This is a genomic window from Methylibium sp. Pch-M (assembly GCF_004136295.1).
In the GTDB taxonomy this organism is placed as follows: domain Bacteria; phylum Pseudomonadota; class Gammaproteobacteria; order Burkholderiales; family Burkholderiaceae_C; genus Methylibium; species Methylibium petroleiphilum.
In genome coordinates this window covers 666,150-1,563,534 of the sequence record NZ_CP029606.1, presented here as the reverse complement: position 1 = coordinate 1,563,534, position 897,385 = coordinate 666,150, and the positions used below count along the sequence as shown (strand labels likewise).

Sequence of the window (897,385 nt, the reverse complement as noted above, 5' to 3'; positions counted from 1 at the left end):
TCGGTCGCCTGCTTGACCGTGTCGGTGGCCGGGCTCGGCGCCGGCTCGGCCGCCGGGGCCGGGGCGGTGGGAGCCGGCGTCGCCGCGGCGGTCGGCGCCGGCGCGGGCGCTGGCGGCTGCGGCCCGGCGGTCAGCAGCGTGTACTCGATGCGCGTGCGGACGGCCGTCGGGGTGGAGGCATCGACCGCCAGTGCGTGCACGCCATGCTGGCGGGTGCCGAGGTAGTCGCCGAGTTCGCGGCGCACGCTGCCGGCGTCGGCCTCGGACAGGTAGCAGTAGACCCGGCGCACGTCGCTGCGCTGGCGGTCGGACCAGCTGCGCAGCGCCGAGCAGCTGCGGTCATAGCGGGCGCCGGCCGGCACCGGGGCGATCAGTTCGGCCGCCGAGGGCGGCTCGGCCGGGAAGGCGTCGAGGAAGGCGCGCTTCTTCGGGTCGACGCTGTGCAGGATCATCGTGCCCGGGCTTTCGTCGCTCACGGAGGGCCGGTCGCCGTACAGCCGGCCGGGGCCGTCGAAGTAGGCCTTGACCTGGGCCGCGGAGTCGCGGCTGCGGTAGCAGTACATCATCGGGTTGCCGCGGTGGCTGGCCGAGCGGTCGGCCGAGCAGCGCACGTCGAGCACCGCGCCGGGATAGGGCGCGCCGCCCAGCTCGGCCGGCCCGGGCGGCGACTTGGCGATGCGCGCGGCCATCGCCTTCTCCTCGGCGGCCGTGGCCACGTAGTCGGCGCGGGCCGGGCCGGTGGCCGCTGCCGTGGCCAGCAGCCCGATCAGCGCGGCGGCGATTGTCGGGTGGGTCGGCGGCTTCATCGTCGCCCCTCAGCGGCCGAGCACGCCGCGCAGCAGATCCAGCGCGCCGGGCTTCTTCTCCTCGGCCGGCGGCGCGCTGGGCGCGGTGCCGCTCTCGCCCTTCATCACGTCGCCCATCGACGGCATGCCGGGCATCGCGGTGGTCATCGACTTGACGCGCAGCTTCACCGCCCACTGCGGCTCCCACACCGCCTTGGGGTCGGCCGGGCGCGGCGGGTGTGCGAGGTTGAGCTCGGGGCCGTAGGCGATCAGCCGCAGGAACGAGCCCTCGGCCGGCAGGACCCCCTTGGGCACGGTGCAGCGGGTGGTGGTCGGTGCGAGCAGCACGCGCTCCTTCACCCAGCGCTCGACGGCCGGATTGGTCTGGTAGTCGAACAGGCCGAAGCCGGTGTCGGGCAGCTCGCTCGACGTCCAGATCACCATCTCGCTGGCGCCGTCGGCCTGCTCGCCCTTGCCGGCGAAGGCCCCGGCGAAATAGCCGCGTGCGGTCGGCAGCGCGTTCCACTCCAGCGCGGTGGCGCCGGCCTTGTCGGCGGTGGTGAGCGTCAGCGCCGGCATCAGGTCGTTGGCCGCGGGGATCGCGAACCTGAAGCCCTCGGGCACGCCCTGGCCCTTGAACTCGTGCTCGCCGACCAGCGAGCCGCCGTCGGGCACGCGCTTGCCCTCGCTCGGGTTGGGCCAGTGCGGCCGCCCGCTGGCACTGTGCGCGCCGCGCTGCGTGGCGCGGCGCGAGATGAAGAACTTGGCCACGTCCTCGGGCTTGAGCTTGGCGACGTCGAGCACGCGCGGCTGGCCGGCGCGCACGGTGTCGCCGCAGCCCCAGTACAGCAGCAGCCGGCCCTTGGGCTTCTCGGACGGCTCATCGACGCGCTCGTCGCCGTCGTCGCCGGGCACCGGCTTCGCGTCCTTCGGCGACAGCAGCTTGAGCGCCGGGCCGAGCTGCAGCCCGGCCGGCAGCGCCTGCGTGCCTTCGGCGAGCTGCGGGTTGGCGCGCGTCGCGAGCGTGACGTCCATGTAGCGGCCACCGCTGCCGCCGGACTGCGTCGACAGGAACGGCACCGTGCCGCCTCCGCCCACGCCGAACAGGCCGCCCAGCGCCGACAGCGGGTTGTTGCCGCCGCCGCCCAGGCCGCCGAGGCCGGCGCCCAGGCCGCTGAAGGTGGCGACGTCGATCCAGGCCTGGGCGACCGGCGGCTTGGACGGCCCCTTGGGAGCGGGCTGCTGGGCGCCGGCCACGCCGGCGCTCAGGGCCAGCGCGGTGGCGAACGGAACGAGCGGCCGACGCGGACGGCGGAAGGAGAGGGCAGGGGGGGTGGTCATGGCGGAGATCCTCGCAGGAGCAGGGCAGGCGCGCGGCGCAGGGTGCGCGGCGCGGCCGCGATGTTCTCGCGAGTGTGCGACTTTGGCCCTCCCACCGTCGAGGGGGATCGCCCCCGAGCGGGGCCGGCCCGGTTCAGGGCGCCGGGTCGCCGCGCACGCCTTCCACCTGCACCCGCAGCGTCACCTCGTCCCGCACGAAGGGCAGGCCGTAGTCGATGCCGAAGTCGCTGCGCCGGAGGCGGCCCTCGAAGTCGCCGCCGCAGACCTCGCGCTGCAGCACCGGGTGGCGGTGGCAGGCGTAGCGCGTCGCGGTGAGGGTCAGGCCGCGGCTCACGCCGCGCAGTGTCAGTTCGCCGCGCAGCTCGGTGAGCCGGCCGGCGTCGAAGCGCAGGTCGCGAGAGACGAACCAGGCGGTCGGGTGCTCGGTGGTCGACAGCAGCTCGGCGTCGCGCAGGTGCTTGTCGAACGCCGCGAGGCCGGTGCTCACCGAGGCCATCGGGATCGTCACGCCGATCTCGCCGCGGCCCGCGCCGGGGTCCAGGCTCACGCTGCCCTCGGCCGGGCCCAACCGCCCGCGGATCGTCGAGGTGCCGAAGTGCGACAGCTCGAACTGCACCCAGCTGTGCGCCGGGTCGAGGGTGTAGCGCGCCGGCTCGCCCGCCGCCGGCGTGGCGACGAGGGCCAGGCTCGACAGTCCGAGCGCAAGGACGGCAGCGGGGAGGAGACGCATGCGGCGAGGGTGCCGGGGCGGGGGCTGCGCGCGGCCTCTCCTGACGGCCGTGCGGACTCTTATTGCTTCACCGCCTCGATCTGCACCGTCAGGCGCACGCTGTCGGGAATGCTGGGCAGGCCGTAGTTCATGCCGAACTGGCTGCGCTGCAGGGTGGTCTCGAAGTCGCCGCCGCAGACCTCGCGCTTGAGGCGCGGGTTCTCGTAGCAGTTGAAGTTGACCGCCTTCAGCGTGACCGGCTGGCTTTTGTCCAGCAGCGTCAGGGTGCCGCTCACTTCGCTGACCTTGTCGCCGCTGAAGACGAACTTGTCGGAGACGAACTTGGCGGTCGGGAACATCGCCGCGTTGAAGAAGTCGGCGTTGCGCAGGTGGTTGTCGAAGGCCGCGACGCCGGTGTTGATCGACGCGGTGTCGATGCTGATCTCCACCTTGCCGGTCTTGCCGGCACGGTCGAACTGCACCGTGCCTTCCTTCTTGTCGAAGCGGCCGCGTGCGGTGGAGGTGCCGAAGTGCAGCACCTCGAAGGTCACGAAGGTGTGGCCGGGATCGATCGCGTAGCTCGCGCTCTGGGCCTGGGCCGCACCGGCGAAGCAGGCGAGGACGGCGGCGGCGGCGAGAAGGGGCTTCTTCATTCTGGGGTCCTGAAAGGGGGAGGGTTGAGGAGCGGTCGGAAAGGAGGACGGGGAGGGCGCGCGCCGGTCACAGCGCGCCCACGCCGGTCAGGGCGAGCTTGAACTTCACCTGCACTTCGTCGGCGACCATCGAGGTGTCGCCCCAGTCGCCGGCGCCGATCTTGAACTCCAGGCGCTTGATCGCGAAGGCGCCGGTGGCGGTGCTGGTGCCGCCGGCCTGGGTGAGCGTGACCGGCACCAGCACGTCGCGGCTGCTGCCCTTGATCGCGAGCTTGCCGGCCACCTCGAACTTGCCGCCGCCCAGCGCCTTGATGGCGGTGGACTGGAAGGTGGCCTGCGGGAACTTGGCCGTGTCGAACCAGTCGCCCTTCTTCATCTCGGCATCGGTGTCGCGGTCGCCGATGGTGGCGCTGCCGGTGTCGATCGCGAAGGCGATCTTGCCGCTCGCGGGCTGCTTCGGGTCGAAGCTGACCTGGGCGTCGAACTTCTTGAACTGGCCCTGCACCGGCACGCCCATCTGCTTGCTGACGAAGCCGATCTCGCTCTGCGCCGGCAGCAGCTTCGCGGCGGGGGCCTGCGCACGCGCCGGGGCGGCGGCCACCGCGCCGGCGACGGCCAGCAACATCAGGGGGAGCGTGAAGCGTCTTCTCATGCGGGGTCCTCGGAAATCGATCGATCCATCAGGCGCGGCGCGGCCGCATGCGGTCCAGCAGGCCGTCGCGGTCGACGAACTGGTGCTTCAGGGCGGCCGCCACGTGCAGCACCACCAGCGCCAGCAGCGTGTAGGCCAGGATCGCGTGAACCGGCTTCACCAGCTTGGCCAGTTCCTTGTCGACCGGCACGAAGTCGGGCAGCGGCAGCACGCCGAACCACACGATCGGGAAGCCGGCCATCGAGCTGTAGGCCCAGCCGACCAGCGGCACCGCGAAGAACAGCAGGTACATCAGGTGGTGGGTGGCGTGGTAGGTCCGCAGCTGCCATGACGGCATCGCGGTGGCGATCGGTGCCGGCAGCGCCGGCGGGCGGTGCGTCAGGCGCCACAGCAGGCGCAGCAGCGACAGCGCCAGGATCGTGATGCCGGCCCACTTGTGCCAGTTGTAGAACTTCAGGCGCTGCGGCGAGAACGGCAGGTCGCTCATGTACCAGCCCAGGCCCATGCTGCCCAGGATGGCCAGCGCCAGCAGCCAGTGCAGCGCGATCGCGGGGGCGGAGTAGCGGGGGCTGACGGTCGGCAGGCTCATGCAGGAATCGGGGCGTCGAAGTGCACGCACTGTAGTGATTGTTTGGGGCCCGCAAGTTCACAGGGCTTGTCGCGTTACTTCAAAAAAATGCAAGAGATTGATGCACCAAGCCCCCGTGCCCCTGCCCGGATCGCTGCCGTCCCGCAGAATCGGCCGGCTTCCCCGACCCGAGCCGCCTGGCCACTGCCCATGAAGTCGACCGCCCTCTCCGTCCTGCTGCTGGCCTGGCCCTGGGCCGTCGTGTCGGCGCAGGAGGCAACGGCGCCTGCGCTCGCCGACTGCGCGGCGCTCACCGACGACGGCCTGCGCCTGGCCTGCTACGACCGGCTGGCCGGCCGCGAGGCGCCGCCGGTGCCGGTGGTGCCGGCCGGCCGCACGCCCGACGTGGTCGCCCGGCCGGCACCGGAGGTGGGCGGCAACGGCCTGCAGGGCCCGCCGACTCCGGCACCGAGCTTCCTGTCCAAGTACTGGGAACTCGACCGCGCCGACAAGCGCGGCACCTTCAACTTCACCGGCTACCGGCCCAACTTCCTGCTGCCGGTGCACGTGACCACGCGCCTGAACACCCGTCCCTCCAGCCCCAGCCCGGACCGCACGGCCGAGCTCGGCGACTACAAGCGCGTGGAGGCCAAGTTCCAGCTCTCGCTGCGGACCAAGGTCGCGCAGAGCGTGCTGCTGCCCGATGCCGACCTCTGGGTCGGCTACACGCAGCAGTCGCTCTGGCAGCTCTACAACAAGGGCGATTCCGCGCCCTTCCGCAGCAGCGACTACGAACCCGAGGTGATGTACGTGGTGCCGGTGCCCGAGGGTCTGCGGGCGCTGCCGTGGGGCTGGCAGTGGCGCTACGGCATGCTGGCCTTCGCCCACCAGTCCAACGGCCAGACCAAGCCGCTGTCGCGCAGCTGGAACCGCGTCTACGCGGGCGCCGGCTTCGAGCGCGAGGACGTCTCGATCGCGCTGCGCCTGAACCGGCGCGTGCGCGAGAACGCCGACGACGACGACAACCCCGACCTCACCAGCTACCGCGGTCGCGGCGACGTGACGCTGAACTGGACCCCCGGCCGCGCCACCGCGGCGCTGCTGTGGCGCACCAACTTCCGCGACCTGCGGCGCGGCGCGGTGCAGTTCGACTGGACCTACCCGGTCGAGCCCGGCAGCCCGCGCGCGCTGCGCTGGTACGTGCAGCTGTTCAGCGGCTACGGCGAGACCCTGCTCGACTACAACTTCCGCCAGACCAGCCTGGGGCTGGGGCTCACGCTGTTCGAGTTCTGAGGCGCCATGGACGAGCGCTCCACGCGCGCTCAGTCCGGCATGGCGCCGAACAGCCCGGCCGTGCGTGCCGTGAGCGCGGCATGCTCGCGCTCCCCGAGCAGTCGCCAGCGCAGCGCGAAATCCAGCGTCGCCAGCGCGGCATCGACCGTCATCGTGTCGCCGGCCGCCAGTGCCAGCGCTTCGGCCACCGGCAGCCGTTGCAGCGAGGCGACCTCGCCGTCCTGGTTGCACGGCTGCAGGCCGGGCGGCAGCGCCAGGTCGTAGACGAACAGCTGCTCGCGCTGCAGGCCGTGGCCGGCGCAGTCGGGCAGCGCCCGCTGCAGGTCGATGACCCGGCCGCGCGTGGCCCGGCGCACGAGGTCGGCGGCCAGGCCCGCTTCCTCCCAGCCTTCGCGCACCAGCGTCTCGAACGGCGTCTGGCCGTGCGGCACGCCACCGCCGATCAGGTTGTCGAACTGGCCAGGGTCGGTGGCCTTGTGTGGCGAGCGCTGTGCGATCCACAGGTGGCTCGGGCGGCCGTCGGGCCCGGCGACGTAGCCGTTGGCATGCGCGCCGAAGGTCAGCGTGCCCCAGAAGCGCGCCGCCGCGCGCTCGATCCGCGCCAGCACCGGCGCGCCCCAGGCCGGCACGATGGCATAGGTCTCGTCGCGCCAGCCGGTGATCAGGCCCTGCGCGCGCAAGGCCGCGTGGGTGGCGGCGAAGGCGGCGTCGAGCGCGGCGCCGTGCAGCGCGGTGTCCAGCGCGCCGTCGTCGCGTTCCTGCAACCAGGGCGCGTGCGCCCGCAGCGCCGGCAGCGCGCCGGCCGCGACCGAGCCCACGGCCCGGCCGCCCAGGTGGAGCGGGCGGCGCGCGGCGGCGTCGTGCCGTTGCGCCGCATCGATGGCAGGAAAGTCGCGCCGCAGGTCGGGGGGTGCATCCGACGCCGGAGGGCGGGTGCCGCTCACGCTGCCGCGCGCTGCGGCGACCCGGCACGCCAGCGCGCCATCAGGCCGCTCCACTTCGCCCGCGCGGCCACCAGGTGGCGGGCCTTCACGTGGCCGTAGCCGCGGATGTCCTCCGGGATCGCCGCGATCTCCACCGCCAGCGCCAGCCGCGGCGCGTCCAGCGTCGCCAGCAGCTCCTCGATGCAGGCACGGTACTCGCCGACCAGCGCGCGCTCGGTGCGCCGCTCCTCGGTGCGGCCGAAGGGGTCGAGCGCCGTGCCGCGCAGGCCCTTGAGCCGCGCGAGCAGCCGGAAGGCGCCCAGCATCCACGGGCCGTAGCGCCGCTTCACCGGCTCGCCGCGGGCATTCTTCTTCGCCAGCCCCGGCGGCGCCAGGTGGTAGCCCAGCTTCACCTCGCCGTCGAACTGCGCGGCGATCTTCGCGTGGAAGGCCGGGTCGACGTGCAGGCGCGCCACCTCGTACTCGTCCTTGTAGGCCATCAGCTTGAACAGGTAGCGCGCCACCGTCTCGGCGAGCCGGGTCGACTGCAGCGGCGCCTCGGCGGCGCGCACCGTGTCGACGAAGGCGCGGTAGGTCTGCGCGTAGGCCGCGTTCTGGTATCCGGTGAGGAAGTCGACGCGCGTGGCCAGCAGCTCGTCCAGCGCGGGCTTCTTCACGAAGGCGATCACCTGCGCCGTCGCGGTGAGGGCCTGCACCGCGGCCAGGTCGTGCGCCGCGCGCCGGCCCCAGGCGAAGGCGGCCCGGTTGCGTTCGACCTGCACGCCGTTGAGCTCGATGGCGCGCAGCAGCGCGGCCTCGCCCAATGGCACCCAGCCCTTCTGCCAGGCGTAGCCCAGCATCAGCGGGTTGGTGTAGATCGCGTCGCCGAGCAGCGCGGTCGCCAGCCGGTCGGCGTCGAACTTGCCCACCTGCGCGGCGCCGCCGCAGGCCTGCTCGATCACCGCCTCGCAGCGGCCGCCCTGGAACTGCCAGTCGGGGTTGCCGACGAAGGCCGCGGTCGGCGCGCCGTGGGTGTTCAGCGCCACGTGGGTGCGGCCCTCGCGCATCACCGCCAGCGTGTCCTTCTTGGCCGCGACGATGGGGTCGCAGGCGATCACCAGGTCGGCCTCGGCGGTGCCGACCTTGGTGCAGTAGATGGCCTCGGGCCGGTCGGCGATCTGGATGTGGCTCCAGGTCGCGCCGCCCTTCTGCGCCAAGCCGGCGGCGTCCTGCGTGACGACGCCCTTGCCCTCGAGGTGGGCGGCCATGCCGAGCAGCTGGCCGATGGTGATGACGCCGGTGCCGCCGACGCCGGCGACCACGATGCCCCAGGCGCTGTCGGCCCGCGGCAGCACCGGATCGGGCAACGGCGGTCCGCGGTGCGGGTCGTGCGCGGCGTCGCGCTGCGGCTTCTTCAGCGTGCCGCCGGTCACCGTCACGAAGCTCGGGCAGAAGCCCTTCAGGCAGGAGTAGTCCTTGTTGCAGCTGCTCTGGTTGATGCGGCGCTTGCGGCCGAACGGCGTCTCGACCGGCTCGACCGACAGGCAGTTGCTCTGCACCGAGCAGTCGCCGCAGCCCTCGCACACCAGTTCGTTGATGACCACCGTCTCGGCCGGCGTGGCCAGCGTGCCGCGCTTGCGGCGGCGCCGCTTCTCGGTGGCGCAGGTCTGGTCGTAGATGAGGACGGTGCAGCCGGGAATTTCGCGCAGCTCGCGCTGCACCGCGTCGAGCTCGTCGCGGTGCCTCACCGTCACGCCGGGCGCGAGGCCGGCCACGCCGTCGTATTTGCGCGGCTCGTCGGTCACCACGACGATGCGCTTCGCGCCCTCGGCGTCGAGTTCGCGGGTCATCTCGGGCACGCGCAGCGTGCCGTCGACCGGCTGGCCGCCGGTCATCGCCACCGCGTCGTTGAACAGGATCTTGTAGGTGATGTTCACCTTCGCCGCGATGCTCTGGCGCACCGCGAGCAGACCCGAGTGGTAGTAGGTGCCGTCGCCGAGGTTGGCGAACACGTGGCGGTCGGTGGTGAACGGCGCCTGGCCGACCCAGCTCACGCCCTCGCCACCCATCTGCGAGAAGGTGGTGGTGCTGCGGTCCATCCACACCGTCATGTAGTGGCAGCCGATGCCGGCCACCGCGCGCGAGCCCTCGGGCACGCGGGTGCTGGTGTTGTGCGGGCAGCCGCTGCAGAACCACGGCGCGCGGTCGCCGGTGTCCTGCGTGCTCGCGGCCAGTGCGCGTTCCTTCGCGTCGATCAGCGCCAGCCGCGCCTCGACGTGGGCACGCGTGTCGGTGTCCAGGCCGCCGAGCTTGAGCAGCCGCTTGCCGATCGCGCGGGCGATGATCGCCGGCGTCAGGTCGGCCTGGGCGCGCAGCAGCCAGTTGCCGCTGGGATTGGGCTGGCTCCACTCGCCGCCCGACAGGTCGCCCTCCGATTCGTCGAACTTGCCCAGCACGTTGGGCCGCACGTCGGGGCGCCAGTTGTAGAGCTCCTCCTTCAGCTGGTACTCGATGACCTGGCGCTTCTCCTCGATCACCAGGATCTCCTGCAGGCCGGTGGCGAACTCGCGCGTGATGGTGGCCTCCAGCGGCCACACCACGCCCACCTTGTGCAGCCGGATGCCGAGGCGGCGGCAGGCCGCGTCGTCCAGGCCCAGGTCGTGCAGCGCCTGGCGCGTGTCGTTGTAGGCCTTGCCGCTGGAGATCAGCCCGAGCCGCGCGTGCGGCGAGTCGATCACCGTGTGGTTGAGCCGGTTCGCGCGCACATAGGCCAGTGCCGCGTACCACTTGTGGTTCATCAGCCGCGCTTCCTGCTCCAGCGGCGCGTCGGGCCAGCGGATGTGCAGGCCGCCGGCGGGCATCGGGAAGTCCCCGGGCAGCACGATGTTCACGCGGTCGGGGTCGACCGAGATCGATGCGGACGACTCCACCACCTCCTGGATGGTCTTCATGCCCGCCCACACGCCGGAGAAGCGGCTCATCGCGAAGGCGTGCAGCCCCATGTCGAGGATCTCCTGCACGCTGGCCGGGAAGAACAGCGGCAGCCCGCAGGCCTTGAAGATGTGGTCGCTCTGGTGGGCCGCGGTGCTGCTCTTGGCGATGTGGTCGTCGCCGGCGATCGCGATCACGCCGCCGTGCTTCGCGGTGCCCGCCATGTTGGCGTGCTTGAAGACATCGGAGCAGCGGTCCACGCCCGGGCCCTTGCCGTACCAGATGCCGAACACGCCGTCGTGCTTGCGGCTCTGCGGATAGAGGTCGAGCTGCTGCGTGCCCCACACCGCGGTGGCGGCCAGCTCCTCGTTGACGCCCGGCTGGAACACCACCTGGTGGGCCGCGAGGTGCTTCTGGGCCTGCCACAGCGCCTGGTCGTAGCCGCCCAGCGGCGAGCCGCGGTAGCCGCTGATGAAGCCCGCGGTGTCCAGCCCGGCGGCGGCATCGCGCTGCTGCTGCAGCATCGGCAGGCGCACCAGCGCCTGCACGCCGCTCATGAAGGCCTGCCCGGTCTCGAGGGCGTACTTGTCGTCGAGCGTGACCGTCTCGAGGGCGCGACGGATGGACTCGGGAAGGGGCGCATTCATGGCGGCGGAACTCCTGCGGCGGGCCTGCGGGCAGTGTAGGCAAAGCGTGCGGGGAAGTCTTTTCTTTGTGTGCCCGCTGGGGCATGCTTGGAGCAACGTTGTTGCTCAAATTTGCGAGGAAAGAAACGAATGGCATCGAAAAAGCAGACTTCAGGGCAAACCCGAATCGCCCGATCGCTGGCGCGGCCGGCTGCTGCAGCGGCCGCACCCGACCCGGCCGGCGACGACGCGCCGCACGCCGCGCTCGACCGCTACGACGTTGCGATCCTCGGCGCGCTGCAGCAGGACGCGCGGCTGTCGAACGCCGAGCTGGCCGCGCGCATCGGCCTGTCCACCGCGCCGACCTGGCGGCGCGTGAAGTGGCTGGAGACGCAGGGCTACATCCGCGGCTACCGTGCCGAGATCGACCGCCGCAAGATCGGCCTGGGCGTGCTGGCCTTCGTGCGCGTCGACGCCGAGCGCAACACGGCCGCGGCGACGCGCGCGCTGGAGGAGGCGATCCGCCGCATCCCGCAGGTCATCGCCTGCCACTACATCAGCGGATCGGGCACCTTCGAGCTGCAGGTCATGACGACCGACCTGGACGCCTTCTCGGCGCTGGCGCTGGAGACGCTGCTGAACCTGCCCAACTTCAAGGACCTGCACACCAGCTTCTCGCTCGGCGAGGTGAAGGCCGGCGCGGCGCTGCCGCTGCAGCACCTGGAGCGCGCCGGGCGCCACTGAGCACTCCCAGGGCGGGCTGCGCCCGGCCCGCCCCCCGCGGGGGTCCAGGAAACTCGGGGCGGCCCGGCGTTTCGTTGAGAGCCGGTCGCCGGCGCGCCCGCCGCGCGGCATCATCGGGCCGCGCACGGCCCCGGCCGGCGCCCCGGTCCCGCTTCAGGAGATGCGCTCATGGCCCTGCTCGCCGACACCGTGGTGGCGCTCGTCGCGCTGCTGCACGTCTACATCCTCGTGCTGGAGATGTTCCTGTGGGACAAGCCGGCCGGCCTGCGCGCCTTCGGCCAGACGCCGGAAGCGGCGGCGGCCTCCAAAGTGCTGGCCGCCAACCAGGGGCTCTACAACGGCTTCCTCGCCGCCGGCCTGTTCTGGGGCCTGAGCCTGGGCGACGCCGGCACCGGCGTGAAGGTCTTCTTCCTGCTGTGCGTGCTGGTGGCGGGCCTGTACGGTGCGGCCACCGCCAGCCGCAAGATCCTCTATGTGCAGGCGCTGCCGGCGGCGGTCGGGCTGGCGCTGCTGTGGCTGGCCGGTCGGTGAGCGACGCCGCGCCGTCGCTGCGCGAGCTGACGCGCCGCCACGCGCAGCCGGGACGGCTCGACGCCATCCTGCTGCGCCCGCAGCGCCGCGCGCCGGTGCAGGCGGTGGCGTCCGTGCAGGCGCTCGCCGGCCTCGGCCTGCAGGGCGACCGCAGCGCCACGGGGCGCGGCCTGGGCGGCAAGCGCCAGGTCACGCTGCTGCAGGCCGAGCACCTGCCGGTCATCGCCGCATTGGCGGGACGGCCGGAGGTGACGGCCGATGCGCTGCGCCGCAACCTCGTTGTGTCGGGCCTGAACCTGCTGGCCGCGCGCACGCTGTTCCGCGACCAGCCGCTGTGCCTGCGCATCGGCGCCGAGGTGCTGCTCGAGGTCAGCGGCCCCTGCGAGCCCTGCTCGCGCATGGAGGAGGCGCTCGGTCCGGGGGGCTACAGCGCGGTGCGCGGGCATGGCGGTGTCACCGCGCGGGTGCTGGCCGGTGGCATGCTGCACCTGGGCGACGCGGTGGTGTGCGAGTTCGCGCCACCCGGCGGATGACGACGACCGACGAGGAGGATGGCCGATGTTTCCCTGGTTCTGGCTCCACTGGGCGCCGCAGCTGCACTTTCCGCTGAGCGGTGCGGTCACGCAGGATCTCTTCAGCGGGATCCGCCCGACGGCCGGCGACGCCGACGTCGAACGCGCGGTGTTCGACGTGGCCAGCTACGGCAAGCAGCTCGGCTGGCTCAGCGAGGTGGTGCTCGGCCAGCAGCCCGACGCCACGCCGGAACGCGCGACGCAAGGGCAGGCCGCGCTGCGCCGCCTGCAGTCGCTGGCCGACGATGTGGCGATGATCAAGGACCGACAGCGTGGTGAGCGGCGCGAAGCAGCGGCAGCGGCGCTCGAGGCCCTGGCGCAGAGCGATCCCGAGGCGCTGGCGGCGCTGCTCGCCCGCCACGCGGCCCCGCCGGCCGTTCCGGCGCCACGGCGCCGCCAGCCGGCGCGAAGACGCACTCCGCGCGCGGCGGACTAAGCTCGGCACATGTCTCGCCTCCTGCCTGCCTTCCTGCGTGCGCTCGGCCTGGCCGCGCTTGTATTCCCCGGCGTCGTGGCCGCGGCGCCGCCGGCCGCTGCGCTGCCGCAGCGCAACCTGCTGGTCGAGGTGCGCCAGGGCGACGAGTCCCGCTTCACCGCCAGCGGCGGCGGCCTGCGCGACGGTGCGGTGACGGTGGGGCCGGACGGCCAGGTGTCCGGCCGCGCCGGCGTGACGCTCGAGTCGCGCAGCGGCGACCGATCGGGCGATGCGCAGCACCGGCTGCTCGTGCTCAACGGCGGTCAGGGCCTGCTGAACGTGGGCGCGTCGGTGCCGCTGACCTGGCTGGAGGTGGTGTGGACGCCCAGCGGCCCCGGCGCGATCGCCGGCAGCAGCTACGTCGACACCGGGCGCAGCGTCGCGGTGCGGCCCCGTTGGCCCGGCGGCGGCTCGCCGGTCACGGTGGAAGTGCGCACCGAGGCCAGCGCGCTGGCCTCCGGCGGCATGCCCTCGCGCTACGACTTCCGCGGCCAGCCCCAGCCCGAGGGCAGCATCGACCGCGCCGGCCTGCTGACCACGGTGCAGCTGCCGCTCGGCGAGTGGGTCACCGTCGCCAGCGACGGCGGCAGCGAGCGCCGCAGCGAACGCGGCGTGCTGTCCAGCGCCGAGATCGCGCGTGACCGGCGCTACGTGGTGCAGATGCGCGTCACGCTGCCCTGATCCCATCGACCCGCGGCGCCGACGCGCGGCACCGCTGCCGCGCTCAGCCCGCGGTACCGACGGCCAGCCGGTCCCGGCCGCCGCGCTTGGCCTCGTAGAGCGCGGCGTCTGCCGCGTCGGTGAGGGCCTTGGGCTCGATCGACTTGCCCGCCACCCGCACGGCCACGCCGATGCTCAGCGTCACCACGCCGTCGGTCGGCGACGCCGGGTGCTCGATCGCGGCGTCGCGCAGCGCCTGCAGGCAGCGCTGCGCGACGGCCCGCGCGCCATCGATCGATGTGCCCGGCAGCAGCACCGCGAACTCCTCGCCGCCGTAGCGCGCCACGATCTCGCCGCCGCGCCGCGCGCAAGCGGTGATGAGCTCGGCCACGCGGCGCAGGCAGTCGTCGCCGGCGGGGTGGCCGTAGCGGTCGTTGTAGAGCTTGAAGTGGTCGATGTCGATCATCAGCAGCGCCAGCGGCTGGCGTGCCCGCGCGCTGCGCGCCCACTCGCGGGCCAGGCAGTCGTCGAAATGGCGCCGGTTGCCCACCCCGGTCAGCGCATCGGTCGTCGACAGCTGCTGCAGCCGCGCGTGGGCCAGCTCGATCTCCGCCTCGGCCTCCTTGCGGCGCGTCACGTCGCGGTGCGTGCCGACCACCCGCAGCGGCTGCCCGTCCGCGCTGCGGTCGACGACCACCGCATGGCTCTGCACCCAGATCCAGTGGCCCGCGCGATGCCGCATGCGGTGCTCGCACTGGAAGGCCGGCGCCGCGCCGCCCAGGTGAGCCTGCAGCGCGGCCCGCACCTGCGGCCAGTCGTCGGGATGGATCAGCGTGCGCCAGTCGGTGGTGCGCGGCCCGGCCTCGTCGGCGGCATGCCCCAGCATCTCGAGTTCGCGCGCGTTCGCGGTCCAGGCGCTGGAGGGCACGTGGATGTCCCAGAGGCCGAGGTTGCCGCCGCGCAGCACCAGGTCCAGCAGCTCCGCGCTGCGCTGCCGCTCGCGCTGCGCCTCGGCCGAGGTCTGCGCCAGTTCGGCCGCCTGCTGCTGCGCCAGGCGCGTGTGCGCACGCAGCGCCAGCAGCGCCGCGGTCTGGCGTGCCAGGGCCTGCAGCGCCGCGGCCTGGGCCGGCGCCAGCATGCGTGGCTGCGTGTCGATGACGCACACCGTACCCATCGGCAGCCCGCCCTCCACGAGGATCGGTGCGCCGGCGTAGAAGCGGATGTGCGGCGGCCCGGTGACCAGCGGGTTGTCGGCGAAGCGCGGGTCGGCATGGGCATCCGGGATCGTGAACACCGCGTCCGGCTGCAGCAGCGCGTGGTCGCAGAAGGCCAGGTCGCGCGGGGTCTCCTGGGCCTCGAGGCCGACGCGGGCCTTGAACCACTGGCGTTCGGCGTCGACCAGCGAGATCAGCGCGATCGGCGCGCCGCAGATCTGCGAGGCCAGCGCCACGATGTCGTCGTAGGCGCCTTCGGGCAGGCTGTCGAGGATCTCGAAGCGGCGCAGGTGCGCCACACGATCGGCGTCGTTCTTGGCGCGGGCGGCGGGAACAGCGGGCATGTCGACGGACGGCCTGGCGGCCGGAGCATCACGACGATCGAGGATAGCCGGCGACGTGGCGCCTGTCGGCAAGCGCTTGCAACACCGGTCCGGCACCCGGGCAAACCCTTGCTGCGCCTATCGATCGGTGGCACACGGCTTGCGCCACGTCGAGCATGCACGTCTGTTCGCCCGACCCTGCCGCCCTGCCGCCCGCCTCGGCGGCGCCTCGGGCCGTGCCGCGCCACGACGGCACGCCGTGGCAGGACCGTCTCACGCTGCTGCTCGAATCGACCGGGGACGGCATCTTCGGCATCGACATCGACGGCTGCTGCACTTTCATGAACCGCGCCGCCGCCCAGGGTCTGGGCTACTGCACCGAAGAGGTGCTCGGCCGCAACATGCATGCGCTGATCCACCACTCGCACGGCAACGGTGCGCATTACGCCGAGGCGGACTGTCCGATCTTCAATGCCTTCCGCCGCGGGCTGCCGTGCCGCATCGACCATGAGGTGCTGTGGCGCGCCGACGGCAGCTCCTTTCAGGCCGAGTACTCGTCCTATCCCATCGTCGAGGCCGGCGCGGTGGTGGGTGCGGTGGTCACCTTCGTCGACATCACCGCGCGCAAGCAGGCCGAGGAGCAGCTGGTGCGCGCCAAGCGCGAGCTCGAACGCACCAACGACCGGCTGGAGCAGCGTGTCGCCGAGCGCACCCGCGCGCTCAGCGACGCGCTCGCGCAGCGGCGTCGGCTCTCGGCCTACCTGGAGACGGTGCGCGAAGAGGAGCGCACCCGCATCGCGCGCGAGATCCACGACGAGCTCGGCTCGCTGCTGGTGGCGCTCAAGATGGATGTCAACTGGCTCGAGAAACGTGTCGCCGACCGCACGCCGCTGGCCGCCAAGTGCGAAGGGATGGGCGCGTTGATCGACACCGCGGTCGACAAGGTCGGCCGCATCATCACCGACCTGCGGCCCAGCATCCTCGATCACCAGGGCCTGTGGGCCGCGCTGGAGTGGCAGGCCCAGGAGTGGCTGGAGAGCGCCGAGCTGGAGGCCGACATCCAGGTGCACGTGGCCGCCGGCGTCGCGCCGCCCGAGGGCGGGTCGGCGATCGCGGTGTTCCGCATCTTCCAGGAGCTGCTGTCGAACATCGCGCGGCACGCGAAGGCGCGTCGTGTCGGCATCCGCATCGTGGTCGATGCGCCGCCCGAGCCGGTGCTCTACCTCGATGTGCGCGACGATGGCGTCGGCACCACCCCCGAGGCGCTGAACGATCCGCGCAGCTACGGCGTGATGGGCATGCGCGAGCGCGCGGCGCATTTCGGCGGGCGCCTCACGATCGACAGTGCGCCCGGCCAGGGCACGCTGGTGCGGCTGGTGATGCCGCTCGCGCCGGAGGAGCGGCCATGATCCGCGTCGTCATCTGCGACGACCACGTGATCGTGCGCCAGGGCATCAAACAGATCCTGGCCGACGCCGGGGACATCGCGCTGGCCGGCGAGGCCGGCAACGGCCCCGACGCGATGGCCCTGGTGCGCGCCGGCGCCGCCGCCGGCACGCCGCCCGACGTGGTGCTGCTCGACATCGCGATGCCACAGCGCGACGGACTCGACGTGCTGAAGTCGCTGAAGGCCGAGTTCCCCAGGTTGCCGGTGCTGATGCTCAGCACCTATCCCGACCGGCAGTACGCGGTGCGCAGCCTCAAGCTCGGCGCGGCCGGCTACCTGAACAAGAGCGCCGACAGCGAGCAGATGATCGATGCCATCCGCCGGGTGGCGCAGGGCAAGCTCTTCATCACCCCCAGCGTCGCCGAGCAGCTGGCGGGCGCGGTGGGGGCCGGCATCGGCAGCAGGAAGGGCGGCGTCGGCGACGACGAGGCCCCGCTGCACGAGCGCCTGTCGCACCGCGAGTACCAGGTGTTCGGCCTGCTCGCGGCCGGCAAGAGCGTCGGCGAGATCGCCGAGCAGCTGGTGCTGTCGTCCAACACGGTGAGCACCTACCGCGCCCGCATCCTCGAGAAGACCGGGGTGCGCAACGACGTGGAGCTGGCGTTGTATGCAGTGCGGCAGGAGCTGATGCAGGTCTGACGGCGCGCGGCCGAGCGGCCGGCGACGGAGCGTGCGCTTGATCCAGGTCAGCCGCCGGCGAGTCGCGGCGCCGTTGCGCGCCGGCTGTGCGAGAGTGCGGCGTGTCCGATGCACTGGCCCGCGGGCCACCGACGCGCATGAAGCTCACCTTCCTCGGCGCCGCCGACACCGTCACCGGCTCGAAGCACCTGGTCGAGATGGGCGGCGCGCGCGTGCTGCTCGACTGCGGCCTGTTCCAGGGCTACAAGACGCTGCGTGAGCGCAACTGGGCGCCGCTGGCGGCGGCGCCGGCGCAGATCGACGCGGTGGTGCTGAGCCACGCCCACCTCGACCACTGCGGTTGGCTGCCGGTGCTGGTGAAGCAGGGCTTCAAGGGCCCGGTGTACGCCTCCGCCGCCACGCGCGACCTCGCCGAGGTGCTGCTGCTCGACAGCGCCCACCTGCAGGAGGAGGACGCACGCCGCGCCAACCGCGGCGGCTGGTCGCGCCATGCGCCGGCCCTGCCGCTGTACGGCGTGGCCGACGCCAAGCGCGCCATCGCCCGCATCGGCGTGGCCGTGGCCGGGCGCGGGGTGCGCGTCGGCGACGCCCGCATCGAGTTCACCCCCGCCGGCCACCTGCTGGGGGCGATGTCGGTGAGCGTGCGCGCGAACGGCCGCACGCTGGTGTTCTCGGGCGATCTCGGTCGCGGCGACGACCTGCTGATGCCCGCGCCGGGCCGCGTGGCGCAGGCCGATGTGCTGCTGATCGAGTCGACCTACGGCAACCGCCGCCATCCGCGAGACGACGTGCAGGCGCATCTGGGCGAGATCGTGCGCGCCACGGTGCGGCGCGGCGGCAGCGTGCTGCTGCCGTCGTTCGCCGTCGGCCGCGCGCAGGCCCTGCTGCTGGTGCTGCAGCGGCTCAAGGCGGCCGGCGAGATCCCGGCCGACCTGCCGCTATTCCTGGACAGCCCGATGGCGAGCACCGCGACCGCGCTGTACCAGCGCCACCGCAAGCTGCTGCGCATCACGCCGCGCGAGGCCGCCACGCTGACCGACGACGTGACGCTGGTCGCCGGGCCCGAGGCGTCCGAGCGCCTGACGCGCCAGCGCTGGCCCAAGGTCATCATCTCGGCCAGCGGCATGGCCACCGGCGGGCGCGTGCTGCACCACCTGAAGGCGCTGGCGCCCAACCCGCGCAACCACATCGTGTTCCCCGGCTTCCAGGTCGGCGGCACGCGCGGCGCGGCGCTGGTGGGCGGCGCGCGCGAAGTCAAGATCCACGGCGAGTACGTCGCGGTGAAGGCCGGCGTCAGCCACCTCGAAGGCTTCTCCGGCCATGCCGACGCCGACGGGCTGATGGACTGGCTGCGCGGCTTCGAGGCGCCGCCCGAGCGCTGCTTCGTCGTCCACGGCGAGCCGGCGGCGGCCGACATGCTGCGGCTGCGCATCCAGGACGAGCTGGGCTGGCGCGTGTCGGTGCCGGAACACGGCGCGGCGCTGGACCTGTGAGCGGGGTCACGCTGCCGGACGGTGCCCTCGGCCTCGCGGTGGCCCTCGGTGCCGGCCTGCTGATCGGCATCGAGCGCGAGCGCCGCAAGGGCCGCGGTCGGGACCGCGAAGCCGCGGGCCTGCGCAGCTTTGCCGTCGCGGCCGCCACCGGCGGCCTGGCGCAGTGGGTGCCGGTGCCGGGGCTGGTGATCGTCGGCGCCCTGCTGGTGGCCGGGCTGGCCGCGCTGTCGCACGCGAAGAGCCGTTCGCGCGATCCCGGTCTGACGACCGAGCTGGCGCTGTTCACCACCTACCTGATCGGCGTGCAGTCGGTCCTCTCGCCGGCCCTAGGGGCGGCCTGCGGTGCGGGGCTGGCGGTGCTGCTGGCGGCACGTGAACGCCTGCACCGCTTCGCAACCGAGCTGCTCAGCGAACAGGAGCTGCACGATGGGCTGCTGCTGACCGCGCTGGCGCTCATCGTGCTGCCCCTGATCCCGGCGCGACCGCTCGATGCCCTGGGAGGGATCGATCCCCGCCCGCTCGCCGCCCTGGTGCTGCTGATCCTGGCGATGCAGGCGGCAGGTCAGGTGGCGCTGCGTGCCCTGGGACCGCGTGGCGGCGTGCTGGCGGCCGGGCTGGTGTCGGGCTTCGTGTCGAGCACCGCCACGGTGGCCTCGCTCGGGGGCCGGGCGCGCGAGCGGCCCGAGCAGGCGGCGCTGCTGGCGGGTGGGGCGGTGTTGTCGGGTGTGGCCACCTGGCTGCAGGCATTGCTGATCAGCGTCCTGCTGTCGCCACCGGCCGCGGCGGCGCTGCTGCTGCCGGCGCTGGCCGGTGCGGCGGGCGCGTTGGCGGTCGGGCTGGTGTCGTTGCGCACGGCCGGGGTGGTGCACGCACCCCCGGCGGGCCCGCCGCGCAGCGCGCTGCGACCGCGGGAAGCTCTCGCGGTGGCACTGACGCTCGGCCTGGTCGCGCTGCTGGTGGGCAATGCGCAACGTCACTACGGCGATGTCGGACTGGAGCTGAGCGTGGTGCTCGCCGCGCTGGTCGATGCGCATGCGCCGATCGCATCGCTGGCCGCGCTGCACGCGGCGGGCGAACTGCCGACCGCGGCCCTGCTGCACGGCGTTCTGCTCGCCGTCAGCGCCAACACGGTGACGCGCTGCGGTGTGGCGATGGTGGCCGGAGGTCGTGCCTACGCACTGCGCGTCGGGCTGGCGTTGACCGTCAGCCTGACGCTCGCCTGGAGCGTCGCGTGGTGGTGAGCCGTCAGGTGCGATGGACCGCGCGGTCGGCCTGCTGCTGGCAGTCCAGGCAGTGGCGGGCCTCGGGCAGCGCACGAAGCCGCGGCAGACCGATCGGCTCGCCGCAGCGCTCGCAGTGACCGTAGCTGCCGGTGTTCAGCCGCTGCAGCGCGGCGCTCACCTCGTCGAGCTCGCGCTGCCAGTGGCTGATCAGCGTGATGTCGAGCTCGTCTTCGGCGTCGGCCGCCGCGCCTTCGCTGCCGGCGACGAAGGTGTTGCCGGTGGCCGCCGCGGGCTCGAGCAGCCGGGCGCGGTGGGCCCGCAGCTCGTCGCGCAGCCGGGCCTCGCGGGCCAGCAGGTCGTCGCGGAGGTCCGCGCAGGGTCGGGTGTTCATGCGGAGGGCCCTCGAGATTTCAATGCAGCATCAGCAGCGGCAGATTGCTGCGCACCATCACGCCCCGGGTCTGCGAGCCGAACAGCCACTCGCCGAACAGTCCGCGACCGTGCGTCACCATCACGATCAGATCGCAGCCGCGCTGGCGTGCGGCGTCCGCAATGGCGGCGTCGATCTCGTGGGCCTGCGCGAAGCAGCCTTCGAACGGAATGCCGGCGTCGCTGGCGCGCCGCTCGAACGCCGACAGCACGCCGCGCGCGTGCTCGGCCGCGACCTGGGCGTGGGTCTCCAGGTCGCGCAGGTAGCGGGCCGCGCTGTGGGTCGAACCCGCGGGGGGTGTCGGCGGCTCGGCGATGAACGCGGTGATCGACGCGCCGAGCTGGCGGGCGAAGTCGATGCTCGCCTGCATCGCGCGTTCCGACAGCGCGCTGCCGTCGACGGGAACCAGAAGGTGCTTGAACATGAGAAGGTGCCTCGATCGGAAGCCCGCCATTCATTCCAGTCTAGGAGCCGCGACGGCGCCCGGACTTGTCCAGGATCAAGTGCAGAGCCCGCGGGCGCGGGGTCCCTCGGTCGGCGTGCTTGATGCAGCGCAAGCCACGGCGCGGGGGGCTGGCTAGAGTGTTCCGGACGCGCACGGAGCGCGAGCAAGGAATCGGAGGTACTCCATGCGCCCGACGCTGACGACTCTTCGGACGGTGGGCTCCGGCGCGCCTCGCGGCGTCGGCCCCGCCGGGCTCCAGGAACCGACCCGCAGCCTGTTGCGGCACCGCTTGATCGACCTGGAGCGCCGTCTGGTGGACATGGCCGAGACGATCACCACCCGCCTGTGCGATCGTGCGGCCATCACCGCATCCGCCGCGCTGCGGCCCGACGCGGTCGTGCTCGGCGAGGTGCGCGCGGCGCTTGCCCGGTTCGAGACCGGGCGCTATGGCCATTGCGTCGAATGCGGCGCACCGATCGAGCCGGCGCGCCTGATCGAGCGGCCACACGCCGGCCGCTGCGAGGATTGCGAGCACGAGCACCATGCCGGGCGTGCGGCCTGTTCATGAACAGCCGCGGTCCGCGGCCTCGGGCCGGGTGAGCGGCGCGAAGGCCCGCTGGCGCCGCACGGCGGGCGCGGCGGCGCTTGCCGCGGCCGGTGCGTCAGTGCTGCTGACGTCGTGTGCCCACCCGAAGGCGCCCGATGCGGACCCGCCGCGCCTGCCGCCGGCGAGCTTCGCGCCGGCCCTGCGGCAGGGCCTGTCGGCGGCGGTGGGCGTGTTCGGTGTCGGCCTGGAGTATTCGGCCGCCGAACTGCAGACGCCCGAGGTCCGGCGCCGCGTCGGCGCGGGACGCGTGGCCGACCGCATCGGCGCCGGTTTCGTGATCTCCGGCGCCGAGGGCCTGATCGTCACGGCCTCGCATGCGGTGGCCGGCAGCCAGCGCATCGCGGTGCGGCTGCCCGACCGGCGCATCGTCGCCGCCACGCTGGTGGGCGAGGACGAGATGGCCGACATCGCGCTGCTGCGTGTGCCGCTCGTGCTCCCGGAGCCGCCGCCGCAGGGCCGTTCGGCGGCGCTGCGGCCGGGCGACTGGGTGCTGGCGGTGGGTGAGCCCTACGGACTGAACCGGTCGGTGGTGGCCGGCATCGTCGGGGGGACCGACCGTCATTTCGCGGAGGACCAGGAGCTGCTGTTCATCCAGAGCGACCTCGCCCTCAACCCGGGCAATTCGGGCGGACCGCTGCTCGACGGCAGCGGCGCGATCGTCGGCATGAACACCCGCACCGTCGTCGGCTCCGAGGGCTCCGGCGGCGTGAGCCTGTCGATCCCGATCGAGATCGTGATGCAGATCGTCGGCGAGCTGCGCGACCAGGGTCACGTTGCCCGGCCTCGGCTGGGCGCCGAGTTCGACGACGTGGCGCCCTTCGTCGCGCTGGACGCACGCCGGGCCTATGCGTCCGGGGCGCGCGTCGGCGAGGTCGGGCCGGACTCGCTGGCCGAGCGCATCGGCCTGCAGGCGGGCGACATCATCGTCGGCATGAACGGCCGTCCCATCGGCCACAGCGGCGACCTGGCGCGGGCGCTGCTGGCCTGGCGCTCGGTCAGCGGCACGACGCTGACCGTGTTCCGCGGGCAGGCCTACCTGGAGCTGCGCCTGCAGTAGGCTGCCGTGTAGGGCCTCCCCTACAAAACATCGCCGCCGCGCACGATCGCGCGTGGAACGCGCCGTCCCTAGCATCGATCCCGAGCCACAACGCAAGGGGTGCCCGATGAGTGATGCGCGCGATATCGACCCGTACGATGCCGACCGGCCGCTGCTGATGCGGTGCAGCTGCGGCCGCCACGGCTCTGCCGCCGAGCACGCGGCCGACGACGCCAGCACCGAGCTGCGCCGCCGCAGCGAGACGGCCGACTTCGAGGCCGACTCGAATGCCTTCGTCGAGGCCACGCTGGTGAAGGCGCTGTTCCCGCAGGACGCGGTGCGGCGCCGCTTCCTGCGCGCGGTGGGCAAGGGCACGGCGATGGCGGCCATTGCCAGCGTGCTGCCGATCGCCCCGCTGCAGGCCCTGGCGCAGGCCGCCGCGGTGCCCGAGAAGAAGGACCTGAAGATCGGCTTCATCCCGATCACCTGCGCCACGCCGCTGATCATGGCCCACCCGCTGGGCTTCTATTCGAAGCAGGGCCTCAACGTGCAGGTGGTCAAGACGGCCGGCTGGGCGCTGATCCGCGACAAGATGCTCAACAAGGAGTACGACGCCACGCACTTCCTGAGCCCGATGCCGCTGGCCATCAGCATGGGCGTGGGTTCCAACGCCACGCCGATGAACGTGGCGACGATCCAGAACACCAACGGCCAGGCGATCACGCTGCACGTCAAGCACAAGGACAGGCGCGACCCGAAGGACTGGAAGGGCTTCAAGTTCGCGGTGCCGTTCGAGTACTCGATGCACAACTTCCTGCTGCGCTACTACGTGGCCGAGGCCGGGCTGGACCCGGACCGCGACATCCAGATCCGCGTGGTGCCGCCGCCGGAGATGGTGGCCAACTTGCGCGCCGGCAACATCGACGGCTACCTCGGCCCGGACCCGTTCAACCAGCGCGCGGTGTTCGAGGAGGTGGGTTTCCTGCACCTGCTGACCAAGGACCTGTGGAACGGCCATCCGTGCTGCGCCTTCGGCACCAGCACCGAGTTCATCCAGCAGAACCCCAACACCTTCGCGGCGCTCTACCGCGCGGTGCTCACCGCCGCGGCGATGGCGCGCAAGCCCGAGAACCGCGAGCTGATCGCCAAGGTGATCTCGCCGCAGGCCTACCTGAACCAGCCCGAGACGGTGGTGGCGCAGGTGCTGACCGGCCGGTTCGCCGACGGCCTGGGCAACGTGAGGAACGTGCCCGACCGCGCCGACTTCGACCCCATCCCCTGGCAGAGCATGGCCGTGTGGATGCTCACGCAGATGAAGCGCTGGGGCTACGTGAAGGGCGACGTGAACTACCGGCAGATCGCCGAGAAGGTGTTCCTGCTGACCGACGCCAGGAAGACGATGAAGCAGCTCGACCAGAAGGTGCCCGACGGCGCGTACCCGAAGTTCACCATCATGGGCAAGGTGTTCGACCCCGAGCAGCCCGAGCCCTACCTCGGCAGCTTCGCGATCAAGCGCACCTGAGCGGATCGGACGGCCATGAACGGAACCCGTTCGCTCGACCTGCGCGCCGGCCTGCTGTCTGCGCTGATCCTCGTGCTGCTGCTGACCGTGTGGCAGCTCGCCACGCGGCCGGCGGCGGGCAGTGCGGCGGCGCCGGCTGCGACGATGACGCCGGAACAGATCGAGTACGCCCGCCTGCTCGGCAAGGAGCCGGGGGCCGAGGCCGGCCCGACCGCCGGCCGCTCCGGCTTCCCGACACCGGCCCAGCTCGGCAGCAAGGTGGTCGAGCACCTGTCGCGCCCGTTCTACGACAACGGCCCGAACGACAAGGGGATCGGCCTGCAGCTCGCCTATTCGCTGGGGCGGGTGGGGCTGGGCTTCGCGCTGGCGGCCCTGGTCGCGATCCCGCTGGGCTTCCTGATCGGCATGAGCCCGCTGGTCTACCGAGCGCTCGATCCGTTCATCCAGGTGCTCAAGCCGATCTCGCCGCTGGCCTGGATGCCGCTGGCGCTCTACACCATCAAGGACTCGTCGATCAGCGGCATCTTCGTGATCTTCATCTGCTCGGTCTGGCCGATGTTGATCAACACCGCCTTCGGCGTGGCCGGCGTGCGGCGCGAATGGCTCAACGTGGCCAGGACGCTGGAGGTGAGCCCGTTGCGCAAGGCCTTCGAGGTGATCCTCCCGGCGGCGGCGCCCACCATCCTGACGGGCATGCGCATCAGCATGGGCATCGCCTGGCTGGTGATCGTGGCGGCCGAGATGCTGGTCGGCGGCACCGGCATCGGCTACTTCGTGTGGAACGAGTGGAACAACCTGTCGCTCACCAACGTGATCTTCGCCATCCTGGTGATCGGCGTGGTCGGCATGCTGCTGGACCTGCTGTTCGCGCGGGCGCAGAAGGCGGTGACGTATGTGGACTGATGCGGCTGCTTCGGTGCGGGGCCCGAGGGCGGCGGACTGCCCCTCGCTGCACTGTGCTGCTCGCCAGCGCAGCGACAGCGGCCCTGCCCACGCCCTTGCCGGCTCGGTATCGGCAAGCCCGGCGCCCAAGACTGGCCCATGCCCATGAACTCACCCACCCCTTTCCTCAAGATCGAGGGCCTGGCCAAGACCTACCCCGGCTCCACCGAACCGGTGTTCGACAGCGTCAACTTCGGCATCGCGAAGGGCGAGTTCGTCTGCATCGTCGGCCACAGCGGCTGCGGCAAGACCACGATCCTCAACGTGCTCGCGGGCCTGGAGCAGGCGAGCGCCGGCCACGTGTTCATGGACGGCCGCGAGGTCGCAGGACCGAGCCTCGAGCGTGGCGTGGTCTTCCAGGGCCATGCGCTGATGCCCTGGCTCAGCGTGCGCCGCAACATCGCCTTCGCAGTGCGCAGCAAGTGGCCCGACTGGGCCGCGTCGCAGGTCGAGGCGCAGGTCGAGAAGTACGTGACGATGGTCGGCCTGGGGCATGCCATCGACAAGAAGCCGTCGGCCCTGTCGGGCGGCATGAAGCAGCGCGTGGGCATCGCGCGCGCCTTCGCGATCGAACCCAAGATGCTGCTGCTCGACGAACCCTTCGGTGCGCTCGACGCGCTGACGCGCGGCAGCATCCAGGACGAACTGCTGAAGATCTGCGCCGAGACGCACCAGACCGTCTTCATGATCACGCACGACGTCGACGAGGCCATCCTGCTGGCCGACAAGATCCTGCTGATGAGCAACGGCCCGCAAGCGCGGGTGGCGGAAATCGTGCGCAACACCATGCCGCGCGACCGCCAGCGCGCCACGCTGCACCACGACCCGCAGTACTACCGCATCCGCAACCATCTGGTCGATTTCCTGGTGGCGCGATCGAAGGACCTGGCGCACGGTCGTGCGCCGGCGTATCCACCCGACGTGCATCCGGGCGTCGATGCCTCGCCGGAGGCCGACACCGAACCCGCCGCGCTGGTCACCGGCGTGGCCTCGCCGAACCGAGTGCCGCTGCAGCGGGTGGTGTGAGCGACGTCATCCACTCGTCCACGCGCGCCCTCGATCACCCCTCCCTTTGTCCCACCCCACCGGAGCACGCCATGAGCCGTCTCGAAGTCACTGAAAAGATCGTCGCCACCAAGGTGGCCAAGGGCCTGAAGTGGTCCGATATCGCCGCCAAGGTCGGCCTCAGCAAGGAATGGACGACGGCGGCCTGCCTCGGCCAGATGACGCTGACCAAGGAGCAGGCCGGCATCGTCGGCGAGATCTTCAGCCTCAGCGATGCCGAGCAGAAGTGGCTGATGGTGGTGCCCTACAAGGGCTCGCTGCCCACCACCGTGCCCACCGACCCGCTGATCTACCGCTTCTACGAACTGGTCAGCGTGTACGGCACGACCTTCAAGGAGCTGATCCACGAGGAGTTCGGCGACGGCATCATGAGCGCGATCGACTTCAAGATGGACCTGCAGCGCGAGTCCGACCCGAAGGGCGACCGCGTGTCGATCACGATGTCCGGCAAGTTCCTGCCGTACAAGACCTATTGAGGGTTCCCCCCGTTGCGGCGTCTCCTCCACACGAAGGCGCGTCCCGTCACCCTTGCCATCAGACCCCGCTCATGACCACCGAGACCCGACCGCCCGTTCCGCCCTTCACCGTGGAGAGCGCAATCCGGAAGGTGCGCCTGGCCGAGGACGCCTGGAACACCCGCGATCCCGACGTGGTGGTGCGCGTCTACACCGAGGACACGCGCTGGCGCAACCGAAGCGAGTTCCCGTTCGGCCGCGAACAGGTGCGTGCCTTCCTGCAGCGCAAGTGGGCCAAGGAGCTGGACTACCGGCTGATCAAGGAGCTGTGGGCCTGCGACGGCCCGCGCATCGCGGTGCGCTTCGCCTACGAATGGCGCGACGACTCGGGCCAGTGGTTCCGCAGCTACGGCAACGAGAACTGGGAGTTCACGCCGCAAGGCCTGATGGCACGCCGCTACGCGAGCATCAACGACCTGCCGATCGCGGAGGGCCAGCGTCTCTTCAAGTGGCCGCTCGGACGGCGCCCCGACGATCACGCCGGCTTGAGCGAACTGGGGCTCTGACGCGGCGGCGTCGCTCGCGGGCGCCGCGCGTTCAGCGGGGTGGCGGCGCCTCGGTCGGGAAGTGGCGCCCGGTCCATTCCTTCATGCCGCCGTCCACATAGCTCACGTTGGTGTAGCCCTGCGCCTGCAGCATCGCGGCCAGCTTGCTGGAGCGGTTCTGCGTGCGGCAGATCAGCAGCACCGGCCGGGCCGGGTCGCGCGGGATCTCGGACTGCCGCTCCTTGATCTGGCTCAGCGGCAGGCGCAGCGCCCCCGGGGCGATGCCGGTCGCGGCGTGCTCGTCCGGTTCGCGGATGTCGATCAGCAGGGCCTGGCCGGCGGCCGCGGCGGTGCGCGCCGTTTCCAGGTCGACCTTCGGTGCGGCCGGCAGCGCCTGCGCGCGGGTGGCGGCCGGCAGGGTCAGCACGGCGCAGGCCGCCGCCTGCAACAGCGCGCGCCGTGCGATGCGGGTGTGCGAACTCGGGGTCGGGGTCATGGCGCCTCCTGATCGGCCTTGCGCTGGCGCCACAGCTTACGCCTGCGCGGACGGCGGGCGCGGCACCAGTTCGCGCTGCACGGCCAGGGCGGTGGCGCGCGGCACGATCGGGCGGCCGCGCGCCTCCAGGTGGGCGCGCGTGAACGCGGCACCGAACAGCAGGATCAGCGACGAGTAGTTGACCCACACCAGCAGCAGCACCAGCGAGCCGGCCGCGCCGTAGGCCGAGCCGGTGGCGGTGTGGGTGAGGTAGAGCGCGATCAGCGAGCGCCCGATCGTGAACAACCCCGCGGTGACGGCTGCGCCCATCCACACGTCGCGCCAAGCCAGCACCACGTCGGGCAGGATGCGGAACATCGCGGCGAACAGCAGCGTCACCACCCCCAGCGACAGGCCGATGTCCAGCAGGCCCAGCGTCCACGCCGGCACCGGCAGCCAGGCCTCGGCGAACACCATCACCGCACGCACCGCCACGCTGAGCAGCAGCGAGACCAGCAGCACGAAGCCGATCGCCAGCACCACCGTGAGCGACAGCACGCGGCTCTTGATCAGCAGCAGCAGCGTGTTGCGTGAGGGGCTGGGCGCGACCGACCAGATCGCGTTGAGCGACTTCTGCAGCTGCGCGAATACCGTGGTCGCGCCCAGCAGGATCAGCCCGAAGCCCAGCAGCGTGGGCCACAGGCCGTTGCGCTCGAAGCGCGCGCCGGCCACCGCCGACTGCACGAAGCCGGCGGCCTGCGCGCCGATCACGGCCTCGAGCTGCGCCATCAGCTGGCCCTGCGCGGCCTGCTCGCCGAGCACCAGGCCGATGACCGCGATCGCGACGATGACCACCGGCGCGATCGAGAACACCGTGAAGAAAGCCAGCGCCGCGGCGTACACGAAGGCCTGGCTGTCGAGCCAGTAGCGGGCCGCGCTGCGGACGACGGCGAACCAGTCGCGGAGGAGCTCGGGCATGGGCGCATTGTGCCGCCGTGCCCGGGCACCGGCCCGGCCTACATCACGGTGGCGTGCGGATGCAGCGGGTGGTCCAGCGTGTCGGCGATCAGCCGCAGCGCGGCGTCGCAGTCCTCGCGCGTCAGCGGGCCGCCGAGGCAGATGCGCACCGCGTCCGGCGGATCGCCGTCGGTCGAGAAGGCGGCGCTGGCCACCACGCCGACGCCCTGGGTGCGCAGGTAGGACGCGAACTCCACCGTGCTCCACGACGAGGACAGCGGCAGCCAGAGGTGGAAGCCCTCCGGCTGCGCCTGCACCGCGTGGCGCGCCAGGTGGCGGGCCGCCATCGCCTGCCTGGCGATCGACTCGTTGCGGATCGCCTGCAGCATCGCCTGCGCGCTGCCGTCGACGACCCAGCGGGTGGCCAGCGCATTGGTCACCGGCGACGCCATCACCGTGGTGGCGCGCAGCGCGCCGGCCAGCCGCTGGGCCTGGCGCTCGCTGGGTGCGCTGACGTAGGCGGTGCGCAGGCCCGCGCCGAGGCACTTGCTGAAGCCGGTGACGTAGTAGGTGAGCTCCGGCGCCAGCAGCGCCAGCGGCGGCGGCACCTCGCGCGGCAGCATCGAGTAGGCGTCGTCCTCGATGATCGGTACGCTGTAGCGCAGCGCGATGTCGGCCAGCGCCTCGCGCCGCCGCTTCGAGGTGGTGAGCGTGGTCGGGTTCAGCAGTGTCGGGTTGCAGTACAGCGCCCTGGGCTTGAGGGTCTTGCAGGCCTGTTCGAAGTCGGCCGCGCTCGGGCCTTCGTCGTCGAGCGCCAGCGCGTGCAGCTGCACGCCGAGCTGGGTGGCGATCGCCTTGATACCCGGGTAGGTGAGCGACTCCACGCACACCAGCTCGCCCGGCCGCGCCAGCTGCGACACCAGCGCGGCCAGCGCGCTGTGGATGCCGGGGCAGACCAGCACGCGCTCGGCGCTGCCGTCCGGCAAACGGTGGCGCAGCCACTGCACTGCGGCGTCCTTGTCCTCGGGCGAGCCGCCGAAGTCCTGGTAGCGCATCAGCGTGTACAGGTCGCTGCGGGCCATCAGCTCGCGGGCGCTGTCGCGCAGGCGCTCGACCAGCGCCGGGTCCTCGGGCTCCGGCGGCAGGTTCATCGTCATCTCCGCGCCGCTGCCGCCGCGCAGCGGCACGGCCGGGCTGCGCCCGCGCACGTAGGTGCCCATGCCGGGGCGCGAATCGATCAGCCCGCGCTTGCGGGCCTCGCCGTAGGCCCGCGCCACGGTCGTGTAGTTGAGCCGCAGGCTGTCGGCCAGCTGGCGCAGCGTGGGCAGGCGCTCCTGCGCGCCGAGCCGGCCGGTGCGCAGGTCCTCGGCGATCAGGTCGGCGATCAGCAGGTAGGCGGGCCGGTCGCTGCCCTCGAGTCGGCGCAGCCAGTGCTGCATGGGTTTGGCGGCGGCCATGGGATTGGAGGGCAAGGGCAGGCGGTCGGGATGGGGCATTGATTGCATCGTTCGTGCCATCACCGGGTTGCCAGCGGCGAGCGACGGCGCCCAGGCGCGGTGCGCCGCAGGCCGTTGATCGGAGGCATTGATCGCATCGCGGCGCCTCACGCCGGTGCGTGCATCCCCCTGAGGAAAAGGGGCATTGCCACGCTCCGGCGTGCCCTCAAAAAAAAGGGGGGCGACGGCGACCGCACGGCGGCTTCTTGATCGCTCCTTGATCGCATCGCCGGGCTGCGCGGCGGGGCTGCCGTGGCACACCGCGTGCAAAGAACGGGCTGCGCTCAGCGCCTTTGATTCCTCCTTCGACCCTGTCAACCGCCAACCGCCAACGGAGTCCGCCATGCCCAAAGTCACCCGCCCCGCCAACGAGAAAGGCGAGTTCCTCGTCGACTACGAAGAGAAGGTCTTCGAGGACGTGAAGGCCGCCCCGGGCGAGAAGGCCCTGGTCACCTTCCACACCGTCGCCTTCGAAGGCTCGATCGGCTTCGTCAACCTGCTGCAGGCCACGCGGCTGCAGCGCAAGGGCTTCGAGACCTCGGTGCTGCTCTACGGCCCCGGCGTGACGCTGGGTGTCAAGCGCGGCTTCCCGACGCTGGGCGACGAGGCCTTCCCCGGCCACCAGAACTTCAACAACCAGATCGCCAAGTTCATCGCCGAGGGCGGCAAGGTCTACGCCTGCCGCTTCGCGCTGCAGGCGCTGTACGGCCACGGCGAGGGCGCGCTGATCGAGGGCATCCGCCCGATCAGTCCGCTGGACGTGCTGGACATCATCCTGCTGCACCGCAAGGCCGACGCCTTCATTCTCGACACCTGGACACTTTGATGACGTCCACCCCCGTTGCGGCTGCGCCGCTCCCCCTCGAGGGGGCGACGCCAGTGGCCCGGCCTGCGCCTTCGCGTTGCGGCGCAGTGGAGTCGTCGAGATGAGCGCTCCTCGCATCGTCCGCGCCGCGGCGGTCCAGATCGCGCCCGACCTCGAGCGGCCCGAGGGCACGCTCGAGCGCGTGCTCGCGGCCATCGACGAGGCGGCCGGACGCGGCGCGCGGATCGTGGTGTTCCCCGAGACGTTCGTCCCCTACTACCCCTACTTCTCCTTCGTGCTGCCGCCGGTGCTGCAGGGCGCGCCGCACCTGCGGCTGATGGAGCACGCGGTGGGGGTGCCCGGGCCGGTCACGCAGGCGGTCGGCGAGCGGGCCCGCGCGCGCGGCATCGTCGTCGTGCTCGGCGTCAACGAGCGCGACCACGGCAGCCTCTACAACACCCAGCTGGTGTTCGACGCCGACGGCGCGCTGATCCTGAAGCGCCGCAAGATCACACCGACCTACCACGAGCGCATGGTCTGGGGCCAGGGCGACGGCGCCGGGCTGAAGGTGGTGGACAGCGCGGTCGGCCGCATCGGCGCGCTGGCCTGCTGGGAGCACTACAACCCGCTGGCCCGCTACGCGCTGATGACGCAGCACGAGGAGATCCACTGCGCGCAGTTCCCCGGCTCGATGGTCGGGCAGATCTTCGCCGACCAGATGGCGGTGACGATCCGTCACCACGCGCTGGAGTCGGGCTGCTTCGTGATCAACGCGACCGGCTGGCTCACCGATGCGCAGATCGCGGCCATCACGCCCGACCCGGGCCTGCAGAAGGCGTTGCGCGGCGGCTGCCACACCGCCATCGTCTCGCCCGAAGGCAAAGACCTGTGCGCGCCGCTGACCGAAGGCGAGGGCATCGTCGTCGCCGACCTCGACATGGCGCTGATCGCCAAGCGCAAACGCATGATGGACTCGGTGGGCCACTACGCGCGCCCCGAGCTGCTGAGCCTCCTGATCGACGACCGACCGGCCACGACCTCGACGTCGATGACCGCGGCCGCCATCGCCCCTGCCGTTCCCGCGACCTTCCGGAGTTCCGCCCATGAGCACGCCGCCCCTCAGCATCGCACCGCCCCTGTCGCCGGAGAGCCGCCGGCTGATGACCGAGCTGCAGTCCTTCGGGTTGCGGCTGGCTGAGCCCGGCTCGCCGAACGCCGGCGTCGCCAGCCGGCGCGGCGGCGCCGGGCCGTCGGACCACAAGGCGGTGACGGTGGACGGCCACACGATCATGGTGCCGGTGCACACCCAGGGCGCCTGGGCCTCGCCCTTCGTCGCCGAGGCGCCCGACGCCGGCGGCACGAGCCGGCTGACGCGCGGCAGCATCCCGATCGCGCGCATCGCCTTCCCGAAGGCGCCGCGCTTCTACGCGCTGCAGACCTTCGACGGCGTGCCGTACTCGCACATCGCCACGCTGCACGGCGCCGACGTGCTGGCGACCACGGTGCTGCAGACCTGCATCCGCTACGAGAGCCGGCGCAAGACCTGCAAGTTCTGCGCGATCGGCCAGAGCCTCGCGGCCGGCCGCACGGTGGCGCACAAGACGCCCGAGCAACTGGCCGAGGTGGCGCGCGCCGCGGTGCTGCTCGACGGCGTGAAGCACATGGTCATGACCACCGGTACGCCGCCGACGCCGGACCGCGGCGCGCAGATCCTGTGCGACAGCGCCTTCGCGATCCGCGCGGCGGTCGACCTGCCGATCCAGGCGCAGTGCGAGCCGCCCGACACCGACCGGTGGTTCGCGCGCATGCAGGCCGCCGGCATCGACACGCTGGGCATGCACCTGGAGGTGGTCACGCCCGCGCTGCGCGAGCAGCTGATGCCGGGCAAGGCCACGGTGCCGGTCGAGCGCTACCTGGAGAGCTTCGAGGCGGCGGTCGGCGTGTTCGGCCGTGGCCAGGTGTCGACCTACATCCTGGCCGGCCTGGGCGACACGCGCGAGGCCATCCTCGCGATCGCCGAGAAGCTGGTGGCGCTGGGCGTCTACCCCTTCGTCGTGCCCTTCGTGCCGATCAGCGGCACGCCGCTGGAAGACCACGCGCCGCCGAGCCCCGAGTTCATGCGCTCGGTGCTGGAGCCGCTGGGCGCGCTGGTCAGCGCCGGCGGGCTGCGCTCGGCCGACATCAAGGCGGGTTGCGGCAAGTGCGGCGCGTGCTCGTCGTTGTCGGTCTACGAATCATGATGCGCACCGCTCCCACGGCCCCCGAGCCGATGTGCGACCTGCCCACCGCCTTCACCCCCTGCGAGTTCCGCGTCAAGTGGGCCGACGGTGCCTGGGAGATCAACGAGGCGCGGCGCCTGCGCCGCCTGGTGTTCTGCATCGAGCAGGGCCTGTTCGGCGGCGGCGACGACATCGACGCGATCGATGCGCATGCGCAGCCGCTGGTGGCGCTGTCCTGTGTGGGCGGCATGAGCGACCAGGTGGTCGGCACGGTGCGCATCCATCCTGGACAGGACGAGGGCGACGAGGGCGTGTGGTGGGGCTCGCGCCTCGCGGTGCACCCGGCTTTCCGCAGCCACGGCCGACTCGGCGCGACACTGATCCGGCTGGCGGTGAGCAGCGCACGCGCGCGCGGCGCACACCTCTTCCTGGCGCACGTGCAGGCGCAGAACCGCCCGCTGTTCGAGCGGCTGCACTGGCAGTGGCTGAAGGACGAGACGCTGCACGGCCGCCCGCACGGCCTGATGCAGGCCGATCTGGCGCAGTACCCGCCCTGCCACGATCCGCTGACCGGCTACGTGGCGCAGAGCCGGGTCCGCGCCTGACGGGGGCCGCATGGAGGATGCAATGCTGGGCCAGGGGGGGCTCGACGGGCTCGCCTCGGCGTTGCTGCGCGGGCGCGGCTTCGCACACAAGCGCGACATCAGCGACGTGGTGTCGGCGCTGTCGGCCGCGCTGCCCGGCGGCACCGCCGCGCTGGGCCAGGCGGTGGGCGTCGGCGACGACTGCGCGGCGATCCCCGACGGCGAGGGCGGCTACCTGCTGTTCGCGATCGAGGGCTTCGTCGACGACTTCGTGCAGCGCATGCCCTGGTTCGCCGGCTACTGCGGCGTGATGGTCAACGTGAGCGACATCTGCGCGATGGGCGGGCGGCCGGTCGCCGTGGTCGACGCGCTGTGGAGCCGCGGCATGGAGCCCGGCCGGCAGGTGCTCGAGGGCCTGGCGGCCGCCTCGCAGCGCTATGGCGTGCCGATCGTCGGCGGCCACAGCAACAACCAGGCGGTCGGCGGCCAGCTCGCGGTGGCGATCCTCGGCCGGGCGAAGACGCTGCTGACGAGCTTCAATGCCCGCCCCGGCGACACACTGGTGATGGCGATCGACCTGCGCGGCGCCTACCAGGAGCCCAACCCCTACTGGGACGCGTCGACGAGCGCGCCGGCCGAGCGCCTGCGCGCCGACCTCGAGCTGCTGCCGGCGCTGGCCGAGAGCGGCCTGTGCGATGCGGCCAAGGACATCAGCATGGCCGGCGCCGTGGGCACGGCACTGATGCTGCTGGAGTGCTCGCAGGTCGGCGGCGTGATCGATGTGCAGGCGATCCCGCGCCCGCCCGGCGTGCCGCTGCTGCGCTGGCTGCAGTCCTTTCCGAGCTACGGCTACGTGTTCAGCGTGCGGCCGGCGCAGGTGGCCGCGGTGGCGCGGCATTTCGAGTCGCAGGGCATCGCCTGTGCCGCGGTCGGCGAGGTCACGGCGACCCCGCAGCTGCATCTGCGCGACGGCGAGACGAGCGCGCTGCTGTGGGACCTGGCGGCGCAACCCTTCATCGGCGCGCGAGCCGTCGCGCCGCGGGAGCCGGCCCATGTCTAGCCGTCGCCTGCGCATCGGCCTGCTGACCCATTCGGTCCATCCGCGCGGTGGCGTCATCCACACGCTGGAACTGGCCGATGCATTGCACGAGGCCGGCCACGAGGTGACGGTGATGGCGCCGGCGCTGCCCGGGCAGGCGCTGTTCCGCACGCCGCGTTGCGTGGTCGAACTGGTGCCGGTGGCGCCGGCGCCGACCGATCTGGCGAGCATGGTCGCGTCGCGCCGCGACGCCTGCATCGACCATCTCGCGCCGCGGCTGGAGCGCGGGCGTGGCTGGGACGTGCTGCACGCCCAGGATGGCATCGGCGGCAACGCGCTCGCGACGCTGCAGGAGCGCGGCCTGATCGACGGCTTCGTGCGCACCGTGCACCACCTCGACCGCTTCGACGACGCGCGCGTGATGGCGTGGCAGGAACGCGCCTTCCTGCGCGCGCGCCAGGTGCTGTGCGTCAGCCAGACCTGGTGCGACACGCTGCAGCGTGAGCATGGCGTGGCCGCGGCGCTGGTGCACAACGGCGTCGACCTGCGGCGCTACGGCCGCCAGCCCGGCGCGGCCGATGCGCGCGTGCGGCGCCGCTTCGGCCTGCGCGCCGGCGCCGCCCACGACGCGCCGGTCTACCTGGCGGTGGGGGGCATCGAGGAGCGCAAGAACACGGTGCGCGTGCTGCAGGCCTTTGCGGTCCTGCGGACGCGGCAGCCGCAGGCGCAGCTGGTGATCGCCGGCGGTGCCAGCCTGCTCGACCACGACCGCTATGCGCGCGAGTTCACCGACGCGCTGGCCGCCAGCGGCCTGCGCGTCGGGCCGGGGGCCGACGTGGTGATCACCGGCACCGTCGCCGACGACGAGATGCCGGCGCTGTTCCGTGCCGCCGACGTGCTGGTGATGGCCTCGCTGCGCGAGGGCTTCGGCCTGGTGGTGCTGGAGGCGCTGGCCTGCGGCACGCCGGTGGTGGTGTCGCGCCAGGCGCCGTTCACCGAGTACCTGCCGGCCGACGAACGGCACGGCGAGGCCTGCTGGGCCGACCCGCTGAATCCGCTGTCGATCGCCGACGCGATGGCGCGGGCCTGCGAACCGGAGCGCGCGGAAGCGCTGGCCCGGGCCGTGCCCGAGGTCTGCCGGCGCTACAGCTGGACGGCCAGCGCCGCACGCCACGTCGCGCTGTACCGCGCGATGCGGGCGCTGGTCGGGCATGGCCTGCCGCTCGCCGCGGCGCTGCCCACCGAACCGGCCGCGATGGACGCCGCCCCTGTCGCTTCCTGACCTCACGTTTCCTGGAGATTCGCCCCATGCCCGCGATGCATTTCCACCTGCGCTGGCCCGATCGCAGCGAGACGCGCTGCTACTCGCCGTCGCTGGTGATCAAGGACTACCTCGTCCCCGGCAGCCGCTATCCGCTGCCGGAGTTCCTGGCCCGCAGCCGCGAAGCGCTGCACATCGCCTCCGAGCGAGTGCGTGCCAAGTTCGGCTACGCCTGCTCGATGGCGATGGACCAGCTGGCGCAGATCGAGGCCACCGCCGAGCGCTTCGACGCGCAGGCCGAGGTGGAAGTGCTGCGCTTCGACGAAGCCTGACCCGAGCCAGAAGGACCCACGCCATGAACCCCAACGCAGAACACCACAGCGTCGCCATCGTCGGCGGCGGCCAGGCCGGCCTGTCGCTGAGCTACTACCTGCAGCAGCGTGGCATCGACCACATCGTGCTCGAGAAGCGCTCGCCGCTGCACGCCTGGCGCACGCAGCGCTGGGACAGCTTCTGCCTCGTCACGCCCAACTGGCAGTGCAAGCTGCCGGGCTGGGAGTACGCCGGCAGCGACCCGCACGGCTTCATGAAGAAGGACGAGATCATCGAGTACCTCGACGGGTTCGTGAAGCATGTGGCCGCGCCGGTGCGCAGCGGTCTGACGGTGCAGCGCGCCGCGACGCGCGCCGGCGGTGGTTTCGAGATCGCCACCTCGCAGGGTCGCTACAGCGCCGACCAGCTGGTGGTGGCCTCGGGCGGCTACCACCAGCCCATCATCCCGCGGCTGGCCGAGCGGCTGCCGCGCGAGCTGCTGCAGATCCACTCGGAGCAGTACCGCAATGCGCAGGCGCTGCCGCCCGGCAAGGTGCTGGTGGTGGGCAACGGCCAGTCCGGCGCGCAGATCGCCGAGGACCTGCACCTGGCCGGCCGCCAGGTGGTGATGGCCACGGGCGACGCGCCGCGCTGCGCGCGCTTCTACCGCGGCAAGGACGTGGTCGACTGGCTGGCCGACATGGGCTACTACGACATGCCGGTGCACGAGCACCCGCTGCGCGAGGGCGTGCGCGACAACACCAACCACTACGTCACCGGCCGCGACGGCGGGCGCGACATCGACCTGCGCCGCTTCGCGAACGAGGGCATGGAGCTCTACGGCCTGCTGACCGGCCTGGAGGGCGACACGCTGCACTTCAATCCCGACCTGCGCGCCAACCTCGACCACGCCGACCGCATCTACAACGGCATCAACGCCGCGATCGACAAGCACATCGAGAAGGCCGGACTCGACGCGCCGCCACCGTCGGTCTACCGGCCGGTGTGGGAGCCGGCGGCCGAGCGCACGCGGCTGTCGCTGCGCGAGTCCGGCATCGGCGCGGTGATCTGGTGCATCGGCTTCTCCCCCGACTTCAGCTGGCTCGACGCGCCGGTGTTCAACGGCCGCGGGCAGCCCGGCCACGTGCGCGGCGTGACCGCGCTGCCGGGGCTCTACTTCATCGGGCTGCCGTGGCTGCACACCTGGGGTTCGGGCCGCTTCTCGGGGGTGGCGCGCGACGCGCTCTACCTGGCCGAGCAGATCGAGGCGCGCGCGCCGGTCGCCGGCACGCCGGCCGCGCGCGAGCTGGCCGAGCCCTGGCTGTCGTGACGACAGACGCGCTGCAGTCCGGGCGCTTCGTCGCCGGCATGCCGCAGCTGTGCCCGACCGGCCTGTCGGAGAACTGGCTGCTGAAGGAATGCGGCCACCAGCACTGGCTCGCGCTGGCCCGCCGGCAGGGCCGGGCGCGGCCCGATTTCCGCGACGCCGGGGGCCGCAAGGCCTATGCGGCCTTCACCGCCGTGCGCGTTCGCCACGCGCGGCTGGACCGGGTGGCGGAGAACGACCGCCTGCGCGTCGTCTCGCGTTGCCTGCCGGTGGGGCGCTCGCAGCATTTCGGCCTGCACGAGCTGCAGGGGCGCGACGGCACCCATGCACAGGTCGAGATGCTGTCGACCTTCGTGCGGCGCGAGCGCACCGGCGACAACCGCAGCGTGGTGCGTGCCGCGGTGCCGGCGACCGCCGCCGCGCCCGAGGCCGATGTCGAGCAGGCCGCGCTGGCCGCCTGCGCCCTGCAACTGGCCGAGCGGGGACGGGCCTTGCGCAGCGGGCAATGGCAGCCGGACTTCGGGCCGGAGTCGGAGCGCGGCGCGCCGCTGCGCGAGTTCCGGTTCCAGCCCTGCCCGCACAACGACTTCAATGGCGCCGACCTGCTGTACTTCGCGAGCTTCCAGGCCATCGTCGACCGCGCCGAGGGCGCGTGGTTCGGCACGACGGCGCTGCCGCGGCTGGCGGAGCGCGAACTGGCGTTCTACGGCAATGTGAACGTCGGCGAATCGCTGACGGTGCTGCTGCGCGGCGTGCAGGAGTCGCCCGACGGGCTGTCGCACTGGTGCGAGCTGCGCCGCGCCGGCGACGGCGCCCGCCTGGCCGACGTGCTGACGCGCAAGCGGCGTGCGCCGGTCGCCGGCGCCGGCCTCAGCGCGTGACGGGCCACAGCACCCACATCCGCAGCGGCTGCTTCATGCGACCCGCGCGGTCCTCGGCGCCTTCGGCCCAGCCCCAGTAGTAGTCGGCGCGCACGGCGCCGGTGATGGCGCTGCCGGTGTCCTGCGCCATCACCAGGCGCTGCAGTGGCCGCGGTGGGGGGGGCGTGGTGCTCCAGGGTTGCGGCTCGGTGGTGTCGAGCCACACGGGCGTGCCGTACGGGATGGCGCGCGGATCGACCGCGATCGAGCGGCCCGGCGTCAGCGGCACGCCCTGCGCGCCGACCGCACCGATCGACGGATCGGGCAGCGGCTCCTCGCGGAAGAACACGTAGCGCGGGTTCGCGGCCAGCATCTCCGACACGCGGCCGGGGTTGGCGCGCGCCCAGGCCTTGATGGCCGGCCACGAGGCCTGCTCCAGCGTGAACGCGCCGCGCTCGACCAGCCAGCGGCCGACCGACTGGTAGGGCTGGTCGTTGTGGCCGCCGTAGGCGAGGCGCACGGTCTGCCGGCGTCCGTCGGGTTCGGTGATCGCGAGACGGCCCGAGCCCTGCACCTGCAGCAGCAGTGCGTCCAGCGGGTCGGCGACCCAGGCGATCTCGCGCCCCTTCAGAGCGGCGCGCGCTGCCGGCAGCGTCTCGATCTCGGCGCGCGTGTACCAGGGCTTGCGCAGCGCCAGGTTCGGCGGCGCCGCGTAGAGCGGCACGCCGTGGCTCTTGCTGCGCTGGCGCGAGGCGGCGACCAGCGGCTCGAAGTAGCCGGTGGCGAGGCCCTCGCCGCGACCGTCGAGCGCGGTGACGCGGTAGGGCGTCAGCGTGCGCTGCAGCCAGGCGCGCACGCGGGCGTCGTCGGGCGCATCGAGCGCCTTGGCGCTGGCGCAGGCGGCGGTCCAGCCGGGGGCCGGCTTCGCGCAGCCGGCCAGCAGGGCCGGCCAGGCGCGACCCGTGGCGTCGGCCTCCCAGCCGGGCAGGTCGCTCCAGGGCACCGGCTGCCAGCGCGCGTTCTCGCGCAGCAGCGGCGGCGGCAGGGCCGCGGCCGCCGGGGCTGACGCGGCCGTGGGCGGCGCAGCGGGCGAGGTGGGCGACGGCGGCGTGGGGCCGGCCGGCGGAGCCGTGCTGCAGGCGGCCAGTGCGCCTACCATCCCGGCCAACAGCCACCGCGGCGCCAGGATCTTCTTCACGAGCATGGGACTCCTTCTGCTGGAGGCACTGGCCGCACTGGCCTGCCTGGTCTTCATCGTCTGGTGGACGATGTTCTCGGGCCGCCGAGGCGGCGAGCGCCGCGCGCCGCCGCCGGACGATCCGTCCACGCTGCCGCCGCCGGCCTGAGGCGTTCGCGTGCTCACGTCGGCCCGCGGGCCTCGCCGGCCGGGGCTGCGGCGCGCGGCGGCAGCAGGAAGCTGATGAAGCGGGTGCGCAGGCGGCGCCGCAGCGCCGCGTAGATGCGCGAGCGATCGGCGACGCGGATGCCACGCGAGCGCATCGCCACCTTGAAGGCGAGGAAGAAGCTCACGCCGAGGTTCAGCGCGCCCGTGAGCGGGATCGCGGCCACGCACCACCAGAACGCCGGCTCGCGCAGCGCCTGCATGCCCAGGGCCCCGAGCGCGGCGGCGATCTGCCCGGTCGACAGCGTCACGTGGCGCACGTCCAGCGGCAGCGCGAAGAAGGCCGCCAGCACCGGCACGATGCCGAGCATCAGGCCGAGCGAGACGTTGGCCACCAGGCCCGAGATGTTGGCGCGCCACCAGCGCGACCAGCGCTCGGCGCGCGGCGCACCCAGCCGCGCGAGGATGCGCGGGTTCCAGCGGATCGCGCTGTCGAGCTGGTGCAGCACGAACCAGTTCTCGGCCCAGCCGCCGAACAGGCTGGAGGCGAACAACAGCACGCCGGTGAAGGCCGCGTAGAACGGCGTCGGGCCCAGCGCGGTGAGGCTGTGCAGCACGTGCCCGGCGTCCTGCACGCCGACCAGCGGCGCACCGAAGGCCTGGGTGGCGAGCCACTGCACGCCCAGCACCACCGGCGCCACCATGGCCAGGTTGCCGACGATGCCGGCGGCCTGAGAACGGATCAGGTGCGCGACCTCGTCGACGAAGTCCTCCACGGCTGCGTCGTTGCCCACGTCGTCGAGCTTGGCGGCCATGGCCGGCGCGGTCATCGCCGGCTGCTTGGTGGCGACCGTCCAGTGCAGCAGGTAGATGAGGACGAAGCTCGCCGCGTAGTTGAGCCCGGCGCCGAAGCCGGCCCAGAAGGCCGACAGCCCGAGCGCGAGCACCAGGAACTTCATGAAGGTGGTGCCGGCCAGCACCGCCCCGCCGCCGAGCGCCTTGCGCAGCATCGCCCACCACTCGCCACGGGTGCGGGTGATGTAGTGCTCGCCGGTCTCGGCGCTGCGCTCGGCGACCTTGCGCGCCAGCATCGAGTACTGCCGCGCGAACAGCGCGCGGATGCTGCGCCGCTCGGATGCGACGCGCGCCAGCCCGGCCACCAGGTGCACCATCTCGCGCTCGCGCGAGCCGGCCGGCGCCAGCGCGCAGGCCAGCAGCGCGTCGACGCGCACGGTGCGGGCGCGCAGCTGGTCGACCTGGAACACCAGGTCGACCGACACGCCGTGTTCCTCGAGGTGCTGGCTCACGCTGTCGGCAGCCCGCCGGCACGCGTCGAGGAGTGCGCGCAGGTACTGTGCCTCGCGCAGCAGCGCGGCCTCGTCGCCGCTCTCGGCCGCCTCGCACAGACGCTCGGCGGCCCGCAGCAGCTGGCGAAAGGGCTTGTCGACCAGCAGCTCGGGACTCATGCGCTGGCGCACCGCGCCGGTGGCACCGGCAGCACCGACCTGCGAGGCCAGGATCAGCAGCGCGTCGAAGAACGGCGCCCGCCAGCCGAGCGGCGGCTCGGCCACCGGCCGGGCCTCGGCGAACAGCGTGGTCAGCCGCGCCAGCGTGGCGTCGTCGATCGCGGCCAGCCATTCGGTGTCGCGCGGATCGCTGAACAGCAGACCGAACAGCTGCGCGAGGTCCGTGGTGGCCGGCGTGGCGGGCAGGAAGCGCGAGCGCATCCGATCGCCGAACTCGCTGAACACGGCGACCCGCTGTGCGAACCCGAAGTCGGCCAGCAGGGTGGCCAGGTCGATCTCGCTGCGGAAGGCGCGCAGCATCCCGACCACGTCGGCGCGCGGCCCGGGGTTGCGGTCGAGCACGTTGAGCAGATGCCGCAGGCGCCGCAACGGCAGCGGCGTGGCCTCGGCGGCGGGTTCGGCGGCGTCACCGCCCAGTTCCTCCCGGAGGCGCCCCGGGTGGCGCAGCCATTCGACTAGGCGCACCAGCCACAGGTGGCGCTCGGGCATGCCGGCGCGCGGGTCGGCCGCGTTGAGCAGCGCGGTGAGGTCCCAGCCGCGTCGGCCGGTGGGCTTGCGCCGCAAGCGGGGCGTGTCCAAGCGCGGCCGGCTCAATGCAGCGCCGAGTGCTGCGACAGCTCGAACGGCGGGATCGCGGCCTCGAACGCCTGTGCGTCGGCGCTCATGCAGAAGTAGCTGCCCTGCATCTGGCCGCGCGGCGCGGCGATGCGGGCCCAGCTCTGGTATTCGAACTGCTCACCGGGCTGCAGGAGCGGCTGCTGGCCGATGACGCCCAGGCCGCGCACCTCCTGCCGAGCGCCACTGGCGTCGGTGATCAGCCAGTGGCGGCCGATCAGCTGGGCGGGCACGTCGCCGCTGTTGACGATGGTCACCGAGTACGAGAACGCGTACGCCTGTTGCTCGGGGGCCGATTGCTCGGGCAGGTAGCGCGCGACGACGCTGATTGTGAACTCGGGACGTGCCATGCCCTGGATTCTAGGGACCGGGCGCGATATCGAAGGCGATGCACACGCGGTCGGCGTCGGCGCGGAAGGGCAGAGTGCGGTGGAACAGCGACGACGGGAACAGCACCAGGTCGCCGACCTGCGGCGCCAGCACCCGGCGCGGGAAGCACTCGTGCCGGCGCGGATAGCCGTCGCCGTCGGTGCTGAACTCGATGCAGCCGTCGTCGCTGCCCTCGACGCGCGGCGGCAGTGCCAGGTACACCACGCCGCTCAGCCAGCCGGTCTCGTGGATGTGCGAGGTGAGGTGGCCACCCTGCCGCATCTTCACGTACCACGAGCTGCTGAACACCGGGTCGGCGGGGAAGGCGCGCGCATACTCGCATTCGGCGCCGGCCCACTGCGCGCGGTAGGCGACGACCGCTTGCCCGATCAGCGCCGCGAGGCGGCGGAACGAGTCCTCGGGGCGCTTGAACAGGTTGCCGGCCGACTGGATGCCGTGGTGCAGGCGGCCCTGCTTGCGTTCGGCGATCTCCGCGTGCTCGATGTCGCGCAGCAGCTCGGTGACGAGGGTGCTGCCCGGCGCGGCCAGCGCCTCGATGCGGCCGTGCTGCACGAAGTCGAGCGGTGTGCGGCAGAAGCCGTAGGGGTCGGGCTCGGCGAAGTTCGCGGCGTGGTGCGCCGACAGCGTGGCGAGGAAGGGCGAGCGGTGCGGGCCGGCGGCCAGCAGCGGCGCGAGCGCAGCGCGGAACTCGGCGTAGCGTTCGGTCTTGTACAGGCAATAGAGGCGGCGCTCCTGCCAGTCGCGCAGCTGCGAACGCTCGAAGCAGGCGATGGCATCGCCCCATTGCCCTGCGGCCTGGAGCAGGACGCCGAGGTTGTGGTGGGCCTCGGGGTGCGCGGGATCGAGGCGGAGCGCGGCGCGGTAGCTGGCCAGCGCGTCGTCGACGCGGCCCTGGTCCCACAGCGTCTCGCCGAGATTGTTGTGGGCGTCGGCGTAGGCCGGGTCGAGTGCGAGCGCGTCACGCAGGCTGGCGGCCGCGGCGTCGAGCAGGCCGTGCGCGCGCAGCGCCGATGCGAGGCTCAGGTGCGCCCGGGCGGTGGGGGTGATCGCGAGCGCGGCGCGGTAGCACGCGATGGCGTCGTCGAGATGGCCCTGGGCCTGGCGCACGGCGCCGAGGTTCGCGTGCGCGGCAGCGTAGCCCGGCTGCAGCGCCACCGCGCGCCGCAGGCTGGCGGCGGCCTCGTCGAGCTGCTGCAGGTCCTTGAGCGCGGTGCCGAGGTTGTAGTGCGCCACCGCGAAGTCGGGCTTCAGCGCGACGGACCGCCGGTAGGCGGCCACGGCCTCGTCGAGCCGGCCCAGGCGGCCGCAGGTGGCGGCCAGGTTGAACAGCAGTTCGGCCGACTGCGGTGCCAGCGCCGCGGCCCGGCGAAAGCTGGCCGCCGCGGCGTCGAGCTTGTACTGTTCCGAGCAGGCGGTGCCGTGCAGGTTGTGCAGGGCCGCGTCCTGCGGGTGGCTCTTCAACAGCCGCGCCGCTGCGCTCTCCGCCTCCGGCCAGCGGCCAGCCTGGCAGTGCGCGAGCACGGCGTTCACCTCGGCCGGGAGCGGGCCGCGTGCGGGGCGGGGGGCGGGTCGTTGCATGGAGAGAGCGAGGGCGAGGTGCGTCGCGCAGCGTAGCCAGCGGCGCGGCGCATGGCTATGCGGGCTGATGCCGATCCACGCGGCCGGCGACCGCGCTCCCTAGAATCGGCGCACGCCGACCCTCCGTGACCGATCGCCGCCATGTCCCCGCAACGCCACTGCCGTATCGCCCCGAGCCTGCTGTCGGCCGACTTCGCCCGCCTGGGCGAGGAAGTGAAGGACGTCATCGCCGCCGGCGCAGACTGGATCCACTTCGACGTGATGGACAACCATTACGTGCCCAACCTCACCTTCGGGCCGATGGTCTGCGAGGCCCTGCGCAAGCACGCGGTCACCGCCGCCGGCGTGCGCGTGCCGATCGACGTGCACCTGATGGTGCAACCGGTCGATGCATTGGCGCAGGCGTTCGCGAAGGCCGGCGCCGACGTGGTGAGCTTCCATCCCGACGCCAGCACCCACGTGGACCGCACGCTGCAGTTGATCAAGGACGCCGGCTGCCAGGCCGGCCTGGTGTTCAATCCGGCCGCCTCGCTCGACGTGCTGGAGTGGGTGATCGACAAGGTCGACCTGGTGCTGCTGATGAGCGTGAACCCCGGCTTCGGCGGGCAGAGCTTCATCCCGTCGACGCTGAAGAAGCTGGCGCGTGTGAGGCAACTGATCGATGCCAGCGGCCGCGACATCCGCCTCGAGGTGGACGGCGGCATCAAGACCGACAACATCCGCGCGGCCGCCGATGCCGGCGCCGACACCTTCGTCGCCGGCAGCGCGATCTTCGGCCAGCCGGACTACAAGGCGGTGATCGACGCGATGCGAACGCGGCTCACCGCCTGATTCTGCGGGGAGGCCGACTCGCCGGGCCTCAGGCGTCCGGCGTGTCGAGCAGGTCGCGGAACTTGGACCAGCCGTTGCGCAGCCAGTAGAGCGTGCAGCCGCTGAGGTTGTCGCCCGGGGCCCAGCTCGGCCGCTGGCGCGGCATGCCCAGGTCCTTCAGGTCGTCCCAGTACTCGCTGTGGACATGGCGCTCCAGCGCGAAGGCCACCAGGCGCTCGCTGGCGCGGTCGGTCAGCAGGCGGTTCTGGGCGTCGTAGGCCGCGGCGCGCCCCGAAGCGGGTTCGAGGAGCACCAGGTAGGGCTTTTCGATCGGAGGAAGCAACGGGGCGGTTTCTGCGCTCATGACGACACGGCCTTGGAACGGTTCGACTTCTGGCGTCACTGTGCCGGGTTGGCGGCGCCGGCTCATGCTGGAGAAGACCCTGTGGAAGCCGAGTGCGATTGCTCCATGTTGCATTGCAGCAAGACAATGTTGCGCCGCCGTGTAGCACTCCCGGGCGCAGCGTCCCGGCTGTCCTCGACAGGAGCACCGCGGCGGTGCGCCGGCCGGCGCGCGGACTCGATCGCGCGCCTGCTAGACTGCCTCCATGTTCATGTCGCGCAAGCACATCACGGGGTCTCACGACCGGGGAGCCTGGCCCTGGCGTCGCCGGGCCGGCTGACCCGCGACGCTGCGTCTGGCCGGCTTCACGCCGGTCTTCGCAGCCACCCGATGTCTTGTTTGCGCGGCCGCCCGCTCCCGGGTGGGCCTGGGCCACGGAGGGCCCCGACGTGATCACCGAACTCGAATTCAAGAGCCTGGCCGAACAGGGCTACAACCGCATTCCGCTGATCGGCGAGGCGCTCGCCGACCTGGAAACCCCGCTGTCGCTGTACCTGAAGCTGGCCGGCGGCCGGCCGCTGAGCTTCCTGCTCGAGTCGGTGGTCGGCGGCGAGCGCTTCGGGCGCTACTCCTTCATCGGCCTGCCGGCGCGCACGTTGCTGCGCGCCACCGGCGAGCACTGCGAGGTGGTGACCGACGGCCAGGTGGCCGAGACGCACCACGGCAACCCGCTGGACTTCATCGAGGCCTACCAAGGCCGCTTCAAGGTGGCGCTGCGGCCCGGCCTGCCGCGCTTCTGCGGCGGTCTCGCCGGCTACTTCGGCTACGAGGCGGTGCGTTTCATGGAGCCCAAGCTGGCCGGCGCACGGCGCGAGGGCGGCATCGGCACGCCCGACATCCAGCTGCTGCAGACCGAGGAGCTGGCGGTCATCGACAACCTGTCGGGGCGGCTCTACCTGATCGTCTACGCCGACCCGTCGCAGCCCGAGGCCTACTTCCGCGGCAAGAAGCGCCTGGCCGAGCTGAACGACCGGCTGCGCTACAGCGTGACCGCGCCGGCCGTGAAGCGCGGCCCCTCGCACGCGGTGGAGCGCGAGTTCGCGCGCGCCGACTACGAGGCCGCGGTGCTGCGCTGCAAGGAGTACATCGCCGCCGGCGACTGCATGCAGGTGGTGTTCGGCCAGCGGCTCAGCAAGCGCTACACCGAGAGCCCGCTGTCGCTGTACCGCGCGCTGCGCTCGATGAACCCGTCGCCGTACATGTACTTCTACGACATGGGCGAGTTCCAGATCGTCGGCGCCTCGCCGGAGATCCTGGTGCGCCACGAGCAGGTGCCCGAGGGGCAGAAGGTCACGATCCGCCCGCTGGCCGGCACCCGGCCGCGCGGCGCGACGCCCGAGCGCGACCTCGAGGTCGAGGCCGAGCTGCTGGCCGACCCGAAGGAGCGCGCCGAGCACCTGATGCTGATCGACCTGGCGCGCAACGACATCGGCCGCATCGCACAGACCGGCTCGGTCAAGGTGACCGAGGCCTTCGCGGTCGAGCGCTACTCGCACGTGATGCACATCGTCAGCAACGTCGAGGGCCTGCTGAAGCCGGGCACGACCAACATGGACGTGCTGCGCGCCACCTTCCCGGCCGGCACGCTGAGCGGCGCGCCGAAGATCCGCGCGATGGAGATCATCGACGAGCTCGAGCCGGTGCAGCGCGGCATCTACGGCGGCGCCTGCGGCTACCTGAGCTTCGCCGGCGACATGGACGTCGCGATCGCGATCCGCACCGGCATCGTCAAGGACAACGTGCTCTACGTGCAGGCGGCTGCCGGCATCGTGGCCGACTCGGTGCCCGAGCTGGAGTGGAAGGAAACCGAGCACAAGGCGCGTGCGGTGCTGCGGGCGGCAGAACTCGTGGAAGAGGGTTTCTGATCATGTTGCTGATGATCGACAACTACGACAGCTTCACCTTCAACCTGGTGCAGTACTTCGCCGAGCTCGGCGAGGAGGTCAAGGTGTTCCGCAACGACGAGATCACGCTCGCCGAGATCGAGGCGCTGCGGCCCGACCGGCTGGTGCTCTCGCCCGGGCCCTGTTCGCCGGCCGAGGCCGGCATCTGCGTGGCATCGATCCGCCACTTCGCCGGCAAGCTGCCGATCCTGGGCGTGTGCCTGGGGCACCAGAGCATCGGCGCGGCGCTGGGCGGGCGCATCGTGCGGGCCCAGGTGCAGATGCACGGCAAGGCGAGCGAGATCACGACCGATCGGCACGGCGTGTTCGCGAATCTGCCCGAGCGCTTCAACGTGATCCGCTACCACTCGCTGGCGATCGAGCGCGCGACGCTGCCCGCCGAGCTGGCGGTCAGCGCGACCACGCCCGACGGCGAAATCATGGGCGTGCGCCACCGCACGCTGCCGATCGAGGGCGTGCAGTTCCACCCCGAGTCCATCCTGACCGAGCACGGCCACGCGATGCTGAAGAACTTCCTGGAGGGATCGCGATGATTTCCGACACCGCCGCCCTGCAACGCACGATCGAGCACCGCGAGATCTTCCACGACGAGATGCTGCACCTGATGCGCCGCATCATGAGCGGCGAGATGTCGCCGGTGATGATCGCCGCGCTGGCGGTGGGGCTGCGCGTCAAGAAGGAGAGCATCGGCGAGATCGCCGCGGCGGCCACGGTGATGCGCGAGTTCGCGACACCGGTGCCGGTGGCCGACACCGAGCACCTGGTCGACCTGTGCGGTACCGGCGGCGACGCGGCGCACACCTTCAACATCTCGACCACGGCGATGTTCGTCGCGGCCGCCGCCGGCGCGCGCGTGGCCAAGCACGGCGGGCGCAGCGTGTCGTCGACCTCGGGCAGCGCCGACGTGCTGGAGGCGCTGGGCGCGAGCATCGACCTCGCGCCGGCGCAGGTGGCCGAGTGCCTGGCCGAGTCGGGCATCGGCTTCATGTTCGCGCCCAACCACCACCCGGCGATGAAGCACGCCGGCCCGGTGCGCAAGGAACTCGGCGTGCGCACGATCTTCAACATCCTCGGGCCGCTGACCAACCCGGCGGGCGCGCCGAACCAGCTGATGGGCGTGTTCCACCCCGATCTGGTCGGCATCCAGGTCCGCGTGCTGCAGCGCCTGGGCTCGCGCCACGTGCTGGTGGTCTACGGCATGAACGGCATGGACGAGATCTCGCTGTCCGGCGAGACGCTGATCGGCGAGCTGAAGGACGGCGAGGTGCGCGAGTACACGGTGCATCCGAGCGACTTCGGCCTGCCGGTCTACGACACCCGGGTGCTGAAGGTGGCGAGCAAGGACGAGTCGGTCGGCTGCATCCACCGCGCGCTCGGCAACGAGGAGGGGCCGGTGCGCGACATCGTGCTGCTCAATGCCGGCGCGGCGCTGTACGCGGCCGGCGTGGCGCCATCGATCGGCGAGGGCGTGCGCCTGGCGCGCGAGGCGGTGGCCTCGGGCGCGGCGGCGAAGACGCTCGAGCGCTTCGTCGCGACGACGCGCCGGCTCAAGGGGGCGGCGTGAGCGGCGAGGACATCCTGCAGAAGATTGTCGCGGTCAAGCGGGACGAGATCGTGGCCGCGCGCAAGCGGCGCTCGCTTGCCTCGCTGCGCGCTGATGCCGAGTCGGCCGAACGGCGCGCCGACCTGCGCGACTTCACCGGCGCGCTGCGCGGGCGCGTCGCGGCCGGCCGGCCGGCGGTGATCGCCGAGGTCAAGAAGGCCAGTCCGAGCAAGGGCGTGCTGCGCGAGCACTTCGTGCCGGCCGCGATCGCCGAGAGCTACGCGCGCCACGGCGCGGCCTGCCTGTCGGTGCTGACCGACGAGCGCTTCTTCCAGGGCTCGGTCGACTATCTGAAGGCCGCCCGCGCCGCCTGCCCGCTGCCGGTGCTGCGCAAGGACTTCATGGTCGACGACTACCAGGTGTTCGAGGCGCGCGAGATGGGCGCTGACTGCATCCTGCTGATCGCCGCCTGCCTGGCCGACGCCCAGATGGCCGACCTCGAAGCGGTGGCGCAGGCGCTGGGCCTGGCGGTGCTGGTCGAGGTGCACGACGGCGCCGAGCTCGACCGCGCGCTGCGGCTGAAGACGCCGCTGGTCGGCATCAACAACCGCAACCTGCGGACCTTCGAGGTCACGCTCGACACCACGCTGGGCCTGCTGCCGCGCGTGCCGCCGGACCGCCTGCTGGTGACCGAGAGCGGCATCCTCGCGCCGGCCGACGTGCAGCGCATGCGCGAGGCTCAGGTGCACGCCTTCCTGGTCGGCGAGGCCTTCATGCGCGCGCCCGACCCCGGCGTGGCGCTGGCCGCGTTGTTCGGCTGAGGCACGTGGCCGACGCCGATCGCGCGCTGGACGACGCGGGGCTCGACGCCAGCTGGCGGCCGGTGGTCGAGGCCTTCCGCGGCTCGGCCGCCGGGCAGCGGCTGGCGGCGCGGCTCGCCGCGCGTCGCGCCGCGGGTGCCACCGTCTACCCGCCGGAGCCGCTGCGCGCGCTCGCGCTGACGCCGCTGGCCGCGGTGCGCGCCGTCATCCTCGGCCAGGATCCGTACCACGGCCCCGGCCAGGCCGAGGGGCTGGCGTTCTCGGTGCCGGCCGGGGTGCGCCCGCCGCCCAGCCTGCGCAACATCTTCGCGGAACTGCAGCGCGACCTCGGCCAGCCGCCGCCGGCCTCGGGCAGCCTGGTCGCCTGGGCCCGGCGCGGCGTGCTGCTGCTCAACACCAGCCTGACCGTCGAGGACGGCCAGCCCGGCAGCCATGCGAAATTCGGGTGGGAAGTACTCACTGACTCATTGATCGAGGCGGTCGCGCGGCAGCCGCAGCCGGTCGCCTTCCTGCTGTGGGGCACGCATGCCCAGGCCAAGGCGGCGGTGGTCGCCGCGGGCGGCGGTCCGCACCGGATCTGGCAGGCCAACCACCCGTCGCCACTGTCGGCGCGCCGGCCGCCGGTGCCCTTCATCGGCTGCGGGCACTTCTCGGCCGCCGCCCGCTTCCTGGCCGATGCCGGGCGGCCGCTCGACTGGGCGCTCGCGGCGCCGGGGCCGAGGGTCTGAGCGCCCCGGGGGCATGCTTGTCGGCACGGGCTGCCGTGATATAGTCGCGGGCTCGTCCCGGAGGGGTGCCCGAGTGGCTAAAGGGGGCAGACTGTAAATCTGTTGGCTTACGCCTACGCTGGTTCGAATCCAGCCTCCTCCACCAGGGCGAATCGTTTTTCGTTTGAGAGTGCCGTGGTCCTTCGGGGCCGCAAAACCGTGTGATGCGCTGGCTGTGCCGGTCCGGGCAGCGACTCCCAGGGCGGGAGTAGTTCAATGGTAGAACCCTAGCCTTCCAAGCTAATGACGCGGGTTCGATTCCCGTCTCCCGCTCCACAGTTCCACGGGTTTGCGGGCCTTCGGGCGGCGGGAAGGTTCGGTGGTCGGTAGTGATGTGTGCCTTGGTTCTCTCGAGCCGGGCGCAGACCAGTATCGATGCCCATGTGGCTCAGTGGTAGAGCACTCCCTTGGTAAGGGAGAGGTCGCGCGTTCGATCCGCGCCATGGGCACCACCTTCGCACGCACTCTCAAGCAACTGTCACCCGCGACCTTCAGGAGATCGAGATGGCCAAGAGCAAATTCGAGCGGACCAAGCCGCACGTGAACGTTGGGACGATTGGGCACGTGGACCACGGGAAGACGACGCTGACGGCGGCGATCACGACGATTCTGTCGTCGAAGTTCGGTGGTGAAGCCAAGGCGTACGACCAGATCGACGCGGCGCCGGAAGAGAAGGCGCGCGGCATCACGATCAACACCGCGCACGTGGAGTACGAGACCGCCAACCGGCACTACGCGCACGTCGACTGCCCCGGGCACGCCGACTACGTGAAGAACATGATCACGGGTGCGGCGCAGATGGACGGCGCGATCCTCGTGTGCTCGGCCGCCGACGGCCCGATGCCCCAGACCCGCGAGCACATTCTGCTGGCCCGCCAGGTCGGCGTGCCCTACATCATCGTCTTCCTGAACAAGTGCGACATGGTCGACGACGCCGAGCTCCTCGAGCTGGTGGAAATGGAAGTGCGCGAACTGCTCGACAAGTACGAATTCCCCGGTGACGCCACCCCCATCGTCCACGGCTCGGCCAAGCTCGCCCTCGAAGGCGACAAGGGCGAACTCGGCGAACAGGCCATCATGAAGCTGGCCGAAGCCCTCGACAGCTACATCCCCACGCCCGAGCGTGCGGTGGACGGCGCCTTCCTGATGCCGGTGGAAGACGTGTTCTCCATCTCCGGGCGCGGCACCGTCGTCACCGGCCGTGTCGAACGCGGCATCATCAAGGTCGGCGAAGAAATCGAGATCGTCGGCATCAGCGCCACGCAGAAGACCACCTGCACCGGCGTCGAGATGTTCCGCAAGCTGCTCGACCAGGGCCAGGCGGGCGACAACGTCGGCATCCTGCTGCGCGGCACCAAGCGTGAAGACGTGCAGCGCGGCCAGGTGCTGTGCAAGCCCGGCTCGGTCAAGCCGCACACCCACTTCACTGCGGAGATCTACGTCCTGAGCAAGGAAGAGGGCGGCCGACACACGCCGTTCTTCAACAACTACCGTCCCCAGTTCTACTTCCGCACGACGGACGTGACGGGCGCGGTGGAGCTGCCCAAGGACAAGGAGATGGTGATGCCGGGCGACAACGTGAGCATCACTGTGAAGCTGATCAACCCGATCGCGATGGAAGAAGGCCTGCGCTTCGCCATCCGTGAGGGCGGCCGCACCGTCGGCGCAGGCGTCGTCGCCAAGATCATCGAGTAATCATTTCAAGGGTTGCGTAGGGGTATAGCTCAATTGGCAGAGCGTCGGTCTCCAAAACCGAAGGTTGGGGGTTCGATTCCCTCTGCCCCTGCCACGCACCACCCGGAGTCCGACAGGCACTGATCGAATCGAACGCACATGCCGGCGCGCAGCGGCCCGCAGGGAGTCCACGGACCCCGCGGGCCTTGCTGCTGAAGGGCCGGCATCGTGATCGAACCGAAGCAAGATGAACAACCCAACCGTCGAAACCGTTTCCACCGGCGCTGACAAGGCCAAGCTCGCCGCTGCGGGCTTGCTCGTCGTCGGCGCGGTCGCCGCGTTCTACCTGCTCGGCAAGCAGGACCTGTGGCTGCGCGTGGTCGCGCTGCTGGTGCTGATGGCCGCTGGCGTGGCGGTGTTCTTCACGGCCGAGCCGGGCAAGGCGCTGGCGGGCTTCGGCCGCGACTCGGTGCGCGAATTGCGCAAGGTCGTGTGGCCGAGCCGCAAGGAAGCGATCCAGATGACGGGCTACGTGTTCGCCTTCGTGTTCGTGATGGCGCTGTTCCTGTGGCTGACCGACAAGACCCTGGAGTGGGCGTTGTACGACTTGATCCTGGGTTGGAGGCGCTGAAAGGCGCGAGGTTGAACATGAGCGAAGTCCAGACCCCAGCCACCACCGACACCGCGCCCGCCAGTCCGCTGCGCTGGTACGTGGTGCACGCCTACTCCGGCATGGAGAAGGCCGTCGAGCGCAATCTGCGCGAGCGCATCGACCGCGCCGGCATGCAGGCGAAGTTCGGCCGCATCCTCGTTCCGACCGAGGAAGTGGTCGAGATGAAGAACGGCAAGAAGGCCGTGACCGAGCGCCGCTTCTTCCCCGGTTACGTGCTGGTCGAGATGCTGATGGACGACGAGTCCTGGCATCTGGTGAAGCACACCTCCAAGGTCACCGGCTTCGTCGGCGGCGCGAAGAACCGCCCGGCCCCGATCTCCGAGGCCGAGGTGATGAAGATCGTGCACCAGATGCAGGAAGGCATCGAGAAGCCGCGTCCCAAGGTCGAGTGGGAAGTGGGCGAGCTGGTGCGCGTCAAGGAAGGTCCGTTCACCGACTTCAACGGCGCCATCGAGGAAGTCAACTACGACAAATCGAAGGTGCGCGTCTCGGTGACGATATTCGGCCGCTCGACGCCGGTGGAACTGGATTTCCACGAGGTCGAGAAGGTCTGATGCATCCAGCCCCGATGGCGGGGCGGCGCGCCGCAAGGCAGGCGCCAGACGCCATCCGTTGCTGCCGGTGACGTGACATCGGTGTGAGGAGCCCGGGTAACCAGTCCCTGGCGTTTGCACTCAACCTCCAGCGCAGGCCGCGAGGGAGGTTCTAGGAGAAACACATGGCCAAGAAGATTGTCGGCTTCATCAAGCTGCAAATCCCGGCCGGCAAGGCGAATCCGTCGCCCCCGATCGGTCCCGCGCTGGGTCAGCGCGGCCTCAACATCATGGAGTTCTGCAAGGCGTTCAACGCCCAGACCCAGTCGATGGAACCCGGCCTCGTGCTGCCGGTGGTGATCACCGCGTTCGCGGACAAGAGCTTCACCTTCGTGCTGAAGTCGCCGCCTGCCACGGTGCTGATCAAGAAGGCGATCAAGCTCGACAAGGGCTCGTCCAAGCCGCACACCGACAAGGTCGGCAAGATCACCCGGGCCCAGCTCGAGGAGATCGCCAAGACCAAGACCAAGGACCTGACGGCGGCCGACCTGGACGCTGCGGTCCGCACCATCGCGGGCACTGCCCGCTCGATGGGCGTCACCACGGAGGGTGTCTGACATGGCCAAGCTCACCAAACGCCAGAAGGCCCTCGAGGGCAAGGTCGACAGCCTGAAGCTGTACGCGATCGACGACGCCTTCAAGATCGTGCGTGACTGCGCGACCGCGAAGTTCGACGAATCGATCGACGTGTCGGTGCAACTCGGCATCGATGCGAAGAAGTCGGACCAGGTGGTCCGCGGCGCCGTCGTGCTGCCCAACGGGACCGGCAAGACCAAGCGCGTGGCGGTGTTCGCCCAGGGTGCCAAGGCCGAGGAAGCCAAGGCCGCCGGCGCCGACGTGGTCGGCATGGAAGACCTGGCCGAACAGGTCAAGGCCGGCAACCTGAACTTCGATGTTGTGATCGCGTCGCCGGACACGATGCGGATCGTCGGTACGCTGGGCCAGATCCTGGGCCCGCGCGGCCTGATGCCGAACCCGAAGGTCGGTACCGTGACGCCCGACGTGGCCACTGCGGTGAAGAACGCCAAGGCCGGCCAGGTGCAGTTCCGCGTCGACAAGGCCGGGATCATCCACACGACGCTGGGCCGCCGCTCGTTCGATGGCGACAAGCTCAAGGGCAACCTGCAGGCGCTGATCGAGGCCCTCAACAAGGCCAAGCCGGCGAGCAGCAAGGGCATCTACCTGCGCAAGGTCGCGGTGTCGTCGACCATGGGTGTCGGCGTGCGCGTGGACGTGGCGTCGATCAACGCCGCTGCGCAGGGCTGATACATCGGACAAGGGTCTCGCGAGTGTCTGGCGCGAGACCCGGCTGAATTGGTGGGTCGTGCTGGTGCGCCTCTCGGGGCAATCCGGCGCGGGCTGTCAAAGACCGTTGGTGCGGCGCGAGCCGCCTAAATGAGCCGTCGGCCGAAGGGTCGGCGACGAAGCCAGCGCAGATGGCGATCCCGCTGAACGGGCATGGCCGTCGAGGACGAAGCGATTCGTGATCGGCGGGGTTCCTGGACAGAAGGTCGCTGAAGTGGGTGCCGCGGACCGCAAGGCCCGGGGCGCATAAGCAAAGGAGTGGACCTTGAGTCTGAATCGCAACGAGAAAGAAGCCGTCGTGGCGCAGGTGTCGGCCCAGGTGGCCAAGGCACAGACGCTGGCGCTGGCCGAGTACCGCGGACTCACGGTGGAACACTTGAACGCGCTGCGCAAGCAGGCGCGCGAGAAGGGCGTCTATCTTCACGTGCTGAAGAACACGCTCGCTCGCCGTGCCGTCGCTGGCACCTCGTTCGAAGTGGCCGCCGGGAGCATGGCGGGCCCGCTGATCTACGGCTTCTCCGAAGACGCCGTGGCAGCAGCCAAGGTCATCGCGGACTTCGCCAAGGGCAACGACAAGCTGGTGATCAAGGCCGGCGCCTATGCCGGCAAGGCACTGGACGCCGAAGGCGTGAAGGCGCTGGCATCGATCCCGAGCAAGGAAGTGCTGCTGTCGCAGCTGCTGGGACTGATGCAGTCGCCGGTCTCGCGCATCGCGCGTGTGCTGGCCGCGTTGGCCGAGCAGCGAGGTGGGTCGGCGGAAGCCGCGCCCGCCGAGGTTGCCGCCGCCTGATCTTCATTCAATTTCAACGCATATCTAGGAACCCAAAATGGCATTCGATAAAGACGCATTCCTGACCGCCCTCGACAGCATGTCGGTGATGGAGCTCAACGAGCTGGTCAAGGCCATCGAAGAGAAGTTCGGCGTGTCCGCCGCCGCGATGGCTGCCCCGGCCGCCGGCGGTGGCGGTGCCGCTGCCGCTGCCGTGGAAGAGAAGACCGAGTTCAACGTCGTGCTGCTCGAAGCCGGCGCGAACAAGGTGTCGGTCATCAAGGCCGTGCGCGAACTGACGGGCCTGGGCCTGAAGGAAGCCAAGGACCTGGTCGACGGCGCCCCGAAGAACGTGAAGGAAGCGGTGGCCAAGGCCGACGCCGAAGCGGCTGTGAAGAAGCTGGTGGAAGCCGGCGCGAAGGCCGAACTGAAGTAATCCGGCGCGGCGCATGGGGCTGGGTGCCGGATCGGCCCCAGCCTTTTGCGCTTCCTGGAGCGATCCCTCTCATTAGCCCTTGGGGGGTGTCAGAAAGATCCTCGAGGTCATAATCGAGGGTTTTTCCGAGGGCCGTGAGCACCTGGAAGCCCCCCTTGGGGGTTTCCAAGTGTTCTCTGAAACGACTGCAGGGAACCGGTTTGGTCGGGCTGGGGTGCAATGCCCTGGTTGTCCGCCAGCGGCTGGTAGTGGCCAGCCACCAAGCAGCAGACGCAAGGTCTGCGTCGCCAGTCGCCGAAAGAGTGTCGCCTAGGCCGGGCGGTGCTCATTCGACACGGAGTGATCAATGGCGCAAGCAACCCCCTACAGCTACACCGAGCGCAAGCGCATCCGGAAGAGTTTCGGAAAGCGCGAGAACGTCTTGGGCGTGCCCTATCTGCTGACGATGCAGAAGGATTCCTACGTCGCCTTCCTGCAGAAGGACGTGCCGCCCCAAAAGCGCAAACCGGAGGGCTTGCAGGCCGCCTTCCTCTCCGCCTTCCCGATCGTCTCGCACAACGGGTTCGTGGAGATGAAGTACATCGAGTTCAACATGGCCAAGCCTGCGTTCGACACGCGGGAATGCCAGCAGCGCGGCCTGACCTACGCCGCCGCGGTGCGCGCCAAGCTGCAGATGATCATCTATGACCGTGAAACCTCGACCTCGCAGTCGAAGGTGGTCAAGGAGATCAAGGAGCAGGAGGTCTACATGGGCGAGGTGCCCCTGATGACCGACTATGGTTCCTTCATCGTCAACGGCACCGAGCGTGTGATCGTGTCTCAGCTGCACCGCTCGCCGGGCGTGTTCTTCGAGCACGACAAGGGCAAGACCCACAGCTCGGGCAAGTTGCTGTTCAGCGCCCGCATCATTCCTTACCGCGGCTCGTGGCTGGACTTCGAGTTCGACCCGAAGGACATCCTGTACTTCCGCGTCGACCGCCGCCGCAAGATGCCTGTGACGATCCTGCTCAAGGCCATCGGCCTGAACCCCGAGCAGATCCTCGCGAACTTCTTCGTGTTCGACAACTTCCGCCTGATGGATTCGGGCGCGCAGATGGAGTTCGTGGCCGACCGGCTGCGCGGCGAGATCGCCCGCTTCGACCTGACCGACAAGGCGGGTGCCGTGATCGTCGAGAAGGACAAGCGCATCACGGCGCGCCACACGCGTGCGCTGGAAGCGTCGGGCACCAGTTTCATCAGCGTGCCGGAAGACTTCCTGGTCGGCCGCGTGCTGGCGAAGAACATGGTCGACGCCGACACCGGCGAGATCATCGCGAAGGCCAACGACGAACTGACCGACTCGCTGCTGAAGAAGCTGCGCACGGCCGGCATCAAGGACATCCAGTGCCTGTACACGAACGAGCTCGACATGGGCGCGTACATCTCGCAGACGCTGGCCTCCGACGAGACCGCCGACGAGCTGGCCGCTCGCGTGGCGATCTACCGCATGATGCGCCCCGGCGAGCCGCCCACCGAGGACGCGGTGCAGGCGCTGTTCAACCGCCTGTTCTACAGCGAGGACACCTACGACCTGTCGCGCGTCGGGCGCATGAAGTTCAATGCCCGCGTCGGGCGTGACACCGCCGAAGGCCGCATGGTGCTGGCCAACGACGACATTCTCGACGTGGTCAAGATCCTGGTCGAGCTGCGCAACGGCCGCGGTGAGGTCGACGACATCGATCACCTCGGCAACCGCCGTGTGCGTTGCGTCGGCGAGCTGGCCGAGAACCAGTACCGCTCGGGCCTCGCTCGTATCGAGAAGGCCGTGAAGGAGCGTCTCGGCCAGGCCGAGACCGAAGCGCTGATGCCGCACGACCTCATCAACAGCAAGCCGATCTCGGCCGCGCTGAAGGAGTTCTTCGGGGCGAGCCAGCTGTCGCAGTTCATGGACCAGACCAACCCGCTGTCCGAGATCACGCACAAGCGTCGCGTCTCGGCCCTGGGCCCGGGCGGCCTGACCCGCGAGCGCGCTGGCTTCGAGGTGCGCGACGTGCACCCGACCCACTACGGTCGCGTCTGCCCGATCGAGACGCCGGAAGGTCCGAACATCGGCCTGATCAACTCGCTGGCGCTGTACGCGCAGCTCAACGAGTACGGCTTCCTCGAGACGCCGTACCGCCGTGTGATCGACAGCAAGGTCACCGACCAGATCGACTACCTGTCGGCCATCGAGGAAGGCAAGTACGTCATCGCGCAGGCCAATGCCGGTCTCGACAAGGACGGCAAGCTGATCGACGAGCTGGTGTCGGCCCGCGAGAGCGGTGAGTCGGTGCTGACCTCGCCGGAGCGCATCCAGTACATGGACGTGGCGCCGACGCAGATCGTGTCGGTGGCGGCCTCGCTGGTGCCCTTCCTCGAGCATGACGATGCGAACCGCGCGCTGATGGGCGCGAACATGCAGCGCCAGGCGGTGCCGGTGCTGCGTCCCGAGAAGGCCTTCGTCGGCACCGGCGTCGAGCGCGTCTCGGCGGTCGACTCGGGCACGGTCGTCACGGCCAAGCGTGGCGGCGTGGTCGACTACATCGACACCAACCGCATCGTGATCCGCGTCAACGACGCGGAAACGGTGGCGGGCGAAGTCGGCGTCGACATCTACAACCTCATCAAGTACCAGCGCTCGAACCAGAACACCAACATCCACCAGCGCCCGATCGTCCAGCGCGGCGACCAGGTGGGCGCCGGCGACGTGATCGCCGACGGCGCGTCGACCGACATCGGTGAACTGGCGCTCGGCCAGAACATGCTGGTCGCGTTCATGCCCTGGAACGGCTACAACTTCGAGGATTCGATCCTGATCTCGGAGCGCGTGGTCGCCGACGACCGCTACACCTCGATCCACATCGAGGAACTGGTGGTGATGGCGCGCGACACCAAGCTGGGCTCGGAGGAAATCACCCGCGATATCCCGAACCTGTCCGAGCAGCAGCTCGGCCGGCTCGACGAGTCGGGCATCGTCTACATCGGTGCCGAGGTGAATCCGGGCGACGTGCTGGTCGGCAAGGTCACGCCCAAGGGCGAGACCACGCTGACGCCGGAAGAGAAGCTGCTGCGCGCGATCTTCGGCGAGAAGGCCTCCGACGTGAAGGACACCTCGCTGCGCGTGGACCAGGGCACCAATGGCACCGTGATCGACGTCCAGGTGTTCACCCGCGAAGGTATCCAGCGCGACAAGCGTGCCCAGCAGATCATCGACGACGAGCTCAAGCGCTTCCGTCTGGACCTGAACGACCAGCTGCGCATCGTCGAGGCCGACGCCTTCGACCGGATCGAGAAGCTGCTGGCCGGCAAGACGGCCAATGGCGGCCCGAACAAGCTCGCCAAGGGCACGCCGATCGACAAGGCCTACCTGGCGAGCGTCGACAAGTACCATTGGTTCGACATCCGCCCGGCGGACGACGACATCGCCAACCAGCTCGAGTCGATCAAGAATTCGCTCGAGCAGACTCGCCACAGCTTCGACCTCGCCTTCGAGGAGAAGCGCAAGAAGCTGACGCAGGGCGACGAACTGCCGGCCGGCGTGCTGAAGATGGTCAAGGTCTACCTGGCCGTCAAGCGCCGCCTGCAGCCGGGCGACAAGATGGCCGGCCGCCACGGCAACAAGGGCGTGGTCTCCAAGATCGTTCCGGTCGAGGACATGCCCTACATGGCCGACGGCACGCCGTGCGACATCGTGCTCAACCCGCTGGGCGTGCCCTCGCGGATGAACGTCGGCCAGGTGCTGGAAGTCCACCTCGGGTGGGCCGCCAAGGGCATCGGCCAGCGCATCGGCGACCTGCTCCAGCAGGAGGCCAAGATCGCCGACGTGCGCAAGTTCCTCGACGAGCTGTACAACAAGTCGGGCGGCAAGTCGGAAGGCCTGAACGGCCTCAGCGATGCCGAGATCACCGAGATGGCGACCAACCTTGCGCAGGGCGTGCCGTTCGCGACGCCGGTGTTCGACGGGGCCACCGAGGAAGAGATCCGCGCGATGATGCACCTCGCCTACCCGGACGAGATCGCCGCGGCCAAGGGGCTGAACGCCACCCGCACCCAGGCGACGCTGCACGACGGCCGCACCGGCGACGCCTTCGAGCGCCCGGTCACGGTGGGCTACATGCACGTGCTGAAGCTGCACCACCTGGTCGACGACAAGATGCACGCCCGTTCCACCGGTCCGTACTCGCTCGTCACGCAGCAGCCGCTGGGCGGCAAGGCGCAGTTCGGCGGCCAGCGCTTCGGCGAGATGGAAGTCTGGGCGCTGGAAGCCTATGGCGCGAGCTACGTGCTGCAGGAAATGCTGACCGTGAAGTCGGACGACGTGAACGGCCGCACCAAGGTGTACGAAAGCATCGTCAAGGGCGAGCACGCGATCGAGGCCGGCATGCCGGAGTCGTTCAACGTGCTGGTGAAGGAAATTCGTTCGCTCGGCATCGATATCGAGCTCGAGCGCAACTAAAGGAGAAGATGCATGAAGGGACTACTCGACCTTTTCAAGCAGTTCACCCCGGATGAGCATTTCGATGCCATCAAGATCGGCCTGGCGTCCCCGGAAAAGATCCGGAGCTGGTCGTTCGGCGAGGTGAAGAAGCCCGAGACCATCAACTACCGTACCTTCAAGCCGGAACGCGACGGCCTGTTCTGCGCCAAGATCTTCGGTCCGATCAAGGACTACGAGTGCCTGTGCGGCAAGTACAAGCGCCTCAAGCACCGTGGCGTGATCTGCGAGAAGTGCGGTGTCGAGGTCACGCAGACCAAGGTGCGTCGTGATCGCATGGGTCACATCGACCTGGCCGCGCCCTGCGCGCACATCTGGTTCCTGAAGTCGCTGCCGTCGCGCCTGGGCCTGGTGCTCGACATGACGCTGCGCGACATCGAACGCGTGTTGTACTTCGAGGCCTATGTGGTCGTCGACCCGGGCATGACCGAGCTGAAGAAGTTCTCGATCATGACCGAGGACGACTACGACGCGAAGAAGCAGCAGCACGGCGACGAGTTCGTCGCGCTGATGGGCGCCGAGGGCATCCAGAAGTTGCTGGCCGAGATCGACCTCGACGTCGAGATCGAGCGCCTGCGCGGCGACATGACCGGCTCCGAGCTCAAGGTCAAGAAGAACTCGCGTCGCCTGAAGGTGATGGAGGCCTTCAAGAAGTCGGGCATCAAGCCGCAGTGGATGGTGATGAACGTGCTGCCGGTGCTGCCGCCGGACCTGCGTCCGCTGGTGCCGCTGGACGGCGGGCGCTTCGCCACGTCCGACCTGAACGACCTGTACCGCCGCGTCATCAACCGCAACAACCGCCTGGCCCGCCTGCTCGAACTGAAGGCGCCGGAGATCATCGTGCGCAATGAGAAGCGCATGCTGCAGGAAGCGGTGGACTCGCTGCTCGACAACGGCCGCCGAGGCAAGGCGATGACGGGCGCGAACAAGCGCGCGCTCAAGTCGCTGGCCGACATGATCAAGGGCAAGAGCGGCCGCTTCCGCCAGAACCTGCTGGGCAAGCGCGTCGACTACTCGGGCCGTTCGGTCATCGTTGTGGGCCCGACGCTCAAGCTGCACCAGTGCGGCCTGCCCAAGCTGATGGCGCTCGAGCTGTTCAAGCCCTTCATCTTCTCGCGCCTGGAAGCCATGGGCATCGCCACGACCATCAAGGCGGCGAAGAAGGAAGTGGAATCCGGCACGCCGGTGGTCTGGGACATCCTCGAGGAAGTCATCAAGGAACACCCGGTGATGCTGAACCGCGCGCCGACGCTGCACCGCCTGGGCATCCAGGCGTTCGAGCCGGTGCTGATCGAGGGCAAGGCGATCCAGCTGCACCCGCTGGTCTGCGCGGCGTTCAACGCCGACTTCGACGGCGACCAGATGGCCGTCCACGTGCCGCTGTCGATCGAGGCGCAGATGGAAGCCCGCACGCTGATGCTGGCCTCCAACAACGTGCTGTTCCCGGCCAACGGCGAACCGTCGATCGTGCCGTCGCAGGACGTCGTGCTGGGTCTGTACTACGCGACCCGCGATCGCATCAACGCCAGGGGCGAAGGCCTGATCTTCTCCGACGTGGTCGAGGTGCAGCGCGCGCTCGACAACGGCCAGGTGGAGATCACCGCGAAGATCGCCGTGCGTCTGACCGAGTGGACCAAGGACAAGGAGAGCGGCGAGTTCGTGCCGGAGTCCAAGCTGGTCGACACCACGGTCGGCCGTGCGCTGCTGTCGGAGATCCTGCCCAAGGGCCTGCCGTTCGCCAACATCAACAAGGCGCTGAAGAAGAAGGAGATCTCGCGGCTGATCAATACCTCCTTCCGCAAGTGCGGTCTGAAGGAGACCGTGGTGCTGGCCGACAAGCTGCTTCAGAGCGGCTTCCGCCTGGCCACGCGCGCCGGTATCTCGATCTCGATCGACGACATGCTGGTGCCCAAGCAGAAGCACGACCTGATCGAGCGCGCCGAGAAGGAAGTCAAGGAGATCGAGCAGCAGTACGTCTCGGGTCTCGTGACGGCCGGGGAGCGCTACAACAAGGTCGTCGACATCTGGGGCAAGACCGGCGACGAGGTCGGCAAGGTCATGATGGCCCAGCTGTCCAAGCAGAAGGTCGAGGACCGTCACGGCAAGCTGGTGGACCAGGAGTCGTTCAACTCCATCTACATGATGGCCGACTCCGGTGCGCGCGGCTCCGCCGCGCAGATCCGCCAGCTGGCTGGCATGCGCGGCCTGATGGCCAAGCCGGACGGCTCGATCATCGAGACGCCCATCACGGCGAACTTCCGTGAAGGCCTGAACGTGCTGCAGTACTTCATCTCCACCCACGGCGCCCGCAAGGGCCTGGCGGACACGGCGCTGAAGACCGCGAACTCCGGCTACCTGACGCGCCGCCTGGTCGACGTGACACAGGATCTGGTGGTGACCGAGGACGATTGCGGCACCGACGCCGGCATCGCGATGCGCGCGCTGGTCGAGGGCGGCGAGGTCATCGAGTCGCTGCGCGACCGCATCCTCGGCCGCGTGACGGCCATCGAGGTGCTGCATCCAGAGACCCAGCAGGTGGTCGTGCCGGCCGGGCTGATGCTTGACGAGGACACGCTCGACATCGTCGAGGCGGCTGCCGTCGACGAGGTGAAGGTCCGCACGCCGCTGACCTGCCATACGCGCTTCGGCCTGTGCGCCAAGTGCTACGGCCGCGACCTCGGTCGCGGCGGGCTGGTGAACGCCGGCGAGGCGGTGGGCGTGATCGCCGCACAGTCGATCGGTGAGCCCGGCACGCAGCTGACGATGCGGACCTTCCACATCGGTGGCGCGGCGTCGCGTGCGGCAGTGGCCTCCAGCGTCGAGGCGAAGTCCGATGGTCACATCGGCTTCAACGCGACGATGCGCTACGTGACCAACGGCAAGGGCGAGCTGGTGGTGATCTCCCGTTCCGGCGAGATCATCATCTCCGACCAGCACGGCCGCGAACGCGAGCGCCACAAGGTGCCGTACGGCGCGACGCTCAATATCAAGGCCGACCAGCAGGTCAAGGCCGGCACCGTGCTGGCCAACTGGGACCCGCTGACCCGGCCGATCATCACCGAGTTCGCCGGCAAGGCGAAGTTCGAGAACGTCGAGGAAGGCGTCACCGTCGCCAAGCAGGTGGACGAGGTGACGGGCCTGTCGACGCTGGTGGTCATCGACCCGAAGCGCCGTGGCGCGGCCAAGGTGGTGCGCCCGCAGGTGAAGCTGCTCGACGCAGCCGGCAACGAGGTGAAGATCCCCGGCACCGACCACTCGGTGACGATCGGCTTCCCGATCGGCTCGCTGGTGCAGATCCGCGATGGTCAGGACCTCGCCCCGGGCGAGGTGCTGGCCCGCATCCCGGTCGAAGGCCAGAAGACGCGCGACATCACCGGCGGTCTGCCGCGGGTGGCCGAGTTGTTCGAAGCCCGCACGCCCAAGGACAAGGGCACCCTGGCCGAGATGACCGGGACCGTGTCGTTCGGCAAGGAGACCAAGGGCAAGGTGCGCCTGCAGATCACCGACCCGGACGGGAAGGTCTACGAAGAGCTGGTGCCGAAGGAGAAGAACATCCTGGTGCACGAAGGCCAGGTGGTCAACAAGGGCGAGTCCATCGTCGACGGCCCGGCCGATCCGCAGGACATCCTGCGACTGCTGGGGATCGAGGAGCTGGCGCGCTACATCGTCGACGAGGTGCAGGACGTCTACCGCCTGCAGGGCGTGAAGATCAACGACAAGCACATCGAGGTGATCGTTCGCCAGATGCTGCGCCGCGTGCAGATCGTCAACCCGGGCGACACGCACTACATCCTGGGCGAGCAGGTCGAGCGCGCCTCGATGCTCGACACCAATGACAAGATGCGTGCCGATGGCAAGATGATCGCGACGCATGCCGACGTGTTGCTGGGTATCACCAAGGCCTCGCTGTCGACCGATTCGTTCATCTCGGCGGCGTCGTTCCAGGAGACCACGCGCGTGCTGACCGAGGCGGCGATCATGGGCAAGCGCGACGAACTCCGGGGTCTGAAGGAGAACGTCATCGTCGGGCGCCTGATCCCGGCCGGAACCGGTCTGGCCTTCCACCGGGCCCGCAAGGCCAAGGAGGAGATGGACGACGCCGAACGCCGCTCCATCGCGCTGCAGGAGGCCGAGGAGCAGGCCCTGCTGGCGCCCGCGACGACCGCCGAAGTGGTGGTCGGCGAGGAAGCGCCGCCGCCCCCGGCGCAGTGAGGACGGTCGCGCAGCGACGGCAAGGGCGGCTTCGGCCGCCCTTTTTCATGGCCGGCGTGAAGCGGCAGGGCTGTGGGTTTCAGCGGCAGCCTCGGGGCTCGCCGAGGTGCTGATCTGCCAATGAACAGGTGTGAGTACACGCAAACCGGTCGTTGCGGCGCGTCGGGCCAGCTTGAGCAGCGCTCGATCCCGGGTCAGCAGCCAGGTGGCCCGGCGGGCCAGCGCGAGATCGATGAACATCTGGTCGTCGGCGTCTGTGCAGCGCAACGCACAAGCCGGGACGGTGTCAGTGTCCACCTGGGCCCAGCGCGCCCAGGCGGCCTCGAGGCGGGCGACGTCCGGCGACCAGGCGCCCAGACTGGGGCTCGCGAACAGCCGCCGGTGCTCGAGCAGCATCGCCGGCGTCGCGATCCAGCGGAGCGCGCCACATTCGATCGCCCTTCCGAAGGCGGCGCCCGGATCCTGGAAGACCAGCCAGTCCAGGATCGCATTGGTGTCGATGACCGCACTGGGCGGAAGGGCTGCTGTCATGGGAAAGGGCGGGGTCGAGCCCGGTGGTCGGCGTGGCCTCTTGCTTGCGGGCGGTGGGCGACACGAATATACTGTCAGGCTTTTCGGCAGATTCTGCTGCGCTCTTTGCTGGGCGACCTGCGCCGCGCTTCCTGAATCGTCCTCGCTCGAGGGCCAGGCGCGCATCCCGGGTTGGTTCCGTCTGGAGGCGTCGCGCATGACACCGGAAGACCTGAACCAGTAACTTCAAACGGGAACAAGTTACCCATGCCAACCATCAACCAGCTCGTGCGCCACGGTCGCCAGACCGAGGTCACGAAGTCGAAGTCGCCTGCGATGCAGGGCGGCCCGCAGCGTCGGGGCGTCTGCACGCGCGTCTACACCACCACGCCGAAGAAGCCGAACTCGGCGCTCCGGAAGGTCGCCAAGGTGCGCCTGACCAACGGGTTCGAGGTCATCTCGTACATCGGCGGCGAAGGCCACAACCTGCAGGAGCACAGCGTGGTGCTCGTGCGCGGCGGCCGGGTCAAGGACTTGCCGGGCGTGCGCTACCACATCGTGCGCGGCTCGCTCGACCTGCAGGGTGTGAAGGACCGCAAGCAGTCGCGCTCCAAGTACGGCGCGAAGCGCCCGAAGAAGGCCTAAGACTGCGCCAGCAGAACGGTCGGCCGCAAGGTCGACATCGGATGACCCGCCGTCGGTGGGTCGAGTAAGTGGGTGGCCCGAACGCGTGGCCGCCCGAGGCGCCCGAACGGCGCCGACTGAAGCACAGAAGGAAGAGAAATGCCCCGTCGTCGCGAAGTACCCAAGCGCGAGATCCTGCCGGACCCGAAGTTCGGCAACGTCGATCTCTCGAAGTTCATGAACGTGATCATGGAATCCGGCAAGAAGGCCGTGGCCGAGCGCATCATCTATGGCGCCCTCGAGACCGTCGAGAAGAAGGCCAACCGTGATCCGCTGGAGGTCTTCATCACCGCGCTGAACAACGTGAAGCCGATGGTCGAAGTGAAGTCTCGCCGTGTCGGCGGTGCGAACTACCAAGTTCCCGTGGAAGTTCGCCCCGTTCGTCGCATGGCGCTGGCGATGCGCTGGCTCAAGGAGTCGGCCCGCAAGCGCAGCGAGAAGTCGATGGCCCAGCGTCTCGCGAATGAACTGCTCGAGGCCTCGGAAGGCCGCGGCGGCGCGATGAAGAAGCGCGACGAGGTGCACCGCATGGCCGAAGCCAACAAGGCGTTCTCGCACTTCCGCTTCTAAGTCTCTTTTTGGTCCCCGGCCGCTCTTCGGGTTTGTACGAACCCGCGAGCGGCCCCTGTATTTGGAGTCACACCATGGCCCGCAAGACCCCCATCGAGCGCTACCGCAACATCGGTATCTCTGCGCACATCGATGCCGGCAAGACCACCACCACCGAGCGCATCCTGTTCTACACCGGTGTGAACCACAAGATCGGCGAAGTGCACGATGGCGCGGCGACCATGGACTGGATGGAGCAGGAGCAGGAGCGCGGCATCACGATCACGTCGGCCGCCACCACCTGCTTCTGGAAGGGCATGGAACTGGCCTTCCCCGAGCACCGCATCAACATCATCGACACCCCGGGGCACGTCGACTTCACCATCGAGGTGGAGCGTTCCATGCGCGTGCTTGATGGCGCCTGCATGGTGTATTGCGCCGTGGGCGGCGTACAGCCGCAGTCCGAGACGGTCTGGCGCCAGGCCAACAAGTACAAGGTGCCGCGTCTGGCGTTCGTCAACAAGATGGACCGCACCGGCGCGAACTTCTACAAGGTCTACGACCAGATGAAGGTGCGCCTGAAGGCGAACCCCGTGCCCATCGTGTTGCCGATCGGCGCCGAGGAGAACTTCACCGGCGTGATCGACCTCATCAAGATGAAGGCGATCATCTGGGACGAGGCCTCCCAGGGCATGAAGTTCAACTACGAAGACATCCCCGCGGACCTGCAGGCCGAGTCGCAGAAGTGGCGCGAGAACATGGTCGAGGCCGCGGCCGAGGCCAGCGAAGAGCTGATGAACAAGTATCTCGAATCGGGCGAACTGACCGAGGCGGAGATCAAGTTCGGCATCCGCACACGCACGATCGCCGCCGAGATCCAGCCGATGTTCTGTGGCACCGCCTTCAAGAACAAGGGTGTGCAGCGCATGCTCGACGGCGTGATCGACTTCATGCCGTCGCCGATCGACATTCCCCCGGTTCCCGGCCATGACGACGACGACAAGGAAGTGGTTCGTCGTGCTGCCGATGACGAGAAGTTCGCCGCGCTGGCCTTCAAGCTGATGACCGACCCCTACGTCGGTCAACTCACCTTCGTGCGCGTCTATTCGGGTGTGCTGAAGTCCGGTGATTCGGTCTTCAACCCGATCCGCGGCAAGAAGGAGCGCATCGGTCGGATCCTGCAGATGCATGCCAACCAGCGCGAAGAGATCAAGGAGATCCTGGCCGGCGACATCGCGGCCTGCGTGGGCCTGAAGGAAGTGACCACGGGCGAGACCCTGTGCGATCCGGAGGCGATCATCACGCTCGAGAAGATGATCTTCCCCGAGCCGGTGATCTCGCAGGCCGTCGAGCCCAAGACCAAGGCCGACCAGGAGAAGATGGGCATCGCCCTGGGTCGTCTGGCCCAGGAAGACCCGTCGTTCCGCGTACGCACCGATGAAGAGTCCGGCCAGACCATCATCTCCGGCATGGGCGAGCTGCACCTGGAAATCATCGTCGATCGCATGAAGCGCGAGTTCGGCGTGGAGGCCAACGTCGGCAAGCCGCAGGTGGCCTACCGCGAAACCATCCGCAAGCCGGTGTCGGACATCGAAGGCAAGTTCGTTCGCCAGTCGGGCGGCAAGGGTCAGTACGGCCACGTCGTGCTGAAGATCGAACCGCAGGAGCCAGGCAAGGGCTTCGAGTTCGTCGACGCCATCAAGGGTGGCGTGGTGCCGCGCGAGTTCATTCCGGCGGTCAAGAAGGGCATCGAAGACTCGCTGCCGAACGGCGTGCTCGCGGGCTTCCCGGTGGTGGACGTGAAGGTCACGCTGACCTTCGGTTCGTACCACGAGGTCGACTCGAACGAGAACGCCTTCAAGATGGCCGCGTCGCTGGGCTTCAAGGACGGCTGCCGCAAGGCCTCGCCGGTCATCCTCGAGCCGATGATGGCCGTGGAAGTCGAGACGCCGGAAGACTACGCCGGCAATGTCATGGGCGACCTGTCGTCCCGTCGCGGCATGGTGCAGGGCATGGACGACATGCCCGGCGGCGGCAAGGCCATCAAGGCCGAGGTACCGCTGTCGGAAATGTTCGGCTACTCGACCACGCTGCGTTCGATGTCGCAGGGGCGCGCCACGTACACGATGGAGTTCAAGCACTACAGCGAAGCGCCCAAGAACGTGGCCGACGCAATCATCACCTCGCGCGCGAAGTAATCAAGCGCATCTGGAAAACAGCCGGTCTTCGGTGGGGTGCCGCCTGCTGCCAGTGGCAGGTGAGCCCGCCCTCCGCCGGAGACCTTAAACCGAACACTGGCACTGTTCTTTATCTGGAGATCCTGAAATGGCCAAGAGCAAATTCGAGCGGACCAAGCCGCACGTGAACGTTGGGACGATTGGGCACGTGGACCACGGGAAGACGACGCTGACGGCGGCGATCACGACGATTCTGTCGTCGAAGTTCGGTGGTGAAGCCAAGGCGTACGACCAGATCGACGCGGCGCCGGAAGAGAAGGCGCGCGGCATCACGATCAACACCGCGCACGTGGAGTACGAGACCGCCAACCGGCACTACGCGCACGTCGACTGCCCCGGGCACGCCGACTACGTGAAGAACATGATCACGGGTGCGGCGCAGATGGACGGCGCGATCCTCGTGTGCTCGGCCGCCGACGGCCCGATGCCCCAGACCCGCGAGCACATTCTGCTGGCCCGCCAGGTCGGCGTGCCCTACATCATCGTCTTCCTGAACAAGTGCGACATGGTCGACGACGCCGAGCTCCTCGAGCTGGTGGAAATGGAAGTGCGCGAACTGCTCGACAAGTACGAATTCCCCGGTGACGCCACCCCCATCGTCCACGGCTCGGCCAAGCTCGCCCTCGAAGGCGACAAGGGCGAACTCGGCGAACAGGCCATCATGAAGCTGGCCGAAGCCCTCGACAGCTACATCCCCACGCCCGAGCGTGCGGTGGACGGCGCCTTCCTGATGCCGGTGGAAGACGTGTTCTCCATCTCCGGGCGCGGCACCGTCGTCACCGGCCGTGTCGAACGCGGCATCATCAAGGTCGGCGAAGAAATCGAGATCGTCGGCATCAGCGCCACGCAGAAGACCACCTGCACCGGCGTCGAGATGTTCCGCAAGCTGCTCGACCAGGGCCAGGCGGGCGACAACGTCGGCATCCTGCTGCGCGGCACCAAGCGTGAAGACGTGCAGCGCGGCCAGGTGCTGTGCAAGCCCGGCTCGGTCAAGCCGCACACCCACTTCACTGCGGAGATCTACGTCCTGAGCAAGGAAGAGGGCGGCCGACACACGCCGTTCTTCAACAACTACCGTCCCCAGTTCTACTTCCGCACGACGGACGTGACGGGCGCGGTGGAGCTGCCCAAGGACAAGGAGATGGTGATGCCGGGCGACAACGTGAGCATCACTGTGAAGCTGATCAACCCGATCGCGATGGAAGAAGGCCTGCGCTTCGCCATCCGTGAGGGCGGCCGCACCGTCGGCGCAGGCGTCGTCGCCAAGATCATCGAGTAATGCATGACGGCGGGCGGGTACTTCCCTCCCCGCCTTTCACCACCCCGCTGCGGGCGCTGCCCGCCGCACCGCTCTTTGAAGGAACCGTCATGCAAAAGCAAAAGATCCGCATCCGCCTGAAGGCATTCGATTACAAGCTGATCGACCAGTCGGCCCTCGAGATCGTCGACACCGCCAAGCGCACCGGCGCCATCGTCAAGGGCCCGGTGCCCCTGCCGACGCGCATGCAGCGTTTCGACATCCTGCGTTCGCCGCACGTCAACAAGAGCTCGCGCGACCAGTTCGAGATCCGCACCCACCAGCGCCTGATGGACATCGTCGATCCCACCGACAAGACCGTCGACGCGCTGATGAAGCTTGACTTACCGGCCGGCGTGGACGTCGAGATCAAGCTGCAGTAAGTCCCGAGCGGGCTCGCTGCGGGCCCGGGTGGTTGCGGCTTCGGCCGCTGCTGCTACAATCGCAGGCTTTTCTGCCCTCGGCACTCCGGTGCCGCGGGCAAAACATCGTGGTGACCCGACGCAATGCGTTCGGTCGCCTCAGTGAAGTCAGTCCGGCCAATCGATGTCGGACATTGGAGAAGAACCATGACTACAGCCAATCCGGGCGATCGCCTCGGCTTGCTGGGCCGCAAGGTGGGCATGATGCGCATCTTCACGGACGACGGCGATGCCGTGCCCGTGACGGTGCTCGACGTGTCCAACAATCGCGTCACCCAGGTCAAGACCGTCGAAACCGACGGCTACAGCGCCATTCAGGTGGCGTTCGGCGCACGCAAGGCGTCGCGCGTCACCAAGCCCGAAGCCGGGCATCTCGCCAAGGCGGGTGTCGAGGCCGGCGAGATCCTGAGGGAGTTCGCGGTCAGCGCCGAAGTGGCGGCCGAGTACAAGCCGGGCGGCACGCTGCCGGTCGGCCTGTTCGCCGCCGGTCAGAAGGTCGACGTGCAGGGCACCTCGATCGGCAAGGGCTTCACCGGCACCATCAAGCGGCACAACTTCGGCTCGCAGCGCGCGTCGCACGGCAACAGCCGCTCGCACAACGTGCCGGGCTCGATCTCGATGGCCCAGGATCCGGGTCGCGTGTTCCCGGGCAAGAAGATGTCCGGCCACCGCGGCGACGTGACCAAGACCACCCAGAACCTCGACGTCGTGCGTGTCGACGAGGCCCGCCAGCTGCTGCTGGTGCGCGGCGCGGTTCCCGGCGCGAAGAACGGTTTCGTGACCGTGCGCCCGGCCGTCAAGGTCAAGGCCAAGAAGGGGGCGAACTGATGGAACTCGAGCTCCTGAACGAACAAGGCCAGGCCGCCTCGAAGGTCGACGCGCCGGACACCGTGTTCGGCCGCGACTACAACGAAGCGCTGGTGCACCAGGTGGTGGTGGCCTACCAGGCGAATGCTCGCCAAGGCACGCGCGCCCAGAAGGACCGCCAGACGGTCAAGCATTCGACCAAGAAGCCGTGGCGCCAGAAGGGCACCGGTCGGGCTCGCGCCGGCATGACCTCGTCGCCGCTGTGGCGCGGAGGCGGTCGGATCTTCCCGAACAGCCCGGAAGAGAACTTCAGCCACAAGGTCAACAAGAAGATGTACCGCGCCGGCATGGCTGCCATCTTCTCGCAGCTCGCTCGCGAAGGCCGCCTGGCGGTGGTCGACTCGATCAAGGTCGAGACGCCCAAGACCAAGGCGCTGGCCGCGAAGTTCAAGGCCATGGGTCTGGAGTCGGTGCTGGTGATCGCGGACGAGGTGGATGAGAACCTGTTCCTCGCCTCGCGCAATCTCGCCAACGTGCTGGTGATCGAGCCGCGTTACGCCGATCCGCTGTCGCTGGTCTTCTACAAGAAGGTCCTGGTGACGAAGGGCGCGATCGAGAAGCTCAAGGAGATGCTGGCATGAGCGCTCTCAAGTTCGATGAAGGTCGCCTGATGAAGGTGCTGGTCGCGCCGATCGTGTCCGAGAAGGCCACGGCGGTCGCCGAGTCGCACAACCAGGTGCTGTTCAAGGTGTTGCAGGACGCGACCAAGCCCGAGATCAAGGCGGCGGTGGAGCTGCTGTTCAAGGTCGAGGTCGACAAGGTGTCGGTCGTCAACACCAAGGGCAAGACCAAGCGCTTCGGCAAGGGCGTGGGCCGCCGCGACAACGTTCGCAAGGCCTATGTCTGCCTGAAGGCGGGTCAGGAGCTCAACTTCTCCGGGGAGGCCGCGTAATGGCCGTCGTCAAAGTCAAACCCACGTCCCCCGGCCGCCGTGCCGTGGTGAAGGTGGTGCATTCGCACCTGCATAAGGGCAAGCCCGAAGCGTCGCTGCTCGAGCCGCAGATCCAGAATGCGGGCCGCAACAACAACGGCCACATCACGATCCGGCACAAGGGCGGTGGCCACAAGCACCACTACCGCGTGGTCGATTTCAAGCGCAACAAGGACGGCATCCCGGCGAAGGTCGAGCGTATCGAGTACGACCCGAACCGCACCGCCCACATCGCGCTGGTGTGCTACGCCGATGGCGAGCGCCGCTACATCATCGCCCCGCGCGGTCTGGAAGTCGGTGCCACCATCCTGAGCGGCTCGGAAGCGCCGATCAAGGCCGGCAACACGCTGCCGATCCGCAACATCCCGGTGGGCTCGACCATGCATTGCGTCGAGCTGCTGGCCGGCAAGGGCGCGCAGATCGCGCGGTCGGCTGGCACGTCGGTGACGCTGCTGGCACGCGAAAGCACTTACGCCCAGGTTCGCTTGCGCTCGGGTGAGGTGCGCCGCATCCACATCGAGTGCCGTGCCACGATCGGCGAGGTGAGCAACGAAGAGCACAACCTGCGCCAGTACGGCAAGGCCGGTGCGATCCGCTGGAAGGGCATTCGCCCGACCGTTCGTGGCGTGGCCATGAACCCGGTGGACCACCCGCATGGCGGCGGCGAAGGCCGCACCGGCGAGGGCCAGGTGCCGGTGTCGCCTTGGAACACGATGACCAAGGGCTACCGCACTCGCAGCAACAAGCGCACGCAGACGTTCATCGTCTCGCGTCGCAAGAAGTAAGGGGCACGCTCGATGGCACGCTCACTGAAGAAGGGTCCGTTCGTGGACCACCACCTGGTGGCCAAGGTCGAGAAGGCCGTGGCGATCAAGGACAAGAAGCCGATCAAGACTTGGTCGCGCCGCTCGACGATCCTGCCCGATTTCATCGGGCTGACGATCGCCGTGCACAACGGCAAGCAGCACGTCCCCGTGTACGTGACCGATCAGATGGTCGGTCACAAGCTCGGCGAGTTCGCCCTGACCCGCACGTTCAAGGGTCACCCGGCGGACAAGAAGGCGAAGAAGTAAGGGGATGACGATGGAAACCCGAGCAATCGTTCGCGGCGTGCGTCTGTCGGTCGACAAGGGTCGGCTGGTGGCCGACTTGGTCCGCGGCAAGAAGGTGGACCAGGCGCTCAACATCCTGGAGTTCACACAGAAGAAGGCCGCCGTCATCATCAAGAAGGCGCTGGAATCGGCGATCGCCAATGCCGAGCACAACGACGGTGCCGACATCGACGAGCTGAAGGTCAAGACGATCCACGTCGAGCAGGGTGCGACCCTGAAGCGTTTCTCCGCGCGCGCCAAGGGCCGCGGCAACCGCATCAGCAAGCCGACCTGCCACATCTTCGTCACCGTCGGCAACTAAAGGCAGAGAAGACCATGGGACAGAAGATTCATCCGGTCGGCTTCCGCCTGCCCGTCACCCGCAACTGGTCCTCGCGCTGGTACGCGTCGAATCGCAACTTCGCGACGATGCTGGCCGAAGACCTGAAGGTCCGCGAGTACCTCAAGGCCAAGCTCAAGAGCGCGGCCGTCTCGCGCATCCTGATCGAGCGCCCCGCCAAGAACGCCCGCATCACCATCTACTCGGCGCGTCCGGGCGTGGTGATCGGCAAGAAGGGCGAGGACATCGAGAACCTGAAGGCCGAACTGACGCGCCGCCTGGGCGTGCCGGTGGCGGTGAACATCGAAGAGGTGCGCAAGCCCGAGATCGATGCCCAGCTGATCGCCGATTCGATCACCCAGCAGCTCGAGAAGCGCATCATGTTCCGCCGCGCGATGAAGCGCGCGATGCAGAACGCCATGCGCCTGGGTGCCCAGGGCATCAAGATCATGTCGGCCGGGCGCCTGAACGGCATCGAGATCGCGCGCACCGAGTGGTACCGCGAGGGTCGCGTGCCGTTGCACACGCTGCGCGCCGACATCGACTACGGCTTCTCGGAAGCCAAGACCACCTACGGCATCATCGGAGTGAAGGTCTGGGTCTATCGCGGTGACCGCCTCGCCAATGGCGAAGCCCCGGTCATCAAGACCGACGAGCGCGAAGACGACCGCCGCAACCGCCGCGGCCCGCGCAGCGACCGACCGGCTGGTGACCGCCGTCCGCCGTCGCGCGACGGCGCGCGCCCGGGCCCGCGTGGCCCGCGCGCCGACGCGAGCGCCGCGACGGACAAGCCGGCCGACGGTGCCGCGCCTGCTGCTGCAGACGGCCCGAAGGCCGCCGTGAAGCGCGTGCGCAAGGCCGTCGCCCCTGGCGACGCCAAAGGAGAATAAACATGCTGCAACCCTCTCGTCGCAAGTTCCGCAAGGAACAGAAGGGCCGCAACACGGGCATCGCCACCCGCGGTGCGAACGTGTCGTTCGGCGACTTCGGACTGAAGGCCACCGAGCGCGGCCGCCTGACGGCGCGCCAGATCGAGGCCGCGCGTCGCGCGATCTCGCGTCACGTGAAGCGCGGCGGCCGCATCTGGATCCGCATCTTCCCCGACAAGCCCATCTCGCAGAAGCCGGCGGAAGTCCGCATGGGCAACGGCAAGGGCAACCCGGAGTACTACGTCGCCGAGATCCAGCCCGGCAAGGTGCTCTACGAGATCAACGGCGTTCCCGAAGAGCTCGCACGCGAAGCGTTCACGCTGGCTGCGGCCAAGCTGCCGTTGCGCTGCACCTTCGTCTCGCGCCAGATCGGCGCCTGACGCTTCGGAGTAATCGACATGAAAGCATCTGAACTTCGCGCCAAGGACGTCGCGGCCCTCGAGCAGGAGGTCAAGGACCTGCTCAAGGCCCACTTCGGCCTGCGCATGCAAAAGGGCACGCAGCAGCTGGGCAATACCGCCAGCCTGCGCCTGACCCGTCGTGACATCGCTCGCGCCAAGACGATCCTGGCCGAGAAGAAGAAGGGAGCCGCGCAATGACGACTCAAGAGACCGTCAAGAACACGCGCACCCTGGTCGGTCGCGTGGTCAGTGACCAGCGTTCCAAGACGATCACCGTGCTGGTCGAGCGTCGTGTCAAGCACGAGCTCTACGGCAAGATCGTGGCGCGTTCGCGCAAGTACCACGCGCATGACGAGAACAACGAGTACAAGCTCGGTGACCTGGTCGAGATCGCCGAAGGCCGGCCGATCTCCAAGACCAAGGCCTGGGTCGTGACCCGGTTGGTCGAAAAGGCCCGAGTGGTCTGAGCTTGACCCGCTGTCCAGGGCTTTGATCGGCCTGCGACGAACGCGACCGGTACGCTGGCATGCTGGCGACCGGTCGTTTTCTTTTCAGGCACCCCTTCCCTTTCATCACCAGGAGACGCGCGATGCTGAAAGTCGGTGACAAGCTGCCCGAGGGCACGCTGCAGGAATTCATCGAAGTCGAGGGCGACGGCTGCTCGCTCGGCCCGAACAGTTTCGAGATCGGCAAGTCGACCGCGGGCAAGACGATCGCCGTCTTCGCCTTGCCGGGGGCTTTCACGCCCACCTGTTCGGCCCAGCACGTGCCGGGCTTCGTGAAGCACGCCGATGCGTTCAAGGCGGCTGGCGTCGACGAGATCTGGTGCGTGTCGGTCAACGACGCGTTCGTCATGGGCGCCTGGGGCCGGGAGCAGAACACCGGCAGCAAGGTCCGCATGATGGCCGACGGCAGCGCCGCCTTCACCCAGGCGACGGGCCTCACGCTGGACCTCAACGCCCGTGGCATGGGGTTGCGCTCGCAGCGCTACTCCATGCTGGTGGTCGACGGTATCGTCAAGACGCTGAACATCGAGGCGCCGGGCAAGTTCGAGGTCAGCAACGCGGAGACGCTCCTGGCGCAGGCCAGGGCGCTGTAAGCCAGGCGCTGCGCACGAGGTCGGTCACTGCTTGGCAGTGCTTGACACGTCGCCTGTAGTCGCAGATACTACCAAGCTTCGCCGAACGTCGGCTTGGGATTGCGGGACTGTGAGCCCCGCCGGGTCACTGGCTCGAATCGCCCAAGGCGGCCTCGGTCTCGCCCTAAGCAGAGGGGGCCTTGCGGCAACGCAGGCGCCCGATGACGGGCCCAAGACTGCTCACAAGCGACCCATGGTGGGTCGGGCGCGAGACAAGTTGGGGACAGACAATGATTCAAATGCAATCGCGGCTCGATGTCGCGGACAACACGGGCGCGAAAAGCGTCATGTGCATCAAGGTGCTCGGCGGCTCCAAGCGTCGCTATGCCGGCATCGGCGACGTCATCAAGGTCTCCATCAAGGAGGCTGCGCCGCGTGGTCGCGTCAAGAAGGGCGAGGTCTACAGCGCCGTGGTCGTGCGCACCGCCAAGGGCGTGCGTCGCCAGGACGGCTCGCTGGTCAAGTTCGACGGCAATGCCGCCGTGCTGCTGAACGCCAAGCTCGAGCCGATCGGCACCCGCATCTTCGGCCCGGTGACCCGCGAACTGCGGACCGAGCGCTTCATGAAGATCGTGTCGCTGGCCCCCGAGGTCCTCTGAGCGACTGCGAGGAACACACCATGAACAAGATTCGCAAAGGCGACCAGGTCATCGTGCTGACCGGCCGCGACAAGGGCAAGCGCGGCGCCGTGGCGTCGCGCGTCGACGCCGATCACCTGCTGGTCGATGGCGTCAACATCGTGAAGAAGCATGTGAAGCCGAACCCGTTGAAGGGTTCGACCGGCGGCATCGTCGACAAGACCATGCCGATCCACCAGTCCAACGTGGCGATCTACAACCCGGCGAGCGGCAAGGCCGATCGCGTGGGCATCAAGCTCCTGGCTGACGGCAAGAAAGTGCGCGTCTTCAAGTCCAGCGGCGACGAGATCAAGGCTTGAGGCCGAGGTAAGCAATGGCTCAACAACAGACAGCTCGTCTTCAGCAGCACTACCGCGACAAGATCGTCGCCGACCTGGTGGCCAAGTTCGGCTACAAGTCGGTGATGCAGGTGCCGCGCCTGACCAAGATCACGCTCAACATGGGTGTGAGCGAGGCCGTGTCGGACAAGAAGGTCATGGAGCACGCCGTCGGCGACCTGACCAAGATCGCCGGCCAGAAGCCCGTGGTGACGAAGTCGAAGAAGGCGATCGCCGGCTTCAAGATCCGTGACGGTGTGCCCATCGGCTGCATGGTCACGCTGCGCGGCGTGCGCATGTACGAGTTCCTGGACCGCTTCGTGACGATCTCGCTGCCCCGCGTGCGCGACTTCCGCGGCATCTCGGGCCGCTCGTTCGACGGCCGTGGCAACTACAACATCGGCGTCAAAGAGCAGATCATCTTCCCCGAGATCGAGTACGACAAGATCGACGCGCTGCGTGGGATGAACATCAGCTTCACGACGACCGCGAAGACCGACGACGAATGCAAGGCGCTGCTCGCCGCATTCAAGTTCCCGTTCAAGAACTGAGGTGGCCTGTGGCAAAACTTTCGATCAAGCAGCGTGAGCTCAAGCGTGAGCAGCTGGTCGCCAAGTTCGCGAAGAAGTACGCGGAGCTGAAGGCCATCATCAACGACGCGGGCAAGTCCGACGAAGAGCGCTACACGGCGCGCCTGGCGCTGCAGAAGCTGCCGCGCAACGCGTACCCGACCCGCTTGCGCAACCGCTGCGAGCTGACCGGCCGCCCCCGCGGCACCTTCCGCACCTTCGGTCTGGCGCGCAACAAGATCCGTGAACTGGCGTTCAAGGGGGACATCCCCGGCGTCGTCAAGGCCAGCTGGTAAGCCGGCACGCGAACGTACAGGAGAAAACCCATGAGCATGAGTGATCCCATCGCCGACATGCTGACCCGCATCCGCAACGCGCAGATGGTGGAGAAGGCTGTCGTGGTGATGCCGTCGTCGAAGCTGAAGGTGGCGATCGCCCAGGTCCTGAAGGACGAGGGCTACATCGATGCCTACGCGGTCAAGGGCGAGGCCGAGAAGCCGCAACTCGAGATCGGCCTGAAGTACTACGCCGGCCGCCCCGTGATCGAGCGCATCGAGCGCGTGAGCCGTCCCGGCCTGCGCGTCTACAAGGGCCGTCACGAGATTCCCCAGGTCATGAACGGCCTGGGTGTGGCGATCGTGACGACGCCCAAGGGCGTCATGACGGACCGCAAGGCCCGCGCTGCCGGTATCGGCGGCGAGGTCCTGTGCTACGTCGCCTGACGCGAAGGAGCTGAAGAATGTCTCGCGTTGGAAAGATGCCGATCGCCGTCCCCAAGGGTGTGGACGTGGCGATCAATGCTGAACAGATCAGCGTCAAGGGCTCGCTCGGCACGCTGGTGCGTCCGGTGAACCAGCTGGTCTCGGTCAAGAACGAAGACGGCAAGTTGAGCTTCGCGCCGGCCGATGAATCGGCGGCTGCGAATGCGATGAGCGGCACGATGCGTGCGCTGGTGGCCAACATGGTCAACGGCGTCAGCAAGGGCTTCGAGCGCAAGCTGACGCTGGTGGGCGTGGGCTTCCGGGCCCAGGCGCAAGGCGCCAAGCTGAACCTGCAGGTGGGTTTCTCGCATCCGGTCGTGAAGGACATGCCGGCCGGCATCAAGGTCGAGTGCCCGACGCAGACCGAGATCGTGATCAAGGGATCCGATCGCCAGGTGGTCGGCCAGATCGCTGCCGAAGTGCGGGCCATCCGCCCGCCCGAGCCCTACAAGGGCAAGGGCATCCGGTACGCCGAAGAGAAGGTCTCGCTCAAAGAGACCAAGAAGAAGTAAGGAGCAGCTCGATGTTGAACCGCAAAGATCAGCGCCTGCGTCGCTCCAAGCAGACCCGTGTGCGCATCGCCTTGCAGAAGGTGGCGCGCCTGACGGTGTTCCGCTCCAACCTGCACATCTACGCCAGCGTCATCTCCGACGACGGCTCGAAGGTCCTGGCCAGCGCCTCGACCGCCGAGAAGGAAGTGCGTGCCCAGCTCGGCGCCGCAGGCAAGGGTGGCAACACCGAAGCCGCGGCCCTGATCGGCAAGCGCATTGCCGAGCGCGCCAAGGCGGCGGGCATCGAGTCGGTCGCGTTCGACCGCGGTGGCTTCGCCTATCACGGTCGCGTGAAGGCCCTGGCCGAAGCGGCGCGCGAAGCCGGCCTGCAGTTCTGAGTGCGTCTGCGCACCCGGACTGCACTGCACATCGAAGGAATCTGACATGGCAAAGTTTCAACCCCGGATCGCTGACGACGGTCGTGACGACGGTCTGAAGGAAAAGATGATCCAGGTGAACCGCGTGACCAAGGTGGTCAAGGGCGGGCGCACCATGAGCTTCGCGGCATTGACCGTGGTCGGCGATGGCGATGGTCGCGTCGGCATGGGCAAGGGCAAGGCCAAGGAAGTCCCGGTCGCTGTGACCAAGGCAATGGACGCGGCCCGCCGCGACATGGTCAAGGTCAGCCTGAAGAACGGCACCGTGCACCACAACGTGACCGGTGAGCACGGTGCGGCCAAGGTGCTGCTGGCGCCGGCGGCGCCCGGCACCGGCATCATCGCCGGCGGTCCGATGCGCGCAGTGTTCGAGGTGATGGGCGTGACCGACATCGTGGCCAAGAGCCTCGGGTCATCGAACCCGTACAACATGGTGCGCGCGACCTTCAATGCGCTGCGTCGCTCGACGACGCCGTCGGAAGTCGCATCGAAGCGCGGCAAGTCGGTCGAAGAGATCTTCAACTGAGCCGGCAGCAGGGGAACGACATGACGGACAAGAAGACGGTCACCGTGAAGCTGGTGCGCAGCCCGATCGGCACCAAGGAATCGCATCGCGCCACGGTGCGCGGCCTCGGCCTGCGCCAGATCGGCAGCGAGCGCGTGCTCGAAGACACCCCCGCGGTGCGCGGGATGATCAACAAGGTGAGCTACCTGGTTCAAGTGCTGTAAGGCACGGACGGACCTGGAGAAGACGATGGAACTCAACACGATCAAGCCCGCCTCGGGCGCCAAGCATGCCAAGCGCCGTGTCGGCCGCGGTATCGGCTCCGGCCTGGGCAAGACCGCGGGTCGCGGCCACAAGGGTCAGAAGTCGCGCGCCGGTGGGTACCACAAGGTGGGCTTCGAAGGCGGTCAGATGCCGCTGCAGCGTCGCCTGCCCAAGCGTGGCTTCAAGTCGCTGACGCTGAAGTACAACGCCGAGATCACGCTGGCCGACCTGCAGGTGCTGGCGGCCGACGAAGTCGACGTGCCCACGCTCAAGCAGGCCGGTCTGGTCGGCGAGCGCGCGAAGGTGGTCAAGGTCATCAAGTCGGGTGAGCTGAGCAAGAAGGTCGTGCTCAAGGGCATCGGCGCGACCGCCGGCGCCAAGGCCGCGATCGAGGCCGCCGGCGGCTCGGTGGCCTGAGGCGGCGTGTCCGGACGACTCTAGGATCCCTGCGTGGCAACCAACGCGAATCAACTGGCCAAGAGTGGCAAGTTCGGCGACCTGCGTCGTCGGCTTGTCTTCTTGCTGCTTGCGCTCGTCGTCTATCGCATCGGCGCCCACATTCCGGTGCCCGGTATCGACCCGAACCAGTTGCAGCAGCTCTTCAAGGACCAGCAAGGCGGGATCCTGAGCCTGTTCAACATGTTCTCGGGCGGGGCGCTGTCGCGCTTCACGGTGTTCGCGCTGGGGATCATGCCGTACATCTCGGCGTCGATCATCATGCAGCTGATGACCTACGTGGTGCCGACCCTGGAGGCGCTGAAGAAGGAAGGCGAGGCCGGCCGCCGCAAGATCACGCAGTACACGCGCTACGGCACGCTGGGCCTGGCGATCTTCCAGTCCCTCGGCATCGCGATCGCTCTCGAAAGCTCTGCGGGACTGGTCATCTCTCCGGGCATGGGTTTCCGCCTGACGGCGGTGGTGAGCCTGGTCGCCGGCACGATGTTCCTGATGTGGCTTGGCGAACAGATCACCGAGCGCGGCCTGGGCAACGGCATCTCGATCATCATCTTCGCGGGTATCGCGGCCGGCCTGCCGAGCGCGATCGGTGGACTGTTCGAGCTGGTCCGCACCGGCGCGATGAGCATCGTCGCGGCGCTGTTCATCATCTCGATCGTGATCGCGGTGACCTACCTGGTCGTGTTCGTCGAGCGAGGCCAACGCAAGATCCTGGTGAACTACGCGAAGCGTCAGGTGGGTAACCGTGTCTACGGCGGGCAGTCGTCGCACCTGCCGCTGAAGATCAACATGTCGGGCGTGATTCCGCCGATCTTCGCGTCGTCGATCATCCTGTTGCCGGCCACTGTGGTGGGGTGGTTCGCCACGGGCGACGGCCTGCGCTGGCTGAAGGATCTGGCGGCGCTGCTGTCGCCGGGACAGCCGATCTACGTGATGCTCTACGCCGCGGCGATCGTGTTCTTCTGCTTCTTCTACACGGCGCTCGTCTTCAACAGCCGCGAGACGGCTGACAACCTGAAGAAGAGCGGTGCGTTCATCCCGGGTATCCGTCCGGGGGAGCAGACCGCGAAGCACATCGATCGCATCCTCGGTCGCCTGACGCTCGGCGGCGCGGTGTACATCACTGCCGTGTGCCTGCTGCCTGAGTTCCTCGTGCTCAAGTACAACGTGCCGTTCTACTTCGGCGGTACGTCCCTGCTGATCATCGTCGTCGTGACGATGGATTTCTGGGCCCAGGTGCAGTCTTATGTGATGTCCCAGCAGTACGAATCGCTGCTGAAGAAGGCCAATTTCAAGGCCAGCTGAACAGGAACGGTTGACGAGAACACATGTCGAAAGATGACGTCATCCAGATGCAGGGCGAGATCCTCGAGAACTTGCCCAACGCGACCTTCCGTGTGAAGCTGGAGAACGGGCACGTCGTGCTCGGTCACATCTCCGGCAAGATGCGCATGCACTACATCCGCATCCTGCCCGGCGACAAGGTGACCGTGGAGCTGACGCCCTACGATTTGAGTCGTGCTCGCATCGTCTTCCGGGCGAAGTGAGAACAGAGCAACACCCGGAAGAGCGCAAGAGGTCAAGGAGAAGGTCATGAAGGTAGCTGCATCCGTCAAGAAGATGTGCCGCAATTGCAAGGTCATCCGTCGCAAGGGTGTGGTGCGCGTGATTTGCACCGACCCGCGCCACAAGCAGCGCCAGGGCTGATCGCTCGGCGACGCGACTAGTTAGAGGACGAACATGGCACGTATTGCTGGTATCAACATTCCCCCGCAGAAGCACGCCGAGATCGGCTTGACCGCGATCTATGGCATCGGTCGCACGACCGCGCAGAAGATCTGCGACAGCTGCGGCATCGCCCGTGACAAGAAGATCAAGGATCTGACGGACGGCGACCTCGAGAAGATTCGCGAGGAAGTCGGTCGCATGACGATCGAGGGTGATCTGCGTCGCGAGACGACGATCAACATCAAGCGTCTGATGGACCTGGGTTGCTATCGCGGCTTCCGTCACCGCCGCGGCCTGCCGATGCGTGGTCAGCGCACCCGCACGAACGCCCGCACCCGCAAGGGCCCGCGCAAGTCGGCCGCCGCGCTGAAGAAGTAAGCACATCCGCCGCGACGCCCCGTCCGACGAACCGCTCAGATTGAAGAGAGTCAAGCATGGCCAAAGCACCTAATACCGCCGCACAACGCGTGCGCAAGAAGGTCCGCAAGAATGTGTCGGACGGCGTTGCGCACGTTCACGCGTCGTTCAACAACACCATCATCACGATCACCGACCGCCAGGGCAACGCGCTGGCCTGGGCATCGAGCGGTGGCCAGGGCTTCAAGGGTTCGCGCAAGTCGACGCCGTTCGCCGCTCAGGTGGCTGCGGAAGTGGCCGGCCGTGCCGCGCAAGATCAGGGCATCAAGAACCTCGAGGTCGAGATCAAGGGCCCTGGCCCGGGTCGCGAGTCGTCGGTGCGTGCTCTCGCCGCGCTGGGCATTCGCATCGTGTCGATCTCCGACGTGACGCCGGTCCCGCACAACGGCTGCCGCCCGCAGAAGCGTCGTCGCATCTGAGCCGCGTGTGCGGCCCGGGCGACCGGGCTACAATACGCAGTTACCCGATTCGCCGGTGGGCACTCCAGTGCACGCCGGCGGTTTTCGTTGAAGCCGCAAGGCTTCGCTAAGCCCACCGTCTGGCTGTCCAAGAAGAGCGACCCTAGAGCGCTCGAACCCCCGCCAGACTTGCGTGAGGCGCGGCTCCCGGCCGCTCCCCACGTCAGAGAACCAAGGAAGCAACGTGGCACGTTATCTGGGTCCCAAGGCCAAACTGGCCCGCCGTGAAGGCACCGATCTGTTCCTGAAGAGCGCGCGTCGCGCCATCGGGGACAAGTCCAAGTTCGAAACCAAGCCGGGCCAGCACGGCCGCACCTCCGGCTCGCGCACCTCCGACTTCGGCCTCCAGCTGCGCGAGAAGCAGAAGGTCAAGCGCATGTACGGCGTGCTCGAGCGCCAGTTCCGCCGCTACTTTGCCGAGGCCGAGCGCCGCAAGGGCAACACCGGCGCGAACCTGCTGTTGCTGCTCGAATCGCGCCTGGACAACGTGGTCTACCGCATGGGTTTCGGTTCGACCCGTGCCGAGGCCCGCCAGCTTGTTTCGCACAAAGGCATCACCGTGAACGGTGAGGTCGTCAACATCGCGTCCTACTTGGTGAAGACCGGTGATGTCGTCGCCGTGCGCGAAAAGGCCAAGAAGCAATTGCGGGTGACCGAGTCGCTCAAGCTCGCCGAGTCGATGGGCCTGCCCGCGTGGGTGCAGGTCGATGCGACCAAGCTCGAGGGCGTGTTCAAGAAGTCGCCCGACCGCGACGAGTTCGGTTCGGACATCAACGAATCCCTGATCGTCGAACTGTATTCGCGTTGAATTTCCAGCGTGCTGCGGCGGTGCCCGGCCTTCGGCTCGCATCGCCCGGCGCGCAAGCGCTTTCCCGGTCCGGGTTCAACGTCGCCGCCAGGCGCGTCGTTTCCGGTGCTCCATCAGCCTTATCGGTGTAACGAGCCGAGGGTAATGACAGGAAGACCTGATGCAAACCAATCTGCTGAAGCCCAAAGCCATCAACGTCGAGCCGCTGAGCGCCGCCAAGGGTGCCCACCGTGCCAAGGTCACGCTCGAGCCTTTCGAGCGCGGCTATGGCCACACGCTGGGCAATGCCCTGCGCCGTGTGCTGCTGTCGTCGATGGTGGGCTACGCGCCGACCGAGGTCACGATCGCGGGCGTGCTGCACGAGTATTCGGCGATCGACGGTGTGCAGGAAGACGTGGTCCACGTCATGCTGAACCTCAAGGGCGTGGTGTTCCGCCTGCACAACCGCGATGAAGTGACGCTCGTGCTGCGCAAGGAGGGAGAGGGTCCCGTCAAGGCCGGCGACATCCAGACGCCGCACGACGTGGAGATCATCAATCCCGACCACGTGATCACGCACCTGTCGCAGGGCGGCAAGCTCGACATGCAGATCAAGGTCGAGAAGGGCCGCGGCTATGTGCCGGGCACGATGCGTCGCTTTGGCGACGAGCCGACCAAGTCGATCGGCCGCATCGTCCTCGATGCGTCGTTCTCGCCGGTGCGTCGCGTGAGTTACACGGTCGAGAGCGCCCGCGTCGAGCAGCGCACCGACCTCGACAAGCTGGTCATGGAGATCGAGACCAACGGCGCGATCACGCCGGAAGAGGCGATCCGCGCCTCGGCCAAGATCCTGGTCGAGCAGCTCGCCGTGTTCGCGCAGCTCGAGGGCCAGATCAACGACATCTTCGACGCCCAGCCCGCACAGCGCAGCACGCAGTTCGATCCGATCCTGCTGCGTCCGGTCGACGAGCTCGAGCTCACCGTGCGCTCGGCCAACTGCCTGAAGGCCGAGAACATCTATTACATCGGCGACCTCATCCAGCGCACCGAAACCGAGCTGCTGAAGACGCCGAATCTCGGCCGCAAGTCGCTCAACGAGATCAAGGAAGTGCTGGCTTCGCGCGGACTGACCCTGGGCGGACGGCTCGAGAACTGGCCGCCGCAAGGACTCGACAAGCGGTAACGCTTCGCGAACAGGAAAGCCGGCCTGAAGCCGGCATCGGATGACGAGCGCGCTGGGCGCGTTCGATCACGCACCCGCCAGTACCTGATCCGGCTGGCGGTCATCAGCAAGTCAGAAAGCAAGTCGAAAGGACTTCACCATGCGTCACCGTCACGGACTCCGCAAGCTCAATCGCACCTCCGAGCACCGCCTCGCGATGCTGCGCAACATGGCCAATTCGCTGATCCAGAGCGAAGCCATCAAGACCACCGTCCCCAAGGCCAAGGAACTGCGCCGCGTCGTCGAGCCGCTGATCACGCTGGCCAAGGAGCCGACGCTGGCCAACCGCCGCCTGGCTTTCGACCGCACCCGCGATCGCGATGTCGTGGCCAAGCTGTTCAACGACCTCGGTCCGCGTTACGAGGCGCGTCCGGGCGGCTACACCCGCATCCTGAAGATGGGCTTCCGCGTCGGGGACAACGCGCCCATGGCCTTCGTCGAACTCGTCGATCGCCCCGAGCCTGCGGCGCAAGCGCCGGCCGAAGCGACCGAGTAAGGCGGGTTGATGGTCGGGGCGCCGGGCCGGTGAATCCACCCGGAGCGCCCGCAATGCAGTTCTGCAAGGCCAGCCATCGTGCTGGCCTTCTTGCTTTCCGTGCCCGCTGGCGCGAGGCGATGGCACGGAACCGTCAGGAATGACGCAGGGTCCGAGCTTCCGTTAGCGCTTCGATGACCATGACAGGCTACTCTGCAGGGATTGGCTGCCGACCCTCCGACCTTCGTTCCACCTGACCGCATGCCCGTGAAGCCCATCCTATTCCTGCGCATGCTGCTGCTGTGGCTGACCGCGCTGCTTCCCTTGTTTGCTGCAGCGGCTGAGGATTTCCTGCCGCCCGAGCAGGCCTTCCGCTTCGAAGCGCGGGTCCTCGACGGCAAGTCGATCGAGATCGGCTTCGTCGTGGCGGACGGCTATTACCTGTACCGCGAGCCCTTCAAATTTGAAGCGCAAGGGATCGGGGTGGTGCTCGGCGCGCCGCAGATTCCTTCCGGGACGGTGAAGTTCGACGAGACCTTCGAGAAGGATGTCGAGACCTACCGCGGACGCGTGGCGATCCGTTTGCCGGTCGATGCCGCACCGGCGTCCTTCCAACTCGTCGTCACCAGCCAGGGCTGCGCCGACCAGGGGCTGTGCTATCCACCGATGCAGAGCATGGCCGATGTGCAGTTGGCGGGTTTCGGTGGAGACGGCAGTGTTCGCGTGCCGGTGGCCGGTAGCGGGCTCGATGGCGCCCTCGCCGCATCGCGTGCACCAGCCGCCATGGCGGGGGCGAGCCGCAGCGGCGACGCGGCCATCGACCGTGCGTTGCTCAGCGGCCGCTTCTGGCTCGTGGTCGTCGCGTTCTTCGTCGCGGGGTTGCTGCTGTCGTTCACGCCCTGCGTGCTACCGATGCTGCCGATCCTGTCGTCGCTGATCGTCGGGCAGGGCGGGAAGGCCGTGGCGCGCTCGCGCGGACTGCTGCTCGCCGGCGCGTATTCACTCGGCATGGCCTTGGTCTACACCGCGCTCGGCGTGGCCGCGGGTCTGGCAGGCGAGGGCCTGGCAGCGGCCTTGCAGAACGCCTGGGTGCTGGGCGCGTTCTCGCTGTTGCTGGCGCTGCTGGCCCTGTCGATGTTCGGCGCCTACGAATTGCAATTGCCCGCGGTGCTGCGCGACCGCCTTGCCGCGTCTTCGGGGCGACTGCAGGGGGGGCGGATGGCGGGCGTGTTCGCAATGGGCGGGGTGTCCGCGTTGATCGTCAGCCCCTGTGTTGCCGCGCCGCTGGCCGGCGCCTTGCTGTACATCAGCCAGACGCGCGACGTGCTGCTGGGCGGCAGCGCGCTGTTCTCGCTGGCCGCCGGCATGAGCGTGCCGCTGCTGCTGCTCGGTGCGTCGGCCGGGGCCTTGCTGCCGCGCGCGGGGGCGTGGATGGAGAGCGTCAAGCGCTTCTTCGGTCTGTTGCTGCTGGCCGTTGCCTGGTGGATGCTCAGCCCGGTCGTGCCCGCGCCGCTCGCGGTCGCCGGCTGGGGCGTGCTGCTGATCGGCGCGGCCGTGTTCCTGCATGCCTTCGACCGCCTGCCGGAGATCGCCGGCGCCGACCTGCGGCTGGTCAAGGGGCTCGGCCTCGCGCTGGCCGTCGCAGGCGCCACGCAGATCGTCGGCGCTGCGGCCGGGGCGCAGGACGCACTCAAGCCCCTGCAGCCGTTCGTCGTCGGCATCTCCCCGGCTGCGGCTGCGGCTTTGCCTGGCAACGCGATAGCCGCGACGCACGACGGCGTGAGCTTCCGGCGTGTCAGCACGGTCGAGGAACTCGACGCCGCGGTCCGCGGCGCCGGTCGACCGGTGATGCTCGACTTCTACGCCGACTGGTGCGTGAGCTGCAAGGAGATGGAGCGCTTCACCTTCACCGATCCGGCCGTGCAGGCGCGGCTCGGCAAGGCCTTGCTGCTGCAGGCCGATGTGACGCGCAACAGCGAGTCGGACCGGGCGCTGCTCAAGCGCTTCCAGCTCTTCGGCCCGCCGGGCATCGTGTTCTTCGATGCCGGTGGCCGTGAGCTCGAAACGCGTGTCATCGGCTTCCAGAATGCCCAACGCTTCCAGCAGAGCCTGCAGTCGGCGGGCCTGTGAACTGGTACGACGCAACGCGCGCGTGCTATACTCTTGGTCTCAGCCGCGGGGTGGAGCAGTCTGGTAGCTCGTTGGGCTCATAACCCAAAGGTCGTTGGTTCAAATCCAGCCCCCGCAACCAAGATCAAGAGGCACCAGCCTCTTCAAAACGCCCACCGATCGGTGGGCGTTTTGCTTTGTGCCGCGCTCGGTAGATGCGGCGTCTCGCGGCTCATCGAGCTGCGTCGTGTTTCGGCATCTCGCTCTCGTGCCAGCGACCGAGCAGCCATTTCGACAGGCCCGAGAACACGAGGAAAATCGCCACACCGAGCAGCGACACCAGCAGCAGCGCGGCGAACATCAAGGGCGTCTCGGTGCGAAAGCTGGCCTCGAGAATGCGCGAGGCGAGTCCGGTGTCTCGCCCGGCCGTGCCGGCGGTGAACTCAGCGACCACCGCGCCGATGAGGCTCAGGCCCCCGGCGACTTTCAGGCCCGCCATGAAATAAGGCAGTGCGCTGGGCACGAGCAGGAAACGCAGTCGTTGCCAGCGAGTCGCGCCGTACAGCGTGAACAGATCTCGCAAGCGTGCGTCGGCACTCTTCAGGCCGATAGTGGTGTTCGCCAGGATCGGAAAGAAGGCGACGATCCACGCGCACAGCAGCAATGCCAGCGTGGTGCTTTCGACGTAGATCAGGATCAACGGTGCGATGGCGATGATCGGCGTCACCTGCAGCACGACGGCGATCGGGAACAGCGCCGCCTCCACCCAGCGCGACAGTGCGAACGCCACCGCCAGCAACACGCCGCCCAGCACGGCTGCGCCCAGCGCCAGCAGCGTCAGCTTGACGGTGAACCAGAGTGACGGCCCGAGCGTGTCCCAGCGTTCGATCAGCGTCCTGAAGATCAGCGACGGCGCTGGCAGGATGTAGTGAGGTACCTGCTGAATGTGTACGACGAGTTCCCAGGTCACCAGCAGCGCCACGATCAGCGCCGCCGGCATGATCGCGCGCAAGGCACGCGTCCGCCATGCCGCGGGCTGCGAGGAGATATCGGTGCGGGGGCGAGCGACCAGCATCGTGGCGAGCTCAGTCGGGTCCCACCGCAACGCCTTCGACCGCGCGGCGCAAGGCCCGCGAGACCGCGACGCACTGTTCGCCGTAGTGTGCAGCAGTCCGGAAGGCCTCGCCGCGCGGTCCGCGCGGCTCGATGCGGATCTCTTCGCGGAGGCGGCCGGGAGCGGGGCCCATCAACAGCACGCGGTCGGCCAGGTAGACCGATTCGTAGACGCTGTGCGTCACGAACACCATCGCGAAGCCCTGCTCGGCCCGGATCGCCAGCAGATCGTCGTTCAGCTTCTGGCGCGTCAACTCGTCCAGGGCACCGAAGGGCTCGTCCATCAGCAGCAACTGCGGTCGCAGCGCCAGGGCCCGGGCGATCGATGCGCGCATCTTCATGCCGCCCGACAACTCGTGAGGGTAGACATTCGCCGCCGCCGTGAGGCCGACCCGGTCCAGCGCCGCGTCGATCGTGGTGGCCGCCGCGGCCCGTGTTCGGCCTTGCAGGCGCAATGGCAGCCACACGTTGTCGGCCACGGTCGCCCATGGCATCAAGGTCGGTTCCTGGAACACGAAGCCGAGCTCCGGCGCGCTGCCGCCGGTCCAGACCAAGGTGCCCGACCCCGGCCGTTCCAGGCCGGCGATCAGCCGCAGCGCCGTGCTCTTGCCGCAGCCCGAAGGTCCGAGCACGCTGACGGTCTCGCCCGCGCGCAGATCGAAGCTCAAGCGGTCAAGGGCCACGATGCCATTGGGGTAGCGCAAACCCAGTTCGCGCAAGCTCAGCAAAGGGGAGGCTTCAGCAGTGTTCATGCGGGCAGCGCCAGCGGTGCACGAGCGGCCGATTGTCGCCAGGCGCCTGGGGTGGCGCTCCATGCCCGCGGATCAGGCCTGCGGCAACTCCGCGGCACGCAGCGGCGGTACGGCCGACCCGGTCTTCTTCTGCGCCAGATCGACTCCGTGGCGCACGGCGATCAACTCGGCCAGGATCGACACCGCGATCTCGGCCGGCGTCCTGGCGCCCAGGTGCAGACCGACGGGGCCATGCAGCCGGTCGATCTCGCCGGGCGACAGGTCGAACAGCGCGAGACGCTCCTTGCGCCGTGCGGTGTTGCCGCGCGACCCCAGCGCGCCCACGTAGAAGGCGGGGGACTTCAGCGCCTCGAGCAGCGCCAGGTCGTCGAGCTTGGGATCGTGCGTCAGCGCCACCACCGCGCTGTGCGGGTCGAGTGCCAGTTCGATAACCAGATCGTCCGGCATTGCCGTGCTGAAGCGGCAGCCCGGCACGTCCCAGCCCAGGTGGTATTCCTCGCGCGGGTCGCAGCAGATGACCTCGAAGTCCAGCGCCAGCGCCATCTGGGCCAGGGCGCGCGACAGCTGCCCGGCGCCGATGATCACCAGGCGCCAGCGGGGGCCGAACAGCGCACGAAGCGTGTGGCCGTCGAAGCTGAACGCCTCGCCGCGCGCGGCTGTCTCCAGGGTCACGGCGCCGCTGGACAGGTCGAGGCGGCGCGCCACCAGTTCGTGGCGTGCGGTGCGCGCCAGGAGTTCGTCGATCCAAGCGACCGAGCCCAGCGGCTCCTGCAGCAGGCGCAGATTGCCGCCGCAAGGCAGGCCGAAGCGGGCGGCCTCCTCCTTGCTCACGCCGTAGTTCACGAGCGCCGGGGTGGCGACGCGCTCGCCATGCCGCACGCGGTCGATCAGGTCGTCCTCGACGCAGCCGCCCGACACCGAGCCGACCACCTGGCCGTCGTCGCGCAGCGCCAGGAGCGCGCCCGGCGGCCGGGGCGCCGAGCCCCAGGTTTCCAGCACCGTGACCAGCCAGACGCGCCGGCCTTCAGCGAACCAGCGGCGCGCCTCGGTCAACACCTGCAGGTCGAGACTGTCCATCGTGCACTCGGCGGTCGGGACGTGGGCGCGAGGCCCGCGTCGCACCCGCGGACGATCAGTCCGCGCTGCTGGCTTCGCTGGTCTCGGCCGCAGCGGCCGCGGCAGCTGCGGCCGCGAGCTTCTTGCTGCGCGGGTTCTTCTCGCACAGGGGCTCGCAGACCGGCTGGCTGCGTCCGAGCACCTTTTGCATGGTGCGTCGGTTGGGGGGCTGGTGGGCGCCGCAGAAGAAGCAGGACATGGTGTTCGTCGCCCCCGAGAACGCGCCGGGGCGCGGAGAGAACGGCGAGCCCGGGGCCTTGCTGGTGTAGCGAAGCCCGTCCTGCTGGATGCGGGTCGTGGTGTCTTTGCGTGAGGCCATACCGCTATTGTCTCAGGCTCCGGGCCCTTTTGTCGGCGCGGGGCAACCCGCAGCGCGCGAAACCGGGTTTCCGGGCCCTTGGCAGGCCTTGGCGCGGTCAGCGCCGGGTCAGCACGATGGCCAATTCCGCCCAGGTGCTGGACGGGTGCGGAACGCGGGCGTAGGGCGGGCGGGGCCAGCCCCAGCGATCGCCCGGCAGCAGCGCCCGCAACGCGTTCACGTCCACGTGATACGGCGGGCCCTCGATCAGGCCCCGGCCGGCGCCTTCTCGCAGCGCCTGCATCGCCAGCAGGGCCAGCGTGCCGCCCGGACGCAGCCATGCGTGCAGTCGGGCGGCGTAGGCCACCCAGTGGTCGGGATGCAAGGCGCACAGGCAGGTCTGTTCGTAGACCGCGTCCAGCGGCACCGTGGGTTGCCAGGTCAGCACATCGGCCTGCACGACCTCCGCGGCCAGGCCGGCTGCGGCGAGCCGGCCCTGGGTGAGGTGCACGGCGCCGGGCGCGTAGTCGATGGCGGTGACCGCGAAGCCGCCGCGCGCGAGCGCCACCACCTCGTGGCCGCTGCCGCAGCCGGGCACCGCAATGCGCCCCGGCGCCAGGCTGCCGTCGCCCAGCCAGGAGGCAAGCTGCGGATTCGGTGCTCCACGGTCCCAGGGCAACTGCCCGGCGTCGAAGCGCTGCTGCCAGAAGTCGAGGTCGGGACCGCTCATGCGAGCCAGTCTAGGGCCTGCCGCGGTGGCCGGCGAGCGCCGCCGTGGCAGACGCTGCGGCGTGGCACCCTCAGCCGTCGATCGCGCGCACCAGGGCTTCGGTCGCGGGCAGCGACAGATTGAGCAGGCGGGAGATCGCGGCCAGATCGTCGGGTACCGCGGGGTTGTCCCAGCCGCGCGCGGGATCCTCGGTGTGGCGGGCCAGCCGGATGGCCAGCACCACGTTCTGCACCTGGGGTTGGGCAGCCTGGCTGTTGTCGTCGGCGATGCGCACCAGCAGTTCGGGCAGCGCCCAGGTGTGCATCAGGGCCTGTTGCAGCGCGAGCAGGTCGATATTCAGCAGCTGGCGTTGTGCATGGTCTGAGCGCAGCGTCGGGTCGGCGCGCTGGCGGCGGGCAATCTCGAGCGCCAGAGCCGGTGCGTGGCACCACAGCAGCATCTCCGCGAAATCGTGCAGCAGCGCCGCCAAGTGCAGCACCTCTGCATCGTCGTCCATGCGGTGGACCGCAAAGCCCAGCGAGAAGTTGGCCGCGCGGTGCGCACGCCGCATCACGCGCTGCAAGCCGGCCAGGGCCTCCGGCTGGCTGGCCAGGTGCACCTCGATCTGTGCCATGCGGTTGAATGCGTTGAAGAACGGGCCGATCCCCATCATCACCAGCGCCGCCGTGACCGTCTCGGGCCCGCTGTTGTCGCCGCCGTTCCGCCGGCGGCGCAACTGGGCCACGGCCGCAAGCAGCTTCAGCGACATCAAGGGGTCCTGCCGCACCGGCTCGGCGAGCTGGTGCGCGTCGACATCGCCGCGGGTGGCTTCCACCCGTTCCAGCAACTCCAGCTCCTCAGCCGTGGCCGCCAGCACCGGGATCGGCGCGTCACTGAACCAGCGGGTCCAGGCGGGCAGGTCGGGCAGGGGCGAGGTGAGCATGGGGAGGGTTCCGGGCGATGCGTGGTTATCGGTCGCTGAATCCCGGTCTGTAGGGGGCGGGTGCGTTTCGGCGGCACTTGCAGGACCCTGAAAACAAGAAAGCCCCCGGACCGCAGACCGCGCCGGAGGCTGGGCGGAGACGGCGTCCGGTCAGTTCGACAGCGGCAGCTCGCGCCAGTTGAGTCGCTTCAGTCCGATCGTGGAGCCGAAGTTGCCCGGCACCCGCTGCACCGCACCGCGGTCGCTGCCAGCCACCAGCCGGACCTTGCCGTCGACGCTGAGGAAGCGCAGGTCGGTGACCACACCGACGATGCCTGTCACATAGGAGGCCGCAGCGTCGTTCACCGTCAGCTTGGTCTGTCCAGTGGAGAAGTCGGTCCCGTAGATGCGGCTCGAGCCGGACGGGCTGCAGACATCCCCGTTCGGCAACGTCGGCGCGAAGGCCACCGTGCCGAAGAACGTCGCTGGGTCGGACACCAAGCGCCAGGCCACGTTGTTGTCGGCGTTCTTGCCCAGGTCGACGAACCAGCCCATGGGTTTGGTGGCATCGGCGGTGTAGCCCGTCAGCAGGTCGGTGTTGGCGACCAGCACGTTGCGCGTGATGGGGAAGCTCACGCCAGCAGGCAGCATCGTCGTCGTGTTGAAGGACACCGCATTGCCGTCGGCGATCGCGTAGAAGGTCTGGGCCTGGGTAGAGGCGATGTCGGTGTCGGCCAGCAACCGACCGGTACCGACCAGCACCATCCGCTGCTTGGTGCGCGGGTGCACCTCCATCATGGGGCGAGAGGTCACCGGCTGCGCGCCGTCGGTCGGGTGGCTCAGCGTGGCGAGCACGATCGGGGCCGGGTAGGTGCCGGTGGTGCCGGTGACGTCGAAGCGCCACAGGTTGCCCAGCAGGTCTCCGGCGTAGACCGCGTCGGCGTAGCCGTCGGTGAAGTCGATCACGTAGGCGTTGGCGTGCGCCAGGCCGGCGTCGTTGGCTACCGAGCCCACGCCCGTCGCCACGGTCTCGAGCAGAGCGCCTGTCGCGGGATTCACGAAGAACAGATAGCCTTGGCCGTCGGGCGTGTTGTAGCCCGAGGGCAGGATCACGGTCCAGCCGTACTTGCGCGTCTTCACGATCACGGGGTCGCCGAAGGTGTAGCCCATCTGCGGCGCGGTGAATTCCCAAAGCACCTTGGCTGCGGCGGTGGTCTCGTTGGTGATCGAGTTCGGGTCCGTGACGTCCAGCGCGTAGTAGCTGCGCCCACCCTTGCCCAGGCCGCCGATCAGCACCGAGCGCCAGTTGGTGGCGGTGCCGACGCCCGAACCGTTCCAGGTCTTGCCGAGGTCGATGTCCTGCACGGTCGGCGTGGCGTTGACCAGGTAATGGTGCAGCAACGGCGAGCGACCCAACGAGGCCAGCCCATCGACACCCGGCGTGGCGTTCGGGCCGTTGAACGTCGCCGCCGGCACGTAGGCAAAGATCTCGCGACCCGCATTGGTGCCGGTCAGCGCGCCGTCGAGGGCATGCATCATGCCGTCGTTGGCGCCGACGTAGACCACCGTCGGTCGACCGGCATAGGTGGTGCGGAAGGTGCTGTAGCCGGGGTTGGTGGCGTCCGACAGCGGCAGCGATGGCGGCCCCACCGGACGGGCGCGCGAGCCGACGATGTCGCCCAGCAACTGCGTGCGGGTTCGGTAGACACCGGGTGGGTTTGCGCCCTGCTCGTTGGTCCGGTCGCCGCGCAGGTAGTTCAGGTAGTCGGCGCTGTCGTTGTCGGCCCGGTAGGTGGTGTCCAGCGTCGCTCGCTGGGCGGCGGTCACCGTGCCGGCACCCAGGTCGGTGGTGCGGAAAGCCACGCCGGCCGTGCCGTTCCAGGTCACGACATTGCGGTTGGTGTTCCAGCCGGTGCCGGCCAACTGAGCGGCCAGCTTGGCGGTGGCCGTCCAGCGCGGGGTCAGCGTCGGGTCGCCGGCGGTGTTGAACGACAACTCGCTCGCCTGCACCTGACCGGTCCAGTTGTTCGGGTCGTACTGGGCGCTGTAGCTGCCGTTGCCCGAGGTCGCGACCTGCGGCACCGAGGTCGAGAACGAGGTGGTGAAGGCCTCCAGCGCAGCGGCGATCTTCTCGAAGGCCGCCGTCAGGCCTGCGACCATGGTGTCGGGGCGGCCGGCGGTGTAGTAGTTGTCCGGCCGGGCCTGCGCCCCGACGGTCTGGCCCGTCGTGGACCACCATTCCTGCGGCAGTGCCGCAGTGCGAGTGGCGGGGTCGTAGTCGTTCGGCACGGTGAAGCCGCCGTACTTTGCTGCCAGGTAGAACTGGTTGTCAGCGACAAAAGGCTGCTCGAGCACGTCGACCCAGTAGGTCTGGACCGTCTGCTTGCCCACGGTGGCGGCGTTGCCGGCCACTGTGGGTCGGATGTCGGTGGTATTGGCGTAGTAGGCCAGGCCGACGATGCCGGCCGAGTTGTTGCGGCCGCTGTAGTTGTTGACGTTCGGCGCACCCAGGCCCTGAAGCGCGAACGCCCGGTTGGTCATGGTTTCCGCATTCACCGTGGTGTCGCCCGAAACGGCCGCCGGCTTGGCCGGCTCTTCGGTCGTGCCGGTCGCGCCGGGCAGATTCTTGTCGCGGTGGGTGTAGATGTCGCCGATGCCCAGAATGAAGTTGCGCTGGCACGAATAGAGGATCGGGTCGTTCCAGTTGGTGATGACCGGAAAGTCGTCGAGGTAGGCTGTGCGCGTGGCGGCATTGGCGGCGCCCATCGTCGTGTACTCCGCAACGTTGCCCTGGTTCTTGTAGTAGCGCAGCGCGGTGTAGAACAGTTCGCTGACCGGGTCGTAGCTCTTGTAGTTGTTGGTGTTGAGCTGGCCGAACTTGTTCAGGTAGTTCATCACCCCGCTGTTCGTGATCGACACGCTGGGCGTGAAGCTCGCGTTGGTCTGCGTCGCGTCGGCCGCATCGGGATTGATCGCGAAGATGCCGGTCGTCGCATCCCATTCGGTCGCGGCGTTCGTGACGGCCGGTTGGCCCGGCACCGGCTGCGTCGGGCCGACGAACTTCTGCTGTGCGCGCAGCACCGCGCCGTCGCGCAGGAAGTCGCTGTGGTTCAGGTAGCCGAAGGCGCTGAAGCGGATGCGGTTGGAATACTTCTGAACCAGTCCTTCGGGCTTCCAGTTGCTGCCGTACTGCTTGCAGTTGGCTTCGCGTGTGCCGGCCGTCGCCGAGGAGTCGCAGACCTTCACCCGCATCACCGCGCGATAGACGGTGCCGGCCACAGGAGCAACGGCCGGGTTGTAGTCGGTCACCGCGCCGCCGAGCGCTGCCGACGACGACGCGAACAGCATGTTGATGCCCTGGCCCTGGATGCGCGTATGGAGGTTGCTGAAGGTGAGCGGCGATGCCTGGGCCACCGTGGCCGCCACTGTGAGGCTCTTGTCAGGCGCAAGCCCCTGACCGGTGTCTCGCGATTTCTGCAGGATGGTCGTCGTGGTCGTGTCGATGATCCGGTAGCCGCCGGTCATCGCCCAGCGGAAAGGGTCGATGGTCGGCGTCGAGGCCCAGTTCAGGTAATTGCCGCTCCATTCGTCGGCGCCGGTGCAGTTGTGCGCGGTGTTGTCGCCGACCGGATAGAAGTGCCGCAGTTGCGTGGCGGTCTCGGTCGCGTAGTACTGGTACTTGTAGCACTTGTTCGGATCGAAGTAGCCGAGATAGACATCGGTCGTGACGTAGGCGCTCGTGTGCGCGGAGCGCACGGCCGTCGGCCATTCGACCGACAGGGCCAGCGCCACGTTGCCGGGAACCGCACTGGTCGCGAACACCGGCGAATCGGCCAGCGTCGTGGCTGCGCTCGCGGCGAGCGCGCCACCCAGGCCGAAGCCCAGGACCAGGGCCTGCGCGAACGCGACACTGCGTTGTCGATACCGGCGAGCCAGGGCCCGGAGGTGATGAGGGGCGGCGTGGAGCTTCATGGTGTGGACCTCGGACGGTATCGAGGAAGACGGTGCGATGGGCTTGCGTGTTCAGGTGCCGCAGCACGAGAACGTGGTCTGGAAGAAGGATTGCGTGTTGCGCGGACCGTCGGCGCGGATGGTGAGGCGGTAGACCACCGGCTGTGCCACTGCGCCGCGGGCCCCACCCACACTGGCGCGCTCGGCGCGCTGCCAGTCCGACGAACTGCCGCCCGGCTGCAGGCTGGCGTCGGCGACCGAGCAGTTGTCGGGCGTTTCGGATCCCGTGCCGGCGGTCGCACACATCCTGTCGACGACGTAGCGCAGCGTGATCCCCTGACCGGCATCGATGTCAGCACCTGTCCAGGTACCAGCGAACGTGGCGTCGCTCGCTAGCAAGGTGTTCGGAATACCCTGAGGGTTGCTCGGGAGCACCGTAGCGCTGTAATTCAGCGTCGGCGCATTGGCTTCTCTCGCCGCGACGCCGATCAATGCACCTCCCGCGCGGAACCGGGCCAGAATGGTTTCGGCCGCCTGCTCGCTCTGTTGCGCCAGATCGCGCTTGAACGCCAGATTGCCGGCCGTCGTCAGCGAGATGTCGAACGACCTCATCAGCGCTGCGGCCGAAATGAGCATCACCACCAGCACGATGAGGCTGATGATCAGGACGGCGCCGCGCTGCTCGCGACGGTTGGCCGAGCGCAAGACAGTATGCGTGTGTCGATGATTCATGATCAGGGGCGCAGCAACAGGTTGCGGACGGGGACCGTGAGTTCGATGGTGCGGTGGCGCATCGTTTGGTCCGCGGCGGCGATGGTCACGGTGCGCGTCAGTGCTCCTGGGGTACCGCCGCTGCTGAGGTCCGCGAAGAGATTGAGTGTTGCAGGCGCCACGTTCTCCCGCTCGACCAGTGAAGACCGCATGACCAGCCCGAGCCGCACGGCCACGATGCGCCGCAGGTTCGCGGCCGAGGCCGCAGAGCCGTCCATCAAGGCCGCGCCGCCCCAGGTCGCCCCGGTGGGTGCCACCCAATCGTCGATCACGCCGTTGTCGTTGGTGTCCACGCCATACACCGCACGCAGGGCGATCACGCCTTCGGCCAGCGGCAGCGGCACATTCTGGCCGTTGATGAGTAGCAGGTCGTAGCTGAACAGCGTGCTGTTATCGCCGACGCCGAACAGCTGGAACTGGGGTGTGTTGTTGGCGATGTTGCCGATGGCGAACGCGTCGGTATTCGACAGCGATGCCAAGGCGGTCATCGATGTGTTGCTGCCGCTCGCTGTGTAGTACGCACCCGCCGTGTCAAAAGGCAGGGCCTGCGTGGCACCGCCAACGAACCCGGCGGTCAGTTGGGTGAGCAGGCACTCGCCGGCGCCCGCCAGCATCACGAGGTCGCCACCGCGAAAGCCGATCGTGTTGTTGAGGCGCCATTGGTTGGCCGCTACGTCGGTGCCGGTGCGCGGCAGCAGCGAGGCTGGCGACTCGCCGAAGCCGGCCGAACCGCTCATCACCATCAAGACATCCGAGCCCGCGCCCGACGCCCCCTGGAAGATCACGATCGGCGCAAGACGCAAGGTTTGAGGCACGCCGGCAAACGGAACGGGCAGCGCGGCCGCGCGAGGCCACGTCTGGCTGGCGGGCAACTGTGCGTTCAGGCGGCAAGCCCCCACACGCGTCCATCCGTCGGTAAACCCCGAGCCGGCGCTGCGGATCAGGCGGTCAAGCGTGTACGCGGCATAGGCGCCCGACTGGTTGGCGTCGTTGAGTGAGACGGAGGTTCGCTTGCGTCCCTCGCTGGCTGCCAGTACGCCAAATACCGCGAGCGTGACGACGAGGCCGATGGTCACAGCAACCAGCAGTTCTACGAGAGAGAAGCCACGGAGACTCCGCGGGATCGACGGTCGGGTGCGAGACTGACTCATGTCACCTCCTCGGTCGTCAGCACGACCTCGGTCACCAACTGGCTGGTCAGCGTCGAACGCGGCTGTTGCCATGTGATCGTGATCAGCGCCGTGTTGCCGGCGACCGTGATCGTGGCGGTGCCGCCGGGCAGACCTTGCGTCGCGGCGTCGGCAACCCGCGTCTGCCAAGCCGTGATCTGTGCCGTGGGCAGCGTGACTGTGCGGGCCAGACGCATCTGTGCGGCGAGATCGTCCGCCAGCAGGGCGGCACGATTGCGGTCCTCCGCGTCGACCGAGTACTGGGTGGCGCGAACCTGCATCGCCACCAAACCGAGGATGCCGAACGAGAAAATCAGGACGGCAACCAGCACCTCCAGCAACGTGCTGCCGCGCTGAGTGTGTGACGATCGCTGGGAGGCAGAGTGTTTCATGAAGAGGCTCATCCCTCAGCACCCATCAGGATTGGTGGCGGACAGAGTCTTGGCGGGGTCGCACATGCGCACGCGTCCACCCAAAGATGCGGTGACACGCAGCGCCCGGTCGACACCTGCCACGGTGCCGCCGTGCGCGATGTCATAGGTCACGGTGGGCGCGGTGGGATCGATTGCGCACCCCTCTGCCGCATTGGCCACCTGTTGGCCGGCGGCGTTGAAACACACCGCACTGGGCCCGGTGATGTTGACGCCTGCCACCACGCCGGCCAGTGCACCACTGCGAACGAGTTCTGCCGTCTCGCCGGTGATCAGTGTCAACGTGCGGACGCCCCAGTTGCTGCCGTTGGCTGCAGCGGCCGAGGTCGCGGTGGGGTTTGCAACGTTGGTCAGGAAGAAGCTCACGGTGCGGTTTCGCCGCACGGCCTCGGCCTGCGCCAGCCGCAGGCCATCCTGCAGCACCTGGGACGTGGTGCGCACGCGCGTGTTGCGGATCCAACTCGCGAACGACGGGGCCGCAACCGCCAGCAAGATCGCCAGCAACGTGATCGTGACCATCAGTTCAACGAGTGTGAAGCCGCGCCAGGATGACCGCGGCTGCTGAATCAGCTGCACGATTGCCCCCTCTTTAGAACCCATCTCGCGCACGGCAGGGCAGGGGCCCAGCCCGTTGGCGCGGCGGTCGTCGTACGTTGATCAAACTGATTGATCGTGAAAGTGAAGCCGTTGGCGGGGCCGGCCCCAGTCGCAGTCATCGAGTAAGTCGTTGCATCGGGCGTGCCATTGCACGCGATGGTGAAGTTGCCGATGACTCGGCTTCCGTCCGTTCGTGCGCACGGCGTCGTGAACGTCCCGACCGTCGCGTAGGTTCGGTTGTCCTGGAAATGGCGCTCCATTTCGGCGCGGAACGACACTAGGCCGTTGGTGGCATCGACTAGCTGACCGCGCAGGATGTAATCGCGATAGCTTGGATATGCGACGGCGGCCAGGATACCGATGATCGCGACGACGATCATCACCTCGATGAGCGTGAAACCCGACTGCCGCTTGAAAATGAATCGTCGCATGTGACTGTCCCGTTCCGGTTCGCTGGCCTGAAGGCCTGGATCGCGCAGGCCCACTCGAATTTGTTGATCGGAGAGCCGCTGCCCCATGACAGATCGCGGATCCGCTTGCAAGCAGTATGGGTGGCGTCGCCGATCATGCCCATGAAGCATGTCACGCAATCGGCAGGAGGCCGGGCGGGAACCGGACGAAGTGCCGTCTGCGGTCGATGAACGGTCGACAGGCGTCGCGCCGTCATCACACTGGCCAGCCGGGAGAAGAGCTGCCGGCGGCTACGCCGCTCTGTCCGGCCTCACACTTCTTCCCCGACGTGCGCCGCCATCAGCGCCTGCTGCACCCCCGCCGGCGCCGCCTGGTAGTGGCTGAAGCGCAGGGTGTAGCGCCCCTGCCCGCCGGTCAGGGCATGCAGCCGCGACTGGTAGTTCGCCAGTTCCGACAAGGGCAGCAGCGCGTGCACCACCATCTGCCCTGGCCGGGCTGCGTTGCTGCCGATCACCTGCCCGCGCCGTGACGCCAGGTCGCCGGTCAGGTCGCCCATGTGGGCCTCGGGGGCGGTGATCTCCACGTCGACCACAGGTTCCAGCACGATCGGCTGGGCCGCCCGTGCCGCGGCGACGAAGGCCTTGCGCGCTGCCGTCACGAACGCGATCTCCTTGCTGTCGACGCTGTGGTGCTTGCCGTCGTGCACCACCACGCGCACGTCGAGCACCGGGTAGCCGGCAATCACGCCTTCGGCCATTGCCTGGCGCACGCCCTTCTCGACCGCCGGCATGAAGTTCGACGGGATCGTTCCGCCCTTGACGGCGTCGATGAACTCGAAGCCGGCCCCGCGCGGCAGCGGCTCGATGCGCAGGTGCACTTCACCGAACTGCCCGGCGCCGCCGGTCTGCTTCTTGTGCCGGTGCTGGCCGGCAGCCGGCGCGGTGACGGTCTCGCGGTAGGCGATCCGCGGCGGCCGGGTCGTCACCTCGAGTCGATATAGATCGCGCAGGCGCATCAGCAGCGCCCGCAGGTGCAGCTCGCCGAGACCCCAGATCACCGTCTCGTGCGTGGCTGCGACCTGCTCGATGCGCAGGCAGGGATCCTCGGCCACCAGCTTCTGCAGTGTGTCCCACACCCGTTGTTCGTCGCCATGGCGCTGCGGTTCGATGGCCAGGCCGTGCACCGGCACCGGAAAGTCGAGCGGCGCCAGGTGGATGTGGTCGTCCTCGGCGGCGTCGTGCAGCACCGCGTCGAAGTGGATGTCATCGACCTTGGCCACTGCGCACAGTTCCCCAGGCCCGGCCCGTTCGACCTCGATCAGGCTCTTGCCCTGCAGCAGGAAAAGGTGCCCGACCTTGAAAGGCTTGCGGCCGTCGCCCACGTAGAGCTGGCTGTCGCTGGTGACGGTGCCCTGGTGGATGCGGAAGATGCCGAGCTTGCCCAAGTACGGATCGACGGTGAGCTTGAACACGTGCGCCAGCACGTGCAGTGCCGGATCGGGCCGCGCGGTGATCGGTGTCGCCTGTGCGCCCTCGCCGCGCAGAAAGCGCGGCGGGTTCCCTTCGGCCGGGTTCGGCATCAGCGCGGTCAGGATGTCGAGCAGCTCGCCCACGCCGGCGCCGTGGCGCGCCGAGACGAAGCAGATCGGGATCAGGTGTCCCTCGCGCAGCGCCTGTTCGAGCGGCGCGTGCAGTTCGCGCGGGTCGACGTCGCCGCTCTCCAGATACCGTTCGACGAGGGCCGCATCGATCTCCACCACCTGCTCGACCAGCGCACGATGGGCCGCGGCGACCGATGAGAAGTCGGCCTCGTGGCCGGCGGCGGCCTCGGGGCAGAAGAAGCAGTCGACCACCTCGCTGCCGCCGCGCGCCGGCAGGTTCAAGGGCAGGCATTCCTTGCCGAAGACGCCGCGCAGCTGTTCGACCAGCGCCGCCAGATCGATGTCCTGCGCATCGATCTTGTTGACGATGATGAGCCGGCACAGACCGCGGCTCGCGGCCGTTTCCATCAGGCGCTGCGTGCCGGCGTCCACGCCGTTGGGGGCGTCGATCACGACCGCTGCAGTTTCCACCGCCTCCAGCGCTGCCAGCGCCGGACCGGTGAAGTCCGGATGGCCGGGCGTGTCGATGAGATGGACGCGCGTGTCGCGGTGCTGCAAATGCACGAGCGAGGTGTTCAGCGAATGCTGGAACTGGCGTTCCAGCGGGTCGTGATCGCTGACGGTGCTGCCGCGCTCCACGCTGCCGGGCGCGCCGATCGACCCGGCCCGGTGCAGCAGGGCTTCGATCAGCGTGGTCTTGCCCGCCGCGCTGACGCCGAGCAGCGTCATTGTGCGGATCGCGCTCGGGTCCGTCGCGTTCATCGCTTGCGGCATGGCGCTCTCCTTCGGCCGGATCGGCATCGGGTGGGATGTCAGAGCGTAGAAGATCGATCGGCAAGCCACAAGCGGGCCATGGAACTTTGCGTGCAGCCCAGCCGCTCATCCTCGAGGTTGCAGGGGCGGGTACCACAGACTTCACGTTTGACGGGACCAAGGTGTGCCGGAGGCCCGTAGACGCGGGAGGACATGAGGTCTCGCGCACACTGGAAGCCTCTAAGATGCCGCGTTGACCCTTATCGAGACGGAACCTCACACCATGCTCAAAGCGCTCTCCAAGATGAACCCTGAAGTTCGTGTTCTTTCGCTGGCGGCTTGCAGCCTGGTTGTCCTGTTGACCGCCTGCGGTGGCGGCGGTGGAGGAGGGGGCGGCTCCGGCACGAACGCGCCTCCGCGGCCCACGGCGGGCCTCAGCGATCCCTCCTTGACCCTGCAGCAGAACCAGCCGACCGCCATTTCGCTGGCGCAGGAGATGGTGCAGACCTACCAGCTCGCCGACGAGGCAGCGGCCGCCCAGCAGCTGGTGGAAATGGCCCCCGGTGTGCTCGACTCGTCCACGTCGCCTGCGGCCTGCCCGGGCGGCAGCGGCACGATCAGCTTTGCAACGAACGGTTCGGGCTACAACTACACCTACAACGCCTGTGCCAATGCCGGCTATGTCTTCACGGGCAGCGGGGTCATCACGCCGACCGTGGTTTCGAGCGCGGTGACCGAATACGACCTCGACTTCAGCAACGTGACCGTGACCGGCGCGAATGCTCCGAACACGGCCTTGACGGGCGCTGCCGTCTGCACGCCCGGAACGAGCGCGGTGTCGTGCATCACCACGCTGGGGGGCTATGTGTGGGGCAATGACGTGAGCTACAGCGCCGGCCTGGCCAACGGCAGCCACCAGTGCGACTGCGGCAACGGCACCTGGAACGTCCTGTTCGACGACTTCGGCGCGACATCTGGTGCGGCCTATGTCTATGCGAGCAACGGCGAGGCCTCGGTCACGCGGCTGAGTGCCAACACCTTCCGTGTCGTTCTCACCGTCAACGGCGTCACGACGACCTACGACGTCACGACGACCTGATCGGTCGATGGTCCCGGGGCGCCGGGCAGCTCGAACATCGAGGGCCCGCCGCTTCTGCTCTCACTGGAACGCCACCTCCGCAAAGCTCCTCAGCTTGCGGCTGTGCAACTGGTCGATGCCGTTGCGCCGCAGCAGTTCGATCGCCCGCAACCCGATGCGCAGGTGCTGGTTCACGCGCTCGCGGTAGAAGTGGTTGGCCATGCCGGGCAGTTTGATCTCGCCGTGCAGCGGCTTGTCGCTCACGCACAGCAGCGTGCCGTAGGGCACTCGGAAACGAAAGCCGTTGGCGGCGATGGTGGCGCTCTCCATGTCGAGCGCGATCGCGCGGCTCTGGCTGAAGCGGCGTTCCGGCGTGCTGGGGCTGTGGTGGAAGGGCAGCAGCTCCCAGTTGCGGTTGTCGGTGCTGGCCACGGTGCCGGTGCGCATCACGCGCTTGAGTTCGCTGCGCTCGAGCTGGGTCACGTCGGCCACCGCGGCTTCCAGTGCCACCTGGATCTCCGCCAGCGGCGGGATCGGCACCCACAGCGGCAGCTCCTCGTCGAGCACATGGTCCTCGCGCACGTAGCCGTGCGCCAGCACGTAGTCGCCGAGCTGCTGCGTGGTGCGCAGGCCGGCGCAATGGCCCAGCATGATCCAGGCATGCGGGCGCAGCACGGCGATGTGGTCGGTGATGGTCTTGGCGTTGCTGGGGCCGACGCCGATGTTCACCATGGTGATGCCGGCACGGTCGTGGCGCACCAGGTGGTAGGCAGGCATCTGCGGCAGCCGCGGCGGCGGCGCGCCCAGAAAGTCGCCCGGCTCCAGCGTGCAGCCTGTGCGCCGCATCACCACGTTGCCGGGCTCGACGAAGGCCACATAGCCGTCGTCCTGACCGCCGCCGCTGCCGCCCTCGAACAGCGAGGCCTGGCCGCGCGGCAGGTGCATCAGCTCGTGACCGAGCTTGATGAACTCGTCGATGTAGAACTGGTAATTCGTGAACAGCACGAAGTTCTGGAAGTGCTCGGGCGTGGTGCCGGTGTAGTGGCGCAGCCGATGCAGCGAGTAGTCGACGCGGGCCGCGGTGAACAGCGCCAGCGGGTGCACCGCCGTACCGGTGGCGTCTGGCGTCGGTTCGTGCGTGCCGTTGGCGATGCCGTCGTCCATGGCGCCGAGATCGGGCAGATCGAACAGGTCGCGCATCAGCGTGCGCCGCTCGGGCGTCAGCGTGCCTTCCACATGGTCGTGCTCGGCGAACGAGAAGTGCACCGGGATCGGCTGCGTGCTGCTGCCGATCTCCAGCGCGACGCCGTGGTTGCGCAGCAGCAGACGGAACTGCTCGAGGTAGTAGTCACCGAACAGATCGGGCCGCGTCAGCGTGGTCTCGTAGCGGCCCGGGCCGGCGACGAAGCCGTAGGCGAGCGGCGTGTCGGCCCGCGCCACGGTGTCGATGTGGACGGCCACGCGGGGGTAGCAGGCGCGCACGCGCTGAGGGAAGTCCTCGCCGGCCAGGAAGCGCTGCAGGTGGTCGCGCAGTCGCACCAGGCTGGCGTCGTAGAGGCTGCGCGCAGCGTCGAGGGCGTCCTGCGCGTCGGTGTAGCGCCGGGGGCCGTCGTCTGGAGGAGAAGGCGTCGTCATGTCGGCATTCTGCGGCCTGCGTGAGGCGGTGTCTGTGGCGGCCGGCGCATCTGCTTCCGCCTTGTCGGCGCGGTCGACGTATGTCCGGCTGTGTAATAAGGTCGCACCATGCCGACCGCTCCCCGCCGCATTCTGCCGATCATCGTGGCCGCCCAATTCGCGAGCACTTCGCTGTGGTTCGCCGTCAACGCGGTGATGCCCGATCTTCATCACGCGCTCGGTCTGCCGCCTACCGCCGTCGGCTCACTGACTTCGGCGGTGCAACTGGGCTTCATCGCCGGCACGCTGGTGTTCGCGCTGGGGTCGGTCGCCGACCGCCATTCGCCGCGCCTCGTGTTCCTGCTGTGCGCCATCGCCGGCGCGCTGTTCAACGCCGCACCCGTGCTCTGGCCGGCCGGCGCGCTGGACCTGCCGGCGCTGTGGCTGCTGCGGGCCTTGACCGGCTTCGCGCTGGCCGGCATCTACCCGGTCGGCATGAAGATCGCCGCCGGCTGGTATCCGCAGGGGCTGGGCCGTGCGCTGGGCTGGCTGATCGGCGCGCTGGTGCTGGGCACCGCGACGCCGCATGCGCTGCGGGCCCTGGGTGCGCACTGGCCCTGGCAGCAGGTGATGCTGGTGGTGTCCGGGCTTGCGGTGCTGGGGGGCTGGATGGTGTGGCAGTGGGTGCCGGAGAGCACCCATCTGCCCCGTGCCACGCGCCTGCAGTGGCGCGCCTTCGGCCGCGTGCTGACCGATCGCCGTCTGCGCGCACCCGTGTTCGGCTACTTCGGCCACATGTGGGAGCTCTACACCTTGTGGGTGTTGCTCCCGGCGCTGCTGGCCACGCGGCTCCAGGGGGCGGCCATCTCGGTGGGTGCGTTCGGCGTCATCGCCGCGGGGGCGGTCGGGTGCGTCGCGGGCGGCTGGCTGGCGCAGCGGCACGGCAGTGCGCGCGTGGCGGCCGGACAACTGGCGCTGAGCGGCCTGTGCTGCGTGCTCACGCCACTTGCGATGGCAGCGCCCGCGGCGGTGTTCGCGGCGTGGCTGCTGGTGTGGGGCATCAGCGTGGCCGGCGACTCGCCGCAATTCTCGGCGCTGACGGCCACGCATGCCCCGCGCGAGGCGGTCGGCAGCGTGCTGACGCTGGTCAACTGCATCGGCTTCTCGATCTCCATCCTGAGCATCCAGGGCTTCGTGGCGCTGGCACAGCACCACGATCTGTCGCTGTTGCTGCCGTGGCTCGGCCTCGGGCCGCTGCTCGGCCTGTGGGGCCTGCGGCCCTTGCTGGTCCGTGAGGGCTCCCCGCCCTGAGGACTCCCGCGGTCGCAAGCTTCAGTCTTCCCACTCCAGTTCGGCGTAGGCCGCGGTCACGTTGCGGGCGTGAAAAACGTCCAGCAGTCGCCAGCCGGGTCGATCGGGGGCGATGCGCGCCACCGCCTGCGGCAGCGTCAGTCCGGCCTTGAGCGCCGCGCGCACGTCGGACTGCAGCCGGGTCAGGTAGGCCTGCTCGGCATCGAGTGCCGCCGGCCAGGCCCGGCTCGGCGCGCCGTGTCCCGGCACGACGGTGGTGATGCCCTGCCAGCCGCGCAACTGCGACAGCGCGGCCAGCCATCCCTTGAGCCGTCCGTCGACCACCGGCGTGTGGTCGACGAACAGCAGGTCGCCGAGAAAGAGCGTGCCGCTGGTCTCGTCCAGTACGCTGAGGTCGGCATCGGTGTGGGCCGTCGGCCAGGCGCGCAGGCTGAGGCGACGCCCGCCCAGGTCGAGTTCGAGCGTGTCGTCGACCCGCCGTGTCGGGGGCACGATGCGGGCGCCGTCGGCGAAGTCGGGACCGAAGTCGCGCTTCAGCGCGTTCAGGTAGAACGGGCCGCGCACCGCCAGCGCGGAGGGCAGGCGATGATGGCCGACGAATTCCGGTGCCGGCTGGCCGGCCGTTCGCTCGGCCTCGGCGAACACGCTGTTGCCGAGCACGTGGTCCGGGTGCGCGTGCGTGTTGATCACGTAGCACACCGGCAGCGGCGTCACGTCACGCACCGCCGCCAGCAGGCGCCGGCCGACCGGCGCGCTGCCGCCGGTGTCGACCACGGCCACGCAACGGCTGCCGACCACGAAGCCGCTGTTCGAGACATCGCCCTGGTTGGTGGGGCCCCAGTCCTCCAGGGCGCCGCGATGCAGGTAGACGCCCGGGGCGAGCTGCTCGACCGTCGAGGCCCTGGCCTCAGCTGCCGGCGCAGCATGGCCGATGCCGGCTGCCATCAGGCCTGCGACGGCGCTGATCAGCGCGCGGCGCAGCCACGGTGACGCATGCACCGGACACCGCGCGGCGACGCGGGACAGGACGGCTACTCCTTGATGCCGACGTCGAAGAAGCAGCTCTTGCGCGCGGCCGCCTGCAGTTCGCGGAAGCGCTTGATTTCGACCTGCATCACTTCCACGTCGCGGATGCTGTTGCCACGCTCGCCACCCATGCTGTTGGCGTTGGTGGCGGTGCTCATGGTGGTGAAGTCGTCGAAGGAGATCTGGCTCGCCAGCTTGTCCAGCACGCAGGAGCACTTGTTGAGCATCTCGTAGTGGTGCCCTGGGTTCAGCTTCATGCACTCCTGCACGTAGACCACCCGGTCGGCCGTGGGGTAGTCGTGCGCGGCCGCGGCGCCCGCGCCGACCGCCAGCACGGCGCCGATGGCCGCGAGCGGGAGGAGGTGTGTCGGACGACGCAGGGAGGTCAGGCGTTTCATGGGCATCACTTCTTGCTGGGTTGCTTGTTGCCGGCCACCGGGCCGGCGAAGGTCATCACTTCCTCGAGCACCGGTGCGTCGCTCGGCAACGCGCCGGGGACGGCGGTTCGCACCTGGTACACCCCGCCGGGAACGGTGCTGGCCAGCACGAAGGTGTAGCGCTTCTGCGCATACGTCTCGAAGCGGGCGCGCAGCGGATCGGTCTCGTAGGGCGTGAGGCTGACCTCCTGCGCGTCGACCTCCCTGCCCTCGTAGCTGACCTTGGTGTCGCGCACCTTCGCTTCGTCGACCATCGTCATGCGGATGCGCTTGCGAAAGTAGCCCGACTTGCCCTTGGTCACGCGCTCCATCTCGCGGATGTCACGCTCGAGGAAGTAAAGGATCACCGGATTGGCCTGCGCTTCCTCGATCTCGGGCAGGGCCATCTTGCGCTCGCCCGTGAGGAAGCTGCCCTGCACCGTGCAGCAGACCTTACCCTTGAGTTTCACGTCGATGCGCACCTCGTCCTCGAAGCCCGGTTCGAGCGAGCCCGATCTCACATAGGTGTAGTGCAGCGAGGCGGGCGCCTTGACGTTGGCCAGCTGATGTTCGACGAACACCAGTTTCTCGGCGAGCGAGAACTCGCTCGGATCGGCGGCAAGGACGGGGACGGCCGTCAGGCCGAACAGGGCCGACAGCAACAGCGGTGCGACCGTGCGGCGCGGTGGGCGGGTGAGCGCCAGGATCATGGTTTCTCCAGTTCGGCCGCGAGTTCGCGGGCCTGTTTCGCGTCGAGCGCCGCGAGGCGCGCGACGGCATTGCGTGATTCGCGCAGCTGGCCCTGGCGCTTGTAGACCTGGGCGAGCCGGGCCCAGCTGCGGTTGTAGGTCGGATCGATCTCCACGCTGCGCTGGAAGGCGCGGATGGAGGGCTCGGGCTGGTGCAGGCCCTCGAAGGCGACGCCCAGCAGGTAGGGCGCCTCCGGATCGTCGCCGGCCTCCTGTTGCCAGCGGTCGGCCAGCTGGGCGAGTGCCGCCCATTGCTGGCCCTGCTCCAGCGCGGCGGCCTGCAGGAAGTAGGGCTGCTCGGAGTCCGGCTGCTCCCAGAAGCTCTTGCCGGCCAGCGGGGCGACGGCGTTGTAGGGCAGCTCGTCGTTGAGCTGCGCGAGCACCCAGTCGGCGGGCGCGGCGAAGTAGTGGCGGGCGCCGCCGCGCAGACGGAAGGTCAGGATGCCGACCAGCGCACCGTCGGCGTTGAACAGCCCACCACCGCTGGCGCCCGAGCTGAACCAGTTGCTGCTCTGCACGATCTGGCTGCCGGACCAGTGGTGCAGGGCCACCACGTCGCCCTCGCTGAGCTGGATGCCCACCCCGCCGGTGTAGCCCATCGCCAGCACCTGCTGCCCGGGGTGCAGCGAGGCCGCGCGCGCGATCGGGACGGCATCGCCCTCCAGCCGCGGGACCTGCAGCAGACACAGGTCGCGGAGCATGTCGGCGGCCTGCAGATTGGCCGTCCAGCGCACGCCGCCCTTCACCACGTTCACACGCACCGCGTGGCGCGTCACATGGCAATTGGTCACCACCCTGCCGGGGCCGACGATCACGCCGGAACCGAGCTGCAGACCGCCCGCGGCGCTGACCGCCTCGATCTTCAGCACGCTCGGCGCCAGCCGGATCAGCGCGGCGCGGTCGATGTCGGCCCGCGCGCCGGGCGGCAGGCCCAGCAGCCAGGCCGCTGCGAAGAGGAGGGACAGCCGACGCATGGAGCCTGCAACTTCACTCGGCGGCGGGACCGGCGGCTCACTGCCGCGCGGTCGCTGCCGGTTCGTTGTCCAGCAGAGGCACGTTGAAGTCGCGCAGGATGGCGGTGATCTCGGGCCGCAGCTTCTCGATCAGCGTCTCGATCTGCTGCTTCCACTCGCGTTCGCCATAGCGCACGCCCATCGCCATCTGAAAGTCGAACTTGACGCCCGGCTCCGAGCGCATCGGCACGACCACCAGTTGCGGTTGCTGCACCTGCTTCGCGAAGTAGCCGCCGATCGGCCCCCACACGATCGCGGCGTCGATCTTGCCGGCGGAGAGGTCCTTCTCGATGATCTCGCCCGGGTACTGCTTCGGGTCCGCGTTCATGATCTGGTAGGGCACGCCCTGCTCGACCAACTGGTGCTTGTTCAGCCACTCCGATGCCGGCGAACGGTCGTAGATGCCGATGCGCAGCTTCTCGAGCTTCGCGCGGTCGAGCTGGAGGAAGTCGTCGATCGACTTCACGCCGTCGAGGCCCTTGCCCGGCGCGTAGACGAGCGCGTAGGTCGACCGGTAGTAGGGCTTGGTGGCGGACACCTGGTCGTAGCCGGCCGGCACGCCCATGATGATGTCGCAGCGGAAATCCTCGCCCGGCAACTTGTAGCGCAGCGTGTTGCGCACGAAGGCCAGGCGCTGCGGGAAGGAGTAGTACTCGACCGGCAGTCCGAGCTCCTTGGCGAACAGCTCGGCGATCTTGTTCTCATAGCCCTGCCCGTCGAGGCTGGAGAAGGGCAGGTTGTTCGGATCCTGGCAGACGCGGAAGGCCTTGCGCGGCGGCGGCTCCTGCGCAGCGGCCGGCACGGCGGCGCCGGTCAGCGCCGCCAGGGCCAGCACGCCGGCGGCGACGGCTTCGCGTCGTGCAGCGCGCGTCATTGGATCTCTTCGACCTTGGAGCGGGTGATCGCGCCGTCGGAGCGACCCTTCAGGTAGGCATACAGATGGTCCATGTTGTCCATCACCTGCGGGCTGCTGCCGAAGCTCTGCATGCCCTTGTCGAGGCGGCCGTCACGGACCGTCTTGACGAAATCGTCCTTGCTCAGGGTCTTCAGGCTGGCGATCAGCGACGGGCCGACCATGCCCTCCTGGTTGGCACCGTGGCAGCGGTCGCAGGCGGCAGCACGCCAGGTGCGGAAGCCCTTCATCGTGTTGGCATCGACCTTGTAGCCATCGACAACCTTGTAGAGCGGCTTGTCCTGTGCGGACGCCAGCGGGGCCACGCTGCCCAGGGCAACGGCGGCGAGAGAGACAAGCAGGCTATTCAGTCGGAACATCATGATCAACTCAGGGAAGTAAAAGACTCTCATTGAACGACAAGGGGATGGCGAGCGTTGACCGTTCACCATCCCCGCAACACACCTTTCGTGAGGGGCTCGTGCCCCGTCACGAAACTAACGCTTGCAGATCAGTTCGGCAGTGCAAAGACCGTCAGGGAGCCGCCGAGTTCCGTGTACGAATTCAGCTCCTTGTAGCCGCCCACCGCACCCAGGCCGTCGGTGTCCTTCTCGAGACCTGCTGCCATGCCGATGCCGGCCCAGCCGCCAATGCCCGAGAACACGCCCATGTACTGCTTGCCCTTGTGCTCGTAGGTGAACACGTTGCCGATGATGCCGGACGGGGTCTTGAACTTGAACAGTTCCTTGCTGATGTCCTTGGCATCGACGCACTTCATGTAGCCTTCCAGCGTGCCGTAGCAGCTCAAGCCACCCGCGGTGTTGAGCGAACCGCTCCACACCGAGAACTTCTCGGCCTTGCTCTGCACGATCTTGCCGGTGCCCGCGTCCCAGGTGATGTAGTTGCCCATGCCACCGTGGCTGCCCGGAGCCGGGAACATCGACAGCGTGGCACCCACGTACGGCTGGCCTGCGGTGTACTCGACCTTGAACGGCTCGTAGTCCATGCAGACGTGGTTCGTCGGCACGTAGAAGAGCTTGGTGTTCGGGTCGAACGAGGCCGGCTGCTGGTCCTTCGAGCCCAGCGCCGCCGGGCAGATGCCCTTGGTGTTGACGTCAGGTCCGTTCTGCGCCGTCGAGTACTGCTTCAGCACCTGCGGGCGGCCCGTCTTCATATCGACGTGCGAGGCCCAGTTCACCTTCGGGTCGTACTTCTCGGCCACGAGCAGTGCACCGTTGGTGCGGTCCAGCGTGTACGCGAAGCCGTTGCGGTCGAAGTGCACCAGCGCCTTGGTCGGCTTGCCCTTCACGTTGATGTCCGCGAGGATCATCTCGTTGATGCCGTCGAAGTCCCACTCGTCGAACGGGGTCATCTGGTAGACCCACTTCGCCACGCCGGTGTCGACGTCACGCGCGAAGATGGTCATCGACCACTTGTTGTCGCCGGGGCGCTGCGACGGGTTCCAGGTCGACGGGTTGCCGGTCCCGTAGTACATCAGGTTCAGCGCCTTGTCGTAGCTGTACCAGCCCCAGGTGGTGCCGCCACCGATCTTCCACTGGTCGCCCTTCCAGGTCTTCAGCGACGAGTCGGGGCCCACGGGCTTGACCGCGCCATCGGTCCAGGTGGTGGTCTTGACCGGGTCGATCAGCATCTCGGCGTCAGGGCCCACGCTGTAGCCCTTCCAGGCCGGCTTGCCGTCCTTCAGGTTGTAGGCGGCGATGAAGCCGCGCACACCCCATTCACCGCCGGAGATGCCGGTGATGACCTTGTCCTTGAAGACGTGCGGAGCGTTGGTGTTCACGGCGCCGAGCTTCGGATCACCGTTCTTCACGCTCCATACCACCTTGCCCGACTTGGCGTCCAGGGCCACGAGGTTGGAGTCGGCCTGCTGCAGGATGACCTTGCCTTCGGCATAGGCCAGACCGCGGTTCACGGTGTCGCAGCACATCTGCGGGATGACCGCCGGATCCTGCTTCGGCTCGTACTTCCAGAGAATCTTCTGGGTGTTCAGGTCGATCGCGAACACCTTGTTCGGGAACGGCGAATGCAAGTACATCGTGCCGTCGATGACCAGCGGCGAGCCTTCGTGGCCGCGCAGCACGCCGGTGGAGAAGGTCCACGCGACCTGCATCTTGCCGACGTTGCTCTTGTTGATCTGGTCGAGCTTGCTGTAACGCTGGTTGAACATGTCACCAGCCTGCATGGCCCAGTTCTTGGGGTTGGCAATGTTCTTCTCGACGTCCGCATTCGCTTGCACGACTGCAGGGATCGCGAGCAGCGCCAATCCGAGGGGGCGCATCAGGCGCCAACCCGAATGCTTAGAAACTTTCATCGTCGTCTCCGTAGTTGGAATGAGTGGGTACAGCTTTGGGTTTGCTCCGTAGCGCTCCCCGACTCTTTTGTAGTCCTGACGTGAGGCACCGAGTACCTAGGACAGACCCTGACCGACCCGGTTCGGGCGGACCCGCCTGACTCAGAATGGCGCAGACACTAGGGGTTGCCCGAGGCTGAACGCAAATAAATCGGCCGGGAACGGGCATTGCGGTGCGCGTGTCGGCGTGACGTGGCCGCGTTCAGCGAGCGAGCGGTGCGTGTGTGCAGCGATGCCCGCTGCATTGGCGCGTTGCCGACACGGCGCACCCACGCGCGATGCGCGCGCCTCGCCTCGTCAAACGGAAGCGTCGCCTTGGGAGTCGAAGGCCGCGTCGGGCCAGTGCCGCGCCTGGAGCGGCGGCAACGCAGCCTCGCAGCCGAGCATCGCACCGTCGCACTCGTCGCCGCGAGACAGCGCGCCGACGTCCGGGCCGTCGATCCGGCCCCGCCGACACCAGCGCCGCACGTCGGCCACCCATTCATCATCATTCGCCATCCGACCGCTCCGTCATTGCCCGGAACGCCGGACCCTGGGTGCATCGTCCGCCCGTGGCGCCATCGCGGCAATCGGCCGACAGAGCAGGTCTCTGTAGGACGGGGCCTACAGACCGGCGTGCGCGGTCCGGGGTGCTTCCGCGGTCGACCGCACCAGACACCAGTGCCGCTCCGCCTTGTCCGAGTGCTGGCCGCAACGCTTGAGCTCGTCATCCGGTGCGTGCAGCGCCGGAGATGCCGTGGCGGACGCCTCGGTGGGGCTCGCGCCGCCCACCCCGATCACGAAGGCCGACAGCAGGCCGATGGCGAGCGCGCCGGCGGTGGCGGTGAGACGGTGCAGCCAGGCCGGCATGCCGGAGGGGCGGACCGAGGCGGCACGGCGATCGCGTGAGGAATCGGTTGTGCGTGTGTTCAAGGCGAGGCTCCAGGCTGGCCGCGGCGGCTGCCGACTCCCTCCAGCGGACGCATGGTGGCGGTGCGGCCGGGCGCCTGCCATCGGCCGGCGCAGCGACGACTTGTCGGACGGCGCCTACAAACCCGGTGCCTGCGGCGCTTCGCACGCCCGTGGAGCGCGAACTCCGGAAGAACCGGGCCACAATTCGCAACCAACCTGGTTCTCGATGAGTTCGACGCCACCGCCCCCCGTCAAGACCGCTCTGGGTCACGAAGAACTGCGCCAGCGCACGCGCACGTTCAGCCAGCGCCACCGCACCGTGCTGCTGCTGGTCGACGGCAAGCGCCTGCAGGACGAGGTGCTCGCGCTGGCGTTGAAGGCCGGGGTGGCCCCGAACTTTTTCGACGAGCTGGTGGCCGCCGGGCTGGTCGACCTGCAGGAACCGGTGTCGGAGGCCGAGGTCGCCGTCGCCCCTGCGAGCGAACCGGACGTCGTGGCGGGCATCGCGTCGGGCGGGGCCGAGGTGGCGGCAGCCGCCGAGCCGCCGGTGGTCGACCGGACCGACCTGGACGAGGCGGTCTTCCACGACGTGGTGCTGGGGGTCGAGGTGCCGGAGCGGCCCGAGATGCCGGAGCCGGCGCCCTTGACCGACCCCCAAGGCGGCCGTGCCGAGGCCCGTCCCGAGCCGAGTTTCGAGGACAGCGTGCCGGTGCCGCTGGTGCTGCCGGCCGGCAGCGCAGAGGCCTTGCCGGTGCGTCCCGCCCGGGTCAAGTTTGCCGCGCCGCTGTACCAGCCGCCACCGCCGCGGCCGGCCGGCACCGAGCGGCGGAGCACCGCCCCGCGGCTGACACCGGCGCCTTCGCTGCTCGCGCGCCGTGCCGGCGAGGGTGGGGTGCTGCGCGACGAGCCCAAGCCGGCGCCCGTCGACGAGGAACCCATGCTGGCCGAGGTGCGCAGCCTGCTGATCGGCACCTTGCTGGTGGACGGCCCGGTCAGCAGTTCGCTCACGGTGCTGCGCGTCGGCCGTGCGCGCGACCGCTACGAGCTGATCGGGTTGGTGTGGCAGATCGAGCGCGCGCTGGTCACGGCGCGCCGGCCGGTCGAGGCCATGAGCCGGCTGCGCCGCGCCCGCGAACTGCTGGGCCTGGGCAATACCGTCGTCGACGAAGACACGAAGCCTGGTTCCAGCACCCTCTGACGACGAAGCCGCCCCGGCCATGACCCTGCTTGCGATCGATATCGGCAACACGCGCCTGAAGTGGGCGCTGTATGCCTCGGCCGTGCCCGGCAGTGAGCCCGTGGCCCACGGTGCGCGCTTCCTCGAGACCATCGACCAGCTCGGCGAGGCCGAATGGGCCGGCCTGGCGCCGCCGCCGCGCCACGTGCTCGGCTGCTGCGTCGCCAGCGACTCGGTGCGCCACCGCGTCGAGGAGCAACTGGAGCTGTGGGACGTGGCGCCGCGCTGGGTGGTGCCGGGCGCGGCCGAGGCCGGCGTGACCAACGGCTACGACCACCCCATGCGCCTGGGCAGCGACCGCTGGGTGGCGCTGATCGGCGCGCGTGCGCGCGTGCTGGCCGCCGGCGCGCGCCGGCCGGTGCTGGTGGTGATGGCCGGCACCGCAGTCACGGTCGACGCGCTCGATGCCGAAGGCCGCTTCCTCGGCGGGCTGATCCTGCCCGGCCACGGCATCATGCTGCGCGCGCTGGAAGCCGGCACGGCCGGCCTGCGGGTGCCCACCGGCGAGGTGCGCGAGTTCCCGACCAACACCAGCGACGCGCTGACCAGCGGCGGCAACTTCGCCATCGCCGGCGCCATCGAGCGCATGCACCGCCATCTGCAGCAGCGCTGCGGCGAGCCGCCGCTGTGCATCGTCACCGGCGGCGCGGGCTGGAAGGTGGTGCCGGCGCTGACCATCGATCACGAACTGATCGACACCCTGATCTTCGACGGCCTGTTGACCATCGCCGCGCAGCGCGGCTGAGAAGCCCCGCTCAGAGGATGAAGCGGGACAGATCCTCGTCGATCGCCAGCGCCCCGAGCTTGCGGTCCACGTAGGCCGCGTCGATCGCGATCGTCTGGCCGCCCAGGTTCGGCGCGTCGAAGCTCACCTCGTCGAGCAGGCGCTCCATCACCGTCGACAGGCGGCGCGCGCCGATGTTCTCGGTGCGCTCGTTGACGTCGAAGGCGATCTGCGCCAGCCGGCGCACGCCTTCGGGCCGGAAGTCGAGCGTGACACCCTCGGTGCCCAGCAGCGCCTGGTACTGGCGCACCAGGCTGGCGTGGGTCTGGGTCAGGATCGCCTCGAAGTCCTCGACCCGCAGCGAGCCCAGCTCCACCCGGATCGGGAAACGTCCCTGCAGCTCCGGAATCAGGTCGCTCGGGCGCGCCAGGTGGAAGGCGCCCGAGGCGATGAACAGGATGTGATCGGTCTTGACCGTGCCGTGCTTGGTGCTGACCGTCGTGCCCTCCACCAGCGGCAGCAGGTCGCGCTGCACGCCCTGGCGCGAGACCTCGGCGCCGCCGGCACCGTCGCTGCGCGACGTGACCTTGTCGATCTCGTCGATGAAGACGATGCCGTTCTGCTCGGCACTGGCCAGCGCCTGCGTCTTGATCTCGTCCTCGTTGACCAGCTTGGCCGCTTCCTCGTCGACCAGCAGCTTCAGCGCCTCGGCGATCTTGAGCTTGCGGGTCTTGCGCCGCGTCTGGCCCAGGCTTGCGAACATGCCCTTGAGCTGCTCGGCCATGTCTTCCATGCCGGGCGGGCCCAGCAGTTCGACGGCGGGGCGCGGTTCGGCGAGTTCGAGCTCGATCTCCTTGTCGTCGAGCGTGCCCTCGCGCAGCCGCTTGCGGAAGGTCTGGCGCGCCGTGCTGTCGGCCGGGGTGGGGGCCGGCGAGGTGGTGCTCAGCCCGAAGCCGGCGCCGGCATGGGCGGGCGGCGGCAGCAGCACGTCGAGGATGCGCTCCTCGGCCGCGTCCTCGGCGCGGGCGCGGTGGGCCCGGATCGCGGCTTCGCGCGTCTGCTTGACGGCCAGGTCGACCAGGTCGCGGATGATCGAGTCGACATCCTTGCCGACGTAGCCGACCTCGGTGAACTTGGTGGCCTCCACCTTGATGAAGGGCGCGTCGGCCAGCTTCGCGAGGCGGCGCGCGATCTCGGTCTTGCCGACGCCGGTGGGCCCGATCATCAGGATGTTCTTCGGCGTGATCTCCGGGCGCAGCTTGTCGTCCACCTGCTGGCGGCGCCAGCGGTTGCGCAGCGCGATCGCGACGGCGCGCTTGGCGTCCTGCTGGCCGACGATGTGGCGGTCCAGCTCGGACACGATCTCCCGTGGGGTCATCGCGCTCACTTGCTTGCGGGCTCCATGTCGGTCAGCACCTCGATGGTGTGGTGCTGGTTGGTGTAGATGCACAGGTCGCCGGCGATCTCGAGCGACTTCTTGACCATCTCGGCCGGACCGAGCGTCGTGTGGGCCAGCAGCGCACGCGCGGCCGCCTGCGCGTAGGCGCCGCCCGAGCCGATCGCGACGATGCCGTGCTCGGGCTCCAGCACGTCGCCGTTGCCGGTGATGATCAGCGAGGTGTCGCGGTCGGCGACCGCGAGCATGGCCTCGAGCCGGCGCAGCACGCGGTCGGTGCGCCAGTCGCGGGTCAGGTCGATCGCGGCGCGCACCAGGTTGCCCTGGTGCTTCTCGAGCTTGCCCTCGAAGCGCTCGAACAGCGTGAAGGCGTCGGCCGTCGCCCCGGCGAAGCCGGCCAGTACCTGCTCCTTGTAGAGCCGGCGCACTTTGCGCGCCGAGGCCTTGACGACGATGCTGCCGAGCGTCACCTGACCATCGCCGCCCAGGGCGACCTCCCGGCCGCGGCGTACGCTGAGGATGGTGGTGCCGTGGTAGGAATCCATGGGAAAGCAGTTGAAGGCAGAGACGGGGGCTTCAAGCCCGGGATCTGGCGGCGAGCGATCCGCGGCGCCGGCTGCATTCGTGCAGTCCGGCGGGCGTGACGCTCAGAGGTTGCGCACCTTCACGCGCGCATGCTCGTTGATGCCCATTGCGTTGAAGAACAGGCCCAGCAGGCGATGGGCGTCCTCGAAATGGACGAGGCGGTTCTCGTTGCGGCGGTGCAGCACCCAGTTGAGCAGGTCGCCGGCTGCGACGAAGTCCATGCGGATCAGTCGCGCGCAGTTGACGCTGACGACCGTGGAGTTGCCGAGCTGGGATTCGAGCCGCTGCAGCACGCTGCCGATGTCGCCGACCAGCTGGCCCGACAGTTCGACCGCCGCGGTGCGCACACCGCCGGCCTCCTCGAGCACCTGCGACTCCGCGAAGCCGCTCGTCGCGTCGCTGGTCACCATCGAGCGCGACGCGAGGGTCATGCCGCCGGCATCGGCCATCTTGACGACGCACAGCGACGCCTCCCACGACGGCGGCGACACCTCGTAGGTCACGCAGTAGTCGATCGCGATCTCGTCGAACTGGTCGGGCCGGTTGCACAGCCTCAGCGTCGCCAGGCGCAGCAGCCAGTAAGCCGGGTCGGCATCGCGCACGCCGGTGGGCGCGGCCTCGGCCAGCACCGAGAGCAACTGCTCGGCGCCGATCCAGCGCATCTGCAGCTTCTGCGTGCCCCAGTGGTGCATCAACTGGCTCAGCTCGCTGCAGGCCTGCGCGTCGATCCTGCGCAGCGGGCTCCAGTCCATCACCCACGGCATCGGAAGCTGCAGCGTCCTGGAGCGCAACAGCGCGACGCCTTCACCATCGAGCTGTTCCGGCGCGGCCCAGCCGATGCTGCCTTGGCTGCGCACCGCCTGCGCAGTGCTGGCCGCAGCCGCATTCTCGGCAGCCACCAGTTGGGGAATCGAGAACCACTGCGGCGCGGACCAGCCGAAGCGCTGCACGTAGTCGAGCGCCAGGCTCTCGAACGGGGGTTGCTGGCCGGTGGCACGGTACAGATCGAACAGCACGAGCCAGGTCTCGGCATGGTTCGCGCGTTCACCGTCGTCCGAGATGAGCCCGCGGATCGAGCGTTCGCAACCCTCGAACTCGGCATTGGCGAAGGAAATCACCGCCTCGTCGAGCTCGGGATCGTGGGCGATCTCGTTGACCTCGACGGCGAACGGGTTGCCGAAATCGGACATGCCCGGGCGCCCCAGGTGCACTGCCGGCGGTGCCGCGGACGCAGCGGGGGCGATGGAGGCTGGCGGCGCCATGACCGGCGCCGGCGGTGTGACCGGCGCGGCGGCGGGGGCCGCGTCCCAGGCGATGTGGCCGTCTTGCGGCGGCGTCGTGACGGCGGCGTCGAGCACCGGGATCGACGACACGCTGGCGGGGGGCGCGTCGGACGGCGGCGGAGCGCCCGCGCCGTCGATGTTGAACGGCTCGTTCATGGGCGCGGCCCGCTCGTCGAGCGCGCCCTGCACCGTCGAGGCGGTGTAGAACCCCGGGGGTTTCGTCGGGTTGGCGCGACGGGCGATCACCTCGCCTTCCATCTGCTGCTCGATCTCGTCGATCTTGGCCTTGACCGCCGCGTCGTCCGGACGCGCCACACTGTTGGAGCGCGATTGGTCGGAGTCGTCCAGGTCGGAGATCTGCAGGCCGGCCAGGCCGTCGGCCGGCAGGCCTTCGCGGCGGATCTTGCGCAGCATGTCGAACTCGCGCTTGCGCACGAAGTCGTTGCGCCGCTTGCGCTCGATCATCGCCTTGAGCTCGCTCTTGGCGTAGCCGCTCTGCAACGGCTCCTCGGTCCCGCCGGGCGTGTTGAGCTCGGTCCAGTCCGTCGCCGGATTGGCGACGAACTTCACCACCTTGCGGAAGAAGCTGGTGCCTCCGGCCTTGGGATCGGGGTCGACGTCGGCCATCGCGGCAGCGGGCTCGGGTTCGGAGAAGTAGAAGGACGAGGACGGGACGGTTCGCTCAGTCGCCGAACATCTTCTGCTTCATCTCGCGGCGCTGCTGCGCCTCGAGCGAGAGCGTCGCGGTCGGTCGGGCGAGCAGGCGGCCCAGGCCGATCGGCTCGCCGGTCTCGTCGCAGAAGCCGTAGTCGCCGGCCTCGATGCGGGCGATCGACTGCGAGATCTTCTTCAGCAGCTTGCGTTCGCGGTCGCGCGTGCGCAGCTCCAGCGCGTGCTCTTCCTCGATCGTCGCCCGGTCGGCCGGATCGGGCACGATCGACGTGTCCTCGCGCAGGTGCTCGGTGGTTTCGCCGGCGTTGTCGAGCAGGTCGTTGCGCTGCTGCATCAGCCGGGTCCGGAAGAACTCCAGCTGCTTGTCGTTCATGTACTCGCTGTCGGGCATCGACAACAGCTCGTCCTCGGTCAGGTCGCGGCCGGCCTTGGTCTTCCAGACGTTGGCGAGCTTCGGATCGATCTTGCGCGGCGGACGCGGCAGGTCGATGACATTGCTGGCCGGCGGCCGGCTCGGCGGCGGCAGCGGAATCGACGGCGGGTGGATGTCGGCCGGGGCGGCCACGGACTTGGAGGCGCGCAGCCGGGTGGCCGGCTTCGCCGGTGCCGGCGGAGGAGGCGCTTTGGGAGGGATCGACTGGCTCACGGACGGGGGCGTCGCTTTCTTGTCAAGGAGGGGCGCTGCCGGCTTGGCGGGCGCCTTCACGGCAGGAGGGGGCGGGGCGGGGGCCCGCTTCGGTGTCTTGGCGGCGGCCGCCGGAGCGGCGGCCTTCTTCGGAGCTTGCTTGGCGGCGGGCTTGGCCGGCGGTCGCTTCACCGCCGCCTTCGTCGGCGTCTTCGTCGCAGCGCCCTTCTTGGCGGGCGGCGACGCTGCCGCCTTCTTGGCGGTGGGGCGGGGGGCGGCCTTGGCCGGGGTCTTGCTCACAGCGGGGATCTCCTCACGGCGGCTTCACGTCTTCCTCACCCGGGCATGCTCTGTGGATGCCGTGCCCGGGTCAAGCGCCGCGCATTGTAGCGACGTGGTGTCGATGCCACGTGCGGCGCCGGGCGCCAGGGGCCGCTTCAGGCCAGACATTGCTCCAGCCCCTGGAGGAAGACGTCCTTCGGCAGGTCGATGCCGATGAACACCATCTTGCTGCCCCGGGTCTCCCCGGCCGCCCACAGCGGGCCGACGTCGCTGCCCATCAACTGGTGCACGCCCTGGAAGATGACCTTCTTGTCGAAGCCCTGCACCCGCAGCACGCCCTTGTAGCGCAACATCCTCGGACCGTAGACGTTGACCATGGTGCCGAGAAACTCCTCCAGCTTGGCCGGATTGAACGGGCGGTTGGAGCGGAACACGAAGCTCTTCACGTCGTCGTCGTGCGCGTGGTGGTGGCCGTGCGCGTGCGACGGGTGGTCGCAGTGCTCGCCGTGTTCATGGTCGTGATGGTGGTGCTCGTGGTCGTCGGCCTTCAGGAAATCGGGGTCGATGTCGAGCTTGGCGTTCAGGTTGAAGCCGCGCAGGTCGAACACGTCCTTCAGCGGGACCTCGCCGAAGTGCACCGCCTGCAGCGGCGCACGGGGGTTCATGTGCTTGAGGCGGTGGATCAGCGCGTCGGTCGCGTCCTTGGCGACCAGGTCGGTCTTGGACAGGAAGATCTGGTCGGCGAACCCCACCTGGCGGCGCGCCTCCTGCCGGTCGTCGAGCTGCTGGCCGGCGTGCTTGGCATCGACCAGCGTCAGGATCGAGTCCAGCAGGTAGCTCTCGGCGATCTCGTCGTCCATGAAGAAGGTCTGTGCGACCGGGCCGGGGTCGGCCAGGCCGGTGGTCTCGATCACGATGCGGTCGAAGTCGAGCTCGCCCTTGCGCTTCTTCGCAGCCAGGTCGGTCAGCGTCGCGCGCAGGTCCTCGCGGATCGTGCAGCAGATGCAGCCGTTGCTCATCTGGACGATCTGCTCCTTGCTGTCGGTCACGAGGATGTCGTTGTCGATGTTCTCCTCGCCGAACTCGTTCTCGATCACGGCGATCTTCTGGCCGTGGGCCTCCGAGAGCACGCGCTTGAGCAGGGTGGTCTTGCCGGAGCCGAGAAAGCCCGTGAGGATCGTGGCAGGTATCAGTGACATGGTGGACGCTCGGCCGTGTGAAGAGACTCGCACACATGAGGGTGGGCGACTGTCGATCAAGGTCCCGGGGCTGTCAAGCAAGCGGCAGGCCTGACCGGGGCGAGATGGTAGCTGCAGCGCGGGCCCGTCATGGCGCTGGGGTATTCTTGACGCTCCTCCACTCTTGGCACCGCCCGTGTCCGAGCCTCAACCAGGTCGACCTGCCCGCGCAGGCGACAAGGCAGCGCCCCACGCCGACAAGGCGGGCGACCGACGCAGCCTGTTCGAACGCGTCGTCGAGTTCCTCTCGCCCGGCCCGGATTCCAAGGACGAACTGATCGAGACGCTGGCCGACGCCGAGTTGCGCGAGCTGATCGAGCCGGAGTCGCGCATCATGCTCGAGGGCGTGCTGCGCATGGCCGACATGACCGCCGGCGACGTGATGGTGGCGGCGCCGCGCATGGACCTGCTGGACATCGGTGCCCCCTACGACGAGCTGCTGGAGGTGGTGATCGACACCGGCCACTCGCGCTTCCCGGTGTACGACGGCGAGCGCGACAACGTCATCGGCATCCTGATGGCCAAGGACCTGCTCAAGCTGCACCGGGCGCCCGAGCTGAACCTGCGCGCGCTGCTGCGCCCGGCGGTGTTCGTGCCCGAGACCAAGGGCCTGAACGAGCTGCTGCGCGACTTCCGCTCCAACCGCAACCACCTGGCCATCGTGATCGACGAGTTCGGCAAGACCGCCGGTCTGATCACCATCGAGGACGTGCTCGAGGAGATCGTCGGCGAGATCGAGGACGAGTTCGACGACAAGGACCACGACTCCGGCGTGTTCACGCTGGCCGACGGCAGCCAGCGCGTCGCCGGAGACGCCGGCATCGCCGAGGTCAACGCCGTGTTCGACACCACGCTGCCGGAAGACGACTTCGACACCATCGGGGGCCTGGTGGCGCACGAGCTCGGTCGCGTCATGCGCCGCGGCGAGACGGTCGACGTCGGCGGGCTGCGCTTCGCCGTGATGCTGGCACGCGGTGGCGCCGTTCGCTGGTTCAAGGTGACCCGCGCGGACGGCCCGCCGCCAGCGTCGCCGCCCGAGGCTTGACCCCGCTGTCCGCCCCGCCCGCCGCAGGTCGGCCCGGGGCGCCATGGCCGCTGGGGACCGAACTGCTGCTGATGGCCGTGGCGGGGGGCCTGCACGCCTTCGCGTTCGCGCCGCACGATGCCGGCTGGCTGCAGCTGGCGGCCGTGACCTGGCTGGCGTGGCGGGTGGGTGTGGCCCGCACGCCAGCGCGCGCGGCGGCGCTGGGCGGCAGCTTCTCGATCGCCTGGCTGGCCGGCGGCACCTGGTGGCTGTTCATCAGCCTGCACCGCTACGGCGGCCTGCCGGCCTGGCTGGCAGTGGCGGCGATCGCCCTGTTGTGCGCCTTTCTGTCGCTCTACCTCGCCGCGGCGATGGCCGCGTGGCATCGTTGGCGGCCCGTCAGTCCGTGGGGTGGCGCGCTGCTGTTCGCCGCGCTGTGGCTGCTGGCCGAGCTGGCGCGCGGCGTCGTCTTCACCGGTTTTCCCTGGGTCGCGGCCGGCTATGCGCACAGCGACAGCGCGCTGGCCGGGCTGGCGCCCTGGCTCGGCGTCTACGGCATCGGCGCGGTGTCGGCGGGCCTCGCCGCGCTGGCCGCAGCGGCGCTCGCCATCGCGGGGCCGGGCCGTTGGGCGCTGGCCGGTGCGGCCCTGGCCCTGTGGTGGCTGCCGCCGACGCTGCCGCCGCAGCACACCGAGCCCGCCGGCACGCTGTCGGTCGCGCTGCTGCAGGGCAACGTGGCGCAGGACGAGAAGTTCGCGCCCGAGCGCCAGCCCGAGGACCTGGTGTGGACGCTGCGAACGATGGTCGAGGCGCGCGCCGACCTCGTCGTCGCCCCGGAAACCGCGATCCCGCTGCTGCCCTCGCAACTGCCGGAGGGGCTGTGGGACGGGCTGCGCGCGGCCTTCGCCGACGGCGAACGTGCCGCGCTGGTCGGCCTGCCGCTCGGCGACCCGCAGGCCGGCTACACCAATTCGGTCGCCGGCCTGTCGCGCGCCGCTGCCGCCGGGCCCGGGGGCGCCTACCGCTACGACAAGCACCACCTCGTGCCGTTCGGCGAGTTCATTCCGCCCGGCTTCCGCTGGTTCGTCGACCTGATGAACATGCCGCTCGGTGACTTCAACCGCGGGCCGCTGGTGGCGCCGTCGTTCGCCGTGAAGGGAGAGCGGGTGGCGCCCAACATCTGCTACGAAGACCTGTTCGGCGAGGAGCTCGCGGCCCGCTTCGGCCCCGGCGGCGACGCGCCCACGGTGCTGGCCAACGTCAGCAACATCGCCTGGTTCGGCGAGTCGGTCGCGATCGACCAGCACCTGCAGATCTCGCGCCTGCGCGCGCTCGAACTGCAGCGGCCGATGATCCGCGCCACCAACACCGGCGCGACCGTCATCATCGACCACCGCGGCAAGGTCACCCGCTGGCTGGCGCCGCACACCCGCGGCGTGCTCGAGGGCACGGTGCAGGGGCGCAACGGGCTCACGCCGTTCGCGTGGTGGGCCGGACGCTACGGGCTGTGGCCGCCGCTGGGCCTGGCGCTGGCGATCGTGGCGCTGGCGGTGTGGCGTGGCCGCCGCACTCGCGGGGGCGATCCGGCCCGAATCTGAATCGGGTCTGAACCGCAGCTGAACAGCGCACTGCTGCGGTGCGTGGCGCCCTGGAGCGCGACTACAGTGCAAAGTCAGGAGAAATTCCCATGACATTGCGCTTGAAGTTTTCTGCGTTGATGATCTCTGCATTCGTGTGCTCGGCCGCTCATGCCGACCCGGCCGACTACATCTTCAGCCCGGTCGTCGAACACGGCGAACGCGAGATCGACAGCAAGGCCGGCATCGCCCGGGATCGCAACGGGCGCAGTTTCTGGGGCGGCAAGCTCGGCGTCGAGTACGGCTTCACGCCATGGTGGTCGAGCGAGGCCACCGTCAACTTCGGGCGGGAACTCGGCGAATCGACCCGCGTGCACTCGCTCGAGTGGGAGAACCGCTTCCAGTTCACCGACACCGGCGAGCAGCCCTACGAGATCGGCCTGCTGGTCGAGGTCGAGCGCGAGCGCGAGTCCTCCGAGGGCTATGAGCTGCGCTACGGGCCGCTGCTGCAGGCGAGCTGGGGTGCGGTGCAGGGCAACCTGAACCTGCTGTTCGAGCGCCGCCTGCATGCCGACGACGGGCACACGCCCACCGAGTTCGGCTACCAGTGGCAGGTGCGCGTGCAGGGAGATTCGGCCGTGGACTGGGGCGCCCAGGGCTTCGGGCACCTGGGGCGCTGGGATCACTGGGCGCCGCGATCGCAGCAATCGCACATCCTCGGCCCGGCGGTGTTCGCCCGGCTCGGCGACGACGACGAGGACCCGCAGGTGGAGGCCGGCCTGCTGTTCGGCACCGGCGGTGCGGCGCCTCGTGCCACGCTGCGTCTGCAGGCCATGGTGCCCTTCTGAGGCGCGCCGCTCCAGTCGGATTCGCGCACACTCCTCCGGTCCGCTGACCGCGAGGAGACGATGCGCGAGCCGAACGAAGCCGATGACGCTGCCGTTGCGAGGGCCCGCGCTGCCGACGCGGCACCACTGAGGTCGGTGGCCGGGCTGCCGGGGCCGCGGGGCTGGCCGCTGATCGGCAACCTGCTGCAGTTCGACCTGCCGCGACTGCACCGGCAGTTCGAGGACTGGGCCGATCGCCACGGCCCGACCTACCGCCTGCGCCTCGGCCGGCGCGAGGTGCTGGTGATCTCCGACGCGGAGACGATCGCCGCGCTGCTGCGCGACCGGCCCGACACCTGGCGGCGCATGCGGCCGATCGAGGCGGTGATCCGCGAGGCCGGCGGCCACGGCGTGTTCTCCGCCGAGGGCGACGACTGGCGGCGCCAGCGCCGGCTCGTGATGAGTGCTTTCGACCCCGGTCACCTGAAGCGCTTCTACCCATCGCTGCAGCGGGTGACCGAGCGGCTGAGGGTCTCGTGGTGCGAGGCGGCGCGACGCGGCGAGGCCATCGACCTGCAGGCCTCGCTGATGCGCTACACGGTGGACGTCACGACCGGCCTGGCCTTCGGCGTCGACCTGAACACGATCGAGGCTCCGCATCCGCTGCAGGAGCACCTGGACAAGTTGTTCCCGATGCTGTTTCGCCGCGTCAACCTGCCCTTTCCCTACTGGCATTACCTGAGGCTGCCGATCGACCGCGAGTACGACCGCCACCTGCGGCGCGTGCACGAGGCAGTGCGTGGCTTCGTGCAGGCCGCGAGGCAGCGCCTGCAGGACGAGCCGGCGCGCCGCGAGCGGCCGACCGACCTGCTGGAGGCGATGCTGGCCGCACGCGACGCCGACGGCAGTGCCTTGACCGAGGAAGAGGTGGCCGGCAATGTGCTGACCGTGCTGCTGGCCGGTGAAGACACCACGGCCAATACGCTGGGCTGGGCGATCTGGCTGCTGCACGAACATCCGGACGACTGGCGGGCGCTCGTCGCCGAGGTGGACGCCGCACTCGGCGATGCACGGTTGCCGCCGAGCTTCGACGCGGCCCGGGGCCTGGCCTCGATCGAGGCCAGCGTCGGCGAGGCGATGCGCCTCAAGCCGGTGGCGCCCTTGCTGTTCATGGAGGCCATCCGCGAGACGGCACTTGCCGGCTTCCGCCTGCCGCCCGGCGCCGTGGTGTTCTGTCTGATGCGGCGCGCGGCGCTCGATGCCCGGCTGGCCGAGGACGTGGCGGACTTCCGGCCGGGCCGCTGGCAAGACGGCGCAGAACGGGCCGTGCAGAAGGCCTCGATGCCGTTCGGCGCCGGCCCCCGCCTGTGCCCCGGCCGCTACCTCGCGCTGCTGGAGATGAAGATGGTGCTGGGCATGCTGGCGCGCAACTTCGAACTGCTCGAAGTCGGCCCCGAAGGCGGCGGGGTGCCGGGCGAGCGCATGGCCTTCACGATGTTCCCGGTCGGGCTGAAGATGCGGCTGGCGGAGCGGGTGCGGGGGTGATCGCACGGACCGCGGGCCGGCCGCGCAACCGGCAGCGCCGTGCCGCGTGCCGGCCGTCCTCGGCGCGCGAAGCGGCCACCTAGAATCCTGGCTCCGCCGCGGCGCTCCGTTGCCGCGGCTCGCCCTCTCCAAGACATCACACGATGCTGAGCTTCCAGCAAATCATCCTGCGCCTGCAGCAGTACTGGGCCGACCAGGGCTGCGCCCTGCTGCAGCCCTATGACATGGAAGTCGGCGCCGGCACCAGCCACACCGCCACCTTCCTGCGCGCGCTCGGCCCCGAGCCCTGGAAGGCCGCCTATGTGCAGCCGAGCCGACGGCCCAAGGACGGCCGCTACGGCGAGAACCCCAACCGCCTGCAGCACTACTACCAGTACCAGGTGGTGCTCAAGCCGGCGCCGAGCAACATCCTGGAGCTCTACCTCGGCTCGCTCGAGGCGCTGGGCTTCGACCTGAAGGTCAACGACATCCGCTTCGTCGAGGACGACTGGGAGAACCCGACGCTGGGCGCCTGGGGCCTGGGCTGGGAGGTCTGGCTCAACGGCATGGAAGTCACGCAGTTCACCTACTTCCAGCAGGTCGGCGGCATCGACTGCCGGCCGATCACCGGCGAGATCACCTACGGCCTGGAGCGCCTGGCGATGTACCTGCAGGGCGTGGACAACGTCTACAAGCTGCAGTGGACCGAAGGGCTCAGCTACGGCGACGTCTACCTGCAGAACGAGCAGGAGCAGAGCGCCTACAACTTCGAGCACAGCAACGTCGACTTCCTGCTCACGGCGTTCGGCGCCCACGAGGGCAACGCGCAGCAGCTGATGGCGCAGCAGCTCGCGCTGCCCGCCTACGAGCAGGTGCTGAAGGCCGCGCACACCTTCAACCTGCTCGACGCGCGCGGTGCGATCAGCGTCACCGAGCGGGCCGCCTACATCGGCCGCATCCGCAACCTGGCGCGCGCGGTCGCGCACAGCTACGTCGACAGCCGCGCGCGGCTGGGTTATCCGATGGCGCCGCGCGAGTGGGTGGCCGAGATCGAGAAGGCGGGCGAAGCCGCCCGCAAGCCCGCCAAGGTCGAGAACGCGGAACAGGCGGCCCGGGCATGAGCGACACCAAGAACCTGCTCGTCGAGCTGTTTGTCGAGGAACTGCCGCCGAAGGCGCTGAAGAAGCTCGGCGAATCCTTCGCCCAGACGCTGGCCGAGAGCCTGAAGGCCCAGGGCCTGGCCACCGAGCACTCGGCCACCACCCCCTTCGCCTCGCCGCGGCGGCTGGCGGCGCACATCAGTGCGGTGCTGCCGGCTGCACCCGACAAGGCGGTGTCGCAGAAGCTGATGCCGGTGAGCGTGGGCCTGACGGCCGACGGCCAGCCCACGCCGGCGCTGCTGAAGAAGCTCGCCGCGCTGGGTGCCGACGCCTCGGCGCTGCCGCGGCTGGAGCGCCGCCCGGACGGCAAGGCCGAGGCGCTGTTCTTCGACAGCCTGGTGCCCGGCGCGATGTTGGCCGCCGGGCTGCAGAAGGCGCTGCTCGAGGCGCTGGCGAAGCTGCCGATCCCCAAGCTGATGAGCTACCAGCTCGAGACCGGCGAGCTGCCGGGCTGGGCCAGCGTGCAGTTCGTGCGCCCGGCCCACGGCCTGGTGGCGCTGCACGGCGCCGACCTGGTGCCGGTGGCCGCGCTCGGGCTCGAGTCGCGCCGCGAGACGCACGGCCACCGCTTCGAGGCGCAGATGGACCCGGTGGTGCTGCAGCACGCCGACCACTACGCGCAGCAGCTGCAGGACCAGGGCGCGGTGATCGCCAGCTTCGCGGCGCGCCACGGCGAGATCGCGCGCCAGCTGCAGGCCGCGGCCTCGAAGGAAGGCCTGGTGCCGATCGACGACCCGGCGCTGCTGGACGAGGTGACCGCACTGGTGGAGCGGCCCAACGTGCTGCTCGGGCAGTTCGAGGAAAGCTTCCTGGCGGTGCCGCAGGAGTGCCTGATCCTCACGATGAAGGCCAACCAAAAGTACTTCCCGCTGCTCGATGCGACGGGACGGCTCACCCACAAGTTCCTGATCGTCAGCAACATCAGCCCGGACGACCCCGGCGCGGTGGTCGGCGGCAACGAGCGCGTGGTGAGGCCGCGGCTGGCGGACGCGAAGTTCTTCTTCGACCAGGACCGCAGGAAGACGCTCGAGGATCGCGTGTCCGGTCTGGACAAGGTCGTCTACCACGGCAAGCTCGGTACCCAGGGCGAACGCGTCGAGCGCGTGCGGGCCATTGCACGGGCGATCGGCAGCCAGCTCGGCGGCGAGGCACTGGCGGCCAAGGTCGACCAGGCCGCACGGCTCGCCAAGGCCGACCTGCTGACCGACATGGTGGGCGAGTTCCCCGAGCTGCAGGGCACCATGGGCCGCTACTACGCGCAGCACGACGGCCTGGGCGACGACATCGCGTTCGCGATCGAGGACCACTACCGCCCGCGCTTCGCCGGCGACGAACTGCCGCGCAACGAGGTCGGCATCGTGGTCGCGCTGGCCGACAAGCTGGAAACGCTGGTCGGCCTGTTCGGCATCGGCCAGCTGCCGACCGGCGACAAGGATCCGTTCGCGCTGCGGCGGCATGCGCTGGGCGTGATCCGGATGCTGACCGAGAAGGCCTTGCCGCTCGAGGTCGATGCGCTGCTGAAGACGGCCTTGCCGGCGTTCGGCGCGTTGATCGCCGACGCGTCGTCGGCGCTGGCCGATTTCATCTTCGACCGCCTTGCCGGCAGCCTGCGCGAGCAGGGCTACCGTGCGCAGGAAGTCGACGCCGTGCTGTCGCTGCGCCCGCAGCGGCTGGGCGAGGTGGCGCAGCGCCTGGCGGCGGTGCGGGCGTTCGCGGCGCTGCCCGAGGCGCCGGCGCTCGCTGCGGCGAACAAGCGGGTCGGCAACATCCTGAAGAAGGTGGACGGCGCGGTCGAGCCGAAGGTCGACGCGGCGTTGCTGAAGGAGCCGGCCGAGGCCGCGCTGGCACAGGCGCTGGCGGCGGTGAAGCCTGCGGCCGATGCCGCCTTCGCGCGCGGCGACCACGCGGCTTCGCTGCAGTCGCTCGCCGCACTGAAGGCGCCGGTCGACGCCTTCTTCGACGGCGTGATGGTCAACGCCGACGATCCGGCGCTGCGCGCCAACCGGCTCGGCCTGCTGGCCACGCTGCACGCTGCGATGAACCGCGTGGCCGATCTCTCGAAGCTGGCGACCTGACATGCAACCTCCCAAGCTCGTCATCCTCGATCGCGACGGCACCGTCAACGCCGACAGCGACGAGTACGTCAAGTCGGCCGAAGAGTGGCACGCGCTGCCGGGCGCACTGGAAGGCATCGCGCGGCTCAACCATGCCGGTTGGCATGTGGTGATCGCCACCAACCAGTCTGGCCTGGGCCGCGGGCTGTTCGACATGTCGGCGCTCAACGCGATGCACGCCAAGATGAACCTCGGGCTGGCGCAGGTGGGCGGCCGCGTCGACGCGGTGTTCTTCTGCCCGCATGCGCCCGACGAGGCCTGCGCCTGCCGCAAGCCGCTGCCCGGCCTGTTCACGCAGATCGCCGACCGCTACGGCATCGACCTGTCCAGGGTGCCCGCCATCGGCGACAGCCTGCGCGACCTGCAGGCGGCCCAGGCGGTCGGCTGCGAGACCCACCTGGTGCGCACCGGCAAGTGCGCGGGCCTCACCGACGCGCAGATCGCCGACATCGTGCGCCAGGTGCCTGGCACCGTGGTGCATGCCGACCTGGCGACCGCGGCGGAGTTCATCGTGCAGCGCGAGCGCCACGAGCGGGCCATCGCGCGCGGCACCGTCGAGGTGCCCGACAGCAACGCCGGGGCGCTGGGGGCATGAGCCCGCCGGGCCGTCCCAAGGGCGAATACCGGAGTGCGCAGCACGAAGGAGGCCCAATGAGCCCGCCGGGCCGTCCCAAGGGCGAATACCGGAGTGCGCAGCACGAAGGGGGTCCGATGAGCCGCGTGGTGGCGGTGCTGCGCTCCGCGGTCTTCATCGCGTGGATGGCGGTCACGGTGGTGCCGATCGCCATCGTGGCGCTGCTGCTGTCGATCTTCGTGCGCGGTGATCCGGTGTACTGGGTCTGCATCAGCTGGCTGCGGCTGTCGATCTGGGGTGCGAGGGTGATCTGCGGCGTACGCTACCGCGTGCAGGGCATGGAACGGCTGCCGGCCGACCGGCTCTCGCCGGTGATCCTGCTGCCCAAGCACCAGAGCACCTGGGAGACCTTCGCCTTCCCCACGCTGATGTCGCACCCGCTGTGCTACGTGTTCAAGCGCGAGCTGCTCTACATCCCCTTCTTCGGCTGGGCGATCGGGCGGCTCGACATGATCCACATCGACCGCAGCAAGCGCACGGAGGCCTGGAACCGCGTGGCCGAGCAGGGCCGCAAGTACATGGCCCAGGGCAACTGGGTCATCATGTTCCCCGAAGGCACGCGCACGCCGCGCGGCGACCAGGGCGTCTACAAGAGCGGCGGCACGCGGCTCGCGGTGACCACCGGCACGCCGGTGGTGCCGATCGCGGTGAGCTCGGCGAAGTGCTGGCCGCGCAAGAGCTTCGTGCTGCGGCCCGGCGTGATCGACGTCGTGATCGGCCACCCCATCCCCTCCACCGGCCGCCAGCCCGACGAGCTGATGCGCGAGGTGGAGGCCTGGATCGAGGCCGAGATGCGCCGCATCGACCCCGAGGCCTACCCGGCCGTCGCCGTGGCGCACTGAGCCCCGGCCGGCGCCACGGCGTCATGACCGGCTTCTATACTCGCCTCCCATGACGCGCCGGGCCGCCGTGGCCGACCCCAACGCCCCCTTTCGCCAGCTCGACCTGCCGCTGTTCGCGCCGGACGAGCCAGCGGCATCCGCGGCCGCCGCACCGCAGGCCGCCGCGCTGGCGGTGCCGGAGCCGGCGCCCCGCCTCAGCGTGCCGGCCGCGCCGCCGGCGCCGTCCCGGCCGCAGGGCGCCGCGCTGAGCCCGACCTTGTTCCGCCACCCGCGCGCGTCGCGCGAGATCGACCTCGGTCGCGCCGTCATTGCCTATGAATTCCAGCGCGCGCGGCGCCGCTCGATCGGCATGGTGGTCTCGGCCGAGGGGCTGAGCGTGCGCGCGCCGCGCTGGGTCGGCCGCAGCGAGATCGACGCCGCGTTGCGCGAGAAGGCGGCCTGGATCCAGGCCAAGCTGGTCGAGCAGCACGAGCGTGCGCAGAAGCACGCCGCCTCGCGCATCGAGTGGCGCGACGGCGCCAGCCTGCCCTTCCTCGGCGAGACGCTGATCCTCGTGCTCGACCCGCGCGCCACCGGCGCGGTGCTCAACAGCGACGCCGCGGCGCTGCCCGGCGTGCCGCGCCTGACGCTGCACATCGGCCTGCCGCACAGCGCCGCGCCCGAGCAGATCCGCGACGTGGTGCAGGCCTGGCTGCAGCGTCAGGCGAAACGCCTGTTCGAGGAACGCTGCAGCCACTTCGCGCCGCGCCTGAAGGTGCAGGTGCGCCGGCTGGCGCTGAGCTCCGCCCAGACGCGCTGGGGCAGCGCCAGCGCCGACGGTTCGGTGCGCCTGAACTGGCGCCTCATCCACTTCGCGCTGCCCACCATCGACTACGTGGTGGCGCACGAACTCGCCCACCTGCGCGAGATGAACCACAGCCCGCGCTTCTGGGACGTGGTGCGCTCGGTCATTCCCGATCTCGACACGGCCCGCGGCGCGCTGCGCCACGAGATGGTGCCGGCGTTCGACTGACGCGCGGGCGGGCGTCGGGCTACCAGCCCAGCGGCCCGGCCCAGCCCCGATAGAGCTTGGGCAGCGGCGTGGCGTAATCGCCGTGCTTGCTGGTGCGCAGCCCCAGCCCGACCAGCGCCTCGGCCAGCTTGACGGCCGCGGCCACGCCGTCGATCACCGGCACGCCCAGGCGCTGCTGCAGCGTGCCGCACAGCCCGGCCATGCCGGCGCAGCCCAGCACGATGGCGCCGCTGCGGTCCTGCGCCAGCGCGGTGCGCGCGCTCGCCTCGATCTGCGCCAGCAGCGCGTCGCCGGCTTCCTCGAGCGCGAGCACCGGGATGTCGGTGCCGTGGATGCCGCGGCAGCGTCGCTCGAAGCCGTACTTCAGCACCAGGTGCTCGGCGATCACGCAGGTGCGCGTCATCGTCGTGACGACCGAGAAGCCGGTGGCCAGCATCGAGGCGACGTGGAAGGCCGCCTCGGCGGTGCCCAGCACCGGTGCGTCGGTCGCCTCGCGGGCCGCGTCGAGGCCAGGGTCGCCGAAGCAGGCGATCAGCACCGCGTCGGGCGCCAGCGGCGCGGCCTGCCGCACCTGTTCGGCCACGCCGGCGGCGGCGAACACCTCGTCGTAGTGGCCCTCGATCGACGCCGGCCCGAAGCCGGGCTGGGTGGCGATCACTTCGGTGCCCGCGGCGGCCACCGCGCGCGCCGCGTCGGCGATGCCTGCGGTCATGCCGGCGGAGCTGTTGGGGTTGATGAGCAGCAGCTTCATGGGATGCATCTCGTGAACAGGATCAGTGCGTTTTGCATACAAAACGCGCGGGGGGACCAGCGATGGTGCGCGCCTGAGGTCGGTCGAGCGGGCGCCCGCCGCACCTCGCGTGGCGCGTGCAAGGACCGCACCCGGGCGTCGCGGCCGGCAGAGCCGCCGTGGCGGGGCCGGCCGCGTCGCCTGGCACATGCTTTGCGTACCGGCTGGGCCATGAACCCACGCACCGACCTGGAACTCGTTCACCTGGTCAAGCGCTACGGCGACGCGGTCGCCGTCGCCGGGATCGACCTGAAGATCGCCGCCGGCAGCTACTGCTGTCTGCTCGGGCCCTCGGGCTGCGGCAAGACGTCCACGCTGCGCATGATCGCCGGGCATGAGCTGGCGAGCGAGGGCGACATCGTGCTCGGCGGCCGCAACATCACCAACCTGCCGGCGTCCGAGCGCGGCACCGCGATGATGTTCCAGAGCTACGCGCTGTTCCCGCACCTGAGCGCGCTCGACAACGTCGCCTTCAGCCTGAAGATGCGCGGCGTCGACAAGGCCGCGCGCCAGAAGAAGGCGGCCGACCTGCTGGAGCGCGTGTCGCTCGGTCACCTGGCGCACCGCAAGCCGGCCGAACTGTCGGGCGGCCAGCAGCAGCGCGTGGCGCTGGCGCGTGCACTGATCACCGAACCCAAGGTCCTGTTGCTCGACGAGCCGCTGTCGGCGCTCGATCCCTTCCTGCGCATCAAGATGCGCGCCGAGCTCAAGGGCTGGCAGACCTCGCTGGGCATGACCTTCATCCACGTCACGCACTCGCAGGAGGAGGCGATGGCGCTGGCCGATCAGGTGGTGGTGATGAGCCAGGGCCGCATCGAGCAGGACGGCTCGCCACACAGCGTGTTCAACGCACCGCGCAGCGAGTTCGTGGCGCGCTTCATGGGCGGCCACAACGTCATTCCCTCGTCGCGCGGCCTGGTGGCGGTGCGGGCCGACAAGACGCGCCTGAGCCGCGAGCCGCTGCCGGCCGGTGACACCGTGCTGCCGGCCACCGTGCGCGCCACCGAGTACCAGGGCACCTATGTGCTGCTGACGCTGCACAGCGCGGCGGTCGACGAGTTCAACGTCGTGCTGCCCGAGGCCGCCTTCGAGGCCCAGCCCTGGCGGCCTGGTGACAGCGCCTGCGCCCACTGGGACGCCGCCGACGTGCATCCGCTGGCTGCCTGAGCCGGCCCTCTTTCCCTCCCAGGAGAACACCACCATGTCCGAAATCCGTCGCCGCCAGCTGCTCCAGGGCACCGCGGGCATCCTCGCCACCGGCCTGTTCCCCGCCATCCACGCGCAGGAGAAGATCACGCTGCGTTATCTGGGCACCGCGGTGAACCAGGACAAGGCCATCGCCGAGAAGTTCAAGGCCGACACCGGCATCGCCATCCAGTACATCGCCGTCAACACCGACGAGGTGACCAAGCGCGCGGTGACTTCGCCGAACAGCTTCGACCTGATCGACACCGAGTACTTCTCGCTGAAGAAGATCGTGCCGACCGGCAACCTGAAGGGCATCGACACCAAGCGCATCAAGAACGCCGACAAGATCACCACGCTTTTCACCACCGGCATGGTGGGCGGCAAGGCGGTCGGCGACCAGGGCACGGCACCGAAGAAGGTGATCTACCTGGAAGGCGAGAAGAGCAAGGTGTTCGCCAAGGCGCCGACGCAGTTCATGAGCTTGATCCCCACGGTCTACAACGCCGACACGCTGGGCATCCGGCCCGACCTGATCAAGCGCCCGATCGACAGCTGGGCCGAGCTGCTGAACCCGGAGTTCAAGGGCAAGGCCGCGATCCTCAACATCCCGTCGATCGGCATCATGGACGCGGCGATGGTCGTGGAGGCCAAGGGGCTCTACAAGTACCCCGACAAGGGCAACATGACCAAGAAGGAGATCGACCTCACGATCAAGACCCTGATCGAGGCCAAGAAGGCCGGCCAGTTCCGCTCGCTGTGGAAGGACTTCAACGAGAGCGTGAACCTGATGGCCTCCGGCGAGGTGGTGATCCAGTCGATGTGGTCGCCGGCCGTCACCGCGGTGCGCACCAAGGGCATCGACTGCGTGTTCCAGCCGCTGAAGGAGGGCTACCGCGCCTGGGCGGCGGGCTTCGGCGTCCCGGCCACTTCGAGCGGCAAGAAGCTCGACGCCACCTACGAGTTCATCAACTGGTTCCTCGATGGCTGGGCCGGTGCCTACCTGAACCGCCAGGGCTACTACAGCGCCGTGCTGGAGACCGCCAAGGCCAAGATGGAAGCCTACGAGTGGGCCTACTGGATGGAAGGCAAGGCGGCCGAGAAGGACATCAAGTCGCCCAACGGCGACCTGCTGGCCAAGGCCGGCAGCAAGCGCGACGGCGGCTCCTACGAGCAGCGCATGGGCGGCATCGCGTGCTGGAACGCGCTGATGGACGAGAACACCTACATGGTCCAGAAGTGGAACGAGTTCGTGGCGGCGTGATGACGTCCCCCCCCGTTGCGGCTGACGCCGCTCCCCCCCAGGGGGGCGCCGCTGGCGGACCGGCGGAGCCGGATCCGCGGCGGCCGCTCGGGGGGCGGCGTCGCTGCGCTCGCCTTGCGGGTTGTCCCGAGCGTCAGGGGACGGGGAGGTCTTGGGCATGAAGTCCGGGACGCTCGGAGGGGGGCCGCCAGCGTGGCTGCAGGCGCTGCCGTTCGGGGCGGTGTTCGCGTTCTTCTTCGTCGCGCCGCTGCTGCTGATCGGGGCGGTGAGTTTCTGGCCGACCAGCGACTACGAGCTGATCCCGGGCTTCACCGGCCAGAACTACGTGTCGATCTTCGAGGGCTGCAGCAACCTGGCCGAGCCCTGCGTGACGCTGAAGACCTACGGGTCGACGCTGCGCTTCTCACTGCTGACCTGGGCCGCCGCGCTGCTGATCGGCTTCACGATCGCCTACTTCCTGGCCTTCCACGTGCGCTCGCCCGGCATGCAGACGCTGCTGTTCGTCATCTGCACCATCCCGTTCTGGACCAGCAACGTCATCCGCATGATCTCGTGGGTGCCGCTGCTCGGCCGCAACGGGCTGGTCAACCAGGGCTTGATGGGGCTGGGGGTGGTCGACCAGCCGGTCGACTGGCTGCTGTTCTCGGAGTTCTCGGTGGTGCTGGCCTTCGTGCACCTGTACACGATGTTCATGCTGGTGCCGATCTTCAACTCGATGATGCGCATCGACCGTTCGCTGCTCGAGGCGGCCGACGACTGCGGCGCCTCCGGCTGGCAGACGCTGTGGAACGTGATCGTGCCGCTGTCGCGCACCGGCATCCTGATCGGCTCGATCTTCGTCATCACCATCGTGATGGGCGATTTCGTGACCGTCGGCGTGATGGGCGGCCAGCAGATCGCCTCCGTCGGCAAGGTGATCCAGGTGCAGACCTCCTACCTGCAGTTCCCGCTGGCCGCCGCCAACGCGGTGGTGCTGCTGGCGGTGGTGCTGATGATCATCGTCGCGCTGACGCGGCTGGTGAACCTGCGGAAAGAGCTCTGAGATGCACCGCGACCGCCGCTCCAAGGGCTTCTGGCCGCTGGCCTGCGTGTTCGCCCTGTTCGTGCTGTTCCTCTACGGCCCGGTGATCACGATCTTCGTGCTGAGCTTCCAGGGCCCCGAGGGCGGGTTGACGCTGCCGATGCGCGGCCTGTCGCTGCACTGGTACCAGGAGCTCTGGAAAGGCCTGGGCGTCGTCGACATCGGCGCCGCGCTGCGCCGCTCGCTCGCGCTCGGCGCGGTGGTGATGGTGCTGACGGTGCTGCTGGCGCTGAGCGCCGGGCTGGCCTTCCGCAAGCGCCTGGCCGGTGCCGACGCGCTGTTCTACGTGACCGTGGCCAGCCTGATCATGCCGTCGATCATCGTCTCGCTCGGCATCGGCCTGCAGTTCCGGCTGCTCGACGGCGGCATCAAGTGGCTGCTGGAGGCGGTGGGCGCGACCGCCACGCTGGAGAGCTACACCACCTCGCTGGGCCTCTACACCTCCGGCCTCGGCGCCCACCTGACCTGGACGCTGCCGTTCGGCCTGCTGATCATGTTCGCGGTGTTCAACCGCTTCAACCCGGCCTACGAGGAGGCGGCGCGCGACCAGGGCGCGACGCCGTGGCAGACCTTCCGCCACGTGGTGCTGCCGCTGATCGGGCCGTCGGTGGTGGGCATCGGCATGTTCGGCTTCACGCTGAGCTGGGACGAGATCGCGCGCTCCTCGCAGGCGATCGGCGATCTCAACACCCTGCCGCTGGAACTGCAGGGCCTGACCACCACCGTCACCACGCCGTCGATCTACGCGCTGGGCACCGTGACCACCGGCATCTCGCTGTTGGTGGTGGGCCTGGCGCTGCTCGGCGCGGCCGCGCTGCGCCGCCGCGGCGGCCGGCGCGCCGGCTGACGCCCGCGCCGCGGCGCATGAGCCAGCGACGCGGCACCGGCGCCGCCCCCCACCCGCAGGCAGCCGCGCCGACGCTGCCGACCGATCGCGTCTACGAGGCCGTCTATGCCGCCGTGATCGACCAGCGCCTGCCGCCCGGCACGCGGCTGCGCGAGGAGGAGCTGGCGCAGGCCTTCGCGGTCTCGCGCACGGTGGTGCGCCAGGCGCTGCACCGGCTGGCGCAGGACGGCATCATCGTGCTGCAGCCCAACCGTGGCGCCCGCGTGCCCGAGCCGACGCGGCGCGACGGCGAGCACGTGTTCGACGCCCGCCGCGTCGTCGAGTGCGAGGTGGTGCGTCGCCTCGCCGGCAAGCTGAACGCCACGCAACTGACCGAGCTGCGCGCGCTGGTGGCGGCCGAGGAGCGTGCGACGCGTTCGCAGAACAAGCAGGAGGCGATCCGCCTGTCCGGCCGCTTCCACCTCGAACTCGCGCGCCTGAGCGGCAACCCGATCTTCCTGCGGTTGCTGGAGGAACTGCTGCCGACCACCTCGCTGCTGATGGCGCTGTACAAGGCGCCGGGCGAGCCCATGTGCGTCGCGCACAGCCACCGCCGTCTGCTGGCGGGCCTGGAGCGAGACGGGGCGGGCGCCGCGGCGACGGAGATGCGCCGCCATCTCAATGAGATCGAACGCTCGCTGTCGCAGCCGGCATCCCCGGCGGTGCCCGCGCTGCGCGACGTGTTCAGCGCCTACCGCGGCGACGGCACCTGACGGGGGGTGCGGGTCGGGCCGTTCTCGTCAGCCGGCGACGGCGAAGCGGTAGACGCCACTCGCACGGTCCACCTGACGCACCAGCCGCCCGTCGAACCACAGCGCGTGCAGGTGGGCGATCGCCTCGCCCAGCGCGAAGGTGGTCTGGTGCAGGTCGAGCGGGCGCTTGAACAGCACCGGCAGCAGCTCGGTCGCCGTCTTCGGGGCGGCGGCGCAGGCGGCCAGCACGTCGGCGAAGCGTTCGGCATGGTGGTCGCGCAACTGGTCGACGCGGGTGTGCAGGCCGGTGAAGGGGCGGCCATGGGCTGGCAGCACCAGCGTGTCGGGCGGCAGCGCGCGCATCCGCTCGATCGACTCGAGGTAGAGCCGCAGCGGGTCGGCCTCGGGTTCGAAGTCGAGCACGCTGACGTTGGTGCTGATGCGCGGCAGCACCATGTCACCCGAGATCAGCACGCCGAGCGCCTCGCAGTGCAGCGCGATGTGCTCCGGCGCATGGCCGTAGCCGACGTGGCAGCGCCAGCCATGGTCGCCGACGCGCAGCGTCTCGCCATCGAGCAGGCGGTGGTAGCGCTGCGGCACCGAGGGCACCATCGAGGCGTAGTAGTTCGAGCGCCGGCGGATCTTCTGCAGCGCGTCGGCGTCGGTCACGCCATGGCGCGCGAAGTGGGCCGCCGCTTCGTCGCCGCCGACGCCGGTGGTGCTGCGGCAGGCGATCCGCGCAGCGTTCCAGTCGGTCGCGCTGATCCACAGCGGGCAGTCGCGCCCGACCACGCTCCAGCGCGTGGTCAGCCAGTCGGCCAGCCCGATGTGGTCCGGGTGCATGTGGGTCACGATCACGCGCAGCACCGGCAGGCCGTCCAGGTGGTCGGCGAACACCTGCTCCCAGGCGGCGCGGGTGGTGTCGTCGCCGATGCCGCAGTCGACGATGGCCCAGCCTTCCACCGGGCCGTCCGGGCTCTCGATCCGGTCGCGCAGCAGCCAGAGGTTGATGTGGTCCAGCGCGAACGGCAGCCGCATCCGCACCCACTTCACGCCCGGGGCGACATCGAGGGCGCCGCCCAGCGCCGGCAGGGCATCGCCGAACGGGTAGCCCAATTGGTGTTCGAGAGCGTTCATCGCAGGTCGGGCGCGCCGCGCCGCCGTGAAGTCCGGTGGCACGTTAACGCAAACGCCGGGAACGGTCGGTCGCCGACGCGTCAGGGGGCGCCTGCGTAAAATTGTGGCAAAAGAGGAGCTGAAGCATGACCACCGACCTGAAAGAGCTGTTCGACAACAACCGCGAGTGGGCCAAGCAGACCGAGGTGCGAGAACCCGGCTTCTTCTCGCGGCTGCTCAAGCAACAGTCGCCGCAATACCTGTGGATCGGCTGTGCCGACAGCCGCGTGCCGGCCAACGACCTGGTCGGCTTGCTGCCCGGCGAGCTGTTCGTGCACCGCAACGTCGCCAACGTGGTGGTGCATTCCGACCTCAACTGCCTGTCCGTCGTGCAGTTCGCGATCGACATGCTGAAGGTGCAGCACCTGATCGTCGTCGGCCACTCCGGCTGCGGCGGCGTGGCCGCGGCGCTGGCCGACCGCCGTGTCGGCGTGGCCGACAACTGGCTGCGCCACGTGCAGGACGTGCGCAACAAGCACCAGACCTGGCTCGACGGCGTGCGCGAGGTCGACCGCGTCAACGCGCTGTGCGAGCTCAACGTCGTCGAGCAGGCGCTCAACCTGTGCAGCACCACCGTCGTGCAGGACGCCTGGCAGCGCAGCCAGCAGGTCGTCATCCACGGCTGGTTCTACGGTCTGCACAACGGTCTGCTCGAGGACCTGACGATGACGGTCGACAGCGCCGACGCGGTGATCCCCGCCTACCAGCGGGCGCTCGCCACGGTGAAGGCGCGCTACGACGCTCCGGGGGGCGCCTGATGGCGGGCAGCTTCGTCACCACCCTGAACGACCCGCGCGCCTTCGACATCGCCCAGGCGCTGCTCGACGGCTTCAACCGCCACTACAAGCTGTTCCGCCAGACCAGCGCCGAGGCCAAGCAGCGCTTCGAGGCGGCCGACTGGCACGGCCAGCAACGCGCGCAGCGCGAGCGCATCGAGTTCTACGACCTGCGCGTCGACGAGGCCGCGGAGCGGCTGGAGAACGAGTTCCGCGCCAGCTCGCTGTCCGAGGAGACCTGGCAGCAGGTGAAGCTGTATTACATCGGCCTGCTGATCAACCACCACCAGCCCGAGCTGGCCGAGACCTTCTTCAACTCGGTCACCACCAAGATCCTGCACCGCAGCTACTTCCGCAACGACTTCATCTTCGTGCGCCCGGCGGTCAGCACCGAGTACATCGAGAACGAGGAGCCGGACTCGCTGCCGACCTACCGCGCCTACTACCCGAGCCGGCCGGGCTCGGCCGAGGGATTGCGCGAGACGCTGCTGCGCATCGTCGACAACTACCAGCTCCAGCGCGAGTTCGAGGACCTGGGGCGCGACATCGACTACGTGCTGCAGGCGTTTCGCAACCAGTTCGGCGACGTCAAGCTCAGCGCCAACTTCCAGATCCAGGTGCTGGCCTCGCTGTTCTTCCGCAACAAGGGCGCCTACATCGTCGGCAAGGTCATCAACGGCTTCCGCGAGACCGGCTTCGCGTTGCCCGTGTTGCACAACTCGCGCGAACTGCTGACCATCGACACCGCGCTGTTCGGCGAGGACGAGCTGCTGCTGCTGTTCAGCTTCGCGCGCGCCTATTTCCTGGTCGACATGGAGATCCCGTCGGCCTACGTGCAGTTCCTGCGCTCGCTGATGCCGCGCAAGCCGCGCTGGGAGCTGTACAACGCGCTGGGCCTGCAGAAGCAGGGCAAGAACCAGTTCTACCGCGACTTCCTCTACCACCTGCGCCATTCGTCCGACATGTTCCGCATCGCGCCTGGCATCAAGGGCATGGTGATGCTGGTGTTCGACCTGCCGAGCTTCCCGTTCGTGTTCAAGGTCATCAAGGACTTCTACCCGCCGCAGAAGGACACCACGCGCGAGCTGATCCAGAGCAAGTACCAGCTGGTGAAGACGCACGACCGGGTGGGCCGCATGGCCGACTCTCTGGAGTACAGCAACGTGGCCTTCCCGCGCCAGCGCTTCGAGCACGAGCTGATCGAGGAGATCCGTCACTTCTGCCCCAGCCTGCTGGAGGAGGAGGGCGACAGCCTGGTGCTCAAGCACCTGTACATCGAGCGACGCATGATCCCGCTCAACATCTACCTGCAGGAGGCCACGCCCGAGCAGATGAAGCACGCCGTCATCGAGTACGGCAACGCCATCAAGGACCTGGTGGCGGCCAACATCTTCCCCGGCGACATGCTGTGGAAGAACTTCGGCGTCACGCGCCACGGCAAGGTGGTGTTCTACGACTACGACGAGATCGAATACCTGACCGACTGCAACTTCCGCAAGGTGCCCGAGCCGCGCACCGAAGAGGAGGAGATGTCGGGCGATATCTGGTATTCGGTCGGTCCCAAGGACGTGTTCCCCGAGACCTTCGGCCCTTTCCTGCTCGGCAACCCGACGGTGCGCGAGGTGTTCATGCAGCACCATGCCGAACTGCTGGACCCGGCGTTCTGGCAGGGCCGCAAGGACCGCATCGCCGGCGGCTACGTGCACGACGTCTTCCCCTACGACCCGCACAAGCGCTTCCGCCGGCCGCTGGGGCTGGGCTTCGGCAGCCTCGACGCCGAGGCGGTGTCGCTGCATCCGGCGTCGGCGACCACGCAACTGGGCCACAACCCCATCTGATGACGCCCACCCCCGTTGCGGCTGCGCCGCTCCCCCTCGAGGGGGCGACGCTGGCGGACCGGCGGAGCCGGATCCGCGGCGTCTGCCCGGGACGGCCGTGGCGGACGACGCTCATTACCTTTCGTCCCGATGAAGGAGGTTTGCCATGTCTGTGAATGATCCGGATCCGGTCGTGATCGTGTCGGCTGCGCGAACGCCGATCGGCGGCTTGCTCGGCGACCTGGCGGCGCTGGCGGCCTGGGAGCTGGGTGCCGTGGCGATCCGCGCGGCGGTCGAGCGTGCCCGTGTGCCGGGCGATGCGGTCGACGAGGTGCTGATGGGCAACTGCCTGATGGCGGGCCAGGGCCAGGCACCGGCCCGCCAGGCGGCGCGCAAGGCCGGCCTGCCGGACTCGGCCGGCGCGGTGACGCTGTCGAAGATGTGCGGCTCCGGCATGCGCGCGCTGATGTTCGGCCACGACATGCTGGCGGCCGGCTCGGCCGACGTGGTGGTGGCCGGCGGCATGGAGAGCATGACGAACGCACCGCACCTGAGCTTCGTGCGCAAGGGGCTGAAGTACGGCGCGGCGGTGCTGTACGACCACATGGCGCTCGACGGCCTGGAGGACGCCTACGAGCGCGGCAAGTCGATGGGCGTGTTCGCCGAGCAGTGCGTCAGCTACTACAGCTTCCGGCGCGAGGCGATGGACGCCTTCGCCGTGGCCTCGACGCAGCGTGCGGTCGAGGCCCACAACGACGGCGGCTTCGACTGGGAGCTCGCGCCGGTCACGCTGGCCGGCCGGGCCGGCGACGTGGCGGTCGATCGCGACGAGCAGCCCTTCAAGGCCAGGCTCGACCGCATCGCGACGCTGAAGCCGGCCTTCGCCAAGGACGGCACGATCACCGCCGCCACCTCGTCGAGCATCTCCGACGGTGCTGCGGCGCTGGTGCTGATGCGGGCGTCGACCGCGCGCGCGCGCGGCCTCGCGCCGATCGCCGTGCTGCGCGCGCAGGCGGTGCATGCGCAGGCGCCGGCCTGGTTCTCCACCGCGCCGGCCGGCGCGATCCGCAAGGTGCTGCAGAAGACCGGCTGGTCGGTGCGCGACGTCGACCTGTGGGAGATCAACGAGGCCTTCGCCGCGGTGACGATGGCGGCGATGACCGATTTCGAGCTGCCGCACGAGCGCGTCAACGTGCACGGCGGGGCCTGCGCGCTGGGCCACCCGATCGGTGCGTCGGGTGCCCGCATCGTCGTGACGCTGCTGGGCGCGCTGCGGCGGCGCGGGCTGCGGCGTGGCGTGGCGGCGCTGTGCATCGGCGGCGGCGAGGCCACGGCACTGGCGGTCGAGCTGCCTTGAGCAGCCTCGGCATCCACGACCTCGGGCTGTTCATGCTGACCAGCCTGGTGCTCAACCTCACGCCCGGTGCCGATACGCTGTACGTCATGAGCCGCAGCGCGCGCGGCGGCTGGCGCCATGGCGTGGCGGGCGCCTTCGGCGTCGGCCTGGGCTGCATGGGCCACGCGGTCGCGGCCGCGCTGGGCGTGGCCGCGGTGCTGGCCGCGTCGCGCTGGGCCTTCGATGCGCTCAAGTGGGCCGGCGCCCTCTATCTGGCCTGGCTGGGCCTGCAGATGCTGAGCGCGGCATGGCGCGGGGCTGGCGCCCCGACCGAGGCGTCGGAGACGGCGGCGCCGATGCCGACGCTGCGCCAGTCCTTCACGGCCGGGTTGCTGACCAACCTGCTGAACCCGAAGGTCGGGCTGTTCTTTCTGGCCTTCGTGCCGCAGTTCGTCGACGTGCATGCCGGCCGGCCGCTGCCGGCCTTCCTGCTGCTCGGCCTGCTGTTCAACCTGAGCGGCGTGAGCTGGCTGCTGCTCGTCGCGCTGCTGACCGACCGGGTGAGGGGCCGCGTCGCGCCGGCGCTGCGGCAGGCGCTGCAGGCGCTCGGCGGCGGGCTGTTCCTGCTGCTCGCGGCGCGTCTCGCGAGCGCCCGCGGCGCGGGCTGAAGGCGGCCTGTTTCCAGTGCGCGTCCGGGGCCGGCCGCGTTGCGGGAACTACGTATGGGGTTAACGACAGCGGCGGCCCGCGAGGGCGCTCCTTACCATCGGCAAGCTTTCAAACAGACCCGGGTTGGCTGTCGCGAACCCGTCGTTAGTGCCCCCATCAGGAGATGTCCATGACCCAGAAGACCGCCCCGCAACGTCGTCGTTTCCTCAAGAAGGCTTCCGCCGGTGCCGTCGGCGCCACCGCGATGGCCGCCCCGATGGTGTCGGTCGCACAGACGACCTCGCTGCGTTTCCAGAGCACCTGGCCGTCCAAGGACATCTTCCACGAGTACGCGCAGGACTTCGCCACCAAGGTCAACAACATGGCCGGTGGCCGGCTGAAGATCGAGGTGCTGCCGGCGGGTTCGGTGGTGCCGGCCTTCCAGCTGCTGGAAGCGGTCAACAAGGGCACGCTCGACGGCGGTCACGGCGTCGTGGCCTACCACTACGGCAAGAACTCGGCGCTCGCGCTGTGGGGTTCGGGCCCGTCCTTCGGCATGGACCCCAACATGCTGCTGGCCTGGCACAACTACGGCGGCGGCAAGGAACTGCTGGCCGAGATCTACAAGAGCCTGAACATGGACGTCGTGTCCTACCTGTACGGCCCGATGCCGACGCAGCCCTTCGGCTGGTTCAAGAAGCCGATCGGCAAGCTCGAGGACATCAAGGGCACCAAGTTCCGCACCGTCGGCCTGGCGGTGGACATGTACACCGACATGGGCGCCGCGGTGAACCCGCTGCCGGGCGGCGAGATCGTGCCGGCGCTGGACCGCGGCCTGATCGACGGTGCCGAGTTCAACAACGCCAGCTCCGACCGCCTGCTCGGCTTCCCCGACGTGGTGAAGAACTGCATGCTGCAGAGCTTCCACCAGAGCGGCGAGCAGTTCGAGATCCTGTTCAACAAGGGCAAGCTCGACGCGCTGCCGGCCGAGCTGAAGGCGATCGTCGACTACGGCGTGCAGGCCGCCAGCGCCGACATGAGCTGGAAGGCCGCGCACCGCAATTCGCTCGACTACGGCGAGCTGAAGAAGGCCGGCGTGAAGTTCTACAAGACGCCCGACGCGATCCTGCGCGCGCAACTCGCCGCCTGGGACAAGATCATCGCCAAGAAGGGCGGCGAGAACCCGCTGTTCCAGAAGGTGATCGACTCGCAGAAGGCCTTCGCCGCGCGCGCCGGTCAATGGTGGAACGATTACACGGTTGACTTCAAGATGGCCTACAACCATTATTTCGGCGCCAAGAAGGCCTGAGCGCCCCAGTGATCTGAGCGACATCCGGGGGCGCCGCTCTGCGGCGCCCCCGCTCGTTTGTCCGGACGTCTTTTCTAGGAAGCCTGATGCAGAACCTGCTGCTGGCGGTCGATCGTTTCTCCACCTGGATCGGCAAGCTGTTTGCCTGGGCGGTGGTCGGATTGACCCTGTTGATCAGCTGGGAGGTGTTCTCCCGCTACGTGCTCAACAAGCCGCATGCCTGGGTGCTCGATGCCCAGATCATGCTGTACGGCACTCTCTTCATGTGCGCCGGCGCCTATACGCTGAGCAAGGCCGGCCACGTGCGCGGCGACGTGCTCTATGGCTTCTTCCGGCCGCGCACCCAGGCGACGATCGACCTGATCCTCTATATCGTGTTCTTCCTGCCGGGCATCGTGGCGCTCACCTGGGCCGGCTGGTTCTACTTCAACGATTCGCTCTCCATCCGCGAGCAGACCTTCAACGCCGATCCGCTGCCGGTCTACCCGTTCAAGTTCGTGATCCCGTTTGCCGGCGGCGTGCTGCTGCTGCAGGGCCTGGTGGAGATCGTGCGCTGCGTGATCTGCCTGCGTGAAGGCGACTGGCCATCGCGCGAGGAGGACGTCGAGGAAGTCGACGTCGACAAGCTCAAGGAGATGGTGCACGTGAAGGACGCCGACATCGAGGCACTCGACAAGTTCGTCGTCAAGGAAGGCGGCAAGGCATGAAGCTGCGCAAGGAACTGTGGTTCGGCTTCACGCTGATGGCGATCATCGTCGCTGCCGCGGTGGCGATGGTGCTGAGCGTCGACACCATGACCAATGGCCACTACGGCCTGCTGATGCTGTCGCTGGTGGTCGTGGCCATCATGCTGGGCTTCCCGACCGCCTTCACGCTGATGGGCATGGGCATGCTGTTCGCCTTCTTCGCCTACCACTCCGGCGGGCAGACGGCCGGCGGCGCGATGAAGCAGACGCTCGACCTGATGGTGCAGCGCGCCTTCTCGGTGATGAGCAACGACGTGCTCATCTCGATCCCGCTGTTCGTGTTCATGGGCTACCTGGTCGAGCGCGCCAACCTGATCGAGAAGCTGTTCCGCAGCCTGCACCTGTCCCTGGCGCGGGTGCCGGGCTCGCTGGCGGTCGCCACGCTGGTGACCTGCGCGGTGTTCGCCACCGCGACCGGCATCGTGGGTGCGGTGGTCACGCTGATGGGCCTGCTGGCGCTGCCGCAGATGCTGCGCGGCGGCTACGACGTGCGGGTTTCGGCCGGTGCCATCACCGCCGGCGGCTGCCTGGGCATCCTGATCCCGCCGTCGGTGCTGCTGATCGTCTACGGCGCGACCGCCGGCGTGTCGGTGGTGCAGCTGTACGCCGGCGCCTTCTTCCCCGGCATCATGCTGGCGGGCCTGTACATCCTCTACGTCATCCTCCTCGCCAAGCTCAAGCCGGCGCTGATGCCGCCGCTGACGGCCGCCCAGCGCTTCGTGCCGCTGCCGCAGCCGCTGCAGAGCGCCGGCGCGCGCGGCGAGGGCCGCGCGCTGCCCTGGCTGCTGGGCGCGCTGAAGGGCAAGCGCAACCAGGCCGTCAGCACGGGCTTCCTGCTCCAGCAGCTGTTCATCACGCTGCTGCCGCTGATCCTGTTCGCCGCCGTGTCGCTGTGGAGCTACGAGACCGTGACCCGCGTGGCGCCGGTCGACGATTTCTCCGAACTGCAGCCCATGGGGTCCGGCAGCGCCGCCGAATCGGAAAGCACCGGAGGCCTGCAGGCCCCGCCGAGCGACGAGGGCGGTGGCCTGCAGGAGCCGCCGACGTCCGGGGGGTTGCAGGAGCCGCCGGCCGCCAACGGCGGCCTGTCGGAGCCGCCTGCGAGCGCGGACGAGTCGGCGAGTGCGGCCGTCGCGGAGCCGGCGACAGCGCTGTCCGAGCCGGCCGCCGCCGTGGCCACGCCGCCCGCCGCCGCGGCGGCCGCGGGCGATGCGGCGGCCACCACTCGGCCGGCGCCGCAGGGCTACTGGATCGGCCTGGCGGTGGGGGCTGTCGCGATGCTGGCCTACTACGCGCTGCTGAGCTTCAACCGGCTCGAAGTCTTCAAGATGCTGCTGTCGAGCTTCTTCCCGCTGCTGGTGCTGATCACCGCGGTGCTGGGCTCGATCGTCTTCGGCCTGGCGACGCCCACCGAGGCGGCGGCGGTCGGTGCGCTCGGCGGCTTCCTGCTCGCCGGGGCCTACCGCCAGCTCAACCTCACGGTGGTGAAGGAGAGCGTCTTCCTCACCGCCAAGACCAGCGCGATGGTGTGCTGGCTGTTCGTCGGCTCGGCCATCTTCTCGGCCGCCTTCGCGCTGCTGGGCGGCCAGGAGCTGGTCGAGAACTGGGTGCTGGGCATGAACCTCACCAAGACCCAGTTCCTGGTCCTGAGCCAGGTCATCATCTTCATCCTCGGCTGGCCGCTGGAGTGGACCGAGATCATCGTGATCTTCATGCCCATCTTCATTCCGCTGCTCGACAACTTCGGGGTCGACCCGCTGTTCTTCGGCCTGCTGGTGGCGCTGAACCTGCAGACCGCCTTCCTGAGCCCGCCGGTGGCGATGTCGGCGTTCTACCTGAAGGGCGTGGCACCGAAGCACGTGACGCTGAATCAGATCTTTGCCGGCATGCTGCCCTTCATGGGCATCCAGATCATCGCGATCATCCTGCTGTACCAGTTCCCGGCCATCGGCCTGTGGCTGCCGGAGGTGCTGTACAAGTGAGCGTGACGGCGAGCACTGGCGACACCGCGATGGTGCGGCGATGAACGCGAGGAGCCCGGTCGAGTTCTATTTCGACTTCTCCTCGCCCTACTCCTACATCGCCAGCGAGTGGGTCGAGGCGGTGGCCGCACGCCACGGCCGCACGGTGCGCTGGCACGCCATCCTGCTGGGCGCCACCTTCCAGGCGGCCGAGCTGAAGAGCCCGGTGTCCTACCCGGTCAAGCGCGAGTACGCGCTGGCCGATTTCCAGCGCTCGGCGCGCTTCGAGGGCGTGCCCTACCGGGCGCCCGAACGCTTCCCGATCCCGACCCAGAACGCCGCGCGCGTGTTCTGGTGGCTCGCCGACCGCGATCCCGCGCGGGCGGCGGCCTGGGCCCATGCCGGGCTGCGCGCCTACTTCACGCGCGGCGTGGCGCTCGATGCGCCGGCGCCGCTGAAGGCGCTGTGTGCCGAGGCGGGTCTCGACGCCGAGGCGGCCGAGGCCGCCTGGGGCGACCCGGTCTGGAAGGCGCGGCTGAAGGCCGAGAACGACGCTGCGATCGCGGCGGGCGTGTTCGGCGCGCCGTCCTTCATCGTCGACGGCGAGCTGTTCTGGGGCAACGACCGGCGGGCGCAGCTGGAGCGCTGGCTCGCCACCGGGCCGTTCTGAGCCTCAGCGCGGCGCGCCGTCGGCCACTCGCAGCGCGTGCTCGATATCGCCGCGCAGGCGGCGCAATGCGGCCAGCTCGGCCGGCGGCGCCTGCAGGGCCGGGTAGAGCACCGCGAGCAGGCCGCGCGCGGTCTCGTCCACGTCGACCGGCCGCTGTTGCAGCACGGCCTCCCACAGCAGGTGCTCCATCGGCCCCAGCACCAGGGTGCGCAGCAGGCGCAGCGGCACGTCGCGGCGGATCTCGCCGCTGGCCTGGCCGCGCGCCAGCAGGTCCATCAGCGGCGCGGTGTAGCGGCGCTGCAGCGGCGCGAAGGCGTCGCCCAGCGCCTCCTGTCCCTTCGAGCGGCCTTCCGACAGCACCAGCGCGCACAGCCCGGTGCCCTGCGTCAGGAACAGCCGCAGGTGGGTCTGCACGAAGAACTCGAGCTGCGCGCGCGTGTCGCGCTCGCGCGGCAGGCCGGCCTCGATGGCGGCGATGATCTCGTCGTACCAGTCGCCGACCACCCGGGTGCACAGCTCGCGCTTGCCGCGGAAGTAGGTGAACACGGTGGCCTCGGAGATGCCCAGGCGCTGCGCGATCTCGGTCGTGGTGGCGTGCTCGTAGCCGCGTTCCGAGAACACCTCGCGGCCCACGCGCAGGATGTCGCGCACGCGCTGCTCTGACTTGGCGCTGGCCGGCGCGCGGCGGCGCGGTGCGGCGAGGGCGGACGGACGGTTCATCGTGGCGGCGACAGCGGGGACGGCAGCGGGGGGCACGCCGGATTGTCGGCGATCGGCTATATTGAGTAAAGCTCAATTAATGCTTGATTCGCCGCAAACGAAACCCTAGACTGTTCGCTGATCCTACGAGAACGCGTTCGATCCATTCGGTGTTCGTTAATTTTGAGTGAAACTCATGAATGACCGGCGCCAAGCCGCCGCACCGAGCACCTGCAGCCCACGGGAGACCGCCATGTCCAGCTTCACCGGCCTCGATATCGACCTCGGCGACACGCTGGTCATGCTGCGCGACAGCGTGCGCGACTTCGCCCAGCAGGAGATCGCACCGCGCGCGGCCGACATCGACCGCGACAACCTGTTCCCGGCCGATCTCTGGCGCAAGCTCGGCGACCTGGGCGTGCACGGCATGACGGTGGGCGAGGCCTACGGCGGCACCGGTCTCGGCTACCTGGCGCACATGGTGGCGATGGAGGAGATCTCGCGCGCCTCCGCGGCCGTGGGGTTGTCGTACGGCGCGCATTCCAACCTCTGCATCAACCAGTTGCACCGCAACGGCAGCGAAGCGCAGAAGCGCCGCTACCTGCCGAAGCTGGTGTCCGGCGAGCACGTCGGCGCGCTGGCGATGAGCGAGCCCAATGCCGGCTCCGACGTGGTCAGCATGAAGCTGCGCGCCGAGCGCCGCGGCGACCGCTACGTGCTGAACGGCGCCAAGATGTGGATCACCAACGGCGGCGACGCCGACACGATGGTGGTCTACGCCAAGACCGAGCCGGAGGCGGGCGCCAAGGGTGTCACGGCGCTCATCGTCGAGAAGGGCTTCAAGGGCCTGAGCTTCGGCAGCAAGCTCGACAAGCTCGGCATGCGCGGCTCCAACACCTACCCGGTGTTCTTCGAGGACTGCGAGGTGCCGCTCGACAACGTGCTGGGCCAGGAGGGCGGTGGCGTCAAGGTGCTGATGAGCGGCCTGGACTACGAGCGCGCGGTGCTGTCGGCCGGGCCGCTGGGCATCATGGCCGCCTGCATGGACCTGGTGCTGCCCTATGTGCACGACCGCAAGCAGTTCGGCCAGAGCATCGGCGAGTTCCAGCTGATGCAGGGCAAGCTGGCCGACATGTACACCACCTTCTCGGCCTGCCGCGCCTACGTCTACGCCGTCGGCCAGGCCTGCGACCGCGCCGACCACAGCCGTTCGCTGCGCAAGGACGCCGCCGGCGCCATCCTCTACGCCGCCGAGAAGGCCACCTGGATGGCCGGCGAGGCGATCCAGGTGCTGGGCGGCAACGGCTACATCAACGAGTATCCGGCCGGCCGCCTGTGGCGCGACGCCAAGCTATACGAGATCGGCGCCGGCACCTCGGAGATCCGCCGCATGCTGATCGGCCGCGAGCTGTTCGCCGAGACGGCCTGAGTTCCCCGGCCGAAGGAGCCCCGCGATGTCGACCCTGGTGTCCCGCCTCGATCCGCGCAGCGACGAGTTCAAGGCCAATGCCGAGGCGATGCGCCGCGGCGTCGACGACCTGCACGCGAAGCTCGCGCAGATCGCGCTGGGCGGCGGCGAGCGCGCGCGGGCGCGGCACGTGGCGCGCGGCAAGCTGCTGCCGCGCGAGCGGGTCGAGCTGCTGCTGGACCCCGACACGCCCTTCCTCGAGATCGCCCCGCTGGCCGCGATGGGCGTCTACCGCGACGCCGACGGCAGCGACGCGGCGCCGTGCGCCGGGGTGATCGCCGGCATCGGCCGGGTAGCCGGCGTCGAGTGCGTGATCGTGTGCAACGACGCCACCGTCAAGGGCGGCACCTACTACCCACTGACGGTGAAGAAGCACCTGCGCGCGCAGGAAATCGCGCAGCAGAACCGCCTGCCCTGCCTCTATCTCGTCGACAGCGGCGGCGCCAACCTGCCGAACCAGGACGAGGTGTTCCCCGACCGCGACCACTTCGGCCGCATCTTCTACAACCAGGCGACGATGAGCGCCGACGGCATCCCGCAGATCGCCGTGGTGATGGGCTCCTGCACCGCCGGCGGCGCCTACGTGCCGGCGATGAGCGACGAGACCATCATCGTGCAGGATCAGGGCACGATCTTCCTCGGCGGCCCGCCGCTGGTGAAGGCCGCGACCGGCGAGGTGGTGACGACCGAGGAACTGGGCGGCGGCGACGTGCACACCCGCCTGTCGGGCGTGGCCGACCACCTGGCGCGCAACGACACCCATGCGCTCGCGCTGGCGCGCCAGATCGTCGGGCATCTCAACCACCGCAAGCCGCAGCCGCCGCTGCGGCGCGAGCCGGTGGCACCGGCCTATGACGCTGCCGAACTGCTGGGCGTGGTCCCGACCGACACGCGCAAGCCCTTCGACGTGCGCGAGGTCATCGCCCGCATCGTCGACGGCAGCGAGTTCGACGAGTTCAAGGCGCGCTATGGCGCCACGCTGGTGACCGGCTTCGCGCACATCGAGGGCCTGCCGGTCGGCATCGTCGCGAACAACGGCATCCTGTTCTCCGAGAGCGCCAACAAGGGCGCGCATTTCATCGAGCTGTGCTGCCAGCGCAAGATCCCGCTGGTGTTCCTGCAGAACATCACCGGCTTCATGGTCGGCCGCAAGGTCGAGAACGAAGGCATCGCGCGCGCCGGCGCCAAGATGGTCACCGCGGTGGCCTGCGCCAACGTGCCCAAGTTCACCGTCATCATCGGCGGCAGCTTCGGCGCCGGCAACTACGGCATGTGCGGCCGCGCCTACTCGCCGCGCTTCCTGTGGATGTGGCCCAACGCGCGCATCTCGGTGATGGGCGGCGAGCAGGCCGCCAGCGTGCTGGCCACCGTGAAGCGCGACGGCATCGAGGCCAAGGGGAGCCACTGGTCGGCCGAGGACGAGGCGGCCTTCAAGGCACCGCTGCTCGCGCAGTACGAGACCCAGGGTCACCCCTACTACGCCAGCGCCCGGCTGTGGGACGATGGCGTCATCGACCCCGCCGACACGCGGCGCGTGCTTGCGCTGGGCCTGAGCGCCAGCCTGAACGCGCCGATCCCCGACGCGAAGTTCGGCGTGTTCCGCATGTGATGGAGGGCGCCGCGATGCCGCACCGCCAGGGTCACGCCGCATGAGCGCCGACACGACCGTCCGCCTGAGCCGACCGGCCGCCGCGGTGGCGCAGGTGACGCTGTGCCGTTCCGACGTGCGCAACGCCTTCAACGACGAGGCGATCGCGGCGCTGACCCAGGCCTTCCGCGCGCTCGACGCCGACGACAGCGTGCGCGTGGTGGTGCTGGCCGCCGAGGGCCCGGCCTTCTGCGCCGGCGCCGACCTGCACTGGATGCGCCGCATGGCGGACTACACGCGCGCGCAGAACCGCGACGATGCGGCCGGCCTGGCCGAGATGCTGCGCAGCCTGGCCGGCTGCCGCAAGCCGACCATCGCGCGCGTGCAGGGCGATGCCTACGCCGGCGGCGTGGGCCTGGTGGCGGCCTGCGACCTCGCGGTCGCGGCCGACACGGCGCAGTTCTGCCTCAGCGAGGTGAAGCTCGGGCTGGTGCCGGCGACGATCGGACCCTACGTGGTCCGCGCGATGGGCACGCGTGCCGCGCAGCGCTACATGCTCACCGCGGAGCGCTTCGATGCCACCACCGCGCAGCGCACGGGCCTGCTGCACGAGGTCGCGCCGGCCGAGGCGCTGGACGCGGCGGTGCAGGCCCTCGTCGACGCGCTGCTCGCCGCCAGCCCGCAGGCGCTGGCCACCTGCAAGCGCCTGCTGCACGAGATCGCCGGGGCGCCGCTCGATGCCGCCCTGATCGCGCGCACCGTGGAGTTCATTGCCGATGCGCGCGCCTCGGACGACGGCCGCGAGGGCGTGCAGGCCTTTCTCGGCAAGCGCCGTCCGCGCTGGCAGGCGTGAAGGAGCGACGATGGAACTGCCGGCAGTGAACTCGCTCGACACCACCCACCTGGTCGCGCTGGCGGCGGCGCTGGGCTGGGCCAGCGGCCTGCGGCTCTACGCGGTGTTGGCCATCACCGGGCTGGTCGGCTATGCCGGCTGGGTGCAGCTGCCGCCAGGCCTGCAACTGCTGCAGCACCCGCTGATGCTGGCGGGCAGCGGCTTCATGCTGTTCGTCGAGTTCTTCGCCGACAAGATCCCCGGGCTCGACTCGTTGTGGGACCTGGTCCACACCGCGGTCCGCATCCCGGCCGGCGCGGCGCTGGCCGCCTCGGTGTTCGGCGCCGACCATGCCACCGCCGCAGCGCTGGCGGCCCTGCTGGGTGGCACGCTGGCTGCGACCAGCCACGTTGCCAAGGCGACCACGCGCGCCGCGGTCAACACCTCGCCCGAGCCGTTCTCCAACATCGGCATGTCGCTGCTCGGTGATCTGGCGGTGCCGTCGATGCTGTGGCTCGCGTTCGAACACCCGGTGCTGGCGATCGCCGGCGTGGCCGCGGCCTTCGTCGGCATGCTGGTCCTCGTGTGGGTGCTGTCGAAGTTCCTGGCGCGGCTGTGGGCCCGGCTGAAGATGCTGCTCGGTGCGGCGTCGGCCACGGCGACGGAGTCCAGATGATGTTCAAGAAGATCCTGATCGCCAACCGCGGGGAGATCGCCTGCCGCGTGGCCACGAGCGCGCGCCGGCTGGGCATCGCGACGGTTGCCGTGTACTCCGATGCCGACGCGAACGCGCGGCATGTCAAGGCCTGCGACGAGGCGGTCCGCATCGGCGGCGCCGCGCCGCGCGACAGCTACCTGCGCGCCGACCGCATCCTCGAGGCGGCCATCGCCACCGGCGCGCAGGCGGTGCATCCGGGCTACGGCTTCCTCAGCGAGAACGACGGCTTCGCCGAGGCCTGCGCCGCGGCCGGCATCGTCTTCATCGGCCCCACGCCGGCGGCCATCCGCGCCATGGGCCTGAAGGCCGAGTCCAAGCGCCTGATGGAAGCGGCCTGCGTGCCGCTCGTGCCCGGCTACCACGGCGCCGACCAGGACCCGGCGCTGCTGCGGCGCGAGGCCGCGCGCATCGGTTACCCGGTGCTGATCAAGGCCAGCGCCGGCGGCGGCGGCAAGGGCATGCGCGTGGTGTCGGACGATGCGGCCTTCGATGCGGCCCTCGCCTCCTGCCGCCGCGAGGCCCTCGGCAGCTTCGGCGACGATGCCGTGCTGGTCGAGCGCTACCTGCAGAAGCCGCGGCACATCGAGATCCAGGTGTTCGGCGATACCCATGGCCACTGCGTCTACCTGTTCGAGCGGGACTGCTCGGTGCAGCGCCGCCACCAGAAGCTGCTCGAGGAGGCCCCGGCGCCCGGCATGACCGAGGAGCGCCGCCGCGCGATGGGCGAGGCGGCGGTGGCAGCCGCGAAGGCGGTCGGCTACGTCGGTGCCGGCACGGTGGAGTTCATCGCCGAGCCCGACGGCCGCTTCTATTTCATGGAGATGAACACGCGGCTGCAGGTCGAGCATCCGGTGACCGAGGCGATCACCGGGCTCGACCTCGTCGAGTGGCAGCTGCGCGTCGCGGCCGGCGAGCCCCTGCCACTGCAGCAGCACGAACTGCAGATCCGTGGCCATGCGATCGAGGCGCGCCTCTGCGCCGAGAACCCCGATGCCGACTTCCTGCCGTCCACCGGCCGCCTGCACGTGCTGCGCTGGCCGGCGCATGTGTCCTTCGAGCGTGCCACCGGCGCCGAGCCGGCGGCGGTGCGGATCGACGCCGGCGTGGGCGAAGGCGATGCGATCACGCCGTACTACGACTCGATGGTCGCGAAGCTCATCGTCTGGGGCCGTGACCGCGAACAGGCGCTCGCGCGCATGGACCGGGCGCTGGCGCACACCCATCTGGTCGGGCCGCAGCACAACGTGGCCTTCCTACGCCGCGTGGTCAACAGCCCGTCGTTCGCCGGGGCCGACCTCGACACCGGACTGATCGAGCGCGAGCGTTCAGGGCTGTTCGATGCGCCCGCGCTGGCGCCCGCGCTGGTCGCCGCGGGGGTCGTCGCGCACGCCCTCGCGCAGGAGCGTGCCGGCGAAGACGCCGACCCGTGGTCACGCCGCGATGGCTGGCGCCTGCACGGCAGCGCGCTGCGCCGCTTCGAGATCGACCACGCCGGTGCACACCTGCGCGCCTCGCTGCAACGCACGCGAGACGGTGCGATGCAGTTGCAGGTCGACGCGACGGTACATGCCTTCGAGGCGCGGCCGCTCGGTGGTGATCGCCATGACGTGCTGCTCGGCGAACGCCGGCTGGTCCTGTCGGCCTATGCGGTCGGCGAGAACGTCGCGCTGTTCACGCCCGACGGGTCGGCCTGGGTCCGTGAAGTGGACGTGCTCGCCCACGCCGGCGACGCCGCCGCCGAAGGGGGACGCCTGACGGCACCGATGCCCGGCAAGGTGGTGGGCTTCCTGGTGGGGGCGGGTGATCGCGTCCGGCGCGGCCAGGCCCTGGCCGTGATGGAGGCGATGAAGATGGAGCACACCTTGAATGCGCCCAGCGACGGTGTCGTCAAGGGCCTGCGCTTCGCCGCCGGCGAACAGGTCGCCGAAGGCGAGGCACTGCTGGATTTCGAGCCGGCGGCGGCCGCTGCCGCGTGAGCCGGTCGGCGCGGCGTCAGGGAGCGGCGCTGTCCTGCCGATCGCGGCCGATGCCCGGCCAGTTCGACGGCGAGAAGCGGCTGCCGCGCGCCGGCGCGGGCAACGTGGTGTCCAGGGCTTGGAGGGGGCGGCTCAGGCCGAACCCGCTGGTGTCCTGCGACCACGCGAGTTCCTGCTGCGCGACCGGTGCACGGCGCGGGATCTGCGCCAGCGCGGCGCGTGCTTCGCGCGCGGCGACTTCCATGTGGATCTTGATGTCTTCGGCGGCGGTGGCGTCCTCGAAGCGATCGGCCAGTTCATGCAGCGCGTAGTCGCTGAGGCTGCGGCACACGCTCGCCACCTCTTCGGCGTAGTGGCGCTGACGCAGCATGCGGGCCACGTCGATGCCTTCGCCCAGCGTGCGCAGCAGCGTGAAATGGATGCGGGTGGCGAGCTGAAGGCGGGTGAAGGTGGTGGACATCGCAGCGAGCCCCGGAAGTTGAGCGCATGGTGCGTGACCGGTGTCGTCACGCCCATCCCGCACAATGGGGAGAGCTGTCCGCCCGTTCACGGGGGGCACTTCGGCGCACCGAAATGCGCTGTCAGATGTTTGTGAGGAACCACACATGTTGCCGAGCCGGGTGACGCTGGTCGACGTCGGTCCACGGGACGGTCTGCAGAACGAGAAGCAGCCGGTCGCTGCAGAGCACAAGATCGAATTGGTGCATCGGCTGCAGTCCGCCGGATTGCGCGAGATCGAGGTCACGAGCTTCGTCAGCCCGAAATGGGTGCCGCAGATGGCCGACAACGCGCAGGTCATGGCGGGTCTGCGCCGCCGGGCCGGCGTGCGCTACAGCGTGCTGGTGCCCAACCCGAAGGGGCTCGAGGCGGCGCTGCGGCCGGCACGCGACGGATGGCCCGACGAGGTCGTCGTGTTCGGTGCCGCGAGCGAGGCCTTCAGCCAGAAGAACATCAACTGCAGCATCGCCGAATCGATCGATCGCTTCGCGCCGGTGGTCGCCGCGGCGCGCGAGGCCGGCATCAAGGTGCGCGGAGCGATCTCCTGCGCGCTGGCCTGCCCCTACGAAGGCGAGGTGTCGCCCGACCGCGTCGAGCAGGTGGTGCGTCTGATGCAGGGCATCGGCGTGCAGCATGTCGGCGTGGCCGACACCATCGGCGTCGGCACGCCGCGGCGCGTGCAGGCGGCGATGGAGCGTGCGCTGAAGCACTACCCGCTCGCCGAGGTGAGCGGCCATTTCCACGACACCTACGGCCAGGCGCTGGCGAACATCTACGCCTGTCTCGAACTCGGCGTTCACAGCTTCGATGCGAGCGTGGCCGGTCTCGGCGGCTGCCCCTACGCGAAGGGCGCGACCGGCAATGTCGCGACCGAGGACGTGGTGTTCCTGTTGCACGGGCTGGGCATCGAGACCGGCATCGATCTCGACGCCCTGGTGGACACGGCGACCTTCATTTCCGGCGTGCTGGGTCGCAAGCCGGTATCGCGCGTGGCGAACGCGCTGCTGGCGAAGCGCGGTGTGCCGGCATGAGCGAAGACGCATCGCTGGCCCAGCGGCCCGAGGGCTTCCGCCGCGTCACGCAACTGCTGGCCGAGCGCGGCCATGCGCACGCGCCGCGCTGGCTGGACGTGGCCGCCCGCACCTCGCAGGAGGCCGCCGACGCGCTGGGCATTGCGCTCGGCCAGATTGCCAAGAGCGTGATCTTCCGGCGTCGCGCCGACGACGTGGCGGTGCTGGTCGTCACGTCGGGCGACCGGCGCGTCGACGAGAAGAAGGTGGCTGCGCTGGTGGGTGCGGTCGGCCGCGCTGACGCCGACTTCGTGAAGGCGCGCACCGGCTACTCGATCGGCGGCGTGTCGCCGATCGGCCATGCCTCGCCCTGCGTCACGCTGATCGACCGCGAGCTGTTCCGCTTCGCCGAGGTGTGGGCGGCGGCCGGCCATCCGAACGGTGTGTTCGCGCTGAGCCCGCAGGCGCTGGAACAGCTGACGGCCGCGCCGGTGGCCGACGTGGTGCAGTCATGAGCCCGACGCACGGCCGCCCGACGACGATCGACGACGACGTGGCGCCGGTCGCCTCGCCGTGCATCGACATCTGCCGCATCGATGCGGCCAGTGGCTGGTGCGAGGGCTGCTACCGGACGATCGACGAGATCGCCGCCTGGTCGCGCCTCGACGATGCCGGCAAGCGTGCCGTCTGGCTGCAGCTCGACATGCGGCGCAAGCCGGAGGAGTCCGCAGGATGACGCCGATCACCTTCTGGTTCGATCCGATCTCGCCCTACGCCCATCTGGCCTTCGAGCGCCTGCCGCAGGCACTCGAAGGCTGCAGCTACGTGGTCGACTACCGACCGGTGTTGTTCGCCGGCCTGCTGAAGCACTGGGGCCAGCTCGGCCCGGCCGAGATCGGCCCGAAGCGCGACTGGACCTACCGGCAGGTCGTCTGGCTGGCGCACCGCCACGGGATCGACCTGCAGATGCCGGCGGTCCATCCGTTCAACCCGCTGCCCTTGCTGCGCCTGCTGGTCGCCTGCGGGCGGGGTGGGCTGGCGAACCGCCATCAGTGCGAGGCGGTGCTGCGCCATGTGTGGACCGGTGGCGCGGAGGCCGACGAGCCCCGGCGGCTCGCTGGCCTCGAGGCGCGGCTGCAGCCGGCGCGCGACCCGCGCTCCGACGCCGTGAAGCAGGAACTTCGCGCCAACACCGATGCCGCCATCGCGCGCGGCATCTTCGGCGTGCCGACGCTCGAGGTGCACCGGGCCGATGCGGCTGCGCCTCGCCTGTTCTGGGGCTTCGATGCCCTGGACATGGTGGCCGATGGCCTGCGCGGCGCCGAGGGTTTCGACCAACGCTGGAGTGCGGCGGTCGCCGTGGAGGCCGGGGTTCAGCGGCCCCGGTGAAACTACCCAGACCGATTTCGGTCTTGTTCTCACATCGCAAAAACTGATCCGCGGGTTCTCCCGGGGGTTGTCAGTTGCAGTTGGTTTCGCGTCAGAGACAGGTCAGAGCAGGCGGCGATCCTTCTCCCAACGCCGCATCCCGCGGCGAACTTCAAGATTGAAGCAGGAGACAAGCCATGGCTGCTGTTCTACCCACCACCGGCGGCGCCGCGGCGCGCCCGATGACCGCGGAGGAGAAGAAGGTCATCTTCGCGTCCTCGCTCGGGACCGTGTTCGAGTGGTACGACTTCTACCTGTACGGATCGCTGGCGGCCATCATCGCCAAGCAGTTCTTCTCCGGCCTGGACGCCGGCTCGGCCTTCATCTTCGCGCTGCTCGCGTTCGCGGCCGGCTTCATCGTGCGGCCGTTCGGTGCACTGGTGTTCGGCCGCTTGGGCGACATGATCGGCCGCAAGTACACCTTCCTGGTCACGATCCTGATCATGGGTCTGTCGACCTTCATCGTCGGCATCCTGCCGACCTACGCCTCGATCGGCGTGGCCGCGCCGGTGATCCTGATCATCCTGCGCCTGCTGCAGGGTCTCGCGCTCGGCGGCGAGTACGGCGGTGCCGCGACCTATGTCGCCGAGCACGCACCGCACGGCAAGCGTGGTGCCTACACCTCGTGGATCCAGACCACGGCGACGCTGGGCCTGTTCCTGTCGCTGATGGTCATCCTGGGCACCCGAACCGCCGTCGGCGAAGCAGCCTTCGCCGACTGGGGCTGGCGTGTTCCGTTCATCGTCTCGATCGCCCTGCTGGCCATCAGCGTGTGGATCCGCCTGTCGATGAACGAGTCGCCCGCCTTCAAGAAGATGAAGGAAGAGGGCAAGACCTCGAAGGCGCCGCTGACCGAGTCCTTCGGCCAGTGGAAGAACCTGAAGATCGTGATCCTGGCGCTGATCGGCCTGACCGCCGGCCAGGCCGTGGTCTGGTACACGGGCCAGTTCTACGCGCTGTTCTTCCTGACGCAGGCGCTGAAGGTCGACGGCGCCACCGCGAACATCATGATCGCGATCTCGCTGTTGATCGGCACGCCGTTCTTCATCGTGTTCGGTTCGCTGTCTGACAAGATCGGCCGCAAGCCCATCATCCTGGCCGGTTGCCTGATCGCCGCACTGACCTTCTTCCCGCTGTTCAAGGCGCTGACCGAGGCGGCCAACCCCGACCTCGCCGCCGCGCAGGCGAAGAACAAGGTGCTGGTGCACGCCGACCCGGCCGAGTGCTCGTTCCAGTTCAACCCGACCGGCACCGTCAAGTTCACCAGTTCCTGCGACATCGCCAAGCAGGTGCTGGCCGCCGGCTCGGTGAGCTATGACAACGTGCCGCATGCCGCCGGCACGCCCGCCACCATCACGATCGGCGAGACGGTGATCCAGAGCTACAGCTCCAAGGGCCTCCCGCCCGACGAGGCGAAGGCCAAGGACGCCGAGTTCAAGAAGTCGGTCGCCGAGACCCTGAAGGCCGCCGGCTACCCTGCCAAGGCCGACCCGGCGAAGATGAACAAGCCGCTGATCGTCGGCATCCTGGTGATCCTGGTGATCTACGTCACCATGGTGTACGGGCCGATCGCCGCGATGCTGGTCGAGATGTTCCCGACCCGCATCCGCTACACCTCGATGAGCCTGCCGTACCATATCGGCAACGGCTGGTTCGGCGGCCTGCTGCCCACCACCGCGTTCGCGATCGTGGCCCAGACCGGCAACATGTACAACGGTCTCTGGTACCCGATCATCATCGCCGGCATCACCTTCGTCGTGGGTCTGATCTTCGTCCGCGAGACCAAGGACGTCGACATCTACGCCAAGGACTGAGGAGCCCAGAACCATGTGGAAGATCGCACTCGGATTCATCGCCTTCGCCGCCGTCGTGCTGTACGTGCTGTCGAAGAGCGGTGGCGACATCGACATGAGCGGAGAGAAGCACGGGATCGAGGTGCCGCCGGCCGCGTCGGCGGCGTCATCCACCGGCTACTGACCTCTCCCCACCCACCGCATTCCGATGCGACGGCGCGCTGCTTCTGCAGCGCGCTTTTTTTTGTGTCGCGCGCGAGCCGGCGGGCAGGCAAGATGACGGCGCCGGTCGCCGTGGTGCCACGGTCTCCGATGCCCGACGAGGAGACCGCGATGAGCGATGAGGCGCTCCCTGCTGCCGCCCCCCGGCCCTGCGGGCCACTGCTGGGCCACCTGTGTCAGCTGCTGCGACGTTACCTGCCCTTCTCGCACATGGCGGCGGTGGATGTCGAGCGCTTCGTCGCCGCAGCGAGCGAAGCCTACTTCGCGCCCGACGAGTGCGTGCTGAGGCCCGAAGACGGGCCGGTCCGGCATCTCTACTTCATCCGCGACGGTGCGGTGAGTGCCGTGCGGGGATCCGATCAGGTCGACGAGGGCGGCTTCCAGTACGAGGCCGGTGACATGTTTCCGGTGGCCGCCCTGATGGCGCAGCGCGCGGTGAGCGCCGTCTACACCGCCACGCGCGACACCTTCTGCCTGCTGCTGCCTCTGCAGGCCGTCGACGAGCTCGTCGCGGCGAGCCCGCCGTTCGCCGACCTGCTGAACCGGCGCATGCTCAACTTCATCGATGCCTCGCGCCAGGCCTTGCAGTCGGCCTACGCGTCGCAGGCGTTCGCGACCCAGTCGCTCGAGCGCCGGCTCGGCGAACTGGCCACACCGGCCCCGCGGACCTGCCGTCCCGACACGCCGCTCGCGCAGGCGCTGCAGGCCATGCAGCAGCACCGCATCGGCTCGATGCTGGTCACCGACGACCTGGGCGCACCGGCCGGCATCCTGACGCGCTACGACATCCTGGACCGCATCACGCTGCCGCAGTTGCCGCTGTCGACACCGATCGCCGCGGTCATGACGCAGCCGGTGCACACGCTGACGGTCGACCACACCGCGCAGGACGCCGCGTTGCTGATGTCGCGCCACGGCCTGCGCCACGTGCCGATCACGTCGTCGGGCCGGCTCGTCGGCGTGGTGTCGGAACGCGACCTGTTCGTGATGCAGCGGCTCTCGGTGAGGCAGCTCAGCAGCTCGATCGGCAGCGTGGGCACTGTCGACGCGATGCCGGCCGTGGCGGCCGACCTGCGCCGGCTCGCCGCCGCGCTGCTGGCGCAGGGGGTGCAGGCCCGCCAGCTGACCGAGCTGATCAGCCACCTCAACGACCTGCTCACGCGGCGGCTGATCGAGCTGACCGCCGCACGCCACGGCCTGGACCTGGCGCGCGCCTGCTGGCTCGCCTTCGGCTCCGAGGGCCGGTCGGAGCAGACCATCGCCACCGACCAGGACAACGGCCTGATCTTCGAGAGCCACGATCCCGCGGCCGATCGACCGGCCTGGCTGGCCTTCGCGCGCGAGGTCAACGCGGCGCTCGATGCCTGCGGCTATCCGCTGTGCAAGGGCCAGGTCATGGCGAGCAATCCCGAATGCTGCCTGACGCCGGCGGAGTGGCAGGAGCGCTTCGCGCGCTGGATCGAGCACGGCGCCCCCAGGGACCTGCTGGCGGCCAGCATCTACTTCGACTTCCGCCCGCTGGCCGGGGCCGTTGCGCTGGCCGGCCCGCTGCGCGACTTCGTCACGCGACGCGCTCGCGAGGTGCCTCGCTTCTGCCGGCAGCTGGCCGAGGACCTGCTGCGCACGCGCGCACCGCTCGACTGGCTGGGCGGCATCGACAGCCAGACGATCGAGGGCGTCAGGGCGATCGACCTGAAGCTCCACGGCACGGCGATCTTCGTCAACGCCGCGCGCCTGCACTGCCTGGCGCTCGGCGTACCCGAGGTCAACACGCGCCGGCGTCTCGAGGCGATCGCCCGGGCGCGCGGCGCGCCGCCGCAGCACGGCGAGGCCTGGATCGGTGCCTTCGAGTTCCTGCAGATGCTGCGGCTGCGCGTGCAGCTCGAGGGCCTGGCGCCAGGTGACGTGCGGCAGCATCCGAACGCGATCCGGCTCGACGCCCTCAACGAACTCGACCATCGCATCCTGAAGGAGGCGTTCCGTGTCGCGCGCCGCCTGCAGCAGCGCATCGAGCTCGATTACCTGCGCTGAACGGGGCCGACGGATGACGACGCTGCTGCAACGCTGGCGCTCGCGGTGGGGGCGCGGCACAGCGCCCGCCGCGGCGGCGCTCGACGACGCGCGCTGGATCGTGGCCGACGTCGAGTCCGGCGGACTCGATCCGCGGCGCGACCCCCTGCTGGCGATCGCCGCGGTCGGCGTGCATTTCGCGCCGGTGCAGGGCGAGCGCGGCGGGCGACGGCCGTGCATCGTGCTGGGTGACCGTTTCGAGCTGCTGTTGCGCCCGTCCGGGGCGCCGTCCGCGAGCCCGGACAAGGCCAACATCCTCGTGCACGGCATCGGCATCGGTGCCCAACGTGCCGGCCTCGACCCGGCCGAGGCGCTGCAGGCGTGGGAGTCCTACATCGGCAGGTCGCCGCTGGTGGGTTTTCACAGCGCCTTCGATCGCACGCTGATCGAGCGGGCCGGCCGCGACGCGCTCGGGCGCGCCCCGGACAACCCCTGGCTCGATCTCGAGCACCTGGCGGCCGTGCTGCATCGCGAGCCACGGCAGCGCAGTCTTGACGACTGGCTGGCGCAGCACGGCATCACCTGTCTGGCGCGCCATCAGGCCTCCGCCGATGCGCTGGCCACGGCCGAGCTGCTGCTGAAGCTCTGGCCGGCGCTGCGACAGCGCTGCGACGGCCGGTTCAGCACCGTGCTCGATCTGGCCGCCGGCCACCGCTTCCTGCCGCTGCGCCATTGAGACCGCTTCGGCCGGCGCGCGGGATGCCCCCAGGGCGCGCTGCGGCTAGCCGAGTGCGCCCTGACGTGACGGGCCCGATCCCTAGAATCTTCCGCTCACCCCCCGGAACCCCCATGCCCATCGGTCAGCGCCCTCCCGGCGTGATCCGCATTCGCGGTGCACGCCAGCACAATCTGAAGAACCTCGACCTGGACCTCCACACGGGAGAACTGACGGTCGTCACCGGGCCCAGCGGCTCGGGCAAGTCCAGCCTGGTGTTCGACACGCTGTATGCCGAGGGCCAGCGCCGCTACGTCGAGACCTTCAGCGCCTATGCGCGCCAGTTCCTCGACCGCATGGACCGCCCAGCGGTCGACCACGTCGAGGGCGTGCCACCGGCCATCGCGATCGACCAGACCAACCCGGTGCGCACCTCGCGCTCCACGGTCGGCACGATGACCGAGCTGAACGACCACCTGAAGCTGCTGTTCGCGCGCGCCGCGCAGCTGTTCGACCGGCAGACCGCGAAGCCGGTGCGGGAGGACGATCCGGAGTCCATCTACCGCGAGCTGCAGCAGCGCGCCGCGCCGGGGCAGCGTCTGGTCATCACCTTCCCGGTCGAGCTGCCGGCCAGCGCGAGCGCGGCCGACGTCGAGCAATGGCTTGCCGCCAGCGGCTACACGCGCGTGCAGGCCGAGCGCGAGATCGCCACGCCGACCGGGCCGCGCAAGCTGCTCGACGTGGTGGCCGACCGCTTCCGGCTCGACGGCACCGAGAAGGCCCGCGTGATCGAGGCGCTGGAGGTCTCGCTCAAGCGCGGCGGCGGGCGCGTCAACGTCTATGCCATGGCGGGAGAGGGAGAAGAGCAGCTCTGGCGCTTCTCCTCCGGCCTGCACAGCCCCGACAGCGACCTGCGCTACAGCCATCCGCAGCCGTCGATGTTCTCGTTCAACTCGGCCTTCGGCGCCTGCGAGACCTGCCGCGGCTTCGGCCGCGTGATCGGCGTCGACTGGGGTCTGGTGATGCCGGACCACCGCAAGACGCTGCGGACCGGCGTCGTCAAGACCATCCAGACGCCGGCGTGGAAGGAGATCCAGGCCGACCTGCTGAAGTACGCCGGCGAGGCCGGCATCCCGCGCGACACCGCCTGGAGCCAGCTCAGCGACGCGCAGCGCGACTGGGTGCTCGACGGCACGCCCAACTGGAAGGGGAACTGGAACAAGCAGTGGTACGGCATCAAGCGCTTCTTCGAGTACCTGGAGAGCAAGGCCTACAAGATGCACATCCGCGTGCTCCTGTCCAAGTACCGCAGCTACACGCCGTGCCCGGCCTGCGGCGGCGCGCGCCTGAAGCTGGAGTCGCTGCAGTGGCGCATCGGCACGAAGGAGGGGGCCGATGCGGCCCTGAAGGCGGCCCAGCGCTTCCTGCCGGTCGGCGCGGCCTGGTCGCGCGAGCAGCTGGAGGCGTTGCCGGGCCTGAGCCTGCACGACCTGATGCTGCTGCCGATCGAGCGGCTGCGGCGCTTCTTCGACGAGCTCACCTTGCCGAGCACGATGCTCGACGACGCGCTGGAGCTGCTGCTCGACGAGGTGCGCACCCGGCTCAAGTACCTGTGCGACGTCGGCATCGGCTACCTCACGCTCGACCGCCAGAGCCGCACGCTGAGCGGCGGCGAGGTGCAGCGCATCAATCTCACCACCGCGCTCGGCACCTCGCTGGTCAACACGCTGTTCGTGCTGGACGAGCCGTCGATCGGCCTGCACCCGCGCGACATGAACCGCATCGTGCAGGCCATGCACCGCCTGCGCGATGCCGGCAACACGCTGGTGGTGGTGGAGCACGACCCGGCCGTGATGCTGGCCGCCGACCGTGTGCTCGACATGGGCCCGGGCCCCGGCACCCAGGGCGGGCGCGTCGTGTTCGACGGCACGCCCGACGACCTCAAGCGTGCCGACACGATGACCGGCGCCTACCTCGGCGCGCGCCGCAGCATCGGCCTGGGCCTCAAGCGGCTGGTGACCGACGGCACGCCGAGGCTCATCGTGGAGGGCGCGCGCGAGCACAACCTGCGCGGCATCACGGTCGAGTTCCCGCTGCAGCGCCTGGTGGTGGTGACCGGCGTGTCCGGCTCGGGCAAGAGCACGCTGATCCAGGACCTGCTGTTCCCCGCGCTGGCGCGCCACTTCGGCAAGGCCACCGAGACGCCGGGCGCGCACGACCGCCTGCTCGGCGCCGACTGGCTGAGCGACGCCGTGTTCGTCGACCAGAGCCCGATCGGCAAGACCGCGCGCTCCAACCCGGCCAGCTACGTCGGGGCGTTCGACACGCTGCGCAACATCTTGGCCGAGGCGCCGCTGGCGCTGCAGCGCGGCTACGGCGCGGGCATGTTCAGCTTCAATGCCGGCGACGGCCGCTGCCCGACCTGCGGCGGCTCGGGCTTCGAGCACGTGGAGATGCAGTTCCTCAGCGACGTGTACCTGCGCTGCCCCGACTGCGACGGCAAGCGCTTCCGCGCCGAACTGCTGGAGGTGAAGGTCCAGCGCGGCGGCAAGTCCTTCGACGTGAGCGAGGTGCTGGAGCTGACCATCGCCGACGCGGTGCGCTACTTCGCCGACGATCGCGAGGTGCTGCGCGCGCTGCAGCCGCTGGCCGACGTGGGCCTGGACTACGTGAAGCTCGGCCAGCCGGTGCCCACGCTGAGCGGCGGCGAGGCGCAGCGCCTGAAGCTCGCCGGCTTCCTGGCCGAGGCCGCGAAGAACGGCAGCAGCTCGCGCCAGGCGGTCGCGAAGAAGGGCACGCTGTTCCTGTTCGACGAGCCGACCACCGGCCTGCACTTCGACGACATCGCCAAGCTGATGCGTGCGTTCCGCAAGCTGCTGGAGGCCGGCCATTCGCTGCTCGTGATCGAACACAACCTCGACGTGATCCGCGCCGCCGACTGGCTGGTCGACCTGGGCCCCGAGGGCGGCGAGGCCGGCGGCGAACTGGTGTGCTCCGGCACGCCCGACGACGTGAAGCTGCACCCCACGTCGCACACCGGCGCGGCGCTGCGCGAGTACGAGCAGAGCCTCGGGCAGGGCGGCCTGGCGGTCGAGGAGGGGCTGCCGCTGCAGTCGCTGCTGACCGAGGCGCGGCGCGCCCGGCGCGAGCGCGAGGCCGGCGCTGCCGCCCACGCGATCCAGATCGTCAATGCCCGCGAGCACAACCTCCAGGGCCTGTCGGTCGACATCCCGCGCGGGAAGTTCAGCGTGGTCACCGGGGTCTCCGGTTCGGGCAAGAGCACGCTGGCCTTCGACATCCTGTTCAACGAGGGCCAGCGCCGCTATCTCGAGAGCCTCAATGCCTACGCGCGCAGCATCGTGCAGCCGGCCGGCCGGCCGGAGGTCGACGCGGTGTACGGCATCCCGCCCACCGTCGCGATCGAGCAGCGCCTGAGCCGCGGTGGCCGCAAGAGCACCGTCGCCACCACCACCGAGGTGTACCACTTCCTGCGCCTGCTCTACGTCAAGCTCGGCACGCAGTACTGTCCCAAGTGCACGGCCGACGCCAGCGTGGCGGTGCGACCGCAGACGCCGGAGTCGATCGCCGCGCAGCTGCTGCGCGACTACAAGGGCCAGCACATCGGCCTGCTCGCGCCGCTGGTGGTGAACCGCAAGGGCGTCTACACCGACCTCGCGAAGTGGGCCGCGCAGCGCGGCCACACCCACCTGCGGGTCGACGGCGAGTTCCTGAAGACCTCGCCGTGGCCGCGCATCGACCGCTTCAAGGAACACACGCTGGAGCTGCCGGTCGGCGACATCGTCGTCACGCCCGACAACGAGGCCGAACTGCGTGCGCTGCTCGCGAAGACGCTGGAGCTCGGCAAGGGCGTGGTGCACCTGCTGGGGCCGCTCGACGGCCTGAAGGCGGCGATGGCCGCCGGCGCGCCGACCCACCGCATCGGCCGCGTCAAGGTGTTCTCGACCAAGCGCGCCTGCCCCGCTTGCGGCACCAGCTACCCCGAGCTGGACCCGCGCATGTTCTCGTACAACAGCAAGCACGGCTGGTGCACCGACTGCGTGGGCACTGGCCTCACGCTCACGCGCGAGCAGCGCAAGGCCCTCGACGATTCGGTGCGCGACGACGACACCGGCGGGCGCGAGAAGACCTTCGCCGAACCCGAGATCGAGGACGTGGCCGACGCGCCCTGCGGCACCTGCCACGGCGCGCGCTTGAACCCGGTCTCGCTGGCCGTGCGCTTCGGCCGCGGGGCGGAGGGCGAGCAGTCGATTGCTCAGGTGGCAGCGCGCGCGGTGAACGACGCGCGCCGCTGGATCGAGGCCCAGAAGCTCGACGGCCGCGAGGCCACGATCGCACGCGATGTGATCGCCGAGATCCGCTCGCGGCTGGGCTTCCTCGACCAGGTCGGCCTGGGCTACCTCACGCTCGACCGCGCCGCGCCCACGCTGAGCGGCGGCGAGGCGCAGCGCATCCGCCTCGCGGCACAGCTGGGCAGCAACCTGCAGGGCGTGTGCTACGTGCTCGACGAGCCCACCATCGGCCTGCACCCGCGCGACAACCGCGTGCTGCTCGATGCGCTGCACACGCTGGGGTCGCAGGGCAACACGCTGGTGGTGGTGGAGCACGACGAGGACACCATCCGCCGAGCCGACCACATCATCGACATCGGCCCCGGCGCCGGCCGGCGCGGTGGCCGCCTGGTGGCGCAGGGCACCGCCGCCGACCTGCTGCGCGCGCCCGACTCGCTGACCGGCCGCCTGCTCGAACAGCCGATGCGCCACCCGCTGCAGACCCGGCGCGCGGTGCGGCCCGGCGAGCCCTGGCTCACGCTGCGCGGTGCCACGCTGCACAACCTGACCGGGCTCGATGTCGGCGTGCCGGTCGGGCGGCTGGTGGCGGTGACCGGCGTTTCCGGCTCGGGCAAGAGCACCGTCGCGCGCGACGTGCTGCTGGTCAACGTGCACGCGGCGGTGGCGATGAAGGCCACGAAGGCCGGTCGCGATGCGCTGGCCGCCGGCAAGCGGCCGGCCTGGGTGGGTTGCAACCAGCTCGAAGGCTTCGAGCCGATCGATCGCGTGCTCGAGGTCGACCAGACGCCGATCGGCAAGACGCCCCGCTCCTGCCCGGCCACCTACATCGGCTTCTGGGACACGATCCGCAAGCTGTTCGCCGAGACGCTGGAGGCCAAGGCGCGCGGCTATGCCGCCGGCCGCTTCTCGTTCAACACCGGTGAGGGCCGCTGCCCGGGCTGCGAGGGCCAGGGCCTGCGCACCATCGAGATGGCCTTCCTGCCCGATGTCAAGGTGCCCTGCGATCTGTGCCATGGCGCCCGCTTCAACCCGGAGACGCTGGCCGTCACCTGGCGCGGCAAGAGCATCGGCGACGTGCTGCAGATGGAGGTGGACGAGGCGGTCGACTTCTTCGCCTCCATGCCCGCCATCGCCCACCCGCTGCAATTGCTGAAGGACGTGGGCCTGGGCTACCTGACACTGGGCCAGCCCTCGCCCACGCTGAGCGGCGGCGAGGCGCAGCGCATCAAGCTCGTCACCGAGCTCAGCAAGGTGCGTGACGACGTGACGCGGCGCGGCCAGAAGCCGCCGCACACGCTCTACGTGCTGGACGAGCCCACGGTGGGCCTGCACATGGCCGATGTCGAGAAGCTGATCCGCGTGCTGCACCGGCTGGTCGACGGCGGTCACAGCGTGGTGGTGATCGAGCACGACCTCGACGTGGTCGCCGAGGCCGACTGGGTGCTCGACCTCGGCCCCGAGGGCGGCGCCGGCGGCGGTCGCGTGGTGGCGGCGGGCACGCCCGAGCAGGTGGTGGCCGCGGGCACGCACACCGGTGGGGCATTGGCGCCGGTGCTGAAGCGCTGAGGACGCTGAATCGAGCGTGGCGCGCGGCCGAAATGCACCGGTCGCCCGATACACTGTGATCTTTGTCGCGTTGCCTTTCACCTCGCCCGCCCCATGACCGTCGACCAGAGAACCGGCAGCTCTGCCAGCTTCGAGTTGAAGAGCGCCGCGCTGATGCTGGTCGCGGTGATCCTGAAGACCACCGACCGCGCCGCGCTGGCGCGCGAGCTGGACGAGCGGATCGCCGACACGCCGGGGCTCTTCGAGCGCGACCCGGTGGTGATCGACCTGTCGCAGGTGCGCGAGGCCGAAGAGTCCATCGACTTCCTCGAACTCATCGACCTGCTGCGTCAGCGCCAGATGCTGCCGCTGGCCGTGCGTGGCGGCAACGAGGCGCAGATGGCCGCCGCGCTGGCGGCTGGCCTGGTGGAAGCGCCGGCCGGCGCGAACCCCGCCCCACCGGCGCGCGCGCCGTCGCCCGTGCCCGCGGCGCCGCCGGTGATGCTGACCGAGGTCATCCGCGAGGTGCCGGTGGCCGGCCCCGGCACGATGGTCGTCGACCGGCCGCTGCGTTCGGGCCAGCAGGTCTACGCCAAGGGCTGCGACCTGGTGGTGCTGGCGGCGGTGAATGTCGGCGCCGAGGTCATCGCCGACGGCCACATCCACGTCTACGGGCCGCTGCGCGGCCGGGCGATCGCCGGCGCGCGCGGCAATGCCGAGGCCCGCATCTTCGCCACCTGCATGGAGCCGCAGCTGGTCTCCATCGCAGGCACCTACCGCACCACCGAAACCCCCTTGCCTGCCGAGGTGCTGGGCAAGCCGGCCCAGGTGAAGCTGCAAGGCGACAAGCTCCTGCTCGAGGCCCTGAAGGCCTGACGAGCGTTCCATCTTCTGAAAGGATCTGCTACCGATGGCCAGAATCATCGTCGTGACCTCCGGCAAGGGAGGCGTGGGCAAGACGACCACCAGCGCCAGCTTCGCATCCGGCCTGGCGCTGCAGGGCCACAAGACGGCCGTGATCGACTTCGACGTCGGCCTGCGCAACCTCGACCTGATCATGGGCTGCGAGCGCCGCGTGGTGTACGACCTGATCAACGTCATCCACAACGAGGCCAACCTGAACCAGGCGCTGATCAAGGACAAGCAGAGCGACAACCTGTTCGTGCTGGCCGCCTCGCAGACCCGCGACAAGGAAGCGCTCACCAAGGACGGCGTGGAGCGCGTGCTGAAGGAACTGGCCGACATGGGCTTCGAGTACATCGTCTGCGACTCGCCGGCCGGCATCGAGACCGGCGCGCTGATGGCGATGCACTTCGCCGACGAGGCGATCATCGTCACCAACCCCGAGGTCTCGTCGGTGCGCGACTCCGACCGCATCCTCGGCATGCTGTCGTCCAAGACGAAGCGGGCGATCGAGGGCAAGGAGCCGATCAAGGAGCACCTGCTGATCACGCGCTACAACCCCAACCGCGTGGTGGGCGGGCAGATGCTCTCGCTGGAGGACATCCAGGAGATCCTGCGTATCGGGCTGATCGGCGTGATCCCCGAGTCGGAGACGGTGCTCGACGCTTCCAACCAGGGCGTACCGGCGATCTACATGCGCGGCACGCCGGTGTCCGAGGCCTACAAGGACGTGGTGCGCCGCTTCCGCGGCGAGAACCCGCCGATGCGCTTCGTCGAGGCCGACCGGCCGGGTTTCTTCAAGCGCGTGTTCGGAGGGAGGTGAACCGATGTCCCTGCTTTCCTTCCTGCTCGGAGAAAAGAAGAAGACCGCCAGCGTCGCCAAGGAGCGGCTGCAGATCATCCTGGCCCACGAACGCAGCGGGCGCGGCGGCAGCCGGCCCGACTACCTCGAGGCCCTGCAGCGCGAACTGGTGGCGGTGATCTCGAAGTACGTGTCGATCAAGCCCGAGGACATCAAGGTCCACCTGCAGAAGCAGGACAACCTCGAGGTCCTCGAAGTCAAGCTCGAGCTGCCCGAAGCCGCACGCGGCTGAACCGGGCGCTGCCGCCGCCGCGGGCGGCGGCTACTTCACGTACATCACGCGCATCCCGAGCAGCTTGCCCTCGGGCCGGTCCAGCACGTGGATGGTGGTCTGGCGCGGCTTGAAGCCCTCGGGCATCGGCACGCTGCCGCGCAGGCTCTCGTGGCTGCCCACCGAGATCGCGACCGGCTTCAGGCTGACCGTGGTCTCGGTGCCGCGCGCGGTCTCGCCGGCGACGATGAACTGCATGACGCCGGCGAGCGGCTTGCCGGCCGTGGCGCGGTCGCGGGTCAGGATCACGTCGTAGGCCAGTGCCGAGCCGTCGACGGTGAACCGCCCGGCACGCACCTCCACCGTGCCGCCGCGCGGGTCGGGCGGCAGCGAGGCCACCACCGCGGCCACGTCCTTGCGCAGGCGCTCGGCGGTGTCGCGGCTGGCGCCCAGCTCGTCGGCCAGCCCCTTCTTGTCGGCGACGGCGGCCTCGAGCTGCTTCGTGGTGTCGGCAAGCGCGCCCTGCAGGCGCAGGCGCTCGGCCTCGGCCTTCTCGAACGAGGCGCGCAGCGCGGTCGACGCGCTGGCCGACAGCCGGGGCGGCAGGTAGCGCTCCTGGATCAGCACGACGCCGCCGGCGCCGATCGCGATGCCGACCAGCAGCAGCACCAGCCAGCGGGGCAGACGCCAGCGCGAGCGCCTTCTTCCATAGGGATCAAATGCAACGGGTTTCATGGACCGGACATCCGTGTTGTTGTGGTCTGAGCGGGGTGGCAGAACCCAAAGGTTACAACCCTCCGGCCCCGGCGCTGAAACACGATGTCAGGCCGCCGCCGGGAGAGCCCCTCCACCCACGCCCGGCAAAGCGTGACGGACTCGACGCGAAGCAGCCCCTGCCGGGGGCCGGGAGCGCGCCGCGCGCCATTTGACACGCAAGCGCCGCCGCCATCCGCCGACAACCGCGGACATGGTGAACTGCATCCGCATCGCGCCGCCGTCGCCCCTGGGGCACGGCCTGCGCCTGATCCTCGTCCTCGCGGCGGCCATGCTGGTGGTCGGCTGCGGCACGGTCCGCCTGCCCGGTGGCACACCGCCGCCCGCGCCGTCGGTCGAGCCCGAAGCCAGCCCGGCGCCGCTGCCGGAGCCGCCGCAAACCCGCACGCCGCGCGTCGCCAAGCGGGCGCCCGCGCCGCCCGTCGATGCCGTGCCGCGCGTGGAGCGCATCCGCCAGGGGGCACCGAACCATCCGTACGTGATCCGCGGCGAGTCCTACGAGCCCGATGACACCGATGTGCCGTGGTTCGAGACCGGCGTGGCTTCCTGGTACGGCGAGCCCTTCCACGGTCGCCGCACCGCCAACGGCGAGGTCTACGACATGCACGGCATGACGGCGGCACACAAGACCATGCCGCTGCCCAGCTACGCGGTGGTGCGCAACCGCGTCAACGGCCGGCAGGTGGTGGTGCGCGTGAACGATCGCGGTCCCTTCATCGACGGCCGCGTGATCGACCTCAGCTTCGCGGCGGCCCGCAAGCTCGGCATCCGCGGCCTCGGCGAGGTCGAGGTCCGCCGCCTGACGCACGACGAGATCCGTGCCGGCAGCTGGAAGAAGCTGCCGCAGACGATGGCGGTCGGCGAGGACCGCGCCAAGCTCGAGTAGCGCCGCGTCGGGCCGCTCAGCCCGCGAACCGCAGCGCGTCGGGCCGCCGGGCGCGCCCTTGCAGGCGGTGCATCAGCAGGCTGCCGATCACGCCGGCCTGGCGCATCAGCGAGATCTGCGCCGCCGACCACTCGACCGGCGCGCCGGTCTGTTCGCCGCACAGCAGGCCGGTGCGCCGGCCGTTGACGGCAAACGGCACGTCGAGCAGCGAGTGGATGTCGTGCGGCAGCAGGTAGGCCTCGCGCATCGAGCGCAGTGCCGGATGGCTCTGGGCGTCGTTCGCGCTCAGGATGCCCCAGCGGTCGAGCTCGCGGAAGTAGTCGGGGTGCTGCTGCTCGACCAGCGGCGGCAGCGGCGTGGTGTCGTGGCCCGCGTGGTGCAGCCGCTCGCAGTGCAGTGCCTGCTGCGGTCCGCGCTGCGAGTAGGTCCACACGCTGACGCGGTCGCAGCCCAGGCCCTCGGCCAGCACCGGCAGCGCCTGCGAGAAGAAGTCGTCCAGACCCAGCAGCTCCTGCTCGTGCAGGTGGACGCAGTGCCGGATCCGTGCCAGCGCGCGGCGTCCGGGATCGGAGAGGATTTCTGACGGCATGGTCCTGGGGGTGCGGTGAACGTGCCGGGTTATCGGCCGGGACCCGCAGCGCTTGAGGGGCGCGGCCCGGCTCAGCGGGCGACGTAGCGCCCCGGGCGGTGGTTGATGGCCAGCACCAGGTTCAGCGCCACCGCGCCGGCCACCGACAGCAGCACCTGCCGCGGCGCGACCACCGCGAAGGCCAGCGCGACGATGCTGCAGTCGAGCGCCATCTGCAGCTGGCCGGCGCGCCAGCCGCGCTGCTGCTGCAGCACCACCGCGACGATGCCGATGCCGCCCACGCTGGCCTGGTGGCGGAACAGCGCGAGCATGCCCATGCCGATCAGCGTGCCGCCCATCAGCGCGGCGTACAGCGGCTGCAGCGGCGCGAAGCCGATCCAGCGCGGCAGCCACTCGCTCTGGACCGACAGCAGCGCGACGGCGGCGAAGGTCTTCAGGGTGAAGGCGTGGCCGAGGTGGCGCCAGGCGAGCCAGTAGAACGGCAGGTTGATGGCGAAGAACAGCACGCCGAAGGACCCGCCGGTCGCGTAGTGCAGCAGGAAGGCCAGGCCCGCGGTGCCGCCGGCCAGCAGCCCGGCCTGCTGGAACATCGCGATCCCCAGCGCCATGGCCGCCGTGCCGAGCAGCAGCGCCATCGCGTCCTCGAAGACGGAGTGGCGGGTGATGCCGTCTTCGTCTTCGTTGCGGTCGGTCGTGTCCATGGGCGCGAGGCGGCGCAAGCTCCGTGCCGGGCGGCCGTGCTCGCGCAAGCTCAGGCGCCGGCGCCCAGCGTGTCGCCGAGCTCCAGCACCAGCGCGGGCAGCGCATCCACCTCGGCCGCCCCGGTGCCGAAGTTGACGATGCAGGCACGCAGCCAGAAGCGGCCGTCCACCACGGCCGGGCCGAGCCAGGCGCGGCCATCGTGCTGCAGGCGTTCCAGCAGGCGGCGGTTCAGCGCGTCGAGCGCGGCCTCGTCGTGGGCCTCGCGGGGGTCGGGCCGGTAGCGCAGCGTCGCGATGCTCAGGCCACCCGGGCCGGCCTCGAGCCGTGGCGTGGCCTGCACGCGCTCGCGCAGCCGCCGGGCCAGCGCAATGTCGTCGCCGATCATCTGCCGGTAGCCGTCGCGGCCGGCCATGCGCAGCGCGAGCCAGACCTTCAGCGCGCGGAAGCCGCGCGTGTTCTGCGGTCCGAGCTCGTGGAAGTTCAGGCCCTCGTCGTCGCGCGGTGCGCCGTAGTAGGGCGGGCGCTGGCTGAAGGTGTCGAGCAGGTGGTGCGGTTCGCGCACCAGCACGCAGCCGGCCTCGATCGGCGCGTACAGCCACTTGTGCGGGTCGAGCGCCAGCGAGTCGGCCTCGCGCAGGCCCGGCAGGTCGGCCGGTGCGGCGTCCCCCAGGCAGGCCGCCGGCGCGCCGTAGGCGCCGTCGACGTGGAACCACAGGCCGTGCCGGCGGCACAGTGCGGCCATGGCCGGCAGCGGATCGATCGCGCCGGTGCTCACCGTGCCGGCCGTGCCCACCGCCATCAGTGGCTGCACGCCGGCGGCGAGATCGGCCTCGATGCTCGCGGCCAGCGCGTCCACGTCGAGGCGTTGCTCGGCATCGGTCGGGATCCAGCGCACCGCCTGCAGCCCGAGTCCGGCGAGGTCGACCGCCTTGTGCAGCCAGGCGTGCGTCTGTGTCGACGCGTAGACCGCCAGCGGCGGCGCCGCCCGCAGTCCCTGTTCGCGCGCCGCCGGGCGCACCGCGCGCCGCGCGGCCAGCAGTGCCACCAGGTTGGCCAGCGTGCCGCCGCTCGTCAGCAGGCCGCCGCAACCGGCCGGGTAGCCCACCAGCTCGGCCAGCCAGCGCACGGTCTGGGCCTCGATCTCGCTCGCCACCGGCGCGGCGTGCCAGAGCGCGACGTTGGCATTCAGCGCCGCCGCCAGCAGCTCGGCCAGCACGCCGATCGGTGCCGGCGACGCCGCGATGTAGCCGTGAAAGCGCGGGTGGCTGCTGCGCAGCGAGTGCTCGAACAGCAGCGTCGCCGCGCCGTCGAGCAGCGCGGCCGGGTCGGCCCCGGTGTGGGGCAGCGGACCGTCGCCGACCCGCGCGCGCACCTCCGCCGGGGTCTCGCCGGGGCTCACCGGGCGCTGCGGCAGCGCGGCCATCATGTCGGCGATGCGATCGACCAGCGCGTGGCCGAGCGCGCGGAACTGCGCCGGCGCCATCGCCAGCGCGGCCTCGCGCGCCGGCGGGCCGGGCTCGGGGGGCACGGTTGGCATCGTCTCGTGCGGAGCGGGCGCCTAGCCGACCACGCCCTTGCTGCGCAGGAACTCGTCGACCAGCTTCAGCCGCACCAGCGGGTCGGGCAGTTCCATCAGTTTCTGCTTGGCGGCCACCGAGATCGGCAGGATCTCGCACCAGCGGTTGGCGATCCAGCCGGCGTCCTCGAAGCGGTAGGGCTCGAGGAACGGCACGTTGCCCTGCTGCTTGAGGGTGGCGATCGCGTTCGCGAGGCCCTGGGCCGATCCCACCAGCTCCTCGGTCGGCAGCACGGTCTCGTCGTCGGGCAGCAGCCGGGCCTGAGCGACCCACAGGTGGTTGGCCTGCTGCGAGGTGCCGGCCGTCTCGAAGCGCCGGGTTCCGCGGCAGCGCACCTGCAGGATGCCGGACTGCGGGCTGTCGACATCGATCAGCTCGGCCAGGCAGCCGATCGACTCCAGCGCCACGTCGCCGGGCGCCCCATTGCCGCGCACCTCGCTGCCCTTCTTCAGCGCCACCACGCCGAAGGGCTTGCGTTCGCGCAGGCACTCGCCCACGAGGTCGAGGTAGCGCGCCTCGAACACCTTCAGGCCCAGCAGGCCGTCGGGGAAGAGCACCGACTGCAGCGGGAACAGCGGCAGTTCGAAGGAGGGCGTATCCGTCATCGGAGACCGGCTTCTCAGAGCGCGTCGAGCTCGCGGTGGCGCACCAGCGTCGCACCGCGGTCGCGGAAGCGCCGGGCGAGCTGCTCGACGAAGTAGACCGAGCGGTGCTGGCCGCCGGTGCAGCCGATCGCGACGGTGAGGTAGGCGCGCTGGTCCTGCTCGAACGCCGGCAGCCAGCGCACCAGGAAGGCTTCGATCTGCGCCAGCATCTCGCCCACCTCGGGCTGCTGCTGCAGGTAGTCGGCCACCGGCGCGTCGCGGCCGGTGAGCGGGCGCAGCTCGTCGATGTAGTGCGGATTGGGCAGCACGCGCACGTCGTACACCAGGTCGGCATCGAGCGGCACGCCGTGCTTGAACGCGAAGGACTCGAACACCAGCGTCAGTGCGCCGGCCGGCGCCTGGACCAGCTGCCGCACCCAGGCGCGCAGCTGGGCGGCGCGCAGCTGGCTGGTGTCGAGGACGGTGGAGGCTTCGCGCAGGTCGGCGAGCAGCTCGCGTTCGAGCTCGATCGCGTCGGTCAGTGCGCGGTGCTGGTCGAGCGCCTCGCCGGGGGCACCGGTGCTCAGCGGGTGGCGGCGCCGCGTCTCGGAGAAGCGCCGCACCAGCGCGTGCGTGCTGGCGTCGAGGAAGATCGCGCGCACCTTCACGCCCTCGCTGCCCAGCTGCGACAGGCTCGGCAGCAGCGCCGGCAGCGAGCGGGCGCTGCGCACGTCCACCGCCACCGCGATGCGGCGCATCGCGCCGTCGGTGCGGGCCTGCTCCAGGTGCAGGAATTGCGGCAGCAGCTCGGGCGGCAGGTTGTCGACGCAGTAGAAGCCGGCGTCCTCCAGCGCATGCAGCGCCACCGACTTGCCCGAGCCGGAGATGCCGGTGACCAGCACCACCTCGCGCGGCGCGTCGGGCAGGGCCGGTGCCACGGTGTCCTGGCTCATGCCCGCTGCCGCTTGTGTCCACCACGACCACCGGCCGCGGCTGGGGGGGCCGGCGGCGTCGATGTCGCGGCCGCCAGCAGCGCCTGCGCATGGGCCAGGCTGGTGCCGCCGGCCGCGCCGCCGCCCAGCATGCGGGCGATCTCCTGCACCCGCGCCTCGCCGGTGACCGGGGCGACCTGGCTGCGCGTGCTGCCGCCCTGCGCGGCCTTGCTGACCACGCAGTGGTGGTCGGCACAGGCGGCCACCTGTGGCAGGTGGGTCACGCACAGCACCTGCCGGTCGCGGCCCAGGCGGCGCATCAACTGCCCCACGGCATCGGCCACGCTGCCGCCGACGCCGGCGTCGATCTCGTCGAAGATCAGCGTGCCGGTCTCGCCGAGCTCGCTGGTGGTGACCGCGATCGCCAGCGCGATGCGCGACAGCTCGCCGCCCGAGGCCACCTTGGCCAGCGCGCGCGGCGTGCTGCCGGCGTGCCCGGCCACGCGAAACTCGGCCGCCTCGCGGCCATGGCGCTGCGGCTCGGCCAACGGCTCCAGCGCCACCTCGAAGCGCCCGCCGGCCATGCCGAGCTGCTGCATCGCCGCCGTCACCGACGCGGCGAGCCGCGGTGCCGCAGCCTTGCGCTGCACGCTGACGGCCTGTGCCGCGGTGTCGTAGGCCTGGCGGGTGGTCTTCACCCGGGCCTCCAGCGCGTCGAGGTCGGTCGCGGCGTCGAGCCGGGTGAGCTCGTCGCGCCAGGCCGCGCGCAGCGCCGGCAGCTCCTCGGCCGGGCGGCGGAAGCGCCGCGCGAGGCCCATCCACGCCGCCAGCCGCTCGTCGAGCGCCTGCAGGCGCTCCGGGTCCAGCTCGCCGTGGCGCAGCGCCGCGTGCAACGTGTGGGCGGCGTCCTGCAACTGGGCCTGAGCGCTCTTCAGCACCTCATAGGGATCGCGCAGTGCGGGATCGTGGTCGAGCACGCCCTCGAGCGCACCCAGGGCCTGGGCGCTGCGCGCGTCGGCCGAGTCGTCGTCCTCGCTGATCGCGGCCAGCGCCGCATGCGCCGCGTCGAGGATGGCCTGGGCGTGGCTCAGGCGGTGGTGCTCGGCGTTGAGCTCCGGCCACTCGTCGGCGCCGGGTGCCAGCTTGTCGAGCTCGGCGATCTGCCACTGCAGCCGCTCGCGCTCGCGTTCCAGGTCGGCCTGGCGGGTGCGCGCGTCGGCGAGCTGTTCGCTCGCGCTGCGCCACGCGCTCCAGGCGGCGGCCAGCGGCGCGGTGTCGAGGCCGGCATAGCCGTCGAGCAGGCCGCGCACCGCGTCGGGCCGCGTCAGGCTCTGCCAGGCGTGCTGGCCGTGGATGTCGACCAGATGCTCGCCCGCCTCGCGCAGCTGGCCGATGGTGGCCGGGCTGCCGTTGATCCATGCACGGCTCTTGCCCTGGGCGTCGAGCGTGCGGCGCAGCAGCAGGGGGTCGTCGCCACCGTCCTCTTCGTCGGCGAAGCCGGCGTCGGCCAGCCACGGCCGCAGCGAGGCCGGCGTGTCGAACTCGGCGCTGATCTCGGCGCGCGTCGCGCCCTCGCGCACCACGCCGGCGTCGCCGCGGTGGCCGAGCGCGAGCTGCAACGCATCGACCAGGATGGACTTGCCGGCGCCGGTCTCGCCGGTGAGCGCGGTGAACCCGGCATGCAGGTCGAGCTCGAGCGCGGGCACGATGACGAAGTCGCGCAGGGCGATGCGCTTCAGCATGGGGTCTTCCTCAGCGCGCCGCCCACGGCTCAGGAGTGCGCGCCGTCGGGCAGCACACCTTCGTTCCAGTGCAGCTTGCGGCGCAGCGTGGCATAGAAGTTCCAGCCGCGCGGGTGCAGCACGCGCACGCGGTGCTCGCTGCGGCGCACGCAGATGCGGTCGCCGTGCAGCAGGCTGGCGAGGCTCTGGTGGTCGAAGTTCACGCTGGCGTCGCGGCCGGCGACGATCTCGATGCGCACCTCGCTGTCGTCGGGCAGCACGATGGGGCGGTTGGACAGCGCATGCGGCGCGATCGGCACCATCAGCCAGCCCGAGATGCCCGGGTGCAGGATCGGTCCGCCGGCCGACAGCGCATAGGCGGTCGAGCCGGTGGGCGACGAGATGATCAGCCCGTCGGCGCGGAAATTGGCCACGAACTGGTCCTGCACATCGACCCGCAGCTCCACCATGCCGGCGCTGGCACCGCGGCTCACCACCACGTCGTTGACGGCGAAGGTCTCGTAGATCACGTCGAACTCGTCGCCCGAAGGCCGCTTGACGCAGCCTTCCAGCATGGTGCGGTGCTCTTCCTCGTAGTCGCCGGCGATCATCGGCGCGATGGTCTCGCGGAACTCGGCCATCGGGATGTCGGTCATGAAGCCGAGCCGGCCCTGGTTGATGCCGATCAGCGGCACGCCGTAGCGCGCCAGCTGCCGCGCGGTGCCGAGCATGGTGCCGTCGCCGCCGACCACGACCGCCAGGTCGCAGTGCTTGCCGATCTGGGCGGCGTCGAGCGCGCCGTAGTCGGGCAGGCCGACGGCCATGGCGGTGGTGGTGTCGAGCGAGACCTCGAGCCCCTGGTTCGTGAGGAACTCGGCCACGCTGGCAAGCACCTGGCGACTGCCCGGCGCCTGGTATTTGCCGACGAGGGCAGCGTGACGGAAACGGCTCGCCATGGTGAGAGAAATTACACCACAGCCATTCGACGCGGCGCGCACCTCGCCACATGCCCGCAAAACCGCGCCCTACAATGATTTCCACCATGCTCGACGAACGTGCCAAGACCCTGTTGAAGACGCTGGTCGAGCGCTACATCGCCGATGGTCAGCCGGTCGGGTCGCGCACGCTGTCTCGGGCGTCCGGGCTGGAGCTGAGTCCGGCCACCATCCGCAACGTGATGGCCGACCTGGAGGAACTGGGCCTGATCGCCAGCCCGCACACCAGCGCCGGGCGCATCCCCACGGCGCGCGGTTACCGGCTGTTCGTGGACACCATGCTCACCGCGCGGCCGCTCGACATGGTGCGCAGCGAGCCGGGCCTGGCCGCCGCGCAAGAGCAGTTGCAGCCCGACCAGCCGCAGCGCGTGATCACCCACGCGGCCCAGGTGCTGTCCAACCTGTCGCAGTTCGTCGGCGTGGTCACCGCGCCGCGCAAGGCGGGCGTGTTCCACCACATCGAGTTCATGCGCCTGGGCGAGCGGCGCGTGCTGGTGATCCTGGTCTCGCCCGACGGCGACGTGCAGAACCGCGTGATCTTCACCGCGCGCGACCACAGCCCGGCCGAACTGGTGGAGGCCAGCAACTTCATCAACGCCCACTACAGCGGCCTCAGCATCGAGGCGGTGCGCGAGCGACTCAAGACCGAGATCGACGCGCTGCGCGGCGAGATCGCCCTGCTGATGCAGGCGGCGGTGCAGTTCGGCAGCGAAGCCGCCGACGGCGAGAACGAGCAGGTCGTGGTGTCGGGCGAGCGCAACCTGCTGACGATGCAGGACTTCTCCAGCGACATGGGCTCGCTGCGCAAGCTGTTCGACCTGTTCGAGCAGAAGACCCAGCTGATGCGCCTGCTCGACGTGAGCAGCCGCGCCGAGGGCGTGCGCATCTACATCGGCGGCGAGAGCCAGATCGTGCCGTTCGAGGAGCTGTCGGTGGTGTCGGCGCCGTACGAGGTGGACGGCAAGATCGTCGGCACGCTGGGCGTCATCGGTCCGACCCGCATGGCCTACGACCGCATGATCCAGATCGTCGACATCACCTCACGGCTGGTGACGCAGGCGCTGAGCCAGAAGTAGCGGCGCGCTCAACCCGGCCCGATCATCCGCTCCGGCCGCACCCACGCATCGAACTGCTCGCCCGTCAGGTGCCCCGAGGCCACGGCCGCCTCGCGCAGCGTCAGGCCCTCGGCATGCGCCTGCTTGGCGATCTGCGCGGCCTTGTCGTAGCCGATGTGCGGATTCAGCGCCGTCACCAGCATCAAGGAGCGCTGCAGCAGCTCGGCGATGCGGCCGCGGTCCGGCTCGATGCCGCGCGCGCAATGCGCCTCGAAGCTGCGTGCGCCGTCGGCCAGCAGCCGGAGGCTCTGCAGCACGTTGTGGATGATCACCGGCTTGTAGACGTTGAGCTCGAAGTTGCCCGAGGCGCCGGCGATGTTCACCGCCACATCGTTGCCCATCACCTGGCAGCACGCCATCGTCAGCGCCTCGCACTGCGTCGGGTTCACCTTGCCGGGCATGATGGAACTGCCCGGCTCGTTCTCCGGGATGCGCAGCTCGCCCAGCCCCGAGCGCGGGCCCGAGGCCAGCCAGCGCACGTCGTTGGCGATCTTCATCAGCGACGCCGCCAGCGTCTTCAGCACGCCGTGCGCATGCACCAGTGCGTCGTGCGCCGCCAGCGCCTCGAACTTGTTCGGCGCCGACACGAAGTCGGTCCCCGCGGCCTGCGACAGCGCCTGCGCCACCCGCGTGCCGAACTCCGGGTGCGCATTGAGGCCGGTGCCCACCGCGGTGCCGCCCAGCGCCAGCTCGCGCAGGTGCGGCAGCGCGGCGCGCAGGTGGCCGATGCCGTGCGCCAGTTGCGCGACCCAGCCCGACATCTCCTGCCCCAGGCTCAGCGGCGTGGCGTCCTGCAGGTGGGTGCGGCCGATCTTCACCAGGTCGGCGTAGGCGCGTGCCTTGCCGGCCAGCGTGTCGTGCAGCGGGGCCAGCGCCGGCAGCAGTGTGTCCTCGATCGCGCGGACCGCGGCCACGTTCATCGCGGTGGGGAACACGTCGTTCGACGACTGCCCTCGGTTCACCTCGTCGTTGGGATGCACCCACCGCTGCTCGCCCACCGGCCCGCCCAGCAGTTGCGAGGCGCGGTTGGCCAGCACCTCGTTCATGTTCATGTTGCTCTGCGTGCCCGAGCCGGTCTGCCACAGCGACAGCGGAAACTCGCCGCCATGCCGCCCGGCGATCACCTCGTCGGCCGCGGCCATGATGGCCTCGGCCTTGCGCGCGTCGAGCACCCCCAGGTCGCGGTTCACCTGCGCGGCGCAGCGCTTCACCAGCGCCAGCGCCAGCAGCAGCTCCGGCGGCATGCGCTCGGTGGAGATGTCGAAGTGGTGCAGCGAGCGCTGCGTCTGCGCCCCCCACAGCCGATCGCCGGGCACGGCGATGTCGCCGAAGCTGTCGCGTTCGATGCGCGCGGGGGTCGTCGTTGCCGTCGTGGGCGTCGTCATGGCGTGCCTCCGGATTGCAGGGCCTGGGCCATGGTAGCGATGCCTACAATCCGCGCTGGTGCCGGGTCGATCGCCTTCCTGGAAGCAAGCGCTTCGCGGAACGCCATGGTCCCGAGCAAGGGGCCGTTAGCTCAGTTGGTTAGAGCAGAGGACTCATAATCCTTTGGTCGTTGGTTCAAGTCCAACACGGCCTACCAAGGAAACCGGGCGATCCCGAGTTCGGCGGCGCTTTGGTCCAGGTCGGTGCCGCAGGATGGCCTGAAACAGGCTTTGGGCTGTATTCTGTAAATACAGCTCATATTGAGTTATTCAGAAATACAGCCTATAGTGCGTTCAGAGACGCTACCAACGGGCGGCTGTATGAATGAATTCCCGGTGCGCATGGCGGACCAGCTCCCCAGCCTGCTGCAGAGCTTTCGCAAGGCGGCCGGCCTGACGCAGGCCGACGTTGCCGCACGGCTCGGTGTCACGCAACAGACGCTGTCTGCGCTCGAACGCAATGCCAGCAACGTCGGTGCGGCCCGGCTGATGAAGCTGCTCAGCATCCTCGACGTCGAACTCGTGCTGAGGCAGCGACGGCCTTCAGGCGTTGCTGCGCCCCGGGCGGGCGGTGCACCCGGCGAGCCCGACAAGGTGCAGTGGTAGCTGCCGATGGGACGGCGGTCGCACACCCGCAGGCTCGGCTTGTGGATGAACGGCGAGCGGGTGGGAGCCTGGAGTGCCTCGCCCGCCGGAGACGAGTTGCACTACGACGCGGGCTGGCTGCGCTCGCCGCGGGCGAGGCCGCTGTCCCTGTCCTTGCCGTTCAGACCCGGCAATCCGCCTCACAAGGGCCACGTCGTCCGCGACTACTTCGAGAACCTGCTCCCGGACAGCCGACCGATACGTGAACGTCTGGCACGCCGGTTCAAGACAGCGACCACAGACGCCTTCGACCTGTTGACCGAGATCGGTCGCGATTGCGTCGGTGCGCTGCAGATCCTGCCCGAGGGGCAGGACCCCGGCGATGTGAAGGTGATCCAGGCCCTGCCGCTCGACGAGGCCGGCGTGGCAAGGGCGCTGGATGCCACGATCGCGCCCAGCGGCTTCGACGAACGAGCCTCGGACACGGATGAGTTCCGCATCTCGATCGCCGGTGCACAGGAGAAGACGGCGCTGCTGTGGCGCGAGGGCCGGTGGTGGCGCCCGATGGGACCGACGCCCACCACACACATCCTGAAGTTGCCGCTGGGTCTGGTGGGGAACATGAAGCTCGACCTGCGCGACTCGGTGGAGAACGAATGGCTGTGCGCCCAGGTGCTGGAGGCCTACGGCTTGTCCGTCGCGCGCTGCCACCCGCTGACGTTCGAGGGCCAGCGCGTCCTCGGCGTCGAGCGTTTTGACCGGCTGTGGGCAGACGATGGCGCCTGGATCGTTCGCGTGCCGCAGGAAGACATGTGCCAGGCCACCGGCACGCCGGCACACGCCAAATACGAGGCCGACGGCGGCCCGGGCATCGATCGCATCCTGGAGGTGCTGAACGCCTCGCGTCGTCGCGTGCAGGACCGGGAGACCTTCTTCCGCGCCCAGCTGATGTTCTGGCTGATGTGCGCACCCGACGGACATGCCAAGAACTTCAGCATCGCGCTGCACGCGGGCGGTGCCTTCTCGATGACGCCGCTCTACGACGTGGTGTCCGCCTATCCCGTGCTGGGCAACGGCCCCAACCGGATTTCTCCGCATCGCGTCAAGCTGGCGATGGCGCTGCGGTGCACCAACGCGCACTGGCGCATGCGCGACATCCTGCGCCGGCATTGGGAGGCGGTCGGGCGGCGGAGCGGGATCGTGTCCGCGTCGGGGCAGGGCATGGACGGGTTGATCCAGGACATCATCGACAGGACCCCCGTCGCATTGGACGCGGTGGCCGCAAAGCTGCCTGCCGGCTTTCCTGCGCACGTTGCCGACTCGATCTTGAATGGCATTGCTGCCGCCGTGCGCAAGCTCGAGGCGGCGAAGGCCTCGTGAAGGCCGATCAAGCCGCCGTCGCCCGCGGCCCCTCACCCAGCCCCGGCAGCTCGCCGGCCGGGACCGGCCGCCCGAACAGGTAGCCCTGGCCGAGGGCGCAGCCCATGCGCAGCAGGCGCGTGGCGTCGGCTTCGGTCTCGATGCCCTCGGCGACGGCCGGCACGCCCAGGCTGCGCGACAGGCCGATGATGGCGTCCACCACCTTGGCGCTCTGCGGCCGCTCGCGCAGGGTGTGCACGAACGAGCGGTCGATCTTGATCTTGTCGAAGTCCAGCTCCGCCAGGTAGGCGAGGCTGGAGTGGCCGGTGCCGAAGTCGTCGAGCGTGACGGTGAAGCCCGCCAGCTTCAGGTCGCGCATCACGCGGCGCGCCGCGGAGGTGTCGCGCACCAGCGCGGTCTCGGTCAGTTCCACGTCCAGCCGCGCCGGCGGCACGCCGTGCTCGGCCAGCAGGGCCAGCAGCTGCGGCACCAGCGTCTCGTCCTGGATCTGCTGCGGCGCCACGTTCACCGACACGCGCCAGTGCGCCGGCAGGCCCGGCAGTTCGGCCAAGGCGCTGCGCAGCACGGCCAGCATCAGCGTGCCGATCAGGCCCGCGTCCTCGGCCAGCGCGATGAACTGCGCCGGCGGCAGCAGCCCACGCTGCGGGTGCTGCCAGCGCGCCAGCAGTTCCACCGACTGCACGCGCTGGCTGTTCAGCTCGACGATGGGCTGGAAGTAGGCCACGAACTCGCCGCGGGTGAGGCCTTCCCGCATGGCCTGTTCCAGTGCGGCGCGCTCGGCCACCAGCTCGTCGAGGCCCACGTTGTAGAAGCTCAGGCCGCCACGGCTCTCGGCCTTGGCGCGGTAGAGCGCCGAGTCGGCCTTGCGCAGCAGTTCGTCGGCGTCGCGCCCGTCGTCCGGGAAGCGGGCGATGCCCACCGTCGCGCCGATGGACACGCTGAGCGGCCCGATCTGCATCGGCTCGCTCATCGCGCGCACCACGCGTTCGGCCAGGTGGTGCGCTGCCGAGGGCTGCACGTCGTCGCCCACCAGCACCACGAACTCGTCGCCGCCGTAGCGCGCGCAGGTCTCGCCGCCACGCAGGATGTGGCTCAGGCGCCGCGCCACTTCTTTCAGCACCCGGTCGCCCACCAGGTGGCCGTGGCGGTCGTTGATCGGCTTGAAGCGGTCCAGGTCGATCATCAGCACCGCGAGGTGGGTGCCGGCCCGTTCGGCGCGCGCCATGGCGGCGGCCATCTCGTCGTGCAGTGCCGCGCGGTTGGGCAGGCCGGTGAGCAGGTCGCTGGCGGCCAGGTGCTTCACGCGCTGCTCGGCATGCAGGAAGCGCGTGCGCGAGCCGGCCAGGCGGCGCCAGAGAAAGGCCCCGAGCAGCCCGCCGCACACCAGCAGCCCGGCCCCGAACAGTGCATTGCGGCGCCGCAGTGTGCTGATCTCGTTCCTGGCGGCGGTCACCGTGGCTTCGCTGAAGTCGGCGATGGCCTGCTGCAGCAGGCCGGATTGCTCGCGGTAGCGATCGCCCTCGAAGATCTTGCGCGCGATGTCGGCCGCGCCCACGGTCACCGCCTCGAAGGCCGATTCGCGCATGTCTTCCAGTTCGGCGGTCGCGCTGCGCGTCTCGCTGTCGAAGCGCTCGATGGCGTGGGCCGGTGCCAGGCTGCGGGCCTCGGCCTGCAGGCGTTCGAACTCGAGCCGCTGCCTGTCGAAGCGCTCCACCCAGCGCGGCTGGCCGGTGATCACGGCCATCTGGGCGGCCGTGGTCCGCTCCAGGTCCACCAGGCGCATCGCTCCGGCCACGCGCAGGGCCTCGGCGTGGCGGCGCGCGGCGGCCTGCTCGGCGGTGCTGGACAGCCAGCGCTCGCCGACCAGCATGGCGAGCAGGACCGCCGCACCCACCAGCACCAGGCCCAGGGCGCGGCGGGCCTCGCCCATCGCCTGCCCGACGATCGACGCCGTGGGCAGCAGGTTGCCCGACGCATCGGCCGATTCGGCGGGCGCCCGCGTGTCGCGGCCGTCCGCGGCCGGGGCGTTGGCGGCGTCTAGGGCAGGGCGGCGGAGCATGGGCGTGGCAGGAACAAGTAACAAGTCGCCGGGACGGGATCTCCCTCAACTTCGGCCGAATGTAGCCCGGCTTGAATGCCACCGGGCCTGCCCGGGCGTGGCGCACCCAATACCGGTGCGGTATGAGTCACACGGCGCAAAGGTATTGGACGCCCCGACACGCCGATTTCTAAACTGCCTGCAACGACATCGAGGAACGCCGTGCGGACGCTGCAGCATTTCATCAACGGCGAGTTCACCTCGTCTTCCCAGGGCAAGACCTTCTCCAAGCGCTCGCCGGTGGACAACCGGGTGATCGCCAGCGTGGCCGAGGCCGGCGAGGCGGAGGTCGACGCCGCGGTGACGGCGGCGCGCCGCGCGCTGCACGGCGACTGGGCGCGGCTCGGCACCGACAAGCGGGTGGCCCTGCTGCACGCCGTGGCCGACGAGATCACGCGCCGCTTCGACGACTTCGTCGAGGCCGAGGAGGCCGACACCGGGCAGCCGCACCATGTGATCGCGCACGCCTTCGTGCCGCGCGGCGCGGCCAACTTCAAGGTCTTCGCCGACGTGGTGAAGAACGTGCCGGCCGAGTCCTTCCAGATGGAAACGCCCGACGGCCGCGGCGCGCTGAACTACGCGATCCGCAAGCCCAAGGGCGTGATCGCGGTGGTCTGCCCGTGGAACGCGCCGCTGCTGCTGATGACCTGGAAGGTCGGCCCGGCGCTGGCCTGCGGCAACACGGTGGTCGTCAAGCCGTCCGAGGAAACGCCGCTGTCGGCCACGCTGCTGGGCGAGGTGATGAACACGGTCGGCGTGCCGCCGGGCGTCTACAACGTGGTGCACGGCTTCGGCCCCGGCGCCGCGGGCGAGTTCCTGACCCGCCACGACGGCGTGGATGCCATCACCTTCACCGGCGAGACGCGCACCGGCACCGCCATCATGAAGGCTGCCGCCGACGGCATCCGCGACGTGTCCTTCGAGCTCGGCGGCAAGAACGCCGGCATCGTGTTCGCCGATGCCGACTTCGACGCCGCGGTCGACGGCATCTTCCGCTCGGCCTTCATGAACACCGGCCAGGTCTGCCTGGGCACCGAGCGCGTCTACGTCGAGCGGCCGCTGTTCGAGCGCTTCGTGCAGGCGCTCAAGCTGCGCTGCGAGGCGGTGAAGTTCGGCCGGCCCAGCGACCCGGGTGCCAACTACGGGCCGCTGATCAGCCAGGAGCACCGCCGCAAGGTGCTGTCCTACTACGAGCGCGCGGTCGCCGAGGGCGCCACCGTCGTGACCGGCGGCGGCGTGCCGCCGATGCCGGCCGAACTGGCCGAAGGCGCCTGGGTCCAGCCCACGATCTGGACCGGCCTGCCCGAGACCGCCAGCGTGGTGCGCGAGGAGATCTTCGGGCCCTGCTGCCACGTCCGGCCGTTCGACAGCGAGGACGAGGTGGTGGTGCTGGCCAACGCCAACCGCTACGGCCTGTCGACCACGCTGTGGACGCGCGACCTGGCGCGCGCCCACCGCGTGTCGGCCGCCATCGAGGTGGGCATCACCTGGGTCAACAGCTGGTTCCTGCGCGACCTGCGCACGCCGTTCGGCGGCTCGAAGCAGTCGGGCATCGGCCGCGAAGGGGGCGTGCACTCGCTGGAGTTCTACACCGACCTGCGCAACGTCTGCATCAAGCTCTGAGACGGCCGCGACACCATCATGATGAACAACGAGACCATCGAACGCTACGGCGACGAGCTGTACGAGGCGCTGCTCGCGCGCCGCGTCGTCGCGCCGCTGCTGGAGCGCGAGCCGCAGATCCGCGTCGAGGACGCCTACCGCATCCAGCAGCGCATGGTGGCGCGCCGCGTGGCGGCTGGCGAGCGCGTGGTCGGCAAGAAGATCGGCGTGACCAGCAAGCCGGTGCAGGACTTCCTGGGCGTCTACGAGCCCGACTTCGGCCAGCTCACCTCGGGCATGGCGCGCAGCGAGGCCGAGGGCGTGGACCTTGGCGCGCTGATCCAGCCCAAGGCCGAGGCCGAACTGGCCTTCGTGCTGGAGCGCGACTTGGTCGGTCCGGGCGTGACCGCCGCCGACGTGATCCGCGCCACCGCCTATGTCAGCCCCTGCTTCGAGATCGTCGATTCGCGCATCCGCGACTGGAAGATCAAGATCCAGGACACGGTGGCCGACAACGCCTCCTGCGGCGTCTACCTGATCGGTCATGCGAAGGCCCATCCGCGCCAGCTCGACGTCGCGCTGGCCGGCATGGTGCTCGAGAAGAACGGCGAGCTGCATTCCACCGGCGTCGGCGCCGCGGTGCAGGGCTCGCCGGTGCATGCGGTGGCCTGGCTGGCCAACACGCTGGGCGCGCTGGGCCTGCCGTTCCGCGCGGGCGAGGTGATCCTGTCCGGCTCGCAGTCGGCGCTGGTGCCGGTGACCGACGGCGACGAGCTGGTGTGCACCATCGGCGGCCTGGGCACCTGCCGCGCGCGTTTCCACGGAAGGAGTGCCCTGTGACCCTCACGCTGAGCCGCTCGGACATCGAGCGCCTGGCCGATCGCGTGGAGGCGGCGCAGGACCACGCCCGCGCGATCCCCAAGCTGACCGACGATTACCCGCGCATGGGCCTGGCCGACGGCTATGCGGTGCAGTCCGAGCTGCGCCGCCGCCGCATCCGGCAGGGCCACCGGCTGGTGGGCTGGAAGGCTGGCCTCACCTCCAAGGCCAAGATGCTGCAGATGGGCGTGGACGTGCCCTCGATCGGCTTCCTGATGTCGAACATGGCCCGCACCGACAACGCCGAGGTGCGCACCGACGACCTGGTGCACCCGCGCGTCGAGTGCGAGGTGGCCTTCGTGACGAAGAAGGACCTGCACGGGCCCCACTGCACGCGCGACGAGGTGCTGGCCGCGACCGACTTCGTGCTGCCCGCCATCGAGGTGATCGACTCGCGTTTCGCCGGCTTCAAGTTCGACCTGCCCAGCGTGGTGGCCGACAACGGCTCGTCGGCGCGCTTCGTGACCGGCGCTCGGGTGCGCGACGTGGCCGACCTCGACCTGCGCACGCTCGGCGTGGTGTTCGAGAAGAACGGCGCGCCCATCGGCATGGGCGCCACGGCCGCCGTGCTGGGCCATCCCGCCGAGGCGGTGGCGATGCTGGTGCGCGTGCTGGCCGAGCTCGACGAACAGCTGCCGGCCGGCAGCTTCGTGATGAGCGGCGGCATCACCGAGGCGGTGGCCGTGACGGCAGGGGACCACGTCGTCGCGCGCTACCAGGACCTCGGCAGCGTGTCGGTCCGCTTCATCTGAAGAAACTACGGCGAAGGAATTTCATCATGCCCATCATCCAGATGAACCTGCTCGAAGGCCGCACGGTCGAGCAGAAGCGCAACGTGGTCGCGGCCATCACCGAGGCGGTGGTGCGCACGCTGGACGTGCGGCCCGACCAGGTGCGCATCCTGATCAACGAACTCGGCGTCGAGCACTTCTCGGTCGCCGGCCAGACCGCGGCCATGCGTCAGGCCGCCGCCGCGAACGCGAAGGACCTGTGATGGCGACGAAGAAGATCCGCTGTGCCCTGATCGGCTCCGGCAACATCGGCACCGACCTGATCTACAAGTTGAAGCGCAGCGCGGTGCTGGAGCCGGTGTGGATGGTCGGCATCGACGCCGCCTCCGAAGGCCTGCAGCGCGCCCGCGACCTGGGCCTGAAGACCACCGCCGAGGGCGTGGACGGCCTGCTGCCGCATGTGAAGGCCGACGGCATCCAGATCGCCTTCGACGCCACCAGCGCCTACGTGCACCCCGAGAACTCGCGCAAGCTCAATGCGCTGGGCGTGCTGATGGTCGACCTCACGCCCGCGGCCGTGGGCCCGCTGTGCGTGCCGCCGGTCAACCTGCGCGAGCATGCCGCCAAGCTGGAGATGAACGTCAACATGATCTCCTGCGCCGGCCAGGCCACCATCCCCATCGTGCATGCCGTCGCGCGCGTGCAGCCGGTCGACTACGCCGAGATCGTGGCCAGCCTCGCCTCCAAGTCCATCGGCCCGGGCACGCGTGCCAACCTCGACGAGTTCACCTACACCACCTCCGACGCGCTGGTGCGCGTGGGCGGCGCGCGGCGCGGCAAGGCGCTGGCGATCATCAACCCGGCCGAGCCGCCGATGATCATGCGCAACACCATCAACTGCCTGACCGACGACGAGCCGCAGCAGGCCCGCATCATCGACTCGGTGCTGTCGATGATCGAGGAGGTGCAGCAGTACGTGCCCGGCTACAAGCTGGTCAACGGCCCGGTGTTCGACGGCAAGCGCGTCAGTGTGTTCATGCAGGTGGCCGGCCTCGGCGACTACCTGCCCACCTATGCCGGCAACCTGGACATCATGACCGCGGCGGCCTGCCGCACCGCGGAGATGTTCGCCGAGGAGATCCTCGCCGGCACGCTGCAACTCACCCCCGTGAAGGAGGCTGCCTGATGAGCGCCACACGTTCGATGGAACCCGACCTGCGTGGCCGCAAGGTCCTGCTGCACGACATGTGCCTGCGCGACGGCATGCATGCCAAGCGCGAGCAGATCCCGGTGGAGCAGATGGTCAAGGTGGCGATGGCACTCGACGCCGCCGGCGTGCCGCTGATCCAGGTGACGCACGGCGCCGGCCTGGGCGGCAACTCGCTGCAGCACGGCTTCGCGCTGGCCAGCAACGAGGCCTACCTCAGCGCCGTGGCGCCGAAGATGAAGCAGGCCAAGATCTCGGTGCTGCTGATCCCCGGGCTGGGCACGATGCGCGAGCTGCAGTCGGCCTACGACTGCGGCGCCCGCAGCGTCACCGTGGCGACCCACTGCACCGAGGCCGACACCGCGCCGCAGCACATCGCCTATGCGCGCAAGCTCGGCATGGACACGGTGGGCTTCCTGATGATGGCGCACCTGAACGACCCGGGAGGGCTCGCGAAGCAGGGCAAGCTGATGGAGGACTACGGCGCGCAGACCGTCTACGTGACCGACTCCGCCGGCTACATGCTGCCGGCCGACGTGCGCGCCCGCGTGGCCGCACTGCGCGCGGTGCTGAAGCCCGAGACCGAGATCGGCTTCCACGGCCACCACAACCTGGGCATGGGCATCGCCAACTCCATCGCCGCCATCGAGGAGGGCGCGAGCCGCATCGACGGCTCGGTGGCCGGGCTGGGTGCCGGGGCCGGCAACACGCCGCTGGAGGTATTCCTCGCGGTCTGCGACCGCATGGGCATCGAGACCGGCGTCGATCTCTTCAAGCTGATGGACGTGGCCGAGGACGTGATCGTGCCGATGATGGACCACCTGGTGCGCGTGGACCGCGAGTCGCTGACGCTGGGCTTCGCCGGCGTGTACTCCACCTTCCTGCTGCACGCCAAGCGCGCGGCGGCGCGCTTCGGCGTGCCGGCGCGCGAGATCCTGGTCGAGCTGGGCCGCCGCAAGATGATCGGCGGCCAGGAAGACATGATCGAGGACACCGCGATGAGCATGGCCAAGGAACGCGGCCTGCTGAAGGACGTGAGCCGCAAGGCCGCTTGAGGAGGACAGGAACGTGAGCCAGAAATCCAAGGACATCGCCGTCGTCGTGGGCGCCACCGGCGCAATGGGCGCCGTGATCAGCCGGCGCCTCGCCGCCGAAGGCCTGAGCGTGCTGGCCGTGGCCCGCAAGGCCGACGCGCTGGCCTCGCTGGTGGACACCACGCCCGGCGTGCGGCCCTGCGTGGCCGACATCTCCAACGACTCGTCCATCGACGCCATCCAGGCCGCGCTCGACGCACCGGTGCGCATGGTGGTGCACGGCCCCGGCGTGGCCACCGCGGGCGGCGTGCTGGTGGCGCCGACCGCGGCGGTGGTGGACGCGGTGAACATCAAGGTCGGCGGCATGATCCGGCTGGTGCGCGCGGTCGACGGCAAGCTGGTGCGCGGCTCGCGGCTGGTGGCCATCGGCGGGCACTACGGCTCCGAGCCCAACCCCTGGGCCGCGACCGCCGGCGTGGGCAATGCGGCGCTGACCAACCTGATGCGCCAGTATTCGTGGGCCTACGGCGCGCGCGGCGTGACGGCGCATGTGGTGCAGCCCGGCCCGGCCGACACCGACCGGCTGCGCCGCATCGCCGCCGACCGCGCGGCGCGCGGCGGCATCAGCCTCGAGGCGGCGCTGGACGAGTACCGCGCCGAGTCGGCCCTCGGCGCGCTCACCACGCCCGAGCAGGTGGCCTGGGCCATCGCGCTGCTGCTCGCGCCCGAGGCCGACGCGCTGGCCGGCAGCACCCTCTTCATGGACGCCGGCCGCCGCAAGGGCATGGCCTGACACCGAACGCCGCCCCCCGCCATGCCCATCCTCGAATACCGCCTCACCGCCGGCCGCCACAGCGACGACCAGATCGGCGAACTGCTGCTCGCCTCCGCACGGCTCTATGCCGAGGTGCTGAAGAGCCCGCTGGACCGCGTGCGCGTCACCGCCACGCTGCACCAGCCGCAGCATGCGGTGGTGGCCGGCCGGCTGGTCAGCGACGGGGCCCCGTCGGCACCGTTCTTCCACTTCCTGGTGCTCGAAGGCCGTCCGGTCGAAGAGTGCCAGGCGCTGATCACCGGCTTCACCGACCTGGTGGTCAGCACGCTCGGCGTGGACCGCAGCCTGGTGCGCGGCGGCTGCTGGCCGATCCCGCCGCAGCTCTGGGGCATCGCCGGCACGCCGGCCAGCGTGATGCGGGCGCAGGAGGTGGCCGCGCGTGCCGCGGCGGCCGCGGCCGCCGCGCCGGGCGGCTGAGCACGCCGCGCGCGATGAACGTCTTCATCGTCCACGCCCATCCGGAGCCGCGCTCCTTCAGCAGCGCGCTGTGCTGGACGGCCACCGAGCAGCTCCGCGCGCTGGGCCACGAGGTGCGGGTGTCCGACCTGTACGCCGACGGCTTCGATCCGGTGGCGAGCGCGGCCGACTTCGGCGCACGCAAGAACCCCGACTACCTGGTCTATGCGCTCGAGCAGCGCCACGGCTACGAGGCCGGCACGCTGGCCGAGGACATCCGCGGCGAAGTGGCCAAGCTGCTGTGGTGCGACCTGCTGATCCTGAACTTCCCGGTCTTCTGGTTCGCGCCGCCGGCCATGCTCAAGGGCTGGATCGACCGCGTGCTGATCTCCGGTCTCACCTACGGCGGCACGCGCTTCTACGACCGCGGCGGCCTCGTCGGCAAGCGCGCGATGGTCAGCCTGACGCTGGGCGGGCGACCGCACATGTTCGGCCCCGACGCGATCCACGGCCCGCTCGACGACATGCTGCGGCCGCTGCTGCGCGGCACGCTGGCCTACACCGGCCTCACCGTGCTGCCGCCCTTCGTGGGCTGGCACGTGCCCTACATCACCGAGGCCGAGCGCGCGCAGATCCTGGTCGACTACCGGCGCCACCTGGCCCGCCTGGACACGCTGGCGCCGCTGCGCTTTCCCAGCCTCGACGACTTCGACGCGAAGCTGCACCCGAAGGCGGCGAGCCACGTCTGAGGCGCCGGACACCCTCTGAACATCACCCTCTCCCCGCGAGCGGGGAGAGGGCGGGGTGAGGGGGCGGGCGGCGGCGGCACCGGTCCGCTATCGAGGCGCGGCCGCTTCCGCCGCGCCTTCGCTGTCGCCACCGCCATCGCCATCGCCATCGCCGGCCGGGCCGGCCTCGCGCTGCAGGCGCCGTTGCAGGTAGGCATCGCGGACGAAGCTGTACTTGTCCAGCGCGACCTCGTCGATCATCCGGGTCACGCTCAGCAGGCGGGCACGCTGGTCCACCACACCGACCAGCGTCAGCGCCCCCGCCGTCCCGGCGTCGCCGATCTGGGACGGCGCACTGGCCAGGGTGTTGACCGGCCAGGCCGCGAGGCCCCGCAGATCGGACGGTCCGAACAAGGGCAGCACCAGGTAGGCCCCGCCCGCGACGCCCCAGACGCGCAAGGTGTCGTTGAAGCTCTCGCCCTGGTGCGGCATGCCCCAGCCGGTGGCCACGTCCATCACGCCGAGCAGGCCGACGGTGGTGTTGGTGCCGAACCGGCCGAAATCGGAGAGGCCGTCCTTCACCCGACCCTGCAGGATCGCGTTCACGCCGGACCAGGGATCGCCCAGGTTGGAAAAGAAGTTCGAGACACCGGTACGCACCGGTGCCGGCACGGCGGCCTCGTAGGCGGTGGCGGCCGGCTTCAGGACGAACCGGTCCACACCCTCGTTGAGCGCGAAGGTCTTGCGGTTCATCGACTCCAGCGGGTCGGGGTCCTGCGTCGTGGCGCAGCCCGAGAGCCCGAGGCCGGCGGCCAGCAGCAGGGCCGCCAGGCGCGCCGAGCGCGGCGATCGGCATGGCCTGCGGAGCGTGGCCGGGAAGGCGAGGGTCGACGGCATGCAAGGCTCCCGATCCAGGAACTGAGACGGAAGGGATCGTCGCGGGGCAGGGCTTTCCGGACACTTACCGGTGAAGCGGCGCGTCCGTCGAGGGCACGGCGTCGAGATCCGCGCCGCGTCGGCCGTGCACCGCGCCGCGCAGCCACTGCACGCCGTCGTCGACGTAGGTGATGACGACCGGAACGACCAGCAGACTCAGGACGGTGGAGGAGATCAGACCGCCGATCACGACGATGGCCATCGGTGCCCGGAAACTCGGATCGCCGCCCCAGCCCATCGCCACCGGCAGCATGCCGGCGCCCATCGCGAGGGTCGTCATCACGATGGGCCGGGCGCGCTTGCGGCAGGCGTCGATGACCGCGTCCGTGCGGCCCAGGCCCTGCCGCTCGCGGGCGATGACGGCGTAGTCCACCAGCAGGATCGAGTTCTTCGTCGCGATCCCCATCAGCATGATCAGCCCGATCATCGAAGGCATCGACATCGACGAGCCCGTGACGTACAGCGCCAGAAAGGCACCCGGCACCGACAGCACGAGTGCCACGAGGATGGTCACCGGCTGCACGAAGTCCTTGAACAGCAGCACCAGCACGGCGTAGATGCAAAGCACGCCCGTCAGCATCGCGATGCCGAAGCTGTAGGCCAGCTCGGCCATGTTCTCGGCGTCGCCGCTCGCGCTGTGCGTCACGCCCTGCGGCAGCTGCTGCAGGCTCGGAAGGGCCAGGGCCGCCTGCTCCACATCGCCCAGCGGCTGCTCGCCCAGCTCGACCTCGAAGGCGACGTTGCGCCGGCGGTCGTGCCGCGTGATCTGCATGGGGCCGCTGTCCAGTTCGATCGTCGCCACGTTCTCCAGCGCCACGGGTCCGCGCGCGCCCGGCACGGGCAACTGCCTCAGCGTGTCGATGTCCTGCCGCGCGGCGCCGGCCAGCTTGACGACCACGGGCACCTGGCGCTCGCCGAGGTTGAGCTTGGCGAGGTCCTCGACGCGGTCGCCGGCCATCGCCACGCGCAGCGTCTCGGCGACGGCCGAGGACGTGACGCCCAGGTCGGCCGCGCGCGCGAAGTCGGGGCGCACCACCAGCTCGGGCTGCACCAGCCCGGCGGTGGACGTGACGGCGCCGATACCGGGGATCGTGCGCAGCTCGCGCTCCACCTGCGCAGCCACCTGGGTCAGCGTGCGCTCGTCGTCGCCGGCCAGCACCATCTCGTAGGGCTCGGCGGACCCACCACCGCCGACGTTGATGCGCACGCCGGGCAGGCCGGCCAGGGCCTCGCGGAACTGCTGCTCGATCTGCAGCTGCGTCAGGCCGGCCCGATCGTCGCGATGCGACAGGTTCACGGTGAGCGCCACGTTGCGCACGCTGCCGGCCACCGGGCCGTCGTCGCCCGGTCCCGATTCGCCCTGGCTGCCGCCGACGGCCGTGTAGACGGTCCTGGCGTGCGGGTGGCGTCGCACGATCTCGCGCGCCTGCTCGGCCAGGGCCAGGCTGTCCTGCAGCGTGCTGCCGGGCGGCAGGGTCAGCGACACCTGGGTCCGCGAGCCGTCGTCGGGCGGGATGAAGGCGCCCGGCAGCGTGGACGCGAGGAACAGGCCGACGCCGAAGAAGGCGGACGCCAGCGCCAGCGTGAGCCGGCGGTGCCGCAGGCACCGGCGCGCCCAGCCCAGGTAGGTGCGCATCCAGCCGGGCTCGCGCTCGCTCGCGTCCGCGGGTGCGCGCAGCAGGTAGGCCGCCATCATCGGGGTCAGCATGCGGGCGACGACGAGCGAGAAGAACACCGCGATGGCGGCGGTCCAGCCGAACTGCACGAAGAACTTGCCGACCACGCCGTCCATGAAAGCGGTGGGCAGGAACACCGCGACGAGCGTGAAGGTCGTGGCGATGACCGCCAGGCCGATCTCGTCGGCGGCCTCCATTGCCGCCTGGTACGGGGTCTTGCCCATGCGCAGGTGGCGCGCGATGTTCTCGATCTCGACGATGGCGTCGTCCACCAGCACGCCGACCACCAGCGACAGCGACAGCAGCGTCACCGTGTTGAGCGTGAAGCCCATCAGGTGCATGACCGCGAAGGTGGGAATGATGGACAGCGGCAAGGCCACGGCCGCGACGAAGGTCGAGCGCCCGTCGCGCAGGAAGACCAGCACGACCAGCACTGCCAGCGCCGCGCCCTCGTACAGCAGGCTCATCGAGCCTTGGTAGTTCTCGAGCACCGGGTCGATGGCGTTCACCGCCTCGACCACCTCGATACCCGGGTGCGCGGCCTGCAGCACCTCCAGCGCGCCGCGCACGCCAGCAGCCACGTCCAGCTCGCCGGCGCCGCGCGCGCGCGTGACCTCGAAGCCGACCACGGACTTGCCGTCGAGCAGCGTCGCCGATCGTGGATCGGCGACGCCGTCGACCACCGTCGCGACCTGGTCCAGGCGGATGGATCGCCCGTCCCCCAGCGTCAGCTCGACGGCCGCCAGTTCCTCGGCCGACCGAACCGTGGCGATGGTGCGCACCTGCTGCTCGGCGCCGCCGAAGTCGGTGCGGCCGCTCGGGGCCTCCTGCTGCACCTGGCGCAGCTGCTTCGAGATGTCGGCGGCCGAGGCATTGAGCGCCAGCAGCTGCGCCGGGTCGAGCTCGACGCGGATCTCGCGCGCGACGCCGCCGACGCGGCGGACCGCGCCGACGCCTGACACGGCAAGCAGGGACTTGGCGACCTGGTGGTCGACGAACCACGACAGGGCTTCGTCGTCCAGGCGCGGAGAGGCCACTGTGTAGGTCAGGATGGGGCCACCGGCGGTGGTGGTCTTCTGGATCACCGGGTCGCGCAGGTCGGCTGGCAGTTCGCCGCGCACGCGCGCCACTGCGTCGCGCACGTCGTCCACCGCTTCCTGCGAGGGCTTCTCGAGCCGGAACTCGACGGCGATGATGGCGGTGCCGTCGGTCAGCGTGGTGTCGATGTGCTTGACCCCCTGCACCGTCGCCAGCGAGTTCTCGATGCGGCGCGCGACCTCGGTCTCCAGCTGCGAGGGCGACGCGCCCGGCAGCGAGGCGGTGACCGTGACCGTGGACAGGTCCATGTCGGGGAAGTTCTGCACCCGCATCGCCGCGAAGCCCATCAGGCCGGCGAAGGTGAGCAGCACGAACAGCAGCAGGCCCGGCGTCGGGTTGCGGATCGACCAGGACGAGACGTTGAGGCTCATGGGCGGCGCTCCGTCGCCAGCAGTCCGGCGCGGCCGACGGCCGGCCGGCCCTCGACAACGTCGACGAGGTCACCGTCGCCGAGGAAGCCGCCGCCCGTGGCGACCACCGTGCTCGCCGCGTCGATGCCCGAGAGGACCTCGACGCGATCGCCGGCGCGGCGGCCGAGCTTGACGCGCGTCTGAACCACGCGCGAGTCGGGCCCGACGCGCAGCACGTAGTCGAAGCCCTCGCGTTGCAGCACCACCGCCTGCGGCAGCGTGAGCGCGGGGCTGCCCGGGCCGACCTCGATCTCGCCGCGCGCGAACATGCCGGCGCGCGCCGCGTCGCCGGCTGGCAGGTCGACGTAGACGAGGCCGTTGCGCGTCTGCGTGTCCACGGCAGGTGCCACCATGCGCACGCTGCCCTGGATGGGCTCGCCGCCCACGGGAGTCACCGTCGCGCCCTGGCCCGGCCGCAGCCGCGCGAGCTGCGGTGCGGCCACCTCGGCGCGCCACTCGAGGCGGCTGCGCCGGATCAGCCGGAAGAGCTCCTGCCCCGCAGGAAGCACCGCACCGACCGTGGCGCTGCGCGTGGAGATCACGCCGTCGTCGGGCGCGCGCACCTGGGTCTGCGCGAGACGCAGCTCCTGCGTCCGTGCGACGGCGCGGGCAGCGTCGCTGCGCGCCTGGGCCATGCGCTCTGCCGTCACGTACTGGTGGATCTGCTGCGCCGAGAGCGCGCCGCTGGCCTGCAGCTCGCGCGCCCGCTGCGCGTTGGCGGCGGCCTCGGCGAGGGCCGCCTCGGACTCGGCCAGTGCCGCCCGGCTCTGTGCGAGCTCGGTGGCGACCGGCGCGGCCTCGAAGCTCGCCAGCACCTGCCCGCGCCGCACGCGGTCGCCGACGTTGACCCGCACCTCGGTCAGGCGCAGACCGTTGGCCTCGGTCCCGATGCTGGCCTCCTGCCAGGCGGCGATGTTGCCGTTGGCCGGCACGCGGATCGGCAGGGTGGCCGGTTGGGGCCGGGTGACGGTTACCGCCAGGGCCGGCTTGGCGGTGGGGGGCGCGCTCTGCGCCTGCGCGTTGGAGATCTGCGCGCAGAAGGCACCGATCGACCCGGCGATCACGAGCAGGGTCGGTGCGAAGCGGCGGAATCTGTGGAGGCTGTTCGTCATGGCGAGAGATCCGTAGGGGGTGTCATGGCGTGCGCTCGTCGGCCGTGGTCGTCGTCGGGCCCCACCCGCCGCCGATGGCGCGGTAGGTGTCGACCCAGGCGATGACGGACTCGCGCTGCTGCTCGATCAGTGCGCTGCGCGCGCCGACCAGGCTGCGGCGGGCATCCTCGAGCTCGAACAGGCTGGCCAGCCCGCCGCGGTAGCGCGCCTCGGTGGCCTGGTACGAACGTTCGTAGCCGGCCACGGCGGTGCGCGCGTCCTCGCCGCGCGCGGTGGCACTGTGCAGCGTGACCAGGGCGGTCTCCACCTCGCGGACTGCCGTGCGCAGGCGCGCGGCGTAGACCACGCGCGCCGACGCGTAGCGCGCCCTCGCGGCCTTGGCGTTGGCGCGGCGCACGCCGGCGTCGAAGAGCGGCAGCGTGACGGCGATGGGGCCGATGCTCCACGCGTTGCCGTCGGTGCTGACGCCGCCACTGCGCAGCCGCGCTGCGGCGATGCTGCCGCTGAGCGAGATGCGCGGCCAGCGTTGCGCCTCGGCCTGGTCGGCGTCGGCACTGGCTGCGACGAGCTCGCGGCCGGCCGTGGCGATGTCGGGCCGCTGGGCCAGCGCCACGGCCGGCACCGCGGCGACGTTCAGCGCGACGGGTTGCGGAAGCAGCGCGGTCACCGCGACGAGTTCGCGGCGCAACGCAATTTCATCGACGGCGGTGAGCGCGACCAGGGACTTGACCGCGATGTCGCACTGAGCGCGCTGCTGGGTGAGGGCCGCATTGCCCTGGGCCGTGCTGGCGCGTGCCAGGTCGGCGGCTGCAGGCGCCTGGAAGCCGGCGTTCGCGGCCAGCGTGGTGAGGCGCGAGGTCTCGGCGCGCGAGCGGACGTCCAGAGCCGTCTGCACCAGCTGCGCCTCGCAGGCGCGCAGGCCCACGTAGGTGGAGGCCACCTCGGCGGCGACCGCGACGCGCGCCTCGTGCCAGCCGGCGCGGCTGGACTCCAGGCGTGCCTGCGCGGCCCGCGCGCCGGCGCGATGCGCACCGAACAAGTCGAGTTCCCAGCTGGCCTGCAGCCCGACCGACGAAGTCGTGGCGACGGGTTCGCCCGGCGTGGCCCGGCCTCGGCTCGCGCTGGCGACGGCGTCCAGCGTCGGCAACCCTGCGGCGCCGGCCGCGGTGCGGGCCGCACGCGCGTCGGCGATGCGCGCGCCGGCCTGCGCCAGCGTGGCGCTGACCTGCTGGCCGGCCTCGACGAGGCGCAGCAGCAGGGGATCGTCGAACTGCGCCCACCAGCGGCTCAGGTCGGCCAGGTCGCCGCCGTGGGCCATGTCCTGCGGCAAGGGCGCGTGCCACTGCGCGGGCACGGGGGCAGCAGCGCTGCCCGGTGTCGTGTCCGGCGACGTGGTCGCGCAGCCGGCAAGCAAGAGCAGCACTGCGAAGCAAGGCGCGCTGTGTCGGCGGCCCACGGTGAGAGTCATCGGTTCTGGCGAGGCGTCCCCATCGCTGGCGATCGCTGCTCGGTTGCACGGCCACGCACGGCCGCTGGCATCGTCGTGCGGCCTGTCTTTCCATCTCCTTTCCGAACGACCGCGCCTGCACGTCGATAGGAAAGTGCGCGGTAAGAGTCGGCCGGAAATGATCCCGGCTCCTCAACGACTTCCCAGAGCAAGCCATGTCACTTCCTCACCTGACGAGCCGGCGCACCTCGACTTCGACTTCGATGCGGCGCGCGGCGAGCCTGTCCGCACTGGCCGTCGTGCTGGGCGCTGCGGTCTCGACCGTCGCGGCCCAGCCTGCCGGACGCGGAGGCCCCGGGGACGAGGAGGGCAGCTCCTGGGGTCTGGGTCTGGCCGTGATCAACTCGCAGTCGCCGTACAGGGGCGTGGACCGCGAGACCAAGGCACTGCCGATGATCCGCTTCGAGAACGAGTACGTGAAGGTGGGCGGTCCGGGCCTGGAGATCAAGCTGCCCGGCCTCGATCTGCGCGACGCCGGACGCGTCAAGTTCGGCCTGGTGGGCAAGATGGAGTTCGCGGGCTACGAGGCCAGCGACTCGCCCTTCCTCGCCGGCATGGCGGAACGCAAGAGCGGCTTCTGGGGCGGGGCCAAGGCCGAGTGGGACAACGAGGTGGCCGAAGTCAGCCTGCAGTGGATCGCGGACGCTTCCGGCCACAGCAAAGGCCAGCGCTTCAGCCTGGGTTTGGAGAAGAACTGGCACTTCGGCAACCGGCTGATGCTGGTGCCGCACCTCACGGCCCATTGGCTGGACAGGAAGTACGTGGACTACTACTACGGCGTCCGGGCTGCCGAGGCCACGGCCGGGCGTGCGGCCTACGCGGGCAAGTCGGGGGTGGACGTGGAGCTCGGCCTGCGCACCATGTACCTGTTCGACCGCCACCATTCTTTGATGCTCGACGTTTCCGCGACGCGCCTCGCGAGCAGCATCAAGGACAGCCCGCTCGTGGACCGCTCCAGCTCGAACCGCGTGATGCTGGGTTATCTGTACAGTTTCTGATGAGCCGGATCCTGCTGGTCGAAGACCATGAGCGACTTGCGCACCTGGTGAGCAACGGGCTGACCGCGGCCGGCATCGCCGTCGATTGCGTGCAGCGCGTCGATGCCGCCTGGTCGGCCCTGCACCAGGTGCCCTACGGCGCGATGGTCCTCGATCGCGGGCTGCCCGACGGCGACGGACTGGCCCTGCTGAAGCGGCTGCGGGACTTCCAGCTGAGCATTCCCTGCCTGGTGCTGACGGCACGCGACGCGCTGAACGACCGGGTCGAAGGCCTGGACGCCGGTGCCGACGACTACCTGCCCAAGCCCTTCGCGATGGACGAGCTGGTGGCACGCGTGCGCGCGCTGCTGCGCCGTCCGGTCGAGTGCCTGCCGCTCACGCCGGGGTACGGCGACCTGCAGCTGCGGCCCGCCGACGGCATGCTCCACTGCGGCGAGGAGCGCGTGTCGCTGGCGGCGTCGGAGATGCAGATCATGCTGCTGCTGGCCCGCAAGGGCGGCGACACGGTGCGCCGCTCGGCGCTGGAGGCCGCGGCCTGGGGCCTGAGCGAGGCGGTCACGCCCAATGCCCTGGACGTGGCCCTGCACCGCATTCGCCGCAAGCTGCGCGCCGTGGGCTCGCGGCAGACGATCGTCAACGTGAGAGGCCTCGGCTATGCGCTTCGTGAAGATGGGCTGGCTCAATAGCCTCAGCGTCAAGGTCTTGATCGCCTATGTGGTCGGCGCGGTGCTCAGCGTCGCCCTCATCGTGCTGACGGCGCTGGCGATCGTGCACACGCAGGGCGACGTGCTGTCGGGGCTCGACGTTGCCGACGCCACCCGGGACATGGCCGAGGAGCTGCGTTTCGACAGCCGCGGCATCCCCGTCGGCATCGGCGACAACCGGCTCGACCGCAACTTCAGCTTCGACCTCCAGGAGGACTTCAATCTGGAGTGGATCTTCGAGAGCCTGAAGCAGGAGGGTGCGTACCGCGTGATGGACGCCTCGGGGAAGGTGATCCTGCACTCCGCCGCCGGCGCGAGCTTCTGGCCGGCCACGACGGTCGCGGGTCCACCGAAGGAGGGGCGCTTCGAGTTCGAGCGCGAAGGGGTCGCGATGCGCGGCGCCACCGCGGCCGTGGAGCGCAACGGCCAAATCTGGTACGTGCAGATGGCGATCAGCCGCCGCTTCATGCACCTCATGTACCAGGCCTTCGCGCTGCCGTTCACCGGGGCCGGCGTGACCTTGTTCATCCTGGTGCTGCTGCTCGTCTTCGGCCCCTGCGTCTACGTCGCGCTGAGGCTGGCGCTGAAGCCGGTGCGGCGGATCTCGGAGGCTGCGGCCGGGATCTCTCCGCGCTCGCTGCACGCACGACTGCCGACCCGCGCGGTGCCGAGCGAGATCACGCCGCTGGTGGACAGCTTCAACCGGGTGCTCGAGCGCCTGGAGCAGGGTTACCGCATCCAGCAGGAATTCCTGGCAACCGCGGCGCATGAACTCAAGACGCCGCTGGCGCTGGTGCGGGCGCAGATCGAGCTGAGTGCGCCGTCGCCCGAACGCGGCATGCTGCTGCGCGACGTCGAGCACATGAGCCGGCAGGTGCAGCAGCTGCTGCATCTGGCGGAGGCGAGCGAGGTGCAGAACTACCGCCCCACCGTGGTCGACGTGCATGAGGTGGTGCACGAGGCGGCCGGCTTCCTGCAGCGCATGGCAGACGCGGCCAGCGTGCGGCTGGAGCTGCCGGAGCCCGGCGCTGGCGTCCGCTGGACCGCCGACCGCGGCGCGCTGTTCACGCTGCTGAAGAACCTGCTGGAGAACGCCATCCAGCACACGCCTCCCGGGACGCTCGTGAGCGTGGACATCGAGGCCACGGCCCTGTCGGTGCGCGATTGGGGGCCGGGCGTTGCGCAGGACCAGCTGCCGAGGATCTTCACCCGCTTCTGGCGCGGCGCCCATCGTCGCGACGAGGGCGCGGGACTGGGCCTGGCCATCTGCCAGGAGATCGCCGTGGCCCACGGCTGGACGCTTCGCGCGCAGCGGGCCGAGCCGGGGCTGCGCATCGTGCTGTCGAGTGCCGACGCGGGGCCCGCCGAGGGGCAGCCCTGACGCTCAGGACAGGATCCACTCGACGGCGTTGAGGACGGCGAACACGACGGCCCCGAGCGCCCCCAGCAACGTGGTGTTGAGCGTGAGCTTCAAGGCCTTGTAGAGAGCGCGGTTCCGGTCGCGCAGGCGCAGCGCCCGCGCGCGCCAGGGCGCCACGCGGCGGAACAGCATGCTGAACAGCCCGCGCTCGTCCTCCGGCGTGTTGGGGACCACGGTGGTTCTGGCCAAGAGGCGGTAGGCGGCGTGGACGACGCGTCCGGGGGCGTTCATCGGCCGGTCCACGTCGCACAGCAGGATGATGCGTGGCACGTCGGTGTCGTTGCGCGCGGTGTGCGGGTAGGTTTCGTCGAACACGAAGTCCTCGCCGTCGTACCAGGGGCAGGGCTGGCCGTCGACCTCGATGCGGCAGCGCTCCGAGTTCGGCGTGGCCAGCGCCAGGTGGTAGCGGAACGAGCAGGCCATCGGGTCCGAGTGCAGCGACAGCTCGGCCCCCGGCGGCAGCACGGAGAACATGGCGCCGCGGATCGCCGGCACCTGGTCGAGCAAGGCCAGGGTCCGGGGGCATAGCCGCTGGGCGGACCGGTGGGTGCTGCCGTACCACTTCAGGTAGAACTTGCTCCAGCCGCGCTTGTAGAACGTGCGGAAGCCCACGTCGTGGTAGCCGGCCGAACCCGGGCTCCGGGCCGCGTCGAGCGCGCCGCTCGCGTGGAGTGCGAGCGCCTCGTCACGCAGGCTTGTCCAGTGGGCCCGGAGGACGCCGATGTTCTCCAGGTAGCTGGCGTCCAGGACCGGCCGGCGCGCCCACGGCTGGGTCGTCAGGTACATCAGGCAGTTCAAGGGGGCGAAGACCGGCCAGCTCTTGCGCGCGTACTGCGCGAAGCTGGCATAGCGAACCCTGCCGCGCCAGCGATAGACGTAGGCGATGGACGCGGCCGAGTAGGCTGCGATGAAGGCCGTGGCCAGCAGGCTGAGGTTCATGGCGAGCGGAGGCGGGGAGCCATGGCGGTGGTTGCAATGGACCGCGACTGTGGCGTTGCCGCGCTTTCCGGACACTTTCCGCGCGCCCGGTGCGCATCGCTTGCATGGAGAATCGCCGGGCCACCTCCGGCGGACTTTCCGAACGCGCAACGACATGGATCGCCTGCAGGCCATGACCACCTTCGTCGCTGTCGTCGACAGCGGCGGCTTCGCCAGTGCGGCGCGCAAGCTCAACCTGTCGCCGCCGGTCGTGACGCGCGCCGTGGCCGAGCTCGAGGAGCGGCTGGGCCTGCGGCTGCTGACGCGGACGACACGCGTCGTCCGCGTGACCGATGCCGGAGCGCGCTTCGCGGAGGACTGCCGCCGCATCCTGGCCGACATCGACGAGGCCGAGATCACCGCCACCGGCACCCACGCCACGCCACGGGGCACGCTCACGCTCACGGCGCCGGTGCTGTTCGGGCAGCTCTACGTGACGCCCATCCTCGTCAGCTACCTGCAGCGCTTTCCGGAAGTGGAGGCTCAGTGCCTGTTCCTCGACCGGGTCGTCAACGTCGTCGAGGAAGGGGTCGACGTCGCGGTGCGGATCGGCGAGCTGCCCGATTCATCGTTGCAGGCGGTTCGCGTGGGGCGCGTCAGCCGCGTGGCGGTGGCCGCCCCGGCCTACCTTCAGGCACATGGCGTGCCCCGGCGGCCGGAAGACCTGGCCGACCACACCCTCGTGTCCGCGGCCGGGGTGAACCCGGTGTCGGAATGGCGATTCAACAACGCGGGCAAGGTTCTCCTGCAGCGCGTGCAGCCCCGCATGCGCACGGTCACGAACGACTCCGCCATTGCGGCCACCCTGGCGGGTCTGGGCATCACGCGGCTGTTGAGCTACCAGGTCGCCGCGCATCTGCGCAGCGGTGCGCTGCAGGTCGTGCTCGAGGCCTACGAGTCGGCGCCGCTGCCGGTGCACGTCGTCCACCACGAGGGGCGGCGCGCGACACAGAAGGTGCGCGCTTTCGTCGACCTGGCCGTCGATCGGCTGCGCGGCGATCCGGCGTTGAACTGACGCGGTTCATGACGGCCGCGGCGGACCGGCCGCGGTGCCGCCGCCGGGTGCATCCAAGGCCGCGAGTCGGGCTTCCAGCGCGACGATGCGCTGGTCCCGTTCGTCGAGCGCGCGCTGCACGTCTTCCGCATCGAAGCGGACCGGGATGTGCTGCGGGCAGTTCCAGTCGTAGCCCTCGACGGTGATGACCATGGCGCGTTGCGGCCGCGCGCGATAGGCCGGGTCGATCAGGGCCTTGGCCAGCGCATCGTCGGGCGCCAGGTCCTTCACCGCCAGGCGACCGAGCAGCTTCAGGCGCACGCGGTGTGCGTAGTCCACCAGGATCAGCGAGACACGGTCGTTCACGGCCAGGTTGCCCACGCTGATGAGCTGCCGGTTGCCGGCGTAGTCGGCGAAGGCCAGCGTTCGGTCGTCCAGTGCCTTCAGGAAGCCTTTCGGGCCGCCTCGGTGCTGCACGTAGGGCCAACCGGCTTCGGACACGGTGGCCAGGTAGAAGCTGCGCTGCGCGGCAATGAACTCGAGCTCCGCCTCGCCCAGGCGATCATGGGACGCCGGGGCGTCGCCTTCGAAGCTGCGGGCATAGCCAGCCCGGCTGCCGTCGCGCTGCTGCGCGGCCTTGACGGACGGTGTGAAGGCGATGTCGGCAAACGCGTGGGACATGACAGGCTCCGTGAGGTGGCCGCGCGGCAAGGGCTGCGCGCGACCGTCACTGTGGCCGAATCGTCCTCACGGCGGAATCGCCGCAGGAGCCAAGTCAGTGTTTCGCGTCCTGAAAGAATGGGCCGCGCGCCGGCTGTGCGTGCGCTTCCCACTCGAACAGCACGTCCTGTGCGCCCTCCCACAGCACCTTGCGCCCCAGCGCCGCCAGCTGCGCCTGCCCTTCGACTACCAGGCCGCCACCTACCCGTTCCAGGACGAGGACATCTCCGTGCTGGACGCGCGAGGAGAGCCGCTGCCAGCTGTCGAAGGCGGTGTTCCCGCACGTGAAGCGCTTCTACGCGAACTACCTGGACGGCGAGCCGGCGCGGCAGCCGTTCTACGGGCCGTCGTCGCGGACTTGAGTTGAGGGTGGAAGTCTTGGCGAGCGGCCGGGGCTTCCTCGAACCGCTCTTGCCGTCCACCGTTAGTTTGGTAGCGGTGCAACGGCGGCTCACAGCTCGATTGCAGGCCCCGAAGGGGCTAAGCGCATCCAGCCGATTCCGTCAATTCGCAAGTCGTCTAGCCACGTGTGAAGTCGGATCGCTTCGCGTGCACGTCGTCGCACTCATTTCGCATCCAGGCGACATACTGAAACTGCGGTGACTTGCCAGAACTGCTGCGGATCTGGACTCGCGCCGTGTCGATCTCGGGTTATCCGCGATGGGGCCCCTGGGTGCGCCACCTAACCTGCTTTCACACCACTCTTGGTGCTGTCTCGACAGGAACCCACATGAAGACGCACGTACATCTTCTCCCGCTACTGGCAGGCTTGGTCCTCGCGTTCGGCGCCAACGCCGCGCCTGCCAACACTCAAAAACCCGCGGCGCCCAATTACAAGAGCACGACGATGCCCAACAACCCATGGGGCGTTTCGGTCATACGCGTCGGCCGCCCCACCGACAAGTTGGCCGAGAACAAGCGCTTCTACAGCGAGGGGGTCGGCTTCCCAGTCATCCAGTCCTTCGAGGAGCATCAGGGCTTCTCGGGCGTGATCCTCGGGGCCGGTGAAACGCTGGGTCTGCACCCGGAGGCACTGAACATCGAGTTCACCACCGAGACGAAAGGTAGCCCCGGTGAGGTCAAGAACGACGACACCAACTTGGTCTTCTACAGCCCCGACTGGAGCAAGATCGTCCAGATTGCGGATCGCCTGATCGCGCTGGGCTACAAGCCGGTCAAGGCCCACAACCCCTGGTGGGACAGCTACTGCAGCATCAGCTTCAAAGACCCGGACGGCTTTCGCTTCATCATGATCCCCAAGTGGGGCGATCTCGAGCCTGCCGAGTACAACAACTACCTCAAGGGCGACAACTGCGCGGCCACGCCGTATGCGAGGTACTACAAGTGACCACCTCTCGTGTGCTTGGTGTCGTGGTCTTGCTCGCTTGCACCTTGTCGACCACCGAAGGTTTCGCGCAGGCCTCGAAGAGCGACGGCACCCTGGGCCAGCGGGCTTACAAGGCCGTATGCATGGGCTGCCACAGCGTCGAACCTGGGGTGATGAAGACCGGCCCCTCGCTATTCGGCCTATCGGGACGCAAGGCGGGTTCAACGAGTGGCTCGGAAGCATTGCGCCAATCGGGTTTCGTGTGGGACCGAGATTCCTTGAATCGCTACCTCCATGATCCAGTGAAAGCCGTTCCCGGCACGACGATGGTCGTGAGAATGGAAGATGCGGAGGTTCGCGAAGCCCTCGTCGACTACCTGCTGACCTTGAAGTAGCAACCGGGGCACTTGCTGGAGGGCACCATGGGCGACATGACTGCAAGCCTTGGCTCAAGGCCAACGGGGCTCGAGCTCTACTCCACCGGGCCCTACAGCGGATTTGTTGAACGCAGCCGATCGTTCGGTCGTTCAGCGCCCTACCTTGTTCTTGCCAAGCAACCAGCCGGCGCTTACCCCCACTTGGCGACTCCCGAATTGTGGATCGGCGTTCAAGTTGCGGGACGAGGGAACGCGACCTTCGAACTCGGTGGCGCCCGGCGTTCGTCGTGCATCGAACCGGGCGACATTCTGCTCCGCCAGCCTGGTGTGGAGTCCTACTACGAGTTCGACCATACGCACACGTTCTTGTTGATGAGCATCCCGCTCACGCCCGAATTTTTGAGTTTCGGTGAGAACGCTGGCGTACCAGGCCTGTGCTTCGGGGCCCTGCACGACCGCAAGATTGCCGACTCGTTCGTTTCGGCGGTTGTGCGCCAGCTGTGGTTTGAGATGCAGACCGAGTCCGTGGAGCCGTTGCAGTACCTGTCGGCCTCGGCTCGCTACTTGATCATGGAGCTGACGGCCCTGATGCACCGATCGAGCCAGAAAAGGCTGGGCGGACTGGCGGGACACAAACGCAAGAAGGTGCTCGAGTACATCCACTTCAACTTGGACCAGCGCATCTCGGTTCAAGATCTGGCGACGCTGTCGAGCTTGAGTGAGTTTCACTTCTCGAGAGCTTTCAAGCAGACGTTCGGAGTGACACCGCATCGTTACCTGGTCGTTCAGCGGATAGAGAAAGCCAAGGATCTGCTGACCGCCTCGTCACTTTCCCTCAGCGAGATCGCCGGCTTGGTCGGCTACGGACGACCCGAAACGCTTCATCGGGCCTTCCGCGCCGAGGGCCTTCCGCCACCGCAGAAGTTTCGCAAGCTGCGCTAACCCCTGATCGTTCTGATCGAGTTTTTGCCGTCAACCCGGCAGGGCGGAGCCTTGCCGAAATTCTGGAGATTCCCATGAAGTCCATGTTCAACCGAGGCGGTGCGTGGGTGATCGCCGCCGCGCTGTGTCCGTATCAGGCAATCGCTGCGGACTGGTCGAGCTTCGACATGCAGTACCTCTACAGCACTCGCTTCAAGGAGCCTTTCAACGATCGCCGGGTGACAAAGCGCATCGTCACCGCCGAGTACACCAACGCCTATGCGCTCGGCAGCAACTACGCCTACGTCGATATCGCCAAGTCCAGCCGCGACGAGTTGGGCGCAGTGTCTGGTGAACGCGAGGCTCCTCTCGACTTCTTCGCCGAGTGGTACCACACCTTGAGCGCTTCCAAGCTGCTTAACACGCCTGCCACGCTTGGGCCGATCAAGGATGTCGGGCTGCTTGCCGGCCTGGTCGCCGGAGCGAAGTCAAGCGAGTTCCGTCCGGAGACTCGCGCCTATGTGCTCGGTGTCGAGGCGGCCTTGTCTGCGGTGACCGGGGGCTTCCAGACCTTGTCGCTATCCCTTTACGACGACCACAGCGCCAATGCCTTTGGCAATGTGGATTCCAGGCGAACCTACAGGCTGGCGCATTGCTTCGGCGCGCCGTTTTCGATCGGACAGTTACAGGGGAAGCTGGAAGGCTTCTGGAAGCTGATCGGCCCAACGTTCAACGGCGGGAAAACACAGTTCCTCGCGCAACCGCAGGTGATGATCGATGCGTCACCCTGGGTCAACGCCAAGCCCGCGACGCTCTTTCTCGGCGTGGAATACCAGTACTACCGCAACAAGTACGGCACCGACACGAAGGAGAGTCACCCGCAGCTTCTTGTCAAGTGGTATCTGTAGCCCGCGATCCGCAACCTCAGGTGGACGACACAGCGACCAACCTGCACAGCCCATGAACTCTTTCGATCGAGATCGAGCCACTTGGTCCGACCTCTTGGGAGGTCGGAACGCGGTGCGCTCGATCGCACTTGCCGGTGGCGTGGCACTTCACGCCATCAACGTCTACATCGCGACGACGATTCTTCCCTCGGTCGTCGCGGACATTGGAGGACTGGACTACTACGCATGGAACACCACGCTGTTCGTCGTGGCATCGATCGTCGGATCGGCGCTCGCTGCGCGGGCCATCGAATGGGTGGGCCCGAGAGCCGTCTACATGTCCGCTGGCCTTGTGTTCGCAGCCGGTACGCTGCTCTGTGCGACCGCCCCTGCCATGTCGTCGATGCTCGCCGGTCGCCTCATCCAAGGCTTTGGCGGCGGTCTGCTGTTCGCACTGTCCTATGCCTTGATCCGGCTCGTGTTTGCCGAGGCCCTATGGCCCAGGGCGATGGCGCTTGTTTCAGGCATGTGGGGCGTGGCCACGCTGATAGGGCCGGCGGTCGGTGGCATCTTCGCGCAGGTGGGAGCTTGGCGTTATGCGTTCTGGTCACTCTTGCCCGCGACCGGTGTCTTCATCGTGCTGGCGCTGCTGGTCCTACCCAAGCGAGGGGACCGCTCGAGCTTTGATACGGGCGTGCCAATGAAGCAGCTTGCATTGCTGAGTGCCGCGGTGCTGGCCCTTTCGATCAGCAGCATTCGGCCTGCTCTGGCTTGGAATCTCGTCGGCATCGTCACCGCCCTGTCTCTGACGGCGCTTTTCGTAGTGGTCGAGCGCAAGGCCAATTGTCGTCTGCTGCCGCGGCAGGCCTTTGAGCCGAGTGCTCCGCTGGCGGCGCTATACCTAAGCCTGGGGCTTCTCGCGGTCGCGGTGACAGCAAGCGAGATATTCGTACCTCTGTTCCTCCAGGTGCTGCACGGCCAGACGCCGCTCATCGCCGGCTACCTTGCAGCGCTGATGGCCGGCGGCTGGACGGTCGCGTCCGTCGCAAGTGCAGGAGCTACAGGTCGTCGGGTAAGGCGCTCGATCGGCGTGTCCCCTGTGCTTGCAGGGATCGGCATGGTGGCGCTCGCAGCGCTGGTCCCGTTGCGCACCAGTGGAAGTTGGACCAGCCTGGCTCCGATGGGTCTCGCTCTCTTCGTCGTGGGCTTCGGCGTCGGATTGGCCTGGCCCCACCTCTTGACTCGTGTTCTCCAAGTCGCACCGGCCCAAGAGCAGGCGCTGGCGTCGTCGTCGATCACCACGGTCCAGCTTTTTGCCACAGCGAGCGGAGCAGCCCTCGCCGGCGTGGTAGCAAACCTTTCCGGATTGACCGAAGCGAACGGATCCATCGGGACCTCACGGGCCGCGTTCTGGCTTTTCGCGGCTTTCGCCGCTGCTCCGATGATGGCAATCGTTACGTGTGCGCGAGTCGCACGGGACATGCGTCGTCGGAGGCCGGACGTCGCATCGTCAGGCATCGCGCTCGATGTTAATGATCGTTCGCTCTGAAGCCAGCTGCCATGCGTGTGACTGGCATGCAGCGGTTGCTGTCTCTCACCTGCCAAGCCGCAACTTACGCTTCTGGTTGCCAAGCGGTCTTCGGTCAGCCCAGCGCGTCTCTGGGCTTTCGCCGGCTGAGTGGCGTTCTCAACGGACATGGTCACTGCTGCAGCCCGAATCGCCAGGTGAGTGCCAGGATCGGTTAGTGAAGGCATACCCTGTAACATCGGCGCGCAGATGGAGAGGGGCGCCAATAACGGGTATGAGCTCGGGCGCCAGGAATATGGTCACTTCCCCCAAAGCCGGCCGACAGACGCGCGCGAACCGCTTCGTGGTGAGGGGCGGAGTCTTACCGCCCTCCGCCCAAGTCCTGCATTTCGAGCCGCCGCAATGGGAAGAATTCGTCGAGGTCGCTGTTCGGTTGCGGCCCCTCGACCCCGCAGGCACCAAGTACGCCTTCGTTAAGCGGCTCGGTGGCCCCAACGACAAGGGGCGAGACATCGAGGCGCGCCTCGTGCCCAAACGCGAGGCAGGACGCTGGGACCTGTACCAGGGCAAGCACTACGGTAGCCCGTTGGCGCCCACGGACTTCTTCTCCGAACTGGCGAAGTTCTTCAAGCACTTGCTCGCGGGAAGCTATGTGCCGCCCCGGCAGTATCTGATCTGTGCGCCGCGAGGCGTCGGCAGCGACCTCTTCGACCTGCTTGCTGACCACGCGGCATTTAAGCAGCGATTCATTGAAGACTGGCAAAAGGGGGCCACCGGGCTCAAGGCCATAGTCGCTGACTTCACGCCCGCGCAGCTTGCCCTGGTCCAGGCCTACGACTTCTCGACCATCGTCGAGTGCCAACTGCGCGATATCCTCAAATGGCACGCCCTTGACCGCGCCGCTCACCATGCCCTGTTTGGCATCGTGCCCGAGAGGATGGAAGACCCGGACGCGCCCGCCGTGCCGACGAAGGAAGAAGAGAACTACATCCAGGCGCTGCTGCAGGTGTACTCAGAATTTAGTGGCAATGCGCTGTCTCTCGATGACCTGTTGAAGTCGCCGGATTTCGCCGAGCACTTCCACGACCAGCGCACGTCGTTTTACTGCGCGGAAGGGCTGAAAACCTTCAGCCGAGACCTCTATGGCGAGCATGAGTTCGTGCGCCTCTTGGACATGGTCCATGCCGGCGTTCGTTCATCCGTGAATAGCCCCAAGCACACCAACGGGCTTGACCGGCTTGAGGCCGGCTTGACCAACTCGCAGACGCTCAAGGTCAACGACAGTGTCTTGGCGCCGCGGCTGAGACCTGGCGATCTGCCCGGCACTTGCCACCACCTCGCCAACGCCAAGAGGCTCAAGTGGGTCAAGTGAGGCGTCCGGCCGTTGCCGTCTTCAACTCGCCTTTCGAGTTGGGCTTGCGCATGGTCTACCTGCTGCAGGCGCTGTCCCCGCGAGGTGCCGACCTCCAGAAGCTGGTGCTTCTCGACTACGCCATCGTCTACTCGGCCGACCTGGATGGCCCCAGTAGCCTGCACACCCCCATCCCGTTCCGTGGCGCAGAACTGCTGAGCCGGCGAGAGCTGATCGAGCGCGGGCTGCATTTGATGAGCACGCGCGCGCTGGTGACCGCATCGTGGGGCGCCGACGGCATCACCTACTTCGCCGGCGGTGCAGCCCGCACGATGACGACTTCCCTCACGTCGCAATACATGCGGGAGCTTGAGCGCCGGTGCGAATGGGCAGCCCGCATTTTTGGGGCTGCAGATTCGAGCGCTCTGACGTCGCAGTTCGCCGCCAGCGGCCACCTGTGGGGCGCTGAAATTGAAGCCGTCGTGCGGCACGGATAACAACGATGGGCATCAATCTCGGAAAGCTCACCTCGACTGGCCCCGGCTTACCGGACGCCGAGATTGAGTTCCATCCCAAGCGGCGGGTCATCGTCGGCCCGAGCGACACTGGCAAGTCCTACGTGCGTGGATGCCTCTGGTATCTGCTGGGCGGCGACAAGCCACCGAAGCCGTTCCCGCTGGCGCGCGGCTATCAAGAACTGAGGCTCAGGTTCACGTCCGGAGAGCGAGAGTTTGAAGTTCGCCGCTCTCTGTTCGGCGGCGAAGCCGCGGTGTGGGCTCGGCCTCTAGGCGTTGAAGACGACCAGGTCTTTGAGGCGGTCGAGACCGACATCAGCGAACTGCTCGTGGAGCTGTCCGGAGCCGCCGGCAGGCAAATCCTCCGCAATCAGAGCGAGCGTGGACCCGTCACTGGGGACGACGTCCGACACTGGGCGCTGTGGTCGCAAACGGAGATTCCGGCCGAGCACGCGACCAGCGGGCTGGGGTTCGGCATCACGAAGCGCATCTCGTCGTTCAACCTGTTCTTGAGCGGAAACGACGACGCATCCATACAGCTCACCAAGACCAAGTCTGAGGTTGAGCGAATCAAGGGCCAGCTCACGTCAGCGGAAGCTTCGTTTGAGCGCGTCAAGGCAGGCCTCCCAGCTGATGTCACCCGCGATGAGGTCGCCGACGCCATCGAGAGGGTGGACAACACGCTCGCCGCCATCACGAGCCAGTATGAAGCGCGTGCGGCCAAACTCAAGGAGCTGCGCAAGCAGATAGCCGACGCGTCGGATGGGCTGAGGACGGCGACAAACCAGCGCAACCATGCGCAGTCGATGGTTGCGCGCTTCGAACTGCTCGACCTGAAGTACGCAAATGACCTCTCGCGCCTCGGCGCGACGAGCGAGGGCACCGCGTTCTTTGACGCCCTGCCAGCTGTCCCGTGTCCTTTGTGCGGCGCAGCTCCGCATACGGCTGAAACGCATAACCACAGCCCGACCGAGCCAAAGGACTATCGAGCCGCCATCGCGGCCGAGACCGAAAAGATTCGGGTTCTGCGCCTTGGCCTGTCCGCTGCGCTAGAGCGGGAGAAACGGCGCTACGCAAGTCTGCACGTTGCTGCTGAGGAGTTGACCGGCACGCTGAATGCGCTTCAGAACCGCGAGGCCATGGTCGTCGACGGTGCGCGCATCGAGTTCTCGGCCGACCCCAAAACTCTTGCGGTGCGGCGCTCGGAGCTCTCGGCTCAGCTGGCCATCCTTGACGAGCTCGAGCGGCTGGCTGCTGAGATTGCCAGGCTCAAGAAGCTGAAGGTTCGCGGGCGCGTAGACATGAATCGCGACGGAGGCACCGATGGCCGAGCTGTTGCCGACCACGTCAAAGAGCTCCTGATAGCCTGGGGCTTCAACGACATCGAGAACATCTCGCTGGATGCCGAAGAGTGCGACATCGTCATCAACGACCGGCCGCGGCTTAGCTATGGCGCTGGTCTGCGGTCGCTGTACCTGTCTGCGCTTGTCATCGCGTTGATGGAGCACGCCGTCGGCCGCGGCTACCCCCACCTGGGCGTGACAGTCATCGACTCGCCCTTGAAGGCATACGCTGATCCAGTGCAGACGGCGTCGCCTGACCTCGCCCTCGGCACGGTGCGCGAGAGGTTCTACAGCTGGCTTTCGACTTGGGCGGGCAACGGCCAGATCGTTGTCCTAGAAAACGAGACCATCCCTCCGTCCCTCTTGACATCGTTGGAGCCCATCGTGTTCTCGAAAGTGCCCGGCGTGGGTCGGCATGGCTTCTACCCGTATCGCGACGTTCCCGCCGCTGACGTTGAGCCTGCTGACAGTTCCGAGAACGCCGGCGATCATCAGACCAAGAATGACAACGGCACTTCGAGCGGCGATGAGCAATAGAGGTCGTCGACCGCTTTTGTAGTGGCGGAATTTAGTAGAGCAGGCAGCGAAGATCAGATCAAGAAGTCCACCGACAGCAACCAGGAGCAGTTGTTTTGCTTCCGGCGAATCTACGATGCTCCAACTGCCTGGTCTTGGAACTGCAGCAGTAGCGTAGGCCGTGCACCGACGAATGTCCGGTCGCATTTCCAGCAGCCGCTGAGACTGCCGATTGCGAACTACCGCCTTCAGTCTCAAGCCAGCCTTCACTGGCGTTCCGCCGGAGTACTGGGCGCTGCTCGGCCCAAGTTCACCCGAGACCCCTGCCGCGCCGCCACGCCAGCGACGAAGCAGCCAAACGCATCGAGCAGCGGCGCAGCGTCGAAGCCCGGGCCCTCCAGCATCGCCAGCGCCTGCACGGTGGCTTCCAGCGTCGACACCTGGTCGGCGCGCCGCGCCGCGCGGATGGCGCGGTACCGCGTGGGCGCCGGGGCCTCCAGCGGCAGCCGCGGCAGCGCCGCCAGGGCCGGGTGCTCCAGCAGCATCCGCAGGCTCTTGCGCCACGTCGCGTCGATGACCACCAGCCGCAGCGGCGCGTCCGCTGGCGTTGCCGGCGCCGGCGGCGCGGGCGCGGCGGGCACGTCCGGGTAGAGCAGCCGCGTCTGCCGCCCGGGGCGGTGCAGCAGGGACTGCAGCGCTTCAGGCGCGAAGCGCTCGCCGACCACCACCTCGCAGTGCGCCAGAGACAGGCGCAGCAGCGCCACGCTGTTCTTCGCCTGGCGCTGTTCCTGCGGGTGCTGCAGCACCAGCACCTCGGTGCGATGGTCGGTCGGGCGCGCCAGCGCGCACAGGCAGGTGGCCTGGGGGCGCAGGCAGTGCGAGCAGGCCGCGCGGCCAGGGGCGGGCAGGGCGTTCAAGCGGGAAGGGTCGCCAGGCTGTCGGCCCACCGGCGGCCTTGCCGATCGCGGCCTTCATGCAGTCCTGCACTCACTCCCGCCGCTCCCACTTGTCGCGGTACTCCCGCACGATGCCCAGAAACGACCGCAGCAGTGGCGAGGGGTCGGTGGCGCGGTACAGGCAGCTCAGGTCGATGGTGGCCTGCGGCGCGTCGGCGAGCGGGCGGTACACCACGCGCGGCATCTGCAGCGAGGTGATCGATTCGGGGATCAGCGAGAGGCCGTAGCCGCTGGCCACCAGCGCGATGCCGGTCACCGCGTCGCCCACCTCCTGCGCGATGTGCGGCTCGAAGCCCTGCTGCTTGCACAGCTCGATCACCTTGTCGATGAAGCTCGGCCGCCCCACGTTCGGAAACAGCACCAGCGGGTGGTCGGCCAGCGCGCGGAACGGCACCGCCGCCAGCCCGGCCAGCGGGTGGCTCTCGTGCACCGCCACCAGCAGGCGCTCGGTGGTCACCAGCTCGCGGCCGATGTCGGGCAGCGGCGGCATCATGCGGTTGAAGCCCACGGTGATGCGGCGCTGCCGCAGTGCCTCGATCTGCTCGTTCTTGCTCATCGTGTGCAGCACGATGCTCACGCCCGGCAGCCGGGTCCGGAAGGCCTCCAGCAGCTCCGGGATGACGCCGTAGATGCCGGAGCCGAAGATGCCCACGTCCAGCCGGCCGAGCTTGCCTTCGCCGGCGCGCTGCACGCGGTCGATGGCGCCCTCCACGAGCATGCGGATGTTGTTGGCCTCGGTGCGGAACATCTCGCCGGCCTGCGTGAGCTCCACGCCCTTGGGCGTGCGCACGAACAGGTCGACGCCCAGCTCTTCTTCCAGCGCGCGGATCTGCCGCGTGAGCGGCGGCTGGGAGATGTGCAGCCGGGCCGCGGCGCGGCCGATGTTCAGCTCCTCGGCCACCGCCACGAAGTACTTGAGGTGTCGCAGGTCCATGAGGTGCAGGGAAAGGTGGGGAGGACGACCCAGCGGGTATGGCCGCCGGGCGTGAACGGTATTGGCTTTGCCTCGGGCTCTCAAGTATCTTCGCGTCGCCGCGGATCGGCGCACGCCGGCCGCTGCACGGTGATAACCCTGAGAGGAGCCCCGAGGTGTCCGTCCACCCCTGTCCGTCATCGCACCGCGTCACGATCGCCGACACCGGCGAGGCCTACTCCTGCAACAGCGCCGAGACCGTGCTGGTCGGCCTGGCGCGGCTCGGCAAGCGCGGCATCCCGGTGGGTTGCCGCGGCGGCGGCTGCGGTGTGTGCAAGGTGGAGGTGGTGTCGGGCCAGTACCGCAAGCGCGTGATGAGCCGCAGCCACGTGAACGCCGACGACGAGGCCTGCCACCGCGTGCTGGCCTGCTGCATCTACCCGAGCAGCGACGTGGTGGTGCGCGCCATCGGGCCGATGCAGAAGTCGCTCAACCGCGGCAGCGCCGCTGCAGCCGCCACGCCGGAGGCGGCCAAGGCCTGAGCGAGGCGCGGTCGCCACCGCGGGGCCGCACAAGGCCCCGCACGCCCGGCCTCAGGTCACGATGGTGAGGAAGCTCTCGTGCAGCTTGCCGTTCGGGTAGTCCAGGCCGTGGCCGAAGCCGTCGTGCGTCCAGGTGATGGGCTCGCTGTCCGGATAGGGGTCGTAGCCGCCGCAGAAGGTCTCGAAGCGGTTGCCCGAGGGGTCCCAGGCATAGATGGTCTCGCCGCGCGTGGTGCCGTGGCGGGTGGGGCCGATGTCGATGGGCACGTTGTTCATGCCCATGATGTCGCCGGCGCGCAGCACGCGCTCCCAGGTCGGCATGCGGAAGCTCAGGTGGTGCAGCTTGCCCGGCTCGGGGTACTCGACGAAGGCGATGTCGTGCGTCTTGTGCGAGCACGCCAGGAAGATCGCCACCTCGGGCTCGCCCGCTTCCTTGGGGCCGAGGATGCGTTCCACCAGGTAGAAGCCCAGCACCTCGGTGAACAGCTTCTTGTTGGCGGCGATGTTGGTGCCGTACAGCAGGCAGTGGTCCAGGCGGGTGGGCGCCATGCCGCGCTCCGAGTCGGGACCCCAAGGCGCGGGGTTCACCTGGCCGAGGCCGTTGCCCACGTGCTTCTTGTCGGCATACAGCTCGAACAGGTGGCCGGTGGGCAGCTGGAAGCGCACGCGCTCGCCGGTCTCCAGCAGGTCGCCGGCCGGCACGCGCTCGGTCTCCAGGCCGAAGGCGCGCACGTCGCGCTCCAGCTGGTCGAGCGTGGCGCGGTCCAGCACCTTGTAGCCCACGAAGTCGATGCCGGCGGTGTCGGCCTCGCGCAGCACCACGCTGTGGTGGTCGCGCTCGTCCCAGCACTTGAAGTACACGCGGCCCTGCTTGTCGGTGCCGGTCTCCACGAGGCCGATCACGTCACGATAGAACTTGCGGCTGACTTCCAGGTCGAGCACGCGCAATTGCGCGTGGCCGGGACGCAGCACTCCGGTCATTGCCATGGGGGGTCTCCTCGAGGTGGCGGTGTGCGGTGGGCTCGTGCGACGTCTCGGCGGTCGCGGCAGCTTGTTGTTGTTGTCGAGCGGTTGCGGGGAAGTGTAGGAAGCGCTCCGCCTAGCGGTCCAATACCGATACTGGGCTGTCGCGATACCTTGTAGGTATCCGCCGGGCCCCGAGGCCGCGGCTCAGCCCTGCGGCGGCGGTGCCAGCGCGCGCAGCCGGTAGATGAGCTGCGCGCGCGTGATGCCCAGCAGCCGCGCCGCGGCGGACTGGTTGTCGTGGGTGCGCGCCATGGCGCTGCGGATCAGCGCGGCCTCGATCTGGTCGAGCGGCGCGCTGGACACGTCGCCGCTGCCGCTCAGCAGCGCCATCACGCGCTGGCCCAGCTCCTGCGGGCCGTGGGGGCCGGGTTCGCCCTCGGCCGCGGCGTCGAGCGGCGAGGGGCCGGCGTGCAGCGAGCCGTCGCGCTTGAGCGCGAGCAGGCCGCCGTCGACCTGCTCGCCGCCGAAGAACAGGTGCACGGTGTCGATGGCGCCCTGGTCGGGCGCCAGCACCACGCCGCGCTCCACCAGGTTCTCGAGCTCGCGGATGTTGCCCGGCCAGTCGTAGGCCAGCATCGCGTCGATCGCGCGGCTGGTGAAGCCGCTCACGCGCCGGCCGTCGCGCTGGTTGAACTTGTGCAGGAAGTGGTTCATGAACACCGGGATGTCCTCGCGCCGCTCGCGCAGCGGTGGCACCCGCACCGGCAGCACGTTGAGGCGGAAGAACAGGTCCTCGCGGAAGCGGCCGGCCTTGACCTCCTCGCGCAGGTTCAGGTTGCTGGCCGCGACCACGCGCACGTCGACCTTGCGCGCCTGCGTGCCGCCCACGCGCTCGACCTCGCGCTCCTGCAGCGCGCGCAGCAGCTTGCCCTGCGCGGGCCAGGCCAGGATGCCGATCTCGTCGAGGAACAGCGTGCCGCCGTCGGCGCGCTCGAAGCGGCCGGGCCGGTTGCTCACCGCGCCGGTGTAGGCGCCTTTCTCCACGCCGAACAGCTCGGCCTCCACCAGCTCCTCGGGGATGGCCGCGCAGTTGATGGCGACGAAGGGGCCGGCCGCGCGCGGGCCGATGCGGTGCAGGCTGCGCGCCAGCACCTCCTTGCCCACGCCGCTCTCGCCCTGGAACAGCACGGTGGCCTGGGTGTCGGCGGCGCGGCGGATCATGTGGCACACCGCGTTGAAGCCGGCCGACACGCCCACCACGTCCTCGCCGCCGAGCAGCGAGCGCGCCTCCGGCGCCGCCGCGGCGCCGCGGTTGGCGGCGCTCAGGCCGCTGCTCAGGCTGTCGGCCTGCAGCGAGCGCAGGTCGTCGTCGGCGTCCTCCCAGTCCTCGACCGGGCGGCCGACGATCACGCAGTGCGGTGCGCCCTGCGCGCAGCACTGCACCTCGCGGAACATCACCGGCCGGCCCATGAAGCGGCTGACGAAGCCCGAGGCATAGCCCACCTGCTGCCAGCAGGCCACGTCGGTGCCGATGCCGTAGAGGCGGATGTGTTCCTCGGCCTCGGCCGAGCCGTGCCAGTTGAACTCGCCGTAGAAGCGGCCGTGCTCCTCGTTCATGTCGAGCCGCACCGGCTCGACGCGCGCCACGCCCTCCAGCATGTGCAGCTGCGGGCCGACCAGCATGGCCTCGGTGGGGTGGGTGGAGCCGCGCAGCTTGCGTGCGAGGTCGGCGTCGTGCGAGCCGGAGTTGTAGCCCACGCGCGTGATCAGGCCGCGCGCGCGATCGATGCCCAGGCTCTCGATCAGCTCCTGCCGCAGCACGCCCTGACCCGACACGTGCATCAGCAGCATGCGCTGCTCGTCGAGCCAGATGCGGCCTTCGCGCGCGTCGAAGTGGATGCGCGACACGAGGTCGTCGATCGCCGGCGTGGCGGCGCTCTTGGGAGACGGGGTCTTGTGCGAGGCCATGGGCGGCGCTTGTAGAAATTCAGACAGTGCAGGCCGCGGAATGCTAGCGGCGACCTGCATGAATTGATACACGCGTTTGAGCCGAGCGGCTCGCGACACGGCCTCAAACGCGTTCGCGAGGCCGATTCCGGCGCTCGCGGCGACCAAAGATCAGGGTGTTCCCTAGACCCTGGCGCGATGGCACAGGCCGTGCGAAAGCAGGTCATCTCGACCCCCGTTTCATCACGCATGTCCGTCGTGCCGTTTCATCCGCCAGGGGCCGCTCCGGCCTGCTGGGTGCGCCTGCGCAACGAGCGTCGCGACGGCTTCGTCGAGTTCGATTTCTCGCTCGGCGACCCCGACCTGTGGGTGGAGCTGATCCTGCCGCGCCCGGCCTTCGACGCCTTCTGCACCGCGCAGCGGGCGCGTTCGCTCGGCGCGGCCGAAGGCGCGCGCATCGACGCCGAGCAGGCCAAGTGGCGCTACGGCCGGCACGGACCCGACGAATAGCCCACGGCCCCGACACCGGAACGACAAGACACCAGAACACCAGGAGACAAACAGACCATGACCGTCGAAATCCGCACCCAGACCGTCAAGCCGGTGCGCCAGACCTTCGGGCACCTGGCGCGGCGCTTCGGCGACAAGCCGGCCACGCGCTACCAGGAGGCCACCTACGACATCCAGTCCGAGGTGAACCACCACTACAAGCCGCTGTGGGACCCCGAGCGGGACCTCTACGACAAGCGCCGCACCGCCGTCGAGATGGCCGACTGGTACGCGCTGAAGGACCCGCGCCAGTACTACTACGGCAGCTACACGATGGCGCGCGCCAAGCAGCAGGAGGCGCTGGACCGGCAGATGGAGTTCGCCGACCGGCGCGCCCTGCTGGCGCAGCTGCCGGCCGAGGCGCGCGAGGCCATCGTCTTCGCGCTCGTGCCGCTGCGCCACTACGAGTGGGGCGCCAACACCAACCTGAGCCACGTGGCCGCCTACGGCTGGGGCACCGCGGTGACGCAGGCCGCGGTGATGGGCGCGATGGACCGCCTGGGCCTGGCGCAGCACCTCTCGCGCATCGGCCTGCTGGTGGACGGCAACACCGGCGCGGCGCTCGATCAGGCGCACCGCCACTGGGTCGAGCACCCGGCCTGGCAGGGCCTGCGCCGCGAGGTGGAGAACCTGTTCGTCACGCGCGACTGGTTCGAGGTCCTGGTGGCGCAGACGCTGGTGGCCGACGGCCTGCTCTACCCGCTGTGCTACCAGCACTTCGACGCGCACATGGCGCAGCGCCACGGCCCGGCGCTGTCGACCGTGCTCGACCACATCAACCGCTGGCAGGACGAGACGGTGAAGTGGGTCGACGCGACCGTCAAGACCGCGGCGGCGGAGAGCGAGGCCAACCGGGCGCTGATCCAGGGCTGGGTGACGCACTGGCGTGGCGCGCTGAACGCGGCGCTGGCCCCGCTGGCCGAGGCCACGCTGGGCGAGCAGGGCGCGGGCGCGCTGGCCGCGGCCGATGCGGCCCTTGGTGCGCGGCTGGCCCGTCTGGGCCTGGCGGCCTGAGGCGCGTGCCATGAACGCGCCCACTTCGCTGCAGCCCGTGTTCATCGCGCTGCAGGCCAACAACGACACCCTGCCGATCGTCGAGGCCATCCAGGCCGACAACCCGCACGCGGTGGTCCAGGACTACCCGGCGATGGTGAAGATCGACGCGCCCGGCTCGCTGGTGATCCGGCGCGTGTCGATCGAGGAGCGCATCGGGCGCGACTTCGACCTGCGCGAGCTGCAGCTCAACCTGATCTCGCTGTCCGGCGGCATCGACGAGACCGACGACGAATTCATCCTGCAATGGAAGGCCGCCTGAGGGCGCCACGGAGAACCCCATGAACGACACCCCGCAAGCCCGGAAGCTGTCCCTGAAGGAAAACTACGCGCTGCTCACGCGCGGCCTCGACTGGGCGCCGAGCTACCAGCCCAAGGACGAGATCTTCCGCACCGTCGCCTTCGAGGGCATCAAGATCCACGACTGGGACAAGTGGGAGGACCCGTTCCGCCTGACGATGGACGCCTACTGGAAGTACCAGGGCGAGAAGGAGAAGAAGCTCTACGCCATCATCGACGCCTTCCAGCAGAACAGCGGCCAGTTCAACGTCAGCGACGCACGCTACCTGCAGGCGCTGAAGATCTTCCTGACCGGCGTGAGCCCGCTGGAGTACGCGTCGCACCGCGGCTTCTGCATCCTCGGCCGCGAGTTCCCGGGCGTGGGGCCGCGCATCGCGGCGCAGATGCAGGCCATCGACGAGCTGCGCCATGCGCAGACGCAGATCCACGCGATCAGCCAGTACAACAAGTACTTCACCGGGCTGAGCGAGTTCCCGCTGATGTTCGACCGGACCTGGTACCTGTCGATCCCGAAGTCCTTCTTCGAGGACGCGATCACCGCGGGCCCGTTCGAGTTCATCACCGCGATCTCGTTCGCCTTCGAATACGTGCTGACCAACCTGGTGTTCATGCCCTGGGCGTCCGGCGCGGCCTACAACGGCGACATGTCCACGGTGTCGTTCGGCTTCTCGGCGCAGAGCGACGAGGCGCGCCACATGACGCTGGGCATCGAGGTCATCAAGTTCCTGCTGGAGCAGGACCCGGCCAACGTGCCCATCGTGCAGGGCTGGATCGACAAGTGGTTCTGGCGCGGCTACCGGCTGCTCACGCTACTCGCCACGATGATGGACTACATGCTGCCCAAGCGCGTGATGAGCTGGAGCGAGGCCTGGGAGATCTACTTCGAGCAGAACGGCGGCGCGCTGTTCGCCGACCTGGCGCGCTACGGCATCCGCATGCCCAAGCACTGGGAGGTCACCGTCAAGGAAAAGGGCCACGTGGGGCACCAGCTCTGGTGCACCTTCTACCAGTTCCGCCATGCCGCCGGCTTCCCGGTCTGGCTGCCGAGCGACGAGGAGATGGACTGGCTGTCGGCCAAGTACCCCGACACCTTCGACCGCTACTACCGGCCGCGCTACGAGCACTGGCGGGAGATGGAGGCGCAGGGCAAGCCCTTCGTCAACGCCACGCTGCCGCAGCTGTGCCAGGTGTGCCAGTGGCCGCTGCTGTTCACCGAGCCCGACGATCCGACGCAGATCGCCTACCGCGAGGAAACCTACCTCGGCGAGAAGTTCCAGTGCTGCTCCGACGGCTGCCGGGACATCTTCCGCAACGAGCCCGAGAAGTACGTCCACGCGCACCTGCCGGTGCACCAGATCTACCAGGGCAACTACTTCAACCCGGGCGTCGACCCGACGGCGCCGGACTTCAACCCGCTGGTCGAGGCGCTGAAGTACATGGGCATCGCGCCGGGGGTGGACGGCGGCGACTTCGCCACCCACATCGATGCGGTGAACTGGGAGCGCTGGACCCAGCGCCCCGCCAACATGGCGGCGCCCGCCGCCACCGCGGACGCCCTGGCCCGGAGCCAGGCCGCCGAACGCCGGTCCGCCTGAGGAGACACGACGATGAGCGTCAAGGCCATCCGCCCCGACTACCACGGGGACATGAAGGACAGCGTGGACAAGTTCCACGGCCAGCAGCTGCTGGCCATCGGCTGGGACCAACACCTGATGTACGCCACGCCGCTGTGCGTGCCGGTGCCGCCGCAGATGCCGTTCGGCGCGCTGGTCGGGCAGGTGCTGCCTGCGCTGTTCGGCCAGCACCCGCAGTTCGCGCAGATCGACTGGGCGCGGGTGCAATGGCTGCGCGCCGGGCAGCCGTTCGAGCCGGACGCGGACGCGAGCCTGGCCGACAACGGCCTGGCCCACAAGTCGGTGCTGCGCTTCCGCACGCCGGAGCTCGCGGGCCTCTACGGCGTGGGCTTCTGAGCGCCATGAGCTACCGCCTGAGGATCGAGCCGCTCGGCGCCTCGGTCGACGTGGAGCCCGAGCAGACCGTGCTCGACGCCTGCCTGCGCGCGGGGATCTGGCTGCCGCACGCCTGCTGCCACGGCCTGTGCGCGACCTGCAAGGTGCAGGTGATCGACGGCGAGGTGGAGCACGGCGAGGCCTCGCCGTTCGCGTTGATGGACTTCGAGCGCGACGAGGGCAAGACCCTGGCCTGCTGCGCCACGCTGCAGTCCGACACCGTGATCGAGGCCGACATCGACGAGGATCCCGACGCCGAGCTGATCCCGGTGCGCGACCACGTCGGCAGCGTGACCCGCATCGAGGCGCTCACGCCCACCATCAAGGGCCTGTTCCTGCGCCTGGACACACCGATCCGCTTCCAGGCCGGCCAGTACGTGAACCTCGAGATCCCGGGGCTGGGCATCCGGCGCGCGTTCTCGCTGGCCAGCCCGCCGTCGCAGGGCGGCGAGATCGAGCTCAACGTGCGCATCGTGCCCGGCGGCGCCGGCACCGGCTACCTGCACGAGGCGCTGAAGGTGGGCGACACGCTGAAGCTGTCGGGGCCCTACGGCCGCTTCTTCGTGCGCCGTTCGGCGCGCCTGCCGATGCTGTTCATGGCCGGGGGCTCGGGGCTGTCGAGTCCGCGCAGCATGATCCTCGACCTGCTGGAGCAGGGCAGCCCCCCGGCGATAACGCTGGTGTACGGCCAGCGCCACCGGAGCGAGCTGTACTACCACGAGGACTTCGAGGCGCTGGCCGCGCGGCACCCGTACTTCAGCTACGTGCCGGTGCTGTCGCACGAGCCCGAAGGCAGCGGCTGGCACGGCGCGCGCGGCTTCGTGCACGAGGCCGCGAAGGCGCACTTCGGCAACGACTTCCGCGGCCACAAGGCCTACCTGTGCGGACCGCCGGCCATGATCGATGCCTGCATCTCCACGCTGATGCAGGGCCGCCTGTTCGAGCGCGACATCTACACCGAGAAGTTCCTCTCCGCCGCCGACGCCCAGCGCGTGCGCAGCCCGCTGTTCAAGGCGATCTGACGGGGCGATGCGCATCGGCAGGGGGCCGCGCGCCACCCCGACGTCACGGACATCGGGGTACCCTACGCGCTGACACTCGGCCGCTGCGCGTGTGGCGGCCGACCCTGGAGAGCAGGCGAAGATGGCGGACACGAGCAGGCAGAAGCTGATCGAGCAATTCCACCTGCGGTCCAGGCTGCGCTTCAGCGTCGACACCGGGCACATCTGGCTCGACGAGAACCGCATGCTGCTGATGCATGCGAAGGCGTTCGGCGCATTGCGCCACGAGCTGTTCGATACGCTGGGGGCCCGCCGCGCCCAGGGGCTGTTGCTGCGCATGGGGTTCGTTTCCGGTCAGCACGACGCCGACCTGGCGCGCAAGCTCCACGGCGAGGGCGACAACTACGATGTCTTCCGCATCGGCCCGGAGTTGCATGCCTTCGAGGGCCTGGTCAAGGCCACCATCACCGACGTGCAGATCGACTGGGAGCAGGGCAGCTTCCTGGGGGCCGTGGACTGGCACAACTCCTGGGAAGCCGAGTCGCACATCCAGCACTTCGGCCAGGGTGACATGCCGGCTTGCTGGAGCCTGGTGGGCTACGCCTCGGGCTACGTGACGCGCTTCTTCCAGCGCTTCATCGTCTTTCGCGAAACCCAGTGTGTCTGCCAGGGGCACGACAAGTGCGTGATCGTCGGCAAGCCGGCCGAGGCGTGGGGCGACGCGACGTACGTCGACTACTTTCGTGCGGAGAACCTCGACGGGCAACTGCGCGAGCTCGAGGCGGAGCTTGCGCAACTGCGGAACAAGCTGAGCGAGCGTCGTTCGCCCGGCCGCCTGATCGGCCACGCACCGGCCTTCCGCGCCGCCTTCGGCCTGCTGAGCCAGGCGGCGAACAGCCCGATCAGCGTGCTGTTGCTCGGTGAAACGGGCGTCGGCAAGGAAATGTTCGCGCGCTGGCTGCACGAGAACAGCCCCCGCGCGCAGCAGCCCTTCGTGGCGATCAACTGCGGTGCGATCCCGCACGACCTGATCGAAGCCGAGCTGTTCGGCGTCCGCAAGGGTGCGTACACCGGTGCGCACGAGTCGCGTCCGGGGCGCTTCGAGCGCGCCGACGGCGGGACGCTGTTCCTCGATGAGGTGGGGGACCTGTCGCCTGCGGCGCAGGTCAAGCTGTTGCGCGTGCTGCAGACCGGCGAGGTCGAGCCGCTCGGCGGCGATCGGGGGCAGAAGGTCAATGTCCGGCTCGTCGCGGCGACCAACGTCGATCTGCAACGGGCGATCGCCGAGGGGCGGTTCCGCTCGGACCTCTACTACCGCCTCGCGACCTATCCCGTCACGATCCCGCCGCTGCGCGAGCGCCGGGGCGATATCCAGCTCCTCGCGACGGCCCTGATCGACAAGTACTGCGATGTCTACGAGAAGCGGTCTCTCGGATTGAGCGAGCGCGCCTTGCAGGCCCTGATGGCCCACCCCTGGCCGGGCAACGTGCGCGAACTGGAGAACCTGATCGAGCGCGGCGTGCTGCTGGCCCCGGCGGGCGGCGAGATCGAGGTCCAGCACCTGTTCGCCGGTCCGCCGCCTCCCCTCGACGAAGGCGCCTCGGTGGGACCGTCCGGGATCGTGTCCAACCCGAATGATCCGAGCCGCGAGCGGCTCTACGAAAGCCTGTTGCAGGAGGGCTTCGATCTCGAGGAGCACGAGGCTCGCCTCGTCGAGCTCGCCGTGCGGCGGGCCGGCGGCAACCTGACGCGGGCGGCGCGGCAGCTGGGACTCACGCGTCGTCAGCTCGCCTACCGGTTCAAGCACCGGGGGTCCTAGCGCAGCCGTCGGGGGCGGCCTGACGTTTTTGTCAGTTCCGCGGCGCGATCGGACAGTTTTGTCGGGCGCCGGACGGCGCCTGCTCGCCGTTCAGGCCCGCTTTTCCAATCGCGACAAGCACTTGGCTTGTCTGGCACGGGCACTGCTCAGTGACGTCGAAGTCGCTCGCGCCGCGGCGAGCGCTTGACGAAAGCAGAACAGAGCAGGAGACACGACATGGCCCATGGTGGTTCGCTCAGGCCCGAGCACCCCCGGCACACCCCGACGCCGCTGCCGAGGCCGCGGCCCGTCACGCGCTCCGCCGGACGGCACATCCTTCACGAGACGAACGACCATGCAGATTGACCTCAAGACCGTCAACATCCAGCCGCTGCGCCAGGCCTACTCGCACCTGATCCGCCGTTTCGGCGACAAGCCCGCCTCGCGCTACCAGGAGGCCAGCTACGACATCCAGGCGGCCGAGAACCTGCACTACCGCCCCACCTGGGACCCGGCGCAGACGCTCTATGACACCGGCATCACGCGGATCGTCTTGAAGGACTGGTACGCGCTGAAGGACCCGCGCCAGTACTACTACAACACCTACACGCAGGCGCGTGCGCGCCAGCAGGACACCGCCGACGCGAACTTCGGTTTCGTCGAGTCGCGCGGCCTGGTCGACATGCTGCCGGACGATCTGCGTCAGGTCGCTCTCGACCTGCTGCTTCCTCTGCGGCATGCGGCCTGGGGTGCGAACCTCAACAACACGCTGATCTGCGGTTACGGCTACGGAGTGACCTTCACCCAGCCCTGCATGTTTCAGGCGATGGACAACCTGGGCATCGCCCAGTACCTGTCGCGCCTGGGTCTGCTGTTCGGGGGCGTCGAGGCCCTCGATGCCGGGAAGCGTGCGTGGCTGGAGGGTGCGTCCTGGCAGCCGCTGCGCAGATACGTCGAAGACTCGCTCGTCGTGCGCGACCCTTTCGAGCTGTTCGTCGCGCAGAACGTCGCCCTCGACGGCCTGCTCTATCCGCTGGTCTACGAACGGGTCGTCGACGACGAGCTGTCCGCCCGCGGCGCGTCGACGATCGCCATGCTCACGCAGTTCATGAGCGAATGGTTCGCCGAAACGCGGCGGTGGGTGGATGCGGTGCTGAAGGTGGCGGCGGCGGAGTCGAACGGCAACCGGGACCTGCTCGCCGAATGGACGAAGGTGTGGAGCGACCGAGCGGCCTCGGCGCTGGAGCCGGTCGCCGCCATCGCCCTGGAGGGGCGTGCCGCGGAGGCCGTGGAAGAGCAGCGGCTCGCGCTGCGGGCGCGCCTGAGGTCGTCCGGTATCGAGCTCTGAGGGGCGGCGTGTTGACGAGGACGAAGACACGATCACCCTGCACTGGAACACCTGACAAGGGAGCACGACATGGACAAGCGAGTCGCGAAGAAGAAGCTGGGTCTGAAAGAGAACTACCAACGCCTGACGCGCGATCTGGGTTGGGCACCGAGCTACCAGCCGGTGGACCGCATCTACCCGTACGCGAGCTACGAGGGCATCAGGATCCACGACTGGGACGAGTGGGAGGACCCGTTTCGTCTGACGATGGAGGCCTATTGGAAGTACCAGTCGGAGAAGGACAGGAAGTTCTACGCGATCATCGATGCCCATGCGCAGAACCATGGTCACCTGAACATCACCGACGCCAGCTACCTGTCGGCGCTCAAGATCTTCCTGCAGGCCATCAGCCCCGGTGAATATGCGGCGCACAAGGGCTTTGCGCGGCTCGGCCGCGAATTCCCGGGTGTGGGCCCGCAGGTCGCCTGCCAGATGCAGGCGATCGACGAACTGCGCCATGCCCAGACCCAGATCCACGCCCTGTCGAACTACAACAAGTTCTACAACGGCTTCCACGCCTTCGCGGACCAGCGCGACCGCATCTGGTACACGTCGGTGCCGCGCTCGTTCTTCGACGATGCGATGTCCGGGGGGCCGTTCGAGTTCCTGATCGCGATCGGATTCTCGTTCGAGTATGTGCTGACCAACCTGCTGTTCGTGCCCTTCATGTCGGGTGCGGCCTACAACGGCGACATGGCCACCGTCACGTTCGGCTTCTCGGCGCAGAGCGATGAGGCCCGGCACATGACCCTGGGTCTGGAGTGCATCAAGTTCATGCTGGAGCAGGACCCTGCCAACGTCCCCATCGTGCAGCGTTGGTTGGACAAGTGGTTCTGGCGCGGCCTGCGCCTGTTGTCCCTGGTGGGCACGATGATGGACTACATGCTGCCCAAGCGCGTCATGTCGTGGGCCGAGGCCTGGCAGATCTATGCCGAAGAGAACGGACGCGCCTTGTTCAGCGACCTGGCACGTTATGGCATCCGCATGCCCAAGGGGTGGAATGATGCGGCGAGCGCGCGTGACCACATTTCGCATCAGTTCATGCTCGGCCTGTACCAGTGGAGCTTCGGCACGGCATTCCACGGATGGATCCCTTCCGAATCCGACATGGACTGGCTGGCCTCGAAGTATCCGGACACCTTCGATCAGTACTACCGCCCGCGCTGGAACCACTTCCGCAAGCTGGCGGACGAGGGGCGACCGTTCCGCAACCTCGGCCTGGCCAAGTTGTGCCAGACCTGCCAGTTCCCCTGCGTGTTCACCGAGCCGGAGGACCCGACGCTGTTGTGTCACCGCGAGGCCGAGTACCAGGCCGAGCGCTACCACTTCTGCTCTGACCACTGCCAGGAGATCTTCGAGCACGAGCCGGAGAAGTACGTCCAGGCGTGGCTGCCGATGAACCAGCTTTTTCAGGGCACCTCCGGTGGTGGCGGCATCGAGAACTGGATGAGGTGGGTCAACCTGGTCGACGGACAGGACAACGGCGACTACGAAGGTTCGCAGGACCAGAAGAATTTCCATGCCTGGAAAGGCATGAGCACATCGAACCTCTGAAGGGACCGACATGGCAGTCACCTCCACCCGGGACTACGTCGGCGTTCCCGCCGACGTCGTGAGCAATTACCACGGCAATCAGCTCGTCTACGTGAGCTGGGATCACCATCTGATGTTCGCCGCGCCCTTCATCCTGTGCGTGTCGCCGGACATGCGGCTGGCCGATCTGGTCCACGGGCCGATCGCTCAACTCGTCCAGGCCGACCCCGACGCGGCCCGGATCGACTGGCCGCGGGTTGAATGGCTCAAGAGGGGGCGGCCCTTTCGACCGGATTTCTCTCGCAGCCTGGCCGAGAACGACATCGCGCACAAGGACCAGCTGCGTTTCCGCACGCCGGGGCTGAACAGCCTGTGCGGCCATGGGGTGAGTTGAACGGCGAGCGGCCGACGCCCTGCGCGTGCGCAGCGCGCGGGGCGGGGTGCGGCGATCCGAGGGGCCGGGGGGCGCGGATACCTTGCGAGTATCGAAGCCGGTGCGCATCGGTATTGGACCGTGCCACGCCCTGAATCCTAGACTTTTCCCCATGCGCGTCGTCGTACGACGCGAGGCCTTTTCCGAGTCACCGACACCGTGCGGTAACGAGGCGCACTCCGGAGACCCACGAATGAAGCCGCCCTCTCCTTTCATGTTCCGTGGCCTGAGCGCATTGCTGCTGCTGTGCGGACTGCAAGGTCTGAGCGGATGCATGCAGCCGGCCGATTTCAGTGCGGTGAAGGCGCAGAGGGAGAAGGCGGTGCTGGGGTCCGACACCTTCCAATCGGCGTCGAGCAACGGCCGGGTGCTGGTGGCGGGGACCGCGAGCGGCGCGCTGGTCAGCTCGGCCGATGCGGGGCGCAGCTGGAGCCGCCAGCGGCTGGCCTCGCCGGCCTCCGTCATTGCGCTGACCGCGTGCGCCGACGGCAGCTTCATCGGGCTGGACTTCTACCGCAAAGTCTGGATCGGAGATGCCGCCGGCCAGCAATGGAGCGCCCGACCCCTGCCCGGCAAGATCAACCCCATGGCCATCGCCTGCGCCCCCGACGGACGCCTGTGGGTCGCCGGCAGCCACACCACGCTCCTCTCCAGCGCCGACCGCGGCCAGACCTGGGAAGCCAGCGACTTCGACGAAGACGCGCTCCTCACCACCGTCCAGTTCATCGACGAACAGCACGCCGTCGTCACCGGAGAATTCGGCACCGTCCTCACCAGCGCCGACGCCGGCAAGACCTGGGTCAAGCAAGCCCCCATCCCCGGCGACTTCTACCCCTACGCCACCGTCTTCACCGACCGCTCGAACGGCTGGTCCAGCGGCCTGGGCGGCGTCATCTGGCACACCGCCGACGGCGGCAAGACCTGGCGCGCCCAGGACAACCGCGCCGCAGCGCCCATGTACACCCTGCTGCGCCAGGGCGACGAACTCTACGGCCTGGGCGGAGGCGGCCTCATGGTCGTCAAGCGAGGCGACGCCTGGGAACGCTTCGACCACGGCCTCGTGCCGCCCGCCTACCTCGCTGCCGGCGCCGTGCTCGACGCCCGCTCCATGCTCGTGGCCGGCTCCGCCGGTGCCCTGCACGTCGTCACCGCGCCCGGCCAGATCGCCCTGGCGGCCCACCACACCCAAGGAGCCGCCCGATGAACGGCCTGCGCCAACGCATCGTCACCATCCTGCAGCGCGGCGAAGAGTGGCTCTTCGCCAACCCCAAGTACGTCCTCGGCATCATCCTGGCGGTCACGCTGGGCTTCGCCACCCAACTGCCCGCGCTCAAGATCTACACCGACTTCAGCGACCTGCTCCCGCAGAAGCACGCCTACATCCAGACCTACAACCGCATCAAGGAGAACTTCGGCGGCGCCAACATGATCGTCATGGCCATCGAAGTCGAGCAAGGCACCATCTTCAACGACCGCACCCTCGCGCTCATCGACCAGGCCACCCAGGGCATCGACAACCTCCCCAGCGTCAACCACAACCTCGTCGCCAGCCTCACCCACCGCACCGCGCGCAAGGTCTACCTCACCGCCGACGGCAACTTCGCCTCCGAGTCCTACTACGACCCGGCCCAGCCCGCGCGCAGCGCCGAACAGCTCGAACAACTGCGCAAGGACGTCATCGCCAACCCCCGCATCTACGGCCTGCTCGTCTCCCCCGACCTCAAGGCCGCGCTGGTCAAGGCCCAGCTCAACGAAGGCGACATCGACTACGCCAAGACCTTCGCCGCGCTGCAGGACGTGCGCCACAAGCTCGAACAACCCGGCCACAAGGTCTACGTCACCGGCAACCCGGTGCTCACCGGCTACGTCTACACCTACCTCAACCAGATCATCGCGATCATGTTCTCCACGCTGGCCCTGCTGGCGCTGCTGCTGATCGTCTACTTCCGCCGCTTCTACGGCGTCGCGCTCCCGCTGCTGGGCATCGCGCTGAGCTCCATCTGGGGACTGGGCTTCATGGCCTGGCTCGGCTACAACCTCGAGCCCCTGTCCATGCCCATTCCCTTCCTGATCGCCGCGCGGGCCACCTCGCACGGCGTGCAGCTCGTGGCGCGCTACTACGAAGAACTCGCCGTCACCCACAGCGGCAAGCAGGCCGCGCGCAACGCCCTCGACGCCCTGTTCCGGCCCGGCTCGCTCGCCATCGTCGTCGACGCCCTCGGCCTGGCCGTGCTCGTGCTCGGTGCGGCCCCCTTCAACTGGAAGCTCGGCGTCTCCGCCGGCTTCTGGGGCCTGGCCGTCATCTTCACCGTCCACTTCATGGTCCCGCTGGCGCTCACCGTGCTGCCCCAGCCCAGGAAGACCGAGAACAAGAACCAGGGCATGCGCAGCTTCCTGGCCGCCGTCATGGCCCGCACCGGCGGCACCCGAGGCGGCGCCATCGCCATCCTCGCCGTGTCGGCCGTGCTCATGGTCGGCGGCAGCCTCTACGCCGCGCGCGTGCAGATCGGCGAGTCCGAGCCCGGCTCGCCCATCTTGAAGCGCGACCACGACTTCAACCTCTCCACCAAGGCCATCAACGCCCGCTTCCCCGGCTCCGAAGAACTCCACATCGTCGCGCGCACCGCCGAGAAGGGCGGCATCAAGCGCCCCGAAGTGCTCCAGGCCATGGAGGACTTCCAGCAGCACATGCAGGCCGACCCCGCGCTCGGTGGCGTCAAGGCCATCCCCGCGGTCGTGCGCGCCGTCAACCGCCTCACCCACAGCGACGACCCGCGCTGGATGCAGCTGCCCGACAACGCCGCCGAAGTCGGCGGCCTCATGTTCGCCTACATGGCCTCCAGCCCCATCCCCGGCGCGCTCAAGGAGTTCGTCAACGCCGACGAGAACGAAGCCAACATGGTCTTCTTCTACAAGGACCAGCGCGCCGAGACCATCAACCGCGCCGTCGAACTCGCCAAGGAAGGCGCCGCCGAGATCGAGCAGCGCGTGCCCGGCCTCACCATCGAACTCGGTGGCGGCCTGATCGGCGTCACCGCCGCGGCCAACGAAGCCCTGCACGCCGACCACATGCTCATCATCCCCCTGGTGATGGGCATCGCCTTCCTGCTCGTGATGGTCTATTACCAGTCCTTCCATGCCGGCTGGCTGATGGTCCTGCCCATGCTGTTCTCCACCGTCATGACCTACGCCTACATGGGCATCCAGGGCATCGGCATCAGCGTCAACACCGTCCCCGTCATCGCCGTCGGCGTGGGCGTGGGCATCGACTACGCGGTGTACTTCATGGACCGCATCCGCGAAGAGTACGAAGCCACCCACGACATCCGCCAGGCCGCCATCAACGCCTTCAGCACCACCGGCTACGCGGTCAGCTTCACCGCGCTCACCCTGATCGCCGGCGTCGTCATGTGGATCTTCCTCTCCGACCTGCGCTTCCAGTCCGACGCCGCGGTCCTGCTCTCCTTCATGCTCATCGTCAACGCCGTCGCCGCCATGCTCATCGTGCCGGCCTGGTGCGTGGTCTTCAAGCCCCGCTTCGTGACCGCCGAGACCCCGGGCAGCGACGACAAGACCCCCGCGGCGCTCCAGCCCGCCTGAGGCGCCGCCCCGAACCCAGGAGTGAAGACGCGCGGGCAGGGGACTGCCCGCTCCACGAGAAGGTGTGCATTCGATTCCATCCAAGGAACCCACGCAGCGAGGAGACAACGATGAAGAACAGACAAGAGACCGCGCGCCGAACCGGCGCGACCCCCCGCGCGGGCCAGCCCCGCCGCCCGTCCCGGCGCCGCCTCGCGCGCGCGGCGCTGGCCGGCGGCCTGGCCGTGTGCGGCCTGGCCCAGGCGCAGGACGCCGCCGCGCCGGTCGACCCCTGGAAGGTCGACGTCTACTACGAGAACGACACCCGCTTCCGGGGCAAGGACGCGACCGGCGAGCGCGTCGGACTCTCCAAGTTCCGCAACACCCTGCAGGTCGAGGCCGACAAGAAGCTCGAAGGCGGCTGGAAGTTCCGCAGCATCCTGCGCGGCAGCTTCGACGGCGTCTACCGCATGAACGACGACCAGTACGGCCGCAAGGCCGGCGGCGGCGTGCTGCTCGAGTCCCAGGGCGGACCGCCCCCGGTGCCGCACGGCAGCGGCATCGTCAACAAGGGCCTGGTCGACGGCCTCGGGCTGGTCAACAACGTCTTCGGCTTCAACGCCACCAACCCCGGCGCACCCAACTACAACCCCAACGAAGGCCTGCGCCTGCTCGGCGACCGCTGGCACGACTCGCTCAACGGCGGGGTGGAGTTCGCCACCCCCGTGCGCCCCTGCGACACCGACCGGCGCGGCTGCGCCGACTTCGGCGGCTACGGCGACAAGAAGCGCAGCGAGCTCGAACTGCCCGAGTTCAACGAACGCTGGGACGTCATCCGCGAGGCCTTCGTCACCAACACCGTCGGCCTGGCCGACGGCAAGCAGCTCTTCCTCAAGCTCGGCAAGCAGCAGGTGGTGTGGGGCCGCACCGACCTGTTCCGCGTGCTCGACGTGATCAACCCGGTCGACTACTCGCGCAACAACATCTACGACGAACTCCAGGACATCCGCATCCCCATGTGGATCGCCCAGGCCGAGTACCGCATGGGCCCGAGCGAGAGCATGCAGGACCGCAACCTGCAGCTGGTGTGGAACTTCGACAAGTTCCGCCCCAACAACCTCGGCCAGTGCGGCACCGCCAACGTCATCCTCGACGCCGGCTGCTTCTTCCGCGGCATGAAGAACCTGTGGGACAACGGCGGCACGGTGGCCAACTTCGCCAACGTCGGCCCCGGCGTGCTGCTCTCCACCGACTTCGGCCCCGGCCAGATCGGCCTGCGCGACGTGAAGCTGCCCAACTGGAGCCTCAAGAACACCCAGCTCGGGCTGAAGTACGAGGGCGTGAGCCAGGACGGCCTGTCGTTCTCGCTCAACGCCTTGACCTACCGCTCGCAGCTGCCCTCGCTGCACGGCGGCAAGGGCGCGACCAACTCCTTCACCGGCGAGACGCGCACCGACGCGCAGGGCGGCTGGCCCTACCTGATCGCCTTCGACATGCACTTCCCGCGCGTGAACCTGATCGGCGGCTCGATGGACTTCGAGTGGCAGGCGGCCAAGGCGGCGGTGCGGGTCGAGGCGGCCTTCACCAACGGCGAGGAGTTCGCCAACACCCTCAAGCCCCAGCTGTACTCGAAGAACAAGGTGTTCCGCTCCGTGGTCGGCTTCGACCGGCCCACCTTCGTGCCCTTCATCAACCCCAACCGCACCACGCTGTTCTCCGCGCAGCTGTTCTACCAGCACATCTTCGACCACGAGTTCGAGCGCGGCCAGTTCGGCCCGGTGGGCATGCCCGACTGGGAGAACAACGTGATCGCCACGCTGCTGATGAAGGCCTTCCTCGTCAACGACCGCGTCAGCCCGCAGCTGATCACGGCCTACGACGTGCAGGCCCGCGCGCTGGTCACCTCGCCGCAGGTCGACTGGATCGTGACGGACAAGTTCAAGATCAGCTTCGGGGGCAACTTCAAGCTGCGCAACGGCGAGGACCGCTGGAAGTTCGACGACTGCCGCTCTTGCAACCCGTTCCCGCCCTTCACCGCCCCCTTCGGCGACACCGACCCCCTGAGCGCCTACTCGCGCGGCCTCGGCGGCCTCGAGCCCCTCGGGCGCTTCCGCGCCGGCCCCATCGGCTCGGCCTGGAAGGAGAACGAGATCTTCCTCACCGCAAGGTATCAGTTCTGAAGCAGGAGACAACAACCATGACAACGAAGATTCAACAAGTCGGCCTGGCCTTGCTCACCGCGGGCCTGGCCTTCGCCAGCGTCCCCGCCGGCGCCGCCACCGAGGCCGACGTCGAGGCCTCGTTCAACCCCTACCAGGGCGGCTTCCCGAGCTTCCCCGGCATGGCGCCCGGCCTCGTCATCAACAAGGCCAACGTCGAGCAGTTCAAGGATGCGATGGACGCGGGCCAGTATCTGGCGGTCAAGAACGGCTGGACCGAGATGACGGTCGGCCCGACCACGCAGTTCACGCTCACCAAGTACTACATCGACGCGACCCGGACCAATCTCAACAAGGCCAAGCTCGGCGAGAAGACCGGGCAGATCAGTGGCTTCGTGGCGGGCCGGCCGTTCCCGGAGGAACCGCAGGAGTCCGACCCGCGCGCGGGCGAGAAGATCGCCTGGAACTACAAGTACGGCATCAACTGGGGCGACAACGCGGCGATCTACCCGTTCTACTGGAAGTACCGCAACATGACGACCGGCCAGGTCGAGCGCACGCTGAAGTTCAACTTCCACTTCCTGAACTTCAAGCACCGCGTGCAGCATGCCCCGGTGCCCGAGGTGACGCCCAACCCCTCGGAGCTGTTCCGCGGCATCTACCTCACGGTGCTCGAGCCGCAGGACCTGAAGAACACGCAGCTCCTGATCCAGCGCTACGAAGACGACCTGAAGTTCGACGACGCCTACCTCTACCTGGGCTTCCAGCGCCGCGTGCGCCGGCTCGCCACCGGACAGACGACGGACGCCTTCCTCGGCGCGGACATCATGATCGAGGACTTCGAGGGCTACAACGGCCGCATCTCGGACATGAAGTGGACGTTCAAGGGCACGAAGAACATCCTGATGCCCTACTACAACCACAACGAGCTCAAGCTCGCCGACGATCTGAAGGAGCCCGACGGCTACAAGTTCGTGGACTTCGGCGGGCAGGGCGGCTGCTTCCCGAACATCACCTGGCAGCTGCGCAAGGTCTATGTGCTGGAGGCGGTGCCGGTCAATCCGGCGCACCCGATCAGCAAGCGCACGCTGCACATCGATGCGCAGGTCTACAACATCAACCGCACGCTGATCTACGACCGCAAGGGCGAGCTGTGGAAGACCTTCACGATCGGCAAGTCGCATCCCGACCACCACCTGCCGGTCAACAAGGGCACCGGCATCGCGATCGACGACTCGTTCTCGGTGGTCGACGTGCAGGCCAAGCACTGCACCACCGGCCAGTTCAAGGGCCAGGTCGATCCCAAGCTCAACCCGCCCAGCCTGTTCCAGGTGCAGAACCTGCGCGGAGGAGACTGACATGACCGCACCGACCCTCAGCCGTGCGGCGATGGAGAAGGTGATCCGCACCTACTACGACGGCTGCAACGAGGCCGACGAGGCGAAGATGATCGCCTGCTTCGTGCCCGAGGCCGTGCACTACTTCCCGGCCGGCATGTACGGCGGCGCCTTCCGTGGCGCTGCGCAGATCGCCCACCGCTGGCGCACGGCGGTGGAGACGCTGGGCTCGTACTGGACGATCGATGCGCTGGTGATCGACGCCGAGACGGCCGAGGCGGCGATCGAGTGGACGCACTTCAAGACGAACCAGGACAAGGTGCTGCGCGGCGCCGAGTGCGTGGAGTTCGACCGCGCCTCGGGGCTGATCCGCGAGATCCGCGCCTTCTACGCGTCGCCGCAGGCCGAGGGCATCGCCCGGCTCGAGCTGGGCGACTTCGACTACGCGGGGCGCGGCTACCGCGTCACGTCGCCGCGCAAGCCGGCCTGAGGCAGCCACCGTGCCGGATGGCACGCCCCCGGCCTGCAGGGCCCGGGGCGTGCGCCCGCTGGTACGGACCCTGCTATCCCGGGGCAACGTTTCCACGCGGCTGCCACGAGCCGAGCAAGATGCCACAGAGTCTGATGACGGCGCACGCAGAACGTGCGCCCTCCCGGCCCCAGACCGGTGCCCCGGCGACGCTGAGGCTGTCGGGCGAGGTCTACGGCACGCTGATCAACCTGTCCGGACGTCGGCGCTTCACCTCGCAGCGCGTGGTGCTGTATGCGGTGCTGGCGATGCAGGGCCGCGACGGCGCGCTGGCGTTGTCCGCGGAAGCCCTGGCGGTGTTCCGCAAGGCCCACGCGGCGCTGGTGGACGGCGACGACACGCTGCCGGGCCTGTACTGCGACGAACTGCGTGACGCCCACTTCGGCGCGACCGGCGCCGACCGTGTGATCCGCGCCTTCATCGAGCTGGCCGAGCGGGTGCTGGAGGCCATCCCGCTGCGCACCCGCGCGGTGCCCGACCTGCTGGAGCAGCTGGTCGAGAGCGCCACGCCGCTGCTGGCGGTGCTGAACCGCGTGACCCAGGTCTACGAGGACCTGGCGAAACGCCAGGCCGCGACGGTGAAGAAGCAGCTGGCGGGCGTGATGGGCGAGATCGAGACGATCGCGAAGCAGGCGCGCATCGTGTCGTTCAACGCGCAGGTGATCGCGGCGCGGGCCGGCGACTCGGGACGGGAGTTCGCGGTGGTGTCGGCCGAACTGACGCAGATCACCGGCAAGCTCGACGGCCTGGTGCGCGAGGCGATGCGCAGCTCGGTGGCGTGAGCCGGCTCAGGCCAGCCACTGGCTGGCCACCACGTGCACACCCAGCCCGACGCTGAACAGCGCCACGATCACGCTGAGCGCGCGGTGGTAGCGGCCGAGGTGGCTGGCGGTCAGGCGCATCGGCAGCGCCACGGTCCAGGACAGCGCGGCCATGCCGACCACCGAGCCCAGGCCGAACAACACGACGTAGAGCAGGCCGATCCAGGGGTCGCGCACCTGTTGCAGCGTCAGCAGCACCAGCGCGGCCGAGCCGGCCAGCCCGTGCACCATGCCGACCAGCAGCGCGCGCAGCGGCAGCGGGCGGTGTTCGTGCCGGTGCTGGCGGTGATCGTGCGGCGCGGTATCGCCGCGGTGCGAGTGCGCGTGGAAATGCGGCACGGCATCGGCACGGGCGGCGTCGCCGTCGAGCGAGGCGGCCCGTGTCGCATCCGCCGGCGCGTGGGCATGGGCGTGGAAGTGCACCCGCTCGCGCCACAGCCGGCGCAGCAGGTCCAGCCCCAGCAGCACCAGCATCACGCCGACGGCGCCTTCGAGGCCGTGCACCCAGCGCTCGGACAGCACCACGCCGATCACCATCACCACGCCGCCGAACAGCAGCAGCGTGAGGGTGTGGCCCAGGCCCCAGAACACGCCCTGGCGGACGGCGCGGCGGGTGTCCTTCTCGCGCGCGACCAGCGTGGCCACGGCGGCCAGGTGGTCTGCCTCCAGCGCATGCTGCATGCCGAACAGCAGGCCGAACAGGAGCACGGTGCCGGTGATCATGCGGCGGCTCCCAGGCCCGCGAGCTCGCCGCGCAGCCAGCCGTACCAGGCGTCGAGCCCCTCGCCGCTGTAGGCGGACACCGGGAAGATGGCCAACCCCGGGTTGACGACCCGCGCGTTGTCGATCATGCGCTGCAGGTCCACGCGCAGGTGGGGCAGCAGGTCGGTCTTGCTGAGCAACAGCACGTCGGCAGCCTTGAACATGTGAGGGTACTTGAGCGGCTTGTCCTCGCCCTCGGTGACCGAGAAGATCACCACGCGGGCGTGTTCGCCCAGATCGAACAGCGCCGGACAGACCAGATTGCCGACATTCTCGATCATCAGCAGCGAGCCGGGCGCCGGCTGCAGGCGCTGCAGGGCGCGCTGCAGCATGTCGGCCTCCAGGTGGCAGCCGGTGCCGGTGTTGACCTGCACCGCCGCCACGCCGGTGGCACGGATGCGCTCGGCGTCGTTCTCGGTGGCTTGGTCGCCTTCGACGACTGCGATGCCCACCTGCCCCTGCAGGTCGCGGATGCAGCGCTCCAGCAGCGTGGTCTTGCCGGCTCCCGGGCTGCTCATCAGGTTGAGTGCGAGCACCCGGCGCCCGGCCAGCCAGCCGCGGTTGCGTTCGGCCAGCGCCTGGTTCTTGCCGAGCACCGCCGCTTCGAGCGCGATGGTCTGGGTGTCGCGCCCCGGCACCTGCAGCGCGGTGGGGGTGTGTGCGTGGTCAGGGTGAGGGTCCTGCCCGTGGACATGATCGTGTCCGTGGGGATGCCCATGCGCATGGTCATGGTCATGGTCATGGTCGTGGTCCGCCCCATGCGCGCCATGCGCATGCGTCGTGCCGTCCGCATGGGTGTGCACCTGCCCGGCGATTTCGCCGGGCATCGAAACGCGGGCCTGTCCCTCACCGCCGCAGCCGCAGATCACACACATGATTCCACCTCCATCTCGCGGATCTTCAATTCCTCGCCGGCGACGATGCGCAGGCTCGGTGCGTGGCAGCTCGGGCAGCGCCCGAGCGGCATCGTCAGCGCGTGTTCGCTGGCGCAGGCGCCGCAGCGGCCCCGGCCTTCGGGTTCGAGGATCTCCAGCACGGCGCCCTCCAGCGGGGTGCCCCGGCTGCACAGCTCGAAGCAGAAGCGGATCGCCTCCGCCATCAGCCCCGACAGACGGCCGACCTCCAGCGTCACGCGCAGCACCTTCTGGCCCTGCGCCCGCTCGCTGACGATCGCGACCACGTTGCGGGTGACGCCGAGTTCGTGCATGGCCAGGCTCGTGGCGTGACGGGGCGTCAGCAGATGCGCGGCAGCTGCTCGCCGACCAGCATGTCGACGACGCGCTGGCCGCCGAACAGCGTGTCCAGCAGCACGCTGCCGGCCGGCTCGGCGACGATCTCGCCGATCACCGCCGCGCCGGCGCCGGCCGGATGCGCCCGCATCGCCGCCAGCACCGCGTCGGCGTGCGTTCGTGGCACCACGGCCACCAGCTTGCCTTCGTTGGCCATGTAGAGCACGTCCAGGCCCAGGATCTCGCAGGCGCCGCGCACCTCGTCGCGCACCGGCAGCGCACTTTCGTGCACGCGCACGCCGACGCAGGAGCTGACCGCGAGCTCGTTCAGGACCGTCGCCACGCCGCCGCGCGTGGCATCGCGCACGCAGTGCAGGTCGGCGCAGGCGGCCAACATGGCCTGCACCAGGCCGTGCAGCGGCTGGCAGTCGCTGGCGACGGTGGCGTGCAGGTCGAGTTCGTTGCGCGCCAGCAGGATGGCCACTGCGTGGTCGCCGAGCGGTCCGTTGACGAGCACCACGTCGCCGGGCCGGGCGCGCGTGGCCGCGATGTCGACGCCGGCAGGCACCACGCCCAGACCGGAGGTGTTGACGAACAGCCGGTCGGCGGCGCCGCGCTGCACGACCTTGGTGTCGCCGGTCACCACCACCACGCCGGCCGCGCGCGCCTGCTCGGCCATCGATGCCAGCACACGCTCAAGTTCGTGCGTCGGCAGGCCTTCCTCGATGACCAGCCCGCATGACAGATAGAGCGGTTGCGCACCCGCCACCGCCAGGTCGTTGACGGTGCCGCACACCGCCAGCGTGCCGATGTCGCCGCCGGCGAAGAACAGCGGCGAGACGACGTAGCTGTCGGTCGTGAAGGCCAGCCGGTCGCCGCGCGCCAGCAGGCCGGCCAGGCCGATGCGCGCCTGGTCCTCCAGGCTGCCGAGCCAGGGGTTGTCGAAGGCCGGGACGATCAGGCGTTCGATCAGCTCGTGCATCGCCCGGCCGCCACTGCCGTGGGCCAGCGTGATCGAGGCGTCGCGGATCCCGCCCATGGCCGGCTCAGGACGGCACGGCCACCGCCGCGGTCGACCGCTCGGGCATCGCGATGCGTGCGTACTGGTAGTGCGCCGCGCAGGCGCCTTCGCTCGACACCATCAGCGCGCCCAGCGGCGTGTCGGGCCGGCACAGGGTGCCGAACACCTTGCACTGCGGCGGCTTGATCACCCCCTTGAGCACCTCGCCGCACTGGCAGCTCTTGGGGTCGGCGATCTTCAGGTTCGGCACCGAGAAGCGCCGCTCGGCGTCGAAGGCCGCATAGGCCTCGCGCATGCGGATGCCGGAGTGGTCGATCGAGCCGAGGCCGCGCCATTCGAAGAACTCGCGCAGCTCGAACACGCGTGCGATCGCCTGCAGCGCCGGCGTATTGCCCGGCTCGGGCACGACGCGCCGGTACTGGTTCTCGATCTCGCTGCGGCCCTCGGCCAGTTGCAGGATCACCATCCACAGCGACTGCAGGATGTCCAGCGGTTCGAAGCCGGCGATGACGAGCGGCTTGCCATAGCGCCGCGCGATGAACTCGTAGGGCGTGCTGCCGATCACCATGCTCACGTGGCCCGGGCCAAGGAAGCCGTCGATCTGCAGGTCGGGCGAATCGAGGATGGCCTTGACGGTCGGGATGATGGTGATGTGGTTGCAGAACAGCGAGAAGTTGCGCACGCCCATCGCCTCGGCCTGCAGCACGGTGAGCGCGGTGCTGGGCATCGTGGTCTCGAAGCCGAGCGCGAAGAACACCACCTCGCGGTCGGGGTGGGCCTGCGCGAGCTTCAGGGCGTCGAGCGGCGAGTAGACGGTTCGCACGTCGGCGCCGTCGGCCTTGGCCTGCAGCAGGCTCTTCTTGGAGCCCGGCACGCGCATCGCATCGCCGAAGGTAGTCATGATGACCTGCGGGTGCTCGGCAATCGCCACGCAGTCGTCCACGCGGCCCATCGGCAGCACGCACACCGGGCAGCCCGGGCCGTGCACGAACTCGATGCTGGCCGGCAGCAGGTCCTTGAGGCCGTAGCGGAAGATGGTGTGGGTGTGGCCGCCGCAAACCTCCATCACCTGCAGCGGGCGTGCGGCGTGCGCCGCCAGGCCGTCCGCCAGGCGCGTGATCTCGGCCACCAGCGTGCGCGCCAGTGCCGGGTCGCGGAACTCGTCGGCGAATCTCATGACGGGCCCCGTTCCGGACCGCGGTCGTCGGCCAGCAGCGTGTGCGTCAGATCCCAGAGGATGTGATAAAGCGCCACATGCGTTTCCTGCACGCGGTGGATGCTGTCGGTCGGCACCACGAGGCAGCAGTCGACGTGGAGGCTCGTCGCCATCCGGCCGCCGTCGCCGCCGGCCAGGCCGATCGTCGTGGCCGAACGCTGCTTGGCCGCAGCGAAGGCCGCGAGCAGGTTCTCGGAGTTCCCGCTGGTCGAGATGCCGACCAGGCCGTCGTGCCGGGTCAGGCAGGCCATGACCTGGCGCGTGTACACGTGCTGGAAGCCGAGGTCGTTGCCCACCGCGGTGATCACGGCCATGTCCTGGCTCAGGTTGACGGCCGGCAGCGCCGGGCGGCCGGCGGTGATCGGGTGCTGGAACTCCACCGCCAGGTGCGCAGCATCGCAGCTGGAGCCGCCGTTGCCCATGGTGTAAAGCCGTCCGCCACCGCGGTAGCAGGCGGCGATCAGCCGTGCCGCATCGACGATGCGCAGCGCGTGGTCGGCAAAGAAGCGCTGCTTCACCGCCACGCTGTCGGCGGCCTTCTGGCGCACCGACTCCAGCAGCGCGCGCGTCATGGCGGCCGGATCGGCCGCGGCCCCGCCCAGGTGCGGGTAGAGGCCGGCGAGTTCCTGCTGGTTGCCCATTCCGACCTCAGCCGCTGGCCGGCACGGGGTGCGGCGCGGTGCCGGGCGCGGCGGGGGTGCCGCGCATCGCCTGCAGCTCGGCCTGCGCCTCGCCCAGCTGCTGCAGCAGCTCGAGCGTGAGGCGGGCCTCGGCCTCGTCGATGCGGCTCATCGCGAAGCCCACGTGCACCAGCACCCAGTCGCCCACGCAGGCCGCCACCGGGTGCCCGTCGTTCACGACGCAGGTGATGTTGACCTCGCGGCGCACGCCAAGCACCTCCACCATCGCGAGCTTGTTCGGCTCGCTGGTGATCGCGACGATCTGGCCGGGGATGCCTAGGCACATGGGGAGTCCTCCTGCTGACGCGGCAGCGCGCGCGCCGCGGCGACGACCGCCTGACCGAGCGCCAGCCCGCCGTCGTTGCACGGCAGCTGCCGGTGCGTGAGCACCTTGTAGCCCCGTGCCTGCAAGCTGGTGGAGACGCGTTCGAGCAGCAGCTTGTTCTGGAAGACGCCGCCACTCAGCGCCACGACGCGCAGCGGCGCCTCCTCGCGGTCGGCGCGCGCGAGTTGCCCGACCATCCTCACGATCACCTGCGCCAGGCCCTTGTGGAAGCGTGCGGCCATCACCGGCACCGGGGTGTCGAGGATCAGGTCGCCGAGCAGGGCGCTCCACATCGACAGCGGCTCGACGTAGGGAAGGCCGTTCTCCGGCAGCCGCGGGATGGCGAACGGGTAGCCCAGGGCATCGTCCTCGTGCGCCATCACCTCGGGGTCGGCCAGCGCTTCCATCTCGATCGCGCCCTGGCCCTCGTAGGCGGCACGTTCGCGGCACAGGCCCATCGCGGCGGCCACGGCGTCGAACAGCCGCCCGCAGGAGCTGGCGCGCGGCGAGTTGATCTGTCGGCGCAGCATCGCGTCGAGCAGCTCGCGCGGCTTCGCCGCAAGGAAGGCGTGGAGATCGAGCCCGGCGTAGTTCATCGCGAACGCGGGCCAGCCCATTTCCGACATCAGGTGGGCGTAGGTGTTGCGCCAGGGCTCGCGCATGGCCAGCTCGCCACCCAGCAGTGCGACCGGCTTGAAGCTGCCGCGCCGCTCGAACGCGCGGTAGTCGACCAGCCCGAACTCGCCGCCCCAGAGGCTGCCATCCTCGCCGTAGCCCAGGCCGTCGAGCGCCACGCCCAGCACCGGTCCGGCGGCCAGCGGCCAGCCGTTGTCGGCCAGGCAGGCGGCGAGATGGGCGTGGTGGTGGCCGACCTCGATGGCGTGGCGGCCGCTGCGCGTGGCCATTTCGTGCGCGAGCTTCGTCGACAGGTAGTCGGGGTGTCGGTCGCAGGCGTGCAGCGCCGGCGCGAAGCCGAAGAAGCCGGGCAGGTCGTGCAGCGCACGGCGGTAGTCGGCCTGCGTGGCGGCATCTTCCAGGTCACCGATGTGCTGTGACAGCAGGGCCCGGCCCGGCTGCAGCAGGCAGAAGGTGTTCTTCAGTTCGCCGCCATAGGCCAGCACCGGCGGTGCGGCCTCGAAGCCGGCCGGCAGCGCGATCGGCGCCGGCACCAGGCCGCGGGCACGCCGCAGCACGCGCCGCGCGCCCGCTGCCACGCGCATGACCGAGTCGTCGATGCGGCGGGCGATCGGGCGGTCGTGGTCGAGCACGAAATCGATCTGCCCGCCGAAGCGCCGCGCGAGTTCGTCCAGCGTGATGGCCTGCGGCTCGTCGCTGAGGTTGCCGCTGGTCAGCACGATGGGCCGGGTCATGCGGCGCAGCATCAGGTGATGCAGGCCGATGCTCGGCAGCATGAAGCCGAGGGTGTCGAGGCCCGGCGCCACCGCGTCGGCGATGGCGGGCTGTGGTGACGGGGCGGTGCGCCGCGCGAGCAGCACCACCGGTGCGGCGGGCGACTGCAGCAGGCGGGCCTCCGCATCGTCCACCCGGCACCATGCACGCACGGCGTCGACGCTGGCGGCCATCAGCGCGAAGGGCTTGCGCTCGCGCCGCTTGAGGTCGCGCAGGCGCTGCACGGCGTGCGCCTGCGTGGCGTCGCAGGCCAGCTGGTAGCCGCCCAGGCCCTTGATGGCCACGACCTGGCCCCTGGCGAGCAGGGTTCCAGCGGCGTCGCAATCGTCGAGGAAGGTGTAGCTGTCGAGCGCGAAGGCGCGGCCGTCGAGGCGGCGGAGCACGACCTTCGGGCCGCAGGCGTGGCAGGCGATCGGCTGGGCATGGAAGCGCCGGTCGGCGGGCGACTCGTACTCCGTGCGGCAGGCGGCGCACATCGGGTAGTCCGACATCGTGGTGCGGGCGCGGTCGTAGGGCACCCCGGTGACGAACGACAGCCGCGGGCCGCAGTGGGTGCAGTTGGTCAGCGGGTAGCGGAAGCGGCGCGCGAACGGGTCGCTCATCTCGGCGACGCAGTCGGCGCACATTGCCGCGTCGGCCGCGATGGCGGTCACCGCGGCATCGGCGCCGGCGGGCTGGCGGCTGCCGGCGCTGGCCGCGATGACGAAGCCCCCGCCCACGCCGGACGGCCGCGCGATCGGCACGCGTTCGATGGCCGCCACCTGCGCCAAGGGCGGCGCATCGCTGCGAAGGCGCTGCGCCAGCGCGTCGAGCCGTTCGCGGGGTGCGACCGCCACGATCAGCACGCCGTCGGCATCGTTGCTGACCGAGCCGTGAACCTGCAGTTCGTTCGCGAGCCGCCACACCGTCGGCCGGAACCCGACGCCCTGCACGGTGCCGCGAACGCGGATGCGTTCGGCCACGACTGGCGCGTCCTCGGATTGCGCGGTGGTGGTGCTCATGGGCAATGCACCGTGTCGTGCAGCGGCCAGAGCAGCACGCGGTTGTTGCCGGAATCGGCGACCAGCAGCTGCGTGCCCTGCACCGCGACGCAGTAGGGCCAGCAGACGCTGTCGCGGGCCGCCGGCCGCCAGCGGTTGTCGCCCTTGCTTTGCCAGTCGGGTTGGGCGGCGAGCGCGCGGGCGGGCACGCCGTCGCGACGCAGGTCGGCGATGCACCACGCCAGCAGGCGCGAGTTGGCGGTGTCGGCGACGACCAGCCGGTCACCTGCCACGACCGCGCCATAGGGCATGTTGAGGCTGTCGGCATCGGGGTCGTAGTGGCCGCGGTTGTGCCCCACGGCCTCGGCGTTTGCCTGCCCGACGATGAGATCGCAGGGCGCGTGCTGCCGCGTCGGCGGGCCGCGCCACAGCATCAGGCGGTTGTTGCCGGCGTCGGCCACGCACAGCCCGCCGGCGGGGAAGCTGAGGGCGTGCGGCCAGCGCATGCCGGCCGCGCCCGGGGCGCACCCGGCGTTCTCGTCGCGGTGCGTGAAGTCGGGCTGGCCGAGCACCAACTCCGCGGCCTCGCCGTGGCGCTGTGGCAGACCCGCCCAGCGCAGCACGCGCCGGTTGCCGGTGTCGGCCACCCACAGGTGCGTGCCGTCCCAGGCCACGCAGTAGGGCCAGAACAGCGTGTCGGCACGCGGTGTGGCCAGGCCGCGGTTCGGATCGCCGTCGCGGAAGTGCGGCTGGCCCAGGACCACGTCGGGCGGCGACTGCGAGCGCTGCGGCCGCTGCTGCCAGATCAGCACCCGGTGGTTCCAGGCGTCGGCGACGGCCAGGCTGCGACCGTCGGTGCCGCAGGCGCAGAGGCCGGTCGGCACATTCATGCCCAGCGCGTCGACCGTACCGCGTGCGTTGCGGCCTTCGCGGTCGAAGTCGGGCTGGCCGAGCAGCCAGTCGGCGTCCGCGGCATCGGCGTCCGGCAACCGGTGCCAGCCGAGCACGCGGTGGTGGCCGGTGTCGCACACCCACAGCGAGCCGTCGCCGGCAGCGCACACGCCGCGGGGTCCGAACATCGTTCGCGCCGAGGGCCGCACCGGCCGGGCGAGTGCCGCGGGGTCGCCCGTCGCACCGAGGATGACGCGTGCACCGCGCGCGTCGAGCAGTGGGCGGCTCGGCGGCGCAGCTGGCAGAGGCCGCCGGGCGGCCGGCGCGAGCGAGACCCGGGTGATGACCGTGCTCGTGTCCATGGCCTTCGCTCGGTGGGGATCAGCGGCGCACCCGCACGAATACGCGCTCGCCGACCACCTTGACCGCATGGACCGCGAGCTGGACCTCGGGCACGGTCAGGCATTCGCCGGTGTCGAGCCGGTACGCGAAGCCGTGGTGCGGACAGTGAAGGCGGCCGCTCTCGACCACGCCGCCGTCGAGCGGCATGCCCAGGTGGGCGCAGGCGTTGTCGTAGCAGGCCACGCTGTCGCCGTGCCGGTACAGCAGCAGCTCGCGGCCTTCGGCTGCGCGGGTGACGATGTCGCCGTCGCGCAGCTCGTCGAGCCGGCACAGGTCTTCCCAGCCGCTGTCGTGCGGGCGCGCGAAGGGGCTGACGAAGTGCAGCACCTGGGCGCCGTTCTTCGCGCCCGTGCTGTGTTCGGCGGCGCCGCGACTGACGCGCGCGACCGTGCGGATCTCGGGGCAGTGCGCGCGGATGGATTTCTCGACACCCTCGCTCAACGTCTCGCCGGACGAGGGGCAGGACTGGCAGGCGCCGACCAGGCGCACCTCCACCGTGTCCGGCGGCCGGACCGCGACCAGCTCGACATCGCCGCCATGCGTCGCGAGGAAGGGGCGCACCTCGTCGAGCGCGCGGGCGACGCGCTCCTCCAGCGGCGCCTTCACCACGCCGTGGAAGCGCAGCACCTGGTAGACCAGCGGATCGCGCACCGCACGGTGCAGCAACGGCGCGGCGGCCGGATCGTCCTTCAGCGCGCGGATGAGGCGACGGAAGGCCTCGGCGTTGAGGTCCTCGATGCCGCTCTTGATTGCGGCGAGCACGCGTTGCTGCGCCTCGTCCCAGCCCTGCGTCAGGGCCTCGAGACTCGCCAGCTCGCCCGCGCGACGCGCCAGCTCGGCGGCCGATTGCGTGTGCAGGACGTCGGTGTCGGACATGAGGCTCGCCTTCTGGCACGCGCTCAGGCGTACTTGAGGTCCTTGAACAGCAGCGGCTGCAGCGCGCCGCCGACCAGCGCAGTGACCACCACCCCGACCAGCGGTGAGACCCACCAGCCCAGCGCCAGCATCAGCGCGAGGCTGACGGCGAAGCCCTTGAGCCACTGCGTCAGCACCGCGCGGCCGTCGCGGAACAGCTTGCCGGCGAGGAACAGGCGCACCGAGTTGATGAACATGTCGAGCATGGCGAGCCTCCTCAGCGTGCGAAGTACAGCACCAGCAGGCCGACCAGGCAGGCCGGCCAGGCCGCGGTGGGACCGAAGAAGGCGCCCATCAGCGCGGCCAGTTCCCGCCCCAGCGCCTCGGTGCCGATCTTCATGCCGCTGGCGGCGCCTCCGATCAGCGCCAGCGCCAGCGCCAGCAGCAGCAGTCCGATCAAGTGGATGGCGGTCATGGGGCCTCCTCGGGGTGGGTGGACGGGGCTCAGCTGGCGTGCGTGCGCCGGAGGCCGAGATCGATCTCGATCTCGCTGGCGGCCTGCGCCATCAGCGCGGCCTTGTCGGCCTCGCCGTGGCGCGCGAACAGCGCGCCGGCCTCGCGCACCAGCGCCAGCGCATCGATCAGCGGATCGCTCAGGTCGGCCTGCGACACGTCGCGCGCTGCGTCCTGCTCGAGGCGGCGCAGCACGTTGGCCTTGTTCGCGATGGTGTTGGCGTAGGCCAGCGGCGTGTCGTGCGGCGTGCGCACGCGCAGCGCCTCGTCGTAGGCGGCCAGCGCGCGCAGGTGGTTCTCGAGCACGTGGCTGGTGGTCGCGACCTGCAGCGCGTTGCCGAGGTTGTTCTGGATCATCGCGTACTCGCTCGGGTGATCGACGAGATTGACGACCTTCAGCACCTCCTCGAAGGACTGCACTGCGAGCGCCTCGCGCAGGCGGCCGCGTTCGTCGGTGGCGGGGATGGCGAGGTAGGCGACCGCGAGGTTGTTGTGCAGGATCGCGAACTCCTGCGGATGGTCCGCGCGGGTGAAGACGCGCAGCGCGCGCAGGTAGGCATTGATCGCGTCCTGGATGCGGGCACGGCCCGAGCCCGACAGCGCCTGCAGCACCAGGCCCAGGTTGAGCTCGACCTCGGCGGCTTCGGCCGCGCTGCCCTCGGCCTGGAGCACCGGCAGGGCCGTCTGCAGGCGCATCAATGCCTGCTCGAGGTGTTCGTTCGAGCGATCATCGTCCAGGTCGGGCAGGGCCTGCAGCGCGGTGCCGAGCCGAGCGGCGATGCGGGCCCTCTGCAGCGCGCCCGGCGCCAGGTCGAGCGCCAGTTCGTAGAGATGCACGGCATCGGCGATCTGCTGCGCGGACTGCGGCCGCTGCTGCAATCCCATCGCGATCTCCATCAGCATCTCGGCACGATCCTGCGGTGGCGCATCGGTGTCGTCGGCCGCGTTCAGGGCCGCTTGCAATTGCGTCTGCAACAGGGTCTGCATCGCGTACCTCCAGGGGCGGGAGATCGATGCAGATCAATCTAGGCCGGTGCGCAACGGCGGTCAAGAAGGTATGCGAGTGCAAAGAATGTATGCATCTCAAGGAGGCCGTTCGGAATGTTCCTGTTGCAGTGACAAGCACTCGCGATGCACCGCGGGCGCGGCCGGCTCAGTCCGTCACGATCAGACCCTCGATCCACAGCGCGCCCTCGTCGGGCGACCAGTGCACGCGGTAGTCGCGTGCGGGGTCACCGTCGCCGTGTCCGCAGCGCACCAGCAGGTCGGGGGCCAGCAGCACGCGATCGCCGGCCAGGTTGCGTTGCTTGAGCAGCAGGCCACCGGCCATCGGCCCGGTCAGCGGGACCAGCAGTACGCGGCCCTCGCGCACGAGCAGTGCGGCCGTGGCGGCCGCGGCGAGATGCTGGTCGTACGTGGCGCGCGGTATCAGGAGGCGGCCGTTGCCGGCGCGCACCGTGAGACTCATGGCAGCTTGCCGGCGGCGGCCGGCGCGCAACCGCGGATCGCGTCGACGATGTGGCCGACCACGGTCTCGACCGCGGCCCGCACGGGCATGCTGAGTTCGGTACCGAGGTCCAGCGAGGCGGCTTCGACGAGGTAGACGGTCACGTCGGCGGGAAAGTCGGCGCCGAGGATGCGCCGACCGGCGTGCACCGCATGGTCCCAGCGGAAGTCGTGCAGGCTGTAGGCGGGCGTGTGCGCGCGACCGATCTCCGAGCCGGGCAGGCGGAAGATCGCGCCGGGCGTCGAGCCCGAGCGGCATGCGTCGACGATCACCAGTTGCCGGGCCCCGCGGGCCTGGAACATGACCTCCATGCCGCCGGTGCCGGCATCGAACAGCCGCAGATCGGCGGGCAGGTCGTCGCGGAAACGCTCGCGCAGGCACTGCACGACGCGGACCCCGGCCGCGTCGTCGCTGCGGTTGAGGTTGCCGCAGCCGATGATGACGCGCATGCGGGCCGCCTCGCGGACCGTCAGCCGGGCCGGGCGCGGCGGCGGGGCGGGTTCAGATGCGCCACAGCCTGCACCACCATTCGGGCTCCACGGGCACGGCCAGCTCCGGCAGGTCGCACCACTTGCGATGCACCAGGTAGTACATGCACTCCTGGCAGCGCATCTGGTCCGGGCCGTAGGGCTGGTCGACGAAACCGCTGAGCACCAGCTTGCCTTGCAGGTCCCCGGCCGGCAGTTCACGCAACTGGGCGAGCAGCAGGCCGAACTCGCGGTCGTTCTCCGGGAACGGTTCGGTCTGCGTCTTCAGGCCGCTCGCCATCAGCGCACCGATCTGCTCGCGCAAGGTGTCGTCTTCGGTCTTGGACATCGTGTCTTGCTCCCCTGCAGGCGGGCCGCCCCGCACTTTCCGCGGTTTGCGCGCCCGGCAGGCCCTCAGCCGATCCGAAAGCGCGCCAGCTCGTCTCCGGTCTTGGCATCGTGCGCATGGACGGTGCACACCAGGCATGAATCGAAGGACCGCGCCACATGACCCACCTCGACCGGGTCGGCGGCATCGGCGATGGGCGCGCCGATCAGCGCCTCCTCGATCGGGCCGCGCCGCTGCGCGCCGTCGCGCGGACCCACGTTCCAGGTGGTCGGGGCGATGATCTGGTAGTTCTTGATCTTGCCATCCTTCACGTCGATCCAGTGACACAGGGCCCCGCGTATGGCCTCGGTGGCGCCCCAGCCACGGCCGTCACGCTCCTTGGGCTTGACGTACCACGGGTCGCTCAGCTTGAACTCGCGCAGGCAGCGCTCGGCCTGGCGGTAGAGCTTGATGGTCTCGTGCATGCGGGCGATCTGCCGCAGGTGCAGGCTGGCGCCGCCCATCTGCTTGAACATGTCGAGGATCAGCGGGTCGTGATGCTGCCAGCGCTCGCCGTGCTGGCCACCCGCCACCAGCTGCCGCGCGAACGGCCCCGCCTCGAGCCGGCCGAAATCGGCGTGCGAGACCGCGGAGGCCCACGAGTACTTGGCGGAGAAATCGCGGTCGTTCTTCTGTACCGGCTTCGTGGTGCGGTCGAACGGGTGCTGGTCGGCGACGCCCTCGTCGTACCACGCGTGGCTGAGGTTCTCGCGCGTGAACTTCTGGTCCATCAGCACGTGCGTGTCGCTCGCCGCGTCGTACACGCCGCTCTTCATGATGAGCGCGGCGTTGCGCGAATCGATGGTCGGCTTCTGGTACTTGTCCTCGTGCGGCAGATAGCCCCAGGAGACGTACTTGCCGACGCCGCCGCCGTACTGGTGCAGGCCCACGTCGAGGCCCATGCGCCAGTAGAAGCCGAGATCGGAGTTGGCGTGGGCCGGCGATTCGTCGAGCCAGGTGAGGAAGTCCTCGTGCGACTTGATCTGCTCGTAGCGTTCGAGCGTGCAGCCTAGCCAGCACGGCTCCAGCCAGTTGACCTTGAAGTACTCGAGGATCGCCCAGGCACGGGTGACGTCGGTGAGCGTCGGCGCGCACATCACGCCGCCCGGCACCATGTAGCTCGAGTGCGGCCACTGGCCGCCGAGCAGCGCGTAGATCTCGACCGGCTTGCCGGAGATCGTGACGCCGAGCTCGTAGGAGCTGCCGGTGAAGGGGGCGAAGCGCCGGCAGGCCTCTTCGTAGAACTTGCTGCCGCGGTACTTCTTGTTCGTCAGGTCGATCGCGTACAGGCCGTAGAAGTAGCGCGGCTGGCTCTGCAGGCTCTCGACGATCTGGCCGAGGTTGCGTGCCAGGATCGCGTTGCGCGGGACCTCGGTGCCCCAGGCGGTGTCGAGGGCCCAGGCTGCGCAGGTCAGGTGCGAGGCGCCGCAGATGCCGCAGGCTCGCGGTGTGACCACCAAGCCGGCCTGCGGGTCCTTGTCGCGCAGGATGACTTCGAAGCCGCGGAACAGTTCGGCCTGCGTCCACGCATTGGTGACGTGGCCGTCCTGGATCTCGACGCGGATGTCGAGATCGCCTTCGACGCGGCCGACCGGAGAGATGTCGAGTGTCTGGACTGATGACATGGTGCGTGCTCCTCTGGGTCAGACGACGAAGATATCTTTCTCGGCCCAGGGCGGTGCGGCGTTCTTGGCCGCGGCGGTGAGCGAGATGTAGCCCTTCTTGTCCACGCCCAGCGGCAGGTCCTTGGGCACGCCCATCACGGTCTGGGTCTTGAACACCGTGCCGGGTGCCAGGTCGAAGAACGGGAACTCGGGTTCGGTGCAGCCCATGCAGGGCATGCCGGCGCGCGTCTTCGACGACTGCCGGTTCCAGAGGATGCGGTTGCATGGCGAATGCGTCATCGGCCCGCGGCAGCCGAGGTCGTAGAACAGGCAGCCCTTGCGCTGGCCGAACTCGGTGGCGCTCACCTTGTAGGCGAAGTGCATGTTGCGGGTGCAGCCGGTCTGGGTGAAGCTCTGGAAGAAGGTCTTCGGACGCTGGAATTCGTCGAGGCCGATGTCGCCGGCGCGGCCGGTGGCGATGGCGACCACGATCTGCGTGATCCAGTCCGGGTGCGCCGGGCACCCCGGGACGTTGACGACCGGCAGGCCGGACTTGGAGACCCAGTTCTTGCCCAGGAAGCCGCCGTGGTTGCGCTTGAGGAACTGCAGTCCCTGCGAGTCGCTCGGGTTCGGGGCGGTGGCCGGGATGCCGCCCCAGGTGGCGCAGTCGCCGATGGCGACGACGAACTTCGAGGCGTTCGCGAGCTCCTGGACCCACTGCTTCATCGGGCGCCCGGCGAAGCGGTTCCATTCGCCGCTGCCGTTGGGCGCGTTGACCACCGTGCCCTCGAACACGAACACGTCGAGAGGGATGGCGCCGGACACGCAGTCGCGCAGCAGCTTCTGCAGGTTGTCGCCGAGTTCCAGCCCCAACGAAGGGTGCCAGAGGATGTTGATGCCGAAGTCGGTCACCAGATCGCAGGCGCTCGGTTCCTCGGCGTTGAGGAAGGACATCGTGTTGCCCGAACACGCACCGCCCTGGAGCCACAGTAGGTTGGCCATCAGCTGTCTCCTCTTGCTTGCCACGAAGGAACTCGAAGCGGGCCGGATCGCGCGGCAGGCGCGTCGGGGCGCTTCACCCGTCGTCTGCAGATGCATCGCACGTGCCACTTCGGGCACGTTGCGGGTTAGTCCCTGATTTCCCGGGCGTCGGCCCGGTGCGGCGCGCTGCGGGCAGCGCCCGGCTGGCTGCCAAGCAGGTTTGCAGCGGACCCCAATGACAAACCTGCTTTGCAGTGAGCGCCCTGCGCGCCGGCGCTGGCGGGGCCGCGCCGCGTCAGGCGCTCAGCCGTGCCGGTTGCCGCAGCGCGGGCACTGCGCCTCGAGGCTGTGGCCGTACCACAGGCCCTCGCAGCGGCTGCACCAGTGGCCGTTGAGTTGGTTGTCGGCCAGGCCCAGTTGCCGCGCCAGCGGCGTGATGCCGAGCTCCGCACGGCCCCCTGGGGCCCGCGGCGGTGCAACCTTCGACTGCGGAAAGCGCAGCACGCGGGCGCTGCGGCGGGGCGGGGTGGCGTCGTCGCGGTCCATCGAGGCCTCGGGTCACGCGAGGCCCGGTTCGATCGAGCGGCGGATGCTGTAGCGCTTGAGCTTGTTCGCGAGCCCCACGCGCGACAGCCCGAGTTCCTCTGACGCTCGTGTGTGATTCCAGTGGTGACGTTCGAGCGCGGCACGCACCAGGGCCACTTCGAGCTGCTCGACACGTTCCTTCAAGGTCTGGCCGTCGAGCGTGACCGGGGCGCCGCCGCCGTGATGCGTCCGCGGCCTGGCGCGCGCGATCTCCGGGGACAGGTGCTGCACGGTGATGAACTCGCCGTCCTCCAGCGTCGCCACCGTGCGGCGGATCTCGTTCTCGAGTTCTCGCACGTTGCCGGGGAACGGGTAGGCGCGCAGTTTCTGCTGTGCCAGGCTCGCCACGCCCGGCGTCCTGCGACCGAACACCTCGCAGTACTTGGTGATCAGGAACTCGGTCAGGACCGGGATGTCGTCGGGCCGCTCACGCAGCGGCGGGATCGAGATCTCGAAGCCCTTGAGCCGGTAGTACAGATCGCGGCGGAACCGGCCTTCGTCGACCAGCTGCCGTACCGGCCGGTTGCTCGCCGCGATGATGCGCACGTTGGTCTGCTTGACGCGGTCGCTGCCGATCGGCTTGACTTCGCCGTCCTGCAGGAAGCGCAGCAGGGCCACCTGCACGGCGGGCGAGATGTCGGAGATCTCGTCGAGGAACACCGTGCCCTTGTCGGCAGCGACGAACAGGCCGAGCCGGTCGCTGATGGCGCCGGAGAACGCGCCGCGCGTGTGCCCGAACAGTTCGGACAGCAGCAGATCCTCGGCGATCGCGCCGCAGTTCTGCGCCATGAACAGCTGGTGCTGGCGCGGACTGAACAGGTGGATGGCCTTGGCGAGCAGTTCCTTGCCCGTGCCGGTCTCGCCCTCCAGCAGCACCGGCAGGTCGGTGGTGGCGGCCTTGCGCGCCGTGTTGCAGACCGCGGCCATCTTCTCGCTCGCGAACACCAGCTTGTCGAAGCGGTAGGTCTGCTGCAGCGCGAGCGTCATGTGGTCGTTCTCACGCCGGATCACCGCGTCGGCGAATTTCAGCTCGCGGCTCAGGTAGCGATGGATGCGTGCCAGCTCCCGGCTCTCGAGCGCGCGCGCGAGGATCAGCGACAGCTGCTCGGGCTCGAACGGCGTGGTGACGACCTGGTAGACCGCCGCCTCGTTGATCGCCTTGGCCATCTCCTCGCGGCGCGCGCTCTGCAGCGCGAGCACGCGCACCGCGTGCGGATGCTCGATGCGCATCTGCTGCAGCAGGTCGACGCCCCGGCCGTCCTCGAGCTGCTGTTCGCACACCACCACGTCGGGCAGGCGCTTCAGCATCAGCCGCGCCACATCGGCCGCCCGCGGCGCATGCAGCACCACGTACTGGCGCGCGAGGTCGCGCTGCAGCGCGCGCTCGGCGAGCACCTCGGTACCGACGAGGAAGACACAGAACTCGGGTCCTGCCGACATGCCCAGCCCGTTTGCGTGGTGACCGGATCATTGTCGGCATCGGCCGCGCCGCTGTAAACGGCAGGCCCGTGGCGCAGCAGGGCAATCGGCACCGGAAGGCAGCGGGACCGCGCCGCCGACGCGCGGTCAGTCCGGCCCGGCCGGGATCGACAGGGCCGCGGCGACCGCCGCGACGCGCTGTCGGTGGATGGCCGTGCCCACCGCCGGCCCGCTTTCGCCGCGCGCTGCCGCGGCGGCCGCGACCTGCGCCGTGTCGACGGTGCGCGCCGCAACGAGCGCGGCCGCCAGCCGCGGCGACGGCGCATAGGTCGTGTCCTCGTAGCCGAGCCGCCCGCGCGCGTCGCACTCGCAGGCCAGCAGCACCTCGTGGAAGCGCGCCGGCTTGCGGAAGGCGTCGCAGCGCTCGAGCAGGCGCACCAGCGCGGCGGCGCCGAACTCGCCGCTGCGGTGCACGTTGCCGTGTTCGCGCGCCACCACGTCGGCGAGTTCGCGGCAGTCGGTCGGCACGCGCAGTCGCTCGTTCAGCCCTCGCAGCAGCGCCACGCTGCGCTGCTCGTGGCCGATGTGCCGCGGCAGCAGCTCGGCCGGGGTGTTGCCCTTGCCGAGGTCGTGGCCGAGGCAGGCGTAGCGCACCGTCAACGGCGCGTCGAGCCGCGCACTCATGTCCAGCACCATCATCAGGTGCACGCCGGTGTCCACCTCGGGGTGGTGTTCGGCGCGCTGCGGCACGCCCCACAGCCGCGCGACCTCGGGCAGCAGCCGCTGCAGTGCGCCGCATTCGCGCAGCAGCTCGAACATGCGCGACGGGCGCGGCTCCATCAGGCCGCGCGCGAGCTCCTGCCACACGCGCTCAGGGACGAGGTGGTCGACCTCGCCGCCGTCGACCATGCCGCGCATCAGGGCCAGCGTCTCGGGTGCGACGGAAAAGCCATCGAAGCGTGCCGCGAAGCGTGCGACCCGCAGGATGCGCACCGGGTCCTCGGCGAAGGCCGGCGACACGTGGCGCAGCACGTGGGCTGCCAGGTCGCGCTGGCCGCCGTAGGGGTCGATCAGCGTGCCGTCGGCCGCGCGGGCGATAGCGTTGATGGTCAGGTCGCGCCGCGCCAGGTCCTGTTCCAGCGTCACGTCCGGCGCGGCGTGGAAGCTGAAGCCGTGATAGCCCGGACCGGTCTTGCGTTCGGAGCGTGCGAGTGCGTACTCCTCGTGCGTCTGCGGGTGCAGGAAGACCGGGAAGTCGCGTCCGACCGGCAGGAAGCCGGCGTCGAGCATCCGCTGCGGCGTGCTGCCGACGACCACCCAATCCCGGTCTCGGCCGGCGATTCCCAGCAGTTCGTCACGGACGGCGCCGCCGACAACAAAAACTTGAGCGTCCTGTGGCGCTGTGGCGACGAAATGAACCCCTTGTTCGGGGGGTGAACCTTGAGTCACGGGGTACCGCTCAAAAGACCGTGCGCATACAAATGGAAACAGCGAGATGCGGCCTCTCCGACGCCAAAAGCGTCACCGCCGCAAAAGCATCTTAAACAGGGAAATGTCATGTTCATCAAACCGCTACTGGCCGCCGTGGTGCTCGCAGGTGCTCTCGCACCGAGTTTCGCCGACCAGAAGTCCAAACCGGCAGCTGCGGTCCAGCCGGTCGAAAGCGAAACGGTCCTGAGCGCCGCCGCGCCGGCTTCCGAGCCCAGCAATCTCGCGTTGATGCTGGCCGCCGTGGGCGTGCTCGGTTTCGTGGCGCACCGCCGCGGCCGTCACCGCTGAGCGCGCTTCAGGCAGCGCAACGACAACGGGCCTTCGGGCCCGTTTCTCATGGAGCGTCCGCGGCGTCCGTCCGGGACTGGCGGTACGGCTCCTCGAAGTCCAGGAACTCCTGCTCGGCCAGGGCCTCGGCCACCCAGGCCTGCATGCCGGGCAGCGCGAACACCGCGTCGATGTAGGCCGCGGCAATGGGCGGCACCGGCAGTCCGTAGGTTCTCAGCCGGCTGCACACCGGCGCGAAGTAGGCGTCGGCGATGGTGAAGCGGCCGAACAGCAGTGGGCCGCCGTGCGTGCCCAGCAGCTCCGACCACAGCTCGACGATGCGCCGGAGGTCGGCCCGCAGCCCGGGCTGCTCCTGCAGCAGGCGGGCGCCCACATCGGGCAAGCGGGCCTCGACGTTGAGCGGGCAGTGGCTGCGCAGCGCGCCGAAGCCGGCGTGCATTTCGGCGCAGACGCTGCGGGCCCGGGCACGCGCCTTCGGATCGGCCGGCCACAGGCCCGCCTGCGGGAACTTCTCGGCCAGGTACTCGGCGATCGCCAGCGTGTCCCAGACCACGAAACCGTCGTCTTCGATCAGCACCGGCACCTTGCCGGCCGGGGTGTGCCGGGCCAGCGCCTGCTGGAACTTCGAATCGGCCGCCAGGCTGTCGAAGCGGATCATCACTTCCTCGAAGGGGATGCCGGCCTGGCGCATCAGCACCCAGGGCCGCAGCGACCACGACGAGTAGTTCTTGTTGCCGATCACGAGCTGCATGGGGCCTCCTGTGGCCTCGATGCTAGCGGGACGCCACGCATCCCGGCTTGCATTCGCTGCATCGGATTGATGCACGCCCGCGGGTGTTGCCGGGTGGGCGCTTCAGTGCCGTCGGGCCAGCGCGCGAAACCCGTCGAGCCGCGCCGGGCCGCGCCCGGGGCTCAGGTAGCTCGGCCCGATCGCCTCCAGCGCCGCCGGCGTGATGCCGAGCGCCTGCAGCCCGGGCAGGCTGCCGCTGGCCACGTTGGGCACGCGCATCGACGCCAGGTTGTCGGCCGACATCAAGGGCGTGCCGGGCAGCAGCGCGAGCAGGGCGGCCTGGGCGCGGCCCAGCGCGTCGGGCAGCGGCAGCACGGGCCGCGCGTGGCCCGACCAGCGGCCGGCGAGCCGCACCAGTTCGGCCAGCGTGTAGACATTCGGCCCGACGCACTCCACCACCTCGGGCACGGCCGACGGTGCCACCAGACTGCGCACGATCGCTGCGGCCACGTCCTCGACCCACACCGGCTGGAACTTCGCGTCGGCGCCCGCCAGCGGCATCAGCGGGAACACCGACTGCAACAGCGCGAACAGGTTCAGGAAGCGGTCGCCCGACCCGAAGATGACCGACGGCCGCAGCACCGTGAGGTCGAGCCCGGCCACGCTCAGCGCCGCCTCGCCGGCGGCCTTGGAGCGCAGGTAGTTCGAGGGCGCGTCGGCCGTGGCGCCGAGAGCGCTCACGTGCACCACGCGCGGGACGCCGGCCACCTTGCAGGCGCGCGCCAGCCGCTGCGGCAGCGCGACGTGCACCCGCTCGAACTCGGCGGCGCTGCCGTGCAGGATCGCCACCAGATTGATCACCGCGTCGCGGCCGAACAGCAGCCGCGTCAGCCGCCCGTCGTCGTGGAGGTCGGTCTCGACCAGCTCGACGGTCGGCAGCATCGCCAGCCGCTTGGCGCGCTCGGCGCGACGGGTCGGTACCGTGAGGCGGGCGCCTGCTGCACCGAAGTGCGCGACGAGCTTCTCGCACAAGGCACTGCCGACGAAGCCGGTGCCACCGAGGATCAGCAGGTTCTTCATGGGGCAGGCTCTGTCAGGGCAGCTCGCGCTCGGCCGGATCGGCCGCGCCGGCGTGCGGGCCGATCGCGGTGCCCAGCCGCGCGCGCAGCGACTGCGGCTGGCCGCTCAGCAGCGCGGCGTAGTCGGTGGCGTTGGAGAGCACCTTCTTCACGTAGTCGCGCGTCTCGGTGAAGGGAATGTTCTCGGCCCAGGCCGCCGCGTCCAGCGACGGCCCTTCGCGCCACTTGCGCGGCCGGTTCGGGCCGGCGTTGTAGCCGGCCGCGGCCATGGCCTGCGAGCCGTCGAAGCTGTCGAGCACCATCTTCAGGTAGCCGGTGCCGAGCCGCAGGTTGGTGCCGTGCTCGGTGATGCGGTCGTGCGTGTAGTCGATGCCCAGCTTGCGGGCGGTCCACTTGGCGGTGGCCGGCATCAGCTGCATCAGCCCCGAGGCGCCGACCGACGAACGCGCGCTGGTGATGAAGCGCGATTCCTGGCGGATCAGGCCGTAGACGTAGGCCGGGTCCAGCCCCGCCTCGCGTGCGCGCGCCACCACGTCGCTGCGGTAGGGTGTGGGGAAGCGCTGTGCCATGTCGACCTGCTCGCGGGTGCGCTCGCTGGTGTTGATGCAACGGTCCCACACCTGACGCTCGCAGGCCAGCTGCGCGGCGGCCAGCAGCTCGCGCTCGCTCATGCCGAACAGCGAGAAGTTCCACTCGCGCACGCCTTCGCTGCGCAGGTCGAGCTCGATCAGCAGCAGCGCGCGCTTCAGGCCGGGGTGCTGGGCCGCGGCGTTGCGCTCCTCGGGCGTGAGCGGCGCCGGTGCGGCGGGCAAAACCAGCGGTTGCCCGAGGTCTTCCATGGCCAGCTTGCCGTAGAAGTGCAGCGGACTCGCGATCGACGCGAGCAGCTCGCGCGCCTGCGCACCCAGCGCGACGCCGTCCTGGCTGCTGCCAGCCAGCGCCTGCAGCGCGCGCGCCTTCCAGTAGATCCACGCGGGCTCGCGCTGCTCGCTGCTGCTCATCGCGGTGACGGCCTGCATCACCTGCTGCCAGCGACCCGCGCCGTTGTTGGCGCGCAGCGCGGCGCGCAGCTTCCACGCCAGCGTGTCGTCGGGCAGCGCCACGTCGACGTTGCCGGTGCGCGTCAGCTCGGCACGCTGGAAGTGGTCGGAGGCGCTGTTGCTGAGCTTGAGCGCCGCCTGCTTGCCGATGCTGGCCCAGACCCACGCGGACAGGTCGGCCGGCAGCCGCGCCGACCAGCGATCGTTCATCGCGGTGGCCGCCACGTCGGGGTCGTTCGCGGCGCTGCGGATCAGCGCCAGCGCGGTCAGCTCGCTGGCACCGCGGCCCTGCGTCGCGGCCTTGCGCGTCAGGTAGCGCTGCGGGTTGTCGCTCAGTTCGCCGACCGCATTGGCCGTGTCGTCGCCCAGCAGCGCGGCGGCCTGGCGGGCCATGCGGGGGCGGTTGGCCTCGACCGCCAGCCGCGTCTTGCGCCAGACGTCGTCGCGGCCGATCCGCTTGGCATCGAACAGCGTGCTGGCCAGCAGCGCGCAGCCGTCGTCGGCATCGCGTTGCGCGAACCAGGCGGCGCGGGCGTCGTCCGTCACGTCCTGGCCATCGAGGTGCCGCGTCAGCAGCGCGTAGCAGCGCACCTCGCGATCGTCGTCGAGCTTGAAGCGCGGGTATTCCGCGCGGAAGTTGCCCCAGTCGCGACGGCGGCCCAGCTCGAGCAGCCAGTCGTTGCGCAGCCGGTCCTCGAGGTAGGTGCCGGGCCAGCGCGCATAGAAGGCATTCATCTCGTCCTGTTGCGCGTCGGCGAGGCGGTTGCCGAGCTCCCAGTAGTCGGGCCACATCGCGAGCGGGTGGTTCGCGGCCAGCGCCGCCGCACGCGTGGCCGCCAGGCGCGGCTTGTCGCGCTTGCGCAGTGCCTCGCGGGCTTCGAGAACCGTGTCGTTGGCGGTCTGTGCGGCGACCGGCGCGGAGGGCAAGGCCAGGGCCCCGGTGATCGCGGCGAGGGCGACCGCGCGGAGCAGGATGTGGCAGCGGAGGGGTGTCGAAGTCTGCAGGGTCATGCCACGGAGGGAGCCGTCACGATGGGCTTCGGTTCCACTCGAATTTTACGCAGTCACCGAACGCGTGCATCCGACATGCTGCCGAGTGCAGGGTCAATCGAGCTCGGTCTCGCCGATGGCCTGGCGCGTCGACGCGCCCTGCGCCTGCACCCAGCTCGCGAAGCGCTGGACCTCCGCGCGATCCCGCTTGCTGCCGGCGATGATCAGCCAGTAGCTGTAGGGGCTGCGGGTGCGGAAGGCCGGCCCGAAGGGTTCCACCAGTTCGCCGCGCGCCAGCGACTCGTCGACCAGCGCCAGCCGGGCCAGCGCGATGCCCTGGCCGGCCAGCGCAGCCTGCACCTGCTGGTAGGTGAAGTTCAGGTAGATCCAGCGTCGCGGCTCCAGCGCAGGCAGGGCCTGCACCGCCAGCCAGTGCCGCCAGCTGACGAACTGGGTGCTCGCCTGCAGGCTGTCTTCCTCCAGCAGCGTGTGCAGCGCCAGGTCGGCCGGTGTGCGCAGCGGCGGCGCGGCGCCGCTCGCGGCCTGCTCCAGCAGCCGCGGGCTCGCCACCGGCGTCAGCGTCTCGCCGAACAGCCGCACGGCGCCGGCCGGGGCACGCTGCGCGCTGCAGTAGCGGATCACGATCTCGACCTCGGGGTCGTCCAGGTCGGCCAGCCGGTCGTTGGCGTCGATGCGGATGTCGAGGTCGGGGTGGTCGCGCTGGTAGGCCTCGATGCGCGGCAGCAGCCACAGCGAGGCGAACGACGGGAAGGTGTTGAGGTTCACGCCGCGCCGGCCGCGCGCGCTGCGGATCTGGCGCACGCCGGCATCGAGCCGCTCCAGCGCCGGCGTCACGGCGGCGAGCAGCGCGACACCGTCGCCGGTGAGGGCGACGCTGCGCGTGCCGCGGGTGAACAGCGAGCTGCCGACCTCGTCCTCGAGCGACTGGATCTGGCGGCTGATGGCCGGCTGCGTGAGGTGCAGTTCCTCGGCCGCGGCCCGGAAGCTGAGGTGGCGCGCCACCGCCTCGAAGGCGCGGATCGGACCGACGGCGAGGGGGCGCTGGCGTGAGGTATTCATGCGTTAATGTCATCAATGAGGGGCCGCGATCTCATTGGATCGTGGGTCGATTCTTCACGATGATATGACGCATGGATCCACCAATACAGGGTCCGAGGGAGCACGACATGAGCATGCAGCAATCGCAAGAATCGATGGGCCGGACCGACCCCGTCTGGCGGCTGGTCCGCGGCCAGACGCTGCGCCTGCAGGCCGCCCGCAACACCCGCTGGCTGCGGCTGCGCGAAGGCCGGCTCTGGGTGACCGCCGAGGGCCGCCTCGGTGGGCAGATCCCGGAAGACTGGTGGCTCGCGGCCGGCCAGAGCCTGCGCCTGCCGGCCGGCACCGAGGTGCTGGCCGAGGGGTGGTCGGTGGCCAGTTTCGAGGTGCTGGAAGAGCCGGCGGCCTGAGGCCTCCGGCGACGGCGCCCGCCTACCGGGCCGGCTTGCGGCGGCGTGGCGCGGCGGCGGGCTTGCGGACCCGCGCCGCCTGGGCGCGCAACGCCGCCTCCAGCGCCAGCCGGGCCCAGGGTCGCAGCGCATCGGGTGACTCGGTCGCCTCGTCGGGCGGCGTCCAGTAGCTCATGGTGGCGGTCCGCACCACGCCGTCGCGCGAACTTTCGTAGACGAAGGCCCGGCCGCCGGCGTCTCGCCACTGCGGCAGCGTCTGCGCGTCGGTCTTGAGGTAGAGCTGGTCGGCGGCGATCAGGCCGATCATCAGCCCGTCGAGGTAGAGGCCGTGGCCGCCGAACATGCGCTTCGCATGCGCCGGGCCCATGGAGGACAGCAACTCGACGCAGTGCGCAGCAAATTCGTCGCGGGGTGGGGCCATTGCCACAGTGTAGGCAGCGACCTTGGGGCGCAGGCCATCCTGCGGGGCAAAATCCGGACTGCCTCGATGACACGCCACGCCAGCCCGCCACGGACCCGCCCATGACCCTGCCCTACGACCCGATGAGCCGGCCGGACAAGGCGCAACTGCGTCGCATGCTGCAGGCCGAGCGGCAGAGCCTGGCCGATCGCCTGGAGCGCGCCGAGCAGCTGCAGGGGGTGTTGCGGGTGTGGCTCACGCAGCGGGAGGACGTGACGGTCGGCGCCTACTGGGCCATCAAGGGCGAGTTCGATCCCCTGCCGTCGCTGCACCGCTGGACCGAGGGCGCCGGGCATGGCACCGGCGAGGGGCCGCCGCGCCGCATCGGCCTGCCGGTGATGAACCGCCAGACCAAGCAGCTGCGCTTCCACCAGTGGTACCCCGGCTGCCCGATGGAGGAGGATGCCTACGACATCCCCAAACCCAAGGGCACCGACCTCGTGATGCCGACGCTGTTGCTGGTGCCCTGCGTCGGCTTCGGCCCGAAGGGCCTGCGGCTCGGCTACGGCGGCGGCTTCTACGACCGCACGCTGGCGGCACTGGAGCCGCGGCCGTTCACGGTGGGCATCGGCTACCGGCACGGCTACATCGACTGGCTCGAGGGCGAGCCGCACGACATCCCGCTCGACGCCATGCTCACCGAGGACGGCGTCGCCTGGTCGCGCGAGGACTGATCGAGTCAGAAGCGCCAGCCGAGCCCGACGCCGAACAGCACCGGGTCGACCTTGAAGGTGCCTGCCTTCACGCCAGCGGCCGACACGTCGGTGCGGATCTGCACCTTCTTCACATCGACGTTCAGCACGAGCCGCTCGCCGAGCGGCACGTCGAAGCCGGCGCCCACGGACAGCCCCACGCTGTTCTTCTCGATGCTGAACGGCGCCGGCAGGTCGACCGACGAGAAGCGCGTGTAGTTGATGCCCGCGCCGAGGTAGGGCTGGACCGCCGCGCCGGGCAGGAAGTGGTACTGCAGCGACAGCGTCGGCGGCAGGTGCTTGAGGCTGCCGATGCGCGTGCCGGAGGCACTCACGTCCTGCTTCTGCGGATAGGTCAGCACCAGTTCGGCGGCCCAGTTCGGCGTGAAGAAGTAGCTGATGTCGAGTTCGGGGAAGGTCTTGCTGTCGATGGCCAGGCCGACGCCGGTGCTGTCCTTGTTGGCCGGGTCGAGGTGCAGCGCGCGCACGCGCACCAGCCAGTCGCCGCCGGTCGGCGCGGCGGTCGCGGCGCCACCGAGGGCGGCGAGGGCGAGGGCGGCGAGGATCTTCTTCTTCATGATGAGCTTCACTCCGGAATGCACGGGGAGCTTCCCGCCCGTGCATTGCAGTGCGTGGCGGGACGCCGTGGCTTGCGTTGGCTCAAGCGCGCGGTCGCGCAGCGTTGGAGCCGCCGCGGCTTTCTGAGGCAGATCAACCCGGCGCGTCGCGGTGTGCACACGGCGCTACAGTCGCCGCACCGCCTTCCCAGGAGTCGCGATGGCCCGCTCGACCGCCTACCTGAAGACCTACCGCGTCGGCCGCAAGCTGCGACTCAAGGACATCGACCCCGGCGCGCGGCCGGCCGCCAGCAGCAGCCGCGAGGCCGACGATGCGCGGCTCGCCGAACTGGCGATCGAGATCGACCGCCTGCAGGACCTGCTCTACGCCAACGGCAGCGCCGGCCGGCCGCCCAAGCTGCTGCTGGTGCTGCAGGGCATGGACACCTCGGGCAAGGACGGCACCGCGCGCTCGGTGTTCCGCCAGTGCAGCCCGCTCGGCGTGCGGGTGGCGGCCTTCAAGGCGCCCACCGAGGTGGAGCGCGCGCACGACTTCCTGTGGCGCGTGCACGCCGTGGTGCCGCGCGCCGGCGAGGTGGTGGTGTTCAACCGCAGCCACTACGAGGACGTGCTGGTGCCCTTCGTCGAAGGCTGGATCGACGCCGCCGAGCGCCAGCGCCGGCTGGCCCACATCAACGCCTTCGAGCGCCTGCTGCACGACAGCGGAACGACCATCGTCAAGTGCTTCCTGCACATCTCGAAGGACGAGCAGCGCGAACGGCTGCAGGCGCGTCTGGACGACCCCGCCAAGCGCTGGAAATTCCAGGTCGGCGACCTCGAGACGCGCGCGAAGTGGAAGGCCTACCTGGCCGCCTACGAGACCGCGCTGGCGGCCACCTCGACCGCCTGCGCGCCCTGGCACGTGGTGCCGGCCGACAGCAAGAGCAACCGCAACCTGATGATCGCGACGCTGGTCGCGCAGGCGCTGGCCGGCATGAAGCTCAAGCCGCCGAAGCCCGACTTCGACCCGGCGGCGGTGCGCGTGGTCTGAGCGCGCCGCGCGCGTTTCAGCCGCGCGCCGACGCGAGCCGGCGGCAGACCTCCAGCGTCAGCGCCGACTGGTTGAGCGTGTAGAAGTGGATGGCCGGTGCGCCGCCGGCGATCAGCCGCTCGCACAGCCGCGACACCACCTCGATACCGAAGGCGCGGATCGACGCGGCGTCGTCCATGTAGCCTTCCATCTTCAAGGCCACCCAGCGCGGGATCTCGATGCCGTCGCGCATCGCGAACTGCGCGATGCGCGCGTAGTTGTGGAACGGCATGATGCCCGGCACGATCGGCGCGTCGACACCCAGCGCGCGCACCTCGTCGAGGAAATGGAAGTAGGCGTCGGGGTTGTAGAAGAACTGCGTGATCGCCGCGTCGGCGCCGGCCTTCATCTTGTTGGCGAAGTGCTGCAGGTCGCGCCGCGCATAGCGCTGCTGCGGGTGGTACTCGGGGTAGGCGGCCACCTCGATGCGCAGGTCGGTGCCCTGGGTCTCGCGCACGAAGGCGATCAGCTCGTTCGCGTAGCGGAACTCGCCGGCCGTCGCGGTGCCGCTCGGCAGGTCGCCGCGCAGCGCGACCAGGCGGCGGATGTTCTGCGCGCGGTAGGTGCCCAGGATCTCGGCGATGCCGGCGCGCGTCGAGCCGACGCACGACAGGTGCGGCGCCGCCTCGAAACCCAGCGCGGCAATGTCGCGCACCGTCGACAGCGTGCGGTCCCGCGTCGAGCCGCCGGCACCGTAGGTCACGCTGAAGAACTCGGGGGCCGCGCTGCCCAGCTCGCGCACCACGGTCTTCAGCTTCTCGCTGCCGGCCTCGGTGTTGGGCGGGAAGAACTCGAAGCTCACCGGCACCGGCAGCTTCAGGGAAGGTGTGTCGCTCATGTGTCTGACTCCAGCCGCCGGCCCGCAGGCACGGCACAGATGAAAAATTCGCGGTTCCCGTCGCCGCCGGCGACCACGCTGTCCAGCCACGCCGTCACGTCCAGGCCCAGTTCGCCGCAGGTGGCCCGCAGCTTGCGCTGCACCTCGGCGTAGGAGGCGGCGCTCTTCACCAGGCCGCCCTTGCCGATGTCCTTGGGCTGCAGCTCGAACTGCGGCTTGACCAGCGCGAGCAGCCGGCCGTCGGCCGCGAGCAGCGGCACCAGTGCCGGCAGCACGGTGGTCAGCGGGATGAAGCTCAGGTCGGCGACGACCAGGCCGAAGCCGCCGGCCGGCATGGCTGCGCCCAGCACCTCGCGCGTCAGGCCGCGGGCGTTGATGCCTTCGAGGACGGTGACCTGCGCCTGCCCGCGCAAAGAGGGATGCAACTGGCCGCGCCCCACGTCCACGCCCACCACGTGGGCCGCGCCATGCGCCAGCAGCACCTCGGTGAAGCCGCCGGTGCTCTGGCCGACGTCGAGCGCCGTCACGCCGTCCACCGCGAGTCCGCACTGCGCCAGCGCGCCGTCGAGCTTGAGCCCGGCGCGCGACACCCAACGCAGCTCGGCGTCGTCGGTGATGCGCAGCTCGGTGCCGTCCGGCAGGTCCTCGCCCGACTTGCGCAGCCGCACCCAGTCGGCCGCCGCGCGCCGCTCGACCGCGCCACGGTCGATCAAGCGCTGCGCGGCCGAGCGCGTCGGCGCCAGCCCGCGCTGAACGAGAAGCTGATCAACACGTGGCATGTGGATGAACCGAGTAGACGCCGCGGACCCGGCTCCGCCGGCCCGCCAGCGTCGCCCCCTCGAGGGGGAGCGGCGCAGCCGCAACGGGGGTGGGCGTCAATACCAACGGGGGTGGGTGTCAATACCTATAGGTGTCGGCCTTGTACGGACCGGACTTGCTGACGCCGATGTACGCGGCCTGCTCGTCGGTCAGCTCGGTCAGCATCGCGCCGACCTTCTTCAGGTGCAGGCGCGCGACCTTCTCGTCCAGGTGTTTGGGCAGCACGTAGACCTTGCCGGCCTGGTAGCTCGCGCTCTTGGTGAACAGTTCGATCTGCGCGATGGTCTGGTTGGCGAACGACGAACTCATCACGAAGCTCGGGTGGCCGGTGGCGCAGCCCAGGTTGACGAGGCGGCCCTTGGCGAGCAGCGTGATCTTCTTGCCGTCCGGGAAGACGACGTGGTCGACCTGCGGCTTGATCTCGTCCCACTTCAGCTTCTCGAGCGAGGCGACGTCGATCTCGTTGTCGAAGTGGCCGATGTTGCAGACGATGGCCTCGTCCTTCATCGCCGCCATGTGCTCGTAGCGGATCACGTTCTTGTTGCCGGTGGCGCTGACGAAGATGTCGGCCTTGTCGGCGGCGTACTCCATCGTCACGACCTTGTAGCCTTCCATCGCGGCCTGCAGCGCGTTGATCGGGTCGATCTCGGTCACCCACACCTGAGCGCTCAGTGCACGCAGTGCCTGCGCCGAGCCCTTGCCCACGTCGCCGTAGCCGGCCACGCAGGCCACCTTGCCGGCGATCATCACGTCGGTGGCGCGCTTGATGCTGTCGACCAGCGACTCGCGGCAGCCATAGAGGTTGTCGAACTTGCTCTTCGTCACCGAGTCGTTGACGTTGATCGCGCGGAACAGCAGCGTGCCCTTGGCGCTCATCTCGTTCAGTCGGTGCACGCCGGTGGTGGTTTCCTCGGTCACGCCGATGATCTGGGCGCTCTTGCGCGTGTACCAGGTCGGGTCCTGCGCCAGTTTGGCCTTGATCGCGGCGAACAGGCAGGTCTCCTCTTCGCTGGTGGGCTTGGAAATCACCGACGGGTCCTTCTCGGCCTTCTGGCCCAGGTGCATCAGCAGCGTCGCGTCGCCGCCGTCGTCGAGGATCATGTTCGGGCCTTCGCCTTCGCTGCCCTTGGCGCCGAACTCGAAGATGCGGTGGGTGTAGTCCCAGTAGTCCGCGAGCGTCTCGCCCTTGTAGGCGAACACCGGCGTGCCGGCCGCCACCAGCGCGGCGGCGGCGTGATCCTGGGTGGAGAAGATGTTGCACGAGGCCCAGCGCACCTGGGCGCCCAGCGCCTGCAGCGTCTCCACCAGCACGGCGGTCTGGATCGTCATGTGCAGCGAGCCGGTGATGCGCGCGCCCTTGAGCGGCTGGCTGGCGGCGAATTCCTGGCGGATCGCCATCAGGCCGGGCATCTCGGTCTCGGCGATCTTGATTTCCTTGCGGCCCCAGTCGGCGAGCGACAGGTCGGCGACGTGGTGGTCGTGGGTGGGGGCGGGCTTGAGGACGGCGCTCATGGACAGGTCTCCGTGGTTCGGGTGACCACAGGCCAGGGACGCGAGGGGAGTCGGGTGCAACTCACCGGCGGCCTTCGGGCCTGCGGGTGAGCGCCGTTGCATCGGGGGATGTCTTTCGAGCCTGGCTCCCGGGCGGGAGTCGCAACGCTCCTCGAAAGAGCGCGCATTCTAGCGCGGGCGGCGACAAGTCCGGGCTTGCAGAGGGGGCGCCCGGGCGTCACGCGGCGCGCTGCGCGACGATGCGCGGCCACGGCATCACGAACACGCGCCGCGCGATCTCCGCCGACAGGCCTGCCGGCTCGGCATGGTCGATGCGCACGCGCAGGCCGTCGGGCTCGTGGGCCAGCACGGTGACGTGGGCGTCGGGCAGGATGCCCAGGCGCGCCATCTCGCCCACCAGGTCGGCGCGGTCGTCGCTGATCATGCTGACGCGTCCGCCCTGCCCGGCGATGGTGGCCGCCAGCGACTGGCCGGCGATGCGGCGCAGGACCTGCGGGCCTTCGAGCCCTGCGTCGCGCTGCGGGATCGGGTGGCCGTGCGGGTCGGTGCGCGGATCGCCGAGCAGCCGCGCCATCGCCTCGACGGCATCGGCGCTCAAGGCGTGTTCGCGCTTGTCGGCCTGGGCCCGGATGTTCTCGATCGGCACTGCCTCGACATCGTGCAGGTAGGTCTCGAGCAGGCGCAGCGTGCGCACGAGCTCGGTGGCGCGGCGCTCGCCCTCGGGCGTGAGCGCGATGCGATCGCCCCGCCACAGCAGCAGCCCGCCGCGTGCCAGCCGCGCGAGCGAACGGCGCGTCGTCGCCGCGGTCACGCCGAGCCGCTCGCCGAGCAGCGCCGTCGTGAGCGCCAGTCCCTCCTCGCGCTCGGCGAGCAGGGCGTCCTTGAGCAGGTCGTCGTCGATCGCGCCGTTGCGCGTGCGGCGCTGCGCCCAGCGCTGCCACAGCACGCCGCGCCGCGGGGCGAGCAGCAGCGTGAGCACGAACAGGCCGCTGGCCACCAGCACGATCGCCGGTCCCGAAGCCACGTCGAGGTGGTAGGAGCCGTAGAGCCCGCCGACCCCGCTGAAGGCGCCGATCGCGGCCGCCACGCCCATCATCGGCGCCAGCCGGCGGGTCAGCAGCCACGCCGTGGCGCCGGGTGTCACCAGCATCGCGATGACGAGCAGGATGCCCACCGCCTGGATCGAGACGACCACGGTCGCCGACAGCAGCACGGTGAAGACATAGTGCAGCAGCCGCGTCGGCAGGCCCGCGACCTGCGCTGCCACCGGGTCGAAGCTCCAGAACTGCAGGCCGCGGAACAGCAGCGCGACGGTCGCGAGCACCAGCGCGCAGCCGACCGCCGTGTGCTCCAGGTCGGCGGCGCTGACGCCCAGCACGTTGCCGAGCAGCACGTGGAAGAGGTCGATGCCGGTCGGCTTGACGATGCTGATGATGGCCAGGCCGAGCGCGAACGCCGCGGTCAGCACGATGCCCATCGCGGCGTCGAGCTTGATGCCGGAGCGCTCGATGAAGGTGATCGCCGAGCCCGACAGCACGCCGGCCGCGAGGGCGCCCCACAGCACGCCCTGTTCCTTGGCGGCCAGCCAGCCGAGCGCGACGCCGAGCAGCACGCAGTGCGAGATGGCGTCCCCCATCAAGGCCTGGCGCCGCACGACGAGCAGGCAGGACAGCACCGACGCGGTCACGCCGATCAGCAGCACGACGAGCAGGCCGTCGCGCATGAAGCCGAACTCAAGCGGCGCGACGAACAGTTGAGTGAAGGTCGGCATGCATGTCTCCCGATGCCGCCACGCTGCGGCCGTAGGCCCGCTCCAGCGCGGCCGGCTTCAACACCTCGTCCGGCGGGCCGAACAGCGCGGCCCCGGGCGCCAGCAGCAGGCAGGCGTCGAACTGCGCCCGCGCGGCAGCGAGGTCGTGGTGCACCACCACCACCAGCGCGCCGGCGGCGGACAGCCGCGTCAGCTCGGCCCAGATCACCGCTTCGCTGCTCCGGTCGACGGCCGCCAGCGGCTCGTCGAGCACGATCAGGTCGGCGCCGCGCAGCAGCGCGCGCGCCAGCAGCGCGCGCTGGCGCTGACCGCCGGACAGCTCGCCGATCGGGCAGTTCGCCTGGGCCTGCAGCTCGACCCGCGCCAGCGCGCTGGCCGCCGCCTTCTCGGGCCGGCGCAGCCAGCCCATGCCGTGGCGCGGCGAGGCGCCCATCGCCACCAGCTCGGCGGTGGTGGTCGGGTAGTCCCAGTCGATCTCGGCGCGTTGCGGCACGTAGGCCACGCGCCGCGGCTGCGCGGCGATCGGCTGCCCGTCGAGCGCGACGCTGCCGCGCGCCGCCGGCAGCAGGCCGAGCAGGACCTTGACCAGGGTCGACTTGCCGACGCCGTTGGGGCCGACGATGGCCACCCGCTGCCCGCCCTGCGCGGTGAAGCTCACGCCGTCGAGCACGCGCGCCGCACCGTAGCCGGCGCTCACGCCGAACACGTCCAGGGTCGTCATGGCGTTCCTCCCGGGCCCGCGAGCCCCCGTGCGATGGCCTGTGCGTTGGCGCGCATCATGCCGAGATAGCTGGCGGCGCCGCTGCCGGGCGCGCCGACCGAGTCGCCATACAGCGGCTCGCCGATGCGCACCCCGGCCTCGGCCGCGATGCGCTGCATCAGCTTCGGGTTGATCGTGGTCTCGACGAAGACCGCCGGCACGCCGGACTTGCGGATCGCGCCGACGATGCTCGCCACCTCGCGCGCCGAGGGCTCGGTCTCGGTCGAGATGCCCCAGATGCTGGCCACCAGGTTCAGCCCGTAGCGCTGGGCGAAGTAGCGGAAGGCATCGTGCGTGGTGACGAGCTGGCGCCGCGCCGGCGGCACGGTGTTCATCAGCGCGCGGATGTCGCGGTCCAGCGTGGCCAGCTGCTCGCGGTAGCGCGCGGCGTTGGCGGCGTAGGTCGCGGCGTGCTGCGGGTAGCGGGCGCGCAGCGAGCGCTCGACCGCATCGACATAGCGGATCGCGATGTGCGGATCCATCCACGCGTGCGGGTCGGGATCGCCGGCGTAGGCGCCCGCGGTGACGCGCAGGCCGGCGAAACCCTCGGTCAGGCTCACCACCGGCCGGTCGGGCCGCGCCGCGCCGATCAGCTTGTCGAGCCAGCGCTCGAGGCCGAGCCCGTTGCGGAACACCATCGCGGCGCGCGCAAGCCGGCGGGCGTCCGACGGCACCGGCTCGTAGGTGTGCGGGTCGCCGCCCACCGGCACCACCGTCTCGACGACCAGCGTGTCGCCGGCCACCGCGCCGACGAAGTCGGCGAGGATGCTGATCGTCGCGACCACGACCGGCTTCGCCGGCTCCTCGGCGCGGGCCTCGTCGAAGGGCGCGAGCGCCATGGCGAACCCGAACAGGACGGCCACGCACAGGCCGCGGCGCAGGGCGGCGCGCGCGAGCGGCGCGAACGGGGCCCGCTCGGCCGGCATGTCAGGACGCACGGGGGGCCGCGACCGGTGCCGCGAAAGCGCTGCGCGGCGCGCAGCGGGTCGATGACGTGCTCATGGGGTCTCCTCCTGGGGCGCCGCATTCGCCCGGTCTTCCGCGGTCCGGGCTCGCGCCCTGGGCCTCGTGTTGCGATTCGCATGCCACTGCTCCAATCTCCTAGCGCGCTACGGTTCTGCCCGGAAGCCCGGGCCTCGCGGTCGTGCGGTCGCCGCCACCGGCGTCGTGTTCTGGGACGCGCCGGCGCGCGATCGTCCGATCATGGGACGCGGGCTTCCACGGGGACTGCCCGCGCCGCGACCCGCCCCGACGGTCGCCGCGCGGCGCGGCGGAGGCACGCCCTAAAATTCGGCGGTTCGCCGGCGGGATCGGCGTGCGAGAAGAACGAACGTGGCCGACGAGTGCACCGCGCGATGGGCACCCCGGGGAATGCGTGCATCGTGGTGGTGGTAGTGGGGTTCCTGGATGATGTCGAACGAGCAAACCGTCAATGAAGTCAAGCGGCGACGCACCTTCGCCATCATTTCCCACCCCGATGCCGGCAAGACCACGCTGACCGAGAAGCTGCTGCTGTTCTCGGGCGCGATCCACATCGCCGGCTCGGTGAAGGCGCGCAAGGCCAGCCGCCATGCCACCTCGGACTGGATGGAGATCGAGAAGCAGCGCGGCATCTCGGTGGCCAGCTCGGTGATGCAGATGCTCTACCGCGACTGCGTGATCAACCTGCTCGACACCCCGGGCCACAAGGATTTCTCCGAAGACACCTACCGCGTGCTGACCGCCGTGGACGCCGCGCTGATGGTGATCGACGCGGCCAACGGCGTGGAGCCTCAGACGCGGCGGCTGATCGAGGTCTGCCGCCAGCGCGACACGCCCATCCTCACCTTCGTCAACAAGATGGACCGCGAAGGCAAGGAGCCGCTGGAGCTGCTCGACGAGATCGAGCAGGAGCTCGGCATGCCTTGCGTGCCGATGACCTGGCCGGTCGGCCAGGGCAAGGCCTTCGGCGGCATCGTCGACCTGCGCAAGCAGCAGATGCGCCTCTTCAAGGCCGGCGCCGACAAGCGCAGCGACGAGGGCGACGAGGTCGTGCCGCTGTCGCAGGCCGACACGCTGCGCACCCGCTTCGGGCACGACTACGCGCTGGCCGAGCAGAACATCGAGCTGCTGACCGCCGCCGCGCCGGCCTTCGACGAGGCGGCCTTCGTGGCCGCGAAGCAGACGCCGGTGTTCTTCGGCTCCGGCGTCAACAACTTCGGCGTGCAGGAGGTGCTGGACGCGCTGGTCGACCTGGCGCCGCCGCCGGCCGCGCGCCACGTGACGCGGGCCGACGGCAGCGAGCACGAGGTGCCGCCGCAGTCGGCCGGCTTCTCCGGCGTGGTGTTCAAGGTGCAGGCCAACATGGACCCCTCGCACCGCGACCGCATCGCCTTCGTGCGCGTCAACTCCGGGCGCTACACCTCGGGCATGAAGCTGCGCGTGCAGCGCACCGCCAAGGAGCTGCGGCCCACCTCGGTGGTCACCTTCCTGTCGCAGCGGCGCGAGGCGGTCGAGGAGGCCTACGCCGGCGACATCATCGGCTTCACCACGCACGGCGGCGTGCAGCTCGGCGACACCATCACCGACAGCGAGGCGCCGGCCGGCTTCGGCACCTACACCGGGCTGCCGTTCTTCGCGCCCGAGCTGTTCCAGACCGTCGAGCTGGCCAACCCGATGAAGAGCAAGCAGCTGCAGCAGGGCCTGCTGCAGCTCGGCGAGGAGGGCGCGATCCAGGTGTTCCGGCCCACGGTGGGCGGTGCGATGCTGCTGGGCGCGGTCGGCCAGCTGCAGTTCGAGGTGGTGCAGCACCGCCTAAAGGCCGAGTACAGCGTGGATGTGCGCCTCACCGGCAGCCGCTTCCACGGCGCGCGCTGGGTCACCTGCGACGACGACGCGGCGATGCGCAAGTTCACCGACGAGGCCGCCAGCAAGCTCGCGCTCGACGCGGCCGACACGCTGGCCTACCTGATGACCTCGCCCTACGACCTGCGCCTCACGCAGGACCGCCACCCCAAGGTGGTGTTCCACCCGCTGCGCGAGCACGCCGGACTGGCGCTGCAGCAGGCTGCCTGAACGGGGCGGGCGGCCAGCCCCGGCGCTGGCCGCACGACGCACCGACGAGCCGTTGGTGCTGCTGCAAGGAGAATGGGCGCACAAGGCTTGTGTCTGATCGCATGCAACTGCCGCCGTCTCGTCGCACGTTCCTGGTTCGATCGCTCGCAGGCGCCGGCCTCATGAGTGGCGCGCCATCGGCGACGCTTGCGGCACGGAGCCTGCAGGTGGGCAATGTGACGGGCCTGTACCCAGTCGAAGTGGCCCGGATCTCGGTGCCGCGATCCGCGGCCGAAGTCGCCGCTGCGCTGGTGTCGTGGCCGGGGCGAGCCGCCGTCGGTGGCGGCCGCTACAGCATGGGCGGGCAGGTGGCCGTCAAGGCAGGACTGCACATCGACATGCGGCAGATGAATCGGCTGGTGTGGCTCCGCGCGGGAGAGCGAACCGTGCGCGTCGAAGCCGGAATGCGATGGCGGGACCTGCAGGACCACCTGGATCCCGTCGGGCTCGCGGTGAAGACGATGCAGAGCTATGCCAACTTCACGGTCGGCGGCTCGGTATCGGTCAACGCGCACGGGCGCTACGTCGGCCATGGCCCCCTGGGGAATACCGTGCGGTCGCTGCAGTTGGTGCTGGCAGACGGGTCGATCCTCGAAGCGAGCCCGCAAGAGCGCCCCGAGCTGTTCCGGGCCGCCATCGGTGGATACGGGGCCGTGGCGGTCATCACCGAGGTGGAGCTGGACCTTGCGGACAACGTGCGGATCGAACGTGCCGTCGAGGCGGTTGCGCTGGAGCACTATGTCGAGCACTTCAAGTCGAAGGTGCTCGAGAACCCGCGCGCGGTCCTGCACAACACCGATTTGTTGCCGCCACGGTTCGATGAGCCGGTCAGCGTGACCTGGTTCCGGGCCGGGGATGACCGGGCCCTGACCGAGCCCGCCAGACTGGTGGCCCGGGGCCAGTCGTATGGGCTGGAGCAGAACGTCATCTGGGCGATCACGGAGCTCCCAGGCGGTGGCAGATTGCGGAAGTCGGTCCTGCATCCGCTGTTGATGAAGCCGCCCGCCGTGCGATGGTTGAACCACGAGGCGAGTCTCGACTTGGCAGAACTCGAGCCCCGTACGCGCGCCGTGTCGACTTACGTGCTCCAGGAGTACTTCGTGCCGGAGCGGCACTTCCTGCCGTTTGCCCGCGAGATGGCGAAGCTGCTCCAGCGGCACGAAGTCGAAGCACTGAATGTCTCCATTCGGCATTCACCGGCGGATCGGATCTCGGTGCTGCCCTGGGCCCGGGAGGACGTCTTCTCGTTCGTCCTCTACTACAAGCAACGTACGTGGCCATCGGCCCGCGAGGCCGTCGGACGGTGGACCCGGGAGCTCGTCGATGCCGTTCTGCGGCACCAGGGTCGCTACTACCTGCCCTATCAACTCCACGCGACCCGGGCGCAGTTCGAGGCGGCCTTTCCGGAGGCGTCGGAGCTGCGCCGCGTGAAGGCTCGCGTCGATCCCACGGGCAAGCTCTCCAACGAATTGCTGCGACGCTACCTCTGACGCATCGCATGGCGCGTGCGGGCCGTCCGCAGCGTGGCCGGTGGCGGCTGCGACGGATCACTGGACGAGCATCGCCAGCGTGTCGCAAGATGCGCGCGGGGAGGGATGTGCCATGTCCCACACGCCGGTGCTCATCGTCGGAGCAGGCCCCACCGGCCTGATGCTCGCCTGCCAGCTGGCCCGTCACGGGGTGGGCTTCCGCATCGTCGATCGCAAAGCCGGGCCCACCCGCGAATCGCGCGCCCTCGGCGTGCAGGCCCGCACGCTGGAGCTGTTCGACGCGATGGGCATCGCCGCCGAGGCGGTGGCGCAGGGCCGACCCACGGTGGCGGGCAATATCTATGTCGGGCGCCGGCGCGTGCAGCGCTTCCCGCTCGGCGACATCGGCCAGGCCGTGACGCCGTTTCCCTACCTGCTGATCCTCGAGCAGAGCCGCAACGAGGCACTGCTCTACCAGGCCCTGCGCGCCGCCGGCCGCGACGTGGAGTGGCAGACCTCGCTCGTCGACTTGCGCAACGAGGGATCGACCGGCGCCGTCGCCACGCTGCGCCACGCCGACGGCCGCAGCGAGACGCTGCGCTGCGACGGGCTGGTCGGCTGCGACGGCGCCCGCAGCCCGGTGCGCGAGCAACTCGGCCTGCCGTTCTCCGGCGGCACCTACGAGAACGCCTTCTACGTGGCCGACACCCGTGTCGACTGGGCGCTGCCGCACGGCGAGCTCACGGTCTGCCTGTCGAGCGAGACCTTCGTGGTGTTCTTCCCGATGCCGGGCGAGCAGCGCTACCGCGTCATCGGCACGCTGCCGCGCGACGCCGGCGGCGACGCGCCCGTGCTGTGCTTCGAGGACATCGAGGCGGCGGTGCGCGCGCAGATGGACATCGAGGTGCGCTTCGGCGAGACCGCCTGGTTCTCGTCCTACCGCGTGCACCACCGCTGCGTGGAGCGCTTGCGTGCCGGGCGCTGCTTCGTCGCCGGCGATGCCGCGCACGTGCACAGCCCGGTCGGCGCGCAGGGCATGAACACCGGCCTGCAGGACGTCTGCAACCTGGCCTGGAAGCTGGCGCTGGTGGTGCAGGGCCGGGCGCGCGACGACCTGCTCGACAGCTACCACGCCGAACGCTGGCCGGTCGCGCAGCAGCTGCTGAAGACGACCGACAGCGCCTTCCAGTTCATCATCAGCCCCAACCCGCTGGTGCGCGCCTTCCGGTTGCACGTCTTCCCGCGCATCGCGGCGCGCGTGATGGCCCGGCCGGCGGTTCGCAAGCGCCTGTTCCGGGTCATCTCGCAGACCGGCATTCATTACCGCGACAGCCGCCTGTCGCAGACCCCGGGCGTCATGCCGGCGGCTGTGGCGATGACGGTGCGCGCCGGCGACCGCCTGCCCTATGCCGAGATCGCCGCGCCGCTGGCCGATCCGCCGGCGTCGGTCTACGCCTGGCTGGCGGCGCCGGGCTTTCACCTGCTGTGGCTGCAGCGCGGCGGCGAGGCGCCCGAGGCCCTCGCGAGCGCCTGGGCCGCCAGGCTGGAAAGCGCCTGCCCCGGCTGGTTCCATGTGCATGCCGTCGCGTCCGGTCAGGGTGCCGATGCGCTGTTCGACGCGCTCGGCGTCAACGGGTGCGCGATGGTGCTGGTGCGCCCCGACCAGTACATCGCCTGCGTCGACGACCGGTTCGAGTCGCCGGTGCTCGAGGCCTGGCTCGAGCGCACGCTGGGCCTGCGCATCGCCTGAGCCGGCGCGCGCGCTTCAGTCGCGTGGTCCGGCCGCGGGCCCGGTGGCGGCCGACTTGCGGTACTCGCGCGGCGAGGCGCCGTAGCGCTGCTGGAAGCTGCGGCTGAAATGCGCCGCATCGCTGAAGCCATGGCTGTAGGCGATCTGCGTCAGCGTGTGCCGCGCCGCGCGCGGGTCGATCAGGGCGCGTTCGCAGGCGGCCAGACGCTGGGCCCAGATCCAGCGTTCCAGCGTGCTGCCCTCGGAGCGGAACAGCTGGTGCAGGTAGCTGGTCGACAGCCCCAGCGCCGCGGCGATGCCCGGCACCGACAGCTGCGGGTCGCCCAGGTGGGCCACCACATGGGCCTTGATGCGCGCCAGCAGCGTGCGGCGCGAATGCGGCGTCGCCGCACGGCTGTCGGCGTCGCCGCGCAGGCCGCCGCCGACGGCGCCCAGCAAGGCCTCGGCCAGCGCCGGACGCGGCAGGCGCGTGCCACGGCAGGCTTCGCGGACCTGGTGGATCAGCTGTCGCGCCGAGCTGCTGGCCGCTGCGATGGCTTGTGCCGTCTGCGCATCGCAGTCGGGCGCACGCGCCTTCAGCGTGGCGCAGGGGATGCGCAGCACGGCCTGCTGGTAGTCCTCCTCGAGCAGCAGTTCGTAGGGGCGCCGGGTGTCGTAGATCGCGAACTGCCCCGGCGCCAGCCGCGTCTCGCGGCCGCCCTGCGCGATCCAGCACGAACCCTCGAGCTGCACGCTGACGAGGAAGAAGTCCTCGTGCGCGCGGGCCACCTGGCGCTGCGAGCGGGTGATGTGCTTGAAGCCGTGGCCGACCGAGGTGATGCGGGTCACCGACAGTTCGGTGAGGTCGCGATGCAGCATCGAGGCGACGAAGCGGTCCGGGTCCTGCACCTTGAAGCGGGATTCGACGAAGCGGTCCGAGGCGGCCTCCGTCCAGCGCGCGACGCGCTGGCCCGGCGGCAGGTGGAGGGTGGAGAACGCACGGTCGTGGCCCATCGGCGGCTGATCCTTCAGTGGGAACCCTAGGGTGCACTCTCAGGCAAGACCGCCGGCCGCCGCCGAGACACCCTGCCGCATTGTGTTGGCAACCGGCGCGGGCAAATGAGTTCAGCAGAACAGCTTCAGGACTGGCGGTCGATCGCGCAGCGGGTCGAGGCCGAGGTGGCCCGCGCGGTGATCGGCCAGCCGCAGACGATCCGACTGATCAACGTGGCCACCTTCGCACGCGGCCACGTGCTGCTCGAGGGCGATGTCGGCGTCGGCAAGACCACGGTGCTGCGGGCGTTCTCGCGCGCCATCGGCGGCGACTTCGAGCGCGTCGAGGGCACCGTCGACCTGATGCCGGGCGACCTGATCTATCACACCTATGTCGACGCCGAGGGCAAGCCGCGCATCGATCCGGGCCCGCTGCTGCGCCACGGTGAGCGCCTCACCACCTTCTTCTTCAACGAGATCAACCGCGCCCGCCCGCAGGTGCAGTCGCTGCTGCTGCGCGCGATGGCCGAGCGCACCGTGTCGGCCTTCAACCGCGAGTACCGCTTCCCGCACATGACGGTGTTCGCCGACCGCAACAAGGTCGAGAAGGAAGAGACCTTCGAGCTCGCGTCGGCGGCGCGCGACCGCTTCATGTTCGAGCTCAACATGAGCAAGCCCACCGACCGCGGCATCCGCCGCGCGCTGGTGTTCGACACCGCGTTCCACGACGCCGACCGGCTGATCGAGCAGGTCCCCGCGGCGCTGCTGCCGGCCGACCGGCTCAACGAGATCGGCGCGCTGATCCAGGCCAGCGTGCGCAGCAGCGAGACCATCGAGCGCTACGTGCTCGACCTGTGGGAGGCCAGCGAAGACCCGCTGCGCTTCGGCGTGCACATCGAGGGCGTGGACATGAAGCGACTGATCCTCGCCGGCGCCAGCCCGCGCGGCATGAGCGCGCTGATGCGGGCCGCACGGGTGGTGGCGTGGCTGGCGGGCCGCGACCACCTGCTGCCCGACGACGTGCATGCGGTGCTGCCGTCGGTGCTGGGCCACCGGGTGTTCTTCACGCCGATCTACGAGCTGCGGCGCGCCGAGCTGGCGCCGGCGCTGGTGGAGAAGATCATGGACCGCGTGGCCGCCCCCTGAACCGCGAGCGCTGATTTTCGCCACCGATGAGCCCCACGCACGACGAGTTCCACTACCGCCTGCCGCTGCGCTACGGCGGCCAGCGCCCCGGTGCGCATCGAGGCTCCAGCCTCGGCTCGGGGCAGGGCTTCGCCGCGCACCGGCGGCTGTTCGACCACCCCGACCCGCGACGCATCGACCTGCGCGCCAGCCTGCGCGACGTGGGCCAGGAGTGGCTGGTGCGCATCCAGCGCCAGCGCGTGGCGGTGCCGGTGCACGTGGTGGTCGACGTGTCGGCGTCCATGCACTTCGGCGCGCTGCGCAGCAAGCTGCAGGTGGCGGCCGACTTCGTCGAGGCGCTCGGCCCCGGCGCCTTCCGCGTCGGCGACGCGGTGGGCCTGCTGGCGTTCGACCACGAGGAGCGCGAAGACCTGTTCATGCCGCCGCGTCACAGCCGTGGCGCCGGCATCGCGATGGCCGAGGCGCTGCGCCGCTGCCGCTCCGAGAACGCCTGGCAGCACGACACCGCCCGCCACAACGGCGCGGCGGCGCTGCAGCGCGTGGCCACGCGCCTGTCGGGTCGCCAGGGGCTGGTGTTCCTGGTGTCCGACTTCCACTGGGATCTCGGCGGGCTCGACGCGGTGCTGGACCTGCTGGCGCCGGCCTGCGTGGTGCCGATGATCGTCTGGGACCCGGCCGAGACCGAGCCGCCGCCGGCGCGCGCGCTGGTCGCCGTCAGCGACGCGGAGACCGGCGTGCGGCGCAGCCTGTGGATGCGCGAGCCGTTGCGCGCGCAGTGGCGCGATGCGGTGGCCGCGCGGCGCGACGCGCTGCATGCGCTGTTCGACGCGCACGGCATGGCGCCCTTCCACCTGCACGGTGCCTTCGACGCCGAGGCGCTGACACGCCATTTCCTGGAGACGGTGGCATGAAGCGCGGCCCGTGCGTTCGGGTCGGGCGTGCGGCGCGGCCGTGGCAGCGGCCGGTGGCGGTGCTTGCGCTGGCCTTGGGCAGTACGGCTTTGCCGTGGCGATCCGCTGCGGGCGGCGAAGCCGGTGTGGCGGCGAGCGCGCCGGCGCCGGCAGCTGCAGTGACCCTGGCCACGGTCGAGCAGCCACGCGCCTTCGGCCATGTGATCGGCGACGTGCTGACGCAGCGCGTGCTGCTGCAGCACGCCGGCCAAGCGGTCGACGTGGCCGCGCCACCGGCGGCCGACCGTGTGGGTCTGTGGCTGGAGCGCCGCCCGGCGCGCGCCGAGACCGATGACCAGGGCCGCCGCTGGCTGGCCCTCGATTACCAGGTGGTCAACGCACCGCGCGGGCTGACCACGCTGCACCTGCCGGCCCTGTCGATCCCCACGCGCGGCGGCGCATCGCTGACGCTGCCTGCGTGGCCGATCAGTGTGGGGCCGTTGACGCCGCCCGAGGGGGCGGGCCAGGGCGCGCTGCAGACCTTGCGCCCGGACCGGCCCGTCGAGGCCGCACCGACGGCGGCGATCGAGCGTCGTTTCAAAGGGGCGCTGCTCGCGCTGGGGGTCGTGCTGCTGGCCTGGCTGGCGTGGTGGGGTGGGCGCAACTGGCGCGAGTCGCGCCGCCTGCCGTTCGCCCGCGCCTGGCGCGAACTGCGTCGTGTGGACGCGGCCAGCCCCGAGGCGTGGCTCAGCCTGCACCGCGCCGTCAACGCCAGCGCCGGCCGCGTGGTGCACGGCGCCTCGCTGTCGCGCTGGCTCGACGAACGGCCGCACCTGCGGCCGCTGCAGGCGCAGCTCGAAGGCTTCTACCGCCATTCCAGCGAACGCTTCTTCGCCGGTGGTGCGGCGGCCGACTACCCGCTGCACGCGCTGGGCCGCGCGCTGCGCGACGCCGAGCGCCGGCAGCACCGCTGAACCATGGGCTTCGACTTCGTCCAGCCGCTGCTCCTGCTGCTGCTTCCGCTGGCGGCGCTGCCGCTGCTGCGCCGCCGCAGCGACACGCTGGTCTACTCGGCCATCGCCTGGCTGCCGGTCGACCGCATCGGGCGCATCGCCGGCTTCCTGTGGCGCGCCTTCGCGGTCGCGGCGATGGCCGCGGTGGTGATCGGCCTGGCCGGGCCCGGGCAGTCGGGTGCGCAGGTGCTGCGCACCGGGCGCGGCGCCGAGATCCTGATCCTGATGGACCGCAGCAGCAGCATGGACGCCAACGTGGTGCCCAAGGACGTGAAGGCCGGCGGGCAGTTCAACGCCAGCATGCCGACCAAGAGCCAGGTGGTGCGCGAGCTGTTGAGCGAGTTCGTCGCCAAGCGGCCCGACGATCGCTTCGCGTTCATGGCCTTCAGCACCAGCCCGATGCGCATCGTGCCGTTCACGCAGCAGGGCGACGTGATCCAGGCCGGCCTGGCCGCCACCGGCGTGGGCCGCGGCCTGCCCGACACCCACATGGGCAGCGCGCTGCTGGCGGCGATCGGCGAATTCGAGGGCCGGTCGTATGCCGGCAGCCGCGTGATCCTGGTGGTGTCCGACGGTGGCGCGCAGCTCGACGAGACCACGCGCCAGCGCATCGAGGCGGGGCTGGTGCGGCAGAAGATCGGCCTGTACTGGATCTACATCCGCAGCAATCCCAACTCGCCCGACCTGACGACCGACGCGGTCGGCAGCCTCGACTCGGTGGAGGAACTGGCGCTGCACAGCTTCTTCCGCACGCTGCCCACGCCCTACCGGCTGTTCCAGACCGACGACGCCAGCGCGATGGCGGCAGCGATGGCCGAGATCGACCGCCTGCAGAACTTTCCGCTGTCGGTGGTGGAGCGGGTGCCGCGGCGCGACTTCAGTGCGGCCTGCTACGGCGTGGCGCTGCTGTGCTGCCTGGGCCTGCTGGTCTGTCGGGCGCTGCAGTTGCCGAGCTGGGCGCCGGCGTGGCGCGACGGACGGAGTGCGTCATGAGAAGGCTGTCGGTGCATGGTGTGTTCGCGGTGGCGGCGGCGGTCTGCGCCGGCGTGCTGCTGTGGCAGGGGCTGCACTGGCGGCAGGTGGTGGCACTCAACGCGGCGGTGGCCGCGGCCGCACGGCCGCCCGCGGAGAACGAGGCGGAGAAGAAGGACGCCCCGGCGCCGCGCGACGCCCCGCGCGAGGTGAGGCTGGCGCGCGCGATCGCGCTGGCCCGGGCCGGCGCCCACGACGCGGCCTTCAAGAGCTACAGCGGCCTGATCCAGCCCGGTGCGCTCGACGCCCTCGGCCGCCAGGCGCAGTTCAATCTGGGCAACATGTATCTGCGCCAGGCGCTCGCGTCGTCGCCGGGCGGTGACGCCGCCGCGCCGTCGGCCGAGACCGCGCCGTTGATCGAGCTGGCCAAGCAGCGCTACCGAGACCTGTTGCGCGCCGACCCCGGCGACTGGGACGCGCGCTACAACCTCGAGCGCGCGCTGCGCCTCGCGCCGGAGGAGCAGGAGGCCTACGCCGAGGACCCGAACGTGCCGGTCGAGCGCCGCCGTGTGCAACTCCGCGGCATGGACCCGGGGGACCTGCCTTGAGCCGCTTCGTGCGGGTCGGCCGCTGGCTGGTCCGCCAGGGCCGGCGCGCCGACCTCGCGCTCACGCTCGCGTTGCTGCTGCTGGTGGCCGCGGTGGCGTTGCCTCCCTTCATGCTGCAGCGGGCGACCTTCCACTACCTGGTTGCGTTCGACATCACGCAGAGCATGAACGTGGAGGACGTGGAGCGCGACGGCGCCCCCCTGAGCCGCCTGGCCTACGCACGTTCGGCGATGCGCGACGCGCTGCGCGAGATGCCCTGCGGCTCGAAGATCGGCTGGGCCGTGTTCGCCGACTACCGCGTGATGCCGCTGCTGCTGCCGGTGGAGGTCTGCAGCCACTACGAGGAGCTGCTCGCCTCGCTGGACCGCATCGACGGTCGCATGCGCTGGGCCAATGCCAGCAACATCGGCAAGGGCATGAGCTGGACCATCCGCACCGCGCGCGCGATCGATCCGAACACGCGCGTGGTGTTCTTCACCGACGGCCAGGAATCGCCGCCGCTGCGCGATGGCGCCGAGCTGCCGTCGATCCAGGACATCACGCCTGGCGAGGTGGGCGGCTGGCTGATCGGCGTGGGCGGCGATTTGCCGGCGCGCATCCCGCGCACCGACCGCGACGGCAACCCGGCCGGCTACTGGGCCGCGACCGACGTGGTGCAGCGCAGCGGCGCGCAGGCGGCGCAGAGCCACGAGCACCTGTCGGAGCTGCGCGAGCCGCACCTGCAGTCGCTCGCCAAGCTGATGGGCTTCGGCTACCGGCGCCTGGCCGCGCCCGGCGTGCTGGGCCAGGCGATGCGCGACCCCGCCTTCGCGCAGCCCGAGCCGGTGCCGACCGACCTGCGCTGGCTGCCGGCCGCGCTGGCGCTGGCGCTGCTGGCGTGGCGCTTCCTGCCGGACCGGCGACCTCGCCGCAGCGCGTCGCTGTAGGACGCGGCCCGCAGCGCGTCGCGGCGCCGTCCCATCGCGCGGCGGTGTGCCGCTGCCCATACTGGCTCCAGCGAGTCCCGGACGCATGGCCGTCCCTGCTATCGCTGCCCATCACTCAGCCGGAGCCGTTGCCATGATCGAGAAGAACGCCAGCGTCCATTGGGAAGGCCGGGGCAAGGAAGGCCAGGGCCAGGTCAGCACCGAGACCGGTGCGCTGCAAGCCTACCCCTATGGCTTCGGCAGTCGCTTCGAGGACGACCGCCGCGGCAGCAATCCCGAGGAGCTGCTCGGTGCGGCCCACGCGGCCTGCTTCACGATGGCGTTCTCGTTCGCCTGCGACAAGGCCGGCTTCGCGACCACCGCGGTCGACACGCGTGCCGCGGTGCGTTTGGCCCGGCAGGGCGAGGGCTTCGTCATCGACCGCATCGCGCTGCAGCTCGACGCCGCCGTGCCCGGGATCGACGAGGCGATGTTCCAGCAGCTGGCGCAGGGCGCGAAGGAGAACTGCCCATTGTCGAAGGCGCTGGCCAGCGTGCCGAGCATCACGCTCGTGGCGACGCTGCGCCGTTGACGCGGCGGCGACCCTCACCGAGGAGGTTGTGATGAGCACATCGAGATCGTGGCGCCGGCTCGCGGCCGGCTGGCTGGGAACGGTGGCCTGCACGCTGGCCGTCGCGCAGATGGACACACCGGCGCCGCCCGGACCGCCGGCCGCGCAATCGGTGCAGCGGCCGCCAGCGAAGACCTTGCCCGCATCGCCGCCTGCCGCTGCGTCGGCGAGCCCTTTGCAGACGCTGCCGCCGACCCACCCGGGCGATCCGCAGATCAGCGTGCCGCTCGGCAAGCCGGCGCCGCCGCCAGGGGCCCCGGCCTCCGCACCGGTGGCGCCGCCACCGCCCGCCGCCGATCTGCGGGGTGAGTCGATGGCGAGTTGCGATCGCCTGTCCGGCAAGGCCGCGGTGGCCGAATGCCGCCGCCGCGTGGCGACGCAGGGCAGCGCGCGCCCGACGCCGCCCTGAGCTCATCGGTCCAAAAAGAAGCCCGGTGCGGCTCGCGCCACACCGGGCAATTGACGATGATCATTCCTGGTGGATTGGCGTCCAGAGGAATGGATTCATCCTAGTGGCTGGCCGCCGTCTGCGGGCCGGGAAAGCCTCCCGAAGTGAGGGGGCCAGCGGACCGATGGCGAGCGTCTCAGGGGCCGGTCGGGCCGGTCAGCGCCCGCAACTGCCGGTCGTGCCGGCGTGCCAGCAGCCACTGCGCCGCCATCGCGCCGAGCCAGGCGCAGAACATGTCCTTCTGGGTGTCGAAGGGATCGCCCTGGGTGCCGAGAAACTCATCGGCGCCGCCCCCCAGCGCCTCGGCCGCGCCCCACTCGATCAGCTCGTAGAGCGCGCTGATCGCCAGGCAGACGGCGGTGACCAGCGTGAACAGCCAGCCGCCGCGCATCTCGGGCCGTGCCAGTGGCGTGAGCCGCAGCAGCAGCTCGCGCGCCACGATGGCCGGCACGAAGCCCTGCATCAGGTGGCCGATGCGGTCGTAGTGGTTGCGCTCGAAGCCGAACCACTGCTGCATCCAGTGGCCGAGCGGCACGCGCGCGTAGGTGTAGTGGCCGCCGAGGATCAGCACCGCCATGTGCAGCGCGATCAGGCCGTAGAGCAGCGGCGTGAGCGGGAAGCGCCGGTGCGTGGCCAGCAGCAGCGGCAGGGCGATCAGCACCGGCGCCACCTCCATCAGCCAGGTGCCGCGCTCGTAGGGCCCGATGCCCGACCAGAGCAGCAGCGCCAGCACGGCGGCGGAGTAGATCCACAGACCCTTGAGCGACAGGCTGGCAGTGTTCGGCGGCATGCGCCGATGCTGCCAGAGGAAACGGTCAGCCGCCGGCGTCGGCGAGCGCCAGCGGCTGCGGGCCCACCGTCTCGATCGTCGGGTTCATGCTCAGCATGCGGGCCGGACCGAACAGCGTGGCGAAGGCCACGTCCTTGGCGTCGCGTCCGCTGGCGATGCGGACCAGATCGTCCACCGGCGACATCCGCGTCGGGTCGAACAGCACCCAGCGGCCGCCCAGCCAGGCCTCGAACACCGCGTGAAAGTCGGGTGGCGGCTCGTCGAAACGCGCATAGCCGACCGCCAGCCGCGCCGGGATGTTGAGCGCGCGGCAGAAGGTGACGCCCAGGTGGGCGAAGTCGCGGCACACGCCGGCGCGCTGCACGAACACCTCTCGCGCCGTGGTGGTGGGACCGGTCGAGCCGATCGCGTACTCGATGTGCTCGAAGATCCAGTCGGCGATCGCCTGCACCCGCGCATGGCCGGGTGGCAGGTGACCGAACAGCTTGTAGGCGGCGCGGCCCAGCAGGTCCGATTCGCAGTAGCGCGTGGGCGCCAGGTTGTGCAGCACATGGTCGGGCAGCTCGTGGATCGGGTGTTCGGGGGCACGCAGATCGCGTGTGAACGGCCGCTTCTTCACCAGGGCCCGGTACAACAGCGTGAAGCGGCCGGCCTCGACGTGCACGCGCGTGAAGCGGTGCCCCTGCGTGGGGTCGGCGAAGACGTGGAAGGCAGCGTCGCTGTGGAAGTCGATCGATTCGCCGGCGATGTGCTGCTCGGCGTCCTTCAGCGCGTGCACCAGGAACACGAAGTCGGTCGGGGCATCGACCTCGTAGGTCAGCTCGCAGTCGACCCGGAAGGCCCGCTCGGCGGCGCGCCGCGAGGACAGCCGAAACGGTTTGAGGAGAGCGGAAAGCGGCATGGCGGACGATGGGGAGGACATGGCGACGATTTCATCCTCGCGTGGCCTCCCGAACCATCGGACGCGTTGCCGCGACCGCGTAGGACGCCGCCGCAGCACCGAGATGGCGCGCGCGCCGGGCGGGGTCGCCCGTTCGCGGGCCCGGGACCACGGCATCGCGGTGACATCGCGGCGCTGGAAGCGAACACTACAATGCCGCGGCCCGTGCATCCGCCCATCGTCCGTCTGCGCTCTGCTCTCGTCCTGGCCGTGCTGGCCTGGTTCGCGCAGCTCTGCCTGCCGGTGGCGCACGCGGCGGTCATGTCCTCGCCCAGCACCCAGCTGCTCGGGTGGTGCGGCGATCCCTCCGGCGCGCTCGCGATCGCGGCCGAGTTGCCCGCCGAGATCCGCGAGGGACTGGGGCTGGACGGCCTGCATCCCGATCATCTCGCTTGCGCGCAGCTTTGCGCGGCCGGGACCGCGCCGCCGACGATCCCCGTCGCGAACACGGTGCTGCTGCGCGCGGCGGGTCTCGAGCCCGCGCCGGCGCGCCAGCGGCCTGCGCCGCGCACGCGTGCGCAGGCGCCCACGCCGCCCTCTCACGGCCCTCCGGCGCACGCCTGAGACACCGGCGCGTCGGGCGGCCCCCGATGCCGCCCCGCAGCTCCCACGCCACCCCGATCGACACGGTGCTTCCGTGCGCATCGGTTTGCGCTGCTGCCCGCCCAGGGCGCAGTGACGGCGTGCCGAACGACGCGCGCCCGACGCCGGCCCGACCGGCGGCGGCGCTGACTCAGCTTCCGGAACTTCACCATGCTTTCAAGATCACCCGCAGTCCTGTCTGCGCTCGTCCTCGGCCCGTGCGCGATCGCGCAGGCCCAGAGCCCGCAAGAGGCGCAACTGCCGCCCATCGTCATCACTGCCGAGCGAGAGCCCGATCAGGTCAGGAAGGCGCTGACGGCAGAGCAGGCCGTCACGCCCGGCGCCGTGACGCTGGTCGACGGCGAGACCCTGCGCCAGCGCAACGTCACCAGCCTGGCCGACATGCTGCGCTACGTGCCGGGCCTGTGGGCCGCCAGCGGCAGCACCGGCGACTCGTCCTTCCTGTCCAGCCGCGGCTCCAACCTCGACGCCACCAACTACGACGGCAACGGCATCAAGCTGCTGCAGGACGGCCTGCCGGTGACCGCCGCCGACGGCAACAACCACAATCGCGACGTCGACCCGCTGTCGGCGCGCTACGCCATCGTGGCGCGCGGCGCGAACGCGCTCACCTATGGCGCCAGCACGCTCGGCGGCGCGATCGACTTCATCACGCCCACGGCGCGCGACGGTGCGCCGAACGAGCTGCTGCTCAACGGCGGCAGCCACGGCCAGCGGCAGGCCCGCGTCACGCTGGGCACGGTGGCCAGTGCCTTCGATGCGCTGGTCACCGCCGAAGGCAAGCGCAGCGACGGCTACCGTGATCACCACCGCCAGGAGCGCAGCGGCCTCTACGCCAATGCCGGCTGGCAGCTCGGCGATGCCGTGCGGACGCGCTTCTACGCCACCGCGATCGACAACGACCAGCAATTGCCTGGCGCGCTGACGCGCGACGAATGGCGAACCGACCCGCGCCAGGCCCAGGCCGCCGCGCTGGCCGGCGACTACCAGTACAACGTGAAGACGTGGCGCCTCGCCAACAAGACGACGTGGGACATCGACGCGAACAGCAGCCTCACGGCCGGTCTGTCGTACGAGGAGCAGCAGCTTTACCACCCGATCGTCTATGCGCCGCCGTTCTTCAGCCTGTTGATCGACACCGAGCAGCGCAACCACGGCGGCACGCTGCGCTACCAGCGTCGCATCGGCGAACACGACCTGCTGGTCGGCCTGAACGCGGGCCTCACCACCGTGAAGGGTGGCAACTATGGATACGAACCCGGCGGTGCCGCGACGCTGTCGACGCAGGTGGACAACCGGGCCGACAGCCTGGAGCTGTTCGTGATGGACCGCTGGCAGTTCGCGCCGGACTGGACCGCGGTCTACGGCGCGCAGGCCGTGTCGTCCCGCCGCGAGATCCGCAATATCACGGTGTCCAGTGGGGCCCTGCGCAACCCGGAAGACGACTACCACAGCATCAACCCGCGGGTGGGCCTGATCCACCAGCTGGCGCCCACCATCCAGCTGTTCGCCAACCTGAGCCGCCTGTACGAGGCCCCCACGCTCTACGAGCTGGAGGACGACGTGCGCGGCAACCAGTCGACGCTGGAGGCGATGAAGGGCACCGTGCTGGAGGTCGGCACGCGCGGCACGCACGACGCGGGCCGCAGCCAATGGCACTGGGACGTCGCCGTCTACTACGCGCGGCTGCGCGACGAGATCCTGTCGCGTGCCCCGGTGCCCGGCGTCAGCCTGTCGACCAACGTCGACGGCACGGTCCATGCCGGCGTCGAGGCTCTGCTGGGCGCCAGCCTGGCGATCGACGACGCTGGCGCCCACCGCGTCGAGCCGCTGCTCAACCTGACGGTCAACCACTTCCGCTTCAAGGGCGATGCCGACTACGGCAACAACCGGCTGCCTGCCGCGCCCACCTATGCGGTGCGCGGCGAACTGCTCTACCGCCATGCGAGCGGCTTCTTCGCCGGGCCCACCTTCGATCTCGTGGGGCGCCGGTACGCGGACTTCGCCAACACCTACACGGTCGACCGCTACACCCTGTGGGGGCTGCGCGCCGGCCTGACCCGCGATCACTGGGAGCTCTACGCCGAGGCTCGCAACCTCGCCGACCGGAACTACGTCTCGCTGTTCAGCGTGCAGGACAGGGCGGAATCCAGCGCGGCCATCCTCACGCCCGGTGAGCCACGCTCGGTGTACGTCGGTGCGCGCTTCAAGTTCTGAGGCCGCGATGAGCGACGCGATCCCCGCGGAGGCCGCGGCCTCCTCCGAGTCTGCGCTGTACCGGCGCGTCTGGCGCTGGCACTTCTACGCCGGGCTGGTCTGCCTGCCCTTCCTGGCGTTGCTGGCGACGACCGGCGCGCTGTACCTGTTCAAGGACCCGATCGAGTCGCTGCTCTATGCACGGCTGCGCGTCGTCGAAGCCGGGTCCGCGCCGGGGCTGGCAGCGTCCGCACTGGTCGACAGGGCCCTCGCGGCCGAACCCGGCGTGGCGGTGCGCTTCGTCGCGCCGGCCCGGCCGGGCCGCAGCGCCGAGGTGGGCATCCGCACGGCCGAGGGCCTCGTCGCGGTCTACCTCGACCCGGCCGATGGCCGGGAACTGGGCAGGCTGCGCGACGACGACCGGCTGATGGAGGTCGTCAAGCGCCTCCACTCGCTGGCGATCGCCGGCCCGGTGGCCAACCACTGGATCGAGATCGTGGCCGGCTGGGCGCTGGTGCTCGTCGTGTCCGGCGTGTTCCTGTGGTGGCCGCGCGGGCGATCGGGGGGTGTCTGCACCGTCCGCGAGCGCCCGGCGCAGCGCCTCTGGTGGCGCGACGTGCACGCGGTGACCGGGATCGTCGCCGCCGTGGCGATCGTGTTCCTGGCCGTGACGGGCATGCCGTGGTCGGCGTTCTGGGGGCAGCAGTTCGGCCGCCTGAGCGCCGAACGGGGGCTGGGCGTGCCGAAGCATGTGTGGGGGCCGGCACCGCCGTCCGCGCTGCCCCCGCTGGCCGGCCTGCAGGCGGTGCCCTGGGCCGTGGGTCAGGTGCCGCCGCCGCGTTCGTCGGAGCCGCCGCACCCTGCCGGCGAGCCGCATCACGGCGAGCACGACGGCGGAGCGCACGTCGCGCCAGCGACGCCGGCGACGGGGGCCCCGCAGGCCGACGGCCTGGGGCTGGACCGCGCCCTGCAGATCCTGGCGCGGATGGGCATGCCGGCCGGCACGCCGGTGCGCCTGCCCGATGGACCACGCGGTGCCTACACCGCGATGCGCTTCCCGGACGACATCCGGGAGGTGCGCGTGGTCCATCTCGACCGCTACTCGGGCGCCGTGCTCGCCGACATCCGCTACGCCGACTACGGCATCGTCGGCCGCGCGACCGAGTGGGGCATCAGCCTCCACACCGGCCGCCAGTTCGGCTGGATCAACCAGCTCGTGATGTTGGCCGCCTGCCTGGCCATCGTAGTGCTGGCGGTCTCGGCCGTGGTGATGTGGTGGAAGCGCCGCCCGCACGGCCGGTTGGCGGCGCCGCCGCGCAAGGCGGGCGACCGGGCGGCCGTCGGCGCGATCGCGGTCGCGCTGCTGCTCGGACTCCTCTATCCGCTGCTCGGCGCGTCGATGCTCGTCGCGCTGGCCGTCGACGCCCTCGTGCCCGCGCGCTGGCGAAAGCGCTACGGCTTGTAGATCGATCGGCGAGGCTCCTGTCCCCGCCACTGCGCGGCGGGCACGCCCGGATCGCCACGCCGCATCAACGGCCCGCCGTCGCCTCCGCCTCGAGCTCGCGCAGCACCGCCGCCACGGTCGAGAACGAGCCGCACACCAGCACGCGGTCGTCCGGGCCGGCCGTGGCCAGCGCGTCCCGGTAGGCGTCGAGCGGCGACGCGCACAGGTGCACCGTGCGCTGCACCTGTGCGGCGTCCAGCGCCGCGGCCATGTCGGCGGCCGAGGCGCCGCGCCGCTCGGCGATGCCGGCGACGAACCAGGCGTCGACGCCGTCGCGCAGCGCCTGCGCGGTGCCGGCGATGTCCTTGTCGCGCAGCATCGCGAACACCGCGAGCGTGCGGCCAGGCACCGGGTGCTGGGTCAGCGTCAGCGCCAGCCGCTGCGCGGCGTGCGGGTTGTGCGCCACGTCGAGCAGCACCTCGGGCGCACCGGGGTGGCGCCGCCAGCGCTGGAAGCGACCGATCAGCTGCACCTCCCGCAGGCCGCGGTGGATCTGCGCGACGTCCACCGGCAGGGTGCGGGCCAGCGTCTCCAGCGCCATCAGGCAGGCACCGGCGTTGTGCAACTGCACGTCGCCGGCCAGCGCGGGCAGCGGCAGGCCGCCGAGTTCCCCGCTGCGGCGGCTCAGGGTCCAGGTGTCGCCCGGGTCGCGGCGCACGCGGTAGTCGCGCCCGCTCTGCAGCAGGCGCGCGCCGAGCCGCCGGGCCTCCTGCGCGATCGTGGCCGGCGGCTCGGGGTCGGCGCAGATCGCCGGCCGGCCGGCGCGGAACACGCCGGACTTCTCGACCGCGATGCTCTCGCGCGTCGGGCCGAGGTATTCGACGTGGTCGATGCCGATGCTGGTGACGATGGCGCAATCGGCGTCGAAGGCGTTCACCGCGTCGAGCCGGCCGCCCAGCCCCACTTCCAGCACCGCCGCGTCGAGGTCGGCCTCGGCGAACACGCACATCGCCGCCAGCGTGCCGAACTCGAAGGGCGTGAGCGGCGTGTGGCCGCGCGCGCCCTCGACCCGCGCATAGGCCGCGCACAGCGCCGCGTCGCCGACCGGTGCGCCATCGATGCGCACGCGCTCGTTGTAGCGCAGCAGGTGCGGTGAGCTGTAGACGCCGACGCGGTAGCCCGCGGCGCCCAGTACCGACGCGAGCAGCGCGCAGGTCGAGCCCTTGCCGTTGGTGCCGGCCACGGTGATCAGCGGGAAGCCGGGCTTCAGGCCCAAGGCGTCGCGCACCTTGACGACGCGCTCCAGCCCCATGTCGATGGTCTGCGCGTGCAGCGCATCGGCGTGGGCCAGCCAGGCGGCGAGGTCGGCGCCCTGGCGCGGGCGGCGCACACGCAGTGCGGGCGCGGCGTCGGCGCGCAGGGGGGCCAGCATGGCAAGGACTCCGGACGGCGAGGGGCCGCTCAGAACAGGCCGACGACCTTGCCGTCGTCGCCGAGATCGATCTTCTCGGCCGACGGTACCTTGGGCAGGCCGGGCATCGTCATCACGTCGCCGCAGATCATCACGATGAACTCCGCGCCGGCGGCGAGGCGGACCTCGCGGATGTCGATCGTGTGGCCCGACGGTGCGCCGCGCGCATTGGGGTTGGTCGAGAACGAGTACTGGGTCTTGGCCACGCACACCGGGTAGTGGCCGTAGCCGGCGTCCTGCAGCTTCTTGATCTCGCCGGCCACCTTGGCGCTGGCGTTGACCTTGGCCGCGCCGTAGATCTTGGTGGCGATCGCGGTGATCTTGTCCAGCAGCGGCAGCGACTCGTCGTAGACGAACTTGAAGCCCGCGGCGCCGCTCTGGCCCTTCTCGACGATCTCGACCACCGCGCGCGCCACGTCCTCGGCGCCCTTGCCGCCCTCGGCCCAGTGGCGCGCGACGATCACCGGCACCTCGTGCTTCGCGAGGCGGTCCTGCAGCAGCTTCAGCTCGGCCGCCGTGTCGAAGGTGAAGTTGTTGATCGACACCACGCAGGGCAGGCCGTAGTGCTCGCGGATGTTGGCGACGTGGCGCTCGATGTTGGCGATGCCCTTCTCCAGCGCCTCGAGGTTCTCGGTGTTGAGCTCCTTCACGTCGACGCCGCCGTGGAACTTGAGCGCGCGGATCGTCGCCACCAGCACCACCGCGTCGGGGCGCAGGCCCGACTTGCGGCACTTGATGTCGATGAACTTCTCGGCGCCCAGGTCGGCGCCGAAGCCGGCCTCGGTCACCACGTAGTCGGCCAGCTTCAGGCTGGTCCGGGTGGCGATCACCGAGTTGCAGCCGTGCGCGATGTTGGCGAACGGGCCGCCGTGCAGGATGGCCGGGTTGTTCTCGAGCGTCTGCACGAGGTTGGGCTTGAGCGCGTCCTTCAGCAGCACGGTCATCGCGCCGTGGGCCTTGAGCTCGCGAGCGGTCACCGGCTTCTGCTGGCGCGTGTAGCCGACGACGATGTTGCCCAGGCGCTCCTTCAGGTCCTCGATCGAGGTGGCCAGGCAGAAGATCGCCATCACCTCGGAGGCCACGACGATGTCGAAGCCGTCCTGGCGCGGGTAGCCGTTGCCGGGGCCGCCGAGCGAGCAGGTGATGTCGCGCAGCGCGCGGTCGTTCATGTCGAGCACGCGCTTCCAGGTGATGCGGCGCACGTCGATGTCGAGCTCGTTGCCGTGGTGGATGTGGTTGTCGATCATCGCGGCCAGCAGGTTGTTGGCCAGCTGGATCGCGTTGAAGTCGCCGGTGAAGTGCAGGTTGATGTCCTCCATCGGCACCACCTGTGCATGGCCGCCGCCGGCCGCGCCGCCCTTCATGCCGAACACCGGGCCCAGCGAGGGCTCCCGCAGGCACACCAGGGTCTTCTTGCCGATGCGGTTGAGCGCATCGCCCAGGCCCACGGTGGTGGTGGTCTTGCCCTCGCCGGCCGGCGTGGGGCTGATCGCGGTGACGAGGATCAGCTTGCCGTTCGGGCGGTCCTTCAGCGAGTCGACGTAGTCGAGCGAGAGCTTGGCCTTGTAGTGGCCGTAGGGCTCCAGGTGCTCGTCGGCGATGCCGAGCTTCTCGCTCGCCACCTGGGTGATGCGCCGGAGGGTGGCTTTCTGGGCGATTTCGATGTCGGAGGCCATCTTGTCTCTCTCTCTCTCGTCTGGTGCGGGTGGAATGGAAGGAAAGGGGAGGCGCGCCTGTCGTCGCGTCACTCGATCAGGATCGCGCGGAAGTCGTTCACGTTGGTCATCGTCGGGCCGGTCATCACCAGGTCGCCGAGCGCCGAGAAGTAGCTGTAGCCGTCGTTGTTGGCCAGGAAGGCCGGCGCATGCAGGCCCAGGGCGCGGGCGCGCGCCAGCGTGTCGGGGGCGAGCAGGGCGCCGGCGTTGTCCTCGGTGCCGTCGATGCCGTCGGTGTCGCAGGCGATCGCGTGCATGCGCGGGTGGCCGTCGAGCGCCACCGCCAGCGCCAGCAGGAACTCGGCGTTGCGTCCGCCGCGGCCCTGGCCGCGCACGGTCACCGTGCCCTCGCCGCCGGACAGCAGCACGCAGGGCGTCGGGCCGGGCTGGCCGTGCTCGGCCACCTGGCGCGCGATGCCGGCGTGCACCAGCGCCATCTCGCGCGCCTCGCCCTCGATCGCGTTGCCGAGGATCACCGGGTGGATGCCGGCGGCGCGCGCCACGCCGGCCGCGGCCTCGAGCGACATCTGCGGCGTCGCCACCATCACCTGGCGGGCCCGCGCGAGGCGCGGATCGCCGGGCTTCGGGGTCTCGTCGTGGCCGCGGCGGATGTAGTCGATCGCGGCTTTCGGCTCCGTGATCGCATATTTGGCAAGGATGGCCAGCGCGTCGGCGCAGGTCGTCGCGTCGGCCACCGTCGGGCCCGAGGCGATCACCGAGGGGTCGTCGCCCGGCACGTCGGAGATCGTCAGCGTCAGCACCTGAGCCGGCGCGCAGGCCGCGGCGAGGCGGCCGCCCTTGATCGCCGACAGGTGCTTGCGCACGCAGTTCATCTCGGTGATGTTGGCGCCCGACTTCAGCAACGCGCGGTTCACCGCCTGCTTGTCCTCGAGCGTCAGGCCCTCGGCCGGCAGCGCCAGCAGCGACGAGCCGCCGCCGGAGATCAGGCAGATCACCAGATCGTCCTCGCGCAGACCCTGCACCATCGCCAGCATGCGGCCGGCGGCTGCGCGGCCCGCGGCGTCCGGGACCGGATGGGCCGCCTCGACGACCTCGATGCGTTCGGTCGGCACGCGGTGGCCGTAGCGCGTGACCACCATGCCCGACAGCTCGCCGGGCCATTGCGCTTCCAGCGCCTGCGCCATCGAGGCGGCCGCCTTGCCGGCGCCGATCACCAGCGTGCGTCCGCGCGGCAGCGGGGGCAGGTGCGCGCCCAGACAGCGCGAGGGCGCAGCTGCCGCAACCGCGGCATCGAACATCCGGCGTAGCAGGTCGGAACCCTGGGAAGACATGTCGTTGTGCGACCGGTGGTCGGTGGTTGCGGTGGCGCGATTTCAACAGACCGGCTCGGCGCCGGACCGCTTGCGAACGATGTTAGGCGCGGTGCGCGCCGCCGGTCATTGGTCTTTCTGAGCCGGTCGGCCAAAAAGACTAATGAGTCATTTCGACGACCCGCTCCTAGACTTTCTCCACGGTCTGCAGCGGCTCCGAAAGTCGCAACGGACCTCCGAATCAACCCGTCTGGAGCCCGCCGTGTTCGATCCTTCCCTGCGCATTGCCGATACCGATCCCGAGCTGTGGACTGCGATGCAGAACGAACTGCAACGCCAGGAGGACCACGTCGAACTGATCGCCTCCGAGAACTATGTCAGCCCCGGTGTGATGCGGGTGCAGGGCTCGGTGCTGACGAACAAGTACGCCGAGGGTTATCCCGGCAAGCGCTACTACGGCGGCTGCGAGCACGTCGACGTCGCCGAGCAGCTGGCGATCGACCGCGCGAAGGCGCTGTTCGGCGCCGAATATGCAAACGTGCAGCCACATTCGGGCTCGCAGGCCAATGCCGGCGTCTACATGGCGATGCTGCAGCCCGGCGACACCATCCTGGGCATGTCGCTGGCCCACGGCGGCCACCTGACGCACGGCGCGAGCGTGAGCTTCAGCGGCAAGCTCTACAAGTCGGTGTCCTACGGCCTGGAGCCCGAGACCGAGACCATCGACTACGCGCAGGTGGCCGAACTGGCCGCGACGCACAAGCCGAAGATGATCGTCGCCGGCGCGTCAGCCTACTCGATGGTGATCGACTGGCAGCGCCTGCGCGACATCGCCGACCGCCACGGTGCCTACCTGCTGGTCGACATGGCGCACTACGCCGGCCTGATCGCCGCCGGCGAGTACCCGAATCCGGTCGGCATCGCGCACTTCGTGACTTCGACCACCCACAAGACGCTGCGCGGCCCGCGCGGTGGCCTGATCCTCGCGAACGCCGAGTTCGAGAAGCCGCTCAACTCGATGATCTTCCCGGGTATCCAGGGCGGCCCGCTGATGCACGTGATCGCCGCCAAGGCGCTGGCCTTCAAGGAGGCCGCCTCGCCGGCGTTCCGGAGCTACCAGCAGCAGGTCAAGTCCAACGCCAAGGCGATGGCGAAGACGCTCACCGAGCGCGGCCTGCGCATCGTCTCGGGCGGGACCGAGAGCCACGTGTTCCTGCTCGACCTGCGCGCCAAGAAGATCACCGGCAAGGCCGCCGAGGCCGTGCTCGGCCGCGCGCACATGACGGTCAACAAGAACGCCATTCCCAACGACCCCGAGAAGCCCTTCGTCACCAGTGGCATCCGCATCGGCGCCCCGGCGATGACGACGCGCGGCTTCGGCACGACCGAAGCCACCGCGATCGCGAACCTGATGGCCGACGTGCTGGAGGCACCCGAAAACGATGCCGTGATCGCGCGCGTCGCCACCGAGGTCACGGCGCTGTGCCGGCGATTCCCGGTCTATGGCGCCGACGTCCACGGACTCTGATCGCGCGCGTACTTCCCCGCACTTCGACGACCCACCGATTCCGAATCCCAGCAACCAAGGAGACTCACATGGCTGGCCGCAATTTCCTGTTCGTTCCCGGACCCACCAACGTGCCCGAGCGCGTGCAGCGCGCGATGGTCGTGTCGATGGAAGACCATCGCTCGTCCAAGTTCCCCGACCTGACCAAGAGCGTCCTCGAGGACCTGAAGGCCGTCTTCAAGACCACCACCGGCACCCCGATCATCTTCCCCGCCACCGGCACCGGCGGCTGGGAGGCCGCGCTGACCAACACGCTGTCGCCCGGCGACCTGGTGCTGGCCTCGCGCTTCGGCCAGTTCAGCCACCTGTGGATCGACATGATCACCCGCCTGGGCTTCCAGGTGGAGACGGTCGAGTGCGAGTGGGGCGAGGGCGTGCCGGTCGAGAAGTACGCCGAGATCCTGAAGAAGGACAAGGAACACAAGATCAAGGCGGTGATCGCCACCCACAACGAGACCGCCACCGGCGTCACCAGCGACATCGCCGGCGTGCGCAAGGCGCTCGACGACGCCAGGCACCCCGCGCTGCTGCTGGTCGACGCGGTCAGCTCGCTGGGCAGCATCGACTTCCGCCAGGACGAGTGGGGCGTGGACATCTGCGTCAGCGGCTCGCAGAAGGGCCTGATGCTGCCGGCCGGCCTGGGCATCGTCTGCGCCAGCGAGAAGGCGCTGAAGGCGCGCGAGACCTCGACCGCGCCGCGCTGCTTCTTCGACTTCGGCGACATGATCAAGGCCAACGCCACCGGCTACTTCCCGTACACGCCGGCGCTGCCGATGCTCTACGGCCTGCGCGAGTCGCTGACGATGATCAAGGAAGAGGGGCTAGAGAACATCTTCTGGCGCCACACCTACCTGGCCTCCGGCGTGCGCGCCGCGGTGCTGGACGGCTGGAAGCTGCAGCTGTGCGCGAAGGCGCCGAAGTGGTACTCCGATACGGTGTCGGCGATCGTCGTGCCCGAGGGCATCAACGGCGCGCACGTGATCGACGTGGCCTTCCGCCGCTACAACCTGTCGCTGGGCGCCGGCCTGAGCAAGGTGGCCGGCAAGGTGTTCCGCATCGGCCACCTGGGCGACCTGAACGAGCTGATGGTGCTGGGCGCGCTGGCCGGCGCCGAGATGTCCATGCTCGACGTGGGCATCAAGATCGAACCGGGCTCGGGCGTCGCCGCGGCGCAGAAGTACTTCCGCACCCACGACAACGTGCCCAAGAAGAAGGTCGCCCGCAGTGAAGTGGTCTACGCCTCGCAGTCGATGGGGTCGACCGAAGGCGCGCATTGATTGACCCACCCCCGTTGCGCCTGCGGCGCTCCCCCTCGAGGGGGCGCCGCTGGCGGGCCGGCGGAGCCGGCCCGCGGCGGCTGCTGGCTGGGGCAGGGCGGTGATTGGCACGAAGAAGAGGAGACGAGTGATGGGTCATTCCGTGGTGTTCCTGGACCGCGCGTCGCTGAAGGCGAAGGTGCGCAAGCCGGCGCAGGCGGCGAGCTACGTCGAGCACGAGAAGACCTCGGTCGACGAGGTGGTCGCGAAGCTGCGCGGCGCGACGGTGGCGATCACGAACAAGGTGCCGCTGCGGGCCGAGACGCTGAAGCAGCTGCCGGAGCTGAAGATGATCGCGGTGGCCGCCACCGGCTACGACGTGATCGACGTGCCCTACTGCAAGGAGCACGGCATCGCGGTCGCCAACATCCGCAACTACGCGGTGCACACGGTGCCGGAGCACGCGTTCGCGCTGATCCTGGCGCTGCGCCGCAACATCCTGGCCTACCGCCAGGACGTCGAGAACGGCGTGTGGCAGAAGTCGGACCAGTTCTGCTTCTTCACCCACGACATCGGCGACCTGCACGGCGCGACGCTGGGCATCATCGGCGAGGGCGCGATCGGGCAGGGCACCGCGGCGATCGCGCGCGGCTTCGGCATGAAGGTGATCTTCGCCGACCACGAGCCGCCGAAGATGCCGGGCGTCGAGTTCACGCCCTTCGAGCAGGTGCTGGCCGAGAGCGACGTGCTCTCGCTGCACTGCCCGCTGACGCCGTCGACGCGCAACATCATCGGCCTCGAGCAGATGCGCCGGATGAAGCGCAACGCGCTGCTGATCAACACCTCGCGCGGCGGCCTGGTCGACGAGGCGGCGCTGATCCAGGCGCTGGACGAGGGCCTGATCGCCGGCGCCGGCTTCGACGTGCTCACCACCGAGCCGCCGAAGAACGGCCACCCGCTGCTGGACGTGCGGCGCCCGAACTTCATCCTCACCCCGCACGTCGCCTGGGCCTCGGACGGCGCGATGCAGTTCCTGGCCGACCAGTTGATCGACAACATCGATCGGTGGGCGGCGGGCACCCCGCAACACCTCGTGACCTGACGAAAGCCTCACGATGAAGAAGCTGCTCTATCAATTCGACACCGATCCGCACCCGGCGGTGTTCGACAACGTCGTCGCCTACGACGGCGGCGCCGATCACGTGACGGCCTATGGCGGCATCACGCCGGCCAACGTGGGCGGGCTCGTCGACGGCGCGATCTTCACGCGCGCGCCGAAGGACAAGAAGAACACCGCGATCTTCGTCGGCGGCTCCAACATGGCCGAGGGCGAGGCGCTGTTCAAGGCCGTGCGCAAGAAGTTCTTCGCCAACTTCCGCGTCTCGGTCATGCTCGACAGCAACGGCTCCAACACCACCGCCGCGGCCGGTGTGGCGTGGCTGGCGCACGGCCGCTCGCTGGCCGGCAAGCGCGCCGTGGTGCTGGCCGGCACCGGCCCGGTGGGCCAGCGCGCCGCGGTGATGCTGGCGAAGGAGGGCGCGCGCGTGGCGATCACCAGTCGCACGCTGGAGCGCGCGCAGGCGGCAGCACGGGCCATCGCCGAGCGCTTCAAGATCGAGGTCGACGCGATCGAGGCGAACGACAACGCGGCCCGCGCCCGCGCCATCGAAGGCGCGAACCTGGTGTTCGCCACCGGCGCGGCCGGCGTCGCGCTGCTCGACGAGGCGGCGTGGAAGGACCACCCGCAGCTCGAGCTGCTGTCGGACGCCAACGCGACGCCCACGCTGGGCATCGAGGGCATCGACATGATGGACAAGGGCGCCCAGCGCCACGGCAAGACGGTGTTCGGCGCGATCGGTTTCGGCGCGCTGAAGATCGCGCTGCATCGCGCCTGCATCGCGCGCATGTTCGAACAGCAGGACCTCGTGCTCGACGGCGAGGAGATCTACGCCATTGCGAAGACCATGGTGGGGTAGATGACGACCCCCCCGTTGCGGCTGCGCCGCTCCCCCCGAGGGGGCGGCCGCTGGCGGACCGGCGGAGCCGGATCCGCGGCGGCCACTCGGGGCGCCGTGACCTGCGTGCAGGGTGAGTGAAGGAGACAGGAACGTGATCGACGATCTGACGACAAGCAAGTTTCTCGACGAGCTGGCGAGCGGCAACGCGACGCCGGGCGGGGGCAGCGCCGCCGCGATCATGGGCGCGATGGGCGCCGCGCTGGTGTCGATGGTGGCCAACCTGACGATCGGCAAGAAGGGCTACGAGGCCGTCGAGGCCGAGATGCGCCAGCTGCTGGCCGAGTCCGAGGCGCTGCGCGCGCGGCTCGCCGGCATGGTGGCCGAGGACGTCGCCGCGTTCGACGCGCTGATGGCGGCCTACAAGCTGCCGAAGGCGAGCGACGACGAGAAGACCGTGCGCAGCGCCGCCATCCAGGCCGGCCTGAAGCTGGCCACCGAGGCCCCGCTGGCCTGTGCGCGCGCCTGCGCCGAGGCCGTGCGCCTGACCGAGCGCGCCGTGGTGCACGGCAACCTCAACGTGATCAGCGACGTCGGCGTCGGCGTGGTCGCGGCCTGGGCCGCGCTGCGCAGCGCCGCGCTGAACGTGCACATCAACGCGCCGCAGATCAAGGACCGCGCCTGGGCCGACCGCGCGCTGACCGAGCTGCAGGGGCTGCTCGCCGAGTGCGGGCCGCTTTCCGAGCGCGTGCACGACACCGTCAAGGGCAAGCTCGGCTGAGGCCGGGCCGCCACCACCGCATCCACAGAAACCACAGGAGACCGACGATGGACATTCATGAGTACCAGGCCAAGGAACTGCTTGCCGGCTTCGGCGTGCCGGTGCCGCGCGGCAGCGTGGCCTACAGCGCCGACCAGGCCGTCTACGCCGCCACCGAGCTCGGCGGCTGGCACTGGGCCGTCAAGGCGCAGATCCACTCCGGCGGCCGCGGCAAGGCCGGCGGCGTGAAGCTGTGCCGCACCTACCAGGAGGTCGCGGCCGCCGCCAAGGCGATGCTGGGCGCGACGCTGGTGACCAACCAGACCGGCCCGGCCGGCAAGGTGGTGAACCGCCTGTACGTCGAGCAGGCCGAGCCCTTCGAGCGCGAGCTCTATCTCGGCTTCGTGCTGGACCGCAAGATCGAGCGCATCCGCGTGATCGCCTCGGCCAACGGCGGCATGGAGATCGAGGAGATCGCGCACGACAAGCCCGAGTCGATCCTGCAGATCGAGGTCGAGCCGGCGGTCGGCCTGCAGCCCTTCCAGGCGCGCGAGATCGCCTTCGGCCTGGGCCTGAACATCAAGCAGGTGAGCCAGGCGGTCACGGCCATCATGGGCTGCTACCGCGCCTTCCGCGACCTCGACGCGACGATGGTCGAGATCAACCCGCTGGTGGTCACCAAGGACCAGCGCGTGCTGGCGCTCGACGCCAAGATGAGCTTCGACGACAACGCGCTGTTCCGCCGGCGCCAGATCGCCGAGATGCGCGACGTGGCCGAGGAGGATCCGCGCGAGGCCACGGCCAACCAGCACGGCCTGAACTACGTGGGCCTGGAGGGCGACATCGGCTGCATCATCAATGGCGCCGGCCTCGCGATGGCGACCATGGACATGATCAAGTACGCCGGCGGCGAGCCTGCGAACTTCCTCGACGTCGGCGGCGGTGCCTCGCCCGAGCGCGTCGGTCAGGCCTTCAACCTCGTGCTGTCGGACCGCAACGTCAAGGCGATCCTGGTCAACATCTTCGCCGGCATCAACCGCTGCGACTGGGTCGCCCAGGGCGTGGTGCAGGCCGCCAAGGGCCTGCGCGTGCCGCTGATCGTGCGCCTGGCCGGCACCAACGTGGAGGAGGGCCAGAAGATCGTGCGCGAGTGCGGCCTGCCCATCATCACCGCCGACTCGCTGGCCGAGGCCGCGCAGAAGGCCGTGCAGGCCGCGCGCGAGCACGTGCCAGCCTGAGTCTGACGACGACCCTCACCGACGAGAAAGCGAGACACCCATGAGCATCCTGATCGACGAAAAGACCCCCGTCATCGTGCAGGGCTTCACCGGCGACAAGGCGACCTTCCACGCGAAGGAGATGATCGCCTACGGCACCAACGTGGTCGGCGGCGTGACGCCGGGCAAGGGCGGCCAGCGCCACCTGGAGCGCCCGGTGTTCAACACCGTCAAGGAAGCGGTCAACGCCACCGGCGCCGAGGCCAGCCTGCTGTTCGTGCCGCCGCCGTTCGCGGCCGACGCGCTGATGGAAGCGGCCGACGCCGGCCTGAAGCTGGTGTGCATCATCACCGACGGCATCCCGGCCCAGGACATGATGCGCGTCAAGCGCTACCTGCGCCGCTACGCGAAGGACCAGCGCACCACCATCGTCGGCCCGAACTGCGCCGGCATCATCAGTGCCGGCAAGGCCATGCTGGGCATCATGCCGGGCAACATCTACCAGCGCGGCAACGTCGGCATCGTGTCGCGCTCGGGCACGCTGGGCTACGAGGCCGCGGCCCAGATGAAGGCGCTGGGCATTGGCGTGACCACCAGCGTGGGCATCGGCGGCGACCCGATCAACGGCAGCTCCTTCCTCGACCACCTCGAGCGCTTCGAGCAGGACCCCGAGACCAAGGCCGTGATCATGATCGGCGAGATCGGCGGTCCGCAGGAGGCCGAAGCCTCGGCCTGGGTCCAGGCCCACATGAGCAAGCCGGTGGTCGGCTACGTGGCCGGCCTGACCGCGCCCAAGGGCCGCCGCATGGGCCATGCCGGCGCCATCATCTCCGCGGTGGGCGACACGGCAGGCGAGAAGGCCGAGATCATGCGCTCCTACGGCCTGCTGGTGTCGCCGAGTGCGGCCGAGCTGGGCAAGACGGTCGCCCAGGCGTTGACGCGCGTGCAGTGATGGGCGAACGCTCCCGCCCCGACCTCGCGGACCCCGACGAGTCGGCCGCCGGCGCCGAACGCGCCGACGCGCTGGCGCGGTCTGAGCTGCTGCGCGCGGCGCTGATCGGCGTCATCGAGCGCTACGAGCCCGAGGTCGCGCGCGTGCTGCGCGGCGAGGCGCCGCAGGAGCGCATGTCGACCCGCCTGCTGGCCCGCACGATCCAGGCGCAGGCGATCTGGTTCCAGCTGCTCGCCATCGCCGAGCAGAACCGCGACATGCGGCGACGTCGCGAGGTCGAGCGCCAGCGCGGCCACGCGCAGGTGCGCGGCACCTTCGCGCATGTGTTCCATACCGCCGTCGAGGCCGGGCTCGACGCGCGGCAGATCCGCGAGGCGCTGTGCAGCCTGCGCATCCGCCCGGTCATCACCGCGCACCCGACCGAGGCCAAGCGCGTGACGGTGCTCGAGCGCCACCGCCGCATCTACCTGCGCCTGTTCGACCTGGAGTCTCCGCGCTGGACCGACCGCGAGCGCGAGGACCTCACCCGTGCGATCAGCGACGAGGTCGAGCTGCTGTGGCTCACCGGCGAGCTGAAGCTCGACAAGCCCACGGTCGACCAGGAAGTGGCCTGGGGCCTGTACTTCTTCGACGAGAACCTGTTCGACGTCGTGCCGCAGCTCTACGGCCGCATCGAGGCCGCCTTCGCGAAGCAGTTCCCCGGCGAGACGCTGGAGCTGCCGGTGGTGTTCGGCTTCGGCTCGTGGATCGGCGGCGACCGCGACGGCAACCCCTTCGTGACCAGCACGGTCACGCGCCACACGCTGTGGCAGATGCGCCTGGCGAGCCTGCGCCGCTACCGCAGCCGGCTGGCCGACCTGGCGCGCAACCTCAGCATCAGCGAACGGGCCGCCGCGTTGCCGGAGGACTTCCGCGCCGCCGTCGCCACGGCCCTGGCCGCGCTGCCCGACGGCGCCGGCGTGGCTGCGCGCAACCCCGGCGAGCTGTTCCGGCAGTTCATCGCCGGCATGCTGGCCAGGCTCGACGCGACGATCGCGCGCAACGGCGAGCAGCCCGAGCCGGCCGGTGCCGCGCGCGATGCCGCGCCCTACGAGCACGCCGACCAGCTGATCGGAGACATCGAGCTGATGCACCGTGCGCTGGTCGAGACCGGCGCCCAGCCGCTCGCGAAGGCCTTTCTCGCGCCGCTGCTGCGCGAGGTGCGCACCTTCCGCTTCGCGACGGTGCGCCTGGACATCCGCGAGAACACGATCCGCATCAACGCCACGCTCGGCGAGCTCTACCGCGCCGCCCGCGGCAGCGAGCCGCCGGCCAGCGACAGCGGCGAGTGGAAGGACTGGCTGCTCACCGAGCTGGCGGCGCCACGCCGTGCCGGCGAGGCGCCGCTCGCTACCGCGGGCCTCACGCCCGAGGCGCAGGAGACGCTGGCGACCTTCCGCACCGTCGCCGAGATGCGCGACCGCGTCGACCGCGAGGCCTTCGGCACGCTGATCCTCAGCATGACCCACAGCGCCACCGACGTGCTGGGCGTCTACCTGCTGGCCAAGCACGCCGGGCTGTTCAACGACGCGCAGGCGGTGGAGCGCTGCACGCTGCCGGTGGTGCCGTTGCTCGAGACCATTCCCGACCTGCGGCGCGCGCCGGCCATCCTGAAGGAACTGCTCGCGGTGCCGCTGGTGCAGCGCTCGCTGCGCCTGCACGGCAACGTGCAGGAGGTGATGATCGGCTACTCCGACTCCAACAAGGACGGCGGCTACTTCACCGCCAACTGGGAGCTCAGCAAGGCGCAGGCGACCATGACGCGCCTGGGCGAGGAGCTCGGCGTGAAGATCGCGTTCTTCCACGGCCGCGGCGGCTCGGTGAGCCGTGGCGGCGCGCCCACCGGGCGCGCGATCGCGGCGCTGCCCGCGGGCTCGATCCGCGGCGGCTTCCGCAGCACCGAGCAGGGCGAGGTGGTGTCGTACAAGTACGCCAACCGCGGTACCGCGCACTACCAGGTGGAGCTGCTCGCGTCGTCGGTGCTGCAGCACGTGCTGCTGTCCGAGCGCGAGGCGGCGCTGGTGCCCAAGCACGAGTTCGACGAGGCGATGGAGGCGATCTCCGGCGTGTCGTGGACGGCCTACCGCCAGCTGATGGAGTCGGAGCACCTGCTCGCCTACCTGCAGGGCTCCAGCCCGCTCGAGGAACTGGCCCTGCTCAACATCGGCTCGCGGCCGGCGCGGCGCACCCAGGCGCGCACGCTGGCCGACCTGCGTGCGATCCCCTGGGTGTTCGCGTGGACGCAGAACCGCCACATGCTGACCGGCTGGTACGGACTGGGCAGCGGCCTGGCGGCCTTCGTCGAGGTGCGCAAGGCGCGCGGGCTCGAGCTGCTGCAGCGCATGTTCCACGAGGGCCGGCTGTTCCGCACCGTGATCGACGAGGTGGAGAAGACGCTGCTGACGGTCGACCTCGACATCGCGCGCGAGTTCGCCGGCCTGGTGGCCGACCCGGCCGTGCGCGAGCCGATCTTCCAGGCCATCGAGCGCGAGTACCGCCTCACCTGCGAGATGGTGCTGAAGGTGTCGGGTGGGAGCCGGGTGGCCGAGCGCTTCCCGCAGCTGCGCCGCCGGCTCGCGCGCCGGCTGCAGACCATGAACCAGGTCAGCCGCGAGCAGGTGCAACTGCTGCGCGCGCTGCGCGAGGGCGGTGACGACGACGTGCGCACCGCCTTCCTGCTGTCGATCAACTGCGCGGCCGCCGGCCTGGGTGCCACCGGCTGATGCGCCGGGCGAGCCACTGCCTTTCTCCGCTTTCCCCTTTTTTCAACATCGAGGACTTGCTGCCATGAGCTTCACCATCATCGACCAGGCCACGCCGCGCCTGCACCGCTCCGAACTGGCCGTGCCGGGCACCAACACGGCGATGTTCGAGAAGGCCGCCGCGTCGGCCGCCGACATCGTGTTCCTCGACCTCGAGGATGCGGTGGCCCCCGACGACAAGCCGCAGGCGCGCAAGAACATCATCCAGGGCCTCAACGAGGTGGACTGGGGCACGAAGACGATGATGATTCGCATCAACGGCCTCGACACCCATTACATGTACCGCGACGTGGTCGACATCGTCGAGGCCTGCCCGCGGCTCGACATGATCCTGATCCCGAAGGCCGGCGTCGCCGCCGACGTGTACGCGATCGACATGCTGGTCACGCAGATCGAGAACGCCAAGGGCCGCAGCAAGCGCATCGGCTTCGAGGTGCTGATCGAGACGGCGCTCGGCATGGCCAACGTCGAGGCGATCGCGCAGTCGAGCAAGCGGCTCGAGGCGATGAGCTTCGGCGTGGCCGACTACGCCGCGTCGACGCGCGCCCGCACCACGGTGATCGGCGGCGTGAACAAGGACTCGGTGGTGCTGACCGACAAGGACGAGCAGGGCCACCGCCAGGCGTTCTGGACCGACCCGTGGCATGCCGCGCAGACCCGCATGATGGTGGCCTGCCGTGCCTATGGCCTGCGCCCGATCGACGGCCCGTTCGGCGACTTCGGCGACCCGGACGGCTACAGGGCCGCCGCCAACCGTGCCGCGGTGCTGGGCTACGAGGGCAAGTGGGCGATCCATCCGTCGCAGATCGAGCTGGCCAACGGCGTGTTCACGCCGTCCGAGGCCGAGGTCACCAAGGCCCGCCGCATCCTCGAGGCGATGGCGCAGGCCGCGAAGGAAGGCCGCGGCGCGGTCTCGCTCGACGGCCGCCTGATCGACATCGCCAGCATCCGCATGGCCGAGGCGCTGCTCGCGAAGGCCGACTCGATCAGCGCGGCGGCCAAGGGCTGAGGCGGCGCGGGGCCGCGCGCCCGGCTGCCTCGGTCACGCTGCGCTGCGCACCACCTTCTTGCGCGCCGGGGCGGCCGGCTCTGCGACGGCGGTCACGGCCGGTGCGGCGGCCGCGGCCGTCTTGCGCCGCATGTGCTCCAGCCGCCAGTGGATCCAGGCCTGGCCGTGCACACGCAGGAACTGCTCGAAGGCGGCGGCGGCGGCCGGCAGCGGCCGGCCCGCCAGGTGCATCACGTGCCAGTCGCGCTCGATCGGGCAGTCCGGCATCGGCAGGATGGCCAGCAGGCCGGTCTCCAGCTCCAGCACGCAGGAGTGCAAGGAGAGGAAGGCCACGCCGAAGCCGGCCGCGCACATCTGCTTGATGGCCTCGTTGCTCGACATCTCGGAGCCGATGGTCAGCGACACGCCGGCGTCCTTGAACAGCTGCTCGACCGTGGTGCGCGTGCCCGAGCCGCGTTCGCGCACCAGCAGGTTGGCCTGGTTCAGCGCGGCCAGGCCGAGCCGCGGCGTCGTCATCAGCGGATGGGTGGGCGCGGCGACGAAGGCCATCGGGTGCTTCGCGAACGCCGCGGAGATGGTCTTCAGCTCGGCTGGGGGGCGGCCCATGATGGCCAGGTCGATGTCCTGGTTGGCCAGTTGGTTCACCACGTCGGCGCGGTTGCCGATCTGCAGCTTCACCTTCACCTGCGGGTGCTCGCGCACGAACTCGAGCAGCAGCGGTGGCAGCAGGTATTCGGCGGTGGTCACGGCGCCGATGCGCAGCAGGCCGGCGATGTCGCCGCAGTGCGCCGCCATCGCATCGCCGGCCTCGCCCCACAGGTCGAGGATGCGGCTGGCGTAGCCGGCCAGCAGCTCGCCGGCCTCGGTGAGCTTCACCCCCCGCGCGCTGCGCCGCAGCAGCGGCGTGCCGGCCGCGTCTTCCAGGATGCCGAGCTGGATCGACACCGCCGGCTGCGTGAGGTGCATCTCGTCGGCCGCGCGCGACACGCTGCCGAGCCGCGCGACCGCGTTGAAGGCGGCGAGCTGGCGGAAGGTGGCGTTGCGGAGGGGGTTGCTCATCGGACGGCGTGTCGGCCCGCTAGGCTACGCGATCGGCCGGGTCTGTTCCTGTTTTGCAGAACCGAATAGCCCGGTCGCAGTCAGGGCGACTCCCTGGGGGTGGCCCCCGGCGGGATGGCTGTGGGACAGCCGGTCTGGCCGCAGCGTCGGGTCGCCGCGGCCTGAACGGTCGCGGCATCCGGTCAGCGGCTGCGCCGGGCATTCTTCTGGCTGCGGCACGGGCCCCGGGGCCCTTCACTTCGCTGGCGCGAAGTGAGCCTGCGCCGGAAGACCGGCAAACCGCGCGCTTTGCGCGCGGCGCGCCTTACAGGCCGCAGCTTTGTGGTCTGCGTTCACGCCGCTGCGCGACATGAACTTCGCCCCAAGGCGATTGAGGCGCTACGCGCCTGCCGGGCTCAACGCCCGGCCGCTGCTCGCAGCGCGTTCGCCTTGTCGGTCTTCTCCCAGCTGAACTCGGGCTCTTCGCGGCCGAAGTGGCCGTAGGCCGCGGTCTTCTCGTAGATCGGGCGCAGCAGGTCCAGCATCTGGATGATGCCCTTGGGGCGCAGGTCGAAGTGCTCGGCCACCAGCTTGGCGAGCTGGTCGTCGGGAATCACGCCGGTGCCCTCGGTGTAGACCGTGATGTTCATCGGCCGCGCCACGCCGATCGCGTAGGCCACCTGGATCTGGCACTGCCGCGCCAGGCCGGCGGCGACGATGTTCTTGGCCACGTAGCGCGCGGCGTAGGCGGCCGAGCGGTCGACCTTGGTCGGGTCCTTGCCCGAGAACGCGCCGCCGCCGTGCGGGCAGGCGCCGCCGTAGGTGTCGACGATGATCTTGCGGCCGGTCAGGCCGCAGTCACCCTGCGGGCCACCGATGACGAAGCGGCCGGTCGGGTTGATCAGGTACTGGGTGTCCTTCAGCCATTCCTTGGGCAGCACCGGCTTGATGATCTCTTCGATGATGGCCTCGGTGAAGGAGGCCTTCATCTTCTTCGCGGTCTCGCTCTGGTCGGGGCTGTGCTGGGTGGACAGCACCACGGTGTCGATGCTGTGCGGCTTGCCGTCCACGTAGCGCATCGTCACCTGGCTCTTCGCGTCGGGCCGCAGGAAGGGCAGGCGGCCGTCCTTGCGCAGCTGCGCCTGGCGCTCGACCAGGCGGTGCGCGTAGTAGATCGGCGCGGGCATCAGCTCGGGCGTCTCGTCGCAGGCGTAGCCGAACATCAGGCCCTGGTCGCCGGCGCCGGTGTTCAGGTGATCGTCGCTGGCCTGGTCGACGCCCTGGGCGATGTCGTTGCTCTGCTTGTCGTAGGCCACCAGCACCGCGCAGCCCTTGTGGTCGATGCCGTACTCGGTGTTGTCGTAGCCGATGCGCTTGATCGTGTCGCGCGCGACCTGGATGTAGTCGACGTGCGCGTTGGTGGTGATCTCGCCGGCCAGCACCACGAGGCCGGTGTTGGTCAGCGTCTCGGCCGCCACGCGCGAGCGCGGGTCCTGCGCGAAGATCGCATCGAGGATGGCGTCCGAGATCTGGTCGGCCACCTTGTCGGGGTGCCCTTCGGAAACGGACTCAGAGGTGAAAAGGAAGTCGTTGGCCACTCTTAAACTCCATCAATCGATCCATTGCAACTCGCGTTGCCGGCCCGGGTCGGGAGGAGCGGCGAACGCTTTAGCGGTTTGTTGGGTCCTTCGACCCGGCAGACCCGACCGGCCCTGCAATCGCCCCGCAAGTAGTTCCGTAACTCGGCGACGGCACAATTCTAACGACCCTCGATGAGCCGATTCCTGACGACCCTGATGCGCGTGCTGGCCGGCTGGCCGCTGTGGCTGCTGCACGGCCTCGGCGCGCAGATCGGCTGGCTGGTCTATGCCGCCTCGGGCGACTACCGGCGCCGCTTCCGCGCCAACGCGGCGCTCGCCGGCGTGCCCTGGCCGCAGGCGCGGCAGGCCATCGGCGCGGCCGGGCGCATGCTCACCGAGCTGCCGCCGCTGTGGGCCCGTCCGCCCGAGGCCGCGCTGCCGATGACGGTGCAGTGGCAGGGCGGCGAACTGATCGAACGGGCCCAGGCCGCCGGTCGCGGGCTGGTGATGCTGACGCCGCACCTCGGCTGCTTCGAGGTCGTGGGGCAGTCGTATGCCGAGCACTATGGGGCCGGCCGCGGCGCGATGACGGTGCTCTACCGCCCGGCGCGCAAGCCCTGGCTGCGCCCGCTGGTCGAGGCGGCGCGCCGCCGGCCCGGGCTCGATGCCGCGCCCGCCACGCTGGGTGGCGTGCGCCAGATGATCCGCGCGCTCAAGCGCGGCGAGGTCGTCGGCCTGCTGCCCGACCAGGTGCCGCCCGAGGGCCTGGGCGTGTGGGCGCCGTTCTTCGGCCAGCCGGCCTACACGATGACCCTGGCCGCGCGCCTGGTGCAGCAGACCGGCGCGGCGCTGCTGCTGATCTGGGGCGAGCGCCTGCCCGGCGGCGCTGGCTACCGGGTGCGCGTCAGCGAGCTCGGCGAGCCGCTGCCCGCCGATCCGGCCGAGGCCGCCGCGGCCATCAACCGCGCGATGGAAGGCCTGATCCGCCAGTGCCCGCAGCAATACCTGTGGGGCTACCACCGCTACAAGCAACCACGCTCCGGCGGTGTCGCCGGCGCCGACGACTGACATGCGCCTCGTTCTCTTCCTGCTGTGGTTGCTGCACTGGCTGCCCTTGCCGATCCTCGCCGCGCTGGGCCGCGGCCTCGGGCGGCTGCTGTGGCACGTGGCCGGATCGCGCCGGCGCATCGCGCTGCGCAACCTCGCGCTGTGTTTCCCGGCCTGGACCGAAGACCAGCGCCAGGCGCTGGCCCGCGAGCATTTCCAGTGGCTGGGCCGCAGCCTGCTGGAGCGCGGCCTGCTCTGGTATGCCTCGCCGGCCCGCCTGCGGCGCCTGATGCATGTCGAGGGGCCGGCCAGCTTCGCCGACACCCACGACGGCCCGGTGATGTGGCTGGTGCCGCACTTCATGGGCCTCGACGTGGCCGGCGCCGCGGTGCAGCTGTTCGTGGCGCGGCCCGGCTGTTCCATCTACCAGGCGCAGAGCAACAAGGTGTTCGACGCGGCGCTGCGGCGCGCCCGGCTGCGCTACGGCAACGCCAAGATCTTCGCGCGCAACGAGACCGCCAAGCCGCTGATGCGCGCCATCAAGGACGGCATGGGCTTCTTCAACCTGCCCGACATGGATTTCGGCGCCAAGGATGCGGCCTTCGTGCCCTTCTTCGGCGTGCCGGCCGCCACGCTGCTGGCGCCGTCGCGCATGGCGCGGCTGCTGGGCATGAAGGTGCAGCCGGTCATCGCCTACATGCTGCCCGGCGGACGCGGCTACCGGGTGCGCTTCTTCGAGCCCTGGGACGACTTCCCGACCGTTGATGCCGAGGCCGACACCCTGCGCATGAACCGCTGGATCGAGGAGCGCATCCGCGAGCACGCGGCGCAGTATCTTTGGGTCCACAAGCGCTTCAAGACGCGACCGCCCGGCGAGGCGCCGCTGTACGGCGGCTGAACTTCGCCGGCGGAGTGCGCTCCACCTGCTACACCCTCGACAGGAGACGCCCCATGAACCTTCACGCCATGCTCGCCCAGCGCGCCGCCGACGGCCGCCCGCTGCGGGTGGCCCTGATCGGCGCCGGCAAGTTCGGCTCCATGTTCCTGAGCCAGGTGCGCCGCACGCCCGGCCTGCACCTGGTGGCGGTGTGCGACCTGAGCCCGGCGCGCGCGAAGGCGGCGCTGCTGTCGGTGGGCTGGGCCGAGGACCGGCTCGGCGCGAAGTCGCTGGACGACGCCCGTCGCAGCGGCAGCACCTGCCTCACCGACGACACGCCGGCCGTGATCGCCAGCGACGCGGTCGAGGTGGTGATCGACGCCACCGGCTCGCCGGCGGCCGGCATCGCCCACGTGCTGGCGTGCTGCCGGCACGGCAAGCACATCGTGATGGTCAACGTGGAGGCCGACGCGCTGGCCGGACCGCTGCTGGCGCGCAAGGCGCGCGAGGCCGGCATCGTCTACTCGCTGGCCTACGGCGACCAGCCGGCGCTGATCTGCGAGATGGTCGACTGGGCGCGCACGGCCGGCTTCCAGGTGGTGGCCGCCGGCAAGGGCACCAAGTACCTGCCCGCCTACCACTCGAGCACGCCCGACACGGTGTGGCAGCACTACGGCCTGAGCGCCGACGACGCCCGGGCCGGCGGCATGAACGCGCAGATGTTCAACAGCTTCCTCGACGGCACCAAGAGCGCCATCGAGATGGCGGCGGTGTCCAACGCCTGCGGCCTGACGCCGGCCGACGACGGGCTGGCCTTCCCGCCCTGTGGCGTGGACGACCTGGCGCGCCTGCTCAAGCCGCGGCACGATGGCGGCCTGCTGCAGCACCGCGGCCAGGTGGAGGTGATCTCCTCGCTGGAGCGCGACGGCCGCCCCGTGTTCCGCGACCTGCGCTGGGGCGTCTATGTCACCTTCGCGGCCGACAGCGAGTACGTGCGCCGCTGCTTCAAGGAGTACGGCCTCGTCACCGACCCGAGCGGTGAGTACTCGTCGATGTACAAGCCCTTCCACCTGATCGGCCTGGAACTCGGCATCAGCGTGGCCAGCGCCGGCCTGCGCCACGAGGCGACCGGCGCGGCCACCGGCTGGCGCGGCGACGTGGTGGCGACCGCCAAGCGCGCGCTGCGTGCCGGCGAGGTGCTCGACGGCGAGGGCGGCTACACCGTCTACGGCAAGCTGATGCCGGCGGCCGCCTCGCTGGCCGGCGGCTACCTGCCGCTGGGGCTGGCGCACAAGGTCAGGCTCAAGCGCGACATCGCCGACGGGCGGCCGGTCGGATGGAACGACGTGGAGTTCGATGCCCGCAGCGAGGCGGTGCAGTTCCGCCGCGAGATGGAAGCGGCCTTCCGCTGAACGTCGAGGCCCGGGAAGCGCGTCCGTGGGCGCCGGGAAGGAGAACGCGATGGACGAACAGGCAGCCTCGGAGTTCCGGCGTGGCAGCGTGCGCGCCGCCGGCCTGCAGTTCCACTATCTCGAGGCCGGCAGCGGGCCGCTGGCACTGTGCCTGCACGGCTTTCCCGATTCGCCCTGGACCTACCGCCATCTGCTGCCGCGCCTGGCCCGGGCCGGCTACCGCGCCGTGGCGCCCTTCATGCGCGGCTATGCGCCCACCGAGGTGCCGGCCGACGGCGACTTCTCGAGCCGCGCGCTGGCGAACGATCCCAACGCGCTGCACCAGGCGCTGGGCGGCGCCGGCGATGCCGTGCTGATCGCCCACGACTGGGGTGCCTTCGCCGCCTATGGCGCGCTGGCTGCCGAGCCCGCGCGCTGGCGCCGCGCGGTGATCGGCAGCGTGCCGCACTTCCGCGTGTTCGGCGCGATCGCGTCGCGCTACCCGCAGCTCAAGCGCTCGTTCTACTTCTGGCTGTTCCAGATGGACATCGCCGAACGCTGGGTGGCCGCGAACGACCTGGCCTTCCTCGAGCAACTGTGGCGCGACTGGTCGCCGGGCCACGAGCCGGCGGCGGAGATGGCGCACGTGAAGGCCTGCCTGCGCGACCCGGCCCACCTGCACGCGGCGCTGGGCTACTACCGCGATTTCTTCGCTCCGCAGCGCTTCGGCACGCCGGCCTGGGCCGACGAGCATGCCGCGGTGCTGGGCCGGCCGGTGCCGCAGCCCACGCTCTACCTGCACGGCAACGACGACGGCTGCATCGCGCTCGACGCGGCGGCGGCCGAGGCCATGCTCGGCCAACTGGGCCCGGGTTCCGAGGTCGACCGGATCGACGGCGTGGGCCACTTCTTCTGGGTCGAGCGGCCCGATGCGATCAACGAGCGCGTGTTGCGCTTCCTGCAGACTCATTGAGGGGCACCTCTGCCTGCACGGCGTCCCGAGAGGCCAGTGTGGCCGGGTCGCCAACCGAACACCGACCGCAAGGAGACACCATGCCCAGCGCCGCCACCACCGAACTGCTCGCCCTGCTGGGGACCGGGCTGCCGATCATCCAGGCGCCGATGGCCGGTGCGCAGGGGAGCGCGATGGCGGTCGCCGTCAGCAACGCCGGCGGGCTGGGCTCGCTGCCGGCGGCGATGCTGGGCGCCGACGCGCTGCGCAGCGAGCTGGCCGCGATCCGCGCACGGACCGCACGCCCCTACAACGTCAACTTCTTCTGCCACGCGGCACCGGTGCCCAGCAGCGAACGCGAAGCGGGCTGGCGGGACGCGCTGGCACCGTATTACCGCGAGTTCGGCCTCGACGCCGAGGCCGTGCCGCCGGGCCCGGGGCGGCGCGCCTTCGGTGCCGAGGAGGCCGAGCTGCTGGCCGAGTTCGAACCGCCGGTGGTGAGCTTCCACTTCGGACTCCCGTCGGCCGAGCTGCTGGCGCGCGTGCGGCGCTGGGGCGCGAAGCTGCTGGCGTCGGCCACCACGGTCGACGAGGCGCGCTGGCTCGAGGACCAGGGGGTCGACGCCGTCATCGCCCAGGGCCTGGAGGCCGGCGGCCACCGCGGCCACTTCCTGTCCGACGACCTGAGCGTCCAGCTAGGGACCTTCGCGCTGCTGCCGCAGGTGGTGAGGGCGGTGCATGTGCCGGTGATTGCGGCCGGCGGCATTGCCGATGCGAACGGCGTGGCCGCGGCGCTGGCGCTGGGCGCGGCCGGCGTGCAGGTGGGCACGGCCTACCTGCTGTGCCCGGAAGCGACCACCAGCGCGCTGCACCGTGCCGCGCTGCAGAGCGACGCTGCGCGCCACACGGCGCTCACGCGCCTGTTCACCGGCCGGCCCGCGCGCGGCATCGTCAACCGCGTGATGCGCGAGCTGGGGCCGATGAACCCGGCCGCGCCCGCGTTCCCGCTGGCCACTGCGGCGATCGCGCCGCTGCGCGCGCACGCCGAGAAGCAGGGCAGCGGCGACTTCTCGCCGCTGTGGTCGGGGCAGAACGCGAGCGGCTGCCGGGCGCTGCCGGCGGCCGAGGTGACGCGTTCGCTGGCGGCGGGCCTGCCGTAGCGGTGCCGCCGCCGCGGGCCGTTCAGCCAGCGGTGCCGGGTTGCGGCGCGGCCTCGGCGCGGTCGGCCGCCAGCAGCGTCTCCAGGCATTGCTCCTGGACCCCGTAGTAGGCCTTCAGCGCGCGCACCTGCTCGCGCAGCGGCTCGGCGGCCTTCGGATGCTCGCGCTTCACCGCCAGGATCATCTTGTTCTTCTGGGTGTGCTCGAGCGAGGTGAACTCGAACACCTGGGTGTCGTAGCCCTCGGCCTCCAGCAGCAGCGCGCGCAGGCCGTCGGTCAGCATCTCGGCCTCCTGGCCGAGGTGGATGCCGTGGCGCAGCAGCGGCAGCAGCAGCGTGGGGCTGCGCAGCTGCGGGCGCAGCTGCTTGTGGCAGCAGGGCGAGCACATGATGATGCGCGCGCCCGAGCGGATGCCCATGTGCATGGCGTGATCGGTGGCGATGTCGCAGGCGTGCAGCGCGATCATGATGTCGACCGGCCGGGCCGCGTAGCTGCGCACGTCGCCCAGCTCGAAGGCCAGGCCGTCCAGGCCGAGCTGCTGGGCGGTGGCGTTGCCGAGCGCGACCATGTCGTCCTTCAGGTCGACGCCGGTCACCTGGACCGGGCGGTGCAGCGTGCGGCGCAGGTGGTCGTGCACCGCGAAGGTGAGGTAGCCCTTGCCGGCCCCGAAGTCCAGCACCTGCAGCGGCTGCTCATCCCGAGCCTGCGCGAGCGACGGGGCCGACGCCAGCGCGTGGGCCAGCACCTCGATGAACTTGTTGATCTGCTTCCACTTGCGCGCCATCGCCGGCACCACGCGGTGCTGCGCGTCGGTGACGCCCAGGGCGACGAGGAAGGGCTGCTGCGGGTCGATGAAGCGGTGCTTCTCGCGGTCGTGCGAAGGCAGTGCGGCCGTCGGCGCGTCGGGCCCGTCGTTCGTCAATGCGGTGGGCGGTTCCGGGTTCTCGGCGGCGGCGTCGGCCGGCGCGGCGGGCTTGCGGCTGCGCCGCAGCGTGGCCTTGCCCTTGCGGCTGATGGCGAGCTGCAGTTCGCCGTCGGCGGTCAGCAGGTGCAGGTTGTCGAAGGCGCTGTCGATCAGCTCGGCCACCGTGGTCAGGCCCTCGTCGATCGGCAGGTTCTTCGTCACGTCCTTCGTGCGGTGGTTGTAGGTCAGCGACAGGCAGGCGCGGCCCTTCAGCGTGAGCGGGCGCACCAGCACGCGCTGCAGGTCGGGCCGGGGCCCGCGCGGGCCGGCCAGCACCATCTTCACGAGGCGGTGGTCGGCGAGGGCGGCGCGCGCCTCGTCGAAGAACTGCGTGCGCGGTTCCGCCGCGGGCGGCCGGGTCGCAGTGGCGGGAGGGATCGGGGACGTGGGCACGGAGGGGCAGCGCGGAGCCGGGGTCGAGGACGCCTCATTGTCGGCTGGCGGCACGGGAGGGGTCGATAATCCCGTCATCATGAAGCTGCGGTTCACCAAGATGCAGGGCGCGGGCAACGACTTCGTCGTGCTCGACGCCACCCGAGAGCCGCTGACGCTGAGTCCGGCGCAGTACCGCTATCTGGCCGACCGGCGCTTCGGTGTCGGCGCGGACCAGGTCCTGATCGTCGGCGCGAGCGACGAGCCCGGCATCGACTTCACCTACCGCATCGTCAATGCCGACGGCAGCGAGGTCGAGCAGTGCGGCAACGGGGCGCGCTGCTTCGTGCGCTACGTGCGCGAGGCCGGCCTCACGAAGAAGAGCGCGATCCGCGTGCGCACCGCCGGTGGCGTGATCGAGCCGCGCTGGCTGGTGGACGGCCGCGTCACGGTGGACATGGGCGCCCCGGTGTTCGAGCCGGCCCGCGTACCGTTCGATGCCGCCGGCCTGCAGCCGCGCGAGCAGAACGGCTTCGCGCTGTGGCCGCTGGACGCGGCGGGCCGCACGGTGGAGGCGGCGGTGGTGTCGATGGGCAACCCGCACGCGGTGATGAACGTGGCGCAGTTCGGCAGCGGGGGCGTCGACGAGGCGCCGGTGGCCGAGCTGGGCCCGCTTGTCGAGCGCCACACGCGTTTCCCGCAGCGCGTGAACGCCGGCTTCCTGCAGGTGCTGAGCGATACCCATGTGAGGCTGCGCGTGTACGAGCGCGGCGCCGGCGAGACGCTGGCCTGCGGCACCGGTGCCTGCGCCGCGGTGGTGGCGGGCATCCGCCTCGGCTGGCTGCGCGCCGGCACGCCGGTCGACGTGGACACGCGCGGCGGCGAACTGACGATCGAATGGGCCGGCCGCAGCGACGCGCCGGTGTGGATGACCGGCCCCGCCGAGAGCGTGTACGTCGGCGAGATCGATTTACCGGAACAGGGAGACTGACCCAGATGAGCACGCAAGGCATTACCGAGGACGACATCGCGAGTTTCCTGCAGCAGACGCCGGGCTTCTTCGAGCGCCACGCCGACACGCTGGCCAGCGTGCAGCTCACCAGTCCGCACGGCAACCGCGCGGTCTCGCTGCAGGAGCGCCAGATGGAGATGCTGCGCGAGAAGATCCGCGGCCTCGAGATGCGGCTGGTGGAGATGATCCGCCACGGCCAGGAGAACGTGGCGATCGCCGACAAGCTGCACCGCTGGACGCGCTCCATCATGCTGACCAACAACGCCAGCGACCTGCCGACCGTGCTGGTGGAGCAGCTGAAGCACGAGTTCCTGATCCCGCAGGCCGGCATCCGCGTGTGGGGCGCGGCCGATGCCTTCGACTCGCTGGCCTTTGCGCGCCCGGTGAGCGACGAGGTGAAGAGCTTCGCGACCAGCCTGACGCAGCCCTACTGCGGCGTGAACTCGGGATTCGAGGCCGCGGGCTGGTTCGACGAGTCGGGCGCGGTGGTCTCGCTCGCGATGCTGCCGCTGCGCCACGACCCGGCCGCGCCGGCCTTCGGCATGCTGGTGCTGGGCTCGCCCGACCCGACGCGCTACACCGCCGACATGGGCACCGAGTTCCTGGTGCGCATCGGCGAACTGGCCAGCGCCGGCCTGCACCGGCTGCTGCCGGTGCACTGACGAGGCCCGTCGTGCCGTCGGCGCCCGCGGCCGCCCGACGCCGGAGCGCCGTCGCCGCCCGCCGTGAGCCTCCGGATGGCACGCCCGCCACGCCGCTGCCGCTCGATGCCGATGTCGTCGAGCACCTGCAGCATCTGAGGGTCGAGCGCCGGCTGTCGGCCAAGACCCTGCTCAATTACGAAGAGGCCTTTCGGCGGCTCGGCGAAGCGGCGCAGCGCGACGGCGTGGCCCTGCGTGCCGCGCAGCCGCACCACGTGCGCCACTGGATGGCGCGGCTGCATGCCGGCGGGCTGGCGCCGCGCAGCATCGCGATCGCGCTGTCGGCCTGGCGCGGGCTGTACCGCTGGCTCGGGCACGAAGGCCGGGTGGCGCTGAACCCGGTCGAAGGGCTGCGCGCGCCGCGCGCGGCCAAGCCGTTGCCGAAGGCGCTGTCGGTCGACCATGCCGTCGCTCTGGCCGATCACCGGCAGGTCGACGGCGATGCCCGGCTCGAGGCGCGCGACCGCTGCCTGGTCGAGCTGCTCTACGGCTGCGGCCTGCGGGTGGCCGAACTGGTGGGCCTGGACGTGACGCCCGGCGGCGGCGCGCTGGGCTGGATCGACCGTGCCGATGCTGAGGCACATGTGCTCGGCAAGGGCAGCAAGCGGCGCAGCGTGCCGGTGGGCCGGGCGGCGCTCGCCGCGTTGGACGACTGGCTGGTGCAGCGCGGCAGCGTGGCACAGGTCGACGAGCCGGCGCTGTTCGTCAGCCGCCACGGCCGGCGGCTGACCGCCTCGCAGGTGCGCACGCGGCTGAAGGAGCGGGCCCTCCAGGCCGGCCTGCCGACCCATGTGCACCCGCACATGCTGCGGCACAGCTACGCCTCGCACCTGCTGCAGTCCAGCGGCGACCTGCGCGCGGTGCAGGAGCTGCTGGGGCACGCCAACATCACGACCACGCAGGTCTACACCAAGCTCGACTTCCAGCACCTGGCCAAGGCCTACGACGCGGCCCACCCGCGGGCGCGCAAGAAGCCGTGATGCGTCGCCGGCGGCGCCGGCGCGCGCCGCCCCACGCGACAATCCGGTCATGAAATCGATCCGTCTGCGCGCCGGCAAGGAGCGCTCGCTGCTGCGCCGCCATCCCTGGGTGTTCGAGGGCAGCATCGCCTCCGGGAAAGCCGATCCGGGCGAGACCGTGCGGATCGACGCCCACGACGGCAGCTTCCTGGCCTGGGGTGCCTACAGCCCGGCGTCGCAGATCCGCGTGCGAGCCTGGAGTTTCGATGTGGCCGAGCGCGTCGATGCAAGCCTGTTCGCGCGGCGCGTCGAGCGCGCGGTCGCGCTGCGTGCGCGGTTGGCGATCGACAGCGACGCGCAGCGCCTGGTGCATGGCGAGGCCGACGGCCTGCCGGGGCTGATCGTCGACCGCTACGGCGACACGCTGAGCGCGCAGTTCCTCAGCGCCGGCGTCGAGCGCTGGAAGCCGGCCATCGCCGAGGCCCTGCTGGCAGCGACCGGCTGCGTGCGGCTGTACGAGCGTTCCGACGCCCACGTGCGCGAGCTCGAGGGCCTGCCGAGCGCGACCGGCTGGTTGCGCCGGCCCGCTGCCGACGGGGGCGCGACCGAACTCACGATCCGCGAGCACGGCTGGCAACTGAAGGTCGATGTGGCGGAGGGCCACAAGACCGGCTACTACCTCGACCAGCGCGACAACCGGCTGCGCTTCATGCAGCTGGTGCGGCAGTTCGGCTGCCGGCGCGTGCTGAACTGCTACAGCTACACCGGGGGCTTCTCGGTCGCCGCGCTGGCCGGCGGCGCGCAGCAGGTGAGCAGCGTCGATTCATCGGGCCCGGCGCTGGCGCGGGCGAGCGAGCACGTGCGGCTGAACGGCTTCGATGCCGCGCGGCACGAGGCGCTGGACGCCGACGTGAACGGCACGCTGCGGCGCCATCTCGAGCTCGGCGCGAGCTTCGATGCCATCGTGCTCGACCCGCCGAAGTTCGCGCCGACAGCGGCGCACGCCGAGCGCGCGGCGCGCGCGTACAAGGACATCAACCGCCTCGCGCTGAAGCTGCTGGTGCCCGGCGGCCTGCTGTTCACGTTCTCGTGCTCGGGCGGTGTCGATGCCGCCCTGTTCCACAAGATCGTCGCCGGTGCCGGGCTCGACGCCGGGGTCGATGGCTACCTGCTCGAACGGCTGGAGGCGGCGCCGGACCACCCGACGACGGTGAACTTCCCCGAGGGCGAGTACCTGAAGGGGCTGGCGATCCTGAAGCAGTGAGCCTGGCGATGCCGCGCGCGCTCTCAGTCAGCGATCGCGCCGCCGCCAGAAGCGCTCCATCTCCAGGTACAGGAAGGACGCGGACCAGCCGATCAGCAGCAGGCCGTTGAGCGCCTCGACGCCGGCCAGCAGCCGCACCGGGCCGGCCGGCACCACGTCGCCGAAGCCCAGCGAGGTGTAGGTCTCGGCCGAGAAGTAGAGCGCGCTGCCGAGGTCGGGCGTGGCGGTGCCGCCCAGCGACCCGTGGCCGGCGCTGATGATCAGCAGCCAGTAGCCGGCGCCGTAGAGCAGGATCTCCGCGCCGTGGCCGATGAAGCAGCCGAGCACGGCGACGATCAGCTTGGCCCGGCCCGGCCAGTGCAGCCGGTCCAGCAGGCGGGTCAGCAGGTTCAGCACCTCGTAGTGCGTGAGCGTCGTGGCGACGATCAGCAGCACGCAGCTGAGGACGACGAGGGCCATGGCCGGCGGGAGTGCGCTCAGGCGTAGGGATCGGCGTAGCCGAGTGCGCGCAGCACCTCGGTCTCGCGCGCTTCCATCGCCTGCGCCTCGGCCTCGATCTCGTGGTCGTGGCCCTGCGCGTGCAGGGTGCCGTGCACCAGCAGGTGGGCGTAGTGGGCTTCCAGCGAGCGGCCCTCGTCTCGGGCCTCGCGCTCGACCACCGGGGCGCACAGGATCAGGTCGGCCACCACCACCGGCTCGGCCTCGTAGTCGAAGGTCAGCACGTTGGTGGCGTAGTCCTTCTGCCGGTAGTCGCGGTTCAGCGTGCGGCCTTCGTCGGCCCCGACGATGCGCACCGTGATCTCGGCCGGCACGTCCAGTGCGGCGCGGATCCAGCGCAGTACCTTGTGGCGCGGCAGCTGGTCGCGATGGCTCGCATCGGCGAACTGCAGCGACAGGTTCAGCACGGGGCGGGCGGGGCGGACCATGCTAGTGCTCGGGCCTTGCTGCCGCCTCGTAGGCCTCGACGATGCGCGCCACCAGCGGGTGGCGCACCACGTCGGCGGCCGTGAAGCGCGTCATCGCGATGCCCTTGACGCGCCGCAGCACGCGCTCGGCCTCGATCAGGCCGCTCTCCACGCCCTTGGGCAGGTCGATCTGGCTCACGTCGCCGGTGACGACGGCCTTGCTGCCGAAGCCGATGCGGGTGAGGAACATCTTCATCTGCTCGGTGGTGGTGTTCTGCGCCTCGTCGAGGATCACGAAGGCGTGGTTCAGCGTGCGCCCGCGCATGAAGGCCAGCGGCGCGATCTCGATCGTGCCCTTCTCGAAGGCCTTGGTGACGCGCTCGAAGCCCATCAGGTCGTAGAGCGCGTCGTACAGCGGGCGCAGGTAGGGGTCGACCTTCTGTGCCAGGTCGCCGGGCAGGAAGCCCAGGCGTTCGCCGGCCTCGACGGCCGGCCGGGTGAGCACGATGCGCTGCACTGCGCTGCGCTCGAGCGCATCGATCGCGCAGGCCACGGCGAGGAAGGTCTTGCCGGTGCCGGCCGGGCCGATGCCGAAGGCGATGTCGTGGTCGAGGATGTGGCGCAGGTACTGGGTCTGGTTGCCGGTGCGGCCGGCCAGGTCGGCATGGCGGGTGCGCAGCGTGATGGCGCCGTCGCCGGGGATCGCGTCGCGGACGCTGCTGCCGCCGCCCTGGGCGGCCTCGACCAGCGCGAGCTGGAAGCTCTCGGGGGCGATCGGTTTCTTGGCGCGGTCGTAGAGCGACTGCAGTAGCGCCGTGGCGCGCTCGGCCTGCGCCTTGGCCCCTTCGATGCGGAAGGACTCGTTGCGGCGCGTGATGCCGACGTTGAAGGCCGCCTCGATGGCACGCAGGTGCTCGTCGAGCGTGCCGCACAGGTGCGCGAGGCGGATGTTGTCGAGCGGGATGAAGGCGTGGCGCAGGATCACGGGCAGGGCGGTCGCGTGGGGAGCCCGATTGTGGCGCGGCCGGGCGCCGGCGACAGGCACGCCCCGCGCACCATCCTGCACAATCGCCGCCCATGCTTCGCCACCTCTCCGCGCCCGGGCGCCTGTTTCTGCTGCTGTGGCTGGGCCTGTGCGGCGGCCTGCCGTTCGCCGCCCCGGCGGCCGCCCAGACGACGGACCTGCTGACGCTGCGCAGCGCCCAGGTCGCCAGCGTGCCGTCGCTGACGCTCGCGCCGCCGGTCGGCGGCGGCTTCGAGACCGTGGCACTGCCGGACGACTGGTCGGCGCCGGGCCCGGCGGGCGAACAGGTCAAGTGGTACCGGCTGCGCTTCGATGCGCCGCAGCAGGCTGCGGGCGCCTTGCTCGCCGCCTACATCCCGCGGGTGTGCTCGAACCTCGAGGTCTACCTCAACGGCCAGTTGCTCTATCGCGGTGGCAGCCTGCGCGAGCCGGTCACGCGCAACTGCTACCAGTCGCAGCTGGTCAGCCTGCCCGCGGGTCTGCTGCACGCCGCCGGCAACGAACTGGCGCTGCAGGTGGTGGGCTACCCGCTGCCGCGCGTGGCCGGGCGTCAGCGTGCCGGCGGCTTGTCGGAGGTGCTGATCGGCCCCTATCCGCAGCTGCGCGAGCTGCATGAGCGCCAGCGCTTCTGGAACGTGAGCTTCGCGCAGATCGTGGCGGCGACGCTCGTGATGATCGGCGTGGTGATGCTGGCGCTGGGCTGGGTGCGGCGCGTCTCGCACCTGAAGTACTTCGGCGTGGTGTCGCTGGGCTGGGCGCTGCTGAGCGCTCGCATCTGGTGGCGCGACATCCCGCTGCCGAATGGCACGCTGGAGCTGCTGAGCTGTGTCGCCTTCGTTCCGCTGTCGGTGTGTGCGGTGCTGTTCCTGCTGCGCTACTGCGGCATGAAGTGGCGTGCCGTCGACATTGCCCTGTGGACCCAGTGCCTGGTGATGCCGGCCGGCCTGTTGCTGGCCGGGCCGGAGCGGCTGTTCTCCGGTGCGGTGCTGTGCTATTCCGTGCTGGCGCTGGAGGTGTTCGCGGCGATCGGCTTCTGCCTCGCGCACGTGTGGCGTACGCGGCGCGGCGAGTTCTGGCTGCTGGGCTCGATCCTCGCACTGGTGGTGGTGGTGATCGGCATCGAGGTCGGTGTGCAGGACAGCTTCCTCAAGTTGCCCAATGTCCACGTCATCCACTTCGCGATCCCGCTGCTGTTCTGCGTGCTGGCATTCCGGCTGGTGCAGACCTTCGCGAACGCGCTGACCGCCGCCGAGACGGCGCGCCAGCAGCTCGAGCAGCGCGTCTACGAGATCTCGGCCGAGATCGAGCGCAATTTCTCGCACCTGGCCGAGGTGCGGGTGGAGCAGGTGGCGGAGAAGGAGCGCAAGCGCATCGCCGCCGACCTGCACGACGACCTGGGCGCCAAGCTGCTGACCATCGTCCACACCAGCACCGACGAGCGTATCTCGACGCTGGCGCGCGAGGCGCTCGAGGAGATGCGGCTGTCGGTGCGTGGCATCGCCGGCAAGCCGGTGCAGTTGACCGACGCGCTGGCTGACTGGCGTGCCGAGACGGTGTCGCGGCTGGGCGACGCCGGCATCGAGATCGAGTGGCACAGCACCGAGCCGACCACGCCGCGCACGCTGGCGGCCCGCTCCTACGTGCAGACGACGCGCGTGCTGCGCGAGGCCACCAGCAACCTCATCAAGCACAGCGGCGCCTCGCGGGCGACCGTCACCTGCCGCATCGGCGACGAGTTCCAGCTGGTGATCCGAGACAACGGGCGCGGCATCCCGCTCGAACTCGACGGCCGCCTCGACCGCGGCCACGGCATGGCCAGCATGAAGCAGCGCGCCAAGCAGATGCAGGGCCAGTGCCTGATCGAGTCGGGCCCGGGCTATGGAACCGTGATCCGGCTCACGCTTCCGCTGTGAGCAGCGTCCGGTCGCTTGCGGGCCTTGCTGTCAGCGCTCAGACTGTTACCATGAAATGGTGAGCGACATGACCCATATCCTGCTGCTGGAAGATCTGCCCGAGATCCGTGTCTGGCTGAAGGCACTTGCGTTGCAGGTGTTTCCACAGGCGCAGATCACCGAGGCCGCCCGCGTGCACGACGCGCGCGAGCACATCAGTGCCCAGCGCTTCGATCTGGCGCTGGTCGATCTGGGCCTGCCCGATGGCTCGGGCGTGGAGGTGGTGGCGGCGCTGCGCGAGGCCCAGCCCGAGGCGCAGTCGGTGGTCGTCACGATCCACGACGACGACGACCACCTGTTCCCCGCGCTGCAGGCAGGAGCCTTCGGCTACCTGCTGAAAGAGCAGTCCCGAGAACAGCTGGCCGACCAGCTGCGACGCATCAGCGCCGGCGAGCCGCCGCTGTCGCCGTCGATCGCACGCCGCGTGATCCAGTATTTCGCGGCCCAGCAGCGCAGCCAGTTCCGCGAGAAGACGCCGCTGATGCCGGGCGTGACGCTGACCGAGCGCGAGAACGAAGTCCTGCTGCGCGTGGCCAAGGGCTTCACGCTGCCGGAGATCGGCGTGCAGCTGAACCTGTCGCGCCACACCATCGCCGACTACGTGAAGCAGATCTACCGCAAGCTCAACGTGAGCTCGCGCGCCGAGGTGGCCCTGGAGGCCCAGCGGCTCGGCCTGTTCCGGCGTTGAAGACGGCGCACCCGTGCGCCGCGACCGCCGCGGCAGCCTAGGATGCTCGGTCGCCTCACCGGCCTACTGGCCGAGAAATCCCCGCCGCAGGTGCTGATCGACGTCGGCGGCGTCGGCTACGAGGTCGACGTGCCGATGAGCAGTTTCTTCAACCTGCCCGCCATCGGCGAGAAGGTCACGCTGCTGACGCATTTCGTCGTGCGAGAGGACGCGCAGGTCCTGTTCGGCTTCCTCACGGCGCCGGAGCGCGAGACCTTCCGGATGCTGATCAAGATCTCGGGTGTCGGGCCGCGCACCGCGTTGTCCATCCTGTCCGGTCTGACGGTGGGTGATCTGGCGCAGGCGGTGACGGCGCAGGACGCCAGCCGCCTCGTCAAGGTGCCGGGCATCGGCAAGAAGACCGCCGAACGGCTGCTGCTGGAGCTGAAGGGCAAGCTCGGTGCCGACCTGGGCCCCGCGATCGGCGGCAAGCCGGCCAGCGACGCGCAGGCCGATATCCTGCAGGCGCTGATCGCGCTGGGCTACAGCGAGCGCGAGGCGCAGGCGGCGGTCAAGGCGCTGCCGGCCGAGGTGGGCGTCAGCGAGGGCATCAAGCTCGCGCTGAAGGCGCTGGCGCGTTAGCGCGCCGTGAGCAGCTTCTTCAGCGGCGCCGGCAGCCCCACGGTATCGAGCGCGTCCAGCGCGATCCAGCGGCCGGGGCCCAGCGCGGCCTCGACACCCTCCACGCTGTCCAGCACCGCGCGCCGCGGGTGCAGCGTCCAGTCGAAGTGGGTCAGTGCGTGCTCGATCAGCGGCTGCGGCTCCACCGGGACCGGCCAGCGCCGCACCACCGCACCGAGCGCAGCTTCGTCGTCGAGCAGCGGCAGGCTCCACAGCCCGGCCCACACGCCGGTCGCCGGGCGTTGCTGCAGCCACACCGCGCCGGCGTGCTCCAGCCACAGCCACCAGTGTTCGCGGCGGGTGCGCTTGAGCTTGCGCGTCTTCACCGGGTAGGCCTCGGGCCGGCCCTCGCGTCGCGCCACGCAGTCGCCCTGCAGCGGGCAGAGCAGGCAGTTCGGCTTGCGGGCCAGGCAGACGGTGGCACCCAGGTCCATCAACCCCTGGGTGTAGGTCGGCATGTCGGTCGACGCCGGCGGCAGCAGCTCGCAGGCCCGCGCCCACAGGACGCGCTCGTGGCGGGCGACGGCGAGGTCGGCGCTGAAGCCCAGGACGCGCGTCAACACGCGCTTGACGTTGCCGTCGAGGATCGCGGCCCGCTCGCCAAAGCAGAACGCGGCGATGGCGGCGGCGGTCGATCGGCCGATGCCGGGCAGCGTGGCGAGCTGCTCGGCGCTGGCCGGGAAGCGGCCGCCGTGCTCGGCCATCACCGCCTGGGCGCTGCGGTGCAGGTTGCGCGCGCGGCTGTAGTAGCCCAGGCCAGCCCAGGCGGCCAGCACGTCGTCGAGCGCCGCGCGCGCCAGCGCGGCCACATCCGGAAAGCGTTCGATAAAACGAGCGTAGTAGGCCAGCACGGTGCTGACCTGGGTCTGCTGCAGCATGATCTCCGACAGCCACACGCGGTAGGGATCGCGCTCGCGCTGCCAGGGCAGTCCGTGGCGACCGTGGGTGCGCTGCCACGTCACCACGCGCTCGGCCAGGCTGGCCTTGGTGGCGGTTGCGCCAGCGCCGGACGCGGAAGCCGGCGTCCTGCCGCTCGGGGCCGGTGGGAACACGGCGGCGCTCAAGCGCGGGCCGGATCGATCTCGAAGTCGAGCAGCAGGTCGATCGAGTCGTCGAGGAGTTCGCTGGTGCTGACGGTATCCCGCTCGGACAGGTCGCCGCGCGGATCGGCGTGCAGTCGGGTGCCCTGGACCAGCTCGGTCACGCGCTGCTGCAACTGCTGCAGGCGCGCATCCTGGCTCTCGAGCTCGCTCAGGCGCGACTCCAGTTCGCCAGCGGCGGCCTGGATGCGTTCGAGTGCCTCGCGCCGGCGCTTGAAGCCCCGCCGACGGTCGCGCAACTGGGTGTCGATCTGCGCGGACGCGGTCTTGTTCCACAGCTCGAGCTCGCCACTGGCGCTCTCGAAGACGACGCGCAGCCGCGACACCAGCATGCGGCGGAACTGCTCGAGAAAGCGCTCCTGCGTGAGCTTCAGCGCCTGCGTCAGCCCCAGGTACTGCACGTAGTTGCGCTCGATCAGGTCGAGGTCGCCGACGAAGCGGCCGAGCTCGGGCGTCGGCGCGACCAGCAGGCTGAACCCGAATTCGGTGTTCAGCATCTCGAACGACGCCTCGAGCATCGAGTGGATCTCTTCGCTGCGCGATTGGGCGCGCTTCATGCGCTCGCGCAGCTTGCCGCACAGCGTCATGAAGGCCTTCTTGGCGCCGAGCTGCAGCAGCGAGCTGCGGATGCCTTCCTGCATCTCGCCCACGTGCTCGCGCAGCCGGTCGCTCGACAGGTCGAGCAGCGCGTCCTTCAGCATCCGGGTGTGCACGACGCGCATCGCCTGCAGGCGCGAGATGCACTGTTCGAACTCCGCCGCTTCGGCGTCGACACGCGTCAGCATCAGCTTGACCTTGGTGGCGTTCTTGCCGCGCAGGCCGCGCAGCTCGAGCAACTGCTCGGCGATCTGACGGCGCCGGTCGGTCAGGCGCCGGCCGACCTGCTGCTCGACGATCGCGATGCCCTCGACGCCGATCTGCGCCAGCATCTGCTGGCGTTGGGGCAGCAGCCGCTCGCTCAGGGCCTCCTCGAGCGCGGGAAGGCGGCTGGCGATGAGATCGGCCTCCTCGCCGGCCACGCGCGCCGTCAGGGCCTGCTTGGCCGACAGCGGGAACACGCGCTCGCGCGGCATGTTGAGCGTGTGAGCCACATCGTTGCACTGGCGTTCGATCTGCGCCTCGGTCTCCTCGGCCGTGCTGAGCGGGTCGACCAGTGTGTCGATCTTGTTGAGCACGACGTAGCGGCTCACGCCCTGCACGCCGAGGTGGTCGCGCCAGATGGCCAGGTCGGACTTGGTGACGCCGGTGTCGGCGCTCAGCACGAACACGGTGGCGTGGGCCGCCGGCAGCAGGCCGACGGTGAGTTCGGGCTCGGCGCCGATGGCGTTGAGGCCCGGCGTGTCCAGCACGACCAGGCCGCGCTTGAGCAGAGGGTGCGGCAGGTTGATCAGCGCATGACGCCAGGCCGGCACCTCGACGCATCCCTGTTCGTCGAGCGGCGGGTTGTCGTCCGGCGCGTCGTCGTTCCAGAAGCCGAGGTCGCGCGCCATCGTCACGCTGACCGACCGGGTCTGGGTCACCTGGGTCAGCGCCTGTGCCAGGCCTTCGGTGTCCTCCATGTCCAGCGGCGTCAGCTGCCAGGCTCGGGGCTGGCGGCGCAGGTCGGCGAGCGAGGGGCTCTGCAGGCGCGTGTCGATCGGCAGCAGCGCGAGGCCGGGCGGCTCGTCGGCCTCGTAGCCGATCTCCACCGGGCACATCGTGGTGCGGCCCGGCGTCGCCGGCAGGATGCGGCGGCCGGTGTCGGCGAAGAAGATGGCGTTGATCAGCTCCGACTTGCCGCGCGAGAACTCGGCGACGAAGGCGACGATGAGCTTTTCACCTGCGAGCCGCTGGCGCAACGATTCGAGCAGGCCGGTCGCGGGCTCGTCGAGCAACTCGTGCTCGCGCAGGAAACGGGCGAGCTCCCGCACCCTGGATTCCAGCGCGCTGCGCCAGTGACCAAGGGTATCGACACTGTGGGCGAACGAGGCGGACGGGTGACTTTCCAACGCGGGCTCTCTGTGCGGATGATGGTAGCGCAGGGCCCTTCGCACCGGCGCGCCGCCGTCGTCAGCACGTCACGTCCGCGCCGCTCAAGACGTGTGCATTTGTGACAGCGGGCCGCTGCGCCGACTGCGCTAACGGCGCTGGCAGCGAGGGCAGAAGTAGGTCGAGCGCTGGCCCTGGACGATGCGGCGCACCGTGCCGCCGCAGGTCGTGCAGGGCTCGCCCTCGCGGTCGTAGACCCGGGCCTCGTTCTGGAATGCGCCGCCCAGGCCATGAGCATCCCGGAAGTCGCGCAGCGTCGAACCGCCCAGCGCCACGGCGCGGGAGAGCACCGCGCGCACGGCCTCGACGAGGCGCCCGCAGCGCGCCAGGCTGATGCGATCGCCCGACGTGCGCGGGTCGATGCCCGCCAGGAACAGCGCCTCCGAAGCGTAGATATTGCCCACGCCGACCACGATGTCTCCGGCCAGCAGCGCCTGCTTGATGGCGACGCGGCGGCCCCGCAGGCGCGCGTGCAGCAACGTGGCGGTGAAGCCGGCCTCGAGCGGCTCCACGCCCAGTCCCGCCAGCAGCTTGCCGGCCGCTCCCTCGTCGCGCGAGGGCGACCACACGGCCGCGCCGAAGCGGCGCGGGTCCGTCAGCCGCAGCAGGCCGTGGCTGGTCGCCAGGTCGAAGTGGTCCCAGGGGCCGGGCGGCGCGGCGTGCATCGACAGGTTCAGCGAACCCGACATGCCGAGGTGCAGCAGCAGCCCGCCGGCATCGGCCGCGATGCCCGGCCGCGCTCCCAGTGCGAACCACAGGTACTTGCCGCGGCGGTTGACGTCGAGCAGGCGCCGCCCGACCAACGTCGACGGCGCGCAGCCGAGCGGCCAGCGCAACGGCTTGCCCATGCGCACCCCGGCGATCTCGGCGCCGCGCAGTCGATCGACCAGGCTCAGGCGCGTGACTTCCACTTCGGGCAACTCGGGCATAGGGCCATTATCTGGGGATGCATAGAATGAAATTCGACTTTGGAGTGTCCATGGCCCCTTTCCGCTTCGCTGTCCTGGCCCTCGCGGCCTCCAGCGTTCTTGCCGCGACGGCGTGGGCACAGCCCGCACCGGCAGAAGTGCCGGCATCCGGGCCGGGCGCAGCGGCACCGGTGGAAAATTCGGTCCTCGACGCACCACTGTTCTACCAGTTGCTGATCGGCGAGATGGAGCTCAGCCAGGGCGATGCCGGCACCAGCTACCAGGTCCTGCTGGATGCGGCCCGCAAGACCCGCGACGAGCGTCTGTTCCGGCGTGCCACCGAGGTCGCTTTGCAGGCACAGGCCGGTGAGCAGGCGCTCGATGCGGCACGCGCCTGGCGCCAGGCCGTGCCCGGCTCGATCGATGCCCACCGCTTCGAGGTGCAGTTGCTGGTCGCGTTGAATCGCACCGCCGAAACCGTGCAGCCGCTGCGGGCCACGCTGGCGCTGGTGCCGCCGGCCCAGCGGCCGGCGGCCATCGGGTCCTTGCCCGGCTATTTCTCGCGCACCACCGACCGCAAGGCGACCACGGCGGTGCTCGAACAGGTGCTGCTGCCCTATGCAGAGCAGCGCTCGGCGGGCGAGCCGCAAGCCACCGCGGTGGCCGCCTGGGTCGCGCTGGGTCGCAGCCGGCTGGCTGCCGGCGACGCGGCGCGCGCGCTCGACGCCGCGCGCCGCGGTCAAGCGCTGAGTCCGCGGTCGGAGGCCGTGGCGCTGCTCGCCATCGAACTGATGCCGACCGAGCAGCGGGCCGAGTCGCTGGTCACGGCCTTTCTCGAGGCCCAGCCGCCGGCTCCGGCCGCCACGCGCAGCGCGGTGCGGCTGGTCTATGCCCGTACGCTGGCTGTCGCGCAGCGCTATGCCGACGCCGCGCCGCAGCTCGAGGCGGTGACGCGCGACGCGCCGCAGTTCGTCGACGCCTGGCTGACGCTGGGCGCCTTGCGACTGGAACTGAAGCAGCCGGCCGAGGCCGAAGCGGCCTTGCGCGAGTACCTCGCACGCCTCGAGGCCGGCAGCGAGGCGGCCGCGAACGAAGCGGCCGACGTCCCGCAGGACGAGGACGCCGCCACGCCCACGCAGCGTCTGACCCAGGCCTACCTGCTGCTGGCCCAGGCCGCCGAGCAGCGGCGCGACTTCAAGGCCGCCGAGGGCTGGCTGACCAAGGTCGACAGCTCCCAGGCACTGACGGTGCAGTCACGGCGCGCCTCGTTGCTGGCGCAGCAGGGCAAGCTGGCCGAGGCGCGCAGCCTGATCCGTGCGCTGCCGGAACGGCAGCCGGAGGACGCGCGTTCCAAGCTGCTGGTGGAGGCGCAGCTGTTGCGCGACCAGAAACAGTGGTCGGAGGCACTGGGGGTGCTGGCCGAGGCCAACGACCGCTACCGCGACGACACCGATCTGCTGTACGAGCAGGCGATGATGGCCGAGAAGCTCGACCGCATGACCGAGATGGAGCAATTGCTGCGCCGGGTGATCGCGCTGAAGCCGCAGCAGGCGCAGGCCTACAACGCGCTGGGCTACTCACTGGCCGATCGCAACCAGCGGCTGCCCGAAGCGCGCCAGCTGATCACCAAGGCGCTGGAGCTGTCGCCGGGCGATCCGTTCCTGATCGACAGCCTGGGCTGGGTCGAGTACCGGCTCGGCAACCATGACGAGGCGATCCGCTGGCTGCGGCAGGCCCACGGCGCGCGACCCGACACCGAGATCGCCGCGCACCTGGGAGAAGTGCTCTGGGTCAGCGGCCGGCGCGACGAGGCCCGCCGGATCTGGGCCGAGGCCCGGGCCCGCGACGCCACGAACGACGTGCTGAAGGAAACCCTGGCGCGGCTCAAGGTCGACCTGTGAGGCGTGGCTGCGCGCTGCTCGCCGCCGCGTGTGCCGCGGCAGTGTGGCTGGCGGGGTGCGCCGGCGTCGGCCCGCCGGCACCCCAGGGCGAGCGGCTGGCGGGACGGCTGTCGGTGCGTGTCGAGGGCGACGCGGCACGGAACTTCAATGCGGCGTTCGAGCTGGAAGGTTCGTCCGAGTCGGGCCAGCTGTCGTTGACGACGCCGCTCGGCATCCAGCTCGCCCGCGCCGACTGGTCGCCGCGGCAGGTTCGCCTGCGCTCCGGTGACGGCGAGCGCCTCTACCCCGACCTGGAGAGCCTGGCGGAAGACGCGCTGGGCGAGCGGGTACCGCTCGCCGCGCTGTTCGACTGGCTTCACGCCCGGCCCTGGCCCGGCGCGCCGAGCGCGGCGCAACCGCAGGGCTTTTCGCAGCTCGGTTGGGTGGTCGACGTGTCGCGCCGGGCCGAGGGCTGGGTCGAGGCGCGCCGCGCCGCGCTCCCCGTGGTGAGCGTGCGCGCCAAGCTCGACGACGCCCGCTGAGAAGGCCCGCCGATGAGCCTGCAAGCCCTCTACGACGTTCCCGCGCCGGCCAAGCTGAACCTGTTCCTGCACGTGACGGGCCGGCGCGACGACGGCTACCACCTGCTGCAGTCGGTGTTCGCGCTGATCGACTGGGCCGACACCCTGCATTTCGAGCGCCGCGACGATGGCCGGCTGGTCCGCCACGACCTGGCCGCCGCGCTGCCCGAGGACGACCTGTGCCTGCGCGCCGCGCGCCTGCTGCAGCGCGAGAGTGCCTGCCGGCTCGGCGCCGACATCTCGATCGACAAGCAGGTGCCCTGGGGCGCCGGCCTCGGCGGCGGCAGTTCCGACGCCGCCAGCACGCTGCTGGCGCTGAACCGCCTGTGGGGCCTGCACTGGCCGCGCGAGCGGCTGCTGGCGCTGGGCCTGCAGCTTGGTGCCGACGTGCCCTTCTTCCTGGGCGGCCACAACGCCTGGGTCGAGGGCATCGGCGAGCGCCTGACGCCCATCGAGCTGGCGCCGCGCTGGTGGGCCGTGCTGAAGCCCGCAGTGGCGGTGCCCACTGCGGCGATCTTCGGCAGCCCGCAGTTGGTGAGAAACACCGCTGCTGCTACAATCTCGGACTTCTCTGCAAACGCAGTCGAGTTCGGCCACAACGACCTGCAAACGCCCGCAACGGCGTACAGCGACGAAGTGGCCCAGGCTCTGGCGCTGCTGCAATCCCGCTACGGCGCAAGCCGCATGTCGGGGTCCGGCAGCGCAGTGTTTGCGGAGGCCGGCACCGGCGAGACACCGACGGTTGCGATGATGGAAGCGGCTTCGCTTCCTCCGTCGTGGGTGGGGCGCATGTGCCGCGGCTTGACGGTGCATCCGCTGGCGCTCTGGGCCGGCTGATCATCGCCAGGCGACGGTTTCGGGCGTGGCTCGGGCGCAAGCCGGAGCGGTGTCCTGTGTAGGGGAGTCGCCAAGTTGGTTAAGGCATCGGATTTTGATTCCGACATGCGAAGGTTCGAATCCTTCTTCCCCTGCCAAAGCTTTACCCAGGAAGCATGGCGCCCGCGTTCCGGGCGCCATGTTTTTTGATCGGACAGGTTTTTTCCAACGAACGACCGCCTCGGAGGCGTGATGCTCTCCTCCAACACCGTGATCTTCACCGGCAATGCGAATCCGGCGCTGGCGCAGGAGATCGCCACCTCGCTCGGCATCGAACTGGGCCGCGCGGCCGTCGGGCGCTTCTCGGACAGCGAGGTCACGGTCGAGATCCAGCAGAACGTGCGGGCACGCGACATCTTCGTCGTGCAGCCCACCTGCACCCCGACGAACGAGCACCTGATGGAGCTCTTCATCATGGTCGACGCGCTCAAGCGTGCCTCGGCCGGCCGCATCACCGCGGTGATCCCGTACTACGGCTACGCGCGCCAAGACCGCCGCCCGCGCTCGACGCGCGTGCCGATCAGCGCCAAGGTGGTGGCCAACATGCTCGAGGCCGTGGGTGTGAACCGCGTGCTGACAATGGATCTGCACGCCGACCAGATCCAGGGTTTCTTCGACATCCCGGTCGACAACATCTACGCCTCGCCGGTGCTGCTGTCGGACCTGAAGAGCCGCCGCTACGACGACCTGATCGTCGTCTCGCCCGACGTCGGCGGTGTGGTGCGTGCCCGGGCGCTGGCCAAGCAGCTCAACTGCGACCTCGCCATCATCGACAAGCGCCGCCCTGCAGCCAACGTGTCGGAGGTCATGCACGTGATCGGCGAGATCGACGGCCGCAACTGCGTGATCATGGACGACATGATCGACACCGCCGGCACCCTGGTGAAGGCCGCCGAGGTGCTGAAGGAGCGCGGCGCGAAGAGCGTGTTCGCGTACTGCACGCACCCCGTGTTCTCCGGTCCGGCGATCGAGCGCATCAAGAACTCGCAGATCGACGAGGTGGTGATCACCAACACCATCCCGCTCAACGCGGCGGCCAAGGCCACCACCAAGATCCGCCAGCTGTCGGTGGCCTTTCTTTTCGCCGAGACCATCCGCCGCATCTCGGACGGCGAATCGGTCACCTCGCTTTTCTCGGAGCAGAACAACAATTTCTAGCCAGTCCGAGTAGGGCCGTCCCGAACGGTCCGCCCCAACCTCTCGGAGCAGAACAACAACTTCTGAGCCGGGTTCTGCCCGTGCGCATGGGGCGCGCGGGTTCACGCAGGGTGCCTGGTCGCGGGCACCTTCCTTTTGGAGAAAACTCATGAAATTCGTCGCTTATCCGCGCGAACTGCAGGGGACCGGAGCGAGCCGCCGCCTGCGTATTTCCGGCAAGGTGCCGGGCATCGTCTACGGCGCCGGCGAGCCGCTGAAGATCGAGCTCGACCACAACGCGCTGTTCCACGCGCTCAAGAAGGAGGCCTTCCATGCCTCCCTGCTCGACATGGAGTTCGACGGCAAGAGCCAGCAGGTGCTGCTGCGCGACGTGCAGATGCACGCCTACCGCCCGCAGGTGCTGCACGTCGACTTCCAGCGCGTCGACGCCACCACGCGCGTCACGAAGAAGGTGCCGCTGCACTTCGTCAACGAAGAGAACGCGCCGGGCGTCAAGCTCGACAAGGGCCTGATCTCGCACGTGGTGACCGAGCTCGAGGTGGAGTGCCTGGCGTCGCAACTGCCCGAGTACCTGACGGTCGACCTGGGCGAACTGGCCAAGGGCCAGTCGCTGCACGTCAATGACCTGAAGCTGCCCCCGAGCGTGAAGGTGGTGCTGCGCGGCAAGAAGAACCCGGTGATTGCCACCGTGGTGATGCAGGCCGCCGAGGAAGCCCCGGCCGAAGTGGCGGTCCCGACCGCTGCCGCCGCGCCCGCCGCCAAGGGCAAGAAGAGCGAGAAGCAGAACAAGAAGTGATTCTTCTTGGGTGTTCGCTGCCCATGCTTCCAGCCCCGCTTCGGCGGGGCTTTTTGTTGCCCGTGTCGCGCCGGGACTCGTCACACGATCTGGGCAACTCCCTCTCTTGGGGGCGCGAGATCGACGACGAGTCGTGACGAAACTGCAGGCCCAGCGATGCCGCGCTATCTAGAATCCGCGAGCGTCAGATCGCTGGCGCGACCACGGATGCGAGCTTCAAGTACGCTGGAATCGCCAGCCAGAGATTGCTGGCGCCGAAGAAGAACGGCGTGCTGTACGGGACGCGTTCACCGAACTATCAGCATGATGGATTCGCACAGAAGGGGCATTCCTTGCCTACGCAGGCTCGACCTGTTCCGGCTCGATGAAAGATCGCAAGAGGAGCGAGAAACTCCTTCGTGGCTGCGCGCTTTCCACGGTGTGGCTCGGTCTGAGCCCTCACGATAATCTTCGCCATGATTCGACTGATGGTGGGGCTCGGCAACCCGGGCCCGGAGTACGAGGCCACTCGCCACAACGCCGGCTTCTGGTGGGTGGATGCCGTCGCGCGCCAGCTCAAGGTCTCGCTGCACGCGGAGCGCGCGTACCACGGGTTGGTGGCGCGCGTGAACACGCCTGCCGGGCCGGTGTGGCTGCTGGAGCCGCAGACCTACATGAACGTGTCGGGCAAGTCGGTGGCGGCGCTGGCACGCTTTTTCAAGATCGCACCGGAGGAGATCCTGGTGGCCCACGACGAGCTCGACCTGCCGCCGGGCGAGATGAAGCTCAAGCAGGGCGGTGGCCATGCCGGCCACAACGGCCTGCGCGACATCCATGCGCAACTCGGTTCCACCGACTACTGGCGTCTGCGGCTGGGCATCGGCCATCCGGGCGTGAAGACCGAGGTGGCCAACTATGTGCTGGGCAAGCCGATGCGCGAGCACCGTGAGGCCATCGATGCCTGCATCGTGCGCTCGCTGACTGCCGTCGACGCCTTGCTGGCCGGTGACATGAGCAAGGCCACGCTGCGCCTGCACACCAGCAAGCCGCCCCGACCGAAGCCGCCGCGGCCAGTGGCGCTCGCGGACGCTGGGGCTCCCGCTGCCGCGGATGCTTCAAGGGCACCCGATGTCGCCGGCAGCGCCCCGTCCCCCACCCAGTGCGACCCTCCGTGAAGCACGGGGTGCTGTCGCTGCTGGTGCCGGGCCTGTTTGCCGCCGCGGCACCGCAGGCCGCCAGCGCTCAGGGGGCTGTCTACCGCTGCGGCGCCGACGGACGCAGCTACTCGCAGCAGCCTTGTGCGGACGGGCGCACGCTCCGCGTCGATGGCGACGTGCGCACGCCGGCCCAGCGCCAGCAGGCCATGGAGGCGGCGCGGCGCGATGCCCGCTTGGCCGATGCGCTCGCGCACGAGCGCCGCCAAGCCGAGTCGGTGAGCGTGAGGGCGGCTTCGTTGAGCGCGACAACGCCGAAGGACGCAGCGGTACACGCGACAGCTGGCAAGCCGACCCCGAAGAAGCGACGGCACGCCAAGCGGCCTGCCAACCCGCCGGACGGTGCTTCCGGAGATTTCAAGGCGACGGGGCCTGCGCCGCCTGGTGTCAAGAAGAAGACGCGCGTCGGAACAGCGGCCCCGCCGACCCGTTGAACACTGAACGGCGACTCAGCCCGCAGCGGTGCCGGAGGGAGGCAGCGGCGACACGTCTGGCGACGCGGGTTCACCGACGAGCGCCCTGAACTTGGCCCACAACTGCGGCGGGCTCTCGACGTGCGCCGGATTCACCGGGATGCAGGCGACCGGGCAGACCTGCACGCACTGCGGTTCGTCGAAGTGACCGACGCACTCGGTGCACTTGGCCGGGTCGATGACGTAGATCTCGGGCCCGAGCGAGATGGCCTGGTTGGGGCACTCGGGCTCGCAGACATCGCAGTTGATGCAGTCGTCCGTGATCATCAGCGCCATGGGGAGCTCCGATGCAGCGACGAACGGCCGCCGAGCCCGCGGCGGGCGTTGTCGATCGGGGCGGACATCCGGTGTGTCATGTGGCTTGGCTGACGCGCTGTTTCAGGCGCTCGAGGACCGAGGGTGCCACGAACTTCGAAACATCACCGCCCAAGGTGGCAATCTCGCGCACGAAGGTGCCGCTGATGAACTGGTACTGGTCGCTCGGGGTCAGGAACACGGTTTCCACGTTCGGCATCAGCTGGCGGTTCATGCCGGCCATCTGGAACTCGTATTCGAAGTCACTCACGGCACGCAGGCCGCGCACCACCACCTTGCCGCCGTGCTCGACGACGAAGTCGCGCAGCAGCCCGCGGAACGCGATGACTTCGACATTGCGATGCGAGGCCAGCAGGTCCTGCGCGATCTCCAGCCGTTCGGCGATGGTGAACATGGTGCGCTTGTGGTGGCCGGCGGCCACGGCGACGATCAGACGGGGGAACAGCGCGCTGGCGCGACGCACCAGATCCTGGTGTCCGAGCGTCATCGGGTCGAAGGTGCCGGGGTAGACGGCGCTCAGGCCGGGGTTGAAGGGCACGGTGTTTCCTTCGGGAGCGGGCAGGGTGGCGAAGTTTATGCCGCAGCGTCACGGGCCGCGGGGCGGAGCAGGTGCGCATGCACCTGCCCGGCGCGGGTGTGCCGATCGAGCGCGAAGCCGAGTGGCGCCAGCGTCTCGGCCTCGAACGCCCGGTCGGCTTCGAGGTAGGCGCGACCGGTGGGTGCCAGCACGCGCTGCGCAGCGCGCAGCGCCGGCTCGAACAGGCCGCAGTCGAAGGGCGGATCCAGCAGCACCAGGTCGAAGGGCGCGCCGGCGTAACGCGTCATCCACGCCAGCGCGTCGACAGCCTCGATGCGCACCGTGTGGGCCGCCAGTCGCGCCCGCACTGCGCGCAGTCCGCGCGCCAGGGCGGCGTCGCGCTCGAGCAGCATCACGTCGCTGGCGCCGCGCGAGGCTGCCTCGAAACCGAGCGCACCGCTGCCGGCGAAGGCATCGAGGCAGCGCCAGCCGCTCAGGTCCTGGCCGAGCCAGTTGAACAAGGTCTCGCGCACGCGGTCGGGCGTGGGGCGCAGCCCCGGAGCCACGGGCACCGGCAGCTTGCTGCGCTTCCACTGCCCACCGATCAGTCGGACCTCACCCGGCCTGGCCGGCGTGGCGGCGGGGCGGGCGGCAGCGGGGGCGCGGGACATCGGCCGATTCTAGGCAGCCGCTTCTCCGGGACGTCGGTGACGACCGCTCGCGCGCCGGGCTCACCGTGGTGCGTGTGTGGCGCTGCGTCCCGGAGAGGCCGCGGCGGCCTGTCCCTAGAATCCGGGCCACATGTTCAGTTTCTTCAAGAAGAAGGCGCCGGTCGCGGCGCCACCGCCGACCGGCCCCGAGGCGCCAGCAGCATCCGCACCGTCTCCCGGGCCTGCTGCCGAAGTCGGCGCGGCTGCTGCGGCGCCTGCCGAACAGCGCCGCCCCTGGCTCGACCGGCTCAAGAGCGGGCTGCGGCGCACCGGATCCAGCATCACGCAGGTGTTCACCGGAACGCGCATCGACGAGGCGCTGTACGAGGAACTCGAGGCGGCGCTGCTGATGGCCGACGCCGGCATGCCCGCCACGCAGCACCTGCTCGCCGACCTGAAGCGGCGTGTCAAGGAGCACAAGGCCACCGATCCTGCCGCGGTGAAGTTATTGCTGATCGACGCGCTGGCCGAACTGCTTGCGCCCCTGCAGCGGCCTCTGGTGCTGGGCGAGACGCGGCCGACGGTAATCATGGTCGCGGGTGTCAACGGCGCGGGCAAGACGACCAGCATCGGCAAGCTCACGCGCCACCTCGCCGACGGCGGTCTGAAGGTGCTGCTGGCGGCGGCTGACACCTTCCGCGCCGCCGCGAAGGAGCAACTCGCGGTGTGGGCGGACCGCAACCGCGTCGAGATCGTCAGCCAGGAAGGCGGCGACCCGGCCGCGGTGAGCTTCGATGCCGTGAAGGCCGGCCAGGCCCGCGGCTGCGATGTGGTCGTCGCCGACACCGCCGGCCGCCTGCCGACGCAGGTGCACCTGATGGAAGAGCTGCGCAAGATCAAGCGAACCATCGGCAAGGCCATGGACGGCGCGCCGCACGAGGTGCTGCTGGTGGTGGACGGCAACACCGGGCAGAACGCGCTGGCCCAGGTCAAGGCCTTCGATGCCGTGCTGGGGCTGACCGGGCTGGTCGTCACCAAGCTCGACGGCACGGCCAAGGGCGGGGTGCTGGCGGCGATCGCGCTGTGGTCGCGCGAGCGTGACGGTGCGTCGCCGGTGCCGGTCTATTTCATCGGCGTGGGCGAGAAGCTCGCGGATCTGGAGACTTTCGACGCGCGCGAGTTCTCGCAGGCGCTGCTGACCTGAGCTGGGCGCGCCGGGTTCAGCGGGCCGGCGCGTCGAGCGGCATCGAGGCCGACGACAGATCGTCGAACCAGGTCGACTGGGCCGGCTCCGCCAGCGTGGCACCGTCGGCCGCCTCGCGGTCCAGGTCCTCGAGCACGTCCTGCAGGGTCACCATCGCGGGTCGGGTGGCCGGCGCGGCGCCGCTCGGGCCCATCTCGGTCACCTGCACGCCCGGCATGACCGCTGCCGGGCGGGTGCGCACGCGGCTGCCGCCGTCTCCGGTGCGCAGGGCCTGCGAGGTGTTCACCACCTGATCGCGCACCAGTGAGACGCTCGGCAGCGCGTCCTCGTTCCAGACGATCACGCGGATGCCGGCCTGCTGCAGCACGCGGTCCATGCGCTCGTGGCGGCGCACGGTGCGTTCGCCGTCCTTGCCGGGCGGGCGGCGCACCTCGATGACGGCGATCACCTGCGACACCGTGTCGCACACCACCAGGTCGGCGCAGATCTGGCCGACGCGGCGCATCCACTCATGGTAGGAATTGCGGGTCGGCACGCGGATGAAGCGGGCCAGCGGCACCTGCGCCAGCACGGTGTATTCGGGCAGCGCCTGCTGCAGCACCAGCTGCGCCTTGCGCTCCTTGAGCGTCAGCACGCGGGTGGCCTCGGGCGGCCACGCGGCCACGGTGTCGAGCGCCTCGACGCGCTTGTCGCGCTGCTTGTCACGGCCTTGGCCTTCCGGCCGTTCACGGCCTCCGCGGCGCCGTGCCAGCGCCACCAGCAGCAAGCCGGCCAGCAGCACCGCCAGCGCTTGCAGAACGATCGGATCGCCCATCAGCTTCACCCTCCAGAACCTCGGAGGTGAACGTAAGGGGGGGGGCGGAGAGCGTCAAGAGAACAACGCACGCTTTGCGGCTAGCGAACAAATCCTTTCATTCCGCCGCCGCCCATGCGCTTCATCAGCTTCATCATGCCGCCGCCCTTCATCTTCTTCATCATCCCCTGCATCTGCTCGAACTGGTTCAGCAGGCGGTTCACTTCCTGCACCTGAACCCCGGCCCCGGCGGCGATGCGGCGCTTGCGGCTGGCCTTGAGCAGCTCGGGCTTGCGCCGCTCGAGCGGCGTCATCGAGCGGATGATGCCTTCCATGCGGCGCACGTCGCGCTCGGCGCGGTCCATGTCGGCGGCGCCCAGCTGCGGCGTCTTGCCGCCGGTCATCTGCGCGGGCAGCTTGTCGATCAAGCCCGACAGGCCTCCCATGTTCTTCATCTGCGAGATCTGCGAGAGGAAGTCCTCGAGGTCGAAACCCGAGCCCGACTTCACCTTGTCGGCGAGCTTCTGCGCCGCCTGCAGATCCACGCCCTGCTGCACCTGCTCGACCAGCGCGAGGATGTCGCCCATGCCGAGCACCCGCCCGGCGTGGCGCTCGGCATCGAACAGCTCCAGGCCGTCGATCTTCTCTGACACGCCGGCAAACTTGATCGGCGCGCCGGTGACCTGGCGCACGCTCAGCGCGGCGCCGCCGCGCGAGTCACCGTCCAGCTTGGTCAGCACGATGCCGGTCAGCGGCAGCGCTTCCTTGAAGGCCTTGGCAACGTTGATCGCGTCCTGGCCCTGCATCGCGTCGACGACGAACAATGTCTCGATCGGGTTCAGCGCCGCGTGCAGCGCGCGGATCTCGGCCATCATCGCGTCGTCGATCGCCAGGCGGCCGGCGGTGTCGACCAGCAGCACGTCGAAGTAGTGCTTCTTCGCGTAGTCCACCGCGGCCAGCGCGATGTCGACCGGCTGGTCACTGGCCTGCGAGGGGAACCACTCCGCGCCGGTCTGCTGGGTCACCGTCTTCAACTGCTCGATCGCGGCCGGCCGGTAAACGTCGCCCGACACCGTGAGCACCTTCTTCTTGCGCCCGATCAGGTGCCTGGCGAGCTTGGCCGTCGTCGTGGTCTTGCCGGCGCCCTGCAGGCCGGCCATCAGGATCACCGCCGGCGGTTGCGTCGCGAGGTTCAGCTCGGCCACACCGCCGGCGCCCATGGTCGCGGCGAGCTCCTTGTGCACCACGCCCACCAGCGCCTGCCCTGGCGACAGCGAGCCGACGACCTCCTGACCCAGTGCCTTTTCCTTCACGCGGGCGATGAAGTCGCGCACCACCGGCAGCGCGACGTCGGCCTCCAGCAGCGCCATGCGCACCTCGCGCAGCATGTCCTGCACGTTGTCTTCGGTGATGCGGGCTTGGCCGCGCATGGTCTTGACCAGGCGGCTCAGGCGTTCGGAAAGGGCGGATGCCATGGGAGGAGGTCTCGGGTTGGTGCTGGGCTGGGGCGCAGCGCGCAGCGGAGCCGGCCATCCGGCGCGCAGCCCCTTGCAGCCGGGGCGCGAACGTACACTGCGCAGCATGATTTTATCGCCCGGCCTCTCCGCTGCGAGCCTGCTGCCGCTGGCCGCGACGAGCATCGTGGCGCTGCTGGCCTACCTGGTCGCTGCGTTCAGGCGCGAAGCCACATGGCTCGGCGTCGTGCTGGCGGTCGGATGGATCGGCCATGGCCTGGCCATCGGCCTCCACGCGGCCGGCGTCGGCGAGGCGCAGCCGGGCGCTCGCTTCGGGTTCGCGCCCGCGCTGTCGGTGACGCTGTGGCTGGTGCTGGCGGTGTATGCGATCGAAAGCCGCTTCGTGCCGCTGGCCGGCGTGCGGCGCACGCTGGCCGTGCTGGGTGCGGCTGCCGTCGTGCTGACTCTGGTGTTTCCCGGCGAACTGCGCCCGCACGCTGGTTCACCATGGGCGCCGTTGCACTGGATCCTCGGCATTGCGTCGTATGGCTTGTTCGGCACCGCGCTGCTGCACGCCGCCTTGCTGCGGCGTGCGGAGCAGCGCCTGCGCAGCAAGCCGGCGGCAGGCGAAGCGCCTCGCGTGCCGTCGCCCGGGCTGCCGCTGTTGCGGCTGGAGAAGCTGACCTTCCGCTTCGTGGCGGCCGGCTTCGTCGTGCTGTCGGCCACGCTGCTGCTCGGTTGGTGGTTCTCCTCCCCCTGGCGCTGGGATCACAAGAGCGTGTTCTCCGTGCTGGCCTGGGGGGTGTTCGCGGCCCTGCTCGCCGGGCGCCGCGCTTTCGGGTGGCGGGGCCGGCTGGCGACGCGCTGGCTCTATGTGGGGGCCGGGCTGCTGCTGCTTGCCTACGTGGGCTCGCGCTTCGTGCTGGAAGTGGTCCTCCACCGCACGGCCTGACGGCGAAGCACGGCCTTCCTCTGTCTTTCCGATGTCCGTTCACGCATGAAGTACCTGGTCCTGCTGCTGGTGATCGTGGTCGTGCTGTGGCTCGTGCGTTCGCGGCCACGTGCGGTACGCCCCGACCGTGCGCCCGCATCCGAGGGCAGTGCGCCGCAGGCCATGATCGAGTGCGTTCACTGCGGCGTGCACCTGCCGCGGGCCGAGGCCGTGGCGGGCCTGCAGGGCCTCTACTGCAGCGACGCGCACCGGCTCGCCCACGGCGACTCACGCTGATGGCGGGCACGACCGGATCGGGTCGCCGCCGCGCCCCTGCGGATGGCGGGGCGTCGTGGTTCGGGTCGATCGATCTCGGCCTGCCCGGCGACGACGATGCGGCGCAGTCGCGCTTCGACCGTGGCGAGTGGCGCGAGACCGATGCTGCCGATTCGCGCTTCCTGTCGCGTCAGGCGCGGCGGATCGCCGGGTCGGGCCAGAGCGCGGTGTACCGGCTCTACCGTGCGTTCGTGGCCTCGCGTGCGGTGCTCGGTCTCGCGCTGCTGGCCACCGAGGTGGCGATCACCTGGCTGAGTCCGCGGCCACAGCGAGAGCTGGTGCTGTCGCTGTGTTCGCTTTACGCGATGGCGGCGCTCCTGTTGTGGGTGCTGCCCAACCTGCTGGGTCCGATGCAGCCGGCGCTGCAGTCGCGTCTGCGACGCCGCCACTGGATGGCGACGATCGGGGTCGACATGCTGAGCTTCGGCGTCCTGCATCTGCTGGCCGGCGGCGGCGTACTGAACTACTCGGCGCTGCTCGTGCTGCCGGTGTTGATGGCCGGCGTGCTGACGCCGCGTCTGCAGGCGTTGGGAGTGGCCGCCGGGTGTACCTTGATCCTGCTTGCTGCCGCGGGGCTCAATGTGGACGTGACCGGCGAGGCAACGTTGCAGCTCACGCAGGCGGGCCTGGCCGGCGTCGGCCTGTTCGTGGTCAGCCTGATGGCGGGCGAGTTGTCCGGTCGGCTGGCGCGCGAGGAACTGACGGCGCGCGGCAGCCTCGAACTGGCGCGCCAGCAGGCGCAACTCAACCGCCTCGTCCTCGAGGAAATGCAGGACGGCGTGATGGTCGTCGACCGTCGTGGCCGGGTGCGTGCCGCCAACCCGGCGGCGCGCCATCTGCTCGACGAGCCACTGATCAGCGCCGCCGACAGCTTCTCGCTGACCGGCGTGCCGGCCTGGGAGCCTTTGGTGCGCGCGGTGGATCGCGCCTTCGGGGAGGGCCACTGGCCCGAGGGCGGCCGCGACGTGGTGTTACCCCGCGTGGCCTCCAGCGACACCGGGCCGCGCCAGCTGCGCTTGCGCGTGCGCTTCACGCGTCGCCGCGAGACCGGGGCGCCGGAGGACTACTGCGTGCTCTTCCTGGAGGACTTGCGCACCGTGCAGGCGCGCGTGCGCCAGGAAAAGCTGGCAGCGATGGGTCGCGTGTCGGCTGGCATTGCGCACGAGATCCGCAATCCGCTGGCGGCGATCATGCAAGCCAATGCGTTGCTGGCCGAAGACGCCAGCAGCGCGCAGCAGGTGCAGCTCACGCGCATGGTGGGTGAGAACGCCGAGCGCCTGAAGCGCATCGTCGACGACGTGATGGAGGTTGCGCCGAGCCTGCTGCCCGAGCCGGCGCCGCTCGACGCGAGTCTGCAGGTCGCCACCATCTGCGGCGAGTGGGCGCGCACCGCGGGCCTGGCGATCGGTGCCGACAGCGTGCTGCGGGTCGACCTGCCGAGCGAGCCGCTCGGTGTGGTGTTCGATGGCGAGCACCTGCGCCGCGTGCTGGTGAATCTGCTCGACAACGCGCTGCGGCACGGGAGCCGGACGCCCGGTGCGGTGCAACTGCGGCTTGCTGCGGCGAGCGACAGCCGGGCCCTGCTCACGGTGGGAAGCGACGGCGAGCAGATTGCGCCCGAGGTCGAGCGTTACCTGTTCGAGCCCTTCTTCTCGACGCGCAGCCGCGGCACCGGACTGGGACTGTATATTTGTCGTGAGCTGTGCGAGCGCTACGGCGCCAGCATCGAATACAGCTCACGCGGCGCGCCGGAGCGCCACCGCAACGTGTTCTCGGTCGCCATGCGGCGCACGCTGCTTCCGGACGGCGATTCCCGGCTTCACTTCAGCACATGAGAATTTCAGTGCCCAGCGACTTCAGCCCTTCGACGGCACGTGACCTGTCGGCGCGGCGATGCTCCACCACGGGAGCGAGGCCATGAGCCCGGCCTCGCATTTCAGCCTGCTGGTGGTCGACGACGAGCCCGACCTGCGCACCCTCTACGAGCTGACGCTGCTGCGCGAGGGCTACGAGATCGAGACCGCGGCCTGTGTCGAGGACGCCTGGGCCCAACTCGCCGACCGCACGTTCAGCGCGGTGATCACCGACATGCGCCTGCCCGACGGCAGCGGGCTCGACCTGCTACATCGGCTGGAGGAGGCCGGGCGCCGCGAGAAGACCATTGTCATCACCGCCTACGGCTCGGCGGAAAGCGCCGTCGAGGCGCTGAAGGCCGGCGCCTACGACTACCTGACCAAGCCGGTCGACCTGAAACTGTTCCGCAGCGTCGTGGCATCCGCCCTCGGTCGGGCCGCGGCCAGCGGTCCGACGGTGCAGCCCGATCAGCTGCCGTCCGAGTCCGGGGCGGCGCGGCCCTCGCGCGCCGGCGTTGCCGCACGCCCGGTGCCGACGATCGTGATCGGCCCGGCCGCTGCGGTGGTCCCTCCGGCCGGCGCGCTGGCGCGGATGGCCGGCAACTCGGCCCCGATGCAGCAGGTGCGTTCGCTGATCGAGAAGGTCTCGCGCAGCATGGCGCCGGTGCTGGTACATGGCGAGTCCGGCACCGGCAAGGAACTGGTCGCGCGGGCGATCCACGACAGCGGTGTGCGCCGGAGTCAGCCCTTCATTGCGGTGAACTGCGGGGCGATCCCTGAGCAGTTGCTGGAAGCCGAGTTCTTCGGCTACCGACGCGGTGCGTTCACGGGGGCGAACGAGGACCGCGACGGTTTCTTCCAGGCCGCGCGTGGCGGCACGCTGTTCCTCGACGAGATCGGTGATCTGCCGCTGTCGATGCAGAGCAAGCTGCTGCGCTCGATCCAGGAGCGCTCGGTGCGGCCGGTGGGCGCGACGACGGAGACGGCGCTGGACGTTCGCATCGTCAGCGCGACACACAAAAACCTGGCGGCCGACGTGCAGGCGGGGCGCTTCCGCCAGGACCTGTACTACCGGCTCAACGTGATCCAGATCCGGGTACCGCCGCTGCGCGAGCGGCTCGAGGATCTGCCGGCGATCTGCGAGCGCGTGTTGGAGCGCATCGCCGCCGACGCCGGAGTCAGTCCGCCGCCGCGGCTGACGCGTGACGCGCTCGCCTACTTGCTGCGCTACCCCTTCGGCGGCAACGTTCGCGAACTCGAGAACCTGCTGCACCGGGCCGTCGCACTGTGCGATGGCGACGTGATCGATGTCGGCGACCTCGACCTGCCCGAGTCGGCGTTCAGCGACAGCGGTCGTGCCGAACTGGCGGCGCTGCCAGCGGATGTGCCGCCGCCGAGCGCCGCCGAGTTCCCGGCGAGCGCGGCGCTGCCGACGCCGTTGCCGGACGATCTCGCCGCCTACCTCGACGGCGTCGAGCGCGACATCCTCGTGCGTGCGCTGGAGCGTTACCGCTTCAACCGCACCGCCGCGGGCGCCAGCCTCGGTCTCTCGCTGCGGCAGATGCGCTATCGCATGGCGCGGCTGGGGGTCATGGTGGCCGAGCATGGCGTGGCAATCGGGCCGGGTGCCGACGACTCGGATGACGAACTGCCGCCCGCCGGATCGGGGCGGGCGTGAGCCTGCAGGCCACGCACTGGCAGGACGGTTGGTGGTCGGCTGCGCGCCGCGTCGATTCGCCCAACCATGGGCCGCGGCCAGAAGGCACCGAGGTCTCGCTGGCGCTGATCCATTCGATCAGTCTGCCTCCTGGCCGCTATGGCGGCGACGCGATCGAGCGGCTGTTCACCAACACGCTCGACTGGGATGCTCACCCCTATTTCCAGCAGATCCGCGGCCTCGAGGTGTCGTCGCATTTCGTCGTCCGGCGCGACGGCGAACTGCTGCAGTTCGTGCCGACCGCGCGGCGGGCCTGGCATGCCGGCCGCTCGGCGTGGCGAGGCCGCGAGAACTGCAACGACTATTCGATCGGCATCGAGCTCGAAGGCCTGGAGGGCGAGCGCTTCGAGCCGTCGCAGTACGAGCGCCTCGCCGAGTTGCTGCACGCGCTCGCGCGGCAGCACCCGTTGCGCGACGTGGCCGGGCACGAGCACGTGGCCCCCGGGCGCAAGCTCGATCCCGGCGCCGGCTTCGAGTGGGGGCGCCTGCAGTCACTGACAGACTGGCCGGATCAGTACTTTCCCAAGGGCGTGCTCGCCTCGCGCTGAGGGTGCGAAGCGAGGGCGTTCGGCGGAGGCAGATTCCATGCGGCCTGGCGGCCGATTTTCGCGCTGGAGGCGCGTCGCTCGTGGGCCGGGCCGTCGTGCGCAAGCACTGATGCGGCCTGTCTCCGAGGTGTGCGAAAGGTCGCCACGTTTCAAGTCGTGACACGCTACATATAGTGCTTGTAGAGGCGGCGAGCGCTAGATATAGTGTGCCGATGCCTTCCCGCCCTGCCTGAGCCGAGCACGTCCGGGGTCGCTCTCGCGTGAACATCGACCTCGTGGCCGTCCTGTCCGGGCGGCGTTGTACAGCCCGGCGCTGCGTCTGCTCCGATCGTCCCGCTGTCACGACGGCGATCGGCAGTTCATGGCGCACCGTGTCCCGTACACGCGGGTACCTCGAAGGCTGAACCCAGGCGATCACCCGCCGTCGAACTCCTTGCGCCGGCCCGTCGCAAACACCGTCATCTCATAAGAACCGAAAGGGACCTCATGCAATCCATCAGCTCCAGCGTTCCGGCCGCCGCTCTTGCCGGCGGCGCGCTCGCCGCCACCGCAGTTTCGCGGGCGGCTCCCGGTAGCTCGGCCTATGCCGGCTACCAGATCATCCGGCGCAACGGAGCGGTGGTGGCGTTCGAACCGAACAAGATCGCCGTGGCCTTGATGAAGGCCTTCCTGGCCGTGCACGGCACGCAGGGTGCAGCCTCGGCCAGCGTCCGCGAGATGGTCGATGGTCTGACCGAATCGGTGGTGCGCGCGCTGCTGCGTTCGCGCCCGGGCGGCGGCACCTTCCACATCGAAGACATCCAGGACGCGGTGGAACTCGGGCTGATGCGCGGCGGGCACCACGAGATCGCCCGCGCCTATGTGCTGTACCGCGAACGCCGCGCTCAGGAGCGCGCAAAGCAGGGCGCTGCGCCGGCGGCGCCGGCCGTCGCGCTGCACGTGATCGATCGCGGCCAGCGCGTGCCGCTCGACACCGGCCGGCTGCAGGCCCTGGTGGAATCGGCCTGTGCCAATCTCGGCAGCGAGGTGCAGGCTGCGCCGATCCTCGCCGAGACCCAGCGCAACCTGTACGACGGCGTGCCGATCGACGAGGTCTACAAGGCCGCCATCCTGGCCGCCCGCACGCTGATCGAGAAGGACCCGGCCTACACGCGGGCGACCGCGCGGCTGCTGCTGCACACCATCCGCCGCGAGATCCTCGGCGGCGAGGTGCTCCACGAGGAGATGCAGCAGCGCTATGCCGACTACTTCCCGGGCTTCATCAAGCAGGGTGTCGAGGCCGAACTGCTCGACGAGCGGCTGATGCAGTACGACCTGCGCCGCCTGGGCGAGGCGCTCAAGGCCGACCGGGACCTGCAGTTCGACTACCTCGGCCTGCAGACGCTGTACGACCGCTACTTCCTGCACGTTCGCAAGGCGCGCATCGAGTTGCCGCAGGCCTTCTTCATGCGCGTGGCCATGGGCCTGGCGCTGAACGAGGTCGACCGCGAGGCGCGGGCGATCGAGTTCTACGAGGTGCTGTCGAGCTTCGACTTCATGTCGAGCACGCCGACGCTGTTCAACAGCGGCACGCGCCGCTCGCAGCTGTCGAGCTGCTACCTCACGACCGTGGCCGACGACCTGGACGGCATCTACGAGGCGATCAAGGAGAACGCGCTGCTCTCCAAGTTCGCCGGAGGCCTGGGCAACGACTGGACGCCGGTGCGCGCGCTCGGCAGCCACATCAAGGGCACCAATGGCGAGTCGCAGGGCGTCGTGCCATTCCTGAAGGTCGTCAACGACACCGCGGTGGCCGTCAACCAGGGCGGCAAGCGCAAGGGGGCGGTCTGTGCCTACCTGGAAACCTGGCACCTCGACATCGAGGAGTTTCTGGAACTGCGCAAGAACACCGGCGACGACCGCCGTCGCACCCACGACATGAACACCGCGAACTGGATCCCCGATCTGTTCATGCGGCGCGTCATCGAAGGCGGAGACTGGACGCTGTTCTCGCCGTCCACCTGCCCGGACCTGCACGACAAGTTCGGCATCGCCTTCGAGCAGGCCTACACCGCCTACGAGCAGAAGGCCGATCGAGGCGAGCTCAAGCTCTACAAGCGCGTGCCGGCCAAGGACCTGTGGCGCAAGATGCTGTCCATGCTGTTCGAGACCGGGCATCCGTGGATCACGTTCAAGGATGCCTGCAACGTCCGCTCGCCGCAGCAGCATGTCGGCGTGGTGCACTCTTCGAACCTGTGCACCGAGATCACGCTCAACACCAACGGCGGCGAGATCGCGGTCTGCAACCTCGGCTCGGTCAACCTCGCCCAGCACCTGATGCACGGCGCCGATGGTCTGGAGATCGACCACGCCAAGTTGAGGAAGACGGTGTCGACGGCGATGCGCATGCTCGACAACGTGATCGACATCAACTACTACGCGGTCAAGAAGGCACGCGACTCCAACCTGCGCCATCGCCCGGTCGGCCTGGGCGTGATGGGTTTCCAGGACAGCCTCTACCAACTGCGCATCGCCTACGCTTCGCAGCAGGCGGTCGAGTACGCCGACCGTTCGATGGAGGCGGTGTGCTACCACGCCTATTGGGCCTCGACCGAACTGGCCGAGGAACGCGGCCGCTATTCCAGCTACAAGGGTTCGCTGTGGGACCGCGGCATCCTGCCGATCGACAGCCTGGATCTGCTGGCCGAGCAGCGCGGCGGCTACGTCGACGTCGACCGTTCCACCTCGCTCGACTGGAGCGCGCTGCGCGCGCGCATCCAGCAGCACGGCATGCGCAATTCCAACTGCGTGGCGATCGCGCCGACCGCGACCATCTCCAACATCATCGGCGTGGACGCGTCGATCGAGCCGTCGTTCAGCAACCTGTCGGTCAAGTCCAACCTGTCGGGCGAGTTCACGGTCATCAACGAGTACCTCGTGCGTGATCTGAAGAAGCTCGGCCTGTGGGACGACGTGATGGTGATGGACCTCAAGCACTTCGACGGTTCGCTGCGTCGCATCGACCGCGTGCCTGAGGAACTGAAGTCGCTCTACGCGACGGCCTTCGAGGTCGAGCCGACCTGGCTGGTCGAGGCGGCGGCACGTCGCCAGAAATGGATCGATCAGGCACAGAGCCTCAACATCTACATGGCGGGCGCGTCCGGCAAGAAGCTCGACGACACCTACAAGCTCGCGTGGCAGCGTGGCCTGAAGACCACCTACTACCTGCGCACGGTGGGTGCGACGCATGCCGAGAAATCGACGGTGAAGGCGGGGCACCTGAACGCCGTGTCGAGCGGCAGCGGTGGTGTCGATGCCGTGGCTGCCGCAGCGCAAGCGCAGTTCGATGCAGCGAGCAACGTGCCTGCCACCGACATGAAGTTCTGCGCGATCGACGACCCGACGTGCGAGGCCTGTCAGTGATTCGCCAATGCGTGTCGTGCGGTCGTGGTCGCCCGCAAGCGATGCACGACCGCAACAACTTCAGCGCTTCGATGTCAACAAGTGCTTGGTGTTTGAACACAACACTCCGATAATTCAGTTCACAGGAAGTACACCATGCTGGTTTGGGAAGACGACGCTCGTTCCGCCTCCACTGCGACGCATCACACTCCGCCCTCATCGCTGCGCGATGCACGGGCCACAGACCCGTCATCCCCGATTTCCTCGTCGCCCGCAACGCAGTCCGCTGCCTTGTTCGATGCGCCTCCGGCTGCGGCCCATGCCGTGAAGCCTTCGGCGGCAGCGGGCACGCGCCGCGTCAACGTGGCCGACAAGCGCATCATCAACGGCCAGACCGACGTCAACCAACTGGTGCCGTTCAAGTACAAGTGGGCGTGGGAGAAGTACCTCGCCACTTGCGCGAATCACTGGATGCCGCAAGAGGTCAACATGTCGCGCGACATCGCGACCTGGAAGGATCCGAACGGCTTGTCGGAAGACGAGCGCCGCATCATCAAGCGCAACCTCGGCTTCTTCGTGACCGCCGATTCGCTGGCCGCCAACAACATCGTGCTGGGCACCTACCGCCACATCACCGCGCCCGAGTGCCGGCAGTTCCTGTTGCGCCAGGCCTTCGAAGAAGCGATCCACACGCACGCCTACCAGTACATCGTCGAGTCGCTGGGCCTGGACGAGAGCGAGATCTTCAACGCCTACAACGAGGTCCAGTCGATCCGCGACAAGGACGAGTTCCTGATCCCCTTCATCGGCGCGATCATGGATCCGAACTTCCACACCGGCACGCTCGAGAACGATCGCACGCTGCTGAAATCGCTGATCGTCTTCGCCTGCCTGATGGAAGGTCTGTTCTTCTACGTCGGCTTCACGCAGATCCTCGCGCTCGGTCGGCAGAACAAGATGACCGGCGCTGCCGAGCAGTACCAATACATCCTGCGTGACGAGTCGATGCACTGCAACTTCGGCATCGACCTGATCAACCAGATCAAGCTCGAGAACCCCCAGCTGTGGACCGCTGAATTCAAGGCTGAGATCAAGGCCCTGTTCATGAAGGCCGTCGAACTGGAGTATCGCTACGCCGAAGACACCATGCCGCGCGGCGTGCTCGGTCTGAACGCGTCCATGTTCAAGGGCTACCTGCGTTACATCGCGAACCGGCGCGCGACGCAGATCGGCCTGGAGGAGCTCTTCCCGAACGAGGAAAACCCGTTCCCGTGGATGAGTGAAATGATCGACCTGAAGAAGGAGCGCAATTTCTTCGAGACCCGCGTCATCGAGTATCAGTCCGGTGGCGCGCTCTCCTGGGATTGAAGCACCTCGTGCGCACGGCGCTCGGGCTCTGAAGAAGAAGGAAGACAACAAATCAAGATCTGTGGGTGAGACGTTAGCGACGCAGAAGCGCAACGCATTGCCCACGACCCCATTCACTGCACCGGAGCGTCTCTCCAAGGCAGCCCCATGGGCAGTGAATCGCTGTGCCGTATCGAGCGGCACAGTGCTCTTTGCAACTTGATCAAGGAGAATCGTGATGGCAACTGCGAAGAAACCGGCCGCTAAGAAGGCCCCTGCGAAGAAGGCTGCGGCCAAGAAGGCCCCGGCGAAGAAGGTCGCGGCCAAGAAGGCCCCGGCGAAGAAGGCTGCAGTCAAGAAGGCCCCGGCCAAGAAGGCGGCAGCGAAGAAGGCTCCGGCCAAGAAGGCCGCGGCGAAGAAGGCTCCGGCCAAGAAGGCCGCGGCGAAGAAGGCTCCGGCCAAGAAGGCCGCGGCGAAGAAGGCCCCTGCCAAGAAGGCCGCGGCGAAGAAGCCTGCCGCGAAGAAGGCCGCCAAGAAGCCGGCTGCGAAGAAAGCCGCGAAGAAGCCGGCTGCGAAGAAGGCTCCCGCCGCCCCTGCTGCGCCTGCAGCCCCGGCAGCGAAGACCACGCTCAGCCCGCAAGCGGCTTGGCCTTTCCCGACGGGCACCAAGCCCTGAGTGATTGGCTCGACCAGTTGAAAGCCCGGCTTCGGCCGGGCTTTTTCATGGGCGCAGCAGCAACGGCAGTACGCGGTTAGAGGGGTTGCGTGTCGGCGAAGCCGTTCGCAGGCAGGGCCGTCACGAGTCGGCCGCGGTCGAGGTTCTCGGCAAGTTCCTGCTTGCGTGCGGCAGCATCGGCGGCCTTGTCGCGGGCTTCGCGCTGAACCGCGCTCAACGCCGGGCGTTCGGCCAGTTCCTTCTGCAGCTGCGCGATCTGGCGTTTGGCCTGCGTTGCATTCTGGCCCGCGACGGCGCGGGCTTTCTCGAGGCGTTGCAGCACGGCACTCAACTGGCGTCGATACCACCAGGCGCACATCAGCCACGAAAGCGCGGCCAGCGCGAGCGCAGCGCCCATCAGCAGCAGCCAGTTCGTGAGAGTCATCGCACACTCCTTCGGCAGCCGCAGTTTCACCGGCCACTCAGCCTGAAGCGAACGATAGCCGCTCGGACGCCACTGTGTCCGTGAATCCATCTCGCGTGTCGCTGTCTCAGAGGGGTACTGCTGCGTCACGACTGTGCATTACGGCACGGTCGATACCGATTCAGAGCCCGAGCGCGGCCCGATCGATGCGGTGGTTCTGCGGGCCAGCGCACGCAATCTTCAGCGCGCCGACGCGGTTTCCGAGTTCGGCGCAGCGCGCCAGGGGCCAGTCGCGCTCCAGGCCGTAGAGCAGCGCACCGCGGAAGGCGTCGCCGCAACCGGTCGGATCGACGATCGCCGTGGCGGCCACGCCAGGAACGCGCCGGACCTGCCCCTGCTCCCACACCTCGCAGCCGTCAGCGCCCAGTGTGACGAACAAGCCGCGCAAGTGGGAGCGCGACAGTTGTTCGAGGCTCAGGCCGGTGCGATCACACAGCATCCTTGCCTCGTAGTCGTTCACAGCGACCCAACTCGCTTGCTCGACGAATCGGCGCAGTTCGGCGCCGTCGAACATCGGCAGTCCCTGGCCCGGATCGAAGATGAACGGAATGCCAGCCTCGTGCAGTTGCTGGGCATGCTCGAGCATCGCGTCGCGGCCGTCCGGTGCCACGATGGCGAGCGCCAGGTCACCACGTGGAGGCACCGCCGTGCGCTGTGCGAACTGCATCGCGCCGGGATGGAAGGCGGTGATCTGGTTGTTGTCCTGGTCGGTGATGATGATCGCCTGCGCTGTGTAGCTTTCATCGATGCGTTTGACCAGGGTGGTGCTCACGCCCCAGTCGCGCAGCCGCTGCAGGTAGCCGTCGCCGTCGGCGCCGAGCGTCGCCATCACCACCGGCGTGCCGCCCAGCTGCTGGTGGGTGTAGGCGATATTGCCGGCGCAACCGCCGAACTCGCGCTTCAGCGTGGGCACCAGAAAGGACACGTTGAGGATGTGGATCTGCTCCGGGAGGATCTGTTGCGCAAAGCGGCCGGGGAACATGGTGATGGTGTCGAACGCGAGCGAACCGCAGATCAGGGCCGGCATGGCAACTCCGAGACGAGGAAGAATAAAAGGGCGGTCGATCGGCGATGAGCGAGGGGCTCAGGGATAGAACAGCTCGACCGTGTAGCCACTGATGCGTGCGCCGCGCGCCGTCAGCAGTGCTTGCAACTGACTTTCCGATCCGGGGGCGAGCGCCACGCCGGGCACTGAACCGCCCGTGGCGGTACGGAAATCGGCCGGCGCCAGCGCGCGCCGCGAGACCAGGGTGCCGCTGTTGTCGGTCACACTGAGATCGACCGACGGCAGGGCGATATCCACCTGGCCCCGGTTGTGCAGCGTCAGGCTCAGCCGGTAGGCGTCACTGCCTTCCACCTGCGTCAGCCCGCTCGATTCGACGGTGATGGCCGAAAGGCGCCGCAGCGGCTCGATGCGGCAGTCCAGCACGTCGCACAGCGCTTCCAGCGTCGGCCGCGCCTGCGGCCACTGTGCCGCGAAGGCGTCGCGGTACTGCACAGCGATCTGGGTGAGCAGCGTGCTGATCAGCAGTACCGCAGCCACGACGAGCGAGGCGCGCACCCGCGGGCGGCGCCAGCGCGCCGCATCCTCGGCCTGGCGCAGGAAGCCGGGGGTGCCGGCAACGGCCGGCGCGGCGGGCGGCGGCATCGCCGCCTCGTCCCCGATCGGCGCCTCCAGCAGCGAACTCATCGCGACCGCCTGGCGCGCGGCACGGCTGTCGCGCCAGCGCTGCAGCAACGGCGCGGACGGCGGCGCGCTCTTGGGGCTGGCTGGCGGCAGCGCATCGACGGGATCTTCGGTCGCGTCCGGTTCCAGTGCCGCGGCGTCGGGTGGGAACTCGCTCGGAAAGCGGGCATCGGCGAAATCGGGGTGCTCGTCCGAGCGGCTGTCGCCGGACTGCGGTGCGAAGAAGCGCGACTCGATCGCGTCGTGCTCCTGGGTCGCGGGCATGGCCGCCAGCACGCCGTGTTCGCTGTTGCCGGGGTGATGGCTCGCAACGAACTCGGCCATGCCCTCGACCACCGACTGCGTAGGGCTGGCCTTCGGGGTGCGCTGCGGCGGGGCCTCGCGCTCCAGATCGAACAGGCCCTCGAGCGCGTTGAAGGTGTCCTGGCAGCGGCCGCAGCGCACCCAGCCTTCCGAGACCTTGAGCTGGTCCTGCACGACACGGAAGATCGTGCCGCAGGCGGTGCAGCGGGTGGCCAGGCTCATGCTGCGAATGATGCCATCGCGCAGGCCCCTCTCAGGCGGCGCGGCGGGCGGTCATCAGGATCCAGCCGTCTTCGCGATCGCTGACCTCGAGCGCCAGCCATGGCGCATAGGCGGCCTGCAGCTCGGCGGCCTGGCGCTCCAGGATGCCGGCCAGCACGAGGTGGCCGCCCGCGGCGACATGGGCGCTGAGCAGCGGTGCCAGCAGCTTCAACGGTGTGGCCAGGATGTTGGCCAGCACCAGCGGATAGGCGGCCGACGGGCTGCCGGCGCGTTCGGGCAGCCCGGCCTCGAGCGTCGCGCCATTGGCATGTGCGTTGTCCTGCGTCGACTGGATCGCCGCCGGGTCGATGTCGACTGCATCGATCGGGGCGGCCCCGAACAGTGCGGCACCGATGGCGAGGATGCCCGAGCCGCAGCCATAGTCGAGCACGCGCCGGCCGCGCACAGCAGCCTCGTGCGTGGCGATCCAGCGCAGGCACATGCGCGTCGTCGGGTGCGTGCCGGTGCCGAAGGCGAGGCCAGGGTCGAGCCGGATCACCTGGGTTGCCGCGGCCGGCGCCTCATGCCATGACGGCACGATCCAGAAGCTCGGCGTGATCTCGACCGGTGCGAACTGCGACTGCGTCAATCGCACCCAGTCCTGTTCGGGCACGGCCTCGAGGGCCTGCAGCGCGACCTCGGCGGCCCAGTCCTGGCTGAGCAGCAGCGTGGCCGCGGCGGTGGCTGCCGCCTCGTCGGCGAACAGCGCCCGCAATGTCGAGCGCTGCCAGCCGGGCGCCGGCGCCGGCATGTCCGGCTCGCCGAACAGCGCCTGCTCGGCCGGCGTGTCGGCGTCGGCGTCCTCGACCGAGACGGACAGCGCGTCGAGCTCCATCAGCGCGTCGGAGACCGTCTCGACCGCCTCCTCCGGCGCGCGCAGCACGAGCTCGAACATCAGCGCTTGCGCTGCGCCATCCAGCCTTCCAGGTAGTGGATGCTGGTGCCGCCCTCGACGAACTTCGCATCGACCACCAACTCGCGGTGCAGCGGCGTGTTGGTCTGGATGCCTTCGATCACCGTCTCCAGCAGCGCCGTGCGCATGCGCGCCAACGCCTGCTCGCGGGAGTCGCCGTGCGTGATGATCTTGCCGATCATCGAGTCGTAGTTCGGCGGCACGAAGTAGTTGGTGTAGGCGTGCGAGTCGACCCGCACGCCGGGGCCGCCCGGCGGATGCCACATCGTGATGCGGCCCGGTGACGGCGTGAACTTGTACGGGTCCTCGGCATTGATGCGGCACTCGATCGCGTGGCCCCGCATCTCGATCTGGCGTTGCGTGAACGGCAGCTTCTCGCCGGCGGCGATCTTGATTTGCATCTGCACGATGTCGACGCCGGTCACGAGCTCGGTCACCGGGTGCTCGACCTGCACGCGGGTGTTCATCTCGATGAAGTAGAACTCGCCGTTCTCGTACAGGAACTCGAAGGTACCGGCGCCCCGATAGCCGATCTTCTTGCAGGCAGCGACGCAGCGTTCGCCGATGCGCTCGATCACGCGCCGCGGGATGCCGGGCGCCGGAGCTTCCTCGATGATCTTCTGGTGGCGACGCTGCATCGAGCAATCGCGCTCGCCCAGCCACACCGCGTTGCGGTGGGTATCGGCCAGCACCTGGATCTCGATGTGGCGCGGGTTCTCGAGAAACTTCTCCATGTAGACGGTCGGGTTGCCGAAGGCCGCGCCGGCTTCGGCGCGCGTCGTCTGCACCGCGTGGATCAGCGCTGCCTCGGTGTGCACCACCCGCATGCCGCGCCCGCCGCCACCGCCGGCGGCCTTGATGATGACCGGGTAGCCGATCGCGCGCGCCTGGCGGATGACCTCCTTCGGGTCGTCGGGCAACGCGCCCTCGGCGCCCGGCACCGTGGGCACGCCCGACTTGATCATGGCCTGCTTGGCAGCCACCTTGTCGCCCATCACGCGGATCGACTCCGGCGTCGGGCCGATGAAGGTGAAGCCGCTCTGCTGCACGCGCTCGGCGAAGTCGGCGTTCTCGCTGAGGAAGCCGTAGCCGGGGTGGATGGCCTCGGCATCCGTCACCTCGGCGGCGGCGATGATGGCCGGCATGTTGAGATAGCTCTGCGCCGAGGCCGGCGGGCCGATGCAGACCGCCTCGTCGGCGAGCTTCACGTACTTGGCGTCGCGGTCGGCCTCCGAATAGACGATCACGGCGCGCACGCCGAGCTCGCGGCAGGCTCTCTGGATGCGGAGGGCGATCTCGCCTCGGTTGGCGATCAGGATCTTCTTGAACATCGAGTGCTCTGCCTCACTCGATGATGAACAGAGGCTGCCCGAACTCGACCGCCTGCCCGTTCTCGCAGAGGATCTTGGTGACCGTGCCCGACTTGTCGGCCTCGATCTCGTTCATGATCTTCATCGCCTCGATGATGCAGATCGGCTCGCCTTCCTTGATCTCCTGGCCGACCTCGGCGAAGGCCTTGGCGCCCGGGCTCGACGAGCGGTAGAAGGTGCCGACCATCGGTGACTTCACGCTGTGTCCGGTCGGCGCGGCGGGCTCCGCCGCCGCCGCTGCCGGGGCCGGCGCGGTGGCGACCGCCGCGACCGCGGGGACAGCAACGGGCGCCGCCACCGGGGTGGCCACGACCGTGGCCACCGGCGCGCTCTTGACGATGCGCACCTTGCCGTCGGCCTCGGTGATCTCCAGTTCGGAGACGTTGGACTCCGACACCAGGTCGATCAGCGTCTTCAGTTTGCGCAGGTCCATGGGTTTCTCTCTCCAACGAATGTCGTTATGGTTTCTTCAAACCGGACCTGCGCGGCGGTGTACCGCGGCAGGGCCACCGCTCAGTTGCGTGCGCCGCCGAGCCGTTCGAGCGCGAACTCCAGCGCCAGGCGGTAGCCGCTGGCGCCCAGGCCGACGATCACCCCTTCGGCCAGCTCCGAGAAATAGGAATGGTGGCGGAAGGCCTCGCGGCGGTGCACGTTCGACAGGTGCACCTCGACGAACGGCAGGGCCACCGCGGCGAGCGCATCGCGCAACGCGACACTGGTGTGCGTGAAGGCGGCCGGGTTGATCAGGATGAAGCGGGTGCCGTCACTGCGCGCCGCCTGCACCCGATCGACCAGCGCACCTTCGTGGTTGCTCTGGAAGCTCGCCAGCCCGAACCCGGCCTCACCCGCACGGCGCAGCAGGGCCGCGTCGATCTCGGCCAGCGTGGAGGCGCCGTAGACCGCCGGTTCGCGGCTGCCGAGCAGGTTGAGATTGGGTCCGTGAAGGACGAGTATTTCCATCAGATGCGAGTTCGATGCCGGCAGATCCCCCGGCGAAGCCGCGACTTTACGCGCAAACGGGGCGGTGGTCGATCACGAAGCGGGCGCGCTCAGCCCTGCGCCCGGGCCCAGGCGGCGAGGTCCTCGTAGCGGGTCTCGCCCAGCTTGCGCTGCACGGGCCGGCCGGCGGCATCGAAGGCCACGGTGAAGGGCAGGCCGCCCTGCTCGTTGCCGAGCTGGCGCGACAGCTCGCTGCCTTCGAAGCCCGCCAGCCCGATCGGGAAGCCCAGCTTCAGGCGGCCCAGGAACTCGCGGACCGGGGTCGGTCCATCGACGGCCAAGCCGACAACTTGCCAGCCTTTTGACTGGAAATCACGATGAAAGCGATCAATTTCCGGCAATTCGCGGACACAGGGTGCGCACCATGTGGCCCAGAAATTGATCAGCAGCGGCTTGCCACGCAGGCTCCGCATCGCCAGCGTACCGCCCTCGGGGCGGTCGAAACTCGATGCCCACAAGGCCGCGACGGCCGGATCGAGCGCCGGTCCCGGCTGCCGCAATCCCAGCCACACCCCGGCGGCCACACCGGCCCCCGCACCCAGGCCGAAGAGCAGTCGACGGCGGCGCGCCGAGGCGGTAGTGGGCGGCTTCATCGTGCGTCCTTCGTCATCAGTTGGCGCAGTGCTGCGGCATCGCCGCGGGCGCTGCGGCCGTGGGCGTCGCGCTTGAGCGCGCCGCGGAGGTCGTCGTGGTCCAGGATGCTGAGATGTACCGTGACCGATTCATTCAACGTGGCGCAGGGCTGGGCCAGGCTCAGTACGTCGATGGTGCGCCCGTTCGGACTCCGGGTGCTGCCGACGTCGTAGCCGATGCCGGCGTTCAGCAGCGCGATCTCGGCCGCCTTCGAATCGTCGCAGTAGAGCTGCAGGTGCACATCGTTCAGCCGGGTGGCGGTGCCGCGCCAGACCGCGCCGCTCAGGTGCGGGCGGAACTCGGCCAGCTGTTCCATCCAGTGCAACGCCACCTCGCGCAGCGCCGCCAGTTCCAGCGGCTGGGTGTCGGCGCAGAACAATTCGAGGTAAGCGCGGACTTCGGCTTCGAGCAAGTCGTTGTCGGGCAAGTCTCGCGCCGGCAGGCCGCGCTGGCCCAGCAGTTTCAGGGCCCGCTGCTTGGCTGGCCCGTATTCGAGGCCTTCTTCGACGACGAGCCGGGCCGCGGTCGCGGCGATCTCGGCGCTGAGCGCGGACGGGGCGGAAGAGGGCATGGCGCGGGTTGGAGCGGCGAGACGGGGGCTCGGTTCAGGGCAGTTCGACCGCCGACATGCGCGACACGATGGTCGCGGCGCGACCACTGACATAGGCCGAGCCGGGGCGCTTCTCGAAGCGCTTGGGGGCCGGCAGCATCACGGCCAGGCGAGCTGCCTGCATCGCGCTCAGCTGGTCGGCATCGACGCGGAAATAGTGGCGGGACGCGGCCTGCGCGCCGAACACGCCTTCGCCCCACTCGACGTTGTTCAGGTAGATCGTCAGGATGCGCTTCTTGTCGAGCAGCGCCTCGAGCATGAAGGTGATGACGAACTCCTGCCCCTTGCGGGCCAGGCTGCGCTCGCCCGACAGGAACAGGTTCTTCGCAAGTTGCTGGCTGATGGTCGAGCCGCCGACGATCTTCGCCACCGGGGCCGGGCGGGGCGGCGCCGGTCGGGCATTGGCCGCCCGCCGCTGCTGCTGGCTCTCGAGCTGCGCCTGCAGCTTCTCGGCACGTGCCTCGGCGCGCTGGTTGCGTTCCCAGGCCTTCTCGATCGCTTCCCAGTCCACGCCGCCGTGGTCGGTGAAGCTGGCGTCTTCCGACGCGATCACCGCCCGCTTGAGCGTTGCGGCGATGCGCTCGTAGGGTTGCCAGTGTTGCGACCACAGGACCTCGTGGCGCTCGGTCGCCAGGCGCCAGATCTCGCTGCGCTGGAAGGTGGTGGATTCGGGATCGACGAAACGCATCATCGCGATGCGGAGCACGAACACCCCTTGCAAGGCGATGGCGCTGAGGGCCAGCAGCACCAGCCAGCGGATCAGGCGCTTCATGTGTCGGCCCCGTCGACGACGGCACGCAATTCGGCGAGCACGGCCGGCGTCGGCGGGCGCACGCCGCGCCAGAACCGGAACGACTCGGCCGCCTGCTCGACCAGCATGCCCAGGCCGTCGCGGCCATGTGCGCCGTGCGCCGCCGCCCAGCGCAGAAAACCCTGCGCCGCGGGCCCGTACATCATGTCCAGGGCCAGTGCGCCGGGGCGCAGCACGCGCGCGGCGACCGGCACCGTGGCCCCGGCGAGGCTGGCGGCGGTGGCGTTGACGACGATGTCGTAGCCGTCGCCGCAGTCGTCCAGCGCTGCCGCCTCGAGCGTCACGCCGTGCAGCGCCGCCAGCGCCGCATGGCGCTCGACCAGCGTGCGGGCCCTGTCGGGCGAGCGGTTCGCCAGCACCAGCCGTTGTGGCCCGTTTTCGAGGAGCGGCCCCAGCACGCCGGCCGCTGCGCCGCCGGCGCCGACCAGCAGCAGTGTGGCGCCCTGCAACGCAACGCCGGCATGGACCGTGATGTCGCGCACCAGCCCGGCGCCGTCGGTGTTGTCGGCCTGCCAGCCTTCGGCATCGAAGCGCAGGGTGTTGGCCGCCTGGGCCAGTGCGGCGCGCGGTGTGAGCTGCGCGGCGAGCGCGACGGCCTCGAACTTGAATGGCACCGTGACGTTGCAGCCGCGCGCCGGCCCGAGCCCGGCGCCGGTCGATGCCGCAAAGGCGCCCACGGTGGCCGCGAAGCCATCGAGCGGGCAGGGCAGCCGGCCGTAGTCGATCGGCTCGCCCGTCAGCGCGGCGAATCGCGCGTGGATGAACGGAGAGCGGCTGTGCTCGACCGGGTGGCCGGCGACCGCGTAGCGATCGCGGGCCGCTGCGTCCGCGTGCTCCTTCATTGCGGCGACGACTGCAGGAGCCGCGTCTCGAAGCCCTCGTCTCGCGTGAAGCGGAAGCGCGACACGACGACGATCTGGTCGGCCTGCTTGCGCATCGCGTCGGTGAAGGGTCCGAACGGCGACGCTGCTCGCACGATGGCCTGCGCGCGGCGATCGAGCGTGCGCTGACCTGAGCTCTGGACGATCTCGGTGTCGAGCACCTGGCCGAGCGCGTCGACGGTGACGATCATCGTCAGCTCGCCGTAGAGCTTGCGGCCCTTGTCCTCGGGGAAGTTCAGGGTGCCGCGCTCCTCGATCTTGCGGCGCAGCACGTCGTAGTAGACGGCGTACACCGCCTCGCTGGTCGACGGGCTCACGTAGCGCTTCTTCGGACGGGCATTGGCGTCGTTGATGCGCTTCTCGATCTCGGCCAGCATCTGCAGCATCTGCTGGCGCTGTTCGGCCTGGGCGCGGGCGTCCGGGCTCCCTTCGTCGCGTTGCGGGTCGGGCGGCGGCAGGCGCGCCAGCTCGCGGCGGATCTGCGCCAGCAGCTGCATCTGCTGCTCCTGCAGCGACTGGATCTGCTGGCGCGCGTCTTCCAGCGAATCGCCGACCTCGGTCAGGGCGGACGGCGGCAGCGGCGAGGTGGCGCGGCCGGCCTGCGCCTCGCCGCCGCCGGCCAGCGCGGCCTGTGCGATCGCCTGCGCCTTCAGCGGCGGCTCGGTCGAGCGCGCGTTGACCAGGATGACCTCGAGCGGCGTGTCCTTGAACACACGGTTGAAGCCTTCCGGGTCGACGAAGCGCACCGTCAGCAGTACCGCGTGAACACCGAAGGAGATCAGCAGCGCGACGTGCAGTGCGGTGAGTCGCCGGAGGCGCTCTGCCCAGCGTTGCGGAATCAGCTTCATGCGTCGGGCATCCTAGGCGGCGCCGGAGGGGGCCGGGTCGGCGGCATTGTCGCCATCCTGCAGGTCGATCGCCAGCGCGAGCGGCGCGGCAGCCTCGGCCGCTTCGTCGGCCTCCTCGGCATCGACCGGCGCATCGTCGGCCGGCGTCGCCGGATCGTCGAGCCGGGTGACGAGGCTGGCGTGCAGCTCCAGCGTGAGCAGATCGGTCCCGGTGATGCGCACCCGCACCCGGGCTCCGCGCGGCAGCGACTCGCAGCCGAGGGCCCGGAACACCAGCGGCAGCGTGTCGGCGCGGACCAGCCCGTCCTTCATCACCGCGGCCTCCAGCTCGGTCAGGCCTGCCTGCTCGAGGTGACGCATCGTCCAGTAGCGCTCCAGCCCGTTCTGGAACTGGTTGTAGGCCGTGTACGCGGCGTCGAAGCCCGAGATGACCGAGAACAGCTCGGCGTCCTTGGGCTTGAACGGTGCGGCCAGCGCCGCGGTGCGGCCGTGCCGCGCGCAGGCGATGATCTGCCACTGGTTGACCAGGTCCACGTAGCGCCGCAACGGAGAGGTGGCCCAGGTGTACTGCTTGACGCCCATGCCCGCATGCGGCGCCGGCTTGGTGCCCATGCGCACCTTGATGCCGGGCGCCATGCTGGCCTGGCTGCGGTAGATGCCCGGCACGCCGCACTCGGCGATCCAGCCGCCCCAGTGGCTGTTGGCGAGGATCATCGCCTCGGCGACGATCAGGTCCAGCGGCGAACCGCGCTTGCGTTCGGTGATGACGACCGTCTCGCTGCCGTCGGGCTCGCCGGCGTTCCCTCCGTCGAGCCTGAAGTTGTAGTCCGGCCGGTTGAAGTTCTCGGGCTTGCCGCGCACCAGCTCGCGCTGCGCCTTCAGATACCGGGCCAGGCGGAAAGCGAACGCGAGCTCGGGCGCGAAGGCGTAGTCGGCCGGCGCCTCGCCGGTCAGCGTGGGTTCGGTGACCACCGCGTCGAGCTGGTCGTGGCGCAGGTTGGCGGCGATCGTCACCTGCTCCAGCTTCGTTTCCACCGCCTTCACGGCCAGCGACGCCGCATCGAGGCTGAAGTACACCGACACCGCCGGGCAGTCGCGCCCTTCGAGCAGCGTGTAGCTCTGCACCACCTCGTCGGGCAGCATGGTCAGCTTGTGGCCCGGCATGTAGACGGTGGACCAGCGCGTGCGCGCCACCTGGTCGACGGCCGAGCCCGGCAGGACCGCCAGGCCCGGCGCGGCGATGTGCACGCCGAACACGACGGTGTCACTGCCCAGCCCCTGCACCGACAAGGCGTCGTCGATCTCGGTGGTGCTCGAGTCGTCGATCGAGAAGGCCTGCACTGCCGCCGGCGGCAGGTCGTTCTTGATCGGCGGCGCCTGCAGCGGCGGAAAGGCCGTGCCCTTGGGGAAGAACTCGAACAGGAAGCGCTTCCAGTGGAACTGGTAGGGGCTGGTGATCGCGCCGGCGTCCTTCAGCAGGTCGAGCGGCGCCTTGTGCGAGCGCTTCGCGGCCTCGACCACGGCCTTGTACTCGGGGCCGTTCTTGTCGGGCTTGAACAGGATGCGGTAGAGCTGCTCGGTGATCGGCGCCGGGCAGTGGCCGCCGGCCAGCTCGACCGCCCAGGACTCGATCTGCGCGGCCTGCTGCGCCTTGCGCTCGATCGCCACCAGGGCCTGCTTCAGGATGTCTTCCGGCGCCTTGCGGAAGCGTCCCTTGCCGCGCCGATGGAAGTAGTGCGGCGCATCGAACAACCGCAACAGCGTGGCCGCGCGCTGCGGCGCGTCGGGGTGGGCATTGAAGTACTCGCGGGCGATGTCGTCGAAGCCGAACTCCTCGTCCGGCGCGACCTCCCAGATGAGGTCGAGGTCGATCTCGCCCGACAGGCTGTGCGCCTGCGCCAGCAGCTCGGCTGGCGCAGGTTTCGCAAAACGCAGCAGCGCGTTGGCGCTCTTGACCTTGACGCGCTTGCCGGAATCGAGCTCCACCTGCAGCGAGCTCTCGGCCTCGGACATCACACGGCCGGCGAGGAACTTGCCGGCTTCTTCGAACAGGGCGTAGGTATCGGACATATCGGGGCGGATTGTCCCATCCGCCAATGCGCGGTCAGCCCAGGTCGAGAAAGCCCAGCAGATCCGGGAGGTGGTCGTCGAAGTCGCTCAGCGCGTGGTCGCCGCCCTCCAGCAGCTTGATGCGGGCGCCGGCGTAGCGGGCCGTCATGTCGCGCCAGTCGAGCACCTCGTCGCCTTTCGCGATGACGGCGAGGTAGCGCGCCGGATCGCGCAGGCGCGGCGGCCGCATCACCCGCAGCTCCTCGACGTGGGCCGCGGTGAACTCGAAGCGCAGCGCCGGGTCGTGCCAGGCGGTCTGCTCGCCGATCTGGCCGGCCAGCGTGTCGGCCGGGTCGACGGCGGGATTGAGCACGACCGCGCGGCAGCCGCGCTGCTCGGCCAGTACCGTGGCGTAGAAGCCGCCCAGGGAACTGCCGATCACCGCCATGCGATCGGACGGCCAGTCGTGAGTCAACGCATCGATCAGCGCCTTTGCCGCGGCCGGCGACGGCGGGAGTTGCGGGCAGCACCACACCAGGGAGTGGCCCGCGTCCTGCAGCCGGGCGATCTCGGCCGCCACGCGCTGCGCCTTGGCCGAACCGGGCGAGGAGCGGAAGCCATGCAGGTAGAGCAGATGCGACGGCGGCTTCATCGCGCCAGCGCGGCGAGCAGCTTGTCGTGGATGCCGCCAAAGCTGCCGTTGCTCATGCACAGCACGTGATCGCCGCTGCGCGCCGTCTGGACCACGCGCTGGACCAACGCGTCGATCGAGTCGCCGACGACCGCGCGATCGCCCAGCGGCGCCAGCGCCTCGCCGGCGTTCCAGCCCAGGCCGCCGCTGTGGCAGAAGGCCAGGTCGGCCTCCTCCAGCGCCCACGGCAGCTGGGCCTTCATCGCGCCGAGCTTCATGGTGTTGGACCGCGGCTCGAACACCGCCAGGATGCGCTGCTCGCCGATCCGGCGCCGCAAGCCGTCGATGGTGGTCCGCATGGCCGTCGGGTGGTGGGCGAAATCGTCGTAGACCTTGACGCCGCGGACCTCGCCGCGCAGCTCGAGCCGGCGCTTCACGTTCGCGAAGCCGGCCAGCGCGCGGGCTGCGTCGGCCGGCGCGACGCCGACGTGTTCTGCCGCCGCGATGGCGGCCAGCGCATTGAGCTGGTTGTGCTCACCCAGCAGCGCCCACTCCACGCGGCCGACCTGTACGCCCGACTTCAGCACGTCGAAGCTGTGCGGCTCGCCGCGGGCCCGGAAGCCGGGCACGTCGCCGCGCACGCCGAAGCGTTGCACGTCGCTCCAGCAGCCGCGCCCGAGCACGCGCGCCAGGCTCTCCTCGCGCGCGTTGACGATCACGCGTCCACTGGCCGGCACCGTGCGCAGCAGGTGGTGGAACTGGGTTTCGATGGCCGCCAGGTCCGCAAAGATGTCGGCGTGGTCGAACTCCAGATTGTTCAGCACCGCGGTGCGCGGCCGGTAGTGCACGAACTTGCTGCGCTTGTCGAAGAACGCGGTGTCGTATTCGTCGGCCTCGATCACGAAGGGCTGGCCCTCGCCCAGCCGTGCGCTGACCTCGAAGTTCTGGGGCACGCCGCCGACCAGGAAGCCGGGCCGGCGCTCATTGGCCTCCAGGATCCAGGCCAGCATCGAGGTCGTGGTGGTCTTGCCGTGCGTGCCGGCGACCGCCAGCACATGGCGCCCCTGCAGCACGTGCTCGGCCAGCCACTGCGGCCCGCTGGTGTAGGGCTGGCCGGCGTCGAGGATCGCTTCCATCAGCGCGTTGCCGCGCGAGACCACGTTGCCGATGACGTACAGGTCGGGCTTGAGCGCGAGCTGCTGCACGTCCCAACCTTCGATCAGCTCGATGCCCAGCGCGCGGAGCTGGTCGCTCATCGGCGGGTAGACGTTGGCATCGCAGCCGGTGACCCGGTGCCCGGCCTCGCGAGCCAGTGCGGCCAGGCCGCCCATGAAGGTGCCGCAGATGCCGAGGATGTGGATGTGCATGGCCGAGCATTCTAGGGACGCGGGTTGCCGCGGCGACCGCCGAGGCTGCTACCTTCTGCGACATGGAAGCACAAGCCGTTCCACTCGCGCTGCCGGCCTGGACCTGGCTGGCCCAGCACCCCTGGTTGTACCCGGCGCTCGAGGCCGTGCACCTGTGCGGCATCGCGCTGCTGTTCGGCAGCCTGGTGGTGTTCGAGCTGCGCGTGTGGGGTGCGGCGCCGACCCTGAGCGTGCCGGCGCTCGCGCGGCTCGCGCTGCCGGTCACGTTGGCGGGCTTCGGCGTGGCGGCCGTGTCGGGTGTGCTGATGTTCACCAGCCAGCCGGGCGACCTGCTGGCGAACCGCTACTTCGCGCTGAAGATGGCGCTGCTGCTGGCCGCCGGCAGCAATGCCGCGATCTTCCACGCCCGCGGCGGCCTGGGCCGGCTCGACGCCTGGGCGCGGGCGCAGACCGCGCTCTCGTTGGGGCTATGGATCGCCGTCATCATCTGTGGTCGCTGGATCGCCTACGCCTGAGGCCGGAAAGGAGAAGCCGATGAAACGTCGCCCTCTGATGTTCGCCGCATACGCCGGCGCGCTGCTGCCGCTGCGGGCCCTGGCGCATCACGGCTGGAGCCGCTTCGACCAGGGCCGTCCGATCTATCTCGAGGGGCGAGCGGTCCGTGTCGCGTGGCGCAACCCGCACGTGGAACTCGACCTGGAGGTGGCGTCCGATCTGCGCCTGCCTGCCGACCTGGCAAAGCGGCCATTGCCCGCGCAGAGCGCCCAGGTCGATGGGGCCGGGCTGCTGGCCGCGGCGGTGCTGCCGACTCGCAAGGACCGGCTGTGGCACGTGGAGCTCGCGCCCCTGACGCGCATGGAGGCCTGGAGAGTGACCGAGATCCGGCCAGGCACTCTGCTGGCCCTGCTGGGCTTCACCTTCGGCGGTGAACAAGGTGAGGCGGTGCTGCGGGCCGAGTACCTGTTCGTGGCTGGACAGACCTACGGCCTGCGCTCGTCGCCGGCCTGAGCGCGAGCGAATTCAGGCCTGCAGGGTCTGTCGTGCAAACCACTCCTGGCCCGCGGCCAGCGGCACCGGGCGGACGACGCAAGCGGTCTCGATGCACAGCATCCGCAGCCAGTCATCGTCGGGCAGGTCGGCCAGCGCGGCCGCCTTTACGGGACCCGGATTCCAGAGCACGCGGTCCGGGAATCCGTCCGCGCTGACCGCAATGCGCTGCTGCGGGGACTGCAGTACCACCGGCGTCGCGACGTCGGCGTACAGGCGATCGATCTCGCCGACGATCGTCTGCGGCTCGATCTCCTGGCGGTGCGTCGCGCCGCTCAGGCAGTCCTCGAAGTCACAGCCGCGCAGTCCGGAGACGCGGGCCTCGCGCACGTCGTCGCAGCGCAGGTAGGTGTGCAGCGCGGCGGTGAACTCGAAGGCCCGATCGCCGGTGTTCAGCACGGCGAGCTCCATCTCCAGCGCGCGACCCGACAGGCTGACGGTCAGCTCGGCCTCGAACGCGTGGGGCCACACTGCGCGGGTGGCGTCGGTATCGGTCAGGCGCAGCACTGCCTGCGCGTGCTGGCGCTGTGGGCCGTGCTCGACCAGCGTCCAGGCGCGATCGCGTGCGAACCCATGTCGAGGCAGCGGTCCGCGGCGCTCGAACTGCGGAAAGATCACCGGGATGCCACCCCGCACCGCCTGGCCGGGGCCGGCCTGCGCCCGCGGCGAGAGATAGAGCTGCTCCGGCAGGCCCGCGGGTCGCCACGACACCACATGGGCACCGTGCAGCAGCACCGTCGCCTCGGCGCCGTCCGCGGTCCGCAGGACCACGGCCGCTTGGCCGAGCACCTCGGTCATCGCCATGCGGACCCGGCCGCGATCAGGCCGCCGCCAGCGTGGCGCGGGCCGCAGCGAGCGTCGCCTCGATGTCGGCCGGCGTGTGCGCGGCGCTGACGAAGCCGGCTTCGTAGAGAGCCGGCGCCAGGTACACGCCGCGGTCGAGCATGCCGTGGAAATAGCGGTTGAAGCGCTCGCCGTCGGTGGCCATCACCTCGACATAGTTCTGCGGCAGCGCGGCCTGCGCCGTCTTCGGGAAAAAGAAGCCGAACATGCCGCCCTCGCAGTCGCCGACCATCGGCACGCCAGCCGCAGCGGCCGCGCTCAGCAGTCCGTCGAGCAGGTCGCGCGTACTCGCTGTCAGCGAATCGAAGAAGCCCGGCTTCTGGATCTCGCGCAGCGTGGCCAGGCCGCAGGCGGTGGCGACCGGGTTGCCGCTCAGCGTGCCGGCCTGGTAGACCGGGCCGAGCGGTGCGAGCTGTTCCATGATGGCGCGCGGCCCGGCGAAAGCCGCGAGCGGCATGCCGCCGCCGATGACCTTGCCGAACACGCTGAGGTCGGGCTTGAAGCCGGGAATCGCCTTCGCATACAGGCTCTGGGCGCCGCCGAGCGCGACGCGAAACCCCGTCATCACCTCGTCGAACACCAGCAACGCTCCGTGTTGCGTGCACAGCTCGCGCAGGCGTTTCATGAACGGCAGGCTGGCTCGCACGAAATTCATGTTGCCGGCGATCGGCTCGATCATCACGCAGGCGATCTCGGCGCCGTGCGCACCGAAGGCCGCCTCGAGGCCAGTCACGTCGTTGTAGGTCAGCACCAGCGTGTGCTGCACCACCTCGGGAGGCACGCCGGCCGAGGTCGGGTGGCCGAAGGTCGCGAGCCCCGAGCCGGCCTTCACCAGCAGCGCATCGGCATGGCCGTGGTAGCAGCCCTCGAACTTGACAATCTTCGAGCGCCCGGTCGCGCCGCGTGCCAGCCGCAGCGCGCTCATCGCCGCCTCGGTGCCCGAGCTGACCAGGCGCACCTGCTCGGCACTGGGGACCAGTTTCAGGATCTCCTCGGCCAGTTCCACCTCGCGCTCCGTCGGGGCGCCGAAGCTGAAGCCCTCGGTTGCTGCCTTCTGCACGGCTTCCAGCACGGCGGGGTGGCCGTGACCGAGGATCATCGGCCCCCAGGAGCCGATGTAGTCGATGTAGCGCCTGCCGTCGGCGTCCCACAGGTAGGCGCCGTCGGCCCGGGCGATGAAACGCGGCGTACCGCCGACTGCGCGGAAGGCGCGGACCGGCGAGTTCACGCCCCCGGGGATGCTGCGGCGGGCCCGTTCGAACAGGCTGGCATTGCGCGAGTCGGCCATCGTGGAGTTGCTGTGATCAGTGGATGCGGCGCGGCCCGCGCTCGGCGGACGGCAGTTCGTCGGTGGTAGGCTCACCCATCAGTCCCTCTTCCTCGGCGCCGGGCTCGGCTTCCGGCAGCGCCCAGAAAAAGCGATCGGGGACCACGTTGCCCATGCCGGGGCGGAACCCGGCGTCCAGCGCCTGGTCGAGGAAGCTGAGCGCCTCCGAGACCGCAAGGTGGAGGTCCTGGCCGCTTGCCAGCAGCGAGGCCAGTGCGGCGGCCAGGGTTTCGCCGGCTCCGAGGAAGGTGGCGTCGAAGCGCTCGAACTTCTCCCCGGTGATCGCGCCTTGCGGTGACGCCAGCACATTGTCGACCTGGGCCTCGGCGCCGCGGCTGGCGGGCAGGGCGATGCCGGTCACCAGCACGTAGCGAGCGCCGAGCTCGCCCGCGGCGACCGCCAGCTCGCGGGCCGAGGGCGGCCGTTCGGCCTCCCATTCGGGCAACAGGAAGTCGACGAGGGTCTGCTGGTTGCCGACCAGGACCTCGGTGGCCGGCAGGATCAGCTCCCGGTAGGCGTCCTGGTAGGCCTGCTGGTCGTCCTCTTCGAGCCAGGACACGCTGGTCAGGTAGGCGACCAGCGGCACGTCGGGGTAGTCGCTCAGCACCTCGGCCACGCCGGCCACGCCCTCGGCACTGCCGAGAAAGCCGACCTTCCATGCTGAGATGGTCACGTCCTCGAGGATGCTGCGGGCCTGCTCGACGATGGTGTCGGCTTCGATCTCGTGCGATTCGAAGACCTCGGCGGTATCGCGCATCACGATGGCGGTGACAACGGGCAGGGCGTGCGCGCCCATCGCGGCGATGGTGGAGATGTCGCCGGCCAGACCGCCGGCACCACTCGGGTCGCTGGCGTTGAAGCTCATCACGCACGCCGGCGGCGCGTCGCTCGCAGCCGGCTCGGTGGGTTCGGTAGCGCTGGGCGCGATCGTGTTCATGGGAGGGTTCGATCAGGGCTTGGAGCCGTGGCCGCGCATGCAGTCACGGAGTTCCAGAAAATGATGAGGAATGTTGCGTATGTGCCCACTAACCCTTGATTTTTTGCCAAAGGCGATCGCTACAATCTTTTGTCATTGTAGTGAGCAGCCAAGATACCGTGAGCGAATCGAAAACCTGGATGTGCCTCATCTGCGGATGGATCTACGACGAGGCCGCCGGGGATCCGGAGCACGGTCTCGCTGCGGGCACCGCCTGGGCCGACGTCCCGATGAATTGGACCTGTCCCGAATGCGGCGCACGCAAGGAGGACTTCGAGATGGTGCAGATCTAGCAACCCGCCGCTGAGGAGCACATCCTTTGAACGAGGCGCTGACGCAAGAAGGGCAGGAGAGCGGGGAGGCCGCGACCGCCGAAGCCATCCGCGTGCTCGTCATCGACGACAGCAACACCATCCGGCGCAGCGCCGAGATCTTCCTGAAGCAGGGCGGATACGTGGTCGTGCTGGCCGAGGACGGCTTCGATGCGCTGGCCAAGGTCAATGATCACCAGCCGCATCTCATCTTTTGCGACATCCTGATGCCGCGACTCGATGGTTACCAGACCTGCGCGATCATCAAGCGCAACCCCAGGTTCTCCGGCGTACCGGTGATCATGCTGTCCTCGAAGGACGGCCTGTTCGACAAGGCACGGGGCCGCATGGTCGGCTCCGAGGACTACCTGACCAAGCCTTTCACCAAAGACCAGTTGCTGCGAGCGGTGGAACAGCACCGCCGCGTTGCGTGATCGTGCCGCGCCTGGCGCAGCAGGCGCGGCGCCTCCGGTTGCCCGCGCAAGTTTGAGGACACCATCATGACGATCGCGAAGATCCTGCTCGTCGACGATTCCAAGACCGAACTGCATTTCCTGTCCGAACTGCTCGTCAAGCGCGGCTATCAGGTGCGCACCGCCGAGAACGGCGAGGAGGCGATGCGTCGGCTCGGCGAGGAGAAGCCCGACCTCATCCTGATGGATGTCGTGATGCCGGGGCAGAACGGGTTTCAGCTCACCCGAGCCATCACGCGGGACGTGCGCTTCACCGATGTGCCGGTGATCATGTGCACCAGCAAGAATCAGGAGACCGACAAGGTCTGGGGCATGCGGCAGGGCGCACGCGACTACGTGGTCAAGCCGGTCGACGCCGACGAGCTGATCGCCAAGATCCGCGCGTTCGACTGAGCCCCCCGGTCCATCTCCACCGCAACCGAGTCGCGACCGCATGGCCAAGAAGGAAGCGCTGCGTGAACTGCAGACCCGGCTCGCCGAGCGGCTGCAGGCCGCGCGACTGCAGAAGTCCGAGACGGCCACTTGGCTGGCCGTCGAGTGCGGCGGGCAGGGCCTGTTGCTGCCGCTGGGGCAGGCGAGCGAGATCTTCCCGCTGACGGCGCTGATGCCCGTGCCCCACACCGGTGCCTGGTTTCTGGGTGTGGCCAATCTGCGAGGGCGCCTTCATGGGGTGGTCGATCTGGCGGTCTTCCTGGGCTTGCGCGCGGCGCCGCCCCAGGAGTTCGGCACCCAGTCGCGACTGATCGCGTTCAATCCGGCGCTGGAAGTCAACTGCGCCTTGCTGGTCGATCGACTGGCCGGCCTGCGCTCGGCCGACCAGTTGCGGGTCGTGCCCGACGAGGCGGCCCATCCGGCCTTCGCCGGCGCTACCTATGCCGACGCCGGTGGCCGGCGCTGGCAGGAGATCGTGCTGGCGGAACTGGCTGGCGAAGAGGCATTCCTGAGGATCGCCCGGTGACCGCTGACCGCAGCGCACCGGTGCACCGCGACCGAATCACCGAGGTGAGCGAGAGGCGTTTATGAGCTTTCTGAACAAGTTCAAGAATCTGGGCCAGCGCAAGTCGCAGGACGATCCTGCAGACGACCTGCCGTTCGACGACGCCTATCCGATGGCCGAGGATCTCGTGGTCGGGGGGCACGACGGCAGTGCCGCGCTCGACACGACGGCGATGTCGCCGCCGCCGGCCTTGCACGACGACTCTTCGATCATTTCCGAATCGGCGCCGTCGGAGTTGGGCGATGGGTTCAGCGAGACGCGCGTCGAAAACAGTGGCGGCCTGGCGGCCGTGGGCGCAGCGCTTCCTCTGATCGGCGGCCTGTCGGTTGGCAGCCAGCAGCGGGTGCTGGGCGGCATGCTGTTCGTCGGCCTGCTCGGTCTGGTGGTGGTCACCGTGGCCGCGCTGACCTCTGCCGATCGCAGCGCCGGTCAGGTGGCCGCGACCGGCGACGTGCTGATGCAGTCGCAGCGGCTCGCGAAGTCGGTTTCGCAGGCCCTGATCGGCAACGACGCGGCTTTTCCCGAGGTGAAGGAGAGCGCCGGCGTCCTGGCCATGGCGTCGCGCGGACTGCAGGGTGGCAACGAGATGGTCAGTGCGGCCCCGGCTGGCGTGCAACCGCTGATCGAGCCGCTGATGCCGTTGATCGACAAGGCCGAGAAGAACACCAACACCGTGCTGGCGCAGCAGTTGACGTTGACGCAGGTGGGGAAGGCGCTGCGTGGCATCAACCGGCAGTCGTCTGACCTGCTGGAGATCGCCGAGACGGTGTCGTCGCTGAAACTGCAGCAGGACGCCTCGCCGTCCGAACTGTCGGCCGTGGGGCAGTTGGTGATGCTCACGCAGCGCATCGGCAAGTCGGCCAACGAGTTTCTCACCGTCGAGGGGGTGTCGCCCGAGGCGGTGTTCCTGCTCGGCAAGGATCTGAACTCGTTCAAGGAGATCGCCCAGGGGCTGCTCGACGGCAACGCCGAATTGCGGCTGCCGGGGACCCGCGACGCCGTGACACGCGAACGCCTGCAGGCGCTGCTGAAGCAGTTCGAGGAAACGCGCACGCTGGCCGGCTCCATCCTGGGCAATCTGCAGGGTCTGGTTGCAGCACGCGAAGCGCAGTCGTCGATCCTGGCCGACAGCGAGCCGCTGCGGGTCGGGTTTCAGGCCGTTCAGACCCAGTTGCAAGGTCGGACCGGGCTGGGTGCCTTCAACCTGCTGGTGATCGTGATCTCGGTGCTGCTGGCCCTGGCCGGCATCGCCGGTTTGCTGTATGTCTACCTGCAGGACCAGCGCCAGCGCGCAGCGGTCGCCAACCTGCAGCGCGAGGAAGCGGAACGGCAGGAACAGGAAGCCAAGCGCGTCAACGACGCCAACCAGGCGGCGATTCTGCGGCTGATGAATGAACTGCAGACGGTCGCCGAAGGTGACCTGACGCAGCAGGCCACCGTGACCGAGGACATCACCGGCGCCATCGCCGACTCGGTGAACTACACAGTCGAAGAACTGCGCACCCTGGTGTCGCAGGTGCAGGGCTCGGTGTCCCGGATGACGGAGACCACGACACAGGTCGAAGCGACGTCCACCGAACTGCTGGCGGCCTCCGACGAACAGCTGCGCGAGATCCGCGAGACCGGCGAATCGGTGCTGCAGATGGCCGGCCGCATCAATGACGTGTCGGCGCAGGCCACGCAGTCGGCCCAGGTCGCGCGGCAGTCGCTGATGGCGGCCGAGTCCGGCCTGCAGGCGGTGCAGAACGCGATCGGCGGCATGAACACGCTGCGCGACCAGATCCAGGACACGTCCAAGCGCATCAAGCGGCTCGGCGAAAGCTCGCAGGAGATCGGCGAAATCACCGAGCTGATCTCCGACATCACCGAGCAGACCAACGTGCTGGCGCTGAACGCCGCCATCCAGGCCGCCTCGGCTGGTGAAGCGGGGCGCGGCTTCTCGGTCGTTGCCGAGGAAGTGCAGCGGCTGGCCGAACGCTCGGGCGACGCGACCAAGCAGATCGCCGCGCTGGTGAAGACCATTCAGACCGACACGCAGGACGCGGTGGCGGCCATGGAGCGATCGACGCAGGGGGTGGTCGAGGGCGCCAAGCTGTCCGACAACGCGGGCACCGCGCTGGGCGAGATCGACCGCGTGTCGCGCCAGCTCGCGGAGCTGATCGAGGCGATCTCGGCCGAAGCCTCTCGCGAGGCACAGTCCGCCAACATCGTGGCGGCCAACATCCAGCACATCTTCGCGGTGACCGAGCAGACCGGCGACGGCACCCGCTCGACCGCGCAACTGGTGCGGGAACTGTCGCGCACGGCCGAAGAGCTGAAGGCCTCGGTCGCGCGGTTCAAGATCGACTGAAGCGGCGCGGCAACTTCTTCGTCGCACAGCGCAGACCCGTCACCGGACCGAGCAGCGGATGGACAGCCCACACGACACCCTCGACGACGTCAGTGCCCTGGCCTGGGTTCAGGAGGAACTGCGCAAGTCGCTCGACACCGCGCACAAGGCGCTTCGCCGCACGCTGAAGGAAACCGAGTCCACGTTTGAGTCCGACCTCGACGACGTCGAACCGACTCAGCTGCGCACAGCGCGGCAGCAGATCCACCAGGGCGTCGGCGTGCTCGAACTGGTTGGTCTGCCGGCCGGTGCCGCACTGCTGCGTGGCAGCGAAGCCGCAGTCCAGCGCTACATCTCCAAGCCCCACAAGCTCGACCTGGTGGCGGTCGAGACGATCGAGCGCGCTTCGTTCGCGCTGCACGATTTCCTGGCGCGCCGACTCGCCGGCAAGCCGGTTTCCTCGGTGGCGCTGTTCCCGCAGTACCGCGCAGTCCAGGAATTGGCCGGCGCCGAGCGCATCCACCCGGCCGACCTGTGGCCGCAGGACTGGCAATGGCACGTGGTACCGACCGAGCCCGGCGTTGCGCCGCGGGGTGCCGATGCGGCCATCGTCGCCGAGTTCGAATCGCAAGTTCTCACGCTGATGCGCAAGCCGGGCGTCGACGTGACGCAGCGCCTGAGCGACCTGAGTGCGGGGCTCGCGGTCGGCTCGGAGCAGTCGCAGACCAGGACCCTGTGGCAGCTGGCGGCCGCCTTTTTCGAGGCGCAGTCCGTCGGGCTGCTGGTGCCCGACGTCTATGCCAAGCGCATGACCTCGCGCCTGCTCGCTCAGCTGCGCAGCCAGCAGCGTGGTGATCTGGCGGCCGGCGAGCGGCTCGCGCGCGACCTGCACTTCTTCTGCACACAGGCCGCAGCGCCCGCCATCGGGGAGGCACCGCGCCTGCAGGCAGTGCGCAGCACCTACCCGGCCACGCGCGAGGCCGTGCCATCCGACTACAACGCCGTCCAGCTAGGCCGCTACGACCCGGCTTGGATCGCGCAGGCCCGCAAGCGGGTCGCCACGGCGAAGGATTCCTGGTCGGCAGTGGCGGGGGGCGAAATGCACCGGCTGCCCGGCCTGAACGAGCAGTTCGCGCTGGTGGCCGACTCGCTCAAGCGGCTGGTGCCGAGTGGCGACCAGCTCGGTGATGCCCTGTTGCGTGCAGTCGGCTCGTCCGTGCAAGCCGGCACGGTGCCGCCGCCGGCGCTGGCCATGGAGACGGCCACCAGCGTGCTCTATCTCGAGGCCGCTCTCGAGGACGGCGCGTTCGACCAGCCCGAGCAGGCCGAGCGCGTCCAGCGCCTCGCGCAGCGCGTCGACGCAGTGCTCGAAGGCGCAGCGCCCGAGCCCCTCGAGACCTGGATGGAGGAGCTCTACCGTCGGGTGTCCGATCGCCAGACGATGGGCAGCGTGGTCCAGGAGTTGCGCGCGTCGCTGTCCGAATCCGAAAAGCTGATCGACCAGTTCTTCCGTGCACCGACCGATCCGGCCGTGCTGATGCCTGTGCCCGCGCAACTGCAGGCGATGCGTGGCGTGATGTCGGTGCTCGGCCTCGACCAGGCGACCCACGCCGTGCTGCGCATGCGCGACGATGTCGACACCCTGGTGTCGGCGGGCGACCAGGCGCGCCACGAGCAGCCGCTGTTCGAGCGCCTCGCCGGCAATCTCAGCGCGCTGAGCTTCATGATCGACCTGCTGGGCGTGCAGCCGCAGGTGGCGAAGTCGCTGTTCCGCTTCGATGCCGCCAGCGGTCTGCTGAGCTCGCAGCTCGGCCGACACAGTACGCCGCTCGAAGACGCCGCCGCACCGCGGCTCGAGCCGTCGCTGATCGCGCAGGCGCAGTCGCTGTCGAGCGCGGCCACCGAGACGATGCCGCTGGCCGAGGTCTCGCGCGAGCTCGAGCGCCTCGCGCTGCAACCGGACGTGGCGGCGCAGCCTGATCTGGTGGCCAGCTTGTCGAGCGCGCAGGCGGCGCTCGACCGGGCCGAGGCACCGTTTGCTCAGCGCGAGACCGAGGCCCGCGTGCGAGAGCAGGTGGTTGGTGCCCTGGCCGAGTTCGTCTCGACGGCGTCCGACCCCATCGGCCTCGATGCCGTACCGGTGTCGAGCCGTATGCCGCTGATGTCGCTGACGCCAGCGGCGCCGGTGCAGCAGACCGGACTCGAGGGCGACGACGAGATGCGCGAGATCTTCCTCGAGGAAGCGCGCGAGGTCCTGGACACCGCGCGCTCGGCACTCGCCGCCCTGAGCGACAGTCCTGGCGATGTGGAGCAGCTCACCACGGTGCGGCGGTCCTTCCACACCTTCAAGGGCAGTTCGCGGATGGTCGGCCTGCGCGAGTTCGGCGAGGCGTCCTGGGCTTGCGAGCAGCTCTACAACGACCTGCTGGCCAGCCAGCAGCCGGCGAGTGACGACCTGCTGCGCACGACCGGCGATGCCCTCGATCACCTGGGCCAGTGGGTCGAGGCCATCGCCCGCGGTGACACCGCGGGCTGGCACAGCGCCCCGCTGCGCCAGTCCGCCGACGCCATGCGGCTCGAGGGACGTTACCTGAGCCCGGCAGTCTCCGGCGCACCGGCGGCCCCGACGGCGCCGTCGCCGGTGCCGCCCGGTTTTGTGCTGCCGCCGGCCAGTGACCTCGATCTACCGGCCCCCGCGGCCCCGGCCGCCGAAAAGGCCGAACAGCCCATGCCGGTCCCGGGCCTGGACTTCACCTTCGATCTGGGCGATGCCTTGCCCGCGGCGGAGCCGCCTGCCATTGCCGCGTCGGCTTTGCCGACGATCGAGGGCCTGGAGGCTCTCGACCCCGCGCCGGCCTTCGAGCACGCTGCGACCGAGCCGCTGCCGCTCGAGGCGTTGCCCTCGGCCGTGCCGGTCCTGGAGTCCATCACCACCTTCGATCTCGAGGTGCCGGAGCTGGCCGAAGAGCTCGTTGCCGATCCGGCCGCCGAAACGCCGGCACTGATCGAGCCGCTGCTGCCCAGCGCCGACGTGTTGCAGTCCCTCGAGCCGTTGCCGGGTGTGATGGCCCGGGAAGACGGCACCCCGGCCGTTCCATTCGACGACGTTGCGGACTCCGACACCATGCCCTTCGAGTCGGGCGACATCGTGGTCGCGCTGGAGCCGTCGCGTGCGGGCGAGCTGTCGCCCACGGTCGATGGGCCGGTCGAAGGCGCAGAGGAGCGCGATGCGTCGACCGACGCGACCGCCGTCGGCGAGCCGACCAGCGAGCAGGTCAAGATCGTCGGGCCGCTGCAGATCGGCATTCCGCTGTTCAACATCTACCTGAACGAGGCCGACGAGCTGTCACGTCGGCTCGGGACCGAGCTGTCCGAATGGGCGCATGAGTTGCACCGCCCGGTGGGCGAGTCGGCCATCTCGCTGGCGCACTCGCTGGCCGGCAGTTCCGCCACCGTCGGTTTCGGCGACCTGTCGTTGCTGGCGCGGCAGCTCGAGCACGCGCTGGTGCATTCGCAGGCGTTGGGCGGCGGGACCAGCGCCGATGCGCAGCTGTATGTGGATGTCGCCGATGAAGTGCGCCGCCTGCTGCACCAGTTCGCCGCCGGCTTCCTCAAGTCGCCCAGCGCGGAGTTGCTCGATCGTCTGGCCTTGCACGAGCTCGACCTCGTGCGGCGCGTCGAGGCACAAGCCAGCGCGCCGCAGGACACCGCGTCGGGCGCCGCAATCGAGGTGCCGGAATCCGCGGCGATGGGCATCGAGCCAGTCGCCGACGCGCTGTCGGCTTCCGCAGCCGTCGTCGACCTGGGGCAGGCCGAATTCAAGCCGCTGGCGCCGTTGCCCGTCGAACCGCAGCGGGCCGCCCGCATGGCGGCGCTCGACAGCGACGAGGACATCGACGCCGTCGACGCGGTCGATCCCGACCTGTTCCCGTTCTTCGAGGAAGAGGCGCAGGAGCTGCTGCCCGAACTGGCGACCCACCTGCGAGCCTGGACGCAGCAGCCGCACGAGGTGTCGCATGCCGCGGCGGCGATGCGGACCCTGCACACCCTCAAGGGCGGCGCTCGCCTGGCCGGCGCGATGCGCCTGGGCGAACTGGCGCACCGTCTCGAGACCGCGATCGAACATCTGTTGGCGCGCGACGCGGCGACCGAGCACGAGGTCGATCAACTGCTCGGCCGTGCCGACGGCCTCAATGCGACATTCGAGGCCTTGTGCCAGCGCGATGCACAGGCCTATGCGGCCGCGCAGGAGGCCGTGCAGCCGCTGATCGACACACCGGAAGCGCCGGTGGTGACCACCGCCTGGCCGCCGCTGGACGAGACCGCCGCGCTGGACGCGACCGCGATCGAGCTGCCGCCGGGTCTGGCCGAGGAACTGCTCGCGACGCCGGAGCCTGCTGCGGAAGCGCCAGCGGTCCCGCCGGGGCCGGCGATCGACTGGGCACGCTTTGCGCAGGAGGCAGACGTGCCGATGGCGGTGGTGGCCGAGAAGGCCATCCCGCTGGCGTCGGTTGCCGCGGTGCGGGTGCGCACCCAGTTGCTCGATCGCATGGTCAACGAGGCGGGCGAAGTGAGCATCGCCCGAGCACGCCTGGAATCTCAGGTCGGGCAGATCAAGAACTCTCTCGGCGACCTGACCGACAACCTGGAGCGCCTGCGCGGCCAGCTGCGCGACATCGAGTTGCAGGCCGAAACCCAGATGAGCACGCGCATGGAGGCGGCCAAGGCCGCTGCGCAGTCGTTCGACCCGCTGGAATTCGACCGTTTCACGCGCTTCCAGGAGCTGACGCGGATGATGGCCGAGTCGGTCAACGACGTGGCCACCGTGCAGCGCACCTTGCAACGCACGCTGGAGACGGCGGAGGACGAACTGGCCGCCCAGGCGCGCCTGACCCGCGATCTGCAGGACGACCTGCTGCGCACGCGGATGGTCGAGTTCGAGGGGCTGTCCGACCGCCTCTACCGTGTCGTGCGCCAGGCTGCCAAGGAAACCGGCAAGCAGGTGCGGCTCGACATCATCGGTGGGTCGATCGAAGTCGACCGTGGCGTGCTGGACCGCATGACCGGCGCCTTCGAGCACCTGCTGCGCAACTGCATCACGCACGGCATCGAGTCGCCCGAACTGCGCACGGCTGCCGGCAAGGACCCGATCGGGACCATCGTCGTGTCGCTGCACCAGGAGGGCAATGAAGTCAGCGTGGAGTTCCGCGACGATGGCGCCGGCCTGAACCTGCCGCGGATCCGCGACAAGGCCGCGTCCATGGGACTGATCGACCCTCATGCGCCGCACAGCGATGCGGAGCTCGCGAACCTGATCTTCACGCCTGGCTTCACCACGGCCGAAAAGGTGACCGAGTTGTCCGGCCGTGGCGTCGGCATGGACGTGGTGCGTGCCGAGGTCAACGCGGTCGGCGGCCGGATCGAGACGGCCAGCGCCGCGGGCCAGGGCGCCAGCTTCAGGCTGATCCTGCCGCTCACCACCGCCGTGACCCAGGTCGTGATGTTGCGCAGCGGCAATGCGACGGTGGCGATCCCGGCCACGCTGGTCGAACTGGTCCGACGCGCCAACACCGACGAACTGGCCGCCGCCTATGCCTCGGGCAGCTACCCGTACGCCGGCCACTCGCTGCCGTTCTTCTGGCTCGGCGCGCTGCTGCAGCTCAGCCGGCGTGGCACCGAACTGGTGGGCCGCTCGCTGCCGGTCGTCGTCGTGCGTTCGGCGCAGCAGCGCGTTGCGCTGCACGTCGACGAAGTGCTGGGCAATCAGGAAGTCGTGGTCAAGAACCTCGGCCCGCAACTGTCGCGCCTGCCAGGGCTGGCGGGCATGACGCTGCTGGCGTCCGGCGTGGTGTCGTTGATCTACAACCCGGTGGCGCTCGCCACGGTGTATGGCGACGTGGCACGCCAGGCAATGGCGTCCCACGAGGCGACCGATGTGCCGGACATCACCGAGGCCACCGCACCGGCCGCGAAGGCGGCGCCGCTGGTGCTGGTGGTCGACGATTCGCTCACGGTGCGGCGCGTCACGCAGCGCCTGCTGGTGCGCGAGGGCTACCGTGTGCTGCTGGCGAAGGACGGCCTCGAGGCGCTCGAGCGCCTGGCGGAGGAGCGCCCGTCGGTGGTGTTGTCCGACATCGAGATGCCGCGCATGGACGGCTTCGACCTGGTGCGCAACATCCGCGCCGATGCCCAGCTCGCGGCGCTGCCGGTCATCATGATCACCTCGCGCATCGCGCAGAAGCACCGCGACTATGCGTCGCAGCTCGGCGTGAATCACTACCTCGGCAAGCCCTACAGCGAGGAGGAGCTGCTGGCATTGATCGGCCGCTATTGCACCATGCCGCTGGCAGAGGCCTGAGGACTCAACCTGCCGGCACCCCCGAGGCGCCGGCATAGTCCTGCTGGCGCCAGGCCTCGAACACCGCCACCGCCACCGCGTTCGACAGGTTGAGGCTGCGCTGGCCGGCGCGCATCGGCAGCCGCACGCGCTGCGTGGCCGGGAAGCGGTCGCGCAGCGTCGGGTCGAGACCGCGGGTCTCGCAGCCGAACACCAGCCAATCGCCAGCCTGCCACGGCACCTCGGTCAGCGGTCGGCTGCCCCGGGTCGTGAAGGCGAACAGCCGCTGAGGATCGGGTTGCTCCGCCGCCAGCAGGGCCTCCCAGCTCGCGTGGCGTCGTACCGCGGCGTGCTCGTGGTAATCGAGTCCGGCGCGCTGCAGCAGCTTGTCTTCCATCGAGAAGCCCAGCGGCTCCACCAGGTGCAGCGTGCAGCCGGTGTTGGCCGCAAGCCGGATCACGTTGCCGGTGTTCGGGGGGATCTCGGGTTCGACGAGGACGATGTGGAACATGGCGAATGGGAGAGGGCGGCTGCATTGTCGGCGCTGCGTCCGGCTCAGCCCGGTGTGCGCGCCACCGCCCAGACCTGTACCGAGGCCGCGCCGGCCGCGTACAGCACGCGCGTGAGTTCTGCAGCGGTCGCGCCGGTCGTCATCACGTCATCGACCAGCGCGACGTGGCGGTCGCGCAGCGCTGCCAGGGCCAGTGGTTCGACGGCAAACGCGCCGCGCAGGTTGGTCAGGCGCGCCGCGCGAGGGAGTGCTGTCTGGTGCGGCGTGTCGCTCGTACGCAGCAGCCACTGCGGTTCGGTGCGGAGGTCCAGTTCGCGCGCCAGCTGCCGGCTCAGCAACGCCGCCTGGTTGTAGCCGCGCTCGCGCAGGCGCGCTGCGGCCAGCGGCACCGGCACCAGCAACTCGACTGGCGGCGATGGGGCGCGCCGCTGCAAGGCGAGCGCCAGGCGTTGCGCCAGCGGCGCGGCCAAGTCGATCGCGTCGTGGAACTTGAGCGCATTCAGCAGGCCGTCCCACGGGTAGGCGTAGTCACAGGCCACGACGGCCCGCGACCAGGGAGGCGGGTTTCGCAGGCAGCTGCCGCAGACGGTCACGCCGTCGGGGCGTTGCAAGGCACAGCGTTCGCAGCGTGGCACGTTCGGTGCGAACCGCGTCAGGCAGTCATCGCAGATGCGCGCCGCCGCACCGCGCGTGCCCGCATGGCAGACCGCGCAGCGGTTCGGCCAGCGGTCGAACAGCGCGCGACCCGCGCGGATCAACCCTCGTGGTGAAGCGATGCCGGCAAGCATGGTCGGCTCAATATACTGCCGCGTCCCATGGACCCCACTCCCCAGCCTGCCCCTTCGACACCCGGCCCGCAGCCGGCCGCGGTGCAGGCTTATCTGCGGCGCGCGGCGCGCATGCCCGACGCGCCCTGGCTGCATGGCGAAATTGCGCGCCGCATGGCGGAGCGGCTGTCCATCGTGAAGGCGACACCGGCCGTGGTGATCGACTGGTGGTCGGCGCAGGGGGGGGGCGCGTCCGCCTTGCGCGCACAGTACCCGCTGGCGCGCATCGAGGCGGTGGAGCCGAACGAAGGACTGGCTCAGCGGAGTGCGCGCGACGCGCGCCGACCGTGGTGGTCGCGGAGGCGCTGGACGCAGCCCGCGATGCCGCTCTGGACCGAGAGCGCGGCCCCCAGGGATGCGCGGGCCCAGCTCCTGTGGTCCAACATGATGCTGCACTGGTCGGCCGACCCCGCGCGACTGTTTGCGCAATGGCGCGAGGCGGTGGCGGTCGACGGCTTCGTGATGTTCTCGTGCTTCGGCCCGGACACCCTGCGCGAACTGCGCAGCCTTTATGAGCGGCTGGGCTGGACCGTCCCCGGGCATGCCTTCATCGACATGCACGACCTGGGCGATGCGATGGTCCATGCCGGCTTCGCCGATCCGGTGATGGACATGGAGCCACTGACGCTGACCTGGGCCGATGCCTCGACGGCGCTGGCGGAACTGCGAACGCTCGGCGGCAACGCCGCGGCACAGCGCCATGCGGGCCTGCGCACGCCGCGCTGGCGGGCCAGGCTGTTGGCGGAACTCGAATCGGCACTTGCCGGACCGGGTGGACGACTGCAGCTGAGTTTCGAGATCGTCTACGGCCACGCATTCCGGCCGTTGCCGCGTGTCCGGATCGCCGCGGAGACGCGTGTCTCGGCCGAGACCTTGCGCAGTCTCGCGCGTGCCGGCGGCAAATCGGCAAGTGATGCTTGAGGCCGTGTCGGGCGCTGGGATAAACTGCGCGCCGGTGTGAAGTGCGGGGGTATGGTCTCCCGAGCTTCCCACACGGTAGGTGATCAGGATCGGTAGCAGCATGTCAGCGCCTTTCGCACCGGACCGGCCCGAGGCACACCTGAAATTCGGTCAGGTCCATGCTGCTCCGGCCGAATCCCGCGGCGGCGCCGCGGTGTCGGTGGAATGGAGCCTCAAGCGCAATTGCTCCTTCTCGCCCGCGCAGTTGCTGTCGGTTTATGCATCGCTGTGCGTGATCTCGTTGGGAATCGCGACATGCTTCTGGTTGGGCGGCGCCACGCTGGTGATGCCGTTCGCGTGGGTGGAGTTGTTTCTGGTCGGTCTGGCATTGCTGGTGTATGCCAGGCATGCCGCTGACCGGGAACTCATCACTCTGTTGCCGGGGCGTCTGGTCGTGGAGCATCTCAACGGAGGGCGCATCGAGCGTGCCGAGTTCGTTCCGGACTGGGTGCGGGTGGAACCGCGGGACGATGACCGGTCATTGATCGAGTTGTCGGGACAGGGCCGGGTGATCGCGGTCGGGCGCTATGTGCGGCCCGAACTGCGGCGGGCGCTGGCCGAAGAATTTCGCACGGCCCTGCGGCAGATGCCGGGGGGGTGGTGGCCGGCGGGCGTCGCGAGCGACACTGCCTGAGACGGTTTTGTTTGGAAGTGAGCACGATGAAGACGATCAACGCCCTTAGCAACGCCGCGAGCGCCCTCCGACGGCAGGCCATGGCGACCGGTCTTGGACTGGCGGCCACGCTGTACACGACGGCGGCTCTGGCCGTCAACGACCTGCCGGGTGGCCCGGCCGTGAATCAGCTCGACCTTCACCCGCCGGTGACGCGCATTGCGGCTGAACAGCAGTGGCTGCACTACTTCATGCTCGTGATCTGCATGGTCATCTTCGTCGCCGTGTTCGGCGTCATGTTCTATTCGATCTTCAAGCACCGTCGCTCCAAGGGGGCGAAGCCGGCCAACTTCCACGAATCGACCACGGTCGAAATCATCTGGACCGTCGTGCCGTTCTTCATCGTGATCCTGATGGCGCTGCCCGCCACCAAGGTCGTGGTCGCGATGAAGGACACCACCAACGCCGATCTGACCATCAAGGCCACCGGCTACCAGTGGAAGTGGGGCTACGACTACATCAAGGGCGAGGGTGAGGGGATTGCCTTCGTCTCCACGCTCGACACCTCGCATCGCCTGATGTCGGACAGCGGCAAGCCCGAACCGACCGACGACTACCTGCTCAAGGTCGACAATCCGCTGGTGGTGCCGGTCGACAAGAAGGTGCGCATCATCACCACCGCCAACGACGTGATCCACGCTTTCATGGTGCCGGCCTTCGGCATCAAGCAGGATGCGATTCCCGGCTTCGTGCGCGACACGTGGTTCCGCGCCGAGAAGACCGGTGACTTCTACGGTCAGTGCGCCGAGCTTTGCGGCAAGGAGCACGCCTACATGCCGATCCACGTGAAGGTGCTGTCGCAGGCCGACTACGCGGTGTGGGTGGAAGGCGAGAAGAAGAAGCTGGCCGCCAAGGCCGACGATCCGGCCAAGGTCTGGGAACTGCCCGACCTCGTGGCCCGCGGCGAGAAGGTCTACGCTGCCAACTGCGCCGCCTGCCACCAGGCCAGCGGCAAGGGCGCGGGAGCGATCAAGCCGATCGACGGTGCCGCCGTGGTGCTCGATGCCGACAAGACCAAGCAGATCGCGATCCTGCTCAACGGCCAGAACAATGGTGCGATGCCGGCCTGGAAGCACCTGTCGGACACCGAGATCGCCGCCGTCATCACCTACACCAAGAACCACTGGTCGAACGCGACCGGTCAGATCGTGCAGCCGGCCGACGTGCTCGCCGCTCGCAAGTAAGCCCCGGTTTCGGAAAGAGGATAGCCCCATGAGTGCAGTTCTTGATCATCACGGTGACCACGCGCACGACCACGCGCACGATCATCCCCACGGCTGGCGGCGTTGGCTGTTCGCCACCAACCACAAGGACATCGGAACGCTGTACCTGCTGTTCTCGCTGACCATGCTGATGATTGGCGGCGTGCTGGCGCTCGGCATCCGTGCCGAGCTGTTCCAGCCCGGTCTGCAGGTGGTGAATCCCGAGCTGTTCAACCAGCTCACCACGATGCACGGCCTGATCATGGTGTTCGGCGCCATCATGCCGGCCTTCGTGGGCTTCGCGAACTGGATGATCCCGCTGCAGGTCGGTGCCGCCGACATGGCGTTCGCGCGGATGAACAATTTCAGCTTCTGGCTGCTGATTCCGGCCGCGCTGATGCTGGTCGGTTCGTTCTTCATGCCGGGCGGCGCCCCGGCCGCGGGCTGGACGCTCTATGCGCCGCTGACGCTGCAGATGGGTCCGTCGATGGATGCCGGCATCTTCGCGATGCACATCATGGGCGCGAGCTCGATCATGGGCTCGATCAACATCATCGTCACCATCCTCAATATGCGCGCGCCCGGCATGACGCTGATGAAGATGCCGCTGTTCTGCTGGACCTGGCTGATCACCGCCTACCTGCTGATCGCGGTGATGCCGGTGCTGGCCGGTGCGATCACGATGACGCTGACCGATCGCCATTTCGGCACCAGCTTCTTCAACCCCGCCGGCGGCGGTGACCCGGTGATGTACCAGCACATCTTCTGGTTCTTCGGGCACCCCGAGGTCTACATCATGATCCTGCCGGCGTTCGGGATCGTCAGCGCCATCATCCCGGCCTTCGCCCGCAAGCGCCTGTTCGGCTACACCTCGATGGTGTACGCCACCTCGTCGATCGCGATCCTGTCGTTCATTGTCTGGGCGCACCACATGTTCACCACCGGCATGCCGGTGACGGGCCAGCTGTTCTTCATGTACGCGACGATGCTGATCGCCATCCCCACCGGGGTGAAGGTGTTCAACTGGATCGCCACCATGTGGCGCGGCTCGATGACCTTCGAGACACCGATGCTGTTCGCGGTGGGCTTCATCTTCGTGTTCACGATGGGCGGCTTCACCGGCCTGATCCTCGCCGTGGCGCCGGTCGACATCCAGTTGCAGGACACCTACTACGTCGTGGCCCACTTCCACTATGTGCTGGTGGCCGGCTCGCTGTACGCGATGTTCGCCGGCTACTACTACTGGAGCCCGAAGTGGACCGGGGTGATGTACTCGGAGACGCGCGGCAAGATCCACTTCTGGGGCTCGTTGATCTTCTTCAACGTCACCTTCTTCCCGATGCACTTCCTCGGGCTGGCCGGCATGCCGCGTCGCTACGCCGACTACCCGATGCAGTTCGCCGACTTCAACGCGCTCGCGACCGTCGGCGCCTTCGGCTTCGGGCTGATGCAGGTCTACTTCCTGTTCTTCATCGTCATCCCGGCGATGCGAGGCAAGGGTGAGCCGGCGCCGCAGAAGCCCTGGGAGGCCGCCGAGGGCCTGGAGTGGGAAGTGCCGTCGCCGGCACCTTTCCACACCTTCGAGACGCCGCCCAAGCTCAACGCGTCGGCCACCAAGATCATCGGCTGACGGCTGGGCGGGAGCACGCGATGGCGATCACCCCCGAGCAACGCAAGCGCAACCTGCGCCTCGCGCTGATCCTGGCGTCGGTCGCGTTCGCGTTCCTGGCGGGTTTCGTGGTCAAGATCACGTTCCTTCATCACTGAGCGCGCCATGGCGACCCCCGATCGCGACGCTGCCCGCAGCGATCGCCGCCTGGGCGGCGACAACCGGCACATGCTGTTCAAGCTTTCGGTCGTCGTGCTGGTGATGTTCGGCTTCGGCTATGGATTGGTGCCGATCTACAAGCACATCTGCGAGGCGCTCGGCATCAACGTGCTGTCGCTGTCGGAGCGCACGGTCAACGGCACGGGCGCGGTGAAGCCCGCCAACACGCAGGTGGACCTCAGCCGCAGCATCACGGTTGAGTTCGATGCCAATGCGCGAGGTCCCTGGGACTTCAAGCCGGCGGTGCGCTCGCTGGAAGTTCATCCGGGCGAGCTGACGACGGTGATGTACGAGTTCCGCAACGTCCAGAACCGCGCCATGGCGGCGCAGGCGATCCCGAGTTACGCCCCCAAGCAGGCGATGTCTCACTTCAACAAGCTGGAGTGCTTCTGCTTCAACGAGTACCAGTTGCAGCCGGGGGAATCCAAGCAGTGGCCGGTCGTGTTCTACATCGACCCGAAGCTGCCGAAGGACGTGCGCACGATCACGTTGAGCTACACCTTCTTCGAGGTGGGCGGCAAGACGCCTGCGGCACCGACTGGCCCCGTGGCGGCCTTGAAGGCAGGGGCGGCGCTTTGAGCGGCTCGCAAGGCGACGCGGGGGCGACGCTGCGGCAGGCTTCGCGTCGCAAGGGCTCGTTCATGCGCACGGCGCGGGCCGTGGCGTGGTCGTTCTTCGGCGTCCGCAAGTCGTCCGAATACGAGCGTGACGTGAACGAGATCAATCCGCTGCACGTCGTGATCGCCGGGGTCGCCGGGGTGCTGCTGTTCATCGGCGCACTGCTGGTGCTGGTGCGCTGGGTCATCGGCAGCGGTGTTGCGACCTGAGCGGGCGGGTCGGAAAGATGGTCATGCAGACGAGAATGGGACGGAACGATGCGGTCGGCCGGCAGGCGGAACGGGTCGAGTCGGGCCAGCAAGACAGGCAAGAGTTCTGAGGAGAAAACATGTCGGCAGCAACCCACGGGCAGACGCCCTACTACTTCGTGCCGGGGCCCTCGCGGCACCCGATCATGGCCGCCATCGGCCTGTTGTTCGTGATCTTCGGTGCCGGCCAGTGGGTCAACGGCCATGGCTGGGGCGCCTACGTGCTGCTGTTCGGGCTGCTGTGGTGGGCCTTCGTGCTGCAGCAATGGTTCCGCCAGGCCATCGGCGAGAGCGAAGGCGGGCAGTACAGCGACCGCATCGACGTGTCCTTCCGCTGGAGCATGAGCTGGTTCATCTTCTCGGAAGTGATGTTCTTCGCGGCGTTCTTCGGTGCCCTGTACTGGACGCGCGTGCATTCCGTCCCCAACCTGGGTGATCTCGAGAATGCGCTGCTGTGGCCCGACTTCAAGGCGGTGTGGCCGAGCGTCGCCGCCGGCGCCACGGCCTCGCCGGCCGGCATCGTCGAGCCCTTCACGACGATGGGTCCGTTCTGGCTGCCGACGATCAACACCGCGCTGCTGCTGACCTCGGGGGTGACGCTGACCATCGCCCACCATGCCCTGCGCGAGAACCACCGCGGCAAGACCATTGCCTTCATGTGGCTGACCGTGCTGCTGGGCCTGACCTTCCTGTTCGTCCAGGGCTATGAATACCACCACGCCTACACCGAGCTGAACCTCAAGCTCAGCAGCGGCGTGTTCGGGTCGACCTTCTTCATGCTGACCGGCTTCCACGGCTTCCACGTGTTCGTCGGCATGCTGATGCTGCTGTTCATCACGATCCGCCTGATGAAGGGCCACTTCACGCCCGAGCGCCACTTCGGCTTCGAGGGCGCCGCGTGGTACTGGCACTTCGTCGACGTGGTGTGGTTGGGCCTGTACGTGGTCGTCTACTGGATGTGAGCGATCCCTGGGCGCTGCCCTGGCGTGCCCGAGGCCGGGCAGGGGGTGCCGAGCGTCGACGTGAAAAGAGCGCCGCAGGCGCTCTTTTCCTTTTCCCGGATCAGCGCGGCGACAACGGCAGTCCGGTCGGCTGGATCCAGCCGAGCCGGTAGGCAACGAGGATGAACACGAACAAGGCCACCGACAGCCCGATCCGCCAGGCGAGCGCATGCAGCATGCGGTCGGTCTTGGGGGCGCCGTCACGGCCGTCCTTGAGCAGTGCGCGGCCGGCCGCGGCCAGGGCGAGCAGGATGGCGACGAAGGCCAGGATCACGATCCATTTCATCCGGTCACTGTATGGCATCCGGCCCGGGGCGGTGCGGTGAGAGCGGCGGCGCGCCGCTGGATCGTGCTGCTGGCGGCCGTCGCCGGCGTGGCGCTGACGGCTCGCCTCGGCGCGTGGCAGCTGTCGCGCGCAGCCCAGAAGGAGGCGCTGCAGGCGAGTCTCGACACGCAGGGCGCGCTGCCGCCGCTGCCGGCCGCGGCGCTGGCCCGCGACGCGGCGACCGCCGCCGGCCAATGGCACCGGCGCGTCACGCTGGCCGGGCGCTGGCGGCCGGAGCACAGCGTCTTTCTCGACAACCGCCAGATGAACGGCCGTCCGGGCTTCTTCCTGCTCACGCCGCTGGAGCTTGCGCCCGGTGATGCCGTGCTGGTACAGCGCGGCTGGGCGCCACGCGATCTGCGCGACCGTGCGCTGCTGCCCGACGTGCCGACGGCCGGCGGTCGGGTGGAGTTGGTCGGCCAGATCGCCCCGGCCCCTGCTCGGCTGTATGCCTTTGCCGACGAGGAGTCGGGCCGGCTCCGGCAAAATGTCGACATCGATGCCTATGCCCGCGAAACGGGACTCGGGCTGCGTCCGCTCTCCATCGTCCAGACGGAAGGCGGCGTGCTCGAAGACGGCCTGCTGCGGCAATGGCCGCGACCGGCGGTCGACGTGCACAAGCACTACGGCTATGCCTTCCAGTGGTTCGCCCTGGCCACCCTGCTGACCGGTTTGTATGTCTGGTTCCAACTCTTCCAACCCTGGCTCCGGCGGCGGCGCACAGCGCGCTGAGGCGGCCGCCGCGGAGCCGCTGAGCTTCGCCGTGCACAGCCTGCCGTCGCCGACGCTGCCGAACGCCGCGGTGCGTCACGGGCGTCTGAAGATGCTGCTGGTGCTGCTGGTGTGCGCGGCACCGGTGATCGCCTCCTACTTCACCTATTACGTCATCCGGCCCCAGGGACGCACCAATCACGGCGTGCTCGTCGAGCCGCAGCGGCCCCTGCCGAGCGCGGCGGAGCTGCCCTTGAGCGACCTGCAGGGCGCCGAGGTCGATCCGTCCCGCCTCAAGGGCCAGTGGCTGCTGATCGCGGTGGCGGGCGGGGTCTGTGATGCGCTGTGCGAGCGCCAGCTCTACCTGCAGCGGCAATTGCGCGAATCTCTCGGCAAGCACAAGGACCGGCTCGATCGCGTCTGGCTGATCGACGATGCCGCAGCCCCCCGTTCCGAGCTGATGCCGGCCCTGCAGGGCGCCACCGTGCTGCGGGCGCCGGCGGCGGCGCTCGACCGCTGGCTGGCGGGCAGCGACCGCCAGGGGCTGGCGGCGCATTTCTTCCTGGTCGACCCGCTCGGCAATTACATGATGCGATTTCCAGCCCCGAGCGAGCCCGATCGCATCAAGCGCGACCTCGAGAAGCTGATGCGTGCAGCGGCCAGCTGGGACGAGCCGGGGCGCTGAAGGCGGCAGATGGACTCGGCTGCTCTCGTCAACCTCGAGCCGCTCGCGCGCATGGCGCTGCTGGGCTGCGTGATCGCGCTCGGCCCGCTGGCCTGGGTGTGGGCGCGCACGCGCTCTGGCGACGGCCGCGGCCGGTTGCGGGCGTTGACCCTGCTGACGCTCTTTCTCACCTTCGACCTGGTGCTGTTCGGCGCCTTCACGCGACTCACCGATTCCGGACTCGGCTGCCCTGACTGGCCAGGCTGCTACGGCAGTGCCAGCCCGCTGGGCGCCCGCGACGAGATCCAGGCCGCGCAGAGTGCGCTGCCGACCGGCCCGGTCACGCACGGGAAGGCCTGGGTCGAGATGGTGCACCGCTACCTTGCGACGGCGGTCGGTGTCCTGATCACCGTGATGACGCTGCTGAGCTGGCAGCAGTGGCGCCGCGACGGCCGGGGGAGTTCCGAAGCGCCGACGCGGGTCTCTCCTTGGTGGGCCACCGTCACACTGCTGTGGGTCTGTGTGCAGGGCGCCTTCGGAGCCTTCACGGTGACCTTGAAGCTCTACCCGGCCATCGTCACGGCGCACCTGCTCGGCGGACTCGCGTTGTTGGCGCTGCTGGCGGCACAGGCCTGGCGTCCGGCCGCCGACCGGGTCGTGGGGGTGAGCTCCGCGTTGCGCCGCAGCTTGGTCATCGTGTCATTGCTGGCCGTGTTGCAGATCGCGCTCGGCGCCTGGGTCAGCACCAACTATGCGGTGCTGGCCTGCAGCGATTTCCCCACCTGCCAGGGGCGCTGGTGGCCGACGATGGACTTCGAGCACGGCTTCGCCGTGCTGCGCCCGCTGGGCGTGGGCAAGGACGGCGCGTGGCTGCCGTTCGCGGCGCTGACGGCGATCCACATGACGCATCGCCTGGGTGCGCTGCTGCTGCTCGGTGGCTTGGTCTGGCTGGTGTGGCGGCTGGTGCGAGAACCGGCGCTGCGCCGCTACGCCACAGGGCTGGTCGGCGTGGCAGCGTGGCAGGTCGTCACCGGCGTCAGCAATGTCGTGCTCGACTGGCCGCTGCTGGCGGCCGTGGCCCACACTGGCGGCGCGGCCGCGCTGGTACTGCTGTTGACGGCGCTGCTGTTGCGTACCACATCGGCGCGCCCGGTTGCCGCGTCGTCCCGGGCTACCGCGCCGCTCGTGGCGCGCCGCGCTTCCTAGAATTGCTTCTTGCCGCAGACATGTCCGAGACCCTCGCCACCCCACCCGCCGCGCTGCACACCTGGCTGTCGCGCTGGCGCCAGTTCAGCGCGCTGACCAAGCCGCGCGTGGTGCAGCTCATCGTGTTCTGCGCAGCCATCGGCATGCTGCTGGCCGTGCCCGGCTGGCCGTCGCTGCCTGCTTGGGGCGTGACCCTGGCGGCCTCGATCGGTATCTGGCTGGTGGCCAGCGCCGCCGCAGCCTTCAACTGCCTGGTCGAGCAGACCATCGATTCGAAGATGAAGCGCACGGCCTGGCGCCCGACGGCGAAGGGCGAACTGAGCAACACGCAGACCCTCAGCTTCGCCGTGCTGCTGTGTGCGGCCGGCATGGCCGTGCTGTGGGTCTGGGTCAATGCTCTGACGATGTGGCTCACCTTCGCCACCTTTGTCGGCTATGCAGTGATCTACACCGTGCTGCTGAAGCCGGCGACGCCGCAGAACATCGTGATCGGGGGCGCCTCGGGCGCCATGCCGCCGGTGCTGGGCTGGGCCGCGATGCGCGGAGAACTCGGCGCCGAACCGTGGATCCTCTGCCTGATCATCTTCCTGTGGACGCCGCCGCATTTCTGGGCGCTGGCGCTCTACCGCGCCGAAGACTACGCGCGGGCCGGTCTGCCGATGCTGCCGGTGACGCACGGCAACGACTTCACGCGCCTGCAGATCCTGCTCTACACCTTCGTGCTGTTTGCCGCGACCCTGCTGCCCTTCGTCTACGGCATGAGCGGCTGGATCTACCTGGTCGCGGCCTGCGCGTTGGGCGTGGGCTTCTGCGGCCATGCCTTCCGGCTGTGGCGCCACTACAGCGAAGCGCTGGCGCGACGCACCTTCCGTTTCTCGATCTGGCACCTGTCGCTGCTGTTCGCGGCCTTGTTGCTCGACCACTACCTGGGCCCGCTGCTGCGGGGTACGCCATGATGCGCAGGCTCGCCGTTCTCACCGTCTGTGCCGCGCTCGGGCTGCTGGCCGCCTGCGACCCGGCGGCCAAGCCCGCCGAGCCCTTCAAGGGCATCGACATCACCGGCGCCGACTACGCACGCGACTTCGCTCTGAGCGACGTCGATGGGCGCCCGCGCACGCTGGCCGATTTCAAGGGCAAGGCGACCGTGGTGTTCTTCGGGTACACACAGTGCCCCGATGTCTGCCCCACCACGATGGCCGAACTGGCCGCCGTGAAGAAGCAGCTCGGTGCGGACGGCGACAAGCTGCAGGCAGTCTTCATCACTGTCGATCCGGAGCGCGACACGCCGGAGATCCTGAAGGCCTATATGAGCAGCTTCGACCCGAGCTTCGTCGCGCTGCGCAGCACGCCCGAGCAGACCCAGGCGGTCGCGAAGTCCTTCAAGGCCTTCTTCCGCAAGGTCCCGGGCAAGGCGGCGGACAGCTACACGATGGACCACACGGCAGGCGCTTACGTCTACGATCCGCAAGGGCGGCTCCGTCTGTTCGTGCGCTACGGACAGCCGATCGAGGCCTGGGTGGCCGATCTGAAGCAGTTGCTGGCCTGAAGAATCGCCTGCCCCATGAACAAAGCGGCCCGCGGGCCGCTTTGTCGTCGCTGCAAGGCACGTCGGAGACTCAGGCGTAGGCGGCCAGCGCCTTGCGCATCTTCTTCATCGCGGCTACCTCGATCTGACGGATCCGCTCGGCGCTGACGCCGTACTCGGCGGCCAGTTCGTGCAGCGTCATGCCGCCCGAGCCGTTGTCGTTGACCTTGAGCCAGCGTTCCTCGACGATGCGTCGGCTGCGCGCGTCCAGCACATCCAGCGCCTCGCCGATGCCGTCGCCGGCCAGCGCGTCACGGCGCTGGGCGTCGAGCACACGCGTCGGTTCGTGGCGGTCGTCGGCCAGATAGGCGATCGGCGCGTAGCTCTCGTCACCGTCGTCGGTCTGCGGATCGAGCGCGACATCGCCTCCCGACAGGCGCGTCTCCATCTCGATGACTTCCTCGCGCTTGACCTTGAGTTCACTGGCCACGATGTCGATCTCGGCATCGGTCAGCGTGCTGCGGTGCAGGTCGCTGTCGGTGGCATCGCCCTTGAAACCCTGCTTCATCGAGCGCAGGTTGAAGAACAGTTTGCGCTGCGCCTTCGTGGTCGCCAGCTTGACCATGCGCCAGTTGCGCAGCACGTACTCGTGGATCTCGGCCTTGATCCAGTGCAGCGCATAGCTGACCAGTCGCACGCCTTGGCTGGGGTCGAAGCGCTTGACGGCCTTCATCAGGCCGACATTGCCTTCCTGGATCAGGTCGCCGTGAGGAAGCCCGTAGCCCAGGTACTGGCGCGATACCGACACGACCAGACGCAAGTGCGACAGCACCAGACGGCCGGCAGCCTCGAGGTCGTGTTCGTCACGCAGCCGCTGGCCGAGCGACTGCTCTTCCTCGAGCGTCAGCATCGGCAGGCGGTTCACGGCGGCGATATAGGCATTCAGGTCGCCGAGCGACGGGACCAGCGCCCACGGGTCGCGCACCGTCAGCGCCTGCGAGCCCGCGGAAGTGTTAAGCGACAGCGTGGTGTTCATGGCATCGAAAGACATCCAGAACCTCCTTTCGTTCCGTCAATATTAGCACTCACGTAAAACGAGTGCTAAAACTCCAAGACGGAAGGGCCAAGGACTGCCCGGATCGAGCTGCTTCGATTGGGCAAGTCAAAACCTTTTCGGTAGTGAGCATGTGCTTACAAAGGCTGTTGCGGCCGAGGTTCGATGGCCTGTCACCCCGGTCGCTGCGAGCTCGCTAGACTGCGTTTCTTACCCGGAGACCGCCATGGCCGCCAGCTTCCATTGGGATGACCCCCTGCTGCTCGACAGCCAGCTGAGCGAGGACGAACGCGCTGTGCGCGACGCCGCGCAGGCTTACTGCCAGGACCGCCTGGCGCCTCGTGTGCTGGAGGCCTTTCGCCACGAGAAGACCGACCCGGCCATCTTCCGCGAGATGGGCGAGCTCGGCCTGCTCGGCGCTACGCTCCCCGAAGCCTATGGCGGCGCCGGCCTCAACCACGTCTGCTACGGCCTGGTGGCCCGCGAGGTCGAGCGTGTCGATTCCGGATACCGCTCAATGATGAGCGTGCAGAGCTCGCTTGTCATGGTGCCCATTTACACCTTCGGTACCGAAGCCCAGAAGCAGAAGTACCTGCCCAAGCTCGCCCGCGGCGAATGGATCGGCTGCTTTGGCCTCACCGAGCCCAACCACGGTTCCGACCCCGGCAGCCTGGCCACCCGCGCGCGTGCCGTGCAGGGTGGCTACGTCCTCAGCGGCGCCAAGATGTGGATCACCAACAGCCCCATCGCCGACGTCTTCGTTGTCTGGGCCAAGGATGATGGCGGGCAGATCCGAGGCTTCATCCTGGACAAGGGCATGAAGGGGCTGGAAGCCCCGGCGGTGCATGGCAAGGTCGGCCTGCGGGCCTCGCTCACCGGCGAGATCGTCATGGACGAGGTGTTCTGTCCGGAGGAGAACGCCTTTCCCGAGGTGCGCGGCCTGAAGGGGCCCTTCACTTGCCTCAACAGCGCCCGCTACGGCATCGCCTGGGGAGCGCTGGGTGCGGCGGAGGACTGCTTCCACCGCGCCCGCCAGTACGTGCTCGACCGCCCGCAGTTCGGCCGGCCGCTGGCGGCCAACCAACTGATCCAGAAGAAGCTGGCCGACATGCAGACCGAGATCACGCTGGGTCTTCAGGGCTGCCTGCGACTGGGGCGCATGAAGGACGAAGGCACGGCGGCGGTCGAGATCACCAGCATCATGAAGCGCAACTCCTGCGGCAAAAGCCTGGAGATCGCCCGGATGGCGCGCGACATGATGGGCGGCAACGGCATCTCCGACGAGTTCGGCGTGGCGCGCCATCTGGTCAACCTCGAGGTGGTCAACACCTACGAGGGCACGCATGACGTGCATGCCCTGATCCTCGGGCGGGCCATCACGGGAATCCAGGCTTTCTGCTGACGCCGGACCGCGCGGCCGGCGTGCATCTCCCCTCAGGTTGGCGTCAGCCCACCGTCAGTACGCTGCCGAACGCAGCGGAGACGATGCGGGTCGACGGGGAGGCAGGCCTGCGCGCTACAGTGCGGACCATGGTCATCGCTTCCACTTCGAACATGATTCACCGTTCCAAGGCACTCGCGCAAGACCCATCCTCCATGCACATCCTGCTGGCTGAAGACGACCCGGCACTGGCCGAGTCGACGGCGCGCGCACTGCGCTCGCAAGGCTGGGTGGTCGACCACACGCCCCGCGGCGAACCGGTCCCGACGTCGGTCAAGACGGATCCCTACGACCTCCTGATCCTCGACATCGGCCTGATCGGCATCGATGGCTTCGAGACGCTGCGTCGTGTGCGCGAGCAGGGCTCGACCCTGCCGGTCCTGATGCTGACCGCGCGCGACGCGATCGAGGACCGCGTGCACGGCCTCGAGATGGGCGCTGACGACTACCTCGTCAAGCCGTTCGCGCTGGCCGAGTTGATCGCGCGGGTGAAGGTGCTGACGCGCCGTCACCAGGCGCGCCAGGGCAGCGTGCTCTCGATGGGCGGGTTGCGCATGGACCTCGAGGCCAACCGGGCCTGGATCGGCGAACAGCCGCTCGATCTGTCGGCGCGCGAATGGGCCGTGCTCGAGTACCTGCTCAGCCGGGTCGGACATGTCGTCGGCAAGGAGCAGATTCTGCAGGCCATCAGTGGTTGGGACGATGCGCTGTCGGAAAACGCGGTCGAAGTCTACGTTTCGCGCCTGCGGCCGAAGATCGAGCCGGCCGGCCTGCGCATCCGCGCCGTGCGCGGCTTCGGCTACCTCGTGGAAGAAGTCGCCGGAGCCGCTCCCTCCGTGCAGTGATGCTCAACAGCCTGAAGGCCACCCTCCTGCTGTGGGTGGTGCTCCTCACGGTGTTGATCGCGCCGGTGCGGCTGTTCTTCGACCTGCGCGGTCAGCTGCAGCGCACCAGCGATGCCTACGACGTCGGCCTGAGCGACTGGGCCCTGGCGCTGGGCAACCTGGTGCACGTGATCGACGGGCAGGTGGAGTTCGAGCTGAACCAGCAGACCGAGCAGTCGCTGCGCACGAGCGCAACGGACACCACCTACTACATCGTGCTCGACGCCGACGGCCAGCGGCTGGCCGGCGACGCCCCGCTGGCCAGTCCACCGATCACGCTCGCTCGTGGCGAGCGCCGGATGTTCAACACGCGGGTCGACGACCGTCCCGTACGGATGGCGGTGCACGCGGTCGAGTGCGGCACCCGGCTGTGCCAGGTCCGCGTGGCCGAGACGCTGGTCAAGCGGGACAAGGCGCGCAACGAGTCGCTGGTGCTGACACTGACGCTCGCGCTGGTGTTCGCATTGGTGTTCGCGGTGGCGATCTGGTGGGTGGTGCGGCACGCGATGCAGCCGCTGGAGTCGGTCAACGAGCAGCTGGCGCAGCGCTCGCTCGACGACCTGCGGCCCCTGCGTCGCGGGCGCATGCCCAGCGAGGTGCAACCGCTCCTCAACGCGATCGACCAGCTGCTGCAGCGCGTGGCGGCCGACGCGACGCGGCAGCGCCATTTCATCGCCGATGCGGCGCACCAGTTGCGCACCCCGCTGACTGCGCTGCGAACCGAGTCCGAGCTGGCGTTGCTGGAAGCCCACCCGCCCGCCGTCCATGCAACGCTCGAGCGTGTGCACCGTTCGACGCAGCGCGTGGCCCGCGCCGCGGACCAGCTGCTGGCGCTTGCACGCAGCGAGGCCAGCAGCAACGAGCCCGGGGATCCGGTCGACCTGAAGGCGGTGGCCCAGGACGCCGCGCAGGACTGGGTTCCTCGCGCACTGGAACGCGGCGCCGATCTTGGATTCCAGCTCGAGGCAGCGCCGGTGCGTGGGCACCGCCATCTGCTCGGCGAGCTGCTCGCCAACCTGATCCACAACGCGCTGGAGTACGCGACCGGCACCGTCCAGCGGCCGGCCCGGATCACGGTACGCACCGGTGTCCTGAGGCAGCAGGACGGCGCACCGAGATCGATGTTCGAGGTGGAGGACAACGGCCCCGGCATTGCGGCCGAAGAGCGCGCCAAGGTGTTCGAGCGCTTCTACCGTGCACCAGGCTCAACGGGAGCCGGGAGCGGCCTGGGGTTGGCCATCGTGCGTGACATCGCTCGCTCGCACAACGCGGGGGTCGAGCTGCTCGACGGCGAAGACGGCTGCGGCCTGCGCGTGCGCGTCGTGTTCCCGCCCGGCCGGTGAATCGCGGTGGCTAGCCGAAGCGGGTCGTCAGCTGCGACAGCAGCTCGTCCAGGACGCCGAGCACCTCGTCGATGGCGACCGGCTTCGTGAGGTAGCGGATCGCGCCGGCCCCGAGGGCGGCCGAGATCTGGGCCGGCAGCGCGTCGGCGGACACGGCGATGACGGGGATTTCGGCGGTCTGCTCGTCGGACTTCAGGTGCTGGAGCAGCACCATGCCGTCGATGTCGGGCAGGTGCATGTCGAGCAGGATCAGGTCGGGTGCCGAGGTGCGCACGGCCGCCAAGCCGTCCAGTCCGGTGGTCGCGACCGCCAGCCGGACCTGCGGGCGCAGGCCGAAGATGCCGCGCATCACCTCGACATTGGTGTCGTTGTCCTCGATGTAGAGCACGTGACGGCGGTTGTAGGCTGCGTTGGCCTCTTCGTCGGCTTCCTGGCTTGCGGTCATCGGCCGCGCTTCCGAGTCCAGCGGCAGGCGCAGTGTGAAGGTCGAGCCGACACCGGGCTCGCTGCGCACCTTCAGCGACCCGCCCTGGCGCTCGGCCAGCAGCTTGGCGATCACCAGGCCGATGCCGGTGCCTTCGGTCGCGCCGCGCTCGCGCCCCAGCCGGTTGAAGGGCTGGAACAGCTGGGTCAGCAGCTGCGGCTCGATGCCCAGGCCGGTGTCGCAGACGTCGAGTTCCAGCATCGGCGTGCCGTCGCGGTCCTCGGTGCGCCGGGTCGACACGCGCACCTCACCCGCCTCGCGGTTGTACTTGACGGCGTTGCTCAGCAGGTTGGTGAGGATCTGCTTGACGCGAGTCGCGTCGCCCAAGACCTGCAGCGGGGCGTGCTCGGCCATCGTGCGGACAAGCGTGAGGCCGCGACCGCGCGCCTGCGGCTCCACCAGTGCCATCGATGCGGCGATCAGCGGCTCCAGCGACAACGACTCGACCTGCAGGCTCAGTGTGCCGGACTCGATGCGCGACAGGTCCAGCACGTCGTTGATCATCTCCAGCAGATGCCAGCCGGCCTGCTGGATCTGCGTCACCCACATGCGATGGCGCTCGTGCAGAGGCTCGCCGCGGTCGAGGTCGAGCAGTTGCGCGAAGCCGAGCATCGCATTGAGCGGCGTGCGCAGTTCGTGGCTCATGCGCGAAAGGAATTCGTTCTTCGCGCGGTTGGCGGTCTCCGCGGATTCGCGCGCATGCTCCGCTTCTTCGAGGCGCAGGTGCTCGCTGATGTCCTCGACCAGTCCCACCAGCCGGTGCGGCTGGCCGTGCTCGTCGCGCAGCAGGCTGACCGTCACGCTGACCCACAGTACCGGGCCGTTCCTGGTGATGTAGCGTTTGCGCCGCCGATACAGCGGTAGCCGCCCGTCCACCAGATCCTGCTGGCTTGCCAGATCGGCGGCACGGTCCTCGGGGTGGGTCAGGCTGGCGAGCGACAGGCTCAACAGCTCTTCTTCGCTGTAGCCGGTCATGGTGCAGTAGGCTGCGTTAGGCTGCTTGATGCGGCCCTGAAGGTCGGTGTAGACCACGCCGATAGGCACCGAGTTGAAGATGCTGCGGAAGCGCTGCTCGCTCTCGCGCAGCGCCTGTTCAGTGGCCAGGCGCTCGGTGATCTCGTGCTCCAACTGCTCGGTACGTTCTGCGACAGCCGTTTCGGTCTGCCGAGTGCGCCCTGTGACGAGCAGAAGCAGCGCGCCCATCATGCCGGTACCGAGCAGCCCGGTTAGTGAGAACAGCCAAGCCGTCGCGCTCTCTCCCGATAGCGGCCCGGCGGCGGGCCCATTGGGAACGCCATTCGGTGCCTGCACCCGAAGCTCCCAGGTGCGACCGGCGAACGGGATCTCCGCGGTGTGGCTCCATAGCGGATTGACGGCAGGGCGCGCGCAGTCGGGAGGGCCGGCCAGCAGCCGGCTCTCGGGGGGGGCATCGCTGTCCAGCAGACAGAACTGAAGGTAGCGGGGGGCACCGACAGCAAGCCGGGCCAGAGCGTCTTCCATGCGTAGAGTGATGAAGACCATCCCCTGCAGGCTGCGTGATGGCTCGTCGCCACGGTACACGGCGCGATAGACGACGACGCCGGTCTGCTGGGCGGTTTCCTGTGTGAGCCTGAAGCCGGGGGTGACCGTGGCGCCATCGCTCAGGCGCGCGCGCGCGATGGCCTCGCGGGCGGCGCGGATCGACAGCGCGTTGACGCCAAGCGCCGTGTCGTTGCCGGCGCGCGGCTCGATGTAGCGCATCACCATCAGTTCGGAGTCGTTCGCGCTGAGGGCGCTGTCGCGCTCGAACACGCGATAGTCCGGCTGACCGAGAGAACGCAGGCTTGCCTCGAAGGCCGGCAGGTCCTGCCGCGCAACGCGTTCATGCCAACCGATCGCCTGCACGCTCGGCAGCTTGCGCAGCCAGCTGGCGCTGGCCCGCTCGAATTCACGGCTGTCGACGTTCGTCGATGCGACATAGATGCTGTGCATTGCATCCAGCGCGTCGAGGTGGGCATTGAGCCGCAGCTCGACCGTACGGCTCACGCTGATCGCATCGCGCTCGAAGCGCGCCGCGTCGCGCTGGCCATCCCATCGGGCGACTTGCCAGATCGCCAGCGCCAGCAGCAAGGTGGCAACCACCAACGGCAAGGCCACGGTGTTGCGGCGCGGCCGCCAGGCGGTCCGCGGTCGGCCGATCAACGTCAGCACCACGGGTGTGGCGATCATCACGCCCAAGGCATCGCCGCCCCACCAGGTCCACCAGGTGTCGAACAGCAGGGCGGTCGGCAGCAGGCCGGCCAACCACAGCGCCAGGACGCTCAGGCTCGCCCCGACGGTACAGGCAGCCAACGCACCGAAACCGAACAGGCGCAGGATCGAAGCCGGCCCGTCCAGCGTCAGGGGCTCCCTCAGGCCGCGGCGCACCAGCCAGGCGCCGAGCGCGGTCTGCATCGTCGCACCGCAGGCGATTGCGAGCCCGGTGAGCGCATCGCGGAAGACATGCTGCTGATCGCCGTTGAAGTACACGAGCATCTGCACGCTCAGGCTCCCGAGCATCACCGCCGGCAGCACCCGCCAGCCGTAGACCAAGGCCGCGGCCAGTGCGATGCCGGCCGGCGGGAACAGCGGCGAAGCGTAGCCTGGGGGGATCGCGAGTTGCAGCGAGGCCGCGCCCGTCAGCACGTAGGCCAGCGCGACCAGCACCAGGGTCACCAGCGATGTGGCGACGAAGGGGGGGGCGGAGGCTGTCGGACTGGAGTGAGTGAGCGTATCGGCCATGAGGACGGGGGCGATCGCCTGCGAGCCTACCACCGGCGATGGGCGTGGCAGCCTTCGTCGGCTCACGCTGCAGGCCGTGCCGTGGCCGCCTTCACACCCCGCCAGCGCTTGCGCCGCAGGGTCTCTTCACGAACCGACGCTCAGACGTTGAACAGGAAGTTCAGCACGTCGCCGTCCTTGACGACGTAGTCCTTCCCTTCGGCGCGCATCTTGCCGGCCTCCTTGGCGCCCTGCTCGCCCTTGAACGCGATGAAATCGTTGAAGGCGATGGTCTGAGCCCGGATGAACCCACGCTCGAAATCGGTGTGGATCACGCCAGCGGCCTGCGGTGCGGTGTCGCCGATGTGGATGGTCCAGGCGCGCACCTCCTTCACGCCGGCGGTGAAGTAGGTCTGCAGGCCCAGCAGCTTGAAGGCCGCACGGATCAGCCGGTTCAGCCCGGGCTCCTCCTGTCCCATCTCTTGCAGGAACATCAGCCGGTCCTCATCGGACATGTCGGCGAGCTCGGCCTCGGTCTTGGCGCAGATGGCCACGACAGGCGCCCGCTGGCCCTCGGCATAGGCTCGCAGCTTGTCGAGATACGGGTTGTCCTGGAAGCCGCCTTCGTCGACGTTGCCCACGAACATCGCCGGCTTGGCCGTGATGAGGCACAGCGGTTTGAGGAACGCCAGTTCTTCCTTGCTGAAGGCGATGCTGCGCACTGGACGCGCCTCGTTCAGCGCCGTCTGGCATTTCTGCAGCACGTCGACCAGCTTGGCGGCGTCCTTGTCGTTGCCGGACTTTGCGGCCTTGATCGAGCGCTGCAGCGTCTTCTCGACCGTGGAGAGATCGGCCAGGCAGAGCTCGGTCTGGATTACCTCGATGTCGGCGATCGGGTCGACCTTGCCGGCGACGTGGATCACGTTTTCGTCGTCGAAGCAGCGCACCACGTTCACGATCGCATCGGTCTCGCGGATATGGGCGAGAAACTGGTTGCCCAGGCCCTCGCCCTGGCTCGCGCCGGCCACGAGGCCGGCGATGTCGACGAACTCGACGATGGCCGGCACCAGCTTCTCCGGTACGACGATGGCGGCCAGCGCCTGCAGCCGCGGATCGGGCAATTCGACGACGCCGACATTGGGCTCGATCGTGCAGAACGGATAGTTCTCCGCGGCAATACCGGCTTTGGTGAGCGCATTGAAAAGAGTGGATTTGCCGACATTGGGCAAACCCACGATGCCGCATTTGAGGCTCATGGCGGGCGGGGCTTTCGTTGAGAGTGGAAGCAGCCGGCGGCTGCGGCGCCTCGATGCCGGGCGACTGCCAGCGATTTTACCGGCGTGGGCTTATGCTCTCACTGGCATTGATACAAACACGAAGGACATCGGAATGGCGAAATCACTGGCCCAGATCCAAAAGGAAATCGCGACGCTGCAGCGTCAGGCGGAAGCTCTCAAGAAGCGCGAAGTGAAGGATGTGATCGAGCGCATCCGCGAGGCGATTGCGTTCTATGGCCTGAGCGCGGCCGATCTCGGGCTCGCCGCGTCGGGCCGCAAATCGCGCGGCGCCGGGTCGAAAAAGAAGAAGCCGGCACGGACCGCCAGCAAAGTGAAGTACCGCGACGACGCGGGCCACAGCTGGTCGGGCCACGGGCGGCGCCCGCAGTGGTTCCTGGATGCGATCGCCGGCGGCAAGACGCCGGAAGACCTGGCTGCTTGATCTTTTGCAAGAGCTGCGGCCGGCATGGGCCGCAGCTCATCGCGGGCGCGCTGTCAGGTCGACAGCGTGCGGCCCAGCTTCTGCTGAACGGAGTCGAGCTTCGACTGCAGCCGCCCACCTGGGCCGGCGCGGTAGTCGATCTTGATGTTCGTGCCCACCCGGTCGCAGTCGGCGCTCATCGCCTCGAAGCAGGCGCTGACGACGGCAATCACCTCATGCCATTCGCCTTCGAGGATCGTGCCCATCGGTGTGAGCTGGTAAGGCACGCCGCTCTTGTCGATGATGTCGAGCGAGCGGGCGACGAAGGGGCTGACGCTCTCGCCCTTGGTGAGCGGTGCCATGGCGAATTCGAGCAGGACCATCGGTGAGTCTCCTGTGAGTGGTGTGCGCGTGTCTTCCGATCCGTGCAACGAGTGAACCCGACAGGGCAAGCTTTGTGCCCGTCTTCGAAGCCGCGTTTCCGAGGCGCAGGCGCGCTTCAGACGCCGGCTGGACCGTCCACGCGTTGCATCAGTGCGACGGGTGTCACGGCCACGCAGGCGACAACTGTCGCTCTGCGGGGGTGACAGCCGTCGATCATTCCCCCCAGCGCCGGGCGGCAGCCTCCACCACGGCAGGCAGCGGCAGCATCGCCGCGCGCTGCGCTCGCAGCCAGCGCGCATCGTTGCCCTCGAACAGCGAGTCGCGCAGCAACTGTGTTGCATCGAGCGCCTCCAGGTCGAGCGCGTGCTCGTCCAGGCGCGTCAAGGTGCGCAGGATGTCATCGCGCAGGCGTGAGCGCTGCTTGGTCTTCGGATCGACGATCTCGCCATCGAGCCCGAAGCGGCAGGCCTGGAAGCGATTGAAGGTGTAGACGAGGTAGTCGTCCTCGCTGGGCTCGAAGGGCTTCTCCTCGCGCAGCTGACGGCAGATGCATTGCAGGTAGCACGCCAGTGCCGCGGCCTTGTCGACGCTCAGCGGCGTGTCGCAGACGCGCAGCTCGATGGTGCCGAACTCGGGCTTGGGGCGGATGTCCCAGTAGAAGTCCTTCATCGATTGCACCACGCCGGTCGCCGTCATCTTGTCGAAGAAGCCGCCGAACTCCTCCCAGCTGCGCACGAACGGCGCACGGCCCGAAAGCGGGAAGGCGAACACCGAATTGAGCCGTGCCGAATCGAAGCCGGTGTCCTGCCCTTGGACATACGGCGACGAGGCCGACAGCGCGATGAAGTGCGGCACGTAGCGCGACAGGGCGTGCAGCAGCCACAGCGCCTGGTCGCCGTCGGGGCAGCCGACATGCACGTGCTGGCCGAACACGGTGAACTGCTTGGCGAGGTAGCCGTACAGTTCGCTGATGTATCGAAAGCGCTCGGCCGGAAAGATCTGCTGCTCGCTCCACTGCTGGTAGGCGTGGGTGCCGCCCCCGGCGATGGCGATGTTGAGCTTGCGCGCCGCGCGCGACAGCTGGTTGCGCATGTCGCGCAGCTCCTCCCGCAGCGGGCCGTGACGGCGCTGGATGGAGCTGCCGATCTCGATCATGCTGCGCGTGATCTCGGGCTTGATGTCCCACGCGCCGCTGTGCTTGGCGGTCTCGCGCAGCAGATCCTCGGCCTGCGGTGCGAGGTCGAAATCGTGGGTGCTGAGCAACTGCAGTTCGAGCTCGACGCCGAGGGTCAACGCTTCCGAGGGGGTGAAATCTTGCAAGGCCATGGTCAGCTCCGTTCCGGGACTTCGCGGGCGAGATGGCGCAGGCCCAGCACCGACCACACCGGGCCGCTGAGCTGCATCAGCGTGACGGCAATCACCAGCGCCTGCAGCACGGCGGCGTCGACGATCGGCGCGTCGGCCGGCCAGCCGTAGGTGGCCGCACCCAGCAGCAGGGCCGACTGCGCCATCGGTTGCAGTGCCACCGTGAGTGCCAGCGATTGCTTCAGACTCAGGCCACTGGGCCGCGCGAGCGCCGCCACCGCAACTCCCTTGCCGAGCGCACGTGCGACGATGATGGCCAGCACCCAGGGCCACAGGCTCCAGAAGCTCTCGACCGAGCTGACCAACCCCAGGCTCACGAACAGCAGCACGGTCAGCGCGGCACCGGCGGTGCCGAGCTGCGGCTCGATGGTCAGGCCGTGGCCCATGCGTGCGCGCGCCACGACGCCGGCGACCAACAGCGCCAGCAGCGGCGACAGCGTCCACTGCGTGGCAAGCAAGGCGCCGAGCACCAGCAGGCCGATCTGCAGCACCGCGCTGGCCATCGTGCGGCGCATCGGACGCGACATCCACGTCAGCAGCAGGCCGAGCAGGGCGCCGAGCAGGAACGAGCCGCACAGCACGTAGACGGCGTTGGCCAGCGCCGGCAGCCACTCGGAGCTCAGCGGCGCATCGGCGGTCGCGATCACGCGCCAGATCTTCAGCGCCAGCACGGCAAGCACGCTGTTGAGTGCGGTCATCATCAGCAGCCGCTCGGTGACCTGTCCGCGCGGCTGAGTCTCGTGCACGGCGGCCATCGTGATGACCGGGGAAGTGGCCATGGCCACCGCGCCGACCAGCGCGGCCGACATCGCCGGCGCGCCGAGCATCACCAGACCCGCGGTCACGGCGGCCGCCGCGAGCACAGATTCGGCGATGCACTGCAGCGCCAGGGTGGGGTTGTCGAACAGCCAGCGCGGGCGGATGCGGGCCCCGAGCTCGAACACGAGCACGCCGACCGCCAGATCGAGCAGCGGCTTCCACGGGTCAAGGTCGGTACGCTCGAGCAGGCGCAGGGCCAGCGGACTGGCGATCACGCCGACCAGCATGTGGCCGCAGGTGCGCGGTAGCCGCGTCCAGCGGCGCACCGCCTCGCCGGTGACGACGGCGATGATGATCAATAGCGCGATCCCCAGCACGGGGTCGGCGCCGCGCAGGCCTTCCAGGGTCCACAGCGGTGCAGTGGACAGGGCGAGAGCTGATGTCTCCATGGCGTTGTTGTTCTCCTCGGGGCTGTCGCGGTCCGGCTCGCTGGCGCGGTCCGCGGTGGGCAGCAGGGCCGCGCTGCGGCCCGCGGGTCCGGGGTCTCGCGGTCTTGAAAGACCGGCAAGTGGCCCCACAATCTTCGGCGCACGTCTGGCGCTCGCGCCCGTGCACCCTGTCAACGATCTTCAGGCCGCCATGAACAAGCAGACCTTGTCATTCCAAGCCGAGGTGCAGCAGCTGCTGCATCTCGTGACCCACTCCCTGTACTCTAACAAGGAGATATTTCTCCGCGAGTTGATCTCCAACGCCTCGGACGCCTGCGACAAGCTGCGCTTCGAGGCCTTGAACGACGCCGCACTGTACGAGGATGCTTCGACCCTGGAAGTGCGCGTGAGTTTCGACAAGGAAGCGCGCACGATCACGATCGCCGACAACGGCATCGGCATGAGTGCCGACGAGGCGATCGCCAACCTGGGCACCATCGCCAAGAGCGGCACGCGCGAGTTCGTTGGCAAGCTGTCGGGCGAGCAGGCGAAGGACGCGCAGCTGATTGGACAGTTCGGTGTGGGCTTCTACAGTGGCTACATCGTCGCAGACCGCATCACGGTCGAGTCGCGCCGCGCCGGGCTGAAGGCCGAAGAGGGGGTGCGCTGGAGCAGCGCTGGCACCGGCGACTTCGAGGTCGAGAATCTCGTTCGCGCAGAGCGCGGCACCTCGGTGACGCTGCATCTGCGCGACGGCGAGGACGAATTTCTCAGCGCATGGAAGCTCAAGTCCGTCATTGGTCGTTACTCCGATCACATTTCCTTGCCGATCCTGATGCGCGAGCAGGTCTGGGACGCGGAGAAGAGCGAGTACGTGACCCAGGACACGTGGGAGACCGTCAACAAGGCAGCCGCGCTGTGGGCCCGCCCAAAGAGCGAGATCACCGACGCGGAATACAAGAGCTTCTACGAACAGTTCAGCCACGACAGCACGCCGCCGCTGGCCTACACGCACAACCGCGTCGAGGGCCGCAGCGAGTACATCCAGCTGCTTTACCTGCCGGCGAAGGCGCCGCACGACCTGTGGAACCGCGACCGCCAGGGTGGCATCAAGCTCTACGTGAAGCGCGTCTTCATCATGGACGACGCACAGGCGCTGATGCCGAGCTACCTGCGCTTCGTCAAGGGCGTGATCGATTCGAGCGACCTGCCGCTGAACGTCTCGCGCGAGCTGCTGCAGGAAAGTCGCGACGTGAAAGCGATCCGTGAAGGCTCGACCAAGCGCGTGCTGGGCATGCTGGAAGAGATGGCGGGCAGTGAAGACGCCGCGCGGCGCGACCAGTACGCCGCCTTCTGGCGCGAGTTCGGCGCGGTGCTCAAGGAAGGCGTGGGCGAGGACCACGCGAACCGGGAGCGCCTCGCCAAGCTGTTGCGCTTCGCGTCGACCCAGGCCGACGAGGGGGTGTCGCTGGCCGACTACCTGGCGCGCATGAAGGACGGCCAGGAGGCGATCTATTACATCACCGCCGACACCACGGCGGCGGCACGGCACAGTCCGCAGCTCGAGGTGTTCCGCAAGAAGGGCATCGAGGTGCTGCTGCTGACGGACCGCGTCGACGAGTGGATGCTCTCGCACCTGTTCGAATTCGAGGGCAAGCCGCTGCAGAGCGTCGCCAAGGGCGCGGTGGACCTGGGCAAGCTGCAGGACGAGGGCGAGAAGCAGCAGGCCGAGGCAGCGGCCGAGGCCTTCAAGCCGGTGCTGGAGAAGCTGAAGGACACGCTGAAGGAGCGCGCCAAGGACGTGCGTGTGACGACACGGCTGGTCGATTCACCGGCCTGCCTGGTGGTTGAAGACGGCGATATCAGCGGGCACCTTGCGCGCCTGCTGAAGCAGGCCGGCCAGAGCGCACCGACGAGCCTGCCGATCCTGGAGGTCAACACCGAACACGCGCTGGTGAAGCGCCTCGACGGCAGCGAGCGCTTCGACGATCTGGCGCAGGTACTGTTCGACCAGGCCGTGCTGGCCGAAGGCGGCCAGCTCGACGACCCGGCCGCCTACGTGCAGCGCGTGAACCGGCTGCTGGTCTGAGCCGCGCAGACCTGCGCTGACCGGCGCTACGCGTCGGTCATCAGGTCGATCTGCACCAGCAGGTGCTCGATCTGCTGGGACCAGTAGCTCGGCGCGCCGAACCACGGGAACCCGGTCGGGAAGGCCGGGTCGTCCCAACGCTGTGCGAGCCAGGCGCTGTGGTGGATCATCCGCAGCGTGCGCAGCGCCTCGACCAGCGCGAGTTCGCGACGGTCGAAGTCGCAGAAGGTTTCGTAGCCCTCCAGCAGCGCGGCGAGTTGCTGTCGGGCGACATCCGGGTCGCCCGACAGCAGCATCCACAGATCCTGCACGGCGGGACCCATCGCCGCGTCGTCGAGATCGACGAAATGCGGGCCCTGAGGCGTCCACAGCAGGTTGCCGGGGTGGAAGTCGCCATGGAGGCGCAGCGAACGCAGCGGGGCGGCCGCGGCGAAATGCTGGGCCACCAGCGTCAGCGCCCGCTCCGACACGTCTGACCAGCGCGGACGCTCGGCGGCGGTGACCTTGTCGGAGTCGAGCAGCCACTTCCGTGGAGCATGGCCGAAGGTATCGATGTCAAGCGTGCGCCGGTGCTGGAACGGCCGCTGTTGCCCGACGGCATGCAGACGACCGATGAAGCGGCCGATCCATTCCAGCACCTCAGGATCGTCGAGTTCTGGCGCCCGGCCGGCGCGGCGCGGCGCGACGGCGAAACGCATGCTGCCGAGCGTTGCCAGCGTGGGGGGCGCACCGAGGCATCGCATTGCACCGCGCGCTTGCCGGGGATCCAGCACCAACGGGGCGACGACCGGCACTTCGGCGGCGTCGAGCTCGAGCGCGTAGGCGTGTTCCTCGAGGATTTGCTCGTTGCTCCAGCGCGCGGGGCGATAGAACTTCGCGACGACGGTGTTGCCGTCCTCCAGCGCGACCTGGAACACGCGGTTCTCGTAGGAGTTGAGTTGCAGCAGCCGACCATCGCCGTAGAGGCCGATATCGGCCATCGCGTCGAGCACCGCGTGCGGTGTCAGATCGGCAAAAGGCTGGGGCGGTGCGGCATGGTCCATGCCGCGATGCTCGCATGCGGGCGCACCCCGGCTGGGAACGCTGGCGGACCGGATCTGCGGCGGTGCTTTTCCGAGGCCTGCGGGTGTTCAGCGCAGAGAACCCGAGAGCGAGTCGGGCACTGCGGCGGCCAGTGGCGCAAACTCGCTGCTCGGGCCGTCGAGTCGGCTGTCCGGCGCAAAGAAGGAATCCTGCGGGAAGCCGGAGTCCGCCCAGCGGGCCGAGCGCTCGGCACGGCGCGTGCGGACCGTGTCGGACAAGGTGCTGCGCGCCTGCTGGAAGTTCTTCGGCGGCGCGGCGGCGAGTGGCGCCTGGCGCGGTGCAGCGCCCTGGGGGCGAAGCAGCAATTGCAGTTCGCTCATCGGGGGCAGATTCTCGGCCTTGCACGACAGATAGCGGATGCGGCACGCATCCAGCACCGATTGCTTGATCTTGCTGGCGCGTCGCGACACGCCGCGCTCCGGCTCGAGGTCGATGACGGCGATGACGCGGCCGTTGGGGCTGCAGACGGCGAAGCTCACGTGCAGGCTGCCGAGCAGGTCGAACCAGTAGCGCACCCGCCGCGGGTCGCGCGGTTGGCAGAGACGGACCAGCGGCAGTTTCGCCAGCACGATGTACTGGGGCAGTCCCTCGCGCAGCATGCGCATGGTGCGGCGTTCGTCGGAATTGAGGACCGGCCGCGCCATCAGCAGCCATTGCCTCGGCAGCGAACGGCGTTGTCGGCGGGCGAGCGAGTAGCGCCCGACGGCGAATGCGCAGACCAGGGCCATGCCCGCGAGCAGCGCATACAGCCAGAGGGGCAGCGTCATGAGGAATACGGTGGCGTGGCAGATTTCGCCGCGGCACGGCGCGGACGGTTCGGCATGCTAGTCACCGCCGGGCTCGGGCGGCATCCCCTCAGGTGAGTGCTTGTCGCCCCGCGGCGACGGCCGCGGGCTACTCCGAAGCGACGACCAGTCCCTTGGCGAACCGGGCCCGGACCTCGTTCACGGCATCGAACCAGTGCTCCAGTTGCAGCGCGTGGCGTTTCAGGCGGTGATTGACCTCGGCGGCATAGGTTTCCACCATTTCCTCGACCTGGCTGCCCAGGGTGTCGGGCGGCAATTTCAGCCACGCTTCCGACTCGCTGCCGTCGCGCACCACCTTGGCACCAGCGTTGCGTGCAATCTTCAGCATGGCGGTGTTTTCGCTCAGCGCATGGATGAACAGGGTCTCCGTTCCACGGTTGCGGGCGTGCATGACCGCGTGATCGAACAGGCGGGCTCCATAGCCGCGCCCACGCGCCTGCGGCAGCACCGACACCCCGAACTCGACCATCGCGGGATGGCTGTCCAGTTGCGGCGCGCGCTCATACGCGAGATGCGCCATCGCCACCAATTCCAGCCGGCGGTTGAAAATGCCAAAGACCTCGTCGCGCGCGAACTCGATGCTGTCCACGTACTGCGCGATCTGCTCATCGCTTGCGGCGTGGCCGAAGCGCAGATAGCGGTCGCGCGGCGGGAGAGCAACCAGATGGGCGACGATCCGCTCCCGGTGACGTCCGGCGAGCGAGCGGATCGGCACCCATTGCAAGGCACTGCGATGCGCGCGTCGCGAGCCGGGCTGGGCGGAGAGGTCCGCGGACATGCTCGGGCGGGCAGCAGGGGGAAGGGGATCGGTGATCATGGGGTTTACCCTTATATTTTAGTGGCGATCTCACTTGACCTCGTGGTGGGGGAGGGGAATACGCCACCACGGCCAACCTTGGCTCCTCTACGCCGTCCGACGGAGTGATCTGGCTTATACTATTTGGCTATCCCGCTTTCTGGCTCCGGGAGAAGCGACCACCCCAAGGTGGTCGGTGTTTCGCCTAAGAGGCCCCACGCTGGTTCGACGGCTTGTCCGGAGGAATGGCTTACAAGGGGCACCGACCGCGAAAGCGATGCGAGCCGGGATTTCCACTCTGTTTCAAAGTCATGAAAACCTTCAGCGCCAAACCGGCCGAAGTGACGCACGAGTGGTTTGTGATTGACGCGACCGACAAGGTCCTCGGAAGGGTTGCCAGCGAAGTGGCCCTCCGTCTGCGTGGCAAACACAAGCCCATCTACACGCCTCACGTCGATACCGGCGACTTCATCGTCATCGTCAACGCCGAAAAGCTCCGTGTCACGGGCAACAAGGCCACCGACAAGGTGTACTACCGTCACTCGGGTTTCCCAGGTGGGATCTACGCGACCAAGTTCAAGGACATGCAGGCCAAGCACCCCGGCCGCGCCCTGGAAAAGGCCGTAAAGGGCATGCTGCCCAAGGGGCCGCTGGGCTACGCGATGATCAAGAAGCTGAAGGTCTATGCCGGTGCCACGCACCCGCACACCGCCCAGAGCCCCAAGGCTCTGGAAGTCTAAGGAGCGGCGATGATTGGCAATTGGAATTACGGGACCGGCCGCCGCAAGTCTTCGGTGGCGCGCGTGTTCATCAAGAAGGGCAGCGGCCAGATCACGGTCAACGGCAAGCCGGTCGAACAATATTTCGGCCGTCAGACCTCGATCATGATCGTCAAGCAGCCGCTGTTCCTGACCAACAATGTCGAAGCCTTCGACATCAAGGTCAACGTTCACGGTGGTGGCGAATCGGGTCAGGCCGGCGCTGTGCGCCACGGCGTGACGCGGGCACTGATCGATTACGACGCGGCGCTCAAGTCCGAACTCAGCCGTGCCGGTTTCGTCACGCGCGATGCGCGCGAGGTCGAGCGCAAGAAGGTCGGTCTGCACGGCGCGCGTCGCCGCAAGCAGTTCAGCAAGCGCTGATCTTTCTGCGCAGTCCGCGACAAAAGGCCGCCTTCGGGCGGCTTTTTCATTTGTGCTGCAAGTTCATCGTCCGGTTGCACATTGCGCGCTGGCGGCCACGGGGTGGCTGCCTAGAATGGACTTTTGGGCTTTCCGGAACCCCATGCGTTGGAAGCTGCTGCGCCGCCGCTTGTCGATCAGTGCGCCGCGCATGATCGTGCGCAGTCATCTGCCATGGCCGCTGCGCTGGGCGGTTCTGGCGCTGGCCCTTGGATTCTCGGCAGCGCTGGCCCTGTGGGCTTTCGAGTTCGGCAAGGACATCGCCGGTCTCGACCGGCTCGATCGGGTGCCGATGGTGGCGCCGTCGAATGAGGCGGATGCGGTCGACCTCGAGCAATTGCGCAGCGAGCGCGACAAGGCGCAGAGCATCGCCAACACCGCGGAGAGCCTGCTCAAGACGGAGCGCACGACTCAGGAGCGGCTCATGAGCCAGATCAAGGCCCTGGAGGCCGAGAACCTGGCGCTCAAAGGCGATCTCGGCTTCTTTGAGCGCCTGCTGCCGACCAGCGGGAAATCGGAACTGGTGGTGCGCGGGCTGCAGGCCGAAGTCGTCGGCAACGGACAGTTGCGCTACCAGTTGCTGGTGATGCAGCAGGGCAAGTCACCAGCCGAGTTCAAGGGACGCTACGAGCTGACGCTGAAAGGTCAGCTCGAAGGCCAGACGTGGTCGCAATCGCCATCCGGAGCGCCGCGCGTGCTGCAGTTCCGTCAGTACCAGCGCGTGGACGGCACGCTCAATTTTCCCGCGCTGGCCGTGGTGGACGCCCTGCAGGTCCGGGTGCTGGACGCCCAGGGCGGTGTGCGCGCCAGCCAGGATGTGAGCCTCTAGCGTGCAGCAGGGCACGCCTTTCCTAGGAGATCAGACATGTTCGGAATGCGCAAGCAACCTCCCATCCGCACGCTCGTTGGCGAGGGCACGGTGATCGAGGGCGAGATCCGCTTCAGCGAGGGTCTTCGCATCGACGGGCGGGTGATGGGCAATGTGCTGGCCCTCGGCGACGAACGCAACCTGCTCGTGATCGGCGAGAAAGCCAGCATTGCCGGAAGGGTCAAGGCCGGTCACGTAATCGTCAATGGCGAAGTCCGCGGCCCGCTGGAATCGGACGAACTGCTGGAGTTGCAGCCCAAGGCTCGCATAGAGGGCAATGTGCGCTACGAGCGGCTGGAAATGCACCAGGGCGCGCAGGTGAACGGGGAACTGCGGCCGCTGGCATCGGAGGACAAGCCCGCACTGCGACTGGCGGCCAATGCGGTCTTGAGCGCAGTCGGTCACAATACGAGGGCGGTCCCCGATCGCGAGTCACAGGAGTCTTCATGAGCGCCGTTGCAGAACACATTGCCACCGAAATGCCCGCCCCGATCGTCTTCACCGACAGCGCGGCCGGCAAGGTCAAGGAACTGGTCGAGGAAGAAGGCAACCCCGAGCTGAAGCTGCGCGTCTTCGTGCAGGGCGGCGGCTGCTCCGGCTTCCAGTACGGCTTCACCTTCGACGAGATCGTCAACGACGACGACACGAAGATGGAGAAGAACGGCGTGATGCTGCTGATCGACGCGATGAGCCTGCAGTACCTGGTAGGCGCCGAGATCGACTACAAGGAAGACTTGGAAGGCGCGCAGTTCGTCATCAAGAACCCGAACGCCACCACCACTTGCGGATGCGGTTCGAGCTTCTCGACCTGAGGCAGGGCGCGGTGCTCTCCCCCGCACCGGCTGCATCACCCAGAAGCCGCCCTCGGGCGGCTTCTTCGTTTCCCGGCTTCGATCAGGCCGGGTAGAGCGCCCCCAGCACGCGCGAGCCTGCGGCGCCGGTCACTTCCTTCAGCGAACCGCTGCGGCCGTGCAGGCAGGCCCGGCCCAGCCAGGCAAATGCCGCAGCCTCGACCTGCATCGGTGGCAAGCCGCGCTCCGCACTGGACTGCACCGGCGTGCCCGGTAGCGCGACCCGCAGCCGGCGCATCAGCTCTCGGTTCAACGCACCGCCGCCGCACACCAGCAGGACGGTCGCGGCCGGCAGGTGGCGCACCAGATCGTCGGCGATGACCCGGGCTGTCAGCTCGCACAGCGTCGCCTGCACGTCCTGCGGGTGGAGGCCCGGCCTCCCTGTCAGCAGGCCATCGAGCCACGCGCTGTGGAAGTCGTCGCGTCCGGTGCTTTTCGGTGGCGGCAGGGCGAAGTACGGATCCCGCAGGGCGGCGGCGAGCAGGTCGGGCGCGACGGTCCCGCCAGCGGCCCACTGTCCGCCGTCGTCGTACGGCAGGCCACGATGTCGCAGGCACCACAGATCCATCAGAGCGTTGCCGGGACCGCAGTCGAGGCCTCGAACCGGGCGAGCGTCGCCGGGCAACAGCGTCAGGTTGCTGATGCCGCCGATGTTGACCACGGCCACGGCTTCGCCGTCTCGACCGAAGCAGGCGCGGTGGAAGGCCGGGACCAGGGGGGCGCCCTGACCGCCGGCCGCGACATCGCGGCTGCGCAGGTCGGCCACGACCGCGATGCCGGTCAACTCGGCCAGCAGGGCCGGTGCGTTGAGCTGCAGCGTGTAGCCGATGCCGTCGAATTGACCGGGCCGATGCCGTACGGTCTGGCCGTGTGCCGCGATGGCGCGCACCGGGCCGGGCACGCGCTGGCGAAGTTCGGTCACGACCTGGGCGTACGTCCGGGCCAGGGCGTTCGCCGCCAGGGCAGCGCGGTGCAATTCGTTGTCTCCCGGGGTGTTCAGCGCCAGCAGTTCGGCGCGCTGTGCCGGGTCGAACGCACGGTACGCGTGCGCCAGCACCTGCATGCGTTCACCGTCGAACTCGACCAGCACACCGTCGGCACCGTCGATCGAGGTGCCCGACATCAGGCCGATGTAGTTCTCACCCATTGCAGCATCCTAAGCCCCGGGGGTGTGAAAAAGCCCGCCGTGGCGGGCTCGTTCCGCGGGCCGTGGGCGCCTCACTCGAAGCGTGCCACCGGGCTCACGGCCGAGGCGACGGTCAGCTGCGACCGGGCGGCGGCCGCCATCTCGTCGAACTGCGCCCGCGCGGCAGGCGAGATGGTGAGGGCTTCGGACGCGCGCGCGATCTTCAGCGGGTCCTGGACCTGGCCCCGCTCGCGGAACTCGAAATGCAGGTGAGGGCCGGTGGCCCAGCCGGTGGCTCCCACGGCGCCGACCAACTGGCCCTGGTCGATGCGCTGACCGCGCTTCACATCGAGGCGACTGAGGTGCGCGTAGCGGGTCTCGCGGTCACCGGCGTGGCGGATGATGGCGATGTTGCCGTAGCCGTTCTGCCAGCCGGCAAACTCGACGACGCCGTCGCCGACGGCACGCACCGGCGTGCCGGTCGGCGCGCCGTAGTCGACTCCCAGGTGGGCGCGCCAGGTCTTGAGGATCGGATGCAATCGCATCGAGAAGCCGGAGGTCACGCGAGAAAAGGCCATCGGCGACGCGAGGAACATGCGGTTCTTGCTGCGACCGTCGAGTCCGAAGTAGCCGCCCTTGGTCTTGCCCGTGGAGGAGGGTTCCTCGAACCACACGGCGTCGTGCGTGCGTCCGTCGTTGACGAACTGCGCGGCCAGCACACGTCCCGACGCCTGGTTCCATGTCACCGGTTCGCCATCGGCGGTGAGCGCCTCGTACAGTACCGTGAAGGTGTCGCCGCGCTTGAGCTCGCGGCGGAAGTCGATGTCGGTGCCGAACAGTTCGGCGAGCTGGATGGTCACCGCGTCGGGCAGTCGCGAATCGTCCGCGGCCGCGAACAGAGAACTCTGGATGGTGCCGGACCCGAGCTTGGCCTCGTTGGACAGCGCAGCCTGCTCGGTGCGTGCGCGCAGGCCGATCGCGTCGCGCTCGATGGTGAGCCGCGTGAAATGCGTCGAGAACTGGGCAGCGCTCTCGGCGGGAGAGCGGGCGACGAGCCGGCTCAACCGGCCGTTGGTGGCGAGTGCCTGCACCATCTTCCCGGCGCGGCCTTCGAGCAGCGCACGAGCCGTGGCGTCGCGACGCAGGAAGGCGGCCGCCTCCGCATCGTCGATGCCGAGACGCTGGAGCAGCGTGTCGGCCGTGTCACTGCTGCGGGTGAGCTCGTTGCGGTAGAGCGCGACCGAGTGTGTTTCAAGTGCTTGCAACTGTGCGTCGAGCGCAAGCGGGGTGACGCTTTCCGTTAGAACCCGGCGTGGCAGGTCGGCTGCATCGGGGGCCATCGGCGCCACGCCGAAGGCGGTGACCGCCGAGCCCAGCAGCAATGTCACGACGGCTGCCGTGAGCCGGCGCGGATGGCGCTGCAACAGCGCGTCGGTGCGCTCGACGAGGCGAAGCAAGGAAGCAGAAGTGTTCAATCCCAACGATCCTGAAAAGCGAACTACCTGAGCGATCCCGCTGCCGAGGACGCATGTGGCAAGTCTGGCGTGGGCAGTCGACGATGCCGGGGGGTGTGCCCCTCTAGAATCCCATCACTCTGCAAACGCAACGATTGTATCGAGGGGCCATAGTGGCCCGGCGTAAAAACCCAAATCCTGCTCATGTCCGACCCTGCCGATCAGGTTAACGCCGCAAAATTCCCCGAACGGCCGGCTTCTGTCGCCAAGTTCCCCGTGACCGATGCAGTTCGGGCCGCCATGGCCATCAGCCTGCGGGGCTGCGACGAACTGCTGCCCCAGGAAGACTGGCTGCAGAAGCTGGCACGGTCGAATGCAACCGGCGTGCCACTGCGGATCAAGCTGGGGCTCGACCCGACGGCCCCCGACATCCATCTCGGCCACACCGTCGTCCTGAACAAGATGCGCCAGCTCCAGGATCTGGGGCACCAGGTGATCTTCCTGATCGGGGACTTCACCTCGATGATCGGCGACCCGTCCGGCCGCAATGCCACGCGGCCGCCGTTGACGCGCGAGCAGATCGAGTCGAACGCCCAGACCTACTATCGGCAGGCCAGCCTGGTCCTGGATCCGTCGAAGACCGAGATCCGCTACAACTCCGAATGGAGCGACCCGCTCGGCGCGCGCGGCATGATCCAGCTGGCGTCGCGCTACACGATCGCGCGGATGATGGAGCGCGACGACTTCACCAAGCGCTTCAAGGCCGGCGCGCCGATCTCGGTGCACGAGTTCCTCTACCCGCTGATGCAGGGCTACGACTCGGTGGCGCTGAAGTCGGACCTGGAGCTCGGCGGGACCGACCAGAAGTTCAACCTGCTGGTCGGCCGGCAACTGCAGGCCGAGTACGGGCAGGAGCCGCAGTGCATCCTGACCATGCCCCTGCTCGAAGGCCTGGATGGCGTCGAGAAGATGTCCAAGAGCAAGAACAACTACATCGGCATCACCGAGCCAGCCAACAGCATGTTCGCCAAGATGCTGTCCATCAGCGACGCGCTGATGTGGAGGTACTTCACCCTGCTCAGCTTCCGCTCCGAGGCCGAGATCGCCGCGCTGAAGGCCGAGGTCGATGCGGGCCGCAACCCGAAGGATGCCAAGGTGCTGCTGGCCAAGGAGGTCACCACGCGCTTCCACGATGCGGCGTCGGCCGAAGCCGCCGAGGCGGATTTCCAGAACCGTGCCAAGGGCGGTGTGCCCGACGAACTGCCCGACGTGGCGCTGGCCGGCGCACCGCTCGGGATCGGCACCTTGCTGAAGCAGGCCAACCTGGTGGCCTCAGGCAGCGAAGGGCTGCGGATGGTCGAGCAGGGGGGCGTGCGCATCGATGGCGTCGCCATCAGCGACAAGGGCTTGAAGCTCGAGGCCGGCACCTACGTCGTCCAGGTCGGCAAGCGCAAGTTCGCGCGCGTGACGCTGCGCTGAGCGCCCGCCGCGCGGGTCAGGCCCGCCTCAGGGGTCTGCGAAACGCAGCGTGGCTTCGAAGCCGTGTCCGCCGGCGACCGGCGACCTCAGCTCCAGCTGAGCTCCCGACTGCCGGGCGATCGTCTCGACCATCGCGAGCCCCAGGCCGCTGCCCTCGGCCGCTGATGTGCCGCGCTCGAAGGGGCGCACCAGCCGCGTCAGGCTGTCGGGCGGCACGCCGGGGCCGTCGTCTCGCACACTGATCGTGCCCGGTCCGGCCTGCACTGTGACCTGGGCGGCTGGGCCACCGTGCTTGAGTGCGTTGTCGATCAGGTTGCGCAGCGCGATGCCCAGGGCGTCGGTATCGGCCGCGACGATGACCACCGGCCCGGCCTCGACTCGCAGGCGCCCGCCGGGTCGTGCCTCGGGGAACTCGTCGGCCACCAGCGTGGCCAGCTGAGCCAGGTCGACCGGCTCGCGTTTCAACGCGACGCCCGATTCGACGCGCGCGATCTGCAGCAGGCGGCTGGCCAACGCAGCGAGTCGGTCAAGCTGCCGCACCAGCGCATCGGCACGCTCGGTCAGGCCGGCGTCACGCGCCTCCTGGGCCAGGCGTTGCGCCTGCGCGCGGGCGGCCGCGAGTGGGGTGCGCAGCTCGTGAGCGCCGGCAGCCGCGAACTGGCGTTCCGCCTGCAGCAACGCGCTCACCCGGGCGAGCAAGGCGTTCAAGGTCTCGACCAGCGGCCTCAGCTCACCCGGCAGGCCGTCGAGCGGCAGCGGCGACAGGTCGGCGCCTTCGCGCCGGGCCAGACCCGCGCGCAGCGGTTCCAGTCGTCGGAAGCCGCGTCGCAGCACCAGGTGCACCAGCAGCGCAGCGAGCGGGAGCAGGGCGAGCAAGGGCGTCAGCAGCCACAGTGCGGCCTGACCCAGCGCCTCATGGCGGACTTCCAGCGGCTCGGCAGCCACCGCCTGCCGGCTGCCGTCGTCACGGCGCTGCACCGACACGCGCCAATCGCCCTCGCTGCGTGTGCCCTTGCGGCGCAGGTCAGCCAGCGGGGTGAGCGGCGCTTCGGCCGAGCGCCACAGCAGGCGGCCATCGCGGTCGAAGATCTGCAGGCGCGCGTGCTCGTCGTCATCGTCGCCCTGTGGCGCTTCAGGGGCCGCGTCGCTGCGCAGCGGCAGGCTCAGCGCGCGCTCCGCGGTGTCTTCCAGGGCATCGTCGAGCACGTCGTGCAGCTCGTGCTGCTGGCCGACCAGCGCCGTCACCGCACCGACCAGCCACAGCACCGCGAGCGCCAGCAGCAGCTGACGCCGCAGCCGCTGCTCCAGGCGCCACGGCGGCGACGGGGGGGCGCCCGGTTCAGGCTTCAAGCCGGTATCCCAGGCCGCGATGGGTGCTGATCAACGTGGCGCCCAGCTTGCGGCGCAGCCGGCTCACGATGACCTCGAGCGAGTTGCTCTCCACCTCGTCGCGGCCGGCCTGTGCGTGCAGGGCCTGCTCCAGCTCGGCCCGGCTCCAGATGCGCCCCGGGCGGCTCGCCAGCCGTCCCAGCAGCGCCCATTCCATCGCGGTCAGCGTGACCGGATCGCCGTCGCGCAGCGCGCGCTTGGCCTCGAAGTCCAGCGAGGTGGCCTGGGCGCGCACGGCCTGCGGATCGGTCACACCGCTGCGGCGGGCAACGGCGTCGATGCGTGCCAGCATCTCCTCGAGGTCGAAGGGCTTGACCAGGTAGTCATCAGCGCCGGCCTGCAGGCCGCGGATGCGATCGCTGACCTGGTCGCGCGCCGTCAGCACGATCGCCGGGCGCCGCTCGCCGCCAGCGCGCAGGCGGCGCAACAGGTCGAGCGCCTCGCCGTCGGGCAGTTGCAGGTCGAGCAGCACCAGTTCGATGGCGGGATCGCCGCGCATCGCGGCCTCGGCCTGGGCGCACAGCTTCATCCACGTGACGGTGTGGCCCTGGGCTTCGAGGTGGTCGACCACCGCCTGGCCGAGATCGATGTCGTCTTCGAGGAGCAGCAGTTGCATGGCGTTGGACATGGATTCTGCAGCCTGACGGCGTTGCCTGAACCAGGGCTGAACGGGGACCGCGCCGCGTTCAGCTTCGGTTCACGGGTGGCGCGCAGCATGCCTGCCATGGGGTCGCGCTGGCGGCCTGCCGATTTCCAACCCCTCGAAAGGAGCTTCGATGAACAGACTCTCCCTGTCGCTGGCCGCCGTGGCGGCTGCCGCCCTTCTGGCGAGCGCACCGGCGCACGCCGGCAGCAAGGATCTTTGCGGTGCCGGACCGCGCGATCAATGGCGACCGATGGCCGAGCTCGAACAGCAGCTCAACGGCCAGGGCTGGCGCATCGAGAAGATCGAGGTCGACGACGGCTGCTATGAAGTCGAAGCGCTCGACAAGGACGGCTGGAAGGTCGAGGCCTATTTCCATCCGAAGACGCTGCAGCGCCTGCAGCCTGGCCGCCATGGGCATTGACGCGACCGCGGACATCGGCGCGACCCACCCCGCGGGCTTCCGGCGAACTCACGTGTTTGCCGCCGTGCTGCTGCACGGCGCACTGGCTGCGGTGCTGGCCGTGGCCTGGCTGGGGGCCGAAGCGCACCCCGGATCGCACGCCGAGCTGGGGCTGGCTGCCGCTGGCGTCTTCGGGTTGTGGCTGGTGACCGCCGGCGTGCTAGGCGTGGTGCGCGCCGCCCGTCGGGCGTCGCGTCCGGCCTGGCAGCCGGTGCGCACTGCGTTGCGCTGGGGGCTGGTGCTGGCGGTGTCGCTGGTCGCTGCCAGTGGCGTCCTGCTGGGCGACGCGACCTGGGGGGATCGCAGCATCGTCGGTGACGTGCACGAGGCGATGGCCGCCGCGCTGCCCGGGCTGCTGGGGCTGCACGCCGTCAGCGAACTGTTGCTGCACTGGCGCGGACGGCAGCCGTAGCGAGCGGCGACCACCGACCGCTCGGCCGACGACAATCGGTGCATGTCGGTCAGCACCTACCTCAAGCTCTCGATCGCCGTTGCACTGGCCACCATCGCGCTGAAGGCGGGCGCTTGGTGGTTCACCGACTCGGTGAGCCTGCTGTCGGATGCGCTGGAGTCGCTGGTCAACCTGGCCGGCGCCATGTTTGCGCTGCTGATGGTCACGGTGGCCCGTCGGCCGGCTGACGATGACCATCCCTATGGTCACCACAAGGCAGAGTACTTCTCCAGCGGCTTCGAAGGGGTGCTGATCCTTGCGGCGGCGCTCGGCATCATCTGGGCGGCGGTGCACCGCGTCCTGGACCCCCAGCCGATCGATGCGATCGGCCTCGGCATCGCGCTGTCGGTGGTGGGTTCGGCGATGAACGGGGCGCTCGCCTGGGCCATGTTCCGCAAGGCCCGCGAGCACCGCTCGATGGCGCTGGAGGCCGATGCGCGCCATTTGATCACGGACGTCTGGACCTCGGCCGGTGTGGTGGTCGCGCTGGTGGCCGTGCAGTGGACCGGCTGGCTGTGGCTCGACCCGGCGATGGCCATCCTGGTGGCACTCAACATCCTGCGCGAAGGGACGTCGCTGGTGCGCCGCTCGGCGGATGGCCTGATGGACCAGGCGCTCGAGCCGGAGGTGCTGCACGACATCGAGGGCGTGCTCGAAGGCTTCCGACATCACACCATCCGGTTCGACCACGTCTCAACCCGGCGTGCCGGGCAGCGGCGCTTCGTCGACCTGCACATGCACATGCCGGCCAGCTGGACGCTGGGCCGGGCTGCAGCGCTGCGCACTTCGGTCGAGCAGGCGCTGATGAGCGCGGTGCCGGGCCTGCGCGCCACCATCCAGCTGCTGCCGAGCGATGTCGAGGCGCATTTCGACGACGAACGGGACTTGCTGTGATCGCGCTGCTGTAGCGCGTCAGCCAGTTCATGCTGGCGATCGATTGCGCGGGCGGCAACCATGACAAACTGAGACCATGACGCACTGCCTGTACTTCCCTTGCCGTCGCCGCGAGCACTGTGATCCGGTGGTGACGACGTGGGCCCTTTCGAGGAGGGCCGCGTGACCGCTCTGCGCCGTCTGCTCAACAGCATCGATCGTCGGCTCGATCGCAACAGCCTGCACGAGCCACTGACCCGAAGCGAGCGTCCGCCCGGCGGCGGCGTGCCCTGCCTCGTCTCGCACGCGCTGGAGCAGGCTGTGAAGACGGCCCACCAGTTCGATCCCGACGCGCGGCTGAAGCATGTGCTGGCGCCCCAGGGCGTGGCCCGGGACGGCGCGGCCCGGCGCTGGGAGTTCGTGTTCGATCTGCCGCAGCGGCGCGCCAAGTTGCTGAGCCAGTGGTATCTCGACGGCGACCCGAAGTTCGGCCGCTTCGGACGCGAGTGCTTCGACGCGTCGCTGCGGCCTTTCCCGCCGCCGGAGAGCCCACTGGCGCAGGCGGTGGCGCAGGGCCGGCTGCCGTATTCGCAATGCGCCGCGGCCTGGCGCGAGGAACGGCGGCGCACGCCCGACCTGCCGCTCGGGCTGCGCGACTCCGATGCTGTGATGGGCGACCTGCTGCGCCTGGGACTGCAGGCCGACGCGGGCGGCTGGGTGCTGCGCAACGCGCTGCTGCAGCCGGGCGGGCATGTGTGGCTGGCGCAGGTCGGTGACACGAGCCTGCATTGCCGATTCAGCTGAGCGCCGACGCAAAAAAGCCACTCCGAAGAGTGGCTTGCTGGTTCGGCCTTCGTGGCCGCGGGTCTTGCCTCAGTCGGCGTACTGGCCGGCCGCCTTGATGACAGGGCCCCACTTGTCGATCTCAGACGAGACCCACTTCTTGTGCTCGGCCGGGCTGGTACGTGCGTCGTTCACGACCACCGCGCCCAGCGCCTCTTCGCGCTTCAGGAAGTCGGCGTCATGCAGTGCGGTCTTCAGTGCGGCGTTGACCTTGTCGAGCACCGCCTTCGGCGTGCCCTTCGGCGCGTAGAGGCCATGCCAGATGCTGACGTTGAAACCCTTCATGCCCGACTCGTCGAGAGTGGGCAGCTTGGCCAGGGCCGGCGTCGTCAGGCGCTTGGGCGTGGTGACGGCATAGGCCTTCACCTTGCCGCCCTCGATCTGGGCGGTGGTGTTGGTGGTCTGGTCGCACATGATGTCGACCTGGCCGCCAATCAGGTCGGTCATCGCCGGGCCGGTGCCCTTGTAGGGCACGGTGGTCATGTCGGCCTTCAGCGTGGACTGGAACAGCAGGCCGCACAGGTGCGAGGCTGCGCCCAGGCCGGCGTTCGCGAGATTGACCTTGCCCTTGTTCGCGTCCAGCCACTTCAACAGTTCGGCGTAGTTCGCGGCCGGCAGCGTCGGCTTGCCGATCAGGGTCATCGGCACTTCGTTGATCAGGCCGAGGTACTCGAAGTCGTCGAGCGTCTTGTACTGCAGGTTGCGGTAGAGCGCCGGCGAGGTGGCCATGCCGATGTGGTGCAGCAGCAGCGTGTAGCCGTCGGGTGCGGCCTTCGCGACCTTGGCGGCACCCAGCGTTCCGCCCGCTCCGCCGACGTTCTCGATCACGATCGTCGCGCCGCCCAGCGGCTTGCGCACGGCTTCGGCGAAGTCGCGTGCCACCTTGTCGGTCGGGCCGCCGGCGGAGAACGGCACAACGATGGTGATCGGCTTCTCCGGGTACTCGGCCAGGGCGCCGGTCACGGCGAGGGCGGCGGCAGCGGTCAGCAGGATGCGCTTCATGCAGAACTCCTTGGGGGAAACGTCAAACGGTGAGCGATGCTAGAGGCTCGCGCGGCAGCAGCCATGCCGGAAACTACGTAAGCGACGCGGGGCCGACGGCGCGACCACGAGATGACGCAACTGTCGGCACGGGGAAAACCCCGAGCTGCCGTCGCTCAATCGTCGCGGTCGGCCCAGCGCGCGAGGCGCTGCTGGAGCGCTTCGCTGAAGCGCCGGACATCGGCGCTGTTGTGCAGTCGTGTCTCGTCCCATTGGGGCGACAGGGCCGGCATGCGCACGGTGCGCGCGCGGATCGTGCCGCCTTCCAGCTGGAGCTCCGCGATCGCGCGACCCTGCAGTTCGAAACGTCCCTCGCGCTCGACGAGCCGCCATTCGCGCAGGCGGCGCTTGAGCGCGGCGAGCGCCTCGTCGGCCTTGAACGCCGGCAGTGCGAAGAAGTCGTCGGTCATGGCAGGCTCCGCACGCCGAGGCGTCAGGGGTTGGAGACGCCCGAGGCCACGTGCCCCGACGGCACGTGGTGCGCCGCATTCTCGACGTGGCGGGTCTGGTCGTCGAAGAAGAAGTCGGGCTCGAACTCGCGCAGGAACTCGCCCTTCGGCAGGCCGCCGAGGAACATGGCCTCGTCGACCTCGATGTGCCAGTCCATCAGCGTGCGGATCGCGCGTTCGTGGGCGGGCGCGCTGCGGGCGGTGACCAGCGCGGTGCGCAGACGCATGCGCTCGGTGCTGGCCTGCTGCAGCTGCTGCAGGGCATGCAGCAAGGGCTTGAACGGCCCGGCGGCCAGCGGACTGGCAGCGCGATCGGCCTCGTGGCGCTGGAAGGCGTCGAGGCCGCCGCTCTGGAACACCTGCTCGGCCTCGTCGGAAAATAGCACGGCGTCGCCGTCGAAGGCGATGCGCACCTCGTTCGGGTGCGCCTCCGAAGCGCGCGCCGCATGCGGCAGCACGCGCGCCGCCGGCACGCCGGCCTCGAGCGCCGAGCGCACGTCGGCGTCGTTCGCACTCAGGAACAGGTTGGCGTGCAGCGGCTTCAGGTAGCGCCACGGCGAACTGCCGCGCGTGAACACGCCGCGCTGGATCGGCAGGCCGTAGTGCTGGGCCGAGCGGAACACCCGCATGCCGGAGACCGGGTCGTTGCGCGACAGGATCACCACCTCGACGCGCGGCGCTTCAGGTGTGGTGAAGGCGAGCAGCTTGTGCACCAGCGAGAACGCGACGCCGGGACGCGCGGGCCGATCGAGCCGCTGCAGTTGCAGTTGCATGTAGGCGCGGTCGTCGTTGCCTTCGAAGATGGTGTTCTCTTCCTCGAAGTCGAACAGCGCGCGAGAGGAGATGGCCACGACCAACTGGCCGGCAAGGGAAACGGACATGCACCGATGCTAGCCGGGCGGCGTGCGCTGCGCCGCCCCGCAGCGAAGAGCGCTACTGCATGAAGCCGATGGCGGCCTTGCGTCCGTGCGCCTCCGGGAGATCGCGCGGCTCGACCACCGCACGGCCGGCGAGCTTGGCGTTGCCGAAGGCCGTCATCCAGGCGCGCCGCATCTCCCGTGGCGCCAGCTCAGCCATCGCATCGAGCACGTCGTCGCCGGGCTCTGGCGCGAAGCGGCTGCCCCAGTCATGGTCGGCGCGGATACTGCGGTACAGACGCGCCGCGATCGCGCGCGCCGCCGCGGCATCGGGCATCTGCACCTCGAACACGTTCATGCGGTTCAGGATGGGCTCGGGAATCGCCCGCGCATCGTTGGCGGTGGCGACCCAGATCACCTGGCTGGCGTCGATCGCGACCTCCGCGAACTCGTCGGTGAAGCTGCCGGCGGTGTCGTGCTCCAGCAGGCCGTACAGCGCGCCCAGCGGATCGTAGGCGTGCTCGCCGCCGGTCTTGTCGATCTCGTCCACCACCATCACCGGGTTGGCGTACTGGCCGTCGACCAGGGTCTCGAACACCTTGCCGGGCCGCGCGCCCTTCCACTGGCTGGAGGCGCCGCTGAGCACCCAGCCGGCGGTCAGGGAACTCATCGACAGGAAGCCCAGGCCGGTGCCGAGCAACTGCGCCATTTCACGGGCGAAATGGGTCTTGCCGACGCCCGGCGGGCCGAGTAGCAGCATCGGTGTGATCTCGAGCGCGTCGCGGCTGTCGTGGCACAGCGCCAACTGGCGCTTCACGTCGTCGAGCACGTCGTGGAAATTGGGCAGTTGCTCGTAGAGATGGTCCATCGCCGGCACTCCCGAGGGCTTGACCTGGAAGCGCTCCGCGCCCTTCTCGAGCATGCGCTCGTAGGTGGCACGCAGGCTCTCGTGTTCCTTGGGGGGCAGCTTCTCGAGCCGGCGCTCAACGTCGCCGAGGCGGTAGACGCTGCGCATGTGGGCGATCGGCAGGCCCGATCGCGGCAGCCCGGTCGGCACGGTCACGAGTTCTGTGGCGGTGGACGGCATTCAGATCCTCCAGACAACAACCCATTGAAACGCATTGCAGCAAAGCCTGACGCAAGCCAGCCCCGGATCAACGGGGCAAACCCCGAGCAGATCGCATGCAACCCACGTGCCGGGGGAGCGGAAGCGGGGTTCCGATGCTGCGTCGCAACAAGGTGCGTGCAAGCCGGTGCCGATCGGCATATAATGGTTTACCCTAGTGTGACGGTGACAGGCTAGACCTGTCGATCGACTGCTTCAGAAACGACGGTGACGGTGTCCTACGAGGCTGCCGTCGATCGACTGCTCGGTTAGAGGTTCGTCATGAAGACCCTGTTCCGCCCCCTGATTGCCCTGTCCCTGGTCGCTGCAACCGTGCTGCCCGTTCAGGCCGAAACGACCCTGCCGGTCGAGGATTTCGGTGTGTTCGTCGATCTGCCGACGGGTTTTGCCTACGTCAAGACGCCTTCGGGCTGGCACTTCGTGCGCCAGATCGAGGCGTCGCGCCTGTCCGACCTGCACCCCTCGACCTTCGTGTCGCTGAAGCAGGCGGGCACGCCGCTCAGCGACGCGAGCGCGCTGAACCAGCGCGCATCGTCGAAGGCGACCGTGCTCTGAGACGGCACACCGACGTCATTTGGTGATGAAGGCCGGCCCTGTGGGGCCGGCCTTTTTCATTTGACCCAGGTGTTGAGCTGGATGATCGGCAGCAGCACGGCCAGCACGATCAGCATCACCACGGCGCCCATCACCACGATCAGCAGGGGTTCGAGGATGGTGGCCAGCGCCAGCGCACGGCGCTGCACTTCGGTACCGAGCTGCGCGGCGGCCCGCTGCAGCATCACGGGCAGCTGGCCGGTCTGCTCGCCCAGGCGGGCAAACATTGCCAGCAGGCCGGGAAAGCGTCGCTTGCCGGCCAGGGCTGAGGCCAGCGGCGCGCCCTCGCGCACCTGGATCAATGCGGCCATGGCGTCGGCCCGCATGGCGCGGTTGCTCAGAGTTTCGGCGGCCGCCTGCAGGGCCTTCAGGATCGGTACTCCGGCGCCGGCCAGCATCGCCAGTGTGCCGGCGAAGCGTGCGGCGTTGTAGCCGCGGGACAGGCGCCCGATCAGCGGCAGCGTGAGCCAGAAGGCGTCGAAGCGCTCGCGGAAGACCTCGTTGCGACGCATGAACAGCAGCGTGCCCACGCCGCCGGCCACGCCGAGCAGGAGCAGCCAGCCCCAGCTGCGCAGGAAGGCGCTGATCGCCAGCATGGCGCTGGTGAGGAAGGGCAGGGTGCGCTTCCCGCCCGCGAACACGCTGGCCACCTGCGGCACGACGTAGGTGACCAGGAAGACCACGATCACGATCGCTACCAGGGACACGATGGCGGGGTAGAGCGCCGCGCCGATCAACTTGCTGCGCAGTTCCTGGCGCTCTTCCAGGTCGTCGGCGAGCTTCTCGAGCACCAGGCCCAGTTGGCCGGTCTGTTCGCCGGCGCCGACGACTGCCCGGTAGACGTCGTCGAATTCGCGCGGCGCATTGCCGAGCGCACGGGCGAACGGCGAACCGGCGTTGACCTCGGCGCGCAGGTGTGCCAGCAGTTCACGCTGGCGTGGGTCCTCGGCCTCGTCGGTCAGTGCGGTCAGCGCGCGTTCGAGCGGCAGGCCGGCGCTCACCAGGCCGGCCAGCTGGCGCGTCCAGATCACCAATCCGGTGCTGTTGAAGACTCGCCGGCCGAGCTGGAAGCTGCCCCTGTTCGCCGCCTGTCCCAGAACCGGCTTCACGTCCAGCGGCACCAGCTGCTGCTGCCGCAGCTGGGCCCGCGCCGCGCGGGCGTTGTCGGCCTCCAGCAGGCCGCTCTTGGGCTTGCCGGCAGCGTCGAGGGCTTCGAATTTGTAAGCGGGCATAGAGCGCGGAGCGAAGGCCGAGAGGCTCCGTTTACGGGGATCGGCCAGCGCAGCGATCGGCGAGCGGCGCGGACTCAATGCCCGCGTCGCGAGAGCGCTCGAACCACCCCGGACCGCCCATCATTCCCTCGTCACCCTCAACAGCTCTTCCAGCGATGTCACCCCGCTCTCCACCAACCGCTCGCCGTCTTCGCGCATCGTCTTCATGCCGCCCCGTTCCGCGGCGACGAACAATTGCGACTCGGCGGCACGGCTGTGGATCAGGCTCTGCAGGGCGCTGTCGGCGACCATCAATTCGTAGACGCCGGTGCGACCCTTGTAGCCGGTGCTGCCGCAGGTGGGGCAGCCGACTGGGTGCCAGCGCCCCTTGTCGTCCTGCTTCTTGCAGTCCGGGCAGAGCTTGCGCACCAGCCGCTGCGCCAGCACACCGAGCAGCGAGCTGCTGAGCAGGAAGGGCTCGACGCCCATGTCGGTCAGCCGCGTGACGGCGCTGGGCGCGTCGTTGGTGTGCAGCGTGGCGAGCACCAGGTGACCGGTCAGCGAGGCTTGGATCGCGATCTGCGCGGTCTCGAAGTCGCGGATCTCGCCGATCATGATGACGTCCGGGTCCTGGCGCAGGATCGCGCGCAGCGACTTGGCGAAGGTCAGGTCGATCTTCGGATTGACCTGCGTCTGCCCGATCCCCGGCAGCTCATACTCGATCGGGTCCTCGACCGTCAGCACGTTGGTCGTCTGCGTGTCGACCTGCCCGAGGCCGGCGTACAGCGTCGTGGTCTTGCCCGAGCCGGTCGGTCCCGTGACGAGCACGATGCCGTGAGGCTGCGCCGTGAGGCGCTTGAACTTGGTGAGCGTCTCGCCGCTCATGCCCAGCGACTCGAGCGTGAAGCGCGTGCTGTCGCCCTTGTCGAGCAGCCGCAGCACCGCACGTTCACCGTGCGCGCTGGGCAGCGTGGACACGCGCACGTCGATCGCCCGGCCACCGATGCGCAGCGAGATACGGCCGTCCTGCGGCAGGCGCTTCTCGGAGATGTCGAGCTCGGCCATGATCTTCAGGCGCGAGATCAGCGCTGCGTGCAGCGCCTTGTTCGGCTGCACCACCTCGCGCAGCGTGCCATCGACGCGGAAGCGCACTGCCGAGCTGCGCTCGTAGGGCTCGATGTGGATGTCGCTCGCGCCGTCCTTCGCGGCCTGCGTCAGCAGCGCGTTGAGCATGCGGATGATGGGCGCGTCGTTGGCGGCCTCGAGCAGGTCCTCGACCGCCGGCAGGTCCTGCATCAGGCGCGACAGGTCGACGCCGCTCTCGACTTCCCCGATCACCGCGGCGGCGCTCGATTCGCCGCCGGCATAGACACTGGCGATGCGTTGCGACAGTGCGGCCGGCGCTTCGCGTTCGAGGGCGTCGACGGCATAGAGGCGCAGCACCTCGCTCAACACGGACGGCGAGACGGCATCGCCGGCCCACAGCACGAGCTGGCTGCCGTTGTCCTCGAGCAGCAGCGAGTGAGCCTTCGCGTAGGCGTAGGGCAGCGGGTGGCGGGTGGCCATGCCGGAACGCTCAGTTCTGCAGCGGCGGCGAGGCCGGCGGCGTGGGCGCGGGTTGCATCGGTTCACCCGGCGGCGGACGCAGCGGTGGCAGCACCGGGGTGTCGAAGTTCGGCAGCAGCACGCGCGATTCGGGCTGGCTGTTCTGCTGCTGGGCGCGGATCAGATCGTAGCGGTCGAGCGACAGCGCATTGCTGCTCTCGGCGCTGCGCATCACCTGCGGGCGGAGGAAGACCATCAGGTTGCTCTTCGTGCGGGTGCGGTTGTCGCTGCGAAACAGCGCGCCGATGCCGGGCAGTCGGCCCAGGCCGGGCACGCGGCTGGAGTTGTCCTGGAACTGATCCTGTATCAAGCCGCCCATGACCAGGATATCGCCGTCGTTCACCACCACCGTCGACTCGATCGAGCGCTTGTTGGTCACCAGCCCTGCGGTGGCGTCGGCCACGCCTTGCGAGACGTTCTGGTTCACGACGCTCGACGCTTCCTGGTAGATCGTCATGCGCACGGTGCCGTTCTCGCCGATCTGGGGTTTCACGCGCAGCGTGATACCGACGTCCCTGCGTTCGATGGTCTGGAACGGATTGGTCGCACCGCTGCCGGTCCCCGTGCTCGTGAACGAGCCGGTGACGAAAGGCACGTTCTGGCCGACGACGATCTTGGCTTCCTCGTTGTCCAGCGTGACGAGGTTCGGCGTCGAGAGGATGTTGCCGTCGGCGTTGGTCTCCAGGAAGCGCGCCAGCGCACCCAGCGTGTAGACACCTGCGAAGCGGCGGATGACGCCGAGATTCAGGCCTGCCGAGGGCAGGTTGCCGCTGACGGCGGTGCCGCCCTGGGCCGCGGCGATCGACAGGTTGATGATGTTGTCGCCGCCGGTCCCGAAATTGGTGCCGCCTATCAGGCCGGTCTTGTCGCCGTCCTTGCCGATCAGTCCTTGCCACTGGATGCCGGCGTCTGCCGCCTTGGTGGCGTTGACCTCCACCAGCATCGTCTCGACGTAGACCTGGGCGCGGCGCGCATCGAGCTGGTCGATCACCGAGCGCAGCTGGCGGTACAGCGGTTCGGCCGCGGTGATGATCAGCGCATTGGTGGCCGGATCGGCCTGGATGAAGCCGCCGGTCGACGGTTGGGCAGCGCCGCTGACGGGGTTGGTCGTCTGCGGTGCAGCACCGGTGCCCGAGGTCTGGTTGCCGAGCTGGGCATTCGCCTGGTTGGACAGGTTCGTGACCGGACTCGCCGTACCGCCGACCGAGCTGCCGCTGCTGCTGCTGGTGTTGCTGGTGAAGGCCGCGCGCAGCACCTGGGCCAGACGCGTCGCATCGGCGTTCTTCAGGTAGACCACGTAGATGTTGCTGCCGCCGACGCCCGCGGCGCCGGGCTGGTCGAGCTTGCCGACCAGCGAGCGCACCTGGGCCAGCTTGGCCGGGTTGGCGGCGCGCACCAGTAGCGCGTTGGTGCGGGCGTCGGCGATCACCGACAGTGCGCCGCCGCTGGCCGCGGTCGCCGGGGCGCCCGCCGTTGCCGCTGACGCGTCCGACAGGCGCTGCACCAGCACCGCGATGTCGGAGGCGACCGCATGCTGCAGTGGGATCACCTCGACATCGGTCCCCGCCGGCACGTCCACCGTCGCGATCACCTTGGCGATGCGCTGCAGGTTGTCGGCGTAGTCGGTGATCACCAGCGAGTTGTTGCCGGGATTGGCGTTGATGGTGTTGTTCGGGCTGATCAGCGGGCGCAGCACGGCCACCAGGTTGTTGGCGTTCTCGTGGTTGAGCCGGAAGATCTGCGTGATGATCTGATCGCCCTGGCGCGTGACGTTGCCGACCGACACGGTGCCGGTCTGTAGCTTGGCGTCGGCCTCGGGCACCACCTTCAGCAGGCCGGCGACTTCGACCACCGTGAAGCCCAGACCGCGCAGCGCGGCCAGGAAGTTCAGGTAGGCCTCGCGCGGCGACAGGGGCTGCTCGCTGTACAGCGTGATCTGGCCCTTCACGCGGGGATCGATCACGATCTGCCGTTCCAGGATCGCGCCAATGGCCCGCGCCACGCCCTCGATCTCGGCATTGACGAAATTCAGCGTTACCGGTTCGCGCGTCTTGGTCTTCTGCGCCAGGGCCGGCGGCGCGAGGCTGCCGAGCGTGACGCTGACCGCACAGGCCGCAGCCAGCGCGCGCAGCGCCGTGGCGCGGCGGGCGGGCCTCGGTGAAGTGGTCAGGCTCATGATCATCCGATCGAAATGACGGACCGCGCGCCGTCGCGCCGCCCGATGATGTTCAGCAGGTTCGTCAGCGCCGGCTGGTCGGCCTCTGCAGCGCTCGCCTCACCGCGGAAACGCAGGCCCCCGGCACCCAGCGTGCCTTGCCCCGACAGCTGCAATGCGCCCTGTGTGGTGCTCAAGGTCAGTTGTGCGGTCCCGGAATTGCCGGGATCGCCCGCGACCTCGAGACGGTAACTGCCCAGCCGTTCCAGTGTCGACACCCGGGATGCGGCATTTGCCACTTCCAGTGCCGCCTGGCCGGTCATGCGCCAGCGCCCCTGCACCGTCTGCAGGCTGATACCGGGCGAACTCAGGCGCAGGACGCCGCCGAGTTGCAGCGTGTTCCAGGGCGTGCCCAGGCCGACCAGCCACTCGGCCGGCCATTGGCCGATCCAGGCGGGCGATCCCTGCAGGGTCGCCGTGACGGTGCCGAAGCCCGGGGTGAGCCGCACGCTCGGGCGGCCGTTCAGGCAGCAGGCGTGCTCCAGTTGGAGCGAGAGCGCCAGGCCGGCCGGCCGGAGGGTCCATTGCAGCCGGCCCGGCAGCGAGCGGGCACCCCGGCTGTCCGTGCCGCCGCTCAATACCGCGACGGCACTGCCTTGCCACAGGCTGCCGCGCGCGTCGGCCAGCAACACGTGTCCGGCGCTGGCGCGCTCCACCCAGGCGGCGAACCAGGCGGCCGGCGCAAAGGCGATGACGCCGAGCAGGCCCCCGAGCACCGCTCCCCAAAGGGCCCAGCGCCGCCCTGCGTGGCGAGCGCGTTCCCAGCGCAGCCCCTCGTAGGTGGACTCGCCCCATTCACTCACCCGCGACGCGGCCCCGGCCTCCCGCGGCCGGCGCAGGAGGGACACGCGCCAGGTCGACGGACGCCATTGGGAAGCTGAGAAGGAGCGGGCCATGGGCTGCGTGCGCGTGCAAGTGCGTGTCGGTCAGCCCGGTCGCGGCAACGTGAGCAGCACGCTGCCGCTGTAACCGTTGGGGCCGTGCGAGAGCTTGGCTTCGTCGGGGCGCGCGCGGGCGGCGCTGCGCACCTCTCCCAGCCACGCGGCCAGAGCCTCGCCGGGGACGCCGCTGAGGGTGAGGGTGGCGCGGTCACCCTGCAGCGTGAGTCGTGCGTTGGTCCCCAGTCGCTCAGTGGCGCCGCGCAGCGCGGCCTCCGCCTGGGCCGGCTTGACGGTGGGCAGCTTGCGCAGTTCCTGGCTTTCGGCCGCTTGCCGCTGCATCTGCTGCAACTGGAACTCGACCGCGTCGATCTGAGCGGGCGTGTCGCGCAGGCTGCGCCAGGCCGGCTGCACGCCCAGCATCCAGACGAGCGCTACGCCGACCGCGATTGCAGCTGCAGTGATGAGCCGGCGTTCACGCCGCGCCATGCGGCGCCAGCGCGCTCGCCATTGCTCGCTGATCGTGGCCAGGGCCGGCGGCAGTGCCGTCTTCATGTGCGGGGGCCTGCAGCGACGGCCGTCACGCGGCGCAGGGTCACGCGGTCATCGACGGCTTCGACTTGCCAGCCGCTCGGTGCCAGGATGTCGCGGAAGGCCCCGACCTGCTGCTCGGTCCAGCCGGGCGTGGCCAGCGTCAGCAGGCCGTTCTCGTAGCCGAGTGTCTGCACCGGTTGCTGGGCCGGCCAGGCGCTGGCCGCAGCCTGCAGCGCAGACTCCAGATCCGCTTCGCCGGGGCGGCCGGCGGCCGCCCGCAAGGCATCGGTTTCTCTCTGCATCTGGACTGGTGCGTCAAGCACGGCGCGGACCTGCGGATGTGTGTCGCGCAGAAGCGAGGTCATGGCCAGGCGCCTGGCTTCGAGCGCGTCGCGCTGCTGCCACGCGGCGACGTTCAGGCCGATCAACTGCACGATGACCAGCGCGGCCAGTCCGAGACGGACCGGCTGCCACGCCGAACTGCGGAAGCGTCGCAAGCCCTCCCGCAGGGCGTTCAGGCCGCGGTGGCGCGGTGCCAGACTGAACTGCCGCAGGTTCCAGAGCGAGCGAGCCGCCTGCAAGGCATGTTCGGCAGCCGACTGGACCCGCACCGTGCTGCCAAGCCAACGCTCGGCCGGCGCGGCGACCGCCGGGGTAGCGGTGAAACGCACATCGGAGGGCAGCGGTTGCGGCAGCAGGGCCCTCGCCAGCCCGCCCTGCAGCGGCCAGCTGGCCACGCCGTCGGCATGGGCCCAGGTGAGCACGAGCGAGAGCCCCCCGATGCCGTCGGCACCGCTTTCGTGGGTGGCCGTGAAGTGCCCGTTCGGTGGCGTATCCGGCCATGCCGCCGGCACGACACGATCGACTCGCAGCCCGGCGGCTTCCAGCGTGGCGATCTCGCCGGCCAGCCAGGCGCGGTCGGTCACGGCCACCCAGACCCGCTCGCCGCCCTTGGCACCGGGCGCAAGCGCCAGGTGCAGCTGGCCAGCGTCTTCGAGCAGGGCTTCTTCCAGCACGCCGGCCAGCGCGGCACCGAGGCGGGCCGTTGGGGCCTTGGGACACAGGATGTGGTGCCAGCTGACATCGGTGGCGGCGAGCATCGCCACCACCTGGTCGGCCTTGGGCAGCAGTGCGGGCGCCGCCTGGCCCTCGCGGTCGACCGTCAACCCGTCGATGCTGAACGCGTAGGCGAACTCCGCCATGGTCCGCGGGGCGGGCGCTGAGGCGCCGCTGCGCAGGCGCGGACGCGGCGGAATGGAGACGACGAGCGTTGTCATGGGGCCAGGGGTGCGCGGAGATTGTAGGTGTGGCTCGGCGGCGACAGCCGGGATTCGGGACGGGGGAGCGGTTTCCGGATGTGTGCGCGTCCTCTCTATCGCCCAAGGCTCTCGACCGACGCAACCCGATCGCGCCGCAGGGTCACGATATCCAGGTTGCGGCGCTCGACCAGCGCCCGTTCCTCCACGCTGCGGTCCTGCAGGCGCAGCCGGCCGCGCACCTCGAAGAAGGACGATGTCACCGAAACCCGCTCGGTGGCGGCACTCACGCCCTGCGGCAGCAGCGCGTCGAGCTCCGCCACATTGCGGAACGGATTGCGCTGCCGTGCCTGGATCAGCCGGTCGGCGCTGGCCAGGTCCAGCCCCTCGATCACCGCCGCCAGAACTTCCTTGGGCGCGGTGTTGGCGTTCACGGTGGTGCGCACCGGCAGCAGCGAGACGTAAGGCGTCAACAGCGCCAGGGTCTCGGTATCGAGTCCGATCCAGGCGAGTTGCTCGATGCGCTCCGGCATCAGAGGTGGATCTGTGCCGAGTTCCGCGCCGCTCGGCTGACCGCTGGCGAGCGTGGCGGCGCGCAGCCCCCGCACGATCATCGGAGCGAGATCGGAGCGCGCGCCCACGGCATCGAGCAGGCGCTGGAGCACGCGTTCCTCGGCGGCACCCGCCGTCCCGGAACCGGCGTCGACCAGGTTGCGCAGGTTGTAGCGGGACTGTGCGTCGGTGATGGAGCCGGACAGGAAAGCCTCTGGCGCGTCATCGGTGTTGTCGCGATCGACGGCCAGGAAGGTCGAGAGCTGGGCTTCGGCCAGCGGCACTGCCCAGGGCTCGCCCAAGTGGTCGGCGCCGCCGGTGCGCGCGTCTTCCCGGAGGATCAGGCGCGCCCAGTCGACCGCACCGTTCAGGATCCACAGGGCCTGCGCACGCGCGCGCTCGGCCACTTCCACCTGCACCGCGCGCCATTGCTGCCAGACCATGGCGCTGGCCAATGTGGCCACCAGCGTGACGATGACCATGGCGGTCAGCAGGGCGGCACCGCGCTGACGGTTCGCGCGTCGACCGGCAAGGCGGCGGCATCTGGAAAGAATCGAAGTCATGAGCCCTGCGGGGACAGGCGCAGGTCGCGGGTCAGGGCACCGACCCGGCCGCTGCCCTCGGTGAAGGCAAGGACCAGGCGCACGCCACCCGGCAGCGCCTGTCGCGTTACCAGCGTCGGCGTTGCAGCGGTCGCCGGCGCGGCATCCCCGCTCGATTGGGCGTTGGTCCAGGCGTTGCCACGCCAGTAATAGAGCTGCCAGTTGGCGACGCCGCTCAATGCGCGCAACTGTTCGGCTTCATTGCCGAGCAGTTGCTGCGACTGCAGCCAGGCCTCGCGCAAGGCCGCGCCGTGCGTCACCGCCGGGCTGGCCCAGCGCGTCCAGCTGTCCCCACGCAAAGACCACACAACCAACTGCAGGCCGGCCGCATGACGCCGCGTCAGCCGCAGGCTCGCGCCATCGAACTGCAGGGCCGGAACGAGGCCGCTGTCCTGGACTTCGGCCAGATCGGCCTCCCACTGCGCGATCACCGACTGCAGCCGCAGCTGCTGCTCGAGCCGCTGGGCGCTGATGTCGCGCGAGCGCACGATGGCGTCGATGCCCTGCCAGGACATGGCGGCGACGATGGCCATGATCAGCAGCGCCACCAGCACCTCGACCAGCGTGAAGCCGGACTGACCGCAAAGACGGGGGCGAGCACGCATCGTCAGTACCTCGACAGCACCGTCGACAAGGTCAGGATCGTCTGTCCGCCGGGCGTGAGGACCACGGCGTCGGCGCGCCGGAAGTTGGGGTTCGGCGTCGGGCGGATCACCATCTTGCCCGGGTAGACCACACCGAGCTGCTCGCAATAGAACTCGCTGTCGCCGACCCCCGGGAACTGCTTCATGAGCTTGAAGGCGGTGAGCTGGTTGTCGGCACACCATTCGGCCACCGTCACGTCGGTGAGGCGCTGAGCGTTGTCGGTCAGCGCCCCAGCGGCCTTGAGCCCGGCCCCCAGCGTGACCGCCACAATGGCCAGCGCCACCAGCACCTCGATCAAGGTCATGCCGCGAACGTTGCGGCCGGAGGAGCAGTGTGCCCGGAACTCAGCGCGCGACATTCGGGGAGGCCTCGTCGACGACGACAGCGAACGGCCCGAAGCCGTCGGTCGCGAGCGCCACGGTCTGGGCCTCGAGGCGCAGCACGATGCGCTGGGCCCCGATCACCGGCTCGGGCCCCAGCACCGCCGCCTGCATCAGGCCCCGGCCGTTCCGCACTTCTGCGCTGATACCGGCCGGCGCCAGCCAGCGGCTCGGCAGGGCCAGTTCGCTGGGCAGCCCGACGAAACGGAAACCGGTCTCGGAGGGCACCCACAACACCGCCACGCCAGCGGCCCGCGCCTCGGCTCGCGCTGCTTCGAGCAGGGCGCCCAGCCGGGCGGCCTCGCGCTCGAGCTGGGTGGCGGCCGGGTCGCGCAGCGCCAGCGAGGCAACGGCCGAAACGATGGCAACCAGGCTCACGACAATGAGCAGTTCGATCAGCGTGAAGCCGCGCGACCGGCCGGTCGCGTGACGCAGGCCCGTTCGGCCGCTGGCCGTGAGCCCGCTCATGTCATTGCCAGGAACCGATGTCCGCGTCCTTGCCTTCGCCGCCGGCCCGGCCATCTGCGCCGAAGCTGAACACGTCGACCTCGCCCTTCACGCCGGGATTCGCGAACTGGTAGGCGTTCCCCCACGGGTCGTTGGGCAGCTTGTCGAGATAGGGCTTCCAGTTGGGCGGCACCGGGCTGGCGCTCGGCTTGGCGACGAGAGCCTGCAGGCCCTGCTCGCCGGTCGGGTAGCGCTGGTTGTCGAGGCGGTACAGCTTGAGCGACTGCATGAGGTTGTTCACGTCGGTGCGCGCTGCGGTGACCCGTGCGTCGTCGGCCCGATCGAGCACATTGGGCACGATCAGCGCGGCCAGCACGCCGATGATCACGAGCACGACCATCAGTTCGATCAGCGTGAAGCCGCGCGCGGAGCGCAGCGACGAGTTCAATGCGGAGGAATTGGGCATCTGGGTTTGGGGGACGGGGTGCACCGTCGCGGGGCGATGATTCGCTTCCATCATAATCTTCAGCCATGCCAGCCCGTATTGCTGCGTTCGTCGTCTGGGCCGCCGTCGCGGCCTGCGTGGCCTTCTGGGGCCTGCGCATCCTCGTGACGCCGCGGCCGGCACCGAGTCAGACGCAGCCGGTGTCCGCGACCGACAGCCTGCGCGGCGACGTGACGCGGCTGTTCGCCGCGGCCGTGCCAACGGCGGCGACCCCGGTGACCGAGCCGGGACTCGCCAGCCGCTTCAAGCTGATCGGCGTCATGGCACCGAAGGACGGCGAACGTGGGCACGATCAGGGCATTGCGCTGATCGCCGTCGACGAGAAACCGCCCCGTGCCTACCGGGTCGGCGCGCGCATCGACAATGCGCTGGTGCTGCAGTCGGTGGCGCGGCGCAGCGCCACCATCGGCCCCTCCCAGGGAGCTCCTGCCGTTCAACTCGATCTGCCGCCACTGCCGTTGCCCGCCACCGGCAGCCTGCCACCGGCCGCCGGCCTGCTCCAGGCGCCACCGGCGGCCGAGCCCGCAACGGCGGTGCCGATGGCCCCGGCCGGTCCACCGCGGGCCCCGATCAATCGCCAGTGAGCCCGCGCTGACTGACGGACTCGCAGGGCTTCAGGGTCGCGTGCTGGAGCCGAAATCAGCTTCGACTGGCGTGTCGAGTGTGGGGAGGGTGGTCGTCGAGGGCAGCGTCGGGCCTGCATCCTCGCCTTCGGCCACTTGCGTCAGCAGTGCGGCCGCGCTGTGCACCAGCGGCCAAGCCAGCGTGGATCCTGTTCCGTCGGTGCTTTCCATGCCGAGCTCGAGCAGAGCGCTGGCGCGGAACAGGTTGAGCGCATGGTCCAGGCCGCGGTGGCCGTGGCTGCGGCAGAACACGACGTAGTCGGTCACCGGCGCCGAGATGCGGGCGGCCACCAGCAGGGCTGCGCACGCTGGCAGGCCATCGACCATGATCAGGTGCCGCTTGCTGGCCGCGACCAGCATCGCGCCGACCATCGTCGCCACCTCGAAGCCTCCGAAGGCGGCCAGCACCTCGACCGGATCGGTCACGTCGCGGTGGCGACCCTGAGTGCTCTGCAGCACCACCATCGTCTGCGCCAGCGCGTCGGGCGGCATGTCGGGGCCGGAGATGGTCAGGTCCCGCAGCGGGATGTCCGCCAGCCGCGACAGCACCAGCGACGCGCTCTCGTGGGCTCCGACACCGATGCCGGCGCAGGCCAGGACATTGCCGCTGAGCGAGTCGGCGATCTCCATGCCGGCGCGGATCGCGGCGTGCGCCTGGTCGATCGACATCGCCGGGCCGGACCGCGCACTGCGGGTGCCGAAACCGATCTTGCGCTGGAGCAGGCTGGGGTAGGGGCTCATCGTCTCGGCCAGGCCGGCATCGACGACCGTGAGGCCCATGCCCTGGATGAACGAGAACACGGCCATCGGCAGCCGTCCGGCGAGCAGGTGCGTGACCTGCTGCGACGTCGAATCGCCGCGCGTCGACAGTCCGTCGACGACCAGCCCGTGATCGCCGGCGAACACCACCAGCTGCGGGCTTTTCAGCCGGGGCTTCAGCGAGTTCTGGATCAGTCCCAGCCGCACCGCCAAGGGTTCGAGTTCGCCCAGGCTGCCGGCCGTCTCGGCACGGTGCTGCAGCTTCTGCCGCAGCGCATCTTCGAGCCGTGGATGGGCGGTGGGAGCAATGAGGGAGCGCTGGACGGACATGGCGGCGTGGTGGGTTGGTGCCGTGAGATTGTGAGCCCTGCGCCGATGTCGGGACAATCGCAGAGGATGACGGTCGGGCTCACCGTTGCCAAGAAGACCCCGTTGCCGTCGAGTCAGCGCAGGAAGAGCTGGTAGACCGGGTTGTCGGTCTCCTCGACGCAGGGGTAATCCAGTGTGGACAGGAACTCACGCAGTGCGCGCTGCGCGCCGCGGGGAATCTGCAGGCCGACAAGAATGCGGCCGTAATCGGCGCCCTGGTTCCTGTAATGGAACAGGCTGATGTTCCAGTCAGGGTGCATGCGGGTCAGGAAGCGCATCAGCGCTCCCGGACGCTCCGGGAAGACGAACCGGAACAGCCGCTCCTCGCGGGCCAGTTCGGAGCGGCCGCCGACCATGTGGCGGATATGGGTCTTGGCCAGTTCGTCGTGTGTCAGATCGACCGTCGCGAAGCCCTGCTTCTCGAACCGCTCGGCAATGCGGGCCGATTCGCCATGTTCCCGCGTGGACAGGCCCACGAACACCTGCGCGGTCTGCGCGTCCGAGATGCGGTAGTTGAACTCCGTGACGCTGCGCGGGCCGAGCAACTCGCAGAAGCGCTTGAAGGAACCCCGTTCCTCCGGGATCGTGACGGCGAACAGCGCCTCGCGCTCCTCGCCCACTTCGGCCCGCTCGGCAACGAAGCGCAATCGGTCGAAGTTCATGTTGGCGCCGCAGGTGATCGCCACGAAGGTCTTGCCCTTGCAGCCGGTGCGTGCCGTGTACTGTTTGATGGCCGCCACGCCCAGCGCGCCGGCCGGCTCCAGGATCGAGCGGGTGTCCTGGAACACATCCTTGATCGCCGCGCAGACGGCGTCCGTGTCGACGACCTCGAAGTCATCGACCAGTTGCTTCGTGAGGCGGAAGGTTTCCTCGCCCACCAGCTTGACGGCCGTGCCGTCGGAGAACAGCCCCACGTCGTGCAGAGTGACGCGCTTGCCGGCGCGCACCGAGCGAACCATCGCATCGGAATCGGTGGTCTGGACGCCGATCACCTGGATCTCGGGGCGGACCGCCTTGATGTAGGACGCGACGCCGGAGATCAGTCCGCCGCCCCCCACCGCGACGAACACGGCGTCGATGGGCCCCTGGTGCTGGCGCAGGATCTCCATGGCGATGGTGCCCTGCCCGGCGATCACGTCGGGATCGTCGAAAGGATGCACGAAGGTCTGCCCGTGCTCCCGTTCGAGCTTCAGTGCATGGGCATAAGCATCGGAATAGCTCTCGCCGTGCAACACGACCTTGCCGCCGAGCGCCCGCACGGCCTCGATCTTGAGTCGCGGCGTGGTGACCGGCATCACGACCGTCGCTTGGCAGCCGAGCTTGCGGGCCGACAGGGCGACCCCCTGAGCATGGTTGCCGGCCGAAGCGCAGATCACGCCGCGCTCCAACTGCTGCGGGCTCAGGTGCGCCATCTTGTTGTAGGCGCCGCGCAGCTTGAAGCTGAAGACCGCCTGTTCATCCTCGCGCTTGAGCCAGACCCGGTTGCCCACCCGCTCCGACAGCTGCGGTGCGAACTGCAGGGCCGATTCGATGGCCACGTCGTAGACCCGCGCGGTCAGGATGCGCTGCAGGTAGTCGGGCTTGGCCCCGGCCTTGCGGAGAGCGGGCTTGGCGACGGGGGTGCGCGGGGCGGGGCGCGGCGCGGCGCGGGCCATGGAGTCTCCTTGTTACAAGCGCGCGATCATAAGTCAGGCGCCGGCGCCGGCCAGTCGATCGCTGCGGCGCAGCAAGAGCGTTGCGGACGCACCAATAAAAAAGCCCAAGGCCGTGAGGCCCTGGGCTGAATCCACCTTTGGAGGAGGGTGGAGGAGACAAGCGGTGATTGGGTCAGAACGCTTCCAATCGATGAGTCATCATACAACGGAGGATGGTGCGCCGCAACAAGCACGAGCGTTCTTTTTCTAGGGGGACGGCTCCAGATTCGTGCGACTCGGCACAATCGGCGCCTCTTTCAGAGGAGTTTCAGGCATGGAGTGCACCGTTCGCTGGCAACCCGAGGCCGGCATGGCGTTCAACGCGGAGACCGGCAGCGGCCACCTGTTGTCCATGGACGGGGCCCCCGATGGCGGAGGGCGCAACCTGGCGCCGCGGCCGATGGAGACGGTACTCGCCGGCACCGGCGCCTGTGCCGCCTACGACGTGGTGCTGATCCTGAAGCGCGGACGCCATGACATCCGGGGCTGCGAAGTGAAACTGAACGCGGAGCGGGCGACCTCGGACCCGAAAGTCTTCACGAAGATCCACCTGCAATTTGTCGTTCGAGGCCGTGGCCTGCCCGCCGCGGCGGTGGAGCGCGCCGTCGCGCTGTCCCACGAAAAATACTGTTCGGCGAGCGCGATGCTGGCCAGGACCGCCGCGATGACGACCGGGGTGGAGATCGTCGAGGTCTGATCTGTCGGCGATCTCCGGGGCGGCGCACTCAGATGCGGTGCGCCGTCGAGGTCATGAGCTTGGCCATGCCTCGCATCATCCACCGGACCGGCGCCGGCAGCGTGGCGGCACCGGCGTGCTCGGCGGCGGCGGCATGCCGGGCTTCGTCTTCGCGCATCTGGGCCACGATGGCTCGCGACTCGACATCGGCCACCGGCAATCGATCGAGATGCTGCAGCAGGTGCTGCTCAACCTGACGTTCGGTCTCGACCACGAAGCCGAGGCTGGCTGCGTCGCCGAGACGCCCGGCGATCAGCCCCAGCCCGAAAGCCCCGGCGTACCACAGCGGGTTGAGCCAACTGGTGCGCCCGTTCAGTTCGGCGAGCCGCGCCTCGGTCCATGCGAGGTGGTCAGTCTCCTCGCGTGCTGCGTGTTCGAACTGGGCTCGCAGTGTCTCGTTCCGCGTGCCCAGCGCCTGTGAGGCATAGAGAGCCTGGGCGCAGACCTCTCCGACATGGTTGACGCGCATCAGTGACGTCGACAACGACTTGTCCTGAGGTGTCATGGCCAAGCCGGGATCGACGACGGGCTTGGGTGCTGGCCGGGATGCCGAGTGAGCTGCGAACACCGTGCTCAAGGCCTTGTCCAGCGAAGAAATCACCTGATCGGTGCGGCTGAGTGAACGCATGGTCGAAGCGGTGCGGTGAGGGGATCTTCAGAGGTTGAATGGGCGCTGTTCGTGAACGATTCCATCCATGACAGTCGTATGTCAGGGCATTTGTGCACCAATCAAGTGCATCAAAGTTGTCGTCCCGCAACAGAATAAGCATAGAACAAGCTCAGTGCTGGCGGGGGGCGCAACGGTCTGGTGGAATCGCTCCTCAGTTGGGACGGCGAGCAGCTTCGGGTGTCGCACACAGCATCCGAGGTTCCGGCTTCACCGAAACCACATGTTCAACTCTGGAGATAGTTGCAATGAAAAAATCAGTACTCGCTCTGGCCGCTCTGGGTGCTTTCGCCGGTGCCGCTTCGGCGCAATCGTCGGTCACCCTGTACGGCCGTCTGGACACTGCGGTCACCTGGACTGACAGCACGATCGCCGAAGACCGCTTCACGCTGAACAACCACCAGCCGATCGGTGGTTCGCGTTGGGGCCTGAAGGGCAGCGAAGATCTGGGTGGTGGCCTGAAGGCCAACTTCACGCTGGAGTCGGGCTTCAACTCCGACGACGGCAGCGCCGGCAACTCGGCCAAGCTGTTCGACCGCGCTGCCTGGGTGGGCCTGAGCTCGGCCAGCCTCGGCGAAATCCGTCTCGGTCGTCACGACACGCTGACCCGCCAGCTGAACCTGGGCTACGGCTCGGACCTGACGGCTGAAGGCGAAATCACGGTGGTGGACGGCAACTTCGGTGCTGCCGCCGGCCGCGTGCTGTTCCAGAACTTCGGCACCCGCGTCGACAACTCGGTCGTCTACCTGTCGCCGAGCTTCGGTGGCTTCCAGGTGCGCGCGCTGGTCGCCGCTGGCGAAGGCGCCACGGCTCGCCAGCAAGGTCTGTTGCTGGGTTATGCGGCTGGCCCGATCAAGGCCGGTCTGTCGTACGAAGAGTATGACGACGCCCCGGGCGGCGGTGGCAGCGCCTACAACAAGGTGTTCACCGCGGGCGGCAGCTACAACTTCGGCGTCGCGACGCTGGGCCTGGGCTATCAGAAGACCAGCGACTTCGGTTCGAACGTGGCCGAGTCGGGCGTGATCAATGATGTCGATGCCTACAACGTCGGCGTGCTCGTGCCGTTCGGCAGCTTCGAGTTCCGTGCCCAGTACACGCACTCGAAGGCTGATCTGGATGCGGGCGGCAGCAACAAGAACGACAAGTACGGCGCTTCGCTCCGTTACGCACTGTCGAAGCGGACCACGATCTACAGTGCCTACCTGCACCGCGAGTCGGACAACGACGATACGACCAATCTGAACGGCAAGGACCAGTTCCTGGTCGGCATCGGCCACAACTTCTGAATCGAGTTGCGCGCCTGAAGGAAGCGCCCTGCGGGGCGCTTCTTTTTTGGCCGATCGAGATGTGCCATGTTGTCGACGACGACTGACCGAACTCTGCCGTGTCCCTTCCGATGAGACGCTTGGCTCTCGGGGTGCTCTGCGTCCTCGGTGCCTGCGCGCAGGTTCCGAACCGCGACCCGCTGATCCTGCAGGCTCCAACCGGTGCGCCGTGGTCCCCGCACTGCGTTCCAGCCTGGCAACCGCACGCGCTCCCCGGCAAGCGCGGGACACGCTACGACCTCGGTACCGACGCCGGACAGGCCGTGGTGCGTGCGCGGGCCGATGCCTCGGCCAGCATGCTGCGTTACCGGGTGCGCCTGGAGCCCGACGCGTTGCAGACGCTCAGGTTCTCATGGCGTGTCAATGCGCTCATCGACCAGGCCGATGTGCGGCGCCGCGAGTCCGAGGACTCACCGGCGCGCATCGTGCTCGCCTTCGACGGTGATCATGGCGCACTGCCCCTGAAGGACCGCTCGCTGTTCGAACTGGCCGAACTCGTGACCGGCGAGCGCCCGCCCTTCGCGACGCTCATGTACGTGTGGGACAACGGTGCGCCGCTCGAAAGCGTGGTGATCAATCCGCGCAGCGACCGCGTCCGCAAGATCGTCGTCGAGTCCGGCCCGGCGCATCTGCGGCAGTGGCGCGAGCACGAGCGCGATATTTCCGCAGACTACCGGCGTGCCTTCGGCGAGGCACCGGGGGCGTTGATCGGTATCGGGCTCATGACCGATGCCGACAACACCGGCACGTCGGCCACCGCCTGGTACGGCGCGGTTTGCCTCAGCGGCGTGCCGCTGAGTTCCACACCGAACTGATCGGCGGCGGCACGCCTGGCGAGCGGCCACAATGGCCGCGCGAAACCCCACAACATGCTCGCCTTCCTGGTTCGTCGCCTGCTCCAAGCCGTGATCGTGATGCTGGCCGTGGCCTTCATCTCTTTCATGCTGTTCCAGCACGTCGGCGATCCGGTGACCCATCTGCTCGGGCAGGACGCGACGCCCGAGCAGCGCACGCAGCTGCGCGCCGACCTCGGCCTGGATCGCTCCGTGCCCTGGCAGTTCGCGCGCTTCGTCGGCAACGCCGTGCAGGGGGATTTCGGCCTGAGCCTGCGCCAGGGGCGCAAGGTGTCGACCTTGATCGCCGAGCGCTTGCCCGCGACCCTGGAACTCGCGATCACGGCCGCGGTGCTCGCGCTGGGGATCGGCGTGCCGATGGGCGTGATCGCGGCGCTGAGGCGGGGCAGTATCCTGTCGCAGATCCTGATGACGGTGTCTCTGCTCGGTGTCTCGTTGCCCACCTTCCTGATCGGCATCCTGCTGATCCTCGTGTTCTCCGTCGGCCTGCATTGGTTGCCGAGCTTCGGCCGTGGCGAGGTGCTGAGCATCGGTGGCTGGACGAGCGGCTGGTTCACTGTCAGCGGCTGGCAGCATCTGGTGCTGCCGTCCATCACGCTCGCGGTGTTTCAGCTTGCGCTGATCATGCGGCTGGTGCGCACCGAGATGCTCGAGGTGCTGCGCAGCGACTACATCCGCTTCGCGCGCGCGCGGGGCCTGAGCGATCGCGCGGTGCATTTCGGCCATGCCCTGAAGAACACGCTGGTGCCGGTGATCACGATCACCGGGCTGCAACTGGGTTCGTTGATCGCATTCGCGATCATCACCGAGACGGTGTTCCAGTGGCCGGGGATGGGTCTGTTGTTCATTCAGGCCGTGAGCTTTGCCGACGTGCCGGTGATGGCGGCCTACCTGTGTCTCGTCGCGCTGATCTTCGTGGCGATCAACCTGGCCGTCGACTTGCTCTACTTGGCGGTCGATCCGCGGCTGCGCCCTGATCGCGAAGCCGCGCATGGGTGACGCAGACGATCGCGACATGAACGCAGCCGCCCGTCATCGCTTCGTAGACGGCGAGATCTGGCAGAGCTTTTGCGCCTCGCCGGTGGCCATGCTGGCGGCGACCATCGCCGCGGCCTGCCTGCTTTGCGCGGTGCTGGCGCCGCTCGTGGCGCCGCACGATCCCTTCGATCTCGCGACGCTCGACCTCGGGGACTCGCGCCTGCCGCCCGTCTGGATGGCCGAGGGCAAGAGCGCCTACCTGCTGGGCACCGACGACCAGGGGCGCGACATCCTCTCGGCGCTGATGTACGGCGCACGGATCTCGCTGGCCGTGGGCGTGGCCTCGGTGCTGCTGTCGATGCTGGTCGGCGTGACGCTGGGTCTGGTGTCGGGCTTCGTCGGCGGTCGCGTCGATGCTTTCATCATGCGCGTGTGTGATGTGATGCTGTCCTTTCCGGCCATCCTGGTGGCCTTGATGATCGACGGCGTGGGTCGCGCGGTCTTCCCCGCGGCCCACGAGGCGCTGGCCTTCGGCGTGCTGATCCTCGCCATCTCGTTGACCGGCTGGGTGCCTTACGCGCGCGCAGTGCGCGGGTCGACCCTGGTCGAGCGACAGAAGGAGTACGTGCAGGCGGCACGCGTGATCGGCGTGTCGCCGGTGCGCATCATGCGTCGCCACGTGCTGCCGAACGTGCTCGGGCCGGTGTTCGTGCTGGCGACGATCCAGGTCGCGACAGCCATCATCACCGAGGCAACGCTGAGCTTCCTCGGCGTCGGCGTGCCGCCGACCTCGCCCTCGCTGGGCACCCTGATCCGCATTGGCAACGACTTCCTGTTCAGCGGCGAGTGGTGGATCGTGCTCTTTCCTGGCGCGATGCTGGTGCTGATCGCGCTGAGCGTGAACCTGCTCGGCGACTGGCTGCGCGACGCGCTGAATCCGAGGCTGCGATGAGCCACCCGCTGCCATGCTGAAGCCGCCCGGCCTGCTCGAGGTGCGCGATCTGGTGGTCGAGTTTCCCGGTCGTCGCGGAACGCTGCGGGCGCTCGACGGCTTGTCTTTCGACATCGCGCCCGGCGAGATCCTGGGCGTGGTCGGCGAGTCGGGGGCCGGCAAGTCGCTCACCGGCGCGGCCATCATCGGCCTGTTGGAGCCGCCAGGGCGCATCGCCGGCGGGCAGATTTGGCTGGCGGGCCAGCGCATCGACGACCTGCCGCCGGCCGCATGGCGCCGCATCCGCGGCCGGCGCATCGGCGCGATCTTCCAGGATCCGCTGACATCGCTGGACCCGCTGTACACCGTCGGCCAGCAACTGGTCGAGACCCTCCGCACCCACCTGCCGCTCGACGCGCGTGCGGCGCGGGAGCGCGCCGTGGCGCTGCTGCGCGACACCGGCATCCCGGCGCCCGAGGCACGCATCGACCACTACCCGCACCAGTTCTCCGGCGGCATGCGTCAGCGCGTCGTGATCGCGCTGGCGCTGGCCGCGAACCCGGAGCTGGTGATCGCCGACGAGCCGACCACCGCGCTCGACGTATCGATCCAGGCGCAGGTGATCGACCTGCTCAAGCGCCTGTGCAAGGAGCAGGGCGCGGCGGTGATGCTGGTGACGCACGACATGGGAGTGATCGCCGAGGCCTGCGATCGGGTGGCGGTGATGTATGCCGGCCGCATCGTCGAGATCGGCGCGGTGCGCGACGTGGTGCACGCGCCGGCGCATCCGTACACGGTCGGGCTGATGAGCTCGATCCCGGCGATGAACGAAGACCGCGAGCGGCTCGCGCAGATCGACGGCAGCATGCCGCGGCTGGACGCGATTCCCGTCGGCTGCGCCTTCCATCCGCGCTGCCCGCACGCCTTCGATCGCTGTCGCGCCGAGCGGCCGGTGCTGTCGGACGCGGGCCGCACGCGGGCGGCCTGCTGGCTGGTCGATGCCGCAGCGGAGCGGCCGGCATGAGTGCACCGGGCGAGGCGTTGCCGCTGGTCGAGGTGCGCGACCTGGTCAAGCACTTCGACGTCTCCCCTCCGTGGTTCGAGCGTGTGCTGGCGCGCAGGCCGCGGCAGACCGTCCAGGCCGTCGACGGCGTGAACTTCGTGATCGAGCGCGGCCAGACGCTGGCGCTGGTCGGCGAATCGGGCTGCGGCAAGAGCACGGTGGCGCGGCTGCTGGTCGGCCTGCACCGGCCCAGTAGCGGATCGGTACGATTCGGCGGTGAAGACCTGTCACGCGTGCTGGCCGGGCCACAGCACCGTCTGCAGATGATCTTCCAGGACCCCTACGCCAGTCTCAACCCGCGCTGGAGCGTGCAGTCCATCGTGGCCGAGCCGCTGATCGAGCAGGGCGTGGAACGCCGGCCCGCGGCCCTGCGCGAGCGCGTGGGTGCGCTGCTCGCGTCCGTGGGGCTGGCCGAGGCAGACGCCGGCAAGTTCCCGCACCAGTTCTCGGGCGGCCAGCGCCAGCGCATCTCGATCGCGCGGGCGCTGGCCACGTCGCCGGACTTCCTGGTGTGCGACGAGCCGACCTCGGCGCTCGACGTGTCGGTGCAGGCCCAGGTGCTCAACCTGATGAAGGACCTGCAGCGCGAGCGCGGCCTGACCTACCTGTTCATCTCGCACAACCTCGCCGTCGTGCGACACGTCGCCGATCAGGTGGGTGTCATGTACCTCGGCCGGCTGGTCGAACTGGCGCCGAAGCGCACGTTGTTCGAGCGGCCCCGGCATCCGTACACGCGCATGCTGCTCGACGCGGTGCCCGATCTCCAGATGAGCGGGCGGCCGCGCACACCGGTCCAGGGCGAAGTGCCCAACCCCCTGCAACCACCCAGCGGCTGCAGCTTCCATCCGCGCTGTCCGCATGCCGACGAGCGTTGTCGGCGTGAGCGGCCGGCCTGGCAAGAAATCGACGGCATCCGCGTGGCCTGCCATGCGGTGAGCGAAGGGCGGCTGTGAGCCGCCCCGCCGGAGCCACTCAGCCCTCGGGCAGCAGTCGCTCGCCGCGGAACAACTCGGATACGGCCTCGCGTTCACGGATCCGTGTGGCCACGTCGCCATCGACCATGACCTCGGCCGCCCGCGGACGGGTGTTGTAGTTGCTGGCCATGCTCATGCCATAGGCGCCGGCGCTGAGCACCGCGACGTGATCGCCGGGCTGCAACGCCAGCGCACGGTCGCGGCCCAGCCAGTCGCCCGATTCGCACACCGGGCCGACCACGTCGTAGACGATCGGCGGGCCGTCGCGCAGTCGGCACGGCACGATGCCCATCGTCGCTTCGTACATGGCCGGGCGCATGAGGTCGTTCATGGCGGCGTCGACGACACAGAAGTTCCTGTCCTCGCCGGGCTTCAGGTACAGCACCTCGGACAGCAGCATGCCGGCATTGCCGACCAGCGAGCGGCCCGGCTCGAACACCAGCGCCCGTGTGCCATGCCCGCGGGCGTCGAGGCGTTCCAGCAGCGCCGCGATCAAGGCATCGGCCGCCGGCGGCACCTCGTCGGTGTACTGGATGCCCAGGCCGCCGCCGAGGTCGAGGTGGTGGATGCGCAGGCCGGTCGATTCGACCGCCTCAACCAGGTCGAGCACGCGGTCGACCGCGTCGAGGTAGGGCGCGATCTCGGTGATCTGTGAGCCGATGTGGCAGTCGATTCCGACGACATCGAGCCCCGGGAGTTGCGCCGCGCGGCGGTAGGCCGCCACGGCCCGATCGTGCGCGATGCCGAACTTGTTGCCCTTCAGGCCGGTGGAGATGTAGGGGTGGGTCTTCGCGTCGACGTCGGGATTGACGCGCAGGCTGACGGGGGCGACCCGGCCCAGCGACAACGCCACCTCGGACAGCACCTCCAGCTCCGCTTCGCTCTCGACGTTGAAGCAGTGCACGCCGATCTCGAGCGCGCGCCGCATCTCCGCACGCGTCTTGCCGAGCCCGGAGAACACCACCTTGCGCGGGTCGCCGCCGGCCGCCAGCACGCGCTCCAGTTCGCCGCCGGAGACGATGTCGAAGCCGCAGCCGGCCTGGGCGAAGGTCTGCAGGACCGCAAGGCTCGAACTTGCCTTCATCGCATAGCAGATCAGGTGCTCCCTGCCGGCCAGCGCCCGCTGGTACGGCGCCAGCGCGGCGAGCATGGCACGGCGGCTGTAGACGTAGAGCGGGGTGCCGAAGCGTGCGGCGAGTTCGCTCGCCGCACAGCCGTCGATGAACAACTCCGTGCCGCGGTAGGCGATGAAGGGGGCGCCGGGTAGTGTCATCGGGCGACACCGGTGGGCGCGGAGGCTGCCTGGTCGGGAGCCGGCGCGGGCTTCGACGATCCCGGCAGGTAAAGCGCGCCCTTCTGGCCGCAGCCGCCCAGGGTCAGTCCGCCCAGTAAAGCACACACCGCGATCACGGAGATGCGGCTGCCTAGAATCGAAGCAGGTTTCAACATCACCGGATTCTACGAATGAGCACCGCGACCCCCGCCTCCGCGCTGAGCGACGCCGACTACCAGGCGCTGACGAGAGCCGTGCTGGGCGGCATCGAGTTGCAGGTGGATCGTTGGTTGCAGGACGATGTGGTCGATATCGATGCGGCGCGCACCGGCGGTTTGCTCGAGCTGAGCTTTCCGAATGGCAGCAAGATCGTCGTGAACACCCAGCCACCCCTGCAGGAGATCTGGCTGGCGGCACGCAGCGGCGGCTTTCACTATCGCCACGTGGCAGGCACCTGGTGCGACACCAAGACCGAGGAGGACTTCTTCATCACGCTGTCGCGCTGCGCCAGCGAACAGGCCGGCCGGCCCTTGAGCTTCACGCCGCCGACGACCTGAAGGCATGATGCCGGCGACGTCCCGAGCGGGATGACGCTCAGTTCTTGAACAGGTCGAGGATGCTCTTGCGCTCTTCCTCGGTGGGCGCGGGCGCCGCAGGTGTGTCGAGCCCGAGGCTGCTGACGCCGTTGCCCGGGCCGTATTCTTCGTAGTACCACTCGCCGCCAACGTTGAGCAGGCCTTCCGGAGGGGTGAGTTCGGTCACCTTCACGCCCTTGAGCGCCACGCTCATGTAATCGATCCACACCGGCAGGGACAGCCCGCCACCGGTTTCCCGGTCGCCGAGCTTGCGCGGCTGGTCGTAGCCGATCCACACCACGGCCACCAGATTCGGCGTGTAGCCCGCGAACCAGGCGTCCTGGGAGTCGTTGGTGGTCCCGGTCTTGCCGTAGACGTCGGTTCGCTTCAGGGTGGCCTGGGCACGCGCCGCGGTGCCTGAGCGCGTGACCTCCTGCAGCAGGCTGCTCATCACGAAGGCATTGCGACCGTCGATCACGCGCGCCGACTCGTCCAGCGGTGCTGGTTCGGTCTGCACCAGGATGCGGCCGCGGTTGTCGGTGACCCGCGTGACAAGCACTGGGTTGACGCGGTAGCCGCCGTTGGCGAACACTGCATAGCCCGCGGCCATCTGCAGCGGCGTGACCGAGCCGGTTCCCAGCGCCATCGGCAGGTAGGGCTGGTGCTTGTCGGCGTCAAAGCCGAAGCGGGTGATCCAGTTCTGCGCGTAGTCGGTGCCGATCGCCTCCAGGATGCGGATCGACACCATGTTCTTCGACTTTGCCAGCGCGCGGCGCATCGACATCGGGCCGTCGAATGTGCCGTCGTAGTTCTTCGGCTCCCAGGGCTGGCTGCCGGTAGCGGCCGCGTCGAAGAACAGCGGCGCGTCGTTGATCACCGTGGCCGGTGTGAAGCCCTTCTCGAGCGAGGCCGAGTAAATGAAGGGCTTGAAGCTCGAACCCGGCTGGCGCCAGGCCTGGGTCACATGGTTGAACTTGCTCTTCGCATGGTCGAAGCCACCCACCATTGTGCGGATCGCGCCGGTGCGCGAGTCGATGGAGACGAAGGCGCCCTCGACCTCGGGTACCTGGGTGATCGACCACACGTCCTTTGCCCCCCTGATGACGCGGATTACCGCGCCGCGCCGGATCTGGACCTTGGGGTTGGCCTTGGGCGACAGTCCCGAGGTCGCCGGACGCAGGCCTTCGCCGGTGATCGTCAGGGTGTCGCCGCTCTGCAGCACGGCCACGACCTGCTTGGGACTGGCTTCGAGCACGACCGCCGCCTTGATTTCATCATTGTCTGGATGCTCGTCAAGCGCTTCTGCGACCCGCGCGTCGAGCGCCTTGGGGTCCGCGGGCAGGTCCACATAGCCCTCCGGTCCCCGGTACACCTGCCGTCGTTCGTAGTCCGTGATGCCTCGGCGCAGCGCCCTGTAGGCCGCTTCCTGCTCGACCGCACGCACGCTGGTGTAGACGTTCAGGCCGCGGGTGTAGGCGCTCTCGCCATACTGGCTGAAGATCAGCTGGCGAGCCGTCTCGGCCACGTACTCGGCGTGCAGTGGGACCGAAATGTCCCTGCGGTACCTGAGCTGCTCGGCCTTGGCGGCCTCGGCCTGCTCCTCGGTCAAGTAGCCGTTCTCGTACATCCGCTCGATGATGTACTGCTGCCTCTGTCGCGCCCGCGTCGGATTGGCGATCGGGTTGTAGGCCGACGGCGCCTTCGGCAGGCCTGCGAGCATGGCCGCCTCGGCGGCTGTCACGTCCTTGAGCGGCTTGCCGAAGTAGATCTCCGAGGCGGCCGCGAAACCGTAGGCGCGCTGCCCCAGATAGATCTGGTTCATGTAGACCTCGAGGATCTGGTCCTTGCTGAGCTGGCTTTCGATCTTCAGCGCCAGCAGGATCTCGTACACCTTGCGGATGAAGGTCTTCTCGGTCGGCAGGTAGAAGTTGCGTGCCACCTGCATCGTGATCGTCGAGGCGCCCTGGCTGCGGGATTCGCCGACGTTGGCGAGCCCCGCGCGCACGATCCCGATGTAGTCGACGCCGCCGTGTTGATAGAACCGCGCGTCCTCGATCGACAGCACCGCCTCGCGCATCACCTTCGGAATCTGGCCGATCGGCGCGAACAGACGACGCTCTTCACCGTACTCGCCGATCAATACTTCATCGGCGGAGAAGACGCGAAGGGGCAGCTTGGGCCGGTAATCGGTGAGGCTGCTGATCTCGGGCAGGTTCGGATAGGCCACGGCCAATGCGATGGCCAGCAGCGCCAAGCCACCCAGCAGTCCTGATACGACGAGCGCCAGTGTCGACCCGCCGACCAGCAGGGGCCACCGGGCCGCGGCGGGCAGGTTGGATAGAAAACCGGCACGGGAAGATGTTGACGCCGTCGGCGAGGGCTTGCGATCTTTGGCGCTCATGAATCTCCAGCAGGACCCGATGATTATAGAAATGCGCTCCGAACGACACGGATCGCATCCCGGCATGCCCACCGAGGCCCGGTGCGCGAGGGGCTAGGCGCTTGCCCGGACCGTGAGTTTTGCAACGTGAGCTTGTCGCGTGGTCGCCGACGCGCAGCCTGAAAGCATTGGGACACAAAGGCTTTACTGCTAGCATTGAAGTAACTTCTTAACAGCCGTGCAGCGGCGAGCGGGAGACCGTGTGGGCTTTCTAGACGGGTTGATGGGAGGCAAGCAAGCGCCGCTCGTCGGGCTGGATATCAGCTCCTCGAGCGTCAAGCTCGTCGAGCTGGGTCAGTCCGCCTCGGGCCAGTACGTGCTTGAGCGTTTTGCCACCGAGAGTTTCGAGCGAGGCTGGATCGCTGACGGCCAGATCGAGAAATTCGATGAAGTGGCCGACGCGGTGCGCCGTGTCGTCAGCAAGAGCGGCACCCGTTCCAAACGGGTGGCGATGGCGATGCCACAGTCGGCAGTGATCACGAAGAAGATCATGCTGCCGGCCGGCTTGCGTGACGAGGAACTCGAACTCCAGGTCGAGTCCGAAGCCAATCAGTACATTCCGTTCTCGCTGGATGAGGTGAGCCTGGATTTCTGCGTCGTCGGGCCGAGCCCGTCTTCGGTCGGCGACGTTGAGGTGCTGATTGCTGCGTCGCGGAAAGACCGGGTGCAGGATCGTCAGGGCCTGGCCGAGGCCGCCGGACTGAAGCCGGTCGTGCTGGATATCGAGTCACATGCCTCTCGTCTGGCCATGATGCGCATCGTCTCGGCCTTGCCGAATGAAGGGCGTGATGCGTTGGTGGCGCTGTTCGAGATCGGCGCCGAAACCACCAGCCTCAAAGTGCTTCGCGACGAGGAGCTGCTGTACGACCGTGACCAAGCCTTCGGGGGGTCGCAGCTGACACAAATGATCTCGCGCCAGTATGGCTTCTCGTTCGAAGAGGCCGAGCAGAAGAAGCTGGCCAGTGATCTTCCGGAAGACTACGAATCGAGTCTGCTGGTGCCGTTTGTCGACAGTCTGGCGCAGGAGATCGGTCGGGCGTTGCAGTATTTCTTCACCAGCACACCGCACCACAAGGTGCACTACGTGATGTTGGGGGGGGCACCGCAACCTTGCCTGGCTTGAAGGAGCGCGTGACCGAATTGACGGGCTTTGCGTCGATGGTCGTCAATCCTTTCGAAGGCATGCGCCTCGGGTCCGCTGTGCGCGAGAGCAAGCTGCGCCGTGAAGCCCCGGCCTACCTGACCGCGTGCGGCCTGGCGATGCGGAGGTTCCTGTAATGATCTTGATCAACCTCCTGCCGCATCGCGAAGAGCGGAGGCAGCGTCGCAAGAAGGCCTTCTTCGTCGGGCTGGGTGTTGCAGCCGCAGCAGGTATCGCCATTGCTGCGCTCTGGTATCTGGTGCTGCAACAGATGATCAGCACCCAGCAAGAGCGCAATGCCTACCTGACAGCCGAGATCAAGAAGCTCGAGGAGCAGATCAAGGACATCGCAACGCTCAAGGCCGAGATTGACAGCCTGAAGGCTCGTCAGAAGGCAGTCGAAGATCTGCAGACCGACCGCAACATCCCTGTTTACCTTCTGAACGAGCTCGTCAAGCAGACGCCCGAAGGCGTGTACCTGACCACGATCAAGCAGGATGGTCAGGTGGTGGCAATCAACGGCATTGCGCAGACGAACGAACGCGTTTCCGAATTTCTGCGCAACACCGCCTACAACTCGACCTGGCTCGAGAAGCCGGAGTTGGTGGAAATCAAGGCGGCCAGCCTGACGACGCCCAACCGCGAGCAGAAGCGATTGTTCGATTTCGTGGTGAAGGTCGGTCTCAAGCGTCCTCAAGTGGAGACGCCGGACAAGTCGGCGGTCCCCGGCGCTGCGGGGGCCTCGGCTCCGGCGGCGGCTGCGTCGGTGCCCCGTTCCTGAGGACGCTCAGATGGCAACGAAAAAGAACCCCGCACTCGATCTGAACTCCGTCCTGCAAGATCTTTCCGGGCAGTTCCGTGGGCTGAATACCAATGAGCCCGGCCAGTGGCCGTGGCTGCCCAAGTTGGTGACCTTCGTGGCCGTGGCGGCCGCGTTGGTGGTGGTGGCCTGGTTCGTTCTGCTGTCGGCGACGGCCGACGAGTTGCAGGCCGAGCGTGACCGCGAACCGGGTCTGCGGCAGGACTACCGCGCCAAGCTGGCCCAGGCGGTGAACCTCGGCGAACTGCGCAAGCAGAAGATCCAGGTTCAAGAGTACGTCACGCAACTGGAGAAGCAGTTGCCGGGCAAGGCCGAGATGGACGCGCTGTTGTCGGACATCAACCAGGCTGGTCTGGGCCGCGGTTTGCAGTTCGAGCTTTTCCGGCCGGGGCAGGTGGCGGTCAAGGACTATTACGCCGAATTGCCGATCGCGATCCGCGTCACGGGTCGGTACCACGACATCGGCTCCTTCGCTGCAGACGTGGCAAACCTGTCCCGGATCGTGACCTTGCACAACCTCAACATTTCCGGCGTCGGACCCGGTGGCGCGCAGAATGCAGCCAGCGCGGGGACCGGCAACCTGAGCATGGACGCCCTGGCGCGCACCTATCGCTACCTTGATCCGAGCGAGGTGGAGACTCAGCGCAAGGCGCGGGAAGCCAGCCAGAAAGCTGCAGCGGGGGCGAACAAATGACCAGGCCGTTGCAACGCACCGCGCTGCTGATGTCCGCAATGGCAGCCGTGATGCTGCTGTCGGCCTGCGGCGCCGAGCAGGAAGAACTTCAGGCCTGGATGGACCAGCAGCGTCGTGAAGTCCGCCCCAGCATCGCACCGCTGTCGCCACCGAAGCGCTTCGATCCGCAACCTTATGAGCAGGCTCGTGCGGTAGAACCGTTCAGCAGCCAAAAGCTCGCGGTGGCCCTCAAGCAGGAGGCGCGTCAGCCGAATTCACTGCTGGCGGGCGAGATGAACCGCCGCAAGGAGCCGCTGGAGGCCTATCCGCTCGACTCCATGAGCATGGTCGGCAGTGTGTCCAAGCAAGGGCGTCAGTTCGCACTGTTGCGAGTCGACAACCTGCTCTACCAGGTCAAGGTGGGTGACTATCTCGGTCAAAACTACGGAAAGATCACAAAGATCTCCGAGACCGAGGTGGGCGTGCGGGAAGTTGTTCAGGATGCCGCGGGTGAATGGATAGAGCGTCCCTCTGCCCTCCAACTGCAGGAGAAGGCGCGATGACGAAAATTCGGGAGATCACGACCATGAACCAATGGCGAGCACCAGCCGTCGCGCTCGCGCTGTTCTTCTCCGCGGTGTCCGCGTGGGCGGAGAACGCGATTCAGGCGATCAACAGCAGCCAGCAGGGCGCGGCCGACGTGGTGCGCATCGAACTGAGTGAAGCGTTGGGGGCCGTGCCGGCAGGGTTCGCTGTCCAGACGCCGCCGCGCATCGCGATCGATCTTCCGGGGGTGAGCAACGCACTGGGGCGTTCCAGCGTCGACGTCAACCAAGGCAACCTGCGATCCGTCAACGTCGCTCAGGCGGGCGATCGGACCCGCCTCGTGCTGAACCTGAAGCAACCGGGCAATTATTCGGCGACGCTCGACGGCAAGACTCTCGTGCTGACGCTGCAGACCAGTGGCAATGTTGCGGCCGCACCCACGACGGCCGCTCCCGTCGCCGCCTCAGCGACGGCGGCCCCGGTACATTTTGCCGACAGCCTCAATGACGCACCGCAGGTGCTGCGTGCCGTCGACTTCCGCCGCGGCCAGGATGGTGCCGGTCGCGTGGTGGTCGATCTGCCCAGCAACCAGGTCGGCGTGGACATTCGCCAGCAGGGCCAGAACCTGGTAGTTGAATTCCTGAAGTCCAGCCTGCCCGAGAATTTGCGTCGCCGTCTTGACGTGACTGACTTTGGCACTCCGGTGCGGACTGTGTCGTCCTTCCAGAGTGGCGACAAGGTCAGGATGGTGATCGAGCCGACCGGTGTTTGGGAGCACAGTGCCTACCAGACCGACAACCAGTTCGTGCTCGAGGTGCGCCCGCAGAAGATCGATCCGAACAAGCTGACGCAGGGTCCGGGCTATGCCGGCGAGAAGCTCTCGTTGAATTTCCAGAGCATCGAGGTTCGTGCGCTGCTGCAGGTGATCGCCGATTTCACCAACTTCAACGTGGTGACCAGCGACACGGTGACCGGCAACGTCACGCTGCGCTTGAAGGATGTTCCTTGGGATCAGGCGCTCGACATCATCCTGCAGGCCAAGGGTTTGGGTGTGCGCAAGAGCGGAAACGTCTTGTGGATCGCGCCGAAGGATGAGATTGCCACGAAGGAGAAGCTCGAACTGGAATCCAAGGCGCAGATTGCGTCCCTGGAGCCGGTCCGCACTCAGGCATTCCAGCTGAACTACGTGAAGGCCGAGGAAGTATCGAAGGGGCTCACGGGGCAGCAGGCCGGGCAAGGTGGTAGCGGTGGGCAAGGCGGTGGATCGAACAACAGCCGCATCCTGTCGCCGCGCGGCAGCATCGTGTACGAGACGCGCACCAACCAACTCTTCGTCAGCGATATTCCCTCGAAGCTTGAAGAGGTGGCGCAGATCATTGCCCGTATCGACATCCCGGTTCGTCAGGTACTGATCGAGGCGCGCATCGTCGAGGCGACCGATACCTTCGGCCGCTCGCTCGGAGCCAAGCTCGGTGCGACCGTCGCACCGTCGTCGAAGGTGAACGCCGGCATCGGCGGCAACTACCTCGGGATCGGCGCAGCCACCGGACAGGCGGCCCCAATCAACAGCAGTGGGCAGACCACAGGCACACCGTCGACCAACAGCTACTTCGTCAACCTGCCCGCCGTCGGTCAGAACGGCTATGACGCGGCCACGTTCGCGGTGTCGATCTTCAATTCGGCGATGAATCGCTTCCTGAATCTCGAGATCTCCGCACTGGAAGCCGACGGCAAGGGCAAGATCGTGTCCAGTCCGCGGGTGGTCACGGCCGATCAGGTCAAGGCGCTCATTGAGCAGGGCACGGAGATTCCGTACCAGACGGCGACCTCCAGCGGCGCGACGGCGATCCAGTTCCGCAAGGCGACGCTGAAGCTCGAAGTGATCCCGCAGATCACCCCGGAGGGCAACATCATCCTGGACGTCGATGTGAACAAGGACAGCCCCGGAGCCACCACGGCAGCCGGGATCCTGATCAACACCAAGCACGTCAAGACGCAAGTGCTGGTCGACAATGGCGGGACGGTGGTGATCGGTGGCATCTACGAGCAGACCGAGCAGGTCGACAACACCAAGGTGCCGCTGCTGGGCGATGTGCCGGTGCTCGGTGCGCTGTTCCGCAGCCAGACCAGGACGTCGAACAAGACCGAACTGCTGGTGTTCCTGACGCCCAAGGTCGTGACCGACCGCACTGCCGCTGCACGTTGATCGGGGGCGTCGCGGCAAACCGACGACAGCCCGTCGACGGGCAGCAGCCGGACGCCGCAGTGCGGCTGGCGCTGGTCGGCCTCCCCGGTTCGGGGAAGTCCTCGGTCGGCCGCATGCTGGCGCGGAAACTCGGCGTCAGTTTCACGGATTCCGACACGGTGATCGAACAGCGGATCGGGGAACCGATCCGCTCCTACTTCGAGCGCGAGGGCGAAGGCCGATTTCGCGATCTTGAGCAGCAAGTGATCGGCGAGCTCTGTGCCAGCCGGCTCGGTGTGCTGGCCACGGGCGGCGGTGCCGTCTTGCGGGAGGCCAATCGCCGTGCCCTGCACGAGGACTGCACCGTGCTCTACCTGCGATCCTCGCCGGAAGAACTGCACCGGCGCCTGCGTCACGACACGCAAAGGCCGTTGTTGCAGGTCAAGGATCCTCGGGCCCGGTTGCAGCAGCTCTATCGCGAGCGCGATCCCCTGTACCGCGAGACTGCGCATTTTGTCGTTGAGACGGGGCGGCCAACGGTCCAAACCCTGGTGGGCATGATCCTGATGCAACTCGAGCTGGCCGGGATCGTCGATGCGAGCCGGGTGCCCTCCGCCGTCGAGCCGCCGCGCTAGGACGCTCGAACAGGCCCGTACACTTCGGGCATGGCAGCGATCTCTGTGGCTCCCCTCTCCGGCATCGAGACCGTCGATATCGCCCTCGGCGAGCGGAGCTATCCCATACGCATCGGCTCGGGTTTGCTGCGCGCGCCCGGAAGTTTTGCAGGCGTACCGCGCAGCCCGTTGGCCGTCATCGTCAGCAACACCACGGTGGCGCCGCTCTATGCGCAGTCCCTGCGGGACGCTCTGCGCGGCAGGCACGCACAGGTCGAGCTCATCACGCTGCCCGACGGCGAAAGCCACAAGGACTGGGCCACGCTGAACCTGATCTTCGACGCGCTGCTGGCCGGGGGCGCCGATCGCAAGACGATCCTCTATGCGCTGGGCGGTGGGGTGGTCGGCGACATGACCGGCTTCGCCGCAGCCAGCTACATGCGCGGGGTGCCCTTCGTGCAGGTCCCCACCACGCTGCTGGCGCAGGTCGACTCCTCCGTGGGTGGCAAGACGGGGATCAACCACCCGCGCGGCAAGAACATGATCGGTGCATTCCATCAGCCGGTCTGCGTCGTCGTCGATCTGGAGACGTTGAGCACGCTGCCGATGCGGGAGTTGCGCGCCGGCCTGGCCGAAGTCATCAAGTACGGGCCGATCGCCGATGCGAGCTTCCTGGGCTGGGTAGAGGCCAACCTGGATGCGTTGCTTGCTCGCGATGTGGCCACCCTGCGCCATGCCGTGCGACGGTCGTGCGAGATCAAGGCGGCCGTCGTCGGTCAGGACGAGCGCGAGGCCGGCCTGCGGGCCATTCTCAATTTCGGCCATACCTTCGGCCATGCGATCGAGGCAGGTCTGGGTTACGGAGAGTGGCTCCATGGCGAGGCTGTCGGTTGCGGCATGGCGATGGCAGCCGAAACCTCGGCGCGACTGGGCCTGCTGCCCGGGGGGGACGCGGAGCGCCTGATCCGGCTCATCGACCGTGCGGGTTTGCCGGTGACGGGGCCGGACCTGGGGGCGGATCGCTATCTCGAGCTCATGCGCCTCGACAAGAAGGCGGAAGCCGGCGAGATCAAGTTCGTGCTGCTCGACGCCATCGGGCATGCCGTGCTGCGCAGCGTGCCCGATGCAACCTTGCGCCAGGTCCTCGCTTCGCGCTGCACGTGATTCCCACGCTGCGCTGACGATGTCGCTCGCGTCCTACGCCAGCGATCCGGCCAGCGGCCGCGGCCGCCTTTACGCCGAAGCGCCCGCACCGACCCGGGACGATTACCAGCGCGATCGCGATCGCATCGTTCATTCCACCGCGTTCCGACGCCTCGTCTACAAGACCCAGGTCTTCCTGAACCATGAGGGCGACCTGTTCCGGACGCGGCTCACGCACTCGCTCGAGGTGGCGCAGCTCGCGCGTTCGATCGCCCGCGCTCTGCAGCTCAACGAAGACCTCACGGAAGCCATCGCGCTGGCGCACGATCTGGGGCACACCCCGTTCGGACATGCGGGGCAGGATGAGTTGAACGGCTGCTTGCGACGCATCGATCCGCAGGGCTCGGGGTTCGAGCACAACCTTCAGTCGCTGAGGGTCGTCGACCGACTCGAACAACGATACGCCAGCTTCGAAGGATTGAATCTCAGTTTCGAGACAAGGGAAGGCATCCTCAAGCACTGCTCCAGACGCAACGCTCAGGCGCTCGAGCTGCAGGAGCCGGGCGGTGTCGGGCGCCGTTTTCTCGACGGCACGCAGCCCAGCCTGGAGGCGCAGTTGTGCAACCTCGCCGACGAGATCGCCTACAACGCACACGATGTCGACGACGGTGTGCGTTCGGGTTTGATCGGTCTCGAGCAGCTCCGCGAAGTGCCCTTGGTGGCAACCCACATGGATGCAGCTCGATGTGAGCACCCTGGCCTCGAGGGCCGCAGGCTCTTGTTCGAAACCTTGCGGCGCTTGTTGTCTGCCCAGGTCTACGACGTGATCGATGCCACTCGCGACGCGCTGCGCCAGCATCGCATCGAGCAGGTGTCCGATGTGAGGATGTCGCCGTTGCTGGTGCAGTTCACGCCGACGATGCGGGACGAGAGCCTGGCGTTGAAGCGCTTTCTGTTCGTGCAGCTCTACCGCCACCCGCAGGTCGAGAGCACGACGCACCGTGCACGGTGCGTGGTCCGCGAACTGTTCGAGGCCTACGTGACGGGCGCTGCCGAACTGCCGTCGCCTGCGGCCGAAAGCGCCACGCCGTTCCGCGCCGTTACCGACTATGTGGCGGGCATGACGGATCGCTTCGCGATCAGCGAGCACCGGCGCATCACGGGCCGCACGGTCTTCGAAGACCACGGACGGGTGTCTGGAGGGTAGTCTCTACTCCCTTGTGAGCAAATCGCAACATCCCCGTGTTGACCCGCTACGGGGCTGTGGGAGGCGTCGATACAGTCATTTGCAGAGGTTGTCGAGGCAGCGCCACGACGGCCCGATTCGAGAATCTGCAGGAGACGTTTCCCATGAACAAGACCCTCATCGCATTGGCAGCGACATCGGTTTTCGCCGCGGCGGCACAGGCACAGAACTCGGTCACGCTATACGGCAGCGTGGATGCCGGGATCAACTATGTTTCGGGTCAGGACGCTGCCAAGACGCGCTTGGCGAGCGGCATCATGGAAGGCTCGCGCTGGGGCTTCAAGGGCAATGAAGATCTAGGGGGTGGCTACCGCACGCTCTTCGTGCTTGAAAGCCGTTTCGAGGCCGACACCGGCGCCATCAGCAATCGGGCCGCATCGGGCATCCAAGTTCCGGATCGCTTTCTCGATCTGCAGTTCCTCGGCGTGCCGCTGATCCCGCTGGCGCCGGGTGTGACGACCCAGACGGTCGTGAACCAGGTCGGCGCGCAACTGGGCAGCCAGATCGGCGTGAACCTGACCAACAACGCGTTCGACCGGCAGGCTTTCGTGGGTCTCGTCACGCCTGTGGGCGCGGTACTCGCCGGGCGTCAGTACACGCCGTGCTATGAGATGTTCTATGTGTTCGATTCGATGCAGACGGACTCCAGCCTGTCGGCGGCACAGATCGCCACGCTGCCCGCGTCCGTCGACATTCGCAAGAGCAACGCGCTTGCATACCGCCTGCAGAAGGATGGCTTCACCGCCACGCTGATGTATGCCTTCGGCGAAACCGGAGATTCCACCTCGAACAACCGCTACATGAGTGCCAATGCCTACTACAAGGGCAACGGCTTTGCGGTGGGAGCGTCCTACGGCACCAACAACAATGCCGTGGGTGACAAGGCGCTGACCAACACGCTGTTGGGCGCTCAGGCGGACCTGGGCCCCGGCAAGCTGTCGACGCTCTATGCCACTTTCAAGGACGACAACCCTGGCGTCGGCGCCGACGTGACCGCGGGATTGATCGCGCAAAACCCGAGCCCCGCGTTTGCGCCGCTCGCCACCCTGATTGGCAATGCCTTCGAGCGTGCGTTGCGCCAAGACTCGCGTCTGTTCCATGTGGGTTATCGCGTCAACTTCGGCCCGAGCACCGTGACGGTAGCCTACAACCGCTACGACGATCGCACCATCGCCGACGCGGATGTGCAGTCCTACGGCGCCGTCTACACCTATGCACTCTCGAAGCGCACCGACGTCAATTTCGTGCTGACCCGCTTCGACAACGACGACAACGCTCAGGCCGCCCCGGGCGGCGGCGGATTCTTCGGTGGTGTGACCTCCGAGGCAGGCAAGGGCGCTCACAACATCGCGCTGGCGCTACGTCACCGCTTCTGAGTCTCCCGCGGCAGGCGGCTCGCGCCGCTGCCGCGGTGTACGCTCGCGCGCCATGGCCCGATTGCCCCGTTTGATCGTTCCGGCACTGCCTCACGTGGTGAGCCAGCGTGCGCAGCACGGCCAGACGATGGTGCAGGATGACACGGACCGCCAGTCATTGATGCATTTGCTGCGCGAGGCGGCAGCGCAGCATCATGTCGCGCTGCACGCCTACTCGGTGCTCGAGTCGCGCCTCGATCTGGTGGCCACGCCCGAGCACGCGAGTGGCCTGAGCCTGGTCATGCAATCGGTGGCGCGCCGGCATGCATCGGCCTTCAACCGGCGCCACGGCCGCGTTGGCGGCTTGTGGGAAGGCCGCTTCCGGGCGGCCGTCATCGAACCGACCACGTGGTTGCTGCCTTGCATGGTGTATGTCGAGCGGCTGGGTCATCCCGTTCAGGCGGCAACGGCCGTGTCGCTGCCGTGTTCCAGCGAAGCGGCCCACCGTGGTCACGCTGCGGACCCGTTCCTGGTGCATCCGGCGGCGTATTGGGCGCTTGGCAATACGCCCTTCGAGCGAGAGATGGCCTATGGCGGCATGCTGGAGCACGCGTTGCCGGACCGTCAGGTGCAGGCCATCGAGGCAGCGCTGCGAGGGGGCTGGGCGTTGGGCTCCGAACGATTCGTGGCGCAACTGGCCTCGGCTTCGTCGCGGCCGGTCGCGCCGAGACCCAGAGGCCGGCCGCCAAAGCCTAGGCCGGCGCACCAAATTTGATATGTCACCATTTAATTTCGCACCAGTGTCGAGCGCGCGATAATAAGAATCCGACCCTTAATTTTTTGATTGTCAGTTTTGCTGCGCTGCCGTAATCTCTTGGCCGTTTCCCGCCAGGAGAGCGCCGTGACCTCGTCCGCCCCAAGCCAGCAAGACATCGACACCCTTCGTCTCGAAGGCCTCTACGACCCGGCCCACGAACACGATGCCTGCGGCGTCGGCTTCGTGGCGCACATCAAGGGCCTCAAGGCGCACAGCATCGTTGGCCAGGGGCTCAAGATCCTGGAGAACCTCGATCACCGCGGCGCCGTCGGGGCCGACAAGCTGATGGGCGACGGCGCGGGCATCCTGATCCAGATCCCCGACGAGTACTACCGCGCCGAGATGGCCCTGCAGGGCATCGAACTGCCGCCGCCCGGCGAATACGGCGTCGGCATGATCTTCCTGCCCAAGGAACACGCCTCGCGGCTGGCCTGCGAGCAGGCGCTGGAGCGCGCCGTGCATGCCGAAGGCCAGGTGCTGCTGGGCTGGCGCGACGTGCCGGTCGACCGGGCCATGCCGATGTCGCCCACGGTGCGGGCCAAGGAGCCGGTGATCCGCCAGATCTTCATCGGCCGCGGCGCCGACGTGATCGTGCCCGATGCGCTGGAGCGCAAGCTCTACGTGATCCGCAAGACGGCCTCGGCGGCGATCCAGAAGCTGCAGCTCACGCACAGCCATGAGTACTACGTGCCCAGCATGAGCTGCCGCACGATCATCTACAAGGGTTTGCTGCTTGCCGATCAGGTGGGTACTTACTATCTGGATCTGCAAGATGAACGAACGGTGTCGGCGCTGGCGCTGGTGCACCAGCGCTTCTCGACCAACACCTTCCCGGAATGGCCGCTGGCGCACCCCTACCGGATGGTGGCGCACAACGGCGAGATCAACACCGTCAAGGGCAACTTCAACTGGATGCGCGCCCGCCAGGGGGTGATGAAGTCGCCGGTGCTGGGTGATGACCTGAACAAGCTGTACCCGATCAGCTTCGACGGCCAGTCCGACACCGCGACCTTCGACAATGCGCTCGAGCTGCTGACGATGGCCGGCTACCCGCTGGCCCACGCCGCAATGATGATGATCCCGGAGGCCTGGGAGCAGCATGCGACGATGGACGAGCGTCGCCGCGCGTTCTACGAGTACCACGCCGCGATGCTGGAGCCCTGGGACGGCCCGGCCGCGATGGTGTTCACCGACGGCAAGCAGATCGGCGCCACGCTCGACCGCAACGGCCTGCGGCCGGCCCGCTACATCGTCACCGACGACGACCTGGTGGTGATGGCCTCCGAGTCCGGTGTGTTGCCGATCCCGGAGAACAAGATCGTCAAGAAGTGGCGCCTGCAGCCGGGCAAGATGTTCCTGATCGACCTGGAGCAGGGCCGCATCGTCGACGACGAGGAACTGAAGAACACCTACGCTTCGGCCAAGCCTTACCGGCAGTGGATCGAGAACGTGCGCATCAAGCTCGACGCGATCGCCGCACCGGCCGAGGCCGCGCCGGCCTTCGCGGAGAACCTGCTCGACCGCCAGCAGGCCTTCGGCTACACGCAGGAAGACATCAAGTTCCTGATGAGCCCGATGGCCCAGGCCGGCGAGGAAGGCATCGGCTCGATGGGCAACGACTCGCCGCTGGCCGTGCTGTCCGACAAGAACAAGCCGCTGTACAGCTACTTCAAGCAGATGTTCGCGCAGGTCACGAACCCGCCGATCGATCCGATCCGTGAAGCGATCGTGATGTCGCTGAACAGCTTCATCGGCCCCAAGCCCAACCTGCTGGACATCAATGCGGTCAACCCGCCGATGCGGCTGGAGGTGGCACAGCCTATCCTCGACTTCGAGGACATGGCGCGTCTGCGCAGCATCGAGAAGCCGACGCACGGCAAGTTCAAGTCCTACGAACTCAACATCGTCTACCCCTACGCCTGGGGCGGCGAGGGCGTGGAGGCCAAGCTGGCATCGCTGTGCGCCGAAGCGGTGGACGCGATCCAGGGCGGTCACAACATCCTGATCATCACCGACCGCCGCATGAGCCGCGACCAGATCGCGATCCCCGCGCTGCTGGCCCTGTCGGCGATCCACCAGCACCTGGTTCGCGAGGGCCTGCGCACGACGGCCGGCCTGGTGGTCGAGACCGGATCGGCGCGCGAGGTGCATCACTTCGGCGTGCTCGCCGGCTATGGCGCCGAGGCCGTGCACCCCTACCTCGCGATGGAGACGCTGGCCTCGCTGCACAAGGAGCTGCCGGGCGACCTGTCGGCCGAGAAGGCGATCTACAACTACGTCAAGGCGATCGGCAAGGGCCTGTCGAAGATCATGTCCAAGATGGGCGTGTCGACCTACATGTCCTACTGCGGTGCCCAGCTGTTCGAGGCGATCGGCCTCAACAAGCCGCTGGTCGAGAAGTACTTCCGCGGCACGGCTTCGCAGGTCGGCGGCATCGGCGTGTTCGAGGTGGCCGAAGAGGCGATCCGCATGCACAAGGCCGCCTTCGGCGACGACCCGGTGCTGGCGACGATGCTCGACGCCGGCGGTGAGTACGCCTGGCGCACGCGCGGCGAGGAGCACATGTGGACGCCGGACGCCATCGCGAAGCTGCAGCACAGCACGCGCGCGAACAAGTTCGACACCTACAAGGAATACGCCCAGTTGATCAATGACCAGTCGCGCCGGCACATGACGCTGCGCGGGCTGTTCGAGTTCAAGTTCGACCCCAGCAAGGCGATCCCGCTCGACCAGGTCGAACCGGCCAGCGAGATCGTCAAGCGCTTCGCCACCGGCGCCATGTCGCTCGGCTCCATCAGTACCGAGGCGCACAGCACGCTGGCGATCGCGATGAACCGCATCGGCGGCAAGTCCAACACCGGCGAGGGCGGCGAAGACCCGGCGCGCTACCGCAACGAGCTCAAGGGCATCCCGATCAAGCAGGGCACGCTGGTCAGCGAAGTCGTCGGCAGCAAGGTGATCGAGGCCGACTACGCGCTGAAGGAAGGCGATTCGCTGCGCTCGAAGATCAAGCAGGTGGCGTCGGGGCGCTTCGGTGTGACGACCGAGTACCTGGTCTCGGCCGACCAGATCCAGATCAAGATGGCGCAGGGCGCGAAGCCGGGCGAGGGCGGTCAGCTGCCGGGCGGCAAGGTGTCCGAGTACATCGGCATGCTGCGCTACTCGGTGCCGGGTGTCGGCCTGATCTCCCCGCCGCCGCACCACGACATCTACTCGATCGAGGACCTGGCGCAGCTGATCCACGACCTGAAGAACGCCAACCCGCGCGCCTCCATCAGCGTCAAGCTGGTGTCGGAGGTCGGTGTCGGCACCATCGCCGCCGGCGTCGCCAAGGCCAAGAGCGACCACGTGGTGATCGCCGGACACGACGGCGGCACCGGCGCCTCGCCGTGGTCCAGCATCAAGCACGCCGGCACGCCGTGGGAACTGGGCCTGGCCGAGACCCAGCAGACGCTGGTGCTCAACGGCCTGCGCGGCCGCATCCGCGTGCAGGCCGACGGCCAGATGAAGACCGGCCGCGACGTCGTGATCGGCGCGCTGCTCGGGGCCGACGAGTTCGGTTTCGCGACCGCGCCGCTGGTGGTCGAAGGCTGCATCATGATGCGCAAGTGCCACCTCAACACCTGTCCGGTGGGCGTGGCCACGCAGGACCCGGTGCTGCGCGCCAAGTTCCAGGGCAAGCCCGAGCACGTCGTCAACTACTTCTTCTTCGTCGCCGAGGAAGCGCGCCAGATCATGGCGCAACTGGGCATCCGCAGCTTCGACGAACTGGTCGGCCGCGCCGACCTGCTCGACACCAAGAAGGGCGTGTCGCACTGGAAGGCACGCGGCCTCGATTTCGGACGCGTGTTCCATCTGCCGCAGGTGGGCGCCGACGTTCCGCGTCGCCAGGTCGACGTGCAGGACCACGGCCTGGCCAAGGCGCTCGACGTGCGCCTGATCGAGAAGTGCCGTCCCGCCATCGAGCGTGGCGAGAAGGTCCAGTTCATGGACGAGACGCGCAACGTCAACCGCACCGTCGGCGCCATGCTGTCGGGCGAATTGATCCGCCACCGGCCCGAAGGCCTGCCCGACCATACCATCTTCATGCAGATGGAAGGCGTGGGCGGCCAGAGCTTCGGCGCCTTCCTGGCGCAGGGCATCACGCTCTACCTGATCGGCGATGCGAACGACTACACCGGCAAGGGCCTCAGCGGCGGCCGCGTGGTGGTGCGACCGAGCATCGACTTCCGGGGTGATGCCACGCAGAACATCATCGTCGGCAACACGGTGCTCTACGGGGCCACCAGCGGCGAGGCCTTCTTCCGCGGCGTGGCCGGCGAACGCTTCGCGGTGCGGCTTTCGGGCGCGACCACGGTGGTCGAAGGCACCGGTGACCACGGCTGCGAATACATGACCGGCGGCACGGTGGTCGTGCTCGGCAAGACCGGGCGCAACTTCGCGGCCGGCATGTCGGGCGGCATCGCCTACGTGTACGACGAGGACGGCAGCTTCTCGCAGCGTTGCAACACCGCGATGGTTGCGATGGACAAGGTACTCACGGCCGACGAACAGCGCAGCACCCAGGAGGCCGCCATCTTCCACAAGGGCGTGGCCGACGAGGTCTTGCTGCGCAAGCTGATCGAGGACCACCACCGCTGGACCGGCTCGCTGCGCGCGCGCGACATCCTCGACCACTGGCCCGCGGCACGCGGCAAGTTCGTCAAGGTCTTCCCGCACGAGTACAAGCGGGCGCTGGGCGAGATCCACGCCAAGAAGGAGGCCAGCGAGACCATCGCCAAGGCCAGGACCAACGACAAGAAGTCGAGCAGGGCCAAGGCCTGAGGCCGACCTGCCAGAGCGGCCGCACGGAGCATCACACCATGGGAAAAGTCACCGGATTTCTGGAATACGAGCGGCTCGAGGAAGGCTATGCGCCGGTCGAGCAGCGGCTCAAGCACTACAAGGAATTCGTCATCGGCCTGAAGGAGGACGAGGCCAAGGTCCAGAGCGCGCGCTGCATGGACTGCGGCACGCCGTTCTGCAACAGCGGCTGTCCGGTCAACAACATCATTCCCGACTTCAACGACCTGGTGTACCGCGGCGACTGGGCGAACGCGATCGCGGTGCTGCATAGCACGAACAACTTCCCCGAGTTCACCGGCCGCATCTGCCCGGCGCCCTGCGAGGCCGCCTGCACGCTCAACGTCAATGACGACGCGGTCGGCATCAAGAGCATCGAGCACGCCATCATCGATCGCGCGTGGGCCGAGGGCTGGGTGCAGGCCCAGCCGGCGCGCCACAAGACCGGCAAGACGGTGGCGGTCGTCGGCTCGGGGCCGGCCGGCATGGCGGCGGCACAGCAGCTCGCACGGGCCGGCCATGCGGTCACGCTGTTCGAGAAGAACGATCGCATCGGCGGCCTGCTGCGCTACGGCATCCCCGACTTCAAGATGGAGAAGTCGCACATCGATCGGCGCGTCGAGCAGATGAAGGCCGAAGGGGTGGTGTTCCGAACCGGGGTGCTGGTCGGTCACCTGCCGGAGGGCTCCAAGGTCACGAACTGGGCCAAGGAGATCGTGTCGCCCGAGCAACTGAAGGCCGAGTTCGATGCCGTCGTGCTGACCGGGGGCGCCGAGCAGAGTCGCGACCTGCCGGTGCCGGGGCGTGATCTCGACGGTGTGCACTTCGCGATGGAGTTCCTGCCGCAACAGAACAAGATCAATGCCGGCGACAAGCTCAAGGGCCAGATCCGTGCCGACGGCAAGCACGTCATCGTGATCGGCGGCGGCGACACCGGCAGCGACTGCGTCGGCACCAGCAACCGCCACGGCGCGAAGAGCGTGACCCAGTTCGAGCTGATGCCCATGCCGCCGGAGCAGGAGAACAAGGAGCTCACCTGGCCCTACTGGCCGTACAAGCTGCGCACCAGCTCCAGCCATGACGAGGGTTGCGAGCGCGAGTTCGCGATCGCCACCAAGGAGTTCATCGGCGACAAGGGCAAGGTCACGGCGCTGAAGACGGTGCGCGTCGAGTGGCAGGGCGGCAAGATGGTCGAGATGCCGGGCAGCGAGCAGGTGCTCAAGGCCGACCTGGTGCTGCTGGCGATGGGCTTCGTCAGCCCCGTGTCGACGGTGCTCGACGCCTTCGGCATCGACAAGGACAACCGCGGCAACGCCAAGGCCACGACCGACTTCACCGGGGGCTACCAGACCAACGTTCCCAAGGTGTTCGCCGCCGGCGACATCCGCCGCGGCCAGTCGCTCGTGGTGTGGGCGATCCGCGAAGGGCGCCAGGCCGCCCGCGCCGTGGACGAGTTCCTGATGGGATACAGCGACCTGCCCCGCTAGGGCCTGCCGGCAAGGCCGAGCCCGTGCGGACGGGCCGGCCTCCGGGCGCTGCGCAGCAGGCGGCCCGGGTATCCCCTATCATCCGTGGAGCCGGGTCGTCTGATTCGGCTTTTTCACTTCGGCCCATGACAAGTCCAACAGCGCCGTCGAACCCCGGCCGCGACCCGAACGCTCTCGTCGAACTCCAGCATGTCACGTGCGGCTACGGCGAGCGCGTGATCCTGCGCGACGTGGATCTCGTCGTGCCGCGCGGCAGCGTGCTCGCGCTGATGGGCACCTCGGGTGGCGGCAAGACGACGGTGCTGCGACTGATCGGTCGTCAGCTCGAGCCGATGAGCGGCAAGGTGCTGTTCGACGGCACCGACCTGGCCACGCTGGATCGCGACGCGCTTTATGCCGCGAGGCGCCGCATGGGCATGCTGTTCCAGTTCGGTGCCCTGTTCACCGACCTGTCGGTGTTCGACAACGTGGCATTCCCTCTGCGCGAACACAGCGGGCTCGGCGAAGCCATGATCCGCGATCTGGTGCTGATGAAGCTCAACGCGGTCGGCCTGCGCGGTGCCCGCGACCTGATGCCGAGCGAGGTGTCCGGCGGCATGGCGCGCCGTGTGGCGCTGGCCCGGGCGATCGCGCTCGACCCCGAACTGATGCTTTACGACGAGCCCTTCGCGGGCCTGGACCCGATCTCGATGGGCGTGGCCGCACGCCTGATCCGCGAACTCAACCGGGCGCTCGGCATCACCAGCATCGTGGTCTCGCACGATGTCGACGAGACCTTCTCGATTGCCGACCAGGTGGTCTTCATTGCCAATGGCGGTGTGGTCGCGCAAGGCACGCCAGCCGAGATGCGGGCCAGCGAGGATCCGCTGGTGCGGCAGTTCGTCGACGCCCAGGCCGACGGCCCGGTGCGCTTCCATTACCCCGCCGCGAGTGCGAACGAGGACTTCCAGGTGGGCCCCGCATGAGCTGGTACCGCCCGTCGGACGTCGGGTACGCGGTACGCGCCCAGCTCACAGGCCTGGGTGCCGCGGCGCGCCTGTTCGGGCGCATGCTTGCGAGCTTCGGGCCGGCCCTGCGGCGCGGGCGGTTGGTGGTCGACCAGGTGCATTTCCTGGGCAACCACTCGCTCGCGATCATCACCGTGTCGGGCCTGTTCGTCGGCTTCGTGCTCGGCTTGCAGGGCTACTACACGCTGCAGCGCTACGGCTCGTCGGAAGCGCTCGGCCTGCTCGTCGCGCTGTCGCTGGTGCGCGAACTCGGCCCGGTGGTCACCGCACTGCTGTTCGCCGGGCGTGCCGGCACCTCGCTCACGGCCGAGATCGGCCTCATGAAGGCCGGCGAGCAACTCACCGCGATGGAGATGATGGCGGTCGACCCGGTGCAGCGCGTGCTCGCGCCGCGCTTCTGGGGCGGTGTCTTCGCGATGCCGCTGCTGGCAGCGGTGTTCAGTGCCGTCGGCATCCTGGGAGGCTGGGCGGTCGGCGTGCTGCTGATCGGCATCGACGCCGGCGGATTCTGGTCGCAGATGCAGGGTGGGGTCGACGTGTTCAAGGATGTCGGCAACGGCATCGTCAAGAGCATGGTGTTCGGTGTCACGGTGACGTTCGTGGCGCTGTGGGAGGGCTACACCTGCCAACCGACGCCGGAGGGTGTGTCCCGGGCTACCACACGCACCGTCGTGATGGCCTCGCTTGCCGTGCTCGGGCTCGATTTCGTGCTGACGGCGATGATGTTCTCGATTTGACGACGGACGACGCGCCCGTCAGGAGTAGGAAGATGCAGAAATCCAAGCATGACGTGTGGGTCGGTCTGTTCGTGATGATCGGTGCCGCGGCGATCGTGTTCCTGGCCCTGAAGGCCGGCAACCTGCTGAGCCTGAGCTTCGACGACACCTACACGGTCTCGGCTCGCTTCGACAACATCGGCGGGCTCAAGGTGCGCGCGCCGGTGAAGAGCGCCGGTGTGGTGGTCGGGCGCGTGGTGGCGATCGGCTTCGATGCCGACACCTACCAGGCCCGCGTCGAGATCGATCTCGAGAAGCGCTTCGGCTTCCCGGCGGACAGTTCGGCCAAAATCCTCACGTCCGGGCTGCTCGGCGAGCAGTACATCGGCCTCGAGCCGGGCACCGAGGAGAAGCTGATGGTCACCGGCGACAAGATCCGCGTTACGCAGTCGGCGGTGGTGCTGGAGAACCTGATCAGCCAGTTCCTGTACAGCAAGTCATCCGACTCGAACAACGGCGAGGGAGCGAAGAAGTGAAATCGGGTGTCTGTCGATCGGCGATCCTGGCGGTGGCCCTGGCGCTCGGCCTGGGCGGCTGTGCCACCGTCGAGCAGCCCGACCCGCTGGAGAAGCTCAACCGCAAGACCTTCGCGTTCAACGAGACGGTGGACCAGTACCTGATCGCGCCGCCGGCGCGCGTCTATCGCGAGGTCGTGCCCTCGGTCGCCCGCCAGGGCATCGACAATTTCTTCAACAACCTGCGCGATGTCTGGTCGGCCTTCAACCTGATCCTGCAGGGCCGCTTCGGCGACAGTGCGAACGACGTGATGCGTTTCGGCACGAACACCGTGTTCGGCCTCGTCGGCTTCGTCGACTGGGCTTCCGCGCTGGGCCTCGCGCCGCACTACGAGGATTTTGGCCAGACCCTGGGCGTCTGGGGCTTCGATGCCGGCGCTTACCTGGTGCTGCCGGTGCTGGGGCCGTCGTCGGCGCGCGATGCGGTCGGCCTGCCGGTCGACCTGCTGGCCTCGCCGGACCAGGTGGTCGAATCGGTGCGGTTGCGCAACGCGCTGACCGGCCTGCGCGTGATCAACACGCGCGCGGGGCTGCTCGACGCCACCGGGCTGCTCGACGACATCGCGCTCGACAAGTACAGCTTCGTGCGCGACGCCTACCTGCAGCGCCGCCGCAGCCTGGTGGAAGACGGCCGGCGTCGCGATGCCGGCGCGGTCGAAGAGGATTACGTCCCCGACGAACCGGCCGCACCCGCCTCGGCGCCTGCGGAGCCCGCCAGTGCGCCAGCGCCACAGGCCCGACCCTGAGCGCGGCGTGGTGATGCGCCCGATCCCGAAACCCCGGGCGCTGCGCCGCGTTGAACCTCATTGCAACGTCATGTAGCGTTGCGAACTTGTCGCCGCAAACGGTCTCCAAAAGGCTCGATCGTGGTCGGTTCCACTGAAAGGCAAACATGCTGAAACGTCAATTCCTGTCGCTGAGTCTGGTCGCCCTCGGCCTGGCGCACGGCGTCGCGCTGGCCCAGACCGCGGCGCAGACGCCCGACGGCCTGGTCAAGCAGGTGTCCACCGAGGTGCTCGATTCCATCAAGGCCGACAAGGCCATCCAGGGCGGCGACACCCAGCGCATCCTCGCGCTGGTCGACGCCAAGATCCTGCCGCACGTCGACTTCGACGCCATGACCGAGTTCGCCGCCGGCAAGGCGGCCTGGAGTCAGGCGACGCCGGACCAGCGCGCCCGCCTCCAGGACGAGTTCAAGGTGATGCTGGTGCGCCAGTACGCGGCGGCGTTCGCGCAGGTGCGCGACCAGACGATCGAGTTCGGCCGGGTCGTCAAGAGTCCGGACAACCCCGGCGAGGTCATCGTGCGCACCAAGATCGTCGGCCAGCGCGATCCGGTGCCCATCAACTACTACCTGCGTCGGACCGGCGATGCCTGGAAGATCCACGACCTGGACGTGCTGGGCATCCGCCTCGGCCTGAGCTACCAGCAGCAGTGGATGCCCATCATCAAGGCCAAGGGCATGGACGCCCTGATCGCCGAACTGGCCCAGCGCAACAAGAGCGCTGGGGCCCGGGGCTGAGCGGGCATGCTGCTGCTGCCCGAGACGCTGACTCTGAACGAAGCGCGTGACACGCTGCGGCTGCTCAAGGTCTCGCTGGAGCGCGAGGCCGAGCCGCTGCTGGTGATCGACGGATCGCAGCTGCAGCGCTTCGACTCCACGGCACTGGCCGTGCTCCTCGAATGCCGTCGGCTCGCCCAGGCCTGGGGCAAGCGTTTCGAGCTGACGGCCTTGCCCGAGAAGCTCAGCGAACTGTCCCGGCTCTACGGGATCGACGATTTGCTCACGCCCTCGCCAGTGCAGGCGTGAGTTCGGTGCCCTGGCGGGCGCGGTGCGGGACGGGTGTCGGTTTACCATCGACGCTCACTCGACCGTGTCGTGCGCGAAGCCCATGTCCAGCCAACTCGAGCAGCTCAAGGCCTACACCACCGTGGTCGCCGACACTGGCGACTTCAAGCAGATCGCGGCCTTCGCGCCGCGCGATGCCACCACCAACCCGTCGCTGATCCTGAAGGCCGTCAGCCAGCCGGCCTATGCGCCGCTGCTGGCGCAGACCGCCGCGGCGCACCGCGGCCAGCCGCTCGACGCGATCGTCGACCGCGTGCTGGTGCGCTTCGGCTGCGAGATTCTCAACGTCGTCCCGGGACGCGTTTCGACCGAGGTCGACGCCCGGTTGAGCTTCGATGCCGCGGCCACCGTGGCGCGGGCCCAGCGCATCATGGCGCTGTACGAATCCGAGGGCATCGCTCGCGAGCGCGTGCTGATCAAGATCGCGGCCACCTGGGAAGGCATCCAGGCCGCCAAGGCGCTCGAGCACCACGGCATCCACTGCAACCTGACCCTGCTGTTCGCGTTCTGCCAGGCGGTGGCCTGCGGCGAGTCGGGCGTGCGGCTGATCTCGCCCTTCGTCGGGCGCATCCACGACTGGCACAAGAAGGCGGCCGGCGCGCGCTGGGACGAGGCCGCCAATGCCGGTGCCAACGATCCCGGCGTGAAGTCGGTGGCGCAGATCTGGCGCTACTTCCGCAAGTTCGGCATCGAGACCGAGGTCATGGGCGCCAGCTTTCGCAACACCGGGCAGATCCTGGCGCTGGCCGGCTGCGACCTGCTGACGATCTCGCCGGAGCTCCTGGCCCAGCTGCAGGCCAGCGAGGCGACGGTGGTGCGGGCACTCGACGTCGATGCCGCGCTGCACTGCGATGCCAAGGCGCTGAGCTTCAACGAGGCGAGCTTCCGCTACGCACTCAACGAGGACGCGATGGCCACCGAAAAACTCGCCGAGGGCATCCGTGCCTTCGCGGTCGACGCCGCGCAGCTCGACCGGCTGATCCAGGCGCTGTGATGTCCGCTTCCTGGGTGCGTGGCGACCGCACGGCGGCCTGGGCGGACTTGAGCGCGCATTTCGCCGCGTCGGCCGCGAACTTCGACCTGCGCACCGCCTTCGCCGCCGATGCGCGGCGCTTCGAGCACTTCGGTATCGAGGCTCCCCACCTGTTCGCCGACCTGTCGAAGAACTGGCTGGATGCGCCGACGCTGGCGCTGCTGCTGCGCCTGGCGCGCGAGGTCGGCCTGGAAGGGCAGCGCGACGCGATGCTCGCCGGTGCGCCGCTGAACAACACCGAAGGCCGCGCCGTGCTGCACACCGCGCTGCGGGCGCCGCGCGACGCAGCGCCCCACGGCAGCGAGGTGCACGCGACGCTCGATGCGATGCTGGCCTTTGCCGAGCACGTGCGCGACACCGCGCACAGCGGCATCACCGATGTTGTGAACATCGGCATCGGCGGCTCCGACCTCGGCCCGCAGATGGCGGTGCCCGCGCTGCAGGCCTACACGCAGGCCGGCCTGCGCAGCCATTTCGTCTCCAACCTCGACGGCCACGAGCTTGCGCCGCTGCTGACGCAGCTGGATCCGCAGCGCACGCTGTTCATCGTCGCGTCCAAGACCTTCACCACCCAGGAGACGATGGCCAATGCCGAGACGGCCAAGGCCTGGTTCCTGGCCCGCGGCGGGCGGGACCTGGCGCGGCACTTCGTCGCGACCACCACCAACGTCGACGCCGCGGTGGCCTTCGGCATCGACACCACCTTCGGCTTCTGGGACTGGGTCGGCGGCCGCTACTCGCTGTGGTCGGCCATCGGCCTGCCGGTGGCCATCGCGCTCGGCGCCACGCACTTCCGCGCCCTGCTGGGCGGCGCCCATGCGATGGATCGCCATTTCGCGACGGCGCCGCTGGAGCGCAACCTGCCGGTGCTGCTGGGCCTGCTCGACGTCTGGTACCGCAACTTCCACGGCCTGGCGAGCCGCAGCGTCGCGCCCTATCACCAAGGCCTGCGCCGCCTGCCGGCCTATCTGCAGCAGCTCGAGATGGAGAGCAACGGCAAGCGCGTCGACCGCGACGGCGAGCCGCTGCCGTTCGCGACCTCGCCGGTGGTGTGGGGCGAGCCGGGCACCAACGGCCAGCATGCCTATTTCCAGATGCTGCATCAGGGCAGCGACGTGATTCCGGTCGAGTTCATTGCCGTGCGCGACACCAGCCACGCGCGCCTCGATCTGCCGCCGGCGCTGCAGCCATTGCTGGCCGATCAGCAGCGCAAGCTGCTGGCGAACTGCCTGGCGCAGTCTCAGGCGCTGATGACGGGCAAGAGCGAGGCGCAGGCGCTGGCCGAGCGGGCGCCGACGGCCGCGGCCGACATGCCGCGCGAGGTGCTGGCGCGCCACCGCAGCTTCCCGGGCAACCGGCCGAGCAGCACGCTGCTGCTGGATCGCCTGGACCCGGCCGCGCTGGGCGCGCTGATCGCGATGTACGAGCACCGCGTCTTCACCAGCGGCGTGGTGTGGGGCATCAACAGCTTCGACCAGTGGGGGGTCGAGCTCGGCAAGGCAATGTGCAACGAGCTGCTGCCGCGCCTGGGCAGCGGGGACACGGGCGGACTCGACGCCTCCACGGCCGGCCTGCTGCGGAAGCTGCGCGGGTGAGGCACCCGGCCGTCGTCTTCGATTTCGGCGGGGTCGTGTTCCGCTGGCAGCCGCTGGCGCTGCTGCGGCAGGTGCTGCCGCAGCACGCCGCCGACGACAGCGGCGCACGCGCGCTGGCCGAGCGCATCTTCCAGGGCTTTCGCCTCGGCAGCGACTGGGCTGAGTTCGACCGTGGCAGCCTCCAGGCCGACGCGCTGGCGGCGCGCATCGCCGCGCGCACCGGACTGGCCGCCGCCGAGGTGAGGGCGGTGATCGACGCGATCCCGCCCCACCTCGAGGCCGAGCCCGGCACGGTGGCGCTGTTGCGCGCGCTGCGCGACGCCCGGCGGCCGCTGTTCTACCTGTCGAATATGCCGGCACCGTATGCCGACCACCTCGAACGCCGGCACGACTTCCTGGCGTGGTTCGAGGCCGGGCTGTTCTCGGCGCGCATCGGCCTGATGAAGCCCGAGCCGGCGATCTTCCGGCGCGCCGAACTCGACTTCGGCATCGACCCGGCGCGCAGCCTGTTCATCGACGACCACGCCGGCAACATCGAGGCGGCCCGCGCGGCCGGCTGGCGCGCGCTGCACTTCACCGGGCCGGCCGACTGCGAGGCGGCGCTGCGCGAGCAGGGCTGGCTCTAGGGGCCGTCAGCGCGGCGTCGCGAGCCAGCGCTCGGCCAGCCGCACCCACAGCGTTGCCCCGAGCGGGATCAGGTCGTCGTTGAAGTCGTAGCTCGGGTTGTGCAGCATGCAAGGGCCCAGGCCGTGTCCGCCCTCGCGGTGCGCGCCGTCGCCGTTGCCGATGACGAAATAGCAGCCGGGCCGGTGCTGCAGGTAGTAGCTGAAATCCTCGGCTCCCATCGTCGGCTCGAACTCCAGCACGTTCTCGGCGCCCACCACCTCGGTCATCACCGACTGCGCGAACGCGGTCTCCGCCGCATGGTTGATGGTGGGCGGATAGTTGCGCGAGAACTCGAAGCGGCAGCGCGTCTCGAAGGCCGCGCAGGTGGCGTCGGCGACGGTCCGCATGCGCTGCTCGATCAGGTCGAGCACCTCGGTCGTGAAGGTGCGCACGGTGCCGCGGATCTCGCAGCTGTCGGGCACGACATTGGTGGCCTCGCCGGTGTGGATCATCGTCACGGAGATCACGCCGGTGTCGAGCGGGCGCTTGTTGCGCGTGATGATGGTCTGGAAGGCCTGCACCATCTGGCAGGCCACCGGGACCGGATCGACACCGAGATGAGGCATCGCCGCGTGCGCGCCCTTGCCCTGGATGGTGATGCGGAACTCGTTGCTGCTTGCGAACACCGGACCGGTCTTCAGCGCGAACTGGCCCACCTTCAGCCCAGGCCAGTTGTGGGCGCCGAACACGGCCTCCATCGGGAAGCGCTCGAACAACCCCTCCTTGATCATCTCGCGCGCGCCGCCGCCGCCTTCCTCGGCCGGCTGGAAGATCAGGTAGACGGTGCCGTCGAAGTTCCGGTGCCTGGAGAAGTGCTGGGCGGCCGCGAGCAGCATCGCGGTGTGACCATCGTGGCCGCAGGCGTGCATCTTGCCGGCGTGGCGGCTGGCGTGGGGGAAGGTGTTGTGCTCGGTGATCGGCAGCGCGTCGATGTCCGCACGCAGGCCGATCGCGCGGTCTGACGAGCCATTCTTGACGATGCCGACCACACCGGTCGTGCCCAGCCCGCGATGCACCGGGATACCCCAGTCGCCCAGGGTCCGGGCGATCACGTCCGCGGTGCGGCGCTCCTCGAAGCACAGCTCGGGGTGGGCGTGCAGGTCTCGGCGGATCGCGGTGACCGCGGCACTGTCGGCGAGGATGGATTCGATCAACTGCATCGGCGTCTCCCCAGCGGGCGAAGATTCCACCTTGGCATGGTAATGCCGCGCCCGGCGACGCAGCCGCGACAGGGTCGTTCTGCAGCCTCCGCCGGCACGAGGCACACTCCATGCCGGGCCGGCCGAGACGCGGGCGGCAGGGAGGACCGCGATGAGAGGACGAAGCTTTGTCGGTGCCGCCGTGGCGTTCGGGGCGCTGGCCGCCGGCAGCGCGGCGCTGGCCCAGGTCGCCAATTACGGCTTCCTGCGCAACACGCCGATCAGCCGCTTCAACGAGCAGGATTTCAAGCTCTACCGTGCCGCCGTCACGCAGGCGCTGGCCGCGCCCGAACTGGGCGTGCCGGTGACCTGGCGCAACGACCGCAGCGGCAGCGAGGGGAGCGTCACGGCGCGCGAGGGCGAGCGCGCGGGTTGCCGCGTGGTGGTGATGGAGAACCGGCACAAGGCGCTCAGTGCCCGCAGCGAGCAGCAGCTCTGCAAGGTGGACGGCAAGTGGAAGGCGACGGCGGGCTGACCCGCAGCGTGCGCGGCGCCTGCCCGCACGACTGCCCCGACACCTGCGCGTTGCGCGTCACGGTGCGCGATGGCCGCGCGGTGAAGGTCCAGGGCGACGCCGACCACCCGACCACCCACGGCGCGCTGTGCACCAAGGTCTCGCGCTATCCCGAGCGCACCTACCACCCCGAGCGCGTGCTGCACCCGCTGCGGCGCGTGGGGCCCAAGGGTGCCGGGCGCTTCGAGCGGGTCGGCTGGACCGAGGCGCTGGACGTCATCGCGACGCGCCTGCAGGCGATCGCTGCGCGCGACCCGCAGGCCATCGTGCCGTACAGCTATGCCGGCACGATGGGCCTGGTGCAGGGCGAAAGCATGGCCGCGCGCTTCTTCCACCGCCTGGGGGCCTCGCTGCTCGACCGCACCATCTGCGCCAGCGCCGGCGGCGAGGCGCTGACGGCGAGCTACGGCGCCAAGGTCGGCATGCACGTGGAGCACTTCGCCGAGGCGAAGCTGATCCTGATCTGGGGCAGCAACAGCATCGCGTCGAACCTGCACTTCTGGACCTACGCCCAGGCGGCCAAGCGCGCCGGCGCGAAGCTGGTCTGCATCGATCCGCGCCGCTCCGAGACCGCCGACAAGTGCCACCAGCACCTTGCGCTGCTGCCCGGCACCGACGGTGCGCTGGCGCTCGGCCTGATGCGCGAGCTGATCGTCAACGACTGGCTCGACCACGACTACATCGACCGCCACACCGAGGGCTGGCCTGCGCTGCGCGAGAAGGCACTCGCCTGGACGCCCGAGCGCACCGCCGCCGTCTGCGGCCTGGACGCCGAGCAGGTGCGTGGCCTGGCGCGTGACTACGGCGGCACACGGCCGGCCGCGATCCGCCTCAACTACGGCATGCAGCGCGTGCATGGCGGCGGCAACGCGGCGCGCCTGATCGCCACGCTGCCCTGCCTGATCGGCGCCTGGCGGCATCGCGCCGGCGGGTTGCTGCTGTCGAGCAGCGGCTGGTACCCGATCGACCACGGCGCCCTGCAGCGGCCCGAGCTGCTGGGCGCGCGCCGTCCGCGCACGATCAACATGAGCACCATCGGAGACGACCTGCTGCGCGAGAGCTCGGCCGGCTTCGGCCCGAAGATCGAGGCGCTGGTTGTCTACAACAGCAATCCGGTCGCGGTGGCGCCCGAATCGCCCCAGGTCGTGCGGGGCTTCGCGCGCGAGGATCTGTTCACCGTGGTGCTGGAGCACTTCCTCACCGACACCGCCGACCACGCCGACTTCGTGCTGCCCGCGACCACCCAGCTCGAGCACCTGGACGTGCACCGCAGCTACGGCCACACCTCGGTGCTGATCAACGAAGCGGCCGTCGCGCCGCTGGGCGAGGCGCTGCCCAACACCGAGATCTTCCGGCGCCTCGCCGCGCGCATGGGCTATGTCGACCCCTGCTTCGGCGACAGCGACGAGGCGATCGCCCGCCAGGCCTTCGGCCGCCACGTGCGCTTCGACGAGCTGCGTGAACACGGCTGGGTCCAGCTGCCGCTGCCCGAGGCGCCGTTCGCCGACGGCGGCTTCCCCACGCCGAGCGGGCGCTGCCGCATCGACGCGCCCGGCTGGGGCGTGCCCGACCACGTGCCCAACCACGAGTCGGCGCAGAGCACGCCCGCGCTCGCTGCGGCCTATCCGCTGGCGATGATCTCGCCGCCGGCGCGCAACTTCCTCAACTCCAGCTTCGTCAACGTGAAGAGCCTGCGCGACATCGAGGGCGAGCCGGTGCTGGAGATCCACCCGGGCGACGCGGCGCCGCGCGGCATCCACGATGGTGCGCTGGTGCGTGTCTTCAACGAGCGCGGCCAGTATTGGTGCAAGGCCGTGCTCAGCGAGCGGGCGCGCCCCGGTGTGGTCAACGGCCTGGGCATCTGGTGGCGCAAGCTCGGCGTGCGCGGCAGCAACGTGAACGAAGTCACCCACCAGAAGCTCACCGACCTCGGTCGGGCCCCGAGCTTCTACGACTGCCTGGTCGAGGTGAGCGCGGACTGAGCAGTCCGTCACGCGGCCGATGCGTCGCGTGGAAGTCCGGTCGCTGGCCAGCGCGGTGGCATGTGTCTTGCCACGTTGCCGCGTCACCAGAACGTTGGGAATCCGTCTTGAAACCTGCTGTCCGTCGGGCCGCGCGTCCTCTCGCGTGCGCCGTCCTGCTCGCGAGCCTCGCGGCCGCCTCTCACGCCGCCGACCCCACGACGATCGAACAGCTGAAGTCCGGGACCGACATGGTCTGGATGATGGCCGCCGGCGCCCTGGTGTTCTTCATGCAGGCCGGCTTCGCGCTGCTGGAAAGCGGCATGAGCCGCGCCAAGAACGCGATCAACGTCATCATGAAGAACTACTGCGACACGTGCTTCGGCGCGGTCGCCTTCTGGGCCGTGGGCTTCGGCCTGATGTTCGGCGCCAATGCCAGCGGCTGGATCGGCACCGACCGCTTCCTGCCGCACGCGATGCCCGAGGCCGACTACGGGCTGCTGTTCTTCCAGATGATGTTCGCCGCCACCGCCGCCACCATCGTCAGCGGCGCGATCGCCGAGCGTGCGCGTTTCTGGGCCTACATCGTCAGCTCCGTGCTCATCACCGGGCTCATCTACCCGGTGTTCGGGTCCTGGGCCTGGGGCTCGCTGTTCTCCGGCCAGGGCTGGCTGCGCGAGATGGGCTTCATCGACTTCGCCGGATCGACCGTCGTGCACTCGGTGGGCGGCTGGTCGGCGCTCGCTGCCGTCCTGGTGATCGGGCCCCGGCTCGGACGCTTCGGACCCAACGGCGAGGCGCGCCCGATGCTCGGCCACAACCTCACCTCGGTGGCGCTCGGCGGGTTCATCCTGTGGCTGGGGTGGTTCGGCTTCAACGGCGGCAGCACCGCCGCGGCCACGGTGGGCATCGGCAAGATCGTGCTCAACACCCACCTGTCCGGCGCGGCGGGTGCGATCGGCGCTTTGGCGATGCTGGCGCTCGGCCGCCAGCCGGTGCTGATGACGGCGGCCGTCAACGGGAGCATCGCCGGCCTGGTCGGCGTCACCGCGGGCTGCCACGTGATGGAGCCGGCCTATGCGCTGCTCACCGGCTTCGTGGCCGGCGGGCTGAGCGTGCTGGCCGGCTGGCTGCTCGAGGCGGGTCGCATCGACGACGTGGTGGGAGCCGTCTCGGTGCATGCGGTCGGCGGCGTCTGGGGCACGCTGGCGGCCGGGCTGTTCAAGCACGACGCGATGTTCGACCTGCAGCAGCTCGGCGTGCAGGCGATCGGCTGCGGCGTCGCCTTCGTGTGGTCCTTCGGCACCGCGCTGCTGATGTACTGGCTGCTGGCCCGCGGCATGGGCCTGCGCGCCAGCACGCTCGACGAGCAGCGCGGCCTCGATTTCACCGAGCACTACGAGATCGGCTACCCCGAGTTCCAGCAGGACGCGGTGCACCGGGGCAAGCGATGAGCGGCGGTGCGTCGACGATGGCAAGCCGCGACAACGACCCGGTCACTGTGCGGCGTGCGCTGGCGCACGCGCTGGCCGAGTACCTGGAGGCGCCGCGCGTGCGCGACGCGGTGATGCTGTGGTGCCAGCAGTTCCAGGGGCGCGGCGCGCTGTTCCTCGGCCTGAGCCGCTACTGCCGGCAGATCGCCGACGGCTTCGGCCTGGCCGGCAAGGAAGCCGAGCTGCACCTCAGGATCTTCCGCGCGCTGCAGAGCGACCCGCGGCGCCTGCCGGACGATCCACTGTCCTCGCAACCCTTCGAGTCCACCGAGCCGGGCAGCCTGCCACCGGGCTCCGTCGCCCCGGTGGCGCCGCGGCTGGGCGAGGGGGTGGCGGCCCTGCAGGCCTTCTTCGCGGCGATCGAGGCCCAGCTCTCGCGCGATCTGCCGGTCGGCCTGACGCCGGCGCGCGTGCGCCGCGCGCTGATCCGCCACGCGGCCAGCCTGCCGCGACCCCAGCAGCACGCGGCGTCGCTGTGGTGGAGCGGGCAGGTGAGCACGCTCGATGGCGACTGGCCGGCCGGCGGCCATGGCACGCTGCTGATCAACGTGATGTACGTGGCACTCGCCGAACTGCTGGGGCCGGTGCGCGCGGACGCCTGCTTCACGCAGGCCGTCGACCGGCTCGAGGCCAGTGGTGTCCCGGCGCTGACCGGCATCCGCCGCTACCTGTAGCGCCACGCCGACCTGTCCGCATGGAGCCGTAGACTGCGCGCCATGCTGCTGCGCGCCCGGTCCTGGTGGTTCTCTCTTGTCGCGGTCGGCGCTGCGCTGGCGCTGCTGGGCGGCTGCGGCAGCGTCGCCTACCTCTCGCAATCGGTGCAGGGCCACCTTGGCGTGATGCGCGCCGCGAAGCCGGTCGACGACTGGCTGGCCGACGCCGGCACGCCGGCCGTGCTGCGCGAGCGCCTGCTGCTGAGCCAGCGCATCCGCGACTTCGCGGTCCAGGAGCTGGGCCTGCCCGACAACGCCAGCTACCGCCGCTATGCCGACCTCGGCCGGCCCGCCGTGGTGTGGAACGTGGTCGCGGCGCCCGAGCTGTCGCTGAGCCTGAAGACCTGGTGCTTCCCGGTGGTCGGCTGCGTCGGCTACCGCGGCTACTTCGACCGCGGCGCGGCCGACGCGCTGGCCGCCGAGTTGATGTCCCAGGGCCAGGAGGTCAGCGTCTACGGTGTGCCCGCCTATTCCACGCTCGGCAAGCTGCCCGGTGACTTCTTTGCCGACCCGCTGCTCAATACCTTCATCGGCTACCCCGAAGGCGAGCTGGCACGGCTGATCTTCCACGAGCTGGCGCACCAGGTGGCCTATGCGAAGGACGACACCGAGTTCAACGAAAGCTTCGCGACCGCGGTCGAACGCCTCGGCGGCGAGCGCTGGCTCGCACAACGGGCCGATGTGTCGGCACGCGAGGAGTACGAGCGCTTCGATACGCGCCGCCGCGACTTCCGCACGCTCGTGCTCGCCACCCGCACGCAGCTCGACGCGCTGTACCGTGGGCCCGGCAGCGAAGCCGACAAGCGTGCCGGCAAGGCCGTGTTGATGGCGCAGATGCGCGCCGAGCACGCGCGCCTCAAGGCCGGTCCGTGGGCCGGCTACGGCGGCTACGACGCTTGGTTCGCGCGGGCCAACAACGCCAGCCTGGGCGTGCAGTCGGCCTACAACGCGCTGGTGCCGGGCTTCGAGGCACTGTTCGCCGCCGAGGGCAGCGACTTCTCGCGCTTCTACGCCGAGGTGCGGCGCCTCGCCAGCTTGCCGCAGGCCGAACGCCGCGCCACACTCGGAGCCGGCCGTCAGCTGCCGCCGCCCTGAACCGAACCGAGTGTCTCCATGCCCGACATCGCCCTGCATCGCCCCCACCAGCTCGGCCTGAAGCGCGCCCGCGAGATCGCGTGGAAATGGGCCGAGGACGCCGAAGCCAAGTTCGGCATGGAATGCACGGTGGAGGAGGGCGATGACGAGGACGTGGTGCACTTCACGCGCAGCGGCGTGAACGGCACGCTGCTCGTGCGCAGCGATGCCTTCGAGCTCGCCGCGAAGCTGAGCTTCCTGCTCGGCGCCTTCCAGAAGACCATCGAGGGCGAGATCGAGAAGAACCTCGATGGCCTGCTGGCGGCGGAGCACAAGCGCGCCAAGGCGCCGGCTGCGGCGAAGAAGGCGGCGCGCAAGAAGACCTGACAAGGTCTGCACGTTTCATACGGCCTGTATGCGAGCGCTGAGCGGGCGCCGCGCCGGTCCACTGTGTTGCGTTCATGTCCCCCGAGCCCGCCCTCCGGCCGGGCTCTCCTCCTCTACTTCACTCCACACAGCGGCCCGTCACGGCGCTTCGATACACCGCGGTGTGCCGGGGTTGTGAAGCCTTCGCGTGCCGCGGTGGTGCGTGCGACCAGGGCATCGGGTGAACGGCGAAGTGAGGTAAAGGAGGAGCGGTCGGCCCGCGGGGCCGGCCGCGGGGGACACGAACGCAGCCGTTCACCCGATGCCCTGGTCAGCAGCGCTCACACGCTGCACATGCCAAGCGCGACTCCCTACTTCAGCGACTCGATCAACTCGATGTAATCCTGCTGCGCAGACTCGCCGGCGGTGCCCTTCAGTTCATTCCACGCGTCCCACTTCGCGCGACCCACCATGTCGGAGAAGCCGGGGCGCTTGCCGTCCACGTCGCCGGCGGTTGCCTGCTTGTAGAGGGCGTAGATCCTCAGCAAGGTCTGGTTGTCCGGCTTCTCCGGCAGGGTCTTGGACGCAGCGACGGCGGCATCGAAGCGGGCTTTCAGATCGGCCATGGAGCGCTCCTCGTGGGCAAGGGACGGCAGTGAAAATCAGATTGACGCTGTCGATCTTACCGAGCATCGTCCCGGCCAAAACCCGAGAACAACCCGAGGAGACCCTTGATGGCCACCGCCGCGCCGGAGCGCATGTCGCGTGTCGATACCGCGTGGCTGCGCATGGACAACCCGTCCAACCTGATGATGATCCTGGGCGTGTGGCTGCTCGAGCCCGGCGTGTCGCATGCGGCGCTGTGCCAGCGCGTCGAGGAGCGCCTGCTGAAGTACAAGCGCTTCCGCCAGAAGGTGGTGGAGGACGCGATGGGCGCGAGCTGGGTCACCGATCGCAGCTTCGACCTGCAGCGCCACGTGCGCAGCGAGCGACTGGCGCCGCGCAAGGGACAGAGCCCGCGCCAGGCGCTGGAGGCGCGGGCCGCCGAGCTGGCGACCACCCCGCTCGACCCGGCCCACCCGCTGTGGCAGCTGCACCTGATCGAGGACTACCCCGACGTCGAGGGCCGGCGCGGCAGCGCGATGATCGCGCGCATCCACCATTGCATCGCCGACGGCATCGCGCTGATCTCGGTGATGCTGTCGATCACCGACGGCGGCAAGCCGCCGCCCGAGCGCGCACAGAAGCCCGACGACGAGAAGGACTGGCTGAGCGATGCGGTGCTCAAGCCGATCACCGACGTCGCGATCAAGGCCATCGGCCTCTACGGCGACGGCGTGGCCAAGTCCGTCGAGCTGCTGTCGAAGCCGCAGCAGCCGCTGTTCGGCTCGGTCGAGATGGCGCTCACCGGCGCCCAGATCGTCAAGGACGTCGCTGCGCTCGCGCTGATGCCCGACGACTCGCCGACGCGGCTCAAGGGCAAGCCCGGCACCAGCAAGCGCGTGGCCTGGTGCGAGCCGATCCCGCTGGACGACGTGCGCTCGGTCGGCAAGGCACTGGGCGCGTCGATCAACGACGTGCTGCTGGCCTGCGCCGCCGGCGCGATCGGCGGCTACCTCGAGGCAAAGGGCGACGACCCCACCGGCCAGGAGATCCGTGCGATGGTGCCGGTCAACCTGCGGCCGCTGGAGAAGGCGCATCAGCTGGGCAACCGCTTCGGCCTGGTGCCGCTGGTGCTGCCGATCGGCATCGCCAACCCGGTGCAGCGTGTCTACGCGGTGCGCCGCCGCATGAACGAGCTCAAGGGCAGCTACCAGCCGGTGCTCGCGTTCGGCGTGCTCGCCATCGCCGGGCTGCTGGTCAAGCCGGTGCAGCACGCGCTGCTGAACCTGTTCGCCAAGAAGGCGACGGCGGTCATGACCAACGTGCCCGGCCCGAAGGAGCCGCTGAAGTTCTGCGGTGCCACGCTGCGGCAGACCATGTTCTGGGTGCCGCAGTCGGGCGACATCGGCATGGGCGTGTCCATCCTCTCTTACGGTGGCGGCGTGCAGTTCGGGCTGATCACCGACTCCACGCTGTGCCCGGACCCCGAGGCGATCATCGAGCGCTTCGCGCCCGAGTTCGAGAAGCTGCTGCTGGTGACGCTGATGCTGCCGTGGGGCGAGTGAGGACGCCTCACGCACGCCCGGCGGTGGCGGTCACGGCGGCGTCGGCAGGCCGGCCAGGTAGCGCTCGGCCAGCGTCCGGTCGATGAAGCGCCGGGCATCGTCGACGTCGAAACGCTTGCCCTCGACCAGGCCCTCGGCGTACTCGAAGAAGGGCGCGAACAGTCCGCCCTGGTCGACCGGCGCGCGCAGCGCGAAGCGCGGCTGGGCGCTGCCGATGCGGCGCCAGGCGGCGCGCACCTCGGCCCAGAACGGCTCGGTGCGTTCGAAGTAGGTCTGGCCGGCGCTGAAGTCGTGGCCGGTGATGCGCTCGTAGCGCGCCACGCCGTACTCGCGCGCCAGATAGGGCAGCGTCGCGCGTGGCCGTCCGCCGTCGCCGAGCGCGAGCTTCAGGTTGTTCTCCTCCTGCACCCAGCCGCCGGGCGTGATGGTGTGGCGGTTGCTGCCGACCAGCACCTGGTAGTCGCTGCGCACGCTGAACTCGCGCCGCGGCAGCGGGCGCCAGGTCTCGTCGCTGATCCAGGTGGAGAAGCTGTCGCCGTGCTGCCAGCGCCCGCGCGCCGCGTAGCGCGGCGAGTCGTCGACCTGCAGCACGCTCTGCACCCAGCTGCCACTGCGTTCACCGGCCGGTACCGGCCGGCGCACCCAGGTGTTGCGGCCTTCGTAGGCGAGCAGGCTGTCGGCCTCGTAGCGCCACTCCTGCCGCCAGTGCCGCACGACGATGGGCTCGCTGACCTGGCCGTCCTGCATCTGCACCCGCATCACCAGGATGTGCTGCAGTGCGATGAAGTCGCCGCGGTCCTCGGACACGAACACCTGCTCGGTGCCCCAGCTCTGGTAGGGCGCGTCCGGCTTCAGCGCGGGATCGAAGCGCAGCACCTCGAGGAAGTCGAAGCTCACGCGGTAGGGACCGGCCATCGCGAGGATGGCGCGGCGGTCGCGCTCGCGCGCGCTGAGACCGGGCTCGCGCAGCCGCTTCCAGGCCTCGCTGGCCGCGGTGTCGAGCTCGACCGGCACGCCGCGCGTGCTCGCGCCGCGCGGCTTCAGGGTCGCCTCGCCGAGCGGCCAGGCGAAGATGAACTGGCTGGGTGCGGCGGCCGGAGTCGCCTCGGTGTAGGCCGCAGCGGCCCAGGGCAGGGCCAGCAGCGCAAGCAGGCACAGCAGTGCGGGGGACTTCTTCATGCGGCGCATTCTGTGCGCGTTCGCGCTGCCGGCCGCAATGCACCTGCCGAATGTCCGGGCTTGGCGCTCGCCCATGAAAAACGGCGCCCCGGGGCGCCGTCCTGCGTCGATCGGGTCGGGCTCAGAACTGGAAGGCCAGCCGCACGCCGCCCCAGTGGCGACCGTTGACGGTGATCGGTGCCGCGGCTTCCTTCATCAGCACGAAGTTGCCGCCGCCCATGTCGCGCCGGTAGGTCTGCAGCAGGAAGGGCCGGGTGTTGCGCGCCGACGCGAGGCCGGTGCGGTCGTTGAAGATGCGGCGGTAGCGGCTGTTCGCGGTGTTCCACACCGGGTCGTTGCTGCGTTGCGGGTTGCAGTACTGGCGGTTGTGGGTGGCGACGTAGCCGTTGCGGTCGACCGCGATGCAGTAGACGACCTTCTGGTTCAGCGTCAGCAGGCGCTCCTGCACCTGCGGGAACAGCCGGTCGGCCAGCGCGACGAAGCGCGTGGTGTGCTGGGCCGGGTTGGTGCCGGGCACGGGCTGGTAGTTCTCGTCGAACAGGTCGGCGACGGCGATGGTGTGGGTGCGCAGCGCGTCCTCCAGCAGCTTGCTGATCTGCGAGGCGGCCTCCTGGACGCCGCGGATGTAGGGCGTGTCGTCGGTGTCGATGCCGCAGTCGGCCACCACCTCGATCATGTTCTCGCTGACCTTCAGGAAGGCTTCGCTGCGCGCCGTGGCACTGCCCAGCGTCTGGCTGGAGCGCTGCATCTCGCGGTCGATCGCGGCCATCTGCTCGTTCAGGCCGTCGCAGATCGTGCGGCTCTGCACCGCCGCGGCACTGATGCTGCCGACCCCGCCCTGCACCTCGGCCAGCGCCCGGTGGAAGGCGCCTTGCGGCGCCTCACCCTCGCGCAACTGGATCTCGCGCGCCAGCGCGCCGACGCGCTGGTCGAGCTCGGCCACGGTGCTCATGATCTGCTTCGACGAGGCCTCGACCTTGGCCGACAGGTCCTTCACCGCGTCGGCCACGACACCGAAGCCGCGTCCGGCCTCGCCGGCCCGGCCGGCCTCGACCGAGGCGTTGAACGCCACCAGGCGCGTCTGCAGCGCGATCTGCGTGATCTGTCCGGCCGCTGCCGCCACCTGGCGCAGCGTGTCGACGATGCCGCCCACCTCGGTACCCACCTGCTCCACCGCGGCGCGTGCGCGCTCCACGGCCTTCAGGCTCTCGGTGGTGGTGGTGCCGATGCCCCCTTGCGCGCGCTGCACCTCGCCCAGCTGGCTGCCGAGCGTCTGCAGCGCCTGGACCTGGCGCTGGTTGACCTGGTTGCTGTCTTCGATCAGGCCGCGCACCTCGGCCGCGTCACGGCCGAGACGGGAGGCCGCCTGGGCGATGCTCTGCACCGCCTGGCGCAGGTCGGGAGCTGGCGCCGCGACGGGGGCCGGGTCGGCGGCCGCGGCCGCGCTTGGGGTCTTCTTGAACAGGCTCAGCATGGTTGTCTCGTGCTCGTTTCTTCTTTGGGGTTCAGTGGTCGCGCAGCTTGGCGCGCAGCCGCGCGATCGACTGGCTGTGCAGCTGGCAGACGCGCGATTCGGTCACGCCCAGCACCGCGGCGATCTCCTTGAGGTTCATGTCCTGCTCGTAGTACATCCCCATCACGAACTGCTCGCGCTCGGGCAGGGTCTTGATGGCCTCGATCAGCGCGAGGCGCATGCGATGGTCCTGCAGCAGGGCCACCGGGTTCTCGTTCTCGTCGGCCACGTGGCGATCGAGGAAGTCGTTGTCGCCATCGTCGCCGGACATGTCCTCCAGATAGACGAGCTGCGTGCCGCGCACCTTGCCCAGCAGCTCCTGGTAGTCGGCGAGCGACAGGCCCATCTGCTTGGCGATCTCGCTCTCCGCCGGCGCGCGGCCGAGCTGCTGCTGCAGCTTGTGCACCGCGATCTCGATCTCGCGCTGCTGCTTGCGGTTGCCGCGGCTCATCCAGTCGCTGCCGCGCAGCTCGTCGAGCATCGCGCCACGGATGCGCTGGGTGGCGAAGGTCTCGAACTGCACGCCCTGCGCACTGTCGAAGCGTGACATCGCGTCGGTGAGGCCGATCAGGCCGACCTGGATCAGGTCGTCGATCTCCACGTTGGCCGGCAGCTTGGCGATCATCTGGTGCGCAAGACGACGCACCAGCGGGCTGTACTGCTTGATCATGGCGTTCGTTTCGAGGCGACCGGTGGCGGTGTACATGTCGGGCTCCAGGCGGTGTTCGGCGGTTCGTTCGGTCTTCGATCGGGGATTCAGCGCGACCGCGGCAGGCGCGAGCCCAGCGACGGCAGCGCGGAGCGTGCGCCGATCTCGCCGGCCAGTGCGCCGAACACGCTGTCGCTCACGGTGTGCGGCAGTGCGCAGGCGAGCTGTTCACGCGCCAGGCGCTTCAGCCGCAGGCTCGGGCCGTCGGTGGGCGCCTCGGTCGGGTCGACGGCCACCCAGTCGTGCAGCGTGGCCCCCAGGAAGTCGTCGGCGCAGCGCGCCATGCGTTCGGCCACCTTGGCAGCGCGCGGCGAATCGGGCGGGGCGCTGAACAGGAGGTCGTGCGTCAGCAAGGCGGCACGCGTCGCCAGCAGCTTGATGGCCGCATAGGCGTGCGTGACGCTGTCGGGCTGTTCGTCGCACAGCACGATGGGGCGCACGGTGGCAGCCTGCAGCTCCTGAACGCGACGCGCGAACAGGCGGGCCAGTTCGGTGGCGCTGGCATGCACCAGCAGCACATCGATGTCGGGAGCGGCTTCGGAAATGGCGTCGAGGAAGCCGGAGGTCGAGCCGCTCGCATCCACGAAGCGCAGCGTCAGGCCGCCGGCGGCGAGGTAGCTCACGTGCGGGCTCAGCACTTCCACGCCCTCGGCGAGGTCGAAGCTGGCCAGTTCGGCCGGCGCACGGGCGTTCTCGCCGGCGTCGACCACCAGGGTGCGCAGACCCTGCTCGGCGTAGGCGCTGCACAGGCGCTCCAGCAGCGCGCCGCCGAAGGCGATCTTCGGGTTGGACACCACCGGGATGCAGCGCATCGTGCGGCTCACGAACAGGCGGCGCAGGCCCTGGGCCTGGTCGACCGGTGCGGGGTGGGTCGGCAGGTCGTCGAGCTGGTTGTACCAGCTGTCGGTGGCGGGGCGGCAGGCGCGGCGGGGCAGGTCGGCGGACATGGCGGCAGCGGGGTCGTCGGGATCGGGGAGCTCAGGCGCGGCCGGCCGGCACGGGGCGGCGTTCCGTCATCTGCGGCGTGGCGAACACCAGGTTCATCTCGCTGGCGTCGAAGTTGTAGGCCGGGCTGCCGGTGGCGCGCAGCGCGCGGTGCACCAGGGCCTGACCCGACAGGCGATGCCAGTCCTCGGGCACGCGTTGGCCATTGGCCACCGCGACGATCTTCTGCTTGTGGCGGATCACGGCGTCGAGCGCCGGCGCCAGCTTCACGGCCTCGTCCAGCTTCGACAGCACGATGCCCTTGCAGGCGGCGGCACGGTAGGACGTCATCACGTCGTCGATGGTCTCGCCCTGCACGGCGGTGTTGACCACCAGCAGCTTGTTGATCGAAGGGTGCGCCAGCATGTCGAGCAGTTCGCGCGTGCGGGTGTCGCGCTGGGCGACGCCGGCGGTGTCGATCAGCACCATCTTCTTGGCCGACAGCAGCTCCAGCAGGTCTTCCAGCGCGGTGCGGTCGTGCGCGGTGTGGACCGGCACGCCGAGGATGCGGCCGTAGGCGCGCAGCTGTTCGTGGGCGCCAAGACGGTAGGCGTCGAGGGTGATCAGGCCGAGGTTGGACGCGCCGTGCCGGGTGGCGAAGGCGGCGGCCAGCTTGGCGGTCGAGGTGGTCTTGCCGACGCCGGTGGCGCCGATCATCGCGAACACGCCGCCCTGGTCCTCGATCGGCAGCTCGCGCTCGCCGGTCATCAGGTTGCGCTCCAGCACGCTGGCGGCCCAGGCCTGCTCGTCGCCGACGTCGGCCGTCATGCCGGCCACCAGCTTGCGGATCAGCACCGGCGAGAAGCCGCACTCGAGCAGCTTCTGGGTCAGCTTGGCCTGGCCGGGCTCGCGCTGCAGCTTCTCCATGAAGGCCAGCGCGCCGAAGCGTTCCTCGATCAGGCCCTTCATCGAGCGCAGCTCGCTCAGCATCGCGGCGTCGGCCTGGGCCTCGCGCAGCGCCGGCTGGCTGGCGGCGGCGGGCTGGGCCTGGCGACCGTAGACCACCTGCTCGCGCAGCACCGGCACGGCGGCGGCCTGCTGGCTGGCGACGCGGTGCTGCACGGCGTCGACCGCCGCGTCGACCGCATCGTCGTCGTCCAGATCCTGGGCGTACAGCGTCGCCTGGGCGGCGGCACGGGCCGGCGCCATCGGGGCGACGTTGAGGGTCGGCTCGGTGCGTTCCTCGCGCAGCGCTTCGCCGCGCAGCGCGGCCTCGCGCTTCTTCAGCATGCGGTCGCGCACGTAGTCCTGGAAGGACAGCGTGCTCATCGACAGTTGTTCCACGTCCTGCTGCACATCGTCGGCCGTCGTGGAGCGGCCCCCCTTGGCGGTCTTGACCGGCTTCGCGGGCTTGGCGGGCGCCGGCTGCACCGCGGCGGCCTGCTGCTGCACGGCGGCCTGACGCTCGACCGCGGCCAGCGCGCCCGGTGCCATCGCCAGCATCTCGATGCCTTCGGGGCAGGGCTTGGTCGACAGCACCACGGCGTCGTCGCCGAGGGTCTGGCGCATCTTGGTCATCGCGTCGCGCGAGGTACGGCCTGTGAAGCGTTGGACGTTCATGCGGAGCCTCTGGGTCGGGGTCTGTCAGGGGGGCGGATCAAGCGGCGGCGCCGATGATCGAGCCGATGCGGATCGAATGGGTGTCGGGGATCTCGCTGTGCGAGAGCACGCGCAGCCGCGGCGCGGCGCGCTTGAGCAAACGGGCGATGGGCACGCGGATCGCATCGGGCACCAGCAGGCAGGCCGGGTGGCCCAGGTCCTCCTGGCGCTTGGCGGAGTCGGCGGCGGAACGGGTCAGGATGTCGGCCATGCTGGGGTCCAGCACCGGGCCGTTCTGCGAAGTCAGGGCCTGAGACAGCAGGCGCTCGAGGTCGGGCTCGATGGCGATCACCTCGAGCTCGCGCACCGGGCCGTAGATCTGCTGCACGATCGCAGGCGCCAGTGCCACGCGGATGCGGCGTGACAGCTCCTGCGGGTCGTTGGCGAGGTTGGGGTTGGCGCCCACGTGCTCGGCCAGCGCTTCCACCACCGAGCGCATGTCGCGGATGTGCACGCCTTCCTCCAGCAGCAGCTGGAGCAGTTTCTGGAGGGCGGCGATGGGGACCATCTTCGGGACCACGTCTTCGATGAGTTTGGGTGCCAACTTCGTCACATGCTCGACCAGCTGCTGCGTTTCCACGCGGCCCAGCAGGCGCGCTGCATTCACTTGCATCAAGTGTGAGAGGTGGGTCGCCACCACGGTCGAGCAATCAACGACCGTATAGCCGGCCATTTGCGCCGCTTCGCGCTGGCGCTCCTCGATCCACGTGGCGGGCAGGCCGAAGGCCGGGTCGGTGGTGGTGGTGCCGATCAGCGGCGTGCTGGCGTGGCCCGGGTTGATGGCCATCAGCATGCCGGGGAAGGCTTCGCCTTCGCCGATCACGGCGCCGCGCAGCGTGAGCCGGTACATGCTGGGGCGCAGCTCGAGGTTGTCGCGGATGTGCACCGACGGCGGCAGGAAGCCCACGTCCTGCGCGAACTTGCGGCGCACGCCCTTGATGCGCGTCATCAGGTCGCCCTGGCGTTCCTTGTCGACCAGTGCGATGAGGCGGTAGCCCACCTCCAGGCCCAGCGTGTCGACCGGCTGCAGGTCGTCCCAGCTGGCCTCGGCGTCGGGGGCCGGGCCGGCCGCGGCGGCCGGCCTGGGAGGCGCCCGCTTGGCGCGCTGCTCGCGCTGGTGCATCAGCCACGCGACGTAGCCGAGCGCGCTCGCGATCAGCAGGAACACGAAGTGCGGCATGCCCGGGATCACGCCCAGCAGCCCGATCACGCCGGCCACGATGCCCACCGACTTGGGCGTCTTGAACATCTGGCCCATGATCTGTTCGCCGACGTCCTGCTCCTTGCCGACGCGTGACACCACCATGGCGGCCGCCACCGAGATCAGCAGCGCCGGGATCTGCGCGACCAGCGCGTCGCCGATGGCCAGCAGGATGTAGCTGTCGGCGGCCTTGCCGGCGCTGAGGTCGTGCTGGACCACGCCGATGATGAAGCCGCCCACGATGTTGATGAACAGGATCAGCATGCCGGCGATCGCGTCGCCGCGCACGAACTTGCTGGCACCGTCCATGGAGCCGAAGAACTCCGCCTCGTTGCCCACCTCGGCGCGGCGGCGCTTGGCTTCCTTCTCGTCGATCAGGCCGGCGTTCAGGTCGGCGTCGATCGCCATCTGCTTGCCGGGCATCGCGTCCAGGGTGAAGCGCGCGCCGACCTCGGCAATGCGCTCGGCACCCTTGGTCACCACGATGAAGTTGATGACCACCAGGATCGCGAACACGATGATGCCGACCGCGAAGTTGCCGCCGATCAGGAAGTGGCCGAAGCTCTCGATCACCGCGCCGGCGGCGCCCGGGCCGGTGTGGCCTTCCATCAGCACCACGCGCGACGAGGCCACGTTCAGCGACAGCCGCAGCAAGGTGGTCAGCAGGATCACCGCCGGGAAGGCCGAGAAGTCCAGCGGCTTGACCATGTAGGCCGACACCATCATCACCATCAGCGCGATCGCGATGTTGAAGGTGAACAGCAGGTCCAGCGCCAGCGGCGGCAGCGGCAGCACCATCATCGCCAGCACCATCAGCACCAGCAGCGGCACCGCGAGGCTGCGGATCACGCGGGCGTTCGGGCCCAGCCAGGCCTGGACTTGAGCGAGCATCGGGTTCATGCCGGGACCTCAGCGCTTTCTGCGGAAGACGGTTTGTTGTGCGGGTCGAGTTCGGCGGGCACCGGCAGCTCGGGCAGTTCGCCCGGCAGCGGTGCCTTGCCGGCCAGCGCGGCGCGCAGCTGGTACACGTAGGCCAGCACCTGGGCCACCGCGGTGTAGAGCGCGATCGGGATCTCGCGGTCGAGCTCGGCGTGCGCGTACAGGGCACGCGCCAGCACCGGGGCCTGCAGCACCGGCACCTGGGAATCCTTGGCGAGGTCGCGGATGCGCATCGCCATCAGGTCGGCGCCCTTGGCGACCACGCGCGGGGCACCGCCACGGCCTTCCTCGTACTTCAGCGCGACCGCATAGTGGGTCGGGTTCATCACCACCAGGTCGGCCTTGGGCACGGCGGCGAGCATGCGGCGGTTGGCCATCTCGCGCATGCGTGCCTTGACCTTGGCCTTGACCTCGACGTTGCCCTCGTTCTCCTTGTGCTCCTGCTTCATTTCCTGGTGGCTCATCTTCAGCCGCTTGGCGTGCTGGAAGCGCTGCAGCGGCACGTCGATCAGGGCGAACACCGCCAGCGCGAGCAGCAGGAACATCAGGCCGTAGAGCACGTCGTTGCCGGCCTGGGCCAGCGCGGTGGGCAGCGGCAGCGTCAGCGTGCTGGTGAACTGGAAGACGTTCTGCGACAGGTAGAAGGCACCGACCAGCCCGATCACCAGCGCCAGCACGCAGCTGCGCACGGTGTCCACCAGGCGGTCGGCCGACAGCATGCGGGGCAGGCCGGTCAGGGGATTGAGCTTGCTGAACTTGGGCTCGATCGCCTTGAGCGTGAAGTTCCACCCGCCGACCGCAAGGCTGCTGGCGAGCGCCGCCAGCACCATCACCACCCCGATCGGCAGCATCGCCCAGGCGAACTGCACGCCCAGTTCACCCAGGCGCTCGGCCATGCTGGCGGTGCCGCCCAGGGTGTGGGCATCGAAGCGCAGGCCGCTCTGCAGCAGCCGCGTCATCCAGCCGGTCGCGGCGGGCGCCATCGCCGCCAGCAGGGCGATGCCGGCCGCCACGGCCGCGAAGTGACCGAGGTCGCGCGAACGCGGCACCTGCCCGTCTTCGCGCGCCTTCTTCAGCTTGCGTTCTGACGCGGGCAGGTTGCGGTCTTGGGCGCCTTGATCGGCCATGGTTCCTCGGAAGAGTCCTGGAGGAGGATTCTTCCGGGAGGCCGCGAAAACTTGAGCGAGATAAGCAGGGCAGGGACCGTGCTTTTCCGGTCGCGGGCCGGGTGCCGCCCGGAATGCGAACGGCGCTCCTGAGAGCGCCGCGAGGAAGGAGCCGGGGGTTCGCCGGGCCTCAGGCCTTCACCACCCCGCTGTGCACGGCCAGCGCGGCCGCGCCGCGTGCGTTGTAGACGGCTGCTTCGCGAGGGATCAGCACCTCGATCGCGCGGTCGAGGGCCGCGGTGGCGCGCGCCAGCGTGTCGCGTTGCGAGGCAACCTGGCCGCTGGCCTGGGCCAGGCGCTGGCGCAGGGCCGTCGGCACCGGGCCGCGGTGGCGGCTGAAGCAGTCGAGGGCGGTCGCCAGGGCGCGTTGCAGCTCGACGGCGGCCGTGTCGACACCGCGGCTGTCGCGCTCGAGCAGCGTCTGCGCCAGGGCGGCCAGGCGCTGCTCGACGTCGGCGATTGCGGCCTCGAGGATCTGGGGCGCAGACGCGCGCAGCTGGGTGGAGCTCGGATCGGTCTGCATGAGAAGGTCGGGACGGGCAGTGGGAGGCGGCAGGCCGGGCTCAGCGCTTCACGGCGTCGAGCATTTCCTGCGCGTTGGCGATCAGCTTGTCGGCGATGACGTCGGCGTTCACCTTGAACGAACCGTCGGCGATCGCCTGCTTCATGCGTTCCACCTTGGCGGCGTCGAACTCCGGGCTGCTGGCGCCGGCCAGCAGGGCCGTCGCCGTGCTGGAGAGCTCCACCGTGCTGGTGCCGGCGTCGGCGGCCTGGGCGACGCGGGCCTTGGCCGCTGCGGCACCGGCTTCGGCATTGGAGCGAGCCAGGATCGCAGCGTCGGCGGCGGGCGTGGAGGTTTGACCGATCTTCATGACGGACTCCTGCAATCCAGGGGCAGAGTCCCCGGACGGTTCAACATCCCAGCGGTATCGACGAGGGCTCGTCGAACTTGAGAGATTCTTTTGTAACAGCGACGCGATGGCACGGCAAGCTCCGGGTTCAGGCGCGGATCACAGCCGCAGCTCGACGCGCCGCTCGCCCACCGGCAGGCCGGTGACGATGCGGCCGCTCTCGGTGCGCACGCGCACCGGGCTGCCGTCGAGGCCCGGCGTGATCGCCTGGCCTTCGCTCTGGACGGAAAAGCCGGGGCCGACGGCGACCAGTTGCACGGTCTCGCCCGCGGCGAACCACTGGCGGGCGCGCAACAGGTTCTGGCGCAGGTCCTCGCCGGCGCTGACCATGCGCAGCAGCGAACGGCCGATGGCCTCCTGCGGATCGGTGAGGGCGGCGGCCGGGTCGGCCGCGAGGTCGATCTCGGCCTCGCGCAGGTCGGCGGCGGTGAGCACGGTACCGGCCGGCAGCGCGCTGGCGGCGACCAGCGCCCGGCCGTACACCTTGACGGTGATCGGCAGGTAGACGTTCCACTTCTTCTCGCCCTGCAGGCAGCGCAGGCCGACGCGCGTGCGGCCCCAGGGCTTGAAGCCGGTCGGCAGATAGGGTTCGATCTGCTGGCAGGGCGCCAGCTTGAGGCGGGGGTCCAGCGCGCCGGCCTCGACCTCGACCCGCAGGCCGGCGGCCGGCTGCGAGCTCTTCAGGGCCAGGCTGCGCACCTGTTCGGCCAGCACCGCGGTGGCCCCGGCGTCCTGCGCCCGGGCGGGCAGCGACGCGGTCGCAACGGCCAGCAGGAGCAGGCACAGGGCGAGGGCGGCGGGAACGGCGTTCGGCTTCATCGAGCAGGACTTTAGAGGGCGGCCTGTGTCGGCGGGCCGGGAATTGAGCGGGGAAGAGGGTCCTATTCCCGCTAATGTTTCAGACGGTCACGACCAAGAATGCCCCCCATCGCCACGCTGCGTGGCCCTCCGTCCGGGCACCTCATCATGATGGACCGACTCACGAACTCGCTGAACTTCCAGACCCAGGCGCTGCTGCTGCGGTCGGAGCGCCAGCGCCTGATCGCGAGCAACATCGCCAATGCCGACACCCCGGGCTACCAGGCCCGCGACATGGACTTCGGTGCCGCGCTGCGCGAGGCCACCGGCGCCGCGACGCCCGGCCATGCGCTATCGGCCACGCAGGCCGGGCACTTGAGCCCGACCGCCGGTGCCCGCAGCGACGCCGGGCTGAAGTACGCCACGCCGAGCCAGACCAATCTGGACAGCAACACGGTCGACATGGACCGCGAGCGCGCCGCCTTCGCCGACAACGCCGTGCACTACGAGGCCACGCTGCGCTTCATCAACGGCAGCGTGCGCACCATGCTCAGCGCGATTACCGGCCAGTAAGGGAACGATCATGAGACATCCCGTCAGTAGTCAAGACGCGGGCCGAGCGCCGGGCCGCCCCAAGCCGGCCCGTATCCCCTCGGGGGATCGGCCGATGTACTCGTCGGACGAGGGGTCGTCATGAGCATGCTGAACATCTTCAACGTGAGCGGCAGCGCGGTGAGCGCGCAGAGCCAGCGGCTCAACGTCGTCGCCTCCAACCTGGCCAACGCCGACACCGTGGCCGGCCCCGACGGCAAGGCCTACAAGGCGCGCCAGGTGGTGTTCCAGACGCTGCCCTTCCAGCAGCCCGGTGAAGCCGGCACTGCCGCCGGCGTGCAGGTCTCGCAGGTCACCGAGGACAACGCGCCCGGCCGCAAGGTGCTCGACCCCAAGCATCCGCAGGCCGATGCCGACGGCTACGTGACCTACAGCAACGTCAATGCGGTGGAGGAGATGGTCAACATGATCTCGGCCTCGCGTTCGTACCAGAACAACATCGAAGTGATGAACACCGCCAAGACCCTGCTGCTGAAGACGCTGCAGATGGGTCAGTAACGACTCCTTCCTGAACAGGATCCTCCATGGCCACCGCCCCCGTCACCAACAGCTCGTCCAGCGTGTACGAAGCGCTGAACGGCAGCACCACCACCAAGACGGACGACGGCTCCGAACGCTTCCTCAAGCTGCTGGTCACGCAGATGAAGAACCAGGATCCGATGAACCCGATGGACAACGCGCAGGTCACCAGCCAGATCGCGCAGATCAACACGGTGACCGGCATCAGCACGCTCAACCAGACCGTGAAGTCGCTGTCGAGCCAGATGCTGTCCTCGCAGGTGCTGCAGGGCGCCGGGCTGGTGGGCCACACCGTGCTGATGGAGGGCAGCAAGCTGCACTTCGGCGAGGACGGCACGACGGCCGGTGGCTTCGAGCTCGCCAACGCGGCCGACAGCGTGAAGGTCGAGATCCTGTCGCCGAGCGGACGGGTGGTCGACACCATCAACATGGGGGCCGCCTCGGCCGGCCGCAGCGGCTTCGAATGGACCGCGCCCACCGGCACCAGCACCGACGGCATGACCTTCCGCGTCACGGCGAAGGCCGGCAGCACGACGCTGACGGCCACGCCGCTCACCACCGATCTCGTGAAGGCCGTCTCCACCAGCGGCGACACCCTGAACCTGGAGCTGCTGTTCGGCGGCTCGATCCCCTACACCCAGGTCAAGGCCATCTCCTGAGCCGCGCCTGCCGTCCCCTACCGAAGAGGAAATCCCCATGAGCTTCCAGCAAGGTCTGTCCGGTCTGAACGCCGCCAGCAAGAACCTCGAGATCATCGGCAACAACGTCGCCAATGCGTCCACCTTCGGGGCCAAGAGCTCGCGCGCCGAGTTCGGCGACGTGTACGCCAACGCGCTGAACGGCTCGGGCACCAACATGGTCGGCATCGGCGTCAACCTGGCCACCGTGGCCCAGCAGTTCACGCAGGGCAACATCACCACCACCGACAACCCGATGGACCTGGCGATCAACGGCTCGGGCTTCTTCCAGGTGAGCGACGGCAAGAACCCGACCATGTACGCCCGCAACGGCCAGTTCAAGATCGATCGCGACGGCTTCATCGTCAACAACTCGGGCTACAAGCTGCTGGGCTACCCGGCCGACGGTCAGGGCGTGATCGTGCCGGGCCAGGCCCAGGCGATCCAGCTGCCGACCGCCGGCATCGCGCCGCGCGCGACCGACCGCATCGCGATCGAGATGAATCTCGACGCGCGCCAGGCCGTCACCACGCCGGCCGCCGGCAGCATCGACTTCGACGATCCGGCCACTTACAACAACGCCACCTCCGTGACGGTCTACGACGCCAAGGGCCAGGACGTGGCGCTGACCTACTACTTCCAGAAGTCCGGCGCCGACCAGTGGGACGTGTACGTGACCGCGAACGGCACGCCGATCAGCGTCGACGGTACCGGCGCCGCGCTGCCCAGCACCACGATGACCTTTCCGGCCAACGGCTCGGCGCCGACCGCGCCGGTCGGTGCGGTGCCGATCGACATCCCCGCGACCACCAACGCCGCCGGCGGCACCACGCTGCCGATCACCGGCATCGAACTCGACGTGACGAGCGCGACGCAGTACGGCTCGGGTTTCGGCGTGACCGACATGTCGCAGACCGGCTACGCGCCCGGCCAGCTGTCGGGCATCTCGATCGAGGCCAACGGCGTGATCATGGCGCGCTACAGCAACGGCCAGTCCAAGCCGGGCGGCCAGCTCGAGCTCGCGAACTTCCGCAACCCGCAGGGCCTGCAGCCGCTGGGCAACAACGTCTGGGCCACCACCTTCACCTCCGGCGATCCGGTGGTCGGCGCGGCCGGCGATGGCAACTTCGGCGTGCTGCAGTCCGGCGCGCTGGAGGAAAGCAACATCGACCTGACCGGCGAGCTGGTCAACATGATCACCGCGCAACGCGTCTACCAGGCCAACGCGCAGACCGTGAAGACGCAGGACTCGATGATGCAGACGTTGGTCAACCTGCGCTGATTGCAGCGGGCACTGAGGAGTCGCGATGGACCGGATGATCTACTTGTCGATGTCGGGCGCGAAGGCGACGATGCAGCGGCAGGAGACGCTCGCGAACAACCTCGCGAACGCCTCGACCACCGGCTTCCGCGCCGAGCTGCAGGCCTTCCGCGCCGTGCCGGTGCGCGGCGACGGCGCCAGCACGCGCGTCTACTCGCTCGAGACCACCACCGGCTACGACCCCACCCCGGGGCCGATGGCCGCCACCGGCCGCGCGCTCGACGTGGCGATGCAGGGCAACGCCTGGCTGGCCGTGCAGGGGCTCGACGGCACCGAGGCCTACACCCGCATGGGCTCGCTGCAGGTCGACGCCGAAGGCACGCTGAAGACCTCCGGCGGCCTCACGGTGCTGGGCGATGGCGGCCCGATTGCGCTGCCGGCGAACTCGTCGCCGCAGATCGCCGCCGACGGCACGGTCAGCGTCAAGCAGGCCAACGGCGGCGTCACCTCGGTCGGCCGCCTCAAGCTCGTGACGCCCGAGGCCGCGCTCCAGCGCGGCGACGACGGCCTGTTCCGTGCCGCCGACGGCGACCTGCCGGTCGACCCGAATGCGCGGGTGGCCGAAGGCACGCTCGAGGGCAGCAACGTGAACCCGATCGAGAACATGGTGGCCATGATCGCCGCGGCGCGCCAGTTCGAGAGCCAGATGAAGATGCTGCAGACGGCCGAGGGCGACGAGAAGGCCGCCAGCCAGCTGCTGTCGATGAACGGCTGATGTCCAGGCCCTCGCGGAACTGGGGCCCGAACCGGGCGCTTATCCCGCGCTCGCGCGCCTTCATCCCCGTCATGATCGGCCGATGAGGAGCCCCCCGCCATGATGCGTTCCCTTTGGATTTCCAAGACCGGGATGGAGGCCCAGCAGACCCAGCTGGACCACATCTCGCACAACCTCGCCAACAGCGCGACGAACGGCTACAAGCGTTCGCACGCGGTGTTCGAGGACCTGATGTACCAGACCATCCGCCAGCCGGGCGCGAACAGCTCCGAGCAGACGCAGCTGCCCACCGGCCTGCAGCTCGGCCTGGGCACGCGCGCCGTCGCCACCTCGCGCCAGTTCAGCCAGGGCTCGCTGCAGCAGAGCACGAACCCGCTCGACCTCGCGGTCAAGGGCCAGGGCTTCTTCCAGATCCAGCTGCCCGACGGCACCACCGGCTACACCCGCGACGGGGCCTTCCAGGTCAGCGCGCAGGGCCAGCTGGTCACGAACAACGGCTACGTCGTGCAGCCCGGCATCACCATCCCGGCCAACGCACAGAACGTGACCATCGGCGCCGACGGCAACGTGAGCGTCACGCTGCCCGGCCAGGCGGCCGCGCAGACGGTCGGCCAGATCCAGCTCGCCAGCTTCGTGAACCCGGCAGGCCTGGAGCCGCGCGGCGAGAACCTCTACACCGAGACCGCGGCCTCGGGCACGCCGAATGCCGGCGCGCCGGACAGCAACGGCCTGGGCGCGATCGCCCAGGGCTTCGTCGAGGGCAGCAACGTCAACGTGGTCGAGGAACTGGTCGCGATGATCCAGACCCAGCGCGCCTACGAGCTCAACTCCAAGGCCATCCAGACCTCGGACCAGATGCTGCAGAAGCTGGCCCAGCTGTGAGCCTGAAAGCCGCCGCCATGTCCTTCGCCCTCCGCCGAGTCGCTGCGCTGGCGCCGCTCGTCCTGCTGTTCGGCTGCCAGGCGATGGCGCCCAAGGTCGACATCGCCGACACCTCGCCGGTGCTGCCGCAGGCGGTGGTGGCGCCGCCGGTCAACAACGGCGCGATCTTCCAGGGCGCCAGCTACCGGCCGCTGTTCGAGGACCACCGCGCGCGCCTGGTCGGCGACACGATCACGGTGCAGATCGTCGAGAAGGTGGCGGCCAGCCAGCAGTCCACCAGCAGCATCGACAAGAACGGCTCGGTCAACGGCAGCATCTCGGCGCTGCCGTTCTTTGCGCCCAACTCCTTCAAGCGCGCCTCGGCCACCGGCAGCAACGAGCAGGCCTTCGAGGGCAAGGGCACGACGGCCAGCGCCAACACCTTCAGCGGCACCATCACCGCGACCGTGATCAACGTGTTGCCCAACGGCCACCTCGTCATCAGCGGCGAGAAGCAGATCGGCGTGAACCAGCACGTCGACGTGCTGCGCTTCTCCGGCCAGGTCGACCCGCGGGCGATCCAGCCCGGCAACTCGGTCGCATCGGCGCAGATCGCCAACGTGCGCATCGAGCAGCGCGGCCGCGGCGCGCAGGCCGAAGCGCAGGGAATAGGCTGGTTGGGACGCTTCTTTTTGAACGTTCTGCCGCTCTAAAGTTTTCCAGAATGGTGGCATCCCCCTGGGAAAGCCACCACCATGCACCGCCCCTTCTTCCCTGCTGAACAGCGCGCCGACCTGCTGCTGCGCCTGCTGATCGCGTTCAGCCTGTTCATCGCCAGTGCGGCGGTCTGGTGGCCGGTCGATGCCCAGGCCGCGCGCCTGAAGGAAGTGGCCGCCGTGCAAGGCGTGCGCTCCAACCAGTTGATCGGCTACGGCCTCGTCGTCGGCCTCGACGGCACCGGCGACCAGACCACCCAGACCCCGTTCACGACGCAGAGCCTCAACGCGATGCTGCAGCAGCTGGGCGTCACGGTGCCGCCCGGCACCAGCGTGCAGCTGCGCAATGTCGCTGCGGTGATGGTCACCGCCTCGCTGCCGCCGTTCGCGCAGCCGGGCCAGCAGATCGACATCAACGTCTCGTCGATGGGCAATGCCAAGAGCCTGCGCGGCGGCACGCTCGTCGTCACGCCGCTGCGTGGCGCCGACGGCCAGATCTACGCGCTGGCGCAGGGCAACCTGATCATCGGCGGCGCCGGCGCCTCGGCCGGCGGCTCCAAGGTCCAGGTCAACACGCTCAACGCGGGCCGGGTGCCCGGCGGCGCCACCGTGGAGCGCGGCGTGCCCACGCCGCTGGCCCAGGGCGATGCGATCCAGCTCGACCTCAATGCCGCCGACTACTCGACCGCGCGCGAAGTGGCGCGCGTGATCAACGGCAAGATGGGCGCGAACACCGCCCAGGCGCTGGACGGCCGCACGGTGCGCGTGCTGATGCCGGCCGACGCGAATGCGCGCGTGGCCTTCCTGGCCGACATCGAGAACCTGCCGATCGACCTGGCCGCGCCGGCTGCGCGCGTGGTCGTCAACGCCCGCACCGGCTCGGTGGTGGTGAACCAGTCCGTCACGCTCAACCCCTGCGCGGTGGCGCACGGCAACCTGTCGGTCACGATCAGCTCGCAGCCGGTCATCAGCCAGCCGGGTCCGCTGTCGAGCGGCCAGACGGTGGTGGCCGAGCGCGCCGACATCGCCATCAAGCAGGACGCCGGCTCGCTGATCCAGTTGCCGGCCGGCACGCAGCTCACCGACGTCGTGAAGGCGCTGAACTCGCTCGGCGCGACGCCGCAGGAACTGCTGGCGATCCTGCAGGCCATCAAGGCGGCGGGCGCGCTGAACGCCGAGCTCGAGGTGATCTGACGTGAAGTCGACCGTCGGCCTCGACGCCAACGCGCTGCGCTCGTTGCAGGCGAACGCGAGCGCCGACCCGCGTGCGGCGATCAAGGAGACGGCCAAGCAGTTCGAGGCGCTGTTCATGCAGCAGCTGATGAAGAGCATGCGCCAGGCCACGATGTCCAGCGGCATGCTCGACAACTCGGGCACCCAGATGGGCACCGAGCTGCTCGACACCCAGTTCGCGCAGAAGCTCACCGGCCTGCCCGGGGGGCTGAGCGCCCAGATCGCGCGGCAGCTCGAGCAGCAGCTCAACGGCAAGGTCGCCGCCGTCACCGCGCCCACGGCGCGGGCCGGCGCTGCCGAGGGGGCGCAGGTGTGGAACCGCCTGCCCGGCGCGTCGCGGGCACAGGACTTCGTGGCGCGCCACAACAGCGCTGCCGAGCAGGCCGAGGCCGAGACCGGCATCCCCGCCGCCTTCATCCTGAGCCAGGCCGCGCACGAATCGGGCTGGGGCCAGCGCGAGATCAGGAACGCCGACGGCAGCAGCAGCCACAACGTGTTCGGCATCAAGGCCGGCGCCAGCTGGAAGGGCGCCGTCACCGTGGTCACCACGACCGAGTACGTGAACGGCCAGCCGCAGAAGGTGAAGGCGAAGTTCCGCGCCTACGCGACGCCGGAAGACGCCTTCCGCGACTACGCCAGCCTCATCAAGAACAGCCCCCGCTACGCCAAGGTGGTGGAGCAGGGGGGCACCGCGCAAGGCTTCGCGGTGAACCTGCAGCGCGCCGGCTATGCCACCGATCCGGCCTACGCCGCGAAGCTCGGTCGCGTCATCAACACCACGCTGCGCCTGCAGCGCACCCTGACCGCGTGAGGAGTAGCCCATGGCCGGCCTGATGTCCCTCGGCACGCGCGCGATGTTCGCGAACTACGCGACGCTGCAGACGATCGGCAACAACATCGCCAACGCCAACACGCCCGGCTACTCGCGCCAGCAGGTCGAGCTCGGCACGGCCGGCGGTCAGTCGACCGGCGCCGGCTTCTTCGGCCAGGGCGTGAACGTGCAGACCGTGACGCGGGCGAGCGACGCCTTCCTGACGCGCGACGCCGCGATGTCGAAGTCGCAGGCGGCGCGCGACGCGGCGCGGCTCGAACAGCTCGAGCGCCTGGAGAAGGTGTTCCCGACCGGCGAGTCCGGCCTCGGCTATGCCGCGGGCGACCTGCTGAATGCCTTCGTCGACGTGGCCAACCGCCCGCAGGACGCCTCGGCGCGCCAGGTGGTGCTGGCGCGCGCCGAGGAACTGGCCTCGCGTTTCCGCGCCGCCGACAGCCAGCTCGACGCGCTGCAGAGCGGCGTGACCGAGGACGTGAAGAACTCGGTCACCGTGGTCAATACGCTGGCCAAGCGCGTGGCCGACATCAACCGCCAGATCGCCGCGGCGCAGGGCAGCGGCCATGCGCCGAACGACCTGCTCGACCAGCGCGACCAGCTGATCAGCGAGATCGGCAGCTACGTGCAGGTCACCACCATCGAGGCCGACGACGGCTCGCTGGGGGTCTTCATCGGCGGCGGCCAGCGGCTGGTGCTCGGCAGCACTGCCCAGCAGCTCAAGGTCGTGCCGGACACCTACGACGCCGCCAAGGTGCGCCTGGCGATCAGCGAGGCCGGCGGCGACCGCATGCTGCCCGAGGACGCGCTGGTGGCGGGCAAGCTGCCCGGCCTGCTGGCCTTCCAGAACGAGGACCTGGCCGACGCGCGGGCGATGATCGGGCAGCTGGCCAGTGCGATCGCCGGCGCGGTGAACCGCCAGCAGTCGCTCGGCCTGGACCTGGGGCAGCCGGCGGGCAGCGGTGCGCCGCTGTTCGCGCTCGGGGCGCCCGCGGCCTTGCCGGCGTCGACCAATGCGCGCGACGCCGGCGGCAACTTCCTGTCCTCGGTCTCGCTCACCGTGGCCGATCCGAAGCAGCTGCAGGCCAGCGACTACGAACTCCGCACCGACGCCAGCACGCCGGGGCAGTACTTCCTGACCCGGCTCAGCGACGGCGTGACGCGCACGGTCGCCGACGGCGACACCATCGACGGCTTCACCCTCGACATCGGCACGCCGGCGCCGGGCGCGACCGACCGCTTCCTGCTGCAGCCGGTGAGCCAGGCCGCGCAGGGCATGGCGCGGGTGCTCAACAACCCCAACGGCATCGCCGCGTCGTCGCCGGTGGTGGCGACGGTGGCCTCCGGCAACACCGGCACGGCCACGGTGGGCTCGCTCACCGTCACCAGCACGGCGCTGGACCCGACCCAGACCGCGAACATCAGCTTCACCGACGACAGCGGCAACTACAACTGGGAGCTGCGCGACGCCAGCAATGCGGTGGTCAGCAGCGGCACCGGCACCTGGACCGCGGGATCGACCATCGCGCTGAACGGCTTCGAGCTCACGCTGGCTGGCGTGCCGCGCAGCGGCGACGCGGTGCAGGTCGCGCCCACCACCTTCCCGGCCGCGAACAACGGCAATGCGCTGTCGCTGCTGGCCCTGCGCGATGCCGGCATCGTGGGCGAGCAGCTGCTGGCCGGCGGCGTGGTGTCGGCGGGCGAGAGCATCACCAGCGCCTACGCCAGCGCGATGGCCGACATCGGCGTGCGGGTGCAGAGCGCCCGCTCGTCGAGCAACATCTCCACCGCCGTGGCGACCAATGCCGAGGCGGCGCGCGCCGGCGTGTCCGGCGTGAACCTCGACGAGGAAGCCGCGCGCCTGATCCAGTTCCAGCAGGCCTACCAGGCCGCTGCCAAGGTCCTGCAGGTGGCGCAGAGCGTGTTCGAAACCCTGCTCAGCGCCGCCGCTCGCTGACCGATCGATACGACGAGGACTCCTCCATGCGCGTGAGCACTTCCAGCACCTACGACGCCACCATCGCGAACCTGCAGCGCCGGGCCCAGGAGCTGAGCCGCAGCCAGGAGCAGATGAGCAGCCTGAAGCGCGTCAACCGCGCCAGCGACGACCCGACGGCGGCCGCGCGGGCCGAACGGGCGCTCGCCGTCGAGGCGCGCAGCGCCGCGACGCAGCGCGCCATTGACACCAGCATGAACGCGGTGAGCCAGACCGAATCGACCCTCGGCGACGCGCTCGGTCTGCTCCAGCAGGCGCGCGACTCGGTAGTCTCGGCCGGCAATGCCAGCTTCAGCGACGCCGAGCGCGCCAACCTCGCCATCAGCCTGCGCCAGATGCGCGCCGAACTGCTGACCATCGCCAACAGCCCGGACGGCGCCGGCAGCTACCTGTTCGCCGGGCAGGGCGCGAGCAACCCGCCGTTCGTCGACACTCCCACCGGCGTGCAGTTCCGCGGCGTGTCGGGCGAGACCGGTGCGCCCTCCACCGAGCCGCTGCCGCTGACGATGGACGGCCGCAGCACCTGGCTGCAGGCCTCCAGCGGCAACGGCGTGTTCGTGACCAGCGCCACCCAGCAGGCCGGTACCGGGTGGATCAACGCCGGCAGCGTGATCGATCCGTCGGCCGCGACCGGTGATCCCTACAGCCTGAGCTTCACCGTGGCCGGCGGCGTGACGACCTACACCGTGCTGCGCGACGGCAACCCGACCGCGCTGACCGACGTGCCCTACCAGAGCGGGCAGGCGATCGAGATCGACGGCCTGTCGTTCACCGTGACCGGCGCGCCGGCCGACGCCGACCGCTTCGACCTCACCCCGTCGTCGGCCTCGCTCAGCATCTTCGACGTGCTCGACCGCGTCGCCACCGAGCTGGAGACGCCCGGGCGCAACAACGGCCAGATCGCGCAGTCGGTGGCCACCGCGCTGCGTGACATCGACGCGTCCAGCGCCAGGCTGACGGCGCAGCGCGCCGTGGCGGGCGAGACGCTGAACCGCATCGACCGCGCCGCCGAGCGCCTGAGCGGCCAGAAGCTCGCCGCGCAGACCGACCGCTCGCAGGCGGAAGATCTCGACATGGTCGAGGCGATTTCCACGTTCCAGAAACAACAGACCGGCTACGAGGCGGCGCTGAAGTCCTATGCTTCGGTGCAGAACCTGTCGCTGTTCCAATACCTCAATGTGTGATTCGTCTGCGGAGACCCTTTCGTGAGTGACTCCCTCCTTGGCCAGGTGGCGCTGAGCTACTCCCCGATGATCGATCGTCAGCGCACGGTCAGCGCGACCCGCCTGACGGTGTTCCCGCTGCAGCCCGGCGCCGAGCTCGACGCGGCCGGCCTGCTCGAGGAGGTGGCCGGCGTGTGGCCCGAGGGCGGCGGCCAGGTGTCGCTGAACGTCGTCAGCGAGAACCTGCTGACCGGCCTGCTGCAGGCGCAGCCGACACCGAACGTGATGATCGAGATCCCGGCCTTCATGGCCGGCGACGAGGCGCACACCCAGGCCATCCAGGACCTGCATGCGCGGGGCAGCACCCTGCTCATCAAGGGCCGGCCGCTGCGCGAGCTGCCGCGCGAGGTGCTGCCCTGCTTCCGCTACTCGATCGTCGACCTGGCCGACGACCGCCGCGTCGGCGAGACGGCACCGGCTGCCGGCTTCACGCGCAGCATCGGCTACGTGCAGTCGGGCGTGAACACGCTCGTCGACATGGAGGCCTCGTTCACGCGTGGTGCGGTCGCGGTGCTCGGCTGGCCGATGGACGACGCGATCGCGCACTCCGACGTCGGCAAGCAGAAGGACCCCAAGGCGGCGACGCCGGACCTGCAGGTGATGGTCGAGCTGATCCACCGGGTCGACCAGCAGGAGCCGATCGAGAAGCTCGAGGACACGCTGCGGCGCGACCCGACGCTGGCCTTCAAGCTGATGCGCTACATCAACTCGCCGGCCTTCGGGCTGAGCGTGGAGATCAGCTCGTTCCGCCACGCCATCATGATGCTGGGCTACAGCCGGCTCAAGCGCTGGCTGGCTCTGCTGCTGGCCACCGGCAGCAAGGACGCCAACCTCAAGCCGGTGATGTTCGCCGCCGTGCGCCGGGGCATGCTGATGGAGGAGCTGGTGCGCAACCTCGGCGACGAGGAGATGCGCAACGAGCTCTTCATCTGCGGCGTGTTCTCGCTGCTCGACCGCATGTTCAAGCAGCCGTTCTCCGATCTGCTGAGCACGATCCCGGTACCCGAGCGGGTGTACCAGGCGCTGGCCGACGAGTCCGGGCCCTATGCCCCGTACTGCACGCTGGTGCGCGCGGTCGAGGGCAACGCGCTGGACGCGATCCGCGAGGCCTGCGACGGCCTGTTCACCGATCCGGCCGAGATCAACCGCGGCCTGCTGCGCGCGCTGGCGAAAGCGGCGCAGCTGGACGCCTGAGCGTTCAGCCGTCTCCGGCGGCCACCTTGCCCAGGTAGTTGCCGAAGTCGATCACCCCGCCTGCCGCGGGGACACGGGCCACGTCCTGCGCCGGCAGCACGTCCTGCACCAGGTCGATCCGCTTCCACTGCGCCAGCGGCGCCTCGCAGGCGGCCTGCGGCACGTACTTCGACGGTGCGATCTTCTGGTGCCGATGGATGTAGCGCGGGCAGTTGACGAAGATCGACGAGATCGCCAGCCGCACCACCAGCTCCGCTCCGGGGTAGTGGGCCTTCAGCGGGTCGTCGTCGGCGATCGAGGCCTCGCCGTGCACGCGCAGGCGGTGCGGGGTCTCGAAGTCGATGAACAGCAGGCCGATCTTCGCGCTGGCGCGGATGTTGCCGGTCGACAGGAACATGCCGTTGCCGTCGTAGCTCGGGAAGGCCAGCGTCCTGGTGTCGACCACCCGCACGAAGCCCGGGGCGCCGCCCTTGTAGGAGCAGGACGGCTGACCGTCGGCGCCGACCGAGGCGAGGAAGAACATGTCGCGGCTCTCGATGAAGCCGCGCTCGTCGTCCTGCACTTCGTCGTGAATGATCAGTTCGGTGAGGCGGTCCGCCAGTGCGCGGCTGCCGAACCGGTCCTGAAGCTGGCGCTGTGCGTCGCCATAGAAATCGCTCATCCGGGGTCTCCTTTGGGGCCGATCGGGCCGTGTGACGCAAACGAACGCGCTAGGGTAGGGGCGAGCCCGTCCGTTGCGGGCCCAGGATTACCCACAGAACCGCTGCGCCTGCCGGCGCCCGATGGGGCGGTGGCGCGGCCCGCGGTCTAATGTCGCCATGGCCAAGCCCACCGCGCCCGCCGGCTGGACCGACACCCACTGCCACCTCGACGCCCCGGAGTTCGACGCCGATCGGACGGCCGTGGTCGAGCGTGCGCGCCACGCCGGGGTCACGCAGATCGTGCTGCCGGCGGTCGCGCCGTTCGACTTCGATACCGTGCGGGAACTGGCGCACCGCCACGGGCTGGCCTATGCGCTGGGCGTCCACCCGATGTACACCGGCCCGCTCGACGACGCGGCACTCGACGCGCTGCGCGAGGCGCTGGCGGCGCACCGCGACGACCCCCGGCTGGTCGCCGTCGGCGAGATCGGTCTGGACCACTTCGTGCCGGGGCTGGATCGCGCGAAGCAGGAGCACTTCTACGTGCAGCAGCTCGCGATGGCGCGCGAGGCCGGCCTGCCGGTGCTGCTGCACGTGCGCCGCTCGGCCGACAGCCTGCTCAAGCACCTGCGCCGCATGCCGGAGGTCGGTGGCATCGCACACGCGTTCAACGGCAGCGCCCAGCAGGCGCAGTCCTTCGTGGCCCAGGGCTTCAAGCTCGGCTTCGGGGGCGCAATGAGTTTCGAGCGCGCACTGCAGCTGCGCCGGCTGGCGACCGAACTGCCGCTGGAGGCCATCGTGCTGGAGACCGATGCGCCCGACATCCCGCCACAGTGGCTGTACCGCACCGCGGCCCAGCGCACCGCCGGCGAGCGCAGCCGCAACGAGCCGGCGGAACTGCCGCGCATCGCCGCCGGGTTGGCCGCCCTGCGAGGCCTGACGCCCGAGGCGCTGGCACATGCGACCCAGGCCAATGCGCGCACGGCCCTGCCGCGCCTGGCCATGCTCGATGCCGTGGGGGTGTCAACATGACCCGACCGCAGGAGCCCGATGCCCTGGCCGCCGGATCGCGGGCCGATGCCGCCACGCTGCCGCCCCTGTCCGGCCTGCCACCGGTCGTCGGCCCGGCCACGCGCCTGGTGGTGCTGGGCAGTTTCCCCGGCGCGGCCTCGCTGGCCGCACAGCAGTACTACGCCCATCCCCGCAACCACTTCTGGCCGCTGCTGTCGGCGCTGTGGGGCCTGGACCTGCGCGCGCTCGACTACCCGCAGCGGCTGCAGGCGCTCACCGCGCGCGGTCTCGGCCTGTGGGACGTGTACGCCACCTGCCGCCGCGAAGGCAGCCTGGACAGCGCGATCCGCGACACGCGGCCCAACGACCTGGCGGGCCTGCGCCGGCTGGCGCCGCACTGGCAGGCCGTGGCCCACAACGGCGGCGAGTCGGCGCGGTCGGCGCGCCTCACCGCCGCGCTCGGGCTGGTGGTGCACCGGCTGCCCTCCACCAGCCCGGCCAACGCCAGCTGGTCCTTCGAGCGCAAGCTCGCAGCCTGGCGGGCGGTCTTCGAACAACACGGACTGATCCCTACCTCCTGATGGCGACCTCCCGCAAGCCCAAGGCGCCGACGCTCGCGCCGGCCACGATGTCCGAATTCGACGGCGTGCGCTACCTGCACCTCGGCACGCCCTGGGTGCAGGGCGCGATGCGCATCGCCAAACCGCAGAAGATCGAGCTCGAGTACGTGCAGCGCATGATGGCGTGGATGCTGCTCTCGGACCGACTGCACGGTGCTGCGGTCGAGAAGGACCGCGACGGCGAGCCTCCGCATGCGGTGCAGCTGGGCCTGGGTGCGGCGGCCATCACGCGCTTTTGCCACAAGAAGCTGCGCTGGCGCACCACCGCGGTCGAGATCAACCCGAGCGTGATCGGCGTGTGCCGCCTGTGGTTCAAGCTGCCGGCCGACGACGCGCGATTGGCGGTGATCGAGGCCGATGCTGGCGCCTACGCGGCCGATGCGGCGCACGCCGGCCAGGCCGACGCGCTGTGTGTCGATCTCTACGACCACGATGCCGCGGCGCCGGTGCTGGACGACGAGGCCTTCTACCGCGGCTGCCGCGCGTTGCTGGCGGAGGGTGGGGTGATGAGCGTCAACCTGTTCGGCCGCGACGTGAGCTTCGATCGCAGCGCGCGGCGCATCGCCGCGGTGTTCGGTGCCGACCGGATCCTGATGCTCAAGCCGACCCGCGAGGGCAACACCATCCTGCTGGCCTGGCGAGGCGGCGATCGGCCGGGGCGTGAAGAACTCGAACGCCGTGCCGTGGCGATCGAGGCAAAGTTCGACCTGCCGGCCCGCAAATGGCTCAAGCTCTTGCAGAATCTGCCCGATCGGTCTCCCACCGCCGCATGAACGCACGCACTTCCTCCACACCCAGGACCGCCGCCGCGGCGCCCGCTGAGGCCCCCCGCGGCCCGCTGCACTGGCGCCAGCTGGTGACCTGGCTGCTGACCGACGGCGTGATCACGCTCGAGGACGGCAAGCGCGTTGCACAGCGCTTCGGCGCCGGCGACAGCGCGCAGCATCCGCTGGTGCGGCTGAGCGGGGCCGGGCTGGTGCATGCGAGCTCCGGCGCGGCGCTCGACGTCGAGGCGCTGACCGAGTGGCTCGCCGGGCGCTGCCAGCTGCCCTATGTGCGCATCGACCCGCTGAAGGTCGACGTGGCGCGCGTGGCCGACGTGATGTCGGCCACCTACGCCGAGCGCCGCCGCGCGCTGCCGCTGCAGGTCGGCCCGACCGAGGCGCTGGTGGCGACCTGCGAGCCCTTCGACACCGACTGGCTGCCGCAGATCGAGGCCCACACGCGCAAGACCATCAAGCTCGCGCTCGCCAGCCCGCTGGAGATCCAGCGCTACACCACCGAGTTCTACACGCTGTCGCGCTCGGTGCGTGCGGCGCAGAAGAGCGGCGACGGCGCCGGGCCGGCCAGCTTCGAGCAACTCGTCGAGCTGGGCAAGAGCAACAAGCAGCTCGACGCCAACGACCAGGGCGTGGTGCAGGTGGTCGACTGGCTGTGGCAGTACGCCTTCGACCAGCGTGCCTCCGACATCCACCTCGAGCCGCGCCGCGAGATGGGTGCGATCCGCTTCCGCATCGACGGCGTGCTGCACACCGTCTACCAGGTGCCGCTGTCGGTGATGGGCGCAATGACGAGCCGCATCAAGCTGCTCGGCCGCATGGACGTGGTCGAGAAGCGACGCCCCCTCGACGGTCGCATCAAGACGCGCCGGCCCGGCCCCGAGGGCACGTCGCGCGACGTGGAAATGCGCCTGTCCACGCTGCCCACCGCGTTCGGCGAGAAGATGGTGATGCGCATCTTCGACCCCGATGCCGCGGTCAAGCCGTTGTCGGGACTGGGTTTCGCGCCGCACGAGGTGCGGCTGTGGGAGGAGCTCGTCACGCGCTCGCACGGCATCATCCTCGTGACCGGCCCCACCGGTTCGGGCAAGACCACCACGCTCTACTCCACGCTCAAGCGTCTGGCGACCGACGAGGTCAATGTCTGCACCATCGAGGACCCGATCGAGATGATCGAGCCGGCCTTCAACCAGACCCAGGTCCAGCCGGTGCTCGACCTCGGCTTCGCCGAGGGCCTGCGCGCGCTGATGCGCCAGGACCCGGACATCATCATGGTCGGCGAGATCCGCGACCTCGAGACCGCCGAGATGGCGATCCAGGCCGCGCTCACGGGGCACCTGGTGTTCAGCACACTGCACACCAACGACGCCGCGGCGGCTGTCACGCGGCTCACCGACCTCGGCGTGCCGCCCTACCTGATCGGCGCGACGGTGATCGGCGTGCTGGCGCAGCGCCTGGTGCGCACGCTCTGTCCGTCGTGCAAGCAGCCCGACGACAGTGCCACCGGCCGCGAGGTGCTCGACGAGGCCATCCGGCCCTGGAAGCTCAACGGCGAGTACCGGCCCTGCAAGCCCGTCGGCTGTCTCGAATGCCGCCACACCGGCTACCGCGGCCGGGCCGGCCTGTACGAGCTGCTGGAGCTGAACGACGCACTGCAGTCGAGCCTCCATCCGCACTACGACGCCGGCGCCCTGCGCAGGCAGGCCGCGAAGCAGGGCCTGCAGCCGCTGCGACTGGCCGGTGCGATGAAGGTCGCGCAGGGCCTGACCACGATCGACGAGGTGCTGCGCGCCACGCCGCGCTGGGAGACCTAGCCCGACGCTGACATCGTGCCGGGGCTCTCGGACGCTACGTGTAAACCACACAGAGCGTGCCGTCGGGCGCTTCCTAGAATCGGGTTCACAACAGTGCCACAGGGCACGGACCGCGAGGAGGCATCCGGTGAAGATCAAGAGTCAGCGAGATTTCGTGTCCGGCGTGATGTTCGTCGCCATCGGCCTGGGCTTCGCGATCGGCGCGACGACCTACAGCTTCGGCACCTCGGCCAAGCCCGGGCCGGGCTACTTTCCTCTGCTGCTGGGATTGATCCTCGCGGTGCTGGGTGCGGCGGTGCTGTTCAAGGCCTTGACGATCGAGAGCGACGGCGGCGACCCGATCGGGCACATCGCCTGGAAGCCGCTGCTGCTGATCCTGGGCGCGGTGATCCTGTTCGGTGCGCTGCTGCCGCGGCTGGGCATGGCGATCACGGTGCCGATCCTGATCCTGATCGCCAGCTTCGGCGGGGACGAGTTCCACTGGAAAGGCGTGCTGGCGACCTGCGTGATCCTCACGGTCGGCAGCTACCTGGTGTTCGTGAAGGGCCTGAACCTCACGATCCCGATGTGGCCCACCTTCCTGGCCGGCTGAAGCGAGGCACACCGTCATGGACCTGCTCAACAACCTCGCGACCGGTTTCGGCGTCGCGCTCTCGTTCCAGAATCTGCTGTACGGCTTCTTCGGCTGTGTGCTCGGCACGCTGATCGGCGTGCTGCCGGGCCTGGGCCCGGTCGCCACCATCGCGATGCTGCTGCCGTCGATCTACGCGCTCGACGCAACGCCGGCGCTGATCATGCTGGCCGGCATCTACTACGGCGCGCAGTACGGCGGCTCGACTACCGCGATCCTGATCAACGTGCCAGGCGAGTCGAGCTCGGTCGTGACCGCGATCGACGGCTACCAGATGGCGCGCCAGGGCCGTGCCGGCGCCGCGCTCGCCACGGCCGGCCTGGGCTCGTTCTTCGCCGGTTGCGTGGGCACCATCATCCTGGCCGCGTTCGCGCCGCCGCTCACCGAGCTGGCCTTCAAGTTCGGTCCGGCCGAGTACTTCTCGCTGATGGTGCTGGGCCTGATCGGCGCGGTGGTGCTGGCCTCGGGCTCGCTGGTGAAGGCCATCGCGATGATCGTGCTGGGCCTGCTGCTGGGCCAGATCAACACCGACGTGATCTCCGGCGTGCCGCGCTACAGCTTCGACGTCGCCGAGCTGACCGACGGCATCGGCTTCGTCGCCATCGCGATGGGCGTGTTCGGTTTCGGCGAGATCATCGCCAACCTCGGCCAGCCGCCCGAGCACCGCGAGGTGTTCACCAAGTCGGTGGGCGGTCTGTGGCCGACCAAGGAAGACTTCAAGCTCGCGGCGCCGGCGGTGCTGCGCGGCACGGCGCTCGGTTCGATGCTGGGCATCCTGCCGGGCGGCGGCGCGCTGCTGGCCTCGTTCGCCGCGTACACGCTGGAGAAGAAGGTCGCGAAGGACTCGCGCAAGTTCGGCAAGGGAGACATCCGCGGCGTCGCGGGCCCCGAGAGCGCCAACAACGCCGGCGCGCAGACCAGCTTCATCCCGATGCTCACGCTCGGCATCCCGCCCAACGCGGTGATGGCGCTGATGGTCGGCGCGATGACCATCAAGGGCATCCAGCCCGGCCCGCAGGTGATGACCAGCAACCCCGAGCTGTTCTGGGGCCTGATCGCCAGCATGTGGATCGGCAACCTGATGCTGGTGGTGCTGAACCTGCCGCTGATCGGCATCTGGATCAAGCTGCTGACGGTGCCCTACCGCTTCCTGTTCCCGGCCATCCTCACCTTCTGCTGCATCGGCCTGTACACGCTGAACAACAACAACTTCGACGTCTACATGGCGGCCGGCTTCGGGCTGATCGGCTACGTGTTCTACAAGCTCAGCTGCGAGCCGGCGCCGCTGCTGCTGGGCTTCATCCTCGGGCCGATGATGGAAGAGAACCTGCGCCGCGCGCTGCTGCTGAGCCGCGGCGACTGGACCACCTTCGCGACGCGTCCGCTGTCGGCCGGCCTGCTGCTGGCGGCGGTGGCGATGATCGTGGTGGTGATGCTGCCCTCGATCCGCAGCAAGCGCGAAGAAGCCTTCCAGGACGCCGACTGACGCTGCGTCCCGGGGGTCCAAGCCCCCGTTCCGGCTGTGGCAGGACGGTCCGGGCAGCGAGCGGCGAGGCCGCTGCCCATAATCGAACCATGAACCCCTTCGACTACCGGGCGGGCTACGGCAGCCAGCGCCTGCCGCTGTTCGCACGCAACGTCGTCGCCACCTCGCATCCGCTGGCGGCCCAGGCCGGGTTGCGCATGCTGGCGGCTGGCGGCAATGCCGTCGATGCCGCGGTCGCCACCGCTGCGGTCATGACGATCGTCGAGCCCTGCAGCAACGGCCTGGGCTCGGACGCCTTCTGCATCCTGTGGGACGGGCAGGCGTTGCACGGACTCAATGCCTCGGGCCGCGCGCCGCAGGCCTGGACGCCCGAGTACTTTCATCGCAAGTACGGTCGCGACACGATCGCGCCGCCGGCGCGCGGCTGGGACAGCGTGACGGTGCCGGGCGCGGTGGCGTCCTGGCTGGCGCTGAGCGAGCGCTTCGGCAAGCTGCCCTTCGGCGACCTGCTGGCGCCGGCGATCGAGGTGGCCGAGCGCGGCTATGCGGTGCCGGTCGTGGTAGGACAGAAGTGGGCCGCCGCCGCCCAGGTGGAGGCGCTGGTGGCGCAGCCCGGATTCGCCGAGGCCTTCCTGCCGCAGGGCCGCGCGCCGCGGGTCGGCGAGTTGTTCAAGCTGCCCGGTGCGGCCCGGGCGCTGCGCGCGATCGCCGCGACGCGCGGCGCGGCGTTCTATGGCGGCGAGATCGCGGAGGCGCTGGCGCGGCAGGCACGCGCGCAGGGCGGCGCGCTGACCTCGCAGGACTTCGCCGCCTACCGGCCCGAATGGGTCACGCCCATCGCCAAGGCCTATCGCGGTCAGGTGCTGCACGAGATTCCGCCGAACGGGCAGGGCCTCGCGGCGTTGCTCGCGGCGGGCATCCTGGCGCACTTCGACGTCGCCTCGCTGCCGGTGGACGGCGTGGCGTCGCAGCACCTGCAGATCGAAGCGATGAAGCTCGCCTTCGCCGATGTCTACCGCTACGTGGCCGAGCCCGGCAGCATGGCGGTGAGTGCCGGGCAACTGCTGGCCGACGACTACCTGGCCGCCCGGGCCCGCCTGATCGATCCGCGCCGTGCGCAGGACTTCGGCGCCGGCAACCCGGTGAAGGGCGGCACCATCTACCTCACCGCGGCCGACGAGACCGGCATGATGGTGAGCTTCATCCAGAGCAACTACATGGGCTTCGGTTCCGGCGTGGTGCTGCCGGACTGGGGTCTGAGCCTGCAGAACCGCGGCCACGCCTTCAGCCTGGACGCGCGCAGCCCCAACGTCGTCGCACCGGGCAAGCGGCCCTTCCACACCATCATCCCGGCCTTCCTGAGCGATGCCGACGGCGCGCCGCGCATGAGCTTCGGCGTGATGGGCGCGAACATGCAGCCGCAGGGCCACCTGCAGACTTTGGTGCGCATGGTCGACTACGGCCAGGACCCGCAGGCCGCCTGCGACGCGCCGCGCTGGCGCTACAACGCCGGCCTGGAGATCAACGTCGAGGCGGGCATGGACCCGGCCACGGTGCAGGGCCTGGCGGCTCTGGGCCACCGCATGGAAGTGATCCAGGACAGCTACCAGGACTTCGGCGCCGGGCAGTTCATCTGGCGCCTGGGCGATCCGGCGGTCGAGGGCTACGTCGCCGCGAGCGACCCCCGGCGCGACGGCCAGGCGGTGGGCTGGTAGTGTCGCCACCGCCGTCCGCGGCCCGGCCCAGCCTGCCCTGGGGCGGGCTGGCGCTGGCGATGGCCGGCGCGATCGCCTTCTCCGGCAAGGCCATCGTCGCCAAGCTGCTGTACCGCCACGGCCTCGACGCCGTCACGGTGCTGTTCTTCCGCATGCTGTTCGCGCTGCCGCTGTTCCTGGCGATGGCCTGGTGGGCCAGCCGCGGCAGGCCGCCGCTGACGGCGCACGACAGGCGCATGGTGCTGCTGCTCGGCGTCACCGGCTACTACCTGGCGAGCTTCCTCGATTTCCTGGGCCTGCAGTACATCAGCGCCAGCCTGGAGCGGCTGATCCTCTACCTCAATCCCACGCTGGTGCTGGCCTTCGGCGTGCTGCTGTTCGGCCGGCGCGTGACGCGCCCGCAGGCGCTGGCGATCGGCGTCAGCTACCTCGGCGTGCTGCTGGTGTTCGGCCACGAGGTCGGCTTCCAGGGGCCCGACGTCGTGCTGGGCGCGCTGCTGGTGTTCGCCAGCGCGGTGAGCTATGCGGTCTACCTGGTCTACAGCGGTGAGTTGGTGCAGCGCCTGGGCTCGATGCGGCTGGTGGGCCTCGCGAGCACGGTGGCCTGCGCGCTGTGCATCGCGCAGTTCTTCGTGCTGCGCTCGCCGGAGGTCGCGCTGGCCGTGCCGGCGCCGGCGCTGTGGCTGTCGCTGCTGAATGCCACGGTCTGCACCGTGGCGCCGGTGCTGATGGTGATGATGGCGATCGAGCGCATCGGCCCCACGCTGGCGGCGCAGACCGGCATGGTGGGACCGATGAGCACGCTGCTGATGGGCATCGTGATCCTCGGTGAACCCTTCACCGCCTGGATCGCGGCCGGGACCGCGCTGGTGCTGGTGGGCATCTGGCTGCTGGCGCGGGCGCGCTGAACGACAAGGAGCACGACATGGATCTGGGCATCAGCGGCAAGTGGGCGCTCGTGTGCGCCGCCAGCAAGGGGCTCGGCCTGGGCTGCGCGCAGGCGCTCGCCGCCGAGGGCGTGAACCTGGTCATCACGGCGCGCGGGGCCGAGGCGCTGCAGGCGGCGGCGAGCGCGCTGCGCGCGTCGCACCCGGGCATCGACGTGCGCGCGGTGGCCGGCGACATCACCACCGCCGAAGGCCGCGCCGCGGCGCTGGCGGCCTGCCCGCAGGTCGACATCCTGGTGAACAACGCCGGCGGTCCGCCGACCGGCGACTTCCGCGACTGGGACCGCGCCGCCTGGATTGCGGCGCTCGACGCCAACATGCTGACGCCGATCGAGTTGATGAAGACGGTGGTCGATCCGATGATGGCGCGCGGCTTCGGCCGCATCGTCAACATCACGTCGGCGGCGGTGAAGGCGCCGATCGACATCCTGGGCCTGTCCAACGGCGCACGCTCGGGACTCACCGGCTTCGTGGCCGGCCTGTCGCGCACGACGGTGGCGCGCAATGTGACGATCAACAACCTGCTGCCCGGCCCGTTCGAGACCGAACGGCTCGCCAAGACGCTGGAGGGCGCCGCGCAGGCCAGCGGCCTGACGACGGCGCAGGTGATGGCGCAGCGCGCGCTGAAGAACCCCGCGGGGCGCTTCGGCACGCCGGCCGAGTTCGGCGCGGCCTGCGCCTTCCTGTGCGGTGCCCAGGCGGGCTACATCACCGGCCAGAACCTGCTGATGGACGGCGGGGCCTACCCCGGCACGTTCTAGCGCCGCGCGGCCCAGAGCTGCAGGTCGGCCTCCGAGAGCGGCGGCGCGATCCGCAGGCCCTGCAGTTCCTCGCAACCCAGCTCGCGCAGGAAGCGTTCCTGGGCCTCGGTCTCCACGCCCTCGGCGATGACCGTCATGCCCAGGCTGCGGCCGAGCTGCACGATCGCCCGCACGATGGCCGCGGCGTCGGCGTTCTGCGGCACGTCCTGCACGAACGACCGGTCGATCTTCACCTTGTCGATCGGCAGTTCCTTCAGGTGGCCGAGCGACGAGTAGCCGGTGCCGAAGTCGTCGACCGAGATGCGCATGCCCAGCGCCTTGAGCTGCGCCAGCGTGGCCTTCACCTCGTCCAGGTCGTCCATCAGCATGCGCTCGGTGAGCTCGAGCTCCAGCCATGCCCCGTTCACCTGCTCCTGCCGCAGCAGTTCGGCCAGCGAGTCGACGAAGCCGCGCTGCTGGAACTGCATGCTGCTGAGGTTGACCGAGATCGGCAGCTCGAGCCCCTGCGCATGCCAGCGCCGGGCACAGCGCATCGCCTCGCGCAGCACCCACTGGCCGATCGGCAGCATCAGGCGGCGCTCCTCGGCGACCGGGATGAAGTCATCGGGCAGCAGCAGGCCGCGCTCGGGATGGTGCCAGCGGATCAACGCCTCGACCCCGACCAGCCGGCCGTCGCCGGAGCGCAGCTGCGGCTGGTAGTGGAGCTCGAAGGCGCCGGTCTCCAGCGCCTGCGCCAGCTGGCTCTCGACCACCAGCGCGTCGTAGGCGGCGCTGGCCACCACCGGATCGAAGAACTGCACGTTGGCGCGACCGCGCGCCTTGGCCATGTACATCGCCGCGTCGGCATGCTGGATCAGCTCGGCCGGTGTGCGGCCATGCTCGGGGAACAGCGAGACGCCGATCGACGGTGACACCGAGATCGAACGGCCCGCGGCCTCGAGCGGCGCCTCGATCACCGCCAGCAGCTTGCCGGCCACCTGTTCCACCACGCTGCGGTCGGTCACGCCCGGGATCAGCACCATGAACTCGTCGCCGCCGAAACGCGCCACCAGGTCGTCGGCGCGCAGGTTGTCGGTGATGCGCGCCGTCACGGTCTGCAGCAGCAGGTCGCCGACCAGGTGGCCGAGCGAGTCGTTGATGCGCTTGAAGTGGTCGAGGTCGATGAACAGCAGCGCGATCTGCGCATCCCCGCCGCGGTGCGAGGCCGTGAGCCGCTCGAGCTGCAGGCCGAAGGCGGCGCGGTTGGGCAGGCCGGTCAGCGCGTCGTGGTGCGCGAGGTGGTGGATGCGCGCCTGCGCGGCCACGCGCTCGCGGATGTCTCGCACGATCACCAGGCGCAGCCGCTCCCCGTTGCGCATGATCGAGCGCGTGATCAGCTCGACCGGGATGCGTTCGCCGGAGCGGCCGAGCGCGACGCTCTCCCACGCCGCCTCGGCCCCGGTGGCCAGCGCCTGCTGCGCGCGCGGCAAGTGGTCGGGTGCCAGGAATTCGGCGGTCTGCCGGCCGATGACCTCGTCGCGGGTGTAGCCGGTGAGCTCGCAGATCGGCTCGTTGATGTCGATCACCGTGCCGTTGCGGTGGAACAGGATGCCCTCCGCGCTGGCCTGCATGAACTTCGCGAGCCGTTCTTCCGATTCGCGCACGGCGCGCTCGGCCAGCCGGTGCTTGGTGATGTCGGTGACCCGCACGAAGGCGCCCGACAGCTCGCCCTCGTCGTCGAAGTTCGGCAGCACGTCGACCTCGAGCCATTGCGGCCGGCCGGCGGCGTCGGTCAGTTCGCGTTCGTAGGACACCTGGGCGCGGGTCTCGACCACCCGCTCGATGTAGGGGCGGATCTGTTGCCAGCCGCGCTCGCCGACGATCTCGGCCGCGGTGCGGCCGAGGATGTTCTCGGGGGTCCAGCCCAGTGCGCTCGCATAGTGGCGGTTCGCGAAGGTGCAGCGGAAGCCCTGCTGTTCGTAGTAGGCGATCAGCGCCGGCACGTTGTCGGCCAGCACGCGCAGCTGCGTGGTCTGCTCGCGCAGCGCGAGTTCGGTGCGCTTGCGCGCGCTCACGTCGTGCAGCGCGCACAGGCACAGCTCGGTGTCGCGGTTCCAGCGCGCATCGCACTCGAGCCAGCCGACCTCGCCGCCGGGCCGGCGGAACTGCAGCTCGAGGCGGAAGCGGTCGGCCGTGTCGAGATGGTCCAGCGCCTTCAGCAGCTCGCGGCGCGACGGCGCGGAGAGCCGGTCGAGCCATGCCTCGCCGTCGGCAGCGGCGTCGCGGTGCCAGCCGGTGCATGCCGCCAGCGGTTCGTTCACGGCCAGCAGGCGCGCGTCGCGGCCGAGCGCCATCATCAGCCCCGGGAGCCGATGCCAGTCGTGCGCTTGCGGAAGGGCGACGTCGCGGGAGGTGTGCATGGGAGCGGCTGTCTGCGCGGATCATAGCGAGCCGACCGCGCCACGGATGCGACCAAACGTTCGTCGGACTAGGGGCTGGTGAGGGGCTGCCCTAGGGGCCGTCGCGGCGTCCGGGCGTCGATCGCCGCGTCGACACCCCGATGCCCGCCACGATCAATGCGAACGCCACGCCGTGGTACCACTGCGGCAGCTCGCCCAGCAGCGCGGCCGACAGCAGCGCGGCGAACAGCGGCGTGAGGTTGCCGAAGAACGCCGCCGCCGCCGGGCCGGCCAGCGCGACACCCAGGCCCCAGCAGCGGTAGGCGATCAGCGAGGGGCCGATGGCGACGAACAGCAGCGCGGCCACCACCCAGGCGTTCCAGCGGATCGGCGCGCTGCCGAGCGCCTGCTCGCCCGCGGCGGCGGCCGCGGCGCTGACGAGACCGAACGCTACCTGCACCAGCAGCGCCTCGGACCAGTTCCACGGGCGCGGTGCCTGCCCCTCGGCCCGCAGCAGCGGCTGCCGCGCGCCGCGCAGATGCTCCGGCGGGCGCGCCAGCATCCAGCTGTAGAACGCCCACGCGATGATCGCCACCAGGATGTAGAGATCGCCGGTGACGAACTGCACGCGCGCCAGCGCCGCCGGGTTGCCGCGTGCGATGACCAGCGCCACGCCGGCCAGCGACAGCGCGGCGCCCGCGAGCTGGCGGCGCTGCGGACGCACGCCATGGCACAGCGCGCCGATCGCGAGCATCCAGACCGGCATGCTGGCGGCGATCAGCGTCACGTTGATCGGCGTGGACGTCTGCAGCGCCAGGTACTGCAGCGCGTTGTAGCTGCCCACGCCCAGCGTGCCGAGCAGCAGCAGGTGCGGCCAGCGCGCCGCCAGCTCGCGCGGCGCACGGAACACCCGCCAGCCCAGCGGCAGCAGCAACAGCAGGGCCAGCGCCCAGCGCAGCAGGTTCAGCGTCAGCGGCGGCACGCTGCCCACCGCGAGCCGGCCGACCACCGCATTGCCGGCCCACATCAGGGGCGGCAGGGTCATCAGCAGGGCAACGCGCGGGGTCAGGCCGGCCATCGGCGCTCAGAGCCGGCTCGGCGGGTCGGGCGGCATGGCGGCGCCGCAGTTCCAGCACTGCTCGAACGGGCCGTCGATGCGCTCGCCGCAAGCCGGGCAGACCCACAGGCGCGATGGGCAGTGCGTCAACTCGTCGAGCAAGGTGCCGGCGCGGTCGAACTGCTCCTCGTGCTGGATCCAGACCTCGGGCAGGGCCTGGTCGGGTGGCACCTGGCCGGCGATGCTGCTGGCGAACGCCCGCTGCACCGTGGCCGCGATGCCCGCCTGCCCCAGCAGGTCGGCCCACAGCGTGGCGATGGCGAGGTTGGGGGCAGGTCGAAGTCGGCGCATCGGCAAGGGGTTTGGGAACCCTGGCACGATACCGGAGAACACGAAACCCCCGAGGACTCCCGCATGCCCGCAGCCACCGTCAAAGCCATCCAGGTCCCGCACGCCGGCGGTGCCGATGCGATGCAACTCGTCGACCTGCCGATCGGGGAACCCGGCCCCGGCGAGGTGCGCATCCGCCACCATGCCTGCGGGCTGAACTTCATCGACGTCTACCAGCGCAGCGGCCTGTACGCCTTGCCGATGCCGCTCACGCTGGGCATGGAGGGGGCCGGCGTGATCGAGGCGGTCGGCGCCGGCGTGACGCACCTGCGCGCCGGCGACCGCGCCGCTTACGCCAGCGCGCCGCCGGGGGCCTACTGCGAGGGGCGGGTGATGCCGGCCAAGTGCGTGGTGCAACTGCCCGACGGCATCGACTTCGAGACCGGGGCCGCGATGATGCTCAAGGGCCTGACCGTCCAGTACCTGCTGAAGAAGACGCTGCCGCAGGGCGGCCTGCAGCCGGGCGACAGTGTGCTGTTCCATGCCGCGGCCGGCGGCGTGGGCCTGATCGCCTGCCAGTGGGCGCGCGCGCTGGGCCTGCGCCTCATCGGCACGGCCGGCAGCGACGAGAAGTGCGCGCTGGCCGTGCAGCACGGCGCCGAGCACGCCATCAACTACCGGCGCGAGGATTTCGTCACGCGCGTGAAGGAGCTCACCGGCGGGCGTGGCGTGAAGGTGGTCTATGACTCGGTGGGCCTCGACACCTTCGAGAAGTCGCTCGACGTGCTGCAGCCCTTCGGCCTGCTGGCGAACTTCGGCAACGCCTCGGGCAAGGCGCCGCCGGTGGACCTGGGCGTGCTGGCGGCCAAGGGCTCGCTCTATGTGACCCGGCCGACGCTGTTCACCCACATTGCCACGCGCGAGAGCACGCAGGCCATGGCCGACGACCTGTTCGCGGTGGTCGGCAGCGGCGCGGTGAAGATCCCGGTCGAGCGGCGCTACGCGCTGGCCGACGCGGCGCAGGCGCACCGCGACCTGGAGGCCCGCCTGACCACCGGCTGCAGCGTGCTGCTGCCCTGAGCCGGGCCGGGCGGCTCAGCCGCCCGCGGTGCCGGGCGCGCCGACCGCGCTGCGGTAGGCGTGCCAGGACGCGTGACCCAGCACCGGCCCGACCACCAGCAGGCCCAGGAACCCCGGCAGTATCGCCAGCACGACCAGCACGACGATCAGCGCTGCCCACGCGAGCATCACGCCGGTCTGCGTCAGCACCAGCCGCAGGCTGACCAGGGCGGCGGTGATCGCGTCGGCCGGCCGGTCGAGCAGCAGCGGGATCGACACCGCGCTCACCGCGTAGATGAGCCCGGCGAACACGCTGCCGACCCCGACGTAGGCGGTGATGAAGCCGAGGCTCTGCGGGTCCAGCAGCGCGAGCAGCGAGCCCTTGAAGTCGGGCATGCCGTCGAAGCTGAGCGCGAACACGATCAGCGCGGCGCGGCCCCACAGCATCTCGAGGATCAGCAGGGCCCCGCCGAACAGGGCCATGCTGCCAGGGCGTTCGCGCCAGGCCCACAGCGACGCGGCCAGCGAAGGCCGCTCGCCGCGTTCGAGCGCGCGGCTCGCGTGGTAGAGCCCTGTGCACAGGAAGGGCCCGACCAGCAGGAAACCGGCCGACAGCGCCAGCGTGTAGGCCGGTGCATGGCGGAACACCAGCATCAACAGCCAGCCCATCGCCACGAAGCAGCCGCCGTAGAACAGGCCCAGGCCGGGACAGCGGCGGAAGTCGCGCCAGCCGGCCGCCAGCCAGCGCAGCGGGTCGCCGAGGTGCAGCCGCGCCAGCGGCAGGTCGAAGGCGGTCAGTGCGGCGCCGGGCGGCGGAGCCAGGTCGGGTGCCGGTCCGAGCGGCGCGGGATCGTCGGAGGTCATGCGCGCAGCGTAGACGCTGCGCGGCCCGCGGCCCTAGCGGGTAGACACCGAGCACCAGGCCGGTGGCAGCGGCGCGGCCGGCCGGCCCCGCGGGCCGTCAGCCGCGTCGCACGCGCCGCAGCTCGTCGAGGATCAGCAGCGCGGCGCCGACGGTGATGGCGCTGTCGGCGATGTTGAAGGCCGGGAAATGCCAGCCGGCCCAGTGAACGTCGAGGAAGTCGACCACGTAGCCGTGCAGCAGCCGGTCGATCACGTTGCCGAGCGCGCCGCCGAGGATCAGCGACAGCGCCCAGGCGAACAGGCGCTGGTGGCCCTGGCTGCGCAGCATCCAGACGATGAAGCCGGCCGCTGCGAGGCCCAGCCCGACGAAGAACCAGCGCTGCCAGCCCGAGGCGCCGGCCAGGAAGCTGAACGCCGCGCCGGTGTTGTGCACGCGCACGATGTTGAAGAAGCCCGTCACGTGGCGCGCATCGCCGTACTGGAAGTGGCCGAGGATCAGCGTCTTGGTCAGCTGGTCCAGCACGATCACGATCAGCGCGATGCCCAGCCAGCTGAGCAGCCCGCCACGGCCGAAGGTCGTTGTCCTGGCCATGGCGTCAGGCCACCGTGCGGGTTTCGCCGGCACCGTAGAGATTGCTGGTGCAGCGGCCGCAGATCGTCGGGTGAGCCGGGTCGGCGCCGACGTCGTCGCGGTAGTGCCAGCAGCGTTCGCACTTGGCGGCGGTGCTCGGCGTGACCGCGACCGTCAGCGCATCGGCCGCCGCCGCGGTGGCGGCCGAGGTGATGAACACGAACTTCAGGTCCTCGCCCAGCGACTGCAGCAGCGCCAGGTCGTCGGCCGGCGCGCCGACCGCCACCGTGGCCTGCAGCGAGGCACCCACCGCGCCGGCGGTGCGGACCGCCTCGATCTCCTTGTTGACCGCGTCGCGGATCTCGCGCACGCGGGCCCACTTCGCCAGCCGCGCGGCGTCGGGTGCGTCGAAGGCGGCGTAGGTCTGCGTGAAGATCGACGGCGACACGCCGGGCGCGAAGATCGGCCAGGCCTCCTCGGCGGTGAAGCTCAGGAAGGGCGCCATCCAGCGCAGCATCGCGTCGGTGATGCGGTGCAGCGCGGTCTGCGCGCTGCGCCGCGCCAGCGACTTCGGCGCGGTGGTGTAGAGCCGGTCCTTCAGCACGTCGAGGTAGAAGGCACCGAGGTCCTCGCTGCAATAGACCTGCAGCTTCGCGACCACCGGGTGGAACTCGTAGACCTCGTAGTGCGCCAGGATCTCGGCCTGCAGCTGCGCCGCCCGGTCGATCGCGTAGCGGTCGATCTCCAGCAGCTGGTCGGCCGGCACCGCGTCCGTTGCGGGGTCGAAGTCGCTGGTGTTGGCGAGCAGGAAGCGCAGCGTGTTGCGGATGCGCCGGTAGGCGTCGACCACGCGCGCGAGGATCTTGTCGTCGATGTTGAGGTCGCCCGAGTAGTCGGTGCTCGCGACCCACAGCCGGATGATCTCGGCGCCGAGCTTCTCGCTCACCGACTGCGGCACCACGGTGTTGCCGAGCGACTTGCTCATCTTGCGACCCTGGCCGTCGGTCGCGAAGCCGTGCGTCAGCAGGCCGCGGTAGGGCGCGCGGCCCTCGATCGCGCAGGCGATCAGCAGCGAGCTGTGGAACCAGCCGCGGTGCTGGTCGTGGCCCTCGAGGTAGAGGTCGGCCTCGGGCCCGCCGTCGTCGCGGCCGGCGCCGGCATGGCTGCCGCGCAGCACGTGGAAGAAGGTCGAGCCGGAGTCGAACCAGACGTCGAGGATGTCGGTGCTCTTGGCGTAGTCGCCTGCTGCCTCGCCCAGCCACTCGCGCGGGTCGAGCCGCGACCAGGCCTCCACGCCGCCCTGCGCCACCAGCGCGGCGGCGCGGTCCATCAGCGCCAGCGTGTCGGGGTGCAGCTCGCCGCTCACCTTGTGCAGGAAGAAGGGCAGCGGCACGCCCCAGTTGCGCTGGCGGCTGATGCACCAGTCGGGCCGGTTGGCGATCATGTCGCGCAGCCGGGCGCGGCCGTTCTCGGGATAGAAGGCGGTGGCGTCGATCGCCGCGAGCGCGGTCTCGCGCAGCGTCTTCGGCGCCTTGTCGACGGTGAACACGCCCTCGCCCTCGTCCATGCGCACGAACCACTGCGCCGCGGCGCGGTAGATCACCGGCGTCTTGTGGCGCCAGCAGTGCGGGTAGCTGTGCTCGAGCTTCGCGGTCGCCATCAGCCGGCCGGCCTCCTGCAGCGCCTGCACGATCAGCGGGTTGGCCTTCCAGATGAACTGGCCACCGAACAGCGGCAGCTCGGCGGCGTAGACGCCGTTGCCCTGCACGGGGTTCAGGATATCGTCGTGCTTCATCCCGTGCGCGGTGCAGGAGTTGAAGTCCTCCACGCCGTAGGCCGGCGCCGAGTGGACGATGCCGGTGCCGTCCTCGGCGGTGGCGTAGTCGGCCAGGTAGACCGGGCTGCGCCGTGCATAGCCCGGGTGCACGTGGGCCAGCGGGTGGTGGAACTCCAGCCCCTCGAGCGTCTGGCCGGCGGTCGTGGCGAGCACCGTGCCGGCCAGGCCGTAGCGCGCCAGGCACTTCTCGACCAGCGCACTGGCCAGCAGCAGCAGGCCGCGCTCGGTGTCGACCAGCGCGTACTCGAGCGCGGGGTTGAGGTTCAGTGCCTGGTTGGCGGGAATGGTCCACGGCGTGGTGGTCCAGATCACCGCGAACGCGTCCTTGGCCGGCGCCGGCAGCCCGAAGGCCGCGGCGAGCTTCCCGGGCTCGGCGGCCAGGAAGGCCACGTCCACCGTCGGCGAGGACTTGTTCTCGTACTCGATCTCGAACTCGGCCAGCGAGCTGCCGCAGTCGAAGCACCAGTACACCGGCTTGAGGCCGCGGTAGACGAAGCCGCGCTCCATCACGCGCTTCAACGCGCGGATCTCGCCGGCCTCGTTGCCGAAGTCCATCGTGCGGTAAGGATGGTCCCAGGCGCCGAGCACGCCCAGGCGCTTGAAGTCGGCCCGCTGCTGCTCGATCTGTTCGGTGGCGTAGGCGCGGCTCTTTGCCTGCACCTCGTCGCGTCCCAGTCCGCGGCCGTGCAGCTTCTCGATCTGGTTCTCGATCGGCAGGCCGTGGCAGTCCCAGCCCGGCACGTAGAGCGCGTCGTAGCCGGCCAGCTGGCGGGCCTTGACGATCATGTCCTTCAGCACCTTGTTCAGCGCGTGGCCGATGTGCAGCTGGCCGTTCGCGTAGGGCGGGCCGTCGTGCAGCACGAAGCGCGGCCGGCCGGCGCGCGCGTCGCGCAGGCGCTGGTAGGTGCCCTGCTGCTCCCACTGCTTCACCCAGCCCGGTTCGCGCCTGGGCAGGTCGCCGCGCATCGGGAAGGGCGTGTCGGGCAGGTTCAGCGTGGCGCGGTAGTCGGTGGGCTGGTCGGTGCTCATGGCGTTCTCGGCGCGGCCGCGCGGGCGGTGCGCGGCGGGGACAGGGCAGGGGATGCGTCGGCGCGGCGGGCGCCGGCGCCGCAGGGTCAGCGGCCCTGAATTCGATCGCGGGTGGTCTGGCGGCGCTCGGCCGCATGGGCCGCGTGCGGGCTGCTCGTCAGCCACTGGCGCGCCTGGCTCACGTCCTGCGCGATCGCGGCGGTCAGCGCGGCGAGCCCGTCGTAGCGGGCTTCGTCGCGTAGCTTGTGCAGCAGTTCCACGCGGACGAGTTTACCGTAGCCCCCCTCGGCGCCCAGGTGCGCGGGCCAGTCCAGGCAGTGCACTTCGAGCAGCACCCGGCCGCTGTCGTCCACCGTGGGGCGCGCTCCCAGGCTGGCCACGCCGTCCAGCGGTTCGGCGGTCAGCCCATGGGTGCGCACCACGTAGATGCCCTGCGCGGCCGGCTTGGGGTGGGGAAAGCGCAGGTTCAGCGTGCGGAAGCCGTCACCGCCCTTGGGGCCGGCGCCGAGCTCGCGGCCCAGCTTGCGGCCGTGGGTGACGTGGCCGCTGATGCTGTAGGGCCGCCCCAGCAGGCGGGTGACCAGCGCCATGTCGCCGGCGCCCAGCGCCTCGCGCACCGCCGAGCTGCTGACGCGCAGGCCATGCACCTCGTAGCTCATCATCCGCGCCACGTCGAAGCCCTGGCGTTCGCCGGCGGCGTCGAGCATCGCGTAGTCGCCGGCCCGCTTCGCGCCGAAGCAGAAGTCGTCACCGACCAGCACGTAGCGCGCCTTCACGCCGCGCAGCAGCACGTCGTCGATGAAGGCCTGCGGCGACTGGTCGGCGAAGGTCTGGTCGAAGCGCAGCACCACGACGCGCTGCACGCCGCAGCGCGCCAGTTCGCCGAGCTTGTCGCGCAGCGTGGCGATGCGCGCCGGCGCCTTGGCCGGGGTGCCGGCACGCGCGGCGAAGAAGTCGCGCGGATGGGGCTCGAAGGTCAGCACGGTGCTGAGCAGGTCGCGGTGTTCGGCCTCGCTCTTGAGCAGCGCCAGCATGGCCTGGTGGCCGCGGTGCACGCCGTCGAAGTTGCCGACCGTGACGGCCGACGCGCCGCCATCGGCCAGCAGGGTGTGGTGCAGACCTCGGAACACTTGCATCGCCGGATTATCGCGACAGCGCGGCCCGCGCCCTGTCGCCTCGGTGCACACGCAAAAAGGCCCGCGCGAGGCGGGCCTTCCTGAACCGGCCCGGCGCAAGGTCGGCCGGAACCGTTGTCATCAACGGTTCGAGATGTACATCGTGATCTCGAAGCCGTAACGCAGGTCGGTCGCTTGGGGCTTTTGCCATTGCATGTCGAATCTCCTTCACTGGGGTGGCACAGGGCCGGTTCGGCGGCTGCGGAGTGAACGGTTTCCCGTCAACTCATGGCTCATGATGCCCACGAGCGCGGCCGGCGGGCAGGGGCCCGGCCATGATTCGCGCCTCATGATTTTCTGGAATCGACGGCATGCCGGCGCACGGCCGGCCGATACCATGCGGCGCATGAGTCTGCGCTTGAAGATCCACCTGATCGTCGGTGTGCTGGTGGCGCTGTGCCTGGTGGCCGTCATGGCGCTGCAGGTCAAGAGCGCGCGCGACGCGATCCGGGAGGAGATCGAGGCCGCCAACCGCGTGGCCGCGCAGTTGCTGCAGCGCACGCTGTGGCTGCAGGCGGCGCGCGGCACGCCGGCGATGATCGGCTACCTGCAGGGGGTGGGCCGGGTGCGGGCGAACGACATCACGCTGCTCGACGGCAAGGGCGAGCTGGTCTACCAGTCGCCGCCATCGCCCTACAAGTCGGGCCGCGACGCGCCCGACTGGTTCGTCGATTTCATGGCGCCGCCGCTGGAGCCGCAGAAGATGGATTTCCCCGACGGCACGCTGGTGGTGCGGGCCGACCCCTCGCGCGCGGCGCTCGATGCCTGGGACCAGTTCGCGGTGCTGGGGTTGGCCGCGCTGGGCGTGCTGGCAGTCCTCAACCTGGTGGTGTTCTGGGTGGTCGGCCGCACGGTCGAGCCGTTCGGGCAGATCGTCGCGGCGCTCAACCGCATCGAGGCCGGCCAGCTCGACGTCACGCTGCCGCGCCTGCCGGGCACCGAGGCGGCTGCCATCGGCGCCGCCTTCAACCGCATGGTGGTGGGCGTCAGCGAGCGCATCGAGGCCGAGCGACGGGCCGCGCAGGCCGAGCACGAGCTGTCCGACCGCCGCGACCTGGCGCGCTGGATCGACCGCCACCTGGAGCAGGAGCGCCGCCTGATCGCGCGCGAGCTGCACGACGAACTGGGCCAGTCGGTCACCGGCATGCGCAGCCTGGCGCTGTCGGTGGCGCAGCGCGTCGCCATCGCCGACCCCGAGGCCGCGCGCGCCGCGCAGGTGATCGCCGAGGAAAGCTCGCGCCTCTACGACGCGATGCACGGCCTGATCCCGCGGCTGGCGCCGCTGGTGCTCGACGTCTTCGGTCTGGCCGATGCGCTGCGCGACCTGGTCGAGCGCACCCGGGTCAGCCAACCGCAGGCCAGCGTCGAGCTGCACATCGACCTGGGCGACGTGCAGCTGGGCAGCGAGGCGACGCTGGCGCTCTACCGTGCGGCGCAGGAGGGGTTGACCAATGCGCTGCGCCACGGCCAGGCCAGGCAGCTGAGCGTCAGCCTGCATGCCGAATCCGAAGGCGCCGAGCTGCAGGTCGACGACGACGGCCAGGGTCTGGCGCCCGACTGGCGCGAGAAGGCGCGGCAGGACGGCGGCCACTACGGCCTGCGCTGGCTGGCCGAGCGCGTGGAGGCGCTGGGCGGCGTGCTGCGCATCGACAACCGCAGCCCGCGCGGCGTCGCCCTGCGGGTGTGGTTGCCGTTCACCGTGGCGGAGCCGGCGTGAAGCGCATATCGGCCGGCGCCGGGAGCGCTCCGCGATGGCACACGGCGGCCGCGTCGCCGCGTGCCGCGTGGGGGACAACGATAGGAGGCCGCCGGCAGCCGGCTGCGTTAGGCTGTGCCAGCGGCCGGGCCCTCGCGGGCCGGGCCGGTGGCCGGACGCAGGCCGTCCTGCCGATCCACTCCTTGCTGCGCCCTTCCTGAACATGATCCGCGTGATGCTGGTCGACGACCATGCGCTGGTGCGCATGGGCTTTCGCATGCTGCTGGCCAATGCCGACATCGAGGTGGTGGCCGAGGCCGAGACCGGCGAGGAAGCCTGCCAGGCGGTGCCCAAGGCGCGACCCGACGTGGTGGTGATGGATCTGTCGATGCCCGGCATGGGCGGGCTGGAAGCAGTGCGGCGGCTGCTGGCCCAGGACCCGAAGCTCAGGCTGCTGGTGCTGTCGGCCCACGAGGACACCGCACACCCGCAGCGCGTGCTGCGCGCCGGCGCGCTGGGCTACCTGGCCAAGCGCAGCGCGCCTGAGGCGCTGATCGCTGCGGTGACGGCCGTCGCGCGTGGCGAGCGCTACGTGGACGCCCAGACCGCGCAGCGTCTGGCGGTGGCGCAGATCGACGGCGAGACCAGCCCGGCCGACATGCTGAGCGAGCGCGAGTTCTCGGTCTTCATCCAGCTCGCGCGCGGCATGACGGTGGCGCAGATTGCCGAGACGCTGAAGCTCTCGCCCAGCACCGTGGGCACGCACCTGTACCACATCAAGCAGAAGCTCAACGCCAGCAACCAGAGCGAGATCACGCTGGTGGCGCTGCGCTGGGGCCTGATCCAGGCTTGATGCCGGCCTGAAGCGGCGGCGCGGGGCCGCTACTTCTGCAGCAGCCGGGCCCGCTCGTCCGGGCCGACCCAGCGCCACTGGCCGACCGGGAGGTCGTCCAGGGCCAGCGCGCCGATGCGGCTGCGGTGCAGCGCCTCGCAGCGGTTGCCCACCGCCGCCAGCATGCGCTTGACCTGGTGGTACTTGCCTTCGGTCAGCGTGAGGCGCAGCGTGAACCCGCCGGTGCGTTCGGCCGCGGCCGCGCGCACCGGCTGGGGATCGTCGTCGAGCACCACGCCCTCGGTCAGGCGGGCGATCTGCTCGTCGGCCAGCGCATGCTTGGCCGTGATCTCGTAGACCTTGGGCACGTGGTGCTTGGGGGATGTGAGCCGGTGGATGAGCGTGCCGTCGTCGGTGAGCAGCAGTGCACCGGTGGTGTCCTCGTCGAGCCGTCCGACCGGCTGCAGACCGCGCACGCGCAGCGGCGTCGGCAGCAGCGAGAGCACGCCGGGGTGGTGGCGCGGCTTCTGCGAGCACTCGTAGTGGGTGGGCTTGTGCAGCAGCACCAGCGCCTTGTCGTGGAAGGGCCAGGCCCGGCCCTGCACGCTGAACACCAGGCCCTCGGTGGGCAGCTCCTCGTCGGGGTCGTCGACCACACGGCCGGCCACCTCGACGGCGCCTGCGTGGATGAGCCCGGCGCAATCGCGCCGCGTGCCGAAACCCTGGGAGAACAACACCTGCGAAATGCGCATCCGGCAGTGTAGCGAGCGGCTCCACACGCTCACCGAGGCCGTGCAGCGCCGCAGCGGCCGGCTGCGGTGTTGCCCCGCGCCCCGCACAGGCCGGGGCCTGCGGGCTATCCTGGGCCGAGCGTCCTCGAGCGGACGACGTGTGCCCAGGAGCTTTGCCATGCATGCAGCAGCCCAGTGCTTGAGGTCCCTCTTTGCCGCGGCCGTGGTGCTGACCGCGATGGCCGTGCAGGCGGCGTCGGTCGCGCCGGTCGCGGCCGAGAACGGCATGGTCGTCACCGCGCACCGGCTGGCGACGCAGGTCGGGGTCGACGTGCTGCGGCGCGGCGGCAATGCGGTCGATGCCGCGGTGGCGGTCGGCTACGCGCTGGCGGTGGTCTACCCGGCGGCCGGCAACCTGGGCGGCGGCGGCTTCATGACGCTGCAGTTCGCCGACGGCCGCAGGACCTTCCTCGACTTCCGCGAGAAGGCGCCGCTCGCGGCCACGGCCGACATGTACCTCGGCGCCGATGGCCAGCCGGTCAAGGGTCTCAGCACGCGCGGCCATCTGGCCGTCGGCGTGCCCGGCACGGTGTCCGGGCTCGAGTTCGCGCGTGCGAAGTACGGCACGATGCAACGTGCGGCCCTCGTGGCACCCGCGCTGCGGCTGGCGCGTCGTGGCTTCGTGCTGGAGCCGGGCGACATCGCCATGCTCGCCACCGCGACCGACGACTTCCGCAAGGACCCGGCCTCGGCCGCGATCTTCCTGCGCGAGGGCGCGCCGTGGTCTGCTGGCCAGCGGCTGGTGCAGAAGGACCTGGCGCGTACGCTGCAGCGCATCGCCCGCCACGGCAGCCGCGGCTTCTACCAGGGCCCGGTGGGTGCGGCGCTGGTGGCGTCGAGTCGGGCCGGTGGCGGCCTGATCACGCAGGCCGATCTGGACCAGTACGCGACCCGCGAGCTCGCGCCGGTGGAGTGCGACTACCGCGGCTACCGGATCGTCTCGGCGCCGCCCCCGAGCGCCGGCGGCGTGATCCTGTGCGAGCTCCTCAACATCCTGGAGGGTTATCCGCTGCAGGAGCTGGGCTATGGCGCGGCGCAGGGCGTGCACTACCAGATCGAGGCGATGCGCCATGCCTACGTCGACCGCAACAGCTACCTGGGCGACCCCGACTTCGTGCACAACCCGCTGGAGCGCCTGCTCGACAAGGATTACGCCGCGCGCATCCGGGCCGCCATCGACCCGGCGCGGGCCGGCGTGTCGCAGGACCTGCGACCCGGCGTCGCGCCGCACGAGGGCAGCAACACCACCCACTACTCCATCATCGACCGCGAGGGCAATGCGGCCTCGGTGACCTACACGCTCAACGACTGGTTCGGAGCCCGCGTCGCCGCGGCCGGCACCGGCGTGCTGCTGAACAACGAGATGGACGACTTCACCATCAAGCTCGGCGCCGCGAACCTGTACGGCCTGGTGCAGGGCGAGTCGAACCGGATCGCGCCCGGCAAGCGTCCGCTCAGCTCGATGAGCCCGACCATCGTGTCGCGCGCCGGCCAGCCGGTGCTGGTGCTGGGCACGCCCGGCGGCAGCCGCATCATCACCGTGACGGCGCTGGTGCTGCTGAACCTGATCGACTACGGCATGACGGTGCAGGAGGCGGTCGATGCCCCGCGCTTCCACCAGCAGTGGCAGCCGGAGGCGACGAACCTCGAGCCGTTCGCGCTGAGCCCCGACACGCGGCAGATCCTGCTCGGCATGGGTCACCGCTTCGGCGCCCCGCAACCGGCCAACCACGTGGCGGCGATCCTGGTCGGTGCGCCCTCGCTGGGTGGCAAGCCGGTCGGCAAGCATCGCTACTACGGCGCCAACGATCCGCGCCGCAACACCGGGCTGGCGGCCGGGTACTGAGCAGGCCCTGGCCAGTGATCAGTAGCGCCGCTGCAGCAGCAGCGTGTCGTTCTCGCGCTTCATCTGGAAGCGCGTGAGGAAGCTGTTGCCGAGCAGGATGAAGGGCATCGGCTGGGGCTGCACCACCGCCGCCACGTTGTGCACCTCCACGTCGCCGACCCGCACCGTGTTCAGCGAGATGCGGTAGCCCACGGTGTTGCCGTTGGCGGTGCGCAGGCCGATGCGCTCGCCGTTCTTGTAGGGCAGGCCCAGGCGCTCGGCCTCGTCCTGCCCCATCGAGACCATGGTCGCGCCGGTGTCCACCAGGAACAGCACGCCTCGGCCGTTGATCTGGCCCTGGGCCTGGAAGTGGCCATTGGCGTCGCTGCTGAGGGTGATCTGGGTGCCGCTGCCAGCGCTCGCCGCGCCGCCCAGGTTCACCGCCGCCTCGCCGAGGCGCAGCGTCTGCCGCCGGCCGTCGATCTCGACGACCGCCTGCGCCTCGTTCACGCTGAGCAGCTTGACGCCCTGCACGGTGCTGCCCACCGCCACCGCGCGCGGCGCATCGCCGTCGATCACCAGCAGCGCGCGGCTGCCCATGCTGCCGCTCAGGGCCACGCGACGTGACGGCTGCTGCGCCGCCGCCCCGGCCGCGGCGAGGATCAGCACGGCCGACAGCAGCGCGGCACGCATCCCGCGGCCGGCTCAGTCGCGGAAGTTGTTGAACGACAGCGGCACGTCGGCCACGTCCTTGCGGATCAGCGCCATCGCCGCCTGCAGGTCGTCGCGCTTGCCGCCGGTGACGCGTACCGCGTCGCCCTGGATCGCGGCCTGCACCTTCATCTTGCTGGCCTTGATCAGCTGCTGGATCTTCTTCGCGGTCTCGCTGTCGATGCCTTCCTTGACCTTGAGCACCTGCTTGACCTTGTCGCCGCCGATCTTCTCGATCTTGGCGCTGCTGTCGAGGAAGCGCGCATCGACGCTGCGCTTGGTGAGCTTGAGCGTGAGGATGTCCATCACCTGCGAGAGCTGGAAGTCGCTGTCGGCGTACAGCGTGATGTCCTTGTCCTTGAGCTCGATGCGCGCCGACGAGCCCTTGAAATCGAAGCGCGTGCCGATCTCCTTGCTGCTCTGGTCGACCGCGTTGCGCACCTCGACGAGGTTGGGTTCGAGCACGGTATCGAAGCTGGGCATGATGAAGGGCTTCCTGGGACGGAGATCAGCGAAAATTCTGCCATGCCGGACCTGCCCGCCGTCGAAACCAATGTCAGCCTGAGGCCCTACAACAGCTTCGGCCTGCCCGCGCTGGCCCAGCGGCTGGTGCGCGTGCACGCACCCGAGGACGTGCAGCGCCTGCTGGCCGACCCCGACCTGGCCGCGATGCCGAAGTTCGTGCTGGGCGGCGGCAGCAACATCGTGCTGACCCGCGACCTGCGAGCGCTGGTGCTCAAGGTGGAGATCGCCGGGCGGCGCGTGCTGGCGCGCCGGGACGATGCGGTCATCGTCGAGGCGGGCGCCGGCGAGAACTGGCACACGTTCGTCGCCTGGACGCTGGAGCAGGGCCTGCCCGGGCTGGAGAACCTGGCGCTGATCCCCGGCAGCGTGGGCGCCGCGCCGGTGCAGAACATCGGGGCCTACGGCGTGGAACTGAAGGACCGCTTCGACTCGCTCGACGCCATCGACCTGCAGACCGGCGCCGCGCTCACGCTGGACGCCGCGGCCTGCGGCTTCGGCTACCGCGACAGCGTGTTCAAGCAGGCGCTCGCCGGCCGCTGCCTGATCACCCGCGTGCGGCTGCGCCTGCCGCAGCCGCCGACCGCGGTGCTGGGCTACCTGGACCTGGAGCGCAGGAGGGCCGACACCGGCATCAGCCACCCGACGCCGCGCCAGGTGTACGACTGGGTCTGCGAGATCCGCCGCGCCAAGCTGCCCGACCCGGCGGTGATCGGCAACGCCGGCAGCTTCTTCAAGAACCCGGTGGTCACGCCGGAGCAGTGCCGCGACATCATCGCGCGCGATCCGGCCATCGTGCATTACCCCATGGCCGACGGCAGTTTCAAGCTCGCGGCAGGATGGCTGATCGACGCCTGCGGCTGGAAGGGCAAGTCGATCGGCCAGGCCGGCGTCTACGAGAAGCAGGCGCTGGTGCTGGTGAACCGCGGACAGGCCATCGGCGGCGAGATCGTGACGCTGGCGCAGGCCATCCAGGAGAGCGTCTACGGCCGCTTCGGCATCCGGCTCGAGCCCGAGCCGGTGGTGGTGTAGCCGCTGGGCGAGGGTCCGGCCATCGAGGAGACGGCGATGACGCAATGGCGCAGCAAGGGGGCCGATGAGGTCTACGCCCCCGAGGAGATCGAGGCCCGGCTGAAGGCCGAACTGCCGCACTGGACCTACGAGGATGGCTGGATCCGGCGCAAGTACAGGACCAGCGGCTGGAAGGCCACGCTGATGGTCGTCAACACCGTCGGGCATCTCGCCGAGGCGGCCTGGCACCACCCGGACCTGGCGGTCAGCTACGCCTTCGTGGTGGTGAAGCTGGTCAACCACGCTGCCAAGGGCGTGACCGAGAAGGACTTCGCGCTGGCGAAGAAGATCGAGGAGGTGGTCCAGTGGCAGCCGGCGAAGGAGGAAGGTGCCGTGCTCGAGGGCACGCCCAACGACGACGCCCGCTTCAGGTACCTGAAGTACGACGACCCGGCGTGAGCGGCGGCTGCCGCGCGAGCGCGGGCCTGGCAAGCCACTCGAATGCGGGAGGCCGCGCCACGCAAGTTCATGCGCGCAGGCCGCCGGCTTGGGCACACTCGCTCGGCGTCGCCTCGAGGAGTGCCCTGCCATGTCCGCCCGTGTTCCCGCCCTCGCCCTGTCGCTCGCCGCCGTGCTGGCGGGCTGTGCCTCGTCTCGTCTTGCCGAACCGGGCGGGCCCGCTGCGGCGCAGGGCAATGCCACGGTGAGCCGGATCACCTACTTCGCGGCCTGGGTCGAACCGGTGGCCGCCGCCGTTCCGCTGCCCGTTCCGGCGAAGCCGGCCCCGGCCGCCAAGGCGAAGCCGCCGGCGAGCGGCAAGCGCGACAAGCGCACGTCGGCGTCTGCGCCGGCAGCCCGATCCGACGCGCCTGCCGCGCCGGCGGTTGCGGTCGACGCCAGTCCCAAGGCGCCGCCGCAACCGCGCTACGAATACACCGTCGAACTCGACGGCGGCGGGACCCAGACCGTGGTGGGGCAACGCGACCTCGGCCTCCGCGTGAACGACCGCGTGCTGGTGCAGGACGGTGGCCTGACGGTGCTGTCGAACTGAGCCGGCGCTGCGCCGGCTTCTGCGCTCAGGGGCGGCGGCCCGCGGGCTCCCGACGCGACTGGACGAGCCGCCAGGCCAGCGGCAGCCGTTCCTGAAGCCGCGCCAGCCGCTCGGCGGCCGGCGGGTGCGTGGCGGCGACCGGCCGCAGGCCGTCGTCCTCGGCCACCTCGTTCTGCATGAACTCGAGCTGCCGGGTCGGCGCGTAGCCGGCCAGCGCGGCCAGCAGCAGGCCCAGTTCGTCGGCCTCGAACTCGCCCTGCTGCAGCACCGGCTCCAGCGACTTCAACAGGCCGAAGTTGTGCTCGAGCTCGACATACATGTCGGGCACGCTGCGCTCCACCTGGCGCGGCAGCAGCAGGCGTCCGGCGGTCAGCATCTGGCGTTCGTGTTCGAGGATGCTGTGAGCCATCTCGGGCGCCAGCACGAAGGCCAGTGCCTCGTCGGACAGGCCGCGCTCCTCGATCAGCGTCTCGGACACGACCACCTGGCCGTCGGGCAGCGCGAAGGCGCCGGTGTCGTCGTGGTGCAGCACCGTCAGCGACCACGGCAGCACGGCGGCGCGCGGGGTCTGCCGGCGCGCCTCGGCGACCAGTCGGTCGAAGATGCGCTGCAGGCGCTCGCAGTGCTGCACGCAACCGAGCCGGTCACGTGCCGCGGCGCCGGCCACGGTCTGCTGCAGCGTCTCGGTGCCGATGCGCCCGACCTCGCCGGCAGTCCAGTCGAGCGAGGTCGGTTCGTAGGCGAGTTCCAGCGCCGGGGCGCCCGCGCAAGCCGCAGTCAGGGCGAGGGTCAGGACACGGCGGCACCCAGCGTTCATCGCAAGCCTGACTGGGTTATACGTTGTCGTTACCTACAGTTACTTTTTAAAGTTGTTCTATGAACTTCGGACTACTTATGAAACTTGGCCATTCGATCGGCGAAGTTTGTCGATCGAGGTCAATCGATTAGACCCGTCGTCGCACGGCATCAGCCAGAATCGCCAACCATTGGTTGCCGCTGACTTCTTGGGTGTTCCCGCGGACATCTTCACAGCCATAGCAGCGGTTGACGGGTTGTCGTAGTAATTTCCGTTGAACTCGATGCCTTTCCCTGTGACGACAGCGTTGTGTGTCTTTCCTAGGTAATACGCGGTGAGTTGAAGTCCGACTGGAAAGCGATTACCGCGCGACGACTTCCAGGGCGACGGATTTTCTGCTTGCCTGTTGGCGAGCAGGCTCGATGGTCGAAGCGCGGTCTTTTCCCAGTGGTCCACGAGCTGCGAGATGACCAAGGGGATTTGGAAAAGTCCGTTGTTCCCAATCTTTGTCAGTCGCCCATGCAGGGCGGCATCAATTTCAACGCTTACAGTTTCCATAGCACAACTCCAAGTGAACTATGGAGTAACTATACAGCTGATCGGCTGCATCATCGAGCAAGCCTCCTGGACGGAGACTACGCCTTGTGACGTGGGTGTGAAAGCCCCTTCGCGCCGTTCAGGCCGGAGCCGGGCGGGCTGCCGCCGGGCCCTGGGCCGGCTCAGGACGGGTCGTCGTTCTGCAGGCGCGCCAGCGCCGCGCCGCTGCCCAGCGACAGCAGCCCGCTCTTCGCGTAGATGCCGAGCTTGGCGCGGGTGTCGACGATGTCGAGGTTGCGCATCGTGAGCTGGCCGATGCGGTCGGCCGGCGAGAACGGTGCGTCCTCGACCTTCTCCATCGACAGCCGCTCGGGCTGGTAGGTGAGGTTGGGCGAGCGGGTGTCGAGGATCGAGTAGTCGTTGCCGCGGCGCAGCTCGAGAGCGACCTCGCCGGTCACCGCGCGCGCCACCCAGCGCTGCGCGGTCTCGCGCAGCATGATGGCCTGCGGGTCGAACCAGCGGCCCTGGTAGAGCAGGCGGCCGAGCTTGCGGCCGTTGTCGCGGTACTGCTCGATCGTGTCCTCGTTGTGGATGCCGGTCACGAGGCGCTCGTAGGCGATGTGCAGCAGCGCCAGGCCCGGGGCCTCGTAGATGCCGCGGCTCTTGGCCTCGATGATGCGGTTCTCGATCTGGTCGCTCATGCCCAGGCCGTGGCGGCCACCGATGCGGTTGGCCTCCAGCAGCAGCGCCACCGGGTCGGCGTATTCCACGCCGTTCAAGGCGACGGGCCGGCCCTCGTCGAAGCGCACCGTGACCTCCTCGCGCTTCACGTCGACCTCGTCGCGCCAGAACGCCACGCCCATGATCGGGTTGACGATGCGGATGCCGCTGTTCAGGTGCTCGAGGTCCTTGGCCTCGTGCGTGGCGCCGAGCAGGTTGGAGTCGGTCGAGTAGGCCTTCTCGGCGCTCATCTTGTAGCCGAAGCCGGCCTGCGTCATGAAGGCCGACATCTCGGCACGGCCGCCGAGTTCGTCGATGAAGGTCTGGTCCAGCCAGGGCTTGTAGATCTTCAGCGCCGGGTTGGTGAGCAGGCCGTAGCGGTAGAAGCGCTCGATGTCGTTGCCCTTGAAGGTGCTGCCGTCGCCCCAGATGTGGACGTCGTCCTCCTTCATCGCCGCGACCAGCATCGTGCCGGTGACGGCGCGCCCGATCGGCGTGGTGTTGAAGTAGGTCACCCCGGCGGTCGAGATGTGGAAGGCACCGGCCTGCAGCGCGGCCAGGCCTTCGGCGACCAGCTGCGCCCGGCAGTCGATCAGGCGTGCCTTCTCGGCGCCGTACTGCATCGCCTTGCGCGGGATCTCGTCGTAGTCGGGTTCGTCGGGCTGGCCGAGGTGGGCCGTGTAGGCGTAGGGCAGGGCGCCCTTGAGCTTCATCCAGTGCAGCGCGGCGCTGGTGTCCAGTCCGCCGGAGAATGCGATGCCGACCTTCTGGCCGGTGGGAAGGTGCTGGAGGATGGTTGCCATGGTGGGGAACAGTGCTGCGGGTTCGGGCTCGCCGGGGCGCGGGCGGGACGGGCGCGCGAGTGAGGTCAAATCGGCGAAGCCGAGATTTTAGGCGCGCCCCCGAACCGCCCTTGACCGAGAAAGCCCGCGATGCCCGGAGACACCCTGCCCCCCCACGCCGTCGAGGCGGCCGACCGCGCCGCCTGGCGCCGCTGGCTGAGCCGGCACCAGGGCCAGGCCAACGGCGTGTGGCTGGTCATGGCCCGCAAGGGCAGCGACCACGAGGCGCCGACGCTGGACGAGGCGATCGACGAGGCGCTGTGCTTCGGCTGGATCGACAGCAAGCAGGGCCGGCTCGACGAGCGCCGCTCGCTGCTGTGGTTCGCGCCGCGCAAGCCCAAGAGCGCCTGGTCCGGTCCGCACCAGCGCCGCGCCGAGGCGCTGGAGGCTGCCGGCCTGATGCAGCCGGCCGGGCAGGCCAAGGTCGACGAGGCCCGACGCAGCGGCCTGTGGCACAAGCCGCCGGCCTGATGCGCGACCTGCCTGCTCCTGCACAACCACCGAGCGAGCCCGCGCCATGATCGTCGTCGACCGCCCGAACGGCTTGCGGCTGTTCTTCGCGTTGCGCGGCTCCATCCTGCCGCGCATCTTCTGGAGCCTCGCCACCTGCACGGCGCTGGCGACTGCCGTGGCGCTGAGCCACGGCATGCTGTTCCAGTGGAAGGTGACGCTGACGCCGGTGCCGTTCTCGCTGATCGGGCTGGCGCTGGCGATCTTCCTCGGCTTTCGCAACACCGCGGCCTACGACCGCTACTGGGAGGCCCGCCGGCTCTGGGGTGACGTGGTGCATCGATCGCGCAGCCTCGCGCGCGAGGTGCAGACGCTGTTCCAGGCGCCCGCCGCGCCCGGCCCGGCCGATGGCGCGCGGGCCGCACTGGTGCGGCGGACCATCGGCTTCGCCCACGCCTTGCGCCACCAGCTGCGCGACAGCGATGCCGGCCCCGACATCGAGCGCCTGCTCGGCGCGGACGAGGCCCGCGCCTTCCGGGCCGCGAGCCTGGGCACCGAGCACCTGCTACGCGGCGTGGGGCGCGGCCTCGGCGAGGCGCTGCGCGCCGGGCAGGTCGATGCCCGCATCGCCGCCGAGATCGACACCCACGTCTCGGGGCTGGCCGCCGCGGCGGCCGGCTGCGAGCGCATCGCAAGCACGCCGATCCCGTTCGCCTACACGCTGTTGCTGCACCGCACCGCCTACGTCTACTGCTTCCTGCTGCCGTTCGGTCTGGTCGATCTCATCGGCTACCTGACGCCCTTCGTGGTGCTCGTCGTCGCCTACACCTTCTTCGGCCTCGACGCCGTGGGCGACGAGATCAAGGACCCGTTCGGCCTGAAGCCCAACCACCTGCCGCTCGAGGCGATCTGCCGCACCATCGAGATCAACCTGCTGGAGGCGCTGGGCGAGACGGACCTGCCGCCGCCGCTGACGCCGCTGGCCGGTGTGCTGCGCTGACGCGGTTCAGCCGCGGCCGGCCGGATCGCGCACCACGGTCACGCTGCAGTCCGACTCCGCCACCACCTGGGCCGACACGCTGCCGAGGTAGCGGCGCAGCGGCGAGGCGCTGCGCGCGCCCATGATGATGTGGTCCACCTCGTTGCGGCGAGCGAACTCGACGATCGCGTTCGCCGCATCGGGTGCCTCGAGCACGTGGAAGGTGACGCGGCCACTGCGATCGAGGCCGTCGAGACCCAGCGCCTGCTGCAGCGGTCGGGCCCAGTGCTTCAGTGCGACCAGCTGCTTGACGTGCAGGCTGCTGCCTTCGGCGTCCACGAGTTCGTCCATGCCGATGCGGGTGGTCTTCATCACGCCCACGCAGGCCAGTCGTGCACCGGCCTCGGCCTGAAGGAAATGCTGCACGGTGTCGCGCAGCGTCTCCAGCAGCCCCGGCGTGCCGCCGACATCGACAGCCGCCATCAGGATCGCGTGCCGCGGCAGGTCGGCGCTGGCGCCGCCGCTGGCCTGCGGCTCCGACCCGACCGACGCGAACCAGCGGCGCAGCGCCCGCAGGCGCCCGGAGCGCTCGCGCTTCTCGGCCCGGGCGGTCAGCGGCACCTGCTGCGGGTGCATCAGGTCGAAGGCCAGCTGGGCCGCGGTGTCGTGGCGCTTGTCGGCGCGCGGCTCCAGGCAGCGCAGCAGGATCTCCTGCAGCCACGGTGGGCAGTCGGGGCGCAGCACGCGCGGCGGCACCGGCTCGCGGTAGAGCCGCTGGCGCAGGCCGGCGATGCTGGTCGGCTGGCCGAACGGGCGCTCGCCGGTCGTCAAGTGGTAGAGCATCACGCCGAGCGCGTAGAGGTCGCTGCGCGGCTCGTCGCGCACGAACTGGATCTGCTCCGGCGACATGTAGGGGCCGGTGCCCATCGGCAGCGTGAACTCCTCGTCCAGCAGGTCGGGCAGGTGGTCGTGGCGCGACAGGCCGAAGTCCACCAGCACCGCCTCGGCCTCGCGGCCTTCGGCGTCGCGGCGGAACAGGATGTTGCTCGGCTTCACGTCGAGATGGATCACGTGCTGGCGGTGCAGGTCGTGCAGCGCGGTGGCGACCTTGGCGCCGATGGTCACCACCTCGTCGATCGGCAGCGGCGCGCGGTCCAGCCGCGGGCGCAGCGACTCGCCCGGCAGCTGTTCCATCACCAGGTAGGGCTGCGCGGTGAAATCGCCCTGCGCCACGTAGCGCGGCACGTGCGGCCCCTGCAGACGCGGCAGGATCATCTGCTCGACCTCGAAGCCGACGATGGTGGCCGGGTCCTCGCCGCCCTTGATGCGCGGCAGCTTCATCAGCATCGGCTGCGCGTGGTCCGGGTGGGTGACGCGCCACAGGTTGGCCATGCCGCCCTGGTGCACGTGCTCCTCGAGCCGGAAGCCGTCGACCACGGCGCCCGGCTGCAGCGGCACGGGACCGGCGCTGCCGCTCATCGGCCCTCGATCAGCCGATCGGCCAGGCGACCCGGCAGGCCGGCCTCGCGCACCTTCGCGGCCGCCGTCTCGTGGTCGTAGGGCACGCGGTGGAAGCACAGGCTGCGCGTGTCGCTGTCGTAGAGCGCCCAGCAGGCGGCCGGATCGCCGTCGCGCGGCTGGCCCACCGAACCCGGCAGCACCAGCCACTGCCGATGCGCCGGCACCGGGATCTCGACATCGGGCACCGGCACGAAATCACCGGACTTGCCGGTGCCGGCCAGGTGGTAGAGCCGCGGTTCGTGCACGTGGCCGATGAACACGTGGCGCGCTGCAGTGGCCTGCAGGCAGCGCACGGCGTCGTGCCGGCTGGTCACGTACTCCCAGCCGGCCGGGGCCCAGGTGTTGGCGTGGGCGAAGCCGCAGCCGTCCCGCTCGACGGTGAGCGGCAGGGCGTCGAGGAAGGCGAGCTGATCGGCGTCGAGCCGCGCCCGGGTCCAGGCAATGACCCGGCGCGCGTCGTCGACCATCGTCGGTCGCGGCCCCTGCACGGCGGACTCGTCGTGGTTGCCCTTGAGCACGATGGCGCCATCGCGCGCCAGCGCGCGCACCCGGTCGACGACCCAGGCCGGGTCGGCGCCGTAGCCGACCAGGTCACCGAGGACCGCGTAGTCGGTCGCCCCGCAGGAGGCGGCCGCGCCCAAGCAGGCCTCGAAGGCTTCGCGGTTGGCGTGCAGGTCGGTCAGCAGCGCGAGCTTCATGGCCGTGCACCGTCGGGCGACGCCGCGGCCTGCCGGCTCAGCCGATGCGGCCGAGCAGCAGGTACTCCATCAGGGCCTTCTGCACGTGCATGCGGTTCTCGGCCTCGTCCCAGACCACCGACTGCGTGCCATCGATCACCTCGGCCTCGACTTCTTCGCCGCGATGGGCCGGCAGGCAGTGCATGAACAGCGCATCCGGGCGTGCCGCAGCCATCATCTCGCGGTCCACGCACCAATCGGCGAAGGCCTGCTTGCGGGCCTCGTTCTCGGCCTCGTAGCCCATGCTGGTCCACACGTCGGTGGTCACCAGGTGGGCGCCACGGCAGGCATCCATCGGGTCGGCGAAGACCTTGTAGCAGTCGGCGCCCGAGATGCCGGCCACGACCGGGTCGATCTCGTAGCCGCCGGGTGTGCTGACGTGCACCGTGAAGCCCAGGATCTCGGCGGCCTGCAGCCAGGTGTGCGCCATGTTGTTGCCGTCGCCGACCCAGGCCACGACCATGCCGCGCAGGCAGTCGGCCGCCTTCGCGCTGCCGTCCTGCGTACCGCGGTGCTCGATGTAGGTGAACAGGTCGGCCAGGATCTGGCAGGGGTGGAATTCGTTGGTCAGGCCGTTGATCACCGGCACCCGCGAATGCGCGGCGAAGCGCTCGAGCTTGGCCTGCTCGAAGGTGCGGATCATCACCAGGTCGACCATGCGGCTGATGACGCGTGCGCTGTCCTCCACCGGCTCGGCACGGCCGAGCTGGCTGTCGCCGGTGGTCAGGTGCACCACCGAGCCGCCCATCTGGTACATGCCGGCCTCGAAGCTCACGCGCGTGCGAGTGCTGGCCTTCTCGAAGATCATCGCCAGCGTGCGGTCGAACAGCGGCGTGTACTTCTCGTAGTTCTTGAAGCGGCGCTTGATGATTGCGGCGCGCTCGAACAGGTAGGCGTACTCCTCGGCGCGGAGGTCCTTGAACTGCAGGTAGTGCTTCATGAGGCTGGAGCCGGGTTTCATGGCGCTCGGTCGGACGGAGGAAGAGGGGCGGTGCGCGGCTCAGGCGGCCGGCTTCGGCGGCTCGGCGAGGAAGCGGCGGATCAGCGGGCACAGGATCGCCACGACCCGATCGGCCTCGGCCGCGCTGAGGATCAGCGGCGGCACCAGCCGGATCACCCGGTCGGCGGTCACGCTGAGCAGCAGGCCGGCCTCGGCGGCGCGGCCGAGCAGCTCGCCGCACGGGCGCGCCAGTTCGATGCCGATCATCAGGCCCTGGCCGCGGATCTCGGTGACGCCGTCCGGCCCGCTCAGGTCGGCCAGTTCGCGCGCCAGCCCGGCGCGCAGCCGTTCGCCCACCGTCGCGGCGTTCTCGAGCAGGCGGTCCTGTTCCATCACGGCGAGCGTCTCGATACCGGCGCGCATCGCCAGCGGATTGCCGCCGAAGGTGGTGCCGTGGTTGCCCGGGCCGAGCACGCCGGCCGCGCGTGGGCCACACACCACTGCGCCGACCGGCACGCCCGAGCCCAGGCCCTTGGCCAGCGGCATCACGTCGGGCTGGATGCCGGCCCACTGGTGGGCGAACCACTTGCCGGTGCGCCCGATGCCGCACTGCACCTCGTCGAGCATCAGCAGCCAGTCATGCTCGTCGCACAGGCGGCGCAGCGCCTGCAGGTAGGGCACGGTGGCGGGGTTGATGCCGCCCTCGCCCTGGATCACCTCGAGGAAGATCGCCACCACGTTCGGCCGCGTCTGGGCCACTTCCTCGATCGCCGCCACGTCGTTCAGCGGCACCCGCACGAAGCCCTCCACCAGCGGCCCGAAGCCGGCCTGCACCTTGGGGTTGCCGGTGGCCGACAGCGTGGCGATCGAGCGGCCGTGGAAGGCCTTCTCGTAGACGATGATCTCCGGGCGGTCGATGCCCTTGTCGTGACCGAACTTGCGCGCGATCTTCAGCGCGGCCTCGTTGGCCTCCAGCCCGGTGCTGCAGAAAAAGGCATTGCTCAGCCCGCTCAGCTCGCACAGCCTGGCGGCGAGCTGCTCCTGCAGCGGCGCCTGGTAGTAGTTCGAGCAGTGGATCAGCTTGCCGATCTGGTCGGTCAGCGCCGGCACCAGCCTCGGGTGGGCGTGGCCCAGGGTGTTGACGGCGATCCCGCCCAGTGCGTCGAGGTACTCGCGGCCTTCGGTGTCCCACACGCGGCAGCCCTGGCCATGCGACAGCGCGAACGGCAGGCGGCCGTAGGTGTTCATCACGTGGGGGGACGGCGGCGGCTTCGGGACTTCGGGCGCGTTCATGAGCGGCTTCCTTGAATGAAAAAGGCGCAGTCCGTCACGGATGCTGCGCCTGCGAGATTCTACGGATGCCCGACGACAACGCAGCGACGCCATGCGTCTTGCTGGCTCGCACCGATTTGCCGATTGCACCTGCTGCACTGCAGCACAATAGCGTTGTCCATGGCCGCTCCCAGCGGTGCCCCGTCTGCGCCTGTCCGTGTCCACACCCGAACGCTCCAAACCGAGAGAAGTCTTCATCCAGGGCCTGACCCTGGACGGGCGCAGCTTCCGTCCCAGCGACTGGGCCGAGCGGCTGGCCGGCGCGATGTCCAGCTTCCGCCCCGGCGGCGCGCAGATGGGCCGCGCGGCCTACATCGGCTATTCGCCCTACTGCGTGCCGAACGTGATCAACGGCATCAAGTGTGTGGTCGTCAACGAGGCGCTGCGCGAGCTGGAGCCGATGGCCTGGGACTTCGTCATGAACTTCGCGCGCGACAACCAGCTGCAGGTGGTCGACGCCTGCCTGCTGCCCGACGCGCATCCGGCCGCAAGCCCGCGGCCCGGTCGCTGAGGCCCCATGAAAAAAGGCTCCTTGCGGAGCCCTTCTCGTTTCCCACCCGGATGCGGTTTCAGGCCGCCAGCGCCTTGATCTTGGCCGACAGGCGGCTCTTGTAGCGAGCCGCCTTGTTCTTGTGGAACAGACCCTTGTCGGCGATCGAATCGATCACCTTCTGGGCCGACTTGAAGGTTTCACCGGCCTTGGCCTTGTCGCCAGTGGCCACGGCCTTGAGCACGCCCTTGATGGCGGTGCGGAACTTCGAGCGCAGTGAGGTGTTGGCGGCGTTCAGGCGGACGTCCTGACGCACGCGCTTGCGGCCCGACGCGATGCGGACCGATTTCTTGACTTTGGAAGAGGTGGCCATTGTGTGACGGGGTTCCGGGGGGAAAGCCTGCGAGTATATCACCGGCCCCGAGGTCGTCCACGGGGCCAGGGGCCAGCGTGAACCGACGTTAGTAGGCACTTCTATACTCGCGCACCCATCCTGCCCGTCTGCCCCGCTCTCGACCCGCGATCGGCCAACCCATCCTCTCCATGAACCTGCTGCGCGCCGCGTCGACCGTCTCCCTGCTGACGCTGGCGTCGCGCATTACCGGGCTGGTGCGCGAGCAGATGGTGGCGGCGGCGTTCGGCGCGAGCGTGATGACGGATGCCTTCAACGTGGCCTTCCGCATCCCCAACCTGCTGCGCCGGCTGTTCGCGGAGGGCGCGTTCTCGCAGGCCTTCGTGCCCTTGCTGGCCGAGAGTCGCGCGCGCGATGGCGACGAGGTGACGCACGCGCTGATCGATGCCGTGGCCACCGTGCTGCTGTGGGCGCTGCTCGTGACCTGCGTGCTCGGCGTGGTCGGCGCGCCGGTCCTGGTGTGGGTGATGGCGCAGGGTCTGCAGAAGAGCGGCGGCTTCGACCTCGCGGTCGCCATGACGCGCTTCATGTTCCCCTACATCGGCTTCATGTCGCTGGTCGCACTGTCGGCCGGGATCCTGAACACCTGGAAGCGCTTTGCGGTGCCGGCGGCCACACCGGTGCTGCTGAACCTGTCGTTCATCGCCGCCGCCTGGTGGGGTGTGCCGTACTTCAAGGCCTGGGGCATCGAGCCGATCTACGCGCTCGCGCTGGGCGTCATGGTCGGCGGCGTGCTGCAGCTCGCCGTGCAGCTGCCGGCCTTGAAGCGCATCGGCGCGCTGCCCAGCTTCGGCCTGTCGGTGGCGCGCCTGCGCAGCGCCTGGCACCACCCCGGCGTGCACCGCGTGCTGAAGCAGATGGCGCCGGCGGTCCTGGGCGTGTCGGTCGCCCAGATCTCGCTGCTGATCAACACGCAGATCGCCACGCAGATCGGCGCCGGTGCGGTGTCGTGGCTGACCTATGCCGACCGGCTGATGGAATTTCCGACCGCGCTGCTGGGCGTGGCGCTCGGGGTGGTGCTGCTGCCCCAGCTGTCGGCCACGCAGGCCGAGGGCGGCAGCGAGCGCTACGCCGCGCTGCTGGACTGGGGCCTGCGCCTGGTCGTGCTGCTGGCGCTGCCCTGTGCGGTGGCGCTGATCGTGTTTCCCGAGGCGCTGGTGTCGGTGCTCTACCACCGCGGCGCCTTCAGCGCCTTCGACGTGCACCAGACCGTCACCGCGTTGCGCGGCTACGGCGCCGGCCTGCTGGGGCTGGTGGCGCTGAAGGTGCTGGCGCCGGGCTTCTACGCCAAGCAGGACATCCGCACGCCGGTCAAGGTGGCGATCGTGGTGCTGGTGCTCACCCAGTTGCTGAACCTGCTGTTCGTGCCGCGGCTCGGCCACGCCGGCCTGGCGCTGTCGATCGGTTGCGGCGCGCTCGTCAATGCCCTCTGGTTGCTGATCGGTCTGTACCGGCGCGGCAGCTGGCGGCCGGCGCCGGGCTGGCTGGCGTTCGGCAGCAAGGTGCTGGTCGCGAGCCTGCTGATGGGGGCCGGCTTGACCTGGGCGGCCCAGACCTTCGACTGGGTGGCGCTCGGCGCGCGCGAGCTGCAGCGGGCCGGCACGCTGGCGGCCGTGCTGCTGGCGGCGGCGGCGCTGTACTTCGGCACGCTGCTGGCGCTGGGCGTGCGGGTGCGGCACTTCGCGCGCCGCGGCTGAAGCGGTTCCGGTAGGACGCCGCCTACAGGGCGTCGCGCCAGCGTCCGGCCGACAGGCCGGAGCCGGCTGCCTACAGTGCTTCCAGGTCGCAGCACATGCGCGGTGGCCTCGCAGAACCGAACCCAACCGGCACCCAAGCACACCGAGGAGAAGCCCATGAACACCGCCCGTTCCACTTTCGCCGTGATGGCCCTGAGCACTCTGTTCGCGCTGGCCGCCTGCCAACCCGCCGAAGGCCCGGCCGAGCGCGCCGGCAAGCAGATCGACAACGCCGCCGAGAAGGTGGGCGATCAGGTCGAGAAGGCCGGCGACAAGATCAAGGACGCCACCAAGGAAGCGAAGAAGGAACTGAGCAACTGAGGCTGCGCCCGGGCGGCGGGCCGGGGTCGGCTCGCCGCCGCTGACGATCCGCTCTAGACTCGGTGCATGCCCGCACCGTTTTCCGTCGAGGTGCCCACCGCGCTCGAGCATTTCGCCGCGTTGGTGGCCGACGACGCCAGCCTCTCGCTCACCGAGGCCGCCATCTCGATCGCCCAGGACGAGCACCCGTTGCTCGACAGCCAGTCGGTGCTGGCGGAACTCGATGCGCTGGCCGATCGGCTCAAGCGCCGCATCCCGGCCGACGCGCCACCGGTCCAGAAGCTGCGCTTCCTCAACCGTTATTTCTTCCAGGAGCTCGGCTTCGCCGGCAACCTGAACGACTACTACGCCAGCGGCAACAGCTATGTGCACGAGGTGCTGCGCACCCGCTGCGGCATCCCGATCTCGCTCGCGATCATCTATCTCGAGTTCGCCGGACAGGTGGGGCTGACCGCGCGCGGGGTGTCCTTCCCTGGCCACTTCCTGGTCAAGGTGAAGATGCCGCAGGGCGAGGTGATTCTCGATCCCTTCTCCGGCCAGTCGCTGTCGCGCGACGAACTCGACGAGCGCCTGGTGCCCTACAAGCGGCGCCAGGGCCTGCAGGGCGAGTTCGACATGCCGCTGGGCCTGTTCCTGCAGGCGGCGTCGCCGCGCGAGGTGCTCGCGCGGCTGCTGCGCAACCTGAAGGAGATCCACCGCGCGGCCGAGGACTGGCCCCGCCTGCTGGCGGTGCAGCAGCGGCTGGTGCTGCTGCTGCCGCGCGAATGGGACGAGCGGCGCGATCGTGGCCTGACCCAGGCCGAACTGGGCGTCTGGGAGGCCGCTGCCGACGACCTGGACGCGTATGTGGCGCACAGCCCGCAGGCCGAGGACCGGCGTGCGATCGCCGAGCGCGCCGCCGAGTTGCGGGCGCAGGGGCGGCCGCGCCTGCACTGAGCCGCCGCGGAGCGATCCCGGCGCGCCGTGCCCGGCGTGGGCCGGCGCGAAACACCTCCAGGTCCGGCACGGCCGGGGCGCCCCATAAAATCCGATCTTCGCCGGAGCGGCCCGCCAAGCAGGGGCCGCCCACTCGTCGACGCCGGCTGCGCGTCGCCCGCCTCGTCGCCCGTCCACGACCTCACCCATGACCCTGACCGCCGCCCAAAAGCAGAGCCTGGCCTGGCTCGTCATCGGTGCCGCTCTGGCGCTCGCACTGTGGTTGCTGGGGCCGGTGCTCACGCCTTTCGTCATCGCCGCGGTGCTGGGCTATGCGCTCAACCCGCTGGTCGACGGGCTGACGCGCCGCCGCGTGCCGCGGCCGCTGGCCGCCCTGCTGGTGGAGGTGCTGGCCCTGCTGGTCCTGCTGGCGGTGTTGTTGCTGATCGTGCCCATCTTCGTGAAGGAGCTGCCGGTGCTGCGCGACCAGATCCCGGAACTGCTGACGCGGCTGGATCGCTGGCTGCAGCCGACGCTGGCGCGCTTCGGCGTCGACGTGTCGCTCGACGTGGCCAGCATCAAGGCCTTCATCCTCGGCCACGTGGGCGACAACACCGAGAGCTGGATCGCCACCGCGCTGGATTCCCTGCGCATCGGCGGCAGCTTCATGCTGGGCCTGCTGGGCGGCGCGGTGCTGCTGCCGCTGGTGCTGTACTACGTGCTGGTCGATTGGCCGCAGATCGTGGCCCGTGTGCAGGCGCTGGTGCCGCCGCGCCGTCGCCCCGGCTTCGACAGTTTCATGGGCGACTGCGATCGCATGCTCGGGCAGTACCTGCGGGGCCAGCTTCTGGTGATGGGCATCCTGGCGGCCTTCTACAGCATCGGCCTGGCGCTGTTCGGCTTCGACCTGGCGCTGCCGGTCGGCGTGTTCACCGGCGTCGCGGTGTTCATTCCCTACGTGGGCTTCGGGCTCGGCCTGGTGCTCGCGCTGCTGGTCGGCCTGCTGCAGTTCGGCGGGCTGTACGGCATCGTCGCGGTGGCGGTGGTCTACGGTCTGGGCCAGGTGGTCGAGAGCTTCTACCTCACGCCGCGGCTGGTCGGTGAACGCATCGGCCTGCACCCGATTACCGTCATCTTCGCGCTGCTGGCCTTCGGCCAGCTGTTCGGCTTCATCGGCGTGCTGGTCGCGCTGCCGGTCAGCGCGGTCGGCGTGGTGGCCTTCCAGCGCCTGAAGGCGCTCTACCTCAGCAGTCCGCTGTACCAGGGGTGATGCCGTCCGCATGAAGCAACTGCCCTTGCAGCTCGGGTCCGGCCCGGCGCAGAGCTTCGAGAACTTCGCGGTGGGCGCCAATGCGGCGGCCGTCGGCGCCGTGCGCGCGGCATCGGCCTCGCCGACCCCGCTCTACCTGTGGGGGCCGGCCGGTGCCGGCAAGACCCACCTGCTGCGCGCGCTGGCCCGCGAGGCGTCGGCGCGCGGACAGCGCGTCGGCGTCTTCGCTGCGTCGCTCGGGGCGCCGTGGCCCTGGGGCGAGGGCTTCGACCTGGTGCTGCTCGATGGCTGCGAGGATTTCGATGCCGCCCGGCAGCACGCCGCCTTCGCGCTGTTCGTCGAGGCCGCGACGCACCGTGTGCCGGTGGTCGCGGCCGGGCGCCTGCCGCCGATCGACCTGCCGGTGCGCGAGGACCTGCGCACGCGCCTGGGCTGGGGGCCGGTGTTCCAGCTGCTGCCGCTCGCCGAGGCGGACATGCGCCTCACGCTCCAGCGCGAGGCGGAGCGTCGCGGCATCGCCCTGTCCGACGACGTGACGGGCTACCTGCTGACGCGCTTCGCGCGCGATCTCGGCTCGCTGATGGCGCTGCTGGACGCGCTGGACGAATTTGCGCTCAGCGAGCAGCGCGCGGTCACTGTGCCCCTGCTCAAGCGCATGCTGGCCGAGCAGACCACGAAGGAAGGTGCATGAATCTCTGCCTGTTCGATCTCGACCACACGCTGCTGCCGCTGGATTCCGACCACGCCTGGGGCGAGTTCGTCGTGGCGCTGGGCTGGGCCGACGGTCCCGAGCAGCGGCGCGCCAACGACGCCTTCTATGCGCAGTACCAGGACGGCACGCTCGACATCGCGGCGTACGTCGAGTTCGCCACCCGCGCATGGCGGGGGCGCCCGGCGGCCGAGCAGGCCGCCGCCCACGAGCGCTTCATGCGCGAGCTGATCCGCCCGGCGATCCGGCCCGAGGCGCTGGCACTGGTGCGCGAGCACCAGCAGCGTGGGGAGCTGACGGCCATCGTCACCGCGACCAACGAGTTCGTCACCCGGCCGATCGCGGCCGCCTTCGGCGTCGAGACGCTGATCGCGGTGGAACTCGAGCGCGACGCGGCCGGTGCCGTCACCGGCCGCATCCACGGCACGCCGTCGTTCCGCGAGGGCAAGACGGTGCGTGTGCAGCAGTGGCTGCACGGCCTGGGCCGGCGTGTGCAAGACTCCGAGCGCGTCACTGTCTACAGCGACTCGACCAACGACCTGCCGCTGCTCGAGCTCGCGACCCACCCGGTCGCGACCAACCCCTCGCCGGCGCTCGAGGCGATCGCCCGTGAACGCGGGTGGCCCCTACTGAAACTGTTCCCATGATCAAGAGACTCATCAACAAGCTGCTCGGCAAGGGCGACGACGGCGAACCCAGCGCCGCCCGCCCCGGCAAGGGCCAGGCCAAGGCCGGCAAGCGCGTCGAGGTGGCGCAGGCCGAGCACGGCATCGACCCGGCGCTGGTCGACGACCGCGCGCTGAAGGTGGTGGCCACGCTGCACGAGGCCGGCTACGAGGCCTACATCGTCGGCGGCGCGGTGCGCGACATGATGCTGGGCCTGCGGCCCAAGGACTTCGACGTCGCCACCAACGCCACGCCGGAGCAGGTGAAGGGCCTGTTCCGCCGCGCCTTCATCATCGGGCGGCGCTTCCGCATCGTGCACGTGGTCTACGGCCGCGGGCGCGAACACGAGGTCATCGAGGTGTCGACCTTCCGCGCCTACCTCGACGCGGCTGCGGCCGAGCAGGTGGCCGGCAACGAGAAGACCTCCAAGGCCGAGCTGTCCGGCAAGAGCCACGTGGTGGACGCCAGCGGCCGCGTGCTGCGCGACAACGTCTGGGGCCCGCAGCACGAGGATGCCGCGCGGCGCGACTTCACCGTCAATGCGCTCTACTACGACCCGCAGACGCAGATCGTGGTCGACTACCACGGCGGCATCGCCGACGCAAAGAAGCGCGTGCTGCGCATGATCGGCGACCCGGTCACGCGCTACCGCGAGGACCCGGTGCGCATCATCCGGGTGGTGCGCTTCGCGGCCAAGCTGGGCTTCGAGATCGAGCCCAAGACGCGCGCGCCGATGCGCGACTGCGCGGCCCTGCTCGAGGCGGTGCCGATCTCGCGGCTGTTCGACGAGATGATCAAGCTGCTGCAGACCGGCCATGCACTGGCCTCGATCGCCCAGTTGCGCAAGCAGGGCCTGCTCGGGTCAGGCCCCGACGCGCCGGGCATCTTCCCGCTGCTCGACGCGGTGCTGGCCGACGCCGGGCGCAACCCCGCCCGCGCCGCCTTCATCGACGCCGCGCTGGCCGACACCGATCGACGTGTCGGCGAGGACAAGCCGGTCGCACCGAGCTTCCTGCTCGCCTGCCTGCTGTGGCACGAGGTGCTGGTGGGCTGGGAGCGCGCCAAGGCCCAGGGCGAGCCGCCGTTCCCGGCGCTGCAGCTGGCGATCGACGGCGTGTTCGACATGCGCATCGGCGACATCTCGGGCCGCGGCAAGCTTGGTACCGACATGCGCGAGATCTGGATGATGCAGCCGCGCTTCGAGCGCCGCAGCGGCAGCACGCCGCTGAGCCTGGTGGAGCAGCCGCGCTTTCGCGCCGGCTTCGACTTCCTGCGCCTGCGCGCCGACACCGGCGAGGTGGCGTCCGAGCTCGCCGAGTGGTGGGAAGACTTCTCGCTCGGTGACGATGAGGAGCGGCGCGCCCTGCTCGAGCTGGCGCGCGAGCAGGACCAGGGCCGTCGCGCGGCCGGCGGCGGCGCGAGCCGCAGCGGTGCACATCACGCCAGCAGCGGCAGCGGTGAGTCCGCTCCGGCCGGCGCCGTCGACGCACCGGCGAAGAAGCGCCGGCGCCGGCGCCGCAAGCCGGCCGGTGGCGCGACCAGCGGCGAGGTGCCGGTGGGCGCGTCGGCGGGCGACGGGGACGCCTGAGCATGACGGTGCTGCGGCGGGCCTACGTCGGCCTCGGCGCCAACCTGGGCGATGCGCGGCTCACGCTGCAGGCCGCGCTCGACGCCCTGACGGCGCTGCCGGACACGCAGCTCGTGGCGGTCTCTTCCCTGTACCGCAGCGCGCCGATCGATTCCAGCGGCCCCGACTACCTCAACGCCGTCGCGGCGCTGGACACGGCGCTCGAGCCCCACGCGCTGCTGTCCGCGCTGCAGGCCATCGAGCAGGTGCACGGCCGCGAGCGCCCCTACCGCAACGCGCCGCGCACGCTCGACCTCGACCTGCTGCTGCACGGCGATACGCGCCTCGACACGCCGACGCTGACGCTGCCGCATCCGCGCCTCCACCAACGTGCCTTCGTGCTGCGCCCGCTGGCCGAGATCGCGCCGGCGCTGGCGCTGCCCGGCCGCGGCGCTGTGGCGGACTGGCTGCCGGGTGTCGCCGACCAGGCCGTCGAGCGCTGTCCCTCCGACTGAAAGCCGCGCATGAACCTGTCCTTGCCCATCCCGCTGCAGACCATCCTGCTGCTCACCGCATCCAACGTCTTCATGACCTTCGCGTGGTACGGCCACCTGAAGAACCTGGCCGACCGGCCCTGGTACGTGGCCGCCTTGTTGAGCTGGGGCATCGCCCTGTTCGAGTACATGCTCATGGTGCCGGCCAACCGCATCGGCGCGCAGCAGTTCAGCGTCGGTCAGCTGAAGATCATCCAGGAGGTGGTGACGCTGAGCGTGTTCGTGCCGTTCGCGGTGTTCTACCTGCGCGAGCCGCTGAAGCTCGACTACCTGTGGGCCGGCCTGTGCCTGGTGGGTGCGGTGTACTTCATGTTCCGGTCGTCATGAGCGCTGCGGTCGGGATGCGCTTCGCGCACGTGGTGGTGGAAGGGCCGATCGGTGTCGGCAAGACCACGCTCGCCCGCACGCTGGCGGCTCACTGGGGCGCGCGGCTGGTGCTGGAGCAGCCGGCCGAAAACCCCTACCTCGCGCGCTTCTACGAGCACATGGGGACGCCGCAGGGCCGCGGTCGCGGCAACCCGTTGGCGCTGCAGACCCAGCTGAGCTTCCTGTTCCAGCGTGTCGAGCAGATGAAGGAACTGGGGCAGGGCGGCATGTTCGACCACGGCGTGGTGAGCGACTTCCTGTTCGCCAAGGACGCGATCTTCGCGATGCTCACGCTGGGCGACGAGGACCTCGCGCTCTACCGCCAGATCTACAAGCGTCACAGCGCGCAGACGCCGCAGCCCGACCTGGTGATCTGGCTGCAGGCGGAGCCCGACGTGCTGATGGCGCGCATCCGTCGCCGCGGCATCGAGATGGAACGCCACATCACCGAGGACTACCTCGGCTCGCTGTGCCGCGGCTACGTGCGCTACTTCGCCAACCACCGGGGCGCGCCGGTGCTGGCGATCAACACCGAGGTCTTCCACCCCAGCGAGAACCCGGCCGACTTCCGGCAGCTGCTCGATCGCATCGATCGCTTCGAGGGCCCCTTCGAACTCTTCGACCCGCCGGATCCGCCCGGTCGAGGTGCCGACGGACAGATCGGCGACACCGTTGCCGGGGGTCTGATCGAGCTGTGACAGTAATGTGACAATCCGCCTCGCGCGGCGCCGGCCCTCGGCGCCGCACCTGCATCTGGAGCGTCCATGCTGTTCGGCAAGCTGCTGCCGCGTGAAGGCAATTTCTTCGAGCTGTTCAACCAGCACGGCGAGCACATCGTCGAGGGCGCGCGCGCGTTCATTGGCATGATCGAGCACTACGGCGACGCCGTCGAGCGCGAGCGCTACGCCGAGGCCGTGATCTCCGCCGAGAAGAAGGCCGACAAGGTGACCGCCGAGGTCAACCGCCTGCTGCACAAGACCTTCATCACGCCGCTCGACCGCGAGCAGATCCACGGCCTGATCAACGCGATGGACGACGTGCTCGACCTGCTGCAGGACACGACCGAGACGATGAGCCTCTACGACGTGCGCCGCATGACCGAGGAGACGCTGCGCCTGGGCCAGCTCAGCGCCCGCTGCTGCGAGCGGGTGCGCGACGTGGTGGCCCTGCTGCCCCGCATCAGCGAGCCGAGCGCGGTGGAGGCGGCGATGAAGACCTGCGAGGAGATCGACCACCTCGAGAGCGATGCCGACCGCGTGATGCGCTCGGCCATGAGCAAGCTGTTCCGCGAGGAGCCCGACGTGCGCGAGCTGATCAAGCTCAAGGCGATCTACGAGATGCTCGAGTCGATCACCGACCGCTGCGAGGACGTGGCCAATCTGATCGAGGGCATCGTCCTCGAGAACTCCTGAGACCGTCCGTGGAGGCGGTCCAAATCAGCTTCTGGGTCGTGGCATTGCTGGTGCTGCTGGCGATCGCGTTCGACTTCATGAACGGCTTCCACGACGCGGCGAACTCGATCGCCACCGTCGTGTCGACCGGCGTGCTCAAGCCGCAGCAGGCGGTGGTGTTCGCGGCCTTCTTCAACTTCGTCGCGATCTTCGTGTTCCACCTGTCGGTGGCGGCGACCGTGGGCAAGGGCATCGTGCAGCCCGGCATCGTCGATCCGAACGTGGTGTTCGGCGCGCTGGTCGGCGCGATCGCCTGGAACCTGATCACCTGGTACTACGGCATCCCGTCGTCGAGCTCGCACGCGCTGATCGGCGGCATCGTCGGTGCCGTGATCGCGAAGGCCGGGCCCGACGCGCTGGTGCTGGCCGGCGTGATGAAGACGGTCGCCTTCATCCTCGTCTCGCCGCTGCTCGGTTTCGTGCTCGGCTCGGGCCTGATGGTGCTGGTGGCCTGGATGTTTCGCGGCAAGACACCGCTGCGCATCGATCGCTGGTTCCGCCGCGCCCAGCTGGTGTCTGCCGGCATGTACAGCCTGGGCCACGGCGGCAACGACGCGCAGAAGACCATCGGCATCATCTGGATGCTGCTGATCGCCTCGGGCTACGCGGCGGCCGGCGACACGTCACCGCCGTGGTGGGCGATCTGGTCCTGCTACATCGCGATCGCGCTCGGCACCATGTTCGGCGGCTGGCGCATCGTCAAGACCATGGGGCAGAAGATCACCAAGCTCAAGCCGGTGGGCGGCTTCTGCGCGGAGACCGGTGGGGCGATCACGCTGTTCCTCGCCACCGGCATGGGCATCCCGGTGTCGACCACGCACACCATCACCGGCGCGATCGTCGGTGTGGGGTCGACGCACCGCCTGTCGGCGGTGCGCTGGGGCGTCGCAGGTCGCATCGTCTGGGCCTGGATCTTCACGATCCCGGCCTCGGCGCTGATCGCGGCGGTGTTCTACGGGCTGAGCCTGCTGGTGTTCTGAGCTCACGCCGATGAGGCGCGACGCGTGCGCCGTGCCTCAGGCGCTCACTTCTTCTCGGCCAGCGACTTCAGGTTCGCCAGGCCGGCCTGGTAGACGCCGGTCACCGCCTTGACGGCGGCTTCGTCGTTCTGGTCCGGCGGCGGGTCGTTGTTCGGGAAGCCGCGGTAGAAGGCGCCGCGCCATTCGACGGTGCTCTTGGCGCCGTCGCCGCTGACCGTGATGGTCGACGTGTAATTGGTGACCGGCAGCGCGCCGCCATCCTTGGCGCGGTAGCTGTAGCTCTTGCCCTCCGCGTTGTAGCGCTCGAGCGACTCGACGAGGCCGCCGCCGCCCTTGATCTTGATGGTGCGCACCGAGCCCTCGGCGTTGCCCTTGTCGGCCGGGCTCTCGGCCACGGCGGGATGCCACTTGGCGAGCGCGTCGAAGTCCTTGATCTGTGCCCACACCGCATCGGCCGGCGCGTCGATCGTGATCTTCTCGACCACCTTCTGGCGCGTCGGGCCGTGGGCCAGCGCCACGCTGGACGCCAGTGTCAGTGCCGCGAGGGCGAGCCACCGTGAAAACATCGAAAGTCTCCTGTCTGTTGGGGAATCCAGGATGCAGGGCAGGCGCCCGGCATCGCTTCAGGGTGCGGCCGGCGCGCCGACGAAGGCGCCGAAGCCGCGCGGGTTGCTGCCGGTGTTCACGCGGCGCAAGAGCTGTCCGGTGGCCGCATCGAGCACCGAAACATTCTCGTCCATCCAGTTCACCACCAGCATGCGGTCTCCTGCGGAGGCTACGCCTTCCGGGTAGCCGAAGCCCGTCAGGGTCTGTACCAGCGTGAGTGTGTCGGGATCGACCACCGACACGGTGTCGTCGCGCTGATTGGTGACGTACAGGCGCCGGCCGCCCTGGGCCAGCGCGGCGCCGTAGGGCGCCTTGCCCACCTTCACGCGGCCGATCACGCGCGGCGCTGCCACGTCGCGCACGTCGATGGCCGTCAGGTCGTCGCTGTAGACGTTCAGCGCGTAGAGCCGCTGGCGCGGGCCGTCGAGCAGCAGCGCGAACGGGTGTTCGCCGACCGGCACGCGCGCCCGCACGGAAGCGCTGGCCACATCGACCAGCGCCACGAGGTTGTCGTCGCGCTCGGCCACGTAGACGGTCGCGCCGTCGGCCGCCACCGCCACGCCGGCCGGCGCGCGGCCCAGCGGCACGCGCAGGGTTTCCCGGTGCGTGGCGGTGTCGAAGCCCAGCAGGTGCCGGCCGAACCAGTCGGCCACATAGACGCGCCGGCCGTCGGCCGAGGCGTCGATGCCGACCGCGCCCTGGCCGGCCGGCAGCGTGTCGATCACGCGCTGCGTGCGCATGTCGATCACCGACACGGCGTTGCTGTCCGGCGCGGTGACGAACACCTTGCCGACCCGCCCGACCGCCACCACGCCGGCCGGCGAGCGGGCCACCGGGATGGTCGCCGTCACGCGGTCGCTCGCCAGATCGATCACCGACACGCTGTGATCGCCCTGGTTGGTGATGTAGGCATAGGGTGCGGCGGGGGAGGCCGACGCCAGCAGCAGCAGCGCCAGCAGCGCGATCGTGCGCGGTGGGGTGGCCGCAGCAGGCAGGGAAGGGGAAGGCATGGCGGGACGATAACAACGCTCGCCGCCGCCCTTTCAAAGTCCTGCCGTGCCGAAGGGCTGTCGGTGGCGCTGCGGTCATCGAAACGTCATGCGCCGGACGCCGGCGCGTCATCGGCCGGCGTGACCATGGCGGTCCATGCGATGGGCGTCTCTTTCCTTCCGAACCATGGGCACGCGGGTGGCGGCCCCGTCGGTCACCGCACACTTCGAGCCCCTCGCGTCGCCGCTGCCGCCGTCGGACGACGAGGGGGAAGGGCGTTTGCGGGTCCGCAGCGTCTGGGTCTCCGACGTGCACCTGGGCACGCCGGGCTGCCAGGCCGCCGCATTGCTCGACTTCCTGAAGGCCGTCGACAGCCGCCACCTCTACCTCGTCGGCGACATCATCGACGGCTGGCAGCTGCGGCGCAGCTGGTACTGGCCGCAGGCGCACAACGACGTGGTGCAGAAGCTGCTGCGCAAGGCGCGCAAGGGCACCCGCGTGGTGTTCGTGCCTGGCAACCACGACGAGTTCGCGCGCAAGTACCTCGGCCACAGCTTCGGCGGCATCGAGGTGGTGGACGACTGCGTGCACACCACCGTCGACGGCCGGCAGCTGTGGATCACCCACGGCGACCACTTCGATGGCGTGATCCAGTGCGCCAAGTGGCTCGCCTACGTGGGCGACTCGGCCTACGAGTTCACGCTGCGGCTGAACCGGCACTTCAACTCGCTGCGGGCCCGGCTCGGGTTGCCGTACTGGAGCCTGTCGAAATACCTGAAGCTCAAGGTCAAGCGCGCGGTCAGCTTCATCGGCGACTTCGAGCAGGCGGTCGCGCGCGAGGCGCGCCGGCGCGGCGTCCAGGGGGTGGTCTGCGGCCACATCCACCACGCGGAGCTGCGCGACATCGACGGCATCCTCTACGCCAACGACGGCGACTGGGTCGAGAGCCTCACCGCGCTGGTCGAACACCTCGACGGCCGGCTGGAGATCCTGGACTGGAGCGACCGCGCCGGATGGGGTGCGCAGGCTGCCGGTGACGCCGCGACGGTGCCGCTGGGTGCCGGCGCGGCCGCCGGCCGCGGGGTCGCCGCATGAAGCTGCTGCTGGTCACCGACGCCTGGCATCCGCAGGTGAACGGCGTCGTCACGACGCTGGTCGAACTGGTGGACGGCTTGCGCCAGCGCGGGCACGAGGTCGAGGTGATCGACCCCTCGGGCTTCCGCCGCTTCGCCTGCCCCGGCTACCGCGAGATCGAGCTGGCGTGGCGCCCCGGCGCCGAGGTGGCGCGCCGCATCGACGCGGCCGGCGCCGATGCGATCCACATCGCCACCGAAGGGCCGCTCGGCGGCGCGGCGCGCCGGCACTGCCTGCGGCGCGGCCTGGCCTTCACCACGGCCTTCCACACCCGCTTCCCCGACATCTTGGCCAAGGCGCTGCGGGTGCCCTCGAGCTGGAGCTATGCCTGGTTCCGCCGTTTCCACGACGCCTCCAGCGGCGTGATGGTGCCCTCCGAGGGCATGCGGCAGGAGCTCGCGGCGCGCGGCTTCCGCCACCTGCGGTCGTGGTCGCACGGCGTCGACCTGCGCCTCTTCACGCCGGTGGCGGGCAGCGAGTTCGACCTGCCGCGGCCGATCTTCCTGTATGTCGGGCGGGTGTCGTACGAGAAGAACCTCGAGGCTTTCCTGCGGCTCGACCTGCCCGGCAGCAAGCTCGTCTACGGCGTCGGCCCCGTCGAGGCGACCCTGCGGCGCCAGTACCCGCAGGTGCACTGGCGCGGCGTCGTGCCGCGCCGCGCGCTGCCGTCGATCTACAGCGCGGCCGACGTGTTCGTGTTTCCGAGCCGCTCCGAGACCTTCGGTCTGGTGATGCTGGAGGCCATGGCCTGCGGCACGCCGGTGGCGGCCTACCCGGTCGCGGGCCCGCTCGACGTGGTCGGCGACTCACACGGCGGCGTGCTGCACGAAGACCTGCGCACCGCCGCGCTGCGCGCGCTGGAGCTGCCGCGTGCGGGTGCGCGGGCGCGTGCCCAGCAGTTCGACTGGTCCTCGGTGTGCGACCAGTTCATCGACCTGCTGGTGCCGTCAGAACTGCAGCAGCAGCCCGGCCTGGATCACCAGCGGGTCGAGCTTCGCGTCGGCCTTGACGGGGGCGCCACCGAGCGCGGGCAGGTTGCCGCTGGCGGTGGTCTTGAGGAAGAGCTTCTTCACGTCGACGAACAGGCCCAGCGTCGGTGAGAGCTTGTAGTCCACGCCAGCCTGCAGCACCGAGCCCCAGGCGTTGTCGACCGTGAGGCCGGCGACCGCACCGTCCTTCTCGTCCATCACGAGGTAGTACACCGCACCCGCGCCGAGATAGGGCTGCAGCCTGCCGCCGGCGTTGAACTGGTACTGCCCGGTCAGCGCCAGCGGCCCGTACTTCATCTCCCCCAGCCGCCCGAAGGCCGCGGCGCTGCCGGTGCCGTCGATGTCGGTGGTGGGCGGGATGCCGACCGTGAGGCCGGCCGACCATTCGGGAGTGAAGCGGTAGCCGATCTCGGCCAGCAGGGTCGTGTCGTCCGACAGCCTGGCGCCGGCGCCGGGGACCGGCGCGCCGCCGATGCTGAGGGTGATCTGCTCGTGGAAGGCGATGCGGCCGGGGCCGACGCGCAGTCGCCAGTCTTCGTCGGCCGCGAGGGTGGCCGTCGCGACGCTGCCGAGCAGGCCGAACGCGACAAGGGCACGGCCGATGCGGCCTTGGGTCTCGAGTTTCAACGGACGCTCCGATCTTGTTGTTGCAATTCCCGTGGCGAATCAGGGCGGGTGACAGCACGCCCGCGGCTCCCGCCGCTGCCCCGGCGTGGCCGGAACCGGGCAGATCATAGGGGAAGCCATCGACGCGGCCGAAGCCTGCCCGAGCCGGCTGTCACGGTGCTTGCGGCGCGCTGCGGTGGGCTGCGCTTCACGCTCTGTCGCCGCAACCGAGGCGTGCTGAACGGTTGTTCCACCCGCCGATCACTGTGTGACAGGTGGAACGGAAATGTGTCATGGGCCGTGGGAACACATGCTTGCGACCCCCCTTGGTGTTATCCCTTGTTTCCTGGGCTCGGGCTGCTCATTCGCCCCTTCGTCTGCGCCATTGCGGCGCAGACGGGCCTCTTCGGCGCGGGTTGAGCAACTGGCATAGCGATTGCGCGCTAACCCCTGCGGTTTTGGCCGCGACATGTCGAAACTGATCCAAGACCTTCCCATAACGAGGAGACACCATGACGAAAAAGACGATGGCTCACACCCTTGTCAAACGCTCGCTCATCGCTGGCGCCGTGCTGGCGACGGCCGGCGTGGCCAGCGCCCAAAGCAATGTGACGATCTACGGTCGCATCGACACGGGCGTCGAGTACCAGGACAAGGTCGCGACCGGCACCGGTGACAGCTCGCGCACGTCCCTGGCCAATGGCGGCATCCTGCCGAGCATCTGGGGCTTCCGCGGCAATGAAGACCTCGGCGGCGGCCTGAAGGCCGTGTTCAACCTCGAAGGCGACTTCGACGGCAGCACGGGCGGCACGCGCTTCGGCGGCGGCCTGCAGCTCTTCGGCCGTCAGGCCAACGTCGGCCTGTCCGGCGACTGGGGCACCGTGCTGCTGGGTCGCCAGTACAGCCCGGCGATCCTGGCCGACCTGGGCACCGACCCGCGCGGCTTCAAGGAATCGTTCTCGTCCCTGCTGCCCTACGCCCTGACGCAGAACCCGGCCGGCAACGGCGTCACCGGGAACAACTTCCTCGGGATCTTCACTGGCAACATGATCTCGTACACCAACGCCTTCGGCCCGGTCACGCTGCGTGCCGGCTACGGCCTGGGCGAGGTGGCGGGCGGCGGCTCCGAGGGCAGCACCGTGGCCTTGGGTCTCACGTACGCCGGTCCTGTGACCGTGTCGGGCTCCTACCAGCAGATCAAGGGCATCGCCTCGGGCGACGCGGAGAGCAAGCGCTTCTCCCTCGGCCTCGCGGTTCCGTTCGGTGCGCTGACCGGCAAGGTGTACTACGCGAAGGCCGAGACCGACGATGCGGCGGGCGCCAAGATCTCCGACTCCGATTACTTCGGCGTCGGCGTCGATTGGGCGTGGAATCCGCAGAACACGATGACCGTGGCTTTCTATCACGGTGAAGACGACGTGTTCACCGGCAAGTCCAAGGACCTCGTGATCAGCAACGACTACGCCCTGTCGAAGCGCACGACCCTGTACGCGCAGTTCGTGTACTCGGATGTCGACACCGGCGCGAACCCCGCCCTGTCGATCGCCGCGGACCGTGGCCCGATCCCCGGCGAGAAGACCAAGATCCTGGGCATCGGCATCAAGCACGACTTCTGATCGACCGTGTGAGCACCCCGACGCGTCGGGGTTCTGTCGAGGGGCTGCATCCGCAGCCCCTTTTTTGTTGGCCGCGCGCCGGTTCGTCCGCCGCAGGACACGGGACTGTCACGAATCTGCCTCATGTCTTTCATAGACTCTGGAAATGAGCGCCCTCCCGAAGTCCACCGTCGAGCCGGTGATCCCGCCGCCGCCGCCGCTGCTCAACCGTGAGCAGGCCATCCTGGAATTCAATCGCCGTGTGCTGGCCCAGGCCCTGCGCGAGGACGTGCCGCTGCTGGAGCGGCTGCGCTATGTGTGCATCGTCTCGTCCAACATGGACGAATTCTTCGAAGTGCGTTTCGCCGACTACCTGGAGGCGTCCCGGCTGCCCGGTTCGGGCATCACCTCGCGCGAGATGGCGGAGGTGGCCGCCGCGGCCCATGCGCTGATCGATGCGCAGTACGCCGCCTTCAACGAGGTGGTGATGCCGGCCCTGCAGCGCGAGGGCATCGTGGTGCTCAACCACGCCGAGCGCGACGCCGCACAGCGCCAGTGGGTCGACGGCTTCTTCCAGCGCCAGGTGCGGCCGCTGCTGGTCCCGGTCGGCCTGGATCCGGCCCACCCCTTCCCGCAGGTGGCGAACAAGTCGCTCAACTTCATCGTCAAGCTCGGCGGGCGCGACGCCTTCGGGCGCGACAACTCGATCGCCATCGTGAAGGTGCCGCGCGTGCTGCCGCGCGTGATCCGCCTGCCCGAGCCGCTGGCCGGCGGCCGCCAGGCCTTCGTGCTGCTGTCCAGCGTGATCCGCGCCCACCTCGAGGAGCTGTTTCCCGGCCGCACGGTCGAGGCCTTCTCGCAGTTCCGCGTGACGCGCGATTCCGACCTCGACGTCGACGATGACGTGACCAACCTGCGCCAGGCGCTGCGCTCCTCGCTGTCGACGCGCCACTTCGGTCAGGCGATCCGGCTCGAGGTGGTGGCCACCTGTCCGGAGGAATTGAGCGAGTTCCTGCTGCAGCAGTTCGGCCTGCCCGATGCGGCGCTGTACCACGTGAACGGGCCGGTGAACCTGGTGCGGCTGAACCAGCTGATCGACCAGGCCGAAGCCGACGCGCTGCGCTTCCCCCCCTACGAATGGGCGTGGCCGAGAGGGCTGCCGCGCGGCGAGGGGGCCCAGGGCTCGATGTTCGAGCGCCTGCGCCAGGGTGACGTGCTGATGCACCACCCCTTCGAGAGCTTCGAGCCGGTGGTGCAGCTGCTGCGCGAGGCGGTGCACGACCCCGACGTGCTGGCGATCAAGCAGACCATCTACCGTACCGGCGCGCAGTCGGTCCTGATGGACCTGCTGCTCGAGGCGGCGCGGCGCGGCAAGGAGGTGATGGCGGTCGTGGAGCTGAAGGCACGCTTCGACGAGGAGGCCAACATCAACTGGGCCGAGCGCCTGGAGGCGGTCGGTGCGCAGGTTGTGTACGGCATCGTCGGCCTGAAGACGCACGCCAAGCTGCTGCTGATCACACGCCGCGAGGCGGGTGCTCGCGGCCCGCTGCTGCGGCGTTACGGCCATCTGTCGACCGGCAACTACAACCCCAGGACGGCGCGCCTCTACACCGACATCGGCTGCCTGACGGCCGACGGCGGACTGACCGCCGACATCGACCTGGTGTTCCAGCAGCTCGCGAGCCTGACGCGCGGCAAGGCGCCGAAGCAGTTGCTGCTCGCGCCGAGCAGCCTGCACCGCCAGATGCTGCGATTCATCCAGCGCTGCACCGAGGCGGCGCGCAGCGGCCAGGCCGCGCGCATCGTCGTGAAGATCAACTCGCTGACCGACGAGCCGCTGATGCTGGCGCTGGCCGAGGCCTCGCAGGCCGGCGTCGAGATCGACCTCGTCGTGCGCGGGGCCTGCATGCTGCCGCCGGGCCTGCCGGGGTTCACCGAGCGTGTGCGCGTGCGTTCGGTGGTGGGGCGCTTCCTCGAGCACACCCGCATCCTGTACTTCCGTTGGGGGCCATCCGACGACGACGAGGTGCTCTACCTGTCGAGCGCCGACTGGATGACGCGCAACATGATGCGCCGCATCGAGGTGGCCTGGCCGGTGCGCGATGCGCGCGACCGGCAGCGCGTGATCGACGAGTGCCTGCTGCCCTACCTGCACGACCGCCGCGACGCCTGGCGCCAGCTCGCCGACGGTCGCTACGAGCGCATCGGCGCCGACGGGCCCAGCGCCCAGCAGGCGCTGATGACGCGCTACCACCCGGCCTGAGCGCGCCTCCGGACGCGGCATGGACCTGATCCTCTGGCGTCACGCCGAAGCGCACTTGCTGCGCGAGGGGCAGACCGACACCCAGCGGGCGCTCACCGCCAAGGGCGAACGGCAGGCGCAGCGCATGGCCGAGTGGCTGAACCAGCGCCTGGCCGAATCGACGCGCGTGCTCGTCAGCCCGGCCTTGCGGGCCCAGCAGACGGCGCGCGCGCTCGACCGCAGCTTCAGGACTGTCGCAGCGCTCGCCCCCGAGGGCACGCCCGACGACCTGCTGGCCGCGGCGCGCTGGCCCGACTCGAACGAGCCGGTGCTGGTGATCGGCCACCAGCCCACGCTGGGCTTCGTGGCGGCGCGGCTGCTGGCCGAAGCCGAGCGCTACTGGTCGATCCGCAAGGGCGCCGTCTGGTGGTTGCGGCACCGAGAGCGCGAAGGCGTGGTGCAGGTCGTGCTGCAGGCGGTGCAGGGGCCCGACCTGCTCTGAACGGAAGCGGCGGCGCTCAACCGTCCGTGCGGACCGCCAGCTTCAGGCGGCCGGCCCGTTCCCAGGCACGCACCTCCTCGCCCAGCAGGTGCATCGTGCGGGGATGGCCGTCGGCCCAGGCGCGGTCGATGCGGAGCAGCGCGCCGTCGTCGGTGCGCCGCAACGCCACCACCCGCTCCGGCACGTCGTTGCGCGCATGGCACAGCAGCGCCGCGAGGCGCAGGCTGAGCACCGGCCACAGCGTGGCCTCCTGATCCAGCGTGGAGTCGAGCTTGCGCAGGCTGCCGCGGTGGCCGAGCACCAGCTCGGCCACGCGCCGCTGCTGGCTCTGCGAGAAGCCCGGCGCGTCCACGTGCGCCAGCAGGTAGGCGCTGTGGCGGTGGTGGTCGTGGTGCGACACCGACATGCCGATCTCGTGCAGCGCGGCGGCCCAGGCCAGCTCGCGCGCAGCCTCGGTGTGGCCGTTGCGCGGCGTCGAGGTGCTCCGGTACAGCGAACCGGCCAGGCGCTGCACGCGCGCGGCCTGCGAAAGGTCGCTGCCGAAGCGGCGCTGCAGTTCGTGCACCGAGGTGTCGCGCATGTCCTGCCGGTGCGTGTGGCGGGTCGGGGCCTGCGCCGCCTCCAGGCGCTCGGCCAGGTCGAACAGCACGCCTTGGCGCAGGGCGCCGCGTGCGGGCTGCAGCGCGTCGATGCCGAACTGCAGCGCCAGCGTGTAGAGGATCGACAGGCCGCCGCCCAGCACCGCGCGGCGTTCGGGCTTGAGCCCCGGCAGGTCCAGCGCATCCTGGTGACCGGCGGCAAGGCAGGTCTCGATGCACCAGCGCAGACCCACCGGCGTGATGACGCCGTCGCTGATGCCGTTGGCCGCCAGCAGCTGCGACACCGCACCCACCGTGCCCGAGGAACCCAGCGCCTCGATCCACTGCCCCGGGGCGAAGGGCTGCAGCGCCTCCTCGAGCTCGGCGCCGGCCGCCACCTGCGCGGCGCGGAACGCGTCGGCGGTGAAGCGGCCGTCGGGGAAGTAGCGCATCGACAGGCTCACGCTGCCGACCTGGAAGCTCTCGGCCTGGCGCGGCGTGCGGCCCTGGCCGAGGATCATCTCGGTGGAGCGGCCGCCGATGTCGATCACGATGCGCGGCCGCTCGCTCGGCTGCAGCCGCGCCACGCCGGCGAAGATCAGGCGCGCTTCCTCGCGGCCCGAGATGACCTCGATCGGGTGGCCGAGCACCGTGCGTGCTCGCGCCAGGAAGGCGTCGCGGTTCCGGGCCTCGCGCAGCGTCTGGGTCGCCACGGCGCGCACCTGGGCCGGTGCAAAGCCGCGCAGCCGCAGCGCGAAGCGCGCCAGGCAGGCCAGGCCGCGCAGCTGCGCCTCCTCGTTCAGGCGGCCGTCGGCGTCGAGCCCGCCGCCGAGGCGCACGGTCTCCTTCAGGTAGTCGATGCGCTTGTAGCGGCCCCGGGTCAGCTGGCCGATCTCGAGGCGGAAGCTGTTGGAGCCGATGTCGATGGCGGCCAGCGGGGCGGCTTCTGGGAACTCGGGCAGGGCGTTCGTCGGCATGGTCGGGATTGTCCCTGCAATCGGTGACGCTGCCCCCAATGCGGCAGGGCCGGCAGCCTCTTCCTAGAATCCGCCGCACCCCGACACTGGAGCGAACGATGCTGAAGCAGGACTTCGACAGCCTGAACCCGACCCGTGAGTTCAGCCGACGCGATTTCGTCGCCACTTCGCTGGGTTCGGGTTTCGCCGCCGCGGTGCTGCCGGTCTCGGCGCAGACCGTCACCACCGACACGGCGGGATTGACGGCCGGACCGGTGAGCATCCCGGTCGGTGGTTTCGCGCTGCCGGCCTACCGCGCCGCGCCGGCCGGCAAGGGCGACCTGCCCATCGTGCTGGTGATCAGCGAGATCTTCGGCGTGCACGAGCACATCGCCGACGTCGCGCGGCGCTTCGCGAAGCAAGGCTACCTCGCGATCGCGCCCGAGATGTTCGTGCGCCAGGGCGACGCCAAGGCCTACAGCGACATCCCGAAGCTGATCGCCGAGGTGGTGTCGAAGAAGGGCGACGCCGAGACGATGCAGGACCTCGACGCCACCGTCGCGTGGGCGGCCGCGAATGGCGGCAACCGCGCCAGGCTCGGCGTCACCGGCTTCTGCTGGGGCGGGCGCATCACCTGGCTCTACACCGCGCACAACCCGCAGGTGAAGGCCGGCGTGGCCTGGTACGGCCGCCTGGTCGGCGAGGCCACGCCGCTCGCGCCGAAGCACCCGGTCGACGTCGCCGGCAGCCTGAACGGCCCGGTGCTCGGCCTCTACGGCGAGAAGGACGGCGGCATCCCGCTTGACACCGTTGATAAGATGAAAACTGCTCTGGCGGCCGGGAACGCCGCGGCGAAGCAGTCGATGTTCGTCGTCTACCCCGACGCGCCGCATGCCTTCCATGCCGACTACCGGCCGAGCTACCGCAAGGAGGCGGCCGACGACGGTTGGAAGCGCTGCCTGGCCTGGTTCAGGGCGAACGGCGTGGCCTGATCCGGCCGCCGGCCCCCAGAGCGAGCCGCGCCTTCGGGCGCGGCTTTGTTTTGCCCGACGACGCACACTAGCGGACCGAGCAGCGAGCGAGCGAGAGTGAGAGAAGAAAGAAGAACATGTCGATGACCCTGTTGTGGATCGTGCTGGCCACCTTCGCCGGTGGCGTGCTGTCGGTCGTGATCGCGGCCGGCCTGACGGTCTCGGTGCTGTCGCTGATCGTGCGCCACCTGGTCAGCCTGTCGGCCGGCGTGCTGCTCGGCACCGCGCTGCTCAAGCTGCTGCCCGAGGCCTTCGAGACCGGCGGCTCGCCGCAGGCGCTGTTCGCCACGCTGCTCGGCGGCCTGCTGTTCTTCTTCCTGCTCGAGAAGGTCGAGCTCTACCGCCACAGCCACCACCACGAGGGCGATGGCCACCACCACCACCACCACTTCGATGCCGAGCAGGCCGGCCGCGGCGGCTGGAGCGTGCTGCTCGGTGACAGCATCCACAACTTCTGCGACGGCGTGCTGATCGCCACCGCCTTCCTCGCCGACCCGCACCTGGGCGTGGCCACCGCGGTGGCGGTGATCGCCCACGAGATCCCGCAGGAGGTGGGCGACTACATGGTGCTGCTCAACGCCGGTTTCTCGCGCGCCCGCGCGCTGGTCTACAACGCGATCTCCGGGCTCGCGGCAGTGGTCGGCGGTGTGCTGGGCTACTTCGTGATCCAGCCCTTCGATCCCTGGGTACCCTACCTGCTGGTGATCGCCTCCAGCAGCTTCATCTACGTGGCGGTGGCCGACCTGATCCCGCAACTGCAGCGCCGGCTGGCCTGGCGCGAGACGCTGACCCAGCTCGCCTGGCTGGCCGCCGGCCTGGGCGCGATGGCGCTGATGTCCACGCTGACGGACGAGCACCATCACGCCAGCGGCGAAGCGCACCCAGAGCACGCGCACGAGGCGGCCGCCGCGCCGTCCCCGGCCGGATCGGCCGAGCCGGCGCGCTGAGCCCCGCGCTCAGCCGGAGTTGCGCAGCCCGGCCGCCACGCCGTTGATCGACATGTGGATGCCGCGCTGCACGCGCTCGTGCAGCTCGCCGCGCCCCTGCTGGGCGCGGTAGCGGCGCATCAGCTCGACCTGCAGGTGGTTCAGCGGATCGATGTAGGGCAGGCGGTGCTCGATCGAGCGCGCCAGCGCCGCATTGCCGGCCAGCCGGCGCGGCTCGCCGGTGATGGCGGCCAGCACGGCATCGGTGCGCTGCCATTCGGCCTGGATGGCCGCGAAGATCTTCTTCGCGGCCCGCTTGTCCGGCACCAGCTCCACGTAGCGCGTCGCGATCGCCAGGTCGCTCTTGGCCAGCACCATGTCGATGTTGGACAGCAGCGTGCCGAAGAACGGCCACTGCGCGTGCATGCGCTGCAGCAGCGCGAGGCGCTCCTTGCGCAGCTTGGGCGCGTCCCCCAGGAAGCCCTCGACGGCCGAGCCGAAGCCGTACCAGCCCGGCAGCGCCACGCGGCATTGGCCCCAGCTGAAGCCCCAGGGGATGGCGCGCAGGTCCTCGATGGCGCGCGTGGCCTTGCGCGAGGCCGGCCGCGAGCCGATGTTGAGCTCGGCGATCTCGCGGATCGGCGTGGCGGCGAAGAAGTAGTCGGCGAAGCCGGGGGTCTCGTAGACCAGCCGACGGTAGGCCGCCATGCTGAGCTGCGACAGCGTGTCGGCGGTGTCGAGGAACAGCTTCGGCGCGTGGCGCTTCGGCGGCAGCAGCGTGGCCTCCAGCGTCGCCGCCACCAGGGTTTCGAGGTTGCGCCGGCCGATCTCGGGGTTGGCGTACTTCGACGCGATCACCTCGCCCTGCTCGGTGAGGCGGATCTGGCCGTTCACGGTACCCGGAGGCTGCGCCAGGATGGCCTGGTAGCTCGGGCCGCCGCCGCGGCCCACGGTGCCGCCGCGGCCGTGGAACAGGCGCAGCGTGAGGCCGTGCTCGCGCTTGAGCGGCTCGAACAGCTCGACCAGCGCGGTCTCGGCCCGGTAGAGCTCCCAGTTGCTGGTGAAGAAGCCGCCGTCCTTGTTGCTGTCGGAGTAGCCGAGCATCACGTCCTGCTCGCAGTACTGGTCGGCGCCGCTGCGCAGCACCAGCGGCAGCACGCCCGGCAGCGCGTAGAACTCGCGCATGATGGGCGCGGCCTGGCGCAGGTCGGTGATGGTCTCGAACAGCGGCACGACGATCAGGTCGCAGCGCGCGTCGGTGTCGAGCGTGCCCTGCAGCAGGCCGGCTTCCTTCTGCAGCACCAGCACTTCCAGCAGGTCGCTCACCGTCTCGGTGTGGGAGATGATGCAGTGGCGGATCGCGGCGTGGCCATAGAGGGCCCGGCCCTCGCGCGCGGCCTCGAAGATCGCCAGCTCGCCGCGCGTGCGCTCGCTGTAGACGGCACCGCGCACCTGCAGGCTGCGCGCGTCGTTGAGCAGGCCCAGCAGCAGCGCGACCTTGGCCTCCTCGGGCATCGCTGCGTAGTCGGCCTCGATGCGGGCGCCGGCCATCAGCTCGGCGAGCACCGCCTCGTGCTGGTCGGAGCTCTGGCGCAGGTCGACGGTGGCGAGGTGGAAGCCGAACACCTGCACGGCGCGGATCAGCGGCTTGAGGCGCGCCGCCGCGAGCGCCGCGCCGTGGTGCGAGGCGAGTGAGGCCTCGACGGTGCGCAGGTCGGCCAGCAGCTCCTCGGCGGTGGCGTAGGGCGTGGACGGCGCGACCGCGTGGCGCAGCGCCTCGGTGCCGGTCAGCGCCGTCAATGTGCCGGCGAGGCGCGCGTACACGCCGATCAGCGCGCGGCGGTAGGGCTCGTCGAGCCGGTGCGCGTTGTGATCGCCGGAGCGGTCGGCCAGCGCCTGCAGCTCCGGCGTGACCTGCACCAGCAGCGCCGAGATCGACAGCTCGGCGCCGAGTTCGTGCACCTCGGTCAGGTAGAAGCGCAGCACCGTCTCGCTGTGGCGTGCCAGCGCGAGGCGCAGCGTCTCGGCCGTGACGTTGGGGTTGCCGTCGCGGTCGCCGCCGATCCAGTTGCCCATGCGGAAGAACGGTGCGACCTCGAAGCCCGGCAGCAGCGCCTCCAACTCGGCATAGAGCTTGGGGATCTGGCGCAGGAAGGTGCTCTGGTAGTACGACAGCGCGTTGTCGATCTCGTTGGCGACGCTGAGCTTGGAGGTGCGCAGCAGCCGCGTCTGCCACAGCTGTGTGACGCGGGCGCGCAGCATCGCCTCGTTGGCGGCGCGCTCACGCTGTGTCGGCAGCGTGTCGCGCGCGCCGATCAGCTCGGCCACCGCGCGCTCGGCGTCGAGCACGCTCTTGCGCTGCACTTCGGTCGGGTGGGCGGTGAGCACCGGCGACAGGTAGGCGTGGCCCAGCAGATCGGCGATCTCGGTGGCGCGCACGCCGCGCTTGGCGAGCCGCTCGAAGCTCATCGCCAGCGAGCCCTCCTGCACGTGGCCGAGCTGCTCGTGGTGCTCGCGGCGCCGCACGTGATGGCGGTCCTCGGCCAGGTTGGCGAGATGGGAGAAGTAGCTGAAGGCGCGCACCACCGACACCGCCTGCTCGACCGACAGGTTCTTCAGCAATCGGTCCAGCGCGCGGCCGGCCTGGGTGTCGCGCTTGAGCCGGTAGGCCACGGCGAGCTGGCGGATGCGCTCGATCAGCTCGAAGGCCGGTGCGCCCTCCTGCTCACGGATCACGTCGCCCAGGATGCGGCCGAGCAGGCGGATGTCCTCGATCAGCGGGCGGTTCTTGTCGGCGCCGCGGTCGGCGCTGCGGGGGGTCTTGGCGGTGGCCATGGGCGGAAGGAGGGTCGAGTGGAAGGGGCTGGCCCGAAGGCGCAAGGATGCTAGCAGCGCTCATGCCAGCGGCTTCGGTGCGGCCCGAGGCGCTGCTAGCATTCCCGCATGGAAGCGAGCACACAAGCCTGGGTCATCGCGACCCGCGAGAGCCGGTTGGCGCTGTGGCAGGCCGAGCATGTGCGCGCACTGCTCGGCGCGCGCCTGGATGCGCCGGTCGAGCTGCTGGGGATGACGACGCGCGGCGACCAGATCCTGGACCGCACGCTCAGCAAGGTCGGTGGCAAGGGCCTGTTCGTCAAGGAGCTCGAGACCGCGCTGGAGGCCGGTGACGCCCACCTCGCGGTGCATTCGCTGAAGGATGTGCCGATGGACCTGCCCGTCGGTTTCGTGCTCGCCGCGGTGCTGGAGCGCGAGGACCCGCGTGACGCCTGGGTCTCCCCACGCTACGCCGACCTGGCCGCGCTGCCGTCCGGCGCGGTGGTCGGCACCTCGAGCCTGCGGCGGTTGAGCCAGTTGCGCGCCCGCCGGCCCGACCTGCGCATCGAGCCGCTGCGCGGCAACCTCGACACCCGCCTGCGCAAGCTCGACGAAGGCCAGTACGACGCCATCGTGCTGGCTGCTGCCGGCCTGAAGCGCCTGGGTCTGGCCGAGCGCATCCGCAGCGTGTTCGAGGCCGACGCGATGATCCCCGCCGCGGGCCAGGGGGCGCTCGGCATCGAGCTGCGGGCCGATACGCCCGAGCGCCATCCGGCGCTGTGGGCCGCCCTGCGGGCGCTGACGCACGAGCCGAGCTGGCTGGCGGTGCATGCGGAGCGCGCGGTCTCGCGTGCACTGGGCGGCAGCTGCAGCATGCCGCTGGCGGCGCATGCGCAATGGCAGGCCGATGGCCGGCTGGTCTTGCGGGCGGCGCTGGGCAGCGTGGCCGAGGCCGCGCCGGCGCTGGTGCACGCCGAGGCGGGCGCGGCCGTAACCGACACCGCCGGGGCCGAGACGCTGGGCCTCGCGGTGGCGCAGCAGTTGCGCCAGCGCGGTGGCGACGCGCTGCTGGCGGCGCTCTGAACGTCGTCGTCTCGACGGGCCTCCGCCGCATGCGCGTGCTCGTCACCCGTCCCGAGGAGCAGGCGCGCGAGTGGGTGGCGCGGCTGGCCGAGCGCGGCGTCGTGGCGGCGGCCTTGCCGCTGATCGCGATCGAGGCGCCGGCCGACCCGGCGCCGGTGCGGCTGGCATGGCAGACGCTGTCGCAGCGCAGCCTGCTGGTGTTCGTGAGTCCGAACGCGGTGACGCAGTTCTTCTCGCAGCGGCCGGCTGGCGGTGATTGGCCGGCCACGCTGCGGTTCGGATCCCCGGGGCCGGGCACCAGCGCGGCCTTGCGTGCGGCCGGTGTGGCGCCGGGCGCGATCGTCGAGCCGCCGTCCGACGCGGGGCGCTTCGATTCGGAGGCCCTGTGGGCCGTGCTCGGCCCGCAGGGCCCGTGGCAGGGCCGCTCGGTGCTGATCGTTCGCGGCAGCGTCGACGGCGAAGCGCAGGGCCGCGGCCGCGAGTGGCTGTCGCGGGTGCTGCGCGACGCCGGGGCCAGCGTCGACCTCGTGGCCGCCTACCGTCGCGCGCCGCCGCGGCTGGACGCGGCGGGACAGGCGGTGTGGGCCGCTGCACTGGCGGCACCGGCCGAGCACCTGTGGCTGTTCAGCAGCTCGGAGGCCATCGATCAGCTCGACGCGCTGGCCGCGGCCGCCGGCACCGCACCCGACTGGCGGACCACGCAGGCGTTGGCGACGCATCCGCGCATCGCCCAGCGCGCGCGCAGGGCGGGCTTCGGCCGGGTGATCGAGGCGCCGCCCACGCTCGAGGCGGTGGTCGCCGCGATCGGCGTGTCACGGTCCGGTGGAGAGCGGCCGATAGAATCGTCAGCACCGTGAGCGAGTCCCCAGAGCCCCCTGTCGCGCCGCCCGCGCCCCTTCCCCCGCACCCCGTGCCGGTCGTCGTCCAGCCTGCGACCCGTTCGACGCGGTCGCGGCGCTTGCAGTTGGGGCTGATGCTGCTGCTGTTGCTGGTCAGCGTGACCGCACTGTCGATGGCCTGGTATGGCCAGCGCCGGCTGCGCACGCTGGAGCAGGAGCTGGTTCGGCGCCAGCAGGACAGCGCCGGTCAGGCCACCGAGGCCCAGCTGCTGGCCAAGCAGGCCCAGGAGCTGTCGCGTGACGCGGTGGCCAAGGTCACGCTGACGGAGAGCCGGCTGGCCGAGATCACTGCGCAGCGCGGCCAGCTCGAAGAACTGATCCAGTCGCTGTCGCGTGCACGGGACGAGAACCTGGTGGTCGACATCGATGCCGGCATCCGCGTGGCGCTGCAGCAGACCGCCATCACCGGCAGCGCCGCGCCGCTGGTGGCGGCGCTGAAGGCGGCCGACGAGCGCCTCGCGCGCGTCAGCCAGCCGCGGCTCGAACCGGTGCGACGCGCGATCGCGCGCGACCTCGATCGCGTCAAGGCCGTGAGCGTGGCCGACATCGCCTCGCTGGCGATCAAGCTCGACGAGGCCGCGCGGCTGGTCGACGAGGCGCCACTGCAGGTGCTCGATCCGCAGCGCCTGACCGAAGTGAAGGCGCCGCGTGCGGTCGCGCGCGTTGCCCCCTCGCCGGCCAGTGCCGCAGCGTCGGCGGCTCCGGTCGGTGGCCTGCGCGCGGAACTGGGCGACTGGTGGCGGGGCCTGTGGGCGGAGACGCGCACCCTGCTGCGCGTGACGCGCATCGACCAGCCGCAGGCCATGCTGCTGGCGCCCGAGCAGGGGTTCTTCCTGCGCGAGAACCTCAAGCTCCGGCTGCTCAACGCGCGGCTGGCCTTGATGAGTCGCCAGTTCGACACGGCGCAGTCCGATCTGCAGGCTGCACTCGCGGCCGTCGACAACTACTACGACCGCGGCGCACGCAAGACGCAGTTGCTGACCGAACTGCTGCGCAGCGTGGTGCCGCAGGCGCGCCAGGCCGGCGTGCCGCGCCCGGACGACACGCTGGCGGCGCTGACGACCGCGGCGGCGGGCCGCTGAGGCGCCGGCTCCGATGCGCAACGTCATCTGGTTGCTGTTGCTGGCCATCGTGGCCGTGGTAGCGGCCAGCCTGCTCGGCAGCAACGACAACCTCGTCACGCTGTACTGGGCGCCGTGGCGCGTCGACCTGTCGTTCAACCTGTTCATGGTCATCCTGGTCGGCCTCTGCCTGGTGCTGAATGCGCTGATCCAGGCGGTCGGGCTGCTGATCGGGCTGCCGCGGCGGGCGCGCGAATGGCGCGTGTCGCGCCGCGACCGCATTGCCCAGGGCGCGCTGCGCGAGGCGCTGTCGCAGTACTTCGGCGGCCGCTACGGGCGCGCCCACAAGGCCGCGCAGCGCGCGGTGGCGATCCAGGCCGACACGCCCGAGCTGCGCCAGGACACCGAGTTCACGGTGCTCGGGCACCTGCTCGCCGCCGGCAGCCTGCACCGCCTGCAGGACCGCACGCGGCGCGACGAGCAGCTCGCGCAGGCCCTCGACCTGGCCCGCCGCAGCACGGCGGCGCGCCCGGCGGAAGAGGGCGCCCGGCTGCTCGCGGCCGAGTGGGCGCTCGACGACCGCGATGCCGCCCGCACGCTCGAACTGCTGGCGCAGCTGCCGCCCGGCGTGTCGCGGCGCACCCAGGCCCTGCGCCTGAAGCTGAAGGCGGCGCGCCTGGCCCAGGAGCCGCTGGAGGCCCTGAAGACGGCGCGCCTGCTCGCCAAGCACCAGGGCTTCTCGCCGGACGCTGCGCAGGGACTGATGCGCACGCTGGCGATCGAGGCGCTGGACACGGCACGCGACACCGAGCAGACCCAGCGGGTCTGGCGCGAGTTCGACGTCGCCGACCGGCGCGACGTGGTGGTGGCCGCCCATGGGGCGCGTCAACTGGTCGCGCTGGGAGCGACCGACGATGCGCGGGCCTGGCTGCGCCCCTTCTGGGACCGCGTGGCGACCTTGCCGCGCGAGGAACGCGACACGCTGGCCTTCGCGCTGGCCGATGCCGTCGACGGCATCGGTCCCGAATGGCTGCCGCGCCTGGAGGCTGCGCTCCAGTCCTGTCCGGGCGAGGGCGCGCTGGCCTACGGTGTGGGTCGCGCGATGATGGCGCGCCAGCTCTGGGGCAAGGCCCGAGCCCTGCTGGAACAGGCGGCGCGTGACGAGGCGCTGACGCCGACGGTGCGCCGCGAAGCCTGGCTGCACCTGGCGGCGATGGCCGAGCAGGATCGGGACGAAGAGCGCGCGGCGCAATGCTTCCGCGCCGCGGCGGCCCTGGGTTGAGACGCGAAAACGCTTCGTGCTAAACTGCAGGGCTTGATGCGGCTGTAGCTCAGCTGGATAGAGTACTTGGCTACGAACCAAGGGGTCGTGGGTTCGATTCCTGCCAGCCGCACCAGATCTGCTCAACGAAACAACGGGTCAGCCTCACAAGGGCTGGCCCGTTTTTTCTTGGCGTGAGCCCGTGCTTCGTCGCTGTCCCCACCCCCCAGCCCGCACCGTCGCTACCCGCGTACTACCTGCTGCGGGGCCGTCGATGAAAAACTGTCGACCATCCCCCGGGAGCGAGATCGCCGGAGCAGCGTGCGTCCATCGACGCTCCGACGCCCCTCGCGCCCCGCCAGTCACAGGAGTACACGTGGCAAAGCTCATACACACCATGATCCGGGTCCGCGAGCTCGAGCGCTCGCTGAAGTTCTACGAGTCCGTCCTCGACATGAAGGAGTCCCACCGGCTCGACTTTCCCGAGTTCACGCTCGTCTACCTGCGCGCCGAAGGCTGCCACTTCGAGATCGAGCTGACGCTGAACAAGGGGCGTGAAGACGACTACTCGCACGGCACGGGCTACGGCCATGTCGCGGCCGTCGTGCCGGACGCGAACGCGAAGCGGGCGCAGGTCGACGCGCTCGGCTACGCGCCGACCGCGGTCAAGGAATTCAAGCGCGGCGAGGAACTGCTGGCCCGGTTCTTCTTCGTGCAGGACCCCGACGGCTACAAGATCGAGGTGCTGGAACAGCACGGGCACTACCGCTAGCGATCGTTGCAGGCCCGGGCCGGCGGCCCGGGAACGATGCGTCGCGCGCCCGGCCTCGATCAGGCTCCGCGCGGCTCGGTGAGTTTGCTTAGCGCTGCCAGGAGAGCAACGTGCACGCCCTCGTGTCGATCAAGGCCTTTGCCGACAACTACATCTGGCTGTTCCGCGTCGGAAACCGCGCGTGGGTCGTCGACCCGGGCGAGTCGGCCAGCGTGCTCGCCTATCTCGACAGGCACCACCTGATCCTCGAGGGGATCCTGCTGACCCACCACCACGACGACCACACCGGGGGCGTCGATCACCTCCGGTCGGTGCGCAATGCCCGGGTCTACGGGCCTGCGCGCGAGCGCCTGCCCGAACCCGCCATCCGGCTGCTGCACGGCGACGAGGTGGACGCCCTGGGCGTGCGCTTCCGCGTGATCGACGTGCCCGGGCACACCGCCGGGCACATCGCGTACTACGCGGAGGACTTCGACGGCCGTCCGCTGCTGTTCTGCGGCGACACGCTGTTCTCGGGCGGCTGCGGGCGCCTGTTCGAAGGCACGCCGGCGCAGATGTTCGCCTCGCTCGACCGGCTCGCCGGCCTGCCCGGCGACACCCTGGTGTGCTGTGCCCACGAATACACGGTGGGCAACCTGCGGTTCGCGAACGCCGTCGAGCCCGACAATCGCGACGTGGTGGAGCACCTCGATCGCTGCCTGGCGCTGCGGGCCCGCGACGAGCCCACGCTGCCCAGCTCCATCAAGCAGGAGCGCCTGATCAATCCCTTCCTGCGCTGTCAGGACCCGGCGGTGGCGAACGCGGCGCGGCGCCGGGCCGCGGTCGGCCATGCGATGGACGATGTGGCGGTGTTCGCCGCGTTGAGGGCCTGGAAGGACCGCTTCGCATGAGAGCCCGGCCATGGCGATGAAGGTCTCCTTCTTCCGCGCTCGCCGGGACGCTCCGCAGGAACCGGACGAGAAGGGCGCCGAGCTCGAGTTGCTGCGCCGGCAGGTCGCGGCACAGCAGGTCGAGATCGAGGGCCTGCAGAGGCGCTTCGACCTGATCCGCCGCGTCTCGGGAGAAGGGCTGTGGGACATGGAAGTACCCGCTGACGACGCGGCCGGCGCCGGCAACCCGTTCTGCTGGTCGATGCAGTTCCGCCGACTGCTCGGCTACCAGGACGAACGCGACTTCCCCGACGTGCTGGCCAGCTGGGCCGACCTGCTGCACCCGGAGGACAAGCAGCGCACGCTGCAGGCCTTCGCCGCCCACATGCAGGACCGTTCCGGTCGCACACCGTACGACGTGACCTACCGCCTGCGCTGCAAGGACGGCGTGTGCCGCTGGTTCCGTGCGCGGGGCGAGACGCTGCGGGCGGCCGACGGCACCCCCTTGCGCGTGGCGGGTACCCTCATTCCCATCGACGAGGACCTGAAGCTCCAGCAGGCGCTCGACGTGACGCACACGCGCTTCGAGCTGTCGCGCGAGATCGTCAACGACGGCGTCTGGGACCTGGCCGTCGTCGCCGGCGATCCGGTCAACCCCAGGAATGCGTTCTGGTGGTCGCCGCAGTTCCGCCGCTTGCTGGGCTTCGCCGACGAGGCCGAGTTCCCGAACGTCCTCGACAGCTGGGCGTCACGCCTGCACCCGGAGGACAAGGACCGCACGATGACGGCCTTCGTGCAGCACCTGACCGACAAGACCGGCCGCACCCCCTACGACGTCTGCTACCGGCTGCGATGCAAGGACGACCGATACCGCTGGTTCCGCGCCCGTGGCCAGACCCAGCGGGCCGCCGACGGCACCGCGCTGCGGGCCGTCGGGGCCCTGGCCGACATCCAGGCCGAAAGGGACCGGGAGGAGGCCGGGCGGCAGCGCGTCAGGTACAACGCCCAGCTCGAATCCAGCCTGAAGGACATCGGCGACATCGTCGGCACGATCCAGCGCATCGCCCAGCAGACCAACCTGATCGCGATCAACGCCGCGGTGGAGGCCGCACGAGCCGGCGAAGCGGGCCGCGGCTTCTCCGTCATCGCCAGCGAGATCCGTGCGCTGTCCAAGCGCACCAGCGACGCGACGACCGACGCCGCACACATCCGGCAGAAGCTCGAAGACGGTCGACGCGAGTTGGTCGAACGCTGACCGACCCCCCCGACAGGACACCAGGAGACGCCATGAAGGCCGCCGTGCTGCACCAGTACAACGAGTCGCTGAGCGGCGACAGCTTCGTGCGCTACGGCGACGTGCCCGACCCGAAGATCGAGAGCCCGACCGACGTCATCGTGCGCATCGGCGGTGCCGGCGTGTGCCGCACCGACCTGCACGTGGTCGAGGGCCTGTGGCGCGGCAAGGTCGACGTCGAGCTGCCCTACATCATGGGCCACGAGAACGCCGGCTGGATCGAGGCAGTGGGTTCGGCGGTGAACGGCATGAAGGTCGGTGACCCGGTGATCTGCCATCCGCTCGTGACCAGCGGCCACTGCCTGGCCTGCCGCCGCGGCGACGACATGCACGCCGACGGCAGCCGCTTCCCCGGCATCAATGCCGACGGCGGCTACGCCGAGTACCTGCGCACGAACCAGCGCTCGCTGATCAAGCTGCCGTCGACGCTGGCACCCAAGGACGTGGCGCCCTACACCGATGCCGGGCTCACCGCCTACCGGGCGGCCAAGAAGGCCTCGCGCCACCTGCTGCCCGGCGAGTACGCGGTCGTCATCGGCGCCGGCGGCCTGGGGCACATCGGCATCCAGGTGCTGGCGGCGCTGTGCGCCGCCGAGATCATCGTCGTCGACCGCGCCGACGCCGCGCTGCAGCTGGCCAAGTCCTGCGGCGCCCACCATGTGGTCCAGGCCGACGGTCAGGAGCTCGAACGCGTGCTCGAACTCACCGAGGGGAAGGGTGGCCAGGCGGTCATCGATTTCGTCGGCGAGGGCGACGCCATTCCCAAGGGCCTGGCGATGACGCGCAACGCCGGCACCTACTACATCGTCGGCTACGGCGGCCGGATCGAGCTGCCCTCGATCGACATGATCACGAGCGAGAAGAGCATCGTCGGCAACCTGGTCGGCACCTATGCGGAGCTGGTCGAGCTGATGGCGCTGGCCGATCGCGGGCGGGTGCACCTGGCGACGCGCGAGTACGCGTTGAAGGATGCCAACCAGGCACTGCTCGACCTGCACCACGGCAGGATCCAGGGTCGCGCCGTGCTCATCCCCTGAATGGCCCGCGGCGGCGGGCCGCGTCGCTGTCAGGCGCGTCGGCGCGCGTACACCCGCGGCACGGCGAAATCGCGGCCCACGAGCGCGCGCGCGTACAGGTAGCTGTTGCGCTCGTGCTCGCCGAGCCCGTCCATGCGCACCTGCCCCGCGGCGTCGCACGGGAAGGCGTAGGCACGTCCGGCATCGAACAGCGACTGGAATCGCAGCTGGTAGCGGGTGGCTTCGCGGGCGGCCTCGTCAGGGTCGTCGGCTGTGGGGTCGGGCATGGTGGGCCTCCTGTCGTGTCGGATCGCCGGGTTTTCACCCTGGGCCGACTCGTGCGAATCGCATGCCAATGCTCCAGATGCCTAGTCGCCGGTCTGTCTCCCGGGGAGGGGCCGCCTCGCGGCCCCGACGCCTGCGGGGCGAGCGTCGTGTTCCGGGACGTGCTGCGGTGCAACCCGTCCGATTGCTGGACGCGGGGCTCCGGTTCCCACGGCTCACGGGGCCCTCTCGAAGTGGGTCGCCACCTTGCCCAGCCCGCCGTCGAAGGCGATGCCGACCCATTCGGTCGCGATGTCCTCGTCCACGTCGACCGCATCGAAGCTGGCGCTCCAGGTCAGCAGCGTCTTGCCGTCCGCGGTGGGGCTCACCGAGAGGGTCGAAACGTAGTTCTTGATCGGGAACGGGCTTTTCAGCGTGGTGTAGGTGTAGCGGGTCTTCGCGGCGTCGTAGGCGAGCAGCTTCTCCACCATTTCGCCGTCGCTGACGAGTGTCAAGGTGCGGATCGCGCCCGGCTTGGTGCCGTTGCCCTTGAGCGTGCTGTTCTTGACCGAGGGGTGCCAGAGGTCGGTCGCGTTGAAGTCGCCGACGTACTTCCAGACGGTGGCCGGCGAGCGATCGATCGTGACGTCGCGCGAGAAGGAGATCGCGCCGTCGGCGTGGCCGGCACCGGCCAGGGCCATCAGCAGGCCGGCCGCAGCGGCATTGCGGAGGAGGGTGTTCATGCGCGCTGTCTCCTGGTCATGGCTGCTTGAAGTTGGCCCGCAGCTTGGCCATCCCGGCGTCCTGGAGGCCGCCGATGATCGTGGTGGCCTGCTCGTCGCTGACGCCCTTGGCGTCGAAGGTCGAGCGCCACGTCATCAAGGTGCGGCCCTCGTCGGCCGGTGTGAGCGTGATGGTCGCCTTGTAGTTGGCGACCGGCAGGGCGCTCTCGACGATGGCGTAGCTGTAGCTCCGCTGCGTCGCGCTGTACGACAGCAGCTTCTCGAGCCGCGTGGCGCCGTCGTCCAGCGTCAGGCGCCGCCGGGCACCGACCTGGCCGGCCTTGCCCTGCAGTTCGCTCTCGAGGACGGCCGGGTGCCAGACGTCGAGGGCGTTGAAATTGCCGACCAGCTTCCAGACGGTGGCCGGCGAGTTGTCGATCGTGACTTCGCGTTCGACCGACAGGGCGCCCGCAGCGAAGCAGCTGCCGGTCGCGAGCAGGATGCCGGCGAGGCCGAGGGGGAGGGTGCGTGTCTTCATGGGGAAGCGATCTCCGGGGTTAGAACTTGATCGACAGTCCGGCACCGAACTCCCAGTCCGGTGAGGTGTGGGTGATCCCGCGCGAGACCACGGCGTCGACCTGCACCGCGGGGCTCAGGAGGTAGGCGCTGCCCACGTCGAAGCTCACCACCGACCCGCCGTGGCGGGACGAGGCGAGCTGACGGCCCGCCAGTTCGACGAAGCTGCGGAAGCGGTCGGTCCACGAGCGGCCGACGGTCGCCGCCAGGATGCCGGTGGCGTAGCGTCCGCCGCCCTGCTGCCGGTCGACCGCCACGCCGCCCATGACGCCGAGCGACAGCGCGTCGCCGAGCTCCCACTCGCCGACCGCCCGCAGCGAGGGCCGCAGGCCCTTGCCCCGGAACGCGGCCGATCCGGTGTCCACGTCCACATGCAGGAGCCAGGCGACGGCGGGACGCTGCGACGCCGCATCGCCGTCCTGCATGTGCCACTTGATGCCGAGCGAGGTGTCCGCATAGCCGCGCTCGCGCGCGGCGCCGTCGGATCGGGCACGCAGGCGGCCATCGGTCTCGATGCGCAGTTCGAGCGTGTCGCTGACGCCCAGGCGCAGCAGCGTCGGGGTCGAATCGAGCCTCAGCCGGGTCCCCGACCCATCGTCGCTGCGTTCGCGGGCGAGTCCGGTCTCCAGCTGGAACCGGCCCTTGCCCACCACCTGGCTGGATTCCACGAAATCGGGCCGATCGGTGCTGATGCCGTCGTCGGCGTGTGCCGGCGCCAGGCAGCACAGCAAGGCGGCCACGGCGGTCAGGGGCTTCACGGGGCTTCTCTGTCTCATGTTCGGTCGTTGTGGCGCGGTGCCCGGCGTGCCGTGCGGCGGGCCCCGGCGCCGTGCGCAAAGTGCAAAGGCCGCCGGGCCGGCGTTCGAGGCAGTGCCTGAACGCAGCGACCCGGCGGCCCGGCAGCACGATCTGCCGATTACTTCCCGGTGCCGGTCGCGACCTCTTCCAGGATGTTCAGTGCCACGTCGGTTTCCTTGACGCCCTTGGGGTTGGACTTCATGTTCGACGACCAGTTGGTGGCGTGACCGCGCTTCACGTCGATGATGTGGCCGATGACGGGCATCACCGCCTTGTAGCCGTCGTCGCCGACGTCAGGCCGGTTCTGGAAGATGAACATCTTCCAGAACTCGCCCTTGCGGTCGAGCGCATAGCCGAGGTAGGGGCGCGGGAAGTCGACTTCCATGTACACCACCTTCTTGCTGTACGGGTGCTCGTCGGGGCAGGTGCCTTCCACCACGTACACCTCGCGCGGCTCCCAGCCGATGTCCGGCGCCGGGTTGAAGTGCGGCGGGATGTCGATGCCGATGCGCGGGAAGCGCTTGGCCGGCTCGGTCCAGGGCTGCTTGACGTCCACGCTCATCTCCGGGCTGTGGGCGATGGCCAGCACCCAGCGCTTCTCGATCAGCTTGTTCGACTTGTACTTGGTGGGCGCGGCGTCCCAGATGTCCCAGTCGTCATACAGCTGGTCGGTGCCGCCGATCGGGTCCATCCAGGCACCGCCGGAGAGACGGCGCGTGCGGCGCACCGACTTCAGGTAGGCGTAGGAGTCGTCGGGCTTCTTCGAGTCGGCCTGGTTGTAGCGGACCGAGAAGAGCCCCAGGCCGCGGATGTCCTGCGGGTAGGTCGCGACGAAGTAGGTCTTCTGCGCGATCGTGCCGTCGCCTTCGGAGACCGGGCCGCCGTCGAGCCGGCCTTCCATGTAGTAGCGCCGCGATTGGAAGGCCTGCACGCGCTCGTAGCCCTTCTTCGCATCGAGGAAGGCCCAGGCGATGTCGCGCAGGTCCATCGTGGCGCCGTAGGTGGCGGCGCGCAGGTTCCAGATCACCTTGTCACCCGCGTGCGGGTCGTCCATCTTGATGGACTCGGGCGGGAACATCATGCCCGCCTTCCAGCCCGACACGGTGCGATCGGCCGGGTTGAACTTCACGTCCTTGGCGCCGTCCTTGGTCGCCTGGACGTACTTCGGGTCCATCGTGATCTTCTTCGAGTTGGCCAGCTTGATGGTCAGGTCGTAGTTCCTGATCATCCACTCCAGCTTCTCCGGCACCATGCTGGCAATCGTCTTGCCTTCGAAGGTGTCGTTCTTGATGCTGTCGAAGTTGCCCTTGTTGATGACGAAGCCCGCCTCGAGCTCCTTCGCCATCACGGGGGTGGCCACCATGGCGGCCGCCAGGGCCACGGCCCCGCCGAGGCCGGTGCGCAGCACGCTGCGTCGGTTGGTCATGTTCTTTCCGGTTTTCATCTTCATGTCTCCTGTCTGTGATCAAAACTGCCGGGTCAGGCGGAACACCAGCTGACTGGCCTTGCTGAAGTAGCCGAACAGCTGCGAGCCTTCGCCGCTGAACTGCGTCTTGTTGCTCTTGCCGCCGTCCCAGAAGAGGTCGGCCTCGAGCTTGGCCACCCACTTGTCGGACAAGGTCATCGCGACGCTCGGGATCGCGAAGCCACCGCCGTTGCTCAGGTCGAAGCCGATGGCGAAGCCCGGGTTGATCTCGTCGTTCTTGTAGTTGAGGACCGTGAAGGCGGTCAGGATGGTGCTGTGCTCCTTGATCTTCGAGCCGTACGCGAACAGCCGGACCAGGTCATCGCTGTCCTCGTAGTTGAGGATCTGCGTGTTGAACAGCTGGATCGACGAGAACGACGGCCGGCTCGTGCCCAGCAGCCCCTCGAACTTCAGGTTCTTGTCGATGCGCAGCATCGTGGTCAGCGTGTCCTTGAGCTTCACGCCGTTCAGGCCGATGCCCGGATTGCCGATGCCCGAGGCGTAGTTGCCGGGATTGAAGGCACCGCTGCCCACGTTGAACGGTTGGTCCTTCGTGTAGGCGACCTCGGCGCTCAGCACGGCGTCGAGCGTGTCGCTGTAGCCGCTCACCGTGGCCCCGAACACGTCGATCTTCGGGTGGATCAGGTCGAACACGCCGCCGGTGGCGGCGACGCCTTCGTAGCTCTTCCCGGGCGAGCCCGAGTTGGCCACCGGATCGGCCGAGAAGGTCTTCAGGTAGGCGAACGAATAGTTCATGCCGAAGGCCTCGCCGGCCCAGCGCACGCCGCCGGTGGCGTCGCGGAAGTCGCCCGACGGGTGGCTGCAGTTCTTGTTGGTCACCTCGTGCAGGTCGAAGCCGCGGTAGGGCTGGAAGAACCAGCGGCCGCCGCCGATGTCATAGGTGTTGCCGATGTCCTGGCAGCGGTCCCAGCCCGGGCGGATGTAGGCCGCCAGCATGCCGTCGGCCTCGGGGATGCGGATCTTGGTCGACAGCAGGATCAGCGGTTTGCGCCACTCCTCGTTCTCGCCCTCGAAGAACAGGCGCCAGCTCAGGTCGTAGCCGTGCACCAGGTCCATCGCGTGGAAGAAGTCGGACTCGCCCCACACCAGCTGCTGCTTGCCGAACTTCACCGTGGTGCGGTCACCGAGGTTGGTCTCGGCCCAGAACTCGCGCACGTCGAAGTTGTTGTAGTTCTTGATGATGCTTTCGCCACCGGTGGTGCCGTTGGTGGCGCGCAGGTCCTCGAGGTCCTCGAGGTAGTTGGTCTTGTACTCGCGGTCCAGGCGGGTGATCGCCTTCCACTTGATCGGGCCGGTCTTCGCGTCGGCGTCGAGCAGCACGGAGCCACGCACCATCGACAGCTTGCCCCGGCTCTTCTTGCCCTGCTGCTCCAGCTCGGGCTGGTTCTGCAGGTTCATCGACACCCAGCCACGGGCGTAGCCGGACAGCGCGAAGGCGTAGTCGCCGTCACCGGCGTTGCTCTTGGCCTCCTCGGTGGCGGCGTGCGCCGTCGAGGTGGCCATGCCCCCCAGGGCCGCCGCGAGGGCGATCCCGGGGATCTGCTTGAAGCGCTTGTTTCGTTTCATGTCTCCGTTCCTTTCGTCTTTTCACTAGAACCAGAAATTAGCCAGCACGAATCCGCACGGCGTCGCCGAAGCGGCGCCGTCGCGAGTGGCTGGCGCCCTCACACAACCACTGCGGAACTGGCGCGCTCGATCGGACGCTGCTTGCTGCCCACGATGAAGGCGGGGCGGAACACGTAGACGATCGCCGGCATGATGAAGAGCGCGCTGAAGGCCGAGATGAACAGCCAGAGCGCGATCAGCAGGCCCATGTCGGCCTGCAGCCGCAGCGACGAGAAGCTCCACAGCCCGACGCTGGTGATCAGCGTGAGCGCGGTGATCAGCACCCCGCGGCCGGCGCTGCTGAGCGCCTTGATGATGGCGGCCTCCACATCGTCCGAGTGGTGCAGTTCCTCGCGGATCCCGTCGACGATGTAGAAGGTGTAGTCCACCCCCAGGCCGATGCCGAGTGCCACCACCGGCAGCGTGTTGATGTTCATGCCGATGCCGTGCCAGGCCATGTAGCTGAACGTGATGGTGTTGGACAGCATCACCGGGATCATGAAGAACACCCCGGCCACGGTGGAGCGGTAGGTCACCGTGCAGCACACCACCAGCACCAGCAGTGCCAGCGCGATGGCCTCGATTTGGCCGGCGAGGATGACCTCGTTCACCGCCGCCAGCACGCCCACCAGGCCGCCGGCCAGCAGGTAGTCCGCCTTCTCCATCGCGTTCTGCGCCACGTAGTCCTGCACGCGGGCGATCGCGGTGCGGATGGTCTCGCCCTGGTGGTCGCGGAAGAACAGGGTCACGGCGCCGTTCTTCGCGTCGGCGTCGGCGTAGCGGTCCATGTCGCCGGGGTCGGAGCCCGAGACGAACATGTAGGTCAGCTCGCCGTTCTCGTTGGCGTCGTTGCCGAGTTCGGCGTACATCGGGTTGCCTTCGCGCAGCACGCGGCGCACCTGGGGCAGCACGTCGGCCAGCGAGATGCTGCCGCCGACCTCCGGCTGGGCCTCCATGTAGCGCTGGAAGTCGCTCATGCTCTTGAGCACCTCCGGCTCGCGCAGTGCGCCCTTCTCCTTGCCGGCGACCACCACGAACATGCGGTCGGAGCCCTGGAACTGCCGGTTGATGTCGGTGGCGTCTCGGTTGTAGGAGGAGTCCGGCCACAGGATCGGCGAACCCGGGTTCGCGTCGCCGACCTTCAGGTTGAAGGCGTACCAGCCCGACACGAAGAACACCACCAGCGCGGTGCCCAGCACGCCGTAGCGCCAGCGCGTGGTCACGATCTTGGCGCACAGGCGCAGCACCGCATCGAGCAGCGGGCGGATGTTCAGCGGATGCACGTAGCTCTGCTTCGGCTTGAAGTAGGACAGCATCACCGGCGTCAGCAGCAGCGCGCTGACCAGGATCGAGAAGATCCACACCGTGCCGATGTAGGAGATCTTCTCCAGCATCGGGATCGGCGTGAGTGCCACCACCAGCACGCAGCCGGCGTCGGCCACGATCGCCAGCATGCTGGGCTTGAAGAGGTTCTTCACGCTGGCCAGGGCCGCGGCGGCCGAGCTGGTGGCGCCGCCGGCGATCTCGTCGTCGTAGCGCGAGATCAGCTGCACCGAGTTCGAGATCGCCTGCGCGGTGATCAGGAAGGCCACCACGATCACCAGCGGGTCGAGGTGGAAGCCCATCAGCTTGGCCGCGCCCAGCGCCCAGATCGCGCTCACCACGCCGGCCAGCAGCGGCAGCAGCGTGCCGTGCCAGGTGCGCGTGATCAGCATCAGGATCAGCACCAGCGAGGCGATCGCGGCGAAGAAGATCTGCAGCGTCTCGTCGAGGTAGAAGTTGACCCAGCCGTACAGCACCGGTTCACCCACCACCCGCACCTTCACGCCGTCGCCCTCGGCCGCCTTGACCAGGCCCATGATCTGGTCGAAGGCCTTGCTGTAGTTGATCTCGCCGTCGAGGAAGTCGGCCGTGATCAGCGTGGCCTTGAGGTCCATCGAGACGTAGGGGCCGTAGATCAGCGGGTTGTTGAGCACCGCCTCCTTCAGCACCGCCATCTCGCCCGGCGTCTGCGGCAGGTTGGGCCACATGATCGGGCGCGACTCCACGCCCTCGGTCGAGGCCCGCACCTCCTTGATCTTCTTGGAGGCGATCGAGACGATCTGGTAGGTGTCGACGCTGTCGACCTGCTGCAGGCCGACCGTCAGCTTCTGCACCTTCTCCAGCACCTTCGGGTCGAAGATGTCACCGTGGTCCGTCTCGACCATGATGCTGACCATGTTCGAGCCGCCGAAGGTCGACTTGAACTTCTGGTTCACCGCCACATAGGGGTGGTTCTTCGGCAGCAGGTCGCTGAAGATCGTCTTCACCTCGACGTGGGTGGCCAGGTAGCCCATCACCGCCGTCAGCAGCGCCACCGTCAGCACCACCCAGCGTCGGTGGTGGATCAGGCGCTCGAACGCCTTCTCGATTCTTCCGAACGTTTCATTCTTCACAGCCGTCTCCTCGTTTTGTGTTCGTGTCAGCGACCGGCGACGGTCAGCTGGTCGCCTTCGAGCACGGCGAGGTTGGCGCCGGCCAGGTAGTAGCGCGGGCCGGACTTCGCGATCTGGGTGCGCCACGAGACGTCACCGTCCGAGATGCGGCGGGCCTTCCAGGTCTGCGCCGTGGCATCGGAGCTCACCATGACCCCCTTGTCGCCGACCGCGGTCCAGCGGTTCTCGTCCCAGATGACGTCGAGCAGGTGCTCGCGCGTCGGGCGTTCGACGTCGTTCCAGGTGAGCCCGCCGTCGTTGGTGACGACCAGCGTGCCCGCGAGGCCCACGGCCACGCCGTGCTGCGCGTCGCGGAAGCTCACCGCCATCAGGCTGACCTTGTTCTTGGTCTCGATGTCGGTCCAGTTGGCGCCGCCGTCGGTGCTGCGCATCACCGCGCCGAACTCACCGACCAGCCAGCCGGTCTGGCCGATGAAGCTCACTGCGTTCCAGGCGCGGTCCTTCTCGGGCAGCGCACGCGTCCAGGTCTGGCCCTTGTCGTCGGAGCGCAGCAGCGCGCCGAATTCGCCGACCGCCCAGGCCACGCCGTCGAAGATGCGTACGCGGAACAGCTTGTTCGGGTTGCCCGAGCTCGGCAGCGTGGCCACCGTCCAGAGATTGCCGCCGTTGCTGGTGACGAGGATCACGCCGTTGTTGCCCACCGCCACCGCGTGCATGGCGTCCCACGCGGCGATGCCCTGCAGGTTCTCCAGCGTCGCGGTCGACTGTCGCTGCCAGGTCTTGCCGCCATCGACCGTGTGGACGATCTTGCCGCCGCTGCCCGCGGCCCAGGCCACCTGGTCGTTCGGCGCGGCGATGCTGAAGAAGTTGTCGCGGCGTTCGACCGCCTTCGGCTCGACCTTCTTGATCACCGCCTCGGCCTTCACGAAGAAGCCGGCGTAGAGCAGGCCACCGATGATGGCGATCGGCAGGGCCGAGGTGAGCAGGTTGACCGCGCCGCGCGCGCCACCTCCGAATTTCTCAAACTGGGCAAGCATGGTTCTGTCTCCTTGGAGCGCCGTGGCGCGTCGTGCGCGTCAGGCGCCGTTCTTGGGAGGTCCGGGGGTCGGGCCTGGACCGCTCGGGAGGGCGGCACGCCGGCTCCTCCCGGCGTGCCTCCCCGCGCAACCGGGGCTCAGATCGCCCGGGCGCTCATCTGCTGGGCGATGTACTCGGCCTGCCGGATCGCGAGCGTCACGATCGTCAGCGTCGGGTTCTCCGCGCCGCCGGTGGTGAACTGGCTGCCGTCCGAGATGAACAGGTTCGCGATGTCGTGCGTCTGCCCGTACGAATTGCAGACGCTGCTCTTGCTCGAGGCGCCCATGCGGCAGGTGCCGAGGTTGTGCGTCGACGGGTACGGCGGCGTGCGGAAGGACTTGCGGGCGCCGGCCGCCTCGTAGACGCGCTGGCCCTGGGTGAAGGCGTGCTCGCGCAGCTTCAGGTCGTTCTCGTGGTCGTCGAAGTGCACGTTGGGGATCGCGCTGCCCCACTTGTCCTTCAGCGTCTTGTGCAGCGTGACGCGGTTGGTCTCGCGCGGCATGTCCTCGCCGACGATCCACATGCCGGCCAGCTGCGTGTAGTTCTCCAGGTACTCGGAGAAGTCGGCGCCCCAGCCGCCCGGGTTCAGGAAGGCGGCCATGAAGGGCAGGCCCAGCGCCAGCGTCTCCATCTCGTAGCCGCCGACGAAGCCGCGTTTCGTATTGAGGTGCGCTTCGTCGCGCACGATGCCGGCCATCGTGGTGCCGCGGTACATGTGGACGGGGTTCTCGAACATCCCGTACACCGAGCCGGTCACGTGGCGCATGTAGTTGCGCCCCACCTGGCCCGAGCTGTTCGCCAGGCCGTCCTTGAACATCTTCGAGGCCGACAGCAGCAGCAGGCGCGGCGTCTCGATCGAGTTGCCGGCCACCGCCACGATGCGGGCCTTCTGGCGCTGTTCCTTGCCGTCCTTGTCGAAGTAGACGACACCGGTCACCTTGCCCTTGGCGTCGTGCTCGATGCGCGTGACATGGCTCTCGGGGCGCAGCTCGAAGTTGCCGGTGGCCTCGGCCTTGGGCAGCTCGGTGTAGAGCGTGCTCCACTTCGCGCCGCTCTTGCAGCCCTGGAAGCAGAAGCCCAGCTGCAGGCAGCGCGCGCGGTCGTCGCGCGGCTGGCTGTTGATCGCCATGTTGCCGGTGTGCACTTCCTTGTAGCCGAGCTTGGTGGCCCCGCTGTACATCACCTTGAAGTTGTTGTTGCCGGGCAGGCCGGGGATGCCGTGGGTGCGGGTCACGCCCATCTTGTCCTCGGCGCGCGTGTAGTAGGGCGCGAGCTCGGCCAGCGTCAGCGGCCAGTCCTGCAGGTTCGCGCCGGCCACGTTGCCGTAGACGGTGCGGGTCTTGAACTCGTGCTCCTGGAAGCGCAGCGACGCGCCGGCCCAGTGGGTGGTGGTGCCGCCCACGGTCTTGCAGATCCAGGCCGGCAGGTTGGGGAAGTCCTTGGCGACGCGCCAGCTGCCCGAGGTGGTGCGCTTGTCGAGCCAGGCGAGCTGGCCGAAGGACTTCCACTCGTCGTTGATGAAGCTGGCGTTGGACTGCACGGCACCGGCCTCGAGCACGACGACCTTGATGCCCTTCTGGCAGAGCTCGTTGGCGAGCGTGCCGCCGCCGGCGCCGGAGCCGATGATGACGACCACCGCGTCGTCGTTGAAATCGAATGTCTTCATGGAAATGGCCTCGCGTTAGCTGGGATGTCGGGGCGATGGACGGGCTCAGCCCATGTAGGGCGGCGGGCTCGCCTCGGTGGGCGGTGCGGGCAACCAGGTGAGGTCCTGGAAGCCGCGCGTGATGTAGCCGCCCTTCTCCCAGGCCGAGCCGGGGTAGCCGAGTGCGGCGAAGGCCATGTCGTTGTCGTACAGCGAGGTGACGCACTGGCCGCGCACCGTGGCGAAGAACGGCGTCTTCTCGATCGAGCGCACGATCTCGAGCTGCTTCTCCGGCGTGGCCTTCTCGAAGCGGCCGCCGGCGAGTCGATCGAGGTTCGCGACGCCGTCCTTCAGCAGCTTGGCGACCTTCGGGTCGGCGCTCGCCTTGGCGTCGAGGTCCTTGACGAGCAAGGCGTAGACGGCGTCGTCGAGCTTCTTGTGCGGGTACAGCACGCGGCCCAGCGTCAGCAGCGTGCGGCCTTCCGCGTCGCCGAGCTTGTTCATGGCCACGGCCCACACGGGCGATGGGGCCAGGGTCGCGAGCAGGGTGCCGGTCGCGAGCGTGCCCATCAGCACGCCGGAGCCCTTCAGCAGCTCGCGCCGCGACAGCGGCAGATCGAGCTTCGGGACGCGTCCGTCTTCTTCGGTGCAGTTCCCGGTCGGCACGATCAGCGAAATAGCGATGGTCTTCATGGATGTGTCTCCTTCGTCGTTTCGTGCGAATCGCCGCACGACGCGAGACGAGTTTTCCAGCGCCATTCCTCGAGCAGGTGGTGGTCCGTTAATTACTAGGGAAAGCACCTTCGATCGGCCCGCGGAAGGTGACCTGACCGAGTGTCCGAAAACGCGACAGATGGGCGCGCCGATGCCTAGGTGAAAACCGCGGGGGGCGCCGTGAATCCTGAAATCGATCAAGCACTTATCTCGCGTTCGCCGGGGCACGCCGCGGATGGCATAGCGATTGCGCATTGGGGGCGACCCTCGGACCGCATCGCGGGCGATCGGGGATGGACACGAAGACCGTGGCAGGCGGGTGCGCAGCCCCGAACCGCGGCAGACCAAAGGACCGCAGCATGAATTCGAGAATTCCAGTCACCGTGATCACCGGCTTCCTCGGTGCCGGCAAGACGACCCTGCTCAATCGCATCCTGCAGGGCGCGGCCGGCAAGCGCTACGCCGTCATCGTCAACGAGTTCGGCGAACTCGGCATCGACGGCTCGCTGGTCGTCGGCGCCGAGGAGGAGGTGCACGAGCTGAACAACGGCTGCGTCTGCTGCCGGGTGCGCGGCGACCTCATCCGCGTCATGAGCGGCCTCATCCGCCGGCCGGGGCGCTTCGACGGCATCGTCATCGAGACCAGCGGCCTGGCCGACCCGGCGCCTGTCATCCAGACGCTGCACTTCGACGACTTCCTGCGCCAGCACACCCAGCCGGACAGCGTGATCTGCGTGGCCGATGCGCGCCACCTCGCGAGGCAACTGCAGGCCGCACCGGAGGCCGGCGCGCAACTGGCGCAGGCCGACCTGGTGTTGCTGAACAAGTGCGATCTCGCGAAGGCCGACGAGCTGGCCGTCTCCGAGATCGCCGTGGAGCGCGTGAACCCGACCGCCGAGGTGGTCCGCTGCGAGCGAGGCGACATCGAGCTCGACCGCCTGATCGGCCGCGGGGCCTTCGACCTCTCTCGCCTGCGGGTGCCGCCGCTGCAGATCCAGCGCGGCCGCATCGGCCGCGTGCCGCATGCCTACGTCGAGGTCGAGGAGGGCCGGCACGGCGACGGCCTGCGCTGCGTGTCGCTGAGCATCGAGCAGGCGTTCGACCCGAGCCTGTTCGTCGGCTGGCTGCTGCGCTTCGTTCGCGAGAACGGCGAGCACCTGCTGCGCGGCAAGGGCATCGTCTCGCTGCGCGGCAGCGAGAAGCGCTTCGTCTTCCAGACCGTGCACATGACGGTCGACAGCGGCATGGACCGCGCCTGGAAGGCCGGCGAGCCGAGGGGGTCGCGGCTGGTGTTCATCGGTCGAGACCTGAGCGCGATCGCACTGCGCGAGCAGTTGGAGGCGTGCCTTGCGCAAGTCGAGGTGACGCCGTGATGCCGTCGACACCGCGCCGGAGGAGCCTGCCATGAACCCGCCTCTGCTCGACGTGCTGGGCACGCAATGGGACATGAAGGCCCCGGTCGTCTCGATCTCCTGGAGTCACGACGGCCGCACCGCGGCCTGCGCGATGGGGGACGGCCGCGTGGCGTTCGCCGATGTGCGCTGGCCCCAGGGCCCGCGCCTCGAAGCGCGTCGGGGCGGCGGTGCGAGCCTGGTGCCGGCCGATGCGCCGGCGGTGGCGCCGACCGTCGTGACCGCACATGCGGGAAGCTGCCACGCGCTCGCCTCCGATGGCGACGGCAGCTTCGTGACCGGCGGCGACGATGGCCGCGTGATGCGCGTGCGGCCGGGTGCCGAACCCGAGGAGCTGGCGCGCATGCAGGGCCTGTGGATCGATGCCGTGGCCTGCGGGCGATCGGGCGACGTGGTCTATGCCGGCGGCAAGCGCGTGGCGCGCCTGCGCCATGGCGGGACCGACGAGATCGAGCTGCCGGCGTCGGCCACGGCGATCGCCTTCTGTCCCGACGGGCGCACGCTCGGCGTTGCGCATTCCGGTGGCGTGACGCTGTGGCACGAGGCCGCGCTGCCGCGACGCCTGGCGTGGCCGGGCTACCACCGCGCGATCGCATGGAGCCCGGACGGACGCTACGTGGTCACCGGCATGCAGGAGAACGCGCTGCACGGCTGGCGCGTGCAGGACGGCGGCGATATGGAGATGGCCGGCTACCCGGGCCAGCCGCTGTCGCTGGCGTTCACGCCCGATGGGACGCAACTGGCCACCAGCGGTGCGCTGCGGCCGGTGTGCTGGGATTTCGCGCGGCCCGGCGCCTCGCAGGCGCCGCGCGAGTGCGGCATCCAGAGCAAGGCGCCGGTCACCAGCGTCGCCTGTCACCCGCGCTACCCCGTGATCGCCGCGGGCTACCACAGCGGGGCCGTCACGCTGTGCCAGCCCGGCAGCGACAGCTTCCTGCTGCTCAAGGGCGCAGGCGGCGGCGCGCCCTCGGCGCTGGCCTGGTCGCCCGACGGCGAGCGACTGGCGTTCGGCACGCAGGACGGGTGGCTGGGCTGGATCGAACTGCCCGACCCCGTGTTCAGCCACCACCGGTCCGCGGCGGCGCGGCCGACATCAGAGAAGGAGAGATCGACATGAACGACCAAGAGACGCAATCGAAGGACAACTACTTCCAGCAGATCGCCGAGATCGCGAACGAGATGAGCACGGCCCACGGCCGCGACTTCGCCATCGGCACGCTGGTGCTCGCCGCCCGCTTCGTCGCCCAGCACGCGGCGCCCGACGGCAGCGACAAGGCGGCCGATGCGCCGGCCGGTGTGGTGGCCGCCGCCTGAGGGTGCCCCGTGCGCAACGCCATCCCGTTTCGCGAGCTCGGGCGTCGCACGACCCTGATGGCGGCGCGTCTCACGCTCGGACGCACGGCGGTCGTCCCTGACCCAGAACGAAACGGCCGCGCGATCGTGATGCGCGCTCCGTTCGTGGCTTCTCCCGGGAAGAAGGGCAACTCGCTAGGGATTGCGAGCAGTGGCACAGCGATCGCTATGGAGAGGAGGGGCCCTGGCCCAAGGACAGGTCGGCGGCACGACCGCGCGGCCTCGACGCACAGCAAACCGGTCCGAACGGATCAGCAGTAAAGGAGACCTTCATGTCAGCAGGTTTGACGCTCAACAAGATCACGTCCCAGAAAGGGATCAGCGTGGCCGAGGCGGCTCGGCGCATCGCCGACCTCGGATGGCAGCCCAGCTATGTCCAGGAAGCGATGACCTTCCCGACCGATTACAAGATCGGCAAGGCCCCGCGCGACCCGATGAAGCAGGTGCTGCGCTCCTACTTCCCGATGCAGGAGGAGAAGGACAACCGCGTGTACGGCGCGCTCGACGCGGCGCTGCGCGGCGACATGTTCCGCAACACCAAGCCGCGCTGGGTCGAATGGATGAAGCTGTTCCTGGCGATCATCCCCTTCCCCGAGATCTCGGCAGCGCGCTCGATGTCCATGCTCGGCCGCCTCGCCCCGGGCGAGGAACTGCGCACCGGCTTCACGATGCAGATGGTCGACGAGTTCCGCCATTCCACGATTCAGATGAACCTGAAGAAGTGGTACATGGAGAACTACATCGACCCGGCCGGTTTCGACATCACCGAGGCCGCGTTCGGCAAGTGCTACGCCACCACCATCGGCCGCCAGTTCGCCGAAGGCTTCCTGACCGGTGACGCGCTGACGGCCGCGAACATCTACCTGCAGGTCGTCGCCGAGACCGGCTTCACCAACACGCTGTTCGTCGCGATGCCGTCGGAAGCCGCCCGCAACGGCGACTACGCGCTGTCGTCGGTGTTCCTGTCGGTGCAGTCGGACGAGTCGCGCCACATCGGCAACGGCCACTCGCTGCTGATGTCGGTGGTCAACGACCCCGACAACCACCTGCTGCTCGAGCGCGACATCCGCTACGCGTTCTGGCAGAACCACGCCATCGTCGATGCCGCCATCGGCACGATCATCGAGTACGGCACCACCGACCGCAGCAAGAACAAGGAGTCCTACGCCGAGCTCTGGCACCGCTGGATCTACGAGGACTACTACCGCACCTACCTGCTCCCGCTCGAGAAGTACGGCGTCAAGATCCACCACGACGACGTCTCCGCCGCGTGGGACCGCCTGGTCAAGAAGAACTACGTGCACAAGGTCGCGCAGTTCTTCGCGGTCGGCTGGCCCGCCAACTTCTGGCGCATCGAAGCCCAGACCGAGAAGGACTTCGAGTGGTTCGAGCACAAGTACCCGGGCTGGTACGCGGAGTTCGGCGATTTCTGGAAGTGGTACGAGCGCAAGAGCGTGCCGGGCGAGACCAACATGCTGTTCGACCAGGAGAACGGCTACGTCTACCCGCACCGCTGCTGGAGCTGCATGGTGCCGGCGGTGATCCGTGAGGAGCTGGTGGTCGACGAGGTCGACGGCAAGCTCTACACCTACTGCTCCGAGCTGTGCCGCTGGACCCACAAGACGGCCTTCGCCGCCGAGTACGAGGGCCGCCCGACGCCGGCGATGGGCCGCTTCAGCGGTCGCCGCGAATGGGAAGAGTGCTACCACGGCTGGGACCTGGCCGACGCGATCAAGGACCTCGGCTTCGTCCGCTCGGACGGCAAGACGCTGGTCTCGCAGCCCCACCTGCGCTTCGACGACAAGCACATGTGGACGCTGGATCACGTGCGGGGCCACCAGCTCCAGAGCCCGCTCGTGCTGCTGCGCGAGATGACGCCCGAGGCGCGTGAGAAGCACATCGCCTCCTACCGCGCCGGCTTCAAGATCAAGCCGTTCTGACGCGGTTCTCAGGGGTCCCGGGCGGCGGTGCCGTCCGGGACGGACCAGATTATTCGGGGACAGACATGTCTGCAAAAACAGTCCACACCGTTCGTTTCGAGCCGGTCGGCGTCGAGATGGAGGTGGAAGAGGGGGAGTGGGTTCTGGATGCGGCGTTCCGGCAGGGTATCGCCTTGCCTCACGGTTGCCGTGAAGGCCGCTGCAGCAGCTGCAAGTGCGTGGTGCTGGACGGCGACGCCGAGGTCGAGGGCCATTCCACGTTCGCGCTGCCCGACCACGAGCGCGACGGCGGCCAGGTGCTGCTGTGCCGAACCTATGCCTACAGCGACCTCACGGTCGAACTGCTGAACTACGACGAGGACGCGATGCGTCGCTCGATCGCGATCAAGACCTTCGAAGGCGAGCTGGTGTCGGTGAGTTCGCTGACGCACGACATCCGCATGCTGGAGATCAAGGTCGAGCAGCCGATCCGGTTCTGGGCCGGCCAGTTCGTGGAGCTCAGCGTGCCGCATGCCGGTGTCACGCGCTCCTACTCGATGGCCAGCACGCAGAGCTCACCGGACACGGTGCGGTTCATCATCCGCAAGTACCCGGAGGGCGCATTCTCGTCGCTGCTCGACGGTGACCTGAAGCCGGGCACGCCGGTCACGCTGAAGGGCCCGTACGGCAGCTGCTTCCGCCGCGAGGAGCGCCCGGGTCCGATGGTGCTGGTGGGCGGCGGCTCCGGCATGTCGCCGCTGTGGTCGATCCTGCAGGACCACATCGAGAGCGGCGAACAGCGGCCGATCCGCTTCTACTACGGCGCCCGCACGCGCAAGGACCTGTTCTTCGTCGAGGAGTTCGCGGCCATCGCCGCCAAGCTCCCCGACTTCGAATTCATCCCCGTGCTGTCGCAGGCGACCGAGGAAGACGCCTGGCAGGGCGAGACCGGCTTCGTGCACGAGGCCGTCGAGCGCATCCAGCGCGCGCGTCCCCAGCCCGGCGAGGTCGATGCCTACACCTGCGGCCCGCCGCCGATGGTCGATGCCCTGCTGCCGGTCCTGCAGCGCCTCGGCGTCGCGCTGGACCGCACCTATGTCGACAAGTTCACCCAGGCCAGCGCCAGCGCACCCAACCACGTTCATTGATCAGGAGAGAGACATGAGCCAAGCCACCAACAACACGACGCCCGATACCCCGTCGACCGCGACGGGCGCCGCCGGTTCCGCGCGCTTCGCGGGCTGGGACAGCCGCAAGTACAACTACTTCACCCCCAAGGGCCGCAAGGCGACGCACTACGAGGACATGACCCTCGACGTGCAGCCCGACCCGAAGCGCTACCTGCTGCAGGACTGGATCATGTCCTTCGGCAACGGCGACACCACCTACACCGAGTCGTGGACTGCCGCGCGCTCGAGCGACTGGCACGTCTACCGCTCGGTCGACGAGGAGTGGGAGCGCACCCACTACCAGCGCCAGTCGACCATCGTCGGGATGATCTCGCAGGCGATCGAGAACGCACGCCGCTCGGGCGCCGCGCAGCGCTACGACAAGACCTGGGTCAAGGTCCTGGAGAAGCACCTCGGCGCCTACAAGCACGCCGAGTTCGGGCTCGGCACCTCGCTGATGCACGCCCAGCGCTACGGCTACACGCAGATGATCAACTCGACGATCCTGACTAATTCGTCGTACAAGCTGCGCTTCGCCCAGGACATCACGCTCTACCTCGGTGACATCGGCCTCGACATCGAGGGCTTCGACGCCGAGATCGGCAAGACGCAGTGGCTCGAAGATCCGATCTGGCAACCCACGCGCCAGCTGATCGAGGCCATCGGCGGCGCGACCGACTACCTCGAGAAGTACTTCGCGGTGAACATGGTGTTCGAGCCGCTGGTGGGCGAGCTGTTCCGCAGCGGCTTCTTCATGCAGGCCGCCGCCGCGCAGAACGACTTCCTGACGCCGACCGTGGTGTCCTCGGCCGAGGGCGACTACCAGCGCAACCTCGCCAACTCGGTCGAGCTGTTCCACATGCTCACCGCCGACGCCACCCACGGCGCGCACAACAAGGCCCTGTTCGCCGGCTGGATGGCGCGCTACGGCGACATGGCCGTGAGCGCCGCCAAGAACCTGCAGCCGATCTGGTCGCTGCCGCGCACCAAGGTCGCGCAGTTCGAGTCCGCCTATGCCGCCGCCGTCGAGCGTGTGAAGGCCATCTCGCAGCAGATCGGCGTGGCGCTGCCGGCCTCGCTGTCCGCCTGACGCCCCCGACCCCACTGAACCAAGGACAACACCATGTCAGCTACCACGAACAGCAGTTCGATCTTCAAGGCCTTCAAGGATCTGGCCTTCGAGGAAACCGTGTCCCACCAGTGCGGTGTGACGATGAACGACAGCGTCGAGGCGCGCGCGATTGCCGAGCTGATGGCCACCAAGCCCGGCATCCGCGTGACCTACATGCCCGCGATGATCCGCATCGACGGCGAGGGGCGCATCGAGTTCAAGATGGACGAGATCGCCGAGACGCTGGGCCGCGAGATGACGCCCCACCTGTTCGAGATCTCCACCTCGACCCACTACGGTCGGATGGTGATGGTCGACGAGAACACCGTGGTCCTGTTCGGGAACATGGAAGAAGCGATGCAGTACGAATAGTGCCCCCGCCTGCGATGGGCGCCGCGGCGTCCATCGCAGGGGCACTTGAACAGCCAGCCACACGAGAGACAGAGGAGACGAGCCATGCCCAACATCATGTTGCATGACGAAGAGGCACGCCTGGCGCTGGGCCGGGGTGTCGCGAAGCTGGCCAAGGCGGTCCGCGGGACGCTGGGCCCGCGCGGCATGAACGCCATCATCGATCGCCCGATCGGCACGCCGATCATCTCGCGCGACGGCGTCAGCATCGCCGCCGAGATCGAGCTCGAGGACCCGTTCGAGAACATCGGCGCCCAGGTGCTGCGCGAGGTGTCGAAGCAGACCAACGAGATCGCCGGCGACGGCACCACCACGGCCACGGTGCTGGCCGATGCGCTGGTGCAGGACGGTCTGGCCTGCCTGGCCAAGGGCGCGAATCCGGTGGAGCTGGTGGAAGGCCTGGAGCGCGGTGTGGCCGCGGCCATCGGGCTGCTGAAGTCGGCGGCGACACCGCTCGCGAACACCGAGGCCCTGCGCGCGGTGGCGGTGGTGGCGGCGAACGACGAGACCACCGGCCACCTGGTGGCCGAGGCCCTGGAACGCGTGGGCGCCGACGGCATCGTCGATGTCGAGTTCGGCACCACCGTCGAGACGGTGCTGGACGTGGTGGACGGCATGGCCTTCGACCGCGGCTACCTGTCGCACCACATGATCTCCGACGTCGAGAAGATGCAGGTGGTGCTGGAGCAGCCGCTGATCCTGATGACGGACCAGAAGCTCCAGACGCAGGAAGAGGTGTCCTTGCTGCTGGCGTTGGCCGCCGATGCCAAGCGACCCTTGCTCATCATCGCCGACGAGGTGGCTCCGGCGTGCATCGTCACGCTGCTGGCCTGGCGCGAGAAGTCCGGCATCCCGGTGGCGGCCGTCCATCCGCCCGAGTACGGCCACTGGCGCAAGGCCATGCTGGAGGACATCTCCATCCTGACCGGCGGCCGCGTGATCGCGCGCGACCTCGGCGGCAGCCTGGGCACGGTGGAACTGCGCGACCTGGGCCGCGCGCGCCAGGTGCGGATCTCGTCCAACCAGACGGTCATCAGCGCCGGCGGTGGCGATCCGGCACTGATCGCCGCGCGCCGCCAGCAGGTGGCACGCCAGCACGAGCTGGCGCCGCCGAACATCGACAAGGACAAGCTCAAGGAGCGGCTGTCCAAGCTGTCGGGCGGGACCGCGCTGCTGCAGGTGGGCGGTGCCACGCCGGTGGAGCAGAAGCGCCGCCTCCACCTGGTGGAGGACGCCATCCACGCGGCACGCGCGGCGGTCGCCGAAGGCGTGGTCCCGGGCGGCGGCCTGGCCCTGCTGCGGGTGTCGAGCGGGCTGGATGCCGAGGTGGCGCGCAGCGAGGGGGCGGTGCGCGAAGGCGTTCGCCTGTTGCAGCGCGCGCTGCAGCAGCCGCTGCGCCACATCGCCGCCAACGCCGGCCTCGACGGCCCGGCGGCGGTGCGCAAGGCGCTGGACTCGGCGCCGGGGGTCGGGCTCGACGCACGCGACGGCCGCTTCGTCGACCTGGCGGCGGTCGGGATCATCGACCCGGTGAAGGTGAGCTACAGCGCCGTGCGCAATGCCGTCTCGGTGGCGGCGCTGATCCTCACCACGCAGACGCTCATCGCCAAGAAGCCGGAGGACATGGATCCCACCGCGGGCCCGGCGCTGGGCGGGGGTGCGGAGCGGCTGGGGCGGCAATGACGGGTCGCCGGCGCACCCGGCTGATCTGCGGACTGGCGATCACGGGCGCAGGCCTCGTGATCGCCATCACCGGCCTCGTCAGGCACTGGTTCTGACGGCCGGCGGGCTGGGCGACGGGCACGACAAGAAGAAGGAGGAAGGGACATGACCAACCTCGAGCAAAGCGTGGACATGCGTTGGCGCGTTCCGGGACAGTGGCGCATGTTCGGCTTCATCGGGCCGGCGGCGATGGTGAGCGTGGGCTACATGGACCCGGGCAACTGGGCCACCGACCTGGAGGGCGGCGCGCGCTTCGGCTACCAGCTGCTGTGGGTGCTGCTGGCGTCGAACATCATCGCGGTGCTGCTGCAGAGCCTGGCCGCGCGGCTGGGCATCGTCGGGCGGCTCGACCTCGCCCAGGCCTGCCGGGCCGGCTACTCGCGCCCGGTGTCGCTGGCGCTGTGGGTGCTGTGCGAGCTGGCGATCATCGCCTGCGACCTGGCCGAACTGCTGGGCAGCGCGATCGCGCTCAACATGCTGTTCGGCATCCCGCTGCTGTGGGGCGTGGTCATCACCGCCTTCGACGTGATGCTCATCATGGTGTTGCAGCACTACGGCATCCGCAAGCTCGAGGCCGTGGTCGCCGCCCTGGTGCTCACCATCGGCGTGTGCATGGCGATCGAGATGGTGCTGGTGCAGCCGGTGCTCGGCGACATCGTCGGCGGCCTGGTCCCGCGCATCGACGCCAACAGCCTGCTGGTCGCGATCGGCATCCTCGGCGCGACGGTGATGCCGCACAACCTCTACCTGCATTCGTCGCTGGTGCAGACGCGTCGCATCTCGCACACCCCCCTGGGCCAGCGCGAAGCGATCCGCTACAACTTCGTCGACACGCTGCTGGCGCTGAACATCGCGTTCATCATCAATGCATCGATCCTGGTGCTGTCGGCTTCCACCTTCTTCACCCAGGGCATCGAGGTCAACGAGCTGCAGCAGGCCCACGAGCTGCTGACGCCGGTGGTCGGCACCACGCTGGCGGCCACCGTGTTCGCGATCGCGTTGCTGGCCGCTGGCCAGAGCTCCACGTTGACCGGCACGCTGGCCGGCCAAGTGGTGATGGAGGGCTTCCTGTCGCTGCGCATGAGCCCGCTGGCTCGGCGCCTGCTCACGCGCGGCCTGGCCATCATCCCGGCGGTCGGGGTGCTGCTCTACCAGGGCGACGCCGGCGTGCTGCAGCTGCTGATCCTGAGCCAGGTGGTGCTGAGCCTGCAGCTGCCGTTCGCCATCGTGCCGCTGGTCCGCTTCACGAGTGATCGACAGCTGATGGGGCAGTTCGCCAGCCCGGGCTGGGTCCGGGTCGCCGCCTGGTCGGCGGCGGCCGGCATCGTGTCGCTGAACGCCTGGCTGGTATGGCGCACGCTGGCCGCGGGTTCGGCGGACGGCGCGCCCGGGTATGTCTATGTGCTGGTCGGTGCGCTGACCACGCTGCTGTTGTGGATCTCGTGCGTGCCCCTGAAACTGTCTGCACCGGTGGTGCTGGAGGAGCGAGCCGCCTAGGGAGCGGTCCCGATGGCAATGCAGGGGCGCGTGACGCCCAATCCCGGAGCAAACAAGGTACGCCGAGGCACTTCGCCCGGACGAGCCTGCAGGTCGGAGGAGACAGCCATGGTCAACAGCCATTTCCCCAAGCCGCTGACGACGACGCCGTTGTCGATCGGGCCGCAGGGCGAGTTCGAGCCGCAAGGCGTTCGGGAGACCACGCAGGCCTGGGAGCAGTTCGTCTCCGGGCAGTCGCTCGTGCAGTCGGCCGTGCCCAAGCACGTGCTGTCGTCGTGGCAGCGCAGCCGCCGCTTCGGCGTCGAACCCGGCTCGCGCAAAGCCCCGCTCGCGATCCGGGGCGACGACGAGCTCGAGCAGCTCCGGCTGCGCAACCGCGATCTGGTCTGGGCCGCTCAAGGCATCTTCATGTCCTCGGCACACCTGCTCGCGAAGTCGGGCTCGATCATGCTGCTGACCGATGCCACCGGCATCGTGCTCGAATCCTCGGGCGATGCGCGCACGCTGGACGCGGCACAGGACATCCACCTGACCCACGGCGGCAACTGGAACGAGAGCGTGGTCGGCACCAACGGCATCGGCACCGCGCTGGCGACCGGCCGGCCGATCCAGGTGCACGCCGCGCAGCATTTCTGCGAAGGCATCAAGAGCTGGACCTGCGCGGCCGCCCCGGTCTACCTGTCCGGCACCGACCAGCTGCTCGGCGTGATCGACATCTCGGGCCCGCCCGCGACCTTCCAGCTCAACAACCTCGCGCTCGCCGTGGCGTGCGCGCGGCAGATCGAGTCGGTGCTGGCCGAGCGCACCAGCCGCGAGCACAACGTGCTGCTGGAGGCCTGCCTCAACCACCCCGGTCGGGCCGGCGCCGCCGCCATGGTGGTGATCGATCGCAACGCGCGCATCGTGCACAGCAGCGGGTGCCTCACGCCGGATCTCGCGGTGCGTCTGGCGGACGGTCTCAAGGGGCGCCAGATCTCCGCCTGGAACAACCGGCTGCCGGACGGGCTGCTGGGCGAATGGATGAACCCGGTGCGCCTCGACGGCAGCGCGATCGGCGCGCTGCTGATCGTGCCCAAGCGCTCGATCGGCCGGATCCTGCAGCGTCCGGAAGGCGATCTGCCTCAGCTCCCGGCACCGGCGGCGCCGACCCTCGTCGCCGCCCCGGCGCCGGAGTGCCTGCCGGGCGTGGTGGGCGCCAGCAGTGTCTTTCGCGGCGCGATCGAGCGCACCAAGCTGCTTGGGCGCCGCCGGGTCTCGGTGCTGATCCAGGGCGAGACCGGAGCGGGCAAGGAGTTGTTCGCCCGCGCACTGCACGAGGAGGAGCGCAAGGGTGGCAGCTTCGTGGCCTTCAACTGCGGCGCGACGACCAAGGAGCTGATCGGCAGCGAGCTCTTCGGGCACGTGCGCGGCGCCTTCACCGGTGCCACCAGCGAAGGGCGCGCCGGGCGCTTCGAGCTCGCCCACGGCGGCACCCTGTGCCTCGACGAGGTGGGCGAGCTGCCGCTGGACCTGCAGCCGGTGCTGCTGCGCGCGCTCGAGGAGGGCGTGGTCTACCGGCTCGGCGACACCACGCCGCGGCCGGTCGACGTGCGGCTGGTGGCGATGACCAACCGTGATCTGTTGCAGGAGGTCGAGGCGGGGCGCTTCCGTCGCGATCTCTTTCATCGCATCGGCGTCACGCGCATCCAGGTGCCGGCCCTGCGGGAACGCGATGGCGACGTCGACCTGCTCGTCGACCACTTCGTGCGGACGCTGTCGGTGCGCCATGGCGTCGCGAGCCGGGAGATCGGCCCGGACGTTCGGCAGCTGTTGCGGGCCTATGCCTGGCCCGGCAATGTGCGTGAACTGCGCAACGTGATCGAGTCGCTCCTGCTCACCTCCGATGACGAAATCGTGCGGCGGGAGGAGTTGCCGGCAGAACTGCTGGCGACGCTCGACGGCGCCAAGGCTCCGGCGCTCGACGCCGATCTCACGAGCCTGGAGGCCACCGAACGCCTGACCATCCTGCAGGCGATCCAGCGCGTGCACGGCAACCTGGCGTTGGCTGCACGGGTGCTCGGCATCTCGCGCAGCACGCTGTACCGGAAGGTCGAGCGCTATCAGCTCGACGATGTCGTGAAGGCGAGCAACGATGGCGAAAACTGAAGCGCGAGCAGGTCGCGACGTTTCGCCGCGCACCGATCCACCGCAGCACGGGGCCCTGGCCGGCGCCGTGGCGGCGAGGGCCGGTGGGGGCCCGGCACGTCATGCCGGCGTATTACCGATGACCGCCTTCGTCGTGAAACACTCCATCAAGCGGCCCGCATCCAATGCACCGCGAAGGACTCCCTGATGTGCAAGCTCTATGTCCAGGCTGATCCCCTCCAGTACGAACCTCGGCAGCGATCCGTCCGCATCCACGGCGTCATCACCAGCATCCGGCTCGAGAACCTGATGTGGCGGGTCCTGTCCGACATCGCCTCCGAACAGAAGTGCACGACGAACGCGCTGATCACCAAGCTGTACGACGAGGCGACCACGCATCGGTCGGAGTCGGCCAACTTCGCGTCCTTCCTGCGCGTCACCTGCGTCCGCCACCTGATCGATTCCGGCCGCCTGGGCCGGGAGCGCGACCGGGTCCGGCGCGAGGCGGAAGAAGAGGCCTGGGACGTCGAGGAAAGCCAGGCGGTGTTCGCGCACTAGAGGGCACCGTGGAGACTCCAGCCCCCCTCCCGGCGGGCGCGGCCGGCCCCGTGGCGAGTTCGGGACCGTTGCGCGCCGGTCCGCCGCGCAGCTTCGACGAGTTCCAGCGGCGCCTGCCATGTGGCGCGGCCCTTGCCGCCACGGGCTGGACCGGGCAGCGCGCGGCCACGCTGGCACGTCGGGCCGGCGCCTGCGACCAGCTGATCACCGCCGCGCTGGTGCACGACTTCGCGCGCTACTTCGACGGCCGCGAGGAAGCCTGCGTGGCTCGGCGCAGCGCCGACCTGCTCGTCGACGTGTTCCCGGCGCCGGTGCTCGAACCGATGCGCTGCCTCGACCGCCAGGCGGCGCGGCCGGCCGACGCCGGTGTCGAGCCGGCGCCCCGCGCCCTCACGCAGGGCCGGCGGCTGCGCGCCTACATCGATTCGGCGAGCACCTGCAGCGACGAGCTGCTGCTGCCGTGGAAGACGCTGCTCGACATCGCGCGGCGCACCTCCTTCGACGGCTGATTCGCGATGTCCGGAACCCCTTCGAGCCGGGCGGCCACCGCCTCGGCCTCCCCTGCTGCGCTCCAGACGCGGGTCGTCGAGGCCCTGAGTGCCGTGCTGCCGCGCCACGCCATCCTGTTCCGCAAGGAAGAGACGGGACCGTTCGAATGCGACGGTCTGACCGCCTATCGCGCGCAGCCACTGGTCGTGGTGCTGCCCGAGACCGAGTCGCAGGTGGCCGACGTGCTGCGCACCTGCCATGCGCTGGGCGTGCCCGTGGTGTCGCGCGGGGCGGGCACCGGGCTGTCCGGCGGGGCGCTGCCGCACGAGCGCGGCGTGACGCTGTCGCTGGCGCGCCTGAACCGCATCGTGTCGGTCGACCGGGTCGCCTGCACGGCCACGGTCCAGTGCGGCGTGCGCAATGCCGCGATCAGCGAGGCCGCGGCGCCGCACGGTCTCTACTATGCGCCGGACCCCAGCAGCCAGATCGCCTGCACCATCGGCGGGAACGTGGCCGAGAACGCCGGTGGCGTGCATTGCCTCAAGTACGGGCTCACGCTGCACAACGTGCTGCGCGTGCGGGGCTACCTGGCCGACGGCGAGCCGGTCGAGTTCGGCAGCGACGCGCTCGACGCGGCCGGCCTCGATCTGCTGGCGGTGATGGTGGGCAGCGAGGGCATGCTGGCGGTGGCGACCGAGATCACCGTGCGGCTGGTCCCCAGGCCCCGGATCGCGCGCTGCATCGTCGCGAGCTTCGCCGACCTCGAGACCGCCGGCCGCGCGGTGGCCGCGATCATCGCCGCCGGCATCATCCCGGCCGGCCTCGAGATGATGGACCAGCCGATGACCGCTGCGGTCGAGGACTTCGTGCACGCCGGCTACGACCTCGACGCCGCGGCCATCCTGCTGTGCGAGAGCGACGGCACGCCCGAGGAGGTGGAGGAGGAGATCGCGCGCATGGTGGCGGTGATGGAGGGCGCCGGCGCGACGCGCTTCGACATCAGCACCAGCGAGGCCGAGCGCCTGAAGTTCTGGAGCGGGCGCAAGAACGCCTTCCCGGCCAGCGGGCGCGTCAGCCCCGACTACCTCTGCATGGACTCGACCATCCCGCGCCGCAAGCTGGCCGAGATGCTGGGCCGCATCGGCGAGATGTCGGTGAGGTACGGGCTGCGCTGCTGCAACGTGTTCCATGCCGGCGACGGCAACCTGCATCCGATGATCCTGTTCGACGCCAACGACCCCGACCAGCTGCACCGCGCCGAGCGCTTCGGCGCGGAGATCCTGGAGACCAGCGTCGAGATGGGCGGCAGCATCACCGGCGAGCACGGCGTGGGCGTCGAGAAACTCAACTCGATGTGCGTGCAGTTCACGCAGGAGGAACGCGAGCAGATGCTGCGCCTGAAGGAGGCCTTCGACCCGCGCTCGCTGCTCAACCCCGGGAAGGCCATCCCGACGCTGAACCGCTGTGCGGAGTACGGCCGCATGACGGTGAGGGGCGGGCGCCTGCCGTTCGCGGACCTGCCGCGCTTCTGACGATGGAACCGCTCTCGCCCTCCGACGCGACCGAACTCCGCCTGGTCGAGCAGGTGCTCGAGGCCCGCAGCGTAGGCCGACGCCTCGAGATCCGCGGCGGCGGCACCAAGCGCTTCTACGGCGGAGCGCCGCGCGGCGACCTGCTGGACCTGCGCCCGCTGGCGGGCGTGCGGAGCTACGAACCCACCGAGCTGGTCGTGACGGTGCGGGCCGGCGAGCCGCTCGCCAGGCTGGAGGCGCTGCTGGCCGATCGGGGCCAGCACCTCGCCTTCGAGCCGCCGCGCTTTGCGCCCGGCGGCACCGTGGGGGGCATGGTCGCCGCCGGCCTGAGCGGGCCCGGCCGGATCGCGGCGGGGGCGCTGCGCGACCACGTGCTCGGCGTGCGTCTGCTGAACGGGCGGGGCGAATGCCTCTCCTTCGGCGGGCAGATGATCAAGAACGTCGCGGGCTACGACGTGTCGCGGCTGATGGCCGGCTCGCTCGGCATCCTCGGCGTGCTGCTCGAGGTGTCGCTGAAGGCGCTGCCCCGGCCGCCGGCGTCGGTGACGATCCGTCTCGATTGCGCGACGCAGGCCGATGCGCTGAGGCGGCTCGCCGCCTGGGCCTCGCAGCCGCTGTCGATCGGCGCCACGGCCTGGCACGACGGGCACCTGCAGGTCCGGCTCGACGGCGCTGCCGCGGCGGTGCGGGCCGCCCGGGCGGCCCTGGGGGGGGACGAACTTCACGAGCGGGCCGCCGCCGCGTGGTGGACCTCGGTGCGCGACCAGCTGCATCCGTTCTTCGACCTCGATCCCTCGGCCCAGCTCCGGGGCGTGCGGCTCTGGCGCCTGTCGGTGCCGCGAGGCGTGCCGCCGCTCGAGCTGTCGGGCGAGAGCTTCGTCGAATGGGGAGGCGCGCTGCGCTGGCTGCGGTCGAGGGAGCCGATCGCCTGCGTGCGCCAGGCGGCTGCCCGCGTGGGCGGCCACGCCACGCTGATGCGCGGCGACGGCCGGGAAGCCGGTCCGTTCTCACCGCTCTCGCCGGCGCTGCTGCAGCTGCACCACAGGCTCAAGCAGGCCTTCGATCCGGAGCGGCTGTTCAACCCGGGCCGACTCCACGAAGGCCTCTGAGACCGTCATGCAAATCCAGTTGAGTCCCGAGTTCCACGGCGATCGCGAAGCCGCCGAAGCCGAAGCCATCCTGCGCAGCTGCGTGCACTGCGGCTTCTGCACCGCCACCTGCCCGACCTACCAGCTCGAGGGCAACGAGCTCGACGGCCCGCGCGGGCGCATCTACCTGATGAAGCAGGTGTTCGAGGGCGGCGAGGCCAGCCGCAGCACGCAGCGTCACCTGGACCGCTGCCTGACCTGCCGCAACTGCGAGACCACCTGCCCGAGCGGTGTGCGCTACGGTCGGCTGGTCGACATCGGTCGCCAGGTCGTCGACGCCCGGGTGCCGCGTCCGGTGGCCGAGCGCGCGGTCCGTTGGGTGCTGAAGGAGGGCCTGACGTCGCCGCTGGTCGGTCCGGCCGTGCGCCTGGGGCAGCTGCTGCGGCCGGCGCTGCCCGGGGTGCTGAAGAAGAAGCTGCCGCGGCGCACAGGTGCGCGGGCGTCGGACTGGCCTCGCGCCGAGCATGCGCGCAAGGTGATGCTGCTGCAGGGCTGCGTGCAGCCGGCGATGCTGCCGAACATCAACGCCGCGACGGCGCGCGTGCTCGATGCCGCCGGGATCCAGACCCTGGTGGCCGCAGAGGCCGGGTGTTGCGGGGCCTTGCGCACCCACCTGGGCGACGCCGAGGGCGGGCTGGCGGACATGCGTCGCAACATCGACGCATGGTGGCCGGCCGTCGAATCCGGCGACGTGGAATGCATCCTCGTCAATGCCTCGGGCTGCGGCGCGGTGGTCAAGGAGTACGGCGAGGCCCTGGCGCACGAACCGGCCTATGCCGAACGAGCCGCCCGCATCAGCGCCCTGGCCAGGGACCTGAGTGAATTGCTGCCCGACCTGCTGCCGGCCCTGCGGGCCCGGATGCCGCCGCAGGTGGCCGAGCGCCGGGTGTCGGTGCACACGCCGTGCACGCTGCAACATGCGCAGCGACTGCGCGGCGGCGTCGAGGCCGCACTCGCGGCGCTCGGCTTCGACGTGACGGCGCCGGCCGGCGACGGACACCTGTGCTGCGGCTCGGCCGGCGCCTACAGCGTGCTGCAGCCTGGCATCGCGACGGCGCTTCGCGATCGCAAGCTGTCGAGCCTGAACACGCACGAGCCCGACGTGATCGTCTCGGCCAACGTCGGGTGCATCCTGCACCTGCAGTCCGGGACGGCCGTGCCGGTGCAGCATTGGGTGGAGATGGTGGATCAGGCCCTCGCCTGAGTCGTCACGTTCTTCCTGCGCATGCGGTAGACCACCTGCGTCCGCGCCATGCCGATCAGCCGGGCCGCGGCGGCCATGTTGCCGTTGCAACGTTGGACCGCCTCTTCCACGAGCTGGGTCTCCAGCTCTTCGAGCCAGGTGTCGGACGCCTGAGGGCTCCGCACCGCGCTGCGCAGGCGGAGCACCCGGTCGAGCAGCGTCTCGTCGCCCGAGGGCTCCGGATGCGGCGCGGAGGGCGTCGGCCCCTCGGTGTCGGCGAGCCGGCCCTGATCACCGACGGCGAAGGTCGACTTCGCGTTGAACAGCTCGTCGCGGAACAGGTGCACGGTATCGATCTGCGGCTCGTCGCTGGCGGCGATCACGGCCCGCTCGATCATGTTCTGCAGTTCGCGCACGTTGCCGGGGAAGGTGTAGGTCAGCATCGCGCGCATCGCGCGCTGCGTGAAGCCGTGGATCTGCCGGCCGTAGCGGGCACCGTAGAGCTTGAGGAAGTGCGTCATCAGCAGCGGCACGTCCTCGCTGCGGGCCCGCAGCGGCGGCAGGTGGATCGGGTAGACGTTGAGCCGGAAGAACAGGTCTTCGCGGAAGCGCCCCTGCCGGACTTCCTCGCGCAGGTCGACGTTGCACGCTGCCACCACGCGCAGGTCGAGCCGGATCGGGCGGGTGCCGCCGACCCGTTCGACCTCGCTCTCCTGCAGCGCGCGCAGCAGCTTGCTCTGCGCGACCAGGCTCAGCGACGAGATCTCGTCGAGGAACAGCGTGCCCCGGTGCGAGCGCTCGAAGCGGCCCGGCCGTGACGCGTGGGCGCCGGTGTAGGCGCCGCGCTCGACGCCGAACAGCTCGGCCTCGACCAGGTTCTCCGGGATCGCCGCGCAGTTGACCGACACGAAGGGTCCGTCGCGCCGCTCGCTGATCTCGTGCAGCATCTTCGCGAACAGTTCCTTGCCGACCCCGGACTCGCCGAAGAACAGGACCGTCGCGGTGGTGGTGGCCACCTTGCGCAGCGAGTGGCAGGCGGCATTGAAGCTCGACGAGACGCCCACCATGCGCGGCGCCGCATCCGCCGCGGCGTCGTGCACGCCGAGGCGCGGACCGTCGCGCGGCGTCGGCTCCGGGCCCGGCCGCTCGCCGACGAAGCCCTCGGCCTGCATGTAGCGCAGGTCTTCTTCCACGTTGTCCCAGTCGCGGGCCGCCTTGCCGATCACGCGGCAGACCGAGGCACCGGTCGAGCGGCACTCGAGCTCGCGGAAGATGATCGACGTGCCGAGCAGCGTGGAGACATAGCCGTTGGCGTAGCCGATCGGCAGCCAGCAGCCCGCGTCGGTGCCGACGCCGAAGGCGTTGATGTGCTCGTCGTCCTCCAGCGAGTGATGCCAGAAGAACTCGCCGCTGAAGGCGATGCGCTCGGGGTCGTAGTCGAAGTGCACCGCCTCGACGCGGGCCAGGCCCTGCAGGCCGAACAGGCGCGTTCCGGCCAGCAGCTTGCCGACCGGGTCCTCCCTGGGCCAGTGCGAGGCCACGAAGCGCGCGTCGCGCATGCCGGCGATGTAGCCGCTGCGCGTGAGGATGCCGCGCGCCCGTTCGACACCCACGCCCTGGATCAGCTCGCTGCGCAGCGAGCCGAGCGTCTGGTGGTTCAGCATCACCATGCGCTCGTCGTCGAGCCAGATGCGCCCGGTGTCCGGGTCGAAGGTCAGCCATTCCGCGAGCTCGCGGTGGGTCGGCCGCAGTTCCATGGCCGCGGAGCCGCTGCGGCTGGCCAGGTAGTGCGCATGGAGGAAGTCGGCGGCGTTCGGTGCGGGGGCGGCATTCATCGGCAGGGCCTCGTGCGCTGGCAAGTGGAGAGGATTGCTCATCGGGTCCTCGGTGAGTGAGGAATTTTGTTCGCTCGCGAAGCGCGCTCGGGCAGCGCTTTCCACTACGAAGCAGCTGTTGCGACGCAACAGTCGTTGCCCCGACCGAGCCCTTGCGCAGCGGCCTTTCTCCCATGGAAATGCGCGCCGCCGGCAGCGACGCTGCAGTGCAGCAGCCGGCGTCTTGCGCGACGCACGGGGTCCGATGGCCTGTGCCTTGCGGTGTGCCGCCGCGGAGGCCAGCGGGCCGCCGATCACCAGCCAACGAGGAGATGCGATGTTTGTGAAGAACGCGTGGTACTGCGCGGGGTGGGACAAGGACCTGAGCCTGGGCCGTGATGGCCTGCTGGCGCGGCGCATCGCCGGCGAGTCGCTGGTGCTCTACCGCCGACCCGATGCCGCGGTGGTGGCGATGGAGGACCGCTGCTGCCACCGGCACGCACCGCTGTCGCTGGGGCGCAAGGAGGGCGACTCGATCCGCTGCATGTACCACGGCATGAAGTTCGGGCCCGACGGCCGCTGCACCGAGATCCCGGGCATGAGCCGGATTCCCGAGAAGGCCTGCGTGCGCACCTACCCGGTCGTCGAGCGCGACAACTGGATCTGGGTCTGGATGGGAGAGCCTGCGAAGGCCGACCCGGCGTTGATCTGCGAGGCCATCGGTCCTGGCGACCCGGCCTGGAACCTGCGGCTCGGCTATGTGCGCGTCGACACCAACTACCGGCAGGAGATCGCGAACCTGGCCGACCTGAGCCACGTGGCCTGGGTGCACAGCCAGACGCTGGGCGGATCGGAAGCCTGGTCGAACATCAAGCCGCGCCACGAGCTGACCGAGCGCGGCATCGACACCCGCTACTGCGTGCGCCGCACGGCGCCCCCCAGCTTCGCCAGGCACCTGTTCCCGGACGGCGCGCTGTTCGACATCCAGGTGCATGTGCGCATGAGCGTGCCGTGCAACTTCATCCTGCATTTCTCGGTGCACGAGGTTGGCAGCGCGACCGAGGGGCCGACCAACGGACGCCTGGTGCTCGACACCTTCTCCAGCCAGGCCGTGACGCCGCGCGACGCGCACTCCTGCGACTACTACTACTCCTGGGGCTGCAGCCGCGCCACCGACATGCCGGGCCTCACCGACCTGATGCACGAGGCCAACAACGACGCTTTCCTCGAGGACAAGGCGATGCTCGAAGGGCAGTACCAGCGCATGCGCGAGCGCCCGGACGCGCCCAGCGTGGACATCGTCCACGACGCCGGACCCGGCAAGTTGCTGTGGGTGCTGGACCGCCTGCTCAAGGCGGAGGCGCAGGCGATCGAGATCGTGCCGGCGTGACGGGACACGGCGATGCGCGGCTTCGGTAAATGCGGAGATCGGCCCCGCGGCGTTTCGACAAATGGCGAAGCGGGCGGGGTCCGAAGAGGGCGCGGGTTTTCACTGAAACGCGGCAGAAGTTCTTTGAAATCAAGCGCTTGCGATCGCCCTGCGGCATGGCATCGCGTTTGCAATCCCGGCCTCCACGCACCGGACGAAGTGCGGCGGTGATGCGTCAGTCAACAACACCCATCGACAACGGAGACAAGATGAGAAAGAAATCGACATCGGCCTTTGGGCGGTCGTGTGCGGCGTCTCGTGCGCTGGGCACGCGCTGCGTGGCGGCGGCGGCGCTCGCCCTGCCGTTCGGCCTGCCCGGCGGCGCGGCACACGCCTTCGAGATCCGGACCGACAACCCGGACCTCAAGCTTCGCTGGGACAACACCTTCAAGTACAGCAACGCGTTTCGCGTGAAGAGCCAGTCCGAGCGGCTGCTGCAGGACGTCAACCTCGACGACGGCGACCGCAACTTCGACAAGGGCCTGATCTCGAACCGCATCGACCTGCTGTCCGAGGTCGACGTGGGCTGGAAGAGCCTGGGCTTCCGCGCCAGCGGCGCGGCCTGGTACGACACGGTCTACAACCGCCGCAACGACCACGACTCGCCGGCGTCGGCCAACTCCACCAGCGTCGGCCCCGACCGCTTCACCGACGCCACGCGCAAGCTGCACGGACGCAAGGCCGAGGTGCTCGACTTCTTCGCGTTCGGCAAGACCGATCTCGGCTCGATGCCGCTGACGGTGCGGCTCGGTCGCCACACGCTGATCTACGGCGAGAGCCTGTTCTTCGGCTCGAACGGCATCGCGGCCGCGCAGGGTCCGGTCGACCTGGTCAAGCTGCTCACCGTGCCGAGCTCGCAGTTCAAGGAGATCCTGCGGCCGGTGGAGCAGATCTCCAGCGTGCTCCAGATCAATTCACAGATGACGCTGGGCGCGTACTACCAGTTCAAGTTCCGCGAGAGCATCATCCCGGCCGCCGGCAGCTACCTCAGCGCCTTCGACTTCGTCGGCGACGGCGCCGAGCGCTTCATCGTCGGCGCCCCCATCACCCCTGGCGGTGGCGCGGCGGCGTTCTGGCGCGGCGCCGACATCGAGGCCAGGAACTCGGGGCAGGGCGGCCTGCAGTTCCGCTGGGCCCCGACCGGGAGCGAATGGGAGTTCGGTGTCTATGCGGCGCGCTACCACGACAAGGGTGCCGCGCTGTACCTCACGCCGTCGGCCGCGCCCGACGTGGTGAGCGGCCGGGTCGGCGCGATCCAGCAGGTCTACCACGAGGGCATCAAGACCTACGGCGCCAGCGCGACCACCTCGATCGGCCAGCTCAACCTGGCTTTCGAGGGCTCGATCCGCCGCAACGCCTCGCTGGTGAGCGACCCGCAGGTGGTGCTGCCGGGCGTGCTCGCCGACAACGACGCGCATCCGCTCTACGCGGTGGGCAACACCGCGCATGCGCAGGTGTCGGGCATCTACGTGCTGTCGGAGACGCGGCTGTGGGATGCCGGCGCCTTCCTCGGCGAGGTGGCGTGGAACCGCCGGCTGAGCATCGACAAGAACCCGGGTGCGCTCGATCCCAACACCACGCGCGACGCCGCGGCGCTGCGCTTCATCTTCGAGCCTTCGTACTTCCAGGTGGTCGACGGCATCGATCTCTCGCTGCCGATCGGCGTGGGCTACAACTTCTACGGCCGCTCGTCGTCGATCTTCAACTTCAACGGCGGCAGCTCCAAGGGCGGCGACTTCTCGATCGGCGTGAAGGCGACCTACCGCACGGTCTGGCAGGCCGGACTCACCTACACCGGCTTCTATGGCGGCGAGGACACCTTCCTCACGCCGGCCAACTCGCCCACGCCGGTGCTCTCCTACAAGCAGTTCTACAAGGACCGCAACTTCATTTCCTTCTCGCTGCAGCGTGCCCTTTGATGGAGACCGGCATGAACAAGACCCCCAAGATTTCGTTCGCCGTCGCGCTCGCGCTGGCGTCCCTCGCCGCGCAGCCGGCGCTCGCTGCGGTGAGCGCCGAAGAAGCCGCCAAGCTCAAGACCACGCTCACGCCGCTGGGCGCCGAGAAGGCCGGCAACGCCGACGGCTCGATCCCGGCCTGGGACGGCGGCTACACCAAGGTCGCGCCGGGCTGGAAGAACGGCCAGCCGCGGCCCGACCCGTTCGCGGCGGAGAAGCCGGTGGCGTCGATCTCGGCCAAGAACGCCGCGCAGTACGACGCCCGGCTGAGCGAGGGCGTCAAGACGCTGATGAAGAAGTACCCCGACTTCCGCATCGACGTCTACCCGACGCACCGCAGCGCGGCCGCGCCGGCCTGGGTGTACGAGAACACCTTCAAGAACGCGACCTCCGCGAAGGTGGCCGACAACGGCTACGGCGTGGTCGACGCCTACGGCGGCATCCCGTTCCCGATTCCCAAGACCGGCATCGAGGTGATGCTCAACGCGCGGCTGGCCTGGGAAGGCGTGGCACAGAAGTACCAGCTCAACACCTGGGTGGTCACCGGCGACGGGCACCGCACGCTGTCGTCGGCCGGGCTGATGTCGTGGTTGTGGCCGTACTACTACAAGGATGCGCGCGACAGCTACCTGGCCAAGCCGACCCATTACAAGATGGGCTCCTTCGTCAAGTCGGATCCGTCGGCGGTGGCCGGTGAAGTGATCCTGCTGCACGAGACCGTGAACGAGGAGAAGGTGCCTCGTGGCGTGTGGCAGTACCTGGTGGGCCAGCGCCGCGTCCGCAAGGCGCCCTCGATCGCCTACGACACGCCGGACACCGTGACCTCGGGCACCGGGCTGTTCGACGAGTCCTTCGGCACCATGGGCCCGATCGACCGCCACGAGTACAAGATCGTCGGCAAGCAGGAGATGTACATCCCGTACAACTCCAACAGGACGGCGCTGGCCAAGGTCGACGAGCTGGTGACGCCGAAGTTCCTGAACCCCGACCACGTGCGCTGGGAGCTGCACCGCGTGTGGGTCGTCGAGGCGACGCTGCTGCCGGGCAAGCGCCACGTCATGACCAAGCGCCGGTACTACATCGACGAGGACGGCTGGAAGCTGGTGATGGCCGACCACTGGGACGCGCAGGGCCAGCTCTACCACCTGCAGTACACGCTGCCCTACCTGGCGCCCGACATCCCCGCCGTCGTGAGCACGGTGCAGTGGGGAATCATCAACCTGCTGACGGGCCAGTACTACTACAACTGCAACTTCAACGACCTGCCGCAGCACTTCCCCGTGCCCGAAGTGCCGAAGCAGCTCAACGAAGCCATGTTGAGCCCCGAGGCCATCGCCACCGGGGCGCGCTGACGTCTCCTCGCTTCGGCCCGGCAGACACAGGAACCCTCGGGGTCCGACCGGGCCGTTTTTTTCTCCACTTCGACGCTCCATGTCCAGGGAACTGCCGATGTCTCCATCGCGCTCGTTGATCGCGCTCGCCGGCGCGCTGTGCCTGGCGGTCGCCACCGTGCCGGGCCGCGCCGCCGGCGCCGCGGCGCCGCGCTTCGGCGTGCTGCAGCAGGCCGCGCTGCAGTCGCCGCGCGCGCTGTCGGCCACCATGCTCGCGGTGGCGGCGGCCGGGAAGCGACTGGTCGCCGTCGGCGAGCGCGGCATCGTGCTGCTGTCCGACGACGGCGGTGCCCGCTGGCGCCAGGCGGCCACGCCGGTGCAGGCCAGCCTGACGGCGGTGCAGTTCGTCGACGAACGGCAGGGCTGGGCCGTCGGCCACCTCGGCGTGGTGCTGCATTCCGGCGACGGCGGCGAAACGTGGACCAAGCAGCTCGACGGGCTGCAGCTGCCGGCGCTGTTCGAGCAGGCAGCCCGCACCGACGCGGCTGCCGCGCCGGCCTACCGCGACTACGTCCAGCTGCTTGCCGACGACGGCCCCGACAAGCCGCTGCTCGCGCTGCACTTCCAGGACGCGAAGCGCGGCATCGTGGTCGGCGCCTACAACCTCGCGCTCGGCACCGAGGACGGTGGCGCCACCTGGACGCCGCTCAGCGCTCGGCTCCCCAATCCGCGCTCGCTGCACCTCTACGGCGTCGCGGTCAGCGGCGCCTCGATCGTGCTGGCCGGCGAGCAGGGGCTGCTGCTGCGCTCCGACAACGGCGGCCGCGACTTCGCCGTGCTGGAGTCGCCCTACCGGGGCAGCTGGTTCGGCCTGCTGGCCACCCGCGGCGACCGCCTGCTGGTCTACGGCCTGCGCGGCGCGGCCTACGTGTCGGCCGACCGCGGCTTGAGCTGGAGCCAGGCGAGCACCGAGCTGCCCGTCTCGATCAGCGGCGCGGCCGAACTGGCCGATGGCACGCTGGTGCTCGCCAGCTCGGCCGGCGACCTGCTGGTCAGCCGCGACCAGGGGCGCAGTTTCCAGCGCCGCGACGGACCGCCCCAGCCGCCGATCGCGGGCCTGGTGCCCACGCAGGACGGCGCCCTCGCACTGGCCGGGCTGCGGGGTCCGCAGCGCGTGGACCTGGCTGCCCCGCCCGCCGCCCGCTGACGCCGCAGCGCCGTTCCTTCATCGACGACATCCATGCACGCAGACTCCAGCCTCGACCCGCACCCCGTGATCGCGCGCGTCGAAGACTTCGATCGCCGCTCGGGCAACTTGCTCGAACGCGCCTTCTTCAACTTCCGCCCGCTCGTCCTCATCGCCTGCCTGCTGGTCACGCTGCTGCTCGGCTGGCAGGCCGGCAAGCTGCAGCTCAATGCCAGCTTCGAGAAGATGATCCCGACCACGCACCCGTACGTGATCAACTTCCTCGAGTACCGCGGCAAGCTCAGCGGCCTGGGCAACTCGGTGCGCATCGCGGTCGAGACGACCTCGGGCGACATCTACGACAAGACCTACCTCGAGACCCTGGCGCGCATCAACGACGAGGTGTTCCTGCTGCCCGGTGTGGATCGCGCCTACATGAAGTCGCTGTGGACGCCGGCGGTGCGCTGGACGGCGGTGACCGAGGAGGGCCTGGAAGGCGGCACGGTGATCTCCGAGGACTACGACGGATCGCCGCAGGCGCTGCAGAAGGTGCGCTCCAACATCGAGCGCTCGGGGCAGATCGGGCAGCTCGTCGCGAACGACTTCAAGTCCAGCATCATCTATGTGCCGCTGCTCAGCCGCATCGAAGCGACCGGCCAGGCGCTCGACTACGCCGAGTTCGCGCGCCAGGTGGAGGCGCTGCGCGCCAAGCACGAGTCGGCCACGATCCGCATCCACATCACCGGCTTCGCCAAGATCATCGGCGACCTGATCGACGGGCTGGCGGAGGTGCTGAAGTACTTCGCGGTGGCGATCGTGATCGCCGCGGCCATGGTCTACGCGTACAGCCGCGACCTGCGCAGCACGCTGCTGGTGGTGTCGGTCTCGCTGGTGGCGGTGGTGTGGCAGCTCGGGCTGCTGCCCACGCTGGGCTTCCGGCTCGACCCGTTCTCGATGCTGGTGCCGTTCCTGGTGTTCGCCATCGGCATGAGCCACGGCGCGCAGAAGATGAACGGCATCATGCAGGACATCGGCCGCGGCACGCACAAGCTGGTGGCGGCCCGCTACACCTTCCGCCGCCTGTTCCTCGCCGGCCTGACCGCGCTGCTGGCCGACGCGGTGGGCTTCGCGGTGCTGCTGGTGATCGACATCCCGGTGATCAAGGAGCTCGCGCTCGCGGCGAGCCTGGGCGTGGGCGTGCTGATCTTCACCAACCTGATCCTGCTGCCGGTGCTGCTGTCGTACACCGGCGTGAGCCGCCGGGCGGCCGAGCGCAGCCTGCGCACCGAGCTGGCCGACAGCGCCGGCGGCGAGCGGCACCGTGTCTGGCACACGCTGGTGCGCTTCACCGAGCGCAAGTGGGCGCTGGGCGCGATCGCGGTGTCGGCCGGCCTGGCGGCGCTCGGCTTCGCGGCCAGCCTGCACCTGCAGATCGGCGACCTGGACCCCGGCGCGCCGGAGCTGCGCCCCGAGTCGCGCTACAACCGCGACAGCGCCTTCATGGTCGCCAACTACGCCGCCAGCGCCGACATCCTGGTGGTGATGGTCAAGACCGCCGACAAGGGCTGCGTGAGCTACCCGGTGGTGTCGCGCATCGACGAGCTGGCCTGGGCGCTGGAGCAGTTGCCCGGCGTCGACTCCACCAGTTCGGCCCCGGCGCTCGCGAAGCTGTCCTCGGTGGGCTACAACGAGGGCAACCTCAAGTGGTACGAGCTGGTGCCCAACGAGGCCGCGCTCGGCACCCTGCTCACCTACGCGCCGCGCGAGCTGTTGCCGGCGAGCTGCGACCTGCTGCCGCTCTACGTCTACCTGAAGGACCACAAGGCGGCCACGCTCAGCCGCGTGGTCGAGACCGTGGAGGCCTTCAAGGCCCGGCACGACTCCGACGAGGCGCGCTTCCTGCTGGCCGCCGGCAGCGCCGGCATCGAGGCGGCGACCAACATCGTCGTGCAGCGCGCCTGGTACGAGATGCTGGCGCTGGTCTACGGTGCCGTGGTGGTGCTGTGCTTCGTGACCTTCCGATCCTGGCGGGCCGTGGTGGTGGCGGTGCTGCCGCTGATGCTGACCTCGCTGCTGGCCGAGGCGCTGATGGTCATGCTGGGCATCGGCGTCAAGGTCGCGACGCTGCCGGTCATCGCACTCGGCGTGGGCATCGGCGTGGACTACGCGCTGTACATCCTGTCGGTGATGCTGGCCCGGCTGCGCGCCGGCCACACGCTGGCCGAGGCCTACTACGGGGCGCTGCTGTTCACCGGCAAGGTGGTGATGCTGACCGGCCTGACGCTGGCCCTGGGCGTGGCGACCTGGGCGTTCTCGGACATCAAGTTCCAGGCCGACATGGGCATCCTGCTGGCCTTCATGTTCCTCTGGAACATGCTGGGCGCGCTGATCCTGCTGCCGGCGCTGGCCTGCTTCATGTTGAAGCCCACGGTGGCGCGCAGCGACCGGGCCGCCGACCCGGCGGTGCCGGCGGAGCCGCACAAGCTGGCGGCCTGAGGGCGCGGGGCCCGGCCGCCCGGCGCGTTCGCCCCGGGGCGACGGCACCGATGGTAGCGGTGTCATCTCCACTACACTCGCGAGATGACAGCGCCCGACGCCACCGCGCCCCGCCGCTCGCGCCGCGGCGGCGGCATCACGCTCGGTGACGTGGCGCGCCTCGCCGGGGTCTCGCCGATCACGGCCTCGCGCGCGCTGAACACGCCGGACCAGGTGGCGCCCGACAAGCTGGCGCGCGTGCGCGAAGCGGTGGCGCGCACCGGCTACGTGCCGAACCGGCTCGCCGGCGGCCTGGCCTCGGCACGCAGCCGGCTCGTCGCGGCCGTCGTGCCGACGATCGCCGGGCCGGTGTTCATGGAGATGGTGCAGTCGCTGACCAGCGCGCTCGCCGACGCCGGCTACCAGCTGATGCTGGGACAGAGCGGCTACACCGAGTCGCGCGAGGACGCGCTGCTCGAGGCCATCATCGGCCGCCGTCCCGACGGCATCGTGCTGACCGGCATCCTGCATTCGCCGGAGGGCCGGCGCCGCCTGCTGGCGAGCGGCATCCCGGTGGTCGAGACCTGGGACCTCACGCCGACGCCGATCGACATGCTGGTCGGTTTCTCCCATGCGGAAGCGGCCGCCGCCGTGGCTCGCCACCTGCACGCCAAGGGCCGGCGCCACCCGGCACTGCTGAGCGCCGACGACGAGCGCGCACTGCGTCGCAACCGCGGCTTCGTCGACGAGGCATTGCGCCTGGGCCTGGTGCGCGACGCGGCCGAGATCCCGGTGCTGCGCGTGCCGGCGCCCACCACGCTGGGCAGCGGCCGCAGCGGCCTGGCACGTCTGCTGGCCGAGCGGCCCGAGGTCGATGCGGTGTTCTGCAGCTCCGACATGCTGGCGCTGGGCGTGCTGATCGAGGCCGCGGCGCGCGGCATCGCGGTGCCGCGGCAGCTGGCGGTGGTCGGCTTCGGCGACCTGGGCTTCGCCGCCGATACCCAGCCGGCGCTGAGCACCGTGCGCATCGACGGCACCGGCATCGGCCAGCGCGCGGCGCGCTTCATCGTCGACCGCGCCGACGGCCGCGCGGTGGGCGAGAAGATCGTCGACGTGGGCTTCCGCGTCATCGAGCGCGGCAGCAGCTGATCAGGGTTTTCACCCATCTGCGGTGGCTTGCAATCGCGAACGGTAGCGCTACCATTTGCAAACGATAGCGCTACCAAATGGCGACCTCGCCGCACCAGGAGACTGACCCGATGAACAAGCTGCTGACCTCGCTGTGCCTCGCGCTCGCCGCGCTGGGCCCGCTTTCCACGCAGGCCGCGGCCTGGCCCGACAAGCCGGTGACGATCGTCGTGCCCTTCCCGCCGGGCGGCTCCACCGACACGCTGGCGCGCGCCATCGCGCCCAAGCTGCAGGAGCAGCTGGGCCAGACCTTCATCGTCGACAACAAGGCCGGCGCCACCGGCACCATCGGTGCCGGCCAGGTCAAGCGCGCGGCGCCGGACGGCTACACGCTGCTGCTGTCCTCCCTGGGGCCTTTCGTGATCGCGCCGCACCTGATCAAGGGCATGCCGTATGACGCGCTGAAGGACTTCGACCTGCTGACCGTCGCGGTGCAGGCGCCCAACGTGCTGGTGGTGCCGGCCGCTTCGCCGCTGAAGACGGTGGCCGAGGTGATCGCCGCGGCGAAGAAGGAGCCGGGCAAGATGACGCTCGCGTCCTCGGGCAACGGCTCGTCGGACCACCTGACCGCCGAGCTGTTCTGGCTGCAGACTGGCACCAGCGGCACGCACGTCCCGTACAAGGGCGGCGCGCCGGCGATCCAGGACCTGCTGGGTGGGCAGGTCGACGCGTCGTTCCAGAACGTCAACGCCGTGCTGCAGCACATCAACGCGGGCAAGCTGCGCGCCATCGCGGTCACCGGCGACAAGCGTTCGGCGGTGCTGCCGAGCGTGCCGACGCTGGTCGAGAGCGGCGTGAAGGGCGTCGACGTCTACTCGTGGCAGGCGGTCGCCGCGCCCAAGGGACTGCCGGCCGACGTGAAAGGCAAGCTGCACGCCGCGCTGGTGGGGGCGCTGAACGATGCGCAGGTGAAGCACAAGCTGGCCGAGATCGGCATCGAGGTGGTGGCCAACACGCCCGAGCAGTTCGCCGCCTTCCAGCAGGCCGAGTACGCGCGCTGGAAGAACGTGATCGAGACGCGCAAGATCACCGCAGATTGATGACGACCACCCCCGTTGCGGCTGCGCCGCTCCCCCTCGAGGGGGCGACGCTGGCGGGCCGGCGGAGCCGGACCCGCGGCGTCTGCTGGATGACCCTCCTTTGACCTCGCAGGACCACGATGCCTAACGCCACCTTGTCTTCGACGCCGCGTGTCACCGCGATGCGCGTCATCCCGGTCGCGGGGCGCGACTCGATGCTGATGAACCTGAGCGGCGCGCACGGGCCGTTCTTCACCCGCAACCTCGTGATCCTGAGCGACAACGCCGGGCGCAGCGGCGTCGGCGAGGTGCCGGGCGGCGAGAAGATCCGCCAGACGCTGGAGGACGCGCGAGAGTGGGTCGTCGGCCAGCCGGTGGGCGACGTGCAGCGCGTGCTGCGCACGGTGCGCGAGCGCTTCGCCGACCGCGACGCCGGCGGGCGCGGGCTGCAGACCTTCGACCTGCGCACCACCATCCACGTCGTGACGGCCGTCGAGTCGGCGCTGCTCGACCTGCTGGGCCAGCACCTCGAGTTGCCGGTCGCGGCGCTGCTCGGCGAGGGCCAGCAGCGCGAGTCGGTCGAGATGCTGGGCTACCTGTTCTTCGTCGGCGACCGCCGCAAGACCGATCTGGCCTATGCGAGCCCGGCCGACGAGGCGGCCGACGCCGACGACTGGCAGCGCCTGCGCCACGAGGCGGCGATGACGCCCGAGGCGGTGGTGAGGCTGGCCGAGGCGGCGCGCGCGCGCTACGGCTTCAACGACTTCAAGCTCAAGGGCGGCGTGCTGGCCGGCGACGCCGAGGTGGACGCGGTGACGGCGTTGCACGAACGCTTTCCCGACGCCCGCGTCACGCTCGATCCCAACGGCGGCTGGCTGCTGAAGGACGCGATCCGCCTCGGCCAGCGCATGCGCGGCGTGGTCGCCTACGCCGAGGACCCCTGCGGTGCGGAAGAGGGCTACTCCGGTCGCGAGGTGATGGCCGAGTTCCGCCGCGCCACCGGCCTGCCGACCGCGACCAACATGGTTGCCACCGACTGGCGCCAGCTCACGCACGCGCTGTCGCTGCAGTCGGTCGACATCCCGCTGGCCGATCCGCATTTCTGGACGATGGCCGGCTCGGTGCGCGTGGCGCAGACCTGCCGCGACTGGGGCCTGACCTGGGGCTCGCACTCGAACAACCACTTCGACGTCTCGCTGGCGATGTTCACCCACGTGGGCGCCGCGGCGCCGGGCCGCGTGACCGCGATCGACACGCACTGGATCTGGCAGGACGGACAACGCCTGACGCAGGAGCCGCTGCAGATCGTCGGCGGCCACGTGCAGGTGCCGAAGAAGCCGGGCCTGGGCGTGACGCTCGACATGGTCGAGGTCGAGAAGGCGCACCGGCTCTACCTGCAGCACGGCCTGGGCGCGCGCGACGACGCTGTGGCGATGCAGCACCTGATCCCGAACTGGCGCTTCGATCCCAAACGGCCCTGCATGCTGCGCTGAACCGGTGGCCATCTCGGCGATGATGTCGGCCCGATCGCTTGCTTTTGCGTGACAGTTGTCATACAACTACTGCCCATCCACCCCGGCCTCCGAGGCCGCCGTCACCGGGTCCTCCCGACATGGACATGCCTTTCGCGCCTCGCCGCCGCCCCCGCACGCTCGCGCTCGAGCTGGTCGACGCGCTGGGGGACCGCATCCGCGACGGCCGCCTGGCCCCCGGCGATAAGCTGCCCACCGAGGCGGCGATCATGGCGGAGTTCGGCGTCAGCCGCACCGTGGTGCGCGAGGCGATCTCCAAGCTCCAGGCCGGCGGGCTGGTGGCCACCCGGCACGGCGTCGGCACCTTCGTGGTCGGGTTCGGCGATGCGGCGCCGTTCCGCATCGCGCCGGAGCAGTTCGCGACGCTGCGAGACGTGATCGCGGTGCTGGAACTGCGCATCGGCGTCGAGACCGAGGCGGCCGGCCTCGCCGCGCTGCGCCGCAGCGCCGACAACCTCACCACCCTGCGCGGCGCGCTGGACGCCTTCGCCGCGGCGGTGGAGGCGGGCCGTGACGCGGTCGGCGCCGACTTCCAGTTCCACCTGGAGGTGGCGCGCGCCACCCAGAACCACCATTTCGCCGAGCTGATGGGCACGCTGGGCGCGATGATCATCCCGCGCGCTCGCCTCGACGAGCCGCAAGCGCAGAGCGCAGAGCGCCGCGACTACCTGCGCCGCGTGAACGGCGAGCACGAGAGCATCTACGACGCCATTGCCAGCCAGGACGCCGAGGCGGCGCGCGCCGCGATGCGCACCCACCTGGCCAACAGCCGCGAGCGCCGCCGCCGCGCCGGCGCGGCGGCGCAGGCGCGCCAGCCGCGCGCCTGAGCGGCAGCCGGCGCGCGGACCGATCCGAGGGCAATCCCCAGTGGGGACGCATTCCTTATGTTGTACGATGACTGACAACTACTGAGGCACATCCCACCGCCTCGCCCGATCCGACCCCGACCGAGGAGACCCCCGATGATTCGACGCATCTTTGTCCGCGCCCTGACCGCCACGCTGGCGCTGGCCGCCGGCGGCGCCCAGGCCCAGGCCTGGCCCACGCAGACGATCCGCATCGTCGTGCCGTACTCGCCCGGCGGTTCGTCGGACATCATCGCCCGCGCGATCTCGGGGCCGCTGTCCGAGGCGCTGAAGCAGACGGTGATCGTCGAGAACAAGCCCGGCGCCAACGGCAACACCGGCACCGATTTCGTCGCCAAGGCCAACGACGGCCACACGCTGCTGCTGTGCGACGTGGGCGCGCTGGCGATCACCGCTTCGGTCTACGCCAAGCTGCCGTTCGATCCCAGCAAGGACCTGCGCGGCGTCGGCATGCTCGCGTACTCGCCGCACCTGCTGGTGGTGCACCCGTCGGTCAAGGCCAACAACCTGCAGGAACTGGTGGCGCTGTCGCACAAGGAGTCGCTGAACTTCGCGGTCACTGCCATCGGCAGCGCGCCGCACCTGGCCGGCGTGGCGGTCGAGAAGGCCACCAAGGCCGAGTGGACCTACATCCCCTACAAGGGCGGCGCCCAGGCGATCGGCGACACCGTGGCCGGCCAGACCCAGGTGCTGATGAACGGCATGCTGGCGACGCTGCCGCAGGTGCAGGCGGGCAAGCTCAAGGTGCTGGGCGTCTCCAAGGCCACGCGCGTGCCGCTGCTGGCCAACGTGCCCACCATCGCCGAGCAGGGCGTGAAGGGCTTCGAGTCGGGCACCTGGCAGGGCGTGCTGATGCCGGCGGCCACGCCGCCCGCGGTGGTGGCCAAGGTGGCGGCCGAGTTGTCGCGCATCATCCGCTCGCCCGAGGTCCGTGAACGACTGGTGTCGCAGGGTGCCGAGGTCTACACGATGACGCCGGCCGAGTTCGCCACCTTCTTCGAGCGCGAGCGCAAGAACTGGGCGAGCGTGGTCGCGCAGGGCGGGGTGAAGATCGAATGACGTCGACGAAGCCCCGCGTGCTGCAGATCGGCCGCCTGCTGCCCTGGCTGGAGGAGCGGCTGGCGGCCGCCCACGACCTGCACCGCCTGGCCGACGAGGCCGACCCGCAGGCCTTCCTGGCGGCGCGCGGCGCCGAGTTCGTGGGCCTGGTCACCTCGGCCGGCGGCAGCGGCGCGGACGCGGCGCTGATCGACGCGCTGCCGTCGCTGCGCGTGATCTCGAGCTTCGGCGTCGGGCTCGACAAGATCGACCTCGCGGCCGCCGCGCGGCGCGGCATCGCCGTGGGCTACACCCCCGACGTGCTGAACGACTGCGTGGCCGATCTCGCGATGGCCCTGCTGCTCGACGTGGCACGCCGCACGTCCGAGGCCGACCGCTACGTGCGCGCCGGCCGCTGGGGCGCGGCCGGTGCGCCGGCCTTTCCGCTCGGGCGCCGCGTCAGCGGCGCGAAGCTCGGCATCGTCGGGCTGGGCCGCATCGGCCGCACCATCGCCCGGCGCGCGCTCGGCTTCGACATGGCGATCCGCTACCACGCGCGCCGCCCGGTCGCCGACGCGCCCTGGCCGCACGAACCGTCGCTGGTGGCGCTGGCCGACTGGGCCGACTTCCTGGTGGTCATTGCCGCCGGCGGCGCCGGCACGCGCCACCTGGTGGACGGGGCGGTGCTCGACGCGCTCGGCCCCGAAGGCTTCCTGGTCAACGTCTCGCGCGGCTCCGTCGTCGACGAGGCGGCGCTGGTGCACGCTCTGGTCGAGCGGCGCATCGCCGGTGCGGCGCTCGACGTGTTCGAGCACGAGCCGCAGGTGCCGGCCGCACTGCGCGCGCTGGACAACGTGGTGCTGCTGCCGCACATCGCCAGCGCCACGCGCGAGACGCGTCAGGCGATGGGCCAGCGCGTGCTGGACAACCTGGCGCTGTTCTTCGCCGAGGGCCGGCTGGTGACGGCCGCGCCGCTGGACTGATCGATCAACGAACCCACGAACGCCGAGAGGATGACCATGAGACCCAACCGCCTGCGCGAGATCTGGAAGAGCGGAGGCGCCGCCCTCAACGGCTGGCTCGCCATCCCCAACAGCTTCTCGGCCGAGACCATGGCCCACCAGGGCTGGGACGCACTCACCATCGACCTGCAGCACGGCGTGGTCGACTACCAGGCGATGGTCCCGATGCTGCAGGCGATCTCGACCACCGCCACGGTGCCGGTGGTGCGCGTGCCCTGGCTCGAGCCGGGCATCCTGATGAAGACGCTGGACGCCGGCGCCTACGGCGTGATCTGCCCGATGGTCAACACCCGCGAGGACGCGCAGAAGCTGGTGGCTTGCACCCACTACGCGCCGCGTGGCACGCGCAGCTTCGGCCCGGTGCGCGCGCTGCTGTACGGCGGCGCCGACTACGCGCAGCACGCCAACGACACCATCGTCACCTTCGCGATGATCGAGACCGCGCAGGCGCTCGACAACCTGGACGCGATCCTGTCCGTCGAAGGTCTGGACGCCATCTACATCGGACCCTCGGACCTGTCGCTGGCGCTCGGCTGCACGCCGACCTTCGACGACGTGGACCCGCCGGTGGCGCAGGCGATCGACCACATCCTGGCGCGCGCCAAGGCGCACGGCGTGGTGGCTGCGATCCACAACGGCAGCCCCGAGGCCGCGCTGGCGCGCATCGCCAAGGGCTTCCAGTTCGTCACCGTGAGTTCGGACGCGCGGCTGATGGCCGCCGGCGCGCAGCAGGTGGTGGCGAAGATGCGCGACCGCCCAACGCCAGGCAGCGCACCGGGCTATTGATCCACGCACAGAGAAGGACCTCACCATGAAGATCGGATTCATCGGCCTGGGCATCATGGGCACGCCGATGGCGCTGCACCTGGCGGCTGCCGGCCACGCGCTCTTCGTCCACACCCGCGGCAAGCTGCCCGAGGCGATCGCCGCGTCGGCCGCGCAGGCCTGCGCCAACGCGGCCGAGGTGGCGCGCCATGCCGAGGTGGTGTTCACCATGCTGCCCGACACGCCCGACGTCGAGGCCGTGCTGTTCGGCGCGAACGGCATCGCCGCCGGCCTGGAGAGCGGCGCCGGCGGCGCGCGCAAGGTCGTCGTCGACATGAGCTCGATCTCGCCGATGGCCACCAAGGCGTTCGCGCAGCGCATCAACGCGCTCGGCGCCGACTACCTGGACGCGCCGGTGTCCGGCGGCGAGGTCGGTGCCAAGGCGGCCTCGCTGACCATCATGTGCGGCGGCGACGAGGCGGTGTTCGCGCGCGTGCGCCCGCTGCTCGAGACGATGGGCAAGAACATCACGCTGGTCGGCGGCAACGGCGATGGCCAGACCACCAAGGTGGCCAACCAGATCATCGTCGCGCTCAACATCGCCGCGGTCGGCGAGGCGCTGCTGTTCGCCAGCAAGGCCGGCGCCGACCCGGCCAAGGTGCGCCAGGCGCTGATGGGCGGCTTTGCGGCCAGCCGCATCCTCGAGGTGCATGGCGAACGCATGATCAAGCGCACCTTCGCGCCGGGCTTCCGCATCAAGCTGCACCAGAAGGACCTGGGCCTCGCGCTGCAGGGCGCGCGCGAGCTCGGCGTGTCGCTGCCGCAGACCGCCAGCGCGGCGCAGCTGATGCAGGCCTGCGCCGCCAACGGCATGGCCGACCTCGACCACTCCGCGCTGGTGCGGGCGCTGGAGCTGATGGCGGGCCACGACGTGGCCGCGGCCTGAGCGACCGTGGCCGCCGCCACCACGATCGATCGCCGGCCGCTGCTGCGCGCGCTGTTCGACGCGGCCGTCGCCGCGGCGCAGCCGGCGCTGTGCCTGCCGGCCCACCTGCCCGAGAAGCCGGCGGGCCGCACCTTCGTGATCGGCGCGGGCAAGGCCTCGGCCGCGATGGCGCGGGTGCTGGAGCAGCATTGGGACGGCCCGCTGCAGGGCCTGGTGGTCACCCGCTACGGCTACGCCGTGCCCTGCGAGCGCATCGAGATCGTCGAGGCCGCCCACCCGGTGCCCGACGCCGCCGGGCTGCGCGCGGCCGAACGCATCCGCGCGCTGGTGAGCGACCTGCGCGCCGACGACCTGGTGATCGCGCTCGTCTCCGGCGGCGGCTCCTCGCTGCTGGTGGCGCCGGGCCCCGGGCTCACGCTGGCGGACAAGCAGGCCGTCAACACCGCGCTGCTGGAGAGCGGTGCGACGATCTCCGAGATGAACTGCGTGCGTCGGCACCTGTCGTCGCTGAAGGGCGGGCGACTGGCCGCCGCCTGCCACCCGGCCCGGCTGGTGAGCCTGCTGATCTCCGACGTGCCGGGCGACAACCCGATCGACATCGCATCGGGCCCGACCGTGGCCGACCCCACCACCTGTGCCGACGCGCTGGCCATCGTGCAGCGCTACCGGATCGCGCTGCCGCCGGCGGTGCGCGCACTGCTGGAGAGCGGCGACGGCGAGACCGTCAAGCCGCACGATCCCCGCCTGGCCCGCAGCGAGACGCGCCTCATCACCGCGCCGCAGATCGCGCTCGAGGCCGCGGCGCGGGTCGCGCGCGACGCCGGCATCACGCCCTACATCCTGGGCGACAGCCTGGAGGGCGAGGCGCGCGAGGTCGGCAAGACGATCGCCGGCATCGCGCGCCAGGTGGCGCTGCACGGCCAGCCGTTCCGCCCGCCCTGCGTGCTGCTGTCGGGCGGCGAGACCACGGTCACCTTGAAAGGCCGGGGCCGCGGCGGCCGCAATGTCGAGTTCCTGCTGTCGCTCGCCATCGCGCTGGATGGCCTGCCCGGTGTGCATGCGATCGCGGGCGACACCGACGGCGTCGACGGTGTCGAGGAGATCGCCGGCGCCTGCGCCGCGCCCGACACGCTGGCGCGTGCCTGGGCGCTCGGCCTGCGCCCGCGCGCCAGCCTCGACGACAACGACGGCCACGGCTTCTTCCAGGCGCTCGGCGACTCGGTGGTCAGCGGCCCGACGCTGACCAACGTGAACGACTTCCGGGCGGTGCTGATCGAGGGCCCGGCCGGCGCCTGAACGCGCCTCAGGTCTTCAGCCGGTAGCCGGTGCGGAAGATCCAGGCCACGACGGCCAGCGAGCCGGCGAGGAAGGCGAAGGTCATGCCCAGGCTCAGCGCGATGTGCACGTCGGCCGTGCCGTAGAAGCTCCAGCGGAAGCCGCTCACCAGGTAGACCACCGGATTGAACAGCGCCACCGTCTGCCAGAACGGCGGCAGCATGCCGATCGAATAGAAGCTGCCCCCCAGGAAGGTGAGCGGCGTGACGATCAGCAGCGGCACCACCTGCAGCTTCTCGAAGCCGTCGGCCCAGATGCCGATGATGAAGCCGAACAGGCTGAAGGTCACCGCCGTCAGCACCAGGAACAGCAGCATCCAGACCGGGTGCTCGATGCGCAGCGGCACGAACAGCCAGGCGGTGGCCAGGATGATGAGCCCGAGCACGACCGACTTGGTGGCCGCGGCGCCCACGTAGCTCAGCACGATCTCGAAGGCCGAGACCGGCGCCGACAGCAGCTCGTAGATCGTGCCGGTGAACTTGGGAAAGTAGATGCCGAACGAGGCGTTGGAGATGCTCTGCGTCAGCAGCGACAGCATCACCAGCCCGGGCACGATGAAGGCGCCGTAGCTGACGCCGTCGACCTCGGGAATGCGCGCGCCGATCGCCGCGCCGAACACCACGAAGTACAACGAGGTGGAGATCACCGGCGAGATCACGCTCTGCATCAGCGTGCGCCAGGCGCGCGCCATCTCGAAGCGGTAGATGGCGCGCACCGCGTGCAGGTTCATGCTCATGGGTTGTTGTCCTCGATCAGGCCGACGAAGATGTCTTCCAGAGAGCTCTGCGTCGTGTGCAGGTCCTTGAACGCGATCCCCAGCCCGCTCAGCGCGTCCAGCAGCGCGGCGATGCCGGCGCGCCCGCTCTGCGTGTCGTAGGTGTAGGTCAGCTCCAGGCCGTCGGCCGACAGCGTGAGCGCATAGGCGGCCAGCGCGGGCGGCACCTGCGCCAGCCGCTCCACCAGCTGCAGCGTCAGCTGCTTGCGGCCGAGCTTGCGCATCAACTCGGCCTTCTGCTCGACGAGAACCAGCTCCCCCTTGTTGATGATGCCGATGCGGTCGGCCATCTCCTCGGCTTCCTCGATGTAGTGCGTGGTCAGGATGATGGTCACGCCGGTCGCGCGCAGCTCGCGCACCAGCTGCCACATGTCGCGCCGCAGCGTCACGTCGACGCCGGCGGTCGGCTCGTCCAGGAAGAGGATGCGCGGCTCGTGCGACAGCGCCTTGGCGATCATCAGCCGCCGCTTCATGCCGCCCGACAGCGCCATGATCTTGCTGTCCTTCTTGTCCCACAAGGACAGCGCCTTCAGCACCTTTTCGATGTGCGCCGGGTCCGGCGGCTTGCCGAACAGGCCGCGGCTGAAGGACACCGTGTTCCACACCGATTCGAAGGCGTCGGTCGTCAGCTCCTGGGGCACGAGGCCGATCAGCGAGCGTGCGGCGCGGTAGTCGCGAACGATGTCGTGCCCGTCGACTTCGATGCGGCCGCTGCTCGCATTGACGATGCCGCAGACGATGCTGATCAGCGTGGTCTTGCCGGCGCCGTTGGGCCCCAGCAGCGCGAAGATCTCGCCGGGGCGGATCGCCAGGTCGATGCCCTTGAGCGCGTGGAAGCCCGAGCGGTAGGTCTTGGAGACGCCTGTGGCCGTGAGGATGTGCTGCATCGGGACGAGGATAGCCGCAGCCCGCACAGGCTGCCTGTCACGCCTGGGCAAGAGCGGTGTCCGGAATGAGCCATCTTTCGGCGTGCCCGCGCCCTAAGCTGCGCCGCGAGCAACCCGGAGAGACCCGCCCATGAGCCAGCCTGTCGCCATCGTGCCGCCCGAGGCGGTGACCCCCGCGTGGATCACGGCCGCGTTGGCCGCCGGGGGCGTGAATGCCCGGGTCGCCGGACTGGTGATGGAGTCGGTCGGCACCGGACAGCTCGGCGAGACCCGTCGCTTCCATCTCGAGTACGCCGGCACGCCGCCGCCCGACGCGCCGAAGTCGGTGGTCGGCAAGTTCCCGTCCGCCAATGCCACGGCGGCGGAGACCGGGCGGTCGATGGGCTTCTACCGCTCGGAGGTCATGTTCTACCGGGAGGCGGCTGCGAAGGCCGGCATCCACGTGCCGCGCACCTACGTGGCGGAGATCGATGCGGCCAACGATTTCGTGCTGCTGTTCGAAGACCTGGCGCCGGCCCGGCCGGGTGACCAGATGCGCGGCTGCAGCGTCGACGAAGCGCGCCGGGCGCTGTCGGAGGCGGCCCGGCTCCACGCGGCCTACTGGAACGACCTCGAGCTGATGAAGCAGCCCTGGCTCTACGTGCCCGAAGGCGCGCAGGGCTTCTACACCACCGAGCTGATCGAGTCGTCGTGGGACTACTTCAAGCGCACCTACGACGGCATGCTGTCCGCCGAGGTCACCGATGTCTGCGAGCGCTACGTCCGTCACCACGCGCATTGGAACCGGCCGCGGCCGCTGCCCAAGTGCTACTCGCACTGCGATTTCCGGCCCGACAACATGCTGTTCCATCCCGCGGGAGGCCGGGTCGCGATCGTCGACTGGCAGACCAGCAACTTCCTCGGGACCGGCATGGACACCGCCTATTTCCTGGGGGGCGCGTTCGACCGTGAGACGCGCCGCAGGCACGAGCGCTCGCTGCTCGCCGGCTACCACGAGGCGCTCTGCGCGCACGGCGTGCAGGACTACAGCTTCGAGCACGCGATGGCCGATTACCGGCACTACAGCTTCGCGGTGCTCGCGGTGGCGATCGCCGCGACCGTGATCGTCAAGCGCACCGAGCGGGGCGACCGCCTGTTCGCGCACATGATCACCGGCGGCGCGCACCAGGCGATCGACAACCACGCGCTCGACACGCTGGGCGCCTGAGGGACCGGCCATGCGCCTGCTCAAGCCGCACCTCGACATCGGCCTGTTCACCCACCAGATCGCGCGGCATCGCAGCTTCTGGTCGGACACCGTGGGCCTGCGCCTCGACCACGAGCTCGACTTCGGCAACGGCACGGTCCAGCACCGCTACGACGCGCACGGCTCCGTCATCAAGGTCAACCACCACCCGACGCCGCTGCCCGAGCAGCCGCCGACCGGCTACGTCGGCCTGACGATCGCGGGCGCCGATGCACGCCGCTTCGAAGGCCGGCACCCGGACGGCGACGCCGTCCGCGTGGTGCCGAGCGGCACCGATGGCGTGGTGGGCATCGGCATCACGGTGCGCACGCCGGACACCGCGCGGCTGATGCGCTTCTACACCGAGGCGATGGGCTTCGAGCGCGTCGCCGACGACGTGGCGCGCTGCGGCGACACGCTGCTGTTCGTCACGCCCGGCCCGGGCGGCCGGCCCTGCAGCGATTTCGTCGGCCTGGCGTTCCGTTACCTCACCGTCCAGATCGACGATGCCGACCTGGCGATGCAGGAGATCGTCGCGCGCGGCGGAAGCGTGGCGCGCGACCCGGTCACCTTCGGCACGGTCGCGCGCTACGGTTTCGTCGAGGACCCCGACGGCAACTGGATCGAGATCTCCGCGCGCGGATCGCTCGGCGGTCACGTGCCGCCGGTCGATCGCTGAGTCCCCGGGGCCCACCGCATGGCGCATTACGTCGACGTGGAGGAAGCGATCGGGATGCCGGGCCTGCGCGTGGTGCTCACGCCCGGCGTGCCGGGCCCGTGGAGCGAGGCGGCCAAGGCGATCCTGCACGTCAAGCGGCTCGCGCACGTGAAGGTGCGGCAGGAACTGCTCGGCGCCAACCTGCCGCTGATCCGCTGGACCGCCCAGGCCACCGCGCCGGTCGCGGTGTGGAACGAGGAGCCGCCGCGTTCGACGTGGATCGAGCAGCTGCATCTGTTCGAGCGGCTGGCGCCGGAGCCGGCGCTGATCCCGCGCGACGTCGACGAGCGGATGCTGATGTTCGGCCTGGCCAACGAGATCTTCGGCGAGAACGGCTTCGTGTGGAACCGGCGGCACCTGATGGTGCGCGACTTCTCCGGCCCCGACCAGCCGCCGGAAATCCGCGAGAGCTTCGCGTTCCTCGGCCGCAAGTACGGCTACAGCGAGGCCGCTGCCGCCGCGGCGCCGGCCCGCTGCGCCGAGGTGCTGGGCCTGCTGGCCGCGCGCCTGGGCGCGCAGCGCGAGCGCGGCAGCCGCTACTGCGTGGGGCCCTCGCTCACCGCGCTGGACCTTTATGCCGCCTGTGCCTACGCGCTGGTCTCGCCATTGCCGCAGGACCTGTGCGCGATGACGCCGCTGTTCCGCGCCGTGTACACGACCGGCGACGCGGTGGTGAGGGCCGCCGCGGTGCCCCTGCTCGGCGAACACCGCGACTTCATCTACCGGCAGCACCTGGAGCTGCCGGTCGACCTCTGAGGCTCAGCCGACGGGGTCGATCGGCGTGGCGAGCGCGAAGCATCGCTCGATCGCCTCGGCGGCATCGAGGCACTGGTCCTCGCGGAAACGCCGGCCGGTCAGCAGCACGCCGATCGGCAGACCGGTGGCCTCGTCGCGGTCCGCCGGCACGCAGGCCGAGGGCAGGCCCATCAGGTTGGCCGGCAGCACCGGGCGGATCATCTCCGCGGTGTCGGCCGCGCCGGCGGGCGTGGCGCAGTCGAAGCCGGGCTCGAACGGCAGCTGCGACCAGGTCGGCGACAGCAGCAGCGGGTACTGCGCCATGAAGCGTGACCAGTCGCGCGCGATGCCGTCGCGGCGCATGAACAGTTCGGACACCGCCGCGGTGTCGGCCCACGGCGGCATGATGGCGCGCAGCATCTCCCAGAAGGCCGCGCCGTCGCGGCCCATCATCGGCAGCAGCTGCGGCGTCATCGCCTCGAAGTCGCCGAACAGCAGCTGCGCCCAGGCGGTGATCGCGTCCTCGTAGCGCGGCGGGCAGACCTCGGTCACTTCGTAGCCGGCATCGGCCAGCGCCGCGGCGGCGCGCCGTACCGCGGCCGCCACGCGCGGATCGGTGCGGCCGCCCGGCGGCTCGGGCAGCACCGCCACGCGCAGCGGCCCGGGCTCGGCGGGCCCGACCAGCGGCGCCGAGATCGACCAGGGGTCGCGCGGGTGGGCGCCCATCAGCGCCTGCAGCGCGGCGCGCACGTCGGCCACGCGGCGCGCCATCGGGCCTTGCACGTTCATCAGCTGCACCGCGAACAGGCGGTCTTCGGCCGGCACGAAGCCGGCGTCGGGCACGCGGCCCGCCGACGGCCGGATCGATGCGATGCCGCAGGCATTGGCCGGGTTGCGCAGCGAGCCGCCGATGTCGTTGCCCAGGCCGATCGCCGCCATGCCGGTGGCCAGCGCCACCGCGTCGCCGCCGCTCGAGCCGCCGGCGGTGCGCCCCGGGTTCCAGGGGTTGAGCGTGGCGCCGTGCAGGCTGCTGTCGGTGTGCACCCGCAGCGCCAGGTCGGGCAGGTTGGTGCGGGCGATCGGGATCGCGCCGGCCGCGCGCATGCGCTGCACCGTCGGCGCGTCCTCCGGCACCACCGCCTCGGCCAGCGCCTTGACGCCCCAGGGGGTGGGCAGGCCGGCCATGTCGATGTTCTCCTTCACGGTGATCGGCACGCCGTGCAGCGGGCCGAGCGCGGCGCCCGTGGCCACCTGGCGATCGGCGGCCACGGCGGCGGCCCGCGCGTCGTCGGCCAGCAGGCGGACCACCGCGTTGACGCGCGGGTTCACCGCGTCGATCCGCGCCAGGTGGGCCTCGATCACCTCGACGCAGGACACCTCGCGTCGCGCGATCAGTGCGGCCAGTTCGAGAGCGCTGTGTTGCCAGAGTGCTTGCATGGGGTCCGCCGGGGTGGGTTGAGTGGACGGGAAGGGTCAGTGTGCGATGCGTGGCGCACGACGGCAGTCGCGCGGGTGACGTGTGCGTCAGCTGCGTTTCGTGGCGATCAGGGACTGCACCGGCGGTGCCTTCAGGCGCGGCCGGTCGGCGTCAAGCGCGGTGAGCGGCAGCACTTCGCGCAGCGAGTCGCGGCTGCGCCGCGCGAGGTCCTGGTAGGTTTGCGTGCCTTCGAGCTTCCACGCGATCTCGGCGTCGCTCAGCAGCCGCTTCGGCCGGGCCGGCGTGCCGGCCACCAGGGTGCGCGGCGCCACCTGCATGCCGGCCGGGACGAAGGCACAGGCCGCCACGATGGCCTGCGCGCCGACCTCGGCCTCGTCCATCACCACCGCGTTCATGCCCACCAGCGCATCGCGCCGCACCACGCAGCCGTGCAGCACCGCACCGTGGCCGATGTGGCCGTTCTCCTCGACCACGGTGGCCTGATCCGGGAAGCCGTGCAGCACGCAGTTGTCCTGCACATTGGCGCCCGGCCCGATGACGATGCGCCCGAAGTCGCCCCGCAGGCAGGCGCAGGGGCCGATGTAGCAGTGCGCGCCGACGATCACGTCACCGATCAGCACCGCCGTCGGGTGGACGTAGGCGCTCGGGTCGACGACCGGCAGCACCCCGTCGATGGCGTAGCAGGGCATGGCGGCTCCGGGTAGGTAGTTGCAGGGATGGGCAGGGGCCCGCACCGGAACATATAGTCTACCGACTGGTCGGTCAATCATGCATTGCCCGAGTGATCACTGCAGACGCCCCGGCATTCCCGGGCAGACAAGGCAGCACCGATGTCCGACTCCCCCGTCCTCGTCGCGCAGACCGGCAGCGTGCGGACGCTGACGCTCCACCGTCCTGCCGCCTTGAACAGCTTCACCGGCGAGATGCTCGAGCGCCTGCGCGGCGAGCTGGACGCGGCGGCCGGCGACGCCGGCGTGCGCTGCGTCGTGCTGACCGGGGCCGGCCGCGCCTTCTGCGCTGGCCAGGACCTCGCCGATCCGGCCGTCTCGGTCGACCCGGCGCGCGGCGAACGCAAGGACCTGGGCGCCGTGATCGAGCGCTGGTACCGCCCGCTGGCGCTGCGCATTCGCTCGATGCCGGTGCCGGTGGTGGCCGCGGTCAACGGCGTGGCGGCCGGCGCCGGGGCCAACCTGGCGCTGAACTGCGACCTGGTGCTGGCGGCGCGCTCGGCGGTGCTGATCCAGGCCTTCACGAGGATCGGCCTGGTCCCGGACACCGGCGGCACCTGGCTGCTGCCGCGCCTGGCCGGCCGCGCGAAGGCGCTCGGCCTGGCCCTGCTGGGCGACAAGCTGCCGGCCGCCGAGGCCGAGCGGCTCGGCCTGATCTGGCAGTGCGTCGACGACGACACGCTGCCGGCCGCGGCCCAGGCCCTGGCCGAACGCCTGGCCGCGATGCCGACGCGTGCGCTGGTGGCCACGCGCGAGGCGATCGACGCCGCCCAGACGCTCGACTTCGACACCGCGCTGCAGCGCGAACAGCAGCTGCAGCGCGTGCACGGGCATGCGAACGACTACCTCGAGGGCGTGAGCGCCTTCCTCGGCAAGCGCGCGCCGCGCTACACCGACCGCTGAACACGCCGACCATCACGCCCCCCGGACCCGGAGCCCCGCCATGAACGACGAACCCGCTTCCGCGCAGCGCCTCGCCGAGCAGGTGCGCGACGGCCTGTGGGCCGGCGACCGCGCCTCGCAGGCCCTGGGCATGCAGGTCACGGAGATCGGTCCGGGCCGCGCCGTGCTGACGATGCGCGTGCGCGAGGACATGCTCAACGGCCACGGCATGTGCCACGGCGGCCTCATCGCGACGCTGGCCGACTCCGCCTTCGCCTTCGCCTGCAACGCCGGCAACGAGCTGACCGTGGCCTCGGGCTTCGCGATCGACTTCCTCGCCCCCGGGCAGCTCGGCGACCTGCTGGAGGCGCGCTGCACCCAGGTGTCGCGCGCCGGCCGCACCGGCGTCTACGACGCGACCGTCCACAACCAGCGCGGCGAATGCCTCGCGGTGTTCCGCGGCCGCTCCTATGCGATGCGCGGGAAGCCCGCGGTGGCGTCCGCCGTCCGCTGAACGAGGAGACCGTCATGCCCGTGAAACGCCCCGCCCCCGGCGACCTCGAGGCGATCGAGACCGCCAGCCGCGACGAGATCTCGGCGCTGCAGCTGCAGCGCCTGCGTGCGACCCTGCGCCACGCCTACGACCGGGTGCCGCACTACCGGCGCGCGTTCGACGCCCAGGGCGTGCACCCCGACGACCTGAAGCAGCTCGCCGACCTCTCCAGGTTTCCGTTCACCACCAAGAAGGATCTGCGCGACAACTACCCGTTCGGCATGTTCGCGGTGCCGCGCGAACAGGTGGCCCGCCTCCATGCGTCGTCCGGCACCACCGGCAAGCCGACGGTGGTGGGCTACACGCTGAAGGACATCGACACCTGGGCCGAGCTGGTGGCGCGCTCGATCCGCGCCTCCGGCGGGCGCCCGGGCGATCTCGTCCACGTGTCCTACGGCTACGGGCTGTTCACCGGCGGCCTCGGTGCGCACTACGGCGCCGAGCGGGTCGGCTGCACCGTCATCCCGATGTCGGGCGGCCAGACCGAGAAGCAGGTGCAGCTGCTGTGCGACTTCCGGCCCGACATCATCATGGTCACGCCCAGCTACATGCAGGTGATCATCGAGGAGTTCGTGCGCCAGGGTCTGGACCCGCGCGAGAGCTCGCTGAAGGTCGGCATCTTCGGCGCCGAACCCTGGACCGAGGCGATGCGCCAGGAGATCGAGGGCCGGGCCGGCCTGGACGCGGTCGACATCTACGGCCTGTCCGAGGTCATGGGTCCGGGCGTCGCCAACGAGTGCATCGAAGCCAAGGACGGCCCGGTGGTCTGGGAAGACCACTTCTACCCGGAGATCATCGACCCCGAGACCGGTGAGGTGCTGCCCGATGGCGCCGAGGGCGAGCTGGTCTTCACCTCGCTGACCAAGGAGGCGCTGCCCATCGTCCGCTACCGCACGCGCGACCTGACGCGGTTGCTGCCGCCGACGGCGCGGTCGTTCCGCCGCATGAGCAAGATCGTCGGCCGCAGCGACGACATGCTGATCATCCGCGGCGTCAACCTGTTCCCCACGCAGATCGAGGAGCTGGTGCTGCAGGAAGGCCCGCTGTCGGGGCAGTACCAGCTGGTGGTCACGCGCGAGGGCCTGCTCGACGCGGTGGAGGTGCGCTGCGAGGTGCAGCCGGCACATGCCGGGGCCGACCGTGCCGCCCTCGGTGCGCGGCTGCAGCAGCGCATCAAGACCTTGATCGGCGTGAGCACGACGGTCAGCGTCGGCCTGCCGGACACCATCGAGCGGACGCTGGTCGGCAAGGCCCGCCGCGTGATCGACAAGCGATCCCAGTGAGGAACCCGCACCATGTACACGCAAGCCATGGACAGCGCGCCGAGGGACGAGGGCGCGGCGCTCCGCTCGGGCGAGGAGGCGCGGCTGCAGCAGCGCTTCGACGAGCGCATCGACGCCGGCGAGTTCATCGAGGCCAAGGACTGGATGCCCGAGCACTACCGCCGCACGCTGGTGCGCCAGATCAGCCAGCACGCGCACTCCGAGATCGTCGGCATGCTGCCCGAGGGCAACTGGATCGGCCGCGCGCCCACGCTCAAGCGCAAGGCCATCCTGCTGGCCAAGGTGCAGGACGAGGGCGGCCACGGCCTCTACCTCTACGCCGCGGCCGAGACCCTGGGCACCTCGCGCGACCAGCTGCTCGACGCGCTGCACAGCGGCCAGGCCAAGTACAGCTCGATCTTCAACTACCCCACGCTGAGCTGGGCCGACGTGGGCACGATCGGCTGGCTGGTCGACGGCGCGGCGATCATGAACCAGGTGCCGATCTGCCGTTGCTCCTATGCGCCCTATGCGCGCGCGATGGTGCGCATCTGCCGCGAGGAGAGTTTCCACCAGCGGCAGGGCTACGAGGCGCTGCTGACGATGATGCAGCAGGGCACGGAGGCGCAACGGGCGATGGTGCAGGACGCGGTGGACCGCTGGTGGTGGCCGTCGATCATGATGTTCGGCCCGCCGGACGACCAGTCGCCGAACTCGGCGCAGTCGATGCGCTGGGGCATCAAGCGCGTCAGCAACGACGAGCTGCGGCAGAAGTTCATCGACGCCGCGGTGGAGCAGGCCCAGGTGCTGGGCGTCACGCTGCCCGATCCGGCGCTGCGCTGGAACGCCGAGCGCGAGCACTGGGACCACGGGCCGATCGACTGGAGCGAGTTCAGGCGCGTGCTCGCCGGCGACGGGCCCTGCAACCGCGAGCGCCTCGCCGCCCGCGTGCAGGCCTGGGAGGAGGGGGCCTGGGTGCGCGAGGCCGCGCTGGCGCATGCACGCAAGCAGGCACTGAAGGAGGAGGCCGCATGAGCACCGACACCGAATGGCCGCTGTGGGAAGTCTTCGTGCGCAGCAAGGCCGGCCTGGACCACAAGCACTGCGGCAGCCTGCACGCCACCGACGCGAAGATGGCGATCCAGCTCGCGCGCGACGTCTACACGCGCCGTCAGGAAGGGACCAGCCTCTGGGTGGTGCGCTCGGACCAGATCACCGCCAGCGACCCGGCCGACAAGGGCGCCTACTTCGACCCGATGGAGGACAAGGTCTACCGCCACCCGACCTTCTACGCGCTGCCGAAGTCGGTCGACCACATGTGAGGCCGGCATGACGCAATCGATCGAACTCCGGCGCGATCCCGCGGTGCAGTACCTGCTGCGCATCGCCGACACGACGCTGATCCTGGCGCAGCGGCTCGGCGAGTGGTGCGGCCATGCGCCCATCCTCGAGGAGGACATCGCGCTGACCAACATGGCGCTCGACCTGGTGGGACAGTCGCGTGCACTGCTCACGCGGGCCGGCGAGCTCGAGGGCCGTGGCCACGACGAGGACCAGCTCGCCTTCCTGCGCGACGAGCGCGACTACTTCAACCTCACGCTGGTGGAACTGCCGCGCGGCGACTTCGCGTTCACCGTGCTGCGCAACCTGTTCGTCGCCGGCTGGACGCGGCTGCTGTGGGAGCGGCTGTGCGAATCCGGCGATGTCGAGGTGGCCGCGATCGCCGGCAAGGCGGTCAAGGAGGTGCGCTACCACCAGCAGCACGCGATCGACTGGGTGGTGCGGCTCGCCGACGGCACCGACGCGTCGCGCCGCCGCATCGAGGCGGCGCTGGCACAGGCCTGGCGCTACACCCCCGAGCTGTTCGAGTCCGATGCGGTCGACGAACACGCCCACCGGGCCGGGCTCGGCCCGCGCCGCGCCGACCTGCGCGAGCCCTGGCTGGCCGAGATGGCGGCCGTGTTCGCCGAGGCCGGCCTCGCGCTGCCCGCGACCGGCGGCTACGCCAGCACCGGCAGCCGCGGCGTGCACAGCGAGCACATGGGCCGTCTGCTCGCCGAGATGCAGCACCTGCAGCGGGCCTACCCGGGAGGTGCGTGGTGAACGCGGTGACGGCGGTGCGCGAGGCGGTCGACCGTGACGATGCCGTGCGTTGCGAGCGGGCGTGGGCGGCACTGGACGAGGTGCTCGATCCCGAGGTGCCGGCGCTGTCGGTCTGCGACCTCGGCATCGTTCGGGCGGTCCGTGCCGAGGGCGCGGGCCTGGAGATCGTGCTGACGCCCACCTACTCGGGCTGTCCGGCCACCGAGGTGATCGAGCGGCAGGTGCGGGCGGCGATCGACGACGCCGGCCTGGGGCCGGCCCGCGTGACGCTGCAGCGCGCGCCGGCCTGGACCACCGACTGGATCAGCGAGGCCGGCCGCCGCAAGCTCGCCGCCTACGGCATCGCGCCGCCGGGGCCGCCCGTCCGACCGGACGGTGCGGCGCCGATCCGCTTCTTCGGCCGTGGCACCCCGGCGCCCCTGGCCTGCCCGCGCTGCGGCAGCCGCCTGACCGAGCGGCTGTCCGCCTTCGGGTCGACCGCCTGCAAGGCGCTGTACCGCTGCCTGAGCTGCCGCGAGCCGTTCGAGCACTTCAAGCCGCTCTGATCGCACCGCCCCATGAGCCTGCTTTTCCATCCGCTGCGCGTGCGTGCCATCGAGCCCGACACGGCCGAGGCCGTGGTGGTGACGTTCGACGTGCCGCCTGCGTTGCGCGAGGTGTTCGGCTTCACGCAGGGCCAGTACCTCACGCTGCGCAAGGAGATCGACGGCCAGGACCTGCGCCGCTCCTACTCCATCTGCGCCGGCGTCGACGACGGCCAATTGCGTGTGGGCGTGCGCAAGGTGCGCGGCGGCGTGTTCTCGAACTGGATCAACGAGCACCTGCGCACCGGCGACGTGATCCAGGTCATGGCGCCGCAGGGCCGCTTCTTCGTGCCGCTCGATCCGGCGTCGAAGCGCCACCACCTGGGCATCGCCGGCGGCAGCGGCATCACGCCCGTCCTGTCGATCATGAAGACGGTGCTGGCGCGCGAGCCGCACGGCCGCTTCACGCTGATCTACGGCAACCGCCTGCTGAGCTCGACGATGTTCAAGGAGGAGCTCGAGGACCTGAAGAACCGCTACCTGACGCGGCTGGTGCTGCACCATGTGTTCTCCGACGAACACACCGACGCGCCGCTGAACCGCGGCGTGATGAACCGCCACAAGATCGGCGAGTTCCTGTCCGCCCTGGTGCCGGCCGCCGGCATCGCCCACGCCTATGTCTGCGGCCCGTTCCAGATGAACGACGAGGCCGAGGCGGCGCTGCGGGCGGCCGGCGTGCCGGAGGACCGCATCCACATCGAACGCTTCGGCGTCGCGCAGCCGGCCGGCGGCACGGCCGACGCGGTGGTCCACGAGGCCCGGCCCGGCGACGCCGAGCAGGCGAAGGTCACGATCATCCGCGACGGCCTGCGGCGCGAGATCCCGTTCACCAAGGGACAACCCAGCCTGCTCGACGCGGCCTCGGCGGCCGGGCTCGAGGTGCCGTTCTCGTGCACGTCCGGCGTCTGCGGCACCTGCCGGGCGAAGCTGATCGAGGGGCGGGTCCGCATGGAGCGAAACTTCGCGCTGGACAGGAAGGAGGTGGCCGCCGGCTTCGTCCTCGCCTGCCAGGCGCACCCGCTGACCGACCGCGTGGTGCTCTCCTTCGACGAACGCTGAGACGAGGACAACCGATGGCCCGCGGCCGCCTGCCCGGATATGCAGACCAGCTCGACCTGATCCTGGAGCACGCGGCGCGCCTGTTCGCGCGCCGCGGCTACCCGGCCACCACGATGAACCAGGTGGCCGAGGCCTGCGGGGTCTCGAAGGCCACGCTGTACCACTACTACCGCGACAAGTACGCGCTGCTGGTCAGCATTGCCGAAGGGCATGTCTCGCGGCTGCAGGGGCTGGTCGAGGAGGTGGACGCCGACGCGACGCTGGCGCCCGAACCGCGGCTGCGCGAGTTGATCGCCCGCCTGGTGGGCGAGTACGCCGGGGCGCAGGACGCGCACCGCGTGCTCACCGAGGACGTGAAGTTCCTGGAAGAAGGCGACCGCGAACGCATCCTCGGCAAGGAGCGGCAGGTGGTGGCGTCGTTCGCCGCGGCGGTGGTGGCGTTGCGGCCGGACCTGAAGGAGGCCGCGATGGCCAAGCCCCTGACGATGCTGCTGTTCGGCATGGTGAACTGGATGTTCACCTGGGTGAAGCCCGAAGGCCCGCTCGACCATGCCGCGCTGGCGCCGATCGTGGCCGACCTCTTTCTCGGCGGGCTGCCGGCCGTGCAGGCGGCAGCCCTGCCGGCCGCCCCCGGCGCCTGAGCCGCGAGGGGCGCTCGTCGTGAACGCAGCGATCGCCCGACGCTCAAGCCGTGCGGCGCGTGGTCGACGGGCCGGCAGCGGCCGGGTCACCGGGCGACGCGGCGGATGGCGGCGGTGCGGCCTCGGCGGCGCCTGCCGCCGCGCCGGGAGGGTGCTGCGGCGCCAGCACCACGCGCTCGCGCGGCGTCCTGTCGAGCAGCAGGCGCGTCACGTCGGGCCGCGCGTAGTGGCCGGCCGGATCGGCCGCCGCCTTGGCCAGCGTGATCAGGCCCAGGTCGAGCTCGGCGTGGACGAGGCCCTCGGTGTGCTCCGGCAGCGGCTCGGTCAGCAGGCGGCCGTCGGGCGCGTAGATGCCCGCATAGCCCCCGCCTTCGAGCAGCAGCTGTCGCTTCGTCGGGTCGTCGCCGCACAGCAGCGCCACCATCTCCTTCGAGACCGTGGCGCAGGGAGCGATCACGAAGCACTGGCCTTCCACCGCGTAGATGCGACTGGCGGCGGTGTTCACCTCCGCGCCCAGCGCATGGGCCCCGCCGCGGTAGAGCGAGAAGCTGGGCCAGGCGGCGATGTGCACCTGCTCGTCCTGCGCGTACATCGCGTACTTCGACAGCGGTTGCAGGTGCTCCCAGCAGCACAGCGCGCCGATGCGGCCGAGCGCGGTGTCGTGAACGCCGAGGTCGCTGCCGTCGCCCTCGCCGAACACGGTGCGCTCCACGTGCGTGGGCTTGAGCTTGCGGCGCCGCGCCACCGTGCGGCCCTCGGCGTCGATGATCCACTGGCCCATGTAGAGGCTGCCGCCGGCCTTCTCGCTGTGGCCCATCACGACCATGATGGCGTGGTCGCGGGCTGCCTGGGCGATGCGATCGGCCTGCGGCGAACCGTCGACCAGCGAGTGGTCGTGGTAGCGCTGGATGAACTGCAGGGCCCAGGCCGGCGAATCGAGCCAGATGAACCACGGGTAGCCGGGCAGCCAGGTTTCCGGAAAGGCCACGAGCTGCGCGCCCTGCGCGGCGGCCTCGGCGATCAGGCCCACGGCCTTGTCGATCGACGCGTCGAGGTCCAGGAACACCGGCGCGGCCTGGACGGCGGCAGCGCGGAACTTGGGGTGCGAGACCGGCATGGCGAGACTCCTGTCGTGCAATGGCGTGGAGCATGCGACGAATCCGGCCCGGCGTCTTGCCTGGACGAGGCGCGGTACTTGACCGCAGCGCGCAGCGCGCGGGCTGGCCGCGTTGCGACCCGCGTTCACAGGCCCTGAGCTGCGGTCCCATGCCCACCCTGTTAACCACCGTCGGTGTCGAGCCCGCCCAGCGCCTGGCGTACTGGACCGACGGCGTCTGCGACACCTATGTGCAGCTGGACTGCGACGCGATCGGCGACGCCTCGCGGCTCGAAGGCGAGATCGCCGCCGACGCGCTGTCCACGCTGACGCTGTCGCGCGTGACGGCCAGCGCGCAGCGCGTGCGCCGCACGCCGGCCAAGATCGCGCGGGCGAGCGAGGACTACTTCCTCGTCAGCATCCAGACGCAGGGCTGCGGCGCGGTCGCGCAGGACGGACGCGTGGCCCACCTGTCGCCCGGCGACTTCGCCCTCTACGACAGCACGCGACCCTACGAGCTGCGTTTCGACGCGGCATTCCAGCAGTACGTGCTGATGCTGCCCGGCCCCACGCTGCGCACGGCCCTGACCAATACGCCGTCGCTCACCGCCTGCGCGGTCAGCGGCCGGCGCGGGGCCGGTCACCTGATGATCGGCATGATCGAGACGCTGTCGGCCGAGATCGCCACGCTGGCGCCCGAGTCGGCCGCGGCCGTGGCGGACAGCGTGACGCAGATCCTGATCGCCGGCCTGTCGACGTTGCCGGGCGCCCGGCCGCCGCCGGTGTCGCGGCTCGTCGCGCTGCACCGGCAGCAGGTGAAGGCGTTGGTGCGCGAGCGGCTGCGCGATCCGGATCTCACGGTGGCCCGCATCGCCGAGCGCCTCGGCGTGTCACCGAGCACCTTGCACCGGGCCTGGGCCGGCGAGGCCTGCTCGCTGGCCGACTGGATCCAGACCGAGCGCCTGGAGGCCGCGCGGCGCGACCTGTGCGCCGCGCAGCAGCGCCTGCGTCGCGTCAGCGAACTGGCGTACTCGTGGGGCTTCAAGGATGCCGCCCACTTCAGCCGCGCCTTCCGCCGGCGCTTCGGCTGTTCACCGCGGGAGCTGCGGGCCCGGATCGAAACCTGAGAGGCCGGACGTCTTGCGGCTGGCACGGCTGCGAGAGACCTTGCCGGCACACGCGCCACGGTGCTCCCCTAGAGTCTCCGCTGGTCTTTTCGGCCCGCCCGCGTCCGGACGCGCCGTCCCCTGCTCCCGCCCGATGAACGCTGCCGCGCCGCCGACCCCTTCTTCCTCCTCCTTGCCACCGCTCCCGCGCGGAGCGGTCGCCTGCCTGGCGCTGGCGGCCTTCGGCAGCGGCGTGTCGATGCGGGTGAACGATGCCCTGCTGCCGCGCCTGGCCGGCGAGTTCGCCCTCACGCTGGGCCAGGCCTCACAGGTCATCGCGCTGTTCGCGACAGCCTACGGGCTGGCCCAGCTGTTCTTCGGTCCGGTCGGTGATCGCTACGGCAAGTACCGCGTCATCGCCTGGGCCACCGCGGCCTGCGCCCTCACGTCGGTACTGTGCGGGCTGGCGACCGGCTTCGACGCGCTGCGCCTGGCGCGTGTGCTGGCCGGCGCCACCGCGGCGGCGGTGATCCCGTTGTCGATGGCGTGGATCGGCGACGTCGTCGACTACGAGCGCCGGCAGCCCGTCCTCGCGCGCTTCCTGATCGGCCAGATCTGTGGCCTGTCCGCCGGCGTCTGGCTGGGAGGCTTCGCGGCCGACCACCTCGGCTGGCGCGCGCCTTATTTCCTGCTCGCGGGCTTCTTCGCACTGGTGAGCGTCGCGCTGTTCGCGCTGAACCGGCGCCTGCCGGACGGCGCCCGCCCGGTGCGTGCGGCGAGTGACGGGTCGCCGTTGCGCCGCATCGCGACCGAGTTCGGCGGCGTGCTGGTGCGTCCCTGGGCTCGGATGATCCTCGGTCTGGTGTTTCTCGAGGGGCTGTTCCTGTTCGGGCCGTTCGCCTTCATCGCCTCGCACGTGCACGAGGCCTTCCAGCTCTCGCTGTCGGCCGCGGGCACGCTGGTGATGCTGTTCGGGCTGGGCGGCTTCGCCTTTGCCGTTTCGTCCGGCCCCCTGGTGCGGCGACTCGGCGAGGCCGGCCTGGCGCGCTGGGGCTCGCTGATGATGTGCGGGGCGCTTGTCGCGGTCGGCTTCGGGCCCGGCTGGGGCTGGGCGCTGGCCGGATGCTTCGTCGCCGGGCTGGGCTTCTACATGGTGCACAACACGCTGCAGGTGAATGCCACGCAGATGGCGCCTGACCGGCGCGGCGCGGCCGTCGCCGCCTTCGCCTCGTGCTTCTTCCTCGGGCAGTCGGCCGGCGTGGCGCTGGGCGGATGGCTGGTGGGGGTGATCGGTCCGCCGGGCTTCCTGGCGATCGGCGCGGTGGGTCTGCTGCTCATCGGACGGGCCTTCGCGACCGGTCTCGCGCTGCGGTCGCGGGCCGCGGCAGCCGTTGCCGTGTAGGACAACGCCGCTGACGGCTGCGCGCCTGTGCCGCGACCTCGCTGCAGTGGGTGGACAGTGCCGGCTGTCGAACGCAATACTGACCCGGTACCCAACCGGAGGAACGCCCACCATGTCCGCGAGCCTGTTCGATCTGCTGCACGAGAGCCATGAGATCCAGCGCCAGCTGTGCCGCCGGCTGACGGCGGCGCGCGCCTCCACGGCGCAGCGCGAGCAGGTCTTCCTGCAGCTCAAGGTGGAGCTCGAGGCGCATGCCGCCGCCGAGGAACGCTTCCTCTACGTGCCCTTGCTGATGACCGATCCGGGGCTGTCGTCGTCTCGGCATGCCCTGTCGGAGCACCACCAGATCGAGGAGCTGTGCGAGGAACTGAGCGTGTCCGACAAGCAGGGCGAAGCCTGGCTCGACACCGCCAGGCGGCTCGGCGAGAAGGTGCGCCACCACCTGAAGGAAGAGGAGCGCAAGTTCTTCAAGGTGGCCGGCCGCATCCTCGACACCGACAAGAAGGACAACCTGGGCCGGCGCTACCAGAAGGATCTGGTGCGCATGCGGAAGAAGTACGCCGCCGACTACCAGCGGGTGGGCGTCAGCCGCGCCGGCGAGGTGGTGGCCGCGCCGCGCTGAGCCGTCGGGCCTGTCAGGGCACCAGCGAGAGGAACAGGAAGGCCGCGAACAGCACCAGGTGCACGGCGCCCTGCATCACGTTGGTCCGGCCGGTGCCCAGCGTGATGGCGCCCACGATGAAGGTCAGCAGCAGCAGCACCAGGTCCTTGGCCGCCAGGCCCAGCACCAGCGGCAGGTCGAGCAGCACCGCGGCCACCACGACCACCGGGATGGTCAGGCCGATGCTGGCGAGTGCCGAGCCCAGCGCCAGGTTCATGCTGGTCTGCAGGCGGTCGGCGCGCGCCGCGCGCACGGCGGCCCAGGTCTCGGGCAGCAGCACCAGCAGCGCGATCGCGATGCCGATCACGGCCTTCGGCGCGCCCGCGGCCGCGACCGCCGCCTCGATGGTCGGCGACAGCTGCTTGGCCAGTCCCACCACCGACACCAGGCCGATCAGCAGCAGGCCGAAGCTGGCCCAGGCCTGGCCATTCGACGGCGGCTTGGCGTGGATGTCCTCGTCGTCGGCATTGGTCGGCGGCAGGAAGTAGTCGCGGTGGCGCACCGTCTGCACGAACACGAACACCGCCCACAGCGCCAGCGAGGAGACCGCGACGAAGGCGAGCTGCGAGACCGTATAGGTGCCGCCATCCGAACTGGTGGTGAAGGACGGCAGCACCAGCGACAGGCCGGCCATGGCCACCAGCGCCGCCAGCGCGGAGTTCGCGCCGTCGAGGTGGAAGGACTGCTCGTGGTGGTGCAGGCCGCCGACCAGCAGGCAGATGCCGACCACACCGGTGCAGATGATCATCACCGCCGAGAAGATGGTGTCGCGCGGCAGCTCGGCCTTGCCCTCGCCGCCGGCCAGCATCATGGAAACGATGAGCGCCACCTCGATCACCGTGATCGCGATCGCCAGCACCAGCGTGCCGAACGGCTCGCCCACGCGGTGCGCCACGACCTCGGCATGGTGGACCGCCGCGATCACGGCGCCGATCAGGGCGACGGCGCAGGCCGAGGCGATGGCGCCGTTCATCGGCAGGGCCAGCGAGGCCCCCAGCAGGGCAGCGGCGGCGAGCGGTAGGAGCAGGGCCCAACGGGGCATAGGGCGGTCCTTTCAGGGGCGCGAGCGGTGGAACGGCGCGGCGCGACACGATCGATCGCGCCGCCGGCGGCAAGCGCGAAGGATAGTCGGACGGGGCGCGCGGTGCGCCGGGGTGCGGGTCAGGCCGGGGCGTCGCCCGCCAGCACCGCCTGGTTGCGGCCGTTCGCCTTGGCCTGGTAGAGCGCCCGGTCGGCCCGGCGGATGAGCGTCTCGTGCGTGTCGTGCTCGCCGGGCACCAGCACCGCCACGCCGATGCTGGCGGTGACCACGCCGAACGGCGACAGCTCGTGGCGGTGCGCCAGCGCCTCGAGGGCCTGGCAGATGCCGCGCGACATGGCGAGCGCGCTGGCCTCGTCGGCCGCCACCGCCACCAGGGCGAACTCCTCGCCGCCGTAGCGCGCCACCAGGTCCCCGGCGCGGCGCACGTTGGCGCCGAGCACCTGCGCGATGGTGCGCAGGCAGTCGTCGCCGGCCTGGTGGCCGTAGCGGTCGTTGTAATGCTTGAACAGATCCACATCCAGCAGCGCCAGCGCCAGCGGCTGGCCGGTGACGCGGGCGTGGCGCCATTCGCCGGCGATGAACTCGTCGAAGCGCCGCCGGTTGGCGATGCCGGTCAGGCCATCGGTGGTGCTCAGCGTGCCCAGCTGGCTGTTGGACTCCTCCAGCTTCAGGGTGCGCTCGCGCACCTTGTCCTCCAGGCTGCGCGTCAGCGCACGCTGCTCGCTCAGCAGCGTGGCGAAGCCCATGCCGACGATGCTGAGCGTCAGGATGAACTCCTGGGTGCGCAGGATCAGTTCGTGCGGCGAGGCCTCGCCGAAGGGCTTGTGGCCGGTGGTCTGGGCCCAGGCGGCCGCCAGCGCGATGAGCGCGACCGCCGGCGCGGTCCAGCGCGTGCCGAAGCGGACTGCGATGTACAGCATCGGCGGCAGCAGCAGGTTCGGCGTCAGCGGCACGCCGCTCCAGCGCTCCGACTGCCCCGACAGGATCAGCCCGGCCAGCGCGCCGGTGAACAGCAGCACCGGTCCGTCCTGCCAGCGCAGCCGGATCGGCTCCGGCGCGGGCTGCGCCAGCGCCAGCAGCATCGGCGTGAAGATCAGCAGCCCCAGGCCGTCACCGAACCACCACAGCAGCACCAGCGTGGGATAGGGCGTCTTCACGCCGTCCATCGCCTGCAGCACCAGACTCGCCAGCAGCGCGGCGACGAGCGCGCAGAGCAGCGGGCCGATGACGACGAACTTGCCCAGGTCCTGGATCCGGTCCAACGCCGGCGACGTGCCTGCGCGGCGCAGCAGCAGGTAGGCCAGCGTCACTTCCGTGAGGTTGACGAGGCTCAGCAGCACCGCCTGCAGCGGCGGGAACACCGGCAGGTTGGCGAGCACGTCGGAGCTGAACGTCAGCAGGGCCAGCCAGCCGCCGCGCCGGCCGCGGAAGTGGAGCAGCGCTGCCAGCAGCACGGCGTTGGGCAGCCAGATCACCACCTCGTTCTCGGGCGACACGGCGCACAGGAAGGTCAGCTTGACGCTGGCGAAATGCAGCAAGGGCAGCAGCAGGTAGACCCACCACGCCGGCGGTCGGTCGGCCTGCGTATTCGGTTGCGGGGAGAGCATCGTCGGGGTCATCGAGCCGCTGCGTTCGGGAACAGGGATATCGGTCATTCGGGGGGAGCATCGCAGGCCTCGCGGCCCGACACGGCGGCCCGGTCGGGCCGGTCGTGAAGGATGCCCGATGTGGAGCGTCGATCAATGCGGCACCGGCACGGTTCGCAGCGTCGGCTGGCGCGCCAGCACGGCGTCGCGCGGGCCGGCATCGACCACGCGGCCAGCCACCATCAGCACGACGGTGTCGAAGCGATCGAGCAGGCTCAGGCGGTGGATCGACGCCACCAGGCAGGCCGCCGGGAAGGCCTGCGCGATGCGTTCGAGCACGCGCGCCTCGGTCGCGGCGTCGAGGGCGCTGGTGGGCTCGTCCAGCAACAGCAGCGAACTGCCTTGCGCGGCGAGCACGCCGCGCGCCAGGCAGAGGCGTTGCCGCTGGCCGCCCGAGAGGTTGAAGCCACGCTCGGACAGGGCCGTGTCCAGGCCGCCGCCGAGGGCGGCCAGGACCTCGTCGAAGCCGCTCACGTGCAGTGCGGCGTGCAGCTCGGCGTCGGCGCAGGCCCGGCCGAAGTCCAGGTTCTCGCGCACGCTCGCCTCGAACACCTCGATCTCCTGCGGGATCAGCGTGGCCAGTCGGCGCAGCCGCGGCCAGTCGGCCGGCCGGCCGTCGAACGCGAGGCGGCCGTTGTTCGGCGTGTAGAGCCCGGCCAGCACGCGCAGCAGCGTGCTCTTGCCGCCGCCGCTGGGGCCGACCAGTGCGACGCGCTGGCCGCGCCGCAGCGCCAGGCTCACCTCGCGCAGGCCCTGGACCGCGCGCTCGCCGCCGTCGGCGGCGGCGCCGCGCGCCGCGTAGTCCCAGGCCAGTCCGTCCACGCCCAGCCGCTGCCAGTCGGCGGCGGCGTCGATGCGCTCCTCGGCCGGGTCGGTGGCGCGCGACGGCGCGGCCTCGATCGGTGCGGCACTGCCGTAGTCGGCGTGCATGCGCGCGAAGGACTGGAAGTGGGCCGCCATCGAGCTCACCACGCCCGCCGCCTGCTGGGCGTACTGGTAGACCATGAACACCGCGCCCAGCATCACGGCCTGCGGCCCCGGCGTGCGCGACTGCAGTACGTAGACGGCGACCAGCGCCCAGGTCAGCGCCAGCCCCAGCACGTCGACCGCGCACCACTTGCCCTCGTTGAGCAGCACGCTGCGCCGCAGCGGTGCCGACACTGCCGCGAGGCGCCGCGCCAGCAGCGTGCGCGACGCGCCCGACAGCCGCAAGCCGATGACCGTCGACGCATGGGCCAGGAAGTCGAGCAGCGCCGCGACGTAGCGCCGGTCGGCATCGTTCTCGGCACGCGCCAGCTGCATCAGCGCGCGGTCGAAGCGCAGGATCACCAGGCCGATCAGCACGTAGCCCGCCAGCGCCAGCGCGCCGCTGCTGCGCGACAGCAGCGTCAGCGCCACCAGCGGCCCCACCAGGTTCACCGCGCTGGCGAGGTAGACGAACTGTGTCTGCGCGAAGTCCGACAGCGCGCGGCTCGCCTGGTGCACGCGGTGCTGCAGCTCGCCGGAGTGGTGGCCGTCATGCCAGGCCAGCGGGGCCGCGGCGATGCGCGCATAGAGCGCGTCGGCCAGCGTCTCGCGCACGCGCAGGCCGACGTTGCGCTCGAGGATGCGGCCGGGTCCGTGGGCCGCCCAAGACAGCAGGTAGAGGGCGGCGAGCGCCGCGATCCAGCGGCCGGCGCCGCGCAGGTCGCCGCCCTGCAGCGCATTGATCGCCAGGCCGGCCAGCCAGGGCAGGGCCAGCCGCAGGAGCTGCGAGGTCGTGAGCAGCAGTGCCGCGCCGAGCAGTTGCCCGCGTGCCCCCTCGGCATGGCGCCAGAGGGCCCGGTACAGCGTCACCGGCGCGCGGCCTGTGGCGGCGGTCATCGCCTCGCCTCGTCGGTCGCGGTCGGGCCTATTTCTTCGGCGACGGGAGTTCGTTCAGGGCGTCCCACTGGGACAGCGACAGGTCCAGTTCGGCCACGTCCGGCTTGCGCGGCTCCACGTTGCGCCGGCGCTCGCGGCCGCCGGGCGGCTCGGGCGATTCGGTGCGCCGCCGGTCGAGGCCGGTCCGGCGTTCGGTCGGGCTGGCGGTGTGCGGTGTGCGGGGCGGGTTCGCGCTGGGCATGGGGGTCTCGCGAGCTCGAGGAGGCGGATACGTGAGACAGGCAACCATACCCGATCCCCGGCGGTCCGCGCACGGCGCGCGTGCTGCGGGAAATGCCGAAATCGAGGCCCCGGCATTGCGGCAGATGCGGAACCCGAGCGGCGGCGTGCGCCCGCGCCGCCGCCAGTGCCGCTGGAAAACACGTTCGCAATCAAGGGCTTGGCGTCGCGCCCCGGCTTGGCCCTGCGATTGCTATAGCGCCTCCACGCACCGACCGAAGTGCGGCCGTGGCGGCCCCCGACGGCAAGGTCCATCGACAACGGAGACACGACATTCCATGGAAACCCAGATCCCCTACCTGACGAACGCGTGGTACGTGGCGGCGCTGTCCAGCGAGGTGGGAGCGCAGGCGCTGTTCCACCGCAAGATTCTCGACACCTCGGTGCTGATCTACCGCAAGCAGGACGGCGAGGCGGTGGCGCTGCACGACCGCTGCCCGCACCGTTTCGCGCCGCTGCACCTGGGCAAGCGCATCGGCGACGAGGTGGCGTGCCTGTACCACGCGCTGCAGTTCGACTGCAGCGGCCAGTGCACGAAGAACCCGCACGGCAACGGCCAGATCCCCAAGGCCGCGAAGGTGCGCAGCTTCCCGCTCGTCGAGCGCTATGGCTTCCTCTGGATCTGGATGGGCGAGGACGCGCCGGACGTGGCGCGGCTGCCCGACTTCGGCGAGCTCGACAACGGGCCGGAGACCGGCGTGGCGTACACCTACATGCACATGAAGGCGAACTACGAGCTGATCATCGACAACGTGATGGACCTGAGCCACATCGACCACGTGCACGGCGAGATCATCTCCACGCGCGGGCAGCTGTCGCCGCTGGTGCCGCAGATGCGCGAGGGCGAGCGGGCCATCTCCGCCCGCTGGGAATGGCAGCAGACGCCGGCGATGCTGATCTTCGCCAATTTCCTGCCCGAGCCCGCGGCCGGCGCGCGCCACTTCTTCGACATCACCTGGACGCCGCCCGCGAACATCCAGCTCTCGGTCGGCGCGACACAGGACGGCGGCGCGCTCGACCTGGCCGGCTGCATCGGCCAGTACGACCTGCACACCTGCACGCCGGAGACCGCGAACACCACGCACTACTGGTTCGCGACACGGCGCAACCACGTCGTCGAGGATGCCGACTACAACGCGATGAAGATCCAGGCCATGCATGCGGCCTTCGAGAACGAGGACGGGCCGATCATCGAGGCCGTGCACGACGAGATGGGCACCACCGACTTCTTCAGCCTGAACCCGGTGCTGATGACCAACGACGTGGCGCCGGTCAAGGTGCGGCGGCGCCTGCGGCAGCTGATCCAGGACGACCTGCGCGGCGCCTGAGGGCGGGCGCCACCGTGCGCCTCAGGACTCGCGCTTCTTGAGGCGGTATTCGACCTGGCCGCGCCGCAGGCGCAGCAGGCGCGCGGCCGCGGAGATGTTGCCGTCGCTACGCTCCATCGCGCGCTCGAACAGCAGCGACTCGATCTGCTCGAAGGACGGCAGGCGGGCCAGCAGGTCGTCGGCCAGCCGCTTGCACTGGTCGTTGGCCTCGCCGGCGCGCGGGACCAGTTCGCCGTGCGCACCCACGCTCAGCGAGCGCAGCTTGAGCTGCTCGCCGCCGGAGAACAGGTGCTGCACGTCGATCCGGCCGTCGTCGTCGGCCAGGATGACCGCGCGCTCGACCATGTTCTCGAGTTCGCGCACGTTGCCGGGCCAGTGGTAGTCCCACAGCGCGTCGTAGGCGCGCGTGGTCAGGCCGCTCACGCGCTTGCCGCAGCGCCGGTTGCAGCGCTCCAGGAACAGCGCGACGAGCAGCGGGATGTCCTCCAGGCGTTCGCGCAGCGGCGGGATGACGATCGGGAACACGTTGAGCCGGTAGAACAGGTCCTCGCGGAAGCGGCCGGCCTCGACCTCGTCTCGCAGGTCACGGTTGGACGCCGCGACCAGCCGCACGTCGACCTTGCGCACGCGCACGTCGCCCACGCGCTCGATCTCGCGCTCCTGCAGCACGCGCAGCAGCTTGCCCTGCGCCGGCAGCGGCAGGCTGCTGATCTCGTCGAGGAACAGCGTGCCCCCGTGGGCCCGTTCGAAGCGCCCGGGCCGCGAGTGGTCGGCGCCGGTGAAGGCACCCTTCTCGACGCCGAACAGCTCGGCCTCCACCAGGTCGGGCGGGATGGCGGCGCAGTTGATCGACACCAGGGGCTGCTCGTGCCGCCGGCTGACCGAATGCAGCGCCCGTGCGAAGCGTTCCTTGCCGACGCCGCTCTCGCCGCGGAACAGCACGGTGGAGTCGGTCACGCCGACGCGGCGGACGAGGTTGGCCACCGCGTTGAAGCCGGCCGAGGTGCCGACGAAGTCGTCGAACTCGCCCGGGGTGCAGGCCTTGACCGGCGCGCTGCGGGTCGGCCGGGCCTTCGGCGGCGTGCGCACGAAGGACTCGATCTTCAGGAAGTTGGTCTCGTGCTCGCTCAGGTCGTCCCAGGCGGCGAGCGGGCGACCGACGACGCGGCAGCGCTCGTGGCCCATCGCCACGCACTCTATCTCGCGCCACAGCACGGGCTGCCCGAGGATGGCGGTGCAGCAGCCGCTCGCATAGCCGACCATCATCCAGCAGGCCGGCTCGCCGAATACGCCGCAGTGCTTGAGGTGGGCCTCGGCCTCCCAGGAGGAGGTCCAGTAGTAGTCGCCCCAGAACTCGCCGCCTTCGAGGTCGAACTGCATCGCGTCGATCGGCTGGTTGCGCACGAAGCCCTCGATCTCGCGCAGGCGCGGGCCGAGCTCGAGCATGCGGTCGCGGTCGCTGCCGCACAGCGCGCGCAGGCGCTGGCCGTCCTCGAAGCCCTGCTGGTAGCCGAGCCGCGTGAACAGCTCGCGCGCCTTGCCGGTGCCCAGCTGCTCGATCAGCTCGCGCCGCAGCTCGGCGAACGACGACGCGTGCATCAGCAGCATCCGCTGCTCGAACAGCACGATGTGGCCGGCGTCGGGCGAGAAACGCAGGTGTTCGGTGAGCGTGCGGTCGTCCGATCGCTTGGCGCCGACCGTCGCGGACGGCGCCGCGTGGGAGGTGGGGGGCATGCTGTCTCCTCGGTCCGGTCGGGCCGGCCTGTTCTTCAAAAGCGGCAATCCGCGATTCCTCGTTGTCGCAAATGATGAATCTGCGGTCCCGGCACCGAACCTCGGGTTTCCACGAACTCATCGAAAAATCGCAGGTGAATCAAGGACTTGAGAGCCCGTGCCGGCATGGCACCGCGCTTGCAATTCTTCGTGTCCTGAACCGGCCGCAAGTGTCGGGCCGAGCATGGAGACCCGCAGTGACGAACGATGGATGGTTGGAGGTGACGGTGGCCGGGCGCGAGCCGGCGGCCGAAGGCGTGGCGAGCTTCGAACTGCGGCGCGCCGATGGGGCGCCGCTGCCGGCCTTCGACGCCGGGGCGCACATCGACGTGGAACTGCCGAACGGCATGGTGCGGCAGTACTCGCTGTGCAACGACCCGGCCGAGCGTGGGTACTACCGGATCGGCGTGCTGCTCGAGGCGGCGGGGCGCGGCGGATCGCGCAGCGCCCACGAGCAGCTGCTGCGCGGCAGCCGGCTGCGCATCAGCGCGCCGCGCAACCATTTCGCGCTGGTCCCGGCGCGCCACACGCTGCTGCTCGCGGGCGGCATCGGCGTCACGCCGATCCTGAGCATGGCCGAGCAGCTGGCGCATGCCGACGCGTCGTTCGAGCTGCACTATTGCAGCCGCTCGCCGGCGCGCACCGCCTTCGTGCCGCGGTTGCAGGCCGCGGCTTTCGCCGCGAGGGTGCACTTCCACTTCGACGACGGCGATGCCGCGCAGCGCTTCGATGCGCGCGCGGTGCTCGCGCAGGCGGTGGACACGACCCACCTCTACGTGTGCGGACCGAAGGGCTTCATGGACCACGTGATCCTGACCGCCCGCGCGCTGGGCTGGTCGGAGGGCAACATCCACTACGAGTACTTCGCGGGTGCCGCGGTCGACAGCTCGGCGGACCGCGGCTTCGAGGTGCAGATGGCCGGCAGCAGCCAGGTGGTGCCGGTCGCGCCCGGCCAGAGCGTGGTGCAGGCGCTCGCCGCCCGCGGCATCGACGTGCCGGTGTCCTGCGAGCAGGGCGTCTGCGGCACCTGCGTGATGCGTGTCGTGCAGGGCGAGCCCGAGCACCGCGACATGTACTTCAGCGCCGCGGAGCATGCCGCCAACGACCGCTTCACGCCGTGCTGCTCGCGCTCGAAGTCGGCGCGACTGGTGATTGATTTCTAGTGTTCCGGCACCCCCCTCAGGAGACAGAAAGATGGAGCAGAAGATCGAATTCAAGCAGTCCTACCTGACGAACGCGTGGTACGTGGCGGCGCTGTCCAGCGAGGTGGGAGCGCAGGCGCTGTTCCACCGCAAGATTCTCGACACCTCGGTGCTGATCTACCGCAAGCAGGACGGCGAGGCGGTGGCGCTGCACGACCGCTGCCCGCACCGTTTCGCGCCGCTGCACCTGGGCAAGCGCATCGGCGACGAGGTGGCGTGCCTGTACCACGCGCTGCAGTTCGACTGCAGCGGCCAGTGCACGAAGAACCCGCACGGCAACGGCCAGATCCCCAAGGCCGCGAAGGTGCGCAGCTTCCCGCTCGTCGAGCGCTATGGCTTCCTCTGGATCTGGATGGGCGAGGACGCGCCGGACGTGGCGCGGCTGCCCGACTTCGGCGAGCTCGACAACGGGCCGGAGACCGGCGTGGCGTACACCTACATGCACATGAAGGCGAACTACGAGCTGATCATCGACAACGTGATGGACCTGAGCCACGTCGACCACGTGCACGGCGAGATCATCACCACGCGCGGGCAGTTGTCGCCGCAGATTCCGAAGCTGCGCGAGGACACCGAGTCGGTCGCGGCGCGCTGGGAATGGCAGCAGACGCCGCCGCTGCTGATCCTGGCGAACTTCCTGCCCGAACCGAAGACGCAGGCCCGGCATTTCATCGAGGTGAGCTGGAGCCCGCCGGCCAACATCCAGCTCTCGGTCGGCGCGACGCAGAACGACGGTGCGCTCGACCTGGTCAACTGCATCGGCCAGTACGACCTGCACACCTGCACGCCCGAGTCGGCCGGGACCACCCACTACTTCTTCGCCACGCGGCGCAACCACGTGGTCGACGACGCGGGCTACAACGCGGCCAAGATCCAGGCCATGCATACCGCCTTCGAGACCGAGGACGGCCCGATCATCCAGGCCATCCACAACGAGATGGACACCACCGACTTCTTCGGCCTGAACCCGGTGCTGATGACGAACGACGTCGCGCCGGTGAAGGTGCGCCGCCTGCTGCAGCGGCTGATCGAGCAGGAGGCCGGCGCGCGCTGACGCCGACCGCGGCCGTGGCTCAGCGCGTGCCCTGCCGCAGCCGCCAGCTGCCGGGCGGCAGGCCGAAGTGGCGCTTGAAGGCGCGGCTGAAGGCGGCCTCCGACTCGTAGCCCACCTGGTCGGCAATGGTCTTCAGCGGCTGGTCGCCGGTCTTCAGGTGCTGGGCGGCGAGCTGCAGCCGCCAGTGCGCCAGGTACTGCATCGGCGGCTGGTCGAGGTAGCGCCGGAAGCGTTCGGCCAGCACGGTGCGCGACACGCCGACCTCGCGCGCCAGTCGCTCCACGCTCCAGTCCTGCAGCGGGGCATCGTGCAGCAGCTTCAGGGCCGAGCCGGTCACCGGATCCCTGCAGGCGGCGAACCAGCCGTTCTCGTCGTCCGACAGGCCCTGCATGTGCTTGCGCAGGATCTCCACGAACATCAGCTCGGTCAGCCGCGGCAGCATGCTGCGCGAGCCGGGCGTGGTCCGGCTGGCCTCGGCGGCGGTGTGGCGGATCGTGCTGCCCAGCCAGTGGTCGCCCGGCGTGGCGTCGGGGCTCACGTGCAGCAGGGTCGGCAGATGCCGCAGGATGGGACGGAACAGCAGTTCGTCGCACTGCAGGAAGCCGCAGATGATGTGCGTGACGGCACCGCCGCCGCCGTGCTCGACCTGCGGCATGTCCTGCCAGGGTTGGCAGGGCAGCAGCTGACCGACCTGCACCGGCGCGGTCTCCTCGCGGCCTTCGAGACGGTGGCTGTCGCCGTACGGCAGCAGCACGGCATCGCCCTCGTGCAGCCACACCGGCTCGCGGTCGGGTAGCGCCAGCCGGCAGCTGCCGGTGGCGATGACGTGGAAGGGAATGATGTGCTCGGTGCGGAACGGCAGCACCCGCGCCAGCTGCGCCGACCCGGGCGTGAGCACCGCCCAGGGCTCGCGGAACGCGGCGCGGAACAGCACCATGCCGACCAGGTGCATGCTGCCGAGCAGGTCCGACAGCAGGTCGGGCGAGCGCGGCGGCGGCGGCGTTTCGGACAAGACTTGCGGCATTTCGGACATGGCCTCCACGGGGCGCTCCACCTAAGCTGACGTCATCAAGGATGCAGCAAGGAGGCTGTCAATGGCAACGGAATCGAGAGATCTGGTGGTGGTGATCACGCATGGCATCGACCACGAACTGTCCTCGGCGGGCATGGTCATCGCGCTCGGCGGGATGACGGCCGGGCTGAAGGTGTCGATCTTCCTCACCAGCTCGGGCGTCGACATCGTGCGGCGCGGCGCGTCGGACACGACCCATGTGAAGCCGCTGGAGCCGCTGGCGGACATGCTGCGCGATTTCGTCGCGCGGGGCGGCACGCTGTGGGCCTGCACGCCGTGCGTGAAGAGCCGCGGCTATGCGCAGGAGAACCTGATCGAGGGCGTGGTGATCGCCGGCTCCAGCGTGATGCACGAGCTGATCAAGCGTGGCGCGGCCACGCTGAGTTTCTGAGCGGTGCACAGGAGGCGAACGTCGTGATGCTGCTGTACCGGGAAGTCAGCTGGTGGTACTGGGTCGCGACGGCGGTGCTGCTGTTGGCCGGGCTCGCGGGGTGGCACGGGGGTTTCCATGCGGCCATCGCGTTGAGCGCACTGCAGGTGCTGCACTTCCGTCTTCGCGAGGGCCGCCTTGCGGCCTTCCCGGTGCAGGTGCGGCTGGCCTTCACCGGCCTGCTGCTGCTGGCCGCGTGGCCGCCGCTGGGCTGGCTGTACTGGGTGCCCGCCCTCGGCACGACGGCCCAGGTGCTGTTCGGCTACTGCCTGCTGGCCCGCGGCCTGTCGCTGCTGCCCTGGAACCGCCGCGAGCCGCTGTCCTGGCGGCTGCTCTGGCGCACCCTCACGGCGCCGCCGGTGCGCGGCAGCATCCTGCAGGGCCTGCCGGCGACGCCGTAGCCGACCGGCGGGGCGGCGTCAGGCAGGAGGCAGGATGCCGCGCGCCATGAAGTCGCGCAGCCAGTGGCAGAACATGTCCTCGCTGTCGCACACCTCGTGGAAGCCGGCCTGGCGCAGCTTGATCGCGCTGACGAAGGCGGGCGGCGGCGGCTCGGTCGCGCCATGGGCGAAACAGAAGTCCGCGTAGTGGTGCGACTCGCCGAGCAGCGCCGGCAGCGCCACCGGCCGCAGGCCGTGCTTCGCCACGATGCGGTCCCACACCGCGGCGTGTGCGGGCAGGAACTGCCCCAGCGCGCGCGGCCGGTCCGGTCCGGGCTCGACGCCCAGCGTCGCGGCCATCGCCGGCCACACGTTGCGCCACTCGAAGACATCGCCGTTGGTCACGTTGAAATGCTGGCCCACCGCCTTCGGGCTGGTGGTGGCCCACACGAAGACGTTGGCGAGCAGGCGCGCGTCGACCGCTTCCCACACATAGGGCACGCCGCCGGGGAAGCCGAACGGTTCGCCGAGTTCGCGGCAGATGGCGGCGTAGGCGCCGATCACCGGCGCGAGGTTCATCGCCACGCCGTAGGCGGCGCCGATGATGAGCTGCGGGCGCAAGATGGTGAAGTCGAACTCCCGCGCCGCCGCCAGTTCCTTCAGGTAGTCCTCCTGCAGCCAATAGAAATTGGCGTGCGCGTCGCGCGGCGCACGCTCGCGCGCCGGGATCGGCATCGGGTGCAGGTGGATGCCGTAGGCCTTGGTGCCCTGCAGCAGGCTCACGTGGCGCAGGCCGCTGCCCGCACTGGTGAGCGGAGCCAGGCAGTTCTGCAGCATCGCCAGATTGGTCTCCATCTGGTCGCGCTCGCTCCAGCCTGCAATCAGGCCGGGTTTCTCGAACAGCGCGGCATAGACGACGTGGGTGATGCCGCTCAGTGCGCCGAGCGCGGCGCGGCTGGCCGCCGCGTCGCGCAGGTCGACCGCGAGGTGGGTATAGGGCCGCTCGTGCGTCAGCTCGGGCCGCCGCCGCGACAACGCCACCACTTCCCAGCCGCTGGCGAGGAAGGCGTCGACCGCGGCCGCGCCGACCACGCCGCTGGCGCCGGCGATCAGAACCTTGTTGGGCATCTCATGTCTCCGCGTCTTGTCGTTCTCGAAGGGGCGCCGATCGCCCGAACTGGGCCCGCGTGGCGGTGCTGTTCAGGGGATCGATCCTGCGCGAATCGAACTACAGTGCAGTCACTTCGGCGACAAACCGACCGCACGATTGGGCGGACCCAGGAACCCGTCACCTGCGCCGAAAGAACCCGTCGCCTCGTGCTGCTCAGCGCGATGTGCGTTCGGTAGATGAGCCCGCGGCCCTGGTCCTCCAGTCTGCCTGCGGGCTTTTTCTTTGGCCGCGCCGCCGTGGGAGGCGCCGACCGGCTCAGGTCAGATCCGGGCCCACAGCGCCTCGGACACCTGCAGCGCGCGTTCACGCTCGACGCCGCCGCCCAGCGCCAGCTGGTGCGAGCGTTCGAACAGCACGTTCTCGGCCAGCTCGCACAGCACCGGCATCATGCTGCGCGCCACCAGCCGCAGGTCGTCGGTCGCCAGTGCGCGCAGCGCGCCGCTCAGCTCGGCCGCGGCGGCGCGGTACTCCCCGGCGTGCATGCCCATCTGCTTGTTCTCGAGGACACGCATCAGGCACAGCGAGGTGCGCAGCGTCTCGTCCTGCAGGCCGGTGATCGTCAAGGCGGGGGGCAAGGCAGTTCCTTTCGGGAGCGTCACCATGAGCGGTGAGTCCGCTGACTTATCGGCTGGAAGGGGCGGGGCCTTGAGGGCGATCGCGGCCCGGCGCCGGCCTGCCGCCGCTCCCGTCGGTTGAACTCCGGCGCGCGAACGCCATCTCTCCCTGAACAACTCGTGCAGAAGGGCTCGCCATGGGCGATATCTGGCTGTGGATCCTGAGCGTCGCGCTCATCGTGGCGGGGCTGGCCGGCACGGTGTTGCCGGCCCTGCCCGGCACGCTGCTGGTCCTGGCCGGCATCCTGCTCGGTGCCTGGATCGACGACTTCGCGCGTGTCGGCTGGGGCAGCCTCGCCGCCGTCGGCGTGCTGGCGGTGCTGGCCTGGGCCGCGGACTTCGTGGCCGGTCTGCTGGGTGCGCGCCGGGCCGGCGCCAGCCGCGAGGCGATCCTCGGTGCGGCGCTCGGCACCGTGGCCGGGATCTTCATGGGACTGGTCGGCGTGCTCTTCATGCCGCTGGTCGGCGCTGCCGTCGGCGAGTACGTGGCGCGCCGCGACGAGCAGCGCGCGGTGCGGGTGGGCTTCGCCACCTGGCTGGGCGTCATGGCGGGGCTGGTCGCGAAGATCGCGATCTCGTTCATGATGATCGGCATCTTCGTGGTGGCCTTGCTGGTCTGACGTCCGTCTGCGGCACCCTTCGGCGCAGTGCACTGCGCGTGGGCGGGGCATTGTCAGGACCGTGTCATCCGATGCCCCGAAGGTCGCTGCATGCCGCGGTGCATGCCCGGCGCTCCGATCGGCGCAGACTGGACCCCATGGACAAGCACTTCCTCACCCCGCTCTTTTCGCCCGAATCCATCATCGTGCTGGCCGGGGCGCCCGACGACCCGGCCGGCCAGACGCCTCAGGCCCGGGTGCTGCACCAGGCCCTGCGGGCACAGCCCTATGCCGGCGCGCTGCAGTTCCTGGACATCCATGCGACCGGCACGCTGGCCGAGCTGGCGCAGACCCGGGCCGACCTGGCCATCATCGCGCTGCCGCCGCAGCAGGTGGCCTCCGCACTGGAGGTCGCAGGAAGGCTGGCCTGTCGCTCGGCGCTGGTGGTTTCCAGCGGCATCGGCGCCGAGGCCGCGGCGACCCTGAAGAAGATCGCGCAGCGCGAGGGCATCCATCTGCTGGGACCCAACGGGCTGGGGTTCCAGCGCCCCGCGCTGCAGCTCAACGCCAGCGCGGCCGGGCCGCTGGCCAAGCCCGGTTCACTGGCGCTGGTGTCGCAGTCGGGGGCGCTCACGGCCTCGGTGCTCGACTGGGCCAGCACCAACGCGGTGGGTTTCTCCAGCGTCGTGTCGCTCGGGCCCAACACCTCGGTGGATATCGCCCAGGCGCTGGACTACCTGGCCAACGACGCGCAGACGCACAGCATCGTCGTCTACGTCGAGGGCATCTCGAGCGCGCGCCATTTCATGAGCGCGCTGCGCTCGGCCGCCAAGGCCAAGCCGGTGGTGGTGCTGAAGGCCGGCCGCAAGCCGGCCGGCAACGAGGCCGCGCAGACCCACAGCGGCGCGATCGTCGGCAGCGACGACGTGTTCGACGCCGCGCTGCGCCGTGCCGGCGCGGTGCGGGTGCGCTCCTTCGTCGAGCTGTTCTCGGCCGCGAAATGCCTGGCCTCGCGCTACCGCCCGGTGGGTCGGCGCCTCGCGATCGTGACCAACGGCGGCGGGCCCGGCGTGCTGGCGGCGGACTGGGTCAACGAGCTGTTCCTGCACCTGGGCCGGCTGTCGGCGGAGTCGGTCGCTGCACTGGCGCCGCAGCTGCCGCCGCTGGCCTCGTTGTCGGACCTGATCGATCTGTCGGAAGACGCCGGTCCCGAGCACTACCGCGCCGCCATCGATGCCGCCGGCAACGACGCGCAGATCGACGGTGTGCTGACCGTCTACTCGCCCAAGGTCGGCGTCGATGCGGCAGCCATCGCGGGCGCGCTGGTGGAGGTCAAGCACACGATGGGCAAGCCGCTGCTGTCGTGCTGGATGGGCGATGCGTCGGTGGGCGCGGCGCGCGAGCTGCTGAACGAGGCCGGCATCCCCGGCTTCCGCACGCCGGAGGCGGCGGTCGGCGCCTTCGGCAATATCGCGTCGTTCTACCAGAACCAGCTGCTGCTGCAGCAGACGCCGTCGCCGCTGTCCACGCTGGCCAAGCCCGACATCGAGGCGGCGCGGCTGGTGATCGAGAGCGTGCTGGCCGAGCGCCGCAAGGTGCTGACGGAGATGGAGTCGAAGACGCTGCTGTCGTCGTTCCACATCCCGGTCACCAACACCATCCTCGCGCGCAGCGCCAACGAGGCGATGATGATCGCCACCCAGCTGGGCTTCCCGGTTGCGCTGAAGATCGATTCGTCCGACATCAGCCACAAGTCCGACGTGGAGGGTGTGGCGCTCAACATCATGAACGGCGCGAGCGCGCGCGACACCTATACCGACATGGTGGAGCGGGTGGCGCGGCTGCAACCGGGCGCCCGGATCAACGGCGTGACGGTGCAGAAGATGGCGCGTGCCCGGCGCGGCCGCGAGATCTACATCGGCCTGGTGACCGACGACCCGTTCGGTCCGGTCATCGTGTTCGGCGCCGGCGGCACGATGATCGAGCTGATCAACGACCGTGCGATGGAGCTGCCGCCGCTGAACCGCTTCCTGGCGCGCCGGCTGATCGAGCGCTCGCGCGTCGCCGAGACGCTGGGCGAATGGCGCGGCGCCAGCGCGGTGAACCTCGACGCGCTGGAGCAGGTGCTGCTGCGCGTGTCAGAGATGGTGTGCGAGCTGCCGCAGCTGCGCGAGATGGACATCAACCCCATCATCGTCGACGAATCCGGCGCGGTGGCGGTGGATGCGCGCATCGTCATCGACAGCGCGCCGCAGGCGGCGGGTGGCCGCACCAACCCGTACTCGCACCTCTCCATCCTGCCTTATCCGACACGCTACGAGCAGGTCTGGCCGCTGCGCGGCGGCGGCGAGTACACGGTGCGCCCGATCCGGCCGAACGACGCGCGGATGCTGCAGGACCTGGTGCTGCACCTGTCGCCCGAAAGCCGCTACTTCCGCTTCGTGTCCTCGCTGACCGAGCTGTCGCCTTCGATGCTGGCGCGCTTCACGCTGATCGACTACGACCGCGAGATGGCGCTGGTGGCGGTGGTCAAGGAGCGCAACGCGGGGGCGGACGGCGAGATGGCCGAGACCGAGCGCATCGTCGGCGTGTCGCGCTACATCACCAACCCCGATCACTCGACCTGCGAGTTCTCGCTGGTGGTGGCCGACGACTTCAACGGCCGCGGCATCGGCTCGCGCCTGATGGAAAGCATCATGGACGTGGCGCGCGAGAAGGGCCTGAGCGAGATCGACGGGCTGGTGCTCGCCAACAACGCCGACATGCTCAAGCTCATGCGCTCGCTGGGTTTCGCGGTCAAGCGCTTCGCCGACGACCCGGACTTCATGCTGGTGACCCACACGCTGTAGATCGGCCCGGCTCCGCTGCGTCAGGCGGTGCGGCGCCGGAACTTCCGGTGACGCACCTGCGTCCACCTCACAATGGTGTGGCGCGTGCCGCACGGATCGCAGGAGGTGGGCAGCATGATGAACAACAGGCTGATCTACGGCGTGGCCGGGCTGGCGTTCGCGATCGCCGTCGGCACCTTGCTGTACTGGCGCCAGCGCACGCCGGAGCCACCCCAGGCCGTGCCGACGTCGCCGGTCGCCGAGGTGGCGCCGCCGCCTGCGGCGGCCTCGGTACCGGCCGAGCCCGCCATCCGGCACCCGATCGATGCGCAGGGCAGCGATGCGGCGGCCGGCGCGTCGGCCCCGGCGACGCCGGAGCGCGCCGACGCCGCGATCCGCTCGGCGCTGGTCGAACTGCTCGGGCAGCCGGCGGTACTCAAGTTCCTGCAGGTCGACGGCTTCGCGCGCCGCGTCGTCGCGACCGTGGACAACCTGGCCCGGCCGCATGCGGCGCCGCGGCTGTGGCCCGTCAACCCGAGCGCGGGGCGCTTCACGGTCGAGCCCGGCGCGGGCGGCGGCAGCGTGATCGCTGCGGCCAACGGCGCGCGCTATGCGGCCTTCACGGCCTTCGTCGAGTCGGTGGACACCGCTCGCGCGGTTGCGCTGTACGTGCGGCTGTATCCGCTGTTCCAGCAGGCCTACCAGGAACTGGGCTATCCGCGCGGCTACTTCAACGACCGGATGGTCGACGTCATCGACCACTTGCTGCAGACGCCGGAGCCGGCGGGCCCGCTGGCGGTCGTGCTGACCGAGGTGAAGGGGCCCGTCCAGCCCGCGCGCCCGTGGGTGCGCTACGAGTTCGCCGACCCGGCGTTGGAGGCGCGGTCGGCGGGGCAGAAGATGCTGCTGCGCCTGGCACCGCAGCAGCGGCAGAGCCTGAAGGCGAAGCTGGCGGAGATTCGCGCGCAGATCACGCAGGCGCCGGGGATGCGATGAGCTTGTGTGGCGTTTGAGGTTGCTGGGCTGAGCGGGAGCCGTGCCGGGCCGCTGTGTTGCGTTCATGTCCCCCGAGCCCGCCCTCCGGCCGGGCTCTCCTCCTCTACTTCACTCCACACAGCGGCCCGTCACGGCGCTTCGATACACCGCGGTGTGCCGGGGTTGTAAAGCCTTCGCGTGTCGCGGTGGTGCGTGCGACCCGGGCGTCGGGTGAATGGCGAAGTGAGGTAGAGGAGGAGGGGTCGGCCGGCAGGCCGACGCCGGGGGACACGAACGGAGCCGTTCACCCGATGGCCTGGTCAGCAGCGCGCGGGCCAGGCTCAGCGCATCGCCGCCGCCTCTTCACCGTTGGCGAGATGCCGGCGCATCAGTTGTTGAGCCTGCTCGGCATCGCCCGCGCGCAGCGCGGCCATCAGTTGGCGGTGTTCGTTCAACGACGCCTCCAGCCGGCCCTGCTTGAACAATGAGTGGTGGCGGTTGAGCTTCATCACCTTGCGCAGGTCGGCGACCATCTGCACGCGCCAGCGGTTGTCGGCCAGCTCCAGCAGACGCAGGTGGAAGCGCTCGTTGGCGGCGAAGAAGCGGTCGCGGTCGCCGAGGTTGCGTTCGAGCTGTTCGTGCAGGGTCTCCAGTTCGGCCAGCTGCTCGGGCGTGAGCCGGCTGGCGGCGGCGGCGGCGGCATCGCTCTCCAGCAGCGCGAGCAGGTGGAACACCTCGGTCAGGTCGCGCGCCGAGACCTCGGTGACGTAGGCGCCGCGGCGCAGCTTCATCGTCACCAGGCCCTCCGCGGCCAGCACCTTCAGCGCTTCGCGCAGCGGCGTGCGGCTGATGCCGTACTCGACCGCCAGCGCCTTCTCGTCGATCCAGCTGCCCGGCGCGAGCCGGTGCGACAGGATGCGCGTGCGCAGCGCCTCGGCCACCTGCTCGTACAGCGCGCGATCGGGCAGCGCGCCGGCCGCGGAGTCGGCAGGCGTGCGGTCGAGGGCGGTGCTGGCGAGCGTGAGGGGGGGTTCGGACATGGGTCCCGGCGGCAGTCGTCTTGGTGCAGCGCACACAAGACGTGTTTGTAATTCAGTTTTGAATTATGATCGCGCCTCAGTTCGCCGTCCAGCCCGGATTTCCGGAGCCTGGCGCGCGCCTCGTGTCATGCCGCGGCGCCTTGCACACCGTTCACCGCAGGAAAGATTCGCCATGTCCGATCGCCCCGTACTTTCGCCCGAGGCCCTGGCGGCCTGGCACAAGGCCGCCGCGAAGTCGGCCCCCGGCGGCGACGTGTCGGCGCTGAACTGGGTCACGCCCGAAGGCATCACCGTGAAGCCGCTGTACACCGCGGCCGACCTGCAGGGCCTGCCGCACACCGACACGCTGCCCGGCTTCGCACCCTACCTGCGCGGTCCGCAGGCCACGATGTACGCGGTGCGGCCGTGGACCATCCGCCAGTACGCCGGCTTCTCGACCGCCGAGGAATCGAACGCCTTCTACCGCAAGGCGCTGGCTGCCGGCGGGCAGGGCGTGAGCGTGGCCTTCGACCTGGCCACCCACCGCGGCTACGACAGCGACCACCCGCGCGTGACCGGCGACGTCGGCAAGGCCGGCGTGGCGATCGACAGCGTGGAGGACATGAAGATCCTGTTCGACGGCATCCCGCTCGACAAGGTGTCGGTGTCGATGACGATGAACGGCGCGGTGCTGCCGGTGCTGGCCGGCTACATCGTCGCGGCCGAGGAGCAGGGCGTGCGCCAGGACCAGCTGAGCGGGACCATCCAGAACGACATCCTCAAGGAGTTCATGGTCCGCAACACCTATATCTTCCCGCCCGAGCCGAGCATGCGGGCCATCGGCGACATCATCGAGTACACGGCACAGCACATGCCGAAGTTCAACTCGATCTCGATCTCCGGCTACCACATGCAGGAGGCCGGCGCGAACCAGGCGCTGGAGCTGGCCTTCACGCTGGCCGACGGCAAGGAGTACGTGCGCACCGCGCTCGCCAAGGGCCTGAACGTCGACGAGTTCGCCGGCCGCCTGAGCTTCTTCTGGGCGATCGGCATGAACTTCTATCTCGAGATCGCCAAGATGCGCGCCGCGCGCATGCTGTGGTGGAAGATCATGCAGGAGTTCGAGCCCAAGAACCCGAAGAGCCTGATGCTGCGCACCCACTCGCAGACCTCGGGCTGGAGCCTGACCGAGCAGGACCCGTACAACAACGTGGTGCGCACCACCATCGAAGCGATGGCGGCGGTGTTCGGCGGCACGCAGTCGCTGCACACCAATGCGCTCGACGAAGCGATCGCGCTGCCCACCGAGTTCAGCTCGCGCATCGCGCGCAACACCCAGCTGATCATCCAGGAAGAGACGCACATCACCAACGTGGTCGACCCCTGGGCCGGCAGCTACATGATGGAGAAGCTCACCCAAGACATGGCCGACGCCGCCTGGGCCATCATCGAGGAGGTCGAGGCGATGGGCGGCATGACCAAGGCGGTGGACTCCGGCTGGGCCAAGCTCAAGATCGAGGCCAGCGCGGCCGAGAAGCAGGCCCGCATCGACTCCGGCAAGGACGTGATCGTCGGCGTCAACAAGTACAAGCTCGACAAGGAAGACGCGGTCGATTTCCTCGATATCGACAACGTGAAGGTGCGCGATAGCCAGATCGAGCGGCTCAAGGCGATCCGTGCGCGCCGCGACGCACCCGCGGTGCAGGCGGCGCTGGACGCGCTGACACAATGCGCCGAATCCGGCCAGGGCAACCTGCTCGACCTGAGCGTGAAGGCGATCCGCCTGCGCGCCACGGTCGGCGAGGTGTCCTCGGCGCTCGAGAAGGTCTGGGGGCGCCACCGCGCCGATACGCAGAAGGTGACCGGCGTGTACGCAGCTGCCTACGACTCGGCCGAAGGCTGGGAACAACTCAAGACCGAGATCGCGGCCTTCGCCGACGACCACGGTCGCCGGCCACGCGTGATGATCGCCAAGCTCGGCCAGGACGGCCACGACCGCGGCGCCAAGGTGGTGGCCACCGCCTTCGCCGACCTCGGCTACGACGTCGACATGGGGCCGCTGTTCCAGACGCCCGACGAATGCGCGCGCCAGGCGATCGAGAACGACGTGCACGCGATCGGCGTGTCCACGCTCGCCGCCGGCCACAAGACGCTGGTGCCGGCCATCGTGGCCGAACTGAAGAAGCAGGGCGCCGACGACATCATCGTGTTCGTCGGCGGCGTGATCCCGCGCCAGGACTACGAGTTCCTCTACGAGGCCGGCGTCAAGGGCATCTACGGCCCCGGCACGCCGATCCCGGCCTCGGCGAAGGACGTGCTCGAGCAGATCAAGAAGGCCATCGCCGCGAACTGAGCCGATGGCTGCCGTCCCTGACCAGGCGCTGATCGACGGCGTGCTCGGCCCGGCCGGGCCGGTGCAGCGCCGCGCCATCGCCAAGACCATCACGCTGCTCGAGTCGACGCGCGAGGAGCATCGCGCGCGCGCCGACGAACTGATCAACACCCTGCTGCCGCACAGCGGCCGCTCGCTGCGGCTGGGCATCTCCGGCGTGCCCGGGGTCGGCAAGTCCACCTTCATCGAGAGCCTGGGGCTGTTCCTGGTGGAGCGCGGCCACCGCGTCGCGGTGCTGGCGGTGGACCCGTCGTCCAGCGTTTCGGGCGGCTCCATCCTGGGCGACAAGACGCGCATGGAGCGGCTGTCGGTCGACGAGCGCGCCTACATCCGCCCCAGCCCGGCCTCGGGCACGCTGGGCGGCGTGGCCGAGAAGACGCGCGAGTCGATGCTGGTGGCCGAGGCGGCGGGCTACGACGTGGTGATCGTCGAGACCGTCGGCGTCGGCCAGAGCGAGATCGCAGTGGCCGGCATGACCGACATGTTCGTGCTGCTGCAGTTGCCCAATGCCGGCGACGATCTGCAGGCCATCAAGAAGGGCGTGATGGAGCTGGCCGACCTGGTGGTGATCAACAAGGCCGACCTCGACGAGGCCGCCGCCACGCGGGCGCGTGCGCAGATCACCTCGGCGCTGCGGCTGCTGGGGCAGCACGGCAACCCGATGACGGCCCACCACGATGCGCAGCTGTGGCATCCGCAGGTGCTGCAGCTCAGCGCGCTGAAGGGCGCGGGCCTGCCCGAGTTCTGGGCCACCGTGGAGCGCTTTCGCGAGCTGCAGACGCAGAGCGGCCGGCTCGCGTCGCGCCGTCACCAGCAGGACCAGGCCTGGATGTGGGAGCGCATCGAGGCCGGGCTGAAGGCGCGCTTTCGCGGCCACCCTGCCGTGCGCGAGGCGCTCTCCGCCACCAGCGCCGACGTGCGCGCCGGCCGGCTGGCGGCCTCGGTGGCGGCGCGCCGCCTGCTCGACCTTGCCGACTGATCCACACACCGACTTCCGCCCCGTTCCGTCCCACCCGACACATCCATCCAGGCCGAGAGGACCATCCCCATGCACGACATCATCGAAGAGCTCAAGCGGCGACGCGAGCGGGCCCGCCTGGGCGGCGGCGAGAAGCGCATCGAGGCGCAGCACGGCAAGGGCAAGCTCACCGCGCGCGAGCGCCTCGAGCTGCTGCTCGATGCCGGCACCTTCGAGGAGTGGGACATGTTCGTCGAGCACCGCTGCGCCGACTTCGGCATGGCCGACAACAAGATCCCCGGCGACGGCGTCGTGACCGGCTACGGCATGATCAACGGCCGCCTGGTGTTCGTCTTCAGCCAGGACTTCACCGTGTTCGGCGGCGCGCTCAGCGAGGCCCACGCCGAGAAGATCTGCAAGGTGATGGACCAGGCGATGAAGGTCGGTGCGCCGGTCATCGGCCTCAATGATTCCGGCGGCGCGCGCATCCAGGAGGGCGTGGCCTCGCTGGGCGGCTATGCCGAGGTGTTCCAGCGCAATGTGATGGCCTCGGGCGTGGTGCCGCAGATCAGCCTGATCATGGGGCCGTCGGCCGGTGGTGCCGTCTATTCGCCGGCGATGACCGACTTCATCTTCATGGTGAAGGACAGCAGCTACATGTTCGTCACCGGGCCCGAAGTGGTGAAGACGGTGACCCACGAGGAAGTGACCGCCGAGGAGCTGGGCGGCGCGACCACGCACACCACCAAGAGCGGTGTCGCCGACATGGCGTTCGAGAACGACGTCGAGGCCATCCTGATGCTGCGGCGCTTCTACAACTACCTGCCGCTGAACAACCGCGAGAAGGCGCCGGTGCGCCTGGGCGGCGACCCGGCCGAGCGGCTGGACTATTCGCTCGACACGCTGGTGCCGGACAACGCCAACAAGCCCTACGACATGCGGGAGCTGATCCTGAAGGTGGCCGACGACGGCGACTTCTTCGAACTGCAGCCCGAGTACGCGAAGAACATCCTGATCGGCTTCGCGCGCATGGAGGGGCAGACGGTCGGCATCGTCGCCAACCAGCCGCTGGTGCTGGCCGGCTGCCTGGACATCAAGAGCAGCATCAAGGCGGCGCGCTTCGTGCGCTTCTGCGACGCCTTCAACATCCCGGTGGTGACCTTCGTCGACGTGCCGGGCTTCATGCCGGGCACCAGCCAGGAGTACGGCGGCATCATCAAGCACGGCGCGAAGCTGCTCTACGCCTATGCCGAGTGCACCGTGCCGAAGGTGACGGTGATCACGCGCAAGGCCTACGGCGGCGCCTACGATGTGATGGCCTCCAAGCACCTGCGCGGCGACGTGAACTTCGCCTGGCCCAACGCCGAGATCGCGGTGATGGGCGCGAAGGGCGCGGTGGAGATCATCTTCCGCGAGGACAAGGGCGATCCGGTCAAGCTGGCCGCGCGCGAGGCCGAGTACAAGCAGCGCTTCGCCAACCCCTTCGTGGCTGGTGCGCGCGGCTACATCGACGACGTGATCCAGCCGCACGAGACGCGCAAGCGCATCTGCCGTTCGCTGGTGATGCTGCGCGACAAGAAGCTCGAGAACCCGTGGCGCAAGCACGGCAACATTCCTCTTTGACGCGGCGAGGGAACGAGACATGTTCACCAAGATCCTCATTGCCAACCGCGGCGAGATCGCCTGCCGGGTCATCAAGACGGCCAAGAAGCTCGGCATCGCGACGGTCGCGGTCTATTCCGAGGCCGACCGCGACGCGCGGCACGTGGAGCTGGCCGACGAGTCGGTGCTGCTCGGGCCGGCGCCGAGCCGCGAGTCCTACCTGGTGGCCGACAAGATCATCGCCGCCGCGAAGCAGACCGGCGCGCAGGCCATCCACCCCGGCTACGGCTTCCTGTCGGAGAACGAGGACTTCGCGCGCCGCGTCGAGGAGGAGGGCCTGGTCTTCATCGGACCCAAGCACTACAGCATCGCGGCGATGGGCGACAAGATCGCCTCGAAGAAGCTCGCCAACGAGGCGAAGGTCAACACCATCCCGGGCTGGAACGACGCGATCGAATCCGCCGAGCGCGCCGTGGAGATCGCCCAGGGCATCGGCTACCCGGTGATGATCAAGGCCAGCGCCGGCGGTGGCGGCAAGGGCCTGCGCGTGGCGTTCAACGACAAGGAGGCCTTCGACGGTTTCAGCTCCTGCCGCAACGAGGCGAAGAACAGCTTCGGCGACGACCGCGTCTTCATCGAGAAGTTCGTCGAGCAGCCGCGCCACATCGAGATCCAGGTGCTGGGCGACGCCCACGGCAACGTGGTCTACCTGCATGAGCGCGAGTGCTCGATCCAGCGCCGTCACCAGAAGGTGATCGAGGAGGCGCCGTCGCCGTTCATCAGCGACGCCACGCGCAAGGCGATGGGCGAGCAGGCCGTGGCGCTGGCCAAGGCCGTGAAGTACCAGAGCGCCGGCACGGTGGAGTTCGTGGTCGGCAAGGACCAGGGCTTCTACTTCCTCGAGATGAACACGCGGCTGCAGGTCGAGCACCCGGTCACCGAGTGCATCACCGGCGTGGACCTGGTCGAGCTGATGATTCGCGTGGCCGCCGGCGAGAAGCTGCCGTTCGCGCAGGCCGACATCCGGCGCACCGGTTGGGCGATGGAGTGCCGCATCAACGCCGAGGATCCGTACCGCAACTTCCTGCCGTCGACCGGGCGCCTGGTGCGCTACCAGCCGCCGGTGCAGACGATGGAAGCCGCGCTGCCGATGCCCTGGGACGGCGGCGTGCGGGTCGATACCGGCGTCTACGAGGGCGGCGAGATCCCGATGTACTACGACTCGATGATCGCCAAGCTCATCGTGCACGGGACGGACCGGCTCGACGCGATCGCCAAGATGCGCGAGGCGCTCAATGCCTTCGTGATCCGCGGCATCAGCAGCAACATCCCGTTCCAGGCGGCGCTGCTGGCGCACCCCGATTTCGTCTCGGGCGACTTCAACACCGGCTTCATCGCCGAGCACTTCCCGAAGGGCTTCAAGGCCTCGGATGTGGTGCACGAGGACCCGGACTTCGTGGTCGCGCTGGCTGCGGCGGTGAACCGCAAGTTCCTGGCGCGCTCGGCGGCCATCACCGGGCAGCTGCCGGGGCACGGCCTGCGCATCGGCGACGACTACGTGGTCGTGCTGCGCGGCGAGCAGGGGGCATCCACCCACCGGCCGGTGCAGGTGCACGTCAACGGGTCGGTGGTGGTCACGCTGGACGACAAGTGCTACGAATTCCAGAGCGACTGGCGCTACGGCGAGGTGCGCATCGGCGGCTCCTGCAACGGCCGTCCGTTCACGGCCCAGGTCGAGCGGCGCGGCCTGGACCTGCGCGTCAACCACAACGGCCTGTGCGTCGACGCGCTGGTGCTGTCGCCGAGCGCCGCCGAGCTGCAGAAGCTGATGCCCTACAAGGCGCCGCCCGACACCAGCAAGTTCCTGCTCGCGCCGATGCCCGGGCTGCTGGCCGACGTGGTGGTGAAGCCCGGCCAGGCGGTGGTGGCCGGCGAGAAGCTGGCCGTGGTGGAGGCGATGAAGATGGAGAACATCCTGATCGCCGCGCAGGACGGCACGGTGGCCGAGGTGCTGGCCGGCAAGGGCGAGAGCCTGTCGGTCGACCAGCCGATCATCCGCTTCGCCTGAGGGGTTCCGCGATGAGCAGCAGCAAACCCTTCCGCATTCTCGGCCTGCAGCAGATCGCCATCGGCGGGCCGGACAAGCAGCGCCTGCGTGCGCTGTGGGTCGACATGCTGGGGCTGTCGGTCACCGGGCACTTCGTCTCCGAGCGCGAGAACGTCGACGAGGACATCTGCGCGATGGGCCGCGGTGCCCATGCGGTGGAGGTCGACCTGATGCAGCCGGTCGATCCCGACAAGAAGCCGGCCGTGCACGCCACGCCGCTGAACCACGTGGGCCTGTGGGTCGACGACCTGCCGAAGGCGGTGCAGTGGATGAGCGAGAACGGGGTGCGCTTCGCGCCCGGCGGCATCCGCAAGGGCGCGGCCGGTCACGACATCTGCTTCATCCACCCCAAGGGCAACGACGAGTTCCCGGTCGGTGGCGAAGGCGTGCTGATCGAGCTGGTGCAGGCGCCGCCGGACGTGGTGGCTGCGCTGCGCTGAGCTGAGTTTTTGGCCCCGGTATCCGTGCTGACCCGAAGTCCCGGCGGTGCAACTTGTTAGACTTGTGTCACTCGGGGGGTGTTGTCGGAGCCGTGCCACCGGCCGCGTCTCCCGAGCGGGCAGTACAGGTCGGGGAGGCCGGTGAGCGGAGGACGCGCCGACCCCTGGCCGCTGTGGCGGCCGTCCTGGCGCAGCGCGTGGCGCGCCGGGTGGCGAGGCGGACGTCGGCACGGCAGCAACTAGACAACAAGAGCTCGCAGTGATCTCAGGCAACTACCCCGACAGTGTCGAGCGGAGCAGCGAACTACTCAGGCTCGCGCTCCCGCAGATGGCCAAGCATTCGGTCGCCCTGCACCCCATCAACTACGCGGTCTGGTACGAGTATGTGTCGGGCCGCAGCGGCGACCTGAAGGCCGAGATCGAGCGACTCACCGCCGACGGGCGGGCCCTGACCGAGGCCGACGTCGCCCGGCTGTTCAAGGCCTATGTCGCGCCGGTCGGGCTCGAGACCTCGGAGCGGGTGGCCGAGAACGCCCGCCGCATCCTGCGCAGCATGGAGCAGGATGCGCTGGAAGCGACCGACCGCACCTCGGCCTTCGACCAGTCGCTGTCGCAGTGGCAGGCCGAACTCGATCGCGAGGCGAACGGCGGCGCGGTGTTGCAGGGGGTGGTGGCCAGCACGCGCGAGATGTCGGAGGCGATGCGCCAGCTGCAGAGTCGGCTGGACGTGAACCAGCGCGAGATCGCGCAGCTGCGGGCCGAGGTGGCTGCCGCCCGCAGCGAGGCGCAGACCGACAGCCTGACCGGCCTGCACAACCGCCGCTCCTTCGAGCAGCACATCGCCAAGTTCCTGGCCGACCGCGAGGCGGCGATGTCGCTGGTGCTGGTCGACATCGACCACTTCAAGCTGGTCAACGACACCCACGGCCACCTGTTCGGCGACCAGGTGCTGATGGCGGTGGCGCGGGTGCTGAAGGAGAGCGTGCGCAACGACGACCTGGCCGCCCGCATCGGCGGCGAGGAGTTCGCGCTGCTGCTGCCGTCGACGCCGCTCAAGGGCGCGGTCGAGCTGGCCGAGCGAATCCGCACCTCGATCGCCAACAGCCGCATCCGCCGCCGCAACAGCGAGCAGCAGGTCGGGCAGATCACGGTGTCGCTCGGCGTCGCCGACCTGTGGCCCAGCGACAACGGCGAGAGCTGGTTCTCGCGGGCCGACGAGGCGCTCTACGCCTCCAAGCGCGAGGGCCGCAACCGTGTCACGGCGCCGTCGCTGCTGGCACGGCATGCCGTGACCGGCGGCGTCAACCGGTCCTAGAGAAAGCGCTCCAGCAGCTTCTTCGAGCGCCGGTCCAGCGCCAGGCGGTCGCGCACCAGGAACTGGATGCCGTGGCTGTCGACGATCAGCAGCGCGCCGTGGCCGAGCCGGCGGATGTCTTCTTCGCCCTTGAGCACGAAGCTCGTGCTGCCGCGGTCGGTCTCGACCGTCCAGTGGCTGGGCGTCGAGAAGGTCGACACGGCGCTGATCTGCAGGATGGTCGGCATGAACTCGCGGCTGGCGAGCTCCGCCTCCAGCAGCGCACGCGGGGCCGGTGGCAGGGCGCTCAGGCGCTCGATCCAGTGCAGCTCGCGCCCGTCGGCCCCGACGATCGACACGCCTTCGTCGGGCGCGGCGATCGGGAAGGCACGCACCGGCACCACGCCGTCGTGCGCCACGCCGTCCGCCGCCGTGAGGACCAGGCGGCCGAAGGCATTGCGCTCGAGCCGCAGCCCGCTGTCGTCATCCATCGCGGTCGTGGCGTTCATGCGAGTTCGGTCGGGTGGGCCGACGGCGACAGCGTCGACGGCGAAGGGTGCTCCAGCGCCGCCTCGCCGTCGTCGCCTTCGACGCGGCGCAGCTGCGCCTCGTAGAGCCGCCAGTAGGCGCCGCGCTGCGCCATCAGCGCGTCGTGCGGGCCCACCTCGACGATGCGGCCGCGGTCCATGACGACCAGCCGGTCGGCCTTGCGCAGCGTCGAGAGGCGGTGCGCGATCGCGATGGTGGTACGGCCCTGCACCAGGTTGTCGAGCGCCTTCTGGATCTCCTTCTCGGTCTCGGTATCGACCGAGGAAGTGGCCTCGTCGAGGATCAGGATGCGCGGATCGATCAGCAGCGCGCGCGCGATGCTGATGCGCTGGCGCTCGCCGCCCGACAGGCCCTGGCCGCGCTCGCCGACCAGCGAGTCGTAGCCCTGCGGCAGCCGCAGGATGAACTCGTGCGCGTGCGCGGCCCGCGCCGCGGCCACGATCTCGGCACGTGTGGCGCCCGGCTTGCCGTAGGCGATGTTCTCGGCGATCGTGCCGAAGAACAGGAAGGGCTCCTGCAGCACCAGGCCGATGTGGCGGCGGTAGTCGGCCACGCCGAAGCGACGGATGTCGATGCCATCGACCTTGATCGCGCCGTCGGTCACGTCGTAGAAGCGGCAGATCAGGTTGACCAGCGTGCTCTTGCCAGAGCCGCTGTGGCCGACCAGGCCGATCATCTCGCCCGGTCGGATGTCGAGCTGCAGCCCGCGGATCACGGTGCGCGAGCCGTAGCGGAAGCCGATGTCGGCCAGCTCGATGCGGCCCTGGAGCCTGTCGATGCGCTGTGGCTGGGCGGGCTCGGGCACGTTCGACACATGATCGAGGATGTCGAAGATGCGCTTGGCGCCGGCGGCCGCCTTCTGCGTGACCGAGACGATGCGGCTCATCGAGTCCAGCCGGCCGTAGAAGCGGCCGATGTAGGCGATGAAGGCGGTCAGCACGCCGACCGTGATCTCGTTCTTGCTGACCTGCCAGATGCCGAAGGCCCACACCACCAGCAGGCCCACCTCGGTCAGCAGCGACACGGTCGGCGAGAACAGGCTCCAGGTCTTGTTGAGCCGGTCGTTGACCGCGAGGTTGTGCCGGTTCGCGTCGCGGAAGCGGTCGGCCTCGCGCTGCTCCTGGGCGAAGGCCTTGACCACGCGGATGCCCGGGATCGTGTCGGCCAGCACATTGGTCACTTCGGACCACACGCGGTCGATCTTCTCGAAGCCGGTGCGCAGGCGGTCGCGCACCAGGTGGATCATCCAGGCGATGAAGGGCAGCGGCAGCAGGGTCACCAGCGCCAGCCAGGGGTTGATCGAGGCCAGGATCACCGCGGTCATCCCGATCATCAGCACGTCGGTCGCGAAATCCAGCGCGTGCAGCGACAGGAAGACGCAGATGCGGTCGGTCTCGGAGCCGATGCGCGCCATCAGGTCGCCGGTGCGCTTGCCACCGAAGTAGTCGAGCGAAAGCCGCAGCAGGTGCTCGAAGGTGGTGGTGCGCAGATCAGCGCCGATGCGCTCGGACACCAGCGCCAGCAGGTAGGTGCGGGCCCAGCTCAGGCCCCAGGCTGCCAGCGCGGCCGCCAGCAGGCCGCCCAGCAGCATCAGCACCAGTTTCGGGTCGATCTGCTGGCCGTTCTGGAACGGGATCAGCACCTCGTCCATCAGCGGGATCGTCAGGTAGGGCGGCACCAGCGTCGCCGCGGTCGAGGCCAGCGTCAGCCCGAAGCCGATCGCCAGCTCCTTGCGGTAGGGCCGGGCGAAGCGCCACAGCCGCAGCAGCACCCAGGTCGAGGGCGGGGTGTTCAGCTCCCGGGCGCACAGCGGGCAGTCGTCGCTGTCGGGCGGCAGCGGCGCCTGGCAGCTGGGGCAGAGCGTGCCGTCGTCGCCGGGCGACTCGCCGGTGCGCAGGCGGGTCTGTTGCAATTCGAACAGTTTCAGCAGGCGCAGCGCCTGCACGTTGTGACGCAGCGTGAAGCGCCAGCCGGCGCGCCGGGTGGCGGGATCGTGCAGCTCCAGGCTGCCGACCCCGGCGTGGTCGGTGTGGCGCAGCGTCAGGTCGCTGTCCAGCGGCCAGGCCTGCCAGGCGGTGGCGCCCGGTTCGCGGGCCAGCAGCCGCCGGTCGGTGAGCGCCAGCAGCCCGGCGCCGAAATGCAGGCGTGCGTCCAGGTCAACCTCCAGCGTCGCCAGCACGTTCTCTTCCGGTGCGAGCTGCGACTGGAGCGCGATGCGTGCGGGGGAGGCCCCGTCCGCTGGGACGCCGACTGGATGGTGATGATGCATTCTGATTTGTTCTCGAAGACCCACAAGGCGGCCCTCAATCCCTCGGAAGGGCCCGAGATTCTGACCGATGCCGGGTTGGCGTGCCGCATGGAATGCGGCCCGGAGCGTGGTGCCAAGGAGCCGGTCGGGCGCACAATCGTGCGTCGGTCCTGGGCTGCCCGGGCGCCTCGTCCCCGCCGAAAATGAGCAAGAAAAACGACCTGCAACTGCTCCGCATCAATTACCTGCGCGGCCCCAACATCTGGACCTATCGGCCGGTGCTGGAAACCTGGCTCGACCTCGGCGAGCTCGAAGACCACCCCTCCCATCTGTTGCCCGGCTTCAACGAGCGCCTGTGCGCGCTGCTGCCGGCGCTCGAGGAGCACCACTGCGGCGTGGGCGAGCGGGGCGGGTTCCTGCAGCGCCTGCGGGAGGGCACCTGGTGCGGCCACGTGTTGGAGCACGTGGTCATCGAGCTCCTCAACCTGGCGGGCATGCCCACCGGTTTCGGCCAGACCCGCAGCACGTCGCAGCGGGGCGTCTACCGCATGGTGTTTCGTGCCCGCGAGGAGCAGGTCGCGCGCACGGCGCTGGCCGACGGCCACCGGCTGCTGATGGCCGCCATCAACGATGAGGCCTTCGATGTCGCTGCGGCCGTGGCCCGCGTGCGCGAGCAGGTCGACGACACCTATTTCGGGCCCAGCACCGCCGCCATCGTCGGCGCCGCCACCGAACGTGGCATCCCGCACATCCGCCTCAATGACGGCAACCTGGTGCAGCTCGGCCACGGTGCCCGCCAGCGCCGCATCTGGACCGCCGAGACCGACCGCACCAGCGCCATCGCCGAGGGCATCGCGGGCGACAAGGACCTGACCAAGCGCCTGCTCAAGTCCTGCGGCGTGCCGGTGCCGGAGGGGGAGGTCGTCGACAGCGTCGAGGCCGCCTGGGAGGCGGCGCAGGACATCGGCCTGCCGGTGGCACTGAAGCCGACCGACGGCAACCACGGCCGCGGTGTCACGCTGGACCTGACCAGCCGCGAGGATATCGAGGCCGCGTATGCCTATGCCGACCTGCACGGCAGCGAGGTCATGGTCGAGCGCCACGTGCCAGGCCAGGAGCACCGCCTGCTGGTGGTGGGCGGTCGGGTGGTGGCCGCAGCGCGCGGCGAGACCGCCTGGGTCACCGGCGACGGCCGTTCCACGGTGAGTGAGCTGGTCGACGCCCAGATCAACACCGACCCGCGGCGCGGCGAGACCGAGGACTTCCCGCTCGGCCTGATCGAGACCGACAAGGACGGCGCGGTGCTGTCCGACCTGCAGCGCCAGGGGCTCGCGCCCGATGCGGTGCCGGCCAGCGGCCGCCGCGTGCTGATCCAGCGCAACGGCAATGTCGCGATCGACTGCAGCGACCAGGTCCACCCCGAGGTCGACCACATCGTGTCGCTCGCCGCGCGCGTGGTGGGCCTGGACATCGCCGGCGTCGACGTGGTGGCCGAGGACATCTCGCGCCCGCTGGCCGAGCAGGGCGGCGCGATCGTCGAGGTCAACGCCGGCCCCGGGCTGCTGATGCACCTGCGGCCGGCCGAGGGCATGCCGCGGCCGGTGGGCCAGGCCATCATCGACCACCTGTTCGCCGAGACGGAAAGCGGACGCATTCCCATCGTCGGCGTGGCCGGTACCCGCGGCACCCACACCATCGCCCGGCTGGTGGCCTGGCTGGTGCACCTGAGCGGCCGCCACGTCGGGCTGGCCTGCCGCGACGGCCTGTTCCTCGGCGGACGCCGGATCGAGCACGGCGACTGCGCGCACTGGGAGGCCGGCCACCGGCTGCTGATCAACCGGCAGGTCGAGGTGGCGGTGGTGGAGAACGGCGCCGAGGCCATCCTGCGCGACGGCCTCGCCTACGACCGCTGCCAGGTTGGCGTCGTCACCGACCTCGACGGCGCCGCGGCCCTGGCGGCGTTCGACATTCGCGAATCCGACCAGATGCTCAAGGTGCTGCGCACCCAGGTCGACGTGGTGCTGCCGGACGGCGTGGCGGTGCTCAATGCCGACGACGAGCGGGTGGCCGAACTGGCCGGCCTGTGCGACGGCGAGGTGATCCTCTATGGCGTCGACGCAGCCACACCGGTGCTGCAGGCGCAGCGCGCCCAGGGCGGGCGAGCCGTGTTCCTGCGCCACGGCCGCGCGGTGCTGGCCACCGGCGGGGTCGAGACGCAGGGGCCCGAGTTCACCCGTGGCCGCATGGCCGAGGTGCCGCCGGAGACCATGCTGGCGGCCATCGCCGCCGCCTGGGCGCTGGGGATCGCGCCCGAACTGGCAGCCGCCGGCATCGAGACCTTCCAGCTCGAACTGAAGACCCCGCACTGAGCCCCGCCGGGGCCCCGACAATCGACGCGAACGGCGATCTGCCCGAACCACCCGAAGAGCAGCAGCGATGGAAGTTTCCCGCATCCGTGCCTTGCGCGGCCCCAACCTGTGGAGCCGGCACACCGCGATCGAGGCGATCGTCTCGTGCACCGCGCCCGAATGCGAGATCGCCGATCCGGTCGGTCTCGAGGCGCGCCTGCGGGCACTGTTCCCGAGCATCGGCGTGCTGCGCACCGCGGCGCCGGGCGTGCCGGTCTCGCTGGCCCACCTGCTCGAGGCGGCGGCGCTGGCGCTGCAGGCGCAGGCCGGCTGCCCGGTGACCTTCAGCCGCACCTCGGCGACCGTCGATCCCGGCGTCTTCCAGGTCGTCGTCGAGTACAGCGAGGAAGAGGTCGGTCGACTGGCCTTCGACCTCGCCCGCGAACTGATCGATGCGGCACTGCACGCTCGCGGCTTCGATGTCGATGCGGCGATCACGCGCCTGCGCGAGACCGACGAGGACGTGCGCCTGGGCCCCAGCACCGGCGCCATCGTCGATGCTGCGCTGGCGCGCAACATCCCCTACCGCCGCCTGACGCAGGGCAGCATGGTGCAGTTCGGCTGGGGGTCGCGGCAACGGCGCATCCAGGCCGCCGAGGTCGACTCGACCAGCGCTGTCTCAGAGGCCATCGCGCAGGACAAGGACCTGACCAAGACGCTGCTGCGTGCCGCCGGCGTGCCGGTGCCGATCGGCCGGCTGGTGGCGAGTGCCGACGAGGCCTGGGCCGTGGCGCTGCAGATCGGCCTGCCGGTGGTGGTCAAGCCGCAGGACGGCAACCAGGGCAAGGGCGTCACGGTCAACATCGTCGACCGCGCCCACCTCGATGTGGCCTTCAAGGCCGCGGCCGAGATCGGCGACGTGATGGTCGAGAAGTTCCTGCCCGGCAGCGACTTCCGGCTGCTGGTGGTGGGCGACCGGCTGGTGGCGGCAGCGCGCCGCGAGCCGCCGCACGTCATCGGCGACGGCGTGCACACGGTGCGCGAACTGGTCGACCTGGTGAACGCCGACCCGCGGCGCGGCACCGGGCATGCCACCTCGCTGACCAAGATCCGTTTCGACGAGATCGCCGTCGCGCGCCTGCAGGTGCAGGGGCTGGCGCCGGATTCGGTGCCCGAGAAGGGTCGCCGCGTGATCCTGCGCAACAACGCCAACCTCAGCACCGGCGGCACCGCCGCCGACGTGACCGACGACGTGCACCCTGAGGTGGCCGCGCGCGCTGTCGCCGCGGCGCAGATGATCGGACTTCACATCTGCGGCGTCGACGTGGTGTGCGAGACGGTGGGCCGCCCGCTCGAGGAGCAGAGCGGCGGCGTGGTCGAAGTCAATGCCGCGCCCGGCCTGCGCATGCACCTGTCGCCCTCGTTCGGCAAGGGCCGCAACGTCGGCGAGGCGATGGTCCAGCACCTGTTCAACCACGGTGACGACGGCCGCATCCCGGTGGTCGCGGTGACCGGCACCAACGGCAAGACCACCACCGCGCGGCTGATCGCCCACCTGTTCGCGACCAGCGGCCTGCGCGTCGGCATGACCAACACCGACGGCGTCTATGTCGAGGGCCGCCAGATCGACAGCGGCGACTGCAGCGGACCCAAGAGCGCGCGCAACGTGCTGATGCACCCCGATGTCGACGCGGCCGTGTTCGAGACCGCACGCGGCGGCGTGTTGCGCGAGGGCCTGGGCTTCGACCGTTGCCAGGTGGCGGTGGTCACGAACATCGGCAGTGGCGATCACCTCGGCCTCAACTACATCACCACCGTCGAGGATCTGGCGGTGCTCAAGCGGGTGATCGTGCAGAACGTGGCGCAGAGCGGCTACGCGGTGCTCAACGCGACCGACGTCAATGTCGCCGCGATGGCCGGCACCTGCCCCGGTGACGTGATCTTCTTCGCGGCCGATCGCCATCACCCGGTGATGGCCACGCACCGCGCGCAGGGCAAGCGCACCGTCTACGTCGAGGGCGACGCGCTGGTCGCGGCGCAGGGCGCCTGGCGCGAGAAGCTGCAGCTGCGCGACATCCCGCTCACGCGTGGCGGGACCATCGGCTTCCAGGTCGAGAACGCCATGGCGGCGGTGGCCGCCGCCTGGGGCGCGGGGCTCGACTGGGACACGGTGCGCCGTGGTCTGGCCAGCTTCGTCAACGACGCCGACAACGCGCCGGGCCGGTTCAACGTGATGGACTTCAAGGGCGCGACGGTGATCGCCGACTACGGCCACAACCCCGACGCGATGCGCGCGCTGGTGGCCGCGGTCGACGCAATGCCGGCCACGCGCCGCGCGGTGGTGATCAGCGGCGCCGGCGACCGGCGCGACGACGACATCCGCGAGCAGACCCAGATCCTCGGTGCCGCGTTCGACGATGTGCTGCTGTATCAGGATGCCGCGCAGCGCGGGCGCGCCGACGGCGAGGTGATCGCGCTGCTGCGCGAGGGCCTGCAGGGCGCGACGCGCACCCGCCACGTCGAGGAGATCCACGGCGAGTTCATCGCCATCGACACCGCGCTCGATCGCCTGAAGCCGGGGGAGCTCTGTCTGGTGCTGGTCGATCAGGTCGAGGAAGCGATGGCGCACCTGGCGCGCCGTGTCGCTGCAGGCTGACCGTCCGCCGCGATCTCCTGCCGGACGGCCGGCGCGTCATGCGCGCCGGCTTCAAGGTCCCGGGCGCCCGGTTTTGCCAGGCGTCCGGGGAAACGAACGGGGCGGGGCTCGCCGGTCGGCCTCAGCAGCAGCGACCGGTGCGCGACCCGTAGCGGGCCTGCTGGCGCTCGCGAAAGAAGTCCTCGTAACTCATCACGGGCCGGTCCGGGTGGACCGCCCTGGCATGCGCCGCGTAGGCCTCGTAGTCGGGCTGGCCGACCATCAGGCGCATGGCCTGGCCGAGGTAGCGGCCCGCCTTCTCGACGTCTTGCAACAAGCCGGTGAAGCTGCCGGAGGCCATGCGGCGGGCGCTGGAAGCAGAGAGAGCGCTCAGCCGCCGGCGCCTTGCGGCATCGGCTCGAACGGCGTCTCGCGCACGGTCGGCGACTGGCTGCCCAGCGCCTTCAGGATCGACTTGACCGCATAGAACACCGTGCTCACGACGACCAGCATGAACAGCACGCACAGGCTGGCGTTGATGTAGTCGTTGACCACGATGTGGCGCATCGCATCGAGCGACTTGGCCGGCGCCAGCACCGTGCCCTGCGCCAGCGCGTCACCGAACTTCTGCGCGTGGGCCAGGAAGCCGACCTTCGGATCCGGCGAGAACAGCTTCAGCCAGCCGGCGGTCAGCGTGCAGATCAGCAGCCACGCCGCCGGCACGATGGTGACCCAGGCGTAGCGCTGGCGCTTCATCTTGAACAGCACCACGGTGCCCAGCGTCAGCGCCACGGCGGCCAGCATCTGGTTGGAGATGCCGAACAGCGGCCACAGCGTGTTGATGCCGCCCAGCGGGTCGACCACGCCGGCGTACAGGAAGTAGCCCCAGGTCGCGACGCACAGGCCGGTGGCGATCAGGTTGGCCGGCAGCGAGTCGGTGCGCTTCATCGCCGGGATGAAGTTGCCCAGCAGGTCCTGCAGCATGAAGCGCCCGGCGCGCGTGCCGGCGTCGACCGCGGTCAGGATGAACAGCGCCTCGAACAGGATCGCGAAGTGGTACCAGAAGGCCATCATCGCGGGCCCGCCGACCACCTGGTGCAGGATGTGCGCCATGCCCACGGCCAGCGTCGGTGCGCCGCCAGCGCGCGCGAGGATGGTGTTCTCGCCCACGTCCTTCGCGGTCTGGATCAGCACGTCGGGCGTGATCACGAAGCCCCAGGTCGACAGGGTCTGCGCCACCGCCTCCGGCGTCGTGCCGACCAGCGCGGCCGGGCTGTTCATCGCGAAGTAGATGCCCGGCTGGATCACCGAGGCCGCCACCAGCGCCATGATCGCGACGAAGGACTCGGCCAGCATGCCACCGTAGCCGATGAAGCGTGCGTGCGTCTCGTTCTCCAGCATCTTGGGCGTGGTGCCCGACGAGATCAGCGCATGGAAGCCCGACACCGCGCCGCAGGCGATGGTGATGAACAGGAAGGGGAACAGGTTGCCCGACCACACCGGGCCGTTGCCCTGCGCGAACTGGGTCAGCGCCGGCATCTGCAGCGTCGGCGCGACGATCAGGATGCCGATCGCCAGCGCGATGATGGTGCCGATCTTCAGGAAGGTCGACAGGTAGTCGCGCGGTGCCAGCAGCAGCCACACCGGCAAGACCGAGGCGATGAAGCCGTAGCCGATCAGCATCCAGGTGAGGGCCTTGCCGTCGAAGTCGAACAGCGCCGACAGCGCCGCATGCTCGTGCACCCAGCCGCCCAGCCAGATGGCGGCCATCAGCAGCACGAAGCCGATCGCCGAGACCTCGCCGATGCGCCCCGGTCGCAGGTAGCGGCTGTAGATGCCCATGAACAGCGCGACCGGGATCGTCAAGCCGACGGTGACCGCACCCCACGGCGAGTGCGCCAGCGCCTTGACGACGATCAGCGCCAGCACCGCCAGGATGATGATCATGATCATGAAGGCGCCGAACAGCGTGATGACGCCCGGCACCGTGCCCATCTCCTGCTTCACCAGCTCGCCGAGCGAGCGGCCGTCGCGCCGCGTCGAGATGAACAGCACGATGAAGTCCTGCACCGCGCCCGCGAACACCACGCCGGCCAGCAGCCACAGCATGCCCGGCAGGTAGCCCATCTGTGCGGCCAGCACCGGGCCGACCAGCGGACCGGCGCCCGCGATCGCGGCGAAGTGGTGGCCGTAGAGCACGTACTTGTTGGTCGGCACGTAGTCGAGGCCATCGTTGTGGCGGTGCGCCGGCGTCTGCCGGTTCGGATCGAGACCCAGCACCTTGGTCGCCAGGAACAGGCTGTAGTAGCGGTAGGCGATGAGGTAGACGCACAGGGCGGCCACCACCACCCACAGGGCGCTGATGGCTTCACCGCGCTGCAGCGCGATGGTGGCCAGCGCGAACGCGCCGACGATGGCGACGAGCACCCAGGGAAGGTGCTTGCGTAGAAGGGTCATGGGGGTCTCCTGAACACTGAGGGGCCGTGCCCCCGTGGTCGTCCGACCCGGATGCACTGGAATGGGCGTCAGTGTCCGCAGCGGTGCATCTTGAAACAAGCGTCGCACCACGTAGGGGGCTGCGTGGGACCACTTAGGGACCAGACCGGGGTGAGGGAGGCGCTCAGCCCTCGTCTTCGCGGTAGCGCCGGCCGTGCTCGACCGCGTACTTGATCAGCTCCGCCTGGCCCTCGATGCCCAGCTTGCGCTTGATGTTCTGGCGGTGCGTCTCGACGGTGCGCACGCTCAGGTCCAGCCGCTCGGCGATCTGCTTGCTCGACAGGCCGTCGGCCAGGCAGGCGAGGATCTCGCTCTCCCGGTGCGAGACCAGCGGCTTCGGCGCCTGGCCGCGGAACAGGCGCTTGGACACCGCCGGGCTCAGGAAGGTGCCGCCGGCGCACACCGCCTCGATGGCCGCGATGATGTCGGCCGAGGGCGCATCCTTCAGCACGTAGCCGCGGGCGCCGGCCTGCATGGCCTGCTGCACGTACTCGGGGTTGTCGTACATGCTGAGCACCAGCACGGCCACCGCCGGATGGCGCTGCGCCAGCAGGCGGGTGAGCTCGATGCCGTTGATCTCGCGCATGCCGACGTCCATCAGCACCAGGCCGGGGCGCAGCTGCGGGATCAGCTCCAGCGCCTCGCGCGCGCTGCCGGCCTCGCCCACCACCTCGAGCCAGGCGATCGCCTGCAGGCGCGAGCGCAGGCCCTCGCGCACCAACGGGTGGTCGTCGACGATCAGCAGTCGGACGCGGGACGCGTCGGGTTCATTGCTCATCAGGCCTCCTTCAGGCGGCGCAGCTGCGCCTCGGGCACGTCGGCGACCAGCTCGGTCAGGCCGCTGCGCGAGCGGATGCGGAACGAGCCGCCGATCGACGCGAGACGCTCGCGCATGTTGCGCAGGCCGATGCCGCGACGCGGGTCGAGCTGCACCGCGGCGAGGTCGAAGCCGCGGCCGTCGTCGAGGATCGCGAGCCGCAGGCCGCTGGGCCGGAACGCCAGCCGGATGCGAACCGACTGCGCGGCGGCATGCTTCTCGATGTTGGTCAGCGCCTCCTGCGTCACGCGGAACAGCACGGTCTTCACGTCGTCCGGCAACTCGATCGACGGCCCGCGCATGCGCATCGAGAACGCCAGCCCGCTGTGGTCGCCGAACTCCCGGCCCAGGTGCTCCAGCGCCGCGGGCAGGCCCAGCACGTCGAGCATCGCCGGGCGCAGGCGGTGCGAGATGCGCCGCACCTCGGTCAGCGCGTCGGCCAGGCGCACCGCGGCGCGCTCCAGCGGCGCGGCGGCCTGCGCCGGCTCGCGCTCGATCTGCTCGATCGCCGACTCGATCAGCAGCTTGATCGACACCAGCGTCTGGCTGGTGCCGTCGTGCAGCTCGCGCGAGAGGTGGGCGCGCTCGGACTCCTGTGACTGCACCACCTGCTGCGCCAGCTGGCGCAGCTTGGCGTCGGCCTCCTTGTGTTCGCTGAGGTTGAGCGCCAGGCCGCACACCGTGATCAGCGCGATGCCCGACAGTGCGATGCCGGCGATCCACAGAAAAGTGGTCTCGATGTTGGCCGCCACCTGATGGTCCAGCTGCGCCATCGTGGCCTGCACGTCGTCGAGGTAGAGGCCGGTGCCGAGCATCCAGTTCCAGCGCGGCAGCGCGATCACGTAGCCCAGCTTGGGCGTGGTCTGCCGTGTGGACGGCTTGCGCCACAGGTAGTCGATGAAGCCGCCGCCCTCGCTGGCCTTGGCGATCAGCTGCTGGATGGTCGGGTGGCCCGCCTCGTCGCGCAGCTCCCACAGGTCGTTGCCCACCAGCTCGGGCTGGCGCGGGTGCATCAGGCTCCTGCCCTGCAGGTCGTAGAGGAAGAAGTAGCCGTCGGTGCCGTAGTCCAGCGACGCCAGCAGCTTCATCGCGGCCTGGCGCGTGGCCTCGCTGTCGTCGCCCGAGTCGTACAGCGGCGCGATGGTGCTGCGCGCGAGCTCGACGTAATGGCGCAGCTCGGTGCGTTTGGAGCTCATGTAGGCGCTCTCGACCAGCTCGCGTTCGCGCGTCGCCAGCGCGCGTTCCTGATGGCGCACGGCCAGCGCGATCAGCACGATCGACGCCAGCAGCGGCACCACGGCGAGGAGGACGATCTTGCTCTTGAGTCGCATGTTTCGTGGATGGTATCCACAGCGGGAGGGCGGTTCTGCTGCAGGGCCCTGTAGGACAGCCGCTACCCGCGTTTGCGGCGGCGTCCGATGTCCGGCGCGGCGCGCGGCGCAAATACTCCGCTCACGTTGTCCCGACCTCAGGAGTCCTCATGCACAGCCCCCTTCGATTCAAGCCCGCTCTTCTCGCCTTGTGTACCGCCGCCGCGTTCGCAGCCTCGCCCGCCTTCGCCGCCGGCATGAGCAAGGCCGAGTACTCGGCCGCCAAGGACCGCATCGGTGCCGACTACAAGCTCGCCAAGGCCTCCTGCGACCGCCTGTCCGGCAATGGCAAGGACGTCTGCGAGGAAGAGGCCGAGGCCAGGGAGAAGGTCGCCAAGGCCGAGCTCGAGGCCGCGTACACCGGCAAGTCCGGCGACCGCGCGAAGGTGGCCGAGGTGAAGGCCGACACCGCCTACGAGGTCGCGAAGGAACGCTGTGACGACCTTGCCGGCAACGCCAAGGACGTGTGCGTCCAGGAAGCCAAGGCGGCGCACACGAAGGCGCGCGCCGATGCCAAGCTGGTCAGCGCCACCGGCAAGGCGCAGATGGAGGCGCGTGACGAGAAGCGCGAGGCCAATTACAAGGTCGAGGCCGAGAAGTGCGATGCGCTCGCAGGCGACGCCAAGTCGACCTGCGTGGCCGATGCGAAGGCACGCTACGGCAAGAGCTGAGCGGCCTGACCATTTCCTGAAAAGCCGGCGCAGCGCCGGCTTTTCTTGTGGGCGAGTGCTGTTCGGGGCCCGTTGTAAGGCCGGTGTCACCCGGCCCCTGCATACCTGAACCTTTGGGCCCGAGAGTCTTCATGAAATCCACCGACCTTCCCGCTGCGATGTTCTTCCCGATCGGTCTGTGGCTGGGCGTCGCGAGCAAGACGCAGGAAATGCTGCTGGCGTCGTCCCAGGTCATCGCGACCCGCAGCGCCCGCATGGCCTCGGCCGGACCGCTGCCGTCGGCCGCCGATCAACGCGAGTTCGCCCTGATGGGCAGTGAGAAGCTCGACGCCTTCTCGCAGTCCGCCGCCGCCTTGGGTCGCGCCTGGACCCCGACGGTGCAGACGCTCAACACCCAGGCCGTGCAGGGCTGGCTCGCGATCATGAACAATGCCTTCGCACTGGCCGGCAGCCGCACGCCGGCCCAGGCGATGCGCCGCCACAAGACGTTGGTCAGCACGGTGATGCGGCGCGCACCGACGCTGCAACGTGCCTCAGACGCCGCGGCGCGCGTGACCCACAGCGCGCTCGCGCCGGTGCACCGCACCGCGACCGCCAACGCGCGGCGGCTCGGCTCCGCCAAGAAGACGAGCCGGCGCTGAGTCGCCACACCCCGGCGCGCCGGCCGGCCTTAGCATCGCAGGCCGGAACACCCGTCGGGCGGGGAGGGCGTGCGGATGGATCAGGTCGATGCGGTGGTCGTCGGGGCCGGCGTGGTGGGGCTGGCCGTCGGTCGTGCGCTGGCGCAGCGCGGTCTCGAGACCGTGGTGCTGGAATCCGAGCCCGCGATCGGCACCGCCACCAGCGCGCGCAACAGCGAGGTGATCCATGCCGGCCTCTACTACCCCGCCGGGTCGCTGAAGGCGCGGCTGTGCGTGGCCGGTAGAGCGGCGCTCTACGCCTACTGCGCCGAGCGCGGCATCGCGCACCGGCGCTGCGGCAAGCTGATCGTCGCGACCGCGCCAACGCAGCATGCGGCGCTGCACGCGCTGAGCCGGCGTGCGGCCGACAACGGCGTCGACGACCTGCAACTCCTGACGCCGGACGCGGCGCGTGCGCTCGAACCCGCGCTCGCCTGCAGCGAGGCGCTGCTGTCGCCATCGACCGGCATCGTCGACAGCCACGGCCTGATGCTCGCGCTGCAGGGCGATCTGGAGTCGGCCGGCGGCGCGGTGGCGCTGGCCTCGCGCGTCGAGCGCATCGAGGTCGGGCGACCGCACCGTGTGCATGCGGCCGGCATGACGCTGGGTGCGCGCATCGTCGTCAATGCCGCCGGGCTGTGGGCGCCGGCGCTCGCACGGCGCACCGAAGGTCTGGCGCCGGCCTTCCAGCCACCGGCCCGGTTCGCGAAGGGCAGCTACTTCGCGTTGCCGGGCCGGGCGCCGTTCTCGCATCTCATCTACCCGATGCCGGAGGTGGCCGGCCTCGGCGTCCACCTGACGCTCGATCTCGGCGGCCAGGCGCGCTTCGGGCCCGACGTGGAATGGGTCGAGCCCGGTCCCGCCGCCGCGGGCGGTGACGGCACGCTCGACTACCGCGTCGACGTTCGGCGCGCCGATGGCTTCTATGCGGAGATCCGCCGCTACTGGCCGGCGCTGCCCGACGGCGCGCTGCAGCCGGCCTACAGCGGCGTGCGGCCCAAGCTGTCGGGCCCGGGCGAGCCGGCGGCCGACTTCCGCATCGATGGCCCGGCCGAGCACGGCATCGAGGGCCTGGTCAATCTGCTCGGCATCGAGTCGCCGGGCCTGACGGCCAGCCTCGCGCTGGCCGACGAGACGCTGCGGCGCCTGGCTGCTGCGTGAGCGGCTGCCTCGAGCGGAATCGGCCCGTGAGGCCGCAGCCTCGCCGGAAAGTATCCTCCGCACCATGTACGCGCAATTCTTCGGCCTGAGCCAGGAGCCCTTCTCGATCGCGCCCGACCCGCGCTTCCTCTTCATGAGCGAGCGGCACCGGGAGGCGCTGGCCCATCTGCTCTACGGCGTGCGCGGTGGCGGCGGCTTCGTGCTGCTGACCGGCGAGATCGGTGCCGGCAAGACCACGGTGTGCCGCCTGCTGCTGGAGCAGGTGCCCAAGCGCTGCAACGTCGCCTACATCTTCAACCCCAAGCTCACCGTCGAGGAGCTGCTGAAGTCGGTGTGCGACGAGTTCGGCATCCCCTACGCGCACCCGGGCCCCGGCGCGGCGACGGTGAAGGACTACCTCGATCCGCTCAATCGCTTCCTGCTGCAGACCCATGCGGTCGGCCAGAGCAACGTGCTGATCATCGACGAGGCGCAGAACCTGTCGGCCGACGTGCTGGAGCAACTGCGCCTGCTGACCAACCTGGAGACCAACGAGCGCAAGCTGCTGCAGATCGTGCTGATCGGCCAGCCCGAGCTGCGCCAGATGCTGGCGCGGCCCGAGCTGGAGCAGCTGGCGCAGCGCGTGATCGCGCGCTACCACCTCGAGGCGCTGACGGAGACCGAGACGCTGCAGTACATCCGGCACCGACTCACCATCTCGGGCCTGAACCGCGCGCTGCCCTTCGATCGCGAGTCGATCCAGCGCATCCACCAGCTGTCTCGCGGCGTGCCGCGCCGCATCAACCTGCTGTGCGACCGGGCCTTGCTCGGCGCCTATTCGACCGGCGCGCACCGCGTGCGGCGCGAGATCGTCGACAAGGCCGCGCGCGAGGTGTTCGAGACCCCGTCGCCGATGAACCCGCGCGGCTGGTTGCAGCGGCGCCCGGCGGTGCTGGGGCTGGGCCTGGTCGGCGGCGCTGTGCTGTTCGCGGCAGGCAGCTGGACGCTCGGCGGCGGGCGGTCGTCAATGGAACGCGTCGCCGCGAGCGCGGCGACGGCGGTGGCGGCTTCTGCGCCGGCTGTCGCGGCCTCGGTGAAGCCGGCGCCCGAAGTGGCGTCCTCCTCCGCGGCGGTGGCCCCGCCACCGGCCGCCGCCGCCTCGGTGGCTGCATCGGCGTCGGCGCCGGCGCCGCTGGCGCTGGCCGCTGCCGATCTGCCGGTGCAGTTCAGGACCCTGGTGCGCGACCCGAACGAGGCGCTGCGGGAACTGGCGCCGGCCTGGAAGCTGAGCCTGGCCGACGACGGCGACCCCTGCCTGCTGGTGCCGGCGCAGCAGGTGCACTGCCACGCGGGGCGCAGCAATCTCGCGCTGGTGCGGCTGCTCGGCCGGCCCGGCATCGTGAGCCTGAATGACGCGGCCGGGCAGCCGGTCTATGCACAGCTCACCGGCCTCACGGCGCAGAGCGCGACGCTGCGCATGGGCGGCGTCGCGCAGACCCTCACGCTCGGTTCCTTCACGCGCCTGTGGCGCGGCGATTTCACGACGCTGTGGCGCGTGCCGCCGGGCTACACCGTTGCCGCGGCGGGCAAGGCGGCCGTCCCCGCCGACTGGCTGGCCGCGCGGCTGGCCACCGCGGCCGGCGACGCTGCGCCGGGCGAGACGTCGGCGGCGGCGCTCAAGCCGCGCATCGCCGCCTTCCAGTCCACCCAGGGCCTGGCGCCGGACGGCCTGGCCGGGCCGATCACGCTGATGCAGCTCAACCGCGCCACCGGCGTGGACGAGCCCCGCCTGCAGACCGAGTGACGTACCGATGTCCTACATCCTCGAAGCCCTCCGCAAGGCCGACGCCGAACGCGATCGCGAACGCGGCGCGCTGCCCGACCTGCATGCGCAGCCGGTGCCGCCCGATTCGGCCGCGATGGCGGCCGGCTCGCCATCGCGGCCCCGACCCTGGCTGTGGATCGTCGTCGGCGCCTCGGTGGGCCTGATCGGCCCGCTGCTGTGGCTGCTGTTCGGTCGCGACACCACGCAGGAGGCCGTGGTGACACCGCCGCCACCGGTCGAGACGGCCGCACCGCCGGTGGCGACGGCGCCCGAGACGGTCCCGGTGCCCCCCGTGGCGCCCGTCCCGGCGCTGTCATCGCCGACGGCGATCCCGCCCGCACCGACGGTGCCGGTTCCGGCTCCGCCGCCGCGCGCCGAGGCCCCGGCCTTCGCGATCGCGCCGCCGGCACCGCCCGCGCCGGTGGCGCGCGACGCACCGGCAGCGACCCGCCGTGCGGCGCCGGCGACAGCGCCCGCAGCGGCGCCTGCCGAGAAGCCGGCTGCCCCGGTGGCGGCGGAGGGCCGCGTTCACACCGTTGCCGAACTGCCCGACGACATCCGCCGTCAGTTGCCGGTCATCGCGGTCGGCGGCTCGATCTACTCCGCGGAGGCGGCCAACCGCTTCCTCATCATCAACGGCCAGATCTTCCACGAGAAGGACCAGCTCGGTCCCGAACTCGTGCTCGAGCAGATCAAGCTCAAGGCCGCGGTGCTGCGTTTCAGGGGCTACCGCTACGAGATCACCTACTGACGCTGGCGTGTCGGCCACCACCCCTTCGAATCCGGCGCACCCCGCCGCTGGCCCGGTCGGGGCACCGTCCCTGATCTGCGGCAACTGCCAGGGGCCGATGCAGGTGCTGGCGCTGCGCGGGCACTACGGGCAGGCGGTGGAGGTCGACCTCTGCGCGCCCTGCCATCTGGTGTGGTTCGATGTGATCGAGTCCGCGCGCCTCAACGGACCGGCGATCCTGGAACTGATCGGCCACATGGCGCAGGCCCAGTCGCTGGCGCACCAGCCGCTGCGTCAACAGGCCGCCTGTCCGCGCTGCCGCCGCGGCTTGAAGACCGTGCACAACCGTTCGCGCTGGGGCCGCTCGCTGCAGCTCGAATGCCCGGCGCGGCATGGCGCCTACCAGTCGTTCGCGGAGTTCCTGTTCGAGAAGGGGCTGGTGCGGCCGCTGTCGTCGGCCGACCGGGCCGCGCTGATCCGGCGCGACGGTCGCATCGACTGCGTGAATTGCGGTGCGCCGATCGCGGGCGGCGACGCGCAGTGCGGCCACTGCCGCTCGGTGCCGAGCCTGCTCGACGTCGCGCGATTGGCGCGTGCGCTCGACCCGGAAGGCGCCACCGAAGACCACCCGGTGCACGCCACCGCAACCCACCGCGGGGCGCTGCAGTGCGGAGCCTGCGGTGCGGCGCTGCCGCCCGGGCAGGCGATGCAGTGCGCGCAGTGCGGCGCCACGCTGGCGGTGAGCCGACTGGCCGATGCGCACCGCCAGGTGGCGGTGCTCGGGCCGCAGCTCCAGGCGCATGCCGAGAAGCCGGCGCCGCACACGGTGGCGCGCCGCATGGCGGCCCTGTCGGCCGACCTGCCGCGGCAGCGCGAGTGGATACAGCGCATGCGCGCCGACACCGCGGGCCGGCATGGCGGCGACGAGGACGACGATGAGCTGCTGTCCTGGTTCACCCGGCGCACCAACCCGCTGCGTGCGGTGTTCATCGCGCTGCTGTTGTGGTGGGCGTGGTGGATGTGGTCCTGAGCCGGGCGCGAGCCCGACCCCGCACGTTCACGCCGCCGTCTGCAGCAGCAGCCGACGCCCCGCCTCGTTGCCGCGGCGCACCACGCAGACCATGGCTTCCTTGCCTCTCATGAACTGACGGACCACGCTGTCGATCAGGCCTACCTCGATCAGGGACTGCCGTCGCTTGGGGGCATCGCGGCATGCTGCGCCGCGTCCCGGGGGGCCTGCTCGACTACAGGTAGAGCGCCACGACCTCCACCACGGCGTCCTCCCACACCACCGGGATCGCCACGAGCGCCGTCGCGCCGATGCCCACCGCGGCAGCGGCGGGCGATCCCGGCTCGTCGGCCGGGAAGTCGTTGATGACCGGCACACCGCGCTGCAAGGCCTTGACGAGCGAGCTGCCGGTCGACGACAGCGGCAGCTGGGCGATGCCCGAGGAGCGGCCGCCGTGCAGTTCGCTGAAGGCCTCGACTCTCCGCAGCTCGGACTGCGCCACGTCGGGCACCCAGCGCTCGATGCGGTGCGCCAGCGGCAGCCGCGCGCTCGCCAGGAAGGTCACCACGTGGCGATCGGCGAGCCGCGAGCCCGCGGGGATCGCCAGGCCGCGCAGCAGGCCCGCCGCCGCGGCCTCCTCGCTGCGCAGGAAGCGGCCGGGCGTGGCCGGCAGGTCCTCGACGAACACCGCCTCGCCGCGCTGCCAGGCCAGGCCCGGCAGCCCCACGCCGCGCGGCAGATAGGTCTCCTGGGAGATCGCCTCGAAGGCCTGCGCACCGGGGCCGTATGCGCCGTCGACCAGCGTCATGTCGGTGGTGATGCGCGGGTCGTGGTGCCACAGCTCCAGGGCACCGGCCTGCCCGGGCACGTGGCCGCAGAACACCACCAGCACCGACGTGAGACGGTCTTGCAGGTACAGCGGCAGGGCGATGGCGCAGTCCATGCCGGCGGTGCGGGCGGCGGCGGTGCGCTGGAAGATCGAACCCTCGAACTGCCGCAGCAGCACCGGGCGGCCTTCCTCCCAGGCGCGGCCGGGCAGCCCCTCGCCACGGCCGAAGCACATGGAGCGGCTGATCGTCGCGAAGCTGCGCGCCGGGCCGAAGCCGCCGCAGCCGAACTCGAGCAGCGTGCCGTCGGCGCTGGGGATCCAGACTTCGGCGGCCTTGATGAAGGTGGCAGTCATGGCACATCCTGGAGGGTGTGCAGCGCTCGTGCAAGTTGCAGGCCAGCACGGGCCGGTCGCGCCGGATGCCGGCGAGCCGATAGACTGGTCCGCATGAGCCGCACCGACCCGCCCGACCCGCAGCAGCATGCGGACTTCCACGCCGCCGCCGTGACGCGGTTGCGCGCCGACCTGGCGCTGGCGCTGCGGGCCGCGGCGCTTCACGGCCTGGCCGAAGGCGTGTGCAACCATTTCAGCGTGGAACTGCCCGACGGCTCCGGCCGCTTCCTGCTGAACCCGCGCGGCCTGCTGTGGAGCGAGATCGGCGCCGACGACATCGTGATGATCGACGCGCAGGGTGCCCGGCTGGCAGGCCGCCACGACGTCGAGCCCACGGCGATGTTCATCCATGCCGCCATCCACCGCATCGCCGGCCAGGCCTGCGTGCTGCACACCCACATGCCGTACGCGACCGCGCTCACGCTCACCGTCGATCGGGCGCTCGACACCACGCTGTCGCAGAACGCGATGCGCTTCCATGGCCGTGTGGCCGTCGATGCGCACTACAACGGCCTGGCGCTCGATGCATCGGAGGGCGAACGCATCGCGCGCGCCATGCACGGGGCCGACGTGGTGTTCCTCGGCAACCACGGGGTGGTGGTCTGCGGCGCGTCGATGGCGCACGCCTACGACGACCTCTACTACCTGGAGCGCGCCTGCGCCGCGCAGGTGGCGCAGCAGACGCTGGGCGAGCGGCTGCAGTCGGAGCTGTTCTTCGAGGCGCTGCGGCGGACCGTGCCCTAGCCTCCGCAGCGCAGGTGGCCACGCGTTCGCCGCGGCCGCGAAAGCTGTTCTGGCGCGGTACAAAAAACGGCTAGGGAAACTACGTGCTTGGGTGGGGTGGCCCGTGAACTTTAAGGTTCATGCCGTGCCGACGCCGCCGTGACGGTGGTGCGTGGCCTTCCTTGCCACTCTCCCGCGAAGCATCGACCGATGGACCCATTCCTCCCGTTCCGCGAATCCCCGGTGCGCCAGCGCATCGACGTGATGGAACGCCCCGGCCTGCACGACGGCTTCCATGTCGAACCGCTGTCGGGCCGCGAGAAGGAGATGCTGCAGTCGCTCTTCAACGGCATCTCCAATCGCGAGATCGCCGGGCGTCTGTTCGTCTCGGAGAACACGGTCAAGTTTCACCTGAAGAACATCTACTCGAAGCTCGGCGTCGGCAACCGCCTGCAGGCCATCAATGCCGCCCGGGCCCTGAGGCTGATCGACTGATCGGACGGCGCGACGAGACGAGCGGCGCGATGCCGAAGGAGCCCCTTGCCATGTCGGTGAACGAGCAACGCGGCAGCCGGGCTGCCCGTGTGGACGCAGTGGTCATCGGGGCCGGTTTCGCCGGCCTCTACATGGTGCACCGGCTGCGCGAGATGGGGCTGTCGCTGCGCGCCTTCGAGCGCGGCGGCGGGGTCGGCGGCACTTGGTACTGGAATCGCTATCCGGGGGCCGGTTCGGACTCCGAGTCGTGGGTCTACTCGTACTCCTTCTCCGACGAGCTCGTGCAGGGCTGGCAATGGAGCCGACGCTTCCCCGGGCAGCCCGAGATCCTCCGCTACCTGGAGTACGTGGCCGACACGCTCGACCTGAAGCCGGCCTTCGATTTCGACACCGCGGTGACGGGCGCCACCTACGACGAGCAGCGCGCGCTGTGGACGGTCGAGACCGAATCCGGCGAACGGGTCGAGGCGCGCTACCTGATCACGGCCGTGGGCTGCCTGTCGTCGGCCCAGGTGCCCGCGATCCCCGGCAGGGAAAGCTTCGAGGGCGAGCAGCACCACACCGGCGCCTGGCCGCACGCGGGCGTGGACTTCAGCGGCAAGCGCGTCGGTGTGATCGGCACCGGGTCGAGCGCGATCCAGGCCATCCCCATCATCGCCCGGCAGGCGGCCCACCTGACGGTGTTCCAGCGCACGCCGCAGTTCAGCGTGCCTAACGGCAATCGCGACCTCGGTCCGGAGGAGCAGGTCCGGCTGCGGCGCGACATCAAGCAGATCCGCGAGACCTGCAAGTGGAGCTCGATCGGGCAACCCTATGACTTCAGCAGCGTCGGCGCGTTCGATGTCGATGACCAGGAGCGCCAGCGGCAGTACGAGGCCAACTGGCAGAAGGGCGGCTTCGAGTGGATGTTCGGCAGCTACAAGGACCTGCTGATCGACGAGGAAGCGAACGCGACCGCCGCCGAGTTCGTGCGGCAGAAGATCCGCGAGGCCGTCCATGACCCCGCGGTGGCGCGCAAGCTGATCCCGCAGGGCTATCCGATCGCGACCAAGCGGCTGCCGCTGGATGCCGGCTACTTCGAGACCTACAACCGCGACAACGTGGACCTGGTCGACCTGCGCGAATCGCCGATCCAGGAGATCGTCGCGCAGGGCGTCCGTACCAGCGAGCGAACCCATCCGCTCGACATCCTCGTGTTCGCCACCGGCTTCGACGCGCTGACCGGCCCGCTGACGCGACTGGGCATCCGAGGACGCGGGGGCGTGACGCTCGGCGAGAAGTGGGCGGCCGGTCCGCGCACCTATCTCGGGGTTTCGACCGCCGACTTCCCCAACCTGTTCATGATCACCGGCCCTGGCAGCCCGTCGGTGCTCGGCAACATGCCGACCTCGATCGAGCAGCATGTCGAGTGGATCGCCGACTGCATCGACTACCTGCGCGCTCGCAAGGCGGCCACCATCGAGCCGACGCCGGACGCCGAGGAGGCCTGGGTGGCGCACGTCAACGAGCTGGCCGACAAGACCCTGCTGCCGCGCGCGGATTCCTGGTACATGGGCGCCAATGTCCCGGGCAAGCCGCGTGTGTTCATGCCCTACATCGGCGGCTTCGGCGCCTACCGCAAGCTGTGCGCCGAGGTGGCGGCGGAGCGCTACCGGGGCTTCTCGATCGGCTAGCGCTGCGGCGGCTCGGCCACCGTCAGCCAGACCCGCAGATCGAACTCCAGCTGGTGGTAGTCCGGTGCCATGTGCGTGCACAGCGCATAGAAGGCCTTGCCGTGCTCGCGCTCCTTCAGGTGCGCGAGTTCGTGCACGACGATCATCTTCAGGAACGCCGCCGGCGCCTCCTTGAACAGGCTGGCCACGCGGATCTCGCGCTTGGCCTTCAGGCGCGTGCCCTGCACGCGCGACACTGCGGTGTGCGTGCCCAGCGCGTTGCGGATCACGTGCAGGCGCGGGTCGTAGGCCACCTTGCTCAGCGGCTCGGACTGGCGCAGGTAGCGGGACTTGAGGCCGGTGACGTAGTCGTACAGCGCGCGATCGGTGCGCACCTCGTGGGCCTCCGGGTAGCGCGCCCGCAGGCCCTCGGCCAGGCCGCCCCGCGCGAGCGCCGCCCGCACCTGGGCCTGCAGCGCCTCGGGGTAGTGGGCCAGGTAGGGGAGCGCGGACACGGCGCGATGCGGCTCAGCGCGTGTCGGGCGCGTCGCGCTTGATGTCGGCCTGCAGCGCCGCCCAGCCCTCGCGGCCGAGTTCGCGCAGCGTGCGGATGTTGGCCTCGTAGATGGACTCGGCCTCGGGGAAGGCCGCCACGGCACGGTCGATGCTGGCCTCGCGCAGCAGGTGCAGCGTCGGGTAGGGTGCACGGTTGCTGGCATTCTCGGCATCGTCGGGCGCGGTGCCGGCGAACTGGTAGTCCGGATGGAAGCTCGCCACCTGCAGCACGCCCTCGAAACCCAGGCGCTCGATCGCGGCGTCGACCCGGTCGAGGAAGTCGTTGTAGTCGAGGAAATCGCCCAGCACCTGCGGATGCATCAGCAGCGTGGTGTCGACCTCCGCCGGGTCGGCCTCGGCCAGAGCGCGCAGTTCGCGGCACAGCTCGTCGAGCAGGCGCTCGGGCTCGGCGGCCTCGCTGACGACATAGCGCACCTGGCCCTTGGCCTCCACCGCCTTGGCGAAGGGGCAGAGGTTCAGGCCGATCACCGCATGCCTAAGCCACGCCCGGGTGCGGGCGATCACGAGCGCGGTGTCGACGGGAGGCAGCGGGGGCGGCATGGGCTGGGCGTTCCGTGCGGCCGCGTGCGACGACGCGCGGCCCTGACGGCGAGTCTCAGGGCGCGAGCAGCCGGTTGACGATGCTCACGTCGTCGGGCTTCAGCGTGCCGGCCGCCTGGCGCAGCAACAGGTTGCCCAGCACCACGTCGTAGCGGGCGCGCGCCAGGTCGCGCTGGGTGGTGTAGAGCTGCGTCTGCGCGTTCAGCACGTCGAGGTTGACGCGCACGCCGACCTTGTAGCCGAGCTGGGTGGCCTCGAGCGCGAGCTTGTTGGAGGCCTCGGCGGCTTCGAGCGCCTTCACCGTGGCCAGGCCCGACTGCAGGGTGAAGTAGGCCTGGCGCGTGCCCTGGGTGACGCTGCGGCGCGCGAACTCCAGGTCGTTGCGCGACTTCTCCTCCAGCGACAACGTTTCCTTCACGCGATTCTGGATCGAGTAGCCGGCGAACAGGGGCAGGTTCAGCTCCACGCCGATCTGCGCGCTGGTGGTGCTGCCGCTCAGACCGGTGCCGGCGGTGCGGCCGGTGTTGCGGTTGCGGCCGACGCCGCCCACCAGGTCGACCGTCGGCAGGTGGCCGGCACGCGCCTTCTCGGTCTCGAGCTGCGCCACGTCGTAGGCCAGCTGGGCCTTGCGCACGCTGGGCGACTGGCCGGCCTGCGTCACCCAGTCCTCCACGTTGGCCGGCAGTACCTCGGGCAGCTGCACCGGGACCGTCAGCGGCCGCGGTTCGACGTCGGTGCGCCCGACCAGCTGGTCGAGTGCGATGCGCCGCACTCGCAGGTCGTTCTCGGCGGCGATCTCCTGCGCGGTGGCGAGGTCGTAGCGGGCCTGCGCCTCGCGCGTGTCGGTGATGGTCGCGGTGCCGACCTCGAAATTGCGCTTCGCCGAGGCCAGCTGCTCGGCGATGGCGGTCTTGTTGGCGCGCGTCGTCGCCAGCGTGTCCTGTGCTGCCAGCACGTCGAAGTAGGCCTGGCTCAGCCGTACCACCAGGTCCTGCTCGGCGCTCTCGAGGTCGGCCATCGACACCGCGTAGCTCTTCTCGGCCTGGTCGATCGTGCTGCTGTTGCTGCGGTTGAACAGCGGTTGCAGCGCCGAGATCTGTGCGCCGGTGCTGGTGCCGCTCGCGCTGCCCGCCGAGGTGTCGGTCTCGCTGCGGGTGGTGCTCGCCGTCAGGGCCACGCTCGGGCGGTTGAGCGCCTTCACCTGCTCGTAGCGGAACTGTGCCGAATCGGCCAGTGCGCGGGCCGCCAGGTAGCTGGCGTCGTAGCCGCGCGCGGCGTCGTACAGCGACTGCAGGCTCTGCGCCTGTGCCACCGCAGCAGCACCGAGCAGCAGACCGGCTGTCAGCGTCCGGGCCAGGCGGTACCGCCGCGGCAGCGGCGACGGCGGGCAGTGCGGGGAACGCTGGGGCATGGGGATCTTTCTGCTGGGAGCCGGCACGCGGGATCAGAAACGGAAGGAGGAGGGTTCGCCGAAGCCGTCGAGTCGCGGCGCCAGCGTGTCGAACAGCTCCACGCTGTGGAAGCCGCCGCCCTCGGTGCGGGTCACGAGCACGGCGCGCATCACCGGATCCCGGCCGACGATGGCGGCGAGTCGCCCGCCCACCTTGAGCTGGTCGAGCAGGCCGCGCGGGATCTCGGCCACCGAGCCCGAGAGCGCGATCACGTCGAACGGGCCGTCGGTCACCGTGGCGCGTGAACCGTCGGCTTCGCGCACCTCGACGTTGACGACCGCCGCGCGCTGCAGGTTGATGCGGGCCTGCAGCGCCAGTGCGGGGCGGATCTCGAGGCTGAGCACTTCGCGGGCCTTGTGGCCGAGCAGCGCGGCCATGAAGCCCGACCCCGTGCCGACCTCGAGCACGCGCTCGTGCTTGTGCACCGCCAGCTCCTGCAGCAGGCGGGCCTCGACCTTGGGCGACAGCATGAACTGCCCCTCGGCCAGTGGCAGCTCCATGTCGGTGAAGGCCATGGCGCGGTAGGCCGACGGCACGAACTCCTCGCGGCGTACCACGGCCAGCAGCGACAGCACCGAGGAGTCCAGCACATCCCAGGGGCGGATCTGCTGTTCGATCATGTTGAAGCGGGCTTGTTCGATGTTCATGAGGCTCTCGCGGAAGGGGGTTTTCAGGGCGGCGAATTCTATTTCGAGGGAGGTATCGGTCTCACGACAGGGCGTCCGCCTGTGCGGTGCCCCCTGGCGCCGGCCGGTGCGGGTGCCAGCGGCGACGCGCCCAGCTGGCCAGGTCGTCGAGGTAGCAGTAGATCACCGGCACCACCACCAGCGTCAGCAGTGACGACGTGATCACGCCGCCGATCACGGCCTGGCCCATCGGCGCGCGCTGCTCCGAACCCTCGCTGAGCGCAAAGGCCAGCGGCACCATGCCGAAGATCATGGCCAGCGTGGTCATCAGGATCGGCCTCAGGCGCACCTGCGCGGCGTGCAGCAGGGCGTCCTCGCGGCCCATCGGCGCGTGCTCCCCGGCGGCGCCGTGCGTGCCCTCGCGCGAGCGGATCGCGAAGTCGACCAGCAGGATGGCGTTCTTGGTCACCAGTCCCATCAACATCACGATGCCGATGATGCTGAACATGTTGAGCGTGGAGCGGAACGCCAGCAGCGCCAGCACCACGCCGATCAGCGTGAGCGGCAGCGAGCTCATCAGCGCCAGCGGCTGCAGGAAGCTCCGGAACTGGCTGGCGAGGATCATGTAGATGAAGACGACGGCCAGAGCCAGCGCACCGATCGCATAGCTGAACGACTCCTGCATGTTCTTGGTCGAGCCGCCGAAGCTGTAGCGGTAGCCAGGCGGCCAGGCCACGCTGTCGAGCAGCTTGCGGATGTCCGCCGACACATCACCCGAGCTGCGGCCGAAGGCGTTGGCGTCGATGTTGATCTCGCGGTTGAGGTCGCGGCGGTTGATCTGGTTCGGACCGGTCGACGGGCTCACCTCGGCCACCTGCGACAGTCGCACGATGCGCGGCGCGCCGTCGGCCGCGGCCGTCACGTTGAGCGGCAGCCGCGCCAGGTCGGCCAGCGAGTGGCGGCTCTCGGGCGCGAGGCGCACGTTCACGTCGTAGTTCTCGCCGTCCGGCGCGCGCCAGTTGCCCACCGTGGTGCCCGCCACCAGCGTGCGCAGGCTGCCGGCGAGCGCGTCGACGTTGAGCCCCGCATCGGCCGCGGCGTCGCGCTTCACCTCGATCGACACCGTGGGCTTGTCGGGCTTGAGCGTGCTGTCCAGATCCACCAGACCGGGGATGTCACGCAGCTTCGCGGTGATCAGCGCGGACAGGCGTGCCAGCTCGGCGAGATCGGGGCCCTGGATCGAGAACTGCAGGCTCTTGCCGCCGCCCAGGTCGGTCTGGCCGATGTTGGTGACCGTGATGCCGGGAATGCCGGCAAGGCGCTCGCGCAGCGGCACCGCCAGTTGCGCCACGTCGCGCACGCGATCCTTGCGGTCGACCAGACGCACGTAGACAGCGCCGTAGATCTTGCCGAGCGCCTGGCCGCTGTTGATGGTGGTGACGGTGTAGCGCACCTCGGGCATCTCGCGCAGCACCTGATCGATCTGCTTCGCGCGCTGCTCGGTGAGTTCGATCGACGAGCCGACCGGCGTGTAGAAGTTGAGCTGGGTCTCCGAGAAGTCGGCCTTGGGCACGAACTCGGCGCCGAGCAGCGGGATGACGAAGAAGCTGCCCGCGAAGGTGGCGACGGCCAGGCCCAGCGTCGCGAGCCGGTGCGCGAGCGACCAGCGCAGGATGCGCTGGTAGCCGTTCGACAGCCGCCCGGTGAAGCGGTCGAACGCGCCGGTGACGCGACCGATGGTCCGGTCGTACAGCGTGAGCGGCGGGCCGCGATGAGCGCCGTGGGCCTGCGGGTCGTTCCACACGCTCGACAGCATGGGGTCGAGCGTGAAGCTCACGAACATCGAGATCAGGACCGCCGCGACGATGGTGAGCCCGAACTCGTGGAAGAACTTGCCCACGATGCCGCCCATGAAGCCGATCGGCAGGAACACCGCGACGATGCTCAACGTGGTGGCCAGCACCGCGAGGCCGATCTCCTGGGTGCCGTCGAGTGCGGCCTGGTGCGGGCTCTTGCCCATCTGCACGTGGCGCACGATGTTCTCGCGCACCACGATGGCGTCGTCGATCAGCAGGCCCACGCACAGGCTCAGCGCCATCATCGTGATGGTGTTGATGGTGAAGCCGAACGCGTACATGAACAGGAAGGTGCCGATCAGCGCGATCGGCAGCGTCAGGCCGGTGATGACGGTGGAGCGCCAGGAGTTGAGGAACAGGAACACGATCAGGATCGTCAGCGCCGCGCCCTCGATCAGCGTGCGCTTGACGTTCGCCACCGACACGCGGATCGAGCGCGAGTTGTCGCGGTTGATCTCGGTGCGGATGCCCGGCGGTGTCACGTCGCGGGCGTTCTCCAGCGCGCGCTGCAGCCCGTCGACCACGGCGATGGTGTTCTCACCCTGGGATTTCTGTACCGACAGCAGCACGGTGCGCTGGCCGTTGTAGAGCGCCAGCGTCTCCAGCTCCTGCGGACCGTCCACCACGTCGGCCAGCTGGCGCAGCCGGATCGGCGCGCCGGCGCTCAGGTTGTTGCCGGCGGCGCCCTTGCGCGCGACGACGATGTCGCGGAAATCCTCGGGCGTCTTCATGCGCGCGTTGATCTGCACCACGCGCTCCTGCTCGCGCGAGCGGATCGCGCCCATCGGCAGCTCCTGGTTCTCGCTCTTCACCGCGGCCAGCACCTGCTCCACGCTGACGCCCAGCGCCTCCATCGCCGCAGGCCGCAGGTAGATGTTGATCTCGCGCTCCAGCCCGCCGATCAGCGACACCGCACCGACGCCGCGCACGTTCTCCAGCCTCTTCTGCAGCACCTGGGTGGCCCAGGTGGTGAGCTCCTGGGTGCTGCGCCGGCCGTCCTCGGACAGCACGGCGACGTTGAAGACCGGCTGGCTGGCCGGGTCGAAGCGCGAGACGCGCGGCTCCTCGACCTCCTCGCGCAGCAGCGGGCGCACCAGCGCGACCTTCTCGCGCACGTCCTCGGCGGCCTTGCGGCCGTCGACGTCGAGGTTGAACTCGATGATGACGATCGAGCTGCCCTCGTAGGAGCGCGAGTACAGCGAGTTGATCCCGGCGACGGTGTTGACCGCCTCCTCGACCTTCTTCGTCACCTCGCTCTCGACGATCTCGGGCGAGGCGCCGGGGTAGTCGAACTGCACCACGACGGTGGGAAAGTCGATGTTGGGAAACTGGTCGACCGACAGCCGCTGGTAGCTGAACAGGCCGAGCACGACGAAGGAGAGCATCACCATCGTGGCCATCACCGGGTTGGCGATCGAGACGCGGGTGAACCACATGGGGCGGTCGCTGTCCTGCGTTTCAGCGCGTCGTGGTGGCGCCCGACGAGGCCGACGCGGTGGCTGGCGCGGCCGCCTCGCCGGGCGCCGGCAGCCGCACCCGGGTGCCTTCGCGCACCCCACCCACGGTGCCGCGCAGCACCGTGCTGCCGTCGGCGATGCCGGAGCGCACCTCGACCAGCGCCTCGTCGCCGCGGGCCGTGGCGTCCGCCCGCAGACCCAGTTCGACGCCGTGCTGCACCACCCGGCCGTCCTCGACCGCCAACACATAGGGACGCGCCTGGTCGATGCGCACGGCCGTCGCCGGCACGCTGCTCGCGGTGCGGCGCTCCAGCTCGATGCGCCCCTTGGCGAACAGGCCCTGGCGCAGGCCGGGCTGGGGGTCGACCGCGAGATAGACCATCACCGCACGCGTGCCGGCCTGGGCGGCCGGGTTGATGCGGGCCACGCGCGCCACCACCGGCGCCGCGATGCCGTCGACCTGCAGGCGGGCGGCCGCCCCGATGCGTACCTCGCCCACGTCCTCGGGCGCGACCGCCGCCTCGAGCTCGATCCGCGACAGATCGACGATCTCGACCAGCTTCGCGTCGACCGCCACGCGTTCACCGGGCTGCGCTGCGCGCTGCGACACCTCGCCGGCGATCGGCGCCCGCAGCACCGTGTCGTTCTGGGCCTTGCGCGCCAGTTCGGCAGCCGCCCGGGCCGCCTGCAACGCCGCACGTGCGGCGGCCGCGTTCGAGACCGACGTGTCGAGCGCGTTCTTCGAGATGAAGCCCTGATTCACCAGGGCGCGGTTGTTCTCCAGTGCGCGCTCGGCGATGTCGAGCTGCGCACCGGCCTGGGCCGACTGCTCCTGCGCCTGGCGCAGCTTCCAGGCGTACTCGGTCGCGTCGATGCGGCCCAGCTCCTGGCCGGCGGTGACACGATCGCCCTCGCGCACACCGAGTTGCTGCACCTCGCCCGCCACCTTGGCCTTCACCACCGCGGAATTCACCGCCTTCAGTGCGCCGGTGATCTCGAGCGTGCGCAGCAGTTCTCGCGGCTGAACCCGGGCCACGTCCAGCGGCGCGAGTTCGAGGGCCACGTCGGCGGGGCGCACCAGCATGCGGCCCTGCTCGGCCTTGCGTGCCAGCAGGCCGCGGCCCAGCGCCGCGCTGACCAGCAGCACGACGGCGGCACCGATCCACCACGCCGCCTGGCGCTTCATGCCTTCGCTTTCCGCGCGCCGCCGCGCGGCGCGGTGCGCGGCACGAGGCCGTTGAGCACCAGGTCGACCTGCATTGCAACCACGCGCGGCGCGTCGAGGCGGCGGTCCAGGTTCGGGCAGGCGCCCATCGAATGCTTGTGCAGCATCAGGAACAGCATCGGCGCCATCAGTGCATGCACCACGTCGTCGACCGCCACCGGGCGGAACTCGCCGCGATCGATGCCACGCTGGACCACACCGCCGATCATGCGCTCGGCCGGCAGCACCACTTCGTCGAGGTAGAACTGCGCGATGTCGGGGAAGTTGCGAACTTCCGAAATGATCAACTTGCAGATGCCCGAGGCGCGGGTCTCGCCGATACGGCGCCACCACTCGGCCATCAGGTGGGCCAGCAGTTCGGCCGTCGGCCCGTCGAAGCCGCGCACGATGTCCTCGCCCTCGGCGATCTCCTGCGAGATGTTCTCGCGGATCACCGCCTTCAGCAGCTCTTCCTTGCTGGGGTAATAGAGGTAGAGGGTGCCCTTGGAGACGCCGGCGCGCGCCGCCACCTCCTCCGAGCGCGTCGCCGCGAAGCCCTTCTCGACGAACAGATCGAGGGCGGCGTCGAGCAACTCCTGCGGGCGTGCTTCCTTGCGCCGCTGGCGGGTCGAGGGGAGGGAGTCGGCAGTTCGTGACATGGATTTACTGACTAATCGGTCATTAATGTAGCGCCGGCCCGCGAGGGGGTCAAACCGGGCGCGGCAGATCCCGACCGCAGCGCCGAGGATGCCGCTGAGCGCCGTCGCGACGGTGCCTCGCCGGTGGCGATCCGGTAAAGATCGGTGAAGCCTTCACGCATCCCCGCGATCACGGGGATCGCCGTGGCCCGGCGGCGCGGCGCGGTCGGGGTCGGCAGCTAACATCGATCGCTTTGCCGCACCGGAGACGTTTTCTTGGACATCCTGCTGCTCGTCAAGGCCGCGATCATGGGCATCGTCGAGGGACTCACCGAGTTCCTGCCGATCTCGAGCACCGGACACCTGATCCTGACTGCGTCGCTGCTCAACTTCACCGGCGAGATCGTGAAGGTGTTCGACATCGCGATCCAGACCGGCGCCATGTTCGCCGTGATCTGGGAGTACCGGGTGCGCCTGCGAGCCACGGTGGCCGGCATCACGCACGAGGCGGTGGCGCAGCGCTTCGTGCGCAACCTGCTGGTCGCCTTCGTGCCGGCGGTCGTCTCCGGCCTCGCGCTGGGCGGGCTGATCAAGGAGCACCTGTTCCATCCGGTGCCGGTGGCGACGGCCTTCGTGGTCGGCGGGCTGATCATCCTGTGGGTCGAGCGCCGCCACCGGGCGCTGTTCGGTGATCGCGATCTCGAGGGCGGGCGCGTGGCGCGCGTCGAGACGATCGACGACATGAGCGCCCTCGACGCCCTGAAGGTCGGCCTGGTGCAGTGCGCTGCGCTGATCCCGGGCACCAGCCGCTCGGGCGCCACCATCATCGGTGCGATGCTGTTCGGCTTTTCGCGCAAGGCGGCCACCGAGTTCAGCTTCTTCCTCGGCATCCCGACGCTGATGGGCGCCGGCGCCTATTCGCTGATCAAGCAGCGCGACCTGCTGAGCTGGGGCGATCTGCCGGTGTTCGCGGTCGGCGTGGTGTTCGCCTTCCTCAGCGCGCTGGTCTGCATCCGCTGGCTGATCCGCTACGTGTCGACGCACGACTTCACCGTGTTCGCCTGGTACCGCATCGCCTTCGGCGGCCTGGTGCTGCTGAGCGCCTGGGGCGGCTGGGTGGACTGGAAGGACTGAGCCGAAGGGAGGGCGGCACTCAGCGCTGTCTGAAGCGCTCCAGCGTGGCGAGCACGATCCGCGTCGCGCCGTCCAGCGACGACGGCGCGCGGTGCGCCACGCCGAGGCTGCGGGTCAGCGCTGGCCGCAGCGGGATCAGCTGCACGGGATCGGTGCCCGCGGCCACCGCGACGGCCGAGCTCTCCATCGGCAGGATCGCGGCGCCATAGCCGGCCGCTACCAGGCTCTTGATCGCCTCCGTGTAGTTGAGCTCGATGCGGGCACGCGGCGCGTGGCCGGCGGCGGCAAACCACTCCATCGTCATCCGGTACATGCGGGTCGTCGCGTCGTTGAAGATCAGCGGCTGCGCGGCCAGCCAGTCCGGCGTGGCCGCCCGGGGGGCACGCCAGCGCGGCGGCACGAAGGCCCTCATCGGGTCGTTGCGCCAGTGCGTCACCACGAGATCGCGCACCGGCGGCTGCGGCAGCGCGATCAGGCCGATGTCCAGCGTACCGGCGGCGAGCCGCTCCATGCAGTGGTTCGATCCGAGGATGGCCACCTCCACGTCGATGCCCGCATGCTCCTGCTCGAGCACCTTCAGCACCTGCGGCAGCAGGTGCACGATCACGCCGGTCGAGGTGCCCAGGCGCACGCGCCCGGCCTGACCGCGGGCGTGGCGCTGCACGGTGTCGACGGCCTCATCGGCGTCGCGCAGCAGGCGCCGGGCACGATCGATCAGCGCGGCGCCGGCGGCCGTTGGCGCGACGCGCCGGCTGCCGCGCACGACCAGCGGCGCTCCGAGCCGCGATTCCAGCTCGCCGATGTGCAGGCTGACCGTGGGTTGAGCCAGGTGCAGCGCCCTCGCGGCGGCCGAGAACGTGCCCAGGTCGGCGATCGACACCAGGGTGCGCAACTGGTCGAGGTTGAGTTCGCGCATCAGGAAGTCTGATAGAAAACCTCAGTAATCTCAACTTCCACGATAGCACGTGACGTTGCACGATGAGGGCATGTGCTCGCGAAGGGAGAAGACGATGACAACGACATCCACGATCCGGACCGGCCCGCGGCGGTCCTTCCTGCGCCGGCTGCGGGCCGCATGGGCGGCGCGCCGCGTGCGCCGCGCGGCAGTGCGCGAACTGCAGGCCATGTCGGAGCACGAACTGAAGGACCTCGGCATCGGCCGCTCCTAGATCCCGGCGCTGGCGCGGGCCTAGCGCCGGACGAACACCAGGTCCCAGACGCCGTGGCCCAGCCGCAGGCCGCGCTGCTCGAACTTCGTCAGCGGGCGGTACTCGGGCCGCGGCGCGTAGCCGTCGGCGCTGTTGCGCAGCGCCGGCTCGGCCCCCAGCACCTCGAGCATCTGCTCGGCATAGGGCTGCCAGTCGGTGGCGCAGTGCAGGTAGCCGCCCGGCGCGAGCCGCGTCACCAGCCGCGCCACGAAGGCGGGCTGCACCAGGCGGCGCTTGTGGTGCTTCTTCTTGTGCCAGGGGTCCGGGAAGAACAGGTGGATGCCGGCCAGCGAGCCGGGCTCGAGCATGTGCTCGAGCACCTCGACCGCGTCGTGCTGCACGATGCGCAGGTTCGTCAGTTCGCGCTCGCCGATCTGCTTGAGCAGCGCGCCGACGCCGGGCGTGTGCACCTCGCAGCCGATGAAGTCGGTGTCGGGCCGGGCGGCGGCGATCTGCGCGGTGGCGTCGCCCATGCCGAAGCCGATCTCCAGCACCAACGGGGCGCGGCGGCCGAACGCGGCCTGCGGGTCGAGCGGCTCGCGCCGGAACGGCAGCGCGAAGCGCGGGCCGAGTTCGGCGAGCGCACGCGTCTGGCCGCTGCCCATGCGGCCGGCACGCAGCACGAAGCTGCGGATCGGTCGCGGCGGGTGGGAGGACGGAGGGGACGAGGAATCGGGGGGGCTCATGGCGAGGGCGGGTTCACCGCGGGGCGGACGACAGATGTTCGCACTCGGGCAGGAGGCATTCCCGGCAGCGGCCGCGCAGCCGGGGGCCTGCGTCGGATGCCGCGGCGGCCCGCGCGGGCAGGCCCAGGCGCGTGCGCAGCGCTGCCAGCGCGGCTGCCGTGCGCGCCGGGCCTTCGCCGTAGACCACCGAATAGGGCAGCGCCGCCGACGCCAGCGCGTTCCGCACCAGCCGGTCGACCGGGCCGCGCACCTGGGCCCCGTCGCGCTGCAGGCCGTCGGGCTGCCAGGCGAGGTCGAGCCCGGTCAGCAGCGTGAGTGTGCAGCGGCGCTGGCGCTCGAGCGCCAGCGGGTAGAGGCTGCGGTCGCCGAACACGAACTCGCTGTAGACGGCGATCATCAGCGGCGTGGTGTCGGCCAGCACGGTGTGGCCATCCCGCGCGGCGGCCTCGATGCGGCGCCATTGCTCGTCGGCGATCGCGGCCTGTTCCTCGGGCCGCGGCGTGCGGCCGTGCGCGTCGCAGAACTCGCGCAGGTACTCGGCCACCCGCGTGGCGGGTCGGCCGAGCGAACGGAGCTCCAGCGCCAGCGCATGGGCCAGCGTGGTCTTGCCGGTGCTCTCGGCGCCGACCAGCGCGATCACCGGGCCCATGCGCACTGCCTCGCGAGCTGCCTCATGCCGGGCTCGCCGCCGCGGCCTTGCGGGCCCAGGCGCGCCAGCCGATCGCGGCCAGCAGCGCGAACAGCGCATAGAGGCCGACGGTGAGCCACAGCCCCTTGTAGGCGAACAGGCTCACGCCGACAGCATTGACGGCGACCCACACCGGCCAGTTCTCGACCAGCTTGCGGCCCAGCAGCACCTGGCCCACCACGCTGCCGGCGGTGGGGAAGGCGTCCCACCAGGGCACGTCGGTGTCGGTGCCGTGGCGCAGCAGCAGCGCGGTGGCCGGCCACAGCAGCGCGAAGGCCAGCAGCGCCTGCAGCCGGCCGCGCGGGGCGAGATGGCGCACCGTGAGCGTGCGGCCGTCGGCCTGGGTGCCGCGCAGCCACTGCCACCAGCCCCAGAACGCGACCGCGATGAACAGCAGCTGCAGCGACGCATCGCCGTACAGCCGGGCCTCCCAGAACACCAGGCCGTAGAGCGCCGAGCTGGTGATCGCCAGCGGCCAGGCCAGCGGGTCGACGCGCAGGTTGCACCACACCATCCAGACGCCCAGCAGCGCGCCGGCCAGCTCGGCGCGGCTGGCGGCCAGCGGGCCGAGCACGAAGGCCGGTGCGTTGAGGAAGTCGATCAGCGAGGTGAGCATCGCGAGGCACGCGTCGCCTACGGCGCGTCGGGGCGGGAGTGCGTCGGGCGCGGGGCTAGCGCCGCGGCGCGTACTGGACGTAGATCTCGTCGGTCTTGAGCATGCCGAGCTCGGCGCGCGCCTTCTCCTCGACCATCTCGAGGCCTTCCTTCAGGTCGCGGACCTCGGCCGAGAGCCGGTCGTTGCGCGTCTGCGCCACCTCGTTCTTCGCCTGCTGCTCGCGCAGCTGCGCCTGCAGGCCGACCACCCGGCCGACCCCGCCCTTGCCGAACCACAGCTCGGCGTGGACCAGGGCCAGCAACGCGACCAGCGCGAAGGTGATCAGGCGCATGGCGGCGGCGGGCGCGACGGGCAGCGGCGGCTCAGCGCAGGTTGTAGAACGCGGCGCGGCCGGGGTAGACCGCGACGTCGCCCAGGTCCTCCTCGATGCGCAGCAGCTGGTTGTACTTGGCCATGCGGTCGCTGCGCGACAGCGAGCCGGTCTTGATCTGGCCGGCGTTGGTGCCCACCGCGATGTCGGCGATGGTGCTGTCCTCGGTCTCGCCCGAGCGGTGCGAGATCACGGCGGTGTAGCCGGCGCGCTTGGCCATCTCGATGGCGGCGAAGGTCTCGGTGAGCGTGCCGATCTGGTTGATCTTGATCAGGATCGAGTTGGCGATGCCCTTGTCGATGCCTTCCTGCAGGATCTTGGTGTTGGTGACGAACAGGTCGTCGCCGACCAGCTGCACCTTCTTGCCCAGCACCTCGGTCAGGTGGGCCCAGCCGGCCCAGTCGCCCTCGGCCATGCCATCCTCGATGCTGATGATCGGGTACTTGTCGACCCAGCCGGCCAGCATGTCGGTCCACTGCTGGGCCGACAGCGACAGGCCGCCCTCGCCATCGAGCTGGTAGACCAGCGAGCCGTTCTTGCCCGGCTTGTAGAACTCGCTGGCGGCGCAGTCGAGGCCCAGCGCGATCTGGGTGCCCGGGGTGTAGCCGGCCTTGTCGATGGCCTCGAGGATCATCTGGATCGCCGCCTCGTGGTTCTCGACGCTCGGGGCGAAGCCACCCTCGTCGCCCACCGCGGTGCTGATGCCCTTGTCGTGCAGGATCTTCTTCAGCGCGTGGAAGGTCTCCGCACCCCAGCGCACCGCTTCGCGGAAGCTCGGCGCGCCCACCGGGATGATCATCAGCTCCTGCAGATCGAGGCTGTTGTTGGCGTGCGCCCCGCCGTTGACCACGTTCATCATCGGCACCGGCAGCTGCATGCCGCCCATGCCGCCGAAGTAGCGGTACAGCGGTAGGCCCGATTCCTCGGCCGCCGCGCGCGCCACGGCCATGCTGACCGCCAGCGTCGCGTTGGCGCCGATGCGGGCCTTGTTGTCGGTGCCGTCGAGGTCGATCAGTGTCTTGTCGAGGAAGGCCTGCTCGGAGGCATCGAGCCCCAGCACGGCTTCCGAGACCTCGGTGTTGAGGTGCTCGACCGCCTTCAGCACGCCCTTGCCGAGGTAGCGGCCCTTGTCGCCGTCGCGCAGCTCGATCGCCTCGCGCGAGCCGGTCGAGGCGCCGCTCGGCACCGCGGCGCGGCCCATCACGCCGCTCTCGAGCAGCACGTCGCATTCGACGGTGGGGTTGCCGCGGCTGTCGAGGATCTCGCGCCCGACGATGTCAACGATGGCACTCATGGCGTTGCTTTCAATAAGGAAGGGAAGTATTCGAGGAGCGGACGCCGCGGATCCGGCTTCGCCGGTCCGCCAGCGTCGCCCCCTCGAGGGGGAGCGGCGAAGCCGCAACGGGGGTGGTCAACATCAACAGGAAAAATCGTTCTCGAGCAGCGGCTGCGCCTTGACCACGCGGTCGATGCTGACCAGCTGCTCCAGCAGGGCCTTCATGTGCTTCAGCGGCACCGCATTCGGGCCGTCGCTCAGCGCGCGGGCCGGGTCCGGGTGGGTTTCCATGAACACGCCCGCCACGCCGACCGCGATGGCCGCGCGCGACAGCACCGGCACGAACTCGCGCTGGCCGCCCGAGCTGTTGCCCTGGCCGCCGGGCAGCTGCACGCTGTGGGTCGCGTCGAAGACCACCGGGCTGCCGGTCTCGCGCATGATGGCCAGGCTGCGCATGTCGGACACGAGGTTGTTGTAGCCGAAGCTCGCGCCGCGCTCGCAGGCCATGAACACGTCGTCCGGCAGGCCCTTCTCGCGGGCGGCGTCGCGCGCCTTCTGGATCACGTTCTTCATGTCGCCCGGCGCGAGGAACTGGCCCTTCTTGATGTTCACCGGCTTGCCGCTCTGCGCGACGGCACGGATGAAGTCGGTCTGGCGGCACAGGAAGGCGGGCGTCTGCAGCACGTCGACGTGCTGCGCGACGACCGGGATCTCGGCCTCGCTGTGCACGTCGGTCAGCACCGGCACCTGCAGTTCCCGGCGCACCTTGGCGAGGATCTCCAGACCCTTGTCCATGCCCGGGCCGCGGAACGAGGTGCCCGACGAGCGGTTGGCCTTGTCGTAGCTGGACTTGAAGATGAAGGGGATGCCGAGCGCCGAGGTGATTTCCTTCAGGCGGCCCGCCACGTCCATCTGCAGCTGCTCGCTCTCGACCACGCAGGGGCCGGAGATCAGGAAGAAGGGTCGGTCGAGGCCGATCTCGAACCCACACAAATTCATGCCGCCACCTTCTGCAAACTACCGGATGCGCCGCGCTCCGCCTGATGGACGAGCGCTGCCTTGACGTAGCTGATGAACAGCGGATGTCCCGCCCACGGCGTGGACTTGAACTCGGGGTGGAACTGCACGCCCACGTACCACGGGTGCACGCTCTGCGGCAGCTCGACCATCTCGGTCAGCTTCTCGCGCTGGGTGATCGCGCTGATCACCAGTCCGGCCTGCTGCAGGCGGTCGAGGTAGTGCTCGTTGGCCTCGTAGCGGTGGCGGTGGCGCTCGGTGACGACCGGGCCGTAGATCTGGTGGGCCAGCGTGCCGGGCTTCACGTCGGAACTCTGGGCGCCCAGGCGCATGGTGCCGCCCAGGTCGGAGTTGGCGTCGCGCTTCTGGACCGATCCGTCGGCGTCCTGCCACTCGTCGATCAGCGCGATCACCGGGTGCGGCGTGGCGGGTTCGAACTCGGTGCTGTTGGCATCTTTCAGGCCGGCCAGGTGGCGGGCCACCTCGATGGTCGCGACCTGCATGCCCAGGCAGATGCCGAGATAGGGGATCTTGTGCTCGCGTGCGTAGCGGGCGGTGAGGATCTTGCCTTCCACGCCGCGCTTCCCGAAGCCGCCGGGCACCAGGATGGCGTCATAACCGGCCAGCTGGTCGATGTTGGACTCGTTCAGCAGCTCCGAGTCCACGTATTCGATCTTGACCCGGGCGTGATGGTGGATGCCGGCGTGGCGCAGCGCCTCGTTGAGCGACTTGTACGAGTCCGACAGATCGGTGTACTTGCCGCACATCGCGATCGTCACCTCGTGCTGCGGGTGGGTCACCTCGTGCACCAGGCGGTCCCAGCGGCGCAGGTCGGCCGATTTGGTGAGCAGCTGCAGCTTCATGCAGATCAGCTCGTCCAGGCGCTGCTCGTGCAGCATGCGCGGCACCTTGTAGATCGTGTCCACGTCCCACATCGAGATCACGCCCTGCAGACCGACGTTGGTGAACAGCGAGATCTTGTCGCGTTCGTCTTCCGGAATCTCGCGGTCGGCGCGGCACAGCAGCGCGTCGGGCTGGATGCCGATCTCGCGCATCTTCTGCACGGTGTGCTGCGTGGGCTTGGTCTTGAGCTCGCCGGCCGCGGCGATCCACGGCACGTAGGTCAGGTGCACGAAGGCCGAGTTGCTGGGGCCGGCACGCAGTGCCATCTGGCGCACCGCTTCCAGGAAGGGCAGCGACTCGATGTCGCCGACGGTGCCGCCGATCTCGACGATGGCCACGTCGACGTCGTTCGCGCCGCGCTTGACGAACTCCTGGATCTCGTTGGTGACGTGCGGGATCACCTGCACCGTCTTGCCGAGGTAGTCGCCGCGGCGTTCCTTCTCGAGCACAGACTTGTAGATCTGGCCGGTCGTGAAGTTGTTGCTGCGCTTCATGCGGGTGCTGATGAAGCGCTCGTAGTGGCCGAGGTCGAGGTCGGTCTCGGCGCCGTCGTCGGTGACGAAGACCTCGCCGTGCTGGAACGGCGACATCGTGCCCGGATCGACGTTCAGATACGGATCGAGCTTGATCAGGGTGACCTTGAGGCCGCGCGATTCCAGGATGGCCGCGAGCGATGCCGACGCGATGCCCTTGCCGAGGGAGGACACCACACCGCCGGTGACGAAGACGAACTTGGTCATGACATGCGGCACGTTGTTTCCAAAAGTGCCGTGGTGGTAAAGCGAGAGTATATCGGCCGGGCCGGGCCGGGCCGGGCCCGCCTGCCCGGTGGTCTCGGCGTCAGCCGGTCGCGCGGTGGGCGCAAGCCAGGCTGCGCAACTGCGAGAGCACCGCCTTGGCCGTCTCCAGCGGACGCTCCATCGGGAACAGGTGGCCGCCTTCGATCCAGCTCACCCGCCCCTGGGTGAGACGCTCAGTCGCGCGCAGGCCCACCTGGCGCACCTCGGCCGACGCGGTGCCGCCGATGAAGGCGACCGGACAACTGAGCGGATGCCTGCGCAGGACGTGCGGCAGATGGTGCGGCAGGGTCCGGTAGATCTCGGTCTCGACCTCGCGCCGGAAACTGAGCGCGCGCACCGCGCCGGCCGGTTCGGTGCCGGCGGCGACGTAGTCGTGCAGCACCTCGGGGTGCCAGCGGGCGAACACCGGCTTGGCGGCGAAGTGCTCGAAGGCCGCCTGGTCACTGGGCCAGTGCTGGCGACGCCGCCGCGACACGGCGGCCGGCGAGTAGCGTTCACCGAGACCGGTCGCCTTGGCAAATTGCAGCGCGCGTGCCTTCCAGCCACCGATGATCGGCGAGTCGAGCAGCACCACGCCGCGCGCCAGGTCGGGCCGCCGGGTCGCGGCCAGCACGCTGAGGAAGCCGCCCAGCGAGTGGCCGACGAACCAGGCCGGCGCTTCGTCGACGAGCGCACGTTCGGCGAAGTGGATCAGTTCATCGCGCAGGTGCGGCCAGTTGCCGGTCACCGGGTAGGCCGGCTGGTGGCCGAATTTCTCGACCGCGTGCACCGTGTAGCCGGCTGCGCGCCAGTGCTCGAACAGCAGCCGGTAGGTGCCGGCCGGAAAGCCGTTGGCGTGCGAGAAGACGATGGCGCCGCGCGAGCGTCCGCGTCCGCCCGCCATGCTCAGACGATGCGTTCGTTCGGGTGGGTGATCTTGCGCATCGGTTCGCAGCGTTCGTGGCCGGTGCGCAGCGGATGGGCCGCGGCGCCGCCGCTGTCCCATTGCGGCGCGTCGATGCTCTCGAAGGCGGCGCGCAGCTTCTGGCCCCAGCTGCCGCGGATCATGCGGAAGTATTCGTTGTGCTCGTCGATGCAGACGATCTGCTCGGTCTGGAAGCGGCCGTCCTGGTAGACCAGCAGGTCCAGCGGCAGACCGACGGAGAGGTTGGACTTCAGCGTGGAGTCCATCGACACCAGCGCGCACTTGGCCGCCTCGTCCAGGCTGGTGGCCGGCGTGATCATGCGGTCGAGGATGGGCTTGCCGTACTTGCTCTCGCCGATCTGGAAGTAGCAGGTCTCGCGCGTGGCCTCGATGAAGTTGCCAGCCGAGTAGACGAGGAACAGCCGCATTGCCTCGCCGGCGATCTGGCCGCCGAAGATCATCGAGGCGTTGAAGTCGATGCCGGCGCGCTTGAGCGAGGCGCCGTCCTGCTCGTGCACGCGGCGCACCGCGCTGCCGAGCACGCGCACCGCATCGAACATGCTGGTGGCGTTCCAGATCGTCAGCGGCGGCTTGTCGCCGTTCTCCAGCTTCTCGACCTGCAGGATCTCGCGCACCGACTGGCTGATGCTCAGGTTGCCGGCCGACAACAGCACCATGAAGCGGTCGCCGGGCTTCTCGTAGACCATCATCTTGCGGAAGGTGCTGATCTGGTCGAGCCCGGCGTTGGTGCGCGAGTCGGACAGGAACACGAGGCCGGCATTGAGCCGCACGCCGACGCAGTAGGTCATGTCAGTTTTCCTTGGAACGCTCGTGGAGCGATTTGAGGCGGTAGAGCGCGTCGAGCGCTTCCCGCGGGGTCAATGTATCGGGTTCGACGCCGGCCAGGGCCCGCTCGAGCTCGGTGGCTTCGCGCGGCGGCGAGGGCGGCGGCGCGGCGAACAGGTCGATCTGCGAGGAGCTGGCCGCCTGCTGGGCCTCCAGCGCCTCCAGTGTCGCGCGCGCCTGACGCAGCAGCGGCGCCGGCATGCCGGCCAGCCGTGCCACCTGCACGCCGTAGCTGCGGCTGGCCGGGCCAGGCTGGATCTCGTGCAGGAACACGATGTCGTCGCCGTGGCCGGTGTGCGACTCGGCCGCGCTGACGTGCACGTTCAGCGCACGCGGGTGCTTCTCGGGGAAGGCGGTCAACTCGAAATAGTGGGTCGCGAACAGCGTGAAGGCGCGGTTGCGGTCGTGCAGCTGACTGGCGATCGCCCCGGCCAGCGCCAGACCGTCGAAGGTGGAGGTGCCGCGGCCGATCTCGTCCATCAGCACCAGCGAGTGCTCGGTGGCACCGTGGACGATGGCGGCCGCCTCGGTCATCTCGAGCATGAAGGTGGACTGCGCATTGGCTAGGTCGTCGGCCGCGCCGATGCGGGTGTGGATGGCGTCCACCGGGCCGAGCCGGCAGGCCGCGGCCGGCACGTAGGAGCCCATCGCGGCGAGCAGCACCACCAGCGCCACCTGGCGCATGAAGGTCGACTTGCCGCCCATGTTGGGACCGGTGATCACCAGCATGCGGCGGTTGGCGTCGAGCCGACAGTCGTTGGGGATGAAACCACCGCCGCCGGTCTCGGCCAGCCGTGCCTCGACGACCGGGTGGCGGCCCTGCTCGATCTCGATGCAGGGCTGGCTCACGAACTCCGGGCAGCACCAGTTCAGCACCGCTGCGCGCTCGGCCAGCGCGGCCAGCGCGTCCAGGCTGGCCAGCGCGCGCGCCACGGCGCCCAGCGCGGCCAGCTGCGGCTGCAGCGCGTCGAGCACGCCGTCGTACAGCAGCTTCTCGCGCGCCAGAGCACGCTCCTGCGCCGACAGCGCCTTGTCTTCGAAGGCCTTCAGCTCCGGCGTGATGTAGCGCTCGGCGTTCTTCAGCGTCTGGCGGCGCTGGTAGTCGGCCGGCACCTTGTCGACCTGGCCCTGCGTGACCTCGATGTAGAAGCCGTGCACGCGGTTGAACTGCACGCGCAGGTTGGCGATGCCCGTGCGGTTGCGCTCGCGCGCCTCCAGGTCCAGCAGGAAGGCGTCGCAGTTCTGCGCGATGCCGCGCAGCTCGTCGAGCGCGGCGTCGTGGCCCGTTGCGATGACGCCGCCGTCGCGCAGCAGCACCGCCGGCTCGTCGGCGATGGCGCGCTGCAGCAGTTCGGCGATCTCCGGAGGCGGCGAGAGCTGCTGTGCCAGATCGGCCAGCAGCGCGCTGTCGCGCGGCACGCCGTCGCGCAGCGCGGGCAGCGCCAGCAGCGTGGCGCGCAGGCCGGTCAGTTCGCGCGGACGCACCTGGCGCAGCGCGATGCGCGCGGTGATGCGCTCGACGTCGCTGACGCCGCGCAACGCCTCGCGCAACACCTCGCCGCCACGTTCCATCAGCGCGCCGATCGCTTCGTGGCGCGCGCGGGCCGCCGTGCGCACGCGCGCCGGGTGCGTGAGCCAGTGGCGCAAGGCGCGCGAGCCCATGCCGGTGCGGCACACGTCGAGCAGCGACAGCAGCGTCGGCGCGTCCTCGCCGCGCAGCGTCTGTGTCAGCTCGAGGTTGCGGTGCGTGGCCGGCGGCAGTTCCAGCAGATCGCTCGCGCGCTCCACCGCCAGCGAACCCACATGGGCCAGCGCCCGGCCCTGGGTGTGCTCGGCGTAGCTGAGCAGCGCGGCGGCGGCGGCGTGGGCTGCGGTCACGTCCTCGGCATTGAAGCCGGCGAGACTGGCAACGCGCAGTTGCTCGCACAGCTTGCGGCGGCCCAGCGCCGCGTCGAACTGCCACGCGGGTCGCCGCGTGAGCGCGGTGCGAGTGGCGGAAAGCGCGACCGTCAGCGCCGCGTCGTCGCGGTCGTCGACCAGCACCTCGGCGGGGCCCAGGCGCGCCAGCCAGCCCGCGAGCTCGCGCTCGCCGCATTCGCTGAGGCCCAGCGTGCCGCTGCTCAGGCCCAGCCAGGCCAGGCCATAGCTCGCACGCTGGCGCGTCACCGCCAGTAGCAGGGTGTCGACGCGCTCCGACAGCAGCTCGGTGTCGGTCACGGTGCCCGGCGTGACGACGCGCACCACCTTGCGCTCGACCGGCCCCTTGGCCGTCGCCACGTCGCCCACCTGCTCGGCGATCGCGACCGACTCGCCAAGCTTGACCAGTTTGCCGAGATAGTTCTCGAGCGCGTGCACCGGCACGCCGGCCATCACGACCGGCTCGCCGGCGCTCTGGCCGCGGCTGGTGAGAGTGATGTCGAGCAGGCGGTGCGCCTTGCGGGCGTCGTCGAAGAACAGCTCGTAGAAATCGCCCATGCGGTAGAGCACGAGCGTGTCGGGATGCTCAGCCTTGATGCGCAGGTACTGCTGCATCATGGGGGTGTGACCGGACTCGGCGCGGGCGGGGTCGGCACTCATGCGGGCTCGCGGACGGGACGACACAACGTCGAAGGCTCAGAACGGTGCGTCGTCGTCCTTGGCCTTGGCGAGGTCGGCCTTGCGGATGCGCACCGGCGCCTTCTTCGCGGTGGCGGCGGGCGGCGTATCGGCCACGACGCTCGCGACGAAGGCGGCGGTGGCGTCCGGCGCGGCTGCCGCGGCGGGGGCCGTGGCGCCCGCCTCGTCGTCCTTGATGATGCGGGTGTAGGGCGCGAGGATGCTCACCAGCTGCGCATAGATCTTCGGGTTGCCCGCGACGATCTCGCGCTGGTAGAGGAAGTCGGACTCGCCGGTGAAATTGCCGATCAGGCCGCCGGCCTCGGTGATGATCAGCGAGCCGGCCGCGATGTCCCAGGGGTTCAGCCCGGTCTCGAAGAAGCCGTCGTACCAGCCGGCGGCCACGTAGCACAGGTCCAGCGCGGCGGCACCCGGGCGGCGCAGGCCGGCGCAGTGCTGCATGACCTCCTCGAACATCTTCAGGTAACGCTTGAAGTTGTCGCCCTTGCGGAACGGGAAGCCGGTGCCGATCAGCGACTCCAGCAGGCGGCTGCGCTTGCTGACGCGCAGGCGCTTGTCGTTGAGGAAAGCGCCGCGCCCCTTGGAGGCGTAGAACAGGTCGTTGCGCGACGGGTCGTAGACCACCGCCTGCTGGATCTGGCCGCGGAAGGCGAGCGCGATCGAGACCGCGTAGACCGGGAAGCCGTGGATGAAGTTGGTGGTGCCGTCGAGCGGATCGATGATCCACACGTAGTCGCTGTCCTTCGCGCCGTGGGTGCGCCCGGTCTCCTCGGCGAGGATGCCGTGGCCCGGGTAGGCGCCGAGCAGGGTCTCGATGATCGCGGCCTCGGCCGCCTGGTCCACCTCGGTCACGAAGTCGTTGTGCGACTTGGCGGTGACGGTCACGCGCTCGATGTCCAGCGAGGCCCGGTTGATCAGCGCCCCCGCAGTGCGTGCAGCCTTGACGGCGGTGTTGAGCATCGGGTGCAGGGTCTGGGACATGGCGGGCGCTCGCGGCTGACGGGGCAGGAGAGGGAAAGGCGGACTGGCGGGGGACAAAGAACGTGGGGCCGGCGGGCCGGGAGAGGGGAGCGCCGGTGCGGCGGGCCGCGAGGGCCACGCCGATAATCAAATTTTAGCCGCCCTCGCCGATGTCGACTGCCGATCCGACCCGCTTCGTCCTCGTGGGCACCAGCCATCCCGGCAACGTGGGCGCGGCGGCGCGGGCGATGAAGGTGATGGGCTTCTCCGACCTGGTGCTGGTGGCGCCCCGCCATGCCGACGTGCTGGTGCAGGAGGACACGGTGGCCCTGGCCAGCGGCGCGGCCGACATCCTGGTGCGGGCGCGCGTCGTCGCGACGCTCACCGAGGCCCTGGAAGGCGTGAGCCATGCCTGCGCCACCGCAATGACGCCGCGTGATTTCGGCCCGAAGACCTTCGCGCCGCGCGCGCTGTTCCCCGAACTCGCCGCCGGGCGGCAGCGCGTGGGCTTCGTGTTCGGCTCCGAGCGCTATGGGCTGTCGAACGAGGACGTGTACCGCTGCCACAGCTGCCTGAGCATCCCGACGCCGGCCGACTACGGCTCGCTGAACCTGGCGCAGGCGGTGCAGCTGATCGCCTACGACTGGCGCCAGGCGCTCGGCGGCTACCCCGTCACGCCCCGCACGTCCGATCCGGCGCTGGCCGACGCCGCGGCGGTGCAGGGGCTGCTCGATCACTGGCAGCGGGCGCTGGTGCACATCGGCCACCTCGATCCGGCCGCACCGAAGAAGCTGCTGCCGCGGGTGAACCAACTGCTGAACCGGGCCCAACTGACCGAGGAAGAGGTGCACCTGTTGCGCGGCATCGCCACGTCGATGCTGAAACGTTGAGCCCCGCGATGCCCCCGCCGGCCTCAGGCAGGCAGTCGGCTGGCTACACTGACCTGGCCCAACCTGAAGAGCGACGACATGTTCAGCCGCCTCCGCGAAGACATTGCCACCATCCTCGAGCGCGACCCGGCCGCCCGCACGGGTTTCGAGGTGCTGACCTGTTATCCGGGACTGCATGCGCTGGCGGTGCACCGGCTGGCGCACGGCTGCTGGACGCGCGGCTGGCGCTGGCTCGGCCGCTTCCTGTCGCACCTGGGCCGCTTCCTCACCGGGATCGAGATCCATCCGGGCGCCACGGTCGGCCGGCGCGTCTTCATCGACCACGGCATGGGGGTGGTGATCGGCGAGACGGCCGAGATCGGCGACGACTGCACCATCTACCAGGGCGTGACGCTCGGCGGCACCTCGCTCTACAAGGGCGCGAAGCGGCACCCGACGTTGGGCAAGGGCGTGATCGTCGGTGCCAATTCGCAGGTGCTCGGAGGATTCGTGGTCGGCGACGGGGCGCGGGTCGGCTCGGGCGCGGTGGTCGTCAAGCCGGTGCCGGCGGGCGCCACCGCGGTCGGCAACCCGGCGCGCATCCTGCACGACGCAGTCGACGTGCAGCGCGAGGCGGCGGCGGCGAAGATGGGTTTCTCGGCCTACGGCGTGAGTCAGGGCGACGACCCGGTGGCGCAGGCGATGAAGGGCCTGATCGACAACGCCTCGGGGCACGAACACCAGATCGCCATGCTGTGGGCGGCGGTCGAGACGCTGTCGCGGCGCAGCGCGGCCGGCGACTGCGTGCCGAGCGACGCGCAGACCCGCGAGGACTTCGACGCCGCGGCGCTGAACCAGCTGGTGCGCTGACGCGGCGAGCGCCTCAGCCGCCGGCCGGGCGGCTGGCGCGCAGCGCCGACTTCGGCCGGAAGGCCTTGCAGACCGACTCGTCCGTCTCGAGGTAGGGCCCGCCGATCAGGTCGACGCAGTAGGGCACGGCCGCGAAGATGCCGTGCGCCGGGGGCTGGGCGTCCGGCAGCCCCTGCAAGGTCTCGGCAATCGCCTTGGGCTGCCCGGGCAGGTTGATGATCAGCGCCTGGCCGCGGATCACCGCCACCTGGCGCGACAGGATCGCGGTGGGCACGAAGCGCAGCGAGATCTGCCGCATCTGCTCGCCGAAACCCGGCATCTCCTTGTGCGCGACGGCCAGCGTGGCCTCGGGCGTCACGTCGCGCGGCGCCGGGCCGGTGCCGCCGGTGGTCAGCACCAGGTCGCAGTGCGCGTCGTCGACCAGCTCGCGCAGCGTGGCGCTGATGCCCTCCTGCTCGTCGGGGATCAGGCGTGTGACCCAGGTGACCGGGTTCTTCAGCGCACGGCCCAGCCAGTCCTGCAGCGCCGGGATGCCCTGGTCGGCATAGACGCCGCTGGAGGCCCGGTCGCTGACCGAGACGAGGCCGATCGTGACGGGATCGAACGGTGTGGCGGGCGTGTCAGTCATTGCTTTCCTCCTCTTCGCGGCCAGGCTCGGCGAGCGCGCCACGCAGCTGCTGGAACAGCTCGCGGTAGGCCCGGCCGTGGCGGGCAGCACCGCCCGGCAGTGCGGGGACGGCTTCCTTGCGCGCGCTGCGGATCAGGCTGCGCAGCTGCTGAAGGTCGCTGCGCGGGTGCACGGCGGTCCAGCGGGTGAGGGCGTCGTCGCTGGCCAGCAGTTCGGCGCGCCAGCGTTCGGCCTCGTGCAGCGCGAGCGCGTCCTTCGCGTGGCCGAGCTGGAACGAGGCCACCGCCTCGCGGATCGGCTCGATGCCACCGGCGTCCTGCGCCCGGCGCATCAGCTTGCCCAGGTACTGGATCTGGCGGCGGCGGCCTTCGTGGGACTTGGTGCGCTGGGCGGTGCGCACCGCCTCGCGCAGCGATTCGTCGAGGCCGATGGCGTCGATGCGCGCGTCGGGCAGCGTCATCAGTGCTTCGCCCAGAGACTGCAGCTCGTGCATGGCCTTCTTCAGCGCGGTCTTGCTGGGGCGCTCGGACGCGTCGTCGTCCGGTTCGTTCGTTTCGGTGTTCAAGCGGGGGCAGGCATCAGGGAAGGGGGAACGCCGCAAGGCGCTGGCTATCATAGTTGCGTGCCGCCGGCTGCCCCTGCGGCCGCACAGCCCCGCAGTTTCCAGGTCCCGCCATGTCCCGCACCCCCGAAGGTTTTGCCCACAGCCGAGCCCAGTTCGAGCAACTGATCGACGACACGCTCGCGGTGGCCCGCGGGCTCGGGGCCAGCGATGCGGCGGCCGAGGTCAGCGAGGGCGCCGGCCTGTCGGTGTCGGTGCGCAAGGGCGAAGTCGAGACGGTCGAGCGCAACCGCGACAAGTCGCTCGGCGTCACCGTCTACCTGGGCCAGCGGCGCGGCAACGCCAGCACCTCCGATTTCTCGCGCACCGCGCTGGAGCAGACAGTGCGCGCGGCCTACGACATCGCCCGCTTCACGGCCGAGGACCCGGCCGCCGGCCTGCCCGACGCGGCCGATCTGGCCACACCCGAGGAAGCCGCCCGCGATCTGGATCTCTACCACCCCTGGGCGATCGACGCCGCCGGCGCCATCGAGCTGGCCTTGCGCTGCGAGGGCGCGGCCTTCGCGACCGACCGGCGCGTCACCAATTCCGACGGCTGCGGCGTCTCGGTCCAGCAGTCGCACTTCATGGCCGGCAACTCGCGCGGTTTCCGCGGCGGCTACGCCAGTTCGAGGCACTCGCTGTCGGTGGCACCGATCGCCGGCCGGGGAAACGACATGCAGCGCGATGCCTGGTACAGCTCGATGCGCGACGCCGCCGACCTGGCCTCGCCCGAGGCCGTGGGCCGCTATGCCGCGGAGCGCACGCTGGCCCGGCTGAAGGGACGCAAGATCGCGACCTGCGAGGTGCCGGTGCTGTTCGAGTCCACGCTGGCCGCGGGCCTGCTGGGCGCCTACGTGCAGGCCACCAGCGGCGGCGCGCTCTACCGCAAGGCCACCTTCCTGGCCGATTGCCTGGGCAAGCCGGTGTTTCCCGACCACGTCGACATCGACGAGCAACCGCACCTGCTCAAGGGCAAGGCCAGCGCACCGTTCGACGACGAGGGTGTGCGCACGCGCGCCCGCAAGGTGGTGGCCGCCGGCCGCGCCGAAGGCTATTTCCTGTCGAGCTACTCGGCGCGCAAGCTCGGCATGCACACGACCGGCCACGCCGGCGGCTCGCAGAACCTCACGCTGACGAGCCGGCTCACGGCGCCGGGCGACGACCTCGACGCGATGCTGCGCAAGCTCGGCCGCGGCCTGTTCGTCACCGAACTGATGGGGCAGGGGGTCAACTACGTGACCGGCGACTACTCGCGCGGTGCCGCCGGCTACTGGGTCGAGGGCGGGCGCATCGTGCACCCGGTGCACGAGATCACCATCGCCGGCAGCCTGGGCGAGATGCTGCGCCGGATCGTCGCGGTCGGTGCCGACGCCTACACGATGGGCGGCAAGACCATCGGCTCGGTGCTGATCGAGCGCCTGAAGATCGCCGGCAGCTGAGGACGGCGCGAGCGTCCGCCGGGGCCCGCCCGGCGGGTAAGCCCCACGCCGGGCCGCGGAGGGCGCTCCTAGAATCTTTTCGATCCTTCCTTCCCTTCTCCAGGAGTCGTCCTTGATGCAACGCCGTTCCTTCGTGCAACGGGCCGGCCTGGCCGGAGTGCTGGCCTCGGGGGCCGCACCGGCGGTCGTGCACGCGCAGAGCACCCTGCGCTGGCGGCTGGCGTCGAGTTTCCCGAAGTCGCTCGACACGATCTTCGGCACGGCCGAGCTGTTCGCGAAGAAGGTCGGCGAGATGAGCGGTGGCCGATTCCAGATCTCGGTGCATGCGGCCGGCGAGCTGGTGCCGGCCTTCGGCGTGGTCGACGCGGTGCAGAACGCCACCGTCGACATCGCCCACACCGCGCCCTACTACTTCTACGGCAAGGACCCGACCTTCTGCCTCGGCTGTGCGGTGCCGTTCGGGCTGAACTCCCGCCAGATGTCCGCGTGGATGTACGACGGCAACGGCCTGAAGCTGATGCGCGAGTTCTACGCCAGGTACAACATCGTCAACTTCCCCGGCGGCAACACCGGTGCGCAGATGGGCGGCTGGTTCCGCAAGGAGATCAAGTCCATCGCCGACATCAAGGGGCTGAAGTTCCGCTGCAACCCGTTCGCCGGTCGCGTGCTCGAGCCCTTCGGCGTGGTGCCGCAGTCGCTGCCGGGCGGCGACATCTACCCGGCGCTGGAGAAGGGCACGATCGACGCGGCGGAATGGGTGGGACCCTACGACGACCTCAAGCTCGGCTTCAACAAGGTGGCGCCGAACTACTACTACCCGGGCTGGTGGGAGGGCGGGCCGCAGCTCGACTTCTTCATCAACAACAAGGCCTGGGAGGCGCTGACGCCCGACTACAAGTCGATGATCGAGGCCGCCGCGGCGCAGTCGCACATCGAGATGCAGGCGCGCTACGACGCGCGCAATCCGCCCGCGCTGAAGCAGCTGGTCGGCTCGGGCACCAAGCTCAAGCCCTTCCCGGCCGACGTGATGACCGCGGCGTTCAAGTCGGCCGAGCAGATCTACGCCGACCTGTCGGCCAAGAACCCGTCCTGGAAGAAGGTGTGGGAGGACTACGCGAAGTTCCGCGCCGAGCAGAACGTGTGGTTCCGCTTCACCGAGGCGACCTTCGACCGCTTCATGCAGTCGCAGAAGCTCTGAGCCTCAAGGGGCCGAGGCGGCCGGGTCTGCCACCGGCGGCCGGTCGCGGAACAGTTCGTCGAGGTCGGGCTCCGAGGCCGCCGTGTCGGACGGATCGATCGGCATCTCGATGCGGACCTTGTCGAGGTCGATCTTCTCTTCCTTGTCGAGGAAGACCGTGACCGTCTCCGGCACGAAGATCACGATCACCACCAGCAGCAGCTGCAGCGCGACCCAGGGCAGTGCGCCGAGGTAGATGTCGCGCGACGGCACCGGGCGGGGCAGCGTGCCGCTCTTGAACAGCGAGTCCGCGATGCCGCGCAGGTAGAACAGCGCGAAGCCGAACGGCGGGTGCATGAACGAGGTCTGCATGTTCACGCACAGCAGCACGCCGAACCACACCAGGTCGATGCCGAGCTTGTCGGCCACCGGCGCGAGCAGCGGCAGGATGATGAAGGCGATCTCGAAGAAGTCGAGGAAGAACGCCAGGAAGAAGATGAAGACGTTGACCGCGATCAGGAAGCCGATCTGGCCGCCGGGCAGGCCCGAGAGCATGTGCTCGACCCACTTGCCCCCGTCGACGCCCTGGAACACCAGCGAGAACACGCGCGAACCGATCAGGATGAACACCACCATCGCGGTGATGCGCATGGTGCCCGCCAGGGCGTCGCGCAGCAGCGGCCAGCTCAGGCGGCGGTGCAGGGCGGCCAGCAGGAAGGCCCCGACTGCGCCCATCGCACCGGCCTCGGTGGGCGTCGCGATCGCATGGTCCATGCCGGGCAGGCCGCCCATGCTGCCGAGCACCGCGAAGATCAGGACGGCCGACGGCACGATGCCGCGCAGGCACTTGATCCACAGCGCCCGGCCGCTCAGTGTGCGCGCTTCCTTCGGCACGCCGGGCACGGCGGCGGGGCGCAGACGGCTCAGCACGAAGGTATAGGCTGCGAACAGCAGCACCTGCAGGATGGCCGGACCCCAGGCGCCCTTGTACATGTCGCCCACCGGGCGGCCGAGCTGGTCGGCCATGACGATCAGCACCAGCGAGGGCGGCACCAGCTGCGTGATCGTGCCCGACGCGGCCAGCACGCCGGTGGAATAGCGCAGGTCGTAGCGGTAGCGCATCATCACCGGCAGCGAGATCATCGCCATCGCGATCACCTGGCCGGCCACGGTGCCGGTGATGGCGCCCAGCACGAAGCCGACGATGATCACCGAATAGCCCAGACCGCCGCGCACCGGACCGAAGAGCTGGCCCATCGAGTCGAGCATGTCCTCGGCGAGGCCGCACTTCTCGAGCACCGCGCCCATCAGCGTGAAGAAGGGGATGGCCAGCAGCAGGTCGTTGCTGAGGATGCCGAACACGTTGAGCGGCAGCGCCGACATGAACTCGGGCGGGAACCAGCCTGCCTCGATCGCGATGAAGCCGCACAGCAGACCATAGGCGGCGAGCGAGAAGGCCACCGGGAAGCCGATCAGCAGCACGACGATCAGCCCCGCGAACATCAGCGGGGCGAACTGCTCCATCGTCATTGCAGGGGGCGCTCGTAGTGCGTATGCATCTCGTGGCGATGCAGCAGCCAGCCGATGCGCTTGGCGATCTCGGCCAGCCCCTGCAGCGCGAGCAGCGCGAAGCCGAGCGGCAGCATCAGCATCGCCGGCCAGCGGATCAGGCCGCCGGCGTTGCCGGACATCTCGCCGCTCGTGTAGGTGCGCCAGAACAGCGGCAGCGACAGCCACAGCATCAGCAGCACGACGGGCATCAGGAAGGCGACGAGACCGAACAGGTCGACGAAGACCTTGCCGCGGCCGGACAGGCGGCCGTAGAACACGTCGACGCGCACATGCTCGTTGAGCCGCAGCACCTGCGACGCGCCCAGCATCACGCAGGCGGCGAACAGGTACCACTGGATCTCGAGCCAGGCGTTCGAGCTGTAGTCGAGCCCGTAGCGCACCAGCGCATTGCCGGCGCTGATCAGGCAACAGGCCAGCACGGCCCACTGGGCGAGCCAGGCGAAGCAGTCGTTGAGGACGTCGATCGGCGAAACGATTCGGGACAGGGCGCTCATCGGCGATCTCTCGGGTGACAGCGGCTCGTCAGGAAATCACGCAGGGTCGGTCACTGCGAGGCCGAGCGATTCTAGAGGGCCGAGGTGCGGGGTTTGCGCGTTTGCCCTGGCGGGCCGCGCTGCATCCGCCGTCGCCTGCGCTGCGTACAGGACTCCTGCGTGCCTGATTCGATGCCGGTGTAAGTAAACGCCGCCAGGTGCGACCGAAGAAGGCCAGTGCACGGGGTGCGACGACGTTCCCCGGCCTGCCGTTCCGCAACCATCCACCCGAAGGAGATCCACATGACGAATTTCAAGTCTGGTCTGGCGATTGCCAGCGCTGCCGCCGCCCTGTTTGCCATGGGCACGGTCAGCACCACGGTGCAGGCTGCCGACAACGGCCCGGTGCACTGCGCCGGTGTGAACAGCTGCAAGGGCACCTCGGAGTGCAAGACCGCCAGCAGCGCCTGCAAGGGGCAGAACACGTGCAAGGGCCAGGGCTGGGTCAGCAAGAAGTCCGCGAAGGAATGCACCGACGCCGGCGGGACCGTCGCGAAGTAGGCCCGACGGATGGGTCACGAGGTCCGCGCGTCGGCCTGGCCGATGCGCGGGCCTTCGTGCCTCTTGTGCGTCTTTGCACCCTCACCAATGAGCACCATGCTTCAAGGCTTCGGCCTGGGACTGCGTCCCGAACACTACGCGGCATTCGCCGAACGGCGGCCCGCGGTGGACTGGCTCGAGGTCATCTCGGAGAACTACATGCTGCCGGGCGGCGCGCCGCTGCAGCACCTGGACCGCCTGCGCCGCGACTACCCGATGGCGATGCACGGTGTGTCGCTGTCGATCGGCAGTGCCGACGACCTGGACCTCGAGTACCTGCGCGCGCTGAAGGTGCTGGCCGATCGCGTCGAGCCGGCTTGGATCTCCGACCATCTCTGCTGGACCGGTGTGGACCACCACAACCTGCACGACCTGATGCCCATGCCCTACACCGAGGCGGCCCTGCACCACCTGTGCGAGCGGGTGGCGCGCGTGCAGGATCACCTCGGGCGGCGCCTGCTGCTCGAGAACGTGTCGAGCTACGTGGCCTTCGAGGCCGACGAGATGAGCGAGTGGGTGTTCGTCGCCGAGCTCGCGCGGCGCGCCGACTGCGATCTGCTGCTCGACGTCAACAACGTCCACGTCAGCAGCGTGAACCACGGCTTCGACGCGCGGCGCTACATCGATGCCCTGCCGCGCGAGCGCGTGCGGCAGATCCATCTGGCCGGCCACGAGGACCATGGCAGCCACCTGATCGACACGCATGACCACCCGGTGTGCGACGCCGTGTGGACGCTGTACGACTACACGACGCGGCGGTTCGGCGCGGTGCCGACGATGATCGAGCGCGACGACCGCATCCCGCCCCTGGCCGAGCTGGTGGCCGAACTCGACGTGGCGCGGCAGGTTCAGGCCGGCGCGCTGTCCGCGGCGAAGGCCGGCCGTGACGTGCGCGAGATGGCGGCATGAACGCGGGCTCGCTGATCGAGCAGCAGCGGCGACTCAGCCGCGCCGTGGTCGAGGACGACTCCGCCGCGGCGACACCGGCCGACGGGCTGCTGCGGCCACGACCCGGCGGCTCGCTGTTGCCCATCTACCGCCACGCCTACCGTGCACGCCTGGTTGCCGCGCTGCGAGAGAACCACGAGGGACTGCCGCGGGTCATGGGCGACGAGGCCTTCGAGGCCTTGGCGCAGGCTTATCTGTCGGCGTGTCCGTCACGGCATCCGTCGATCCGCTGGTTCGGTGAGTCCCTGGCCGATTTCATGCAGGCTCGGCCGGAACTGGCGCCGCACCCGTCCCTGGCCGATCTGGCGCGCATGGAGTGGGCGTTGCGGATGGCTTTCGATGCCGCCGATGCCCTGCCGATCCGGGCGGAAGCGCTGCAGGCCCTCGATGCGCGGGCCTGGCCCGGTCTGCGTTTCTCGCTGTTGCCCAGCGCCCGGCTGGTGACGCTGCACTGGGCCGTCGAGCCGCTGTGGCGTGCGCTGCAGGCACAGGCGGCACAGCCAGCCGATGGCGAACCCGAACTGCCCGAACCGGAACCGCACGAACATGGCCTGCTGGCCTGGCGACCGGGCCTGGAGACGCGCTGGCGTTCGCTCGAAAGCCTGGAGACGGTGCTGTTGCGCGCGGTGTTCGATCGCCAGCCGTTCGCGGCGCTGTGCGCCCGTGCAGCCGCTGAGGTCGGCGAGGCCGATGCCGCCACGGCCGTCGTCACGGTCCTTCAGGGCTGGCTTGCCGAAGGCCTGATCGCGGCCGTGCAGGTCTGACCGGCACCCGTTGCCGTAGCGCGGGTTCGCCGCCGGGCGATCAGGCCGGCCCGCCCGCTCCTGGGTAGCTGCCCGGCACCAGGATCTCGCGCCCCACCCGTCTGATATCGGTGTGGCCGGTGAAGGCCATGGTGATGTCGAGCTCGTTGCGGATGATCTCGAGGGCGCGGGTCACGCCGGCCTGACCCATCGCGCCCAGCCCGTACAGGAAGGCCCGCCCGATCATCGTGCCGCGCGCCCCCAGGGCCACCGCCTTGAGCACGTCCTGGCCCGAGCGGATCCCCCCGTCCATCCACACCTCGATCCGCTCGCCCACCGCCTCGGCGATCGCCGGCAGCGCCGCGATCGAGGACGGCGCCCCGTCCAGCTGGCGCCCGCCGTGGTTCGACACCACGATCGCATCGGCCCCGCTGTCGGCCGCCAGCCGCGCGTCGGCCACCTCCATGATCCCCTTCAGGATCAGCCGGCCGCCCCAGCGCTGCTTGATCCACGCCACATCGTCCCAGCTCAGCCGCGGATCGAACTGCTCCTTCGTCCACGTCCCCAGCGAAGACATGTCGCTCACCCCCTTGGCATGCCCCACCAGATTGCCGAAGCTGTGGCGCCGCGTCCCGGCCATCCCCAGGCACCAGCGCGGCTTCATCGCCAGGTTGATCAGGTTCGCCAGCGTCGGCTTGGGCGGCGCCGTCATGCCGTTCTTCAGGTCCTTGTGGCGCTGCCCCAGCACCTGCAGGTCCAGCGTCAGCACCAGCGCCGAGCAGCGTGCCGCCTTGGCGCGCTCGATCAGCCGTTCCATGAAATCGCGGTCGCGCATCCAGTACAGCTGGAACCAGAACGGCGCCTTCGTGTGCGCGGCGATGTCCTCGATCGAGCAGATGCTCATGGTCGAGAGGGTGAAGGGCACCCCGAAGGCCTCGGCGGCGCGGGCGCCGAGGATCTCGCCGTCGGCGTGCTGCATGCCGGTCAGGCCGGTGGGGGCGATCACGACGGGCATGGCGCAGTCCTGGCCGGCCAGGGTGGTGCGCAGCGAGCGGCCCTCCATGTTCACGGCCACGCGCTGGCGCAGCAGGATGCGGGCGAAGTCGGCCTGGTTGGCGCGGTAGGTGCCCTCGGTCCAGGAGCCCGAGTCGGCGTAGTCGTAGAACATCCTCGGCACCCGGCGCTGGGCCAGCGCCCTCAGGTCTTCGATGCAGGTGATCACGGGCATGGGCAGACCTTCTTTTCGTTGGGCGACGAAGGGATTCTCTGACATCCGTGCCGCCGGTTTCCCGCAGCCGTCCGCTGGATCGGATGTTGTCATTGCAGATGATGGATTCAACTGCAAGAGCCGCTTCCACCGCTGTCGCGACCTTGGGGCATCCGTCGACTGTCCTCGCAAATAGTCCCAGTCGCGACAAGGACTTACGAGAGGCATTCGGGGTTTTCCCGTGAGCCGCGCGGAGTTGGCCCACGACTTGTGTTGTCTTGCCCACCCGGTGCGCCGGCCTGCTGTTGCCGCGGCGGGCCGGTCGCACGGTTCGATCACATCCAGTAGCAACCGGAGACCTCCCACGATGGAAACCTTTTATGAGGTGATGCGCCGCCAAGGCATTTCGCGTCGCAGCTTCCTGAAGTACTGCTCGCTCACGGCCACCTCGTTGGGGCTGGGTCCGGCCTTCGTGCCGCAGATCGCGCACGCCATGGAGAACAAGCCGCGCACGCCGGTGCTCTGGCTGCACGGTCTGGAATGCACCTGCTGCTCGGAGAGCTTCATCCGCTCAGCGCACCCGCTCGCGAAGGACGTGGTGCTGTCGATGATCTCGCTCGACTACGACGACACGCTGATGGCCGCCGCAGGCCATCAGGCCGAGGCGATCCTCGAGGAGATCATGACCAAGTACAAGGGCAACTACATCCTGGCCGTGGAGGGCAATCCTCCGCTGAACCAGGATGGCATGAGCTGCATCATCGGCGGCAAGCCCTTCATCGACCAGCTCAAGCACGTGGCCAAGGACGCCAAGGCCATCATCTCCTGGGGTTCGTGCGCCTCGTGGGGCTGTGTGCAGGCCGCCAAGCCCAATCCCACGCAAGCCACGCCGGTTCACAAGGTGATCTTCGACAAGCCCATCATCAAGGTGCCAGGCTGCCCGCCGATCGCCGAGGTGATGACCGGTGTGATCACCTACATGCTCACCTTCGACCGGTTGCCCGAGCTGGACCGCCAGGGCCGACCGAAGATGTTCTACAGCCAGCGCATCCACGACAAGTGCTACCGCCGGCCGCACTTCGATGCCGGTCAGTTCGTCGAGCACTTCGACGACGAATCGGCGCGCCGCGGCTACTGCCTCTACAAGGTCGGCTGCAAGGGCCCGACCACCTACAACGCGTGCTCGACCACGCGCTGGAACGAGGGCACCAGCTTCCCGATCCAGGCCGGCCACGGTTGCATCGGCTGCTCCGAAGACGGCTTCTGGGACAAGGGGTCGTTCTACGACCGCCTCACCGACATCCATCAGTTCGGCATCGAGGCCAACGCCGACCAGGTCGGTGGTGCCGCGGCCGGTGTGGTGGGCGCGGCCGCCGTCGCCCACGCCGCCGTGTCGGCGATCAAGCGCGCGACGCAGAAGACCGATTCGAAGACGAGCGAAACCTCCCGCGCCGGGCAGTGAAGCGCTGAGCACGAACAAAGGAACGACACATGGGTGCTTACGAAACTCAGGGCTTCAAGATGGACAACTCGGGCCGCCGCGTGGTGGTGGACCCGGTGACGCGCATCGAAGGCCACATGCGCTGCGAGGTCAACCTCGACAGCAACAACGTCATCCGCAACGCCGTCTCCACCGGCACGATGTGGCGTGGTCTGGAGGTCATTCTCAAGGGGCGCGATCCGCGCGACGCGTGGGCCTTCGTCGAGCGCATCTGCGGTGTCTGCACCGGCTGCCATGCGCTGACCTCGGTGCGTGCGGTGGAAGATGCGCTCGGGATCGTCATTCCGAAGAACGCCTACCTGATCCGCGAGATCATGGCGAAGACCTTGCAGGAGCACGATCACGCCGTCCACTTCTACCACCTGCATGCCCTCGACTGGGTCGATGTCGTGTCGGCGCTGAAGGCCGACCCGAAGAAGACTTCCGATCTCCAGCACCTGGTGTCGCCGAGTCACCCGATGTCGTCGCCGGGCTATTTCCGCGACATCCAGAACCGACTCAAGAAGTTCGTCGAGAGCGGCCAGCTCGGCCCGTTCATGAACGGCTACTGGGGCAACAAGGCCTATGTTCTGCCGCCCGAGGCCAACCTGATGGCCGTCACGCACTATCTCGAGGCGCTGGATCTGCAGAAGGAGTGGGTCAAGGTTCACACGGTCTTTGGCGGCAAGAACCCGCACCCGAACTATCTGGTCGGTGGCGTGCCCTGCGCGATCAACATCGACAAGGACGGCGCGGCCGGCGCGCCGGTGAACATGGAGCGCCTGAACTTCGTCGAGGCGCGCATCAAGGAGATGATCGAGTTCAATAACAACGTCTACATCCCGGACGTGTTGGCGATCGGCACCATCTACAAGCAGGCCGGCTGGCTCTACGGGGGTGGCCTGTCGGCGACCAACGTGATCGACTACGGCACCTACGAAAAGGTCATGGGCGATCACAGCACCCAGCAACTGCCGGGCGGTGCCATCCTCGACGGCAACTGGGACGTCATCCACCCGGTCGATCCGCGGGACCCCGAGCAGGTGCAGGAGTTCGTGCCGCACAGCTGGTACAAGTACGCCGACGAATCCAAGGGCCTGCATCCGTGGGACGGCGTCACCGAGCCGAACTACGTGCTCGGGGCCAACACCAAGGGCACGCGCACCAATATCCAGGAGCTCGACGAGAGCGCGAAGTACTCCTGGATCAAGTCGCCGCGCTGGCGCGGCCATGCGATGGAAGTCGGTCCGCTGTCTCGCTACATCCTGGGCTATGCCCACGCGAAGCAGGGGCACAAGTACTGCCAGCGCGTGAAGGAGCAGATCGACACCTCGGCCATGATCATCAACAGCGTCTATCCCAAGGCGCTGGGTCTGCCCGAGACGCAGTACAGCGCCAAGCAGTTGCTGCCCACCACGATCGGCCGCACGCTCGCGCGGGCGCTCGAGGCGCAGTACTGCGCGGAGATGATGCTCGAGGACTTCAAGGAGCTGGTCGCCAATATCAAGGCCGGCGACACCACCACGGCCAATGTCGAGAAGTGGGATCCGGCCACCTGGCCGAAGGAAGCCAAGGGCGTGGGCACCGTCGCGGCACCGCGCGGAACGCTGGGGCACTGGATCCGCATCAAGGACGGGCGGATCGAGAACTATCAGTGTGTCGTGCCGACCACCTGGAACGGCAGTCCGCGTGACAACAAGGGGCAGATCGGGGCCTTCGAGGCCAGCCTGATGAACACGCCGATGGCCAATCCCGAGCAACCGGTGGAAATCCTGCGCACGCTGCACTCCTTCGATCCCTGCCTGGCCTGCTCGACGCACGTGATGAGCCCCGACGGCCAGGAGCTCACCAGCGTCAAGGTGCGCTGACAGCACCGCCCCCACACCACCCCCGCATTCCGAGGAGAAACCCATGTCGAAGAGCATTTCCCTGCGGTTCGCGCTGACCAGCATGCTGCTGGCGGCGGCGACGGCCAGCCAGGCGCACACCGGTCACGGAGCGCATGGCCTGGCCGAAGGTCTGGCCCATCCCTTCCTGGGGCTGGACCATCTTCTGGCGATGGTCGCCGTGGGCCTGTGGTCGGCGATCGCGCTGCCCGTCGGTCGACGTCTGCTCGGACCGGGGGTGTTCCTTGCGACGCTGCTGATCGGCGCCCTGCTGTCGTGGGAGGGGGTGGCTTTGCCGGCGGTGGAGTCGAGCGTGGCGGCGAGTGTGGTGCTGCTGGGGGCCATGCTGTTCGCGGGTCGGCACGTGCCGACATCGCTCGGCCTCACGCTGATCGGTGCGGCGGCGCTGTTCCATGGCTATGCGCATGGCAGCGAGCTGGCGGTCGGTGCTTCGGCAGTGGCCTATGCCGCCGGTTTCATGGGGGCGACGACGCTGCTGCACGGCGTGGGCCTCGCCGCCGGCGTCGGTCTTCAGCGGCTGCCCGATCGGGTGGCTCGACTGGCGGCTACGGTGGTCGGCGGAGCCGGGGTGGTGATGCTCGCCGCCCGTCTTTGATCACGGTCGATCGAGTCGCATCACGCCAGCCCGAAGAGGAGACGATTCATGTCCGCCATACCCGCGAATAGTTCGAACGCCCCTGTCGAGGGCACCGACGCGCACGACCTCGTCCACGCGCAATCCATCAAGTCGGTCTACGTCTACGAAGTACCGGTGCGCATCTGGCACTGGATCAATGCGCTGGCCATCACCGTGCTGGCCATCACGGGCTACTTCATCGGCTCGCCCTTGCCGACCATGCCGGGAGAGGCCAGTGCCAATTACCTGATGGGCTACATCCGCTTCGCCCATTTCGCCGCCGGCTACCTGCTGGCCGTCGGTTTGCTCGGGCGTCTCTACTGGGCGGTGGTCGGAAACCACCACGCCCGCGAGTTGTTCTGGGTGCCGGTGTTCCAGCGCGCCTACTGGCTCGAGGTATGGGGCATGGTGAAGTGGTATGCCTTCGTGAGCACTCGGCCTGGCAAGTACGTGGGACACAACCCGTTGGCACGCTTCGCGATGTTCTTCATGTTCTTCCTGACGGCGGTGTTCATGGTCGTGACCGGATTCGCGCTGTACGGTGAAGGCGCGCAAGCGGGCTCCTGGGCCGACGTGATGTTCGGCTGGGTGATCCCGCTGTTCGGGCAGTCGCAGGACGTGCACACCTGGCATCACCTCGGGATGTGGTGGCTGATCGTGTTCGTCATCGTGCACGTGTACGCCGCCATCCGTGAAGACATCATGGGTCGATCGAGCGTGGTGAGCACGATGATCTCCGGCCACCGCACCTTCAAGGACTGACGGCCATGAGCCTGCAAGATCTGGTTCAGCGCAATGGCTGGGGCGCGACCCGGACGGTCGGCGCGGCGGCGGGCGAGCGGCTGGCATGGATCGGTCCAGTGCGGCACGTGCGCGCACCGGGCGGGTCGTCCGGTGCGGGCGATTTTTTCTCACGGGGGGCCGGGGCATCGGATCGTTCGTCGCGGTCCCTTGCGGCCACGACGATGCTGCTGCCACCCGGGGTGCCAGGCCGTGCTCCCTGGCATCCAGGGCGCTTTCTCCGGTGCAATTACCTGACCCCGCTCGGTCTCTCGCAGACCGAGGCGGCACGCCTGCTCGGCGTTTCGCGCCGGCGCCTGCACGAGATCGTGCATGGCCAGCGGGGTATCACGGCCGATACCGCCATCCGTTGCGCGCTGGTGTTCGGAACCGATGCGGCGTTCTGGCTCGCGTTGCAATCGGCCTGGGACAGCTTCCACACCTGGAAGTTGCTTCGCGTCCAGACCCGCCGCACCCGCGGCACTCACTGATTTTCTTGTTGGAGTCAACCCGCATGAGCGCTCATCCGTCTGCTGGCGACTGTCACGACCTAGGTGGCAACCCTGAGGCGGAGACGATCTGCGTCCTCGGCATAGGCAACGTCCTGTGGGCCGATGAAGGCTTCGGCGTGCGCTGCATCGAGGCCCTGCAGCGCCGCTACGAATTCGCGCCGCACGTGCAATTGATCGACGGCGGCACCCAGGGGCTCTACCTGATCCAGCACGTGCAGGCTGCGACGCGCTTGCTGATCTTCGATGCCATCGATTACGGGCTGACGCCCGGCACGCTGAAGCTGGTCGAGAACGACGACGTGCCGCGCTTCATGGGGGCAAAGAAGATGAGCCTGCACCAGACCGGCTTCCAGGAGGTGCTGATGCTGGCGCTGCTGACGGAGCAGTACCCGAAGCAGGTGCTGCTGATTGGTTGCCAGCCTGAAGAGCTGGAGGACTACGGCGGCAGCCTGAGGCCGCGCGTCAAGCAGGCGCTGGAGGACGCGCTCGCGCATGGGGTCGACACGCTGCGCCAATGGGGCGCGAGGCCCGTGCCGCGCACCGCGCCGCTGGGCGAGCACGAGTCGGTGACCTTCTCGGAGCTCGATATCGGCCGCTACGAAGAGCAGCGCCCCCCGGAAGAACTTGCGTGCCGCGTCGGCGACGAACGCTTCTTCCCGCCGGTCGTCCCGAACTGATAGCGCCGCCATGTGCATCGGACTTCCCATGCAGGTATTGAGCGTCGAGCCCGGTCACGCACAGTGCCGCGGCCGGGGCGAGGCTCGCCGTGTCCGGACAGCGCTGGTGGGCGACGTCGCACCCGGTGACTGGCTGCTCGTGTTCATCGACAGCGCTCAGGAGCGTCTGACGACCGAGCGTGCCCGAGAGATCGGCGCCACGCTCGATCTGCTCGAAGCGGTGATGCACGGCGATGCCGCCGACGGTGACGCCGCCTTTGCCCTGCCGTCGCGCATGAACCAGGACGAAGTCCTTGCTTTGGCGGGGGCGGCATCCAGCCCCACATTGGAGAAATCACCATGAGTACCGATACGTCGAGCCACGAAACCCTGGTGAAGCTGCCCGTGCAGCCGCCCAAGACCACCATGGCCGTCCCCGAGACGTCGCCGCTGATCGAGCGGCTCGTCAGCGTCCACGGCGCGTCGTGGGTGGACGAGACCAGCATCGGTGACTGGGCTGCGCAGGGAGGGGATCGCGTCGTGCTGTTCGCCGGCGATCCGGTCCGCTTTCCCGAAGGGCTGGACGTGGCGGTCGTGCTGCCGGAACTGCAACGCAGCTTTCCGGGGCGTTTCGTCGTCGGCGTCGTGCCGCGACAGAGCGAGGAAGCCGTGGCTCGCCGCTACGGTTCACAGCGCTGGCCGACGCTGCTGTTCCTGCGGGATGGCCAGTACGTGACCACGATCTCCGGCATGCTCGATTGGGACGATTACGTCGAACGCGTCAAGCAGGCGCTGGCCATGCCGACCTCGCGTGCGCCGACCATCGGCATCCCGGTGGTCAGTGCCGGATCCTCCGGTTCGTCGTGCCATTGAAACAACCCTTTCACGGAAGCACCTCATGAAAGACTTTCCGATACCGGTCGTGGGCATAGGCGTTGGCCCGGGCAGCCAGCCCGAGGAGGACGAGAGCCTCCAGTACATGCCGATGCCGCAGGGCATGGAGACCTTCCGCCCGCCGATTCTTCCCGAGCCCGAGGAGATCGCCGCGCGAGAGCAGGCGCACCGTGCTTTGCGCGAGGCCTTGACGGCCCTCGACGACGCGCGCCGCAACGGCGGCAACCGCAGCGTCGACCTGCTGGGACTGCCGGCCGCGGACCTGCAGCTCGTCAACCAGGTGCTCGGCGAGGGCGAGGTGAGTGCGCTGGTCAAGAGCGACGGCGATGCGAGCCATGAGCTGCGCGTGCAGGAGGCGGTCTTTGCCGGCGTGTGGCGCGTGGTCCGCTCGATGGATGGTCAGGTCATGTCGGACGTCATCGAACTCGGTCCCGTGCCGCAGGCGCTGAAGGCGGCCGCACGCGACGATGTCTGGGCCCAGGTGCCGCGCTGGACCGGCGACCTGCCCCCCAATGTGCAGAACGCACCCTCCTTGCTGGCCGAGATCGAGGATCAGTGGCGCATCTGGCGTCCTGGTCAGGCGGCCCACGTCGTCAACCTCACGCTGCTCCCGATGTCGACCGAAGACATCGGCTTCCTCGATCACCATCTCGGCACGGGCCGGGTGCTGATCCTGTCACGCGGCTATGGCAACTGCCGCATCACCAACACCCGCATGCCCAATTGCTGGCGCGTCGTGTACTACAACTCGCAGGACGTGGTCATCCTCAACACCGTCGAAGTCGTCGAGCTGCCCGAGGTGGCCCAGGCCGCCAAGGAAGATCTCGACGATTCGCATGAGCGTCTGAGGGAAGTGCTGGAGTGGGTGGAGCAGGCATGAGAAGAACGGCGTGCCCCGACCCGGCGGCCCTGCAGGCCGCCGAGTGCGCCGCTGTCGTGTGCGGAGCGAGACCGTGAACTCCAGCAGCCCGCCGCGTTTCGAAGGCAGCTACCTCGGCAACAGTGCCCGCCTGCCGGCCGGCGCGCGACTCGAATGCAAGATCTGCTGGTGGGTCTACGACCCCGCGCTCGGCGATCCCGTCTGGCAGATCGACCCCGGCACGTCCTTCTCGGATCTGCCGCCGCACTGGCGATGCCCGCAGTGCGACGGGGATGCCGAGCAATTCATGGTGCTCGACGGCACCACCTGATCATGATCGCAGCGCCGTCTCCTGCTGCCGCGTTGTCGCAGCGCGTCTGCGATCTCGTGGACCTGTTCCGCGGTATCGAGCGCGATCGCATGGCCGGCGTGCCGGTCCTGAACCCGGCGTTGCAGGTGGAAGCGGTGGGCTTCGAGCCGGCGTTCGATCCGACGGTCGTCGAGCCGGCATCCGGCAGCGACTTGGAGGCGATGGAGGCGGTCGGCATCCTCGTCACCCCCTGGTTCATGAATCTCGTCGTGGTGCCGCTGGGGCGCCATGACGACGTCGCCAGCGTCGGGGTCGCCCGAACGCGCCCCGTCGGCAGCGAGAACTTCGACTTCATCGGCGGCCACGAGCCGGCCTTCGGTTCCTACGCTGCCTGCTCGCTGTTTTCCCCGATGTTCGAGTTCGTCGACCAGGCGTCGGCCGTGGCCACCGCGCGCGCCGTGCTCACGACCTTGCGCGTGCCGGTTGCTGCCCTCGAGCAGACCCCTTCGCCTGCTCGCCGATCCTTCCTGCTTGGTCGTTCGTCGGCGGCGGCCAGGGGGGGCCGGTGAGTGCGGCACGGCTTGCCGACCTGGGCGGCGCCCTGCTGGTGCGGCCGGGTCGGCCGCGACCGCACAACCTGGTCAGTACCCGCCCGGACCTGACCGAGCTGCTGACCCGCGGCAAGCCCGCCGCCGGGTTGGCCGACATCCTGGGCAGCCTGTACAGCCTGTGCGGTCATGCACACCGCCTGTGCGCGCAGCGCGCGGTGGCTGTGGCGCGCGGCGAGGACGAAGCGGACGAACATGGAGCCGCGAGCGCGCTGCAACTCGGCAGCCTTCGCGAGCACCTGCGCCGCCTGTGCATGGACTGGCCCCGGCAGCTGGCGGTCTCGTCGCGTCGCGAGGCGCTCGCCGCCCAGGCGATGAACGAGCTCCAGCAGTGCCCGGCATTCGTCGTTCCCTCGCTTTCCTCGAACTCGACGGCAGGAGAGGCGCTTCCCGGATTGCTCGACTGGTTGCAGCGCGCTGTCCTGCGCATGCCCGCGCCGCGATGGCTTGCTGCGTGGGAGCGTGATCCGCAGGCGTGTTTGGGCGAATGGGCGGGCGAGGGTGAAGGGTGGCTCGCCGAGCTGTTCATGGGGATGCCTGCGGTCGCCGACCGTGTGCTGGACACGGCCGATCTCCAACCTCACGCGAGCGCGGCCACTCTGCGCGAGCTTGCCGACACCCTGCAAGAGAGTCCCGCTTTCGTTCGTCAGCCGCGCTGGCGAGGCGCCTGCGCGGACACCGGACCGTGGAACCGCCTGAACCAATCCGCTGGACAACACCTCGCTAGCCCCAGCCTGCGCCTCGGTGCACGCCTGGCCGAGGCCGTGCGCCTGGCCTTGCCCGACGAGGCGCGGCGCAGCGGTGCCCAATGGCTCGCGAGCGGCAGCCTGGCGCTCGGCCCAGGGGAAGCCCTGGCCTGGGCGGAAATGGCGCGCGGCCTGCTGGTCCACCATGTGCGCCTCGACAACCGAGGCGATGCCGCCCGCGTCGATGCGTGCCGCGTGCTTGCCCCCACGGAATGGAACTTCCATCCCGCCGGTGCGCTGGCTGCAGCGCTGGAGCGCCTGTCCGCCGAGGTCACTCCGGCGCGCCAGCACGAAGTCGCCCTCCTCATGGCAGCCTACGATCCGTGTGTACCCTATGAGATCGAACCGGCCTGGCTGGAGGAGGCCGCCCATGCATGAAGCCAGTCTGGCCGGCGGCATCCTGAAGCTCGTCGAAGACGCCGCGCAGCGCGAGGGTTTTCGGCGCGTGACGGTCCTGCGCATGGAAGCCGGGCGGCTGGCCGGTGTCGAGGTGCGCGCGTTGCAGTTCGCGCTGGAGTCGCTGGCGCCGGGAACCTGCCTGCAGGATGCGGAGTTCGAGATCGAGGAGCCGCTCGGCCAAGCCTGGTGCCTCCACTGCAGCCAGACGGTCGAGATCACCCAGCGCGGCGATGCCTGCCCGGTGTGCGGCAGCTACCAGGTGCAGCCTACCGGGGGCACCGAACTGCGGGTGCTCGACATGTTGGTCGACGATTAGACGGAAGGAGCGAACATGTGTGTCGTTTGTGGTTGTGCCGGGTCCGAGGATCCGAAGGCGGCGGGGCCTGCCGAAGAGGCCGGGTCCTTGCAGCATCGCGGTGCCGTGCCGAATCCCTCCGGCTCGCACGTTCAAGTCGATCCCCTGCATGGCGACCTGCATTACGGCGCCGGCGCCGCACGCGTCTCGGTGCCCGGCATGAGCCAGGCGCGCGCGATCAAGCTCGAGACCGACATCCTCGGCGAGAACAACCGCATCGCGCGGCGCAATCGCCAGCACTTCGAGGCACATGGCGTGACGGCACTGAATCTGGTGTCCAGTCCCGGCTCCGGCAAGACCACCCTGCTGTGCGCCACCATCCAGGCGCTGCGCCGGCGACATCCCGGGCTGTCGGTGTCGGTCATCGAGGGCGACCAGCAGACCAGCTTCGACGCCGAGCGCATCCGTGCGACCGGAGCGCCGGCCATCCAGGTCAACACCGGCAAGGGCTGCCACCTCGATGCGCCGATGGTGGCGGATGCCTTCTCCCGGTTGCACACGCACGACCATCACGCAGACCACCACCACGCGCATCATCACGACGCGCGCAGCCTGCTGTTCATCGAGAACGTCGGCAACCTCGTCTGCCCCGCGGTGTGGGATCTGGGCGAGGCCGCCAAGGTGGCCATCCTCTCGGTGACCGAAGGCGAGGACAAGCCACTCAAGTACCCTGACATGTTCGCGGTCGCCTCGTTGATGGTGCTGAACAAGATCGACCTGCTGCCGCACTTGCACTTCGACGTCCAGCGCTGCATCCAGGCGGCCCGGCGCGTCAACCCGGCCATCGAGGTGATTCAGCTGTCGGCCACCAGCGGGGCCGGCATGGACGACTGGCTGCACTGGCTGGAGCATGCGATGTCGCCGGTCGATGCTCATGATCACCATCATCACCATCACCATCATGAGCCGGCGTCCCCGGCTCGCTCCGAAGGTCCGGATACCGAGGCCGCGCTGCGTCGGCGCGTGGCCGAGCTCGAAGCCGCGCTCGCTGCCTCTGCAGGGGCGGCAACGTCAGATTGAACGGCTGCATCGTGCCAAACGACCTGCCCACCGTACTGGCCGCCGGCGCCTGGCTGAAGAATGCCGCGTGCCTGCTCGAGGGCGGCGTGCCGGTCTGGTCGGCGTTGCACGGTGACCTGGGCGAACCGGGGGCCTGCTGCGCGCTCGATGCCTCAGTGCAGTCGCTGCTGCGCCGACCCGGCGGGCCGGTGGCTGCGATCGCGCACGACCTGCACCCCGATTTCTACAGCACCCGCCTGGCGGTGTCGCTGGCCGCGGAGCTGGGGGTTCCCGCGATCGGCGTCCAGCACCACCACGCCCACATCGCGGCGGTGATGGCCGAGCATGGCGTCGACGAGGCGGTCGTTGGCCTGGCGCTGGACGGCGTCGGCCTGGGCACCGACGGCACCGCCTGGGGCGGTGAACTGCTGTGGGTCGACACCACCGAATGGCAACGCCTCGGCGGCCTCTGGCCGCTGGCACTGCCGGGCGGCGATGTGGCGGCGCGCGAGCCCTGGCGGATGGCTGCGTCGGCGCTGCACGCGCTGGGCCGTGGGGGCGAGATCGGCGAGCGCTTCGCCGGCGCCGTGGGCGCGAGTGCAGCGCGCCTCGTGCAGCAGTTGCTCGTCGGCAGCTTCAACTGCCCTCCGACCAGCAGCGCCGGGCGCTGGTTCGACGCCGCCGCCGCTGCGTTGGGGCTGAGCGTCCGCCAGGCCCACGAGGCCGAGGCCGCGATCGCGCTGGAGCAACAGGCGCGCGCGTGGATCGCGGCGCACGGCCGGCCGGCGCGGGCGGACATCGTCGATGCGAGCCGGATCGATCGCCTCGACCTGCGCCCCTTGCTGGCGCGATTGCTCGATCACGGTGATGCCGCTGGCGGGGTGCCCGCCGAGGCCGCCTGGTTCCATGTGGCACTGGCCGAGGCGCTGGCCGAGTGGGCCGGTGCGGCAGCGCGGGCGAGTGGCGCGCGCACCGTGTGCCTGGGCGGTGGCTGCTTCTGCAACGCGGTGCTCACCGAGCACGTCACCGCCGGCCTGCAGCGGCAGGGCCTGACGGTGCTGAAGCCGCAGGCCCATACCTGCGGCGATGCGGCGCTCGCGCTCGGGCAGGCCTGGGTGGCCGCTCACCAGCTGCATGCCTGTGGCCGACCCCTTTCCATCGAAGTCAACGAGAGCCTCTCATGTGCCTAGCCATCCCCGCCAAGCTGATCGAACTCAAGCCCGCCGACCAGGCCGTGGTCGACCTCGGCGGCATTCGCAAGGAGATCTCCGTGGCCCTGCTGCCCGGCGTGGCCGTCGGTGACTACGTGATCGTGCACGTCGGACATGCCATCGGGCAGATCGATCCGGCGGAAGCCGAGCGCACGCTCGCGATGTTCGGTGAGGTCGCCCGTTTGCCGGCCTCCTCGGGAGCCGCGCTGTCATGAAGTACATCGACGAGTTTCGCGACGGCGGCGTCGCCCTGAAGATCGCCGAGCGGCTGCGCCAGGAGGTTCGTCCGAACCGCAGCTACAGCTTCATGGAGTTCTGCGGCGGCCACACCCACGCCATCTCGCGCTATGGCGTCAGCGAACTGCTGCCGGCCAATGTGCGCATGGTGCACGGTCCGGGCTGCCCGGTCTGCGTGCTGCCGATCGGCCGCATCGACCTGGCGATCAAGCTCGCACTCGAGCACGGCGCCATCGTCTGTACCTACGGCGACACGATGCGCGTGCCGGCATCCGACGGCCTGTCGCTGGTGCGTGCCAAGGCGCGTGGCGGCGACATCCGCATGGTGTACTCGGCGGCCGACGCGCTCCAGATCGCGCGCCAGAACCCGCAGCGAGAGGTGGTGTTCTTCGCGATCGGCTTCGAGACGACCACGCCGCCCACGGCCCTGGCGATCCGCGACGCCCACAAGGAGGGGCTGACCAATTTCAGTGTGCTGTGCTGTCACGTGCTCACGCCGTCGGCGATCACGCACATCCTCGAGTCGCCCGAAGTGCGGCAGTTCGGCACTGTGCCGATCGATGGCTTCGTGGGGCCGGCCCACGTCAGCATCGTGATCGGTTCCGGGCCCTATGAGCACTTCGCGCAGGAGTACCGCAAGCCGGTGGTCATCGCCGGCTTCGAGCCACTCGACGTGATGCAGGCGGTGCTGATGCTCGTGCGCCAGGTGAACGAAGGGCGTGCCGAGGTGGAGAACGAGTTCACCCGTGCGGTCAACCGCGACGGCAACCTCAATGCGCAGGCGCTGGTGTCCGACATCTTCGAGCTGCGGCCGAGTTTCGAGTGGCGTGGCCTCGGTGAAGTGCCGTACAGCGCGCTCAAGATCCGCCCCGGCTTTGCGGCCTTCGATGCCGAGCGGCGCTTCCGGCTCGGCTACCAGCCGGTGGCCGACAACAAGGCCTGCGAATGCGGCGCCATCCTGCGCGGCGTGAAGAAGCCGACCGACTGCAAGATCTTCGGCACGGTGTGCACGCCGGAGAATCCGGTAGGGTCCTGCATGGTGTCCAGCGAGGGGGCCTGCGCGGCGCACTACTCCTACGGGCGGTTCAAGGACATTGCGATCGTGGCGGCAGTATGAGCATTGTCAAGAAGGACTACATCCGGCCGCTCGACATCAAGAACGGCCGCATCGACATGGGGCATGGCGCCGGCGGGCGCGCGGCGATGCAGCTGATCGAGGAGCTCTTCCTCGCGGCCTTCGACAACGACTACCTGCGCCAGGGCGACGACGGCGCGGCGTTCGCCATCCCCCAGGGCGAGCGCATGGTGATGGCGGTCGACGGCCACGTGGTGTCGCCGCTGTTCTTCCCGGGCGGCGACGTGGGCTGCCTCAGCGTGCACGGCACGATCAACGACGTGGCGATGTCCGGCGCACGGCCGCTCTATCTGGCCGCCAGCTTCATCCTCGAGGAGGGCTTCCCGCTCGCCGATCTCAAGCGCATCGTCGAGTCGATGGCCGCTGCGGCGCGCGAGGCCGGTGTCCCGGTGATCACCGGCGACACCAAGGTCGTGGAGCAGGGCAAGGGCGATGGCGTCTTCATCAGCACCACCGGCGTCGGCGTGGTGCCGGTCGGTGTCGACGTCTCCGGCAGGAACGCGCGCCCAGGCGACGTGCTGCTGCTGTCCGGCACGATCGGCGAGCACGGCGTCGCGGTGCTGTCGCAGCGCGAGTCGCTCGAGTTCGAGACCACGATCCGCTCCGACACCGCGGCGCTGCACACCCTGGTGGCCGCGATGCTGCAGGCCGCGCCGAAGGGCGTGCGGGTGCTGCGCGACCCCACGCGCGGCGGCCTGGCCACGACGCTCAACGAGATCGCGCGCCAGTCCGGTGTCGGCATGCTGCTGCAGGAGGACGCGATCCCGGTGCTGCCGCAGGTCGATGCGGCCTGCGAACTGCTGGGTCTGGACCCGCTGTACATCGCCAATGAAGGCAAGCTGGTGGCCGCCTGCGCGCCCGAGGCGGCCGAGGTGGTGCTGGCGGCGATGCGCGCGCATCCGCTGGGCGCGCAGGCTGCGCGCATCGGCAGCGTCGTCGAAGACCCCCACCGTTTCGTTCAGATGGACACCCGCTTCGGCGGGCGCCGCGTCGTCGACTGGTTGAGCGGAGAGCAGTTGCCGCGCATTTGCTGACACCTCCGCATAGAGAGGCTGCGATGGACGATCCCGGGGACCGCGTGTACCGCAAGACCGATCGGGGCATGGAGGAAGTGAGGTTGCGGTCGGGGGGGCTGTCGGCGCGATCGCGCACGGCGCTGATCCTCGTCAACGGGGTCGATTCGCTCGTCGCACTGCGCGCCAAGATCGGCCCCGATGCCGACGCGCTCGTCGAAGCGCTCGCGGACCAGGGCCATGTGGAGCCGGTGGCGCCGCCGGCGCGGCGGGTCGCCGACAGCCCCGGCCCGCAGCCCCTGCCGGTGGACATCGCGGTGGAATCCGTCGCACCACGCGAGGCCGAGATGTCTGCCGCCGAGGTGCGCGAGCGCCTGGCGCCGCTGCGCCGCGAGGCGCTGGCGCGGCTCGCTCCGCACTACGGCCCTGACGCCGTGGTCGTGGCCGGCCCGCTGCTGGAGGCCGCCACCCTCGAGGACTATTGCAAGGCGCTGGAGGCGCTGGAGTCCAAGGTGTCCGTCAACCTCGGGCGCAAGCAGGCCATCAAGCTGCTGGCGGGGCTGAAGCCCGACTGATCCCGCCCCTCGACGAACGACCATGCGCATCCTGCTGCTCTGCCACAGCTTCAACAGCCTCACCCAGCGCCTGTTCGTCGAACTCGGCGCCCGGGGCCACAGCGTGTCGGTGGAACTCGACGTGGCCGACAGCGTCACCGAAGAGGCGGTGGCACTGTTCCGGCCCGACCTGGTGATCGCACCCTTCCTGAAGCGGCGCATCCCGGCATCGGTGTGGCGCCGGGTCGTCTGCCTGGTGGTGCACCCCGGTCCACCTGGCGACCGCGGGCCCTCGGCGCTCGACTGGGCCGTGCTCGAGTCCCGTCCGCGCTGGGGCGTGACAGTGCTTCAGGCCAATGAAGAATTCGACGCCGGTCCCGTCTGGGCCCACGCCGAATTCCCGATGCGCGCCGCTGCCAAGGGCAGCCTCTACCGCGGCGAAGTGGCCGATGCCGCCATCGCGGCGTCCTTGAAGGCGGTCGAACGCTTCGCCGCGCACGGCGGGGCGGGCGCGCTCGATGGCAGCACCCGAGTCGACATCGGGGGGGGCGACGGCTGGCGCCCGGCACTGCCGCAGTCGGCCCGTCGCATCGACTGGGCGCACGACGACACGGCGCACGTCCTGGCCCGGCTGCGCAGCGCCGACGGCCAGCCGGGCGTGCGCGACCGGTTGTTCGACGTCGAATGCCATCTCTACGATGGCCACCCGGTCAGCGCCGCGACGCTGGCCCGCGCGCCCGCGGGCGCGCCGGGCACCGTGGTGGCGCATCGCGACGGAGCCTTGCTGCGCCGCACCGTCGACGGCGGTGTGTGGATCGGCCAGGTGCGCAGCCCGCAGGCCTGCGGCGACGGGCCGTCGTTCAAGCTGCCGGCGGCCCTTGCGTTCGCATCGGGCGCGGCCGGCCTGCCGCAGCTCGACGCGCCGCTGGAGCGCGATGCCGACGAATGGGGCGAACTGCGCTACCGCGAACTCGGTCCGCGCGGCGCACGCGTGGGATGCCTGTCGTTCGACTTCTACAACGGCGCGATGTCGACCGACCAGTGCCGTCGGCTGCGAGCGGCGCTGCTGGACGTTCGGCAGCGCGAAACGCAGGTGCTGCTGCTGCTCGGCGGGTCCGACTTCTTCAGCAACGGCATCCACCTGAACTGCATCGAGGCGGCCGCCCACCGGGCCGGCGACAGCGCGGCCGACGAATCCTGGCGCAACATCGAGGCGATGGACGACGTCGCGCTGGAGCTGATCACGCTCACCGACCGGCTCACCGTGGCCGCGCTGCGCGGCAATGCCGGGGCTGGCGGTGCCTTCCTGGCGCTGGCGGCCGACGAGGTGTGGGCGCACCGGGGTGTCGTGCTGAATCCGCACTACAAGAACATGGGCAACCTCTACGGGTCCGAGTACTGGACCTACCTGCTGCCGCGGCGGCTGGGAGCGGCCGGCGCCGCGGCGCTGATGCAGCAGCGCCTGCCGGTCTCGGCGGCCGCGGCGCAGCGCTCGGGCCTGATCGATCGATGCTTCGACACCGGGGCGCGCGGCTTCGAAATCGAGGCAACTACCCATGCGCTGGCGCTGGCGTCAGCCCACAATCTGGCCGAGCGCGTCGCTCTCAAGCGGCAAGTGCGCGACGCGGACGAGGCCCGGCGGCCCCTGGCCGCCTACAGAGAACAAGAGCTGTCCCGGATGCACCGCAATTTCTACGGCTTCGACCCGAGCTATCACGTCGCTCGCTATCACTTCGTGCACAAGCTGCCCCATGCCTGGACACCCCGGCATCTCGCGGTCCATCGCGAGGCCGCTGCCGGCAGCACGGAGCGCGCATGAGCGAGGTCGCCAGCCTGCCGACCGTCCTGGTGGTGGACGATGAAGTGCGTTCCCAGGACGCGATGCGGCGCACGCTCGACGAGGACTTCACCGTGCTCACCGCGAGCCATGCCGATGACGCCCGCAAGCAACTCGAGCGTTATGAGGTCAGCGTGATCCTGTGCGACCAGCGCATGCCGGGACTCACCGGCGTCGAGTTCCTGAAGGAAGTGCGCGAGCGCTGGCCCGACACGGTGCGCATCGTGATCTCCGGCTACACCGACTCCGAGGACATCATCGCCGGCATCAACGACGCCGGCATCTACCAGTACATCCTCAAGCCCTGGGTGCCGGACCACCTGCTCGACACGGTGCGCACCGCGGCGGAAGCCCGTGTGCTGCAGCGCGAGATGCACCGCCTCGACCTCGAGCTGCGCACCAGCACGCCGGTGCTGCGCCAGCGTACGGCGCACAAGCTGGAGAAGGCGCGCAACACCTTCGACTTCGACCGCATCGAGCGCGCCGCAGGCAGCCCGCTCGACGGCGTGTGCGAGATGGCCGCGCGCGTGGCGCGCTACGACCTCAGCGTGCTGGTGCTCGGCGAGTCCGGCACCGGCAAGGAGTTGCTTGCGCGTGCCATCCACTACGCCAGCCCGCGTGCCAGCGGCGCCTTCGTCGTCGAGAACTGCGCGGCCATTCCCGACACCCTGCTGGAGTCGGAGCTGTTCGGCCACAAGCGCGGCTCCTTCACCGGCGCGCACGAGGACCATCCGGGGCTGTTCCAGCGTGCCAATGGCGGCACGGTCTTCCTCGACGAGATCGGCGAGACTTCACCGGCCTTCCAGGTGCGCCTGCTGCGCGTGCTGCAGGAGGGCGAGGTGCGGCCGGTCGGCGGCGTGCGCACCGTGCCGGTCAACGTGCGGGTGGTCGCGGCCACGCACCGCGACCTGGAGCAGCGCGTCCGCGAGGGCCTGTTCCGCGAAGACCTCTACTACCGCATCGCCGGCATCTCGCTGACGGTGCCGCCGCTGCGCGAGCGCGGCGGCGACATCGAGCCGATCGCGCGCCGCCTGGTGCGCGAGGTGAGCGCCGAGCTGGGGAGGCCCGGCGCCGAGCTCAGCGACGAGGCGATGGCCTGCCTGATGGGCTACCCCTGGCCCGGCAACATCCGCGAGCTGCGCAACGAGATCGCGCGCGCGGTGGCGCTGAGCACCACCGAATGCATCGAGGCGCAGGCCTTCTCGCTGCGTGTGCTGCACGGACAAGCCGGCCTGTCCGCCACCGCGCAGGCCACGCCGCTGCCGCGCAGCGGCACGCTGGGCGAGCGGCTCGACGCCATCGAGGCGATGATCCTGCGCGAGACGCTGCTGCGCCACCGCTGGAACAAGACCCGCGCGGCCAAGGAGCTGGGCCTGTCGCGCGTCGGGCTGCGTGGCAAGATGCTGAGATTCGGGCTGGAAGGATGAGCATGGGCGCTGCGGCGGGATTCAACGTGCTGTGGCTGCAGTCGGGGGGGTGCGGTGGCTGCAGCATGTCGCTGCTGTGCGCCGACACGACCGACTTCCACGGCCAGTTGCGCGACGCCGGCATCGATCTGCTGTGGCATCCGTCGCTGTCGATCGAGAGCGGGCACGAGCTGAGCGCCCTGCTCGACCGCATCGTCGATGGCCGCCTGCGGCTCGACGCCCTGTGCATCGAAGGCTCCCTGCTGCGCGGCCCGCACGGCAGCGGTCGCTTCCACGTGCTGGCCGGCACCGGCATCCCGATGATCCACTGGGTGTCGCGGTTGGCGGCCCGGGCCCGGCACGTGGTGGCGGTCGGCAGCTGCGCGGCGTGGGGCGGCGTGACCGCCGGTGGCGACAACCCCACCGATGCCTGCGGCCTGCAGTTCGAGGACGACCGTCGCGGCGGCCTGCTCGGCGCCGACTTCCGTTCCGAGAGCGGTCTGCCGGTGATCAACATCGCCGGTTGTCCCACCCACCCGAGCTGGGTGATCGACACGCTGATGGCGCTGGCCGCCGAGAGCTTCACGGCCGGCGACCTCGACCAGCTGGGCCGTCCGCGCTTCTATGCCGATCAGCTGGTGCACCACGGCTGCACCCGGAATGAATACTACGAGTTCAAGGCCAGCGCCGAGAAGCCGTCGGACCTGGGTTGCATGATGGAGCACATGGGCTGCAAGGGCACGCAGGTGCATGCCGACTGCAACACGCGGCTGTGGAACGGCGAGGGCTCGTGCACCCGGGGCGGCTACGCCTGCGTCGCCTGCACCGAGCCGGGCTTCCAGGAACCGGGCCACCCCTTCCACCAGACACCCAAGCTGGCCGGCATCCCGATCGGCCTGCCGACCGACATGCCCAAGGCCTGGTTCGTCGCGCTCGCATCGCTGTCGAAGTCGGCGACGCCCAGGCGCGTGAAGCTCAACGCCGTGGCCGATCACCTGGTGGTCACGCCGGCGGTGCGCAAGACGCGCCTGAAATGACCCGCCTGCTCGTCGGCCCGTTCAACCGCGTCGAAGGCGATCTCGAAGTCACGCTCGACATCGCCGACGGCCGGGTGACGTCGGCGCGCGTCAACGCGCCCATGTACCGCGGCTTCGAGCAGATCCTGCGCGGCAAGAACCCGCACGATGCACTGGTCTACGTGCCGCGCATCTGCGGCATCTGCTCGGTCTCGCAGTCGGTGGCCTCGGCGCGGGCCCTGGCCGACCTGGGCGGCCTGGAGATGCCGCCCAACGGCCAGCACGCGACCAACGTGATCCTCGCCACCGAGAACCTGGCCGACCACCTGACGCACTTCTACCTCTTCTTCATGCCGGACTTCACCCGTCCGGTCTATGCGTCTCGGGCCTGGCATGCCGAGGCCGAACGCCGCTTCGCCCCGCAGACCGGCGAACAGACGCGAGCGGCCATCGCGGCGCGCCAACGCTGGTTCACGCTGCTCGGCACCCTGGCCGGCAAGTGGCCTCACACGCAGAGCATCGAGCCGGGTGGCTCCACGCGGCCGATCGAGGCAGCCGAGCGCGTGCGCCTGCTGTCGCGCGTGCGCGAGTTCCGGGCCTTCCTCGAGCGCCACCTGTTCGCCGCGCCGCTGGAGCAGGTGAGCTCGATCGCCAGCGAAGCCGAACTGTGGGCCTGGCATGCGCAGGATCCGTGGCGCGGCGACTTCCGCCTGTTCCTGAGCATGGTCGAGGACGCCGCCCTGGAGCGTCTCGGTCCCGGCCCCGGGCGCTACCTCAGCTACGGTGCCTACCCGCAGCCGGACGGCGGCTTCGAGCTCGGCGGCGGCGTGTGGCATGCGCAGCGCGCGGTGCTGTCGCGGCTCGACGTGGCGGCGATCCGAGAGGACGCGACGCATGCCTGGCTGGCCGACAGCGCCGCCCCGCGCCATCCGCTCGACGGCCTGACGCTGCCCGACGCCGACAAGCCCGACGCCTACACGTGGAACAAGGCGCCGCGGCTCGCCGGCGAGGTGGTCGAGACCGGTGCCATCGCCCGCCAGCTCGCATCGGCGCAGCCGCTGGTGCGCGACGCGGTGGCGCGCCACGGCGGCACCGTCTACACCCGCGTGCTGGCGCGCCTGATCGAACTGGCGCGCGTGGTGCCGATGATGGAGCGCTGGTTGCAGCAGTTGCAGAGCGGCGAGTCCTACTGCGTGCCGAGCCCGCATTTCACCGAGGGCGTCGGCGTGGGCCTGAGCGAGGCCGCGCGTGGCAGCCTGGGCCACTGGATCGTCGCCAGCCGCGGCCAGATCGCCAACTACCAGATCGTCGCGCCCACCACCTGGAACTTCTCGCCGCGCGACGCCGCCGGCACGCCGGGCGCGCTGGAGCAGGCGCTCGAGGGTGCGCCGGTGCAGGAGGGCGAACTGACGCCGGTGGCGGTGCAGCACATCGTGCGCTCGTTCGACCCCTGCATGGTGTGCACGGTGCATTGACCCGTTCGGGCTGACCTGCCCGCAGGGGCTGGGCCGGGGGCTCGCCTGCCACGGCGGAGTCCAGTTCGTCGCCTTCGGCGGCAAGGACTTGATCAGGGGTTTGCGCGGGGTCAGCACGCGGGCTCTCTCGCGGCGTCCCGCACGACCGATCGTCGGTGACCTCGGCACGGTATTTGTATGACGAAGTTATTAAACGTCATACAACGACCGCTGCGGCGGCATCCTGAGGAGACCGGTTTGAGACCTTCACTTCCCACCACTGCCACCGCCCTGCTTGCATTGAGCAGCGTCGCTCTCGCGCAGGCCGACGCACCAGCCAGCCCGTCGACGCAGTTGGAGACCGTCAGCGTGTCGGGGGAGCGCAAGGCCCCGGCGCCGACGACGGTGACGCAGGACATCGAAGCGGCGCCGGCTTCGGTCACGGTGATCGACCGGCGCGAACTCGATCGCCGCAGCATCTCGACCTACGGCGACATGTTCCGGCGCGTGCCGGGCGCCTTCGTCAACGACTATGGGCAAGGCCTGGTCGCCTATGAGGTCAAGTTCCGCGGCTTCGGCAGCGGTCACGGGCGTGATGTGGCGTTCTACCTCGACGGCCTGCCGCTGAACGTCACGGGATCGCAGCACACCAACGGCTACGCCGACCTGGCTCAGGTGATCGCCGAGATCGTCAACCGTGTCGAGATCGTGCGCGGGCCGTTCTCGCCCTACGCCGGCAACCATGCGGTCGCCGGCTCGGTGCAGATGTACACCGATCGCGAGCCGGGCAGCTTTGCCAAGGTGGACATCGACAACTTCGGGCGTGTGCGCGTGCTGCCGGTGTACTCGGGCGCGCTGGGGGACGGCTCGCTGCTGCTGGCCCTCGATGCGACGAAGGGCGATGGCTACCAGCGCCAGACCGATCTCGAGCGCACGAACCTGTTTGCGCGTTACTCGTTCGGCCTGGGCGCAGGTCAGGCGGCCATCCGCTTCCAGGCTTATGACGCGGACGTCGAGGCACCGGGCTACATCGACTATGCGCGCGTCAAGTCCGGCCAGCTCAGCCCGCGCGATGCACTGGCGCCAGGCATCGGAGACGCGAAACGACAGAACAACCTGGTGTTCAACTACCGTTCCGACGATCTGGAGGGGCAGGGCGGCCTGGCCACCGGCTGGCAGGCCTCGGTCTATGCGGTCGATGACCGCCGGCGGCGCTGGTCGTTCTATGACATCTCGAACCCGATCGGCAACCCGGTCAATCTGGGTGCCGAGCAGGACAAGATGCGACGTGCGGGTTTCGATGTGCGCAAGGCCGCGATGCTTGCGACTGGCAGCGTGCCGACCCAACTGGTGCTCGGCGCACAGTACGACGACGAACGCATCGACGGCACGCACTTCACCGCCGATCCGCGACGCCGGTCGCTGGGCGATGCGACGGTCGACACCGATCGCCAGGTGAACACGCGCACGGCCGCCGCCTACGCGCTGTTGCAGATCAGTCCGGTGGACCGCCTCAAGCTCACGTTGGGCGGTCGTTACGACCATCTCGACTTCGACATCCGTCTGAATCCGCTCGACGATGCGTACGGCGCGGCGGGCGGCAACCGCTACGACAGCCGCAAGTCGCAGTTCAGCCCCAAGCTGGGTGCGACCTGGGCCGCGCTGGAGGGAACGCACCGCGTTGACGTCTTTGCCAACCTCGCACGCGGCCTGAAGAGTCCCTATCCATTCGGTGATTTCAATCGACTGCAGTCGACGAGCATCACGCCGCTACGCAGCACCGAGATCGGCTTGCAGGGAAACAGCGCCACGGCCGGCCTGAGCTGGCGCGTCGCGCTGTGGAATACGCGGCAGGACAAGGAAGCGCTGTTCAACGCCGGCAACCAGTTCATCGGCAACCAGAAGACCGACCGCAACGGCTACGACCTCGAACTGCGATGGCTGCCACGTGCCGGACTGGAGCTGTTCGGCAACTACAGTGCCGTGCGTGCCCGCATCAAGGATCAACCGGGCAATGCGTACATCGCCAATGTGCCGGACTGGGTCGGCACGCTCGGCCTCGAGGCGCAGTCGCTGATGGCGGGAGAGCGGCTCGACTGGTCGCTGAGCAACGAATTCGTCGGGCCTCAGCCGCTGGACGGGGCGAATGCCGCCAGCACATCGTCATACAGCCGCACGGTGGGCCGCGTGGCCTGGACACCGTCGGCGTTGCCCGCGAGCCGCGTGTCGCTCGCGGTGACGCACTACAGCAATCCGTACCAGGAAACCCTGTTCGATTTCGGCGGGGGGCAGTCCGCGACCTCGGCCAAGCCGCGGTGGAAGGCGCTGCTGTCCGCGCAGTACAAGTTCTGAGCAGGCTGCCGTTCTCCGCGGGGTACCTCGGTATCCCACGGTGAACTCGCGACGGCGCTCACCGTTCCGGCCTGCGGGCGTGGCCTCCAATCTGCTAGGCTGGAGTGATCTTCACGACCTTCCAGAGCCGGCAGCATGGAACGCTTCACCATCTCCCTCGACGACAAGCTCGCGCACGAATTCGACCACTGGATCGCCGACCGCGGCTACGCGAACCGTTCTGAGGCGGTACGCGACCTGTTGCGCGCCGAGATGGAGCGCACACGCCAGAACAACGACGAGTCGGTGCACTGCGTGGCCTGCCTGTCCTACATCTTCAACCACCACCAGCGCGAGCTCACCGAGCGCATCACCGAACTGCAGCACGATCACCACGATCTCGCGGTGTCGACGATGCACGCGCACCTGGATCACGACCACTGCCTCGAGACGGTGATCCTGCGGGGCTCGACGCGGGCGGTGCGGCAGTTCGCCGATACGGTGTGCGCCGAGCGCGGCGTGCACCACGGCAAGCTCAACCTCATCAGCGTGGAACTGCACCACAGCCACAAGCACGGGCGCGGGGGGCACCACGCAACGCACGTGCATCCCAAGCCGGCGTCCTGAACCCACACGCCCCTGCGCCGTCGATCGGTGCGGTCGAGGAGGCCCTGCGATGCAGGGCCTTTTTCTTTGTCTTGGCGAGGCGGAGCCCTGCTGCGGACTGAGCAGTTGCGCGCTCCTGCTGGAAGCCTCGTGATCGCGGGTTTCCCTGTGGTTCGGGGTTCGATCCCTCTGGGCAGCCGATCCGTGGACGATGGCACGGAAGTTGTATGAACATTATGAAAATAATCATACTCATGGGTGCGTCGGTCACCCACGAGGCGTTCTGCAACGAGGAGACCCTGTGCACCAAGTTTTCGATCGGCGCTTGCGGCCGACCACCCTGTTGATGACCGCTCTGGCTGCCTGTCCTGCCGTGGCCCAGCAAGCTGCCGATGAAGCAAGTGCCACGCAACTCGAGCCCATTCGCGTCGTCGGCACGGCCGAGAAGACCCGGGGCAGTGTCACGCTCGACGCGAAGGGGCTGCCCGCCGCCGTGACCATCATCGGGCGCGAGGACATCGCGCGGACCAACGTCGGCCGCGACTACACCGATCTGCTGCGCCGCGTGCCGGGCGTCAACGCCTACAGCTTCGGTCAGGGCGACATCGGCAGCCCGATCAAGATGCGCGGCTTCACCGGCACCGGCGCCCACGGTGGCGACGTCGCGATCTACGTGGACGGCGTGCCGCAGAACTTCCCGTCCGCGAACCAGGGCGGACCCGGGATGAGCGACCTCTCATGGCTCACGCCGGACATGATCGAGCGCATCGAGGTCATCAAGGGGCCGTTCTCGGCGCTGTACGGCGACCAGAATCGGGCGGGCGCCATCAACATCGTCACGCGCGACCAGGGCGAATCCAGCGTCGGCCTCAGTGCCGGAAGCTATGGCAGCGGCCGCGGCACGGCGGTGTTCTCGGGCGAGCATGAGGGAGTTCGCTCGTTCGTCGTTGCCGACCTCTACCGCACCGATGGCTATCGCGACAACTCCGGCGTGGTCCGCGGCAACCTGTTCGCGAAGGCCTCGCTCGAGACCGGCGATGCACTGTGGGCACTTCGCGGCAGCTACTACAGGTCGGACTGGGACGCACCTGGCTACCTCAGCTACACCTCGCTCGTGAATGGAACGGTCGGGCCGCGTGACCGCGACCCGAACGCGCCTCCGCTGTTCGGCGATGCCGAGCGCTATGGCCTGGTGCTGACGCGCCGTCCGGCGCGCGGCGAGGAGGGCTGGCATGCCTCGGCCTTTGCCGAGCACTATGAGAAGCGACGCGCCAATCCGGCAGGGGGCAATCCCAACGGATACAACGTGCAGAACGACGATCGCGCCGTCTACGGGGGGCGGGCGCAGTACCACATCGGGGTCGGTGCAAAGGCAGCGATCACGGCCGGCGCCGAGCTCCGCGCAGACCGCGGTTCCGGTATCAACCAGCGCTGGGACACGCCGGCGGGGCCGGGCGCGAACGTCAACAACCACTGGGATCTGGATCTGTTGACCTACGGCCTGTTCGCCCAGGGCCAATGGCAGGTTCTGGAGTCGTTCAAGCTGGTTGGCGGCGTGCGGCGCGACGCCTTCGATTACCGGATCGACAACCTGAAGCAGCCTGCTGCCTCGGTGGACTACGACGCGTCGGTGACCACGCCGCGCGCGGGGTTCGTCTGGTCGCCGATCAAGGCGCTGGACATCTACGCCAACGTGGGCGAGGGCTTCCGCTCGCCAGCAGAACGGGAGCTGTCACCGCCCGGCCCGCTGGGGCCGCCGGGCGCGGCCGGGGGGGCGTCGTTTCCGGACCTGAAGCCGCCGAAAGTGAAGGCCCGCGACGTCGGCTTCAATGCTCGGCTCGGAGCCCAGTGGACGCTGTCGGCCGCGGCTTACCGCACCGTCAACAAGGACGAGATCCGCGAGACCACGCCCGGCAGCGGTGTCTTCGCCGGCATCGGCGACACGACGCGCAACGGCTGGGAGGCCGATGTCCGCTTCGACGTCACCGACGCGTTCGGCCTCTACGCGAGCTACGGGAGGGTGAAGGGGCGCATCAACACCCCCGTGAATCCCGGGCAGGAGTTGATTGCCGGGCTGCCAGAACACACCTACCGGATCGGTGCCGAGTACACGACGGCTCTCGCCGCAGGACTGCTGCGCGCCAATGCAGACGTCTTCCAGCTGTCCGGCGCACCCTACTACGTCGGTGTGAGTCCGGAGCCGCTGTTCAGTCGCACCTACACGCGCTACGACCTGCGCGTCTCGCTCGAGCGGAACCGCGTGCGCTACGCGGTGTATGGCGTCTTCCAGCCCCGAGAGTTCGCCGGCGAACAGGCCGGCGCCACCGTCGATCCCCGCCCCCGCGCCGATGTCGGCGTGGCCCTGACCTACACCTTCTGACCAGGAGATTCCATGACCGTTCGATACCCTTCCCTGCAGGTCCTCGTCGCCGTCGCCTCGATGGGCACGGCGCTGTCTGCCCATTCGCACGATGCCTGGATCGCCGCCAAGGGCGATGCCTATGCGGTGCTCTACGGCCACGGCGAACAGGTCGAGGCCTATGCGCCGTCGAAGGTGAAGTCGCTGTCGGCGCTCGACGCCAAGGGCGCCGCCATCGCCGTGAAGCGCCAGGACGGCAGCGACGCGGTGCGCGCGACGCTGCCGCAGGCGCCCTCGCTGATGACGCTGCACTTCGACAATGGCTACTGGAGCAAGACCGCAGGCGCGGATGCGACGTCGAAGAACCTGCCGAAGAACGAGGTGCCCGGTGCCGTCAGCGCGGTGCACTCGGTGAAATACGGCAAGACCGTGTTCGCCTGGAGCGCGGCCGTGACCAAGCCGCAGGGCCAGCGGCTCGAGTTGGTGCCGCTGAGCGCCGCCGCGCCGGCCGCCGGCAAGCCGTTGCCGGTGCAGGTGCTGTGGGATGGCAAGCCGCTGGCCGGTGCGAAGCTCGTGCGTGCCGAGTACAGCAAGGAGGCTCCCATCGAGGCCGATGCCGAGGGCAAGGCGCAGGTGCCGGTGGTCGCCGGCGAGCAGACCCTGTCGGTCAACCGCAAGCAGGACCTCGCGAACGATCCGCGGGCCGACAGCGAGTCGATCTCGGCCAACCTGGTCTTCACCGTCCGCTGAACCGGAGACGCGGCGTGGATCGCGCCGCGGCTTCATCTTCCTCTCGAATGGAGATCTGCGCCCATGCGCACCAAGACCATCACAGCCACGTCCGTGCCGCTTCCTCTGGGGGCAGTCGCGAGCGCCGTTCTCGCGATGCACGCCCAGGTGGCCTGGGCCCAGAACGCTGCGGCTCCGGAAGAACCGTCGCCGCAACTTCAAACGGTGACCGTGAGTGCCAAGCGGCTGGAGGGGCGGACGGAGCTGTCGAACCGACCTGAAGCGCTGCCGGCACAGACCTATGTGCTCGACAAGGAGCGCATCCAGGCGCTGCCGTTCTCCGATGCGACGGACCTGCTGCGCAGCACTCCGGGCGTGACGTTCGGCGCCTCGAGTCCGGGGGGAGACATCGGCGACGACATCAGCATCCGTGGCTTCTCCAGCTACCACGGAGCCGACGTTGCGGTCTTCATCGACGACGTGCCCGTCAACTGGCCTGACAGCGGCATGCGCCACGGCATGGTCGACTTCAACTGGCTGAACCCGGATCTGATCGAGCGCATCGAGATCCTCAAGGGCCCGTTCTCGGCCGAGTACGGCAACTTCAACCTGGCGGGGACCATCCTCATCCACACGAAGACCTCCGAGTCGAGCAGCCTTGCGGTCGAGGGCGGCAGCTACGGCCACTACCGCGCCGTCGGCACCTATGGCGGACAGCCTGACGGTGTGGTCACGCCCTTCCTGTCCTACGAAGTGCTGGATCGCCGCGGTTACCGGGATCATTCGAACTACCGGCGACTGAACGCGTTCAACAAGTTCACCGTGGCACTGCCGGATGGGCGGCTGTCGTTGCGGCTCAATGCGTCGGTGCGCGACAACGAGTCGGCCGGCTTCCTGCTCGCCGACGACGTGCGCCAGGGCACCGTGAGCCGACGCAGCGCCAGCCCCGATTCGCTGACCGACAAGGGTGGCAACGACTACTACACGCTGGTCGCCAATTACGTGCCGAGCGATGCCCGTGGCGTGCGTGCCACCGTCTATGCCGGGCGCGATGAACTGCTGCTGATCGACACGGCCTTCGGGCCACCCCAGGGCTACACCCGTGCACAGCGCAACTACGCCGGATGGCGGGTTTCCAAGGCCTATTCGTGGCAGGACCGCGCGTTGCTGACCCTTGGTACTGACGGGCAGTTCGACCGCGGCAACGTGCTTGGGGGAGATTCCAATGGACAGGGAGCGGTCGATCCGGCGGCCCTGTCGAGGGATCAATCGTCGCGCAGCCGGGCTGCGGGCCTGTACGCGCAAGGGCAGGTCCGACTCGCCGAACCGGTGAAGCTGGTCGGTGGGCTGCGCTACGACCGATTCAGCACCCGGGTCACGAACCGCCTGTTTCCCAACTCCGGTTCCGCCTCGCTGGGCGTGGCGAGCCCGAAGATCGGCGTGGTGTTCAGTCCCGCGCCGTGGCTGGAGATCTTTGCGAACACCGGCACCGGTTTCCGATCTCCCGCCGCGACCGAACTGTCGCCGAACCGCGCAGGCGCGGCGTTCAACCGCGACCTTGATCCGGCCAAGCTGCGCAGCAGCGATCTCGGCACCACGTTACGCCTGCCAGCGGGGCTGACGCTGTCGGCCGGCCTCTTCACGACCAAGACCGAGCGCGAACTGCGTCGCGATCCGGCCAACCCCGTCAACATCATCAACATCGGCGGCACGAAGCGGGACGGGTACGAGATGAGCGTCGACTGGATCGTCACCGACCACCTCAGCTTCAACGCCAGCCACACGAGCGTCGACACGCGCATCGAGAGCCCGGCGACGCCAGGCGCCGACCGTGTGATCACCGTGCCGGACGATACGCAGACCTTGGGCGTGTCCTGGACCGGCGGCGTCGGCGCGGGCTGGCAGCTCAACGCCGATCTGTATGCCAAGCGCATCGGCAAGCGACCCTTGCGCGCCGATGGCAGCTTGTACGCGGAGCCCCAGACCACTTTCGCGATCAAGACCCGTTTGACGCGCGGGGCGTGGAGCGGCTTTGTGCAACTTGACTACGCGCCGGACCGGTACAGCTCGGACTTCGTCTACGACCTCGGCAATGGCGTGGTCTACGACCCGCGCCCCGTGGTGTCTGCACTGGCCGGCATCAAGTACACCTTCAACTGAGCGAGAACACCCATGAGCATTCGCGTCTTTCCTGGAATCCCGCTGGCCCTGCTGCTGGGCGCTGCATTCGGACCGGCCATCGCGCACGATGCCTGGCTCGAGGCCCGTGGAGAAGAGTACGTCGTTCTCTACGGTCACGGCAGCGAGATCGAGGCCTACGATCCGCTGAAAGTCAAGACCGTCAGCGCGCTCGACGGCAAGGGCGCCGTGCTGCCGATGAGCCGGCAGCTCACTGCGAGTGCGGTGCAAGTGAAGGTGAGCGGATCGCCGGCCCTCAGCGTGATGTTCTTCGACGACGGTTTCTGGACCAAGACCGACGAGGGCTGGAAGAATCTCGCGAAGAACGCCGTGAAGGGTGACGTGCAGAGCTCCGGCTACTACGTGCAGCTGTCGAAGACGGTGTTCACCTGGGGCCCGGTCGTCACGAAGCCGCAGGGGCTGCCACTGGAGATCGTGCCGCTGAGCGCGACGGCGCCCGCGGTCGGAAAGGCGCTCCCCGTGCAGGTGCTGTGGGAAGGCCGGCCCCTGGCCGGCGCGAAGATTGCTCGGTCCGGCACAGACAAGCCGGCACCGATCGAGACCGACGCACAGGGCAAGGCGGCGATCCCGGTCCCCGCGGCCGGACGGCAGATCCTCTCGGTGGCCCACAAGCACGGGTTGAAGGACGAGCCTCGAGCGGACCAGTACTCCGCCTCGGCCAATCTCGTCTTCACGGCCCGCTGATCCGGCAGGCTCGATGCGATGAAGCGCTCGGCAAACTTCCTTGCCCGCGGGATTTCCAGAGCGGCGATGCCGCTCTGGCTAGGGCTGACTTTCGCTGCAGGATCCGCACCGGCGCACGAAGTGCACGAAAAGCTGTTGCAGGCACAGGCCACGGTGATCCACCTGACGTATGCCGACGGCGAACCGTACTCGTTCGAGCGCTACGAACTGTTTGCCGATGGGAGCGCCAAACCCACACTCACCGGCCGCACCGACGGGCAGGGTCGCATCGTCTTCCTGCCCGACCAGACGAAGCGATGGCGCGTGCGCGCCTTTTCCGAGGATGGGCATGGCGTCGACGTGAGTTTCGAGGCCTCGCCGGGGGAGGCCTCGGTGGCCTCGGACAGCGCCGTGCTGGCGGTCGATCGTGCCTCGCGCGTGATGCTCGGGGTGCTCGTGATCCTGGCGCTGTTCTGCGCGCTGCAGTTGTTCGTCCGACGCCGCAAGCCGGCCGATGCGGCCACGGCCGACCGACCCGATGCACGTTCCTGACGGTTTCCTCTCGCCGCAGACCTACCTGCCGGCCTATGCGGTGGCCGGCGTGGCCTGGTTGTGGGCTGCACGCGGTCTGCGCCGGGAACTCGACGATCAGACCGTGCCCAAGCTCGCGGCCATGACGGCGCTGGCCTACGGGCTGGGCCTGATCATGCTGCCGATCCCGGGAGGTACCTCGGGTCACCTGTTGGGTGTGGCGATGCTGGCACTGCTGTTTGGCGTCCGCCTCGCATTCCTGTCTTACAGCCTGGTGCTGTTGCTGCAGTCGCTGCTGTTCGGTGCGGGGGGCATCACGGCCCTGCCTGTCAATGCGTTGGCCATGGGCCTGGCAGGCGCCGGGGTGGCGGCGCTGGTGTTCCACGCGCTGCGGCGGCTTGGCGAACCGATGGCGGTGGTGCTGGCGGCGTGGTGTTCGGTGATGTTGCCCGGTCTGATCGTCGGGCTGGTGCTCGGCCTGCAGCCGCTGATCGCGCAGCGCCCCGACGGCACGCCGCTGTTCTTCCCGTTCGGATTCTCGATCGTGTTGCCTGCAGTCCTGGTGCCTCACGCCGTGATCGGCGTCGGCGAGGCCGCCCTGACGCTGGTGGTCTGGCGTTTCGCCCGGAGCCGCGGCTGGCGACCTGGGTTGTCACGACGCTCAGGCGCCGAGGGGCGCACATGACCCCCTCCTGCTGCCCGAGCACGGCCGAAGGCCCGGCAGCCGTCGGGCCACCCGTCGACCACGCGCGGCGCTGGCTGGGGCAGTACTTTGCTGCGGTGGTGGCGGTGACCTTCGTGCACGACCCGCGTGCCCTCGCAACGCTGTTGATCCTGGCGCTGGCCGCCAGCGGCGCAGCCCGCTGGCGCCTGCTGCGGCGCACGCTGCTGGCGGTGCTGGTTTTCAACCTGTCCGTGAGCCTGGGCTACGTGGCGATGTCGCTCTGGCAGGGCGCTTTCCGGCCGAGCTACCTGGTGGTCGTCAACCTGCGCGTGCTGCTGCTCGTGTTCCTGGGGTTCTGGTTCGTGTCGCGGGTCAACCTGCTGCAGGCACTGTCGTTCTCGCCGACGCTGTGTTTCCTGGCCACGCTCGCGGTCGGCCAGGTGATGGTGTTCTCGCGGGTGCTGCGCGATTTCCGGCTGGCCTTCGTGAGCCGCAATCCGGGCTGCCCGCGCTGGAGAGACCGGGCCCGCAACGCCTCGGCCCAGGCTGCGCACCTGTTGGACAAGTCGGTGGCCAGCGCTGCGGAGTCGGGCATGGCGATGCGATCGAGAGGATGCTTCGATGATTGATCTGCAGGACGTGAGTTTCGGGTGGCCCGACAGCCCGCCCGCTTTCAGCGGTCTCACGCTGCGCATTGCAGCCGGTGAGAAGGTGGTGCTGCTCGGCCCCAACGGCAGCGGCAAGTCGACGCTGCTCAAGCTGCTCAACGGTTTGATCGATCCCACGGGCGGGCGCTATTGCCAAGGAGGCGAAGAGGTCACGCTGCAGCATCTGCGCGACCGTGATCGGGCGCGGCGGTTTCGGCGCGAATGCGTGCTGCTGTTCCAGCATCCTGAGGCGATGCTGTTCAACGCGACCGTGCGCGACGAGATTGCTTACGGGCCCCGCCAGCTCGACCTGGCCGATGTCGATGCGCGCGTCACCCGTTGGGCCCGGGAACTGCGGCTGGAGGCGCTGCTCGACAAGCCGCCCTTTCATCTGTCAGGGGGCGAGAAGCAGAAGGTCGCTTTGGCCGCGGTGCTGGCGCTCGACCCCAAGGTCCTGTTGCTCGACGAACCCTCGGCGAACCTCGATCCGCGCACGGCCGGCTGGCTGGCGGATCACTTGCTCGACACCGGGGCGACCGTCGTCGTCAGCACGCACAACCTGTCGATGGCCGCCGAGTTCGGCGAACGCTGCCTGATCCTCGATCCGGGACGTGGCTTGCGCTACGACGGGCCGATCGAACGGGCCCTGGCGGACGTGGAATTGCTGGAGGCAGCGCAGCTGGCGCATCGCCATCGCCACCGCCATGGCGCTGGCGAGCATGCCCACATGCACCTGCACGCCTGGGAAACGCCAGACTGAAGCCAACTGGCAGCAAAGCAACGCGCAATTGCACCAGTTCGAAAGCGTGCCTGCCAGTTGAGGGCCACGCAGGTTGCGCCGCGTGGCGAAGCATGTAACTGACGTGGGCAATGGCTCGTATGCGGGGACGGGGTCGAAGTGCTGCGCCGGTACCACGTCGCCCTGGTCGATGTTCGCAGTCTGGTATGGAATATGTATGAGTACTCTGAAAATCATCATACGAAGACCGTTCCCGGAGGCGGAGGCGCCGAACGGTCTCGGTTGGCAATGAGCTGGATGCTTCCTCCAGCAGCAAGAACGGAGACAGGACCATGCATGAAACCAGAATCGTCCGGGAGACTCGCGGTGGCCGCCCCGCTTCGGGGGCCTCCGATCGGCAATGGCCGTTCAATCCGGTGCTGCGGGCCCTCTCCCTGGCGGCGCTGAGCGCCGGCGCCGCGGCACAGACGCCAACGCCGACGGCCCCGCCGACCCAACTCGAGCCGGTCGTCGTGCAGGGCCACTACAACAACTCGATCGGCAGTTCGGACGCGGCGAGCCAGGGCACCGTCACGGCCAAGCTGATCGAGAACCGCCCGACGCTGCGGCCGGCCGAGGTGCTCGAGTTCGTGCCGGGCATCATCGTGTCGCAGCACAGCGGGGACGGCAAGGCCAACCAGTACTACCTGCGGGGCTTCAATCTCGACCACGGTACCGACTTCGCGACCTTCGTCGACGCGATGCCGGTCAACATGCCCACGCATGCCCATGGTCACGGCTACAGCGATCTCAACTGGCTGATCCCGGAGCTGGTCGATCGCATCAACTACCGCAAGGGGCCCTATTACGCGGAGGAGGGCGATTTCGCCTCGGCCGGCGCGGCGCACATCCGCCTGGTCGACACGCTGCCCAGGGGGATCGGCTCGATCACCTTCGGCGAGAACGGCTACCGCAGGGGCCTGCTGGCGAACTCCGGCGCCATGGGCGATGGGCAGTTGCTCTACGCGCTGGAGGCCGGGCACAACGACGGGCCCTGGGACAACCCCGAGAACTTCCGCCGCCTGAACGGTGTGTTGCGCTACAGCTTCGGCGACGCCCAGACGCGGTCCGTGATCACCGCGATGGGCTATTCGGCCAAGTGGAGTTCCACCGACCAGATTCCGAAGCGTGCCGTCGACCAGGGCCTGATCGGGCGCTTCGGCGCGCTCGATCCCACCGATGGCGGCGAAACATCGCGCTACAGCCTCTCCTATGACCTGACGCACAAGCTCGACGACGGCAGCTTCAAGTTCAGCGCCTATGCCATCCAGTCGCGCTTGAACCTGTTCTCCAACTTCACCTTCTTCCTCGAGAACCCGGTGGACCTCGACCCGACCGTGGCGAACGGTGACCAGTTCGAGCAGGCGGAACGCCGCAAGGTGGTCGGCCTGAACACCAGCCGGAGCTGGAACACGAGCTTCGGGGGCCGCGAGGTGATCAACACCCTCGGGGCACAGGTCCGGCACGACCGGCTCGATCCCGTGGGCCTGTACGGCAACGTGGCGCGGCAGCGCGTCAGCACCACCCAGGAGTCACGCGTTCGCGAGACCAGCGTCGGGGTCTACGGCGAGAACGCCACGCAATGGCTGCCCTGGTTGCGCAGCGTGGCGGGCTTGCGGTTCGATCGGTTCGCGTTCGACGTGGACAGCTCGATTCCCCAGAACAGCGGCAAGAAGAACGACAGCATCGCGTCGCCCAAGCTGTCGCTGATCTTCGGCCCCTGGAGCAAGACCGAGTACTTCGCGAACTACGGCTACGGCTATCACAGCAACGACGCGCGCGGTGCGACCGCCAAGGTCGCGGCCAAGGATCCGACCGTGGCCGTCCAGGCGGTCGACCCGCTGGTTCGTTCCAAGGGCGGGGAACTCGGCCTCCGCACCGAACTCGTGCCGGGCCTGCAGAGTTCTCTGGCGCTCTGGCACCTGAAGCTGGACTCCGAACTGCTGTTCGTCGGTGATGCCGGCGAGACCGAGCCCAACCGGGCCAGCAAGCGCTACGGCATCGAATGGAACAACCATTACGTGGTTCGACCCTGGCTGCTGTTCGATCTGGATCTCGCGGCCTCGCGGGCGCGTTTCAGCGAGGACGATCCCGATCCGACGGTCGGCAACCACATCCCGGGCGCGGTGAACCGGGTCGCTTCGCTGGGTGTGACCGTGACCGACCTGGGGCCCTGGTTCGGGCAGTTCCAGTTGCGCTATTTCGGGCCCCGGCCGTTGATCGAGGACAACAGCGTGCGATCGAGTGCCACGACCCTGGCCTACCTGCGTGTCGGCTACAAGGTCAGCACGGACGTGAAGCTCGCGCTGGATGTCTTCAACCTGTTCGACCGCAAGGCCAGCGACATCGACTACTACTACCCGTCCCGCCTGCAGGGCGAACCGGCAGGCGGCGTGGACGACATCCATTTCCACCCCGTCGAACCACGCAGTCTGCGCATGACGCTGACGGCCAACTTCTGACCCATCGGCCGGCGGTGCGGACATGGGGGGCGTCGCTGGGCATGCATCGTGCTCAAATGGATATTCAATTGCTCGCGCCCCTGTCTCGATGGTCCGCTCCCTGCCCCCCCGTCCCTCGCTGAGTGCCCCGCAGGCTGCCACCGACGCGGGGCAGCCCGGCCAGATCGAGGGCGTCGACGAATCGACCTGGATGGACGTCATCCAGAAGATGGACGAGGTGTATTCGCAGCTGGTGCTCGACGAGATCGAGCTCGAGCAGAAGAACACCGAGCTCGAGCAATCCCAGCAGTTCATCTTCAGCGTGCTGTCCGCCATGTCGGACGTGCTGCTGGTGTGCGATGAACACGGCGTGATCGAAGAGACCAATGCCGCTCTGCGCGAGCTGGTCGGTCGCAGCGATGCCACGCTGCGCGGCATGCTGTTCCACGACCTGCTGGCCGACGAGACCAGCGGCGAAAGCGTGCGTCAGGTGCTGGCCAACGCGACGCCGTCACGGCAGGGCGAGGCCGTCGAATTGAACCTGCTCGATGCGCAGGGGCAGAGCGTGCCGGTCGACGCCAACTGCACGCCGCGCATCGCGCCGAACGGCCGGCGCGTCGGCACGGTGTTTGTCGGCCGGCCGACGGCCGAGATCAAGCGGGCCTTCCACGAGCTGCGCGCCGCTCACGAGGCGCTCAAGCGCGCGCAGCAGCAACTGCTCCACTCCGAGAAGATGGCCTCGCTGGGCCGGCTGGTGGCCGGCGTGGCGCACGAGCTGAACAACCCGATCAGCTTCGTGCTCGGCAACGTCCATGCGCTCAGTCGCTACAGCGACCGGCTGCGAACCTACCTGGAGGCGGTGCATGCGGGCGAGCCGCCGGCCCGGCTCGCCGAGATGCGCAGCAAGCTGCGCATCGAGCACCTGCTGAACGACCTGCCGTCGCTGATCGAGGGCACGCTCGAGGGTGCGCAACGCACCGCCGACATCGTCAACGGTCTGAAGCGCTTCTCGGCGATGGACCCGGAGGCCCGCGCGCCGGTGCCGCTGAACGACGTGATCGAACGGGCGATCCACTGGGTCAGCAAGGGCACCGCGCCCAGCTTCGAGATGAAGTGGACGCCGGGCCCGCCCTGCATGGTGACCGGCAGCGCAGGGCAACTGCAGCAGGTGCTGATGAACCTGCTGCAGAACGCCTGCGACGCCGCGGCCAGCCGTGCTGGCGAGAGTCCGGTGCTGTGGATCGACACCGAGCAGGACGGCTCGCGGGTCCGCCTGCGCCTGCGCGACAACGGCCCCGGCATCCCGCCCGAGCACCTGACGCGCATCTTCGACCCCTTCTTCACCACCAAGCCGGTGGGCAAGGGCACGGGCCTGGGTCTGTCGATCAGCTACGGCATCGTCGAGCAGCACGGCGGTACGCTGAGTGCGCGCAACCACCCGGACGGGGGCGCCGAGTTCACGCTGGAGCTTCCGCTGACGGAATGACCGAGCCGATGGTGCTGCGGACGCGGCTCGGCGCTCGCTACACTGCTGCGCCTCTCCGCTCCTTGCCGTTGCCTGTGTCCGAACGACTTTCCGTGTTGCTGCAGTACCTGGTGCCCCAGCGGGCGCTGACGGTGTTTGCCGGCTTCGTGGCCTCGGGGCGCTGGGGCGGCGTCACGACCGCCATCATCCGTCGCTTCGTCCGCAAGTACCGGGTCGACATGAGCCAGGCGGCCGAGCCCGACATCGCCCGCTATACCAGCTTCAACGACTTCTTCACCCGGGCGCTGCGCCCCGGCGCCCGCCCGCTGGCGCCGGCCGAACTGGTGTGCCCGGTCGACGGCGCGATCAGCCAGTTCGGCGCGATCGAGCGTGACCAGATCTTCCAGGCCAAGGGGCACCACTATTCGACCCGCGCGTTGGTCGGTGGCGACGCGGAGCTGGCGGCGCGCTTCCAGGACGGACAGTTCGCCACGCTGTATCTCAGCCCGCGCGACTACCACCGCATCCACATGCCCTGCGACGGCCGGCTGCTGCGCATGGTCCACGTGCCGGGGGACCTGTTTTCGGTCAACCCGGTCACCGCGCGTGGTGTTCCGGGGCTGTTCGCGCGCAACGAGCGGGTGGTCTGCGAGTTCGACGGACCGCTGGGGACCTTCGTGCTGGTGCTCGTGGGGGCGACCATCGTCGGCAGCATGGCCACGGTCTGGCACGGCCAGGTGAATCCCCCGCGCAGCGGCCGGCTGCGCGAGTGGCGCTATGCCGACCGCGAACTGCGGTTGCGGCAGGGTGAGGAGATGGGGCGGTTCCTGCTGGGGTCGACCGTCGTGGCCCTGTTTCCACGGGGTTCGGTCCGCTTCGATCCGGCCTGGACACCCGGACGGGCGGTGCGCCTGGGCGAGGCGATGGCGTTCGCCTCGCGTCTGTAGGGGAATGAGGTTCGACTGATGTACGAGTGATCGGCACGGTTACATTTGCGGGTGGACGCTGAGCGTGACACACCGGAGATTCCCCGATTGAACTCGCTGACCCCTTACCCGGAGCCTGCCGAGCCCAGTGCGGCAGCCGGCGACGATCCGGTGTCCCCCTCGCAGGCTGCGCTGCCGTCCGACCTGACCGCGATCCACCACCAGTTGCTCACGCTGTTGCGGGCGCCTGGCCAGGAAGGAGCGTGGGTCTCGCTGATCGATGGTGTCGGCCGGCGCATCCGGGCACTGGTCGAGCGCGACGCCGACATGGCGCTCTACCTGCAGGTGCAGAGCGCGCAGCGGGTGCAGGATCACTACAGCAGCCAGCACGCGCTGTTCTGCGCGGTGGTGGTCGACCTGTGCCTCCACCATCTGAACGTCGGGGATGCCGAGCGCCAATCCGCCGCGCTCGCGACGCTGACAATGAACCTCAGCATGATGGAGCTGCAGAACGAGCTGATCCATCGCGAGCGCACTCCGACGCTGGACCAGCGGCGCGTCATCGACGGTCATGCGCAGGCCGGGGCCCAGTTGCTGCGGCAGGTCGGTGTGCAGGATCCGGTCTGGCTCGAGATCGTCGAACTGCACCACACCGATCCGCCGCCGGAAACCGGCTTCGCGGCGCTCAGCCCGACCCAGCGCCTGGCCAGCGTGGTGCGTCGCGTCGACGTCTTCACCGCCAAGATGAGTTCGCGCCGATTCCGGGCCGGGATGCCGGCCACCCTGGCGGCGCGTGCGGCCTGCCTGGGGCCGGACGGGCGGCCCGATGTGGTGGGGTCGGCCGTCATCAAGTCGCTCGGCATGTACCCGCCCGGCAGCTACGTCAAGCTGGCCAGCGGTGAGGTGGCCGTCGTCACGCGGCGCGGCGTCAAGGCGAACGAGCCAGTCGTGGCCAGTCTCGTCGGCCGGGACGGCCGGCCGCTGGCCGTGGCCACACCGCGTGACACGGCCGATCGCAGTCATGCCGTGGCAGGTATCGTGCGGCCGGCCGAAGTCCGCGGACCGGTGCCGCCGGTGCGCGTGGGCGTGTCCGACCGCCTGTGAAACCAGGGCGGCCGCTGTGCGCCGTCAGGAGAGAGCGATGAGAACGAGGACCTTCCTGCTGCTGGCCGCGGGGCTCGGTGTGACGGCGATCGCGAGCTCGCAGCAGGTCGGCGAGGTCGATACCGTGTTCAAGCTGATCGGTCCCGACCACAAGATCGTGGTCGATGCCTACGACGACCCCAAGGTCGCTGGCGTGACCTGCTACGTCTCGCGCGCCAAGACCGGCGGCATCAAGGGAGCCGTCGGCCTGGCCGAGGACAAGGCGGAGGCCTCGATCGCCTGCCGGCAGACCGGCGCCATCAGCTTCCTGAAGCCCCTGCCGGAGCAGGAAGAGATGTTCAGCGAACGCCAGTCGCTGGTGTTCAAGCGCCTGCACGTGGTGCGCATGGTCGATCGGGCGCGCAACACCCTGGTCTACCTGACCTATTCCGATCGGGTGATCGAGGGTTCGCCGCAGAACAGCGTCACCGCCGTGCCGATCGACCGGGCGCTGACCATCCCGATCAAATGAAAACGGGGTGCCCAGGGCACCCCGTGACGGCGCGAGCCGATTCAGCTCAGGCGTAGCGCTTCGCGCCGGCTTCCAGCGACACCGGCTTGATCTTCGAGGCCATGCCGGCGCAGCCGAAGGCCTGGAAGCGGTCGACGCACACGTCGCGCGCCGCGGCGGTGGCGTCCTTCAGGAACTTGCGTGGATCGAACTCGCTGCGGTCCTTGCCCATCGCGCGGCGCATCGCACCAGTCATCGCCAGCCGGATGTCGGTGTCGATGTTGACCTTGCGCACACCGAAGCGGATGCCTTCCTGGATCTCCTCGACCGGCACGCCGTAGGTCTCCTTGATGTCGCCGCCGTGCTCGCGGATGATCGCCAGCCATTCCTGCGGCACCGACGACGAGCCGTGCATCACCAGGTGCGTGTTGGGAATGCGCGCGTGGATCGCCTTGATGCGGTCGATCGCGAGGATGTCGCCGGTCGGCTTGCGGCTGAACTTGTACGCGCCGTGGCTGGTGCCGATGGCGATGGCCAGCGCATCGACACCCGTCTTGGCCACGAAGTCGGCCGCCTGCTCCGGGTCGGTCAGCATCTGCTCGTGGGTCAGCACGCCTTCGGCGCCCACGCCGTCTTCCTCGCCGGCCGTGCCGGACTCGAGCGAGCCCAGGCAGCCGAGTTCGCCTTCGACGGACACGCCGATCGCATGCGCCATGTCGACCACGCGGCGCGTCACGTCGACGTTGTACTCGTAGCTGGCCGGCGTCTTGGCGTCCTCGAGCAGCGATCCGTCCATCATCACGCTGGTGAAGCCGGAGCGGATCGACTGGATGCACACAGCCGGGCTGGCGCCGTGGTCCTGGTGCAGCACGATGGGGATGTCAGGGTACATCTCGGCGGCGGCCTCGACCATCTTGCGCAGGAAGGGCTCGCCGGCGTACTTGCGTGCGCCGGCAGAGGCCTGCAGGATCACCGGGCTGTCGGTTTTCTGGGCGGCCTGCATGATGGCCTGGATCTGCTCCAGGTTGTTCACGTTGAAGGCGGGTACGCCATAACCGTGCTCGGCGGCGTGGTCGAGCAGCTGTCTCAGGGAAATCATGGCCATGGGTCGGCTCCGGTTGCGGGGTTCGTCAGGATCGGGAAGGGGCGGGACGTGGCCTCAGGCGGCGCGGTCCTGGAGCGCCTTCACAGCGGGCAGCGTACTGCCCTCGAGGAACTCGAGGAAGGCACCGCCGGCGGTGGAGACGTAGTCGATGTCCTTGGCCACGTCGAAGTGGTTGATCGCGGCGACGGTGTCACCGCCGCCGGCGATCGAGAAGGCCTGCGATCCGGCGATGGCGGTGGCGAGCGTACGGGTGCCATAGGAGAACTGCTCGATCTCGAACACGCCCAGCGGGCCGTTCCACACGATGGTCTTGCAGGGCGCCAGTCGCTCGACGAGGGCCTGCATCGACCGGGGTCCGAAGTCGAGGATCAGATCGTCGGGCCCGATCTCGCTCAGCGCCTTGATCGCCGGGATGGCGTGCTCGGAGAACTCGGTGGCGGTCACCACGTCGATCGGCATGAAGAGCTCGGCGCCGCGCGCGGCGAGCGTCGAGGCCACCTGCGCGGCCATCTCGGCCATGTCCGGCTCGCACAGCGACCTGCCTACCTTCTGCCCGGCGGCCAGCAGGAAGGTGTTGGCCATGCCGCCACCGACCACCAGCAACTCGACCTGTTCGGCCAGCGACTTCAGCACCGACAGCTTGGTCGACACTTTCGAACCTCCGACGATGGCCGCCAGTGGCCGGGCCGGCCGAGCCAGTGCGCGCCCGAGCGCATTCAGCTCCGACGCCATCAGCGGTCCGGCGCAGGCCACCGGGGCAACGCGCGCCAGGGCTTCCGTGGTGGCCTCGGCGCGGTGGGCGGTGCCGAAGGCATCGTTCACGTAGACATCGCACAGTTCGGCCATGCGCTGCGCCAGCTCGCGCGAGTTGGCCTTCTCGCCCACATTGGCGCGGCAGTTCTCCAGCATCACGGCCTGCCCGGGCGCGACGTCGAAAGGCCGTGCGAGCCAGTCGCCGAGCAGCGGCACCTCGCGGTCGAGCAGTTCACCGACACGGCGGGCCACCGGTGCGAGCGAGTCGGCCGGCGTCAGCGCCCCCTCTCCGGGGCGACCGAGGTGCGAGGTCAGCATGACGCGCGCGCCCTGGGCCAGCGCGTGGCGGATGCCCGGGATGCTGGCGCGGATGCGGGTGTCGTCGGTGATGCGGCCGGCGGCATCGAGCGGCACGTTGAAGTCGCAGCGGATGAACACCCGCTGGCCGCGCAGGTTGATCTGGTCCAGGGTCATGAAGGCCATGTCGCGCTCCGCGTTCGCCTTCAGGCCCGGGCCATCGCCAGGGCGGTGTCGAGCATGCGGTTGCTGAAGCCCCACTCGTTGTCGTACCAGGCGCAGACCTTCACGAGCCGGCCCGAGACCTTGGTGCAGCTCGCGTCGAACACGCTGGAGCGCGCGTCATGGTTGAAGTCCATCGACACCAGTGGCTCGTCGGTGTAGCCCAGCACGCCGGCCAGCGGGCCCGTGGCCGCGGCCGTCTTCATCAGCGCGTTGACCTCGTCGACGCTGGTGTCGCGCTGGGCGGTGAACACCAGATCGACCAGCGAGACGTTGATGGTCGGCACACGCACCGCGAAGCCGTCGAGTCGACCCGCCAGCTCCGGCAGCACCAGGCCCACCGCGGCGGCGGCGCCGGTCTTGGTGGGGATCATCGACTGCGTGGCGCTGCGCGCGCGGCGCAGGTCCTCGTGGTACACGTCGGTCAGCACCTGATCGTTGGTGTAGCTGTGCACCGTGGTCATCAGGCCGTTGGCGATGCCGATCCCGTCGTTGAGCACCTTGGCCACGGGTGCCAGGCAGTTGGTGGTGCAGGATGCGTTCGACACCACGGTGTGTCCGGCCTGCAGCACGCCATGGTTGACGCCGTAGACGACGGTCGCATCCACGTCGGCGCCACCGGGCGCGCTGATCAGCACCTTCTTCGCCCCGGCGGCCAGGTGAGCTCCGGCCTTGGCCTTGCTGGTGAAGAGCCCGGTGCACTCCATGACGATGTCGATGCCGTGCTGCTTCCAGGGCAGTTCGGCGGGGCTGCGGATCGAGCTGACGTGGATGCGATGCCCATCCACCACCAGGTCCGATCCCTCATGGCTGACTGGCAGGCCGAAGCGGCCGTGCACGGTGTCGAAGCGGGTCAGGTGGGCGTTGGTCTGGGCATTGCCCAGGTCGTTGATTGCGACGATCTCGATGTCGCGTGCTGCGCCTGCGCGCCGGGATTCGAACAGTGCGCGGAGAACGTTGCGGCCGATGCGGCCGTAGCCGTTGATGGCGATGCGTGTGGTCAAGGCAGCCTCTTCGTGAAGTGGAAGTAGAGGGAAGAGAAGGTTGGGAACGGCTCAGTTCGACGACAGCACGGCGTTCAGTTCGGTGCCGAACTCGCTGTCGGCCGCGGCGGTTCCTTGTGGACGGACCAGCTGTCGCGCGCGCTCGGCGGCGGCCTCGGCCGTGAGGCCGAACAGCTTGAACAGCTGCGCGGCCGGCGCCGATTCGCCGAAGCGATCGAGACCGATCACATCGCCGTGCTCGCCCACGTACTTCCACCACAGGCCGGTGCTGCCAGCCTCGATCGCCAGACGCGGCAGGTGACGCGGGATCACCGTGCTGCGGTAGGCGGCGTCCTGGCGATCGAAGGCGTCGAGGCAGGGCACCGACACCACGCGCGCGGGGATGCCGTCAGCCGCCAGCAGCGCGGCGGCCTGCAGTGCGATGCCGATCTCCGAGCCGCTCGCCAGCAGCGCGACGCGCTCGCCCTCCGGGCGTCGCAGCACGTAGGCGCCGCGTGCGATGTTCTCGATGCGTTCGCGCCCGTCACCGCCGTGTGGCAGGGCCTGGCGCGACAGCAGCAGGCAGCTGGGGCCGTCGTCGCGCCGCAGCGACTGGCGCCACGCGACGGCCGTCTCGGTCGCGTCGGCCGGGCGCCAGACGTCGACGTTGGGGATCAGCCGCAGGCTCGACGCATGCTCGATCGGCTGATGGGTCGGGCCGTCTTCGCCGAGACCGATGGAATCGTGCGTGAAGACGTAGACGACCGGCAGGTGCATCAGCGCCGACATGCGGATGGCGTTGCGCGCATAGTCGGCAAAGGTCAGGAACGTGCCACCGAACGGCCGGTAGCCGCCGTGCAGCGCCACGCCGTTCATGATGGCGGCCATGCCGAACTCGCGCACGCCGTAGTGCACGTGGTTGCCGGTACCGCGGCCCTTGAGCGGGCGATGGCCCTTCCAGTCCGTGAGATTGGAGCCGGTCAGGTCGGCCGAGCCGCCCAGTAGCTCGGGCATGGCCGGTCCCACCTCCTGCAGCACGTCTTGCGAGGCCTTTCGGGTGGCCACAGCGGCATGCCGGGCCTCCGCGCCGTCGATCGCCGACGCCAGTGCGGCCTCGGTCCTGTGGTCGAGTGCAGGCGTCGCGGACAGCCTGCGCAGCAGTTCCGCGGCCAGTTCGGGATAGGCCTTCGCATAGGCGCCGAATCGGTCGTTCCAGTCGCGCCGCCGGCGGGCGCCGGGCTCCAGCGCCGACCAGGCCTGCTCGATCGCTTCGGGGATCTCGAACGGCGCCGCCGTCCAGCCCAGCGCCTGGCGCGTCAGCGCGATCTCGGCCTCGCCCAGTGCCTCGCCGTGAGCCTTGGCGGTGCCGGCGCGATTCGGCGAACCCTGGCCGATGCGCGTCTTGCAGCACACCATCACGGGCTTGTCGGAGGCCTGGGCCTGCGCGATGGCGTGGTCGAGCGCCGCGAAGTCGTGTCCGTCGACATCCCGCAGCACCTTCCAGCCATAGGCCTCGAAGCGGCCCGGCGTGTCATCGGAGAACCAGCCCTTCACGTCGCCGTCGATCGAGATGCCGTTGTCGTCGTAGAAGGCGACCAGCTTGTTCAGCTGCCAGGTGCCGGCCAGCGAACAGGCCTCGTGGCTGATGCCTTCCATCAGGCAGCCGTCGCCGAGGAAGACGTAGGTCCGGTGATCGATCACCGCATGGCCCGGGCGGTTGAACTCGTCGGCCAGCAGCTTCTCGGCCAGTGCCATGCCGACGGCATTGCTGATCCCCTGGCCCAGCGGGCCGGTGGTGGTTTCGACGCCGGGCGTGACGTCGATCTCGGGGTGGCCCGGCGTGCGCGAGTGCAGCTGCCGGAAGCGCTTGAGTTCGTCGATCGGCAGGTCGTAGCCGCTCAGGTGCAGCAGCGCGTACAGCAGCATCGAGCCATGCCCGTTCGAGACGACGAAGCGGTCGCGGTCGATCCACTTCGGATCGGCCGGATCGTGCTTCAGGTGGTGACGCCAGAGCGACTCGGCGATATCGGCCATGCCCATCGGCATGCCGGGATGGCCGGAATTGGCCGCCTGCACGGCGTCCATCGCGAGGGCGCGGATGGCATTGGCGCATTGGCTGCGCAGGGCCAGGGTGTCGGGGGTCGCGTTCATGGGGGGGCCAGGGGGTGAGGTTCTTGGAGGTCGCGCCGACGGCGGGGCGGCACGATGCGCCACGCTGTGATCAGGCCGCGAGCCGCTTCTTGCGCCGCTCGATCAGGCGCATCACCATCGGCGTGAAGATCAGCTGCATCGCCAGCTCCATCTTTCCGCCGGGCACCACCAGCGTGTTGGCGCGCGACATGAAGGAGTCGTGCAGCATGCTCAGCAAGTAGGGGAAGTCGAAGCCGCGGGGGTCGGCGAAGCGGATCACGACCAGGCTCTCGTCCGCCGTCGGGATGGTGCGGGCGATGAACGGGTCGGAGGTGTCGACCACCGGCACGCGCTGGAAGTTGATGTGGGTGCGCGTGAACTGCGGGCAGATGTAGTGCACGTACTCGTGCATGCGACGCAGGATCACGTCGGTGACGGCCTCGGTCGAGTAGCCGCGCGCGTTGCGGTCGCGGTGCAGCTTCTGGATCCATTCGAGGTTGATGACCGGCACTACGCCGATCAGCAGGTCGGCATGCCGGGCGATGTCGACCTTGTCGGTCTTCACCCCGCCATGCAGACCCTCGTAGAACAGCAGTTCGCTTTCCGGCAGCGTCTCCCAGGGGGTGAAAGTGCCGGGCTCTTGCTTGTAGGGGGCTGCCTCCTCGGCGTTGTGCAGATACTTGCGCGCCTGGCCCGTGCCGGACTCGCCGTAGCCGCGGAACAGCTGCTCGAGCTCGGCGAACAGGTTGGCGTCTTCGCCGAAGTGGCTGAAGTGCGGGTTGCCGGCGGTCTCGTGTTCCGCCATTGCCGCCTTCATCGCCTTGCGGTCATAGCGGTGGAAGCTGTCGCCCTCGATGATGACGGAGCGGATGCTTTCGCGGCGGAAGATGTTCTCGAAGGTGCGGGTCACCGACGTGGTGCCGGCACCCGACGAGCCGGTGATGGCGATGATGGGATGCGATGCGGACATGGCTGCGCCTATGAAGAGGGAGAAGAACGGGCGGCGAGAGCCGTGTCAGCCGGCTTCCGCGAACAGGCCGCGCTTGCCGAACAGCGGCGAGTTGTAGGGGGTCGGAGGTTCGTCGCGGTGGTAGGCCTCGATGCGGGCCACCTCCTCGGTCGAGCCGAACACGAAGCCGATGCGCTGATGGATGTCTTCCGGCTGCACCTCCAGCAGGCGCTTGCGGCCCGTGCTCGCCATGCCGCCCGCCTGCTCGATCAGGAAGGAGATCGGGTTGGCCTCGTAAAGCAGGCGCAGTCGGCCGGCCTTGTTCGGGTCCTTGCTGTCGCGCGGGTAGAGGAAGACACCGCCGCGCATCAGAATGCGGTGGGTCTCGGCGACCAGCGACGCGATCCAGCGCATGTTGAAGTCGGCCCCGCGCGGGCCGGTGCTGCCGGCCAGGCACTCGTCGACGTAGCGCTTGACGGCCGGCTCCCAGAAGCGGCTGTTTGACGCGTTGATCGCGAACTCGCGGGTCTTCTCGGGGATGCGCAGGTTCGGGTGGCTCAGCACCCACTCGCCGAGCTGCGGGTCGAGCGTGAAGGCGTGCGTGCCATTGCCCAGCGTCAGCACCAGCATCGTGGACGGCCCGTAGATCGCGTAGCCGCCGCAGACCATCGTCGTGCCCGGCTGCAGGTAGTCCTGCGGTTGGGGGTCCTGGCGCGGCTGCGGCGCACGGTGGATCGCGAAGATGCTGCCGACAGTGACGTTGACGTCGATGTTCGACGAACCGTCCAGGGGATCGAACATCAGCAGGTACTTGCCCCGGGCGTACTGCGGCGGCAGCGTGTACGGCGCTTCCAGCTCCTCGGACACCATACCGGCCACGTGTCCGCCCCATTCGGTGGCACGCAGGAACATCGTGTTGCTCAGCACATCGAGCGTCTTCTGCTCCTCGCCCTGCACGTTGCCGGAGCCGGCGCTGCCCAGCACGCCGGCCAGTCCGCCGAACGCCACCTTGCGCGAGATCGCCTTGCAGGCGAGCGACACATCGGTGATCAGTGCATTGAGCTCGCCGGTCGCGGCGGGGTGCTTGCGCCGTTCCTCGATGAGGAATTGCGTGAGGGTGGACTTTCCTCCAGTGGGCATGACGGTCTCCTTAGGTGTTCTGGGCGCAGGGGGTGGACTGCAGGTGCAGTCGGACCGCCAGCTGCGCCGGCGTCGCCACGCGCCAGGCGTCGAGGGTCTCGGGCACGGTCAGGTGGCCGTAGCCCCACTGCACCAATGCGGCCTGCGCGCCCGCCGCGTGGGCCGCTCGAAGATCGAGGATGCTGTCGCCCACCATCAGCAGGCGACCCGTCGAGACGCCGAGCTGGTCTGCCGCGTTCTCCAGCAGCAGCGGCGAAGGCTTGCGTTGCGCCTTCGTGTCGGCGCCGTGCACGGTGGCGAAGCAGTCCAGCAGCCCGGCGGCCTGCAGAACGGCACGGGCGAGCCGGGTCGGCTTGTTGGTCACGACGGCGAGTGGTCGGAGCGGCTTGAGCTGCCCCAGCAGTTCGGCGATGCCGCCGTAGACCTGGCCGTGCTGCAGCGGTGCCGCGAGCGTGGCGCGATCGAATGCGGCGCGCACGCGCGGCGTCAGCAGCGCGGTGCTGACCGCGTCGAGGTCCTGCGCATTCATCGCTCGTGCGATGAGCGCGTCCGGGCCGTCGCCGATCCAGCCGCGCACGCGGGCGAGATCGAAGCGCTGCAGGCGCACCTCGTCCAGGCCGGCATTCAGCGCGTGCGCGATGTCGGGTGCGCTGTCGACCAGCGTGCCGTCGAGGTCGAAGGCGATGGCGTCGAAGTTCATCATGCTGCCCCGTGGCCCGCGATGCGGTTCGATGCGCGTTGCCCCAGGCGGGCGTTGTCGCGGATGCCGGCGATCGCCTGGGCGTAGCTGGCGCTGTTGAACACTGCCGAGCCGGCGACCAGCGTGTCGGCCCCGGCGGCGCCGACACGCTGGGCGTTGTCGACCTTCACGCCGCCGTCGACCTCGAGCCACACATCGCGGCCGCTGCGATCGATCAGCCGGCGCACCGCTTCGATCTTCGGCAGCGTGCCCTCGATGAAGCTCTGGCCGCCGAAGCCGGGGTTGACCGACATCAGCAGCACCAGATCGAGCTGATCCAGAACGTGATCCAGCACGTTCAAGGGCGTGGCCGGGTTCAGCACCAGACCCGCCTTGATGCCGTGCGAACGGATCAGCTGGATCGTGCGGTCGACATGCTCGCTCGCCTCGGGATGGAAGGAGATGATGTCGGCGCCGGCCTGCGCGAACATCGGGATCAGCGCATCGACGGGCTTGACCATCAGGTGCACGTCGATCGGCACCGTGGCGTGCGGCTTGATGGCCTGGCACACCAGCGGGCCGATGGTCAGGTTCGGCACGTAATGGTTGTCCATCACGTCGAAATGAATCAGGTCGGCCCCGGCCTCGATGACGGACCGGACCTCGTCACCGAGGCGGGCGAAGTCGGCCGACAGCAGGCTGGGCGCGATGCGGATGGCGCTCATCAGGCGATTCCCCGATAAAGGGCCTGGACGCTGTCCAGCGGTGCAGGGGGGCGGGCCAGTGCGCACAGTTCGTCGAAGCCCAGCCAGGCAGACCGCTTCAGCTGACGACCGGGTTCGTCGCTCAGGGGCTTCTCGGGGTCGCCGAGGCGCGGCAACACCAGGCCGGCGCTGGTGAAATCGCTGCCTTCGGTCCAGAAGGTCGGTGTGATCACGGTCCACAGGCCGGCCGCGACGGCGGAGCGCAGGCCGTTGGACGAATCCTCGAACGCCACGGCGCGGTCGGCCGTGAGGCCGAGCGTTCGCAGCGCGAGCTGGTAGATGTCGGGGGCGGGCTTCTTCTGCTTCACCTGGTCGCCACAGGCGATCACACTGAACATCTCCAGTCCGCGAGCACCGAGGGTCGATTGCAGCAGGGCGTCGACATTGACCGCACTGGTGGTGCTGGCGATCGCGAGACGCCGACCGGCATGCAGGGATTCTTCGAGCAGTCGCGCCACGCCGTCGCGCAGCACGATGCCGCCGTCGTTCACCATCGAGCTGTAGAAGCGCGTCTTCTCGCGGTGGAGGTGCGGCACCAGCTCCAGCAGGCGGCGCCGGTCGGTCGGTGCGATCGGCAGCGACTGGATGTAGCTGGTGATGCGCTCCTTGCCGCCGGTGACGTCGAGCAGGCCGCGGTACTCGGTGCGGCTCCAGCTCCAGCCCAGACCGTAGCGATCGAACGCCAGGTTGAAGGCCACGCGGTGGGCCTCCTCGGTGTCGGCGAGGGTGCCGTCCACATCGAAGATGAGCGCGTCGATGCCCATGTCAGTCTCCTTCGAGGCTGGCCGTCTCGAACACGCGGCTGGCCAGGATGTCTTGCGCCTGCAGCGTGCAGAGCTGATCGCGCGTCAGCGCGCTGTCATCGTCGAACAGACGGGTGGCATGGCGCAGCCGGATGCGGTCGAGCGCGTTGCGCACCGAGCGGGCGTTGGCGAAATGCGGCTGCTGGCGCCGCAGGCCGACATAGCGTGCGAAGGCCGGCTCGGCTTCGTCGTCGAAGCGGTAGTTCAGGCCCTGCAGCATCAGCGTTGCGATCTGCATGAGCTCCGACTCGCTGTAGTCGGGGAAGTCGATGTGGTGCGCGATGCGCGAGGCCATCCCCGGATTGCTGCCGAAGAAGGTGTCCATCCGGTCCTTGTAGCCAGCGAGGATCACCACCAAGTCGTCGCGGTGGTTCTCCATCGTCTGCAGCAGGATCTCGATCGCTTCCTGGCCGTAGTCGCGTTCGTTCTCGGGGCGGTACAGGTAGTAGGCCTCGTCGATGAACAGCACACCGCCCATCGCCTTCTTCAGCACTTCCTTGGTCTTGGGTGCGGTGTGGCCGATGAACTGGCCCACCAGGTCGTCGCGCGTCACCGCGACGAGATGGCCCTTGCGCACGTAACCCAGTTGCTTCAGCACCGTGGCCATGCGCATCGCCACCGTCGTCTTGCCGGTACCGGGGTTGCCGGTGAAGCACATGTGCAGCGAAGGGGGCTGCGACTGCAGCCCCTGTTGCTGCCGCAGCTTGTCGATCACCAGCAGCGCTGCGATGTCGCGGATGCGCCCCTTGACCGGCGCCAGACCGACGAGCTCGGCATCGAGCTGCTCGAGCAGCGTGCGCACGCCCGAGGCTTCGAACAGCGCACGCGGGGAGGGGGCGGAAGAGGAGGTCTCGTCCATGGCGGCGATCTCGGTGCGCGGCGCGATCAGTAGCGTGCGCCTTCCGCCGCGCCCTGGACGGCGTAGCTCTCCATGCTGTAGCGCAGCGTGCGGCCCGGCTCCTCGGTACGGATCAGGCGGAAGCCCGGTTCCTCGCTGGGACGGTTGATGATGAAGGACAGCACCACCGACTCGGTGCCGTGCGACGAGTCGAACGCGGTGAGGCGGATGTAGTGGTTCGGGAAGGTCTTGCGGCAGCTCTTGACTTCGAGCATGACGCCGGCGGCGTCCTGCACGTCGAACATCGGGTTGCCGAACATCTCCCAGTAGGTGTTGCGGGGATGCGGGTCGTCGGTGTATTCGAGGCCGATGGCCCAGCCCTTGTCGAGGCAGTAGCTGACCTGACGGCTGATCTGCTCGTCGCTCAGGTCGGGCAGGAAGGAGAAGGTGCCTTGTGTGATGCGCATGGGGTACTCCAGGATGTGCGGGGAGGTCGTGCTCAGGCGACCGACGGCGTGGGCACGTAGTCCGACGTGTCGGTGGGCGTGTAGTTGAAGGTGATGTCGCCCCAGGTATCGAGTGCGGCGGCCAGCGGCGTGCAGCTCTTGGCGGCATCGCGCAGGATCTGCGGACCTTCGTTCTTGATGTCGCGGCCTTCGTTGCGCGCCAGCACCATGGCTTCGAGCGCGACGCGGTTGGCGGTGGCGCCGGCCTGGATGCCCTGCGGGTGGCCGATCGTGCCGCCGCCGAACTGCAGCACCACATCGTCACCGAACAGGTCGATCAGCTGGTGCATCTGGCCGGCGTGGATGCCGCCCGAGGCCACGGGCATCACCTTCTTCAGCGCGCCCCAGTCCTGGTCGAAGAAGATGCCGCGCGGCAGGTCGACCTTGGTGTGCGTGTCGCGGCAGACGTTGTAGTAGCCCTGCACCGTCATCGGGTCGCCCTCGAGCTTGCCGACGGCCGTCCCGGCGTGGATGTGGTCGACACCGGCCATGCGCATCCACTTGGCGATCACGCGGAAGCTCACGCCGTGGTTCTTCTGGCGCGTGTAGGTGCCGTGGCCGGCGCGGTGCAGGTGCAGCACCATGTCGTTCTGCCGACACCAGTTGCTCATGCTCTGGATGGCGGTGTAGCCGATCACCAGGTCGATCATGATGATCACGGAGCCCAGTTCCTTGGCGAACTCGGCGCGGCGGTACATCTCCTCCATCGTGCCGGCGGTGACGTTCAGGTAGCTGCCCTTGACCTCGCCGGTCGCGGCGCTGGCCTTGTTCACCGCGTCCATCACGAACAGGAAGCGGTCACGCCAGTGCATGAAGGGCTGCGAGTTGATGTTCTCGTCGTCCTTCATGAAGTCGAGGCCGCCCTTCAGGCCCTCGTAGACCACGCGGCCGTAGTTGCGGCCCGACAGGCCCAGCTTGGGCTTGGTGGTGGCGCCCAGCAGCGGGCGGCCGAACTTGTCCAGGCGCTCGCGCTCGACCACGATGCCGGTCGGCGGGCCGGCGAAGGTCTTCACGTAGGAGACCGGGAACTTCATGTCCTCCAGACGCGCGGCCTTCAGCGGCTTGAAGCTGAAGACGTTGCCGATGATCGATGCCGTCACGTTGGCGATCGAGCCTTCCTCGAACAGGCTCAGGTCGTAGGCGACATAGCAGAAGTACTGCCCCGGGGTGTTGGGCACCGGCTCGACCTTGTAGGCCTTGGCGCGGTACATGTCGCAGGCGGTCAGGCGGTCGGTCCACACGACGGTCCAGGTCGCGGTGCTGGACTCGCCGGCCACCGCGGCGGCGGCCTCGATGGGGTCGACACCGTCCTGCGGCGTGATGCGGAACAGCGCCAGGATGTCGGTGTCCTTCGGCACGTAGTCGCCGTTCCAGTAGCCCATCTGGGCGTACTTCAGGACACCGGCGGCGTAGCGCTTCTTGGTGTCGGTGATCTGCGTTGGTTCGTTCATCTTGCCCACGGCACTCTCCTTGCTCGATGGCGGTTTGGTTGGCGGTTCTGCATGCAAGGGCTTGGCGGTACAGGCCTTGCAATGACCTGCCAAACCGTTGATGGACATGAATATACGAAGCTGTCTTCACATATAAAAATTAATTATGTTCAGCAAAACATTGGTGTTTGCTAATGCTTAAGAACGCGACGCTGCGCCAGCTTTCGGCCTTCCATGCCGTCGCTCGGCTGGGCAGCGTGTCGCGCGCCGCGAGCGAGCTCTACCTGACCCAGCCCGCGGTCTCGATCCAGCTCAAGCTGCTGGAGGAATCGGCCGGGACGCCGCTGCTGCAGCGCGAGGGCCGCGGTGTGCGCCTCACGCCGGCAGGCGACCTGATGGCGTCCTATGCGGGCCGCATCCTCGACCTGTGGCGCGACGTCGGCGACGAGATGGCCACGCTGCGCGGCGTGTTTTCGGGCACGCTGCGCGTCGGTGCCGTGACGACCGCCGAATACCTGCTGCCGCCGCTGCTGGTGAGCTTCGCGAACGAGCACCCCAACGTGAAGGTCAAGCTGCGCGTCGGGAACCGCGACGAGATCGTGCGGATGCTCGCTGCCCAGGAGGTCGACCTGGTGATCATGGGCCGCCCGCCCGGCGAGCTGAAGACCGTGGCGACGGCCTTTGCCAAGCACCCGATGGCCTTCATCGCATCGCCGCGTCACCCGTTGATGGCGCAGCGCAGGCTGACGCTGGCCGATCTGGAAGGTGCCAGCCTGCTGGCACGCGAGCGCGGCTCCGGCACCCGCACGACGCTGGAGCGCCTGTTCAAGGACGAGGCCATCACCTTGCGCATCGGCTCCGAGCTGTCGAGCAACGAGGCCATCAAGCAGATGTGCGTGGCGGGCTTCGGCGTGGCCTTCCTGTCCTTGCACACCTGCCGGCTCGAGCTCGACGCCGACCTGCTGCAACTGCTGCCGCTGGACAACAACCCGGTCGAGCGTGAGTGGTTCGTGCTGCACCTGGCGTCGCGACAGCTGCCGCAGGTGGCGGTGGCATTCGAGCAGTTCCTGACGGCGCAGGGGCAGCGTCTCATCCAGGCCCAGTTGCAGACTTCGGTCGAGCCCAAGCCTCGGGTGGCGGGCCGGCGACCGCGCCCGGACCGAGCGGCGCTGGTAACGGACTGATCACTCTGCGTGCCGTGCCGAAAGTCGGCCGGCCGTTCGCCGCGCTCGCTGACCGTGACGCCGACGGGTTCGAAGCTTGCGTGAGGGCTACCGCGACCCGGCCCCGTCTGTCGACGGGAGGCGGACCCCACAACAGCGCAAGGCGCGGACGGAGACAGCGTGAACCACAGACCCATCCAGCAGGGCGGTGCCGACGACATCGTCTCGGCAGTGCAGCAGGCGCCGCTGATCACCACCACGGACCTGCAGGGCGCGATCAGCTTCGCGAACAAGGCCTTCCTGCAGACCTGCGGTTACGCGATGGAACAGGTGCTCGGTGCACCGCACAGCATCGTGCGGCATCCCGACATGCCATCGAAGGTGTTCGCAGACATGTGGGCGGCCCTCCATGCCGGAAGGCCCTGGACAGGGCTCGTCAAGAACCGCAGCAGCTCCGGCGACGCCTTCTGGGTCAAGGCCAACATCATCCCGATGTTCAAGGACCGGCAGACCGTCGGCTTCACGTCGGTGCAGTGCTCCCCCGAGGACGCCGAGGTCCGCCAGGCGGAGCAGGTCTACGGCCTCTGGCAGGCCGGCGCCGGCGCGCATTACGTGCTGCGCGCCGGGCGCATCGTCGAGACCGGCTGGCGCGCGCTCGTCAGGGCCGTGAAGAACCCGCTGGACCTGCCGGTGCAGTGGCGGATGCAGGGTACCGCCGCGATCCTGGCGTTGCTGTTCAGCGTGCTGCTCGCGAGCGCGCTGCTGCCCGACGCCCTGTCCGTGCCGATGGCACTGACCGGTGGCTGGCGCGTCTGGGCGCTGGTCGGCGGATCGATCGGACTGGTGGCATCGATCGCGGTGGCGGTGTATTTCCTGCAGCGCGTGGTCGCGCCGCTGCGCCAATCGCTCGATGCCGCGATGGCCATCGCCGGCGGCGACATCACGCGGCAGTTCGACGACACGCGCACGGCCGGCGAACTGCTCGAGCTGAATCTCGCGCTCGGGCAGATGGTGGCCAAGATGACCGCTGTACTCGGTGATGCGCGGCTCCACGCCGCCGAGGTGGCCTCGGTGGTCGACGAGTTGGCCGACGGCGCGAGCCGCCTCGCCGAGCGCTCGGCGAGCCAGGCCGACGACGTGCAGGCCGTGACGCGCAGCACCGCCGACATCGATGCGCTGAGTCAGCGCAACACCGATGCGGCCACCCAGGCCAGCCGGTCGGCGCACCAGGCCTCCGACGAAGCCGACCAGACCTGCGCCGCTGCCGCCGCCATGCACACCGCCATGCACGACATCACCGCGTGCAGCCGGCGCATCGGCGAGATCAGCCACGTCATCGACGAGATCGCGCTGCAGACCGGCATCCTGGCGCTCAACGCCGCCGCCGCCGCCAGCCGTGCCGGCGAACAGGGCCGCACCTTCAACATCATTGCCGGCGAGGTGCGCACGCTGGCGCAGCGCAGCGGCGCCGCGGCCAAGGAGATCAAGCACCTGGTCGACGAATCCCAGCAGCAGACCGGTGCCGGCGAGAAGCTGGCGGCCCAGGTCGGCACGCGCATCAACGGCGTCGCGCAGCAGGTGAAGGAGGTCAGCGCGATGGTCTCGCAGATCAGCCTCGCTGCGCAGGAGCAATGTGCCGGCGTCGAGCACATCAATACAAGGCTGCAGACGCTGGACGCGACCACGCACCAGAACGCCGAGCTCGCGCGTGCCAGCGCCGCGTCGAGTGCCGAGGCGATCCGCGAGGCCCAGCGCCTGCAGGCGGCGCTGGGCGTGTGGAGCTCCGACTGAGGCCGACGTAGCGCCGGCCCGCGGCGCGCCGGCTGCGCGCTTTCAGCAGGTTCGCGGCCGCGCGCCTTCTGCTACCGTCGAATGACCGTCTCTCCCGGATGTTCGACGACATGGCAGTGCAGTTCCCCTTCTCGGCGATCGTGGGTCAGGACGAGATGAAGCTGGCGATCCTGCTGGCTGCCGTCGACTGGCGCATCGGTGGCGTTCTCGTCTTCGGTGATCGCGGCACCGGCAAGTCCACCGCGGTGCGCGCCCTGGCAGCCCTGCTGCCGAAGATGCGCGTCGTCGCGGGATGTCCGTATGGCTGCGATCCCGCGGCGCCGTCGGTCTGCGAGGCCTGCGGGGCGCCGGGGCGGGCGGCAGGCGCGGCGCGCAAGTCCGTCCTGGTGCCGGTGCCGGTGGTCGACCTGCCCCTCGGTGCCACCGAGGACCGCGTCGTCGGTGCTCTGGACCTGGAGCGCGCGCTGTCGCAGGGCGTCAAGGCCTTCGAGCCCGGCCTGCTGGCGCGTGCGAACCGCGGCTTCCTCTACGTGGACGAGGTCAACCTGCTCGAGGACCACCTCGTCGACCTGTTGATCGACGTGGCGGCCTCCGGCGAGAACGTCGTCGAGCGCGAGGGTCTGAGCGTGCGCCATCCGGCGCGCTTCGTGCTGGTCGGCAGCGGCAACCCGGAGGAGGGCGAACTGAGGCCGCAGCTGCTCGACCGCTTCGGCCTGTCGGTCGAGGTCCGGACGCCCGAGGGGCTGGCCGAGCGCGTCGAAGTCGTGCGGCGCCGCGACGCCTTCGAGCGCGACCCGGACGCCTTCACCGAGCGGTGGAAGAAGGAGGACGAGCGCACGCGCCGGCGGCTCGTGGCCGGACGATCCCGGCTCGACGGCGTGCGTGTGCCCGATGCGATGCTCGAGCGTGCCGCGCAGCTGTGCATGGCGCTCGGCACCGACGGCCTGCGCGGCGAGCTCACGCTGATCCGCGCAGCGCGCGCGCTGGCGGCGCTGCAAGGCGATGCCGAGGTGACCGATGCGCACCTGAAGCATGTGGCGCCGCCCGCGCTGCGGCACCGGCTGCGCCGCAACCCGCTTGATGATGCCGGCTCCTCCGTGCGGGTCGACCGCGCCGTCGCGGAGTTGTTCGGGCCGTGAACGACGTGGGCGCTGCAGCGCTCGAGCGCTGGGCCGAGGCGGCCTACGTCGCGGCGCTGTTCGCGGTCGATCCGGTCGGCACGGCCGGCGTGTCGCTGCGTTCGCTGGCGGGTGGCGCGCGCGATCGCTGGCTGGCCCTGCTGCGCGATCTGCTGCCGGCCGCTGCACCGCTGCGCCGCGTGCCGCTGCACATCGGCGACGAGCGCCTGCTCGGCGGCCTCGATCTGGCCGCCACGCTGCGGGCCGGGCGGCCGGTCGCGCAACGCGGCGTGCTCGCCGAGGCCGACGGTGGCGTGGTGCTGCTGGCCATGGCCGAGCGGCTGGGTGCAGCCGGCGCGGCGCGGCTGGCGGCGGTGCTCGACACCCAGGTGGTCGCGATGGAGCGCGAGGGCCTCGCGCGCCGGCTCCCCGCGCGACTGGGCATCGTCGCGCTGGACGAAAGCATGGACACTGACGAGCGGGTGCCCCCGGCACTGCTGGATCGGCTGGCCTTCCATGTGGCCCTCGATACCGCGAGCGCGCGCGACGAGGCGTTGGCGGCAGCTCGCTGGCGGCGCGATGACGTGCTCGCGGCTCGTGAGCTGCTGCCTCGGGTCGAGGTCGACGACGACATCGTGCAGGCCCTGTGCGCGGCCGCGCTGGCGCTCGGCATCGCATCGCTGCGCGCGCCCGTGCTGGCACTGCGGGTCGCGCGTGCCGCCGCCGCGCTCGACGGCCGCTGCGCTGTGAGCGAAGGCGATGCGGCGCTCGCTGCGCGGCTTGTGCTGGCCCCGCGCGCCACCCGGTTGCCGGCGACGGCGGTGCCTGAGCAGGAAGACGCTCCGGGGGCCGAAGCCGAGCCGGCGACGGCAGTCGACGGCGATGGCGATGCATCGGCCGAACAGCAGGACGGCGACACGGACGAACGGCCTGCCGACCTCGACGAGCTCGTGCTCGAGGCCGCGCGGGCGGCACTGCCGCCCGGCCTGCTGGCGGCACTCGCGCTCGGCCAGGCCGCCCAACTGCGCGCCAAGGGCGCCGGCCGCGCCGGCGCGTTGCAGCCGAGCGGGCTGCGCGGCCGGCCGGTCGGTGCGCGGCGCGGCGAGCCGCGCACCGGCGCGCGCCTGAACGTGATCGAGACGCTGCGTGCGGCGGCGCCGTGGCAGCGGCTGCGGCAAGCCGGCACCACCGGTGCCGGCGCGCGCATCCAGGTGCGCCGAGAGGATTTCCACGTCACGCGCTTCAAGCAACGCAGCGAGACCACCACCATCTTCGCCGTCGACGCCTCCGGCTCTGCAGCACTGCACCGATTGGCCGAGGCCAAGGGTGCGGTCGAACTGCTGCTGGCCGACTGCTACGTGCGCCGTGACAACGTGGCGGTGCTGGCCTTCCGGGGCTCGAAGGCCGAGTTGCTGCTGCCGCCGACGCGCTCGCTGGTGCGCGCCAAGCGCAGCCTGGCCGGCCTGCCGGGCGGCGGCGGCACGCCGCTGGCGGCCGGCATCGAGGCGGCTCTGGCATTGGCCGAGGCGGTGCGCCGGCGCGGCGAGACGCCGGTCGTCGTGCTGCTGACCGATGGCCGCGCCAACATCGCGCGCGACGGCGAACCCGGCCGCACCCGCGCCGGCGAAGACGCGCTGGCCGCGGCGCGGCAACTGCAGGCGGCCGGCGTCACGGCGCTGCTGCTCGACACCTCGCCGCAGCCGCAAGCCACGGCGCGCCAGCTCGCCGCGCAGATGGGTGCCGCCTACCTGCCGCTGCCGCATGCGGGCGCGGCCGAGCTGTCGCAGGCGGTCCGGCTCGCCACGGCGCCCGCGGCGCCGCGCTGACGGACGGCGCGGTGGCTGGCGACCGCCTGGTCTGGGAGCGCGACGGCCTCGATTGGCCGCACCGTGAGGCGAGCCGCTTCGTCCAGGCCGGCGGGCTGCGCTGGCATGTGCAGCGCTTCGGCGCGGCGCACCGGCCCGCCGTGCTGCTGCTCCACGGTACCGGGTCGTCCTCCCATTCGTGGCGCGGTCTGGCGCCGTTGCTGGCCGCGGACTTCAGCGTGCTGAGCTGCGATCTCCCGGGACATGGTTTTACCGACATGCCGCCGGCCTGGCAGCTGTCGCTGCCGGGCATGGCGCAGGCGGTCGGCGCCTTGCTGGCCGCGCTCGACAGTCCGCCGCGGCTTGCGATCGGCCATTCGGCAGGCGCTGCGATCGCGGCCCGCATGTGCCTCGACGAGCACATGGCGCCGGCCGCACTGGTCAGCCTCAACGGGGCCTTCCTGCCGCTGGGCGGGTTGGCCGGCCAACTGTTCTCTCCAGCGGCCAAGCTGATGGCGATGACGCCGCTGGTGCCGCAGCTTTTCGCCTGGCGCGCCGGCGACGCCTCGGTCGTCCAGCGGCTGATCGACGGCACCGGCTCGACGCTCGATGCCGAGGGCGTGGCGCTCTATGGCCGGCTGGTGCGCAGCCCGGGGCATGCCGCCGCCGCGCTGGGCATGATGGCGCATTGGGACCTCAAGCCGATGCAGCGGGATCTGCCCCGGCTGCGGCCCGCGCTGACGCTGGTGGCCGCCGGCAACGACCGCACGATCCCGCCCGATCACGCGCGGCGCGTGCAGGCGCTGCTGCCGTCGGCACAGCGCATCGACCTGCCTGGGCTCGGGCATCTGGCGCACGAGGAGCGGCCCGCGGAGGTGGCCGAACGGGTGCTGCGGGTCGCGCGCGAGCAGCGCGTCGTCCGTCAGGACGGCTGAGCCGTCGGGCTCCCTGGTCACCGACGGCAGGCGCCGTGCGTCGACCGGGTCGGGCGGCGGCAGGGAAGCGCCGGGGTTGTCATATAAACATGACACTCATACTATTGTTAAATGTTGACACTTCCGCTGTCCGGCACGCTGCCACTGCCGGCATGGCGCGGGCCCCGGGCTCGGCCGCACGCCGTCGTCATCGGCAGCGGCTTCGGCGGGTTGGCCGCCGCGGTGCGACTGGGGGCGCGAGGCTACCGGGTCAGCGTGCTCGAGAAGCTCGACGCGCCCGGCGGCCGGGCCTATGTGCACCGCCAGGACGGCTTCACCTTCGATGCCGGACCGACCGTGATCACCGCGCCCTTCCTGCTCGAGGAGCTGTGGAGCCTGTGCGGCCGGCGCCTCGCCGAGGACATCGACCTGCGCCCGGTCTCGCCGTTCTATCGCATCCGCTTCGACGACGGCGCGAGCTTCGATTACAGCGGCGATGCCGCCGCGATGCGCGCCGAGATCGCCCGCTTTTCGCCAGGCGATGTGGCCGGCTACGAGCGCTTTCTCTCCGCCAGCGAAGCGATCTACAAGGTCGGCTTCGAGCAGCTCGGCCACGTGCCCTTCGACAGCTGGACCGACATGGCGCGCGTGCTGCCCGAACTGCTGAAGCTCGAGGGCTACCGCTCGGTCCATGCGCTGGCCTGCAAGCACGTGCAGGACGAGCGGCTGCGCGTGGTGCTGACCTTCCAGTCGCTGTTGGTGGGCGGCAATCCCTTCGCCACCACCTCGATCTACTGCCTGATCGCCTTCCTCGAGCGGCGCTTCGGCGTGCACTTCGCGATGGGCGGCACCGGCAGCCTGGTGCAGGGCCTGGTGGGCCTGATCGAGGGGCAGGGCGGCAGCGTGCGTTGCAACCAGCCGGTGGCGCAGATCCTCGTGGAGCGCAAGCGCGCCTGCGGCGTGCGCCTCGCGTCCGGCCAGGAGATCGCCGCCGACGTGGTGGTCTCCAACGCCGATTCGGCCTGGACCTACCGCCACCTGCTGGCGCCGGAGCACCGCCGCCGCTGGACCGACCGGCGCATCGAGAATGCGCGCTATTCGATGAGCCTGTTCGTCTGGTACTTCGGCACACGCCGTCAGTACCCCGAGGTCGCGCACCACACCATCGCCCTCGGCCCGCGATACCGTGAGCTGCTGGGCGACATCTTCGACCGCAAGCTGCTGGCCGAGGACTTCAGCCTCTACCTGCACCGGCCCACGGCGACCGACCCCTCGCTCGCGCCGCCGGGCTGCGATGCCTTCTACGTGCTGTCGCCGGTACCCCACCTGGAGAGCGGCACCGACTGGGCCCGCCAGGCCGAGCCCTACCGGCGGGCAATCGAGCAACGCCTGGAGGCCACGCTGCTGCCGGGGCTGTCGCAGCAGGTCGTCACCTCGCGCCTGCTGACACCGCAGGACTTCCAGGACCGGTTGTCGTCGTTCCGCGGCGCGGCCTTCGGCCTGGAGCCGGTGCTTAGCCAGAGCGCCTGGTTCCGCCCGCACAACCGCAGCGAAGAGATCGACCGGCTCTACCTGGTGGGAGCCGGCACCCATCCCGGCGCCGGCCTGCCCGGCGTCCTGTCCTCGGCCCGCGTTCTCGACACGGTGGTGCCCCATGCCGATTGCCTCCCCGACATCCGATCTGCCGCGCCCGCCTGAGGTCTCGCAGCCCGCGCTCGATGCCGCGTTCGCGGCCGACATCGCGGCCTGCCGTGGACTGCTGCGCCACGGCTCGCGCAGCTTCTTCGCCGCTTCGCTGCTGCTGCCGCGCTCGCTGCGCGATCCGGCCTCGGCGCTCTATGCCTTCTGCCGGCTGGCGGACGACGCAGTCGATCTCGAGGGCGGCCCGGCCGATGCGGTCGCCGACCTGCGTGAGCGCCTCGCGTGCGCCTACGCCGGCACGCCACGGGCGCTGCCGGCCGACCGCGCGCTGGCCGTGGTGGTGGCTCGCTTCGACGTGCCGCGCGCGCTGCCGGAAGGCCTGATCGAAGGCTTCGAGTGGGACGCCCGCGGGCGACGCTACGAGACCCTGGCCGAACTGCACGACTACGCAGCCCGCGTGGCCGGCACGGTGGGCGCGATGATGGCGGTGCTGATGGGCGCGCGCTCGCCCGAGGCGGTGGCGCGTGCCTGTGACCTGGGCGTGGCGATGCAGTTGTCCAACATCGCCCGCGACGTCGGCGAGGACGCGCGCATGGGTCGGCTCTACCTGCCGCGCCAATGGCTGCGCGAGGCGGGCATCGATCCCGACGCCTGGCTGGCCCGGCCCTGCTACACGCCCGAACTCGGTGCCGTGGTGCGCCGCCTGCTGGAGGCCGCCGAGTGGCTGTACCGCCGCGTCGATGCCGGCGTGGCGCTCCTGCCTCTGTCGTGTCGCCCCGGCATCAACGCGGCGCGCTTCCTGTACCGCGACATCGGCCTTGAAGTGGCGCGGCGCGGGCTGGACTCGGTGACCGCGCGGGCCACGGTGGCGCCCTCGCGCAAGGCCTGGCTGCTGCTGCAGGCGCTGCTCCGGTTGTGGCCGGCACGCGCCGCGACACCGCTGGCGCCGCTGGCCGCGACGCGCCATCTCGTCGAGGCGGTGGCCCCGGCCGCAGCCCGTGTCGCGCCGGTCGGGGGCCTCGAGGCGCGCGCGGTCTGGCTGATCGACCTGTTCGAGCGCCTGGAGCGCCGCGAGCAACTGCAGTACGGCCCATCGTCTTGCGGCACTGCGCCGCCTTGACGCGCATGGACGGGGCGACGCTCGGCCTGCTCGAGGGCCTGCTGGTGTTCGGCGGCGTGCTCGGCTTCGGCGTCTGGCAGCTCGTCTCGGTGCGCCGTTCGCTGGCGCGTGACCGGCGTCGGCAGGCCGCGGCCACGGCGCACGACGACCGAGATCCCGAGCCGCGCGCGCCGCCCGGGCCACCACCCTGAGCGGCCTGCCCGGCCTCAGCGGCGGGTGCGCGGCATGCGGAATGGCAGCATCGCCTGCACCCAGCCACTGCGGAACCGGGCGAGCGACAGGCTCTCGTGCACCGCGACCGCGGCCTCGCCGAGCAGGCGGGTGTCGAGCAGCGAGCGGGCGTAGAACGGCGTGTCCTCCAGGGTCTTCACGATGCGTGTGGCGGCGGGCGCGTCGCTGTGCGTGCCGCGCGCGATGCGCCACAGCCGGGTGGCCGGTAGCGGCGCCTGTGGCGGCAAGGTGAAGGAGGGCAGTGCTTCGCCTGTGGGGCTGAACTGCAGCGCCAGCGCGTGCGGCGAACCATCGCTGCGCAGCACGTCGTACAGCACGGCGGTGCGGCCGTCGGCCAGCGTGGCGCGGCACCAGTCCCAGCGCTCGAAGTCCCGCTCCAGCGGCCGCTCGCCGGCGTTGTGGTCGAGGTAGCCGGTGCCGTTCCAGCGCAGCGCCGGGTGGCTGAGCGCGACCTCGACGCGCGCCCGCGGCGCGATCGGGCCCCAGCGGTGGCGACCGGCCGCGTCGAGCGTGTGCACGGCGTCGGTCAGCGCGGCCGGGTGCACGCGCACGTGGCCGCGGATGCGCGACAGGAAGGGCGCGCAGACCTCGTCGAGACGGATCGTCAGCGTGTCGTCGTGCCAGGTCATCGCGCTCGGGCCGATCTGCAGCGAGGCTCGATCACGCGCGAGCCGGCCGCCGCCGCGTTCGGTCATCGCCCAGCGCTTGCCGGCCGCGCCATAGAGCGCGACGTTCATCGCGCAGTGCTGCTGCGCATCGGCCGCGCCCCCGGGCGCACGCCGCCGCGCCCAGGCGTAGTAGGGCGAGAACACGCTGCCGATGAAGCCGATCAGCGTGAGGCCATGCCGGCCGTCATCGCTCAGCGCGTCGACATACCACCAGGCATAGCCGCCGGGCGGGACCACGCCGTCGAACCGCGGACCGCCGCGCGGTCCTGCAGCACGCTCGACGCCGCCAGCCGGCCCGACAGTGCCGCCATCGGCACGCCCGGACCCGGGTGCGTGCCACCTCCCGCGAGGTAGAGGCCCGGCATCCGGCTGCGCGACCCGGGTCGCGTGAACGAGGCCCTCCAACCGTGGGAGGCCGGGCCATAGAGCGCGCCGCCGGTCCCCGGGAACAGGCGCTCGAAGTCGCTCGGCGTCGTCGTCACGCGCTGCAGCGGGTTCAGCTCCACGTGCAGGCCGCAGCGCGCCAGCGTCTCGAAGCTCTTCTGTTCGCATCGCGTGATCTCCTGGGCGGTGAGGGGTCGCCGGTCGGCCGTCGGTGGGGCATTGACGAGGCACAGCAGGCGTTCGGCGCCGCGCTCGCCGGCCGCGTCGGTATGGGCATCGCCGCGGTCCTGCGCGCACACGTAGACCGTCGGTGAAGCCGGCAGGCGTGCGTGGGTGAACAGGTCGTCGAACTCGGCGCGGTAGTCGCCGGAAAAGAACACGGTGTGGCGATGCAGCGGAAACCCCCGCGTCCGCGCCACGAGGTTCCAGGTCAGTGCCGACAGCGAGCGCGCCGACGCCGCCGGCGGCCGCACCGCGCGCACTGCGCCGTCGCCCAGGTGGCCGGCTGCGAGTGCGCCAGGGTCGCCGTTGAACACCACCGCCGCAGCGTCGATCTGCCGGCCGTCGGCGAGTCGCACACCGCAGGCTCGTCCGTCGCGGATCAGCAGTTCGGACACCGCGGCGTCGTAGTGGAAGCGCGCACCGCGGCGCTGGGCCAGCCCGGCGACGGCCACTGCGACGCGGTGCATGCCGCCATCGACGCTCCACACACCGTCCTGTTCGACATGGGCCACCAGCATCAGCGTGGCCGGCGCGAGAAAGGGCGACGCGCCGCAGTAGGTGGCATAGCGGCCGAACAGCTGCCGCAGCCGCGGATCGCGGAAGTGATCGCCGAGCGCGCCCCACAAGGTAGAGAACGGCGAGATCCGCGCCAGCTCCGGCAGCCCGCGCAGCCCGGCGCGTGCCACCAGGCCCCAGGGCGTCGGCCGGCTGCCGCGCAGGAACGGCCCTTCGAGCGCGGCGTAGACGCGGCGCGCCCGCGCGCAGAACGCGCGGTAGGCGCGGGCCTCGGCGGCACCGGCGAAGCGGCCGATCGCCTCGGCCGATCGCTCGACATCGGCGTACAGGTCGAGCTGCTCGTCGGCGTTCCAGGCGTGGCGGGCCAGCACCGTCAGCGGACGCAGCGTCAGGTGGTCGGCCAGGCGCTCACCCACGTGGTCGAGCAGTTCCTCGAACACCCAGCGCATCGTGAAGACCGTCGGCCCGGCATCCATGCGGGCGCCGTGCTCGCCCACCTCGCGCATCTTGCCGCCGGGCGCCGGGCCGCGCTCGACGACGACGACCTCGAGCCCCCGGTGCGCCATCTCCAGCGCGCAGGTCAGGCCGCCGATGCCGGCACCGATCACCACCACCCGCTCGCTTTGCATCGTGGTCCCCCGAGCAAGGTCTGTTGACGCATCGACTTGATGTGTCTACATTGATTGACACATTAAATTGACATGTTTAATGTACATCTTGCCTGACACCGTGCACCGTCCATGGAGAACCACGATGAAGCCGATCACACGCATTGAGCAATCTCTGGCGGCAGCGCTCGCTACCGGCGAGCAGGAGGGCTGCCCGCTGAAGCTCGCCGGCGCGATCCGGCACGCGGTGTTTCCCGGCGGCGCGCGGATCCGCCCGCAGCTCTGCCTGGCGGTGGCGCAGGCCTGCGGCGACGACGACCCCGGCCTCAGCGAGGCCGCGGCGGTGTCGATCGAGCTGCTGCACTGTGCGTCGCTGGTCCACGACGACCTGCCATGCTTCGACGATGCGGCGACGCGGCGCGGGCGGGCCTCGGTGCACTTCGCGTTCGGCGAAAGCCTGGCGGTGCTGGCTGGCGACGCCCTGATCGTGCTGGCCTTCCAGGCGCTGTCGGAGGGCGCCGTGCGCTCGCCGCAGCGGCTCGCGCCGCTGCTGGCCACGATCGCCCGCGGCGTGGGCATGCCCAGCGGCATCGTGGCCGGGCAGGCCTGGGAGTGCGAGCCGCGCGTCTCGCTGGCCCAGTACCAGCGCGCCAAGACCGGCGCGCTGTTCGTGGCGGCCACGATGGCCGGGGCCCAGGCCTGCGGCGTCGAGCCGGAGCCCTGGCGGGCGCTCGGCGACTGCCTCGGCGAGGCTTACCAGGTGGCCGACGACATCCGCGATGTCGCGGCGGATCCCGACCTGCTCGGCAAGCCCATGGGCCGGGACGCCGCGCTCTGCCGCCCCAGCGCCGCCGGCCAGCTCGGGCTCGACGGCGCGGTGCGGCTGTTCGACGCGCTGGTCGAGCGGGCCATCGCCGCGATCCCGCCCTGTCCGGGCGCGGCGCAGCTGCGTGCGCTGGTGCGGGCCGAGGCCGAGCGGCTGGTGCCGCAGTCCCTGAGCGGCGAACTGGTGCGCGTGGCCGCCTGATCCGCTCCGGCTCGGCGCGTGCCGGCCGGGCCGTGTGGACAACCCCGATCGGCACGCCACTGCGATGCAAGCGCTCGACAGCGCCCCCGCGGCCCGGCCGCTGACGCGCAGCGCGGGCTGGCGCGACCGTTGGCTGGCACACCGCGACGCGCTGCTCGCCAGCCCGCGCTTCCGGCGCTGGGCGGCGGCGTTCCCGTTCACGCGTGGCACGGCGCGGCGACGCGCCCGTGCGCTGTTCGATCTGGTGGCCGGCTTCGTCTACTCCCAGGTGCTGCTCGCGTGCGTGCGGCTGCGCGTGTTCGATGTGCTGGCCGAGGGGCCGCAGGACGCTCCGGCACTGGCGGTCCGACTCGGCCTGACCGAGGAGGCCGTCGAACGCCTGCTGGACGCCGCGGTGTCGCTCGGTCTTGCCGAACGGCGGCGCGGCGGCCGCTACGGCCTGGGGCCACTGGGCGCACCGATGGTCGGCAACGCTGCGCTCGCCGCGATGGTCGAGCACCATGCTGCGCTGTACGCCGATCTGGCCGACCCGGTCGCGCTGCTGCGGGGCGACGACCGCCGTTCCGGGTGTCTCTCGCGCTACTGGTCCTATGCCGCGACCGCCACGCCGGGTGCGGCAGGAGCCGCCGACGTGGCCGACTACTCCGCGCTCATGGCCGCCTCGCAGCCGATGGTGGCCGAACAGATCCTCGACGCCTATCCGCTGGCGCGCCACCACTGCCTGCTCGACGTCGGCGGCGGCGAGGGCGCCTTCCTCGCACAGGCGGCGCAGCGGGCGCCGCAGCTGCGGCTGATGCTGTTCGACCTGCCGGCGGTCGCGGCGCGCGCGCGCGCGCGCCTCGCGGCGCAGGGATTGAGCGAGCGCTCGGTGGTGGCGGGAGGCGACTTCCGGGTCGACCCGCTGCCGACCGGCGCCGACATCGCCACGCTCATTCGCGTCGTCCACGACCACGACGACGCCCAGGCGCTGGCGCTGCTGAAGGCGGTGCGCCGTGCGCTGCCGGCGCATGGCTGCCTGCTGCTGGCCGAGCCGATGGCCGGTACGCCGGGACAGGAACCGATGGGCGATGCCTATTTCGGCTTCTACCTGCTGGCGATGGGCCAGGGCCGGCCGCGCACCGCCGTGCGACTGACGCAGATGCTCGAGGCGGCGGGCTTCGTCCGGATCCGCGTGCTGCCGACGCGCATGCCCCTGCAGGCCAGCCTGATCCTGGCGCGGCCTGGCGTGTCAGGTTCGCCTGCGGAGATGATGTAAATCACGCTTGACACGTTTATGAGTAAGCATAAGATGACACAAACACCTGTCAACGAGTCCGAGATGTCGCTACCCCTCCCCAGCCCTGCGCCCGGCGCGGCCCCGCGATCGACCCCGGGAGGGCTTGCGTGAACGCCCTCGCCGTCGTGCTCGAGCAGCCCGAGCAACTCGCGCTGAGCCGGCTCGACCTCGAGGCGGCGACCGAGGACGACGTGGTGGTCGACATCGAATGGAGCGGCATCAGCACCGGCACCGAGAAGCTGCTGTGGTTCGGCCGCATGCCGGCCTTCCCGGGCATGGGCTATCCGCTGGTGCCGGGTTATGAATCGGTGGGGCGCATCAGCGCAGCGGGTGCGCGCTCGGGCGGGCGGCTCGGCGGGCGCGTGTTCGTACCGGGCGCTCGCTGCTTCGGCGACGTGCGCGGCCTGTTCGGTGGTGCCGCGTCGCGCGTGGTCGTGCCGGGCGCGCGTGCGCTGCCGATCGCCGAATCGCTCGGTGAGCAGGGCGTGCTGCTGGCGCTGGCGGCGACCGCGCACCACGCGATCCTGGCCGAGGGCTGCCGACTGCCCGAACTGATCGTCGGCCACGGCGTGCTGGGCCGGATGATCGCGCGGCTCGCGGTGCTGGCCGGCGGCGCGCCGGTGGTGTGGGACACCGACGCGGCGCGGCGCGACGGCGCGGACGGTTATGCCGTCGTCGACCCGGCCGATGACCCGCGGCGCGACTACCGCTGCATCTGCGACGTGAGCGGCGATGCCGCGCTGCTCGACACGCTGATCGCGCGCCTCGCCCCCGGCGGCGAGGTGGTGCTGGCCGGCTTCTACGACACCCTGACGTTCAGCTTCCCTCCGGCCTTCATGCGCGAGGCGCGGCTGCGCGTCGCCTCGCAGTGGCAGCCGGCCGACCTGCAGGCCGCCAAGGCGCTGGCCGAGTCGGGACAGCTGTCGCTGGGCGGCCTGATCACCCACCGTGCCGAACCGGGCGATGCCGACGCCGCCTACCGCACCGCGTTCGGCGATCCGGCGTGTCTGAAGATGATCCTCGACTGGAGAGCCTGCTCATGAGCACTGCCGTACCGAGCGCCGCCGCCAAGGCCACGCCGATCACGCTGATGATGAAGGACCTGCGCGCCGAGGCCGCGATCGAGCCCGACGCGCCGCTCACCTCGCCCGCGGCCAAGACCACGCAGATCATCGCGATCTACGGCAAGGGCGGCATCGGCAAGAGCTTCACGCTCGCCAACCTCAGCTACATGATGGCGCAGCAGGGCAAGAAGGTGCTGCTGATCGGCTGCGACCCGAAGAGCGACACCACCAGCCTGCTGTTCGGCGGCAAGGCCTGCCCGACCATCATCGAGACCAGCTCGAAGAAGAAGCTCGCTGGCGAGGCGGTGCAGATCGGCGACGTCTGCTTCAAGCGCGACGGCGTCTACGCGATGGAACTCGGCGGCCCCGAGGTGGGCCGCGGCTGCGGCGGGCGCGGGATCATCCACGGCTTCGAACTGCTCGAGAAGCTCGGCTTCCACGAGTGGGGCTTCGACTACGTGCTGCTCGACTTCCTGGGCGACGTGGTGTGCGGTGGCTTCGGCCTGCCGATCGCGCGCGACATGTGCCAGAAGGTCATCGTCGTCGCCAGCAACGACCTGCAGTCGCTGTACGTCGCCAACAACGTCTGCAGCGCGGTCGAGTACTTCCGCAAGCTCGGCGGCAACGTCGGCGTGGCCGGCATGGTGATCAACCGCGACGACGGCACTGGCGAGGCGGCGAAGTTCGCCGAGAACGTGGGCATCCCGGTGCTCTCGACCATCCCCGCCAACGACGACATCCGCCGCAAGAGTGCCAGCTACGAAATCATCGGCCGGCCCGGCTCCGACTGGGGCCCGATGTTTGCCGAGCTGGCCGAGAACGTCGGCAACTCCGCGCCGATGCGGCCGAAGCCCATGACACAGGACCAGCTGCTCGGCCTGTTCTCGGCCGACAGCGTGGGCCGCAACGTCGTGCTCGAGCCGGCCACGCAGTTCGACATGTGCGGCAAGACCGAGGTCAAGAAGGAGACCCTCGAAGTGGTCTACGACGACGTCTGAGCAAGCAGCCCCATGAGCGCCGTCATTCCTCCCATCGTCGTCGCGCCGACCTCCGGTGCGAAGACTGCCCTCGAAGGCGACGGGATGGGTTGCCATGCCGGCGGCGAGACCCTGCTCGCGGCGGCCCGGTCGGCCGGCAAGAGCGCGGTGCTCGACCAGTACGCCAGGGACTACCCGCGCGACCCCCGGGCCGGCCCGCACGACCAGCCGCAGAGCATGTGCCCGGCCTTCGGTTCGCTGCGCGTCGGGCTGCGCATGCGCCGCACGATGACCCTCCTGTCGGGCTCGGCGTGCTGCGTCTACGGCCTGACCTTCACGTCGCACTTCTACGGCGCGCGCCGCAGCGTCGGCTACGTGCCCTTCAACAGCGAAAGCCTGGTGACCGGCAAGCTGTTCGAGGACATCCGCGACGCCGTGCACCAGCAGGCCGATCCGGCCAAGTACGACGCCATCGTCGTCATCAACCTGTGCGTGCCGACGGCCAGCGGGGTGCCGCTGCAGATCCTGCCGAAGGAGATCAACGGCGTGCGCATCATCGGCATCGACGTGCCCGGCTTCGGCGTGCCGACACACGCGGAGGCCAAGGACGTGCTGGCCGGCGCGATGCTGCGCTATGCGCGCAGCGAGGTGCAGGCCGGGCCGGTGCAGGCGCCCCGGGCAGGGCGCTCGGAGAAGCCCACGGTCACGCTGCTCGGCGAGATGTTCCCGGCCGACCCGATGGTGATCGGCGCGCTGCTCGAGCCGATGGGCCTGGCCGCCGGGCCCGTGGTGCCGACGCGCGAATGGCGCGAGCTCTATGCGGCGCTCGACGGCGCAGCGGTCGCGGCGATCCACCCGTTCTACACCGCCAGCCTCCGCGAGTTCGAGGCCGCGGGCCGGCCCGTCGTCGGCTCGGCGCCGGTGGGCCACGACGGCACCGAAGCCTGGCTGCAGGCCGTCGGCAGCGCACTGAACATCGCGCAGGACAGGATCGACGCCGCCAAGAACCGCTTCCTACCGGTCATCAAGGCGGTGCTGGGCAAGACGCCGATCCGCGGCCGCATCACGCTGAGCGGCTACGAGGGCTCGGAGCTGCTGGTGGGTCGCCTGCTGGTGGAGAGCGGTGCGGACCTGCGCTACGTCGGCACCGCCTGCCCGCGCACCGCGTGGAGCGACGCCGACCGCCAGTGGCTCGAGGCGCATGGCGTGCAGGTGCAGTACCGCGCCTCGCTGGAGCAGGACCTGGCGGCGATGGCCGAGTTCCAGCCCGACCTCGCGATCGGTACCACGCCGATCGTGCAGGCGGCCAAGCAGCAGTCGATCCCGGCGCTGTACTTCACCAACCTGATCTCCGCCCGCCCGCTGATGGGGCCGGCCGGCGCCGGCTCACTGGCCCAGGTGATCAACGCCGCGATCGGCAACAAGGCGCGCTTCGACGAGATGAAGGAGTTCTTCGGCAACGCCGGCGCACAGCACACCGCCGGCGTCTGGGAGCCGTCTCAGGGCGTGCCCCAGGACAACGCCGCCTTCAAGGCCGATCACCGTCGCCAGATGGCGAAGATGGCCAAGAAGCGCAAGGCCGAGGAAATGATATGACCCCCCCCATTGCGTCTTCGGCACTCCCCCCCGGGGGAGCCACGCCGGCGGACCGGCGGAGCCGGACCCGCGGCGTGTGCTCGGCAGGTCGCGCACCGGCAGGGCGGGGGGCATCGTCATGCTAGTTCTCGATCACGATCGTGCGGGCGGCTACTGGGGCGCGGTGTACGTCTTCACCGCGATCAAGGGCCTGCAGGTCATCATCGACGGCCCGGTCGGCTGCGAGAACCTGCCGGTGACCAGCGTCCTGCACTACACCGATGCGCTGCCGCCGCACGAGCTGCCGATCGTCGTCACCGGTCTGGCCGAGGAGCAGCTGGGCCGCGAGGGCACCGAGGGCTCGATGAAGCGCGCGCATGCGACGCTGGATCCCGACCTGCCGTCGGTGGTGGTCACCGGCTCGATCGCCGAGATGATCGGCGGCGGCGTGACGCCCGAGGGCACCGGCATCCTGCGCTTCCTGCCGCGCACCATCGACGAGGACCAGTGGCAGTGCGCGAACCGCGCGATGTTCTGGCTCTGGAGCGAGTACGGTCTGAAGAAGGTGCCGGCCCGCACGCCGTTCGCCGATCGGCCCCCCGGAGAGAAGCCGCGCGTCAACCTGATCGGCCCGAGCTACGGGACGTTCAACTCGCCCAGCGACCTGGCCGAGATCCGCCGTCTGGTGCAGGGCATCGGCGCCGAGGTGAACATGGTGTTCCCGCTCGGCAGTCACCTGGCCGACGTGTCGCGGCTGGTCGAGGCCGACGTCAACATCTGCATGTACCGCGAGTTCGGCCGCATGCTCTGCGAGGCGCTGGAGCGGCCCTACCTGCAGGCGCCGATCGGCCTGCACAGCACCACCAAGTTCCTGCGCACGCTGGGCGAACTGCTGCACCTCGATCCCGAGCCCTTCATCGAGCGCGAGAAGCACACCACCATCAAGCCCATCTGGGACCTGTGGCGATCGGTCACGCAGGACTTCTTCGGCACCGCGAGCTTCGCGATCGTCGCGAACGAGACCTACAGCCGCGGCGTGAAGCACTTCCTCGCCGACGAGCTGGGCCTGCCGTGCAACTTTGCCGTGGCCCGCAAGCCGGGCGAGAAGACCGACAACGAAGCGGTCCGCAAGCTCGTGCGCGAGCAGCCGCCGCTGGTGATGTACGGCAGCTACAACGAGCGCATGTACCTCGCCGAGGGCGGCGGGGGCGGGGGAGGGGGCTCGCCGATGCGTGCCAGCTTCATCCCGGCCTCGTTCCCGCTGCCGATCATCCGGCGCCACACCGGCACGCCCTTCATGGGCTATGCGGGCGCGACCTACCTGCTGCAGGAGTTCTGCAACGCGCTGTTCGACGCGCTGTTCCACATCCTGCCGCTGGGCAGCGAGATGGACCGGGTGGACCCGACGCCAGCGCGGCTCGGCCAGGGCGAGGCCCGACCCTGGGACGACGACGCGCAGCAGCTGCTGGGCGAGTTCGTGCAATCCGAGCCGGTGCTGGTGCAGATCTCGGCGGCGAAACGACTGCGCGATCGCGCGGAACGCGACGCGCGGCGGGCCGGCGAGGAGCGCGTCACGGCCGCCCGGGTGGTCCGCTCGCGCGACGCGCTGCGTCAGGGAGAGCCGGCATGAAGGCGGTCCTTGCCGTGGCGCGTGCGCCCTCGAAACGAAGATTGATCCGGCCGCGACGCCGGACTCCAGGATTGCCGTGGCGTGCGCCGCGGCAAGCCCCTCCGCGGGGGATGTGCGCGGTAACGGCCGTCAGGCCCTTTTGGAGGTACCACCATGGCTGACAGTAGGAGCGGCTCCCTTTCCGGACTCACGGAAACGGAAGCCAAGGAGTTTCACAGCATCTTCATGACGAGCTTCATCGTCTTCACGTTGATCGCGATCGTTGCGCACTTCCTGGTGTGGCAATGGCGTCCGTGGCTGCCGGGTGCGGGCGGCTACGCCCAGGTCCTGCACGACGCCAAGGACGTGGCCGTCGCGACGATCGCCATCGCTTTCAGTGCATAGGGAGGAATGAACATGTGGCGCTTATGGCAACTCTTCGATCCGCGCAGGACGCTGATCGCTCTCTTCACCTTCCTGTTCGTACTGGCACTGGTGATCCATTTCATCCTGCTCAGCACCGATCGCTTCAACTGGCTCGAAGGCGCTCGCAAGGCGCCGGCGGTCGCGGGCCAGATGGCTCCGATGCCGGCACCGGTGCCGGCGAAGTAGCGGCGCAGTGCGAGCCGCGGTGGACGAGGGGTGGGCCGGCGGCCCGCACCCGTCTGCCGTGAGTCGCGGCAACCCGAGGGCCACTCGACGGCGGCCTTCCGAAAGAGGATGTGACCATGGCCATGCTCAGTTTTGAACGGAAGTACCGCGTCCGCGGTGGCACGCTGACCGGCGGAGACCTCTTCGACTTCTGGGTGGGGCCGTTCTATGTCGGCTTCTTCGGCGTCACGACGGCCTTCTTCGCGCTGGTCGGTACGCTGATGATCGTGTGGGGTGCCTCGCAGGGCCCGACCTGGAACCTCTGGCAGATCAGCATCGCGCCCCCCGACCTGAAGTACGGCCTGGGCATGGCGCCGCTGATGGAGGGCGGACTGTGGCAGCTGATCACGGTGTGCGCGATCGGTGCCTTCGTGTCGTGGGCGCTGCGCGAGGTGGAGATCTGCCGCAAGCTCGGCATCGGCTACCACGTGCCGTTCGCCTTCTCGGTCGCGATCCTGGCCTACGTCACGCTGGTCGTCGTGCGGCCGGTGCTGCTGGGCGCCTGGGGACACGGCTTCCCGTACGGGATCATGAGCCACCTGGACTGGGTCTCGAACACCGGCTACCAGTACCTGCACTTCCACTACAACCCCGCGCACATGCTCGCGGTGAGCTTCTTCTTCGCGACGACCTTCGCGCTGTCGCTGCACGGCGCGCTCATCCTGTCGTCCACCAACCCGGCCCCGGGCGAGCCGGTGAAGACCGCCGAGCACGAGAACACCTTCTTCCGCGACACGATCGGCTACTCGATCGGCACGCTGGGCATCCACCGGCTCGGCCTGTTCCTCGCGCTGTCGGCCGGCTTCTGGAGCGCCGTCTGCATCGTCATCAGCGGCCCGTTCTGGACGCGCGGCTGGCCGGAGTGGTGGAGCTGGTGGCTCAACCTCCCGATCTGGCGCTGAGGCGCACGCCCTCCCGACGGAAGAACAAGAGCAGCAGGAGCAGGAGACCGACATGGCCGAGTACCAGAACATCTTCACCCGCGTGCAGGCGGTGGCGCCGGCCTATGCCGGCATTCCGCTCGCGCGCGGCAACAAGGAGCGCGAGGGGCCTCCGGCGCACGTGCACCTGCTCGGCCGCTTCGGCGATGCGCAGATCGGACCGATCTACCTGGGCTGGTTCGGCCTGGCGTCGCTCATCTGCTTCTTCATCGCCTTCGAGATCATCGGCCTGAACATGCTGGCCTCGGTGAACTGGGACCCGATCCAGTTCGTGCGCCAGCTGCCGTGGCTGGCGCTCGAGCCGCCGCCACCGCAGTACGGGCTGGAGCTGCCGCCGCTCAACCAGGGCGGCTGGTGGCTGATGGCGGGCTTCTTCCTCACCGCGTCGATCCTGCTGTGGTGGGTGCGCATGTACCGCCGCGCCCGCGCGCTCGGGATGGGCACGCACGTCGCGTGGGCCTTCGCGGCGGCGATCTGGCTGTACCTGGTGCTGGGCTTCATCCGCCCGCTGCTGATGGGCTCGTGGGGCGAGGCGGTGCCGTTCGGCATCTTCCCGCACCTCGACTGGACCGCAGCCTTCTCGATCCGCTACGGCAACCTGTTCTACAACCCCTTCCACATGCTGTCGATCGCCTTCCTGTACGGCTCGACGCTGCTGTTCGCGATGCATGGCGCGACCATCCTGGCGGTCAGCCGCTTCGGCGGTGAGCGTGAGATCGAGCAGATCGTCGATCGCGGCACCGCCTCCGAGCGCGCCGCGCTGTTCTGGCGCTGGACCATGGGCTTCAACGCCACGATGGAGTCCATCCACCGCTGGGCCTGGTGGTTCGCGGTGCTGTGCCCGCTGTGCGGCGGTATCGGCATCCTGCTGACCGGCACCGTGGTCGACAACTGGTACCTGTGGGCCGTGAAGCACCATGTCGCGCCCGTCTACCCGATGGTCTTCACGCCGGTCGTGGACCCGTCCTTGCTGCAGGGAGTGAAGCCATGAGACGTGCCACCCACACCTCGCTGGCGCTCGCGCTGGCGGCTCTGCTGATGCTCGGCGGCTGCGAGCGGCCGCCGGTCGACAGCGTGCAGCACGGCTACCGCGGCACCGGCATGGACCAGCTCTACAACCCGCGCACCCTGGAGGCTCAGGCGGCGGCCAACCAGGTGCCGGAGCCGTTGCCGGCGGTCAGCGCGGAGGGGCCGCGTGCCAAGGACGTGTTCAAGAACGTTCAGGTGCTCGGCGACAGCAGCGTCGCGGAGTTCACACGCACCATGGCCGCGATGACCGCCTGGGTGGCGCCGGAGCAGGGCTGTGTCTACTGCCACGCCGCCGGCAAGGACCTGTCGGAAGATGCGCTGTACACCAAGGTCGTCGCCCGCAAGATGCTGGAGATGACGCGCCACATCAACACCGACTTCAAGTCGCACGTGGCCGACACCGGCGTCACCTGCTTCACCTGCCACCGCGGTCAACCGGTGCCGGCGCAGACCTGGTTCAGCGCGCCGCCGCACCGGCAGACGGCCGGCATGGTGGGCGACGATGCGGGACAGAACAGCCCCGCGAAGACGGTCGGGCTGACGTCGCTCCCCTACGACCCGTTCACGGCCTACCTGTCGCAGGCGGCCGACATCCGCGTGGTGGGCAGCACGCCGCTGCCCTCGGGGAACCGGAAGTCCATCAAGCAGACCGAGGGCACCTACGGGTTGATGGTCCACATGTCTGAGTCGCTGGGCGTCAACTGCACCTACTGCCACAACAGCCGCTCGTTCTCGACCTGGGACCAGAGCACGCCGCAGCGCATGACGGCATGGCACGGCATCCGCATGGCGCGCGACCTGAACGTGAGCTACCTCGAGCCGCTGACCTCGGTGTTCCCGGCCGCGCGCAACGGGCCGACCGGCGACGTGGCCAAGATCAACTGCTCCACCTGCCACCAGGGCGCCTACAAGCCGCTCTACGGTGCAAGCCTGCTGAAGGATCACCCAGAACTCGTCGGCGGCACCCGGGTGTCGGTCGCCGCACCGGCCGCGGCCGGCGCCACCGCCGTGCAGAGTGCCGTGCTGTTCTTCGACGTGGGTTCCTCGTCGCTGGCCGGCGACGCGGAGACGACGCTGGCGCCCGTGATCCGGGCGCTGCAGTCGAGCCCCGATGCGAAGGCGGTGCTGTCGGGCTACCACTCGGCCGCCGGCACGCTGTCGCAGAACCAGGGGCTCGCGAAGCAGCGGGCCTTCGCGGTGCGCGACGCGCTGAAGGCGGCCGGCATCGCCGACGACCGCATCGTGCTCGAGAAGCCGCAATCGGCCGAGGCCAACCTGGCGGGAGAGGATCCGGCGGCGCGACGTGTGGAGGTCGCGCTCCGCTGAGTTTCCGGAGGTGAAAGGGCAACGCACTTCACCGGACTCGGGCGGCCTGCGGGCCGCCCGTTTTTTCAGGGCACCACCGGGTCTCCCCGAGACCTCTCTATGATCGGGGCACGTCCTCCGATGGAGCTGCCTCTTGAGTGTGACCCTGGCCGAGCGCCTGAGAAGCGAGACCCGGGCGCAGCACGTTGAACTGGAACGCAGCGCCCTGATGCAGCAACTGCTGCGAGGCCGCATGCCGCAGCCGACCTACTGCGCCCTGCTGCGCAACCTGCACCCGATCTACCAGGCGCTCGAAGCCGGGCTCGCGGCCTGTGCGTCCCATCCCGGCGTCGCGCCGGTCTGCTCGCCCGCGCTGTGGCGCGAGCCCGCGCTGCGCGCGGACCTGGACCTGCTGCACGGGACCGACTGGCCGCGCGACATCGCGATGCAATCGTCTGCCGCAGCGTACGCGCGGCGTCTGGCCGCACTCGTCGAAGGGCAACCCGAGCGGCTGGTGGGGCACGCCTATGTACGCTATCTCGGCGACCTGAGCGGGGGTCAGGTGCTGGCGCGCATCGTCTCGGAGCAACTCGGTCTGCGCAGCGGCGAGGGCGTGCGCTTCTATGACTTCGGCCGTTTCGACGAGGCTGCCGCGCTCAAGCAGCGTTTCCGCGCCGGCCTCGAAGCCGTTGCGGCCACCGAAGCCGATGCGGATGCGGTGATCGACGAGGCGCGGCGCGCCTTCGCAATGCATGCGGAGTTGTTCGACCAGCTCCATGCGGGGGCCTCGACCCGTGCGGCCGACGGGCCGGTCTCCTGAAGACCGTCAGGGCCCGCCGAAGCGGCGGATGAGCCCGTAGAGCGAGGCCGCGCGCCGTGTCGAGGCCTCGAGCTCCTCGAGCAGCGGCGCGACCGACGGCGAGGCATTGCCGTCGGCGATGTCCATCGCGGCGAGGCTGGCATTCGCGAAGATCGCGTTGATCAGTTCGTCGGAATCGCTCGACGCGCGCGACGGCGTGCCGGCGTCGTTGTCGCCGCGTGTCAGCGATTGTTCGAGGTGGCGCCGCGCCGCCTCGGCGCGCTGGCTCTCGGTGAGGTCGGCAAAGATCAGGAAATAGCCCAGCACCGAACCGTCTCGGGCCGGCACCACCTCCGCGCGGACGGCCACCGCGCGGGTGCGGCCCGCGCCCAGGTCGAGCGCGAGTTCGCCGCGCCACGGCTGGCGCTCCAGCACGAGCGTGTTCAGGACCGAGCGCACCATCTTCGGCTCGGTGAACAGCGTGGCCATTTCGTCGAGCGAGGGCTGCGACTCGCGGGGGCGGCCGGCGAGCTCGAAGAAGGCGTCGTTGGCGAACAGCGCACGGCGCGCGGCGTCGGCCACGACGATCGGCTCCTTCGAGTGCTCGACCGTGCTGCGGATCTGCGTGAGCTGGTGTTCGGCGATCAGCAGCCGCACGGCGTTGATCTGCACGATGATGTCGATCAGCGAATGGCCGAACGCCCGCGCCAGCGCCTGCTCGCCGGTCGACCACGGCAGCGCGGTGCCGCGCACGATCTCCGACCAGGCCGCGAACGAGCGCCGTGGCGACAGCTCCATCGGGTCGTTGCCGACCACCGGCTTGGACGGGTCGCCGGCCCAGGTGACCGACAGCAGCTGTTCCTTGCGGAACCACATCAGGTAGTCGGGCCGCGAGGTCGACAGCTTGATCGCCAGCACACCGCTGGCCGTGGGGGTGAGGGAGTCGAGCGCCGGGTTCTCCCGCGTGACCGAGGAGCAGCTGAACAGGCCGTCTTCGAAGGTCTGGCCGTCGACCCACTCCATCAGCGCGCGCAGTTCCGGCGTCGACGGCGCCTCGCCCGAACTCAGCACCTCGCCCTCGTAGAACAGCGCGGCGGCGGTCGCGTCCAGCGGCTGCAGCAGCGTGCGGGGATTGCGGAACAGCGCCAGCCGCCAGTCGCCCTCGGTGGAGGTGGCCTCGACCAGCCGCTGCTCGAGCCGCCGCACCTGGATGGCCACCTGGGCGTGCGCATAGTTCTCGATCGCGGCGATGCGGGTGGAGATCACCTCGGTCATCAGGTCGGCCGCCGCACGCACCGCGAACCGCAGGTTGCGCGGTGCGTAGTGGTGGCAGGCGATCAGCCCCCACAGCCGCCCCTCGCGCACCAGCGAGACCACCAGCGTCGCGGTCACGCCCATGTTCTTCAGGTACTGCAGATGGAGCGGCGACATGCTGCGCAGGTAGGACATCGACATGTCGAGCTCGTCGTCCGAGCCTGCCGGCCGGCGCGGCAGCAGCGGCGCCGGCTCGTAGTGCACGTCGACCAGCACCCGCAGGCGGTTGCGCAGGTAGAGCTGCCGGGCGCGCTGCGGGATGTCGGAGGCCGGGTAGTGGTGGCCCAGCAGCGATTCGAGCCGCGGGTCACGGGCCTCCGCGATGATCTTGCCGTGGCCGTCGGGGTCGAACTTGTAGACCATGCAGCGGTCGTAGCCGACCAGGTCGCGGAAGCTGCGCACCGCGGCATCGGCCAGCGTACCGATGGTCGAGGCGGCGCTGAAGCGCTCGATCGCGCCGCTCAGCTGCTTGAGCAGCCGCTCGCTGTCGATGTCGACCATCTCGGCACCGCCGCGCGGGGGATACGCCGGCTCCACCTCCACCAGCAGGCCGACGCCAGCGACGCGGTGGACCGCGCCCTCGAACTCTTCGGTGTCACCGCCCACCTGCACCCGGCAACGCAGCGGCGCGGGTTCGGCGAGGTCGGACGCTGCGGCGAGCGTGCGCACCTGTTGCTCGATGTCGCCACCCAGCTCGCGCAGCGCCTGGCCCTGCAGGCTCCAGGCCGGCGTGCCGATCAGCTGCTCGGCATTGCCGCTCAGCTGCGTGATCCGCAGCTGCGGTTCGCTCAGCACCAGCAGCAGCCCGTGCGGCTGGATCGAGCCGGCGAGGTGGATCAGCTCACGCTCGCAGTTCGTGAGGTCGGCCTGGCCGAAGGCGGGGCTGTTGGCCACTAGCCTGCCTCCGGCGGGCGGTCGGACTTCGGCGGGCGCGCGGCCGTGCCGGCCTGGCGGCGATGCCGCAGGGCCAGGCTGCGGCGGCTCACCTGCAGCAACCCGGCTGCGGCGGCAGCGTCGCCGCCGGACCGCTCCAGGGCCGCGGTGATCAGATAGCGCTCGGCCAGCACGCCGGCCTGGCGCATCAGCTCCGGCAGCGGCACATCGCCGAGCGACCGCGCCAGCGCCTCGACCCCGGCCTGCAGGCCGTCGACCGGCGGCTGCGGTGCCGGTGGTGCGGCCACGGCGTCGGAGGCGATGCGGTGCAGCGTGAAGCCAATGCACTCCTGGTCGCCTTCGGCCAGCAGCGCCGCGGCGATCTCGACCCGGACCAGCGGCGCCCCGCCCGACACCTGCACCCCTTGCGGACTGCGCGTGAGGCCGTGACTGCGGGCGCGCTGGATCAGCGTGGCCAGGTCGGCGGGCGACAACGCCAGCCATTCGAGCAGCGAGCGGCCTTTCAGCTCGGCTTCCGCGCGCAGGCCCACCAGCTTCAGGAAGGCCGGGTTGGCCATCTGGATGCGGCCGCTGGGATCGGTGATGACCACGCCCTCGGAGAGCTGGTCCACGAGGCGGACCAGCGTGGCGTCGAGCGCCTGCGCGGCCGCCGGCGGCGCGTCGACGGTGCGCACCCGCACCAGCAGGCGCATCTGATCGTCGGCCCGGAACGGCGTGGCGGCCACACTGGCCGCGGTGACCTTGCCGGCCAGCCGCGCGCGGATCTCGGACGGCCGGCCGCTGGTGCGCGCGGTCGTCAGCAGTTCCTCGACGGCGGGGCGCGAACGGTGCTCGAAGCCGAACACCGCCGCGCGGCCCACGAGCTGCTCGATGCCGAGGTCGAACAGGGTGGCCGCAGCCTGGTTGGCTTCGAGGATGGCGAGACTGGCGGCGTCGACCACCACCACCGCATCGGTCGCCACCTGAAACAGCAACCGATAGCGGCTCTCGGCCTGCCGCGTGGCCCAGTAGCCGCGCTCCAGGTCGCGCTGCGCGTCGATGAATCGCTGCTGGATCGCGGCGATGGCGCGCAGGTCGCGTCCCACCGCCAGCACCGGCCCGTGCTCGCCCAGCCGCACCGCGGTGTAGGCCACCGGGATGTTCTCGCCGCCGGCCGATGGATGGTTGACCTCGCGGCGCCGCGCCAACCCGGTGGCACTCACCTCGCTGAGCAGCTTGTCGATCTTGGTGCGGGTGTCGCCGGTGACGGTGTCGATCCAGGCCCGGCCGACCCAGTCGTGAGCGGTGAGCTCCAGCGGCACGGCGCCGCCATGCGCGACCTTGCGGATCACGCCCTGCTCGTCGATCACGAGGGCGATGTCGCTGGCCAGAGACACGAAGGTTTCGGCCAGCTCCGGTGCCCACGGAGACAAGGGCCCGAGGTCGGGCAGGTCGCCCTTGGCGGAACTCAAGCTGCCAGTCCTCCAGGCCAGGATCTCATCGTTTTCCCATTCGTTCCGGCCTGCGAGCGGTGTGCGCAGCCGCGTCTTGCCGAGGCGACGGTCGCCGCACGCCGCCGGCTCTGCCGCGGGCGGACCTTAGCGTACCTGACAGGGGCGCGCCAGTGGGGAAACGGAGGGCCGGACTCAGACCGGCTTGCCGCCGACCTCGACCGCGGCGCGCGAACGCAGTGCCCAGTTCCACAGGGTCTCGGACGGCAGCGGCAGCACCAGGAACCAGTGCTCCAGCACCGCCAGCGACAGCAGCGTGCCGGCGAAGGTGAGCGCGGTCCGCTCGAAGCCGCCGATGCCGGCGGTGAAGGCGGCCTCCCAGATCAGCCAGGCGCCGGCGGTGGCGAGCAGCACCGACACCGGAAACAGCGCGTTCATCGGCCGGCGCCGGAAATAGGTCTGCAGGTACTTCAGGTGCGCCGGCAGGAAGTTCTCGTTCAGGTTGCGCACGCCGAGGAAGACGTTGAGCTTGGCGCTCTGCCGCATGGCCCACAGGATCATGAAGGTCCACAGGCCGGTCTGGTTCGGCCGCTCCCAGGTGGCCGCCACGACCGCCAGCGCCAGCGCCGCCAGCGCCAGCTCGTGGTGCTGCAGCGCACGCAGCGCACGGCGTGTGCGCGGCCAGCCCGTCAGTCCCTCGGGACAGGGCTCGCGCAGCGGGCCGGTCACGTAGCCGAGCAGGAAGGCCACCTCCTGCCAGGCCCACACCACCAGGCCGCAGAAGAAGGCGAGGTAGGCGCCGGTGACGCGTGTGTCGTCGCCCGACGTGACCAGGCCCGCGAGCGCCAGCGCCAGCAGCACGGTGGCCACCAGCAGGGTCCACTTGAAGGTGTGGCGCGGCAGCCCGTCGAGGTAGAGGATCAACCCGGTGCTGAACCACCAGACGAACACCGTGAACAGCACGGGCAGCGCGTACGAGGCCATCGCGGGGCGTCCCGGCGTTCAGTGCAGCGGCTGGTGCCGGCGACCGCTCACCACGCCGGCGCGACGCGGACGTTCTGCGGCAGCGTGTTCGGCCGGGCCGGCAGGCAGTACAGCCGCAGGAAGGTGGCGCCCGCCGCGAGGCCGATGCCCAGGCGTCGGACGCCGCCGACCAGCCCCCCCTGCGCGCGCGCGGCCTCGCCGGCCAGCGAGAGCCGGCGCAGCCGCTCCAGGCCGGCATGGAAGCGTGGGTCGTCGAGCTTGAGCGTCAGCGGGAACACCTGCTGGGTGATCTGCGACGTGATGCGGAACACCTCGAAGTCGTAGGCGGTCGGGTCCATGCCGAGCGCAGCATGCATCTCCGGGCGCGTGTGGTCGCGCACGTACATGGTCGCGAACACCGCCAGCACGAAGAAGCGGATCCACAGCTTGTTCACGCCGGTCAGCAGCTTGGGGTTCGCGCGCAGCAGCAGCGCGAAGGCCTCGCCGTGGCGGAACTCGTCGTTGCACCACTTCTCGAACCACTTGAAGATCGGGTGGAAGCACAGCTCGGGGCGGCGCTCGATCTGCCGGTAGATCGCGATGTAGCGCGCATAGCCGATCTTCTCGGACAGGTAGGTTGCGTAGAAGATGAACTTCGGCCGGAAGTAGGTGGTCTTCTTCGCACGTGCCAGGAAGCCCAGGTCGACACCGATCCCGAAGTCCTTCAGCCACTGGTTGATGAACCCCGCATGTCGCGACTCGTCGCGCGCCATGTAGCCGAACAGCTCCTTCATGTCGGCGTTGGCCACGTGCTTCCTGATCTCGGCATAGAGCACGCAGCCGGAGAACTCCGAGGTCACCGAACTGATCAGGAAGTCCTTGAACTCCCGGTACAGCGCCGGCGGCAGCTCGGCGTAGTTGCCCACCATCTCGGGCGGGCGCTGGAAGTGGTCGGTGTTGGCGTCGGCGCGGAACTCGCCCATCAGCGCATCCCACTGCGCACGGATCGGCTCGACGTCGATGCGGTCCATCGCTGCGAAATCGGTGGTGTAGAAGCGCGGCGTCAGCAGGGTGTCCTGCAGCGCGGTGCTGGTGGCCTCGTTCGGCGCGGTCGGGGGCAGGGCGGTGGCCGGCGTGGACATGGGGCAACTCCTTCTTCTCGAGATGGGTGCGGTGCAGCGGAGGGCTCAGCGTTCCGCGGTCGGGGCCGCCATCAGCTGCGCGAATGCCGCGGCGTTGCTCGGACCGAACGATCCGAGGTCGACGCGACGGCCGGTGCCGGGGTCTTCCAGCGTCAGCCGCCCGTCGGTCCGACCGAGCATGCGGAACGGCAGCGCGGGGCTCACGCCCTGGCGCTTGCGCTCGCGCGCCAGGCCGCGCATCGTGCCGCGCAGGAAGCCGTTGCTGCCGGGGGCCACGGTCTCGACGACGCGGCCGCTGGCCGGATCGAGCACCGCGATGCTGCCATCGGCGCGGTCCTCGAAGCGGAACTCGCGTACCGACATGGCCGGCGCGTCCTGCACGTGGATCACGCCGATGCCGGTGAGCCGCACGAAGCTCACCGACACCAGCACGGCGGCGACCATCGCGCCGATCGCGATCAACGGGCCGCGCGGCAGGGCGTCGCCATGCGCTGGGGATGTGGACGACGACATGGCGGAGATCTCCGTGCTTCGCTTCAGGCCGCCAGCGCGTGGCCCGGCGGGTCGTTCGCACGCGGCCGCCCGGCCGCGTCGGCGGCAGGCATCGCGGCGGGCGCCACGCCGGCCGAGGCTGTCAGCGCGTCCGACAGCAACTGAGCCACGTGTCGCGCGTCGGGGAGGGCGCGCAGCATCGGTTCGGTGCGGGCCACCTTCCACGGCCGTGCGTGCGGCCAGAGGTGCAGGTAGGCGATGCGTTCGGCCGGCGCGAGCGTGAGCGTGATGTCGCCGCTGCCGTCGGGATGGGTGCGCAGCCCGGCCGCCTCGATCGTTCGGTAGGGCAGGTTGAAGGTGATCGTCAGCACGATGCCGATGCGCATCACGACGCGACGGTCGGTCACGCTGTAGACACTGGTGCGGCCGATCAGCCACGCCAGCGTGGTGAGCAGGCCCAAGGCCAGCGCGGCCAGCGGCAGCATCCACAGCCACGACAGCGCGACGGCGGTCAAGCCCCCGCCGTCCCCCAGCACCACCCCCGCGCGCCAGACGAGCAGCACGCCGAAGTAAGCCGCGAGCTTGCGGACGTGGAGTGCCTCGCGCGCCAGCACCCGCCACTGCGGCGCGCCTTGCCAGAGCAGGCGCTCGCCGGCCGGCAGCAGCTCGGGCAGCCCGTACGCGGGCTCGAAGTCGTGGTCGTCGCTCACACCAGGGGCTCCTGGCGGTCGGCCGTCGCGTACAGCGTGCCGGCACCGTAGTAGGCCATGATCTTCTCTTCCTCGAGCAGCGTGACCTGATCCGGGTTGCGGTGGCGCGGCACGTCGGCGAACTGGCTGCCGAGGATGGACTTCACCACCACGCGGCCGTTCTTGATGCGTGTGAAGTTCATCGGCAGCAGCACGTGGGGACCGCGGGCGGCGTTCGGCACCGCGACCTCGAGGTAGCGGAACAGCACCTCGGAGCGATCGACCCACAGGTCGTGCACCGTGCCGCCGACCACGCCGTCGGCGCCGACCACCCGCATGCCGCGCGGGTCGGGGTCCTTGGCCGAGACATCGAAGTCCGGCGCCACGCGCAGCGGTACGATCTTCGTGCGGCCTTCGAAGGTCTTGTCGGCCACGTCGGCGCGGAGGGCGTAGGCGCCGGGGCCCACACCGTCGAGCATCGGGTTGCGGCCGGTCGGGCGCAGCGGCGCGCCCAGCCACGGTCCGGTCGGCTCCGCCGCGAGGTGCTGCTGCGGCGACGGCTGCCCGTTCGGCGCGCTGCTGCTGCCGCCGTGCTGCAGCCGGAAGGTCTTCGGGCTGGGGATCGGCGGCCACCCCTGCACCCGCACGTGCGCCGAGCGCTCGGACTCCAGCGGGTAGCCCTCGCGCTTGTTCTCCTGGTGCAGGTAGTAGATCAAGCCTGCAAAGAACACCCAGAACACGTACAGCGCGACCTGCGCCACGTCGATGTAGCCGGTGATGGCTCCTGTTTCCATGAGAGGTCTCCTTTGTGCAAGCTAACCGGGGAACTCGGCCAATCCGAACTTCGCGGTGGCACGGGGTTGGGGCACGTCCGCGCTGCGGACCAGCGGGCCGATGGCGATCAGCGTCGCGAACAGCAGCGCGATCTCGAGGTGGTAGACGAAGCTGTAGCCGACCGACGGACCGGTGAGCGCGGGGCCGAGCAGGCCCTGTGTGGCGAGCCCGGACACCAGGTCGCGCAGCGCACCGCCGATGGCGATCGCCAGGCCCGCGGCGCAGGCCTGCACCGCGCCCCAGGCGCCCAGCGCCAGGCCGCTCTGGCCGTCGGTCTCCAGGCCCATCGCGGCGGTCAGTGTCGCCACCGAGAACAGGCCGCCGCCGAAGCCGATCAGTGCCGCACCGATGCGGAACAGCAGCGCGGAGTTCAGCGGGTCGGCGAAGATCACCGCAGCGAAGGCCAGCACGCCGCTCAGCGCGCCGAAGGCCGCGAGCCGGTAGGGGTCGCCGCCGTGGTGCAGCCAGCGCGAGGCGAGCGTGAAGGCGGCCAGTGCGCCGCTGGCCGTCAGCGCGGTCAGCGCGGTGGTGGCGCCGACGCCCAGGTGCATGATCTGGCCGCCATAGGGTTCGAGCAGGATGTCCTGCATGCTGAAGGCGGCGGTGCCCAGGCCGACACCCACCAGCAGGCGGCTCGCACGGCCGCCGCGGATGAAGGCGCGCCAGGCGCTGCGGAAGGCCGGACGCGGCGTGCCGCGGTGCGCGGTGCGTGCCGGGTCGCGCGCTTCCTGCTTCCACAACGCCACCACGTTCAGCACCATCGTCAGCAGCGCAGCGCCCTGGATGACCTGGATCAGCCGGATCTGGCTGAAGTCGGCCAGCAGCGCGCCGAAGGCCAGTGAGCTCGCCACCATGCCGAGCAGCAGCATCACGTAGAGCAGCGCCACCACGCGCGGTCGCGACGCGGGCGGTGCCAGGTCGGTGGCAAGTGCGAGGCCCGCCGTCTGCGCGGTGTGCAGGCCGGCGCCGACCAGCAGGAAGGCCAGTGCCGCGCCGATGTGGCCGTAGACGGCCGGCCCGTGGGTGTCGCCCGACAGGATCAGCAGCGCGAACGGCATGATGGCGAGGCCGCCGAACTGCAGCAGCGTGCCCATCCAGATATAGGGAACGCGCTTCCAGCCGAGCGCGGAGCGGTGCGTGTCCGACCGGAAACCCACCAGCGTGCGGAACGGTGCGAACGCCAGAGGCAGCGCGACCATCAGCGAGACCAGCCAGGCCGGCACCGCGAGCTCGACGATCATCACGCGGTTCAGCGTGCCGTTGAGCAGCGCCATCGCCATGCCCACCGACACCTGGAACAACGACAGCCGCAGCAGCCGACCGAGGGGCAGATCGGCGGTGGCCGCATCGGCGAACGGCAGGAAGCGCGGGCCCACGCGGACCCAGGCCCGGGCCACGCGGTCGTTGAGCTGGCGCGCGGCGTTCATGGGGCGATCAGCTCCAGCGCCTGCGAGGTGTAGAAGCCGCTCGCGACACGCTGCGTGCGCGCCGGCTGCCACGCGCCCAGGTGTGCGTCGGCGGCGACCAGGCGGTGCAGCGTCTTCTCGGCCACCGGCACGATGCTCGGGGCGCGATCGCCACGCGGGAACAGCCGGCCGACGGCACGAAACGCGAGGAGCGCCGGATTGCTGGGCACGTAGGTGAACAGCAGGCTGCGGCGGGTGCGCTGCGCCAGCCCGGCCAGCACGCGCACCGCATCGGCGGCCTCGTAATGGATGATCGAGTCCATGCCGACCACATGGTCGAAGGGGCCGAGCGCCGGGTCGAGCATGTCGCCCGAGCGGAAGTCGATCTGACCGCGCAGGTCGCGCGGTTGCCGCTCGCGGGCCAGTTCCACCAGCGTGGGCGACAGGTCGATCGCCACCACGTGCGCGCCGCGCCGCGCGGCCTCGACCGCCAGTGCGCCGGTACCGCAGCCGGCGTCGAGCAGGCGGGTGCCGTGCAGGTCGGCCGGCAGCCAGTCGAGCAGGGTGGCGCGCATGCGATCGCGTCCGGCCCGCACCGTCGCACGGACGCCACTGACCGGCGCGGTCGACGTGAGCCGCGCCCAGGCCTCGACCGCGGTGCGGTCGAAGTAGGTCTCGATCTGGCCCCTGCGTTCCTGGTAGGTCGCCTGTGTCATCGCGCGTCCCTCAGTCGAAGCCCAGCAGGTCGAAGATGTCGCGGTCCTTCATCGGCACCGCGCTCAGGGGTTCGCTGCCCAGCCACAGCGCGGCGGCCAGGCGCATGTATTCCTTCTGCACCGCCTCCAACTCGGGCGAGTGCTCCATCTCGAACAGCGTCGACTTCTTCAGCCGGCTGCGGCGGATCACGTCGAGGTCGGGGAAGTGGGCCGCGAGCTTCAGGCCGATGCGCTGGTTGTACTTGTCGATCTGGTCGGTCGCCGCGCTGCGGTTGGCGATCACGCCACCGAGCCGCACGTTGTAGTTCTTGGCCTTCGCGCCGATCGCCTGGACGATGCGGTTCATCGCGAAGATCGAGTCGAAGTCGTTGGCGGTGACGATCAGCGCGCGGTCGGCGTGCTGCAGCGGCGCGGCGAAGCCGCCGCAGACCACGTCGCCGAGCACGTCGAAGATCACCACGTCGGTGTCCTCGAGCAGGTGGTGTTCCTTGAGCAGCTTGACGGTCTGGCCCACCACGTAGCCGCCGCAGCCGGTGCCGGCCGGCGGGCCCCCGGCCTCGACGCACATCACGCCGTTGTAGCCCTCGAACACGAAGTCCTCGACGCGCAGCTCCTCGGCGTGGAAGTCCACCGTCTCCAGCACGTCGATCACCGTGGGCAGCATCTTCTTCGTCAGCGTGAAGGTGGAGTCGTGCTTGGGGTCGCAGCCGATCTGCAGCACGCGCTTGCCCATCTTGCTGAAGGCGGCCGACAGGTTGCTCGACGTGGTGCTCTTGCCGATGCCGCCCTTGCCGTAGATCGCGAACACCTTGGCATTGCCGATCTTGAGGTTCGGATCGAGCTCGACCTGCACGCTGCCCTCGCCGTCGAGGCGCAGGTTCTTCCGGACCCCGGGGTTCTTGATGTCGGGGAACGGGACGGTCGTGATGCTCATGCGGGGGCTCCTTCGAATACGCCTTCGAGCCGGTCTTCAAGCTCCTCACCCGCCCGGCGCAAGGCTTCGAGCACCGTCGCGTCGGGCTTCCAGAAATTGCGGTCCGAGGCCTCGATCAGCCGGTTCGCGACCCGCGCCGAGGCGGTCGGGTTCAGGCGCGCCAGCCGCTCGCGCATCGCCGGGTCCAGCACGAAGGTCTCGCTGAGCTGCTGGTAGACCCAGGGCTGCACCTGGCCGGTGGTGGCCGACCAGCCCATGGTGTTGGTCACATGCACCTCGATCTGGCGCACGCCTTCGTAGCCGTGCTGCAGCATGCCCTCGTACCACTTCGGGTTGAGCATGCGGGTGCGTGTCTCGAGCGCGACCTGCTCGGTCAGCGTGCGCACCGTGCCGCCGCCGTCGGCGTCGCGGGTCTGGTCACCGATGTAGACCGGCGCGACCGCCGCGTCGCGGCCCTTGGCGCGCTGCACCGCGCGGCTGATGCCGCCCAGCGTGTCGAAGTAGGTGTCGATGGTGGTCACGCCCAGCTCGACCGAATCGAGGTTCTGGTAGGCGAGCTGCACGCCGGCGAGCACGCTGTCGAGCAGCCGGGCCTGCTGCACCGGACGGCCGGAGACACCGTAGGCGAAGCCCTTGCGGCGGGTGTAGGTCTCGGCCAGCTCGTCGCCGTCGTCCCAGCGGCTGTTGTCGACGAGGCTGTTGACGTTGGAGCCGTAGGCGCCCTCGGCATTGCCGAACACACGCAGGGCGGCGGTCTCCATGTCCCCGCCGTGCTCGGCCTGGAAGGCCAGCGCGTGCTTGCGGACGAAGTTCTGTTCCAGCGGCTCGTCGGCGCTCGCGGCCAGCAGGGCCGCCTCGGCGAGCAGCTTGATCTGCAGCGGCAGCAGGTCGCGGAAGATGCCCGACAGCGTGATGACCACGTCGACCCGCGGTCGGCCCAGTTCGGTCAGCGGCAGCAGGCGGGCGCCGGCCAGCCGACCGTAGCTGTCGAAGCGCGGCGCCGCGCCGATCAGCGCCAGCGCCTGGCCGATCGGGCCGCCCTCGCTCTTGAGGTTGTCGGTGCCCCACAGCACCAGCGCGATCGATTCCGGGAAGGCGTGGCCGTCGGCGATGTGCCGCTGCAGCAGCCGCTCGGCCTGGCGCGCGCCGTCCTGTACCGCGTAGGCGCTGGGGATGCGGAAGGGATCGAAGCCGTGCAGGTTGCGGCCGGTCGGCAGGATGGCCGGCGTGCGCAGCAGGTCGCCGCCGGGCGCCGGCCGCAGGAAGCGACCATCGAGCGCGTGCAGGATGCCGTCGATCTCGTGGTCCTCGGCCAGCAGCGCGTCGGCGGCGGCGAGCTCGCGCAGCAGCTCGACGGTCGTTGCGTCGGCCACGCCACCGGCGGCGGCCAGCGCGACCTCCGGCGTGCGGCCGGCGACCAGCGCCTCGATGACGGGACGCGGAGGACGTCGGCCGTGCGAGGCCTCGGCCAGCGACAGCAGCAGGTCCGCGCGCTCGGTGGCGCTGGGTGCGCGGCCGACGACGTGCAGGCCGTGCGGGATCAGCGTGTACTCGAGCTCCAGCACGGCCGCGGTCAGCTTCGCGATCTGCGCGACGGCGGCCTCGGCACCCCACGGCGGCTCGACGGCGGCGAGGTCGAGCGTGGCGGCCTGGGCCTGGATCATCACCGCGAGCTCCTCGGCCTCGCGCAGTGCGTCGGGCTCCAGGCCGCGGTGGCGCTCCAGCAGCGCCTTCAGGTCGACCAGTCCCTTGTAGAGCCCGGCCTGCGCGACCGGCGGCGTGAGGTAGCTGATCAGCGTGGCCGCGGCGCGGCGCTTCGCGATCGTGCCCTCGGAGGGGTTGTTCGAGGCGTAGAGGTAGAAGTTCGGCAGGTCGCCGATCAGCCGGTCCGGCCAGCAGGTGGCCGTCAGCCCGTTCTGCTTGCCGGGCATGAACTCCAGCGCGCCGTGGGTGCCGAAGTGCAGCACCGCATGGGCGCCGAAGTCCTCGCGCAGCCAGCGGTAGAAGGCCGAGAAGGCGTGGGTCGGCGCGAAGCCCTTCTCGAACAGCAGGCGCATCGGGTCGCCCTCGTAGCCGAATGCGGGCTGCACGCCGACGAAGACGTTGCCGAAGCGCTCGCCGTACACGAACACGCTGCTGCCGTCGCTCTGCTGCCGGCCCGGCGCCGGGCCCCACTGGGCCTCGATCTCCTTCAGGTGCTTCTCGCGCCGCACGTGGTCGTCGACCGGGATGCGCACGTGCACGTTGGCCTGGGCGCCGAAGCGCAGCGCGTTGCCGTTGATGATGCGATCGCGCAGCGCGTCCACGCTGGCCGGCATCTCGACGGTGTAGCCCTCGCGCTGCATCGCGGCCAGCGTGTTGAACAGCGACTCGAACACCGACAGGAAGGCTGCAGTGCCGGTGTTGCCGGCATTCGGTGGGAAGTTGAAAACGACCGCCGCGACCTTGCGCTCGGCGCGCTGCGAGCGCCGCAGGTCCACGAGCTTGCCAACGCGCGCGGCCAGCGCGTCGGCGCGCTCGATGCAGCTGTGCATGTCGTGCGACTCCGCGACATTGCGGAAGGTGCAGCCGTGCGAGCAGCCCGTGCAGGCGATGTGCTCGGCGCTGCCGCGGCCGCCGAACACCATCGAGCCGGTGGCGCCGTCGAGCTCGGGGATGGCGACCATCATCGTCGCCTCGACCGGCAGCAGGCCGCGCGGCGATTCGCCCCACTGGTCGAGCGTCTGGAACTCGACCGGCGTGACGGCGAGGTAGGGCACGTCGAGCTTCGCGAGAATGTCCTCGGCCGCCTGGGCGTCGTTGTAGGCCGGGCCGCCGACCAGCGAGAAGCCGGTGAGCGAGACCACCGCGTCGATGCAGGGCCGGCCGTCCTCGACGAAGAAGGCGTCGATCGCCGGGCGCGAGTCGAGCCCGGTCGCGAACGCCGGCACGACGCGCAGGCCGCGCGCCTCCATCGCGGTGATCACGCCGTCGTAGTGGTCGGTGTTGCCGGCCAGCAGGTAGGAGCGCATCAGCAGCAGGCCCACGGTGCCGCGCCTGCCGCTGGTGGCCACGCGCGGCAGCTCGGCCCGCAGCGAGGACATGCGCCCGGTCATGCGCGGGTGGTAGACGCCGACCTCCGGGTACTCGACCGGCGCCTGCGGCCTGGCGAGGCCCCGCAGCGCCTTGCGCGGTCCGTCGGCATAGCGGTCGACCAGGAACTGCACCATGTTCGCGACGTTGGCCTCGGAGCCCGCGAGCCAGTACTGCAGCGTCAGGAAATAGGCCCGCACGTCCTGCGCGGTGCCGGGAATGAAGCGCAGCAGCTTCGGCAACCGGCGCAGCATCTTCATCTGCTGTGCGCCGGCGGTGGCCTTGACGCCGGACTCGTTGCCCTTGGCCTCGGGCTTGCCGCGCAGCCGCTTGAGCAGGGCCATCGGGCCGCTCGCCGGAGCATCCATGCTGAACTTGCCCATGCGCGTGAGCTTCATGACCTCGGATGCCGACATGGCGCACACCATCGCGTCGCAGTGCTCGCGCCGCGCCTGCAGGGCCGGCAGCACCGGCAGGAAGTGCTCCTCCATGAACAGCATCGTCGCGATGACCAGGTCGGCCTGCGCGATGTCGGCGAGGCAGCGCTGCAGCGCCGCGGCATCCCCACCCCATTCGGCCGCGGCATGCACGCTCAGGCGCAGGCCGGGCATCGTGCGCTGCAGGGTGCGGTGGGCGCGCCCTGCGGCGCTCGCGAGGTGGCTGTCCATCGTGACGATCACCACGCGCATCGCCGGATGCACGGTCACGGCCTGCAGCGCTGCGGCGCTAGCGGCTGAAGTGCGCCTTGGCGTCATACAGGGTCTCGAGGGTGATCAAGGGCATGCCGCGGTCGAGCGCGTAGCGCTCGGTGTTGCGGCGCGCCTTGCCGCGCACGAAGAAAGGGATCTTGCGGAGCTCCTGCTCGGCCTCGGCAGCCCAGGCCGCGACGACGATCGGCGTTCCGACCTCGGCGGCGGCATCGATCGTCGAGCCGGCGGGCGGCTCGACGGCCACGCTCGCGGCACCCGCATGGGAGCCGCCCAGGTGAGAGGGCGCCGCGTTCTCGTGGAACTCGAAGTCGCCGCGGAACATGCCGATCAGATGCTCTTCCAGCCCCATCATCAACGGATGCACCCAGGTGTCGAACAGCACGTTCGCGCCCTCGAAGCCCATCTGCGGCGAATGGCGCGCGGGAAAGTCCTGCACGTGCACCGGCGCGGAGATCACCGCGCAGGGCAGGCCCAGGCGCTTGGCGATGTGCCGCTCCATCTGCGTGCCGAGTACGAGCTCGGGCTGCAGTTCGGCGACCTTCGCCTCGACCTCGAGGTAGTCGTCGGTGATCAGCGGCTCGACGCCATAGAGCTTGGCGGCTTCCCGCACCTCGCGCGCGAACTCGCGGCTGTAGGTGCCGAGGCCGACCACGGCGAAGCCGAACTCCTGCGTCGCCACGCGTGCGGCGGCCACGGCGTGCGTTGCGTCGCCGAACACGAACACGCGCTTGCCGGTCAGGTAGGTCGAGTCGACCGAACGCGCATACCAGGTCGAGCGCGACACGGCCTCGGTCAGCGCCTGCTCCGGGTCGAGGCCGGCGAGCTGTGCCACCTCGGCGATGAAGTCGCGCGTGGCGGCGGCGCCGATCGGGATGGTCCTGGTGCTGGGTTGCCCGAAGTTGCGGGTGAGCCACTGCGCCGTCAGCGCGGCGATCTCGGGATACAGCACCACGTTGAAGTCGGCCTCGCCGAGTCGCGCCAGGTCGGCCGGCGTGGCGCCGAGCGGTGCGACCACGTTCACGTCGATGCCCAGCGCGGCGATGAGCCCGCGGATTTCCTGCAGGTCGTCGCGATGGCGGAAGCCGAGTGCGGCGGGGCCGAGGATGTTGCAGCGCGGACGCTGCTGCGGCGCCCGCTCGGGCCGGGTGCGGGACGCCGCGGCCGCCGCAGCAGGCCCGGCCAGCGTACGGACCAGCTGGTAGAGAGTTTCCGACGCGCCCCAGTTCTCCTTGCGCTGATAGGACGGCAGCTCGAGCGCGACGACCGGGATGGGCAGGTCCAGCGCGCGACACAGGCCGCCGGGGTCGTCCTGGATCAGCTCGGCGGTACACGACGCGCCCACCATCATCGCCTTCGGCGCGAAGCGCTCGCAGGCCTCGCGCGCCGCGGTCTTGAAGAGCTCGGCGGTGTCGCCCCCCAGGTCGCGCGCCTGGAAGGTGGTGTAGGTGACCGGCGGGCGCCGGGGCAGCCGCTCGATCATCGTGAACAGCAGGTCCGCGTAGGTGTCGCCCTGGGGCGCATGCAGCACGTAGTGCACGTCCTGCATCGCGGTGGCGATGCGCATCGCGCCGACGTGTGGCGGTCCCTCGTAGGTCCAAAGCGTCAGCTGCACGGTCGGGCTCCTAGGCGACGAGCTTCAGGCGGCGCAGCAGCGGCCGCGTGAACAGTTCAGCCAGGTCGGCGGCCTGGTCGTAGCCCTGGATCGGCGTGAACACGAGCTCGATCGACCACTTGGTGGTCAGGCCCTCGGCCTCGAGCGGGTTGGCGAGGCCCAGGCCGCACACCACGAGGTCGGGCCGGGCGGTGCGGCAGCGATCGAGCTGACGCTCGACGTGCTGCCCCTCCGACAGCACGGTGCCGGACGGCAGCAGCGCGAGTTCCTGCGCGAGATGCTGGCGGTGCAGGTAGGGCGAGCCGACCTCGACCAGGGTCATGCCCAGTTCGCGCGCCAGGAAGCGGGCGATCGGCACCTCGAGCTGCGAGTCGGGGAAGAAGAAGATGCGCTTGCCGGCCAGCTGCACGCGGTGACGCGCCAGCGCGCCGGCGGCCCGGGCGCGGGCGCTCGCGGTCGCGCGCTCGAACGCGGCGGCATCGACGCCGAAGGCGCTGGCCGCGGCCTGCAGCCACTGCGTGGTGCCTTCCACGCCGAGCGGGAAGGGCGCCTCCAGGCGCGCCGCGCCGCGCGCTTCGAGCGCCCGCGCCGTGTCGGCCAGGAAGGGCTGCGCCAGCAGGTAGCGCGTCTGCGGGCCGACGGCGGGCAGTTCGGTCGCGCGCCGCGGCGGAAGGAAGCGCACCGGACCGAGGCCCATGTCGGCGAACAGGCGGGTGAACTGGTCTTCCACCACATCGGCCAGTGCGCCGACCACCAGCAGCGAGGCCGGCGCGTCGGCGGCCGGCGACGGCAGGCGGGGCACAAGCGCGGCGAGGCAGGCGTCCTCGCCCTGGGTGAAGGTGGTCTCGATGCCGCTGCCCGAGTAGTTCAGCACCCTCACCGACGGCGAGAAGATCTTCGACAGCCGCGACGCGGCGCGCGACAGATCGAGCTTGATGACCTCGGACGGGCAGGAGCCCACCAGGAACAGCAGCCGGATCTCCGGGCGTCGGGCGAGCAGCTGCGTCACCACGCGGTCGAGCTCCTCGTTCGCGTCGGCCAGGCCGGCGAGGTCGCGCTCGTCGATGATGGCGGTGGCGAAGCGCGGCTCGGCGAAGATCATCACGCCGGCGGCGGACTGGATCAGGTGCGCACAGGTGCGCGAGCCCACCACCAGGAAAAAGGCGTCCTGCATCTTGCGGTGCAGCCAGATGATGCCGGTCAGCCCGCAGAACACCTCGCGCTGGCCGCGCTCGCGCAGCACCGGCGTGTCGGTGCAGCCGTCGCTGCTGGCGCGGATCGGGATGACCGGGCTCATGCGCCGCTCGCTTCCGCGCTGCCCAGCGGCGGCGGCTGCCGCGCGTGCTGCAGCCGTGCCGCCCGCAGCTTCAGCAGGAACTGCGTGGCGTTGATCACGTAGCTCGCATAGGCGGCAAGCGCGAGCAGCATCAGGGCCCGGGTGTCCAGCGTGCCGGTGGCGAGTGCAACCAGGTAGGCCGTGTGCAGCGCCAGCACCAGCATGCTGAACACATCCTCCCAGTAGAAGGCAGGCGCGAACAGGTAGCGGCCGAACACGGCCTTCTCCCAGAGGCAGCCGGTTCCCATGATGGCGTAGAGCGCCAGCGTCTTGACGACCACCGAGGCAGTCGCCGCCTGCTGACCCTCGCCAGTGGCGAGGTAGCGCAGCACCAGCACCAGGCTCACCAGGAAGATCAGGAACTGGACGGGCGCCAGCACCCCCTGCACCAGCGTCCAGCCGGATGCGTCGCGCCGACGCCTTTCCTGCGCGGTGTACAGCGCCGGACGGACTGTGTCATCGCTCGATCTCGGCTGGTTCCAGGCACCCATGGCACCGAATCTAGATCGGCCGACCGGGAGTGTCAATTGGTATGGACGTAAATCTAGATTGACATGTCGAGGATAGCCTCCGATGATTCTCCGCACGGTGTCGACGTCCGCTCGATGCCGAAGCCCTGACCCGCCTTGCACGGGTGGGTCGATTGCGAGGAGGCTCCGTGCCCCGGAACGCCGTTCTGTCCGCCGCCACCGTGGCGCCGTCCGCGCTGCCCGCCGGCGTGGTCGTGCGGCCGCTGGATGTGCGAACAGCAACGGGCGCACGCCGATTGACGCTGTGTTTTGCTGGCAGTACAAGCCGCGCAGGATGCCTTTCTATCCTCGGGATTCCAGGGCTGCCGACACCGGACGAGATCGAACGCAACAAGAAGTTTGGTTGCTTGACTGCCCCCGGGCATCCGCCTGAGCCGCCACGCAGAAGCCAGCTCTCTCACTTCGCGAGGAGACCACTGATGGATCGAGCGGTTCAAGGCTGGGTGCCCGAACTCCTGCTGCGCGGTGAACAAGGGGCGAACCCATGCCCCGGGCCGGATGCCGCGCTGGAGGCCGGCGCCGCGGCCGACGCGAAGCGCGGCGACGATGGCTCCGAACAGCGCATGGCCCGGCTCGCGCGTGCGATCGAGCAGGAGATCATTCCGCGGTTGATGCTGGCACACCGCCTGGCCCACGAATGCCCGCAGGCGCCGGCGGTCGACAGCGAACTCATCAACCTGCGCGACGTCGAGGAATTCGCCAAGCTGGTGCTGTCGCGCGATGAGGACCTGCCGCTCGCCTGCGTCGAGGCGATCCGTGCGCGCGGCGTGAGCATCGAGCGCATCTACCTCGACCTGCTCGCCCCCACGGCACGCTACCTGGGCCACCTCTGGAACGAAGACCTGTGCGACTTCACCGAAGTCACCGTGGGCCTGGGCCGGCTGCAGCAGGTGCTGCGGGAATTGAGCCCGGCGTTCGGCCAGTCGGTCGAGCACCCGGCCCGAGGTCGGCGTGTGCTGCTGTTGCCGAGCCCCGGCGAGCAGCACACCTTCGGCCTGGTGATGGTGGCCGAGTTCTTCCGCCGCGCCGGCTGGGACGTGGCCGGAGGGGCCTGGGAGAGCGAGCTCGACGCCGACGAACTGGTGAGCAGCGAATGGTTCGATGTGGTGGGCTTCTCGCTGGGCAGCGAGACGCACCTGGATGCACTGCGCGACTGCATCCGCTCGGTGCGTGACCGGGCCCGCAACCGCGAGGTCGGCATAATGGTCGGCGGCCCGATGTTCATCGCGCACCCGGAGTTCGTGGTCAGCGTCGGTGCCGACGCCCTGGCCACCGACGGGCGCCATGCGCCGATCCTTGCGGAACAATTGATCGCGCAGCGAACCCAACGCTGCTAGTGCGCTGCCCTTTTCGGTGGCCACCGAACAGAAGAGAGGCAGTCATGCGTCAGGAGTGGCAGCGCGAACGGAAAGTCGGACATGAAGTCGTTCGATGAACCCACGTTGTCGCTCGGTGACCTGGACGCCGAGGCCGCAGGCCGGCTGATCGCGGCGTCGTCCGATGTGGCCCTCATCGTCGACGGCGAGGGCATCATCCGCGACCTCGCGTTCGGCAACGAAGAGCTGTCCAAGGCCGGCTACCACGACTGGCTCGGCAAGCCCTGGACGCAGACCGTGACGGTCGAGAGCCGACCCAAGGTGGAGGCGCTGCTGCGCGAACTGGGTGGCAAGGGTGCCCCGAGGTGGCGTCACATCAACCACCCGTCGGCCGACGGGGCCGATCTGCCGCTGCTCTATGCCGCCGTGCCGGTAGGACGCAAGGGGCATGCGCTCGCCGTCGGTCGCTCGGTCGCCTTCGGCCGCGACCTGCGCGCCAATGCGGTCCTGCAGCAACGCCTGGTGAGCGCCCAGCAGTCGATGGAGCGCGACTACTGGCGCATGCGCCACATGGAAACGCGCTACCGCGTGCTGTTCCAGGTGTCGTCGGAGCCGGTGCTGATCCTGGACGCCGCCACGCTCAAGCTCGAGGACGCCAACCCTGCCGCCAGCAAGCTGCTGGGGGAGGCCACGCAGCGTGCCGGCTGGTCGCTGGCGCGCGCCTTCGATGCCGCGGGCCAGGCGGCGGTCGACGAACTGTTCGCTGCAGTGCGCGCCACCGGGCGATCGGACACGGTGAAGGCGCGGCTGGGCAAGGACGGCAGCGAGTGGTCGGTGTCGGCGTCGCTGTTCCGGCAGGAGAAGTCGTCTCACTTCCTGGTGCGCCTGTCGGCTTTGCGTCCCGCCGCCGAACGACCGCAGGAACCTGCCAGGGACATGCTGCTGCGCCTGGTCGAGAGCGCGCCGGACGGCTTCGTCGTGACCGATCTCGATGGGCTGATCCTGACCGCCAACCAGGCCTTCCTCGATCTGGCGCAGCTCGCCACCGAGGAGCAGGCGCGCGGCGTCTCGCTCGAGAAATGGCTGGGCCGCACCGGGGTCGACCTCAGCGTGCTGATCAGCAACCTGCGGCAGCGTGGCGCGGTGCGGCTGTTCGCCACCAGCATGCGCGGCGAGTACGGCTCGACCTCGGAGGTCGAGATCTCCGCGGTGGCGGTGACCGAAGGCGAGCAGCCCTGCCTGGGCTTCACGATCCGCGATGTCGGCCGGCGCCTGCCGAGCGACGCCCGGGCCAGCCGCGAGGTGCCGCGTTCGGTGGGGCAGATGACCGAACTGGTCGGGCGGGTGCCGCTGCGCGAGATCGTGCGCGACACCACCGACCTGATCGAGCAGCTCTGCATCGAGGCGGCGCTGCAACTGACGCGCGACAACCGCGCCTCGGCGGCCGAGATGCTCGGCCTGTCGCGCCAGAGCCTGTACGTGAAGCTGCGCCGCTACGGGCTCGGCGACGCGAGCGTCGAAGGCGACAACTAGCCTTTGCATCCCGCGCCGACCCGCGCGCGGGTGGTGGACGGCATCGGTCGATCGATGTGTAAGTTCTAATTGACAGTTTTATATGTCATGCCAAAAATATTTGGCATGACACGGCCGGCATTGTCCGCAGTGATCGAGCTCTTCAAGCCGATCACCTGGTTCCCTCCGATGTGGGCGTTCGGCTGTGGCGTGATCGCTTCGGGCGTGCCGGTCTCGGGCCGTTGGCCGGTGATCGTCGTCGGGGTCCTGCTGGCGGGGCCGCTGGTCTGCGCCACCAGCCAGGCGGTCAATGACTGGTTCGACCGCCATGTCGACGCGATCAACGAGCCACAGCGGCCGATCCCCTCCGGGCGCATGCCCGGTCGCTGGGGTCTTGGCCTGGCGATCGGCTGGACCGGGGTGTCGCTGGCGGTCGCGAGCCTGCTCGGCCCTTGGGGCTTCGGCGCGGCAGTCGTTGGTCTGCTGCTGGCGTGGGCTTACAGCGCGCCGCCGTTGCGGCTGAAGGAAAACGGCTGGTGGGGCAACGCGGCCTGCGGTGTCTGCTACGAAGGCCTGGCCTGGGCGACAGGCGCGGCGGTGATGGCCGGCGGCAGCATGCCGAGCGGCCGCTCGCTGCTGCTCGCGGCGCTCTACAGCGGCGGGGCGCACGGCATCATGACGCTCAATGACTTCAAGTCGGTCGAGGGCGACCGGCGCCTGGGTGTCGGCTCGCTGCCGGTGCGGCTGGGCGTGCAGCCGGCCGCGCGCGTGGCCTGCTGGATCATGGGGCTGGCGCAGCTGCTGGTGGTGCTGGCCCTGGTGTCCTGGGGGCAACCGGTGCCGGCGCTGGTCGTCGGCCTGCTGTTGATGCTGCAGTTGCTGATGATGGACCGCTTTCTCGACAGCCCGAGCGAACGGGCCACCTGGTACAGCGGCTTCGGTGTCCCCTTGTTCGTCGCCGGCATGATGGTCAGCGCCTTCGCGCTGCGCTCGCTGGAAGCGGGGCGCGCATGACGGTGCCGCCGGCTTTCGGCTGGGGCCGCATCCTGCGGCTCGGCCTCATGCAGGCCGCGCTGGGCGCGGTGGTGGTGATGACCACGTCGACGCTCAACCGCGTGATGGTGGTCGAACTCGCGCTGCCTGCGCTGCTGCCTGGCCTGCTGGTGGCGATCCACTATCTGGTGCAGGTGGCGAGGCCGCGCATGGGCTACGGCTCCGACCTCGGCCGACGCCGCACGCCGTGGATCGTCGGTGGCATGACCGTGCTGGCGACGGGCGGCGTGGCCGCCGCGGTGGCTACCGCCTGGATGGGCCGCGATGCGACGGCCGGCATCGCGCTGGCCGTGGTGGCCTTCCTGATGATCGGTCTGGGCGTCAGCGCCAGCGGCACCTCGTTGCTCGTGCTGCTGGCCAAGCGCGTTGCGCCGTCGCGCCGTGCCGCGGCCGCCACCGTGGTCTGGCTGATGATGATCGCGGGCTTCGCGGTGACGGCGGGGCTCGCCGGCAAGCTGCTCGACCCCTACACGCCGTGGCGCCTCGTGCAGGTCTCGTTCGGCGTCTCCGTGATCGCCCTCGCCGTGACCCTGATCGCCCTGCATCGGCTCGAGGGCGACGATGCGGTGCCGGACGGGGTCATGGAGGCGCCGGTGACGGCGCGCCCATCGTTCCGCGACGCGCTCGCGCAGGTCTGGACCGAGCCGGCGGCACGCCGCTTCACGCTCTTCATCTTTGTCTCGATGCTCGCATTCAGCGCCCAGGACCTGATCCTCGAGCCGTTCGCCGGCACCGTGTTCGGCTACTCGCCCGGGGCCTCGACGCAGTTGTCGGGGGTGCAGCACGGCGGTGTGCTGGCCGGCATGCTGCTCGTCGCTGCGGCCGGCAGTGGCGTGGCGGGACCGCGCTGGCGTTCGCTTCGCGCCTGGACGGTGGGCGGCTGTCTGGCGTCCGGCGTCGCGTTGATGGGGCTGGTCCGGATCGGACTGAGTGGTGACGGCACGTGGCTGGGGCTGACCGTCTTCCTGCTCGGCGCCGCGAACGGCGCCTTCTCGATCGCTGCCATCGCCTCGATGATGCGGCTGGCCGGCCAGGGCCGGCAGTCCCGGGAAGGGACTCGCATGGGCCTGTGGGGTGGGGCACAGGCGGTGGCCTTCGGGCTGGGCGGACTGGTCGGCACGACCGCGAGCGACGTGGCTCGCTGGCTGGTCGGCACGCCGGCGCAGGCGTATGCCACCGTGTTCGCGCTCGAGGCGCTGCTGTTCGTCGGTGCCGCGCTGCTCGCGGCGAGGGTCGAGACCGCGCCAGCGCGGGGAAACCGGTCGCTCGACGCTGCATCGGGCGTCGGCATGGAAGCGAGGTGAGGTGATGCAGGCTTCTTCTTCGACCACTTTCGATGCCGTGGTGATCGGCGGCGGGCCCGCCGGTGCCACGGCGGCGCATGACCTCGCCCGCCGCGGCCGCAGCGTGCTGCTGCTCGATCGTGCCGGGCGCACCAAGCCGTGCGGCGGAGCAATTCCGCCACGGCTGATCCGCGACTTCGAGATTCCCGACGAACTGCTCGTGGCACGTGCCACGTCGGCACGCATGGTGTCGCCGACCGACAAGCGGGTCGACATCCCGATCGAGAACGGCTTCGTCGGCATGGTCGACCGCGACGCCTTCGACGAATGGCTGCGCGCGCGTGCCGCCGGTGGCGGTGCGCAACGGCGGATCGGCAGCTTCGAGCGGCTCACGCGCGACGACGACGGTGTGAGCGTCGTGCACTACCAGGCCCGAGAGCGGCCCGGCGACGCCGCCAGCGTGCCGCGCAGCGTGCGTGCGCGCTGCGTCATCGGTGCCGACGGCGCGCGCTCGGCGGTGGCCCGCCAGGCCATCGCGGGCGCCGAGCGCAACCCCTGCGTGTTCGCGTACCACGAGATCGTCCGCGCACCGCCCGCCAAGCCGGTCGGCTACGACGGTTCGCGCTGCGACGTCTACTACCGCGGCAGCCTGTCGCCCGACTTCTACGGCTGGGTCTTTCCTCATGGCGACACGCTGAGCATCGGCACCGGCAGCGCCGACAAGGGTTTCTCGCTGCGCGCCGCCGTCGGCCGCCTGCGCTCCGACTCGGGCCTGCAGGGCGCCCAGACGCTGCGCCGCGAGGGGGCACCGATCCCGATGAAGCCGCTGCGGCGCTGGGACAACGGCCGCGACGTGCTGCTGGCCGGCGACGCGGCGGGCGTGGTCGCGCCGGCCTCGGGCGAGGGCATCTACTACGCGATGGCCTCCGGGCGCCTCGCGGCCGAGGCGGTCGAGTCGGCGCTGCAGACCGGCGACGGCCGCTGCCTGCGGCAGGCGCGGCGGCGCTTCATGAAGGCGCACGGCACGGTGTTCCGCGTGCTCGGCGTGATGCAGTGGTTCTGGTACTCCAGCGACCGCCGCCGCGAGCGCTTCGTCACGATCTGCGAGGACCGCGACGTGCAGCAGCTCACCTTCGAGTCGTACATGAACAAGGAACTGGTCCGCAAGAAGCCGATGGCCCACGTACGCATCTTCTTCAAGGACATGGGGCACCTGCTGGGGCTGGTGCGCGCATGACCTCACGCGGTGGTCTCCTCAAGCCTGTCCTGATCGCGGCGGCCGCCGCGCTCGCGGTGGCCGGCCTCGGTGGCTTGATGACCGATCTGGGCCCCTGGTATCAGCGGCTCGTGCAGCCGCCCTGGAAGCCCCCCGACTGGCTGTTCGGCCCGGCGTGGACGGCGATCTTCGCGCTGGCGGCCATGGCCGGCGTGATCGCGTGGCGCCGCGCGCCGCGGCGGGTCGACCGGGAGTGGATGCTGGCGCTGTTCGCGCTCAATGGCTTTCTGAACGTGCTGTGGAGTCTGCTGTTCTTCCGCCTGCACCGGCCCGACTGGGCGCTGTTCGAGGTGTTGCTGCTTTGGCTGTCGATCCTGCTGCTGATTGGGGTGCTGGCCCGTTATGCGCGTATCGCGAGCCTGCTGCTGCTGCCCTACCTCGCGTGGGTGGCGTTCGCCGGTTTCCTGAACCTCGCGACCGTCCGGCTCAACGGCCCGTTCGGTGCCTGAGGTCGCCGTGCTCGAAGGCCTATCGAGCGCCACCGTCATCGATCTGGTGATCGGCCTGACGCTGTTCGAAGGCCTCGCGCTGGCGCTGTACCACCGTCGGACCGGCAAGGGCGTGGCGGTCGGCGACTTTGCCGTCAACCTCGTGTCGGGGCTGTGCCTGATGCTGGGCTTGCGAGAGGCCCTGACTGGCGCCTCCCCGCTCTGGATCGTGATGTATTTGGCGGCGTCAGGTCTCGCGCATGCGGTCGATGTACTGCTCAGGTGGCAACGGTGAGCATCAAGTCCATTTGAACGCGCTGCGGTTGGCGGCAATATGGCCGTATTGTCGGTTTGTTGCTTTCTGCTCTGCGCCGATCGGGTCGTCGAAAAGGAACAATCGTGACGAAATGGACTCCACCACGGCGAGAACAACTTTCCGACCGACAGACCGTCCGCGAGAGGGTCGTCGTCATGACGAAGCAATGCGGCGCTGGGTGAAGCAGGTCAAGGGGCTGGTCGAACGGGTATGGCAGCGCTGGGTCCCGCGGCGCGCGATCCACGACATCGCCATCCGCAGACTGAGTGCTGCCGAGGTCGATGCCGTGCAGCGAGCGATTCCGGCCCCGCTGGTGTCGCCGTACTCGTCGAGCTTGCAGGAGCAGGCTGGCGGTGATCTCGACATCCTGGTGGCGTGGTATCGCGGCGTTCCGATCGGCATCGGCTTCGTCGGATGGCGTCGCCAGCATGCGCCGCAGATCACGCAGCGCTGGCGCGATATCCCCGAGATCTATCGCCTGTTCGTCCCGTTGCGCTACCGGTCCCTGGGGGTGGGCTCGCGGCTGATGGACGAGATGGAGTCGCTGGCGGCCGCCCGTGGCTGCGAGGCCATCGGCCTGGGCGTCAGTCACGGCAACCCCCGTGCGCGTGCGCTGTATGAGCGCCGCGGCTACGATGCCGACGCGGTGGAGTTCCTGAACGAATACGCCGTGGTCGATCGCCAGGGCCGCTCACAGACGATCAGCGATCGCTCGGTCTATTTGGTCAAGCGAGTCCATGGCAAGTCGGCTGCAGGCTGCACGGCGTCCAGGAACGAGGACAGTCCGCGCCGAGCTCTCGAAACTTGGTGCCGGTGAAGAGAGTCGAACTCCCGACCTTCGCATTACGAATGCGCTGCTCTACCAACTGAGCTACACCGGCAAGGTCTTTTCAGACCCTCGGAGCGTTGATGCCGCTCCGGGAAAACGCAGATTCTAGCCGATGGCGTGGCACTACTTCAGGTCGAAGACAGCCAGCCTTTTCGGCACCGCCACGTTCTTCAGGCTCACGTAGCGCGGCAGGCCGTTGGTGAAACGCGGATAGTCCTCGCCCTGGATCAGCGGTCGCAGGTAGCGGCGGCACTTCTCGGTGATGCCGAAGCCGTCCTTGGTGATGAAGTCGCGCGGCATGAACTTCTCGACGTTGGCCACCTTCGCCAGCGGCGCCATGCCGATGCGGTACTTGTACGGCGCATCGGCCAGGCGCTCGATCGTCGGCATCACCGCGTTGTGGCCCTGCAGCGCCAGCTCGACCGCCTTGCGCCCCAGCGCGTAGGCCTGGGTCACGTCGGTCTTCGACGCGATGTGGCGCGCCGAGCGCTGCAGGTAGTCGGCCACGGCCCAGTGGAACTTGTGGCCGAGCGCCTGCTTGATGAGGTTCGCCACCACCGGCGCTGCGCCGCCGAGCTGCGCGTGACCGAAGGCGTCGCGCGCACCCTGCTCGGCGAGGAAGCTGCCGTCCGCGTGGTGGCAGCCCTCGGACACCACCACGGTGCAGTAGCCGTGCTGCTTGACGAGCTGGTCGACGCGGGCGAGAAACTTCGGCTCGTCGAACACGATCTCGGGGAACAGGATCACCACCGGGATGCCCTGCTCCTCGACCAGGCCACCAGCCGCGGCGATCCAGCCGGCATGGCGGCCCATGACCTCGACGACGAACACCTTGGTCGAGGTCTTGGCCATCGAACGCACGTCGAACGAGGCCTCCAGCGTCGACACCGCCACGTACTTGGCCACCGAGCCGAAGCCGGGGCAGCAGTCGGTGAAGGCGAGGTCGTTGTCGATGGTCTTGGGCACGTGGATCGCCTGCAGCGGGTAGCCCATGGCCTCCGACAACTGGCTGACCTTGAAGCAGGTGTCGGCCGAGTCACCGCCGCCGTTGTAGAAGAAGTAGCCGATGTCGTGCGCGCGAAACACCTCGATCAGGCGTTCGTACTCGCGCCGGTTCGCCTCGAGCGACTTGAGCTTGTAGCGGCAGGAGCCGAAGGCGCCCGACGGCGTGGAGCGCAGCGCGGCGATCGCCGTGGCCGACTCCTTGCCGGTGTCGATCAGGTCCTCGGTCAGCGCGCCGAGGATGCCGTCGCGGCCGGCGTAGACCTTGCCGATGCGGTCCTTGTGGCGGCGCGCCGTCTCGATCACGCCGCAGGCCGAGGCGTTGATGACGGCCGTCACCCCACCCGACTGGGCATAGAACGCGTTTCTCTTTCTCTCTGCCATCGAATCGTCCTCCGCAGTGGTGACGTCGCGGCCGCCGCCGTCAGCCCGCTTCGCGATGGTAGGCGCTCGCGCGCTCGACCTCGTTCTTCGAGCCCAGGATCACGCTGACGCGCTCGTGCAGCTGGCTCGGCTGCAGGTCGAGCACGCGCTGCTTGCCGTTGGTGGCCGCGCCGCCGGCCTGCTCGACGATGAAGCCCATCGGGTTGGCCTCGTACATCAGCCGCAGCTTGCCGGCCTTGGCCGGCTCGCGCTTGTCCCAGGGGTACATGAAGACGCCGCCGCGGCACAGGATGCGGTGCACGTCGGCCACCATGCTGGCGACCCAGCGCATGTTGAAGTCCTTGCCGCGCGGGCCGTCCTTGCCCTGCAGGCATTCGTCGATGTAGCGCTGCATCGGCGGCGCCCAGTGGCGCTGGTTGCTCATGTTGACCGCGAACTCCCTGGTGTCCTCGGGGATGCGCACCTCGTCGGCGGTGAGCACCCACGAGCCCTGCTCGCGGTCCAGCGTGAACATCGCGACGCCGTCGCCGACGGTCAGCACCAGCGTGGTCTGCGGGCCGTAGACGCAGTAGCCGGCGGCCACCTGCGCGCTGCCGGGCTGCAGGAAGTCCTGGGTGCTGACGCCGGGGGTGTCGCTCTGCTTCTTCAGCACCGAGAAGATGGTGCCGATGCTGACGTTGACGTCGATGTTGCTCGAGCCGTCGAGCGGGTCGAACAGCAGCAGGTACTCGCCCTGGGGGTAGCGGTTGGGCACGACGTGGATGCTGTCCATCTCCTCGCTGGCCATGGCCGCGAGCGCGCCGCCCCATTCGTTGGCCTCGATCAGCACCTCGTTGGCGATGATGTCGAGCTTCTTCTGCACCTCGCCCTGCACGTTCTCGCTGCCGGCGCTGCCGAGCACGCCGCCCAGCGCGCCCTTGTTGACGCTGATCGCGATGCTCTTGCAGGCGCGCGCCACCACCTCCAGCAGCAGGCGCAGCTGAGCGGGGATGCGGCCGCGCTCGCGCTGCTCCTCCACCAGGTATTGCGTGAGGCTGATGCGTCGGGTCATCTCGGGGTTCCTTCGGGCGTGAGAGGGGGAGGAGGGGGGAGGTCAGTCCTGCAGAGCGCGCGTGACGATCTCGCGCGTGTCCTCGGACAGCTCCGGCCGGGCCGCCACGCGGGCGATCGCCTCGCGCGCGGCGCTGCGGTAGGGTTCGGCCAGCGCACGCCAGCGGTCGAGCGCGCGCGCCAGCCGCGAGGCGAGCTGCGGGTTGATGGCATCGACCTCGCACACCCGCTCGGCCCAGAACACGTAGCCGGCGGCGTCGCGGCGGTGGAAGGCGGCCGGGTTGTTGAGGAACAGCGTGGCCAGCACGCTGCGCGCCCGGTTCGGGTTGCGCAGCGAGAAGTCGGCATGCTGCAGCAGGGCCTTGGCCCGCGCGAATACGCGGCCGGCGTGCGTGCCGACCGGCTCGCTCGCGCCGGCCTGCAGCGCGAACCACTTGTCGATCACCAGCGCCTCGCCCTTGAACAGCGCATGGAAGCGCTCCAGCGCCGGCACCGCCAGCTCGGCGTGGGCGTTCACCAGAGCCGACAGCGCACCGAAGCGGTCGGTCATGTTGCCAGCGTCCTTGAAGCGCTGGTAGGCCCGGCCGGGCCAGACGGTGTCGCCGCTGGTGGTGGCGTCGAGCACCAGCATCGCCAGCGCCAGGTTGGCCAGCGCGCGCTGGCCGGCGCTGTGTGCGTCGGGCGAGTAGCCACCCGCGGGCTGGTGGTGCTCGTAGGCCCAGACCCAGTCGTCGCGCAGCGCCTGCGCGAGCTGCAGGCGTGCGGCCTCGCGCACCGCATGCACACGCTGCGGGTCGATCTCCGCGCCCAGCCGCTCGCCCACATACGTCTCGGTCGGCAGCGTGAGCGCGAGCTCCTTGAAGGCGGCGTCGAGCGAGGGGTCGCGCAGCAGGCTGCGCATCGCCGCCACGAAGGGTTCGTCGAGCACCGGCGTGCCGTCGTCCGGCCGCTGGGCCGCCGCGAGCAGGCGGCGCAACGCGAGCTGCTGGCCGGCCTCCCAGCGGTTGAAGGCGTCGCCGTCGTGGGCCAGCAGCACCAGCAGCTGGGCGTCCGTCAGCGCGGCGTCCAGAACCACGGGCGACGAGAAGCCGCGCAGCAGCGAGGGCACGGGTTCGGACTCGACGCCGACGAAGGTGAAGGCGGCGCTCGGCTGGTCGAGCACCAGCACGCGGTCGGTGCCGCCCGCGGCCGGTTCGGACTCGAGCTGCAGCGGCAGCGCCCGGCCGTCGTCGGCGGCCACCAGGCCGATCGCGACCGGAATCACCCACGGCTGCTTGTCGGGCTGGCCCGGCGTGGGCAGGCCGCGCTGCGTGAGTTCGAGCGTGTAGCGGCGGGTTTCGGCGTCGTAGCGGCCGCGCGCGGCGAGCTGCGGCGTACCGGCCTGCGCGTACCAGCGCTTGAAGGCGTCCAGCCGCCCTGCCAGCGCGCTGCCGGGGTTGGCGTCGGCGATCGCCTGCGCGAAATCGTCGCAGGTCACGGCCTGGCCGTCGTGGCGCTCGAAGTAGCGCTTCATGCCGGCGGCGAAGCCCTCGCGACCGACCAGCGTGTGCATCATCCGCACCACCTCGGCGCCCTTCTCGTAGACGGTGGCGGTGTAGAAGTTGTCGATCGCCTGGTACTGGTCGGGCCGCACCGGGTGGGCCATCGGGCCGGCGTCCTCGGAGAACTGCACCTGGCGCAGCAGGCGCACGTCCTGGATGCGCTGCACGGCGCGGGCGCTGGCGGCGCCCGCCATGTCCATGCTGAACTCCTGGTCGCGGAAGACCGTGAGCCCTTCCTTCAGCGACAGCTGGAACCAGTCGCGGCAGGTCACGCGGTTGCCGGTCCAGTTGTGGAAGTACTCGTGGCCAACCACGCTCTCGACGTGCGCGAAATCGAAGTCGGTGGCGGTGGCGGCGCTGGCCAGCACGAACTTCGTGTTGAAGATGTTCAGGCCCTTGTTCTCCATCGCGCCCATGTTGAAGTCGCTGACCGCGACGATCATGAAGCGCTCCAGGTCGAGCGACAGGCCGAAGCGCGCCTCGTCCCAGGCCACCGAGGCGATCAGCGAGTTCATCGCGTGTTCGGTCTTGTCGAGGTCGCCGGCGCGCACATAGACCTGCAGCAGGTGGTCCTTGCCGGAACGGCTGCGGATCTTCTGCTCGCGCATCACCAGATCGGCCGCGACCAGCGCGAACAGGTAGCTCGGCTTCGGGAAGGGGTCGTGCCACTTCGCGCAGTGCTTGCCGCCGTCGAGTTCGGCCTGCTCCACGAGGTTGCCGTTCGACAGCAGCACCGGGTAGGCCTTGGCATCGGCCTTCAGCGTGACGGTGTAGACCGCCATCACGTCGGGCCGGTCGAGGAAGTAGGTGATGCGGCGGAAGCCCTGCGCCTCGCACTGCGTGAAGAACCCGCCGCCGGAGGTGTACAGGCCCGACAGCTGGGTGTTCTTCGCCGGTGCGCAGGTGTTGCGCAGCTCGAGCGTGAAGCGGCCGTCCGGCAGGCCGTCGAGCACCAGTTGCGCGCCTTCGACGCGGAAGGAGATGCTCTCGCCGTTGACCAGCACCCGCGTGAGGTTGATGTCCTCGCCGTCCAGGCGCAGCGGCTGCGTCGGCAGGTTGGGGTTGCGCTCGACCTCCATGCGGTTGATGACCAGTGTCTTCTGCGGGTCCAGGTCGAACGTGAGGTCGACGCTGCGGATCCAGTAGGCCGGGGCGCTGTAGTCCTCGCGGCGGACGAGGGGAGCGGTGCCTTCGCGCATGTGCGGTGTCTCCAGGGGAACTTCGTGGGGTCGAGCGGGATGCGGGCTCAGACGCCCTGCTTCAGGCTGGCCTCGATGAAGGCGTCCAGGTCGCCATCGAGCACCTTCTGCGTGTTGGAGATCTCGACGTTGGTGCGCAGGTCCTTGATGCGGCTGTTGTCCAGCACGTAGGAGCGGATCTGGTGGCCCCAGCCGACGTCGGTCTTGGTGTCTTCCAGCTTCTGCTGCTCTTCCTGGCGCTTGCGCATCTCGTGGTCGTAGAGGCGCGAGCGCAGCCGCTTCCAGGCCACGTCGCGGTTGCTGTGCTGGCTGCGGCCGTCCTGGCACTGCACGACGATGCCGGTCGGGATGTGCGTCAACCGCACCGCCGAGTCGGTCTTGTTGATGTGCTGGCCGCCCGCACCGCTGGCGCGGAAGGTGTCGGTCCGGACGTCGGCCGGGTTGATCTCGATCTCGATCGAGTCGTCGACCTCCGGGTAGACGAACAGGGAAGCGAAGCTGGTGTGGCGCCCGCCCGAGGAATCGAACGGGCTCTTGCGCACCAGGCGGTGCACGCCGGTCTCGGTGCGCAGGTGGCCGAAGGCGTAGTCGCCCTCGACCTTGATCGTCGCGCTCTTGATGCCGGCGGTGTCGCCCTCGGTCTCGTCCTCGATGGTGGCCTTGAAGCCCTTGCGTTCGCAGTACTTGAGGTACTGGCGCAGCAGCATGCTGGCCCAGTCGCAGGCCTCGGTGCCGCCGGCGCCGGCCTGGATGTCGATGAAGCAGTTGCTCGGGTCGGCGGGGTTGCTGAACATGCGGCGGAACTCGAGCTGCTCCACCTGCGCGGCCAGCCCCAGCGTCTCGGCCTCGATGGCGCGCAGGCCGTCCTCGTCGCCTTCTTCCTTGCTCATCTCGTAGAGCTCGGCGTTGTCGGCGAGGTTGCGCTCCAGCGATGCGATGGTGTCGACCACCGTCTCGAGCGACTTCTTCTCCCGGCCCAGGGCCTGGGCGTTCTTCGGGTCGTTCCAGACCGTCGGATCCTCGAGCGCGGCGTTGACCTCGCTCAGGCGGCGTGACTTTTCATCGTAGTCAAAGATACCCCCGGAGCTGGGCCGTGCGTTCGCGCAGGTCAGCCAGTTGGTTGCCGAGGGCGTTGATGTGTTCGATGTCCATGGGGTTTCCTTCGTGTTCGGGGCGCGGCGGTTGCGGGCCGCTGATCGATGGATTTTCTCATGCTGCCTCTTGGGCTCGGAGCGGGCGAGGATGAGGGCGGGCCCGGCTGCGCTTAGCGGGGGTACCCGATGCGCTTCGCCGGGCCCGCCCTCATCCTCGCGGGCACCATCGCGGTATGCGCTGTCGAGAAGCACGGGCGGTGCCTGCATGGCGGGGTGCGAGTGGGCGACAGCGCGCATCGGGTACCCCCGCTAAGCGACGGCGCCCACTCGCACCCCGCCATGCTCGCTCCAACACCCGCCACCCTGCATTGCAGGTCACGGCCTCGACAGGAAACGCTCGATGTGCGCCGACAACCGCTCCGGCTGATCGTGATGCAGCATGTGCCCGGCGTCCTCCAGCATCACCCGCTCGATCGACACCGTGGAGGCGATCGAGGCCAGGCGCTCCTCGAAATCGCTGCGCGGGTAGCTGGTGCCCCACCACTTGGCGACGTCGGTCTGCCGCCCCTCCACCCACAGCAGCGGCGCCGTGATGCGGGCCCAGCAGGCCAGCACCTCGTCGACGCGGTAGAGCAGCGGGTTGCTGCGCTTGTGCGCCGGGTCGCCCTGGATCTCCCAGCGTCCTGCCGTCGTCTGGCGTGCCCAGTGCGGCGCCAGCCAGGAGGCGCGTTCCGCGGTGAGCCGTGGATTGTTCTGGCGCAGTCGGCGAGCGACCTCGTCGAGGCTGGCGTAATCGCGCAGGCGCTGCGGCGCCTTCAGTTCGTCGAGCCATCTCGCGTAGCGACCGGGCGCCTGGGCCGGCACGCTGCGCGGCATGCCGAAGCCCTCGAGATTGATCAGTCGGCGGATGCGCGCGGGCCGCACGCCGGCGTAGAGCATCACGATGTTGCCGCCCATGCTGTGGCCCAGCAGGTCGACCGGCTGGTCGGGGGCGAAGTGATCGAGCAGCGCGTCCAGGTCGGCCAGGTAGTCGGCGAACCAGTAGCTGTCGGTGGCTGGCGGCGCCACGCTGCCGCCGAAACCGCGCCAATCGGGCGCGAGCACGAGGCGCGGCGTGGCGAGCGCATCGACCAGGAACTGGAACGACGCTCCGACGTCCATCCAGCCGTGCAGCAGCACCAGCGGCGGGCGGTCGGGGGCGACGAGCGAGGCATCGCCCCAGGCATGCACCTGGTAATGCAGGCCGCGAACCGGCACGCGGAGGACGCGGGACGGGCGCAGGCCGGGAGCGATCGACGAGGAGGACGAGGTCATGCGCGGAGGGTAGCGCGTGTCGCGCGCGGGCGCTGCGCACGGCCGGCCGCGGCGGCACGAGCGCCTATCATCCGGGCCGACGCGACTCCGCCCCCGCCATGCTGCCCCGTTCCAGCCGCCGCACGACCCTCTCGGTCATGATGATCGTCCGCGACGAGGCCGACCGGATCGAGGCCTGCCTGCAGTCGGTGGCCGGCTGGGCGAGCGAGATCGTCGTGCTCGACAGCGGCAGCACCGACGGCACGACCGACATCGTGCGCCGCTACACCGACAAGCTCTGGGTCACCGACTGGCCGGGCTACGGCCCGCAGCGCAACCGCGCGCTCGACCACTGCAGCGGCGAATGGGTGCTGTCGATCGATGCCGACGAGGTGGTCACGCCGGAACTGCGCGACGAGATCGACCGCGTGCTCGACGAGCCGGCGCGCGATTTCACGGTGCTGAAGATGCCGTGGAAGACCTACTTCTTCGGCCGCCCGCTGAAGCACGGCCGCTACACCTCGCCGCAGGCCAAGCTCTTCCTGCGCGAGGGTGTGCGCTACCGCGACCACCAGGTGCACGAGTCGCTGCTGATGCCGCGCCGCAAGGACCGTGTGCTGAAGGCGCCGCTGGAGCATTACTCGTGGCGCAGCTACCAGCACGTGCAGGAGAAGCACCTGAAGTACGGCTGCCTGCTCGCCGGGCAGAAGTTCGCCAAGGGCCACCGCGGCAACCTGGCTTATGCGGCGCTGCGCTTCGGGACCGACTTCCTGCAGCAGTACCTGCTGCGTGGCGGCTTCCTCGACGGCAGCCGGGGCTTCCTGATGGCCGTGATCCTGGGGCAGTACGCATTCCACAAGTACGCGGCGCTGTGGGCGCTGGAGGCGGATGCGGCAACGCCACCGAGCAGGCCGCCGCCGGCGCCATGACGGAGGCCCCGCCGCGCGTCGCGCTGCTGACGCCGACCTACCGCGCCGACCTGCAGCGCTTCGGCCTGCTGCGCGAGGCGCTCGAGGCCCTCGGCTGCGACTGGCCGCACCTCGCGGTGGTGCAGACCGAGGACCTGCCGCTGTTCCGCAATGCGCTGGGCGCCACCCGGGTCGAGTGGATCGCCTCGGCCGAGGTGCTGCCCGCCGAGGTCGAGGCCACGCGACGGCGCCTTTCGGGCTGGCCCGATGGCTACCGCAAGCTGCGCCGCAGCCTGGCCAAGCGCTTCGGCTGGTTTCCGGACGCGGCGAGCGATGGATGGCACGTGCAGCAGATCGTCAAGCTCGCCGTGCCGGCGATCGGGCCGCATACGGCCTATGTCGCGCTCGACTCCGACGTGCTGCCCACCGTGCCTCTGCGCGCCGAGCACTACCTGCACGACGACCGGGCGGCGTTGATGATCGAGTACCAGCCCACCTTCGCGCACTGGGCCGATGCCGCGGCGCGCATGCTGGCGCTGCCGGCCGAGACGGTGCGCCCGGTGAACTTCGTGGCCTGGCCGTTCGTGTTCCACCGCGACACCGCGCGCGGCCTGCACGCCTACCTGGCCCAGGTGCATGGCGGGCGCCCGTGGTGGCGCAGCCTGCTGGGCCAGCGGCCCGGCGAGCTGTCGGAGTTCACGCTCTACGGTGCGTATGCGCAGTTCATCGAGCGGGGCCGCCACCACTTCGAGAGTGCGGCGAACACCGCCACCCGCTTCGTGATCACGCAGCAGCAGCGCGACCAGGCGGCCGCGCTGGTCGAGGCGGCGTTCGACGATCCGGCGGCGCGCTTCGTGCTGCTGCAGGCCAGCCGTCGCTGGCCCGTCGAGCCGCTGGTGCCGCTGGTCCGGCAGCGGCTGCAGCAGGCCGCGACCCGACCGCCGCGCTAGCGACGGCGCGGCCGCAGCAGGCGGCCCAGCGTGTCATAGGTCGCGTTGATGCGCCAGGCCCCGGGCACCTGCCGCGCTGCCCGCCACAGCGCCAGCAGGCGGGTCGTCCGGGGGCGCGAGTGGTCGTCCTGCAGCGCACGCAGCGTCTTGCGCCACTGCAGCGCCGCGAGGGCGTCGCGGGTGTCCGCGTGCAGGGCCTGCAGGGCCGGGTCGTCGAGCAGGCGCGACAGCAGCGCCTGGTGCTCGTCACTGAAGCGCTCGGCGTCGGCGAGCGATTTGGAGGCGCCGTGCAGCCGGAACCACGCCAGCGTGCGATCGCTGTATTGCACGCGAGGAAAGCGCTGCGTGTAGCGGATCAGCAGATCGAGGTCGAAGCGGTAGTGCAGCGTGGCATCGATGCCGGTCTCGCGCAGCGCCGCGGTGCGGTACCAGATGCCCGGCTGGTGCCAGCGCGTGCGCGACTCGATCGGCAGGCGCACCAGGTCGCGTGCCGTCAGTGCGCGGCTGGTGCGCAGGCGGTCGAGCCGGTGCTCGCTGAAGTTCTGCGTGCAGCCGCCGAACAGGTCGGCGTCGCGCACGCGGGCCACCTCCCACAGCGCGCCGGGGGCCAGCAGGTCGTCCGAGTTGATCCAGTTGAACCACTCGCCATCGGCGCGCGCCAGGCCCTTGAGGAGGGCATCGACCTGGCCACGGTCGCGCTCCGACACCCAGCTGGTCAGCCACGGCGCGTAGTGCCGCAGGATGTCGACCGAGCCGTCGGTGCTGCCGCCGTCGATCACGTGGTAGTCGAGCGCCGGATAGCCCTGCTCCAGCACCGAGCGGATGGTGGATTCGAGGAAGGCGGCCTGGTTGTAGGAGGGTGTGACGACGGTGATGCGCGGCGGGTCCGCGGGGCGAGCGGCGGCCGACGGGACCGCGGCGCCGGGCCAGTGGGGCGGCAGCCGGGCAGGGGTCAGCCGCGCGGGCAGTTCGGGAGGGGTGTTCATGGTCTCGCAGCCTAGGCTCGCAGGCGCTGCTGGCGCCGCGCGAATTCGATGGATTCGAGCAGGGTCGACCCGCACAGGCTCCGGCGCTTCTGTCCGCTCTCGACGAGACGTTGCGCCGACGGGCGGACATACGGCGTCGCGAGGGCGGCGCGCATCCGGTCGGCCAGCGACGCCGCGTCGCCTGTTGGAAAGTAGCTGACCCCTTCCTCGGCAATCTCGAGGTTGACCGGGATGTCGGAGAGGATCGAACGCACGCCGAGCGCCACGGCGTCGTACACCGCACCGCCGCCGGGCCCGCCTTCGAAGCGCGTCGGCTGGATCACCGCGACCGCGTCCTTGAGCAGCGAGATCTGGTCGTCCTTGGGGATCAGCCCGAGTATCCGGACCCGCTCGCTGATGCCCAGTGATGCGAGCGACTGCAGCAGGCCCGGGAAGTACGCCGGATCGCGGTGATCCTCCGTCGATCCGGTGCAGACGAGCGTCAGTCCAGGGTGGTCCTTCGCCATCTCGGCGTAGGCACGGAATGCGGTCAGGTGGTCCTTGTGCTGCCAGAACTGGCTGCTGATGATGAAGTAGGCGCCGGCGATGCCATAGCGGGATCGCGTCGCGCTCGAATCGAGCGCGAACCAGTGGGCGGCCGGCGCCGCCCCGAACGGCAGGGGGAACACCCGCGCGGCATGTCCGGGGCAGTAGCGCTCGATGTCCGCGGCGACGTCCCGCGCGTTGACGATGACGCTCGGCGCACGGGACAGCGTGGACCTGAACCGTCGGTCGCGCGAGGCCGACTCGTCCGCCGTGAAGTACTGCGGAAGATGGCGGTGCTGGAAGTCGTAGATGTAGCCGACCCAGGGCACCCGCACCACCGGCTTGAGCGCCGAGTCGGCCGGCAGCAGGGCTTGCAGGCCGAGCCGTTGCGAGGCCCGCGCGATGGCGGCATGTCCGGCCTCGATGCGGTGCACCTGCACGTCCACGCCATGGCCGGAGAAAAGCCGCTCCAAGGGCTCGCCGGCGGGCGAGGGCGGCGCGGGCAGCGGGTGGCCCAGCCATTTGCGGCCGCTTCGCCACAGGGCGCCGGCCCAGCCGCGCTCGTGGAAGCGGCGCCGGGGCTCGGGCAGCAGCGCATGCAACTCCAGCGGTACACCGGTGGCCGCCAGGCTGGCCGTGACCAGCCTGAGAAAGTCCTGGCCGCCCGTCCACCGGACGAAGCCATGGCCGAGCAGACCCAGCTTCAGCATGGGTCACGCAGCCGTCGTGCGGCGACCGCGGCCGGCCTCATCGGCGCCGCCGGGCGGGAACGCCGACATAGACGCCGTCCTCCGCGTCGACCGACCGGACCAGGACCGAGCCGGCGCCCAGCGTGGTCCTGGACGCCACGCTCAGTTTCTCGAGCACCTGGCAACCTGTGCCGGCCAGGCAGCCGTCGCCCATCCTGACGTTGCCGGACACATTGCATCCGGGGTTGAACACGTTGCAGGAACCGATCACCGAGTCGTGGCCGATCGTGGTGTTGAGGTTGAAGACATTGAAATCACCGAGAACGACATCGCACTCCACTGCACTGCCGGCATGGAACAGGTTGCCCACGCCGCACTTCAGGTACTCGGGGCTGACCGTCATGCGGGGGTGGAACAGGTTCGGGAAGCGAAGATGCGTCAGGCTCGACAGCCGCGTCGCCAGCGCCTGGCGGATCCGTGGCGAGCCGATGCCGATCACGACATCCAGGTCGTGCCGGGCATCGAGCAGGAGCTCGTCCGTCCCGACGACCTGGCCGAACGGCATGGCGGTTCTCGCATCGGCCTCGCCTTCGCCGAGGAAGGCGATCTCCTGCCAGGGACCCGTCGCCTGCATCACGGCGTGCGCGAGCTGGGCGACCTCCTTCGCGTAGCCGCCGGTTCCGAGGATGTACAGACGCGAATTCATGCCGACCTGGAACAGAAGCTCGCGATCGTGTGGGCGATGTGGTCGATCTGCTCGCCGCTCAGGCCGGGCCAGCTCGGCAGGTTGATGCCGCGCCACGCCAGGTCTTCCGCCACCGGGTGCTTGCGGTAGCTGCGGGCGTACATCGGCATCGTGTGCACGGGATAGAACAGCGGGCGGGTCTCGATGCCCGCCTCGGCGAGGGCGTTGCGCAGCGGCTCGCGCGCCTCGGCGCGGTCGGCCAGGATCGACACCATCCAGTAGCTGTGCCGCGTGTCGGGCGCCTCGGCGTGCAGTTCGATCGGCAGGCCGGCAAGACGACGGGTGTACTGCAGGGCCAGATCCCGCTTGCGCGCGATGATCTCGTCGGCCCGCTCCAGTTGCGCGAGGCCGATGGCTGCGGCGATGTTCGTCATGCGGTAGTTGTAGCCGACCACGTCGTGCCAGTACTCGCGGTGCGCGGCCAGGCCCTGGCCCTTGAAGTGGCGCGCGCGTTCGTTCAGGGTCTTGTCGTTCGTGACCACCATGCCGCCCTCGCCGGTCGTGATGGTCTTGTTGCCGAAGAAGCTGAACGTGGCGATGTCGCCGAAGGTCCCGGCGTGCCGGCCGGCGTACGTCGACCCGAAGGCCTCCGCGCAGTCCTCCACGAGGAACAGGCGGTGCTCGCGCGCGATCGCGGCCAGCGCGGCCATGTCGCAGGTCTGACCGTAGAGATGGACCGCGAGGATCGCGCGCGTGCGCGGCGTGATGTGGCGCTGCACATCCTCCGGGTCCATCTGCCAGCTGCTGCGCAGCGAATCCACGAAGACGGGCGTGGCGCCGGTGTACGCGATGGCGTTGACCGGCGCGATGTAGGTGAGCGTGGGGACGATGACCTCGTCGCCCGGCCCGATGCCCAGCGCCAGCAGGGCCAGGTGCAGGGCGACCGTGCCGTTGCAGACGGAGGCGGCGTGCTCGACCCCGATGTACGCCGCGAAGGCCGACTCGAACTCCCCGACGAAGCGGCCGCGCGAGGAGATCCACGACGAGTCGATGCACTCGTTGACATAGGCTTTGACGTTCCCGCCGAGGTCGGGGCGGTAGACGGGAATCCGGTGCTGGTTCATCGGGAAGCTCCGAGGGGCGGGTGGCGCCGAGTCTGGACGGCGGGATTGTCGATCACCCGGCCACCGCCCCGACGCAGGCGCGGTACACGGCCAGGTTGCCCTCCACCATCGCATCCACCGAAAATTCGTCCAGCACCAGCTGCCGTCCCGCCGCACCATAGCGAGCCCGCAGCGCGGGGTTGCCGAGCAGGTTCGTCAGGTGCTGCGCCAGCGCCGCGGCGTCCCCGGGTTCGATCAACTCGCCGTTCAGGCCCGGCCGCACGATCTCCGGGATGCCGCCAGCGCGTCCGGCCACGATCGGCAGGCCGCAGGCCGCTGCCTGCAGCAGCGCAACACCCAGACCCTCCATCTCGGCCGGATGCACCATCACGTCGATGCACGGCAGCACGCGCTCCAGATCCCGTCGGAAGCCGGGGAACAGCACGCGCTCGCCGAGGCCGGCCTCGCGCACCAGTTGCTGGGTGGCCGGCAGTTCCGGACCCTGCCCGAACAGCAGCGTGCGGGTGCGCGGGTGCGCCGCCAGCACGGCCGGCAGCGCGGTCAGCAGCGTGCGGTGGCCCTTGCGCGGGATGAATTGCGCCGCCATCGCGAGCGTGCTCTCGTCGTCGGCCAGGCCGAACTCCGCGCGCAGCCAGGCGCGCTCGGCCGGTTCGGGGCGGTAGCGCCCGGTGTCGACCGCGCTGTGCACGCACACCACCTGGCCGGCCGACAGGCCTTCGCCCAGCAGCACCTGGCGGATGCCCTCGGAGATGGCGATCACGCGTGCGTAGAGGCGGTACTTGCGTTTCACCCACCAGCGCGGTTCGGGGTTGTCGACCCGGCGGCTCAGGACGGCCGGCACGCCTTCGCGGCGGGCCGCCAGGCCGCCCCACAGGTCGCTGCCGCGCCGGCTGTGCAGGTGCACGACGTCGGGGCGTTCCTCGCGGATCAGTGCCCGCAGGCGCCCGACCATGCCGAAGTCGGCGTCGCCCTTCATGGCGATCTCGTGCACCCGCAGCGCATGCGGGCGCGCCGCCTCGGCGATCGCACTGCCTTGCGGGCAGACCAGCACGGCCGGTTCGCCGCGGGCCTTCAGGCCTTGCAGCAGGAACACCACCTGCAACGCCCCGCCGTAGAGATGCCGGCCGGCCTCGACGTGCAGGCTCTTCATGCCACCGGCTCCAGCAGGCGCGAGGCTTCGGCGAACACGCGGTCGACCTCGAAGGCGCGCATGCAGTCGTAGCGGCCGTCGCAGGTCGGGTGGCGCTGGCAGGGCGAGCAATCGAGTTGCGCGTAGAGCACCACGCTGCGCGACGTCCTCGGGTCGCGGTAAGGGCAGGTCGATCCGAACAGCGCGACGGTCGGGACCTCGAGCGCGGTGCCCATGTGCGTGAGCCCGGTGTCGACACCGATCAGCAGCGTTGCGCCCTCGATCGCGGCCACCGTTTCGTCGAGTTTCAGGGCGCCGGCCAGATCGACCAGGCCGGGCACGCCGGACGCGATGCGGGCTGCGGCCACGCGGTCGGCGGGGCCGCCGAGCAGCACCGGTACCAGTCCGGCGTCTCGACAACGCCGCGCCAGGGCCTGCCAGCGGTCCTCGAACCAGTGCTTCTGCGGGCGCGTCGTGAAGGGGCACAGCGCCACGTAGCGCACGCCCGCAGGTACGCCGACCGCAGCCAGTCGCTCGTGGGCCCGCGCGCGCGGCGCGGCGCCGACCGCCAGGTCGAGCCGGAAGCTGCCGTCCGCGGCGCCGAGGTGCCGGGCGAGGTGGCGGTACTCGGCCCCGATGGGGCGTGGACCGGTATCGGGCGGCGGGACGACGCGCTCGGTGGCGAGGTGGTGGCTCTGTTCACGACCGATGAGGCTGAGGCGCCGCGGCGCGCCGCTGAGCCAGGACCAGAGGGCGCTCTTCAGCAGCCCCTGGGTGTCGAGCGCGAGGTCGAAGCGCTGCGCCCGCAGCGCGCGGCGAAACGCGCGAAAGCGGCGCCACAGCTCGGCGTAGCGGCGCGCGCGCCACAGCTGCTGCCACTCGGCGCGCGGCCATACGATCACTTCGTCGAGGCGCGGGTTGTGCGCCAGCAGCGGGGCCGCCGCCGGCTCGACCAGCCAGGCGATGCGGGCCTCGGGGTGCAGCGCGCGCAGTGCCGGGATCAGCCCCGAGGCCATCACCACATCACCGATCGCCGACAGCCGCACGATCAGGATGCGCTTCATGAGCCGGCGGCCTCTCCTGCCGCCGGCAGTCCGTCGTCGGCGAACTGCAGGCGGTGCAGGCGACTGTAGATGCCGCCGCGCGCCAGCAGCTCCGCGTGGCTTCCGACCTCGTGGATGCGGCCCTGGTCCAGCACCACGATGCGGTCGGCGTTGACGATGGTCGACAGCCGGTGCGCGATGATCACCGTGGTGCGGCCGCGCTTGAGGTTCTCGATCGCGGCCTGGACCGCGCGCTCGCTCTCGGTGTCGAGCGCCGAGGTGGCCTCGTCGAGCAGCAGCACCGGGGCGTCCTTCAGCAGGGCGCGCGCGATCGCGAGGCGCTGGCGCTGGCCGCCGGAGAGGCGCGCGCCGTTCTCGCCCACCGGCGTCTGCAGGCCCTGCGGCAGCGCGCGGATGAATTCCATCGCGTGGGCGGCCTCGGCCGCCGCCACGATCTCGTCCTCGCTCAGGTGGCGCTGCGCGCCGTAGGCGATGTTCGCCGCCACGGTGTCGTCGAACAGCACCGTGTGCTGCGTCACCAGCGCGAGGTTGGCGCGCAGGTCGGCCAGCCGGAGCTCGCGCAGGTCGATGCCGTCGAGGCGGATGCTGCCGGCGTCCGGCACATAGAAGCGCGGGATCAGCGCCATCAGCGTGGTCTTGCCGCTGCCGGAGGCGCCGACCAGCGCCACCGTCTCGCCCGGGCGGATCTCGAGGTCGATGCCGGCGAGGGCCTCGCGCTCGGCCTGCGGGTAGCGCAGGCGCACGCCCTCGAACTGCAGGCGGCCCTGCGCGCGCGCCAGCGTGCGCGTGCCGGCATCGGGTTCACCTGGCGTGTCAAGGATCTCGAAGATGCTCGCGGCGCCGGCCAGGCCGCGCTGCAACACCTCGTTGACATTGGACAGGCGCTTGAGCGGCGCCAGCAGCAGCGCCATCGCGCCGAAGAAGGAGACGAAGCCGCCGACCGTGATCTGGTTGTTCTGCGACTGCAGCGCCGCGTAGTAGATGATCGCGGCCAGCGCGAGCACGGCGATGCCCTGCACGATCGGGCCGTTGGCGGCCGCCGTGCTGACCACCTTCATCGTGTAGTGGCGCAGCTCGTGGGCCACGCGGGCGTAGCGTTCGGACTCGTAGGCGGCGCCGCCGAACACCTTGATCTCGCGGTGCGCGCCGATCGCCTCGTCCATCACGCGCGTCATCTCGCCCTGGGTGCGCTGCTGTCCGCGGCTCAGGCCGCGCAGGCGCCGGCTGACGGCGCGGATCACCCAGGCGATCAGCGGCAGCACCGTGAAGAACACCAGCGACAGACGCCAGTTCAGGTAGAGCATGTAGCCCAGCAGCCCGAGCACCGTGAGGCTGTCGCGCACGATGGTGATCAGTGCGGTGGTGATCAGCGGCGTGACCTGGGCCGCGTCGTAGGCCAGCTTCGAGAGGGTGGCGGCTCCGGCGTGGGCGTCGAAATAGCTGGTGGGCAGGCTGAGCAGCTTGTCGAAGGCGCGGGTGCGCAGGTCGACCAGCATCTTGTTGGCCACGCTGTGGAGCGCGACCGTCTGACTGAAGTCGGCCAGGCCCCGCACCAGGAACAGCAGCACGATCAGGAAGGGCATCGCGTGGATGGCCCAGGGGTCCTTGTTCACGAAGCTGCCGTCGAGCAGTTCCTTCAGCAGCGCGGGCAGCGCCGTCTCGGTGGCCGCGTAGGCGACCATGGCCAGGACACCGAGCGCGAAGATCCGCCAGTACGGGCGGACGAAGCCGAACAGGCGACGGTAGATGTTGGAATCGGAAGGAGTCACGGCGCGATGTCGAGGGCGGACCGATTGTCCACGTTTCGAGCCGATGCCCGGCCCGTGGCCGGGCCGGCGTCGTCCGCTCAGGCCGGCGCCTGGAAGCCGCCGCTGCGGTAGGTCAGGACCAGCGTGTCGCGATGGGCCGGCACCGCCGGGTCGGCGGGGTCCAGCGGCAGCAGCGGCGTGCTTTCGTGGATCACCTGCTGGTCGTCGAGCAGCAACACGGTCCACGGCTGCTCAAGGGTGAAGCGCACGCCCTGCGGGCCCGCCGCGTCGAACACCCGGGTCTCGCCGCCGCGCACGCCCTGCCGGCCGATGAACACCACCGCGACGAAGTCGACGCCATCGCGGTGGGCGCCTTCCGGCGTCGGGCGGCCGACGCCCCCTTCGGTGTCGATGCGGAAAGGATGGGCCTCGATGTACCAGCGGCCTCCCTGCGGCGCGCGCAGCTTGGCGAACAGCTCGCCGAGCGCGACGAGCAGGGCGCTCCACGAGGGCAGGTGGATCATTTCGTTCGACAGCGGCTCGAACCAGCGCTCCATGCCGCCGTGCAGCGCGTTGTAGGTGGTCGGTTGCCAGTGGGCGCGGTGCGGCACGGTCTCAAGCTGGCCGGGCTGCAGGGTCTGGATGAAGCAGCCGTGGCGGCGGTGCCGGTAGTGGCCGCCGTCCTTCAGGTGCAGGTCCGGAGCCAGTTCGTCCCAGTACGGCAGCATCGCGTCGAAGGCGTCGAGCGGCATGCCGGTCAGGGTCTCCAGCGCGGTCGGCGTCAGCACGCAGAAGCCTTGGGCACGCAGACGCTGCAGCGCGGTGGCGCGGCCGAGGGGCAGTTCGATGTCGACGTGCATGGCAGGAGGGAGGCGTAGAGACGTGGGTCCGGCAGGCTGGCGCCGCAATCTAGCATGCGGTGCGCACGCCTTCCTTCCCCAGGATCGTGTCGCGCGGCGCGATGCCGGCGCGCGTCAGGCAGACTCCCGGGCATGAGCCGCAGAGACCACGCCAGCGAGACGCCGGCCACCGCGCTGCTGAAGCGCGCGAAGCTGGCCTACACCGAGCACCTGTACGACTACGTGGAGCGTGGCGGCACGGCCGAGTCGGCGCGCCAGCTCGGCGTCGAGGAGCACCACGTCGTCAAGACGCTTGTGATGCAGGACGAGCAGGCCCGGCCGCTGATCGTGCTGATGCACGGCGATCGCCAGGTCAGCCTGAAGGCGCTGGCACGCGAGATCGGCTGCAAGCGGGTCGAGCCGTGTGCGCCCGAGGTCGCGCAGCGCCACAGCGGTTACCTGGTGGGCGGTACCTCGCCCTTCGGCACGCGCAAGCCCATGCCGGTCTACGTGGAGGCCGGCGTGCTGGAGCTGCCGAAGATCTACCTCAACGGCGGCCGGCGCGGCTACCTGGTCGGGCTGGATCCGCGGCGCGCGGCCGAACTGCTGGGGGCCGTGCCGGTGCGTTGCGCGGGCTGACGCCGTGGCCGGCGGCGGCAGAATACGTGCCATGGCGTCCTTCCTCCCCGTGCTTGCCGCGCTCGCGGCCTACCTGCTGGGCTCGCTGTCGTTCGCAGTCATCGTGAGCCGCGCCGTCGGTCTGTCCGATCCGCGCAGCTACGGTTCCGGCAACCCCGGCGCGACCAACGTGCTGCGCTCGGGCCACAAGGGCGCCGCGATCGCCACGCTGCTGCTCGATGCGCTGAAGGGTGCGTTGCCGGTGCTGCTGGTCGAGCACTACGGTGCGCCCTACGGCCTGGAGGAGGGCAGCGCGGCCCTCGTCGGCCTGTCCGCGTTCGTCGGCCACCTGTGGCCGGTGTTCTTCGGCTTCAAGGGCGGCAAGGGCGTCGCGACCGCGGCGGGCGCGCTGCTGGCGCTCAACCTCTGGCTCGGCCTGGCGACGCTGCTCACCTTCGTGATCATCGTCGCCTTCTTCCGCTACGTGTCGCTGGCGTCCATCGTCGCGGCGGCCTTCGCGCCCTTCTACCAGCTGCTGATCTGGGGCGCCGGGCCCGCAGCCCTGGCGATTGCGGTGATGAGCCTGCTGCTCGTCTGGCGCCACGGCGCGAACATCAGGAAATTGCTCGCCGGCACCGAGAGCCGGCTGGGACAGAAGACTTCACCTTCCAGAGGACACTCATGAGCATTCAACGTTTCGATGTCGGCACCCGCCTGTCGGAGATGGCCGTCCACCGCACCGGCGAGGGCGGCACCGTCTACCTCGCCGGCCAGGTGGCCGCCGACGCCAGCCAGGACATCCGTGGCCAGACCGCCCAGGTGCTGGCGGCCATCGACGCCTTGCTGGCCCGTGCCGGCACCGACAAGCGGCGGCTGCTGCGCGTGGAGATCTTCCTCCCCGATCTGGCCGATTTCCCGGCGCTGAACGAAGTCTGGGAAGCCTGGCTGCCGGCCGGCGAAGCGCCGCCGCGTGCCACTGTCCAGGCCATGCTGGCCAAGCCGGCGTGGAAGGTCGAGATGGTGGTCACGGCGGCGCTGTGAAGCGCGAGCGTCTCAAGGGAATCACCTGGCTGACCCTGGCCGTGCTGGCCCTGGTCGCCGGCGTGATGGCGCGGCCGGCCTGGCGGGCCTGGAAGGACTACCAAGATGTGGTTGCCACGGCCGAGGTGGTGGCGAAGGCGAAGGCCGGAGACATCTTCATGTACTCCGCCACGTATTGCGGCTACTGTGATGTCGCCAAGCGATGGTTGGCGCAGCAGAAGGTGCCCTATGAATCGTGCGAGATCGACCGCGATCCGGTGTGTGAGCAACGGTTCCGGGCGTTGCCGGCGCACGCGACACCAACGATGGTGGTGCGCGGTCAGGTCCAGACAGGCTTTCGGCCTGCACTCCTGGCCCAGGCCTTGCGCTGAGCCGTTCGCGACGCCCCCGGGTCAGAGGCCAATTGCCGCCGGGTCGCCGCGCCCTCGCCGCACCAGCACGGTCTCGTCGCCGCTGAGGTCGATCACCGTCGTCGGTTGCATCGGGCAGGCGCCGGCGTCGACGATGGCCTGCAACTGCTTCTCGAAGCGCTGCCGAATCTCGTGCGGGTCGTTGAGCGGCTCGGTCTCGTTCGGCGCGATCAGCGTGGTGGCGAGCAGCGGCTGACCCAGCAGTTCCAGCAGGGCCTGAGTGACCGCGTGTGCCGGTACGCGTAGCCCGATCGTGCGGCGCGACGGATGCGAGACGCGCCGCGGCACCTCCTTGGTCGCCTCGAGGATGAACGTGTAGGGCCCGGGGGTGCCGAGCTTGAGCAGCCGGTACTGGCGGTTGTCGACGCGTGCGTAGTTCGCCAGTTCGCTGAGGTCGCGGCACAGCAGCGTCAGGTGGTGCTTGTCGTCGACGCCGCGGATGCGGCGCAGCGACTCGGCGGCGGCCTTGTCGTCCAGGTGGCACACCAGCGCGTAGCTGGAGTCGGTGGGGATCGCGGCGATGCCGCCGCCGTGCAGGATCTGCACCGCCTGCTTCAGCAGGCGCGGCTGCGGGTTGTCGGGATGGACCTCGAAGTACTGCGACATGGTGGGCTCAGCCGGCGTGTCCGGCTGCCGCGCGGTCGGTGCTCACGGCCGCTGCACCCGATCGGCGATCGCTTCCCACACGGGCGTCAGTCGACCCGGCAGCCACGGCAGTGCGCCGAGGTCGGTGCGGCTTTCCTCCGGGGCATGGAAATCGCTGCCACGCGAGGCCAGCAGGTCGAACTCCACTGCCATGTCGGCGTACTTCTCGTACTCCGCGGTGGTGTGGCTGCCCGTCACCACCTCCACGCCGCGCCCGCCGTGGGCCACGAACTCGCTGAACAGCGCGTACTCTTCCGTGGGGGTGAACTTGTAGCGACCCGGGTGGGCAATGACCGCGGCGCCGCCGGCCTGCGTGATCCAGCGCACCGCGTCGCCCAGCGCCGCCCAGCGGTGCGGCACATAGCCCGGCTTGCCCTCGGTGAGGTACTTGCGGAACACGCTGTTGGTGTCGGGGCACACACCGGCATCGACCAGGTGGCGAGCGAAGTGCGTGCGCGAGATCAGTTCGGGGTTTCCCACGTACTGCAGCGCGCCTTCGTAGGCGCCGGTGATGCCGGCCTGCGCGAGCGATGCCGCCATCTCGCGCGCACGTGCCTCGCGGCCGCCGCGGGTGGCCGCCAGCCCGGCGGCCAGCGCGGCATCGTCGGCCTCGAAGCCGAGCCCGACGATGTGCACCGTCACACCGGCGAAGCTGACCGAGATCTCGGTGCCGGTCAGGTAGGGCAGCCCCAGCGCGAGGGCGGCGTCGCGGGCGCGCCGCTGGCCGCCCACCTCGTCGTGATCGGTCAGGGCCCACAGTTCCACGCCGTTCGTCTGCGCGCGCGCGGCCAGTGCTTCCGGCTCGAGCGTGCCGTCCGACACGTTCGAGTGGCAGTGCAGATCGGCGTTGAGGAGGGCGAGGCTCACACGGTGATTGTAGGAAGCCGGTCCCGGCGACAGGGGCGGCGGGCTACTCGCGGCGGGCGCGCGCCGGGCTCAGGCGGGCCGCAGCGAGGGAGGCTTGCGGCGCACCCGCACGCGAAAGCCCGGGGCGTCGTCGCGCGGCCCCCAGTCGACCGCCAGTCCGTGCAGTTCGGCGATCCGCCGCACGATCGACAGGCCCAGTCCGCTGCCCGGAGTCTCCTCGCCCGGGGGCCGGAAGAACCGGTCGCCCAGTCTCGAAAGGTGTTCTGGCGGCACGCCAGGTCCCTCGTCGAGCACCTCGATGCCATCGGCAGACAGCCGCAGCGTCACGTGGCCGTTCGGCGGGGTGTGGCGCAGCGCGTTCTCGATCAGGTTGCGGAGCATCGACGCGAGCAGGCTCGCGTCGCCGTTCAAAGGCAGGGGAGCGGCTGCGCCCGCGGGCCACTCGCAGGCCAGTTCGACCCGCTCCCGATCGGCGAGCGGAAGCACCTCGTTGATGACCTGCTCCACGACATCGGACCAGACGATCGGCGTGCCGGCGGCGTGACTCTGGACGTGATCGAGCCGCGCCATCGCGAGCATCTGGGTCACGAGCCGGCTCAAGCGCGCCAGGCCGCGGCCGATCTTGTCCTGGCTGGCGTCGGCCTCGGCCGGCGCGCCGACCGACAGCCGGGCCGCGTCCCATTGCGCCTGCAGCGCGGCCAGCGGGGTGCGCAGCTCGTGGGCGGCATCGGCGGTGAAGCGGCGTTCGCGGTCGAGCATGTCGGCGATGCGCTCCAGCATGGTGTTCATCGCCCGCACCAGCGGCTGCAGATCGCTCGGCATGTCGTTCACCGGCAGCGGCTGCAGGTCGTCCGCGGCGCGCCGGTCGATCTCGCCGGTGAGCGTGCGCACCGGCTTCAGGGCCTGCCGCACCGCCGCAGCCATCACCAGCAGCAGGACGGGCAGGGTGAGCGCCCAGGGCAGCAGCTGACCCGCGATCAGGTCCCAGACGAGCTCATCGCGCTCGCTCATGATCTGGCCGACGGCGACCAGCCACGCACCCGTCGACGCCTGCAGGTAGTAGACGCGCCACAGCTCCCCGCCCAGCGTCATGTCGTGGAAGCCCGACGCATCCGGTTGGCGCGGCAGCAGAACGCCTTCGCGGTCCACCAGCAACAGCCGCCCGTCGCGGTTCCAGACCGCGGTGGCCATGTCCTCGAGTTCGGCATCGCCCAGTGCGGCCTGTGCGGCCGTTCCGGCGGGCGGCAGGTCGATCACGTCGATGTCCGCCAGGGGCAGCGTCGACTGCATCTGGCGCGCCAGGCGGATCAGCTGCGTGTCGAACAGCTCGTTGATCTCATGGCGGGCGCGGTCGAGGCTGAACAACAGCCCGCCGGTCCACACCAGCGGTGCGCTGAGCAACAGCAGCAGCATCATGCGGCGCTGCAGCGTCATGCCAGGTCCTCTGCCGGGCCGAGAGCGTAGCCCATGCCCCGTACCGTGCGCACCAGCTTTGGATCGATCTTGCGGCGCAGGTGGTGGATGTGGACTTCGAGCGCGTTGCTCTCGATCTCCTGTTCGAAGGAATACAGCTTCTCGGTGATCAGCGACTTGGGCAGCACGCGCTGCGGGTTCGCCAGCAGCAGTTCGAGCAGCGCGCATTCGCGCGCCGTCAGCACGACCGGCTTGCCGCGCCAGAGCACGGCCTTGGCCGCCGGCTGGTAGCTCAGCGCGCCGTGCTGCCACAGGGGCTGTGGTCGGCCCTGGCTGCGCCGCAGCACCGCCCGCAGCCGCGCGGCCAGTTCGGTGGTCTCGATCGGCTTGATGAGGTAGTCGTCGGCGCCGGTGTCGAGCCCGGCGATGCGGTGGTCGATGCCGTCGCGGGCGGTCAGCACCAGCACCGGCGTCGACTGGAGGGGACCCGGGCCGCGCCAGCGCGCCAGCCAGGCGAGGCCGTCGCGGCCCGGCAGGCCGAGATCGAGCACGATGGCGTCGTAGGGGGTGTGGGACAGCGCGGCATCGGCCTGGGCGCCGTCGGTGAACCAGTCGACGGCGAAGCCCAGGGAGCGCAGGCCGGCGGCCAGGCCATCGCCGAGCAGGCGGTCGTCTTCGACAATCAGGATGCGCATGCCGCGTTCATACCACGGCGGCGGCCGCGCGACCTCAGGGCTCGATGCGCCAGATCCGGCCGTCGCTGCCGTCGTCGCTCAGCACGTAGAGCAGGCCGTCCGGGCCCTGGCGCACGTCGCGCACGCGCAGGTCGAGCTCGTGGCGGTGCTCGCGCACGACCCGCGTGCCATCGAGCTCGAGCCGCGCCAGCCCGCGCACCTTCAGCGCGCCGACCAGCAGCTGCCCGCGCCAGGCCGGATAGCGGTCGCCGCCGACGAAGGCCATGCCGCTGGGCGCGATCGACGGCACCCAGGTGGTCAGCGCCGGCACCACATCAGCGCGCGCGACGCCGTCGCCGATCTTCCAGCCGGTGCCGTACTCGCGTCCTTGCGTGATGACAGGCCAGCCATGGTTGGCGCCGCGTGTGGCGATGTTGAGTTCGTCACCGCCCTGCGGGCCGTGCTCGTGCACCCACAGCGCGCCGCTCGCCGGGTGCAGCGCGGCGCCCTGCAGATTGCGATGGCCGTAGCTCCAGATCTCGGGCAGGGCGCCGGGCCGTTTCGCGAAGGGGTTGTCGTCCGGAACACCGCCGTCGTCGGTGATGCGCACCACCTTGCCATGGTGGGTGTCGAGGGTCTGGGCGTCGTCGCGCCGGCCGTAGCGGTCGCCCAGCGTGATGAACAGCGTGCCGTCGGGCGCGAACACCAGCCGGGAACCGAAATGCGCGTTCGAATCGACCTTCGGGGCCTGCCGGAACACCACCTGCACGTCCTTCACCGCCAGCGCCGCGAGATCGAGGCGGCCGCGTGCGACGGCCGTGCTGTTGCCGCTCTGGCCCGCCGGCGCGGGCTCGGCATAGCTCCAGTAGACCCACTGGTTGCGTTCGAAGCCGGGGTGCAGCGCCACGTCGAGCAGGCCGCCCTGGCCACGCGCCACCACCGGCGGCAGCCCCTGGATCGGCGCCGACAGCCGGCCGTCGCGCTCGACCACGCGCAGCCGGCCGGGGCGCTCGGTGACGAGCAGGCGTCCCTGCGCCGCGAAGCCGGGCAGGAAGGCGATGGACCAGGGGTTCTGCAGACCGCCGGCCAGCGGCGTCAGGCGCAGGGCCTGCGCCGAGACGGTAGAACCGAGGAGGACGAGGGCGAGCGCGAGGAGCAGCTTGGGCATGGCGGCGGGTCGGTCAGCGGGCGGCGAGGGCCGGATCTGCCACCCTACCCCAGCCCGGCCACCGACCGCTGCACGGGGCTGTTGCGCGATGCACTGCCGTCCGCGGGTCAAGGCCGGTCGACGCGGATCAGCTTGCCGCTGTCGGTCAGCAGGTAGAGCCAGCCGTCCGGGCCCTGGCGCACCAGCCGTACGCGCTCGCCCGACAGGCCGCTGATCGACAGCAGTTCGCGCGACGCCACCGCATTGCCGTTCAAGACCACGCGCCACACCCCCTGATCCGTCCCCAGCGCACCGAGCAACGCGTTGCCCTGCCATTCCGGGAAGCCGCTGCCGGTGTAGAACATCAGGCTGGACGGGGCGATCGACGTCGGTCCCCAGTAGGTGGCGGGTTCCCGGTAGTCTGGCGCATGCGTGCCGCCCCCGATGCGGCAGGCACTGTTGTTGCTGCCGGAGTACGACGCGCCGTACACGCAGCCGTAGCTGACCAGCGGCCACCCGTAGTTGCCGCCGGACACGACGCGGTTCAGTTCGTCGCCGCCTTGCGGTCCGTGCTCGGTGACCCACAGATCGCCGGTGGTCGGGTGGACGGCCGCGCCCTGGGGATTGCGGTGGCCGTAGCTCCAGACCAGGCCTGCCGCGGCGCCGCTGCCGATGCCGGGGTTGCCGGCGGCTGGCGACCCGTCACGCTGGATGCGCACCACTTTGCCGCGGGTCGTGCCGAGATCCTGCGCGAACAGGGCGCCGCGCGTGGCGGTCAGGTTGGCCGAGTCGTAGGTCTGGCGCTCGCCGAGCGTGATGAACAGTGTCTTGTCGCTGCGGAAGGCGAGTCGCGCGCCGAAGTGGTTGGTGGCGGTGACCTTCGGGCTCTGTCGGAAGATGACCGCGAGGTTTTGCAGCGCATTGCCCACGAGTTGCGCCCGTGCCACGGCCGTGCCCGCGGGATTCGAGCCGCTGCCGGAGCCGGCTTCCGAATAGCTGAAGTAGACCCAGGGCGTGGTGGCGAAGTCGGGATCGAGCACGACATCCAGCAGCCCGCCCTGGCCGCCGGTGGCGACCGACGGCACGCCGCTCACGGAGACCTTGCTGCCGCCGCCGGCACTGACGATCACCATGCCGCCGCTCTTCTGGGTGATCAGCATGCGGCCGTCCGGCAGGAAGGCCAGGCCCCAGGGCGACGACAGGCTGCTGTTGATCGTGGTGGCGCGTGGTGGCGTCGACGGTGCGGCGGGGGGCGATCCCGCGGGCGGAGCGGGTGTCGTGGTCGGCGGCGCCGGAGCGTCATCGCCGCCCCCACCGCCACCGCAGGCAGAGACCAGGCACAGGGCCGCTGCGGCCCACAGCCTGTGCAGCGGAGCCGGCGCCCGGCTCACGGGGGCGGACGGGCACGCCGTGACAGGAGAAGTCGCTTCGTTGCGCTGGCGGGTGTTCATGGCGGTCTCCTCGCGGGCAAAAGGCCCGGTGTGGTATCGAGGCCGGAAACGATCATGACACTTCGAGCAGGCGAGGTATTGCAGGATGTTGCCGCGGCACCGTGTCGGACAAGTGCTGGCTGACATCGCGCTTTCAGCGCGATCCGCAAGGGCCTCAGAGCGCTGCCTCGACCACCATCTGCACGCGCTGCCGCCCGTTGAACTCGTCCAGCCGCAGCTGGTAGGCCAGCGTCACCTGCTCGGCCAGCGGCTCGGCGTGGCCGAACCAGATGGCGTCACGCAGCATGCCGCCGTGGCGTACCGAGAGTTTCAGGTGTTTCTCGCCCACCAGCCGCTGCGAGACCACCTCGACGCGGTCGCTGAACACCGGCGGTTCGAAGGCCTGGCCCCACACCTGGGCCTCGAGCGCCCGCACGGTGTCGGCGTTGAAGTGCTCGGCGCCCAGCGAGCCGTCGGTGCGCAGCGTGCGCTGCAGCGCCGCGGCGTCCAGCCATTCGCCGGCCACCTGGACCAGCGCGCGCTCGAAGAGGGCGAAGTCGGCCTCGGCCAGCGTGGCGCCGGCCGCCATCGCGTGGCCGCCGAAGCGGCGCAGCAGTCCGGGGTGGCGCTTGCTGACGAGGTCGAGCGCATCGCGCAGGTGGAAGCCGGGGATCGAGCGGCCGGAGCCCTTCAGCTGCCCGTCCTGGCCGCGCGCGAACACGAAGGTCGGGCGGTGGCTGCGGTCCTTCAGGCGCGAGGCAACGATGCCGACCACGCCCTCGTGGAAACCGGGGTCGTAGATCGCCAGCGCGGGCGGCGGGTCGCCGGCCCCGGCCATGTGATCGTCGCGTGCGACCAGCGCCTCGAGCATCGCTTCGGCCTGCTCGCGCATGCCGCTCTCGACCTCGCGGCGCTCGCGGTTGATCGCGTCGAGCTGCTGCGCCAGCGCGGTGGCGCGGGCGGCGTCGTCGGTCAGCAGGCATTCGATGCCCAGCGTCATGTTCTCCATGCGGCCGGCCGCGTTGAGGCGCGGCCCGAGCGCGAAGCCGAAGTCGAACCCGCTGGCGCGGGCCGGGTCGCGGGCCGCTGCGTCGAACAGCGCGCGCACGCCCGGCTGCATTCGCCCGCTGCGGATGCGCCGCAGCCCCTGCGCCACGAGGCGGCGGTTGTTCGCGTCGAGCTTCACCACGTCGGCCACGGTGCCCAGCGCCACCAGGTCCAGCAGCGCGTCGAGCCGGGGTTGCGCGGCGGCGTCGAACGTGCCGCGCGAGCGAAGTTCGCTGCGCAGCGCCAGCAGCACGTAGAACATCACGCCGACGCCAGCCAGCGCCTTGCTCTCGAACGGGCAGCCGGGCTGGTTGGGGTTGACGATCACGTCGGCCGCCGGCAGCACGACGCGGCCGTCCTGGAGCGCCGGCAGGTGGTGGTCGGTCACCAGCACCTGCAGGCCGCGGGCCTTGGCGTGCGCCACGCCGTCGAGGCTGGCGATGCCGTTGTCCACCGTCACCAGCACCTCTGGCGCCGGGCCTCCGAACACGCCGAAGGCCAGGTCGACGATCGCCGGCGTGAGCCCGTAGCCATGCACCTGTCGGTCGGGTACCACGTAGCCCAGGGTCTCGGGCGCGGCGCCGAGCAGGCGCAGCCCGCGCAGGGCCACCGCACAGGCGGTCGCGCCGTCGCAGTCGTAGTCGGCGACGACGACGATGCGCCGGCGCTGCTGCGTCGCATCGGCCAGCAGGCGGGCCGCATCGGCCGCTCCCTGCAGCGCATTGGGCGGAAGCAGCAGGGCGAGCGAATCGTCGAGCTGCTCGGCCGCGGTGATGCCGCGCGCCGCGAACAGCCGTGCGAGCAGCGGTGACACGCCGGCCTGTTCGAGCGACCAGGCGGTGCGGGGCGGGACGTCGCGGACGGTGATCTGCATGGGCGGGCGCGTCGCGGTCCGTTCAGAGCGCGGCCATCAGGCGGGCCGCCTGGGATTGCTGGAAGCGACTGCGCAGTGCGGCCAGGACGCCGCGCGGCTGCAGCACGAAGTCCTGCGCATGCCGTTCGCCGCACAGGCTGAGCCGCAGCGCCTCGCCACGGCGGGCGCGCGCCAGCGCCTCGCGCAGCGGGCCAGCGTCCAGCGCGCGCCAGGCCTCGGACCAGGCGGCCCAGTCCTCGCGCAGCGCCGGCGCGCGCAGCGCGTCCAGCACCTGCAGGGCCTCGCCGCGGTCCGGCTGGTGGGGGCCGCAGCCGCTGAGCCAGAAGCTGTTCAGCGGGTCCCGACCGGACGCTTCGCGGGCGTCGTTCAGCGCGTGCGTGTAGAGCAGCATCTGCACTTCGTTCTGCAGCCGCTTCACGAAACGCGCGGCCGGGTGCTCGGGCATCCACAGATCGGGGTTGCGGCCGATCACGCGGTCGAGCGACGCGGTCGGCAGGTCGGCCAGGGTCTCGTGCGCGACGTACCAGCGCGTCGGCGCGCCCCAGGCGCACAGCCAGCCTTCGCTCTCGAACAGTGGTCGCACGGCATCGAAGGCGGCGCGCGACTCGGCCGCGTCGAGCGCCAGCGACTCGGGGTCGTCCATCGTCAGGTGCTCGCGGCCGATCTGCCAGTGCACCGGGCTCAGCAGGCCCCAGGCCAGGTCGCCGGTGTCCAGGCCGTCGGCGGCGGCGGCGCGAGCCGCCCAGGGCAGGGCGCCGTCGGCCCCCCGCCAGCCCAGCGCGCGGGCGAGCACCCGCTCGTGTGGTGGCGAGAGCTGGTACTCGTCGCCTTCGTTCAGGGGGTCGGCCGTGAGCCGGCCCAGCAGCGCGTCGAGCGCCGGCAGCGCGAGCTCGCCCAACGCGTGCCGGCCGGCCTCGGACAGCGGGGCGGCGAAGGGGATCACGAGGTGCATGGCGGGATTATCCGGGCCGGTCCCCGGGCGGCTCAGCGGCGCTGCATCTCGACGCGCCGCACCCGCCAGCCGGCCCGCTCCAGCAGCGCCAGCACGCCCTGCTCACCGTGCAGGTGCAGGGCGCCGATCGCGACGAAGGCGCCGCCGCGCTCCAGCCGGGGCTGCATGCGCTCGACCATGCGGGCGCTGCGGCGGACCAGGATCTGCTCGAACAGGTCGCCGAAGGCGGGGCGCAGCGAGGGTTCGTCCTGCAGTGCGAGTTCCTCGTTCTGCAGCATGCCGTCGAGGTCTTCCTCGAGATAGCGCGCCAGCAGCGTGTCGATGGCGGCGACGGCTTCGTCGTGGCGCCGCGCCTGCACATCCAGCAGCGCCAGCATGTGCCCGGTCTGCACGGCCGCGATCGAGGCGATCTGTTCCCGCGCCGTCTCGAGCGGCACGACCGGGAGCCCGCGCTGCCGAGCGATGCGCTGCAGCGCGGCGTCGGCGATCTCGCCCTGCGGCCGCGGCGGCTGCGACAGCGTCAGGTAGGCGGCCCAGGGCGTCAGGCGCTCGGTGGTGGCGGACGGCAGGCCATAGCGCTCCGAGAGCCGAGACGCCACGCGTTCGAAGCGCTCGGGCCCGGCGAGCGTGCGCAGGCTGCGACCCGGCGGCAGCCGGGCGGCCGCCTCGAACGCGCTACGGCTGTCGGCGTCGTCGAGCATCTCCACCACCAGGGCGCGCGACGCGGCCAGGGCCTCGTCCACCTGCGGGCCGAAGGCCTTGGCGCGGGCGTCGTCGAGGTGGATGGTGCCGTAGACGTGACTCGCCGGCCGACCGTCGCGCTCGATGCGCCACAGCAGGCCGCGGTCGAACGGTGCGGCGACTGCGGCGCCGACAGCGAGCACCAGCAGGGCCACCAGTGCAGCGGCGAGACGGTGCAGCGGCATGTCGAGACTCCTTCGTCTTTGCGGGTGCGAGGGCGGCCAGCCTAACGCGCCGCAGCGATCCCTACCGCCGCGAGGCCGGATCGCCTCGGGTAGCATCCCGCTGCTCATGCACTGGCCCTACGAACTCACCATCGGCTGGCGCTACACCCGCGCCGGCCGCGGCGGGCGGCGCAACGGCTTCATCTCCTTCATCTCGGGCGTGTCGATGCTCGGCATCGCGCTCGGGGTGGCGGCATTGATCATCGTGCTGTCGGTGATGAACGGCTTCCAGAAGGAAGTGCGCGACCGCATGCTGAGCGTCATCGCGCACGTGGAGATCTTCGAGGCCGGTGGCAATGCGCTGCCCGACTGGCGCGCCACCGCCGCGGCGGCACGCGGCAATCCCGAGGTGCTGGGTGCGGCGCCCTTCATCGCCACCCAGGCGCTGATCGCACGCGGCGAGGACATGCGCGGCGCCGTCGTGCGCGGCATCGATCCGGCCGAGGAAGCGAACGTGACGCCGCTGGCGGCGCAATCCCGCGACGGCGCCTTCGCCGGCCTGAAGCCGGGCGCCTGGGGCATCGTGCTGGGCGGCGAGCTGGCGCGCACGCTGGGCGTGAAGGTGGGCGACCCGGTGACGCTGGTCACGCCCAACGGCCAGGTCACGCCGGCCGGCGTGGTGCCGCGGCTCAAGCAGATGACGGTGGTGGGCACCTTCAACGCCGGCCACTACGAGTACGACAGCGGACTGGCGCTGATGCACATCGACGACGCCGCGCGGCTGTTCCGCGTGGACGGGCCCACCGGCGTGCAGCTCAGGCTGCGCGACCAGCAGCAGGCGCGGCGCGTCGGCTTCGAGCTGGCCGAGCGGCTCGGCCCCACGGTCAGCGTGCGCGACTGGACCCGTACCAACCGCAACTGGTTCGACGCCGTGCAGCTCGAGAAGCGCATGATGTTCATCATCCTCACGCTGATCGTCGCGGTGGCGGCCTTCAACCTGGTCAGCACGCTGGTGATGACGGTGACCGACAAGCAGGCCGACATCGCGATCCTGCGCACACTGGGCGCCAGCCCGCGCTCGATCATGGGGATCTTCATGGTGCAGGGCGCGGCCTCGGGCGTGATCGGCACCTGCTCGGGACTGGCGCTGGGGCTGCTGGTGTCGCTCAACATCGACGTGATCGTGCCTGCGCTGGAGCGCCTGTTCAACGCGAGCTTCCTGCCCGGCAGCATCTACCTGATCAGCCGCATGCCGAGCGATCCGCAGTCGGCCGACATCGTGCCGATCGGCCTGGTGTCGCTGCTGCTCGCCTTCGTCGCGACGATCTACCCCAGCTGGCGCGCGAGCCGCGTGCAGCCGGCCCAGGCCCTGCGCTATGAATGAGCCGATGGCAGCGGCCGGCGCCGCGGACGTGCTGCAGGCGCGCGGCCTGCACAAGCGCTTCACCGAGGGCGGTCTCGACGTGGCAGTGCTGCGCGGCGTGGATCTGCAGGTGGCGCGCGGCGAGACGCTCGCGGTGGTGGGGGCGTCTGGCTCGGGCAAGAGCACGCTGCTGCACCTGCTCGGCGGGCTCGACACGCCCAGCACCGGCAGCGTGCAGTTGATGGGCCGCGACTTCGCCGCGATGGATGCAGCGGCCCAAGGCGCCTGGCGCAACCGGCACCTCGGCTTCATCTACCAGTTCCACCACCTGCTGCCTGAGTTCAGCGCGCTCGACAACGTGGCCATGCCGCTGCTGATCCGGCGCCTGCCGCGCGACGCGGCGCATGCCGAGGCGCGCGACATGCTCGCGGCCGTGGGGCTGGCGGCGCGCACCGCGCACCGGCCGTCCGAGCTGTCGGGCGGCGAGCGCCAGCGCGTGGCGGTGGCCCGGGCGCTGGTCACGCGGCCGGCCTGCGTGCTGGCCGACGAGCCCACCGGCAACCTCGACCGCGCCACCGCCGACGGCGTGTTCGCGCTGATGCTCGACCTGGCACAGGCCCAGGGCACCGCCTACGTGATGGTGACGCACGACGACGCGCTGGCGGCACGCTGCCACCGGCGCGTGCGGCTCGATCGCGGCACGCTGGAGGCCTGAGCTCACAGGCTGTTGCACAGTGGCCGGCCGACGCCGGCCCGGGCGTGCACTGGTACCGCCCGCGCCGGATCAGCTCGATTGAACCCGGATGCGGATCGCGCTACCCTTCCAGCCCTGCTGCTGCAGCGCGGCCTCGAAACGGGGCAGCAACTGCCGCAACTTGGCCGCCACGGCCGTGTTGCCCGCAAGCAGCGCCCAGCCTTGTTCGTCCACCGGGCCCGGCCTCACCTGAGCGGCCAGCGCAGCGGGCAGCAGCGGGCGGATCACGTCGAAACGCGCGTTCGATTCGCGCAGCAGCGCCTGCAGCCGCACGAGCGGCTCCGACTGCGCCAGCGCATCGCCGATCGGCAGCGCGACGGGCAGGCTGGAGTTGGGATGCAGGGCCATGGGATGAAGGAGACCGTATGCAGATCATAGTGACCCATGGCCGCTACGCGCGCACCCGCGTGCTCGACCTGCCGGCCTGGAAGCTCGCGATCGTGGGGACCTTCCTCGTGGGGTTGCTGCTGGCGCTGTCGGGCGCGATCTACCACTTCGTGTTCCTGAAGGCCGCGCGCGAGGGTTGGCCGGTGGTCAGCCAGGTGGTCAAGCTGGTGGTGCGCGACGAGATCGCGCAGCGCGACCGCTTCATGCGCGAGAACCTCGACGCCATGGCCTCCAAGGTCGGCGAGATGCAGGCCAAGCTGATGAAGCTAGAGACGATGGGTGAGCGCGTCTCGGGGCTGGCCGGCCTGAAGCCCGAGGATTTCCGCGGCCTCGACCGTCCGGCGCCGCCGGTTCCCGCCCGCGCGGCCCTCGGCGGCGGGCGGGGCGGGCCCTATGTGCCGGTCGATTCGCCGTCGTTGGCGCAGCTGAACCAGGCGATCGCCGCGCTGGATGAAGGGGCCGACCGCCACAGCGACGTGTTCACGCTGGTCGAGTCGCGCCTGCTCGAGACGCGACTGCGGGCGCTGATGGTGCCGAGCTCGGCCCCGGTCGATGGGCCGGTGGGCTCGGGCTTCGGCTTCCGGACCGATCCCTTCACCGGCCGCGGCGCGCTCCACACCGGCCTGGATTTCCCGGCCGAGACCGGCACCGCCATCCTGGCGGCGGCGGGCGGCGTGGTGCTGAGCGCCGAGACCCACCCCGCCTACGGCCGCACGGTCGAACTCGATCACGGCAACGGCCTGGTGACGCGGTATGCCCACGCGGCGCGGCTGCTGGTGGCGCCCGGCGACCTGATCCGTCGCGGCCAGAAGATCGCCGAGGTCGGCAGCACCGGCCGCTCGACCGGGCCGCACCTGCATTTCGAGGTGCTGGTCGATGGCGCGCCGCAGGATCCGGCGAAGTTCCTGGCGCAGGCTTCCCGGCTGCCTGCGGGCAATGTCGCTCGGGCTGCGAACCGCACGGCAGAGGCCCGCTGACACGACGGCCCGGAAGTCCCGTTGCGAGGGTGGGGCATCCCGGGGCGGGTGGTAGAGTTCTGGGCTGAGTGCGGCGCCGAACGGGCGCCGCTCTTGTATTCCGGAGTGCCATCCGCAGTTGCTTGCAGCCCGGGGCTGCACTGTGGCGTGGCGTGATGGCCCGGCGGTTGCTGTGCTCGCCACGTGGCGGGCCGCTTCACCCCTCATCGACCGATTCCCCGCATGTTGCCCAAGCTTCTCACCTCGATTTTCGGCAGCCGCAACGAACGGCTCCTCAAGCAGTACCGGCGAGTGGTCGATCAGATCAACGCCCTCGAGCCGCAGTTCGAGCAGCTCGGGGATGTCGAACTGCGGGCCAAGACCGAGGCGTTCAAGCAACGCGTGGCCGACGGCGAGACGCTCGACCAGCTGCTGCCCGAGGCCTTTGCCGTCGTGCGCGAGGGCAGCAAGCGGGCACTGAAGATGCGCCACTTCGACGTCCAGCTGATCGGTGGCATGACGCTGCACAACGGCAAGATCGGCGAGATGCGTACCGGCGAGGGCAAGACGCTGATGGCGACGCTGCCGGTCTACCTGAACGCGCTGGCCGGCCAGGGCGTGCACGTGGTGACGGTCAACGACTACCTCGCGCGGCGCGATGCCGAGTGGATGGGACGGCTGTACAACTTCCTCGGGCTGACGGTCGGGGTCAACGGCCCGCAGATGACGCGCGAGGCCAAGCAGGCCGCCTACGCTGCCGACGTGACCTACGGCACCAACAACGAGTTCGGCTTCGACTACCTGCGCGACAACATGGTGACCGAGGTGGCCGATCGGGTGCAGCGCTCGCTGAATTTCGCGATCGTCGACGAGGTCGACTCGATCCTGATCGACGAGGCGCGCACGCCGCTGATCATCAGCGGCCAGGCCGAGGACCAGACCGAGCTTTACCTGCGCATCAACGCGGTCGCGCCGCTGCTGAAGAAGCAGATCGGCGAGGCCGATCCGCGCACCGGCGAAGGCGTGATCGAGGCTGGTGACTTCACCGCTGACGAGAAGACCCACCAGGTGGTGCTGACCGAGGCGGGGCACGAGCATGCCGAGGCGCTGCTCGCGCAGGCCGGTCTGCTGGTCGAGGGGGCGAGCCTGTACGACGCCGCCAACATCACGCTGATGCACCACCTGTACGCTGCGCTGCGCGCGCGCCATCTGTACCACCGCGATCAGCATTACGTGGTGCAGAACGGCGAGGTCGTCATCGTCGACGAGTTCACCGGCCGCCTGATGACCGGGCGGCGCTGGAGCGACGGCCTGCACCAGGCGGTCGAGGCCAAGGAAGGCGTGCAGATCCAGGCCGAGAACCAGACGCTGGCCTCGATCACCTTCCAGAACTACTTCCGCATGTACGGCAAGCTCGCCGGCATGACCGGCACGGCCGACACCGAGGCCTACGAGTTCCAGGAGATCTACGGCCTGGAGACCGTGGTGATCCCGCCCAACAAGCCGACCCAGCGCCGCGACGAGCTCGACCTGGTCTACAAGACCTCGCGCGAGCGCTACGAGGCGGTGGTCAAGGACATCCAGGACTGCTACGAGCGCGGCCAGCCGGTGCTGGTGGGCACCACATCGATCGAAAACTCCGAACTGATCTCGAAGCTGCTCGAGAAGTACAAGCTCCCGCACGAGGTGCTCAACGCCAAGCAGCATGCCCGCGAGGCGGAGATCATCGCCCAGGCCGGCAGGCCGAAGGCGGTGACCATCGCCACCAACATGGCCGGCCGCGGCACCGACATCGTGCTGGGCGGCAACGTCGAGAAGCAGGTGCAGTTCATCGAGGCCGACGACGCCATCCCGGCCGACGACAAGCTGCGCCGCATCCAGCAGCTCAAGGACGAATGGGCCGGCCTGCACGAGCAGGTCAAGGCCGCCGGCGGCCTGCGCATCGTGGCCACCGAGCGCCACGAGTCGCGCCGCATCGACAACCAGCTGCGCGGCCGTTCGGGCCGCCAGGGCGACCCGGGCGCCTCGCGCTTCTACCTGTCGCTCGAGGATCCGCTGATGCGCATCTTCGCCGGCGACCGTGTCAAGGCGATCATGGAGCGCCTGAAGATGCCCGATGGCGAGGCCATCGAGGCCGGCATCGTCTCGCGCAGCATCGAGGGCGCGCAGCGCAAGGTCGAGGCGCGCAACTTCGACATCCGCAAGCAGCTGCTCGAGTACGACGACGTCTCGAATGACCAGCGCAAGGTGATCTACCAGCAGCGCAACGACATCCTCGAATCGAAGGAGCTCGGTGCCCAGATCGCCCATCTGCGTCGTGGTGCGATGACCGATGTGGTGCGCACCTTCGTGCCGGTCGAGAGTGTCGAGGAGCAGTGGGACATCCCCGGCCTGGAGAAGGTGCTGCGCGACGAATGGCAGCTCGACGTGCCGATCGCCGCGCAGGTGGACAAGAGCGATGCGATCACCGATGAGGATCTGGTCGAGATGGTCGCCAAGACCGCCGACGAGACCTATGCCGGCAAGGTGGCGCTGGTCGGCGAGGAGCAGTTCTCCGGCTTCGAGCGCGCGGTGCTGTTGCAATCGATCGACACGCACTGGCGCGAGCATCTGGCAGCGCTCGACTACCTGCGCCAGGGCATCCACCTGCGCGGCTACGCCCAGAAGAACCCGAAGCAGGAGTACAAGCGCGAGGCCTTCGAGCTGTTCTCGACCCTGCTCGACACGGTGAAGATGGACGTCACCCGCCTGCTGATGACGGTACGCATCCGCAGCACCGAGGAAGTCACGCAGGCGGCCGAGGCGCTGGAGGAGAAGGCCGAAGCCATCAGCAACCTCACCTACACGCACCCCACCGAAGACGGTGGCGTGGCGGTCGAGGCCGATCCGGCCACCGAAGTAGCGAACCGCATGGCCGAGGTGCCGCGGGCCGGCCGCAACGACCCCTGCCCGTGCGGCAGCGGCAAGAAGTACAAGCAGTGTCACGGCCGATTGGCTTGAGCACAGCGACCCGGAGAGCCCCATGCCCGTGAACCTCGCTGCCCCGAACGCCGCCGACTTGCATCCCGTGCCGGGGGTCGAGATCGGCATCGCGATGGCCGGCGTGCGCAAGGCGGGCCGGCGCGACCTGAGCGTCTTCAAGCTGGCCGAGGGCTCGACGGTGGCGGCGGTGTTCACGCAGAACCGTTTCTGCGCCGCGCCGGTGCAGCTGTGTCGCAAGCACCTGGAGGCCGCCGTCGGCGTGCGGGCGCTCGTCGTCAACACCGGCAACGCGAACGCCGGCACCGGCGAGGATGGGCTGGTGCGCGCGTTCTCCACCTGCGTGGCGCTGGCCCGCCGGCTCGACATCGCGCCGGAGCAAGTGCTGCCGTTCTCGACCGGCGTGATCATGGAGACGCTGCCCACCGACCGCATCGAGGCCGGGCTGCCGGCCGCGCTGGCCGACTGCCGGGCCGACAACTGGCCGGCCGCTGCCGAGGCCATCATGACCACCGACACCCTGCCCAAGGCAGCGTCGCGTCAACTGCAGATCGGCGGCCGGACGGTGACGGTGACCGGCATCGCCAAGGGCGCGGGGATGATCCGTCCCAACATGGCGACGATGCTCGGATTCGTGGCCACCGATGCCAGGGTGGCTCCGCGCGCCTTGCAGGCGCTCGTACGCGAGGCGGCCGACCGGTCCTTCAACCGCATCACCATCGATGGCGACACGTCCACCAACGACAGTTTCGTGCTGGTCGCCACGGGCCAGGCGGCACACGACGAGATCACGGCACTCGAGTCGCCCGAAGGTGCGGCGCTGCGCGAGGCGGTGATCGCGGTGTCGCAGCAGCTCGCGCAGGCGATCGTGCGCGACGGCGAGGGTGCGACGAAGTTCATCACGGTGCGCGTCGACGGCGGCCGCTCGAAGGAGGAGGGCCGGCTGGTCGCCTACGCGATCGCGCATTCACCGCTGGTGAAGACCGCTTTCTTCGCCAGCGATCCCAACCTGGGCCGGATCCTCGCCGCGGTAGGCTATGCGGGCATCACCGACCTCGACCAGTCACTGATCGACCTCTACCTCGACGACGTGCACGTCGCGACGAAGGGCGGTCGCCATCCCGCCTACCAGGAGGCCGACGGCCAGCGCGTGATGAAGCAGAGCGAGATCACCGTGCGGGTCGATCTGCACCGCGGGGCGGCCCATGCCACCGTGTGGACCTGCGATCTCTCGCACGACTACGTGACGATCAACGCCGACTACCGCAGTTGAGCGGTCGTCCGAAGCGGCGTCAGCCGCGGCCCAGCGGCAGTGCGAAGTAGAAGGTCGCGCCACGGTCCTTCTCGGATTCCGCCCAGAGCCGCCCGCCCATGCGGTGGATCGCGCGGCGCACGATCGCCAACCCGATGCCGGTGCCCGCGAACTCGACGTCGCCGTGCAGGCGCTGGAACGGCTCGAACAGGTGTTCGGCCGCCGTCATGTCGAAGCCCACGCCGTTGTCGCGAATCTGGCAGACGAGCTGACCGTCGGCCGTTGGGGCGCCTTGCAGATCGATCAGCGCGTCGTCGCGCCGGAGGGTGTATTTCCAGGCGTTCGACAGCAGGTTCTCCAGCACGACGCGCAGCAGGCCCAGATCGCCCACGACCTTCAGGCCGGTGGCGATGCGCACCGTCATGCCGGCCCGTGGACTCTGCTCGCGCAGCACGCCCACGATCTCGTGGGCGAGTTGCCCGATGTCGATCGTGCGGTGCCGTACGTCGCCGTGGCCGACATGCGCCAGCTTGATGAGGTCGTCGATCAGCGCTTCCATGCGCCGCGCGGACTTGCCGATGCGGTCCAGGAAGCCCTGGCCTTCCGCATCGAGCTGCGAACGGTGATGGTCGGCGAGCAGGCCGCTGTAGCCGCTGATCGCCCGCAGCGGGGCCCGCAGGTCGTGGGCGACGCTGTAGGAAAAGGCTTCCAGACCGGCGTTGGCTTCGCGCAGCGCGGCGGTCCGCTCCTGCACCCGGTGCTCCAGTTCCTGCAGCGTCTGCACGTTCTCGATCGCGACCGAGGTCGTGTCGGCCAGGGCCTGCAGCAGTGACACCTCGTCGGTGCTCGGCCGGTAGGGGCGTGCCCAGTAGTTGCCGATGGCGCCGATCGGCGACTCGCTGCGGATCGGCACCATCGCCATGCTGCGCACGAAGGTCGGGCGGTAGGCGTCGACCGGCACGCGCGGGTCCTGGTAGATGTCGGGGATGACGGCGGGCGTGCGCTGGAGCATGACCCAGCCACTGACGCAGGCCGACATCGGGAAGCGCTGTCCCTTCCACAGCGGCTCGATCGCATCCTCGTCGGCGTAGTGGCACAGGTCGCCGTCGCGCAGGATGAAGGTGGCCCCATCGGCCGAGGTCAGCTCGCGGGCACCGTGGCGCACGATGGCCATGATCTGCTCCACGCTGCGCGCCAGCGAGAGTTGCTTGACGATGTCGACCAGCAGCGCCATGCCGCGCGCGCGCCAGGCCAGTCGATCGCGGTCGGCCCGCAGCAGCGGGTGCCGCAACGCCGGCGCCAGCCGCCACAGTGCGTCCTTCGGCACGACATCGGCGGCGCCGGCCGCCAGCCACTGCTGCGCACGCTGCCCGTCCGCGTGGCCGCTGACGAAGATGAAGGGCGCCCCGGGTTGCCGTTCACCGGCCAGTTGCAGCGCCCGCAGACCGTCCAGGCCCGGCACTTCGCTGTCGCTGAGGATCGCGTCGAAGCGGTGCTCGCCCAGCGCCTGCACATAGTCGGCAGCGGTCGACACGCGTTGCCATTCGGCGCGCACCCCCAGGTGCTGCACGGTGCGACACAGCAGGTCGGCGTCGAGTGCGTCGTCTTCGAGGTGCAGCAGATGCAGAAGGGCTTCCATCGGGGGGCGTTCCTTTCGTGGATCCTGGATCGGTCTCGATGTTGCCGCGGCGGGTGCCGTTGACCATCCCCAGCCTGCACGCGGCCCGGGCCTCGGGTGCTCAGCCCGGCGTGTCCGGCGCGAAGCGATCGACGGCGTCGGTGATCAGGCCATCGATGCCGGCCGCACGCAAGCGCCGGGCCTCCGCCGCGCCGTTGACCGTGTAGGACAGCACGCGCAGGCCGGCCTCGTGGGCCTGGCGGATGGCGTTGGCGTCGAGCGCGCGGTGCTGGACCACGATGGCGGCGCAGCCCAGGCCGCAGGCCGCCTCGCGCCAGCCTGCCGCCAGACGCTCCAGCAGCAGGGCGCGCGGCAGGGCCTCGACCGCGTCGCGCGCCGCCGCCAGCGAGGCGGTCTCGAAGGAGCTCAGCAGCGGCGGCGTGAGGCCGGCCCACAGGCCGGCGGCCACTCGGGCGACCACGGCGCCGGTACGCGCCGCCTGGCCCGGGCCGGGCTTGAGCTCCAGGTTCAGCAGCAGGCCGCTGTGGCGGGCGTGCTCGGCCAGCGCCGCCAGCGTCGGCAGGCGCTCGCCGCGGAAGCGGGGGCCGTGCCAGGCGCCGGCATCCAGGTCGGCCAGCGCGGGCCAGGCCTGTGCGGCCGCGGGACCATGCCCGTCGGTCGTGCGATCGAGGGTCGCGTCGTGCAGCAGGAAGGGCTGTTCGTCGGCACTCAGCGTCACATCGCATTCGGCCATGCGATAGCCGCGTGCTTGACCGGCGCGAAAGGCGGCCAGCGTGTTCTCCGGCGCCAGCTTGCCGGCGCCGCGGTGGGCGATCCAGAACGGGTAGGGCCAGGGCGCTGGGGGGAGCATGCCGCATGGTAGCCAGCACCGGTGGCCATGACCGCACGGGCGTCGGCCGTGCTGCACTGCGATAGCATTCGGGCCCAGACGCGACTTGATGTTGGCGGCTGGCGACCATGAACGCACCGCTTCCCCTCCACAGCACGATCCAGGCCGCCGACGGCCACGCCGCGCGACTGCGCGAGATTCCGTACAACTACACCTCGTTCTCCGATCGCGAGATCGTGCTGCGACTGCTCGGGCCGCGGTCGTGGGAGATGCTGCACCAGCTGCGCGCCGAGCGCGTGACCGGCCGCTCGGCCCGCATGCTCTACGAGGTGCTGGGCGACATCTGGGTGGTGCAGCGCAACCCTTACCTGCAGGACGACCTGCTGGACAACCCACGCCGGCGCCGCCAGCTGGTCGAGGCCCTGCAGCACCGGCTGGGCGAGATCGACAAGCGCCGCGCCGACAAGGACGAGGCCACGATGGACGTGGAAGCGGCGCAGCGCAATGCCCGCGTCGGCGAACTGCTGAAGGCGGCACGCGAGGCGGTGGATCGCTTCTCGCTCGGTTTCGACACGATGGCCGAGCTGCGCCGCCGCGCGCAGCGCCGGCTGGGGCGGCACACGGCCAAGGACAACATCAAGTTCGACGGTCTGTCGCGCGTGTCGCACGTGACCGACGCGACCGACTGGCGGGTCGAGTACCCGTTCGTCGTGCTGACGCCCGATACCGAGGCCGAGATGGCGGCGCTGGTGAAGGGCTGCATCGAGCTCGGCCTGACGATCATTCCGCGCGGCGGCGGCACCGGCTACACCGGTGGAGCCGTGCCGCTGACCTGGAAGAGCGCCGTCATCAACACCGAGAAGCTCGAGGCGATGGGCGAGGTCGAGTGGGTCTCGCTGCCGGGGCTTGCCCAGCCCGTGCCGACGGTGTGGACCGAGGCCGGCGTCGTGACCCAGCGCGTCGCCGACGCCGCCGAGCGTGCCGGCCAGGTGTTCGCGGTCGACCCGACCTCGGCCGAGGCGAGCTGCATCGGCGGCAACATCGCGATGAACGCCGGCGGCAAGAAGGCCGTGCTGTGGGGCACCGCGCTCGACAACCTGGCCTCGTGGCGCATGGTGACGCCCGACGCGCAGTGGCTCGAGGTCGTGCGCCTGAACCACAACCTCGGCAAGATCCACGATGCCGAGCTGGCGAGCTTCGAGCTGCGCTACTTCGAGGCCGACGGCAAGACGCCGGTGCGCACCGAGCGGCTCGACGTGCCCGGCCCGAGCTTCCGCAAGGAAGGCCTGGGCAAGGACGTGACCGACAAGTTCCTCGCCGGGCTGCCGGGCATCCAGAAGGAAGGCTGCGACGGACTGATCACCAGCGCGCGCTGGATCGTGCACAAGATGCCGGCCCACACGCGTACCGTGTGCCTGGAGTTCTTCGGCAACGCCAAGGATGCGGTGCCGAGCATCGTCGAGATCAAGGACTACCTGTTCGCCGAGCAGCGCGCCGGCGGTGCGATCCTCGCCGGGCTCGAGCACCTGGACGACCGCTACCTGAAGGCGGTCGGCTACGCGACCAAGAGCAAGCGCGGTGGGCTGCCGAAGATGGTGCTGGTGGGCGACATCGCCGGCGAGGACCCCGACGCCGTGGCGCGTGCCGCCAGCGAGGTGGTGCGCATCGCCAATTCGCGCCACGGCGAGGGGTTCGTCGCCGTGAGCGCCGACGCGCGCAAGAAGTTCTGGCTCGACCGCAAGCGCACCGCGGCGATCAGCAAGCACACCAACGCCTTCAAGATCAACGAGGACGTGGTGATTCCGCTGCCGCGGATGGGCGAGTACACCGAGGGCATCGAGCGCATCAACGTCGAGCTGTCGATGCGCAACAAGCTGCAGCTGCTGGACGCGCTGGAGGCCTACTTCGAGCGGGGCGAGCTGCCGCTCGGCAGGAACGACGACGCCAGCGACATCCCGAGCGCCGAGCTGCTGGAAGACCGCGTGCAGCAGGCCCTGACGCTGCTGCGCGAGGTGCGTGCGCTGTGGCAGGGCTGGCTGCAGGGGCTGGACGTGCTGCCGGCGGACGGCGGGCCGAGTCTGTTCGCGCGCTTGCAGGACCACAGCCTTCGCGCCTCGTGGAAGGCGCAGGTGAGGGCGCCGCTGCAGGCGCTGTTCAGCGGCGGTGCGTTCGCCGCGGTGCTCGACGAATGCAGCCGCATCCACCAGGAGGTGCTGCGCGGTCGCGTCTGGGTGGCGTTGCACATGCACGCTGGCGACGGCAACGTGCACACCAACATCCCGGTCAACAGCGACAACTACGAGATGCTGCAGACCGCGCACGAGGCGGTGGGCCGCATCATGGCGCTGGCGCGCCGGCTCGACGGCGTGATCTCCGGCGAGCATGGCATCGGCATCACCAAGCTCGAGTTCCTGAGCGACGCCGAGATCGCCGACTTCACCGCCTACAAGCAGCGCGTCGATCCGCAGGGGCGCTTCAACAAGGGCAAGCTGCTGCGCGGCGAGGCCCTGAAAGGCCTGGGCGACGACGTGCTGGCGGCCGACCTGAGCCACGCCTACACGCCGAGCTTCGGGCTGATGGGCCACGAGTCGCTGATCATGCAACAGAGCGACATCGGCGCGATCGCCGATTCAGTGAAGGACTGCCTGCGCTGCGGCAAGTGCAAGCCGGTGTGCGCCACCCACGTGCCGCGCGCCAACCTGCTGTACAGCCCGCGCAACAAGATTCTCGCGACCTCGCTGCTGGTCGAGGCCTTCCTGTACGAGGAGCAGACGCGCCGCGGCATCAGCATCAAGCACTGGCAGGAGTTCGAGGACGTGGCCGACCACTGCACGGTCTGCCACAAGTGCCTGTCGCCGTGTCCGGTGAAGATCGACTTCGGCGACGTGTCGATGAACATGCGCAACCTGCTGCGCAAGATGGGGCAGAAGAGCTTCCGCCCCGGCAACGCGGCGGCGATGCTGTTCCTGAACGCGAAGAACCCCGATACGATCAAGCTGATGCGCTCGGCCATGGTCGACGTGGGCTTCAAGGCCCAGCGCCTGGCCAACGACCTGCTGCGCCGGCTGGCGCGCAAGCAGACTGCGGCGCCGCCGGCGACCGTGGGCCCGGCGCCGGTGAAGGCCCAGGTGATCCACTTCATCAACAAGAAGATGCCGGGCGGCCTGCCGAAGAAGACCGCGCGGGCGTTGCTCGACATCGAGGACGCGAACTACGTCCCGATCATCCGCGACCCGCAGGCCACCACGGCCGACAGCGAGGCGGTGTTCTACTTCCCCGGCTGCGGCTCCGAGCGCCTGTTCTCGCAGGTCGGGCTGGCGACCCAGGCGATGCTCTGGCATGCCGGCGTGCAGACCGTGCTGCCGCCGGGCTACCTGTGCTGCGGCTATCCGCAGCGCGGCAGCGGCCAGTACGACAAGGCCGAGAAGATCATCACCGACAACCGGGTGCTGTTCCACCGCGTGGCCAACACGCTGAACTACCTGGACATCAAGACCGTGGTGGTGAGCTGCGGCACCTGCTACGACCAGCTGCAGGGCTACCAGTTCGACAAGATCTTTCCGGGCTGCCGCATCGTCGACATCCACGAGTTCCTGCTGGAAAAGGGAATCAGCCTGGCTGATTCCCTTTCGGCGGAGGTCGATGGCCGCAGCCAGAAGGGCCCGACCGGTTACCTGTACCACGACCCCTGCCACAGCCCGATGAAGCTGCAGGAGCCGATGAAGACCGTGAAGGCGCTGATGGGCGATCGGGTGCGCGAGAGCAAGCGCTGTTGCGGCGAGAGCGGCACGCTCGGCGTCACGCGCCCCGACATCTCCACGCAGATCCGCTTTCGCAAGGAGGAGGAGCTGCGCCGCGACGAGGTGGCGTTGCGCGCCGCGGGCAGCGTGGGCGCCGACGGGCCGGTGAAGATCCTCACGTCCTGCCCGAGCTGCCTGCAGGGCCTGAGCCGCTACGGCAACGACCTGAACAATGGCCTGCTGGAGGCCGACTACATCGTGGTCGAGATGGCACGCAGGATCCTGGGCGAAGAATGGCTGCCAGGCTACGTCGAGCGTGCCAATGCCGGCGGCATCGAGCGGGTGCTGGTGTGACCGGGCCCGCTGACTGCGAACTGTGCCGCGGTGATGGCGGCCGGCTGGTGCTGCGTACTGCCGACTGGCGCGTGATCCGCGCCGAGGATCACGCCTTCCCGGCGTTCTACCGGGTGATCTGGAACGCCCACGTCGCCGAGTGGACCGACCTGCCGCCGGCGCAGCGCAGCCTGTGCATGCAGGCGGTCGCGAAGGTCGAGACGGTGCTGCGCGAGGCGCTGAGGCCGACCAAGATCAATCTCGCCAGTCTGGGCAACGTGGTGCCGCACCTGCACTGGCACGTGATCGCGCGCTTCGACTGGGACAGCCATTTCCCGCAGCCGGTGTGGGGAGCGCCGCTGCGCCGCGTCGAGCCGACGGCCGAGGCGCGCCTGCCGCTGCCGCTGGCCGACCTCGATGCGCGCGTGGTGGCGGCGCTGGCACCGCTCGCCGGCCATTAAACTGGCAGTGTTCCCCGACGACGAGCATCCCCCAATGGCCGGCCTGACCCCCGACACCCCGACCCCGACCGCCCTGACCGTGCACCAGCAGTCCCGGGTGCTCGAGATCGCGTTCTCCGACGGCGCGCAGTTCCGGCTGCCGTTCGAGTTGCTGCGCGTGTATTCGCCTTCGGCCGAGGTGCAGGGACACGGCCCGGGCCAGGAGGTTTTGCAGACCGGCAAGCGCCATGTCGACATCGTGGAACTGGAACCGGTCGGCAATTACGCCGTTCAGCCCACCTTCTCGGACGGGCACAACTCGGGTCTGTTCGCTTGGGATTACCTCTACCACCTGGGTCGCCAGCAGGAGCAGCTCTGGCAGGCCTACGAAGCGCGGCTCGCCGCCGCCGGGGTGGACCGCGACGCCCCCATGGTCGACACTGGCGGCTCGGCCTGCGGCCACCACCACTGAGTACTGCGGCATGGGCAGCACGCACTTCGGCTTCCAGAGCGTCGACGAGAAAGAAAAGGCCGGCCGCGTGCGCGGCGTGTTCGATGCGGTTGCGTCGAAGTACGACGTCATGAACGATCTGATGTCGCTGGGTCTGCACCGTGCGTGGAAGGCCTATACGGTGGCCGTCGCGAACGTGCGCGACGGTGACCGGGTGCTCGACATCGCCGGCGGAACCGGCGATCTGGCGCGCGCCTTCTCGCGTCGCGTCGGCAGCCGTGGCGTGGTCGTGCACACCGACATCAACGAGGCGATGCTGCGCACCGGCCGCGACCGCCTGCTCGACGAGGGCCTGGTCCTGCCGACTGCGATCTGCGACGCCGAGCACCTGCCCTTCGCCAGCGGCAGCTTCGACGTGGTCAGCGTGGCCTTCGGCCTGCGCAACATGACGCACAAGGAACTGGCCCTCGCGGAGATGGCCCGGGTGCTCAAGCCGGGCGGGCGCCTGCTGGTGCTGGAGTTCTCCAAGGTGGCCAAGCCGCTGGAGAAGGCCTACGACTGGTATTCGTTCCAGGTGCTGCCGCGCCTGGGCAAGTGGGTCGCGAACGACGCGGACAGCTACCGGTACCTGGCTGAGTCGATCAGGATGCATCCTGATCAGGCCGCGCTGAAGGGGCTGATGCGCGCTGCCGGCTTCGGACACGTCGATGTCCACAACATGGCAGGCGGGGTGGTGGCCCTGCATGCCGGGATTCGTTGTTGACGCGACGAATCGTCGGGACCGGCGCTTTCCGGTAAGCATCGTGAGAATTTCACAGCGCCCCTGTCGTCTGTCTGGCGGCCCCCGGTATTGGGTGGAGAGCCCGCCGAGACCGACAGGTACACTCGATTGGAGCTTTTCCACGGGGGCTCCGGCGTTCGTTGAATGAACACTATGGTCGGAATCCAGCGTGGTCGGTCGGGGTGCCGACGCATGATTTGGACCGGGGTTTTGCGCAGTTTCGAGGGTTTTGTCATCGCGCGGCCTCGAGATTTCTGCGACAAGTGCGCCTCAAGATCGCGTGGCAGTGTTGTGTTCCTTCGCAGCTGGGTGCTCCGAAGTTCCACGAGATTTGAAGCAGAGAAAATCAGGTGGTTGGCAATGGAAATCGGGGTTGAAGTGATGAGAGTGTTTCGGCAGTGTTTCCTCGGCGTGCTCGTTGCACTTGGCACCCTGAGTGCGATGTCCGTGGCCAACGCGCAGGGAGCGACCCAGCCGGTTCGGAACGAGTATGTCCTCGGCTCCGGCGACGTCATTCGTGTGACGGTCTACCAGAATCCTGATCTCACGCTCGAAACCCGGGTGTCGGAGGCCGGCATCATCTCCTATCCTTTGCTGGGTTCCGTCAAGGCCGGTGGATTGAGCGTGACGCAGATCGAGAACCGCATCGCTGAAGGCTTGCGGACCGGCAACTTCGTGAAGCAACCTCAGGTGACTGTGCTCGTGGTGCAAGTTCGAGGGAACCAAGTGTCGGTCCTGGGGCAGGTGAACAAGCCGGGGCGCTACCCACTGGAGGTTGCCGACTCGAAGCTCAGTGATGTCCTTGCGGTGGCTGGCGGTATCGCGCCCTCCGGTGCAGACGTGGTGACGGTGGTTGGAACGCGCGGCGGACAACCGTTTCGAGCCGAAATCGACCTGGCGCGGTCAGTCGGACAGGCTCGTGCCAACGGAGATATCCAGATCGTGAATGGCGATGTCGTCTGGATCGATCGCGCGCCGATGGTCTATATCTACGGCGAAGTGCAGCGCGCGGGTGCCTTCCGGCTCGAGCGTGGCATGACGGTCATGCAGGCGCTGGCTACCGGCGGCGGTTTGACCTTGCGGGGCACGGAGAAAGGCTTGCGCGTGCATCGCCGCGGAGCTGACGGAAAAGTCCAGATATTGCAGCCGCAGATGGACGAGGCGCTTCGCGATGGCGACGTTGTCTACGTGAAAGAAAGTCTCTTCTGAAGGGGAAACCGTGACACTGGCTCATTTCTTGAGCGTGCTGCGCGCGCGCTGGGCAGTTTGCATGTTGGTCTTGGGCTTGACGTTGGTGACGACGATCGTCGTCAGCGTCCTGTTGCCGAAGCAATATGTCGCGACTGCGGCTGTGGTTGTCGAGTTCCGTCCCGATCCGGTCGGCGGTGCGATGAATCAATACCTGCCTCCGGTGGCCTATATGGCCACTCAAACCGATATCCTGAAAAGCAGCAAGGTGACCGAGCGTGTCATCAAAGAGCTGCAATTGAGCAGTAACCCACAATTGCGGGCTGAATGGCAGGAGTCCTCCGGTGGCGAGGGTTCGATCGATGCGTGGCTGGTCGAGGCGCTGCAGAAGAATCTGACGGTCACGCCGTCGAGAGAATCCAGCGTGATCAACGTGTCCTACGCCGCGACCGATCCGAAGGTGGCGGCAGACATGGCCAATTCTTTCGTGAAGTCCTATGTCGATACTTCGCTGGACATGCGGACGAACCCGGCAAAGAACTACACGGGATTCTTCGAGTCCCGCTCGAAAGAGTTACGGGATGCGCTCGATCATTCGCGTGCGAAGTTGTCTGAGTTCCAGCGCGAGAAGGGCATCACGGCGACCGACGAGCGGTTCGACATCGAGAACGCGCGCCTGAGCGAGCTGTCGTCGCAATTGGTGATGGTGCAGGCGATGTCTGCGGAGTCCAGCAGTCGCTCGATGCAGGCAGGCAGCAGCTCCGCCGACCGTCTGCAAGAGGTGCTCACCAATCCGGTCATCGGGGGATTGAAGTCGGATCTGTCGCGTGCAGAGGCTCGGTTGAAAGAGCTGAATTCGCGGCTGGGTGACAACCATCCTCAGGTGGTTGAAGCCAAGGCCAGCATCAGCGAGGTGCGGGCGAGACTGGATGCCGAAACGCGCCGGGTGACCGGTGGGGTGGGTGTTGCCAACACCATCAATCGTCAACGCGAAGCGGAATTGCGTGCCGCGCTCGAACTGCAGAGGAGTCGCGTCATCAAGCTGAAGGCGCAACGAGAAGAGAGCGCTGTGCTGCAAAGAGATGTCGAGGCAGCACAGAAGGCCTACGAATCCGTGGTCGGGCGTCTCAATCAATCGAGCCTGGAAAGCCAGACGACGCAGAGCAACATCCTGGCACTTTCGGAGGCTGTGCCGCCGTCGAAGCCGACCTCGCCGAAGTTGCTCCTGAACATTGCGCTGGCCATCTTCTTCGGATCCTTCCTCGCCGTCGGAGCCGCCATGGCCATGGAATCTGCCGACCGTCGGCTCCGTATCAATCAAGATATCGTCGAGATGATCGGGCTCCCGGTTCTTGGGGTCCTGCCTGCTCCGAATCGAAGAGCACTCGACCATGGCAGAAGCCGCATGCCGCTTTTGTCCAGCGCGCGGAACGTCAAAGCGCTGAATTCTGCGGGTAGCAACTGACATGGCGAAGTTTCAAGACTCGAGGCGCCACGAGCACGGCGCGTCTGCCTCGACAATGCCCACGATCGTCGAATCGAAGGGGCCGCCAATCCACGACAGGTTGATTGGCGACATCATTCGTGAGCTGCGCAATCTGTCTGCCGACGAAGTCGAGCGTGTACTGAGCTACCAGCGAGAGCATGGCGGCCGGTTCGGCGATGCCGCAGTCGCACTGGGGCTGGCCAGCTCTGACGATGTGTTGTTTGCCTTGTCGCAGCAGTTTCACTATCCCTATGCTCCAGAGGAGCAGCGGAACGTCAGCTCCGAGCTCGTCGCTCTTCACCAGCCGTTCTCCTACCAAGCGGAATCGTTCCGGGGGATTCGCAGTCAGTTGATGATGCGCCTGTTCTCGGGTGATCAGCCACGGCTCTCGCTTGCTGTGGTGAGCCCCGAACATGGCGATGGAAAGACTTTCTTTGCGTCCAACTTGGCGGTCATGCTTGCCCAACTTGGCGGGCGGACGCTGCTGGTCGATGCAGATCTGCGCAATCCTCGGCTGCACTCGGTGTTCGGTTTGCAGAACTCCGTCGGCTTGTCCGGCGTCCTGGCGGGGCGTGCCGAGCCCCAGGTGATTCAGCAGGTCATGACGATCCCGAGCCTCTTCGTCATGACGGTCGGAGTTACGCCGCCCAATCCGCTCGAACTGATCGAGCGGCCTGCGTTTGCGTTGCTTATGCGGGAGCTGACCAGCAAGTTCGACCACGTGCTCGTCGACACGCCGGCAGCGGTGTACGGCTCCGATGGTGCGGTCATCGCTTCGAAGTGCGGTGCGGCGCTGGTGGTGGCACGGAAGAACGAATCGAAGATGGACTATCTGGAAGAGTTGGTCGAGGTGCTGAAAGAGGGTGGCGCCAAGATTGCGGGTGTGGTCGTCAACGACTACTGATCGAAGGGCCCCGTTCCGTTGATTGCCATGGGCTCCTCCGGCAGATTGGGCAAGTCGCTCGCGCTCGTGCTGGGTGCATCGCTGCTCGTGCTGGCGATCGCGAGCGGCGTGCTGGCAGCCAAGGGAACCTTGATTTCCCAGCTGATGCTGGCCGGATTGATCGGGGGGGCATTGATGATGCTCCTTCCGCTGCCGGCGTTCTTCAGTCTGATCGTGGTCGTGACCTTCATCATCCAGGGCACGGCATCGTACTTTCTGCGCTTCCAGCCGATCGCTTGGTTGCCTTACCTGCTGTGCGCGTTGGCGCTGGTTCGCGTTTCGCTGCGGATCCGGCAGCACGACGACAAGTTCCGCCTCGGCGGTGCCGACTCCTGGGCTGCCTCTCTGCGTGAACCGGCGATGGTCTGCGTGGTGCTGTACATGATCACGATCCTCTTCGCGATCACGATCAACACGCCACCGATTTCGCAGGTCGTCGTCGGGTTGAAGAATGCGCTGCCAATCTGGGTTGCCGCGCTCATCATGCTGCGCTGCGGCGGGTCGAGCGATTTTCGCGACCTGCTCTGGCGTTTGCTGGCGATCGTGTTCTTCATCCAGGTGCCGTTGGTGCTCTACCAGCACTTCGTCATCGTCCCTGCCCGCCCTGATGTCACGACAGCGTTTGATGCCGTCGTGGGGAGCTTCGGTGGGCTGATCGAGGCCGGCGGTGCCAACTCCACGCTCGTGCTCTTCGCATTGCTCGTGATGTCGTACGAACTGGCCCGGTTCGCCCGCGGTTCGAAGAATTTCTCCAGACTGCTCCTCTATGGAGGGGTCGGACTGGTCATCATCTTTTCCGGGGAAGTGAAGGCAGCGTTCCTCTGGATTCCGATGGCCGTCATCTTCGTGTTGCGCAAGAAGATTTTCAGCAGCGCCGTGGCCCTGTTTGCGACGGTCGCGGTCGTCTCGGTCGTGATGATGGGGATGTTCGTCGCTTACAGCGCAATGTATTGGTCGAAGGCACCGGACCGGGCATCCGGAGACATGGTCGAGCGCATGGCCTATTTCTTCGACCCCTACAACGTCGATCCGCAGACGGGTGAGGTCAGTCGCGGTGCTTCGATCGGTTTCTGGGTCAACGATACCTACACGGACACCCCACGTCGCCTTGCCGGCTATGGAGTCGGATCTTCACGGGTCTCGACGACGGGGGGGCTGGGGGAGGTGGCCGTTCGGTTCGTGCCGTTCAAGATCGCGGCGACGGGCATCGCGATGTTGCTGTGGGACGCCGGATTGATCGGACTTTTCGCATTTGTCGGGATCGTGGTCTTCGGCTTGATCACGAGCATCAAGGCAGCGCGGCATCCGGATCTTCCATCCATCGAAGCGGCACGTCTCGACGCGCTGTCTGTCTATTTTCTGATTGCCTTAACGCTGCTTTTCTACAATACCTCGCTACTCGAGGATCCTTCCACTCAACTTCTGTTGGCAATTGCCGTTGGCTATGTGTGTGCGACCCGATCGCGCCTCAGAGCCGGAAGTTGAGTCTTCGATTCCGCTTCGGTCCGATGGGCCGCCCTGATGGAATTTTCGTCATCTGATGGCTTCACTCAAAGGTTTCGCTGTCATCAGGGTCGTCACCGGGCTGTCTGGAATTGCCATTCCATTGATCCTGGTGCGATGGATGTCCGTCGAGGAGTTCGCGCAGTATCTGATCGCAGTTTCTGCGATCTCGATCGCGGGCATCGTGTCCGGTTTCGGGATGGATCGCGTTCTGTATCGATTCTTGCCAGAAGCCTATCTGCGCAACGACGCAGTCTTTGCCAGCAAGCTGATCGGCATCGCCTTCGCGCCGCGGCTGTTACTCGCACCCATCGTTGTCCTTGCAATATTGACGGCTCTTGTGCCGTTGCAGGCGCAGGAAGCAATATGGATTCCGATCTCGCTAGGTTGCGCGCTTGCGATCGTCGTCGGACTTTCGGAAGTAGTCGGGCACGCTGCAAGTAGCCTGATGAAGTTCCAGTTGCAGGCGGCGATCGTGCTCGCAGGCATCGTCGTCCGGCTTGCTGTGTTGTGCTCGATCTCGCTGCTGGTCGGTGTGCTCAAGCTTGTCTGGGTGCTCCTGATCCTGGTGGGCGTCGAGTTCCTCCAACTGATCGTTGTCGCGTTTGCGGTCGTGATGCCGGTGCTTCGGCGGATGCGGATCGCCGAGGTGAACGGAGACCGCGCGAGTTGGCCGACCTGGCGCTCGCTGGGCAAGATGGCGCTGTCCAACTACGGCTCCTACATTCTCGGTCTGCCGTGGCAGGGCAGCATGCTGCGCGTCATTGTGGGCTTCCATTCGGGGGCTGCGGTGATTGCCGCATTCGGCTTCCTGCAGACGCTCGCGGACCGCCTGAAGCAGTACCTTCCTATGCAGATTCTGCAGACAGCGGTCGAGCCGGTGATGGTCCGGCGGTTCGCCGAGGGCGAGAGCCTGACGGCGATCATCGGCCAGTTGGACCTGCTGCGCCGGGTCAGCGCTTATCCCATCATCGGTTTGGCGGTCGCCTTCGGGATCGCGGGCGACCCGATCATTTCGATCGTCACGGGTGGAAAGTACACCGACGCCGGCTTGTTGGCGGCCTTGATCCTGGTCGGCCTCGCTGCCAGCACCATCAGTTCCGTCCTGTGGATCTCGAGCAGCATCGCCCACGAGATGCCGCTGTTGTTGCGACGGTTTGCTTTGATCTCTGTGTTCCTGTTTCCCATCATGTGGGTCGCCGCCAAGCATGCCGGTGGAATCGGGGTCGCTCTGGTCGCTATGCTGGTTTCGCCGGCGTTATGGTGCGCCCTTCGATGGAGCCCCAGCAAAGCAACCGTCGGAACGTGGGACTGGGGCAAGGACCTGAGAGTCGCTGTTGTAGCGATTGCGCTGGTGGTGATTGGCAGAATCCTCGCCCGCGATGCAACAGTCATGGCGAGCATCGCGGTCGCATGCGGGGCCTTCCTCGCATATGCGGCTGGCGTGGTCCTCTTGCGTACGCTGCGTCGGGAGGATCTTGTAGTGCTCAAGGAGTTGCTGGCGACGTCCGTGCTGGCGAAAGGCGCATAGATGAGTGGTCGTCCCCGGATCGTGATCGGTACCTGGTTCTACGACAACCAGCCAGGCTTCCTTGATTTCAAGTACCGAATAGAAGCGTTGGCAAGACACTACGATGTGACGCTGGTCTTGAGGGATGCGTCGTTCGAAAAGCAATTCGCCTGCGAACTCCTGACCGTCAAGGTCCTGCCAACGGCACGGACCGGAAAACGGCCGTTGTTCGGCTACATCCGTCGTCTCGCCCATTTCGTGAAGAGTGAGCAGCCCGATCTGGTCTTCCTGCTTGGTTCACAGTTGGCGCTGGCGTCCTGGTTGATCGCTCGTGTGCCAGTCGTGCTGTACTGGAATGAGCACCCGAGCCATTTTTTCGGGGGCCAACCGAAGACGCAGTTTCTGAGGCGGTTGCTGGGGTTGGGACTCGTGAGAGCCAGTTATCTGGCAGCAGGGCGCTGCCGCCTGGTCATGCCGATCGGGGAAGCCCATCACGAGGACCTCTTGCAACATGGTGTCCCGCGCGCGCGCCTCGAACTGATCTACATGGGTGTCTCCGGCGAGTTCTCGGGGCAGGAGGCTGAACGAGGAGACCGAGGGACCGGTGCGCGCCTGCAACTCGTCTACACCGGGACCGTCGCGCGAGAGCGAGGGCGCGATGTGATGCTGGAAGGGCTGGCGCTTGCTTGCCGAGCCGGGGTTCCCTGTCAACTCACCCTGGTCGGTGCCGATGAGGATCAACAGCGCTACTGTGCGAACCGAGCCAGGGAGTTGGGTCTGGGCGACGAGATGCTCACGGTGGTCGGGCGCGTACCCGGCGCCGAGATTCCGGGCTATCTGAGGCGAGCCGATCTCGGTATCTGCATCTGGGAAGACAGGCTGTGGTGGCGATTCAACCCGCCGACCAAGCTGTTCGAGTATCTGGTTGCCGGCCTGCCGGTTCTGGCCAGCAGGATCAGAACACACACCGACTACATCGAAGACGGCGTCAACGGTTTCGTGTTCGACTACGATCCCGCATCGTTTGCGCAGTGCCTGGAGACCATCTGGGCTCGACGATCCGATCTTTCGACAGCATCCGAACGAGCTGTGCTGAGCAGTGGGAAGTTCAAATGGACCGGCATCGAACCGCGGTTCCTAGAACTCGTACAAGAGGCCTGTCCGGGCTGATTCGGCGCGGCGACACACCCCGTTCTCGAGCCATGGCCGATCTTTTGTTCATTCACTAGAGCCTGCGTACCGATGAATATTCTGTATCTGGTTCGCGAACGCTTTCCTTCATTCCGCCCTGATGTGACGGAGTTGTTCGGCACCGAGTTGCCGCGGCATGGAGTTCGGTGCGTCGCTGTCATGCGTAGCGAGCGTCACGCACAGACCACGACGGTGCGACGGATGGCCCGCTGCGCTGTGGTGGTCACGCCTTTCTACGCCCGCGGGGGGCTGGTGGGCAAGCTGATCAACTGCGTCTACCTTGTCATGGGTTACGCCACATTCCTGTCGCTCGCGTGGCGCCGCTCCTGGGACATCATTCAGTGCCGAGACGAGATCGGCGGAGCTTGGCTGGTCAAGCTGGCATCGCTGTTCGGAACGTCGATCAAGAGCTACTGGCTGTCTTTTCCGTTTCCGGAATCGAGCATGGAAGAAGCGAGCAGAAGTCGGGGGCTGAAGAAGCGTGTTCTGCAGTTTCGTGGCTGGCTCGGCGTGTGGCTGCTGTACAGAACCGGCTTGCGACTTGTCGATCACGTGTTCGTTCAAAGCGAACAGATGAAGCGAGACGTTGCGCACTATGGCATCCCGCCATCGAAGATGACGAGCGTCCCGATGGGGGTTCAGATCAAAGCGGAAGATATCGACAAGTACTCGTCTTTGCGCCCCCGGTCCGAACGGCTGGTCGTGTCATATCTGGGCACGTTGACCACTGGGCGGCGTCTCGACTTCATGGTGCGCGTGATCGCCGAAGTCCGCAAGGTCGTTCCCGACGCGGGATTGTTGCTGGTCGGTGCCGCGGAGTCCCGGGAGGAGCGCTCGCTGATCTTCGGCGAAGCGGATCGTCTGGGTGTCAGCGAGGCGATCACGATCACCGGGTTTCTGCCCAGAGCGGCGGCGTGGGACAAGCTGAGAGAGTCGTTCGTCTGCGTGTCGCCGTTCTTCCCCATGTTCATTCTCAATTCGACGTCACCGACCAAGCTTGTCGAGTACATGGCATTAGGCATGCCGGTGCTGGCAAACGAGCACCCCGAGCAGAGTCTTTTGATCGAGGACAGCGGTACTGGAAAATGCGTCGCCTGGGATGAATCGGCCTTCGCCACGGCCATCATTTCGATGTGGAGGGACGCCGACGAGACGCTCCGAAATGCGACCCGAGGTCCAGCTTACGTCCTCGAGAACCGCTCTTACCGCGCCATCGGTACACGCGTGTACGATCGGTACAAGAGCTTGTTGCGCAGTGAATCGAAACGCTCGTTGGCTGCGTAAGAAGCAATAAGAACACCCCGAGGAGACCGTCGCATGCTCATGCGATGCAGCGCTCGCGATTGAGTCCTCATGACTGCGACGCCGAAGAACAAGAGAGTCCTGATGCTGTGCACTGCAGCACGAGGGGGTATGCGTGCCGTCGTGGAAGCCTACGCACGGGACGGCCTGTTCGAGCGCTGGAACGTGCTGCTGATCGCGACTCACGTGGAAGGCTCGATGGTGCGGCGGCTGGGCGCCATTGTGCGGGCCATGACGAGATTCCTCTCTCTTAACCTGTCCGGTCAGGTCTTGTTCACGCATATTCATGCCGCGGCCGGTGGCAGCTTCTGGCGAAAGTCGATCTTCGGGTTGATCGCCCGCCTGTTTGGGCATGCAGTCATCTTCCACCTACACAGTGGCCATATCAGCGGGCATATCGATCGTTTGCCGCTCGTCGGGCAACGGATTGCCGGTTGGGTGCTGTCGCGATTCTCCTGCGTGGTCGTGCTGTCAGAAGTGTGGCGCACATTCGTCTTGCGGATTGCGCCGACGGCAGAAGTTGCCATCGTTCCGAATTACGTCGTGTTGCCGACAATAGAGCCGGTTGACCCGACACCGCAGCTTGCGGAGCAAGCGCTCAATTTGCTCTTCTTGGGGTTCGTGGGATCGAACAAGGGTGTTTTCGAACTGATCCCGGCCGTCGCCCGCGCGCGAAGTGCCGGTTACGACGTTCGACTCACCATTGCAGGACATGGAGAGGTGGACAAGGCCAGGCGCATGGCGGCGGATCTCGATGTTGCCGATGCGGTGTCTGTCATCGGTTGGGTTGATGGCGAACGAAAGTTGGAGCTTTTGCGGGCCGCGGATGTCTATATCCTGCCGTCACGCAACGAAGGCATGCCCGTCAGCATCCTCGAGGCCATGAGCTGGTCGATCCCGGTCGTGGCAACGCGCGTTGGCGGCATTCCCGAGATGATCGATTCGGGGGTGGAAGGTCTTCTGGTCAAGCCTGGAGATGTCGAAAGCATCCTCGATGCGATCCTGCACTTGGCAGCGGATCGACATCTGCTGCCTTTCATGGGCCGAGCCGCGCGAAGGCGCGTCGAGACCGAGTTCAGCAAGGATGTTGTGCTGCCGAAGATAGAGGCGATCTACGAGAGGCTCTCACGCATCTAGCCAGCGCTCGCCGATGCTTCGGAGCGATGTAGCAAGGACGGATGGCGCATTTCGCCGAGCCACGTGCTGGTAAGGCTCATCTACGCCCCGTGCGGCTGTACGCGTGACTGCGCGATCTCCACGTGCGTCGGCGAATCCACAGCGGGGCGCCGGCATGCCATTCCGACCTTCGCCTCCGCGCTGAGCTCAAATGCCGCTGCGCTGTCCGGCTTGCCGGAACTTCGATCGAATCGAAGCTCCGGCAAGTCTTGGCAGCGCAATGCTTTACTTCTGGTATGCAGGTCAGCCGGACTGGGCCGATCTCGGAGCGGGCTCCGACGAGGTGCTGTCTCAACGAGCCTTCACGTAGGAGCGGATGTCGGCCTCCTTGTACTTGCCGCTCGGGTCGTGCACGAAGGTCGGGCTCCTGAACAGCAGCGTCTTGGTCGGGAAATCAGTCGACCAGCCATTGCCGCTCGTGTTGTAGCCCCAGGGATAGAGGCCGAATTTCGCCCAGGGCGGGTTGGTCGGCGAGTTGTAGCTCAGGGGACCCGAGTAGTCGATGATCTGCGTGCCGTCGCGCCACACCTTGAAGTACGGAGCATCGCTGGCGAAGGGTGAGATCTTTGCCTTGATCACGAAATAGGTCCACTTGTTGATCGGCAGACCGCTGGTGTTCCAGCTGCGAGTCGAATTCCCCGATTGCGTCGGATTCGTATTCGCGTTGTAGCGTGCGTAGAAATTGATCTTGTCGCCGGCGATGCCGATGGCCATGAAGGGGTTCACCGTATTACCCGCTTGATGCCACTGCGAAATGATGCCTTCCTCGGACGTCGTCTTCCAGTTAGGCAGATAGAGTCCGAAGGCGTACCAGATGTCAGTCTTCGACTTGAGCGCCCCGGCTTGCGTGGTCCACCAGCTGACCTCGCACCGCGGCGCCCCGGCCGTCAGGCCGTCATTGATGTTGGGACGAACCATCAAGGTCTGGCGACCTGCGTTTTCGGGGTCGGCCGCCTTGCCGAAGCGGGTCGAACTGAGCACATCGCTGAGATAGGAGCCGCTGAAACCTGCCTCGGAGAGGCTGCGAATCGACGTGTTCTTGCCGTTGCATTCAAGGCCGGCACCGTCACTGTCTGAAGCGAACGCGTTGTTCGCGTTGAGTTCGGCGAAGACGTCTCCGGGGGCGACGGTCGTTGTCGTGGAGGTCGAGGGTGCGGGTGCGGGAGTCGGCGCGGGCGCCGGTGCCGGCGCCGGGTCAGTCACGGCCGGCGCCGGTGCTGCGGCGACGGGTGCGGGTGCGGGTGCGGGGCTGGGCGCAGGAGCCGATGAAGCTTGAACCAGCAGTTCGCAACGCTTGTACACGGCAGGCAGCGGATCCTTGCCGAAGAACTGATTCGTGCACTGTCCGCTGCCGGTCACGGAGCGTGAAATCCAGGTCGAGCCGGAGCCGTAGCGAACGATCTGCGTCCCAGTGACTGAGAACGGATACTTCTCGTAGGCGAGATGCGTATAGGTCCCGGCAGGCGCCGCAGCGGTCGTGGTGACCAGCACTTCGCAACGCTTGTACGTGGCAGGCGCGGGGTCGACCCCGAAGTACTGGTTGGTGCATTGCCCGCCATTGGTGACGGTCTTCGCGATCCAGGTGCTGCCCGATCCATAACGGACGAGTTGCGTGCCACTGACGGTGAAAGCGTATTTTTCGTACGCCAGGAAGCTGTAGACGCCACTCGGTGCAACGGGAGCCGCGGCGGCAATCGTCGTCTTGGTGGGGGTCGAGGCGGATCCGCCGCTCGCCGTCGAAGTCGAGCCACCGTTGTCCGCCTCGGTGTCTGTCGGGTCGCTCGGAACCGTGACCGGGTTCCCGGAGGTGCTGGCGCCGCTGTCGACGACTGAGTCGCTACCGCCGCCGCCGCCACCGCCACCGCAAGCGGACACTGCAAACGCTGTAGCAATCAATTGCGCAATGATACTCAGGCGTGTCCCGTCAAATTGCTGCATGAATCAAACTCCTGGATATATCTTTAAAAACAATGTCGCGGGACGGGCGCAATACTTGAGAATTCGAATTATCTATTTGCCAATCTTTTGACTCGATGTGTGTCCGGGGTTTATTCCGTCACACGTCAGTCGGTGTTCGTGAACCGATGGGATGGATGCTAGGGAGGGGCGGGCAGCGTCATGTAACAGGCTGGTGACGGCGTAACAAGGCGATTGCGGGCCAGCTTCTGCGTGGGAGCCGCCTCTTCGGTTTTAGGGGGGGAGCGCAGCGGTCGCGGGCGCGTCCGCTGGCAGGTCTCACGACGTCCTGTTACGTTTCTTGCAGAGAGTCGAAGCTGCGTGAAAGGCGTTCTTGCCTTCAGCGCGCGGGCATGCGGACTCCGGGCGTGTCGGGAAACCGGCCCGGGTGTTCCTGAGTGAGGCCGCAGCAGAGGGCGGCATGCATGTCGTCTTGCACAACTGCAGCCAGAGACCCTTGGCATTTACCCCCGGCTGCGGGGGTGCCTCACCGCGGATGGCCGCCTAATATCGTTCTTGCCACTGCAGCTGTGGAGTTGCTGAGGTGTGGCTTGGTGCGACGCAGCAACGTACGGCGACTTCTGACTCCCCTATTATCGAAACGAGATTCAGTGAGAAATCGACAAATACTGACCGGGGAGGCCATTCGACGCATCGGTCCGGGGCTAGCGGTGTCGGCTTGCCTGCTGATCTCGGCTTGCGGCGGGGGCGAAACTGATAATGCCTCCGAGGCGACCGCGGCTTCTTCAGCCAAGGCACGCATCGCCGCCATCGCCGCGCCGGCCCAGGCCGTCTGGTCGGCCCCTGTCCCGCTCACCCTGGTGCCGTCTGCTGCTGCGAACCTGCCGAACGGCAAGGTTCTGATGTGGTCGGCCGACAGCCGCTTTGATTTCACAAGCACCGCCGGGAATACCTATTCGACGCTGTTCGATCCGGCCACGAATATGGCAACCGAAAGGTTGATCAACGAGACCAACCACAACATGTTCTGTCCCGGCACGACCAACTTGCCGGACGGGCGGTTGCTGGTCAGCGGCGGATCGAGCGCGGGGACTACCAGCATCTACAACCCGGCAACCGGGGCGTGGGCTGCCGCGGCAGCCATGAACATTCCGCGCGCCTACCAGGCCAACACGATCCTGCAGGATGGTTCCATCCTGACGCTCGGGGGCTCGTGGAATGGCGGGCAAGGCAACAAGCACGCCGAAATCTGGACAGAGGCGGGCGGTTGGCGGCGCCTGACCGGCGTGGCCGTGAACCCGATGGTGGGGCCGGACCCGGGCGGAATTTTCCGGGGAGACAACCACATGTGGTTGATCCCGACCGGCACCGGGCAGGTGCTTCATGCGGGCCCGAGCGCCAACATGAACTGGATCAACACTCAGGGCAATGGATCCAGCGTTCCCGCGGGAACGCGCGGCGACGATGCGTACGCAATCAACGGTTCCACCGTGATGTACGACATTGGCAAGATTCTCAAGACGGGTGGTGCGCCCGCCTACGAGAACGTCGACGCCACGGCGAGTTCGTACGTGATCGACGTCAACGCCGGTTTGAGCGTGCGCAAGATTGCGCCGATGAGTTACGCGCGCGCCTTTCACAACAGCGTGGTGTTGCCCAACGGCCAGGTCCTGATCGTAGGGGGGCAGACACGCCCAGTCCCCTTCTCCGACGATCGTTCGGTGCTGATCCCGGAACTATGGGACCCCGTGACGGAAGCCTTCACGGCGATGCCAGCCATGACCGTGCCACGCAATTACCACGGTGTTGCGCTGTTGCTTCACGATGGTCGGGTGCTGTCGGCCGGCGGCGGCTTGTGCGGACAGGGTTGTGCAGGCAATCACCCCGACGTACAAATCCTGACGCCCAACTACCTGATGAACTCGGACGGCAGTGCGGCGACGCGCCCCGTCATCAACACGTTTCCGGTGCAGGTGGAGTACGGCAAGAAGATGGCCGTGACCACAAGCTCGGCCGTCACATCTTTCGTCCTGATTCGCCTGTCTTCGACGACGCACACCGTCAACAACGACCAGCGGCGCATCCCGCTAGCGTTTGCGTCGACCGGCACGAACAGCTACAGCATCGACGTGCCGACCAATCCGGGCATTGCGCTGCCGGGCCAGTACATGCTCTTCGCGATCGACGGGCAAGGCGTTCCCTCGGTGGCGAAGACGGTGCGCATCGGTGCTGGCACTGCTCCGCAACTGCAGTCGCCGGGAACGCAGGCCGGAACGGCCGGCGTCCCCGTTTCGCTGAGCACGACCGCGACCGCCCCGAACGGTTTGGGCATCACGTTCAGGGCGACGGGGCTGCCTCCCGGTCTGAGCATGAACGCGACCACCGGCAGCATCACCGGTACACCGAGTGCAGGTGGTGATTTCAAGGTCAGCATTTTCGCGGCGACCACTTCCGGCGAGACCAGCACGGATTTCATGTGGAACGTGGTCGGAGCCACCTCGGGCCCGATCTCGGTGCGCTATGTCCGCCTGGAAGAGGTGACCGAGATCAATGGAGGTGCCTGGGCCTCGATGGCCGAGTTCAACCTGCTCGACACCAACGGCGCAACGATTTCACGCACCGGATGGACCGTGAGCGCGGACAGCCAGGAAACGCAGGGCGAGAATGCTCCGGCGGCCAACGCGATCGACGGCAACACCGCGACGTTCTGGCATACGCAGTGGTCCGGCGCCAATCCGCCGCCGCCGCACACGTTCACGGTGAACCTCGGCGCCGTGCGCAATGTCGGCGGCTTCAAGTACCTGCCTCGTCAGTCGGGCGCCAATGGCACGATCGCGCAGTTCCGCTTCTACGTCAGCGCCGACGGCATCAATTGGGGTGTTCCGGTCGCCACCGGGGACTTCAGCACCATGGGCGCCAGAGCGGTGGAGAAGACCGTGCTGTTCACGGTACCCGGGGCGAATCAGGCGCCGACGGTCAACTCGCCTGGCGCTCAGTCGCACACGCAGGGTCAGACCGTGACGCTCGGCATCTCTGCGAGCGACCCCGACGGAGACACGCTGACGTATTCCGCGTCGGGCCTGCCCGCGGGGCTGAACATCTCTGCGAGCACCGGTGTGATCAGCGGCACCGTGAACACCGCCGGAAACTACAGCCCGACGGTCACAGCCCAGGATGGAAACGGTGCCAGTGATACCACCGCGTTCGCCTGGACGGTGATCCCGGTCCAGCCGGTGATCAATCCCGTGCTGGCTCCGCCTGTCGTGGCGGGCGGGACCGCGACATTCAATGTCACATCGAACATGGGCGCCGGGGTCCAGTACCGATGGGACTTCGGTGACGGAACGCCGGAGACCGCCTATTCGACAGCGGCCACGGTCACGCACCTCTATGCCGCACCGGGTCTTTATACCGTGACGGTCACTGCGCTATCGACTTCGGGTGCGGTGAAAACGCTCAGCTTCACGCAGGCAATCTATGGAGCGATCTCAGGATCGACTCGTCCGAGCGGATCGACCAACGTCGTCGTCGAGACCCGCGCTGGGCAGAACCCGCGGGTCTGGTTGGTCAACCAAGATAACGACAGCGTCAGCGTCTTCGATGGCGTGACCTACAACAAGGTGGCCGAAGTCGCGGTCGGGGTCGATCCGCGGACCTTGGCTGTGGCTCCCGATGGTCGCGTGTGGGTCACCAACAAGAGCGGCTCGAGCATCAGCGTCATCAGTCCCAGCAGCCTGTCGGTGGTTCAGACGATTGCACTGCCTCGGGCTTCGATGCCCTACGGACTTGCCTTCGCGCCGAATGGCAGCGCTGCCTATGTTGCGCTGGAAGCCAGCGGCCAGCTGCTGAAACTGAACGTCAGCTCGGGGGCTGTTTTGGGATCGGCCGCGGTAGGCGCCAATGCTCGCCATCTTTCGATCCCCGTTGCGAGCGATCGCGTCTTCGTTTCGCGATTCATTTCGCCGCCCTTGCCGGGTGAGGGGAGCACAGTCGTTCAGACCGAGGTGGCCGGGGTCAAGCGTGGCGGTGAGGTGGTGGTGGTGACGTCCGCCATGGCGATCGAGCGCACCATCGTCCTGCAGCACAGCGACTTGCCGGACACCACGC

Annotated in this window: 843 protein-coding genes, 9 tRNA genes, 3 pseudogenes and 1 riboswitch (2 of these 856 only partly in view); of the genes and pseudogenes, 526 read left to right on the top strand and 329 right to left on the bottom strand. The window is 69.6% G+C overall.

What is annotated here, in order from left to right; genetic code table 11:
- The 6 genes from C1M51_RS19065 to C1M51_RS07435 all read right to left on the bottom strand — a co-directional run.
- Positions 1-806, bottom strand: the 5' portion of a protein-coding gene (locus C1M51_RS19065; protein WP_207207813.1) for a hypothetical protein. The gene continues 37 nt to the left of window position 1, outside the view; 806 of the gene's 843 nt are visible here — the first part of the coding sequence; it begins with the start codon at positions 804-806; the stop codon falls past the left edge of the window.
- Between the two features lie 9 nt (positions 807-815).
- Entirely contained in the window at positions 816-2,126 is a 1,311-nt protein-coding gene (locus C1M51_RS07455) for a hypothetical protein (protein WP_129448888.1), read from the bottom strand.
- 133 nt (positions 2,127-2,259) lie between these two features.
- Positions 2,260-2,856, bottom strand: a complete 597-nt coding sequence (locus tag C1M51_RS07450) for a YceI family protein (protein WP_129448887.1) — start codon at positions 2,854-2,856, stop codon at positions 2,260-2,262.
- 59 nt (positions 2,857-2,915) lie between these two features.
- Entirely contained in the window at positions 2,916-3,488 is a 573-nt protein-coding gene (locus tag C1M51_RS07445; RefSeq protein WP_129448886.1) for a YceI family protein, read from the bottom strand.
- A 67-nt stretch (positions 3,489-3,555) separates the two neighbouring features.
- A complete protein-coding gene (locus tag C1M51_RS07440) occupies positions 3,556-4,140 on the bottom strand; it encodes a YceI family protein (RefSeq protein WP_129448885.1) in 585 nt (194 codons plus the stop codon).
- A gap of 28 nt (positions 4,141-4,168) precedes the next feature.
- A complete protein-coding gene (locus C1M51_RS07435; protein WP_129448884.1) occupies positions 4,169-4,729 on the bottom strand; it encodes a cytochrome b in 561 nt (186 codons plus the stop codon).
- Positions 4,730-4,918: 189 nt separating this feature from the next.
- Here C1M51_RS07435 and C1M51_RS07430 point away from each other — a divergent pair, with 189 nt between their 5' ends.
- A complete protein-coding gene (locus tag C1M51_RS07430; RefSeq protein ID WP_129448883.1) occupies positions 4,919-6,001 on the top strand; it encodes a phospholipase A in 1,083 nt (360 codons plus the stop codon).
- Between the two features lie 29 nt (positions 6,002-6,030).
- Here C1M51_RS07430 and C1M51_RS07425 read toward each other — a convergent pair whose 3' ends face one another.
- Positions 6,031-6,945, bottom strand: coding sequence for an NUDIX hydrolase family protein (locus C1M51_RS07425; RefSeq protein WP_242499996.1), 915 nt, complete (start codon positions 6,943-6,945; stop codon positions 6,031-6,033).
- Positions 6,942-10,502 carry an indolepyruvate ferredoxin oxidoreductase family protein gene (locus C1M51_RS07420; protein ID WP_129448882.1) on the bottom strand — a complete coding sequence of 1,187 codons (3,561 nt, stop codon included), beginning with the start codon at positions 10,500-10,502 and terminating at the stop codon, positions 6,942-6,944. Before C1M51_RS07420 ends, C1M51_RS07425 begins: the two co-directional genes overlap by 4 nt.
- A 129-nt stretch (positions 10,503-10,631) precedes the next feature.
- On the opposite strand from C1M51_RS07420, the gene C1M51_RS07415 reads away from it, so the two are divergent.
- From C1M51_RS07415 to C1M51_RS07395, 5 genes are all read left to right on the top strand, one after another.
- Positions 10,632-11,225 carry an Lrp/AsnC family transcriptional regulator gene (locus C1M51_RS07415; RefSeq protein WP_129448881.1) on the top strand — a complete coding sequence of 198 codons (594 nt, stop codon included), beginning with the start codon at positions 10,632-10,634 and terminating at the stop codon, positions 11,223-11,225.
- Between the two features lie 168 nt (positions 11,226-11,393).
- Positions 11,394-11,756: a DUF1304 domain-containing protein gene (locus tag C1M51_RS07410; RefSeq protein ID WP_129448880.1), complete on the top strand. Its 363-nt coding sequence runs from the start codon at positions 11,394-11,396 to the stop codon at positions 11,754-11,756.
- Entirely contained in the window at positions 11,753-12,289 is a 537-nt protein-coding gene (locus C1M51_RS07405) for an MOSC domain-containing protein (RefSeq protein WP_129448879.1), read from the top strand. The genes C1M51_RS07410 and C1M51_RS07405 overlap by 4 nt, the downstream gene beginning before the upstream one ends.
- 25 nt (positions 12,290-12,314) lie before the next feature.
- Entirely contained in the window at positions 12,315-12,764 is a 450-nt protein-coding gene (locus C1M51_RS19060; protein WP_207207812.1) for a hypothetical protein, read from the top strand.
- A gap of 9 nt (positions 12,765-12,773) precedes the next feature.
- Entirely contained in the window at positions 12,774-13,484 is a 711-nt protein-coding gene (locus C1M51_RS07395; RefSeq protein ID WP_129448878.1) for a hypothetical protein, read from the top strand.
- A gap of 43 nt (positions 13,485-13,527) precedes the next feature.
- Here C1M51_RS07395 and C1M51_RS07390 read toward each other — a convergent pair whose 3' ends face one another.
- Positions 13,528-15,021, bottom strand: a complete 1,494-nt coding sequence (locus C1M51_RS07390; RefSeq protein ID WP_129448877.1) for a diguanylate cyclase domain-containing protein — start codon at positions 15,019-15,021, stop codon at positions 13,528-13,530.
- A 155-nt stretch (positions 15,022-15,176) separates the two neighbouring features.
- On the opposite strand from C1M51_RS07390, the gene C1M51_RS07385 reads away from it, so the two are divergent.
- From C1M51_RS07385 to C1M51_RS07370, 4 genes are all read left to right on the top strand, one after another.
- Entirely contained in the window at positions 15,177-16,409 is a 1,233-nt protein-coding gene (locus C1M51_RS07385; RefSeq protein WP_129448876.1) for a PAS domain-containing sensor histidine kinase, read from the top strand.
- Positions 16,406-17,086 carry a response regulator transcription factor gene (locus C1M51_RS07380; RefSeq protein WP_036235314.1) on the top strand — a complete coding sequence of 227 codons (681 nt, stop codon included), beginning with the start codon at positions 16,406-16,408 and terminating at the stop codon, positions 17,084-17,086. The genes C1M51_RS07385 and C1M51_RS07380 overlap by 4 nt, the downstream gene beginning before the upstream one ends.
- A gap of 137 nt (positions 17,087-17,223) precedes the next feature.
- Entirely contained in the window at positions 17,224-18,579 is a 1,356-nt protein-coding gene (locus C1M51_RS07375) for an MBL fold metallo-hydrolase RNA specificity domain-containing protein (RefSeq protein WP_129452121.1), read from the top strand.
- Entirely contained in the window at positions 18,576-19,820 is a 1,245-nt protein-coding gene (locus C1M51_RS07370; RefSeq protein WP_129448875.1) for a DUF4010 domain-containing protein, read from the top strand. The genes C1M51_RS07375 and C1M51_RS07370 overlap by 4 nt, the downstream gene beginning before the upstream one ends.
- 4 nt (positions 19,821-19,824) lie before the next feature.
- Here C1M51_RS07370 and C1M51_RS07365 read toward each other — a convergent pair whose 3' ends face one another.
- Positions 19,825-20,193, bottom strand: coding sequence for a TraR/DksA family transcriptional regulator (locus C1M51_RS07365; RefSeq protein WP_129448874.1), 369 nt, complete (start codon positions 20,191-20,193; stop codon positions 19,825-19,827).
- Positions 20,194-20,212: 19 nt separating this feature from the next.
- Positions 20,213-20,656, bottom strand: coding sequence for a universal stress protein (locus C1M51_RS07360; protein WP_129448873.1), 444 nt, complete (start codon positions 20,654-20,656; stop codon positions 20,213-20,215).
- Between the two features lie 205 nt (positions 20,657-20,861).
- Here C1M51_RS07360 and C1M51_RS07355 point away from each other — a divergent pair, with 205 nt between their 5' ends.
- The 7 genes from C1M51_RS07355 (at position 20,862) to C1M51_RS07325 (ending at position 26,870) form a co-directional block, all read left to right on the top strand.
- Positions 20,862-21,245 carry a TraR/DksA C4-type zinc finger protein gene (locus C1M51_RS07355; RefSeq protein ID WP_129448872.1) on the top strand — a complete coding sequence of 128 codons (384 nt, stop codon included), beginning with the start codon at positions 20,862-20,864 and terminating at the stop codon, positions 21,243-21,245.
- Between the two features lie 97 nt (positions 21,246-21,342).
- Positions 21,343-22,341: a S1C family serine protease gene (locus C1M51_RS07350; RefSeq protein ID WP_165349657.1), complete on the top strand. Its 999-nt coding sequence runs from the start codon at positions 21,343-21,345 to the stop codon at positions 22,339-22,341.
- 106 nt (positions 22,342-22,447) lie between these two features.
- The gene (locus tag C1M51_RS07345) at positions 22,448-23,842 is read left to right on the top strand and encodes a CmpA/NrtA family ABC transporter substrate-binding protein (RefSeq protein WP_129448870.1); all 1,395 of its coding nucleotides are present in this window, start codon (positions 22,448-22,450) and stop codon (positions 23,840-23,842) included.
- A gap of 15 nt (positions 23,843-23,857) precedes the next feature.
- The gene (gene ntrB, locus C1M51_RS07340) at positions 23,858-24,745 is read left to right on the top strand and encodes a nitrate ABC transporter permease (RefSeq protein ID WP_129448869.1); all 888 of its coding nucleotides are present in this window, start codon (positions 23,858-23,860) and stop codon (positions 24,743-24,745) included.
- Positions 24,746-24,883: 138 nt separating this feature from the next.
- Positions 24,884-25,810: an ABC transporter ATP-binding protein gene (locus C1M51_RS07335; protein WP_129448868.1), complete on the top strand. Its 927-nt coding sequence runs from the start codon at positions 24,884-24,886 to the stop codon at positions 25,808-25,810.
- Between the two features lie 71 nt (positions 25,811-25,881).
- Positions 25,882-26,325 carry a cyanase gene (gene cynS / locus C1M51_RS07330; protein WP_129448867.1) on the top strand — a complete coding sequence of 148 codons (444 nt, stop codon included), beginning with the start codon at positions 25,882-25,884 and terminating at the stop codon, positions 26,323-26,325.
- A gap of 71 nt (positions 26,326-26,396) precedes the next feature.
- The gene (locus tag C1M51_RS07325; protein ID WP_129448866.1) at positions 26,397-26,870 is read left to right on the top strand and encodes a nuclear transport factor 2 family protein; all 474 of its coding nucleotides are present in this window, start codon (positions 26,397-26,399) and stop codon (positions 26,868-26,870) included.
- A 31-nt stretch (positions 26,871-26,901) separates the two neighbouring features.
- Here C1M51_RS07325 and C1M51_RS07320 read toward each other — a convergent pair whose 3' ends face one another.
- Genes C1M51_RS07320 through C1M51_RS07310 form a run of 3 tightly spaced genes read right to left on the bottom strand, consistent with a single transcriptional unit; the run spans position 26,902 to position 29,738 of the window.
- Positions 26,902-27,345 (bottom strand): rhodanese-like domain-containing protein, encoded by a 444-nt coding sequence (locus tag C1M51_RS07320; protein WP_129448865.1) that lies wholly within the window; start codon positions 27,343-27,345, stop codon positions 26,902-26,904.
- Positions 27,346-27,381: 36 nt separating this feature from the next.
- On the bottom strand, positions 27,382-28,302 hold the full coding sequence (locus tag C1M51_RS07315; RefSeq protein WP_129448864.1) for a YihY/virulence factor BrkB family protein: 921 nt from the start codon (positions 28,300-28,302) through the stop codon (positions 27,382-27,384).
- Positions 28,303-28,340: 38 nt separating this feature from the next.
- On the bottom strand, positions 28,341-29,738 hold the full coding sequence (locus tag C1M51_RS07310; RefSeq protein ID WP_207207833.1) for a PLP-dependent aminotransferase family protein: 1,398 nt from the start codon (positions 29,736-29,738) through the stop codon (positions 28,341-28,343).
- 382 nt (positions 29,739-30,120) lie between these two features.
- Between C1M51_RS07310 and C1M51_RS07305 the strand changes: the two genes are divergently transcribed.
- From C1M51_RS07305 to C1M51_RS07265, 9 genes are all read left to right on the top strand, one after another.
- Positions 30,121-30,603: an MSMEG_0572/Sll0783 family nitrogen starvation response protein gene (locus C1M51_RS07305; protein WP_011831052.1), complete on the top strand. Its 483-nt coding sequence runs from the start codon at positions 30,121-30,123 to the stop codon at positions 30,601-30,603.
- A 100-nt stretch (positions 30,604-30,703) separates the two neighbouring features.
- Positions 30,704-31,780, top strand: coding sequence for a Nit6803 family nitrilase (locus tag C1M51_RS07300; RefSeq protein ID WP_129448863.1), 1,077 nt, complete (start codon positions 30,704-30,706; stop codon positions 31,778-31,780).
- Entirely contained in the window at positions 31,743-32,822 is a 1,080-nt protein-coding gene (locus C1M51_RS07295; RefSeq protein WP_129452119.1) for an MSMEG_0568 family radical SAM protein, read from the top strand. Before C1M51_RS07300 ends, C1M51_RS07295 begins: the two co-directional genes overlap by 38 nt.
- Positions 32,819-33,406 (top strand): MSMEG_0567/Sll0786 family nitrogen starvation N-acetyltransferase, encoded by a 588-nt coding sequence (locus tag C1M51_RS07290; RefSeq protein ID WP_207207811.1) that lies wholly within the window; start codon positions 32,819-32,821, stop codon positions 33,404-33,406. The genes C1M51_RS07295 and C1M51_RS07290 overlap by 4 nt, the downstream gene beginning before the upstream one ends.
- 10 nt (positions 33,407-33,416) lie before the next feature.
- On the top strand, positions 33,417-34,445 hold the full coding sequence (locus C1M51_RS07285; protein WP_129448861.1) for a sll0787 family AIR synthase-like protein: 1,029 nt from the start codon (positions 33,417-33,419) through the stop codon (positions 34,443-34,445).
- A complete protein-coding gene (locus tag C1M51_RS07280; protein ID WP_129448860.1) occupies positions 34,438-35,706 on the top strand; it encodes an MSMEG_0565 family glycosyltransferase in 1,269 nt (422 codons plus the stop codon). The genes C1M51_RS07285 and C1M51_RS07280 overlap by 8 nt, the downstream gene beginning before the upstream one ends.
- A 26-nt stretch (positions 35,707-35,732) precedes the next feature.
- On the top strand, positions 35,733-36,017 hold the full coding sequence (locus C1M51_RS07275; protein WP_129448859.1) for an MSMEG_0570 family nitrogen starvation response protein: 285 nt from the start codon (positions 35,733-35,735) through the stop codon (positions 36,015-36,017).
- A 23-nt stretch (positions 36,018-36,040) separates the two neighbouring features.
- Positions 36,041-37,327 (top strand): MSMEG_0569 family flavin-dependent oxidoreductase, encoded by a 1,287-nt coding sequence (locus C1M51_RS07270; protein ID WP_129448858.1) that lies wholly within the window; start codon positions 36,041-36,043, stop codon positions 37,325-37,327.
- Positions 37,324-38,205 carry a Pnap_2097 family protein gene (locus tag C1M51_RS07265; protein WP_242499995.1) on the top strand — a complete coding sequence of 294 codons (882 nt, stop codon included), beginning with the start codon at positions 37,324-37,326 and terminating at the stop codon, positions 38,203-38,205. The genes C1M51_RS07270 and C1M51_RS07265 overlap by 4 nt, the downstream gene beginning before the upstream one ends.
- Here C1M51_RS07265 and C1M51_RS07260 read toward each other — a convergent pair.
- Positions 38,195-39,388: a murein transglycosylase A gene (locus C1M51_RS07260; RefSeq protein WP_129448857.1), complete on the bottom strand. Its 1,194-nt coding sequence runs from the start codon at positions 39,386-39,388 to the stop codon at positions 38,195-38,197. The genes C1M51_RS07265 and C1M51_RS07260 overlap by 11 nt on opposite strands.
- Here C1M51_RS07260 and C1M51_RS19055 point away from each other — a divergent pair.
- Positions 39,387-39,530, top strand: a complete 144-nt coding sequence (locus C1M51_RS19055; protein WP_207207810.1) for a hypothetical protein — start codon at positions 39,387-39,389, stop codon at positions 39,528-39,530. The genes C1M51_RS07260 and C1M51_RS19055 overlap by 2 nt on opposite strands.
- A 13-nt stretch (positions 39,531-39,543) precedes the next feature.
- Here C1M51_RS19055 and C1M51_RS07255 read toward each other — a convergent pair whose 3' ends face one another.
- From C1M51_RS07255 to C1M51_RS07245, 3 genes are all read right to left on the bottom strand, one after another.
- Positions 39,544-41,541 (bottom strand): site-specific recombinase, encoded by a 1,998-nt coding sequence (locus C1M51_RS07255; RefSeq protein ID WP_165349741.1) that lies wholly within the window; start codon positions 41,539-41,541, stop codon positions 39,544-39,546.
- A gap of 101 nt (positions 41,542-41,642) precedes the next feature.
- Positions 41,643-42,017: a Co2+/Mg2+ efflux protein ApaG gene (gene apaG, locus C1M51_RS07250; RefSeq protein ID WP_011831041.1), complete on the bottom strand. Its 375-nt coding sequence runs from the start codon at positions 42,015-42,017 to the stop codon at positions 41,643-41,645.
- A gap of 10 nt (positions 42,018-42,027) precedes the next feature.
- Positions 42,028-43,635, bottom strand: coding sequence for a tetratricopeptide repeat protein (locus tag C1M51_RS07245; protein ID WP_129448855.1), 1,608 nt, complete (start codon positions 43,633-43,635; stop codon positions 42,028-42,030).
- Positions 43,636-43,776: 141 nt separating this feature from the next.
- Here C1M51_RS07245 and rpe (C1M51_RS07240) point away from each other — a divergent pair, with 141 nt between their 5' ends.
- Positions 43,777-44,466: a ribulose-phosphate 3-epimerase gene (gene rpe, locus C1M51_RS07240; protein WP_129448854.1), complete on the top strand. Its 690-nt coding sequence runs from the start codon at positions 43,777-43,779 to the stop codon at positions 44,464-44,466.
- 28 nt (positions 44,467-44,494) lie between these two features.
- Here rpe (C1M51_RS07240) and C1M51_RS07235 read toward each other — a convergent pair whose 3' ends face one another.
- Entirely contained in the window at positions 44,495-44,809 is a 315-nt protein-coding gene (locus C1M51_RS07235; protein ID WP_011831038.1) for a hypothetical protein, read from the bottom strand.
- Between the two features lie 428 nt (positions 44,810-45,237).
- Between C1M51_RS07235 and trpE the strand changes: the two genes are divergently transcribed.
- The 18 genes from trpE (at position 45,238) to rpoC (ending at position 64,058) form a co-directional block, all read left to right on the top strand.
- Positions 45,238-46,713 carry an anthranilate synthase component I gene (trpE, locus tag C1M51_RS07230; RefSeq protein ID WP_129448853.1) on the top strand — a complete coding sequence of 492 codons (1,476 nt, stop codon included), beginning with the start codon at positions 45,238-45,240 and terminating at the stop codon, positions 46,711-46,713.
- A 2-nt stretch (positions 46,714-46,715) separates the two neighbouring features.
- Positions 46,716-47,285, top strand: coding sequence for an aminodeoxychorismate/anthranilate synthase component II (locus C1M51_RS07225; protein ID WP_129448852.1), 570 nt, complete (start codon positions 46,716-46,718; stop codon positions 47,283-47,285).
- Positions 47,282-48,316 carry an anthranilate phosphoribosyltransferase gene (trpD, locus tag C1M51_RS07220; protein ID WP_129448851.1) on the top strand — a complete coding sequence of 345 codons (1,035 nt, stop codon included), beginning with the start codon at positions 47,282-47,284 and terminating at the stop codon, positions 48,314-48,316. Before C1M51_RS07225 ends, trpD begins: the two co-directional genes overlap by 4 nt.
- Positions 48,313-49,116, top strand: a complete 804-nt coding sequence (trpC, locus tag C1M51_RS07215; protein ID WP_129448850.1) for an indole-3-glycerol phosphate synthase TrpC — start codon at positions 48,313-48,315, stop codon at positions 49,114-49,116. Before trpD ends, trpC begins: the two co-directional genes overlap by 4 nt.
- A gap of 5 nt (positions 49,117-49,121) precedes the next feature.
- Positions 49,122-49,844, top strand: a complete 723-nt coding sequence (locus tag C1M51_RS07210) for a uracil-DNA glycosylase (RefSeq protein WP_129448849.1) — start codon at positions 49,122-49,124, stop codon at positions 49,842-49,844.
- Between the two features lie 59 nt (positions 49,845-49,903).
- Positions 49,904-49,989 (top strand) — tRNA-Tyr (locus tag C1M51_RS07205).
- 96 nt (positions 49,990-50,085) lie between these two features.
- Positions 50,086-50,159, top strand: a tRNA-Gly gene (locus C1M51_RS07200).
- 101 nt (positions 50,160-50,260) lie between these two features.
- Positions 50,261-50,335 (top strand) — tRNA-Thr (locus tag C1M51_RS07195).
- A gap of 52 nt (positions 50,336-50,387) precedes the next feature.
- Positions 50,388-51,578, top strand: coding sequence for an elongation factor Tu (tuf, locus tag C1M51_RS07190; protein WP_011831019.1), 1,191 nt, complete (start codon positions 50,388-50,390; stop codon positions 51,576-51,578).
- Between the two features lie 18 nt (positions 51,579-51,596).
- Positions 51,597-51,672, top strand: a tRNA-Trp gene (locus C1M51_RS07185).
- Between the two features lie 132 nt (positions 51,673-51,804).
- On the top strand, positions 51,805-52,188 hold the full coding sequence (gene secE, locus C1M51_RS07180; protein WP_056316281.1) for a preprotein translocase subunit SecE: 384 nt from the start codon (positions 51,805-51,807) through the stop codon (positions 52,186-52,188).
- A gap of 17 nt (positions 52,189-52,205) precedes the next feature.
- The gene (nusG, locus tag C1M51_RS07175) at positions 52,206-52,784 is read left to right on the top strand and encodes a transcription termination/antitermination protein NusG (RefSeq protein WP_129448848.1); all 579 of its coding nucleotides are present in this window, start codon (positions 52,206-52,208) and stop codon (positions 52,782-52,784) included.
- Between the two features lie 164 nt (positions 52,785-52,948).
- On the top strand, positions 52,949-53,380 hold the full coding sequence (rplK, locus tag C1M51_RS07170; protein WP_011831029.1) for a 50S ribosomal protein L11: 432 nt from the start codon (positions 52,949-52,951) through the stop codon (positions 53,378-53,380).
- Position 53,381: 1 nt separating this feature from the next.
- The gene (gene rplA, locus C1M51_RS07165; RefSeq protein ID WP_129448847.1) at positions 53,382-54,089 is read left to right on the top strand and encodes a 50S ribosomal protein L1; all 708 of its coding nucleotides are present in this window, start codon (positions 53,382-53,384) and stop codon (positions 54,087-54,089) included.
- Positions 54,090-54,393: 304 nt separating this feature from the next.
- Entirely contained in the window at positions 54,394-54,918 is a 525-nt protein-coding gene (gene rplJ, locus C1M51_RS07160) for a 50S ribosomal protein L10 (RefSeq protein WP_129448846.1), read from the top strand.
- A gap of 37 nt (positions 54,919-54,955) precedes the next feature.
- Entirely contained in the window at positions 54,956-55,333 is a 378-nt protein-coding gene (gene rplL, locus C1M51_RS07155; RefSeq protein ID WP_129448845.1) for a 50S ribosomal protein L7/L12, read from the top strand.
- Between the two features lie 346 nt (positions 55,334-55,679).
- Positions 55,680-59,807 (top strand): DNA-directed RNA polymerase subunit beta, encoded by a 4,128-nt coding sequence (rpoB, locus tag C1M51_RS07150; RefSeq protein ID WP_011831025.1) that lies wholly within the window; start codon positions 55,680-55,682, stop codon positions 59,805-59,807.
- 12 nt (positions 59,808-59,819) lie between these two features.
- Positions 59,820-64,058, top strand: a complete 4,239-nt coding sequence (gene rpoC, locus C1M51_RS07145; protein WP_129448844.1) for a DNA-directed RNA polymerase subunit beta' — start codon at positions 59,820-59,822, stop codon at positions 64,056-64,058.
- Positions 64,059-64,103: 45 nt separating this feature from the next.
- Here rpoC and C1M51_RS07140 read toward each other — a convergent pair whose 3' ends face one another.
- Positions 64,104-64,589, bottom strand: coding sequence for a putative toxin-antitoxin system toxin component, PIN family (locus C1M51_RS07140; RefSeq protein WP_129448843.1), 486 nt, complete (start codon positions 64,587-64,589; stop codon positions 64,104-64,106).
- 246 nt (positions 64,590-64,835) lie between these two features.
- On the opposite strand from C1M51_RS07140, the gene rpsL reads away from it, so the two are divergent.
- The 36 genes from rpsL (at position 64,836) to C1M51_RS06960 (ending at position 87,230) form a co-directional block, all read left to right on the top strand.
- Positions 64,836-65,213, top strand: coding sequence for a 30S ribosomal protein S12 (rpsL, locus tag C1M51_RS07135; RefSeq protein ID WP_011831022.1), 378 nt, complete (start codon positions 64,836-64,838; stop codon positions 65,211-65,213).
- Positions 65,214-65,351: 138 nt separating this feature from the next.
- Complete coding sequence (gene rpsG / locus C1M51_RS07130; protein WP_011831021.1) at positions 65,352-65,822, top strand: 30S ribosomal protein S7; 471 nt, start codon at positions 65,352-65,354, stop codon at positions 65,820-65,822.
- A gap of 74 nt (positions 65,823-65,896) precedes the next feature.
- Positions 65,897-67,999 (top strand): elongation factor G, encoded by a 2,103-nt coding sequence (gene fusA, locus C1M51_RS07125; RefSeq protein ID WP_129448842.1) that lies wholly within the window; start codon positions 65,897-65,899, stop codon positions 67,997-67,999.
- A gap of 127 nt (positions 68,000-68,126) precedes the next feature.
- Entirely contained in the window at positions 68,127-69,317 is a 1,191-nt protein-coding gene (gene tuf / locus C1M51_RS07120) for an elongation factor Tu (RefSeq protein WP_011831019.1), read from the top strand.
- A gap of 89 nt (positions 69,318-69,406) precedes the next feature.
- Entirely contained in the window at positions 69,407-69,718 is a 312-nt protein-coding gene (gene rpsJ / locus C1M51_RS07115) for a 30S ribosomal protein S10 (protein ID WP_011831018.1), read from the top strand.
- A 186-nt stretch (positions 69,719-69,904) separates the two neighbouring features.
- On the top strand, positions 69,905-70,585 hold the full coding sequence (gene rplC, locus C1M51_RS07110; RefSeq protein ID WP_129448841.1) for a 50S ribosomal protein L3: 681 nt from the start codon (positions 69,905-69,907) through the stop codon (positions 70,583-70,585).
- A complete protein-coding gene (gene rplD, locus C1M51_RS07105; protein ID WP_011831016.1) occupies positions 70,585-71,205 on the top strand; it encodes a 50S ribosomal protein L4 in 621 nt (206 codons plus the stop codon). Before rplC ends, rplD begins: the two co-directional genes overlap by 1 nt.
- Positions 71,202-71,516, top strand: coding sequence for a 50S ribosomal protein L23 (gene rplW, locus C1M51_RS07100; RefSeq protein WP_011831015.1), 315 nt, complete (start codon positions 71,202-71,204; stop codon positions 71,514-71,516). Before rplD ends, rplW begins: the two co-directional genes overlap by 4 nt.
- Positions 71,516-72,340, top strand: coding sequence for a 50S ribosomal protein L2 (gene rplB / locus C1M51_RS07095; RefSeq protein WP_129448840.1), 825 nt, complete (start codon positions 71,516-71,518; stop codon positions 72,338-72,340). The genes rplW and rplB overlap by 1 nt, the downstream gene beginning before the upstream one ends.
- 12 nt (positions 72,341-72,352) lie before the next feature.
- Positions 72,353-72,628: a 30S ribosomal protein S19 gene (gene rpsS, locus C1M51_RS07090; protein WP_011831013.1), complete on the top strand. Its 276-nt coding sequence runs from the start codon at positions 72,353-72,355 to the stop codon at positions 72,626-72,628.
- 10 nt (positions 72,629-72,638) lie between these two features.
- On the top strand, positions 72,639-72,968 hold the full coding sequence (gene rplV / locus C1M51_RS07085) for a 50S ribosomal protein L22 (protein WP_036235754.1): 330 nt from the start codon (positions 72,639-72,641) through the stop codon (positions 72,966-72,968).
- 14 nt (positions 72,969-72,982) lie between these two features.
- The gene (rpsC, locus tag C1M51_RS07080) at positions 72,983-73,876 is read left to right on the top strand and encodes a 30S ribosomal protein S3 (RefSeq protein WP_129448839.1); all 894 of its coding nucleotides are present in this window, start codon (positions 72,983-72,985) and stop codon (positions 73,874-73,876) included.
- Positions 73,877-73,878: 2 nt separating this feature from the next.
- Complete coding sequence (gene rplP / locus C1M51_RS07075) at positions 73,879-74,295, top strand: 50S ribosomal protein L16 (protein ID WP_011831010.1); 417 nt, start codon at positions 73,879-73,881, stop codon at positions 74,293-74,295.
- An 18-nt stretch (positions 74,296-74,313) separates the two neighbouring features.
- Complete coding sequence (rpmC, locus tag C1M51_RS07070; RefSeq protein ID WP_011831009.1) at positions 74,314-74,514, top strand: 50S ribosomal protein L29; 201 nt, start codon at positions 74,314-74,316, stop codon at positions 74,512-74,514.
- The gene (gene rpsQ, locus C1M51_RS07065; RefSeq protein WP_011831008.1) at positions 74,511-74,783 is read left to right on the top strand and encodes a 30S ribosomal protein S17; all 273 of its coding nucleotides are present in this window, start codon (positions 74,511-74,513) and stop codon (positions 74,781-74,783) included. Before rpmC ends, rpsQ begins: the two co-directional genes overlap by 4 nt.
- 122 nt (positions 74,784-74,905) lie before the next feature.
- Positions 74,906-75,415: a peroxiredoxin gene (locus tag C1M51_RS07060; protein ID WP_129448838.1), complete on the top strand. Its 510-nt coding sequence runs from the start codon at positions 74,906-74,908 to the stop codon at positions 75,413-75,415.
- A 269-nt stretch (positions 75,416-75,684) separates the two neighbouring features.
- Positions 75,685-76,053, top strand: a complete 369-nt coding sequence (rplN, locus tag C1M51_RS07055) for a 50S ribosomal protein L14 (RefSeq protein WP_011831006.1) — start codon at positions 75,685-75,687, stop codon at positions 76,051-76,053.
- Between the two features lie 20 nt (positions 76,054-76,073).
- Positions 76,074-76,391 carry a 50S ribosomal protein L24 gene (gene rplX, locus C1M51_RS07050; RefSeq protein WP_036232806.1) on the top strand — a complete coding sequence of 106 codons (318 nt, stop codon included), beginning with the start codon at positions 76,074-76,076 and terminating at the stop codon, positions 76,389-76,391.
- A gap of 14 nt (positions 76,392-76,405) precedes the next feature.
- Positions 76,406-76,960, top strand: a complete 555-nt coding sequence (gene rplE / locus C1M51_RS07045) for a 50S ribosomal protein L5 (RefSeq protein ID WP_011831005.1) — start codon at positions 76,406-76,408, stop codon at positions 76,958-76,960.
- 8 nt (positions 76,961-76,968) lie between these two features.
- The gene (gene rpsN / locus C1M51_RS07040; RefSeq protein ID WP_129448837.1) at positions 76,969-77,274 is read left to right on the top strand and encodes a 30S ribosomal protein S14; all 306 of its coding nucleotides are present in this window, start codon (positions 76,969-76,971) and stop codon (positions 77,272-77,274) included.
- A gap of 30 nt (positions 77,275-77,304) precedes the next feature.
- Positions 77,305-77,700: a 30S ribosomal protein S8 gene (rpsH, locus tag C1M51_RS07035; RefSeq protein WP_011831003.1), complete on the top strand. Its 396-nt coding sequence runs from the start codon at positions 77,305-77,307 to the stop codon at positions 77,698-77,700.
- A 17-nt stretch (positions 77,701-77,717) separates the two neighbouring features.
- Positions 77,718-78,251 (top strand): 50S ribosomal protein L6, encoded by a 534-nt coding sequence (gene rplF, locus C1M51_RS07030; RefSeq protein ID WP_129448836.1) that lies wholly within the window; start codon positions 77,718-77,720, stop codon positions 78,249-78,251.
- Between the two features lie 11 nt (positions 78,252-78,262).
- Complete coding sequence (gene rplR, locus C1M51_RS07025; protein ID WP_056315189.1) at positions 78,263-78,628, top strand: 50S ribosomal protein L18; 366 nt, start codon at positions 78,263-78,265, stop codon at positions 78,626-78,628.
- A 46-nt stretch (positions 78,629-78,674) separates the two neighbouring features.
- Complete coding sequence (gene rpsE / locus C1M51_RS07020) at positions 78,675-79,193, top strand: 30S ribosomal protein S5 (RefSeq protein WP_011831000.1); 519 nt, start codon at positions 78,675-78,677, stop codon at positions 79,191-79,193.
- A gap of 20 nt (positions 79,194-79,213) precedes the next feature.
- Entirely contained in the window at positions 79,214-79,396 is a 183-nt protein-coding gene (rpmD, locus tag C1M51_RS07015; RefSeq protein ID WP_129448835.1) for a 50S ribosomal protein L30, read from the top strand.
- Positions 79,397-79,421: 25 nt separating this feature from the next.
- Entirely contained in the window at positions 79,422-79,853 is a 432-nt protein-coding gene (gene rplO, locus C1M51_RS07010) for a 50S ribosomal protein L15 (RefSeq protein ID WP_129448834.1), read from the top strand.
- A 33-nt stretch (positions 79,854-79,886) separates the two neighbouring features.
- Positions 79,887-81,197: a preprotein translocase subunit SecY gene (gene secY, locus C1M51_RS07005; protein WP_011830997.1), complete on the top strand. Its 1,311-nt coding sequence runs from the start codon at positions 79,887-79,889 to the stop codon at positions 81,195-81,197.
- A 23-nt stretch (positions 81,198-81,220) separates the two neighbouring features.
- The gene (gene infA / locus C1M51_RS07000; RefSeq protein ID WP_011830996.1) at positions 81,221-81,439 is read left to right on the top strand and encodes a translation initiation factor IF-1; all 219 of its coding nucleotides are present in this window, start codon (positions 81,221-81,223) and stop codon (positions 81,437-81,439) included.
- Between the two features lie 46 nt (positions 81,440-81,485).
- Positions 81,486-81,599, top strand: coding sequence for a 50S ribosomal protein L36 (rpmJ, locus tag C1M51_RS06995; protein WP_011830995.1), 114 nt, complete (start codon positions 81,486-81,488; stop codon positions 81,597-81,599).
- 33 nt (positions 81,600-81,632) lie between these two features.
- On the top strand, positions 81,633-81,998 hold the full coding sequence (rpsM, locus tag C1M51_RS06990) for a 30S ribosomal protein S13 (protein ID WP_011830994.1): 366 nt from the start codon (positions 81,633-81,635) through the stop codon (positions 81,996-81,998).
- A gap of 56 nt (positions 81,999-82,054) precedes the next feature.
- Positions 82,055-82,456 carry a 30S ribosomal protein S11 gene (gene rpsK, locus C1M51_RS06985; RefSeq protein ID WP_011830993.1) on the top strand — a complete coding sequence of 134 codons (402 nt, stop codon included), beginning with the start codon at positions 82,055-82,057 and terminating at the stop codon, positions 82,454-82,456.
- Positions 82,457-82,679: 223 nt separating this feature from the next.
- Positions 82,680-83,303 carry a 30S ribosomal protein S4 gene (gene rpsD / locus C1M51_RS06980; protein ID WP_011830992.1) on the top strand — a complete coding sequence of 208 codons (624 nt, stop codon included), beginning with the start codon at positions 82,680-82,682 and terminating at the stop codon, positions 83,301-83,303.
- A gap of 160 nt (positions 83,304-83,463) precedes the next feature.
- A complete protein-coding gene (locus C1M51_RS06975; protein ID WP_011830991.1) occupies positions 83,464-84,465 on the top strand; it encodes a DNA-directed RNA polymerase subunit alpha in 1,002 nt (333 codons plus the stop codon).
- Between the two features lie 139 nt (positions 84,466-84,604).
- Positions 84,605-85,000, top strand: a complete 396-nt coding sequence (rplQ, locus tag C1M51_RS06970) for a 50S ribosomal protein L17 (protein WP_129448833.1) — start codon at positions 84,605-84,607, stop codon at positions 84,998-85,000.
- 240 nt (positions 85,001-85,240) lie between these two features.
- Positions 85,241-87,109, top strand: a complete 1,869-nt coding sequence (gene dsbD, locus C1M51_RS06965; RefSeq protein WP_129448832.1) for a protein-disulfide reductase DsbD — start codon at positions 85,241-85,243, stop codon at positions 87,107-87,109.
- Positions 87,110-87,153: 44 nt separating this feature from the next.
- Positions 87,154-87,230: transfer RNA gene (locus C1M51_RS06960), tRNA-Met, on the top strand.
- Between the two features lie 90 nt (positions 87,231-87,320).
- Here the strand turns inward: C1M51_RS06960 and C1M51_RS06955 are convergent.
- From C1M51_RS06955 to fusA (C1M51_RS06895), 13 genes are all read right to left on the bottom strand, one after another.
- Positions 87,321-88,163 (bottom strand): ABC transporter permease, encoded by an 843-nt coding sequence (locus tag C1M51_RS06955; RefSeq protein WP_129448831.1) that lies wholly within the window; start codon positions 88,161-88,163, stop codon positions 87,321-87,323.
- Between the two features lie 10 nt (positions 88,164-88,173).
- Complete coding sequence (locus tag C1M51_RS06950) at positions 88,174-88,953, bottom strand: ABC transporter ATP-binding protein (RefSeq protein ID WP_129448830.1); 780 nt, start codon at positions 88,951-88,953, stop codon at positions 88,174-88,176.
- Positions 88,954-89,025: 72 nt separating this feature from the next.
- Positions 89,026-90,030 (bottom strand): XdhC family protein, encoded by a 1,005-nt coding sequence (locus tag C1M51_RS06945; protein WP_129448829.1) that lies wholly within the window; start codon positions 90,028-90,030, stop codon positions 89,026-89,028.
- A gap of 55 nt (positions 90,031-90,085) precedes the next feature.
- Complete coding sequence (locus C1M51_RS06940) at positions 90,086-90,388, bottom strand: hypothetical protein (protein WP_242499994.1); 303 nt, start codon at positions 90,386-90,388, stop codon at positions 90,086-90,088.
- Between the two features lie 97 nt (positions 90,389-90,485).
- Positions 90,486-91,097 (bottom strand): methyltransferase domain-containing protein, encoded by a 612-nt coding sequence (locus tag C1M51_RS06935; RefSeq protein WP_129448828.1) that lies wholly within the window; start codon positions 91,095-91,097, stop codon positions 90,486-90,488.
- Positions 91,098-91,167: 70 nt separating this feature from the next.
- On the bottom strand, positions 91,168-92,019 hold the full coding sequence (locus C1M51_RS06930) for an HDOD domain-containing protein (RefSeq protein ID WP_129448827.1): 852 nt from the start codon (positions 92,017-92,019) through the stop codon (positions 91,168-91,170).
- A 150-nt stretch (positions 92,020-92,169) separates the two neighbouring features.
- The gene (locus C1M51_RS06925; protein WP_129448826.1) at positions 92,170-95,970 is read right to left on the bottom strand and encodes a pilus assembly protein; all 3,801 of its coding nucleotides are present in this window, start codon (positions 95,968-95,970) and stop codon (positions 92,170-92,172) included.
- Positions 95,971-96,021: 51 nt separating this feature from the next.
- Complete coding sequence (locus C1M51_RS06920) at positions 96,022-96,654, bottom strand: hypothetical protein (RefSeq protein ID WP_165349656.1); 633 nt, start codon at positions 96,652-96,654, stop codon at positions 96,022-96,024.
- 29 nt (positions 96,655-96,683) lie between these two features.
- Positions 96,684-97,871 carry a PilW family protein gene (locus C1M51_RS06915; protein ID WP_242499993.1) on the bottom strand — a complete coding sequence of 396 codons (1,188 nt, stop codon included), beginning with the start codon at positions 97,869-97,871 and terminating at the stop codon, positions 96,684-96,686.
- On the bottom strand, positions 97,868-98,281 hold the full coding sequence (gene pilV / locus C1M51_RS06910) for a type IV pilus modification protein PilV (RefSeq protein WP_129448823.1): 414 nt from the start codon (positions 98,279-98,281) through the stop codon (positions 97,868-97,870). The genes C1M51_RS06915 and pilV overlap by 4 nt, the downstream gene beginning before the upstream one ends.
- A 15-nt stretch (positions 98,282-98,296) precedes the next feature.
- Complete coding sequence (locus C1M51_RS06905; RefSeq protein WP_242499992.1) at positions 98,297-98,896, bottom strand: Tfp pilus assembly protein FimT/FimU; 600 nt, start codon at positions 98,894-98,896, stop codon at positions 98,297-98,299.
- Entirely contained in the window at positions 98,887-99,435 is a 549-nt protein-coding gene (locus tag C1M51_RS06900; RefSeq protein ID WP_310733953.1) for a type IV pilin protein, read from the bottom strand. The genes C1M51_RS06905 and C1M51_RS06900 overlap by 10 nt, the downstream gene beginning before the upstream one ends.
- 203 nt (positions 99,436-99,638) lie before the next feature.
- The gene (fusA, locus tag C1M51_RS06895; protein ID WP_129448822.1) at positions 99,639-101,702 is read right to left on the bottom strand and encodes an elongation factor G; all 2,064 of its coding nucleotides are present in this window, start codon (positions 101,700-101,702) and stop codon (positions 99,639-99,641) included.
- A 427-nt stretch (positions 101,703-102,129) separates the two neighbouring features.
- Here fusA (C1M51_RS06895) and C1M51_RS06890 point away from each other — a divergent pair, with 427 nt between their 5' ends.
- On the top strand, positions 102,130-102,780 hold the full coding sequence (locus C1M51_RS06890; RefSeq protein WP_165349654.1) for a hypothetical protein: 651 nt from the start codon (positions 102,130-102,132) through the stop codon (positions 102,778-102,780).
- Between the two features lie 60 nt (positions 102,781-102,840).
- Here C1M51_RS06890 and C1M51_RS06885 read toward each other — a convergent pair whose 3' ends face one another.
- Positions 102,841-104,394, bottom strand: coding sequence for an AMP nucleosidase (locus C1M51_RS06885; RefSeq protein WP_129448820.1), 1,554 nt, complete (start codon positions 104,392-104,394; stop codon positions 102,841-102,843).
- Between the two features lie 108 nt (positions 104,395-104,502).
- On the opposite strand from C1M51_RS06885, the gene C1M51_RS06880 reads away from it, so the two are divergent.
- Positions 104,503-105,684 carry a nitrate/nitrite transporter gene (locus tag C1M51_RS06880; protein WP_129448819.1) on the top strand — a complete coding sequence of 394 codons (1,182 nt, stop codon included), beginning with the start codon at positions 104,503-104,505 and terminating at the stop codon, positions 105,682-105,684.
- 21 nt (positions 105,685-105,705) lie between these two features.
- Here C1M51_RS06880 and C1M51_RS06875 read toward each other — a convergent pair whose 3' ends face one another.
- The 9 genes from C1M51_RS06875 to C1M51_RS06835 all read right to left on the bottom strand — a co-directional run bounded on the left by C1M51_RS06875 (position 105,706) and on the right by C1M51_RS06835 (position 113,063).
- Positions 105,706-106,629, bottom strand: coding sequence for a quinoprotein relay system zinc metallohydrolase 2 (locus C1M51_RS06875; protein ID WP_129448818.1), 924 nt, complete (start codon positions 106,627-106,629; stop codon positions 105,706-105,708).
- A gap of 86 nt (positions 106,630-106,715) precedes the next feature.
- Positions 106,716-107,108 carry a hypothetical protein gene (locus C1M51_RS06870; protein WP_129448817.1) on the bottom strand — a complete coding sequence of 131 codons (393 nt, stop codon included), beginning with the start codon at positions 107,106-107,108 and terminating at the stop codon, positions 106,716-106,718.
- A 5-nt stretch (positions 107,109-107,113) separates the two neighbouring features.
- The gene (locus C1M51_RS06865; RefSeq protein ID WP_129448816.1) at positions 107,114-107,836 is read right to left on the bottom strand and encodes a hypothetical protein; all 723 of its coding nucleotides are present in this window, start codon (positions 107,834-107,836) and stop codon (positions 107,114-107,116) included.
- On the bottom strand, positions 107,833-108,849 hold the full coding sequence (locus C1M51_RS06860) for a trypsin-like peptidase domain-containing protein (protein ID WP_129448815.1): 1,017 nt from the start codon (positions 108,847-108,849) through the stop codon (positions 107,833-107,835). Before C1M51_RS06860 ends, C1M51_RS06865 begins: the two co-directional genes overlap by 4 nt.
- 37 nt (positions 108,850-108,886) lie before the next feature.
- The gene (locus C1M51_RS06855; protein WP_129448814.1) at positions 108,887-109,762 is read right to left on the bottom strand and encodes a substrate-binding domain-containing protein; all 876 of its coding nucleotides are present in this window, start codon (positions 109,760-109,762) and stop codon (positions 108,887-108,889) included.
- Complete coding sequence (locus C1M51_RS06850; protein ID WP_129448813.1) at positions 109,759-110,163, bottom strand: cytochrome c; 405 nt, start codon at positions 110,161-110,163, stop codon at positions 109,759-109,761. The genes C1M51_RS06855 and C1M51_RS06850 overlap by 4 nt, the downstream gene beginning before the upstream one ends.
- A 128-nt stretch (positions 110,164-110,291) precedes the next feature.
- Complete coding sequence (locus C1M51_RS06845) at positions 110,292-112,112, bottom strand: methanol/ethanol family PQQ-dependent dehydrogenase (RefSeq protein WP_129448812.1); 1,821 nt, start codon at positions 112,110-112,112, stop codon at positions 110,292-110,294.
- Between the two features lie 336 nt (positions 112,113-112,448).
- Positions 112,449-112,649: a hypothetical protein gene (locus C1M51_RS06840; protein WP_129448811.1), complete on the bottom strand. Its 201-nt coding sequence runs from the start codon at positions 112,647-112,649 to the stop codon at positions 112,449-112,451.
- A gap of 105 nt (positions 112,650-112,754) precedes the next feature.
- A complete protein-coding gene (locus C1M51_RS06835; RefSeq protein ID WP_129448810.1) occupies positions 112,755-113,063 on the bottom strand; it encodes a hypothetical protein in 309 nt (102 codons plus the stop codon).
- 205 nt (positions 113,064-113,268) lie between these two features.
- Here C1M51_RS06835 and C1M51_RS06830 point away from each other — a divergent pair, with 205 nt between their 5' ends.
- Together C1M51_RS06830 and C1M51_RS06825 are read left to right on the top strand one after the other, a co-directional pair.
- Positions 113,269-114,240, top strand: a complete 972-nt coding sequence (locus tag C1M51_RS06830; protein WP_129448809.1) for a hypothetical protein — start codon at positions 113,269-113,271, stop codon at positions 114,238-114,240.
- A 19-nt stretch (positions 114,241-114,259) separates the two neighbouring features.
- Positions 114,260-115,024, top strand: coding sequence for a type III pantothenate kinase (locus tag C1M51_RS06825; protein WP_129448808.1), 765 nt, complete (start codon positions 114,260-114,262; stop codon positions 115,022-115,024).
- Positions 115,025-115,034: 10 nt separating this feature from the next.
- Here C1M51_RS06825 and hslU read toward each other — a convergent pair whose 3' ends face one another.
- The 5 genes from hslU to C1M51_RS06800 form a co-directional block, all read right to left on the bottom strand.
- Positions 115,035-116,390, bottom strand: coding sequence for an ATP-dependent protease ATPase subunit HslU (gene hslU, locus C1M51_RS06820; protein ID WP_129448807.1), 1,356 nt, complete (start codon positions 116,388-116,390; stop codon positions 115,035-115,037).
- Positions 116,387-116,944: an ATP-dependent protease subunit HslV gene (gene hslV / locus C1M51_RS06815; RefSeq protein WP_129448806.1), complete on the bottom strand. Its 558-nt coding sequence runs from the start codon at positions 116,942-116,944 to the stop codon at positions 116,387-116,389. Before hslV ends, hslU begins: the two co-directional genes overlap by 4 nt.
- Before the next feature lie 102 nt (positions 116,945-117,046).
- The gene (locus tag C1M51_RS06810) at positions 117,047-118,894 is read right to left on the bottom strand and encodes an STAS domain-containing protein (RefSeq protein ID WP_129448805.1); all 1,848 of its coding nucleotides are present in this window, start codon (positions 118,892-118,894) and stop codon (positions 117,047-117,049) included.
- 55 nt (positions 118,895-118,949) lie between these two features.
- The gene (gene dksA, locus C1M51_RS06805) at positions 118,950-119,864 is read right to left on the bottom strand and encodes an RNA polymerase-binding protein DksA (protein ID WP_129448804.1); all 915 of its coding nucleotides are present in this window, start codon (positions 119,862-119,864) and stop codon (positions 118,950-118,952) included.
- A 137-nt stretch (positions 119,865-120,001) separates the two neighbouring features.
- Complete coding sequence (locus C1M51_RS06800) at positions 120,002-121,045, bottom strand: GTP-binding protein (RefSeq protein ID WP_011830960.1); 1,044 nt, start codon at positions 121,043-121,045, stop codon at positions 120,002-120,004.
- A 175-nt stretch (positions 121,046-121,220) separates the two neighbouring features.
- On the opposite strand from C1M51_RS06800, the gene C1M51_RS06795 reads away from it, so the two are divergent.
- From C1M51_RS06795 to C1M51_RS06755, 9 genes are all read left to right on the top strand, one after another.
- A complete protein-coding gene (locus tag C1M51_RS06795; protein ID WP_129448803.1) occupies positions 121,221-122,129 on the top strand; it encodes an HlyC/CorC family transporter in 909 nt (302 codons plus the stop codon).
- Positions 122,126-123,706: an apolipoprotein N-acyltransferase gene (gene lnt, locus C1M51_RS06790; RefSeq protein ID WP_129448802.1), complete on the top strand. Its 1,581-nt coding sequence runs from the start codon at positions 122,126-122,128 to the stop codon at positions 123,704-123,706. The genes C1M51_RS06795 and lnt overlap by 4 nt, the downstream gene beginning before the upstream one ends.
- 89 nt (positions 123,707-123,795) lie before the next feature.
- Complete coding sequence (locus tag C1M51_RS06785; protein WP_129448801.1) at positions 123,796-124,533, top strand: hypothetical protein; 738 nt, start codon at positions 123,796-123,798, stop codon at positions 124,531-124,533.
- A gap of 60 nt (positions 124,534-124,593) precedes the next feature.
- A complete protein-coding gene (locus tag C1M51_RS06780) occupies positions 124,594-126,057 on the top strand; it encodes a cytochrome P450 (RefSeq protein WP_129448800.1) in 1,464 nt (487 codons plus the stop codon).
- A 143-nt stretch (positions 126,058-126,200) separates the two neighbouring features.
- Positions 126,201-127,157, top strand: a complete 957-nt coding sequence (gene glyQ, locus C1M51_RS06775; protein WP_129448799.1) for a glycine--tRNA ligase subunit alpha — start codon at positions 126,201-126,203, stop codon at positions 127,155-127,157.
- Positions 127,154-129,271, top strand: a complete 2,118-nt coding sequence (glyS, locus tag C1M51_RS06770; protein ID WP_129448798.1) for a glycine--tRNA ligase subunit beta — start codon at positions 127,154-127,156, stop codon at positions 129,269-129,271. The genes glyQ and glyS overlap by 4 nt, the downstream gene beginning before the upstream one ends.
- Before the next feature lies 1 nt (position 129,272).
- Positions 129,273-129,905 (top strand): D-glycero-beta-D-manno-heptose 1,7-bisphosphate 7-phosphatase, encoded by a 633-nt coding sequence (gene gmhB / locus C1M51_RS06765; protein ID WP_129448797.1) that lies wholly within the window; start codon positions 129,273-129,275, stop codon positions 129,903-129,905.
- 116 nt (positions 129,906-130,021) lie between these two features.
- Positions 130,022-130,786 (top strand): 1-acyl-sn-glycerol-3-phosphate acyltransferase, encoded by a 765-nt coding sequence (locus C1M51_RS06760; protein ID WP_129452115.1) that lies wholly within the window; start codon positions 130,022-130,024, stop codon positions 130,784-130,786.
- 49 nt (positions 130,787-130,835) lie between these two features.
- The gene (locus tag C1M51_RS06755) at positions 130,836-131,798 is read left to right on the top strand and encodes a M48 family metallopeptidase (RefSeq protein WP_129448796.1); all 963 of its coding nucleotides are present in this window, start codon (positions 130,836-130,838) and stop codon (positions 131,796-131,798) included.
- Positions 131,799-131,817: 19 nt separating this feature from the next.
- Here C1M51_RS06755 and C1M51_RS06750 read toward each other — a convergent pair whose 3' ends face one another.
- Complete coding sequence (locus tag C1M51_RS06750; RefSeq protein WP_129448795.1) at positions 131,818-132,549, bottom strand: aspartate/glutamate racemase family protein; 732 nt, start codon at positions 132,547-132,549, stop codon at positions 131,818-131,820.
- Positions 132,550-132,759: 210 nt separating this feature from the next.
- On the opposite strand from C1M51_RS06750, the gene C1M51_RS06745 reads away from it, so the two are divergent.
- The 5 genes from C1M51_RS06745 (at position 132,760) to C1M51_RS06725 (ending at position 137,717) form a co-directional block, all read left to right on the top strand.
- Entirely contained in the window at positions 132,760-133,755 is a 996-nt protein-coding gene (locus C1M51_RS06745) for an ABC transporter ATP-binding protein (protein ID WP_129448794.1), read from the top strand.
- Positions 133,756-133,789: 34 nt separating this feature from the next.
- Positions 133,790-135,037, top strand: a complete 1,248-nt coding sequence (locus C1M51_RS06740; protein ID WP_129448793.1) for a PotD/PotF family extracellular solute-binding protein — start codon at positions 133,790-133,792, stop codon at positions 135,035-135,037.
- 157 nt (positions 135,038-135,194) lie between these two features.
- The gene (locus tag C1M51_RS06735) at positions 135,195-136,079 is read left to right on the top strand and encodes an ABC transporter permease (protein ID WP_129448792.1); all 885 of its coding nucleotides are present in this window, start codon (positions 135,195-135,197) and stop codon (positions 136,077-136,079) included.
- A gap of 1 nt (position 136,080) precedes the next feature.
- Complete coding sequence (locus C1M51_RS06730; protein ID WP_129448791.1) at positions 136,081-136,965, top strand: ABC transporter permease; 885 nt, start codon at positions 136,081-136,083, stop codon at positions 136,963-136,965.
- A gap of 17 nt (positions 136,966-136,982) precedes the next feature.
- A complete protein-coding gene (locus C1M51_RS06725) occupies positions 136,983-137,717 on the top strand; it encodes a GntR family transcriptional regulator (RefSeq protein WP_129448790.1) in 735 nt (244 codons plus the stop codon).
- Positions 137,718-137,744: 27 nt separating this feature from the next.
- Here C1M51_RS06725 and C1M51_RS06720 read toward each other — a convergent pair whose 3' ends face one another.
- Complete coding sequence (locus C1M51_RS06720; protein ID WP_129448789.1) at positions 137,745-138,833, bottom strand: MBL fold metallo-hydrolase; 1,089 nt, start codon at positions 138,831-138,833, stop codon at positions 137,745-137,747.
- A gap of 125 nt (positions 138,834-138,958) precedes the next feature.
- Here C1M51_RS06720 and can point away from each other — a divergent pair, with 125 nt between their 5' ends.
- The 8 genes from can to C1M51_RS06680 all read left to right on the top strand — a co-directional run bounded on the left by can (position 138,959) and on the right by C1M51_RS06680 (position 148,135).
- The gene (gene can, locus C1M51_RS06715; protein WP_129448788.1) at positions 138,959-139,630 is read left to right on the top strand and encodes a carbonate dehydratase; all 672 of its coding nucleotides are present in this window, start codon (positions 138,959-138,961) and stop codon (positions 139,628-139,630) included.
- A complete protein-coding gene (gene aceK / locus C1M51_RS06710) occupies positions 139,630-141,486 on the top strand; it encodes a bifunctional isocitrate dehydrogenase kinase/phosphatase (RefSeq protein WP_129448787.1) in 1,857 nt (618 codons plus the stop codon). Before can ends, aceK begins: the two co-directional genes overlap by 1 nt.
- A 145-nt stretch (positions 141,487-141,631) precedes the next feature.
- Positions 141,632-142,822: an acetyl-CoA C-acyltransferase gene (locus C1M51_RS06705; RefSeq protein ID WP_129448786.1), complete on the top strand. Its 1,191-nt coding sequence runs from the start codon at positions 141,632-141,634 to the stop codon at positions 142,820-142,822.
- Entirely contained in the window at positions 142,819-143,469 is a 651-nt protein-coding gene (locus C1M51_RS06700) for a LysE family translocator (protein ID WP_207207809.1), read from the top strand. The genes C1M51_RS06705 and C1M51_RS06700 overlap by 4 nt, the downstream gene beginning before the upstream one ends.
- 170 nt (positions 143,470-143,639) lie before the next feature.
- Positions 143,640-144,758 (top strand): TRAP transporter substrate-binding protein, encoded by a 1,119-nt coding sequence (locus C1M51_RS06695; protein WP_129448785.1) that lies wholly within the window; start codon positions 143,640-143,642, stop codon positions 144,756-144,758.
- Positions 144,759-144,844: 86 nt separating this feature from the next.
- Positions 144,845-145,465: a TRAP transporter small permease subunit gene (locus C1M51_RS06690; protein ID WP_129448784.1), complete on the top strand. Its 621-nt coding sequence runs from the start codon at positions 144,845-144,847 to the stop codon at positions 145,463-145,465.
- Positions 145,462-147,486, top strand: coding sequence for a TRAP transporter large permease subunit (locus tag C1M51_RS06685; RefSeq protein WP_129448783.1), 2,025 nt, complete (start codon positions 145,462-145,464; stop codon positions 147,484-147,486). Before C1M51_RS06690 ends, C1M51_RS06685 begins: the two co-directional genes overlap by 4 nt.
- Before the next feature lie 40 nt (positions 147,487-147,526).
- Positions 147,527-148,135, top strand: a complete 609-nt coding sequence (locus C1M51_RS06680; RefSeq protein WP_129448782.1) for a 2-hydroxychromene-2-carboxylate isomerase — start codon at positions 147,527-147,529, stop codon at positions 148,133-148,135.
- Between the two features lie 3 nt (positions 148,136-148,138).
- Here the strand turns inward: C1M51_RS06680 and C1M51_RS06675 are convergent, their stop codons facing one another.
- On the bottom strand, positions 148,139-148,855 hold the full coding sequence (locus C1M51_RS06675) for a TetR/AcrR family transcriptional regulator (protein WP_129448781.1): 717 nt from the start codon (positions 148,853-148,855) through the stop codon (positions 148,139-148,141).
- A 232-nt stretch (positions 148,856-149,087) separates the two neighbouring features.
- Between C1M51_RS06675 and C1M51_RS06670 the strand changes: the two genes are divergently transcribed.
- Genes C1M51_RS06670 through C1M51_RS06650 form a run of 5 tightly spaced genes read left to right on the top strand, consistent with a single transcriptional unit; the run spans position 149,088 to position 155,416 of the window.
- A complete protein-coding gene (locus C1M51_RS06670; protein ID WP_129448780.1) occupies positions 149,088-150,263 on the top strand; it encodes an isovaleryl-CoA dehydrogenase in 1,176 nt (391 codons plus the stop codon).
- A 25-nt stretch (positions 150,264-150,288) separates the two neighbouring features.
- Positions 150,289-151,911 (top strand): carboxyl transferase domain-containing protein, encoded by a 1,623-nt coding sequence (locus tag C1M51_RS06665; RefSeq protein ID WP_129448779.1) that lies wholly within the window; start codon positions 150,289-150,291, stop codon positions 151,909-151,911.
- Positions 151,912-151,951: 40 nt separating this feature from the next.
- Positions 151,952-152,743, top strand: a complete 792-nt coding sequence (locus C1M51_RS06660) for an enoyl-CoA hydratase/isomerase family protein (protein WP_129448778.1) — start codon at positions 151,952-151,954, stop codon at positions 152,741-152,743.
- A gap of 10 nt (positions 152,744-152,753) precedes the next feature.
- Positions 152,754-153,398: a DUF4126 domain-containing protein gene (locus tag C1M51_RS06655; protein WP_207207808.1), complete on the top strand. Its 645-nt coding sequence runs from the start codon at positions 152,754-152,756 to the stop codon at positions 153,396-153,398.
- Positions 153,398-155,416, top strand: coding sequence for an acetyl/propionyl/methylcrotonyl-CoA carboxylase subunit alpha (locus C1M51_RS06650; protein WP_129448777.1), 2,019 nt, complete (start codon positions 153,398-153,400; stop codon positions 155,414-155,416). Before C1M51_RS06655 ends, C1M51_RS06650 begins: the two co-directional genes overlap by 1 nt.
- A 16-nt stretch (positions 155,417-155,432) precedes the next feature.
- On the opposite strand, the gene C1M51_RS06645 is transcribed toward C1M51_RS06650, so the two are convergent.
- On the bottom strand, positions 155,433-155,876 hold the full coding sequence (locus C1M51_RS06645) for a hypothetical protein (protein WP_129448776.1): 444 nt from the start codon (positions 155,874-155,876) through the stop codon (positions 155,433-155,435).
- Positions 155,877-156,021: 145 nt separating this feature from the next.
- On the opposite strand from C1M51_RS06645, the gene C1M51_RS06640 reads away from it, so the two are divergent.
- The 12 genes from C1M51_RS06640 (at position 156,022) to minE (ending at position 170,944) form a co-directional block, all read left to right on the top strand.
- Entirely contained in the window at positions 156,022-156,945 is a 924-nt protein-coding gene (locus C1M51_RS06640; protein WP_129448775.1) for a hydroxymethylglutaryl-CoA lyase, read from the top strand.
- Entirely contained in the window at positions 156,942-157,439 is a 498-nt protein-coding gene (locus C1M51_RS06635; protein WP_129448774.1) for a YbaK/EbsC family protein, read from the top strand. Before C1M51_RS06640 ends, C1M51_RS06635 begins: the two co-directional genes overlap by 4 nt.
- Positions 157,436-157,660 (top strand): DUF1289 domain-containing protein, encoded by a 225-nt coding sequence (locus C1M51_RS06630; protein ID WP_129448773.1) that lies wholly within the window; start codon positions 157,436-157,438, stop codon positions 157,658-157,660. The genes C1M51_RS06635 and C1M51_RS06630 overlap by 4 nt, the downstream gene beginning before the upstream one ends.
- A complete protein-coding gene (locus tag C1M51_RS06625; RefSeq protein WP_129448772.1) occupies positions 157,657-158,313 on the top strand; it encodes a 2-hydroxychromene-2-carboxylate isomerase in 657 nt (218 codons plus the stop codon). The genes C1M51_RS06630 and C1M51_RS06625 overlap by 4 nt, the downstream gene beginning before the upstream one ends.
- A 176-nt stretch (positions 158,314-158,489) precedes the next feature.
- Positions 158,490-160,166: an MFS transporter gene (locus C1M51_RS06620; RefSeq protein WP_129448771.1), complete on the top strand. Its 1,677-nt coding sequence runs from the start codon at positions 158,490-158,492 to the stop codon at positions 160,164-160,166.
- Positions 160,167-160,179: 13 nt separating this feature from the next.
- Entirely contained in the window at positions 160,180-160,329 is a 150-nt protein-coding gene (locus C1M51_RS18985) for a hypothetical protein (protein ID WP_011830923.1), read from the top strand.
- 149 nt (positions 160,330-160,478) lie between these two features.
- Positions 160,479-162,398 (top strand): DUF294 nucleotidyltransferase-like domain-containing protein, encoded by a 1,920-nt coding sequence (locus C1M51_RS06615; RefSeq protein ID WP_242499991.1) that lies wholly within the window; start codon positions 160,479-160,481, stop codon positions 162,396-162,398.
- A 13-nt stretch (positions 162,399-162,411) separates the two neighbouring features.
- Positions 162,412-163,113, top strand: a complete 702-nt coding sequence (locus tag C1M51_RS06610; protein WP_129448769.1) for a 3'-5' exonuclease — start codon at positions 162,412-162,414, stop codon at positions 163,111-163,113.
- A gap of 113 nt (positions 163,114-163,226) precedes the next feature.
- Complete coding sequence (gene uvrA / locus C1M51_RS06605; protein ID WP_129448768.1) at positions 163,227-168,968, top strand: excinuclease ABC subunit UvrA; 5,742 nt, start codon at positions 163,227-163,229, stop codon at positions 168,966-168,968.
- Positions 168,969-169,061: 93 nt separating this feature from the next.
- Positions 169,062-169,823, top strand: coding sequence for a septum site-determining protein MinC (gene minC, locus C1M51_RS06600; RefSeq protein ID WP_129448767.1), 762 nt, complete (start codon positions 169,062-169,064; stop codon positions 169,821-169,823).
- A 34-nt stretch (positions 169,824-169,857) separates the two neighbouring features.
- Entirely contained in the window at positions 169,858-170,673 is an 816-nt protein-coding gene (gene minD, locus C1M51_RS06595; protein WP_129448766.1) for a septum site-determining protein MinD, read from the top strand.
- Positions 170,674-170,677: 4 nt separating this feature from the next.
- Positions 170,678-170,944: a cell division topological specificity factor MinE gene (gene minE / locus C1M51_RS06590; protein WP_011830917.1), complete on the top strand. Its 267-nt coding sequence runs from the start codon at positions 170,678-170,680 to the stop codon at positions 170,942-170,944.
- A 30-nt stretch (positions 170,945-170,974) separates the two neighbouring features.
- Here the strand turns inward: minE and C1M51_RS06585 are convergent, their stop codons facing one another.
- Positions 170,975-171,658 (bottom strand): hypothetical protein, encoded by a 684-nt coding sequence (locus tag C1M51_RS06585; RefSeq protein WP_129448765.1) that lies wholly within the window; start codon positions 171,656-171,658, stop codon positions 170,975-170,977.
- A 232-nt stretch (positions 171,659-171,890) separates the two neighbouring features.
- Here C1M51_RS06585 and C1M51_RS19355 point away from each other — a divergent pair, with 232 nt between their 5' ends.
- Complete coding sequence (locus C1M51_RS19355) at positions 171,891-172,583, top strand: septal ring lytic transglycosylase RlpA family protein (protein ID WP_310733952.1); 693 nt, start codon at positions 171,891-171,893, stop codon at positions 172,581-172,583.
- A 16-nt stretch (positions 172,584-172,599) separates the two neighbouring features.
- On the opposite strand, the gene C1M51_RS06575 is transcribed toward C1M51_RS19355, so the two are convergent.
- The 7 genes from C1M51_RS06575 to C1M51_RS06545 all read right to left on the bottom strand — a co-directional run bounded on the left by C1M51_RS06575 (position 172,600) and on the right by C1M51_RS06545 (position 179,644).
- Entirely contained in the window at positions 172,600-173,172 is a 573-nt protein-coding gene (locus C1M51_RS06575) for a GAF domain-containing protein (RefSeq protein ID WP_129448764.1), read from the bottom strand.
- Positions 173,173-173,243: 71 nt separating this feature from the next.
- Positions 173,244-173,873, bottom strand: coding sequence for a YitT family protein (locus C1M51_RS06570; RefSeq protein WP_129448763.1), 630 nt, complete (start codon positions 173,871-173,873; stop codon positions 173,244-173,246).
- 50 nt (positions 173,874-173,923) lie between these two features.
- Complete coding sequence (locus C1M51_RS06565; RefSeq protein ID WP_242499990.1) at positions 173,924-175,411, bottom strand: aminotransferase class V-fold PLP-dependent enzyme; 1,488 nt, start codon at positions 175,409-175,411, stop codon at positions 173,924-173,926.
- Between the two features lie 21 nt (positions 175,412-175,432).
- Positions 175,433-176,056 (bottom strand): LON peptidase substrate-binding domain-containing protein, encoded by a 624-nt coding sequence (locus tag C1M51_RS06560; protein ID WP_129448762.1) that lies wholly within the window; start codon positions 176,054-176,056, stop codon positions 175,433-175,435.
- 14 nt (positions 176,057-176,070) lie between these two features.
- Positions 176,071-176,988, bottom strand: a complete 918-nt coding sequence (gene rapZ, locus C1M51_RS06555) for an RNase adapter RapZ (protein ID WP_129448761.1) — start codon at positions 176,986-176,988, stop codon at positions 176,071-176,073.
- Positions 176,985-178,709: a DNA repair protein RecN gene (recN, locus tag C1M51_RS06550; protein ID WP_129448760.1), complete on the bottom strand. Its 1,725-nt coding sequence runs from the start codon at positions 178,707-178,709 to the stop codon at positions 176,985-176,987. Before recN ends, rapZ begins: the two co-directional genes overlap by 4 nt.
- 29 nt (positions 178,710-178,738) lie before the next feature.
- Positions 178,739-179,644: an NAD kinase gene (locus C1M51_RS06545; RefSeq protein WP_011830908.1), complete on the bottom strand. Its 906-nt coding sequence runs from the start codon at positions 179,642-179,644 to the stop codon at positions 178,739-178,741.
- A gap of 86 nt (positions 179,645-179,730) precedes the next feature.
- Here C1M51_RS06545 and hrcA point away from each other — a divergent pair, with 86 nt between their 5' ends.
- Positions 179,731-180,759 carry a heat-inducible transcriptional repressor HrcA gene (hrcA, locus tag C1M51_RS06540; protein ID WP_129448759.1) on the top strand — a complete coding sequence of 343 codons (1,029 nt, stop codon included), beginning with the start codon at positions 179,731-179,733 and terminating at the stop codon, positions 180,757-180,759.
- Between the two features lie 8 nt (positions 180,760-180,767).
- On the opposite strand, the gene fumC is transcribed toward hrcA, so the two are convergent.
- Entirely contained in the window at positions 180,768-182,183 is a 1,416-nt protein-coding gene (fumC, locus tag C1M51_RS06535; protein ID WP_129448758.1) for a class II fumarate hydratase, read from the bottom strand.
- Positions 182,184-182,303: 120 nt separating this feature from the next.
- Between fumC and C1M51_RS06530 the strand changes: the two genes are divergently transcribed.
- The 3 genes from C1M51_RS06530 (at position 182,304) to C1M51_RS06520 (ending at position 184,187) form a co-directional block, all read left to right on the top strand.
- Positions 182,304-182,380 (top strand) — tRNA-Ile (locus C1M51_RS06530).
- Between the two features lie 163 nt (positions 182,381-182,543).
- The gene (locus tag C1M51_RS06525) at positions 182,544-182,828 is read left to right on the top strand and encodes a helix-turn-helix transcriptional regulator (protein ID WP_129448757.1); all 285 of its coding nucleotides are present in this window, start codon (positions 182,544-182,546) and stop codon (positions 182,826-182,828) included.
- Between the two features lie 6 nt (positions 182,829-182,834).
- On the top strand, positions 182,835-184,187 hold the full coding sequence (locus C1M51_RS06520) for a type II toxin-antitoxin system HipA family toxin (RefSeq protein WP_129448756.1): 1,353 nt from the start codon (positions 182,835-182,837) through the stop codon (positions 184,185-184,187).
- A 7-nt stretch (positions 184,188-184,194) separates the two neighbouring features.
- On the opposite strand, the gene C1M51_RS06515 is transcribed toward C1M51_RS06520, so the two are convergent.
- The gene (locus C1M51_RS06515) at positions 184,195-186,246 is read right to left on the bottom strand and encodes a bifunctional diguanylate cyclase/phosphodiesterase (protein ID WP_129448755.1); all 2,052 of its coding nucleotides are present in this window, start codon (positions 186,244-186,246) and stop codon (positions 184,195-184,197) included.
- Positions 186,247-186,447: 201 nt separating this feature from the next.
- Here C1M51_RS06515 and C1M51_RS06510 point away from each other — a divergent pair, with 201 nt between their 5' ends.
- The 9 genes from C1M51_RS06510 to C1M51_RS06470 are packed head-to-tail and all read left to right on the top strand — an operon-like array spanning position 186,448 to position 193,718.
- Positions 186,448-187,908: a 2-hydroxymuconic semialdehyde dehydrogenase gene (locus C1M51_RS06510; RefSeq protein ID WP_129448754.1), complete on the top strand. Its 1,461-nt coding sequence runs from the start codon at positions 186,448-186,450 to the stop codon at positions 187,906-187,908.
- A gap of 21 nt (positions 187,909-187,929) precedes the next feature.
- A complete protein-coding gene (dmpE, locus tag C1M51_RS06505; RefSeq protein ID WP_129448753.1) occupies positions 187,930-188,727 on the top strand; it encodes a 2-oxopent-4-enoate hydratase in 798 nt (265 codons plus the stop codon).
- The gene (gene dmpH / locus C1M51_RS06500) at positions 188,724-189,518 is read left to right on the top strand and encodes a 2-oxo-3-hexenedioate decarboxylase (protein WP_129448752.1); all 795 of its coding nucleotides are present in this window, start codon (positions 188,724-188,726) and stop codon (positions 189,516-189,518) included. The genes dmpE and dmpH overlap by 4 nt, the downstream gene beginning before the upstream one ends.
- Positions 189,519-189,544: 26 nt before the next feature.
- Complete coding sequence (locus tag C1M51_RS06495; RefSeq protein WP_036233539.1) at positions 189,545-189,760, top strand: 2-hydroxymuconate tautomerase; 216 nt, start codon at positions 189,545-189,547, stop codon at positions 189,758-189,760.
- Positions 189,760-190,683 carry an acetaldehyde dehydrogenase (acetylating) gene (locus C1M51_RS06490; RefSeq protein WP_036233537.1) on the top strand — a complete coding sequence of 308 codons (924 nt, stop codon included), beginning with the start codon at positions 189,760-189,762 and terminating at the stop codon, positions 190,681-190,683. The genes C1M51_RS06495 and C1M51_RS06490 overlap by 1 nt, the downstream gene beginning before the upstream one ends.
- Positions 190,683-191,759 (top strand): 4-hydroxy-2-oxovalerate aldolase, encoded by a 1,077-nt coding sequence (gene dmpG / locus C1M51_RS06485; protein WP_129448751.1) that lies wholly within the window; start codon positions 190,683-190,685, stop codon positions 191,757-191,759. Before C1M51_RS06490 ends, dmpG begins: the two co-directional genes overlap by 1 nt.
- Positions 191,760-191,772: 13 nt before the next feature.
- Positions 191,773-192,531, top strand: a complete 759-nt coding sequence (locus C1M51_RS06480) for an SDR family oxidoreductase (protein WP_129448750.1) — start codon at positions 191,773-191,775, stop codon at positions 192,529-192,531.
- A gap of 21 nt (positions 192,532-192,552) precedes the next feature.
- A complete protein-coding gene (locus C1M51_RS06475; RefSeq protein ID WP_129448749.1) occupies positions 192,553-192,990 on the top strand; it encodes a tautomerase family protein in 438 nt (145 codons plus the stop codon).
- A 14-nt stretch (positions 192,991-193,004) separates the two neighbouring features.
- The gene (locus tag C1M51_RS06470) at positions 193,005-193,718 is read left to right on the top strand and encodes an NAD(P)H-dependent oxidoreductase (RefSeq protein ID WP_129448748.1); all 714 of its coding nucleotides are present in this window, start codon (positions 193,005-193,007) and stop codon (positions 193,716-193,718) included.
- A gap of 87 nt (positions 193,719-193,805) precedes the next feature.
- On the opposite strand, the gene C1M51_RS06465 is transcribed toward C1M51_RS06470, so the two are convergent.
- The 4 genes from C1M51_RS06465 to C1M51_RS06450 all read right to left on the bottom strand — a co-directional run bounded on the left by C1M51_RS06465 (position 193,806) and on the right by C1M51_RS06450 (position 200,397).
- On the bottom strand, positions 193,806-194,594 hold the full coding sequence (locus C1M51_RS06465; RefSeq protein WP_129448747.1) for a VacJ family lipoprotein: 789 nt from the start codon (positions 194,592-194,594) through the stop codon (positions 193,806-193,808).
- Between the two features lie 64 nt (positions 194,595-194,658).
- Entirely contained in the window at positions 194,659-197,778 is a 3,120-nt protein-coding gene (locus C1M51_RS06460) for an efflux RND transporter permease subunit (RefSeq protein WP_129448746.1), read from the bottom strand.
- Positions 197,775-198,929 carry an efflux RND transporter periplasmic adaptor subunit gene (locus C1M51_RS06455; RefSeq protein ID WP_129448745.1) on the bottom strand — a complete coding sequence of 385 codons (1,155 nt, stop codon included), beginning with the start codon at positions 198,927-198,929 and terminating at the stop codon, positions 197,775-197,777. The genes C1M51_RS06460 and C1M51_RS06455 overlap by 4 nt, the downstream gene beginning before the upstream one ends.
- A 22-nt stretch (positions 198,930-198,951) precedes the next feature.
- Complete coding sequence (locus C1M51_RS06450) at positions 198,952-200,397, bottom strand: efflux transporter outer membrane subunit (RefSeq protein ID WP_129448744.1); 1,446 nt, start codon at positions 200,395-200,397, stop codon at positions 198,952-198,954.
- A 194-nt stretch (positions 200,398-200,591) separates the two neighbouring features.
- On the opposite strand from C1M51_RS06450, the gene C1M51_RS06445 reads away from it, so the two are divergent.
- From C1M51_RS06445 to C1M51_RS06435, 3 genes are read left to right on the top strand one after another with little or no spacing between them, the layout of a single operon-like run.
- Entirely contained in the window at positions 200,592-201,434 is an 843-nt protein-coding gene (locus C1M51_RS06445; RefSeq protein ID WP_242499989.1) for a MipA/OmpV family protein, read from the top strand.
- Positions 201,434-202,120, top strand: a complete 687-nt coding sequence (locus C1M51_RS06440; RefSeq protein WP_129448743.1) for a response regulator transcription factor — start codon at positions 201,434-201,436, stop codon at positions 202,118-202,120. The genes C1M51_RS06445 and C1M51_RS06440 overlap by 1 nt, the downstream gene beginning before the upstream one ends.
- Positions 202,089-203,519: an ATP-binding protein gene (locus C1M51_RS06435; protein WP_129448742.1), complete on the top strand. Its 1,431-nt coding sequence runs from the start codon at positions 202,089-202,091 to the stop codon at positions 203,517-203,519. The genes C1M51_RS06440 and C1M51_RS06435 overlap by 32 nt, the downstream gene beginning before the upstream one ends.
- A gap of 3 nt (positions 203,520-203,522) precedes the next feature.
- Here C1M51_RS06435 and C1M51_RS06430 read toward each other — a convergent pair whose 3' ends face one another.
- Complete coding sequence (locus C1M51_RS06430) at positions 203,523-204,497, bottom strand: aspartyl/asparaginyl beta-hydroxylase domain-containing protein (protein WP_129448741.1); 975 nt, start codon at positions 204,495-204,497, stop codon at positions 203,523-203,525.
- Between the two features lie 154 nt (positions 204,498-204,651).
- Here C1M51_RS06430 and C1M51_RS06425 point away from each other — a divergent pair, with 154 nt between their 5' ends.
- Entirely contained in the window at positions 204,652-205,551 is a 900-nt protein-coding gene (locus C1M51_RS06425) for a LysR family transcriptional regulator (RefSeq protein ID WP_129448740.1), read from the top strand.
- Between the two features lie 6 nt (positions 205,552-205,557).
- On the opposite strand, the gene C1M51_RS06420 is transcribed toward C1M51_RS06425, so the two are convergent.
- Positions 205,558-206,211 carry a pyridoxamine 5'-phosphate oxidase family protein gene (locus C1M51_RS06420; protein ID WP_129448739.1) on the bottom strand — a complete coding sequence of 218 codons (654 nt, stop codon included), beginning with the start codon at positions 206,209-206,211 and terminating at the stop codon, positions 205,558-205,560.
- A 97-nt stretch (positions 206,212-206,308) separates the two neighbouring features.
- On the opposite strand from C1M51_RS06420, the gene C1M51_RS06415 reads away from it, so the two are divergent.
- From C1M51_RS06415 to C1M51_RS06375, 9 genes are all read left to right on the top strand, one after another.
- Positions 206,309-206,617, top strand: coding sequence for a hypothetical protein (locus C1M51_RS06415; protein WP_165349652.1), 309 nt, complete (start codon positions 206,309-206,311; stop codon positions 206,615-206,617).
- 480 nt (positions 206,618-207,097) lie between these two features.
- Entirely contained in the window at positions 207,098-207,598 is a 501-nt protein-coding gene (locus C1M51_RS06410) for a VOC family protein (RefSeq protein WP_165349651.1), read from the top strand.
- Positions 207,595-207,972: a cytochrome c family protein gene (locus tag C1M51_RS06405; RefSeq protein ID WP_129448736.1), complete on the top strand. Its 378-nt coding sequence runs from the start codon at positions 207,595-207,597 to the stop codon at positions 207,970-207,972. Before C1M51_RS06410 ends, C1M51_RS06405 begins: the two co-directional genes overlap by 4 nt.
- A 27-nt stretch (positions 207,973-207,999) precedes the next feature.
- Positions 208,000-208,896: a helix-turn-helix domain-containing protein gene (locus tag C1M51_RS06400; RefSeq protein WP_129448735.1), complete on the top strand. Its 897-nt coding sequence runs from the start codon at positions 208,000-208,002 to the stop codon at positions 208,894-208,896.
- A 74-nt stretch (positions 208,897-208,970) separates the two neighbouring features.
- Positions 208,971-209,783, top strand: a complete 813-nt coding sequence (locus tag C1M51_RS06395; protein WP_129448734.1) for a hypothetical protein — start codon at positions 208,971-208,973, stop codon at positions 209,781-209,783.
- Between the two features lie 52 nt (positions 209,784-209,835).
- Positions 209,836-211,311, top strand: coding sequence for an MFS transporter (locus tag C1M51_RS06390; protein WP_129448733.1), 1,476 nt, complete (start codon positions 209,836-209,838; stop codon positions 211,309-211,311).
- 274 nt (positions 211,312-211,585) lie between these two features.
- Complete coding sequence (locus C1M51_RS06385; RefSeq protein ID WP_129448732.1) at positions 211,586-212,662, top strand: ABC-three component system protein; 1,077 nt, start codon at positions 211,586-211,588, stop codon at positions 212,660-212,662.
- A gap of 50 nt (positions 212,663-212,712) precedes the next feature.
- Positions 212,713-213,138 (top strand): ABC-three component system middle component 2, encoded by a 426-nt coding sequence (locus C1M51_RS06380; protein WP_129448731.1) that lies wholly within the window; start codon positions 212,713-212,715, stop codon positions 213,136-213,138.
- 5 nt (positions 213,139-213,143) lie between these two features.
- A complete protein-coding gene (locus C1M51_RS06375) occupies positions 213,144-215,036 on the top strand; it encodes a hypothetical protein (RefSeq protein ID WP_207207807.1) in 1,893 nt (630 codons plus the stop codon).
- Between the two features lie 245 nt (positions 215,037-215,281).
- Here the strand turns inward: C1M51_RS06375 and C1M51_RS06370 are convergent, their stop codons facing one another.
- Entirely contained in the window at positions 215,282-215,932 is a 651-nt protein-coding gene (locus C1M51_RS06370; RefSeq protein WP_129448730.1) for a tRNA-uridine aminocarboxypropyltransferase, read from the bottom strand.
- Positions 215,933-216,002: 70 nt separating this feature from the next.
- Positions 216,003-216,905 carry a LysR substrate-binding domain-containing protein gene (locus tag C1M51_RS06365; protein WP_129448729.1) on the bottom strand — a complete coding sequence of 301 codons (903 nt, stop codon included), beginning with the start codon at positions 216,903-216,905 and terminating at the stop codon, positions 216,003-216,005.
- Positions 216,906-217,060: 155 nt separating this feature from the next.
- Here C1M51_RS06365 and C1M51_RS06360 point away from each other — a divergent pair, with 155 nt between their 5' ends.
- Positions 217,061-217,426 (top strand): 2Fe-2S iron-sulfur cluster-binding protein, encoded by a 366-nt coding sequence (locus tag C1M51_RS06360; RefSeq protein ID WP_129448728.1) that lies wholly within the window; start codon positions 217,061-217,063, stop codon positions 217,424-217,426.
- A gap of 51 nt (positions 217,427-217,477) precedes the next feature.
- Here the strand turns inward: C1M51_RS06360 and C1M51_RS06355 are convergent, their stop codons facing one another.
- Positions 217,478-218,413 (bottom strand): catechol 2,3-dioxygenase, encoded by a 936-nt coding sequence (locus C1M51_RS06355; protein WP_129448727.1) that lies wholly within the window; start codon positions 218,411-218,413, stop codon positions 217,478-217,480.
- Positions 218,414-218,596: 183 nt separating this feature from the next.
- Positions 218,597-220,360, bottom strand: a complete 1,764-nt coding sequence (locus C1M51_RS06350; protein WP_129448726.1) for a sigma-54-dependent Fis family transcriptional regulator — start codon at positions 220,358-220,360, stop codon at positions 218,597-218,599.
- 228 nt (positions 220,361-220,588) lie between these two features.
- Between C1M51_RS06350 and C1M51_RS06345 the strand changes: the two genes are divergently transcribed.
- The 16 genes from C1M51_RS06345 to C1M51_RS06270 all read left to right on the top strand — a co-directional run bounded on the left by C1M51_RS06345 (position 220,589) and on the right by C1M51_RS06270 (position 238,788).
- Positions 220,589-220,849, top strand: coding sequence for a phenol hydroxylase subunit (locus C1M51_RS06345; protein WP_036234607.1), 261 nt, complete (start codon positions 220,589-220,591; stop codon positions 220,847-220,849).
- Positions 220,850-220,906: 57 nt separating this feature from the next.
- A complete protein-coding gene (locus C1M51_RS06340; protein WP_129448725.1) occupies positions 220,907-221,902 on the top strand; it encodes an aromatic/alkene monooxygenase hydroxylase subunit beta in 996 nt (331 codons plus the stop codon).
- 10 nt (positions 221,903-221,912) lie between these two features.
- Positions 221,913-222,203, top strand: coding sequence for an MmoB/DmpM family protein (locus tag C1M51_RS06335; protein WP_129448724.1), 291 nt, complete (start codon positions 221,913-221,915; stop codon positions 222,201-222,203).
- 19 nt (positions 222,204-222,222) lie between these two features.
- A complete protein-coding gene (locus C1M51_RS06330; RefSeq protein ID WP_129448723.1) occupies positions 222,223-223,836 on the top strand; it encodes an aromatic/alkene/methane monooxygenase hydroxylase/oxygenase subunit alpha in 1,614 nt (537 codons plus the stop codon).
- A gap of 12 nt (positions 223,837-223,848) precedes the next feature.
- Positions 223,849-224,211, top strand: coding sequence for a phenol hydroxylase subunit P4 (locus tag C1M51_RS06325; protein ID WP_036236412.1), 363 nt, complete (start codon positions 223,849-223,851; stop codon positions 224,209-224,211).
- Positions 224,212-224,216: 5 nt separating this feature from the next.
- Positions 224,217-225,272 (top strand): NADH:ubiquinone reductase (Na(+)-transporting) subunit F, encoded by a 1,056-nt coding sequence (locus C1M51_RS06320; RefSeq protein WP_129448722.1) that lies wholly within the window; start codon positions 224,217-224,219, stop codon positions 225,270-225,272.
- A 121-nt stretch (positions 225,273-225,393) separates the two neighbouring features.
- Positions 225,394-227,070, top strand: coding sequence for a sigma-54-dependent Fis family transcriptional regulator (locus C1M51_RS06315; RefSeq protein ID WP_129448721.1), 1,677 nt, complete (start codon positions 225,394-225,396; stop codon positions 227,068-227,070).
- Between the two features lie 334 nt (positions 227,071-227,404).
- Positions 227,405-228,397 carry an aromatic/alkene monooxygenase hydroxylase subunit beta gene (locus C1M51_RS06310; RefSeq protein ID WP_129448720.1) on the top strand — a complete coding sequence of 331 codons (993 nt, stop codon included), beginning with the start codon at positions 227,405-227,407 and terminating at the stop codon, positions 228,395-228,397.
- Positions 228,398-228,466: 69 nt separating this feature from the next.
- Positions 228,467-229,990: a YHS domain-containing protein gene (locus C1M51_RS06305; protein ID WP_129448719.1), complete on the top strand. Its 1,524-nt coding sequence runs from the start codon at positions 228,467-228,469 to the stop codon at positions 229,988-229,990.
- 10 nt (positions 229,991-230,000) lie between these two features.
- Positions 230,001-230,363 carry a phenol hydroxylase subunit P4 gene (locus C1M51_RS06300; protein ID WP_129448718.1) on the top strand — a complete coding sequence of 121 codons (363 nt, stop codon included), beginning with the start codon at positions 230,001-230,003 and terminating at the stop codon, positions 230,361-230,363.
- 232 nt (positions 230,364-230,595) lie between these two features.
- On the top strand, positions 230,596-231,606 hold the full coding sequence (locus C1M51_RS06295; protein ID WP_242499988.1) for a YCF48-related protein: 1,011 nt from the start codon (positions 230,596-230,598) through the stop codon (positions 231,604-231,606).
- The gene (locus tag C1M51_RS06290; RefSeq protein ID WP_129448717.1) at positions 231,603-234,002 is read left to right on the top strand and encodes an RND family transporter; all 2,400 of its coding nucleotides are present in this window, start codon (positions 231,603-231,605) and stop codon (positions 234,000-234,002) included. The genes C1M51_RS06295 and C1M51_RS06290 overlap by 4 nt, the downstream gene beginning before the upstream one ends.
- A gap of 110 nt (positions 234,003-234,112) precedes the next feature.
- Entirely contained in the window at positions 234,113-236,161 is a 2,049-nt protein-coding gene (locus C1M51_RS06285; protein ID WP_129448716.1) for a DUF1302 family protein, read from the top strand.
- A gap of 17 nt (positions 236,162-236,178) precedes the next feature.
- Positions 236,179-237,498 (top strand): DUF1329 domain-containing protein, encoded by a 1,320-nt coding sequence (locus C1M51_RS06280; protein WP_129448715.1) that lies wholly within the window; start codon positions 236,179-236,181, stop codon positions 237,496-237,498.
- Between the two features lies 1 nt (position 237,499).
- Complete coding sequence (locus C1M51_RS06275) at positions 237,500-237,967, top strand: nuclear transport factor 2 family protein (RefSeq protein WP_011830877.1); 468 nt, start codon at positions 237,500-237,502, stop codon at positions 237,965-237,967.
- A 119-nt stretch (positions 237,968-238,086) separates the two neighbouring features.
- A complete protein-coding gene (locus C1M51_RS06270) occupies positions 238,087-238,788 on the top strand; it encodes a methyl-accepting chemotaxis protein (RefSeq protein ID WP_129448714.1) in 702 nt (233 codons plus the stop codon).
- Between the two features lie 6 nt (positions 238,789-238,794).
- Here the strand turns inward: C1M51_RS06270 and C1M51_RS06265 are convergent, their stop codons facing one another.
- The 21 genes from C1M51_RS06265 to C1M51_RS06165 form a co-directional block, all read right to left on the bottom strand.
- Positions 238,795-239,550 (bottom strand): urease accessory protein, encoded by a 756-nt coding sequence (locus C1M51_RS06265; protein WP_129448713.1) that lies wholly within the window; start codon positions 239,548-239,550, stop codon positions 238,795-238,797.
- Positions 239,547-240,416: a hydrogenase nickel incorporation protein HypB gene (hypB, locus tag C1M51_RS06260; RefSeq protein ID WP_242499987.1), complete on the bottom strand. Its 870-nt coding sequence runs from the start codon at positions 240,414-240,416 to the stop codon at positions 239,547-239,549. The genes C1M51_RS06265 and hypB (C1M51_RS06260) overlap by 4 nt, the downstream gene beginning before the upstream one ends.
- Positions 240,417-240,454: 38 nt before the next feature.
- A complete protein-coding gene (locus tag C1M51_RS06255; protein ID WP_129448711.1) occupies positions 240,455-240,796 on the bottom strand; it encodes a hydrogenase maturation nickel metallochaperone HypA in 342 nt (113 codons plus the stop codon).
- A 26-nt stretch (positions 240,797-240,822) separates the two neighbouring features.
- On the bottom strand, positions 240,823-241,857 hold the full coding sequence (gene hypE / locus C1M51_RS06250) for a hydrogenase expression/formation protein HypE (protein WP_129448710.1): 1,035 nt from the start codon (positions 241,855-241,857) through the stop codon (positions 240,823-240,825).
- 7 nt (positions 241,858-241,864) lie between these two features.
- Positions 241,865-243,016: a hydrogenase formation protein HypD gene (hypD, locus tag C1M51_RS06245; RefSeq protein WP_129448709.1), complete on the bottom strand. Its 1,152-nt coding sequence runs from the start codon at positions 243,014-243,016 to the stop codon at positions 241,865-241,867.
- Positions 243,013-243,696 (bottom strand): SIS domain-containing protein, encoded by a 684-nt coding sequence (locus C1M51_RS06240; RefSeq protein WP_129448708.1) that lies wholly within the window; start codon positions 243,694-243,696, stop codon positions 243,013-243,015. The genes hypD (C1M51_RS06245) and C1M51_RS06240 overlap by 4 nt, the downstream gene beginning before the upstream one ends.
- A 7-nt stretch (positions 243,697-243,703) precedes the next feature.
- Positions 243,704-244,021, bottom strand: coding sequence for a HypC/HybG/HupF family hydrogenase formation chaperone (locus tag C1M51_RS06235; RefSeq protein ID WP_129448707.1), 318 nt, complete (start codon positions 244,019-244,021; stop codon positions 243,704-243,706).
- Positions 244,012-246,471, bottom strand: coding sequence for a carbamoyltransferase HypF (gene hypF / locus C1M51_RS06230; protein WP_129448706.1), 2,460 nt, complete (start codon positions 246,469-246,471; stop codon positions 244,012-244,014). The genes C1M51_RS06235 and hypF overlap by 10 nt, the downstream gene beginning before the upstream one ends.
- Positions 246,468-247,703 carry a hypothetical protein gene (locus tag C1M51_RS06225; RefSeq protein ID WP_129448705.1) on the bottom strand — a complete coding sequence of 412 codons (1,236 nt, stop codon included), beginning with the start codon at positions 247,701-247,703 and terminating at the stop codon, positions 246,468-246,470. The genes hypF and C1M51_RS06225 overlap by 4 nt, the downstream gene beginning before the upstream one ends.
- Before the next feature lie 19 nt (positions 247,704-247,722).
- Positions 247,723-248,619 (bottom strand): NifU family protein, encoded by an 897-nt coding sequence (locus C1M51_RS06220; protein ID WP_129448704.1) that lies wholly within the window; start codon positions 248,617-248,619, stop codon positions 247,723-247,725.
- Positions 248,620-248,642: 23 nt separating this feature from the next.
- The gene (locus C1M51_RS06215; RefSeq protein WP_129448703.1) at positions 248,643-248,864 is read right to left on the bottom strand and encodes a hypothetical protein; all 222 of its coding nucleotides are present in this window, start codon (positions 248,862-248,864) and stop codon (positions 248,643-248,645) included.
- Between the two features lie 11 nt (positions 248,865-248,875).
- Positions 248,876-249,073: a hypothetical protein gene (locus C1M51_RS06210; protein ID WP_129448702.1), complete on the bottom strand. Its 198-nt coding sequence runs from the start codon at positions 249,071-249,073 to the stop codon at positions 248,876-248,878.
- A gap of 29 nt (positions 249,074-249,102) precedes the next feature.
- Positions 249,103-250,098: a hypothetical protein gene (locus C1M51_RS06205; RefSeq protein WP_129448701.1), complete on the bottom strand. Its 996-nt coding sequence runs from the start codon at positions 250,096-250,098 to the stop codon at positions 249,103-249,105.
- A 166-nt stretch (positions 250,099-250,264) separates the two neighbouring features.
- Positions 250,265-250,579 carry a hypothetical protein gene (locus tag C1M51_RS06200; RefSeq protein WP_129448700.1) on the bottom strand — a complete coding sequence of 105 codons (315 nt, stop codon included), beginning with the start codon at positions 250,577-250,579 and terminating at the stop codon, positions 250,265-250,267.
- Positions 250,576-251,067: a hydrogenase maturation protease gene (locus tag C1M51_RS06195; RefSeq protein ID WP_129448699.1), complete on the bottom strand. Its 492-nt coding sequence runs from the start codon at positions 251,065-251,067 to the stop codon at positions 250,576-250,578. The genes C1M51_RS06200 and C1M51_RS06195 overlap by 4 nt, the downstream gene beginning before the upstream one ends.
- Before the next feature lie 52 nt (positions 251,068-251,119).
- A complete protein-coding gene (locus C1M51_RS06190) occupies positions 251,120-251,434 on the bottom strand; it encodes a hypothetical protein (protein ID WP_129448698.1) in 315 nt (104 codons plus the stop codon).
- A 65-nt stretch (positions 251,435-251,499) separates the two neighbouring features.
- Complete coding sequence (locus C1M51_RS06185) at positions 251,500-253,098, bottom strand: nickel-dependent hydrogenase large subunit (protein WP_129448697.1); 1,599 nt, start codon at positions 253,096-253,098, stop codon at positions 251,500-251,502.
- Positions 253,099-253,116: 18 nt separating this feature from the next.
- The gene (locus C1M51_RS06180; protein ID WP_129448696.1) at positions 253,117-254,079 is read right to left on the bottom strand and encodes a hydrogenase; all 963 of its coding nucleotides are present in this window, start codon (positions 254,077-254,079) and stop codon (positions 253,117-253,119) included.
- 282 nt (positions 254,080-254,361) lie between these two features.
- On the bottom strand, positions 254,362-254,604 hold the full coding sequence (locus tag C1M51_RS06175; protein ID WP_129448695.1) for a hypothetical protein: 243 nt from the start codon (positions 254,602-254,604) through the stop codon (positions 254,362-254,364).
- 12 nt (positions 254,605-254,616) lie between these two features.
- Positions 254,617-256,083, bottom strand: coding sequence for a sigma-54 dependent transcriptional regulator (locus C1M51_RS06170; RefSeq protein WP_129448694.1), 1,467 nt, complete (start codon positions 256,081-256,083; stop codon positions 254,617-254,619).
- Positions 256,084-256,209: 126 nt separating this feature from the next.
- On the bottom strand, positions 256,210-257,412 hold the full coding sequence (locus C1M51_RS06165) for a multifunctional CCA addition/repair protein (RefSeq protein WP_242500036.1): 1,203 nt from the start codon (positions 257,410-257,412) through the stop codon (positions 256,210-256,212).
- A gap of 207 nt (positions 257,413-257,619) precedes the next feature.
- On the opposite strand from C1M51_RS06165, the gene C1M51_RS06160 reads away from it, so the two are divergent.
- A complete protein-coding gene (locus tag C1M51_RS06160) occupies positions 257,620-257,841 on the top strand; it encodes a hypothetical protein (RefSeq protein WP_129448692.1) in 222 nt (73 codons plus the stop codon).
- 46 nt (positions 257,842-257,887) lie between these two features.
- Here the strand turns inward: C1M51_RS06160 and C1M51_RS06155 are convergent, their stop codons facing one another.
- The 4 genes from C1M51_RS06155 to C1M51_RS06140 form a co-directional block, all read right to left on the bottom strand.
- Entirely contained in the window at positions 257,888-258,592 is a 705-nt protein-coding gene (locus C1M51_RS06155) for a glutathione S-transferase family protein (protein WP_129448691.1), read from the bottom strand.
- A gap of 102 nt (positions 258,593-258,694) precedes the next feature.
- Positions 258,695-259,651 carry a complex I NDUFA9 subunit family protein gene (locus C1M51_RS06150; RefSeq protein ID WP_129448690.1) on the bottom strand — a complete coding sequence of 319 codons (957 nt, stop codon included), beginning with the start codon at positions 259,649-259,651 and terminating at the stop codon, positions 258,695-258,697.
- A 13-nt stretch (positions 259,652-259,664) separates the two neighbouring features.
- On the bottom strand, positions 259,665-261,701 hold the full coding sequence (locus C1M51_RS06145; RefSeq protein ID WP_207207806.1) for a lytic transglycosylase domain-containing protein: 2,037 nt from the start codon (positions 261,699-261,701) through the stop codon (positions 259,665-259,667).
- A gap of 93 nt (positions 261,702-261,794) precedes the next feature.
- Positions 261,795-262,760, bottom strand: a complete 966-nt coding sequence (locus C1M51_RS06140) for a LysR family transcriptional regulator (RefSeq protein ID WP_129448689.1) — start codon at positions 262,758-262,760, stop codon at positions 261,795-261,797.
- 107 nt (positions 262,761-262,867) lie between these two features.
- Here C1M51_RS06140 and C1M51_RS06135 point away from each other — a divergent pair, with 107 nt between their 5' ends.
- Positions 262,868-263,149, top strand: coding sequence for a DUF2917 domain-containing protein (locus C1M51_RS06135; protein ID WP_051512313.1), 282 nt, complete (start codon positions 262,868-262,870; stop codon positions 263,147-263,149).
- A gap of 22 nt (positions 263,150-263,171) precedes the next feature.
- Here C1M51_RS06135 and C1M51_RS06130 read toward each other — a convergent pair whose 3' ends face one another.
- Positions 263,172-263,570: a TfoX/Sxy family protein gene (locus C1M51_RS06130; RefSeq protein ID WP_129448688.1), complete on the bottom strand. Its 399-nt coding sequence runs from the start codon at positions 263,568-263,570 to the stop codon at positions 263,172-263,174.
- A gap of 101 nt (positions 263,571-263,671) precedes the next feature.
- Between C1M51_RS06130 and C1M51_RS06125 the strand changes: the two genes are divergently transcribed.
- On the top strand, positions 263,672-264,283 hold the full coding sequence (locus C1M51_RS06125) for a 5-formyltetrahydrofolate cyclo-ligase (protein ID WP_129448687.1): 612 nt from the start codon (positions 263,672-263,674) through the stop codon (positions 264,281-264,283).
- 5 nt (positions 264,284-264,288) lie between these two features.
- Here the strand turns inward: C1M51_RS06125 and C1M51_RS06120 are convergent, their stop codons facing one another.
- Positions 264,289-264,879 (bottom strand): OmpW family protein, encoded by a 591-nt coding sequence (locus C1M51_RS06120; RefSeq protein ID WP_129448686.1) that lies wholly within the window; start codon positions 264,877-264,879, stop codon positions 264,289-264,291.
- 199 nt (positions 264,880-265,078) lie between these two features.
- Here C1M51_RS06120 and C1M51_RS06115 point away from each other — a divergent pair, with 199 nt between their 5' ends.
- The gene (locus C1M51_RS06115) at positions 265,079-265,909 is read left to right on the top strand and encodes a polyphosphate kinase 2 family protein (protein ID WP_129448685.1); all 831 of its coding nucleotides are present in this window, start codon (positions 265,079-265,081) and stop codon (positions 265,907-265,909) included.
- Between the two features lie 16 nt (positions 265,910-265,925).
- Here C1M51_RS06115 and metF read toward each other — a convergent pair whose 3' ends face one another.
- From metF to C1M51_RS06085, 6 genes are all read right to left on the bottom strand, one after another.
- Positions 265,926-266,786, bottom strand: a complete 861-nt coding sequence (gene metF, locus C1M51_RS06110) for a methylenetetrahydrofolate reductase [NAD(P)H] (protein WP_129448684.1) — start codon at positions 266,784-266,786, stop codon at positions 265,926-265,928.
- Positions 266,783-267,565: a TlyA family RNA methyltransferase gene (locus tag C1M51_RS06105; RefSeq protein WP_129448683.1), complete on the bottom strand. Its 783-nt coding sequence runs from the start codon at positions 267,563-267,565 to the stop codon at positions 266,783-266,785. The genes metF and C1M51_RS06105 overlap by 4 nt, the downstream gene beginning before the upstream one ends.
- Positions 267,566-267,683: 118 nt before the next feature.
- The gene (gene ahcY / locus C1M51_RS06100) at positions 267,684-269,117 is read right to left on the bottom strand and encodes an adenosylhomocysteinase (RefSeq protein ID WP_129448682.1); all 1,434 of its coding nucleotides are present in this window, start codon (positions 269,115-269,117) and stop codon (positions 267,684-267,686) included.
- 81 nt (positions 269,118-269,198) lie between these two features.
- Positions 269,199-269,276, bottom strand: a riboswitch (S-adenosyl-L-homocysteine riboswitch).
- Positions 269,277-269,334: 58 nt separating this feature from the next.
- Positions 269,335-270,888, bottom strand: coding sequence for a metal ABC transporter permease (locus tag C1M51_RS06095; RefSeq protein ID WP_129448681.1), 1,554 nt, complete (start codon positions 270,886-270,888; stop codon positions 269,335-269,337).
- A complete protein-coding gene (locus C1M51_RS06090; RefSeq protein WP_129448680.1) occupies positions 270,851-271,609 on the bottom strand; it encodes a metal ABC transporter ATP-binding protein in 759 nt (252 codons plus the stop codon). The genes C1M51_RS06095 and C1M51_RS06090 overlap by 38 nt, the downstream gene beginning before the upstream one ends.
- Positions 271,606-272,574, bottom strand: coding sequence for a metal ABC transporter solute-binding protein, Zn/Mn family (locus C1M51_RS06085; RefSeq protein ID WP_129448679.1), 969 nt, complete (start codon positions 272,572-272,574; stop codon positions 271,606-271,608). The genes C1M51_RS06090 and C1M51_RS06085 overlap by 4 nt, the downstream gene beginning before the upstream one ends.
- Before the next feature lie 484 nt (positions 272,575-273,058).
- On the opposite strand from C1M51_RS06085, the gene C1M51_RS06080 reads away from it, so the two are divergent.
- From C1M51_RS06080 to C1M51_RS06070, 3 genes are all read left to right on the top strand, one after another.
- Complete coding sequence (locus tag C1M51_RS06080) at positions 273,059-274,702, top strand: peptide chain release factor 3 (RefSeq protein WP_129448678.1); 1,644 nt, start codon at positions 273,059-273,061, stop codon at positions 274,700-274,702.
- A gap of 101 nt (positions 274,703-274,803) precedes the next feature.
- Complete coding sequence (locus C1M51_RS06075; RefSeq protein WP_207207805.1) at positions 274,804-276,231, top strand: FAD-binding oxidoreductase; 1,428 nt, start codon at positions 274,804-274,806, stop codon at positions 276,229-276,231.
- Between the two features lie 112 nt (positions 276,232-276,343).
- Positions 276,344-277,960, top strand: a complete 1,617-nt coding sequence (locus C1M51_RS06070) for an FAD-dependent monooxygenase (protein WP_129448677.1) — start codon at positions 276,344-276,346, stop codon at positions 277,958-277,960.
- A gap of 15 nt (positions 277,961-277,975) precedes the next feature.
- Here the strand turns inward: C1M51_RS06070 and C1M51_RS06065 are convergent, their stop codons facing one another.
- The gene (locus C1M51_RS06065) at positions 277,976-278,953 is read right to left on the bottom strand and encodes a helix-turn-helix domain-containing protein (RefSeq protein ID WP_129448676.1); all 978 of its coding nucleotides are present in this window, start codon (positions 278,951-278,953) and stop codon (positions 277,976-277,978) included.
- A 105-nt stretch (positions 278,954-279,058) separates the two neighbouring features.
- On the opposite strand from C1M51_RS06065, the gene C1M51_RS06060 reads away from it, so the two are divergent.
- The 8 genes from C1M51_RS06060 (at position 279,059) to C1M51_RS06025 (ending at position 285,506) form a co-directional block, all read left to right on the top strand.
- Entirely contained in the window at positions 279,059-280,078 is a 1,020-nt protein-coding gene (locus C1M51_RS06060) for a MoxR family ATPase (RefSeq protein ID WP_129448675.1), read from the top strand.
- Between the two features lie 26 nt (positions 280,079-280,104).
- Entirely contained in the window at positions 280,105-280,989 is an 885-nt protein-coding gene (locus C1M51_RS06055; RefSeq protein ID WP_129448674.1) for a DUF58 domain-containing protein, read from the top strand.
- Entirely contained in the window at positions 280,986-281,942 is a 957-nt protein-coding gene (locus C1M51_RS06050; RefSeq protein WP_129448673.1) for a calcium incorporation protein MxaA, read from the top strand. Before C1M51_RS06055 ends, C1M51_RS06050 begins: the two co-directional genes overlap by 4 nt.
- Positions 281,943-281,945: 3 nt before the next feature.
- The gene (locus C1M51_RS06045; protein WP_129448672.1) at positions 281,946-282,974 is read left to right on the top strand and encodes a vWA domain-containing protein; all 1,029 of its coding nucleotides are present in this window, start codon (positions 281,946-281,948) and stop codon (positions 282,972-282,974) included.
- Positions 282,971-283,561 carry an MxaK protein gene (locus tag C1M51_RS06040; RefSeq protein ID WP_129448671.1) on the top strand — a complete coding sequence of 197 codons (591 nt, stop codon included), beginning with the start codon at positions 282,971-282,973 and terminating at the stop codon, positions 283,559-283,561. Before C1M51_RS06045 ends, C1M51_RS06040 begins: the two co-directional genes overlap by 4 nt.
- Positions 283,558-284,487 (top strand): vWA domain-containing protein, encoded by a 930-nt coding sequence (locus C1M51_RS06035; RefSeq protein WP_129448670.1) that lies wholly within the window; start codon positions 283,558-283,560, stop codon positions 284,485-284,487. Before C1M51_RS06040 ends, C1M51_RS06035 begins: the two co-directional genes overlap by 4 nt.
- Positions 284,488-284,620: 133 nt before the next feature.
- Positions 284,621-285,058: an OsmC family protein gene (locus C1M51_RS06030; protein WP_129448669.1), complete on the top strand. Its 438-nt coding sequence runs from the start codon at positions 284,621-284,623 to the stop codon at positions 285,056-285,058.
- A 31-nt stretch (positions 285,059-285,089) separates the two neighbouring features.
- Entirely contained in the window at positions 285,090-285,506 is a 417-nt protein-coding gene (locus C1M51_RS06025) for a hypothetical protein (protein WP_129448668.1), read from the top strand.
- Between the two features lie 175 nt (positions 285,507-285,681).
- On the opposite strand, the gene C1M51_RS06020 is transcribed toward C1M51_RS06025, so the two are convergent.
- Positions 285,682-286,335 carry a DUF2238 domain-containing protein gene (locus C1M51_RS06020; RefSeq protein WP_129448667.1) on the bottom strand — a complete coding sequence of 218 codons (654 nt, stop codon included), beginning with the start codon at positions 286,333-286,335 and terminating at the stop codon, positions 285,682-285,684.
- 25 nt (positions 286,336-286,360) lie between these two features.
- Positions 286,361-287,236, bottom strand: coding sequence for a transglutaminase family protein (locus C1M51_RS06015; RefSeq protein ID WP_129448666.1), 876 nt, complete (start codon positions 287,234-287,236; stop codon positions 286,361-286,363).
- Positions 287,237-287,440: 204 nt separating this feature from the next.
- Between C1M51_RS06015 and C1M51_RS06010 the strand changes: the two genes are divergently transcribed.
- The 3 genes from C1M51_RS06010 to C1M51_RS06000 all read left to right on the top strand — a co-directional run bounded on the left by C1M51_RS06010 (position 287,441) and on the right by C1M51_RS06000 (position 291,539).
- A complete protein-coding gene (locus C1M51_RS06010) occupies positions 287,441-287,839 on the top strand; it encodes a hypothetical protein (RefSeq protein WP_129448665.1) in 399 nt (132 codons plus the stop codon).
- Between the two features lie 189 nt (positions 287,840-288,028).
- Positions 288,029-290,095, top strand: a complete 2,067-nt coding sequence (locus C1M51_RS06005; protein ID WP_129448664.1) for a TonB-dependent receptor — start codon at positions 288,029-288,031, stop codon at positions 290,093-290,095.
- Positions 290,096-290,102: 7 nt separating this feature from the next.
- Positions 290,103-291,539 carry a PepSY domain-containing protein gene (locus tag C1M51_RS06000; RefSeq protein ID WP_129448663.1) on the top strand — a complete coding sequence of 479 codons (1,437 nt, stop codon included), beginning with the start codon at positions 290,103-290,105 and terminating at the stop codon, positions 291,537-291,539.
- 64 nt (positions 291,540-291,603) lie between these two features.
- On the opposite strand, the gene folC is transcribed toward C1M51_RS06000, so the two are convergent.
- From folC to C1M51_RS05985, 3 genes are all read right to left on the bottom strand, one after another.
- Positions 291,604-292,950 carry a bifunctional tetrahydrofolate synthase/dihydrofolate synthase gene (folC, locus tag C1M51_RS05995; protein ID WP_129448662.1) on the bottom strand — a complete coding sequence of 449 codons (1,347 nt, stop codon included), beginning with the start codon at positions 292,948-292,950 and terminating at the stop codon, positions 291,604-291,606.
- 29 nt (positions 292,951-292,979) lie between these two features.
- Positions 292,980-294,665 carry a formate--tetrahydrofolate ligase gene (locus C1M51_RS05990; protein ID WP_129448661.1) on the bottom strand — a complete coding sequence of 562 codons (1,686 nt, stop codon included), beginning with the start codon at positions 294,663-294,665 and terminating at the stop codon, positions 292,980-292,982.
- A gap of 68 nt (positions 294,666-294,733) precedes the next feature.
- Positions 294,734-295,996, bottom strand: a complete 1,263-nt coding sequence (locus tag C1M51_RS05985; protein WP_129448660.1) for a glycerate kinase — start codon at positions 295,994-295,996, stop codon at positions 294,734-294,736.
- A gap of 295 nt (positions 295,997-296,291) precedes the next feature.
- Between C1M51_RS05985 and glyA the strand changes: the two genes are divergently transcribed.
- The 9 genes from glyA to C1M51_RS05940 all read left to right on the top strand — a co-directional run bounded on the left by glyA (position 296,292) and on the right by C1M51_RS05940 (position 307,492).
- Positions 296,292-297,503, top strand: coding sequence for a serine hydroxymethyltransferase (gene glyA, locus C1M51_RS05980; RefSeq protein ID WP_242500035.1), 1,212 nt, complete (start codon positions 296,292-296,294; stop codon positions 297,501-297,503).
- 68 nt (positions 297,504-297,571) lie between these two features.
- The gene (locus tag C1M51_RS05975; RefSeq protein WP_129448658.1) at positions 297,572-298,819 is read left to right on the top strand and encodes an aminotransferase class V-fold PLP-dependent enzyme; all 1,248 of its coding nucleotides are present in this window, start codon (positions 297,572-297,574) and stop codon (positions 298,817-298,819) included.
- Between the two features lie 130 nt (positions 298,820-298,949).
- On the top strand, positions 298,950-299,900 hold the full coding sequence (locus C1M51_RS05970; RefSeq protein ID WP_129448657.1) for a D-2-hydroxyacid dehydrogenase: 951 nt from the start codon (positions 298,950-298,952) through the stop codon (positions 299,898-299,900).
- Between the two features lie 13 nt (positions 299,901-299,913).
- The gene (locus C1M51_RS05965; RefSeq protein ID WP_129448656.1) at positions 299,914-300,774 is read left to right on the top strand and encodes an NADP-dependent methylenetetrahydromethanopterin/methylenetetrahydrofolate dehydrogenase; all 861 of its coding nucleotides are present in this window, start codon (positions 299,914-299,916) and stop codon (positions 300,772-300,774) included.
- 133 nt (positions 300,775-300,907) lie between these two features.
- Positions 300,908-301,534 carry a methenyltetrahydrofolate cyclohydrolase gene (fchA, locus tag C1M51_RS05960; protein WP_129448655.1) on the top strand — a complete coding sequence of 209 codons (627 nt, stop codon included), beginning with the start codon at positions 300,908-300,910 and terminating at the stop codon, positions 301,532-301,534.
- Positions 301,535-301,581: 47 nt separating this feature from the next.
- Positions 301,582-302,751 (top strand): malate--CoA ligase subunit beta, encoded by a 1,170-nt coding sequence (locus C1M51_RS05955; protein ID WP_036230600.1) that lies wholly within the window; start codon positions 301,582-301,584, stop codon positions 302,749-302,751.
- 40 nt (positions 302,752-302,791) lie between these two features.
- Entirely contained in the window at positions 302,792-303,682 is an 891-nt protein-coding gene (gene sucD, locus C1M51_RS05950) for a succinate--CoA ligase subunit alpha (protein WP_129448654.1), read from the top strand.
- Positions 303,682-306,444: a phosphoenolpyruvate carboxylase gene (locus tag C1M51_RS05945; RefSeq protein ID WP_129448653.1), complete on the top strand. Its 2,763-nt coding sequence runs from the start codon at positions 303,682-303,684 to the stop codon at positions 306,442-306,444. Before sucD ends, C1M51_RS05945 begins: the two co-directional genes overlap by 1 nt.
- 64 nt (positions 306,445-306,508) lie before the next feature.
- Positions 306,509-307,492, top strand: coding sequence for a CoA ester lyase (locus tag C1M51_RS05940; protein WP_129448652.1), 984 nt, complete (start codon positions 306,509-306,511; stop codon positions 307,490-307,492).
- A 33-nt stretch (positions 307,493-307,525) separates the two neighbouring features.
- Here the strand turns inward: C1M51_RS05940 and C1M51_RS05935 are convergent, their stop codons facing one another.
- Together C1M51_RS05935 and metK are read right to left on the bottom strand one after the other, a co-directional pair.
- Complete coding sequence (locus tag C1M51_RS05935; RefSeq protein ID WP_129448651.1) at positions 307,526-308,551, bottom strand: LysR family transcriptional regulator; 1,026 nt, start codon at positions 308,549-308,551, stop codon at positions 307,526-307,528.
- 395 nt (positions 308,552-308,946) lie between these two features.
- Complete coding sequence (gene metK, locus C1M51_RS05930; protein WP_129448650.1) at positions 308,947-310,128, bottom strand: methionine adenosyltransferase; 1,182 nt, start codon at positions 310,126-310,128, stop codon at positions 308,947-308,949.
- Between the two features lie 174 nt (positions 310,129-310,302).
- Between metK and C1M51_RS05925 the strand changes: the two genes are divergently transcribed.
- The 5 genes from C1M51_RS05925 (at position 310,303) to C1M51_RS05905 (ending at position 315,537) form a co-directional block, all read left to right on the top strand.
- On the top strand, positions 310,303-311,178 hold the full coding sequence (locus tag C1M51_RS05925) for a lysophospholipid acyltransferase family protein (RefSeq protein ID WP_207207802.1): 876 nt from the start codon (positions 310,303-310,305) through the stop codon (positions 311,176-311,178).
- Between the two features lies 1 nt (position 311,179).
- Entirely contained in the window at positions 311,180-312,055 is an 876-nt protein-coding gene (locus C1M51_RS05920) for a lipid A biosynthesis acyltransferase (protein ID WP_129448649.1), read from the top strand.
- 53 nt (positions 312,056-312,108) lie between these two features.
- On the top strand, positions 312,109-313,446 hold the full coding sequence (locus C1M51_RS05915) for an NAD(P)H-dependent oxidoreductase (protein WP_129448648.1): 1,338 nt from the start codon (positions 312,109-312,111) through the stop codon (positions 313,444-313,446).
- A 49-nt stretch (positions 313,447-313,495) separates the two neighbouring features.
- Positions 313,496-314,398 carry an alpha/beta fold hydrolase gene (locus C1M51_RS05910; RefSeq protein WP_129448647.1) on the top strand — a complete coding sequence of 301 codons (903 nt, stop codon included), beginning with the start codon at positions 313,496-313,498 and terminating at the stop codon, positions 314,396-314,398.
- Positions 314,399-314,478: 80 nt separating this feature from the next.
- A complete protein-coding gene (locus C1M51_RS05905; RefSeq protein ID WP_129448646.1) occupies positions 314,479-315,537 on the top strand; it encodes a nitronate monooxygenase family protein in 1,059 nt (352 codons plus the stop codon).
- A 22-nt stretch (positions 315,538-315,559) separates the two neighbouring features.
- Here C1M51_RS05905 and C1M51_RS05900 read toward each other — a convergent pair whose 3' ends face one another.
- Positions 315,560-316,894, bottom strand: coding sequence for an SAM-dependent methyltransferase (locus C1M51_RS05900; RefSeq protein ID WP_129448645.1), 1,335 nt, complete (start codon positions 316,892-316,894; stop codon positions 315,560-315,562).
- Positions 316,895-316,973: 79 nt separating this feature from the next.
- Between C1M51_RS05900 and dapF the strand changes: the two genes are divergently transcribed.
- Genes dapF through C1M51_RS05880 form a run of 4 tightly spaced genes read left to right on the top strand, consistent with a single transcriptional unit; the run spans position 316,974 to position 320,809 of the window.
- Entirely contained in the window at positions 316,974-317,864 is an 891-nt protein-coding gene (gene dapF / locus C1M51_RS05895; RefSeq protein WP_129448644.1) for a diaminopimelate epimerase, read from the top strand.
- A gap of 5 nt (positions 317,865-317,869) precedes the next feature.
- Positions 317,870-318,547, top strand: a complete 678-nt coding sequence (locus C1M51_RS05890) for a DUF484 family protein (protein WP_129448643.1) — start codon at positions 317,870-317,872, stop codon at positions 318,545-318,547.
- 11 nt (positions 318,548-318,558) lie between these two features.
- Positions 318,559-319,566 (top strand): tyrosine recombinase XerC, encoded by a 1,008-nt coding sequence (locus C1M51_RS05885; RefSeq protein WP_242499986.1) that lies wholly within the window; start codon positions 318,559-318,561, stop codon positions 319,564-319,566.
- A gap of 49 nt (positions 319,567-319,615) precedes the next feature.
- The gene (locus tag C1M51_RS05880) at positions 319,616-320,809 is read left to right on the top strand and encodes a class I SAM-dependent rRNA methyltransferase (protein WP_129448642.1); all 1,194 of its coding nucleotides are present in this window, start codon (positions 319,616-319,618) and stop codon (positions 320,807-320,809) included.
- Between the two features lie 27 nt (positions 320,810-320,836).
- Here C1M51_RS05880 and C1M51_RS05875 read toward each other — a convergent pair whose 3' ends face one another.
- Genes C1M51_RS05875 through C1M51_RS05865 form a run of 3 tightly spaced genes read right to left on the bottom strand, consistent with a single transcriptional unit; the run spans position 320,837 to position 322,699 of the window.
- Entirely contained in the window at positions 320,837-321,268 is a 432-nt protein-coding gene (locus C1M51_RS05875) for a potassium channel family protein (RefSeq protein ID WP_129448641.1), read from the bottom strand.
- Positions 321,269-321,285: 17 nt separating this feature from the next.
- A complete protein-coding gene (gene ybeY / locus C1M51_RS05870) occupies positions 321,286-321,735 on the bottom strand; it encodes an rRNA maturation RNase YbeY (RefSeq protein WP_129448640.1) in 450 nt (149 codons plus the stop codon).
- Position 321,736: 1 nt separating this feature from the next.
- Positions 321,737-322,699: a PhoH family protein gene (locus tag C1M51_RS05865; protein ID WP_129448639.1), complete on the bottom strand. Its 963-nt coding sequence runs from the start codon at positions 322,697-322,699 to the stop codon at positions 321,737-321,739.
- Positions 322,700-322,791: 92 nt separating this feature from the next.
- Here C1M51_RS05865 and C1M51_RS05860 point away from each other — a divergent pair, with 92 nt between their 5' ends.
- The 3 genes from C1M51_RS05860 (at position 322,792) to ruvA (ending at position 325,999) form a co-directional block, all read left to right on the top strand.
- Entirely contained in the window at positions 322,792-324,651 is a 1,860-nt protein-coding gene (locus C1M51_RS05860; RefSeq protein ID WP_129448638.1) for a sensor histidine kinase, read from the top strand.
- Positions 324,652-324,718: 67 nt separating this feature from the next.
- Entirely contained in the window at positions 324,719-325,378 is a 660-nt protein-coding gene (locus C1M51_RS05855; protein WP_011830813.1) for a response regulator transcription factor, read from the top strand.
- 42 nt (positions 325,379-325,420) lie between these two features.
- Positions 325,421-325,999 carry a Holliday junction branch migration protein RuvA gene (gene ruvA, locus C1M51_RS05850; RefSeq protein ID WP_129448637.1) on the top strand — a complete coding sequence of 193 codons (579 nt, stop codon included), beginning with the start codon at positions 325,421-325,423 and terminating at the stop codon, positions 325,997-325,999.
- Here ruvA and mutY read toward each other — a convergent pair.
- From mutY to mutM, 3 genes are all read right to left on the bottom strand, one after another.
- On the bottom strand, positions 325,996-327,090 hold the full coding sequence (gene mutY, locus C1M51_RS05845) for an A/G-specific adenine glycosylase (protein WP_409072621.1): 1,095 nt from the start codon (positions 327,088-327,090) through the stop codon (positions 325,996-325,998). The genes ruvA and mutY overlap by 4 nt on opposite strands.
- Positions 327,091-327,098: 8 nt before the next feature.
- Positions 327,099-329,126, bottom strand: coding sequence for a dynamin family protein (locus tag C1M51_RS05840; protein WP_129448635.1), 2,028 nt, complete (start codon positions 329,124-329,126; stop codon positions 327,099-327,101).
- 129 nt (positions 329,127-329,255) lie between these two features.
- Positions 329,256-330,095, bottom strand: a complete 840-nt coding sequence (gene mutM / locus C1M51_RS05835) for a bifunctional DNA-formamidopyrimidine glycosylase/DNA-(apurinic or apyrimidinic site) lyase (protein WP_129448634.1) — start codon at positions 330,093-330,095, stop codon at positions 329,256-329,258.
- Between the two features lie 170 nt (positions 330,096-330,265).
- On the opposite strand from mutM, the gene C1M51_RS05830 reads away from it, so the two are divergent.
- From C1M51_RS05830 to C1M51_RS05795, 8 genes are all read left to right on the top strand, one after another.
- Positions 330,266-331,975 (top strand): tetratricopeptide repeat protein, encoded by a 1,710-nt coding sequence (locus C1M51_RS05830; protein WP_310733951.1) that lies wholly within the window; start codon positions 330,266-330,268, stop codon positions 331,973-331,975.
- Positions 331,972-332,496 (top strand): outer membrane lipoprotein LolB, encoded by a 525-nt coding sequence (locus tag C1M51_RS05825; RefSeq protein ID WP_129448632.1) that lies wholly within the window; start codon positions 331,972-331,974, stop codon positions 332,494-332,496. Before C1M51_RS05830 ends, C1M51_RS05825 begins: the two co-directional genes overlap by 4 nt.
- A gap of 12 nt (positions 332,497-332,508) precedes the next feature.
- A complete protein-coding gene (ispE, locus tag C1M51_RS05820; protein ID WP_129448631.1) occupies positions 332,509-333,372 on the top strand; it encodes a 4-(cytidine 5'-diphospho)-2-C-methyl-D-erythritol kinase in 864 nt (287 codons plus the stop codon).
- Positions 333,373-333,432: 60 nt separating this feature from the next.
- Positions 333,433-333,509: transfer RNA gene (locus C1M51_RS05815), tRNA-Gln, on the top strand.
- Between the two features lie 94 nt (positions 333,510-333,603).
- Positions 333,604-334,569 carry a ribose-phosphate pyrophosphokinase gene (locus tag C1M51_RS05810; protein ID WP_011830805.1) on the top strand — a complete coding sequence of 322 codons (966 nt, stop codon included), beginning with the start codon at positions 333,604-333,606 and terminating at the stop codon, positions 334,567-334,569.
- 148 nt (positions 334,570-334,717) lie between these two features.
- The gene (locus C1M51_RS05805; RefSeq protein ID WP_129448630.1) at positions 334,718-335,365 is read left to right on the top strand and encodes a 50S ribosomal protein L25/general stress protein Ctc; all 648 of its coding nucleotides are present in this window, start codon (positions 334,718-334,720) and stop codon (positions 335,363-335,365) included.
- A gap of 455 nt (positions 335,366-335,820) precedes the next feature.
- Positions 335,821-336,519, top strand: a complete 699-nt coding sequence (pth, locus tag C1M51_RS05800; protein WP_129448629.1) for an aminoacyl-tRNA hydrolase — start codon at positions 335,821-335,823, stop codon at positions 336,517-336,519.
- A gap of 8 nt (positions 336,520-336,527) precedes the next feature.
- Complete coding sequence (locus C1M51_RS05795; RefSeq protein WP_129448628.1) at positions 336,528-336,992, top strand: hypothetical protein; 465 nt, start codon at positions 336,528-336,530, stop codon at positions 336,990-336,992.
- Positions 336,993-337,007: 15 nt separating this feature from the next.
- Here C1M51_RS05795 and C1M51_RS05790 read toward each other — a convergent pair whose 3' ends face one another.
- The 3 genes from C1M51_RS05790 to rsmD all read right to left on the bottom strand — a co-directional run bounded on the left by C1M51_RS05790 (position 337,008) and on the right by rsmD (position 338,534).
- Positions 337,008-337,307 (bottom strand): YfhL family 4Fe-4S dicluster ferredoxin, encoded by a 300-nt coding sequence (locus tag C1M51_RS05790; protein ID WP_129448627.1) that lies wholly within the window; start codon positions 337,305-337,307, stop codon positions 337,008-337,010.
- Between the two features lie 76 nt (positions 337,308-337,383).
- Positions 337,384-337,833 carry a pantetheine-phosphate adenylyltransferase gene (gene coaD / locus C1M51_RS05785; RefSeq protein WP_242500034.1) on the bottom strand — a complete coding sequence of 150 codons (450 nt, stop codon included), beginning with the start codon at positions 337,831-337,833 and terminating at the stop codon, positions 337,384-337,386.
- A gap of 86 nt (positions 337,834-337,919) precedes the next feature.
- A complete protein-coding gene (gene rsmD, locus C1M51_RS05780; RefSeq protein ID WP_129448625.1) occupies positions 337,920-338,534 on the bottom strand; it encodes a 16S rRNA (guanine(966)-N(2))-methyltransferase RsmD in 615 nt (204 codons plus the stop codon).
- Between the two features lie 130 nt (positions 338,535-338,664).
- On the opposite strand from rsmD, the gene ftsY reads away from it, so the two are divergent.
- Positions 338,665-339,717 (top strand): signal recognition particle-docking protein FtsY, encoded by a 1,053-nt coding sequence (gene ftsY, locus C1M51_RS05775; RefSeq protein WP_129448624.1) that lies wholly within the window; start codon positions 338,665-338,667, stop codon positions 339,715-339,717.
- A gap of 16 nt (positions 339,718-339,733) precedes the next feature.
- Here the strand turns inward: ftsY and C1M51_RS05770 are convergent, their stop codons facing one another.
- The gene (locus C1M51_RS05770) at positions 339,734-340,531 is read right to left on the bottom strand and encodes a DUF2726 domain-containing protein (protein ID WP_129448623.1); all 798 of its coding nucleotides are present in this window, start codon (positions 340,529-340,531) and stop codon (positions 339,734-339,736) included.
- Positions 340,532-340,611: 80 nt separating this feature from the next.
- Positions 340,612-341,985 carry a signal recognition particle protein gene (ffh, locus tag C1M51_RS05765; RefSeq protein ID WP_129448622.1) on the bottom strand — a complete coding sequence of 458 codons (1,374 nt, stop codon included), beginning with the start codon at positions 341,983-341,985 and terminating at the stop codon, positions 340,612-340,614.
- Positions 341,986-342,091: 106 nt separating this feature from the next.
- Between ffh and C1M51_RS05760 the strand changes: the two genes are divergently transcribed.
- The 8 genes from C1M51_RS05760 to C1M51_RS05725 all read left to right on the top strand — a co-directional run bounded on the left by C1M51_RS05760 (position 342,092) and on the right by C1M51_RS05725 (position 352,753).
- The gene (locus C1M51_RS05760; protein ID WP_129448621.1) at positions 342,092-342,916 is read left to right on the top strand and encodes an inner membrane protein YpjD; all 825 of its coding nucleotides are present in this window, start codon (positions 342,092-342,094) and stop codon (positions 342,914-342,916) included.
- A 45-nt stretch (positions 342,917-342,961) separates the two neighbouring features.
- Positions 342,962-343,192 (top strand): PP0621 family protein, encoded by a 231-nt coding sequence (locus C1M51_RS05755; protein ID WP_129448620.1) that lies wholly within the window; start codon positions 342,962-342,964, stop codon positions 343,190-343,192.
- Positions 343,192-345,066 (top strand): PAS domain-containing sensor histidine kinase, encoded by a 1,875-nt coding sequence (locus tag C1M51_RS05750; RefSeq protein ID WP_129448619.1) that lies wholly within the window; start codon positions 343,192-343,194, stop codon positions 345,064-345,066. Before C1M51_RS05755 ends, C1M51_RS05750 begins: the two co-directional genes overlap by 1 nt.
- Positions 345,067-345,148: 82 nt before the next feature.
- Complete coding sequence (locus C1M51_RS05745; RefSeq protein WP_011830792.1) at positions 345,149-346,762, top strand: sigma-54 dependent transcriptional regulator; 1,614 nt, start codon at positions 345,149-345,151, stop codon at positions 346,760-346,762.
- Positions 346,759-347,349 (top strand): 1,6-anhydro-N-acetylmuramyl-L-alanine amidase AmpD, encoded by a 591-nt coding sequence (gene ampD, locus C1M51_RS05740; protein ID WP_129448618.1) that lies wholly within the window; start codon positions 346,759-346,761, stop codon positions 347,347-347,349. The genes C1M51_RS05745 and ampD overlap by 4 nt, the downstream gene beginning before the upstream one ends.
- 486 nt (positions 347,350-347,835) lie before the next feature.
- Positions 347,836-350,751 (top strand): ribonucleoside-diphosphate reductase subunit alpha, encoded by a 2,916-nt coding sequence (locus tag C1M51_RS05735; RefSeq protein ID WP_129448617.1) that lies wholly within the window; start codon positions 347,836-347,838, stop codon positions 350,749-350,751.
- Between the two features lie 135 nt (positions 350,752-350,886).
- On the top strand, positions 350,887-352,098 hold the full coding sequence (locus tag C1M51_RS05730) for a ribonucleotide-diphosphate reductase subunit beta (protein ID WP_011830789.1): 1,212 nt from the start codon (positions 350,887-350,889) through the stop codon (positions 352,096-352,098).
- A gap of 217 nt (positions 352,099-352,315) precedes the next feature.
- Positions 352,316-352,753: a histone H1-like DNA-binding protein gene (locus C1M51_RS05725; protein WP_011830788.1), complete on the top strand. Its 438-nt coding sequence runs from the start codon at positions 352,316-352,318 to the stop codon at positions 352,751-352,753.
- 76 nt (positions 352,754-352,829) lie between these two features.
- On the opposite strand, the gene C1M51_RS05720 is transcribed toward C1M51_RS05725, so the two are convergent.
- The 15 genes from C1M51_RS05720 to mpl all read right to left on the bottom strand — a co-directional run bounded on the left by C1M51_RS05720 (position 352,830) and on the right by mpl (position 366,579).
- Positions 352,830-353,207, bottom strand: coding sequence for a hypothetical protein (locus C1M51_RS05720; RefSeq protein WP_129448616.1), 378 nt, complete (start codon positions 353,205-353,207; stop codon positions 352,830-352,832).
- 130 nt (positions 353,208-353,337) lie between these two features.
- Positions 353,338-354,243, bottom strand: coding sequence for a carbohydrate kinase family protein (locus C1M51_RS05715; protein ID WP_129448615.1), 906 nt, complete (start codon positions 354,241-354,243; stop codon positions 353,338-353,340).
- 57 nt (positions 354,244-354,300) lie between these two features.
- Entirely contained in the window at positions 354,301-355,428 is a 1,128-nt protein-coding gene (locus C1M51_RS05710) for a zinc-ribbon and DUF3426 domain-containing protein (protein ID WP_129448614.1), read from the bottom strand.
- A gap of 31 nt (positions 355,429-355,459) precedes the next feature.
- On the bottom strand, positions 355,460-356,362 hold the full coding sequence (prmA, locus tag C1M51_RS05705) for a 50S ribosomal protein L11 methyltransferase (RefSeq protein ID WP_129448613.1): 903 nt from the start codon (positions 356,360-356,362) through the stop codon (positions 355,460-355,462).
- Positions 356,362-357,711, bottom strand: coding sequence for an acetyl-CoA carboxylase biotin carboxylase subunit (gene accC / locus C1M51_RS05700; protein WP_129448612.1), 1,350 nt, complete (start codon positions 357,709-357,711; stop codon positions 356,362-356,364). The genes prmA and accC overlap by 1 nt, the downstream gene beginning before the upstream one ends.
- A 13-nt stretch (positions 357,712-357,724) precedes the next feature.
- Positions 357,725-358,183 (bottom strand): acetyl-CoA carboxylase biotin carboxyl carrier protein, encoded by a 459-nt coding sequence (gene accB / locus C1M51_RS05695; protein ID WP_129448611.1) that lies wholly within the window; start codon positions 358,181-358,183, stop codon positions 357,725-357,727.
- A gap of 80 nt (positions 358,184-358,263) precedes the next feature.
- Positions 358,264-358,713 carry a type II 3-dehydroquinate dehydratase gene (aroQ, locus tag C1M51_RS05690; protein ID WP_129448610.1) on the bottom strand — a complete coding sequence of 150 codons (450 nt, stop codon included), beginning with the start codon at positions 358,711-358,713 and terminating at the stop codon, positions 358,264-358,266.
- A gap of 86 nt (positions 358,714-358,799) precedes the next feature.
- Positions 358,800-359,342: a TlpA disulfide reductase family protein gene (locus C1M51_RS05685; RefSeq protein WP_129448609.1), complete on the bottom strand. Its 543-nt coding sequence runs from the start codon at positions 359,340-359,342 to the stop codon at positions 358,800-358,802.
- Positions 359,339-359,953, bottom strand: coding sequence for a hypothetical protein (locus C1M51_RS05680; RefSeq protein WP_129448608.1), 615 nt, complete (start codon positions 359,951-359,953; stop codon positions 359,339-359,341). The genes C1M51_RS05685 and C1M51_RS05680 overlap by 4 nt, the downstream gene beginning before the upstream one ends.
- A gap of 34 nt (positions 359,954-359,987) precedes the next feature.
- On the bottom strand, positions 359,988-360,764 hold the full coding sequence (locus C1M51_RS05675) for a transglycosylase domain-containing protein (RefSeq protein ID WP_129448607.1): 777 nt from the start codon (positions 360,762-360,764) through the stop codon (positions 359,988-359,990).
- Positions 360,761-361,645, bottom strand: a complete 885-nt coding sequence (gene aroE / locus C1M51_RS05670; RefSeq protein WP_129448606.1) for a shikimate dehydrogenase — start codon at positions 361,643-361,645, stop codon at positions 360,761-360,763. Before aroE ends, C1M51_RS05675 begins: the two co-directional genes overlap by 4 nt.
- A complete protein-coding gene (locus tag C1M51_RS05665; RefSeq protein WP_011830776.1) occupies positions 361,642-362,532 on the bottom strand; it encodes an energy transducer TonB in 891 nt (296 codons plus the stop codon). Before C1M51_RS05665 ends, aroE begins: the two co-directional genes overlap by 4 nt.
- A 12-nt stretch (positions 362,533-362,544) precedes the next feature.
- Positions 362,545-364,602, bottom strand: a complete 2,058-nt coding sequence (locus tag C1M51_RS05660; RefSeq protein ID WP_129448605.1) for a ribonuclease catalytic domain-containing protein — start codon at positions 364,600-364,602, stop codon at positions 362,545-362,547.
- A gap of 34 nt (positions 364,603-364,636) precedes the next feature.
- Positions 364,637-365,233 (bottom strand): YqiA/YcfP family alpha/beta fold hydrolase, encoded by a 597-nt coding sequence (locus tag C1M51_RS05655; protein WP_129448604.1) that lies wholly within the window; start codon positions 365,231-365,233, stop codon positions 364,637-364,639.
- Positions 365,230-366,579: a UDP-N-acetylmuramate:L-alanyl-gamma-D-glutamyl-meso-diaminopimelate ligase gene (gene mpl, locus C1M51_RS05650; RefSeq protein WP_129448603.1), complete on the bottom strand. Its 1,350-nt coding sequence runs from the start codon at positions 366,577-366,579 to the stop codon at positions 365,230-365,232. Before mpl ends, C1M51_RS05655 begins: the two co-directional genes overlap by 4 nt.
- 62 nt (positions 366,580-366,641) lie before the next feature.
- Between mpl and C1M51_RS05645 the strand changes: the two genes are divergently transcribed.
- Complete coding sequence (locus C1M51_RS05645) at positions 366,642-367,094, top strand: hypothetical protein (RefSeq protein WP_129448602.1); 453 nt, start codon at positions 366,642-366,644, stop codon at positions 367,092-367,094.
- 19 nt (positions 367,095-367,113) lie between these two features.
- A complete protein-coding gene (locus C1M51_RS05640; protein WP_129448601.1) occupies positions 367,114-367,587 on the top strand; it encodes a DUF6152 family protein in 474 nt (157 codons plus the stop codon).
- A 12-nt stretch (positions 367,588-367,599) separates the two neighbouring features.
- On the opposite strand, the gene C1M51_RS05635 is transcribed toward C1M51_RS05640, so the two are convergent.
- The 3 genes from C1M51_RS05635 to C1M51_RS05625 are packed head-to-tail and all read right to left on the bottom strand — an operon-like array spanning position 367,600 to position 370,733.
- Entirely contained in the window at positions 367,600-368,430 is an 831-nt protein-coding gene (locus tag C1M51_RS05635; RefSeq protein WP_129448600.1) for a D-hexose-6-phosphate mutarotase, read from the bottom strand.
- A gap of 16 nt (positions 368,431-368,446) precedes the next feature.
- The gene (hemL, locus tag C1M51_RS05630; RefSeq protein ID WP_129448599.1) at positions 368,447-369,757 is read right to left on the bottom strand and encodes a glutamate-1-semialdehyde 2,1-aminomutase; all 1,311 of its coding nucleotides are present in this window, start codon (positions 369,755-369,757) and stop codon (positions 368,447-368,449) included.
- A 16-nt stretch (positions 369,758-369,773) separates the two neighbouring features.
- Positions 369,774-370,733 (bottom strand): bifunctional hydroxymethylpyrimidine kinase/phosphomethylpyrimidine kinase, encoded by a 960-nt coding sequence (locus C1M51_RS05625; protein ID WP_129448598.1) that lies wholly within the window; start codon positions 370,731-370,733, stop codon positions 369,774-369,776.
- A 179-nt stretch (positions 370,734-370,912) separates the two neighbouring features.
- Here C1M51_RS05625 and C1M51_RS05620 point away from each other — a divergent pair, with 179 nt between their 5' ends.
- From C1M51_RS05620 to C1M51_RS05595, 6 genes are all read left to right on the top strand, one after another.
- Positions 370,913-371,065, top strand: a complete 153-nt coding sequence (locus C1M51_RS05620) for a rubredoxin (RefSeq protein ID WP_011830767.1) — start codon at positions 370,913-370,915, stop codon at positions 371,063-371,065.
- Positions 371,066-371,103: 38 nt separating this feature from the next.
- Complete coding sequence (locus C1M51_RS05615) at positions 371,104-371,517, top strand: PleD family two-component system response regulator (RefSeq protein WP_207207831.1); 414 nt, start codon at positions 371,104-371,106, stop codon at positions 371,515-371,517.
- A gap of 66 nt (positions 371,518-371,583) precedes the next feature.
- A complete protein-coding gene (locus C1M51_RS05610) occupies positions 371,584-371,949 on the top strand; it encodes a PleD family two-component system response regulator (protein ID WP_011830765.1) in 366 nt (121 codons plus the stop codon).
- A 40-nt stretch (positions 371,950-371,989) separates the two neighbouring features.
- Positions 371,990-372,514 (top strand): chemotaxis protein CheW, encoded by a 525-nt coding sequence (locus tag C1M51_RS05605; RefSeq protein ID WP_129448597.1) that lies wholly within the window; start codon positions 371,990-371,992, stop codon positions 372,512-372,514.
- 61 nt (positions 372,515-372,575) lie between these two features.
- Positions 372,576-374,903 carry a methyl-accepting chemotaxis protein gene (locus C1M51_RS05600; RefSeq protein WP_165349650.1) on the top strand — a complete coding sequence of 776 codons (2,328 nt, stop codon included), beginning with the start codon at positions 372,576-372,578 and terminating at the stop codon, positions 374,901-374,903.
- Between the two features lie 58 nt (positions 374,904-374,961).
- Positions 374,962-381,240, top strand: coding sequence for an Hpt domain-containing protein (locus C1M51_RS05595; protein ID WP_129448596.1), 6,279 nt, complete (start codon positions 374,962-374,964; stop codon positions 381,238-381,240).
- A gap of 4 nt (positions 381,241-381,244) precedes the next feature.
- On the opposite strand, the gene trmL is transcribed toward C1M51_RS05595, so the two are convergent.
- Entirely contained in the window at positions 381,245-381,730 is a 486-nt protein-coding gene (gene trmL, locus C1M51_RS05590) for a tRNA (uridine(34)/cytosine(34)/5-carboxymethylaminomethyluridine(34)-2'-O)-methyltransferase TrmL (RefSeq protein WP_129448595.1), read from the bottom strand.
- A 44-nt stretch (positions 381,731-381,774) separates the two neighbouring features.
- Positions 381,775-382,518 (bottom strand): double zinc ribbon domain-containing protein, encoded by a 744-nt coding sequence (locus C1M51_RS05585; RefSeq protein WP_129448594.1) that lies wholly within the window; start codon positions 382,516-382,518, stop codon positions 381,775-381,777.
- A 27-nt stretch (positions 382,519-382,545) separates the two neighbouring features.
- Between C1M51_RS05585 and C1M51_RS05580 the strand changes: the two genes are divergently transcribed.
- The 8 genes from C1M51_RS05580 (at position 382,546) to C1M51_RS05550 (ending at position 389,048) form a co-directional block, all read left to right on the top strand.
- A complete protein-coding gene (locus C1M51_RS05580; RefSeq protein ID WP_129448593.1) occupies positions 382,546-383,478 on the top strand; it encodes a methyltransferase domain-containing protein in 933 nt (310 codons plus the stop codon).
- 100 nt (positions 383,479-383,578) lie between these two features.
- Positions 383,579-384,151 carry a DUF2244 domain-containing protein gene (locus C1M51_RS05575; RefSeq protein WP_011830758.1) on the top strand — a complete coding sequence of 191 codons (573 nt, stop codon included), beginning with the start codon at positions 383,579-383,581 and terminating at the stop codon, positions 384,149-384,151.
- 80 nt (positions 384,152-384,231) lie between these two features.
- A complete protein-coding gene (gene coxB / locus C1M51_RS05570) occupies positions 384,232-385,374 on the top strand; it encodes a cytochrome c oxidase subunit II (protein WP_129448592.1) in 1,143 nt (380 codons plus the stop codon).
- Between the two features lie 28 nt (positions 385,375-385,402).
- Positions 385,403-387,022 carry a cytochrome c oxidase subunit I gene (gene ctaD, locus C1M51_RS05565; RefSeq protein ID WP_011830756.1) on the top strand — a complete coding sequence of 540 codons (1,620 nt, stop codon included), beginning with the start codon at positions 385,403-385,405 and terminating at the stop codon, positions 387,020-387,022.
- 20 nt (positions 387,023-387,042) lie between these two features.
- Positions 387,043-387,159: a cytochrome oxidase small assembly protein gene (locus C1M51_RS19235; RefSeq protein ID WP_375136158.1), complete on the top strand. Its 117-nt coding sequence runs from the start codon at positions 387,043-387,045 to the stop codon at positions 387,157-387,159.
- 70 nt (positions 387,160-387,229) lie between these two features.
- Positions 387,230-387,799: a cytochrome c oxidase assembly protein gene (locus C1M51_RS05560; RefSeq protein ID WP_036247765.1), complete on the top strand. Its 570-nt coding sequence runs from the start codon at positions 387,230-387,232 to the stop codon at positions 387,797-387,799.
- Positions 387,796-388,047 (top strand): DUF2970 domain-containing protein, encoded by a 252-nt coding sequence (locus tag C1M51_RS05555; protein WP_242499984.1) that lies wholly within the window; start codon positions 387,796-387,798, stop codon positions 388,045-388,047. The genes C1M51_RS05560 and C1M51_RS05555 overlap by 4 nt, the downstream gene beginning before the upstream one ends.
- 119 nt (positions 388,048-388,166) lie before the next feature.
- On the top strand, positions 388,167-389,048 hold the full coding sequence (locus C1M51_RS05550) for a cytochrome c oxidase subunit 3 (protein WP_011830753.1): 882 nt from the start codon (positions 388,167-388,169) through the stop codon (positions 389,046-389,048).
- A gap of 100 nt (positions 389,049-389,148) precedes the next feature.
- Here C1M51_RS05550 and C1M51_RS05545 read toward each other — a convergent pair whose 3' ends face one another.
- A complete protein-coding gene (locus C1M51_RS05545) occupies positions 389,149-389,373 on the bottom strand; it encodes a twin transmembrane helix small protein (protein ID WP_129448591.1) in 225 nt (74 codons plus the stop codon).
- A gap of 63 nt (positions 389,374-389,436) precedes the next feature.
- Between C1M51_RS05545 and C1M51_RS05540 the strand changes: the two genes are divergently transcribed.
- The 5 genes from C1M51_RS05540 to C1M51_RS05520 are packed head-to-tail and all read left to right on the top strand — an operon-like array spanning position 389,437 to position 393,539.
- Positions 389,437-390,144, top strand: coding sequence for an SURF1 family protein (locus C1M51_RS05540; RefSeq protein WP_242499983.1), 708 nt, complete (start codon positions 389,437-389,439; stop codon positions 390,142-390,144).
- Entirely contained in the window at positions 390,089-390,808 is a 720-nt protein-coding gene (locus C1M51_RS05535; protein WP_129448589.1) for a hypothetical protein, read from the top strand. The genes C1M51_RS05540 and C1M51_RS05535 overlap by 56 nt, the downstream gene beginning before the upstream one ends.
- Before the next feature lie 9 nt (positions 390,809-390,817).
- Positions 390,818-391,993 (top strand): heme A synthase, encoded by a 1,176-nt coding sequence (locus tag C1M51_RS05530; RefSeq protein ID WP_129448588.1) that lies wholly within the window; start codon positions 390,818-390,820, stop codon positions 391,991-391,993.
- Between the two features lie 20 nt (positions 391,994-392,013).
- The gene (gene cyoE, locus C1M51_RS05525) at positions 392,014-392,949 is read left to right on the top strand and encodes a heme o synthase (protein WP_129448587.1); all 936 of its coding nucleotides are present in this window, start codon (positions 392,014-392,016) and stop codon (positions 392,947-392,949) included.
- Positions 392,946-393,539, top strand: a complete 594-nt coding sequence (locus C1M51_RS05520; RefSeq protein ID WP_129448586.1) for an SCO family protein — start codon at positions 392,946-392,948, stop codon at positions 393,537-393,539. Before cyoE ends, C1M51_RS05520 begins: the two co-directional genes overlap by 4 nt.
- A gap of 70 nt (positions 393,540-393,609) precedes the next feature.
- On the opposite strand, the gene rpoH is transcribed toward C1M51_RS05520, so the two are convergent.
- Positions 393,610-394,554, bottom strand: a complete 945-nt coding sequence (gene rpoH / locus C1M51_RS05515; RefSeq protein ID WP_193373396.1) for an RNA polymerase sigma factor RpoH — start codon at positions 394,552-394,554, stop codon at positions 393,610-393,612.
- Positions 394,555-394,798: 244 nt separating this feature from the next.
- Here rpoH and C1M51_RS05510 point away from each other — a divergent pair, with 244 nt between their 5' ends.
- The 3 genes from C1M51_RS05510 to C1M51_RS05500 all read left to right on the top strand — a co-directional run bounded on the left by C1M51_RS05510 (position 394,799) and on the right by C1M51_RS05500 (position 398,240).
- Entirely contained in the window at positions 394,799-395,974 is a 1,176-nt protein-coding gene (locus tag C1M51_RS05510; protein WP_129448585.1) for an acyl-CoA dehydrogenase, read from the top strand.
- An 83-nt stretch (positions 395,975-396,057) separates the two neighbouring features.
- Positions 396,058-396,858: a response regulator transcription factor gene (locus C1M51_RS05505; protein WP_310733950.1), complete on the top strand. Its 801-nt coding sequence runs from the start codon at positions 396,058-396,060 to the stop codon at positions 396,856-396,858.
- A complete protein-coding gene (locus C1M51_RS05500; protein ID WP_129448584.1) occupies positions 396,858-398,240 on the top strand; it encodes a sensor histidine kinase in 1,383 nt (460 codons plus the stop codon). Before C1M51_RS05505 ends, C1M51_RS05500 begins: the two co-directional genes overlap by 1 nt.
- 10 nt (positions 398,241-398,250) lie before the next feature.
- On the opposite strand, the gene C1M51_RS05495 is transcribed toward C1M51_RS05500, so the two are convergent.
- Positions 398,251-401,484 carry a CHASE domain-containing protein gene (locus C1M51_RS05495; protein ID WP_129448583.1) on the bottom strand — a complete coding sequence of 1,078 codons (3,234 nt, stop codon included), beginning with the start codon at positions 401,482-401,484 and terminating at the stop codon, positions 398,251-398,253.
- A 140-nt stretch (positions 401,485-401,624) separates the two neighbouring features.
- Complete coding sequence (gene ychF, locus C1M51_RS05490) at positions 401,625-402,719, bottom strand: redox-regulated ATPase YchF (protein ID WP_129448582.1); 1,095 nt, start codon at positions 402,717-402,719, stop codon at positions 401,625-401,627.
- A 133-nt stretch (positions 402,720-402,852) separates the two neighbouring features.
- Here ychF and C1M51_RS05485 point away from each other — a divergent pair, with 133 nt between their 5' ends.
- Positions 402,853-403,182, top strand: coding sequence for an H-NS family nucleoid-associated regulatory protein (locus tag C1M51_RS05485; protein WP_242499982.1), 330 nt, complete (start codon positions 402,853-402,855; stop codon positions 403,180-403,182).
- Positions 403,183-403,235: 53 nt separating this feature from the next.
- On the opposite strand, the gene C1M51_RS05480 is transcribed toward C1M51_RS05485, so the two are convergent.
- The 3 genes from C1M51_RS05480 to C1M51_RS05470 all read right to left on the bottom strand — a co-directional run bounded on the left by C1M51_RS05480 (position 403,236) and on the right by C1M51_RS05470 (position 406,118).
- Positions 403,236-403,544 carry an MTH1187 family thiamine-binding protein gene (locus C1M51_RS05480; protein WP_011830740.1) on the bottom strand — a complete coding sequence of 103 codons (309 nt, stop codon included), beginning with the start codon at positions 403,542-403,544 and terminating at the stop codon, positions 403,236-403,238.
- 214 nt (positions 403,545-403,758) lie between these two features.
- On the bottom strand, positions 403,759-404,871 hold the full coding sequence (locus tag C1M51_RS05475; protein WP_129448581.1) for a YbdK family carboxylate-amine ligase: 1,113 nt from the start codon (positions 404,869-404,871) through the stop codon (positions 403,759-403,761).
- Positions 404,872-404,873: 2 nt separating this feature from the next.
- Positions 404,874-406,118, bottom strand: coding sequence for a cation:proton antiporter (locus tag C1M51_RS05470; protein ID WP_129448580.1), 1,245 nt, complete (start codon positions 406,116-406,118; stop codon positions 404,874-404,876).
- A 190-nt stretch (positions 406,119-406,308) separates the two neighbouring features.
- Between C1M51_RS05470 and htpG the strand changes: the two genes are divergently transcribed.
- Positions 406,309-408,186 carry a molecular chaperone HtpG gene (htpG, locus tag C1M51_RS05465; protein WP_129448579.1) on the top strand — a complete coding sequence of 626 codons (1,878 nt, stop codon included), beginning with the start codon at positions 406,309-406,311 and terminating at the stop codon, positions 408,184-408,186.
- 26 nt (positions 408,187-408,212) lie between these two features.
- Here htpG and C1M51_RS05460 read toward each other — a convergent pair whose 3' ends face one another.
- The 3 genes from C1M51_RS05460 to C1M51_RS05450 form a co-directional block, all read right to left on the bottom strand.
- Entirely contained in the window at positions 408,213-409,229 is a 1,017-nt protein-coding gene (locus C1M51_RS05460) for a serine/threonine protein kinase (protein WP_129448578.1), read from the bottom strand.
- 87 nt (positions 409,230-409,316) lie between these two features.
- Positions 409,317-410,036 (bottom strand): DUF2726 domain-containing protein, encoded by a 720-nt coding sequence (locus C1M51_RS05455; RefSeq protein WP_011830735.1) that lies wholly within the window; start codon positions 410,034-410,036, stop codon positions 409,317-409,319.
- A gap of 127 nt (positions 410,037-410,163) precedes the next feature.
- Positions 410,164-410,892: a GNAT family N-acetyltransferase gene (locus C1M51_RS05450; RefSeq protein WP_129448577.1), complete on the bottom strand. Its 729-nt coding sequence runs from the start codon at positions 410,890-410,892 to the stop codon at positions 410,164-410,166.
- A 290-nt stretch (positions 410,893-411,182) separates the two neighbouring features.
- On the opposite strand from C1M51_RS05450, the gene rplM reads away from it, so the two are divergent.
- From rplM to erpA, 5 genes are all read left to right on the top strand, one after another.
- Complete coding sequence (gene rplM, locus C1M51_RS05445; protein ID WP_011830733.1) at positions 411,183-411,611, top strand: 50S ribosomal protein L13; 429 nt, start codon at positions 411,183-411,185, stop codon at positions 411,609-411,611.
- 9 nt (positions 411,612-411,620) lie between these two features.
- Complete coding sequence (rpsI, locus tag C1M51_RS05440; protein ID WP_011830732.1) at positions 411,621-412,013, top strand: 30S ribosomal protein S9; 393 nt, start codon at positions 411,621-411,623, stop codon at positions 412,011-412,013.
- Positions 412,014-412,182: 169 nt separating this feature from the next.
- Positions 412,183-412,881: a DUF6776 family protein gene (locus C1M51_RS05435; RefSeq protein ID WP_310733949.1), complete on the top strand. Its 699-nt coding sequence runs from the start codon at positions 412,183-412,185 to the stop codon at positions 412,879-412,881.
- Positions 412,882-412,917: 36 nt separating this feature from the next.
- A complete protein-coding gene (locus C1M51_RS05430; RefSeq protein ID WP_129448576.1) occupies positions 412,918-413,370 on the top strand; it encodes a polymer-forming cytoskeletal protein in 453 nt (150 codons plus the stop codon).
- Positions 413,367-413,732, top strand: a complete 366-nt coding sequence (erpA, locus tag C1M51_RS05425; protein ID WP_129448575.1) for an iron-sulfur cluster insertion protein ErpA — start codon at positions 413,367-413,369, stop codon at positions 413,730-413,732. Before C1M51_RS05430 ends, erpA begins: the two co-directional genes overlap by 4 nt.
- 82 nt (positions 413,733-413,814) lie before the next feature.
- On the opposite strand, the gene C1M51_RS05420 is transcribed toward erpA, so the two are convergent.
- Together C1M51_RS05420 and C1M51_RS05415 are read right to left on the bottom strand one after the other, a co-directional pair.
- Entirely contained in the window at positions 413,815-414,918 is a 1,104-nt protein-coding gene (locus C1M51_RS05420; RefSeq protein ID WP_129448574.1) for an anhydro-N-acetylmuramic acid kinase, read from the bottom strand.
- 71 nt (positions 414,919-414,989) lie between these two features.
- Entirely contained in the window at positions 414,990-416,372 is a 1,383-nt protein-coding gene (locus tag C1M51_RS05415) for a M23 family metallopeptidase (RefSeq protein WP_129448573.1), read from the bottom strand.
- Between the two features lie 279 nt (positions 416,373-416,651).
- Here C1M51_RS05415 and tyrS point away from each other — a divergent pair, with 279 nt between their 5' ends.
- Positions 416,652-417,830, top strand: a complete 1,179-nt coding sequence (gene tyrS / locus C1M51_RS05410) for a tyrosine--tRNA ligase (protein ID WP_242500033.1) — start codon at positions 416,652-416,654, stop codon at positions 417,828-417,830.
- Between the two features lie 27 nt (positions 417,831-417,857).
- Here the strand turns inward: tyrS and C1M51_RS05405 are convergent, their stop codons facing one another.
- Positions 417,858-419,180 (bottom strand): HAMP domain-containing sensor histidine kinase, encoded by a 1,323-nt coding sequence (locus C1M51_RS05405; protein ID WP_129448571.1) that lies wholly within the window; start codon positions 419,178-419,180, stop codon positions 417,858-417,860.
- Positions 419,170-419,835, bottom strand: coding sequence for a response regulator transcription factor (locus C1M51_RS05400; protein WP_129448570.1), 666 nt, complete (start codon positions 419,833-419,835; stop codon positions 419,170-419,172). Before C1M51_RS05400 ends, C1M51_RS05405 begins: the two co-directional genes overlap by 11 nt.
- Before the next feature lie 160 nt (positions 419,836-419,995).
- On the opposite strand from C1M51_RS05400, the gene C1M51_RS05395 reads away from it, so the two are divergent.
- The 4 genes from C1M51_RS05395 (at position 419,996) to C1M51_RS05380 (ending at position 422,453) form a co-directional block, all read left to right on the top strand.
- Entirely contained in the window at positions 419,996-420,286 is a 291-nt protein-coding gene (locus C1M51_RS05395) for a PepSY domain-containing protein (RefSeq protein WP_129448569.1), read from the top strand.
- Positions 420,276-420,737: a hypothetical protein gene (locus C1M51_RS05390; protein WP_129448568.1), complete on the top strand. Its 462-nt coding sequence runs from the start codon at positions 420,276-420,278 to the stop codon at positions 420,735-420,737. The genes C1M51_RS05395 and C1M51_RS05390 overlap by 11 nt, the downstream gene beginning before the upstream one ends.
- Before the next feature lie 42 nt (positions 420,738-420,779).
- A complete protein-coding gene (locus C1M51_RS05385; protein ID WP_129448567.1) occupies positions 420,780-421,670 on the top strand; it encodes a cation diffusion facilitator family transporter in 891 nt (296 codons plus the stop codon).
- A 162-nt stretch (positions 421,671-421,832) separates the two neighbouring features.
- Positions 421,833-422,453: a hypothetical protein gene (locus C1M51_RS05380; RefSeq protein ID WP_129448566.1), complete on the top strand. Its 621-nt coding sequence runs from the start codon at positions 421,833-421,835 to the stop codon at positions 422,451-422,453.
- Positions 422,454-422,522: 69 nt separating this feature from the next.
- Here C1M51_RS05380 and C1M51_RS05375 read toward each other — a convergent pair whose 3' ends face one another.
- The 4 genes from C1M51_RS05375 to C1M51_RS05360 form a co-directional block, all read right to left on the bottom strand.
- On the bottom strand, positions 422,523-423,494 hold the full coding sequence (locus C1M51_RS05375) for a tripartite tricarboxylate transporter substrate-binding protein (RefSeq protein ID WP_129448565.1): 972 nt from the start codon (positions 423,492-423,494) through the stop codon (positions 422,523-422,525).
- 155 nt (positions 423,495-423,649) lie between these two features.
- Positions 423,650-423,943, bottom strand: a complete 294-nt coding sequence (locus C1M51_RS05370) for a hypothetical protein (protein WP_129448564.1) — start codon at positions 423,941-423,943, stop codon at positions 423,650-423,652.
- A 23-nt stretch (positions 423,944-423,966) separates the two neighbouring features.
- Positions 423,967-424,863 (bottom strand): 5'-nucleotidase, encoded by an 897-nt coding sequence (locus C1M51_RS05365; protein ID WP_011830717.1) that lies wholly within the window; start codon positions 424,861-424,863, stop codon positions 423,967-423,969.
- 52 nt (positions 424,864-424,915) lie between these two features.
- Positions 424,916-425,926, bottom strand: coding sequence for an AAA family ATPase (locus tag C1M51_RS05360; protein ID WP_129448563.1), 1,011 nt, complete (start codon positions 425,924-425,926; stop codon positions 424,916-424,918).
- Between the two features lie 300 nt (positions 425,927-426,226).
- On the opposite strand from C1M51_RS05360, the gene C1M51_RS05355 reads away from it, so the two are divergent.
- On the top strand, positions 426,227-426,520 hold the full coding sequence (locus C1M51_RS05355; RefSeq protein WP_129448562.1) for a hypothetical protein: 294 nt from the start codon (positions 426,227-426,229) through the stop codon (positions 426,518-426,520).
- 56 nt (positions 426,521-426,576) lie between these two features.
- Here the strand turns inward: C1M51_RS05355 and gspF are convergent, their stop codons facing one another.
- The 11 genes from gspF to gspG form a co-directional block, all read right to left on the bottom strand.
- Positions 426,577-427,791 (bottom strand): type II secretion system inner membrane protein GspF, encoded by a 1,215-nt coding sequence (gene gspF, locus C1M51_RS05350; RefSeq protein ID WP_129448561.1) that lies wholly within the window; start codon positions 427,789-427,791, stop codon positions 426,577-426,579.
- Positions 427,792-427,911: 120 nt separating this feature from the next.
- On the bottom strand, positions 427,912-429,336 hold the full coding sequence (gene gspE / locus C1M51_RS05345) for a type II secretion system ATPase GspE (RefSeq protein WP_011830713.1): 1,425 nt from the start codon (positions 429,334-429,336) through the stop codon (positions 427,912-427,914).
- Positions 429,337-429,346: 10 nt separating this feature from the next.
- A complete protein-coding gene (gene gspD / locus C1M51_RS05340; RefSeq protein ID WP_129448560.1) occupies positions 429,347-431,557 on the bottom strand; it encodes a type II secretion system secretin GspD in 2,211 nt (736 codons plus the stop codon).
- A complete protein-coding gene (locus tag C1M51_RS05335; RefSeq protein ID WP_242499980.1) occupies positions 431,554-432,486 on the bottom strand; it encodes a type II secretion system protein N in 933 nt (310 codons plus the stop codon). Before C1M51_RS05335 ends, gspD begins: the two co-directional genes overlap by 4 nt.
- Positions 432,487-432,516: 30 nt before the next feature.
- Entirely contained in the window at positions 432,517-433,023 is a 507-nt protein-coding gene (gene gspM, locus C1M51_RS05330) for a type II secretion system protein GspM (protein ID WP_129448559.1), read from the bottom strand.
- Positions 433,020-434,279, bottom strand: coding sequence for a type II secretion system protein GspL (gene gspL, locus C1M51_RS05325; protein WP_129448558.1), 1,260 nt, complete (start codon positions 434,277-434,279; stop codon positions 433,020-433,022). The genes gspM and gspL overlap by 4 nt, the downstream gene beginning before the upstream one ends.
- 95 nt (positions 434,280-434,374) lie before the next feature.
- Positions 434,375-435,373, bottom strand: coding sequence for a type II secretion system minor pseudopilin GspK (gspK, locus tag C1M51_RS05320; RefSeq protein ID WP_129448557.1), 999 nt, complete (start codon positions 435,371-435,373; stop codon positions 434,375-434,377).
- Positions 435,370-436,017: a type II secretion system protein J gene (locus C1M51_RS05315; protein ID WP_129448556.1), complete on the bottom strand. Its 648-nt coding sequence runs from the start codon at positions 436,015-436,017 to the stop codon at positions 435,370-435,372. Before C1M51_RS05315 ends, gspK begins: the two co-directional genes overlap by 4 nt.
- A 2-nt stretch (positions 436,018-436,019) precedes the next feature.
- A complete protein-coding gene (gene gspI, locus C1M51_RS05310) occupies positions 436,020-436,361 on the bottom strand; it encodes a type II secretion system minor pseudopilin GspI (protein ID WP_242499979.1) in 342 nt (113 codons plus the stop codon).
- Positions 436,362-436,401: 40 nt separating this feature from the next.
- Positions 436,402-436,905 carry a prepilin-type N-terminal cleavage/methylation domain-containing protein gene (locus C1M51_RS05305; RefSeq protein ID WP_129448554.1) on the bottom strand — a complete coding sequence of 168 codons (504 nt, stop codon included), beginning with the start codon at positions 436,903-436,905 and terminating at the stop codon, positions 436,402-436,404.
- A gap of 1 nt (position 436,906) precedes the next feature.
- Complete coding sequence (gspG, locus tag C1M51_RS05300; RefSeq protein ID WP_051495508.1) at positions 436,907-437,350, bottom strand: type II secretion system major pseudopilin GspG; 444 nt, start codon at positions 437,348-437,350, stop codon at positions 436,907-436,909.
- 65 nt (positions 437,351-437,415) lie between these two features.
- On the opposite strand from gspG, the gene C1M51_RS05295 reads away from it, so the two are divergent.
- Entirely contained in the window at positions 437,416-437,973 is a 558-nt protein-coding gene (locus C1M51_RS05295; RefSeq protein WP_129448553.1) for a type II secretion system protein N, read from the top strand.
- A 30-nt stretch (positions 437,974-438,003) separates the two neighbouring features.
- On the opposite strand, the gene C1M51_RS05290 is transcribed toward C1M51_RS05295, so the two are convergent.
- Positions 438,004-439,101: a nicotinate-nucleotide--dimethylbenzimidazole phosphoribosyltransferase gene (locus tag C1M51_RS05290; RefSeq protein ID WP_011830702.1), complete on the bottom strand. Its 1,098-nt coding sequence runs from the start codon at positions 439,099-439,101 to the stop codon at positions 438,004-438,006.
- 113 nt (positions 439,102-439,214) lie between these two features.
- Complete coding sequence (gene ilvA / locus C1M51_RS05285) at positions 439,215-440,795, bottom strand: threonine ammonia-lyase, biosynthetic (protein WP_129448552.1); 1,581 nt, start codon at positions 440,793-440,795, stop codon at positions 439,215-439,217.
- Positions 440,796-441,108: 313 nt separating this feature from the next.
- On the opposite strand from ilvA, the gene C1M51_RS05280 reads away from it, so the two are divergent.
- Positions 441,109-441,531 carry an OsmC family protein gene (locus C1M51_RS05280; protein ID WP_129452098.1) on the top strand — a complete coding sequence of 141 codons (423 nt, stop codon included), beginning with the start codon at positions 441,109-441,111 and terminating at the stop codon, positions 441,529-441,531.
- A 28-nt stretch (positions 441,532-441,559) separates the two neighbouring features.
- Here C1M51_RS05280 and coq7 read toward each other — a convergent pair whose 3' ends face one another.
- Complete coding sequence (gene coq7 / locus C1M51_RS05275) at positions 441,560-442,198, bottom strand: 2-polyprenyl-3-methyl-6-methoxy-1,4-benzoquinone monooxygenase (protein WP_129448551.1); 639 nt, start codon at positions 442,196-442,198, stop codon at positions 441,560-441,562.
- Positions 442,199-442,485: 287 nt separating this feature from the next.
- On the opposite strand from coq7, the gene C1M51_RS05270 reads away from it, so the two are divergent.
- The 6 genes from C1M51_RS05270 to C1M51_RS05245 all read left to right on the top strand — a co-directional run bounded on the left by C1M51_RS05270 (position 442,486) and on the right by C1M51_RS05245 (position 448,341).
- Positions 442,486-443,523 (top strand): porin, encoded by a 1,038-nt coding sequence (locus C1M51_RS05270; protein WP_129448550.1) that lies wholly within the window; start codon positions 442,486-442,488, stop codon positions 443,521-443,523.
- 110 nt (positions 443,524-443,633) lie between these two features.
- A complete protein-coding gene (locus tag C1M51_RS05265; RefSeq protein ID WP_129448549.1) occupies positions 443,634-444,377 on the top strand; it encodes a DUF3047 domain-containing protein in 744 nt (247 codons plus the stop codon).
- Positions 444,378-444,431: 54 nt separating this feature from the next.
- Positions 444,432-445,415, top strand: coding sequence for an ABC transporter permease (locus C1M51_RS05260; protein ID WP_129448548.1), 984 nt, complete (start codon positions 444,432-444,434; stop codon positions 445,413-445,415).
- 16 nt (positions 445,416-445,431) lie between these two features.
- The gene (locus tag C1M51_RS05255) at positions 445,432-446,346 is read left to right on the top strand and encodes an ABC transporter permease (protein WP_129448547.1); all 915 of its coding nucleotides are present in this window, start codon (positions 445,432-445,434) and stop codon (positions 446,344-446,346) included.
- A 13-nt stretch (positions 446,347-446,359) separates the two neighbouring features.
- Positions 446,360-447,349: an ABC transporter ATP-binding protein gene (locus tag C1M51_RS05250; protein WP_129448546.1), complete on the top strand. Its 990-nt coding sequence runs from the start codon at positions 446,360-446,362 to the stop codon at positions 447,347-447,349.
- A complete protein-coding gene (locus tag C1M51_RS05245; protein WP_129448545.1) occupies positions 447,346-448,341 on the top strand; it encodes an ABC transporter ATP-binding protein in 996 nt (331 codons plus the stop codon). The genes C1M51_RS05250 and C1M51_RS05245 overlap by 4 nt, the downstream gene beginning before the upstream one ends.
- Positions 448,342-448,360: 19 nt before the next feature.
- Here C1M51_RS05245 and lysA read toward each other — a convergent pair whose 3' ends face one another.
- Both lysA and lptM read right to left on the bottom strand, forming a co-directional pair.
- Complete coding sequence (gene lysA / locus C1M51_RS05240; RefSeq protein WP_129448544.1) at positions 448,361-449,635, bottom strand: diaminopimelate decarboxylase; 1,275 nt, start codon at positions 449,633-449,635, stop codon at positions 448,361-448,363.
- A complete protein-coding gene (lptM, locus tag C1M51_RS05235) occupies positions 449,632-449,811 on the bottom strand; it encodes an LPS translocon maturation chaperone LptM (RefSeq protein WP_129448543.1) in 180 nt (59 codons plus the stop codon). Before lptM ends, lysA begins: the two co-directional genes overlap by 4 nt.
- Positions 449,812-449,826: 15 nt before the next feature.
- On the opposite strand from lptM, the gene cyaY reads away from it, so the two are divergent.
- Positions 449,827-450,192 carry an iron donor protein CyaY gene (cyaY, locus tag C1M51_RS05230; RefSeq protein WP_129448542.1) on the top strand — a complete coding sequence of 122 codons (366 nt, stop codon included), beginning with the start codon at positions 449,827-449,829 and terminating at the stop codon, positions 450,190-450,192.
- 37 nt (positions 450,193-450,229) lie between these two features.
- Here cyaY and C1M51_RS05225 read toward each other — a convergent pair whose 3' ends face one another.
- Positions 450,230-452,611 carry a penicillin-binding protein 1A gene (locus C1M51_RS05225; protein ID WP_129448541.1) on the bottom strand — a complete coding sequence of 794 codons (2,382 nt, stop codon included), beginning with the start codon at positions 452,609-452,611 and terminating at the stop codon, positions 450,230-450,232.
- Between the two features lie 262 nt (positions 452,612-452,873).
- Here C1M51_RS05225 and C1M51_RS05220 point away from each other — a divergent pair.
- The 21 genes and pseudogenes from C1M51_RS05220 (at position 452,874) to C1M51_RS05120 (ending at position 476,920) form a co-directional block, all read left to right on the top strand.
- Positions 452,874-453,928: pseudogene (locus C1M51_RS05220) on the top strand (pilus assembly protein PilM).
- The gene (locus C1M51_RS05215) at positions 453,928-454,572 is read left to right on the top strand and encodes a PilN domain-containing protein (RefSeq protein WP_036229400.1); all 645 of its coding nucleotides are present in this window, start codon (positions 453,928-453,930) and stop codon (positions 454,570-454,572) included. Before C1M51_RS05220 ends, C1M51_RS05215 begins: the two are co-directional and overlap by 1 nt.
- Before the next feature lie 10 nt (positions 454,573-454,582).
- Positions 454,583-455,305 (top strand): type 4a pilus biogenesis protein PilO, encoded by a 723-nt coding sequence (locus tag C1M51_RS05210; RefSeq protein WP_011830687.1) that lies wholly within the window; start codon positions 454,583-454,585, stop codon positions 455,303-455,305.
- The gene (locus C1M51_RS05205) at positions 455,302-455,847 is read left to right on the top strand and encodes a pilus assembly protein PilP (protein ID WP_129448540.1); all 546 of its coding nucleotides are present in this window, start codon (positions 455,302-455,304) and stop codon (positions 455,845-455,847) included. The genes C1M51_RS05210 and C1M51_RS05205 overlap by 4 nt, the downstream gene beginning before the upstream one ends.
- The gene (gene pilQ / locus C1M51_RS05200) at positions 455,844-458,036 is read left to right on the top strand and encodes a type IV pilus secretin PilQ (RefSeq protein WP_129448539.1); all 2,193 of its coding nucleotides are present in this window, start codon (positions 455,844-455,846) and stop codon (positions 458,034-458,036) included. The genes C1M51_RS05205 and pilQ overlap by 4 nt, the downstream gene beginning before the upstream one ends.
- A 59-nt stretch (positions 458,037-458,095) precedes the next feature.
- Positions 458,096-458,650: a shikimate kinase gene (locus C1M51_RS05195; RefSeq protein WP_129452097.1), complete on the top strand. Its 555-nt coding sequence runs from the start codon at positions 458,096-458,098 to the stop codon at positions 458,648-458,650.
- Between the two features lie 30 nt (positions 458,651-458,680).
- Positions 458,681-459,793, top strand: a complete 1,113-nt coding sequence (gene aroB, locus C1M51_RS05190; protein ID WP_129448538.1) for a 3-dehydroquinate synthase — start codon at positions 458,681-458,683, stop codon at positions 459,791-459,793.
- Between the two features lie 19 nt (positions 459,794-459,812).
- Positions 459,813-460,979 (top strand): deoxyguanosinetriphosphate triphosphohydrolase, encoded by a 1,167-nt coding sequence (locus C1M51_RS05185; protein ID WP_129448537.1) that lies wholly within the window; start codon positions 459,813-459,815, stop codon positions 460,977-460,979.
- Between the two features lie 143 nt (positions 460,980-461,122).
- On the top strand, positions 461,123-462,394 hold the full coding sequence (locus tag C1M51_RS05180; RefSeq protein ID WP_129448536.1) for a porin: 1,272 nt from the start codon (positions 461,123-461,125) through the stop codon (positions 462,392-462,394).
- Positions 462,395-462,491: 97 nt separating this feature from the next.
- Positions 462,492-463,148 (top strand): transposase, encoded by a 657-nt coding sequence (locus C1M51_RS05175; RefSeq protein ID WP_242499978.1) that lies wholly within the window; start codon positions 462,492-462,494, stop codon positions 463,146-463,148.
- Positions 463,149-463,274: 126 nt separating this feature from the next.
- Positions 463,275-468,014: a glutamate synthase-related protein gene (locus tag C1M51_RS05170; protein WP_129448534.1), complete on the top strand. Its 4,740-nt coding sequence runs from the start codon at positions 463,275-463,277 to the stop codon at positions 468,012-468,014.
- A 38-nt stretch (positions 468,015-468,052) separates the two neighbouring features.
- Positions 468,053-469,519 carry a glutamate synthase subunit beta gene (locus C1M51_RS05165; protein ID WP_129448533.1) on the top strand — a complete coding sequence of 489 codons (1,467 nt, stop codon included), beginning with the start codon at positions 468,053-468,055 and terminating at the stop codon, positions 469,517-469,519.
- A gap of 125 nt (positions 469,520-469,644) precedes the next feature.
- Complete coding sequence (locus tag C1M51_RS05160; RefSeq protein ID WP_129448532.1) at positions 469,645-470,484, top strand: ABC transporter ATP-binding protein; 840 nt, start codon at positions 469,645-469,647, stop codon at positions 470,482-470,484.
- A complete protein-coding gene (mlaE, locus tag C1M51_RS05155; protein ID WP_129448531.1) occupies positions 470,481-471,263 on the top strand; it encodes a lipid asymmetry maintenance ABC transporter permease subunit MlaE in 783 nt (260 codons plus the stop codon). The genes C1M51_RS05160 and mlaE overlap by 4 nt, the downstream gene beginning before the upstream one ends.
- Positions 471,264-471,295: 32 nt before the next feature.
- Positions 471,296-471,778, top strand: coding sequence for an outer membrane lipid asymmetry maintenance protein MlaD (mlaD, locus tag C1M51_RS05150; RefSeq protein ID WP_011830675.1), 483 nt, complete (start codon positions 471,296-471,298; stop codon positions 471,776-471,778).
- Positions 471,775-472,563 carry a VacJ family lipoprotein gene (locus tag C1M51_RS05145; RefSeq protein WP_129448530.1) on the top strand — a complete coding sequence of 263 codons (789 nt, stop codon included), beginning with the start codon at positions 471,775-471,777 and terminating at the stop codon, positions 472,561-472,563. The genes mlaD and C1M51_RS05145 overlap by 4 nt, the downstream gene beginning before the upstream one ends.
- 146 nt (positions 472,564-472,709) lie before the next feature.
- Positions 472,710-473,339 (top strand): phospholipid-binding protein MlaC, encoded by a 630-nt coding sequence (locus tag C1M51_RS05140; RefSeq protein WP_129448529.1) that lies wholly within the window; start codon positions 472,710-472,712, stop codon positions 473,337-473,339.
- Positions 473,340-473,345: 6 nt separating this feature from the next.
- On the top strand, positions 473,346-473,627 hold the full coding sequence (locus C1M51_RS05135; protein ID WP_129448528.1) for a lipid asymmetry maintenance protein MlaB: 282 nt from the start codon (positions 473,346-473,348) through the stop codon (positions 473,625-473,627).
- A gap of 82 nt (positions 473,628-473,709) precedes the next feature.
- Positions 473,710-474,660, top strand: coding sequence for a transaldolase (tal, locus tag C1M51_RS05130; RefSeq protein WP_036231346.1), 951 nt, complete (start codon positions 473,710-473,712; stop codon positions 474,658-474,660).
- Positions 474,660-476,294, top strand: a complete 1,635-nt coding sequence (gene pgi, locus C1M51_RS05125) for a glucose-6-phosphate isomerase (RefSeq protein WP_129448527.1) — start codon at positions 474,660-474,662, stop codon at positions 476,292-476,294. Before tal ends, pgi begins: the two co-directional genes overlap by 1 nt.
- Complete coding sequence (locus C1M51_RS05120) at positions 476,291-476,920, top strand: HAD family phosphatase (RefSeq protein WP_129448526.1); 630 nt, start codon at positions 476,291-476,293, stop codon at positions 476,918-476,920. The genes pgi and C1M51_RS05120 overlap by 4 nt, the downstream gene beginning before the upstream one ends.
- A 6-nt stretch (positions 476,921-476,926) precedes the next feature.
- Here the strand turns inward: C1M51_RS05120 and C1M51_RS05115 are convergent, their stop codons facing one another.
- Entirely contained in the window at positions 476,927-478,120 is a 1,194-nt protein-coding gene (locus tag C1M51_RS05115) for a M20 aminoacylase family protein (RefSeq protein ID WP_129448525.1), read from the bottom strand.
- 151 nt (positions 478,121-478,271) lie between these two features.
- Here C1M51_RS05115 and C1M51_RS05110 point away from each other — a divergent pair, with 151 nt between their 5' ends.
- From C1M51_RS05110 to C1M51_RS05085, 6 genes are all read left to right on the top strand, one after another.
- The gene (locus C1M51_RS05110; RefSeq protein WP_129448524.1) at positions 478,272-478,634 is read left to right on the top strand and encodes a hypothetical protein; all 363 of its coding nucleotides are present in this window, start codon (positions 478,272-478,274) and stop codon (positions 478,632-478,634) included.
- Positions 478,613-480,655, top strand: a complete 2,043-nt coding sequence (locus tag C1M51_RS05105; RefSeq protein ID WP_129448523.1) for a molybdopterin-dependent oxidoreductase — start codon at positions 478,613-478,615, stop codon at positions 480,653-480,655. Before C1M51_RS05110 ends, C1M51_RS05105 begins: the two co-directional genes overlap by 22 nt.
- Before the next feature lie 230 nt (positions 480,656-480,885).
- The gene (locus C1M51_RS05100; protein WP_242499977.1) at positions 480,886-482,088 is read left to right on the top strand and encodes an ammonium transporter; all 1,203 of its coding nucleotides are present in this window, start codon (positions 480,886-480,888) and stop codon (positions 482,086-482,088) included.
- 17 nt (positions 482,089-482,105) lie between these two features.
- Positions 482,106-482,801 carry a hypothetical protein gene (locus C1M51_RS05095; RefSeq protein ID WP_129448521.1) on the top strand — a complete coding sequence of 232 codons (696 nt, stop codon included), beginning with the start codon at positions 482,106-482,108 and terminating at the stop codon, positions 482,799-482,801.
- Positions 482,802-482,843: 42 nt separating this feature from the next.
- Positions 482,844-483,935: an aminopeptidase gene (locus tag C1M51_RS05090; protein WP_129448520.1), complete on the top strand. Its 1,092-nt coding sequence runs from the start codon at positions 482,844-482,846 to the stop codon at positions 483,933-483,935.
- Positions 483,936-483,953: 18 nt separating this feature from the next.
- The gene (locus C1M51_RS05085; protein WP_011830662.1) at positions 483,954-484,301 is read left to right on the top strand and encodes a polyhydroxyalkanoic acid system family protein; all 348 of its coding nucleotides are present in this window, start codon (positions 483,954-483,956) and stop codon (positions 484,299-484,301) included.
- A 350-nt stretch (positions 484,302-484,651) separates the two neighbouring features.
- Here the strand turns inward: C1M51_RS05085 and C1M51_RS05080 are convergent, their stop codons facing one another.
- Positions 484,652-484,906: an acyl-CoA-binding protein gene (locus C1M51_RS05080; protein ID WP_011830661.1), complete on the bottom strand. Its 255-nt coding sequence runs from the start codon at positions 484,904-484,906 to the stop codon at positions 484,652-484,654.
- Positions 484,907-485,014: 108 nt separating this feature from the next.
- Between C1M51_RS05080 and C1M51_RS05075 the strand changes: the two genes are divergently transcribed.
- Entirely contained in the window at positions 485,015-486,448 is a 1,434-nt protein-coding gene (locus C1M51_RS05075) for a wax ester/triacylglycerol synthase family O-acyltransferase (RefSeq protein ID WP_129448519.1), read from the top strand.
- A 30-nt stretch (positions 486,449-486,478) separates the two neighbouring features.
- Here C1M51_RS05075 and C1M51_RS05070 read toward each other — a convergent pair whose 3' ends face one another.
- From C1M51_RS05070 to flgA, 10 genes are all read right to left on the bottom strand, one after another.
- The gene (locus C1M51_RS05070; RefSeq protein WP_242499976.1) at positions 486,479-487,627 is read right to left on the bottom strand and encodes a DUF6607 family protein; all 1,149 of its coding nucleotides are present in this window, start codon (positions 487,625-487,627) and stop codon (positions 486,479-486,481) included.
- A 121-nt stretch (positions 487,628-487,748) separates the two neighbouring features.
- Positions 487,749-489,101 (bottom strand): methyl-accepting chemotaxis protein, encoded by a 1,353-nt coding sequence (locus C1M51_RS05065; RefSeq protein ID WP_129448518.1) that lies wholly within the window; start codon positions 489,099-489,101, stop codon positions 487,749-487,751.
- Between the two features lie 31 nt (positions 489,102-489,132).
- Entirely contained in the window at positions 489,133-489,846 is a 714-nt protein-coding gene (locus tag C1M51_RS05060) for an RNA polymerase sigma factor FliA (RefSeq protein ID WP_129448517.1), read from the bottom strand.
- A 50-nt stretch (positions 489,847-489,896) separates the two neighbouring features.
- Positions 489,897-490,796 carry a flagellar biosynthesis protein gene (locus tag C1M51_RS05055; RefSeq protein WP_129448516.1) on the bottom strand — a complete coding sequence of 300 codons (900 nt, stop codon included), beginning with the start codon at positions 490,794-490,796 and terminating at the stop codon, positions 489,897-489,899.
- A 31-nt stretch (positions 490,797-490,827) separates the two neighbouring features.
- On the bottom strand, positions 490,828-492,393 hold the full coding sequence (gene flhF / locus C1M51_RS05050; protein ID WP_129448515.1) for a flagellar biosynthesis protein FlhF: 1,566 nt from the start codon (positions 492,391-492,393) through the stop codon (positions 490,828-490,830).
- Between the two features lie 37 nt (positions 492,394-492,430).
- Positions 492,431-494,533: a flagellar biosynthesis protein FlhA gene (gene flhA, locus C1M51_RS05045; protein ID WP_129448514.1), complete on the bottom strand. Its 2,103-nt coding sequence runs from the start codon at positions 494,531-494,533 to the stop codon at positions 492,431-492,433.
- Positions 494,530-495,699 (bottom strand): flagellar biosynthesis protein FlhB, encoded by a 1,170-nt coding sequence (flhB, locus tag C1M51_RS05040; protein WP_129448513.1) that lies wholly within the window; start codon positions 495,697-495,699, stop codon positions 494,530-494,532. Before flhB ends, flhA begins: the two co-directional genes overlap by 4 nt.
- Positions 495,700-495,868: 169 nt before the next feature.
- Positions 495,869-496,261 carry a hypothetical protein gene (locus C1M51_RS05035; RefSeq protein WP_129448512.1) on the bottom strand — a complete coding sequence of 131 codons (393 nt, stop codon included), beginning with the start codon at positions 496,259-496,261 and terminating at the stop codon, positions 495,869-495,871.
- A gap of 40 nt (positions 496,262-496,301) precedes the next feature.
- Entirely contained in the window at positions 496,302-496,610 is a 309-nt protein-coding gene (gene flgM / locus C1M51_RS05030; RefSeq protein WP_011830651.1) for a flagellar biosynthesis anti-sigma factor FlgM, read from the bottom strand.
- A gap of 138 nt (positions 496,611-496,748) precedes the next feature.
- Entirely contained in the window at positions 496,749-497,468 is a 720-nt protein-coding gene (flgA, locus tag C1M51_RS05025; RefSeq protein ID WP_129448511.1) for a flagellar basal body P-ring formation chaperone FlgA, read from the bottom strand.
- Positions 497,469-497,615: 147 nt separating this feature from the next.
- Between flgA and flgB the strand changes: the two genes are divergently transcribed.
- The 12 genes from flgB (at position 497,616) to C1M51_RS04965 (ending at position 509,340) form a co-directional block, all read left to right on the top strand.
- Positions 497,616-498,020, top strand: a complete 405-nt coding sequence (flgB, locus tag C1M51_RS05020) for a flagellar basal body rod protein FlgB (protein ID WP_129452096.1) — start codon at positions 497,616-497,618, stop codon at positions 498,018-498,020.
- A 120-nt stretch (positions 498,021-498,140) separates the two neighbouring features.
- Positions 498,141-498,557 carry a flagellar basal body rod protein FlgC gene (gene flgC, locus C1M51_RS05015; protein ID WP_011830648.1) on the top strand — a complete coding sequence of 139 codons (417 nt, stop codon included), beginning with the start codon at positions 498,141-498,143 and terminating at the stop codon, positions 498,555-498,557.
- 26 nt (positions 498,558-498,583) lie between these two features.
- Positions 498,584-499,237, top strand: coding sequence for a flagellar hook assembly protein FlgD (locus C1M51_RS05010; RefSeq protein ID WP_129448510.1), 654 nt, complete (start codon positions 498,584-498,586; stop codon positions 499,235-499,237).
- Positions 499,238-499,274: 37 nt separating this feature from the next.
- A complete protein-coding gene (gene flgE, locus C1M51_RS05005; protein ID WP_129448509.1) occupies positions 499,275-500,537 on the top strand; it encodes a flagellar hook protein FlgE in 1,263 nt (420 codons plus the stop codon).
- A gap of 25 nt (positions 500,538-500,562) precedes the next feature.
- Positions 500,563-501,291, top strand: coding sequence for a flagellar basal-body rod protein FlgF (gene flgF, locus C1M51_RS05000; RefSeq protein WP_011830645.1), 729 nt, complete (start codon positions 500,563-500,565; stop codon positions 501,289-501,291).
- Positions 501,292-501,390: 99 nt separating this feature from the next.
- A complete protein-coding gene (gene flgG / locus C1M51_RS04995; RefSeq protein WP_011830644.1) occupies positions 501,391-502,173 on the top strand; it encodes a flagellar basal-body rod protein FlgG in 783 nt (260 codons plus the stop codon).
- Positions 502,174-502,190: 17 nt separating this feature from the next.
- Positions 502,191-502,865, top strand: coding sequence for a flagellar basal body L-ring protein FlgH (locus C1M51_RS04990; RefSeq protein ID WP_129448508.1), 675 nt, complete (start codon positions 502,191-502,193; stop codon positions 502,863-502,865).
- Positions 502,866-502,907: 42 nt separating this feature from the next.
- The gene (locus C1M51_RS04985; protein WP_036230073.1) at positions 502,908-504,062 is read left to right on the top strand and encodes a flagellar basal body P-ring protein FlgI; all 1,155 of its coding nucleotides are present in this window, start codon (positions 502,908-502,910) and stop codon (positions 504,060-504,062) included.
- 1 nt (position 504,063) lies between these two features.
- Complete coding sequence (gene flgJ, locus C1M51_RS04980) at positions 504,064-504,912, top strand: flagellar assembly peptidoglycan hydrolase FlgJ (protein WP_129448507.1); 849 nt, start codon at positions 504,064-504,066, stop codon at positions 504,910-504,912.
- A 10-nt stretch (positions 504,913-504,922) separates the two neighbouring features.
- Complete coding sequence (gene flgK / locus C1M51_RS04975) at positions 504,923-506,884, top strand: flagellar hook-associated protein FlgK (protein ID WP_129448506.1); 1,962 nt, start codon at positions 504,923-504,925, stop codon at positions 506,882-506,884.
- Between the two features lie 26 nt (positions 506,885-506,910).
- Positions 506,911-508,107, top strand: a complete 1,197-nt coding sequence (gene flgL, locus C1M51_RS04970) for a flagellar hook-associated protein FlgL (RefSeq protein WP_129448505.1) — start codon at positions 506,911-506,913, stop codon at positions 508,105-508,107.
- A 21-nt stretch (positions 508,108-508,128) separates the two neighbouring features.
- Positions 508,129-509,340 (top strand): EAL and HDOD domain-containing protein, encoded by a 1,212-nt coding sequence (locus C1M51_RS04965; RefSeq protein ID WP_129448504.1) that lies wholly within the window; start codon positions 508,129-508,131, stop codon positions 509,338-509,340.
- 4 nt (positions 509,341-509,344) lie between these two features.
- On the opposite strand, the gene C1M51_RS04960 is transcribed toward C1M51_RS04965, so the two are convergent.
- On the bottom strand, positions 509,345-510,001 hold the full coding sequence (locus C1M51_RS04960) for a pyridoxamine 5'-phosphate oxidase family protein (RefSeq protein WP_129448503.1): 657 nt from the start codon (positions 509,999-510,001) through the stop codon (positions 509,345-509,347).
- A 157-nt stretch (positions 510,002-510,158) separates the two neighbouring features.
- On the opposite strand from C1M51_RS04960, the gene C1M51_RS04955 reads away from it, so the two are divergent.
- The 9 genes from C1M51_RS04955 to C1M51_RS04915 all read left to right on the top strand — a co-directional run bounded on the left by C1M51_RS04955 (position 510,159) and on the right by C1M51_RS04915 (position 519,745).
- Entirely contained in the window at positions 510,159-511,013 is an 855-nt protein-coding gene (locus C1M51_RS04955) for a TatD family hydrolase (RefSeq protein ID WP_129448502.1), read from the top strand.
- Entirely contained in the window at positions 511,010-511,573 is a 564-nt protein-coding gene (locus C1M51_RS04950) for a DNA-deoxyinosine glycosylase (protein WP_129448501.1), read from the top strand. Before C1M51_RS04955 ends, C1M51_RS04950 begins: the two co-directional genes overlap by 4 nt.
- Positions 511,573-512,385: a spermidine synthase gene (locus tag C1M51_RS04945; protein WP_129448500.1), complete on the top strand. Its 813-nt coding sequence runs from the start codon at positions 511,573-511,575 to the stop codon at positions 512,383-512,385. The genes C1M51_RS04950 and C1M51_RS04945 overlap by 1 nt, the downstream gene beginning before the upstream one ends.
- Positions 512,382-514,205: a GspE/PulE family protein gene (locus tag C1M51_RS04940; RefSeq protein WP_129448499.1), complete on the top strand. Its 1,824-nt coding sequence runs from the start codon at positions 512,382-512,384 to the stop codon at positions 514,203-514,205. Before C1M51_RS04945 ends, C1M51_RS04940 begins: the two co-directional genes overlap by 4 nt.
- A 127-nt stretch (positions 514,206-514,332) precedes the next feature.
- The gene (locus C1M51_RS04935; protein ID WP_129448498.1) at positions 514,333-514,797 is read left to right on the top strand and encodes a tripartite tricarboxylate transporter TctB family protein; all 465 of its coding nucleotides are present in this window, start codon (positions 514,333-514,335) and stop codon (positions 514,795-514,797) included.
- A gap of 16 nt (positions 514,798-514,813) precedes the next feature.
- Positions 514,814-516,322 carry a tripartite tricarboxylate transporter permease gene (locus tag C1M51_RS04930; RefSeq protein WP_129448497.1) on the top strand — a complete coding sequence of 503 codons (1,509 nt, stop codon included), beginning with the start codon at positions 514,814-514,816 and terminating at the stop codon, positions 516,320-516,322.
- A gap of 89 nt (positions 516,323-516,411) precedes the next feature.
- Entirely contained in the window at positions 516,412-518,037 is a 1,626-nt protein-coding gene (locus tag C1M51_RS04925; RefSeq protein WP_129448496.1) for a gamma-glutamyltransferase family protein, read from the top strand.
- On the top strand, positions 518,037-518,945 hold the full coding sequence (locus tag C1M51_RS04920) for a DMT family transporter (protein WP_129448495.1): 909 nt from the start codon (positions 518,037-518,039) through the stop codon (positions 518,943-518,945). The genes C1M51_RS04925 and C1M51_RS04920 overlap by 1 nt, the downstream gene beginning before the upstream one ends.
- 17 nt (positions 518,946-518,962) lie before the next feature.
- The gene (locus C1M51_RS04915; RefSeq protein WP_129448494.1) at positions 518,963-519,745 is read left to right on the top strand and encodes an SDR family oxidoreductase; all 783 of its coding nucleotides are present in this window, start codon (positions 518,963-518,965) and stop codon (positions 519,743-519,745) included.
- On the opposite strand, the gene C1M51_RS04910 is transcribed toward C1M51_RS04915, so the two are convergent.
- The 3 genes from C1M51_RS04910 to C1M51_RS04900 form a co-directional block, all read right to left on the bottom strand.
- Complete coding sequence (locus C1M51_RS04910; protein WP_242499975.1) at positions 519,742-522,144, bottom strand: EAL domain-containing protein; 2,403 nt, start codon at positions 522,142-522,144, stop codon at positions 519,742-519,744. The genes C1M51_RS04915 and C1M51_RS04910 overlap by 4 nt on opposite strands.
- A 91-nt stretch (positions 522,145-522,235) precedes the next feature.
- Complete coding sequence (locus C1M51_RS04905; protein WP_129448493.1) at positions 522,236-523,201, bottom strand: DMT family transporter; 966 nt, start codon at positions 523,199-523,201, stop codon at positions 522,236-522,238.
- 6 nt (positions 523,202-523,207) lie between these two features.
- Complete coding sequence (locus tag C1M51_RS04900) at positions 523,208-523,531, bottom strand: putative signal transducing protein (protein WP_129448492.1); 324 nt, start codon at positions 523,529-523,531, stop codon at positions 523,208-523,210.
- A gap of 120 nt (positions 523,532-523,651) precedes the next feature.
- Between C1M51_RS04900 and C1M51_RS04895 the strand changes: the two genes are divergently transcribed.
- Positions 523,652-524,590 (top strand): quinone oxidoreductase family protein, encoded by a 939-nt coding sequence (locus C1M51_RS04895; protein WP_409072626.1) that lies wholly within the window; start codon positions 523,652-523,654, stop codon positions 524,588-524,590.
- A gap of 15 nt (positions 524,591-524,605) precedes the next feature.
- On the opposite strand, the gene C1M51_RS04890 is transcribed toward C1M51_RS04895, so the two are convergent.
- The 5 genes from C1M51_RS04890 to pqqA all read right to left on the bottom strand — a co-directional run bounded on the left by C1M51_RS04890 (position 524,606) and on the right by pqqA (position 530,201).
- On the bottom strand, positions 524,606-525,433 hold the full coding sequence (locus C1M51_RS04890; RefSeq protein ID WP_129448490.1) for a DUF2189 domain-containing protein: 828 nt from the start codon (positions 525,431-525,433) through the stop codon (positions 524,606-524,608).
- A gap of 97 nt (positions 525,434-525,530) precedes the next feature.
- Positions 525,531-526,025: a signal peptidase II gene (gene lspA / locus C1M51_RS04885; protein WP_129448489.1), complete on the bottom strand. Its 495-nt coding sequence runs from the start codon at positions 526,023-526,025 to the stop codon at positions 525,531-525,533.
- 4 nt (positions 526,026-526,029) lie between these two features.
- The gene (gene ileS, locus C1M51_RS04880; RefSeq protein WP_129448488.1) at positions 526,030-528,870 is read right to left on the bottom strand and encodes an isoleucine--tRNA ligase; all 2,841 of its coding nucleotides are present in this window, start codon (positions 528,868-528,870) and stop codon (positions 526,030-526,032) included.
- Positions 528,871-528,956: 86 nt separating this feature from the next.
- Positions 528,957-530,006, bottom strand: coding sequence for a bifunctional riboflavin kinase/FAD synthetase (locus tag C1M51_RS04875; RefSeq protein ID WP_129448487.1), 1,050 nt, complete (start codon positions 530,004-530,006; stop codon positions 528,957-528,959).
- Between the two features lie 120 nt (positions 530,007-530,126).
- On the bottom strand, positions 530,127-530,201 hold the full coding sequence (gene pqqA / locus C1M51_RS04870; RefSeq protein ID WP_081771315.1) for a pyrroloquinoline quinone precursor peptide PqqA: 75 nt from the start codon (positions 530,199-530,201) through the stop codon (positions 530,127-530,129).
- A 190-nt stretch (positions 530,202-530,391) separates the two neighbouring features.
- On the opposite strand from pqqA, the gene C1M51_RS04865 reads away from it, so the two are divergent.
- On the top strand, positions 530,392-531,762 hold the full coding sequence (locus tag C1M51_RS04865; RefSeq protein ID WP_129448486.1) for an ATP-binding protein: 1,371 nt from the start codon (positions 530,392-530,394) through the stop codon (positions 531,760-531,762).
- 202 nt (positions 531,763-531,964) lie between these two features.
- Positions 531,965-532,594: a response regulator transcription factor gene (locus C1M51_RS04860; RefSeq protein WP_036230085.1), complete on the top strand. Its 630-nt coding sequence runs from the start codon at positions 531,965-531,967 to the stop codon at positions 532,592-532,594.
- Between the two features lie 29 nt (positions 532,595-532,623).
- Here the strand turns inward: C1M51_RS04860 and C1M51_RS04855 are convergent, their stop codons facing one another.
- Positions 532,624-533,325 carry a pseudouridine synthase gene (locus tag C1M51_RS04855; protein ID WP_129448485.1) on the bottom strand — a complete coding sequence of 234 codons (702 nt, stop codon included), beginning with the start codon at positions 533,323-533,325 and terminating at the stop codon, positions 532,624-532,626.
- Between the two features lie 217 nt (positions 533,326-533,542).
- Here C1M51_RS04855 and ggt point away from each other — a divergent pair, with 217 nt between their 5' ends.
- Positions 533,543-535,210 carry a gamma-glutamyltransferase gene (gene ggt / locus C1M51_RS04850; RefSeq protein ID WP_242500031.1) on the top strand — a complete coding sequence of 556 codons (1,668 nt, stop codon included), beginning with the start codon at positions 533,543-533,545 and terminating at the stop codon, positions 535,208-535,210.
- A gap of 18 nt (positions 535,211-535,228) precedes the next feature.
- On the opposite strand, the gene C1M51_RS04845 is transcribed toward ggt, so the two are convergent.
- Positions 535,229-535,882, bottom strand: coding sequence for a TIGR02281 family clan AA aspartic protease (locus C1M51_RS04845; protein WP_129448483.1), 654 nt, complete (start codon positions 535,880-535,882; stop codon positions 535,229-535,231).
- 12 nt (positions 535,883-535,894) lie between these two features.
- Positions 535,895-536,383, bottom strand: coding sequence for a YajQ family cyclic di-GMP-binding protein (locus C1M51_RS04840; RefSeq protein WP_129448482.1), 489 nt, complete (start codon positions 536,381-536,383; stop codon positions 535,895-535,897).
- 42 nt (positions 536,384-536,425) lie between these two features.
- Between C1M51_RS04840 and murB the strand changes: the two genes are divergently transcribed.
- The 3 genes from murB to C1M51_RS04825 all read left to right on the top strand — a co-directional run bounded on the left by murB (position 536,426) and on the right by C1M51_RS04825 (position 538,484).
- Positions 536,426-537,454 (top strand): UDP-N-acetylmuramate dehydrogenase, encoded by a 1,029-nt coding sequence (murB, locus tag C1M51_RS04835; RefSeq protein ID WP_129448481.1) that lies wholly within the window; start codon positions 536,426-536,428, stop codon positions 537,452-537,454.
- Positions 537,455-537,490: 36 nt separating this feature from the next.
- On the top strand, positions 537,491-537,892 hold the full coding sequence (locus tag C1M51_RS04830; protein ID WP_129448480.1) for a 4a-hydroxytetrahydrobiopterin dehydratase: 402 nt from the start codon (positions 537,491-537,493) through the stop codon (positions 537,890-537,892).
- A gap of 130 nt (positions 537,893-538,022) precedes the next feature.
- On the top strand, positions 538,023-538,484 hold the full coding sequence (locus tag C1M51_RS04825; protein WP_129448479.1) for a hypothetical protein: 462 nt from the start codon (positions 538,023-538,025) through the stop codon (positions 538,482-538,484).
- Between the two features lie 25 nt (positions 538,485-538,509).
- Here C1M51_RS04825 and C1M51_RS04820 read toward each other — a convergent pair whose 3' ends face one another.
- From C1M51_RS04820 to argG, 3 genes are all read right to left on the bottom strand, one after another.
- On the bottom strand, positions 538,510-539,301 hold the full coding sequence (locus C1M51_RS04820) for a M48 family metalloprotease (protein ID WP_129448478.1): 792 nt from the start codon (positions 539,299-539,301) through the stop codon (positions 538,510-538,512).
- A 75-nt stretch (positions 539,302-539,376) separates the two neighbouring features.
- Positions 539,377-539,838, bottom strand: a complete 462-nt coding sequence (locus C1M51_RS04815; RefSeq protein ID WP_129448477.1) for a DUF2924 domain-containing protein — start codon at positions 539,836-539,838, stop codon at positions 539,377-539,379.
- Positions 539,839-539,999: 161 nt separating this feature from the next.
- A complete protein-coding gene (argG, locus tag C1M51_RS04810; RefSeq protein WP_129448476.1) occupies positions 540,000-541,340 on the bottom strand; it encodes an argininosuccinate synthase in 1,341 nt (446 codons plus the stop codon).
- 129 nt (positions 541,341-541,469) lie between these two features.
- Here argG and C1M51_RS04805 point away from each other — a divergent pair, with 129 nt between their 5' ends.
- On the top strand, positions 541,470-541,850 hold the full coding sequence (locus C1M51_RS04805; RefSeq protein ID WP_011830610.1) for a YdeI family protein: 381 nt from the start codon (positions 541,470-541,472) through the stop codon (positions 541,848-541,850).
- A 46-nt stretch (positions 541,851-541,896) separates the two neighbouring features.
- Entirely contained in the window at positions 541,897-542,829 is a 933-nt protein-coding gene (locus tag C1M51_RS04800) for a bestrophin family protein (RefSeq protein ID WP_129448475.1), read from the top strand.
- Positions 542,830-542,835: 6 nt separating this feature from the next.
- Here C1M51_RS04800 and C1M51_RS04795 read toward each other — a convergent pair whose 3' ends face one another.
- Genes C1M51_RS04795 through C1M51_RS04780 form a run of 4 tightly spaced genes read right to left on the bottom strand, consistent with a single transcriptional unit; the run spans position 542,836 to position 547,299 of the window.
- Positions 542,836-544,287, bottom strand: a complete 1,452-nt coding sequence (locus C1M51_RS04795; protein ID WP_129448474.1) for a serine/threonine-protein kinase — start codon at positions 544,285-544,287, stop codon at positions 542,836-542,838.
- Entirely contained in the window at positions 544,284-545,027 is a 744-nt protein-coding gene (locus C1M51_RS04790) for a metallophosphoesterase (protein WP_129448473.1), read from the bottom strand. The genes C1M51_RS04795 and C1M51_RS04790 overlap by 4 nt, the downstream gene beginning before the upstream one ends.
- A 37-nt stretch (positions 545,028-545,064) precedes the next feature.
- Positions 545,065-546,027: an ornithine carbamoyltransferase gene (gene argF / locus C1M51_RS04785; RefSeq protein ID WP_129448472.1), complete on the bottom strand. Its 963-nt coding sequence runs from the start codon at positions 546,025-546,027 to the stop codon at positions 545,065-545,067.
- A gap of 39 nt (positions 546,028-546,066) precedes the next feature.
- A complete protein-coding gene (locus C1M51_RS04780) occupies positions 546,067-547,299 on the bottom strand; it encodes an aspartate aminotransferase family protein (RefSeq protein WP_129448471.1) in 1,233 nt (410 codons plus the stop codon).
- Positions 547,300-547,495: 196 nt separating this feature from the next.
- Between C1M51_RS04780 and C1M51_RS04775 the strand changes: the two genes are divergently transcribed.
- On the top strand, positions 547,496-547,849 hold the full coding sequence (locus C1M51_RS04775; RefSeq protein WP_242499974.1) for a DUF3579 domain-containing protein: 354 nt from the start codon (positions 547,496-547,498) through the stop codon (positions 547,847-547,849).
- Positions 547,850-547,907: 58 nt separating this feature from the next.
- Here the strand turns inward: C1M51_RS04775 and rpsT are convergent, their stop codons facing one another.
- Entirely contained in the window at positions 547,908-548,201 is a 294-nt protein-coding gene (gene rpsT / locus C1M51_RS04770) for a 30S ribosomal protein S20 (RefSeq protein ID WP_011830603.1), read from the bottom strand.
- A gap of 170 nt (positions 548,202-548,371) precedes the next feature.
- Between rpsT and murJ the strand changes: the two genes are divergently transcribed.
- The 12 genes from murJ to C1M51_RS04710 all read left to right on the top strand — a co-directional run bounded on the left by murJ (position 548,372) and on the right by C1M51_RS04710 (position 558,775).
- Positions 548,372-549,937: a murein biosynthesis integral membrane protein MurJ gene (murJ, locus tag C1M51_RS04765; RefSeq protein ID WP_129448469.1), complete on the top strand. Its 1,566-nt coding sequence runs from the start codon at positions 548,372-548,374 to the stop codon at positions 549,935-549,937.
- A gap of 156 nt (positions 549,938-550,093) precedes the next feature.
- A complete protein-coding gene (locus C1M51_RS04760; RefSeq protein ID WP_036234115.1) occupies positions 550,094-550,297 on the top strand; it encodes a hypothetical protein in 204 nt (67 codons plus the stop codon).
- A gap of 66 nt (positions 550,298-550,363) precedes the next feature.
- Entirely contained in the window at positions 550,364-551,233 is an 870-nt protein-coding gene (locus C1M51_RS04755) for a SirB1 family protein (RefSeq protein ID WP_129448467.1), read from the top strand.
- 187 nt (positions 551,234-551,420) lie between these two features.
- Positions 551,421-552,482, top strand: a complete 1,062-nt coding sequence (locus C1M51_RS04750; protein ID WP_129448466.1) for an AI-2E family transporter — start codon at positions 551,421-551,423, stop codon at positions 552,480-552,482.
- A 10-nt stretch (positions 552,483-552,492) separates the two neighbouring features.
- Complete coding sequence (gene hda, locus C1M51_RS04745) at positions 552,493-553,173, top strand: DnaA regulatory inactivator Hda (protein WP_129448465.1); 681 nt, start codon at positions 552,493-552,495, stop codon at positions 553,171-553,173.
- Positions 553,170-553,838: an HAD family phosphatase gene (locus C1M51_RS04740; protein ID WP_129448464.1), complete on the top strand. Its 669-nt coding sequence runs from the start codon at positions 553,170-553,172 to the stop codon at positions 553,836-553,838. The genes hda and C1M51_RS04740 overlap by 4 nt, the downstream gene beginning before the upstream one ends.
- Positions 553,835-555,445, top strand: a complete 1,611-nt coding sequence (gene pcnB, locus C1M51_RS04735; RefSeq protein WP_129448463.1) for a polynucleotide adenylyltransferase PcnB — start codon at positions 553,835-553,837, stop codon at positions 555,443-555,445. Before C1M51_RS04740 ends, pcnB begins: the two co-directional genes overlap by 4 nt.
- Positions 555,446-555,447: 2 nt before the next feature.
- Positions 555,448-555,939, top strand: a complete 492-nt coding sequence (gene folK / locus C1M51_RS04730; protein ID WP_129448462.1) for a 2-amino-4-hydroxy-6-hydroxymethyldihydropteridine diphosphokinase — start codon at positions 555,448-555,450, stop codon at positions 555,937-555,939.
- A 9-nt stretch (positions 555,940-555,948) separates the two neighbouring features.
- Positions 555,949-556,305: a DMT family protein gene (locus C1M51_RS04725; protein WP_129448461.1), complete on the top strand. Its 357-nt coding sequence runs from the start codon at positions 555,949-555,951 to the stop codon at positions 556,303-556,305.
- A complete protein-coding gene (locus C1M51_RS04720; protein ID WP_242499973.1) occupies positions 556,302-557,042 on the top strand; it encodes a deoxynucleoside kinase in 741 nt (246 codons plus the stop codon). Before C1M51_RS04725 ends, C1M51_RS04720 begins: the two co-directional genes overlap by 4 nt.
- A gap of 66 nt (positions 557,043-557,108) precedes the next feature.
- On the top strand, positions 557,109-557,756 hold the full coding sequence (locus C1M51_RS04715) for a DUF47 domain-containing protein (RefSeq protein WP_011830592.1): 648 nt from the start codon (positions 557,109-557,111) through the stop codon (positions 557,754-557,756).
- Positions 557,757-557,764: 8 nt separating this feature from the next.
- The gene (locus C1M51_RS04710; RefSeq protein WP_011830591.1) at positions 557,765-558,775 is read left to right on the top strand and encodes an inorganic phosphate transporter; all 1,011 of its coding nucleotides are present in this window, start codon (positions 557,765-557,767) and stop codon (positions 558,773-558,775) included.
- A 44-nt stretch (positions 558,776-558,819) separates the two neighbouring features.
- Here the strand turns inward: C1M51_RS04710 and C1M51_RS04705 are convergent, their stop codons facing one another.
- Both C1M51_RS04705 and C1M51_RS04700 read right to left on the bottom strand, forming a co-directional pair.
- A complete protein-coding gene (locus C1M51_RS04705) occupies positions 558,820-559,341 on the bottom strand; it encodes an SRPBCC family protein (RefSeq protein WP_129448460.1) in 522 nt (173 codons plus the stop codon).
- A 57-nt stretch (positions 559,342-559,398) separates the two neighbouring features.
- A complete protein-coding gene (locus C1M51_RS04700) occupies positions 559,399-560,391 on the bottom strand; it encodes a YncE family protein (protein WP_129448459.1) in 993 nt (330 codons plus the stop codon).
- 166 nt (positions 560,392-560,557) lie between these two features.
- On the opposite strand from C1M51_RS04700, the gene C1M51_RS04695 reads away from it, so the two are divergent.
- Both C1M51_RS04695 and C1M51_RS04690 read left to right on the top strand, forming a co-directional pair.
- Entirely contained in the window at positions 560,558-561,466 is a 909-nt protein-coding gene (locus tag C1M51_RS04695; protein WP_242499972.1) for a UDP-2,3-diacylglucosamine diphosphatase, read from the top strand.
- Positions 561,463-562,605, top strand: coding sequence for a glycosyltransferase family 1 protein (locus C1M51_RS04690; protein WP_129448457.1), 1,143 nt, complete (start codon positions 561,463-561,465; stop codon positions 562,603-562,605). The genes C1M51_RS04695 and C1M51_RS04690 overlap by 4 nt, the downstream gene beginning before the upstream one ends.
- Here C1M51_RS04690 and C1M51_RS19230 read toward each other — a convergent pair.
- Positions 562,516-563,121: pseudogene (locus C1M51_RS19230) on the bottom strand (OmpW/AlkL family protein); the annotation flags it as partial. The gene C1M51_RS04690 and the pseudogene C1M51_RS19230 overlap by 90 nt on opposite strands.
- 491 nt (positions 563,122-563,612) lie before the next feature.
- Between C1M51_RS19230 and C1M51_RS04680 the strand changes: the two are divergent.
- The 3 genes from C1M51_RS04680 (at position 563,613) to C1M51_RS04670 (ending at position 567,439) form a co-directional block, all read left to right on the top strand.
- Complete coding sequence (locus tag C1M51_RS04680) at positions 563,613-564,716, top strand: porin (RefSeq protein ID WP_129448455.1); 1,104 nt, start codon at positions 563,613-563,615, stop codon at positions 564,714-564,716.
- 145 nt (positions 564,717-564,861) lie between these two features.
- Positions 564,862-566,958 (top strand): polyphosphate kinase 1, encoded by a 2,097-nt coding sequence (ppk1, locus tag C1M51_RS04675; protein WP_129448454.1) that lies wholly within the window; start codon positions 564,862-564,864, stop codon positions 566,956-566,958.
- A gap of 19 nt (positions 566,959-566,977) precedes the next feature.
- A complete protein-coding gene (locus tag C1M51_RS04670) occupies positions 566,978-567,439 on the top strand; it encodes a histidine phosphatase family protein (protein WP_129448453.1) in 462 nt (153 codons plus the stop codon).
- Positions 567,440-567,455: 16 nt separating this feature from the next.
- Here C1M51_RS04670 and C1M51_RS04665 read toward each other — a convergent pair whose 3' ends face one another.
- The gene (locus C1M51_RS04665) at positions 567,456-568,994 is read right to left on the bottom strand and encodes a Ppx/GppA phosphatase family protein (protein ID WP_129448452.1); all 1,539 of its coding nucleotides are present in this window, start codon (positions 568,992-568,994) and stop codon (positions 567,456-567,458) included.
- A 98-nt stretch (positions 568,995-569,092) separates the two neighbouring features.
- On the opposite strand from C1M51_RS04665, the gene C1M51_RS04660 reads away from it, so the two are divergent.
- Both C1M51_RS04660 and C1M51_RS04655 read left to right on the top strand, forming a co-directional pair.
- Positions 569,093-569,965 (top strand): dienelactone hydrolase family protein, encoded by an 873-nt coding sequence (locus tag C1M51_RS04660; RefSeq protein ID WP_129448451.1) that lies wholly within the window; start codon positions 569,093-569,095, stop codon positions 569,963-569,965.
- Between the two features lie 122 nt (positions 569,966-570,087).
- The gene (locus C1M51_RS04655) at positions 570,088-570,951 is read left to right on the top strand and encodes a ZIP family metal transporter (protein ID WP_165349731.1); all 864 of its coding nucleotides are present in this window, start codon (positions 570,088-570,090) and stop codon (positions 570,949-570,951) included.
- A 9-nt stretch (positions 570,952-570,960) separates the two neighbouring features.
- Here C1M51_RS04655 and ppc read toward each other — a convergent pair whose 3' ends face one another.
- Positions 570,961-573,765, bottom strand: coding sequence for a phosphoenolpyruvate carboxylase (ppc, locus tag C1M51_RS04650; protein ID WP_129448449.1), 2,805 nt, complete (start codon positions 573,763-573,765; stop codon positions 570,961-570,963).
- 108 nt (positions 573,766-573,873) lie between these two features.
- Here ppc and hemC point away from each other — a divergent pair, with 108 nt between their 5' ends.
- The 9 genes from hemC (at position 573,874) to C1M51_RS04605 (ending at position 582,020) form a co-directional block, all read left to right on the top strand.
- A complete protein-coding gene (gene hemC, locus C1M51_RS04645) occupies positions 573,874-574,827 on the top strand; it encodes a hydroxymethylbilane synthase (RefSeq protein ID WP_129448448.1) in 954 nt (317 codons plus the stop codon).
- A gap of 29 nt (positions 574,828-574,856) precedes the next feature.
- Complete coding sequence (locus tag C1M51_RS04640) at positions 574,857-575,684, top strand: uroporphyrinogen-III synthase (RefSeq protein ID WP_129448447.1); 828 nt, start codon at positions 574,857-574,859, stop codon at positions 575,682-575,684.
- Between the two features lie 116 nt (positions 575,685-575,800).
- The gene (locus C1M51_RS04635) at positions 575,801-576,808 is read left to right on the top strand and encodes a uroporphyrinogen-III C-methyltransferase (protein ID WP_242499971.1); all 1,008 of its coding nucleotides are present in this window, start codon (positions 575,801-575,803) and stop codon (positions 576,806-576,808) included.
- 13 nt (positions 576,809-576,821) lie between these two features.
- A complete protein-coding gene (locus C1M51_RS04630) occupies positions 576,822-578,069 on the top strand; it encodes a heme biosynthesis HemY N-terminal domain-containing protein (RefSeq protein WP_129448446.1) in 1,248 nt (415 codons plus the stop codon).
- Positions 578,070-578,107: 38 nt separating this feature from the next.
- A tRNA-Arg gene (locus C1M51_RS04625) sits at positions 578,108-578,184 on the top strand.
- A 240-nt stretch (positions 578,185-578,424) separates the two neighbouring features.
- Complete coding sequence (locus tag C1M51_RS04620) at positions 578,425-578,820, top strand: VOC family protein (RefSeq protein WP_129448445.1); 396 nt, start codon at positions 578,425-578,427, stop codon at positions 578,818-578,820.
- A 110-nt stretch (positions 578,821-578,930) separates the two neighbouring features.
- Entirely contained in the window at positions 578,931-579,710 is a 780-nt protein-coding gene (gloB, locus tag C1M51_RS04615) for a hydroxyacylglutathione hydrolase (protein WP_129448444.1), read from the top strand.
- Between the two features lie 10 nt (positions 579,711-579,720).
- Positions 579,721-580,944 (top strand): PAS domain-containing protein, encoded by a 1,224-nt coding sequence (locus C1M51_RS19350; RefSeq protein ID WP_129448443.1) that lies wholly within the window; start codon positions 579,721-579,723, stop codon positions 580,942-580,944.
- 32 nt (positions 580,945-580,976) lie between these two features.
- On the top strand, positions 580,977-582,020 hold the full coding sequence (locus C1M51_RS04605) for an NAD(P)-dependent alcohol dehydrogenase (RefSeq protein ID WP_129448442.1): 1,044 nt from the start codon (positions 580,977-580,979) through the stop codon (positions 582,018-582,020).
- 29 nt (positions 582,021-582,049) lie between these two features.
- Here C1M51_RS04605 and C1M51_RS04600 read toward each other — a convergent pair whose 3' ends face one another.
- The 10 genes from C1M51_RS04600 to C1M51_RS04555 form a co-directional block, all read right to left on the bottom strand.
- Positions 582,050-582,286, bottom strand: coding sequence for a hypothetical protein (locus tag C1M51_RS04600; protein ID WP_129448441.1), 237 nt, complete (start codon positions 582,284-582,286; stop codon positions 582,050-582,052).
- Positions 582,287-582,499: 213 nt separating this feature from the next.
- Complete coding sequence (locus C1M51_RS04595) at positions 582,500-583,006, bottom strand: SRPBCC family protein (RefSeq protein ID WP_129448440.1); 507 nt, start codon at positions 583,004-583,006, stop codon at positions 582,500-582,502.
- A 16-nt stretch (positions 583,007-583,022) separates the two neighbouring features.
- Entirely contained in the window at positions 583,023-583,523 is a 501-nt protein-coding gene (locus C1M51_RS04590) for an SRPBCC family protein (protein ID WP_129448439.1), read from the bottom strand.
- Between the two features lie 19 nt (positions 583,524-583,542).
- Positions 583,543-584,319: a transporter gene (locus tag C1M51_RS04585; RefSeq protein WP_242499970.1), complete on the bottom strand. Its 777-nt coding sequence runs from the start codon at positions 584,317-584,319 to the stop codon at positions 583,543-583,545.
- Positions 584,320-584,477: 158 nt separating this feature from the next.
- A complete protein-coding gene (locus C1M51_RS04580) occupies positions 584,478-585,803 on the bottom strand; it encodes a DUF1329 domain-containing protein (RefSeq protein WP_129448437.1) in 1,326 nt (441 codons plus the stop codon).
- A gap of 21 nt (positions 585,804-585,824) precedes the next feature.
- Positions 585,825-587,411, bottom strand: a complete 1,587-nt coding sequence (locus C1M51_RS04575) for a DUF1302 family protein (RefSeq protein WP_129448436.1) — start codon at positions 587,409-587,411, stop codon at positions 585,825-585,827.
- Between the two features lie 98 nt (positions 587,412-587,509).
- Positions 587,510-589,885 (bottom strand): RND family transporter, encoded by a 2,376-nt coding sequence (locus C1M51_RS04570; RefSeq protein ID WP_129448435.1) that lies wholly within the window; start codon positions 589,883-589,885, stop codon positions 587,510-587,512.
- A 26-nt stretch (positions 589,886-589,911) separates the two neighbouring features.
- On the bottom strand, positions 589,912-590,922 hold the full coding sequence (locus C1M51_RS04565) for a YCF48-related protein (protein ID WP_129448434.1): 1,011 nt from the start codon (positions 590,920-590,922) through the stop codon (positions 589,912-589,914).
- 137 nt (positions 590,923-591,059) lie between these two features.
- Positions 591,060-592,628 carry a GMC family oxidoreductase gene (locus C1M51_RS04560; RefSeq protein ID WP_129448433.1) on the bottom strand — a complete coding sequence of 523 codons (1,569 nt, stop codon included), beginning with the start codon at positions 592,626-592,628 and terminating at the stop codon, positions 591,060-591,062.
- Between the two features lie 45 nt (positions 592,629-592,673).
- The gene (locus tag C1M51_RS04555) at positions 592,674-593,300 is read right to left on the bottom strand and encodes a twin-arginine translocation signal domain-containing protein (RefSeq protein WP_207207798.1); all 627 of its coding nucleotides are present in this window, start codon (positions 593,298-593,300) and stop codon (positions 592,674-592,676) included.
- 380 nt (positions 593,301-593,680) lie between these two features.
- Here C1M51_RS04555 and C1M51_RS04550 point away from each other — a divergent pair, with 380 nt between their 5' ends.
- The 15 genes from C1M51_RS04550 (at position 593,681) to glcF (ending at position 610,970) form a co-directional block, all read left to right on the top strand.
- On the top strand, positions 593,681-594,694 hold the full coding sequence (locus C1M51_RS04550) for a GTP-binding protein (RefSeq protein WP_129448432.1): 1,014 nt from the start codon (positions 593,681-593,683) through the stop codon (positions 594,692-594,694).
- Positions 594,695-594,725: 31 nt separating this feature from the next.
- A complete protein-coding gene (locus C1M51_RS04545) occupies positions 594,726-595,850 on the top strand; it encodes a WD40 repeat domain-containing protein (protein ID WP_242499969.1) in 1,125 nt (374 codons plus the stop codon).
- Entirely contained in the window at positions 595,847-596,047 is a 201-nt protein-coding gene (locus C1M51_RS04540; protein WP_041929536.1) for a hypothetical protein, read from the top strand. The genes C1M51_RS04545 and C1M51_RS04540 overlap by 4 nt, the downstream gene beginning before the upstream one ends.
- A gap of 311 nt (positions 596,048-596,358) precedes the next feature.
- Positions 596,359-598,026 (top strand): aromatic/alkene/methane monooxygenase hydroxylase/oxygenase subunit alpha, encoded by a 1,668-nt coding sequence (locus C1M51_RS04535; RefSeq protein ID WP_011828550.1) that lies wholly within the window; start codon positions 596,359-596,361, stop codon positions 598,024-598,026.
- Between the two features lie 65 nt (positions 598,027-598,091).
- Positions 598,092-599,153 (top strand): NADH:ubiquinone reductase (Na(+)-transporting) subunit F, encoded by a 1,062-nt coding sequence (locus tag C1M51_RS04530; protein ID WP_011828551.1) that lies wholly within the window; start codon positions 598,092-598,094, stop codon positions 599,151-599,153.
- A gap of 13 nt (positions 599,154-599,166) precedes the next feature.
- The gene (locus tag C1M51_RS04525) at positions 599,167-600,264 is read left to right on the top strand and encodes an aromatic/alkene monooxygenase hydroxylase subunit beta (RefSeq protein ID WP_129448431.1); all 1,098 of its coding nucleotides are present in this window, start codon (positions 599,167-599,169) and stop codon (positions 600,262-600,264) included.
- Positions 600,265-600,297: 33 nt separating this feature from the next.
- On the top strand, positions 600,298-600,657 hold the full coding sequence (locus C1M51_RS04520) for an MmoB/DmpM family protein (protein ID WP_011828553.1): 360 nt from the start codon (positions 600,298-600,300) through the stop codon (positions 600,655-600,657).
- An 84-nt stretch (positions 600,658-600,741) separates the two neighbouring features.
- A complete protein-coding gene (locus C1M51_RS04515; RefSeq protein ID WP_129448430.1) occupies positions 600,742-602,379 on the top strand; it encodes a molecular chaperone GroEL in 1,638 nt (545 codons plus the stop codon).
- A 144-nt stretch (positions 602,380-602,523) separates the two neighbouring features.
- On the top strand, positions 602,524-603,915 hold the full coding sequence (locus C1M51_RS04510; RefSeq protein WP_129448429.1) for an Nramp family divalent metal transporter: 1,392 nt from the start codon (positions 602,524-602,526) through the stop codon (positions 603,913-603,915).
- Positions 603,916-604,023: 108 nt separating this feature from the next.
- Positions 604,024-606,060 carry a sigma-54-dependent Fis family transcriptional regulator gene (locus tag C1M51_RS04505; protein WP_129448428.1) on the top strand — a complete coding sequence of 679 codons (2,037 nt, stop codon included), beginning with the start codon at positions 604,024-604,026 and terminating at the stop codon, positions 606,058-606,060.
- 186 nt (positions 606,061-606,246) lie between these two features.
- Positions 606,247-606,597: a ribbon-helix-helix domain-containing protein gene (locus C1M51_RS04500; RefSeq protein ID WP_129448427.1), complete on the top strand. Its 351-nt coding sequence runs from the start codon at positions 606,247-606,249 to the stop codon at positions 606,595-606,597.
- Between the two features lie 50 nt (positions 606,598-606,647).
- Complete coding sequence (locus tag C1M51_RS04495; RefSeq protein WP_129448426.1) at positions 606,648-607,106, top strand: hypothetical protein; 459 nt, start codon at positions 606,648-606,650, stop codon at positions 607,104-607,106.
- A 6-nt stretch (positions 607,107-607,112) separates the two neighbouring features.
- Complete coding sequence (locus C1M51_RS04490; protein WP_129448425.1) at positions 607,113-608,618, top strand: FAD-linked oxidase C-terminal domain-containing protein; 1,506 nt, start codon at positions 607,113-607,115, stop codon at positions 608,616-608,618.
- Positions 608,619-608,620: 2 nt separating this feature from the next.
- The gene (gene glcE / locus C1M51_RS04485; protein ID WP_129448424.1) at positions 608,621-609,727 is read left to right on the top strand and encodes a glycolate oxidase subunit GlcE; all 1,107 of its coding nucleotides are present in this window, start codon (positions 608,621-608,623) and stop codon (positions 609,725-609,727) included.
- A gap of 7 nt (positions 609,728-609,734) precedes the next feature.
- Positions 609,735-610,970 (top strand): glycolate oxidase subunit GlcF, encoded by a 1,236-nt coding sequence (gene glcF / locus C1M51_RS04480; RefSeq protein WP_129448423.1) that lies wholly within the window; start codon positions 609,735-609,737, stop codon positions 610,968-610,970.
- Here glcF and C1M51_RS04475 read toward each other — a convergent pair.
- On the bottom strand, positions 610,955-612,784 hold the full coding sequence (locus tag C1M51_RS04475; protein WP_242499968.1) for a sigma-54-dependent Fis family transcriptional regulator: 1,830 nt from the start codon (positions 612,782-612,784) through the stop codon (positions 610,955-610,957). The two genes, glcF and C1M51_RS04475, sit on opposite strands and share 16 nt — an antisense overlap.
- A 316-nt stretch (positions 612,785-613,100) precedes the next feature.
- Here C1M51_RS04475 and C1M51_RS04470 point away from each other — a divergent pair, with 316 nt between their 5' ends.
- The 14 genes from C1M51_RS04470 to C1M51_RS04405 all read left to right on the top strand — a co-directional run bounded on the left by C1M51_RS04470 (position 613,101) and on the right by C1M51_RS04405 (position 630,814).
- Positions 613,101-614,153, top strand: a complete 1,053-nt coding sequence (locus tag C1M51_RS04470) for an aromatic ring-hydroxylating dioxygenase subunit alpha (protein ID WP_129448421.1) — start codon at positions 613,101-613,103, stop codon at positions 614,151-614,153.
- A 248-nt stretch (positions 614,154-614,401) separates the two neighbouring features.
- Positions 614,402-616,111 carry a DUF1302 domain-containing protein gene (locus C1M51_RS04465; protein WP_129448420.1) on the top strand — a complete coding sequence of 570 codons (1,710 nt, stop codon included), beginning with the start codon at positions 614,402-614,404 and terminating at the stop codon, positions 616,109-616,111.
- Positions 616,112-616,122: 11 nt separating this feature from the next.
- Positions 616,123-617,502 (top strand): DUF1329 domain-containing protein, encoded by a 1,380-nt coding sequence (locus C1M51_RS04460; RefSeq protein ID WP_242499967.1) that lies wholly within the window; start codon positions 616,123-616,125, stop codon positions 617,500-617,502.
- Positions 617,503-617,581: 79 nt separating this feature from the next.
- Entirely contained in the window at positions 617,582-618,688 is a 1,107-nt protein-coding gene (locus tag C1M51_RS04455) for a YCF48-related protein (protein ID WP_242499966.1), read from the top strand.
- A 33-nt stretch (positions 618,689-618,721) separates the two neighbouring features.
- Complete coding sequence (locus C1M51_RS04450; RefSeq protein ID WP_129448418.1) at positions 618,722-621,163, top strand: RND family transporter; 2,442 nt, start codon at positions 618,722-618,724, stop codon at positions 621,161-621,163.
- Positions 621,164-621,247: 84 nt separating this feature from the next.
- Positions 621,248-622,291, top strand: coding sequence for a LacI family DNA-binding transcriptional regulator (locus C1M51_RS04445; RefSeq protein WP_036250152.1), 1,044 nt, complete (start codon positions 621,248-621,250; stop codon positions 622,289-622,291).
- 110 nt (positions 622,292-622,401) lie between these two features.
- Positions 622,402-623,370 (top strand): tripartite tricarboxylate transporter substrate binding protein, encoded by a 969-nt coding sequence (locus tag C1M51_RS04440; RefSeq protein WP_129448417.1) that lies wholly within the window; start codon positions 622,402-622,404, stop codon positions 623,368-623,370.
- Between the two features lie 119 nt (positions 623,371-623,489).
- Entirely contained in the window at positions 623,490-624,842 is a 1,353-nt protein-coding gene (gene gudD, locus C1M51_RS04435) for a glucarate dehydratase (protein ID WP_129448416.1), read from the top strand.
- A gap of 119 nt (positions 624,843-624,961) precedes the next feature.
- Positions 624,962-625,708 (top strand): FadR/GntR family transcriptional regulator, encoded by a 747-nt coding sequence (locus C1M51_RS04430; RefSeq protein WP_129448415.1) that lies wholly within the window; start codon positions 624,962-624,964, stop codon positions 625,706-625,708.
- Positions 625,709-625,843: 135 nt separating this feature from the next.
- A complete protein-coding gene (locus C1M51_RS04425; RefSeq protein ID WP_036236650.1) occupies positions 625,844-626,806 on the top strand; it encodes a tripartite tricarboxylate transporter substrate binding protein in 963 nt (320 codons plus the stop codon).
- Positions 626,803-627,768, top strand: coding sequence for a 2-hydroxyacid dehydrogenase (locus C1M51_RS04420; protein WP_129448414.1), 966 nt, complete (start codon positions 626,803-626,805; stop codon positions 627,766-627,768). Before C1M51_RS04425 ends, C1M51_RS04420 begins: the two co-directional genes overlap by 4 nt.
- A gap of 36 nt (positions 627,769-627,804) precedes the next feature.
- Positions 627,805-628,593, top strand: coding sequence for an HpcH/HpaI aldolase/citrate lyase family protein (locus tag C1M51_RS04415; RefSeq protein WP_129448413.1), 789 nt, complete (start codon positions 627,805-627,807; stop codon positions 628,591-628,593).
- A 25-nt stretch (positions 628,594-628,618) separates the two neighbouring features.
- Positions 628,619-629,518 carry a 2-hydroxy-3-oxopropionate reductase gene (locus tag C1M51_RS04410; RefSeq protein WP_129448412.1) on the top strand — a complete coding sequence of 300 codons (900 nt, stop codon included), beginning with the start codon at positions 628,619-628,621 and terminating at the stop codon, positions 629,516-629,518.
- A gap of 6 nt (positions 629,519-629,524) precedes the next feature.
- Entirely contained in the window at positions 629,525-630,814 is a 1,290-nt protein-coding gene (locus C1M51_RS04405; RefSeq protein WP_129448411.1) for a glycerate kinase, read from the top strand.
- Between the two features lie 7 nt (positions 630,815-630,821).
- Here C1M51_RS04405 and C1M51_RS04400 read toward each other — a convergent pair whose 3' ends face one another.
- The gene (locus C1M51_RS04400) at positions 630,822-631,583 is read right to left on the bottom strand and encodes an ABC transporter permease (protein WP_036235073.1); all 762 of its coding nucleotides are present in this window, start codon (positions 631,581-631,583) and stop codon (positions 630,822-630,824) included.
- A 2-nt stretch (positions 631,584-631,585) separates the two neighbouring features.
- Entirely contained in the window at positions 631,586-632,515 is a 930-nt protein-coding gene (locus C1M51_RS04395; protein ID WP_129448410.1) for an ABC transporter ATP-binding protein, read from the bottom strand.
- A 130-nt stretch (positions 632,516-632,645) separates the two neighbouring features.
- Between C1M51_RS04395 and C1M51_RS04390 the strand changes: the two genes are divergently transcribed.
- From C1M51_RS04390 to C1M51_RS04380, 3 genes are read left to right on the top strand one after another with little or no spacing between them, the layout of a single operon-like run.
- Entirely contained in the window at positions 632,646-633,722 is a 1,077-nt protein-coding gene (locus C1M51_RS04390; protein ID WP_129448409.1) for a phosphotransferase, read from the top strand.
- A gap of 10 nt (positions 633,723-633,732) precedes the next feature.
- Positions 633,733-634,419 carry a VOC family protein gene (locus tag C1M51_RS04385; RefSeq protein ID WP_129448408.1) on the top strand — a complete coding sequence of 229 codons (687 nt, stop codon included), beginning with the start codon at positions 633,733-633,735 and terminating at the stop codon, positions 634,417-634,419.
- Positions 634,420-634,437: 18 nt separating this feature from the next.
- Complete coding sequence (locus C1M51_RS04380) at positions 634,438-635,214, top strand: hypothetical protein (RefSeq protein WP_129448407.1); 777 nt, start codon at positions 634,438-634,440, stop codon at positions 635,212-635,214.
- 3 nt (positions 635,215-635,217) lie between these two features.
- On the opposite strand, the gene C1M51_RS04375 is transcribed toward C1M51_RS04380, so the two are convergent.
- Together C1M51_RS04375 and C1M51_RS04370 are read right to left on the bottom strand one after the other, a co-directional pair.
- Positions 635,218-636,630 (bottom strand): amidase, encoded by a 1,413-nt coding sequence (locus C1M51_RS04375; protein ID WP_129448406.1) that lies wholly within the window; start codon positions 636,628-636,630, stop codon positions 635,218-635,220.
- Between the two features lie 87 nt (positions 636,631-636,717).
- A complete protein-coding gene (locus C1M51_RS04370; protein WP_129448405.1) occupies positions 636,718-637,320 on the bottom strand; it encodes a transferase hexapeptide repeat family protein in 603 nt (200 codons plus the stop codon).
- A 141-nt stretch (positions 637,321-637,461) separates the two neighbouring features.
- Here C1M51_RS04370 and C1M51_RS04365 point away from each other — a divergent pair, with 141 nt between their 5' ends.
- Genes C1M51_RS04365 through C1M51_RS04325 form a run of 9 tightly spaced genes read left to right on the top strand, consistent with a single transcriptional unit; the run spans position 637,462 to position 644,443 of the window.
- The gene (locus C1M51_RS04365) at positions 637,462-638,262 is read left to right on the top strand and encodes an enoyl-CoA hydratase-related protein (protein WP_129448404.1); all 801 of its coding nucleotides are present in this window, start codon (positions 637,462-637,464) and stop codon (positions 638,260-638,262) included.
- Positions 638,263-638,302: 40 nt separating this feature from the next.
- Positions 638,303-638,755, top strand: a complete 453-nt coding sequence (paaI, locus tag C1M51_RS04360; RefSeq protein WP_129448403.1) for a hydroxyphenylacetyl-CoA thioesterase PaaI — start codon at positions 638,303-638,305, stop codon at positions 638,753-638,755.
- Positions 638,756-638,769: 14 nt separating this feature from the next.
- The gene (paaK, locus tag C1M51_RS04355; RefSeq protein ID WP_129448402.1) at positions 638,770-640,077 is read left to right on the top strand and encodes a phenylacetate--CoA ligase PaaK; all 1,308 of its coding nucleotides are present in this window, start codon (positions 638,770-638,772) and stop codon (positions 640,075-640,077) included.
- A 12-nt stretch (positions 640,078-640,089) separates the two neighbouring features.
- Complete coding sequence (gene paaA, locus C1M51_RS04350) at positions 640,090-641,091, top strand: 1,2-phenylacetyl-CoA epoxidase subunit PaaA (protein WP_129448401.1); 1,002 nt, start codon at positions 640,090-640,092, stop codon at positions 641,089-641,091.
- Positions 641,088-641,378, top strand: coding sequence for a 1,2-phenylacetyl-CoA epoxidase subunit PaaB (gene paaB, locus C1M51_RS04345; RefSeq protein ID WP_129448400.1), 291 nt, complete (start codon positions 641,088-641,090; stop codon positions 641,376-641,378). Before paaA ends, paaB begins: the two co-directional genes overlap by 4 nt.
- A 7-nt stretch (positions 641,379-641,385) precedes the next feature.
- Positions 641,386-642,159: a 1,2-phenylacetyl-CoA epoxidase subunit PaaC gene (gene paaC / locus C1M51_RS04340; protein ID WP_129448399.1), complete on the top strand. Its 774-nt coding sequence runs from the start codon at positions 641,386-641,388 to the stop codon at positions 642,157-642,159.
- Positions 642,156-642,704, top strand: coding sequence for a 1,2-phenylacetyl-CoA epoxidase subunit PaaD (gene paaD, locus C1M51_RS04335; RefSeq protein WP_409072620.1), 549 nt, complete (start codon positions 642,156-642,158; stop codon positions 642,702-642,704). The genes paaC and paaD overlap by 4 nt, the downstream gene beginning before the upstream one ends.
- Positions 642,705-642,716: 12 nt before the next feature.
- Complete coding sequence (gene paaE, locus C1M51_RS04330) at positions 642,717-643,802, top strand: 1,2-phenylacetyl-CoA epoxidase subunit PaaE (RefSeq protein ID WP_129448398.1); 1,086 nt, start codon at positions 642,717-642,719, stop codon at positions 643,800-643,802.
- 14 nt (positions 643,803-643,816) lie between these two features.
- Complete coding sequence (locus tag C1M51_RS04325) at positions 643,817-644,443, top strand: TetR/AcrR family transcriptional regulator (protein WP_129448397.1); 627 nt, start codon at positions 643,817-643,819, stop codon at positions 644,441-644,443.
- A 43-nt stretch (positions 644,444-644,486) separates the two neighbouring features.
- Here the strand turns inward: C1M51_RS04325 and C1M51_RS04320 are convergent, their stop codons facing one another.
- Positions 644,487-645,560, bottom strand: a complete 1,074-nt coding sequence (locus C1M51_RS04320) for a carbon-nitrogen hydrolase family protein (RefSeq protein WP_129448396.1) — start codon at positions 645,558-645,560, stop codon at positions 644,487-644,489.
- 149 nt (positions 645,561-645,709) lie between these two features.
- On the opposite strand from C1M51_RS04320, the gene C1M51_RS04315 reads away from it, so the two are divergent.
- The 3 genes from C1M51_RS04315 to C1M51_RS04305 all read left to right on the top strand — a co-directional run bounded on the left by C1M51_RS04315 (position 645,710) and on the right by C1M51_RS04305 (position 648,669).
- A complete protein-coding gene (locus C1M51_RS04315; RefSeq protein ID WP_129448395.1) occupies positions 645,710-646,666 on the top strand; it encodes a helix-turn-helix domain-containing protein in 957 nt (318 codons plus the stop codon).
- Positions 646,667-646,838: 172 nt separating this feature from the next.
- The gene (locus tag C1M51_RS04310) at positions 646,839-648,047 is read left to right on the top strand and encodes an MFS transporter (RefSeq protein WP_242499965.1); all 1,209 of its coding nucleotides are present in this window, start codon (positions 646,839-646,841) and stop codon (positions 648,045-648,047) included.
- A 112-nt stretch (positions 648,048-648,159) separates the two neighbouring features.
- Positions 648,160-648,669 (top strand): hemerythrin domain-containing protein, encoded by a 510-nt coding sequence (locus C1M51_RS04305; protein ID WP_129448393.1) that lies wholly within the window; start codon positions 648,160-648,162, stop codon positions 648,667-648,669.
- Between the two features lie 13 nt (positions 648,670-648,682).
- Here C1M51_RS04305 and C1M51_RS04300 read toward each other — a convergent pair whose 3' ends face one another.
- From C1M51_RS04300 to C1M51_RS04285, 4 genes are all read right to left on the bottom strand, one after another.
- Positions 648,683-649,750, bottom strand: a complete 1,068-nt coding sequence (locus C1M51_RS04300) for a calcium:proton antiporter (protein WP_129448392.1) — start codon at positions 649,748-649,750, stop codon at positions 648,683-648,685.
- Positions 649,751-649,869: 119 nt separating this feature from the next.
- Positions 649,870-651,405, bottom strand: coding sequence for a diguanylate cyclase (locus C1M51_RS04295; RefSeq protein WP_129448391.1), 1,536 nt, complete (start codon positions 651,403-651,405; stop codon positions 649,870-649,872).
- Between the two features lie 84 nt (positions 651,406-651,489).
- Positions 651,490-653,259 (bottom strand): ABC transporter ATP-binding protein, encoded by a 1,770-nt coding sequence (locus tag C1M51_RS04290; RefSeq protein ID WP_129448390.1) that lies wholly within the window; start codon positions 653,257-653,259, stop codon positions 651,490-651,492.
- A 28-nt stretch (positions 653,260-653,287) separates the two neighbouring features.
- Positions 653,288-653,500 carry a hypothetical protein gene (locus C1M51_RS04285; RefSeq protein ID WP_129448389.1) on the bottom strand — a complete coding sequence of 71 codons (213 nt, stop codon included), beginning with the start codon at positions 653,498-653,500 and terminating at the stop codon, positions 653,288-653,290.
- A 316-nt stretch (positions 653,501-653,816) separates the two neighbouring features.
- Here C1M51_RS04285 and C1M51_RS04280 point away from each other — a divergent pair, with 316 nt between their 5' ends.
- Positions 653,817-654,866 carry an aromatic ring-hydroxylating dioxygenase subunit alpha gene (locus C1M51_RS04280; RefSeq protein WP_129448388.1) on the top strand — a complete coding sequence of 350 codons (1,050 nt, stop codon included), beginning with the start codon at positions 653,817-653,819 and terminating at the stop codon, positions 654,864-654,866.
- Between the two features lie 21 nt (positions 654,867-654,887).
- On the opposite strand, the gene C1M51_RS04275 is transcribed toward C1M51_RS04280, so the two are convergent.
- Positions 654,888-656,600 (bottom strand): sigma-54-dependent Fis family transcriptional regulator, encoded by a 1,713-nt coding sequence (locus C1M51_RS04275; protein ID WP_129448387.1) that lies wholly within the window; start codon positions 656,598-656,600, stop codon positions 654,888-654,890.
- Positions 656,601-656,836: 236 nt separating this feature from the next.
- Between C1M51_RS04275 and C1M51_RS04270 the strand changes: the two genes are divergently transcribed.
- On the top strand, positions 656,837-657,802 hold the full coding sequence (locus tag C1M51_RS04270) for a PDR/VanB family oxidoreductase (RefSeq protein WP_409072619.1): 966 nt from the start codon (positions 656,837-656,839) through the stop codon (positions 657,800-657,802).
- 31 nt (positions 657,803-657,833) lie between these two features.
- Positions 657,834-658,895 carry an aromatic ring-hydroxylating dioxygenase subunit alpha gene (locus tag C1M51_RS04265; RefSeq protein ID WP_129448386.1) on the top strand — a complete coding sequence of 354 codons (1,062 nt, stop codon included), beginning with the start codon at positions 657,834-657,836 and terminating at the stop codon, positions 658,893-658,895.
- Positions 658,896-658,914: 19 nt separating this feature from the next.
- On the opposite strand, the gene C1M51_RS04260 is transcribed toward C1M51_RS04265, so the two are convergent.
- Entirely contained in the window at positions 658,915-659,928 is a 1,014-nt protein-coding gene (locus C1M51_RS04260; RefSeq protein WP_129452087.1) for an AraC family transcriptional regulator, read from the bottom strand.
- A 61-nt stretch (positions 659,929-659,989) separates the two neighbouring features.
- Between C1M51_RS04260 and C1M51_RS04255 the strand changes: the two genes are divergently transcribed.
- Positions 659,990-660,358, top strand: a complete 369-nt coding sequence (locus tag C1M51_RS04255; RefSeq protein WP_129448385.1) for a DsrE family protein — start codon at positions 659,990-659,992, stop codon at positions 660,356-660,358.
- Positions 660,359-660,384: 26 nt separating this feature from the next.
- On the top strand, positions 660,385-660,798 hold the full coding sequence (locus tag C1M51_RS04250) for a hypothetical protein (RefSeq protein WP_129452086.1): 414 nt from the start codon (positions 660,385-660,387) through the stop codon (positions 660,796-660,798).
- Positions 660,799-660,816: 18 nt separating this feature from the next.
- Here C1M51_RS04250 and C1M51_RS04245 read toward each other — a convergent pair whose 3' ends face one another.
- Both C1M51_RS04245 and C1M51_RS04240 read right to left on the bottom strand, forming a co-directional pair.
- Positions 660,817-661,905, bottom strand: a complete 1,089-nt coding sequence (locus C1M51_RS04245) for an SDR family oxidoreductase (RefSeq protein ID WP_129448384.1) — start codon at positions 661,903-661,905, stop codon at positions 660,817-660,819.
- 303 nt (positions 661,906-662,208) lie between these two features.
- Positions 662,209-662,523, bottom strand: a complete 315-nt coding sequence (locus tag C1M51_RS04240) for a hypothetical protein (RefSeq protein WP_129448383.1) — start codon at positions 662,521-662,523, stop codon at positions 662,209-662,211.
- Between the two features lie 176 nt (positions 662,524-662,699).
- Between C1M51_RS04240 and C1M51_RS04235 the strand changes: the two genes are divergently transcribed.
- The 3 genes from C1M51_RS04235 to C1M51_RS04225 all read left to right on the top strand — a co-directional run bounded on the left by C1M51_RS04235 (position 662,700) and on the right by C1M51_RS04225 (position 666,985).
- Positions 662,700-663,182: a DUF456 domain-containing protein gene (locus C1M51_RS04235; RefSeq protein WP_129448382.1), complete on the top strand. Its 483-nt coding sequence runs from the start codon at positions 662,700-662,702 to the stop codon at positions 663,180-663,182.
- 137 nt (positions 663,183-663,319) lie between these two features.
- Positions 663,320-666,010 (top strand): bifunctional acetate--CoA ligase family protein/GNAT family N-acetyltransferase, encoded by a 2,691-nt coding sequence (locus C1M51_RS04230; RefSeq protein ID WP_129448381.1) that lies wholly within the window; start codon positions 663,320-663,322, stop codon positions 666,008-666,010.
- Between the two features lie 114 nt (positions 666,011-666,124).
- Entirely contained in the window at positions 666,125-666,985 is an 861-nt protein-coding gene (locus C1M51_RS04225) for a DUF3014 domain-containing protein (protein WP_129448380.1), read from the top strand.
- Positions 666,986-667,305: 320 nt separating this feature from the next.
- Here C1M51_RS04225 and C1M51_RS04220 read toward each other — a convergent pair whose 3' ends face one another.
- Complete coding sequence (locus C1M51_RS04220) at positions 667,306-668,004, bottom strand: GntR family transcriptional regulator (RefSeq protein WP_242499964.1); 699 nt, start codon at positions 668,002-668,004, stop codon at positions 667,306-667,308.
- 172 nt (positions 668,005-668,176) lie between these two features.
- Between C1M51_RS04220 and scpA the strand changes: the two genes are divergently transcribed.
- The 6 genes from scpA to C1M51_RS04190 all read left to right on the top strand — a co-directional run bounded on the left by scpA (position 668,177) and on the right by C1M51_RS04190 (position 676,797).
- On the top strand, positions 668,177-670,336 hold the full coding sequence (gene scpA / locus C1M51_RS04215) for a methylmalonyl-CoA mutase (protein WP_129448379.1): 2,160 nt from the start codon (positions 668,177-668,179) through the stop codon (positions 670,334-670,336).
- A 4-nt stretch (positions 670,337-670,340) separates the two neighbouring features.
- Entirely contained in the window at positions 670,341-671,354 is a 1,014-nt protein-coding gene (gene meaB / locus C1M51_RS04210; protein ID WP_036232058.1) for a methylmalonyl Co-A mutase-associated GTPase MeaB, read from the top strand.
- Between the two features lie 69 nt (positions 671,355-671,423).
- Positions 671,424-672,956, top strand: a complete 1,533-nt coding sequence (locus tag C1M51_RS04205; protein WP_129448378.1) for an acyl-CoA carboxylase subunit beta — start codon at positions 671,424-671,426, stop codon at positions 672,954-672,956.
- A 19-nt stretch (positions 672,957-672,975) separates the two neighbouring features.
- On the top strand, positions 672,976-675,003 hold the full coding sequence (locus C1M51_RS04200; RefSeq protein ID WP_129448377.1) for an acetyl/propionyl/methylcrotonyl-CoA carboxylase subunit alpha: 2,028 nt from the start codon (positions 672,976-672,978) through the stop codon (positions 675,001-675,003).
- Positions 675,004-675,014: 11 nt separating this feature from the next.
- Entirely contained in the window at positions 675,015-675,482 is a 468-nt protein-coding gene (locus tag C1M51_RS04195; protein ID WP_036232055.1) for a VOC family protein, read from the top strand.
- Positions 675,483-675,810: 328 nt separating this feature from the next.
- Positions 675,811-676,797 carry a GGDEF domain-containing protein gene (locus C1M51_RS04190; protein WP_129448376.1) on the top strand — a complete coding sequence of 329 codons (987 nt, stop codon included), beginning with the start codon at positions 675,811-675,813 and terminating at the stop codon, positions 676,795-676,797.
- On the opposite strand, the gene C1M51_RS04185 is transcribed toward C1M51_RS04190, so the two are convergent.
- Both C1M51_RS04185 and C1M51_RS04180 read right to left on the bottom strand, forming a co-directional pair.
- The gene (locus C1M51_RS04185; protein ID WP_165349649.1) at positions 676,794-677,285 is read right to left on the bottom strand and encodes a DUF1854 domain-containing protein; all 492 of its coding nucleotides are present in this window, start codon (positions 677,283-677,285) and stop codon (positions 676,794-676,796) included. The two genes, C1M51_RS04190 and C1M51_RS04185, sit on opposite strands and share 4 nt — an antisense overlap.
- Positions 677,282-679,594 (bottom strand): ABC transporter ATP-binding protein, encoded by a 2,313-nt coding sequence (locus C1M51_RS04180; RefSeq protein ID WP_129448375.1) that lies wholly within the window; start codon positions 679,592-679,594, stop codon positions 677,282-677,284. Before C1M51_RS04180 ends, C1M51_RS04185 begins: the two co-directional genes overlap by 4 nt.
- A gap of 182 nt (positions 679,595-679,776) precedes the next feature.
- On the opposite strand from C1M51_RS04180, the gene cphA (C1M51_RS04175) reads away from it, so the two are divergent.
- Together cphA (C1M51_RS04175) and cphA (C1M51_RS04170) are read left to right on the top strand one after the other, a co-directional pair.
- Complete coding sequence (gene cphA / locus C1M51_RS04175) at positions 679,777-681,942, top strand: cyanophycin synthetase (RefSeq protein ID WP_129448374.1); 2,166 nt, start codon at positions 679,777-679,779, stop codon at positions 681,940-681,942.
- A gap of 67 nt (positions 681,943-682,009) precedes the next feature.
- Positions 682,010-684,577, top strand: a complete 2,568-nt coding sequence (gene cphA, locus C1M51_RS04170; protein WP_129448373.1) for a cyanophycin synthetase — start codon at positions 682,010-682,012, stop codon at positions 684,575-684,577.
- A gap of 121 nt (positions 684,578-684,698) precedes the next feature.
- Here cphA (C1M51_RS04170) and C1M51_RS04165 read toward each other — a convergent pair whose 3' ends face one another.
- From C1M51_RS04165 to C1M51_RS04150, 4 genes are all read right to left on the bottom strand, one after another.
- Entirely contained in the window at positions 684,699-684,917 is a 219-nt protein-coding gene (locus tag C1M51_RS04165; protein ID WP_129448372.1) for a YbdD/YjiX family protein, read from the bottom strand.
- 29 nt (positions 684,918-684,946) lie between these two features.
- Positions 684,947-687,013 carry a carbon starvation CstA family protein gene (locus C1M51_RS04160; RefSeq protein ID WP_129448371.1) on the bottom strand — a complete coding sequence of 689 codons (2,067 nt, stop codon included), beginning with the start codon at positions 687,011-687,013 and terminating at the stop codon, positions 684,947-684,949.
- A gap of 163 nt (positions 687,014-687,176) precedes the next feature.
- The gene (locus C1M51_RS04155) at positions 687,177-687,830 is read right to left on the bottom strand and encodes a response regulator transcription factor (RefSeq protein WP_129448370.1); all 654 of its coding nucleotides are present in this window, start codon (positions 687,828-687,830) and stop codon (positions 687,177-687,179) included.
- Positions 687,830-689,200 (bottom strand): cache domain-containing protein, encoded by a 1,371-nt coding sequence (locus C1M51_RS04150; RefSeq protein WP_129448369.1) that lies wholly within the window; start codon positions 689,198-689,200, stop codon positions 687,830-687,832. The genes C1M51_RS04155 and C1M51_RS04150 overlap by 1 nt, the downstream gene beginning before the upstream one ends.
- 149 nt (positions 689,201-689,349) lie before the next feature.
- Here C1M51_RS04150 and C1M51_RS04145 point away from each other — a divergent pair, with 149 nt between their 5' ends.
- The 6 genes from C1M51_RS04145 to C1M51_RS04120 all read left to right on the top strand — a co-directional run bounded on the left by C1M51_RS04145 (position 689,350) and on the right by C1M51_RS04120 (position 695,315).
- On the top strand, positions 689,350-689,910 hold the full coding sequence (locus tag C1M51_RS04145; RefSeq protein WP_129448368.1) for a hypothetical protein: 561 nt from the start codon (positions 689,350-689,352) through the stop codon (positions 689,908-689,910).
- A 131-nt stretch (positions 689,911-690,041) separates the two neighbouring features.
- Entirely contained in the window at positions 690,042-690,551 is a 510-nt protein-coding gene (locus tag C1M51_RS04140; RefSeq protein ID WP_129448367.1) for a polyhydroxyalkanoate granule-associated phasin, read from the top strand.
- A gap of 75 nt (positions 690,552-690,626) precedes the next feature.
- A complete protein-coding gene (locus C1M51_RS04135) occupies positions 690,627-691,751 on the top strand; it encodes an NAD(P)/FAD-dependent oxidoreductase (protein ID WP_129448366.1) in 1,125 nt (374 codons plus the stop codon).
- Between the two features lie 64 nt (positions 691,752-691,815).
- Positions 691,816-693,534 carry an ExeA family protein gene (locus C1M51_RS04130; RefSeq protein ID WP_129448365.1) on the top strand — a complete coding sequence of 573 codons (1,719 nt, stop codon included), beginning with the start codon at positions 691,816-691,818 and terminating at the stop codon, positions 693,532-693,534.
- Positions 693,535-693,541: 7 nt separating this feature from the next.
- Complete coding sequence (locus tag C1M51_RS04125; protein ID WP_129448364.1) at positions 693,542-694,306, top strand: general secretion pathway protein GspB; 765 nt, start codon at positions 693,542-693,544, stop codon at positions 694,304-694,306.
- A gap of 7 nt (positions 694,307-694,313) precedes the next feature.
- Positions 694,314-695,315 carry a hypothetical protein gene (locus tag C1M51_RS04120; protein ID WP_129448363.1) on the top strand — a complete coding sequence of 334 codons (1,002 nt, stop codon included), beginning with the start codon at positions 694,314-694,316 and terminating at the stop codon, positions 695,313-695,315.
- A gap of 63 nt (positions 695,316-695,378) precedes the next feature.
- On the opposite strand, the pseudogene C1M51_RS04115 reads toward C1M51_RS04120, so the two are convergent.
- Positions 695,379-695,468 (bottom strand): annotated as a pseudogene (locus tag C1M51_RS04115) (serine protein kinase RIO); the annotation flags it as partial.
- A 61-nt stretch (positions 695,469-695,529) separates the two neighbouring features.
- Positions 695,530-696,477 carry a GAF domain-containing protein gene (locus C1M51_RS04110; RefSeq protein WP_129448362.1) on the bottom strand — a complete coding sequence of 316 codons (948 nt, stop codon included), beginning with the start codon at positions 696,475-696,477 and terminating at the stop codon, positions 695,530-695,532.
- A 93-nt stretch (positions 696,478-696,570) separates the two neighbouring features.
- On the opposite strand from C1M51_RS04110, the gene C1M51_RS04105 reads away from it, so the two are divergent.
- The 3 genes from C1M51_RS04105 (at position 696,571) to C1M51_RS04095 (ending at position 699,407) form a co-directional block, all read left to right on the top strand.
- The gene (locus tag C1M51_RS04105) at positions 696,571-697,260 is read left to right on the top strand and encodes an aldolase (protein WP_129448361.1); all 690 of its coding nucleotides are present in this window, start codon (positions 696,571-696,573) and stop codon (positions 697,258-697,260) included.
- Positions 697,261-697,449: 189 nt separating this feature from the next.
- Positions 697,450-697,734, top strand: a complete 285-nt coding sequence (locus C1M51_RS04100; RefSeq protein WP_129448360.1) for a helix-turn-helix transcriptional regulator — start codon at positions 697,450-697,452, stop codon at positions 697,732-697,734.
- A 50-nt stretch (positions 697,735-697,784) separates the two neighbouring features.
- The gene (locus tag C1M51_RS04095; RefSeq protein ID WP_129448359.1) at positions 697,785-699,407 is read left to right on the top strand and encodes an NAD(P)/FAD-dependent oxidoreductase; all 1,623 of its coding nucleotides are present in this window, start codon (positions 697,785-697,787) and stop codon (positions 699,405-699,407) included.
- On the opposite strand, the gene C1M51_RS04090 is transcribed toward C1M51_RS04095, so the two are convergent.
- The 7 genes from C1M51_RS04090 to C1M51_RS04060 form a co-directional block, all read right to left on the bottom strand.
- A complete protein-coding gene (locus tag C1M51_RS04090) occupies positions 699,404-699,901 on the bottom strand; it encodes a M48 family metallopeptidase (RefSeq protein ID WP_129448358.1) in 498 nt (165 codons plus the stop codon). The genes C1M51_RS04095 and C1M51_RS04090 overlap by 4 nt on opposite strands.
- A 13-nt stretch (positions 699,902-699,914) precedes the next feature.
- The gene (locus C1M51_RS04085) at positions 699,915-700,502 is read right to left on the bottom strand and encodes a DUF1415 domain-containing protein (RefSeq protein WP_129448357.1); all 588 of its coding nucleotides are present in this window, start codon (positions 700,500-700,502) and stop codon (positions 699,915-699,917) included.
- A gap of 55 nt (positions 700,503-700,557) precedes the next feature.
- A complete protein-coding gene (locus C1M51_RS04080) occupies positions 700,558-701,913 on the bottom strand; it encodes a TolC family outer membrane protein (RefSeq protein ID WP_129448356.1) in 1,356 nt (451 codons plus the stop codon).
- Positions 701,914-701,946: 33 nt separating this feature from the next.
- Complete coding sequence (locus tag C1M51_RS04075; protein ID WP_129448355.1) at positions 701,947-702,600, bottom strand: protein-L-isoaspartate O-methyltransferase; 654 nt, start codon at positions 702,598-702,600, stop codon at positions 701,947-701,949.
- A 61-nt stretch (positions 702,601-702,661) separates the two neighbouring features.
- Positions 702,662-705,871 (bottom strand): efflux RND transporter permease subunit, encoded by a 3,210-nt coding sequence (locus C1M51_RS04070; protein ID WP_129448354.1) that lies wholly within the window; start codon positions 705,869-705,871, stop codon positions 702,662-702,664.
- 22 nt (positions 705,872-705,893) lie between these two features.
- A complete protein-coding gene (locus C1M51_RS04065; protein WP_129448353.1) occupies positions 705,894-707,078 on the bottom strand; it encodes an efflux RND transporter periplasmic adaptor subunit in 1,185 nt (394 codons plus the stop codon).
- Complete coding sequence (locus tag C1M51_RS04060; RefSeq protein ID WP_129448352.1) at positions 707,075-707,755, bottom strand: TetR/AcrR family transcriptional regulator; 681 nt, start codon at positions 707,753-707,755, stop codon at positions 707,075-707,077. The genes C1M51_RS04065 and C1M51_RS04060 overlap by 4 nt, the downstream gene beginning before the upstream one ends.
- A gap of 255 nt (positions 707,756-708,010) precedes the next feature.
- Here C1M51_RS04060 and C1M51_RS04055 point away from each other — a divergent pair, with 255 nt between their 5' ends.
- The gene (locus C1M51_RS04055; protein WP_129448351.1) at positions 708,011-708,868 is read left to right on the top strand and encodes an undecaprenyl-diphosphate phosphatase; all 858 of its coding nucleotides are present in this window, start codon (positions 708,011-708,013) and stop codon (positions 708,866-708,868) included.
- A gap of 19 nt (positions 708,869-708,887) precedes the next feature.
- Here the strand turns inward: C1M51_RS04055 and C1M51_RS04050 are convergent, their stop codons facing one another.
- Positions 708,888-709,784, bottom strand: coding sequence for a LysR family transcriptional regulator (locus tag C1M51_RS04050; protein WP_129448350.1), 897 nt, complete (start codon positions 709,782-709,784; stop codon positions 708,888-708,890).
- A gap of 94 nt (positions 709,785-709,878) precedes the next feature.
- Here C1M51_RS04050 and C1M51_RS04045 point away from each other — a divergent pair, with 94 nt between their 5' ends.
- Positions 709,879-710,037 (top strand): DUF1127 domain-containing protein, encoded by a 159-nt coding sequence (locus C1M51_RS04045; protein ID WP_129448349.1) that lies wholly within the window; start codon positions 709,879-709,881, stop codon positions 710,035-710,037.
- A gap of 20 nt (positions 710,038-710,057) precedes the next feature.
- On the opposite strand, the gene trmB is transcribed toward C1M51_RS04045, so the two are convergent.
- The 11 genes from trmB to C1M51_RS03990 all read right to left on the bottom strand — a co-directional run bounded on the left by trmB (position 710,058) and on the right by C1M51_RS03990 (position 721,779).
- Positions 710,058-710,762 (bottom strand): tRNA (guanosine(46)-N7)-methyltransferase TrmB, encoded by a 705-nt coding sequence (trmB, locus tag C1M51_RS04040; RefSeq protein WP_129448348.1) that lies wholly within the window; start codon positions 710,760-710,762, stop codon positions 710,058-710,060.
- 13 nt (positions 710,763-710,775) lie between these two features.
- Positions 710,776-711,411 (bottom strand): AAA family ATPase, encoded by a 636-nt coding sequence (locus tag C1M51_RS04035; RefSeq protein WP_129448347.1) that lies wholly within the window; start codon positions 711,409-711,411, stop codon positions 710,776-710,778.
- 22 nt (positions 711,412-711,433) lie between these two features.
- Positions 711,434-712,066, bottom strand: coding sequence for a nicotinamide riboside transporter PnuC (gene pnuC / locus C1M51_RS04030; protein WP_242499963.1), 633 nt, complete (start codon positions 712,064-712,066; stop codon positions 711,434-711,436).
- A gap of 55 nt (positions 712,067-712,121) precedes the next feature.
- Complete coding sequence (ftsB, locus tag C1M51_RS04025) at positions 712,122-712,397, bottom strand: cell division protein FtsB (protein WP_129448346.1); 276 nt, start codon at positions 712,395-712,397, stop codon at positions 712,122-712,124.
- Between the two features lie 31 nt (positions 712,398-712,428).
- Positions 712,429-713,730: a phosphopyruvate hydratase gene (gene eno / locus C1M51_RS04020; protein WP_011830430.1), complete on the bottom strand. Its 1,302-nt coding sequence runs from the start codon at positions 713,728-713,730 to the stop codon at positions 712,429-712,431.
- A 123-nt stretch (positions 713,731-713,853) separates the two neighbouring features.
- Entirely contained in the window at positions 713,854-714,711 is an 858-nt protein-coding gene (gene kdsA / locus C1M51_RS04015) for a 3-deoxy-8-phosphooctulonate synthase (RefSeq protein WP_129448345.1), read from the bottom strand.
- Positions 714,708-716,372: a CTP synthase gene (locus C1M51_RS04010; protein WP_129448344.1), complete on the bottom strand. Its 1,665-nt coding sequence runs from the start codon at positions 716,370-716,372 to the stop codon at positions 714,708-714,710. Before C1M51_RS04010 ends, kdsA begins: the two co-directional genes overlap by 4 nt.
- A 100-nt stretch (positions 716,373-716,472) precedes the next feature.
- Positions 716,473-717,315 carry an alpha/beta fold hydrolase gene (locus C1M51_RS04005; protein WP_129448343.1) on the bottom strand — a complete coding sequence of 281 codons (843 nt, stop codon included), beginning with the start codon at positions 717,313-717,315 and terminating at the stop codon, positions 716,473-716,475.
- A gap of 2 nt (positions 717,316-717,317) precedes the next feature.
- Positions 717,318-718,145: a proteasome-type protease gene (locus tag C1M51_RS04000; RefSeq protein ID WP_129448342.1), complete on the bottom strand. Its 828-nt coding sequence runs from the start codon at positions 718,143-718,145 to the stop codon at positions 717,318-717,320.
- 1 nt (position 718,146) lies between these two features.
- Entirely contained in the window at positions 718,147-720,759 is a 2,613-nt protein-coding gene (gene mutS / locus C1M51_RS03995) for a DNA mismatch repair protein MutS (RefSeq protein ID WP_129448341.1), read from the bottom strand.
- A gap of 36 nt (positions 720,760-720,795) precedes the next feature.
- Positions 720,796-721,779 carry an inositol monophosphatase family protein gene (locus tag C1M51_RS03990; protein ID WP_129448340.1) on the bottom strand — a complete coding sequence of 328 codons (984 nt, stop codon included), beginning with the start codon at positions 721,777-721,779 and terminating at the stop codon, positions 720,796-720,798.
- 149 nt (positions 721,780-721,928) lie between these two features.
- Between C1M51_RS03990 and C1M51_RS03985 the strand changes: the two genes are divergently transcribed.
- Both C1M51_RS03985 and cysE read left to right on the top strand, forming a co-directional pair.
- On the top strand, positions 721,929-722,648 hold the full coding sequence (locus C1M51_RS03985; protein WP_129448339.1) for an RNA methyltransferase: 720 nt from the start codon (positions 721,929-721,931) through the stop codon (positions 722,646-722,648).
- 78 nt (positions 722,649-722,726) lie between these two features.
- Positions 722,727-723,497, top strand: coding sequence for a serine O-acetyltransferase (cysE, locus tag C1M51_RS03980; RefSeq protein ID WP_129448338.1), 771 nt, complete (start codon positions 722,727-722,729; stop codon positions 723,495-723,497).
- A 13-nt stretch (positions 723,498-723,510) separates the two neighbouring features.
- Here cysE and mog read toward each other — a convergent pair whose 3' ends face one another.
- Entirely contained in the window at positions 723,511-724,125 is a 615-nt protein-coding gene (mog, locus tag C1M51_RS03975) for a molybdopterin adenylyltransferase (protein ID WP_129448337.1), read from the bottom strand.
- Positions 724,118-724,690: a ribosome biogenesis factor YjgA gene (gene yjgA / locus C1M51_RS03970; protein WP_242499962.1), complete on the bottom strand. Its 573-nt coding sequence runs from the start codon at positions 724,688-724,690 to the stop codon at positions 724,118-724,120. The genes mog and yjgA overlap by 8 nt, the downstream gene beginning before the upstream one ends.
- 110 nt (positions 724,691-724,800) lie before the next feature.
- On the opposite strand from yjgA, the gene pmbA reads away from it, so the two are divergent.
- Both pmbA and C1M51_RS03960 read left to right on the top strand, forming a co-directional pair.
- A complete protein-coding gene (gene pmbA / locus C1M51_RS03965; protein WP_129448335.1) occupies positions 724,801-726,168 on the top strand; it encodes a metalloprotease PmbA in 1,368 nt (455 codons plus the stop codon).
- A gap of 115 nt (positions 726,169-726,283) precedes the next feature.
- Positions 726,284-727,366 carry a TRAP transporter substrate-binding protein gene (locus C1M51_RS03960; RefSeq protein ID WP_129448334.1) on the top strand — a complete coding sequence of 361 codons (1,083 nt, stop codon included), beginning with the start codon at positions 726,284-726,286 and terminating at the stop codon, positions 727,364-727,366.
- Positions 727,367-727,369: 3 nt separating this feature from the next.
- On the opposite strand, the gene C1M51_RS03955 is transcribed toward C1M51_RS03960, so the two are convergent.
- Together C1M51_RS03955 and C1M51_RS03950 are read right to left on the bottom strand one after the other, a co-directional pair.
- Complete coding sequence (locus tag C1M51_RS03955) at positions 727,370-728,875, bottom strand: TRAP transporter large permease subunit (protein WP_129448333.1); 1,506 nt, start codon at positions 728,873-728,875, stop codon at positions 727,370-727,372.
- Positions 728,872-729,411, bottom strand: coding sequence for a TRAP transporter small permease subunit (locus tag C1M51_RS03950; protein ID WP_129448332.1), 540 nt, complete (start codon positions 729,409-729,411; stop codon positions 728,872-728,874). The genes C1M51_RS03955 and C1M51_RS03950 overlap by 4 nt, the downstream gene beginning before the upstream one ends.
- Before the next feature lie 282 nt (positions 729,412-729,693).
- On the opposite strand from C1M51_RS03950, the gene C1M51_RS03945 reads away from it, so the two are divergent.
- From C1M51_RS03945 to C1M51_RS03935, 3 genes are all read left to right on the top strand, one after another.
- The gene (locus C1M51_RS03945; RefSeq protein WP_129448331.1) at positions 729,694-729,951 is read left to right on the top strand and encodes a hypothetical protein; all 258 of its coding nucleotides are present in this window, start codon (positions 729,694-729,696) and stop codon (positions 729,949-729,951) included.
- 96 nt (positions 729,952-730,047) lie between these two features.
- Positions 730,048-730,899 (top strand): DUF692 domain-containing protein, encoded by an 852-nt coding sequence (locus tag C1M51_RS03940; protein ID WP_242499961.1) that lies wholly within the window; start codon positions 730,048-730,050, stop codon positions 730,897-730,899.
- Complete coding sequence (locus tag C1M51_RS03935; protein WP_129448329.1) at positions 730,896-731,702, top strand: DNA-binding domain-containing protein; 807 nt, start codon at positions 730,896-730,898, stop codon at positions 731,700-731,702. Before C1M51_RS03940 ends, C1M51_RS03935 begins: the two co-directional genes overlap by 4 nt.
- 40 nt (positions 731,703-731,742) lie before the next feature.
- Here C1M51_RS03935 and C1M51_RS03930 read toward each other — a convergent pair whose 3' ends face one another.
- Positions 731,743-732,909 carry an alpha-hydroxy acid oxidase gene (locus tag C1M51_RS03930; RefSeq protein WP_129448328.1) on the bottom strand — a complete coding sequence of 389 codons (1,167 nt, stop codon included), beginning with the start codon at positions 732,907-732,909 and terminating at the stop codon, positions 731,743-731,745.
- Positions 732,910-733,255: 346 nt separating this feature from the next.
- Here C1M51_RS03930 and C1M51_RS03925 point away from each other — a divergent pair, with 346 nt between their 5' ends.
- From C1M51_RS03925 to C1M51_RS03740, 38 genes are all read left to right on the top strand, one after another.
- A complete protein-coding gene (locus C1M51_RS03925) occupies positions 733,256-734,350 on the top strand; it encodes a hydrogenase small subunit (RefSeq protein WP_129448327.1) in 1,095 nt (364 codons plus the stop codon).
- A gap of 29 nt (positions 734,351-734,379) precedes the next feature.
- Positions 734,380-736,236: a nickel-dependent hydrogenase large subunit gene (locus tag C1M51_RS03920; protein WP_129448326.1), complete on the top strand. Its 1,857-nt coding sequence runs from the start codon at positions 734,380-734,382 to the stop codon at positions 736,234-736,236.
- Positions 736,237-736,279: 43 nt separating this feature from the next.
- Complete coding sequence (locus tag C1M51_RS03915) at positions 736,280-736,870, top strand: HupE/UreJ family protein (protein ID WP_129448325.1); 591 nt, start codon at positions 736,280-736,282, stop codon at positions 736,868-736,870.
- A 48-nt stretch (positions 736,871-736,918) separates the two neighbouring features.
- Positions 736,919-737,653 carry a Ni/Fe-hydrogenase, b-type cytochrome subunit gene (gene cybH, locus C1M51_RS03910; RefSeq protein WP_129448324.1) on the top strand — a complete coding sequence of 245 codons (735 nt, stop codon included), beginning with the start codon at positions 736,919-736,921 and terminating at the stop codon, positions 737,651-737,653.
- A 5-nt stretch (positions 737,654-737,658) separates the two neighbouring features.
- Positions 737,659-738,162 carry a HigA family addiction module antitoxin gene (locus tag C1M51_RS19215; RefSeq protein WP_242499960.1) on the top strand — a complete coding sequence of 168 codons (504 nt, stop codon included), beginning with the start codon at positions 737,659-737,661 and terminating at the stop codon, positions 738,160-738,162.
- 23 nt (positions 738,163-738,185) lie between these two features.
- Complete coding sequence (locus C1M51_RS03900; RefSeq protein ID WP_129448323.1) at positions 738,186-738,860, top strand: HyaD/HybD family hydrogenase maturation endopeptidase; 675 nt, start codon at positions 738,186-738,188, stop codon at positions 738,858-738,860.
- 10 nt (positions 738,861-738,870) lie between these two features.
- Complete coding sequence (locus C1M51_RS03895; protein WP_129448322.1) at positions 738,871-739,203, top strand: HypC/HybG/HupF family hydrogenase formation chaperone; 333 nt, start codon at positions 738,871-738,873, stop codon at positions 739,201-739,203.
- Positions 739,200-739,712 (top strand): hydrogenase, encoded by a 513-nt coding sequence (locus tag C1M51_RS03890; RefSeq protein ID WP_129448321.1) that lies wholly within the window; start codon positions 739,200-739,202, stop codon positions 739,710-739,712. Before C1M51_RS03895 ends, C1M51_RS03890 begins: the two co-directional genes overlap by 4 nt.
- 25 nt (positions 739,713-739,737) lie before the next feature.
- Positions 739,738-740,613 (top strand): hydrogenase expression/formation protein, encoded by an 876-nt coding sequence (locus C1M51_RS03885; RefSeq protein WP_129448320.1) that lies wholly within the window; start codon positions 739,738-739,740, stop codon positions 740,611-740,613.
- 73 nt (positions 740,614-740,686) lie between these two features.
- Positions 740,687-740,923, top strand: a complete 237-nt coding sequence (locus C1M51_RS03880) for a rubredoxin (RefSeq protein WP_036230946.1) — start codon at positions 740,687-740,689, stop codon at positions 740,921-740,923.
- Positions 740,924-740,955: 32 nt separating this feature from the next.
- Positions 740,956-741,471: a [NiFe]-hydrogenase assembly chaperone HybE gene (hybE, locus tag C1M51_RS03875; RefSeq protein WP_207207797.1), complete on the top strand. Its 516-nt coding sequence runs from the start codon at positions 740,956-740,958 to the stop codon at positions 741,469-741,471.
- Entirely contained in the window at positions 741,468-742,634 is a 1,167-nt protein-coding gene (locus C1M51_RS03870; protein ID WP_207207796.1) for a hypothetical protein, read from the top strand. The genes hybE and C1M51_RS03870 overlap by 4 nt, the downstream gene beginning before the upstream one ends.
- The gene (locus C1M51_RS03865; RefSeq protein WP_129448318.1) at positions 742,627-742,971 is read left to right on the top strand and encodes a hydrogenase maturation nickel metallochaperone HypA; all 345 of its coding nucleotides are present in this window, start codon (positions 742,627-742,629) and stop codon (positions 742,969-742,971) included. The genes C1M51_RS03870 and C1M51_RS03865 overlap by 8 nt, the downstream gene beginning before the upstream one ends.
- A gap of 15 nt (positions 742,972-742,986) precedes the next feature.
- A complete protein-coding gene (hypB, locus tag C1M51_RS03860) occupies positions 742,987-744,030 on the top strand; it encodes a hydrogenase nickel incorporation protein HypB (protein ID WP_129448317.1) in 1,044 nt (347 codons plus the stop codon).
- 11 nt (positions 744,031-744,041) lie between these two features.
- Complete coding sequence (locus C1M51_RS03855) at positions 744,042-745,199, top strand: carbamoyltransferase HypF (protein WP_129448316.1); 1,158 nt, start codon at positions 744,042-744,044, stop codon at positions 745,197-745,199.
- Positions 745,190-745,435, top strand: coding sequence for a HypC/HybG/HupF family hydrogenase formation chaperone (locus tag C1M51_RS03850; protein ID WP_129448315.1), 246 nt, complete (start codon positions 745,190-745,192; stop codon positions 745,433-745,435). The genes C1M51_RS03855 and C1M51_RS03850 overlap by 10 nt, the downstream gene beginning before the upstream one ends.
- Positions 745,432-746,574: a hydrogenase formation protein HypD gene (gene hypD, locus C1M51_RS03845; RefSeq protein ID WP_129448314.1), complete on the top strand. Its 1,143-nt coding sequence runs from the start codon at positions 745,432-745,434 to the stop codon at positions 746,572-746,574. The genes C1M51_RS03850 and hypD (C1M51_RS03845) overlap by 4 nt, the downstream gene beginning before the upstream one ends.
- Positions 746,571-747,626, top strand: a complete 1,056-nt coding sequence (gene hypE / locus C1M51_RS03840) for a hydrogenase expression/formation protein HypE (RefSeq protein WP_129448313.1) — start codon at positions 746,571-746,573, stop codon at positions 747,624-747,626. The genes hypD (C1M51_RS03845) and hypE (C1M51_RS03840) overlap by 4 nt, the downstream gene beginning before the upstream one ends.
- 23 nt (positions 747,627-747,649) lie before the next feature.
- A complete protein-coding gene (locus tag C1M51_RS03835) occupies positions 747,650-748,180 on the top strand; it encodes a hypothetical protein (protein WP_129448312.1) in 531 nt (176 codons plus the stop codon).
- A 22-nt stretch (positions 748,181-748,202) separates the two neighbouring features.
- Positions 748,203-749,978: an enoyl-CoA hydratase-related protein gene (locus tag C1M51_RS03830; protein WP_129448311.1), complete on the top strand. Its 1,776-nt coding sequence runs from the start codon at positions 748,203-748,205 to the stop codon at positions 749,976-749,978.
- Positions 749,975-751,423, top strand: coding sequence for a sigma-54 dependent transcriptional regulator (locus C1M51_RS03825; protein WP_129448310.1), 1,449 nt, complete (start codon positions 749,975-749,977; stop codon positions 751,421-751,423). The genes C1M51_RS03830 and C1M51_RS03825 overlap by 4 nt, the downstream gene beginning before the upstream one ends.
- Complete coding sequence (locus C1M51_RS03820) at positions 751,420-752,439, top strand: HupU protein (protein WP_129448309.1); 1,020 nt, start codon at positions 751,420-751,422, stop codon at positions 752,437-752,439. The genes C1M51_RS03825 and C1M51_RS03820 overlap by 4 nt, the downstream gene beginning before the upstream one ends.
- Positions 752,436-753,893, top strand: a complete 1,458-nt coding sequence (locus C1M51_RS03815) for a nickel-dependent hydrogenase large subunit (protein WP_129448308.1) — start codon at positions 752,436-752,438, stop codon at positions 753,891-753,893. The genes C1M51_RS03820 and C1M51_RS03815 overlap by 4 nt, the downstream gene beginning before the upstream one ends.
- A 237-nt stretch (positions 753,894-754,130) precedes the next feature.
- Positions 754,131-756,224 carry a TonB-dependent receptor gene (locus tag C1M51_RS03810; RefSeq protein ID WP_165349647.1) on the top strand — a complete coding sequence of 698 codons (2,094 nt, stop codon included), beginning with the start codon at positions 754,131-754,133 and terminating at the stop codon, positions 756,222-756,224.
- A 135-nt stretch (positions 756,225-756,359) separates the two neighbouring features.
- On the top strand, positions 756,360-756,830 hold the full coding sequence (gene nikR, locus C1M51_RS03805) for a nickel-responsive transcriptional regulator NikR (RefSeq protein WP_129448306.1): 471 nt from the start codon (positions 756,360-756,362) through the stop codon (positions 756,828-756,830).
- A gap of 280 nt (positions 756,831-757,110) precedes the next feature.
- Positions 757,111-759,189: a TonB-dependent receptor gene (locus C1M51_RS03800; protein ID WP_129448305.1), complete on the top strand. Its 2,079-nt coding sequence runs from the start codon at positions 757,111-757,113 to the stop codon at positions 759,187-759,189.
- Between the two features lie 12 nt (positions 759,190-759,201).
- Complete coding sequence (locus C1M51_RS03795) at positions 759,202-759,918, top strand: DUF4198 domain-containing protein (RefSeq protein ID WP_129448304.1); 717 nt, start codon at positions 759,202-759,204, stop codon at positions 759,916-759,918.
- A gap of 63 nt (positions 759,919-759,981) precedes the next feature.
- Positions 759,982-762,057 carry a TonB-dependent receptor gene (locus tag C1M51_RS03790; protein ID WP_129448303.1) on the top strand — a complete coding sequence of 692 codons (2,076 nt, stop codon included), beginning with the start codon at positions 759,982-759,984 and terminating at the stop codon, positions 762,055-762,057.
- 12 nt (positions 762,058-762,069) lie between these two features.
- On the top strand, positions 762,070-762,780 hold the full coding sequence (locus tag C1M51_RS03785; RefSeq protein WP_129448302.1) for a DUF4198 domain-containing protein: 711 nt from the start codon (positions 762,070-762,072) through the stop codon (positions 762,778-762,780).
- A gap of 18 nt (positions 762,781-762,798) precedes the next feature.
- Positions 762,799-763,311 (top strand): ABC transporter permease, encoded by a 513-nt coding sequence (locus tag C1M51_RS03780; protein WP_242499959.1) that lies wholly within the window; start codon positions 762,799-762,801, stop codon positions 763,309-763,311.
- The gene (locus C1M51_RS03775; RefSeq protein ID WP_129448301.1) at positions 763,298-763,975 is read left to right on the top strand and encodes an energy-coupling factor ABC transporter permease; all 678 of its coding nucleotides are present in this window, start codon (positions 763,298-763,300) and stop codon (positions 763,973-763,975) included. Before C1M51_RS03780 ends, C1M51_RS03775 begins: the two co-directional genes overlap by 14 nt.
- On the top strand, positions 763,972-764,583 hold the full coding sequence (locus C1M51_RS03770; protein WP_129448300.1) for an ABC transporter permease: 612 nt from the start codon (positions 763,972-763,974) through the stop codon (positions 764,581-764,583). The genes C1M51_RS03775 and C1M51_RS03770 overlap by 4 nt, the downstream gene beginning before the upstream one ends.
- Positions 764,576-765,361 carry an energy-coupling factor ABC transporter ATP-binding protein gene (locus C1M51_RS03765; RefSeq protein ID WP_129448299.1) on the top strand — a complete coding sequence of 262 codons (786 nt, stop codon included), beginning with the start codon at positions 764,576-764,578 and terminating at the stop codon, positions 765,359-765,361. Before C1M51_RS03770 ends, C1M51_RS03765 begins: the two co-directional genes overlap by 8 nt.
- 311 nt (positions 765,362-765,672) lie before the next feature.
- Positions 765,673-767,841 (top strand): TonB-dependent receptor, encoded by a 2,169-nt coding sequence (locus C1M51_RS03760; protein WP_129448298.1) that lies wholly within the window; start codon positions 765,673-765,675, stop codon positions 767,839-767,841.
- Between the two features lie 88 nt (positions 767,842-767,929).
- Positions 767,930-769,306: a sensor histidine kinase gene (locus C1M51_RS03755; protein WP_409072618.1), complete on the top strand. Its 1,377-nt coding sequence runs from the start codon at positions 767,930-767,932 to the stop codon at positions 769,304-769,306.
- Between the two features lie 74 nt (positions 769,307-769,380).
- Positions 769,381-770,232, top strand: a complete 852-nt coding sequence (asd, locus tag C1M51_RS03750) for an archaetidylserine decarboxylase (protein ID WP_129448297.1) — start codon at positions 769,381-769,383, stop codon at positions 770,230-770,232.
- Positions 770,233-770,319: 87 nt separating this feature from the next.
- On the top strand, positions 770,320-771,315 hold the full coding sequence (locus C1M51_RS03745) for an HD-GYP domain-containing protein (RefSeq protein ID WP_129448296.1): 996 nt from the start codon (positions 770,320-770,322) through the stop codon (positions 771,313-771,315).
- A gap of 37 nt (positions 771,316-771,352) precedes the next feature.
- Complete coding sequence (locus C1M51_RS03740; protein WP_129448295.1) at positions 771,353-771,826, top strand: CreA family protein; 474 nt, start codon at positions 771,353-771,355, stop codon at positions 771,824-771,826.
- Positions 771,827-771,872: 46 nt separating this feature from the next.
- Here the strand turns inward: C1M51_RS03740 and fba are convergent, their stop codons facing one another.
- The 12 genes from fba to C1M51_RS03680 form a co-directional block, all read right to left on the bottom strand.
- Entirely contained in the window at positions 771,873-772,910 is a 1,038-nt protein-coding gene (gene fba, locus C1M51_RS03735; RefSeq protein ID WP_129448294.1) for a class II fructose-bisphosphate aldolase, read from the bottom strand.
- Between the two features lie 54 nt (positions 772,911-772,964).
- Entirely contained in the window at positions 772,965-774,146 is a 1,182-nt protein-coding gene (locus C1M51_RS03730) for a phosphoglycerate kinase (RefSeq protein WP_129448293.1), read from the bottom strand.
- A 20-nt stretch (positions 774,147-774,166) separates the two neighbouring features.
- The gene (gap, locus tag C1M51_RS03725) at positions 774,167-775,186 is read right to left on the bottom strand and encodes a type I glyceraldehyde-3-phosphate dehydrogenase (protein ID WP_129448292.1); all 1,020 of its coding nucleotides are present in this window, start codon (positions 775,184-775,186) and stop codon (positions 774,167-774,169) included.
- A gap of 51 nt (positions 775,187-775,237) precedes the next feature.
- Entirely contained in the window at positions 775,238-777,316 is a 2,079-nt protein-coding gene (tkt, locus tag C1M51_RS03720) for a transketolase (RefSeq protein ID WP_129448291.1), read from the bottom strand.
- 70 nt (positions 777,317-777,386) lie between these two features.
- Positions 777,387-778,265: a phosphoribulokinase gene (locus tag C1M51_RS03715; protein ID WP_129448290.1), complete on the bottom strand. Its 879-nt coding sequence runs from the start codon at positions 778,263-778,265 to the stop codon at positions 777,387-777,389.
- A gap of 45 nt (positions 778,266-778,310) precedes the next feature.
- The gene (locus C1M51_RS03710; protein ID WP_129448289.1) at positions 778,311-779,384 is read right to left on the bottom strand and encodes a class 1 fructose-bisphosphatase; all 1,074 of its coding nucleotides are present in this window, start codon (positions 779,382-779,384) and stop codon (positions 778,311-778,313) included.
- 10 nt (positions 779,385-779,394) lie between these two features.
- A complete protein-coding gene (locus C1M51_RS03705) occupies positions 779,395-780,084 on the bottom strand; it encodes an HAD-IA family hydrolase (protein WP_242499958.1) in 690 nt (229 codons plus the stop codon).
- Positions 780,084-780,788: a ribulose-phosphate 3-epimerase gene (gene rpe, locus C1M51_RS03700; protein WP_129448287.1), complete on the bottom strand. Its 705-nt coding sequence runs from the start codon at positions 780,786-780,788 to the stop codon at positions 780,084-780,086. The genes C1M51_RS03705 and rpe (C1M51_RS03700) overlap by 1 nt, the downstream gene beginning before the upstream one ends.
- A complete protein-coding gene (locus C1M51_RS03695) occupies positions 780,788-781,591 on the bottom strand; it encodes an HAD-IA family hydrolase (RefSeq protein ID WP_129448286.1) in 804 nt (267 codons plus the stop codon). The genes rpe (C1M51_RS03700) and C1M51_RS03695 overlap by 1 nt, the downstream gene beginning before the upstream one ends.
- A gap of 1 nt (position 781,592) precedes the next feature.
- Positions 781,593-782,489, bottom strand: a complete 897-nt coding sequence (gene cbbX, locus C1M51_RS03690; protein ID WP_129448285.1) for a CbbX protein — start codon at positions 782,487-782,489, stop codon at positions 781,593-781,595.
- A 26-nt stretch (positions 782,490-782,515) separates the two neighbouring features.
- Complete coding sequence (locus C1M51_RS03685; protein ID WP_129448284.1) at positions 782,516-782,935, bottom strand: ribulose bisphosphate carboxylase small subunit; 420 nt, start codon at positions 782,933-782,935, stop codon at positions 782,516-782,518.
- A 32-nt stretch (positions 782,936-782,967) separates the two neighbouring features.
- Complete coding sequence (locus tag C1M51_RS03680) at positions 782,968-784,434, bottom strand: form I ribulose bisphosphate carboxylase large subunit (protein WP_129448283.1); 1,467 nt, start codon at positions 784,432-784,434, stop codon at positions 782,968-782,970.
- 164 nt (positions 784,435-784,598) lie between these two features.
- Between C1M51_RS03680 and C1M51_RS03675 the strand changes: the two genes are divergently transcribed.
- The 8 genes from C1M51_RS03675 to C1M51_RS03640 all read left to right on the top strand — a co-directional run bounded on the left by C1M51_RS03675 (position 784,599) and on the right by C1M51_RS03640 (position 794,147).
- Complete coding sequence (locus tag C1M51_RS03675; RefSeq protein WP_129448282.1) at positions 784,599-785,588, top strand: LysR family transcriptional regulator; 990 nt, start codon at positions 784,599-784,601, stop codon at positions 785,586-785,588.
- Positions 785,589-785,747: 159 nt separating this feature from the next.
- On the top strand, positions 785,748-787,358 hold the full coding sequence (locus tag C1M51_RS03670) for a methyl-accepting chemotaxis protein (RefSeq protein WP_129448281.1): 1,611 nt from the start codon (positions 785,748-785,750) through the stop codon (positions 787,356-787,358).
- Between the two features lie 110 nt (positions 787,359-787,468).
- Positions 787,469-788,497, top strand: a complete 1,029-nt coding sequence (bchI, locus tag C1M51_RS03665) for a magnesium chelatase ATPase subunit I (RefSeq protein ID WP_129448280.1) — start codon at positions 787,469-787,471, stop codon at positions 788,495-788,497.
- Complete coding sequence (locus C1M51_RS03660; protein ID WP_129448279.1) at positions 788,494-790,302, top strand: magnesium chelatase subunit D; 1,809 nt, start codon at positions 788,494-788,496, stop codon at positions 790,300-790,302. The genes bchI and C1M51_RS03660 overlap by 4 nt, the downstream gene beginning before the upstream one ends.
- 11 nt (positions 790,303-790,313) lie before the next feature.
- Positions 790,314-791,216, top strand: coding sequence for an alpha/beta fold hydrolase BchO (bchO, locus tag C1M51_RS03655; RefSeq protein WP_129448278.1), 903 nt, complete (start codon positions 790,314-790,316; stop codon positions 791,214-791,216).
- A gap of 111 nt (positions 791,217-791,327) precedes the next feature.
- Complete coding sequence (locus tag C1M51_RS03650) at positions 791,328-792,893, top strand: phytoene desaturase (RefSeq protein WP_129448277.1); 1,566 nt, start codon at positions 791,328-791,330, stop codon at positions 792,891-792,893.
- Positions 792,850-793,956: a phytoene/squalene synthase family protein gene (locus C1M51_RS03645; protein ID WP_129448276.1), complete on the top strand. Its 1,107-nt coding sequence runs from the start codon at positions 792,850-792,852 to the stop codon at positions 793,954-793,956. The genes C1M51_RS03650 and C1M51_RS03645 overlap by 44 nt, the downstream gene beginning before the upstream one ends.
- Before the next feature lie 5 nt (positions 793,957-793,961).
- The gene (locus tag C1M51_RS03640) at positions 793,962-794,147 is read left to right on the top strand and encodes a hypothetical protein (RefSeq protein WP_129452078.1); all 186 of its coding nucleotides are present in this window, start codon (positions 793,962-793,964) and stop codon (positions 794,145-794,147) included.
- A gap of 15 nt (positions 794,148-794,162) precedes the next feature.
- On the opposite strand, the gene C1M51_RS03635 is transcribed toward C1M51_RS03640, so the two are convergent.
- Together C1M51_RS03635 and crtD are read right to left on the bottom strand one after the other, a co-directional pair.
- Entirely contained in the window at positions 794,163-795,092 is a 930-nt protein-coding gene (locus C1M51_RS03635) for a carotenoid 1,2-hydratase (protein WP_129448275.1), read from the bottom strand.
- Positions 795,047-796,606, bottom strand: coding sequence for a 1-hydroxycarotenoid 3,4-desaturase CrtD (gene crtD, locus C1M51_RS03630; RefSeq protein WP_129448274.1), 1,560 nt, complete (start codon positions 796,604-796,606; stop codon positions 795,047-795,049). The genes C1M51_RS03635 and crtD overlap by 46 nt, the downstream gene beginning before the upstream one ends.
- A gap of 124 nt (positions 796,607-796,730) precedes the next feature.
- Between crtD and C1M51_RS03625 the strand changes: the two genes are divergently transcribed.
- The 12 genes from C1M51_RS03625 (at position 796,731) to C1M51_RS03570 (ending at position 808,859) form a co-directional block, all read left to right on the top strand.
- Positions 796,731-797,612, top strand: coding sequence for a polyprenyl synthetase family protein (locus tag C1M51_RS03625; RefSeq protein WP_129448273.1), 882 nt, complete (start codon positions 796,731-796,733; stop codon positions 797,610-797,612).
- A 64-nt stretch (positions 797,613-797,676) separates the two neighbouring features.
- Positions 797,677-798,867: a methyltransferase gene (locus tag C1M51_RS03620; RefSeq protein ID WP_129448272.1), complete on the top strand. Its 1,191-nt coding sequence runs from the start codon at positions 797,677-797,679 to the stop codon at positions 798,865-798,867.
- Positions 798,868-798,995: 128 nt separating this feature from the next.
- Positions 798,996-799,931, top strand: a complete 936-nt coding sequence (gene bchC / locus C1M51_RS03615; protein ID WP_129448271.1) for a chlorophyll synthesis pathway protein BchC — start codon at positions 798,996-798,998, stop codon at positions 799,929-799,931.
- Complete coding sequence (locus C1M51_RS03610) at positions 799,928-800,950, top strand: chlorophyllide a reductase iron protein subunit X (protein WP_207207793.1); 1,023 nt, start codon at positions 799,928-799,930, stop codon at positions 800,948-800,950. The genes bchC and C1M51_RS03610 overlap by 4 nt, the downstream gene beginning before the upstream one ends.
- A gap of 12 nt (positions 800,951-800,962) precedes the next feature.
- Entirely contained in the window at positions 800,963-802,525 is a 1,563-nt protein-coding gene (gene bchY, locus C1M51_RS03605) for a chlorophyllide a reductase subunit Y (protein ID WP_129448270.1), read from the top strand.
- A gap of 118 nt (positions 802,526-802,643) precedes the next feature.
- On the top strand, positions 802,644-804,134 hold the full coding sequence (gene bchZ / locus C1M51_RS03600) for a chlorophyllide a reductase subunit Z (protein ID WP_129448269.1): 1,491 nt from the start codon (positions 802,644-802,646) through the stop codon (positions 804,132-804,134).
- Between the two features lie 153 nt (positions 804,135-804,287).
- Entirely contained in the window at positions 804,288-804,518 is a 231-nt protein-coding gene (gene pufB / locus C1M51_RS03595; RefSeq protein WP_082535825.1) for a light-harvesting antenna LH1, beta subunit, read from the top strand.
- A gap of 6 nt (positions 804,519-804,524) precedes the next feature.
- Positions 804,525-804,725 (top strand): light-harvesting antenna LH1, alpha subunit, encoded by a 201-nt coding sequence (gene pufA, locus C1M51_RS03590; protein ID WP_242499957.1) that lies wholly within the window; start codon positions 804,525-804,527, stop codon positions 804,723-804,725.
- A gap of 116 nt (positions 804,726-804,841) precedes the next feature.
- Positions 804,842-805,666 (top strand): photosynthetic reaction center subunit L, encoded by an 825-nt coding sequence (gene pufL, locus C1M51_RS03585; protein ID WP_056315588.1) that lies wholly within the window; start codon positions 804,842-804,844, stop codon positions 805,664-805,666.
- A 52-nt stretch (positions 805,667-805,718) separates the two neighbouring features.
- A complete protein-coding gene (gene pufM / locus C1M51_RS03580; RefSeq protein WP_129448268.1) occupies positions 805,719-806,696 on the top strand; it encodes a photosynthetic reaction center subunit M in 978 nt (325 codons plus the stop codon).
- Positions 806,693-808,060, top strand: a complete 1,368-nt coding sequence (gene pufC, locus C1M51_RS03575) for a photosynthetic reaction center cytochrome PufC (RefSeq protein ID WP_129448267.1) — start codon at positions 806,693-806,695, stop codon at positions 808,058-808,060. Before pufM ends, pufC begins: the two co-directional genes overlap by 4 nt.
- 139 nt (positions 808,061-808,199) lie before the next feature.
- Positions 808,200-808,859 (top strand): heme oxygenase (biliverdin-producing), encoded by a 660-nt coding sequence (locus C1M51_RS03570; protein WP_242500029.1) that lies wholly within the window; start codon positions 808,200-808,202, stop codon positions 808,857-808,859.
- A gap of 6 nt (positions 808,860-808,865) precedes the next feature.
- Here the strand turns inward: C1M51_RS03570 and C1M51_RS03565 are convergent, their stop codons facing one another.
- The 14 genes from C1M51_RS03565 to bchF all read right to left on the bottom strand — a co-directional run bounded on the left by C1M51_RS03565 (position 808,866) and on the right by bchF (position 826,873).
- Positions 808,866-811,046: a PAS domain-containing sensor histidine kinase gene (locus tag C1M51_RS03565; RefSeq protein WP_129448265.1), complete on the bottom strand. Its 2,181-nt coding sequence runs from the start codon at positions 811,044-811,046 to the stop codon at positions 808,866-808,868.
- A complete protein-coding gene (gene ppsR, locus C1M51_RS03560) occupies positions 811,046-812,497 on the bottom strand; it encodes a transcriptional regulator PpsR (protein WP_165349646.1) in 1,452 nt (483 codons plus the stop codon). The genes C1M51_RS03565 and ppsR (C1M51_RS03560) overlap by 1 nt, the downstream gene beginning before the upstream one ends.
- A 174-nt stretch (positions 812,498-812,671) precedes the next feature.
- Complete coding sequence (puhE, locus tag C1M51_RS03555; RefSeq protein ID WP_129448263.1) at positions 812,672-813,460, bottom strand: putative photosynthetic complex assembly protein PuhE; 789 nt, start codon at positions 813,458-813,460, stop codon at positions 812,672-812,674.
- A gap of 47 nt (positions 813,461-813,507) precedes the next feature.
- The gene (gene acsF, locus C1M51_RS03550; protein ID WP_129448262.1) at positions 813,508-814,581 is read right to left on the bottom strand and encodes a magnesium-protoporphyrin IX monomethyl ester (oxidative) cyclase; all 1,074 of its coding nucleotides are present in this window, start codon (positions 814,579-814,581) and stop codon (positions 813,508-813,510) included.
- Positions 814,582-814,626: 45 nt separating this feature from the next.
- Positions 814,627-815,094, bottom strand: a complete 468-nt coding sequence (puhC, locus tag C1M51_RS03545) for a photosynthetic complex assembly protein PuhC (RefSeq protein WP_129448261.1) — start codon at positions 815,092-815,094, stop codon at positions 814,627-814,629.
- Positions 815,095-815,117: 23 nt separating this feature from the next.
- Positions 815,118-815,783, bottom strand: a complete 666-nt coding sequence (gene puhB, locus C1M51_RS03540) for a photosynthetic complex putative assembly protein PuhB (RefSeq protein WP_129448260.1) — start codon at positions 815,781-815,783, stop codon at positions 815,118-815,120.
- Positions 815,780-816,556, bottom strand: coding sequence for a photosynthetic reaction center subunit H (gene puhA, locus C1M51_RS03535; protein ID WP_129448259.1), 777 nt, complete (start codon positions 816,554-816,556; stop codon positions 815,780-815,782). Before puhA ends, puhB begins: the two co-directional genes overlap by 4 nt.
- Positions 816,557-816,577: 21 nt before the next feature.
- Positions 816,578-818,023 (bottom strand): PucC family protein, encoded by a 1,446-nt coding sequence (locus tag C1M51_RS03530; protein WP_129448258.1) that lies wholly within the window; start codon positions 818,021-818,023, stop codon positions 816,578-816,580.
- The gene (gene bchM / locus C1M51_RS03525; protein ID WP_129448257.1) at positions 818,020-818,718 is read right to left on the bottom strand and encodes a magnesium protoporphyrin IX methyltransferase; all 699 of its coding nucleotides are present in this window, start codon (positions 818,716-818,718) and stop codon (positions 818,020-818,022) included. Before bchM ends, C1M51_RS03530 begins: the two co-directional genes overlap by 4 nt.
- A gap of 10 nt (positions 818,719-818,728) precedes the next feature.
- On the bottom strand, positions 818,729-819,652 hold the full coding sequence (bchL, locus tag C1M51_RS03520; protein ID WP_129448256.1) for a ferredoxin:protochlorophyllide reductase (ATP-dependent) iron-sulfur ATP-binding protein: 924 nt from the start codon (positions 819,650-819,652) through the stop codon (positions 818,729-818,731).
- A complete protein-coding gene (locus C1M51_RS03515; RefSeq protein WP_242499956.1) occupies positions 819,649-823,431 on the bottom strand; it encodes a magnesium chelatase subunit H in 3,783 nt (1,260 codons plus the stop codon). The genes bchL and C1M51_RS03515 overlap by 4 nt, the downstream gene beginning before the upstream one ends.
- Positions 823,432-823,450: 19 nt before the next feature.
- Positions 823,451-825,046, bottom strand: coding sequence for a ferredoxin:protochlorophyllide reductase (ATP-dependent) subunit B (gene bchB, locus C1M51_RS03510; protein ID WP_129448255.1), 1,596 nt, complete (start codon positions 825,044-825,046; stop codon positions 823,451-823,453).
- A 10-nt stretch (positions 825,047-825,056) separates the two neighbouring features.
- Positions 825,057-826,343 carry a ferredoxin:protochlorophyllide reductase (ATP-dependent) subunit N gene (locus C1M51_RS03505; protein ID WP_129448254.1) on the bottom strand — a complete coding sequence of 429 codons (1,287 nt, stop codon included), beginning with the start codon at positions 826,341-826,343 and terminating at the stop codon, positions 825,057-825,059.
- The gene (bchF, locus tag C1M51_RS03500; protein WP_129448253.1) at positions 826,340-826,873 is read right to left on the bottom strand and encodes a 2-vinyl bacteriochlorophyllide hydratase; all 534 of its coding nucleotides are present in this window, start codon (positions 826,871-826,873) and stop codon (positions 826,340-826,342) included. The genes C1M51_RS03505 and bchF overlap by 4 nt, the downstream gene beginning before the upstream one ends.
- Before the next feature lie 458 nt (positions 826,874-827,331).
- On the opposite strand from bchF, the gene C1M51_RS03495 reads away from it, so the two are divergent.
- The 8 genes from C1M51_RS03495 (at position 827,332) to C1M51_RS03460 (ending at position 834,913) form a co-directional block, all read left to right on the top strand.
- The gene (locus C1M51_RS03495) at positions 827,332-828,249 is read left to right on the top strand and encodes a B12-binding domain-containing protein (RefSeq protein ID WP_129448252.1); all 918 of its coding nucleotides are present in this window, start codon (positions 827,332-827,334) and stop codon (positions 828,247-828,249) included.
- An 81-nt stretch (positions 828,250-828,330) separates the two neighbouring features.
- A complete protein-coding gene (gene ppsR, locus C1M51_RS03490; protein ID WP_129448251.1) occupies positions 828,331-829,761 on the top strand; it encodes a transcriptional regulator PpsR in 1,431 nt (476 codons plus the stop codon).
- Between the two features lie 105 nt (positions 829,762-829,866).
- Positions 829,867-830,754, top strand: a complete 888-nt coding sequence (chlG, locus tag C1M51_RS03485) for a chlorophyll synthase ChlG (protein ID WP_129448250.1) — start codon at positions 829,867-829,869, stop codon at positions 830,752-830,754.
- Positions 830,751-832,097, top strand: coding sequence for a BCD family MFS transporter (locus C1M51_RS03480; protein WP_129448249.1), 1,347 nt, complete (start codon positions 830,751-830,753; stop codon positions 832,095-832,097). The genes chlG and C1M51_RS03480 overlap by 4 nt, the downstream gene beginning before the upstream one ends.
- A 4-nt stretch (positions 832,098-832,101) precedes the next feature.
- Positions 832,102-833,313 (top strand): geranylgeranyl diphosphate reductase, encoded by a 1,212-nt coding sequence (locus tag C1M51_RS03475; protein ID WP_129448248.1) that lies wholly within the window; start codon positions 832,102-832,104, stop codon positions 833,311-833,313.
- Entirely contained in the window at positions 833,310-833,801 is a 492-nt protein-coding gene (locus tag C1M51_RS03470) for a TspO/MBR family protein (protein ID WP_036230484.1), read from the top strand. The genes C1M51_RS03475 and C1M51_RS03470 overlap by 4 nt, the downstream gene beginning before the upstream one ends.
- Positions 833,794-834,075, top strand: coding sequence for a hypothetical protein (locus tag C1M51_RS03465; RefSeq protein ID WP_242499955.1), 282 nt, complete (start codon positions 833,794-833,796; stop codon positions 834,073-834,075). Before C1M51_RS03470 ends, C1M51_RS03465 begins: the two co-directional genes overlap by 8 nt.
- A gap of 199 nt (positions 834,076-834,274) precedes the next feature.
- Positions 834,275-834,913 (top strand): N-acetyltransferase, encoded by a 639-nt coding sequence (locus tag C1M51_RS03460; RefSeq protein WP_165349645.1) that lies wholly within the window; start codon positions 834,275-834,277, stop codon positions 834,911-834,913.
- Here the strand turns inward: C1M51_RS03460 and C1M51_RS03455 are convergent.
- The 6 genes from C1M51_RS03455 to C1M51_RS03430 form a co-directional block, all read right to left on the bottom strand.
- Positions 834,902-834,977 (bottom strand) — tRNA-Thr (locus tag C1M51_RS03455). The genes C1M51_RS03460 and C1M51_RS03455 overlap by 12 nt on opposite strands.
- 71 nt (positions 834,978-835,048) lie before the next feature.
- Positions 835,049-836,311 carry a 6-phosphofructokinase gene (locus C1M51_RS03450; protein ID WP_129448246.1) on the bottom strand — a complete coding sequence of 421 codons (1,263 nt, stop codon included), beginning with the start codon at positions 836,309-836,311 and terminating at the stop codon, positions 835,049-835,051.
- 40 nt (positions 836,312-836,351) lie between these two features.
- Positions 836,352-837,362, bottom strand: a complete 1,011-nt coding sequence (locus tag C1M51_RS03445) for a class 1 fructose-bisphosphatase (protein WP_129448245.1) — start codon at positions 837,360-837,362, stop codon at positions 836,352-836,354.
- Positions 837,363-837,404: 42 nt separating this feature from the next.
- Positions 837,405-840,101, bottom strand: a complete 2,697-nt coding sequence (pepN, locus tag C1M51_RS03440) for an aminopeptidase N (RefSeq protein WP_129448244.1) — start codon at positions 840,099-840,101, stop codon at positions 837,405-837,407.
- 47 nt (positions 840,102-840,148) lie between these two features.
- A protein-coding gene (gene prfB, locus C1M51_RS03435; RefSeq protein ID WP_129448243.1) for a peptide chain release factor 2 occupies positions 840,149-841,253 on the bottom strand; the annotation gives its coding sequence in 2 pieces (ribosomal slippage) (positions 840,149-841,171 and positions 841,173-841,253; 1,104 coding nt in all).
- A gap of 317 nt (positions 841,254-841,570) precedes the next feature.
- Positions 841,571-842,509, bottom strand: coding sequence for an alpha/beta fold hydrolase (locus tag C1M51_RS03430; protein ID WP_129448242.1), 939 nt, complete (start codon positions 842,507-842,509; stop codon positions 841,571-841,573).
- Positions 842,510-842,607: 98 nt separating this feature from the next.
- Between C1M51_RS03430 and C1M51_RS03425 the strand changes: the two genes are divergently transcribed.
- Together C1M51_RS03425 and C1M51_RS03420 are read left to right on the top strand one after the other, a co-directional pair.
- Positions 842,608-843,417: a glycosyltransferase family 2 protein gene (locus C1M51_RS03425; protein ID WP_129448241.1), complete on the top strand. Its 810-nt coding sequence runs from the start codon at positions 842,608-842,610 to the stop codon at positions 843,415-843,417.
- Positions 843,414-844,346, top strand: a complete 933-nt coding sequence (locus C1M51_RS03420) for a DUF6492 family protein (protein WP_129448240.1) — start codon at positions 843,414-843,416, stop codon at positions 844,344-844,346. Before C1M51_RS03425 ends, C1M51_RS03420 begins: the two co-directional genes overlap by 4 nt.
- On the opposite strand, the gene C1M51_RS03415 is transcribed toward C1M51_RS03420, so the two are convergent.
- The 8 genes from C1M51_RS03415 to C1M51_RS03380 all read right to left on the bottom strand — a co-directional run bounded on the left by C1M51_RS03415 (position 844,343) and on the right by C1M51_RS03380 (position 853,156).
- Positions 844,343-845,332, bottom strand: coding sequence for a glycosyltransferase family 2 protein (locus C1M51_RS03415; protein ID WP_129448239.1), 990 nt, complete (start codon positions 845,330-845,332; stop codon positions 844,343-844,345). The genes C1M51_RS03420 and C1M51_RS03415 overlap by 4 nt on opposite strands.
- Positions 845,333-845,343: 11 nt before the next feature.
- Positions 845,344-846,567: a glycosyltransferase gene (locus C1M51_RS03410; protein ID WP_129448238.1), complete on the bottom strand. Its 1,224-nt coding sequence runs from the start codon at positions 846,565-846,567 to the stop codon at positions 845,344-845,346.
- Positions 846,568-846,604: 37 nt separating this feature from the next.
- Positions 846,605-847,252, bottom strand: a complete 648-nt coding sequence (locus C1M51_RS03405) for an acetyltransferase (RefSeq protein WP_129448237.1) — start codon at positions 847,250-847,252, stop codon at positions 846,605-846,607.
- The gene (locus C1M51_RS03400) at positions 847,249-848,355 is read right to left on the bottom strand and encodes a DegT/DnrJ/EryC1/StrS aminotransferase family protein (protein WP_129448236.1); all 1,107 of its coding nucleotides are present in this window, start codon (positions 848,353-848,355) and stop codon (positions 847,249-847,251) included. The genes C1M51_RS03405 and C1M51_RS03400 overlap by 4 nt, the downstream gene beginning before the upstream one ends.
- A gap of 52 nt (positions 848,356-848,407) precedes the next feature.
- Positions 848,408-849,505 (bottom strand): glycosyltransferase, encoded by a 1,098-nt coding sequence (locus C1M51_RS03395; protein ID WP_129448235.1) that lies wholly within the window; start codon positions 849,503-849,505, stop codon positions 848,408-848,410.
- Positions 849,502-850,548, bottom strand: a complete 1,047-nt coding sequence (locus tag C1M51_RS03390) for a glycosyltransferase family 9 protein (RefSeq protein ID WP_129448234.1) — start codon at positions 850,546-850,548, stop codon at positions 849,502-849,504. The genes C1M51_RS03395 and C1M51_RS03390 overlap by 4 nt, the downstream gene beginning before the upstream one ends.
- Entirely contained in the window at positions 850,545-852,317 is a 1,773-nt protein-coding gene (gene msbA, locus C1M51_RS03385; RefSeq protein WP_036248704.1) for a lipid A export permease/ATP-binding protein MsbA, read from the bottom strand. Before msbA ends, C1M51_RS03390 begins: the two co-directional genes overlap by 4 nt.
- A gap of 77 nt (positions 852,318-852,394) precedes the next feature.
- Positions 852,395-853,156 (bottom strand): 2OG-Fe dioxygenase family protein, encoded by a 762-nt coding sequence (locus C1M51_RS03380; protein WP_129448233.1) that lies wholly within the window; start codon positions 853,154-853,156, stop codon positions 852,395-852,397.
- 132 nt (positions 853,157-853,288) lie between these two features.
- Between C1M51_RS03380 and C1M51_RS03375 the strand changes: the two genes are divergently transcribed.
- From C1M51_RS03375 to C1M51_RS03360, 4 genes are read left to right on the top strand one after another with little or no spacing between them, the layout of a single operon-like run.
- On the top strand, positions 853,289-853,774 hold the full coding sequence (locus C1M51_RS03375) for an aminoacyl-tRNA deacylase (RefSeq protein ID WP_129448232.1): 486 nt from the start codon (positions 853,289-853,291) through the stop codon (positions 853,772-853,774).
- Between the two features lie 31 nt (positions 853,775-853,805).
- Complete coding sequence (gene plsY / locus C1M51_RS03370; protein WP_129448231.1) at positions 853,806-854,438, top strand: glycerol-3-phosphate 1-O-acyltransferase PlsY; 633 nt, start codon at positions 853,806-853,808, stop codon at positions 854,436-854,438.
- The gene (locus C1M51_RS03365) at positions 854,435-854,794 is read left to right on the top strand and encodes a RidA family protein (RefSeq protein ID WP_129448230.1); all 360 of its coding nucleotides are present in this window, start codon (positions 854,435-854,437) and stop codon (positions 854,792-854,794) included. The genes plsY and C1M51_RS03365 overlap by 4 nt, the downstream gene beginning before the upstream one ends.
- Positions 854,791-855,165 carry a glutaredoxin family protein gene (locus C1M51_RS03360; RefSeq protein ID WP_129448229.1) on the top strand — a complete coding sequence of 125 codons (375 nt, stop codon included), beginning with the start codon at positions 854,791-854,793 and terminating at the stop codon, positions 855,163-855,165. Before C1M51_RS03365 ends, C1M51_RS03360 begins: the two co-directional genes overlap by 4 nt.
- A 21-nt stretch (positions 855,166-855,186) precedes the next feature.
- Here the strand turns inward: C1M51_RS03360 and C1M51_RS03355 are convergent, their stop codons facing one another.
- The 9 genes from C1M51_RS03355 to C1M51_RS03315 all read right to left on the bottom strand — a co-directional run bounded on the left by C1M51_RS03355 (position 855,187) and on the right by C1M51_RS03315 (position 865,179).
- The gene (locus C1M51_RS03355; protein WP_129448228.1) at positions 855,187-855,810 is read right to left on the bottom strand and encodes an L-threonylcarbamoyladenylate synthase; all 624 of its coding nucleotides are present in this window, start codon (positions 855,808-855,810) and stop codon (positions 855,187-855,189) included.
- A 42-nt stretch (positions 855,811-855,852) separates the two neighbouring features.
- Complete coding sequence (locus tag C1M51_RS03350) at positions 855,853-856,716, bottom strand: 3',5'-nucleoside bisphosphate phosphatase (protein ID WP_129448227.1); 864 nt, start codon at positions 856,714-856,716, stop codon at positions 855,853-855,855.
- Between the two features lie 69 nt (positions 856,717-856,785).
- Positions 856,786-858,150 (bottom strand): ATP-binding protein, encoded by a 1,365-nt coding sequence (locus C1M51_RS03345; RefSeq protein ID WP_129448226.1) that lies wholly within the window; start codon positions 858,148-858,150, stop codon positions 856,786-856,788.
- Positions 858,147-858,824 carry a response regulator gene (locus C1M51_RS03340; RefSeq protein ID WP_011830337.1) on the bottom strand — a complete coding sequence of 226 codons (678 nt, stop codon included), beginning with the start codon at positions 858,822-858,824 and terminating at the stop codon, positions 858,147-858,149. Before C1M51_RS03340 ends, C1M51_RS03345 begins: the two co-directional genes overlap by 4 nt.
- A gap of 34 nt (positions 858,825-858,858) precedes the next feature.
- Positions 858,859-859,971 carry a PQQ-dependent sugar dehydrogenase gene (locus C1M51_RS03335; RefSeq protein ID WP_129448225.1) on the bottom strand — a complete coding sequence of 371 codons (1,113 nt, stop codon included), beginning with the start codon at positions 859,969-859,971 and terminating at the stop codon, positions 858,859-858,861.
- A gap of 107 nt (positions 859,972-860,078) precedes the next feature.
- Positions 860,079-861,401, bottom strand: a complete 1,323-nt coding sequence (locus C1M51_RS03330) for a PQQ-dependent sugar dehydrogenase (RefSeq protein ID WP_129448224.1) — start codon at positions 861,399-861,401, stop codon at positions 860,079-860,081.
- A 154-nt stretch (positions 861,402-861,555) separates the two neighbouring features.
- On the bottom strand, positions 861,556-863,301 hold the full coding sequence (recJ, locus tag C1M51_RS03325) for a single-stranded-DNA-specific exonuclease RecJ (protein ID WP_129448223.1): 1,746 nt from the start codon (positions 863,299-863,301) through the stop codon (positions 861,556-861,558).
- A 22-nt stretch (positions 863,302-863,323) separates the two neighbouring features.
- The gene (locus C1M51_RS03320; RefSeq protein ID WP_129448222.1) at positions 863,324-864,253 is read right to left on the bottom strand and encodes a hypothetical protein; all 930 of its coding nucleotides are present in this window, start codon (positions 864,251-864,253) and stop codon (positions 863,324-863,326) included.
- Between the two features lie 32 nt (positions 864,254-864,285).
- Positions 864,286-865,179 (bottom strand): TraB/GumN family protein, encoded by an 894-nt coding sequence (locus tag C1M51_RS03315; RefSeq protein WP_165349644.1) that lies wholly within the window; start codon positions 865,177-865,179, stop codon positions 864,286-864,288.
- A gap of 106 nt (positions 865,180-865,285) precedes the next feature.
- On the opposite strand from C1M51_RS03315, the gene C1M51_RS03310 reads away from it, so the two are divergent.
- Together C1M51_RS03310 and C1M51_RS03305 are read left to right on the top strand one after the other, a co-directional pair.
- Positions 865,286-866,542, top strand: a complete 1,257-nt coding sequence (locus C1M51_RS03310) for a lipoprotein-releasing ABC transporter permease subunit (protein ID WP_129448220.1) — start codon at positions 865,286-865,288, stop codon at positions 866,540-866,542.
- On the top strand, positions 866,535-867,236 hold the full coding sequence (locus tag C1M51_RS03305) for an ABC transporter ATP-binding protein (RefSeq protein ID WP_207207792.1): 702 nt from the start codon (positions 866,535-866,537) through the stop codon (positions 867,234-867,236). The genes C1M51_RS03310 and C1M51_RS03305 overlap by 8 nt, the downstream gene beginning before the upstream one ends.
- 69 nt (positions 867,237-867,305) lie before the next feature.
- Here the strand turns inward: C1M51_RS03305 and C1M51_RS03300 are convergent, their stop codons facing one another.
- Positions 867,306-867,623: a hypothetical protein gene (locus tag C1M51_RS03300; RefSeq protein ID WP_129448219.1), complete on the bottom strand. Its 318-nt coding sequence runs from the start codon at positions 867,621-867,623 to the stop codon at positions 867,306-867,308.
- A 17-nt stretch (positions 867,624-867,640) separates the two neighbouring features.
- Between C1M51_RS03300 and C1M51_RS03295 the strand changes: the two genes are divergently transcribed.
- The 3 genes from C1M51_RS03295 (at position 867,641) to argJ (ending at position 872,870) form a co-directional block, all read left to right on the top strand.
- Positions 867,641-868,639 (top strand): M23 family metallopeptidase, encoded by a 999-nt coding sequence (locus C1M51_RS03295; protein ID WP_129448218.1) that lies wholly within the window; start codon positions 867,641-867,643, stop codon positions 868,637-868,639.
- A gap of 222 nt (positions 868,640-868,861) precedes the next feature.
- Positions 868,862-871,618 (top strand): preprotein translocase subunit SecA, encoded by a 2,757-nt coding sequence (secA, locus tag C1M51_RS03290; RefSeq protein WP_129448217.1) that lies wholly within the window; start codon positions 868,862-868,864, stop codon positions 871,616-871,618.
- A 22-nt stretch (positions 871,619-871,640) separates the two neighbouring features.
- Positions 871,641-872,870 carry a bifunctional glutamate N-acetyltransferase/amino-acid acetyltransferase ArgJ gene (gene argJ / locus C1M51_RS03285; RefSeq protein ID WP_129448216.1) on the top strand — a complete coding sequence of 410 codons (1,230 nt, stop codon included), beginning with the start codon at positions 871,641-871,643 and terminating at the stop codon, positions 872,868-872,870.
- Between the two features lie 19 nt (positions 872,871-872,889).
- Here argJ and C1M51_RS03280 read toward each other — a convergent pair whose 3' ends face one another.
- Together C1M51_RS03280 and ugpQ are read right to left on the bottom strand one after the other, a co-directional pair.
- The gene (locus C1M51_RS03280) at positions 872,890-874,488 is read right to left on the bottom strand and encodes an ATP-binding protein (RefSeq protein ID WP_129448215.1); all 1,599 of its coding nucleotides are present in this window, start codon (positions 874,486-874,488) and stop codon (positions 872,890-872,892) included.
- A 100-nt stretch (positions 874,489-874,588) separates the two neighbouring features.
- On the bottom strand, positions 874,589-875,338 hold the full coding sequence (gene ugpQ / locus C1M51_RS03275; RefSeq protein ID WP_129448214.1) for a glycerophosphodiester phosphodiesterase: 750 nt from the start codon (positions 875,336-875,338) through the stop codon (positions 874,589-874,591).
- Positions 875,339-875,445: 107 nt separating this feature from the next.
- On the opposite strand from ugpQ, the gene C1M51_RS03270 reads away from it, so the two are divergent.
- The 12 genes from C1M51_RS03270 (at position 875,446) to C1M51_RS03215 (ending at position 891,322) form a co-directional block, all read left to right on the top strand.
- A complete protein-coding gene (locus C1M51_RS03270; protein WP_129448213.1) occupies positions 875,446-879,411 on the top strand; it encodes a DUF3683 domain-containing protein in 3,966 nt (1,321 codons plus the stop codon).
- Positions 879,408-879,851 (top strand): HIT family protein, encoded by a 444-nt coding sequence (locus C1M51_RS03265; protein ID WP_129448212.1) that lies wholly within the window; start codon positions 879,408-879,410, stop codon positions 879,849-879,851. Before C1M51_RS03270 ends, C1M51_RS03265 begins: the two co-directional genes overlap by 4 nt.
- Positions 879,852-879,885: 34 nt before the next feature.
- Positions 879,886-880,302: a gamma-butyrobetaine hydroxylase-like domain-containing protein gene (locus tag C1M51_RS03260; RefSeq protein ID WP_129448211.1), complete on the top strand. Its 417-nt coding sequence runs from the start codon at positions 879,886-879,888 to the stop codon at positions 880,300-880,302.
- A gap of 10 nt (positions 880,303-880,312) precedes the next feature.
- The gene (gene ubiE, locus C1M51_RS03255; RefSeq protein WP_129448210.1) at positions 880,313-881,044 is read left to right on the top strand and encodes a bifunctional demethylmenaquinone methyltransferase/2-methoxy-6-polyprenyl-1,4-benzoquinol methylase UbiE; all 732 of its coding nucleotides are present in this window, start codon (positions 880,313-880,315) and stop codon (positions 881,042-881,044) included.
- 378 nt (positions 881,045-881,422) lie between these two features.
- The gene (gene epsE, locus C1M51_RS03250) at positions 881,423-882,271 is read left to right on the top strand and encodes a polysaccharide export protein EpsE (RefSeq protein WP_242499954.1); all 849 of its coding nucleotides are present in this window, start codon (positions 881,423-881,425) and stop codon (positions 882,269-882,271) included.
- A 34-nt stretch (positions 882,272-882,305) separates the two neighbouring features.
- Positions 882,306-883,715, top strand: a complete 1,410-nt coding sequence (epsF, locus tag C1M51_RS03245) for a chain length determinant protein EpsF (RefSeq protein WP_242500027.1) — start codon at positions 882,306-882,308, stop codon at positions 883,713-883,715.
- A gap of 55 nt (positions 883,716-883,770) precedes the next feature.
- Positions 883,771-884,640 (top strand): polysaccharide biosynthesis tyrosine autokinase, encoded by an 870-nt coding sequence (locus C1M51_RS03240; RefSeq protein WP_242499953.1) that lies wholly within the window; start codon positions 883,771-883,773, stop codon positions 884,638-884,640.
- Between the two features lie 18 nt (positions 884,641-884,658).
- Complete coding sequence (locus C1M51_RS03235; RefSeq protein ID WP_129448207.1) at positions 884,659-886,164, top strand: hypothetical protein; 1,506 nt, start codon at positions 884,659-884,661, stop codon at positions 886,162-886,164.
- Between the two features lie 55 nt (positions 886,165-886,219).
- Entirely contained in the window at positions 886,220-887,713 is a 1,494-nt protein-coding gene (locus C1M51_RS03230) for a lipopolysaccharide biosynthesis protein (protein ID WP_129448206.1), read from the top strand.
- Positions 887,714-888,862: a glycosyltransferase family 4 protein gene (locus C1M51_RS03225; RefSeq protein ID WP_129448205.1), complete on the top strand. Its 1,149-nt coding sequence runs from the start codon at positions 887,714-887,716 to the stop codon at positions 888,860-888,862.
- Between the two features lie 72 nt (positions 888,863-888,934).
- On the top strand, positions 888,935-890,167 hold the full coding sequence (locus C1M51_RS03220) for a glycosyltransferase (protein WP_129448204.1): 1,233 nt from the start codon (positions 888,935-888,937) through the stop codon (positions 890,165-890,167).
- 129 nt (positions 890,168-890,296) lie between these two features.
- Positions 890,297-891,322 carry a glycosyltransferase gene (locus C1M51_RS03215; RefSeq protein ID WP_165349643.1) on the top strand — a complete coding sequence of 342 codons (1,026 nt, stop codon included), beginning with the start codon at positions 890,297-890,299 and terminating at the stop codon, positions 891,320-891,322.
- A 330-nt stretch (positions 891,323-891,652) separates the two neighbouring features.
- On the opposite strand, the gene C1M51_RS18980 is transcribed toward C1M51_RS03215, so the two are convergent.
- The gene (locus C1M51_RS18980; RefSeq protein ID WP_165349642.1) at positions 891,653-893,299 is read right to left on the bottom strand and encodes a polysaccharide lyase; all 1,647 of its coding nucleotides are present in this window, start codon (positions 893,297-893,299) and stop codon (positions 891,653-891,655) included.
- 629 nt (positions 893,300-893,928) lie between these two features.
- On the opposite strand from C1M51_RS18980, the gene C1M51_RS03200 reads away from it, so the two are divergent.
- Positions 893,929-897,385 carry the 5' portion of a discoidin domain-containing protein gene (locus C1M51_RS03200; protein WP_165349641.1) on the top strand. It continues 2,444 nt past the right edge of the window, so 3,457 of the gene's 5,901 nt are visible here — the first part of the coding sequence; it begins with the start codon at positions 893,929-893,931; its stop codon lies beyond the right edge, outside the window.

Bases quoted from the DNA above. Each gene is read 5' to 3' on its own strand.
- C1M51_RS07455 (WP_129448888.1), bottom strand. From the start codon at position 2,126: ATGACCACCCCCCCTGCCCTCTCCTTCCGCCGTCCGCGTCGGCCGCTC.
- C1M51_RS07450 (WP_129448887.1), bottom strand. From the start codon at position 2,856: ATGCGTCTCCTCCCCGCTGCCGTCCTTGCGCTCGGACTGTCGAGCCTG.
- C1M51_RS07445 (WP_129448886.1), bottom strand. From the start codon at position 3,488: ATGAAGAAGCCCCTTCTCGCCGCCGCCGCCGTCCTCGCCTGCTTCGCC.
- C1M51_RS07440 (WP_129448885.1), bottom strand. From the start codon at position 4,140: ATGAGAAGACGCTTCACGCTCCCCCTGATGTTGCTGGCCGTCGCCGGC.
- C1M51_RS07435 (WP_129448884.1), bottom strand. From the start codon at position 4,729: ATGAGCCTGCCGACCGTCAGCCCCCGCTACTCCGCCCCCGCGATCGCG.
- C1M51_RS07430 (WP_129448883.1), top strand. From the start codon at position 4,919: ATGAAGTCGACCGCCCTCTCCGTCCTGCTGCTGGCCTGGCCCTGGGCC.
- C1M51_RS07420 (WP_129448882.1), bottom strand. From the start codon at position 10,502: ATGAATGCGCCCCTTCCCGAGTCCATCCGTCGCGCCCTCGAGACGGTC.
- C1M51_RS07415 (WP_129448881.1), top strand. From the start codon at position 10,632: ATGGCATCGAAAAAGCAGACTTCAGGGCAAACCCGAATCGCCCGATCG.
- C1M51_RS07410 (WP_129448880.1), top strand. From the start codon at position 11,394: ATGGCCCTGCTCGCCGACACCGTGGTGGCGCTCGTCGCGCTGCTGCAC.
- C1M51_RS19060 (WP_207207812.1), top strand. From the start codon at position 12,315: ATGTTTCCCTGGTTCTGGCTCCACTGGGCGCCGCAGCTGCACTTTCCG.
- C1M51_RS07395 (WP_129448878.1), top strand. From the start codon at position 12,774: ATGTCTCGCCTCCTGCCTGCCTTCCTGCGTGCGCTCGGCCTGGCCGCG.
- C1M51_RS07390 (WP_129448877.1), bottom strand. From the start codon at position 15,021: ATGCCCGCTGTTCCCGCCGCCCGCGCCAAGAACGACGCCGATCGTGTG.
- C1M51_RS07385 (WP_129448876.1), top strand. From the start codon at position 15,177: ATGCACGTCTGTTCGCCCGACCCTGCCGCCCTGCCGCCCGCCTCGGCG.
- C1M51_RS07380 (WP_036235314.1), top strand. From the start codon at position 16,406: ATGATCCGCGTCGTCATCTGCGACGACCACGTGATCGTGCGCCAGGGC.
- C1M51_RS07375 (WP_129452121.1), top strand. From the start codon at position 17,224: ATGAAGCTCACCTTCCTCGGCGCCGCCGACACCGTCACCGGCTCGAAG.
- C1M51_RS07365 (WP_129448874.1), bottom strand. From the start codon at position 20,193: ATGAACACCCGACCCTGCGCGGACCTCCGCGACGACCTGCTGGCCCGC.
- C1M51_RS07360 (WP_129448873.1), bottom strand. From the start codon at position 20,656: ATGTTCAAGCACCTTCTGGTTCCCGTCGACGGCAGCGCGCTGTCGGAA.
- C1M51_RS07355 (WP_129448872.1), top strand. From the start codon at position 20,862: ATGCGCCCGACGCTGACGACTCTTCGGACGGTGGGCTCCGGCGCGCCT.
- C1M51_RS07345 (WP_129448870.1), top strand. From the start codon at position 22,448: ATGAGTGATGCGCGCGATATCGACCCGTACGATGCCGACCGGCCGCTG.
- ntrB (WP_129448869.1), top strand. From the start codon at position 23,858: ATGAACGGAACCCGTTCGCTCGACCTGCGCGCCGGCCTGCTGTCTGCG.
- C1M51_RS07335 (WP_129448868.1), top strand. From the start codon at position 24,884: ATGCCCATGAACTCACCCACCCCTTTCCTCAAGATCGAGGGCCTGGCC.
- cynS (WP_129448867.1), top strand. From the start codon at position 25,882: ATGAGCCGTCTCGAAGTCACTGAAAAGATCGTCGCCACCAAGGTGGCC.
- C1M51_RS07325 (WP_129448866.1), top strand. From the start codon at position 26,397: ATGACCACCGAGACCCGACCGCCCGTTCCGCCCTTCACCGTGGAGAGC.
- C1M51_RS07320 (WP_129448865.1), bottom strand. From the start codon at position 27,345: ATGACCCCGACCCCGAGTTCGCACACCCGCATCGCACGGCGCGCGCTG.
- C1M51_RS07315 (WP_129448864.1), bottom strand. From the start codon at position 28,302: ATGCCCGAGCTCCTCCGCGACTGGTTCGCCGTCGTCCGCAGCGCGGCC.
- C1M51_RS07310 (WP_207207833.1), bottom strand. From the start codon at position 29,738: ATGGCCGCCGCCAAACCCATGCAGCACTGGCTGCGCCGACTCGAGGGC.
- C1M51_RS07305 (WP_011831052.1), top strand. From the start codon at position 30,121: ATGCCCAAAGTCACCCGCCCCGCCAACGAGAAAGGCGAGTTCCTCGTC.
- C1M51_RS07300 (WP_129448863.1), top strand. From the start codon at position 30,704: ATGAGCGCTCCTCGCATCGTCCGCGCCGCGGCGGTCCAGATCGCGCCC.
- C1M51_RS07295 (WP_129452119.1), top strand. From the start codon at position 31,743: ATGACCGAGCTGCAGTCCTTCGGGTTGCGGCTGGCTGAGCCCGGCTCG.
- C1M51_RS07290 (WP_207207811.1), top strand. From the start codon at position 32,819: ATGATGCGCACCGCTCCCACGGCCCCCGAGCCGATGTGCGACCTGCCC.
- C1M51_RS07285 (WP_129448861.1), top strand. From the start codon at position 33,417: ATGGAGGATGCAATGCTGGGCCAGGGGGGGCTCGACGGGCTCGCCTCG.
- C1M51_RS07280 (WP_129448860.1), top strand. From the start codon at position 34,438: ATGTCTAGCCGTCGCCTGCGCATCGGCCTGCTGACCCATTCGGTCCAT.
- C1M51_RS07275 (WP_129448859.1), top strand. From the start codon at position 35,733: ATGCCCGCGATGCATTTCCACCTGCGCTGGCCCGATCGCAGCGAGACG.
- C1M51_RS07270 (WP_129448858.1), top strand. From the start codon at position 36,041: ATGAACCCCAACGCAGAACACCACAGCGTCGCCATCGTCGGCGGCGGC.
- C1M51_RS19055 (WP_207207810.1), top strand. From the start codon at position 39,387: ATGGGACTCCTTCTGCTGGAGGCACTGGCCGCACTGGCCTGCCTGGTC.
- C1M51_RS07260 (WP_129448857.1), bottom strand. From the start codon at position 39,388: ATGCTCGTGAAGAAGATCCTGGCGCCGCGGTGGCTGTTGGCCGGGATG.
- C1M51_RS07255 (WP_165349741.1), bottom strand. From the start codon at position 41,541: ATGCCCGAGCGCCACCTGTGGCTGGTGCGCCTAGTCGAATGGCTGCGC.
- apaG (WP_011831041.1), bottom strand. From the start codon at position 42,017: ATGGCACGTCCCGAGTTCACAATCAGCGTCGTCGCGCGCTACCTGCCC.
- C1M51_RS07245 (WP_129448855.1), bottom strand. From the start codon at position 43,635: ATGCAACGACCCGCCCCCCGCCCCGCACGCGGCCCGCTCCCGGCCGAG.
- rpe (WP_129448854.1), top strand. From the start codon at position 43,777: ATGTCCCCGCAACGCCACTGCCGTATCGCCCCGAGCCTGCTGTCGGCC.
- C1M51_RS07235 (WP_011831038.1), bottom strand. From the start codon at position 44,809: ATGAGCGCAGAAACCGCCCCGTTGCTTCCTCCGATCGAAAAGCCCTAC.
- C1M51_RS07225 (WP_129448852.1), top strand. From the start codon at position 46,716: ATGTTGCTGATGATCGACAACTACGACAGCTTCACCTTCAACCTGGTG.
- trpD (WP_129448851.1), top strand. From the start codon at position 47,282: ATGATTTCCGACACCGCCGCCCTGCAACGCACGATCGAGCACCGCGAG.
- tuf (WP_011831019.1), top strand. From the start codon at position 50,388: ATGGCCAAGAGCAAATTCGAGCGGACCAAGCCGCACGTGAACGTTGGG.
- secE (WP_056316281.1), top strand. From the start codon at position 51,805: ATGAACAACCCAACCGTCGAAACCGTTTCCACCGGCGCTGACAAGGCC.
- nusG (WP_129448848.1), top strand. From the start codon at position 52,206: ATGAGCGAAGTCCAGACCCCAGCCACCACCGACACCGCGCCCGCCAGT.
- rplK (WP_011831029.1), top strand. From the start codon at position 52,949: ATGGCCAAGAAGATTGTCGGCTTCATCAAGCTGCAAATCCCGGCCGGC.
- rplA (WP_129448847.1), top strand. From the start codon at position 53,382: ATGGCCAAGCTCACCAAACGCCAGAAGGCCCTCGAGGGCAAGGTCGAC.
- rplL (WP_129448845.1), top strand. From the start codon at position 54,956: ATGGCATTCGATAAAGACGCATTCCTGACCGCCCTCGACAGCATGTCG.
- rpoB (WP_011831025.1), top strand. From the start codon at position 55,680: ATGGCGCAAGCAACCCCCTACAGCTACACCGAGCGCAAGCGCATCCGG.
- rpoC (WP_129448844.1), top strand. From the start codon at position 59,820: ATGAAGGGACTACTCGACCTTTTCAAGCAGTTCACCCCGGATGAGCAT.
- C1M51_RS07140 (WP_129448843.1), bottom strand. From the start codon at position 64,589: ATGACAGCAGCCCTTCCGCCCAGTGCGGTCATCGACACCAATGCGATC.
- rpsL (WP_011831022.1), top strand. From the start codon at position 64,836: ATGCCAACCATCAACCAGCTCGTGCGCCACGGTCGCCAGACCGAGGTC.
- rpsG (WP_011831021.1), top strand. From the start codon at position 65,352: ATGCCCCGTCGTCGCGAAGTACCCAAGCGCGAGATCCTGCCGGACCCG.
- fusA (WP_129448842.1), top strand. From the start codon at position 65,897: ATGGCCCGCAAGACCCCCATCGAGCGCTACCGCAACATCGGTATCTCT.
- tuf (WP_011831019.1), top strand. From the start codon at position 68,127: ATGGCCAAGAGCAAATTCGAGCGGACCAAGCCGCACGTGAACGTTGGG.
- rpsJ (WP_011831018.1), top strand. From the start codon at position 69,407: ATGCAAAAGCAAAAGATCCGCATCCGCCTGAAGGCATTCGATTACAAG.
- rplC (WP_129448841.1), top strand. From the start codon at position 69,905: ATGACTACAGCCAATCCGGGCGATCGCCTCGGCTTGCTGGGCCGCAAG.
- rplD (WP_011831016.1), top strand. From the start codon at position 70,585: ATGGAACTCGAGCTCCTGAACGAACAAGGCCAGGCCGCCTCGAAGGTC.
- rplW (WP_011831015.1), top strand. From the start codon at position 71,202: ATGAGCGCTCTCAAGTTCGATGAAGGTCGCCTGATGAAGGTGCTGGTC.
- rplB (WP_129448840.1), top strand. From the start codon at position 71,516: ATGGCCGTCGTCAAAGTCAAACCCACGTCCCCCGGCCGCCGTGCCGTG.
- rpsS (WP_011831013.1), top strand. From the start codon at position 72,353: ATGGCACGCTCACTGAAGAAGGGTCCGTTCGTGGACCACCACCTGGTG.
- rplV (WP_036235754.1), top strand. From the start codon at position 72,639: ATGGAAACCCGAGCAATCGTTCGCGGCGTGCGTCTGTCGGTCGACAAG.
- rpsC (WP_129448839.1), top strand. From the start codon at position 72,983: ATGGGACAGAAGATTCATCCGGTCGGCTTCCGCCTGCCCGTCACCCGC.
- rplP (WP_011831010.1), top strand. From the start codon at position 73,879: ATGCTGCAACCCTCTCGTCGCAAGTTCCGCAAGGAACAGAAGGGCCGC.
- rpmC (WP_011831009.1), top strand. From the start codon at position 74,314: ATGAAAGCATCTGAACTTCGCGCCAAGGACGTCGCGGCCCTCGAGCAG.
- rpsQ (WP_011831008.1), top strand. From the start codon at position 74,511: ATGACGACTCAAGAGACCGTCAAGAACACGCGCACCCTGGTCGGTCGC.
- C1M51_RS07060 (WP_129448838.1), top strand. From the start codon at position 74,906: ATGCTGAAAGTCGGTGACAAGCTGCCCGAGGGCACGCTGCAGGAATTC.
- rplN (WP_011831006.1), top strand. From the start codon at position 75,685: ATGATTCAAATGCAATCGCGGCTCGATGTCGCGGACAACACGGGCGCG.
- rplX (WP_036232806.1), top strand. From the start codon at position 76,074: ATGAACAAGATTCGCAAAGGCGACCAGGTCATCGTGCTGACCGGCCGC.
- rplE (WP_011831005.1), top strand. From the start codon at position 76,406: ATGGCTCAACAACAGACAGCTCGTCTTCAGCAGCACTACCGCGACAAG.
- rpsH (WP_011831003.1), top strand. From the start codon at position 77,305: ATGAGCATGAGTGATCCCATCGCCGACATGCTGACCCGCATCCGCAAC.
- rplF (WP_129448836.1), top strand. From the start codon at position 77,718: ATGTCTCGCGTTGGAAAGATGCCGATCGCCGTCCCCAAGGGTGTGGAC.
- rplR (WP_056315189.1), top strand. From the start codon at position 78,263: ATGTTGAACCGCAAAGATCAGCGCCTGCGTCGCTCCAAGCAGACCCGT.
- rpsE (WP_011831000.1), top strand. From the start codon at position 78,675: ATGGCAAAGTTTCAACCCCGGATCGCTGACGACGGTCGTGACGACGGT.
- rpmD (WP_129448835.1), top strand. From the start codon at position 79,214: ATGACGGACAAGAAGACGGTCACCGTGAAGCTGGTGCGCAGCCCGATC.
- rplO (WP_129448834.1), top strand. From the start codon at position 79,422: ATGGAACTCAACACGATCAAGCCCGCCTCGGGCGCCAAGCATGCCAAG.
- infA (WP_011830996.1), top strand. From the start codon at position 81,221: ATGTCGAAAGATGACGTCATCCAGATGCAGGGCGAGATCCTCGAGAAC.
- rpmJ (WP_011830995.1), top strand. From the start codon at position 81,486: ATGAAGGTAGCTGCATCCGTCAAGAAGATGTGCCGCAATTGCAAGGTC.
- rpsM (WP_011830994.1), top strand. From the start codon at position 81,633: ATGGCACGTATTGCTGGTATCAACATTCCCCCGCAGAAGCACGCCGAG.
- rpsK (WP_011830993.1), top strand. From the start codon at position 82,055: ATGGCCAAAGCACCTAATACCGCCGCACAACGCGTGCGCAAGAAGGTC.
- C1M51_RS06975 (WP_011830991.1), top strand. From the start codon at position 83,464: ATGCAAACCAATCTGCTGAAGCCCAAAGCCATCAACGTCGAGCCGCTG.
- rplQ (WP_129448833.1), top strand. From the start codon at position 84,605: ATGCGTCACCGTCACGGACTCCGCAAGCTCAATCGCACCTCCGAGCAC.
- dsbD (WP_129448832.1), top strand. From the start codon at position 85,241: ATGCCCGTGAAGCCCATCCTATTCCTGCGCATGCTGCTGCTGTGGCTG.
- C1M51_RS06955 (WP_129448831.1), bottom strand. From the start codon at position 88,163: ATGCTGGTCGCTCGCCCCCGCACCGATATCTCCTCGCAGCCCGCGGCA.
- C1M51_RS06950 (WP_129448830.1), bottom strand. From the start codon at position 88,953: ATGAACACTGCTGAAGCCTCCCCTTTGCTGAGCTTGCGCGAACTGGGT.
- C1M51_RS06945 (WP_129448829.1), bottom strand. From the start codon at position 90,030: ATGGACAGTCTCGACCTGCAGGTGTTGACCGAGGCGCGCCGCTGGTTC.
- C1M51_RS06940 (WP_242499994.1), bottom strand. From the start codon at position 90,388: ATGGCCTCACGCAAAGACACCACGACCCGCATCCAGCAGGACGGGCTT.
- C1M51_RS06935 (WP_129448828.1), bottom strand. From the start codon at position 91,097: ATGAGCGGTCCCGACCTCGACTTCTGGCAGCAGCGCTTCGACGCCGGG.
- C1M51_RS06930 (WP_129448827.1), bottom strand. From the start codon at position 92,019: ATGCTCACCTCGCCCCTGCCCGACCTGCCCGCCTGGACCCGCTGGTTC.
- C1M51_RS06925 (WP_129448826.1), bottom strand. From the start codon at position 95,970: ATGAAGCTCCACGCCGCCCCTCATCACCTCCGGGCCCTGGCTCGCCGG.
- C1M51_RS06915 (WP_242499993.1), bottom strand. From the start codon at position 97,871: ATGAGTCAGTCTCGCACCCGACCGTCGATCCCGCGGAGTCTCCGTGGC.
- pilV (WP_129448823.1), bottom strand. From the start codon at position 98,281: ATGAAACACTCTGCCTCCCAGCGATCGTCACACACTCAGCGCGGCAGC.
- C1M51_RS06900 (WP_310733953.1), bottom strand. From the start codon at position 99,435: ATGGGGCAGCGGCTCTCCGATCAACAAATTCGAGTGGGCCTGCGCGAT.
- fusA (WP_129448822.1), bottom strand. From the start codon at position 101,702: ATGCCGCAAGCGATGAACGCGACGGACCCGAGCGCGATCCGCACAATG.
- C1M51_RS06885 (WP_129448820.1), bottom strand. From the start codon at position 104,394: ATGACGACGCCTTCTCCTCCAGACGACGGCCCCCGGCGCTACACCGAC.
- C1M51_RS06880 (WP_129448819.1), top strand. From the start codon at position 104,503: ATGCCGACCGCTCCCCGCCGCATTCTGCCGATCATCGTGGCCGCCCAA.
- C1M51_RS06875 (WP_129448818.1), bottom strand. From the start codon at position 106,629: ATGGCAGCCGGCATCGGCCATGCTGCGCCGGCAGCTGAGGCCAGGGCC.
- C1M51_RS06870 (WP_129448817.1), bottom strand. From the start codon at position 107,108: ATGAAACGCCTGACCTCCCTGCGTCGTCCGACACACCTCCTCCCGCTC.
- C1M51_RS06865 (WP_129448816.1), bottom strand. From the start codon at position 107,836: ATGATCCTGGCGCTCACCCGCCCACCGCGCCGCACGGTCGCACCGCTG.
- C1M51_RS06860 (WP_129448815.1), bottom strand. From the start codon at position 108,849: ATGCGTCGGCTGTCCCTCCTCTTCGCAGCGGCCTGGCTGCTGGGCCTG.
- C1M51_RS06855 (WP_129448814.1), bottom strand. From the start codon at position 109,762: ATGACGCGCGCTGCACGACGCGAAGCCGTCGCCGCCGGCGTGCTGGCC.
- C1M51_RS06850 (WP_129448813.1), bottom strand. From the start codon at position 110,163: ATGATGTTCCGACTGAATAGCCTGCTTGTCTCTCTCGCCGCCGTTGCC.
- C1M51_RS06845 (WP_129448812.1), bottom strand. From the start codon at position 112,112: ATGAAAGTTTCTAAGCATTCGGGTTGGCGCCTGATGCGCCCCCTCGGA.
- C1M51_RS06840 (WP_129448811.1), bottom strand. From the start codon at position 112,649: ATGGCGAATGATGATGAATGGGTGGCCGACGTGCGGCGCTGGTGTCGG.
- C1M51_RS06830 (WP_129448809.1), top strand. From the start codon at position 113,269: ATGAGTTCGACGCCACCGCCCCCCGTCAAGACCGCTCTGGGTCACGAA.
- C1M51_RS06825 (WP_129448808.1), top strand. From the start codon at position 114,260: ATGACCCTGCTTGCGATCGATATCGGCAACACGCGCCTGAAGTGGGCG.
- hslV (WP_129448806.1), bottom strand. From the start codon at position 116,944: ATGGATTCCTACCACGGCACCACCATCCTCAGCGTACGCCGCGGCCGG.
- C1M51_RS06810 (WP_129448805.1), bottom strand. From the start codon at position 118,894: ATGGCCGACGTCGACCCCGATCCCAAGGCCGGAGGCACCAGCTTCTTC.
- C1M51_RS06800 (WP_011830960.1), bottom strand. From the start codon at position 121,045: ATGTCACTGATACCTGCCACGATCCTCACGGGCTTTCTCGGCTCCGGC.
- C1M51_RS06785 (WP_129448801.1), top strand. From the start codon at position 123,796: ATGACATTGCGCTTGAAGTTTTCTGCGTTGATGATCTCTGCATTCGTG.
- C1M51_RS06780 (WP_129448800.1), top strand. From the start codon at position 124,594: ATGCGCGAGCCGAACGAAGCCGATGACGCTGCCGTTGCGAGGGCCCGC.
- glyQ (WP_129448799.1), top strand. From the start codon at position 126,201: ATGCTGAGCTTCCAGCAAATCATCCTGCGCCTGCAGCAGTACTGGGCC.
- glyS (WP_129448798.1), top strand. From the start codon at position 127,154: ATGAGCGACACCAAGAACCTGCTCGTCGAGCTGTTTGTCGAGGAACTG.
- gmhB (WP_129448797.1), top strand. From the start codon at position 129,273: ATGCAACCTCCCAAGCTCGTCATCCTCGATCGCGACGGCACCGTCAAC.
- C1M51_RS06760 (WP_129452115.1), top strand. From the start codon at position 130,022: ATGAGCCGCGTGGTGGCGGTGCTGCGCTCCGCGGTCTTCATCGCGTGG.
- C1M51_RS06755 (WP_129448796.1), top strand. From the start codon at position 130,836: ATGACGCGCCGGGCCGCCGTGGCCGACCCCAACGCCCCCTTTCGCCAG.
- C1M51_RS06750 (WP_129448795.1), bottom strand. From the start codon at position 132,549: ATGAAGCTGCTGCTCATCAACCCCAACAGCTCCGCCGGCATGACCGCA.
- C1M51_RS06745 (WP_129448794.1), top strand. From the start codon at position 132,760: ATGAACCCACGCACCGACCTGGAACTCGTTCACCTGGTCAAGCGCTAC.
- C1M51_RS06740 (WP_129448793.1), top strand. From the start codon at position 133,790: ATGTCCGAAATCCGTCGCCGCCAGCTGCTCCAGGGCACCGCGGGCATC.
- C1M51_RS06735 (WP_129448792.1), top strand. From the start codon at position 135,195: ATGAAGTCCGGGACGCTCGGAGGGGGGCCGCCAGCGTGGCTGCAGGCG.
- C1M51_RS06730 (WP_129448791.1), top strand. From the start codon at position 136,081: ATGCACCGCGACCGCCGCTCCAAGGGCTTCTGGCCGCTGGCCTGCGTG.
- C1M51_RS06725 (WP_129448790.1), top strand. From the start codon at position 136,983: ATGAGCCAGCGACGCGGCACCGGCGCCGCCCCCCACCCGCAGGCAGCC.
- C1M51_RS06720 (WP_129448789.1), bottom strand. From the start codon at position 138,833: ATGAACGCTCTCGAACACCAATTGGGCTACCCGTTCGGCGATGCCCTG.
- can (WP_129448788.1), top strand. From the start codon at position 138,959: ATGACCACCGACCTGAAAGAGCTGTTCGACAACAACCGCGAGTGGGCC.
- aceK (WP_129448787.1), top strand. From the start codon at position 139,630: ATGGCGGGCAGCTTCGTCACCACCCTGAACGACCCGCGCGCCTTCGAC.
- C1M51_RS06705 (WP_129448786.1), top strand. From the start codon at position 141,632: ATGTCTGTGAATGATCCGGATCCGGTCGTGATCGTGTCGGCTGCGCGA.
- C1M51_RS06695 (WP_129448785.1), top strand. From the start codon at position 143,640: ATGACCCAGAAGACCGCCCCGCAACGTCGTCGTTTCCTCAAGAAGGCT.
- C1M51_RS06690 (WP_129448784.1), top strand. From the start codon at position 144,845: ATGCAGAACCTGCTGCTGGCGGTCGATCGTTTCTCCACCTGGATCGGC.
- C1M51_RS06685 (WP_129448783.1), top strand. From the start codon at position 145,462: ATGAAGCTGCGCAAGGAACTGTGGTTCGGCTTCACGCTGATGGCGATC.
- C1M51_RS06680 (WP_129448782.1), top strand. From the start codon at position 147,527: ATGAACGCGAGGAGCCCGGTCGAGTTCTATTTCGACTTCTCCTCGCCC.
- C1M51_RS06675 (WP_129448781.1), bottom strand. From the start codon at position 148,855: ATGAACCGTCCGTCCGCCCTCGCCGCACCGCGCCGCCGCGCGCCGGCC.
- C1M51_RS06670 (WP_129448780.1), top strand. From the start codon at position 149,088: ATGTCCAGCTTCACCGGCCTCGATATCGACCTCGGCGACACGCTGGTC.
- C1M51_RS06665 (WP_129448779.1), top strand. From the start codon at position 150,289: ATGTCGACCCTGGTGTCCCGCCTCGATCCGCGCAGCGACGAGTTCAAG.
- C1M51_RS06660 (WP_129448778.1), top strand. From the start codon at position 151,952: ATGAGCGCCGACACGACCGTCCGCCTGAGCCGACCGGCCGCCGCGGTG.
- C1M51_RS06655 (WP_207207808.1), top strand. From the start codon at position 152,754: ATGGAACTGCCGGCAGTGAACTCGCTCGACACCACCCACCTGGTCGCG.
- C1M51_RS06650 (WP_129448777.1), top strand. From the start codon at position 153,398: ATGTTCAAGAAGATCCTGATCGCCAACCGCGGGGAGATCGCCTGCCGC.
- C1M51_RS06645 (WP_129448776.1), bottom strand. From the start codon at position 155,876: ATGTCCACCACCTTCACCCGCCTTCAGCTCGCCACCCGCATCCATTTC.
- C1M51_RS06640 (WP_129448775.1), top strand. From the start codon at position 156,022: ATGTTGCCGAGCCGGGTGACGCTGGTCGACGTCGGTCCACGGGACGGT.
- C1M51_RS06635 (WP_129448774.1), top strand. From the start codon at position 156,942: ATGAGCGAAGACGCATCGCTGGCCCAGCGGCCCGAGGGCTTCCGCCGC.
- C1M51_RS06630 (WP_129448773.1), top strand. From the start codon at position 157,436: ATGAGCCCGACGCACGGCCGCCCGACGACGATCGACGACGACGTGGCG.
- C1M51_RS06625 (WP_129448772.1), top strand. From the start codon at position 157,657: ATGACGCCGATCACCTTCTGGTTCGATCCGATCTCGCCCTACGCCCAT.
- C1M51_RS06620 (WP_129448771.1), top strand. From the start codon at position 158,490: ATGGCTGCTGTTCTACCCACCACCGGCGGCGCCGCGGCGCGCCCGATG.
- C1M51_RS18985 (WP_011830923.1), top strand. From the start codon at position 160,180: ATGTGGAAGATCGCACTCGGATTCATCGCCTTCGCCGCCGTCGTGCTG.
- C1M51_RS06615 (WP_242499991.1), top strand. From the start codon at position 160,479: ATGAGCGATGAGGCGCTCCCTGCTGCCGCCCCCCGGCCCTGCGGGCCA.
- C1M51_RS06610 (WP_129448769.1), top strand. From the start codon at position 162,412: ATGACGACGCTGCTGCAACGCTGGCGCTCGCGGTGGGGGCGCGGCACA.
- uvrA (WP_129448768.1), top strand. From the start codon at position 163,227: ATGCCCATCGGTCAGCGCCCTCCCGGCGTGATCCGCATTCGCGGTGCA.
- minC (WP_129448767.1), top strand. From the start codon at position 169,062: ATGACCGTCGACCAGAGAACCGGCAGCTCTGCCAGCTTCGAGTTGAAG.
- minD (WP_129448766.1), top strand. From the start codon at position 169,858: ATGGCCAGAATCATCGTCGTGACCTCCGGCAAGGGAGGCGTGGGCAAG.
- minE (WP_011830917.1), top strand. From the start codon at position 170,678: ATGTCCCTGCTTTCCTTCCTGCTCGGAGAAAAGAAGAAGACCGCCAGC.
- C1M51_RS06585 (WP_129448765.1), bottom strand. From the start codon at position 171,658: ATGAAACCCGTTGCATTTGATCCCTATGGAAGAAGGCGCTCGCGCTGG.
- C1M51_RS19355 (WP_310733952.1), top strand. From the start codon at position 171,891: ATGGTGAACTGCATCCGCATCGCGCCGCCGTCGCCCCTGGGGCACGGC.
- C1M51_RS06575 (WP_129448764.1), bottom strand. From the start codon at position 173,172: ATGCCGTCAGAAATCCTCTCCGATCCCGGACGCCGCGCGCTGGCACGG.
- C1M51_RS06570 (WP_129448763.1), bottom strand. From the start codon at position 173,873: ATGGACACGACCGACCGCAACGAAGACGAAGACGGCATCACCCGCCAC.
- C1M51_RS06565 (WP_242499990.1), bottom strand. From the start codon at position 175,411: ATGCCAACCGTGCCCCCCGAGCCCGGCCCGCCGGCGCGCGAGGCCGCG.
- C1M51_RS06560 (WP_129448762.1), bottom strand. From the start codon at position 176,056: ATGACGGATACGCCCTCCTTCGAACTGCCGCTGTTCCCGCTGCAGTCG.
- rapZ (WP_129448761.1), bottom strand. From the start codon at position 176,988: ATGAGCCAGGACACCGTGGCACCGGCCCTGCCCGACGCGCCGCGCGAG.
- recN (WP_129448760.1), bottom strand. From the start codon at position 178,709: ATGCTGAAGCGCATCGCCCTGCGCGACTTCGTCATCGTGCCCGCGCTC.
- C1M51_RS06545 (WP_011830908.1), bottom strand. From the start codon at position 179,644: ATGGCGAGCCGTTTCCGTCACGCTGCCCTCGTCGGCAAATACCAGGCG.
- hrcA (WP_129448759.1), top strand. From the start codon at position 179,731: ATGCTCGACGAACGTGCCAAGACCCTGTTGAAGACGCTGGTCGAGCGC.
- fumC (WP_129448758.1), bottom strand. From the start codon at position 182,183: ATGACGACGCCCACGACGGCAACGACGACCCCCGCGCGCATCGAACGC.
- C1M51_RS06525 (WP_129448757.1), top strand. From the start codon at position 182,544: ATGAATGAATTCCCGGTGCGCATGGCGGACCAGCTCCCCAGCCTGCTG.
- C1M51_RS06520 (WP_129448756.1), top strand. From the start codon at position 182,835: ATGGGACGGCGGTCGCACACCCGCAGGCTCGGCTTGTGGATGAACGGC.
- C1M51_RS06515 (WP_129448755.1), bottom strand. From the start codon at position 186,246: ATGCTCCGCCGCCCTGCCCTAGACGCCGCCAACGCCCCGGCCGCGGAC.
- dmpE (WP_129448753.1), top strand. From the start codon at position 187,930: ATGAACAACGAGACCATCGAACGCTACGGCGACGAGCTGTACGAGGCG.
- C1M51_RS06495 (WP_036233539.1), top strand. From the start codon at position 189,545: ATGCCCATCATCCAGATGAACCTGCTCGAAGGCCGCACGGTCGAGCAG.
- C1M51_RS06490 (WP_036233537.1), top strand. From the start codon at position 189,760: ATGGCGACGAAGAAGATCCGCTGTGCCCTGATCGGCTCCGGCAACATC.
- dmpG (WP_129448751.1), top strand. From the start codon at position 190,683: ATGAGCGCCACACGTTCGATGGAACCCGACCTGCGTGGCCGCAAGGTC.
- C1M51_RS06475 (WP_129448749.1), top strand. From the start codon at position 192,553: ATGCCCATCCTCGAATACCGCCTCACCGCCGGCCGCCACAGCGACGAC.
- C1M51_RS06470 (WP_129448748.1), top strand. From the start codon at position 193,005: ATGAACGTCTTCATCGTCCACGCCCATCCGGAGCCGCGCTCCTTCAGC.
- C1M51_RS06465 (WP_129448747.1), bottom strand. From the start codon at position 194,594: ATGCCGTCGACCCTCGCCTTCCCGGCCACGCTCCGCAGGCCATGCCGA.
- C1M51_RS06460 (WP_129448746.1), bottom strand. From the start codon at position 197,778: ATGAGCCTCAACGTCTCGTCCTGGTCGATCCGCAACCCGACGCCGGGC.
- C1M51_RS06455 (WP_129448745.1), bottom strand. From the start codon at position 198,929: ATGACGAACAGCCTCCACAGATTCCGCCGCTTCGCACCGACCCTGCTC.
- C1M51_RS06450 (WP_129448744.1), bottom strand. From the start codon at position 200,397: ATGACTCTCACCGTGGGCCGCCGACACAGCGCGCCTTGCTTCGCAGTG.
- C1M51_RS06445 (WP_242499989.1), top strand. From the start codon at position 200,592: ATGTCACTTCCTCACCTGACGAGCCGGCGCACCTCGACTTCGACTTCG.
- C1M51_RS06440 (WP_129448743.1), top strand. From the start codon at position 201,434: ATGAGCCGGATCCTGCTGGTCGAAGACCATGAGCGACTTGCGCACCTG.
- C1M51_RS06435 (WP_129448742.1), top strand. From the start codon at position 202,089: ATGCGCTTCGTGAAGATGGGCTGGCTCAATAGCCTCAGCGTCAAGGTC.
- C1M51_RS06430 (WP_129448741.1), bottom strand. From the start codon at position 204,497: ATGAACCTCAGCCTGCTGGCCACGGCCTTCATCGCAGCCTACTCGGCC.
- C1M51_RS06425 (WP_129448740.1), top strand. From the start codon at position 204,652: ATGGATCGCCTGCAGGCCATGACCACCTTCGTCGCTGTCGTCGACAGC.
- C1M51_RS06420 (WP_129448739.1), bottom strand. From the start codon at position 206,211: ATGTCCCACGCGTTTGCCGACATCGCCTTCACACCGTCCGTCAAGGCC.
- C1M51_RS06410 (WP_165349651.1), top strand. From the start codon at position 207,098: ATGCCCAACAACCCATGGGGCGTTTCGGTCATACGCGTCGGCCGCCCC.
- C1M51_RS06400 (WP_129448735.1), top strand. From the start codon at position 208,000: ATGGGCGACATGACTGCAAGCCTTGGCTCAAGGCCAACGGGGCTCGAG.
- C1M51_RS06395 (WP_129448734.1), top strand. From the start codon at position 208,971: ATGAAGTCCATGTTCAACCGAGGCGGTGCGTGGGTGATCGCCGCCGCG.
- C1M51_RS06390 (WP_129448733.1), top strand. From the start codon at position 209,836: ATGAACTCTTTCGATCGAGATCGAGCCACTTGGTCCGACCTCTTGGGA.
- C1M51_RS06385 (WP_129448732.1), top strand. From the start codon at position 211,586: ATGGTCACTTCCCCCAAAGCCGGCCGACAGACGCGCGCGAACCGCTTC.
- C1M51_RS06380 (WP_129448731.1), top strand. From the start codon at position 212,713: ATGGTCTACCTGCTGCAGGCGCTGTCCCCGCGAGGTGCCGACCTCCAG.
- C1M51_RS06375 (WP_207207807.1), top strand. From the start codon at position 213,144: ATGGGCATCAATCTCGGAAAGCTCACCTCGACTGGCCCCGGCTTACCG.
- C1M51_RS06365 (WP_129448729.1), bottom strand. From the start codon at position 216,905: ATGGACCTGCGACACCTCAAGTACTTCGTGGCGGTGGCCGAGGAGCTG.
- C1M51_RS06355 (WP_129448727.1), bottom strand. From the start codon at position 218,413: ATGGCAATGACCGGAGTGCTGCGTCCCGGCCACGCGCAATTGCGCGTG.
- C1M51_RS06350 (WP_129448726.1), bottom strand. From the start codon at position 220,360: ATGGCCTCGCACAAGACCCCGTCTCCCAAGAGCGCCGCCACGCCGGCG.
- C1M51_RS06345 (WP_036234607.1), top strand. From the start codon at position 220,589: ATGTCCGTCGTGCCGTTTCATCCGCCAGGGGCCGCTCCGGCCTGCTGG.
- C1M51_RS06340 (WP_129448725.1), top strand. From the start codon at position 220,907: ATGACCGTCGAAATCCGCACCCAGACCGTCAAGCCGGTGCGCCAGACC.
- C1M51_RS06335 (WP_129448724.1), top strand. From the start codon at position 221,913: ATGAACGCGCCCACTTCGCTGCAGCCCGTGTTCATCGCGCTGCAGGCC.
- C1M51_RS06330 (WP_129448723.1), top strand. From the start codon at position 222,223: ATGAACGACACCCCGCAAGCCCGGAAGCTGTCCCTGAAGGAAAACTAC.
- C1M51_RS06325 (WP_036236412.1), top strand. From the start codon at position 223,849: ATGAGCGTCAAGGCCATCCGCCCCGACTACCACGGGGACATGAAGGAC.
- C1M51_RS06320 (WP_129448722.1), top strand. From the start codon at position 224,217: ATGAGCTACCGCCTGAGGATCGAGCCGCTCGGCGCCTCGGTCGACGTG.
- C1M51_RS06315 (WP_129448721.1), top strand. From the start codon at position 225,394: ATGGCGGACACGAGCAGGCAGAAGCTGATCGAGCAATTCCACCTGCGG.
- C1M51_RS06310 (WP_129448720.1), top strand. From the start codon at position 227,405: ATGCAGATTGACCTCAAGACCGTCAACATCCAGCCGCTGCGCCAGGCC.
- C1M51_RS06305 (WP_129448719.1), top strand. From the start codon at position 228,467: ATGGACAAGCGAGTCGCGAAGAAGAAGCTGGGTCTGAAAGAGAACTAC.
- C1M51_RS06300 (WP_129448718.1), top strand. From the start codon at position 230,001: ATGGCAGTCACCTCCACCCGGGACTACGTCGGCGTTCCCGCCGACGTC.
- C1M51_RS06295 (WP_242499988.1), top strand. From the start codon at position 230,596: ATGAAGCCGCCCTCTCCTTTCATGTTCCGTGGCCTGAGCGCATTGCTG.
- C1M51_RS06290 (WP_129448717.1), top strand. From the start codon at position 231,603: ATGAACGGCCTGCGCCAACGCATCGTCACCATCCTGCAGCGCGGCGAA.
- C1M51_RS06285 (WP_129448716.1), top strand. From the start codon at position 234,113: ATGAAGAACAGACAAGAGACCGCGCGCCGAACCGGCGCGACCCCCCGC.
- C1M51_RS06280 (WP_129448715.1), top strand. From the start codon at position 236,179: ATGACAACGAAGATTCAACAAGTCGGCCTGGCCTTGCTCACCGCGGGC.
- C1M51_RS06275 (WP_011830877.1), top strand. From the start codon at position 237,500: ATGACCGCACCGACCCTCAGCCGTGCGGCGATGGAGAAGGTGATCCGC.
- C1M51_RS06270 (WP_129448714.1), top strand. From the start codon at position 238,087: ATGCCACAGAGTCTGATGACGGCGCACGCAGAACGTGCGCCCTCCCGG.
- C1M51_RS06265 (WP_129448713.1), bottom strand. From the start codon at position 239,550: ATGATCACCGGCACCGTGCTCCTGTTCGGCCTGCTGTTCGGCATGCAG.
- hypB (WP_242499987.1), bottom strand. From the start codon at position 240,416: ATGCCCGGCGAAATCGCCGGGCAGGTGCACACCCATGCGGACGGCACG.
- C1M51_RS06255 (WP_129448711.1), bottom strand. From the start codon at position 240,796: ATGCACGAACTCGGCGTCACCCGCAACGTGGTCGCGATCGTCAGCGAG.
- hypE (WP_129448710.1), bottom strand. From the start codon at position 241,857: ATGGGCGGGATCCGCGACGCCTCGATCACGCTGGCCCACGGCAGTGGC.
- hypD (WP_129448709.1), bottom strand. From the start codon at position 243,016: ATGAGATTCGCCGACGAGTTCCGCGACCCGGCACTGGCGCGCACGCTG.
- C1M51_RS06240 (WP_129448708.1), bottom strand. From the start codon at position 243,696: ATGGGCAACCAGCAGGAACTCGCCGGCCTCTACCCGCACCTGGGCGGG.
- C1M51_RS06235 (WP_129448707.1), bottom strand. From the start codon at position 244,021: ATGTGCCTAGGCATCCCCGGCCAGATCGTCGCGATCACCAGCGAGCCG.
- hypF (WP_129448706.1), bottom strand. From the start codon at position 246,471: ATGAGCACCACCACCGCGCAATCCGAGGACGCGCCAGTCGTGGCCGAA.
- C1M51_RS06225 (WP_129448705.1), bottom strand. From the start codon at position 247,703: ATGGACACGAGCACGGTCATCACCCGGGTCTCGCTCGCGCCGGCCGCC.
- C1M51_RS06220 (WP_129448704.1), bottom strand. From the start codon at position 248,619: ATGTCCGACACCGACGTCCTGCACACGCAATCGGCCGCCGAGCTGGCG.
- C1M51_RS06215 (WP_129448703.1), bottom strand. From the start codon at position 248,864: ATGCTCGACATGTTCATCAACTCGGTGCGCCTGTTCCTCGCCGGCAAG.
- C1M51_RS06210 (WP_129448702.1), bottom strand. From the start codon at position 249,073: ATGACCGCCATCCACTTGATCGGACTGCTGCTGCTGGCGCTGGCGCTG.
- C1M51_RS06205 (WP_129448701.1), bottom strand. From the start codon at position 250,098: ATGCAGACCCTGTTGCAGACGCAATTGCAAGCGGCCCTGAACGCGGCC.
- C1M51_RS06200 (WP_129448700.1), bottom strand. From the start codon at position 250,579: ATGAGTCTCACGGTGCGCGCCGGCAACGGCCGCCTCCTGATACCGCGC.
- C1M51_RS06195 (WP_129448699.1), bottom strand. From the start codon at position 251,067: ATGCGCGTCATCATCGGCTGCGGCAACCTCAACCGCAGCGACGACGCG.
- C1M51_RS06190 (WP_129448698.1), bottom strand. From the start codon at position 251,434: ATGTCCAAGACCGAAGACGACACCTTGCGCGAGCAGATCGGTGCGCTG.
- C1M51_RS06185 (WP_129448697.1), bottom strand. From the start codon at position 253,098: ATGTCATCAGTCCAGACACTCGACATCTCTCCGGTCGGCCGCGTCGAA.
- C1M51_RS06180 (WP_129448696.1), bottom strand. From the start codon at position 254,079: ATGGCCAACCTACTGTGGCTCCAGGGCGGTGCGTGTTCGGGCAACACG.
- C1M51_RS06175 (WP_129448695.1), bottom strand. From the start codon at position 254,604: ATGGACCGCGACGACGCCACCCCGCCCCGCCGCAGCGCCCGCGTGCTG.
- C1M51_RS06170 (WP_129448694.1), bottom strand. From the start codon at position 256,083: ATGTCGGCAGGACCCGAGTTCTGTGTCTTCCTCGTCGGTACCGAGGTG.
- C1M51_RS06160 (WP_129448692.1), top strand. From the start codon at position 257,620: ATGTTCATCAAACCGCTACTGGCCGCCGTGGTGCTCGCAGGTGCTCTC.
- C1M51_RS06155 (WP_129448691.1), bottom strand. From the start codon at position 258,592: ATGCAGCTCGTGATCGGCAACAAGAACTACTCGTCGTGGTCGCTGCGG.
- C1M51_RS06150 (WP_129448690.1), bottom strand. From the start codon at position 259,651: ATGAAGAACCTGCTGATCCTCGGTGGCACCGGCTTCGTCGGCAGTGCC.
- C1M51_RS06145 (WP_207207806.1), bottom strand. From the start codon at position 261,701: ATGACCCTGCAGACTTCGACACCCCTCCGCTGCCACATCCTGCTCCGC.
- C1M51_RS06140 (WP_129448689.1), bottom strand. From the start codon at position 262,760: ATGAATACCTCACGCCAGCGCCCCCTCGCCGTCGGTCCGATCCGCGCC.
- C1M51_RS06135 (WP_051512313.1), top strand. From the start codon at position 262,868: ATGAGCATGCAGCAATCGCAAGAATCGATGGGCCGGACCGACCCCGTC.
- C1M51_RS06130 (WP_129448688.1), bottom strand. From the start codon at position 263,570: ATGGCCCCACCCCGCGACGAATTTGCTGCGCACTGCGTCGAGTTGCTG.
- C1M51_RS06125 (WP_129448687.1), top strand. From the start codon at position 263,672: ATGACCCTGCCCTACGACCCGATGAGCCGGCCGGACAAGGCGCAACTG.
- C1M51_RS06120 (WP_129448686.1), bottom strand. From the start codon at position 264,879: ATGAAGAAGAAGATCCTCGCCGCCCTCGCCCTCGCCGCCCTCGGTGGC.
- C1M51_RS06115 (WP_129448685.1), top strand. From the start codon at position 265,079: ATGGCCCGCTCGACCGCCTACCTGAAGACCTACCGCGTCGGCCGCAAG.
- metF (WP_129448684.1), bottom strand. From the start codon at position 266,786: ATGAGCGACACACCTTCCCTGAAGCTGCCGGTGCCGGTGAGCTTCGAG.
- C1M51_RS06105 (WP_129448683.1), bottom strand. From the start codon at position 267,565: ATGCCACGTGTTGATCAGCTTCTCGTTCAGCGCGGGCTGGCGCCGACG.
- ahcY (WP_129448682.1), bottom strand. From the start codon at position 269,117: ATGAGCGCCGTCCTCAAGCCCGCCCCCACCCACGACCACCACGTCGCC.
- C1M51_RS06095 (WP_129448681.1), bottom strand. From the start codon at position 270,888: ATGCCGACCTTCACTCAACTGTTCGTCGCGCCGCTTGAGTTCGGCTTC.
- C1M51_RS06090 (WP_129448680.1), bottom strand. From the start codon at position 271,609: ATGACGACCCTGGACGTGTTCGGCGTGAGCGCCGGCTACGGTGCGGCG.
- C1M51_RS06085 (WP_129448679.1), bottom strand. From the start codon at position 272,574: ATGCCGGCCGAGCGGGCCCCGTTCGCGCCGCTCGCGCGCGCCGCCCTG.
- C1M51_RS06080 (WP_129448678.1), top strand. From the start codon at position 273,059: ATGTCGAACGAGCAAACCGTCAATGAAGTCAAGCGGCGACGCACCTTC.
- C1M51_RS06075 (WP_207207805.1), top strand. From the start codon at position 274,804: ATGCAACTGCCGCCGTCTCGTCGCACGTTCCTGGTTCGATCGCTCGCA.
- C1M51_RS06070 (WP_129448677.1), top strand. From the start codon at position 276,344: ATGTCCCACACGCCGGTGCTCATCGTCGGAGCAGGCCCCACCGGCCTG.
- C1M51_RS06065 (WP_129448676.1), bottom strand. From the start codon at position 278,953: ATGGGCCACGACCGTGCGTTCTCCACCCTCCACCTGCCGCCGGGCCAG.
- C1M51_RS06060 (WP_129448675.1), top strand. From the start codon at position 279,059: ATGAGTTCAGCAGAACAGCTTCAGGACTGGCGGTCGATCGCGCAGCGG.
- C1M51_RS06055 (WP_129448674.1), top strand. From the start codon at position 280,105: ATGAGCCCCACGCACGACGAGTTCCACTACCGCCTGCCGCTGCGCTAC.
- C1M51_RS06050 (WP_129448673.1), top strand. From the start codon at position 280,986: ATGAAGCGCGGCCCGTGCGTTCGGGTCGGGCGTGCGGCGCGGCCGTGG.
- C1M51_RS06045 (WP_129448672.1), top strand. From the start codon at position 281,946: ATGGGCTTCGACTTCGTCCAGCCGCTGCTCCTGCTGCTGCTTCCGCTG.
- C1M51_RS06040 (WP_129448671.1), top strand. From the start codon at position 282,971: ATGAGAAGGCTGTCGGTGCATGGTGTGTTCGCGGTGGCGGCGGCGGTC.
- C1M51_RS06030 (WP_129448669.1), top strand. From the start codon at position 284,621: ATGATCGAGAAGAACGCCAGCGTCCATTGGGAAGGCCGGGGCAAGGAA.
- C1M51_RS06025 (WP_129448668.1), top strand. From the start codon at position 285,090: ATGAGCACATCGAGATCGTGGCGCCGGCTCGCGGCCGGCTGGCTGGGA.
- C1M51_RS06020 (WP_129448667.1), bottom strand. From the start codon at position 286,335: ATGCCGCCGAACACTGCCAGCCTGTCGCTCAAGGGTCTGTGGATCTAC.
- C1M51_RS06015 (WP_129448666.1), bottom strand. From the start codon at position 287,236: ATGCCGCTTTCCGCTCTCCTCAAACCGTTTCGGCTGTCCTCGCGGCGC.
- C1M51_RS06005 (WP_129448664.1), top strand. From the start codon at position 288,029: ATGCTTTCAAGATCACCCGCAGTCCTGTCTGCGCTCGTCCTCGGCCCG.
- C1M51_RS06000 (WP_129448663.1), top strand. From the start codon at position 290,103: ATGAGCGACGCGATCCCCGCGGAGGCCGCGGCCTCCTCCGAGTCTGCG.
- folC (WP_129448662.1), bottom strand. From the start codon at position 292,950: ATGCTGGCCCCCCTGCGCGCCGACGCCGCGCCCGCACTGCGTGTGCGC.
- C1M51_RS05990 (WP_129448661.1), bottom strand. From the start codon at position 294,665: ATGGCCTCCGACATCGAAATCGCCCAGAAAGCCACCCTCCGGCGCATC.
- C1M51_RS05985 (WP_129448660.1), bottom strand. From the start codon at position 295,996: ATGTCTTCCCAGGGTTCCGACCTGCTACGCCGGATGTTCGATGCCGCG.
- glyA (WP_242500035.1), top strand. From the start codon at position 296,292: ATGCAGAACGAACTGCAACGCCAGGAGGACCACGTCGAACTGATCGCC.
- C1M51_RS05975 (WP_129448658.1), top strand. From the start codon at position 297,572: ATGGCTGGCCGCAATTTCCTGTTCGTTCCCGGACCCACCAACGTGCCC.
- C1M51_RS05970 (WP_129448657.1), top strand. From the start codon at position 298,950: ATGGGTCATTCCGTGGTGTTCCTGGACCGCGCGTCGCTGAAGGCGAAG.
- C1M51_RS05965 (WP_129448656.1), top strand. From the start codon at position 299,914: ATGAAGAAGCTGCTCTATCAATTCGACACCGATCCGCACCCGGCGGTG.
- C1M51_RS05955 (WP_036230600.1), top strand. From the start codon at position 301,582: ATGGACATTCATGAGTACCAGGCCAAGGAACTGCTTGCCGGCTTCGGC.
- sucD (WP_129448654.1), top strand. From the start codon at position 302,792: ATGAGCATCCTGATCGACGAAAAGACCCCCGTCATCGTGCAGGGCTTC.
- C1M51_RS05945 (WP_129448653.1), top strand. From the start codon at position 303,682: ATGGGCGAACGCTCCCGCCCCGACCTCGCGGACCCCGACGAGTCGGCC.
- C1M51_RS05940 (WP_129448652.1), top strand. From the start codon at position 306,509: ATGAGCTTCACCATCATCGACCAGGCCACGCCGCGCCTGCACCGCTCC.
- C1M51_RS05935 (WP_129448651.1), bottom strand. From the start codon at position 308,551: ATGAGCAACCCCCTCCGCAACGCCACCTTCCGCCAGCTCGCCGCCTTC.
- C1M51_RS05925 (WP_207207802.1), top strand. From the start codon at position 310,303: ATGAGCCGATTCCTGACGACCCTGATGCGCGTGCTGGCCGGCTGGCCG.
- C1M51_RS05920 (WP_129448649.1), top strand. From the start codon at position 311,180: ATGCGCCTCGTTCTCTTCCTGCTGTGGTTGCTGCACTGGCTGCCCTTG.
- C1M51_RS05915 (WP_129448648.1), top strand. From the start codon at position 312,109: ATGAACCTTCACGCCATGCTCGCCCAGCGCGCCGCCGACGGCCGCCCG.
- C1M51_RS05910 (WP_129448647.1), top strand. From the start codon at position 313,496: ATGGACGAACAGGCAGCCTCGGAGTTCCGGCGTGGCAGCGTGCGCGCC.
- C1M51_RS05905 (WP_129448646.1), top strand. From the start codon at position 314,479: ATGCCCAGCGCCGCCACCACCGAACTGCTCGCCCTGCTGGGGACCGGG.
- dapF (WP_129448644.1), top strand. From the start codon at position 316,974: ATGAAGCTGCGGTTCACCAAGATGCAGGGCGCGGGCAACGACTTCGTC.
- C1M51_RS05890 (WP_129448643.1), top strand. From the start codon at position 317,870: ATGAGCACGCAAGGCATTACCGAGGACGACATCGCGAGTTTCCTGCAG.
- C1M51_RS05880 (WP_129448642.1), top strand. From the start codon at position 319,616: ATGAAATCGATCCGTCTGCGCGCCGGCAAGGAGCGCTCGCTGCTGCGC.
- C1M51_RS05875 (WP_129448641.1), bottom strand. From the start codon at position 321,268: ATGGCCCTCGTCGTCCTCAGCTGCGTGCTGCTGATCGTCGCCACGACG.
- ybeY (WP_129448640.1), bottom strand. From the start codon at position 321,735: ATGGTCCGCCCCGCCCGCCCCGTGCTGAACCTGTCGCTGCAGTTCGCC.
- C1M51_RS05860 (WP_129448638.1), top strand. From the start codon at position 322,792: ATGCTTCGCCACCTCTCCGCGCCCGGGCGCCTGTTTCTGCTGCTGTGG.
- C1M51_RS05855 (WP_011830813.1), top strand. From the start codon at position 324,719: ATGACCCATATCCTGCTGCTGGAAGATCTGCCCGAGATCCGTGTCTGG.
- ruvA (WP_129448637.1), top strand. From the start codon at position 325,421: ATGCTCGGTCGCCTCACCGGCCTACTGGCCGAGAAATCCCCGCCGCAG.
- mutM (WP_129448634.1), bottom strand. From the start codon at position 330,095: ATGCCCGAGTTGCCCGAAGTGGAAGTCACGCGCCTGAGCCTGGTCGAT.
- ispE (WP_129448631.1), top strand. From the start codon at position 332,509: ATGAGCCTGCAAGCCCTCTACGACGTTCCCGCGCCGGCCAAGCTGAAC.
- C1M51_RS05810 (WP_011830805.1), top strand. From the start codon at position 333,604: ATGCTCTCCTCCAACACCGTGATCTTCACCGGCAATGCGAATCCGGCG.
- C1M51_RS05805 (WP_129448630.1), top strand. From the start codon at position 334,718: ATGAAATTCGTCGCTTATCCGCGCGAACTGCAGGGGACCGGAGCGAGC.
- pth (WP_129448629.1), top strand. From the start codon at position 335,821: ATGATTCGACTGATGGTGGGGCTCGGCAACCCGGGCCCGGAGTACGAG.
- C1M51_RS05790 (WP_129448627.1), bottom strand. From the start codon at position 337,307: ATGGCGCTGATGATCACGGACGACTGCATCAACTGCGATGTCTGCGAG.
- coaD (WP_242500034.1), bottom strand. From the start codon at position 337,833: ATGACGCTCGGACACCAGGATCTGGTGCGTCGCGCCAGCGCGCTGTTC.
- rsmD (WP_129448625.1), bottom strand. From the start codon at position 338,534: ATGTCCCGCGCCCCCGCTGCCGCCCGCCCCGCCGCCACGCCGGCCAGG.
- ftsY (WP_129448624.1), top strand. From the start codon at position 338,665: ATGTTCAGTTTCTTCAAGAAGAAGGCGCCGGTCGCGGCGCCACCGCCG.
- C1M51_RS05770 (WP_129448623.1), bottom strand. From the start codon at position 340,531: ATGGGCGATCCGATCGTTCTGCAAGCGCTGGCGGTGCTGCTGGCCGGC.
- ffh (WP_129448622.1), bottom strand. From the start codon at position 341,985: ATGGCATCCGCCCTTTCCGAACGCCTGAGCCGCCTGGTCAAGACCATG.
- C1M51_RS05760 (WP_129448621.1), top strand. From the start codon at position 342,092: ATGATTTTATCGCCCGGCCTCTCCGCTGCGAGCCTGCTGCCGCTGGCC.
- C1M51_RS05755 (WP_129448620.1), top strand. From the start codon at position 342,962: ATGAAGTACCTGGTCCTGCTGCTGGTGATCGTGGTCGTGCTGTGGCTC.
- C1M51_RS05750 (WP_129448619.1), top strand. From the start codon at position 343,192: ATGGCGGGCACGACCGGATCGGGTCGCCGCCGCGCCCCTGCGGATGGC.
- C1M51_RS05745 (WP_011830792.1), top strand. From the start codon at position 345,149: ATGAGCCCGGCCTCGCATTTCAGCCTGCTGGTGGTCGACGACGAGCCC.
- C1M51_RS05735 (WP_129448617.1), top strand. From the start codon at position 347,836: ATGCAATCCATCAGCTCCAGCGTTCCGGCCGCCGCTCTTGCCGGCGGC.
- C1M51_RS05730 (WP_011830789.1), top strand. From the start codon at position 350,887: ATGCTGGTTTGGGAAGACGACGCTCGTTCCGCCTCCACTGCGACGCAT.
- C1M51_RS05725 (WP_011830788.1), top strand. From the start codon at position 352,316: ATGGCAACTGCGAAGAAACCGGCCGCTAAGAAGGCCCCTGCGAAGAAG.
- C1M51_RS05715 (WP_129448615.1), bottom strand. From the start codon at position 354,243: ATGCCGGCCCTGATCTGCGGTTCGCTCGCGTTCGACACCATCACCATG.
- C1M51_RS05710 (WP_129448614.1), bottom strand. From the start codon at position 355,428: ATGAGCCTGGCCACCCGCTGCACCGCCTGCGGCACGATCTTCCGTGTC.
- prmA (WP_129448613.1), bottom strand. From the start codon at position 356,362: ATGTTCGAGCTCGTGCTGCGCGCGCCGGAGGAGGCGGTCGAGACGGTC.
- accC (WP_129448612.1), bottom strand. From the start codon at position 357,711: ATGTTCAAGAAGATCCTGATCGCCAACCGAGGCGAGATCGCCCTCCGC.
- accB (WP_129448611.1), bottom strand. From the start codon at position 358,183: ATGGACCTGCGCAAACTGAAGACGCTGATCGACCTGGTGTCGGAGTCC.
- C1M51_RS05685 (WP_129448609.1), bottom strand. From the start codon at position 359,342: ATGAAGCCGCCCACTACCGCCTCGGCGCGCCGCCGTCGACTGCTCTTC.
- C1M51_RS05680 (WP_129448608.1), bottom strand. From the start codon at position 359,953: ATGCCCTCTTCCGCCCCGTCCGCGCTCAGCGCCGAGATCGCCGCGACC.
- C1M51_RS05675 (WP_129448607.1), bottom strand. From the start codon at position 360,764: ATGAAGCGCCTGATCCGCTGGCTGGTGCTGCTGGCCCTCAGCGCCATC.
- aroE (WP_129448606.1), bottom strand. From the start codon at position 361,645: ATGAAGGAGCACGCGGACGCAGCGGCCCGCGATCGCTACGCGGTCGCC.
- C1M51_RS05665 (WP_011830776.1), bottom strand. From the start codon at position 362,532: ATGAAGCTGATTCCGCAACGCTGGGCAGAGCGCCTCCGGCGACTCACC.
- C1M51_RS05660 (WP_129448605.1), bottom strand. From the start codon at position 364,602: ATGTCCGATACCTACGCCCTGTTCGAAGAAGCCGGCAAGTTCCTCGCC.
- C1M51_RS05655 (WP_129448604.1), bottom strand. From the start codon at position 365,233: ATGAAGCCGCCGTCGCATCTGCTCTACCTGCATGGCTTCCGCTCCTCG.
- mpl (WP_129448603.1), bottom strand. From the start codon at position 366,579: ATGCACATCCACATCCTCGGCATCTGCGGCACCTTCATGGGCGGCCTG.
- C1M51_RS05645 (WP_129448602.1), top strand. From the start codon at position 366,642: ATGGAAGCACAAGCCGTTCCACTCGCGCTGCCGGCCTGGACCTGGCTG.
- C1M51_RS05640 (WP_129448601.1), top strand. From the start codon at position 367,114: ATGAAACGTCGCCCTCTGATGTTCGCCGCATACGCCGGCGCGCTGCTG.
- C1M51_RS05635 (WP_129448600.1), bottom strand. From the start codon at position 368,430: ATGGCGATGACCGAGGTGCTCGGCCAAGCGGCCGTGGTCCTGCGGACC.
- hemL (WP_129448599.1), bottom strand. From the start codon at position 369,757: ATGGCCGACTCGCGCAATGCCAGCCTGTTCGAACGGGCCCGCCGCAGC.
- C1M51_RS05625 (WP_129448598.1), bottom strand. From the start codon at position 370,733: ATGAACACGATCGCGCCCAGCGCTACCGAACCCACCGAGCCGGCTGCG.
- C1M51_RS05620 (WP_011830767.1), top strand. From the start codon at position 370,913: ATGTGCCTCATCTGCGGATGGATCTACGACGAGGCCGCCGGGGATCCG.
- C1M51_RS05610 (WP_011830765.1), top strand. From the start codon at position 371,584: ATGACGATCGCGAAGATCCTGCTCGTCGACGATTCCAAGACCGAACTG.
- C1M51_RS05605 (WP_129448597.1), top strand. From the start codon at position 371,990: ATGGCCAAGAAGGAAGCGCTGCGTGAACTGCAGACCCGGCTCGCCGAG.
- C1M51_RS05600 (WP_165349650.1), top strand. From the start codon at position 372,576: ATGAGCTTTCTGAACAAGTTCAAGAATCTGGGCCAGCGCAAGTCGCAG.
- C1M51_RS05595 (WP_129448596.1), top strand. From the start codon at position 374,962: ATGGACAGCCCACACGACACCCTCGACGACGTCAGTGCCCTGGCCTGG.
- trmL (WP_129448595.1), bottom strand. From the start codon at position 381,730: ATGTTCCACATCGTCCTCGTCGAACCCGAGATCCCCCCGAACACCGGC.
- C1M51_RS05585 (WP_129448594.1), bottom strand. From the start codon at position 382,518: ATGCTTGCCGGCATCGCTTCACCACGAGGGTTGATCCGCGCGGGTCGC.
- C1M51_RS05580 (WP_129448593.1), top strand. From the start codon at position 382,546: ATGGACCCCACTCCCCAGCCTGCCCCTTCGACACCCGGCCCGCAGCCG.
- C1M51_RS05575 (WP_011830758.1), top strand. From the start codon at position 383,579: ATGTCAGCGCCTTTCGCACCGGACCGGCCCGAGGCACACCTGAAATTC.
- coxB (WP_129448592.1), top strand. From the start codon at position 384,232: ATGGCGACCGGTCTTGGACTGGCGGCCACGCTGTACACGACGGCGGCT.
- ctaD (WP_011830756.1), top strand. From the start codon at position 385,403: ATGAGTGCAGTTCTTGATCATCACGGTGACCACGCGCACGACCACGCG.
- C1M51_RS19235 (WP_375136158.1), top strand. From the start codon at position 387,043: ATGGCGATCACCCCCGAGCAACGCAAGCGCAACCTGCGCCTCGCGCTG.
- C1M51_RS05560 (WP_036247765.1), top strand. From the start codon at position 387,230: ATGCTGTTCAAGCTTTCGGTCGTCGTGCTGGTGATGTTCGGCTTCGGC.
- C1M51_RS05550 (WP_011830753.1), top strand. From the start codon at position 388,167: ATGTCGGCAGCAACCCACGGGCAGACGCCCTACTACTTCGTGCCGGGG.
- C1M51_RS05545 (WP_129448591.1), bottom strand. From the start codon at position 389,373: ATGAAATGGATCGTGATCCTGGCCTTCGTCGCCATCCTGCTCGCCCTG.
- C1M51_RS05535 (WP_129448589.1), top strand. From the start codon at position 390,089: ATGTCTGGTTCCAACTCTTCCAACCCTGGCTCCGGCGGCGGCGCACAG.
- C1M51_RS05530 (WP_129448588.1), top strand. From the start codon at position 390,818: ATGGACTCGGCTGCTCTCGTCAACCTCGAGCCGCTCGCGCGCATGGCG.
- cyoE (WP_129448587.1), top strand. From the start codon at position 392,014: ATGTCCGAGACCCTCGCCACCCCACCCGCCGCGCTGCACACCTGGCTG.
- C1M51_RS05520 (WP_129448586.1), top strand. From the start codon at position 392,946: ATGATGCGCAGGCTCGCCGTTCTCACCGTCTGTGCCGCGCTCGGGCTG.
- rpoH (WP_193373396.1), bottom strand. From the start codon at position 394,554: ATGAACACCACGCTGTCGCTTAACACTTCCGCGGGCTCGCAGGCGCTG.
- C1M51_RS05510 (WP_129448585.1), top strand. From the start codon at position 394,799: ATGGCCGCCAGCTTCCATTGGGATGACCCCCTGCTGCTCGACAGCCAG.
- C1M51_RS05505 (WP_310733950.1), top strand. From the start codon at position 396,058: ATGCGGGTCGACGGGGAGGCAGGCCTGCGCGCTACAGTGCGGACCATG.
- C1M51_RS05500 (WP_129448584.1), top strand. From the start codon at position 396,858: ATGCTCAACAGCCTGAAGGCCACCCTCCTGCTGTGGGTGGTGCTCCTC.
- C1M51_RS05495 (WP_129448583.1), bottom strand. From the start codon at position 401,484: ATGGCCGATACGCTCACTCACTCCAGTCCGACAGCCTCCGCCCCCCCC.
- ychF (WP_129448582.1), bottom strand. From the start codon at position 402,719: ATGAGCCTCAAATGCGGCATCGTGGGTTTGCCCAATGTCGGCAAATCC.
- C1M51_RS05485 (WP_242499982.1), top strand. From the start codon at position 402,853: ATGGCGAAATCACTGGCCCAGATCCAAAAGGAAATCGCGACGCTGCAG.
- C1M51_RS05480 (WP_011830740.1), bottom strand. From the start codon at position 403,544: ATGGTCCTGCTCGAATTCGCCATGGCACCGCTCACCAAGGGCGAGAGC.
- C1M51_RS05475 (WP_129448581.1), bottom strand. From the start codon at position 404,871: ATGGCCTTGCAAGATTTCACCCCCTCGGAAGCGTTGACCCTCGGCGTC.
- C1M51_RS05470 (WP_129448580.1), bottom strand. From the start codon at position 406,118: ATGGAGACATCAGCTCTCGCCCTGTCCACTGCACCGCTGTGGACCCTG.
- htpG (WP_129448579.1), top strand. From the start codon at position 406,309: ATGAACAAGCAGACCTTGTCATTCCAAGCCGAGGTGCAGCAGCTGCTG.
- C1M51_RS05460 (WP_129448578.1), bottom strand. From the start codon at position 409,229: ATGGACCATGCCGCACCGCCCCAGCCTTTTGCCGATCTGACACCGCAC.
- C1M51_RS05455 (WP_011830735.1), bottom strand. From the start codon at position 410,036: ATGACGCTGCCCCTCTGGCTGTATGCGCTGCTCGCGGGCATGGCCCTG.
- C1M51_RS05450 (WP_129448577.1), bottom strand. From the start codon at position 410,892: ATGATCACCGATCCCCTTCCCCCTGCTGCCCGCCCGAGCATGTCCGCG.
- rplM (WP_011830733.1), top strand. From the start codon at position 411,183: ATGAAAACCTTCAGCGCCAAACCGGCCGAAGTGACGCACGAGTGGTTT.
- rpsI (WP_011830732.1), top strand. From the start codon at position 411,621: ATGATTGGCAATTGGAATTACGGGACCGGCCGCCGCAAGTCTTCGGTG.
- C1M51_RS05430 (WP_129448576.1), top strand. From the start codon at position 412,918: ATGTTCGGAATGCGCAAGCAACCTCCCATCCGCACGCTCGTTGGCGAG.
- erpA (WP_129448575.1), top strand. From the start codon at position 413,367: ATGAGCGCCGTTGCAGAACACATTGCCACCGAAATGCCCGCCCCGATC.
- C1M51_RS05420 (WP_129448574.1), bottom strand. From the start codon at position 414,918: ATGGGTGAGAACTACATCGGCCTGATGTCGGGCACCTCGATCGACGGT.
- tyrS (WP_242500033.1), top strand. From the start codon at position 416,652: ATGGCCATCAGCCTGCGGGGCTGCGACGAACTGCTGCCCCAGGAAGAC.
- C1M51_RS05400 (WP_129448570.1), bottom strand. From the start codon at position 419,835: ATGCAACTGCTGCTCCTCGAAGACGACATCGATCTCGGCCAGGCGGTG.
- C1M51_RS05395 (WP_129448569.1), top strand. From the start codon at position 419,996: ATGAACAGACTCTCCCTGTCGCTGGCCGCCGTGGCGGCTGCCGCCCTT.
- C1M51_RS05390 (WP_129448568.1), top strand. From the start codon at position 420,276: ATGGGCATTGACGCGACCGCGGACATCGGCGCGACCCACCCCGCGGGC.
- C1M51_RS05385 (WP_129448567.1), top strand. From the start codon at position 420,780: ATGTCGGTCAGCACCTACCTCAAGCTCTCGATCGCCGTTGCACTGGCC.
- C1M51_RS05375 (WP_129448565.1), bottom strand. From the start codon at position 423,494: ATGAAGCGCATCCTGCTGACCGCTGCCGCCGCCCTCGCCGTGACCGGC.
- C1M51_RS05370 (WP_129448564.1), bottom strand. From the start codon at position 423,943: ATGACCGACGACTTCTTCGCACTGCCGGCGTTCAAGGCCGACGAGGCG.
- C1M51_RS05365 (WP_011830717.1), bottom strand. From the start codon at position 424,863: ATGTCCGTTTCCCTTGCCGGCCAGTTGGTCGTGGCCATCTCCTCTCGC.
- C1M51_RS05360 (WP_129448563.1), bottom strand. From the start codon at position 425,926: ATGCCGTCCACCGCCACAGAACTCGTGACCGTGCCGACCGGGCTGCCG.
- C1M51_RS05355 (WP_129448562.1), top strand. From the start codon at position 426,227: ATGAAGACCCTGTTCCGCCCCCTGATTGCCCTGTCCCTGGTCGCTGCA.
- gspF (WP_129448561.1), bottom strand. From the start codon at position 427,791: ATGCCCGCTTACAAATTCGAAGCCCTCGACGCTGCCGGCAAGCCCAAG.
- gspE (WP_011830713.1), bottom strand. From the start codon at position 429,336: ATGGCCACCCGCCACCCGCTGCCCTACGCCTACGCGAAGGCTCACTCG.
- gspD (WP_129448560.1), bottom strand. From the start codon at position 431,557: ATGATCATGAGCCTGACCACTTCACCGAGGCCCGCCCGCCGCGCCACG.
- C1M51_RS05335 (WP_242499980.1), bottom strand. From the start codon at position 432,486: ATGGCCCGCTCCTTCTCAGCTTCCCAATGGCGTCCGTCGACCTGGCGC.
- gspM (WP_129448559.1), bottom strand. From the start codon at position 433,023: ATGAAGACGGCACTGCCGCCGGCCCTGGCCACGATCAGCGAGCAATGG.
- gspL (WP_129448558.1), bottom strand. From the start codon at position 434,279: ATGACAACGCTCGTCGTCTCCATTCCGCCGCGTCCGCGCCTGCGCAGC.
- gspK (WP_129448557.1), bottom strand. From the start codon at position 435,373: ATGACTTCGATTCTTTCCAGATGCCGCCGCCTTGCCGGTCGACGCGCG.
- C1M51_RS05315 (WP_129448556.1), bottom strand. From the start codon at position 436,017: ATGCGTGCTCGCCCCCGTCTTTGCGGTCAGTCCGGCTTCACGCTGGTC.
- gspI (WP_242499979.1), bottom strand. From the start codon at position 436,361: ATGACCTTGATCGAGGTGCTGGTGGCGCTGGCCATTGTGGCGGTCACG.
- C1M51_RS05305 (WP_129448554.1), bottom strand. From the start codon at position 436,905: ATGAGCGGGCTCACGGCCAGCGGCCGAACGGGCCTGCGTCACGCGACC.
- gspG (WP_051495508.1), bottom strand. From the start codon at position 437,350: ATGCCCAATTCCTCCGCATTGAACTCGTCGCTGCGCTCCGCGCGCGGC.
- C1M51_RS05295 (WP_129448553.1), top strand. From the start codon at position 437,416: ATGCCAGCCCGTATTGCTGCGTTCGTCGTCTGGGCCGCCGTCGCGGCC.
- C1M51_RS05290 (WP_011830702.1), bottom strand. From the start codon at position 439,101: ATGTCCGTCCAGCGCTCCCTCATTGCTCCCACCGCCCATCCACGGCTC.
- ilvA (WP_129448552.1), bottom strand. From the start codon at position 440,795: ATGGCCCGCGCCGCGCCGCGCCCCGCCCCGCGCACCCCCGTCGCCAAG.
- C1M51_RS05280 (WP_129452098.1), top strand. From the start codon at position 441,109: ATGGAGTGCACCGTTCGCTGGCAACCCGAGGCCGGCATGGCGTTCAAC.
- coq7 (WP_129448551.1), bottom strand. From the start codon at position 442,198: ATGCGTTCACTCAGCCGCACCGATCAGGTGATTTCTTCGCTGGACAAG.
- C1M51_RS05270 (WP_129448550.1), top strand. From the start codon at position 442,486: ATGAAAAAATCAGTACTCGCTCTGGCCGCTCTGGGTGCTTTCGCCGGT.
- C1M51_RS05265 (WP_129448549.1), top strand. From the start codon at position 443,634: ATGAGACGCTTGGCTCTCGGGGTGCTCTGCGTCCTCGGTGCCTGCGCG.
- C1M51_RS05260 (WP_129448548.1), top strand. From the start codon at position 444,432: ATGCTCGCCTTCCTGGTTCGTCGCCTGCTCCAAGCCGTGATCGTGATG.
- C1M51_RS05255 (WP_129448547.1), top strand. From the start codon at position 445,432: ATGAACGCAGCCGCCCGTCATCGCTTCGTAGACGGCGAGATCTGGCAG.
- C1M51_RS05250 (WP_129448546.1), top strand. From the start codon at position 446,360: ATGCTGAAGCCGCCCGGCCTGCTCGAGGTGCGCGATCTGGTGGTCGAG.
- C1M51_RS05245 (WP_129448545.1), top strand. From the start codon at position 447,346: ATGAGTGCACCGGGCGAGGCGTTGCCGCTGGTCGAGGTGCGCGACCTG.
- lysA (WP_129448544.1), bottom strand. From the start codon at position 449,635: ATGACACTACCCGGCGCCCCCTTCATCGCCTACCGCGGCACGGAGTTG.
- lptM (WP_129448543.1), bottom strand. From the start codon at position 449,811: ATGTTGAAACCTGCTTCGATTCTAGGCAGCCGCATCTCCGTGATCGCG.
- cyaY (WP_129448542.1), top strand. From the start codon at position 449,827: ATGAGCACCGCGACCCCCGCCTCCGCGCTGAGCGACGCCGACTACCAG.
- C1M51_RS05225 (WP_129448541.1), bottom strand. From the start codon at position 452,611: ATGAGCGCCAAAGATCGCAAGCCCTCGCCGACGGCGTCAACATCTTCC.
- C1M51_RS05215 (WP_036229400.1), top strand. From the start codon at position 453,928: ATGATCTTGATCAACCTCCTGCCGCATCGCGAAGAGCGGAGGCAGCGT.
- C1M51_RS05210 (WP_011830687.1), top strand. From the start codon at position 454,583: ATGGCAACGAAAAAGAACCCCGCACTCGATCTGAACTCCGTCCTGCAA.
- C1M51_RS05205 (WP_129448540.1), top strand. From the start codon at position 455,302: ATGACCAGGCCGTTGCAACGCACCGCGCTGCTGATGTCCGCAATGGCA.
- pilQ (WP_129448539.1), top strand. From the start codon at position 455,844: ATGACGAAAATTCGGGAGATCACGACCATGAACCAATGGCGAGCACCA.
- aroB (WP_129448538.1), top strand. From the start codon at position 458,681: ATGGCAGCGATCTCTGTGGCTCCCCTCTCCGGCATCGAGACCGTCGAT.
- C1M51_RS05185 (WP_129448537.1), top strand. From the start codon at position 459,813: ATGTCGCTCGCGTCCTACGCCAGCGATCCGGCCAGCGGCCGCGGCCGC.
- C1M51_RS05180 (WP_129448536.1), top strand. From the start codon at position 461,123: ATGAACAAGACCCTCATCGCATTGGCAGCGACATCGGTTTTCGCCGCG.
- C1M51_RS05165 (WP_129448533.1), top strand. From the start codon at position 468,053: ATGGGAAAAGTCACCGGATTTCTGGAATACGAGCGGCTCGAGGAAGGC.
- C1M51_RS05160 (WP_129448532.1), top strand. From the start codon at position 469,645: ATGACAAGTCCAACAGCGCCGTCGAACCCCGGCCGCGACCCGAACGCT.
- mlaE (WP_129448531.1), top strand. From the start codon at position 470,481: ATGAGCTGGTACCGCCCGTCGGACGTCGGGTACGCGGTACGCGCCCAG.
- mlaD (WP_011830675.1), top strand. From the start codon at position 471,296: ATGCAGAAATCCAAGCATGACGTGTGGGTCGGTCTGTTCGTGATGATC.
- C1M51_RS05140 (WP_129448529.1), top strand. From the start codon at position 472,710: ATGCTGAAACGTCAATTCCTGTCGCTGAGTCTGGTCGCCCTCGGCCTG.
- C1M51_RS05135 (WP_129448528.1), top strand. From the start codon at position 473,346: ATGCTGCTGCTGCCCGAGACGCTGACTCTGAACGAAGCGCGTGACACG.
- tal (WP_036231346.1), top strand. From the start codon at position 473,710: ATGTCCAGCCAACTCGAGCAGCTCAAGGCCTACACCACCGTGGTCGCC.
- pgi (WP_129448527.1), top strand. From the start codon at position 474,660: ATGTCCGCTTCCTGGGTGCGTGGCGACCGCACGGCGGCCTGGGCGGAC.
- C1M51_RS05115 (WP_129448525.1), bottom strand. From the start codon at position 478,120: ATGCAGTTGATCGAATCCATCCTCGCCGACAGTGCCGCGGTCACCGCG.
- C1M51_RS05110 (WP_129448524.1), top strand. From the start codon at position 478,272: ATGAGAGGACGAAGCTTTGTCGGTGCCGCCGTGGCGTTCGGGGCGCTG.
- C1M51_RS05100 (WP_242499977.1), top strand. From the start codon at position 480,886: ATGGTCTGGATGATGGCCGCCGGCGCCCTGGTGTTCTTCATGCAGGCC.
- C1M51_RS05095 (WP_129448521.1), top strand. From the start codon at position 482,106: ATGGCAAGCCGCGACAACGACCCGGTCACTGTGCGGCGTGCGCTGGCG.
- C1M51_RS05090 (WP_129448520.1), top strand. From the start codon at position 482,844: ATGCTGCTGCGCGCCCGGTCCTGGTGGTTCTCTCTTGTCGCGGTCGGC.
- C1M51_RS05085 (WP_011830662.1), top strand. From the start codon at position 483,954: ATGCCCGACATCGCCCTGCATCGCCCCCACCAGCTCGGCCTGAAGCGC.
- C1M51_RS05080 (WP_011830661.1), bottom strand. From the start codon at position 484,906: ATGGCCGATCTGAAAGCCCGCTTCGATGCCGCCGTCGCTGCGTCCAAG.
- C1M51_RS05075 (WP_129448519.1), top strand. From the start codon at position 485,015: ATGGCCACCGCCGCGCCGGAGCGCATGTCGCGTGTCGATACCGCGTGG.
- C1M51_RS05070 (WP_242499976.1), bottom strand. From the start codon at position 487,627: ATGAAGAAGTCCCCCGCACTGCTGTGCCTGCTTGCGCTGCTGGCCCTG.
- C1M51_RS05065 (WP_129448518.1), bottom strand. From the start codon at position 489,101: ATGCTGAGCCTGTTCAAGAAGACCCCAAGCGCGGCCGCGGCCGCCGAC.
- C1M51_RS05060 (WP_129448517.1), bottom strand. From the start codon at position 489,846: ATGTACACCGCCACCGGTCGCCTCGAAACGAACGCCATGATCAAGCAG.
- C1M51_RS05055 (WP_129448516.1), bottom strand. From the start codon at position 490,796: ATGTCCGCCGACCTGCCCCGCCGCGCCTGCCGCCCCGCCACCGACAGC.
- flhF (WP_129448515.1), bottom strand. From the start codon at position 492,393: ATGAACGTCCAACGCTTCACAGGCCGTACCTCGCGCGACGCGATGACC.
- flhA (WP_129448514.1), bottom strand. From the start codon at position 494,533: ATGAACCCGATGCTCGCTCAAGTCCAGGCCTGGCTGGGCCCGAACGCC.
- flhB (WP_129448513.1), bottom strand. From the start codon at position 495,699: ATGGCCGATCAAGGCGCCCAAGACCGCAACCTGCCCGCGTCAGAACGC.
- C1M51_RS05035 (WP_129448512.1), bottom strand. From the start codon at position 496,261: ATGCAGACCGATCCGAGCTCCACCCAGCTGCGCGCGTCTGCGCCCCAG.
- flgM (WP_011830651.1), bottom strand. From the start codon at position 496,610: ATGAAGATCGGTCAAACCTCCACGCCCGCCGCCGACGCTGCGATCCTG.
- flgA (WP_129448511.1), bottom strand. From the start codon at position 497,468: ATGAAGCCGAACGCCGTTCCCGCCGCCCTCGCCCTGTGCCTGCTCCTG.
- flgB (WP_129452096.1), top strand. From the start codon at position 497,616: ATGATGGACCGACTCACGAACTCGCTGAACTTCCAGACCCAGGCGCTG.
- flgC (WP_011830648.1), top strand. From the start codon at position 498,141: ATGAGCATGCTGAACATCTTCAACGTGAGCGGCAGCGCGGTGAGCGCG.
- C1M51_RS05010 (WP_129448510.1), top strand. From the start codon at position 498,584: ATGGCCACCGCCCCCGTCACCAACAGCTCGTCCAGCGTGTACGAAGCG.
- flgE (WP_129448509.1), top strand. From the start codon at position 499,275: ATGAGCTTCCAGCAAGGTCTGTCCGGTCTGAACGCCGCCAGCAAGAAC.
- flgF (WP_011830645.1), top strand. From the start codon at position 500,563: ATGGACCGGATGATCTACTTGTCGATGTCGGGCGCGAAGGCGACGATG.
- flgG (WP_011830644.1), top strand. From the start codon at position 501,391: ATGATGCGTTCCCTTTGGATTTCCAAGACCGGGATGGAGGCCCAGCAG.
- C1M51_RS04990 (WP_129448508.1), top strand. From the start codon at position 502,191: ATGTCCTTCGCCCTCCGCCGAGTCGCTGCGCTGGCGCCGCTCGTCCTG.
- C1M51_RS04985 (WP_036230073.1), top strand. From the start codon at position 502,908: ATGCACCGCCCCTTCTTCCCTGCTGAACAGCGCGCCGACCTGCTGCTG.
- flgK (WP_129448506.1), top strand. From the start codon at position 504,923: ATGGCCGGCCTGATGTCCCTCGGCACGCGCGCGATGTTCGCGAACTAC.
- flgL (WP_129448505.1), top strand. From the start codon at position 506,911: ATGCGCGTGAGCACTTCCAGCACCTACGACGCCACCATCGCGAACCTG.
- C1M51_RS04960 (WP_129448503.1), bottom strand. From the start codon at position 510,001: ATGAGCGATTTCTATGGCGACGCACAGCGCCAGCTTCAGGACCGGTTC.
- C1M51_RS04955 (WP_129448502.1), top strand. From the start codon at position 510,159: ATGGCCAAGCCCACCGCGCCCGCCGGCTGGACCGACACCCACTGCCAC.
- C1M51_RS04950 (WP_129448501.1), top strand. From the start codon at position 511,010: ATGACCCGACCGCAGGAGCCCGATGCCCTGGCCGCCGGATCGCGGGCC.
- C1M51_RS04945 (WP_129448500.1), top strand. From the start codon at position 511,573: ATGGCGACCTCCCGCAAGCCCAAGGCGCCGACGCTCGCGCCGGCCACG.
- C1M51_RS04940 (WP_129448499.1), top strand. From the start codon at position 512,382: ATGAACGCACGCACTTCCTCCACACCCAGGACCGCCGCCGCGGCGCCC.
- C1M51_RS04930 (WP_129448497.1), top strand. From the start codon at position 514,814: ATGGACCTGCTCAACAACCTCGCGACCGGTTTCGGCGTCGCGCTCTCG.
- C1M51_RS04925 (WP_129448496.1), top strand. From the start codon at position 516,412: ATGAACCCCTTCGACTACCGGGCGGGCTACGGCAGCCAGCGCCTGCCG.
- C1M51_RS04915 (WP_129448494.1), top strand. From the start codon at position 518,963: ATGGATCTGGGCATCAGCGGCAAGTGGGCGCTCGTGTGCGCCGCCAGC.
- C1M51_RS04910 (WP_242499975.1), bottom strand. From the start codon at position 522,144: ATGCACACCTCCCGCGACGTCGCCCTTCCGCAAGCGCACGACTGGCAT.
- C1M51_RS04905 (WP_129448493.1), bottom strand. From the start codon at position 523,201: ATGGCCGGCCTGACCCCGCGCGTTGCCCTGCTGATGACCCTGCCGCCC.
- C1M51_RS04900 (WP_129448492.1), bottom strand. From the start codon at position 523,531: ATGCGCCGACTTCGACCTGCCCCCAACCTCGCCATCGCCACGCTGTGG.
- C1M51_RS04895 (WP_409072626.1), top strand. From the start codon at position 523,652: ATGCAACTCGTCGACCTGCCGATCGGGGAACCCGGCCCCGGCGAGGTG.
- C1M51_RS04890 (WP_129448490.1), bottom strand. From the start codon at position 525,433: ATGACCTCCGACGATCCCGCGCCGCTCGGACCGGCACCCGACCTGGCT.
- lspA (WP_129448489.1), bottom strand. From the start codon at position 526,025: ATGGCCAGGACAACGACCTTCGGCCGTGGCGGGCTGCTCAGCTGGCTG.
- ileS (WP_129448488.1), bottom strand. From the start codon at position 528,870: ATGAGCACCGACCAGCCCACCGACTACCGCGCCACGCTGAACCTGCCC.
- C1M51_RS04875 (WP_129448487.1), bottom strand. From the start codon at position 530,006: ATGCAAGTGTTCCGAGGTCTGCACCACACCCTGCTGGCCGATGGCGGC.
- C1M51_RS04865 (WP_129448486.1), top strand. From the start codon at position 530,392: ATGAGTCTGCGCTTGAAGATCCACCTGATCGTCGGTGTGCTGGTGGCG.
- C1M51_RS04860 (WP_036230085.1), top strand. From the start codon at position 531,965: ATGATCCGCGTGATGCTGGTCGACGACCATGCGCTGGTGCGCATGGGC.
- C1M51_RS04855 (WP_129448485.1), bottom strand. From the start codon at position 533,325: ATGCGCATTTCGCAGGTGTTGTTCTCCCAGGGTTTCGGCACGCGGCGC.
- ggt (WP_242500031.1), top strand. From the start codon at position 533,543: ATGGCCGTGCAGGCGGCGTCGGTCGCGCCGGTCGCGGCCGAGAACGGC.
- C1M51_RS04845 (WP_129448483.1), bottom strand. From the start codon at position 535,882: ATGCGTGCCGCGCTGCTGTCGGCCGTGCTGATCCTCGCCGCGGCCGGG.
- C1M51_RS04840 (WP_129448482.1), bottom strand. From the start codon at position 536,383: ATGCCCAGCTTCGATACCGTGCTCGAACCCAACCTCGTCGAGGTGCGC.
- murB (WP_129448481.1), top strand. From the start codon at position 536,426: ATGCCGGACCTGCCCGCCGTCGAAACCAATGTCAGCCTGAGGCCCTAC.
- C1M51_RS04830 (WP_129448480.1), top strand. From the start codon at position 537,491: ATGACGCAATGGCGCAGCAAGGGGGCCGATGAGGTCTACGCCCCCGAG.
- C1M51_RS04825 (WP_129448479.1), top strand. From the start codon at position 538,023: ATGTCCGCCCGTGTTCCCGCCCTCGCCCTGTCGCTCGCCGCCGTGCTG.
- C1M51_RS04820 (WP_129448478.1), bottom strand. From the start codon at position 539,301: ATGAACGCTGGGTGCCGCCGTGTCCTGACCCTCGCCCTGACTGCGGCT.
- C1M51_RS04815 (WP_129448477.1), bottom strand. From the start codon at position 539,838: ATGGAAACTGTAAGCGTTGAAATTGATGCCGCCCTGCATGGGCGACTG.
- argG (WP_129448476.1), bottom strand. From the start codon at position 541,340: ATGGCAACCATCCTCCAGCACCTTCCCACCGGCCAGAAGGTCGGCATC.
- C1M51_RS04805 (WP_011830610.1), top strand. From the start codon at position 541,470: ATGCCCGGAGACACCCTGCCCCCCCACGCCGTCGAGGCGGCCGACCGC.
- C1M51_RS04800 (WP_129448475.1), top strand. From the start codon at position 541,897: ATGATCGTCGTCGACCGCCCGAACGGCTTGCGGCTGTTCTTCGCGTTG.
- C1M51_RS04795 (WP_129448474.1), bottom strand. From the start codon at position 544,287: ATGAGCGGCAGCGCCGGTCCCGTGCCGCTGCAGCCGGGCGCCGTGGTC.
- C1M51_RS04790 (WP_129448473.1), bottom strand. From the start codon at position 545,027: ATGAAGCTCGCGCTGCTGACCGACCTGCACGCCAACCGCGAAGCCTTC.
- argF (WP_129448472.1), bottom strand. From the start codon at position 546,027: ATGAAACCCGGCTCCAGCCTCATGAAGCACTACCTGCAGTTCAAGGAC.
- C1M51_RS04780 (WP_129448471.1), bottom strand. From the start codon at position 547,299: ATGAACGCGCCCGAAGTCCCGAAGCCGCCGCCGTCCCCCCACGTGATG.
- rpsT (WP_011830603.1), bottom strand. From the start codon at position 548,201: ATGGCCACCTCTTCCAAAGTCAAGAAATCGGTCCGCATCGCGTCGGGC.
- murJ (WP_129448469.1), top strand. From the start codon at position 548,372: ATGAACCTGCTGCGCGCCGCGTCGACCGTCTCCCTGCTGACGCTGGCG.
- C1M51_RS04760 (WP_036234115.1), top strand. From the start codon at position 550,094: ATGAACACCGCCCGTTCCACTTTCGCCGTGATGGCCCTGAGCACTCTG.
- C1M51_RS04755 (WP_129448467.1), top strand. From the start codon at position 550,364: ATGCCCGCACCGTTTTCCGTCGAGGTGCCCACCGCGCTCGAGCATTTC.
- C1M51_RS04750 (WP_129448466.1), top strand. From the start codon at position 551,421: ATGACCCTGACCGCCGCCCAAAAGCAGAGCCTGGCCTGGCTCGTCATC.
- hda (WP_129448465.1), top strand. From the start codon at position 552,493: ATGAAGCAACTGCCCTTGCAGCTCGGGTCCGGCCCGGCGCAGAGCTTC.
- C1M51_RS04740 (WP_129448464.1), top strand. From the start codon at position 553,170: ATGAATCTCTGCCTGTTCGATCTCGACCACACGCTGCTGCCGCTGGAT.
- pcnB (WP_129448463.1), top strand. From the start codon at position 553,835: ATGATCAAGAGACTCATCAACAAGCTGCTCGGCAAGGGCGACGACGGC.
- folK (WP_129448462.1), top strand. From the start codon at position 555,448: ATGACGGTGCTGCGGCGGGCCTACGTCGGCCTCGGCGCCAACCTGGGC.
- C1M51_RS04725 (WP_129448461.1), top strand. From the start codon at position 555,949: ATGAACCTGTCCTTGCCCATCCCGCTGCAGACCATCCTGCTGCTCACC.
- C1M51_RS04720 (WP_242499973.1), top strand. From the start codon at position 556,302: ATGAGCGCTGCGGTCGGGATGCGCTTCGCGCACGTGGTGGTGGAAGGG.
- C1M51_RS04715 (WP_011830592.1), top strand. From the start codon at position 557,109: ATGCTGTTCGGCAAGCTGCTGCCGCGTGAAGGCAATTTCTTCGAGCTG.
- C1M51_RS04705 (WP_129448460.1), bottom strand. From the start codon at position 559,341: ATGTTTTCACGGTGGCTCGCCCTCGCGGCACTGACACTGGCGTCCAGC.
- C1M51_RS04700 (WP_129448459.1), bottom strand. From the start codon at position 560,391: ATGCCTTCCCCTTCCCTGCCTGCTGCGGCCACCCCACCGCGCACGATC.
- C1M51_RS04695 (WP_242499972.1), top strand. From the start codon at position 560,558: ATGGGCACGCGGGTGGCGGCCCCGTCGGTCACCGCACACTTCGAGCCC.
- C1M51_RS04690 (WP_129448457.1), top strand. From the start codon at position 561,463: ATGAAGCTGCTGCTGGTCACCGACGCCTGGCATCCGCAGGTGAACGGC.
- C1M51_RS04680 (WP_129448455.1), top strand. From the start codon at position 563,613: ATGACGAAAAAGACGATGGCTCACACCCTTGTCAAACGCTCGCTCATC.
- ppk1 (WP_129448454.1), top strand. From the start codon at position 564,862: ATGAGCGCCCTCCCGAAGTCCACCGTCGAGCCGGTGATCCCGCCGCCG.
- C1M51_RS04670 (WP_129448453.1), top strand. From the start codon at position 566,978: ATGGACCTGATCCTCTGGCGTCACGCCGAAGCGCACTTGCTGCGCGAG.
- C1M51_RS04665 (WP_129448452.1), bottom strand. From the start codon at position 568,994: ATGCCGACGAACGCCCTGCCCGAGTTCCCAGAAGCCGCCCCGCTGGCC.
- C1M51_RS04660 (WP_129448451.1), top strand. From the start codon at position 569,093: ATGCTGAAGCAGGACTTCGACAGCCTGAACCCGACCCGTGAGTTCAGC.
- C1M51_RS04655 (WP_165349731.1), top strand. From the start codon at position 570,088: ATGACCCTGTTGTGGATCGTGCTGGCCACCTTCGCCGGTGGCGTGCTG.
- ppc (WP_129448449.1), bottom strand. From the start codon at position 573,765: ATGGCCACCGCCAAGACCCCCCGCAGCGCCGACCGCGGCGCCGACAAG.
- hemC (WP_129448448.1), top strand. From the start codon at position 573,874: ATGGAAGCGAGCACACAAGCCTGGGTCATCGCGACCCGCGAGAGCCGG.
- C1M51_RS04640 (WP_129448447.1), top strand. From the start codon at position 574,857: ATGCGCGTGCTCGTCACCCGTCCCGAGGAGCAGGCGCGCGAGTGGGTG.
- C1M51_RS04635 (WP_242499971.1), top strand. From the start codon at position 575,801: ATGCTGCTGCTGTTGCTGGTCAGCGTGACCGCACTGTCGATGGCCTGG.
- C1M51_RS04630 (WP_129448446.1), top strand. From the start codon at position 576,822: ATGCGCAACGTCATCTGGTTGCTGTTGCTGGCCATCGTGGCCGTGGTA.
- C1M51_RS19350 (WP_129448443.1), top strand. From the start codon at position 579,721: ATGGCGATGAAGGTCTCCTTCTTCCGCGCTCGCCGGGACGCTCCGCAG.
- C1M51_RS04605 (WP_129448442.1), top strand. From the start codon at position 580,977: ATGAAGGCCGCCGTGCTGCACCAGTACAACGAGTCGCTGAGCGGCGAC.
- C1M51_RS04600 (WP_129448441.1), bottom strand. From the start codon at position 582,286: ATGCCCGACCCCACAGCCGACGACCCTGACGAGGCCGCCCGCGAAGCC.
- C1M51_RS04595 (WP_129448440.1), bottom strand. From the start codon at position 583,006: ATGAACACCCTCCTCCGCAATGCCGCTGCGGCCGGCCTGCTGATGGCC.
- C1M51_RS04590 (WP_129448439.1), bottom strand. From the start codon at position 583,523: ATGAAGACACGCACCCTCCCCCTCGGCCTCGCCGGCATCCTGCTCGCG.
- C1M51_RS04580 (WP_129448437.1), bottom strand. From the start codon at position 585,803: ATGAAAACCGGAAAGAACATGACCAACCGACGCAGCGTGCTGCGCACC.
- C1M51_RS04575 (WP_129448436.1), bottom strand. From the start codon at position 587,411: ATGAAACGAAACAAGCGCTTCAAGCAGATCCCCGGGATCGCCCTCGCG.
- C1M51_RS04565 (WP_129448434.1), bottom strand. From the start codon at position 590,922: ATGCTTGCCCAGTTTGAGAAATTCGGAGGTGGCGCGCGCGGCGCGGTC.
- C1M51_RS04560 (WP_129448433.1), bottom strand. From the start codon at position 592,628: ATGAAGACATTCGATTTCAACGACGACGCGGTGGTCGTCATCATCGGC.
- C1M51_RS04555 (WP_207207798.1), bottom strand. From the start codon at position 593,300: ATGAAGACCATCGCTATTTCGCTGATCGTGCCGACCGGGAACTGCACC.
- C1M51_RS04550 (WP_129448432.1), top strand. From the start codon at position 593,681: ATGAATTCGAGAATTCCAGTCACCGTGATCACCGGCTTCCTCGGTGCC.
- C1M51_RS04545 (WP_242499969.1), top strand. From the start codon at position 594,726: ATGAACCCGCCTCTGCTCGACGTGCTGGGCACGCAATGGGACATGAAG.
- C1M51_RS04540 (WP_041929536.1), top strand. From the start codon at position 595,847: ATGAACGACCAAGAGACGCAATCGAAGGACAACTACTTCCAGCAGATC.
- C1M51_RS04535 (WP_011828550.1), top strand. From the start codon at position 596,359: ATGTCAGCAGGTTTGACGCTCAACAAGATCACGTCCCAGAAAGGGATC.
- C1M51_RS04530 (WP_011828551.1), top strand. From the start codon at position 598,092: ATGTCTGCAAAAACAGTCCACACCGTTCGTTTCGAGCCGGTCGGCGTC.
- C1M51_RS04525 (WP_129448431.1), top strand. From the start codon at position 599,167: ATGAGCCAAGCCACCAACAACACGACGCCCGATACCCCGTCGACCGCG.
- C1M51_RS04520 (WP_011828553.1), top strand. From the start codon at position 600,298: ATGTCAGCTACCACGAACAGCAGTTCGATCTTCAAGGCCTTCAAGGAT.
- C1M51_RS04515 (WP_129448430.1), top strand. From the start codon at position 600,742: ATGCCCAACATCATGTTGCATGACGAAGAGGCACGCCTGGCGCTGGGC.
- C1M51_RS04510 (WP_129448429.1), top strand. From the start codon at position 602,524: ATGACCAACCTCGAGCAAAGCGTGGACATGCGTTGGCGCGTTCCGGGA.
- C1M51_RS04505 (WP_129448428.1), top strand. From the start codon at position 604,024: ATGGTCAACAGCCATTTCCCCAAGCCGCTGACGACGACGCCGTTGTCG.
- C1M51_RS04500 (WP_129448427.1), top strand. From the start codon at position 606,247: ATGTGCAAGCTCTATGTCCAGGCTGATCCCCTCCAGTACGAACCTCGG.
- C1M51_RS04490 (WP_129448425.1), top strand. From the start codon at position 607,113: ATGTCCGGAACCCCTTCGAGCCGGGCGGCCACCGCCTCGGCCTCCCCT.
- glcE (WP_129448424.1), top strand. From the start codon at position 608,621: ATGGAACCGCTCTCGCCCTCCGACGCGACCGAACTCCGCCTGGTCGAG.
- glcF (WP_129448423.1), top strand. From the start codon at position 609,735: ATGCAAATCCAGTTGAGTCCCGAGTTCCACGGCGATCGCGAAGCCGCC.
- C1M51_RS04475 (WP_242499968.1), bottom strand. From the start codon at position 612,784: ATGAATGCCGCCCCCGCACCGAACGCCGCCGACTTCCTCCATGCGCAC.
- C1M51_RS04470 (WP_129448421.1), top strand. From the start codon at position 613,101: ATGTTTGTGAAGAACGCGTGGTACTGCGCGGGGTGGGACAAGGACCTG.
- C1M51_RS04465 (WP_129448420.1), top strand. From the start codon at position 614,402: ATGAGAAAGAAATCGACATCGGCCTTTGGGCGGTCGTGTGCGGCGTCT.
- C1M51_RS04460 (WP_242499967.1), top strand. From the start codon at position 616,123: ATGAACAAGACCCCCAAGATTTCGTTCGCCGTCGCGCTCGCGCTGGCG.
- C1M51_RS04455 (WP_242499966.1), top strand. From the start codon at position 617,582: ATGTCCAGGGAACTGCCGATGTCTCCATCGCGCTCGTTGATCGCGCTC.
- C1M51_RS04450 (WP_129448418.1), top strand. From the start codon at position 618,722: ATGCACGCAGACTCCAGCCTCGACCCGCACCCCGTGATCGCGCGCGTC.
- C1M51_RS04445 (WP_036250152.1), top strand. From the start codon at position 621,248: ATGACAGCGCCCGACGCCACCGCGCCCCGCCGCTCGCGCCGCGGCGGC.
- C1M51_RS04440 (WP_129448417.1), top strand. From the start codon at position 622,402: ATGAACAAGCTGCTGACCTCGCTGTGCCTCGCGCTCGCCGCGCTGGGC.
- gudD (WP_129448416.1), top strand. From the start codon at position 623,490: ATGCCTAACGCCACCTTGTCTTCGACGCCGCGTGTCACCGCGATGCGC.
- C1M51_RS04430 (WP_129448415.1), top strand. From the start codon at position 624,962: ATGGACATGCCTTTCGCGCCTCGCCGCCGCCCCCGCACGCTCGCGCTC.
- C1M51_RS04425 (WP_036236650.1), top strand. From the start codon at position 625,844: ATGATTCGACGCATCTTTGTCCGCGCCCTGACCGCCACGCTGGCGCTG.
- C1M51_RS04420 (WP_129448414.1), top strand. From the start codon at position 626,803: ATGACGTCGACGAAGCCCCGCGTGCTGCAGATCGGCCGCCTGCTGCCC.
- C1M51_RS04415 (WP_129448413.1), top strand. From the start codon at position 627,805: ATGAGACCCAACCGCCTGCGCGAGATCTGGAAGAGCGGAGGCGCCGCC.
- C1M51_RS04410 (WP_129448412.1), top strand. From the start codon at position 628,619: ATGAAGATCGGATTCATCGGCCTGGGCATCATGGGCACGCCGATGGCG.
- C1M51_RS04400 (WP_036235073.1), bottom strand. From the start codon at position 631,583: ATGAACCTGCACGCGGTGCGCGCCATCTACCGCTTCGAGATGGCGCGC.
- C1M51_RS04395 (WP_129448410.1), bottom strand. From the start codon at position 632,515: ATGCAGCACATCCTCACGGCCACAGGCGTCTCCAAGACCTACCGCTCG.
- C1M51_RS04390 (WP_129448409.1), top strand. From the start codon at position 632,646: ATGAGCCAGCCTGTCGCCATCGTGCCGCCCGAGGCGGTGACCCCCGCG.
- C1M51_RS04385 (WP_129448408.1), top strand. From the start codon at position 633,733: ATGCGCCTGCTCAAGCCGCACCTCGACATCGGCCTGTTCACCCACCAG.
- C1M51_RS04380 (WP_129448407.1), top strand. From the start codon at position 634,438: ATGGCGCATTACGTCGACGTGGAGGAAGCGATCGGGATGCCGGGCCTG.
- C1M51_RS04375 (WP_129448406.1), bottom strand. From the start codon at position 636,630: ATGCAAGCACTCTGGCAACACAGCGCTCTCGAACTGGCCGCACTGATC.
- C1M51_RS04370 (WP_129448405.1), bottom strand. From the start codon at position 637,320: ATGCCCTGCTACGCCATCGACGGGGTGCTGCCGGTCGTCGACCCGAGC.
- C1M51_RS04365 (WP_129448404.1), top strand. From the start codon at position 637,462: ATGTCCGACTCCCCCGTCCTCGTCGCGCAGACCGGCAGCGTGCGGACG.
- paaI (WP_129448403.1), top strand. From the start codon at position 638,303: ATGAACGACGAACCCGCTTCCGCGCAGCGCCTCGCCGAGCAGGTGCGC.
- paaK (WP_129448402.1), top strand. From the start codon at position 638,770: ATGCCCGTGAAACGCCCCGCCCCCGGCGACCTCGAGGCGATCGAGACC.
- paaA (WP_129448401.1), top strand. From the start codon at position 640,090: ATGTACACGCAAGCCATGGACAGCGCGCCGAGGGACGAGGGCGCGGCG.
- paaB (WP_129448400.1), top strand. From the start codon at position 641,088: ATGAGCACCGACACCGAATGGCCGCTGTGGGAAGTCTTCGTGCGCAGC.
- paaC (WP_129448399.1), top strand. From the start codon at position 641,386: ATGACGCAATCGATCGAACTCCGGCGCGATCCCGCGGTGCAGTACCTG.
- paaE (WP_129448398.1), top strand. From the start codon at position 642,717: ATGAGCCTGCTTTTCCATCCGCTGCGCGTGCGTGCCATCGAGCCCGAC.
- C1M51_RS04325 (WP_129448397.1), top strand. From the start codon at position 643,817: ATGGCCCGCGGCCGCCTGCCCGGATATGCAGACCAGCTCGACCTGATC.
- C1M51_RS04320 (WP_129448396.1), bottom strand. From the start codon at position 645,560: ATGCCGGTCTCGCACCCCAAGTTCCGCGCTGCCGCCGTCCAGGCCGCG.
- C1M51_RS04315 (WP_129448395.1), top strand. From the start codon at position 645,710: ATGCCCACCCTGTTAACCACCGTCGGTGTCGAGCCCGCCCAGCGCCTG.
- C1M51_RS04305 (WP_129448393.1), top strand. From the start codon at position 648,160: ATGTCCGCGAGCCTGTTCGATCTGCTGCACGAGAGCCATGAGATCCAG.
- C1M51_RS04300 (WP_129448392.1), bottom strand. From the start codon at position 649,750: ATGCCCCGTTGGGCCCTGCTCCTACCGCTCGCCGCCGCTGCCCTGCTG.
- C1M51_RS04295 (WP_129448391.1), bottom strand. From the start codon at position 651,405: ATGACCGATATCCCTGTTCCCGAACGCAGCGGCTCGATGACCCCGACG.
- C1M51_RS04290 (WP_129448390.1), bottom strand. From the start codon at position 653,259: ATGACCGCCGCCACAGGCCGCGCGCCGGTGACGCTGTACCGGGCCCTC.
- C1M51_RS04285 (WP_129448389.1), bottom strand. From the start codon at position 653,500: ATGCCCAGCGCGAACCCGCCCCGCACACCGCACACCGCCAGCCCGACC.
- C1M51_RS04280 (WP_129448388.1), top strand. From the start codon at position 653,817: ATGGAAACCCAGATCCCCTACCTGACGAACGCGTGGTACGTGGCGGCG.
- C1M51_RS04275 (WP_129448387.1), bottom strand. From the start codon at position 656,600: ATGCCCCCCACCTCCCACGCGGCGCCGTCCGCGACGGTCGGCGCCAAG.
- C1M51_RS04265 (WP_129448386.1), top strand. From the start codon at position 657,834: ATGGAGCAGAAGATCGAATTCAAGCAGTCCTACCTGACGAACGCGTGG.
- C1M51_RS04260 (WP_129452087.1), bottom strand. From the start codon at position 659,928: ATGTCCGAAATGCCGCAAGTCTTGTCCGAAACGCCGCCGCCGCCGCGC.
- C1M51_RS04255 (WP_129448385.1), top strand. From the start codon at position 659,990: ATGGCAACGGAATCGAGAGATCTGGTGGTGGTGATCACGCATGGCATC.
- C1M51_RS04250 (WP_129452086.1), top strand. From the start codon at position 660,385: ATGCTGCTGTACCGGGAAGTCAGCTGGTGGTACTGGGTCGCGACGGCG.
- C1M51_RS04245 (WP_129448384.1), bottom strand. From the start codon at position 661,905: ATGCCCAACAAGGTTCTGATCGCCGGCGCCAGCGGCGTGGTCGGCGCG.
- C1M51_RS04235 (WP_129448382.1), top strand. From the start codon at position 662,700: ATGGGCGATATCTGGCTGTGGATCCTGAGCGTCGCGCTCATCGTGGCG.
- C1M51_RS04230 (WP_129448381.1), top strand. From the start codon at position 663,320: ATGGACAAGCACTTCCTCACCCCGCTCTTTTCGCCCGAATCCATCATC.
- C1M51_RS04225 (WP_129448380.1), top strand. From the start codon at position 666,125: ATGATGAACAACAGGCTGATCTACGGCGTGGCCGGGCTGGCGTTCGCG.
- C1M51_RS04220 (WP_242499964.1), bottom strand. From the start codon at position 668,004: ATGTCCGAACCCCCCCTCACGCTCGCCAGCACCGCCCTCGACCGCACG.
- scpA (WP_129448379.1), top strand. From the start codon at position 668,177: ATGTCCGATCGCCCCGTACTTTCGCCCGAGGCCCTGGCGGCCTGGCAC.
- meaB (WP_036232058.1), top strand. From the start codon at position 670,341: ATGGCTGCCGTCCCTGACCAGGCGCTGATCGACGGCGTGCTCGGCCCG.
- C1M51_RS04205 (WP_129448378.1), top strand. From the start codon at position 671,424: ATGCACGACATCATCGAAGAGCTCAAGCGGCGACGCGAGCGGGCCCGC.
- C1M51_RS04200 (WP_129448377.1), top strand. From the start codon at position 672,976: ATGTTCACCAAGATCCTCATTGCCAACCGCGGCGAGATCGCCTGCCGG.
- C1M51_RS04195 (WP_036232055.1), top strand. From the start codon at position 675,015: ATGAGCAGCAGCAAACCCTTCCGCATTCTCGGCCTGCAGCAGATCGCC.
- C1M51_RS04190 (WP_129448376.1), top strand. From the start codon at position 675,811: ATGGCCAAGCATTCGGTCGCCCTGCACCCCATCAACTACGCGGTCTGG.
- C1M51_RS04185 (WP_165349649.1), bottom strand. From the start codon at position 677,285: ATGAACGCCACGACCGCGATGGATGACGACAGCGGGCTGCGGCTCGAG.
- C1M51_RS04180 (WP_129448375.1), bottom strand. From the start codon at position 679,594: ATGCATCATCACCATCCAGTCGGCGTCCCAGCGGACGGGGCCTCCCCC.
- cphA (WP_129448374.1), top strand. From the start codon at position 679,777: ATGAGCAAGAAAAACGACCTGCAACTGCTCCGCATCAATTACCTGCGC.
- cphA (WP_129448373.1), top strand. From the start codon at position 682,010: ATGGAAGTTTCCCGCATCCGTGCCTTGCGCGGCCCCAACCTGTGGAGC.
- C1M51_RS04165 (WP_129448372.1), bottom strand. From the start codon at position 684,917: ATGGCCTCCGGCAGCTTCACCGGCTTGTTGCAAGACGTCGAGAAGGCG.
- C1M51_RS04160 (WP_129448371.1), bottom strand. From the start codon at position 687,013: ATGACCCTTCTACGCAAGCACCTTCCCTGGGTGCTCGTCGCCATCGTC.
- C1M51_RS04155 (WP_129448370.1), bottom strand. From the start codon at position 687,830: ATGAGCAATGAACCCGACGCGTCCCGCGTCCGACTGCTGATCGTCGAC.
- C1M51_RS04150 (WP_129448369.1), bottom strand. From the start codon at position 689,200: ATGCGACTCAAGAGCAAGATCGTCCTCCTCGCCGTGGTGCCGCTGCTG.
- C1M51_RS04145 (WP_129448368.1), top strand. From the start codon at position 689,350: ATGCACAGCCCCCTTCGATTCAAGCCCGCTCTTCTCGCCTTGTGTACC.
- C1M51_RS04140 (WP_129448367.1), top strand. From the start codon at position 690,042: ATGAAATCCACCGACCTTCCCGCTGCGATGTTCTTCCCGATCGGTCTG.
- C1M51_RS04135 (WP_129448366.1), top strand. From the start codon at position 690,627: ATGGATCAGGTCGATGCGGTGGTCGTCGGGGCCGGCGTGGTGGGGCTG.
- C1M51_RS04130 (WP_129448365.1), top strand. From the start codon at position 691,816: ATGTACGCGCAATTCTTCGGCCTGAGCCAGGAGCCCTTCTCGATCGCG.
- C1M51_RS04125 (WP_129448364.1), top strand. From the start codon at position 693,542: ATGTCCTACATCCTCGAAGCCCTCCGCAAGGCCGACGCCGAACGCGAT.
- C1M51_RS04110 (WP_129448362.1), bottom strand. From the start codon at position 696,477: ATGACTGCCACCTTCATCAAGGCCGCCGAAGTCTGGATCCCCAGCGCC.
- C1M51_RS04105 (WP_129448361.1), top strand. From the start codon at position 696,571: ATGAGCCGCACCGACCCGCCCGACCCGCAGCAGCATGCGGACTTCCAC.
- C1M51_RS04100 (WP_129448360.1), top strand. From the start codon at position 697,450: ATGGACCCATTCCTCCCGTTCCGCGAATCCCCGGTGCGCCAGCGCATC.
- C1M51_RS04095 (WP_129448359.1), top strand. From the start codon at position 697,785: ATGTCGGTGAACGAGCAACGCGGCAGCCGGGCTGCCCGTGTGGACGCA.
- C1M51_RS04085 (WP_129448357.1), bottom strand. From the start codon at position 700,502: ATGCCGCCCCCGCTGCCTCCCGTCGACACCGCGCTCGTGATCGCCCGC.
- C1M51_RS04080 (WP_129448356.1), bottom strand. From the start codon at position 701,913: ATGCCCCAGCGTTCCCCGCACTGCCCGCCGTCGCCGCTGCCGCGGCGG.
- C1M51_RS04075 (WP_129448355.1), bottom strand. From the start codon at position 702,600: ATGAACATCGAACAAGCCCGCTTCAACATGATCGAACAGCAGATCCGC.
- C1M51_RS04070 (WP_129448354.1), bottom strand. From the start codon at position 705,871: ATGTGGTTCACCCGCGTCTCGATCGCCAACCCGGTGATGGCCACGATG.
- C1M51_RS04065 (WP_129448353.1), bottom strand. From the start codon at position 707,078: ATGAAGCGCCAGGCGGCGTGGTGGATCGGTGCCGCCGTCGTGCTGCTG.
- C1M51_RS04060 (WP_129448352.1), bottom strand. From the start codon at position 707,755: ATGTCACGAACTGCCGACTCCCTCCCCTCGACCCGCCAGCGGCGCAAG.
- C1M51_RS04050 (WP_129448350.1), bottom strand. From the start codon at position 709,784: ATGCGCGAACTCAACCTCGACCAGTTGCGCACCCTGGTGTCGATCGCC.
- C1M51_RS04045 (WP_129448349.1), top strand. From the start codon at position 709,879: ATGACAACGACATCCACGATCCGGACCGGCCCGCGGCGGTCCTTCCTG.
- trmB (WP_129448348.1), bottom strand. From the start codon at position 710,762: ATGAGCCCCCCCGATTCCTCGTCCCCTCCGTCCTCCCACCCGCCGCGA.
- C1M51_RS04035 (WP_129448347.1), bottom strand. From the start codon at position 711,411: ATGGGCCCGGTGATCGCGCTGGTCGGCGCCGAGAGCACCGGCAAGACC.
- pnuC (WP_242499963.1), bottom strand. From the start codon at position 712,066: ATGCTCACCTCGCTGATCGACTTCCTCAACGCACCGGCCTTCGTGCTC.
- ftsB (WP_129448346.1), bottom strand. From the start codon at position 712,397: ATGCGCCTGATCACCTTCGCGCTGGTCGCGTTGCTGGCCCTGGTCCAC.
- eno (WP_011830430.1), bottom strand. From the start codon at position 713,730: ATGAGTGCCATCGTTGACATCGTCGGGCGCGAGATCCTCGACAGCCGC.
- kdsA (WP_129448345.1), bottom strand. From the start codon at position 714,711: ATGAATTTGTGTGGGTTCGAGATCGGCCTCGACCGACCCTTCTTCCTG.
- C1M51_RS04010 (WP_129448344.1), bottom strand. From the start codon at position 716,372: ATGACCAAGTTCGTCTTCGTCACCGGCGGTGTGGTGTCCTCCCTCGGC.
- C1M51_RS04005 (WP_129448343.1), bottom strand. From the start codon at position 717,315: ATGGCGGGCGGACGCGGACGCTCGCGCGGCGCCATCGTCTTCTCGCAC.
- C1M51_RS04000 (WP_129448342.1), bottom strand. From the start codon at position 718,145: ATGACCTACTGCGTCGGCGTGCGGCTCAATGCCGGCCTCGTGTTCCTG.
- mutS (WP_129448341.1), bottom strand. From the start codon at position 720,759: ATGAGTGCCGACCCCGCCCGCGCCGAGTCCGGTCACACCCCCATGATG.
- C1M51_RS03990 (WP_129448340.1), bottom strand. From the start codon at position 721,779: ATGTCCCAGACCCTGCACCCGATGCTCAACACCGCCGTCAAGGCTGCA.
- C1M51_RS03985 (WP_129448339.1), top strand. From the start codon at position 721,929: ATGTCGACTGCCGATCCGACCCGCTTCGTCCTCGTGGGCACCAGCCAT.
- cysE (WP_129448338.1), top strand. From the start codon at position 722,727: ATGTTCAGCCGCCTCCGCGAAGACATTGCCACCATCCTCGAGCGCGAC.
- mog (WP_129448337.1), bottom strand. From the start codon at position 724,125: ATGACTGACACGCCCGCCACACCGTTCGATCCCGTCACGATCGGCCTC.
- pmbA (WP_129448335.1), top strand. From the start codon at position 724,801: ATGTCCCGCACCCCCGAAGGTTTTGCCCACAGCCGAGCCCAGTTCGAG.
- C1M51_RS03960 (WP_129448334.1), top strand. From the start codon at position 726,284: ATGCAACGCCGTTCCTTCGTGCAACGGGCCGGCCTGGCCGGAGTGCTG.
- C1M51_RS03955 (WP_129448333.1), bottom strand. From the start codon at position 728,875: ATGACGATGGAGCAGTTCGCCCCGCTGATGTTCGCGGGGCTGATCGTC.
- C1M51_RS03950 (WP_129448332.1), bottom strand. From the start codon at position 729,411: ATGAGCGCCCTGTCCCGAATCGTTTCGCCGATCGACGTCCTCAACGAC.
- C1M51_RS03945 (WP_129448331.1), top strand. From the start codon at position 729,694: ATGACGAATTTCAAGTCTGGTCTGGCGATTGCCAGCGCTGCCGCCGCC.
- C1M51_RS03940 (WP_242499961.1), top strand. From the start codon at position 730,048: ATGCTTCAAGGCTTCGGCCTGGGACTGCGTCCCGAACACTACGCGGCA.
- C1M51_RS03935 (WP_129448329.1), top strand. From the start codon at position 730,896: ATGAACGCGGGCTCGCTGATCGAGCAGCAGCGGCGACTCAGCCGCGCC.
- C1M51_RS03930 (WP_129448328.1), bottom strand. From the start codon at position 732,909: ATGCCCGTGATCACCTGCATCGAAGACCTGAGGGCGCTGGCCCAGCGC.
- C1M51_RS03925 (WP_129448327.1), top strand. From the start codon at position 733,256: ATGGAAACCTTTTATGAGGTGATGCGCCGCCAAGGCATTTCGCGTCGC.
- C1M51_RS03920 (WP_129448326.1), top strand. From the start codon at position 734,380: ATGGGTGCTTACGAAACTCAGGGCTTCAAGATGGACAACTCGGGCCGC.
- C1M51_RS03915 (WP_129448325.1), top strand. From the start codon at position 736,280: ATGTCGAAGAGCATTTCCCTGCGGTTCGCGCTGACCAGCATGCTGCTG.
- cybH (WP_129448324.1), top strand. From the start codon at position 736,919: ATGTCCGCCATACCCGCGAATAGTTCGAACGCCCCTGTCGAGGGCACC.
- C1M51_RS19215 (WP_242499960.1), top strand. From the start codon at position 737,659: ATGAGCCTGCAAGATCTGGTTCAGCGCAATGGCTGGGGCGCGACCCGG.
- C1M51_RS03900 (WP_129448323.1), top strand. From the start codon at position 738,186: ATGAGCGCTCATCCGTCTGCTGGCGACTGTCACGACCTAGGTGGCAAC.
- C1M51_RS03895 (WP_129448322.1), top strand. From the start codon at position 738,871: ATGTGCATCGGACTTCCCATGCAGGTATTGAGCGTCGAGCCCGGTCAC.
- C1M51_RS03890 (WP_129448321.1), top strand. From the start codon at position 739,200: ATGAGTACCGATACGTCGAGCCACGAAACCCTGGTGAAGCTGCCCGTG.
- C1M51_RS03885 (WP_129448320.1), top strand. From the start codon at position 739,738: ATGAAAGACTTTCCGATACCGGTCGTGGGCATAGGCGTTGGCCCGGGC.
- C1M51_RS03865 (WP_129448318.1), top strand. From the start codon at position 742,627: ATGCATGAAGCCAGTCTGGCCGGCGGCATCCTGAAGCTCGTCGAAGAC.
- hypB (WP_129448317.1), top strand. From the start codon at position 742,987: ATGTGTGTCGTTTGTGGTTGTGCCGGGTCCGAGGATCCGAAGGCGGCG.
- C1M51_RS03850 (WP_129448315.1), top strand. From the start codon at position 745,190: ATGTGCCTAGCCATCCCCGCCAAGCTGATCGAACTCAAGCCCGCCGAC.
- hypD (WP_129448314.1), top strand. From the start codon at position 745,432: ATGAAGTACATCGACGAGTTTCGCGACGGCGGCGTCGCCCTGAAGATC.
- hypE (WP_129448313.1), top strand. From the start codon at position 746,571: ATGAGCATTGTCAAGAAGGACTACATCCGGCCGCTCGACATCAAGAAC.
- C1M51_RS03835 (WP_129448312.1), top strand. From the start codon at position 747,650: ATGGACGATCCCGGGGACCGCGTGTACCGCAAGACCGATCGGGGCATG.
- C1M51_RS03830 (WP_129448311.1), top strand. From the start codon at position 748,203: ATGCGCATCCTGCTGCTCTGCCACAGCTTCAACAGCCTCACCCAGCGC.
- C1M51_RS03825 (WP_129448310.1), top strand. From the start codon at position 749,975: ATGAGCGAGGTCGCCAGCCTGCCGACCGTCCTGGTGGTGGACGATGAA.
- C1M51_RS03820 (WP_129448309.1), top strand. From the start codon at position 751,420: ATGAGCATGGGCGCTGCGGCGGGATTCAACGTGCTGTGGCTGCAGTCG.
- C1M51_RS03815 (WP_129448308.1), top strand. From the start codon at position 752,436: ATGACCCGCCTGCTCGTCGGCCCGTTCAACCGCGTCGAAGGCGATCTC.
- nikR (WP_129448306.1), top strand. From the start codon at position 756,360: ATGGAACGCTTCACCATCTCCCTCGACGACAAGCTCGCGCACGAATTC.
- C1M51_RS03795 (WP_129448304.1), top strand. From the start codon at position 759,202: ATGACCGTTCGATACCCTTCCCTGCAGGTCCTCGTCGCCGTCGCCTCG.
- C1M51_RS03790 (WP_129448303.1), top strand. From the start codon at position 759,982: ATGCGCACCAAGACCATCACAGCCACGTCCGTGCCGCTTCCTCTGGGG.
- C1M51_RS03785 (WP_129448302.1), top strand. From the start codon at position 762,070: ATGAGCATTCGCGTCTTTCCTGGAATCCCGCTGGCCCTGCTGCTGGGC.
- C1M51_RS03780 (WP_242499959.1), top strand. From the start codon at position 762,799: ATGAAGCGCTCGGCAAACTTCCTTGCCCGCGGGATTTCCAGAGCGGCG.
- C1M51_RS03775 (WP_129448301.1), top strand. From the start codon at position 763,298: ATGCACGTTCCTGACGGTTTCCTCTCGCCGCAGACCTACCTGCCGGCC.
- C1M51_RS03770 (WP_129448300.1), top strand. From the start codon at position 763,972: ATGACCCCCTCCTGCTGCCCGAGCACGGCCGAAGGCCCGGCAGCCGTC.
- C1M51_RS03765 (WP_129448299.1), top strand. From the start codon at position 764,576: ATGATTGATCTGCAGGACGTGAGTTTCGGGTGGCCCGACAGCCCGCCC.
- C1M51_RS03760 (WP_129448298.1), top strand. From the start codon at position 765,673: ATGCATGAAACCAGAATCGTCCGGGAGACTCGCGGTGGCCGCCCCGCT.
- C1M51_RS03755 (WP_409072618.1), top strand. From the start codon at position 767,930: ATGGTCCGCTCCCTGCCCCCCCGTCCCTCGCTGAGTGCCCCGCAGGCT.
- C1M51_RS03740 (WP_129448295.1), top strand. From the start codon at position 771,353: ATGAGAACGAGGACCTTCCTGCTGCTGGCCGCGGGGCTCGGTGTGACG.
- fba (WP_129448294.1), bottom strand. From the start codon at position 772,910: ATGGCCATGATTTCCCTGAGACAGCTGCTCGACCACGCCGCCGAGCAC.
- C1M51_RS03730 (WP_129448293.1), bottom strand. From the start codon at position 774,146: ATGGCCTTCATGACCCTGGACCAGATCAACCTGCGCGGCCAGCGGGTG.
- tkt (WP_129448291.1), bottom strand. From the start codon at position 777,316: ATGAACGCGACCCCCGACACCCTGGCCCTGCGCAGCCAATGCGCCAAT.
- C1M51_RS03715 (WP_129448290.1), bottom strand. From the start codon at position 778,265: ATGTCCGCATCGCATCCCATCATCGCCATCACCGGCTCGTCGGGTGCC.
- C1M51_RS03710 (WP_129448289.1), bottom strand. From the start codon at position 779,384: ATGCCCACTGGAGGAAAGTCCACCCTCACGCAATTCCTCATCGAGGAA.
- C1M51_RS03705 (WP_242499958.1), bottom strand. From the start codon at position 780,084: ATGAACTTCGACGCCATCGCCTTCGACCTCGACGGCACGCTGGTCGAC.
- rpe (WP_129448287.1), bottom strand. From the start codon at position 780,788: ATGAGCGCCATCCGCATCGCGCCCAGCCTGCTGTCGGCCGACTTCGCC.
- C1M51_RS03695 (WP_129448286.1), bottom strand. From the start codon at position 781,591: ATGGGCATCGACGCGCTCATCTTCGATGTGGACGGCACCCTCGCCGAC.
- cbbX (WP_129448285.1), bottom strand. From the start codon at position 782,489: ATGGACGAGACCTCCTCTTCCGCCCCCTCCCCGCGTGCGCTGTTCGAA.
- C1M51_RS03685 (WP_129448284.1), bottom strand. From the start codon at position 782,935: ATGCGCATCACACAAGGCACCTTCTCCTTCCTGCCCGACCTGAGCGAC.
- C1M51_RS03675 (WP_129448282.1), top strand. From the start codon at position 784,599: ATGCTTAAGAACGCGACGCTGCGCCAGCTTTCGGCCTTCCATGCCGTC.
- bchI (WP_129448280.1), top strand. From the start codon at position 787,469: ATGGCAGTGCAGTTCCCCTTCTCGGCGATCGTGGGTCAGGACGAGATG.
- C1M51_RS03650 (WP_129448277.1), top strand. From the start codon at position 791,328: ATGTTGACACTTCCGCTGTCCGGCACGCTGCCACTGCCGGCATGGCGC.
- C1M51_RS03645 (WP_129448276.1), top strand. From the start codon at position 792,850: ATGCCGATTGCCTCCCCGACATCCGATCTGCCGCGCCCGCCTGAGGTC.
- C1M51_RS03640 (WP_129452078.1), top strand. From the start codon at position 793,962: ATGGACGGGGCGACGCTCGGCCTGCTCGAGGGCCTGCTGGTGTTCGGC.
- crtD (WP_129448274.1), bottom strand. From the start codon at position 796,606: ATGCAAAGCGAGCGGGTGGTGGTGATCGGTGCCGGCATCGGCGGCCTG.
- C1M51_RS03625 (WP_129448273.1), top strand. From the start codon at position 796,731: ATGAAGCCGATCACACGCATTGAGCAATCTCTGGCGGCAGCGCTCGCT.
- C1M51_RS03620 (WP_129448272.1), top strand. From the start codon at position 797,677: ATGCAAGCGCTCGACAGCGCCCCCGCGGCCCGGCCGCTGACGCGCAGC.
- C1M51_RS03610 (WP_207207793.1), top strand. From the start codon at position 799,928: ATGAGCACTGCCGTACCGAGCGCCGCCGCCAAGGCCACGCCGATCACG.
- bchY (WP_129448270.1), top strand. From the start codon at position 800,963: ATGAGCGCCGTCATTCCTCCCATCGTCGTCGCGCCGACCTCCGGTGCG.
- bchZ (WP_129448269.1), top strand. From the start codon at position 802,644: ATGCTAGTTCTCGATCACGATCGTGCGGGCGGCTACTGGGGCGCGGTG.
- pufB (WP_082535825.1), top strand. From the start codon at position 804,288: ATGGCTGACAGTAGGAGCGGCTCCCTTTCCGGACTCACGGAAACGGAA.
- pufA (WP_242499957.1), top strand. From the start codon at position 804,525: ATGAACATGTGGCGCTTATGGCAACTCTTCGATCCGCGCAGGACGCTG.
- pufL (WP_056315588.1), top strand. From the start codon at position 804,842: ATGGCCATGCTCAGTTTTGAACGGAAGTACCGCGTCCGCGGTGGCACG.
- pufM (WP_129448268.1), top strand. From the start codon at position 805,719: ATGGCCGAGTACCAGAACATCTTCACCCGCGTGCAGGCGGTGGCGCCG.
- pufC (WP_129448267.1), top strand. From the start codon at position 806,693: ATGAGACGTGCCACCCACACCTCGCTGGCGCTCGCGCTGGCGGCTCTG.
- puhE (WP_129448263.1), bottom strand. From the start codon at position 813,460: ATGGCCTCGTACGCGCTGCCCGTGCTGTTCACGGTGTTCGTCTGGTGG.
- acsF (WP_129448262.1), bottom strand. From the start codon at position 814,581: ATGTCCACGCCGGCCACCGCCCTGCCCCCGACCGCGCCGAACGAGGCC.
- puhC (WP_129448261.1), bottom strand. From the start codon at position 815,094: ATGTCGTCGTCCACATCCCCAGCGCATGGCGACGCCCTGCCGCGCGGC.
- puhA (WP_129448259.1), bottom strand. From the start codon at position 816,556: ATGGAAACAGGAGCCATCACCGGCTACATCGACGTGGCGCAGGTCGCG.
- C1M51_RS03530 (WP_129448258.1), bottom strand. From the start codon at position 818,023: ATGAACGCCGCGCGCCAGCTCAACGACCGCGTGGCCCGGGCCTGGGTC.
- bchM (WP_129448257.1), bottom strand. From the start codon at position 818,718: ATGACACAGGCGACCTACCAGGAACGCAGGGGCCAGATCGAGACCTAC.
- bchL (WP_129448256.1), bottom strand. From the start codon at position 819,652: ATGAGCATCACGACCGTCCCGTTCCCCGACATCAAGAACCCCGGGGTC.
- C1M51_RS03505 (WP_129448254.1), bottom strand. From the start codon at position 826,343: ATGAGCCCGGTCATCCCGATCCGCGCCAGCAGCGACGGCTGCACCGAC.
- bchF (WP_129448253.1), bottom strand. From the start codon at position 826,873: ATGGGTGCCTGGAACCAGCCGAGATCGAGCGATGACACAGTCCGTCCG.
- C1M51_RS03495 (WP_129448252.1), top strand. From the start codon at position 827,332: ATGGATCGAGCGGTTCAAGGCTGGGTGCCCGAACTCCTGCTGCGCGGT.
- ppsR (WP_129448251.1), top strand. From the start codon at position 828,331: ATGAAGTCGTTCGATGAACCCACGTTGTCGCTCGGTGACCTGGACGCC.
- chlG (WP_129448250.1), top strand. From the start codon at position 829,867: ATGACACGGCCGGCATTGTCCGCAGTGATCGAGCTCTTCAAGCCGATC.
- C1M51_RS03480 (WP_129448249.1), top strand. From the start codon at position 830,751: ATGACGGTGCCGCCGGCTTTCGGCTGGGGCCGCATCCTGCGGCTCGGC.
- C1M51_RS03475 (WP_129448248.1), top strand. From the start codon at position 832,102: ATGCAGGCTTCTTCTTCGACCACTTTCGATGCCGTGGTGATCGGCGGC.
- C1M51_RS03470 (WP_036230484.1), top strand. From the start codon at position 833,310: ATGACCTCACGCGGTGGTCTCCTCAAGCCTGTCCTGATCGCGGCGGCC.
- C1M51_RS03450 (WP_129448246.1), bottom strand. From the start codon at position 836,311: ATGGCAGAGAGAAAGAGAAACGCGTTCTATGCCCAGTCGGGTGGGGTG.
- C1M51_RS03445 (WP_129448245.1), bottom strand. From the start codon at position 837,362: ATGACCCGACGCATCAGCCTCACGCAATACCTGGTGGAGGAGCAGCGC.
- pepN (WP_129448244.1), bottom strand. From the start codon at position 840,101: ATGCGCGAAGGCACCGCTCCCCTCGTCCGCCGCGAGGACTACAGCGCC.
- C1M51_RS03430 (WP_129448242.1), bottom strand. From the start codon at position 842,509: ATGACCTCGTCCTCCTCGTCGATCGCTCCCGGCCTGCGCCCGTCCCGC.
- C1M51_RS03425 (WP_129448241.1), top strand. From the start codon at position 842,608: ATGCTGCCCCGTTCCAGCCGCCGCACGACCCTCTCGGTCATGATGATC.
- C1M51_RS03420 (WP_129448240.1), top strand. From the start codon at position 843,414: ATGACGGAGGCCCCGCCGCGCGTCGCGCTGCTGACGCCGACCTACCGC.
- C1M51_RS03415 (WP_129448239.1), bottom strand. From the start codon at position 845,332: ATGAACACCCCTCCCGAACTGCCCGCGCGGCTGACCCCTGCCCGGCTG.
- C1M51_RS03410 (WP_129448238.1), bottom strand. From the start codon at position 846,567: ATGCTGAAGCTGGGTCTGCTCGGCCATGGCTTCGTCCGGTGGACGGGC.
- C1M51_RS03405 (WP_129448237.1), bottom strand. From the start codon at position 847,252: ATGAATTCGCGTCTGTACATCCTCGGAACCGGCGGCTACGCGAAGGAG.
- C1M51_RS03400 (WP_129448236.1), bottom strand. From the start codon at position 848,355: ATGAACCAGCACCGGATTCCCGTCTACCGCCCCGACCTCGGCGGGAAC.
- C1M51_RS03395 (WP_129448235.1), bottom strand. From the start codon at position 849,505: ATGAAGAGCCTGCACGTCGAGGCCGGCCGGCATCTCTACGGCGGGGCG.
- C1M51_RS03390 (WP_129448234.1), bottom strand. From the start codon at position 850,548: ATGAAGCGCATCCTGATCGTGCGGCTGTCGGCGATCGGTGATGTGGTG.
- C1M51_RS03380 (WP_129448233.1), bottom strand. From the start codon at position 853,156: ATGCACGTCGACATCGAACTGCCCCTCGGCCGCGCCACCGCGCTGCAG.
- C1M51_RS03375 (WP_129448232.1), top strand. From the start codon at position 853,289: ATGAGCCGCAGAGACCACGCCAGCGAGACGCCGGCCACCGCGCTGCTG.
- plsY (WP_129448231.1), top strand. From the start codon at position 853,806: ATGGCGTCCTTCCTCCCCGTGCTTGCCGCGCTCGCGGCCTACCTGCTG.
- C1M51_RS03365 (WP_129448230.1), top strand. From the start codon at position 854,435: ATGAGCATTCAACGTTTCGATGTCGGCACCCGCCTGTCGGAGATGGCC.
- C1M51_RS03355 (WP_129448228.1), bottom strand. From the start codon at position 855,810: ATGTCGCAGTACTTCGAGGTCCATCCCGACAACCCGCAGCCGCGCCTG.
- C1M51_RS03345 (WP_129448226.1), bottom strand. From the start codon at position 858,150: ATGACGCTGCAGCGCCGCATGATGCTGCTGCTGTTGCTCAGCGCACCG.
- C1M51_RS03340 (WP_011830337.1), bottom strand. From the start codon at position 858,824: ATGCGCATCCTGATTGTCGAAGACGACCGCCTGCTCGGCGATGGCCTG.
- C1M51_RS03335 (WP_129448225.1), bottom strand. From the start codon at position 859,971: ATGCCCAAGCTGCTCCTCGCGCTCGCCCTCGTCCTCCTCGGTTCTACC.
- C1M51_RS03330 (WP_129448224.1), bottom strand. From the start codon at position 861,401: ATGAACACCCGCCAGCGCAACGAAGCGACTTCTCCTGTCACGGCGTGC.
- recJ (WP_129448223.1), bottom strand. From the start codon at position 863,301: ATGCAGATCACCGTCCGCGACGTCCCGCCCCGCACCGCCTGGTCGCTC.
- C1M51_RS03320 (WP_129448222.1), bottom strand. From the start codon at position 864,253: ATGCACCTCGTGATCCCCTTCGCCGCCCCGCTGTCCGAGGCCGGCCGG.
- C1M51_RS03315 (WP_165349644.1), bottom strand. From the start codon at position 865,179: ATGCCGCTGCACCGTCTCGCCGCTGCACTGGTGGCCCTGCTGGTGCTC.
- C1M51_RS03310 (WP_129448220.1), top strand. From the start codon at position 865,286: ATGCACTGGCCCTACGAACTCACCATCGGCTGGCGCTACACCCGCGCC.
- C1M51_RS03305 (WP_207207792.1), top strand. From the start codon at position 866,535: ATGAATGAGCCGATGGCAGCGGCCGGCGCCGCGGACGTGCTGCAGGCG.
- C1M51_RS03300 (WP_129448219.1), bottom strand. From the start codon at position 867,623: ATGGCCCTGCATCCCAACTCCAGCCTGCCCGTCGCGCTGCCGATCGGC.
- C1M51_RS03295 (WP_129448218.1), top strand. From the start codon at position 867,641: ATGCAGATCATAGTGACCCATGGCCGCTACGCGCGCACCCGCGTGCTC.
- secA (WP_129448217.1), top strand. From the start codon at position 868,862: ATGTTGCCCAAGCTTCTCACCTCGATTTTCGGCAGCCGCAACGAACGG.
- argJ (WP_129448216.1), top strand. From the start codon at position 871,641: ATGCCCGTGAACCTCGCTGCCCCGAACGCCGCCGACTTGCATCCCGTG.
- C1M51_RS03280 (WP_129448215.1), bottom strand. From the start codon at position 874,488: ATGGAAGCCCTTCTGCATCTGCTGCACCTCGAAGACGACGCACTCGAC.
- ugpQ (WP_129448214.1), bottom strand. From the start codon at position 875,338: ATGCTCCCCCCAGCGCCCTGGCCCTACCCGTTCTGGATCGCCCACCGC.
- C1M51_RS03270 (WP_129448213.1), top strand. From the start codon at position 875,446: ATGAACGCACCGCTTCCCCTCCACAGCACGATCCAGGCCGCCGACGGC.
- C1M51_RS03260 (WP_129448211.1), top strand. From the start codon at position 879,886: ATGGCCGGCCTGACCCCCGACACCCCGACCCCGACCGCCCTGACCGTG.
- ubiE (WP_129448210.1), top strand. From the start codon at position 880,313: ATGGGCAGCACGCACTTCGGCTTCCAGAGCGTCGACGAGAAAGAAAAG.
- epsE (WP_242499954.1), top strand. From the start codon at position 881,423: ATGGAAATCGGGGTTGAAGTGATGAGAGTGTTTCGGCAGTGTTTCCTC.
- C1M51_RS03240 (WP_242499953.1), top strand. From the start codon at position 883,771: ATGCCCACGATCGTCGAATCGAAGGGGCCGCCAATCCACGACAGGTTG.
- C1M51_RS03230 (WP_129448206.1), top strand. From the start codon at position 886,220: ATGGCTTCACTCAAAGGTTTCGCTGTCATCAGGGTCGTCACCGGGCTG.
- C1M51_RS03225 (WP_129448205.1), top strand. From the start codon at position 887,714: ATGAGTGGTCGTCCCCGGATCGTGATCGGTACCTGGTTCTACGACAAC.
- C1M51_RS03220 (WP_129448204.1), top strand. From the start codon at position 888,935: ATGAATATTCTGTATCTGGTTCGCGAACGCTTTCCTTCATTCCGCCCT.
- C1M51_RS03215 (WP_165349643.1), top strand. From the start codon at position 890,297: ATGCGTGCCGTCGTGGAAGCCTACGCACGGGACGGCCTGTTCGAGCGC.
- C1M51_RS18980 (WP_165349642.1), bottom strand. From the start codon at position 893,299: ATGCAGCAATTTGACGGGACACGCCTGAGTATCATTGCGCAATTGATT.